This is a genomic window from Shewanella sp. FJAT-52076, from assembly GCF_019457455.1.
In the GTDB taxonomy this organism is placed as follows: domain Bacteria; phylum Pseudomonadota; class Gammaproteobacteria; order Enterobacterales; family Shewanellaceae; genus Shewanella; species Shewanella zhangzhouensis.
This window is the reverse complement of sequence record NZ_CP080415.1, coordinates 3,102,501-4,025,246: the sequence shown is the minus strand read 5'-3', so window position 1 is coordinate 4,025,246 and position 922,746 is coordinate 3,102,501. Positions and strand designations below refer to the sequence as shown.

The window sequence follows — 922,746 nt, the reverse complement described above, 5'->3', positions numbered from 1 at the left end:
CTCATTTTTGCCGACCTTGAATCTGTCCGTATAGCCGGTGCGGCTGGTTGTGCCAATTTCCACGCCATCGCGCAGCACCCGGTAGTTGCCCGAACCAGTGTCCCAACTGAGCGCCACATAGACACTGCCAAGACGCGACTTGGTGGCCTTGGTGACCGCGAGCTCAATTTCGCCCTGGGGAGGCTCAGGCACAGTCACATCGAAGCTTTGACTGCTGCTGGCGCTGGCACCGTCATCATCGGTCACGGTCAGGGTGACTGTGTAATTGCCCGACTGGGCGTAGCTGTGGCTGGTGTTCGCGCCGTTGCCGGTGCTACCATCGCCGAAGTTCCACTGCCAGCTCACCAACTGGCCGTCACTGTCGCTGGCGCTGGACACGAACTGGCCGGTGGCTCCAGTGAAGCTGGCGCTGAAGTTTGACACCGGTGGCTGATTGGGGGCTGGGGTCGACACATCAAAGCTGCCGGTGAGGCTTAAATCCGAGTAAGCGCTGTAGGCTTTGAGCATCACATGCCAGTTGCCTTCGGTGGCCTGAGCCAGGTCGCAGCTCTCATTACTGCCGTTGTTCCAGGAGCGGCAGTCAAAATCTGAGGTCGACGGCGGCGCGCCGAATTTCACGTACATGTCGGCATCGCCATTGTTGGCGCTGGTGACAAAGCGCAGGTTCTCGGCATTGGCCGGTACCGCCAGGGTGAAATAGCTCTGGGCATCCCTGGCGGCGCTGAGCCCGGTGAGGGCCACGCCATTCTCAAGCTCGCCGGTTTCGGGGCCTGTGCCACCTGTGTTAAAGCCCAGCTCTACCAGATAGCTCGAGGCCAGCTTGGCAAAGTTGAGTGCATGTTCCATGGTGGGGTCGAGCTTGTCCAGGGTATCCTGGGCGGTGTGGATATGGGGGTTGTAGTCGTTGAAGCGTGACTCAAATGGCATGGCAGCCGGGTAGCCCTGATTGTGCCAAGAGGCATGATCCGAGCAGCCATAGCCGCACACATCCACGCCGTAGCTTATTTCGGTATGGTAGGTATCCATCAGCTTGATAAGAAACTGATTCAGGCCCGCATCTGTGTAGTCCTGCATCAGCACTATGTCTTCGTTGCTGCCGTTAAAGCCGGTCATATCCAGCTGCATAACCGCTACTACATTTTGCCCCTGACTGCGGGCCTCGGCAGCAATTTCGGCGCTGCCACGCAGACCCTCTTCCTCGGCGGCATAGCCGATAAACTTGATGGTGCGCCTGGGCTGCCCCTGGCTCATAAAGGCGCGGATCACCTCGGTGATGGTGGCCATGCCCGAGGCATTGTCGTCAGCGCCGGGAGCGCGGGTGGTTTCTGTGGTGTAGCCATTGATGGAGTCGAGGTGGCCGCCAAGAACGACAATCTCATCCGGGGCTTCGCTGCCGGTGAGGGTGAGGACGACCGAGTCCTGACGCCAGTCGGCATGGTCATACACGGCGGCATTGGCCCAGCTCTGGCCCGCGGCCAGTGCAGCCCAGTTGTCTTTCACCCAGTGGGCGGCGTTTTCACCGTGGCTGGTGGTGTAGTAGCGGTTGGTGAATGCCTCCAGGCTGGTGACTGTATCCTTGATATTGCTTGCCATCAGCCGCGGCAGAATGTCGGCAACCCGCGCCGCCTGATTGGGCTCGCCGGGGAAACTGAACGCGGCCTGGCTCACTGGCACCAGACTGGCCGCCAGCGCATCGGCCTCGGTGGCATGCACGCTGAAACCGCCGCAGCGATTGTGCTCTTTGTGCATCAGGGCGCTTAATTCCAGCAGCTTATCTTCGTTGAGGCGGGTGATGAGTTTGCCATGGCTTTCCCGCAGCTGAGGCTGGAGGTTATGCCTTTGCAGCAGGCTTTGCAGACTGTTTCCGGCGTCCTTGTCGGTCATAATCCACAGCTCATCCGCCATGGCACCGAGGGGACACAGCAAGAGTGCCATACTCAGCAGCCGTTTTTTCGTTTTCATGGGTCAGTTCCTTTTTTGATGTTGTTATATGAGAGCGTGACCGACAATCCATTGCTGGTGCCACAGGCGGTCTGTGCGCCAGACAAGTGTGCCGGGAGGGCGGGCAGGGCCACATAAGGCGAAGCGATGATTTTTCGCCACAGCACTAGTAACTGTGGTTAGAATGGCGTTCTATTAACGTGCTGAGTAAAAAAGAAAAAGACACCGGATGGTGTCTTTTGGAAAGGTGTTTTTTATGCAGTTACCGGCGTGCGCCTCGGCGCTTTGCGCCCGCTGCGCTGGCGCCACATCCAGAATCCGGAGAGTGCCATCAGGCAGGGAAAGAAGCCGATAATGCACCAGAGAATGCGGGTTGTGAGGCCACCGAAATCACCATAATGCAGTGGTCTGAAACTGTCGGTGAACTGATACAGCGCCGGTGCCCCGGCCACATCCAGGGTGCTGGTGTGTGCCCCCGATTGATCGTTGTAGCTGATAATTGAGCCGAAGCGGCTTCGCAGCACACCACCATTTTCACGATAGCCAAAGAAATGCACTCCGGGATAACTGGCGTCGGGCAAACGCAGATACGTTGGCACGAACGCGGGCAGTTGGCGGCGGGTATCGGCCAGCAGCGCATCAAAATCCAGCGCCGGACTGTAGTAGTTTTGGCTGATGATGTACTGGCTGTCGTCGTGGCCCGAGAGCTCTTCCTCATAGAAGTGCTCCAGATTCCACCAGGCGCCGGTAAAACCGAGCACCAGGAATATCGGTGCCCCCACAATGCCCAGCATCTTGTGGGTGTCGCTCAGCAACAGGCGCAGTCCCTTATGCCAGCGCAGGGTGAAGAAGGTTCGCCAAAACTGCCGGTGCAGCACTATGCCGGAAATGCCGAGGAACAAAAACAGCAGTGCCATGACACCGGCAATCAACAAACCGGCATGATCCAGCAACAACATGTAGTGCAGATCCAGCAGCCAGTCGGTGATGGCCCAGGTGAGGGACACCGGCGGCGTCAGGAGCGAGCCGCTGGCGGGGTCGAGCCACAGCTTTTGCCAATCGTAGGTGCCCATGGCGGCCACAAACAGGGTATCCGCTTCACCAGTCTGGCCAAATTGCCATCCAAGGATCTCACTGCCAGACAGCTGCTGATTGGCACTGGCCACCAATTGATTCATCGGCAGGCGCGTCCCGGCGCTGGCGTTAACCACTTCTGGCATCAACAGACTGTCGAGCTCTGCTTTAAACACCAGCAAACTGCCCGTCAGTGCGATAACAAAGAGCGGCAGGGCGGCAATCAGCCCCGCCAATCCGTGCCATTTCCACAGTAGTCTGCGCATGGGATTACCAGTTCGCGGTGAAGCTGAGTTTCACTTCACGGCCGCTGCCCGGCAGTACCCGCAGCAGGCTGTCTGAGCCGGAGAAGTAGTCTTCATCGGTCAGGTTGTTGACGATAAAGCGCAGATCGTACTGGTCCCAGCTGTAGGTCAGGTTCAGGTCAACCAGGGTGTAGGACGGCAGGTAAAAGTCGCCTTCACTGCTGTCGGTCAGCACTGCCTGTACGTTGCCTTGCTGCTTGCCGTAGTGATTGACACCGGCAGCCACGCTCAGACCCTCGAGCATGTCATCCAGGTTGTACTTGAGCCAACCACCCACAGCATAACGGGGCACATTGGCGACCCATTTGTCGTGCTCGGTATCGACGGCATGGGTGTATGCGCCGTGGCCAATCAGCTGCAGATCCTGTGTCAGCAGCCACTGCAAATCCAGCTCTATGCCACGGCTTTGCAGCTCGCCGGATGCCGAATAGGTAAAGTTGCCACCGGCATCCACATTGGCCAGTGCAATGTTCTTTTTGGTCAGCTCATAGAGAGACACAGTGGCGTTCAGGTCACCGTCAAAGGCGCGGCTCTTAAGGCCCAGTTCCCACTGCTGGCCTTCTTCCGGATCGAGAACCTTGCCGTTGCTGTCCACATAGGACTGGGGGGTAAAGGCTTCAGAATAGCTGGCAAAGGCTACCCAATCGTCGTTGAAAGCGTAGCTGACACCGGCTCTGGGGCTCAGTTTGGTTTCGTAGTCATCCACATAGGCTTGCTTGTAGCGATCGAAACGGGCGCCCAGTGTAACGCTCCAGTGGTCTCCCAGATTGATTTGATCCTGGGCGTACAGGCCCAGAATGCGATTCTCTACCTTGTTTTCGGGGCCAAACTGATTGACCTCGGTATCGGGGAAGACACTGTAATCGGGCCGGTAGAGATTGATGGTGGGGAAATCACTGCCCAGGGCGCCGCTGGTGTAGAGATCCGATATAAAAATATCCACCCCTGCGGTAAACAGGTGCTCGGTCTCGCCCAGCATAAAGCGGCCATTGAGTCCTGTGTCCAGTGCCCAGGTTTTCCACTGGGTGCGATAGCTGAATTTGTACAGGTTCAAATCGCCGGTGTCGGCATTGTAACTGCTGGGATAGTAGAGATTGTGCCAGTCGCTTGAGGCATCCTGAAAACGCACATTCTGGCGCAGCTGCAAGCTGTCGGTCAGGTCCCAGCGCAGCTCGTAACCCAAACGATAGGTTTCGTCTTTGATGGCGCCGGGATCTTTGATGTTGCCGTAAAAGAGGTCCTTATTCAGCTCACCCAGTGGCGACTGCAGCACCGTCCCCATGGCAGGCAGTGGCATGCCCAGCTGGTTATCGTCTTTTGTGTAGCTGGTGAGCAGGGTCAGCGCGGCATCTTCACCCAGATTAAAGGTGAGCGACGGTGCGATAAAGAAGCGATTTTGTCCGTCAATATGGTCCACGCTGTTGGCCGCTTCGCGGTATGCCAGACCAACACGGCCGAAGATGTCGCCATCGTCGCTCAGTACGCGGTTGATGTCGGCATCCAGCTCCCGGTAGCCCAGATTGCCACCCTGCAAGCTGATGCTGCCCATGTCGGTTTGGGTTGGCCGCTTGGTTACCAGGTTAACCATACCCGAGATGGCACCTGCACCATAAAGGGTGGAGGAAGGCCCTTTCATCACCTCGAGGGTTTCGAGATTCGACTGCTCCACATTGGCACCCAGACCATTGTCATTCAGGCGCAGGCCGTCGAGATAGATGTTTTGCGAGGCATCGAAACCCCGGATACGGAAGTAGTCGTAACCCTGATAGTAACCACCCGGCTGGATCCCGGCCACGTTCTTCAGCGCGTCTTCCAAATGCACGACACCCTGATCATCAAGGAAATTTTTGGACAGGATCTGAATGTTCTGCGGCGCCTTCAGCAAGCTGAAGTCGCCCTTGGTGGTAGAAGGTGCAGTGGCTTTAGTGGTGACGATCATCCTTTCGATACTGATGTCAGAAGAGTCCTGACCATGGGCAGCCATGGCTGACATCAGTGCCACAGACAGCCCGGTTAATCTGAAGAGGCTGGAGCTGGACATGATTTGAGTATCCTCGCGTGGTAAATTCGCAAAGATACTAAACTAAATAAAAATAATTATCATTAATTATTGAGTGTATGCTCAAATAGTGAGACACAGATCCTTTTCAGCTCTCAGTAAGCGGCAATAACCAGCAGTAAGAGTGCGGCAGGTATGAGCCAACCGGAGAGCCTGAGTGCCCGGGGTTTGAGGTTAAGCAGTACACTCTGCCCCATTGCCGCGGGCGCCATCAGGGTAATCAGTAGAATCAGCCCATAGCCGCCATCCAGAGCGATGGCCAAGGCCATTCCCAACGCCAGCACGCCAAGGCCTGCCCCTTGCAGCCTTCTTGCCCTGGCATCCGATGGTGGTATGCCGAAAATCGCTCTGTGGTGGCCAAACTGGGAGGCAGCCAGCAAGCTGAAGCTGCCAAAACACAGTAAAAACAGCGCCAGTGCCATCATGCGGTACGCTCCCTCGCCGGCAATGTTTCCCGGGCGGGCACGATGAACTTACGCCGTGCAAAGAGGCAGGTCATGCCGAGCACAATAAAGAGCAGGTCGGCCGACACCAGTACCCATTGGCCGCTGAGCAGGTTACCCACCAGCCCCTGTGGTGATGTCAGTGTGTTCAGCACCGGCATCAGCAGCGCCAGCAGTGCCGTTATTCCAAGGAGGGCACGCCATACGGCAGCATCCCGGCGCCATATCGCCGTCAAGCCACACAACAGCAAGCCAAGGAAAAACGCCAGCACCTCGTCTTCAGCCCTGCCGGCGCTGTGCGCCGGAAGCAAACGGTTGGCATAGAAAAACAGTACAGTGCCCAGTGGCAGACCGATAATCGCGCTCAGGTTTAGCCCCTCGACCAGCTTCAGACCCCAGGTATTTCTGCGCTTTTCCCTGAGCTTGGTGGCCCAGAGCAGGCAGCCGCTGGCTATCATGGCGCAGCCCATCAATCCCATCACAAAGCCCAGTATTCGCAGCGGCCAACCGACGAAACGAGCGGTGTGCAGTGCCATCAGGGTATCGTGCAGCTGCTGACTGCCGCTGGCGTGGTTTGCGCCGGGATTGAGCAGTTTGCCTGTTACACCGTCGAATACCAGTTGTACCCGCTCGTCGGTAATGTCCCGGCCGGTATCCCGGGTGAAAAAGATGCGGGCGTTGGTGTCACCGGGGTGTTGAACCCGAACGTTCTTGATGGCGGCGGATTCGCCCCACAGCTGGCTTACCTGGGGCAACAGCAGGGTCAGGTCCAGGGTTTCCTGTGGCTGACCACTGGCTTTTTGTTGATCGAATCTGGGGGACAGTTCCTGACGCATAGCTTTGGTGTCACCGTTCCATACGCTGAGGGTGGCCCAGGGCATATACATCAGCATCAGGGTGATAAGCCCGGTATAGGTGATGGTGAGATGAAACGGCAAGGCCATGACGGCGCTGATATTGTGGGCGTCAAGCCAGGAGCGACTGCCCTTGCGGGGACGGAAGCTGAAGAAATCTTTGAAGATGCGCTTATGTATAACAACCCCGGTAATCAGGGCGATAAGCATAAACATGGTGCAGATACCCACCAGATAACGGGCCGTCAGCGCCGACATGTAGTACAGATCGAAATGCAGTCGGTAAAAAAAGTCGCCGCCCTTGGTGTGGCGTGGCTCATCTGCCAGTTCACCACTGCGGGTTATTGGCTGTGAGTGGATGAGCGGGCGTTGGTTTTCCCGCCGTTCAGACCATTGGAATGCCAGATAAGGTTGGCGCTCCTGGGGTACGGCGATATACCAATCCGGGGCATCTGGCACCCGGGCAGATAAAAAAGCCTGCCCCTGCCGCAGATTTTGCTCGAGGCTCTGGTTCATACCGCTGCCCAGCACCTGGCTGTGCAGTTCGGGTGTGGCATAGAGGCTTAACTCGTGGCGGAAGAAGCTCAGGGTACCGGCAAAAAAGACCAGCAGTAACACCCAGCACACCAGCAAACCGGCCCAGGTGTGCAACCAGGTCATGGTGCGAAAAAAGGTCTCTTTCATGGTGCCGGAGCCTCCAGAAACATCAGACTCAGCAAGAGAGGCGCACTTAACAGCAGGTGCAGCATCAGTGCCTTGGTGCCGCTGCGGGCGGCATAGGCGAAGAGTATCCACAGGGCGAAGATCAAAAACGACAGCATCATGCCAATCAAGGCAGCGTCGGCGCGGGACATGGCACTTATTCGGGGGAGCCACAATGGCAGGCATGCGGCAAACATGGCCGCGAGACCATAACCACCCAACATCGCCAACAGGCTGCGACCCATTAATTTGCGGGTGCCGGCAGACAGGATTGACATGGTGACCCCAGAGAAAGACAGAAAAGAAGCCGATCCTAAAAGATTGCAGTTAAATGATAAACATTCGCAATTAAAATTTACAATGTAAATTGTTTGGGGCTGGGGTGGCAAAACCGGTTCGCACTTTATACAGCTTGGGGTTTCTCAAGTTGCTGATGTACAGATATGCTTTAGATTAATCCTTTCTCTTGAAAAGTGGTTTATGCAGAGTGCCCACTTAGCCCGTACCCAACTCTGGATTGTGGCGTTCGCCATTGTGTACTGGCTCTTATCATTGTTAACGGTGGAATATTTACACCGCAGTTACTTAAGGGATTATCTGGCTGAACAACAACAGTGGTTTTCGCAAAAGTTGTCCCTTATCCGGGCCAACATCGAAGCCAAAGTGAATGCTGACATTTTGTTGGCAGACAGTCTTGCAACCATTTTGAGTTTCAATCCCGATGTACCCTTCAGCAAATGGAATCTGCTCGCAGGCCAACTGGCCGACAAGGGCGAGTATATTCGCAGCATCAGCATTGCCCCCAACGATGTGGTGGCGCTGGTGTATCCCCTTGCCGGTAACGAGTCGGTAATGGGGTTGGATTTTCGGGAAACCCCGGCGCAGATGCCTGCGGTGCTGGAGGCCAGAATGTCCCGACAGATCACCCTCGATGGCCCTATTTCCCTTATCCAGGGAGGCATTGGCTTGGTTGCCAGGGCGCCAGTGTTTGCCGATCCCCCTACCAATACCCAATATTGGGGCGTGTGCAGCATAGTGATAGACCTCGACCGCCTGATAAACAGCATCCGGGACGCCGAACTGACTGATGGCATGACGCTGGGCATTCGCACGTTGCAGTATCCCAACACGCGTGGCCCCGTTTTCGTGGGGCAAAACGGTGACTTTGACAATGCCCGGGCTGTAGCTCAGGTGCATTTACTGGGTGCCAACTGGGAGATTGCGCTGGCCGAGCCTGCAGAGCTGAGGTCCTGGGGGGCTACCAATGCAGTGCGTCTTATCGGTTACGGAGTGGCTCTGTTTCTCTTCCTGAGTTTTCTGATGGTGTCCAATGCCTACCGCATGGCCCGTCAGGTGTCATTGCAGGATGCGCTCACAGGGCTGCCAAACAGACGGTTTGCCATGTCGCTGCTCAATAAGCTGATCCAAACCCCCAATGGCCGTTTTACCGTGGTGAATGTGGATCTCAATTACTTCAAACAGGTAAACGACAATTTTGGTCATGCCGCCGGCGATGCCATGTTAAAGGCGGTGGCCACACGGATGCAGTCCGGGCTGCGAAACAGCGATATGGTGGCCCGATTGGGAGGTGATGAGTTCTTGCTGATACTACCGCGGCTGACTTCGGCCGCCGATATCAGCCAGGTGCTGATGAAGGTGCGCCATGCAGCCTGTGAGCAGCCGCTGCACATGGTGGACATCACCCTCAATATCAGTATCAGCATGGGCGCCGCCCGGTATCCTGAGGATGGACAGGATATTACAGAGTTGCTGCATGTTGCCGACAAGGCCATGTACGAAGACAAGCAGCGCATCAAAGGGGAAAGATGATGAAGCTGCCAAGGCTATTCCTTGCTGCATTATTGTTGACGCTGAGCTGGCCCAGTGCCGCCACCGAGCCACTGACGGTGCGTTATGTGGATGCCAGTGTCATGAAACGCAATCCGAACAACGCCTATTTTGGCCAGCTATTGCAACTGGCGCTGGAGAAATCCAAAGCGAAATATGGCCCTTATCAACTGGCACCGCTCGATATCGACATCTCACAGCGGCGCCATTTCAGGGAGCTGAATAACGGCGTTATCAATGTGTTCTGGACCATGACCAATTATCGCCGTGAACTGGATGCGCTGCCGGTACGCGTCCCGCTGATGAAGGGGGTCTACGGGCTCAGGTTACTGGCTGCCAATGAGCATGATCTGGCGACGCTTGCCGGGGTTCAGGGCCTGGGCGATTTCGCGCCCTTCACCTTTCTTCAGGGGCGCGATTGGCCAGATACGCAAATCCTCAGACTCAACCGGCTGGAAGTCTCGACGGACGTATCTGAAGGCGACATGTACGAGTTCACCCGCCGCCACCCGGGCTACCTTTTCCCCAGGGCGGTAACCGAGCTGTATTCAGAAACCGAAAGCCGTAATTTCAGTGAGTTGGCGGGAGAAGAACACCTGCTGATACGTTATCCCGCGGTAATGTATTTCTTCGTCGCCAAACAGGATACCTTATTGGCGCAGCGGTTGGAGTACGGCTTGAAAGCCGCCATGGCAGATGGCAGTTTTGACCAGCTCTTTTACGGCTTTGCCCCCCACAGGATAGCACTGAAGCAGGCACAGCTGCATCGACGTAAGCTGCTGACCCTCGATAATCCCCTGCTGCCCGAATCGGCGATGCCGGCTGAGGTGATGAAGCTGCAGGATGAAGTGATAGCCCATCTCGAGCCGTGAACCGCACGGTCACAAAAAAGCCCCCTCACGGGGGCTTTTTGCCTTCCATGGCGGCGATAAACTTACTGGCCAGCGGCTTCCATGGCGGCGATAAATTTATTGGACTCGGCGATGGAGCGATTCATCTCCTTGATGAGTCCGGTAATGTCTGTCTTCAAGCTGGTAAATTCTCCCTTGATGGCACCAATGGTCTGGGCATTGAGGTTGTGCTTGAGGTACAGCATGTTGTCTTTCATTGATGTCAGTATGGGTGGCATCTTACTTTCAGCGCGACGCATGCTGCGCATCAGCGACTCATAGTTACGACGGGTTTCTTTCAGCTTGGTCTGGCTTTTTGAGCGCAGGCTGGCCTTGCTGATCTCGGCTATTTCCGCCTGCCATTCATCAAACAGGGCTTCGGCTACATCCTCAACCTTGTCGATGCGGTTTGATACCTCGTCTGCGGCGCTCTGGGCCGCCTCATATTCGTCTTTGGCCTTGTTGTAGGCCTTTTCCAGGTCGCCGCCATCGTGGTTCAGCAGGGCCTGCATTTCTTCCAACGCAGAACTGAACTGTTGCTGGGCTTCTTCCTGAGACTCTTTGGCGTCTTTCACCCGGTCAACCATGATGTCGCGCTTGTGATAGCCAACCTTTTCCATGGCGCCATAGTAAGCACTCTGGCAACCACCGAGTAATAAAGCACTGCCAAGCAGCGCCAGCGAGAGAAATTGTTTCATTGCTTGGCTTCCTGTCATCAGTCTGCTTTAAAGCGGGCGGCATCTATGATGGACCACAGATGGGCAATGCCCCCTATGATGGCCGGCACTATCAACCACCAGAGCGCATAGCCGCCGACGGTGATAACAAAGAACAACAGGGCCGCCATGATACGTCCCTGAAGCAATTGGCCAAGGCCGGGAAAAAAGAGGTTAACCCCTGCGGCGAGGACGTTGCCCGCCGATCCTTGTTGTGACATTGAATCGCTCCTTTAACACTTGTAAAGCAGGTATTGTACGTTTTATTGTACGAACATAAACCGTACCTGTGATGAGCGGCAAGAGAAAACCAGTGAAAAATAAGATAGATGTGAGCCTGATACAGAGCTTTTTTCTGGGGGTTTGGCGATTTGTGCTCCATCTTGTCTCTCGCCTGAAAGAAGACCAAATTAATGTGCGCGCAGGGCACCTTACCTATGTCACCCTCTTGTCGCTGGTGCCCATGGTGGCCGTGACCATGTCGGTATTATCGGCATTCCCGGTGTTTCAGGGCATTCGTGGCACCATAGAAACCTTCGTGTATGAAAACATGATCCCCGCCGCCGGTGACACGGTGCAAACCTATATCAACGAATTTGTGAAAAACGCCTCCAAGGGCACGGCCGTGGGGATTGGCTTTTTGGTGGTAGTGGCCATCATGCTGATTTCGGCCATCGATAAGTCTCTCAATGCCATTTGGCGCACCAAAGAAAAGCGCCGTTTTATGGTGGCCTTTTCCATGTACTGGATGGTGCTGACTCTGGGGCCCGTGTTGATGGGGGCCAGCATTGCCGTAACGTCTTATCTGGTGTCCCTGAAAGTACTCAGCGAGGCTGATGTGTATGGGGTGGTGCCCATGCTGATAGAAAAGCTGCCGCTGATGTTTTCCGTTGCCGCGTTTTTGCTGCTGTATATGGCGGTGCCCAATCAGAAGGTGAAATTCCTCCACGCGCTGCTCGGCGCCCTGGTGGCCGCCTTGTTGTTCGAGGCCGGCAAGCGGGGTTTTGCCCTCTACGTCACTACCTTTCCGAGTTATGAGGCCATTTACGGGACTCTGGCGACCATTCCCATCCTCTTTGTCTGGGTGTATCTCTCCTGGACTATAGTGCTCTTTGGCGGTGTTATTGCTGCGGCCTTGCCTGAATACCTGGACTATGACGATGGCGTCGACGATGACGACACCCAAGGCAGCCAGGATGCCCCATCGGATGAAGCTTTGTCATCGCCAGAGGAAAATCCCTCTTCTTCATCAGTCACCAAACCCAAAACCGACAATGACCCGGGTTGAACAGGCTCCGCCGCCGCTCATCAGCAGCAAGTGGATTGCCGTTGGTGATGGCCACAGCCTGCATTTGGCGGAGTATGGCAATCCCGATGGCATACCACTTTTGTATCTCCACGGGGGGCCCGGTGCCGGTTGCAGCAGTGATGATGCCCTGCTGTTCGATGGTCGCCACTGGCGCATCTTGCTGCTTGATCAACGTGGTGCCGGTTTATCCCGTCCCCGTGGCGGATTGGACCACAATGGCCTGACCCAACTGCTGGCCGATATGGAAGTGGTGCGGGAAACCCTGGGTATCGAACATTGGTGTCTCGCTGGAGGCTCATTCGGTGCCACGCTCGGAGTTATCTACAGTGGCCGCCATCCCGACCGCGTTATCGCCCAGAGCTACTGGGGGCTGTTTATCCCTTCCAGTGAGGGTATGGCCTGGCTATACGGCCCGGCGGGTGCCGCCCGACTGTTTCCTGATGAATACAACAGCTTCAGTGCCGGGATCCCGGTAAAGGGGTGGCTGTCATTGCTGTTTGAATATTTCAGTAAGGGGTTTGCGCATGCCAACCAGGCCGTGTCTGAGCGTGCATTCCGCCGCTGGCTGGACTGGGAGCTGGCACTGGCCTATCCCGGTAATCATTTGCTTGGCCCTATCGACTGGCGCTCCCGGGTGCTGGCACTCATTGAATTACACTATGCCCGAAGTGGCTATTTCGACGCAGAAACCGCCTTTGTGGCGGCATTGCCCAACATCCGTGCCCATACCCGCATCCTCCAGGGGGAATGTGATTGGGTGTGCCCTGCCGATATAGCACAGCACTATGGGCCCCTTGGCGCACGACTGGGGCAGGATTTTGAGCTACTTACCGTGGTCGGTGGTTATCACTCCCTTGCCGATGGTCGCATGCACAAGGCGGTGTGCGCTGCCGGAAACTGGATGCTGTCGGTGTGGCATAAACACTGCTGAAGCCTGTGGATGGGATTCAGGGTGCGGCTATGGCACAATCGCCGGGTTTTCCATCAGGCAAGGAATAATCTGTGATTGCATTGATACAAAGGGTCAGCCGTGCCAGCGTCACCGTGGACGGTGAAATCACCGGCGCCATCGAGCAGGGGCTGCTGGTACTGCTGGGGGTTGAGCAGCAGGACGACCGCACCAAGCTGGAGAAATTGGCGCACAAGGTAATGAACTACCGCGTGTTTTCCGACGAAAACGGCAAGATGAATCTCAATGTCTCCCAGGTGGGAGGGGCTTTGCTGGTGGTGTCGCAATTTACTCTGGCTGCCGATACCGGCAGAGGTCTGCGCCCCAGTTTCTCTGGCGCAGGCACGCCAGAGCAAGCCGAGCGCCTGTATGAAGAGTTTGTGGCCCATTGCCGGGCGCAGGGTGTGCCCACCCAAACCGGCCGGTTTGCCGCCGACATGAAGGTGGAGCTGCTGAACGACGGGCCCGTAACCTTTCATTTGCAGGTGTAGCATGACACCAGAACAGATCTTGCTGCAGGAGCTGGCAGACACCTGGCACAGCACTATTCCCCTGAGTGCATTTATGCAAATCTGTCCGCGCAGATACGATGGCATCCAATTTGAAGTCAGTGCCCCCCTCGAGCCCAACATCAATCTGCACCACACCATGTTCGCCGGCAGCATCTATACCCTGATGACCCTGACGGGCTGGGGTATGCTGTGGCTTAAGCAGCGCGAAGCGGTTGTGGAGGGCAGCATAGTGCTGGCCGACGCCAATATTCGCTACCATGCCCCTGTGACCTCGGCACCACTGGCGCGTGTGCGATGGCCGGGCGGGGATCTCAGTGCGCTGGCTGGCGGTAAGCGGGTGAAGCAATCGCTGACAGTCGAGCTTATCTGCGGCGAAACCCTGTGTGCCAGCTTCAGCGGGCTTTACGTCAGCCTACCTGGCCACTGAGCCTGTCTACCCGGTATACCATCCAAGCCAGTCTGTGACTGGCTTTTCTATTTTTTAGAAAGGAATATCTGATTTAATCTGCTTTTTTTCAATTTTGTGGGCTAATACACTGCAACCATCAAGTTACCCCAGTGGGGATATTCACAGTTTCTTGGAGGTCTTATGTCAAAGGTATTAGTGCTCAAGTCCAGCATTCTTGGTGATTTTTCCCAGTCTGGCCGCTTGATTGATGAATGGGTTGCTGCCCGCCGTGCGAGTGGCGATACAGTGACAGTGCGCGATTTGGCTGCCCAGCCACTGCCGGTACTGGATGGTGAAATTGCGTTTGGTCTGCGTGGCGGTGAGAGCTTAAGCCCCCGTCAGCAAGAAGCGCTGGCGCTGTCCGATGCCTTGATTGATGAGCTTAAAGCGCACGATCAACTGGTGGTCGCGGCCCCCATGTACAACTTCAGTATTCCCACCCAGCTGAAAAACTGGATAGATTTGGTTGCCCGCGCCGGCGTGACCTTTACCTACACAGCCGAAGGTCCGCAGGGGCTTGTTCAGGGAAAACAGGCCATGTTGATCACGACCCGTGGTGGTGTACACAAGGGTTCCGGCAGTGACCACGTGGTGCCTTATCTGAAAACCGTACTCGGCTTTATCGGTATCACAGAAGTGGATACCGTGTACGCCGAAGCTCTGAACATGGGGCCGGAAGCGGCAGAGCGTGGCATCAAGGATGCCCGTGACCAGCTGGCGCTGGTGGGTTAATCCCGACTTTCCTTCTCATCATCCTGTTTTTGCCCCTCCTGTTCGAGGGGCATTTTTTTATCGCCGTCGGCCAACATGGGACGACACATGGGACAGCCTTGCCCAGCCGCACTGTACTCTACGTAGCGTACCTTTCTTGAGGCATTGCGCCCCGTGCTGAAGGCAAACCCGGGGGCTTGGTTTTTGGGCGTCTGTGTTGCCATGGCTTAAGCGCCCGCCAGTAAATCCTTGATGGCGCCGCCATTGATGACGGCACTGAATCCCTTTGCTCTGAGGATATCGCATCCTTTCTGGGCGCGAATACCGGCGCCGCAATAGAGCACCAGTGGCACGGCCTTGTCGGCTTGAGCCGATTGCCAATTTTCCAGCGTATCCAGGGGAATGTTGAGTGCTTGGGGCAGATGGCCCTGGGCAAATTCGGCTGGACTTCTGACATCCACCAGGGTGGCGCCATGTTTTACCAGTTGCCAGCATTCGGCGGGCTGAGCGCTGCCGGATAATCTGGCGAGCATTGAATGCAGCATGCTAACCTCAATTCAATTAGAAAAAGTTCATAAAGAGTAATCTGATGAACTGAGAAATGCAATTATCGTGACAGAGCGCTCTTTTTTGGCATTGATAAGGCCTGTCCAATAGCCTATGTCCTATAGTTATTCTTTGAGTTTGTTCTCTACAGGGATGGGCGTATGTTCAATTCTGCCGTGGCTATTCCTGCCATTTGGTGGCAGCAGGGAAGTAACGCCAGTGACCGCCTCACACGTATCCACGACCGCCTGCTGGAGGCCTACCCAGAGGTCGACCGTATAGCCTGCGCACTCTACGATCCCCATACCGATCTGCTGAAGACCTTTATCAACAGTACCCGCAGAGGCGAAGCTATTCACGGCTATCAATATCGTCTGAAAGACAGCCTGTCTCTGAGTGAATTGGCCAGTGCTGCTGAGTGTCGGGTGATCCACAATATTCACGCGACGGTAGCACCTGATAACCCTCACTCAGTGTGGCTGTTGCAGCAGGGTTACCAGTCCTCCTTTACGATCCCTTTGTACGACAATGGCCGTTTTATCGGCTTTCTGTTTTTTGACTCTTCCCGGCTGGGAGCCTTTGATACCCGAAAACAGCGGGACATGTTGCTGTACGCCAATCTGGTCAATATGACTCTGAGCAGCGAGCTTAACGCGGTGCGTATCATTCAGGCCTCGGCCCTGGTTGCCCGCGACTTTGCCGATTTACGCGACTTCGAAACCGGCTCGCATTTAGACAGAATGGCCGCTTATTCCAGGTTGATTGCCCGATTTATAGCGAATGAGGAAGGGCTCAGTGATGAGCAAATTGAGCATATTGCGCTGTTTGCTCCGCTCCATGATGTGGGCAAAATTGGCATCCCGGATCGGGTACTGCTTAAGGCCGGTAGCCTGGATGCTGACGAGCGGTCGCTCATGCAAACCCACGTAGAAAAGGGCGAGAAGATCATCCACAAGATTTTGGGTGACTTTGGTTTGAGCGATGTACCCGACTCGCAGATCATGCTGAATATTGTGGCCTGCCACCACGAGTATCTCGATGGCAGCGGTTATCCCCGAGGGCTAAAGAGCAACGCGATTCCCATTGAAGCCAGAATCGTCACAGTGGCCGATATCTTTGATGCCTTAAGTTGCCAGCGCCCCTATAAAGCCGCCTGGCCGCTGGAGGCGTGTTTTACAGAGCTGGATCGCATGGTGGAGGCGGGTAAATTGGAGGGGCGCTGCGTGGCGGCGCTGAAGGCATCACGCCCGGAAATAGAAGACATCATGGCGCGCCTGAACGACGCGCCATGATGGGATCAGTAATGTTGTGCCAGCGCTTTTTTGGTGTGCTTGGCGACTTTTTTGAAGGGGCTCAGGGTCAGTTTTTTCAGCAGGGGTTTGTATTTTTCGTCACCGCTGCTCGCCAGCACCTTGGCGTACCAGGCATAGACATCCTGGGATTCATTGTCCTGGGTCAGCAAGCGTGGGTTTTCCAGCTCGGCTGCAATAATGTCCATCAAAAATGGCTCGTTATTCCTCTGGTTGGCCATGTAACGTACCGATCTGGCCATGAGTCCTAAATCGCTGCTCTTGAGGCCGTTGGCCAGCATGTTGGTGCGTTGGCTTTGTCCTTCGGTGAAGGTGGCCGAGTTGGTGATCACCGGATTCCAGAGTTCAAATAACTGCAATTCCACAATCGATTTTTTGGCATAGCCGCGCACCTTGCGGTGATGATCGCCTTGTTCAATATTTTTCAGGGTTGTCAGGTATTTGGGGTTTCCTGAGTAGCCGAGGGCTTTCATCAGCCAGGCGCTTTCATCTACACCATCCCTGTCGGTGGCATAGGGCAGGCTTTCAATGAGTCGCTGCTCTACCTGGTCAAAAATCTCGGGGTCATCGAGCCCTGTGAGAACCAGAGTCTCGATGGCCCTGTGTTGGGCAACTTCGTTGTCGCCCTTGAAGATTTCGATGTATTCCGCCTTGGTGTATTCCTTGGCCGCTATGGCCTGTGGTAACCAGGCCATACTCAGCAGTAAAACCAGTGCAACTTTTCTCATGTGTTCTCCTGTCATCCTGTTTGGAGTTGGCTGCGCTATGCCCGCCAGCGTTTAAAAATCAGTGAGGTATTGATGCCGCCGAAGGCGAAGTTATTGCTCATCACATAGTCCGTTTCAAGCTGGCGCAGTTCGCCACGGATATAGTCGAGCTCACCGCAGTCGGGGTCGATTTGTTCAAGATTGATGGTGGGCGCGAACCAGCCCTCGTTCATCATCATAATACTGCACCAGGCTTCCAGCGCGCCGCAGGCACCCAGGGTGTGGCCTGTGTAACTCTTCAGCGACGAAATGAGCATACGGCTGCCGAACACGGCGGCGGTGGCACGGGTTTCGGCCACATCGCCCCTGTCGGTGGCGGTGCCGTGGGCGTTCACATAGCCTATGGCATCGGCGTCCAGCGCGGCATCTTTCAGCGCCAGACGGATTGCCCCTTCCATGGTGGTCGCATTGGGCTGGGTCACGTGCAGGCCGTCGCTGTTGGTGCCAAAGCCGATGAGTTCGGCGTAAATATGGGCGCCGCGGGCCTTGGCGTGCTCCAGCTCTTCCAGCACCAAAGTGCAGGCGCCTTCGCCTATCACCAGGCCGTCTCTGTGTTTATCGAATGGCCTCGGCGTCAGCTCAGGGGTGGCGTTTTGGGTGCTGGTGGCAAACAGGGTGTCGAACACCACAGCTTCGCTGGGGCAAAGTTCTTCGCCGCCACCGGCCAGCATGGCGGTTTGCATGCCGTACTTGATGGCTTCATAGGCGTAACCTATGCCCTGGCTGCCAGAGGTGCAGGCACTGGAAGTGGTATGAATGCGGCCTTGAAGACCGAAATACACCCCCACGTTGACTGCCGTGGTGTGGGCCATCATGCGAATGTAGCTGGTGGCATCTATGCCGGACATATCGCCTGTATCAAGCATGCGGCCAAAGCCAATCAGGGGATCGGTACTGCCGGTGGATGAGCCATAGGCTATGCCCACATCGCCCGAGGTCAGAAAGTCGCTGCCAAGCAGGCCTGCATCTTCCAGCGCCAGTTCACTGGCACGGGTCGCCATCAGCGACACCCGTCCCATGGAGCGGATTTTTTTGCGCGAATAGTGGGAGGGCACTTCAAAGTCGGTCACGGGCGCGGCCAGACGGGTGTTGAGGTTATCGAACCTGTCCCACTCGTCCATGCGCATTACCTTGTTTTGCATGGCCTTAAGGCTTGTGGCAATCGACGGCCAGTCATGGCCGAGGCTGGTAATGCCGCCAAAGCCGGTGACCACAACCCGGCGGCTCACAGCATGCCTCCATTTACCGAAATCACCTGACGGGTAATATAGGCGGCATCATCGGACATCAAAAATCCCGCCAGCGCGGCGATTTCTTCCGGCTTGCCCATGCGGCGCATCGGCACCAGCTGGTCGACCATGTCGGCGGGGAACTCGCTCACCATGTCGGTTTCAATCAGGCCGGGGGCGATGCAGTTAACGGTGATCTTGCGCTTGGCGAGCTCCAGCGACAGCGCCTTGGTAGCGCCGATGAGCCCCGCCTTGGAGGCACTGTAGTTTACCTGACCACGGTTTCCGGCAATGCCGGATACCGATGCCAAAGTGATGATGCGTCCGCCCTTACGGCTTTGGATCATCGGCATCACAGTGGGCTGCACCACGTTGTAAAAACCGTCGAGGTTGGTGTGGATTACGCTGTCCCACTCATCATCTGTCATGGCCGGAAAGGCGGTGTCGCGGTTGATGCCGGCATTGAGCACCACGCCATAGTAGGCGCCGTTTGTGTCGATATCGGCCTCGATGGCGGCGCGCACGCCAGCGCGGTCGGCCACATCGAATTTAAGCAGGCTGACCTTCACGCCAAGGGCGGCAATCTCGCTGCATGTTGCTTCGGCGGCATTCACATTTGAGTGGTAATGCACTGCAATATCATAGCCTTGAGATGCAAGGCGCAGGGCAATGGCTTTGCCAATGCCGCGGCTGGAACCTGTCACCAGGACTCTTTTAGTCATTGTTATGCTCCTGTGCTAGATACTGTTGGATGAGCCTTGGCTCTCACGAATATAGGCGTCTGTGTCCTGAGGCTGAAACACATTGACGTTGGCCTCGGCGACTTGCGTGGCGCCGTGGAAAATGCGGCAATCGAATACCGCAAGGCCGGTGTCTTCCTGATAAAGACGTTTCACTTCAGTGGTGTAGGTTTCGCCCTTGGCAAACACTGCAAGTGGCATGGACAGCTTGCGCGACCCCAGCAAAAAACCAACCTGAATGGGCTCGCCCCGCAGGGTGGCCTCGACCCCGGCGAGCGCCGCAATGCTCTGGGCCATGTACTCTATGCCCACATAGTTGGGCACGCCGCCCAGCGCCTCATTAAAATAGGGGCTCGCGTCGCTGATATGGGTGGCGGTGAGCAGGCTGTCGTGGCCGTGCTCCAGCACCTCGTCAATCAGTACCATGGGGCGGCGATGGGGCAAAAAGGTTTCCACGTCGATGCTGGAAAGCGGCGCGCCATCCCAAAGCTTGTCAGTCATGCAGGCCTCCACGGCTGAAAATCAAACTGGCATTGCTGCCGCCAAAGGCAAAGGAGTTGCTCATCACATGGCGGATGGGGCCTTGGTCAGCCTGGGGTTTGCTGGAAGGCATAGGCACCAGCGGTAACTGAGGGTCGTTGGTGTCGGCCATGCCATCCCACACCTGAGGTGGCAGGCTACGATTGCCTTGGCTTAACAGCAGCACGCAAAAGGCGGCTTCAATGGCACCTGCGGCGCCGAGGGCATGGCCGGTAAGCGGCTTGGTGGAGCTGCAGGGTGGCAAATGGCCTTCAAATATGGCACAAACCGCGCGGCTCTCCATGGCGTCATTTTTCGGCGTGGCGGTGCCGTGCAGGTTAATGTAATCGATGTCGGATGGCTTAAGGCCTGCGTCTTTGAGTGCTGCGCCCATGGCATCGATGGCGCCGCGTCCTTCTGGATGAGGCGCTGAAATATGATGGGCATCGCCGGACTCGCCGCAGCCACTGAGCAAAACCGGGCCGTCGCCGCGAACCAGGGTAAACAGCGCCGCGCCTTCACCTATGTTGATGCCATCGCGATTGGCACTGAAGGGATTGCAGTGGCCTTTGGACACAGACTCCAGCGCATCGAAACCGTTGACTGTGAGGCGACAAAGACTATCGACGCCGCCCACAATCACCATGTCGCACAGCTTGGCGTTGAGTAATCGCTTGGCGCTGGCAAACACCTTGGCGCTGGACGAGCAGGCGGTAGAGAGTGTGTAGCAGGGGCCATCGAGTTCAAAGTACTGACGCAGAAAGTCGCTGGTACTGCCAAGCTCCTGCTGGAAGTAATGATAATCGGCGGGGAATTCACCGTGCTCGGCGTGGTAGGCCAGGGCCTCTTCGCCCTTGGCAATGCCGGAGGTGGAGGTGCCGAGCACCACGCCGATGCGATCTTTGCCGAAACTGGCGATAGCCCGGGCAACCGTGGGCGCGATCTGCATGGCGGCTGCCAGCAACAATTGGTTGTTTCGACAATCAAATTGCGCCATGGCGTCGGGTAATTGCGGCAAGTCTTGTGTCACTTCGCCCACCAGGGTGGAGCCAGTTGCCAGCAGGTCGGCACGCAGCACCATACCACTGATGTCTCCAGCAAGGAGGCGCGGCAGGATCTCGCCTGCACTCATCCCAAGGGGAGTGCATAAACCTGTGTCTGTGATGGCTATCTGAGTCACTGTGTTTTTTCCTAAACTTTACAACTGAAAATGCACCTGCCCGGGTCAAGCCAGGGGGGTTATTTTCAGCTTCATCCCGGCTGAAGGCATTTCGAGTATTATCGTGGCGAGCCAGGGTTCCTGATGACTGTAACTGATGTGCACTATGCCGCCATCTTCCGGTGATGTCAGTATCCTGCATCGACGCTGAGGGCAGCTTTGTTCGCTCACCTGCCCACCCGACAGGGCGGCATTGAGCTCCTGTTCGGGCCAATAAATAAGTTGCAGCAGGGCAATCAGGTACTCGGCCCGGAAATTGTCACCAAGCAGCACACTCTGCTCACTTATCAATTGGTTGCCATCAAAACTTACGTCAAAAAGCGGTTGCCCCATGGGCGCCAAACCTACCACCGACAGGCGCTGGCCATCGAGTTCGAGCTGGCTTAAGAGTTCGTGGCGTTTGCCATTAATTTCTATGCTGACTTTCTGGGTCTGGCTCTGATTCTTCGGTGTTGGCGCTGGCGTTGTTGCGGGTGCCTTGGGAGCCCGTTGCGGCTTTGGGGCGTCCGGATTCTCCTTCAACTCCTTTGCCTGTACGGGGAGGGGAGCCAAACAGTAATTAACATTGGTGGACAGGCCGAGACAGGTTTGGCGCAGCAACAGCTGAGTACAGCCGGTGGCGGCCAAAAGCAGGAAACATGTCAGCAGCAGTCGTAATTTCATTAAGCCATCCCTTGAGCGTCGGCCTTGGCCTCGCGGCACAATTCTACCACCATATTCAGGCGTCTTTGCGATTCTTTCACGAAGGGGTTTTCCGTATCCCATGCGTATCCGGCGAGGATGGAGCAGATCATTTGCTTGATGGTGGGGTTGGGATTTTCAAAGAAGATCACTTCCTGAAAGGTGCCTTCGTACCAGGCCTGCACATAGGTGCGAAAACAGTTCACGCCTGTCATCAGCGGCTTGGCATATTCGCTGTCCCAGTCGACCTGTTCGCCATTCAGTTGCTTAAGCAAGGTGCGGGCGGCGAGTGAGGCGGACTGCATGGCAATGGTCACCCCGGAGGAGAACACAGGGTCGAGGAACTCACCTGCGTTGCCAAGGAGGGCGAACTTGTCGCTGGCAAGCTGGCTCACAGTGGCCGAATAGCCCTTAAGTTCGGCGCACTGTTGTACCACAACCGCATCTTTCAGCAGCTCTTTAAGGCCCGGCTCTTCGCGCACCACCTGCATCAGTTTGTCTTCCAGGCTGCCATCAAGGCGCGCCAGCAGATGGGGCTCGGCTACCACACCCAGAGAGCAGCGGCCGTTGCTGAACGGGATCAGCCAATACCAGATGTCTTTGTGTTCTGGGTGGACGCTTATGAGAATCTTATTACGGTCGAAATTGGCATCGCTGATATTGTCTTCGACGTGGGTAAAAATCGCCATCCGTGACGGCAAATTAGAGGGGCGCTCCAGATCCAAAAGCCGTGGCAGCACCCGGCCAAAACCACTGGCATCCAACATAAACTCGGCTTTGACCTGATAGCTGTCACCCGCTTCAGTGCTGACAAAGAGGCTTGGCTTGCCACTGATGTCGATGCGCTCAACCGTGTGGCCGTAGCGGATTTCCACGCCCTGGGCCTCGGCTGTATCGGCCAGTAGCTTGTCGAAGTTGCCGCGCTGCACCTGGAAGGTGGTGCCATGGCCAGCGGTGAACTTGTCGGTAAAGTCGAAGGTGGTGTAGGCGCCATTGCGACGGAACGCCGCGCCATTCTTGAACTGGAAACCGGCGGCATTGACCGCCTCCAGCATGCCGGCCTCTTCGATAAAGTTCATGCAGCAGGGCAGCAGGCTCTCGCCAATGGAAAAGCGCGGGAAGTGTTGCCGCTCCAGCACCAGCACCCGTTTACCGACCTTGTGCAGCAGGCTGGCGGCAATAGCGCCGGAGGGGCCTGCGCCGATAATCACAACATCCACAGCCATATCGAGCGGCTTGCTATTTCCAGAGTGCATCTAGTTCAGTTTCCTTTTAAACGTGTGAATGAGGGGCGAGAGAAGCAGGGTAAAGCCAATCCCGAGGGCCAGCGTGAGGCCAAAATAGTGTATTGCCGGGGTGTTACTGAGTGCCAGCAGACCAAAGGCGAGGGTGGTGGAGCTGGCTGACAACAGCACCGCCAGCATGACTCTGTGGCCATCTTCCCGGTTTTCATCTTTGGCGAAAAACAGGCTGTAATCCACGCCTATGCCAAATATCAGCAGCAGTGCCAGTGCATGGAATAAAGTCAATGGCGAACCCAGCAGCCCCAGCAGCGACAGGCTGAGCAGTGCCGCCAGCGCCGGTACCGCCACCATGGCAGCGGCAAGTTTCCAGGGGTGACGCAGGGCAAACACCCCAAAGGCGATAAAGAGTGCCAGCGCCAGCAGCCACAGGGTGGTTTGGCGATACTCTCCCATCAATTTGGAGATGTCGCCCACCTTATCGACCAGGGTTACCCCCGGCAGAGTCGCTACCGCTTGGTTAAGTGCCAGTAAGTTCTGAATGCCGCCAAGCAGCACCATGGCGCCCCATTCCCGGGTAGCTGATTCTGGAGCGCTGGCATCTTTTGCCGTGGGCTCAAGCAGCAGTGGCTTGAGGCTCGCCCCCAGCGCAGTGGCAAAAAAGGCATCCGCTTCGATGGGCGTTTGAGCACCGGCCTGGTATTTGGCCCGAAGCTCTGCTTCGAGCTCAGGCTCCAGCCCCAAGCGCGCGACTATGTCGCCAAGCCTTGGGCCATAAATTTGCTGTTGCAGGCGATAGTCCTCCAGCTGCCGCGCCCTGGATGGCAGGTAATCGGCAAGGTTGACATGGCTTTGCAGCAGTTGGTCTTTTTCGGCCTGAGCGAGCACAGGCGAGAGGGCTTCGAGTCTTTCGAGCAGCGCCTGCATCGACTCGGCCCGCACCAATAAAAACTGATTATCCACCCCGCCCGAGAGCAGGGTTCGAACTTTGGCTTCTTCGGCCATCAGCGCGTCCGAGCCCTGCTGCAGGCTGCGAATATCATCGCGGGTTTGCAGCTTGCCAAGCCCAGCGGTGCCAACAAAAAGGATGACCATGCCTGCCACGGCCAGCGCCTTGGGGCCTGTGGTTTCGAACGGCGAAAGAAAACGAGAGGCCAGCTTGATGGCCGAACCTGAGCCCTGAATACGGCTACCCGCCAGAGCCGGATAGGCAAGATACAAAGTCAGATATGCGCCGATAAGGCCGCCGCCGCAAAAGGCCGCAACCTGCTGCATGCCCGGAAAAGGAGTGAAGCCCAGCGCCAGATAGGCGAGCACGCTGGTGGTCAGAGCCAGCGTCAGTGCTGGCAGAATGCGGCTCAGTGTTTGGCCTGCGCGCTCATTGCGGCCGATGCGCTCGGCATAAAAATGGAAGCTGTAGTCGATGGCAATGCCAATCAGCGAAGTGCCAAACACCAACGTGAGCAGGTGTAATTTGCCGAAAATCAGTATGGTAAAGAGGCTCGCGCTCACCATGGCGCTGGCAAGGGTAAGGCTTGCCATCAGCAGCGGCATCAGTGAGCGGAAGCTCTGTAGCACCAGCAGCACCACGCCAGCAAGCGACAGTGAGCCAATCAGGGATACCTCGGCCTTGGCGCTTTGGGTGGCCTCATGGGCGTGGAACAGGGCGCCGGCCTTTAGCAGGCTCAGCTGCTTGCCCTGGTTTACCCTGGTGAAGGCGGCATTGATGGCTTCGAGCTGAGCTTCCTGCGCCTTGGGACTGAATACGCTGTCTTTGCCCTTGGCCATGATGATGGCGGCAGTTTGGCCGCCTGAGTTACCAAGCAAGATGCCGTCTTCTTCAGAGAGGCGGTGGCCCTTGCCAAAGCTCTGCATCAGCGCCGGAAACAGCAGCAAAGGGTCTTCGCTGATAAGCTCGCTGCTGGCAAAACCGAAGGCGCTGTAGAGGGCGATTTCGGCCTGCTTGATGAGCACATCGAGCTTGCCGTTTTCCAGCAGCGTGCGTTGTGATTCGGTCAGTAGATTAAAACGAGCCGGAAAGTAGAGCCGGTAAATTTCTTTGGGGTCCAGTTCGCTGCCGCTGCGTGTTGACGCGAACGCGGGGGAAGCGGCAAGTTCGGCCATCATGGCCTTGGCGGCTTCGATGGTTGCGGCTTTGTCTTTGCCTGTCAGCACCAGATAGCTTTCGTTGGCGAGCCGGGTCTCGAGACTGTCAAGTGCGCGGCTGGTGAGGGCATCCTGCTGCAAATGGGGCAGCATGGCGAGAATGTCGGTTTCGACCACATCCCTGTTACTGAGGGTTTTAACGCCGAAAACGACGGCTGCGGCGAGCAACAATAGCCAGAGCACGAGCCTGAGCCCTGCGCGGCCTGCAGTTTGTGGCTTATCTGTGATTTCGCTTCCCCCAAGCACCATCTAACTTATTGCCCCGACTCAATTTGCGCCCTAAAAACCTGCAGCTCTTGGTCTGACAGCGGCCCGCTTTGCTGGGCGCTGAAGCGGATATCGCTGACATCGCCGTTGGGGCTGATAAGTTTCAGCCGGTCTGTGCTGGCGCTGGCACTAGCACCTTCAGGGCTTGCCTCGCTGACAAAACTGCCCTCAAGCTCAATGGCGGCAAACAGCGCCTTGATGTCGTCATCTTTTGGAGTGAGGCTGAGTTGCCAGCGATTGTCTGTCATGTTTAAGGTGAGCGAAAAATGCTGCTCCAATTTGGCCACATCGCCGCCCATCATCGCCTTGACCAGCATGGGCATTAAAGTCGCTGGGCCCGCCTTGGCATCCACCTCGGTTTGCTGCCACAGACCTTCACTGTCGCGGCTCAGCATGCGGGTTTCGCTTAAAATCAGTAAATTTTCAAAGGGCTGGCTTTGTGCCCACATCAGCCCCTGCTCGGGCGAGAACACGAAACTGCCGCGGCTGACCAGCGGCCGCTTTAACGCCTTGAGGGTGCGGGTCTGTTCAAACTCGCCGCGCACCGCGCCCTGTGGCTTAAGGGCCGTGCTGAGCGCCCCGAGATTGACGTCTGTGTTCTGGGCAGTGTCTTCTGCCTGCACTGGCAGCCAGACCAGCACGGATGCCAGTATTCCAACGCAAAACTTAACAATCAGCCCCATAGATACCTCTTTATGCGCTCAGCGTTAAACATTATGGCGAGCTTCAGCCGAAGCTCAGGCGTCTGCTTCGCCCAGCAGTGGGCGAATTTTGGCTTGAAATACCTCGGGCGTGACAAAGCAGAGTTCGTTATTGCTCATGTCCACAGCGGCTTGAATGGTGTAGCCCTTGGTAAGCCGCTCGCCACTTTCGGCATCCCGCACCTGATAGTTAATCCGTAAGCGGTTTTCCCACTCCACCAGATCGGCGCTGACGCGAATTTTCTGCCCGAATGTGCTGCTGCGAACATACTTTATCTGCACATCCACTATCGGCCAGGCAAAGCCGGATTCCTGCATCTGGCGGTAGTTGTAGTCGAGTTTGTCCAGAAGTTCACAGCGGACAATTTCGAAGTAACGCAAGTAGTTACCGTGCCAGGTTATCTGCATCGGATCCACATCGTGGAAGGGAATAATGATTTCCGTCTCGGCGTGAAGCAGAGATTTCATCGGCACACCTCCCACTCGGCGGCCTGAATCCGTGCCAGCGTCTGGCGCAGTGTGGCTTCGAGTGGTCTGTCTTCGGTCACCAGAGGGCAGGCCTCGCTGACCTGGGCCAGGGTCTTGGCCACGGAAGCGGTAAGTGACGACTCACACAGCTCGCCCTGACGGATGCGCAGGCGCATGCCCTGCGCCATGGCGAGCAATGCCGCCGCGGCCACCTGCTCGGTCAGCTCCAGCACCCGCAAACAGTCGCGGGCGGCAATGGTGCCCATGCTGACTTTGTCCTGGTTATGGCACTCGGTGGAGCGGGAGAATACGCTGGCGGGCATGGTCAGCTTGAGCGCTTCGGCGGTCCAGGCCGATACGCCAATCTGCACTGCCTTGAAGCCGTGGTTGATGGGGCGGCGGGCACCTTCGGCGCCTGAGAGATTTGCAGGCAAGCCATTGTTAAACTTGGGATCCATCACCAGCGCCATCTGGCGATCAATCACATCGCTGATATTCGCCACCAGGTTCTTGAGGCTGTCCATGGCAAAGGCGATATGGCCGCCGTAGAAGTGGCCGCCGTGGAGAATGTGCTCGCCCTCGCCGTCGACAATCGGGTTGTCGTTGGCGCTGTTGAGTTCGTTCTCAATAAACTGGCGCAGCATCGGTTGGGCGTCGGCCAACACGCCTATGATGTGGGGCGCGCAGCGGATGGAGTATCTGTCCTGCAGCCGGTCGGAGTTGCGTGGATGCTCGTGGTGGTTGAGGTCGTCACGGATCCAGGTGGCTACCTGGCTTTGGCCCGGATGGGGCTTGGCGGCAAACAGAATATCGTCGAAATGGTTGGAGTTGCCCTTGAGAGTCAGGGATGCCATGGCGGTAATGCGTGACGACAGGCGGGTCAGGTAGTCTGCTCTATCAAAGGCAAGGCACGCCAGCGCCGTCATCACCGCAGTGCCGTTCATCAGCGCAAGGCCCTCTTTCGGGCGCAGCTTCAGTGGGGTGATATTCAGCTTCTGGAACACTTCACTGCTGGGCACACGTTCGCCGCGGTAAAACACGTCGCGCTCGCCAATCAGCACTCCGGCGAGGTACGACAACGGAGTCAAATCGCCGCTGGCGCCCACCGAGCCTTCTTCCGGGATAACCGGGCAGATGTCTTCATTAATCAGGGTTTCAATGCGCTCGAGCAGCTCAAAACTGACGCCGGACTTGCCGATGGCAAGTGAATTCAGGCGACAGGCCATAACAGCGCGGGACTGCATGGGCGTCAGCTCGCGGCCCATGCCGCAGCCGTGGAAGCGCGACAGGTGCAGCGGCAGCTCGTGCACCAGATCCAGTCCTACAGTCACAGTGCAGGAGTCGCCGTAACCCGTGGTGACGCCGTAAACCACGCCTTCTTCGGCCAGCAGACTGTCGATAAAGCGGGCGCCGCGCTGGATGTATTCCACGTATTCCTGGTCGCGTCTCAGCTCAACCCTGGCGCCTTTGGCGATGGCGACTACCTGCTCTATGGTCAGGGCGCCGTAGCCAAACTTAACAGTCTCTTTCATTTCAGTTGATTGGTTAGTCATTTTACCGTTCCTGTGGCGTCTGCCCGGGCCCAAAGCCTCATTGGCCGCGGCGCCAAAAATCGAAAAAGTTGAACCACTGCAGTGGCTCTTTGCGGGCGTAGTGCTCAAGCCTTTCGGCATAGCGCACCACCGCGTTTTGAATACGTTCACTTCTGCCGGCTCTGGGGCCTTTGAGGGTGTCGGCAAAGGGTTCCACATGCACCCGGTATCGGCCCTGCTCCCGTAGGCAAAACATCAGAAATACCGGACAGTCCAGCAGGCTCGCCAGAATAAAGGGTCCTTGTGGGAAAGGTGCCGTTTCGCCAAGGAAAGGCACTTCCACCACCCGGCCAGCATTGCCGCTGGCGGTGCGATCCCCTGCTATCACCACCAGTTCGCCAGCGGCGATTTTGTCTGCCAGCATGATGGAAGTTGATGGGTCCAGCTTATTGATATGAATGAGGTTTAGGTCGCTGTCCGGGTTGAGCTGCTTCAGCACCTTGTTAAAGTTTTCGGCGTTGGCGGTCATCACCATCACGTTCACTTTCACCTTGCGCTGGTGGATGGAGATGGCGCGGCAAAGCTCAAGGTTGCCAAGGTGCGATACCAGGAGCACACCGCCCTGGCCGCGCTCCAGCATGTCTGCCAGCAGCGCCCTCTCGGGGAAATCGACTTCGCTCAGTTTAATCCGGTCACACCAGGCATCGATACGGTCAAGGGCGGCATTGCCAAAGGCGAGAAAGTGCCTGAGGCTGTGGCGCCAACCGACCTGTGGCTGCAGCGCTGGATGGTTTGGCTCCAGCGCCTTTACCCGCTCCAGAAACTCAATCGACGCCTTGCGGGCAGCGCCGCCGGTCATAAAGAAGTACGCAATCACCGGATACATAATGGCGCGGCACAGCCAGTGGCCACCGAAGCGGTAACTTTCGGCCAGAAGTTTAATGCCCCAATAGCTGCCCCGCTCGCTGATGGACGACCAGTGGGCTTGCTTTCTTCCCCGGCCAAGCAGGCTTGGCAGGCGTTTGAGCATGCCAAAGAAGAGTTTGGTGTGCAGGGCGCTGATGCGCACGTTGTCAGCAAAGCCCTGAAAATGACTGACGCCGTCCTCGGGGTAAATCACCGCTGTGTGCACATGCACCACATCGACACCGCGCCAGTAGAGCTTGACCAGTACTTCGATATCAAAATCCATGCGCTCGCCGAGCTGCTCGCTTAAAAACAGCGCTTCGGTTGCGGCCAGCGGATAGACCCGAAAGCCGCACATGCTGTCCTGAATATCGAAGCTCAGGGTCTCGACCCACACCCAGAAATGGGTGATGTAGCGGCCATAGAGGCGGCCCTTGGGCACAGAGTCATCGTACTGGGGCCGTCCCGAAATCACTGCATCCGGGTGCTCGTTGGCGGCGCTTAACAGTTTTGGAATGTCATTGAGGGTGTGCTGGCCATCGGCATCCACCTGCAGCGCGTGTGTAAAGCCTGCTTTGTAGGCGGCACGCAGACCGGTCATCACCGCCGCGCCCTTGCCCCGGTTAAAGGGGTGGTGCAGCAGAGTCACCCATGGGTATTTGGCATCGAGGGCCATCAGCAGATGGCAGGTGGCCTCGTTGCTGCCATCGTTGACCAGAAACACCGGCAGCCCCAAAGGCTCCAGCGTTTCCAGGGTGCGCTCGATGGCATGGGTGTGGTTGTAATTGGGGATGACGATAGCGACGCGCATCAAGAGTCCCCGTGGGCGGCAATCACTATCCGGCCTGAGCCGAAGCGGCGCTCGCCATCGCTGTAGGCGAAGGTGAGTTTGCCCTTGGCGGCGTTGTTGCTTATCTGCAAATCCACCTCGGTGCCGGGCAGCATCAGCTGCTGAAACTTAAGCACTTCAAGGCTTGCCACGCTGGCATCATAACCAAAATGTTCGCAGCCAAAACGCACTGCCCAATCGAGTTGAGTCACCCCCGGTAGTACGCTTTGCCCCGGGAAGTGGCCCTTGAAAAACGGCAGGTCAGCATCGATGGCGAGCCTGAGTTTCAGTTCAGTGTCTGTATCTTCGCGCGCCAAAACCTGTGGCAGCAATGACTTAATCATGGATGAACAGCTCAATCAAAGTTTGGTGAACGCGCTTGCCCTGTTGATTCAGTGGCAGCTCGTCGGGGTAACGCCAGCGCCTTGGCAGGGTGACCCGCTCAAATTCGGTTAACAGATGCGCCTTCAACTGGTTGTTGAGGGCAAGTTTGCCCTCTTCGGCCAGCAGAGCCTTGCCTTTGTCCGACAGCTCCACCACAGCGCCAAGCTGGGTGCGTGGCTCGGTCAGCAGCACCAGTACGGCGCGGCTCACCAGCGGATGGCTCTCCAGCAGGGCTTCCATCTGCACCAGCGACAGGCGCTTTTCTTCAATTTTGACAATCCGGTCCAGCCGGCCTTGCAGTACAAAACGGCCATTGTCATCGATGGCGATTTTATCTTCACAGCGAAGGGTTTCGGCGGGATTGTCGAGATAAGGCGAGCGCAGCAGCAGGGCGCCATCGTCGGCGCGGGCTATCTCAATGCCGGGAAAGGCCTGCCATGCCTCGGTAGCCGAGGCTTGTCTGCGCCAGCCAATGCCGCCGGTCTCTGTGCTGCCGTAGACCTCGATGGGCAGGCTACCATAAACCTTCTGGATGCCGCGGGCGGCGTCTTCACTCAAAGGCCCCCCCGATGAAAACACCAGGCTGGGCGAGTGAAATTGCCGCTCATTATCAAGGGCGTCCGGCAGGCGGCTTAACTGCGCCGGGCTACTGATAAGGCACAGGTTTGGCAGCAGTGCCGTGTAGTAACTCAGGGTCTCGGGGTATTCCACCAAATCGCTTAAAAACGGCCGTCCGGCTGCCAGTGGCCAGAGAATTTTAAACAGCAAACCATAGATATGCTGGTGGGAAACGGTGGAGATAACACTGCAATGGGGCAGGGCTGAGGCAAAGGTGGCCTCGAGGGTGCTGACTTCGACGTCGAGCTGTTCGAGGGTCTTTTTCACCGCCTTGGGCTCGCCGCTGGAGCCTGAGGTGTATAAAGTCAGGCTGCCGCTGGGCGTGGCATCGGGCCAGGCGGCCGGTGGTTGGGCGGTTTCTTTTTTCAGGGCAACCCAGTCGTGGCCTTCACACAGGGGCACATCCGAGAGCACGGCATCGAAATTCTGGGTGAGCTGACTTAAGGTGCCGCTTTGGGTGTTGGGTGGCAGTACCAGCTCTTTGCCCGCCAGCAAACCGGCGCAAAGACCGATGGCGAACAAGTCGGAGCTTTCGCAGGAGAGTAACCAGCGCTGTTCACTCTTGTGGCTGAGGGTTTGCCACAGATGATGCACCTGGGTGGTAAACAGCGCCCCGGTAAGAATATCGTGGTGATTGAAGCTTATCAGCTGCTGGGCCGCCGGGCCGCGTGTCAGGGCGTTGTAGAGCAGAGACGTCATCGCGATGCTATCCACATGTCAGGCACCTTTTTTCAGAATAAAGGTGCGGTACAACCACTCCCCGCCAGCCAGTATGCCCATCAGAATGTAGGCAATCAGGCCGTTGTACAGGGTCCAGATTTCCAGGCTGGTAAAGTGGGCGGTATAAAAGGCCATGCCGCCATTTACCACAAAGAGCAGGCACCAAAGCGCCGTGACTTTTCGAAGATAAGGTATGGCTTCATCGGGCAGGTCCGGCTCGCCGAGGCGCGCCAGCCGCTCCACCATGCTGGGCCCGCGCAGCAGTGACTGGCCGAACACCCCGAGCATGGTCAGGTTAATGACTATCGGGTAGTAAAGCAGCCAATCCTGGCGTTTGGCCAGCAAGCTGCCGGCGGTAAGCAGTACCCCGGCCAGCAGCGGCAGTGCCATGGCTTTGAGTTGCTGGCGCTTTAACACCAGCCGCAGCAATAGCAGCAGACACAGCATACCTGCCAGCACGCCGGGAGGCAGGTAATTCAGCCCCAGCCAAACCGCCAGCGGGTAGACGAGCAGCAACGCCGCCGTCAATACCTCAATAACCCGCATCAGCCCTGAACCAGAGCCTCGATGGCGTTAACCACATCTTCCACGGTGCGCACCGATTTGAACTCTTCGGGCTTAATCTTTTTGCCGGTGAGCTGCTGCAGCTTGATCACCAGATCCACCGCATCGATGCTGTCCAGATCCAGGTCCTGATACAGGTTGGCTTCCAGGCTGATGGCATCGGCGTCGATTTCAAAATCGTCCACCAGAATGGTGGTCAGCTTTTCAAGAATTTGCTCGCGATTGTCCATAGCCTTACTCCTGACCACGCTGGGATTCGATAAAGCTGGCAAGGGTTGCCACGCTGTAGAAGTGAGCCTTGGTCGCGTCGGAGTTGGCTTCAATCTTCACATCGAATAGCTTCTTAATGGCCAGACCCAGCTCGAGCGCGTCGATGGAGTCCAGTCCCAGGCCGTCGCCGAATAGCGGCGCGTCGGTTTCTATGTCAGCAATGGTCACGTCTTCCAGGTCGAGGCAGTCGATGATCAGCTGTTTGATTTGGTCGTGTAATGTCATAATTCTATTTCAAGTCTTTGTTTATAATAGTTTTCCATGTCCCTGGTCAGTATTCGCGCCATCCTGGCATCTCCTCCTTCCTCGGCCTTATAGTCCATGGCGGAGATGGGCGTTCCTACCTCTACCGTCATGCCAATGGTGCGCCGGGGAATTTCCCACCAGGGGTCCTGCTTAGTCAGGCCAGGGGGCTTGGTGTGCAGCAACACAGGAAGTATGTCACTGCCGGTACGCAGGGCGATATTGGCCGCGCCGCGCGCAAAAGGGTTTATCTGCTCGCCAAGCACGGTACGGGTGCCTTCGGGGAAGATAATCAGATTGGTGCCGCGGCCGAGTACATCGCGGCAGTCATCCAGCAGCAGCTCGGCGCCGCGGTTGGGAATATAACCCGCCGCCGACACCACGCCGCGCATAAAAGGGTTGCGCCAAAGCCCCTGCTTTACGATGCAGCCTGCGTTGGGCATCAGGCTTATCAGCACCACCACATCAATCAGAGTGGGGTGGTTGACAATCACCAGCATGGCTTCGGCATTGGCGAGCCGCTCCACCTCTTTGGTTTCCAGTTTTATCACGCCCGCCGCCGACAACATGTGCACAAAACCGCGAAACATCAGGTGCACGGCTTTTTGTACCCGCTTGATACGAACCTCGGGTTTGCCGGGCCAGTATTTCAGCAGCGGTAAGATGGTCAGCGAGCTTAACAGGCCGCCGAGGCCAAAACAGATGTAGCACAGCATGCCACCCAGCCAGCGCGGCACATAGGCAAGCCCGGTCAGTCGGTGCTGACAGGGCGAGCGGCGCGCAAGCTTCTGGGTGTGCTCAGTCATGACTCAGGCTCCAGTCGAAACCGGAAAGGTGGCCCTGACAGTTTTCGCCTTTGGCAAGGCTTGCCAGCAGTTGGCCGTAGCTCATGGGTTCGAGCTCGGCTCCTTTGGACAAGGTCAGTTGCGGCTTGCCGCAAGACGCTGGCGCCAGCACCATGCCCAGCGCCAGTGGCAGTTCAAATTCTTCGGTGTAGTCGTTATAGACGGGCGGTACAGGATCATCGCCAAATACCAGCAGCAGCGGGCTTGGATCTTCACACAGCTGGGCATAGGCTTCCACCATCGCCTGCGATAGGCTCTCGGTGCCGGCGGCGACTGAAGTCGAGGCGGCGCGGTTTTCGCTGAGAATGCCAAACAGGCCGCTGGCGGTATTGTGCACCGACTGGCTGAAACCCATGGGAGATAACGGCTCACGGATGATGACGCTGTGGAGCAGGTCTATGGTGCGATTGAGCTCGCCGTGGCGTGAGGCAAATACGCTGCGGCATTGGGAGGCGGGTTCGCACTGGAAGGCCACATCGAGCATCATGCGGCTTAAACGGCTGAAGCGACGACGCTGCATCGCCGGCACCTGAGGCAGCGCCGGCGTCACAGTACTGTTTGGTTCAGAGAGTGTTTTTTGCCAATCGGCCCAGCTTTCCCTGTCTTGATAAGCCGGGGACCATCCGCCCCACGCCATCACGCTGAAAGTTAATTGCACTGCATTGCCTCTGACGCTGTAGCCAGACGTCGTAAGTTATCCATCACTTTAGCCGCATCGGGCAGGTATTGTTGTGGCTTGTTCTCAGGCGGCGGTTTGCCTTTCCGTCCGTCATTTTTTGGACTGATTATTCTATATCAAAACACCTTGATAACAGAAGCCCCCGGAGACCGCATGGCATCCGGGGGCACACTGTTAAAATCGGTGGCGTTATTGCAACAATGGCCGCAGTTTTTTCAGCGCGGCTTTCACTTTGCGGCTGTTTGTCGGGCCCATGCGGATCATGAGTTTCTGTGCTGGCGGCAGCGCTTCGAGCTTGGGATCGGCAAACTTGTAGTTGACGCTGAAGGTTACCAGCTCGATGGGCGCTTCGATGATGGGCGCTGCCAGTAGCTGGTCGATAGCCTTGAGGCTGCGTTCTTTGAAACTGACATTGCCGTAACCCAATTCATCGAAGGCCTGCTCCAGCATAGGGGTCATCTGGGCATAGGTTTCCAGCAGTTTCTCTTCATTTAAATTGGCAATGTAATTGGCGTACAGGTCGTAGCGCTTGTAGCTGTCGGGATTCAGATAGGTCTTGGCGGTAATTTCACTGACGGTGAATTTCGCTTCGGGGCCCTTTAGTGGGCTTTGTTTGCGTGCCAACTGGCCTTCGGCCAGGTTATCCATAAACACCACGAAGTGGCGTACCAGATCCTGCTGAGCAATGATGGGTTCGACCGGCAGACTCCCGGCCAATACAATGGCTTTTTGGGTAGCAAAAGTATCGCTTTCTGCCAGCTCAGGAATGGGATCCACAGTGACTTCAGGTATTGCTTCTTCGGGTGTATTGGTCACAGGTTGTGGTTGAGACTGGGCCTCAGGCTCCGGCTCGGGTTCGATTTCCGTCACCACAGGTTCGGGCAGAGGCGTGGGCTTAGGGGCTTCTGTCGGCACGTCGACCACAGGAGCAGGCTCGGGCGCGTGGGTGAAATACATCCATAAACCGGCGGCAATGGCTATCAGGGCCAGGATCAGCAGGGCCGACAGACGGTTGCTGCGCTGGGAGGTTTCTTCCTGCGGGGTGATTCTGTCTTCGGGATTGACTTGCATCTTGGTTCCTTGTTGCTACTGACCCGTGAAACATCCATTGTCCCAGTTCGCCGGTCGATGTCCATAGCCCAAGGCTGAACAAAAACAATATTTAATGCAGACGACTAAGCCTGTACGTATTGTTCGCGGCCGCCAAGCCAGCGCTCGATTATGGCATCCACATTGTCGGGGGCCAGGCTCATCAGATGACGTGCCAGTTTCTGGATGTGGGGAATAAGCGCCTGATCCCGAACCAAATCGGCCACCTTCATTTGCGCAAGCCCCGTCTGGCGGGTACCCAGCACTTCGCCGGGGCCACGAAGCTCCAGATCTTTTTGGGCAATCACAAAGCCGTCGTTACTTTCCCGCAGCACCCCGAGACGCGCCTGTGCGGTAAAGCTGAGCGGCGCCTTGTACAGCAGCACACAGTGGCTGGCCACCGCACCGCGGCCAACCCGGCCCCGTAACTGATGCAGCTGGGCAAGCCCCAGCCGCTCGGGGTTTTCGATGATCATCAAACTGGCGTTGGGAACATCCACACCCACTTCAATAACCGTGGTGGCGACCAGTAAGTCGAGCTTGCCCGCTTTGAAGTCTGCCATAATGGCCTGTTTTTCGGCGCCCTTCATCCGGCCGTGCACCAGACCTATGCCAAGCTCCGGCAAGGCCTCTTTCAGGCCCTCGGCGGTGTCTTCGGCGGCCTGACATTCGAGTACTTCCGACTCTTCAATCAGGGTGCACACCCAATAGGCCTGACGCTTGTCCTGCAAGGCGGCCTGACGCACCCGTTCAATCACATCCAGCCGGCGGGTGTCGGGAATGGCAACCGTGGTGACGGGCGTTCGCCCCGGCGGCAGCTCATCAATAATCGAGGTGTCGAGATCCGCATAGGCGGTCATCGCCAATGTGCGTGGGATGGGGGTGGCGGTCATGATCAGCTGATGGGGGAAAAAGCCCTGCTGAATGCCTTTTTCACGCAGCCCCAGGCGCTGGTGTACGCCAAAGCGGTGCTGCTCGTCGATGATGGTCAGGGCGAGGCGGGAAAAGCTCACCTGCTCCTGAAAAATGGCGTGAGTGCCCACTATCATCTGCGCAGCCCCTGAGGCGATATCTTCCAGCGTTTGGGCGCGGGCCTTGCCTTTAAGCTTGCCGGCCAGCCAACCGACTTTAAGCCCCAGCGGCTCAAACCAGCGGGCAAAGTTGGCGGCGTGTTGCTCGGCCAGGAGTTCTGTGGGTGCCATCAAGGCGACCTGACAGCCATTTTCGATGGCCGCCAGCGCCGACAACGCCGCGACCAGGGTTTTGCCCGAGCCCACGTCACCCTGCACCAGGCGCATCATGGGGGTAGCTTTGGCCATGTCGGCATGGATCTCTGCAACTACCCGTGACTGGGCATTGGTTGGGGCAAATGGCAGGCTATCAAGAAAGCGGGGGATAAGCTGACCTGTGGCGGCTAGCGGCTCGGCGGCGTCCTGATTGCTGCGCTCGCGGATTTTCAGCATGCTTAAGTTGTGGGCCAGCAACTCTTCCTGCACCAGCCGCTGCTGCGCCGGGTGCTGGCCTTGCTCCAACTGCCACAATTCGGCATCCGCCGGGGGCCGGTGCAGGGTGCGCACGGCATCGGCCAGGCTTAAACGGTTGGGCTGCAACGACTCCGGCAGCAGCTCCGGCAGCCCGCCTTCTTCCAATTGCTCCAGCGCCTGCTCTGTGAGCCTTATCCAACTGGCTTGCTTCAGGCCTTCGGTGGTGGGGTAGATGGGCGTCAGGGTGTCGGCCAGGCTCGGCGACTCGCTAGGCGCAGTAAGCTTGTATTCCGGATGGATAATTTCCAGCTGATGCTTACCGGTGCGGATTTCCCCAAAGGCGCGGATCATCATCCCCGGCTGCAAGCCATTCTTTTGCGCCATGGAAAAATTGAAAAAACGTAAGGTCAGGCCGCCGCTGGCATCGCGCACGTTGCAGGTGAGCATGCGCTTGCGACCATTGACGATTTGGCTGGAAATGACTTCGGCTTCGACGGTGGCAGTGGTGCCTGGGATCAGCTCGTTGATGGCATAGATGCGGGTTCTGTCTTCGTAACGCAGCGGCAGATGAAACAGTAAATCCTGGACGGTATTAACCCCCAGTTTACTGAGTTTTTCTGCCACCCGGGCGGCCACGCCCTTGAGTTCGGTTACGGGAACAAGATCCAGTCTTTGCAATGCCTTGGCACCGGATTACTGTGAATTTATACATATACTAACAGAGAATCTTTTCGGAGCAACTTAGAGCAAACTGCTTCACTGCGGCGCCTCGAGCCACTTGCCCTCGGTTATCTGGGCAGAGCCAGGAAGTGCCTGGCAACGAGTCCCCTGCGCCTGGTCACATCAGCGCCAAAGGGTACTCCGCCAATGGGTGAGTTTGCGTGGTTAAGCAATGCCTTGCTGCAGGACTTTATTCATTGTTCCAGTAATGAAAAAGAGCCCTAAGGCCCTTCTTTCATGTAGGCAACACTTACTGAAACAGATCGTCAGCCGTGGTTTCCGGTGCCGTGGTGTCGTCTTCGGCGATTGCGGAATTGGCGTAATCTGTTGGCACTGTGCCTGCGGCAAAGTATTCAAATCCGCTGGTGTAATCGGTACGGCGGCTCAGCTTGCCCGAGCTGTAATCGATACGGGCAGAGACAATGCCTGCAGGGACCGGCATGGGTTTTTCTGGCGTGTCAGCAAGGGCCATAAACATAAATTCGTTCCAGGCTGGACCTGCGGTTTTCGCGCCCGCTTCCGCCCCGGAAATCTGGTCTTTGGCGCCGTTTGCGTTCCAGGCAGTACGGCCAAGCTCGCGGCCATGGTCGTCAAAGCCCACCCAAACCGTGGTCACCAAATCAGGATTAAAGCCACTGAACCAGGTATCGCGTGACTCGTTGGTGGTACCCGTTTTACCTGCAATATCATGGCGTTTCAGCAAACGAGCGGCGCGCCATGCGGTACCATTCCAACCAGTGCCCTTACTGAAGTCTCCGCCACCCCAAATCACGCTCTTGAGCGCTTCGGTGATAAGGAAGGCATTTTGCTCGGATATCACCCGATTTGCGTAACGGGCAGCGGGATCGCCACATTGAGTTGAAGTACCTGTTTCGATTGTTGCATCCAGCATGGCTGGCGGCACAGAGGCTTCGGTGATCGCCGTATCCTCAGGCATCTCTTCCGGTACTGGTGCTTCGCAAGCCAATGCTGGCTGAGTCTTTTCGATCAGGTTGCCGGTGGCAGACTCGACTCTGTCGATAAAGAAAGGTTCAACCAGGTAACCGCCGTTGGAGAACACGCTAAAGGCCCTGACAACCTGCAGCGGCGTGACTGAAGGAGAGCCCAGTGCCAGTGATTCATTGCGTGGCAAATCATTGGGGTCAAATCCAAAACGGGTCAACAGCTCAACAGTTGCATCTATGCCTGAGTAGCGGAGTGCTCGGACCGCCATCACGTTAATCGACTGCGCCAGCCCTACCCGCAGACGGGTGGGACCCGTGTAAGTGTCCGGCGAATTTTTGGGACGCCAGGCCGTGCCTTGGCTCAGGTCAGGTTTGTTGATGGGGGCATTGTTGATAAGCGTTGCCAGGGTATAGCCTTTTTCCAAGGTGGCGGCGTAGATAAACGGCTTGATGTTAGAGCCAAGCTGGCGTTTGGCCTGTGTGACCCGGTTGAACTGGCTCTGACTGAAGCTGTAACCACCCACCAGGGCGCGGATAGCACCATTGTGGGGATCGAGTGACACTATGGCACTGGATACTTCCGGCACCTGGGATAATTGCCAGTCTTCGCCATTGTGGCGGATCCATACACGCTCGCCGGCCATCAGCACATCGGTGGCCGTTTTGGGTGCAGCACCCTGACGGGTGTCACTGATAAATTTGCGCGCCCACTGAATGCCTTGCCATGGCAGGGTGACAGTTTCGCCGTTGTTTCGCAGGACAGTGGCCTGTTGCTCCTGCACATTGATGACGGCTGCGGGTTCCAATTCCTGCACAGATGCGACTTTTTGGAGGGCACTGACAATGGTATCTGTTGCGGGTGCCTCTTCTTTCCAAAGCACCTCAGCTGCGCCACGATAGCCATGGCGCTCGTCATAGGCGTATATGTTGTTACGCAGCGCTTTTTGGGCTTTTAGTTGTAGTTCAGAATCTACCGTGGTGTATACGCTATAACCGCCAGTATAGGCCTCTTCTTCACCATACTTTTGAATCATGTAGTCCCGTGCCATTTCCGAGACATAAGGTACATACAGGTCTATCTCCGCGCCATGATAAGAGGCGGTGTTGGGTTCGGATATGGCCAGCTGGTATTCGCTGTCGTTGATATAGCCCACTTCGCGCATCCGCATCAACACAATATTACGGCGATTGAGCGCTCGTTCGGCGGAGGTAATGGGGTTCAGTGTTGATGGAGCCTTGGGGAGACCGGCAATCACCGCCATTTCGGCGAGTGACAAATCTTTCAAATCTTTGCCATAGTAAACCTGCGCCGCTGCACCCACACCATAAGCACGCTGACCCAAATAGATGCGGTTTACATAAAGCTCGAGGATTTCATCTTTTGTGAGCAATTCCTCAATGTGAAAAGAAATAAAGATTTCTTTTACTTTGCGGATAATAGTCTTGTCTCTGGTAAGAAAGAAGTTACGCGCCACCTGTTGGGTGATGGTACTGGCGCCCTGTTTTTTCTCTCCGGTAGCAGCAAGCACAAAGGCGGCACGAATGATGCCAATGGGGTCTATCCCCTGATGTTCGTAAAAACGTGCATCCTCGGTGGCCAAAAAGGCCTGCAACAATGGCTTGGGTACGTCTTCAAGTTTCATTGGAATACGACGTTTTTCGCCGTATTGAGAGATAAGCTTGCCGTCCTGGCTGTATATCTTCAGCGGTGTTTGCAGCTGAACCGTTTTAAGGGTCGTAACATCAGGCAGGTCAGGTAAAACATAAAAATATGCCGCAATAATAGCGCCTACTCCGAGTAAGGCTAAACTAAAGAGGGCAATGAGAATACGTTTTAGCCACTTCACCAGATAATTCCAAAATAGTTTACGAAGGCCACAGTATATAAGGGCAAATGGCTAGGGTGAAGTAAAAAGCAGCGTCAAAAAATTGCCATTTGTAAAACCTATAAACATTCTATACAAATAAGTATAACGAGTTGATTTTGTGCTACTCTATCTCTGCAACCTAAAACTAAAGTGACAATGGACTATGCTTTCAAATCTATGGAAGCGTCAGGCTCCGCAGATGGTGGGGATCGACATTGGCTCCCATGAAGTCAAGGCGATTCTGCTGAGCAAGACGGCTGATGGTTATAAAATTGTAAGTCACGCTGCTGTTCCCGTGAAAAAGGGAGCCGTGAACGATCACGATATTCGTGATGCTGCGGCCGTTGTTGACTGTTTGCGTCAGCTCAGGCGTGCCCTCCCAAAGAGTTGCAAATTTGCAGCTGTTGCGGTCTCTGGGTCTGCGGTGATGACCAAGGTGATCTACATGGATGCTTCGCTCAGTGAGGCTGAAATGGAAGCGCAAATTGAGATCGAAGCCGATAACCTTATCCCTTACTCTCTCGATGAAGTCAGCATCGATTTTGAAACCCTGAACGTTAACAGTATTGACCCCAGCAAAGTCGATGTGCTTCTAAGCGCTTGTCGAACAGAGAATATCGATGCCCGGGTGGATGCGCTCGATGAAGTTGACCTTGAGACCAAGGTAGTCGATATCGAGGGGTATGCGCTGGGCCGCTCGGCAGAGCTGATTTTTGGCCAACTTCCAGAAGGAGCGAGCCAGAAGATTGTTGCCTTGGTCGATATTGGTGCCAACATGACCACCTTTGCTGTTGTCGACCAGGGTGAAACCGCTTTTACCCGCGAACAGGCCTTCGGTGGCGAGCAATTCACCCAATCTATTTTGTCTTTTTACGGCATGTCCTATGAACAAGCTGAAAAAGCCAAAGTAGAAGGCGATTTGCCCCGGAACTATATGTTCGAAGTGCTATCTCCTTTCCAAACACAGCTTTTGCAGCAGATTAAGAGAACACTGCAAATTTACTGCACATCCAGCGGAAGAGATAAAGTGGATTACATAGTGCTGTGTGGTGGTACCTCCCGTCTGGAAGGCATGGCTAACCTGCTGACCAATGAACTGGGTGTTCATACCATTATTGCCGATCCCTTCCAGGGCAGTCTGCATGCCGATGAATCAGTTAAAACCACGTTGCAACCCAGTATCAGCAAATACATGGTTGCCTGTGGCCTGGCATTAAGGAGCTATGGTCAATGGCGAACATAAACCTGTTGCCCTGGCGTGAAGAGGCCAGAGAAAAGCAAAAACGTGATTATATTGGCGCGCTGGCATTCGTATTCCTGTTGTCGGCTTTCTTGGTCTTTGCTTGTTTACAGGTCATCGACATGATGACGGATGAACAAAAAGCGAGAAACGCGTATCTAACTGCTGAGATTCAGCTGCTCGAAAAGCAAATCGCCGAGATTAAGAAAATTACCGAACGCAAAAAGGATATCGAGCGCCGCACAGATATTATTTTGAATCTGCAGCAGGCAAGAAATCTTCCTACTCACGTACTCGATGAGCTTGTGCGTGTTGTGCCACCCGGTATCTATCTTTCAAGCATTGAAAAGAAAGGCACCATGGTGTGGATTGAGGGTCGCAGCGAATCCAATAACAACGTTGCCAACATGATGCGCAAAATGAAAACCTCAGCTTGGCTCGATGACCCAGTGATGCAAAGCATAGTGTCTCAGAATGACGAGCTTCGAAAACTGCAGCGCTTCAGTCTTAAAGTAACAGTCGTTGATAAAGCCGCCCAAGAAAAGCTGGAAAAAGCGGCCGCCAGTAAAAAAGGAGCGGCAAAATGAAGCTGGATCTGAGCGAATTCAACGACATTGACTTTGAGAACATTGGAGGCTGGCCAGCCCAGGTAAAGGTCGTATTTGCCATTCTCCTGGCCGTGATCGTGGGTGTTGCCAGTTATTTTCTGTTTATTTCTGATGCCATTGACGGTTTGAAGAGAGAGCAGGAGAAGGAAGTGCAACTGAGACAGGATTTTCAAAGTAAGTATCAGTTGGCTGCGAACCTCAAGCTATACAGAGAGCAATTGAAGGAGATGGAAGCCCAGTTTGCCGAGCTGCTGAAAATGTTGCCGTCAGAAAATGAAATGGATGGCTTACTCGACGATGTGACCTTTGTGGCTACCGACTCTGGACTCCATATAGAGAGCCTTGACTGGGAAGGCGCAGTCCCTCGTGATTTTTATATCGAGTTTCCCATCAAAATGGTGGTGAGCGGCGATTATCATCAAATGGGCAGCATGGTCAGTGGGGTGGCTAAATTGCCCCGTATCGTTAGTTTGCATGACTTTGTGATTAAGCATCAGGATGGTGACATTCTGACCATGGATATTCTGGCCAAAACCTACCGCTTTAAAGAAGGGGAGGCATTGCCCCCAGAAAAAGACGCCAAGAAGGCTAAGGGAGGCAAGAAATGAAACGAGTCTTGCCATTAGCCACTATCTTACTGTTTTTGACCGGTTGTATTGGCGATCGTAGCGATTTGGAACTATTTGTTACTACAACCAAAGCTCAGCACGTTGCCAAGATTCCACCGCTGAAAAAGCCACCCGTGTTTCAGCATTTTGCTTACCAGGCGGAGTTGCTTCGCAGTCCCTTCGTTCCTCCCTCAAGGGAGCTGACCGAAGAAGCGGTGGATGTTTCCAAGGATTGTACTCAACCCGATCTCAAGCGTCGTAAGGGAAGACTGGAAACCTATGCATTGGATAATCTAAAGATGCGGGGCACCTTGACCCAAGACAAGCGCATTTGGGCGTTGGTGCAAACCAATGATGGCAATGTATTCCGCTTGGGGGTGGGCGACTATCTTGGGCTTTACCATGGTCGTATTAGTAAAGTCACGCCACAAAATGTTGAAGTAATAGAATTAATTCCGGACGGTTCCGGCTGCTGGGCAGAGCGCTCCAGCACCCTGGAATTGGCCGGAGAATAACCTGCGAAGGATGAGGGAATGATGGAATCTTCTGCCGCGTTCATAACACGCACCAACAAGCCGGGGTTGGCTAAAGCCTTGGTAGGTATTGCGTTGTTTTTCGGTGTAACCACCGCAGCCGTAGCGGCCAATCGGCTGGTCGATGTTAAATATCACTCGGTGATAGATAGCCAATTGGAACTCGAGTTGGTGTTTGAAAACCCCATTGCTGAGCCTGAGATCAATCTCAATGCGACACCGGCTCAAATACAGCTGTCATTTGATGACAGCATTTCCGGGCTGGCGACAAACGCCCTGCCAGTTAACCGTGGTGGCGTCACTGAGGTTAATACTCAGCAACAAGACTCGGATTTAGTGGTAGGCGTGAATCTGTCCAAGGTTCTTCCTTACCAAGGTGCTGTGGTTGGCAACAGCTATCGACTAACGGTAAATGATGCAGTCGTTTCTGAGACCACTGATACCAAATCGTCATCCAGTGCTTACGTTAACAACATAAAAAATATCGATTTTCGTCGAAACGGGAAAGGCGGCGGAGAGCTTATTGTTCAGCTGAATAACACCAAGGTTGCGGCAAATGTTGAACAGATTGGTGCCAAGTTAGAGGTGAAGTTTTTTAACACAGACATACCAAAAGATATGTTGTATGTCATGGATGTGCAGGACTTTGCTACTCCGGTAAAGAGTTTTGAAACCTTTAAGGAAGACTTGGTTACCCGTATTCAGGTTGATATTGGCGGTGAGTACGAATACAACTACGTTCAGGAAGCCAGCCAGTTCAAACTGTCTATGAACAAGGTCGTACGTCAGGCATCTGTGAAGCAGGAAAAGAAATATAACGGCAAGACCTTGTCGCTTAATTTCCAAAACATTTCTGTACGCACCGTGCTGCAATTAATTGCCGACTACAACAACTTTAACCTGGTTACCAGTGATTCGGTTCAGGGCGACATTACGCTGGTGTTGGATGACGTCCCATGGGACCAGGCACTCGATTTAATTTTGAAAACCAAAGGGTTGGATAAGCGCATCGAAGGCAATATCCTGATGGTTGCGCCTGCGGAAGAGCTTGCAGTTCGTGAGAGTATGGAGCTGCGTAACCAACAGGAAGTGCAGGAGCTGGCGCCACTCTATTCTGAGTACATGCAAATCAACTATGCCAAAGCCACTGGCATTGCAGAGCTGCTTAAGAGCGAAGGTTCAAGTCTGCTTAGTGATAGAGGCAGTGTTGCGGTAGATGAGCGCACCAACACCTTGTTGGTTAAAGATACTGCTGAAACTCTTGCCAACGTGCAGCGCATGATAGAAGTGCTTGATATCCCGATTCGCCAGGTACTGATTGAATCCCGTATGGTGACCGTGAAAGATAACGTTGCGGAAGATCTGGGTATACGCTGGGGTATCACAGATCAGCAAGGCACCAAGGGGACCTCTGGTTCACTCGAAGGCGCTGAAAGTATTGCTGGCGGTGTCATTCCGGCCATCAGCGACCGTTTGAATGTTAATTTGCCTGCTCCCACCAATGCCGCCAGTATAGCTTTCCACGTTGCAAAACTTGCCGATGGCACAGTATTGGATATGGAGCTGAGTGCGTTGGAGCAGGAAAACAAGGGTGAAATTATTGCGAGCCCTCGTATTACCACCTCTAACCAAAAAGCTGCGTACATTGAGCAGGGTGTTGAAATTCCCTATGTATCCTCAGCTTCGAGTGGCGCTACTACTGTAAGCTTTAAAAAGGCAGTGCTGTCTTTGCGGGTAACCCCTCAAATCACGCCTGATAACCGTGTGATTTTGGACTTAGAGATCACGCAGGATAGTCAGGGTGAAACCGTGGATACCCCCACAGGTCGCGCCGTGGCAATTGATACTCAGCGTATCGGCACCCAGGTGCTGGTGGATAATGGCGAGACTATAGTACTGGGTGGTATTTACCAGCAAAATCTCATCAGCCGTGTCAGCAAGGTACCTGTGTTAGGTGATATTCCCCTGGTTGGTTTCCTGTTCCGCAATACGTCAGATAAAAATGAACGGCAGGAACTGCTTATCTTCGTGACGCCTAAAATTGTGACAGAAAAAATCTGATCTTCAGACAGTAAAAGGGCCGGGATAACCGGCCCTTTTGTTTTCTGCTCTGGTAGCTTTTCTTGGTTTTGGTCTTCTACCGACTTGCCTTCCCCACCTTTCTACTGAGATAATCCCCGGTCAAGTCTCTTTAGAGCAAGGTACTGAGATCGCCACCCTGTTTGGGATGGCATAGGTAGACACTTCATAAACGATTCAGACGTATAAGAAATGGCTGAAAAACGAAATATTTTTCTGGTAGGCCCTATGGGCGCGGGCAAGAGCACCATAGGCCGTCATCTGGCTCAAATGCTGCACTTGGAATTCCATGACTCTGACCAAGAAATTGAAAGCCGCACAGGGGCTGATATTGCTTGGGTATTTGATGTTGAAGGTGAAGAAGGTTTCCGTCGTCGTGAGGCGCAGGTGATAGCCGACTTAACCGAAAAGCAGGGTATTGTGCTGGCAACCGGTGGTGGTTCAGTACAAAGCAAAGATATACGTAACTATCTGTCCGCAAGAGGGATTGTGGTATATCTCGAGACAACCATAGACAAGCAGGTTGCTCGTACCCAAAGAGACAAGCGTCGTCCGCTGTTGCAGGTCGATGATCCTCGCTCGGTGCTTGAGACACTGGCCGAGAGCCGTAATCCACTCTACGAAGAAATCGCTGATGTGATTGTCAAAACCGATGAGCAAAGTGCCAAGGTTGTTGCCAATCAAATCATCGAACAGCTGGGATTCTGACACACCATGAAGCAAATTCAGGTTGATTTGGCAAATCGAAGTTATCTGATCCACATTGGCCCGAATTTGTTTGAAGATCAGGCGCTATTTGCGCCTGTGGTGAGTGGCAAAAAAGTACTCGTTGTCAGCAACGAAACGATTGCCCCCCTCTATCTCGAAAAGATCAGTGCCACCCTGTCCGCTCACGCGGCTCAGGTGGCTTCTGTGATCCTGCCTGACGGTGAGCAATACAAAACACTCGATTATCTCAATCAGATTTTTGACGCGCTGCTTGAGGGAAATTTTGCCCGTGATTGTGTTCTGGTTGCACTCGGTGGTGGTGTGATTGGTGATATGACGGGGTTTGCTGCGGCCTCTTATCAACGCGGTGTTGATTTTATTCAAATTCCTACCACGCTGCTATCCCAGGTCGACTCCTCTGTTGGCGGTAAAACTGCTGTGAACCATCCTTTGGGTAAAAACATGATAGGTGCCTTCTATCAACCCAAATTGGTGGTAATTGATATTAATTGCCTGAAAACCCTGCCAGCCAGAGAGTTTGCCGCCGGTATGGCCGAGGTGATCAAGTACGGCATTATTCGTGACAGTGAACTCTTTACCTGGTTGGAACAAAACGTTTCGGCGCTTAAAGCACTGGATCAGGATGCCATTATCCATGTTATTGCCCGCTGCTGTGAAATCAAAGCCGAGGTAGTATCAGAAGATGAAACAGAGCAGGGTGTTCGCGCTTTGCTCAATCTGGGACACACCTTTGGTCATGCCATTGAAGCCGAGATGGGCTATGGCAATTGGCTACACGGCGAGGCCGTTGCCGCTGGCATGGTCCTTGCTGCACAAACTTCGGTAACACTGGGGCTAATCGATAAGTCAATTCTTTGTCGAATTACGGCACTTATTCAGGCATTCGATTTGCCCGTCCAGGCTCCGGAGTCCATGGACTTTAATAGCTTTATTAAGCATATGCGGCGAGATAAAAAGGTATTGGGCGGCCAACTAAGGTTGGTTTTGCCTTTGGGCATTGGCGTAGCTGAAGTCAGCAGCCAGGCCACTGATGCCGAGCTGGCAGAGGTCATTCGCCGCCCCTGATATCGGGTGCAACATGACATTTATTCCTCCTTCAGTACTGCTTCCCTCCCAAGAGGCCCTGCTGCTTAGAATGCAGCATGTTGCTTGCTATAGCCAGCAATTGGTGGTTATTCAGGGTATTGAAGGCGCAGGTAAGTCCACCTTGCTAACGGCATTGGTGAGTGAACTCGAAGACTATAACTCGGCGCTGGTCGTGTGCCCCATGCATGCCGATGCCGCCGAAATCCGTCGCAAAATCCTCATCCAGTTACTCGCCGACCCCCTGTTTGATGACGAAGAGCCGCTGGGTAACACGCTTCACCGGTTATCAAAACGTCTAACCAAGCCTCTTCATATATTGGTAGATGATGCACATCATCTACCGCTGGAGCTTTGGGCAGAATGTCTGCTGCTGACCAGGCAGCAATGCGCCGGCCGTCCCATTGCCATTACATTAGCGTCAACACCTGAGGTTGCCAGGCATATATACGGTCAGCTAACCGCCTTACAACGCGAGTTGATGCTGCCAATTGACATTGCTCCATTCGAACTCGCTGAACGTGAAGCGCTCTACTACACCCTGATAAGCCGAACCGAAGCCGTCCCTTATGTGCCCCGTGATATCGTTAAATCACAGCTGGAACAGCAAAAGGGATGGCCGGGAGAGGTGGTTGCCCTGCTGGATAGAGCCCTGCGGCCTGAAGAGCAAAAGCGACCGGATAGAAAGCGTCTATGGCGCACGGTAGGTGCAGCCATGCTGACCGCCAGTGTTTCTTTGGGGATTTGGTATCTGATCCAGAGTCATCCAGGCTATGCACCTGAGGCCGAGCCCCATGAATATCGCGAAACCGGATTATTGGCCCCTTGGGGCAAGATACAGCTGGCCGGCTATTTTGCCGCAAGAGCAGCCGCATTTGATGACATGCGCCTGGCTGCAGAAAAAACACAGGCCGCTCAAGAAGCGCAGCGGCTGGCCGATGAGGCCGCACTTGATGAAGCCAGACGTTTAGCCGAAGTGCACACTGCAGATACGATGCATTCTGATACCGCTGCCCTCAAGCCTGGCGAAGCGGCAGAGGGAGAGAAGACTGGGATAAATAAGCCAGCGGCTACAAGTCCTGAGAACGAATCAACACAATCGCCCGAGCCCTCAGTTTCAGAGATTGCCACATCCCAGGAGACTGACGCAGCCACCCAAGCGTCAACAAATAAGCAAGTACTTGCCGGGCATGATGACTCGGCTTTTTCGGCCGAAACCTGGTACCAAAGGTCGATTCAGAAATTGCCTGTCTCAGGCTTTACCTTACAACTGGCCACGGTTAGCAAGCGGGAGTCTGCTGCCACTATATTTCGGCGTATGGCGTCCGAGCCTGAACTCAGATTGGTGCACTACAAAGACAAGCTGGTGATACTGCAAGGGAACTATACCAGTGAGGTGGAGGCAAACGACCAAGCCAGGCTGGTGATGGAGCGTTACGGCGGAGGCAAACCCTGGGTTCGCGCGTGGAAAGATTTAACCTCTTATCGACCACTCGATTCGGCATCCGGCGGTGAAATTTCAAATTAAACAAAGTACAATCAGGGGCTTCTTTATCTCTTCCGGCGGCATCTCCCAATCATGACCATGAAACAAAGGGCCTTTCTAAAATGGGCCGGTGGTAAATTCAAGCTGATGGACGACCTGCGTCGCCATTTGCCTGAAGGAAAACGCCTGGTTGAACCCTTTGTTGGCGCAGGTTCGGTGTTTCTCAATACTCAATACGATGCCTATCTGCTGTGCGATATCAATCAGGATTTGATTGGGCTCTATAAGATAGTCAAGGCGCAGCCCGACGAGTATATTCGGGCCGCCAGGGCGCTCTTTTGTGATGAGATGAATGCCAAAGACGCCTATTACGATATTCGTAGTCGCTTCAATAAATCCAAAGATCCCTTTAGTCGTGCCGTCTATTTTCTGTACCTGAACCGTCATGGTTTCAATGGTTTGTGCCGTTACAACCGCAAGGGTGAATTTAACGTTCCTTTTGGTTCTTATAAGAAGCCCTATTTTCCCGAGCAGGAAATCCGTGCCTTTTCTATCAAGGCGCAGCGAGCCGAGTTTCGCTGTATCAGCTACGAGCAGGCGTTTGAGCTTGCAACCAGCGGCGATGTGATTTATTGCGACCCGCCCTATGCGCCCTTGTCGACTACTGCAAGCTTTACCACCTATGTGGGAGCGGGCTTTACTTTGGACGATCAGGCGCTGCTGGCCCGTCACTCACGTCATATAGCTGTAGAGCGTGGCATACCCGTGCTCATCAGTAATCACGATATCCCACTGACCCGCGGTTTATACCTGGGCGCCAAACTGGAAACGGTTAAGGTGCAGCGCAATATCAGCCAAAAAGGCAGTGGGCGAAATAAAGTGGATGAACTAATGGCGCTCTATGATGAAACCTTCCATCTGGAAGCGCTGGATTGATACCAGGTTTGGCTGGAGCCGCCCTTTATCAACTCAATACCAGATTCACTACCCAGATAAGGCCCAAAACCATACAGGCTGCCAATAATAAGCCCATCAGAATGTAGGGTATGGGTGACTTGCCGCTGAAATCCTGTTGTCGATTGGCTTCAGACTGAACCCCAAAAAAAGCGGCCAGGGTGCTGCTCAATATTTTCAGGAATCCGGTCATTGTAGCCCGGGCTTAACGTTGGTTGGCCGCTGGGCTTTCCGCTGGCTGGCTGTTATGGCCGTGCAGCAGTTCGAGTAAATCGAGGAAGTGGAACTGTGTCGTGCGGCTGCTACCTGTGAGCCAGGATTTCCAGCTGAGATCCTGTGATTGGGTGGCACAGCGATTGTTGGGGTGGCTGGCCGGTAAGCTGTTGTTGTAGCTTGTATTTGGGCTGCACACACAGGCTGATGCACTCTGATCGCCTGCATCTGACTGGAAAATCAAACCAGCAACCACCACAGACACTGTCGTGGATAACACCATGACGGCCTTCAGGTTAGCTAAGCGACGTGGCGCTTGTTGCGGATTCGTGGTTCCCATCGTCATTTCCTTTGAGAGAGACGTTAAAGCCATTGGTCAGGTCCAGCTTGGTTGTCGATTATAACAAAAGCGCACGCTTTTTGAACAAGTTTCTTTCAATTGATACCGCCAAGGGCAGTGAATCGTCCCGTTTGGTGTGTTGGAGCCCATAAAATCGACAGAAAGTGCGGAAAAAAATAGTGAAATCGGATAAAATACGCGCCCTCTCAACCCATGCCCGAGACTCTGAATATGCGTCCTTACCTGATTGCTCCTTCGATTTTGTCTGCCGATTTCGCCCGTTTGGGTGACGATGTCAAAGCTGTGCTCGATGCCGGTGCCGATGTGGTTCACTTCGACGTAATGGACAACCACTATGTGCCAAACCTGACCATTGGACCCATGGTGTGTAAAGCGCTGCGTGACTTTGGCATTACCGCCGACATCGACGTGCATCTGATGGTAAAGCCTGTGGACCGCATTATTCCGGATTTCGCCAAGGCGGGCGCGTCCATCATCACCTTCCACCCAGAAGCCTCTGAGCACGTCGACCGTACTCTGCAGCTCATTCGTGATCATGGCTGCAAGGCCGGTTTGGTGTTTAACCCCGCCACGCCGCTGCATTACCTCGATTATGTGATGGATAAGCTGGATGTGATCCTGCTGATGTCGGTGAATCCTGGCTTTGGGGGCCAGTCTTTTATTCCGGCGACTCTCGATAAGCTGAAGCAGGTTCGTGAGCGTATCGATGCCAGTGGCTACGACATTCGCCTCGAAGTGGATGGCGGCGTGAAAGAAGACAACATCGCAGAAATCGCTGCGGCCGGTGCCGACATGTTTGTGGCTGGCAGTGCCATTTTTGGCAAACCCGATTACAAGGCGGTCGTTGACCGTATGCGTGCCGAGCTGGCCAAGGTAGCCGGCTGATGGCTCTGGTGAATCGTATCCGTGCCATCGCCTTTGATTTGGATGGCACCTTGGTTGACAGCGTGCCGGATCTCGCCGCGGCCACCAATGACACTCTCCGCGAGCTGAATTTACCACAGTGCACCGAAGCCGATGTGCGGACCTGGGTGGGTAACGGTGCCAGAGTCCTAATGGCCCGAGCCCTGACCCATGCGCTCGGACGTGATGTGACAGGTTCCATGCTGGACGATGCCATGCCGCTCTTTATGCGTCATTACGAGCGTCATCTGGAGTGTCACAGCCGTCTTTATGACGGGGTTATCGAAACGCTCAACGAGCTTTCTGCCATGGGGATCCGCATGGCTATCGTTACCAACAAACCCCACAGGTTTACCCTGCCATTGCTCAGGGCGTTCGGTATTGATGGCCATTTTGAACTGGTGCTTGGTGGTGATTCGCTGGAACGAATGAAACCCGATCCCCTGCCGTTGACTCACATTTTAGATAGCTGGCAGCTCGGCCGTGACGAACTCTTGATGGTGGGCGACAGCCGCAACGACATACTGGCCGCCAAAGCGGCTGGAATTGCATCCTTTGGCTTGACCTATGGATACAACTACGGTGAAGATATTGGGCTTTCTGGCCCAAACGCCGTATGTAACACCTTTGCAGATATTTTGACTCGCCTGACGGCGACACACTAACGGAGTAAGTACATGACTAAACCCATCGTTCTCAGCGGCGCGCAGCCATCAGGCGAGTTGACCATAGGCAACTACATGGGTGCTCTGCGTCAGTGGGTGGCGATGCAGGACAGTCATGATTGTCTCTATTGTGTGGTGGATTTGCATGCCATTACCGTGCGTCAGGACCCCAAGGCCCTGCGTGAGGCTTGCCTTGACACTCTGGCGCTGTATCTGGCCTGTGGTGTTGACCCGAAAAAGAGCACTGTGTTTATCCAGTCTCAGGTGCCGCAGCATACTCAGCTGGGCTGGGTGCTCAATTGCTACACCCAGATGGGTGAGCTGTCGCGCATGACCCAGTTTAAAGACAAGTCACAAAAACATGCCAACAATATCAACGTTGGCCTGTTTGGCTACCCTGTGCTGATGGCAGCAGACATTCTGATCTATCAGGCCAATCAGATTCCCGTTGGTCAGGATCAGAAACAGCACCTTGAGCTGACCCGCGATATCGCTATTCGCTTCAACAACGCCTACGGCGATACCTTTACCGTGCCAGAGCCTTTTATCCCACCTGTGGGTGCCAAGGTGATGTCACTGCAGGAGCCGACCAAGAAGATGTCCAAGTCAGATGACAATCGCAATAACGTGATTGGTCTGCTGGAAGATCCCAAAGCGGTAATGAAAAAGCTCAAGAAGGCCATGACCGACAGTGATGAGCCGCCAGTGGTACGTTTCGATGTAGACAACAAACCCGGCGTGTCCAACCTGCTGAGTCTGATGTCTGGTGTAACAGGCCAGAGCATCGCTTCGCTCGAAGCCGATTTCGAAGGCAAGATGTACGGCCATCTCAAAGTCGCCTGTGGCGAAGCCGTGGTTGGCATGCTGGAGCCGCTGCAGGAGCGCTATCGTCAATTCCGCGAAGACAGGGCATACCTGGATACCGTTATGCGTGACGGCGCCGAGAAGGCCCAGGCGCGCGCCGAAGTAACCCTGAAACAGGTCTACGAAAAAATCGGCCTCTTGGTATAACGCCAATCGACTTAGCTAAAAAATCAGCCCAAGTGGCTGATTTTTTATGTCTGCTATCCAGTTGTGGCGGCTTGTTGCTGGATCCATTCGGCAAAGGCGGCCATGGCAGGCTCCTTCAGGCGTCGCTCCCGGCAACAGAAATGGAAACCAAACCCGGTTTCCAGTGCCGGCCAGGGCAGCGCCAACAGCTTTCCAGCGGCGATGTCGCCTTCGACAATGAAATCTGATGCCAGAGCGATTCCCTGACCGGCAATGGCAGCCTCAATCGCCAGCAGCACATGGCTGTAGCTCTGTAACTGTGCCTGGGTCAGCGTTTGCGCCTGAGACCTGGCCCAGCGCGCCCAATCCGGTCCTACATCTGCTTCGTCAACCGAAAGCAGCGGCAGGCTGTCGAGTCGCAGCGGCATGACCAGCGCTTCGCCAAGGGCATTGACCAGTGCCGGACTGCATACGGGGATCAGCCGCTCCGGCCTGAGCAGTATTTGCCAAAACCCACGTTGATGCTGCTCACCGCAGATAAACATATCCGCCACCTGATCCGACAGCGGTGGGTCACCGCTGACCATCTCGAGGTGAATCTTGATGCCTGGATGCTGACGGCGAAAGTCACCCAGTCTCGGGATCAACCACTTCACGGCGAAGGAGCTGTACACCGCCAGCCGCAGCTCCCGGCTTTCAGCGTCATTCAACTGACGACAAAGGCTGTCCAGACCATCCAGAGCCGACTGCACCGCCAAAAACAGCTGTTCGCCCTTGGGGGTCAGCGTCAGTTCCCTGCCGCGGCGGGAAAACAGGCTTTGCCCCAGATGTTGTTCCAATGCCCTGACCTGATGTGAAACGGCGCTTTGGGTCAGGCACAACTCTTCGGCAGCCCGGGAAAAGTGCAGATGACGGGCCGCAGCTTCAAAAACCTGCAGTGCACGAAGCGGAGGAAGTTTACGCATCAGAAATGGCTTAACAGAGATGATTAAGCATGAATCTAATTCATGATTAATAAAAAAACATCATTTTTCTTAGTTAGTTGTGGGCTATATCATGCGCTCAGTTTCATGAGCTGAGGTGATTAAAGGTGCAAAGAGCTGTACTGGCCGGGTTGTTGTTGTTGCTGGTAGGTAACGTTTTCAGCGCCCTGTACGATGTGTCTGTGAAGTGGTTGCCCGAGGATGCCAACGCCGGCAGCTTTTTACTGCTCAGACAACTAACCTCCAGCCTGATGCTGTTGCCATTGTGGTGGCTTGCGGGCCGCCCTCATACGCAACACTTACAAATCCACCTTTGGCGCGCCACTGTTGGTGTTGTTGGCGCGCTTTTTTTAATTCTGGGGCTGATGGCTTTGCCTCTGGCAACCGTCAGTTCGCTGTTCTATTCCGCGCCCCTCATCATCATGCTGTTGGGCTGGTGGCTGCTGGGTGAGCGCGTCAGTACAGGTCAGTGGCTGTGTGCCATCCTGGGATTTGGCGGAATTCTGCTTATTCTGGCACCCACCCAAATTGGCTGGTCAGGACTGATGGTGCTTGGTGCTGCCGTCACTTTCTCGCTGTGTCAGTTGCTGCTTCGAAAGCTGTCCGCCACCGAAAGTCCTGTGGTGACCATATTGCTCTATAACCTGCTGGGCTTACCGATTGCGCTGATTTTTGCCGCCTTCAATAACTTTGCCGGATTCAGCTGGGCATTACTTGGCGTGGCGCTGGCGAGTAACCTGTTTTTAATGGCATATCACTGGTTTTGTGTGCTGGCCTACCGCAGAGCGAGAGCGGCGGATATTGCCATTGGCGAATACAGCGGCCTCTTGTTTATCGTGGCGCTGGGATGGTGGTGGTTCGATGAGTGGCCGGGTGAGCACGTGTGGTGGGGAGCCGCGTTGGTGGTGCTGCCATCGCTGATTTCACCACTGATAGCCCGCCTGTGGCAGGCCATCAGTGACGTTGAGGTTATTCGATGAGCTCGAAAACCTTAATGACTTTACGCACGCCGGCTGTGTTGCGGGCGACTTCAACCGCCAGCTCAGCCTGAGAGCGCGGGATCAGTCCCAGCAGAAAGACTTCACCGTTTTCGGTGACCACCTTGACCCGGGTGATATCCAGAGTCTTCTCATTGAGCATCCGCCCCTTCACCTTGGTGGTTATCCAGGTGTCGTTGCTGCGGGTGGTGAATGAGGTGGGATTGCCGATGCGGATTTGGTTGTGGATCTTACCGCCGAGCTTGAGATCCTGCACCACTTTCACCGCTTTATCCCTCAGGGTGGAATTGGGCGCCTGGCCAATCATCAGCACGTTGCCATTCATGACCACGGCGGTGATATTGGTTTTGGCTTTCAGTTCCTCATCTTTCATCAGGGCACTGGAAATCACAAAGTCGGCGTTGGTGTCGTCCAATTGCGTGGAGATAGAGCGCTCGTCATTGGCCATCACGGCGCCACCGACGGCGCCTACCATCACGGCGCCGGCGCAGCCGGTCAGTGTGATACAGGCAAGTGCGGTCAGCAGCAGTCGTATCATGCGTTTTCGTCCTGAGGGAACAGGGTGCGGTCGATGTTGTCGCACAGGCAGTGGATCACCAGCAGGTGCACTTCCTGAATACGGGCTGTCACATTCGATGGAACCCGAATTTCCACGTCGCTGGCACCCAGAAGTCCCGCCATGGCACCACCGTCTTTCCCGGTCAGGGCGACTATGGTCATGTCGCGGCTCAGGGCGGCTTCCATGGCTTTAATCACGTTTGATGAGTTACCGCTGGTGGAGATGGCCAGCAGTATGTCGCCGGGTTGGCCCAGGGCAAGGATCTGCTTGGAAAACACCTCATCGTAGCTGTAGTCGTTGGCGATGGCCGTGAGCGTCGAGGAGTCCGTGGTCAGCGCGATGGCCGGCAGTGGTGGGCGCTCAACTTCGTAGCGGTTCAGCAGCTCGGCTGAAAAGTGCTGGGCATCACCGGCACTGCCGCCGTTACCGCAGGCGAGGATCTTATTGCCACCCAAAAGGCAGGCCACCATCATCTCAGCCGCCTTGGCGATAGAATCCGGCAGGGCTTCTGCGGCATCGATCTTGGTCTGAATCGACTCGGTAAAGCTGTCTTTGATACGTTCTAACATGGTGGATCCTTACAAAATAAACTACCGCTATCATGCCACAAAGCGGCGCGCGAGTAGAGGGCAGGGGGCTAAATTGTTGTTCATGGATATGGCAGGTGGCTTGGTATCAAAATGCATCTTTAATCCATTCCAACTTATCCCCTGTAATGGCCACCATATCGAACCTGCAGGGGGCGTCGATGCGATGGCACTGGAGGTAATGGGTAGCTGCGCGCCTGAGTCTTTGCTGCTGTGCGGGAGATAACGCCTGCACAGCGTCGCCAAAGCCTTTTGGGGTACGGAATTTGACTTCCACAAACACGTACACCCGCCCTTCCCGCATCACCAAATCAATCTCACCAAAGGGATAACGCACATTGCGCGCCTCAAGCCTCAGCCCTTGGGCGCACAGGTGCTTCATTGCTCTTTCTTCGGCGAGCTGACCCGGGTTCACAGTGGCCTCAGTACACCGCGCTGAATTTTACCCCAGGATAGCTGACGCTTGATGAGTCCGTCGTGGGTCACCGACAGCACGCCGCCACGTCCCTGGAACTGGAAACCCGGGAAGGCGCGCATTTGCGCCAGTTTGCCCACCAGTTCCAGCGCATCCCAGCCCATGATAAACAGGCGTTTCTGGCCGTTGTTCCAGGTTGGCCATAACTCATTGATATCCCTTGATTCATTACTCAACTGCATCAACCAGGGAATGTCACTGACCATGACATTGTTGAATTCCTGCGGCACCTGACGGGCGTTGTCCTGGGGTCTGGCGCGGCTTGAAGTGTACATGGGTACAGGATCGGCAAATACCGAAAAGCTCACATCGATAAAGGGTTTGAGCAGCTGTATCTCCTGCGGGCTGGCAATCATATAAATGGCATCCACGTCTTCGCGGGAGCGGAACTCGGCCTCGAGCTTGCGACCGAGGATCTCTTTCATGCGCGCAATACGGGCCTCACTGTCCAGTACGCCCAGGGCGCGCTGCACGGTGAGCTTCATTTCATTGCCCTGCTCGAAATAATGGACTTCGGCCATGTCTCCGGTTTGTTTGTGCCAGGTTTGGTTAAAGGCTTCGGCCATTCGGCGGCCGGTGGCGTCGGCGCTGGCGAGTAGCAGCGGCTTTTCTACGCCATCACGATAGAGGCGTTCGGCAGCATCGCTGGCTTCTTCAGATGGCGACAGGGAAAAATAGAACTTATCGACATTGGCCTGGTAGGTGCCAATCTGGTTGAGATACAGCTGAGGCACAGAGGGCCCTTGTGGCTTTGGCAAGGCCTCGATGGCTTCGATGCTGCTTTGCAGCAGAGGGCCGATAATAAATTCTGCCCCCTCAGCGAGCGCCTGCTGATAAGCTGCAACGGCATTGGCGCCGCTGTCGTAAAAACTCACCTTGGTGTTGCTGTCATCTGCGGCCAGATAGCCTGCCAGTATGCCTTGCTTGATGGCGTAGCCGGCGGAAGCCGCGCTGCCGGACAGGGGCAAGAGCACGGCAATGTGGCGCGCCAGATAAGGTTTGGCGTTGAGGGCGCGGTCCAAATCTGACGGTAAACGGTTGGCGGCCGGATGGAATGGATTTTCCCGCTGCCAGTCTCCCAGAAAACGCACCAGGGTTTGTGGGTCAACGGCGTAGTGTTTGGCGATAAAGGCCAGCTGCAGCCAACCCTTGTAAATTGGCGATGTGGCTTCCTGCATAAAGGTTTCAATGGTCTCTTCATGCATGGGTGCCAGAATACCCCACAGGCGATCGTTCACTTCGGCCGCTTCGGTGGCATTGAGGTACTTGCCCAGCTCGGCCAGTTCTCGCACCTCGTCCATGGGCTGCTTTTTCAGGCGGAAAAGCTGCGCCCGCAGCTGATGATAAGACACCCACTGCCAATCCGGCAGTTTCCAATGACTGGGATAAACCAGGGTTTTCAGCGCCGCAGCGGCATCACCGGATTGTTCCAGTGTCCGGGCGGTCAGGTATTTGAATTCGGCCTGGATTTCCGTGTCCTGCGCCAGATTGACTCTTATGGCGCCAAGCAGTTGCGCTGCCCCCTGGGGATTGGATTCATTCAGCAAGGCGTGGGCGGCCAGCAATTGGTAGCGGCTGCGGGATGAGGCATCCTTTGCCGAATCGGCCAGCGCCAGATATTGGCTGGACGACAGCTCGGCCTTTACCAAAGAAACGGGTCCCTGTGGCTGGCTGACATCTGTCCCTGGCGTGCCTGCGCAACCTGCCAATAACGACAGAAACAACGCAACACCTGCTAATTTCAATTGATTCCGGCTTTTCAACACTTGGCTTCACTCTGGTAATATGCTGAGCTCAGTTTAACCTTCTCCGGCCCGGGGTTAAAGCCTTGGCCATCATACTCCAGAGGTAATTATGTCCCTGCCCCCAGCGCTTTATATTGTTCCGACCCCCATAGGCAACCTGGGAGACATGAGCCCGAGGGCCGTTGAAATCCTCCAATCCGTGAGTTTGATAGCCTGTGAAGATACCCGCCATTCGGGTCGACTCTTCAGCCATTTTGGTATCAGCACTCGCACCACGTCGGTGCACGATCACAACGAGCGTGCCCGTGCCCAGTGGATTATTGAGAAGTTGAGCCAGGGCGATGCCGTGGCGCTGGTGAGTGATGCTGGCACGCCGCTGATATCCGACCCCGGCTATCATCTGGTGTCCCAGGTGCGTGAAGCCGGATTTGCCGTTATCCCTCTGCCAGGCCCCTGCGCTGCCATTACTGCGCTCAGTGCTTCTGGCCTGCCCTCCGACCGCTTCTCGTTTGAGGGCTTCCTGCCGGCCAAAGACAAGGGCCGCAACGATAAGCTGACCGCGCTGAGGGAAGATCCGCGCACCCTGATTTTTTACGAGTCACCCCACCGTATTCTGCAAACACTCGAAGCCATAGTGGCGGTGTTGGGTGCCGACCGACCGATGGTGATGGCGCGGGAGCTGACCAAGACCTTCGAAACCTTTTTGAGCGGAACCGCGGCCGAGGTATTGGCCAGGGTCAAGAGTGATGACAACCAGCAAAAAGGTGAGATGGTGCTGATGTGTCACGGCTTTGTGGCCGAAGAAACTGAAGAGGCCATTCCGGCCAAGGCGATGGAAACACTGGCGCTGCTGGCCACTGAATTGCCACTGAAAAAGGCCGCCGCCATGGCCGCACAAATTCACGATTTGAAGAAAAATGCCCTCTACAAAGCGGGTCTGGATGCCGGATTGTAACATCTGAACCAAGGGGGAGGTCGAAAGCCCTTGGTGAGCCGGGATGCTTGGGCTATAATCCGCGCCGAGTCGACTGGGCAGTCGCTGCGCTCGCAAGAGCGGGGAGGAAAGTCCGGGCTCCATAGAGCAGGGTGCCAGATAACGTCTGGGCGGCGTAAGCCGACGACAAGTGCAACAGAGAACAGACCGCCTGCCTTCGGGCCGGTAAGGGTGAAACGGTGCGGTAAGAGCGCACCGCGCGACTGGCAACAGTTCGTGGCAAGGTAAACTCCACCCGGAGCAAGATCAAATAGGGTTCCTTACGGCGTGGCTCGCGTTGGAACCGGGTAGATTGCTTGAGCCTGCGAGCGATTGCAGGCCTAGAGGAATGGCTGCCACTCCTTTCGGGGAGAACAGAACCCGGCTTACAGGTCGGCTCACTCTTTCAGCAAAAAGGCCGCTTTCGAGCGGCCTTTTTGTTTTTTAAATCAAAACATTATTTTGCAGGTGCTGCCTTCCTCTATCAGTGGCAGCAGCATCCCTAAAAGTGATTCTTTACCAGGAATCGCCACTCCCAACTGTCCACATGCTCGCCACTGCCAAAAGGCACCGTCAGGTCAATGTGGGCGATATTGCCGTAGCTTGAACGGGATGAATAGATTCGGGCCCCAATACCAATAGAGGCTATGGGAGCCCGGGTTTCATTCAGCTCAGCCTCGGGGCCGCCAAACGCTTGTCCTACATCGATAAACGCTGCCCAACCCAGTTCTGCCAGCTGATAGAGGTTGATATTGGGGTAGTTGCGGATTTCGGCGCTTAGCAGCCAGTGATGATCCCCATGCTGGTAGTCATTCGGATAACCCCTGAGCCCGGTTTCGTCGCCCAGAGCAATGGTGATATCCCCGTAGGTGTTGTCGGAGGTGCCGAGCACGGCCTTGCCATAGGCAGTCCATTTGGGATTAATCTGATAAAAGTACTCGGCAATGCCCTGCAGCTGATAATTGTCTTTTTGCGTGGTGTTTAAGGTGGCTCTACCTTTGAGCCATAACAGCAGCAGGCTGTCTTCGCTGGCAAAACCACGGGACGAGGCCATGCTCAAATGCACACCCGGTACATCCCCATCTGTGTCCTGAACCTCCAGCCCCGCAGTGAAATAATGCTGCCAGCCCAGGTTAAAGTCTTCGTTGTAGTTGATGAGATGGATGTTTCTTAAAACCCGATAATCATCCTGAATGTACTGCCAACCTATCCAGGGATAGAGAAAGTCCCTGTCCTTTGGCAGTTCGGCGCTGGGTGAAAACACACTTGGTTCAAAGCTGTGCTTATCTTGGGTGACGCCAATTATCCACCGGGTCAGGTGGTCACTGTTTTTGTCTGAAAGCCAGCCGTAACGCAGGTTAACGTAATCCACATTATGGGCGAATGTATTCACTTCTACCCCGTTTTGTCGCAGGGTATCGGTACGCTTATCGTGCAGCACTTCTGCCGAATACATCAGCTTACCATCCAACGTGTAGAAGGGGCGGTCGAAATACAGGTAAGCGGCTTCCCCATCGCTGTTGTCATAAAAGTCGGCGGCCAGTCTGCCATGGGGCACTATGGTGAGCGGTATATCAAACGCAACCTTGTAGCCGGTTCTGTCGCGCTCGGATTGATATTTAAGGCGGGTTTTTATCCCAGTCCCCAGGAGGTTGTCTTCTTTGATGCCAAATGAATATTTGGTGTCGCCGCCGTTATGACTGGCGCTGACCGTAGGCAGCAATGACCAGTTGTCCCAGGTTTCGACCACCACGTCTCTGTGGCCATTCGCTTCGTCGGCGTCCGGGTCTTTTTCGGCAAACTTGATGGTGGCATCCCGCAGGTACGGCTCGGCACGCAACAGGCGCTGCGCTTCATCCAGGTCTTTTTGCGTGACGGCATCGGTTTCTTTAAAGCTGAGCAGGCTTTTTACCGTGGACTCCCGGGTGTTGATGTGCAGGAAGTTGGCCCAGCGGTGAATAAAAAAGGTGTCAGGATCTGACTCATCAAAAATGGGATGGCTGATAACCAGGATTTTGCCCACATCGGCGCTGCCTGTACCATCGGCAGCCGCTTCCGGGGCCGTCTCGGCCAGCGCACTGAAGGCAAGGGGCAGGGCCAACAACAACACGCCTTTCAGTCGAAGCTCTGTCGCCATTTTCATCCCCCCTGCTGCTGTGGTCTCTACATTTTATTAACACCACAAGAGTGGGGATAGTCAAGGCAAGGTACGAAAAAACTTAAATTTTTACTTAAGCTTAAGTGCAACTATGGATGGATAAAGGGGCCAACGACATTTGCCATCAACCCCTATTTTTCAGAGGGTTCTGCGAGGTGGCACTGCCACGTTGGCAAAGATGAGGCCCGCAATAAGCGACATAAAAATCAGGAAAATCTGTGACCCCAGATGCGCCTGGTTCAGCATGGTTTCACCTGAGATAAGCACGTTCAATCCGATGTAGGTTTTACTGCCGGGTACCAGGATAACTATGCCCTGCAGCAGCGCAATGGAGGCCGGTGCTTTCATCCAACGGGCAAAGAGATTGGAGTATATACCTACAGCAAAGGCACCGATAAAAATACCTATGCTGTCGCCAAGGTAGATACCGCCGGCCATGGCCGAAAAGAAGGCCACAATCCCAGCCAGTACGCCCCAGGGAGCATCCTTCATACGGGCTTTAAAGATGATCACCAGCGCCATGGACAGAATGGGTACCGCTGACCAAATGGCCAGCCGGGGCACCGGCTGAGACTCCATATAAATGGCCTCGCCAAACAGGGCCTTGCCCACAACCAGCCCGAGAATGGCACCAAAATACAACTTAAACAGCAGCATGACCGCATCCATGATGCGCATGGTGCCTGACATGAGGTCACGGGCGGCGAGCTCAGCCAATCCCAACGTCAGGGCAAGGCCGGGAATAAAGATAATGATCCCCGATAGAATCACCACTGGAATATTGATGCCCGGATCGTATTGGCTGATAAAGGTGGCGCCCAGGGCGCAGACGATGGCAGCCAGCGGCTCCAGCATCTCCGCCATCCGTTTGGAGCGCTCGGCCCGGTACACCAGCGCATAGACTATCAGCCCAAGCAAACCAGACCAGAGCACATCGTTCCAACCCGAGCCCATCAGCATGGCAAAGGCGGCCGCCGACGAGCCGAACGCCAGCAGGGTGAGCAGTGGGCCATAGGGGTTGGGTTTATTGATAATTTCTTCCAGGCGGTCCATGGCGTCCTGCAGAGTGCGCTTGCCGCTGATCAGTTCATCCACCAGTTCGTCGGTGCGGGCGAGGGAGCCCAAATCCAGCTCACCGGGTTTTACCCGGGCGACGTGGTTATATTCCTGATCGGCATCGTGTTGCAGTACGAAGGTCATGGAGGTGGGGGAAATCAGGAAATACCCCTCGATACCCAACATTCTGGATACATTTTGCAAGTGGGTTTCGAGTCGGTAGGCCGGCGTGCCAAACTTGTGCAGAGCCTTTCCCAACTTAATGATAAACCTGCGCTTTTCAATAAATTCTGCGTTGTCCACGCCTAGTATGTCCACCCTGTAGGTTAGTCGGCCTGCCCGCGATTGCACGGGCGCGCGGATCATACCCCAAGTTGCAACCGGGGGGTTAACCGGATTTAATGACATTTCAAAGAATAATGCCAATCCAACAACCTTTCGGAGACAAATATGCCACTACCGGTTACAGCCTTATATTTAAGCTTATCCGCACTCTTGATGCTGGTGTTTGCCTGGGGCGTGGTGCGGCTGCGGCGCAGTGAAAAAATCGGTTTGGGTGCCGGGCACAGTAAGGCCCTTGAAGTGGCAATTCGGGTACACGGCAATTTTCTGGAATACGCACCCATGGTGCTCCTCCTGCTGGCCTGTGCCGAACTCAATGGACTCTCGCCCCTGTATCTGCATGTGCTCGGCGCAAGCTGGTTGATTGCGAGGATACTCCATGGCATTGGCCTGACTCAGGGCCGAGGCGGTTACCATGCGGGGCGCTTCTACGGCACGCTTCTAACCTGGATTCTGGTGCTGGTACTGGCACTGATAAACCTGGCGCAATGGGGCTTTGGTCCGGGGTGGTAATGTCGCCATAACATCCGACGAAAAAACTCGGTCTTTGGTTGTTTTTTAGTCACACTTAAGGGCGGAGTCCTGTTATACTCCGCGCCCTTGAAACGGCGTCATCCGGGGATGATGCCAGAGTGATTGAGTCGTCAGGTTAGTGTGATGCGCGTTGAAGCCACCCTTTTCAGTTATCCCAGATTCTGGGCCGAGTGCTACGGCACTGCCCCCTTCCTGCCCATGTCCCGGGCCGAGATGGACCAGCTTGGCTGGGACAGCTGTGACATCATCATAGTCACGGGCGATGCCTATGTGGACCACCCCAGCTTTGGCATGGCGGTGATTGGCCGTATGTTGGAAGCGCAGGGATTCCGTGTGGGCATTATTTCCCAGCCCGATTGGTCCAGCAAAGACGACTTCATGAAGCTGGGTAAGCCCAACCTCTTTTACGGGGTGACGGCAGGCAACATGGACTCGATGATTAACCGCTATACTGCCGATCGCAAACTGCGCCACGACGACGCCTATACTCCTGGTAACGTGGGTGGCAAGCGCCCCGACCGCGCCGTTACCGTATACACCCAACGCTGCAAAGAAGCCTTTAAAGACGTCCCCGTGGTGATTGGTGGCATCGAGGCCAGTCTTCGCCGCATCGCTCACTACGACTATTGGTCTGATAAGGTGCGTCGCAGCGTGATATTCGACGCCAAGGCCGACATCCTGGTATACGGCAATGCCGAGCGACCACTGGCCGAAATTGCCCACCGTCTGGCTGGCGGTGAAGCGGCATCCCAGCTGACCGATATTCGTGGTACCGCCATTATCAGCAAGACGCCCATGCCCGGCTGGCGCGGCATGGACTCCCGCAAAATCGACCAGCTGCATAAAATCGACCCCATCCCCAACCCTTATGGTGCCGACGATGTGGGCTGTCAGAATTTATCCGGCCCCACCGAAGCCAAGGTGTTTAACGACGAGACTGCGCCGGATGGTGTGCGAGTGGCCAAGCCCATCAGTATCCAGCCGCCCAAGCCGCGCCCATGGGAGCAGACCTATGTGCTCCTGCCCGCCTTCGAGCGGGTGAGCGAAGACAGATACCTGTACGCCCACGCCTCGCGTATTCTGCATCAGGAGCAAAACCCCGGTTGTGCCCGTGCCCTGTTTCAGCCCCACGGCGATCGCGGTATCTGGGTGAATCCACCGGCCTGGCCCCTGTCTACCGAAGAGATGGATGCGGTGTTCGACCTGCCTTACCAGCGGGTACCGCACCCCGTGTATGGCAAGGAAAAAATCCCTGCCTACGACATGATTAAGACTTCTATCAATATCATGCGGGGCTGCTTTGGTGGCTGTTCATTCTGCTCCATTACCGAGCACGAAGGGCGTATTATCCAGAGCCGTTCGCAGGAGTCTATTGTCAAGGAAATCAAGGATATTCAGGCCAAGGTGCCTGGCTTTACCGGTGTGATTTCCGATCTCGGCGGCCCGACGGCCAACATGTACCGATTGGGCTGTAAGAGTGAGAAGGCCGAGAAGACCTGTCGCCGCCTGTCCTGTGTATTCCCCAGTATCTGTGGCCATTTGGATACTGACCATCAGCACACCATCGACCTGTACCGCGCCGCCCGTGACGTGCCCGGTATCAAGAAGGTGCTGATTGCCTCCGGCGTGCGCTATGACCTTGCCATCGAAGATCCCCGTTATGTGAAGGAGCTGGCCAAGCACCACGTGGGTGGCTACCTGAAGATTGCCCCTGAGCATACCGAAGAAGGGCCGCTGTCGAAGATGATGAAACCCGGCATGGGCACCTACGACAAGTTCAAGGAGCTGTTCGACCAGTACTCGAAAGAGGCGGGCAAGGAGCAGTACCTGATCCCTTACTTTATTTCGGCCCACCCGGGCACCACGGATGAAGACATGGTGAATCTGGCGCTCTGGCTTAAGGAGCGTAAGTTCAAGCTGGATCAGGTGCAGAACTTCTATCCGTCACCCATGGCCAATGCCACCACCATCTATCACACCGAGCTGAACTCGCTGAAAAACGTCAAGCACAGCAGTGAAGAAGTGCCGGTACCGAAAAAGGGCCGCCAGCGCCGCCTGCACAAGGCGCTGCTGCGTTACCACGACAGCGCCGGTTGGCCGCTTATTCGTGAGGCCCTGATCGCCATGGGCAAGGAGCACCTGATTGGCACCGGTACCCAGCATCTGGTACCGCCGGAAGGCCGCGCCGAGCAGCGGGCCGGTAAGGGCAACAGTACCAAGGGTAACAGTGCCAAGGGCGGTAAGCCAAAGGCCGAAAAGGGTCAGCAGGCCTTTACCCGCTTCAGCGCCAATCAGTTTGACGACCGTAAAGGCCCGGCTGAAAAAGCCTCAGGTGCCAAAGCCAATGGTGCCACTAAAGCCAAGCCTCAGGGTAAAGGTGGTGCAGGCACTACTCCTGCTAAAAGTGGCGCAAATAAAAATGGCCCGGCTAAAAATGGTCCGAATAAAGGCAAAGACGGCAATCAGCGCCCCGGTGCCAAACCGATATTTGGCAAGCCCAAGCCTGCCGGACAAGGCCAAAGCCGCAAGCCGAACAAATAAGCTTGGTTCATAAAAACGAAGCTTGAGTCTTAAAAAAACGCCGCATTCAGCGGCGTTTTTGTTTTCAGCGAGCCAGCAATCGTCTCTATGTATGCCGTTAAAACAGTGCAAGTTGGCTGACGACAAGGGCGCTGAGGTACAAACCCAGGCCAAATACGGCGTGGGTTATGATGCTGTGCGCCCGGGCATGCCATGGCCTTGGCGCACGCGAGGCTGCCACGCCCATGCCCAGCGCCGGTTGCAGTAACAAAAACGGTGCTGCCACTGTAACAAGCCCGAGGGTGATTGCCGGGGCTAAGGTAGGCTCGGTAAACCAGATGGCACCGGCAAACGGCAGCAGCAGTCCGGCAAAGGCGATGCCTGTGGCGTAATGGGCAAGCCAGCCAACCAAGGCTTCGCCTTGCTGTGATTCAGAGCTGGCTATCGGGTTATGGATAAAACGTCCTTTGGGTATCCACAGCAGCCAGCGGCCAACCATGGCATAGTTCAGCGAAGGTACCCCAAACAGCCTGAGTCTGACCATGGCCCAGATATCCATCACCAGGGTCGCCCCCACGCCAACTATCAGTATTTGCAGCAAAAGTAGCATTCTTGTCTTCCGTCCTTGTGGTTAAGCAGTCAGCAGGGTACAACTTCAAGTCAACTTGAGGTCAAGGAGGATGTGGTGGACATTTCACAGGTAGCGAAACAGTCGGGCGTAGCGGCTTCAAGGCTCAGATATTATGAGGAAAAGGGGCTTATCCATTCCAACGGCCGCGATGGTCTTAAGCGGGTGTTTCCGCCCGGCATTTTGGAGCGGCTGGCCCTGATTGCACTGGGGCAGTCAGCGGGATTTTCGCTGGATGAGATTGCCGGCATGCTTGGCACTGATGGTGTTCCTGAAATAGACAAAGCCAAGCTGGTGGAAAAGGCCGATGAATTGGATGCCCGCATCCAAAGGCTAAGCACCATGCGCGATGGCCTTAGGCATGCAGCCCAGTGCAGCGCCCCCAGTTACCTGGAATGTCCCAAGTTTCAGCGCCTGATGCAGCATGCCGCGAAAGCTGACAAAAAACAGCGTCAGTCGGGGCTTGTCTCCGGGCAGAAAAAGCCCGTGCGCTAGCTGCGTCAGGAGGCCGCTTTCGCAATCACCGCGGCCTGATGCCAGTCGCCTAGATCCAGTAGCGTGGATAGTGACGTTTGGGGTTGGATGACAGGTTATTGATAACCAACGCCACCAACAGCAGGGCCAACGAGCCGAGCAGCACCGGGGTAACGGCATACAGGTAGCCGAGGCGCTGAACGCTGTCACCGCCAATCACGGCAATCAGCGCCGCCGCACCCGCGGGCGGGTGCATGGTGCGGGTCAGGTGCATCGCAGCAATCGCAAGCGATACCGCAAGCGCTGAGGCGAGCACGGGATTATCGCCCACAAGCTGCCACACACTCACGCCAATCAGTGCCGATAACAGGTTACCCAATATCAGGTTACGGGGCTGGGAAAAGTCCGCCATGGGCGCGCCATACACCAACACCGCCGAGGCGCCAAAGGAGCCAATCACAAACATGTGCCCGGGCTCCACCGGTCCCATCCATTGCCCCAGATTGGCTACCAGATAGATGCCCACAAAGGCGCCAAGCCAGGACCAGAGGATTTTTTTCATCGGCGGGCGTGGTGGGCAGGCCGCTTTGGGCTTCATCCGGCGTAAATAAAACTTCATAGATTGCTGCATCTCCCGAGGCGGATGGTTGGGTTGGATCAGGGCGTCTGGTCAGCCCGGTTTGGCAGTATCTGCTGTTGCCAATATTGATAAAGGCCGTCGATATCCCCCGAACACAACAGTGCCATGGCGCCTTGCAACTCATCGTCGCGCCAGTGCCACCATGTCATTTCCAGTAATCGCTGTATTTGACGTTCATCAAATCGAAAACGTATATGCCTGGCGGGGTTGGCACCGACAATCTCAAAGGGGGCAACGTCCTTGGTGACCAGCGCCCGGCTGGCTATCACAGCGCCATCACCTATGGTTACACCGGGCATTATCATGGCTTCAGAGCCAATCCACACATCATTGCACACTAGCGTATCGCCCGCGCGGCGAAAGCCATCGATGGCATCGGCGAAGTGCGGGTTATCCTGATAGAAAAATGGGAAGGTGGTAATCCAGTCGGCCCTGTGCCCCTGATTGCCCGCCATCATAAACACGGCTCCGGAACCAATAGAGCAGAAGTTGCCTATGATGAGCTGGTCGACATCGTTCCGTTCAGGGCTAAGGTAGCGGGCGCAGTCATCAAAACTGTGTCCGTGGTAGTAGCCGGAGTAATAGCTGTGGCGGCCAACCTTAATGTTGGGGTTGGTAATCTGGTCTTTTATCGGTTTGCCCGCAAAAGGATTGTCAAAGTAGTTGGTCATCTCAAGGTTCCCAATGATGCAAAGTCTTCTGAATCAAGGCATGGGAGGAAAGGTGCGCGCCACGGCTGTGAGGAAGGAAAAGCAGCGCTGGGTTTCCATATCTATGCTGTTGAGGGTAATTCAATTTGGCCCGGTATCTATGCTGCATGGGTTGATACGGATTACAAATCCTGCAATGGACGGTTAATGACCTTTTGGTATTCCGGATTGGCGAGCCGCCAATATGGTAACCGCGGTAGGGGCACAAGAGAATGGCAAACACAGTAAAGCCTACTTGCTTACCACCGAATGCTGTGCGCTAAGATTGTGCATCACAAAGCTATTAATCCGTGGTGCTGCTGGTCTGCAATGGAGCAAACTCTGCCTGCAGCCAGTGGGCAAAGGCGCGCACCCTGTGGTTATGCTCGCGCTTGGGATTTAGCCGCAGGCAATAGTTGTAACCTGCAAATTCCGGCATGTGGCCTTGCTTAACCAGCCACCCTTGTTTGACCACGGACTCGGCGAGTACATTGCTGATAAGCGCCATTCCTTGCCCCGCCAGCGCCGCCTGCAGGGTGTACTGCTCCTGCTCGAAACTTTTGATAGTAAAGCCTAATCCGTCAAGGTGCTGCTGCCATGGCAGATTGCCAAGGGCGCTGCTTTCCCGCCAGTGGGTCACAAACAGTCTGCCCGATGGCTGGAGCTTGGTGCTCTGTTGGTAGCAGCTTTGGGTTTCAGTCGCGAGCAGGATTTCCCCATCATTCACCCCTTTACCGTAGCGCAGGGCGATATCCAGCTGCGTGGCTTCGCTGAAGTTTTGCAGGCTGTCGCTTGCAAGGATTTGTACGTCGATGTCTGGATAGCGCTGCTGAAAATCTGCAAGCCTCGGTGCCAGCCACAGGGTGGCGAACGAGGTGCAGCAGGACACTGTGATTTGCGTGGCAGGCTTGCTCAGCTCTGTCAGGGTGTTACTGAGTTCACGGAACATCCGCTCTGTGGTCGCTGCCAGTTTCTCCCCTTCGGTGGTTAACACCACCTGGCGCACCTGCCGCTCGAACAGGCGAACATTCAAAAACTGCTCCAGATGCTTTATCTGATGAGAAATGGCGGTTGGCGTGACGTTTAGTGCCTCGGCCGCGACTTTAAAACTGTTGAAATGGGCCGCTGCCGCAAAGGCTTTGAGGTTATTCAGGGAGGGTAACTGTGAAAACATGGTGAGCACTATAGATGAGATAAGCTAAGTTATATTGCGTGCTTTCTCGTTTGTCCGTCAAGACGGTGCTTGCAAAAATGCCAGGGTCTTAATTACACCAAGGAATGCCCATGGCCACACTGTTACAAATCGACTCCAGCGCCCGCAGTTTTGACCCTGAAAAGTCACAGCATCAATCCATTTCCCGTAAGTTGGCTGATTGCTTTGTAAGGGGCTATCGGGCGCAGCACTCAAACGCCCGCTATATTCAGCGCGACCTGGCACTGACACCGCCCGATTTCATCACTGTGGATTGGATTGCAGCCTGTTTTAAGAAGACCGAACTTAGCGATGAAGAGGCGAAGGTGTTGGCGCTTTCAGATGAACTGATAGATGAGGTGGCTTCAGCCGATTTGATAGTGATTTCGGCGCCCATGTATAACTACGGTATGCCAGCGGCGCTGAAGGCCTGGTTTGATCAGGTCATACGTATCAATAAAACCTTTTCCTTCGATTTAGCCCGTGGCGATTGCCCGATAGAGCCGATTTTCGGCGGTAAGACCCTGGTGCTGCTGAGCTCCTGCGGCGAATCCGGCTTTGAGTCCGGTGGCGCTCAGGCCCACAAAGACCATCTCGGCGCCCACATTAAGCTGCTAAGTCGTTACCTCGGCGCCAGCCGGTTTTTCCACATTGCCGCCGAATACCAGGAGTTTGGCGACGAGCGGCACCGAAGGTCGGTTGCCGAAGCGCTCGACAAGGCCAAGGCGCTCGCAGCCGATTTGGCATCGCCACTGGCGGTGTAGTTGGATGTATGCTCTGCCGGGCAAACGTCAGGACCAGGACAGGTCGGGTGGACAAACCACAGAGTGCTTGGTCACCCAGCCTGTTCGCTTATGGAGTGGATAATGCATTCAAGGTGGCGAATCCGGGTCTGTCTGACATCGGCTGCCTGAGATTAGGCGTCTTCGCCCTGATAGCCGGTGAGAAAAAATTCCACCTTGCCGCAGCTTTGGCAGGCATACATGTCGAGGGCTTCTTTGTTGACGAAAAGCTCTCCCAGTTCACCCAGCACGCCCCAACGACTGCCTTCATGAAAGTCTTTGCTTCCGACAAAACGCAGGGGAGTATGGCAACGCAAACACGCGAGCGCAGCTTTTGGAGCAGGCGCTTCGCCGTCTCGGGGAGTATTGCACTGCCAGCAAATTTCAAAGGCGTCGTCTTCCACCTTGGTGTGGCAATGTTTGCAAATCCAGGACATCAGGTTTCTCCTAAACCAATCTGAATTGATTACGTGTCTGACTGACACAGTGCGGGGTCCAGCTTATCGCTGTCCAACGCTGGCATGATAGCGGCTTGCTGATGCCCCCACCAGATCAAGAGGACGCTGGCAACCGTTATGGTCAGGTAGAGTACAGGTTTCACGTAGGCTTTGGCGCCGCGGACTACCAATGTGGGTTTATATACTTTCTCGCCCTCGGGGGGAAAGCGGCCTTGCACCAATCCCCTGATGGCCATCGGCACCAGAGTGAACAGCATTGGGAGAAGCACCAGTACCGGAATACCCACCAGGATGAGCTGCCAGAAATAGTCGGCACCATTCAGGCCGGCAATAGCAGTGGGGTCGATTGGCGAAGTCCTCGATAAATGGATTGAACCACAACCGCTGGCCCATAATCAGCAGCAATCCAAGCAGCGAATACAGGCACACCCGCGTCCATTTTTCCCGCTTGGTGTATTCCTGTGCGTATTCCATGGCAGTCCCTTGTGGTCAAATCACGACTTGTCATCCTCCAATAGCCGCGTCAGCTTTTCAAGTTTGGGGGCAATATAAACCTGGCAAAATGGCCTGTCTGGGTCGGTTTGATAGTAGTTTTGGTACTGGGCCGGAGTGGCTTTAAAGCCTTGAAGCGGCAAAATTTGGGTGATAAGGAGCTCGGAGAATTCGATGCCAAGCACAGTTAATATCTCAGTCAGCCGTTGCTGCTGATTGTGGTTGTGAAAGTACAGCGCCGAGCGATATTTGCCGCGCAGGCTGTGGGCCTTGGTGGCGGAGTGGGTGTGAAGATGCACCCGTACCAGCTGCTCTTCGCTTATCTTTTCGGGATCAAAACTCACCCGTGCCGCCTCTGACCAGCTGTCACAGGGCGGCGCAGATTGTGCAAAGCCCTGCTCGACCTTGATTACCCCGCTCAGACGTTGAAACACCGCTTCGATACACCAATGGCAACCTCCGCCGAGGGTAATTTCGGCCAGTTTTGTTACGCCTTCGGTTGCGGAGCCTGGCAACTTGGTAGTGTGGGAACTGTGCATCATAGGCCTCTCCATTCGTTAATCCATAAGACCCGTCATAGCGGATTTCACTTTCCTGTAGGCGACTTTTCTGCAGGCCAGCGTAGGGTGACAAAGGAGTTGGTGACAGGCGCTTGAGGGGAGAAAGGCAACGCAATACCACAAGGGCCGGCCCGCTTGTGGCGTTGCATCGCATCTGCTTAACCGGCAGTTTGGCCATTTGCCGGAAATTCAGGTGTATCGCTTAGGGCTGAGATATCGGTGTTTTTCTTCATTGTGGGGCAGTACTGCGATGCGTTCGCGCTCACCGTCACCCGGCTTTTGACTGACGGGCTTAGGTGGGGCCAGCCTGTAGTCGAGTTGTACCTCGACGCCTTTGTTGGCCTTGGGCTCATATTGCCATTGGTTCAGCGCATCGATTGATACCTTATCAAACATGCCTTGGGGCTCAGATTTGAAAATCACGACATTGGATACTTTGCCTTCGGCATTGATATCAAACCTTGCCTGGACATAGCCTTCGATACCCTGTTTAGCGGCATCTATGGGGTACTTGGGCTCAATCCGAACCACAGGCTTGCTGAGATCTTTGCTGTCGCCAGCCATGGCCGGAGCCTGGGCCCAGATACCGAGGGCGGCCACCAGTGCCAGTGGTGTCAGCAGCGAAGCCGCGCTGAAACCCTTGCTGTGTTTGAGCTGTATGAGTCGTTGTTGCATGGTGTGTTTATCTCCATAGTGGTGTGAAAGCGGCTGCCAACTCCGGGCAACCGTAGCGGCATTGCCAATGAGCGCGCGGCCATAGGCAATACGGTCGGCCTGGCTGAGCTCGATGGTGACATCGGCGTCGCAGGCCATTTCCTGATCCTGTCTGAAGCGGCGATACGCCAGCAGGCACAGGGGGTTAAACCAGCACAGGCACAACAGCGCCAGCGCCAGTAAGTTGCAATGCAAGTCGCCCCGGCGCCAATGGCTGAGCTCGTGGGCAAGAATAAGCTGTTGATCTTTACTGCTGAAACGTGTTTCAAAGCCGTCGGGCAGCACAACAGTGGGACGAAACAGGCCGAATACAAAAGGGCCTTCGGTTTCGGTGGATGTCAGCAAACGCGTGCCTGTGCTCTTGGTGTCTGCGGCAGGCTTGGCGCCTTGCATAAGCCGGGCAAGACGAATCAGGCTTAAGCCGAGCACAGACACAGCAAGCACCAGACCGGTGACATATGCCGCGTTCAGCCAATCGGCTTTGCCTGCGCCGTGGGAAATCTCGCCCAGGGTGACTCTATAGGTTTCCATCGCACTGCCACCGGCAGGGCTTGCCAAAGGTACGATAAGCGCCAGCAGCAACACCGGCACACATAGCCACAGACCGTATTGGAAGCGGGCACCGAAGCGCTCAAGCACCCAGGGGCGCAGCAGCAGAAGCAGTGCCAGCAGCAGCGTCAGTGGCGGCGTGAGCCTGAGAATGAGCTCAATCATGCTTTTGCTCCTTCTCCCAGGCGTCGATAAGCTGCTTAAGCTCGGCTACATCCTCTTCGGTCAGCTTATTGCTGCCCGCAAAGCCCGCTACCAGAGGCGCCAACTTGCCGCCGAATACCCGCTCGATAAAGCTCAGGCTCTCTTTGCGTTGATAGGAATGTTCGGCGAGCTTTGGGAAGTAAAGATAGGCGCGGCCATCCTTTTCAAACCCCAATGCCCCCTTGTTCACTAAGCGGTTTATCAGGGTTTTGACGGTTTTCTCATGCCACTCTCCCTCGCGGTTAAGTGCCTCGACTATGTCGTTGGCGCTGAGGGGCGCTTGCTGCCACAGCACCTTAAGCACTTCCAGTTCGGTGGGGCTGATGTCTTTCAATTCGGGTTGGGTCATGGCGCTGCCTGCTTAATCAATTACACGTGTAATACTATTAATATTACAGATGTAATCGTTATGGCAAGTATAATTTTTATGGGCCTGTGTTTTGCCGGCTCGTGGAAGCGGAACGGCATAAAAAAGCGGCTTAGCCCACAGGTGGCTGGTGAATTTATTATTTATTTTCAGTAGGCTGTATTTTTTACGCATTCAGGGAATGAAGATGCTGAAGCCACTCGTTTATTGGTATATACGAATCTTTGGACAAAAAACGGATCATGATCCCGCCCTCGGCTACGGCCGAATAGCTGAGTTTGAGGGATGGCTTCGCAATCGGGATTGGCCACAGTTTGAAGCCACATTCGATGCCATCAGCCGGGGCGAACAGGAAGTGCTGATTGGCTATTTTGCCGTTCAGGCCGACGCCGAACGCTGGTTTGGGCCCTGGCTTCGTGCCTCATCCAGCCCGATCCCGGCCCTGTTTGAGGGGCGACGCTTACTCATTCGGGCCTGGAAAGCACGCTCAGGCCTGACCATAGACTATCTGCCCCAAAGCGCGGTACGAAAATGGCAGCGCTGGGGTAATCAGGCCGTGAATGTGCTGCAGCAAGCCAGGGATATCTCGCCCCGGGATCTGCGGGTGCGGCAAGAGCTGTTGTGGGCCCAGGCCGCCACCGGGGATGCCTGGGTATTGGCGCAGGAAACCCTTGCCCTGTTGTTTGAAAGTGAAACGGCAGATCTGCCGCTGGGCATGACCTTGATGCAAATTCTCAATGAAAAATGGTTTGGCGAGGATGAGCTCGACGAACAGGTGGCAAGGGCGCTGGCATCCAGAAATCCAGCATACAACTCGCTGCTGGTGTCGGTTTGGGTGGAGCGCTGGTTGAGTGCCATGCAGGAAGAAGTCCCCTTCGCCGACCACTATTTTATGCAGGAGCATATTCTCGACGAGCTGCGCGCCTTGGCCGTAACTGATACCTGTCTCACCGGCGCAGACAAGTATCTCGCCAATATCGCGGCAAACTTCTATGCCTTTGCCTTTTTCAAGGGGCGCGAAAAAATGCTGGCCAGCAAATACCTGCTGCAGGTGAGAGACAAATACCTGCCTGAGCCCTGGCAATACGAAAGCTCGCCGCGAACGGCGATCAACAGTGCCAGGCGTTTTGCGAAGTTGGGTAACTTAACGGGCTGACCCGGAGCCAATCTTTGCGGTAAGCACATGGTCTTCCCATTGGCCGTTGATTTGAAGATAGGCGCGGGCCAGGCCTTCCTTTTCGAACCCAAGCCGCTTTAGCAGCGCGGCGGATCTGTGGTTGGATGGCATGTAATTGGCCATTACCCTGTGTAGTTTCAGCGCATCGAAGGCATAGGCGAGGGCGGCCTCACACAGCCGGGTGGCATATCCCTTACCTTGCAGCGACTGGTCGATGCCGTAGCCCAGATAGCAGGCCTGAAATGGGCCGCGCACCTGATTACTGAGGGTTGCCATACCCCAAATATGAGCCGGGTCGGCCAGTACCAGATAGCTGCAATTGCTGGTCTCAACCAGCGATGCGCTGATGCGCGTCTGCCACTGGGCGGCGCTGTGGTAGTCTGCTTCCCGCAGCGGCTCCCAGGGCGAAAAGTGGTTCCGATTGCGGCCAAAGTAGTCTGCAACCGAGTTGGCATCCTCTTCGCGTATCAGCCGTACAGTCCAATTTTTTGCATCGAATTCAGCGGCTTTACTGTGGTGCTGGCTGAGGCACTGGCTGAGGGTGTCTGGCGGATTTGGCATGACGGCGTTCCGGTGGCGGGTAAATTTCAAGCATCCTTTAATCCCTGCGATGTTACACTCGGGTAACGCCATAGCCAAACGCATAAGGACGCTGAATGGGCAAGATGATGGTTGCAGCACTGACCAGATACCCGCTGTTTTTGATGTTGGGTCTGGCTGCGACCGCTGGTATCAGCCTGTTGGATGGCGAGCCCCGGCTGGCCGGAAATGGATTCTTGTTACTGATGGGGGCATTGCTTGGGCTGGCAGGCGCCTTGTTGTTGTCAACCGCTGCGGGCCTTTTTCGGCGCGTCGGCACCACGGTAGACCCAACCAAGTCACCGGATGCGCTGGTCACCCATGGTATCTATAGTCTCACTCGTAACCCCATGTATCTGGGTATGTTATTGCTGTTGGCGGCTGAGGTATGTTTACTTGGGCGGCCACTGACGCTGCTGTCACCGCTGTGCTTTTTTGTGCTGATGAACACCCAGCGTATTCCCGCCGAAGAAGCCATGGTAGAGGCACGCTTCGGTGATGCCTTTACCGAATATAAGGCCAGGGTCAGGCGCTGGTTGTAATGTCAGAGGGTCAGGTTTAATGCCTGGCAGGCTGAATTTGCGTTCATCCGCCGATGAATATTCCATGGCCTCAGATACAGAGGCCTTGCCGGAAGGAGGTTTCTCACCGACATGACAGAGCCAATCAAGTACGTCAAAGCCCCGGGCCGCATCCTGATAGTCGGCTTTGGCAGCATAGGTCAGGGCCTGCTGCCGCTTATCCTGCGCCACATCGATATATCACCCAAAAACATCTGCATCATTACCGCCGACGACAGAGGCCGCGAAGAGGCCGACAAGCTCGGTATTCGCTTTATCGAGATGCCCCTGACCCGCAAGAATTACCAGAGTGAACTCGCACCGCTGGTGGGCAAGGATGACTTTTTGGTGAATCTGTCGGTGGATGTGTCATCCATTGCCCTGATTGAGTTTTGTCAGGCCCGTGGCGCCCGCTATCTGGACACCTGTATCGAGCCATGGGCAGGCGGTTACACCGACCCCAGCAAGTCTTTTGCCGCCCGCTCCAACTACGCCCTGCGTGAGCGGGTGCTGGCACTGAAAGACAAGTACCGCGGCGGCCCCACTGCCGTGGTGGCCCAGGGGGCCAATCCGGGCATGGTATCCCATCTGGTGAAACAGGCGCTGATGAACCTGCAGCAGGATATTCTCGGCACCCATATTGAGCCCACAAGCCGCGATGAATGGGCCAAACTCGCCCACGACCTCAACATCGAAGTGATTCATATCGCAGAGCGCGATACCCAGGTGGCCAATCAGGCCAAGGCCATGGATGAGTTCGTAAATACCTGGTCCTGCGATGGCTTTGTCAGCGAAGGTGCTCAGCCCGCCGAACTGGGTTGGGGCACCCACGAGAAACATTTCCCCCGTGATGGTGGCCGCCACGAGGAAGGCTGCGGCGCGGCCATTTACTTAAAGCGCCCCGGTGCCACGGTCAAGGTGCGCACCTGGACCCCCAACTACGGCCATTTCCACGGCTTTTTGATCACCCACAACGAAGCCATCTCCATCGCCGATTTCTTTACCCTCAAGCAGGATGGCAGGCTGGTATATCGTCCCACCTGCCATTACGCCTATCACCCCTGTGACGATGCTGTGATGTCGCTGCACGAGTTCAACGGCAAAAACTTCCTGCTGCAGTCGCGCCAGCGGCTGATGCGGGACGAGATTGTCAGCGGCATCGACGAGCTGGGTGTGCTGTTGGCGGGCCACAAGAAGAATGCCTACTGGTATGGCTCGCAGCTGTCTATCGAGGAGGCGAGAGCCCTGGTGCCCTTCAATGGGGCCACCAGTTTGCAGGTCACTTCGGCGGCGCTGGCGGGTATCGTCTGGGCGCTGGAAAACCCCAATGCCGGGGTGGTGGAGTCGGACGAGATGGATTATCGCCGCAACCTCGAGATCATGGGGCCCTATCTTGGCCCTGTGGTGGGGGAATACACCGACTGGACACCGCTTTATCAACGTGGCGAACTCTTCCCGGAAGATGTGGATGACGACTACGCTTGGCAATTCAAAAATGTGCGGGTGTAGCGCGTAAAAAAGCAAAAAGCACCACGGGAAATCCCCGTGGCGAGAGGATATGACCAAACCGCAGCACCGGTGGAAGTGGAGGTCGGCGCTGATGCCCGGGGCTTCAGGGCGAAGGCCCCGGGTGTGGCGGTCATCAAGGCGTGTGTCACGCCACTTTTTGTGGAGCGAAATCAGAAAAAGTAGTTAATACCCACTGCGAACTGGTTGTCTTCCAGCGCCTCCAGCGACTTGTCGTCCATGTCGGAGAAGTCGAGCTTGGCTTCGAAAAACATCACAGTATCCAGGCTGTACCTGTAGTGCAGCCCTACCATGGCGAAGCGGCGGGTCCAGTTGCCGGTGATGGGTGTGTTGTCGTCGGTATCCAAATCGAGATAGGTCAGCACTGCCATAGGTACAAAGCCGTTATCCGCCTGCCAGGCCAGCATCAGCTCGGCGCCGGTGGCGTCGTACAAATCGCCATTCACCTGTTCATTGTTTTCACTCTTGTGGGCATTGAAACCCAGGTACAAGCCGTCGGCCCTGCGCTCGTCGGCATAGTGGTAGTAACTGCCGTACATGGCACCTATGCCGATGATTTGATTGGCTTCATCGATTTGGCTGTTGCCGATGTGGCCTGTGATGTCACCCCGGTTCATGCCCGCCAGCAAGCTGAACTTATCGGTTACGGCCCAGGTCACGGAGGTGCCGTAGCTGTTGTCAAAACTGAGCTCAGCATCGTCAATCTGGTTGCCGTCGCTGTCGGTCACGCTGATATCGCCGTTGTTTTTGGCGGCGTATTGCAACGCGATGGAGACGGGGCCAAAGCTATTGCGGTACAAAAAGGCGCTGTCGGCGCGGCCAGTGCCGGTCAGGCCGCCATCACCGAAGCCGTAGGCACCCACGCTGTAACCGGCAAACACGTTGGGCAGGTCGGTGGTACCGGCCACATCATAGTAAGCGCCCCACTGCTTGCCGAACGTCAGGCTGCCGTATTGGTCGTGGGACAGGCCCACATAACCCAGGCGGTTATTGAGGAAGTCGCCACTCTTTTCGGCATTCAGCTTGCCGCCCTGCATCACCAGATCTTCGTTGCCTGAGACGATGTTCACGCCCCATTCGGTCACCGCATAGGCGCGCCAGCCATTGCGTTCTTCCCGCTCGAAGGTAAAACGCAGCTGCGACAGGTTGTCATTCACCGCAGTCTCGTCGCCATCGTAGAGGGCGTTAAATCCGAGCCAGCCGGTGAGGCCGAGGCTGTTCTTGTTGTCGTTGTACAGCTCCATGGCGTTGGCGGCAGTGGCGCCAACGAGCAGTGGCAGCAGCAGTGCCAGTTGTGATTTTTTCATGATTCCACCTTTGAATATCTTGCTGTGGCCCCGCGACGAGACGAGGCCTTATGTGTGTTGTGTTCAGGCCTGTTGCAGGCGCAGTTCGTTTTTCTTGGAGATAACGCCGTACAGGGTCCAGCCAAAGAAGGTGGCAATGGAGCCCAGCATCACGGCGGTTTCACCTGAGCTGTACAGGGCATAGAAGCTGTAAAGCGCGCCCATCACCGCCATGCAGTTGGCCACACGGGCCTTGCTGACCGGGATCTTCATCTGCTTTTGCATTACGCCGAGGGCCGCCATCGACAGGATGTAAGGGATGATGTTGGTCACCACCGCCAGGTTCACCAGGGCTTCAAATTGCTTGTTCAGTGAGGGGCTGATGGTCATCAGGCTGAGCACCGACTGGATAGAAACGATGGCCAGCATGCCAAGCACGGGGGCGTCGGTTTTGGTGACTTTGGAGAAGAGTTTGGGGAAGAAGCCTTCGTCGGCAGAGGCCTTGAACACCTGAGCTATGGTGAATTGCCAACCCAGCAGCGAGCCGGTGCAGCTGATGATGGCACAGGCCATTACGATGGCGCCGATAGTGGGGTTAAACATTTGGGCAAAGGCCAGACCGAAAGGCGCGTTGGACAGGGCCAGCTCACCGTTTGGCACAATACCGGCAATCACGTTGGTGGAGATGATGTAAATCAGCGCCGCGCCCAGGGTGCCGCCCATGACGGCGATGGGCACGTTCTTCTCTGGGTTTTCAACGGCTTCTGAGTTGGCACAGGCTGATTCCAGGCCCAGGAAGGCCCACAGGGTCATGGCGATGGAGCCGCCCAGTGCTTCAAAGAATGGCAGGTCATGGGGGTTCCAGGCCGACTTGTAGAGGTCAAAATCAAACCAGAACCAACCTATGATGGACACGCCAATTACCGGCAGAATGATGCCCCACACAGTGATGCTGGACACCTGACCCGTGATGCGGGCGCCACCGAAGTTGGCGACTGTGGCGAGCCACAACACACCAATGGTGGCCAGACAGGTGGCGATGGGGGTCAGTTCCACGCCAAAGAGCACCGCGCCATAGCCCACTGCCGAGATGGCAATGGCCACGTTGGCGATAAGCAGCGATACCGCATAGGTGTAGTTGGCCATAAAGTTGCCGCTGCGTCCGAAGGCGTATTCGGCGTAGCCGCCCATGCCGCCGGATTTTTTACTGAACATCCCGCACTTGGCGAAGGCATAGGCCAGCGCCGTGGAGCCCGCGGCCGTTACCAGCCAGGACAATACCGAAATGGTACCCACTTGGGCCAGCTGGGTCGGCAGCATGATGATGCCTGAGCCCATCATGTTAACTATGGTGAGAATGGTGAGTTGAACCACGCCTATCTTGTTGTTTGATTTACTCATAATAGTGTCTCGATTCGTTATGGTTTAAAGGGGCGGCGTCCCTTGGCCGCCCCGTCGTTATCAATGCTTGAGCACGTAACCCATGGCCTGTACCCTGCCGTTATCGGTGCGCTCCAGGTACACGCCCTGAAGCTCCGGAGCAAAGCCCGGCAGCAGGTTGATGCCCTCTTCCAGCGCCAGGAAGTAGCGCTGCACCGCGCCGCCCCAGACTTCCCCCGGCACCATACAGAGCACGCCGGGTGGGTAAGGCAGGGCGCCTTCGGCCGCAATCTGGCCTTCGATTTCACTGAGCGGCACCAGCTCGGCCTTGCCGCGCACAAAGGCGATATTGGCGTCCTGTGGGTTCATTACCGCCTTGGGGAAGTGAGCCGCACGGAACATCTCTTTTTGCAGCTGCTTCACGTTGCGGCTGACATAGAGGTCGTGCATTTCCTGACACAGGCGACGGATGCTGTAGCCCTCATAACGCTCGCGGTTGGCGCGATAGACGTTGGGCAGCACTTCGCTTAGGGGCGCATCCTCGTCAATCAGCTTTTCGAAGCGGGCAATCTGGGTCACCAGATGCTGCATCTTGGCCATGTCCTCGGCGGGGGTCATGAGGAACAGAATGGAGTTAAGGTCGCACTTCTCCGGGATGATGTTGTTTTCACGCAGGAAGTTGGCAAGGATGGTGGCCGGAATACCAAAGTCTTCGTACTCGCCGGTTTCGGCGTTGATGCCGGGGGTGGTGAGCAGGAACTTACAGGGGTCGACAAAGTACTGGCCCTTCTCGTAGCCCTCGAACGCGTGCCATTTAAGGCCAGGTTCGAACTCGAAGAAGCGCAGATCGTCTGCCATCTGTTCGGTATCAAAGGTCTGCCAGGGCTCGCCTTCCACTGTGGTGGGGATAAAGGGCTTGATGTACTTGCACTTTTTCAGGAGCAGCTTGCGGGCTTCGATACCGGCCTTCACCGCCTCGCGCCACAGGTAACGGCCGCTGGCGCCTTCGTGCATCTTGGCGTTCACATCCAGCGCCGCAAACAGCGGATAGAAGGGGCTGGTGGAGGCGTGCATCATAAAGGCGTTGTTAAAGCGTTTATGGTTGCAGTAGCGTTCCTGTCCCTTGATGTGACTGTCTTTTTTGTGGATTTGCGAAGTTTGTGAGAACCCGGCCTGCTGCTTGTGCACCGACTGGGTGACGATAATGCCGGGATCGTCGGGGCCGAGCTCCAACAGCAGTGGCGAGCAGTCTTTCATCATGGGAATGAATTGCTCGTAGCCCACCCAGGCGGAGTCAAACAGGATGTAGTCACACAGGTGGCCAATGCGGTCCACCACCTGACGGGCGTTGTAGATGGTGCCGTCATAGGTGCCAAGCTGGATGATGGCGAGGCGGAAGGGGCGCGCCTCCTGTACCCGCTGTGGCGCGACCTTACCGATTTCGTCCCGCAGGTAGGCTTCATCAAAGCAGTGAGAGTCGATACCGCCGATAAAGCCGAAGGGGTTACGGGCCGTTTCTAGATACACAGGAGTGGCACCGGCCTGAATCAGGGCGCCGTGGTGGTTGGATTTGTGGTTGTTGCGGTCAAACAGCACCAGATCGCCGGGGGCGAGCAGGGCGTTACACACCACCTTGTTGGAGGCGGACGTGCCATTCAGTACAAAGTAGGTTTTGTCGGCGTTATACACTTTGGCGGCATAGGCCTGGGCGTCGTGGGGGGCGCCTTCGTGGATAAGGAGGTCACCGAGCTTTACGTCGGCATTGCACATGTCCGAGCGGAACACGGTTTCACCGAAGAAATCAAAGAACTGACGGCCAACAGGGTGTTTACGGAAGAACTGACCACCCTGGTGCCCCGGACAGGCAAAGGTGGAGTTACCCATTTCAACGTACTTTTTCAGGGTGCCGAAGAAGGGCGGCAGCAGGGATTCCTGATAACGGCGCACCGCGGTTTCGACCTGTTTACCATAAAAGTCAGTTTTGGCGTTGCACAGTTCAAATACCCCGGTGATGGTATCGCAGAAATCATCGGGGAACGCTTCTTCACAGCACACAGAAACAAATATCGGTAAATTCAAACCGGTATTTTTAATTTTGTCGACAATGCCGTTATTTACATCAGTAACAGAAACAACGGCGGCACCCACATCGCAAAAGTCAGTGGTTAATACGTTGACGACTTCCCGTTTGGTATCAAAACAGGCGCGAACAGATAAACTGGCGGCAATTTTTAACGAATTCATAATTAACCTGATTAATTTTGGTTAGCCGGACCCCTGCCAATATTTATTAAATCGACATGGTAAATTCCGGGCAGCCGAACAGGTGCTGACAAATCAGGACTGCGAATTAATTAAAAGGTGCAGTATTCCCCTGACAGAGTCAGTCCAAGGCTGGCAGATAAATTGTATTGTTGTGCGATAGACTCTCAGGCGACAGATAGCCCAAGGCGTCCGGCGAAGGCAGGATTAAAGCAGGAAGAAGAATGAATAGTCGAAGTAGTCGCGTTGCTCAGGCATCATAATATGCCTCGTTCGGCGAATATGCGCCATGATCTTTGATTTCTTTCTCATATACAACTCCATTACGAACATCAAGAAACCATTGAAAGAAAATGCCTCATTTGGCGAGGTGATTTTATCCGTGTCGAAATAAAGATAATTTGAAGTGAATCATAAAAAACAAAGTCTTTTACTAAATGTAACTCCATGTAATCTGTGTAATTTTATTTATTAATTTATTCTTGGTTAATTCAATTCGTACTCATTTATTATTTTGTGATTCGACAATATGCATTTAAATTTTATTTATTTGCATTTATCTGACTGATTATTTGACTGGAGTGAATAACCGCGCAGCGCGCTGATTTTGATTCGCTGACAGAGGCGCGCTTTTGGCGTACAGTGACATGAATGAAGGCGCAGCAAGGGAGGCTTGGCCGTGAACGACACCCAGTACAGCGACACAGGTTTTTGGCAAAAGGTGAAGGACTTTGCCAGGCAGGCGGGCCGAGAGGTGATAGAAAAGGCACTGTGGCTTTATTATGCCGCCCAGCGCCCCGAGACACCCACCTGGGCCAAAACCATCATCTATGGCGCCCTGGGCTATTTTATTACTCCGGTGGACGCCATTCCGGATCTCACCCCTCTGATGGGTTTCTCCGATGATCTGGGGGCTCTGGCCGCAGCACTGACCATGGTAGCCGTCTATATTGACGATGGCACCCGCGCCAGAGCGGCCGAAAAACTGGAGGCTTGGTTTGGTGCTGATAATAAACCAAGTTAATGATTGTAAAGGACTTAGTTGTTGCCCGCGTCGGGTCAAAAAATATTCTGTTGACCCTATTCCAGTTTTACCAAACCGGGGCTATATTGTGCCCACGCTGCGCCCTGTAGCCCTGTCGAGATCATCAATGAACGCTTTTGCTCCTTCCGTGTTCACTGCACCTTTCTACTCCTAGGTGTGTTCCATGCGAAAACAACAACTTGAATTTACCTATATGCGGGCCATCGCCATTTTGTGGATTGTGGCCGGGCACAGTATTTACAACTCGGGCGCCGGTTTTCCCCTGCCGCTGGAAAATCTGGTTCGGGGTGGCACCGCCTTGTTCGTGTTTATCTCGGGCTACTTTTATCACCGGATTTTTCATCCGCGCATGGTGTACAAAGAGTTTATGGTCAGCAAGCTGCGCAACGTGTTGCTGCCATTTTTATGGGTGTCGCTGGTGGGCCTTGCCATGCTCGCGACCCAGTGGAGTCTGATGTACGACAGACCCCTGTCTGAGGTTGCCAAGGGCATCTATTACACAGTGCGTAATGGCTATGTGCTTTATCCCCATTGGTACATTCCCTTTATTATGGCGGTGTTTGCCATCTCGCCGGTGTTTTCGGCCTATATCCGCATGAGCGGAGCCGCGCGCTGGACTCTGCTGGCGCTGAGCTGTGTGATAGCCCTGCTTATCCATCGTCCCATTGGCAACATCAATGTGCTCCATTCTGTGGTGTATTTCACCCCCTTCTACCTGATGGGGATTTTGTATTCGGCCCATGAAGAGTGGCTCAAAGAAAGAGCCGTGCCACTGCTGTGGCTGGCACTGCTGGGCACCCTCTTAAGCCTGTATATGCAAACCTATGTGCAGGGCCATGTGGGCAACTATCACAAAGAGGCTCTGAGCTGGGGCGGAGTAGACTGGCAGTTTGTGCAAAAGTTTAGTCTGGTGATCCTCGCTGTTGGGCTGTGCCTGTGGTTGTCCCAACGGTCTCTGTCCGATCGCACCCAAAAGAGTCTTAATGCCCTGGCCGAGATGAGCTTTGCCATCTTCTTTATTCACCCGCTGTTTTCCATCCTGTTTAGTGTCATCACAGGATTGCTGCGCTTCAAACTGGCCCCTGGCAACATGTGGACCAGTCTGGGCCTGTCGATGGGAATTTTTGTATTCCTGCTGGTGGGCAGTGTGGTCACCGCCAGGGCCATCAAGGCAAAACTCGGCGATCGCTCCCGCAGTTACATCGGCTGGTAAGATTCAGACTCAATTCACTCTGACTTGCTAGGCTGCTGTCTTTTGGGTTGGGGTGAATTACATGAACAAGACTCTGATTTTGATGGCGTCACTGACCGTCAGCACCGGCGTGGTCGCCGGGGATAAACCGGCTGCAGCGGACTTTTTTGACAGGCTCGGCGCCCTTTGCGGCAAGGCGTTCGAAGGCAAGGTGACCAAGGGGAACGAGGCCGATTCCGCTTTTGCCAACCAGCGGTTGGTCATGCACGTGCGTGAGTGCTCCGAGAGTCAAATCAAGGTGCCATTCCACGTGGGTAACGACAGTTCCCGCACCTGGGTTATCAGCAAAACCGATAGCGGGCTCAGGCTCAAACACGACCATCGTCATCAGGATGGCAGTGAAGACAAGGTCACCCAATACGGCGGTGATACCCGGGATGAAGGCAGCCGCGAGTGGCAATCCTTTCCGGTGGATGCCTTCTCCATCGCCAACTTCAAAGAAAATGGGCTCGACAAGTCCGTGACCAACGTCTGGCATCTGGGCTTGACCGGGGATGTGTTCAGTTATCGCCTCACCCGCGAGAATCGTGATTTTCTGGTGGAGTTTGATTTAACCCAGCCAGTCACCACACCCAATGCACCCTGGGGCCATCAATAGTCTGGTCATGCCCCACGGGATTTAAATGAAAAAGGCGACCCAAGGGTCGCCTTTTTGCCAGCTGTCTTTTACCTGCTACTTGCCTTCGAAGGTGAACGACTGCCCTGCCAGCGCGGCCTCAAACATCAGTCCGCCCTTGGCTGCGGTAAACACAGTCATGCCATTGATATAGGCCGCAGTGGCATTCTGTGCGCCGCCTGCCTGCCCTGCACCGGCCGAGTTACCTGTGGTGCCTGCCTGGGCATTGGCGCCCACGTTAATGGCCACGGCGGACGCCTGACCGCTGAACTCAAAGCTGCCGCTGGTAAAGTCGCGAAAAGCCTTTTCGTCTTTAAAGAAAATGATTTCGCTGTAGGCCTGGCCACCCAGCTGGAAGCCAATGGAAACCTGGGTCATGCTGGAGTCGCCCACATAGGCGCCCTGACGATAGACCCGGCCTTTGCCGTAGGCGGCGCCTATGCCAATGCCACCCTTGCCTATGGTGGGGAACAGGGCATAGCCGTAGGCATTATTGAAAAACTTGTGGGTTTCGCTGGCTTGCTTGAAGGTGGCCAGTGCATCCTGATATTTGGCGTCATCCTCGGCGGCGAAGGCTTGTCCGATACCGAGCAGCATCAGAGTAGCAAGCAGCAAATGCTTGAATGATTTCATGGTTCTCTCCTTTTCGGGTGAGGGGGTGACTGACACCAGCATAGGCATGGCGCAGAAAAAGTGAATAGCATTCAGTAAAAAAGCGCCTCGAAAGGCGCTTTTTCTGCTTTGGTGTCAGCCTGGGTTCAGAAAAACACCATTAATTCCTCCCTGGCGTTAGCCGGGTTCAGGGCTCTATGCCGAGCACATAATAGTTAAACCACTTAAGATCCCACTCCATCTTGGCCTTACGGTGCTGATACTTGGACAGGCCATGGCCCTCGCCGGGATAGACCACCAGTTCCACCGGCACGCCCAGATAGTTGTGCAGTGCCCGGTACAGACCCTGGGCATGGCCCAGCGGCACCCGCGCATCCTTCTCACCTATGTGGATAAGGGTTGGCGTCTTGATTTTGTCGGCGTGGGTCAGTGACGAGCCATGGGTGTAGGCATCGGGCTTTTCCCAGGGCAGGCCTTCCATAAAGTTGACCACATGACCCGGGGTGTCTTCCAGCATCCACTGCAGACGCTGGTCGAACACCCCGGCGCCCGAGCTTGCAGCCTTGAAGCGGTCGGTGGTGCTGATGAGCGCATTGGTGAGGTAGCCACCATTGGACCAGCCCATCACCGCCAGCTTGTCGCCATCGACAATGCCATCGGCAATCAGCTTATCAACGCCCGATAGTATGTCTTTGACTTCGATATCGTGCTCACGGCCAACCAGCTCGGTGAGGAATTTATCGCCGTAGCCGGTGGAGCCACGGTAGTTTGGAGACAAGAGCGCCCAGCCCTGAGCCGGGAAGCTGGCGCGGCCGTAGCTGCGGTGTTGCAGCGAGTAAGGCGTGGCGGCAGTGGGGCCGCCGTGAATTTGCACCACCAAAGGCAGCTTGCCCCTGGACTTATCCCAGCCGTAGGGCAGCTCCAGTATGCCTTCGACTTCGCTGCCATCCGGTGCCTGCCATTTATAGATGCTGATCTGCGGCAGCTGCCAGTTGGCGCTCTGTGGATTGATGTCGGTCAGGCGGTTTGCCGTGGCCCGCTTGCTGTTGGCGTCGGCCACGAACAGATCGGTGAAATGATCCAACCCATTGTGGCTGAATGCCACCTGGCTGCCACGGCTGTTAAAGCTGTAGCTGCCAATCACAGTATCCCCCTCAATCAGGGTACGGGTATCGTCCTGCTGCAAGCCATCGATTTCGGTACACTGCAATTTGACTCTGGCGGCATCGGCTACACGGTAACAGATCTCATCGCTGCCAGGACGCCACTGGATATCGGCCCCATTGAGGGTGACCTTGCCGCTGCGGCTCAGTTCCATTTGGCCCTTGCCAAGGGTATCGACCACAAACAAGCGGCCGGGGTGGCCGTCAAAATCGATACGAAACGCCAGGCGTTTGCTGTCGCCATGCCAGGCCAGTCCTTCGAGCCAGCCGTAGGGCGATGCCGCCTGCTCGCGCCAGGCGCCGTCTTCCAGTACCCGGTTTTGCTTCTTGGCAGTATCGAACACTTCCACCTGCGACCAGCCTTCGAGATAGACGAGTTCATTGTCGTCGGTAGTGATGCGGGCTATTTGGTTGCCATCGGGGCTGACACTGAAATCCCATACCACCTTGTCATCGTCCAGCAGGAGCTCCTGACGGAAGTTCACCAGATCCAACTTGTACAGCGGATTGGTGTCGCGCTTGCCGTGACCATACTGTGGCGCACCATGGCTTGAGCGCATGCCGGCCCAGCGGTCTTTGTCCTTGGTGTCTTTGTGGGTGAGAAAATACAGGCTGGCACCGTTGGGAGCCAACTCAAAGGCGGACACGCCTTCGGCTTCCCGGGTCATGGGCACGGCTTCGCCGCCGGATACGGGAATACGGAACACCTGGGCTTTACCATTGTATGGGGCCTTGGCGTCGTCACGTTTTTCCTTACCGATAAAGTAGATGAACTGGCCGTCCGGGCTCCACACGGGGCTGGACTCGCTCTCGTCGGTGAAGGTCAGGCGCGTTGGCTGGCGGCTCTTGATATCGATTTGCCACAGGTCGTTCTGGCTCTTATCCAGTTCTTTGTTCCAACGGCCTTCAAGCCAGAGTGCATGCTTGCCATTGGGGCTCAGCTTCACTGTGCCCATGTTGGCAATGTCGAAAAAGTCATCCAGGGTAATTTGGTGGCTTGGTGCGGCCATGGCGGCCGGTGCAGCCAATAAACTGGCTAAAAACAGGCGTGGGTAAAGCGGTGACATCTGGTTTCCCCCGATTGCTGAAAGTGCCTTTACCTTATCGGGTTGAATATAAAATCACCATGAAAAACTTACTTTTTTTCCTCGCGAAGCAAGGTTTGCAGGTAGTTGAGCTCGTCGGCACTCAGCAATTGGCTGCTGGATTTCTGGCTGACTTTTTGTGGCAGGCTCAATTGGCCGCGAAGGTAGGCGGCGCGGGTAATTTGCTGCAGGCCGTAAAACGCCAGCAGGTAAAGGCTCAGCAGCAGTATCATCCGTGGCAGCATCAGCATCAGGGACGTGACGCCATCCCCGAAATAAATGGGGATCAGGGTCAGCACCACTCTGATGAGCCAGTTGAACATCAGCGCCAGGCACAGGGTCATCAGCCAGCGAAAGCGTATGTCCTGCAGGCTGTGTTCGTGGGCGCGGGCACCGCGGCTGGAGTGAGAGAGTAATAATTTGAAAATCAGCACAAAGTAGAGACAGGTTTGGATAAACAGCAGCACGATTAACACGGCGGCAAGTGGGCTGTAGTCGGCGAGGGAGACTTTTTCGGTACCGCTTGAGAACATCAGTCCGGGGCGCAGCAGCTGGTCTATGGCTACGCCAATGGCAATCAGTGGCGCGGGCAAATAGTGATACCAGAAGCGGCCGCTGTGCTTATCGAGCGCTTGGCGGCAGTACTGGTACAGGAGTGGCATCAACAAAAAGTAGCCTGGAATAAACAGGCTATAAATGAGCGGCATGGGCAGCGACACTGTGTCGCGGGTCAACAGGCCACTGAAGAAGGTCAGGGAAAGCAGCGAAAAGATCCCGGCGAGCAACCTGTGATGACCGCTGTTTGAGCGATAGAGATAGCGCAGATAGAGTCCCAGCCCCAGGCAATGGAGGGCACCAAGCAGCGATAGCCACTTAAAGGTTTGCTCCAGAAACTCCATCATGGGTGTGCACTCGTGTGATTAAAAAAGCGACTCTTCGACGTCCTCTTTTAGCCCATGTGCACACGGGTGGCAATCCTGCCTTATTCTGATGCGGCTTTTTGTAAACGCAGATGACGGTTTGAAAGGTTTTTGGGCGGCTTGTCGGGGGCGGGTTTACGCTCCAGCAACAGGTGTCGTATCGCCATGATGGGGTGGGGCAGTAACATTCTGGGGCCCGCATAGCGCATGATTTGGCGCGCAAGCTCCCTAGGCTCGGGCTTGTAGCAATGCACGGGGCACTTATTGCAGGTGGGTTTTTCCTGGCCGTAGGGGCAGCGATCCAGCCGGGTCTTGGCGTATTCCATAAAGGCCTGACACTCGCCGCAGGGCGTTTTGCAGCCATGATGGTCCCGGCAATAGATGGCGACCATGGCACAAATGGTGGCAAATTCCCGTCCCAGATTGCCGCTCAAACTGAAGGACTCTGACATGATAAATACCCAAGCAATTTACTTGGTTTTATCTTAGTCCCCGCGCCCGGCCAACTCAAAAGCGGATCGCCAAAGCATGAAGATGCGCACAAAAAGAGTCTTTTGACGTCGGTGGCAATTTTGATGCCCGATGCCATGAGGGGTGCATAAATACTTGATTTAAACAGGTGAAATGCTCTAATAATAACCACTGCTCCCGGCGCCTGAAGCGGGCCGGACATTGGGGAATGGCGGCTCGGCTGCCAAGAGAAACAGGACACACACCATGAAATACGTCGTACTCTTCCTGCTGGTGCTGGCTGGGGTCTTCCTCTACAGGCGCGCCAAGCGTTTGGCCAACGAAGAGCATCAGGTACACAAAACACGTACCTCTCCCGGCCAAACCGACACCGCTACAGCAGAGGTTGAAGCGGCCAAGCCAGCAGACGAAATGCCCGCCGAGCCTGTGGTTGCCGCCGAGGCCGTGAAAAACACACTGCCAGAGCCAGAGCCAGAGCCAGAGCCAGAGCCAGAGCCAGAGCCAGAGCCAGAGCCAGAGCCAGAGCCAGAGCCAGTCATAGAAACGCCGGCTCCCGTTGCCAAGGGCATCGCCGTGCCTGACTTTGCCAATGAAACCCTCGCCCGTGCCATAGGTGAGGTAAACAGCGCCACCACCGATGAGCTGAAACATCAGCATCTGCTGGTGGCGGTCAATGAGTGTTATAAACAGCGCAAAGAGGCTGCCTATCTCAGCTTTGGCGCCGGTCTGGCCGACGAATACGCCAAACTCGCCATCAAGGTGCTGGGCATGGGCAAGCCGTTAAAAGGCGTTGGCTTTATGCAGCTTTCGACTCTGCTCAATGATAAAGGCGACTTTAACGGTGCCATCGAGCTCTGCCGTCAGGCGGTTGATCATGGTCTGTCCGATGGTACTGTGACCGGCTTTGAAGGCCGCATCAGCCGCATCGAGAAGGCGCGCGACAAGGCCGCAGGCTAGTAAGTGCGCCTTTGCGCAGGATAAAATAGCGGGCGGTGCATTTGGCACCGCCTTTTTTATTGGGAGATGCCCTTGATACGCGCCGCACTTGTGCCCCTCGTTGTCCTCCTGCTTGGAGCCTGTACTCAGGCAGACCAGTGGACGTTGGCCTTCAGGGCTGAGCCCTCGGATGCGCCCTGGCAATTCAGCGAGGTCGCCGGTCACTACCATACGCTCGATCAGTGTCAGGCCAAGGGTGATGGACTGGTGCGCCTTGGTGGTGACAAAGGCCACTACCAATGTGGCCAGCAATGTGAGGCCGACCAGGGCCAGCTCAGCTGCACGGTTATCGCCCCTTCGACATCCTCCCCAATGATGCAAGAGGGCCAATGAACATCTATCAAATCCGCCTCGACAAAGAGGCCGTTAGTCTGGCCATTCGCGGTGATATCGACTTTGACCGCTTTGACGACTTTGCCGAATCCCTGGCCGCGGCGCTAGATTGCCGGGTGCTGGAGCGCCAGTGGGGCGCCGACCGTCATCAGTGGCTGCTCGACTTTGAAGGATGCCGTCTGTGGCTGAACTTTGAGTTCTACGGCGATGTGGCCTGGCTTGCCAGCGATCGCGAAGAGGATCTTGAGGTGCTGGCATTTCTTGCCAGCCTGCTGAAGCCCTTGATTCGGGAGGAGCTGCCATGAGCCCCGCCTTTCATTTCCAGACCCTGACGCCGGACACCATACTCGATGCTATTGAGTCAGTGGGTATCTACCCGGAGACAGGCCTGACGCCCCTGAACAGTTTCGAAAACCGTGTCTATCAGTTCCGCTGCGATCGTGCCAATCGTTATGTGGCCAAGTTTTACCGCCCCGAGCGCTGGACAGATAAGCAAATACTGGAAGAGCACGCCTTTGCCTTTGAGCTCGGGGAGGCCGAAGTGCCCCTGGCTGCGCCTGTTGTGATAGAAGGCCAGAGCCTGTTTCATTTTGAGGGCTTTCGGTTTGCGCTATTCCCATCCATCGGTGGGCGCCAGTTCGAGATGGATAATCTTGACCAACTGGAGGCCGTTGGCCATTTTATCGGTCGCCTGCATCAGGTGGGTAAAGCCGGGCATTTCAGCGAGCGCGAAACCCTGTCATCGGCCATGGCCAATGATGCCTTGCAGGTACTTATGGCCTCACCACACGTGCCGCACTCCCTGATGGCAGACTTTGCCGCCGCGGGGCAGGCGCTGGTGAGTGCCATCGAATCGGCCTGGATAAAAACAGACACCCTGCGCCTCCATGGCGATCTGCACCCGGGCAATATTCTCTGGACCCCAGATGGGCCGGGGTTTGTTGATCTGGACGACGCCCGCAGCGGCCCGGCGGTACAGGACCTGTGGATGATGCTCGCAGGCGATGACAACGAGCGCCGTCTGCAGCTAGATACCCTGTTGGGGGCCTATGAAGAATTTTGTGATTTCGACACCAGAGAGCTGGCATTGATAGAACCCCTGCGGGGTTTGCGTATGCTCAGCCATATGGCCTGGATCAGTCGCCGCTGGGACGACCCGGCCTTTCCCATGTACTTTCCGTGGTTTGCCGAGGATGCCTATTGGCAGCGGCAAATTCGCGACATGCAGGCCCAGGTGGCGCAAATTGCCGAGCCACCCCTGAGTTTGCAGCCTTTTTGACGTGTTTTGTAACACAAAGTTGAACTAGGGGCTTGAGATGGCATCAAAAAGCGTATTAGTTTAGGCATCGCCCAATGAGATTTGGTCCACCGGACCCGCTAAGCAAGGAAATAAAATGAAAAAAGCACTCTTGATGGCAGCCGCGCTGCTGGTTGCTCCCCTGATGTCCATGGCCGCCGATTTCAAAGAAGGTGTGCATTATGAAGTGATTAACGAAGGCCCAGGCAGTGCCAAGCCCGAAATCACCGAGTTTTTCTCTTTCTACTGCCCACACTGCTACAACTTCTCCAAAACCGTTGTGCCTATGATCGAAGCCAAAAAGCCTGAGGGTGTGGCTTTCAATCAGGCTCACGTTGACTTTATCGGCCGTGAAATGGGCCCTGAAATGTCACGGGCCTTCGCCGTGGCTCATCAGTTGAAAGTCGAAAAGAAAATGGAAAAGGCGCTGTTTGCCGCTATCCACGACAAGAAGCAGCACTTCACCAATCGTGACGACGTGCGTGCCCTGTTTGTGGCCAACGGTGTTGATGGCAAAGATTTCGACTCTGCTGCCAACTCCTTTATGGTGAATGCTCAGATGTCGAAGATGAAGCGCGATACTGAAAACGCCAAGCTGTCCGGTGTGCCTTCCCTGGTGGTTAACGGCAAGTACAAGGTACTGACCGACTCCATCAAGAGCTACGAAGAAATGCTGGATATCGCCTTCTACCTGGCGACCAAAAAAGACTGAGTTTAAGCACTCAACAAAAAAAGCGCCCCTGAGGCGCTTTTTTTTATCTCTAAAGGGGGCTCTGAGAGGCGTTTCACAGGCCGTAAGCCGATGAAAATCTTGGAGCAAAAAAAAACCGTACTCCCTGGTCGCAAGAAGCACGGCATAGAGCCATTTGGCTCAGTTTTACCCTGAGTAACGCGACAAATGTAGCAATAAGTCAGAAGCTTGGCAAGCGCCAGAGAATTGACGTGATAAAAAAGTGTCCGTTCGGCCAGGAGGTAAATCAGCAGCTTACGTAAAGTGAATGCGGAAATTGGAAATTTCTGTTGTATCGGATGAAACTCGACTGCTAAAACTGGTGTCCAATTGATGGGTTCACTAAAAATAAAACAATAAAGGAGGGTCTCGTGAGGGTTTTTCCTGTGTATGCTCCCAAGCTCATCGTCAAACACGTACGGATTTTTTTGACGGGCGCAATCTGGGTTAAGGACCTGGGAAGGCTGGAGTTTGAAAAGGGAAGATTTTTACTGCCCAGAAAGAGCCTGCCTCAGGTTAAGCAGGCGATTCTGGAATTGAATGAGCTAATAGAAGCTCAAAATCAAGAGGTCAAAACGGCCTGATAGATCAGTCAACCTGGTTGCTCAGCAAACCAACAAGACCAGTGATCTTGTCATTCCAGGAGCTTAGCTCCTGTTTAAGCTGATGGTTTTGCTCCGCCAGGTTGGCCGCTTTCTCTTTCTCTTCGTCGAGTTCAAGTTTCAACAGCTCAATGGTTTCCAGGGCGGTCTGGATTTTGGTTTCCAGTTGGGACAATAATTCGAGGCTCATGGGAAAGGTCCTGTAAAGGTTCTGGATGGAGCCCAGATTCTAGCAGGCTCATTGCGCCGGACCTAGCGCTAATAAGCATTTTCACGCTTTCTGACACCCGTTTTAAGCCTGTTCTCCTCTTTGCCATATTCCCCGCGGCAGTTATGCTGACACTATCCGACAGACACTGCGAATGGATGTGACTGACTTGCTGGAACTTATTCCTCTGATACTGACGCTGGTGCTGGCTTTGCTGCTCAGGCGCACCCTCATAGCACTTGGCGCGGGCGTTGTGCTGGGCGCGTTGATTCTGAATGATTTTTCACCAGTAACCAGCCTCAAATACCTGTTTAATACCCTCACGGCGCAGTTTTATCAGCAGAGCCAATGGCAGTGGTGGCATCTCAACGTGCTCTTTGCCATGTTGCTGTTGGGGATAATGACCAGTCTGCTGGGCCGAAGCGGCGCCGTGGACGAGTTTGGCCACTGGCTTTCGGCACGGGTCCACAGTCGCCGCCAGGCAAGAATGGGTATCATAGGCCTGGGTTTTCTGGTGTTTATCGACGGTATCTTCAGCTGTTTGGCGGTGGGCAGTGTCGGGCGCCCCATTGCGCGCCAATATGGCATGTCACCGGCGCAACTTTCCTACATGGTCGATACCACCGCATCCCCCTTGTGCTCACTGGTACCCGTGGCCAGTTGGGGCCCCTATGTGATGGCGCTGTTGGCTGCCATCAGCTTTTTACCTGTTTCGGCGCTGGACGCCTTTATCGCCATCGCCGCTGTCAATTTTTATGCGGTATCGGCCCTGGTACTGGTGGGGCTGGGCAGCCTCTTTAACTGGGGTTGGTCTGAGCATATAGATACTGCGGCCGAGGTTGGGGCGACTGAGCGGGCTGCTGGTCATACTGCCCACCAACAACCACAGCCATCGAACACCGCCTCCCCCTGGCCACTGATGCTGCCCCTGCTGGGGTTGCTGATGGGGGCCCTGGTGTTCACCCTGGCCTCAGGCGCCTCACTGGCCAAGGAGCCTGGCATGGCTGCCTGGCTGGCCGCCGCAGATGTAGGAGCGGCAATGCGTAATGCCAGTTTGACCGCAGTCGTGCTGGCGGCCTTGATGGCGCTCTGGCGTGGGCGCGGAAGAGGACGAGGGCTGGCTCCCCTGATGATAGATATGCTGGTGGGGCTGAGATCCATGGCGCTGGCGGTGGGCATTTTGTTGCTCACCTGGATGATAGGGGCGCTTATCAAAGATCTGGGCAGCGCGGCGCGCATTTCGGCCCTCGCCAATGATCTCTTGTCCCCCAGTCTGCTGCTCGCCGGTATCTTTGCTCTCTGTGCCATCATGGCCTTTGCCACCGGCACCAGTTGGGGCACCTTCGCCATTATGATCCCCCTCTGTGCTCAGGTGGCGCAGGGAATGGCCCCCGAGCTCCTGCTACCTGCGCTGGCTGCCGTGATGGCGGGCTCTGTGTTTGGTGACCACTGCTCGCCGATTTCCGATACCAGTATCCTCAGTGCCACTGCCAGTGGCGCGGCCGTGCATGAACATGTGACCACCCAGTTGCCCTTTGCCCTGATAGCGGCCATCGCGGCCTTGTGTGGTTTTCAGCTGCTTAATCTGGGGGCATCCTGGGGGCTCGCCTGGGCACTGACGCTGCTGACGGGAATTGGACTGCTGTGGCTGTGGCAGCACCAGCGCAGCAGTGGAAATTTACTCAAGCAAGACGGACAGGCTTAGCCAGCGCCGCGATGTGCGGCTACAATCCTGCCTTTTACGATGGAGAACCCCATGAGCATCATTCGAATGGATACCGGCGCTCGCATGAGCAGCATAGTGATCCACCAGGGCACTGTGTACCTCTGTGGTCAGGTGGCCAAAGACAAGCTGACCGACATCCGCACCCAGACCAAAACCATGCTGGAAGAAGTAGACACCCTGCTGAGCCAGGCGGGCAGCAGCCGTGAGCACTTGCTGAGCTGCACCATCTATCTGAAAGATATGGCCGACTACGATGCCATGAATGAAGTGTGGGATGCCTGGGTACCCAAAGGCCATGCCCCGGCGCGGGCCTGTGTGGAAGCTGCCATTGCCGAGCCCGAGTATCTGGTGGAAATTTCCGTGGTCGCGGCCCTCAAGGCCTGATTCTAACCTATCAGTACCCGACCGAACCCGGCACCCTCAATATCCGGGGTGATGGCGATGATGCGGTCGAGTCTGATGGCCCGTTGCGACGTGGCGGTTTCTATCAGCAGCCACTCGCTCTTATCGGCGCGGGTCTCTGTGGTCACCGCCCGTCCGTGAATGCTTCCTTCGTCTTTGAGCTCCAGCAGTAGCGGATACCTGCGAATGCAGGCCAACTCCAGCACATCATAGCGGTCGCAGGCAATGCGTTGATAATCTTGCATAATACTCCATGAGTAGCATCTGGTGGCAGGCGGTGTCGATTTAACCTTAGTGAGTTAAACGCAATTTTCAAGTTGGCCGCTGAAATCCGCTGCCCGGCGCTAAGGTCTTACTCCATATCAGTCGGCGTTGGAGTGTTCACCTTGAAAGCGATGTGCCTGTTTGGCCTGCTGCTTGTCTTGCTTGTTGCTGTGCCCATAGCGGCCTTCGAGTTTGAAGCGAAAAGCCAGGGCGCGCAGCCCCAAGTTATTGAACTCTATACCTCACAGGGCTGCAGCAGCTGCCCACCGGCTGAGGCCTGGCTGTCCGGTTTGGCCAATGAGACCGGACTTTGGCGCAGTCTCTTTCCGCTGGCCTTTCATGTCAGTTACTGGGATTACCTCGGCTGGAAAGACCCCTTTGCTGACCCCGCCCACGGCAAGCGCCAATATGCTCACTGGAATCGCAAACACAGTAAAGGGGTGTACACACCGCAAATCTTTATCGGAGGGCGGGAATGGCGCGGCGGTGAGGTGCCGAAAACCCAGGCGGGGCCGCTCTGGTTAAAGCTGGAGGGGCAAAGCCTGCAGGCGCGCTTTGAAGGCCAGGCCGATACCCTGCATCTGGCGGTGGTCGGCATGGGGATGGTCAGTGCCATTAGCCGGGGTGAGAACCGTGGCAAACGGCTCACACAGGACTTTGTAGTGCTGCAACATTGGCAATTTAAGGGGAGCGCCACTGACACAGACGTCTATTTCGCAGAGGAATTTGAGCTGATATCCCGGCCTGAATGGCAGCAGGCGAGCCGCCTTGCACTGGTTGCCTGGGTAGAAGACAAGTCGCTGCCGCTGCAGGCCCTTGGGGATTGGATACTGCCCTGAGCTTGTCAGCACCTGCGGTTTGTGTTCTTGTATGGCATTCAATTGATTGGCTTTTTCAGGGAGGATGCCAGAGTGAAACTGGTGATGGTGCATGGCTGGAGTGTCACGGATACCCGGGTGTATGGCGGCTTGCCCGAGGCACTGGCTCGTTTTGCCCCCGAATCGCTGGTGCTGGATATTGAGCATATCTTTCTGGGGCGCTATATCAGCTTCAATGACGAGGTACGCCTTGCGGATGTGGCCGACGCCTTTGAGCGTGCCCGGCAGGAGCGTTTGCAGGGGGACAGTTTTGCCATAGTGACCCATTCCACCGGCGCGCCTGTTATCCGCACCTGGCTTGCTCGCTACTATCCTCAGAGGGCGCATGAGCCAAAGGGACTGAAGCAATGCCCGCTGACTCACCTGATTATGCTTGCCCCCGCCAACCATGGTTCGGCGCTGGCACAGCTGGGCAAATCCCGCCTTGGGCGGCTCAAATCCTGGTTCGATGGGGTAGAGCCGGGGCAACAAATTCTCGACTGGCTGGAGCTTGGCAGTCTGGGGCAACATCAGCTGAGCCGCTACTGGCTTAGCCAGGACCCCGTGGCCGATGGCCTGTATCCCTTTGTTATCAGCGGCGAAACCATCGACAGTAACCTCTATGACTTCCTCAACAGCTATACAGCCGAGCCCGGCAGCGATGGCGTAGTGCGTCTCGCCGGGGCCAATCTCAATTATCGCTGGCTCGAACTCAAGGAAACCCAATCCCTGGACGATAACGGCCGGGCAGTGCTCATACCCACGGCAGATGTTATTGCGCCTGCCTGTGGCTTTGAGGTGTTGCCACGGGCCAGTCACAGCGGCAGCAAACTTGGCATCATGACCTCGGTCAATGGCCGCTCGCCGAAGCCCAAGCCGGTGGTCAGCCGCATCCTGCAGTGTTTGCAGGTGGGGTCGGCCGTGGATTACAGCGCCCTTTGCCAAGAGATGGCTGACAGCAACCCAAGATCAGGCCCACGCTTTACTCAGCTGGTGGTGCGCCTGTGGGATAACGAAGGTGAGCCTATCCGCGATTTCGATTTTCTGTTGCTGGCGGGGCCAGACTACGACCCGGGCAAGCTGCCAAGGGGCTTTTTTCAGGACAGGCAAAAGAATCAGCGCAGTGGCAATGCCCTTACTCTGTACCTTAACCATGACCGCATGCTGAAAACCGCCGAAGGTTGCTTGGGATTTCGCATTCTTCCCCGGCCGGATAATGGCCTTGCCCACTACCGGCCGGTTGAGTTTCGCTGCGCCGGCAAGCTTGCTGAATACCTCAGGGCGGACCAAACCCTGATGCTGGACGTGCACCTGACACGGCATATTCATCCCCATGTATTCAGCCTGACCGGTGCAAGCGAACAGGGGGACTTCAGGCAGCTGGCAGAGGTTTAACCTGATGTAAGCGCTTTAACGATATCTTTGTCGGCATCCGCTTGTGTTAGCCATGGATTGTGCGTATAACAGGCCTTTGTGATACAAAAGTGTTACAAATGTAATAAAAAATAATAACAAGGTCTGTATGGCGTTTGACTGTTCCATCAGATGACCGCTTTGAATATGCACAGGAGTATGCAATGCAATCCATTTACAAACCACTGGCCGCGGCTGTAACCCTGGCGCTTTGTTCTGGCGCTTATGCTGCCGACCAGGAGCGCTATATCGTTAAGTTTAAAGAAGGCAAGGGCCCGAGCGTAATGGCTCAGCTGAAGTCTCAGGGTGGCAAGATGGCCCTGGATCTGAGCAGCCACAATGCCGCTGCCTTTACCCTGCCAGCCAAGGCCCTGAAAGGCCTCGAAAACAACCCCAACGTGGAGTACGTTGAAGTGGATGCCAAGCGCTATCCTCTGGGTCAGGTTGTGCCTTACGGTATCCCCATGGTGCAGGCCGACCTGCTGAGCGATGCCGCCACCTCCAACACTACCGTGTGTATCATCGACTCCGGTTATGAACTGGCCCACGAAGATCTGGCCGGTAACCAGGTAACAGGCACCAACGATGCCGGCACCGGCAACTGGTTCACCGATGAAAACCACCACGGTACCCACGTGGCAGGCACCATCGCCGCACTGAACAACAACACCGGCGTGGTGGGTGTAAACCCCAATGGCAACCTGAACCTGCACATCATCAAGGTATTCAATGCCGATGGTTGGGGTTACTCCTCTTCACTGGTATCGGCGCTGAACAAGTGTGAGCAGGCCGGTGCCAAGGTTATCAACATGAGCCTGGGTGGCAGCCGCTCAAGCCGCACCGAAGACTCGGCCTTTGCCGCCGCTGAAAGCCGTGGCGTGCTGTCTATCGCTGCCGCCGGTAACGATGGCAACACCCGTCACTCTTACCCAGCCTCTTACAACTCTGTGGTATCTGTTGCTGCCATCGACAGCAACAAGGTGGTTGCCGACTTCTCCCAAAAGACCAGCCAGGTTGAACTCTCTGGTCCAGGTGTGGGTGTGCTCTCGTCTGTGCCAACCGGCACTGCACTGGTTGCCAGCACCACTGTGGCCGGCACAGGTTATGAAGCCATAGGTATGGAAGGTTCACCCACCGGCGATGCTTCTGGCATGCTGGCCGACTGTGGCACCGGCGAGACAGCCTGTAACGCCAACGGTCAGGTGTGTCTTATCCAGCGCGGCGTGATCTCCTTCGCCGAGAAGGTGCAGGCCTGTGAAAACGGCGGCGGTGTTGCGGCCATCATCTACAACAACGTGTCAGGTGCACTGAACGGCACCATGGGCGACGTGGTCACCTCTATCCCATCTGTGGGCGTGAGTGACGTAGACGGCGCGGCCATGCTGGCCAAGGTTGGCAGCAATGCCAGCGTCAGCATCGGCGCCGGTAACTATGCCTACTTCGACGGTACCTCCATGGCCACTCCACACGTAGCCGGTGTGGCTGCGCTGGTTTGGAGCCACTTCCCTCAGTGTTCCAACACCCAAATCCGTGCGGCGCTGCGTGCCACTGCCGAAGATCTGGGCGTAGCCGGTCGTGATGATTCCTACGGTTATGGTCTGGTGAAAGCCAAAGACGCCGTGGATTACCTGACCACCTATGGCTGTGACGGCCAGAGCAGCGGCGGCGGTAACACAGGCGGTACCTGTAAGGGCCGTAACTGTAAGTAAGCCTTAGCCCTGGATATGAAAAAGCCGGTCAGTGACCGGCTTTTTTTATTGACCTTTAATCGCGATTAAAAAGTGCTCGGTTTCGCCGCGGGTTTCTGTGTGATGCTGCCACAGCGGCGTAAGCCCCAGTGCGCTCAGTTGCGATTGGATGCCATCTGCGGTGTGCCCCTGACGCCAGACGCTGTCGCCGTGGCTGTTGGTCTGAACATGGGGGTTACCGTCGCACTCGATAAAACTTAGATACAGCAGTCCCTCACTGGCCAGTTTGGCGGCACAGTCCTTTAAAAACTGCGCGGTGCTGTGGCTGTCGAGATAGGGCAGGCCGAAGGCGCAGGCAATCACATCAAACTCGCCCGTAAGGCTTGCGGTATCCCTGAGATCCAGGCAATGAAACTCGCCATCCGGCAGCGCCTCTTTGGCCAGCATCAGCATCTGTGGCGATAAATCGGTGGCGGTGATGTCAAGCCCGGGGACGCGGGATTTCAGGTGAAGGCTTAAGGTGCCCGGGCCGCAGGCGAGGTCCAGTAAGCGCCTATGACTGGGCTGCATCCTGTCCGCCAGCGCATCGAAGGTGGCCAGATAACTTGGCAGCAGCACAAAGGCGTCGCGATAGGCCTTTGCATGTTTGTCGAAGGTGGCAACGGTTTGCGCAGTGTCGGCTGCACTGATTTGGCCGGACATGAGATTAGACTCCCTGACTTGGCTGGGCCCATTCCGATGGGCGGTAAAAAGGTGGTGCCCAATGCGGGTCTAAATAATGCTGGTTTAATGAGTGCGGGTCTGATTGAGTGGATCTAATCAGAGCGGTTCTCAGTAAAACGCGGGCAATAAAAAAGACCGGCAGGGCCGGTCTTTGTTTTTGGCATATTTTCAGCGGCCTTGCAATCGCTGCCAGTGGGCAGGGCAATGTCAGCCCGGCCCTTAAACGCGGTTACAGGTTGCGCTCGCGGGGATGGTCATTGTGGCGCTCACGCTGTGGCTGAGGGCGTTCCCGCTGGGGCTGCTGATGCTCACGGGGCTGCTGGCGCTGCTGACGGACTTCCTGCTGTGTCTCGCGCTGGCGTTCACGCTGCACCTGTTGCTCCCTTGGCTGGGCAGGTTGTGGCTGCATCTCGCGTTGACGCTCCTGAAACTGCTGGCGCTCGCGCTGCTGTTCACGCTGCTCGAATCCGCGCTGCTGCGGCTGGCTGCGCTCGCGGTTGTCATTCCGCTCACGGCTGTCTGCACGCTCACGGCTGTCATTGCGCTCACGGCTGTTCAGCTGCTGGTTTAGTTGACGCTCACGGGATTGATGACCGATCTCACGGTCGCGGGAGCTATTGCCCACTTCCCGTTCACGGGCGCTATGGTCATTGTTTTCAAAGCGGCGTTCGCTGCTGTTCATACGGGCCTTGAAGTCCTGCTCGCGGCTGTGGCTCAGCTCCCGCTGCTTTACCTGGGGATTGTGCTGCTGCGACACAACACGGCTGTACTCGTCATGGCGTCTGTGGTCGCGCTCAATCCGGCTGGGGGTGCTCACATTAAAGCGCTGGCGGACGTCGGCGCTGCGGTAGGCCACACCGTGGCGATGGCCCGGGTCATGGCGCCAGCGCTGTGCACCCTGGCTGATGGCATACCTTGGCTCCGGTGGGCGGCGATAGTGATGATGGTGGTGCACTATCACGTGCCTGTCGTACCAGTGGAAATTCGAGAAGTAAAAGTTAAAGGAAATGCTGATCCCCGAATGCCAGCCAAAGTGACGGTGATAACTCACATAGCCGGGGAAGGGCGCCCAGTACACCGGCGGGTAGCGGTTCCAGCGCCAGTGACCATACACCACCCGTGGGTCGTAGTAGGGCACATAGATGATTTCGGGGCTGGGCGACTCGATAATGATTTGCGTGGGCTGGCGTTTCACCACCAGATTATCGCCGCCGTCCAGATTACCGGCGCGGTCGGCCTGGCGGCGCAGCATCTGTATGCTGTCCAGCACCGCTTCTTCATCGGCGAGGAAGGCATCCCCCAGATCCCGGGTCCAGTTGAGGTCATCGCTCATGCGCTCCAGCACATTGGGGAAGGCAATCAGCGCGGTGACGCTGGGGTCCCAGCCCTGCTTCTCGGCCTTATCCATCAGCTTTTTGTCGCTGAGCTTGCGATTTTTCTCACGCCAGCGGCTTGCTTCCACCACCTCCAGCGGATAGCTGGAGGCAATCAGGATATGGGTCAGCAGGGTATCGGGGTAGAGGGCAATGGGTGCCAGCAGCCGTGCCAGCTCGGCTTCGCTGAAGCGCTCGGCGCGGATACTGCTGCTGTATTCACTCGGCTCGGCCTGGGCCACCGAGGTGCAGCCGGAAAACAGGGGCAAACACATCAGGGCCGACACAAGTTGTATTTTGATAGACCTGTTCATAGGGCCTCCTTGATTGTTTCACACGGGCATGATGCCAGTTTGATTACAGGCTACAGGGCTGAAGATGAACGAAGGCTGAAGGGTGAAAACGGCCGCAAAGCAAACGACAGAACAATTTCTGTCGCCTGCTTGTTGAAAATGAATTTTGAGCAGAAGGGCCTCAGGCCCGCCATGCGGATATTCTGTTAACGCAGACGGCACTGTTTTGGAGAAAATGCGACTGGGAAAGTCGGAGGCAGGGGCTCCATCGTGAGCGTTGCAGGGCGTTTGGCCAAACTTCACCCTGCACGCTAATGAAGGGGCTATCGCTGGTCTTTTTCGAGCAGTTCCGTTAAGCCGACCAAGGCCGCATACAGCACTGCACTGACTGGCCAAATAATCCAGGTCACGCCCCAATTCATGGTCCACAGACTCCACCCCAGAAAGACTGCGGTGACAAGCGGCCAATAAAACCCCGCCAGCTTTTTTGCTTTCTCGCTTCGTCTTGCTTTCGCGGTTTTGTTCAGGCTATCCCTGAGGATGGCGCTATAAGCATCGAGCCTTGCTGACACCGGGATCACCAGGTATAAGCCTGCCGCTATCATCAGCATCAGCACAATCAGCATCATGAATATGGTCTCAGTTCCCGGATAGAAAAGGCTGCCCAGCATGAGCGGAATAAAACTGCCGATGAAAAAGAAAATTCCCAGTGACAACCGACTATGATACCTGGGTTTAAAGTGATTCAGCTTTTCCTGAAAGGCACTGTGGACACCATAACTGAGTTCAAATTGCTCGTTATCTATGGTGGCCGTATCGGTTTCAAATTGGTTTATCTTGATCAAATAACTGATACCCAGGCATACCAGTATCAGAATGCCTACAATTCCGCAGGCAGCCGCCAGGTCATTGGTCATACCCATCCGCTGTGCCGCCGCCATCGCCATAAAAAAGAACAAGGGAATAACCGAGCACACACAGAGTAATACTCCTTTGACGGTGAGTTCCGCAGCGCTGACCTTGCACTCAAGATAGTGATTGGCTTGCTCCAAGGAGATCAGTGAGACGTCCGGCATCTCGCTGACCTTACCGGTGTCAAAGCTGTCTATCTCGTCCTTTAACAGGTAGTCGGTCGAGACACCGAATAAGTTTGCCAGGAGGATGACTTTGTTCAGATCGGGGATGCTGTTGGCGCTCTCCCACTTGGATACGGATTGCCTGGACACTCCCATCTTGTCAGCCAACTCCTCCTGAGACCAGTTGGCTTGCTTACGTAAATTCACTATCTTGTCTGCCAGTATCATTGCGCCTGTTCCTTGCTGCTTTTAGATGCACTCATCTTAGAAATTCACTGGGTTGCCAACCACCAATCCGGCTTACCATTTTGTCAACTGACAGTTGCAATTACCATAAAACAGAGCATTTTAAATCACTTATCCAGTGCATCTACGCGTAAACCCTGTCTGCTCCTTGGTTGGGGAGTATGGCCTGTCTTTGGGCAGAGTTGGCGGCGTGCGGCAGCTCATGGTCGAGGATGTCGTCTCACTTTTCGATCATTATCCATATCAATAGTGTTGCTCGGTCTGAAGGAAACCACTCAAAGAGAATTTCTGCCGTTCGCATAAGTCTTGCCCTTGGGCTGGGGGCGTCCCGTTAGCATGGCTTCATCAAAACGATAACAGGAGTGCAGCCATGAAACCTTTTACCAGCCACAACATCAGCAATACACAACGCCCTTCAACCCCGGTACGGAGCAAGCTGCATTGGATGGCTGCCAGCCTGCTGGCTGTCAGTCTTGGCTACCCGGCGTATGCCGACTCTACTGTCACTGAGACCATCAACGGCAACTGGACCGCCGAGCTTAAGGTCAACGCCAAAACATCGGTTGGGCTGGTGCTCAAGCTGAAACAGTCAGATTCAGGCTTTGAGGCATGCATGGATGTGCCGGCGCAGGGGCAGTTTGATATCTGTTTTCCTGAGGCCAGCCTGACCGGCCAGGCATTGAAGCTGGGCTTACCGGCCGCCGCCATCAACATCGAGGGCCAGTGGCAGGGGGATGCGATTCACAGCCAGTATCAGCAGGGCGGTTTCAGTGCCCCTGTGACCTTTGAGCGTCAGCAGCAACCGCTGGCGGGACGTAAGCCCAGGCCGCAGGAGCTGTTCAGCGCAGATTACGAGGTGCAGGATGTAACTTTTGCCAGTGAGGCCGGTATCACCCTGGCCGGAACCCTCAGCCTGCCAAAGACACCGAGAGCGGTCGCTATCTTGCTGTCGGGCTCGGGCCCCAGCACCCGGGATGCCGAAGCCTTTGGTCATAAAATCTTTCTGGTGCTCGCCCATCAACTGAGCCGGGAAGACATTGCCGTGCTGCGTTTCGACGACAGGGGCGTGGGTCAGTCGGGTGGCGACTTTGCCAGTGCCACCAGTCTGGATTTTGCCACCGATGCCCTGGCCGCGTTTGAGTTTATCCGCAGCCAGCCCTGGGCAGACAAGCTGCCGGTAGGTTTTGTCGGTCACAGCGAGGGCGGTTTGATAGGCACCCTGGCTGCGGCAAAAGAGCCCAGAGTTAATTTTTTGGTATCGCTGGCCGGGCTTGGCACCAGCGGCGAGCAAATCCTGATTGATCAATCCTTTAGAATTTCTCAGCTGATGGGGATGGACAAAGCGGCGCTCGAAAAAGATGATAGGGCGCAAAAACAAATATTCAGCGCGGTGCGCCGCGGTGTGGCGACTGATGAACTGACAAAGCTGATGGTATCCCTAGGCGATGAGCAGGATAGTGCCAAAGCCAAGGCAGAGCAGCTTTCCAGCCCCTGGTTCAGGTACTTTGTCAGCGCCGATCCCGCCCCCAGTCTGGCCAAACTGACCATGCCGGTGCTGGCGTTGAATGGTGAGTTGGATGTGCAGGTACTGGCCGACCCCAACATAAAAGGATTTAAAAACAACGTGAAGCATGAGCTGCTGACCACCCGTATCTATCCGGGTCTTAACCACCTGTTCCAGCCTGCCAAATCTGGGCTGCCCAATGAATATGTTACCAGTGAGATTAGCTTCAGTGACGCAGTCAGCCTGGATATCGCCAATTGGGTGAAGGCGCTGTGAGCTCCAATCTGAAGCGGTTCTGGCTGTACCAGACGCTTGGCTGGGGAAGTTTCGCCCTGCTCAACCTGAGTGTGCGGGGCTACTTCAGCCATTTCGGATTGGGGGAGCTGGTCAATTCAATGTCGCTGTTTGCGGCATTGATGGTGTCCACAGGGTTACTGCGACTGTATTTTCATCGCTTTATTGAAGATAAGTCGCTGGGCAAGGCGGTGGCCCATGTGCTCTTGGGCGCCTTGTTGGCGGCTCTGTTAACCACCGCCTTAGTGGCGCTGGTGCTGCTGCCTAATCAGGCGCTGGTGTTTGGCAAGGTTATCCCGGAGGCGCCGTCTCAGCTGCTGATGTCCATCCCCAATACCCTGTTTATTATTTTGCTCTGGTCGCTGTTTTATCTGGTGATTAAGCGCCAGCGGCTGCTCAGCCAGCGTGAGAAGGCACAGGAAGCCCTGCAGCAGTCGCTGCAGGCTGCGCAGCTGGATTTATTGCTAAGCCAGATTAATCCGCACTTTATTTTTAATGCAATCAATAACATCAGAGCGCTTATCCTGGAGGATAAAGACAAGGCGCGGCAAATGTTAACTGAGCTGTCGGATGTGATGCGCTACGTAATGTACGCCGACAGCGGCGCCCTTATTCCGTTTCAGCAGGAACTCGGCACGGTTAAGCAGTACCTCAGTATCAATGAGCTGCAATTCGAATCCCGCCTCAGTTACCAGTTGGACATAGCGCCGGACTGCCAGGATGTGCTGTTCCCCAAGATGATGTTGCAGCTGATGGTGGAAAACGCCATTAAACACGGTATAGGCAAGCGGCTGCAGGGCGGCAGAATCGATATCTCGGCGCGCTGCGAAGCAGGCTGCCTGCTGGTGGAAGTCACCAACCCCGGCACCTTGGCGCCGGAAGATGCCCGGGGCGCTGGGATAGGCATTCAAAACATTCGCCAGCGGTTGCAACTGCATTATGGTTATGAGAATGGCCTCGAGAATGGCCATGAGAGTGGTCTTGAGAGTGGTTATCGGAATGGCGATGGGGCCCACAGGCTGGCAGGCAAGGCCGCCTTCGATATTCGGGCCGACGGAGAAAACGTGGTGGCGTGTTTGCGCTTGCCGCTGGATAAAAAGGACAGGGAAATTGCTTAAGGCACTGATAGTCGAAGACTCAAGGCTGGCAAGAGTGGAGCTGAAACAGCAGCTTGCAGCCATAGAAGGTATTACCGTGGTGGCCGAAGCCGCCTCGGTGCAGGAGGGCATCAGCGCCTGTGAAGCACATGCACCGGATCTGCTGTTTTTGGATATCGACCTCCCCGACGGCTCCGGCTTTGAGCTACTGGCGAGCCTTGATGAGGCGCCGCGGGTGATTTTTACCACCGCCTTTGAAGAGTTTGCCCTGCAGGCTTTTGAAAAACAGGCGCTGGATTATCTGCTCAAACCCATCAACAGTCAGCGGTTGCAGCAGGCCTGTGAAAGGGCAATGCTGGCGATAGAATCGGCCAATCGCAGTGAAAAAATGACCCTCGACAGCCAGTTTTTCGTTAAAGATGGGCGCAATTGTTATCTGGTCAGGCTCGGTGATGTGGAGCGCTTCGAAGCCCAGGGAAACTACACCCAGGTCTATTTTGACGACAACAAGCCGCTCATCTATCGCACTTTGAATAAAATCGAGCCGCGCCTGCCAGGCCAACACTTCTTTCGGGTCAGTCGTCAGCACATAGTGCAGCTGGCGCATATTCGTCATATCGAAGCCTGCAGCAGTGGCGGGTTGGAGCTGACCCTCTCCAGCGGCGCCCGCATTGAAGTCTCCCGCCGCCAAACCAGTTTGCTGCGGGATCTGATGAGCCTGTGAGCTTTCTGCCACGATTGGGCGGCAGTTTGCCCATCTGCCCATGGTGGATTTGTTACTCAATGAGCCTTGTGGATGCGCTCTCTTTTTTTAATTAAAACCCTGCTGGTGTTGTCGCTTTGCAAGCGATGGTAAGTCGAAGCCTTCCAGGCTTCACCCGGGCAGAGGGCTTTGCGCGCCCAAAGCCCTCTGCACTCCAAAGGGCGCCCGCGACGAAGTGGAAAGCCCCTTGGTCATTTGGCGTCCTTTTACTATCGCGTCAGACGCTCATCCCTGATTCGACTGACGCTGCCTCGGTATCCATACCTCGGCCACGTAACAGACGCCAATGCCCTGCGGCCACTTCGAGCGGGTTTGGGTGCGAGTTTCAGGATCGGTGGTATTCCTGCGGCTATATCAAGGGCGGTTCAGGTTGCCCAATGCCTTTCTTTGTTGTAGCTTGGATCAAATTGTTACTGGCAAGGTTTTTTAACCCTAAGATGATGAATTCAGGGGTTAATTAAGTCATTGCTGAACAAGAGTGTGCAAGCAGCGCAGCAAACGACAATGTGGATCAGGGAAGAACCGCTCAGCCACGCCTTCACAGGCACGGCCAGCAAAGCAGGGACAGCTAAAAGCTCACTCACCCTTCAGCTTCTCCCCTCATCTCACAAGGCCATGTGGCACCCGCTGATCATTAAGTAGCATTAAGCAGGTCATTAAGCAGAAGACACTGCACAAAACTTGACCTAACCCTAAGTTTGTCACTGCCCAAGCTGCTAACTTGCTGTTGTTTTAGTTGAATTTTTTACAAACGGCTTTTAACCAAAGCCAGTTGGTCAGGTACGCTCTAAGGCAGCAAGCGCCGGTGCGGTAGCCAACCCGAAATTTGGGCGCTGCGCTTTGCCGGGATGAATTGGCAGGTAAACCAACCTGCGGTTGGTTTGGGGAGATTGCCAAACTGCGTTTGGCGAAAATCGTGGGTCGCCGACCCACACCCGGGGAAAGGGGACCGTTTCGACAGGCCCCCTTATCCAATCCCCCAGCGACCCGCCACGAAGCGGACGACTCCTTGGGCATTTGGTGTCTTATAGCTATCGCGTCAGACGCTCATCCCTGATTCGACTGACGCTGCCTCGGTATCCATACCTCGGCCACGCAACAGACACCAATACCCCGCGGCCGCTTCAAGCGGGAGCGGTGTAATCTTCGGCGTGGATGTTTCGTCGCTAAAGAGTTGTGGGTGTCCGCACTTTTCGACGTCTGTGTAATGAGCGACGAAAGCTCGGAGTTTAAGCCAGTTCCTGCAGGTTTTTGGTTATTTGACTCTTGAAAAACAAATTTTATTTAGGTTGGTGGGGTAAATGAGTAATTTAATGTGTTTTAAGATAGGATGGGCCGCTCTTCTTGATGTTGAACTTTGGCTAAAGTGGCTTGATATTTTATCCAAAATTGCGACGGTTGTTGCGGTTGTTGTTGCGATTATTGCAGCATTCATTGCTTATAAACAAATAACTTCAAACTCACAAGTGTCGAAAAGCTCAACCGCTATTAGTATTTATCAGCAATATCTACAGCTATGTATAGATAATCCTCAGTTTTCTATGGGGATGCAAAAGCCTACCAATAGGACAGGTGAGTATACAAAGTACTGCTGGTTTGTATCATCAATGCTCTATTCATTTGAACAGATTCTAGAGGTGTATGATAATGATGATAAATGGATCAAAACTATAAAGTCTCAGTTAATACGTCACTCTGAACATTTAAAAATATCTAGCTCAGTTCAAGATGGTCATTGGAATTCTAAGCTTGAGTCTGTTATTGAAGATGTGTTGCATGAAATATGACCGATTAGTATCGCAAGCTAATTCCCTAACTGTTAAACTTGAAGTCGTTACTTCATGTTGAGATGGATGTAAACTCGACTAGAGCAGAAGTTTTATTTTGTAAGTTATATTAAAAACATTAAACATGCAAATGCTATTTAATTGGCTTGCATAATTTAATTTTTTAGGAAAAGCGGAAGTGTTCCTATTTTTCAGATGTCTGCCAGCAATGAATATAATTGAGAAAACGATAATTGGTATGGTACGCGTTTTGGAACATTAATAATAGAGAGGTGGCCGTTTGGCGATCAATATCGTAGACGTTGAAGAGGTACTTCGTCAGCAACCGTATTCGCTGACCCTTATGAAGCTGCATGTTCTAGATCCTACACGGGATCCCTATAGGGCTGTTTTGCTTCAACCGCCAGGTTTAGTTGAGGCCAATAGTACGCGAGTAGGCCATGCTAACGCTGATGTTGGCTATGCCTTATGCCGCGAATTTCTATCAATAGCCGCAAATAATTATTCAGATTTAGCTGTAGCTCCCGAATATTGCGTCCCTTGGTCAGTTGTGGATCAAATAGTTAATGGGGGCTTAAGACCCCCGCATGGTGCTATCTGGGTTCTTGGGTGTGAAAGTATTTCTCCAATTGATTTCCTGGAACGCGCTCGGCATTACAACGCAACAGGAAGTTGCTTGTTTCATCACAAACCTATTGACGGGCGACAAGCTGCACAAAGAAGTTATGTTGATCCACTGCTCTACATTTTTTGGACTGAAAATCAGGATGGCCAGCCTGTATTATTCCTTCTAGCACAGCTCAAAACAGTGCCATGTAGGGACTACAGAGACGTCGAACAAACCTCACTTTGCCTTGGTGATACGATTTATGCATTTAATCGTGACATTAACTCAATAGGTTTGGTCTCAATTATTTGTTCAGATGCCTTTAATTTCACTGAACACATAGACAGAATCCATAACAACTGTCTCTTGATACACATCCAGCTCAATCCGAAACCAGCGCATGCTGATTATGCAGCCTACCGCAAAAGGCTATGTTCTGTAGGTTCTAACAGTAATGTCGAACTTCTATGCGTGAATTGGGCTAAGAGCATCAAGGAAAACAAAGGTGGTGGCAGACAAATGGATTGGAACAATGTCGCCGGCTCGGCTTGGTACGCTCCGCCAGCTAAGTTCGGTACTGACGATGGACTAATTGACGCTTTGCATCGCAAGGGACTGTACTATTGTTTACTGGAAAAACGCTGGCACTCATTTTTTCTCAATTATGAAGGACAGATTATTCAGTTACAAAAGCAAAAGCTGTTTTTTCTTGGGGAACAAGCCTTAGCACCGAAAAATTTCATTGGTGTAGAAGGGCGTTGGTCTTGGGATCCAAACAATAATAGTTGGGAGCCTGGGGCTATTGCGAATGACGGTTTCTCTGAGGCACTGGGTGGTTACCAAGCGATTTCAGAGCATCTGCATTTGGCTTCGCAAGCTAGTCCCCTAGCTGTTGAGCGCGCGATCGAATTGCTGATGGGACCTCAAGGAACGCCAAATTCTTGGTATGTTGTCAAAGAACTCGACGCAATACATCTGGACAGGGATGAGGAATCAATACGCAGATTGACGGTCCACCAAGACCCTGACACCTCTCGACCTGGATCTTCTTATCGTTTCCAAAGATTGCAGCGAGCACAAGACGCAATCAGCCTTATTCAATGCGATGTTCCGTGGCCACCTCCGGTGCAAGACTTAGCGAATGGCTTTAAATTTTCATGGACGAGCAATGCTCCACACTACAATGTTCAACCGAATACCGGTGGACGTGGACCTGCCGCACTAGTCTATCTTTCAGATCAAGCGAATGACGCTACCATTATCAGCACTTACAAGAAGCTGAATATGGTCATAACAACCCACGCAGCTGCAAAGGCGTGTACAGAAGGTAAGTTCGGAGAAGAGTTGCAAGATGCAATTGTCCGTGCTCAAGACAGGATTTGCGTTGTGTTTCGACGTGATGGCCGATTTGGAGTTCGAAGACCTGAAGGAACAAATCAAATAGATACACCGGCAAATTCATCATCAGTTGATTTCACAGAGGATAGATCATGATCAATGCACAACGCGTTGAAGCGATGCTCAAAGACCGCTATCCCGACCTTGAACGAGTCGGACCGGGCATATTTCGCGGCATTGATCGCTTTGGTTCTCGCGACTTTGCTATTCGTTACTTCGACCTGAACGACAGACTTGCTACTACAGCTGAATCATTGAAAAGTTATCAGGAAGAAATTCTCTCACCTATGTACTTTTCGAATAAAACCGCAACTGATTTACGCTGGAACCATTATCTTTATTTCGTCACCAGCGACGTTGAAGCTCAAAGGAGCAATTTCAACTATCTTAAAACAAAAGTTGAAGCCGATAGAGAGTACGCCCGTAAGCAGGTCTTGAGAGAAAGCGATATGACCAACTTGTTGGTAAACGCACAAGCGCCAGAATCATCAGGAGCTCTTCCAATTGACCTCGCAACAACATGGTCAAATACTTTGGAGCAGCAAGATCTCTCATTTATTCTTGACAACGACATCACAGTTCCGGATGCGGTGCGAGGCATTATTTCCGGAACCAAGCGCCCTGCATCGCGTCCAATAACGTCTGTATCTTTACTGGATGCAGAAAAGGCAGCTTCAAATAGTTTTATCGAACGGTTGAGTATCAAGGGATTTCGAACACACCCAGAAGTAAAAGAGCACTTTCTAGGGCGAGTAAACTTAATTGTCGGAAGTAACGGGGTAGGTAAAAGCTCATTTCTTGAGGCGATAGAGTTCGCATATTGCGGTAAAAATCGTAGAGAGTCTCCAATTCTCAATAATACGTCGATTACCTTGGATTTGCTTGGTGCTAAACAAAAACTGTATTCAACCGAAGATACTGCTCGATTGCGCGCACGCCACTCAAATTGGTATGCTAAAACCGATCTCAGAAAGATATCTATTCATGATAGTTTCGGGAAATTTAACTTCCTCGATACAGACGCTGCAGTGGAACTAAGTGTATCTGCAAGTTCAGAGCAGATTGGAACAGATGTTACCCGTTTAGTGCTAGGTGCAGCGGCTGAGGGGCTCGCAGATAGACTACGACGAGTTTTCAAGCAATTGCAAGAAGAACTAAAGGTCCTTCGACGTGACAGAGAACACTATCTACTTGCGAAGAGCACCTCTCAAGCTCGCATTGAGGAGATTAAAGCTGCCCCAAAGCTTTCTGACAGCCTGTTCTTAGAACTTTGCTCAGCGTTATCAAATTATGGATGGATTGGAATTTTAGATAATAAGAGCCAACTCGAAGCATTGAGAGACCAGCTTCAAGAAGCAACTACTGCTACCGCATTGGTCCGACAGGCGCCTATCAATTTGCTTCAGATCACCTCAGGTGTTGCTCTTCAGCTTCTGACAAATCTAACTAATGATGCTTACGAAGCAAAATCTCTCGATCAGCGAGCTAGAGCTGCCCGGTTAGAAGAAGCTAACGCACGCAGAGAAGCTCAAGCTGCGGTCGCACGGCAAGAGGCATTAGAGGCTTTACTTCCATATGCGCGCACCGACTTCCCGCAAATAGTTAAACAGGGCACTGAACTATTGGATCTGGCTCGGACTCGTGATCTCAGGCTTAAAGTGGTGGCCGATATCAGTGAAACAACTTCACTCCAGCAGTTTATGACAACTCCTGTCGAAGAGGCTATCAACACACTTGAAGCAAGTCTCGACACATATCAGAGACAACTCGATTCAGCTAGAGCGTCAATTAAAGCTTTGGAAAAAAACCAAAACGCTATGTCCATATTGAAGCAGCGTTTAGTGGGAACAGCGCAAGAAATACTACAGCGGTCAGGACATACCGACCAATGCCCCTTATGTAAAACAGAATTCCAAGAAGGCCAGTTGTATACGAGGATGATGATAGATGTAGAGGAATCTACCTCTGAGCAAATCAACCAACTTAATGCCGATATATCTTCAGCGAATGACGAGTTAGAGAACTGCAATGATGTGTTGGCTCTGTTGCGGCCCTTAAGTACATTTATCGGTGAATGTACTACATCGATATCGGTTGCAGATGTGTTTGCACGAATAGAGCAGGAGCGAACCGCGCTTGAGCAAGAACAATATGAACTGGAGGAGTTAAGAGCACTGGTTAAGAGACTTCGGAAAGAAGGATTATCACTCAATGACCTTTCTCAGAAGCTACTTACGGCGGGAATGACAGATCTTCCATCGGTTGAGAAGTTGCTGAGTCTTCAGTCAGATCACAAAAAGCTATTAGAAACACTGCAAGACACCGAAATAAACGCTGTAAACGAAGCAAAAATTGTTAGGCAGGAATGTGATACGTTGGCCAAAAAGGTGTCAATCGAGGTATTTGGAGACACCGATCTTCTCATAAAATCACTCCATGAAAAGATAATTGTTGTTGAAGCAGGAATGAAGGCACAACAAATTCTTACGTCCTTCATAACAGTAAGCCCAGAAATTACAGCTGAAGAAATTGTATTAAATCTTACCGCTGCACAGCAACTGGTTGCACAGGTTACTACAGCCATTGCACAGGAAAATACTCAAGATACAGCACTAACTAGAGAGCATAAGAATATCGAAGAACTGCTCAATAAGCTTGACGTGACCAATGGGAAGATCAAGCGTGCAGAAAGAGCTGAGTTAGTTTTAGATGATCTTACTGAACAAAGTTCGGGCGGAGAGTTGGCGAACCAGATTCTAACCGAGAATGCAGAAGAGATTGCTAAAACCTTTGCTAGTATTCATATGCCTAATGAGTTCGAAATACAGGCTGCAAGTGGAAAGCTTGCCATTATCCGAAGAAGTACTGGTAAGCAAGTCCAACTAAACCAAATGAGTACTGGCCAACGTGCCGCGTTCGCCCTGTCGCTGTTTCTGGCGATGAATGGTCGCCTTCAATCAGGTCCGCCGGTGATTTTGTTAGACGATCCAATCGCCCACATTGATGACATCAATATGCTGTCGTTTCTGGATCATCTTCGTCAACTTGCAATTACAGGGTCGAGACAAATCTTCTTTGCAACGGCAGACACCAAGCTCGCAGGACTTTTTCGCCACAAATTCAGATTTCTGGGAGATGAGTTTAAAGAATTGCATTTATCGCGAACTAATTAGGTAAGAGTCAGTACACCTAAAACACGTTTGCTGAGGATTGCACCAATCCCACTCGAAGCGGCCGAGGGTGTTGCTGAAAATGGCGTAGCGAGGCATGGATGCAGAAGCAGCGCCAGTCGAATCAGGGATGAGCGTCTGGCGCGTTAGCCAATTTTCAGCATAAGCCCGAAGGAGTTGTCCGCTTCGTTGCGGGTCGCTGGGGGATTGGACAAGGGGGCCTGTCGAAACGGTCCCCTTTCCTCGGGTGTGGGTTGAAGACCCTCGACCTTCTGTCGCTTGCAAAGCGACTCGCTTTAAACCTACTTTCAGTCGTTTGAAAAACGACTATTTACTCCCGTTGTTCGAAGAACAACTCCCAGACTTCCCGTCGCTAAGTCTAGCGACCTCCTGCATACGATTCTCACGTCATTGAGGAAACGACACCTCAAACCTCGCTCCACCGAGCAAATCGCTGCGCTCGACCCGCAGCTTCCCCTGATAGGCGTCTGTCAGGTCGCGGACTATGGCGAGCCCTATCCCATGTCCCTTGTCATAGGTATCCGCGCGGATGCCGCGCTCAAAAATCTTCTCCCGCATCGAATCGTCCACCCCGGGGCCATCGTCCTCGACGATAAGCCGCAGCCTGCCATCGTGCTTGGTGGCGGTTAAACACACCCGTGAACGGGCCGCCTTGCAGGCGTTATCCAGAAGATTCCCCAAAAGCTCGGTCAAATCCCCCTTATCGCCCTTGAACACCAAATCGGCCGTGAGCTTAAGCTCGAAGTCGATGCCCTTGTCGCCGTGGATTTTGCTTAAGGTACGACTTAACCGCTCGGCCTGGGGCAGGATTTCTACCCCCTGGTGCCAGGAGGCGGCGCCGGCGCTCTGGGCCCGTTTAAGCTGATGGCTGATTGAGTGGCTGATGCTATCCACCTGCTCCATCACGGATTCATCCAGTCCCGGGTGGCTTTGCAGCACTGCCAGCGGGGTTTTTAAACTGTGGGCCAGGTCAGAGAGGGCATTGCGGTAGCGCTTGCGCTGGTTTTGCTCTGTGGTGAGCAGCGAGTTGAGCTGATGCACCAGCGGCCCAAGCTCCGCCGGGTAGTCGCTGTCGATGCGCTCCTTGTCGCCGTGCTCCACGGCCTTAAGTTCGGCCTCGAACCGTGACAGCGGCTTTAAAGTCCAGCGCAGCCACAGGCCGAGCACCACGGCAAGTAGTGCCAGCGCCAGCAGCAGATAACGCCACAGGCTGGACTCAAACTCGGTGAGCGCCTCGCGGTAACGCTGCTGGGATTTAAGAATATGAATGCTTAAGGGCACATCCACGCCCTTGCTCTCGTACAGGGCGGTAAAGCTCATGACGAACAGCGGCTCGCCGTTGAGTGTGGTTTCGCCGAACACCTTGGCATCGGCGCCGGGGGCGGGGCTGGGCAGCTTGTCGATGGCGCCGTGGCCAATCAGGGAGCCGGAGCGCCACAGCACTTCGCCTTTCCCAGAGCCAGAGCCTGAGCCTGAGCGCACCTCGGCATACAGGCCTGAGCCATCGACATTGAATTGGGGTTCGTTGAGGAAGGGCGGCATTTCCAGCTTGCCGTCTATCACGTCGGTTTGTGCCAGCACCGAGTAGATAAGGGCGCCGAGCTCGTCGCGGCTGCCCGCCAGCGCCTGACGCTCGAACGCCTGAAACAGGGCGATGCCGAGTGCTGGCAGCAGCAGCGCCACCAGAATGGCGGCACTGACGAAAAGGCGCGTCTTCAGCGATAAGCGGTCGATAACGCCGGAAGTTGGCCTCGGCTGAGAAACATGCTCTGGCTTAGCCACGGGCGCAGGCTTTGGCGCAGATTTTGACAAAGAGGCTGGGTCTGACATCAGTTCAGCAGGTTCAGCCGGTAGCCCTGGCCGCGCAGGGTTTCAATCAGCCCGAGCTTATTGTCCGGGTCGAGCTTTTTACGGAGTCGGCGGATAAACACTTCAATCACGTTGGAGTCGAGGTCGAAGTCCTGATCGTAAATATGTTCGGTGAGCACGGTTTTGGATTGCACCTCGCCCCGGTGCATCATCAAAAACTGCAGGAGGCGAAACTCGGAGGCCGACAGGCTGACCCGCTCGCCACCAAGCAGCACTTCGCCACTGGCGGTATTGAGGGTAACGGGGCCGTTTTCGATGATGGGGCTTGCCTTACCGGCGCTGCGGCGAATAAGCGCCTTTAAGCGCGAGGCCAGTTCCCGTGGGTGAAACGGTTTGGTGAGGTAGTCGTCGGCGCCGGCATCCAGGCCTTCGACCTTGTCTTCCCAACTGTCGCGGGCGGTGAGGATAAGGATGGGGAACTCGCGGCCCTCGGCCCTGAGTTTGGTGACCAGACTGATGCCATCGAGCTTGGGCAGGCCCACGTCGATAATGGCGGCGTCGTAGTCGTATTCCAGCCCCTGAAACAGCCCCAGCTCGCCATCGGCGGCCAGATCCACGCTGTAGAGGTTTTCTCTGAGGTGATCCCCCAGATTGGCGGCCAGGGCCGCATCGTCTTCAACCAGTAACAAGCGCATTGCTTAATCCTTTCTTACACTGCCTGTTCTGGCATCAACTGTGACGAAAAAGACTTTGCCCTGATCATTGACCATCTTAAAGCGATAAGACGCTTGGTTAACCTTGCTCCGGTTTTCGACTTTAATGACCTTACCCTGATACTTGCGTTGGGCGGCTGCGGCTGCCTGTTCGGCATTGCTATACACAAAGCTGCGTTGGCTTTGTGCATCATTAGCCAGGTTGACTCTTTCTCTTGGATCGGCAGCCCAAAGCGGGTTTGAGGCCGATAGCAAGATAACCGTTAACACAAGCAGTGCAATTCGCATATTTCTGGCTCCTTTTTTCTTCCAGAGTCTAAAAGAATCCATTCTTGGATGGAACATTAAGTACTTTCCATGACGCATGTTTTAGCGTTTTTCAAATGAACAAAAGCTGAACAGTTACTGAATGAAACTGATTGTGGACGTTCAGGAAGCGTTCATGGCGAAGCGGATTTAATGGCTTCAACAAGTCAGTATGAGGACGCGACTATGAAGACATTATTCCAAGGCACAGTTTCCAGTTTCAGAATCAAGGCCCTGGTGGCTGCCACTGTGCTGGCGAGTAGCTCGGCTTATGCCTCGGCAGACGAGGTGACTGGTACGCCCATTGGCACGCCGAAGATTGCCGCCGTTGGGACTCAGCTCAGCGACAAGCCAGACAGCAGTCGCTACGTGGATGAAGCCGTTGCCAGCGAGCTTAAGACTCGGGTTCAGCAAATTCAGGCCGTGGCCGCCGAGCCCAGGACCCGCGAGCAAGTGGCGGCGCAAAAGCAAAAGACCTCCACACTGCAGCGCAGCCGTCAGCAAAGCTATGGCGTGTACCACGACTTCAGCTTCTACGATGCCTTTGCCCGCCTGTTTGAAGACAGGGACTACGACGGTTTCCACCGCAGCTTTTCGGTGACCTTCGATGCGGATGTGTATTCCAACTATCCCGATGAGTCTGTGCCCGTGTATGCCGAGCTGTATTTGAGCCGCAACGGCGGTGACTGGGTGCGTTACTTCACCACAGAGACCTTTTACATTCGCGGTGCCAATGAGCTGGACGACTACGAGGTGGTGACCACCCTGGCCCAGGGCTATGGCACCGACCATTACGATGTGCTGATTGACCTCTATGAAGTGGGCTACAGCGACATAGTGGCCACCATCAGCTCCGACGATACCGATGGTCTGTATGCCCTGCCCCTGGAAAGTGCCAACTATGACCAGGAAGAGGTGGTGATTGAAGTAGAAGGCGGTGGCGGCCTGGGCGTAGGTGCGCTGGCCCTGTTGGCGCTGGGTGCCTGCCTGCGCCGCGAGCGGAAATAGACCGTAAACCGTGAACCGTGAACGATAGCAATGCAAAAGCCGCAGTGGGAGTCACTGCGGCTGCTTTCGTTAAACGAAGCCCTCGATTCAGAATCCTTCCTGATTCCCTAATCCCGACTCCCGATTCCCGACTCCCCAATCACCATTCAACATTCAACATTCCCGATTCCCCATTCACGCATCAAGTCCATCCAGCCAGGCCAGCAGTTCCTGCTGATGCTCCCCAAGCCGTGGCGGTGGCAGCGGCGAGTTCAGTGTCTCTCCATCCATTCTCACCGGGCTGCCAATAAAGGGCAGCCTTTCGCCGTTAAAGTCACGCACAATTTGTATCTGCCTGTGTTTGGCCTGGGGCTCATCGAGGGCCTCTGCCACCGTGTTAATGGGGCCGGCGGGCACGCCTGCAGCATTAAGTTGCGTTAGCCACTCGCCCTTGGTTTTGCTCAGCATGGCGGCCTTTATCAGCGGCAGCAGCGCCTCGCGGTGGCTGACCCGCCCGGCATTGGTGGCAAAGCGGCTGTCATGGGGCAGTTCATTGAGTCCTGCCAGCTCGCAGAAGCGGGCAAACTGACCATCGTTCCCCACCGCCAAAATCAGGTGGCCATCGGCGCAGGCAAAGGCCTGATAGGGCACGATATTGGGGTGGGCGTTGCCAAGGCGGGGCGGATTGGTGCCAGCGGCGAGGAAATTTTGCGCCTGATTGGCGAGCATGGCGAGCTGCACATCGAACAGCGCCATATCGATATGGCAGCCAAGGTGTGATGACTGGCGCGCCACTATGGCCGCCAGAATGGCATTGGCGGCATAAAGCCCGGTAAAGAGGTCGGTAATGGCAACGCCGGTTTTCATGGGCTCGCTGGTATCGTCGCCGGTGAGGCTCATCAGGCCGCCCATGGCCTGTATCATAAAATCGTAGCCTGCCCGGGGCGCGTCCGGGCCACTTTGGCCAAAGCCGGTGATTGAGCAGTACACCAGCTTGGGGTTCATCGCCCTGAGGCTCTCATAATCCAGGCCGTATTTCGCCAGGCCGCCCACTTTGAAGTTTTCCAGCAGTATGTCGCTGTGGCGGGCAAGCTTTTGAATTCGCGCTACATCTTCGGGATTTTTCAAATCCAGCAGCAGGGATTTTTTACCCCGGTTGGCGGCAAGAAAATAGGCGGCATCGCCATCGGTGTGGCCTCCGGCATAGGGCGGGCCCCAGTGGCGGGTATCGTCGCCGCCGTCAGGATGTTCAATCTTGATGACTTCGGCACCCATATCGGCCAGTAACTGGCTGCACCAGGGACCGGCCAGTACCCTTGAGAGATCCAATACCCGCAGGCCTTTGAGCGGTTGTTTCATGGAGTTTCCTTAACGGTTTACAGCTTCTTATTGTTGGAATTTGCGCCGCTATTGACTTTATCCCTGCTGCTCCCTAGTCTGCAAGGTCAGTCATCAAGGTGGTATGCAATGGATATAAAGTACAATTTAAAACCCGCATCAGAGCGCCGCACTGAGCCCTTTGAACCTCAGGGAGACGTTGGATTCGGCAAGCTTAGAACCGACCATATGTTTATGATGGACTACAAGGATGGCCAGTGGCAGAACGCCCGTATTTTGCCCTACGGTCCCTTTGAAATGATGCCAGGCGCCATGGCGCTGCATTATGGCCAGTCTATCTTTGAAGGCGCCAAAGCCTTTATGCATGACGACGGTGAAATTTACACCTTCCGTTTGGACAAAAATGCCCAGCGCCTCAATCGCTCGGCCGACATTGTCTGTATCCCGAACATTCCGGAAGACGTGCAGCTTGAGGCCATCAACGCCCTGATTGATGTGGACCGCCTGTGGTTCCCCCGTCAGGAAGGTGCCTGTCTTTATATCCGCCCCTTTGTATTTGCCACTGAAGACCGCCTGTCGGTGAGCCCAGCGAACCAGTACACCTTCTGTGTGGTGTTAAGCCCAAGCGGTGCCTACTATGGCAAAAACCTCAATGCCATTCGTTTGCTGATCACCACCCAGTTCCACCGCGCCGTCTCCGGTGGTACAGGTGCCTCCAAGGCCGCCGGTAACTATGCCGCATCCTTGCGCGCCGGTAAGGCTGCCGCCGAGCATGGCGCTGCCCAGGTGTTGTATCTGGATTCCACCAACGAATATATCGAGGAAGTGGGCGCCATGAACCACTTCCATATCCGTAAAGACGGCACCCTGATTATTCCTGAGTTCACCGATACCATTTTGCGCTCCATCACCTCTGAGTCGATTTTGGCTCTGGGTAAAGAACTGGGCTGCGAAGTGCGTCAGGAAACCGTAAAACTCAGCGATTTTATTGCCGATATCGAAGCCGGTGACATCGTTGAGGCCGGTGGTTTTGGTACGGCCGCCGTGGTCTCCCCCGTTGGCTCTTACATCTTTGAAGATGGCCGTATCGTGACCGTGGGCGATGGCAAGGTGGGTGAGCGCATCGGCCACATCTACAAGGTGTACACCGAGATGCAAAAGGGCCTGCGCCCTGCGCCGGAAGGTTGGGTGCGCAAAGTCGAGCGCCGTAGCTGATAGCTGGCACTCACCACAGCAAAAAGGCTCCCTTGGGAGCCTTTTTTCATGGTGGTTGACTTACCATATTCTGGGGGCGCAACACACTTACCACTGAGTTTAAAAATTTGAGTTGTTTTATATTATTTTTACTTCGGTATTCTTCAGCATACCTGTAGTGAAATGCCTCGAATTGAATCGCTACTAATAAAATTGACATTTTCCTGCCACTTTTCATTAGGGAAGAGTGACAGTAAAAAAATGGCCCTGAAGGGGCCATTTTCTCAATTAAGTCAAATTATCAGTAACGTTCATTTACATGAGCGCAACGGCCAAATTCGGCACCGGCCTTGACCGCCGCAATAATCTGCTTCGGAAAAGCGAGCTCTTGGTCAACGCCATCTTTACAAACAAAAGCTTTGTTTGCATCTATCTCGATAGTGAGCGGTGTTGGTAAGCCAACTATTCCCGCCATCATTTCCGAGCCATTCGCGCTGACGCCAAAGATTCCGTTGGTCATTAGATTTTTGGCTTCTACGACACCTTGCTTGGCGAAAAACTCCTGCCCTGTCATCCAGCCAATTCCTTCCATATAAATTGTTGAGCCTGCGGGCATGCCGTTAATTAGCAAACGTCCAGTGATGACGGATAGATCATCGTTTGCATCCAGTACCATATTTAATGGCAGACCCGCCGTTGTAGCAATCTCATCGTGAGTCATATTAAATGGTTCTGCACAGAAGTTATTGTTGAACACATAATAGGGCACATCCTCGCACCAACGCAGACCACCGAGCTCTTTGATCTGATTGGTTTTGGCATTCCAAACTTTGACACCCTCACCAAATGCCCTGCGGCCAAAACCACGTTGAGCACCAAAGGCAACCAGCTCCCCATCGTTTGAAATCACAGATGAATTCAGTGCTCCAAAGTCGGTGTATAAATCATGCAACTTACCATTTACCCAAGCTAGCTGGGTATTGTTGTTATTGCCTGAGCCTGTAACTGTCATACCGTTTCCTGAAATACGGTCTGCACGAACCCAAGCCTCTTTTCTTGTACCTTTGATGAGCACTTCAAAGCCTTGCCCGTAACTGCGGGGGACAAATTCCAAACCATCGGTTAACAGTTTGGCTTTTCCTGTCCTGGCGTCCCATACAGTAGGAACACCATATGAACTACTGGCCTCTCCGGGGGCACACTCATTTCCACCTGTATTAGGTCGACGCGAGTTGCCTGCTACGTAGTGCCCGAGGTCATCAATGTCCCACACGGAGTGAGAACTGACGCCCGCCTGGCCTGCGATAGCACACGTATTGTTGCTTGGGTCCTCCAATTCTGTGAGCTTGTTGGAGCGTATATCCCATACAGCCCCTTGCCCAATACCATTGCCGTCTAGGTCAGCAATCACTGCGGCCTTAGTGGCATTTTTGTTCATTGCGGCATTGGTAGCAGACAGAGCAGCAAAACCCTCAGGGGTAATGAGTGTTTCAAATGTCTTATGTGTGCTGTCATATACGAACGGTGTTCCAACTCCTGTAGTACCAAGTGCTTTTTTGCCATTTTTGGCGTGATCACTCACCCAGGCAGCAACGAGAGGGGTGTACTGAATACCATCGGTATATCCATTGAAATACATAGATATTTCTTTTGTCTCACCGGCTGATACAATAATGGGGGTCATATCACAGGCATTATCCAATGAAGGAGAAGTGCCTTCCCCGTCATTCCAATACTCATTTTCGGAAAGGATGTCTGTGGGAACTGTTGGGTAGCCACCTGCCCTGATGGGGTCCATATACAAGGCATAACGACCACCAGGCGTCAGACCATTGATGGTAAATGAACCATCCGGACCTATACGACCCTGAGTCATATTACCGCTTTGCTGAGTCACAACATCATGCAGAGGGTTGTCAAGATTGCGGGCGACCATATTCATACCGGAGTACTCTACGCCGTCCTTGGTATAAAGTTTGCCTTTAATAGTTCCGTATTGGGTTTTGTAGTTAGTTGTGGGATACAGATCGGAAATGTTGACTATATCATCACGAACATTAACAGTTCCCTGTTCTTGGCCCTCGATACCACGTACGTTAATAAACGGAAACATTGTTTCAATACTATCGCTGGGAGCACTATTGCGGCCAGTGTATGTATTCGTGCCGGGACAACCTGCAACACCGTCATGCATCGTATATGTGTTGTTTGCTATATATGTGAAATGGCCATTAGCTTGCGAATGAGACATGTTCAGAGCATGGCCAAATTCGTGGGTAAATACACCTTGTACCATCTTACCTTGAGTGTCTTTAATATCGACATACCAGCCGTTCATTAACGCTGTCGCTTCCAAAATTTCGCCAGTTTCTTCGTCAGCCCATTCAGGAAAGGCGATCCCAAGCACTTGCTCGCGGGAAATACCAAAGTAATTTTCTAAAATTGCACCATCAGTATCATAATTGACCCAGAATCCGTAGCCATTCTGTGCACCATAAATCTGATCTACATTTGAAGCATTTACATCGGCAATTCCAGTTTGACTTTCTATGCTGCCTGCAATTTTCATATCAAGCGTAGAAGTTTCGACATTAGACCACTCGGCTATAGCTGCTGCCGTAATATTATTTGCCTGTGCAATTGTCAGAAAAGTATAGTCTCGGTCGAGCGGTGTGTATTTTTGTAGTATGGTACCATCCGGTAGGGTTATGTCCTGATTGAACGTCGTTCCTTTTTCAAGCACAGTAAAAGAAGGAATATCAATACCATCTTTATTTTTAATAATCTTTCCGCCATCAGTCCATACAGGGATTTCTCCTTTAGAAGTATCCCACTTATAGGGCTGCATAGTTTTATCATGAATATACAAAGGACCACCTGCAAATGCGGCAGATGAAACGGTGACCATAGCAATGGCGGCAGTCAGCTTAGAAATTTTCATTGTTATTTAGCTCCAACCATTTTACCGACTAATCCCATAAATAAGCTTGCATCTACAGGTCCTGAATGAGTTAGCATATTTCTCTCTTCATCAGAGAGATTGGAGGTATCCATATTTTCAAATAAACCACTATTGGAAAATTCATTTATAACTTTTCCGTCACTGATTATAAATTTGCCTTGAGCCATACCAGTGGTTGTTTGAAAACCTGTAATTGAAGCGGGCTTATACATAAAAGCAATAACGTTTTCACCTACGTTCCATTTTGCAAAGCCTTCTGGTGTAACACCTAAGTAGACTTTGCCGTTGCCCATGGAACGAGGTTTTAGTAAGCCAAATTGTCGGAAAGTATAGTTTGATGAATCTTTTAATTTCCCTTTTGCATCACTACCTACTGCTATGGTGATCTCGGTATAGGGGCGCATATTGTCAAATCCATCGGTGACTTTCACAACCTCACCGGCAATGATATTTTGTGATGCAGATGTAAGTTCTTGTAGGTTGAGTGTTTTCAACTTCATCGCACTGGCTGGTAATGTCGTCGATAAACCAACAGCAACAGTGAGGGCTACGGACGCCCTTTTGAGTAATAATTTCGCTCTCATTAAGTTTGTTCTCCTTGGATGTCTGATAGCGTGGCGGCCTCTCCCCCCTCCACCACGATACTTAACAAGTTCTTAAAAAATGAGAAACATTTGAAGTGTTTGAATGTAGCATTTTGTACTCTTTGGTATGGCTTACGACTTCTATAATTCGAGTAAAAACGTAAACTGACGTTACCATCTTCGAGCAGTGCATAAATAAATTTTGACGTTGTATGGAATTAAGAGAGGCTGTAGTTGGAATGGATAACATTACAGACAAGAGCTTTTGGGATATCGACTAGTGCTATATGAATACTGAAAGACTTCTCTACCAATGGCTTCAAGACCCCTGTTGATGATTAGTTTAGTCTCGATAGCCTGATGATTGACCATATGCCGGAGAAAACCAACGGATGCGGGGTCGGTACAGATAGTCGTTGAGAGCGAATGGATAATCAGTGAATACTTTGATGTGCCCACGGACTCGATATACTCAATTAGCGACATGAAAATCTGTGAACTGTGTAGGTAAAGTCGATTATGGTGGTTACTGCATATCTAGATTTCGAATCTGGTGTCGGCTAGGGCGCTGAATGAGTATCGACTTAGACACCTTACTTGAATTTGTTACTCAGGCTTACTAAAAAGGCGTTAGAGGTTGCTCGCCAAGCTGAACAAAGCACGGTGTGATGTCCATGCTTTGCTTCAACGTACACCCGCGACTTCTGCTTTTTAACCGTTTTTGGCATGCAGAGCTTTTTGATAACCCGGTTTATTAACTGTTAACAGTCAGGCGCCTGTCAGGTCTCGAAGCTGCGGCTTTTCAGCAGTGCCATGGCATCCCGTGCCGACATGGGTTTGCCAAGCAGGAAGCCCTGCACCTGATCGCAGCCGTGTTTGCGCAGGTGTTCGAGTTGGGCTTCGTTCTCAACCCCTTCGGCCACCACATTCAATTCCAGACTGTGGGCCAGGGCGATAATGGCGCCAGTGATGGCGGCGTCGTCCGGGTCAGTGCTGATGTCGCGCACAAACTCCCGGTCAATTTTCAGGGTATCCAGCGGGAAGCGCTTGAGATACGCGAGGCTCGAGTAGCCGGTGCCAAAGTCATCCACCGCCAGCGACACCCCAAGGGCCTTGAGCCGCTGCAATACGGCCACAGATTCCTGTGGGCTCTTCATGATCATCGACTCGGTCAGTTCCAGTTCGAGGCATTTTGCCGGCAGGCCTGCCACCGCCAATGCCACTTCGATGGTGGACAGAATATCAGCCTTGAGCTGGCGCGCCGATAGGTTGACCGCTACATGCAGGTCATCAAACCCTGCGGCAGCAAAATGTGCCATATGGCGACAGGCCTCGTTGACTACCCAGTGCCCCAGCTGATTAATAATGCCGATTTCTTCCGCCAGCGGAATAAACTCCGCAGGGGAAATGGGCCCCAGCTCCTTGCTGTTCCAGCGCAGCAGCGCCTCAAAGCCTGTGATGCCGCCATCGCTGACCCTGAACTTGGGCTGGAACACCAGGCTGAGTTCCTGACGGACGATGGCCTGTTTGATACCGGCCTCCAGCTGCACATGGCGCATGGCGTATTCGTTCAGCCTCAGGGTGTAAAACTGGAAGTTGTTCCGTCCCAGCGACTTGGCGTGATACATGGCGGTATCGGCGTATTTCACCAGCGAGGTGCTGTCGCTGGCATCCATGGGGTAAAGGCTGATACCTATGGAGGGTGAAATGTTCAGAGCCTGATCTTCAAGTACGAAGGGCGTTTGGAAGGCGCGAATAAGCTTTTCGGCAATCACGGTGGCGGCCTTGGTCTTGGCGACGCCTTCCAGAATGATGGTGAACTCATCACCACCCAGGCGGGCAACGGTATCGCCTTCACGCACACAGTTTTGCAATCGGTGGGCAACGGCCTTGAGCAGCAGATCCCCTATGTGATGGCCCATGGAGTCGTTGATGTGTTTGAAGCGGTCGAGATCCAAAAACAGCAAGGCCACCATGTTGCCGGTTCTGTGGGCCTGGGCCAGCGCATGATCGAGCCGGTCCTGGAACAGGGTGCGGTTGGGCAGGTTGGTGAGCGGGTCGTAGGAGGCCAGGAGACGCAGATCTTCTTCGGCCTTCTTGCGGTCGGTGATGTCGGTAAACACCGCCACAAAGTGGCTGGCTTCGGATTTACTGTCGAGTACCTGGTTGATTTCGAGCCAAATCAAAATGGAGCGTTGATCCCGGGTGCGGATTTTCAGCTCACCCGCCCAGTGTTTGTTGCGCAGCAGTTGCTGTTCTATGGTTTCGTAAATTTGATGCTGTTTGCGGTCGTGGGTTAAAAACAGGAAATGCTTACCCTGCACCTGTTCGGGGTTGAAGCCGGTGATCAGGCTAAAGGCCGGGTTGACCGAGGCGATACGATAATCCAGGCCGCCCACGACCACGGCTTCGTTCATGCTGGCCAGCACCTGAGCCGACAGCCTGAGTTCGTTTTCGCTGTTTTTGCGGCTGGTGATGTCCTTGTGGGTGCCCACCATACGCACCGGCTTGCCATGTTTATCCCGCTCTACCACCTTGCCCCTGTCCATGATCCATATCCAGTGGCCAGGTTTATCTTCGATGCGGTATTCGGCCTCGTAAAAGGCGCGGCTGCCGTCCATATGCTGGTCGATGGCATGGAGTACCCTGGGTTTATCCTCCGGATGGATGCGTTCTATCAGCACGGGACCATTGAGCTGTTGCTGGGTATGGGGATGCATACGGGTACGGAATACCTGACCGCTGGGAATATCCCAGTCCCACATACCATCACCCGAGGCCCACAGCGCCAGTTTGAGTCGCTCTTCCGAGGTGCGGATGCTGGTTTCAAACTCGCGTCTTTGGCGCCGCTTGAAGCGCCTTTCGCGCCAGAACCAGCCAAGGATGGCGGCCAGTGTGAGGGCGTACAGCACATAGGCCGGAGGGGTGCGATACCAGGGGGCGACCACGGTCAGGGGCACGGTAAGAATTTGGTAACCCAGGGGGTTGGCGACCAGTCCATGGCGAACCCTGAGCAGGTAGTTCCCCGGACTCAGGTTGGTATAGGTGATGCGGGCCTGGGCCTGAGCGCTGCGCCATTGGCTGTCAAACCCCTGTAAATAATAGGCAAATTGATCAATGCCCGGATAGGAAAAGTCCAGCGAGGTGACTTCAAAGCTGACGACCTTGTCTTCAAAATTCATCTCAACGTTGGGCGGTGCGCTCAGGTCGAGAATCCGGGTGCGTTTGTCGCCCAGACTATAGCTGGTGAGCGCCAGAGGGGGTTCCTGACGACTCTTGGGGATGCGCTCTGGTTCAAAGCGGGTGATGCCATTGATGCCGCCAAACCAGAAATAGCCATCCTGTCCGGCAAATTTCACTCCGCCGTTGTACTCCTGCTCCTGCAGGCCCTCAAATTTATTGAAGGTAATGATGCTGTCTTCACCTGGGGTAAAACGGCTGATACCGGCGTTGCTGGAAAACCAGAACTGCCCCAGTTTGTCTTCCAAAATGGCATAAATGGTATCGCTTGGAACCCCTTCATTGCTGGTTAAATGGCGAATGTGCCAGCCATTTTCCTCGTGACGCAATATGCTGATACCACCGTGTGTGCCCACCCAGACATCGCCATTGGCTGCACCGTAGATATCGCGGACACGGTTGTTGCCCAGGCTGTTGCTGTTGGCTGGGTCGTGGGTAAATACCTGAGTTTCATTGGTGTTGGGGTTGAGGCGAATCAGGCCATCCAGGGTGCCAATCCAGAGCCAATCGTCGATAAACTCCAGCACCAGAATCTGGCGCACCACCAACTTGTCGGCCAGCGTTTCATCCAGGGGGAAACGCTTGAGCTCAGTGCCCGAAATGGGCATGTAAAACAATCCCTCGTCAGACCCCAACCAGAGGGTGTCGTGTTTGTCTATGGCCAGGGTGCGTCCCTGACCCTTGTGCTCGGGCGGGTGGAGCAGCCTGAAGGCGCCGGAAGGCTGCAGATTCCCCAGACCATAATTACTGGCAAACCAGAGCGAGCCGTCTTTGTCTTCGAAAATGTCACGCACCACCAGCGAAATGGCTTCGGGGGCAAGGTTAAGGGCATTGGCAAAGAGATGGGTATGGTATTGGTAGTTGTCTTCGTTGGGTTTGAGGGTTTTTAAGCCAGCGCCTTCGGTGCCAACCCAGATGACTCCTTCGCGGGTTTGATGAATAGCCCGCACCATATTGATTTGTTTGGGTAATGCCACGCTGTTGTCGAACAGGTGCTCGAAGTACTGGCGGCGGATATTGATTTTATCCAGCCCAGAATAGCTGCCGCCGAGCCAGAGCACTCCGTTGGGGTCGAGCAGGACACTCATCAGGTTGTTATCGCTGATGTCGCGAAAACTGCGGGAGTTGTTTCTGTGATAGCGGGCGCGCCAGCGGTCGGTTTTTTCCAGCTCAATCAACCCGGCACCCGGGGCTATCGCCCAGATTTCTTCGGCCGAGGCCAGGGTAAAGTCCCGGATGTCGCCATGGAAGAATCCCTGGGGTTCACTCTGCCAGAGTGATTTTGCCCCATGGGTATCCATCTCATACTGCCAAAGCTCTTTGCCAATGGCGAGGTAAGCGATATTGCCTATGCTGTGGATTTGATTGACCGGACTGGTGGAGGGCAGCTTGAGCTTCACTATATTGTTGCTGCTGATGGCATAGGTGCCGTGAGCCTGGGTGCCCACCAACAGATACTCATCTTCTATACTGCCCAGGCTGGTTATTTGGGGTGTCAGGGCATTGCCAAGGGGAATGGGGCGAATCTGGCCGCTTTTGCGCTGCATGGCAAACAGGCCCTTTTCTGTGCCTATCCAAAGACTGTCGCCAATGACGGCCAGGCGGCTGACCCTGAGCTCACTCAAACCATCGACTTCACCGTAGCGGGTGAACTGGCCCGTTTGCAAATCCAGACGGTTCAGGCCCTGGGTGTAGGTGCTGATCCACAGGAAGCCTTCCGGATCCTGGACTATGTCAGTGATGTAGCCTTCCGACAGGCTGTTGGTATTGGTGGGATCGGGTAAGAAGACGCCAAATTCCTGGCCATTGAAATAGTGCAACCCATCCTGACTGCCAGCCCAGAGCATGCCGGCCTTATCGGTATAGAGGCGGGTGATTGTGTTTTGATTCAGGCCGTCACTGCTGCTGAAATGCTGAAATTCCAGGGTGTTGTGATAGTGATAGCTGCCGTGATCTGCACTGGCCGGTAAGGCACCGAGCAGCAGAATCAAACTCAACAGAGCGCAAATGAGTGCTCGAAACATGCTTCTCCAATCTTCAAGGTATTGGCCTGTGCGCAGTGGGCTGCGTCTGTTTACGACCCGGATTTATTGTGCCGGGCGGCATGGATGCACTGCGATCCTTGCAGAGGATGGAACCTGGTGTTTCATATTTGTTGTCAGTGTTAGATTTTAGCGTCGGGGAAAGGTGTGTCAATTTGCATGTAACACAAAACGATAAAAAGAAAAAAGGCCCCGCCGGAAGGGAATAAGCGGAGCCTTAAAAACCGGTCGCAGTCAGCCTTGCCCGCACAGAAAAAGCGTCATGGTGCTGCTAAGTCAAATTGTGGTGAATCAAGCCGTTGTAGCAGCTATGCCCTGTGAAAGAGATAGCACAAGGGCTACCAATATCCCCATTGCCATCAAACGCTTAAGCCAGATTATCTGCCTGGGTGATTGCAGCTTGCTGCCCGCAAGCTTGCCAAGCGCCAGCCACAGCCCATCTACCAGGGTTGCCAGCAGCAGGCACACGGCGATGGTCAGTGCGTAGCTTGCCAGTGGGCTGCCAAAGGGCAGGGCAAACTGGCTCAGCAGCGACAGCAGTGCCATATAGGCCTTGGGATTCATCAGGTTAAACAGCAGCCCATTTTTGAAGCCCACGGCGTTGTCGCTGTTTGCCGTCACCATCGGGGAAGTGGCAATGCGAAACGCAAGATACAGAATATAGGCGGCTCCCAACCACTTGAGGGTGCTTGCCAGCACCGGAAAGCTTTGCAGCAGGCTGGCAAGGCCACTGGCAGCGGCCAACATGATAAGCAGTAAACCCGCTATCAATCCGGCCAGAAAGGGCAGGCTGCGTCTGAATCCCTGTGCGGCGCCAAGGGCTGCCAGGGTCAGCGGCGCCGGCCCCGGCGAGCCGAGCAACAGCACAGTGGCGACTGCCAGCAAGGATAAGGCTTCAAACAAGCTACAGTCCTCCGGTTACATCAATAATGCTGCCGCTGACAAAGCTGGCGTCATTGCTGAGCAGCCAGACGATGGCATTGGCCACTTCGTCGGCTTCACCGCCCCGCCCAAGGGGAATGCGGGTTTGCAAGCGGGTCACTCTGCCGGGCTCACCGCCGTCGGCATGTATGTCGGTATGGATAAGCCCGGGGCGCACGCCATTAACCCGAATACCGGCGGGGGCAAGCTCAATGGAAAGCCCCTTGGTAAAGGTGTCGATGGCGCCCTTGCTGGCGGCATAGTCCACATACTCGTTCGGGCTGCCGGTGCGCGCCGCGCCGGACGACACATTGACGATGGCGCGATTGACGTCTTTATCCAGCGTTAACATCCGCTTTGCCGCCTCACGGGCACAGAGAAACTGCGAGGTGACATTGGCGCTGAGCACCCGATTGATACGTTCGGCATTCATCTGCAGCAGGGGCATCTGCCCAAGCAAGATGCCGGCGTTATTCACCAGATGGGTGAGGCCACCAAAGGCCTCATCGATACGGGCAAAGAGCGCCAGCACCTGCGTCTCATCGGCCACATCGGCCTGCACACAGATCACCTCGGTGATGGCTGAAAGCTCTTCGGCCAGTGCCTCGGCAGAGGCTTTGTTGCTGCGGTAGTTAAGGCAAATACGCCAGCCCATTTGGGCCAGACGCCTTGCGGTCGCCGCCCCTATACCTCTGCCGGAACCTGTGATGAGTACTGCTGGCGTAAATTGCGACATCAGTCCTGGGGCACCCGCACTGTACCTTCCATCAGGATGCGCGCCGAGCGGCTCATGATGGCCTTGGTGACGGTCCACTGGCCGCCTGCTTCTTTGGCTTCGGCGCCTACGCGCAGGGTACCGGATGGGTGACCGAAACGTACCGCCTGCCGCTCACCGCCACCGGCGGCGAGATTTACCAGGGTGCCGGGAATCGCGGCCGCCGTGCCTATGGCCACCGCTGCCGTGCCCATCATGGCGTGGTGCAGCTTGCCCATGGACAGCGCCCGTACCAAGAGGTCGATGTCATTCGCCTGCACTGTCTTGCCGCTCGACACCACATGGGTCATGGGCCTCGTCACAAAAGCCACCTTGGGGGTGTGCTGGCGGGTTTTGGCTTCATCCAGGGTCTTGATAAGTCCCATACGGATGGCGCCGTGGGCACGCAGCTGCTCGAACATCGCAAGGGCTGCCGGGTTGCCATTGATGGCTTCCTGCAGCTCGTCGCCGCGATAGCCAAGGTCTTCGGCATTGACAAAAATGGTCGGGATACCGGCATTTATCAGGGTCGCGCGGATTTTGCCGCTTGGATGCACCTCGGTGGGCACTTCCAGCTCGTCCACCAGATTGCCGGTGGGGAACATGGCGCCGCCGTCTTCGCTGTCATCCGCAGGGTCGACAAACTCCAGCACTATTTCGGCCGCCGGAAAGGTCACCCCGTCCAGCTCGAAATCGCCGGTTTCCTGCACTTCGCCATTAGTAACAGGCACATGGGCGATAATGGTTTTGCCGATATTGGCCTGCCATATTCGCACTTCGCAGATACCATTTTCAGGCACCCGGGAAGCGTCAACCAAGCCCGCATGAATGGCAAAAGCACCGGCGGCGGTGGACAGGTTGCCGCAGTTGCCGCTCCAGTCGACGAAGGCGGTGTCGATGGATACCTGCCCATAGAGGTAATCCACATCGTGACCGGGCACGCTGCTTTTATTCATGATCACGCACTTACTGGTGCTGGAAGTGGCGCCGCCCATGCCGTCGGTGTGCTTGCCATAGGGGTCGGGGCTGCCAATCACCCGCAGCAGCAGTGCATCACGGGCTGCACCCGGCACCCGGGCCGCCTCGGGCAAATCGTCGAGGCGGAAAAACACCCCTTTAGAGGTTCCGCCACGCATATAGGTGGCAGGAATTTTTATCTGTGGTTTACATGCCATGGCATTGAATCCTTTGACATAAAATCAATTTTAATGGAGCTAAAATCTTGGGTAATTTCAGACGCAGGTATGTTGCGCGTGGGGCGAGACGGCCGCGCGCAGTGTAGGAGGTCCTACATGAGCACGGCCAACAAAGCCCCGGGCGCAACAGGCCGCGTTATGAATTGGCCAAAAAGTCCTGGGCGAAGCGTTGCAGCACCCCACCTGCTTCGTAGATGGACACTTCTTCCGCGGTATCCAGGCGACACTTCACCGGCACTTCCAGGGTTTGGCCATCTTTCTTGTGCACCAACAGGGTCAGGGCTGCACCCGGGGTGCGCTCGCCCTTCACATCGAAGGTCTCGGTGCCGTCGATGCCGTAGGTCATGCGGGTTTCGCCCGGCATAAACTCCAGCGGCAACACGCCCATGCCCACCAGATTGGTGCGGTGAATGCGCTCGAAGCCTTCGGCCACAATCACTTCAACACCGGCAAGACGCACGCCCTTGGCGGCCCAGTCACGGCTGGAGCCCTGACCATAGTCCTTACCGGCCACGATGATCAGCGGCTGCTTGCGCTCCATGTAGGTTTCAATGGTTTCCCACATGCGCAGCACCTTGCCTTCCGGCTCCAGGCGGGCGAGTGAACCCTGCTTCACCTTGCCATCTTCGTCTTTCACCATCTCGTTGAAGAGTTTGGGGTTGGCGAAGGTGGCGCGCTGGGCGGTCAGGTGGTCGCCCCTGTGGGTGGCGTAGGAGTTAAAGTCTTCCTCTGGCAGGCCCATCTTGGCGAGATACTCACCGGCGGCGGAGCTTGCCAGAATCGCGTTGGAGGGCGACAGGTGGTCGGTGGTGATGTTGTCACCCAGCACCGCCAGTGGCCGCATGCCGCTTAGGGTCCGTTCACCGGCAAGGGCGCCTTCCCAGTAGGGGGGACGGCGAATGTAGGTGCTCTGTGGACGCCAGTCGTACAGCGGCTTCTCAGTGCCGTATTCCACGGCCAGATTGAACATGGGGTCGTACACGGCGCGGAACTGCTCAGGCTTCACCGACGACTTGATGATGGCATCGATTTCCGCATCCTCTGGCCACAGGTCCTTGAGGGTCACGGCATTGCCATCGGCATCAGTGCCGAGCACATCTTTTTCGATATCGAAGCGCACAGTGCCCGCGATGGCGTAGGCCACCACCAATGGCGGCGAGGCCAGAAACGCCTGCTTGGCATAGGGGTGGATACGGCCGTCGAAGTTACGGTTGCCCGACAGCACGGCGGTGGCGTACAGATCCCGGTCGATAATTTCCTGCTGAATCACTGGGTCCAGCGCGCCGCTCATGCCGTTACAGGTGGTGCAGGCGAAGGCCACAATGCCGAAGCCGAGCTGTTCAAGATACGGCAACAGGCCTGCTTCTTTCAGGTACAGCTCAACCGCCTTGGAGCCGGGGGCCAGAGAGGTTTTCACCCAGGGCTTGCGCACCAGACCTTTTTGCACCGCGTTGCGGGCAATCAGGCCCGCAGCGATGACGTTACGGGGGTTACTGGTGTTGGTACAGCTGGTGATGGCGGCGATGATCACAGCGCCATCGGGCATCTTGCCTTCTTCCTCTTGCCAGTCGGCGGCAATGCCCTTGGCGGCCAAGTCGCTGGTGGCCAAACGGGCATGGGGATTGGACGGCCCGGCCATGTTGCGCACTACGCTGGAGAGGTTAAACGTCAGCACCCGGCCATAGTCGGCGCCTGTCATGGTATCCGCCCACAGGCCTGTGGTTTTGGCATAGTTTTCAACCAGCTGCACCTGCTGCTCGTCGCGGCCGGTGAGGCGCAGATAGTCGATGGTCTGCTCGTCGATATAGAACATGGCGGCGGTGGCGCCATATTCGGGGGTCATGTTGGAGATGGTGGCGCGGTCACCCAGGGTCAGTGCCTTGGCGCCTTCGCCGAAGAACTCAAGGTAGGCACCCACCACCCGCTCTTTACGCAAAAATTCGGTCAGTGCCAGCACCACGTCGGTGGCGGTAATGCCAGGGTTTGGCTTGCCGGTGAGCTCAACACCGACGATATCCGGCAGACGCATCCAGGAGGCGCGGCCCAGCATCACGTTTTCGGCCTCAAGGCCGCCAACGCCGATGGCGATAACGCCGAGGGCATCCACGTGGGGAGTGTGGCTGTCGGTGCCGACGCAGGTGTCGGGGAAGGCGATGCCATCACGCACCTGAATCACCGGTGACATCTTTTCCAGGTTTATCTGGTGCATGATGCCGTTGCCGGGTGGGATCACATCCACATTGCGAAACGCTTTTTTGGTCCAGTTGATAAAGTGGAAGCGATCGTCGTTGCGTCTGTCTTCGATGGCGCGGTTTTTCTCAAAGGCATCCTTTTCAAAGCCGCCGTGCTCCACCGCCAGTGAGTGGTCCACAATCAGCTGGGTTGGCACAACCGGGTTCACCTTGGCCGGGTCGCCGCCCTTGGCAGCAATGGCATCACGCAGGCCGGCAAGGTCAACCAGGGCCGTTTGGCCGAGAATGTCGTGGCAAACCACGCGGGCAGGGAACCAGGGGAAGTCGAGGTCCTGCTTGCGGAAAATCAGCTGGCTTAAGAAGTCGTTCAGGCGCGCAGGCTCGGCCTTACGCAGCAGGTTTTCGGCCAGCACCTTGGAGGTGTAGGGCAGTTTGTCGAAGGCGCCGGGGGCGATGGCGTCCACCGCCTCGCGGGTATCGAAGAAGCTTAAATTGGTGCCGGGCAGAGGCTTACGGAATTGAGTGTTCATAACGGCGTTCCAGACATGCAAAAGGGGCGCGAATAATGAGTGGCTGTTGTTTTGGTGCGGCGGGCGTTATTGGGGCCGACTGCTCGTCGGCCCCGCTGTTATCAGCCGCGCTCGCTGATGGGGGTCACGCTGCGCAGTTCCACACCCACATAATCGGCGCTTGGGCGGATGATGCGGTTGTTGCTGCGCTGCTCCATCACGTGGGCTGTCCAGCCGCTGACCCGTGAACATACGAAGATGGGGGTGAACAGTTTGGTTGGAATGCCCATGAAGTGATAGGCGCTGGCGTGGAAGAAGTCGGCGTTACAGAAGAGTTTCTTCTGTTCCCACATAAAGGCTTCGCAGGCCACGGAAACACGGTACAGACGGTCATCGCCGTATTCCCTGGCGAGTTTTTCAGACCACTCTTTGATGATGGCGTTGCGTGGGTCGGACTCGCGGTAGATGGCGTGACCAAAGCCCATGATCTTCTCTTTGCGCTCCAGCATACCGGCCAGTACGTCGCGGGCGTGCTGCTCGTCGCGCATATCCTGAATCAGTTCCATGGCCGCCTCGTTGGCGCCGCCGTGCAGCGGGCCACGCAGTGAGCCGATGGCACCGGTTACGCAGGAGTGCATGTCAGACAGGGTCGAAGCACAGACGCGGGCGGTAAAGGTAGAGGCGTTGAACTCGTGCTCGGCGTAGAGGATGAGGGACACATCCATTACCCGGGCGTGCAGTGCAGATGGCGCCTTGCCGTGCAGCAGGTGTAGGAAGTGGGCACCGATTTGCTCGTCATCGGTTTCGGTTTCGATGCGCACGCCATCGTGGCTGAAGCGATACCAGTAGCAGATGATGGATGGGAAGGCCGCCAGCATGCGGTTGGTCACGTCAAACTGGTCGGCAAAGCTGTGTTCGGTTTCCAGGTTGCCCAGCATGGAGCAGCCGGTACGCAGCACGTCCATGGGGTGAGCATTGGCGGGGATGCGCTCCAGCACTTCTTTCAGTGCCTGTGGCAGACCGCGCAGACCTTTGAGCTTGGCGCGGTAGTTGTCCAGCTCCAGCTGAGTAGGCAGCTCGCCGTAGAGAATGAGGAAGGCCACTTCTTCGAAGCTGGCGTTTTCGGCCAGATCTTTTACGTCATAGCCGCGGTAGGTGAGGCCTGAGCCGGATTTACCCACTGTGCTCAGGGCGGTTTCACCGGCGCTCTGACCACGCAGGCCTGCACCACTCAGTTTTTTATCGGTTGTCTCAGCCATTTTGCATTCCCTCTCGTTAACTCGTTTGTTCTTGGCTGCCGGCATCGGGTAGGGTCGATGGGGTCCCGGCACTATTTATGGGTTACTTTTGGTGCCCCGGGGTCTTGACCGGGGCGGGAAGCAGCTACTGCCTGGGCTTTATGCCCCGCTGTCTTCGTCCTTGCTTTCTATTTTGCTGTTTTGCCGGGGCTTATTTGTTTTTACCTTCGGCAAACAGGCGGTCCAGCGTGTCTTCAAAGTTGTGGTAGTTCAAAAACTCGTACAGCTCCTTGCGGCTCTGCATGGTGCCCAACACATTGCGCTGGTGGCCATCGTTCATCAGCGCCTGCATCACCTTAAGGGCTGCCTGGTTGGCGGCGCGGAAGGTGCCGAGCGGGTACAGCACCATGTCGGCACCGGCTTCATACAGGGCGGACTTGTCGAACAGCTCGGTCTGACCGAATTCGGTCATGTTGGCGAGGATTGGGGCCTTTACCGCATCCTTGAACTTGCGGTACTGGGGCAGTTCGGTCAGGGCCTCTGCGAAAATCATGTCGGCACCGGCCTCGATGTAGGCCTGGGCGCGCTCAATACCGGCGTCGAGGCCTTCCACGGCTACTGCGTCGGTGCGGGCCATGATGACGAAATTCTCGTCGGTACGGGCATCCACGGCCGCTTTGATGCGGTCAACCATCTCTTCGGTGCTGACCACGGCCTTGTTTGGGCGATGGCCGCAACGCTTTTGCGACACCTGATCTTCCATGTGCACCGCGGCAACACCGACCTTTTCAAATTCCTTGATGGTGCGGGCGATGTTGAAGGCGCCACCCCAGCCGGTGTCGATGTCGACCAAAAGTGGCAGCTTGGTGGCTGAGGTGATGCGACCGGCATCAATCAGCACATCGTTCATGGAGGTCATGCCCAGATCCGGCAGACCATAGGAGGCGTTGGCCACCCCGGCACCGGACAGATAGAGGGCCTGAAAGCCGGTTTTTTCGGCCATCAGAGCGAAATAGGCGTTGGTGGTGCCGACGATTTGCAGTGGCTTGGAGCGTGCCAGTGCGTCGCGAAAACGCTTGCCTGCGCTGTGGGTCATGCTGTCTCTCCCTTTAATTGCTGTGTGTTGGCGAAGGTAGCTGAGCTGTGCTCACGGGCGCTTGCCTCGGCCTTGAGTTCTTTAAGACGCGCCTCTGTGTTGCGTCGTCCCTGTTCGATATGGCGCTGCATCAAGAGCGCCGCCAGCTCTCCGTCACGCTCGGCAATGGCCTCGACTATACGTCTGTGTTCGGCGATGGCACGGCTTGGGCGCTGGTGGTTGCTGCACTGATAACGGTACATGCGCAGCAGGTGGTACAGGCCACCCATCAGGGTTTCCTGCAGGTGTTTGTTGCCGCTGGCGCGAATGATTTGATAGTGGAAGTCCACATCACCCTGCTCCTGAAAATAGGTGTCGCCCTGTTTGAGTGCGGCTTCCTGGCGTTCGAGCAGCGCCTGCAACTCGGCAAGCTGTGCCTCTGTGATGCGTTCGGCGGCGAGGCGACAGGCCATGGCTTCCAGCGTGGAGCGCAGATCGTACAGATCGTTCAGTTCTTCCACCGACAGCTGTGCCACCCGGGCACCCACATGGGGCATGCGCACCACCAAACGTTGGCGTTCCAGGGTTTGCAGGGCTTCACGGGTGGGACCGCGGCTGATGCCGAATTGGGCGGCCAGTGCCTGTTCGTTGATCTTGCTGCCGGGGGCCAGTTCGCCCTTGATGATGGCAGTTTGAATGGCACTCAGGATCTGATCGGCCAGGGTGGCCGTGCCGCGCTCGCTGGCGCTGCGTTCAGTGCTGAGATCTTTAAGGTTGCTCTGGCTCATTGAGTGCTTGTTGCCGCTTCGACGGCGGCCCTGTCGCTGACAATGGTTGAAAATTAGACCTCTTAGGGCGGATTGTCAACAATCTGTTGACGTAGACGTAAGTCTAAGCAATAGCGTATTTTGATTTAAAAATTATCTAATGCTATGATTTATAGCGATAAAATTCTTTTAATCTGTTTGCTGTGTTGTTTGCGTTACAACGCGAGATAAAGATTTATTGTCAACAACTGGCGGTTTTGCACTTTGTCTGCAAGGCATGGGATGATGTGGCTATCAGCCAATAAGGGTAGCTGTTGTGGACGCATTTCGCGTAAAAAGCCGTTGCCCTGAATAGAGTGCAGAAGCAATGGAAAAAGTCTTGGTGAGCGCCTGTCTGCTGGGCGAAGCCGTGCGATATGACGGCAAAGATAATTTAGTGGCGTCGTCCCTGTGGCAAGGCTGGCAGCAGGAGGGACGCTTGGTTGGCATCTGCCCCGAGTGCGCAGGTGGTTTGCCAACGCCAAGGCCTCCGGCAGAAATAAGGAGACCTCCGGCAGAAATTGTCAGCTCTGTGGCAGACATACAAGCATCACACTCACAAGCGAGCATTCGGGTCGTCACAGTGACAGGGGACGATGTGACAGCCGCCTTTGTGAAGGGCGCAGAGGCGGCATTAAGGCTTGCCCGGGACGCCAATATTCGTTTTGCCATTTTAAAGGCCCGCAGCCCGTCCTGTGGCAAGGGGCAGATTTACGATGGCAGCTTTTCCCGTACCCTGACTGACGGGGATGGCATTACCGCTGCGCTGCTGAGCCGGCACGGCATAGAAGTGTTTACCGAATATCAGCTGCAACAACTGGCTGAGCGGCTGGCGCGGCTTGAGAACTGACCACTGATAAGGCACAGCCCCAATAAAACATCATCCATAAAAAACGCCGACTCGGGTCGGCGTTTTTTATGGGCGATTTATGTAACTCAGCGGCTGCGCTTTTAAAGCAACAGAGCAGTCCGTCAGTGGCCTCGCTCGGCCAGTTCACGGTAGCTGCTGGTGCTGGCCTTGTGCTCGGTCAGCAGTTCGTGGATTTGCTCATCCTTTTTCTGCCAGACATCATTGAGCCAGCGCTGGAACTGGGCACGGTACTCGGCATTGCTGAAGTATTGTTTGTCGTCCACTTCGGGTACCGGCAGTGCTTCTACTCTGACAACGATTTTGCTGACCTTGCCCTGCATCACCCCGGCAAGAATGTCTTTGGGCGCATCGGGATACACCACAGTCACGTTCAGCAGGTGGCTGAACTGCTCGCCCATGGCGGAAAGGGCAAAGGCGATACCGCCGGCCTTGGGGCGCAGCAGATAGCGATAAGGGGAGTTCTGCCGGTCGCGCTTTGCTTCGGTAAAGCGGCTGCCTTCCACATAGTTGATGATGGAGGTGGGCAGATCGCGGAATTTCTCACACGCCTTGCGGGTGGTTTCCAGATCCTTGCCCTTGAGCTTGGGATTCTTTTTCAGCTTCTCGGGGCTGGTGCGATTCATAAAGGGCATGTCCAGCGCCCAGCAGCCCAGGCCCATAATGGGTACATAAATCAGTTCTTTTTTGAGGAAGAACTTGAGCATGGGAATGTGGTTACGCAGGATATACGTCTGGGCGGCAATATCGAATCCGCTCAAGTGGTTACTTATCACCAGATACCAGCCGTTTTTGTCCAGCTGTTCCAGGCCTTTGACGTCCCATTCGATTTTGGCAATCAGCTGCAGGATGGCGCCGTTGAGGGTAGCCCACAGCCACATAAATCGGTTCATCAGCATGGTGACCCGGACACGGCCAGCTTTGAAGGGCGTCAGTAGCTTGAACAGGCCACCGATGCATACCAGCGAACCACAAATGGCGGTGTTGATAATGAGCAAGCTTCCGCTTAACAAAAACAGCAGCGGCCCCGGCAAAAAGTTAAGCATGTTGTTCAGAAACCTCAGTTTTTATCTCTTTCTCACCGGCAAGCTGTGCCAGAATGCCGTCTTTACGAGCCCAGATCTGGTTGAGTTGTTCCTGGAAGCCCTGCTTAAACTCGCGATCGTTGATGTAGTCGCCGCGCATCTCGTTGGCGATATCCGCCACAGTCACGTGCACGCGGATTTCATCTACCTGACCTGAGATAAAGTCCCAGAAGCTGGGCACCTTGCCGGGGTAGTAAATGGCCACGTCCACCAACTTGTGGATTTGCTCGCCCATGGCGGAAAGGGCAAAGGCCATGCCGCCGGCCTTGGGGCGCAGCAGATGTTGGAAAGGTGAGTTCTGTTTTTTGTGTTTGGCAGCCTGAAAGCGGGTGCCCTCCACAAAGTTCATCACGCTCACCGGCTTGTCTTTAAACTTGGCACAGGCGCGGCGGGTGATTTCAATGTCCTTGCCCTTGAGCCTGGGATTCTTTTTCAGCTCGGCGGTGGAATAGCGGCGCATAAAGGGGAAATCCAGTGCCCACCATGCGAGACCAAGCACAGGCACATAGAGCAGCTGCTGCTTGAGGAAAAACTTCAGGAAGGGGATTTTGCGGTTGAAGATGCGCTGCAGGACCAGAATGTCGACCCAGCTCTGGTGGTTGGCTATCACCATATACCACTCTTCGCGGGTCAGTTCAGGGTTACCCTGCACGTCGATGCGCACCGGGTGCAGCGAATTTTGGATAAACGTGTTAACCGAAATCCAGTTGGAGGCACAGCCATCCACCAGATGTGACATCAGCTTGCGCAGGGCAGGAATGGGCAGCAGCTTTACCAGACCAAGCAGCAGGATAGGCACAAACCAAAACAGGGTGTTAAGTGTGTAACCCAGAAAAGCCAGTGAGCCTCGGATAAGCGACAGCAACGCGCGCATTCATACCTCCAGAAATTTGTGGAGGCCTATGTTAACCGTGAATGACCCATTGCTCAATCGCACCGCAGTACCGATGCGGCTGGCATTACCAGTAACGGGGTTTTTATCGGTGGAACTGGCTTAGTTGTGGTAATTGCACTGTACTTAAATTTGACGCATCTGACTGATACTGTGGAAATCTTTCAATGTTTTGGTTGAACCGTTTTTTAGGCTTGATTTCAATGCTTTTTCTGGTGGTTGAAGCTATGGCGTCTGAGCCCGTGCTCACCATGGCTTACCGTACCACCGAAAAGCTGCCCTTTATCGCCGAGGCGCCGGACAATCGTGGTCTGTTTGAAGACATGTACCTTGAAGCAGCAAAACGTATTGGAGTGTCGCTTAAGATAGTGCGCCTCCCCAAGGTGCGGGTTATCAATGGATTGATGGATGGCAGCATCGACTTTTATCCCCAATTTACCTTCAGCGACATTCGACAGGGCTATTGTCAGTTTGTGGTCAATGGTCTCAGGGTCAATTACTACGCCATTTCCCGTCCGGAGGTGGAGCGGCTTGAGCGGGTTGAAGACTTTAACGGCTTGTTATTGCTTCATGTGCTCGGTAATCCGGACTATCTGGGGATGCTTGGTTTTGGGGAGGCCAGAGTCACCAGGGTCGATGTGGCCGAAATGGACCTGCAAAAAGCCATTCATATGATTGAAAAAGGCCGCGCAGATGCCTATCTGTACGAGGCCGAGCCCCTTGAATATGCCGTGGCGCAGAGTGGCAGTACCATGGTGCGTCTGCACCGGCGGCTGCATCAGGGGGATGAATGGGCAACCCTGGGATTTTCCAAAAAATCCAGATGGGCGAAGTTTGAGCCAAACCCAGACTATGACCCATTAATGCCGACCAGTGTGAGCAATCAGCCTCAGCGTTTTGAGGCAGGAAGCGTACCGGCACGCCTGGCTCATGCACTGTCTGAGATGCGTCAGGATGGCACGCTCGATGTGTTTTACCAAAGGTACCTGAACACTGCCGCTGATAAGCTTCTTCCTGCCAAAGACCACTGACGTTGGTGTTAACGGGCTTCAATGACCTTTGGAATCGGCCCGATAAGCGCGGGGCCCGGCGTACAATTTTATCTTTACTTATCCACTTCGAAGGGTGGCGTCCGGCCATCAATCTGAACACCTGCCTCAGCAATGGCTCCAAGGCGTTCGTGATCTCAGGGTTTTCTTCGCGAAATCAAAAAGGATGATTCCTTAAAAATCAGTCCTTTGTTGTTTGGTGTGATGTGATAGAGTCAGCGCCCAAGTTGCTGTCCAAGATTGGCGAGCAACCTGTCCATGGCCCTGTAACCCAGCGCCTGTGCGATATGGCGCCTCTCTACCATGTGGCTGTTTTCCAAATCCGCGATAGTGCGGGCGACCCGCTGCAGGCGATGAAAGCTGCGCACCGACAGCCCCAGACGATTAACACTCTGCTCCAGAAAGCTGAGGTCAGCACTGTTAAAGCCGGCATTTTTCAGTGCCTTGCCTGAGAGTTCGGCATTCAGCACCCCCGCCCGGGCAAGCTGCCGTTCCCTGGCGCGGTGAACGCGTTGGGCGACGCTTTGGCTGGTTTCGCCGTTATTGCCTTCCTGAGTCAGGGTGCCCGGTGGCAAAGGGGGCACCTCGATAGACAAATCGAAGCGGTCAAGAAAAGGGCCGGAGAGCCTGCCGAGGTAGCGGTTTATCTGATCAGGGCTTGAGCGGTTGCCCGGCCCCATACTGCCGCAGGGGCTGGGATTCATGGCGGCAATTAATTGAAATCGGCTGGCGAAGGTGAGCTTTGCGGCTGCCCGTGAAATCACCACTTCACCGGTTTCCATGGGTTCGCGCAGGCAGTCGAGTACCTTGCGGGGGAATTCAGCCAGCTCGTCGAGAAAGAGCACGCCCCGGTGGGCGAGGGAGATTTCGCCGGGCTTGGGCACACTGCCACCACCCACCAGAGAAATTGCTGAACAGGTGTGGTGGGGCGACCTGAAAGGACGTCGGTGAAATTCGCTGGGTTTGATATTGAGCCCGGCTACCGAGTGCAGGGCCGCCACTTCGAGGGCTTCATCATAACCCAAGGGGGGCAGCAGCCCCATGATGCGGCTGGCTAGCATGGTTTTGCCGCAGCCAGGCAAGCCGAGCATCAGTAAGTTGTGTGAACCTGCTGCGGCGATTTCCAGTGCCTGCTTGGCCTGATACTGACCTATGACGTCACTGAGGCAAAGCGCGCTGGTCTGTATGTCATCGAGCCATTCTGCGCCCTGTTCCAACCCCGGCAGCGGCTGCTGACCATGGAGAAACGCCACCAGATGCACCAACTGGTTGCACAGGCGAATGGCGGGATAATCCACCAGTTCGGCGTCGGCGCGGTTGGCGAGTGGCAATATGAGTTCGCGTCCATTGCGGCGCGCAGCCACGATAACGGGCAACAGGCCCGGGCAATGGCGAATATCCCCGGACAGAGCCAGTTCGCCAACAAACTCGCGGTCTTTCAGGCTGGTGAGGGGGATTTGACCGGAGGCGGCAAGAATGCCGATGGCGATGGGAAGATCGTAACGACCACCCTGTTTAGGCAGATCGGCGGGGGCAAGATTAACCGTGATACGGCGCATGGGGAACTCGAACCCGGCGTTTACCAAGGCACTGCGTACCCGCTCTCTGGCCTCTTTGACAGAGGCTTCCGGCAGGCCTACCAGGTTAAAGGCGGGCAGGCCATTGGCCAGATGTACTTCAACAGTAACCGCCGGGGCTTCAACCCCCCGGCTTGCACGGGTGGCGACACAGGCAATGGCCATGGGACAAGTCCTTTTGTTCCAAAGATGACCTAAGCTTAGCAGGTGTCGGGAAAATGTAATCCGATGGTGTTTTATCTCACCAAGAGACAAGGCCACCAAATGCTACATTGCATTGTGTTATCAAATGTGAGATTTATGGTTAAATTGACTGTAAAACATAATCAGGGAAGACGCTCCACCGGCACGGATACAAGGCTCTTGGGAGATTAAGGTGTGCTCATGCGGCTGTTGTTTATCTTGGGGTTCTGGCTGATTTTTTCCCCTGCATATGCAAAAACGCCAGTGTTGTTTCTGAATCCGGGATACAGCAGCGAAAGTTTCTGGGGCGATGTGGATAGCCTGCTTGAGGCCAGCGCCGCCCGCTTGGACATGCAGGTCGAGACCCTGCACTCAGACCGTAATCATTTCGATATGATACGCCAGGCCACGGAAGTGGCCGGTCGCGCCAAGCTGCCGGCTTTCGTGCTGATGGTTAACGAAAAGCACGGTGGCCTTCGGATGCTGGAGGCCTTTTACCTCAAACCCGTTTATATCCAATTCATCCTCAATGACATCAGTACCGAAGAGCGCCAAAAGCTGCTTAAGGATCCCCATTGGCGCACCTACTTGCTGCCGGCTGTTATCCCCGATAATCAGGACGTAGGCACTCTGACTGCTATGGCGCTGGTGAAAAAACTGGGCGAGGAGCCTTCCCAGTTGGTGCTGATTTCCGGCGATAAAACCACCCCGGCCTCAGTGGAGCGAACCCAGGGGGCTTTGGCCGTGTTTCAGGCCCAGTCGGATGTCACTGTGGAGCAAACCGTCTACGGGCAGTGGCAGGAAGACAAGGCCTATCAGCAGGCTCAGGTGCTGCTTCAGCGTTATCCCACAATAAAAGCGGTATGGACCGCCAACGATCATATGGCTTTTGGGGTTATTCGGGCGCTGAAAGAGAAACAGCTTACACCGGGCAAAGATGTGTTGCTGTCCACCATCAATACCTCACCGCGGGTGCTGGCACTCAGACGCGCCGGGGAAATCAACGCCCTGGGCGGAGGGCACTTTCTGGCCGCAGGCATTGCGCTGGCCAATATTCGCCAGTTCAAGGATACCGGCGATTACCCAAAGGTGCATATTTCATTGTTCCGATTGCTGGAGCCGGACACGCCGCTGTTTGATGCACTGGAAAAGCGGGACTGGGCCGGGCTGTTGGATCAGGTGCTTGACCCCACAAGGATACCCGGAAGCCTGTGAGCGCGTTTCCGATGTTAATCTCATTAAAACAAAGGTGAACTGTTGAGCTCCCGCGTACATTCCATCAGCAGCAAGGTGACAGGTATGATCATTGGCGTCAGCACGCTGCTGGCACTTGTCACCATGCTTATCCAGTTTGTGTGGAACTATCTGGGGGCTGTGGACAACGCCAAAGCTGAAATTCGTGGTTACAGCGAGCTGATATTGCCGTCTATTGCCCAGGCGTTGTGGGATGCCGACAGGCCGCTGCTGAATGATTTGGTATTGGCGGTGTCGCGCTTGCCTGCTGTCAGCTTGGTTGAGTTGTCCAGTCTCGATGGTTTCACTGTGCAATCGGATAATGCGGCCAATTCGGCGCAGACCAATCCCAACGCCCGGATTGAAATGCCCGTGATGTATGAACAGCAGCCTGTCGCCACACTGCGGGTAGTACTCAGCAACAGCGAAATCTATCGGATGCTGTGGCAGCAGATGGTGTTTTTGGTGCTGGGAAACGGCATTAAAACCCTGGTCATGGCATTCGTTATTCTGTCGCTGCTCAAACATCTGGTGATTGGGCGTCTTGCCCGTTTATCAGCCTTTGCCAATACCGTGAGTTTGGCCAATGGCGAGCGTATCCATAAGCCCTTTTGGCCTGCCAATGAGCAGGATGAAATCGGCTCGGTAGGCCGGGCGCTTGAAGCCATGTACCACAGACTCAGATCCGATCTGGCGCTTATCCGCATGCAGCAGCGCCAGTTGGCAAGAAGAGGCAGGGCACTGAGCCATACCGTCGCGGCACAGGACTCCCAGTTGACCTGGCTTGCCAATGCCAACAGCCTGCTGGCCAAGGTGAGTCTGCAGTTTCTGGCGGCCACGAGTGCCGATGCCAGCAAAGAGCTGAATCATTTCACCCGTGAGCTTGGCGCCTTGTTGGGCGTTGAGCGGGTCAGTGTGCTTGAGTTTGTGAGGGGGAAGGCCATCTATCGCAGTTTTTGGTCATCCAACGAATCAGATACGCCCGCCAGTGAGTTGGTCATAGATAACCTGCCGTTACTCAAACAAAAATTTGGCCACAGTCATACGCTGGTCATTGAGGATATCGAAAACCTGAAGGAATCCTCTCCCCAGGAATACCGCTATATGAAACAAGTGGGTATTGTCTCTGCGGCTGGGTTTGCCATTGCCGATGGTGACACCCTGCTGGGGGTGCTGTCGGTGGCCAATCGCCAGGGCCCGCTGAATTGGACCGCGGATAAGACCCACATACTGACCCAATTTGCCTCGGCACTGAATGAGCTGTGGCTCAGGGAGCGGCACGAGAGCCGGATGTTTGAGCTGCAACAAGAATTGCTGCGGGCCAATATGCAGCTTGCCAGAGAGGCAGAGACAGACCCTTTGACAGGCCTCACCAACCGTCGCCCCTTTACCGATCGCTTATCGATGCAGCTTGAACAGGGGGGCGTACTCCTGATGGCTGACGTGGACTTTTTTAAAGGCTACAACGATACCTATGGCCATGTGGCCGGTGACGATGTATTGAAAAAACTGGCAGTGGAACTTCAAGCGCTTTTGCAAGACAGCGCCCTGCTGGCGCGGATTGGGGGAGAGGAGTTTGCCCTGATAGCCCCCGTGATGAGCGCAGATGAACTTGAGGCACTATGCGACGGGCTGCTTACCCATGTCCGCAATCTTGCCATAGAGCACAAAGGATCGCATTTCGGCATAGTAACCCTGAGTTTGGGCGCGGTAAATCTGGATAATTGCAGCAGTGTCCGCGATGCCCTGAGTCAGGCCGATGCCAGTCTTTATCTGGCCAAGCAGCAGGGGCGCAACCTTGCTGTTATCAATGGCCGGGTTAGTCCAAAGCCGCAGTTGATTGTGTCTTCCTGAGCGTGTCCCTTGCATTGGGCGATGATGTGCTTTGTTTCCGGCAGGGGCATAAACAAAGGATTTAACGGCGGGCAGGTTCCAACTGCCGGCTTGCCTGTTCCAGGATGTGCGCCAGTTTGCCGGATGCCCTGAGGGTGGCAATGCGTTCATCAAATAGGCGTTTGAGTTCATTGCCGCGCTTGCTTTTGCGGGAGATCAGCATATAAAAAGGCTCGGCGGCGGCGCCGTTAATCAGGCCTTTCTCCAAAGGCGGCAAGGGAGGGTTGTTCATCAACGCCATCTTGGGGGCGAGCAATTCCAACCGGTCCAGATAAAAACGACAGCGACCCATTTTCAGGGTTTCCGCCAGCTGTTCGTAACTCGCCATGCGCATCAGATCCTTTTCTGCCGCCAGTCCGAAGTTGGCGTAGTTATGGCCGCCAAGGCCACAGATACCACCGTATCGCCAGAGGTCTTCGGCTGCAGCGACCTCGGCCGGAGCGTCACTGTTTTGTTTCAGAAAAAAATACCCCGGTGTCAGGTAATAATAGGGGGCTGATGAGATATAATCTTTGCGGCGCTGATCATTCATTGAGGCACTCATGGCAGCGTCGACGGCCCCTGTTGTCAATGACATCAGGCAGCGCCGCCAGGGTAGGGCTATCACTTCATAGGGAATATCTTCAAAAACGTGTTTGAGCACCTCGATGTCGTAACCGGCAAGGGTCTCTGTCTTTTGTTTTCCATCCCGGACAAAGTAGTTGAAGGGCGGAAACTCTGTGGATTCGACACAAAACACCAAGGGGGACTCGTTCTGGGCATTGGCAGTGGTCGAGAACAGGGTCACAAAGCTGCAAAACACGAGCGTATATAATAGCTTAAACATAACTCCCCTCCGGCTTTAGCCGCACCCCTGAGTATAGCAAGATATCTGCGTATTGCCTCAGTTGCAGGACGGATTGAAAAATGAGTTTCTTCGAAAATAGTTTGATTATTCTGATGCTTATCGGCATCAGTTGTTTTTTTTCCATGTCGGAAATCGCCCTGGCGGCCTCCCGTAAAATTCGGCTGCGACAGCTGGCCGAAGAAGGCAATGAGCAGGCCCGAAAGGTACTTGAGCTGCAGGCCCACCCCGGCAGCTTCTTTACCGTGGTACAGATAGGCCTCAATGCGGTGGCCATCATGGGCGGCATTGTGGGGGAGTCGGCCTTTACCCCCCACATCATGGCCTTGCTCGATGGCATGGTGCCGGCTCAGTGGCTGGGTCAATTCAGTTTTATCCTGTCCTTTATGCTGGTGACCAGCCTGTTTATTTTGCTGGCAGACCTGATGCCAAAGCGCATTGCCATGGCTATGCCAGAGCGGGTTGCCGTGTCTTTGGTGGGGGCTATGGGCCTTTGCATTACGGTGCTGCGCCCTCTGGTGTGGGTGTTCAACGGCCTGGCCAATGGCCTGTTCCGTATGCTCAGGATCCCCACGGAGCGTAATGATGCCATCACTGAGGATGATATCTACGCGGTGATGGATGCCGGTGCCGAAGCCGGTGTTATCGACAAGGGTGAGCAGCAGATGATGGAGAACGTGTTTGAAATGCAGAGCGTTCCTGTGACGTCTGCCATGACACCAAGGGAGAGCCTGGTGTTCTTCCTGCAAAGCGACACCGAGGAAGACATCAAACGTAAAATTGCTGCCGATCCCCACAGCCAGTTTCTGCTCTGTGATGGTCAGCTGGATGCCATCAAGGGCTATGTGGACTCCAAGGACTTACTTATCAAGGTGATAAGCGGCCAGACATTGAATCTGAAAGACCCGTCACTGGTGCAGAGCTGCCCCATTATCCCGGATACCCTGAGCCTGTCGGAGGCGCTGGATTACTTCCGCAATAACAGGGTCGACTTTGCTGTGGTGCTCAATGAATACGCGCTGGTGCTGGGGGTGGTGACCTTTAACGACCTGCAAAGCGCCGTGATGGGCACCTGGTCTCTGGCCGAAGGGGAAGAGCAAATCGTGGCCCGTGATGCGTCCTCATGGCTGGTGGATGGGGTAACGCCCATCACCGACGTGATGCGTGCCTTTGGCATCGACAGTTTTCCCCAGAGCCAGAACTACGAAACCATTGCAGGCTTCATTATGTTTATGCTGCGAAAAATTCCCCGTCGCACCGATTTTGTGGTCTATGCCGGTTACAAGTTTGAAGTGGTCGATATCGACTCATACAAGGTAGATCAACTGCTGGTGACCAAGGTGGAATTGCCGCCGGGGGCTGAGGATCAGTAAACCGCAGGATAACAAAAGGCCGCATGATGCGGCCTTTTTCATGGCAGGCTTTCAATAGTCGATGCAATCGAGAAAGGCGGCGATCAGCGGGTCGTTGCGGCGTTTGGCCTTGCAGCAGCATCCCAGTTCAAATGGCGCTATGGCCACCGGGCTTGGAATAAGCGCTATGCGGTCGCGCACCGGACTGTGCTGAATCACCACTTCCGGGGTGATACTCACGCCGCAGCCCAGCGCCACCATGGAGATAATGGCCTCGTGCCCCGATACCTTGGCGTAGATATTGGCATTGATCCCCATGGCCTTGAACCAGGCATCGGCGCGGCGCCTGCCGGGACCATGGTCCTGAATGATAAAGGGCAGCTTGTCCCAGGGGATGGTCTCTTCGGCCAAAAGCTCCCGTGCTCGGCACGCCACCTGGGGCGCAATGATACTCAGGGGAATGGTTTCAATCGGCGAAAAATGCAGGTTATCGGGAAAGGGCTCCGGCAAGGCTGCAATGGCGATGTCGGCGCGGTTTTGTTGCACCTCGCCCACGGCATTGGCGGCATCACCGGTATTGAGCACGATTTCCACCAGCGGGTGTTCCCGGCGAAATCTGTCCAGTAGCTTGGGCAAATGGCTGTAGGCCGCGGTAACAGAGCAGTAGAGATTCAGCCTGCCCTTGAGCTGTTGCTGATTGGGGTCGATACGGCTTATCAGCTGCTCCCAGCCATTCATCATGTCCTGGGCGAAGCGGCGAAATTCCACACCGGCCGAGGTCAGGCTGACGCTGCGATTGTCGCGCTCAAACAGTCGGGTACCGGCTTCCTCTTCCAGCCGCTGCATGGCACGGCTTAAGGTGGAAGGGCTAACATGCATCTGCTCGGCGGTGCGGGCAAACTGCAATGTGTCACACAGGTTTAAAAACAGCTTTATTTCGCGAATATCCATGCCAACCTCACAGGCATCATGACAGCCGTTCCGGACGTCACATCAAAACCTTACCGGGGTAAGTTTGTTGCAAAAATTGAAATATAAAGTTTCGTTTATATCATTTTGAGCAATGCTATCTCTGTTCTATAGTGAGTTCAATCACAATCGGTTGATGATATTAAGGTCACACTGATTGTTTGAACCCAATTGACGAAGGATAAGTGGTATTCACTATGGCTAACTACTTTAACTCATTGAATTTACGTCAGCAGCTGGCCCAGCTGAGCCAGTGCCGTTTTATGGATCGCAGCGAGTTTGAAAACGGCTGTGACTACATCAAGGGCTGGAATATCGTTATCCTCGGCTGTGGCGCCCAAGGCCTGAACCAGGGTCTGAACATGCGCGACTCTGGCCTGAATATCTCCTACGCCCTGCGCGCTGAGGCCATTGCTGAAAAGCGTGCTTCCTGGAAGAAAGCCACCGACAACGGTTTCACCGTAGGTACTTTCGAAGAGCTGATCCCACAGGCCGATCTGGTACTGAACCTGACGCCGGATAAGCAGCACTCCAACGTAGTTAACACTGTAATGCCGCTGATGAAGCAGGGCGCGACCCTGTCATACTCCCACGGCTTCAACATCGTTGAAGAAGGCATGCAGGTTCGCCCCGATATCACGGTTGTGATGGTGGCGCCCAAGTGCCCCGGCACCGAAGTGCGCGAAGAATACAAGCGCGGTTTCGGGGTTCCTACCCTGATTGCGGTTCACCCAGAGAACGACCCACGCGGTGACGGTCTGGAAATCGCCAAGGCCTATGCCAGCGCCACCGGCGGCGACCGTGCCGGTGTACTGCACTCGTCATTCATTGCCGAAGTGAAATCGGATCTGATGGGCGAGCAGACCATCCTGTGTGGCATGTTGCAAACCTCAGCCATCCTCGGTTACGAGAAAATGGTGGCCGACGGTGTTGAGCCTGGTTATGCCGCCAAGCTTATCCAGCAGGGTCTGGAGACCATCACCGAAGCGCTCAAGCAGGGCGGTATCACCAATATGATGGATCGCCTGTCTAACCCAGCCAAAATAAAAGCCTTTGATATGGCTGAAGAATTGAAAGGCGTTCTGGCACCTCTGTTCGAGAAGCACATGGATGACATCATCAGCGGTGAATTCTCCCGCGTGATGATGGCTGACTGGGCCAACGACGATGCCAATCTGCTTCGCTGGCGCGCCGAAACCAACGAGACTGCGTTTGAGAATGCACCAAGCAGCAATGAGCATATCGACGAGCAGACTTACTTCGACAAGGGCATCTTCCTGGTGGCCATGATCAAGGCCGGTGTAGAGCTGGCGTTCGATACCATGGTTGACGCCGGAATCATCGAAGAATCAGCCTATTACGAGTCGCTGCACGAAACGCCGCTGATCGCCAACACCATCGCCCGTAAGCGTCTGTACGAGATGAACGTGGTGATTTCAGATACCGCCGAATATGGCTGCTATCTGTTCAATCATGCTGCCGTACCTCTGCTGCGTGACTATGTAAAATCCATGTCTGCCGAGTACCTGGGTGGAGGGCTGAAAGACAGCAGCAATGCCGTGGATAACGTGCGTTTGATTGAAGTGAACCAAGCCATCCGCAACACCGCCGTTGAGTACATCGGCGAGGAACTGCGCGGCTACATGAAAGACATGAAGCGCATCAGCGCTGCCCAGTAACAGGGGCACCATACCGGGCCGTTCAAGGAGCCAACAGCCCGGTTGCAACAAATGCAATAAAGCAACAGTTGTGTTGAGTGGTCACAACTGCCGCTGGCCGAGAGGCCTGAGCTTGTGGCCTAAGGAAGGTGAGAATAAGTCCCGTGCTTGCTCTGCGTGAGCTTACAGTGGATAGATGCAAGGCACAGTTCGCAGCGAATGGCCCTAGTCCTTCGCAAGAACTGTAACGTCGCAGATACCGCTGTAAGCCACGCCCTACGGGGCTTTAATAGCAACACCATTTCGGCGTTATTCAACTTCAGCAGGACGGCGGGGGCGCCCAGCCATGCTTTCAGTTGAATGCCTTGAACTGTCGTCGCTATCAAAGCCAGAGCTGTGCGAGGGCTTGTTCGCACCTTCCTAAACTCGATACTTTTTCTGTTGTTGTTTGCATTGTCTCGGCAGGGAAGCTGAATCTTTTTTGGAATGCAAATTTTCTGTTGTAAAGCCGGTAAGCTTTGTGCTAATTCTTAAAGCTCGCTTAAAAAGGCGACATCAGAAACGAATACGCAAGTTGATTAAGGACTCTGTCAAACGTGTTTAACCAGGCTGCCAAGCTCATTCTCGTGATTATTACCGTAGTGATTATTAAATCACAGCGGGGACGGCGCATGGCAAACTGACAGACCTAATCCAGGAAAGAAGTTGCAGAAAAGCCCCCCGCTCCGAAAGGACCGGGGGGTTTCTCGTTTCAGGGCATTTAAAAACTCGCGTACAGGCGCAGGGCAGGAAATTAGATGGAAGGACAGACGATGAGAGGGGCTGACGCAGTCATCAAGGTATTGGCCGCCCATGGGGTGAACACGGTATTCGGTTATCCCGGTGGCGCCATCATGCCCATCTACGATGCGCTTTACGGCAGTGAGGTCGAACACACCCTGTGCCGCCACGAGCAGGGTGCAGGCTTCGCTGCCGTGGGCTATGCCCGTGCCAGTGGCAAAACCGGTGTGTGTTTTGCCACCTCGGGCCCCGGCGCCACCAACCTCATCACCGCCCTTGCCGATGCTCTGTTGGATTCCGTGCCTGTGGTGGCCATCACGGGGCAGGTATCCACCGCCGTGATTGGTACCGATGCCTTTCAGGAAATCGATGTGCTCGGTATGAGCCTGTCCTGCACCAAGCACAGCTTTATGGTGCAGAGTATCGATGAGCTGGTGCCCACCCTGTACCGCGCCTTTGAACTTGCCGCCTCTGGCCGCCCCGGCCCTGTGCTGGTGGACATCCCAAAAGACATCCAAATCGCCCAGCTTGAATATCGTGCGCCGCTGTTGGCTGTAGCCGATGAGCCAGAAGTGCTGGATGCCGACATAGATGCCGCCCGCGCCCTGATAGCGGCAGCCAAAAAGCCCATGCTGTACGTGGGCGGCGGTGTGGGCATGGCAGGCGCCGTCGAGCCGCTGCGCCGCTTTATCAAGGCCACCAATATGCCGTCGGTTGCTACCCTCAAGGGCCTTGGTGCCATCCCACATGGCACCCCGGGGTACCTCGGCATGCTGGGCATGCACGGCGGCAAGGCCGCTAACCTTGCGGTGCAGGAATGCGATCTCCTGATGGTGGTCGGCGCCCGTTTCGATGACCGTGTGACCGGTCGCCTGGCCTCCTTTGCCCCCAATGCCAAGGTGCTGCATCTGGATATAGATGCCGCCGAGCTGGGCAAGCTGCGCCAGCCCGATGTGGCCATTGCCGCCGAGCTGCGTGTCGTGCTGCCAAGGCTTGAAATGGAATTGGATATCGCCCCCTGGTGCAGCGAAGTGGCATCCCTGGCCGAGGCCAATCGCTGGGACTATAACCATCCCGGCAGCCTTATCTACGCCCCCGCCATGCTGCGCCGCCTGGCCAACAAGCTGCCGGAAGACAGCGTGGTGAGCTGCGATGTGGGTCAGCACCAGATGTGGGTTGCCCAGCATATGCATTTCCGTCGCCCTGAAGATCATCTGTCCAGTGCCGGCCTTGGCACCATGGGCTTTGGCTTGCCTGCCGCCATCGGCGCCCAGATGGCCCGCCCCGATGCCACAGTGGTGGCCGTGTCCGGCGATGGCTCCTTCATGATGAACGTGCAGGAGCTGACCACCATCAAGCGCCGTAAGCTGCCGGTGAAAATCCTGCTTATCGACAACCAGCGTCTGGGTATGGTGAAGCAGTGGCAACAGCTGTTTTTTGAAGAGCGCTATAGCGAGACCAATCTGTCGGACAACCCGGACTTTGTTGCACTGGCGTCGGCCTTTGAGATCCCCGGCCGAACCATTTTTGCTGCCGAAGAGGTGGAAGAAGCCTTGACCGAAATGCTCACCAGCAAGGGGCCTTACCTCCTGCATGTGGCCATAGATGATGCCTTTAACGTTTGGCCCCTGGTTCCGCCGGGTGCCTCCAACAGCGATATGATGGAAGAAATGGAGAGAAGCACATGAACCATAATCTGGAAGTCACCATGGCACAGCGTCCCGAAGTGGTTGAGCGTGTGCTGAGGGTTGTTCGCCACAGGGGCTTTACCCTGACCAACATGAATATGCGTCTGGGGGATGAGAGCGTATATCTGTCGCTGTCGGTCTCAAGCGAGCGGGGCATTGAGCTTTTAAGCAACCAGCTTTGCAAGCTGGTGGATGTGACAGGTTGCCATGTAATGCAGCCCGCCATGCCGCAGTCGGTCAGTGCCTGATCTCAATACATAAGTAAGATATTCTGTTTCCATCGAAAAATTTAAAAAGCAAAGGAAGTTTCAATGGCTAAATTACGTTCCGCCACCAGTACCGAAGGCCGCAACATGGCGGGAGCCCGCGCTCTGTGGCGTGCCACCGGCGTGAAAGATACCGACTTCGGCAAGCCTATCATCGCCATTGCCAACTCCTTTACCCAGTTTGTGCCCGGCCATGTGCACTTAAAAGACATGGGCTCACTGGTGGCGTCTGCCATCGAAGAAGCGGGCGGTATCGCCAAAGAATTCAACACCATCGCCGTGGATGACGGCATCGCCATGGGCCACGGCGGCATGCTGTATTCGCTGCCATCCCGCGAGCTGATTGCCGACAGCGTGGAGTACATGGTCAACGCCCACTGCGCCGATGCGCTGGTGTGTATCAGCAACTGCGACAAAATCACCCCCGGCATGCTGATGGCGGCGCTGCGCCTCAATATTCCTGTGGTGTTTGTTTCCGGCGGGCCGATGGAAGCGGGTAAAACCAAGCTGTCAGACAAGCTCATCAAGCTGGATTTGGTAGACGCCATGGTGGCGGCAGCTGATGACCGTATCAGCGACGCCGACAGTGAGAAAATCGAGCGCAGTGCCTGCCCGACTTGCGGCAGCTGCTCCGGTATGTTTACCGCCAACTCCATGAACTGCCTCACCGAAGCGCTGGGGCTGTCACTGCCGGGCAACGGCTCCATGCTGGCGACCCATAGCGATCGCCGTGAGCTGTTCCTCGAGGCCGGTCGTCGGGTTATGAAGCTTGCCAAGCGTTACTACGGCGAAGATGATGCCTCTGTGCTGCCCCGCGCCATTGCCTCTTTCAAGGCCTTTGAAAACGCCATGGCGCTGGACGTGGCCATGGGCGGCTCGTCCAATACCGTGTTGCACCTGCTGGCGGCGGCCCAGGAGGCCGAGGTGGATTTCACCATGGCCGATATCGACCGCATCAGCCGCAAGGTGCCGCACCTGTGCAAGGTGGCGCCCTCCACGCCCAAATACCATATGGAAGATGTGCACCGCGCCGGTGGTGTGATGGCGATTCTGGGTGAGCTGGACCGCGCCGGATTGCTGCACACAGACGTAAACCACGTGGCTTCGGAAGATGGCACCTTGAAATCAGTGCTCGAGCGCTTCGATGTGGTGTTGACCAAAGACCAAAAAGTACACGAGTTTTTCCGCGCAGGTCCTGCGGGCATCCCCACGACCCGTGCCTTCAGCCAGTCCTGCCGTTGGGACACCCTGGATGATGATCGCCGCGAAGGCTGTATCCGCAGCCGTGAGTTTGCCTTCAGTCAGGAAGGTGGCCTGGCGGTATTGTCGGGCAATCTGGCCGAAAACGGCTGTATCGTGAAGACCGCCGGGGTGGATGACTCCAACCTCAAGTTCAGCGGTGTGGCGCGGGTATACGAGAGTCAGGAAGACGCGGTTGCCGGTATCCTTGGCGGCGAAGTGGTGGCAGGTGACGTGGTGGTCATTCGTTATGAAGGCCCCAAGGGCGGCCCCGGCATGCAGGAAATGCTTTACCCAACCAGTTACTTAAAGTCCCGCGGCCTGGGTACCCAGTGCGCCCTTATCACTGACGGCCGTTTCTCCGGCGGTACCTCGGGGCTGTCCATAGGCCACGTGTCGCCCGAGGCGGCCTCCGGCGGCACCATAGGCCTGATTGAAAATGGCGATCGTATCGATATCGATATCCCTGGCCGTAGCATCAAGCTGCTGGTGAGTGATGCTGAGCTTGAAAGCCGCCGCGAAGCCATGAACGCCAAGGGGCCACTGGCCTGGAAACCACTCTCACGGGTTCGCCCCGTATCCATGGCGCTTAAGGCATACGCCATGCTCGCCACCAGTGCCGATAAGGGCGCGGTGCGTGATGTCTCCAAACTGGAGGGCTGAGATGCTGGATTTCGCTGGCGGTGGTGACACGAATAAATCAGAGGTGAAGCCTGTGGATCTTGCTCATTATTATCTGCAAAAAATCCTGCTTTCGTCCGTGTATGACGTGGCCAAGGTGACGCCCCTGTCCCACATGGGCAAGCTGTCGGCGCGCCTGGGGCAGGAGATTTATTTAAAGCGTGAAGACATGCAGCCGGTGCACTCCTTCAAGCTGCGCGGTGCCTACAACCGCATTTCGCAGCTGACTCAGGCTGAATGCGAACGCGGTGTGGTATGTGCCTCGGCCGGTAACCATGCCCAGGGCGTGGCGCTGTCGGCCTCAAGCCGCGGTGTGGATGCTGTGATAGTCATGCCCACCACTACGCCGGACATCAAAATCGATGCGGTGCGTCGCCGTGGCGGTAATGTGCTCTTGCACGGAGAGTCATTCGATCAGGCCAACGCCCATGCCCAGCATCTGGCGCAAACCGAGGGACGGGTCTATATCGCCCCCTTCGATGATGAGGCTGTGATTGCCGGGCAGGGCACGGTGGCCCAGGAAATGTTGCAGCAGCAGCGGGATCTGGAGCTGGTATTTGTGCCCGTGGGCGGTGGCGGTCTGGTGGCTGGTATTGCCGCTTACTACAAGGCGGTGCGCCCGTCTGTGAAGATCATCGGGGTCGAGCCAGAAGATGCCGCTTGTCTTAAGGCTGCCATGGCGGCGGGTGAGCCCGTGACACTGTCTCAAGTGGGCCTCTTTGCCGATGGCGTAGCGGTCAAGCGTATCGGCGCCGAGCCCTTTCGAATCGCCAAACACTATGTGGATGAGGTGGTTACCGTGAGCTCGGATGAAATCTGCGCTGCGGTGAAGGATATCTTCGAAGATACCCGTGCCATCGCCGAGCCTGCCGGCGCCTTGTCGCTGGCGGGGCTTAAAAAATATCTGGCGCAGACAACGCCTGCTCTTACTGAGGCTGGCACACCTACCCGCAAGGTGGCCGCCATCCTGAGTGGCGCCAATGTGAATTTCCATAGCTTGAGATACGTGTCTGAGCGCTGCGAGCTTGGCGAGCAAAAAGAAGCGGTGCTCGCGGTGAAGGTGCCCGAAGTGCCCGGCAGCTTCCTTAAGTTTTGCGAGCTTTTGGGCAAGCGCGCCATGACCGAGTTTAACTACCGCTTCTCTGGCCGCGACAGCGCCGTGGTGTTTGCCGGTATCCGGCTCTCCGGTGGTCAGCAGGAACTGAAAGAGATAATCGCGTCGCTCACCTCAGGTGGCTTCGAGGTGCAGGACCTCACCAATGATGAAACCGCTAAGTTGCACGTGCGTTATATGGTGGGTGGCCACCCCACAGAGCCTTTGAGTGAGCGGCTGCTGAGCTTCGAGTTCCCCGAGTATCCGGGGGCGCTGCTTAAGTTTTTAACCACCCTTGGCAGCCGCTGGAACATCAGCCTGTTCCACTACCGCAACCATGGCGCCGCCTTTGGCCGGGTGCTGGCAGGCTTCGAAGTGCCGGAGGGCGACAACGAAGCCTTTGGCCGCTTCCTCACCGAGCTTGGCTTCGTGTGGCAGGAAGAAACCCACAGCCCGGCTTACCGCTTGTTTTTGGGTAGTAAATAAGTGGGAAAGCCCGTTAGGGAGGTGTGAGTGAGTCCCTGCGTGCTCTGGCTTTGGCGGCAACAGGAGTTCGAGGCATTCAACTGAAGGCATGCCGGGGCATGTCGAAGTTGAATAACGACGAAATACTAAAGTCTCCAAAGCCCCTATGGGCGCGACTTACCTGGGCGTGACTTACAAGGGGGGTTAGCGGCGCATTCATAGCTCAGTTCCTATTTGTCATTAACGACAGCTAAATTCAGCAAGGTAAGCCAGTGCAGAGCGTGTATGGGGCTCATTCGAACCTCCCTTAGACCAAGGCAGGGGCGTTTTAGTATCCCGAATATGCTAGGGTAATTGCTCGGTTCTGAACGCCAAAATCCAGGATTCACGACCTCAGTGCCAAGAAAACCATGACCTCAGCGCGGCATTGCCGCGACAACCAACAAGGAGTTTCCATGCAAGCCGCTCCCAAGATAGCGCCCTTTATGCCGCCACGCCGTATTCTGATGGGTCCGGGCCCCTCCGATGTGTATCCCGAGGTGTTGCTGGCCCAGTCGCGCCCCACGGTGGGTCACCTGGACCCCTTGTTTGTGGCCATGATGGATGAGCTCAAAGCGCTGCTGCAATATGCCTTTCAGACCCAAAACGAAGTGACACTGGCGGTGTCTGCTCCGGGCAGTGCCGGCATGGAAACCTGTTTTGTAAACCTGGTGGAGCCCGGTGAGACGGTTGTTGTATGCCGCAATGGGGTGTTTGGCGAGCGGATGCGTCAGAACGTGGAGCGCTGCGGCGGAATTGCCGTGGTGGTGGACTTCCCCTGGGGCGCACCTGTTGACCCAGAAGTGGTAGAAGGGGTACTGAAGCTTAACCCCGATGCCAAATTTCTTGCCTTCGTCCATGCCGAAACCAGCACGGGCGCACTGTCGGACGCCAAAACCCTGTGTGCGCTTGCCCGAGAACACAACTGCCTGTCGATTGTGGATGCGGTGACCTCCCTTGGCGGGGTTGAACTCAGGGTCGATGACTGGGGCATAGATGCCATTTATTCAGGTAGCCAAAAATGCCTGTCCTGTGTACCTGGCCTGTCGCCTGTGTCCTTCTCTCCAAGGGCGGTGGAAAAGCTTAAAAGCCGCAGGACGCCGGTGCAGAGCTGGTTTTTGGATCAGACCCTGGTAATGGGCTATTGGGGTGGCAGTGGCAAGCGCGCGTATCACCACACGGCGCCGGTGAATGCCCTTTATGCCCTGCACGAGTCGTTGCGACTGCTCGCGGAAGAAGGCCTTGAAAATGCCTGGGCCAGACATCAAAAGATGCATCAGTCGCTCAAAGCTGGCCTCGAAAAGCTGGGGCTGAGTTTTGTGGTGGATGAGGCTTACCGCCTGCCGCAACTTAATGCGGTGTACATTCCAGAAGGTGTGGATGATGCCGCCGTGCGCAGCCAGCTGCTTAAGGGGTATAACCTTGAAATTGGTGCCGGACTCGGTGATCTGGCCGGAAAAGCCTGGCGAATTGGGCTCATGGGCTATGGCGCACGGGCCGAAAATGTGGCAATTTGCCTGAAGGCTCTGGAAGAGGTGCTGCAGTAATACGCGCTGCCAAAACCTGCGGGTTTTTGGCCTCTTCGGTTGTCAGTGTCTATAGTGAATGACAGTGATAATGCTAAGAGATTTTATGCGCTTACCTTTGATTTTATGGCTGCTTTTGGTGATGGTCGGGGCACATGCCTCTACCATCAGCATTGGCGCCTCATCAAATCGCCCTCCCTATATTCTGGAAGATGCCGAATCCGGGCTGGAAGTGGAAATCATCCGTGCTGCCTTTGCGGCCGTGGGAATGGAAGCCAGCTTTAAGTTTTACTCCCGCAAACGGCAGTTGCTCTTCTACGAAAAAGAACGTTTCGACGGCATAATGACGGTGAACAGTTCACTGGATTTAACCGGTTATCCTTCTGATATTTATATCTATTATAAAAATGTTGCCATCAGTCTTGCCGAGAAGCAGCTCCACCTCGAGCGGGTTGCCGATTTGCAGAATTTAAGCATTGCCGCGTTTGATGATGCCTCCATACTGCTGGGGGGCGAGTTTTATAAGGTGAGCAAAAAGACTATCTACCGCGAACTCGACACCACCGAGAATCAAAACAAGATGTTATATCTCGGGCGTATTGATGTGGCTGTGACTGAAAAGTATGTGTTTTTGGCCAATAACGTCAGGCTGACTGGTGAGCTGGATACGTCGAAGGCCCTGGATATCCACGAGCTGTTTCCGCGAACTGCCTATCGCCTGATGTTCCGCAATTCCATCGTGCGTGATGCCTTCAATGAAGGGCTGCGTAAAATCCGTGAAAACGGCCGTTACGACACTCTGGTGAAACAGTTCCTCGACTAATCTGATTGAGGCTGACGAGTCCTGAATAGTCTTGGGCCCAGCCAGCTTGCCAATAAAATCCCCAACAGGCAGAGCGGCAGCGCTAGCGCCGTGGCTGCCATCACATCCTGACTATGGTGCATACCCAGCAGCATGCGCGAGCCGCCCATCGACAACGCCCAGACTGCCAAAAACACACAGGTGCCCCAGTGTCCGGAGGCGATAAAAAACCAGCTTGCGGTCAGGGCCAGAATGGTGGCAAACAGGGTGTGGCCAGAGGGAAACGACAACCCCACCTCTTGCTGCCAGTGGTTTGCAACGTGGGGGCTCATGGGCGGTAAAGCCGAAGCGTCATTTGCAAAAAGCGCTGTCATCAACTCTCGGCGCTCGGACTTGTGAAGCCGGTAAAAGTCATCGCGGTCGAGCAGCTTGTGCTTTGAGAGAAACAGCACATTGGGTCTGGGCTCATTAAAGTGGGTCTTCAGGCTTTCGTTGAGCCAGAGGCTGCTGCCGAGTGAAAGCGCCAGCGCTAGCAGGAATTTGATTGCCTGGGGGTGTGACAGACGAATAAAGGCCAGCACTATGACTGCCGCTGCGCTGATGGCGCCCCAGGGCGCTGTGCCGGTAAAGGTGATGGCATAGACAAGTTCGGCAATGACACCGTCCAATGGCAGCCAGGGGAAGAGGGGAAGCTGCGCCAGGGTCAATACAGTTGCCGGCACCAGCAGCAACAGCCATAGGATGAGCAGGAGCAAAGGGCGAATGCGGCGGTCAAAACGGGGGGCCAAAGTATGCTGCATCAAGATTCCTTTCAGGCAACAGTGAAAACAATCCAGGCAGACTAACCATCAACTCCCGGAAATTCAAAATAAAAAAACGGCGACCACAAAGTATTTGGCCGCCGTGTCCTTCATGTTCAAGGCTCGAGGGATGAATTGGACATTCGGTTTATTCCTGCAGGCATTTGCCCTGGCGTCTTGTCAGGTACATGAGTACCAGCAGGACGGTGACCAAGAGGGTGCTGCCCATCAGCAGGGCATAGTCTTCGAGCCGCAAAATGGAATACAGCAGACCATAGAGACCGAGCAACATGGCCAGCATGATGCTGCCGCGAACATAACTTTGGGTGGCGCTGGCCACATAGGCAGGAATGCTGAGCACTGGCACGGCAGCGGCAATCATAAAGGCCTGACCAAAGCTCAAATGCTCCGACAATGCCAGTAGCAACAAATAAAACAGGGTCATGGCTGCGCCAACCAGCAGGTATTGCAAGGCTGACAAGGCTTGTCCCTGCCCAAGTTCAAACATCAGCAGCAAAATAAAGGTCAGGGCCACAAACAGCAGGCCATACTTGATGGCGCGCTCCACCTTGCCGTAGTGGGTGACGGGTTCAAACAACTGGGTGTGCGCCCGGGCCTCCATCAGATCCATTGGGTGGGACGCCCGCATGATTTGTGGGTAGTTGCGGCTAAGGTGGCTGATATGCCAGTTGGCATTAAAGCCATTGGCGCTTATCTCACGGGCTTCGGGCAAAATGCCATTGAAACTGGGATGGGGCCAGTCGGCATTGAGCTCGAAGCGTGAGTCTTCTCCGAGCGGCAGAAACCCAATGCCCTGTGAGCCCCGCAGGCGCAGTTTAAAGTCCACTTTGAAGGGCGCTGTGTTTTGTCCAAGCTGCACAGGTTGATGAAATCCCCGACTAAGTGCCTCCTGAGCCAGGCCAGTGCCCGACATCAGTGAGCCGTGGGAACTCAAGCCATCGCCACTGACCACAAAATTGTCTACCCCATCGATGGCCTGATTTGAAGACAGACCAAACACCAGTCTGGCGCGATTAAATTCGTACGCTTCCAGATTGCTGATAAGGGGCAGATTCAGGGAAAACTCCGCCTGCCCCTCAACACCGCTTTGATACACCAGCGAGTGGTAAATGCCGCGGTCGCGGAAATCGTGGTTGAGGCTCGCCTTCATTTTCAGGTGCTCGGGCAGGATAAGCAGCTCATCCTCAATACTGCTGCGCCTCTGCTTGCGGCTGCCATCGGCGCTGGTTTCTTCGGTGAGCACCGAATAACGATAAGGAAGCACTAACACGGGACCCGCCAGAACCTGCTCTTCACCCCATGCCTGACCTATGTCCCGCACCACATCGCGGTACAGGCGCTCTCTGTCTGAAGCCAGATCCTGCACCAGCGTCAGCGGAATGATGGCCAGCAGGCACAGCATCAGGGTGAGTGAGCCCTTGAGAATGAGGGCGATCCGATTCAGTAATAATGGATTATCGGTATTGCCGTATAGCCGGGTCAGTCCGGCGCGAATGGCCACAAAGGCACCAAAGCCAATGGCCCCGAGGAGCGCGAGCGCCATGAGGCCGAAAAACATGTCCGCCATCTGTTCTTCCTTGCAGTCTGGTTCGTGGTGAGATTGCAGTAATTGAAACAGAACCCGGCCTCAACAGGGGGGCAGACCAATGATCAATAGTGGCAGAATTATGGCAATTGCGGTGTAGAAAGCAGCGATTGTGCAAATAGCTGTCATCCTTGACTAAAGTTAGTACAGGATGCAGTAAATTTGACCGGGGTCACCCCGACGGTGACTCGACTGGCCTATGCTGACATCAGGTGTGGCCCGGGTGCGCACTTGTGCCCCGGGAATGCTAAGGAGGTCCAAGATGCGCTTTCAGGTTCAATTTACCCTGGCCATCCGCAGTTTCGATCGTAAACGCGCGGCATTCCTGTCAAAAAAACTGACCCTGCCTTTTGTGCCCTTTGTGGGTTTACAGTTGGTGGAGCCCAGTGGCAACAGCGAGCCCGTGATCTCTGTGGCCTGGTCCGACGAAACTCGGACGTTCCACTGCCATATCGATGCCATACAGGCGCAGATGCCTCAGGGCTGTGAGCTTGACCTTGATTATCTGATTGAGTCAGCAAGGGAAAATGGTTGGGAGGGCGCCGCAAAAATTTACGATCTGGCCGCATAGTCATAAAGCATTGAAGGAGTCTGGCCCGATGAGAAAGGGAGTTTGGTTGTGGTGTTTGCTGTTTTCGGCCGGTGCATCGGCCCATGAAGTGGCTCTGGGTGGTGGCTTCGGTGCCGGTTTTTCCCACCCTGTGCTGGGGCTGGATCATTTGCTGGCCATGCTCAGTGTGGGCATGGTCAGTACCCGACTTGGCCGGCACGCCATCTGGCAGGTGCCTCTCGCCTTCCTGTGTTTTATGTCCCTTGGTGCCGTGCTTGGTATAACCGATATCGCCTTGCCCCTGGTGGAAGCTGGGATTGCTTTGTCGGTAATGCTGCTTGGGCTCGCAATCGCCTTTAACCGTGCTCTGCCGCTTTGGCCTGCCATGTTGGCGGTAGCGATATTCGGCATATTCCATGGTCATGCCCATGGTATGGAAATGCCAACACTGGCGAGTCCCTGGTTGTATGGGCTGGGCTTTATCCTCGGTACAGCTACGATACACCTTATCGGCGTATTTACCGGCTTACTGCTGGCGATGAAAGAGCGCCGCTATCCACTGACCCGCATCACCGGAGCAGGCATAGCTGCCATGGGCACCCTGTTCCTGATAGGCACAGTGTTGCCGGGATAAACGGGTCGGCAACGAAAAACGCCAGGCATTGCCTGGCGTTTTGATATGTCAGCATGAATGACAGGCTCAGGCCTGCTTGTCTTCCAACAGTTTTTCCAGGGCTTCGACCTTGGTTTGCAGCGCTTCCAGCTTTTCGCGGGTACGCAGCAGCACATGTTGCTGCACCTCAAATTCTTCCCGGGATACCAGGTCGAGTTTCATCAACTGGCTTTGCAATACCTGCTTGCTGCGCTCTTCCACTTCTCCGGCAAACTGCTTGAGACCAGAAGGAAGGTTGTCACTGAGCTGTTTGGCCAAGTCTTCGATTTTTTTGGGGTTCAGCATCTGTCATTCCGCCTTGGTTTGAATTGGCTCGATTGTACCCCAGCCAATGCTCAAGCCCAAGTGCTGCTATAGATGATGAAACGCCTCCTTACGGAGGCGTTGTCAGTCCAGGAGCGCACAGTTGTCCTAGGTATCGAAGCGGTCAGCATTCATTACCTTGCACCAGGCGGCCACGAAGTCCTTCACAAAGGTCTCCTTGTTGTCGTTCTGGGCATAGTATTCGGCGTAGGCGCGCAATACCGAGTTGGAGCCAAACACCAAATCGACCCGGGTGGCGGTCCATTTTTTCTGGCCACTGGCCCGTTCGCAGATCTCATAGAGATTGTTGGCGACCGGCTTCCAGCTGTAGCTCATATCGGTGAGGTTAACGAAAAAGTCATTGCTGAGGCTGCCGGGATTGTCGGTCAGCACCCCATGTGCCGTGCCACCATGGTTGACCGCCATGGCCCGCATGCCGCCAATCAGCACTGTCATTTCCGGCGCAGAGAGCCCCATCAGTTGTGCCCGGTCGAGCAGCATTTCTTCCGGCGTGACTACGAACTCCTGCTTTTGCCAGTTACGGAAGCCATCTGCCAGTGGCTCGAGCACCTCAAAGGAGTCGATGTCTGTTTGTGCCTGGCTGGCATCACCGCGACCTGGGATGAAAGGTACCTTGATATTGAAACCGGCGGCCTTGGCAGCCAGCTCGACACCGAGGTTACCTCCCAGTATCAGGGTGTCGGCTATGCTGACACCCATGTTGTTGGCGATGGGGGTGAGCAGTTCCAATACCCTGGCCAGTCTGGTGGGCTCATTGGCCGCCCAGTCTTTTTGCGGCAACAAGCGAATACGGGCACCATTGGCGCCGCCGCGCTTGTCTGAGTTTCTATAGGTTCTGGCGCTGTCCCATGCGGTGGCAACCAATTCGGCGGCGCCAAGCCCTGTGGCGGCGATGCGTGCTTTTACAGCTTCCGGATCGTACTGGCTGTTGCCATTGGGAACTGGGTCTTGCCAAATCAAGTCTTCAACGGGCACATCGGGGCCAAAGTAGCGGGATTTTGGGCCCATATCCCTGTGAGTGAGCTTGAACCATGCTCTGGCAAAGGTGTCGGCAAAATACTCGGGATCGTTATAAAATTTTTCGGCGATGCGGCGGTAATCCGGGTCCATCTTCAGCGCCATGTCCGCATCTGTCATCATGGGATTGCAGCGAATGCTGGGGTCTTCCACATCCACCGGCTTGTCTTCTTCCTTGATGTTCACCGGCTCCCACTGCCAGGCGCCTGCCGGGCTCTTGGTGAGCGCCCAGTCGTAGCTGAACAGTAGATGGAAATAGCCGTTGTCCCAACGGGTGGGGTGGGTGGTCCAGGCGCCTTCGATACCGCTGGTGACTGTGTTGCGGCCTATGCCCCGGCTTTGATGATTCATCCAGCCAAAGCCTTGTTCTTCCAGGGGGGCAGCCTCTGGCTCTGGCCCCAGGTTGGCGGCGCTGCCATTACCATGGGCCTTGCCCACGGTGTGACCACCGGCGGTCAGCGCCACGGTTTCTTCGTCATTCATCGCCATTCTGGCAAAGGTCACGCGCATGTCCTGGGCGGTTTTCAGTGGGTCTGGGTTGCCGTCCACCCCTTCGGGATTGACATAAATCAGCCCCATCATGACCGCCGCCAGCGGGTTTTGCAGATCGCGAACCCCGGAATAGCGACTGTTTGCACCGCCACTGGGGGCAAGCCATTCTTTTTCTGCCCCCCAATAGGTGTCTTTCTCGGGATGCCAGATATCTTCGCGGCCAAAGGCAAAGCCAAAGGTTTTCAGCCCCATGGACTCATAGGCCATGTTGCCCGCCAAAATCATCAAATCGGCCCAGCTCAGCTTGTTGCCGTATTTCTGTTTGATGGGCCACAGCAGGCGCCGCGCCTTGTCGAGGTTGCCATTGTCAGGCCAGGAGTTAAGCGGAGCGAAGCGCTGTGCACCATGGCCGCCACCGCCGCGACCGTCGGCAATGCGGTAGGTGCCGGCCGAGTGCCACGCCATACGGATCATCAGGCCGCCATAATGGCCCCAATCGGCTGGCCACCAGGTCTGGCTGTCGGTCATCAGGGCTTTGAGATCGTGTTTGAGCGCCTCTACATCGAGGCCTTTGAGGGCTTCCCGGTAATTAAAACCCGGCGCCATGGGGTTGGTTTTGCTGTCGTGCTGGTGGAGGATGTCGAGGTTCAGGGCCTTGGGCCACCAGTGGTTGTCTGCCTGGGTGGCAGAGGTTGCACCACCGTGCATCACCGGACATTTGCCTTCATTACTCATGTTGCTGCTCTCCTTAGTACCATTCCCTGTTTAAGGGCTTCCATCAGAAAACACGGTATCGACAGGGGCTGGGCCACTGAGTCACTCAGCTGCCATTTGCTGCCGACACCTTTGGCTGCACATTGTATTGACCTCCTCATACTAGTAGAGGGGAGAGTCGGCTTCCAATCACATTTAGCGATTGCAACGACCTGTTATTTAAGCGTTAGCATTGTTGCAGGCGAGGGGGAATGGGCTGAGAAGGGCAATAAAAAAGCCGGGATAGTCCCGGCTTTTTTCAAAGGTTCGGTTATCAGGCGTTGGCCTCGACAAATTCAGGCAGCGGCTTGTGCTTTTCGCCGAGGAAGCTGTAGATCACCGGCAGTACAAACAGGGTGAACACAGTGCCTATGGCAAGGCCAGCCACAATCACCAGACCTATGTTGAAGCGGGCTACGGCGCCGGCGCCGGAGGCGAACAGCAGCGGAATAAGGCCCGCAATCATGGCTGCGGTGGTCATCAGGATGGGGCGCAAGCGGATTTTGGCTGCCAGACTGATGGCCTCGATGCGATCGATACCGCGGTGCAGCTGCTCTTCCTTGGCCACCTCACACATCAGGATCCCGTGTTTGGTGATAAGTCCCACCAGAGTGATCAGGCCCACCTGGGTATAGATGTTCATGGACGAGAGCCCGAAAACATGTGTCCACCCCAGTGCAATCAGGGCGCCACAGATGGCCAGCGGCACAGACACCAGGATAACCACAGGGTCTTTCAGGCTCTCGAACTGACTCGCCAACACCAAAAAGATGATGGCAATGGCCAGCAGGAAGGTGCTGTACAGCGCCGAGCCTTCGGTCACAAACTGTCGGGCTTCGCCGAGGAAGTCGTAGTTGTAGCCCTTGGGCAACTCGTTGTCGCCTATGTCCTGCAGGAAGGCGATGGCATCCCCTATGGCAACCCCGGGGGTGGCCACGCCGCCAATGGTCAGCGAGTTCATCTGGTTGAAGTGGGGCAAAGAGCGGGGCTGAGCCACCATCTCGATTTCCACCAGGCTTGAGAGCGGAATGGAATTACCGTCGGCGGCCTTCACGTAATAATTTGCCAGCGACTCGGGATTGGCGCGCAGTTTACGCTCCACCTGAGGGATCACTTCATAGGAGCGGCCATCGAGGTTGATGCGGTTAACATAGCCGTCGCTCATCATGGTCGACAGTGTCATGCCTATATCCTGCATGGTCACCCCGTAGGTGCCTGCCAGATCGCGCTTGATATGGATGCGCATGCTGCCTGAGTCGAACTTGAGGTTCATCTCGGAGTAGATGAAATACGGGCTCTTTTGCACCTTCTCCAGCACCTGAGTACCAATCTGGAACAGGCTCTCAAAACTGCTGGCGGTAGTGACCACAAACTGAATTGGCAAACCGCTGGAGGCGCCGGGCAATTCAGGCATCTCGAAGGTGGTTACCGCCATGCCGGGGATGCTCTTGACCTCACCGGCAAAGAACTTCTGCATCTCCTTCTGGCTCTTGTCACGCTCGCTCCAGGGTACCAGCGGCGCAATACCAAATGCCTGATTGGCGTTTGGAATGCCCACAAAGGCGAGTGAGGCTGCTGATTCAGGCTGGGCCGCAATCATGTTGGTGACCAGCGTCATGTTGGCCTGGATGTAATCGAGGTTGGCCGTGGAAGGCGCTGTACCCATCATCATCACCACACCTTTGTCTTCCTTGGGGGCAAGCTCAGCGGGGATGAATTTAAACAAAAACGGCAGCGAGGCAAACACGATAATCGCGAAGGCCACGACCACGGCACGCCTTTGCATGACAGCCGCCAGCATGCGGGCGTAACTGTCGGTCATGCGACTCAGGGTTGTTTCAACCGCATGCTCAAACTTGCTCGGCGCACTGTGCTCTTTGAGGATTTTCGAGCACATCATGGGCGACAGAGTCAGTGCCACAATCCCCGAGATAAATACGGCGCCCGCCAGGGTCAGGGCAAACTCTTTAAACAAGGAGCCCGTGATGCCGCCCATCAGCGCGATGGGGGCGTACACCGCCGCCAGGGTGATGGTCATGGAGATTACCGGCACCGCGATTTCACGGGTACCAATGATGGCAGCGCGAAACGGGCTTTCGCCGAGCTTGATGTGTCTGTCGACGTTTTCCACCACCACGATGGCATCGTCCACCACCAGGCCGATGGCCAGTACCATGGCGAGCAGTGTCATCAGGTTCAAACTGAAGCCGAATGTTTGCATGATGATGGCCACGCCAATCAGCGACAGTGGAATGGTCACAATTGGAATAAGCACGGCGCGCAGCGAACCCAAAAACAGGGTGATCACCACAATCACGATAATCGCCGCTTCACCTATGGTTTTGATAACCTCATTGATGGACTCATCGATGGCGCGGGATGAATCATAGAGAATGCGCGCCTTGATGGATGGCGGCAGACTGCGCTCGATTTCCGGCAACAGAGTACGGGCATCGGCGGCCACCGTGAGAGGGTTGGCCGTGGGTGTCACGTCCAGACCTATGACCACGGCCTCCTGACCGTCGGCCAGTGCGCGGTACACATCGTGGCTCTTATCCAGAGACACTTCAGCAATGTCACCGAGGCGCACAACCTTGCCGTCACCACTTTTAATCACCAAGCGTTTCAGTTCGTCAATGGTGGCCACCTGAGTATCGGCGGTGCCGTTAAACAGGGTATAGACACCATTGGCCTGCCCCACTGCAGACTGGAAGTTGTTGGCCTGCAGTACCTGCATCACCTCGGTGGCGCTCAGGTTGAACGCGCCCATGCGAGCCGGGTCGAGCCATATGCGCATCGAGTACTGGATACCGCCGTAGAGGTTAACCTTGGCGACCCCGTTGATGGTAAAGAGCTGCGGTTTAACCACCCGCTCCAGATAGTCCGTGAGCTGGCTCGAGTTGATGCTGTCGCTGGAAAAGGCGATATAGAGCACAGACGTTTGTGAGCCGGTGGACATGGTCACAGTCGGGTCTTCCGACTCCTTGGGCAGCTGCGAGCGCACCGAGTTTACCTTGGCAAGAATATCAGCCAGGGCGCCATTGGGATCGGTATTGAGCTTCATGTACACGTTGATATTGGACTTGCCGAGAAAACTCTCGGAGGTCATAAAATCCACGTTGTCGGCCTGGGCCAATGCCTGTTCCAGCGGCTGGGTAATAAAGCCCTGAATGAGGTTGGCGTCGGCACCATAATAACTGGTGGCCACGTTGACCACGGTATTGGTCATCTCGGGATATTCCCGCACCTGCATGCTTTTGAGGGCATTCAATCCCAGCAGCAGTATGAGGAAGCTTATCGAAACGGCAAGCACCGGCCGTTTGATAAAGATATCTGTAAAGCGCATCCGGATATCTCCTTAGAGCTTGGGCATGGTGGCGGCTTCGGTCATGGCCTTATCTTCCACCACGCTGACCTTGCTGTTGTTGGACAGGCGGATTTGCCCTGATGTGACCACCAGATCGCCTTGCTTCAGCGGGCCCGTGACCAGAGCATCGTTGCCACTGCGCTCGAGTACATTCACGTTGATTTGGCGAACTCTTAAAGCAGCCTGGCCGTTTTCGTCATGCTTCTCAACCAGATAAACCGAGTTGCCATAAAGCGTAAAGTTAATGGCAGTCTGCGGCAGTACGATTTGTTGCTCGAGCTTATCGAGGAGAACGCTGACCCGGGCAAACATACCGCTTCTGAGGCGGGCATGATCGTTGGGGATCCGCGCCTGGATCTGAATCAGACCGCTTTGATAAAAGACCGCAGGTTCGATGGCGGCAATTTCCCCTTCGAAGGCTTCTTCCGGATAGGCATCCACATACACATGAATTTTTTGCCCCACGGCTACTCTGGGTAACTGGGTTTGTGGAATGGTGAAGCGGATTTTCATGGTGCTGATGTCTTCAAGACGCACTATGTCACTGCCAACCTGCAGATACTCACCGAGGTTAATGTTGCGGATACCCACCAGGCCAGAGAAGGGTGCGCGGATTTCGCGGCGACCTATGGTGGCTTCCAGGCTTTCGATATCGGCCTTCAGTGCCAGATACTTGGCCTCGGCGTTGTCCAGGTCCTGCTTTGATACCGATTTTTGTGCGTACAAACGAGTTAAGCGTTTGAAGTCGGCTTCAGCGGCAGGCAGCTGCACCAGCTTGGCCTGCAGGTTTGCCTTTTCGACCCGGGTGTCCAGGGCAACCAGCAACTGGTCTTTGCTGATATTGCTGCCATTTTCGAAGGCGATGTTGGTGACTACACCCGCCGCTTCGTTGGCGATGGTGACACCCTGATGGGGCTCGACAAAGCCGATGGCATCAATGGTGGGTTGCCACTGTGTAGGGCTTACTGCCAGCGCTGTAACCGGAAACTCGGCTTCCGGCATATTGGCGATGGCGTCGGCAATCTTGCCTTTTACAAACAGATTAAAGCCGATGACACTCCCCAGAGTCACCAGCGCTATGGTCAGCATGACCAGAATCCACTTTTTCATTGCCTATTGGCTCCGCTTATTGGTGAGGCTTGATGGCGCGCCAGCACAGGTCACATACCTGCTCCAGCTCGCTTTGTTGAAAGTTCATGCCGGTGCGGCGCATTCGCCTGCACAGGCCCACGGCCGGCTCAAAGGCCAGCGCAAACAAGAGTTCATCATCCATCTCCAACATCAGTCCCTGGGCCTTCGCCTCGGCGAAGAGTGCGTGCAGGGGGGCGAAGGTTTCCCGCTCAAACTTACGGTGCTCTTCGCTGTTGGCGCCGGGAAGATGGGTGTATTGCTCGAAGTTGAGCCGCTCCAGGGTGCAGGTTTCACCGAGGCGGATGATGTTGAACCAGATACGCCGAAAACGGGCCTCGATGCTGCCTTCAACGGCATCAGCGAGAATAAAGTTGGCGATTTGGGTCAGCACATCGCGTCTCAATTCATCGATGAGGGCATCTTTATCGGCGAAATACCGATAGATGGTGCCCGCAGCCACACCGGCATCTTTGGCCAGCTTCTGCATCGACAGATTGTGCAGTCCGTCGTTGGCGATAATGTTTTCGGCTGCTCTGAGAATTTGTTCCCGCTTATTGTCCATAACTGACACCTGTAGTGAATGAACGTTCATTCATTTTATGGTGCTGCAAAAAATTTGGCAAGCGCTGCAGGGTCGCCTGCATGCTTTGGGATCTGCTATGATCGCCAGTCCTCTGTTTGGTTAACCCGGTTAAATATCGCCCTCATGAAGCTGAACCCCGCACAAAATGATGCAGTCCATTATGTTTCCGGTCCTTGTCTGGTATTGGCGGGTGCGGGCAGTGGTAAAACGCGGGTGATCATCAACAAAATTGCTTATCTGGTGCAGAGGTGTGGCTATCAGGCTCGCAATATTGCCGCCGTGACCTTTACCAATAAGGCGGCGCGGGAGATGAAAGAGCGGGTCGCCCAATCCATGGGTCGCAATGAAGCGCGGGGGCTGTGGATTTCTACCTTCCACACCCTGGGTCTGGAAATTCTCAAGCGCGAGCACAAGGCCGTAGGACTCAAGGCCGGCTTTTCGCTGTTTGATGACCAGGACACCCTGGCGCTGTTAAAGGAGCTCACTGAAAAAGAGCTTCAGGAAGACAAGGATCTGCTCAAGCTGTTGGCGACCTCGATTTCCAACTGGAAGGGCGCGTTGGTGATCCCGGATCATGCCCGCAAGTTCGCCAAAGATGAACGGGAGCAGCTGTTTGCCCTCTTGTATCAGCGCTATGCCCAGCATATGAAGGCATACAATGCCCTCGACTTTGATGACCTTATTCTGCTGCCGACCCTGCTGCTGAGGCATAACGAAGAAGTGCGCAGGCGCTGGCAGACCCGTATCCAGTACCTGCTGGTGGACGAATATCAGGACACCAATGGCAGTCAATATGAGCTGGTAAAGCTGTTGGTGGGCGAGCGCGCCCGTTTTACCGTGGTGGGTGACGATGACCAGTCAATTTATTCCTGGCGCGGTGCCAAGCCACAAAACCTGGTGTTGCTCAGTAAGGACTTTCCGAGCCTCAAGCTTATCAAGCTGGAGCAGAACTACCGATCCAGTCAGCGAATCCTGCGTGCGGCCAACATCCTTATTGCCAACAATCCCCATGTGTACGACAAGTCACTGTTTTCTGAGCTTGCCTACGGCGAGCCCATGCGGGTGATCACGGCGCTGAATGAAGAGCAGGAGGCCGAGCGGGTGGTGGCTGAAATTATTCGCCATCGCTTTGTGGGCAAAACCAGTTACGGCGATTACGCCATTCTCTACCGTGGCAACCACCAGTCGCGCCTGATAGAAAGGGCACTGATGACCAACCGTATTCCCTACAAGCTCAGTGGTGGTACCTCGTTTTTCTCCCGCGCCGAAATTAAAGACATCATGGCCTATCTGCGGCTGGTGGTGAATCCGGACGATGACAATGCGTTTTTGCGCATCGTAAACCTGCCCAAACGCGGCATAGGCCCGGCAACCCTGGAGCGGCTTGGGAACTTTGCTAACAGCAAACATATTTCCATGTTTGCCGCCATTTTTGAGCCTGAGTTGGAGCTCCATCTGGGGAACAGTGCCATGACGGCGCTGGAGCAATTTGGCCGCTTTATCGTGGAAACCGGTGATATTGCCGAGCGCGGTGAAGGTGTGGATGCCATCAAGCAGCTTATCCGCAAAATCAATTACGAGGACTTCCTCTACGAGACCAGCCCCAGCGCCAAAGCGGCCGAAATGCGGATGAAGAACATCTCCGAGCTGTATCGCTGGGTGACTGAGATGCTCAATGGTGACGATCTGGATGAGCCCATGACGCTGCCGGAGGTCGTGGGCCGTTTGACGCTCAGAGACATGATGGAGCGCAACAGTGAAGACGAAGCCGGCGATCAGGTGCAGCTGATGACCCTCCATGCCTCTAAGGGGTTGGAGTTTCCCTATGTGTTCATGATTGGCATGGAAGAGCGCATTCTGCCGCACCAGACCAGCATTGATGAAGACAATGTGGAAGAAGAGCGCCGGCTCGCATACGTGGGGGTGACCAGGGCGCAGCGTGAGCTTTGGTTTACCCTGTGCCGTGAGCGGCGTCAGTTCGGCGAAACCATGCGCTGTGAACCCAGCCGTTTTCTGGACGAGCTACCTCAGGATGACTTGATTTGGGAGAGTCGCAAGCAGCCCCAGACAGAGCAACAACGTCAGGAAACGGGCAAAGCCAACATCGCCAACCTCAGGGCCATGTTTAAAAAATAATGTCTCGGGACATCAGGCGCAGACGCTGCTCTGTGCCTGATTCAGTGGCTGCAGTTGTTGAATGCGGTCTATGCCGGCCTGAATCAAACTCTGGCGGGTGAGGCTGCATTCGGTGCCTGAGGCGATAACGATTAATCCCAATGACGTGGCTGCCATTGCCGAGGCGGTGAGTAAGCGCACTTTTTCCGAGCCAAGTCTGTCAGTCGTAGGCGCCAACCTTAACGCCTTGATGGGCATTAAAGTAAGGGATTTAAGAGAGCTGTAGCCATTGCCATAGCCGGATAGCCCAAAGTTCACCCCCAGTTTTCCCAGTGCCTCAAAGCCTGCAATGTGTCCCTGAGTGTCTTGCACCAGGGCGCGCTCATCGAAGAACAACCACAACCTTGCGGTATCCAGATTCAGCTCTCTGACCATATTTTTCAGGCCTCTCAGGGCATGTTTGTGCTTGAGGTGAGCGCTGGATAAACACAAATGCAGTTCGGCTTCGTTGAGCTCGAGGGGAAGTGGACGCTTCAGGTGTCTGAGCAAACAGCGGTCCAGCTCTAGGATAAGATTGGAGCGCTCGGCAATGGACAAAATGGTGTCTTCAGCCAGCTCGCCCCCTTTGGGGGGACGCCAGCCAAGGCTTAAACGGTAGGCGAGAGGTTCACCCGAGGAGAGAGATTCCACCGGCAGGATTTTGAGATATAACTCATCCCGCGCCAATGCGTCCCGCAGTAAGGCTTCGTCATGCAGTTCTGCCTGATGTTCTTGCCGACGTTTGCTGTCGTAAACCACATAGCAACCCTTGCCCCGGGACTTGGCCTGATACATGGCAGCGTCAGCGTCTCTCAGCATTGACTCGGGGGTATCCTGTTGGCTGCGCCCACTCACTGCAATGCCGATGCTGGCGCCGGACTGAAACAAGGCATCCCCCAACTGAAAGGGTTCTGACAGCTGCGACAGGATGCGTTCGGCTACTTCCTCGGCATCCTTGGGAGTATTGATTTGGTCGAGGAGCACGACAAATTCATCGCCCCCCAATCTGCCAAGGGTGTCGTTTTCGCGAATGCAATTGGACAGTCGGCGGGCCGTTTCTATCAGGAAGCGGTCGCCCTCAAGGTGACCCAGGGTGTCATTGATTTGCTTGAATCTGTCGAGGTCGATGAAGAGCAGGGCGAATTGGTCACGTCCATGGCGCCTCACATGACGCACAGCCTGGCCGAGACGTTCGGTAAACATACTACGATTGGGCAGGCCTGTCAGGGTGTCGTGTTTGGCGTCGTGAATCAGCTTTTGTTCCACTTCACGGCGGCGTTGAATTTCCAGTTCCAGCTCGCGGGTGCGTTCAGCGACTTTTGATTCGAGTCGCTCGTAACTCTTTTTCATGAACTCAGCATGCTGTTTTCGCTCGATGGCGGTGCCTATGTGCTGGGAAACAAAGGTCAGCAGCTCCAGATCGCGTATTTGATAGTTCTGAGTCATGCTGAGGCTGTAAATGGTCAGGGCGCCGCGAACTTCGTCTCCGATAAAGAGCGGAACGCCAATCCATTGATGCATCTTTTGGGTGTTGTTCAGCGTAGGGGTGTTGACATAAATCTCCCCCTTATTGACCAGGTCCTGAATATCTTTTTGATCCAGCAGCAGTGGGCGGCGTCTGCTGAGCAGGTATTCAGTCAAACCGTCGGTCAGAGGGCGACGGCTGGGGGGCTTTGTGCCCAACTGCGAAACATAAAAGGGGAAACGCAGCTGCTGATTGGTATCGTCAAGCAGCGCGATATAGCAGTTGCTGGCGGGGAGCAGGTGGCTGAGAATGTTGTGAAGTCGGCTGTAGAAGTCTTCCTGCTCCAACCCCGAGGCCGACAATTCGGCAATTTCAAACAGAGATTTTTGCAGCCGCTCGGCTCTGCGTCTTTCATAGACTTCGAGTTTCAGCTTGTCGTAGGCTTCGCTGAGTTCCTTTGTCCGCTGATCGATGGATTGTTCTAGCTGCTCCTGATGACGGAGTCGCTCCATCACCCCTGAAATATGGTGGCTGATAAACTCCATCAGCTCGATTTCGGTAAGGCCATAACTCACGTTGGGATCGTACGTTTGTACCACCAGGACGCCGGTTGTACGCTCCTGATACCGAATGGGCACGCCGAGCCATTGATGGCTGGCACTGCCCAAATTCTCGATGGCTTCTTCAGCAACAAGGCGTTCAAAGTCCGCTTCGTTGCACAGCATGGTTTCGCCGCAGCGAAATACATAACCGGTAATGCCGCGCGTCAGTATGCTGTGGATGTCTCTATCTGGGTACATCTGGGCCGGGTGGGGGTCCATTTCATCGGCAAAGAAAGGGATTTCCAGACGTTCGGTACGGTGGTTGTAAGTGGCAATAAAAAAGTTATCAGCCGCTATCAGGGATTTGAGATGCAAGTGAACGCCAGCATAGAAGTCTTCCGGAGAATTTACTTCGGTGGCGATGTGGGTAATTTGTAAGAGTGCATCCCGGATGATTTCGGCGCGTTTATACTTGCCGGCTAGCCGTCTGAGCCTGTTAACCCGCTTAAGTAACCGCTCAATGCTTTCCCCTGACGGGGAATTGGCTTCATCCTTAAATCCAGTATCCCTAAACATATTGTTCGTCGCAGTTGTGTATTAGTGGGTAACAGAGACGTTAAAAGAACAGCATACTCTCGAATGGGGTAGGCTCAAAGTGAATTCTTAGAACGATTTTTGTGCACACACACCAGTGGATTAATCAAAACTTGAGCAAACGATGAAAAAAAGCATTTTATGCTCTGGACTCAGGAACAAATACCTCCTACTATATGCGGCGCTGACACGGCGGGGCACCCATAGCTCAGTTGGATAGAGCGCACCCCTCCGGAGGGTGAGGCCGAGGGTTCGAATCCTTCTGGGTGCGCCAGTTGGATTAAGTCGGGTCAGCAAGGAAATTCAGTGGTGACTGTAGCTCAGTTGGTAGAGTCCCGGATTGTGATTCCGGTTGTCGTGGGTTCGAGCCCCATCAGTCACCCCACTTTTCCAGATGAAGAAATTCGTCGGTGATTAGCGCAGTCCGGTAGCGCATCTGCTTTGGGAGCAGAGGGTCAGAGGTTCGAATCCTCTATCACCGACCACTTCCTCTCTTTTTGAATGCGGATAAATGCCTTGCGGCATTTTTTTGTTTTCAGCCACAGTGTTATTCGATGTTTCGGTGATTAGCGCAGTCCGGTAGCGCATCTGCTTTGGGAGCAGAGGGTCAGAGGTTCGAATCCTCTATCACCGACCACCTTCTTTCTGCACATCTCCTCCACACATTATTCCGCCGTCTGAACCAATATTGTTTGGTGTGGCTTTGTTTCATCTGTTGTCTGACATCGATTTCGATGAATGGTGACTGTTTGGTTGAGCCCGAGCTATTGGATGAAAAATAAAAAAGGCACCCAAAGGTGCCTTTATCAGTGTTGCTGTGTATTAATCCACACTCACAGGTGGCGAAATAAAGCCTTGGTATGCAGTTGTTTTCAGCGGAATAAAACGCTCTAACTGCGGCTTTTCCTGGATACCTGTAACAATAACCTGAATTTCCAAACCACGGGCCACGTTGACCAAGGCACGGCAGAGCTCGGCGTTGTGCTGGTTTTCGTCGTAGTAAGCAAAAGATTGATCCAGTTTTACATAGCTGGGTCTCAGGGTTTGCAGATAGGACATAGAGCCAAACTGACGGCCAAAGTGATCGATACCAAACTTTGCGCCATTGTCCCTGATGATGGCGCACAAGGCCTCACAGGCTTCCGGATTACTGTAGACCCCGGATTCAGGAATATCGAAGCACAGACGTTCAGCCATGGGCGTTGAGCGAAGGAACTGCTGTAACCACTGATGGAACTCTGTGTCGGTCAAACTCTGATGGGTCAGGTTAATGGCCACTGGTTCAAAGTTGCGCTCCAGCAGGTGTATGTCATGCACCTTTTGGATCAAACATTTATCCAGTAAAGCCCCCAGGGAAAGCAGCTCAACATAGGGCATAAATTGTCCGGCATGGGCCAGCTTATCGCCAATTTCCAATTGGCAGTAAAGCTCATGCTGCAGCAGGCCTGCGCCATCTGTGAGCTGAATGGGCTGCCAACGGAATTTGAACAGTTTGGCATTGATGGCGCTGGAGAGCTTTTCGCGCCATTGTTCGCGAGTAAACATCTGCTCTTCACTGGACTCAAACCAGTGATACACCTTGCCACCCTTGATAGCGGTTTGCAGTGCGTTATCCGACTGCGCCAGGATGTCAGACACTGTCATTGAGCCAATGCGTTCAGCAATACCTATGGCGAAATGCTCATTGGGTTTACCACCAGCTTTTGAGATTTCCTGATTGACCGTGCGGATCAGGGTTTGCAGGTACTTACTGATAAGTTCTTTATCAACATCAAATACCAGGAATGCAAACTCAAACGCGGCAATTCTGGAAACCACGCCCGGCGCAATTTCTTCCAGTTGGGATTGCAGTTTTTCTGACAGGAGTTTGATGGTTTCGTCGCGTACCTGATAGCCGTATTTTGCATGCACTTCTTCAAGCCAATCAAACTTGGCCATAAAGAGTGCACCACTGCCGGGTTCAGAGAGCCAGCTGTTGATGCGTCCCACCAGATATTGACGGTTGGGCAAGCCAGATACCTGATCCACCAGATTCTTTTTGCGCAGCGAGGTAACTTCTTCGTCCAGTGAACTGAAGATCTGCTTGAGCTGGGAAGACATGCTGTTAAAAGCAATAACCACTTCCTTTAACTCACTGGTCTTTGGGATCGCAAGTTCAGGGCCGAACTGGCGATTGGCAATGCTCTTGGCGTGTTCAGAGACTATGTGCAGTGGTCTCAAAATCCAGCTAAGACCAAAACGTGCGAGGAATATGGCAACCAAAAACAGGACGGAGAAAACGATGATTGTGTTGGTGAGAATTCGCCAAAGCTCGTGATAGCCAAAGCCTGGGTGGGCTGTCACTTCCAGTTGCGCCAGTTGCAGCCACCCTGAAGTGATGGTGCTTTCCTTTTTGATGGTGCCGAATATATCAAGGTTAATGAACCACTGGGGAACGCCCTGGATTTCGAGGCTGTTGTTCCACTCTTGCTGTTTCCCATCCACTAACCAAGTCAACTTTACCTGCTGGTAGTAGCCACCTTCGAAGATAACATTAATCAGAGTCTCGGCGGTGGCGATATCGCCGGTTTCCAGAGCAGGGACCAGCAGCAAACCCAATGAATTGCTGACGTTATTGAGGTCTGACTCCATCTGTTTGGTCAAAAAGCTTTTGGTCTCAGTAAATTGCACATAAGCCAAAGCAGTAATTACCAATAAAAACAGACCAAACAATAGCGAATACAGCTGTCGAAACAGTGTCATATCGTTAGTTACTCCAATCTCATCTTGGGTTGCCTGAGCCGATCAACCCCTAATCTGTGGGTTAAATCGGTCCATTTTTCCAGCCGCGAGGAAGAGCCCGCGAGCACACCCCGTCCCTTTTCTTTGTTTAACCACAGTTGTTTACCGTTAAAGCTATAAACAGGCAGCAAATCTCGCCTGGCTGATGCCGGCTTGATTGCCTTATCCAGATTATCGAGTACCAGTGGCACGGACCCCGGCGTTTCATAATAGGCCAGCACCATGTGGTATTGATTGACTGAGGTTGCCTTTACCATGGTGATCCTGAGCTTCTCGTCCGGTATACCGAGTTGCAGCAGGGTAAAATACTTGGCGATGGAAAAATCCTCACAATCGCCACCGGCAACCCCGATAAACTCCATGGGTGTTGCCCAATAGTTGGAATCGCCCCACAACTTAATGTCGTCGACGAAGGTGAACAGATTAAAAAAGGTGTTCACCTTCGTCAGCTTTTCCATTTCGCTCAGCCCTTGGGCCGAGTCAACCACTTGAAACCAGGCATTGGCACGTTTTCCGGCCCTGGGGCCATATTTGCTCTCCAGGGTGGAAACGATTTTGCTCCTGTCCAGCTGTGTGCTGGACTGGGCAAACAGACAAGTTCCCAATATGGCCGTTGCCAACAGACTGTGTTGGCAGACCTTAAGCATTGTTTGGGTAAACGTTTGTCCGCCTTTCATGCTATTGATTCAAATGTTATTTCACTTCCTGGTCGACAGTATATATGTGCCACTTCATGTCTGCAGTAGTGTCATCACCGACAATTTCCGCGATCACCCGACGGTTTTTGTCGTGAGCTTCAGGGGTATCGCTTGGATCAACCGGGTTGTTGTAGCCAAATCCCACCGCCTTGAGGCGGCCGGAGTCGATACCATATTGCTGGGTCAGCACGTCGGTGACAGCATTGGCTCGGCGCTGAGACAGCTCCATATTGTAGTCATACCCACCTGTCCGGCTACAGTGGCCTTCAATGGTCACCTTGGTATTGGGAAATTGACGCATGAACGACGCCAGTTCCTCAATTTGTCCGAAGTATTGTGGGGCCAGATAGGATGAATCGTTGGGGAACAATACCTTGACTTCCCGACGTTCGTTGATGGTTTTGATATCACCGCAGCCGTAGTTATCGATAGCTGCCCCCATCATGGTGCCAGCACAGCGCTCACGGGCTTCAATCACACCGTCACGATCTGGGTCGTTCAGATCGAACACTTGCGTCGTAGGCTGGTCCATGTTCACTGTATCGCGCATGGAACAGGCGCCAAGGCTCAGCAGAGCCAACATCAATAAAGTCATTCTCATGGTTTTACTCCCCCTTCATATTCACGCTCTCCCTGCCATACTGTGGGTCTGGTTACCTTCAGTGAATCCAGCAGGCGACCAGTGGCATTCAATACCCGATACTTGGCAACAATCTCATCGAACTCGGCCTGCAGATAATCTTTACGGGCTTCAAAGAGTTCGTTTTCGGTATCCAGCAAGTCGAGTAAGGTGCGCTGACCCAGATTAAACTGTTGGGTGTAAGCCACTTGTGTGTCTTTTGCCGCTTTAACGTGCTCGCGGATATAGTCTTTCTGAGGTGTCAGCATTTCATAGGCATTCCATGCCAGATTGACGCCTTCAACGACTTCACGGTAAGCGCGTTGGCGTATTTCTTTGGCTTCACCGATTTTGTAAGCGGCTTCTTTTTCACGGGCCAGATCTTTGCCGCCAGCGAACAGGTTGTAACGCACACGAACCATGGCAACCAGGTCGTTGTTGTAACCACCTACATCAGTACGGAATGCACCTGTGCCCGCTATGCCGTCTTCGCCATCGAGGTTGTTGTTCCAGTTACCATCGAGTTCAAGAGTGACGCGTGGGTAGTAGCTTGATTGCGCCGATGAACGCTCGTTTTCGGCAGCATTGATGTCGGCAGCAGCAGACTTGAGCACTGGGTGGTTGTCCTGTGCCAGGGTCACGCTGGTAGACAAGTCGGTTGGCAGCATATCGGCATCTGGTACGGGGACAATCATGTCGTCGGGTGCTTTATCTACCACGCGGGAGAACTGCGCCTTGGCATCGAAGAAGTTATTGCGCGCCGAAATCACGTTGGCGTTGGCGCGAGCCAGACGACCTGTGATTTGGGACAAGTCAGCAATAGAACCCAGGCCTGAATCAGTACGTTGCTTGATTTGGTCATAGATTTCTTTGTGAGTTGCCAGGTTTTTCTCCGCCAGAGTCATTACCTGCTCGGTACGGATGTAATTGACATACACCTTAGCCACATCCAGCGCCATGTCTTCGGCCGCGGCGAACAAGGCCCACTGATCTGCGCTGGCTTCAAAGCTTAGACGATCCACCTCGCTGGCAGTATAAAAACCATCGAACAGCATTTGACGGATGCTGATACCGGCTTCACCGCGCTTGAGTTCAAAGTCACCATCTTCACGACCGAAGCGACGACGGGTTGCTGGACTGTCCGTTTGCTCCCAGCCCCAACCACCGGTGAGGTCCACCGTAGGCATGTAGCCGGAAATTGCCTGGCTTACCTGCTCTTCACGCGCTTTAAAGCGATTGAACGCAGCACGCAGGTCAGGGTTGCTGTCCAGCGTGTGGGCGACGGCCTGTTCGAGCGTCATGGCACTTGCGGCCATAGGCATCATGATGCCACCTATGGCTGCAGCCAGTACGCCCATGCGCAACTGTTGCAAGCGTTTCTTGTTCATTGATAAACCCTCCCGGTTTAGTTAGAGCCTCATCGTTCCCTAAGTGCGGTGTCTTTGGCTCTTAGAATTGGATTAAGTATGTATTCAAGAATAGATCTTTGTCCGGTGATGACATCCACTGAGGTGAGCATCCCGGGGATAATTGGCATCTCCGTGCCATCGTCTTTAACCAAGCTGGACTCTGCGGTCCTGACGCGTATCAGATAAAAGCTGTTACCTTCTTCGTCCTGGGTGGTATCGGCACTGATGTGCTCAACAGTGCCTTGTAACCCGCCATAGCGGGTAAAATCATAGGCCGTGACCTTAACTACGGCAGGCAAGCCAACATGTAAAAAAGCGATGTCTTTCGGGGTGATCTTGGCCTCGATGAGCAGTTGGTCTTCCGATGGTACGATTTCCATAATATCCACCCCGGGCTGCACCACGCCGCCGAGCGTGTTGATATGGACAGTTTTCACTGTGCCATTCACTGGAGAAGTAATGACCGCTTTACTCACCTTATCCTGTGCCCCGACCTGAGCCTCACTCATACGCGACAAGCGGGTTTGCATCTCATTCAGCTGGGCTCGGGTATCAGCAGCGAATACAAACACGGCTTCACGGCGTTTTAAGATAGCTTCATCCAGCGTGGCTTTGATTTTGGGCCTGAGCTGACGCATAGCCTTGAGTTCTCCCTGGAGTTCATTGACGGTGCGCTCGAGCTTCAGCAGTTCAACTTCAGGTACAATGCCTTTTTGCGCCAATGGACGGGTGAGCTCCAGTTCTCGGCTAATGAGCTGAAAACTGGTGGTCATGGTCGCTATCTTGGTAGTCAGCTCTTCATTTTCCTGCTGGCGCTGCTGAATTTGCCTGGCCAGAATCTCCAGTTGGTTTTCCAGATTATCGAGCCGGCCGTTGTATTCGGCTTGTTGACGCGCAATCATTTCAGGTTTTTGCGCGTTAAGTGCTTCGGGGAATATCAGGTCCTGTTTGACGATTCGAACCTGCTCACGCCAGTCTGATGCCATATCCGACACGGTAATGCTGTTGAGTTCAGACCTCATGCGGATCACATTTGCCTGTAAGCTGAATACCTCTTCTTCCTGTTGAGCAAAGTCCGAACGGAAGCGGGTATCGTCGATACGCGCCAAGGGTTCCCCCTTGCTGACCAGATTACCCTCGCGCACGAACAGCTCTTGCAGTACACCACCGTCCAAGCTTTGAATCACCTGAATTTGCGACGAAGGGATAACCTTGCCAGTGCCTACGGTAACCTGATCCAACTCGGCAAAATATGCCCAGATGAGGAAGGTAAAAACCAATGAGGTGAGTGCCCAGATAGTCAGTCTATGGCTGGTCGGGGCATCGGTCATCATGGCGCCATAGACGTCATCAACCATCTCCAGATCCCGGGTTGTCAGCGCTTTACTCATCCTTTGGCGCCTCCCGCGAGCAGTCCCAGACTCAGTTTCTCGAGTACGTCATTTTTGGGGCCATCGGCGAGCACATGACCACGGTCCAATACGATGACCCGGTCGACCAATTTCAGCAGATGCATCTTGTGGGTGATGATAAGTAAGGTCCTGTCTTTGCTGACATGCTCCATAGCGCGAATAAACTGTTTCTCCGCTCTGGCATCCAAACTGGCAGTGGGTTCGTCCATCAACAAAATGGGTGGGTCGTTCAGGGTGGCCCGAGCAAGGGCGACAGTTTGGCGTTGCCCCCGAGACAAAGCCTGTCCACCTTCGCCGACCTGTTGATCCAGACCTTCGGATTCGAGATTGGTAAAGAGGCTGACACCAGAGATTTGTACTGCGCGGATCAGCTGATGTTCAGATACCTGACGGGTACCAAAGAGTATGTTGTCTCTGATGGAACCATGGAACAACACCACATCCTGAGGCAGGTAACCGAAGTTTCTGCGCAGATCGCTGGGGTGGATCTGTGCGCTGTCAATTCCATCGTATCTGAGGCTGCCTTTGGTGGGTTTGTACAGACCACACAGGAGTTTGGCCAGCGTACTTTTCCCTGAGCCATTGCGGCCAATGATGGCCACCTTTTCACCCGGCTGAATAGACAAAGAGGTTGGATGCAAAACCGGTTTCTCAGAACCCGGATAGCAAAAGCTCACATGGTCAGCTTCGATTTTGCCCATAAGACGGGTTTTACTGACCAAATGCCCTTTATTCTCAAACTCATCTTCCTGAGTCATGATTTGGTCCAGCTGCTTTAACGCACTGGCTGTGTGATTGGCGCGGGTTAACAAACTGGCCAACTGTGCCATGGGGGACATGGCGCGGCTGGAAAGCATCACTGCGGCGATAATACCCCCCATGGAAATGGCATTATCGGCAACCCGATACACCCCCAGAATGACCACACCCACCACGGTCAGTTGCACCATAAAGCTGGCAACGTTTGATACCGAGTTGGACAGCTTTTTGGCCTTGAGCTGCCAGTTGGCCGTGTGCCCTATCATCTGTTGCCAACTTTTTTGTACCAACCCTTCTGCGCCATAGGCTTTGATGGACTCAAGTGCTGCCAGACTTTCAATCAGGTGTCCGTGTTTCAAACTGGCGAACTTATTACTTTCATCAATAGCGGCTTTCAGTTTTGGTTGTATGTACAAGGTGTAGCCAATGATGATGGCGCCGCCGAGTAATGGCAGCATCGCCAGATCGCCAGCCACAATAAAGATGATGATCAGGAAAAAGAGCGCAAAGGGTAAATCCACCAAGGTGGTAATGGTGGCGGATGTCAGAATGTCTCTAATGCTGTCAAACTCGCCGAGCTGTTTGGCCATACCGCCAACGCTGGGAGAGCGTTTTGACAGTGGAATACCAACGGCTTTGGCAAACAGTTGCGATGACACTATGATGTCGACTTTTTTACCTGCAACATCAATCAAGTAGCTTCTAAGCTGGCGCATCACCAAATCAAAGATGTAAGCAATGCCTGCACCAATGGCCAGTACCCACAGAGACTCGAATGCCAGATTGGGCACTACTTTATCGTACACATTCATAATAAAGAGTGGCGAAACCAAGGCAAAGAGGTTCACCAACACTGAGGCAATAAGCGCATCCCGGTAGATTGGTGCCGCATCTTTTAAAGTTTTCAGTAACCAGTGGCTTTTATTGTCGTGATGATGCACGTCAAAGCGCATATCACCCCGATATTGCTGTTTTACCAGAAACAGATAACCGACATAGAGAGTTTCGAGCTGCTCAACGGGGAGAGTCTCTTCTCCGCCGGTTTCAGGCAACTGAATGACAGCTTTTTCAGGGGTCAATTCTCTGAGAAGGCAAGCTTTCTTATCTTTCAGCAGCAGGATGCAGGGCATCATGATGGGGGATATCTGGTCCAGACCTTTACGGGTCAAGCGGGCATTAAGACCGGCTCTGGCCGCAGCCTGAGGGACCAAATCAGGCGTCAGTACGGCTCCCGATAAGGGAAGGCCCGCCGCCAGTGATTCACTGGAGCAGGGGGAGCCAAAATATTCAGTGAGGAGCACCAGGCTATCCAACAGGGGATCGACAGTGACCCGCGTGGAAGCTGCGATAGTCCATTGCTCATCGCTTCCGGAAGCAGATAAAGACACCGTTTACATTTACCTTATTATTTTTATGACGTTAGACCCAGTATAGTTATGCCGGGCCATATTGCTATAGCCCGGCATGCGTTGGGTTAGAGATTAGGGAAAGACCTGCTTATTCTCATCATCCAGTGGCATGGCATTGCCTACCGGCTGAGCATTAACAGAGTCTCCTTGGGTATCGACAATAAGGGGGCCATCTCCATTCCCCAGTAGTCCATTGATAATACCGGTTGTATCCGTACCAAATGTTTTAGATAAATCTACTCCATCCAGAATGATACGCTGGTCAATGTTTCCATCTCGGTCAGCATCGATTTCAATAACAGTGGATTTATTCTCAAAACTGAAGCTCAAATAGTCTTCCAGACTATGTTGTTCCTCGTTTTGCAGCAGGTCGCTGAGATCCAGTTTGTCCTTATTCAAATTGAAGTCAATGATGTGGTCAGTGCCAGTTTCGCCGGCCTTCCAAACAAAGGTGTCATTACCACCATCACCACGAAGTACATCGTCGCCGAGCCCGCCAATCAGGGTGTCGTCACCACTGCCGCCGCGCAGACCATCTATGCCCTCGCCGCCAATAAGCAAGTCGTTGCCCGCACCACCGTAAAGCATCTGAGTGCCTTCATGACCATATACAGTGTCATCACCACTTCCCAGGTTTACGGTATCTGTTTTTGGTTGGACTTCAGATAAAACTTCTTGAAGCAGCTTTCCTTCTGCATTCAGAAGTTTGCTACGGTTTTCAGTCATGAATTGACTATTGAGTACATCGTTTTGTGATAGCTGATCGGTTACGTTTGGCAATGCACTTCCAGTGTCAACAGTGTTATCTGCCTTCGAAATACCTAGGTCTACATAGTCATTACTATCCCCGGCGTTAATATGCAGAGCAGTATCTAGAGTGATCTCATCGTTGATAGTCTGGGAGGGGACAGAGCCATGTCCGCCAAGGGAAACGGCGAATAACCCTTTACCAGGCGTCCATCCATTCAGCAAGAATGAGTCGACACCCTGGCCACCAACATAGAGATTGTTGTCTGGCTCAGGTTGAGGTGGTGTGATTGGCTGAGCATCCACGGTATTTACGCTGATGCTGAGGTCCGCAGTACTCAAATCACCATCGTTATCTTCAATGGTATAGCTGAACTTATCTACGGCGTTGTCAGGTATCAGGCTGCCAACGGTAGTGACTTGATAAGTATATTTGCCATCGCTGTAGAGTGTCAGGGTGCCATATGTGCCCTGCACGACAAAGGTGCCGTTTGACTCAGAGGCGTTGCTTCCGCCATGCGACAACGCAAAAATTTCCTTGTTGCCATCGGCTCCTTGAATGTCATTGAAGAGGACATCACCTGTCACGCTAGGCAAATCAAAACCTGCGCCGGGAATGAGCTGTACCACTAAGGGGAAACTTGTTTCTCTACCCTCGGCAGTTTCAATACTGGTTACCACATTGCCTTGGTTGTCGAGGAAGCCCATTACCTTCAAAGTATAACGTGCACCATCATAAACAAACTCTGAAGACGTGTTGGCCACAGTGACTATATCTGCTGGATTGTTGTCCCCGCCAGTCTCATTGTGGTCGAACTGCAGTGTTACTTTGGCTGGAACACCATTGATCATTAAGGTCACTTCCAGCGTGGCTTTAGTGATGGCTGAATCACCATAGATAGGGTTATTCACATGAGTGAAGGTGCCCAATACAATGTTTTGATTCAGTCCTACATCGCCTACCTGGATGCTGGTGTTTTCATCAAAGTTGTATCCTGAGCGTGGATCATCTCCATTTACATCACCCCAACGAATTATGTCGTGGGCTGAGTCGTCATCATCACCATCAGAAGTTTGTACATCAGAGCTGGTCGATTCAGCTGTCCAACCCGTCCAGGCAGCCGTAATCTCTCGCACTTCAAAGCTATCAATCTGAACATTAACCTGATTCGAGTCATCAACGGCAATATGTTGACTATCGGCAACAGATACTGTCACATCTGCTTTGGCTGTTTGCCCACTGGTATCGGTTGCTACGACTTTAATACCGGTAACAGACAATGAATCATAATCAACGTTATGCGGCAGTCTTCCGAGAAGCTCTGCTTCAACAACAATAGAGCCCTGTTCACCGGCTTCAATGGCATTCCAGTCCAAGGTGAGTTTCAACAAGTCACCTCTGCCCGGCATAGAGCCAATCAGCACGCCACCTTCGATTCTCCAGTCCATTGGCTGTCGAATGCCTGCAACGTGGATATCATTCACATCTGTGTCAAAGCTGAAGCTGTTGATGTTACTGTCGCCGGCTTTGAACACCATTAACGAGCTGTCGCTGTTGGGTTCAGTAGAAAGCAGGGTGCTTTCGCTTAACTTAGCAACAGCGATAGGTGTAACAGCAGATAAGCCATCCGGTGCACTAAGCGTGACAGTAAATGGATTTGTACTGTCAAAATCGCCATCGCTGTCGATAATTTTGGCATTGAACTCAAGATCAGTGCCCGTTGGGTCAACTTCCAGAGTCGATGTGGTCAGACCGTATAAATTGAATTCCTCACCATCGGGGGCTCTCGTTAAATCAATACTGGAGATAGATGTTAAACCCGCAGCTTCAATCAGTGCTGGCAATTCATCGCTTGATCCTGTCAATTGCACGGTTACGGGAGCGTTATTGCCGTCCACCCCATGGAGTATCATGGTCACGTCGCCAGTATAGTCGGCGCCGCTGTTGTAAGTGAAATGCAGTGTTTCAACGGCAGATATAGGGGTGGTAAAGGTTAAGGTGAGTAATTCAGTAAAGCCAATATCTTTACCTCCCGATGAACCTACACCGTAGCCATTATTCGATGAGTTAACTGTGTCAGCCAGACCGTTCGTGGTGGCTGTTAAAGTAAAGGCGGTCGATGTTGGTACAGTCTTGGTGATAGCACCACTGTCGTCGACGTACAATGTGTAGTTGTTGCCACCAATATTGGTGGTGAAGTTCACCGGTAAATTCGTCTCCGTAGTGATTGGATTGACGACATTCATCACGTAACTACCCATGCCATTATTGCCATTGGGATCTACGGTGAGCGTAAACATCAATGTTTGGGTAGGAGACATTTCTTCATCGTTGCCATCCAACCCCGCCCAAGCTGCCGGCTCAACCCCGCTGTCAGTGTATGCTATCAAAGTGTCTGGGTTTTCAGGATCGACAAAGTAATAAATGGGTTCGTTATCACCGGTGAACTTGCCTGATTCGGTAAACCATGTTGAAGAGTCTTCTGCGTCCCAATCTGCAATGTTGACACTGAGGTCTACAGAATAGGCTGTATCAGCCCCTTCAACGGGGTCGGTAAACGCGCCTGTAATTACCGTGCCCGCGGCGTTTTCACCTGAAGAGTCGGCTATATCAGCGATAACTGTGTCATCGACAATGCGGATATCGAGCGTGGCACTGGCATCGTCATTAACGTTATTGTCTTCATCGGTCACAACCACAGCGATGCTGTCGATGAAATCAGCAGCAGTAGCGCCTGCAGCAACTGCATCTTCGTCATCGTTGTCTACGGTGTTATCTAAGGTGTAGGTGTAACTGATTTCACCACCACTGGCATCGCCAGTGAAACCAGTCAGCGTCAAGGTGCCATAGTCGGTAGATATAGTAACTGGATTGGCATCGCTTAGTGCCAGTAGTGCATCCAGATCCAAGATTGCGCCCAGGCCCGAGTTTATGCCGTCAACAGAGACGTCTCCGATACTTACGGTTGCTAAACCATCACCGCTGATGAAGCTAAAGGTGCCTGACTGCTCCAAGGCGTCAGCATTGGGGTCGGTACCACTGGCCAGATTGGCCTCATATACCGTTTCGTCTATTCCATTAAGTCCAATGATATTTACTTCATCATCAACGCTTTCAACACCGATGGTGACGGTGGCGGTGTTGGATTCCAGCCCCGTGTCATCCTGGATGGTGTAAGTGAACGTATCGGTAGCATTGCTGTTTTCATTGGGCAGATAGTCAGTGGTGCCATCGGCCTTGATGAACAGGGTACCGTTGGTCAGCTCAACCATCATCCAGCCATCACTGCCCAGGTGGTCCGGGTCAGTGCTGTCGGCACTGAAGTCCACACCGTTGACAGTCGCGATGGTCAGGTCGGTGCTGTCCACATCGCTGTCAACACCGTCAGTTGAATCATTGTCAGTGATGATGTTCTTGCCGGTCAGCAGGGTATCTTCGGTGGCGGTGTAGCTGTTGTCTTTGGCTACCGGCGCATCGTTAACAGCATCAACACCGATGGTGACGGTGGCGGTGTTGGATTCCAGCCCCGTGTCATCCTGGATGGTGTAAGTGAACGTATCGGTAGCATTGCTGTTTTCATTGGGCAGATAGTCAGTGGTGCCATCGGCCTTGATGAACAGGGTACCGTTGGTCAGCTCAACCATCATCCAGCCATCACTGCCCAGGTGGTCCGGGTCAGTGCTGTCGGCACTGAAGTCCACACCGTTGACAGTCGCGATGGTCAGGTCGGTGCTGTCCACATCGCTGTCAACACCGTCAGTTGAATCATTGTCAGTGATGATGTTCTTGCCGGTCAGCAGGGTATCTTCGGTGGCGGTGTAGCTGTTGTCTTTGGCTACCGGCGCATCGTTAACAGCATCAACACCGATGGTGACGGTGGCGGTGTTGGATTCCAGCCCCGTGTCATCCTGGATGGTGTAAGTGAACGTATCGGTAGCATTGCTGTTTTCATTGGGCAGATAGTCAGTGGTGCCATCGGCCTTGATGAACAGGGTACCGTTGGTCAGCTCAACCATCATCCAGCCATCACTGCCCAGGTGGTCCGGGTCAGTGCTGTCGGCACTGAAGTCCACACCGTTGACAGTCGCGATGGTCAGGTCGGTGCTGTCCACATCGCTGTCAACACCGTCAGTTGAATCATTGTCAGTGATGATGTTCTTGCCGGTCAGCAGGGTATCTTCGGTGGCGGTGTAGCTGTTGTCTTTGGCTACCGGCGCATCGTTAACAGCATCAACACCGATGGTGACGGTGGCGGTGTTGGATTCCAGCCCCGTGTCATCCTGGATGGTGTAAGTGAACGTATCGGTAGCATTGCTGTTTTCATTGGGCAGATAGTCAGTGGTGCCATCGGCCTTGATGAACAGGGTACCGTTGGTCAGCTCAACCATCATCCAGCCATCACTGCCCAGGTGGTCCGGGTCAGTGCTGTCGGCACTGAAGTCCACACCGTTGACAGTCGCGATGGTCAGGTCGGTGCTGTCCACATCGCTGTCAACACCGTCAGTTGAATCATTGTCAGTGATGATGTTCTTGCCGGTCAGCAGGGTATCTTCGGTGGCGGTGTAGCTGTTGTCTTTGGCTACCGGCGCATCGTTAACAGCATCAACACCGATGGTGACGGTGGCGGTGTTGGATTCCAGCCCCGTGTCATCCTGGATGGTGTAAGTGAACGTATCGGTAGCATTGCTGTTTTCATTGGGCAGATAGTCAGTGGTGCCATCGGCCTTGATGAACAGGGTACCGTTGGTCAGCTCAACCATCATCCAGCCATCACTGCCCAGGTGGTCCGGGTCAGTGCTGTCGGCACTGAAGTCCACACCGTTGACAGTCGCGATGGTCAGGTCGGTGCTGTCCACATCGCTGTCAACACCGTCAGTTGAATCATTGTCAGTGATGATGTTCTTGCCGGTCAGCAGGGTATCTTCGGTGGCGGTGTAGCTGTTGTCTTTGGCTACCGGCGCATCGTTAACAGCATCAACACCGATGGTGACGGTGGCGGTGTTGGATTCCAGCCCCGTGTCATCCTGGATGGTGTAAGTGAACGTATCGGTAGCATTGCTGTTTTCATTGGGCAGATAGTCAGTGGTGCCATCGGCCTTGATGAACAGGGTACCGTTGGTCAGCTCAACCATCATCCAGCCATCACTGCCCAGGTGGTCCGGGTCAGTGCTGTCGGCACTGAAGTCCACACCGTTGACAGTCGCGATGGTCAGGTCGGTGCTGTCCACATCGCTGTCAACACCGTCAGTTGAATCATTGTCAGTGATGATGTTCTTGCCGGTCAGCAGGGTATCTTCGGTGGCGGTGTAGCTGTTGTCTTTGGCTACCGGCGCATCGTTAACAGCATCAACACCGATGGTGACGGTGGCGGTGTTGGATTCCAGCCCCGTGTCATCCTGGATGGTGTAAGTGAACGTATCGGTAGCATTGCTGTTTTCATTGGGCAGATAGTCAGTGGTGCCATCGGCCTTGATGAACAGGGTACCGTTGGTCAGCTCAACCATCATCCAGCCATCACTGCCCAGGTGGTCCGGGTCAGTGCTGTCGGCACTGAAGTCCACACCGTTGACAGTCGCGATGGTCAGGTCGGTGCTGTCCACATCGCTGTCAACACCGTCAGTTGAATCATTGTCAGTGATGATGTTCTTGCCGGTCAGCAGGGTATCTTCGGTGGCGGTGTAGCTGTTGTCTTTGGCTACCGGCGCATCGTTAACAGCATCAACACCGATGGTGACGGTGGCGGTGTTGGATTCCAGCCCCGTGTCATCCTGGATGGTGTAAGTGAACGTATCGGTAGCATTGCTGTTTTCATTGGGCAGATAGTCAGTGGTGCCATCGGCCTTGATGAACAGGGTACCGTTGGTCAGCTCAACCATCATCCAGCCATCACTGCCCAGGTGGTCCGGGTCAGTGCTGTCGGCACTGAAGTCCACACCGTTGACAGTCGCGATGGTCAGGTCGGTGCTGTCCACATCGCTGTCAACACCGTCAGTTGAATCATTGTCAGTGATGATGTTCTTGCCGGTCAGCAGGGTATCTTCGGTGGCGGTGTAGCTGTTGTCTTTGGCTACCGGCGCATCGTTAACAGCATCAACACCGATGGTGACGGTGGCGGTGTTGGATTCCAGCCCCGTGTCATCCTGGATGGTGTAAGTGAACGTATCGGTAGCATTGCTGTTTTCATTGGGCAGATAGTCAGTGGTGCCATCGGCCTTGATGAACAGGGTACCGTTGGTCAGCTCAACCATCATCCAGCCATCACTGCCCAGGTGGTCCGGGTCAGTGCTGTCGGCACTGAAGTCCACACCGTTGACAGTCGCGATGGTCAGGTCGGTGCTGTCCACATCGCTGTCAACACCGTCAGTTGAATCATTGTCAGTGATGATGTTCTTGCCGGTCAGCAGGGTATCTTCGGTGGCGGTGTAGCTGTTGTCTTTGGCTACCGGCGCATCGTTAACAGCATCAACACCGATGGTGACGGTGGCGGTGTTGGATTCCAGCCCCGTGTCATCCTGGATGGTGTAAGTGAACGTATCGGTAGCATTGCTGTTTTCATTGGGCAGATAGTCAGTGGTGCCATCGGCCTTGATGAACAGGGTACCGTTGGTCAGCTCAACCATCATCCAGCCATCACTGCCCAGGTGGTCCGGGTCAGTGCTGTCGGCACTGAAGTCCACACCGTTGACAGTCGCGATGGTCAGGTCGGTGCTGTCCACATCGCTGTCAACACCGTCAGTTGAATCATTGTCAGTGATGATGTTCTTGCCGGTCAGCAGGGTATCTTCGGTGGCGGTGTAGCTGTTGTCTTTGGCTACCGGCGCATCGTTAACAGCATCAACACCGATGGTGACGGTGGCGGTGTTGGATTCCAGCCCCGTGTCATCCTGGATGGTGTAAGTGAACGTATCGGTAGCATTGCTGTTTTCATTGGGCAGATAGTCAGTGGTGCCATCGGCCTTGATGAACAGGGTACCGTTGGTCAGCTCAACCATCATCCAGCCATCACTGCCCAGGTGGTCCGGGTCAGTGCTGTCGGCACTGAAGTCCACACCGTTGACAGTCGCGATGGTCAGGTCGGTGCTGTCCACATCGCTGTCAACACCGTCAGTTGAATCATTGTCAGTGATGATGTTCTTGCCGGTCAGCAGGGTATCTTCGGTGGCGGTGTAGCTGTTGTCTTTGGCTACCGGCGCATCGTTAACAGCATCAACACCGATGGTGACGGTGGCGGTGTTGGATTCCAGCCCCGTGTCATCCTGGATGGTGTAAGTGAACGTATCGGTAGCATTGCTGTTTTCATTGGGCAGATAGTCAGTGGTGCCATCGGCCTTGATGAACAGGGTACCGTTGGTCAGCTCAACCATCATCCAGCCATCACTGCCCAGGTGGTCCGGGTCAGTGCTGTCGGCACTGAAGTCCACACCGTTGACAGTCGCGATGGTCAGGTCGGTGCTGTCCACATCGCTGTCAACACCGTCAGTTGAATCATTGTCAGTGATGATGTTCTTGCCGGTCAGCAGGGTATCTTCGGTGGCGGTGTAGCTGTTGTCTTTGGCTACCGGCGCATCGTTAACAGCATCAACACCGATGGTGACGGTGGCGGTGTTGGATTCCAGCCCCGTGTCATCCTGGATGGTGTAAGTGAACGTATCGGTAGCATTGCTGTTTTCATTGGGCAGATAGTCAGTGGTGCCATCGGCCTTGATGAACAGGGTACCGTTGGTCAGCTCAACCATCATCCAGCCATCACTGCCCAGGTGGTCCGGGTCAGTGCTGTCGGCACTGAAGTCCACACCGTTGACAGTCGCGATGGTCAGGTCGGTGCTGTCCACATCGCTGTCAACACCGTCAGTTGAATCATTGTCAGTGATGATGTTCTTGCCGGTCAGCAGGGTATCTTCGGTGGCGGTGTAGCTGTTGTCTTTGGCTACCGGCGCATCGTTAACAGCATCAACACCGATGGTGACGGTGGCGGTGTTGGATTCCAGCCCCGTGTCATCCTGGATGGTGTAAGTGAACGTATCGGTAGCATTGCTGTTTTCATTGGGCAGATAGTCAGTGGTGCCATCGGCCTTGATGAACAGGGTACCGTTGGTCAGCTCAACCATCATCCAGCCATCACTGCCCAGGTGGTCCGGGTCAGTGCTGTCGGCACTGAAGTCCACACCGTTGACAGTCGCGATGGTCAGGTCGGTGCTGTCCACATCGCTGTCAACACCGTCAGTTGAATCATTGTCAGTGATGATGTTCTTGCCGGTCAGCAGGGTATCTTCGGTGGCGGTGTAGCTGTTGTCTTTGGCTACCGGCGCATCGTTAACAGCATCAACACCGATGGTGACGGTGGCGGTGTTGGATTCCAGCCCCGTGTCATCCTGGATGGTGTAAGTGAACGTATCGGTAGCATTGCTGTTTTCATTGGGCAGATAGTCAGTGGTGCCATCGGCCTTGATGAACAGGGTACCGTTGGTCAGCTCAACCATCATCCAGCCATCACTGCCCAGGTGGTCCGGGTCAGTGCTGTCGGCACTGAAGTCCACACCGTTGACAGTCGCGATGGTCAGGTCGGTGCTGTCCACATCGCTGTCAACACCGTCAGTTGAATCATTGTCAGTGATGATGTTCTTGCCGGTCAGCAGGGTATCTTCGGTGGCGGTGTAGCTGTTGTCTTTGGCTACCGGCGCATCGTTAACAGCATCAACACCGATGGTGACGGTGGCGGTGTTGGATTCCAGCCCCGTGTCATCCTGGATGGTGTAAGTGAACGTATCGGTAGCATTGCTGTTTTCATTGGGCAGATAGTCAGTGGTGCCATCGGCCTTGATGAACAGGGTACCGTTGGTCAGCTCAACCATCATCCAGCCATCACTGCCCAGGTGGTCCGGGTCAGTGCTGTCGGCACTGAAGTCCACACCGTTGACAGTCGCGATGGTCAGGTCGGTGCTGTCCACATCGCTGTCAACACCGTCAGTTGAATCATTGTCAGTGATGATGTTCTTGCCGGTCAGCAGGGTATCTTCGGTGGCGGTGTAGCTGTTGTCTTTGGCTACCGGCGCATCGTTAACAGCATCAACACCGATGGTGACGGTGGCGGTGTTGGATTCCAGCCCCGTGTCATCCTGGATGGTGTAAGTGAACGTATCGGTAGCATTGCTGTTTTCATTGGGCAGATAGTCAGTGGTGCCATCGGCCTTGATGAACAGGGTACCGTTGGTCAGCTCAACCATCATCCAGCCATCACTGCCCAGGTGGTCCGGGTCAGTGCTGTCGGCACTGAAGTCCACACCGTTGACAGTCGCGATGGTCAGGTCGGTGCTGTCCACATCGCTGTCAACACCGTCAGTTGAATCATTGTCAGTGATGATGTTCTTGCCGGTCAGCAGGGTATCTTCGGTGGCGGTGTAGCTGTTGTCTTTGGCTACCGGCGCATCGTTAACAGCATCAACACCGATGGTGACGGTGGCGGTGTTGGATTCCAGCCCCGTGTCATCCTGGATGGTGTAAGTGAACGTATCGGTAGCATTGCTGTTTTCATTGGGCAGATAGTCAGTGGTGCCATCGGCCTTGATGAACAGGGTACCGTTGGTCAGCTCAACCATCATCCAGCCATCACTGCCCAGGTGGTCCGGGTCAGTGCTGTCGGCACTGAAGTCCACACCGTTGACAGTCGCGATGGTCAGGTCGGTGCTGTCCACATCGCTGTCAACACCGTCAGTTGAATCATTGTCAGTGATGATGTTCTTGCCGGTCAGCAGGGTATCTTCGGTGGCGGTGTAGCTGTTGTCTTTGGCTACCGGCGCATCGTTAACAGCATCAACACCGATGGTGACGGTGGCGGTGTTGGATTCCAGCCCCGTGTCATCCTGGATGGTGTAAGTGAACGTATCGGTAGCATTGCTGTTTTCATTGGGCAGATAGTCAGTGGTGCCATCGGCCTTGATGAACAGGGTACCGTTGGTCAGCTCAACCATCATCCAGCCATCACTGCCCAGGTGGTCCGGGTCAGTGCTGTCGGCACTGAAGTCCACACCGTTGACAGTCGCGATGGTCAGGTCGGTGCTGTCCACATCGCTGTCAACACCGTCAGTTGAATCATTGTCAGTGATGATGTTCTTGCCGGTCAGCAGGGTATCTTCGGTGGCGGTGTAGCTGTTGTCTTTGGCTACCGGCGCATCGTTAACCGACGCTACACTAATAGTTACAGTTGCCGGAGTTGGGTCAACCAAGCCAACATTGTCCACAGCACTGTAGGTGAATGTGGTTTCACCGTTCCAGTTAGCATCGGGCTCAAAGGTGAGACCTGCTGCATTAGCTGTGGCAATACTCTGACCGATCACTACGGCCACACCATTGAACAGCAGGGTGCCATTGGTTGGCAGGCTGTTGATGGTGAAGCTGACCACTGTTCCGTCTACATCATTGCCAGAAAGTGCAGGAATTGCTATAGACTCATCGTCTTCGGCGCCTTCTGCAACCAAATCATCCGTCGTTGGTGGCGCATTGGTATCAATGATAGTGGTATTAACATTTGCACCGCTAAGATCCAGCAGCTCAAATACGGGATTACCCTCAGTTGTCACTATGCCGATAACACTGACATTAAAGGTTTCAGCACCTTCAAACGGCTGGTCCGTCACTGTGTCTATAGTGAACGTGGCTGTCACACCGTCGGCGCCGACTAAAGCCTGAACGGTCTCGACAATGTCATCTCCGCTCGCAGAGATATAGGTATAGCTAAGCAGTACCACGCTGCCTTCCGGCGCGGGATCACTTAAACTGACGGTGTAGGTGGAGGTAGTATTTCCCTCAGCCACAGTCGCGGGGCCTGACAGAGTAACAAATACAGTGTCTTCTTCACCGGGGATTTCCGGATCAGTAGGTGAGGCCGCGTCTTTGATGGTGGTCTCGACATTGGCACCAGTGAGATCCAACAGCTCAAATACGGGGTTGCCGCCCGGAGTGAGGATTTCACTCACGCTAACGGTAAAGTTTTCGTCGCCCTCGGCGTAAACATCATCGACAGTCGCAATGGTGAAGGTGGCAGTTGTGCCATCGGCACCGATAACGGCTTGAACAGTTTCGACTATGTCATCACCGCTGGCGGTGGTGTAGCTGTAGGTGAGCACCACGATGCTGCCTTCCGGTGCAGGGTCGCTCAATGTCACAGTGTAAGTTGCTGTAACTTCACCTTCAGTCACAGTGGCAGGACCGGTTAAGGTGACGGTGACAGTGTCTTCTTCACCGGGGATTTCCGGATCAGTCGGTGAGGCCGCGTCTTTGATGGTGGTCTCGACATTGGCACCAGTGAGATCCAGCAGCTCAAATACGGGGTTACCGCCCGGTGTGAGGATTTCACTCACGCTAACGGTAAAGTTTTCGTCGCCTTCGGCGTAAACATCATCGACAGTCGCAATGGTGAAGGTGGCAGTTGTGCCATCGGCACCGATAACGGCTTGAACAGTTTCGACTATGTCATCACCGCTGGCGGTGGTGTAGCTGTAGGTGAGCACCACGATGCTGCCTTCCGGCGCAGGGTCGCTCAATGTCACTGTGTAAGTTGCTGTAACTTCACCTTCAGTCACAGTGGCAGGACCGGTTAAGGTGACGGTGACAGTGTCTTCTTCACCGGGGATTTCCGGATCAGTCGGTGAGGCCGCGTCTTTGATGGTGGTCTCGACATTGGCACCAGTGAGATCCAGCAGCTCAAATACGGGGTTACCGCCCGGTGTGAGGATTTCACTCACGCTAACGGTAAAGTTTTCGTCGCCTTCGGCGTAAACATCATCGACAGTCGCAATGGTGAAGGTGGCAGTTGTGCCATCGGCACCGATAACGGCTTGAACAGTTTCGACTATGTCATCACCGCTGGCGGTGGTGTAGCTGTAGGTGAGCACCACGATGCTGCCTTCCGGCGCAGGGTCGCTCAATGTCACTGTGTAAGTTGCTGTAACTTCACCTTCAGTCACAGTGGCAGGACCGGTTAAGGTGACGGTGACAGTGTCTTCTTCACCGGGGATTTCCGGATCAGTCGGTGAGGCCGCGTCTTTGATGGTGGTCTCGACATTGGCACCAGTGAGATCCAGCAGTTCAAATACGGGGTTGCCGCCCGGTGTGAGGATTTCACTCACGCTAACGGTAAAGTTTTCGTCGCCCTCGGCGTAAACATCATCGACAGTCGCAATGGTGAAGGTGGCGGTTGTGCCATCGGCACCGATAACGGCTTGAACAGTTTCGACTATGTCATCACCGCTGGCGGTGGTATAGGTGTAGGTGAGTACTACGATGCTGCCTTCCGGCGCAGGGTCGCTCAATGTCACTGTGTAAGTTGCTGTAACTTCACCTTCAGTCACAGTGGCAGGACCGGTTAAGGTGACGGTGACAGTATCTTCTTCGCCGGGGATTTCCGGATCAGTCGGTGATGCCGCATCTTTGATGGTGGTCTCGACATTGGCACCAGTGAGATCCAATTGTTCAAAAACAGGCACGCCATCAGCGGTCGTTAAGCTATCAACGGAAACAATAAAACTCTCATCGCCCTCAGCATATACATCATCGATAGTTGCAATGGTAAAGGTTGCCGTAACACCATCTTCACCGATAACAGCTTGCACAGTCTCTACAATATCTTCACCACTTGCTGTGACATAGGTATAGCTAAGCGTGACTATACTGCCAGCTGGTGCTGGATCGCTGAGAGTGACTGTGTAAGTTGATGTGACCTCGCCTTCTATCACAGACTCTGGGCCTGAAAGCGTGATGGTAACAGTGTCCTCAGGACCGGGTACTACTTCATCCACGATGTTGGTGCTGGCACTGTTTGCGGCACCTATGACGGCATTGCCACCGGTGACGCTGGAAATGGTGATGGTGAAGTCTTCAGAAACTTCGTACAACTTGTCATCAATGGTGTTGATGTTAATGGTAGCGCTGGTTTGACCGGCAGGGATCACTACACTTGCCACACCGATATAGTCTGTACCGTCTTCAGCAACACCTGAATAAGTAAAGGTGACTGTGATGTCTTCGTTTGAGGCTTGATCCAGACTTACAACGAAAGAAGCGGTATTGCCTTCTTCAACGTCTGTTTGATTGGCTGAGATGCTCACTTCAGGGGAGACAACATCACCCAAATCTGTTGCGGTTCCGGTATTACCAGCTGTATCAGAAACACTGGCATCTGCGGTATAACCCCCTTCAGGTAAGGGTTCGACCACATCAACGCTGTATGTTCCGTCTTCATTGACTGTGGCAGTCAGGGTCTGGGTATCGCCGTTGCTGTCGGTTACAACGATAGTTACAGTGCTTCCTGGTTCTGCATCTGTGGTGCCAGTGATAGTGGGAGTGGTATCGGTTGAATTGTCAGGAGCATCTACTGTAATGACAGGCGGAGTTAAATCCAAAGGTTCGATAGGTTGGGCATCGAGGATTTGGGATTCTGTAGCTTGGGCTTCAAAGGCTGAGTCAAACCCAGTGCTTGCAAGGGTTTCGCTGCCAGTTCGGTCCAGGCTGACAAAGCCAGAACCGCCTTCGTTACCGGTCTGGCCGCCCGCAGCGGTTTCAGGCAAGTTTGCCGTTGGGTCATCACCAGCTGCAATTTGGGCCTGTAGCGCTTCAATTTCATTCAGCGCATTGGGGTCAAGCTGTTCAGCTCCAACTTCTGGTTGGTTGGCCGTGGTGGGGGTGTTTGATTCGCTGATAATGGTGCCGTCCTCCAGCACCAATTCAAATTGCGCGCCTTCCTTAATCCAAAGCACGGCTCCAGCGGGAATTGCATCACCTGCAGAAACAGATTTTTCTGCGCCTTCAGCGACCATGCTTATTTGCCCATTTACCGACTTGAGCAATCCATTTTTCGGTGTGATATACGAACCCATAACAAGCTCCCAACGGCTTATATTCGATACAGAATTTGCCTGAGAACAGGCGAAATTACCCAACTTAAGAAGTGAAGTGTAATTCTAAAACACTCATAAGTCAATTTTTTGACAGCGCTCTTACTTATTCAAAAACTTAGCTTTTTATCGTCTTGCTTGACGTTTTTGCACTAGTTTTGACACCAGATATCTGGTGGTTGATTCATCAGGAAATGCCTATATATAGTGTAGGCGACAAACAAAAAAAAAAGCGTTTTCATGGCAACAACCACGAAAACGCTTTGTTTAGGTTAATAAAATGTTGTTCGGTAATGGTGTCAGGCCTTGGCGGCCTTCCGGTAATGTTGCAACGCCAGGTCAGTATTGCCCAGTTGCTCGTCGAGCTCCGCGAGTGCCAACCAATTTTCTTTGGATGGATTTAACTCACAGGCTTTACGCCAATGCTCGTTGGCAGTTTTAAACTCCCGGGCTTGCTGGCAAAGCCGCGCCACACATTCATGATATTCATGTACATCCTCGTATCTGGGAGCGAGCTTGAGCAATTGTTGCCGTGGTAGCTCATCCTGACCATTCAGAATTTGGGGGAGCAGAGTGAGAATGTGACTCTCGGGCAAAGACTCCAGATCTTTAAGCAGCAGTTTAACGGCCTCGGCCTTTTTACCTTGTTTGGCCAGCCCAAGTGCGTAGGCGGCACGATTGGCACTGTGCTGCTTTTCGCTGCGGGATAGCCACTGCCATTCTTTGTCCAGGCTATCCCAATCTTTGCTGCCGGCCTGCTCCAGCAGGTTCACGCTGACTCTGACAGACAAGTCTTCAAAACCGGTATCATTAAGCAGTGCGTGTTTCTTGATGGCAGGTAACAACTCCCTCAGCGCCCGCCAATCCTGCTGGGCAAGATAGACTTCCATGGCAAGCTTTACCACGGCAGCACTGCTTTTGCTGGTTGGCGCCAGATGATTGAGTGCGGTTCTGGCACGCTCCAGCTGGCCCTGTTTAAGCAGATAGCGGGTGCGGGTTGTAAACACGGCCGTCGCCGCATTCGGCTCTGTTACGGCTTTTTCAAGATAGTCATCGCGCTCGGCATATTTTCCCTGATGCTGAGCCGCCCTTGCTGCAGCAAGCAGATTTAGTGCCGGCAATTCACCTTTGGCGGCTCCTTTGGCCATGCAGCGCTCAGCATCGGGCCAATTCTCTTCAGCAAGCGCCAGTGCGCCGTTCAGGGTATGGCGCTTTGCTGCATTGCGACGCCAGCGTTCGGGCAAATAACGGCTGCCCAGCACCAGGCCAATGCATTTAACCGCTATCCATTCGGCAATCACGATAACGCCGTAGGCAATCACCAGCGCGACAATGGCAAACACCAGACTGGTTTCAATTTCGTAGCCCCAGGCTGACAGGTACAGATAGCCGGTGTTACCAACAATGTAGGGGCTTAAACAGAGCCCAATCAGAATAATGCCAAGATAAATAAGCGTTTTTATCATGCCTCAGCCTCCGATCCGGCTGCCGTAGAAGGTTCTGGCTCCTGATCCGGCTCGGGCAGAGGATTCACTGCCGGTGTTGGCGTGGGATTGGGGATTGGCAGCGGTGCCTTAACGCCGTCCTGCACCAGGGTTCTGAGCATGTCGCTGGACTGGAATTTGCTGATGGGCACAGCATCGATACGCAGGGACGCCAGAGAATCGAGACGTTCGAGTATTTGTGCTCCGGTACCTGAGTCCACACTGAAATACAGTTTTACCCAACCACTTGCCATCAAAACGGCTTCCCGGAAGCTCAGTTCATCGTGTCTATACAGCGCAAGTTGGGCCTGCAGCAGCTTGGTGCGAATGTTTTCTTTCAGATACCACTCCTGCTCCGGGGAAAGGAGAGGCGTAATATCGCCGGTACGCTGACGTACGGTCACAAAGTCATTGATCAGCGCTTTCCAACTTTTTGCCAGGTTGGTTTGCCAGTCATTCAGGGAGTCGCTGATGGTCTCATCGGTGGGTGGTGTGTATTCCTGCTTATTACGGCCCGGGGTCAATCGCTCAATACGTTTCATGATTTCGTCCAACGCATAAACGTTGCCGGCGATATCGGTACTGCGGACAGAAGCCACCTGTTCCATATCGGCCGCGAGCGCTTTACGCAGGCTGAACAGCGAAGGTTGCTGCATGGCGGCGATACGCTCATCGGCGGTTTTCAGCAAACTCAGCGCAGTGGCCGGGTCTTGCTCTAGCCAAAGTTTACGGCCCGCCATGCGCACAAGATAGTCGGCTTCGGCAATCAGCCAATCGTCGGGGGTTTTCTGAGACAGATTGGTGAGGCGTCGCTCCAGGGCACTCTGATCGGCGGTAAGACGCCCAAGCTCACTTTCCAGTTGTGCTATCTGCTTCAGCCCTTGTTCCAATTGACTCAGGCGCGATACAGGCTCTTTCAGCGCGGCGCTCTGTTTCTCCTCCACCGACAGTGTGTAGTGGTACTGTTCCACCAACTGCTGATAGAGATAGTAACCACCCGCCAGTGCCGTGGCACCCATCACCAGCGCAAGTGCCACCGCTATACGCATGCTCCAGGAACTGCCGGGGCGGGACTCTTTATTGGGCTCAATATCTTTGGGCTGAGAAGAAGGTGAAGGAGGCAAAGCCTTTGACTCTGCGGCGGCCTCTTGCTGTTGGTTTTCCATGAAACAATCCTTGATGCTAGAAAGCGTGCAATTCAGGGAAACCAAAGCAGCAAAAGTTTAAATGCCCAATGCGTCCAGCACGGCGGCTTGGTTTGCTGCTCCGGCGTTGGTGACTCGAAGAAGTCCCTTTTTCCTTGCCTGGGTTTCGACCCGGGTACTGGGGACTATGATATGACAGTCTCTGAGCCATGCAAAACTGTCTTTGGGCACCAGATTTATCAAGTTTTCCAGTACTTCACCACTGGTCACTACTATGGTGTCTATGCCGAAGGATTGCCAGCGACTGACAATGGCAGCTGCATTCAGCGGCGGACACGCCCGCTGATAGACCTCAAGATAGCTGACATTTGCCCCACGAAGCCGCAAACCATCTGCCATGGCTTCGCGGCCACCTTTGCCCCGGACTATGACTATGTGTTTACCGGATACATGTTCCAGAGAGGGGAGTGTGAGTAAACCTTCAGTGGCCTGACTGTCGGCGGGTGAGCGCTCGGCCTTGATACCCTGCAAAGCCAGGGCATCGGCAGTGGCATCTCCCACTGCGTAATAGGCGGCATTTGGCCATTGGTTCTGCAGCCAGGGGGGGGCAAAACTGACCGCACTGGTGCTGATGAAGATGAGTATGTCGGCGCGGGAAAGTTCATCGACCTGCGCTTGAGTCACGGCTGCTGCCTCCACCGATAACAAGGGTTCCACCAAATAAGGTATGGCCAGCGCATCCAGCGCACTGGCCATGGCGGCGTTTTTGCCCTCAGGACGGGTGAGCAGCAGCTTCATGGTCAGTTCCGGGCGTAGACCGCATCCAGAATGGTTTTCGCACCGCGGCTGAGCAGGTCGTCCGCCAGTTGATGACCCAGCGCAATCGCATCGGCAGTTGAGCCTGTCACAGAGCCGGTGATCACTTCGCTGCCATCGGGGTTACCCACCAAACCACGCAGTGTCAGAGTGTCGGCTTCGATTTCGGCAAAGGCACCAATCGGCACCTGACAACCCCCTTCCAGGCGGGTATTCATGGCGCGCTCGGCAAGTACGCGCAGACGGGTTTCTTTGTGCTCCAGCGGTGCCAGCAGGGCTTTGACGCGGGTATCATCGGTGCGGCATTCAATGCCTACAGCGCCCTGACCATTGGCGGGCAGTGACTCTCCGGTACTGATAAAACCTGCGATGCGCTCGGCAAGCTTAAGGCGGATAAGGCCCGCTGCGGCGAGGATAATGGCATCGTATTCACCTGAGTCGAGTTTGGCCAAACGGGTGCCAACGTTACCGCGCAAGTCTTTGATAATCAGATCGGGACGACGAGCGCGCAGTTGACACTGTCGACGCAGGCTGGAGGTGCCTACCACGGCGCCCTGTGGCAGCTCATCGATACTTTTGTAAGTGTTGGACACAAACGCGTCCCGTGGGTCTTCGCGTTCACAAATTACTTCAAGGCCCAGGCCTTCCGGAAAATCTACCGGCACGTCTTTCATTGAGTGAACGGCAATGTCGGCGCGGCCTTCCAGCATGGCGACTTCCAGCTCTTTCACGAACAGGCCTTTACCACCTACCTTGGCCAGTGGTGTATCCAGAATAACGTCGCCCTTGGTGCTCATGGGCAGCAGTTCCACGGTCAAATCCGGATGAATGCGCTCGAGCTCTGCTTTAACAAACTCAGCCTGCCACATGGCAAGGGGGCTTTTGCGGGTCGCGATACGAATAAGGTTTTGAGACATGCCGATTTTCCATCTTATGGTCTGCGTTAGTTGCGCCAATGCTAACATTGCCTCGGCGACTATGTAAGGAACCGCTGTCGCATCTTTGTGGTGTGAAAGGAGAAACTGTCGGTAAAAATGTGATCTCTATCGCAAATGTTTGCGTTCGCCATCCTGGGTGTTAGCATGGGATAACTTTGGGTCCAGGGAATGGTGACGCATTAAGATGATCGCGCATAGTCGGTGGTCAACATCTGCTTTGAGCTTGTCAGAACGCCTCAATAAGGTCCGACTGGCTCGGGCGCTGGCGTTGCTTTCTCCCCTCAAACGACACCTTCTTCACGCGATTCCGCTGTTGCTCCACTTTCATGGCCCCCGAATTCCCGGCTACAACGGCCATGCCACACCCTGTGGTTTGGCACGTTTTGAACCCCAGGAACCCCATCTGGAAGCCGCCAGGGTATTGTCTCTGGCGCTTCCCAGTCTGCGTGCCGATTGGCCTTATGCCATCGAAGGTATTTATGCCATGGGCAGCACAGGCAGCTTCGGACAAAACCCCTTCAGCGATGTTGATGTATGGGTTATCCACGAGCCTAATTTATCCGCCGATGACATCCAGGCCCTGGCCGATAAGTTGGCGCTCTTGCATCAATGGTTTGCGGGCTTTGACTTTGAGGTGAACTTTTATCTGGTGCATCCCTTCCAGTTTCGTGCAGACAAAAGTTATTCGGGTAACGGGCGGGTTAGGCTGGGGGTGGAACACAGTGGCAGTGCCCAGCACTGGCTGCTTCTGGAAGAGTTTTACCGCACCCAGATTTGCCTCGGTGGCAAGCCTTTGTATTGGTGGCCCGATGCCAGGCCCGACAGTGACGGACTTTGGCTCGGGGATGTGCAAAGTTTGCCCGCCAGTGAGTATTTCAGTGCCTCCCTGTGGCAGCTCTACAAGGGGCTGGTAAAGCCCCACAAGGCGCTGCTCAAGGTGTTGCTGCTGGAGGCCTATGCCTGGCGCTACCCCAATACAGAACAATTGAGTACCAGGGTGTGGCTGCACACTACCAAGGGGGATTTTTCCACCGCCAACGATCCTTACTTCCTACTTTACGAAGCAATAGAGGAGTATCTGCTTGCGATAGAAGATCACCGTCGGCTTGAGATTGTGCGGCGCTGCTTTTATCTCAAGTGCGCCGTGCGCTTGAGTCATCCTCAGCAACCCAAGGATTGGCGCTACCTGAAAATGCAGTTGTTGGTGTCGGCCTGGGAGTGGCCAGATACCCTTATCCAGACTCTGGATGACTGTGAAGATTGGCATACGGGGCAGCTGCAGTGGTTCAACGCCCAGTTGAATGAGTTGATGCTCGCGAGCTATCAGACCCTGCTGCGCTTTGCGGCCAACCACGGCGTTAATGAGGGGCTCAGGGTCGAAGACCTGGGCATGCTCACCCGCAAATTGCATACCTGCTTTAACGAAGACAAGCATTTGGTTTCGAGGTTGAATCCGCTCTGGAGCAGCCGCTTGCAAGAGCCGGTATTGACTGTTATCACCAGTCAGTCTGATGGAACACATTACCTCTATCGTCAGGAGCCCCAGGCATCGGCATTAAAGGGCGAAGCGGCTGTATATGTTGCAGATAACCTTGCGTCGCTGCTGCTGTGGGCGTGTATAAACCAGGTGTGTGATGACCATACCCAGTGGTTCAGCTACGGTGAGCGCAGGTTGGGCGCCCGCCTTGCTGCTACAGGTAAGCGTTTGCGTGAGGCGATAAAGGATACAGAACTTAAGGTTTCCAAGCAGGATCTCTGTCAGCCCTGGCACTACCGAAAGCTGGTGTTGGTGGTCAACCTTGAATATGACCCCACCACAGACTGGCCAGGGCAGGAAGTTCTGGTGGATATCATGAACGCCAACCTCTTCTCCCTGGGACGCAAGCAGCTCAACATGCTGGGCTCGCTGGATGTGCTGTCGTTCAACTCCTGGGGGGAGTGGCATGCACACCATTTTGAAGGCGAGCAGGCGCTGCTAAAGGCCATGACCTTTCTGGCACCCGGGATCCGCCGTGCTGCGGGCAAGCTGGACCTCAGAACTCTGTGTTGCAGTACGCGGTTAACCTTTCAGCTTGAGTTGGCGGTACATTCCTTGCTGAAACAGGTTGCTAACCTGAGTTGTCAGGCAAGCGCCTCATCGACCCTGGTGCAGCCTCTGCATATAGGTACCCGAAACTACGGACTGTTCTTTAATACCCTGGGCGTGGCGTACGAAGACCTTGCCGATGCGCCTTCAATTTACAAGCAGATGAGCCGTGGTCATTTGCTGTCTATCCCCAGACCCGGGTTGGGGGACGATCCGTTTGCCAGTGTGCCCGAGCTTATCCAGGACTATGCCACTGAGGATGTGATTCAATATTTCCTGCGGCCGAGAGAGGAGGGGATTGATGTTTTTATCCTCAATCACAAAAACGAAATCAGCCACTATGTGCAGCATGGCACCACAGTGGAGGCACTGGTGAGTAAAGTGAGCCAGCAACATGCCTTTGACGGGCTTTACGAGATGCACGGCCGTTTTAACCTGCCGCAATTTTTTCAGCTGGTGAGGATGCAGGGGGAACTCAGGGCACAGCCTGTGGGTATGGTCAGGGAAGATATGGGGGCCGAGTTTTAGCCCCCAACTGACGCAGTGTTCAGCCTACCAGCAAAGGTTCAGATTGGCCTGGCGCTTGATGGACTCTTTCAAAAACGGCATAAATTCGGCACCGCCGTTACGCTCGTCAATCCATTTACCTTCTTTAAAACCAAAGTGATAACCACCAAAGCGGGTTGCCAGCCAGATTTCGTGCAGCGGTTCCTGCTTATTGATCACAACCTTGGAATTGTCTTCGAAGGTCAGCTGTAACACACCACCGGAACTGTCGATGTCCACATCGGCGTCTTCATTGTCGATGGCGTTTTCGATGGCACTTTCAATGATATTGAACATCTCGTCGGCCAAATGGTGAAACTCTGTGTCTGTCATCGCCATGTGTGTTGATCCTTTTCAATCTTGGGCTTGAGTGCGATTATAAAGCCAAACCCGCGCCTTATGCATTGAAGTTGAGAAAAATGAGACTGTATTTATCCCTATTGCTTGTTAGCCTGCTGCTATTGGGCTGTGGCCAGAAAGGCCCGCTCTACAAGACACCGCCTGCGCCTGATAATCAGGCCCAGCAACCGGCCGCGCCAGCTGCAGCCGATACTCCCAGCACCGATGCGCGCAAACAATAAGGACCTCTATCTTGGATCATTTTCTCTATCGTGAAGAGCGGCTGTTTGCCGAAGACTGCGATGTGGCAGGTCTCGCAGCTGCACATGGCACGCCCCTGTACGTTTATTCCCGCGCCACCTTCGAGCGCCACTGGCATGCGTTCGATGGCGCTGTGGCGAGCCATCCACACCTGATTTGCTATGCGGTCAAGGCCAACTCCAACCTGGCGGTACTCAATGTGCTGGCCCGCCTTGGCAGTGGTTTCGATATCGTTTCCGGTGGTGAACTCAGCCGCGTGCTGGAAGCCGGCGGTGACCCTGCCAAGGTGGTGTTTTCCGGCGTGGGTAAAACCGTGGCGGAAATGGAGCTGGCGCTCAATACCGGCATCATGTGTTTCAATCTGGAATCCGGTGCCGAGCTTGAGCTGCTCAATGAGGTTGCCGGGCGTCTTGGCAAGGTGGCGCCTGTGTCGCTGCGGGTCAACCCAGACGTAGATGCCGGTACTCACCCTTATATTTCCACTGGCCTGAGAGAAAACAAGTTCGGTATTCCCATGGAAGAAGCCGAGGCGCTATTTGCCCGTGCTGCCGCGCTGCCCAATCTGGACGTGAAAGGCGTGGATTGCCACATTGGCTCGCAGCTGACCGAACTTAAGCCCTTCCTCGATGCCATGGACCGCATGTTGGCACTGATTGACCGTCTGGCAGAGCAGGGCATTGTGATTGAACACTTCGATGTGGGTGGCGGCCTTGGCGTGACCTACAACGGTGAAACCCCGCCCCATCCGGACGTGTACGCTGCCGCCATTCTCGAGAAGCTCAATGGTCGTCCGCTCAAACTGATTTTCGAGCCTGGCCGTGCCATTGCCGCCAACGCCGGTATCTTCGTTACTCAGGTGCTTTATACCAAGGACAATGGCGACAAACGTTTTGTGATTGTGGATGGCGCCATGAATGACCTTATCCGTCCTTCCCTTTACGGCGCCTGGCAGAACATCATTCCCGCGGTTAAAACCAATCAGCCGACGACCCGCTGTGATGTGGTTGGCCCTGTGTGTGAGACAGGTGATTTCCTCGGTAAAGACCGTGAACTGGCCGCTGGGAGTGGCGATCTTCTGGTGATACGCAGCGCCGGTGCCTACGGCTTTACCATGGCCTCCAACTACAACACCCGTCCCCGTGCGGCCGAGCTGATGGTCGATGGTGACAAGGCGTATGTGGTGCGCGAGCGGGAAAAACTCAGTCAGCTCTGGCAAGGAGAGCAACTCCTGCCGTAAACTGGGGAAAGTACCCGATTTTTGGGCGCCGGAGCACTGGCCCGGCGCTAAGGAAGCATAGCTTGATCCACTTCACCAAGATGCATGGTCTGGGCAACGACTTTATGGTTGTCGACGGTGTGACCCAGAACGTGTTCTTTTCGCCGGAACAAATTCGTCGTCTGGCCGACCGCAATTTCGGTATCGGTTTCGATCAGCTTTTGCTGGTTGAGCCCCCCTACGATCCGGACCTGGACTTTCACTATCGCATCTTCAACGCCGATGGCAGCGAAGTAGAGCAATGTGGTAATGGTGCCCGCTGTTTTGCCCGTTTCGTGCGCAATAAAGGGCTGACCCAAAAGCATAAAATTAAAGTCAGTACCAGTGCGGGAAAGATGACGCTGCGCCTGGAGCGCGATGGTGGTGTGACCGTGAATATGGGCGTGCCCATACTCGACCCGGCACAAATCCCCTTTAAAGCCAAAAAATTTGAAAAAACCTATCTGTTGCAGGCGGCCCAACAAACCTTTTTGTGTGGTGCCGTCTCCATGGGCAATCCCCATGTGGTGCTTGACGTGGATGATATCACCCAGGCGCCAGTTGCAGACGTGGGCGCCCAGCTGACACGCCATGAACGTTTCCCCAAAGGGGTTAACGTCGGCTTTATGCAGGTGGTCGCCCCAGACCATATCAAGCTCAGGGTCTACGAGCGCGGTGCGGCCGAAACCCTTGCCTGTGGCAGTGGTGCCTGCGCTGCCGCCGTGGTGGGGCAGCTTCAGGGTAAGTTGGGTAGTCGTGTCCGGGTAGACTTACCCGGTGGCAGCCTGACCATCAACTGGGAAGGCGAGGGCAAACCCCTGTGGATGACAGGCCCGGCACAGCAGGTATACGACGGACAAATCCAGTTATGACAGATCCAAACCACAGGACAGAAGCGCCCTTTGATGAACAGATAATCCGCGAGTATCTGCTCGATAACCCTGACTTTTTTGGTCGTTATCCTGAGCTCTTGCTGGCGATGCGCATGTCCCACAACGAGCGAGGCACAGTATCGCTCCTTGAGCGTCGCCAGGAGATGCTCAGAAGCCGGGTGGCTCAGCTTGAGGAAGAAATCACGGCCCTGATGACCCAGGCCCGCAGAAACGAAAAAATCTTTCTTTTCAACAATGATTTGCAGTTCAAGTTGCTGGAAAGCGAAGACCTGGGGGATGTTCGCCAGACCTTGTCCCAGGCGCTGATGGGTGAGTTCGGCTTTACCCACGTCAGGCTTATCACTGTGCATGATGTGGACAGTGAACTGTCGGCCATCTGGAGTAACCGTCTTGCCCGTGGGCACTATTTCGGCCGTCTCACTGCCAGTGAGTCACGGCGTTTGTTTGGTTCTGAGGTGGGCTCAGTGGCACTGACCCGTCTGTCAGAACATTGTGGTCAGGTGGTATTTGCCATCGCCAGCCAGGATCCGGCCCATTTTCATCCCGAGATGGACAACTTGCTGCTGGATCAGCTGCGGCGGATTCTGGACCATCTGCTGCCAAGGTTGTAACCATGGCTGACCAAGCCGATTGGCTGGCACGTTTTACCCGTTATCTCGCCACCGAGCGGCAACTGTCGCCCATGACGGTACGTAATTATCGCTTTGAACTGGAGCGCGCCGATGCGCTGCTGGGGCAACGAAGCTGGCAGGAGTTGAGTCGCCAGGACCTCAGTGGTCTGATGGCGCGGCTGCATCGCCAGGGGTTGTCGCCGCGTTCCTTGTCGCTCACCGCGTCGGCGCTGAAGCAGTATGGGCATTTTTTATTGAAAGAAGGCCTGATAGACACCAACCCGGCCGCTACCCTGAGTGCGCCGAAACAGCCCAAAACCTTGCCGAAAAACCTCGACCCTGACTCGGTCAATCACCTGCTGGACATTCCCCCTGAAGATGGTCTTGCCCTGCGTGACAGAGCCATCATGGAGCTCTTTTACTCCTGTGGCCTGCGTCTGGCCGAACTCGCCGCTCTGGATATGAAGGACCTCGATCGCGAGAGCCGGGAAGTGCGGGTGATAGGTAAAGGCAGCAAGGAGCGGATTTTGCCTGTGGGCAGCGTGGCCCTGAGTGCCATTGCCGACTGGCTGAAGGTAAGGGCACAGATGCCTTGCCAGGACGATGCACTCTTTGTCTCTACCCGGGGCAGCAGGCTTTCCCATCGCAGCATTCAGGCGCGTATGGAAAAATGGGCGCAAATACAGGGGCTCAGCGTTGGGGTGCATCCACACAAACTCAGGCATTCCTTTGCGACACACATGCTGGAGTCCAGTGGCGATCTGCGGGCCGTGCAGGAATTGTTGGGGCACGCCAACCTCGCGACTACCCAAATCTACACCAGCCTCGATTTTCAGCATCTGGCCAAGGTGTACGATGGTGCTCACCCCAGAGCCCGTAAAAAGGGGGACTGATGCAGATATTCCGTCGTCTGAAGCCCATTGCCGCCATCAGTTTTGATCTGGACGATACCCTGTACGACAACCGGCCCGTGATCATGGCGGCGGAGCTTGCACAGCAGATGTATCTGGCCCGCCATTATCCTGTGACCAAAGCCTGGGGACGGGACGAATGGCGTCATCACAAGCTCAGGGTTTTGGCTCATCATCCCATGCTGGCCCACGACCCAACAGCACTGAGACTTCTGACCCTGCATTCAGGTCTGCTCTATTTCGGCTTGCCTGAAGCAGAAGCCACAATGGCCGCCCGCGCCGTTATGGATGAATTTATCAGGGCCCGTAGCCATTTTCGGGTACCAGAAAGCTCGTTGCAGCTGCTGGCAAAACTCGGGCAAAAATACCCGCTGATAGGGCTTACCAATGGCAATGTTGACCCGGTGCGTATAGGTCTGGGAGACCGGCTGGCGTTTGTGCTCGCCGCAGGCAGTGGTGTGCGTATGAAGCCTGTGGACGATTTGTTCCGGATGGGCTGCAATCGCCTTGGCATAGCGTCTGAGCAGCTGCTCCATGTAGGGGACAGCCACAGCGCCGACGTGGTGGGCGCACTCAAGGCCGGGTGCCAGGCGGTGCTGCTCAATCCTGCCCATGGGGGATTAGAACCCGGCCCCCTCGCTTCGCCATTGCCTCACCTGCAAATTCAGCGGCTCGACGCCTTGCTGGCACTGCTGTGACTCGCTGGGCATCCAAGCATCCAGATACAAATCCAATCTGAATTTATCATTTCCTTAACATCGCTGACCTGTTAGCCTATAACTTCCTCAAAGGAAAGGGGAAAGTATATGTTCAGGCCAAAAGTCATTTTTTCATTGGTAATTGTCATCTTAACCATGGTGGCATGGCCTGCTGCTGCCCAAGATATTTACGCCAACGAAGGATTTTTGTCTGGTGTGATCCATCCCTTCCTCGGTCTCGATCATCTGTTAACCATTTTTGCTGCCAGCCTCATAGGCATGCAGCTGGGCGGAAAGGCGCAGGTGTCTGTGCCACTTGCCTTTTTACTGTTTTTTATCTTTGGTGACATCATTGGTTTACTGCGGGTGCCCATGCCCTGGGTTGAGCCGGGCATAGCGCTGTCGGGGATCCTTTTGGGCTTGGCTTTGCTGATGGGGCGCGAAGTACCTTTATCCTTTGCCCAGGCCTTGGTGGGGATTTTTGCCCTGTTCCATGGTCACGCCCATGGCGCTGAAATTCCCATGGGGGCCAATCCCGTGTGGTACACCCTGGGGATCAGTATGGGTACGGTGGCGATTATGTTGTTTGGGGGCGCCGTAGCCTGGTATCTGAGCCTGATAGAAACGCCCAAACCCTTGCTGCGTGGGCTTGGAGGGATCATCACCTCCCTCGGGCTGTTGCTGTGGTTGTTTTAAGGCCGATTGTTTGTTGACGCCTATTGTTCCGGCGGGCACAGGCGGCGCTGCTTTTTCAGCAGTTGGCTGACCTGACGCCGACTGGCGCGCATATCCGACGAATCCACCCTGAAAAAGGTACCCGTGTAGGGATCCGGTCCGAGGAAGACGGGTTTTTGATGGGCTGTGGCCTCGGGCACATGCAGGCGAATAAGTTTTTTGCCTGCAAGTTCAATAATTTGAACGTCAGTCGGTGACAGCACATTACATGACACCCGGCGTGGGTCTTTCAGAATGCGCCAGATGTCCTCCAGCATGGGCAGTGGATTGGCTATGCCCTCGATAGTGAAGTCGCCCTGGGACTCCCGCACCCCCAAAATAATCTCGCCGCCAAGGGTGTTGGCGAAGGCGCTGTAGCTCTCCCACATGCCTTCAGGCAGCTGCCCCTGGCCATCGCGGCCCGCAGCGAGCTTAAATTCCACCTGTACCGACTCACGCAGATGCTGAATGTCATCGAGGGCAAATTGGGTCATGGGCTGTCCTTGAACTGCACTTTTCCCTGATATAACACGGGTTTTATCCAATGGCCAGTGACCCTCAGCTCCGTCCCGGCTTCACCGGCTTAAAACATTCCTTATCGAGACCGTACTTTTTCATCCTCAAATACAATTTCTTACGGGGCACGTTGAGGTAGTCTGCGGCCTCCGACACCCGGCCAGAGAACAGAAACAGCGCATCTTCTATCAGGCGCTTTTCATAGTCGTCCACCAGTTCATCCAATGGGCCTTTTACAGAGGGCGCCGCCGCAATTCGCTGCACATTGGCCAGTTTGACTATACCCACCGCATAGAGCTCGGCCACGTTGCGAAGCTCCCGCACGTTGCCCGGCCAGCTGTGCTGCTTGAGGTTGTCCAGGTAGCGATTTTCAACAGCGGGCATCTTACGGGACAGGCGGCGGCAGCTTTCTTTCAAAAAGGCCATAAACAGCGGCACTATATCGCTTGGTCGCTCGCACAGCGCTGGCAGCCGCAGCCTGACCTGGGAGAAATAATAAAAGCATTCGGGAGTGAGGGTTTGCTCCTGTACCAGGGTTTCGGGCTGACTTTCCAGAATGGCGATGGTGCGTACATCCTTGTTGCCCCTGCGTTCCTGATCCAGCAGAAAGCTTGCCAGCCAGCGCTGGCTGTCGGTGGGCAGATGCTCAAGCTCCCTCAGGATAAGGGTGCCGCCACGGCTCGCGTCCACCGCCTGTTGCAGTTTCTCCGGACTTTCCACCAGAGCGCATTCCAGCTGTTGCAGCGGGCCATCGCAACGTGGGCCGAGTTTATGCAGCAAGGCTGCCAGGGTATTGCGGCCAACCCCACGGGGGCCTTCCAGCATCACGTCTCTGTCGGTTAAGGCGAGTTGCCCCAGCTGTTCCCGCAGATCGTTGATTTGCGCGCTGCTACCAAGGAGTTGACCGGCCAGTGAGTCCTGAATGTTCTGCCGCTGGCCAATCAATTGATGGCGCTGGGTGGCGGCCTTTTTGACCAGGCCAAGAAAGGTCGGTGGGTCGAGGGGCTTTTCGATAAAGTCGGCGGCGCCCTGTTTTACGGCCTTCACCGCCAGTGGAATATCGGCGTGCCCTGTAATCATGATGACAGGGATCTGTGGGTCGATATGGTGCACGGCTGCCAGTAAATCCAGCCCATGCATGGCGGGCATATAGATGTCGCTCACGACCACACCGTCCCAGTCGCGACTTAATACTTCCAGTGCCTTCTGCGGTGAATTGGTTGCCCGCACCTGGTAGCCGGATAAGTTAAACAACTGGCGGCAGGCGTCCAGTACGTCTTCATCGTCGTCGATAAGCAGCAGATTAGGCTTGGGTTTAAGTAGATGGGACATTTGGAAACTCCAACAGCATCAGGGTATTGCCTTCCATAGTGCAGGCAAGACGGATATCGCCTTCCTGGCGCTCCATCAGGGTTCGGCAAATCGACAGCCCGAGGCCCAGCCCCACTTCTTTGGTGGTGACAAAAGGCGAAAACAGCTTTTGCAGCACGGCCTCGGGGAAACCCTGGCCACTGTCCTGCATCGCAATCAGGGTGCTGCCGGGCTGCGGCAGCTGTTCTATCAGGATGTATCTTTGCTCGCAGCTTGCAATGGCATCGAGAGCATTGACCAAGAGGTTAATCAGCACCTGTTCTATCTCCACCGGATCGCCAATCACACAGAGGTTGTTATCCAGGTGGCTCTCTACCCGCACGTTCTCACGTTTTATCCGGGGGGCGAGCAGCAGCAGGGCATTATCAGCTATGGTGCCCAGTGAAACGGCTTCCCTTACCCGGGTTTGCGGGCTCTTGCGGGCAAATTCCTTCAAGGCGCCCACAATACGGTGCATTCGCTGACTGAGCTGGCCGATGCGTTCAAGATTATCGGTAAGCAGGGAAGTATCGCCCTGCTCCGCGGCGATACGGCTGGTGTAAAGGAAGGTGGAAATGGCCGAAAGCGGCTGATTGAGCTCATGGGCCATGCTGGTCATGGCCTGGCCCAGCACCGCCATTTTGGCGGCCTGAATGAGTTCATCCTGGGCCCGCAGCAGGTCGTTCTGGGCCTGGGTGCGGCGCTCAACTTCCTGTTCAAGCTGCTGATTCTTGTCTTTCAGATCCCGGGTGCGCTCGGCAACCCGCTCAGACAGCTCGCGGGTATTCAGCTCCTGACGTGTCATGTCGGTGATGGTGATAATGGTCTTAAGCTCACCCGCCTGCTCATAGCGGCGAAAATCGAAGTGCCAGAAGGCCCGCTGATCATCGTCGCCCAGCTCCAGCAGGCAATGGCTCTGACCGAGCCCCTGTAAGCTACTGCCGGGGGCAAACTGATCTGCCAGTTGCTGGGCTGCCGCAGGGGGAAAGGCCTGCCACAGCAACGATTGCTCAGGTTCATTTCCCAGGGGTAACAGCTCTCTGGCAGTGGGATTGACCGATTCTATGGTGCCGTCCATCAGGCAGGTTATGAGACAGGCCTGGGTGTTGTTAATCAGGTTGAGTGCATTGGTTTTGTCCATCAGTTGCCGCTGGGCGCGAAACTGCAGCAACTGCTCGCCAAGGCGGCCAATTTCATCGCTGCCACGCACGCTAAGAGGGCTCGACAGGTCGTTGCTGCACACCTTGGCCAAATCCTCGCTGAGCAGATTCAGGCGCCCAATGAGGCGCCGTGAAATCAGGCCGGTCAGTACAAAGGTGCTCAGAATAAGTGCACCTGTGAGGATAAGCAGCAGCCAGGCTTTGCCCTGGCTTACCTGGCGGTTGGTGGCTTGCACCAATGACTCCAGATTGGTGTTGGCCTGGGCCACGGCGGTCACCACCTGGGCATGATAGGGCTGGATAAGCTCATTGATTTTGGGTTGCAGCGCTTTGATTTGGCGCTGATTTTCCACGTCTTCGCCAAGCAGCCGATGTAGGGCACCACCGGGTTTCACCAGCTCAACCAGTTCCTGCAATATCTGGCGGTGGCTCACAGTCGATGGATAGGCTGCAAGCTGGGTGGTGAGCAGTTTCAGCTCATCGATTTGAAAACCAATAAACGAGAAGGCGTGCTCCAGCTCCCTTTGATGGCGCTGGTTGATAATCTCGGCGCTGAGCTGATGAATTTCGTTTTCTTTCAGGGCGATATTTTGCAGTGCCGAAAATTCCTGCAGCACTGAATTGATGGTGTTGGCCGAGGTGCGGTTGCCAAGCTGGGCGCTTAGGTGCCAGGCCACCTCCTGCAGCAGCGGCGTCATTTCATCGGTTAAATCCTGATGCAGTCGCGCCAGCTGTTTTTGCTGCGACGAAAGATGCTGTGCCAGGGTGAGTTGATGGCGCAGCAGCTGATTCTGGTTATGGATTAATGTCTCAAGCTCGGCGAAACGGGCCTGTTGCAGTGCCCGCTCATCGTCGCTGTGCAGGTTAACAAGGTAAGCATTCTCAAGCTCACCCATGGCCTCGGATACCTGCCGCTCGAGGGTAAGCAGGGTGATTTCGTCCTCGGCGCCGGGCAGTTGTCCCAACAGCTGCAACAGCCTGTTGCTGGCGCGCTCAAGCTTGTAGGTGGCATTAATCGTGGGCACGCTTTCACTGATGATGCTGCTGACACGGGCACTGAGCCTATCCCACATCAGCAGGCTGGTGAGGCCGACCAACAGTGTCAGCCCCAGCATGGCCGAAAAGGCAATAAAGAGTCGCCTGCCCAGGGGCGAGTGGGACTTGGACATCAGGGGTACTCCAGGGTGCGAACCAGGGCCATGGCCTGCTCCAGTTGCTGTGCCACCTGCATGCGCCAATCCTGCATGGTGCGCTCCATTTGCGCCGAGGGTTGCTGCTCGTAGTCGGCGAACACCGCCTGCAAATCGGGGGACATGGCTTCTGCCTCGCTGATGGGCACCTGGCTTGCCAGGGTCATTGCCCGGTGCAGTACCTCATGGTTTTTCGGGGTGTCTTTCATGGCACCCTGGGCCTTGATAATGGCAAGCCAGGTGTAGCGAAGCTTGGGCAGCTGCTGGGCGATGGCCTGCTCAAACAACGCCTTAATCACGTTGTTGCGTAAAAACAGCTGCTGCTTTTCGATAACAAAGGCAGTGCTGTTGGCGAGCTTGTCATCGTTTAAGGGCGTTTTGGCAAATTCAGGCTCGGTGAGAATCGCCTGCCCCTCGGGTGACAGCAAAAAGCTTAAAAACTGCCGGGCTTTGGTGGCGTGTTCGGCCTTGGCAGTGAGGCCGCAGTAGGTGGGCAGAATCACGGTATCGGGTAAATAGCTAAAGCCCACATAATCAAAATGACTGCGGGCCACACTGGCGTAGTTATCTATCACGGGCCCTGCGCCCACCAGACCGCGGCTGATGGCATCGCTGACCCCGAAGCTGCGGGCAGACAGTGAGGCGAGATTGCCACCTATGCGCATCAAAAGTCCCCACCCTGCGCTCCACCCTTCTGATTGCAATATGTTTTCTACCATCATATGGGTGGTGCCGGAATGGCTGGGGGAACTCATCATCACATGGCCGTTAAACCCGGGCTGGGCCAGGTCCTGCCAGCTCCTGGGCTGAGGAAGCCCGTGTTTGTTCAGGTAGTCACGGTTGAACATCAGCCCAATGCCCGAGTAGGCCACCGGCAGCACATAGTCGGAAGCCGGCAGGCTGTGGCGTTTCAGCCAGGCAGGGGCTGCGGGCAGCTCCCCTAAGGGGGCCAACAGCCTTTGTTGATGCAGGGTTTGAAACAGCGTCGGCGAGGATGACACCACCAGATCGATGCGGGGTTGATTCTCGTCTGTCAGCAGCCGGATGGCAGGCAGGGTGCGTCGGTAAATCACCCGCACCTCGCACTGCTCTTTGGCAGAGAATTTGTCCACCAATCCTTTAAAGGGCAGCTCAGAGAAAGAGGTGAGGATCACCAGGCAATTGTCTTTCGCCTGGCCGGTATTCGGCCAGCCAAGCCAGAGCATCAAGAGTAGGGCGAGCAGGGATTTTTGTGTCATGGCTCAAAACTTTTTAATTAATTTTTAACGTTTTTTACAACCCGCTGAGTCGGTTATGACTCAAGGTTGGCCTATTTTCCAACAATCTGTCTTCAAGGGTGAGTGTAGCCATTCCAATTTTGACCCGGAAATTCTGCCTTTTGAGTTAATTCTGACTCAGTTTGCTGCTTTTGTGCCCGGTAATTGTGCCTGAAAAGATGCTGGCGAGTCGGGAGCCGGATCCCGGCGAACGAGCAACTTAAACGTGGGAGGAAGGCAGATGCTGGACTTTTTCAAAACGCGGCCGGATCAGCCCCTGATTGAAGGGACACCGGAAAAAATCCGCTCTATTTATAAGAAATATCAATGGCAGGTGTTCTTGGGACTGGTGCTGGGTTATGCCATGTTCTACGTCGCCCGCATGAGTTTGAACGTCGCAAAAAAACCTATGCTGGATGCCGGCATTGTGACCCTGGATGAACTGGGGATCATAGGCTCGGCATTCTTCTTAACCTATGCCGTGGGTAAGTTCTCCAACGGCTTCCTGTCGGACTATGCCAACATCGGCCGCTTTATGTCGGTGTCGCTGGGTCTGTCGGCCATCACCTGTTTGCTGATGGGGATGAACACCGCCACCTTCTTCTTCATCCTCTTGTGGGCGATGAATGGCTGGTTCCAGTCGGTGGGCAGTGCGCCTTCGTGCGTGTCGATATTCCAGTGGTTCTCGCCGAAACAGCGGGGCTCTGTGTACTCCATCTGGGGTGGCTCGCGCAACATCGGTGAAGGTATCACCTGGATCCTGACCGCCACCGTAGTGAGCTTCTTCGGCTGGAGAGCAGGCTTCGTTGGTGCCGGTATTGCCACCTTTGCCGCCGCCATCGCCATGTACTTTGTGCTCAAAGACAGACCGCAAACCTATGGTCTGCCAGAGCCAGCCGTGGCCTATGGCGAAGATGCCGAGATCAAAAAGAAGGTCGATCCCAAGGAAATCCGCCGCGCCCAGCTGTTTATCCTTAAGCAGCCTACCGTGTGGCTCATCGCCCTTGCCTGTGCGGCCATGTATATCTCCCGCTATGCCATGAGCTCCTGGGCCGTGTTGTACCTGCAGGAGTCCAAGGGCTACAGCCTGATTGATGCGGGCTTTGCCATGTCGGCTTACCCCATCGCCGGTTTCGCCGGGGCCATTCTGGCCGGGATCATTTCTGACAAGCTGTTTAACGCCAACCGCCATATCCCAACCCTGCTGTACGGTCTGGCCAACATTGCCGGTCTGTGCCTGATGTTCTGGGGCCCACAGAGCCGGGTAGTGGATGCCGTTGCCCTGGGTCTGATTGGTTACGCCATCGGTGGTCTGGTGGTGTTCCTGGCTGGTCTCACCGCCTGTGACCTGATGCCCAAGACAGCCGTTGGCGCGGTGAAAGGCTTTATCGGCCTGTGTTCCTACATCGCCGCCTCTGCCCAGGAAATCGTGTCTGCCTCGCTTATCAAAATTAACGAAGTAGACGGTGTGAAGCACTACGACTTTGCCACCGCCCAGTACTTCTGGCTGGCCGCCGCTGTGGTGTCCATGTTACTCGCCTTGAGCGTGTGGAATGCCAAGAAGGTAGTGGATTACTGATAACGGCCGGGCCACCTGCGGGTGGCCCGAAGCAAACCAATCGCGTAAGGAATTTCATTATGAACAAAGCACTTATTGCACTGGCACTGCTGGCTCCCGGCAGCGCCGCACTGGCCGCCGATGCAGACTTTTATGGCCGTATCAACCTGTCGGTAACCGACTCGGACCTCGGCGTGGCCGCCCAAAATGGCAAGGCTGGTACCGTGCTGGAAAACAACTCCTCCCGTATCGGGGTAAAAGGCAGCGAAGCCATAGGCGAAGGGCTGGAGGTGTTTTACAAGCTGGAGTTTGGGGTGGACAACTTTGATAACTCAGGCAAAACCTTCAAAGCCCGTAACACCTACATAGGGGTGAAAACCGACTTCGGTGCCCTGACCTTTGGCCGCAACGACAGCGTATTCAAAACCGCCGAAGGCAAGGTAGATATCTTCGGCACCAGCAACTCGGATATCGACCGGCTGTTGCCGGGGCAGGGCCGCTTTGGTGACAGCCTCACCTATCAGTCCCCCAAGTTGGCAGGGCTGGTACAGGTTAACGGCACTTATCTTTTGAGCGACAACTATGGCACCGATGAGGCGGCCTACGCGGTTTCGGCCACTGCCGGTGACGCTTCCCTCAAGAAGCAGCCCTGGTATCTGGCACTTGCTTACAACAGCGGTATCGACAATATCGATGCCAGCCGTGCTGTAACCCAGGTGAAGCTGGGCGAATGGGCGCTGGGCGGTATTTTCCAGCAGAGCGAGCATCAGGACCCAGCGTTTGCCGCCCTCGATGGCAACAGCTGGTTTGTGAACCTCGCCTGGGATCTGGGTAAGACCCGGCTCAAGCTGGAGTATGGCCAGGACGATGCCGGTCTTGGCAAGTATGTGTCGCGCTTTATCAAGTCGCAAACCGACGGCAAGCTCAGCGATGTCAGCGAGGTGGATTTGAGTCAGCTCAGCGTCGGCGCCAACTACAAGCTTGCCAAGAGCACCCAGCTCTATGGTCATTACACCCGCTTCGATGGCGACCTGCTGCTTGGCGGCGTGAATGTCTCCCTCGATGACGACCTTTTCACCCTGGGGGTTCGCTACGACTTTTAACCCCTGATTGTTTCCACTGTAACAGCTATCTCAAGCGGGCATTGGCTCGTGATTGCTCCTTCACCCTGGGCAATGGTCGTCGGGCGCCTCTTCACCGACGGCCACTTTTTAACTCGCTTTCTGTTTGGTCTGGGCTGATTTCAGGCCTCTGCCGTGACAAGCCCCGCCGCTTTGGTTAAGGTTGGCGAACTCTTCATACATTTGCGCCGACATGCCACTCCCCGAATTACCCAACATCCGCATCGGTATGGCCATGTGGTCCCACCCCGGTTGGAAAACCCTGTTTCCCGGTATGGATGCCGAAGCGCGGCTGGCCGCTTACGGCCGGGTATTTGGCACAGTGGAAGGCAACACCAGCTTTTATGCCCTGCCATCGGCGCAGCAGGTGAACATTTGGCAAAGGGCCACGCCGGAAGATTTTCGTTTTACCTTCAAACTGCCAAGACGCATCACCCACGAGCTTTCACTGCGGGATTGCCGTGAGGAAGTGTTGCAGTTTTTTCAGCTGTTTGAGCCCTTGATGGCCAAAACCGGCGTGTGGAAAATCCAGTTGCCAGCCCGTTTCGGCCCAGAATCTTTACCTGTGCTGACACAGTTTCTGTCATTGCTGCCCGAGGGGGTTGGTCTGGGCGTTGAGGTGCGCCACAGGGCGTTTTTCGCCAAGGGCGAGGCCGAGCGCGACTTCAATCGCCTGCTGATGGACAAGGGTATCAATCGCATCATCATGGATACCCGGCCCGTATTCGCCCTGCCAGCCATCAACGAGGCGATAACCGATGCCCACCAGAAAAAACCGCGGGTGCCTGTGCATCCCCTTGCCACGGGGGCCAACCCGGTGGTGCGCTTTATCGCCCAGCCCCATACCCCTGCCGCATGGGGGCCGGGTGGCAAGCCTGCCGACCTTGACTGCGCAAACAATCAGGCCTTCTTTGCCCCCTGGCTAGGCAAACTCGCCGACTGGTTGGCCGAAGGTCGCTCCCCCTATCTTTTTATTCATACTCCGGACAACAGTGATGCCCCACTGCTTGCCAGCGAACTGGTGGCACAACTTGCCGCGCATCTGCAGGCCTTACACCCCGGGCTGACCTTGCCCTCGGTGATGCTGGAGAGTACCGAATCTGACGGTGGCCAATTTGGCCTGGGACTCCAGTAATAAAGTCCAGCCTGACCGTGTTTCCTGCTTTATTTTTGTTACAGGGCTCAACAGGTTGGACCGTAAGAGCTCTGACCCGGACCGTCGGGGAACTCAGTGTTTCTGGGGGTAATAATGAAAAAGATCATCATCATGGCTATGGCAATGGGCGCACTGTCTGCCTGCACCATCAAGCAGCATGTCGATCCCATCAATCTCGATACACAGGCCGCTATCTGCATTGTGGAAAATCCGGATGTGCGGGAAGGATTTTTGCTGGAAATGGAAAAGGTGCTGCGGGAGAAGCAAATCAATTATTGGGTGGTAAAAGAGCTGGACGCACGGGATGGCTGCGAATGGACGGCCACCTACACGGCCAGCTGGGCATGGGACCTGGCACTGTATCTGGTTTACGCCGAAATCAAAGTCTTCCATGAGGGCAAATTGGATGGTGAGGCCATCTATGATGCCCGCATGGGTGGCGCCAATATGGGTAAGTTTATCGACGCCGAACCTAAAATCCGCGAACTGGTTGAGCAGCTTCTTGCCCGGAAGCAGTCAGCCGTTACCTTGGTCGCCCCAAGACAAGTGGCGCCCTGAGGTAGCTGTTCAGCTTGTGAAGCTCACCCCTGGGTGAGCTTCAGTGTTTTTGGAAACAGCACATTATTTTCCAGATGAATATGGCGGTGCAGATCCGCTTCAAACTCAGCCAAGGTGTGGTAGCAAATGCGCCATGTGGTACAGGCATGGGGTGGCGGAGTGAAATCCCCGGTTAGCTCCCGCAGTTTTTTCAATACATTGCCCGCGTCTTCATGTTCATACTCCATGGCCCTGACCGGATTGCCAATATGACCGAAACAGCCATTGACCTGTTCACCGGCGGCGAGGGCGCGAATGGCGGGGAAGAGGATTTGTTCTTCTTTGAGCAGATGGGGCATCAGGTCGTCCACCAGGGCCCTTATCCAACCAGCCAAGGGTTTGATTTCGCCGTGGGTTTCACCGTGGGCACGCACCATTTTGGCGGCATACTCCAGCAGCAAGGGCGCCTTTTCCCTCACATAGGTGTGATGGGTTGATTCAATATAATCAATGAGTTCGGGCAGGGGCAGTTTGTCCAGTTGGTCATCGGCAGCGCCAGAGGCCGCGTTTAGTAACAGTGCCTGCATCACCTCGGAAGGGTCAGCCTCGGCCCTGTCGCAGGCTTCTTTCAGTGGGCGGCCGCCGCCACAGCAAAAGTCGATGCCAAAGCGGGAAAACACATGGGCACGCCTGTAGTCCTGCGCCACCAATTCGCCAACCGAACATTCGAGTAAAGCCTGTGAATACATAATGCGCTCCTTTAGCTGCAATCTGCATGCATGTTAAGAACGCACACTGACGGCGGCAATATAAGCTTGAGTATTTTGCTGGGTTAATCACAGCATCGGGGCCAATTTATGCCTAAAGGAGTAGCGTTGGAGCGGTTCAGGGACTCTCGGAATACGATTCCAGCGCCAGAAAGCGAAGTGAGAGCGCTAGAAAGGAAGACAGAGAGTGTGTGAGTGAGTGTGCGTGAGTGAGTATGCGCGACTGTGCGCGACTGTAACCGAGCCTGGCAGGGCGCTGCGGATGACCTCTCAGGTTCGCCGGGCCCCTGTCGGCCAGCGTGTAGCCGCACAGGGGAATCACCCGGTGGAGACCTTGTCGATTGTTGCAGCCGGCTTAGCGTGAAGACACCTGGATATAGACAATCTCGTCGCTGTTTGGGCTTGCAGCAGCAGAGAGATCTTTAATGGTGACGTTTTCTATTACCCGGTTTTGCTCCCTCGAATGGGACGCCAGGTAGTCATACGCCTTGTCGGCGCCATAGCTGTAGGCAAACTGGGCAATGCTCTTGTCGTTGCAGCGAATACTATTGGCATGGTAGCGGGCGCTGGAATTGGACTCAGCTATTTGCATCCGCAGCTTGGTCAGCTTATTGCTGCCTGCGGCGACGCACATCAGGGTTTCAGGGCTGTTGTCGGCGGCGATAAAGCGGTATTCGGTGGCGCCTGCTGTGGCGGTTAATCCCAGCAGTAATGCAGGTATCAATATGATGCGAGCTTTCATAGTCTGTTCCTTCAATGATGACCTATCAAGTTCCTGGCCTTGTGGAGGGCGCAGTAGGGCTTGCCGGTGAGTGCCAGCCCAGAGCGGCGTCCCATGGCAAATTCACTGTAGGAACTTCCGCCGGGAAAAGCTGTAAGCACATGTAGGAGACTTGTATCCGGATGGAAATTCTGTATGGCTGAATGTCGCTGAGTAAGCAGATGTGTCTGATAATGTCGTTGGAAACAGATTTAACATCTGCCTGGGGCTCGGCCATGCCCGGCACCTGTGGATTGGGCGTCAGTCTGTCAATGGTTCCTGGCCAGCGGGAACCGGCCCGGGCTGTGGCAGGGTTAAATCGACCCTGCGCCACTTCAGGGCCTGATTATCTGGGTCGTTGGCCTCGAGCCAGGCCTTGGTCTGGTCGCACAGCAGCGCACGTTCGGCATGGAAAAACGCAAGCCCCTGCAAGTCGTCCCTGTTGGTGTCGGTCAGGCGCCACCTCAGCATCTGCCAGGTGGTTTGGCCCCATTGGGGATGAAGGCTGGTGTAGGGGGCAAGATCGCCCGTGAGGGTTGCCATCCAGTTGCCGGCGCGGGTGTACAGCTTAAGCTCGCAGCTCTTGGGTGAGAATCGCCACTGGCCGCTGCGGGACTTTTTCTCCTGATAATCAAACGGCGAGGCAGGGTAAGCATCGGGGGCAGTATTATCGCCCATTTCCGTGGCCAACCTGGGTGAGTATTCCTGGGTTAGGTAAAAGCGCCTGTCGCTGGGCACTTCTGAGGTCACGCCGCCGGTCACCGGAAACTCCATGGACAACATCAGTTGCCAGCGGTTGGGCAGGGTGGGGGTGTATAAGCTGGCCACAACACTGACCTTGGCCGAAACAAAGCGATCGCTTATCTCGGGATAATGATTGTCGTTGGGGGCAAAGCGATAACCGCAGCCTCCAAGACCCAGTGCAAGCAGTCCGGTGGCACCCAAGGAGACGGCGCTGATCGTGCTCAAAAGCGGGCGGTGGCTAAAAGCGGTCAAAAACGGCCTGGCAGCTCGGAACATTGAAACATCCTTATTCAATGGATTGGCGGGCATGTGTATTATGCCCGCCGGTATGCGCCGCTTATCTTATTGAATAATAGAGGTGAATACCAACCTATGGTCCGGGCATTGTGACCAGGGTATCGGCTGAATGCCCTGCTGCCGGATTAGAAGCGATAAGTTGCAGTTAACTCCAGTGAGCGACCGGCCCCCGCCAACTGGGCAAATCCTTCGTCCTTGTTGTTGCGGTAGTCGGCCACGCTGACGCCACCCAAAGGTAGCTGATAGTAGTGGTCGAGGAGGTTATTCAGCGCCAGTGTTAAGGTCAGTGACTGCCAACTCACGCGACTTTCCAGGTTCAGCAGCGAATAGCTGTTGGTGGTATTTTCCAGGCGGCGGCTGTCTACCTCGTCCTTGGTGGCCACCCACTGCCATGCGAGTGCTGTTTGCCAGTCACCCAGACGATGGGCCAGCGCCAGGCGGGTTTCCAGGGGCTTGATTTGGTACAAGGGCTCACTGCCGTCTTTGCGCTCACCCCTCAGGGCAGTGGCTTCGGCCTCGATGCTCCAGCGGCCGCTCTGGCCTTCACTCAGCCGGTAGTCGGCGCTCAGGTTGGCACCATACAACCTGGCATCCAGATTGGTGAACTGCAGCAGGTTACGGCTGCCATCGGCGCCGCCACGGGTGAAGCTGCCAATCACCTCCACATCGATATAGTCCTGAATGTCGCTGTACCAGGTGGAGGCACCGAATTGCATATCCTCCCCGGCATAGCTGTAGGCCAGGCTCAGGGTGTGGGCGGTTTCGGGGCGCAGATTGATTTCGCCCACATAGCCATTGCCATCACCAAACCAGCCCACCATGGTGCTGGCCATTACGCCCCGGCCCCAGCTGTAGCGCTCGTAGAGGTTGGGCGCACGGTTTTTCCGGGCCAGCCCCAGCTCCAGTTGCCAGTTTTCACCACCCTGATAACGGGCCAGCACTGTGGCATCGAGCAGCGCATCCGACTGCTTGCGGTAGCTGCTGTTAAAGGCGGATGCCGCCGCGGCATCGGCATTGGGCATGCCCATTACCGGCATCTGGTTGTAGGGCTGCACTTCACCCGTATTGGTGGTCACATATTCAAATCGTACGCCGGATGATAACCACCAACGGGGGCTGAGGTTATGCTGCCACTCGCCATAGAGGGCGGCGCGGCGCCGTTGACCATCGTGAATGTTCACATAATCCATGGGACCCATCATCATGGAGCCGGGCACCGCAGGCCAGGTATCGTCGAGGCGCTGGTTAAAAAACTCATGGCCCCAGAGCCAAACATCGCCGTCACTCTCCGGCAGGCGCCAGGCCAGTTGATAACTGTAGTCGCTGCCTTCGGTTTCCATGGGCATCTTGCCCGGCTTCTCATCGGTGAAAAAGCCCATCTTGTGCTGCACCAGATGCCAGTTGAGCTGGGCACTGAACTCGCCCTCGTTGGCCAGCCTGCGGTCGTAATTCAGCTGTGCCCCATAGCCCTTGTTATCAGTCATATCCATGTATTGGTTGGCAAAGCCTTCGAAGGGGATGTACTGATGGGTCAGCTTGAGCGACAGGGTTTGGCCTTCATCCTGCCAGGCCGCGAGCCAGCTGTGGTTTTGGGCGCGGAACAGGGTATCAGTGACCTTGTTGCCATGGCCGTCCCGGTAGCTTTTGGCATCTTCAAAGGCGCCGCGGTACTCGAAGCTCAGGTGTTTGCTGCTCGCCGAGGCGCTGGCACCATAGGTTTGGCTGTGACTGACACTGCGCCATCCGGCCGACAGCGAGCCCTGATCCCATTGCAGCGACTCAGACTGGCCAAAGCGGGGCACCAGGCTGCTGACCTTAATCACACCGGCAATATTGTCGCCCCCCAGGCTCACCGGTGACACGCCCGCCACCACGCTGACACTGCGGATTTGACTGGCCGACACATACGACAGGGGCGGGTTCATCTGGTTGGCGCAGGCCGCCGACACCTCGGCACCATCTACCAGGATCTTGATGCGATCGCCCATCATGCCATTCAATACCGGCAGCGCGGCCATGCCGCCGGCGGCAGAAAAGTCCACCCCCTGCTTACCAAGGAGACGCTCGGCGCTGCCGAGTTGCTGATGGTCTCCGGGCCTTTGGCCTTCGACCTCGAGGTGTTCGATATCGGATAAGGGGGCCTGAGTCGCCAGGGAAATAGCGGGGAATGCGCCCAGGGTGACGGACAGAGCGATAAAGAGTTTATTTTTAAGAAACAAAGCATTGTGCATTGAGTAGGCCTCGCTGTTGCTGTTGTTTTGGCATGGGCTAAAAGCGCGGCCATTATAGGCGGCAACCTTTGTGACCAAGGTGTGGCAAATTGTCGCAGTAACAGTGAAGGCTGAATTAGCAGGCCGATGTTGGCGGGTGGCCACCCAGAAGCATAAGGCCGCAAAATAGAGGCCATAAAAAAGCCCGACGCCTTATGGGCAGCCGGGCTGGGAACAAAGGGCTAAGCCCTGGGCTTATTTTTCGCTGACCTGATACAGGGTCACGCTGCCGCTGACTTCATTACCCACCACCAACAGCGGCTGGCCACTTGGACTGTCGTCGGCGCTGATGAACTTGATGCTCTCGGGGCCTAAATCACCTGCATTGGGCACCTCGGTACAGTCCATGCCTTCGCTGCTGTCGCAGGGGTTGGCAAGTTCGTCATCCAGTTCAAAGCTCACATCAAAGTTGCGGTTGTTGTAGTGGGCCACAAACGCAGCCTGAAAGGGATTACTGATGTCATATACAAAGAGATCGCCCGAGCGTTCCTGGCCGATAAAGGCGTAGGTGCGGCCATTGATGGTGCCCACGTCTATGGCTTCCGGCTCGCCGCCCTTGTCGTCGGAGCGGTCGTCACCCTTGTTTTCGCTGTGGGAGCTGTTGGCATTGTTGCCAAGGACAGCGGCGGCAATGCGGCCAAAGTCGTCACCGGAGTCAAATACCTGATTGAGCTGGGCATCCCAGATGGAGAAGGAACGACCACCGTAGGCATACAGGCGCTCGACTATGCCGTCCCGGTCTTCATCCAGCAGCGCCGAGGTTACCTTGAGCCTGCCGAGGCCGTTTTTACCACCGCTGACATCATAGAGATTTTGCAGTTCGGCAGAGAGCTGCAGATTAAACTCGTCGGGGTCGACCACGTCGGCCACGCGGATATCTTCGGAGTAGGCATTCCAATCGCGGGAGTCACCCTCGTTGGCGCTGACAATAAAGGTGGCGCCATTCCAGCTGTAGGTGGCAATGGTGTCGGGTTGATACATGCCGTACACCCCGGGGGCGTGTTGCAGCTGGATAACCTCATCCTTGTTGGTAAAGTCCAGGCGGTATTGGCTCCAGTCCTTAACACCCAGCGCCTTGACCTCCACCGTCATGGCCTCGAGATCTACTATGCCGATGGCGTTGTTTTCCTGCAGCGACACCCAGGCAGTCTTACTGTCGGCGGCAACGCTGATGTACTCGGGCTCTATGTCCTGCGCCGCCGTGGTGCCATCCGGCCCGGCAAATTTCACGCCGGATGCCTTGAGCAGCGCCATGCGCTTGGCGTCGGTGTCGTAATCGGTGGCCTTGATAAGCTTGCTGGAAAAGCGCATATCGGTGCCAAAGTTGATGTGCTGCGCCATATCCGCCGGCTGGTTATTGCCGAGGGCAATCACACTGATGCTGCCTTCGGGATCGGCAAGATAATCGGTATCCGGCTCGCCTTCGTTGGCGACCAATACCCTGGTGCCATCGGGGGTAAAGGTCAGCATGTCCGGCAGGGCACCAGCGGCAACGGCCTTCACAAAGGTGGCTGAGCCATTGCTGTCGAGCTGGTAAAAGAGCACGGCGCCGGTGGCGGTTTTCACGGCGTTTTCCACCGCCAGTGCCAGCCAATCACCCTGAATGGCGAGGGAGTTGGCCACCCCAAGGGTGAGTTCGGTTTCGCTGTCGTCGGCGTTTTTCACCTTGACCGACGCCGGGAAGCTCATGGGAGTGGAGGTTAAACTGTTGTCCGAAACCGGATTTGCCACGGCGGCGGTAGGCAACCCCGCCAGACTGATAACCTCGATATGGTTGCTGGCGGCATTGATGGCAAAGACTTTGGCCGATGCCTTGTGAAACTGCACTATCTCGGCGGCAGATTTACCGTAGATGCCACTGGCAAAACGGCCCACCACCTGAATGTCGAGCTCACGCACCGCGTCCTGACCCGGTTGACCTTCCGGCCCGGAAATTCCCGGTGCGCCCGGCTCACCCTTGGCGCCATCGTCGCCATCGGTAGAGCAGCCTGCCAAGAGTGAAGCCAGCGCCAGTGCCAGCAGCGAATATCTGAGTGTCATCCTGTTTTCCCCTTTCCATCAATGTTTGTCATAAATGACAAGATGAAACCCACTTTGAATGACAGGGGGATGACACTTTGGTGGCAACTGTGTGAAACGTCAGTCGTTATTGCTATGTCCAAGCAGCCAGGCCAGTCGTGGATCGAAGTATTTGAGCTCGATTGGCCTCCCGGACAGAGTCTTGCCTGCCAGTCTGTCGTAGGGGCCTGTGTGCCGTATCTCACTCCGGGTATTAAGTCTCAGTTTTCTAATTGGGTAAGATTGCTTGATACTGTCAAGAAGGTGTCGTACGACAAATAGTTGACGCACATGGTTGACAGTATTTCATTCTGTAACTGATAGTTAACTCGCGAGGTTGCCCCACTGAGCGTGGCAGCCCGCACTTATCACTCAGGGAGAATGGCGATGAAAAGAGTTGCACTGGGAGTCGTGCTGTTAACTATGGTGAATTTACCCACGGCCATGGCCGCGGTCACCTACGACGAACATGGTGTGGGTTTTGTGGGCAAGGGGGATATTCAGTCTATTTATGATTGGAACAACAGCGACTTGCAGCAAAATGCCACGCAGTTGAGTTTTCAATTTATTGGTGCGGGTAAGGTGACCTGGCTCTGTGAATGGTGGACAGGTCCTGATAACAACCGCAAGTATCACACTGTGTCTGAGTCGGCAGATGCCGTAAGCGCCACGGTTGCCATGGATCCCCGCAAAAACAAGCAGGGGCAAATTACCGGCTTTCAACTCCTTGGCACTGAAGACAGCGACAGCGACAGCCTTGCCGTGGGTGAGTGTGGCGGTGAAGGGGCAGGAAAGCAGCTGGTGGAGGGCAGCATTCAGTACGAAGGCAGTGAAGAGCCGATGCTGCAGGTGAAGTTTGCCGATGGCGACTGGTATGACTTACCGTTGACGCTTTGATACTGATTCCATGCAGATGAGAATACCCGGCGCACGTGCCGGGTATTTTGTTTTTGACGGGGGCAGGCGCATCACTGATCCAGATCAGGGTAAATTTGCCGCAATAGGTTAGCTTGGGCTGTATCAGATTTAACTTATGCTTGCAGACCTGTGGGCAGATGCTGCAACAGAGGCGGGAAATTACAGATGCGCGATGAGACCCTGATCCGAGTGCTGAAGACCCTGATGCTGCTGGGGATCTCGTTAATTTTGCTTGGCGTTTATCTGCATAACTTTAACGACGCCGTCGAAGCTATGGGGGTGAGGGGGATAATCCTCAGCGCCCTGTGTGTGGCCATTGGTATGGCGCTCTCCCTGCCCACCAAGATGTATCTCACCTTTGTGTTTGTTCGGCGTGAGGAGCTGGCAAAACGCCTTGCCGCAGAAGGTGGGCACGGCTTTGACAAAGCACCTGTCGAAGCGGCAGACAAAGTGACAGATGCAGGGGCAGATGAGGCCGGGCGCTGAGCACGGCTCACATCAGCACTGTGCACGCCGATTACAGTGACAGGGAGGACAAAAACTTCTCAGTATCGCCGTTATTGGCTTCGTGGTCGGTATAGATGGCGGTTTGGGTCACCATGGCGTTGTGAAAGCTTATCATCCGCTGGGTGACCAGCTTGTCGTTAAAGTCCAGGCTGAACTCGTAGCCATCGTAACCATCCACCATGATAAAGCGCTTGTCTTTGAGTCTGGCGCCCATGTTGATAAGGGAACTGGGGTAATAGTCCCCCAGGGTCACATCCGGGTTTTGTATCACAACCAGGGTGTACTCGGCGGCGGCGTGCCTTGAGCCTTGCCATTCCACCGTGTGTCCTTCCACCGAGCGGCGCTCCACCGTGGGCGCCTTGGGAAACATCACGCTGATGTTCACTGTGTCCAGCACATAGGGCTGCCACACCACCTCAGGCTTGGCCTTTTCTGCATAGTGCTTTTGATACAGGTCGTAGCCGCCGTAGGCCAGCGCCCCCACCAATAAGAGTTTCAAGAGTCCGTTCATGCCTGTTCCCTGTAAAAACTAACATCTGGCTAAAGGTTTTGCGTGTTGCTGAAAGCTATCAAGTGAGTGCATCGATGATTGATATATCTTGCAGCTTTGCTTGATAACAAGTTGGATGGTGAAGCCTGAAAACTATCCGACCCAGATTTACGTTGAATCAGGAACCTATCAAGGTAAATCTGAGTCGTTATAACAGCATCAGCGAATTAACGTATCTTTACCCAGTACTTCTTCGTAGTCGGTTATTATCTCTTTCAAAGGTCTGTCTTCTTTGTTGGAGAGAAGTTTGTGGGATAGGGCGCTGAGTTTGATCAGAATATCTTTACATTCAATGCGTGCAGCTTGAACTTCACAGGAAGTGCCATAAAGGATCTGAGCCATGAGTTCATCACCTTTGGTGACGCTTGATGATGCCAAATTGATATAAGTGGTAAAGACAGTATCCCTGATTTGGTCTGCTGTATTATTTCTGATGGCATCTTTATAAGTTTCTTCTTCGCCACTTGGAACAAAGCTGCTAACCCAAGAAAAATAATCTATATCCAACAGTATTGAAAACGCCCTGTCTTTGAAATCACTGTTGGAAATAAGCGCTTTGATACTGTCTTCGGTCGACAATGTTTGATTGTGAAGGGTTTCATTGACAATGTTTTGTAAATCAACGAATTCCTTGAGAAGTGCAGACCATCCAGAACCTAATCTATTATGAATTTGGGCGATTTCTTCTATGTCACGGAAAAAATCTTCTCTGATTTTTTGACCATCTTTTATGGAGTCGAGAACCGGCAGCAGGGTGTAACGACGTTTTTGAATGGTCTCGTAGTAGTGGTCGGTGCCTTCAATAAAGGCTCTTAAGGACTCAAGCTGTGTTTGAATAAAAGGACGGTTTTTTCCGATGTGTAATGCAAGTTTCGAGAAGTTTATTCCATCGCCCTTGTCTGTCAGACGAATATCTATCGGCCGCTCAAACTTGGTACCATTGAGAACGATTTGACTGAACGCATTCTCAAACTCCTCAAGGATTGACTGAACTTTTGCCAGCGAAGATGCCCGTGCTCTTTCATTGATACCCACTTCACGCTCGTTTTTGGCTCGACGGCGACTTTCGAGCCACCAGGTCGCTAATGCGGTGATAATGGTAACGCTGGTGGCAATATCGAAGCCCAATTGCACTTTTTCAGCTAGCAAACTATCAATCATAATTCCTTTTCCCTGATAATGGTGATGTTGTGTAAATCATTGAATTAGATGCAAATGCCTCATCAAATTGCCCGGTTTACTGCATGGGTCTATCCCTTGGCACCAACCAAGGCAAATTGACACGTAAAAACAATACAGGACAGACGGATATCCCCAGCACGCAGTGATTACCAGCCAGGGGGACACCACTGGAGACTTACAGCGGCACTCCCTTGTCACCCTCGCCGCTTCAGTATGGCGAGCGCCCACATCATCCCTATGAATGCAGTTTTAAAATTGCAGCCTGAAACCGCAATCAAGAAATAGATTAAGCATTGTTTTTTAAAATAAAGTTACAGCAGCGTACGATAAAAGTGACATACGGGCAAGCGCAATACCCTAGCCTAAGTCGGCAAATACGGCCGATGTCACAAACATTATTTTGCAGCGCAGTGAGATGAGACGAGCGAATACTGACATTGGGTTTTATGGCCACTCCAGGATCGGATAAAGTGGCGCTAGATTAAATAGCATCGGCAACGCGGGTAGCACAGTGGGTTGTGCCAGCCATTTACGCGCTATCGCTTCAGTTTCCCAGATGCTTCCGTTTCGGAGATCCTATGCAACTCAATGATGTCCTGGCGGCGCAGATTGTCAGCCGGGCAATGAAAATCCTGTCGTTCTCGGTCAATGTGATGGACGAGCACGGCCTTATCATTGCCTCCGGTAATCCGGAGCGGTTGCATCAACGCCACGAAGGGGCAGTGCTGGCCCTGGCCGAAAACCGGGTGGTGGAGATTAATGAGGCTACCGCCCAGCAGCTCAAAGGGGTGCGCCCTGGCATTAATCTGCCCATTGAGTATCAGGGCAAGCGCATTGGGGTTATCGGTATTTCGGGCGAGCCCGATGAGGTGCGCGCTTATGCCGAGCTGGTGCGGATGACCGCCGAGCTGATTTTGGAGCAGGCGGCGCTGACCGAACAGCTGCAGTGGGATAAGCGCCACAAGGAGGAGCTGGTACTGCAGCTTATCCGCGGCGAGGGCGATGTGGAGCAGTTGCAGCAGGCGGCGCGTTTTCTGGGGCTGGATTTGGCACAGCCCCGGGTTGTGGCTGTGCTGGCGCTGGAAGAGGCGCAGCCGGCAAGGCTTCGTGAGCTGGTGCATCAGCTTGAGAACCCGGAGCGCGACAATCTGGTGGCGATTCATGGGCTGGATGAAATCGTGGTACTTAAACCCGCCAAAATTGTCGATGAGGTGTGGCAGTCGGAGCAGGAGCGGGGGCGGGTAAAGCAGCTTTTGGCACGTATACCGCACTTTAAGGTGCGCATCGCCGTGGGCGATTATTTTGCCGGTGTCGATGGGCTGGCGCGCTCTTATCAAACCGCCCGCGACACCCTGCGCCGGGGCATGCGTCAGGCACCGCGTAAGCAGGTGTACTTTTTTGAAGACTATCGGCTGCCGGTGCTGCTTGGCAGTTTGGCGGACTCGTGGCAGGCCGATGAACTGCGCGCCCCCCTTAAGTTGCTGACGGGTTCCGACACCAAGGGGGTGCTTGTTAAAACCCTGCGGCAGTATTTCGCATTGAACTGTGATCTCAATCGCTGCGCCGAAGCCCTGTTTATTCACCCCAACACACTGCGTTATCGTATCAGCCGTATCGAGCAGATAACTGGCTTGAATATCAATAACCTGGATGACAAATTTTTACTCTATCTCGGTCTCAATCTGGAAAGCTGATTTGTTCGATACAACAAATATCGCCGTTAAAATCCTGTTGATATTTGTATCACTGAACAAAGCTTTCCCGCCGACAATCATCATAATGGCCACCAAACAAACATATAAAAGGTGTCTGCCATGACTTCGGTAACTGCCCTTGGCGCCATAGCTGCGCTATCCATCGCTATCTTTCTGATTCTGAAAAAGGTGCCGCCCGCCTACGGCATGATAGTCGGCGCCCTTGCCGGTGGCCTTATCGGCGGTGCCGATTTAACCCAAACGGTGGCGCTGATGATTGGCGGTGCCCAGGGCATCACCACCGCAGTCATGCGCATTCTGGCGGCCGGTGTACTCGCAGGTGTGCTGATTGAGTCCGGCGCAGCCACCACCATTGCCGAAACCATAGTGAAGAAAATCGGTGAAACCCGCGCTCTGCTGGCGCTGGCACTGGCAACCATGATCCTCACCGCCGTTGGCGTGTTTGTGGACGTGGCTGTTATCACGGTGGCGCCGATTGCGCTTGCTATTGCACGGCGCGCCGACCTTTCCAAGGCCGCAATTTTGCTGGCCATGATTGGCGGCGGTAAAGCGGGTAACGTAATGTCACCCAACCCCAATGCCATTGCGGCAGCCGATGCCTTTAACCTGCCGCTGACCTCGGTGATGGCGGCCGGTATTATTCCGGGTATCTTTGGTTTGGTAATGGCCTACTGGATTGCCAAGCGGTTGAATAACAAAGGCAGCAAGGTAGCCGCCGAAGAAGTGGTCAGTGTGGACGAGAGCAATCTGCCGCGCTTCTTCGCTGCCATCAGTGCGCCCCTGGTAGCCATTTTGCTGCTGGCACTGCGCCCCATGGCCGGGATTGTGGTTGACCCGCTGATTGCGCTGCCGCTGGGCGGCTTGGTGGGCGCGCTGATGATGGGTAAATTCTCCAAAGTAAACCAATATGCGGTATCGGGTTTGGCCCGCATGGCGCCTGTGGCCATTATGCTGCTGGGTACGGGTACCCTCGCAGGCATCATCGCCAACTCGGGGCTGAAAGATGTGCTTATTGGTGGTCTCACCGCCTCGGGTCTGCCATCTTACCTGCTGGCGCCTATCTCGGGTGCGCTGATGTCGCTGGCGACCGCTTCGACTACCGCGGGTACCGTGGTGGCCTCCAACGTATTCAGCTCGACCCTGATTGAATTGGGCGTAAGTGGTTTGGCGGGCGCTGCCATGATCCACGCTGGTGCCACTGTATTCGACCATATGCCCCACGGCTCCTTCTTCCATGCCACCGGCGGCAGCGTGCACATGGGCGTGGGCGAGCGTCTCAAGTTGCTGCCTTACGAAACCGCTGTCGGCCTGACCATTGCGGCCGTTTCCACCCTGATGTTTGGTGTGTTTGGCCTCGCCTAAGGAATTGATATGAAAATTGTAATTGCCCCGGATTCATTCAAGGAAAGCCTGAGCGCCATGGAGGTGGCCGATATGATAGAGGCCGGTTTCAAGCAGGTGTTGCCCGATGCAAGTTACGTAAAACTGCCGATGGCCGATGGCGGCGAAGGCACGGTGCAGTCTCTGGTGGATGCCACCGGCGGTGCGATAGTGCCAGTCGAAGTGACCGCGCCGCTGGGGAATAGAGTAGAAGGCTTTTTGGGGCTGCTCGGCGCAGGCTCTTATTCGGGTGTTGGCTCTTATTCGGGTGATGGCTCTTGTTCGAATGATGGCTCTGATTCTGCCACGAGCGAAGGCAAACGCGCTGTTATCGAGATGGCGGCGGCGTCGGGCATTCATCTGGTGGCGCCCGAGCGGCGCAACCCGCTGCTGACCTCAAGCTTTGGCACCGGCGAGCTGATTTTGGCGGCGCTGGAGCGGGGCGTGACCCACCTTATTTTGGGCATTGGCGGCAGTGCTACCAATGACGGCGGCGCGGGTATGATAACCGCCCTTGGCGGCAAGCTTTTAAAGGCCGATGGCCGCCCGATTGCCCTTGGCGGCGGCGGTCTGGCAGAGCTTAGCCATATCGATTTAACCGGCCTCGACCCACGTTTGGCGGCGCTGACTATCGAAGTGGCCTGCGATGTGAATAACCCACTCTGTGGCCCCAAGGGCGCCTCGGCGGTGTTTGGCCCGCAAAAGGGCGCGACTCCTGAAATGGTTTCACAGCTTGATGCCAACCTGGCGCGTTATGCCGACTGTATCGAAAGCACCCTTGGCAAGTCTGTAAAAGACATACCCGGCGCGGGCGCTGCCGGTGGCATGGGGGCGGCGCTGGTGGGTTTGCTTGGCGCCGAGCTTAAGCCCGGCATCCAGATTGTGATTGAAGCGCTGAAACTCGCCGATGCCGTGGCCGATGCCGATTTGGTTATCACCGGCGAGGGCCGTATCGACAGCCAGACCATTCATGGTAAAACCCCCATCGGCGTGGCCCGCTGCGCCAAGCAGTTTGGCAAGCCTGTGATAGGCATTGCAGGCTGCCTTACCGACGACTGCGGCGTGGTACACGCCCATGGCCTTGATGCAGTATTTGCCGTGGTTAACCGCGCCATGACGCTGCCCGAAGCGCTGGCCACTGCCCGCACCAACCTTGAGCAGACCGCCCGCAACGTCGCGGCGCTGTACCGTCTACCCCGCTGAGCGCTCTCCACCCGTGGCCGGTATCAAACACCGGCTGCGGCTTCATCCCCACAGCCAACCCTGTCATTTCGATAACAGAACAGTTAATGGCCACAGCGCAGAGGCAATCGTTGCTTAGTGATTAGGGCGTTGACTCTGGCCGATATCGCCTTGCTGATGGCAGGGTACAGCACAGCCCAACACGACTTGGTTGAGAATACCAAAGCCTCTTGGCTCGCAGCCTTGCAAGCCTGAAGACTTCCTCGGAACCCCAGATTTATCCATGAAAAAAGTGTGGTTAAAGATGCTTTCCAACTACACTTAATGCTACGGCATGGGGTGATTTTTCGAGGTACTGGCGCGCTTGCGCCTGACTCGTGCGTGCCCACGCTTGCTACTGAAGTCCTTGACTAAGGAGGCGTTATGTTACTGAAAAATATTGCGCTGATACTGCTGCTGGCTACGGGCATGGTCGTGAGCGGCTGCAGTCGTCAGGTCAGTTATCAAAATGATGTGTTGCCCATACTGCAGGGCTCCTGTTTCGGCTGCCATGTGGCGGGTGAAGGGGCACAGAATGCGGGCTTAATCCTGAGCAGCCACAGTAGCATGATGGCAGGCACCAAGATGGGGCCGGTTATCGTACCCGGCAGCGCCGCATCCAGTACCCTGTATCTGGTGATTTCCCACAATGTGGACCCGAAAATACAGATGCCGCCCCACCACTCAGACAAAATGGCCCAGGGGGAGGGTAAACCCTTAAGCCAGGAGCAAATAGATACCATCAAGCTGTGGATAGACCAGGGCGCCACCAATAACTGAGCCCGGGCCAAGCGATACCATCAGGGCGATGCAAACAAAAACAGGGGCGAACGCCCCTGTTTTATTGGTTTACCTGGTTTAAATGGCTTCTATAGCTGCTATTTCAGTGGTAATCGCAGCGACAAAAGAAAAAGGCCCGGTACGAGTACCGGGCCCTCTTCAACAGTATGTTAATCCCGAAGGATTAGTTCATGCCGTACTTTTTCAGCTTCTTGCGCAGGGTGCCACGGTTGATACCCAGCATGTTGGCTGCGCGGGTTTGGTTACCGCGGGTGTGTTGCATGATGATATCAAGCAGAGGGGCTTCAACTTCGCAAAGCACCATTTCGTAGACTTCCTGGGCTTCCTGGCCATCCAGCTGGGCGAAGAAGTTGCTAACAGCGCGCTTAACGGCATCACGCAGCAGTTGCGGCTTGATGGTGCCGTTTGCGGTTTCGATTTTGCCTACGGTAAGCGGATGAGCTTCAGTGTGAGTTGTCTGATCAAACATTCGTATTCTGCTCTTTATTGATACTGTATTAATTCGTCGAAATAACGTTCCACAGCGGAACGTTGCTCGGCAGCGGTTTCCAGCGCATTAAACTGGGAACGGAAATCACGCTGCTGCTCTTGATCCAGGTACCAGCCTATATGCTTTCTGGCGAAACGGATTCCCTTGAATTCGCCATACAGGTCATACAGTTTGGAGAGATGTTCGAGCATCACGCGACGCTTTTCTTCATCTCCCACCGGTGCCAGTTGCTCCCCGGTATCGAGAAAATGCTGGATCTCTCTGAAAATCCAAGGCCGTCCCTGGGCACCCCGTCCTATCATCAGGGCATCGGCACCGGTGTAGTCGAGCACGTAACGTGCCTTCTCCGGACTGACGATGTCCCCATTGGCGACAACAGGAATCGAGACACTCTGTTTGATGGCGCGGATGGTGTCGTACTCGGCATCGCCTTTGTACATGCACTGCCGGGTTCGGCCGTGAACGGCCAACGAGGCAATGCCACAATCTTCTGCTATCCGGGCGATTTGAACACCATTCCTGTGTTCCGGTTCCCACCCCGTGCGAATCTTCAGCGTGACCGGCACCTCGACTGCGCCTACCACGGCCCTGAGGATTTGCTCCACCAGGTCGGGGTATTGCATCAGTGCCGAACCGGCCTGCTTTTTATTCACTTTTTTTGCCGGGCAGCCCATGTTGATGTCGATGATCTGTGCGCCTTGCTCCACGTTGAAGCGGGCGGCCCAGGCCATCTGTTCGGGGTCGGCTCCGGCAATCTGCACTGAGCGTATGCCTTCCTCTCCCGAATGTGCCATGCGCTGACGGCTTTTGTCTGTATCCCAAAGTTCGGGATTGGCAGACAACATCTCTGACACGGCCATGGCAGCACCATAGCGCAGACAGAGATTTCTGAACGCTTGATCGGTGACACCTGCCATTGGTGCCACGATCAGCTGATTGGTCAGTTGATAGGGTCCAATTTGCATTGTTGCGTTTCACCTTGTGCGTCAAAGGGGCGCTATAGTACGTCTTTTTGTGAGGGAAAAAAAGGTCAATAAATGACCTGAGCACAACTTTTTTGCTTGACATTTACGGGGCGAGGTTTCCCGCCCCAATGCGGGTTGGCGCGCCTTTTACAGCGATTTGCGTACCCCTGTCAAGCGGCTCCAGTCGTCTTTGTGGGCAGGTTCGTCCATGTCAAACCACTGGGCGTAACATTCACGGATTTCTTCGGCCTGCTCTTTGAGCAAACCCGAGAGGGCCAATTTGCCGCCTGGCTGAACAAGATCCTGAATAAGCGGCGCCAGTTCGCGCAGTGGGCCGGCCAGAATGTTGGCGACCAGCACCTCGGCCTTGAGACCGGCGGGTTGATCTTCGGGCAGGTACAGGGCCAGACGGTCTTCAACCTGATTACGCTGGGCGTTGTCGCGGGAGGCGTCGATGGCCTGATAGTCGATGTCGATACCGGTGGCTTTGGCTGCGCCCAGCTTAAGGGCGGCCACGGCGAGGATGCCTGAGCCACAGCCAAAGTCGATAATCTCTTTTCCGGCCAAATCCAGGCTGTCGAGCCACTCAAGGCACAGGGCCGTGGTGGGGTGGGTGCCTGTGCCAAAGGCCAGGCCCGGATCCAGGATCACGTTTACCGCCTCTGGGTCTGGCACTTCACGCCAGCTGGGGCAAATCCACAGCCGCTTGCCGAACTGAATGGGGTGGTAGCTGTCCATCCATTCGCGTACCCAGTCTTTGTCTTCGATTTGTTCAATCTTGTATTTGAGCTCGCTGCCGAGGAAGGGCTGCGCCTTGAGCAGTTCCACCACCGGGGCCAAATCGAAGTCGGCATCGAACAGGGCCACCACCACGGTATCGTTCCACAGCGGGGTTTCGCCCAGCTTGGGTTCGAAAATGGGTTGGTCTTTACCATCTTCAAAGGTGATGGAGACAGAGCCTTCCTCCATCAGCAGATCGCTGATGGCATCGGCGTGATCGCTGCTTGAATGCAGGCGCAATTGGATCCAGGGCATGGATAATCCTGTGGCTGAATTGGAAAAGCCCTATTCTACCCCACAAGCGTCTGGCTGGCATCAAGGGTGACGATAAGGCCGCTTGTGGCACCTTATCGTCACCGTGATGGTCACCTTGTCGTCACAGCAGGTGGGTTAGTTGGCGCTGACGAAGTCGTCCATCAGCAGCAGGTTGGCTGGCATGGCGCCTGGGTTATCCACGGCCAGGGCCGAGTATTTGCCAAGGGCGGCCAGGCTCAGGGTTGGGGTTTCAATCGCCACGGTTTTGGTGTCTGCGGCCGTGACGCTGACCACGTAGTCACCGGGGGCCACACTGACCCAACCGGTAGTCGCTTTGTAGGCCACATCGGTGAAGGCTGGGGTGGCGTTGTCTATCACGCCGTCGGCGGTGACATAAATGTCCACATTGCCCACCGCAGGATGGGCGTGGGTGAGGCGCAGCTGCGCTTCGGTGGCAACCCGGCGGCGGCTGTCATCCAATGGCAGGTACTCCAGGGGCACATCGGGCGACTCGGTGGCCAGGGTGCCAATGGCGGCCACGGTGACCATCTGGTTGGCGCTTAAGGTAAGCGTCTCACTGATGCCCACCACGCTGTTGTCGCTGGTCAGTACGGTATCAACCTGATACTCACCGGGTTCAATGTTCAGATAGTCACTGGCCTGACCAAAGGCGGCACCACTGAGGGCATCCACCTTGGTGCCATCGGCCAGAATATCCACCTGGGGGATATCGGCCGCGCTGTGGGCAACCCGGACGCTGGCCTCGGTGCGCTTGTCATTGAACACCAGGGTATCTGTGCCGTTGTTGGCAAGCAGCACCACAGGAGAGGTGGCGACACCTGTGTTTGGCAGGGCGGCAATAAACCAGTCCTGACCGGCATCGAGCTGTGGCAGGTCAAGGTCATAGGCCACCGTGCCCGCCCCTTCGCTGCCCTGGGGCAGTACCAGCCTCACCTGATAGCTGCCTGCGGCGACTTCAATGGGTTGGGTGTACTCACCGTAACCCAGGGTCGCGGCGCTGGCGCCAAGCTCAGCACCGGGCGCAGTAAGGTGCACATCCACTGTGGGGGCGTTGGGGGCGGCATGGACCACCTGCAAGCGGATATTGCCACTGCTGATGGCCTGCTTGGGATTGGCAATTACCAGCAGTCCCAGGTCGTTGTCGCTGTTGTTGTCCTCTGCCACTGTGCCGTGGGCCAGCACCGTGTACTGGGTATCGCCCGCCAGTGTTGCATCATTAAGTGACAAGACTTCCGCCGAGGTGCCATCGGGCAAGACGGCATCCACAGCCAGATCGTAACTGCCTTCTGCTACATCGATAAAGCCACTGCCCTGCAGGTAGTCGACCTTTTCGAGCCCGGCAAACAGCGCGCCATTGGCTTTGATGTTGACCAGAGGGGCGTCGGCGCTGCCGTGAATAACCCGCACAGCGGCCATGGCCGCCGGTGTTTCAGGCTCGGTTGTGTGTTTGTCATCGTCGTCTGAACAGCCGAAGATGAATGTAGTTGCCATTAGCGGTAAGATGATGCCAGTGATCCTTTTCATGTTGTTTCCTCTTAGCTGGTGATTGGCGTTATTAGCTACGAGTAACGGCATGAAACAGGATCACTTTTTGCTAATCAAATACCCCTTTAGGGGTGTGCCTTACGCTCCTGCTTATATTTTTTTGTTTTAAAAATCATTTAACATCATGATTTAATGCGGTTAAATGGTATGACCTCTGTTTGTTGCTCCCCCTTTGTTTGTGATCCGCTTCCAATAATGACCACTGTGGCGGTGAGATGCCTCACGCTTTGCTTCTGCCCGTCTCGCCACAGTTTTTACAACTGATATTGTGTTCTCCTCGGTAATGTCGCCCGGGCGCGGCACAGGGGGAGAGGCAAGCATGAACAGCGCACGCACACTGACAGAACACACATTAAATCCACGCACGGCAGGGCATCCCTGGTCGGCGCGTGCCGACAGGTTGCAGAGCTTCACGGGACTCATGCTGGGGGGCTTTTTGCTGCTGCATATGCACTTTGAGTCGAGCATCCTGCTGGGCAAAGAGGTGTTTTATCAGGTAGTACAGCTGCTGGAAGGAGGCATGTTCTCCAGCACCGGCCACGGCTTCCCCTGGGTGACCAAGGCATTCTCTGTGCTGGTATTGGTTGTGGTGTGTTTGCACGCGGCATTGGCGCTGCGCCGTTTCCCGACCCAGCTTGGCCAGTGGCGCCTGCTGCGCTCCCATCTGGGCTCCATCGCCCACAAGGATACCCACGCCTGGTTTTGGCAGCTCATCACAGGTTTTGTGCTGTTTTTCCTGGTGCCGGTTCACTTATTTACCATGATCCTGAACCCCGAAATTGGTCCGCATCTGTCGGCCGAGCGGGTATTTCATGACAATGCCTGGGTGCTTTATGCCCTGTTGCTGCCTGCGGTGGTGGTGCACGCCATGATTGGACTGTACCGGGTGTCGGTGAAGTGGGGCTGGGTGGTGCGTCGCAAGCCGCTTCGTAAGGTGGTTAAACTGCTTATCGTCTATCTTTTGTGCTTGGGCACATCGAGCCTGGTGGCTTACATGTTTATCGGCAGCAGCCTGACATTGCCGGTAACGCCGTTCTCGCCGGCGGGTTAAGTTGAACTGGCACGACCTCTGCCTTAAAGAGTGATGCAGATCCTGATTCAGTAACCGATGAATTAACGAGCATTGTGTTGATTTGCGTCAGGGTTTAGCTTGGTTTTGTGAGCGACATTGGCACTCATAACCGACACAAGAATAACAGGCAATGAGGGATGAGCATGGCAGGCAAACTGGATATAAGACGCTGGAGCGGCGTGCTGGATTTGGGGCAGAGCGTCAGCGGCGTGGTGCTGGCACTCTTTCTGTGGACCCACCTGTTGTTGGTGTCATCCATTTTGCTTGGCCCCGAGGCCATGACCTGGGTGGCCCGCAATATGGAGCTGGCCTTTTTGTCTGACGATGGCCATGGTTATCCCTGGGTGGTGAGCCTGATAGCCATAGGTGTGGCAGCCCTCGCGGCCTTCCATGTGCTGGTGGCCATTCATAAGTTACCCCTGACCCTGCGTCAGCAAAAAGCGCTGAAAAGCCAGATGCAGGTCATCAATCACAGCGATACCCGCCTGTGGAGTTGGCAGGCCGGTACCGGCATTGTGATTTTAATGCTGCTGCCAGTGCACCTGTGGCTGGTGGGCAGCGCGCCCGAGACCATAGGCCCTGTGGGCAGCGCCCAGCGGATTTGGGGCGAGTATGGGTATTTGATTTACCTGCCGCTGCTGCTCACCGTAGAGCTGCACGCCGCCATCGGTCTTTACCGGGTGGCGCTGAAATGGGGTGCGGCGCGGGACCTCAATACCCGGGCAAGATTAAGAACCATCAAGACGGTGCTCAGTGTGCTGTTTGTGGGTATAGGACTGGCGGCGTTGCTGGCCTTTATTCCCCATACTCCCGTGTAATTCATTAATACTGTTAAAAATAAGGCGGATAACAACCGCTGCTTACGCTGTACTTTGCAAAAGTGTGCCAAGGAGTAAACGTGAAACTCATTTATACAGACTGTCTTGTGGTGGGCGCGGGCCTCGCGGGTCTCAGGGTTGCCATCGCCGCCAAAGAAAGGGGCCACGATACCTTGGTGTTATCCCTCATCCCGGCCAAACGCAGCCACTCCGCGGCGGCGCAGGGTGGTATGCAGGCGAGCCTGGGGAATACGGTCAAGGGCCTTGGCGATAACGAAGATGTGCACTTTCAGGACACGGTAAAGGGCTCTGACTGGGGCTGCGACCAAACCGTGGCGCGCATGTTTGCCCACTGTGCCCCCAAGGCGGTGCGGGAGCTGGCCAACTGGGGCGTGCCCTGGACCCGGGTGACCAAGGGGCCCCGTGAAGTGGTGGTCAATGCCGAGCGCATTACCATCGAAGAAGCCGAAGCCGCCCATGGCCTGATTAACGCCCGCGACTTTGGTGGCACCAAAAAATGGCGCACCTGCTATACGGCGGACGGCACCGGCCACTCACTCTTGTATGCGGTGGACAACAAAGCCATTTCCCTCGGCATTCCAGTCCATGAGCGGGTAGAGGCCCTGTCGATTATTCACGATGGTGAGCGCTGCCACGGTGTGGTGGCCCGCTGCCTTATCACCGGCGAGTTGCGCGCCTATATCGGCAAGTCCACCACTATCGCCACCGGTGGTTATGGCCGTATTTATGAGGTGTCCACCAACGCCATTATCTGTGAGGGAATTGGTCAGGCACTGGCGCTGGAGACCGGCGTTGCCACCCTGGGCAACATGGAAGCGGTGCAGTTTCACCCCACTGCCATTGTGCCCGTGGGGATTCTCACCACCGAAGGCTGTCGCGGTGACGGTGGTTTGCTGAGAGACAAAGACGGCTACCGCTTTATGCCGGACTATGAGCCGGAGAAAAAAGAGCTCGCCTCCCGCGACGTGGTGTCGCGGCGCATGACCGAGCATATGCGCAAGGGCAAGGGCGTCGATAGCCCATACGGTCCGCACCTGTGGCTGGATATCACCCTGCTTGGTCGCAAGCACATTGAGACCAACCTGCGGGAAGTGAAAGAGATTTGCGAAAACTTCCTCGGTATAGACCCGGCGAAGGATTGGATCCCGGTGCGGCCGACCCAGCACTATTCCATGGGCGGTATCCGCACTACACCCACCGGCGAGAGCCCGCAGCTCAAGGGCCTGTTTGCTGTGGGCGAGGCTGCCTGCTGGGACATGCACGGCTTTAACCGCCTCGGTGGTAACTCACTGGCCGAAACCGTGGTGGGTGGCATGATCATCGGCAAATATGTGGCGGACTTTTGTGACGATAACGATCTGGTGCTGGATACCGGCCTGGCCAAACGTTATGTGGACAAGGTACGTACCGAAATCGATGGCCTGATTGAAGGCACAGGCACAGAAAACCCCTGGGAGCTTAAGTCTGCCATGCAGCGGGTGATGATGGACTATGTGGGTATTTTCCGTAATGGCCCCGAACTCGACGAAGCGGTTAAGCAGCTTAAGGCGCTGCTGGCGCGCTCGCTCCATCTGGGTGTGAGCTGCAAGAAACGCCATGCCAACCCTGAGCTGGTGGAAGCGCTGCGGGTACGGCGCATGCTGAAAGTGGCACTTACCGTGGCCTGCGGCGCTGCGGCCCGCACCGAGAGCCGTGGTGCCCACGCCCGGGAAGACTTCCCCCAGCGTAACGACAAAGACTGGCTGTGCCGCACCCTGGCAAGCTGGCCAGATGCCAACGTCCTGGAGCCCACACTGAGCTACGAGCCTCTGGACGTGATGCAAATGGAGCTGCCACCGGGTTATCGTGGTTATGGCGCCGACAATGCCATCGCCCATCCGGACACCGCCAAACGCGAGGCTGAAATTGCTGAGCTGCTTGCTGCCCTTGGCCCCAATGCCAGCCGTGAAGCTATCCAGCAGGCCCTGATGCCCTTTGAGCTACCCGAATCACTGAGACCGGCCAACGAACGTCTGGCCGACCGCCTCAATGGGCTGGTGAATACTGACACCACAGGCAGCCCATCCACGCCCAACATTGCCGGAGACGATAATTCATGAGCGGCCGCATTCTGACATTCAATATTTTCCGCTACGACCCACAGGACGCCGCTGACAAGCCCAAAATGGTCAAGTACCAGCTGGAAGAAACCAGTGGCATGACGGTGTTTATTGCCCTTAATAAGCTCCGTCAGGAGCAGGACCCGTCGCTGCAGTTCGACTTTGTATGCCGTGCCGGTATTTGTGGCAGCTGCGCCATGGTGATCAATGGTTTCCCCACACTGGCGTGCCGCACTCTCACGGCAAAATATCCCAAGGGTGAGATCACCCTGATGCCGCTGCCGGGCTTTGAGCTGATTGGCGACCTGTCAGTGAACACCGGCAAGTTTATGCGGGAGCTGGCCGAGCGCTTGAAGCTGTGGCTGCACCCTAAGGGAGACGATCTGAATATCCACCGTCTGGAAGACCCCATGGATCCGGAGGAGGCCGCCAGGCTGTATGAGCTGGAGCGCTGCGTGGAATGTGGTGTGTGTGTATCGGCCTGTGCCACCAAGCAGATGCGCGACACCTTTGTGGGCGCCGTGGGCATGATGAAGATTGCTCGCTTTGAGCTCGACAGCCGTGATGGCCGCAGCGCCGATGACTTTTACCATGTGATTGGTAATCAGGATGGGGTGTTTGGCTGTATGACACTGCTGGGCTGCCAGGACAATTGCCCCAAAGACCTGCCCCATATGCAGCAAATCGCCTACCTGCGCCGCAAGATGGCCTCGACCCTGCTGTAATCTGTGGCTGACCCACAAAGCCCGCGCCGGAAATTCCGCGCGGGCTTTGTTTTAAGGGCCAATTGGGGGTAGTGTTAGCCGGTAAATATCAGGCGAGGATTGCAATTGCTGACCACAGATTTAGCGCTGTTTGTTCGGGTGGCAGAGGCAGGCAGTATCAGTGCGGCCGCCGCCGAACTGGATATGACGCCGGCATCGGCCAGCGCCGCCATCAAGCGGCTGGAAAAACAACTGGGCTCGGCGCTGTTTATCCGCACCACCCGCAGCCTCAGGCTGTCACAGGCCGGAGAACGTTATCTGGGCCATTGCCACGAGGCACTCAGCGCCCTCGAACTGGGCCGCATGGCGCTGTCCAGCGAACGGGGCACTGTGGAAGGCACCCTGAGGATTTCGGTGTCGTCGGATTTTGGCCGCAATATTTTTTTGCCATGGCTCGATGAGCTGATGGAGCAGCACCCAGGGCTTGAGGTGCAGCTGGAACTGGGGGACAAGGTCAGCAGCCTGTTTCGCAGCAATATCGACGTGGCACTGCGCTACGGCATGCCCCAGGACTCGGAGGCGGTGGCTTTCTCCCTTGGGCACTTGTCGCGTCAGCTTGCGGCCTCACCCTTGTATCTGGCCCGTGAGGGGACGCCCACCACACCGGCCGAATTGGCCACCCACCAATGTCTGTTGTACAAACGCGCCGATAAGACCCACGATCTGTGGCACTTTTTCAGCGAGAATGAAGAACACAAGGTACGAGTCAGCGGCAGACGCAGCTGCAACGATGCCGAAATTGCCCGGCGCTGGGCCGTGGCGGGGCAGGGGCTGGTGTATAAGTCGCGGTTGGATTTGGCCGCCGACCTGCTTGATGGCCGCCTGGTGCCCTTGCTGCCGGAATATGGTACCGAGCCGCTGGAGCTGTATTTACTGTGCCCCGGAAGGGCGCAGGTGACACCGGCGGTGTTGGCGTTGCGGGATATGTTAAGGACCAGGGTGGCCGAACGCCTGGCGATGCTGGATAAAGCCATGCTCGATAAAACCACGCTGCATAAAGCGATGACAGGTAACGCCCTGGCGGGCAGTGCAGCTTCTGACGAGGGATGGGGCTGAGTCCCAGGTTTTTAGTCAGAGCCTCGCTTTCAGTCAGAGTTTGGCTTTCAGTCAGAGCCTGGTTTTCAGTTAGAGCCAGGCAGCCGGATTTTAAAGATTAACGAGAATAAAAAAGCCGCTCAATGAGCGGCTTTTTTACGGGTTGCTTTACCTGAATGCCTGGCGGGCGCTTACTTGGCGCGCTTCATGGCGGTAAAGAACTCGTCGTTGGTCTTGGTCATCGCCAGCTTGTCGATGAGGAACTCCATGGCGGCCACTTCGTCCATTGGGTTCAAAATCTTGCGCAGGATCCACATCTTCTGCAGCTCATCGCTGGTGGTGAGTTTTTCTTCGCGACGGGTACCTGAGCGGTTGAAGTCAATCGCAGGGAACACGCGCTTCTCGGCGGCCTTGCGAGACAGGTGCAGCTCCTGGTTACCCGTGCCCTTGAACTCTTCGTAAATCACTTCGTCCATCTTGGAGCCGGTGTCGATAAGGGCAGTGGCGATGATGGTCAGCGAGCCGCCGTTTTCGATGTTACGGGCAGCACCGAAGAAACGCTTTGGACGGTGCAGGGCGTTGGCGTCCACACCACCGGTAAGTACCTTGCCTGAAGAAGGTACCACTGTGTTGTAGGCGCGGGCCAGACGGGTGATGGAGTCGAGCAGAATCACCACGTCTTTCTTGTGTTCAACCAGGCGCTTGGCCTTTTCGATAACCATTTCAGCAACCTGTACGTGGCGGCTGGCTGGCTCGTCGAAGGTAGAGGCGATCACTTCGCCGTGAACCAGACGCTGCATCTCGGTCACTTCTTCAGGACGCTCGTCAATCAGCAGTACCATCAACACCACTTCGGGGTTGTTGTAGCTGATGGACTGGGCAATGTTTTGCAGCAGCATGGTTTTACCGGCTTTTGGCGGGGCCACAATCAGACCACGCTGACCTTTACCGATAGGGGAGCACAGATCCAGGATACGGGCGGTAATGTCTTCGGTAGAACCGTTACCACGCTCCATGCGCAGACGCTCTTCGGCGTGCAGGGGCGTTAAGTTTTCAAACAGGATCTTGTTGCGGGAGATTTCTGGCTTATCGAAGTTAACTTCGTTGACTTTCAGCAGGGCGAAGTAGCGCTCACCTTCTTTGGGAGGACGGATTTTACCGGCAATGGTATCACCCGTTCGCAGGTTAAAGCGTCTGACCTGGCTGGGAGACACATAGATGTCGTCCGGACCTGCAAGGTAAGACCCATCGGCGCTGCGCAGGAAGCCAAAGCCGTCCTGGAGAATTTCGAGTACGCCGCCACCGAAGATGTCTTCACCGCTTTTGGCATGGGCTTTGAGGATGGAGAAAATGATGTCCTGCTTGCGGGCACGGGCCATATTTTCGAGATTCATGCTCTCCGCCAAGGCCACCAGGTCGGCGATGGACATGTTTTTCAGTTCATTTAGGTTCATGTTGATGGGTCTTTTTGTACGCGAGAAAAGTTTGTCGCATTCAATCTGCAATGCTTACGAGGGTATTGAAAAGATTGAACTGCGAAGAAGTGGGTTAATCGATAAGAATCTGGCTATTAAAGTAGCACCTAAGCTGGGAGGCGTCCAGATTTTTAGGGCAGCCCGGCACATTTTAGCCCAAAAGCTGTGCCGGGCGTCACGCCAACAGGCGAAGATTAGAGCTGAGCGTCGATAAACTCTTTCAATTGAGTCTTGGACAGGGCGCCAACCTTGGTAGCAACCAGTTCGCCGCCTTTGAACATCAGCAGCGTTGGGATACCACGCACGCCGTACTTGGCGGGAGAGGCGTTGTTGTGGTCAACGTTCAGCTTGGCAACTGTAACCTTACCTTCGTATTCGGCAGCTACGTCGTCCAGAATTGGGGCGATCATTTTGCAAGGGCCGCACCATTCTGCCCAGAAGTCTACCAGAACTGGCAGTTCAGACTTCAGTACGTCGTTTTCAAAGCTGTCGTCGCTCAGGGTTACAATTTTGTCGCTCATGATGTTCTCCAAATGATGCCATCGCTGGTCTGTGAATGGCTTAGCATGTATATTGAGGCGGATTTACAGGAATTCAAGTGCCCACCTACTTGTTGTCGCTATTTCAAACGATCGAGTATCTTATTGCAACCCTAACTGGTATGCTGCCGCTATGAGCGAAACACACTTAACCCAACAAAAATTTGCCGACCTGCCCTTGTGTGACGAGGTCAAACAGGCACTTAACGAAAACGGCTTCGAGCATTGCACGCCCATCCAGGCGCTTTCCCTCCCGGTATTGCTTGAGAAAAAAGACATCGCAGGCCAGGCCCAAACGGGCACCGGCAAGACACTCGCCTTTTTGGTTGCCACCTTTAACCACCTGCTGACCACTCCGGTCCCCGAACATCGCCAACTGAATCAGCCCCGTGCCATTGTGATGGCGCCAACCCGCGAACTGGCGATTCAGATTGCCAAAGACGCCACTCTGCTGTCCAAGCACAGCGGCCTCAAGGTGGGTATCGTCTACGGCGGCGAAGGCTATGAAGCTCAGCGCAAGGTGCTGGACAAGGGCGTGGATGTTCTCATTGGCACCACGGGTCGCATCATCGACTATGTGCGTCAGGGCGTGATTAACCTGGGTGCTATCCAGGCCGTGGTATTGGATGAAGCCGATCGCATGTTCGACCTCGGTTTTATCAAAGACATCCGTTTTCTTTTCAACCGTATGCCAGGCGCCAAAGAGCGTTTGAACATGCTGTTCTCTGCCACTCTGTCCATGAAGGTGCAGGAGCTGGCGTACGATCATATGAACGACCCCGTGAAGGTAGAAATTGCCCCGGAAGAAAAGACTTCCCGCAATATCAAAGAAGAAATCTTCTACCCTTCCATGGAAGACAAACTCAAACTGCTGCACTCACTGATTGAAGAAGACTGGCCCGAAAAAGCCATTGTGTTTGCCAACACCAAGTATCAGTGTGAAAACCTGTGGGCGAGCCTGGAGGCCGATGGCCACCGTGTGGGCCTGCTGACCGGTGATGTGCCGCAGAAGAAGCGCCTGAAAATCCTCGAGCAGTTCACCCAGAGTGAGCTGGATATTCTGGTGGCCACCGACGTTGCGGCCCGTGGTCTGCACATTTCTGATGTGTCCCACGTGTACAACTACGACCTGCCCGATGACTGCGAAGACTATGTACACCGTATCGGTCGTACCGGTCGTGCCGGTCAGAAAGGGGTATCGGTGAGCTTTGCCTGTGAGGAATATGCCCTCAACCTGCCTGCCATCGAAGACTATATCAAGCACAGCATCCCTGTGACTTCTTATGATCGCGATGCCCTGATTGATATTCCCCCTCCGGTGAAAATCCATCGCAAGCCCCATGCCGGTGGCCGTAACCTGCGCGATCGCAATGGCTCGCCACGTCCGTCTGGCTCCCATCGCAGCGGCAGTGGTCGTCCTCCCCGCCATGACAGGACCCGCAGACACTCATAAGACAGTCGTAGATGCAGACAGCCGCATACGCCGCAATCACCCTGGGTTCCAACAGTTTTAATATGTTGGTGGCCACCACAGTGGCCGGAAAGCCCAGGGTTGAAGCCAAATACAAACGCAAGGTGCGTCTTGCCGAAGGGATCGGCTGTGATGGCATGCTCAGTGAGAGCGTGATGCAGCGGGGTCTGGATTGTCTTGCCATGTTTGCTGAGATGCTGGCCAAACACCGTATTCCCGCCGAGCAGGTGTCCGTGGTGGCAACCGCCACCCTGCGTGCCATTACCAACGCCGACGAGTTCAAGTCCCGCGCTCTGCCCATTTTGGGTGTACCCATTGAAGTTATCTGCGGTATGCGAGAGGCCGAGCTTATCTATCGCGGCATGGTCGCCACCACAGTGGGCGATGGCCGCCGTCTGGTTATCGACATCGGCGGTGCCAGTACCGAGTTTATCGTGGGCGACGGCGATAAGCTCTTGTTCAAGACCAGTCTGCCCATGGGCTGTGTGACCTTTAAAAAGCAGTTTTTCACTGATTTACCGCTGCAGGAACGTGACTTTGACGACGCCGAGGCCGAGGTGCACCGCATTCTGGGCCCCGCCGAAGCCGAGCTTAAACGCCTTGGCTGGCACACAGTAGTAGGTGCCTCCGGCACTGTGCAGTCAGTGATTGAGTTACTGGGGCACAGGGGCGAGTCGCAGCTCATTACCCTGGCCGTGCTGGAAGGGCTCAAGCGGGAAATACTGCTCCATGAAGATGCCAGTCTCAGGGACATCCATGGTCTCTGCCCTGAGAGAGCCCCAACCTTTGCCGCAGGAATTGCCATCTTGCTGGCCTTGTTCCGATTGCTGGGGCTCGAAAACCTGGCCTTGTCCGGCGGCGCCCTGCGAGAGGGTGTGCTATTGGAACTCTCACAAAAACTCCTCGATTAAAACGCCGCTTTGCGGCGTTTTTTCTTTCTGCTCCTGCTGATTCCACATGCCAATTTGTCGATAGGTATCGTTTTTGATTATTAGTATAGAATAAAATAGATTGTATACATTATGTAAATGGTGTTAAGGTTTTTCCCGTTTTCGGTCAGAAAATGCCCGTAAGAAGGAGTGGGGCCGAAAGCTTTTTCAGGCAAGGGAAGAAGGAAATCTTAACCATGAATCAAACACATAACCTGGCCCTCAAGGGGGCCTTTTCTGCCCGTAAGACCCTGGCCGCCGCAGCAGTAGGCGCGGCCTTGATGCTGTCAGCACCTGCCATGGCGGTGGATGGCTCCAGTATCGTTAAGGGCCAGGTCGTCAGCGCCGAAGGGGCTGGCCTTGGCGGCGCGACCATCACCTTAAGACACAAAACCAAAGGGCTGGTATACACAGTATCGACCAACGAAAAGGGCGAGTACCTGCTGCGTAACGTGCCGGTGGGCGAGTACGACATCGCAATCCACAAAGACGGCTACAGCGACTCCAAAGAATCCGGCGTACGGGTGGAAGTGGGTCAGGCGCTGATCCTCGACGGTCAGCTGTATGGCGCAGGCGACTCTTCCATGGAGCGTCTGGCAGTCACCGGCAGTATGATCCGCCGGGTGGATATGGCGTCTTCCACCTCGGGTGTCACCTTCACCCAAGAAGACTTGAACCAGATGCCGGTGAACTCGGGCTTTGAGAGCATTGCCCTGTTGGCACCGGGTACAGCGGCGCCAGGTGGCTCGTCGTTCCGTGGTGCTTCAAGCTTCGGCGGTGCTTCATCTGCGGAAAATGGCTACTACTTCAATGGGATGAATGTTACCAGCATCCGCACCGGCTTGGGTTCCATCAATCTGCCCTGGGAAGCCATCAGTCAGACCCAGGTAATGACAGGTGGTGTCAGCCCCGAGTTTGGCGGCGCCATGGGCGGTATTGTCAACGCCGTGTCCAAGTCCGGCGACAACGAATTCAAGTTCGGTACCCAGGTACGTTGGGAGCCCGACAGCCTGCGCGCCAATCACGACCCGATTTTCGACAGCGCCGGTAATATCTCCTCCAACACCATGCAAAACAGCTACGACTTCCGCGAGCTGCAACTGTGGGCGAGCGGCGCCATCGTGCAGGACAAGCTGTTCTACTACGGTTTGTTCAATCCCCGCCGTGATGACAGCGACTGGGCAGGGCAGACAACGGCAGGCCACATGGAGCGTGAAGAAGACCGCTGGTTTGCCAAACTTGACTGGTATATCTCAGAAGACCACTCCATTGGCCTGTCGGCCATGAGCAACGAGCGCACCTGGGATACCGGCACCTTTGCCTACGACTGGCACACCAACGAGGTGGGCGAACAGATTGGTGAAACCGCGCCCGGCCGTGATGGCGGCAAGGTATACAGCCTGAACTATAACGGTTACTTCACCGACAGCTTCTCGGTGTCGGCCGTGGTGGGCCGTACCTCTGAGAATATCGACAACGTGGTGGCCTCAACCAACCCGTCGGTATACGACTATCGCACCAGCACTACCCTCAGCCAGCACACCAACTCATCGGTGTCTGAGCAGGAGTTTATCCGCGATCAGGCGCGGGTGGACTTTAACTGGGATCTGGACAATCACTCTCTGCAGTTTGGCGTGGATTATACCCGGGTGCTGGTGGACTACACCTCGGCCCAGAATGGTATTGATGATGCCCAGGGCTGGTGGGGTGTGAAGACTGCCGGTAACAACAGTGTATCCGGCGCCGCGCCGGGGGAAGACTATATCGAGCGTCGTGTCCGTACCCGTTACACAGACTCTGAAATCACCTCTCTGGCGTTTTATGCCAATGACTCCTGGCAGGTGACTGACCAGCTGGTGCTGAACCTCGGTCTGCGTTACAGCGGCTTTGAAAACACGGTATCCGATGGCCGTGCCTACGTGTCCATCGACAACCAGATTGCGCCGCGTCTTCAGGCCATTTACGACCTGCACGGTGACGGCAGCGCCAAGGTGTACGCCACCTATGGTCGTTACTTCCAGCCGGTATCGGCCAATATGAACATTACCCAGGGCTCGTCCTCCATCGAGTGGTTTGAGTACTTCGCCCTGGATCAGGTGGATGGCAGCGGCGCCCCTGTGCTCTTGCCTGACGGCTCGCCAAGCCGTGGCGATATGCTGCGTGACCGCTACTGGCGTCAGCGCGGTATCACAGAGCCCGGCCTGATTGCCTCAAGCAGCTTAAAGCCGATGTACAGCGATGAGTTTACCCTCGGCTATCAGCAGGAGCTGTTCGATACCATGAGCGGCGGCGTGCGCTTTATCTACCGCGACCTTGGCCGCAGCGTGGAAGACACAGACGTGGGCCCAGTGCTGGCGAAGAAGCTGGCCGAGCTCGGCATTGCCGACAACGTGGGCCAGGGCTCTTACTACGTGCTCAATAACCCCGGTGAAGACATCACCATGTCCTACGACTTCGATGGCGATGGACAGGTGGACAATGTCACTCTCACCAAGGATGAGCTGCAACTGCCCGAGGCCAAGCGCCGCTATCTGGCGGTGGAGCTGACCTTGGATGGCCGCGTGAATGACGACCTGACCATCAACAGCTCATACACCTGGTCACACAGCTATGGCAATACCGAAGGCCTGGTGAAGACCGACAACGATCAGGCCGATCCGGGTTGGACCACCTCCTACGACTATGCCGATCTGATGGACCATGGTTATGGCAATCTGCCAAACGATCACCGTCATGCGTTTAAGGTAAGTGGTGCCTACAACATTACCGATAATCTGGTGCTGGGTCTGGTGGCGCGCACCACCTCGGGCCGGCCGCAGAGCTACTTCTCCCAGCATCCAGAGGGCGTAGACAGCTGCGCCGCTGGCAGCCCATGGGAAGACTGTATCAGCCGTTACTACGACCATGTGTCGCACTACGATGAAAACGGTAATCCATCACCCCGCGGCAGCGCCGGTAATCTGCCCTGGGTGACCAATGTGGATCTGTCGCTGACCTACAACACAGAGCTGTTTGGCGGTGACCTGATGCTTAAGGGCACAGTGTACAACCTGCTCAATGCCGACAGCGCCACCTCGGTGTGGGAAGAGCGGACCCGCTACGCCGATACCGCCTCGGGTCTGGAGCTGAATCCGGACTATGGCATGGTGACCGGTCGTCAGGAAGCGCGCTACATGTCGCTGATTGCCCGTTACGAGTTCTGATAGCCCTTCAAGGCTTTGGAACCCTGGACATGAAAAAGGCCGGCAATTGCCGGCCTTTTTGTGTTTGAGGCTTACTTCAGAATGTTCGCCAGGTCTTTTTCCAGCGATTCGGTGGGGCGCTCGACGATGCGGCCGATTTCCTCTCCTTTTTGCAGCACGATAAAGGTGGGGATGCGCTTGAAATCATACCTGGTGGCCAGGCCCTCAGGGTCGGCCTTGGCGCGGTCAACGCCAATGTAGGTGACCTTGATATTGGGGTTGTTCACTTCTTCCATAATGCGGATAAAGCGCGGCGTTTCACGGTGGCAATCGGGGCACCAGGTGCCGATGATCACCACGATTTCGGTGGCTTCGGTTTCTGCTTTGATGGGGTCAAGGGCGGTGGTATCCACCTCGTAGGTTTTATAACCTTCAGTAAACTCGGGTAATTCAGTCACGAGGCGCTGTGCCTCAACGATGCCGGTCAGGAGCACTTCCTGCTTCTCCTCGCTACAGGTGGCAAATACGCCACCTGACTTGTTCTCAAAACCACAACCTGAGTCCGCCAGCAGTGGCGCAGTAAAAAACAGGGCTGTGGTGGCCAATAAAGCTTTGACGTTATTGTGCATCATGTTTCCTCACAAGCGAAGGGGGCAGCACCTTGGCCGCGCATTATGGGGCTATCCAATCATGGCTGAGAGTGGAATGAAAGTTTACCGATGTCAGGTTTTGGGCTGGATCACCTTTTGCGCCGAAAACAAAAAAGCCACCCGCTGGGTGGCTTTGGCCTGAGACAAGTGCTTACTTCTGCTCGTTAAGCCACTGGGCGGCACGCTTGGCAAAGTAAGTCAGAATGCCATCGGCACCGGCGCGCTTAAAGCAAAGCAGTGACTCCATCACTATGGCTTTTTCGGCCAGCCAGCCGTTTTGAATGGCCGCCATGTGCATGGCGTACTCACCGCTGACCTGATAGGCGAAAGTGGGCACGGCCAGTTCGGTTTTCACCCTGTGCACTATATCCAGATAGGGCATGCCGGGCTTCACCATCACCATATCGGCACCTTCCTGGATGTCCAGCGCCACTTCATGGAGGGCTTCATCGCTGTTGGCCGGGTCCATCTGGTAGCTGTGTTTGTTGCCACCCTTGAGGTTACCCGCAGAGCCGACGGCGTCACGGAAGGGGCCATAGTAGTTTGACGAATACTTGGCCGAGTAGGCCATGATTTGGGTATTCACATGGCCAGCAGCTTCCAGCGCATTGCGGATAGCACCAATGCGGCCGTCCATCATGTCTGATGGCGCCACAATGTCGGCACCGGCTTCGGCATGGGACAGGGCCTGCTTCACCAGAATGTCGGTGGTGATATCGTTGACGATATAGCCTGTGTCATCGATGATGCCGTCCTGACCGTGGGTAGTGAAAGGGTCCAGGGCCACGTCGGTCATCACACCCAGCTGGGGAAACTCACGCTTGAGGGCACGCACGGCGCGCTGCGCCAAACCATCGGGGTTGTAGGCTTCTTCCGCCAGCAGGGTTTTCTTTTCCGCCGGCGTCACGGGGAAGAGGGCAATCAGCGGAATACCCAGTTTGACCAGTTCTTCAGCTTCTTTGAGCAGCAGATCGATACTGTAGCGCTCGATGCCGGGCATGGAGGCCACTTGCTCTGTGCGGTGGTTACCTTCGAGCACAAACATGGGATAAATCAGGTCGTTGACCGTCAAGGTATTTTCGGCCATCAGGCGACGGCTGAACTCGTGTTTGCGCATACGGCGCATTCTGCGTTGTGGGAAGGCACTGGTGATGATGTTCACTATCGTCTCCTGGGCTATGAATGGGGAACGGGCATGTCCTGAAAAAGGCCCACCCTGTTGCGGCCGTCGTTTTTGGCCTGATAGAGCGCCTTGTCCGCCTGCTCAAGCAGCTGCAGCGGATGCTCGTCACTCTCAATAATACTGCTGCTGACACCTATGCTCACGGTCAGCGGGATCTTCAATTGCTCCCACTCGATGATAAGCGCTTCTACCGCTTCGCGGATATGCTCGGCGACGGCCATAGCGCCTTCGGCATCGGTGGATGGCAGTATGATAGCAAACTCCTCGCCCCCAAAACGTGACACGAGATCCGTTGGGCGCCTTAGCTGCGCACTCAGAGTATCGGCGATGGTTTTCAGGGTGTGGTCACCGGCGAGGTGGCCATATTTGTCATTGATATTCTTGAAATGATCTATGTCCAACATCAGCAGCGCCATGGGAGTTTGCTGACGACGGCTAATGCGTCCTTCGGCTTGTAAGCGCTTATTGAATGCCGCGCGGTTTTTCACACCGGTGAGGCTGTCGATGGTGGTTTGTTCGGTGAGTTTTTGGTTCACCTCGTTAAGCTCACGCAGGGCGATTTCCAGCTCCAGGGTGCGCTCCTGCACCATCTCTTCCAGGCGCTCGTTGGACTCGGCTTCGGCCTTGAGGGCTTCTTCCCGCGCCTCGCGGATACGCTTGGCCTGTTCGAGTGCTTCCTGTTGAATACGGTGTTTGGCTTTGCGCTCGTCACTGTAGCGAATGGCCAGCACCAGCGACATAAACACAATTTCAAAGGTGACGCCCGCCATGGCCGGGCTGAGTGGTTCCAGTGAGGTTTCGATGGCACCAAGGTAAATCAGGCTGGTGACAATCACGCTGGCCAGAAACACTATCCAACCCAGGAAATAGAGGCGGGCGAGTTTTTGTCCCCGCATGGCCTGCACCAGGGCGAAGGCGAGCAGTACCACGGCAATACCCAGCAGGGCAACCAGGTCGCAATACATCGCGAGGCTATAGCTGACAAAGGGTGATAGCAGTGCCAAAAACAGACTGAAGGCGGCGCTGAAACGGCAAATGCGCAGCATTCTGATGTTCAGGTATTTAAGTTGCAGCACCTTTTCGGCAAACATCAGCGCAAAACACATCACCAGGGGCAGCAGGAAGGGGATAACCCAGGCTTGCATGGCAGGCAACTGTGGCCAAAGGTAGCGGAATGCGACGCCTTGCAAGGAGGCAACCAGAAGGGTCATGGACAGCACGTAGGCGGCGTAATAGCTGTAGCTGAAGGAGCCAGAGGCCAGTGCCACGAATAAACTGAACAGACCGATGGCGGTCAGGATGCCAAGCTGGAATCCCTGGAGCAGATTGCGGCTTTCGAGCATCTGGCTCAGATGGCCGGGCGTCATGAGTGTCAGGGGGACATGGCTGCTACCTTCGGTATCGACTCTAAGCAGCAGGGTGTGATGTTCCCATGGCCTCAGCTGCACTGGATAAAGGAATTGGGTGCTCTGCAGCAGGCGTTCATTAAAAGGCAGACTGTCACCAAAATGGTGTTCGGCCATCAGGTTGCCATTGACCAGATGATAGAGTCGCAAGTTATCCAGAAGCGGGTTATTGATACTGAGCACCCGGCTGCCCGGATGGGTTCTGACATCAATGTCTATCCTGAACCAGCGATTCTGCGCCCCCAAGCCATGGGTGCCCTGCTTGGGAAGTTGGTGCCAGCGTGGGTCATTCTGGGGCGGAAGTTCTCGGTAATCAATAAGTTCGCTGGCCTGAAACTCGCTCACCCATGGGGTGAGGTCTATCACTTCACTCGACTCTTCGGTGTATACCAAAGCAGGGGCGCCGGCCTGTGCCAGCAGACTATATCCCAGGGCGAGTAACAGCAGCAGGAGTCTACCCATGGGCGCTGTCCAAACCAAAGAATGTCAGGCTGTTGTGGTATACCTGCCGGGCAAAGTCGTCCGGCTCCTCCCCTCGAAGACGGGCTATCTCGTTGGCGATATAGGGTAAGTATTGCGGCAGATTTTTACCTGACTTGGGCTTGGGCCGCATGGACCTTGGCAGCAGATAGGGGCTGTCGGTCTCAATCAGCAGGCGTTCTATGGGAATATCTTTCACCAGCGCGGCCAATTCCTGACCGCGGCGCTCATCACAAACCCAGCCTGTGATACCCAGGTGCAGTCCAAGGTCTATGTAGGCTTCCATCTGCTCGGCCGTGCCGGTAAAGCAGTGCAGCAGGGCGCCGCCGAGCTTGCTGCGATGCTCCCTCACAATGGCGATAAAGTCATCGTGGGCATCGCGCTCGTGCATTAAGACCGGCTTTCCCAATTCACAGGCCAGTGCCAGCTGAGCCGCAAAGGCTTCCCGCTGTTTGGGGCGGGGAGAAAAATCGCGGTTATAGTCGAGGCCACACTCACCCACGGCGACTATGGCGCTGTCACCGCACAGACGGCGCTGCAGTGCCGGGCTGTGCTGATGCCAGCTGGAAGCATGATGGGGATGTACCCCGGCGGTGCCATACAGCTTGCCGGGGAAACGCTGACAGGCGGCCAAAACCGCCTCGCTTTCTTCGAGGCTACTGCCAATGACGATAAGTGGCGACACACCGGCGGCATCGGCGCCGGCGATTACCGCCTCAATATCGGATTCGAGGGCACTGCCAATCAGGTTAACGGCAATGTCCAGGTAACGGGGCTTAGTCACTAAAATGGTTACTTAAGGCGCTTTACCCTGATGGTCGTATTGCGGCTATCGAGACCCAGATAGAATGCACCCAGGGCACCTTTTTCGATATAAACACTCTCGCCGCTTTTCAGCTTGAACTTGCGGCCGTCGGTTTGTTTCCACACCTGGCCGTTGGTAAAGCTTATCTTGAGGTTGTTGTAGGCGTCTGTGTCCACCGCGGAAATCACCAACTCAATGCGCTCTGGCTCTGCTTCGGTCTTTTTCACCTTACCGAAACTTTCTTCCACGGTTGGCGCGGCTTGAGATACAGGGGCAACAGGTGCAGCGCTCACAGGAGCGGGGGCGACAGGTACAGGGGCGGCCACGGCTGCAACAGGTGCCGCGGCCTGGGGCTGGGCAACTGTGGCGGCTACGGGCTGATTGGCAACGCTTGCGGCCAGTTTGTCGTAACAGATAAGACGGTCGAGTTTATCCTGAACCGCAGCACACTGGGCCAGACCTTGTTCAACAGAAGCGGATGCAGAGAGAGAAGTCAGGCCGAGGGCCAATAGCCATAAGCTGCGCATAAGTTTTCCTTGTATTTCTACCTTGGCATTAATAACAAAATCGGCCTAACCCAGACGGGACAGGCCGATAAAACACGGTCACAAGCCACTGGTTTCAGTCGGCGTGTGTTTGTTCTTCTTGTTCGTCTTCGCTCTTTTTACTGTAAAAGCGGGCAGCAAGCAATCCGCCTTCAAACAGCAACAGCATGGGAACGGCCAGCATGGTCTGAGAAATCACGTCAGGCGGCGTCAGCAACATCCCGATAATAAAGGCTGAAACCACAATATAGGGTCGTTTTGCCTTGAGGTCTTCCACACTGGTCACCCCTGCCCAGCACAGCAGTACTACGGCGATGGGAATTTCAAACGACAAGCCAAAGGCAAAAAAGAGTTTCAGAATAAAATTCAGGTAACTGCTGATGTCGGTTGCCACCGTCACCCCTTCGGGCGCCACGCTGGTAAAGAAGCCGAACACCACGGGGAATACCACGAAGTACGCAAAGGCAATCCCCAGATAAAACAGCAAGGTACTGCTTACGAGCAGGGGGACAACCAGACGTTTTTCATGCTTGTACAGCCCCGGAGCCACAAATGACCAGATTTGATAAAGCACGTAGGGCACGGCAATGAAAAATGACAGCACCATGGTCAGCTTGAAGGGCGCAAAGAAGGGCGCGGCCACGTCTGTGGCAATCATGCTGGAGCTTTCTGGCAGTGCCTGCATCAGGGGGATGGCCATATAGTGGTAAATATCGTTGGCCCAGTAGACCAAACCGACAAACACCAGCATGACACCGGCAATACACTTGAGCAGTATGGTGCGCAGCTCAAGCAGGTGGCTGATCAGAGGTTGTTGATGTGACGACATGAATTACCCGTTGGCTTTAGGGGGCTCGACGCCTGGATCTTTGGTCGTTTCGGTCGCTGCCGGTGTTTCTGGAGTTGGCTCGCTGACCTGATAGGGGCGGTTAACCTCCTGTGCGGCCTGCTTGAGCTGGTCAATGGATTCCTGCAGCTCTGGCGACAGATTGGAAAGCCCCTTGCTTTCGGCCTTTTTCAGATCGGCATGTAACTGCTCAATCTTCAATTCCTGTTCCAGTTCGTCTTTAACTGAGTTGGCCATGCGTTTCATGGCCCGGATCCAGCCGGACACGGTACGCACTGCAACAGGTAATCTCTCCGGCCCAAGCACCACCAAACCTATGATGGCGATGAGCAGAAGCTCCATAAAGCCGATACCGTCAAACATAAGGAATTACGCCTGTTCTTTTTTGTCGGCCTCAGGCTTCTTTTCAGTTGCCTGTTGTGTGGTTTGAGCAGAGGCTTCTTTATCTTCCAATGCCTTTTTTTCTTCATCAGACATGGCGTTTTTGAATCCCTTGATAGCGCCACCGAGGTCGCCACCCAGAGAACGCAACTTCTTGGTGCCAAACAGCAGAACCACGATAAGTGCGATGATGAGCAATTGCCAAATACTGATACCACCCATGAAGGATTCCTCTCTACAAAATTAAGTGATTCTATTATGAACCTGTGATTATTTAGTGCTAGCTAAAATTTGCGATTCTTTGGTCTGGATCGCCATCCGGCTCCCCAAACCAATGCGCCGGAACCAAGACAAGCTGATGCGAGCCACAGTGTATCTGTTTGGGCAAACAAAATAGTGCCACAGATCAACAAAACAGCAGAGGTGATAAGCAGGAAGTTACTCTTGTGCGCCTTTTGCTGATACTTGAGATACCTGTCGAGCATCTGTTGCTGACTGCCCAGAAGCTTGCGGCCAAGCTTGAGATTGTCATAAATAAGCTCCGGAAACTCCGGGAGTTTATCAGACCAGAAGGGCAAATTTGTTTGCACTTTTTTGAATATCGCTTTGGGTCCGACCTGTTCTGCCATCCAGCGCTCCAAAAAGGGCTTGGCAGTTTGCCACAAATCCAACTGGGGATAGAGCTGACGCCCCAGACCTTCGATATACAGCAGGGTTTTTTCCAGCAGCACCAGTTGTGGCTGCACCACGATATCGAAGCGCCTTGCGGTGCGAAACAGCTCCAGCAGCACATGGCCAAAGGAGATTTCATTCAGCGGCTTGTTGAACATGGGCTCGCACACCAGCTTCACGGCCTGCTCGAATGCCAGAATGTCGGTATCGGCCGATACCCAACCCGACTCCACGTACAACTGGGCGATGCGGTGGTAATCCCGGTTGAAAAAGGCGAGGAAGTTTTCCGCCAGATAGCGTTTATCTTCTTCATTCAGGCTGCCCATGATGCCGCAGTCCAGGCCTATGTAGAATGGATTTTCCGGGTGCTCGCGGCTGATAAAAATATTGCCGGGGTGCATGTCGGCATGGAAAAAGTTATCGCGGAACACCTGAGTGAAAAACAACTCCACCCCACGTTCTGCCAGCAATTTCAGGTTGGTGCCCTGGGCATTGAGAGCTTCGATGTCGGACACCGGGATGCCGTCGATGCGTTCCATCACCATCAATCTGGGATGGCACAGCTCTTCATACACATAGGGAATGTAGAGGGCGTCCGAGTCGAGAAAATTGTTTCTCAGCTTAATGGCGTTGAGGGCTTCGAGCTTAAGGTTCAGCTCGCCCAGAATGGTGTTCTGGTAGTCCTGCACCACCTCAACCGGCCGCAGACGATTGCCTTCGCCCAGCAAGCGATTGACCCAGGTAGCCACCTGCAGCATCAGCTCCAAATCGGCCTTGATATTGGCTTCCACATTGGGGCGCAGTACCTTGAGCACGACCTGCTGGCCATTGGACTTGAGGGTGGCGGTATGCACCTGAGAAATAGACGCCGACGCCAGTGGGATATCATCGAAATCATCGAACAGGCTGTCGATGGGAGCCTTAAGTTCGGCCTCAATGGCCTCGCGCGCCAGCGCAGAATCAAAGGCAGGTACCCTGTCCTGCAACATGGACAGCTCTTCGGCCCATTCGTCGCTCAGCAGATCGCGGCGGGTGGAGAGCATCTGGCCAAACTTGATGTATACGGGGCCGAGTTCCTGCATGGCGAGCTTGAGTCGCTCACCACCGCACTTGTCTTTGTGGCGATTACGTACCCAGAACAGGCACAGGCGCAGCAGTTTGAAATACCCGGGAAGCAGGGTGGGAGGCAGTACGTCATCCAGGCCATAGTGGAGCAGTGTGCGAATCACCTGATATCCACGGCGAAGACTGGCGAAGGTCATGGTGTGAGGCGGTCCCTTAACTGATTGACTCTGTGTTCCATGGCGTCAACCGCCTGAACCAGAGTGTCAATGTTGTCCTTGAGGTGAATAAAATCAATGCGATGAGGCGCGAGCTTATACTCTTCGGTAGACAGCTGGGCCAGATGGCTGAGGGTCTTGTGGCCTACCCGTTGCAGCTCCTGGCCCAGTTTGCGGCCACCGGATTGCAGCATGTGGGCTGGGCCATCGCCGATATAGCGCGACAGGGGTTCGCCCATATCAAACTGCTGCTCTTTGAGCAGACGACTGAAACCCTGAAGCACGTTCAAATCGCCGTCAATATCGAGACGATCGCTCTTGATAAGCAGGCTCAGACTTTCGCCCTGGCTCAGGGCATAGAGCGCCGATACAGAGGCTTTAACCGACACATCGGCCTCGGCCTCATCCCGGCTGAGCACGGTAACGCTGTCATCGAAAATCAGGTGCAGGGGGAAGGGCAGTTCAGCCAGGGTTATCGCGATACGTTTGCCATAGAGGCCGTATTGCCTGGGGCTGACACCGGTTTGCGCCAATAGTTTTTCAAAGCCGAGTTCCACGGCGCCGCAAAGGATTAGTGCCAGCTCCCGCTTTAACATCAGAACTTATAACCCCGGTGCAGTGCAACAACGCCGTCGGTCATGTTGATGTAGTCCACCTGCTCGAGGCCGGCGTCCTGCATCATGCCCTTGAGGGTGTCCTGATCCGGGTGCATACGGATGGATTCGGCCAGATACTCGTAGCTGCCAGCGTCCTGGGCAATGAACTCCCCCATTTTGGGCAGAATTTTGAAGCTGTAGAGGTCGTACAGTTTACGCATCACTTCGTGCTGGGGTTTGGAAAATTCCAGCACCAGCAGTTTACCGCCGGGCTTGAGTACCCGCTGCATGGAGCGCAGGGCGGCGTCCTTGTCGGTCACGTTACGCAGGCCAAAGGCAATGGTAATGATGTCGAAATGGTTGTCTGGAAACGGCAGCGCCTCGGCGTTGGCCTGCACATAGCTGACATTGCCCACCACACCCAGATCCCTGAGCTTGGCGCGGCCTACTTTCAGCATGGAGTCGTTGATGTCGGCCAGTACCACTTCGCCGCGGTCACCCACCAATCGGGAAAACTTGGCGGTCAGATCGCCAGTGCCGCCAGCCAGATCCAGTACCTTCATGCCGGGACGGGCGCCCGCCGTCTCGATGGTGAATCGCTTCCACAGGCGATGGATCCCGAAAGACATCACATCGTTCATGATGTCGTACTTGGCTGCAACCGAGTGAAATACACCGGCAACCAGATCCGCCTTTTTATCGGCTTCGACTGTCTTGAAACCAAAGTGAGTACTATTTGATGTGCCGTCGGACATCTGCTCTTTCCTATTGTTTCCCAAACTGTTAAACGCGAGTGTACGCCAAAGCAGCAGTTCAGCTGAATCCTTGAGCTACCAGCTTTGTGATCCAGTGCCTATCCAGTGGCCCACTGGATGTCAAGCTTGTGAGCCCGGTAGGGTTTTGACATACGCGCAATGACTGCGCATTAGACCACAATATGCGAATTTAATGAATAGCGCTGAAATCGTCTTGCCGATGGGGCCCGTTTAAGCCCCCAGCGCCAGGTGACGGCCGCGGATATAGGCGTAAACCAGCTCCGTAAGACTCTGCCCCGTCTCACGCAGACCCGCATCTTCACCGCTATCGTGGCAGGAAGGAGCGGCCTCGGCGAGGTGCAGATAGGCGCAATCGCAGTGACGGGCGATATGGCTGATGTACCTGGCGGCGTCCAGCAGGGGCACCCCGGCGGCGGTCATGGCGCTCGATGGCATATTGGCGATGGCATCCACGTCCAGCTCCAGCGCCACCGGCAGACCGGTTGCTCGCAGATTTTTGCCGATTTGTTTCAGGGCGTCATCGAGGCTCAGTTCGCCGCGCACCCATATTTGTTGCAGGGTATGCCAGCTGCCACCGAAGGCGGCCAGTTGCTCGAGATTGGCTTCGCTGTTTTTCAGCTCATGCAGACCCAGTACATGGTAAAAATCCAGCGCACCGCTGGCGGCAGCATAACTAAAGCCGTTGCCGCTGTGTCGACCCTCTCTCAGCCTAAAGTCGGAGTGTGGATCGAGGTTCACCGCAGCCGCCGGGCGGCCGAAGGCGTTTTTCACCGACATCAGCAAGCCGAAGGCGTTGTTGTGACCTCCGCCTATGACGATGGGCTCGAGCCCGGCTTCCATAATGGCACTGGCCACTTCGATAACCCGCTCATCCATGGCGGCAACGGCGGCTCTGAGGGCGTCTACATCGGCGTCTTCCCCGGGCAGCAGATCGCCAAAGTCCAACTGGCCCAACAGCAGGCAGTCATCACCCCGGTAAAAGCGGTTCGATTGCAGGTTAACCAGATACTTGAGCATGGCCTCAAAGGCATTGGTCGCACCACCACGGCCAAGGTTGGCGCGGGGGCCCGCATCTTCTCCCACACCCAGCAGTACAAACCGGGCGCCCTGGGTTTTGGCGGACTCAAGGATGGCGGCAAGGGTTGGGCCTTCGGGCAGCAAAAAGTGGTTACCCAGACGGGTTTCGCCGGGGCGCTTACCGAGGATGGGAGTCATGTCTTTGGCAGAAAAAACGATAAGGTGCTGCATAGGGGGTACATTCTTTGGCTTGTTTGCAGGTTATTGTGGCAAAGGGCGCGAAAAAGGCAACGGTCAAAGCGGCTGCCGGGTTGAGCTCCCTTGGATAACCTGGGGTTAAGGCATGAAAAAACCGGCCATTGGCCGGCTTTTTGCTGGATCAGAAGAGATATGGATTACTCGATATCCAGCGGCTCCGGAGAGAGAATAATGCCCGTGCTGTCGGCATAAATGTGGTCGCCGGGTAGGAAGGATACGCCGCCGAAATTGCAAGGTACATCGAGCTCGCCAATGCCGTTGTTGTCGGCTCCCACAGGGATGGATGCCAGCGCCTGAATACCGATATCCAGCTCTTCCAGGGCATCCACATCGCGCACGCTGCCGTAGACGATAATGCCTTCCCAGCCGTTGTTGACGCCAATTTCCGCCACTGCGGCATCAATCAGGGCGCGGCGCAGGGAGCCACCGCCATCGACCAGCAAGACTCGTCCTTCCCCATCTTCGGCCAACACATCGGCAATCAGCCCATTGTCTTCGAAACACTTGACTGTGCTGATGGCGCCACCGAATGAGCTAACACCACCGTAATTACTGAACATGGGCTCTACCACATCCACGACGTCCAGAAACATGTCACATAATTCTGAGGTGTTGTATTCCATAGTCATCTCCTGTTTCGGCCCAAATCAGGCGGTTAGGCTGCTCTACACTGAACTTAGGCCAGTATATAAGGGAATCTTGAAAAGAAAAGTGTTATCAATCACGGTATTGGCGAGCTTGGCCCCATAGCTGGTAATGTAGTTTAATTTCGTCATATCTAAACCCAATAGCGCAAAATTTTGACTTCTGTCATCATATAACGGTTTTTTATTACAGCTCTGTGGTGGCTTTTGTTACTATAGTCACCAGTCCCATTCCAGTTTCAATTAACAAATCGCTTTAGGGGCACGGACCCCCCAGTAAGCTCAGGGAAGGCAGAGGGCCTTATATCGAGGTGCCTTTATGGAAGCTTTGAACATGACTGAAATCGTTGGCTACATGGCCTCGGTGATGGTTGCTATCTCGCTGATGATGAAAGATATTATCTGGCTCAGATGGCTGAACTTCGTCGGCTGCAGCCTGTTTGTTGCCTACGGTGTTGCCATCACGGCCTGGCCTGTGGCGGGCATGAACGCTTTCGTTGCCTGTATCAACATTTACCATCTCTTCAAGATCTACCGCGCCAAGACGCAAAAGCCTGTTGTAGCCTGAGTTTCGCCCCGGCGAATGTCATAAAAGTGTCGGGTGGGTGTCACCTGCCCGTCACGCATCCCAGCTAGCATTCAAGACATCCTGGATAAGTCCTGTGGAGGCCGGATGCTGGCACACCTTGCCGAGTTTGACAGACGCAGTTATCTCCTCATCGTCGAGCGTGCCCGAGAGCACGGGTTGAACAAACCGGCCATGCTGGTCTCAGCTTCCGGCGATGGTCCCCTCTATCTCTACCTTTGCGTGGCCCTGATGCTGTTCGACAGCCGGGGAGAAGAGCTGTTCCGCCTGGCGCTGATTGCGTTTTTGCTGGAACTGCCCCTGTACCTGCTGCTGAAAAACAGTATCCGCCGTACCCGCCCATGCCACAGTGCCATAGGTCTGGGTTGCAGTTTTGAACCCTCGGATAAATTCAGTCTGCCGTCCGGTCACACGGCCGCAGCCTTCGTGATGGCCGGCGCCGTCGGCACTGTCTATCCCGTCGCCATATTGCCCCTGTATCTCTGGGCGTGCCTGATAGGCCTGTCCCGGGTGGCGCTGGGGGTCCATTACCCCATGGATATTCTGGCCGGGGCTGCCCTTGGCAGCCTGTCTGTGGTCTGGGTAAACGAATTCATTTGATAAGGATGTCATTGAAATCATGAAAATACTGTACGGAGTGCAGGGGACGGGTAATGGCCACTTGAGCCGGGCAAGGGTGATGGCCAAAGCCCTTGCCGAGCGCGGCGCCGAGGTTGATTACCTGTTCAGCGGCAGACCCAAATCGCAGTTTTTTGATATGGACATCTTCGGTGACTACCGGGTTGCCACCGGGCTGACCTTTGTCAGCAAGGCGGGACGCATCAGCTCGGTGGACACGGTGCGCCATAATCTCAGCTGCCGCTGGTGGCAGGATATTCGCGGCCTGGACCTCTCATCTTACGATCTGGTGCTCAACGATTTTGAGCCCGTGAGCGCCTGGGCAGCCCGGCGGCAAAAGGTGCCCTGTATTGGCATCAGCCATCAGGCGGCGCTGCGCTTTGATGTACCCAAGGTGGGCAACACCTGGTTTAACGAACGTTTGCTGGAATATTTTGCCCCCGTGGATGTGGCGCTTGGCTGCCACTGGCATCATTTCGGTTTCCCGCTGCTGCCGCCCTTTGTGGATGTGGGGGAAGTCAGTGAAGAGCATGGTCACGATATCCTTGTGTACCTGCCCTTCGAGGCTCCGGGCGATATCATCGACTTCCTGCGCCCCTTCGATAACTATCGGTTTTTGGTGTATCACGCCCAGTCTCCCAACGGCCCTGTGCCCGAGCACATACAGTGGCACGGCTTCTGCCGCGAGGGGTTTCGCCGTCATCTGGCCGAGGCCGGTGGTGTGGTGGCCAACGCGGGATTTGAGCTTGCCAGTGAGGCACTGACATTGGGGAAAAAACTGCTGGTAAAGCCGCTTATCGGGCAATTTGAGCAGCTTTCCAATGTGGCGGCATTACAGCTTTTGGGGGCAGCCCACAGCATGATGCACTTGAGCCGCGATGCCATGCGCTCCTGGCTTAAGTCAGCCAGCCCTGAGCCGGTGCGTTACCCCGCCGTGGGCGACGCCCTGGTGCAATGGATTGAGCAGGGAGAATGGCACAGGGGCGATCTGCTCAGTGAGCAGCTGTGGTCACAGGTGCGCCTGCCCGATACCTGGCGCTGAGAGTGCATCAACAAAATGAATGTCACGCTGCCAGGGCTGGAATGCGTCACATGCAATGAGTTGCAGGTGCAGGGATTTATTGATGGCGATCCCCTGAATCTCAAGCTCTGTCAGTGCCTGATGCAGGCGCGCCATGGCCTCTTCGCGGGTGGCTCCGTGGCAGATGAGTTTGCCAATCAGCGAGTCGTAAAAGGCAGGCACCCTTGCCCCGGGGAAGAGGTAGGAGTCCCACCGAACCCCTGGGCCGCCTGGTACCCTGAGCTGGGTTATCACCCCAGGTGAAGGCAACTGGCTGTAGGGGTCTTCGGCATTGATGCGACACTCTATGGCATGGCCCTGTACCTGTGGCGTTGGCGGCAGCGGCTGGCCGAGGGCTACTTTCAGCTGCCAGGCAATGAGATCCAGCCCGGTGACCATCTCGGTGACTGTATGCTCCACCTGAATGCGGGTGTTCATTTCGATAAAGAAAAATGCCCCGTCCTGATACAAAAACTCAAAGGTACCGAGGCCACGGTAGTTGAGGCTGCGACAGGCCTGTTCGCAGCGGCGCATCATTGATTCGATAAGGTCTCGGTCGATACCGGGGGCAGGCGCTTCTTCAATCAGCTTTTGATGACGGCGCTGGGCCGAGCAGTCCCGCTCGCCAAGACACAGCGCAGCTTCGCCATCGGCCAGCATCTGAAATTCAATATGGCGAGGATGGGTAAGAAATTTTTCCAGATACAGGGTGTCGTCGCCAAAGGCCGCCTGAGCTTCGCTGCGGGTAAGGGCGATGGATGCAGCCAGCTCTTCTGCCGAGTCGACCCGGCGCATTCCCCTGCCACCGCCACCGGCACTGGCCTTGATAAGCAACGGATAACCTATGTCGGCGGTGAGGGCCTCAATAGCGGCCATGTCTTGATTCAGCGCCCCATCTGAGCCCGGCAGAGTAGGAATGCCCACAGCCTTCATGGCCTTGATGGCACTGACCTTATCGCCCATGGTGGCGATGGTGTCGGCGTCAGGCCCCAGAAACACCAGGCCCGCCTCTGTGACTGCACGGGCAAACTCGGCCCGCTCGGCCAAAAAGCCGTACCCCGGGTGTATGGCGTCGGCGGCCGTGAGTTTGGCGGCTTCCAATAGGGCGTTGATATTGAGGTAGCTGTGTTTGGCCGCCGCCGGGCCTATGCAGAGGCTGTGGGTTGCCAGCAGGGTGTGCAGCGCGCCCTTGTCGGCGCTGGAATAGATGGCAACGGTTTCCAGCCCCAGCTGATGGCAGGCACGGATAATCCGCACCGCGATTTCACCGCGATTGGCCACCAGCACCCGTTTAAAGCGGGCCTCAGTCGGCATCACCAATCACAAACAGGGGCTGGTCGAATTCCACGGCCGTGCCGTTTTCTACCAGAATCGCTTTCACAATCCCGGCGCGGTCGGCGGCAATTTGGTTCATCATTTTCATGGCTTCAATCACCGCGAGAGTATCGCCCACGGCCACCTCTGTGCCCAGCTCCACAAAGGGGCGAGCCTCGGGGCTGGGGGCGCGGTAAAAGGTGCCCACCATGGGAGAGAGCACTCTGTGGCCTGATTCACGGGCCTGAGCTGAGCTGGTTGCTTTGGGGCTTGTCTCAGTTGTCACCGTCTGCGGTGGCAGATTGCCATGGCGGATGATGCGTACCGACTCTTCGCCTTCTTTTACTTCCAGCTCATTGATGCCCGACTCCTGCACCAGCTCAATCAGCTTTTTGATTTTTCGCAAATCCATGGCCATCAGTTGCTCCCTTTAAGCCGCTCCGTTGCCGCTTCGAGTGCCAGCGAGTAGCCTTTGGGGCCCAGTCCCATAATCACGCCAACGGCCTTATCTGAAAAATACGAATGATGACGGAAGGGCTCCCGGGCATGGACGTTGGACAGGTGCACCTCAATAAAGGGCAGGGCAACCCCGAGCAGGGCATCCCGCAGTGCCACACTGGTGTGGGTAAAGGCGGCGGGATTGATAATCACAAAATCCGCATCCGTGTTATGGATGGCGTCAATCAGCACATGCTCGGCATTGGACTGAATATGCTCGAGTGTCACCCCCAGGGCGGTTGCCTGTGATTCCAGTCCGGCGACAATTTGCGTCAGGGTTTGGCTGCCATACACACCCGGCTCGCGCCTTCCCAATAAATTGAGGTTGGGGCCGTTAATCAGCAATACCTTGGGAGCAGTTTGGTTGGCAGTCATGGGTATCCTTTTTGTCAGTTATCGACATGTTGAACTCAATAAGGCCCAATATCGCCAAACTTGCCTGCATTTTCAATGCAATTAATCTTAAGCAGGCAGGAAAGCGTTTTTCAGTAACTGACCTTGCCGCGCATGGCCTTGGTGGACGCTCGCTGCTTTTTGGTATCGACCCGGCGCTTCTGGCTGGCGCGGGTGGCCTTGGTGGGAATACGCTTTTTTTGAACCTGATTGACCGACTGCACCAGGGCGATAAATTGCGCCAGCGCGGTTTCGCGGTTGGCCTCCTGGCTGCGGCTCTCCTGACACTTAATGATGATTTTGCCGCTTTGGGTGATGCGATGGTCGCTCCTGGCCAGCAGCTTTTCTTTGTAAAACTCCGGCAATGACGAGGCGTGGATATCGAAGATAAGCTGGGCGCAGGTGGAGACCTTATTCACGTTCTGGCCACCGGCACCACTGGAGCGGATGAACTGCCATTCGATTTCCTGGTCCTGAAGTTGAACGCGCTGTGAGATTGTGATCATGGCCTAAGTTTTGGCTTAATGTGAGCGGAAAGAATTTGTTATTATCGGCAACCTCGGCATATGGCCGAGCCTGCCCCAGGGAGAACCTCTATGTTATGCCAGATCCCCGAGATTGCTAAGGGCGTAATCAGTCTTTTTGCCAGCGGCCGCATCACGGCCCAGGATTATCGCACCCACTTGCAGCCGGCCATCAAGCGCTATCGGGAGGATTGGGGCCAGGTCTGTTTGTATATTGAGGCCGACGTACTGCTGGAAGGCTGGGAGCAAGCTTCCCTGTCCGGCGCCGGTGAGGTACAGTTACCCCCGTTCGATGCCTTGGTGTTTGTGGGCGGTCCCGATTGGGTCGGTAATGCCATTCGACTGCTGGGCCCCTTTGTGGCCGGTGAAATTGCCTGGTTTCCCCTGCAGGATAAGGCGAAAGCCATTAGCTGGATCCGAAAGCGATCGCTGATCAAGGTATGAAAAATCAATATATTACAAGGAAGCGCTACAATGAATAAGCTGACACTGGCCAAGATCGCCGCCGCTCTGACTCTGGTTGCCGGCCTTGCCGCCTGTGCCCCCGAAGTGGGCAGTGAAGCCTGGTGTAAAAAGATGGAAGACAAGCCAAAGGGCGACTGGACTGCCAACGAGGCATCCGATTACGCCAAACACTGCGTCTTCAGGTAAGCATGTCAGTAGCCGGGGAACTGTCTCAGATTTCCCCGGTCTTATTTTTGTCTCTAGTTTCTGATGATGCCTGCCCAAGCCGAGGATTGATTTGGTTCGTTTCTCCCTCAACACACTGCACAGACTGAGCCTGATGTTGCTGGCCGTGGTGGCACTGCAATTTGCAGGAGCCAACCTGGGCGCGCACCAGTTGCACGCCGGCAGTGCCGATGAGGAAGCGCTTAATCACAGCCACCTGACCTTTCTGGCCGAGGTGACCTCCATCGGTGAGTGTATTGAATGCACCTGCCCAGCGGAAATCCTTGCCAGCGACACGCATCAACACCACAAGGTTGAAAAGACCGAGCTGAAACAGCTGGATCTTTGTCTCGATTGCCATTGCCATGGCGGTCATCCAAGCCTGGTGGCAGACCTGGCCAATCTCGATTATCACTCCCATACCACCCAGGTAAAGGGTCATGAGTCTGACTACCTCTCGATAGTGGGCCGCCCCGACTACCGCCCCCCTATTGCCTGAGCCTGACATTCTCAGGAAAGAAGACCGCTCTCAGCCCTGCTGAGTGATGCAGCCTCGCTCTGCGTCGCCTGCGTGTGACTTTTCGCACCTGCTGATTTGTGCCACTGGTCGTTGTGGCTATCGCTTTCGCGGGTTGCCGCAATTGCCATCAGGTTCGAAAGGGCTGTGGCAAAGGCAATCAGCAAGCACCGCCTGAAACCGGCCTGTGGCACATGAGTCGCCACGGCTCAGTGCAGGCGTTGGTTGCCAAAGGTCATCTTCTTTCCCCATGACTTAACCGCCCTGACGGCGCGTTAACCGACTTTGTCACTTTTTATTCAGGACTCTGTATGCACCAGACCTTACTTGCGACCGCCCTCTTGGCATCGCCCGGCAGCGCTTTGCTCATTGAAAAACTCAAGCTGACCTTTACCTGCAACACCAATCACGACGCAGACACTGACTCCAGTACCGGGACATTGGAGGCGAGGGTATGAAATCCATTTTCTTCAGTAAATCAGTTATCAGCGGAGCAAACGCCATGTCTGCCATGAATACCAACACTTACTTATCGGCACTGGCGTTCGCCGCTGCACTTGCATTCGCTTTACCTGTGTCACTGCCCGCCTGGGCAGGTGATGGCCATGGTCACGGTGCGGCACAAGGCGTCACCGAAACCGAAGACACCCATGACGAAGACAAGGCGTTAAAGCTCAGTCAGACCCAGCGCGACCTTGCCGGTATTCGGGTCGAAACCCTGTCGGCCACAGGCTTTGATTTAAGCGCCGTGGCCACCGCCAGCCTGGTGGTGGACCGTGACCGCACCATTACCCTGGCGCCACAGCTTGAGATGCGGGTGCTCGAGCGCCACGTGGTACCGGGGCAGGAGGTAAAGCAGGGTGAGCCTTTGCTCACCCTCGGCGGCGCCGCCATCGCCCAGGCCCAGGCCGATTATATCAATGCCGCCACCGAATGGAGCCGCATCAGCCGTATGGGCGAAAGCGCCGTGAGTCAATCCCGCAGGCTGCAGGCACGGGTAGATTACGAGCTTAAGCGCGCCGTTCTCGAGTCCATCAAGATGACGCCTCAGCAAATCAAAGCGCTGGAAGCGGCGCCGGGCAGCATCGGCAACTTCAAGTTGCTGGCGCCCATTAAGGGCCGGGTGCAGCAGGATGTGGCCAGTCGTGGTCAGGTGCTGGCGGCCGGCTCGCCGCTGATGCAACTGACCGATGAGTCCTTCCTGTGGGTGGAGGCCGAGCTGACGCCGGTGCAGTCCCGCGGTCTTGCCATGGGCAGCGATGCACGGGTGAGCGTATCGGGTAAGTGGCTTGAGGCGAAGGTGATTGGCCGCTCCCACGAGCTTAACCCCATCACCCGTACCGAGCAGGTGCTGCTGTCGATGGCAAACCCCGGCCATGAAGTGCATGCCGGTGAGTTTGCCGAGCTGCTTTTGCCCCAGCAAGTCAATCATCAGGGCGGCCAACAGGGAATAGTGCTGCCGGACTCGGCCCTGAGTCGCAGTAGCGATGGCGACTGGCAGGTGTTTGTGGAAGACGCCGACGGCTTTGAGGCGGTGGAAGTGCAAATCGAATCCCGCGCCCGAGGCCTGAATCTGGTGAAGGGGATTGAGCCCGGCAGCGCCGTGGTGATGTCCGGTGCCTTCTTCCTGGCCTCCGAGCTGGCCAAATCTGGTTTTGATATCCACAACCACTGATAAGAGGGCGAGCGATGCTGCTGAAATACATGAATAAAGTGGTTTGTTTAAACCCAGGTGGACCGGATATGTCTCCAGCGTTTGGGCCAAGTCTGGATTCGCTTTTTGCGAACAGCGACAACCACTGATAAGAGGGCAAGCCATGCTACAGAAACTCATAGAGCGGGCGGTGCGAAGCCGTCTGATAGTGCTCATCTTTTTGATAGCCGCCATGGCAGCTGCTGCCGTGATGCTGCCGAGGTTGAATCTGGATGCCTTTCCCGATGTGACCAACGTGCAGGTACAGGTGAATACCGCGGCCGAGGGGCTTGCCGCCGAAGAGGTGGAAAAGCTCATCAGCTATCCGGTGGAATCGGCCATGTATGCCCTGCCTTCGGTGACCGAAGTGCGCTCTTTGTCGCGCACCGGGCTTTCCATTGTGACCGTGGTGTTTGAAGAAGGCACCGACATCTACTTTGCCCGTCAGCAGGTGTTTGAGCAGCTGCAGGCAGCAAGGGAGACTATTCCCGACGGCGTGGGGGTGCCGGAGATTGGCCCCAACACCTCGGGCCTTGGGCAGATTTACCAGTACATTCTGCGGGCTGCGCCCGAGTCCGGCATAGCGCCTGACGAGCTTCGCAGCCTCAACGACTATCTGGTGAAGCTCATCATAATGCCGGTGGGCGGCGTGACCGATGTGCTCTCGTTCGGTGGAGAGGTGCGCCAGTATCAGGTGCAGGTCGACCCGGCCAAGCTGCTCTCTTATGGCCTCAAACTGGACGATGTGACCAGGGCGCTGGAAGGCAATAACCGTAACGCCGGTGGCTGGTTTATGGCCAAGGGCCAGGAGCAGCTGGTGGTGCGTGGCTACGGCCTCTTACCTGCCGGTGAGGCCGGGCTTGATGCCATTGCGCAAATTCCGCTGACCGAATGGCAGGGCACGCCGGTGCGGATTATGGATGTGGCCAGGGTTGCCTTTGGCAGTGAAATCCGTGTCGGTGCCGTGACCATGACCCGCCGTGATGAAGCCGGTCGCCCTGAGCCACTGGGTGAAGTGGTGGCAGGGGTAATTTTGAAGCGCATGGGCGCCAACACCAAGGCGACCATCGATGACATCAACAGCCGCACTGCCCTTATTCAGCAGGCGTTGCCGGATGGGGTGACTTTCGAGGTGTTCTACGACCAGTCGGATTTGGTCACCAAGGCGGTGACCACGGTGCGCGACGCCCTGCTGCTGGCCTTCGTGTTTATTGTGGCTGTGCTGGCGCTGTTTTTGGTGAATGTGCGTGCTACCGCGCTGGTGCTCTTGTCGATCCCGGTTTCCATCGCCCTTGCGCTGATGGTGATGTCTTACTTTGGCATGTCGGCCAACCTCATGTCCCTTGGCGGCCTTGCCGTAGCCATTGGTATGTTGGTGGATGGCTCTGTGGTGATGGTGGAGAACATTTTCCGCCACCTCACCCAGCCTGAAGGCCGGATTGATGACGGTCAGCCGACCGACCCGGGCCTCAGCGAAGAAGACGCCCACCGTGAAGGCGGCTATGGCGGCATTGCCATGCGTATCTTGCAGGCGGCGCGGGAGGTGTGCAGCCCGATTTTCTTCGCAACCCTGATTATTATCGTGGTGTTTGCGCCGCTGTTTGCCCTCGAAGGGGTGGAAGGCAAGCTGTTCCAACCGATGGCGGTCAGCATCATTCTGGCCATGCTGTCGGCATTGATGGTGGCGCTGGTGGTGGTGCCTGCACTGGCGGTATACCTGTTTCGCCGTGGCGTGCATCTGCGCCAAAGCCCGCTGCTTACCCCCATCGATAAAGGCTACCGCCGGGTGCTGGGCGCGGTCATGGCGCGTCCCAAAACCGTGGGTATTACAGCACTTGTGCTGTTTGGACTCAGCATGGCGCTGTTGCCAAGGCTTGGCACCGAGTTTGTGCCCGAGCTTGAAGAAGGCACCATCAACCTGAGGGTAACCCTGGCGCCCACTGCAAGCCTGGAGACCTCGCTGATGGTAGCGCCCAAGCTTGAAGCCATGCTGCTGGAATTTCCCGAGGTGGATTATGCGCTGTCGCGTATCGGTGCCCCTGAGCTTGGCGGCGACCCAGAGCCTGTGAGCAACATCGAAATCTACATCGGCCTTAAGCCCATCGATGAGTGGCAGTCTGCCGCGAGCCGCGCCGAGCTGCAGCGACTGATGGAAGAAAAGCTGTCGGTGTTCCCGGGCCTGCTGTTTACCTTCTCTCAGCCAATTGCCACCCGGGTGGATGAGCTGTTATCCGGCGTAAAAGCCCAGCTTGCCATCAAGCTGTTTGGCCCGGACTTGGATGTGCTGGCCGAAAAAGGTCAGCAGCTTTCGGATCTGGTGTCAAAGGTGCCCGGCGCCGTGGATGTGTCGCTTGAGCAGGTGAGCGGTGAAGCTCAGCTGGTGGTGCGCCCGGACCGCGCCCGTCTGGCGCGCTACGGTATCAGCGTGGATGAGGTGATGAACCTTGTCAGTACCGGCATTGGCGGCAGCGCCGCCGGACAGGTGATTGACGGCAACGCCCGCTACGACATCAATGTGCGCCTTAAGGCCGACACCCGCGCCAGCGCCGATGCCATAGCGGATCTCTTGCTGGTTGGTGCCAACGGTGCCCGGGTACGCCTGGGCGAAGTGGCCGATGTGGTGGTGGAAATGGCGCCGCCCAACATTCGCCGCGACGATGTGCAGCGCCGGGTGGTGGTGCAGGCTAACGTCTCCGGCCGCGATATGGGCTCGGTGGTGAAAGACATCTACGCTTTGGTGCCGGAAGCCCAGCTGCCGCCGGGCTATACCGTGAGTGTTGGCGGCCAGTACGAAAACCAGCAGCGGGCCCAGGCCAGGCTGATGCTGGTGGTGCCAGTATCCATCGGCTTGATTGCACTCCTGCTGTACTTCTCCTTCGGCGCGCTCAAGCAAGTGGGGCTCATCATGGCCAACGTGCCGCTGGCGCTGATTGGCGGCGTGGTGGCGCTCTATGTCAGCGGCACTTATCTGTCGGTGCCGAGCTCCATCGGTTTTATCACTCTGTTTGGCGTGGCCGTGCTCAATGGCGTGGTGCTGGTGGACTCCATCAATCAGCGCCGCGCAGGGGGTGAAAGCCTGTATCAGGCGGTGTACGAAGGCACGGCGGCGCGTCTGCGTCCTGTGCTGATGACGGCGCTGACCTCGGCGCTGGGGCTGATTCCGATTTTGCTCTCAACTGGTGTGGGCAGTGAAATTCAAAAGCCGCTGGCGGTGGTGATTATCGGCGGGCTGTTCAGCTCGACGGCCCTCACGCTGCTGGTACTGCCGACCCTGTATATGGCGCTGTATCGGCGCGATGAACGCGAACTCGAAGAGCCGGGCTGACCGCTGGTCGCAGGGCCGGGATCGCCAACGTTAAAGTCACTGCGGCAGATTTGTTCTGGCGCAGTGTCAGCGCCGCCCAAACTGGTTACACTGTTGGCGATTTTTGTATTTGCAAGGATGTCTTATGGTGCGGGGCTCACCTGTGTATTCACCGCTGGCCGCCAATCAGCTCATCACCCTCAGGGCGTTGGGATTGGTATTGCAATTGGTGCTGACCTTTTTTGGCGCCGACGCCTTTGGGCTCTCGCTGCAGCAGGGCGCCCTCGTGTATATCTTTGGCCTCGAACTGCTGTTTCTGGGGCTGACACTCAAGCTAAGGCATGCCCTGGTGCTCAGTGCCCCCGGGCTTTTTCTGAGTCTCCTTATCGACACCCTGCTGTGGATTTCCTGGCTGTATTTCAGCGGTGGGGCTACCAATGCCTTTATATCCCTGTTGTTGCTGCCCATTGCAATTGCTGCCGTGACCCTGCCTTCCTGGGCGCCATGGACCCTGGCAGCCATTACGACCCTTGCCTATAGCCTGATGTTGTATGCCGTGCCTGCCATGGAGGCGGGTCACCATGAGCATGGGGGCCACATGGAGGCTGGCAGTATGGCCTCTCATTACGTGGGTATGTGGTTTAACTTTTTACTCAGTGCCCTGGTGCTCACCACCAGTGTGGCCCTGATAGCGAGAAGGCTCAGGCAAACCGACGCAGAGCTGGCGGCGCTGCGTGAGTCTCAGCTTCGCCAGGAACAGCTGATTGCCCTGGGCACTGCATCGGCGCAGATGAGCCATCAGCTCGCCACGCCCCTGGCAAGCCTGAGATTATTGTTGGATGAAGTGGCCGAGGGAGAGACCGAGCCCCAGCTGGTATCGGAAATGGATCTCGCCCTGACGCGCTGTGAAACAAGCCTCAATAGCCTCAGAGAGGCGACCGAAGCCATTCGTGAGCGCAAGCTTACGGTGGTCAGTGCCGGGCAGCTTGTGCACTTACTCAAGCAGCAGGTATTGCTGCTGATGCCGGACGTGGTGCTGGATATCAGCCTCAGCGACGAAGTGGCCACCGCACGACTGCCAACGGATGTGAGCTTACTGCCGTCTTTGTTGGCGTTGGTGGACAATGGCGCCAGGGCCTCCAAAAAACAGGGTGGCGAGGCGCGGGTATGGCTCAGCGCCCGTTTGGTGAATGACACCTGTATTCGCCTGGATATACGTGATGCCGGCCCCGGAATCGATGCTCAAAAACTCACGGCCCTTGGCGCCAGGCCCGTTTCGAGCGAGCAGGGGCTGGGGATGGCACTGATGCTCAGCCATGCCAGCCTCGAGCGTCTCGGCGGCGAGCTGCATTTGGGGAACCTGCCCGAAGGTGGCTGCCTTGCCAGTGTGCGCTTGCCTTTGGAGCAAAGCGCATGATTCCAACGCCTAAACTGCTGATTATTGAAGATGATATGGCCTATGGTGCCGTGCTCAGTCGCCGTATGAGCCGCCAGGGTTTTGAGTGTCGTCACGTCAGTGAGCCAACGGATGCACTCCTGTGTGCCCGCCAGTGGCATCCAAGCCATGTGTTGCTGGACATGAAGCTTGAAGACAGCAACGGCCTCAAGCTGCTGCCGCCACTGCGGGGCAGCTTGCCCCAGGCCACCATAGTGCTGCTGACTGGCTTTGCCAGCATTGCCACTGCGGTGGAGGCGGTCAAGGCCGGTGCCGATAATTATCTCGCCAAGCCCGCCGACACCCGTACCCTGATGGCAGCCTTAATGCCAGGCGAAGCTGTGCCCGGCGATGACGCCGAGCCGGAAGAAGCACCTATGAATCCAAGACGGCTCGAATGGGAGCATTTACAGCAGGTGTTGTCTGCCAACGAAGGCAATGTGTCAGCCACGGCACGTCAGCTCGGTATGCACAGGCGTACCCTGCAGCGAAAGCTCGCCAAAAAGCCGGCATAAGGCAAAGCTGGTTTGGTTCCTGAGTTGCTGTGCAGAAACGAAACCCATGGGATTTAAAGGAACATAAAAAAATCCCCGGGCGGCATTCCCCGGGGTGGTTCATCAGAGTGGAAGTCTGGCTGTATCTCCGTTGACGGCAAGTTTGCCTGCCGAAGATGTCAGGGCCATGATGAGAAAGCACCTGACGCTTGAACCCAAGCCGGGCAGAGGCCCGTGCGCGATATTCAGAACCGTCACAGGGTGTGTTTTCTGTGTCGGTACCCTTTGCATTCTTGATGGTGGTGACCCCCGAGTGCAAAGGGAAACCTCAAAGGTGCGACAGTCTGTCGCAGTATTTGCCTCGCGCACCTGCAAAACCCTGGCAGATTGCCGATAATGGAATAGCGGTTTGTTATTTATTGTTTATTTTTGGGGGCATTATGTTTTTTGGGCGGCAGTTGAAGGAAGAAAACGCCTCGTTGAGGCAAAAGCTTAAAGAGCAGGACAGCCGCCATCAGGCTGAAATAGCAGAGCTCAAGCAGGTTATTGCCGATTTTGAGTCGGCGCAGCAGCTCTCGAGAGAACACCTGGACAACTTTTCTCAGGTCATTGCCTGTCAGAATCAGGGTGGCGACATGCTGCAAACTGTGCGCGATGCCCTGGCCGGCAACGCTGATGAATTGTTGCATGAGCGGGATGCGCTGCGTCAGGTGGATGCCCTGTTTTCGCAAACCCGCAGTGCAGTCGAGAGTCTGGGCAGTCGCGCCGAAGTCATCAATGAAGAGGCCGGTCGCAGCCGCGCTGCGGTGGAGCTCCTCGACACCACGACCTCGGCCATCAATCAGTTTGTTACCGCCATTCAGGGGATTTCAGAGCAAACTAACTTGTTGGCGTTGAATGCCGCCATTGAAGCCGCCCGTGCCGGTGAAGCCGGACGTGGTTTTGCCGTGGTGGCCGATGAGGTTCGTCAGCTGGCCAGCAAGGCCCACAGCGCCAGCAGCCAAATCGAGATGTTGGTCAGGCAAATCGTGTCTCAGGCGGCGGACATCAAGCAGATTATCGATGCCAATCAAAGCAGTGCCGCTGATGTAGCGACCTCCTCTGCCCAGATTTCCACCGTGGTGGCAGACGTTTTGACTCAAAGTCAGCAAATGCAGAAGGTGATTGAGCACTCGGCGATGATGGCGTTTTTGAACACCACCAAGCTGGATCATGCCGTGTGGAAATCTGAGATTTACCGCAAGCTGGAAAGGCAGGCGTTTCACGAGCATGTGAGCGACCATAAAGAGTGCCGTCTGGGTAAGTGGTACAGCCAGGGGCAGGGGGCCGAGCTGTATTCCCATGTGAGTGGTTACCGGGAGCTGGACGCCCCGCACCGCAGGGTGCACGAACAGGGCGCTGCAGCACTGGATGCCCGGCGCAAGGGCGACCTCAAGGCCATGGTGAATCATTTGGATGCCATGGAAGCCGCCAGTCTGCAGGTGGTGCACTGCATCGACAGGTTAATGAGCCAGCGCCATTAACGCTGGAGCGTGTTCTTCAAAACCCGTTCCTGAGCGGGGTTTTGTCATCAGGCGTGCTGAATGCCCGCCAGAGATAAGGTGCTCTTTACTGATATCGCTGCGCAAGGCTATGGCGATTTTACTGCCGGGCCTGTGATACTGCTGAAGGCTGGCCGGTTTATCTCTGCGACATAGCAGAGGTCTGAAAGGCGTCATTCCCCGGCCTGTTCCCCTTCCCAGTAGTCCACCGCATCCTGCTTACGGCCTACGTGGCGCAGGGTTCGCGCCTCCTGTGGTCCGGTGAGCACCAGCAGCTTGTCTGAGTCCGGCTGTTCACATACCTCCACAGGATCCACAGTCGACAGGCACCGGTACCTGAGCTCTGTGCTGCCACTGTTGATTATCTGATGGGCGACCTCAGGGCCGCCCGGTGGACAGGCGATGATGTCCATTGGGCCTATGGGGTAACTTTGCTCGCCAAATCTCAGGGTGCCGGTGCCATCGAGCACTAAAAACATTTCCTCATTTACCCTGTGGTTGTGAAAAGGGCAGACCCGTTTGCCCGGCGGCACCACGGAGACACTGTAACCAAGGCGTTTGGCCCCGATAAGCTCGCTCACCACAAAATAGGTTTCGCCATAAATTCCCTGGCTGCTACTTTGGCCATTCTCAAGGTGATTAAGGTTGATAAAGGGTTTCATCGGCGCTGCCCCGGGTGGCTGAGTAGAGGCTTATTGTTACATGGCTGCTAAATTTGGCAATGATTGAAGAGAAATGAAAAACCAGCTCTGATCAATTAATAAACAAATAAAAAACCAATATTTAACATGTTGATTATATTGCACAAAGTGTGCGTTGAACCCTTGTTTTTACCGGTGGAAACTGCTGTAATTTGCAGCGCCCAACCGGGCATTGCGTTAAACCCCACAGGTGTATCATGCCAAAATCAACACAGCAAAAAAGCCATACCAGGCAAGCACGGCCTCAGTCTGCCGGTGCCGCTCGGGTAACGGGTCTATTGCTCCTGTTGTCTCTGTTCTCCACACAGGGCTAACGGGTCGTTCTGCCAGCCTACGTTGGCTGGCAGACACTGAACCTTTCATTTCATCAATCCAGACTCAGCGGCAGGCGAAACGCCCAAGCTCTGCCAGATTGTGTACCCCAAGCTTTTTCATCATGCTGGCTCTGTGTACTTCAATGGTTCTGAGCGACAGGTAAAGGGTTTCTGAAATTTGCTTGTTGGTGAGCCCATCGGTTAACAGCCGCAACACCTGGGCTTCCCGTTCACTGAGCCGGGCAAGCTTCACCCTCAGCCCTGCTACCTCGTAGCGCCGCTGGCTTTCGGCCTCAGCCTTATCGATGGCATCGCACAGGGGGGCGGCCTGAACCGGTTTTTGAAAGAAATCGCAGGCGCCTTCGCGAAACGCTGCCAATGCCATGGGCAGGTCGCCGTGGCCGGTAAGAAAGATAATCCCAAGGGGACTTTGCTGATCCACCAGCTCATGTTGCAGCGCCTCACCGCTGAGGCCGGGCATACGGCTGTCCAGAATCAGGCAGCCGGGCTGGGTAATGTCTGCCTGCGCCAAAAAAGCTTCGGCACTGGCAAAGCTGGTTAGCTGCCGACCGCACTGATCCAGCATATAGGTCAGCGAATCCCGAATGGCTTCATCATCGTCCACCAGATACAGGCGCATAGGCCACTCCCGCGTTTTTCTTCCAGCCTAAAAAAGTGTTGAGAAGGGCTCAAGTTTGCTTGCTCGCTTTTGGGGATGGATCACGCAGGGAGCGTATTTTTTGCGGGGGGATTCACGTTGGCGCCCGCCTGCCACAGGCACAATATGCGGTGGAGGTATGGGATGAAGTCGTTGTTGCTTTGCTTGTTATTGTGGCCCCTGTCGGTGCTGGCTACCGATGCCGAAATGGGGGATGACCCCATCGAAGCCGTGTTCCGGGTCGGTGTGCTTGCCAATCATGGGGTCGGCGAGGCGAAACAGCGCTGGCAACCCATGATGAACTATTTGTCGGACAGGGTGCCTGGCATTCGTTTTGAAGTCGAGCCGCTGGATTTCGATGCCATGCGCGAGTCGCTTTTGGACTTGCGCATCCAATTTATTGTGACCAATCCGGGCCAATATCTGAGCCTGTCCAACGAGATGCCACTCTCCTGGCTCGCCACCATGCGCAGCCGCAAACATAACGGTGCCACCTACGCCATCGGCTCCACCATCATAGTGCGCAGCGACAGTCCGGTGCAGGATATCGAACAGCTCGAAGGGGCGCGTATCGTGGCCTCCGATCCCCAGGCGCTCGGCGGCTATCAGGCTACCATTGGCCTGTTGAATCGCCGTGGTTTGGATGCAGGTAACTTCTTTGCCGATGTGCGTTTTCTGGGGTTTCCACTGGAGCCGCTGGTGTATCAGGTGCGCGATGGCATGGTGGATGGCGCTATTACACCATACTGCACTCTGGAAGAAATGGTGGACTCGGGCCTGGTGCGCCGGGAGGATTTTCGGGTGCTCAACAGCATGCGTCCGGAAGGTTACGACTGTGAAATCAGCACCAGTCTGTACCCCAACTGGTCCTTTGCCGCCTCCGATAAGGTACCCGCCCGCATCACCCAGATGGTCACCAAGGCGCTGTTTGAACTGCCCTCAGACTCGGAGGCCGCCATTCGGGCCCGTACTCTTGGCTGGACCGCCCCCATCAGTCAACTCACCGTTATTCGCCTCTATGAAGAGCTTCTGCTTCATGGCAACAGCACCCGACCCCTGGAGCTGGTGCGAGCCTGGCTTAAGGCCAATCTTGAATATGGCATCAGCCTGGTGCTGATTCTGTTTGCCGGTATGGTTTACCACCTGTGGCTCGAATATAAATTTCGCCAAAAGAGCGACAGCCTGATTGCGGCCGAGCGCACCTTAAGGGACAGGGAACTCATGTTGGAGCGGATGCAAAGTGCCGCCATTTTGGGTGAGATAGGCGCCGGTCTTGCCCATGAACTCAACCAGCCCATTGCTGCCATCACCCAATACAGCGAGGGTGGTTTGATGGCACTGAAGCAGGAAGGGCATGGCTGCGCAGAACAGCGTTTGCTCGCGGTGGAAGAGGTGCTGGGCAAAATCAATCGTCAGTCGATGCGCGCCGGTGCCGTGGTGCATCGCATCCGCAGCTTGCTGCGCCGCCGTCGAGCCAGCCCGGAAGCCGTACTGATGAGTTCCTTGATGAGTGAAGCCCTGGCCTTGTTTCAACGCCCCCTGGAGCAGCAGCGGGTGCAATTGACACTGCATCAAGAGGGGGAGGAACGGCCGCTGTTGGGGGATGCGGTAGGGCTGAGTCAGCTGCTGGTGAATCTGCTAAAAAATGCCCTGGATGCCATGGAGGCCAGGACTGAGGCAAGGCAAATCGATATCACGCTGGACTTTGAGGCCAGCAAGCCAGGCAGTACCGCAAGGGTACGCTGGCTGCGGCTGGAGCTTTTGGACAATGGCAGCGGTCTTAAGGCTGAGGCGGCGGAATTAATGCTCTCTTTCGCCACTACCAAGGATGAAGGTTTGGGCCTGGGGCTGGCCATCTGCCGTGATGTGGTCAATCAGCACGGTGGTGATATTCAGCTGCAAAATCGCCAGGTCGGCCGCGGTTGCCGGGTGACTGTGTGGTTGCCACTGCTGACAGAGGACGAATCCGCATAAGCTTTTTTATCAGCTGCTTAGGGAAGGCGCGAATAAGTCCCGTGCTTGCTCTGCGTGGGTTTACAGCGGATAGATGCAGGGCACAGCTCTTGCGAATGGCCTTGGTCCTTCGCAAGAGCTGTCTTCCTTAGTCAAGCTGACCCTGATTGAGCCACTGGCGGCGCCCCAGTTCCAGCAGCATGCCCACCGCTAACCCGGCGGCGGCATTGACCCCCAGACTGACGATGGCAGTAGCGCCTATCACGAACAGGCAATAGGGTTTGCCATCGAGAAAACGCTTTGACCAGGCCAGTTGCAGCCCGGCGGTGGAAAGCAGGCTTCCAAGAATGGCCATGGGGATAAGCCCCAATAGCCAGGCCACCTGCTCATTCCACCCGATAGCAATAGCCAGGCAAGTGACGCCGAAAATGAGTCCCGCCCACAGCGCCCTGGCACCAAAGTGATATTGCACCGCGAGACCTCCTGCGCCGTGGCACATGGCGGCTCCACCAAAAGGGCTTAACAGCAGATTGGCCAGCCCTGAGCTGGTGGCCAGCGCCTTGGGGCTGAAGCGCTTGGCATCCTCGGGAAACTTGTCTTTGGCCATCACAGAGGTGGCAATCACAGCATTGGTCAGGGTCAGCGCCAGCTGAGGCAACACGAGCAGGGTGGCGGCCGCACTCCAGTCGGAAGCATCGGGCCACCCCAGATGCCAGGGGGTGTTGTTAAAGCTTGGGCTCATTGCTGCGCCGCTTTGATACTGCCACAGCATGCCGAGCAGGATGATCAGCGGCATGGCGAGGTATTTAAGGGGAAAAAAACGGGACACAAAAATCAGCGCAAAGGCACCAAAGCCCAGCACAGGGGCGTCGGCCATCATCGTAAGGCCCATCCACAGCAACTGCAGCCCGATAGCGAGCTGAATACCGACGCTGATAGCCTGGGAGATTTGCCGTGCCAGCCAGCTGATGGCACCGGAGGCCGCCAGTACCAGGAGTATGACGCCCATCAGCATGGCGCTGGCCTGCATCATGCCCGGCGTGAGCTGCTGGGCGATGACGAGAGCCGCTATTACCTTCATGGGTTGCACCGGAATTGGGCGGCGATAAAACAGTGCCGTGGCACAGGCGAACAGGCCAAAGCCGAGGAAAATTCCCTGAGGCGAAAATTGGTTGAGCGCGATAAGGCCAAGAACCAGTGGCAGAAAAGTACCCAAATCGGCAAAAGCACCGGTAAATTCGGTGAGCCTGATTGGGGGGATTGGGCGCATGCAGGTTGCCTGAAGAGTGACTATTGCCCCTTATACAGCAAGGGTAATGCCAGCTTTATAAACCTTTATAGGTAGCCAGAGTCTCAAAAACTCCATGGATTCACCATGGTGGTGGACAACTTGACCCTAATTATCTTCAAGTCCCGGATTGTTGTGACTTTTTGAGGCTGTCCACTGGGGTGGCTTTGTCCCATAAAAAAACCGGTACTCAGAGAGAACCGGTTCAGGCAGGAGCGAATGCCTGGAATCTGTTGCAAAGATGCCGCCGATTATCCCCGGTGCAAGGGTGAAGCATGTGAGGGGCCGGATTACCCAGCCCCTTGAGGCGCCAGTGAGCGATTGCGTCACTTGCTCTTGGTGTGTCTTGGACCCTGTTTGTTTTTCATCGGGTCACCTTCGTACCCCAGGGCCTTCCAGTCGAGGCGGTCGCCGCCGTTGTGGCAGGCATTACACTTGAGAGCTTCCTCTTTCTTCGACACCATATGGTTGATTCGCCACCACATTTCAGTTGGCGCAAAACCATATTCACCGCTGTACGTTATCCCCTTGGCCTTCAGCGTCGGGTTGGCTTCCATCCCCAGTTTGGCCGCTTTATCCCAGTCGAACTCGGTCCAGTAGCCGCCGGCACCGTAGGTTTTGGCAGTGGCAAGAATATTGTGTTTCTTGTCATAGATTTGCTTACCTGTGTGCACCTTGAAGGGGTAGATTTTGGCGCCCGCATCCTGAATATCGCCCAGGGGATAGGAAAGGCGGGTCACTTCATCGGCCTTGATGGGGTCGCCTGCCATATAGGCACCGGCTTTGCCGTTGTACCAGGCATAGGCGGGCTTAACCATCTTGCCCCAGGTGAAGCTGCCTTTCTTCTTCTGGAAGGTCTTGCGGCCGTACTCGTCCAGGGTTTCTTCCCTGTCCTGGCCCGCCGTCGACCAGTCCCAGCTCATCTTGGTGGCTTCGTTACGGGCGAAGAAGGGGATGTGGCAGGTCTGGCAGGCCACGGTGGCTGTGTGTTCGTTGATTTTCTTGTTTTTGTGCGGCGCGCTTTCGTGGCAGTTTTCACAGCCAATATGGTCGATACCGCCGGGAGACACACCCATGGCATTGCCGCTGATGGCGTGGGACTCAGTGGTGTGGCATGCCTGACACTGGAAGTCGTTGCCATCTGCATCCATGTGCACATCGGTGGCCTTGTCGGGGTAGGCCATGGAAGAGTCCAGATCCCCGTGTTTCACCGCATCACCGCCGCCACCGTAGAAGTGACAGCTGCCGCAGTTGTCGCGTACCGGCTTGCCGACGTTTTTGGCCACTTTTTCCAAATCCACCTTGGCCAGTGGCTCACCTGCGCCTGCGGGATCTTTAATGTAGGTGCCCGTGGTGTCGTGACACACCAAACAGTCCACCTTGGCGGCATCGGAGAAATCAAAGCTGCTGTCCTTCCAGCCGTAACCCGCGTGGCAGCTGGTGCAACGTGGCTCGTTACCGGCGATGGAGGTACAGAAGTTATTGATGGCGTTCTTCTTGCCCCGATCCACTGTGCGGCCGGGCAGCTCCTGGGTCAGGCTCCAGCTCCAGTGGGAGGTTTTCATAAAATCGTGGGCCTCATCTTCATGGCACGCCAGACACTGCTGGGTGACCTCGGTGCCTGAGGCGAAGGGACCTTCGATGGCTTCCTTGTGGGGATTGTCGGCCATTGCCATGCCGCTGCCCAGCAGCATCATGCCGGACAGGGGGGCGAGGGCCCATTGGGAGAAAACTGTTCTCATGGTCAAACTCCTGCCCCGGCAGTGCCGGGGCCTGATGAGGTTAGAACTTCACGGTGAGTGAGGCGTTGAGGTCTACGGCGGTATCCACCACCGGCAGCAGGGACACGGCGCTGCCGGCCATTACGTCATCCACCTTCACAGGTGCGCCAACCGGGGTGCCAGAGCCTGTGTACTCGTAGTCGTAGTAAAGGCCCGCGAGCTTGATAAACATCCGGGGATTGACCTCGAACAGGTAGTAGGCTTCGACCACATGGCCACGGGTGGCGAGCTTGCTGCCGATGGGGTCGTCCTGGGCCTGGGTGAAGGGACTCCAGTATTTGGAACCGTAGTTATACTCAAGGCCAAACTTGCCGAAGGGGGCGGGCATTTGCATGCCGATATAAACGCCGTAGCCGTCGTGGGCGGCATCACTCTCGGCGGCCAGAGGCACCATCATCAGCTCGCTGCCATCGGCGCTGACCTTGCCGGTAAAGGTCGCGTCTGTGAGCAGACCACCAAACATGCCGGCATTGCCGTTTGACTCGGCGCGGGTCCAGCCGAGGGAGGCGAAGGCTTTAAAATCCTCATCGGATTCATACACGTAACCGAGGCCGCCCAGGAACATGTCACCAATCACGCCGCTGGGTTGTACCCGGGTAACAAAGTTGAAGCTGTCGAACTTTTGCATGTCCTGGTACATGGTGGGGGCGAAAATCGCCGCCAGTTCGTTGGGGAAGGCCATGGAGCCCTTGAAGCCATCGTTGATGTCCTTGGCGCCGAACAGGGTCAGCTGCACGAAGTGGTTACCATCGTTGATGACGTCAATGTTGAAGCCGCCGAGGTGGGTGTCTTCTGTGACCAGGTTGCCAAAGAGTTCACCGTTACCCCATTGGGATTCAAAGCCCTGACCGTAACAGAAGCGTACGACCTGGCCTTCGATACCGGTGATTTCACCCAGGTTATAACCCAGGGTGGCACCATCGAAGTTAAAGTGCACCAGATGGCCAGAAGGAGTGCCGCCGCGCTGTTCGTTTTCGCGGATATGTGAAGGAGGGCCATAGGTGGACGGGCGGCGACCGATGGACAGATAGAACTCGCTGCCACCGATGTTTTTCCAGTCGAAATACGCACGCTCTACTCGCAGCCAGTCGCCGCTGGTATTGCCGGAGTTTGTGCCGTCCATGGAGAAAGAACGCCAGGAATCAAATACCTGTACACCGGTAGAGTCGCCCCAGTTTTTGTACATGGACAGGCGGCCTGCAAAGTTCACGTTCTCCCACACATTGGCCTTGATATCGAGGCGCAGACGGGTGGTGTAAAAAAGGTCGTTGTCGATATCGTAGGTGTTTGTGCTGCCAAGGGCCCAGGGCATTACACCGGAGAGCTGTCCACCCATAAAGGCGGCGGCCATATCCGGATTGGCGGCCATCATCTTGCCAAGCGGAGAGGTCGGATCCATGGGATCGCCGTATTCACCGGTCATGGCGCGGCGGCCGAAGTCATCAAAGTTCATCTTGATGCCGGGGTTCCAGGTGACATCCCGGTAGTGCAGCGAGTGCACCTTGGTGCGAAAATCGCCGCTGAAAGTAATTCGGTCCAGCGCTGTGTGGCGCTCGGTTTTATTGACTCTGGTATCGAGGTCAGCCAGTTCTTCCGACAGCTCATCAATTTTTTGTTGCAGCCGCTCGATTTTTGCCTGATCGCTTGTTGCCGTGTTGTCTGCAGCCAGCGACTGAGGGGTAAACAGCAGGGGAGTGAATCCCAGTGCACTTGCCACTGCCAGAGAGATAAGGGTACGCATACTCACGCTCCTGACCGGTCACGCCGGTCGAATTTGGGTTGTAACAGGCCCTGGGGCTTGCCCCATGTGTCCCGCAACCCGGGAATATTTTTCTGGTGTTTGCCCGTTATAGGCGGGCGAGACTTAACCGCTCCGGGTTAACCGCAGGTCTGCGGTTGGTCCGAATCGGCTGCGTGGTCATAGAGAAACTGCTGTACGTCTTTCAGTTCCTGCTCAGACAGCTTTTGGAATACTTCGGGTTTGCCCTTGTGCATATCCTTTTCGAAGAATCTGTCCCATTGGGCCATGGTCTTGCTCATGGGGGTGAGTTCTCCGGCTGCGTCACCTTTGCTGTGGCAGGCTTTGCATTCTTTTTTGTACAGGTGTTTGCCTTTCTTGGGATTACCGCCATCGGCTGCCATAGCGCTGCTGCCGAGGATCAGGCCAAGGAGCAGTCCGAGGCCAATGGAGTGGGTGGTTTTCATCATCATCTTCCTTTCGCGGGTTGGCTGGTTTTCTTCCCTGAACGGGGAGCCGGGCTCCCTCATTTCCTGTTGGCTAAAATTTAACAAAGGACGATAAAGAGAAATTTGAAGTGGATCAGATTCATGAAATTTATCTAATTGATAAAAATTTCATTGAAAAAAATCTAATGAATGTTTGTTAGTGCTATGAAAAATAATACTTTTAAATTTTAGCTCTTACTAATCTTTGGCTAGAAACACTGGTTAAATGTGTGTGATCTATGTGACGTTTTTGAATATCCCCTTCCACTTAACTACCTCTTTAGGGGTGTCTTGGCGTCGAATTCACTGCTTTGATGATCCTCTTGGGTACTTTAGGTTGGGCTGTCAGGTTCAATGAGCCCACCTCAAACGAGAGTCAATCTATCCCGTTTTCTTTCAAACCCGATTTCACCAGGGTGTCTGTTGACAGCAGCCCGGACTTTTAGTGTTGCCTGCATCACAAAGGGGCGCGCTATGTGGTTTTCCACAATATCTCTGCCCATACGCCCTGCAGACAATGGCATTAGCCGGTGAATGCCTGTCATTCGCCACAGAAGAACGATAACGCTAATCCCATTCTGCCCTTTGGGCATTTGGAGGAAACCATGATAGAGCTCTGCAGGCGCGACTTTCTCAAAGGTGCCGGTGCGGCCGGGGCGGGGTGTGCCCTGGCTACGGCATTGCCGGGGACGCTGGCGGCCATGGGGGCACAGCCCCTCAGTGGCAGCGAAAAAGCCATTCCGAGTATTTGTGAAATGTGCTCCACCCGTTGCCCAATTTCGGCGCGGGTGCTGGATGGAAAGGCTGTGTATATCGAAGGCAACGCGGCAGCCAAATCCTTTGGCGGCAAGGTGTGTGCCCGCGGTGGTGCTGGCCATAGTTTGCTGTATGACCCACAACGGTTGGTAAAACCCCTGAAACGCGTCGGCGAGCGCGGTGAAGGTAAGTGGCAGGAGATTGAATGGAGCGAAGCCTACGGTATCCTCGCAAAGCGGCTTGAGCAAATTCGCCGCGAACACGGCGCCGAAGCCGTGGCCTTCTCGTCCAAATCAGGCTCGCTGTCGGGCCATCTGTTTCACTTCGCCAAGGCCTTTGGCAGCCCCAATACCTTTACCCACGCATCTACCTGCCCCGGCGCCTATGTGGTGGCCGCCAAAGCCATGTTCGGTGGCAAGGTGAAGCGGGATCTGGGTAATTCCAAATACATCATCAACTTCGGCCATAACCTTTACGAAGGCATCAATATGTCCGAGACCCGCGCCATGATGAAGGCGCAAACCGACAAGCGCGCCAAGCTGGTGGTGTTTGAGCCGCGCTTCTCCATCGTGGCCGACAAGGCCGATGAATGGTACGCCATTCGTCCCGGCTCTGATGTGGCGGTGGCGCTGGCGCTGTGCCATGTGCTGATTAGCGAAAACCTCTACGACAAGGCCTTTATCCAGCGCTACGTGGAAGGCTTCGAGGCCTTTGCCGCCGAAGTCAGCGCCTATACCCCCGAGTGGGCAGAAGCCATTTCCGATGTACCTGCCAAAGACATTCGCCGTATTGCCCGCGAATTTGCCAAGGCCGCGCCCCATGCGGTGGTGGACTTTGGCCACCGCGCCACCTTCACCCCGGAAGAGTTTGATATGCGCCGGGCCCTGTACGCGGCCAACGTGCTGATTGGCAACTTTGAGCGCAAGGGCGGTATCTACTTTGGCCAGAAGGCGGCCGGGTACAACAAGCTTGCCGGTGAAGCCGTAGCGCCAGTGCTGGGTAAACCCGGCGTGGCCGACATGCCCAAGCCAACGGCAAAGCGTATCGATCAGGTCGATGAGCAGTACGCCATGATGTGGAGCGAAGGCGGTATTTATCAGTCGGTTATCGATGCAACCCTGGAGGCCAAACCCTATCAGCTGCGTGGCTGGGTGATGTGCCGCACCAACCCGATGCAAACCATGACTGACCGCGCCAAGGTGGTTGAGTCGCTGAAAAAGCTCGATTTTGTGGCGGTGGTGGATGTGTATATCAGCGAAACCGCCGCCTGGGCCGATTTGATTTTGCCCGAGTCTACCTACCTTGAGCGTGACGAAGAGATCAGTGACAAGTCCGGCAAGAGCCCCGGCTACTATGTGCGTCAGCGGGTGGTGGACGTGATTGGCGACACCAAGCCGTCCTGGCAAATCTTCCGCGAGCTGGGTCTTGAGATGGGCATGGACAAGTACTACCCCTGGGAGACCATGGAAACCCTGCAACTGCTGCAGGCCAACAAGGATGTGGCGCTCTTGAATCACATCAAGGAAAAGGGCTTTGTCAGCTATGGCAAGCCGCTGATGCTGCGTGAAAAGTCCATGGTGCAGGACTTTGTGGCGGCCTATCCCGGTGCCCATACCGCGGATGAAGACGGCAGTTACGCCAGCCTGCTCAAGTTCAAAACCCCCAGCGGCAAGATTGAGCTGGTGAGTCCCAAGGTGGAAGCCATGGCCCCGGGCCGCGGCGGCATCAAATACCGGCCCGTGACCTTAAAACAGCCCAATGAGCTCTACTTCATTCAGGGCAAGGTGGCGGTGCACACCAATGGTGCTACCCACAATATCCCCATGTTGGCCAACCTGATGTCGGACAACGCCGTGTGGGTGCACCCCAGTACTGCCGAGGCGCTGGGCATCAAGGATGGTGATGCTATCCGGCTTAAATCCAGCGTGGGCGTGGAAGAGGGCAAGGCGCTGGTCACCAAGGGCATCCGCCCGGATACCGTGTTTGCTTACATGGGCTTTGGTTCGAAAAACCGTGAGCTGGTGCGCGCCAGCGGCAAGGGCATCCACTGTGGAAACCTGCTGCCCAATGTGACGGCGCCTATCTGCGGCATGAACGTGCACACCACGGGTGTGATCCTGGAAAAGGCATAAGGGGGCCCGGACTATGAGCAAAAGATACGTAATGGTGCACGACGAGAACAAGTGCATCGGCTGTCAGGCTTGCAGCGTGGCTTGCCGCAGCATCAATCAGGTACCCGATGGCGTTAGCCGCTTGCAGGTGCGGATCGAAGGCCCCTTTGGTGAGGCGCCCCATTTGCACTTCAAGTACAACCGGGTGTCGTGTCAGCAGTGTGAGGATGCGCCCTGCGTCAAGGTGTGCCCAACCGGCGCCGCCTATGTTGGTGACGATGGCATTGTGTCCATCAAGGCCGACAAGTGCGTGGGCTGCATGTACTGCGTGGCCGCCTGTCCCTACAAGGTGCGCTTTATGAACCCTGAAACCAGGGTCGCGGACAAGTGCAACTTCTGTAAGGAAACCCGTCTTGCCCGGGGTGAACAACCCGCCTGTGTCACAGTGTGCCCCACAGATGCACTCTGTTTCGGTGATGCAGCCGACCCTGCCAGCGAGGTGTCCAAACTGCTGGCCACCAAGGTGAGCTATCAGGACAAGACACATCTTGGCACCAAACCCAGGCTGTACCGTATTCCAGCCAAGCGTGGAGGTATCTGATTATGAACAATATCTGGGGTGATATGAGTCAGTACGACGGCATTACCTGGCATTGGGTGATTGCGGTGTACCTCTTTATGGCCGGTTTGTCGGCGGGCAGTTTGCTGATGGGGATTGGTCTGCGCTGGTATCGAGGCCAAATCCAGGGCAGCGGCCAGAGCCGTGGTGAAAGCGCCGTGCTCAAGGCCGCCGCCTTGATTGCGCCCATCGCCATATGCCTTGGGATGCTGTGTCTGGTGTTTGACCTGACCAAGCCGTTCCACTTCTGGCTGATCCTGATTAACTACAACTTAAGCTCGGTGATGTCGATTGGGGTGATAGCGCTTTTGGCTTACATTCCGCTGACCTTTGCCTATGCGCTGGTGGTGCTCAAAGATGAGCTGCCAAAGTGTGGCCTGGGCTTCCTCACCGGCCTTGCCGATAGCCTTGGTAAGCTTCGCGGCATGCTGGAAGGTGCGCTCTTTTTGCTGTCGCTGGTGGTGGGGGCCTATACCGGTTTCCTGATTTCTGCGATGAATGCCTATCCTATGCTCAATACCGCGGTGCTGCCTGCGCTGTTTTTGGTGTCTGGCTTATCGGCGGGAGCTGCGGCCAACAGTTTACTGGCAGTACTGATGTTTGGTGGCGATAAGCATGGCAGCCAGGCTTCGGGTGACCACTCTGGCGACCTTGAGCGGCAGCACGCCTTTGAACTTCCGGTGATGGGCATGGAAATGCTGTTCCTGTTTATGCTGTTTACTGCGCTGTATTTCAAAGGTGGCGCAGCGGCGGCGGCCCTGGCATCCCTCTCTGGCGGACTCTGGGCATCGGTGTTCTGGATTGGGGTAGTGGCTATCGGCTTTGGGGTGCCGCTGCTGATGCGCCTCAGCGGTAAACATGGTCGCAGCGCCATGGTAACTGCGGCCTGCGCCAGCCTGATTGGGGTGCTTGCACTGCGGCATTTCATCCTTTACGCCGGTCAATCTTATCTGTCTTGATTGCTCGAATCGATTAACCAAAAAAGCCCGCCAATGCGGGCTTTTTTTATGATGATATTTCAGCGCGTTGTTCCACGCTGAACTAAGCTTTTAAAAGATCGTTGCCGGGTCAAAAACAGAAAAATCAGGGAGAACAGGATGAAGATGAAACTCATCGCCGCCTCGTTGGGGATGATACTCTGTCCATACAGTTTTGCTGCCCAGGATGTATTTGAAGCCCGAAGTGACGCCCTGGGCGGCACGGGGGTGGCGTCGGCCAGTTTGGAGGCGGCCCCCTGGATGAACCCAGCACTCCTGTCTTTGCCCGGTTACACAGAAGGGGACTTTGGGCTGCTGATTCCTGTGCTTGGAGCCGAGGTCTCTGACCAGGACAATATGACCGATAAATTCGATACCCTCGAAGATAATTATGACGGCCTGGATGCGGCAATCGACGGAGGGGATGTGGATGCCATCGACAGCTTTCGCCAGGCCCTGCTGGGTGATTTACGGGGGCTGGATGGCAATACCGCTTATGCCTCTGCAGGCATAGGATTCAGTTTTGCCATGCCCACTAAGGGGATTAGTTGGGGTGTGTATTACCGCAGTTACCTCGATGGCATTGCCGTAGCGGACATCAGTGATGCCGACATCCAGCTTCTGGAAGCCCTGGACCCACAAGCGCCACCAGCGCTGGAGGATTTAACTTCTCAGGGACGGGTGATTGCCGGTGCCTCGTCTGAGCTGGCGCTTTCGGTCAGCTTGCCGTTATCCATCGTCAATATGCCCGTGACCGTGGGCCTGACCCCCAAACTGCAGCGGCTCGACAGTTTTAACTATGCCGTCAGTGCCAACAACTTCGATGCCGGTGATTTCGACAGCGACGACTATCGCAACGATGACACGGGCTTTAACCTGGATGCCGGTATTGCCTTGATGCCCATGGAAGGACTGACCCTGGGGCTGGTGGGCCGCAACCTGATTGAGCGTGAGCTGGATACCATAGAGTCTGAATGGGTTAGTGCAACTTTCCGGGTAGGCCCCATGGTCACCATTGGCGCCGCGTTTCAAAGCGGCAATTGGCAGCTGAGTTCAGATCTGGACTTGATGGACAACGAGAAATTTGTCGGTCTTGAGGGCACCAAATATTGGCGTTTGGGCGCTGAATGGCATGCACTGGACTGGTTGTCGCTGCGGGTGGGTTACCGTCAGGATCTCAATGATATGACGGCCGATCTCTATTCGTTCGGTACCGGCTTTCAGATAGGTTCAGGATTCAAGCTGGATCTGGCCGGTATGTGGGGAGATAAAGACACCCTGGGCGCTGTGCTGCAAAGCTCCTATCACTTTTAAAGCAGCACCGTCGCCGCATTAACTGGCCAGCAATACCACAAGTGACTTGGTCGCCAGCACCAGTGCACTGATTGAGCAAAGAACCAGGGTAGCGACTCTGGTTTTTTGTTTATCGATCCGCCCAAGGAGCCGACCCGCCACCCAGTAGCCGCAAAATACCGCGGGTAACAGTATGACTGACCATTGGAGCTGCGCCACAGTAACCAATCCGGCAAAGGCCAGGATACTCAAGGCTATCAATGAGCTGAAGATAAAAAATGCCGACAGGGCCGCGCGGAATTTATTGGGGTCTTTACCGGCCAGCAGAATCGCCATCGGTGGGCCGCCAATGGCGGCTATGGTGCCAAACACGCCGGACACAGTGCCGGCGATAAACAGGGTCAGGCGATTGATGGGAGCGCTGATTTTCATCAGACTCAGCATCACGGCCAGCGCCACAATCACGGCAATGGCGAGTCCCAGTATGGATTGTGGGGCCATCAGCAGCAGGCTGGCACCCAGAATGCCCCCAGGAATGCGTCCAAGCAGGGCATATTGCAGACCGGCAAACTCCAGAGCGCTGCGTTCCCTGAGCAAAGTGAGCAGGGCAATGGAGAAGCCCATCAGAATAACGGGCACGGGCACCAGCTCGGGTTCAACCAGATACAGCAGCGGGCTGGCAACCACGGCAAGACCAAAGCCAATCAGGCTTTGGATAAGGGCACCACTGAAGATAATCAGCAGGGCAAGGACCAGGGTGATGAGATCGGGAAACATCAAAAGCGACTCCAGAAACGACACAAGGACCCATTCGGGTCCTTGTGATATACAGCTGGGAGAGTTATTCCATGTCTTCCCATTCGATGCCCATCTCATCCATCAGTTTTTTCGCCTCTGATGGGATGGAGTCGGGTTTGTCCTTGGACAGATCATCGTCGTTTGGCAGTGGCTGGCCGGTGTAAGCATGCAAAAAAGCTTCACACAGCAGTTCACTGTTGGTGGCGTGACGAAGGTTGTTCACCTGGCGACGGGTACGTTCGTCAGTGAGGATCTTCAACACTTTTAAAGGAATAGACACGGTGATCTTTTTCACTTGCTCATTCTTTTTGCCGTGCTCAGCATAGGGGCTGATGTAATCGCCATTCCACTCAGTCATTGACTCACCTGTTTATTCCAAAATTCGCAGGAGATTTTAAACCCTTACAAACTACAGTCAAATTATTGCTGCGAAATCACCCTAAACATCAACAGATTTTCTTACGTTTAGACGTCTAAACGTCTTGATGCCTATTGACCTGTTGCCGGTGCTTAGGTAAATTTAGCCATCCAGACATCTTTATTTCCGTGCGGTAACCTCGGAGGAGTACAAAATGACACAGCGCAAAGCAGCCACCATAGCGGTGCGTCAGGGCATAGAGAGCGATACCCAGCACGGTGCCGTGGTTCCTCCCATCTATTTATCGACCAATTATTCCTTCGATGGCCACAAGAATCCGCGCAAATTCGACTACAGCCGCTCGGGTAATCCGACCCGCTGTATTCTGGGCGAGGCGTTGGCCGAGCTGGAACAGGGTGCGACTGGCGTTATAACGTGCACCGGCATGGCCGCCATTACCCTGGTGACCAGCCTGCTGGGGCCGGACGATCTCCTGGTCGTGCCCCACGATTGTTACGGTGGTAGCTATCGCCTCTTTACCAACCTCGCCAAAAAAGGGGCCTTTAAGCTGGCCGTGGTCGACCAGACCGACGATGCTGCGCTGGCGGCCGTGATTGCCCAAAAGCCGCGCATGGTATGGCTCGAAACCCCATCCAATCCGCTGCTGCGGGTGGTGGATATTCAGGCCATCAGTGCTGCCAGCCACAAAGTTGGTGCCCTGGTGGTGGTGGACAACACCTTCCTGTCGCCCATTTTGCAGCAGCCACTGCTTTTGGGCGCCGATATAGTGATTCACTCCACTACCAAGTACATCAATGGCCACAGCGATGTGGTGGGCGGCGCCGTGATTGCCAAAGATGCCGAACTGGGCGAGACCCTGCACTGGTGGTCCAACACCCTGGGCCTTACCGGCAGTGCCTTTGACAGTTATCTCACCCTGCGTGGTATCCGTACCCTGGGCGTACGGGTGCGCGAGCATCAATCCAATGCCCAGCGCATAGTGGAAGTACTGAAAAACAGCCCCCAGGTGAGCAAGGTGTATTACCCGGGCCTTGCGGACCACCCGGGCCATGAGATAGCCGCACGGCAACAAAAAGGCTTTGGCGCTATGCTGAGTTTTGAGCTGGTGGGGGGCGAAAAAGAAGTGGTGGCTTTCCTCGAAGCCTTACAGCACTTCAGTGTGGCCGAAAGCCTGGGCGGCGTTGAGTCGCTGGTTGCCGTGCCCGCTACTATGACCCACAGAGCCATGGTGCCGGAAGCCCGCGCCGAGGCCGGAATAAAAGACACCCTGCTGCGCCTGTCGGTGGGGATTGAAGATGCAGAAGATTTAGTGGCCGATATCCAAGCCGGCCTGGCTGCCGTAGCAGCCTGTTGAATAGGAGTCAGTGATGGCGCGTTGTCATTTGCATAAGTTTGGTGGCTCCAGTCTGGCCGATGCCGATTGTTACCGCCGCGTGGCCCATATCCTGTTGACCCAGGGCCACAGCGACGACCTGGTGGTGGTGTCCGCCGCCGGTAAAACCACCAACTTTTTGTATAAGCTGCTTTCGCTGCGTGATGCCAAAGCGCTGTGGCAGGAAGAATTGCAGGTGCTGATAAGCTATCAGCAAAACCTGATTGAACAGTTGCTGAGTGCCGAGCAGGCCCGCTATCTGCGAGAGCGTTTGTCCACCGATAAGGCGCAGCTGATCAGCCTCTTGTCACTGGAAACGCTCAACGACTATCAAACCAGCCATGTGGTGAGCTTTGGCGAGCGTTGGTCCGCCAGGCTGATGGCGGCGCTGTTGCGTGAATCCGGCGTAGCGGCAAGCCATGTGGATGCCTGCAGCATACTGGTGGCAGATGAAGGTGCCGTGCCCAATATTCGCGAGCAGGAGTCCCGCGAAAAAGTGGCCGCCATGCTGGCCGAACATGAAAACGAACGCATCGTAATCACTGGCTTTATCTGTGCCAACCCGGCCGGTGAAACCCTGCTGCTGGGCCGCAATGGGTCTGACTTTTCTGCGACCCTGATTGCCAGTCTGGCGGATATCGAACGGGTCACCATCTGGACCGATGTGGAAGGGGTGTTTAACGCCGACCCGAATAAGATAAACGATGCCAAGCTGCTCAAGAGCATGTCTCTTGCTGAGGCCGACCGCTTGGCGCGATTGGGTTCCCCCGTGCTGCACAGCCGCACACTGCAGCCCCTTTTTAACACCCAGGTGAGCATGGCGGTGCGCTCAAGCTATGCCCCCCATACCGACTTCACCCTGGTTGCTCCAACCAGCTCTCAGGCCAGTGCTCCCGTGGTGACTAACCTCTCTGAAGTGGCGCTCTTTAGCCTCACGACTCAGGTCGACGCCGATGCCCTGTTGGCAACTTTGTCTGCCTCTGGGTTAACACCGCTGGCAAGCTGGCAGGGTTCCCGTGGTGGCTTGGAGCTGGCATATACCCCGGAAAATCAAAAGCAGGTCAGCGCCTTTTTAAAGGCCAACTCTGAGGCATATGGTCTGGGCGATGTATCCATCAGCGACGATTTTGGTTTGGTGGCACTGGTGAGCGCTGATGCGGTGCTTTACCGCAAGAGTTTTGCCCGCCTGCTCAGCCGCGAGGCCAAGCCTTTGTATCATGACAGCCTGAGTCTGGTGACCCTGGTGCCCAAGGCCCAGGTAAACCTGCTCACGCAAAAGGTGCACCGCCGCTGCGCCGGGCCGCGCAAGCGCATCGGGGTAATCCTCCTTGGGGTGGGCAACATCGGCGAAGCCTGGGTCAGCCTGTTTCGCCGGGCGCAGAGCAGCCTGTGCCGTGAGCTGGAGGCGCGTATTGAGCTTGTGGGGCTGGTCAGTTCATCCCGCGCCTACATCAATAACGCAGGTGTGCACCTGGACAACTGGAAAACCGAGTTCGAGGAATACGCTACCGACTGGCAATACGGGCAGTTGTTCGATGCCTTATCGACCCTTAATTGCGATGAGTTGGTTGCGCTGGACATCAGCGCCAGTGCCAGCCTGACCTTGCAGTACCCGGAGTTCTTTGCCCGTGGTATTCATGTGGTCAGTGCCAACAAGCTGGCAGGCTCTGGTCCCTTACCCTTCTATCGCGATCTCAAGCAGCAGTTGGGTAACCGTCGTCTCTATTGGCGCTACAACGCCAGCTGCGGTGCCGGTTTGCCGGTGCAGCATGCGCTTAACGATTTACATAACAGTGGTGACAGCGTTGAGGCTGTGGGCGGGATTTTTTCCGGTACGCTCTGTTGGCTTTTCGAGCACTATGACGGTCAGCGTCCGTTTTCTGAATTGGTGATTGAGGCCCGTGGCCTTGGTATCACTGAACCGGATCCGCGGGACGATCTTTCCGGTCGCGATATGCAGCGCAAACTGCTAATCCTTGCGCGGGAAATCGGCCTGGATCTGGAGCTGGACGATATTCAGGTGGAGTCCCCTGTGCCGCAGCATCTGGCGGAGCTGCCGCTGGATGAGTTTCTTGCCCGCATTGATGAACTCGATACCCCAATGGCTGATGCCTTGGCAGCTGCCGCGGCCGAGGGCAAGGTGCTGCGCTATATCGCTGCACTGGACAGAGCCGGTGGTCAGTTAACGGCACGGGTAGGTTTGCAGTGGGTTGATAAGGCCCACCCTTATGCCAATCTCACCCCGGGTGACAACGTGTTTGTGATCCGCAGTACTTTCTATCAGGGTAATCCATTGATTATCAGGGGGCCTGGAGCCGGTCGTGAGGTAACAGCCGCGGCGGTTCAATCTGATCTGGTGCAGATCTGTCGGGATCTCTTGCAGGACTGATTTTATAACGTGTTGAATAACAGGGACTCTTTTGAGTCCCTGTGTTTTTTCCGCCTTCTGCTCGCAAAAAGGGCAAGATCGGGCCATTTTTTAACTTGACTTAGAGACGGGAATCTCTAGTATATAGCCATATAGACGTCCAAACGTCCATTTGAAGAATTGAGGGAGTTATCAATGGCATTTCATCACGCACAACACGCAAACTCACTGAACCAGAATCTGGCTGAGGTTGGTGATATCAATGTGTCATTCGAATTTTTCCCACCCTCAACCCCTGAGATGGAGCAGATCCTGTGGAACTCCATCCGCCGTCTCGAGCCGCTGAATCCCAAATTTGTGTCTGTGACCTACGGCGCCAACTCAGGCGTGCGTGACCGTACCCACGGCGTGATTGAGCGTATCCAGCAAGAAACCCAACTGGTTGCGGCCCCGCATCTGACCCTGGTGGACGCCAGCGATGAAGAGCTGTTGGCACTGGCCAAAAATTACTGGAATCAGGGCATTCGTAATATTGTTGCGCTGCGTGGAGACTTGCCTGCCGGCAGCCCTAAACCAACCCGTTTTGCCGCCGATCTGGTTCGTTTGCTGAAGAGTGTTGCCGACTTTGATATTTCGGTGGCCGCCTATCCCGAAGTGCACCCGGAGGCCGCCAATGCGCAGGCGGATTTGGTGAATCTCAAGCGAAAAATCGATGCGGGCGCCAACCGTGCCATTACGCAGTTTTTCTTCGACGTGGAGTCTTATCTGCGTTTCCGCGACCGTTGTGTGGCCGCAGGTATAGATGTGGAAATCGTGCCGGGTATTCTGCCTGTGACCAACTTTACCCAGCTAAAGCGCTTCGCCGCCATGACCAATGTGAGTATTCCGGGTTGGTTGCACCGTCAGTTTGAAGGCTTGGAAAATGACGCCGCGACCCGTCAGCTGGTGGGCGCTAACGTGGCCATTGATATGGTGAAAGTGCTGGCCCGTGAAGGGGTGAAGGATTTCCACTTCTACACCCTGAACCGCGCCGAACTCAGCTACGCCATTTGTCACACACTGGGGGTTCGTCCCAAGCAGGACTGATTTTTACCCGAAACAGGCAAGACAGGGCTCCTTTTTGAAGGAGCCCTTTTGGTTTTTGGCTGTTCCTACACTAAGGTGAGTGGGTGATGGACAAGGATGCCAAACACCATGAACGACAAAATCCGTTTGCTCGAACAGCAGCTTCCCATGGATGTGGTTAAACTGATAATCTCATTATCCATTATTACTGCTTTGTTTTTATTGCAGTTGCGACCAGATAGTCCATCAGGTGTTCTGCTGTGGAGTACGGTGGTGATTTACGCACTGCTTTCCCTTGGCAGCCTCTTGTATCGGTTGTTAACCTTGAAACATTGCTACCGCCAGCGACCTTGAATGACTAATCCCAACCAGTGCCCTCTTTGCCAGAACAACAATGACTGTGCCGTACAAAGCGGTAAGTCCATTGGCGCTTGCTGGTGTTTGAACGCGGCTTTTCCCAGACAATTACCCCAAGACATGTCCTCATGTCTGTGCCAGCGCTGTGCCCAGAGACTTGCCAAAGCAGATAAATTGGATCTAAAACAGGTGAAGTAGCGGATTTGGCCGTACCGCAATCACTGGAGCTGGAGCCCGCTATGTTGAAAAAATTCCTTATCGTGATTTTGCTGTTGATAGCCGCCCCCTTTATCGCGGCACTGTTTATCAAGTCGGATTATGAGGTCAGTGTCAGTCGCACCATCGACCGTCCAGTTGACGAAGTCTTCGACTATCTCAGGTTGTTGAAGCATCAGGATGAATTCAGCGTCTGGGCCAGGATGGATCCCAACATGCAGCAGCATTTTACCGGCACCGATGGTGAGCCCGGTTTTGTCAGTGCCTGGGAGAGCAGCAATCCCGATGTGGGTAAAGGCGAGCAGGAAATCATGGCCATAGTGCCCGGCAAGCGAATAGATTATGCACTGCGCTTTATCGAGCCTTTCACGTCCAACGACAGCGCCTATCTCACTACAGAACCCATTGAGGACGGCAGCACCCTGGTGACCTGGGGCTTCGTTGGACATATGCCTTACCCCACCAATCTGCTTATTCCCCTGATGGATGTGGAGTCTTTAATCCTGAAGGACCTGGATAGCGGTCTTGCCAATCTGAAACAGATACTGGAGCGGCCATCGGCGTCCCAGCCTGAATGATTCTGGCTTTCCAATTGTTAACTATTCGTTGTAATCTGGTCGCTGCGCTTACCCCGGCTCGGGGTGTGAGAAGAACAAGATAAATAAGAAGAAAAGCATCGACGAGGTTTGAATGGAAGCTGTAACTGAATTAGTAAAGTCGCTCAATAGTCTGGTGTGGGGTATTCCCATGCTGGTCATGATCCTCGGCGTCGGCCTGTACCTTTCTCTGGGCCTCAAGCTGTTGCCTATTCTCAAGCTTGGCAAGGGCTTCAGGCTGCTGTGGTCAGGTCGCACTCCCGGTCAGGGCAAAGAGGTGAAAGGCGATGTCAGTCCTTTCAACGCCCTTATGACTTCCCTCTCCGCAACCATAGGTACGGGTAACATTGCCGGTGTGGCCACCGCTATTTTTGTGGGTGGCCCTGGGGCGCTGTTCTGGATGTGGTGTACGGCCCTGGTGGGTATGGCCACCAAATATTCTGAGGCCGTGCTGGCGGTGCGTTATCGCGAAGTAGACGAAAAGGGCAACTATATCGGTGGCCCCATGTATTACATCAAGAATGGTCTGGGCAGCAAATGGACCTGGCTTGGTACTGCCTTTGCACTGTTCGGTTCTTTCGCCGGTTTCGGAATTGGTAACACAGTGCAGGCCAACTCTGTGGCTTCGGCGCTGACCAGTAACTTCGGTGTGCCTGCCTGGGTGTCGGGTGTGGTGATGATGGTGCTGGTGGGACTGGTGCTGATGGGCGGTATCAAGCGCATTGCCATAGTAGCGGGTAAGCTGGTTCCCCTGATGACCATATTTTACATTACCGCCGGCCTTGCCGTGCTGGTGGTGTATGCCAGTGAAATTCCCGCTGCCTTGAGCCTTATTATCTCCAGCGCCTTCAGCCCTGTAGCTGCTCAGGGTGGTTTTGCCGGCGCTGCTGTTATGGTGGCTATCCAGATGGGTGTTGCCCGCGGGGTGTTTTCCAACGAGGCGGGTCTTGGCAGTGCGCCTATTGCCCACGCAGCGGCGCAAACCAAGAGTCCGGTTACTCAGGGCCTGGTGGGTATGCTGGGTACCTTTATCGATACCATCATAGTGTGCAGCATCACAGGTCTTGCCATCGTGGTCTCCGGCGCCTGGACCTCCGGTGAAAACGGTGCTGCGCTTACCTCTTACGCCTTCTCCCACGCCCTGCCCATCGGTGACTATATCGTTGCCGTTGCGCTGGCGATTTTCGCCTTTACCACCATCCTTGGCTGGAGTGTGTACAGCGAAAAATGCGTCCAGTATCTGCTCGGGGTGAAGGCTGTGATGCCGTTTCGTTTGATTTGGACCCTGGTGGTGCCCTTGGGTGCCATGGGGTCGTTGGACTTTGTGTGGCTCCTGGCCGATACCCTCAATGCTATGATGGCCATCCCCAACCTGATTGCACTGGCGCTGCTGAGCCCTGTGGTGTTCAAGTTGACCCGGGAGTTCTTCTCCAGCCGCGATGAGGCCAGTACCAAGTCGGTGGAAGCGGAGTAACCGAAGTGCGCTTAAGGACGAGCCTGTTGCTGTTATGCCTGGCGGGCTGTTCGTCCGCCTCGTTCAATACCAATCTGCCGGTGCAGATGAACAGGAGTCTGAGTGCGACCCCGGTAGTGCTTTACAGCCAGGAAGAAGTGTTACGCCGCAGCTATGAAGGGCTCGGGGAAGTGGTTGCCACGGCCTGCCAGACCCGGCTCGATGGTGCCTTGCCCAGTAACAGCAACCTGACCCGGGAGCTGAAACTGCAAACCCGCCAGCGAGGGGGAAACGCATTGGTGCTTTATCAGTGTGCTGACAGGCAGTTCGCAGGTTGTTATGGGTATCGCGAGTGCATTGGTTACGCCTACAAGCTCAGTAGTTAAGAGATAAAAAAGGATGCCTTGGCATCCTTTTTTATTGCATCCGTTTTACTCGGCCGGGGCATCAAACTCGGTGTCTTCAACGGTGTGGAACATGGGCTCCACATTTGGCAGGCAGCGGAACTGCCGCTGAAAGTGCCGCTGCACCCCTTTGAGGTTGATGTTACCCAGACCGGACGCAAAACCGAACCAGGCATAGAGACCACTGTAGTCATCAAACATGGGCGGCAGATATCTGGGGCCCGTGAGTATGCCTTCCCGATAAGCGAGATACAGGGTGGGAATATCCTCGATAGCAAGCTTACCCAGAAACAACATGGGGATGAGTTCAGGAATGCCGGCGGCAATGGCACTGCGGATAAAATTCACGTTTTCCACATAGCCGCGGACATAGGAGATATCCTTGGTAAAACAGCTGCCACCTGCGACCATGCCACCACGGAATACCCGCTGGGTTACCCGATAACTGTCTTTTTTACTCAGATTCTGGTCGCGGAAATAGCGATAAACTTCAATAAAGTCGGCGCCGTTTTCGGCCATGTCTACCGCAGCCACCCGGTCGCTGATGCGCCTTGCGCGCCCCGGAGTGGAGCTCAGGGTCAACATCTCCAGCAGTACTGCCAGTCCTTCCTGCGCCGCCGCAACCCGCGGGGAGCCCACGCTCAGCCAGGTGGCGTGGGGTTGCGCCCGGCCATTCAGTGTTGTGCCCACGTGTACCCAACCTTCGTGGACTTCATACACATTGAGGTCCGCCTTGCTGAACATGGCTTTGGAGTTGATTTTAACTGTGTCGCCCCCTACCGCAGCATCGGACACAATACCGTCGCTCAGGCGCACCCGCATTTCATCACTGTGGAAGTAACGGCCCAGGCGGCTACCCAGATGCTCAACGGCGCTGGCTGCATCAATCTCTTTGGGATGCTGTTTGTTCATGTGCGCCGCAGCGGGCAGTGAGAAGATATAACTCAGGCGGTCACCCAACTGCCTGAGGGTATGTCTGTCGCCATGGAGTTTATTGCTGGCGCTGCCGTAGAGTACTTTGCTCAGCTTGCCAAATTGGGGGGTTCCCCTGTGGCCCAGCATATCGATCACCAGACGATATTGGTCGACGTTGGCCACCAGAAGCTTTCCTAAATCGTCGTCCTTACCGAGCGTTTTTTGGATGTCCTGCTTAAGGGACTTAAGTGCCCTTTGGGTGGTGTGGGTATCAAATGGCAGGGGAAGATTGTCGTAAAAGGCTTTGTTTACCGGCGGCAATTGCCTGGCACCGGCATCAAAAAATTGCTGCTCCAGCTCTCTGGGCCACTTGATGGCATCCAGGATTTTGATGGGTGCTTGCAGCTGGATCAGTTGGTCGGAAAAGCGTCGCAGGTGCTCACAGTACCTGAGTTTTGCATCGTTCATTCATTAACGCTCTGGGGACGGCTTGGGAATATCATAGCCACAAGCGCTATGGAGAACCACCTAAGCGGCTGAATTTATAAGATTGGCAAGGTATTCAGGGCAGGGAATTACCTGCCCCCGGTGTTAAAAGTCATCTTCATCGTCCAGGCCCAGTGCCTTTTTTAACTCGGCGCGTTCGAGGTAATCATCCAGTCGACGCTTGACCTCCTGTCGGCGCTTGAGGGCTTTGGCTGCCTGAGCATTTTTGGGTGAGGTCAGTTCTTCCATTTCGCTATCTTGGGGCAGGATTTCAACTATTCGAGCCATAACGAATTCCTCATGGGTTATTTAAGGACTTTCTAACCACTTTGGCGGATTGAGAAAAGCAAAAATTATTTGTTGAATGGGTAAAAAATGTTCTCCCAGATCCACTCTGTGAGTATGGTCATAAATTTCCAAAAGTGGGGCATAACGCTGGAAGAAAAGTCCTACTAAAAAAGTCGGACTTTAACTTGCACATTGGCACTTATCGACCAGACTAGAAACATGAGTTAAGTGACCGACAATGACTTTAGCCATTTAAAATCAAGGATGATTTCAGGTGAATTCTCAGGCACCAACCAAAGACCCCAATCGATTCCGACTCCCCCCCTTCGTGTGGGGGGTGATGTTGGCATCCATGGCGTTTGCCTTTACCGGTTGGTACCAGTTTCATCAATACATCAACGACCTCAAGGAAGAACGTTTTGAAGACATGGCGCAGGAGCTGAAATTGGCTATCGAAACCCGGATGCTGGCATACGAGCAGGTGCTTCGCAGTGGGGTGGGCTTGTTTAAGGCATCCGATGGTGTGTCCCGTGAAGAGTGGCGTACCTACGTCGCCAACGCCAAGCTGGACAAGTACTATCCCGGCATTCAGGGGGTCGGGTTCAGTCAGGTGGTACGTAAGCCACAACTGCAACAATTTGAAGCCGCGGTCAGGGCGGAGGGATTCCCTGCGTTCAGGGTTTATCCCGATGGCGATCGCCCCGTATACCACTCGATTCTTTATCTCGAACCCTTTGATTGGCGAAATCAGCGGGCCTTTGGCTACGACATGTATTCAGAACCCAGGCGTCGGCGGGCGATTGATTGGGCCTCCGATACAGGCAACGCTGCCATTTCCGGCAAAATTACCCTGGTGCAGGAAACCGGCGAAGACATGCAAGCTGGTTTTTTAATGTATTTACCTCTCTATGCCAAAGATGACAAACCCGGTCCAGAGTCATTGTTGGGTACTGTGTATGCGCCTTTTCGTATGGATAATCTCATTCGCGGCATTCTGGGGAATCGCTTTAATAAGCTACAACTGGAAATCTTCGATGGTGAGGAGGCAAACGAAGAAAATCTGATGTTTCGTTCGCCTGAAAAAGGAGATAGCTGGCGTATTCAAACCGAACTGCCCATCGAAATTGGGGGGCAGAAATGGTTGCTGCATGCTGGGAGCAATGAAGATTTTTTAAGTCAGTCTGAGGCATTTCAGAGTCAATTGATGCTGTTGATGGCTGTTATTTTTCAGCTGCTGATGTTTTATTTCCTGCTCAGCATTGCCAAAGCCAGGCACCATGAAAGTCTGCTCTCGCGGGAGATAATGAACAATGAAAGCCGCTTCAGATTGGTGGTTGAGGCATCGCCAAGTGCCCTTATCATCACCAACAGGCGTGGCGTAATAACCCTGGTCAACAAGCACACAGAGCAACTATTCGGTTATACCAGGGAAGAACTGCTGGGTAAGAGTGTGAATGTACTTTTGCCTGAAGCGCTGGCAAAGGTGCATCAGGGGCATATGGAGTCATACCTGGCCAATCCCATTGCAAAGAAAATGTCGCTCCGTGATGAACTCTATGGCAGAACCAAGTCCGGCGGCCTGGTACCGGTGGAAGTCGGGCTGACCCCTATTCACTTTGCTTCCGGGATTTCGGTGCTGGCCACCATTAACGATATTTCGGTGCGCCGCAATATTGAGGCACAAAGGATGGCCCATACGCTGGAGCTGGAGCGTATCAACAAAGAACTCGACAGCTTTGCTTACATCGCCTCTCACGATCTCAAGTCGCCGCTGCGGGGGATTGAGCAACTTGCACAATGGATAGAGGAAGATTTAAAGGGTAAGTTGGACCCGTCCACCGGCAAGTATTTACAGCTCATTCAAAGCCGTACCCAGCGTATGTCGCAGTTGCTTGATGGCCTGTTACTTTACTCGCGCATTGGCCGGGCCGATGAGTCCTTCTCGCCGGTGGAAGTAAAGCCCCTCATCAAAGATACCTTTGCCCTGGTGGCACCTCCGATTGGTTTCAGCCTCAAACTCAGCGGCGATTTCCCCACTATCAACACCGCCAAGGTACCGCTGGAGCTGGTGATCAGAAACCTCTTTTCCAATGCCATCAAACATCATGACAAGGGCGCGGGCGAAATCAGCGTCAGTGTCGACAGCAGTGGCGACATGTTGAAGTTCTGTGTGGCCGATGATGGGCCAGGGATCCCCGCCGAGTATCAGGAAAAAGTCTTCAATATTTTTCAAACCCTCAAAGCCCGGGATGAAGTAGAAGGCTGTGGATTAGGCTTATCGCTGGTGCGTAAAACCGTAGAACGCTATGGCGGCAAGGTCTGGCTGATTTCGCAGGGGAGAGGATGTCAGTTCTGGTTCTCATGGCCAAAACAATTAGGGGCACAAACAGTATGACAGAAGCGCAATATCGTGAAGTGGTGCTCTTTCTCGTGGATGACGACGACGTGGATTACATGGCGGTGGAACGTGCGATGCGTCAAATGCGCCTGCTCAATCCGCTGGTGCGGGCCAGAGACGGCAAGGCCGCACTGGAAATGCTTAATGAGGGTGTGGTGCAGGGAGCCTTTGTGATCCTGCTGGATTTGAACATGCCACGCATGAACGGTCTTGAATTCCTGCAGGCCCTGCGTGCCGATCCGCAATTTGCCTCTGCGGTGGTGTTTGTGCTGACCACCTCCCGTGCCGACGAAGATAAGTTGGCGGCCTACAGCTTCAATGTGGCCGGCTATGTGGTCAAAAGTAATATAAAAGAAGAGTTTGAAAGCATTATCAATATGTTGGACGGATACTGGCGCATAGTGGAACTGCCCAAATTGTGAAGGTTTAACCATGAATCTATTACTGGTTGATGATGATGAAGTCGATCGCGAGATGATAGTTCGGGCGCTGTCCCAGTCGGAGCGTGGCTTTACCGTGTCCGAATCCAGTTACGCCAAAGATGCGATGATTAAAATTAAGCAGCAGCATTTTGATGGCATCCTGTTGGATTACATGCTACCCGATGCCAATGGTCTTGAGGTGCTGACCTGGCTCAATGACATCAGCAACGAGAGTATTGCGGTGGTGATGATAAGCCGCTACGAGGATGAGAAGCTGGCCGAGCGCTGCATAGAATTGGGCGCGCAGGATTTTTTGCTTAAAGATGAAGTCTCCTCGAGCCGTTTGTGCCGTGCCATTATCAATGCCAAGCAGCGTTTTTCCATGGCCAAGGCGCTGCGCCGAAGCCATGAGCAGTTACGCGAGCTTGCTGAACACGACTCACTCACCCGACTTGTGAATCGCTATGGCTTTGAGCTGTGCCTTAATCGTGCCCTCAGCCAGGTACGACGTACCGGAGGTATGCTCAGTGTTATCTTGCTTGATCTCGATGATTTTAAAGGCGTAAACGATACCCTTGGTCACCAGATGGGTGATGTGCTGCTGGTGGAAGTGGCCACACGTCTGTCATCGGCGCTGCGTGAAAATGACCTGATAGCACGAATAGGCGGCGATGAATTTGTGGCCCTGATATGCGATCAGGACACCCGCTTTTTGCCTTTTGACCTCGCCAAGCGATTATTGAACACCTTTGAAGAACCTTTCCAGCTCGGCGACAGCGCCGTGATGATGGGGGCCAGCTTAGGTATCGCCATTTACGGCGAGTGCGCCAACACAGCTTATGACCTGCTGAAATGTGCCGACATTGCCATGTATCGCGCCAAGGAAGAGGGACGGAATCAAATCCAGTTTTATTCCCTGGACTTGGAGAATGAAGTTAAACATCGCACCCGTATTGAGCAAGGGCTGCGACTTGCATTGAATAACGACGAACTGGTGCTCTATTACCAGGGTAAATTTGATGCCCTGTCTGGCCATCTCTGCGGTGTGGAGGTGCTGCTGCGCTGGCAACATCCTACCGATGGTTTGTTGGCACCCGATACCTTTCTGGGCATTGCCGAAGATGTCGGTCTGACCGAGCAAATTGGCAAATGGGTGCTCAATACTGCCTGTCAGCAGGTGAGTCTGTGGTTGAAACAGATTGGCAAATATTTGCCTGGTTTTTCAGTGGCAGTTAACTTCTCGGCGTCGCAAATTTCGGCGGTAAATCTGGTTTATGTTATCGAACATGCTCTGGCAGAAAGTGGCTTGCCGGCGCACAATCTGGAGTTGGAAATCACCGAAAACGCCTTGATTAAAAACCCCGGGGAAATCGCCTCTGTGCTCGATAGAATTGAGAGCATGGGGGTGACCATGGCACTGGATGACTTTGGCACAGGCTATTCGTCCCTTGAGCACCTGATGCATTTCCCTATCCAGGTTATCAAGATAGATAAAAGCCTGGTGGCTACAGTGCCCCAGGATGAAAAAGGTTGCCGCCTGTTAACGGCGCTGCTGAATTTCGCCCAGGGCTTTGGCATGGTGTCGGTTGCCGAGGGGATTGAAACACAGGAGCAGGCAGATTTCTGTACGGATCATGGCTGTAACCTGCTGCAGGGATATTTGCTGGGCAAGCCTGTGGATGCCAGGACATTTGAAACACAATTCCTGCTGCCAACCCTCACCAAATTCCAACAGAGATAACTTGCCAAGCCTTGGTGATTACTACAAAATTTTCTCACCTAACTCTCTTTGGCGCCTGAGTCGCCACGGTATACTGCGATGAAAATCGGTGTGCTGTCCCAATTCCCCGAGCTCTACTCGACACGTCGATTGGTGGAGGCTTGTGAATCCAGGGGGCATGAAGCCTGGGTGATAAACCCTATCAACTGCTACATGAATATCAACTCGGTCAAACCCAGCATCCATCTCGAAGGGGAAGAGGTGCCCATGTTTGATGCCATCATTCCCAGAATTCACGCCAGTGTCACCTTCTATGGCTGCGCCGTGGTGCGTCAGTTTGAAATGATGGGCGTATTTGCTGCCAATGATTCCATTTCCATTGCACGCTCACGGGATAAGCTGCGGGCCTTGCAGCTGTTGTCCCGTAAAGGCGTTGGCATGCCTGTGACGGGATTTGCCAATAAACCCAATAATATTCCGGATCTCATCAACATGGTGGGCGGTGCTCCACTGGTGATTAAGCTCCTGGAGGGCACCCAGGGGATAGGTGTGGTGCTGGCAGAAACCCGCAAGGCTGCCGAGAGCGTTATTGAAGCGTTTTTGGGCCTCAAGGCCAACATTATGGTGCAGGAATATATCAAAGAGGCCAATGGCAGCGACATCCGCTGTTTTGTTGTGGGCGATAAGGTGGTGGCCGCCATGCGCAGGCAGGGCCCGGAAGGCGACTTTCGTTCCAATCTGCATCTGGGTGGCTCGGCCGAGCCGGTGAAAATTACGCCTCAGGAACGCAAGTCGGCAGTAGCGGCCGCCAAGGCCATGGGGTTGGTGGTTGCCGGGGTGGATATTTTGCGTTCAGCCCGTGGCCCCCTGGTGCTTGAGGTGAATTCGGCACCGGGAATAGAGGGGATTGAACAGGCAACGGGGATAAAGGTTGCCGAGCCCATCGTTGAGTATATCGAAAAGGTGGTGGCGGCCCGCCGGGCCAACCACCAGGTGATTGCCTGACTTCAGTCAGATCTCATTATTCAGAGTGCGAAGCCGTATGACCAGCGCAGCACCACTTTGGGGTCGTCTTCGGCAAGGTCGGTATCAGACACAGTAAAGCTGACATCGCCAAGCTCGGTGCTCTTGGTCAGTGAAACGGCATAGTCGCTGTAGCTGGACTCACCATACCAGCCCAGAGCGATATCACCGCTGGAATAACCATAGTGCAGGTCGAGGCTCAGGGTTTCGCCCAGCGGGATGGCGACATCGGCGCTGAGATAGTCCATGTCATCATCGGACAAGTCATCTGGGGCTATGTCGTCGCCGCCATTGACCACAAGGGCATAACCCACGGTTAACCACTGCCAGGTCAGGCTGGCATAGAGTTCACCGAAGTCTATGTCGGCGTCTGCATCCGGATAGGCGTAGTAGAGGTAGCCCACATCGAAGCTCAGGCCGTCGGTGATATCGCCACTATAACCGCCATAAAAATCCATCTCGAAGGTAGTGTCATCACCAAAGTCAACGTTGGCGGCCCAGGTGCCAACGTAAAAGCCACTCTCGTGGCTGTAATCCAGTCCGCCATCCACGGCAGTACTGTCCTGAGTTTGGCTGATACCACGCCACAGGTAGTTGGAGCTTATCCCAATATTGCCTTCAAGTTCGGCTTTGGCTGGCAAAGCGGCAAAGGCGCAGGAAAGCAGCAGAGCGAGTGTGGATACCTTGGTCATCATATTCCCCTTCAATGATTATTGTGTGTACTTGTATTGGTCGGGAATACCTAAAGCCAAGGTTATGCCATTTTTTAACTTGTTGTTTACAAAGAGGTTGTGTTTGGAAGTGATGTGAGTTGGCTGAAAAATGCACACTTTGCGTGCGCCAATGCACACACTTGGTGCGCACAAAACAAAAAGCCTCCCGAAGGAGGCTTTGACTGCATGAGTGCCGTGATTAGTTCACGCTGTCACGCAGGGCCTTGCCGGCCTTGAATTTTGGAATGGTCGCCGCAGGGATTTTGATTTCCTTGCCGGTTTGTGGGTTGCGACCAGTGCGCTCTGCGCGGGTGCTGGTTTCAAAAGAGCCGAAACCTACGATAGAAATTTTGTCGCCGTCTTTCATGGCGGCAGTCACAGCTTCTTCGAAGGATTTCAGCGCACGGCCGGCTTCGGCCTTGGTCAGGTCAGCACTCTCAGCGATCTTGGCGATAAGTTCAGTTCTGTTCATATGCTAAATACTCGTCTTTCCGTGATTATTGTTTTAAAACTCGCCTAACATGCCACAGGCATTAGCGTTTGGGAAGCGGTTTTGGGGCGCAAATCCCGCTCGGGATCAATTTTCCAGTGGGTTTTGTCACATTAATTGGCATCCAGCAGCTGATAGAGGATTTGTTTCACCAATTGGGGCTCAAATGGCTTATCACACAGTGCGTTAACGCCGGCCTGGCACACGTTGGATAAGTGGGCATCGTTGGCCTCTGACGACACCATAAGAATGGGGATGTGGGATTGCTGACTCTCGTTGCGAATAAATTGGGTCAGGGCCAGGCCATCCACACTGGGCATGTTGTAGTCGGTTACCACCAGATCGAACATCTGCTCGCGCATAAGTTCTATGGCTTCGGCGCCATCACAGGCTTCAACAATCTGCCGCATTCCCAGGTTGCTCAGGGGGCGGCGGATGATGTTACGCGCCATACGGCTGTCGTCCACCACCAACACCCGCAGGTCCTGAACATCGAAGTGATCCAGATCCAACTCGTCGTTGGAGAGGAGGTCAATGGTGGCGTTGAGTGCTTTTCCAAGATGCTCTTTTGAAAAGGGCTTAGGCAAGATAGCCACCACACCTGACTGACGGAACACCTCCAACTGCTCGCGGCGGCATTCACTGGAAACCAACATAAACTGGATGTCCTGACATCGGCTGTCACTCTTGATGTAGGTCAGCAGCTTGAGAGCATCACCATCGCTGTAGTGCATGGCGCTGGCTATCAAATCAGGTTTGTGCTCTGTAAGTATTTGCCTGGCTTCATCAAAACCTCCGGCTGTTTCGATGTTGAGAATGCCTTCATTTTTCAGGCTGGCAATGATGATTTTACGCTGGGTGTCTGAAGGCTCCACCAGTAGGATGGACAGCTCGCCCGGTGACAATTGATGCATGGCTGTTGATACTGTTGTTGCGGGTTTGTAACGCTAACCCAGTTGTTCAGCCTTTGGCAAGTATGCTTATCAAGCCCGCCTATCAAACAGGCTTGAATTCAAGCCCATGTTCAACTGTTTTGTGGGGTGTTGGCTGTTGACGCTACGTGCAGATACCTGCGGGTTGAGGGGAGAAACGCCACCCACCATTGAAACGACAGCAGCACAAACAGAGTGGCGGCAGCCAGCCACAGGGGGATTTCAGCCCCGGCGAAGAACAGCCGGGTATCTTCGGGGCTTATGTGGCTGGCCAGAATGGCCGTAACGCCGAGTGCAGCGCAGCCAAGGGTTTGGATGGCTGTATAAATGCGCACGGCCCACAGCGCCCAGGTCGTTTTAAGCACCAGGCCCACCAGTACCGGTAATACCCCAAGCGTAAACATATCCAGATTACCGGTAATGATGGCGCGGGTAATGGATAAGAGTGCCAGTACAAGGTAGAGGCAAAACAACAGGCACAGGGGCAGCGGTGGCAGTTTCATGGTGGGTTCCGGCAAAAAAGTCGCCCAAGTGTAGAAAAAGCCAGAGAGACAGTCCAGTTCAGTGTAAAATGGCGCTCCCAAAACAGAGGCAATGATATGACTGAGCAAGAATTCTGGCAGCTGGTAAGCCGCCAAAGCCCGGATGAATCACAGGAAAGCCTGGCGGAGCGTTTACGCAACGCGTTAAGCGAAAAGGATAACGATGCCCTCAAGGCATTTGATAAATTGTTTGGCCAGCAGATGCGCCGCGCCTATACCTGGCCGCTGTGGGGCGCCGCCTATGTCATTACAGGTTGTGACACCGATTATGGCTTTGCCGAATTTCGCTGTTTTCTCATCTCCCTCGGTCAAGAGTGGTTTGAACGTGTGATAGCCACACCCGATGCCCTGGCTGGGCTGCCAGGCTGGCCAACGGTGGACGGTTATGCCTATCCCTTTGTGGAGGACTACGACCTGATTGCCGGGCAGCTTTATGAAGACAGGACCCAAGAAGAATTGCCCTTTGTACCGTCCGGCAGCGTGAATCCCGCAGGCAAAAAGTTCAGCTCCCGCCCCAAAGACCTCAAAGCCAACTATCCTGAGCTTTGCCGCTTGTTCCCCTTCTGATCTTGCCACGCCCGGCGACTTAGGCCGGGCGTTGTCTTTACGGCGCCACTCAGTCTTGGGTGGGGTTTTGGTGATACAAATTGATACCGGAACCAATTGAGACTAATCTGTCTAAAATAAATAATAAACAGAAGCTTATATTCAGAATGCCATCTGATTACGGCAGTTTGTGTTAAGTATTGGTTCAGCTTGAATTCGCTAAAGTGATTGCGAATTAATCGATTACAGGCCTTAAGGAGGCTCCTATGAAATTCCCGATGATTCTGATTGCCGGCCTCTTTGTTGCCAGTTCAGCGATGGCGGATGATGCAGCCACTGTGGATCCACAAACCCAGGACGGCGCTGTAAAAATCAGCTGGCAGGAACCCAAGAAGTTCCGCGACATTAAGTCCAGCGGTGAACTCCAGTCCAGGTTCGAAAATCGCCTGTTTGAGACCCTGACCAAGGAACTGAGCAAGGAAGCCGCCAAATCGCTCAAGCCCAACCAGAGTCTGGAGCTGGTGGTGACTGATGTGGATATGGCCGGTGATATGCGTCCTACCTTTGGCGCAACCACCAATGACTTACGTGTGGTGAAAGAAATCTATCCCCCACGTATCAGCTTCAGTTATCAGGTACTCGATGGCGAGCAGGTGGTGATTGCCGGCGATGAAAAGCTGACCAACCTGAACTTTATGAACGACATTCGCCCGATAAATGACAGACCTTTTTCCCATGAGGCCCGTCTGTTAACCCAGTGGTTTGATAAGCAGGTTGCCCCCAAGCTTTAACCAGTCTGAATTAAGCCTGCCTCAGCTGAGGCGGGGTACTGCCAAGCAGGCAAAGTCCACTGTTGGTGAGCTTTGCCTGTTTTTTTGCCCGGGCGCTGAGGGCCGACAGTTCATGTTCTGTGGCGTTGAAGGTGTGCCTTGGCGACAGTATGCCGGCACACAGGGAGGTCAGAGGTTGCAGGCTGATTGCACCCTGGCGGTCCTCGGCGGAAATACATTGTGCCTGCCAATGGGCTTCCTGGAAAAAACTGCGTTTTTCAGCCTCAAAATCCTTCAGGATCCCGGCCACCTTGTATTCGGGATCGTCTGTGGTAATCATCACAAAGTCATCGCCACCTATGTGGCCCACAAAGCAGTCGGCATCCTGATGCCCCGACAGCAGCGACGCCACATGACAAATCACTTCGTCGCCCCGGCAAAAGCCGTAGATATCGTTGTAGGGCTTGAAGTGGCTCAGGTCGAAATAGACCAGATAAAAGGGGCGGCTTTGCTGTTTCAGCCGTTGTAATTCTTCCTGAATAGGCACATTACCCGGCAGCCCGGTAAGTGGGTTGGCGTGGCGGGCAACCTTGATGCGGTGCTCTGTAATCCGGGCCAGCAAATCTTTGGTGTGTCCTACGCCTATCAGCTTGCCCTGACGCAGAATCAAAAACTGCTGAGCCATGAGCTGATCCGATTCTGAAGTGAGGAGTTGGCTGACACTGCTCAGGGCCTCTGATGCATCAAATTGGGGCACCCGGGTATCCATCACTTCGATGACACAGTGATTTTCATGCAGCGCCCGGCCATAGGGGGTGGAAAATAATTCAAGCAGGGCGGTGCGGCTGATAAGCCCCAGCGGCGTGTCGCCATCGACCACCACCACAGCCTGCAGTGCCGGTTGGCTGCTGAAACGATCGCTGATGCTTTTGAGTTTGGTATCGGTGGGCACAGTAACCGCCCCGCATGCCAGACTCTCGGCGGTTTCTATATACCTGTGGGTGGCCTGTCCCATATTGGGCTGTGGGCTAAGCCCCTGGGGCAGGTGTTTGTCCGGATTCGTCTCTGGCCGCCCCAGTAAAAATCCCTGGCAATAAATGATCCCGAGCTGCCTGAGTACCTGCAACTCGGCCTCGGTTTCTATTCCTTCGGCGATGACCTTGCAGGTCAGGCTTTGGCAAAGCTCCACAATGGAGCGCACAAACTCCTGTTTGACCGGATGCTTATCGATTTGATGAATAAAGTGGCGGTCGATTTTCACATAGTCCGGTGCCAGTTCTGACCAGAGCCGCAGACCAGAGTAGCCAGCACCCAAATCATCAATGGCGGTTAAAAACCCCTGATTGCGGTAATGCAGCAGGCAGGTTTTCAGCAGGTCGATATCGTCAGCAGGATGCTGCTCCGAGAGTTCTATGACCACCTGTGAAGGTGATATGCCCAGCTGCTGCAGCATGGTCAGGGTTTTACCCTTGGGGTGATCCGGGTCCAGCAAGGCCTTGGGCGAGATGTTGATAAAGAGCTTTCCCGGCAGTTTTCGCTCGGCAAAACGCCCCGCTGCAATCTGGCGACACAGGGTTTCCAGCTCGCTGAGGCGTCCTTCATGCTCAGCGGTTTTAAACAGGGGGACGGGGGAATATAAAGGGCTGTGGACTGGCCCCCGGGAGAGGGCTTCAAAGCCGTGAATTTTCCCGGCACTGATATTGAAAATGGGTTGAAAAAGCGATTCTATGCTTTGCTTTTCAATGATTTTGGTCAGTTCTGCCTGTAAATCTATGGCGGCCATGATGTGTACCGGGAGCCCAAGGTTCCGGCAGTCTATGGCAGCCCTGTGACAGAAAGATGACCGCTTATTTACTCTGGGATTTGAACGCTTGCAGGGTTTGCAGTAACACACCGAGCTTACGCACCACCCGTTCCAGAAGCTCGGGCGTCAACTGTGCTGCTTTCAGCTCGGCAAAGTCCTGACCCAGCTCCTGAACATAAGGGCCAAACCGGTTGCTGCGGGTTGAAAATCCCTCTTCCGCACTGAAGATATGGCTGAATTTTCCCATGCCGGCTTTTTGCAGTTCATCCAGGCGGGTGTCGGCATCGATTGCCTGACGATAGGCCAGTTGCAGATTTTCGGTCAGTTGCTCAAGGACCTTGGTATATGGCATAACAGCTTCCAATCAGATTTTTCGGGATTATAAGAGGCAAGGATGAAGGCAACAAGTTTAAGGACAGGGTTCATTGGCGCGGTGGCACTCTGGATGCTGGCGGCGACGGCGCCACTATTAGCGAAAGAATCAGATAAACCCCCTTTTTATGAATTCTCCCATCAGGGCAAAACCGTCTATCTGCTCGGCTCCATTCATGTGGGCAGCCCGGATTTTTATCCCATGCCCAAGCTGGTGGAAAACGCATTTGACAGTGCAAAGGCACTGGTGGTGGAAGCGGATATAGGTGCGGCAGGAGCCGATATTCAGCGTCTCTTGATGACCTATGGTGTGGATGCATCGCCTCCGGATGCCCAGTCCGCCACGGTGGTGGAACAATACTGCCGCAGCCGTAAACCAATCTGCGAGGCCATGGCGCCTCTTTCACCCTGGATACAGGCGTCGCAAATTACCGTGCTCCGTTATGCCGAGTTAGGTTATCAGGCGGAATTGGGGGTGGATCAGCACTTGCTGGATAGGGCTCGGGGCAGCAAAGCGATATTCGAACTGGAAGGCATGGAATATCAGTTCAAGCTGATGGCGTCGCTGGACAAGTCGCAGCAGTGGACCATGGTGCGTGAGGCCATTTCTGCCCCTGGCGATGAAGCCGGCGCCCTGGTCAATAGCTGGCGGGGCGGTAACAGTGATGAGTTGGCGGCGTTGATGCACGACTCCATGGCAGAAGGTGATGATACCCAATTGCTAAAGGCACTGTTGTGGGACAGAAACCATCGAATGGCCGATACGCTGCAGAGTCTCCTGACCCGGGCGGATACCCCGGCGACCCTGATGGTGGTGGTGGGAGCGGGCCATCTGGTGGGGGAGCAGAGTTTGGTGTCGATTCTGGCCCAGCGTGGTATCAGGGTGAAGGGGCATTTGGGCCACTGCGCCGCCACTCAGGGCATCTGCCAGTAAGCCGCAGGGCGTGCCTTACAGCGGTATCTGCTGCGTTACCGGCTTTGGAAGTCAAAGAGGTGCGAAGGACCAGGGCCATTCGCTGCGAACTGTGCCTTGCATCTATCCACGTTAAGCACACGCAGAGCAAGCACGGGACTTATTCGCACCTTCCTTCGTTCTTTAAGCCATGGCCGGGTCGTCCGAGTGACTGAATTGCCGGGGTATTCGCCAGCGTTGGCTATACTCAGGAAGACAGCCGCGGAGGACCCATGGCCTTGCCTACCCAACTGGTATACCCAGGATTTGAAAAGATCCCACGCTTCTGGGACAACGAACAACAGTCGCAAGTCGCCCGGGTTGACCCCGGTGAGTACTATTATTCCTGTCAGGATGAGTTTATCTATACCCGTTTGGGATCCTGTGTCGCAGCCTGCATCTGGGATCCTTTGATGGGCATTGGCGGCTTAAACCACTTTCTGTTACCTGAAAAAGTACTCCATGAAGACTGGCACCAACTCACCAGTTACTCCTGTCGTTACGGCAACTGGGCCATGGAGCAATTAATCAACGGCATCCTCAGTGCCGGTGGGCTAAAGTCCCGCCTCAAGGCAAAAATCTTTGGTGGCGCCACACTGGGGCGCATCTCTGTGCTCAATGTGGGTCAGTCCAATATCGCTTTTGTTAGAGAGTATCTGGCATTGGAAGGGATACCCGTGATGTCGGAAGATCTCGGTGGTCCCTGGCCCCGTAAGGTGCTGTTTCATCCCCAAAGCGGCAGGGTCAGGCTGAAGCGGCTCGAAATGACCGGCATGGCGCAAATCGAGCGCGAAGAGCAGGCTTATCTCAACGATGTGGCCGAGCATGCCAAGGTGCCGGAGCCCGGCTCCATAGAACTCTTTTGATAGCTCTGGCTACTGGGTAACAGCACTTCTGACCACTAGGGCTTTTGGGCTACAAAGTGCACGTAACGCCCCAGTCGCAAAAAGGCCGGTTCGCGGGAGTATTTCAGTTCCATCTCAATCAGACCTGCGTCACTGTACTCGGTGGACAGGCTGCCCTTTTTCAAATAGTCGTGAATAACCCGCACGCCAGAGCGGCAATGAATGTCCATCTGCCAGTCGTGACACCAGGCTTCCACCTCGGGCACTGTCACCGGGAAGTTGGGGCTGAGCTTAACCCTTTTGGCCTTGAATCCTGATTGCACATAGCCGAAGTTACCGGCAATGAGCGAGTGGAAACACATGGCATCGCGGTTATAAAACATCAGCGAAAACAAGCCGCCCGGCTTGAGCAGTGTCAGCAGGCTGGTCATGGTGCCCTTGGCATCGGCAAGCCATTCCACCACGGCATGGCAAAGAACAAGGTCGAACTCCCCCAGGGCATCCCGTGACAAATCCTGAATGGGAGCATGAATGCACTGGATATCCAGGGGCGTGGGGCTGAGGGCAATATGCCGCTTGGCTTCGGCGAGCATTTCGGCAGAAATATCACACAGCACCACACTGTGACCCAATGCCGCGAGCTTTTGGCTGAAAAAGCCAAATCCGCCGCCTGCATCCAGTACCCTGAGCTTACGTTCGCCCAACCGTGGCAGCATTTCTTCCAGGTCGCGCCACAGCACGGCCGCACGAATATCCCCCTTGAGGGTTCCGTAGATGTTCTTGGCAAACTTACCCGCGAGGGTATCGAAATTTTTGTCTTGCAATCTGAGTATCCGGCGCTGCTGGGTCGGGCGCTAGTTTCTCACAGCCGGGCCCGTTTTGGCAGTCTCTCATTGTTTGTGCCAAATCCCGGATTTAGTCGGTGTGCCATGTGTTAAGTGTATGAAATTTATATGTATATGTTGGTGATTTTATTGAGGGTACACATTGCAGTGAATGAGAGTATAATTCCCGCTCTTTGTTAGGGGGGAAGCTTCACCATGGAACATCAAGTGGCACTGGATGGGATGCCATCGCTGTTGTCTTTGTATCGCAAGATTTTTTTCGGCCGTAAGCCCGGTTGGGATCAGCAGCCGCTGCCCGTTATCCGCGTGTCTGTGCCCCAGGTGTCGCTGTCGCCAGCGGTGGTGGCCGACTATGCCAAAGTGTGTGAGTTCAACTTTGATGGCAAGACGCTGCCCCCTACCTTTTTGTACATTTTGGCGTTTCGCCTGCATGCGGTGATCTTCACCCATGAGGCCATTACTTTTCCGCTGCTGGGCATGATCCACCTGAAAAACCGCATCAGCCAGTACCGTCCGGTGTCCGTGTCTGAGCAGGTTCGCCTGGAGTGCGTGCTGGCATCCAGTGAGCAAACCGATGCCGGCCTGGAATTTGAGTTGGTCTCCAAGGTTTGGGTGGGCGATGAACTGGTGTGGGAAGCCCACTCGATTTATCTGTACCGCATTGAAAGCGCAGGTCGCCGCGCCCGTCCCCCCAAGGGCAGTGACATGGCCTGGGATAACCCCAAAACCTGGTCCCTGGACGATAAACTGGGCTGGCGTTATGCCCGCGCGTCCGGTGACTTCAACCTTATTCATTTGCATCCTTTCCTCTCCAAACGCTTTGGGTTTGAACGGGTACTGGCCCATGGTATGTGGTCCAAGGCGCGCTGTGTTGCCGAGCTGATGGGCGAGATAGGCAACAGACCCTGCACCCTGGACGTGGCCTTTAAATTGCCGCTGTTTATGCCCGGTGAGGTGACCTTTGCCAGTGAAGCCAAAGAGGCTGGCCTGCGGTTTGAACTCAGAGATCAAAAAGGGCGCAGACCCCATCTCAGCGGTGAGGTGACTTTTCACGACTGAGGTGAATGACGCGTGCGTTGCCAGAGACTGGTCAGCCTACCGTATCTTCCCCAATAAAAACGGCCGCATGTAGCGGCCGTTTTTATTGGCTTTCAGGGCACGCTGTGCCCCATGGAGGCCTGCCAGATGCTGAACCACTGCTGCCTGCTGAGCACTATATGGCTTGATGCCAGTGCCGACTTAATACGCTCAACATTGCCACTGCCGATAATGGGCAGTGGACGGCTCGGGTGCATCCGCACCCAGGCATATACCAGCTGACTGAGGTCGTCGGCGCCGGTTTGTTCCTGTATCTCGGTAAGTACGGCTCGCACCCGCACAGCCCGCTCGTCTGTACCCGACATCAAGGCACCTCCCGCCAGGCATGACCAGACCATGGGGCGAATGCCCAGGCGTTGGCATTGGTCGAGGGTGCCGTCGTGCATCACCTGCATCGCCAATGGCGACAGTTCTACCTGATTGGTCTCTAACGCAAAATCGAGCCGGGACTGCACCAGCTCAAACTGGCTCGGGGTAAAGTTGGATACGCCAAAGTGGCGCACCTTCCCGGCCTTGCGCAAGGCATAAAAGGCCTCGGCCATTTCATCAGCATTCATCAGCGGATCGGGCCTGTGGATCAGCAGCAGATCCAGATAATCCGTGCCCAGATTGCGCAACGACTGTTCGGCGCTGCTGATTATGTGATCCCGGCCGGTGTCATAGTGATTCACATAGCGGTCTGGATTCCCGACAATGGCGGGCTTGATGCCGCACTTGCTGATGATTTCCATTTGCTGGCGAAGGGCAGGGGCCTCGCGCAGCACGTCGCCGAAGAGCCGTTCACATTGGTACTGGCCATAGATGTCGGCGTGGTCCATGGAGCTGACCCCGAGGGACAGATAGGTTTCAATGATTTCACGCCGCTCAGGCAAGGTGGTTTGCCAATCGGCCAGTCGCCAGAAACCGGCAATAAATTCGGACAGCTTGAGCGAAGTCGACACCATGGTTCTCCCAAAAAAGTGCACTGAAATTGATTTGGATTCAGGAAAGATGAATTAGTCATTCCTTGAGCTTCTTTAGCCCGGACCTTTGGCATAGGCTGTGTTGAGCCAGGACCCGCCACAGGGTCTCACAATAACAATCACAAGCATACCCTACAGCGAGAACTCCACTATGTTGACTGATATGGAAATTTCCCGGCAGGCCAATGTACGCCCCATAGGCTGGATTGCCGACGACTTTGGTCTTGGTAAGCACTTATGGCGGGAGGCTGGTCATGCCATGGCCAAAATCAGCCTCGAGGCCGCCCGTGCGCCTTTGCGGGGCAAACTGGTAATAGTCACCGCCGTTACACCCACCCCCCATGGCGAAGGCAAAACCGTGACTACCATAGGGCTGACCCAGGGGCTGCATCTGCTGGGGCACAAGGCCTGTGCCTGTATTCGTCAACCCAGCCTGGGGCCGGTCTTTGGGGTGAAAGGTGGCGCCGCCGGTGGGGGATATGCCCAGGTGGTGCCCATGGAGGTGATGAACCTGCATATGACGGGGGATATCCATGCCGTTACCAGTGCCCACAACCTGGCTGCGGCCGCCATCGATGCCCGCCTGTTCCATGAAACCCGTCTGGGCCCTGAAGCCTTCAGCGCCAAAACGGGAATGCCGGCGCTGAATATCGACCCCGAGCGCATTCTGTGGCGCCGGGTGGTGGACCACAACGATCGCAGCCTGCGCCAGATTGAGCTGGGTCTTGGGGATAACAATGGCCCGGTTCACGGCGGTGGCTTTGATATTACGGCGGCGTCTGAACTCATGGCCATTCTGGCCCTGTGTGAAAACATTGCCGACATGCGCGCCCGTATCGGGCGGGTGATCCTGGCCATGGGCCGGGACGGCAAACCCATCAGCGCCGATGATCTGGGTGTAGCCGGTGCCATGACCGCCATCATGCGTGATGCCATCGAGCCGACACTGATGCAAACCCTGAGCGGGGCGCCCTGCCTGGTTCATGCGGGCCCCTTTGCCAATATTGCCCATGGCAACTCTTCCATCATCGCTGACCGGGTGGCTCTGGCACACCACGATTATGTGGTAACAGAAGGCGGCTTTGGCTCCGATATGGGTTTTGAAAAGTTTTGCAATATCAAGAGCCGCGCCTCGGGCATTGCCCCTTCTGCCGCCGTGTTGGTGGTGACCTTAAAGGCACTCAAGGCCAACTCAGGTGTGGAAGGCGACGACAGGGTACGTCTGGAAGCCGGCTTTGCCAACCTGCACTGGCACATGCAAAACGTGATGGGCTATGGCCTGCCACTGGTGGTGGCCATCAATCGATTCCCCGACGATGCCATGGCCGAACTGGAATGGCTCAAAGAGCGTTGCCTTGAAGAAGGGGCCTTTGGCTGCGAAATCAGCGATGCATTCAGTCATGGCGCCGAGGGTGCTCGGGCGCTGGCTACCGCAGTCGCCCGTGCCTGCGATGCCCCATCAAACTTTGAGCACCTCTATGACGACCAGATGGACTTTGGTGCCCGTCTGATGACGCTTGCTGAGCGCTATGGTGCCGCCGGCGTCAGCCTGTCTGAGGAGGCGCGCCGGGATCTGGCGATGATTACTGAGCTTGGGATGGACAGATTACCGCTGTGTATGGCCAAAACCCCTTTGTCCATCAGTCACGATCCCGCACTCAAGGGCGCCCCCAGTGGCTTTGAACTGCCTGTGGTCGGTTTACGCCTAAGCGCTGGGGCGGGCTTTATTACCGTACTCACAGGTAAGGTGATGACCATGCCGGGGCTGGGGCTTATGCCCGGCTATCTGAATATCGACGTCAACGACAAGGGTGACATAGTCGGACTTGGATGATGGTCGCGGATGAGGAACAAGAAAGGCACCCTCGGGTGCCTTTCGGTTTATTGCATTCGTTGCTCTGTTAAGAGAGTCGCTTTGGTCAGCTGCGGTAGAAATGCACATCCCGCTGCGGGAACGGAATGGTAATGCCTTCGGCGTCGAAGCGCTGCTTCACCGCCTTGGTCACGTCCCAATAAACTTCCCAGTAGTCATCTGGTCGAACCCAGGGACGCACCACAAAGTCCACCGACGACTCGCCCAAGAGATGCAGGCGCACTGTGACGTCGGGGTCTTTCAGCACCTTGGGATGGCTTTTGACTATATCCAGCAGGATTTTTTCCGCATGCTCGACATTATCGGCATAGCTGATGCCAAAGGTCATATCGACCCGGCGATGGCGCTCGGCGGTGATGTTGTTGATGGTATCGCCCCAAATCTTATTATTTGGAATGATAAGGCGCTGATTATCGAGAGTTTTGATGGTGGTTGATACCAGGCTCATATGGCTGACCCGCCCTGTGACGCCTGCGGCGCTGATAAGATCTCCCACATCATAGGGGCGGTAAATCAGGATCATCATGCCGGAGGCAAAGTTCGACAGCGTGTCCTGCAGCGCAAAACCTATGATGACACCGGCAATACCGAAACCGGCCAGCAGGGGCCCAAGCTCAAAGCCCAGTTGCGACAGGGCAATCAGTAACCCCAGGGTATACACGCCCTTGGCCGAAAGTGAGACAAAGAAATCCTGCAATAACTTGCTGAATTTGAGTTTGGAGTTACTGACCGCCTTTTTCACCACACTCTTGACCAGCTTGGCAACCAGACTGGCGACAAAGAGGATTAGCAGAAAGATAAATACCTTAAACAGCATCCGTGGGCCATTTTCTATGGCCTGCGATTCGGCGACGCTGAGCCACTTGCCAAGCAGGCTGCCCACCAGGTCGATATCCAGCACATCCTGGGTAATGTCACCGGACACGGTAAAGAGCACCTGTTTCAGCGTCGTGGTATCGGCTCCCAGCTCTTCCAGCAAGCCGACCACGGTACTCAGGCTAACGCTGTTTTGCTCCAGCCGGGCCTTGAGCTCACTGACCCGGGCGGTTTGCTCGGCGCTGACATCTTTACCGGCAGCACGGGCGTCATCCACCGCCTGTTTCAGTTGCTCCTGGGTGTAACTCACCAGGCTTGCCAGGCGGTCGGCCCGTTCGGCCAGCGCCTGTTTCAGCTCAGCGCGGCGCGGCTCTGTGTCCATGCCCAGCTTGCTGCCCCAATCCAGAGTTTGCAGTTCTTTTTTGAAGTTGGTATCGCGCTCCCGCTCTCGGTTGGACAGCGCCAGCAACAGCTCGGCATCATTGGTGCCACCGAGTGCACTTTTGAGCCTCTGGATGTCTTTGCCAAGGTAGGCCTGGGTCTGCTGGATAAAGCTCAGCTGATTTTCCACCAGGGTTTGCAGGTAGGCGGTGTCTGTGTTCGGGGCTTCAATTTCGGCGTTGATAAGCTGCCTCAACTCGGCAGTTTTTTGGTTTATCCGATACTCACTGATGGCAACCAGCTCGCCTTTGGCCTGAGACAAACCCTTGAGATCTTGGGCAATCGTGTGCTCCAGCTGCTCAACATTGCTGCGAAATTCATCACTGACGGCCAGTGCTGCCGTGGGACCATACAGGCTTATGCCCAAGAGGAGGGGGATTAACAGACGCATATTCAACATCCTGTTGCTGTAAGATGTAAGCATCATAGCCCCTGATGGCGCGGGCGTACAATCAGGGTGGTCAGGAGCGGAACTCTTATCCCAAAACTGCCAGGCTCTGGTAGAATTTGCAGCCCCGAGGTGTAGAGGACCTATCATGATCTGTAGTCATTGCCACAAAAACTTTAAAGCGACAGCCGTCAAGGCCCAGCGTGGCAAGGGGTTGAACGCCCAGATCCAGTGCCCGCACTGTGATGCCTGGCTGGCACGCAGTGGTTTGCTGATCAAATTGAAATTAGTGGGATTTTATCTTGGTGTGGCGGCGCTGCTGCTGGCCTGGTTGCATGCGCCATGGCGAGGTGTCGCCGTGCTGGTGGCGTCCATGTGCCTGGCGCTGCTGCTGATATCTCACCTGATGGATCAGCTTATTGTGGTAGAGGCTCCTGAAGTGGAAGACAAGAGCCATGAGCGGCAAAAGTACCGTTAGAGCACGGTTTCCTGCGCGGCGAGTGAGGTTTCAACCCACCAGATCCCTCCGAGAATGCCGCCGATCACCAGGGCTGCAACCAAGATGAGTTTGATGTTTTCTTTGAAAAATTGACCCATAACGCATTCTCCTGATTGAGTAAGCAAGCTGGTAACTGAATAGTGGCGCCATGGTATGTCAGGCGGCTTAACACAAGATTAAGGCGAAAACCTGCACACTGCCCAAAGGATAACATTCTGTAACTTTTCTACTGCGATCACGGTTGCCAGCCCATTTGGGCTACCGTAAACTTGAGCCGCTTCACAAATCACCGGAGTAGGGTGCGTGCAATTCCCAAGGCGCAAAATTCATCGACTTATCGCTGTATGGCTTTCTGCCGTACTGGTGCTTTTGTCGTTTATTGCTGCCGCTCACGCCACCACCCACCTCGATGAAGGGGGCTACAACCACTGTACCCTCTGTTTCCATCAACACCAGCTGAACAAGCTCCTGCCCGGGGTGAGCCTGCCCAAGGTGCCCCAGCTTCAGGTGTTCGAGCAACCCCAGACCCCGCTGTTCACCTCAGTGGAGTCGGTTCGTCCACAGCCCCAGGCCCGCGGTCCACCACTCGCTCCTTAAATACATATCGCATTGAAAAGTTAACTATTTCCCGATAGCGGTTTGCTGTCGGGGTCTTGCTGTATTTTTGGAGAATTTATGAACACCTTTCGTTTGTCTGTGTTGGCATCTGCCGTGATTTCTGCTGCGGCCGCCGCCGAAACCCCTACCCTGGGTAACCCTGCCATCAGTGCCGTATTGGATGGCTACTATCAGAGTGGCGATCGCGCTCTGGGTGGCCGTGAAGAAGGCTTTGGCCTGGGCGAGAGCGAACTTGCCATCAGTGCCAATATCGACGACCTCTTCTACGGCAAACTAACCACAGTGATTGAAGCACACGACGGTGAAACCGAGCTGGAGCTTGAAGAAGCCTTTATCCAGACTCTGGCGTTGCCGGGGGGCTTGTCTGTGCGCGCTGGCCGTTTCCTGTCTGATGTGGGTTACCTGAACAACCAACACCTCCACAGCGATGCCTTTGCCGGTCGACCTGCGGTGTACCGCGCCTTCCTTGGCAGCCATTACTTTGATGATGGTCTGCGCCTGAGCTGGGTGGCCCCCACCGACCTTTACTGGACCTTCGGCGTTGAAGGCTTCAAGGGCGACAAGATGCGCGCCGAAGATGAACACGGCGAGCGCGAATTCGATACCGTTGGGGTATACAACGCTTTCACCAAGTTGGGCGGTGACATAGGCGACAACAGCTCCTGGCAGCTGGGACTGGCCTACATGAAAAACCAGAACGGGCGCCTGACACCCCATGAAGAAGGGGAAGAGGTTCATGCAGAAGATGAACACGCCCATGACCACAGCCATAGCGCCGCCTACACGGGCGAAAACACCTATGTGGCTGACTTTGTGTATAAATGGGCGCCAAACGGCAACTACAAGTATCAGCACCTCACCCTGAGCGGTGAGTTTTTCCGCGTGAATGATTTCAAGGCGCCTGAGCTCCATGAAGAGGAACACGAGGAAGAAGAAGGTCATGAGCATGCCCATGGCAAGGACTACCATCAGGGCTGGTACCTGAGCGGTGTGTATCAGTTCAGCCCCAGCTGGTCTGCTGGTCTGCGTTATGGCGAGCTGGATACCCAACTGGCCCACGATGACCACTTTGATGCCCAGAAGCTGAAAGAGACCGAAGTCAGCCTCAACTGGCATCACAGCCATTTCTCTACGGTACGTTTGCAGTACACCCGTCAAGAGGGAACCAACTTTGACGGCATCAGCGACGATAATCTGTTCACTCTGCAATATGTTATGACTCTGGGGGCCCACGGTGCGCATCAATTCTAAGTTGCTCGGGGGCCTGCTGGCCCTCACGCTGGGCCACAGCGCCAGTGCCGTGGCCGGTTTGAATATCTTTGCCTGTGAGCCCGAATACGCGGCGCTGGCCAAAGAGCTGGCGCCGGACGCCAGTATTTACTCGGCGACCACGGCCATGCAGGACCCTCATCAGGTGCAGGCAAGACCGAGTCTGATAGCCAAGATGCGTCAGGCCGATCTGGCCCTGTGCGCCGGTGCAGACCTTGAAATTGGCTGGCTGCCAATGCTGCAGATGAAATCCGCCAATGCCAACGTGAGAGACGGCAGCGACGGCATGCTGTATGCCGCCGAGCTGATTGAGACCCTGGATAAGCTGGACAAGGTCGACCGCTCCATGGGCGATGTTCACGCCAAGGGCAACCCGCATCTGCACTTTTCGCCACGGCGCTTTTTGCAGGTGGCCGAAGCCGTTACCACCAGGCTGAAACGCCTGGATGGGGACAACAGCGCCGCTTACGATGCTGCCTTTGCCCGCTTCAGCGAACGCTGGCAGGCCGCCATTCCGGGCTGGGAAGCTTCAGCCCAGGAGCTCGCCGGACGCAAGGTGATTGCTTATCACACCAGCTTTCGTTACCTCTTCGATTGGCTTGGCATAGAGCAGGTGGCCGATTTGGAGCCCAAACCGGGTCTGCCGCCTTCCAGTGGACACCTCGCCAGCCTGCTGGAGCGTGCCCGCAAGGGTGATGTTTCGGCGATTGTGGTGGCCTCCTATCAGGACACCCGCGGTGCTAACTGGCTTGCCGAAAAAGCCGGGCTACCTGTGCTGGTGCTGCCCATGTCTGTGGGAGGCAATGAGGAGAGTCAGGATCTGTTCAGTCTCTACGACAGCGTGATTAACCTTTTGAAAGGGGCGAACTGATCTATGTTTGACTGGGATCTGCTGGACATATTGCTGCCGGCATTGGCCGCCGGGGTGTTGGTGCTCTCTACCCATGTGCTGCTGGGACGCCAGGTGCTTAAGCGTGGCATCATTTTTATCGATTTGGCCATTGCTCAGGTGGCGGCTCTGGGGGCCATTGTGGCTCACATGCACCCTGTGCTTGAGGACGCGCCATTTTCGGGAATCTGGATGCCGGCGCTCTTTGCCCTGGCCGGTGCCGGGGTGATTGCCTGGCTCTCGCGGCGCATGGCCGATGAACTTGAGGCCATGATTGGTTGTCTGTATGTGCTGGCGGCCGTGGGTGCCATGTTGCTGCTCGCCAATGACCCCCATGGTGCGGAGCTCCTCAAGCAGCTGATGTCCGGTCAGATCCTTTGGGTAAGCTGGGAGCAACTCTATCTGCCGGCGCTGGTCTCTGCCGGAGTGTTGGCGCTCATCATGGCGCGGCCAACCGTACTGGATGGGGCGGGTTTCTACCTGGTGTTTGCTCTGGTGATTACCCTTTCGGTTGAGCTTGTTGGTGTGTATCTGGTGTTCAGTACCCTGATTTTGCCTGCGCTGGCGGTGAATAAACTTAGCTGCGCCAAAGCTTTGGGCTGGGCGTATCTGGTTGGCCTTTGCGGTTACCTCGCCGGGCTTTTGCTGTCGGCCATGTTCGACTTGCCGAGCGGCGCCATGATAGTGGCAACTCTGGCGCTATCGGCCATGGTGTTCAGGCTGGTATCAACCAGGCGCTAACCCCTGAAAAGCCCGCCGAATGGCGGGCTTTAACTTTATGAATTTAATGATTAATTAATAAATCAGCGCACACGTGTAAACAAAATATTGTTCCAGTCATACTCTGTCGTTATACTGCGCAGGAGTTTTTACCGGGAGTATGTCGTGCTGTTAATCGTCAGATCCTTGCTGTTGGCTATATTGCTGCTGATGGCATTCATCGTGGGTTCCATTGCCTGTTTGTTGCGCCCAAGACACCGTGACAATGTACATATGTTCGCCAAGTGGTTCTCTGCCGTTGCGCCGGTGTTGGGGATTAAGGTGATAGTACGTCGTCCCCAGGCCGCCAGCAGTGAGCCTTGCGTCTACCTTGCCAACCATCAAAACAATTTCGATATGTTCACCCATACCGCCGCCGTACCCAAAGGTACCGTGAGCCTGGGGAAAAAGAGCATTGCCTGGATGCCATTCTTCGGTCAGATCTACTGGCTGTCGGGCAATATTCTTATCGATCGCAAAAACCGTAACCGCGCTTTTGAGACCATGGCGAACACCGCCAGAAAAATCAAAGACAAGTGCCTGTCGGTGTGGATTTTCCCCGAAGGTACCCGCAGTCGTGGCCGTGGTCTGCTGCCGTTCAAGGCAGGGGCTTTCCATACGGCTATCGCCGCCGGTGTGCCCATGGTGCCGGTGCTGGCCTCCAATCAGTGCCATATCAAACTCAATCGCTGGAACAACGGCGTAGTGATTATCGAGCAGATGGAACCCTTTGAGACCAAGGGGCTGGACAAGAGTCAGGTTAAGGAGTTGTCTGAGCATATCCATGCCGCCATGTCGGCCAAGCTTGAGCAGCTTAACCGCGAGGCTGCCGCCCTGATGGACCGTGCCCGTCTGGCCAACTGACGCCTTTTTTAATCTCTGTTATACTGCGCCCTGATTGCGCCTCCCGTGGTGGGCAGGCGCTTGCTTTGTTTATTGGAGTCAGCCCATGTCTATTGAGCGCCTGCTTAAGGCCCAACAGGAAGAGACCCGTGATATCGTTCAGTCGCTGCTGGATGATGGTTCCGACCCGGATGCCGAGTACATGATTGAACATCATTTTTCGAGCACCAATTTTGATCGCCTTGAAAAAGCCGCGGTAGACGCCTTCAAACTGGGCTTCGAAGTGACTGACGCCGAAGAGTTGGAACTGGATGATGGCAGTGTGATCCTCTGCTTTGACGCCATCGCCAACCATGCTCTGGACGTGGACCTGATTGACAAGGCCTGTGAACAGCTGATCAACCTCGCTGCCAAGCAGAAGGTGGATTACGACGGCTGGGGCACCTATTTTATGGGCGACGATGAAGACTTCGACGACGAAGATGACGACGAAGACTACGACAAGGATGGCTTCCCCATCGAGCGTCACTGATAACAAAAAAGCCCGTCTCACGACGGGCTTTTTTGTGCCTGAAAATCGGCTTACTCGCTGTAGATCACTGTGCGATTACGCCCCTGCTGTTTGGCCTGATACAGCGCCTGATCGGCGTACGCAAGCCACTGGGATTCGTTGTCGACAAAATCGTCCATGCCGCAAATACCAAGGCTGATGGTGACCTGTATGCTCTTGCCGCCAAACTGGATGGCCGAGGAGGCCACTTTCTCCCGCAGGCGCTCGGTAAAGTGATACGCCTCTTCGGCTGTGGTGCCGGTGAGCACTACCGCAAACTCTTCGCCACCGTAGCGCCCGGCGCAGTCTGTTTCCCGCAGCGACTGGCTCAACAGGTGGGCTATATGCTGGATAACCTTGTCACCGGCCACGTGGCCGTGCTCATCGTTAACCTGCTTGAAGCGGTCAATATCAAACATCACCAGACTGACAGGGTCGCCGTAGCGGTTAAAACGCTCGTATTCCCGGTTCATACATTCCTGCCAGTGACGACGGTTGTGCAACTGCGTCAGGCCGTCGGTTTGGCTCAGGTGCTCCAGGCGTTCATTGGCATTTTTCAGCTGCAGTTTATTCACCGCCACGTCGGTGACGTCGTACACAATGATGCTGATGTGGGTAATTTGCCCGGTGAGCGAAGCCAGTGGCAGCAGGGTGACGTTCTGGTACATAAACTCTGCCCGGCCGGTAATGGGGCGGTAGTTTTTAAACTGGAACACAAAAGGGCGCTGCTCCCAGCTGATAAAGGCACGGTTCTTCAGCAGATACACAGACTCCATCTTCTTTTTCAGCCAGGCGGCCGGGAGCTCGGGAAACTCTTCGAACAGGTTTTTGCCCTTGATGGAATTGGGAGAAACGCCACTGTGGTTTTCCATAAATCCATTCCACAGGGCAATATTGAAGTTTCTGTCCAGCACCACCAGGCCTACTTCTATGGTTTGCACCATATCGATAAGCCAGTGGAGTTCGTTCATCAGGTCTGCGTCATTGGACATCAGGGGTTTGGCCTCAATCGGTATCCAACATATAGCCGAGCTTGTAATTCAGGGTCGGCAGCGAGTCTTCGGTAAAAAGGAGCAGAAGATCGCACTCAATGTTGTGATCTTCGATGCGATAGTTGATTTCCATCGCCAGGGTGCGGTGCCATTTCTCGGCATTGTCGTGGATAAGGTCGTTGACCGTGCAATGTCGGCCCAATACCACCGGATGTGCCTGACTGAAATGCATGTCCAGCTGCTCGGCGATGCCATTCAAAAAGGCGCCAATCAGCACGTTGCCTGTATCTATCAGGACTTCCACTTCGGTGGCCTCATCGCTGGGACCATCGAGCTTCATCAGCTTGGCCATGTCCTGAAAGCTGGAGTCATGGAACAGCAACAGGGCCTCTCCGGCCACACCAGCGCCGATAAAACCCTGGCACAGTGCGGTAACTTTGGCAGATGTTTCTGTGGCCTTGAGCGCCATGGTCAGCTCGCTCACTTCCAGCACATTGACATTGGGAATAGGCAGCACCACAAACACGTCCAACAGTTTGGCCAGCAGGTCTGCCGCCCGGCCCATGGCGACGTTGGCGATTTCCTGGCAAGCATCGCGCATGTCGACTTTTAACAGGGGATTGTCTTCGGCTTCGTCGCCCTCGCCTTCGCCGGGCACCAGAATACCGTATTCCTGGAGTATGCCGGCTATGGCCTCGGCACTGACGGGTTTTTGGATAAAGTCGAGTGCGCCCAGTGCTTTAACACGTTCGTGAGCCTTGATTTGAATATCACCCGATACCACTATGACCAGTGCGGGCAAGTCCTGCTGCTGAATGGTTTGCAGTACTTCATAGCCGTCCATCACTGGCATATTGAGGTCAAGAAACACCACCTCACCCTTGCCGGCCCGGATGGCTTCTATACCTTCGGCACCATTGGTGGCAAAGGTAATGTCGACATCCCAATCTTTCGGCAGGGTGCGCGCCATCTGCTTTCTAGCCATGGCGGAGTCGTCACATATCAATACTGGAAGTGCCATGCTGGAATAAGGTCCTCGATTGTTCTTCTTATTCAAGATAACACCAATTTCTGCTGTCATCCTGCTTTGGGTCGTGGCGCCTTTCCTGGCTGGATCCCATGGTGATTCCTGAAGTTGGCATTTCCCATGGCCGAATCATACCCCGCTGTGTTTGGGGTGCAACCGGTAATAAAATCCTGATGTCAAAATACTGACGGATGTCAAAAAGTCTGACTATGTTACGTTGAATAGCCATTTATGCCAAATATGTTAACATCGCTTCTGGACAGACCAGTTAGGATGCGGCATGACTCAACCCCCAGTCAACCTGGTCATAAAGGATGGCATAGCCTTTGTGACATTAAATCGACCAGAAAAATTCAATGCGTTGAATTATGAGATGTTTTTAGAAATCTGCCGGGTGCAGAAGCGGCTCGCACGGGACAGACAGGTGCGGGTGGTGATATTGCAGGGTGCTCAGGGGCACTTCTCCTCCGGGCTCGATATCAAGAGTGTCACCAGCAAGCCGTTGCAGCCGCTGGGGCTGCTGGCCAAGTGGCTGCCCGGCAATGCCAATCTGGCGCAGCGGGTTTCCATCGGCTGGAGTCGGTTGCCGGTGCCCGTTATCGCTGCTATCGAAGGTTATTGCTATGGCGGCGGCATGCAGATTGCGCTGGGGGCCGATTTTCGCTTTGCGGCTGAAAACGCCGAGCTGTCCATTATGGAAGCCAAGTGGGGCCTGGTGCCCGACATGGCAGGGCTGGTGAGCCTCAGGGGGATACTGCCCAAAGACAAGGCACTGGAACTGTCGATGACGGCCAGAGTCATCAACGCCGGTGAGGCCGCATCCCTTGGTTTGGTTACTCGGGTCACAGCGGCGCCTGTGGACGAGGCTATCGTCTTTGCCGGGGAATTAATGACCCGCTCGCCTGATGCGCTGGCAGCCATCAAGGGCTCAATTCATCGCAGTTGGAGTGGCAGTATTCGCCGTTTGCTGGCGCGGGAGTCCTGGTATCAGGTGCGTCTGCTGCTGGGGAAAAACTTTGCCATCGCCGCCCGGCGCCAGCAGGGTAAAACCGACAGAGACTACAAACCGCGGCAAAAATTCTGGTAATCCACTCACAATCCCCGGGATTGGACTTGCGTGTACCCAACCAAAGCGCCCACAATCGGCGCTTTATTTTTTAGATGTATTTTCAAGGAGCTGAAAGATGAAAAATCAACTGGAACGTTTGCTGTGGAGCAGCCGACTGTCGGTGATTTTTGGGGTAGTGGCCTGTATTGTGGCGGCCTTGGTGGTCTTTATCATGGGTGCCAAGGACATGCTGCACATGTTCCATCTGCAGTGGGATTACCTCGCCAGCGGCAGCCTTGAGGTGCGTAACGACCTGGTGATGGTGGTCATTGAAATCCTCGACACCTTCCTGTTGGGCGCCGTGCTTTTGATTTTTGCCTTTGGTCTTTACGAGCTCTTTATCCGTGACATCAAGCCGGCATCCGAATCGCAGGTGGGCGGTAAAATATTGATTATCAGCAGCATAGACTCGCTCAAGAGCAAGCTTGGCAAGGTCATACTCATGATGCTGGTCATCAAGCTGTTTTCATTTTTCAGCGAGCTCAAGCCCCAGAGTGCGCTGGAGCTGCTGTATATGGCCGGCGTGGTGGTATTGGTTGCCCTGGCACTCATGCTCACCAAGGACAAGCAGGCCTGAATCAGTTAAGGGGAGCGGCCTTGACGCTGGCGGCGAAGCCGCGGATGGCGCTGAGCACATCGGCCCAGGCATCGGGCTCGCTGATGTTGAGCGCCAGGGGCAACTGCCGGTAAGCCATGGCATCTTTCATCGCTGAGTTGGCCCGCCGCAGTGAAGCGGTCGCCAGGCTTGCCCTGTTACCATCCGGGGATTGAATATCCAGTACAGGCACTTCCTGCACAGCCACCAGACCCGGCAGACGCTCGTCAAAGTCAGGGGATTCGCTGTAGGGGTTGATGATCACCAGCAGATCCGGCGGTGCTACCTTGCCATCGGCCAGCAGTTGCAGCAACAGGGCGGCGCTGCGATCCATGCTCACCAGGATACGTTTGCCGGGATACGCCGCGCCTATCTGATCAAGTTGCCCCAGACTGGCCTCCACAAAGCCCAGCTGAGTGTCCACATGCTGTTGCCATTCCTGGGGGCTGAATTTGTCCATGGCCTTGTCTGCAGGGGATGAGAGCTGCTTGTCGCCGGCCCTGGCCACTTCTTCGGGGGCTGTGGCAAAACTCGGGTGGGGCGGGTTACTGGGTGGTGTCATGCTGATACTGGCCCAGCCCAGTGGGCTTAACCCATCCCTCAAAAAGGCCACCAGTCCCGGAGCATCGGCGCCAAAGCCGGTATCGGCAAAAATCAGCGCAGCCCCATGCTGGTTTTTTCCTTCCCAGGGGCGAACCAACACCGGCAACTCAGTGCCTTCCACCGTGATAGCCCGCATTTGGCGGCTCTTGAGGTAGTCGTATGCCGGGTCGTCGGCGGCCTGGGCAGTCGGCAATAACAGGCTTAATAACAGACTCAGGCTCAGCAAAACACTGTGGCGGAAGGTAAAGAGGGCACCCATGGCATTTCCGTCTTTCAGGCAAAGTACCTGCTGATGATAACCCACCCAGCGCCTCCCAAAGAACCCATAACAGCGTTCAGAAACCGACATTTGAGGTTTAGCCCGGCAGTAAGCATACCGGGCGCCTGTATTATTGCCCCAGAACATACACCTGTTTACCCGCTACGTGGGTCTCAAGCACCCGGGTTTGCCAGAGTTGCTCAGGCGCTATGGCAAAGATGTCCCGGTCGAGCAGAATAAAATCGGCGAAACTGCCCGGTGCCAGACTGCCCATTTTTTGCTCCTGAAAGGCGCCATAGGCCGCATCCCGGGTAAAGGCGCGCAGGGCCTCGGCCAGGGTCAGCTTTTCCGCCGGACGCCAGCCGCCCTCGGGCAGATTGCGTTGATCCTGGCGGGTCACGGCGGCATGGAGGCCGTGGAAGGGATTGGCCAGCTCCACCGGGAAGTCGGAGCCGCCAACTATGGGGCTGCCCATATCCACCAAGGTACGCCAGGCATAGGCGCCACGCAGACGCTGCTCACCGAGGCGATCTCCTGCCATGTTCATGTCGGAGGTGGCATGGGTGGGTTGCATGGAGGGCAACACCTTGAGCGTGGCGAAACGGGGCAAGTCCTCGGGGGCGATAATTTGGGCGTGTTCGATGCGATGACGCCCGGCCTCGCGGGTCTTGTCATCCAATTGGGCAAATTTATCCAGCACCATGCGATTGGCCCTGTCGCCAATGGCATGCACATTGGCCTGAAAGCCTGCTGCGACCGTGGCCTTTATCAGGCTACCCAGCTCGGGCTCCGGGGTAACCAGCAATCCGGTTTCACCGGGTCTGTCGCTGTAGGGGGCCAGTAGCGCCGCCCCTCGGCTGCCAAGGGCGCCATCGCTGTAAATTTTCACCGAGCGGGCCACCAGGCGCTCGTCTTCATCCAGAATGGGGCCCTGCTTAAGCCAGGTATCCAGCGCCGGATCGGCAGCGGACAGCATGGCGTATATCCGCACCGGCAACCGCTGTTGTTGCCGTAATTCCTGATAATCGGCCAGTTCTGCGGCGCTGATACCTGCATCGTGGGTTGCTGTGATACCGAGGGAGAGCAGGTGGTCAAAGGCGGTGGCGAAGGCGGCCAGTCGCTCGGCTTTCGCGGGCTCAGGGATCTGGTTTTCCAGCAGCGCCATGGCGTTATCCACCAACACGCCCGTGGGCTCACCGTTTGCATCCTTGATGATTTGACCGCCGTCCGGGTCCAGGGTGTCCCGGCCAATGCCCGCCAGGGCCAGCGCCTTGCTGTTGGCCCAACCGGCATGACCGTCCACCCGGCGCAGCCAAACGGGTCTGTCGTTTATCAGGGCATCCAGCGAGGCCCTGGTCGGATAGGCGCGGCTGTCCCAGAGTTCCTGATTCCAGCCGCGACCCAATATCCAGCGCTGCTCCGGGTGCGCCCGGGCAAAGTCGCTCACCAGACTGGCGGCAGCGGCCTCGGTGCGCGTCTCCCTCAGCTCAACCCGGCTCAGGCCCTGGCCCAGCCCCAGCACATGGCCGTGGCCGTCTATGAGTCCCGGTAACAGCGCCTTGCCAGCGCCATTGTGCACCTGGTCTGTGGTCAGCGACTGCGCCTCCTTGCCCCTTGCCAGCACCTTGCCGCTAACATCGTCATAGGCGAGGGTGTCGAAGGTCACCAACTGACGTTCATCGTCAAAGCCATAGCCGCGAATATTTTCCAGTTTGACCGTGGCCGCTGTAGCAGCGCCCTGACAGCAAACCAGCAGCAAGGAAGCGAGCAGGGTGCGGCGTGGCAGGTTTTTCGGGGAAGCAGAGTGCAAGGAGAGGCGAGCGACCATGTGGAGTCCTTGTGCAGTGAGATGTTTAAAGTTTGTTATTTTTTAAGGTTATAGCATTGCTCCTTCGTCCGAGTCACCTCATTCATGGCATAAAAAAGGCCCGCAACTGCGGGCCTTTGAATGGGCTGGGTGTCCGGGCCGGTTTGCCTTAGTTATGGCTCACCAACACCAGGCGGATGGCGTCCAGCTTCAGCTGGGTGTTGCCAAGGTAGCCCGAGAGTTCCTGCATCATCTGCCGCAGGTGCTCCAGCTCCTCTTCACGGATGCTGGGGTTCACGGCCTTGAGGGCCTCGAGCCTTGAAAGCTCCGCGCCCAGCTGGCTTTCCATACGCGCCCTGGCGTCCTGAGTCAGGGTGTTCAGTGCCTCACCGGCAAACTCTTCACCCTTGGCAAACAGTGGATGCAGCATGGTCTGAGAGGCGTTAACCAGCTTGCTGGCGATATGGCGATTCACCCCGGACAGCTGCTTGTCGAAGCTGTCGTAGTCCACCTTGTCAGACAGGTTGTTGCCGTTCTTGTCCAGCAGCACACGTACCGGCGTGGGCGGCAGATAGCGGTACAGCTGGCTGGCCTTGGGCGCCGTGGTTTCGGCGAGGTAAATCAGCTCGAGGAAAATCGTGCCCGCCGGCAGCGCCTTGTTTTTCAGCAGTGCCACACAGGTGGTGCCCGTATCTGAGCCCGTGATGAGATCCAGGCCGGTTTGCACCAGTGGATGCTCCAGGGTGATAAGGGCGATATCGTCCCGCGACAGCGCCGTGTTGCGATCGAAGGTCACAGTCACCCCATCCTCGTTGAGGCCGGGATAGGTGGGGTACATCATGTGATCCGTGGTGCGCAGCACTATGGAGTTTTCGCCCTTGTCGTCCTGATCAATGCCTATCACGTCCCACAGGCGGATCACCGAGGCGATAAGGTCGGTATCCTCATCGGCGTCGCTGAGGCTTGCAGTGATGGCTTCGGCCTTGGCACCGCCGTGGCTGTTGAGTTCCAGCAGCTTGTCGCGACCCTGCTCCATGGCGGCTTTAAGCGCCTTGTAGCGGGCCTTGGTGTCGGCCATCAGCTCGTCCAGCTCATCACTCTCGCCGGTCAGCACACTGAGCAGGCGCTCTTTAAACTCGCCAAAGAGCACATGGCCACCGGGGCAGGTGAGTTCGAACGCGCACAGGCCTTCGTGGTACCAGTGCATCAGTTGTTCCTGAGCGGTATGCTTGAGGAACGGCAGGTGAATCTGCACATCGTGGCGTTGACCAATACGGTCCAGACGGCCGATACGCTGCTCCAGCAGATCCGGGTTCAGGGGCAGGTCGAACAGCACCAGGTGGCTGGCAAACTGAAAGTTACGGCCTTCAGAGCCGATTTCAGAGCAAATCAGCGCCTGGGCGCCACCTTCTTCCTGGGCAAAGTAAGCACCGGCCTTATCGCGCTCAATGATGGACATGCCTTCATGGAACACGGTGGCCTGTATGCCTTCGCGGGTGCGCAGGGCTTCTTCCAGTGCCAGTGCCGTCTCGGCGCGGCTGGCAATCACCAGCACCTTCTTGGAGCGATGGGATTTCAAAAAGTCGATAAGCCAGTCGACCCTTGGGTCGAACTTCCACCAGCTGGCGTTGTTGTCATCGAATTCCTGATAGATACGCTCGGGGCTCAGGGCCTGGGCCACCCGGGCTTCCTGGGTGCGGGCGCCGCCCATCATGGCATTTACCCGCATGGCAGTTACGTATTGCTCAGGCAGTTCGAAGCCGTGGCTGTGGAACTCCCGCTTGGGGAAGCCTTTTACCGAGGCGCGGCTGTTACGGAACAGTACCCGGCCGGTGCCGTGGCGATCCAGAAGCTCCTGCAGCAGCTCGTCGCGGGCGGCCTGGCGCAGCTCTTCGTCGAGGTTTTCGGCCTGAATTTGACGAATGGCCGGGGCTATGTCTTTCTCCGACAAAAGCTCGGTCAGGCCGTTGATGGCCTCATCGGACAGCTTGATGCCGCTTGCCAGGGCATCGGCGGCTTCGGCCACGGCCTGGTAGCCTTTTTCTTCGTCGAGGAAGGCCTGATAGTCGTAAAAACGGTCGGGGTCGAGCAGGCGCAAACGGGCAAAGTGGCTCTGGTGACCCAGCTGATCCGGGGTTGCGGTGAGCAGCAGTACCCCGGGTACGACTTCGGCGAGGGCCTCAACCACCTGATAGGCACGGCTGGGCTCGTCTTCGCTCCACTCCAGGTGGTGGGCTTCGTCCACCACCATCAGATCCCAATCGGCATCCAGCGCCTGCTCCAATCGGCGCTTCTTGCGCAGCAGCTCCAGCGAGCAAATCACCAGCTGCTCTGTGTAGAAGGGGTTGTCGTGATCGGCAAAGGCCTCCACGCAGCGGTCTTCATCAAATACCGAGAAGCGCAGGTTAAAGCGGCGCAGCATTTCCACCAGCCACTGGTGGCGCAGGGTATCGGGCACTATCACCAGTACCCGCTCGGCGCGGCCTGTCATCAGCTGTTGGTGGATAATCAGACCGGCTTCGATGGTTTTACCCAAACCCACTTCGTCGGCAAGCAATACCCGCGGGGCGTGGCGACGGCCTACTTCATGGGCAATCCACAACTGGTGTGGAATCAGGCCAACCCGTGGACCCTGCAGGCCCAGCAGTGGCGAGGTGGCCTGTTTGTGGCGCAAAAGCTGCGCCTTGTAACGCACGCCAAAGCGCTCGATACGGTCAATCTGGCCGGCGTACAGCCGATCCTGGGGCTTGTTGAAGCGAATATTGTGCTCGAGCAGGGTCTCGCGCAGCATGGTGTCTTCACCCGTGTCGGTACGCTTGCCCAAATAAAATACCAGGCCGTTCAATTCTTCGACCTTGTCCACCGTCATACCCCAGCCTTCGGCGCTGTCGATGGTGTCTCCGGGGTTGTATATCACCCGGGTAAGGGGCGCTTCGGCCATGGCAAACATGCGGTTTTCACCGGTGGCAGGAAACAGCAGAGTAACCATGCGGCCCTCTATCTGCACCACTGTGCCCAAACCCAATTCCGATTCTGTATCACTGATCCAGCGCTGCCCAACCGCAAACGACATCTTACTCTCTCAACTCAAGGGGGAACTCAAAGGGCGCGTATGTTATACCAACGGCCCCGATATTTGAATCAGCCTAGATCCCCATCGTGCACCTGACAACTTTCCTGCTGTCACGGGCTTGTCATACATTTGTCTTTGAATGGAGCTGAGTGTTAATGGAGTGTTGAGCTTTCCCGGGAAGGGTGTCAGTATGAACTCAATGACAGGATGTGACTTTGTCCTATCCGTTCCAGCCATCCAAGGAGGACCCCGCCCCAGCCACGCACCCCAGCGCAATCACAATATCATCGCCCTATGTCACTAAAACCGGAGGCGCCATGGAACAAGACGACAGAAAGTTGTTTGTACTGGATACCAATGTTTTATTGCACGAACCCTTAGCGATTTATTCCTTCAAAGAACACGACGTCATAGTCCCTATGACAGTCCTCGAAGAGCTGGACCAGATTAAAGACCGTAAGCGGGATGTCAGCCGTGACGCCCGGGTCGCCATCAGGGCACTGGAAGATACCCTCGGCGGCGAAACCACTCCGGAACAAATTATCGCAGGCGTGCCCCTGCCGGCCCGAGAAGGCCACGAAGCCACAGGCACACTCGCCATTTTCCCCGATCATCAGCTTGAAATGGCCATAGGCGGCCTGCCCGGCGACCATAACGACAATCGCATTATCAATACTGCGCTTCACCTGCAAAAACAGCACTCACCACGCCCCGTGGTACTGGTGACCAAAGACATCAATATGCGCCTCAAGGCCAAGGGCGCCGGTATCAAATTGGTAGAAGACTACCGCACCGACCAGCTTATCGATGACATCCGTTTCTTAACCAAGGGTTTTCATCAATTTGAAGGTAACTTCTGGGAGCATCTGGAGAAGGTATCCACTACCCGCCATGGCCGCCAGACCATCCACGAAGTGCCCCTGAAAGACCTCGAAGACGATCATCTCTATATCAACCAATATCTTATCGACGAAGAGTCCGACTTTTGTGGCCGGGTGATTTCAAAAGATGATACCCATTTGCACATTGTGGACCTGGGACGCAGCCGTTTGCTGAGCCTTGAGGCCTGGGGCATACGGCCGAAAAACGTGTATCAGGGCATGGCCCTGCAGGCGCTGCTGGACCCGGATATCGACATGGTTATCCTCACCGGCCCCGCCGGCTGTGGTAAAACCCTGCTGGCCATGGCTGCGGCACTGGAGCTGGTGGTGGAGCGCAATCAGTACGACAAGGTGATAGTGACCCGCAATACCCCAGAAATTGCCGAGTCCATTGGCTTTTTGCCGGGCACTGAAGAAGAGAAAATGGCCCCCTGGCTTGCGGCCATCACAGACACCCTGGAAGTGCTGCACAAAAACGATGTTAATCCCCACGGCTCCATGAACTACATCATGGAAAAAGCCAACATCCAGTTTAAATCCATCAACTTTATGCGTGGCCGCTCCATCCAGAATGCCATAGTGCTTTTGGATGAATGTCAAAACCTTACCGCATCGCAAATCAAAACCATGATCACCCGCATGGGTGAAGGCACCAAGCTTATCTGCTCGGGTAACCTGGCCCAGATAGACTCCAATTATCTGACCGCCGTGACCTCGGGCCTGACCTACATTGTGGAAAGGTTCAAGAACTTCGAAGGCAGTGCCAATGTCTACCTCAATGGTGTGGTCAGATCCCGGCTTGCCGAATTCGCCGAGGAGCACCTGTAAGTCAGCCTTGATGGTATGGCAGACAAACGGACCCGCCGGGTCCGTTTTTTATCCTTAATGCGATGCAAAAACAGCGACTTTGAAACAAATTCGATGACAATTATTTGATGTGACTGCCCATGGGTTCCTGTTACTATAATCCGTTAAGTTTTGCGGGTGCAGGGACTCGCGACAGGGGATGCCAAAGGGTTTTTGATGAAATCGACTGAGCCGGATTTGCAGCTCAAATCGCCTATTCAGCGCAATTACAACCGCGCCGTGTTTTACACCTACATAGGTGTAATTGTGATGGCGTGCCTGACCGCCTGGTTTTTCTTCGACCGGGAAAAGACCCAGCAGCTGGCCCAGCGCGAAGAGCAAATTGACCGCCATGTACTGCAAATCGACCTCTTGCTGGAGTCGAGCATACGGGCGGTAAAGAGTTTGCGTGACGTGGCCGTAGACCATTTGCGCCTCGGCGAGCTGGTGCGTAAAGACCGCTTGCCCCAGTACGAAAAATTCAACGAAGACGGCCAGTACTTCACCCTCGAGCCCCACTATGCCCAGGGCAATAAGCCCTTTAACAACATGGGGCGTATCACGGGTATTGGCTCCCTCCAGGACAGAAGTGACAAGTTCTATCAGGAACTGGAAATGCTGTTTGAGCTGTCGCTGTCGTTTCCTGTGGCCAAAGAGGCAGCCCCCAAGGCATCGGCCATCTACTACATCTCCAAACGGCGGATGATGTCCTACTTCCCCTGGCCGTTGGATGAGCAGCGCTTTCGCGACGAGCTGCTGAACAAGAAACAGTTCCAGCTGGCGACCCCGGCCATGAACCCCCAGCGCAGCGTGTTCTGGAGTGAGGCCTATCTTGACTCCACCGACAAGGGCCTGCTGACCACCCTGGGTGTGCCCATCTACCTCGAAGATGAGTTTATCGGCTCCATCAATCTGGACATGACCCTGGCCTCGCTGGCGCGGCAAATCCGGCTCTACTTCAAGATGCCGGGCACGGTAATCCTGCTCGACCAGAGCAACAACATACTGTCCCACTCCGACATGGCGGGGAACGATCTCAAGCGGGTGCTGCACATCAGCCAGAAGATCCCCTCTGAGCTGCACTCACTGCCGGAGTCGGAACTCTTCGATGCCCAGGGCGGTATCATCCGTAACGGCTACTACATTCACTCGGTGGCGCTGCACAATGCGCCCTGGCGCCTGCTGTACATTCAGGACGTGGATGACCTGTTCCAGGAGAGCTGGGACAAGCTGCAGCTGACCTTTATTCTGGTGGTACTGGCGCTCTCCGTGCTGGTGACCATAGTGCACTGGCAGACCCGCCGCTCCTTCGTAAGCCCCGCATCCAGGCTACTGTCACACCTCGAAGGTTGCTCGGCCCAGCCTATGCCGGTGCCGGAAAAAATCACTCCCGGTTGGGAGCCATGGTTCCAGCTGGTAAGCCGTATTTTTGAAGAAAACCAGCAATATACCAAACACCTTGCCGAGCAGAACAAGCGTCTCGACAAGCTGGTGGCGCGCCGCACCGAAAGGCTGAAAGAAACCACAGAGCGCCGCGAGCGCGAATATGCGCTCTTGCGCTCTTTGCTCGACTCCATCCCCGAGGCCATTGTCTTCAAAGACAAGGAAGGCCACTACCTTGGCTGTAACAAGGCCGCCGAGCGGATGCTGGGCTTCAGCGAGGCCGAGATGATTGGCCTGTCCAGCGAAGAGCTGACATCACCGGAGCAGGGCAGTCGCATCCGCGCCGAGGACGAGCAGGTACTGACCGAACGCAAGCCGCTGCGCTATCAGGAAAAAATCGAACTGGCGGGCAAGCCTGTGCTGCTCGATACCCTCAAGTTGCCCTTCTACAATCGTCGCGGCGAGCTGATGGGCCTGATTGCGGTGTGGCGTGATGTGACCCGCGAATACGAGTCGGCGGAGCAGCTGCGGCTGTCGGAAGAACGTTACCACCTCGCCATGGACGCGGTGGAAGATGGCCTGTGGGACTGGTATCTCGACTCGGAGCAAATCATCTGCAACCCGGCCTATTACTCCATGCTGGGCTACAAGACCAACGAGTTTCCTGCGCTGTTGTCGACTATCGACAGCCTTATTCATCCGGACGATCGCATCCGGGTGCAGGAGTACCGCGAGCAGTACCTCAAAGACCCGGTAGGCGCCTACGAGATTGAGTTCCGGATGCGCGCCAAGACCGGCCAATACCACTGGATGCTGAGCCGTGGCCGGGTGGTGGAATTTACCCAGGATGCCCAGCCCAAGCGGATGGTGGGTACCCACAAGGACATTACCCGTCACAAGAGCAACGAAGTGGCGCTGCTCGAGGCTAAGCAGGATGCGGAGCTTGCCAACCTCTACAAGAGTGAGTTCCTGGCCAATATGAGCCACGAAATCCGCACCCCCATGAACGCCATCATAGGTATGCTGCAACTGGCGGGGCGCACCAGCCTCACCGAGCAACAAAAGGATTATCTGGATAAGGCGAGCTTCTCGGCCCAGTCGCTGCTGCGCATCATTAACGACATCCTCGACTTCTCCAAGATTGAGGCCGGTAAGCTGGAGCTGGAAAAAGTCGCCTTCCCGCTGGACAAGGTGCTGGACCACTCGCTGGATCTCAACGCCCTGCGGGCACAGGAGAAGGGCATCGAACTCCTGCTGTACGCCCCCGTGTCGGCGGGCATTATGCTCAAGGGTGACCCCCTGCGTTTGGGGCAGGTGCTGATTAACCTCTTGTCCAACGCGGTGAAATTCACCCAAAACGGTGAGATTGAACTCGGCTGTGAAGACGTGGGTGAGCGTGACCACCGCATTACCCTCAAGTTCTGGGTGCGCGATACCGGCATCGGCATCAGCCGTGAGCAGCAGGACAAGCTGTTCGACGCCTTCGCCCAGGCCGATGGTTCCACCACCCGCAAGTACGGTGGTACGGGCCTTGGGCTTTCCATCAGTAAACATCTGGTGTCTATGATGGGCGGCACCATGCAGGTGGAGAGTGAGCCCGGCGTGGGTTCAACCTTCAGCTTTACCGTGAGTTTTGAAATCGCCGAAGAGGCCAAGGTCGTCCCCATGGTGGTGCCAGACCGTCTGGCGAGCCTGCGTACCCTGGTGGTGGACGATAACCCTACGGCGCTGCAGATTTATTCCAGCGTGATGCGCGACTTCCACTTTGAGGTGGAAACCGCCTCCACCGGCGCCGAGGCCCTGTACAAGCTCGGCAAGCAGCCTGTGGATCTGGTACTGCTCGACTGGATGATGCCCGAGATGGACGGCATTCAGGTGATAGATGCCATCGATGAGATGGTGGCAGAGGGCAAGCTCGCCGCCCGGCCGGTGATCATCATTATGACCGCTTATGCCGCCGAGCCGCTGAAGGTGGATTTGGACAGCGACCGCGTATTTGCCATGCTGCAAAAGCCGTTCAAGGCCTCGAGCCTGTTTGATGAAATCATCCGCGCCTTTGCGCCGCCTGCGCCCAAGGCCCTGCCCGCACCGCCGGTGCAGGAGGAGGGTGAGCATCAGGGCGTAGTGCTATTGGTGGAAGATAACTTTATCAACCAACAGGTGGCCACCGAGCTTCTCAAGAGCGCCGGTTACGAGGTGGATGTGGCCGATAATGGCCAGATATCGCTGGAGATGGTGGGCAAGCGCAGTTACGATGCGATACTCATGGACATTCAAATGCCTGTGATGGATGGCCTCACGGCGGCAACCGAGCTGCGTAAGCGTTACAGCTTCGATGAACTGCCGATTATCGCCATGACGGCCCACGCCATGTCCGGCGACCGGGAAAAGAGTCTTGCCGCCGGTATGAATGCCCACATTACCAAGCCCATAGTGCTCAACGAACTCTTTGAAACCCTGAGCCACTGGATAGGACATAAAGATAAACACAGGGGCAAGCACTAGCCCCATAACAAGGAGATAAGATGAAACCCTCGACTCTCGCCCTGGCGCTATTGCTTGCGAGCACACCGGTCATGTCAGTCTGGGCCGCCGAAAATCCGGCAGCCATTATCAAACAGAGCCAATCGGCCAGAGGGTTTCTGAATTTCCACTACGACAACAGGGGCGAGGTCTTTGTTGAGGCCAATCGGCTCAATCAGCCGTTTTTGCTGGTCACCAGCCTGCCCCAGGGCGTGGGTTCCAACGATATCGGCCTCGACCGCGGACAGCTGGGCCGCACCCGCATGGTGCAGTTTGAACGCATAGGCCCGGATCTTATCCTGCGTGAGCTCAATACCCGCTATCGTGCAGGCAGCGACTATGCCCCTGAGCAGCGCGCGGTAAAAGAGGCCTTTGCCGACTCTATTTTGTGGCGCGCCCCCGTACTCGATGGCAAAACGCCGCTCGCTCCCCTGAGCGCCCTGGTACTCAATGATCTGCACGGGGTGACTGACTCTCTCAAGGCATCGGGGCAGGGCAGTTTCAGTCTGGATAAATCACGCTCGCTCATCATCCCCGAATACGTGAAATCCTTCCCCAATAACAGCGACGTGGACGTGCAGCTGACCTTTGCCGGCGCCGAGCCCGGTGCCTATGTGGCTCAGGTAACGCCTGACCCCAAGGCGATTTCCATCCGCATGCGTTTTTCTTTTATTGTCCTGCCTGAGTCAGGCTATGTGGCCCGCGACTACCATCCGCAAAGCGGTTATCTGTCTGATGAGTATCTGGATTATGCCAGCGCCATCGACTCCCCCGTGGTTAAGCGCCACTTGCTGCGTCATCGCCTGCAAAAGCAAACGCCCGGCGCGGCACCCTCTGAGGTGGTCGAGCCCATCGTTTATTACCTCGACCCGGGCGTGCCCGAGCCCATCCGCAGTGCGCTCCTCGACGGTGGCCGCTGGTGGGAGGAGGCCTTTAACGCGGCAGGTTTTATCAATGGCTTTAAGATGGAGCTGTTGCCCGACGATGCCGACCCCCAGGATGTACGCTACAACGTAGTGCAGTGGGTGCACCGTGCCAGCCGCGGCTGGTCCTACGGTTCGGCCATTGCCGACCCGCGCACCGGCGAAATCATCAAGGGCCATGTGACTCTGGGTAGTCTGCGGGTGCGACAGGACCACCTGATTGCCCGTGGCCTCACCGCCGGCTGGGAAGACAGAGACGCTGCCGCCAAGGCCGCCGGGCATCTGGCGCTGGAGCGCATTCGTCAGCTGTCGGCCCACGAGATTGGCCACACCCTGGGGCTGGACCATAACTTTGCCGCGTCCAGCAACAACAACGCCTCTGTGATGGATTACCCCCATCCCATGGTGACCCTCAGCAACGGCAAAATCGACATCAGCCAACCCTACGTGCCCGGCGTGGGAGCCTGGGATAAGTTTGCCATCGCCTATGGCTACGGCGACTTTGGCGACAGCGAGGCCGCAGGCCTGTCTACCCTGCTGGCCGAGGTACAGGCCAAGGGACTGAGATACATAGGCGAGAGTGATTCCCGAAGCCCGGATGCGAGCCACGCCTATGCCAGCCTGTGGGACAATGGTGCCGACCCGGTAGCCGAACTTGCCCGCCTGCAGCAGGTGCGGCAAAAGGCGCTGGCAGACTTTAATCCCGATGCCTTGCTGCCCGGCGAGCCGCTGGGCGAGCTGGCCGACAGCCTGGTGCCTATTTACCTCCTGAGCCGTTATCAAATCGAGGCGGCCGCCAAGCTGATTGGCGGCACCGACTATGGCTACGATGGGGTTTACAGCTGGCATTATGTGGCCCCCGAGCTGCAAAAACAGGCGCTGGGCACCCTCTTGGCCACCCTGGACACCGCCGAGCTGACCCTGTCCCGTGAGTTGGTGGAGTCGCTGCTGCCCAAACAGGGTAACTACAGCGCTGGCCGTGAAAGTTTTGCCTCGGGTCTTGGCATAGTGGCCGACCCCCTTGGTATGGCCGAGGTGCTGTCTCGTCATACTCTCAGGGCGCTGCTGGCGCCCAAGCGCCTTAACCGTGTCGAGCAGGGATTCCAGAGCGACAGCGAGCAGCTGTCGGTGAATGAGCTTCTGGACAAGCTGATGGCGGTGACCCTGTATCAGGAAGGCAAGACAGGCCTTGAGCGCGGCGTCTGGATGCGCCTCAATGCGGTGGTGATAGACACCTTGCTGGAGAGCTTCCACCACGAGGATACCAGTGCCGAGGTCAAGGCAGTGCTGGGGGCCAAACTGGCTTACACCATCAAGCAGCTGGAGCGTAAGGCCAGCCGCTCCAGTGAGGCCGATGCTGCCCACTTCAAGTACCTGGCGCTGGGCGTGGCCAGGGGGCTGGACGATGCCAAGGTGCGTATTATCACCAAGCCGCTGCCCATGCCACCCGGCTCGCCCATTTAAGCCGTCAGCACTGCAAACACAAAAGCCCGCCATGCGCGGGCTTTTTTCTTGTCAGGATACATCGACGGCCCGGCTTTCAAGCCGGGATATTCATCATGGGATGTGGCCGATAAGTCAGCCTTTTGCCTCACGCCAGTCACAGCCTTGGCTGTTACTATGGTCGGCCACACCTCCCCCTGTCAGCTTCAAAGGATTGAACCATGACACGACTGGTTATTTTGCTGTTATCCATGGTGGGCGCTTTTTTCGCTTACCGGGAATTTTTTGCCCCCCTGCCGCTTGAAAGCCATTTTCTGGCCAGTGTGCCCGTAAAGGTGCGCATGTTGCCCCAGCCCAATACCGCCTCCAAAGTCACGGGTGACATCAGCGTTGAGCAGGTTGTCAGCGCCAGGTCGCCCCATGCCGATATGACACTGCTGGTGCTGGCCATGGGCACCGCCTACGAGGTGTTTGACGAGCAGGACATTAATGCCTTGTCCCGTGAAGATTTGAGCAGTTTAAGCCGCCGTTTCGGCACAGACACAGGCTTGAACGCAGCGCTGGTGCGGCGTGGCTTTATCGAACATCAGGGTAAGAAGGGCTACGAGCTGGTGGTAAATCTGGGTGAGGATAAGGGTGAGATGGTGCAGCGCATCTATACCCACGACAACCATCTACTGATGCTGATGGCAAGTTACGCCTCCGATGCCAGGGAGCGGAAAACGGCCATGGCCTTTCTCGACTCGCTGGAGTTTCTCTGACCGGCTCTTTGCCGGTTATCCACTAAACTGCCTGCCCACTCCCATAAATGAAATGACCGAACAGCAGGCAGCTCGGTCGCGCCGGGAAGCGTTTTTCTGTGGCGACGCCCCTTGGCCGCCGCTGGTTTAGCTTATGGGACTATGGCCGTGGGTCGCCTCCCATCTCGATTTTAAAGAACAGGCTGTAGATCAGCGGCAGCACTATCAGGGTCAGCAGCGACGCAAACCCCAGACCGAAGATGATGGTGACCGCCATTGAGCCGAAGAAGGCGTCTGTAATCAGGGGGATCATCCCCAGCATGGTGGTAATGGCCGCCATCATTACCGGACGTACCCGGCTGACACAGGAATCCACCAGGGCGGCCAGGGCCGACTTACCTGAGCTGAGCTCCAGATTTATCTGATCCATCAGCACTATGCCGTTTTTGATAACCATGCCCGACAGGCTCAAAAGCCCCAGCAGTGCCATAAAGCTGAAGGGGGCATCGAACAGCAGCAATCCTGCGGTCACGCCTATCAGGGCCAGGGGCACCGTCAGCCAGATGACTAGGGGTTGGCGCACCGAGTTGAACAGAAATACCGTGATTAAAAACATCACCAGATAACCCATGGGGATGGAGCTGAATACCGCTTCCTGTGCTTCGCCGGAGGACTCAAATTCGCCGCCCCATTCCAGGCTGTAGCCCGCAGGCAGGGGGATGGCTTCTACCTTGGCCTTAACCTTTCTCAGTACCGAGTCGGCGGTTTCATCCGAACCCAGTTTGGGATCGGCCATCACCGTCAGTACCCGCTTGCGATCCCGGCGCATCAGCAGCGGGTTTTCCCATTCGGTGGCAAAGTCGCTCACCAACTGGGACACGGGCACAAAGCTGGCGTGCTCCTGACTCCAAATCTGTAACTCCCACAGGTTGTCAGCCTGCAGTCGCTCGTCTGCCGGCGCTCTGGCTAATATGGGCAGCGAGTGGCTGGTCTCGCGATAGAGACCTATCTGCTTGCCGCTGAAGTTGAGCAGCAGCGCCTGATCGAGATCCTGCTTGCTGATACCACTCTCCCGCGCCCTGGCGGTTTGCAGTTGTGGCCGGATAAGCGCCACCTGATTGCGCCAGTCGTGGCGTATGGCATCCATGGTGGGCTCGGCGCTGAAAATGGCCTCTGCCTGGGCAGCCAGACTCCTTAAGGTCTCGGGGTTATCACCGTAGAAACGGGCCTCAATCTTGGCCGCCGGTGAGGGGCCGTTTTCCATCTTGGTTAACCTGAATTGAGCCTGGGGATATTCCTGACGCAGGAAGTCTTCCAGCAGTGGCATATAGGCCCCGAGTGACGTCAGATCCCGCATCTCCACTATCAACTGTGCATAGGCTGGATAGGCCTTCTCCGGCTGATAGGGCAGCACAAAGCGCTGGGCGCCCTGGCCTATGACTGTGGTTATTTGCTGCAGGCCCGAGTCTGCCTGCTGGTTACGGCTCAGCAGCGTCGTTTCTATTGCGGCGGTGAAACGCTCGGTCGCCCTGATATCCGTGCCCTCAGGCATCCAGACATCGACGAAGAAGATAGGGGTGTTCGATGCCGGAAAGAACACATTCTTGATGTGGCCAAAACCCATCACCGCCGATACCAGCATGGCCAGCACCAACGCCAGGCTCGCGAGCCGAAAGCGCAGGGCGAACATCAGCACGGCGCGGTACAGGGTAAAGAACCAGCCCTTATAGGGATCGGCTTCATCCTCCGCAGGCGGCGTATCTTTGAACAGCAGATGGCAAAAGAAGGGCGTGAGGGTGATTGCCGTTATCCAGCTGATAAACAGAGAAATCATCAGCACCTGGAACAGGGAGCGGCAAAATTCACCGGCGGCATTCTGCGACAGGCCTATGGGGGCGAAGGCGATAATGGCAATGACGGTTGCTCCCAGCAGCGGCCACTGGGTCTGGGCCACTATCTGGCTGGCGGCTTCGAGGCGGCTCTTGCCCCGGCGCAGGCCTATGAGTATGCCCTCGGTAACCACAATGGCGTTATCCACCAGCATCCCCAGTGCAATAATCAGCGCCCCCAGAGAAATGAGCTGCAGCTCTATGTTCAGCAGCTTCATCACTATGAAGGTGCCCAGAATTGTCAGCAGCAGAATCAGTCCCATCAGCAGGCCGGATCTCAGCCCCATGAACAGCAATAGCACGGCTATCACAATGGCGATGGATTCGAGCACATTGATAAGAAAGCCGCTGACCGTCTCGTCCACCGCCAGACCCTGGTTGTAAACGGTATCCAGCGACATGCCCAGAGGCCGCTCTGACTCCAGTTCCACCAACCGTTTTTGTATGTCGGCCGCTACCTCAACCACGTTCACGCCGCCGGAAAAGGCGATACCCAACGACAGGGCATTCTGGCCCTGGCTGCGATACAACTGCTCCGGGGTCTCGTCATACACCTTGTCAATATGGGCAATATCACCCAGATGGATAAGCTCCGGGCTGCCCTGGGGGCTGACAATCAGCCGCGCCAGATCCTGCACGCTGGTGAACTCGCCGGTGGGGTGAATACGGATGCGATTGTCACCCACCAGCAGGCTGCCGGCGTTGGACACCACGTTTTGATTCTGAATAAGGCCATGGATATAGCTTTGATCCAAACCAAGGGCCGAGAGCTTTTGCTGGGATATTTCGACCACGACCTGTTCGGTCACCTTACCGGCCACCGACACCTTTTTCACTCCGGGCACCAGCACCAGTTCACGGCGAAGTAAATCGGCATAGTTGCTCAGCTCGCGGTTGCTGTAATCGGGCCCGGACAGATTAAGCAGTATGCCGAACACGTCACCGAAGTCGTCCATCACCCTGGGGGTGCCCGTGCCCGGCGGCAATAGTCCGGCACTGTCATTGACCTTGCGACGCACCTCATCCCACACCTGTGGCAGGCTATGCTTGTCATACTTGTCTTTGATTTCTATGCGGATCTGCGACAGCCCAGCGCTGTTGATTGAGTTGATGTGCTTGATGCCGTCCAGCTGCTGCAGGGCGTCTTCAAGGGGCAGGGTCACCTCTTCTTCCACCTGCTCCGGTGAGGCGCCCGGATAGGGGGTAATGACCAGGGCTTCCTTGATGGTGAACTCGGGAAACTCCAGCTGGCCCAGGCCGCTGAAGGCAATGGCGCCGCCCAGGAGCAACAGCAGGGCGAACATCCAACTGATGACCTTGTGGCGAATCGAATATTCAGCAAGATTCATCTCAAACCCCACGTTGCCAGTGCAATGGCTTTACCTGCATGCCCGCACTGAGCTGGCTTATACCGGCGCTGACGATTTGATCCCCGCGTTGCAGACCGCTGAGCACTTCTATGCCCTCGGCGCGCACCCGTCCCAGGGTAACGGGTACGGCATCGACCTGACCTGAAGTGGGCTGGTAACGCCATACCCGCACCAAACCGTCGGCATCGCTCTTATCCAGTGCCGACACAGGCACTACGGCGATGGGCTGGCCATCGCCATCAAGACGGAAGCTCAGCTCGGCACTCATGCCGGGCAGCAGTTGGACAGCGTCCGGCTGGGGCAGGGAGAACACCAGTTCATAGGCCTGGGTGCCCGGGGTTATTTCAGTGGAGTATTCCTTGAAATTGGCCTTGAAGCTGTGGCCGGGAAAGGCGCTGAAGCTCACATTGGCATCCAGTTTCGCAAGCCCGCTGGTTTGTTTCAGGTCGGCCAACAGGCTCTCGGGCACCTGCACACTGACATCCAGCAGGCGGTTATTTTGCAGCGTCAGCACCGTCTGATTGGGCTGCACCTGCTGGTGATTGTCCACCAGACGCTTGGCAACCGTGCCGGAAAAGGGCGCGGTCAGCTGGGTGTAGCTTAGCTGGTCCCGAGCGGCAGCCAGCGCCGCTTTGGCGGATTTCAGTTGGGCCTGGGTGGTGTCAAATTCGGCCTGGGAAATCAGCTTGCGTTTGAGCAGCTCGGCCTTGCGCTCATAATCGGCGGCCAGCAGCTCATGCTCCGCCTCCCGGGCCATCAGATTATTGCGTGCATCCCTGTCATCGAGGCGGGCGAGCAGACTGCCGGCGCTGACACCCTGACCCTCCACCAGCGTCAGCTCGGTCAGCTGGCCCGAAATCCGGAACGCCAGGTCGGCGCGACTGTTGGCCGTTACCCGCGCCGGGAAACTGCGCTGGCCCCCCGCGTGGGGATCTTCGATGGCGAAGAGTTTCACCGGACGGATTGTCGGCCCGGGTATGGCGCTCTCGGCCTCCATACAGCCGCTGACGAGCAGGGGCATGGCGAGTGCGAGTGGAATTATCAAGCGGGTTCTCATCGGCGCTGTTCCTTATGGGGCATGTTCAACAGGCGCGAAGATAGCAGTTTAATCTGTTGCTAAAAACGGGATTGTTTGGAATTATTGGTTCCGAAAATTGCAACTGTTGTTGGGCGTGGAGAGCGCTGAAACATGAAAACCGAAGATATTGCCCTGTTCCACCGCATCGTTGAGACCGGCAGTTTGGTGGCGGCAGCGGACCTGCTCAACCTGCCCAAGTCCACCCTGAGCAGGCGTCTGCAAAGCCTGGAGGAAGAGCTTAAGGTCAAGCTGTTTCATCGCCAGGCTCGGGTCATCAGCCTGACTGCCGCCGGAACTCACTTCTACCAAAAGTCTCTGGGAATACTCTCACAACTGGATGAGACCCTGATCGAGCTGACCGGGGACGATGCCGAACTCAGTGGTCACCTGAGGATCCAGATGTTCCCCCTGCCCGAAACCGCTATCCTGAACCGGCTGATTTTCCGCTTTATGGCGCTGCATCCAAGGTTGACGGTGGAAGTGATAGACAGCACCGAAGTGGTCGACATGGTCAAAGCCCACCTGGATGTGGCCTTTCTGATTGAAAACTCAATCGAAGGACAGGACCTGGTGGCAAAACCTGTGCTGACCACAGAGCTGGGGTTCTTTGCCAGCCCGGAATACCTGGCCCGCTGCGGCGAGCCCCGTACCCTTAGCGATATGGCTGACCACAATGTCGCCCTGTATCGGCTGGTCAACGGCCGGATATTCAATGAATTTGAGGTGGGCATAGGGCCGGAGGAGGTCAAGGTCAAGGTGCAGGGCAACTTCTGCACCAACAATCTGGTCTTGGCAAGGGAGTATGCCCTGCTGGGCAAGGGCATAGTCTATTTGCCGGCGGAAATGTGTGACGCCTATCTGGCCACGGGACAACTGCGGCAGCTGTTGGCCAATTATCAACCCTATGTGGGCGAGTGCTTTCTGGTGTATCCGTCAAGGCGCTTCGTCAGCCAGGCGTGTCGCCGTTTTATCGACTTTGTTCTGCAGGAGCTGACGCCGGACGGCAAACCCATGTCGATGCGCAGCGCCGTCGAGCCAGGTTAATTGGCGCCCGATAAGCTTTCAAAGGCCGGAATCCAGGGTGCTGAGGGGGATGGTGAAGGGTGGGTTGTGAATGGTGAATGGTGAAGGGGGAATAGGGAATAGGGAATAGGGAATAGGGAATAGGGAATAGGGAATAGGGAATCGGTAGACTGTAATCGGTAGACGGTAGACGGTAGACGGTAGACGAGGGCCTAGCTCCTCGCCTTCGCGCCCGCGCCCGGCACATTGTCAGGCTCTGTCACCCGGCTGGCGAGGTAGTAACAGGCCATGCCCATCAGGGCGTTGGTTACCGGCAGTGCCACCATCAGGCCTTTTACGCCATAGAGGAAGGACCCCAGGGCGCACAGGGGCAGCATCAGCAAAAACAGGCGGCACACATTGATAATCAGCGACGCCAGCGGCCGATGGAAGGCATTGAGGGCGGTGGCGGTGATTATTACCACCCCCAGCGGACCATAGGCGGCGGGCAGGGCGATAATGTAAAACGTCAGCCATTCCACCACCTTGGGCTCATCACTGAACAGGCCCGCGATGGGGCCTGCCAGCAGCAGCAAGGGCAGATACAGCAAAAACTGAAACAAGAGCACAAAGCGCAGCGACATCATCAGCGCATCCCGCGCCCGCTGGTGCTGCCCGGCGCCGAGGTTTTGCGCCACAAAGGGCATCAGGCTGGATGACAGCGCCATCACCACAATGAGCAGCACAGACTCCAGCCGGGTGCCCGCGCCAAAGGCGGCCACGGCGCCGTGGTCGATGCGGGCCAGCATGGCCATGATCACCGCATTGGCGATGGGGTTCATCAGGTTCATCAGCGCCGCAGGCTGGGCGATATGGGCCAGTTTGCGCCAGTTGTCCTTCAGCCTCGGCCAGGCGATTTCGGTGAGCGCCAGCATGTGCCGCTTCACAATCAGCAGGTAGCTTGAAAGCGACATCGCCAGCACCCAGGAGATAACAGAGGCGATGGCCGCGCCCTGAATTTCCAGCCGTGGGAAAGGCCCCAAACCAAAAATCAGCAAGGGGTCAAGAATCAGGTTGATGATGGCGGCCAGGGCCATGATCTTGGCCGGTGACTTGGTATCGCCGGTGGAGCGCAGCCCCTGATTACCCACCATCAAGAGCACCAACAGCGGGCTGCCCAGATACCACACCAGCATGTATTCATGGATAAGCGGCAGGCTTTGTTCGTTGGCACCCAGCAGACTGAAGAGGGGGTCGATAAACATCAGCCCCAATGAGGCGATCGCGCCTACGATGGCAAAGGTCAGCAGCAGGGCGTCGTGCAAAAACACCTTGGCATCGGGGGCATGGCCCGAGCCAATCAAACGGCCGAGATTGGTGGACACCCCGGCGCCTATGCCCACGGCAATGCTGGACAGCACCAGGGTAACAGGGAAGGTAAAGCTTATGGCGGCCAGGGCCTCGGTGCCCAGCTGGCTCACAAAAAAGGTATCGACCAGGCTGAACCCCAGTATGGTTAAAATCCCCAGCATGTTGGGCAGGGTCATTTTTAAAAGCACACCTGCTATGGGTGCTGTTAAAAGGCCGTGTCTGTCTTTCATTGGGGCCGGGTCATCTCTTCTTGCGGTTCGAGGCGCGATTCTAGCAGGAATGACGCCCGGGGATGGAAATCCAGGCCAAAAAAATCCAAAAAATTTTGTAAATCCCCCTTGAGACCGCGCGTCCCTGTCCCCATATGGTACTCATCAAGCTGCTCGCCTTGCCGGTGGGTGGCCTTCTACACATAACCGCCTCATTGCTGGGCAAAAAATCTTTAGGAGAATCCATAGATGAATATTCGTCCATTACATGACCGCGTAATCGTTAAGCGTCTGGAAGTGGAATCCACTTCAGCTGGTGGCATTGTGCTGACCGGCAGCGCGGCTGAAAAGTCTACCCGTGGCGAAGTGCTGGCGGTAGGCAATGGCCGGATCCTGGAAAACGGCACCGTACGTCCTCTGGATGTAAAAGTGGGTGACGTGGTGATCTTCAACGAAGGTTACGGCGTGAAGAAAGAAAAAATCGACGGTCAGGAAGTACTGATCCTGTCCGAAATGGATCTGATGGCTGTAGTGGGCTAATCCACTCAAATTGTGAAATTTCAGTCTAACGCAAAGTATTTAAAGGAAATCGAACATGGCAGCTAAAGAAGTTGTATTTGGTAACGACGCCCGCGTAAAAATGCTGGCCGGTGTAAACATTCTGGCCAACGCTGTTAAAGTGACCCTGGGCCCCAAAGGCCGTAACGTGGTTCTGGAAAAGAGCTTCGGCGCGCCGCTTATCACCAAAGACGGTGTGTCTGTGGCCAAAGAAATCGAACTGGAAGACAAGTTCGAGAACATGGGCGCCCAGATGGTGAAGGAAGTGGCTTCCAAGGCCAACGACGCTGCCGGTGACGGCACCACCACCGCCACCGTACTGGCTCAGGCCATTGTTAACGAAGGTCTGAAGGCCGTTGCCGCGGGCATGAACCCAATGGATCTGAAGCGCGGTATCGACAAAGCCGTTGCCGCCGCCGTTATCGAACTCAAAGCCCTGTCTCAGGAATGTGCCGACTCCAAGGCCATTGCCCAGGTAGGTACCATCTCTGCCAACTCTGACGAGTCCATCGGCCAAATCATTGCTACCGCCATGGAAAAAGTGGGCAAAGAAGGCGTTATCACCGTTGAAGAAGGTCAGGCGCTGGAAAACGAACTGGACGTAGTAGAAGGTATGCAGTTCGACCGCGGTTACCTGTCTCCTTACTTCATCAACAAGCCAGAAACCGGCTCTGTTGAACTGGACAACCCATTCGTGCTGCTGGTTGACAAGAAGATCTCCAACATCCGCGAACTGCTGCCAATCCTCGAAGGTCTGGCCAAGACCGGCAAGCCACTGCTGATCGTTGCCGAAGACGTGGAAGGCGAAGCCCTGGCCACTCTGGTTGTGAACAACATGCGCGGTATCGTGAAGGTTGCTGCCGTTAAAGCCCCAGGCTTTGGTGACCGTCGCAAGGCCATGCTGCAGGATATCGCCATCCTCACCGGTGGTACTGTTATCGCCGAAGAAATCGGTCTGGAGCTGGAAAAAGCCACTCTGGAAGATCTGGGTACTGCCAAGCGCGTTGTGATCACCAAGGACAACACCACCATCATCGATGGCAACGGTGCCGAGGAGCAGATCAAGGCTCGCGTGGGTCAGATCAAACAGCAAATCGAAGAAACCACGTCCGATTACGACCGTGAAAAACTGCAAGAGCGTATGGCCAAGCTGGCCGGCGGTGTTGCCGTTATCAAGGTTGGTGCTGCCACCGAAGTGGAAATGAAAGAGAAGAAAGCCCGCGTTGAAGACGCCCTGCACGCCACCCGCGCCGCCGTTGAAGAAGGTGTGGTTCCAGGCGGCGGTGTAGCCCTGGTACGCGTTGCTTCCAAGATCAGCGACGTTGAAGTCGCCAACGAAGATCAGAAGCACGGTGTAGTTATCGCCCTGCGCGCCATGGAAGCCCCACTGCGCCAAATCGCCACCAACGCCGGTGAAGAAGCCTCTGTAGTGGCCAACACCGTGAAGAACGGTTCTGGTAACTTCGGTTACAACGCCGGTAACGACAGCTACGGCGACATGCTGGAAATGGGTATCCTGGACCCAACCAAGGTAACCCGCTCAGCGCTGCAGTTCGCGGCCTCTGTAGCCGGTCTGATGATCACCACCGAAGCCATGGTAGCCGAGCTGCCAAAGGCCGATGCCCCTGATATGGGTGGTATGGGTGGTATGGGCGGTATGGGTGGCATGATGTAATTTTTGCTGGTTTAAATCGGTGATAACGGCGTTGCTTCACCGCTCGTTTAGGCGAACTAAACGTCGCGGTAAAGCGCCTTGTTCTGACTCGATTTAACCTACGCAAAAAGACTCTGTTGGCTTGATTAGCCTCTAACACGAAAAACCCCGGACTTGTTCCGGGTTTTTTTCTTTACATGGATGTAATTATCCCCGATTGCCATGGATGGTAAATGAGGGGAGTTTAATGCGTAAAGGAAAAGGCCCGCGTATCGAACGCGGGCCTTTTCCATTTCCGTGGTTTCTGCAAAGGGCGGGGGAGTGGGTTGGGTGTGGAATGGCTTCCGGCGTTGGGTGTGATTAATCACCTATTGTGGGCTTACTGGCAATGCGAGCCGCTTGCAGCGGCTTAACGTCGTGGAGCAAGTGCATCCATGCACAACTGCCAGTTCACCATCCATGGCTCTCGCTCGTGAGCCTGTCGCTAGGCGACACTCGCCGCCCCACACCCGAGGAAAGGGCAGAAGCGGCCCGTAGGGCAAGCGACAGAATAGTTTCTGTCGCTTAGCTGGCGCCGAAGCGCTCTGCGCGCCACGCGGAGGCAGTATCGACTGGCAATTGCATCCATGCAAAAAGGCCAGCACGCCGTCCTTGGCTCGCGCTCATATGCGCTCTGGCGAGCATGAGCCCTTGTCCAATCCCCCAGCGACCCGCGGCGAAGCGGACGACAACATGGATGTTGGAGGTAGGACAACGCAGGGAGCAGTTGTCGAAAGCCCCTTGGGCATCAGGTGTCCTTTTACTATCGCGTCAGACGCTCGTCCCTGATTCGACTGACGCTGCCTCGGCATCCATGCCTCGGCCACGCAACGGACACCCGTGCCCTGCGGCCGCTTCGAGCGGGATTTGGTGTATTCCTCGGCAAAAGTGTTTTGGGTGTCCTGAGTTTTGTGTTTTATGAATTGGCTTTTATTGCGAGTTGATAACCCGTTAATAATGCTTCAGCTTCTTTTAAACTCATAAATCCGTAAGACTTAGCAATAAATTTTGTAGCTTTTGATGAGTTTGTTGGTTCTGTATGGCCTAGTTCAGATTTAAAGTTGCCGACTTTAGCTTTTAAAGTTCCACTATCTAGTTTGCAATGACCAGCCAGCTTTTCGCATAATTCAGATTGCAGCCCATGAGGAAACCCATCGCTTTCCAAGCGCTTGTATATGACAAAGCACTCGAGCTCTAACTCGAGTGACCAACCTGAATCTGGCTTGAAGTTGAACATTGTTCCGTCCTACAAAGTGTTGTTGGTATCTTCCGGCAAAGGTGATGTCAGTGTGCTGAATTTATCTTTTTGTTGTTCGTTCAAGGCTAGCTAGTGCCTCAATAGCCTGTTCGTCCGCTATGCTAAACCATTCTGATTTTTCTAGTCTAAATTTATCTAGTTTCTTATGAATGTGTTGTTCAGACTGGTAGGACTTATCAACTTCAATGAAAGCAATACACTCAAAATCATATGGGTACGCGCCAGCTAATTTAATTTCATTCATCCTTTTAAGGACACTGATTGTGGTCATACCTATTTTAATAATGTTTGGGTTGATTCTGTTTTTAATGGCATAAACAAAACCATTTCCATTTTTTGGGTTCAGTTCATACTGCTTGGTTATATCAACAATGGTCTTTATTAGTACATTAGGTTCTATATATTCAGAAGTCGCTATAGGTTTATGTTCTTTTTCAATATGAAAATTCCAGTATCGATTTAAACGTAGGAATTCGGCCACATCTCTCAGGTCGTCAAACGTTTTTATAGTGAAAGTGACTCTATGATTTTCAGATACCTCTCCTTCAGGATGTTTCCTTCTTCCTTTGTATTGTTTTGGTTTTTTACTGCCTCTTAAGTTCATCCCATCTAAAATGGCAAAGCGGATAGTGACATGCCCTTTTCTTCCTATTACTGAAACCACACCTTCGTTAACGTGATTAAAGTAAAAATAGACGCATGTATTGTTGTCTGTTTTGTTCTGATATCTTGAGAAGTCACCAATGTAGATGGATGTAAGCCATTTTAATGTGCCCTCCATGAGTGATTTTGATAACGTATTCTCGTTAAAGAATTTGGCAACACAAGGATACTGGTTGTAATCAACTTTTTCATAATTCACGACTAAATTCCTCAATTCTATGGCTGTATTGGCCATCTTTGGGATTGTTGTGTTACTCAGCCTAAGTGTTTTTTCTACAAATTTATTTAACTTTTCTTGTGATGCAGTTAATAGTAGTTGTAATCTAGATGGTCATCATAAGCGTAATTTTCGTCGTAAGATGAACTATCAAATGCCCCATCAATAGCCACATCAAATAAATCCATTTTGATTGTTTTCGCTATCATATCCTCAATCAATAATCTTCTATGATGCGGAGTATTTTTGGCCATTTCCATTAAAGTTATTTCAGACTGAATTATTGAGTTGTATTTCAAATATACTTCATTAATTAAGAACTCTATATCAGTATCTTGCGCATATAAGCAAAGAGTCCCCCTCCACCAATCGCTTCTTGTTAGTTCTGCTATCTCTACTCCTCGATTTTGAGTTAGTTCTTTTGCTGCCAAATGCTCTTGGAATCTAAAATGGCCAAAAGATAGAGTGCTGGAATATCTATCAACGATCATAATATTGCATGGGTCAATTAGGTCATCTATTATTGACTCAATTAAATGGTTGTCATATCGCGAACCGAATTCATTAGATAATATCTTTATCGCCCTGTCTTTGTTAATTTCTCTAATTTTTTGTGTGTGCATTAGGTAGGCTAATCTATATGCAACTTTTCTTAGAATTTGTCCATTATTCTTCTGCCTTTCAATTCTTTTAAATTTATCATATTCACCAGTAAGCAAGTTCAATCTAGCATCATATATCTCAGATTCAGATCATGGTGCATCCACTCCTTTTTCCACCAAGCTACAAGCTATTGTTAAAACCAAAGGGGTTTTAACATATTCATAAAGTCTTTTCTTTGAAATGTTATCCAACAAATTTATAGCTAAATCAACTTTATCCGAAAACCATCCATTCACAAATTTTTTTATCTGCTCTTCGGTGAAAGGTAGGAGTGTTATTCCAAGGAAGTTTATTTTATCCAAGTAACTGACGCAGTCTCGGCTAGAAATTACTAATTGTGAGTTAGAATGGTATTCTTTAAATTTGTTAACGCCATCGAAAAAGTTAGGAATGGTATTGTATATTTCATCTATCCCATCAAGAATAAGTGTAAACCTAGTTGAATTTCTAATTATGTCGTTTATCTCTGTAATTTTGCTACTATTTACCTCCTGTTTCATTGTCGCTAATATTAGTCTGTAAATCAGTTCTTTTGAGTTTACCTTTGGTGTTCCGTCTATGTCATATGAATAGATGATGCTGGGGTTTTCATTAATGTAGCTTGTAAGTTTGTTTAATGGAATTAATATTTTAACATTATTTCTGTCTCTTTCAATTGAGTAGTAATATGCTTCTAAAGTAGTTGTTTTTCCTGCACCTGCTGCTCCATATACTGCGATGTCGTGGCCTGTTGCAAAAACATCTAAGGGAGATATCGATACCCTATCCCGAGCATTTGTGCGATGTATGCTTTTTAATATCTTTTGAAAGCTAGGTGTAGTTATAATAGACAATAAGTTTAATGTTCTTTCTGTTTCACTCAAAAAACTATTTATTTCTAGAAATTTGTACTTTCCACTATTAATCTTGTTTACACTTTCCACATAAGATTTTTTTCTGCTATCTATCGACTTATAAAGCTCTTCTGTTGTTACTGTTATATAGTATAGTGGTTTATTGATTATTTTGTCTTCAAGTTCTAACTGATATTTGTTTAATTCCTCTAAATCCTTGGTTATACTTTTTATGTTGGACAAACCTTGTTCTAATATAGAGCAAAATTTTTGATATTTTTCTTTTGTTTTGTCCGATATCTTTATATTAATTAATAAAATTGGTTGCAAGATGTTTATTTTTTTAATTTCTTGCGATATCTCATTGAGTTCTCTTAAGTCATCAGAAAGCTTACCATCATGGGATTTGAAGAAGTTTACGCTAGAATCCGTTAACTCCTTCTGAATATCAGAAAGTTGATTTCTTAATTCATTTATATTTCTTGTGTTTTCTAATGATCTTAAAATTAGCTTCTGATTATCCGATGAGCGATGTCTTTTTTCTTCCGTATTAAAATTGTTTTCTATAAGTTCGTATGGCTCAGTTAATATATAAATTTTGTGTTCTTTATCTATCTTTTTAATTATTTTTTTTAATTCAACCCACTCCTCTGGCGACAGCTCTAAACTTCCACTAATGAAGTCTATTTCTAAGTGCATAAGTAGATTGCTGTCGAGCGATCCAACAAAAAAGCTTAGATCACTGTAAAACTGTGTTATATCAATTTTTTTTTCTATCGGATTTTAATGCGTTTAGTAGATCTTGGTTACCATGAGGTGTTATTATTTCATTTGCGATTTTATCTTTTAAAGTATTTAGTTTGTCTAAAAGTTGAGGGCAGTATTGTTTGATGGATTCTATAATGTCAGCCCCGTCCATAATGAAAATTGGCTTGCTGGCTACGCTTGTAAATTGGTCATATAGTTCTTCGTGAAATCTTTGTGTTACAATATTTGGTGTTGTAATGTATATTTCAGTTGGTTTGAGGATGCTTTTATCAAGTGCTGACTTAAACCCAATCTCACAGGCTTGTCGTATTTGATGGCCTAAGTCTGAAATCGCTCTGCTATTCTCTCTGTCGCTTTTTTTTATTTTTTTAGACTGAATATATATGACTTTTGGGAGTCTGTGTGGAGGATTTTTTATAGTTGCGATTGCGTCTATTCCACGTTCATATGGACCTCCATTAAACTCGACTCTGTGATATCCCATGGACTCAAATAAAGGCAATATTATTTCACGTGTAAAATCATCTTCCCTGAATGACTCTAATTTTTTAATGTAGTGATTAATGCAGTAATCCATCGTGAAGCCTTTAACTTATTTAAAAATCATTGAAAGAATGAAGAGTCAGGACACGGGCGAAAGTGAGGACACCGACAGGTCTTTCGCCAAGCGCAGCTTGGCATCCAATCTCACTGCCTGAATGGCGATAGGTAAATTTAGCGATAGCTACCGCACGGCGCGTTCCATCTGTGAAACGTACCTTCATCAGAAAACCATTTTAAAACAACATCAAAGCTAACAGCTTGGCTCAGGCTAAACCTTGGTTGAGGTCAAAAAATGCACCGATGCCTGTAGCGTCAAATCGGAGGGGAATCGAAGAGGGTTACTTGAGTGAAAGCCATCCTTGCTGCGCCGTCTTAACGGTGTTGCGTCTCTTCCCTGATCCACATTGTTGTGCTGAGTATGTTGTGCGCTGTTTTGCAGCGCCATGTTTTAGTACAGAGCATTGCGTTATCGCCCTATGCCTGTTGCATGAGCGCCCTATGCCAGCGTCGCTCGCGCCATGATTCAGCAACTGCTAAAGCTTACTTTGATAATCATATGCTTATCGGCTGAAAGTACGCCAATCAAACAGCCGAACCAGACTACCGTATGGTGTTTTAACAGGCAAGAGTTGGCTGCGGTAAATCACGAAGCAGATAAGGAGCTGGTGAGTGCTTGCTTCTTTCTTTGTTTCTTTCTTCCTTCCTTGAGAGGGGGCTGCTCTGCAAACGGCTGCTATCGACTTTCGGACCGTAAAAAGAAAACCCCGGACTGTGCCGGGGTTTTGCTGGGTGTCACTGGGTGGCAAAGAGCATGCTATAGCGCGCTTTTATTGCTGGATGCCCACAATCAGCCAGGGGGCGTTGGCATGCAGCAGGTTACGCTCCAAATGCCAGACTTCCTTGATGTCTTCTTCTACCCCTTCAACGGCATCGCGGTAGCGGCCGCTGAATTTCACGCTCACTTCGGCAAGCTCGTTGTTGTAGGTGGCGCGCACCAGTTCGGCGTCGAGGAACATCACTTCGGTGTGCTGCTGGCCATCGAGTTCACGGCGTTGCTGGCTGAGTTCGTTAAAGAGCTCAATCGACACGTATTCCTGAATTTTGTTCAGATCGCCCTCATTCCAGGCCTGTTGCAGGGTTTTGTAGTGGCCGCGGGCGCCTTCCAAAAAGGCGGCTAAATCGAAACCCGGCGGCAAGTGAAATGGCACTGTGCTCTGGGGCTGGGCAAAACCGCTGTTGCCGCTATGGCCACCAAAGGCGGCAGGCTCAGACTGCTGGCGATAAAGGTCCTGGCCAGGCGCGGCGCTGGCTTGCCCTACACCTGAATAGGCTGCTCTTGGCTGCGCCTGTGCTTTGGAGGCCATCAGCATGCGGATGACTTTAAACAGCACGAAGGCAAGCAAGGCGATGATCACTATGTCCATAATCTGGATGTTCTCAAAACCTTCGCCCATAAAGAGTGCCGCCAGTAAGCCCCCCGCCAGCAGGCCACCGAGCATACCGCCCATCATGCCTTTTTTAGCCGCAGGTGCTGCCGTGGCAGGCGCAGCAGTGGTATTAGTGGCAGTGGTATTGGTGGCCGCAGGCTGCGACTGTGCCGTTTCCTGAGTCTTACCTGCAGATTTATTGCTGCCGAATTTCTTTGCTTCCACCACGGGGCTGGTTGCCAGGCTGACGGCAAAAAACATCGCCAGCATAATGAATAACTTTTTCATTTATTTCATCTCTATTTTAATCACCGAATGGCAGGCATCATAGCGTCATGTTAGTTCATGTCAATGGTGATAAAAGTCGCATTAATAAGAAGGCGCTGAATATTAAAAATCCTGAAGTTTAATTTAAGATTGATTTAAGCTTTAGGGTGTTTAAACCCGTTAGGCAAAGTGCCTGAGTCGTGCTGCGTCTTTTTTAAGCTATCAAGGTTGCAGGTATTTAATATTTAGAGTAAATGCAATAGAAAATGCATTAATATCAGCGTGATACCGACTTTATTTTGTGGTTTTTATCAAGTTGTTATTAATTGATGGTATCGGGTTGTTGTATTTTTAATTATTAAGATGGCAGTGGCTCGCCAAGCTCTTTATGGCGTATTGAACTTTTATCGTGCTATTAAGGTGTTGTGTATTCAGTTGGTTTAATTTTGGTCAGCATTGTGATTATAAAACGTCTTGCCTGGATTATTAAATTAAACCTGGATGAATGCTTGGAATATTAGCCAGAAAAATATAAAGACGCGCCTCAATAATACTGTGGCACCAGCGAAATCGAGTGTTTTTTTGGCGAGCCACAGGCGTAGGGCTGGATGCTGTCGTTTGTGTTGAGGCCTGTTGCAGCTTGTCCGGTGCGCGCCATCAGTTTCTAGCTGTGCTAAAGTGCGCAGAGTCTCGCCGCTGACAGCCGAATGCTGAAAGCCTACTCGTCTTTAATATGAATCGGCCTGTTATAAGAATCGCCCGTGAAAAAAATCGCCCTGTTTGTCGATGTGCAAAACATCTATTACACCTGCCGTGAGGCGTATCAGCGCCAGTTTAACTATCGCAAACTCTGGCAGCAGCTGAGTGGCGAGGGGGAGATTGTCAGCGCCTTTGCCTATGCCATTCATCGCGGTGACGATGGCCAGTTAAAGTTTCAGGACGCCATGAGGCATATTGGGTTTGAGCTTAAGCTTAAACCCTTTATTCAGCGCAGCGATGGTTCGGCCAAGGGCGATTGGGATGTGGGCATCACCATAGATGTGCTGGAGACAGCGCCCGGGGTGGATTGCGTGATACTGCTTTCCGGCGATGGGGATTTTGCGCTCTTGCTTGACAAGATAAGGCAAAAATACGGCGTCGAGGCCGAGGTGTATGGCGTGCCTACGCTCACCGCAAAATCCCTGATGGAGGCGGCGAGCCGCTTTCATCCCATAGATGAGTCCTTGCTTCTCTAGATAATGGCTACGCTGGAAAGGGCTACGCTGGAAATGGCTTCGCTTTGCTTATCTCTTCTCTTCTCTTATTTGATCTCCATTTGGCGCTGGCCCTTGGCGTTTGCGTTGGCCGTTGGTGTTGACAGTAAGTGGCCATGTTTACCCGAAGCGCCAAAGGGGCACGTCTCAAGCGTAAGCTGTGGGGCGGACTAAAGTTTTACGCTCTAACCCTAAAGTGGCAATCCCCCCGATATTGTCTACCCTTATCAGTTCTCCTTGGCCAAGGTAGAGCGGGGTTGTTGTAGCAGGATGCATTCGCCAAACTCTGACCTGCATTCGTCTGGTTAACGGGATCTTATTTAAAGACGAAAAAGGGAAATTTAGTATGCAAGTCAAATCACTCTCAGCTGTCAGTGGGCTCAGTGCGCTGGCACTCTGTACGGGCCTGGCATTCAGCGGCGCTGCGCTCGCCGAGCAAATCAAAATCCAGAATGTGCACTTTGATGCCGACAGCAACCAGCTGTCGGTAAAAGCCAAAATCGATGGTCATCACCACGGGCAAGACAGTGCCGGTGATGCCTATATCGAAATTGTGGATGCGGCCAATCCGGGCTTTGTATTGAGTGCCTTTCAAACCCCCAAACAAATCCACAGTAAAATCGATGCCGCAAGCCTAGCGTTTCTGCCCTGTCAGGTGGGCATTGTGGTCAATGGCGACACCGCCAATATGGCCGTTGCCGATGTGAAAAATGTGCCCACCAGTTGCGGCGGCTTTGCTGCCACCATTACGGGGCTTATCACCGATGAGCCTATTCCTTTCGCCACTGTGTCTGTCACCCTGAACGGTAACACCTTTACAACGGTGGCGGATGAAAGCGGCGCCTACAGCCTGGATGTGCTCACCACCAACATAGAACAGCTGCTGCTGATTGAATCGTCGGCCACCAATGCCGAGACCGGCGACAGCATCGACTTTGTCAATCTGGTGGGCAGTTTTTCCAAGGTGCTCAGCGAAGATGACCCCATTAATGTGACCAACGTGACCACCGCCAAATACAGCCTGGTGCTGGAAGCCAATGGCGGTGAGCAGCCAAGTACCCTGGCGGAGCTGGAGCAAGCCGAAACCGCGGTGGATGCCACTGAGCTGTTTCAGCTGGCGGCCATCATCAAGCTGATTGTGGATGACCCCGGTTATCAGTTGCCGGAAGGCTATGACAGTATTCTCGACTTTATTGCCGATGAGGGCGCGGTGGATACTTTTGTGGCCAGCACACCAACCGAGGCGCTGGAGCAGGCGCTTGCGGATATTCTTGCCGACAGTGAGCTGGTGGCAGGCTTCAGCGCTGCCGATGTGCCAAGCCTCTATTACGCCATCAGCACCACCAGCCCCGGGTATCTGGCCCGAAGCGGCTCGGCGCTGGAGTTTGACAATCTGGGCACGGGTAAGGCGCTCAGTTTCCAGCAGTGGAACGGCCAGCCCATCAGTCAGGACTTCAGCTGGGCCGTGGCAAGTGGTCGTATCGAGGTGAGCTACAGCGAGCCACTGGTGACCGAAGAGCTGTCAAACAGCATTGAGTATGTGACCGATAGTCAAGCGGAAATCGATACCTATTATTTGTGTGGCGGCGCGGCGGAAAACTTTATCACCCATCGCGCCCTGACCCAGCGAGCCTACACCCGGGTGGTGGATGGCAGTTTGGTGGATGTGGTGTCGGTGGAGTCGCGCAGTGAACTCACCACGCCGCCAATCAAGCTGAAGAATTCCGATCCGGAAAATTGTAAAGACCTCATCATTGCCCAGCCGAAGCTGGTGCTGGAAACCGCGACCCAGAACTTCCGTGCCAACTACGATATCAACAATATTCCCTTTGTCAGTGGCTGCAGCGACGGGGATACCTGCGTCTCCGGCCTGTGGGCGGGGCAGTACCATTACACCGACGGCGAAAGGGTGTATGACGACTATGTGTTCCCCCACACCGCCTACGCCGATGCCATGCAGTTTATGGCCGATGGCAGCGTGAGTGGCAAAATCTCCAATGTGAATGCCAGTTGGGTGGTGGACGGCGAGGGTAGGTTAGTGATTACTTACCCCGATGGCATGACCCAAACCAGCCAGATCCTCGATAAGCTCGGCATCGAACTGGGGGTCTTCTCTGTGTTTGAAAACGCCGGTGAGCGCTTTGCGGTGTACGACATCTGGATAAAAGGCGATGCCAATTTGCAGCTCGGTGTTGCCGAGTTGTTGCCAAGCTCTCCCAGCCACTTCTGGGCGGGAGAAATCAACAGCTGGCTGCCGGGTTCGGTGGATGCCATGGGGCTGCTCAATTACCAGTACCTCTTCGGTTGGCAGTTTGGAGCAAGCGAGGTGCAAAACACCTATGCGATTGGCGACTGGAGTGCGCCCGATGGCGATGGTCTCAGCAGTGTGCCCTTTACTCAGGAACCCCCGGCGCCTTATGCGGTGACTGCAGACTATGTGCGTATCTCGCGCTTTCCCTTCGCCGAGCGCTACTGGTACCCCATCAACAGTCAGATGATTGATGGCGACCGGGTATTTTATGTGGTGGAGCGAGAGGTGCGGGATGGTGATGTCTATGGTCGTGCCCCCGGCTACCGCACCTTTATTCCCGCCCGTATCAACATAGAGCGTGAGCGGGATATGGCGGATTACACCAACGTGGCCCGTTGAGACATAAGCCAATAAAAAACCTCGCTGCGGCGAGGTTTTTCTTTTATGGCTGGGTGTCAGGCGGTATTTAGCCCTGGCAGCGAACAGTTTGCTGCTTATGGTTTGCAGCTTATGGTTTGCTGCTTATGGTTTGCAGCTTATGGTTTGCTGCTTATGGTTTGCTGTTATCGTTAGCCGCCTTGTCGATGATGTCGTTGCTCGGCTCGTTTGTTACCGATGTTTCCTTTACAGCGGCCGTGCCTTGCATGGTTTCCCGGATGGCATCTTCTGACTCGGCCGAAGGCTCAGGCTCGGCGATAAAATCCTGCTCGCGGATAAAGGCTGTGGGCGCGCCCTCGCTATCCATGTCGCCGGCGGCTGCTGAGTCATCATCTTCTGAGTCATCATCTTCTGAGTCATCGGCGTCTGAGCCATGGGCATCCGGGGCGTTCTGGTCACCACCGGTGAGCGTGTCGAACTCGTTATCTGCCGCATCTTCAATATCCTTATCGGCTTTGGCGTCCGCGTCATCCTGTGCATCAGCACCCGTGTCGAGAGTAGGAGTCATCTGCTCCTGCACAGATTCGATATCCACCCGGGGGTCGAGGGCGGCGGCCAGAGGTGACGACACCAGGTCGCCGGTGGCCATGATGTAGTCATTGCTGGAAGGCTCTTCCGCTTTCTGGCGTGCATTGATGTAGTTAAGCCCGGCAAACAGTACCAGGGTACAGGCCGACATAAAGCCGTAAAGCATGCTGTTGCCCAGCCACTGCATCAGGGTGGAAGCAATCAGGGGGCCAATACAGGCGCCAAGGCCGAAGGTCAGCAAAATGGTGGCAGACAGGCCCACCCGCTCGCTTTGCTCCACCCGCGAGTTGGCCAGCGCCGTGGCCAGCGGATACAGGGTAAAACCGAGGATGCCAAACAGGAAGGTCATCACCAGCGCCACCGTGGGCTGATAGGGGGTAATGGCGATGCCGAGGGTGAGCACCCCAAGCAGCAGGCAGTTGGTACGAATCAATCGGCTGCGGGACATCTTGTCCGACAGCTTGCCCATGGGCCACTGGGCCAGTAGGCCTGCGGCTATGGTGGCCGTCATAAAGCTGGCCACCTGCTGCGGGTCCAGCCCCAGATTACTGGCATAGGCCGGGGCCAGACCGTAAAAAGATCCGACTATCATGCTGCCAATGGCAACCGTGGTGAGTGCCTGGGGCGCCTTTTTGAAGAAGTGGGTCACGTTCAGGGGCGCGGGTACCAAGGGCGCCGGGTGAATGCGGCGGGTGAGGGCGATGGGCACTATACACAGGGCAAAACAAATGGCGATAAGCAGGAGTGGCTCCAGCCCCAAATCCGGATAGAGGCTGATGGCGCCCTGACCCAAAATCAGTGCCAGATAAGAGACAATCATGTAGCTCGCAAACACGGCGCCGCGCTGGCTGTTGTCGGCCTGCTCGTTAAGCCAGCTCTCCAGCACCATGTACTGGCACATCATGCCAAGGCCGACCAGGAGGCGCAGCACAATCCAAATCGACAGGTCGTCCACCAGGGCATGACCCAGGGCGGAGGCGGTGACTATCCCGGCACTGGCCACAAAGGCGCGGATATGGCCCACCCGGGCGATAAGCCGGTGGCCAATCTTGGAGCCTGCCACCAGCCCGGCGTAGTAGGCCGACATCATGGCGCCAATCCAAATCTGGGGCACCTGCATGGCCGACAACTTCAGGCCCAGATAGGTGGTCAACAGGCCCCCGGCCAGCACAGTCAACAGGGTGGTGCTGTACAGGGACGCAAAGGTCCGCAGTGGGTTGGTCATCTACTACTCCTTGTCACAATGCCAACGAGAGTATAACAACAATGCCCCATCAGGTTGTTGGAATCCATACAGAAAAGGGAGCAGGGTCTCCATCTTGAGTGGGATTTTTGCACCGCCCGTGCCGCGACCTTTATGGCGCCGAGGGGTTCAGAGGATGAGGGCGGCGCCCAGGCCGGTGATAAGTGTGCCCGGGCTATTCGTCCACAAAGGTTTGTTTGATGTCGAGGATCGTGTCGAGGTGTTGCTCCAGCAGCTCCACCAGCAGGGGCTCGAAGTGGCGGCCTTTTTGCTCCCGCATCAGGCGCAGTGTGTCTTCAATACTCCAGGCCTTTTTGTAGGGACGATCACTGGTGAGGGCATCAAACACGTCGGCGATGGCAACGATGCGCCCCTCCACCGGAATGGCCTCGCCGGAAAGGCCATTGGGGTAGCCGCTGCCGTCCCATTTTTCGTGATGGGTGAGGGCCACGGTGCGGGCCATTTGCATCAGCACTGAGTCGTCTTCGCCTATGATGTCGGCGCCGATTTGCGGGTGGGTTTTCATCACCTCGAACTCTTCTTCGGTGAGTTTGCCCGGCTTGAGCAGTATATGGTCTGCGATGCCGATTTTACCGATATCGTGCATGGGCGCAGCGTGCAGCAGCATATCGGCATGGCTTTCGCCAAGGCCGTAGGCCCGGGCGAGCACCTTGGCATAGTGGCTCATGCGCATGACGTGCATGCCGGTTTCGTTGTCTTTAAATTCGGCGGCGCGGCCGAGGCGCTGGATGATTTTAAGCCGGGTAACCTTAAGCTCTTCGGCCTGAACCAGCGACAGGTGAGTACGCACCCGCGCCCTGACAATGGCACTGGATACCGGCTTGGTGATGTAATCCACGGCACCGGCGGCAAAACCTGTTGCCTCATCGGCTTCGTCGCTCAGGGCGGTAACGAAGATCACCGGGATAGCGGCACTCTGGGCATTGGCCTTCAACATTTTGCACAAATCCAGCCCTGTCATGTCGGGCATCATGATGTCGAGCAGGATAAGGTCGGGCCGCTTTTGTCCCACCAGTCGCAGTGCTTCCTGGCCGCTCTTGGCAAAGCTCAGCTGATACTCATCCTGCAGTATCTGTTTGAGGACCCTCAAGTTGGCCGCTTCGTCGTCTACCACCAGGATGAGGGGCTTAAGATCCTGCATCATTGCTCCTTTGTGCCTTTTCTCGGTTGTGCTGCGTCTTGCACTTGGGGCTCTGCCGACTTTGCTGCTGTCGGATTTGAGGCCAGGGAGGCCGAAATCTCATGCTGCAGTGCGTCGATAAGCTGTTCGGCCTCGCTGAATTCAAAGTCATTCAACGCCTGATAGATGGCGCGTATCTGACTGCCGAAAGTGCCTTCTTCAAAGCTTAACAGTTTTTCCAGCAGCGGTTCATCGAGGGTGTTGTCACCGGCTTGCTGTTTGAGGCTTGCCAGCAGTGGCATAAGCTCGGCGCCGCACCGTTCGTTATCCGAGCTGGTACGCGCCTGTGCCTGAGATGCAGGCGATGCCTCTCCATAGCCATTGGTTTGCACTTCGGCTTTTACGGCGGCGAACACCTGCTGAATGGGGGCCACAAAGAGGGCACATTGCTCGGGGTGGCTTGCCAGCAGCGACTCGAGTTTTTCAAGATTACGGCTTAAGCGGGTGAGGGACAGGTTGGCGCTCACGCCCTTGAGACCGTGGGCCGTTTGCTTGAGCGCAGGCCAGTCACAGGCATGGCACTGCCGGGACAGCTCTTCAAACTGCGCAGCCTGCTCTTCGACAAACAGCGCCAACTGACGGTAGTAGCTGTCGCGGGAGCCCCAGAGATCCATGCCTTTTTTCTCATCGATAAGCTTACCCGGCTGGCTTTGGGGTGTGGTTGTTTCTATGGGGGCATGTTTAAGGCCCAGTACCCGGGCGATTTCGGCGCACAGCAGCGGGTAGTCGATGGGCTTGTTGGCAAAGCCATCCATGCCCGCCTGACGGGCGGCGGTGCGATCGTCTTCCAGTACGCTGGCGGTGAGGGCGATGATGGGCACATGTGCCAGCCCTTCGCGCCGCTCGGTGTCGCGCCGCGCCCTGGAGGCGCTCAAACCATCCATCACCGGCATTTGCACGTCCATCAGCACCAAATCGATGCCGGGTTCGCTGGCCATGCGTGCCAGTGCCTGCTGGCCATCGCGCTCGGTAATGACCCTGTGGCCATCACGCCCAAGCAGGGTAGAGAGCAGCTCCAGATTCTGGGCGATATCGTCCACCACCAATACTGTCATTGGCGGCAGGCTGATATGGTCTTCCAGCGGCACCAGATCGTCGCACACACCGGGATTCAGCGGCAGGCTGAAGCTGAAACGGCTGCCCTTGCCAAGCTCACTCACTGCGCTGATGTGGCCGCCCATCAGCTCGACCAGTTGTTTGCTGATGGTGGTACCAAGGCCGGTGCCGCCGAAGCGGCGACTCATGGAGGCGTCGGCCTGGGTGAAGGGGTCGAATATCTTATCAAGCTGTGCCGGGCTCATGCCTATGCCCGTGTCTTCCACCACAAAGTCCACCAGATTGCCTTTGCCCGGGTTGACGGTGAGCCTGACCTGGCCCTTTTCGGTAAATTTGACCGCGTTGCTGACCAGGTTGGTCAGTACCTGACGGATCCGCTCTGGGGAGCCCGCGTAGCAGGGTAGCAGCTTGGGTGAAACCTCCATGGTGAGCTGCAATCCTTTGCGCCGTGCCTGCAACCAGAGGGTGGAAATCACCTCATCCAGCTCCTGCACCAGCGAAAAGTCGCGGATTTCCAGCTCCAGCTTGCCCTTGTCGAGTTTGGCGCTGTCGAGCACGTCGTTGAGCAGGTGCAGCAACGACTTGGCGGCGTGGTTGATGGTTTTCAGATGGCGGTGTTTTTCGGGCTCAAACTGGCTTTCCAGCAGTATGTCGCTGAAACCTATGATGGCGTTCATGGGAGTGCGGATTTCATGGCTCATATTGGCCAGAAACGCAGCACGGGCGGTGGCGGCGGCTTCTGCGGTTTCCTTGGCCTCCAGCAGTTCCTGCTCCATCTGACGCCGTTCTGTAATGTCCATGATGAAACCGTCGAGATACATCTCACCGCTTTGCTGATCGCGGATATGGTTGCCGTACTCCATCATCCAGCGGATGTCGCCATTGCGGTGGATGATGCGGTATTCCAGGTTAAAGGCGCCCACCGGCGGCACGGCATTGTTGATGTGCTCCAAATCGTCGGGGTGGAACAGGTCGCTGAAGCTGCGCCTGGGGCTTGGCAACATAAAGTCGCCGGCCGGGTAACCTGTGATTTTTTCCACCGCATTGCTGATGAAGATCATCGACCAATGTTCATCGTTTTTACAGCGATAGGCGATGCCGGGAATGTTGCCGATGAGGGAGCGGAACTTTTGCTCGTTTTCCCGCAGTGCCATTTCCATGCTGAGGCGCTGGCGAATATCGGAGATAAAGGCCACAAAGAAGTCGTCTTCGGCCATTTTGACATGACCAATCCCGAGGCGGATGGCAATCTTGTGGCCGTCTTTGTGTATGGCTTCGACTTCGCGGCCCTTGCCGATGATGCGGGCTTCGCCTGTGGCCAGATAGCGGGCGAGGTAACCGTCGTGCTCTGAATGAAATGGGTCTGGCATCAGTACCTTGACGTTTTGGCCAATCAGCTCGTCGGCGCGCCAGCCCAGCAGCTTTTCGGTGGCCTGGTTAACGTCTGTGATAATGCCGTGGCTGTCGATGGTGACTATGCCGTCGATGGCCGTTTCCATGATGGCCTGTACCCGGCGCTTGCTTTCTGAGGCGCGCAGGGAAATATCCTTGTACTTGTAAATCAGGCTCAGGCCCAGCACCAGACTGGTCATCACCAGGGTCGCCGTGGTCACCCCAAGCGCCAGATAAAAGGACATTTCCGGCGGCTGGGGGCTCAGCTCGAGGCCCGGCGGTTTAACAAAGCGGGCCGCCGCCATGCCGGTGTAGTGCATGCCGGTAATGGCGCTGCCCATGACTATGCTGGCAGTGAGGTTGGCGCGCCACAGCTGATTGCTGCCACGGCTGATAAGGCCGCTGCGTACCCACAGCGACAACATGGCCAGACTCACTGCCACCACAATAGAGAGGCCAAACATGGGCAGGCTATAGCGCAGCGACGGCGCCATTTCCATGGCTGCCATACCGCTGTAGTGCATGGTCCCTATGCCAGCACCCACCAGCACACCGGCGATAATCAAAGGCTTAAGGCCCTTGGGGTGGCGCTGAATGTGGTGTAATGCCACCCAGGACGCGGCGATGCCGGGTAGCATTGACAGCAGGGTCAGGGATTTGCCGTATTGCACCGGGGTGCATAAATCGAATGCCAGCATGCCAATAAAATGCATCGACCAGATGCCCACCCCCAGCGCCAGACTGCCAATAAACAGCAATATGTGTTTACGTCTGGTGGAGCGGGTGAGCCCGGCCTGATAGGCCACGTGCAGGGCCATAAAGGAGGCAAAGATGGCAATCAGCACCGAGGTGATCACCATGGGCACGCTGTAGTTGCCGTAGATGAGGGTGCTTTGCTCCGGGATATTAAACTGGGTGACTATCCAATTCAGCATAGGGAATTCATGTGTCTGTGGGTTATTTCAATCAGAGACCGGCAGCGACAGGAGTGCAAGTTTGGCTGCAGGTTCTCAGAGGTGGCCGGCATAGTCCTGCCGTCCTGGCGGGGTGTTGATAAATAAGTGCATCAATTGCTTACATTAGCCATTAATGGCAAAACAGGCAACGGCAAGGCAGTATATTCAGCGGTCGCCGGTTTAAAAACGCTGCGGCCCGGATTGCGTGTCGGCGGCCCGCTGCCTTATGTTGAGTGGGCAGGCATGGGTAACACAGTGGCTTGCATCAGTAAGGTCGTGGCATCAGGGAGGAGAGGGAATGACGGAGTCGGACAGGGTTGTTCAGGTGCTGAAAAAGCAGCTCAGGGCCAGGGGCATTCATTATCAGCAGGTGGCCAGTACGCTTGGCCTCAGTGAAGCGTCGGTAAAACGCTTGTTCGCCAATGGCGGCAGCCTGAGCCTGGAGCGTCTGGCCATGGTTTGCCGTTTACTGGAGATGGACTTACCCGCCCTCTTCAGGCTGGTGGCCGATGAACGGGAACAGCTCAGTGGCCTGACCTGGGCCCAGGAAGAACAGTTGGTGGCCGATAAGGCCCTGCTGCTGGTGGCCGTGTGCGTGACCAACGGCTATCGCTTCGAACACATTCTCAGCCAGTACAACCTGAGCGAATTTCAGGTCATTCAAAAGCTGGCTCAGCTGGACAGGCTTAAGGTGATTGAGCTTTTGCCCGAAAACCGGATAAAGCTGAAGCTGTCTGCGTCTTTTGCCTGGATCCCGGGAGGCCCCATTCAGCAGTTTTTTCAGCAGCAGGTGATACGCACCTTCTTCCGCTCCGACTTTGCCGCTGACGATGAAAAACTCATGATGAGCACGGGCCTGATGTCGGTGCCGAGCAACCACAAGTTTCAACAACGTATGCAGCAATTGGTAAACGAGTTTTATCAGGCCTGCGACAACGATGACAGTCTGGCGATGCAGGAGCGCCACGGCACCTCGATGATCATCGCCATCCGCCGTTGGCACTTTCCACTGTTTGAAGAGTTCAGCACCAAGGAATAGGCTAAGCATTCCCACCCTGCCTTATTCCTGCTGCCTCTGATTTCAATGTCATAGTTTAATGTCCTGGTTCAATGTCATGGTTCAGGGGCAGGGGCAGGTTTCAGTGTCTGACAGCCACAAAAGTGGCATTCAGCGATACCCGAAGGTGCGCATAGTGCCACTCTCGCCATGTTACTTTTTTGCTTTTGCCTCTGGGTGCAAGCTCTCCTTCGGGAGTGATGGTCACTCTCTTCCTCAGGACGAAGGAGGCAAAAATGGGTCACCCATTAACGCAAATGTTTCGCACCATGTGCCTGGGCTCTGCCCTTGTGGGGCTGGTTTGGATTAGCCCTGATGCGGGGGCGGCTGGGCTGTTGAAACCTGTCGGCAGCCAGTACCAGGACATGCAAATTCAATCTCACCATGTGGATGTGGTTATCCAGGATGGCTATGCCACCACCGCCATTGAGCAAACCTTTTACAACCCCAATTCCGATGCACTGGAAGCCCTCTATTCCTTCCCGGTGCCACAGCAGGCCGTGGTTGGTGAGTTTATCTATTGGATCAATGATGTGCCCGTGATTGCCGAGGCGGTGCCAAAACAGAAGGCCCGGGAGATTTACCAAGACCAGAAGGCTCAGGGCAATGCCACCGCCCTGACTGAGAAGGACGACTACAAGCACTTTGATATGCGGGTGTTTCCGGTGCAACCCCTGCAGTCGGTAAAGGTTCGGCTGGTGTATATGCAGGATGCTCTGCTGGACCACGGCGTTGGCCGGTATCTCTATCCTTTGGAAGAGGGCGGTGTGGATGAGGCACGCGACAGCTTTTGGCAGCGCAACCCAGTGGTAGAGCAGGACTTCTCTTTTACTGTCACTCTGCGTTCGGCTTACCCTGTGGATGGTATGAGGCTGCCATCCCATCCGGATGCAGAGATACATCAGGAGATGCAGGCAGGCGCTGCTCTATGGCGCGCGAGCCTGACAAATCAGGCGGGCAGCCCTGTCACAGGCGCCATTGAAAGCGCTGCTGCCAACGAGAGCGTCGGAAGCGCCGCTGTGGCCGTGGAGGGTGGTGCTGAGCATCAGCACAAAGCCATGAGGCTCGATAAAGACATCCTTCTTTACTGGCGTCTCCAGGAAGGTTTGCCAGGCCGGGTGGATATGGTGACCTACCGCGATCCCAAGGCCTCGACCAGGGGCACGGTAAAGCTCACCTTTACCCCCGGTGATGATTTGGGGCCGGTGACCGAGGGGCGGGACTGGGTGTTTGTGCTGGACAAGTCCGGCTCCATGAATGGCAAGTATGCCACCCTGGTCGAAGGCGTGCGTCAGGGGCTGGGTAAACTGCCGGTGCAGGACAGGTTCCGGATTATTCTGTTTGATGAGGGCACTCAGGAATTCAGCAAGGGCTTTGTGCCTGTAGACAGCAATAACATCAACCAGGCTCTGGCCTGGGTTGAGGGCATCAGTCCCGGCAATGGCACAGACCTCTATCAGGGCCTGAAGCGCGCACTGACGCCGCTGGATGCCGACCGACCCACAGGCGTGGTGCTGGTAACCGACGGGGTAGCCAATGTGGGCGTGACCGAAAAACGCCGTTTCTTTGAGTTGATGCAACAACAGGATGTTCGCCTGTTCACCTTTATCATGGGCAACAGTGCCAACACGCCCCTGCTGGTGCCCATGACCCGTTTATCCAATGGTGTGGCGACCTCGGTGTCCAACGCAGATGACATGGTTGGCCATCTGATGAATATCACCAGCAAGCTGACTCACCAGGCCTATCGCAATATTCGCCTCGATATCGATGGGGTGAAGATTAAAGACCTGACACCACAGGAGATAGGCAGCCTCTACCGGGGTGAGCAACTGGTGCTGTTCGGCCATTATTTTGCCCCAGGTGAGGCCAAACTTACCCTGACCATGGACATCGGTGGAGAGTCCCGCAAATACAGCACCACAGTGATGCTGCCTGAGACTGCGCTGGATTATCCCGAACTCGAACGGATGTGGGCCTTCTCGGCCATTAATGGTCTGCAGGAGCAGATGGACTACCTGGAGCAAAAAGACAGAGATAAGGAAAAGGCCATTGAGGACATCGCCATCGAGTATGGGCTGCTGACCGATTACACTTCCTTGCTGGTGGTGGAAGAGGATATCTTCCGTCAGCTCGGTATCCAGCGGGACAATCAGCGCCGTGTGAATAAAGAGCAGGCCGCGCGCAAAACAAGGGAAACTCAGCCCACGGCGCCCACCCGCGCCGACAAACAGAACCCCATGTTCTCAGAGCCCCAACCCACCCACTCAGGCGGTGGAGGAGGCGGAGGCAGTATGGGCCTGTGGACACTGCTGGCACTCTTGCTGTTGGGCACAGTGCGGCTTGTGGCCGTTAAGCCAAGTCGTTAAGCTTCAAGGCTGCACTCATTCATGGGGGCAGCCTTTTTTGGTAGCTTGGGGTTGGCATTGTGAGAGCTGACTTGGCGATGCGTTGGGAGTTTTAGATTTTGAAAAATAAAAACAAAATGGCAGTCGCCGTTGCCGGGCTTGGTCTGCTTTTGAGCGTGTTTGCCAGCCCTGGCTGGGCCGCCGATATCTGGTTGTTTCGCCACGGTGAAAAGGCGCCGGGGAAGGACCCTGCGCTGACCGAAGCGGGGCAGGCGCGGGCACAGCGCATTGCCGGGCTTATCCTCAAGGCGCCATCGACCGGCGACAATATCCGGCTCTATTCCACCGATTATCGCCGCACTCAGGAAACCATAGCGCCGCTGGCCGAGGCAACAGGTGTGAAGGTGCAGAGTTACGACCCCGGCGATTTGGCACAATTTGCGGCGCAGATTAGTGCGCTCGACGGCACTGTGGTTGTGGCCGGTCACAGCAATACCACGCCTGAGCTACTCAAACTTCTGAGCGGCATTGAGCGCGACATTCCCGAAGACAGGTTCGATGTGCTCTATCATCTTGTACCTGCCGAGGAAGGCTTCAGCCTGCAGGAGCTGTCATCGGATACCCATAAGCCTTAATCCCGGTTGGGCTCAGACAGTTGCCTGAGCTGATTTTTAAGCTTTTGTTTGTATCTCGCCAGTTTAATTATCTTCAGCCCTTCCCAGAGGGCAATCATGCCGCCAAGGCTGAGCAGGGCATAGCAGTGGATGGGGTCACTCAGAAAAGGGTGAAACGCGGCCTCACCGGTAAAGATACCGTAGAGGCCAAGCCCCAACATGATATTGCCCATAGCCCCAACTAACTGGAGTCTGACCATGGATTTTTGAGTGGCTTTCAGCTCGGCTTCCAATTCGGTTTTCATCTGCATGCTTATCTGCTCCGGCTGTTCTGCCTTTCCTGATGTAGTCGCCTATGCCAACTCCGCCACTGCCAGGGCCGGTAACACTGACACTGGCACTGAGCTTACTCTTGTGCCAGCACCAAAGGCAGGGTGTCGCCCTGCAGCTGGTACAGGGGATACTTGTACATACAAGCTGAAAAAGCCTTTGATGCCAAGTGATTATCCAGCCAGCGTGCCACATTGGGGTACCGGGCGGCGAGCCAGCCGGGCTCTACACCGGCAAACTGGCGCACAAAGGGGAAAATCGCCAAATCCGCCAGACTCACCGCTTCACCCAGCAACATGGTGCTGTGACTCAGCCTGTTTTCCAGGTCAGCGATAAATTCGCAGGCGTTGTCGCGGTAGTAGTTCTGGTCGAATTGCGGATGGCGGTCGAAGTATTTGTATTTGTCGAGCCAGGGTTTAAAACCTTCGTCGTTGGCTGTTATCAGGGCCAGTGAGGCAGGCACTTGCTGTTTGAGTGCGGCGGCTGCGGGGAGGCTGGACTGCTCAGTGGCCCACAACATAATATCCAGACTTTCTGTCAGCAGGGTGTCGCCGCTCACCAATACAGGCACAGTGCCTTTGGGATTAAGCGCCAGCAACTCGGCGGGCTTATCTTTGAGGGCAACTTCCCTTACCCTGATGGATAATTGGCAGCATATCAGCGCCATACGGGCGCGCATGGCGTAGGGGCAGCGACGAAAACTGTAAAGCAGGGCGGAGTCTGTCATGGTTAAAGGTTAGCGATGAATGTGGCTCCACTTTAACACGCGACTGCCTTGCGGCGGTGTTTTGCCATTTGTTATCGCTTTTTGCTGAGTATTTTGGAGTTGTCCCATGGCTTGCGATGAGTGTGATTCTTCCGTTTTTCGCCAGAAGATTGGCCGCTGTAAGCGCTGCATGCTGATGCTAGCGGGGCTTTGCATGTTGGGCTGGCCGCTTTGGTATCTGCTCTTTTGGGAACAAATCACCAGTGTGGAGTCCCTGGCGCTGCTGGCATTTTGTATCGCCTGGAGCGGCCTGCTGGCACTGCATTTGCTGGTTTGGGCATGGCGTTCGCTTTTTTCCAGTGAATAAGTCTGTATTCAATAGCTTAAATGGATGCTATAACTGCGCGCCGGGGGATGCGCACTCGATTTGGACCAGTGCGCTCGAAAGATTGAAAAGGAGTTCATGTGCGTTATCTGTTGTGTTTGGGCTGCTTGTTGATGACGCAGCCTGCTCTGGCCGGGGTTAAGGTTTATCGCTGCGCCGATGCCGATGGCAAGGTGCGGTTTCAGGACGGTAATTGCCGTATGGATGAAGATGAACTCAAGGTGGACGTGAAGGATCCGTCCCGCCCTATCCGTCAGCAGGACGGACTCGGCAATGCCGCTGCCGGTGCTGAGAGAAAGGTGACCCGGGACCAGTTACTCGGTTACTGGTGCGAATTTGGTGTCAGCTCTGATGGGCAGAAAATCCATCGGGATGATGACCCGGCCATTTGGCACTTCAAAGACTACGGCAACATGTCCTATTCCATTAAATCGGTTTTTCAACCCAGCAGAGAAATATTCAACGACTATAAGTTGGACGGCGAAAAAATACGGGTCAAAAATCCCTTGATTGGTACTTGGGAAGTGGGCGAGTTCACCGGCAACAGTATGGTGCTGGAAAATGCCTACGGTTACCTTCATATGAAAAAAGGCATGTGCTTCTGAACTAAAAAAGGCGCCGGATGGCGCCTTTTTGCTTGTTGGCTCACTTCTGGAAAATCCATGACCACACCACTGGCGTTCGCTCGGTAATGTAGTCCGTTCTTCAATGTGTTTCGGAGAAATCATTTTGCCCGGTAAAGAACAGTAATTAACGACTATGGCACTGGGCTTGAGGCGCTTCGACTAAAGAAGCACTTTCCCTCGCCCTGGGTGGACTTGAGTGGTCTGACGAGTTTGGCCATAATCATCTTTCCATGGTTCAGGGAACGATTATGTACAAGCTTCACCGGCTTAAGGGCCATATCCAGACCATTTATCTTGCCGAACACCCCCAGGGACTGGTGCTGCTGGATGGCTGTTGCCGGGCGGATGTCGCCCTGGTGTGCCATTTTATCCGCCACAAGCTCAAACGTGCCCCGGCCGAACTCAAGCTGGTGGTGGTGACCCATATGCATCCGGACCATGCCGGTGGCGCCCATGCCCTGAGGGCCAAGACCGGCGCCCGCATTGTTGCCGCCGATGTGCAGGGCCACTGGTATCGGGGGCTGGATGGCATGGCCATGCACCTCACCGATATGGCGCTGGCGGCCTGGGTCGCCAAACGCCTTGGTAAACCGATGCGCTGGCTCTGGTATTCCCGTAAACTCAGGGCCGATATCTTGCTGGGGGACGACAGCCGACTGCCGGACTTTCCCGAGTGGCGGGTGTTTCATTGCCCCGGTCATACCGACCGGGACCTGGTATTGCTCCATGAAGAAGAGAGCTGCGCCTATGTGGCCGACCTCCTGGTGAAGGTAAAGGGCAGGTACATTCCGCCTTTTCCGCTGTTTTATCCCAATCGCTACAAGAGCTCCCTGATGAAACTCAAGTGCCTGGCACCAGCGCGGGTGATGCTGGCCCATGGCGGCGAAGTCAGTCTGGCCGAGATAGATTTGGAGCGGGTACTGGCCGAGTCGCCCACTGTGCCTATGACCCACTGGCGCTCGGTGAAAGCCAAACTCAGGCAAATTCTAAATCGCCCCTGAGTCGCACTGCGTTGATTCAGGGTGTCGCCACTTCACACTGACGCCTCGATTGCTTCCCTTGCGATGGCGGGTATTCCTCGGCAAGATGGTTTCATCTCAGCTCTAATGCCAGCCCCAAAGCCCGTGCCATGACCAACAAAAACGCTTCTCCCTTTTCAGCCAATGAGTGGCGCGCCATCAATATTGCCGCACAGGGGCTTGTTGATGCGCCAAAGGATGTGACTGATTGCATTGCCCGCCTGGGGTATGTGCAGATTGACTCTATCCAGGTTGCCGCCCGGGCCCACGACCATGTGCTCCACAGCCGTCTGGCCGATTTTCGCCCCGAGGCGCTGGCCGGGGCCATTGCCGACAAGTCGATATTTGAATACTGGTCCCACGCGGCTGCGTATCTGCCCATGGGTGACTACCGCTTCACTCTGCCAAGGAAGTTGGCACTTCGAAACGGTGAGCGCCACTGGTTCGAGCGTGACAGCAAGGAGATGCGAGAGGTCCTGAGTCGTATCCGGGCAGAAGGACCTCTCAGGGCATCGGACTTTGAAGCGCCGCCGGGTAGGGCTGGTGCCTGGTGGGACTGGAAACCTGCCAAGAAGGCACTTGAACAACTTTTTATGGAAGGCGACCTGATGGTGGCTCGCCGTGAAGGGTTTCAAAAGGTATACGACTTAACTGAGCGGGTGTTACCAGCCGACGTGGATAACCGGGTTCCCAGCGACGATGAATACGGCCGTTATCTGGTGCAAGGCTTTTTGGATGCCCATGGCCATGGCAGCCTGGCGGAAATCTGTTATTTGCGCCGCAATGTGCAGCCGCTGGTGAAAAAAGTCATCGCCGATATGCTTGAAAATGGTGAGCTTGAAAGCTTTGTCAGTGACGGCAAGCCCAGATATTACCGACACCATATCGCACCTGTGCAGCTGCCTTCCCGGGTGTGGCTGCTCAACCCCTTCGATAACCTGCTTATCCAGAGAAATCGCCTCAAGCAGTGGTTCGACTTTGATTATCAGATAGAGGTCTATGTGCCCGAACCCAAGCGGCGGTTTGGCTATTACAGTCTGGGGATACTCTGGCGGGATACCTTTGTAGGGCGAGTGGATGTGAAGGCCGACCGGGAGAAGGGATTGCTGCGCCTGAGGCGTTTAACACTGGAAGATGCCGCCTATGATAAGGCAGGCTCGCTGCAGCCTTTTTTAGCGCCCATGGAGCAGGCTTTGGCTGAGTTTTGTCGATTCAACGGCCTGGCTCGCTGGAAACTGGAAGCCGCCAGCGATAAGCAGCTTAAACGCCATTACGCCCGTCAGGTGTGGATCTGACTCAAGGGCTTTTACCTTGGCTTTGCAAAAGCTCTTTTAACTGTGCTTTGCACAAGGCCTTTGCAGCCGGGGGCCGTCGCTGGCATCATGTTGCGCGTCCAAGGGCCTATTGGCCGTTACTGCCAATGCCCTGAATACCTGCATGGAGAGCCCCTTTGAACTGGATGCAATTTACCCTGTCACTGCTGGATATTCTTGTCTGGCCTCTGATAGTACTTATCCTCTGCGCCTTACTCAGGGCGCCGCTGGTTGCCTTGCTGCCCCAGGCACGCAAACTCAAGTACAAAGACTTCGAAATGGAGTTCGGTGAAGAACTCAAAGTCGCCAGCCGTGATGCGCGCCAGGCATTTCCCGAGCTGGTGTCTGATCGCAAGGCGCAGTTGATTGCCGCCGTGGAAAATCTGCCCAACTCCGCCATTCTGGGAGCATGGGCCGAAGTGGAAGATGCCGCCGAAACCCTGCTGCGCCGCGATAATCCTGACCTGTCACTCAGCCCGGATACCCCTTATAAACACATGGGCGAACTCTTGGTGATGGGGCAGAGGCTCGACACTGCCAAGGGCAAGCTTTTTACCGAGCTGCGCCGGCTGCGAAACAAGGTTGCCCATGCCCGTGATTTCCAGGTGGGCAAGGCCGAGGCCATCTTGTATGTTGAGCTGTGTTTCCAGCTGCAATGCCATCTGCGTGGCCTCTGATTTCAGCAATCGCACCATGGAACTTGATGGCGCGATTGCCTAAAATTCCCTGGTTTTTATCGTCAACAACCCATTATTCCTTTCCATGAACATCAAGTTAGCACTCACTGGCGACGGCTCTCACACCCTGGTCAACAGCGTACTGGATGAAAGCTATCATGTTTTCAAAGGGGCGCTGACCGAGTCTGTGTATGTGTATATAGATGCGGGTCTGGTGCCGATGGCGGCAGTAAAGCCTTCGCTCAGAATCCTTGAGGTGGGTTTTGGCACCGGGCTGAATGTGCTCCTGACCCGGCAAAAGGCCTGCGAGATGGGGCTGGATATCCATTTCACTACCCTGGAGCCCTTTCCGCTGGACGCGGAAATAATCGCGGCACTGAATTATGTGGACCGTCTGGCTGAGCTGGGCGGCTACGGTGACCGCGATACCCTTGCAAAACGCTTCAGCGAGCTGCATCGGGCCCCGTGGGGCCAGGAAGTGGCATTAGAGGAAAGCAGACTTCATAAAATACAGGGCAGGCTAGAGGAGCAGGTATTTTCTCCCAAACGCTTTGACCTGATTTATTTCGATGCCTTTGCCCCCGCCAAGCAACCCGAGCTGTGGGCGGCAGAAAACTTCGTAAAGCTGTTTAATGCGCTGGCGCCAGAAGGGCTATTGGTCAGCTACTGTGCCAATGGTCAGTTCAAGCGGGATTTGAAAGCCGCAGGATTCAGGGTCGAGAGCTACCCCGGCCCTATGGGACGCAGACACATGACCCGGGCTTGGAAGGGGTTGTAACGGGAGCCGACCGCGGCATTAATGGGTGAATTTTTCCGCAAACTTCTCAGCGGGCATGGCCTTGCCATACAGGTAGCCCTGGGCAAAATCACATTCCTCGGCCTGGATAAAGGCCTCCTGAAATGCATTCTCCACCCCTTCAGCAATTACGCTCAGGTTCAGCTTGTGCGCCATGGCAATGATGGCCCGGGTCAGCTCGCGATTTTGTTCGTTGAACTCGAGGTTACTGATAAAGCTGCGATCGATTTTCAGGGTGTCGAAGGCATACTTTTGCAAATAGCTCAGCGATGAATAGCCGGTGCCAAAGTCATCCAGAGATATTTGCACCCCCAGATGACGCAGCCGCGCCAGACTTGCTCTGGCATGGTGTTCATCCTGCAGCAAAATGCCTTCGGTGATTTCAAGCTCCAGGGTGCCGGGGGGCAATTCATACAAATCGAGCAGATCTTCGATGTGCTCTACAAATTGCCGTTCACGAAACTGCAGTGGAGAAATATTGATGGCGACTTTGAAGGGATGATTGCTGAGCTTGTGCCAATGGGCGGCATGTTTCATCGCCTCATGCAGTACAAAGTTACCTATTTCAATGATTTGCCCGTTACTTTCGGCCAGTGGGATAAAGCGGTCCGGGCCAACATTTCCCAGTTCAGGACTGTGCCAGCGCAGCAGTGCTTCGGCGCCAACCAGGCGCTGCTTATCCCGTACGGACACCAGAGGCTGAAAGTACACCGCGAGTTCGCCCTGATGCAGCGCATCCAGCAGATGTGACTCCAGCAGCAGGCGCTCGTGGGCGGCTTTTTGGGTTTCCTGGCCAAAAAAAGACACCACAGCACCTTCTTTTTTGGCAATGCTCATGGCAGCACTGGCGCGTTGCAGCAGGCTGACTGAGTCGGTGGCGTCTACCGGTGCAATGGCTACACCCAGATTGGTTTGTACCGTAATGCTGTTGGTGTTGACGGTGAAAGGTACTGAGCAGTCACTGAGAACCCGTGCAATGACCTGCTCAGTCATCTCTGTGCTGGCGTCGTGCACTGCTGCGAGTACAAACTCCGACCCGGCGATACGTGCGAGCAGCCAGTTATCGGGCAACTTAAGGCTCAATCGTTGGCTCAGGCTCACCAGAATAGAGTCGCCGGTGAGATAGCCGTAGCTGTCGTTTACCGATTTGAAATTGCGCAGACCAAAGTAGATAAGCGTCAGGTGTTCATCTTTTTTCAGTTTGGGCAGTAAAGACTGCAGCCTTTCGGTGAGGGTTGCACGGTTGGGCAAATGGGTTAAGGGGTCGAAGGTTCGGTGAAACTCCAAATGTCCTTCGGCAGCGGTGCGCTGCTCAATTTCTTTGAGCAATCGGGCACTGAGCTCGGCAAGCCGCTGGGTGCGCTCCTGTACCTTGTGTTCCAGCTCCTCATTAAGCACTTTCAACTCAGATTTGTGGTAAAGCACCTGCAAATGTCCTTCCAGGGCAGATTGGAAGCGCCCCAGCAGTGCGTGAATCCTGTCGTTGAAGTGCCGTTCTTTGTTGTCGAGTATGCAGATGGTACCGAAGGGGGTGTTATCGGGCCAGAAGATGGGCAGGCCACAGTAGCAAATCATCCCCAGTTTGATATCCGGGTTATTGGCCCATTTGGGGTCTTTGAGAGCGTTGGGCACCTCCAGCTGTTGCCGCTCACGGATCACGGTTTCGCAATAAAGACCGTGACCCAAGGCATCCCGGGCGTGGGGAGCATAGGGGTTACCGGCCGAGCGGCTGCTGGAGAACACTTCAATGTCGTCTTCATGGATACGCATGATAAGCGCTGATGGGCATTCGGTGATGTCGGCCACCAAATCGACAATCTCCTGCCAGCCGCCCAGCATGGCTTCGGGGACACTGATGGTTTTGGTATTTATCTGTGGCATTTGCAGAACGCTTATCCCTGATGGTATTGAAGTTCCGTATCGCGGGGGCATGCCCGCGCCAGTCCCATTCAGTGTAGTTCACCCACAGCGGTTGCAGCTTAACGCTTTACCTACGAAGGCGTTGCAGGGAAAAGGCCTGTAAGGCTTATTGTCCGGTACAATACTGGCGGGTTTAACCGAGGTCGGCGCAATATCCGGTCGTAGCATGACAAAGCTGTGCAAGCAAAGCTGTGCAAGCACCGAGCGGGGTGAGAGAGAATCACCCCGACTCGACGGAATCGGGGCAATGATTTGTCTGACTGCCACTGCGCGGTAGTGCCACCTTGCCTCAGCGTTCCCCGTCCCCCGTTAACCGGGCGCCGGGTTTAGACAATGGCGCCTGAAGATAGCTCAGGCGTTGAAAGTTTGTAGTTTGGAGATTTCCTGTCGCAGTCCGGACAGTTTCACCTCGAGGGCTTCTATTTCCTGCTCGAGCTTGCTGCGACGGCTACTGCGGGATTGATGTGATTCCCGGATCCATTTGAGCAGGGTCTTGCTGGCGATGCCGTGATCCCTGGCGACTTCAGATGGCAATCGGCCGCCTTCGAGCACGGCCGTAACGGCTTCCTGACGCCGGCTCTCGTATGCTGAGGACATGATCATAATCCTGTCCTCCTGAATTTGACCTCTCGTCCCAGTTCCCACTGACTTACGCCAGCAGACCCAATGTAGTGCCACTCTGATTTCAAGTGGTTAAATACAGATGTCAGGTACTTCATGTTCGACTCCTTTATTCAACACCCACAAAGAGGTATGCAACTTTGATGTCAATTTGCTAATAGCATTAATATCAAATGTTTATGATTTATTTATGTCAGCACCAGTGGCGGATTTGCCTGATTTGAGGGCAAGGTGCCCCAAGTTGGTGCCCTGGGGAGATAGATCGGATAAGCATTGGGCAATCGCTCGGCGTTCAGTTGCCTGTCATCTTGCAGTCGTTATACTGGCCGCAAAAATGACAAGAGGTATTTCCATGAACAAGAAAGCAATTTTTACCCTGACTGGCGTATTTGCCCTGGCGACCATGGGCACAGGTTGCAGCACAGTGAACCCCTATACCAACGAACAGCAAACTGCCAATGCCACCACAGGCGCTATCATAGGTGCCGTTGCGGGTGCGGCCGTGGGCGTAGCCTCTTCCAGTAAGAGCGACCGCGGTAAAGGAGCGCTGATAGGTGCAGCATCGGGTGCGGCCGTGGGTGGTGGTATCGGTTATTACATGGACGTGCAGGAAACCAAACTGCGTCAGCAGCTGCAGGCCAGCGGTGTCAGTGTTACCCGCAATGGTGACAACATCATTCTGAACATGCCAAATGACGTGACCTTTGCCGTAGACAAGACTGACTTGAGCCCTCGCGCCATGCAGGTATTGGACTCAGTTGCCCTGGTGGCGAAGGAGTACAGCAAGACCCGTTTGAATGTACTGGGTTATACCGATTCCAGCGGCGCCGACAGCTACAACCTGCGTCTGTCTCAGGTGCGAGCTTCAGAAGTGGGTAACTACCTGCTGAGCAAGGGCGTTGCTGCCGCGCGTGTTTCCACTCAGGGCATGGGCGAAGCCAGTCCCATCGCGTCCAACGCCACCGCTGAGGGCCGTGCCCAAAACCGCCGCGTAGAAATCATCCTCACGCCTATCGGCTAAAACTGATATTGCGGGAGTTAAAGGGAGGCTTTGCCTCCTTTTTTTATTTGTCTCTGCGCGTTATCAGCGGGTCAACCCAAAGTTTGATAGAACGCAGGCTGTGATCCTCCTCCTTGCCTCAGAGGCGCTACTGGGGTTTGCTTGAACTTCTTGTTACCAGCTCCGTGAAGGCCACCCCGGCCTTCATCCTCACCTATATCACGGAAGAAAATGAAAAAATCCATACTGCTCATATCCATACTGGCTTCCATCGGCAGCGCCATGGCCGCCGAACCTCTGGAACTTCGCGCTGCTGGCAGCCTCAAAGCAGCCATGGGCGACATAGTGCAGGCCTTCGAGAAAGACTCGGGTCAGGCTGTTGTGGCCCAGTTTGGTCCCTCCGGATTGCTGCGGGAGCGTATCGAGTCCGGTGAAAGCGTTGATCTGTTCGCTTCAGCCAATATGAAACACCCACAAACCCTGCAGGCCAAAGGCATGGGAGACAAGGTGCAGGGTTTTGCCCGTAACCAACTCTGTGCGCTGGCGCAGCCCGAGATTGCGTTGACCCCGGCAACCCTACTGGAGCGCATGTTGTCAGCCGATGTGCGTGTGGGTACTTCCACGCCCAAGGCCGACCCCTCCGGCGACTACGCGTTTCGGGCCTTTGAGTTGGCCGAAACCGTTACACCCGGTGCCGAGACAAGGCTCAAAACCAAGGCACTGCAGCTCACGGGTGGACCAAACAGCGCCAAACCGCCCAAGGGCGTCAATCCCTATGCCCACGTGATGAAGACCCGTCAGGCGGATATCTTCCTGACCTACTGCACCAATGGTCGTCTGGCCCGCAAAGAATACGCCGAGCTGCAGCTGGTGCATTTACCGGAAAACCTGGCTGTGGGAGCCGACTATGGGCTTTTGGTAATAGATGAGCGCGCAAGGCCGTTGGCAGACTACATTTTGTCACCTGCCGGACAGGCCATTCTTGGCGATTATGGGTTTGCCGCGCCACGCTGATTGTGTTGCCGGACTTGCAAGATAAAAAATAAATCATTTAAATGAAAAGTAACTTTTTATCCAGGAGTCCGGCGCTATGGGTCATCCTCGCGGAGTAGCAATGGCAGTGGAGCGTCTTGGCGACAATGTGCGCTTGCTGTCGTTGCAATACCAGGATCACGCCTTGAAGCTTTCGCTCAATATCGAAGGCCAATGCTGTGAGCTGTCATTTGAAAAATTATTGGGGTTCAGAGTGTTGGATGAGGGCGACCTGCTGGAGTACTGGGCAGAGCTGAGCCTGTCCAACGGTTGGTTGTATGAGGTGTCTGAGGGGGGCTGGCTGGAGCAGGAAAGCCTGCGCAGCGGCTTTATGGCCAGCAGCCACCATGCACCTAGGGAGTTTTTGGTAGTGACCCAGAAGGAGTGTATCTCAGTGCTCACCCTGACACAGCAGCCTCAGGTGCGTTGGTGTGATTGCCAGCAAGTCATGGAGTACACACCATAGCCCGGTGACGCTTCAGCGCATTAAAAATGCCGTCGCCAAGCCCAGGAAAGCAAACAGCCCTATCACATCTGTGACTGTGGTCAGCACCATGCCACCGGCCAGTGCCGGGTCTATTTTCAGTCGTTTAAGCAGCAAGGGAATGCTGGCACCGGCGAGTCCTGCCACCGTCATATTGATCAACATGGCCCCGCCTATCAGTGCTCCCAGAGCCAGATCGCCTTTCCACAACCAAATAGCGACAAACACCAGGACTGACCAAAGCAGACCGTTGAGAAAACCAATGGCAAGCTCCTTGCCGATAAGCCAACGGGAGTTACTCTGGCCTATATGGCCCAGTGCCATCCCCCGAATCACCAACGCCAGGGTTTGATTGCCGGCCACGCCGCCCATACTGGGCACTATCGTCATCAGGATGGCGATGGTGGCGAACTGCTCCAGGGTCGACTCGAACAGGTTACTGACCGATGCGGCCAGTAGGGCGGCGAACAGATTAACGGTAAGCCACAATGAGCGCCGGAAACTGCTTTTGAGCACGGGGCCAAAGGTATCTTCATCGTCATCCATACCGGCCATCCCCATCATTGAGTGCTCGGCATCTTCCCGAATAACGTCCACCACATCGTCGATGGTGATTCGCCCCAGCAGCTTGCCCTCTGCGTCTATCACCGGCGCTGACACCCAGTCGTGGCGCTCGAACAGGGCCGCAGCCTCGGTATCCGACATGGTGGCGGGAATGCCTTCGATATCCGCATCGATAAGCTCACGTATGGGCATGGAGGGGTTGCAGGTGAGCAAGGCGGTAAGCCTTACCGCCCCGAGCAGCACATCGTGCCTGTCTACCACATAGAGCATGTCGGTAGCCTCTGGCAGGGAGCCGAGCTGGCGCAGATAGCGCAGTATCACATCCACATTCACGTCGGGGCGTATGGTCACAGTGTCGGTATTCATGATGCCGCCGGCGGTCTCTTCCGGGTAGGAGAGTGCCTGCTCGGCGCGGCTGCGGTCTTGAATCGACATGGATTGCAGCACCTGCTTGTAGAGGCTGTCGGGCAGGGAACGCAGTATGTAGGCCAGATCGTCTGTGTCCAGACCAGCGGCTGCACGGGCTAAACGCGCCGGACTCATCTGGCGGATAAACTTGTCTTTTATCTCTTCGCCGAGCTCTTCGAGTACCTCTCCGGCAAGCTCAGGATCGATAAGTTGCCACAATACCTGACGGGTACGGGGAGGGGAGGATTCGAGCACCAGCGCGATATCGGATGCGGCCATGTTCAGCAGCATCTGGCGCACATGCACAAACATACCGCTGCCCAGGGCTTCATTGAGCTGATTCAGCAGCAGCTCGGTTTGCTCGTTATCCAGAAGTTCGACAGCCATCGCTTTCCCCCAAGAGATGAATTGGGGGATATATTAGCAAATTTAATGGGATGGACGAAGCGAAGCCGGGTCAGCAGTCTTCGTCGAAGCGGGCGTTGATCAGGTTACACACGGCATCCATGGCCTGCTCGGCGTCTTCCCCTTCGGCGATAATATGGATGGTTTTGCCCATGCCGGATTCGAGCATCAGGAGACCCAGCACGCTGGCGGCCGAGGCCTGTTTTGCGCCCTGAACCAGAGTCACGCTGGCCTTGAATTCAGACGCCAATACCGCCAGTTTGGTGGCGGCGCGGGCGTGCAGGCCCAGCTTATTGACTATGGTGACGTCACGTTCAAGTTTTGGCATTCAGTTCCCGGTGGCGGGCCTCAACCTTGTGGTGAGAGTTGGCGAAGCGTTTGGCAAGCTGCTCGGCAATATACACAGAGCGGTGTTGGCCACCGGTGCAGCCAATGGCAATGGTGAGGTAGCTGCGATTATTGCGCTCTAAGTGAGGCAACCAGGTTTCCAGCAGGTTTTCGATTTGCCAGATGTACTTGTTGACCAGTACCTGACGTTCCAAAAACAGCTTAACCGGCTCATCCAGCCCAGTGAGGGGCCTCAGCTCCGGCTCCCAATGGGGATTGGGCAAGAAGCGGGCATCAAACATAAAGTCTGCTTCTGTGGGCATGCCATGCTTGAAGCCGAAAGATTCAAAGATAATCACCAGCTCTTTGTCGGTGCGCCCAAGCAGTATCTGCCTGACAGCATCAGCCAATTCATAGACATTCAGATTGGAAGTGTCCAGGAAGTGGTCGACCATGTTGGAGATAGGGGCCAACATTTTGCCTTCGAGCTTGATGGCTTCCTGCAAAGAGACCTTGCTGCGGGACAGGGGGTGCAAACGGCGGGTTTCGCTGTAGCGTTTCAGCAGCACCTTGTCGCTGGAGTTGAGGAAAAAGCTGGTGAGCTCTACGCCTTCCGGGAGCCTTGCCAGCTCTTTTTCGAGGGCCTTTTCCTGCTCCGGCATATTGCGGATATCGATGCTGATGGCGACCTTGTCGTTATTGCCCTTGAGCTGGGCAAGCAAGGGCCCAATCAGCTGCAATGGCAAATTATCGACGCAGTAGTAGCCCAAGTCTTCCAGTACCCTGAGGGCTACCGACTTTCCGGAGCCAGAGCGCCCGGAGACTATAACGAGTTTCATCCGATGATTACCTGGTAAAGTTCCTTTTCATCGTGGCTCTTGCGCAGCTGTTTGAGGATCTGCTTGTCATTCAGCTTTTCGGCCATGGCGGCCAGGGTGCTGAGATGTTGCTGACACTGGTCCGATGGAACCAGCAAGGCAAACAGAATGTCCACCGGCTGCTTATCAATGGCGTCATAACCTATGGCTTCTTCACACTTGATAAGCACAGCTAAAGGCTTATCGATAGTGCCAAGGCGGCCATGGGGAATGGCAATACCATTGCCAATACCGGTGCTGCCCATTTTTTCACGGGCCAGCAGGCTTTCGAATATCTCTTGAGACGAGAGGGAGGGATTCTGGGCAGCAGCGAGATCGCTAATCAGCTCCAGCACCTTTTTCTTGCTGCCCGGAGTGGCACAGCTAGTGCACTCCGGCGCCAGGATGGTACTTAGTTCCATCGTTAATGTTTGGTCAGTTTCTCTTTGTGTTTAATAACCTGACGGTCCAATTTATCAATTAGGGCGTCAATGGCGGCGTACATGTCTTCATGTTCTGAAGTGGCGAATACCTCGCCACCGTTGAGGTGAAGCTTGGCTTCTGCGATTTGCTGCAATTTCTGAACATTGAGAACAACGTGGACATTATTGATCTGTTCGAAATGGCGTTCAAGCTTGGAGAACTTGCTCTCTACGTAGTTACGCAGTGAATCAGTGATTTCGATATGATGCCCAGTCAGATTGATTTGCATAGACACTTTCCTCCAAAGACCTTGGGTGGGTTATAAACTCTTACGTTGGTTCGACGGTGGGATCAGCATCGCTTCTCGGTATTTGGCGATGGTGCGTCTAGCAACGTTGATTCCTTGTTCTGCCAGAAGTTCCGCCATTTTGCTGTCGCTCAATGGTTTCTTCTGATTTTCTGCCGCCACCAGTTTCTTGATAAAGGCGCGGATGGCAGTAGATGAGCATTCTCCGCCATCTTCGGTCCCGACGTGGCTGGAGAAAAAATATTTGAGTTCAAAGATACCCCTTGGGGTATGCATGAACTTTTGGGTGGTGACCCGTGAGATGGTGGATTCGTGCATCTCTACCGCTTCGGCGATATCGTTGAGCACCATGGGTTTCATGGCCTCTTCACCATACTCAAAAAAGCCCTGCTGGAACTGCACTATGCAATTGGCGACTTTCAGCAAGGTGTCGTTGCGGCTCTCCAGGCTCTTGATAAACCACTTGGCCTCCTGCAAATGCCCGCGGATAAACTGGCTGTCAGCTTGGTTGCGACTGGTGCGTGCCATGGCGGCATATTGCTGGTTCACACTCAGTTTAGGCATACAATCGGGATTAAGCTCTACAACCCAGCGGCCATTTTTTTTACTGACCGAGACATCTGGAATGACATACTCATCCTTGGTGCTGGTCACAGACTCACCGGGACGGGGGTTCAGCCCCTGAATGAGGATGATTGCATCCCTGAGTTCTTCTTCCTTGAGGCGGGTTTTACGCATCAGGGTACGGAAGTCGCGGTTGGCAATCAGATCCAAATGGTCACGGATAAGCAGCTTGGCGTTGTCCAGATGGGGGGTATCCGCCGGGAACTGACCAAGTTGAATGAGCAGGCACTCTGCCAAATCACGGGCAGCTACCCCGATGGGGTCGAAGTGTTGAATGCGTTTGAGCACGGCCTCAACTTCGTCAAGCTCGACTTCTTCATCGCCCACGGCCTCGAGAATTTCTTCAAGGCTTTGGGTTAAGTAACCCTTTTCATCAATGGCATCTATGATGGCAGTGGCAATGGCCAGATCGGTATCGGAAAAAGGGGTGAGATTTTTTTGCCACTCGAGATGTTCGTACAGACCTTCACTGGTTTCGCCCTGAAACGGCATATCATCTTCGCCACGGATCCCAGGACCGGAAACGGGGGCAGCCGTAAAGACTTCATCCCAGGTGGTATCCATTGGGAGCTCGTCCGGCATGGACTGCTGACTGATAGCGTCTGAAGTTTCCAGCGAAGCACTGTCACTGGTGTCGTTTGAGACGGACTCCTGGCTGAACTGGTCGTCAAATTCTTTATCGCCGCCGTCGGCATCAAACTGATCGCTGCCCAGTTCGTCGTCCAGCTCCAACAGGGGGTTGGCGTCGAGGGCTTGCTGAATTTCCTGTTGCAGTTCAAGCGAAGAGAGTTGAAGCAGACGAATGGCCTGCTGCAACTGTGGCGTCATTGTGAGTTGTTGTCCCAGTTTTAGCTGGAGCGACGCTTTCATTGTACTGCGAATCCTTCACTAAATTATTCAGGTAGAAAGCTTTTCTATCAGGTTATCCGGTGATTTACCACCCTGATTATCCGGATATGAGAAGGGGGCTTTGTTAATTAACTATAGCCTGAATTGCTCACCCAAGTACACTGCACGCACCTGCTGATTGTCGAGGATTTCGGCAGGGGTGCCTTCGGCAATCAAATCGCCATGGCTGACGATATAGGCTTTTTCGCACACATCGAGGGTTTCCCTCACATTGTGGTCGGTGATAAGCACTCCGAGGCCACGATTCTTGAGTTGCTCGATAATCTTTTTGATATCGATAACGGAAATCGGGTCGACCCCGGCGAAGGGCTCATCCAGCAGGATAAATCTGGGGTTGGCGGCAAGTGCCCGGGCAATCTCGACCCGGCGACGTTCACCCCCTGACAGTGACATGCCAAGATTGTCACGGATGTGGGTGATGTGGAACTCTTCCAGCAGCTGCTCCAGCGACTCTTCACGCTCATCGGCGTTCAGCTCTTTGCGCATCTGCAGCACGGCCATGATGTTATCGCGCACCGACAGCTTGCGGAAGATGCTGGCTTCTTGTGGCAGGTAGCCAATGCCTTTGCGTGCCCGCAGGTGCATGGGATCCAGCGTCAAGTCATCATCGTTGATGTGTATGCTACCCTTGTCGCTCTGTACCAGGCCTACCACCATGTAAAAAGTGGTGGTTTTACCGGCCCCATTGGGGCCCAGTAAGCCGACCACCTGGCCGGTATTTACGGTGAGGCTGACGTTTTTGACAACCTGGCGGTTTTTGTAACTCTTGGCGAGATTACTGGCCTTCAGGGTCAGTTGGGTCATTGCTGCTTCTCTTGCTGAGGTTGCTCAGTAGTGCCCTTATCCTGCAGATCCTGCTGGTAATTTTCGGGCTTGATGATGGTGATAACCCTGTCGTCTTTTTTACCGCTGCTTTGGGAAGTGAGCTGCTGCTTTTCGATATCGTAAACGATGGAGTCGGCGCTGACCTGGCTGCCATCCTGCTCGACCTTGGCATTGCCTTTGAGGCTCATAACACGACTGTCGATGTTGTAGCTGATTTCGGTGGCACTGGCATGCACGGTGCGGCCATCTTCCACCTGCTGGCTGTAGGTGGCTGGGTTACCCTTGGCAAGCAGAATACGTCTGCCGCTTTTCTCGTCGGTGAACGAGCTCAGTTCATCAGCCTTGAGCACCAGGCTGCCCTGGGTCAGGGTAACCGGGCCTTCATAAACGATGCGCTTGTTTTTCAGATCGGCATAACTGTTGGCCGCGGCAATTTTTACTTCCTGGCTCAAATCAAACTTGGTGTTGGCCAAAGCCACAGCGCTGCAGGTGCAAAGCAGCACCAGAATGAGCGACTTATTTAGGTTCATAGGTTCCCTTAATCTTGCTTAAGAGCTTAACTTCTTTGGCATTGAGATCAGCATAGAGGCCATGGCCGCTCAAGTGGAAGTTATTGCCGCTGATAATAATTTCTTTGTCGGAGGTGAGGATCATCGTCTTGAGATCCAACTCCAGGTAACTGGTATTGAGCTGCTGCAGTGGCTCGTCTATGGTCAGGGCCTCAATCAGTACTTCTTCTTCGAGCATGACCTCATCGCTGACCTTGTCCAGTCTGCCGGTTTTGGCGGTGAGACGCCATTCGCCCTGGCCATCTTCGGGAAACAGGGTGTAAACAGGCTGAGTAAACAGAGTTTGCGCATCACCATCGAAGTGTTCCATGTAGGAGGCACTGACGCGGCTTTCCAACTTGCCCTCGGCGTTGTAACTGATACTGCGAAGGTCGGTTGCCACGTAATCAGGCTTTTGCACACTGTCTGTGAGCTGAGGTTGACTGGCCTTTTTGCTTTGCACCTGCCAGTAGAGCGTCAGCGCGGTGCCGAACAGCAAAATGATGGCGAGTGTGACCCGATTCATACGCTCATCCCGTGGGCCGAATCGAACTTATCCTGGCTCATTAGCAAGAGATCGGCGAGTTCTCTGAGGGCTCCATGCCCACCGGGTAGCGTTGTGACCATGTCGGCGTGTTGGCGAACAAAGGGATGACCATCGGCGACACAAACCCCGAGTCCCACTGCTTTCATCACAGATAAATCCACCATGTCATCACCAATGTATGCCACTTCGGCCCCATTGACGCCATAGAGGCCAAGTAACTCTTCATAAGGCACGAACTTGTTATCAACGCCCTGATAGATATGGGCGACTCCGAGGGCCGTCATGCGGTGTTCCACAATCTGGGATTTGCGCCCGGTGATCACCGCCACCGCGATACCCGCACCCTGCAGGGCTTTGACGCCATAGCCGTCACGGGTATGAAATGCCTTCAGCTCTTCCCCCTGATTGCCAAGGTAGATGCGGCCATCGGAGAAGACCCCGTCTACGTCGCAAATGAGCAGCTTGATACCTTTGGCCTTGTTCCAGATGGCATCATCAATGGGGCCGTAGAGTCCTTGGTGCATCAGATAACCCCTGCTTTAACCATGTCCAGCATGTTGAGCGCGCCGATTGGGCGTCGCTGGGCGTCAATCACAATCAGGCCGTTGATATTTTTTTCATCCATGAGTTTAAGCGCTTCGGCAGCCAGCATGTGCTCACCAATGGTGATGCAATTGCGGGTCATCACATCGGCAATACTGGTTTGACGCAGGTTAATTTGCGCATCAATCACCCGGCGCAGGTCACCGTCGGTAAAGATGCCTTCCAGGGCACCTGAAGCATTCACAATCGCCGTCATCCCCAGGCCTTTCTTGGAGATTTCATACAGGGCATCGGTAATACAAATATCGTCATGCACCAGTGGCAGCTCGTCCCCTTTATGCATGACATCACTGACATGCAGCAGCAACTTGCGGCCCAGGGCGCCACCGGGATGTGACATGGCAAAATCGTCTTTGGTGAAACCTTTGGCCTGCAGCAGTGCAACCGCCAGGGCATCCCCCATCACCAGGGTCGCCGTGGTGGATGATGTCGGTGCCAGCCCCAGGGGGCAGGCTTCTTCCGGCACCTTGATACACAGGTGCAAAAGCGAATGCTTGGCCATGGTGGACTCAGGCTTGCCTGTCATGGAGATGATAGGAATACCACGGCGTTTAATCACGGGCATCAGGGTAAGAATTTCACTGGACTCACCGGAGTTGGAGATGGCCAGCACTATGTCGTTGTCGCTGAGCACGCCCAAATCGCCGTGGCTCGCTTCCCCCGGATGCACAAAAAACGCCGGGGTGCCGGTACTGGCCAGGGTGGCGGAAATCTTGTTGCCAATGTGGCCGGACTTGCCCATGCCCATCACGATAACCTTGCCGGTGCAGCGCAGGATAAGCTCGCAGGCGTCGGCAAAGGCATCACTGTCGACAAACTGGTACAGGTTGTCCAGTGCTGCTTTTTCGATGTCGATAACCTTGCTGCCCCATTGGCGCAGTTGCTTTCTGTCTACCATATCTGTCTCTCTGTCTGTGCCGGTTTAAACCGACAGATCAGGGTCAGTGTGCCTGGAACAGCACGTACTGATAACCGATAAATATCACCAGGAATAAACCGCCGTGCCAGCGTTTGAGTTCGCGGTCTTTGCCGCTTAAAAGCACAAAGAGCGCCAACGCTATGCTTGTGGCTATTACCATGTAAAGGTCGCGGCTGACGGCCTGGGCATCGACTACGCCTGGGGCGATGATGCCGGGCAGCGCGAGAACAGCCAGGATGTTGAACATGTTTGAACCAACAATGTTGCCTATTGCCAGGTCATCTTCTTTTTTCAGTGCACTGGCCACACAGGCAGCAAGCTCAGGCAGACTGGTACCCACGGCGATAATCGTCAGGCCGATAATCAGGTCCGACAGGCCGTAGTATTTTGCGATGCCTACGGCGCCATCCACCATCCAATCTGCAGACAGCGGCAAAAGTATTATGCCCACAACCAGCCAAATCAGTGCCTTGGAAGTGGGGACATCTTTTGGGATCTCTTCATCGGCTTCAGCCGCCAGGGGGTCGGGGTCCTTGTTGGTCAGGGCGTGCCAGATGAGATACAGCATCAGCAGTAAAAAAGCGCCAATGAGTACCCAACCCTCGGTGCGGGTGAGCATACCATCATGGAGGAAATAACCTGCCAGCGCCGTGGCAGCCAGCATCATGGGAATTTCCCGCTTGAGGGTTTGTGAGCTGACGGCAATGGCGCCAATCATGGCAGTTAAGCCCAAAATCAGGGTGATGTTGGCGACGTTGGAGCCCAAAACGTTGCCCACCGCGGTATCGCGCATGCCATCCATAGAGGCGGTGGCGGCCACAAACATTTCAGGGGCGGAACTGCCCATGGCAACAATCGTCAGACCAATGAGCATAGGGGGCAGGCCCAGATTTCGGGCGAAGGCCGCGGCGCCGTAAACAAATTTGTCGGCGCTCCATACCAAAACCGCCAGACCCGCAACAAGCATTAAGATGTTGAGTAACATTTATTGACAAAATCCATGAATACCAAGGCGCATTTTCGCTGGAAATCGGGCAAATTAAAAGTATCAGGGGCGGGAAGTGTGTAAGCGGTTGTCCCAATCCCGGCAATTCCGTACAATTTGCCCTCTTCAAACTGGTGCCAGGATGGCCGAATGTCACTTCATCTCAAGCGCAGGGATCCACAATGAATCATGAGTCCGACGTATTGGTCGAAATCCGCAATTTGGGTTTCAGCCGCGGCGAACGTGTCATCTATGAAGATATCAGCCTGTCTATTCCCAAGGGTAAGGTGACTGCCATCATGGGCCCCAGCGGCATTGGCAAAACTACCCTGTTGAAGCTGATGGCCGGGCAATTGGTGCCGGATCACGGTGAGGTCTTGTTTGACGGCGTGAATATTCACGATATCAGCCGAAGTGAACTCTTTGAGCTGCGTAAACGTATGAGCATGTTGTTCCAAAGTGGCGCCCTCTTTACCGACATGAATGTGTTCGACAACATCGCCTTCGCCCTGCGGGAACACTCAGGGCTGGATGAAGCCATTATTCGCCGTATCGTGCTGATGAAACTCGAAGCCGTGGGCCTCAGGGGCGCGGCCATGTTAATGCCAAGCGAACTCTCGGGCGGTATGCAGCGCAGGGTTGCCTTGGCAAGGGCCATTGCCCTCGAGCCGGAAATGGTGATGTACGATGAACCCTTTGCCGGCCAGGATCCCATTTCCATGGGGGTGCTGGTTAAGCTTATCCGTGAGCTGTCCGATGCCCTGAATCTGACCTCTGTAGTGGTGTCCCACGACGTAGGGGAGGTGCTGGGCATTGCTGACTATGTCTATGTGATTGCCGAAAAGCGCATTATCGCCCAGGGCACTCCGGCAGAGCTCAAGGCATCCCATGACCCCAGATTGCGGCAGTTTATCGGTGGCGAGCCCGATGGCCCTGTGCCTTTTCATTATCCTGCCAACGATTATATGAAGGAGTTAGCCGGTGGCGTTAATTGACGCAGTTGCACGCCTGGGGCGTGGCGCCATAAATCAGGTGGCCGGCATGGGCCGGGCGGGCGTGATGTTGTGGGGCGCCATCTTTTCCGTCCCCAAACCCCGAAAAGGTTTTCCGCTGTTGATTAAGCAGCTTTATGTGGTTGGTGTGCAGTCGCTGATCATTATTCTGGTATCAGGCCTCTTTATTGGCATGGTGCTGGCGCTGCAGGGGTACACCATTCTGGTGGATTTTGGCACCGAAGAAAGTCTGGGCCCCATGGTCGCGCTCAGTTTGCTGCGGGAGCTGGGGCCTGTGGTCACAGCACTGCTGTTTGCCGGACGGGCGGGGTCGGCGCTGACCGCTGAGATTGGCCTGATGAAAAGCACTGAGCAGCTCTCAAGCCTCGAAATGATGGCTGTTGACCCACTGCGGCAAATTATCGCGCCCCGATTCTGGGCCGGTGTGATCAGCATGCCGCTTTTGGCGCTGATGTTTACCGCTGTGGGTATTTGGGGCGGTCATATCGTGGGTGTGGAGTGGAAAGGCATCGACAATGGTGCCTTCTGGTCGATTTTGCAGGCATCGGTTGAGTGGCGTCAGGACATAGTAAACTGTTTGATTAAAAGCCTGGTGTTTGCCGTGGTGGTGACCTGGATTGCCCTTTACCGCGGTTATGAAGTGGTGCCGAACCCGGAAGGGATCAGTAAGGCCACTACGTCTACTGTGGTGCAATCGAGTCTTGCCGTATTGGCATTGGATTTTTTGCTGACCGCCCTCATGTTTGGCTAATGCCAGGCGTTCAGCTTGCTGCAAGGAGTGAAACTTTAGCATGTTGTCACGGAAAGTTGAGATTTGGGTTGGTCTGTTCCTGCTTGCGGGCATCGCCGCCTTTTTGGTGTTGGTCTTTAAGGTGGCCAATGTTGAGGTGCAGGCGGGGAATAGCAGCTACACCCTCTATGCCAGATTTGCCAATGTGGGCGGTCTGAAGGTGCGCTCACCGGTGAAAGTTGGTGGTGTGGTAGTGGGACGGGTCAGTAAGATTGAACTCGACCCCGAGCGGCTGGTTGCCGTGGTCAGCCTGTCAATGGACGGCCGCTATCGCAATTTTCCGGAAACCAGCAGCTTATCTATCCTCACCTCCGGCTTGCTGGGTGAACAATTCCTGGGATTAACCCCCGGGTTTGTGGATGACGATATTGCCATGTTGAAAGACGGTGACCGTATTGCCGACACCAAATCGGCACTGGTTCTGGAAGATCTGATAGGCCAGTTCCTTTACAGCATGGGTTCCAAGGATTAATCGGGAGAATCACGATGTTTAGAGCAGTACTCACGTTAATTGTCAGCCTCTTCTGTATTCAGGTGCAGGCAGAAGTCGTGGACAACAAAAACCCCTACGACATGATCCAGGTGGTGGCTGACAAAACCTTCAAACGTTTCCATGCCGACAAGGCCAAAATCGATGCCGATGCCAATCATCTCAAGGTGATAGTGCGAGAAGAACTGATGCCTTATGTGGATACCAAATATGCATCTTACAAGGTACTGGGGCAGTATATTAAAGAGACCACCGAAGATGAGCGCAGCCGCTTTGTTGAGGCCTTCGAAGGTTATCTGGTGACGACTTACGCCCAGGCGTTTACCGAATACACCAATCAAACGGTGGAATATGCTCCGGCAGTGGACTTCAAAGACGAGAAGATTGTGGACGTGAATGTGCGCATCATTGAGTCGGGCCGTCCGCCCATCAAGCTGCTGTTCAAGGCCCGTCGCCTCAAAGACGACAGCTGGAAAGCCTTCGACCTGGTGGCCGAAGGGGTGAGCCTGTTGCAGTCCAAACAGTCAGAAATCACCGGGCTTATTCGCCAAAAAGGCATAGAGCAGGTGATAGTGATGCTTAACGAAAAGGCAGCCACATCTGTGTCCAAGGGCACCAAGGCGGCAGCCAATTGATTACCCTGACCCAGCAAGGGAACATGCTGGCGGTGGCCGGTCGTTTGGATGCGGCCGTCGTCAAACAGCTGTGGCCGGAGGTCGCCACTTTAGTGCCAGCGGACACATCCTGTTTGGATTTGCGGCAATTGTCCTACAGTGACAGTGCCGGTGTCGCATTTTTGCTGGAATTATGGCAACGTGCCCATAGCCGTGGCCAGAGTATTACCCTGATGTCTCCATCGTCTCAGCTTGGTAAACTCATCGCCCTTTATGATTTAGAAGCCTTCTTCGTGGAAGAAGCCTAGCGCAACTAAGGTTCAGTTCATTCATGGATTGCAAACAGATTGAAGAGATTTTGACCCAGGCTTTGGGTCTTGAGGAAGTGCATGTGACTTCCGATGGCAGCCACTATCAGGTCGTGGCGGTAGGTGAGTGTTTTGACGGCATGAGCCGAATCAAACAGCAGCAGGCTATTTACGCTCCCCTGATGGATCAAATCACCAGCGGTGCCCTGCATGCACTCAGCATCAAAACCTTCACGCCAACCCAATGGAAGCGTGAAAAAATCTTCAACATGCCGCTCTAAGCAAGAGAGATATCGTGGATAAGCTTTCTATTCAGTCTGGCGGTCCTCTTGCCGGAACTGTGGTTATTTCCGGTGCCAAAAATGCCGCGCTGCCCATTTTGATGGCAGGGGTACTGGCCGAGTCCGCATTTGTTTTGACCAATGTGCCAAGCCTGCGCGACGTGGATACCAGCTGTAAGCTGCTGCGTTGCCTGGGGGCTGAAGTCACTCAGGATGGCGATCGCATTACCATTGACTCGTCGCGTATCGATCATTTCGTTGCGCCCTACGAGTTGGTGAAAACCATGCGCGCTTCAATTTTGATTTTGGGCCCACTGCTTGCCCGCTTCGGTACTGCCGATGTGTCTCTACCAGGTGGCTGCGCCATTGGTGCCCGTCCGGTGAACTTGCATCTGCATGGTCTGGAACAGATGGGTGCCAAAATCGAGGTCAAAGAGGGTTATATCAAGGCACGGGTAGACGGTCGTCTCAAGGGCGCCCATATCTTTATGGATATGGTGAGCGTGGGCGCTACCGAAAACCTACTGATGGCTGCAGCCCTGGCTGATGGCGTGACCGTGATTGAAAACGCGGCTCGTGAGCCTGAGGTTATCGACCTTGCCAACTGTCTGGTGGCCATGGGCGCTCAAATCAGTGGTATCGGCACCGCCACGCTGAAAATCACCGGTGTTGAGCGTTTGAATGGATGTGATTACCGTGTGATGCCCGATCGTATCGAAACCGGTACCTTCCTGGTGGCCGCCGCAGTGACCCGTGGTCGCATCCGCTGCGAAAATGCTGACCCATCTTCTCTGGAGTCAGTGCTCGCCAAGCTCGAAGATGCCGGCGCCGACATCAACACCGGCGATGATTGGATTGAGCTGGACATGCATGGTAAACGCCCCAAAGCGGTCAACATTAAAACCGCACCTTATCCAGCGTTTCCTACCGACATGCAGGCGCAGTTTTGTGTACTCAACTGCCTGGCCGAAGGTACTGGCACTATCACAGAGACCATCTTCGAAAACCGCTTTATGCACGTGCCTGAGCTGATGCGTATGGGCGCCAACATGGACCTGGAAGGTCACACCTGCATAGTACACGGTGTTGAGCGCTTGAGTGGTGCCCAGGTCATGGCTACTGATTTGCGTGCCTCTGCAAGCTTGGTGATTGCAGGTTTAATGGCTGATGGTACTACACTGGTAGACCGTATCTATCACCTGGACCGTGGCTACGAGCACATTGAGACCAAGTTCGAAGGCTTGGGTGGCAAGGTCGTTCGGGTGAAGTAAGCTTCATCTTTAAGCAATGAAAACCGCCTTGACCGGCGGTTTTTTTGTTATAGGATGGTTGCATATTTGTTTTTTGTCGGAGTCAGGGAAATGATGAAAATCGCAAGGTGGGCGGTACCGGCACTCTTATTGGTTGCGGCGCTGCTGAGCTATCTCGCCGGTGCCACGCTGCCATCCATGGTATTGGTAGCACTGGGAGTGTGCCTGGAAATGGCTTTCTGGGTCAGGCTGGTGGATGTTGCCAGCCCGTCAAAGGAGCCTTGAGCTCCGGCAGAGCATCCAAGTTGGCGTGGTAATGTCCGTGTATTGTGCTCACGTATTGATAAGATAAAAAATCCCGGCCACTGGCCGGGATTTCTGTCTGAGGTCTACTATCCTGCGGTTAGTTATACTCGGTCGCCTTCTCGCCGATAATCACGGGTAAGGTGTAAGCCTTGCCCTGGCGAATGATGGTCATCTCCACCTCAGTGCCGGGTTTGGTTTCGGCAATGCGGTCCATCAGCATTTCAGCACTAACCACACTTTCACCACCATACTCGATAATCACATCCCTCGGTTGCATTTGGGCATTGGCTGCCGGGCCATTGCGATCGACACCCGTTACCAGTACGCCGCGCACTTCCTGCATTTTCAGCACCTGTGCCATAAAGGGCGTCAGCGCCTCACCGGAAATCCCCAGGGCGCCACGTATCACCCGGCCGTGTTCGATGAGTTTGCCCATGATGGAGTAGGCGAGGCGGATGGGAATTGCAAAGCTGATGCCGTGACCACCGCCTTCACCACCTATTTGGTAGGCGGCAGTATTGATACCTATCACATCGCCATTGGTATCAATCAGGGCACCACCCGAGTTGCCCGCGTTAATGGCCGCATCGGTCTGCAGAAAGTCCTGATAACCGGAACTCAAACCGTTACGGCCTGTGGCACTGATGATGCCCTGGGTAATGGTTTGACCCAGGTTATAGGGATTGCCGATGGCCAGCACCACGTCACCCACCTGGGGTGGGGTGGTGAGGTTAAGTGGCACCACAGGCAATTTGTCCCCTTCAATCTTGAGTACGCTCAAGTCGGTTTCCGGATCCGACCCAACCACTTCGGCGCTGAAACGACGACCATCCTGCAGGGCGATGACAATTTCATCTGCCTTCTTGATAACGTGGTAGTTGGTGAGGATGTAGCCTTCCTTGCTGATGATCACCCCTGAGCCCAGCCCCTGGAGTGCGCCACTGTTGAGCGGTTGGCGTTGATCTATGCTGATGTTGTATATGTTGGCGACCGCGGGTGCAGCACGTCTGACGGCCTTGGCAAAGGAAAGTTCGCTGCCACCGTTGCCACGATCCCGGAACAGGTTGCCATGATCGTTACCCAGGTAGTTTTGCGCGAGAAGAAACACGACGGCCATCACTAAGCCAAAGAGCACGGCTTTGCCTAAATAGAGTAAAGCGCTTTTCATTGGGGTGATTCGAATTGTAAAAAAGTTGAACTAGATTATCACGTTTCAAAACAATAAGCCCAGCGGGAGGCTGGGCTTATGACCGGGGACGTGGCTTATCTCAACACGAGGTAACGGATGCTCTTTCCGCGCAGCACTTTCAGGGCAGCAGCGCCATCCTGCTCTTTCAGCTGTTCTCTGAGCTCTTTTAAGTCTTTCACAGCGGTGCGATTGACGCCCACAATGATGTCACCCTTGCGAAGGCCGCTCAGGGCGGCGGGGGAGCCTTCCTGTACTTCCATGATTTCCACCCCTTTGGAGGTGCTTTCGAGATTCGCACCGGCCAGCTGAGGGTGCAACTCATCAGCAGACGCCGTTTGATTGGACGCTTCACCCAGAGTGACCTTCACTGCCTTGTTTTTGCCGTCGCGAATAATGCCGAGCTCTACCTTGGCACCGGCGCCCAGCGTGCCTATTTTGGCGCGCAGTTCCTGGAAGCTCTTAATCTTGCGACCATCCACGCTGATGATAATGTCACCGGCCTTGATGCCTGCATCGTCGGCGGCGCTGTCCGGCATGACTTCATTCACAAAGGCGCCGTGCTGGGAGTCCAGACCAAAGCCTTCGGCCAGTTTACTGTCGAGCTCACGGCCAGAGATGCCGAGCACACCGCGGCGCACTTCACCATGTTCGATAATCTGATCCACCAGTGAGTGCATCATGTTGGCGGGAATGGCAAAACCAATGCCCACGTTACCGCCGCCGGGTGCAACAATGGCGGTGTTGATACCAATCAATTCACCTCGCAGGTTCACTAGTGCGCCGCCTGAGTTACCGCTGTTGATGGCGGCGTCGGTTTGGATAAAGTTCTCCAGCATTTCGATACCCAGACCACTGCGGCCCAGGGCCGATACTATGCCGGAGGTCACGGTTTGGCCCAGACCAAAGGGGTTACCGATGGCCACGGCGAAGTCACCCACGTGGATGGCATCTGAGTCGGCCGACTTAATCTCCGTCAGTTTGTCGGCCTTGATTTGAAGCAACGCGATATCGGATTCACTGTCGCTGCCAATCAGCTTGGCTTCAAATTCGCGGCCATCGAGCAAACCAATCTGTATGGTGTCGGCGCCATCAATTACGTGGTTATTGGTGACGATATAACCCTTGTCTGCATCGATAATCACGCCCGAGCCCAGGCCACGAAACGGACGCTCACGTACCTGCTCCTGGGGGGCATTGGGACCGAAGAAATAGCGGAATACATCGGGGACGCGCTGCTTGGAGACATGGGTACCCGATACGGCAACCGACACCACGGCCGGCGTGGTTTTTTCCAACATGGGCGCAAGGCTTGGCAGCTGCTGCCCGTCAACGGCTACCGGCAAAGAAGCATAAGCGGGTAGGGTGCCGAGGGTCAGGGTCGCACCTAAAATAGCGGCGGATACGAGGGAGAGTTTTGCTTTCATCTTAGTCATTGCTCCAATTCGGGGATCGGTTTCAAAGTGACAGGCTTGGCACTTGTATAACCCTTCCGACCCGTGTGTAACAACAAAGTTCGTTACGATTAACAAAGGTTAATACGCCTTTCATCTGCTCTTTCGAAGGAGCATTCAGGCGACTTTTGTCGGGTGCTTCGGCTATTACCTTGGTCGCCCCGGCATGTTAACATTCACCCAATTTCATATATGTCCCCCAGAGAATAATTCAAGTGTCTCAACTGACCCCCTGGCAGCATTATCAACAGGACTTGTTAAAAGAAGGCTTTTCCCATGACCCCGCCCAGGAGCTGGCGGTAAAGGCGTTGCAAAAGGTGTACGAAGAGCTCATTGCCAGTGCGCCGGCAGCGGGACTCTTTGGCCGCCTTGGCAGTAAATTGGGATTCGGTAAAAAGCCCTATGTCAGAGGGCTCTATCTGTGGGGCGGTGTTGGCCGTGGTAAAACCTACCTGATGGACACCTTTTACGAAGCCTTGCCCTTTGATGCCAAGCTCAGGGCACACTTCCACCGTTTTATGCATCAGGTGCATCTGGATCTCGATCGCCTCAAGGGCACGCGCGATCCTTTAGTGGTGATTGCCAAAGAGATGGCTGCCAAGGTTCGGGTGATTTGTTTTGATGAGTTTTTCGTCTCGGATATTACCGACGCCATGTTGCTTGGCACCCTGTTTGAAGCCCTGTTTGATGAAGGCGTAGTACTGGTTGCCACCTCCAATATCATCCCCGATGACCTGTATCGCAACGGGCTGCAGCGTGCGCGCTTTTTGCCGGCGATAGCACTGATCAACCGCCACTGCGCCGTACTGAATGTGGACTCAGGCATCGACTATCGCCTGCGCACGCTGGAGCAGGCCGAGATTTACCACTTTCCCCTGGATGCCCAGGCTGAGACCAACCTGCTTAAGTATTTCGACCAACTGACGCCGGAGTCTGAAGTACAGACAGCTCCCATTGAAGTTGAAGGTCGCCAGCTGAGCATTCGCAAGCAAGCTCAGGGCGTGCTGCTGGCCGACTTCCGTGCCCTGTGTGATGGGCCACGCAGTCAGCGTGACTATATGGAACTGGCAAGGCTTTATCACACTGTCTTGCTGTCGGGCGTCGAGCAGATGGGTGCCCGGGAAACCGGAGATGATATTGCCCGCCGGTTCCTGGCGTTGGTGGATGAGTTTTACGAGCGCCACGTGAAGCTGATTATTTCTGCTGAGGTTGCCCTGGAAGATATTTACAGCGAAGGTCTTCTCAGTTTCGAATTCCGCCGCTGCCGTTCCCGCTTAATTGAAATGCAGTCACATGACTACCTGGCGCTGGAGCACCTGCCCTAGAAAAGAAAAGCGAGCGATGGGGGTGCAGACGACTTGCCCGATCCTACCTTCGTAAAGCGCCAAGCGCCGGATCCTCGCGATCTTTTTTGATTTTGATTTGAAAAAGCAGGTGATTTTTAACCCAGCCTTGGATATAATTCGCGACCTGCCCACGTTACCTCCGCCGAAGAGGCGGAAATCAAAGCCGATTTCCCTACTCGAAGGGGTACTGGAAAAGGCAAATGTGTTATCCGGGGTTCGGATAATATGTGTGACAGAATTTAACTTTGGGTTTTTGTAATAATGAAGACTTTTACTGCCAAGCCAGAAACTGTATCTCGTGACTGGTACGTTGTTGACGCCGAAGGTAAGACTCTGGGTCGCATCGCTACTGAAATTGCTAGCCGTCTGCGCGGTAAGCACAAGCCTGAGTACACTCCTCACGTTGACACCGGTGACTACATCATCGTTATCAATGCTGAGAAAGTGACCGTGACTGGCAACAAAGCTGCAGGCAAGATGTACTACTCTCACTCTGGTTTCCCAGGCGGCATCAAAGAAATCAACTTTGAAAAGCTGCAGGCTCACAAGCCAGAAATGATCATCGAGAAAGCAGTCAAGGGTATGTTGCCAAAAGGCCCGCTGGGTCGTGCTATGTTCCGCAAGCTGAAAGTATACGCTGGCGCCGAGCACAACCACGCTGCACAACAACCTCAAGTTCTTGATATCTAAACGGGATTAAGTAAATGGCTGCTACTCAGTACTACGGCACTGGCCGTCGCAAAACTTCTACCGCTCGCGTATTCGCTAAAGTAGGCAGCGGTAACATCATCGTTAACAAGCGTCCTCTGGATGTTTACTTCGGTCGTGAGACTGCTCGTATGGTTGTTCGTCAGCCACTCGAGCTGGTTGAAATGACTGAAAAGCTGGACATCTATGTGACTGTTAAGGGCGGTGGTATCACTGGCCAAGCCGGTGCCATCCGTCACGGTATCACCCGCGCTCTGATGGAGCTGGACGAGTCTCTGCGTCCTACTCTGCGTGCCGCTGGTTTCGTTACCCGTGATGCCCGTCAGGTTGAGCGTAAGAAAGTGGGTCTGCGCAAAGCACGTCGTAGACCACAGTTCTCCAAGCGTTAATTTTCGCTTCGAGTCTGCAAAAAACCCGGCTTTGGCCGGGTTTTTTATTATCTGTCGGTTATTTACGTCAGTTAAATCCAGTAGAAATGGCTGTTTTTGACCAAATTAAAGTAACGGGAATGTAAAAACGCGGTCGTGCCAGCCAGAATTTAGGAAGACTGTGATAACGCAGAATGTGAACGTGTCGAACAGAGAATAATTCTTGCTTATCAATGTGTTGAATGGCCAAGGTTGTTATCAAAACACCAAGGTCTCAAGGAACAATTGATTATTTTTTCATAAATCCCTTGCCCATCCCCCCCTGAAATCTGCTAAAATTCTGCTTTAACCGCAACCTTGCAGCAAACAATGGGCAAAAACGTAGTTGTTCTCGGCACCCAATGGGGTGACGAGGGAAAAGGTAAGATTGTCGACCTTCTCACTGAACAGGCAAAATACGTAGTTCGTTATCAGGGCGGCCACAACGCTGGTCACACTCTGGTAATCGATGGTGTTAAAACCGTTCTCCATCTGATCCCCTCAGGCATCCTGCGCGATAATGTGAAGTGCATTATCGGTAACGGTGTTGTGCTGGCTCCAGACGCGCTGATGAAAGAAATCAGCATGCTCAAAGAGCGTGGCGTACCCGTTGAAGATCGCCTGCTGATCTCCGAAGCTTGTCCGCTTATCCTGCCGTTCCACTGTGCAGTGGATATCGCCCGTGAAAAGGCGCGTGGCAATAAGGCTATCGGTACCACTGGTCGTGGTATTGGCCCCGCCTATGAGGACAAGGTTTCACGTCGCGGTCTGCGCGTGGGTGATCTGTTCAATGCTGAGCTCTTCGCTGAGAAACTCAAAGAAGTGATGAAGTATCACAACTTCATGCTGACTGAGTACTATGGCGCCGAAGCCGTTGACTACCAGACAACCCTCGACGATGCACTGGCACTGGCTGATTACCTCAAGTCCATGTGTGTTGACGTGACCGAATTGCTGGATCAGGCCCGCAAAGCCGGTGAAAACATTCTGTTCGAAGGCGCTCAGGGTACACTGCTGGACATCGACCACGGTACTTATCCGTTTGTGACTTCGTCAAACACCACTGCCGGCGGCGTTGCAACCGGAAGCGGTTTTGGTCCATGTCATCTGGACTATGTGCTGGGTATCATGAAGGCCTACACCACTCGCGTGGGTGCCGGTCCTTTCCCAACTGAACTCGAGTGTGAAATTGGTGACCATCTGGGTACCAAGGGCCACGAGTTTGGTGCCACCACTGGCCGTAAGCGTCGTCCAGGTTGGCTCGATGCCGTTGCCATGAAGCGTGCTATCCAGATCAACAGTCTGACCGGTATCTGTCTGACCAAGTTGGACGTACTGGACGGCCTGAAAGAAGTGAAGATCTGTGTGGGTTATCAGCAGCCAGATGGCACTGTAACCACGGTGACTCCTCTTGCAGCTGAAGGTTATGAGCTGGTGACCCCAGTTTATGAAACCCTGCCAGGTTGGAGCGAGAACACCTTCGGTGTGACTTCCATGGATCAGCTGCCACAGGCGGCCGTTAATTACATCAAACGTATCGAAGAGATTTTAGAGACACCAATCGACATCATCTCTACCGGTCCGGACAGAAACGAGACCTTTATCCGGGTCAGTCCGTTTAACTGATGTAGTAAGAGGCCGCGATTAGCGGCCTTTTTTATGTCTGTCTCTTAAGGGGACAGGCTCAAGATTTGAGTTATACTGCCGATAAATTGGTTATTCGCCAGTCCTCGGGATTTCCTTATGTTGCGCCTTTCCTCAGTCTTGTTAATGATAGTTTCACCGGCTCTGATGGCCACCGAGGCCGTAGATGTCTACACTCAGGAGCAACTGTTGTCACTCATTCGCAGTGAACAGCATTTGGTACGGGTAAAACAGGACGACTGCCAACTGGTGCAGGACATCGAAGCCCATGCCGAGGTACTCAAGCAGCCCCTCTATCAATTTTTATGGGGCGAGATGTTTATCCATGGAGTATGCATCAAAAAGGATGTACCCCGTGGGCTGCAGCTGCTGAAAGACGCTGCCGGACAGGGCAGCACAGAGGCCATGTTGCAAGTGGCCCGCTATTATGAAGATGGCAAGTATGTGCTTAAAAACAAGCACAGATCGGTACAATATCTGTACCCCGCCGCCGCCAACGGCGACCAAAAGGCGCGCATGATGCTGGTGCGTCTTTACAACGAGGGTTTTGGCAGTCCCAGAGACTACGAGATGGCCTACCATTGGCTGTATAACGAGGCGTTTAATGATCAAAAAACCAAGGATCAAGCCTGGGGACTGCTGCAAAAACTCGAATCTATGATGCCCGCCAGCGCCGTGGCCAGAGCCCGGGGTGAGCATCTTTGGAATTACTGACACCCAGGCAGGGGCCTGGGTGAACTCAATGGAAACTGAATGATTAACGATCCGCATTTTGAGCGTGAACAGGAAAAATACGACAACCCCATCCCCAGCCGGGAATTTATCCTCGAATATTTGAGGTCTCAAACTTCTCCTCAGCCTCGCGACCGTATTGCCGAGGCCCTGAAAATCCATGATGAAGAGCGCCTGGAAGCCCTGCGCCGCCGACTGCGCGCCATGGAGCGTGATGGCGAGCTGGTGTTTACCCGTGGTCAATGTTACGGCCTGCCCGAACGCATGGACTTGATGAGTGGTACTGTCCTTGGCCACAAGGATGGATTTGGCTTCTTCCGCCCCGATAACGGCGGCGACGACCTCTTTATCAACGAGCGCGATATGCAGCTCTACTTCCATGGCGATAAGGTGCTGGCGCAAAAAGCCGGCGTCGACCGCCGTGGTCGCCGCGATGCCCGCATCGTCAGGCTCTTGTCAGAGCGCAGTGCTGCCCTGGTGGGTCGCTTCTATGTTGATGCCGGTATGGCCTTTGTGGTGGCCGATGATAAGCGTATCCCCCATGAGATCCTGATTGCCAACGAAGATAAAAATGGCGCCCGTCATGGCGATGTGGTGGTGATTGAACTCACCCGCCGTCCAGGGCGCTATGTGCGTGCCGGTGGCAAGGTGACCGAAGTTCTGGGTAAGCAGATGGCACCTGGGATGGAAATTGAAATTGCCCTTCGCAATTACGACCTGCCACACCAATGGTCAGCGGTGATTGACAAGAAACTGCGCCGCATTCCGGACTATGTGACCGATGAAGACAAGGAAGGCAGGGTCGATCTGCGTCAACTGCCGCTGGTAACCATCGACGGTGAAGATGCCCGCGATTTTGACGATGCCGTGTATGCCGAGCGTAAGCGTGGTGGCGGCTGGCGCCTGTGGGTTGCCATCGCCGATGTGAGCCATTATGTGCGCACCGATTCGGCACTGGATAAAGAAGCACGCGCCCGGGGTAACTCGGTGTACTTCCCGTCTCAGGTGATCCCCATGCTGCCGGAGAAGCTCTCCAACGGCTTGTGCTCATTGAATCCGGGTGTTGATCGCCTCTGTATGGTGGCTGAGATGACCATCTCCGCCAAGGGGGGGCTGTCGGGTTACAAGTTCTATCCGGCGGTGATGCACTCCCATGCCCGCTTCACCTATACCCAGGTGGCGGCCATGCTGGAAGGCGGCGAGGTGAAGGACGAGCACAAAGCCTTGTTTCCGCATCTTCAGGTGTTGCAGGAGCTGTATCTGTGTCTGGATGAGCAGCGAGCAAGCCGCGGCGCTATTGCCTTTGAGACTCTGGAAACCCAGTTTATTTTCAATGAGCAGCGCAAGATTGACCGCATAGTGCCCCGCGCCCGCAATCAGGCCCACAAGATCATTGAAGAGTGTATGATTTTGGCCAACGTGGCGGCCGCCAAGTTTGTGATTAAACACAAAGGACATGTGCTTTACCGGGTGCACGAGAAGCCGTCTGAGCAAAAACTGACGCAATTTAAAGACTTCCTCGCCGAGCGCGGTTTGTTCATGACCGGTGGCCTCGAGCCCGAGCCAGCCGATTATCAGGCGCTGATGGCACAGGTCGAAGGCAGGCCTGACGCCGAACTGATCCAGGTGATGCTGCTGCGCTCCATGCGTCAGGCCGTTTACACCCCGGATAACGAAGGTCACTTTGGTCTGGCGCTGGAAGCCTACAGCCACTTTACCTCGCCCATCCGCCGCTATCCCGACTTGGTGCTGCACAGGGTTATCCGTTATCTGCTCGCCAAAGAGCAGGGTGAAGCCAGTGAGAAGTGGACCGCCGACGGTGGCTATCACTATCAGATTGAGGAGCTGGATCTCCTCGGTGAAGAGTGCTCCAATACCGAGCGCCGCGCCGATGAAGCGACCCGGGATGTATCCGACTGGCTTAAGTGCGAGTTTATGCAGGACCACGTGGGTGACAGCTTCAGTGGCGTGATTGCCTCTGTGACCAGTTTCGGTCTGTTTGTGCGTCTGGATGAGCTCTTTATCGATGGTCTGGTGCACATCTCCAGTCTGGGCAGCGATTACTTCCAGTACGATCCACAGCGTCAGCGTCTGATTGGTGAAAACTCCGGTCAGATATATCAGATAGGCGATCCTGTTGCGGTGAAAGTTGCCTCGGTCAATCTGGACGATAGACAGATTGATTTGCAGATGGAAGGTGAGCGACCAGGCCGCAAAAAGGCCGGCAAGAAGCCGATGACCGCCCGGGACAGAGCCAATCTTGAAGGTGCCCGTACAGGTAACGGCAAGGCGGGTAAAGGCGGCAGCGTGCGTAGCCAGTTGGCCGGTGGCAAATTGGGTGGCTCAGAGACCAAAAAAAGAGATGCCAAGGCCAAAGACGGTAAGAAATCCAAAAAGGCGGCAGAAGCCCAGCCCAAGGCCGCCAAACGAGTTAAGAGAAAGAAATAAATGAAAAAACAGGAATTGGTGTTTGGCATTCATGCGGTCGAGTCTGTGCTGAAGCACGCCCCCGAGCGTGTGCTGGAGCTGTGGTTGATGACAGGTCGCCAGGACGAACGGGTGCTGCCACTCTTGGAAATCGCCCAAAACTGGGGCATTAAAGCTCAGCAGGCAGCACGTAAAACCCTGGATGAAAAAGCCGAAAGCACACAGCATCAAGGGATTATCATTCGGGTGCGTCCGGCCAAGGTGTTGACCGAAAACGATCTTGAAGCCTTGCTCGATGCCACCGAAACCCCGTTTTTGTTGATCCTTGATGGGGTGACAGACCCTCACAACCTGGGCGCTTGTCTGCGTAACGCCGATGCCGCTGGTGTGCACGGGGTGATAGTGCCCAAGGATAACTCCGCCGGGCTGACACCGACTGTGAGCAAAGTGGCCTGCGGCGCGGCGGAAACCGTCCCCCTGTTTCAGGTGACTAACCTTGCGCGCACCATGAAGCGAATTCAGGAGCGCGGCGTGTGGATTGCCGGTACTGCCGGTGAAGCAGACTCGACCCTGTATGAAGCTAATCTCAAGGGGCCGCTGGCCATTGCCATGGGCGCCGAAGGCAAGGGGCTGAGACGCCTCAGTCGTGAAGGCTGCGATACCCTGATTTCCATCCCGATGGCGGGCAGCGTGTCGAGCCTGAACGTCTCGGTGGCGACCGGCATTTGCTTGTTTGAAGTCGTGCGTCAGCGGCTCGGATAACCTTCACGCCGCAAGGTGCTTATCAAATAAAAAAGGATTGCCCAGGCAATCCTTTTTTATTGGTGAAAACGTGCGGTGATTTGTACCTACTGGAAGGTATAGAGCAGATTAAAGGTGGTGACCGTATCAACCTGCTCTGTGCCATCGGGCACTACTTCGGTGTATTTCACGTTCATGCCCACTTTAAAGGCCAAGTCCTGAAACAGGATATTCTTGTAACCCATATCGAGTGTCACTGCGCTATTGTTTTGCCCTGTCTCGGCGGTGAGGTCGGCAGTAAAGCTGCTGTACTCATGAATTCGCTGCTCAAACTTGGCGGCGGCCCGTACAATCACATCTGTATTGGCATCGGGGTCTGGTTCAGTGGTGGTGGCTTTCGCCAGGCTGTATTGATAACCGGGGCCGATTTCGAGTTTGAGTTTGGTGGCATAGCTGCTGATGGCATCAAAACCGTAACCCACGGAACCCGTGTACAGGCGGGTGTATGAGCCAAACTCATCCCAGGTACCCTCACCGCGGCCAAAGAAGTAACCGGAATCGACCTTGTAGTTGGACTGCAACTGGACGTCGTACTTCTCTGCGGTAGTTTTTTCTGAATCGGACGCAAAATAGGCCTTCAACAAGGCTTCCTGCTTGGCTTTTTTGGTGTCGTAAATCAGCCGGGTGCGACCGTTAAAACTGGTGGACTGGGTGTTACCCGTATTGAGCTGGAGACCGGCTTCCACTTCTGCGGTCAGCCCTGTGGCGGGTTCCTGATACTGGGGCGGTACAAGTGCCTGTGCCTTTAGGCTTAACAGCAGGCAGCCGATGGAGAGGATACGTTTGTTTATCATTATTCAGCCTGTATTCCCGGTTTGACTACAGGCCCGGACTCCCGGGCGAAGATGCGACGGGCAATCATACCTTTGATGGTGGCCAGAACAAAGTTATTGCTTGAGTTTTCGGCCGTCATTATGTAGTATTTCGCGCCTTATCAGCCCGATTGAATTCGTTCCTTGCCTCTAACTTGGTCCGGCTGAGCCAATAACGAGGCTACAAACCCGTAAGGAGCAATAAATGCGTCATTACGAAATCGTATTTATGGTTCACCCTGATCAGAGTGAACAAGTAGCTGGTATGATCGAGCGTTACACCGGTGTTATCACCGACGCTAACGGCAAGATCCACCGCTTGGAAGACTGGGGTCGTCGTCAACTGGCTTACCCAATCCAGGATCTGCACAAGGCTCACTACGTTCTGATGAACGTTGAAGCCACTGCTGAGTCTGTTGAAGAGCTGGAGACAGCTTTCCGTTTCAACGACGCTGTTCTGCGTAGCATGGTTATGCGCACCAAGGGTGCCATCACCGAAGCCTCTCCAATGGCTAAAGCTAAAGATGAGCGTGATGCTCGTCGTGCTGCCATCAGTGAGCGCTCTTCTGACGCTGATGAAGCCGAAGAAAACGCTGAAGAATCTGCCGAGTAATTTCTGTTTGTGACCGCAAACTCTTTGGTGCTGACTGGCTCTGTATTAAGGGTCAGACGCTTTAAAAGCCCGGCCGGGATCCCACACTGTGTGGTTCAGCTTGAGCACCGAAGTCAACGTTTCGAAGCCGATTTGCCCAGAAACGTATATTGCCAAATACAGGCAATCATGAGCGGTCAGCACTTTGAGTGCATCACAGATAAATTGCAGGCAGGCATGGAGATCCAGGTAACAGGTTTTCTATCGACTCAACAGAGTCGGAGTGGACAAAGTCGCTTGGTACTGCATGCCGAAAATGTCGAATTGAAATCTTAGGAGACTGTCACATGGCACGTTATTTCCGTCGTCGCAAGTTCTGCCGTTTCACCGCTGAAGGTGTTGCAGAGATCGATTACAAAGATATTGCTACTCTGAAGAACTACATCACTGAGAGCGGCAAAATCGTTCCTAGCCGTATCACCGGTACCAGCGCCAAGTACCAGCGCCAACTGGCTCGCGCCATCAAGCGCGCTCGTTATCTTTCTCTGCTGCCATACACTGATCTGCATCAGTAATTCCAGCATTGAAGCCTAATCGAATAGAGAGGATTTGATAATGAACGTTATTCTGCTTGATAAAATCGCAAACCTGGGCAACCTGGGTGACCAAGTGTCTGTAAAGGCTGGTTACGCTCGTAACTTCCTGCTGCCTCAGGGCAAGGCCGTTGTTGCCAACGCTGAAAACGTAAAAGTTTTCGAAGCCCGCCGCGCTGAGCTGGAAGCCAAACTGGCTGCCGACCTGGCTGCTGCTGCTGACCGCGCCGAGAAGATCGCTGCTCTGGAAGCTGTTGTTATCGCTTCTAAAGCCGGTGACGAAGGCAAGCTGTTCGGTTCAGTTGGTACTCGCGACATCGCCGATGCCGTGACTGCTGCTGGCGTTGAACTGTCTAAAGCCGAAGTTCGTCTGCCACTGGGCGCTCTGCGCACCACTGGTGACTTCGAAGTTGAAGTACAGCTGCACACTGAAGTTAAGTCTGTTGTTAAAGTAACTGTTGTTGCTGAATAATCAGATTTGATTTTAAAGAAAACACCGCCTCCGGGCGGTGTTTTTTTATGCCTGCATAAATGGCATCAGGGGCATAAAAAAGAGCCCCATTGGGGCTCTTGTCTTCTCAACTCAAACGATTAGAAGCTGTAGCGAGCAGTAAACTGCACACTGCGGCCGGTTTGATAACCACTCGGCATCAGGAAGTTCTCACTGATTTCTGTGGTGCCGCGCTGGAAGTCCTTCTGCTGGTCAATGGTATCAGCTTCCTGGAAGTTGAATACATTGAAGATGGTAGCTTGCAGGATTAAGCCTTCTACAGCGGCAGGACGATAGGTAAAGCTTAAATCGGCCTGGTACAGCCAGTCGGTACGACCATAGTCACCACGGTTAGTCAGTTCCTGTTCTCCGTTTTCATTGAGGCAATAGAAACTGGAGGCTGAATAACGTTTGAAGTTGTTGGCGTCATAAGCGGTGCTGCTGCCACCACCATCCAACATATTATCGGTTCTGACATAACCCTGGCAGCTAAGTGGCGTGCCAGAAGTCGCCGACAGATAAACGCCAATATTGAACTCATCCGTCACTTCATACAAGCCATAGGCCTTGAACTGATGAGTGTGATCGGTAGGTAAGTCGCCGTCAGCACCATCCATAAAGTTGGCATGGTCGAAGTCCTGGGTTGCGCCTGGATCTTCCTGAGCCAATGAGGAGTTCACATAGCCTTCTGCGTTTCCACTGGCGTTTGAAAGCACATAGGAGAAGTTAGCTTTCCAGCCATCCGCCAACGCGCGCTCAGCTGTCAGCTCCAAACCTAAATACTTACGCTCATACTCTGGTAAGCCATGGTATGAGTTAGGTGTGGTTACCACAGTCAGATTACCGTCATCTTCCAGATCCATGGCAATTGTGATGTCATTGCCTGGGTTGACTATGATACAACCCTGCATGCTGCGTGGGTCGAAGTTGTCATAGCCGTTGTCGGCGGCCCACTTGGTAAAACCATCATGGCCACAGAAGTCGTCCATGCCATCACCGATCTTCCTGCCCATGAATTTGGCACCGAGGGTCCAGTTGTCGCTGACCTGCTGCTGGTAGCCCACAATCAGTTCGTCCTGATACATGGGGTTCAGATTACGGTCGGCTATTACTTCAGGATTTGGAACCTGGATGTCTACGACACCGCTGCCGATTTCAGCGCCCGTCGCCACAGGGCGACCGGTTGCCTCATCAAATCCACCGGGGTTGTAGTACCAGTGCTCCGCGAAATACTCATTGCGGGTTGCACGGATGTTGGTATTGGCAGGGACCGGAATATAGTAACGACCCAGGGTGGCATATAGCTTTTTGGTTGAGTCGCCATCAATATCCCATGACGCGCCGAAACGAGGTGCAATCAGGTTATCGGACTCAAGGAACACATCACCATTGGCGTCATAGTTGGTGAAGGTTTCGTTGCGGATACCGGCATAGAGCAGGATATTATCGGTTACCTGCCAGTTGTCTTCGATGTACCAGGCCGTGTTTTCCACGCCGAAGGTTGCAGTCAGAGTATCTGATTCCCAAGTACGGACTACTTCTGTACCGCAAGGCAGATTCACACCATTCAGGCGGCAGCCGTTGACATCATTGGCGGTAAAATAGCGGTAGTAAATGCCACCAGTATAACTTTCGCCTGGTGACGTAGCTTCGTACTCTTCTTTGTTGTAACCAAATCTCAGAGTATGGTCACCAAGTGCCCACTCAAAATCGGCCTTCCAACTGGTACGCTCATCCTCGTCAATAGCATCATCACTGATAAATACCTGGTCCAGATCCCAGCAGCCCACAGGGTACAGGTGAACGCTGTCGGTGTTGTCATAGGCACGTGGACACTCACCACCTTCGAGGAATGGTGTTTGCTCGTAACGATTGGTCAGGGTGCCGTATTGCAGGTTGGCAGTCAGACTTTCAGTGAGGTAGCCGGTGTAACCGAGTACCATCATTTCGCCACCCGACTTCAGGGTGTAGTTATTGCGAAGATCGCCATGCTGACCAACAAATTCAACATCTTCTGGATTGTCATAACTCCAATACTCGCGATCCTGTTTGTTGTTCAGATAGGTAAAGCGAAGGCTGTGATCTTCAGTGATAAACCAGTTGAGTTTAGCGAAGTAGTTAGGGGTATCGTTTTTGTCCCGATAACTGGTGATCCAGCCATAGTTATCGTTTTCTTTGTTTTGCCCCTGAAGCATGGCAAAGAAGAACAACTTATCTTCGATAATTGCCCCTGAACCAAAAACGTTGTACTCCAGCTTGTCATAGCTGTCTTCAGAATTAAATGTACCGATGTCGTCAGCATTGTAGTCGTAGACGTCTTTATTGGATGAGCGCAGAGCATCAGGCGTGTAATAAGCTGAGCCGCCAAACTCCCACTCATTTGAACCAGACCGGGTCACAATATTGACGATACCACCGAGCGAGCGACCGTATTCAACACCATAACCACCGGATTTCACCTGAGTCTGAGACACTGCGTCTTGAGGCAGGTTTGCGAAGCTAAGCAGGGTTCTGAGGTTGGTTACGTCCATACCATCGATGTAGTAACCGTTCTCCGCGATGGATGAACCGCCGAATACAGGCAAATTACGGCCAAAGTTCTGTCCGCCCTGAACGGCACCCGGAGTCAGCAGAGCCACTGAGACTATGTCTCTTGCAACTGGCATCTGAGCAACCACTTCCATGTCATATACAGTGCTGGACTCGACAGATGAGGTATCAATGCGTTGGATGCGTGAACCCATCACCTGAATAACTTCGGTCGTGCCATCAAAGGCCACATTGGTGCCTGTACCGATAACCACTTGTACAGTTTGGGTTTCCCCTTTCGCATTCACTATTTCATAAGTGCCTGCCGGGACGCTGCCAACGTTGAAGCGCCCTTTGTCGTCGGCATAGATGGTTCGGGTAACACCAGTCTTGACGTTTTTATAGGTGATGGCGGTTCCAGCATCGGCTTTACCGTAAATGGAGCCATCGGTGTTACTGGCGGCGAAGCTGGTGCTGCTGAACGCAAAGAGCGCGCTAACAGACACTGCCACCAGGGTACGGCGGAAGTTGGTTCTAGACATGAGAAGCATTCCTTTGAACGTTTGTTATTTTAGATTCATGTGCTTACCTGCTTATGGATGCAGGTTGGCTGGAAAATCTTCTCACATTATGTGTATAAAGTGTATCCAAAAGTTATATCAATGTTAATTTGTGATTCAGATTGTGTCATTGGAAACAAAAAAGGCCGCTATCAGTAAGCGGCCTTTTTTAATTAATGATTATCAATTAGTTACCAGGGTTAGTTCCTGTAACAAATTCTGTGCGTTATCCACCTTATCCATCATCCACAGGATATAGCGAATATCCACGTGGACTGCCCGGGTGATTTCCGGGTTGAAGAACCAGTCTTTGGTGATGGCTTCATAGGTGGAGTCAAAGTTGAGTCCCACCAATTCACCACGACCATTGAATACCGGAGAGCCAGAGTTACCACCGGTGGTATCTACGCTGGAGAGGAAGTTCACCGGCACCGAATTGAAGGCTTCGGGTTTGTCCTGACAGGAGAACAGTTTACACATAAAGCTGCGGGCGTCCGGGTAGAGGTCATCCACCTTGTGTGTGCCCATGTCACCACGCTTGATGGCATCCAGCACCTTTTGCGGCGCGTTGAATGGCTCTACGCCAGTGTGTTTGGCCACTATGCCTTCCAGACGGGTGAAAGGCTGCTTATAGAGAGCATCACGTGATTGATAGCCATCCACCATACCGTAGGTGATACGCAGGGTACCGTTGGCGTCGGGGTATACCGGCCAGCCTTTATCCTTGTTATAGGCAATCACGGCCTGCATCATCGCCGGGCGGGCAACGCTGAGCTTGCCGTCCAGGGTCTTTTCCGCTTTTTCCTGGGCCATGCGGGTGTCGTAGAGTGCCACTGCCAGTTTGATAAAGGGATCGTTACTTGCCTCAAAGTCAGCCGGGGTTTTGTCCATCCAACCAAGACGTGTGGCCTGATCGGTGAGGCCGGTGGTTGCAAAGAGTCCGTCCAGCATGGATGACAGGTCCTGGCCGTCTTTAACTGCCAGCATCTTGTCCAGCACATCCACGCGTTGGTCTTGACCGAGATACTCTTCAATATCCGCCTGCCACAGCACCTTGTCGACTTTCACATCAAAACTGGAGTCGATACGCTTCAGGCGATCGGCGAACATCTTCATGTCCCGTTCCTGATAGCCCAGCTCCCTGTCGGCATCGGCTTTTTGTTTCTCTTTGGCCAGGCGATAAAGGCTGTTTGCTGCGGTGAGCAGGTCGCTCGATTGGGCATTGTTGAAGTAGTAGGTGGTCTGATACTGAGTTTGGCCCTCTTTAATCAGTGCCTTGAGTTCATCCATCTGTTTGGCATCGCCATGGCTGGCATACCAGGTCATAAAGGCATCTTCACGTTGCTGCTTGATGGCGGCAATGTCGGTAGCTTTAAAGCCGTCGAGCAGGCCGTTCAGCTTCTTCATGCGGTTGGCCATACCAGCCACGGTACCGGCGTACTTAATGGCCAGTTCAGCATCGGCAGCGCCCATGGCTTCGATGGTATCTATACGGGCCTGGAAGCGTTTGGCCTGGGTGGGGTAGAGCCAGTCACTGGCAAACTCAAGTTCGGTGGTCAAACGGTAGCGGCTGGTTGAGCCTGGATAGCCAGCGGCAAATACGCCATCACCGGCTTTCACGCCGCTGGCGTTGATCTTGAGGAAGCTTTTTGGCTGATATGGCACGTTGTCTTCTGCGTAAGGTGCCGGTTTGCCATCTTTACCCACATAGGCGCGCAGGAAGGTGAAATCGCCGCTGTGGCGTGGGTATTCGTAGTTGTCGATATCGCCGCCGTAGCCGCCAACACTTTCAGGCGGCGCGTAGACGAGGCGTACATCGCGGATCATCAGCTGCTTGATGAGGTAGTATTCCAGGCCGTTGTGGAAGCTTCTGACCGAGCAGCGGTAGTTATCGTCACTCTCACACTCTTTGATGAGTGCCTTTTGACGATTCTCAATCGTTTCAACACGGGCCAGTGGTTCTTCCGGCAGGGCGTCACGGATCTGCGCACTGACATCTGTCACGGCTTCGGTCACGTACAGGCGCTCGTTGGGGCCAGCAGAAGGCTCTTTGTCCATGCTGGTCGCCAGGAAGCCATCGGCAAGATAGTTTTTCTCTTTACTGCTGTTATATTGAATGGCTCGGAACGCGCAGTGATGATTTGTCACTGCCAGCCCTTGGGGGGATACAAAACTGGCGGTACAATAGCCCAGCCCCACCACGGCGTTCATGGGATAGCGGCTTAAGTCGGCCAACTGCTCAGCTGGTATGTCGATACCGCGGGCTTTGAGTTTGTCTGCGATGGAAGGCATTTGATAAGGTTGCCACTGGCCTTCGTCGGCGAGTGCCACTCCGGAAGAAAGCACCAGAGCCGCTGCCACTAGGTTGCGCATGTTGATTCCTTAATTATTGTTCGTGAGTCCATCGTGGATGGGATGCGTTTGGCTTTGGTGATGCCAAAGTCGGTGAGTTTTATACCATATTTTGCAAATCCGTTGGATATTGGGAGACTGAATGTCACAGGAAACCGCCTTTAAACCAAAGGGCAAGTTAAAAGATGCCCAGGTTGAAGCCATCAAAATGCCGCCGCATTCGATAGAGGCCGAGCAATCGGTGCTTGGCGGCCTGATGTTGGATGCTGAGGCTTGGGACAAAGTGGCTGAAGCCGTGGTTCGTGAAGACTTTTACTCCCGTTCCCACCGATTGATTTTCTCTGCCATGCAAAAGCTGGTGGAGCAGGGCCAGCCCCTGGATTTGATTACAGTGTCAGAGCAGCTCGAACTGAATAACGAGCTGGACGATGCCGGTGGTTTTGCCTATTTGGGTGAAATTGCCAAAAACACCCCCAGCGCCGGTAACATATTGTCTTACGCTGAAATTGTGCGTGAGCGTGCCGTGGTGCGGGAAATGATTCGGGTTGCCCACGAGATTGCCGATGCGGGATACAACCCTGAAGGCCGCGATTCCAGTGCCTTGCTGGACCTGGCGGAAACCAAGGTATTCAAGATTGCCGAACAGCGGGCCAATGCCAACGAAGGCCCCGAAGACATCAAGGCTATCCTGGAAAAAACCGTCGATAAAATCGAGCAGTTGTACAACAACCCCCACAACGGTGTGACCGGGGTATCCAGCGGCTTTTCGGATCTCGACCGGATGACTGCGGGTTTTCAAAGCGGTGACCTGGTGATTGTGGCCGCACGTCCGTCCATGGGGAAAACCACCTTCGCCATGAACCTCTGCGAATACGCCGCCATGAATGAGGATAAACCGGTACTGATTTTCAGTCTCGAGATGCCCTCGGAACAGATCATGATGCGTATGCTCGCGTCCCTTGGCCGTGTTGACCAAACCAAGGTGCGTACCGGCCAGCTGGATGACGAGGATTGGGCGCGGGTGTCTTCCACCATGGGGTTGATGCTCGAGCAGGGCAAGATGTACATCGACGACAGCTCTGGCCTGACCCCAACCGAAGTGCGCAGCCGTGCCCGCAGGGTTGCCCGTGAGTGGGGTGGCCTGTCGATGATCATGGTGGACTACCTGCAGTTGATGCAGGTTCCGGCGCTGGCGGATAACCGTACCCTGGAAATCGCCGAAATTTCCCGCTCGCTCAAGGCGCTCGCCAAGGAGCTGGAAATCCCGGTGATTGCCCTGTCACAGCTTAACCGCTCGCTGGAACAAAGGGCCGATAAACGCCCGGTAAACTCGGATCTTCGTGAATCCGGCTCTATCGAGCAGGATGCGGACCTTATCATGTTTATCTACAGGGACGAGGTATACAATAACGACTCCCAGGATAAAGGCACTGCCGAAATCATCATCGGTAAGCAGCGTAACGGCCCCATTGGCCGGGTGCGCCTGACCTTCCAGGGGCAATTCTCCCGCTTTGACAACTATGCCGGCCCTCAGTTTGAAGAAGACTGATCCTTGCTCGAATCTCACAAGGCAGATGTATTGAAACCTTTTCCCCGCGCAGAAATCAGCAGTCGCGCGCTGAAGGCCAACCTTAAACGGCTGCGTCAAATTGCCCCGGGCAGCAGGGTCATGGCCGTGGTGAAAGCCAACGGTTATGGCCATGGACTGCTCAATGTGGCCCAGGTACTAACCGATGCCCATTCAGATGCTGATGCAGATGGTTTCGGGCTGGCAAGGCTTGAGGAAGCTCTGGAGGTCAGAGCCGGTGGTGTGTCCGCCAGACTCTTATTACTGGAAGGCTTTTTCCGCAGTGAAGATTTGCCCCTGCTGGTGGAGCATGACATAGACACGGTTGTTCACCATGTCTCCCAGCTGGATATGCTGGAATCCGTCAGTCTGTCCAAGCCTGTCACCGTGTGGCTCAAAATCGATTCAGGTATGCACCGGCTGGGGTTTCATGCCAGCGAGTTTGAGGGCGTGTACCAGAGACTGCAGCAAAACCCCAATGTGGCCAAACCCGTGCATCTGATGACACATTTCAGTTGCGCCGATGAGCCGCAAAAAGATTTTACCGCTACACAGATGGCCCATTTTAACGCCCTGACCCAGGGATTGCCCGGCGACAGAACCCTGGCTAACTCAGCGGGGGTGCTTTACTGGCCGCAAAGCCAGGCCGATTGGATTCGTCCGGGCATTGCGCTTTACGGCGTGTCTCCCGTAGCGGGTGACCTTGGAAGCAACCACGGCCTCGAACCTGCGATGGAGCTGGTATCGCAATTGATAGCGGTGCGGGAGCACAGCGCCGGCGAGAGTGTGGGCTATGGCGCATACTGGACGGCCAGACGCGATACGCGCCTTGGTGTGGTGGCCATAGGTTATGGTGACGGTTACCCCCGCAATGCCCCCGAGGGCACGCCGGTACTGGTTAATGGCCGACGGGTGCCCATTGTTGGCCGGGTTTCCATGGACATGCTGACAGTGGACCTGGGGCCTGCCGCCACAGATAGAGTGGGTGACAGGGCACTTCTCTGGGGCAAGGATCTGCCCGTTGAAGAGGTGGCGGAGCGAATTGGCACCATTGCCTATGAGCTGGTGACCAAGCTAACCCCAAGGGTGGCGGTTTGCCTCGATTAACTTAAAAAAGGCGCTCATTTTTGGAGCGCCTTTTTTGTACCGTATTAATTCTCGAAGCAAATCTCAATGTAAGCAGTACCGTAGGGGCTGGTGAATGGCATGATAATTTTGGTGCCATCGGCCTTGTGGGAAATTCTGTGACCCGTTCCTGCCACTACCACTGGGGTCGCCATCTCAAAATCGTATCCCTTGTCACTCAAGAGGTTTTTGGCGCCGCCTGTGACCATATTGGTGATTTCGCCCACCATATCAGTGACCTCATCATTGATGGTCCCCGGGTTTTCGCCCAGCATGTTTTGCATGATTTGCAGTGCCAGACTTTGCTCGAACGTGATGGACATAGAGCCCTTGGTCTGAGGGCCTACCATGCCAATCAGCCCTGACACATCCCCCTTGGCAAGATTATCGGTTTTCAGCCGGGGCTTACCCGGAGTGAGCTGCATCGATGCCATGGTCGAGACAACATTGAGCAGAGATTGTAGAAACGGATTGATAAATTCGACATTCATGCTTGGCGATTCCTCGCTGATAGCCTGGGTGCGACCCCCTGATGGTGACCACATACCCATAAGCGTAGATGAATTTATGCGGCGAAGTGAACTTTTGCCCCCACTGGCAGCGGCTATTATGGGTGTCGTTTTTTATTGTGCGAGTGTAAAATAGCCGCCCTTTTACGCAGTCTACAGGATGGGGAAAGCTCATGCCATCGCCACTCAACCGCACCTTCTCTGTCGCGCCCATGTTGGATTGGACCGACAGACACTACCGCTATTTTGCACGTCTGATGTCCAAAGAGGCGCTGCTTTATACCGAAATGGTGACGACGGGCGCAATTCTCCACGGAAAAGGCGATTATCTGGCCTACAACCAGGAAGAGCACCCCCTGGCGTTGCAGTTGGGCGGTTCAGACCCCAAGGATTTGGCGGCCTGCGCCAAGCTTGCCGAGGCCCGTGGTTATGATGAAGTGAATATCAACGTGGGTTGCCCGTCTGATCGGGTACAGAATGGTCGCTTCGGTGCCTGCTTGATGGCCGAGCCTAAGTTGGTGGCTGAGTGTGTAGACGCCATGCGTCAGCAGGTGTCTGTTCCTGTCACGGTGAAGACCCGTATTGGCATTGATGAGCAGGACTCTTACGGGTTCCTCACCGACTTTATCGATACCGTCTCTGCGGCTGGCTGCAATACCTTTATTATTCATGCCCGTAAGGCCTGGTTGCAGGGATTGAGTCCGAAAGAGAACCGTGAAATTCCGCCCTTGGATTATGAGCGGGTGTATCAGCTGAAACGGGACTACCCCCAGCTCTCCATCAGTATCAATGGTGGCGTGACCAGTATAGAGCAGGCTAAAACCCATCTGACGCAGCTCGATGGCGTCATGGTAGGCCGTGAAGCGTACCAGAATCCCTATATTTTAGCCTCGGTGGACACTGAGCTTTGTGGTAATCCAGCGGTTGTCAGCAGTCGGGAGGAGGTTATCGGGAAGCTGCTTCCTTATATCGGGAAACACCTCGCCGATGGTGGACGCCTGAACCATATCAGTCGACATATCATTGGTTTGTATCAGGGCTTGCCGGGCTCCCGCGCCTGGCGGCGATACCTGAGTGAGAATGCCCATAAGCCGGGAGCTGGCATCGAAGTAATTGAAAATGCAATAAAAGCCATGGAGCTCACCACTAACTAAGGCCCTCTTAAGCGTCATTTGGTGAAATTAACCACAACTGTGGTTAATTTCACCTGTCTCCAATCTTAACGCTCGCCTCAGACCCCACTCTCTTTTTTAACTTTTAATAAAATCCTTTAAAAACAGATCGATAAAATTTTTATTAAACTTGGCACGACACTTGTAATACCTGATGTGACATAGGTTAACAACAGGAGTGAACACCATGTTTAATCGCACACTGACCGCCCTGGCCCTGATGGTTACTCTGGGAATGGCAAACAACGTTCAAGCTACTGAATTTTCAACTACCGATCTGCTGCGCTCTGTCGAAATGAGCGTGATGAACCAAACCAAGGAAATGCTGCAAAATGCTGCTTTGGACCTGGAATTGGAGCTTAAAGCTGAGCTGACCAAGACCTGGGGAACGCTGACTGAAACCGCATCTGCCAAAGATGAGGAACAGAAAAAAGCGCTGGTCGCCGCCAAGGAGTAAGGCATGTGGTTGACACTGGGACTCTCGATGAAAACCGCATTGGTCTTGATGTTACCCGTAGCAAGCTTTCTGGCCTGTACCCTGGTGACCTACCTGATGCGCTGGCACAGGATCTAACTTCAGTGAAAGGAAAAGCATGAATATGGGCATTGAAATGCGTCTTAAAAATCCCCGTCGTCTGGTGTGCGGTGTGGCCGCCCAAATGGCAACCAAGTTTGGCTCGTCTTGCATGTGGACTCGGGTTGCCTGGATGGTGTCGACACTCATCAATCCAGCCATCACCCTGTTGATTTACTTTGCCCTGGCGCTGGTAATGGACAAGTGGGAGGCTTGATGGGGCTAAATGCTGAGTGAATCTGCCCCTTGTTAACGGTATTGCTTCAGTGTCGTTAGCAAGGGGCAGAGGGTTCAGGATTTCGTAAGAAACGCCTGAAAGCGGGCCTTGGCCTCATCGCTTTTTAATCTTTCCCCAAAGGCTTCCAGCTCGAGATGCATCTGGTGCTGCACCCTGTGTTTGTGGGGACGCATTAATTGCCGTGTTTGCTGCAATGCCTGCGGCGGTTGGCTTGCCAGTTTACGTGCCTTGTCCAGTGCCGTTTGTTGCAATTCTTCTTTGGAACACAAGGCATTGATAAGCTTCAATGACAATGCCGTCTCGGCGTCGAATGGCTCTGCGAGTAATAGCAGTTCAGCTGCCTTTTGATAGCCAACCAATTCGGGCAGCAAGATACTGGCACCTGCCTCGGGCACCAATGCCAGATTTACGAAGGGCAGTTGGAATTTAGCGCTGTTATCGGCATACACCAAATCGCAGTGAAGCAGTAGGGTGGTGCCAATACCAACAGCGCTGCCACTCACTGCTGCCACCAAGGGTTTTTTCAGCTCCAGCAAGCAATACAGGAAACGCACGGCAGGGTGATTTGGACCTAATTCACTGTTTTGCAAAAAGTCAGCAACATCATTCCCCGAGGTGAAACAATTGGCTTCACCGGTCAGCAGGAAGGCTCGAATGTCATTGTCGCTCTCACCTTGCATAAGGTATTCTGTGAGCTGCCTGTACATATCAAGGTCTAAAGCATTGCGTTTTTCCGGGCGATTGAAGCTGATTACCCTTACGCCATCCAGATCCTTGACGAGTATTTTACTCATGGGGTTGTCCTCAAAAAATAGCTTGGCTTGACATGGAGTGTATGACATTGAAATCGATATTCAAACACATGTTTAATTTCGGCCTGGTTGGCCTGCTGTCCATGCCCGCCATGGCTGAGATTATAGTAAAAGATGGTTTTGTGCGTGCCATGCCGCCATCCTCCCCCAATACCGCAGCCTATTTCACCCTCGAAAATCACGGTCCGTCCACCGAACTGATTGCCGTTGAGACCAACATCGCCAAAGAAGCGCAGTTGCACACCCTGCTGACCGAAAATGACATAGTTAAAATGCGCCAGGTTGAAGGGTTTGACTTGCCGTCACACGGTACCTTGAAACTGGGTGAACAGGGTGACCATGTCATGCTGCTTGGGCTTGCATCACCGCTGGCCGAAGGCAACATGGTGACACTGCTGCTTAAATTCAAAGATGGTCAGACCCTTGAGATCAAACTGCCGGTAGCCAAATCTGGCAATGCTCAGGCAGATGAACATCATCACCATCATCATTAAAGGAGTAATTCAAGATGCAAGTGACATGGAAAAAGGTCGCTGGTGTGGCGGCTGTGATAGTCGTCATCATGTACGGCGTCAGTGTCTGGTGGAGTGTTGAACCTGATGTGCTTGAGCCGGAGGTGCTCAACGCGGAAAATGGCCAACAGATCGTGGGTTATGCTACGACTTCCTCACTCATCAATACCGTTGAAACCCTGCTCAACAAACAAGGCGGTTGGTTATCCAACGACACCACGCCACCGTCAGTGTTTATGGATAATATGCCGGCGTTTGAGTTTGGGGCCCTCGAACAGGTGCGGGACCTGGCGCTGGTAATGCGTAAAGAGTTCAGCCGCTCTCAGTCACAATCGACCGCCGATAACGACCTGCTGGAGGCACACTCCAAGCTCAATATCGATCACACGTCCTGGTTGGTGCCCAGCGCTGAAAGCGAGTACAGCGATGCGGTTAAACTGCTGAAACTCTACCGTGCACGTATTGCCGACACCAGTAATAGAGACGCACAGTTTTACGCCCGGGCTGATAATCTGAACGAATGGCTGAAAGAGGTACAAAAACGTCTTGGCAGCATGTCACAGAGGCTGTCGGCCAGTGTCGGTCAGGAAAGGCTTAACACAGATTTGGCCGGTGATAATTCGGCGCGTCAATCCACCCCCAATTTGGCTGCACAGCAAATCAAAACCAGCTGGTGGCAAATTGATGATGTCTTCTATGAGACCCGCGGTTCTTGCTGGGCCTTGCTTAACTTCATGAAAGCCGTCGAGGTCGATTTTGCCGATGTGCTCAAGAAGAAGAATGCCGAAGTCAGTTTAAAGCAGATCATTCGTGAGCTGGAATCTACCCAGCAGACCGTATGGAGTCCGCTGGTCCTTAACGGTTCAGGCTTTGGCTATGTGGCTAACCACTCTCTGGTTATGGCCAACTACGTCTCACGCGCCAATGCGGCGCTCATTGATTTAACCAATTTGCTTTCACAGGGTTAATTATGAAAAAAACCATTCTGGCTGCCTCACTGCTTTCTGCGTTGGCTGCGTTTTCGGCCAACGCGGCCACTGTTGTTGGTTTTAAAGTCGGTGCCGATTACTGGCATGCGGATGCCAAAGGTAATGTGCCTGACGATGCCGGTAACCTGCACGGGTTTGATTACGACACATCGGGCCAGACAAGTGTTTGGTTTGCCGTTGAGCATCCTGTGCCCTTGCTGCCGAACCTGCTGATCCGTGAAAATCGCCTCGAGGAAGACGGTTTTAACGCTGATGCTACTCTGGCCTTCGGTGGTATTCCTTTCAATGGTGAACTCTATAGCACCATGGATCTGAGCAATACCGACTTTGTGCTTTACTACGAGCTGCTGGACAACGATATCGTGTCCCTGGATGTGGGCGGCGCCTACAAAAAGATGAACGGTTCACTGCGCATCAGCAATGCCTCGGGTGTTGCTGCGCAAAAGGACTTTACCGACGGTATTATCATGGGTTACGCCAGTGCCGTGGTAGGAATGCCTGGTCTCGGTCTCTATGGCTTTGCCGACCTGATGGCGGGTTTGGATGAAAGCCAGGTATACGATTACAGTGTGGGTCTTGGCTGGGAGTTTGATGGTATAGCGCTGGATACCCGTATCCGTGCCGGTTATCGTGAGTTCAGTTTCGATGTGAATGGCTTCGATGGCATCAGTACTGACAGCAGTTTCAAAGGCTATTTTGCCGGTGTGGAACTGCTGTTCTAAGTCAGTATCAAAGTTATAAAAAAACCGCCATCAGGCGGTTTTTTTATACTTGTTACGATTATTCTGCAGCCTTCAAACCATTGTTGATGGCAATCACATCATCCTCGTTCAGGGTGCCGGCAGCTTGTTTCAGAGCCAGCACCGAGCTGATGTAGCTGTAACGCGCATCAGACAGTTTACGCTTGGAGTCGTAGAGGTCCCGGGTACGGTTGAGCACGTCAACGATAGTACGGGTACCCACTTCGAAACCAGACTGAGTGGCACCGAGTGCGCTTTCGGACGACAGCACGGATTGCTCATAGGCACGGATAGAGCTGATTGAGGCACCCACGTTATTGAAGTTGTTTCTTACATCCTTCACTACGCGGCGATACGTTTGCTCCAGCTTTTCACTGGCTTCCACATACTTGTACTGAGCCTGTTCCACCTGGGAGGTGACCTTGAATCCTTCAAAGATAGGGATAGACAGTGTCACGCCGATAGAGCTGTTGTCGTAATCAGGGCCGGGTGTTTGTTCAAAACCCTTGGTGTAACCAGCGCTCAGACTCAGAGATGGGTAATGACCCGCTTTATAGAGGGAAATCGTCTCTTCTGCGATGTCTTTACCAATGCGTTGAGTCAGCAGATCAGTACTGTTGCTTTCTGCCATCTTAATCCATTCGTTGGGAACGGCAGGCGCGGGGGCGGCGGCACTGAAACGGTTTGTGTCCAGTACGTTGATGGACTTATGGTCAATCCCTGTAATTTCACGCAGTGCTTCATAGCTGTTTGACAGGGTGTTTTCGGCCAGAATTTCGGTGGCAGAGGCCAGGTCATATTGGGCCTGGGCTTCGTGCACGTCGGTCATGGCTGTCAAACCCACGGCAAAACGCTGTTTGGTTTGCTCGAGCTGACGCTCAATGGCGCGCTTCTCTGCGCCCTGGAACTCGTAGTTATCCTTGGCCTTGAGTACGTCAAAGTAGGCTTTGGTCACACGGGTGATGAGGTTTTGCAGCGCGGACGCATAGGCTGCATCGGCTTGCGCGGCGGCTTTCTCAGCCAGTGACAGGCCAACCCAGGCGCTGTGATCATAAATCACCTGAGTTAATTTGACGCCACCGGTAAAGCCATCGGAGTCTTCGGATGGGTCTTTCCAGGCCTTGTCGTAACCGACATTGGCACTGATGGTGGGCAACAGGGGAGCGCGGTTTTCTTCAATCTGGGCGTAAAGCGCGTTGCGCTGAGCCTGAGCCTGCAGAACCAAAGGGTCGTTGGTCAGTGCCTGCTGATAGATTTGAAGCAGATCATCGGCATGGGCATTTGTTGCACCGGCTGCCAAAAGCACTGCGGCGCACAGAGAGCTGAGCTTGAATTTCATTGGCTGTCCTTATTGAGACAATGTCCCCCAGGGGGGTAATAACTGGGTTAAACTGATGTGCCCTTATACCCGGGCGGTTCGCGCTTCCCGACGCTTCCCGAAACAGCTAAAAGTTAATGGTTGAAATACTAAAAAATCAACCATTTTTGAGTCAAACCCGAAGTGTAACAGATTTTATTTTAAATCTTTGTGCGAATCCCATGATAATAAGTGAATCACCTCGTCAAGGAGCAGCGAATGTTTAACAGACTCTTCAGTCGTGAAGACATTGAAGTACTGGACTCGAGCACCCTGTATCAGGGTTTTTTCAAGATGGTCAGGTATCAGTTTCGCCATCGTTTGTTTGCCGGTGGCTGGAGTGAGGTCGTCTCGCGGGAAGTGTTTGAACGTGGTCATGCTGTTGTGGTGTTGCCCTATGACCCGGTAACCGACCAGGTGGTGTTGATTGAACAGGTTAGGTTTCCGGCACTCGAAACCTCTGAATTCCCATGGCTGCTGGAGTTGGTGGCGGGCATGATGGAAGAAGGAGAGTCGGCCGAAGAGGTGGCCCGCAGAGAGTTGATGGAAGAGGCGGGGCTTACTGCGTCGCGGGTGCTGCCCATCGGCAGCTATCTCTCCAGTCCCGGTGGCTGCAGCGAGCGCTTTTATTGTTTTATGGCTGAAGTCGATGCCAGTCAGGCGGAAGGCCTGCATGGCCTTGCCCATGAGCATGAGGATATTCGGGTGCACGTGATGAGCCGCGAAGCCGCCTATGCCATGGTCGAAAGTGGTGAAATTGATAATGGCTCAACCGTGCTTGGCCTGCAGTGGCTTGAGTTGAACCGGCACAAGCTCGTGCGGAGTAACTTTTGAAGGGCAAGGGATTGAAAGCTCGCTATCAGCCGGATCTCAACGGCTTTTTGGCCTTGTGTGGCCGAAACTATGCCTTGTTGCTGCGCTGGCTACCCTCTGCGCTGGCCATGGATGCCCCCGCCAGCGTACGTGGCAGCCACGGCATCCTTAAAATCACGCTGGTGGAAAATACCCGCTACACCCAATTGGTCGAAATTTCCCGCCCACTTGGAAAAACACCGCTAATTGAAGACCCTAAGGTATTGGTTCGGATTTATCATGATGCTAAATTAGCAGAAGTGTTAACTGGTCGGCAGTTTTCACTTCTCAGTGCGGTGTATGATTACCCCAATTTGCGAATGTACCAAAGTGATGAAAAGTACCAGGTCAATGCATTCCTGGAAGAGTTATTGAAGATTGGCTGCCGATACCAGTCGGCTGTGCAGTCTTAATTGTGGGTAAACATAGTGCTGAAAGAGGCTGTTGAATATTCGTTGGCAGAAGGGGAAGCTGCGCGCCTGGTGCAGATCACCGATCCACATTTATTTGCCAGCAACGACGGACAACTGCTGGGCGTTAACACCAGTCAGAGCCTGGCGGCTGTGCTCAATACCCTGAATGCCACCCATTATCCCGCGCACCTGATGCTCGCCACCGGCGATATCAGTCAGGATTACACACCGGATTCCTACCGTAACTTCGTTCAGGCAATCGAATTTCTTGGCCTGCCTTGCCATTATTTGCCCGGAAACCATGATGACCCAAGGGTCATGAGCCTGCATATGCAGGGCCCCAGAGTCTTCGGTCAGCAGCGTATTCTGATTGGGAACTGGCATATTCTGATGTTGGACAGCACAGTGCGGGGAAAGCCCGGAGGTCATATGGGGGAGTTGCAATTCTCTCTCATAGACCAGGCCATCGCAGCATACCCGAACCACCATACACTGCTGGTGATGCACCATAACCCTATTCTGATGGATTGCGCCTGGCTCGATCAGCACTGTATGGATAATGGCAGTGACTTTCTCGTCAGGGTATCTGCATACCCTCAGGTGAAGGGTATTCTCTGGGGCCATGTGCATCAGGCCGTGGATGAAGTCTATGCCGCAGCCAATGGTCAGCTGCCGCTGATGGCTACCCCATCTACCTGTATTCAATTCAAACCCAAGTCGCCGTACTTTGCCCTCGATCATCTGCAGCCCGGCTACCGTTTGCTGGAGCTTTTGAGCGATGGTAGCATTCATACACATGTTTACCGAGTGCCGGGCAATCGCTTTGCCCCGGACCACAGCTCCAGCGGTTACTGAGGTTCAGCAGACCGCAGCCTGAGGATGTATGCTGCTTTATATTCATGGATTCAATAGCTCCCCGAAGTCTGACAAAGGCGTATTGAGTGCCAACTTTATGGCTGCGCACCATGCCGGTGTTCGCTTGGTGCAGCCTCAATTGCCCACTGATATTGAGCAGGCAGTCGCGCTTTTGTGTGAGATCACTGAAGAAGCCAAGGCGAGGGGGGAACCACTGAGATTTATTGGCTCGTCCCTTGGGGGCTTTTTTGCCACTTATCTTGCCGAAACCTACGGTGGCAAGGCAGCACTGATCAATCCCGCTGTATCGCCATACGATCTCTTTGAAGCCTTTATGGGACCACAGCACAACCCCTATACCGGGGAAGACTACCTGGTGTTGCCATCCCACCGCGAAGCGCTCAAGCGCTATGATGTTGCTGCCATAGCCAATCCAGACCGTTTTTTTGTATTATTGCAAACCGGTGACGAGGTGCTGGACTATCGCTTGGCACTCGGAAAATACCATTGTTGCCGGCTGTTGATAGAACCCGGTGGAGACCACAGTTTTGTGGGTTTTGAGCGGCAATTACCGGATATCGCCGCTTTTTTAGAGTTACCTTGACAAACCGACTCGCAGGGCCGCACCATGGCCTGAATAACGAAGAATAACGTGCGCCATGACCAATCTATACAATTCTGATGCCATTGAGGTGCTTAACGGCCTTGAGCCGGTAAAGCGCCGTCCCGGTATGTATACCGATACCACACGTCCCAATCACCTGGGGCAGGAAGTCATCGACAACAGTGTGGACGAGGCGCTGGCGGGACACGCAAGTCGTATTGATGTTATTTTGCACACGGATAATTCCCTCGAAGTAATCGACGACGGTCGGGGTATGCCGGTGGATATCCACCCGGAAGAGGGCATTCCCGGGGTCGAGCTCATTCTCACCAAACTCCACGCCGGTGGTAAATTTTCCAATAAAAACTATCAGTTTTCCGGTGGTTTGCACGGTGTGGGCATTTCGGTAGTAAACGCCCTGTCGCGCCGGGTTGAAATTACAGTGCGCCGCGATGCCCAGGTCTACGATATGGCCTTTGAGCACGGCGACAAGGTGGAAAGCCTGACCGTGACCGGCACCTGCGGCCGGCGTAATACCGGTACCCGGGTCCATTTCTGGCCGGAACCCAGCTATTTCGATTCGCCCAATTTCTCCATTACCAAGCTGACCCATCTGCTCAAAGCCAAGGCGGTACTCTGCCCCGGGCTCAGAATCAAATTCACCAACAAGCAAACCGGAGAAGTGCATGAATGGTACTTCGAGGCCGGGCTGACGGATTATTTGAAGAGTGCCGTGGGCGATGCCCCCATGCTGCCCCAAGAGCCCTTTGTGGGCAGTTTTGCCGGTAACCATGAGGCCGCAGATTGGGCCATTACCTGGTTACCCGAAGGCGGCGAATACCTGGCCGAAAGTTATGTAAACCTTATTCCCACTCCGCTTGGCGGCACCCACGTGAATGGCTTCCGTCAGGGGCTGTTGGAATCCATGCGGGAGTTTTGTGAGTTTAGAAACCTCATTCCCCGCGGCATAAAACTGAGCCCCGAGGACATCTGGGATAAAACGGCGTTCATTTTGTCCATCAAGATGCAGGACCCCCAGTTTGCCGGCCAGACCAAGGAAAAACTGTCCAGCCGTCAGAGTGCGGCCTTTGTATCCGGCATAGTGCGCGATGCGTTTTCCCTGTATCTGAACTCCCACACGGATTTGGCTGAAATGCTGGCGGAGATGTGTATCTCCAACGCCCAGAAGCGGATGAAAGCGGCCAAAAAAGTCGCCCGTAAAAAGGTCACGGCAGGCCCAGCCTTGCCCGGTAAGCTGACCGACTGCAGTGGCCAGGACCCCATGACCTCAGAACTCTTTTTGGTGGAAGGGGATTCGGCAGGTGGCAGTGCCAAGCAGGCTCGGGATCGCGAGTTTCAGGCCATCATGCCGCTGCGGGGCAAGATTTTGAATACCTGGGAGGTTGAGGCTTCACAGGTATTGGCATCTCAGGAAGTGCACGATATCTCCGTTGCCATCGGCTGCGACCCGGACAGCGATGATATTTCTGAGCTGCGTTACGGTAAGGTGTGTATTCTGGCTGACGCAGACTCGGATGGTTTGCACATCGCTACCTTGTTGTGCGCACTCTTCCTCAAGCACTACCGGGTACTGGTGGAGCGGGGCCACGTGTACATTGCCATGCCGCCGCTGTTCCGTATCGATATAGGTAAAGAGGTATACTACGCCCTCGATGAGTCGGAAAAGCAGGGGATCCTCGACCGGATCGCGGCTGAAGGCAAAAAAGGTAAACCTCAGGTAACGCGCTTTAAAGGACTGGGTGAAATGAACCCTATGCAGCTGCGCGAAACCACCATGGACCCGAACACCCGGCGCCTGGTGCAGCTGACCATAGACGACAGTGACGATACCATCGCGCTGATGGACATGCTGCTGGCGAAAAAGCGCTCCGGCGACAGAAAAACTTGGCTTGAAACCAAAGGCGATCTGGCAATCATCTGATGTTGCCTGCCCATGATAACGATAACAGGCTAAAGAGAATGTTGAGTAATACACACCTCGGCCGCATGCTGATTGCCTGCCTCGCCTGTATAGCGACGCAGACTCAGGCCGAGCAAACGATGACAATTACCGTCACCAAGGGCTTTGGTATCACCCAATATGCCTCGGAGCTTGAGGATGCCAAGCAGCTCGCCGTCGGCGACAATGGCACTCTGTTTGTGGGCTCTGGCAAAGGAGGCACCATAACGGCGTTGGTCGACAGCAACAACGATGGGCGGGTAGATCGCCGCTATGTCGTGGGTAAAGGCCTGGATAATCCCGAGGCCATCGCCTTTCACAAGGGCCATCTTTACGTAGCCTTGGATGACAAAATCCTGCGTTATGAAGAGATTGAGCAGCGCCTTCGCCGCCCAGGCCGCCCCAAAGAGATTTATTCCAAACTCCCCGGAGATACCAAAAAGAGTTCCCGCTATATGGCGTTTGGCCCCGATGGCAGACTTTATATCGCCATAGGCTCGCCCTGTAACGTGTGTGAGTCAGAATCACCATTTGGTTCTGTTATCGCCATCAATGTGGATACCGGCGCCAGTGAGCAGATTGCGACCGGTGTACGAACCGTGAGGGGCATGGACTGGGCTCCGCAGGATGGCAAACTGTGGTTTGCCGATATCGGCCGCGACTGGATGGGCGACAACCTGCCTCCGGATGAAATAAATCGAATCGATATCAAGGGGATGCACTATGGATTCCCCTATGTGCACGCCACTGATGTGATTGAACCCGCCTACGAGAAGCCTGAAAACCTTAAGGTCGTGAGCCCGGTTTATGAACTGCCTGCCCACGTGTCTCCCATGGGCATGCTGTTTTATCGTGGTGAGCAATTCCCGGCGGAATACCATAACCAGTTGCTGGTGGCAGAAAACGGCTCCTGGAACCGCTCGAGCAAAATTGGCTACCAGATAGTGGTCCTGACCCTGGATAAGGGTGAAGTAAAGCGCCGCGAGACACTGATAAGCTTTCTGGACGGTGAGTTTCCGGTTGCCCGCCCCTATGGCATGGCATTGGGCGCCGACGGCTCACTGTTTATCTCAGACGATTTGAAAGGCAACGTTTACCGGTTCTTCTACAGGCATGAAGCCGAAGAAGAGGCGCCAACGCAGGAAGAGCAACCATGAGTGACGCCATTGACTTAAGCCTGGATGGTGTGGAGCAAATGCCCCTGAGGCGCTTCACCGAAGAGGCCTATCTCAACTATTCCATGTACGTGATCATGGATCGGGCCCTTCCCCATATCGGTGATGGCCTCAAGCCGGTGCAAAGACGTATCGTCTACGCCATGAGCGAGCTGGGTCTCAATGCCCAGTCGAAGCACAAGAAGTCCGCCCGTACCGTGGGTGACGTGCTGGGTAAATATCATCCCCACGGTGACAGTGCCTGTTACGAAGCCATGGTGCTGATGGCCCAGCCGTTTTCCTACCGCTATCCGCTGGTGGATGGTCAGGGTAACTGGGGGGCGCCTGACGATCCCAAGTCTTTCGCCGCCATGCGATATACAGAAGCCAGGTTGTCACGCTTCTCCGAAGTGCTGCTCTCTGAGCTCGGTCAGGGCACTGTGGATTGGGGCGTCAACTTTGACGGCACCATGAAAGAGCCCAAGGTGTTGCCGGCCCGCTTGCCGCACATTCTGCTTAACGGTGTAACCGGTATTGCCGTGGGTATGGCGACGGATATTCCGCCCCACAACGCCCGGGAACTGACCCGCGCCTGTATCGAGTTAATTGATAATCCTGCCACTGAGCTCAATCGCTTAATGGAACTGGTACCGGGGCCTGATTATCCCACAGAGGCGGAAATCATTACCCCCGCCGATGAAATTGCCAAGATTTACGAGTCCGGCCGTGGCTCTATCCGGATGCGCGCTGTCTACGAGATGGAAAACGGTGAGGTGGTGATCTCTGCGCTGCCGCATCAGGCCAGCTCCAGTAAGATCCTCGAGCAAATCGCCGCCCAGATGCAGGCGAAAAAGCTGCCGATGGTGACGGACCTGCGCGACGAATCCGACCACGAAAACCCGGTGCGACTGGTGTTGGTACCACGCTCTAACCGGGTGGATGTGGAACAGCTGATGGCCCACCTGTTTGCGACCACCGAGCTTGAAAAGAGTTATCGGGTTAACCTGAATGTGATTGGCCTGGATGGCCGTCCCAAGGTAAAAGGTCTGAAGGACATGCTGGCCGAATGGCTGGTGTTCCGTACCGAAACCGTACGACGCCGTCTGCAATTCCGTCTGGATAAGGTGTTGGCAAGACTGCATATCCTCGAAGCTTTGATGATTGCCTTCCTTAACATCGATGAAGTGATTGAAATCATTCGCTTCCACGATGAGCCCAAGGCCGAGCTGATGGCGCGTTTCGGTCTGTCTGACCGTCAGGCCGAGGCCATTCTGGAACTCAAGCTGCGCCATCTGGCCAAGCTCGAAGAGATGAAAATCAAAACCGAGCAGAGCGAACTTGAAGAAGAGCGAAATAAGCTGGAGCAGATCCTGGGTTCGGAGCGCCGTCTCAAGACCTTAATCAAGAAAGAATTGGAAAAGGATGCCGAAACTTACGGTGACGATCGCCGCTCGCCTCTGGTCGTGCGCGGAGAGTCCCGTGCCCTGACCGAACAGGAACTCTTACCCACCGAACCTGTGACAGTTGTGCTGTCTGAAAAGGGGTGGGTACGCTGTGCCAAGGGCCACGATATAGATGCAGGCGCCCTGTCTTATAAAGCGGGCGATGGTTTCCTTTGTGCGGCGCAGGGGCGCAGTAACCAGCAGAGTGTGTTTATCGACAGCTCTGGCCGAGCCTTCTCCACCGATACCCACACACTGCCATCTGCGAGAAGCCAGGGCGAGCCTATTACCACCCGCTTTAATCTGGCTCCGGGCGAAACCATGGAGCATGTGCTTCTGGGTGAAGAGCAGCACCACTACTTGCTCGCCAGTGACGCAGGTTATGGTTTTGTCTGCTCTTTTGCCGATATGATCTCCCGTAACAAGGCCGGTAAGGCGCTGCTCAGTTTGCCATCCGGCGCCAAGGCGCTGGCGCCTCGCCGGGTTGACAAAGACGCCAATCCGTCCATTTTGGCCATCACCAATGAAGGCCGCATGCTGGTCTTTGGGCTGGATGCGCTGCCGCAGCTGGCGAAGGGTAAGGGCAATAAAATTATCGGTATTCCCAGCGAGCGGGCGAAAAACCGTGAAGAGCTGCTGATACACCTGCACCTGGTGCCGGCCGACTCGGCCGTGACCCTGTGGGCAGGCAAACGTAAGTTGACGCTGAAGAGCTCCGATCTCGAGCATTACCGGGGTGAGCGAGGCCGGCGTGGCGCCAAGCTGCCACGGGGTCTGCAACGGGTCGACAGTGTCGAGCTGGGTGAAGGGGATACCCCGGCCCTGTAAGCTCTGCAAATGGGTGTGTTTGACGCACAGTAATAAAAAAGCACTGCCTGGCAGTGCTTTTTTATTTGGAACTGAGTCCCAGAATGCGCAGCTAAACTGCACCTTGAGTCGTTATGGGTCAGCAGCTTGAGCGAGATAGAAGTCTGCTTTATCAGGCGACTTCGTAGTAATTGGGTTCAACGTCCAGCTGGCGCTGAATCACTTCAAGGGTCGTTTGAATGCATTTGCCACACTGGCTGCCAACACCCAGACGTTTTTTCACCGCGGCCAGGGTGGTATCGCCCTGATGAACGGCTTCCTGGATTTGGGTATCTGTCACGGCATAACAAACACAGACATACATGGTGAAAAATGCTCCGGCGGTTGAATGATGTGGATTATAAATAAAAACCGTTCTCATCATCAATAACGCTTTTTTATATAGGTGAGCTATTTCTCACTTAGCGGTTATCTGAAAATGGACTAACCCAATCCCCAAATCCGGCAAAAACTGTGCTTGGCCGGTAGTGGTCAGGCTTTCTATTCTTCGCTCTTAAAGCTGACCACCAATAAAAAAAAGCGCACTCGGCGCCTTTTTTACAAAATTTCAATGTCTTGCATTAGTTTTGCGGATTGGCTTAATAGCCCCGTTCGAAATTGACCCTGTGAGACAGAGTCTCTCCGAGCAAAAACTTGTGGTAATTGCTGCTGAAGATCTCCGCAACCTGTTCGGGAAAGCTCGGCGCCGCGATATGAGGGGTGACTATGACGTTGCCAAGTCCCCAAATAGGGTGCTCTTCCGGCAACGGCTCCTGATTGAATACATCCAGCACCGCTTGCTGCTGCGGATGCTGCCTGAGCTGACGCTCCAGAGCATCCAAATCCAGCACGTCCCCCCGGCCGAGATTGAAGAGCACGGCATCGGGTTTCATCCTGGCCAGTATCTCTTCATTTAATATCCCCCTGGTGGCCTCGGTACTCGGTAGAATACTGGCAATGGCATCGGCCCTTGCCATGAGTGTCGGCAAGGACTCCAGGGTAGCCACTTCATCAAAGCCCACGGTGGCCTTGGCGCTGCGATTGATGCCAGTCACTCTCATGCCGAAGTGTTTTGCGGTTTGCGCCAGATGCTTGGCGATGGAGCCTGTGCCAAGCAACAACAGCTCTGATCCTTGCAGGGTCTTGTAACTGCCCGGCAACCAAAGTTTTTGCTGTTGTTGGCTCTTATAAAGCGCATGTTCCCGTTGGCGGGCGAGCAGGTAACCGAAGAGGTACTCACTCATCAGTGGGCCGAAAATGCCCCGTACATTGGTGAGCAGATAGTCACGGCGCTGGCGGGGTTTAACCAACAAATCGACCCCGGCGAAGGTGGACTGCATCCAGCGCAGCCCTGAGGCATGGTTTACGAGGGGAGCTGCCAGCCCGGGCTCTGCCAGCCAAATGTCAGCCAGTCGGATATTGGCCGGGTTATCATCCAGCAGTTCAAGCTCCGGAAGATGGCAGGAGGCGAGCAGGCTGCGGTAACGTTCGTTTTCACGGGTCAGAAGCAGTAGCTTGTGTCTCAAGGTATGTTCCCCTTATTCTTGTAGTTATTGCGCTATCATAACTACTTTAGTCGTATGGAAACAATTCAAGTACTCTGTAATAAGTTGGCGGTATCCCTTCACCCCTGGATGTCGGAAATTGCCACTGCACTGGTGGCCTGTGTGCTCATCGTATTGGCACCGGATATCAATCGTGCACTGCAAAGACTGGTGGGGGCGCGTCACTTTGTCGTGCGCACCAGCCTGTTTATCCTCATCAATGCCTTTGGGTTCGGCATACTCATCGTCTGGCTTGCACCGCAGCTGGCTGCCGGGCTCAGAGGGCTGACAGGCACCTGGTTGGTGCCTGTGCTGGTGTTAAGTTTTATCTTTATCGGTGTATGGGCCCAGCGCCAGCGTCAGCTGTGAACTCTGATTGTGAACTCTGGCTGAGCACTCTGGTTGTGCACTTTGGTTATGCACTCTGGTTATGAACAGTCAGCCAAACCAATGCCGATAATCGCAGTTTGACGGCTCGCCAAGGGCCTTTCGTGCCAGGTCGGGGTAATTGGCAAATACCCCGTCTACCCCCATGGCAGCAAGGGCGCGGATATCATCGCCATCATCCACAGTGTAAACGTATACCTTCACGCCCATGGCGTGAGCCTGGTCCACGATAGCCTGACTGATAAAACTGACATCGAGATGCAATGACCAGGCCTGCATTTGCCCGGCGATAGCGGCACCATCCAAAGGCAGCGACCCCAGCAGCGGTGCCACCCTCGCCTCGGGCACATCCACCTTGAAATTGGCCAGCTCCGGATGATTGAACGAAGAAATCAGCAGCTGCTCGGGTGAATAACCCAGCTCAGCCATGGCCCTGTGGTACAGGGCCTTCATAGGCTCGCCGGTATGAATGCCCTTTAATTCGATATTCACTATGCAGCGGGCATTAAGGAGTTCGAGCACCTGCCACAAGGTCGGGATGGGCTCGCCGCGAACCGACAGCTTTTGAAGCTCTGCCAGTGTGTGGCGATGGATGAGCCCCTTGCCATTGCTTTTGCCTTCCAGGCGCCTGTCGTGGAACACCACCAGCTCACCCTCGACGTTATGCACGTCAAGTTCCACTGCTTCTGCCCCCAACTCCAGTGCCAACGCCATGGCCTTTAGGGTGTTTTCCGGGGCGTAACCGCTGGCACCCCGGTGAGCGAAAATTAACATGGATTCTCCTTGGCTCAGCGCAGCTGGATTTGGGTGTCACGGCTTGGCACACCCCCTTGATTGATGGTGATTTCCATCTGGGGATAAGCCAGCTCCAGATTGTTTTCTTTCAGCTTGCTGCTGATACGTTTGTGCAGATCGTGCCTCAGTGGCCAGCGGCTGCCCATATCCTTGGCATAGGCCCTCACTTCATAATCCTGGGTGTGTTGACCAAAACCGGCGAACCAGACTTCGGGCTCAGGTGTATGCAATGCATGCTGGCATTCCTTGATGGCCTGATAAAGGCTGGCTTCGACCTTGGCGGGATCGGAATCTCTGGCAACGGCCACCTTGATGATCACCCGGGTTATTGGGTCGGACAGCGACCAGTTGATCAGCTGCTCGGTGATAAAGGCTTTGTTGGGGACGATAATTTCTTTTCGGTCCCAATCTATGATGGTGGTGGCCCGAATTTGAATTTTGCTGACGGTACCTGTGAGATCGCGAATGGTGACCGTATCGCCGATACGCACCGGCTTTTCAAACAGTATGATAAGACCCGAGATAAAGTTGGCAAATATCTCCTGCAAACCAAAACCCAAGCCCACCGACAGGGCGGCAATCAGCCACTGCAACTTGGACCACTCCATCCCCAGAGTCGAGAAGCCCACCAGGGTGCCTACCATCACCACCAGGTAGCGGCTGACCGTGGTGATGGCAAAGCCCGTCCCCGGAGTTAAGTCAAGTCGCTGCAACAGCACCAGCTCCAGCAAACCGGGCAAGTTGGTGGCTATCATCAGCGAGAACACCATGATAAGCACCCCAAAAAGCACTGACTTGAGGGTGATGGGCACCAGCTGTTCGCCACCGTCGATAATGGCGGTGCTGGTCCACAGATTAATACCGTCGAGGAAGGAAAACAGTGCCGAGTGGGTTTGAGTCCACAGGCCAATCAAGCTGGCCAGAAACGCCAGAATCAACAAAGACCGCACCAGCCCAAGTGACTGACTGGAAATGGTTTCGAGGTCTACTTTGGGCTCTTCGTACACATCCTGGGTGTCGGCGGACACGGTTTCTCCCCGCTCCCGCTGTGCCAGTTTTTCAGCCCGCTTCGCCTTGGCACGGTCAAAGGCGATGCGGCGCCGCTCAATCAGCATCCAACGCTTTATGAGTTGATACAACAGCAAAAAGCCCAGCGCCAGCAGCAGGGATATCTGCAGCTGCAGCATGAGCTGGAAAGAGGTGAAGTAAAAGCCGCGCAGTGCCAGCAGGGTACAGATGGCGGGGGTCAGCAGCAGCATCAACCACAAAAAGCGCTGCAGCAGACGGCGGTTTTTCCCTTCGGGTTCGTGGCTCTGTCGATAGCCTCTGGCGTATTTGAGGATATCGCGATAGAACCACAGCAGTTGCAGACACAGCAAAATAAAGGCGCCCCGGCCGAGACTGTTTCTCACCAGAGAGACATCCAGAATTTCGGTGAAACTGACCACGGCGACCAGGGGCAGGGCCAGTAGCATGGCGGCCTTAAGACGCTGTTTCCCGTGCTCTATTACCTCTTTGGGTCTGCGGAAATGGCCTATCAGCAGGCCTTTCTCAATAGAGAGCAGAAACATAAAGCGGTAAACCAGATAGACACAGCCCGACACCAGGATCCCGGCACCCACCGCCTGCACCAGATTGTACTGACTGAGCATGAAAAAGCCGCCGGCCAGCACGATGGGAGCGGGGCGAAGCAGGGCATAGCCCAGAGTCAACAGCAGGGTTTCGAAGGTGTACTTGAAATCATCCTGGGTCACATTGCCAACGGGCTGTAAAAAGTGATCCATGGCTTTATCAAATCGGGGGCGGGCCACATCCTGAACTACCCAGAAGAGCACCAATAAAATCAGCCACCACGACCAGTAATCACTCTGCTCATCCAGCGCCAGCGACAGCTGCTGCCAGGGAGCCTGTTGAACCAGCCAGATCAGGCTGCGATGTAAATCTGTCAGCCAGAGCTTGCCGATGGGGGCGGCATTGGGTACCCAAAACAGATGCTCACTGAGGGTATTTTTCAGGGTGACATATTGGGCATTGAGCTCAGTGTGGCTCACCTTGAGTTTGGCCAACTCGCTCAGCAGCAAATCAAAACCCTGCAGCATCTGCTTCAATAGTTTTTGCTCAGCCAAGAGCAGGCTGTACTGGGCCTCGCTGTAGAGGGATTTTTGATCCAGCTGTTCCTGATTACGTGCCAGCTCCTGCTCCATCTGATAGCGGGCCAGGCGCGCATCGGCGATTTGATTTTGTAAATGTTCTGGATTGGGGGGCTTTGGCAGACTTTGCAACATCTGCAAAAAGCGTTCGCCAAAGGCGGAATTGGTTTTCACCCAGGAGATTTGTTCCTGAACACTGGACACCTGCAGTGACTGTTCCTGATAACGCTTTTCGGCCACTTCCTGCATGTCGACCACGTTGTCAATCTGCAGGGTCAGGGTCTGCAGTTTTTGCCCCAGAAGGGCATTGTTGGCTTGCAGTTGTTGCGAGAGGGCATCCTGGGCTTCTGTGCCTGCAGATAGGTTATTGGCCAGCGTCGCGTCGGTAACAGCCTGACGCTGGCTGCTGATGGCACGGTTCAGCTTTTCGATGAAGAGTTCCTGCTGCCTAAGTTGTGCCCGTACCAACTGCAATTTGAACTGCGTCAGTTCAATGCGTTTTTGGCTGGATGCCTGCTCAGCCTCCAGTGTTGCCAGGTTCTGCTCGTAATAGCGTCGCTGCGCTTGCTGCAATGCGCCGTTGGGGCTGTCCAGAGGGGCTTGGGGTGCCTTCTGATGCTGGATAAGGGCTTGTCTGGCATTCGCCACCGCCGTGGGCAATTGATTATGGCGTTGTAGCAGCGTGCTTTGCGCCTGTATCAGCTGAGTCTCTTCTTCCTTTAGGGTAGATAGCTGCAAATAGGCTGCCGATGCCTGCTGATTCAGATCCTGCCGTCTGGCCAATGGCAACTCTTTTTGGGTCGCCGCCAGTGCTTTTTGTAAGCGGGCCTTTTCATCGGCAAAGCCCAGTAGCTGCTGCTGATATTCAGCGGCCTGCTGGGCGAGGAGTTCGGCGGTTTCTGTCAGCTCCAGCGTCTGCTGCGAAACGCTTGGTTGGGGTGTGTTGCTTCCCTGGGAGAAGCCCAGCCGTTTTTCCAACTGCAATGAGGGGTTGGCGAGGGAGAAAAGCGGGAAAAAAAAGAGCGCAATCAGCAAAAAACGTAACATGGCACCAAACTTGGGCTGAAGTGAAATCAACTCACCCATGTTATCAAAGCCAGCAGGAATTGGTATGTCAGTCTAAGGCCTTTTTTTGCCTTTGCTGGCGGTGACTCTGTGCGGTTTCATACACTGCGGTGGATACCACCAACAGACCACCTATCAGGGTGCTGAGGTTGACTGTTTCACCAAGCAACAGAAGGGCCAGGACGGTGCCGTAGAAGGGCTGAAGACAGGACACCAAGCCTACCGTTTTGGCGCTTAAATGCCTCAGCGCCGAGGTGAATAGCGCATGGGGCATGGCGGTAAATATAACGCCGAGCAGAATCAGCAACTGCCAAACATCACTGGTCACTTCCTTTGGTGTCGATTCAACAAAACTGCCCAGAAAGAGCACGGCAACGAGGGTTTGATAGAACATGGCCTGGGGGCCTGTGTACTCGGCAAAATAGCGTTTGTGCAGCAAGTTGCGGGCGGTAAAGAGCGCTGCTGACAGCACACCAACCAAAATCCCCAGAGTAATATCGTTACCCAGACTTGCCTCGGGGATCAGCAGCGCCACGCCCGTGAGTACGGCCACGCCACAGACCAAGTCACGCAGGTGGGTACGGGTGCCATTGATAAGGGGTTCGACCAACACGGTCATCACCGGGTAGGTGAAAAAGGCAATCATGCCTATGGCGACCGAGGACATTTGCATCGAGGCAAAATAGGTGACCCAGTGCAGGCTAACGATGATGCCAAGAGCCAGTGCTATGCCATAGTCTCTGGTATTGCCAAGTCTGAGTGGATGGCGGGTGGCTTTGACTATCAAGGCCAACACCAGGGCGGCGATGGCGCAGCGATAAACGGTGATATCGAGAGCCCCGAGCGGGATAAGCTTGGAGAAAAGTGCGGTACCGCCAAACAGCAATACCGCAGAGTGTAACTCAAGCAGTCCCGACGAGGCCTTGGACATCAGTCCTCCAGCTTGGCGAAAGGCTGACCCATGCGGGTCACGGCTTCGGGTTTTACGTCGTCGGCAAAGTCATCGATGGCATCTTTGGCAAACAGCATCACCACAGTGCTGCCAAGCTTGAAGCGGCCCATTTCGGCGCCTTTTTCCAGCGTGAGAGCCTCAGGGCCTTCGGTGGGGTAATCCCAGGTAAAGACCTTTTTACCGGTAGGCGGCGTGACAGTGCCAGCCCAGACAGTTTCAATGCTGGCGACAATGGTGGCGCCCACGAGTACCATGGCCAGCGGGCCTTTTTCAGTCTCGAAAATCGCCACAACACGCTCGTTGCGGGCAAACAGACCCGGTACATTGCGGGCAGTCAGTGGGTTAACCGAAAACAGCTCTCCGGGCACATAGGTCATCTTCGACAGTGTGCCTTTAATGGGCATGTGAATCCGGTGGTAATCCTTTGGCGCCAGGTAAATTGTGGCAAAATCACCCTCTTCAAAACGGGCTGCATCGTCGGCCTGACCACCCAAAAGCGCCAGCGCCGAATAGTGGTGACCCTTGGCCTGGAAAATACGGCCATCCTCGATGGGACCCAGCTGGCTTACGGCGCCGTCAACGGGATGTACCATGATGTTCTCAGCCTGTTCTATGGGGCGCAGGCCGGGTTTCAGTTCACGGGTAAAGAAGTCGTTGAAGGTTTTGTAGGCTTCGGGGTTGGAATGCAGGGCTTCACTCATGTTGATGCCGTACTGCTTAATAAACCATTTAATGAAGGCGGTGGTTACAAAACCAGCCTCGGCGGCGGCAAATTTGCCGACGATGCGTGATACCAAATGCTTTGGCATCAGGTATTGGAGGGCGATTTTCACTTTGTCCACTTGTCTTTGTCCTTTTGCTTTCAATTTGTTGCCGGATCATTCTTCGTTGTGTCTGAAATGACGGGCGTGACGCTGTTCATCCAGACTGGCGATGATCCTGTGATAATTATTGAATCTGTCCTGATGGATTTTGCCGGCTTCCAGTGCTTCGCGAAGACTGCAGCCCGGGTCATCCAAATGCTTGCAATCACGGAATTTACAGGTGCCGAGGTAGTCGCGAAATTCGGTAAAGCACCAGCTGACCCTGTCGGGCGGCAGATGCCAGAGGGCGAATTCCCGTACGCCGGGGGAATCTATCAGATCGCCACCGCTTGGCAAGTGCAACAATCTGGCTGTGGTGGTGGTGTGTTGGCCAAGGCCCGAGCCTTCGGATACTTCGCCGGTCAGCAGTTCTGCATCGGGAAGCAAGGCGTTGATCATGGAAGACTTACCAACACCGGACTGACCGACAAAGACGCTGATTTTGTCGTTGAGCAGGGCTTTAACCGTGTCGATACCGGCTTTCGATTTACTGCTGACTTCGTACACCGGGTATCCGAGCGAGCGGTATCTGCCGAGCGCAGCTTCGATATCGGCTCTGTCCTCATCATTCATTAGGTCGATTTTATTGAGGATGATAACGGGGGAGATGCCCGTGTCTTCCGAGGCAACCAAATATCGGTCAATTATCTGGGTAGTAAAGGCCGGTACAACGGAGGAGACAATCAGGATCTGATCGATATTGGCGGCAATGATTTTTACGCCGTCATACAGATCCGGCCGGGTCAGTGACGAGGTGCGGGGATGTACGGCTTCCACCACGCCACCAATGGCGCTGCCATCTTCCAGAGCCTGACGGATAATCACCTTATCCCCGGTGACCAAGCTTTGTATGGTTCTGCGAATGTTGCAGCGAATGATTTCACCACTAATGATCTCCACATCGGCATGCTGACCGAAGCGGGAAATGACCACGGCGGGTTCTTCCTGACCGAGTGAACTATCCTGTAATTCAGGCGCCTGGTTTTCGAGTTTGCCGCGGCTGAGCCGCTTTTCATGATTGGCGCGCATACGGCGCAATTGGCCATGACTGAGAGGTTTCTTTTTACTCACAAAGCTGTCTTCGTCAATAATCTGATGTGGTTGGGGATAAAAAGCATTATGATACACGGTCTTTGACAAAAAAGCCTGAAAATACGGCGCGGGAACCAAAAGGCAGGTATATGGCTGCAGACGCAAAAAATCTTATTTGGATTGATCTTGAGATGACAGGATTGGAGCCCGAAGTGGACCGGATCCTGGAGATTGCCACCCTGGTAACCGATCAGGACCTGAACATCCTGGCCCAGGGGCCTGTGATAGCTATTCATCAGTCTGACGAGGTTTTGGCAGCCATGGATGATTGGAACCAGCAGCACCACGGTGCCTCAGGTCTGATAGAACGTGTACGAAGCAGCCAATACACAGAAGCTGACGCCATTGCCCAGACAATTGATTTCCTGTCGTTGCACGTCCCCAAGGGCGTTTCACCTATGTGCGGCAACAGCGTAGGGCAGGACAGACGTTTCCTGAACAAGTACATGCGCGAACTGGAAGATTTTTTCCACTACAGAAATATCGATGTCAGCACTATCAAAGAGTTGGTAAAACGCTGGGATCCTGAAGTGATGAAAGGCTTCAAGAAACAAGGCACCCACCAGGCGCTGCTTGATATCCAAGAGTCCATTGCCGAACTGCAGTTCTATCGCGACAAAGTATTTAAAATTTGAGCAAACGATAGATAAATCTGTGGCGGGGGGTTGCAGGCCATGGAAATTTTCATATAATGCGGCCTCACCTTTACAGTGGTACGTTGTGAAGGGTGAGTTCGCGACTCTAGCTCAGTTGCAGTAAGAAAGGACAATACCTCGATTACAGTTGGCTGACATAGAACGCAAAATGCGACATTAGCTCAGTTGTCAGTTGCAGTAAGAAAGGGCGATACCTCGATTACAGCTATCTGACAGAGAACGCAAAATGCGACATTAGCTCAGTTGGTAGAGCGATACCTTGCCAAGGTATAGGTCATCGGTTCGAACCCGATATGTCGCTCCAAATTCTCAGGCGTTTCGGCCTTAAAACGAAAATGCGACATTAGCTCAGTTGCAGTAAGAAAGGGCGATACCTCGATTACAGCTATCTGACAGAGAACGCAAAATGCGACATTAGCTCAGTTGGTAGAGCGATACCTTGCCAAGGTATAGGTCATCGGTTCGAACCCGATATGTCGCTCCAAATTCTGACTTCGCCAGTCATAAAACAGCGAATGCGACATTAGCTCAGTTGGTAGAGCGATACCTTGCCAAGGTATAGGTCATCGGTTCGAACCCGATATGTCGCTCCAAATTTTGACTTCGCCAGTCATAAAACAGCGAATGCGACATTAGCTCAGTTGGTAGAGCGATACCTTGCCAAGGTATAGGTCATCGGTTCGAACCCGATATGTCGCTCCAAATTTTGACTTCGCCAGTCATAAAACAGCGAATGCGACATTAGCTCAGTTGGTAGAGCGATACCTTGCCAAGGTATAGGTCATCGGTTCGAACCCGATATGTCGCTCCAATTTCCTTCCTTATACTCCCTCAATAAATATGTAATTCAAATGCAGGATTATTCCCGGCGTTTTGGATGGGCATTTTGTCTCTTTGCTGTGAGCGCAGGCACAGAGTGCCTTAATAGAGTGATCTTCTGCAAAGAACCATCAAAAGCCCGCAGATGCGGAATTTCGCATTTACTGAATTATGATGCAATTCAAATAATCCATAGATAAATGCTTCCATAATGACTCCAGACAGAATTGAAATTGGCCTTAACAGGGTCATTGAAGATGGAGGCAGTCCTATGCGTATTCAACAATTGCGTGAGCTTCTGGAGTACCTGGCAACATGCCGGCTGGAAATGGCTCAACTTTACAAAAGGCTGCATGCCCAAGCTGACTCTTCCAGGGTGAAATTGATGCTTGAGTACTTTCAGCAGCAACAAAAGCACATTGCAAAAAAACTGGAAGACTATGTTGACGATGCACCATCAAGACTTCTGGATACTTGGTATAAAGACCTTATTTTTGAAGATTTTATCAAGCGCTGCCAGAGCACTATGTTACCAGCCAATATGCAGGAAGACGATGTGCTGAGTCTGCACCTGGATTTGGAAAACCGCCTGATTGCATTGCTGGAAAAAACCGCTGAAACATCGCAAACCGAAGAAATTCGCAGTGCCTTGGCCGATTTGGTCAGAGTAGAAAAGATTCAGCAGCAGAGACTCGTCCACAGTACCATCCGGATGGACGATATCTAGCCACAAACAATGAAAAAAACCGGCCTCAGTGGCCGGTTTTTTTATGGGTAAAGCCAGAAGGGTCAATCACTTTGCATGATTTACGTCAAAGTTTTCTTCACCGCCATGCTGTTATCGTGTGAAGCGGTCTGTCTCTAGGTTTTATCGTTGTCTTTATCCTGCACAGGCAGAGTAATGGCCTTGTATAGCCCAAGCGCCACCAGGAGCACGCACAACAGCAGCAGTGCCTGGATCAGGATGTTGGAAGACAAAGGTAAGCTGATCAAGAGTACTGAAAGCACCAGGATCAACAAGGTGAGCAGCATCGTCCTTGTGCCAGTCATACTTGTACTCCAAAAAGTGACTAAAACCCGCAAGGGTGTTCACTGTATAAGTGTATAAAGTCATCCGCCGGGCCGCCAGTAGACACCGTTATTTGATTGCATCCGATGTGAAATGGAGTTGAAGGTATGAGTGATTCTTGCCTGTCCTTGCCTCAAACACTGTATACGGCCGCCCAGGTGAAGGCTGCTGAAATCAATGCAGTCAATTCGGGGGCTTGCAGCCTGTACGAACTGGTCGAGCAGGCCGGCAGCGCCGCCATGGAGATTTTGGAGTCGTCAGAGCACTGCAATTTGGCCACCGTGGTTTTGGTGGGCAAGGGTAACAATGGTGCCGATGCGCTGGTGGTCGCCAGATTGCTGCTGACCAGGGGCAATCGCGCCCGGGTGCTGCTGCTTGGACAAGGCAAAACCCAGGAATATGCCGCCGCCATGGCCGCTTTTGTCGAGGTTGGTGGCATCACAGAAGCTTTTACTGAATCAGCCCTTGAAGGTGCTGAAGTCATCATTGATGGGGTATTGGGTACCGGAAGCAGCGGCGAACTCAGTGAAGACTTGCAGCAGTGTTTCAACGCGGTGAACTCTTCACCAGCCTGGGTGCTGAGCCTGGATATGCCTTCCGGTGTGAATGCCGATACCGGCAATGTGAGCCCGGTTGCGATTCAAGCCGATGTCACCCTGTGTTTTGGCGGGCTAAAGCAGGGGCTTTTTACTTCCAGAGCACGGCATTTTGCCGGGCTTATTCGCTATGCATCGCTGGGGCTTACTGATTTTCTCGCCAAGTTCCCGGCAGAGGCTCAGCGGGTTGATGCAGGGTATCTGAAGGACCTGCTCGGACGTCGTCCCCGTGACAGCCACAAGGGGAAATCCGGCAAGGTTACCATCATGGGTGGCAACTATGGCATGGCAGGTGCGGTCAGGCTGGCCGGGGAGGCCTGTCTTCGTGCCGGTGCGGGACTGGTGACGGTTATCAGCCGACCGGAACATCAACTGACAGTGAATGCCAACCGGCCAGAGCTGATGTTCTGGGGCTGTGAACTGGTGGACATGGAGGTGTATCTGCGTTTGGGCTGGGCGGATGTACTGGTACTTGGACCCGGCCTTGGCAAGGATGACTGGGGTTATAACCTGTATAAGGCGGTCGGCTTATCGGATAAACCCTGCGTGCTCGATGCCGATGCACTGAACCTGTTATCGAAAGAGCCCTGCAGGCAGATCAATCGTGTTTTGACGCCCCATCCCGGCGAGGCTGCAAGGCTGCTTGGGGTGTCCACTGCCGAGATAGAAGTCGACAGATTTGCCGCCGTCAGGCAATTGCAGGAGAGGTTCGGAGGCGTCGTTTTGCTTAAAGGGGCAGGTACGCTTATCTATGACGGCGATACCCTGGTGGTGGCTCCCGTTGGCAATCCGGGCCTTGCCAGTGGTGGGTGCGGAGATGTTTTATCTGGTATAATCGCCGCCCTTATGGCTCAGGGGCTCGATACCATGACGGCAACCATTGCCGGTGTTGTGATCCACGGTGAAGCGGCGGACCTCGCAGCACTTGCCGGAGAGCGGGGCATGCTTGCCAGTGACCTGATGCCTTTTATTCGCCAATTGGTCAATAGTGATTTAATCTAGGCAACATTGATATAGCCAGTGCCAGCAAAGGGTGTTGGCGCTGTTGCTGACTATTCAAGAGCCGAGATGACAGACGTTAAGATTTTTCTCGAGACTGACGAGCAAACCATTGCCATCGGTCAAAAACTCGCAAAACATATCCATCCCCCGTTAACGCTTTACCTCACCGGTGAATTGGGTGCGGGTAAAACGACGCTCAGCCGCGGCATTATTCAGGCTCTGGGGCACCAGGGCGCAGTGAAAAGCCCAACTTATACCCTGGTGGAACCTTACGAGCTTGCGAATGTCGAAGTTTATCATTTTGACCTTTATCGTCTCGCTGACCCCGAAGAGCTGGAGTTTATGGGGATCAGAGATTATTTTTCCGACAAAAGCCTTTGTATAGTAGAGTGGCCTGACAGGGGATTCGGTTTATTGCCTGAAGCCGATTTGCACCTGCATTTGGTATATGCGGGCACTGGACGAGAGCTCAGTATCCAGGCTGGTACTGCAGCCGGAAGAGCAGTGATAGAAAATCTCAGCGAATGAATAGAATAATAAGCAGACTTTTTTTCGTTTTAACCCTGCTGTTTTCCGTTGGCGCCTTAGCTGCGAATCAGCTGGACGGTGTCAGGATATGGGCTGCACCGGAATCGACCCGGGTAGTGTTTGATCTCACTGCCAAACCCAGTTACACCCATTCTACTCTGGTGGGCCCGGACCGACTGGTGTTGGACCTGAGTGATACCCAGTCCAGGGTGGCGTTCGACAAAATCGCCAACAATTCCAAGTTGGTGAAACGGGTACGCCTGAGCAAACCTCCGGCTAAAGGTATTCTGCGACTGGTTATCGACCTTAACCGGCCGGTGAATGCCAATCTATTTTCGTTACCGCCAACGGCTCCCTACGGCAACCGTCTTGTGGTAGACCTTGAAGAAAAAGCAAGCGAAAGCAAAGCGATAGTAGCGCCGCCTTCGTCTCTGCGTGACATTATCGTTGCCATCGATGCCGGACACGGCGGGGATGACCCGGGGTCAATTGGCCCATCAGGTCTGTATGAGAAAAAAATCGCCTTTGAAATTGCCAAACGGGTGCAGGCCAAGATAGATGCCACCCCGGGGATGAAAGCGGTATTGACCCGTACCGGTGACTACTACATTCATCCGAACAAGCGCTCGGAGCTGGCACGAAAACACCGCGCCGATCTGCTGGTGTCTATTCACGCCGACGCTTTCACCTCGCCCAATCCTCGCGGTGCGTCAGTGTGGGTGCTGTCTATGCGCCGTGCCAACAGTGAAATTGGTCGCTGGCTTGAGCAAAAAGAAAAACACTCAGAGCTTTTGGGTGGTGCCGGCGAAATTATTCAGAATGCCGATAACGAGCAGTATCTGGCCATGACCTTGCTTGATATGTCCATGGACAGATCCATGGCAATCAGCCACAGCATCGCCGGTGATGTGCTCAAAGAGCTGGGCAAGGTGACAGACCTGCATAAGAACCTGCCTGAATCAGCCAGTTTGGCAGCACTGAAGTCTCCAGACATTCCTTCTATCCTGGTGGAAACCGGCTTTATCTCCAATCCCAAGGAGGAGAGCCTGCTCAAGAGCAGTTCACACCAGGAGCGCCTGGCCAAGGCGATCCACACGGGGGTGCTGAGGTATTTTGAGACCAATCCTCCCAGTGACTCGCTTATTGCCAGCCGTGCCAACAGCCAGCACAAGGTCAGTCGCGGCGAGTCTTTATCCGTGATTGCGGCCCAATATGGCATTTCTGTCACCAGTCTCAAACAGGCGAATAACCTTAAGTCCGACACCCTGCGTGTGGGCCAGAAGCTGGTGATCCCCAAAGGATAAACAAGGAATACCCCATGGCAATTCAGGTATTGCCACCTCAGTTGGCAAACCAGATTGCGGCTGGCGAGGTGGTAGAGCGCCCAGCCTCGGTGATTAAAGAGCTGGTGGAAAACAGTTTGGATGCGGGTGCCACCCGGATTGATATTGATATCGATAAGGGCGGCAGCAAGCTTATCCGTATTCGCGACAATGGTGGCGGTATTCCGAAGGCGGAGTTGGCGTTGGCACTGGCGCGCCATGCGACATCCAAGGTGCAAACCCTCGAAGATCTCGAAGCGATTCTGAGTTTTGGCTTTCGCGGTGAGGCGTTGGCGAGTATCAGTTCAGTGTCACGACTGACCCTGACATCGCGTACCGCCGAGCAATCTGAGGCCTGGCAGGCCTATGCAGAGGGCTCAGAGGTGGCTATCCGGGTGATGCCTGCGGCGCACCCTGTAGGCACCACCATTGAGGTGGCCGATCTCTTCTTTAACACCCCGGCCAGGCGGCGATTTCTCAAGAGTGATAAAACCGAATTCACCCATATTGATGAATGGCTTAAGCGCATCGCTCTGATACGTTCTGATGTGCATTTCTCCCTGAGCCACAATGGTAAGCCTGTGCGTCAGTACCGCGGCGCGGCGACTGATGCTCAGTACCTGCAGCGACTTGCTCAGGTGGCGGGCAGGGCTTTTGCCGACAGCGCCATTAAGGTCGACTGTCAGCACGATGGTATGCAGCTGAGCGGTTATTTGCAGTCACCTGCGCTGTCTGAACTGGTGGATTGTCATTACTTTTATGTGAATGGCCGCCTCATCCGCGACCGATTGGTCAATCATGCGGTGCGCCAGGCCTTTGGTGAACTGGGTACCTTCGAACAACCTGCGTTCGTGCTGAGTTTGACGCTGGATCCCCATCAGGTCGATGTGAACGTGCACCCGGCAAAACATGAGGTGCGTTTTCACCAAGCCCGATATGTGCATGATTTTATTTTGCAGGTGCTGCAGTCGGCATTAAGCCAGATGCAGGACTTGCCCCTGGCTGAGGAGCTGCCAGGGGCTCAGGCGGCCCCCGCGTCCCCGGCGTCGGTTAGAGAACAAACGGCAGGATACGCACCACATACCTTTGACAGTGGCTCTGGGCATGAAGCTGCAAATGTCCACAGTCGTTTGCCGGATACTCAACTCGGCCACCGCCAATCCGACATGGCTACATCTCGGCAGCCTAGTGGCATTGATGCTGGCCTTATTCAAGGTTCATCGTCCCATGGCGTGCCACAATCCGGATACGGGCGGCCGGGAAACACTGCCGGGGTTGAAACTACAGACCGCCATGGGAGTGGCTATTCGGGCGCAGGGCAGGGACAGCGTTATGTCCGCGACCAATTATCCGGGCAACAGCGTCAGGCAGCCCAGTATTATGCCGAGCTGCTGCACACTCCTGAGGTGGCAAGCCCCAGCGGCGGTGCTCAGGCTGTTCTCCCCATGCCGCCCTTGCTTGCGGGCCGCTACTGGGTGTTGGCACAGGATGAGCGTCTTCGTTTGTTGTCCATCGTAGATGCGGCCAAAGCGCTTGTCGTGCAGGAACTATTATCCAAGCTGCCAACGGGGTTGGTGGGGCAGCCGCTGCTGATGCCGGTGGCCGTTTCCGCCGATGGGGATTGGACCATGATATTGGCCGAACGGGAGTCGCTGCTTCGGCGTCTTGGTCTTGAACTGACAATTCGCTATCAGCAGTTGATAATCAAAAAAGTGCCCCCATATCTGAGGGACAGTCAGCTGGCCAAGCTTATCCCTGAGTTTCTGGAATGGATAAAGTTAGAGGTGCCGGCCGACGAAGCCCTGTGTCACTGGTTGGCTCAGCAGGTGACAGGTTTTGATGCGGCCCCCAAGGTGTGGCAGCGTATTCAGTCCCTTGAAGCGACTGTTCGTAATAAGATTTTAGAGAGTGCCAGTGATTTGCCCTGGCAGACATGGCTGGATGAACACAAACACTGACACGACTTCCCTGCCCAGGGTGCTGTTTTTAATGGGGCCTACAGCCTCAGGCAAGACAGCGCTGGCGCTGGATATGGCTGAACATCACAACTGTGAGATTATTTCGGTCGACTCGGCGCTGATTTATCGTGGCATGGATATAGGGACCGCCAAACCCACAGCCCAGGAGCTGGCGAGGGCGCCCCACAAGCTGATAGATATCCTTGACCCGCTCGAAAGTTACTCGGCGGCAGACTTTAGGGCCGATGCTGTCAGAGAAATAGAAGAGACGCTATCCCGTGGTAAAACCCCGCTGCTTGTTGGCGGGACCATGATGTATTTCAAGACCTTGCTCGATGGTTTATCACCGTTGCCCAGTGCAGATGACGCCGTTAGGGCTCAAATTGCTGCCGAGGTTGAGGCGCGGGGATGGCAGGCGCTCCATGATGAATTGCGGCAGATAGATCCCGTGTCCGCTGAGCGTATTCATCCCAATGATCCCCAGCGTCTATCGCGGGCCATTGAGGTATACCGAATAAGTGGCAAGACACTGACAGAGCTGACTAAAATTAAAGCTGAGTCTTTGCCTTATCAAATGGTGCAGTTTGCCATTGCACCGCTAGACAGAGCCGTGCTGCACGGTCTTATCGCAAAGCGATTTCAGCAGATGCTCGCCGAAGGCTTTATCGGTGAAGTGGAAACCCTTAAAGCTCGCGGGGATCTGCACCTTGAACTGCCCTCGATGCGCTGCGTAGGTTACCGGCAGGCATGGCAGTATCTGGATGGTGAATTTGACCATGCTACCATGGTCGAAAAAGCTGTGGCCGCCACTAGGCAATTGGCAAAGCGTCAATTAACATGGTTGCGGGGATGGCCTGAGTTACACTGGTTGGCCAGCGGCGACGAAGGGAATTTAGACAAACTTGTGCAGCAATCCCGGTAGTGAATCTGCTTTTGCTGTATACTACTCAATTCAAACAGAAAACGTTTGCATTGGACTTTTATAATTTAAAAAGGAAATAACAAATGGCTAAGGGGCAATCTTTACAAGACCCATTTTTGAACGCACTGCGCCGTGAGCGTGTTCCCGTTTCTATTTATTTGGTTAACGGCATCAAGCTTCAGGGACAGGTTGAGTCTTTCGACCAGTTCGTGATCCTGCTGAAAAACACTGTAAGCCAGATGGTTTACAAGCACGCCATTTCTACCGTTGTTCCATCCCGTCCATTCAACGTGGGCAGTCATCAGGGTGGCAGCAACTACAATGCCCAACAAGACGACAGTGCCGGCGAGCAGTAATTACGGACGTCTATTTTTGAGAGGTTTGCTTCTTGTTTGATCGTTATGAGGCGGGAGAAACAGCGGTTCTTGTCCATATCGATTTTACCGACGAAGGCAGTCGGGAAGATCTCGCCGAATTGCAGTTATTGGTGGAATCGGCGGGTGCACGCTCCGTTGGTGTAATTACAGGAAGCCGTCGCGCGCCTGACCGCAAGTTTTTTGTCGGTACAGGCAAGGCTGAAGAGCTGGCTGCCATGGTGGCCGCGACCGATGCAAATGTAGTGATCTTTAACCATGCCCTGAGTCCGGCTCAGGAGCGAAATCTGGAGCATCTTTGTCGTTGTCGGGTGCTCGACAGGACAACCCTGATCCTGGATATTTTCGCGCAACGTGCCCGGACCCACGAAGGTAAGTTGCAGGTGGAGCTAGCGCAATTGCGCCACATGTCAACGCGCCTCGTGCGGGGCTGGACTCACCTTGAGCGCCAGAAGGGCGGCATTGGTCTGCGTGGCCCGGGTGAAACTCAGTTGGAAACCGACCGCCGCTTGCTGCGGGGACGGATCAAAAACATTAACCGCCGTCTGGAGAAGGTAGACAAACAGCGGGAGCAAAGCCGCAGGGCAAGGCAACGCAGCGACATGGCAGCGGTTTCTCTGGTTGGTTATACCAACGCAGGAAAGTCCACCCTGTTCAATACGTTGACCAGCGCTGAGGTGTATGCCGCCGATCAGCTGTTTGCGACTCTGGATCCCACGCTGCGAAAACTCGAGTTGCCTGACGGTGCCGCGATTCTCGCAGACACAGTAGGATTCATCCGCCACCTTCCACATGACCTGGTTGCCGCCTTCAAGGCCACACTGCAAGAGACCCGCGAGGCGGATCTTTTGTTACATGTTATTGATTGTGCTGATGAAAAGATGCGCGACAATATAGAGCAAGTGCAGGCGGTACTGAAGGAAATTGAAGCCGATGAGATACCTCAACTCATCGTGTGCAACAAGATTGACCTGGTTGAAGGCGTTAAACCCGCCATCGATCGGGATGATACCGGAAAGCCTTTCCGGGTCTGGTTGTCTGCCCAGCAAAACCAAGGCTTGGATTTGCTCAGGCAGGCGGTTCAGGAGTTGGTTGGCAATGTCATTGCCGAGTTAACCCTGAAAATCCCGGCAACCGCCGGGCATTATCTTGGCCAGTTTTATCGACTGGATGCGATACAGCAGAAAGAGTATGACGATCTGGGGAACTGTATCTTGTCTGTTCGTTTGCCTGATGCCGATTGGCGCAGGCTTGCTAAACAGAGTCAAGGTGAGTTGGAAACCTTTATTGTCGATACAGCGACTGATAGGGTAGTTTGTTAACTATTAATATCATCCACTTATGGAGTATTAAATGGCTTGGAACGAGCCCGGTAACAAGGGGCAGGACCCTTGGGGAAACAAAGGCGGCAACGATAAAGGGCCGCCGGATCTGGACGAAGTCTTTCGCAATATTTCCAAACGTTTTGGCGGCAAGGGCAATGGCCTGGGCTTTGGTGGCCTTGGGTTAATTCTCGCGCTTGGTGCTGCTGTATGGTTTCTCTCCGGTTTTTACACCATCAAAACCGCAGAGCGCGGTGTACATCTGCGCTTTGGTGAGTACATAGGTGAAGTTGGCCCCGGTCTGCGCTGGAAAGCCACTTTTATCGATGAAGTGTATCCGGTCGATGTGGAAGCCCGTCGCACTATTCCTGCTTCAGGCAGCATTCTCACTTCCGATGAGAACGTGGTGCTGGTCGAGCTGGCTGTGCAGTACAAGGTGACTGACGCATACCAGTACATGTTCAGTGCCGTGGATGCCAATTCCTCTTTGCGTGAAGCCACCGACAGCGCCCTGCGCTATGTGGTTGGCCACTCTAAGATGGATGACATTCTCACCACTGGCCGTGACAAAATCCGTACCGATACCTGGGCCGAGCTTGAGCGCATTATTGAGTCATACAAGCTGGGTCTGACCATCATGGACGTGAACTTCCTGCCGGCCCGTCCGCCGGAAGAAGTGAAAGACGCCTTCGATGATGCCATTGCCGCACAGGAAGATGAGCAGCGCTTTATCCGTGAAGCCGAAGCTTATCAGCGTGAAGTTGAGCCCCGTGCCCGTGGTCAGGAACAGCGTATTGCCGAAGATGCCCGCGCCTACAAAGAGCAGGTGGTTCAGCAGGCACAGGGTGCGGTTGCGCGCTTTGAAAAGCTGCTGCCCGAATACAAGGCGGCGCCTGAAGTGACTCGCCAGCGTATGTACATCGAGGCGATGGAAGAAGTGCTGTCAGGCAACAACAAGGTGCTTATCGATGCCAAGAACAACGGTAACCTTCTGTATCTGCCTTTGGATAAGATGATCACGCCTTCTGCAGTCGTACCCACGTCAGAGGACAGTGGCATCACGTCAACCACGCATCTGGATACCGGCGCCTTACAGCGCAGTACCGGACTGCCGGTAAGCGGCCGTCCTTCCCGTGAAGATCGTGTTCGCCAGGGGAGGGAGTAAGTTATGAGTCGTTTAATATTGATTATCCTGGTGGTGGTGATTGCTGTGATGAGCTCGTCTCTCATGGTGGTCAACGAGGGTGAACGTGCCATCGTGTCGCGCTTCAACGCCATCGTAAAAGAGAACGTTGACGGCACCGAGCGTACCAAGGTGTTCGAACCTGGTCTGCACTTCAAGATGCCCTTTATCGATACAGTGCGTAACCTCGATGCCCGGGTGCAAACCCTGGATGGGGCTGCAGACCGTTTCGTGACTTCCGAGAAGAAAGACCTGATGGTGGATTCTTACGTGAAGTGGCGCATCCAGGACTTCGAAAAGTACTACCTGTCTACCAACGGTGGTATCAAGTCCAACGCTGAGGCGCTGCTGCAACGCAAAGTAAACAGCGACCTGCGTACCGAGTTCGGTCAGCGCACCATTAAGGAAATTGTGTCTGGCGTACGTGCCGGCGAAGCCATCGACAAGGAAAACTCCGGTCGTGACGAGCTGCAACGCAACGCGCTGGAAAATGTCCGCAAGAGCGCCGAAGACCTGGGGATTGAAGTGGTCGACGTACGGGTGAAGCAGATTAATCTGCCAACCAACGTGAGTTCTTCCATCTTCCAACGTATGCGTGCTGAGCGTCAGGCTGTGGCCAAAGAACATCGCGCCAAGGGTCGTGAAGAAGCCGAAAAGATTCGTGCAACTGCTGACGCCAACGTGGTGGTTCGCCTCTCCAACGCCCAGCGTAATGCCCAGGTGATCCGCGGTGATGGTGATGCGGTAGCGGCCAAGATTTATGCCGACGCATACAAGAAGGATCCTGAGTTCTATGCCTTCCTGAGAAGTCTCGATGCCTACAAGGCAAGCTTCTCCGGCAGTGGCAACATGATGGTGCTGGAACCGGACAGTGAATTCTTCCGCTATATGAAAGAATCCAAACCAAAATAATCATCATCAGTGCCAAAAAAGCCCAACTCTGATAGTTGGGCTTTTTTTATAAATTTTGCTTTGTGAAAGCCAAGGTTAATTGGCCAATAGCTGCAATTTTGTTCGGATAAACTTCCTGTTCAGCGAGGCATTATGTTTCAGTAAGCCCGGTTCAAATCAAAAAAACATTATCTCCCCAACTTAGTTGTGTCTTTTGACTATGATCCGCCTCCACTTTTTGGCTATAATGAGCCCCGCCTCAAACTTTGATTTTGCTTCGGGATGGCCTATCTCAAAGCAACTTCTTGAAAAACAAAAAATTCCAACCCCCGCTGGGAGATATGTGGATGAGCAATGCGCCAGTCGATTCCGGACGTCGCAGATTCCTGACAGCCGCAACCGCTGTAGTTGGCGGTGCTGGTGCCGTCGCTGTAGCGGTTCCTTTTATCAAGTCATGGAATCCGAGCGCCAAGGCGAAAGCTGCAGGTGCGCCGGTAGAAGTTAATATCAGCAAGCTGGAACCAGGCCAGTTGATCCGTGTAGAGTGGCGCGGCAAGCCCGTTTGGGTTGTACGCCGCACCGAGGAAGTGCTTAAGCAGCTTCCCGAGCTCGATGGTCAACTGCGTGATCCTGCGTCTGATGAACTACAGCAACCCGTGTATGCCCAAAACGGCGTACGTTCTATCAAGCCAGAGTACTTTATCGCTGTTGGTATCTGTACTCACCTGGGCTGTTCTCCTACCTATCTGCCAGATTCATTTGGCGAGCAGGTTGAAGGCGTGAGCTCTGGCTTCTTCTGTCCTTGCCACGGCTCCAAGTTTGACATGGCCGGCCGCGTATTCCAGGGTGTTCCAGCACCACTGAACCTGGTGATCCCTCCACATCAGTATCTTGACGATGCGAATGTGATCATCGGTGTCGACGGGGAGACTGCATAATGGTTAAGAACATTATCGATTGGATCGATGCCCGTATCCCAATGACGGCGACCTATAATCGCCATGTTGGTCAGTACGCGACCCCAAAAAACTTTAACTTCTGGTACTTCTTCGGTTCGCTGGCACTGCTCGTGCTGGTAAACCAGATCCTCACTGGTATCTGGCTGACCATGAACTACGTACCTACAGCAGAAGGCGCCTTCGCCTCCATCGAATACATCATGCGTGATGTGGAATATGGCTGGCTGCTGCGTTATATGCACTCCACTGGGGCTTCCGCCTTCTTCGTGGTGGTTTATCTGCACATGTTCCGTGGTCTTATCTACGGTTCATACCAGAAGCCACGTGAACTGCTGTGGCTGTTCGGTATGCTGATCTTCCTCGTGCTGATGGCCGAAGCCTTCATGGGCTATCTGCTGCCATGGGGCCAGATGTCATACTGGGGTGCGCAGGTAATTATCTCTCTGTTCGGTGCCATCCCTGTTATTGGTGATGACCTGACTCTGTGGATCCGTGGTGACTATGTGGTATCAGGCGCGACCCTGAACCGCTTCTTCGCCCTGCACGTGATTGCACTGCCGCTGGTGCTGGTTGTTCTGGTGTTCCTGCACCTGATTGCCCTGCACGAAGTGGGTTCAAACAACCCTGACGGTATCGAAATCAAGAAGAACAAGGACGAAAACGGCTGGCCCGTTGACGGTATTCCTTTCCACCCTTACTACACCGTGAAAGACATCATGGGTGTGGCAGGCTTCCTGATTGTGTTCTGCTACGTGTTGTTCTTCATGCCAGAAGGTGGTGGTTACTTCCTCGAGAAGCCTAACTTCGAAGCCGCTAACCCAATGAAGACCCCTGAGCACATTGCACCTGTATGGTACTTCACTCCCTTCTACGCAATCCTGCGTGCGGTTCCGCACAAGCTGGGTGGTGTGATCATGATGGGTCTGTCCATTGCCGTACTCTTCCTGCTGCCATGGCTGGATCGTTGTAAAGTGAAGTCAGTTCGCTATCGCAGCATGACTCACAAGCTGAACATTGCTCAGTTCTCTGTGTCTTTCATCGTACTGGGTTACCTCGGTGCCGTGCCTGCTTCACCAGCACTGACCATTGCTGCTCAAGTGTTCACCATCACCTATTTTGGCTTCTTCGTAGCCCTGTGGGTGTACAGCAAGAATGAGAAGACCAAGCCAGTTCCAGCGAGGTTGACTAAATAATGAAAAAGTTACTCATTGCTTTGGTTGCTCTGGTGCCTACTCTTGGCTTCGCCGCTGGCGGCCACAACGTGCACCTGGAAAAGGCCAATATCGATCTGAACGATAAAGAGTCTCTGGTACGTGGTCTGGACTTGTTCCAGCACTACTGCTCTGGCTGTCACAGCACTCAGTATCAGCGCTATGAGCGTGTTGCCAACGATCTGGGCGTATCTATCGACGATATGCGCACCAAGTTCGTGTTCACCGGTGCCAAAGTTGGTGAACTGATGGAAAACGCCATTCCTGAGAAAGAAGCTGCCAAGTGGTTCGGTGCTGCGCCACCGGATCTGACGCTGGCCGCCCGTGTACGTGGTGAAGACTGGGTTTACTCTTACCTCAAGGGTTTCTACAAAGACCCAAGCCGTCCATTCGGCGTGAACAACACTGTGTTCCCTTCTGTGGGTATGCCTCACGTGTTGGAAGGTTTGCAGGGTATCGCGGTTAAGCAGGCAGACGGCAGTCTGGTTGCCACCGGCGGTAAGTTGAGTGCTGAAGAGTACGATCAGGTGGCCCGTGACATCACAGGTTTCCTGGTTTACTCCGCAGAACCCATCAAGCTGGAGCGTCAGGCTCTGGGTGTTTGGGTGCTCGCCTTCCTGTTTATCTTCTTTGTTGTGGCCTACTTCCTGAAGAAAGAATACTGGAAGGATGTACACTGATAGCCAATAACGGGTAAAATACTCTATCCGCGTATTGAAACGGGGGGCGTCAGCCCCTCGTTTATTTTATTTGTTTCGATTCTGGAGGGTATCAATGGCTCTTGCTGCCAACAAACGCTCTATCATGACTCTGTTTTCTGGCGCCGACGATCTCTACAGCCATCAGGTGCGTATTGTACTGGCTGAAAAAGGCGTCACCGTTGATGTTTTACAGGTCGATCCCAACGACATGCCAGAGGATTTGCTCGAGCTGAATCCTTATAACTCTGTGCCGACGCTGGTGGATCGCGAGCTGGTGTTGTACGAGTCACGCATCATCATGGAATACCTGGATGAGCGTTTCCCACACCCACCGCTGATGCCGGTTTATCCGGTCTCCCGTGGCCAAAGCCGTTTGATGATGCACCGTATCGATACCGACTGGTACGTGCTGGTTGATCGCATCAAGAAAGGTGACCGTGCCGATGCCGCCCGTAAAGAGCTGCGTGAAGGCCTGATTGCCATTTCACCTCTGTTTGGTGAGATGCCTTACTTTATGAGTGAAGAATTCGGCCTGGCCGATTGCTACCTCGGCCCCTTGCTGTGGCGTTTGCCTGCGCTGGGTATTCATCTGGACACAGGCGTGGCCAAGGATATCAAGGCTTACATGACCCGCATCTTCGATCGCGAATCATTCAAGGCGTCACTGACCGAAGCCGAGCGCGAAATGCGCATGGGTATGTAATGAAACCTTTGACTCCAAGCCGTCCCTATTTGCTGCGGGCGTACTATGACTGGTTAATGGACAACCAGCTTACGCCCCATGTGGTAGTAGACGCCTATGTCAAAGGCACTCAGGTGCCCCAGCAGTATGTGCGCGACGGCCAGATTGTGCTGAACATTGCCGAGTCGGCAGTGGGGCACTTGCAACTGGGCAATGATGCTGTCGAGTTTAATGCGCGTTTTGGCGGTGTGCCCCACCAGGTGGTACTACCCATGGCCTCAATTGTGGCTATTTATGCCCGTGAAAACGGAGCAGGTACCGTATTTGATGCCGAAGATGCTTATCTGCTCGATGAAGGTGAAGACGAGCTGCTGTCTGTGGTTGAGTCAGAGCCTGAAGAGGCCTTGACTACAGAAGAGCCCGATGGGCCGGATGACCCTGGCCCCAAGCGCCGTGGCCATTTAACCGTGGTCAAATAATACAAAAACCAGCCATCGGCTGGTTTTTTCGTTCTGGCATACCAATCATTTAACTGCCTGCCATGGCGGCACGGTTCCAGATTGGGCGGTTGCCACCTGCACGCAGTTACGGCCGTTGCGTTTGGCCTCATAGAGCGCATTATCTGCCATGGTCATCAGCGTGATAAGTGATACCGGCGGTGTTGCCATGCACACGCCGATGGAAACCGTTAAATGAACGGCTCCAAAGCCCAGATCTGGATGTGCTGTGGCAATGGTTTTTCGCAGGCTTTCGGCACGGGCAAGATGCTCAAGTGGCGAGGCGCAAAACTGCACCAGAGCAAACTCTTCACCGCCAATCCGTCCGGCAAAGTCTTCCCCCTGAATGTACGCGGTTAGCAGGCTCGCCAAAAATTGCAGTGCGGTGTCGCCAGTCTGGTGCCCTGTGGTGTCATTAATCTGCTTGAAATGGTCAACATCGATAATCAGCAGGCAAAAGGGGCGACTGTCTTTAATGGTGCGCTCCAGTCTTAGCATAAACGCCCGTCTGTTCGGCAGCCCAGTCAAGGAGTCAGTATCTGCAAGATATTGCAGTTCCTGTTCATTTTGTGCGGCGTAGTATTCACTTATCAGGATAACTACCAATACTGTGGTTGCGCATGAACCCACCATCATAATTCTGAGCAGTGTGATAATAAATGTCGGCACTTCGGCAATGCTGGGGTGAGCTTGCCAGCCATACACTTCAAAATAACCAAACAACAGAATGTTACTTAAAAATAGCAGCAAGGTGGTCGGCCACTGTTTGGCGTCCAGATAGGATGCAGGTAACACTGCAAACATCAAAAAATAGTAATGAAGTCCAAGTGTCACCCCTTGGGCGAGCATCAGTGCGCTGAACGCATCCAGCATCACCAATACAAACAGGGTCAGTGTAGCCTCGTGTCTTTGCCCCTTGTGGTTGAACCAAAGTACCAGCGGCAACAAGAGTAAAAATGGCAGTTGTGCCAGGCCTGAATAAATCAATCCCGGATTGCCAAGCAGTAAAAAGGCAAGGTTAAACACCAGTATGGTGATGACGGCAATCAACACACTGATATTTGTTTGAATGAGCCGGCGTTCCTGTGTTTTTCCGTGGCAATGCTCTATACCCGTCTTGGCGTAGCCGAGTAGTTGTTTCCCCAAAAAAGCCATAAAACTTACTGACGAAGGTTTGATAGTCATCCGCTAAGCATAGACATAGTTCCGGGCATTGGATGATCCGCAGGCTGCTCTGTGCTAGGATTCGCGGCCTATTCTGTTTGGACTCCAACACGCGGACGAATAAAAGCATGTTGCTCATGATAGACAACTACGACTCTTTTACCTTTAACCTGGTGCAGTATTTTCAGCAGCTCGGGGAAGAGGTGGTTGTCCGTCGCCATGACGATATCACGCTTGCAGAAATTGCCGCGCTGGCACCTGACTATCTGGTGATTTCGCCCGGTCCCTGTACCCCGGATGATGCGGGTATTTCCCTCGACGCCATCACCCACTTTGCCGGTAAGTTGCCTATTCTGGGTGTGTGCCTGGGGCATCAGGCGATGGCTCAGGTATTTGGCGCCAAAGTGATCCGAGCCGGGCGGGTTATGCATGGCAAAACCAGCGACATCAGCCATAACAATCAGCGTCTGTTTCGTGGTCTCAATAACCCGCTGAGGGTCACCCGTTATCATTCGCTATTGGTGGAGTCTGTGCCGGAAGGCTTTGTGATGGATGCCTGGTATGACGATCCTGTCCATGGCCGTGAAATCATGGCCATCAGCCATAACTCGTTGCGGCTTTATGGGGTGCAGTTCCATCCCGAATCCATCCTTACTGAGCAAGGGCTCGAATTGCTTGGCAATTTTCTTCAAATCCCAGCCTGACGGCGTCTCTTGATTTTCTGTTACAAGTTTTCTGTTTTACCTTTTGTGACGGCGTCGGTGTGCCCGGCGTAAATATGGTATAACTGGCGCCATTCCAAAAAGGCCCCCGGCCGTAAAACTAATAGGAAGGACAATGAACCCGGTTTACCGTCACTTTGCCGTCAGTGCGTTGGCACTGGCTATCCTGTCCGGCTGCGCTGCAACCGAAAATGCCGTATCCACCCCTGTAGCTGCCAATCAGACGCCAGTGTCGCAAGCAGAACTGGTAACCCCACCTGTTGCTGCCCAGCCATTGACCATGAAGCAGATAATGGCCAACCCTGACTGGATGGGGATATTTGCCCGCAACCCTTACTGGAGCGATGACGCCAGCAGCGTGCTGTTTGAGCGCCAGCCAAGTGCATCCGCGCTCAAGTCCTACTATGTTCAGGCGCTGGATGGTGAAGCCCGCGAGTTGTCTTTGGGCGAGTTACATCAAGTCTCCCAGCGCAGTGGCGTGCTGGATAAGGCCAAAAAGCGCAAGGCATACATCTATCAGGGCAACCTCTTCGTTAAAGACCTGTCCACCGGTGAAGTCGCACAGATGACCCGTACCAACACTGCAGTTGACGGCGTGCGTTTCCTAGATAATGGCGACCTGGCCTTTTGGCAGGGGAATGCGGTATTCCGTTTGCATGCCAACGGCATGGTCGAGCAGCTGGCCGATATTCGTATGAGCCAGGCACCCAAGGGCGTTAAGGCCCCCGAGGCCTATCTGGCTAAAGAGCAGGCAAAACTCATCCAGTATGTGGCCGCCCAACACGACAAAGCCAAAGCCCGTGAAGACTATAAAAAGGCGCTGGCGGATGCGGATACCACCATGACGGCTGAGCCCTGGTATTTGGGAGAGAGTGAAGTGGTCGTCGAGCTGTCTCTGTCAGCAGATGGTCGCTATGTGCTGGTCAGCCTTCAGGACAAGAGCTATCAGGGGCGCAGCGAGCACGACATCATGCCCAACTATCTGGGTAAGGAAGGCTATGTGGACGCAGTACCAGCCCGTGCACGGGTAGCGGAAGACAATCCACCGGGTCAGCGTTTGGTATTGATTGACCTGAAAGACAAGCAGAAACACGACATCAGCATCGAAGGTCTGCAGGGCTTTGATGAGGATGTGCTTGCCGCGGTGAAGGCTGACAATGCCAAAGCCCGGGGCGAAACTTATCAAAGCGAGAAAGCGCCCCGCAAAGTACAACTGATGCAGGATTGGGGCTGGAGCCAGAGTGCCATCCAGTGGAGTGATGATGGCAAGCTGCTGGTCATGCTTGAGGCGGTGGACAATAAAGACCGCTGGATAGCATCGGTCAACCTGGACTCCGGCAAACTCACTACTGAGCATCGTCTCCATGATGACGCCTGGGTGAACTACGACTACAACCAGTTTGGTTGGCTCGAAGATGGGCGCTTCTTCTTCGTGTCTGAAGAGACCGGCTATTCCCAGCTGTACATCAAGGCACCGGGCAAAGCTGCAAGTGCACTCACATCGGGCAAATTCGTGGTCAGTGATGTCACCTTAAGCCCCGATGGTAAGCATCTCTATTACAAGGCCAATAAAGATCATCCCGGCGTTTACAATGTGTACCGCGTCGCTCTGGCCGATGGCAAAGACGAGCAATTGACCCATTGGGAAGGCACACTGGATTATAGCCTGAGCCCGGATGGCAAACGCTTGCTGCTGACCGCCTCCAGCCGTATTCAGCCTGAAGAGCTCTATGTGCAGGAGATTGGTGGCGAACTCAAGCGCTTGACCCATTACACCTCAGAGGCCTTTGCCAATTACGCCTGGCAAGCGCCCAATGTGGTGGCCGTGCCGTCCAATCATGGTGCCGGGGTAGTCTATGCCAGGGTGTATCTGCCAGAAGGTTACGATGCTGCCAAGGCCGAAAAGTATCCGGCGGTGATTTTTAACCATGGTGCCGGATATCTGCAAAACGCGCATTTCGGTTTCTCCGGCTATTTCCGTGAGTTTATGTTCCACAACCTGTTGGCCCAGCAAGGCTATGTGGTGATGGACATGGACTACCGGGGCTCCAAAGGTTATGGCCGTGACTGGCGTACTGCCATCTACCGTCAGATGGGACACCCTGAGGTGCAAGACCTCAAAGACGGCGTGGCCTGGATGGTGAAAAATGCCCATGTAGACAGCAAACGTGTGGGTACTTACGGCGGCTCCTATGGTGGCTTCCTCACCTTTATGGCGCTGTTCCGCGAGCCGGAACTCTTCCAGGCCGGGGCGGCGCTGCGTCCGGTAACCGACTGGGCACACTATAATGCGCCTTATACCTCCAACATCCTGAATACGCCGGATGTGGACCCCATTGCCTTTGAACGCAGCTCACCCATCTATCATGCCGAGGGACTGAACAAGCCGCTGCTTATCATGAGCGGTGTGCTGGATGACAACGTGTTCTTCCAGGACAGTGTACGCCTGGTGCAGCGTTTGATTGAGCTTGAAAAGCCCATGTTTGAAACCGCCATCTATCCGGTGGAGCCCCATGGTTTCCGTGAGCCGTCCAGTTGGCTCGATGAATACCGACGCATTTATAAGCTGTTTGAAGCCGAGCTTAAGTAACCGGCCAAACGGTCGTTAAACTCAGGGCCTGCGGGCCCTGTTTTTTTATTGAAAATTGGTCGCCTGTCAGTAAGTTGGCAAAATATCAGTCTCTCTCCTTGGCCGATTTATGCTAAAAATGACAGGTGAAATCGGCTTTACACACCAGCGGGAGTCTACAGAGGTGGCAATTGGCGCAACGGGCGGAGTTAAGCCCGGCAGTATTCTGGCATTGGAGCGGCGTTTATACCGGCAGTTGATTGTCGGTAAGCAAAAAATGCCCAGAATACAGGATGAATTGGATCGGGAACTCGAATCCGTGGCCTTCAAGCTGGATATCGAGCGTGCCGCTGTCTTTGAGCGCATTGAGCGGCAGCAAAAGGCCCGTGAAGTGTTCGAAGCCGTATCCAAACAGCTGACCGATACCATCATGGATGAAATAAAGCTGACACTCGGCGATATGGACAGGTTGCTGCAGCGTTCTACCCTGACCGAGACCCAGCTGGCGCTGTTTGAACAACTCTGCAAAGACAACCCGGAGCTTGGCCGCATTCGGCTTCTGATGAGCGGTATCGGCTGGTTATCCCGTGATTTGACCAATGTGGTCAACAGCACCGCCTTTCGTCAGCGTCATCCCCAGCGCGCCGATATCAGGGTGACCGATATCAAGCTGGTACTCAACTTTATCGGGGTGGAAAACCTGCGCCAGTTGGTGCCTTATTACAGCATGCGCAACTGGTTGCCCTCGGGCCATTCCTGTTTGCTGTGGCCCAACCGTAAGCTATGGCAATATGCGCTGGCCTGCGCCACTGCCGCCAAAGCCCTGGCCAAACTGCACGAATCCAATGAAACCCTGGCATTTATCAGCGCCTTCCTCGAACAGTTTGGTATTACCATGGTGCTGGGGACTGCGTCGGCCATCTATGAAAAAAATTGGGGAAATTGGCTCAGGGAGGCCAGTGCCAGCCGTGATAAGGAACTCTACGATGCGGTCATGGCCACCGAGTTTCCCGCAGAAAAGGTTCTGGAAGAAGTGCTGGCTCATTCCAGCAAACTTGCCTGGGAAATTCCCGCCCGGTTGAACTTTGCCGACCATGCCCTGACGTTGAACCTCAAGGCGTTGGATGAATCTCTCACGGTCACCGATATGCCCATGGATGCCCAAATTCTGGCCAAGGCCACGTGTTTCGTCAGGGTGATGACGCTGGAAGAGAGCAACCTGCTCGAACCCCAGGAGGCCCGGGAAATGTACCGTTACTATGGCCTCAGTGAGCAGGAAATACTTCGTTTGAAGGCGCAAAATTATCGCAGAATGGAACTCTTCTGAAGCGCGTTACCCGGGGCGTTAACCGAACATCCGGCAAAGCAGTACAAGCAGGAGCTCAGTATGGCCAGTTGGCAGGCAAAGGTGCTTAACAGTGTGCTTTCTTACATCGCCAAACCCGGAATGCACGCCAGAGGCACACGTTTGTCACTGGCCGATATCCGCGGTCGTCTGCTGGCGCTGGACAGCCGCTATCTGAGCTGGCCCAAAGGGCTTATCAGTGACAATCTGCCGCTCTCCCACAGCACCTTAATCCATAATCACCTGGAATCCGTTGCGGCACAAAGCCCCCGGCTCGCCATCTTTTATGTGCGTGGAGGGGGATTTTGCTTTAAAACCCCCAATGCCCATGGCCGCTTCATCGCAGACCTGTGTCGTGAGCTGGATGCCGATGCCTATGTCCCTGATTATCGGCTGGCACCAGAGCACCCGTTTCCAGCGCCCCTGGATGATGTGCTGGAAGGGTATCAGCAGTTTCTGTCGCTTTGGTCAGGCCCCTTTGTGGTGATGGGTGACAGTGCCGGTGGCAATCTCGCCATGGCCCTGTTGCTGCAAGCCAAAGACATGGGGCTCAGATTACCCGAATGTGCGGTGCTGCTGAGCCCCGCGCTGGATCTTGGGATCACAGGTGACAGTGAGCGGCTGCTCAGTGCAGACGATCCCTTCTTCAGCATCGATTCCCTGCTCAGGCTCAGGGGAGCCTATCTTCAGGGGGCTAACCCCATGGATGTCCGTGCAAGTCCATTGCACGGTGATGTGCGTGGCCTGCCGCCCATGCTGCTGCTTGCGGGCACACGGGAGCTCCTTTTGGAGGATTCACAGCGCCTTGCACAAAAGCTGCAGGAAGCGGGAACCCAAGTGGAACATCATTTTCTGGCGCACATGCCCCATGTGTTTCCGCTGTTTGAAATGCTGCCCGAAGCCAGGGAAGCGAGGGAACTCATCCTCGAATTTATCCGGCGTCGTCTGATGTGAATAATATATCTATTTATTCAATATTCTATGCATTGTCTGAAAATTTGCCGGTAAATAAGATTTTTTCTGACTAAATATGCCATTATCCCCCGCATATAGCGCTTTTCTAATTTCAATGTGCAAATCTTTATGCAGCTTAGGGCGCCGTTTTGCGGCAACTGATTGTGAAAAACTGGTATTTCGATCACAATTTCGCTAATAATGACATCCAGCCGACACAAGCACATGCTGCAATAAGCCTCAGCAAAAACGAAAACGCAGCGGCAAACCGGTGGCTTAGCAAGTCACTCAACGAACAAAGGATGAACAGGAATGACCGACAAGATGAATCTGACACGTGCCCAATTTGATGAAGTCATGGTGCCTAACTATGCGCCAGCTGCGGTGATCCCTGTCCGCGGTCAAGGTAGCCGTGTCTGGGATCAGCAAGGTACCGAGTATGTGGACTTTGCCGGTGGCATTGCGGTGAACTGTCTTGGTCATTGTCATCCAGCCCTCGTTGGCGCACTGAAGGAGCAGGGCGAGAAGCTGTGGCACCTGTCCAACACCATGACCAACGAGCCTGCGCTGGCGCTGGCCACCAAACTGGTTGAGGCGACCTTTGCCGATCGCGTGTATTTTGCCAACTCAGGCGCCGAGGCCAACGAAGCGGCCCTCAAGCTCGCCCGCCGCTATGCCATCGAAAAGTTCGGTGAACACAAGGTTGAAGTGATTGCCTTTGACAAGGCTTTCCACGGCCGTACTTTCTTTACCGTATCTGTGGGTGGCCAGGCCGCTTACTCAGACGGTTTCGGTCCCAAACCCGCTGCAATCACCCACCTGCCTTTCAATGACGTGGCTGCACTGGAAGCGGCTGTGTCCGACAACACCTGCGCCATCATGCTCGAGCCACTGCAGGGCGAGGGCGGTATCATCAACGGCGACCCTGAATTCCTGCGTGCCGTTCGTCGTTTGGCCGACAAGCACAATGCGCTGGTTATTTTCGATGAAGTGCAGACCGGCGTCGGCCGTACCGGCGACCTCTATGCCTATATGGGCACCGAAATCGTGCCGGATATCCTGACCACCGCCAAGGCGCTGGGTGGTGGTTTTCCCATCGCAGCCATGCTGACCACTGCCGAAATCGCCTCACACCTCAAGGTGGGCACCCATGGCTCCACCTACGGTGGTAACCCGCTGGCCTGTGCCATCGGTAACGCCGTGATGGACGTAGTAAACACCCCTGAAGTGCTTGACGGCGTGAAGCATCGTGAGCAGTTGTTCCGCGATGGCCTTGCCCAAATCAATGAAAAGTATCATGTATTCTCTGAAGTCCGTGGCAAGGGGCTGCTGCTTGGCGCCGTACTCAACGAGCAGTTTGCCGGTCGCAGCCGCGATTTCCTTAATGCCTCTGTTGCCGAGGGTCTGTTGACTCTGATGGCCGGTGCCAACGTAGTCCGCTTTACTCCATCTCTGGTAATTCCTGAGGCAGATATTGTCGAAGGTCTGGCCCGTTTCGAACGTGCCGTTGCCAAGGTAGCCGGCTGATAAACCGGGGGCGGCAGTGGCTGCCGCCCCTGAAGATCCAGCGACGTCCTGCTCCCAACCTCCGACACCCGGTTTCACCGATTCAGCCGGTGAGGCTTGGTGCACGCCGGAAAGGTCAAAACGCTTAAAAAAACAGCGGGCAGGGCAGAGAGGAGATACTCAAATGTTGATCATTCGTCCAATCCGGGCCAGCGATTTTGATGCCCTGTACCGCATTGCGGTGGAGTCGGGTCACGGCTTTACTTCACTGCCGGTTAACGAAGACCTGTTGCGCCGCAAAATTGCGCGCTCTGAAGCCTCTTTTCAAAAAGTGGTGGAAACCCCTTACGATGAAGGCTACCTGATGGTGCTCGAAGACACAGAGACCGGGGAAGTGGTGGGCACCTGTGCACTCGAGGCTGCCGTGGGGATGGAAGATGCCTTCTACCATTATCGCCTCGGCACCGAGGTGTATCACTCGCAGCAAATCAATGTCCGCAACGAAGTCGAGACCCTGACGCTGTGTCACGATTACACAGGCGCAGCCGAGCTTTGCACCCTGTTTTTGCGGGCCGCGTATCGCAAAGACAATAATGGCCGTATGCTCTCCCGCAGTCGTTTCCTGTTTTTAGCCCAGCACGCCAGCCGTTTCGGTGAAACCGTGATTGCCGAAATGCGCGGTGTCAGTGATGAAAACGGTAATTCCCCTTTTTATGGCTGGCTGCAAAAGCACTTCCTCGGTATCGATTTTGTCGAAGCCGACTATCTGTCCGGTCTGGGACGAAAAGCCTTTATGGCCGAGATGATGCCCAGAAACCCGGTATATGTTTGCCTGCTCCCCGAAGAAGCCCAGAAGGTCATTGGTGAAGTGCATACCAACACCCGTCCGGCCTTGAGTTTGCTGCGGGCTGAGGGTTTCCGCTGTCGCGGTTATGTGGACATTTTCGACGGTGGCCCAACGGTGGAGTGCAATCTGCAGGATATCCGCGGCGTACGTGAAAGCCGCCTGCTGAGGGTACGCATCAGCGAGATGCCCGCCTCAGACGACAGCTTTATTCTTTCCAACACTCAGCTTGCAGATTACCGTGCAACCTCGGCCGAGCTGGTGGTTTCCTCCGATTCAGATGAAGTGATACTCAGCCCCGAGCTGGCGGCTGGCCTATTGGTCAGCGACGGCGAGCAGGTGCGGGTACTGGCAATATAGGAATTCGATATGACGCAATTTATCAATGGTCAGTGGCTCGCTGGCGAAGGCAAAGAGATGCAGTCAAAGAACCCCGCCAACGGCGAGGTGATTTGGCAGGGTAAGGCCGCAGTGCCTGCTCAGGTGCAAGCTGCCGTGATGGCGGCCCGTGACGCCCAGTTTGACTGGTTTATGCTGGGCTTCGAAGGCCGTCAGGCCATAGTCGAGGCCTACCGCAATGAGCTTGAGGCCAATAAGGCAGAGCTTGCCGAAGTGATAGCCCAGGAAACCGGTAAGCCACGCTGGGAAACGGCCACCGAAGCCGCAGCCATGATTGGCAAAATTGGCCTGTCCATCAGCGCCTATCACAAGCGTACCGGCACTGAAGTGAACGATGGCGCTGCAGGCCGCGCCGTGCTGCGCCACAAGCCCCATGGTGTGGTGGCTGTGTTTGGTCCTTATAACTTCCCCGGTCACCTGCCCAATGGTCACATAGTGCCCGCACTGCTGGCGGGTAACACAGTGGTGTTCAAACCCTCTGAGCTGACCCCAAAAGTGGCCGAACTGATGTTGAAGCTGTGGGAAAAGGCAGGCTTGCCAGCCGGAGTGATCAACCTGGTGCAGGGCGAGGTGGAAACCGGCAAGGCGCTGGCATCACATCCGCAGCTGGATGGTCTTTTCTTTACCGGCAGCTCACGCACCGGACACCTGCTGCACCAGCAGTATGCCGGACACCCGGGTAAAATTCTGGCGCTGGAAATGGGCGGTAACAATCCACTCATCATCAAGGGCGTAAGCGATACCCGCGCGGCCATCCATGACATCATTCAATCGGCCTTTATCTCTTCCGGTCAGCGTTGTACCTGCGCCCGCCGTTTGTACGTTGCAAAAGGCGCCGAGGGTGACACGCTGCTGGCCGGTTTGGTTGAAGCCGTCAAGGCCATCAAGGTAGGCCCCTGGAATGCCGACCCTCAGCCGTTTATGGGCTCAATGATTTCGGAAACCGCTGCCAAGGGGATGTTGGACGCTCAGCGTAATCTGCTCAATCTCGGTGCCAAGTCCCTGGTGGAGATGACGCATCTGGAAGCCGGTACCGGCCTGGTGTCTCCCGGTTTGATTGATGTGACCGAAGTCATTGAACTGCCTGACGAAGAGTATTTTGGCCCCTTATTGCAGGTGGTGCGCTACGCCAGTTTCGACGAGGCTATTCGCCTCGCCAACGACACCCGCTATGGCCTGTCTGCCGGCATTCTGGCCGACGATAAAGCCGACTATGAGTACTTCCTGGCCCGTATCCGCGCCGGTATTGTGAACTGGAACAAGCAGATCACAGGTGCCTCAGGTGCTGCACCTTTCGGTGGCGTGGGCGCCTCGGGTAACCACAGAGCCAGTGCCTTCTATGCGGCCGACTACTGTGCCTATCCTGTGGCCTCCATGGAGGCAGACAGTGTCACCCTGCCCGCCAGCCTGAGTCCGGGCCTGACTCTCTAAAACATCAGCGGCGTGTTCCTTCGGCAACACGCCGTTTTATTAAAGCGGTATTTGTTGAAACCACTGACGTACTGAACATCCGGGAAACCGGGCACATGGGACTTCATATCAAAACAGGCCCGATGTGATGAGGTTTAGGAGTGATAGATGCACACTGACGTAAATGCTTTATTTGCCGCCCTCTGGCAGGACTATATCGAAATGACCCCGTCTGCGGCCAAGGTGCACACGCTGCTTGGCAAGGGCGAGGCCATCATCAATGACCATATTGCCCTGCGCACCTTTAACCTGCCCAAGGTGAATCTGGATGTATTGGCCGCGCACTTTGAGGCACTTGGCTATGTCGCCTGTGCCGACTACAACTTTGAAAAGAAAAAGCTGCGCGCCAGGCACTTCGAACATCCCGACAGCACGCAGCCAAAGGTCTTCATTTCTGAACTGCTGGTGGAAGAGTTCAGCCCCCGGTTGCAGGCCATAGTCAAAGACATGGTTGAGCAGGTGGATGTGGCGGCGACCAGCGCTGAGACCTTCCTCTATTCAGGTCGCCACTGGAAAGTGGACTTTGCCACCTACGAGACGCTGCTGGCCGAGAGCGAGTATGCGGCCTGGGTGGCGGCCTTCGGTTATCGCGCCAACCACTTTACCGTGTCGATTAACCACTTGCCCGGTTACACCAGCATCCTTGAAGTGAATGACACCCTGAAACAGGGCGACTTCGTACTGAACGGCGTCGGAGGTGAAGTGAAAGGCTCGCCTGCTGAGTTGCTTGAGCAGTCATCTACCATGGCCGACCGTATTCCGGTGGCGTTCGATGACCAAACCGTTGAACTACCCAGCTGTTTCTACGAGTTTGCCCTGCGTTATCCCAACGCCGATGGTGAGCTTTACACCGGCTTTGTGGCGGCCTCCGCCGACAAGATTTTCGAGAGCACCAACGTCAACTGACAGGCTTCAACGGCCTATGTCAGTCAACAAACATCCCGGTCTTGGCCGGGATTTTTGTTTGGAGCGCAGGTATAGCATTCGTTCGCAGACGAACCATCAGGAGGTCAGCGCAAATCCGATGCTGACTTTGAGGCCGCCAAGGCGCGCCCCACGGCTGAAATCCAGTTTCAGCTCATACTGCTCGCAGATTTCTTTCACTATGGACAGGCCAATGCCATGTCCCATCACGGCCTCATCGAGGCGTTTGCCACGTTCTGTAAGCTGCGTCAGTGCATCGTCGGCAACGCCGGGGCCATCGTCTTCGATATCGAGCCACAGGCGATTATCCAACGGATAGAGACGCAGTGAGACTTCCCCTCTGGCCCATTTACAGGCGTTATCCAGCAGGTTGCCAATCAGTTCCATGCCATCTTCCCGGTGAATGGGCAGTCGGTGCAGGCCGCGGGCAATGTCGATACTGAATTGGATATCTTTGTGGCGATGCACCTTGTGAAGTGTATTGGTAAGGCTGTCCAGATCCCTTGGGATCTGCATCTGGGCCGCAGGCAGCATGTCACCTGTGACCCGGGCCGCTGCGAGCTTGCGCTCAATCATCTTGCGAATGAGATCCAGCTGTTGCTGCATGGCTTCGGCCATTTCAGGATCGCTGAGCCCCAGGGTTTCCACTTGTTGTTGCATCACCGCCAATGGGGTTTTCAGACCATGGCTTAAGTTACCCAGATTGTTGCGGCTGCGGGCGATTTGCTTGCCCGTGTATTCCAACAGTTCGTTGTAGGTGGCCGCCAAAGGATGCAGCTCGGCCGGAATGCTGTCCAGTGCCAGCCGATCGATGTCACCGTCTCTTAAGCGCGACAGGGCTTCTTTAATCTTACGCAGCGGTTTGAAGGACTGACGCAATACCAAGAAGATACCCGTTATCATAGCCAGCAGCATGCCGAGATTGACCATCAGCTTGGTGCCATAAATTTCGCTGAACACCCTGCGGCCAATACTCAAATCCTGGGCCACGGTAAGGGTTGCCTGAATCTCGCCATTCTGGGATTTAAGCCCCACACTGAGGAGCTGCATGTCGTGGTTTTTGGGGCCGCGGGCCTGCCACACCCGGGTTTCACTGGGCGCCAGCGGCGTAATGGCCAGTTGCTGATCCCACAGGGAGCGCGAGCGAATAACCTCATCGGGCAGATTCAGCTGGTAGTAGCGGCCCGAGTAAGCCGGGCGATAAAAACCGGACAGCATGGAGGAGTCTATGCCGATGTTACCATCCTGCATGTGGGTGGCGAGTATAACGTGTTCCAGGTCTTCTTCCAGGCGGTTGATGATGGAGTCGTGAAAGGCTTGTCTGAGCATGGACTCAAACAAAAACAGTCCGATGATAGTACTGACTATCACCAGACCGGTTAACCACAGGCTCAGCTTGGCCCGGATTGAGATCATACGTCCAGGCCGTGGAAGATATATCCCTGACCGCGGCGGGTTTCTATGGCGGTCTTGCCGAGTTTTTTACGCAGGTGGGTCACGTAAACCTCCACCACATTGCTCTCTTTCTCATCGTCAAACTGATAGAGCTTGTCGGTAAGCTGGGCCTTGGACAGCAGCTTTTTCGGCGAGAGCAGGAAAATTTTCAGCAGTCTGAATTCCATGGCGGTCAGTTCATGGACTTGCTCGCCTACCTGCACCGTTTGCTGCGATTCATCCAGTACCACACCTGAGTAGCTGAGCTGCTTACCCGGGCTTGCAGGGCGGCCATGGGCGCGGTTTATCAGCGCATGGATACGGGCGAGCAGCTCCTGTGCATGGAAAGGCTTGCCAAGGTAGTCATCGGCACCGGCGTTAAAACCTTCCACCTTCTCATGCCACTGGCTGCGGGCGGTGAGCATAATCACGGGGGTGTGAATACCCTCGGTACGCCATTTTTCAAGCAATGTCAGGCCGTTGCCGTCGGGGAGGCCAATGTCCAGAATCACGCAATCGTATTGGGTTTCTTTGATGAGATAATCGGCGTCAACGACCTTATCGGTTACATCGGTGACAAAGCCGGCCTGTTTGAGCTGTTTTTGCAGCTCCTTGACCAGCATGGCATTGTCTTCAACGAGTAGCAGTTTCATGGTTTTTGCATTCGTCCGGCAAAGTGGAATCAGGATTGAGCTCACCGCTGGCGGCATCCACGCTCAGATGGATTATCTGACCACGTTGGAGGCCAAACTGCAAATCGTAGCGCCACTTGTCACCCTCTTGAAACAGATGGGCATCAAGGAGTTTACCCTGGCAATGTGCGGTGACCCGCTGCAGGGTAGCGTCGAGGGAAAGGATCTGGCCTGAGCTGACCAATTGCGTGGCCTGATAATGCTCAAGCTCGACAACCGAAGCAGCCACCTCTCCCTGGTGAAGCATGGATGTAAGGATGATGCCTAATGGCAGCCAACGCGACATACATGCTCCTCTAAGAAAAAGTGGCTCCGGATAGATCGGGAGCCACTTTACCGGAGCTGACTTAAGACAAGCTGAAGGCAGAGTTAGCGGGTGCCGTACACCACAATAGTTTTGCCGTGTGCTTGGATAAGATTTTGTTCTTCAAGCATTTTCAGGATGCGGCCCACGGTTTCACGGGAGCAGCCAACAATTTGACCGATCTCCTGACGGGTGATTTTGATTTGCATGCCGTCTGGGTGGGTCATGGCGTCTGGCTGACGGGCCAGATGCAGCAGTGTCTGGGCAATGCGTCCGGCTACATCCAGGAAGGCCAAATCGCCCACTTTCTGGCTGGTGCTTTGCAAACGGACGGACATCTGGGCCGCAAGCTTCATCAGAATCTCAGGGTTAACCTGGATAAGTTGCTTGAATTTCTTGTAAGAAATTTCTGCAATTTCACAAGCCTGCTTGGCGCGGACCCATGCGGTACGTTCGGCTTGTTCTTCAAACAGGCCCAGTTCGCCGATAAAGTCGCCCTGGTTGAGGTAGGAGAGGATCATTTCCTTGCCTTCCTCGTCCTTGATAAGCACTGCGACGGAGCCTTTTACTATGTAGTAGAGGGTGTCTGAGTCTTCACCGGCGTGGATCAGAGTGCTCTTGGCCGGATACTTGTGAATATGACAGTGGGATAAAAACCATTCCAGAGTTGGATCGGGTTTCGGTTTGCCAATGAGTGCCATGCCCGTGTTCCTCGCATGAAAAAACTTAAGTAAGGTCGTTCTAAATAAGCATTCTACGTCAACGTACCTGGTCAAACCATGATGCAGATCGAAATTCAGAACAATCGAATGTACGCAATTACACATCAAAATTAATGGTTTATTTTGGTGCTTTGCCCGGTCATGTCAACAAATACCGCATGGGACCTTTGGATAATCGGCCAGTCTGCCGACCTGGTCACATCTGCTGTTGCCGATTTGTGAGCTGCCTTTTGTTTTTAACATACGTCATCATGAATAGAGGTCAATACCCCGATATCATGGCGGACTGGTCAGGTTGGCGGTACCTTTTGATACTCGACATAACGGGGGTTTTCTGGCTAACTCATGGGAAATTGCATAAGGAGCCAAGTTGTGAAGTACTGGCAAGTTGTGACTGCGGCCACAGTGCTGTTGTTGAATATGGGGTCGGCCCAGGCGTTTTCATTGCCCAGACCCGATAGCGACCAGGCTGCAGGTAAGTTGTTGCACATTGAGATGCGTGCGGTGCAGGACGATGCCGATGCGCAGTTTTTGCTGGGGCTGATGTATGTCTCAGGCCGTTACGTGGATAAGTCGCCCGAACTCGGGCTGGAATGGATTGGCCGTGCAGCCAGTCAGGGACACGCCAAGGCGCAGCAGACACTGGCCGACTTACGCTTTGAAGGCCAGCTTGTAGATCGCAATCTCGCCGAAGCCGAACATTGGTATTTGCAAATGAGCCTGCGGGGCGAGCGCTGGGCCAATTTTCGCCTCGGTTTTATTTATGCCGCCGGTGGTGATGGGGTAGAGCGCAATTGCGGCCGGGCGGTGGAGCAGTTCCAGCTGGTGGGAGATGAGGTATCTCTTGGCAACGTGGCCTGGATATTGGCGACCTGTCCCGAGGCCCGTTACCGTGATGGCAATAAAGCAGTCAGTCTGGCGCTGAAACTGCTGGAAAACGATGCCGATGACCCAACCAATCTGGATAATCTGGCGGCCGCCTACGCGGAGCAGGGCGACTTCAACCGCGCCGTCGCCGTGCAGGAGAAAGCTATCTCGGCACTGGAGCTGAAAAAGCAGGCCGATATCAAGGCGGAAGAGTTTCATCAGCGGCTGCAACATTATCAGCAGGGGAAACCCTACCGCGAAGTGATCCCACTTCAGCCCTGATGCAATCAGTAGATAAAAGAAAGCCCGGCAAAGTCCGGGTTTTTTATTGGGTCAGAACAAATGGCCTGACACGTAAAAAAGAAGGGTGAGCAACGGAAAAAAGTAGCTTGGGGTCGCTGACATACTCAAGGGAGCGAACAGATCAAGATGGGGGAATCCACTCCCAAGAGTATGTCAACTATCGTTATTTCGCCTGAAATTCCGACGAGACACAGGATAGTTGGTGTCACTTAATAGAAGCTGAAATCACAGTTAAAAGTAAAATTTTTACGTTCATGCTGACGGTTAACAGTTATCACCGTTATGCAGGGCTTCGCGCTTTTCTTTCAGCGCCTTGATAAGCGGTGTCAGGATAAGCTCCATGGCCAGCGACATCTTGCCACCGGGAACCACCATGGTGTTCATTCGCGACATAAAGCTGCCCTGCAGCATCGACAGATAGTAGGGAAAGTCCACATTGTTGATGCCGCGAAAACGGATCACCACAAAGCTTTCGTCGAGGCTTGGAATGGCTTTAGCCGAAAAGGGGTTGGAGGTGTCCACCGTGGGCACCCGCTGAAAGTTGATGTGGGTGCGGGAAAACTGCGGCGTCATATGGTTGATGTAATCATCCATGGAACGCACGATGGAGTTCATCACTTTCTCGCGGCTGTGGCCTCGCTCTGAGGTGTCGCGGATGATTTTTTGGATCCACTCCAGGTTGACGATGGGCACCATACCAATCAGCAGGTCAACGTGTTCTGCCACATTGTGCTCATTGGTCACCACACCGCCGTGCAGGCCTTCATAAAACAGCATGTCGGTGTCGGCGGGCAGCGGGCGCCACTGGGTGAAGGTGCCGGGCATTTGGTTGTATGGCACGGCTTCATCGAAGGTGTGCAGGTAACTGCGGGTCTCACCCTGGCCTGTGGCGCTGTAATCGGCAAAACACTTTTCCAGGCGGCCAAAATCATTGGCCTCGGGGCCAAAATAACTGATGTCCCGATTCTCGGCCTTGGCCTTGCGGATCATCACTTCCATTTCTGCCCGGGTGTAGCGGTGAAAGCTGTCGCCTTCCACATAGGCCGCATTGATATCAAGTTGGCGGAAGATATGGTTAAACGCCGTGGTTGTCGTCGTGGTCCCGGCGCCGGATGACCCGGTAACAGCAATGATGGGATACTTGGCAGACATGGCACTTCCTGAAATGTTAAAAAATTTTGATAAAAATGCGGGCCCGTTAGTTATACGGGCTCGGACTGCTTCGGGTCAATAGTCGGCTGTCAGTCTTGGGATTGCTGTGACGGCAGGCTGCTTTTATGACGAATCCCAACGCTGTCGTTGTCTTCTGAATACTCCACTACCAGCTCACCGCGCTTGAGCAGCACTTTGCAGCGGGCAATGGCCTCGTCGAGATGACCTTCTCCCAAACTGTCAAATCCGCCATCTTCCACCTGGGTCAGCAGGTATTCACGGATAAGGTTATTCAGGGTATCGGCCGGCAATTGGCTTAAGGCGTCGTAGGGAATAAGCATAGGCTGTCCTTATTTTGAGGAAGGCACGGCCTGCAAAAAGTCCAGGATACGCCGCTCAAGGTAAAACTGCGGCCGCCATGGGCTGCCACCATCGATAAAGCCCACGTGGCCGCCGTAGCGGTTGAGCTCATATTCCACGGCGCTGGAAAGCTCATCGGCGCGGGGGATGACTGCGTCGGTCATAAAGGGGTCATCTGCGGCATGGAGCACCAGGGTGGGGGTGGTGATGCTGCGCAAAAACGGCAGACCACTGGCTCTATCATAGTAGTCGTGCACATCGGTGAAACCGTGCAGTGGCGCCGTGACCTTGTCATCGAAGTCATAAAAGGTCGAGAGTTGTGTCACTTCATGGGCGTGAACCGGCATAGCCGGCCCAAGGCGGGTGTCTGTGACTTTAAAGGCAAGCTTGGCCTGCAACTGACGAATGAGATATGACTGATATACCCGGGAGAAGCCTTTTTCCAGGCGCTTGGCACAGGCAGCCAGGCGCAGTGGCGCCGACACTACCACGGCACGGCTGATGGGGCTGTCGCCTTGTTGCTCGCCCAAAAATTTGCCAAGGACATTACCGCCCAGACTGTAACCCACTGCCAGTATGGGGCTGTTTGGATAGCGGGCACGAATGTGTTTAATGCTGTGGGCGATATCCTGGGTATCGCCACTGTGGTAGGAGCGCGGCAGTCGATTGGACTCACCGGAGCAGCTGCGATGGTGATGCACCACGGCGGCAAGCCCCCGGGCCTCACAGGCATGCAAGAGTCTGCTGGCGTAGTGGGAGCGGGCACTGCCTTCAAGACCATGTATGGCCATCACTATTGGCTTGCCCTCATCGGGCTGGCCCAGCCAATCCAAATCGAGAAAGTCACCGTCCTCCAGCTCCAGGCGTTCACGGCCAAGCGCGGGTGTGGGGCGCTTGGTGAGCACCGGCAATATGGTTTGTATGTGGGGGCTCTTGGCCCACCAGGGAGGCGTGAATTGGGAAGTCATCGGCTGGAAAGGGTTGCCCTGAAATAAAACGTATGTTTAATTTGAGCCATTATAACCACGAGCAGGTCCAGGCAGAAACCTCTTGCTGTTGTCTCTTCCTCTTGCCATAACTGACAGCTCAGTCGACGTCTGCCTCTGTGCTGAACACCCGACCTCATTTTTGGGCAAAACCAATGAATAGACGCAAATTTTTGCTGACGGCTCTGGGGGGCACTGCGGCACTCGCCCTCGGCGTTAGCCTGTACCAGCCACAGCTGGATGTGGAAGACGATGGCGATAAGCCACATCGAATCCTGTTCAGCCTGCTGATGCCTGTGCTGCTGGAAGGCGCTTTGCCGGAGATGGCTGTGCCCCGTGAAGCCGCGGTCAATCGCACCCTGGATGCCATTGAGGCCACTATTTCTGTGCTGCCAACTTCCCAGCGAGACGAGCTGGAGCAGTTGCTTGATTTGCTTGAAAACCGTTTAGGGTTATTGCTGCTGACCGGCAATATGACTCCGCTGCTGCTCAGAAGTCCTGCCGAGCTTGCCAGTCAACTGGAGAGTTGGCGACAGAGCGGGCTTGCTCTGTTGAATCAGGCTTATCTCGGTCTCAGGGAGCTGGTATTGGCCAGTTTCTATAGCTGCCCCGAGCACTGGACCTTGCTCAATTACGCCAAGCCTGAACTACCGGGCATCAAGTCTTAAGGAGCCCCGATGGTAATTGTTGATCCTATTTATGAAGGACTGGCGTCGGGCTGGAAACATCTGGACGGCGCTCTGTATCAGGGCAGTGACAAACCGCAAACCCTCGAAGCCGACGTAGTCATCATTGGTACGGGTGCCGGAGGCGGTGTGGCGGCCGACATCCTGACCCAGGCCGGGCTGTCGGTGATCATGGTGGAAAAGGGCCCGCTGCGTTCGTCCCGCGATTTCGATATGGAAGAGCGTACCGCCTACCCAAATCTGTACCAGCAGGCGGCTGCCATGAAGACCGCCGACAAGGCGATTGGCATCTTTCAGGGGCGCGCCGTGGGGGGCTCAACCACGGTAAACTGGACTACGTCCATACGCACCCCGGCCGATACCCTGGCGTATTGGCAATCTGAGTTTGCGGTCAAGGGTTTGTCAGCCGATGAGCTTGAGCCCTGGTTTGAACAGATGGAGTCCAGGCTCAACATCAGTCAATGGGCGTTCGAGCCCAATAGAAACAATGGCATGTTGCGTCGTGGCTGCGAGCAGCTGGGGTGGGATTACACGGTCATCAAGCGCAATGTGCTGGGCTGCTGGAATACTGGCTATTGCGGCATGGGCTGCCCAGTCAATGCCAAGCAATCCATGTTGGTCACTACAATTCCTGCGGCGCTCTCAGCCGGTGCCTCCCTGCTGAGCCGTTTTGAGGCCACCCAGATAGAGCATCATGCGGACAAGGTCTTTGGCATTTGGGTACAGGCGCGGGATCAAAATCTGGCCCCAAGGCCCGAAAAACTCATGCTCAAGGCACGGCATTATATTCTTGCCGGTGGCGCCATCCACACCCCGGTGCTGATGATGCGCTCAGGGCTTACCGATCCCATGCAGCTTTTGGGTAAGCGCACCTTTTTACACCCAACCGTACTCTCGGGTGCGGTCTTTGATGAGGCTATCAATGGCCACAGCGGTGCGCCCCAGTCGATTTATTCGGATCAGTTTGTCTGGCGTGATGGCGCAGCCGGTGAACTGGGGTACAAGCTTGAAGTACCACCCATACATCCAGTGCTGATTGCGTCAAAAACCCTGGGCTTTGGCAAGAGCCATGCGGAATTGATGGCTAACTTCAATCAGCTGCAGGTGGTAATAGCCCTGGTGCGTGATGGCTTTCACCCCGAGAGCCAGGGCGGCAGCGTCAGCCTGGATGGTAAGGGCTTTAAACTCGACTATCCGCTGACAGCGCCTTTCTGGCGTGCGGCCAGAGCCGCCTTTGCCAGCATGGCCGAGCTGCAATTTGCCGCCGGGGCCCGCAGGGTGTTGCCCATCAGTGAAGGTGTGGGCTATTTGAATTCCTGGCAGGAGGCCAAAGCCGCCATTGCCGATATGTCGCTGGCGCCCCTTAAAACCGTGGTGGCCTCGGCTCACGTAATGGGCGGTTGTCCCATGGGTGAAGATAAGACTAAGGCCATGGTCGATAGCTTCGGCCAAAGCCATTATCTGGAAAACCTGTCGGTGATGGATGGCTCGGTGTTTCCCACCAGCTTGGGGGCTAATCCACAGCTGTCGATTTATGGCATGGTGGCCAAAAATGCCACTGCCCTGGCCGGGCGTTTGGCGCCACAAAGCAAGCCGCCCGAAACCGCACCTGAAACCGACCCTGTCGCAGATGCCGTGCCGGAAACGGCAGCTTGAACAGTGTCTTCCGTTTCCCTGTGCTAAGCGCAGCAACGCTGTGAGCGAAGGGGACAGTAAATCCCCGGGGATTGAAGAAAGTCTCGGTGCCCATGGGGGGCTCTTCAATAAAAAAGCGCCCAAGGGCGCTTTTTTATGTGTTGCGTGTGTGGGTGTTTGTCTATGTGCGCTTGCTTAATCCTGATGGATAAGTGCGGCAGCAACCTCAATATCCAGCCCAAATTCTGCCAATAACAACATCAGATTATTGGCTTCTCCCCTGCTGGTGGGCAGCTGGTTTAAACGATGCAGGAGCAGATTTTGCACCTTGCGCTCCATCATCAGCTCCACATCCAACATCTGGCGGTATTCTTCTTCGCTCAGGCTGTTTTTGGCCAGTTGCCGCAGGCGGCGATAGGGGCCAATCAGGCGCTCATCCCAGGCGGCAACTTCGGCAATCAGCAGTTGCCATTGACCCTGGTTGAGCCCGGTGCAGCGCCGGTCGAGCTCACTGGCCAGCAGCAACAGATTGACATTGATTTGGCAGTCATCCTGCAGCGTCAGACAGAGCGCTTCGTGCTGGCTGTAATGGGCCTCGCAGGCTTGCCAGAGTTCGCGGGTGAATACTTCCTCAGATATCAATTGGAGACTCCTTATTCCATTGTTGCTCACTTATTGGGGCTGACTTATTCGGCCCAACTCATTCAGACTCAGTCAGAGCTGAGCCCCCTGTTCGATGGCATCGATTTGCTCCTGAAGCTCCAGCCACGCCATCTCGCTTTCTTCCTGCTGCTGACCCAGAGTCGTGCGCTCGGCGAGAATTTTTGTCAGCTCGGCCTTGTTTTGTGCCTCGTAGAGGCTGGTATCGGCCAGGCGCTCTTCTATTACCGCCAGACGGCTGGCCAGCTTATGCTGCTCATCTTCGAGTTTGGTTTGCTGCTTTCTCAGGGGCGAGAGCTTTTGGCGCAGTTCGGCTTCCAGTCGCTTTTGCTGCTTCTTGTCCTGAGCCGGGCGCTCTGGGTCGTTATCGTTTACCCTGGCGGCAGCGGCTTTTGCTGCGTCCAGCAGCCACTGATGGTAATCCTCAAGATCGCCGTCAAAGCTGCTGACCTGACCGGCATCCACCAGATAGTAGTCGTTACAGGTGAGTCTGAGCAGGTGCCTGTCGTGTGACACTATCACCATGGCGCCTTCAAAGGTTTGCAGTGCCAGCGTCAGGGCGTGGCGCATTTCCAGATCCAGGTGGTTGGTGGGTTCGTCGAGCAGCAACAGGTTAGGGCGCTGCCATACCAAAAGCGCCAGCACCAGTCGGGCTTTTTCGCCGCCGGAGAAGGGCGCCACCGGCGAGAGCGCCATGTCGCCATTAAAGCCAAAACCACCGAGAAAATCCCGCAGCTCCTGTTCGCGGTGGCTCGGCGCCAGCCGTTGCAGGTGCATCAGGGGGCTGTCGTCCATGTGCAAATACTCCAGCTGATGCTGGGCAAAGTAGCCAATGGTGAGACCGGGGTTGGGCTCGTACTTGCCGGTGAGCGGTTTAAGCTCGCTCGCCAGCAGTTTGATCAGGGTTGATTTACCGGCGCCGTTGCGGCCCAAAAGACCAATACGGGCACCGGGCACCAGGTTTAAGTGCACCTTGCCAAGGATGGGCGTGTCGCCATAACCCACAGACACATTTTCCATGGCCACCAGCGGGTTTGGCAGGCTCGCGGGCTCACGAAACTCCATATAAAACTGGCTGTCGGCCTTGGCGGGCAAGAGCTCTGTCATCTTCTCCAGCGCCTTCAGGCGGCTCTGGGCCTGCTTGGCCTTGCTGGCCTTGTAGCGGAAGCGGTCAACGAAGGACTGCATGTGGGCGCGTTCACGCTGCTGGCGCTCAAAGGCCACCTGCTGCTGAGCCATACGCTCGGCGCGGGTGCGCTCAAAGGTGCTGTAGTTGCCCTTGTAGAAGTTGAGCTTCTGGTTTTCCACGTGGACAATTTCGTCCACGATGGCGTCGATGAAGTCGCGGTCGTGGCTGATGAGCACCAGAGTGCCGGGGTAGCTCTTGATCCAGTCCTCGAGCCAGAACATGGTGTCCAGATCCAGGTGGTTGGTGGGTTCGTCAAGCAGCAACAATTCAGAGCGACACAGTAGCGCCTGAGCCAGGTTGAGGCGCATACGCCAGCCACCGGAAAAGCTTTTCACGCTCACGGACTGCTTTTCTTCGCTGAAGCCCAAGCCCGCCAGCAGGGCACCGGCGCGGGCACGTATGCTGTAGCCGCCGATGGCATCGAGCTTACCGTGCAGGTCTGCAATGGCATGGCCATCGTTGTCGGCCTCGGCTTTTCTTAGGCCCGCTTCGAGTTCGCGAAACTCCACGTCGCCATCGAGCACATATTCCAGTGCCGAGACTTCCAGTGCCGGGGTTTCCTGGGCCACAGAGGCAATGCGCCACTCCCGGGGAACCTGAATATCGCCCTTGTCCAGGCTGAGTTTGCCCATGATCAGTGCCAGCAAAGAGGATTTGCCGGTGCCATTGGCGCCAACAAGGCCGACCTTGTGACCGGGGTAAATGGTGAGATTGGCCTCATCCAGCAGTACTTTACTGCCGCGGATAAGCTGGGCCTGGGACAGGGTGATCATCGATGGTCCACATACAGATACAAAGGGCAGAATAATAACCAAGTTCAGGCCCGGCATCCAGCGTGAAGCCGGGATTAGGGTTGCCTGTGCAAGCTGTGGCACAATAGCGGCATTCTTTTGTTGGATGTTCCTGTATGAGTATTTCCAGAAAACGATTTGTGGCCGGTGCCAAATGCCCCAAGTGTGGCGCGAGCGACAGCATAGTGCTGTTCAAAGATCACGGCGTTGAAACCGTGGAATGTGTCGAGTGCGATTATCGCGAACAACAGGCCGAGGAAAAAGTGGCCCAGAAGGCATCAGGCGCAGTGATTGGGGTGTTTAAACCCGACTAACCGTTCGATTTTGTCGAGGTATTCAGCCACATCTTTGCGATATTCTTTCGTATTGGCGGGCGCTATGCTGTCATCATTGCATTGGAGAACTCGCCATGAAGATCAAAACACGTCTATTTTCCCGTCCCGCCATGGATGGAGATGGGGTCAACATCCGTCGGGTGGCCGATTTCGAGCGCTTGCAGCTGGACCCCTTCCTGATGGTCGACGAAATCCGCTCGGATGATAAAAGCGATTTTATCGGCGGTTTCCCGCCCCATCCCCACCGGGGAATTGAGACCTTTACCTATATCCGCAAGGGCGGCTTTGAGCACCGTGACCACATGGGCAACGTGCGCGCCATTCGCGCCGGTGATGTGCAGTGGATGAGCACCGGCTCGGGCGTTATTCACTCCGAAATGCCACTGGCCGATGCGAGCGATGGCCTGCATGGCTTTCAGATTTGGCTCAATATGCCCGCAAAGGACAAGATGCGTCCGGCCCGCTACCTCGACAGCACAGAGCTGGTGCAGCAAAGATACCCATCGGACAGGGGGGCAGACTTTTATCCCCTGGCAGGGCGCTGGCTTTTTGAAGGTGAGGCGATAGATGGTCTGGTCCAGGGCCTGGCGGCGGATGGCGCTGTGGCCGATTTGTCGATAGCACCGGGCGGGCGTGCCTGTCTTGATTTGAGCGAACGCGGCTTTGTCGGCCTGTATCTGTATCAGGGGGCACTGAGTACTGATGATGGCAGGTCTTTCTTCAGTGGCGAGTATTTGGTGCTGCAGCCCGGCGAGCTGGAGCTGCTGGCCACAGAGGATGGTGCCGGCATGCTGCTCTTTGCCGGTGAGCCCATCGGCGAGCAAATAGTGCATATGGGCCCCTTTGTGATGAACACCGAGGCCGAAATACGTCAGGCTATCCATGATTATCAGACGGGTCGATTCGGCTCACTCGAACTGCCCAAATAGCAATCCATTCGAAAGTAGACGGTTGTGAATACAGAAAAGGGGCCACAGGGCCCCTTTTTTACAGGTGATTTTTACAAGTGATTGTCACAGCTGTTTCTCAGAGTGGCCTGGCTGCGCGCTCAAGGCGGTTTTGCACCGCTTGCCAGTCTGCGCTGTGTGGCGGCTCGGCAATATAAATGGCACTGAGTGTTTCGTGGTCGAGTTGGTACAGGGCATCGTACAGCCCCTGGGCATAGCTGTCGGGGTCAGCGCCAAGCTCTATGGCTTTCCCGGCCACAGGCACGGCATTGCCGCAGAAAATCCAGCCAATATCACTGGCTTGGTGCAAATGGCTGACATCGGATTCAGCGCCATAACGATAGCAGGGCAAACCGGGGGAGTAATGTTTGTGATGCTGGCCGGGGGCGACCACGCCACCACTTTGCTGGACCACCGGGCGGCCAAGCACAGCCTCGATGCTGGCGACCGACACCATTCCCGGGCGAAGCAATCTGGGTGCATCGCCGGGAAGCAACGCCACTATGGTGGATTCGAGTCCCACCTTGCAGTTGCCACCTTCCAGAATCAGCAGTTCATCATCGGCAAACTGGCGCGCCACATGGTCGCTGCTGGTGGGACTGATGGACATGTACTTGTTGGCCGAAGGCGCTACCAAGGCGTGGCCAAAATCCTTCAGCAAGGCCAGGGCCTGGGGATGAGCCGGCATTCTTAACGCGACCGTATCCTGCCCGGCGGTGACGGCGCGGGACACCTCGGCTTTTGCGGGCAGAACCAGGGTCAGCGGACCCGGCCAAAAGGCAGTCATCAGCGCCTCGGCACAGGTACTCACCTCGGCAGCCCAGTCCCGAACCCAGTGGCTATCTGCCACATGAACAATCAGCGGATTGGTCGCAGGACGACCTTTCAAGGCAAAGACCTTGGCGACAGCATCCTCGTTGCCGGCATCCGCGGCAAGGCCATACACAGTCTCTGTGGGCATAGCCACCAGCTCACCCCGGTTAAGGGCGGCAACGGCAAGGGAAATTTGGTCAGTGATTTGCGCCATACGCACCTCTGAAAAACTGGCCGCGTATGGTAAAAATTTGACCAGAGCCAGTCAAGCCGAAACTGGCATCAGATGATGAATGGCTTTGCCTTTAGCCGGGATTTTTGGCATGGTGCCGCAATATTTACCGGTTTGGAGCCAAAGGTGAAATCAGCCCCGTTTAAATCCTTCAGTTGTGTGCTTCTGGCCGCCCTTATCAGTGCCTGCGCAAGTCAGCCAGACAGGGAGCTTGGCAAGCGTTATCTGGATGGCGAACTCCAGCAGCCGCTCAATTGGGTTGCGGCTGTGCAATCTGATGCCAACCGTAACTACACCCGCTTTGCCGACCAAAGCAGCCTAGTGCTTGAGCGCTCACCACGACTGGCATCCCAATATGCCCCCCTCTATCAGCAGCTGTCCCAGTGGCTCGAGAGTGGTGGCGATCCGCTTTCTCTGGGCAATTTTGGCATAGAAGCGGCCCAGTTTGGCGGCGCCGATCGTCAGGGGCACGTGCTCTTTACCGGTTACTTTTCTCCTGTGCTGGAGGTGCGTCACAGCCCCGACAGCCGCTTTCAATACCCGCTTTATGGCGTGCCCGACTGTGTGCGGCACAACACGCCCTGCCCAAGTCGTGAGGCTATTTTGCAGGGCGCCCTGGCGGGGCAGGGCTTAGAGCTGGCCTACAGCGACTCCCTGATAGACAGCTTTTTGATGGAGGTGCAGGGCTCAGGCTTTGTCCACTACGGCGATAACGACGAGCTTCAATACCTGGGCTATGGCGGTAAAAATGGTCATGCTTACCGGAGTATAGGTAAGGTGTTGATTGAGCAGGGTGAAGTGGCTAAAGAGCAGATGTCGCTGCGGGCCATCAAAGCCTGGGCAGACAGCCATTCAGAGGAGGAAGTGAAGCAACTGCTGGCCCACAACGCGTCCTTTGTATTTTTCCAGCCGCGGCCCAACCATGATGTGCTGGGCAGCGCAGGCATTCCCTTGTTACCCATGGCGGCCGTGGCTGCCGACAAACAGCTGCTGCCCATGGGCACGCCTCTGCTGGCCGAGGTGCCTTTGCTCGATGATGCCGGTAACTGGACCGGCAAGCATGAACTCAGGCTGCTCATCGCGCTGGACACAGGGGGCGCCGTGGATGGCGGCCACCTGGACCTTTACCATGGCATGGGGCCCGAGGCCGGGATGGCGGCAGGCCACTACAAACACTTTGGCCGTGTATGGCGTCTGGGCCTTGGCGCAGGCGCCAGTGTGACTCTGGGCACGCCCTGACCTCATAAGCCTGTAACAAGCAGGTGCCGCTAGCTTTGTTTGGGTGTTTTTAAAAACAGCACCAGCATCAGCACCATCGCCAGCAGTAACATAAACGACGAGATGGCCAGCAACGGGTCTATGGTGGCCACCTCTATGTGCTGACCATAGAGCAGAAACAATCCCGCCGACATCAGCAGTACCCCCAGCTGATGCAACCAGAATTGCCCCTGTACCAGCGCTCCTGCGGCTCCTGGCAGCCAGAGTTTATGGCACAGACCATAGATGAAGGACACCACAAACCCCGCCAGCATAATGTGGGCGTGGGTCACCCTGTGGCCGTGATCGCCTGATTTGGCCATATAGATGCCAAGGCACATGCCGAGGATGGCATAGCAAAGGGCGCTGATAATAAACTTTCTGTCCATTTTGGATTCTCCGAAGCTCAGGTCTTGCCGTGGGCCATGCCTGCAACGGCTTGGCCCCTGTCAGTGCAGGTGTTTCAAACAGCGTGAGTGAATGTCAGGGCGTTGGCGCTGTGTATGTGCCAATCATTGGGTTTCAGTGAGTATAGTCCTACAGTGATGCTCCGCTTCCCGCAGGCAAGGCTGGGGTTGCGGACTAAGGGTTGCGGACTAAGGGTTGTGGACTGAGGGCTGCGGACCAAGAAAGCCGGAAAATGCGGCAGTAACTGAGGCTGCGGCAACTGAGGCTGCCGGGCCGTGGAATCAACATAAAAAAACGCCTCCGTTAAGGAGGCGTTTTGTATTATCGGGTTGTTAACTGCCTGACCAGAGCGACTGAGGTATTACCCTGGCATCGCTCTGGAGTGGCGCCCGGTATCAGCGAGTAAACTTGTGATACTTTTCAATGCCTGCGCTATTGCCAGGGTTGTGGCACACGGCACAGGATTCCTGGGTAGACAGGGTGTACCAACCGGTTGCAGGTACGTCATCAGAGATGGTACCGCCCATGGACTTCATGTGGCTCAGGGCCGATTCCTTGGTGTGACAGGCATAGCAGTTGGCCGTTACTGGGCTGGCCATCTTGTTGCTGACACCATAGGCGCGGGCCTTGATGAACTGGTTGGGGATCTCGTTCAGGTCCATGGCGCCATCGGCGTGACAGGCCACGCAGCTGGTTTCAGGTGCAATGGCGCTGGCGGCGTTGGATACTTCGTTGCCGTCCGCATCTACGCTCTTGCTGCCCACACCCCAGTGCTTGCTGTGAACCATGGGGCCGAAGCCTGGGCCTGAATTACCGGCACGACGGTCCTGACCGTTGTTGTGACAGGCCACACAGCCCAGGCCACCTTCGGCGAAGTTACCATTCTTGTGGAAGTTGGCTTCGCTGTTGTGACAGGTGGTGCAAGACTCGCTGTCGACGTTGTGACGACGATCGTAAGCAGTCACAGCGCCATCGGCTTGTGAGGCAACATCGGTGTAACCATGAATAGTCACTACATCAGATTCGGCGCCTGTGAAGTCTTTGGCGGTGAAGCTGACACGCAGTGATGCCATCAAGCCAGCACCGGCCCACGCTGACAGATCAGGTGTTGAGCCTGCAACAGGTGGTAAACCGTGACCGGCAGATTGTGCATAACACATGGTCTTGCGACCTTCGGCGTCGTAGCTGTATTCATAGGCGTCGGTAATACGGCCAATGACGCTGTCGTTATACACGCCGTGCAGGTATGAACCCACATAGTTAATTGGCTTGTCAGGATTATGAGTTGTCTGGGTTTCATCAAACAGCTCATGGAGGTCAACCAGGGTTTCGGCGCCGGTGTCAGCATCTACTTTAAACAGCGACAGAGTAGTACACCATTGACCCGCAGTACCTGAATCAGGGAACCAGGCTGGTGCAGTACCTGTGACCTTGTAGCTGTCGTTAATCGCTTTGTTAGAGGTGATGGCCGTCTTGCCTTCGTGCAGCTTACGCAGATCAGCGCCGTTGCCGGGGATGATATCGCCTGGGATGCCGCCTGTGTCGTGACAGTCGATACAGCCAGGGCCGGTGAGGCCGACGTTGATAGTGGGCTCACTGTGGCAAGAGCTACAGTTCATCACGCTAAAGCCGGTTTCAAACTCCTGGTGATTGATGTGACCAATCTTGGAGAGAGTGTTGGATGCATAGCCCCCAACAGAGAAGCCTTGTTCATTCTTGACCTGACGACTCACCTGGCCGTGACATACCTGACAGCCTTCAACAAAGTCGACTTCGCCGTCCATTCCCTGTGCTACATAGCTTGAGTGGCGGCGTGGGCTGGTGGAGTAATCCACGTGGCAGGAGAAACAGGCTTCGGTCGTGGTGGAGTGAGTGCCTTCGGGCTTGTTCACCACCAGAGGTGCTGAGGTGGCAATACCATCGTTACCGCCCACACGCAGCCAGACGATGCCTTCGGTACCAGCATTGACCCCTTTCATGGGGGCGCTGAACTTGTAATGACCATCGTCAATCACAGTCAGTACCGCGCCTTCGGTGGCCTGGGTCGCCGCGCCGCCAATAGCGACATTGTCGGCGATGCCGTTGATATCGGCTTCATCACGGTTATTGATATAACCTTTGGAGGTCAGGGCGGCCACTTTAGCCTGTGCGTTCACCAGGCCATTGATTGGGTTGTTGTTTTCATCGGTGATCTCAAATTCGTAGCTGATAGCCCCTTCTTCGAAGCTATAGTTGATCACTTTCAGATTGGTCACGGTGGAACTGGTAACAGGGGGGGGGGACCAAGGCTCGCCGGGGGTACCGGGTGTGCCGGGGGTACCGGGCGTTCCAGGCGCGCCATCTACACCATCTTTACCATCATCACCGCAACCTGCCAAAGCCCCGGTCAGAACCACGGCTACCAGATATGCCAGCTTTCTGGAGGTGAATTTTCTCATCATAATCTCCTTTTGCCCCAGAGGTTGCGATGTTTGGCGCCCGCTCCAGGCAGAGTGCTGAGACTCTGAACCTGACGCCGTGGATCACATCGTACAAACGCTGGGTACTTTTAATTTTTATTGAGTGCACAATGCCTCGAAAGGGATAGTACGATGACTGGAAAGGACAGTTTTTGACCTGGGCAGCATTTGTTAATACCACTTTGGATATAGGTCTCATTTTTAACAAATAGTTGCTGGTTTAATGCAAGCAGCAACAAAAGTGCTTGATAAGCAGAAAGGTTTTTCACCACGTCGGAAAATGCGGTAAGGGGATGCCGGGAGCCCCTTTCTGGGATTATTGCGGGTGTTCGCCGCCGACGTCATCGGGCGGCAAGGCGTCTATTACCGGTTAATGTCGGCGCGCAAGTTTTGCCACCAAATTGTTAATACATCAGTAACAAAGTCATGAGCAGGCTATGCCGCTGAGTCGTTCAAGCGGCTGATGACCTTATTGCGCCCCTGTCCCTTGGATTCATAGAGGGCCGCATCGGCGCCCTGCAGTGCTTCTTGCATACTATCAGTCCCCGGCAGCACAGGATGCACCCCGATACTCACGGTGAAATGCAGCTTTTGCCCTTCGGGAATGGTGACCGCCAGGCTTTCTGCGTGTGCGCGGATGCGCTCGGCAATACGGGTGGCATTTTCAAGATTGCAGTTGAGCAGCAACACAAACTCATCACCACCGAAGCGACAGGCAATATCCTGCGGTCGCTGGTTTTGTTTGAGCACGGCGGCAAATTCGATTATCACCAGATCGCCCACATGGTGGCCATAGGTGTCGTTAATGGTCTTGAAATTATCAATGTCGATGATCAACAGGGACCAGTGGGCGCCCGTCGCTTTGGCCTCCGTCAGCAGCAGCGGGCTGGTCACATCAAAGTAGCGACGGTTAAAGAGGTGCGTCATGGGATCTGTGTTGGCCTGGCGCTTAAGCTCTCCCTGTTTGGCCTTGAGCTGCTCAAGGGTTTTAATCCGGTACGACAGAATAAAGGCCATCATTAATGCTTCCAGCAGGATGCCGATGCCGACGCCATGGCTGTTGATTTGGTTGGCCTGGCTTAAGCCCTTGTAATAAAAAACCGCCAGCATATTAAAGACGATAAACATCGAATGCCCCAGCAGGAAATACTTGGCCAGGGGCTCACCTTTACGCCACAAAGACAATGACACGCCAAAGGTAACCACCATCATCGTGGCCGCCAGGGTGCTGGCGGGCTTGAGGGCGCCCACCACATCAAACAGGCTGTAGATAAAGTCTGCAACCAGCAGTGTCAGGATCAGGCTCAGCGCCAGATGTTCTTTGGGATAGCGGCGGCGGGTCTCGAAAATCAGCATCATAAACAACACCAAAAAGCTTGGCATGCTGAGCAGGTTTGAGTTGAGCTGCAGTATGGCGGCGCTGTAAATGCCCAAAAAGTTGGCTGCCACCCCATAGGACAAGCCCACCCAAATGGTGCCCGAGATGAGGTAGAGGGCGTACACCACGTTTTCTACTTTGCGGGCCGACAGATACAAAAAGAAGTTGTAAATCATCAGCGCCAGCATCATGCCAACCAGCAGTGCTATGTAGTTGCCACTGCCCACCAGCGCGCGTTTGGAATGCGCTTCGTCGAATAGTTGCAGGCTGTACCATTGATGGGAGAAGGTCACATTCTTGATGTAGATGGTTTTGTACTCATCGGGGGCGATAACGAACGCAAATACGGCGCTGCCTCCAAACATCATGGGATGGGATTCATCCCTGTCCAGGTGAATATCGGCCTGATTTAACAGCTCACCCTGGCGTGTTTCGTAAAAGCCGATGCTTTCTAAATGGTAGGCATGGGGATGATGGACGAATAAGCGGCGACTGTGGCTTGAAGTATTGTGGATGTCCAGCCGTGACCAGGTGGTCTTGGCATTGGTGCCCAGGGTGATGCTGCTGCCGCTTGGGATAAACTCCTGCTGCTGCACCTCGGCCAATGACATCTGCTGGCTCGGGTCGACAAAATAACCCATGACGAACTCTTTCAATGCGATGTCACCATCACCGACGTTAATGAGGTTGGTGGTGGATTGCGATGCGGCCAGCAGCGGTCCGGCAAATGCGCAGATAAGCAATAACATCATCCTTGTCATCAATGACACAGCGCGCGTAAGCATCAAAAAGTCCAATTTAAAGAAATGGCTAAAGACAGCCAATCATAAATGACATCGCGGGCTTTATCGAGTCGTTAACAGGGAAGCCGCTCACAGTCGCTGAGATTCATACGACTTTCTGACAGAGGTCCGGGGGCGACATTACACAGCTGCAGCGACTCCCTGTGAAAGGAGGCGATGCAGCAGCTAATTACGGGATTCAGGCCAGCAGCGCGCTGGCACTGGCGTACATGTTCACAAAGATTACGGGGTTCAGGCCAGTAGCGCCTTGGCGTAGGGCCACAGCAGCGCGGTGGCAATGGCGTACATGGTCACAAAGATAAAGCGGTCCAGATAACGCCAGGCGGCAGGCCTGGCAAACATAGGTGCCATCAGTCTGGCGCCAAAACTCAAGGCAAAGAACCACACAAACGAGGCCAGCACGGCACCCGCACCAAACCACTGGCGGTCGGGGCCAGAAAACTGGGTGCTGATGGAGCCCAGCAGCACCACGGTATCCAGGTACAGGTGTGGGTTCAAAAAGCTGATGGCGAGGGTGGTCATCAGCGCTGCCTTGAGGCTGCCCGCCCCTGTTGCTTTGGACAAATCCATTTCCTTATCGCTGAAAGAGGCCTTCAGGGCATTGGTGCCGTACCAAATCAAGAAGGCGGCTCCGCCCAGGCTGGCAGCGTGTTTCAGCATCGGAAACGCCAGCACCAGCGACCCCAGCCCGGCCACGCCGGCGGCAATCATCAGCGCATCTATGATGGAGCAGGTCAGGGCAATTGGCAGACTGTGGGCGCGCATAATCCCCTGCTTGAGTACAAAGGCGTTTTGGGCGCCAACGGCGATGATCAGGCTGGCGCCTATGGCCAGCCCCTGAACGAATGCGGTTTCCACTGGGTTTTCCTCGGCTGTGTAGCAATTGAGCGCAGCTTATCCAAGAAAAAGTAATTAAGATAACTAATGTTTTTTATAGGATATTAGTAACTCTTATGATGTTTTGGGTCTGTTAACAGGCGCTGGCGATTGAGGGGAAAGCATGCTGGATTACACCAATTTAAAGGCGCTGGCGGCAGTGGTGGAGGCCGGTGGTTTTGAGCGTGCCGCCAAGGTGCTCTGTATCACCCAGTCGGCGGTATCACAGCGGATTCGCCAGCTTGAAGAGCGCATAGGTCAGTCGCTGCTCATTCGCTCTGTGCCAGTTACGCCAACCCCCGCCGGCAAGCGGCTGTTGCGCCACTACCAGCAGGTGGCGCTGCTTGAGAGTGAGCTTGGCAGTGAGCTTAATGCCGAAGATCCGGGCAAGCCGACCCAGATTGCCATTGCGGTCAACGCAGATAGCCTCGCCACCTGGTTTCTACCGGCGTTAAGCCCACTCTTTGTCCGCTATGGCTGGCTGATGAAGCTCATTGTGGATGACGAGTCTTATACCCATAACCTGTTGAAAAATGGCGATGCTGTGGGCTGTGTCACCACTACGGCTGAGCCCATGGCGGGTTGCTCCAGCGAGTTTTTGGGGGTGATGCATTATCGCTGTGTCGCAACTCCGGAGTTTGTGGAACGTTTCTTTGCCGACGGTTTGACTACTGAGGCCCTGAGCAAGGCCCCAGCGGTGATTTTCTCCACCAAGGACAGGCTGCACGAGCGCTTTCTGTCGAGCTATTTCTCCATGCCTGCCAATGGTTTTTATCAGCATACAGTGCCCTCGTCGGAAGGTTTTCTGGATGCCATAGTGCAGCACCTGGGCTACGGGCTGGTGGGACATCTGCAGGCCGACAAATTGATTAATGCAGGTACTTTGGTTGACCTCTGTCCCGGGCTTGGCATGGATGTGGCCCTTTACTGGCAGCATTGGAATATCAAGGCCAAGCACACCACCATTATCTACCGGGCGTTGGCCGCGGCCGCGCGCCAAAGCCTCAGGCAGCAGGACATCTGAGTACCTTCTTCCTGCATCATTCAATTGGCAGAAAAAAGCCCCGCGATTGCGGGGCTTTGCATTCATTGCAACAGCCTTACTTGGTGCTGAAGGTGTTTTCCACCAGTTCGGTCTTGTTATCAGCCTGGGCCACGTGGCACTGGGTACAGAAGTAGTTCTGACCATTGAGGGTGCCCTTGGCATCCACTGTGTGGGACTTGGCCACCGGGGTGGCTTTCATCCGCTCGGCCTTATCCCAGCTGTGACAGTTCATACAGCCATTTTTATTTAAGCTGATGGCGTAGTCGTCTTTGTGGGGAATAAGCGGTGGCTGCTCAATGTAGTTACGCTCGATGGCGGTGCCACGCTTGGGGTAGGTGGGCAGTGCATCGGCCGGGCGCACATCGGTAAGCTCAGCATTTCCCGCCAGCGACTGGATGTTCACCGGCTCATTATTTACGGGGGCATTCTGGCCGCTGCAACCGGCGATGGCGACAAACAGCGCAGCTAAGGTGAGTACTTTTTTCATTGTTCGTTCTCCGCCTTCTTGGCAATTCGGTGGCTTTTCTCTAAAGGATTATCCTGGGATGTAAATCGGTTCTTGTACTGGAATACGCGTTTGGCACACACATCGATGCAGCGGCCGCACTGGGTGCAATCACTGTCAGTGATGATGGGGCTCTGGCCTTTGAGGGCGGGTTTGAGCACCTGACGCTCGGGGCAGACCACGAAGCAATCCATGCAGTTGTTGCAGTCTTTGGCATTCACTGCGGTCATCTTCACCGGGCTCAGTTTACCCAAGAGGGCGAACAGGGCGCCGCTGGGGCACAGGTGCGAGCACCACATCCGCTCGACCAGCAACAAGTCGGCAAGGAAGATGGCGACAAGCAGCCCAAGCCCGGCACCTGCACCAAACAGCACGGCGCGGTAAAGCACGGGCACTGGGTTGAGCCACTCCCAGGCGGCCACGCCTGTGACCACAGGCAACAGCAGCACCAGCGCCAACATAAAGTAGCGCTGCTGGCGCGGCAGCTCCGGAGTCCTTGGCAGGGCAAAGCGTCTGCGAAGGTAGGCCGCCAGATCCGTCACCATATTCACCGGGCACACCCAACTGCAGAACACCCGTCCCCCCATCAGCGCATAAAACAGGCCGATAACGGCCGCGCCAATCAGCAGGCTGGCCTCGGGCACATGGCCGGAGGTAAGCAGCTGCAGTGTGACCAGCGGGTCGGCCATGGGGATGGTATCGAGCAGTAAGCTGGATGAGAGGTTGCCCTTGAGCAGCCACAGCCCCAACAGGGGGCCGATGGCAAACAGCGCCAGTACCGTCAGCTGAGAGGCGCGGCGCAAAAGCAAAAAGCGATGCGCCTTCCACCATCCCAGCTCGCGGATGGCATCCTCGGCAAAGCGTGCCTTGTCGACCTTGGCTGTGCTCATAGTTCAAACCCCTTATTCAGCATCTCCAGGGTTGTGTTTTCGGTGTTGATATAGGTGTCGTGTTCGGCGGTTTTGCCCATGGCAATATGGGGTGGCAATACCTTGATGGCTGCCTCGTCCAGAACGCAGGCATGTTCACACTTGCCGCAGCCGGTACAGGCGTCCGGATGCACAACAGGGATAAACATGGCGTGATGGCCGCTGCGCTCGTTGCGGGAGCGCTCAAGGGTGATGGCATTGTCAATCAGCGGGCAAACCCGGTAACAGACATCGCATCTGAGTCCCTTGAAATTCAGGCAGTTTTTCTCATCAATCAGTACCGCTATGCCCATTTTTGCCTGGTCGATGTCGGTGAGTGCCTGCTCGAGGGCGCCGCTGGGGCAGGCCTTGATGCAGGGGATATCATCACACATCTCACAGGGCACCTTGCGGGCCTCGAACCAGGGCGTACCTGTGGGCGCCTGTTCAAACCAGCGGGCGAGCTTCAAGGTATCGTAGGGGCAGGCCTCAACACACAAACCACAGCGCACGCAGGCCGACAGAAAATCCTGCTCGGTCAGTGCCCCCGGCGGCCGGATGGCCTGGGGACCCAGTGGCTGAGATTTGGCGACTGTGGCAATGCCGCCCCCGGCCAGAGCAACAGCGCAGGACAGCCGGGCGGTCGTCGCCAGAAACTGGCGCCGGTTAATGCCCTGGGTCTTACTCTGTTGTCTGGTCATGATGATGCTCTCCCGTTCACGGCCTTGGCGTATTCCGGCCCTATCAGGCCTTCATCACCTTCACCGGACACTTCTTGAAGTCTGTCTCTTTTGACAGCGGATCAGTCGCGTCCAGCAGCAGCTTGTTTACCAGCTGACGGGCGTCGAAGAAGGGCATAAACACCACGCCACGGGGTGGCTTGTTGCGGCCCTTGGTTTCGACACGGGTCTTCACTTCGCCCCTTGGCGAGGCCACAATCACCTCGTCGCCACGGTTCAGGCCACGGGCCTTGGCATCCTCTGGGTGCATGAAAATCTGCGCGTCAGGGTAGGCGCGGTACAGCTCAGGTACCCGGGCGGTCATGGAGGCGGTGTGCCAGTGTTCCAGTACCCGGCCTGTGCTCATCCACAGATCGTATTCTTCGTTCGGCTCTTCGGCGGCGGGCTCGTAAGGCAGGGCGAAAATCACCGCCTTGCCGTCTGGCTTACCGTAGAACTTAAAGCCTTCACCTGCCTTCACATAGGGGTCGGACCCCTCAACAAAGCGGCGCAGGGTTTCTTTGCCATCCACCACAGGCCAGCGCAGACCGCGGGTTGGGTGGTAGTCGTCGAAGGCGGCCAGATCGTGTGCCTTGCCGCGACCGAAGGCGGCATATTCTTCGAAAATGCCCTTCTGCACATAGAAGCCGAAGTGCTCGGATTCATCGTTCAGTTCGCCCTTGCAGTCGGAGGTTGGGAACTTATCGATAACGCCGTTGGCAAACAGCACCTGATACAGGCTCTTACCGGCGTACTCTGGCTTCTTGGCAATCAGCTCTGCTGGCCAGACTTCATCAATGGTGAAGCGCTTGGCGAACTCCATCAGCTGCCACAGGTCAGACTTGGCGCCTTCCGGGGCCTTCACCTGCTGGTGCCACATGTGGGTACGGCGCTCGGCGTTACCGTAGGCACCTTCTTTTTCCACCCACATGGCGGTCGGCAGAATAAGGTCGGCGGCCATGGCAGTGACCGTTGGGTATGGGTCTGATACCACGATGAAGTTTTCGGGGTTACGGAAGCCTGGATAGATTTCATCGTTGATGTTGGGGCCGGCCTGCATATTGTTGGTACACATGGTCCAGTAGCAGTTCAGCTTGCCGTCTTTGAGCATCCGGCTTTGCAGCACGGCGTGGAATCCGGGCTTGGGCGGAATAGTGCCTTCAGGCAGCTGCCAGAGTTTCTCGGTAATGGCGCGGTGCTTGTCGTTGGCCACTACCATGTCGGCGGGCAAACGGTGGGCAAAGGTACCCACTTCACGGGCGGTACCACAGGCCGATGGCTGGCCGGTGAGGGAGAAGGGGCTGTTGCCCGGGGTGGCGATTTTGCCGGTCAGCAGGTGGATGTTGTAGATCATGTTGTTGGTCCACACACCACGGACGTGCTGGTTCACACCCATGGTCCACAGGCTCATCACCTTCACGCTTGGGTCGGCATAGGCCTTGGCCAGCTCCACCAGACGCTCGGCGGGTACACCACTCATTTCGCTGGCGTATTCCAGGGTATAAGTGCTGACAAACTTGGCGTATTCGTCGAAGGAGATTGGCGTGGACTTGCCGTTGCCGGGGTTCTTGGCTTTTTTCTCCAGCGGATGGTCAGGGCGCAGGCCATAACCAATGTCGGTTACACCCAGGGCGAAGTTGGTGTGCTTGCTGACGAAGTCTTTGTTAACGGCCTTGTTCTGGATGATGTAGTTGGCGATAAAGTTCAGGATCACCATGTCCGTTTGTGGACGGAACACCATGGGGTTATCGGCCAAATCGAAGGAGCGGTTCTCGAAGGTCGAGAGCACGTGGACCTTGCCGTTGGGATTGCTCAGGCGGCGGTCAGACAGGCGCGCCCACAGGATGGGGTGCATCTCGGCCATGTTGGCGCCCCAGAGCACGAAGTGATCGGCGGCTTCGAGGTCGTCATAACAGCCCATGGGCTCGTCGATACCGAAGGTACGCATAAAGGCGCCCACGGCAGAGGCCATGCAGTGACGGGCATTGGGGTCGATGTTGTTGGTGAGGAAACCGGCCTTGTGCAACTTGGCGGCGGCATAGCCTTCCCAGATGGTCCACTGGCCCGAGCCAAACATGCCTACAGAAGTGGGGCCCTTGGCCTTGAGGCTGGCTTTCCACTTGTCGGCCATGGTGTCCAGCGCCACATCCCAGCTCACCGGGGTGAATTCGCCGTTCTTGTCGTACTTGCCGTCTTTCATGCGCAGCAGCGGTGTGTCCAGACGGTCCTTACCGTACATGATTTTCGACAGGAAGTAGCCCTTGATACAGTTCAGGCCCTTGTTGACCGGGCTTTGGGGATCCCCCTTGGTGGCAACCACTTTGCCGTCCCGGGTGCCAACCAGCACCGAACAGCCCACGCCGCAGAAACGGCAGGGGGCTTTGTCCCATTTGATGTTGTCCTTCTGCTCAGCGGCTTCAACCACTTTCACTGGCAGAGTGACACCTACTGCCGTGGCCGCGGCCACGGCGGCATTGGCTTTTAGAAACTCGCGACGGCTTATGCTCATGGTGTTTCCTCACTCACTTGTTGTTCTTGCTCTGATTGGTGATAGATCAGACTGCTGGATAGCACCCCGTTAAGGGCGTTGATGGCCTCGACATTGTCGAGAATGGCTCGCTGGGTGGACCCTTCCAGGGTCACGACCAACTTGCCTTCGGGACTGGTGGCATGAACCTCGGCGCCGGGCAGAGCTTCAATGGCATCACTGATGGCATTGGCCTGGCTGGGGGCGGCATGCACCACCAGACTGGTGACGTGATATTCCTGTGTCATGACATTTGCTCGCTACAACCGGGAACAGCAACGCTGACCCGGGGGCCTTGAATTAGCTTCGAGTCTAGACCTTGCTATTTTTGTGGGTATACCCACTAGGAGGTATCAGAGAGGTTTGTAGACAGAGATCATGTTTTTGAGCGTGATCTGCTTCTCAGTTTGAAATTTAACCAGTGACTTTTAAAAATCCTAAGCAGCCAGGCGAGCTTTTCACTCTGGGTAGCGCCTGAAAAATGAAGGGGTTAAATGAAATTGATTCTTGTTTTTCAATGGGGTTCATTTTAAAAGAACGACCATATCCAGGGGCAGTGGACAGCCCCTGTTGGACGTCGGGAAGGCGTCTGAGCCGATGCCCATCACCCCCATTGTAGAGAGCGAGTTCGTTCTCTTATTTACTGGTACTGAGCATCGAGAAGCGACTCGCCCGATTCCTCATCGGCCGGCGCTTTGCCAAGTGAAGCGGGCGGGAAAATTCACCTTGTATCCGGTTAACAGCTTATTGCTTTATGGGTAGGTCGGTTTGTGTGGCGTTTAATCGGCGAAATCAGGCCGGTGTTAGCGCTTGTCTTAACCCCTGCAATGCAACTCACCGGCGGGTGCCGCCGAACAGTCCCTGTCATTTTGGGATCACAAAGACTAAGCCGCGGGATATGAGTCTGGCCTGCCGGTTTTATTATTCCCTTTAATTCTATACAACTCACGAATGATAAATTTTGGATTGCATCATTTTGGGGCATTTTCGGGGCGGTGGTCATGGAATTGCCTGGGGGTGCCTCAGCGGTCACACAGGCTTTCTGTTGGAATTGGGATGTGGATCACCCGCCTTTTTGCCACTCAACGGGCAAGAGGGTTGGCGTTGCTTTTCATCAAATTGGCCTCTGTGCAGTCGCAAAATTGCGTGATCTGGCTCATGGGTTTTTATCTATCTAACTGTTAATTCGAAATATTTTATATTATTAATTTTAGCTGAATTTGTGTAACTTTATGACAAAACGGCATTGTGAGAGGGCGTTTAACGGCAGGATTTACCGGAATTTGGGCTATTTTGTAGTTAAATTTCATATTTGAGCCATTTGTGATGTGGCTGACGGAATTTTGAGTCTCGAATAGGTACGATCGCTCGCAGTGTATTTTCCAAGAGAGCGACCGCAATCATGGCAGATTATTCCGAAGCGATAATCACAGTGAAAAAGGGCCTGGATGTGCCCATTGCCGGTGCGCCAAGGCAGGTGATCGATACCGCCGCCAAACCTTCCCAGTTGGCCTTGCTTGGCAAGGAGTATGTGGGGCTTAAGCCTTCCATGCTGGTGGAAGAGGGCGAGCGGGTCATCAAGGGTCAGGCGCTGTTTGAAGACAAGAGCAACCCGGGTGTGCGCTTTACCGCGCCCTGTGCCGGGGTGGTCTCGGCCATTCATCGGGGCGACAAACGCCTGCTGCTGTCGGTGGTCATCGATTGTGATGGCTCTGATGAGAGCATCGACTTTGGCGGCGAGACAAACCTTGCCGGCTTGTCCCGTGAGCAGGTGCAGGACAAACTGCTGCAAAGTGGTTTGTGGACCGCACTTCGCACCCGTCCATTCTCCCGCGCGCCCAAACCGGGCTCAGCGCCTGCCGGTCTGTTTGTTACGGCCGTTGACACCAATCCCCTGGCTGCCGATCCGCGGGTAATCATCAATACCGACGTGGATGCCTTTGCCGCCGGTATGCAGGTACTTACTCACCTTACCGACGGGCCGGTGTTTTTGTGTCAGGACGGCAATCACGATCTGCTGCCGGGCGCCGAGCTGCCGCGGGTGCAAACCCACAGGTTCCAGGGTGTGCACCCTGCCGGGTTGGTGGGCACTCACATTCATATGCTGATGCCCGTCAGCATGGAGCGTCAGGTATGGCACATAGGCTATCAGGATGTGATGGCCGTTGGCCGCCTCTTTACCACAGGGCAGCTGGATAACCGCCGCATCGTGTCCCTTGCCGGCCCCAATGTGCTTAAGCCTAGGCTGATTGCCACAGTGCTGGGTGCCAAGGTCAGCGATCTGGTGCAGGGCGAGCTCAAAGACGAAGTACATTCCCGCGTGGTATCTGGCTCAGTGCTCTCCGGCCATACCGCCCGCGGCGCCTTCGATTTTCTCGGTCGCTTCCACCCACAGATTTCGGTGGTTACCGAAGATGACAGCGAGCAATTCCTGCCCTGGGTACGTCTGGGCCGGGACAAGTTCTCCATTACCCGTACCGTGCTGTCGCGCTTTTTACCCAAGAAGCTCTACGACATGACCACCCACACCGGCGGTGCCAAGCGCGCCATGATGGCCTTTGGTCAGCTGGACCGGGTGATGCCGCTGGACATTCTGCCCACCCTGCTGGTGCGGGATCTGGTGGTGCGAGACACCGACGAGGCGCAGCTGCTCGGTGCCCTGGAGCTGGATGAAGAAGATTTGGCGCTGTGCACCTTCGTGTGTCCCAGTAAGTACGATTTTGGCCAGGAGCTTCGCGCCTGCCTGACGATTATCGAGAGGGAAGGCTAATGAGCAAGCCCACAAAGAAACCCAGTGCCCAGGACGCTTACTACGCTCCCGGACACACGATGAAAGACTTTTTCCGCTCGCTGTTTATTGGCCATGGCGCCAGCACCCAGGACAGGGTGCACGTGCGTGATGCCATTGAAGTGAAGCGCACCATGACCCTGGTGGCCCTGTGTCTGCTGCCTGCCATCCTGTTTGGCATCTACAACACCGGCCTGCAGGCGCAAATCGCCATGCTGGCCGGCAGCGCGCCACTGGATAACTGGCATCAGGGTGTTTACAACGCCATCTTCGGTGGCCTGACCGAAAGCACAGGTATCTTTAGCCTGATGGCTTACGGCCTGATTTACTACCTGCCCATTTACCTCACGGCGCTCGTTACCACCATGTTCTGGGAGATGGTGTTTGCCAGGGCAAGACGTCAGGAAATGCAGGAAGGCTTCTTTGTGACCGCCTTGCTGTTCAGCCTGTGTTTGCCTGCCAATATCAGCCTGTGGCTGGTGGTGATGGGTATCAGCTTTGGTGTGGTGGTTGCCAAAGAGCTGTTCGGTGGCATGGGTTACAACTTCTTGAATCCGGCGCTGGCGGGTCTCGCCTTTATCTATTTTGCCTACCCAAGTGAAGTGACCACGTCGGCCCAGCTGGTGGCGGTGGACGGGTACAGTTCGGCCACTACGCTGGCGCAGGTTGCCGCCAACAAGATGAAATTTGCTGAGTACCCCTGGTACCACGCCTTTAACGACGCCGCCTGGTGGGATGCCTTCCTCGGCTTTGAAGTGGGCGCCATTGGTGAAACCTCGGCGCTGGCGATTTTTGCCGGTGGTCTGCTGCTTATCCTCACCCGTCTCGCCGACTGGCGCATCGTGGTGGGCGTGCTTATCGGCGCCATTGCCACATCCTTGCTGTTCAATGTGTTCGGCGACGGCAAAAACGCCATGGCGGCCATGCCCTGGACCTGGCATCTGGTGACCGGCGGCTTTGCGCTGGGGATGATGTTTATGGCAACCGACCCTGTGACCACCGCCTACACCCGTCCCGGTAAGCTGATGTTCGGCATCCTGGTGGGCGCCATGACCATTCTTATCCGCGTGGCCAACGTCAAGCAGCCCGAAGGCATCATGCTGGCGATTCTGTTCGCCAACCTGTGGGCGCCGGTGTTGGATTCGCTGGTGGCAAGATTCAATATCAAACGGAGGCTGAAGCGCAATGGCCTTTAACAAAGACAGTGTTCTCGGCACCATGACCTTCACGGTCGTCCTGTGCCTGGTGTGCTCCTTTATGATCACCGGCACCGCCGATGTGCTCAAGGAGCGCAAGTTGGTGAAAAAACGCAACGAGCTGATGCAAAACGTGCTGGTGGCGGCCGACATCAAGGATGTTGCCGATGTCAAAGCCACCTTCGAGGCGCGGGTTCGTCCGGTCATGGTAAACCTCGCCACCGGCGAGCTGCATGACCGCGACAATATCCTCGACTATGACGAGCGCATGGCGGCCATCAACCCGCAAACTTCCAGCAAGATTGCCAAAGACACGGCCCGCATCAAGACCCGCGCCAACGAAATCCGCGTCTTCAAAGTGCTGGATGACAAGGGCGAGTTGCAGGCTCTGGTGCTGCCGGTGTACGGCAAGGGCCTGTGGTCGATTATCTACGGATTTGTGGGTGTGAAGGCCGACTTCAATACCATCACTGGGGCTGTGTTCTACGAGCACGGTGAAACCCCGGGTATCGGCGACTTCATCAACCACGACGACTGGCTCGCCAAGTGGCAGGGCAAGCAAATCTTCAATGCCAAGGGCGATGTGGCCTTCAAGATTGTGAAGGGCGAAGCCAAGGCCGGTGATTTGAGCGCCGTGGATGGTGTGAGTGGTGCCACCCGCACAGGAGCGGGCGTGGCCAAGGCGGTGCAATTCTGGTTTGGCCCCGAAGGCTTTGAAGCCGTGCTGGGCAAACTGAAAGCGGCGGGGGTGTGAGATGAGCGCAGTATTATCCAATCGTGAACTCCTGATGCGCCCGGTGTTTGCCAATAACCCGGTGGCCATGCAGGTGCTGGGGGTCTGTTCGGCCCTGGCGGTGAGTAACTCCATGCAAACCGCGTTGGTGATGACACTGGCGGTGACCTTTGTGTTGGTGTGCTCCAACTTCTTTATCTCGCTTATTCGCGCCTTTATCCCCAACAGCGTGCGTATCATCGCCCAGATGACCATTATTGCTTCGCTGGTGATTGTGGTGGATATGGTGCTTCAGGACGTGGCGCCGGACTTATCCAAGCAGCTGTCGGTGTTTGTGAGCCTGATTATTACCAACTGTATCGTGATGGGCCGCGCCGAAGCCTTTGCCATGAAAGAGCCGCCGCACCTGTCGGTGATGGATGCCATCGGCAATGCCGCCGGTTACGGCTTTATCCTGCTCAGTGTCGCCTTTGTGCGCGAACTTTTGGGTTCTGGCACCCTGTTTGGTCACAGCATTCTGAAGACCATAGAGCAGGGCGGCTGGTATCTGCCCAACGAGATGTTCAAGCTGCCCCCCAGCGCCTTCTTCCTGATTGGCGTCATCATCTGGGTGGTTAACATAGCTCAGCGCAAGCGCGCCAAGGTCTGAGGATAACGTCATGGAACACTACATTAATCTGTTTATCCAGGCGTCATTTATCGACAACATGGCGCTGTCTTTCTTCCTGGGGATGTGTACCTTCCTTGCGGTGTCGAAGAAGGTGTCTACGTCGCTTGGTCTCGGTATTGCCGTGATTGTGGTGATGGTGCTGGCGGTGCCGCTCAATCAGCTGATTTATGTTGCCGTGCTCAAGCCGGGCGCGCTGGCGTGGGCTGGCTTCCCTGAGCTGGATTTGTCCTACCTGCAGCTCATCACCTTTATCGGGGTGATTGCGGCGCTGGTGCAAATTCTTGAAATGGTGCTCGACCGCTTTATGCCGGTGCTGTACCAGACTCTCGGGATCTTCCTGCCGCTGCTCACCGTAAACTGCGCCATTTTCGCCGGGGTGATTTTTATGGCTAACCGCGACTACACCCTGACCGAGTCGGCGGTGTTTGCCGCCGGTGCCGGTACCGGCTGGGCGGTGGCCATTGTGCTGCTTGCCGGTATTCGTGAGCGGCTTAAGTTCAATGCCATCCCCGAAGGGCTGCAGGGCATTGGTATCACCTTTATCACCACAGGGCTGATGGCGCTGGGCTTTATGTCCTTTGCCGGTATCAGCCTGTAACGGAGGAACATCCATGGAAATGACGATTGGAATGGGTATGTTCACCGTGGTGGTGTGCATCCTGGTGGCGGTCATCCTGATTGCCCGCAGCAAATTGGTGGCAAGCGGCGATGTAAAGCTGCGCATCAACGACGATAGCGATAAAACCGTGGCCGTGCCTGCCGGTGGCAAGCTTTTGGGCGCCCTGGCCGGTAGAAATATCTTCGTGCCGTCTGCCTGTGGCGGCGGCGGTACCTGCGGTCAGTGCCGGGTAAAGGTGAAATCCGGTGGCGGTGATATCCTGCCCACCGAGCTTGACCATATCACCAAGAAAGAGGCCAAGGAGGGTTGCCGTCTGGCCTGTCAGGTGGCGGTGAAATCCGATATGGATCTTGAGCTCGATGAAGAAATCTTCGGGGTGAAGAAGTGGGAGTGTGAGGTCATTTCCAACCGCTCAACCGCCACCTACATCAAAGAGCTGCTGCTCAAGGTGCCCGAAGGCGAAGAGGTGGACTTCAAGGCAGGCGGTTACATTCAGATTGAAGCCCCAGCCCACGAAGTGCATTACAAAGACTTTGATATCCCGGAAATCTTCCGCGACGACTGGGAAAAGTACGGCCTGTTTAATCTGGTCTCCAGGGTAGATAGTGAGGTCATGCGCGCCTACTCCATGGCCAACTATCCGGAGGAAAAGGGCCGCATCATGCTGAACGTGCGTATTGCCACGCCCCCAAGCCCAGGTCTGCCACCGGGACAGATGTCGTCCTTCATCTTTAACTTGAAGCCCGGTGACAAGGTGACCATTTCCGGCCCCTTCGGTGAATTCTTCGTCAAAGAGACAGACGCCGAAATGGTGTTTATCGGCGGTGGTGCCGGTATGGCGCCGATGCGAAGCCACATATTCGATCAGCTCAAGCGGGTGAAAACGGCGCGCAAGATGAGCTTCTGGTACGGTGCCCGCTCCCTGCGCGAGGTGTTCTATCAGGAGGACTTCGATGGTCTCGCGGCCGAAAACCCCAACTTCCAGTGGCACATAGCCCTGTCTGAGCCCTTGCCGGAAGACAACTGGACCGGCTACACCGGCTTTATCCATAACGTGCTGTATGAAAACTACTTAAAGCAGCACAAGGCGCCGGAAGACTGCGAGTTTTACATGTGTGGCCCGCCCATCATGAACAGTTCAGTGATTGCCATGCTCGAAAGCCTGGGCGTTGAGCGTGACAACATATTGCTGGATGACTTTGGTGGCTGACATCAAGGCATAAAACATCTACCAATCCCCACCCGCAGGTGGGGATTTTTTTTACGTTTTTTCAAGCGATTGACCATGATATGTTAGTGAAAAATCGGCCAGGGCAGGAGTGGCAATGGAGCTTTGTAAGGCGACGGCAGAGGATGCACAGGCGATATGGGATTTACGCAACAGCGCCATTCTTGCGGGTTGCGAGGGCTTTTACGACGATAAGAGTCTTGCCCGCTGGACCGAAGGCGAGCTGACCCAGAGCTTTACCGCCGTGGTGGCCCAGGGTTTTTATGTGGTGAAAGACGGGCCCCGGGTGGTGGGCTGCATCATGCTGGACCTGACCCATCCCGAGCTCAAAGGCGGCGAAGGCCAGCTCGAGGCGGTGTTTGTCGCCCCGGACATGATGGGGCGTGGCGTGGGAAAGCTGCTGATGGCCTTTGTGGAAGAGTTGGCCCTGGCGCAGGGCATCAACAGGCTCCGGCTGGAGTCCACCCTCAACGCTGTACCCTTTTATCGGGCCTGCGGCTTTGGGGAAGAGGCGCGCTCGCTCTACCACAGCCCCCGGGGTTTTACCCTGGATTGCTGCCTGATGTACAAGAACCTGGCTGCCAAGCCCTGATGGTTCAGGCTCTGCCGAGCGGCCAGGATTGCAGCACCTCATAGCGAACACCGACTGGGGTGCTGTTTGAAAGGTAGAGGTTAAGGGTGTCGGGGCGCAGTATCACAGGCTCCGGCTGCCACTCGGGGACCTGGTATTGTTTTACTTTGCGAAACAGGGTGATGTGGGGGTTAAAGCTGTGCTCATTCTGATGCAACCCCAGGGTATGGCAGAGTGACTGACACCCCTGGTAAAGGTCTGTCAGGCCGGAGTCTGTGGCCTTACCCCACAAACACAGGACACCGGCACCTCGCCAGTGCACCAGGGTGCTGAGTCGCTGTTCAAACCCCGGCATGGCGACGCCTTCGAGTGCGGCCTCGAGTGTTTGACGCTGACGATGACTGGTTTGTCCCAAAAAGGCCAGGGTCATATGCAGGTTGGTTTTTGCCACGGGTTTTCCAGGGGCGCCGAGGCGTTTTTGCAGCTTAAACATAGATTCGCGCTCCTGGTCCGAAAGTGCGAATCCTAAAAATAGTCTTTGTGCATCAGACATAAAGGCTTACCTTTGTCCAAGTCAGTAGGCCAAACCTTGCCTATACTCTTGGTTGAATGCAAGTAACAGCTATTCCGGGAAGGAAAGCGTAAATATGTCATTGCCTGAGTTAAACCCGCTGCATGCTGCGCTGGCAGGGATATTCACCGATGTCCCGCTGGTAACGCTGGAACAGAATGTCGACCGTGCGCTGCAAACCATGACGGCGAAGCTCGACTGTGATGGCGTGTTTGTGCTCTCTGCCGCGACCAGGCAACCTGGTGTCACCCCCCGCAATATCTATCTTAAGCCCGGTAATGTGCCCAATAATCAGGTGCGCCATTGGCCGCTGGCGCGTATGCCGTATTTCAGACGATTAATGCGCCAACCCAGGCTCCTCAATGTACCCGACATCGCCCGCTTGCCTTCTGAGGCTGCACAGGAGAAGCGCTTTTTACGGGAGTGGCGGGTAAAGAGCCTGTTGGTGCTCACGCCTGTGCATTTTGGAGAAACCCAGATTGCCCTGGGAGCCGTTAATTGTGAACGAGCAAGAGACTGGTCGCAGGCCTTTATGGATGAGCTTGGCATCGCGGCCACCCTTATCTGTGCCGTGATGGAGCTGACCCGCATAGCCCAGGCTCTTACCGTGAGCGAGCGCCGTTATCAGGAGCTGTTCAATCAGTTGCCACTGGCCTGTGGACTGGTGGACAGACGTAACAGGGTGAAATTGTTAAACAGCATAGCCCGCCAGAATTTGCCGGTGAGTGACGGTCAGGATCTGCTGGCCCTGGTAAGGCCCGAGGAAGAGGCCATGCTGCAGGATACGCTGCAGGTGGTGCGTGATGGTGTACTGAGTCAGGCCTGGTGTGAGATTTCCATGAAGGGACCGCTGCTGAATCAGCAATGGATCAAGCTGAGCTTCAGCACCATGTCCGATGACCCGGGTACCCTGCTGATGCTGGCGGAAGACGTGAGTGAGCGCCACCGGCTGGCCGACGAGCTCTCATTTCATGCCAATTACGATGCCCTCACCGGGCTGCCAAACCGTTCCCATTTCGAAGCCGTGCTCGACAAACTGCTGCAGCAGTTACCGGAAGAGCCCATTTGTGTGGCATTTCTCGATTTGGACCAGTTTCAGGTGATCAACAATGTCAGTGGTCATCAGGCCGGTGACAAGTTGCTGTGTCAGGTGGCGCTCAGGCTCAAACAGCTGGTGCGCAAAGGGGATACTGTGGCCCGCCTCGGCGGCGATGAATTTGCCATCCTGATGCACTATTGCAACGAGGACACCGCCAGAGTCATTGCCCAGCGCATCTGTACTCAATTGTTTGAACATGAGTTTTACTGGGAACAAAGGCGCCACAATGTGTCAGTTTCCATGGGGGTGGCGCCGCTGGATGCCGGGGTCACTGATATCTATGTGCTGATGAGCCGTGCCGATGCGGCCTGTCGGCTTGCCAAGGAGCAGGGGCGCAATGGCTGGCATATCTACTGCGCCACTGACCCGAAAATGAATCGGCTTTACAGTGAAATGACCGCCTCGGTGGACATCATAGATGCCCTGTCACAAAACCAGTTTCAGCTTCACTATCAACTTATAGAACCGCTGTTGAACAAGCAGGCCGGCATTCATATGGAAATACTGCTGCGTCTCGAACGGCCCGATGGCAAGATGCTCTCGCCGGGGCTTTTTCTACCAGCGGCAGAGCGATACAGCCTGGCATCCAGGGTAGACCGCTGGGTAATAGATAATTTGCTGCGCTGGGGAGGCAGCCATCTGGCGCTGTGGCAGGATCTGGATATGGTGTCGGTCAACCTGTCGGCCAACTCCCTCGGCGATCACGAATTTATGGAGTGGCTTGAGATACGGCTGATGGCCGAGCCAGAGCTGGTGAGCAAATTGTGTTTTGAAATCACCGAAACTGCGGCTGTCAGCCAGCTGGAACAGGCCCAGGCCCTGATTGAACTCTTGCAGCCCCTTGGCTGTAAACTGGCGCTGGATGACTTTGGCTCGGGCTTTTCAAGCTTTGCTTACCTTAAGCTGCTGGATGTGGACTTTGTCAAAATCGACGGGCAATTCGTGGTGAACCTGTGTGACAACAAGTCCGATCAAGCCATCGTCAATGCCATCTGCCAGCTGGGGCGGGACATGGACTTCGACGTCATCGCGGAATTTGTGGAGTCAGTCGATATCGGCAAACGTCTGCGGGAACTTGGGGTGGATTATGCCCAGGGTTATGCCATCGGCAAGCCAGAACCGCTCGATAACCTCAGCAGTGGCAAGCGCGTCCCCTGGCTTCGCGACTTAGCGACAGATTGACTGAGCGACTGAGCCCGCCGCTTTGCCCCGACTGCACTTGTGGTCCCCTTTCCTGTACAATGGCCGCCACTGTTTTCACCCGCCGGAATGCCCTTGAACGCTCTGCCTGTCTGCGACCTCTTTGACGAGCTGAAACGCTCGCTCGCCCAGCATCAGCAACTCATCCTCGAAGCCCCCACAGGTGCCGGTAAGTCCACGGCGCTGCCACTGGCATTGCTGGATTGGCCAGAGATATCCGGTCGCATCATCATGCTCGAGCCCCGCCGGGTGGCGGCGCGCAGCGTGGCGCGCTTTATTGCCAAACAGCGTGGCTGTCAGCTTGGCGCCGAGGTGGGCTACCGGGTGCGCGGCGACAGCAGGGTGTCCAAAGAGACCCGCCTCGAGGTGGTTACCGAAGGCATTTTGACCCGAATGATCCAGGACGATCCCGAGCTTGATGGGGTTGGGCTTATCATTTTCGATGAAATCCACGAGCGCCATTTGAGCACAGATCTGGGGCTGGCGCTGGCACTGGAAGTGCAGGCCGGGCTCAGGGATGACCTTAAAATCCTGGCCATGTCGGCGACCCTAAGCGGTATGCCGCTGCAAACTCTGATGCCCGAAGCTGTGCTGCTACGGAGTGAAGGCCGCAGTTTTCCCGTCGCAGTGGAATACGCCTCTGTGCCCACAGGCGCCGATTGGCAGGCCCATATGGGCAAAATCCTGATGGAACTTGCCACGGGAAAACGCCCACTGCCTGAGGGTGTTACGCCGGGCACTGTGCTCGCGTTTTTACCGGGCAAGGCCGAGATTGAGCGTTTGAAAGAGTCTCTTGCCGAGCGCCTCAGCGAATCGGAATTTGCCATCTGCCCCCTTTACGGTGAGCTCGATGCCAACGCCCAGGACAGGGCCCTCAGTGCCGATCCCGATGGGCGCCGCAAACTGGTGCTGGCCACCAACGTGGCCGAATCGAGCCTGACCATAGATGGGGTGACTCTGGTGGTGGACTGCGGCTTTGTGCGCCAGGCCAGTTTCAATCCCCGCACCGGTGTTACCCGTCTTGGGCTTAAGCGCATCAGCCAGGCCTCTGCCATTCAGCGTGCCGGCCGGGCCGGACGACTGGCACCGGGGCTCTGTATCCGGCTTTGGAGTCAGGAAGAGTTTGACCGCCAGATGAAGGCAGAAGAGCCGGAGATCTTACGCAGTGAGCTGGTATCACTGGCCCAGGAAGCCGCCGTATGGGGCGCACGGGATTTTGCCGCATTAAAACTGCTGTCCCAGCCGCCAAAAGTGAACGAGTCCCTCGCATGGGCGCTCCTTAAAGATTTGGAGCTGGTGGACGACAACCACAAGCTCACGGCCCTTGGCCGGGATGCCCATCGTCTGGGCTGCCATCCCCGCCTGGGGCATATGCTGCTTAAAGCCAGGGCGCTCGGAGAGGCTGAAAACGATGCCACCCTGGCGCCGCTGGCATGCCTGCTGGCGGCCATTCTGGAAGGCCGTGGATTACCGCGCAGGGGCTGTGACATCAGCCACTACCTGATGTGGGCAACGTCGGGCCAGGCCGGTCAGCAAGCTAAACAGTGGGCGGCCAAGCTCGGCATCAAGGCCGATTTTGCTGCTGTGGCCAAAGCTGCCCATCCACGTGACTGTGGCCTCTTGCTGGCGCTGGCGTACCCGGACCGTATCGCTATGGCCCGTGGCAAGGATGGCTTTGTGCTGGCCAATGGCACAGGCATCACAGTGGATGAGAGCGACGCCATGGCGCTGGAGCCCATGCTGGTGGCGGCGGACTTTGGTGAACTCGAAGGCCGCAGCGCGGGGCGCTTGTGGCTGGGGGCGCCGCTGGATGCGCGCCTCTTCGACGGTCCGCTGGCCTTTTTACAAAGTGAGCGAGAGGTCAGTGGTTTTGATGAAGGCCGCGGCCGCTTTGTGGCCGAAAAACAGCGGGTGGTGGGCAGTCTGGTGCTTGGCCGCGAAACAGTGAGTCAGGTGCCCGCGGCCCTCAAAGCCAGCGCCTGGATAGCCCGTATTCGCCAGAAAGGATTGGCGTGTCTGGGCTTTGATGAGGATGCCATGCAGCTCAGGCGCAGGGCCACGCTGGCGGCCAGTTTGCTTGGGGGCGATTGGCCCGCCATGGACGATGAGGCGCTGCTTGATGGCCTCGAAGACTGGCTCGGGCCTTATTTGGGCAATATCAACAGCCTGAATGAGTTCAATAAACTGGACGCCGGACGCCTGCTGCGCGACAGCCTCGACTGGCAGCTGCGCAGAACCCTCGACGAAGCCCTGCCGACCCATTACCCTATGGCAACCGGCACCCAGGCCCCCATTCGCTACGAAGACGATGGACGCGCCATGCTCAGGGTGCGATTGCAGGAGGCCTATGGCATGGCGGCAACGCCCTTGTTGGCTGGCGGACGGCTTAAGCTCACCATGGAGCTTCTGTCTCCGGCACAGCGGCCATTGGCCCTGACGGCGGATCTGGCCAGCTTCTGGCAAGGCCCCTATCAGGACGTAAAAAAGGAAATGCGGGGCCGTTATCCCAAGCATTTGTGGCCGGACGATCCGGCAAACACCTTACCGACCAAATTTACCAAGAAAAAGACCTTGGGCCAGGCCTGAGGCAGAGAAAGTATGACTTCAGATAAACGGAATTCAGGCAAAAGGGCGCCCGCCAAGGGCGCATCGGCAAAGTCCAGAACGTCAGCCAAAGCGCGTAATAAGCCCGGGATCCTGTGGCGTATATGGTCATTCCTGTGGAAGCTGACCCTGGTCGTACTGGTGCTCTGTGCCGCCTATGGCATTTATCTCGACCAGCAAATCGCCCGCAAATTTGAAGGCCAGAAGTGGCACCTGCCGGCGCAGATTTACAGTCGCTCCATGGCGCTCTATCCCGGTGCGGCCGTGAGTCATCATCAGCTCCTGGCGGAACTCCAGTTGCTGGGGTATCGCAAGGTGGCCAATCCCCGTCAGGTGGGTGAGTTTTCGGCCTCCGCTACCCGCATCGATTTGTGGCGCCGTCCCTTCCTGCATCCGCTGGGTAGCCAGGATGCGTCCCGTGTGATGATTACCTTTGATTCCCAAGGGGTTTCAACGGTGTCACGCCATGGCGACAAGCGCGAGCTGGCGGTGTTTCACCTGGAGCCCATGCTGCTCGACCGCCTGATTGCGGACGACGGTGAAGACAGGTTGTTTGTACCGCGCAAAGAAGTGCCAGATACCATGGTAGAAGCCCTGCTGCTGGTGGAAGACCGCAGCTTTTACGAGCACCACGGGGTGAACCCCTTCGCCATTTTGCGCGCCGCCTTTGTCAATATCAGTGCCGGGCGCACAGTGCAGGGTGGCTCGACCCTGACCCAGCAGCTGGCGAAAAACTTCTTCCTCTCCAGCGAGCGCTCCCTTATCCGTAAGGTCCGCGAAGCCCTGATGGCCATCATCATCGACTTCCGTTACAGCAAGGATGAGATCCTCGAGGCCTACCTCAACGAAGTCTACATGGGCCAGGACAAGTCCCGTGGGGTGCACGGTATGGGGCTGGCATCGCAGTTTTACTTTGGCCGTCCGCTTACCGAGCTCACTACGGCCCAGCAGGCCTTTTTGATTGCGGTCATTAAGGGGCCTTCCTACTACAACCCCTGGCGTTATCCGGCCCGGGCGCAGGAACGACGTGATCTGGTGCTGAGACTCTTGATGGAGTCGGGCAAAATCAGTGTCAACGACTTCCAGATTGCTGCCGAATCCCCCCTGGGCTTAAGGCCAGAAGGTAGACCCGTGCATCAGCGTATGCCCGCCTTCTACACCCAGGTGAAGAAGGAACTGGCACTGCGTTGGGGGGACAGCCTGCTCAATGAGTCGGGCATCAAGGTGTACACTACCCTCGACCCCATCGCCCAGGAAGCTGCCGAGAAGGCCGTGAAAGACGTGATGGCCCGTATCGGCAAAGACACCAAGGAATTGCAGGCGGCCATGGTGGTTACCGACAAGTTTGGTGGTGGCATTGCGGCCATGGTGGGGGACAGAAACCCCAGCTATGAGGGCTACAACCGGGTCAGCGAAATGCGCCGTCCCATTGGCTCGCTGGTGAAGCCCTTTGTGTACCTGACTGCCCTTGAAGACAGCAACTACAACCTGATGACGTCCCTGAAGGACGAGCCCTTAACCGTGACAAACAAGCACGGCCAGAGCTGGTCACCCATGAACTACGACAAGACGTTCAGTGGTCAGGTGCCTTTGATGCGCGCCATGTACAAGTCACTCAACGTCCCCACTGTGAACCTGGGGCTGGCCGTGGGCGTGGATGCTGTGATTAACACCCTCGACGATGCCGGTTGGCGCGGTGAGGCCATTAATCCCTATCCGTCGATGTTGCTGGGCGCCGTGGATGGCTCGCCGCTGATGGTGGCACAGATTTACCAGACCCTCGCAGACAATGGCCGTTATCGCCAGCTCTCCACCGTCACCGATGTGCTGGATATGAATAACGAAGCCATTCTGGCCAGTCGTTTGCCCTCTGAGCAATCCCTTGAGCCAGCGGCTGCCTATCTGTCCCAGTACATCATGACCCGAGTGGTGTCAGAAGGTACCGGGGCACGTCTTGGCCGGGCCTTCCCCAACGTCACCCTGGCGGGTAAGACGGGCACCAGTAACGACAGCCGTGACTCCTGGTTTGCCGGCTTTGATGAGCGGAACGTGGCCGCAATTTGGGTGGGCCGCGACGATAACGGCAAGACCAAGCTGGTGGGGGCCAGCGGCGCCATGGCGATTTATCAGGCCTTCCTGGAAGCTCGCCCGCCGGTAGCGCTGAGGATGACCCCACCTGACGATGTGGTGCAGGGTTATTTTGATTTGAGTGGCAATGCACTGGAAAAAGGCTGCCCGGGTGCGGTGGCACTGCCTGCAAAAGCCGGCAGTTGGAAGCCGGCGCAAAATTGCGGCAAGCCTTTGTCCTGGTGGCAAAAAATCATCGGTGGTTAAATCTGGATAAGTTATCTGAGATTGACTGAAAAGCCCGGCATTGCCGGGCTTTTTGTTTGTTGGTCAGGGAGTATGGTGTCAGGCAAATTTAATACGGTTGCCGCCGGCCTCTTTGGCCTGATACATGGCCTCGTCGGCACGCCGCAAAATATCTTCATGGCGGCTGTGCCCCTCATCCAGACACACGCCCACACTGGCTGTGACCTGAAGCTTGTTGGCGGGCGCCGGAAAGCAGAGGCTTTCGATGTTGTGGCGGATACGTTCGGCGATGGTGCCCGCTTCCTCTTCGCTGGCAGAGGCCAGCAGTACCACAAATTCCTCGCCGCCCCAGCGGCCACACTGGTCACGATTGCGTATCGAGTAGCGTATCACCCGGGCGATATCCGTCAGCACCTTGTCGCCCACCTCATGGCCCAGGGTATCGTTAATGGATTTGAACCTGTCGATATCTATCATGATCAGCGCCCGGCAGCGGCGCTGGCTGTCGAGGTGCCACAGTCGCTGTAATTGCTCGCTGAAGGCGCGGCGGTTGGCGATGCCGGTAAGGGGATCGGTGGCCGCCAACTGTTGGGCCAGCACGCGCTCTTGCTCTGATTGGCGAAACTGAGCCGCGAGCGCCAGCGCCAGCAACATGGCGTCGATAAACATACCTATTTCGGCCGCACGGTAGGTCCACTGGTTGAAACTGATATAGCCCTCAACCGCGAGCCCCGTGGTGCAGCTGCCGACCATGGTCGACAAAGACGCCAGCAAAAACAGCTTGGCGGTGGGTAGCCCGTGCTGCCAGGCGAGTATGCCCAACAGGGGCATCAGCAGGGTAAAGATATAGACAAAATCGAAGGCGAAGATGAGTCCAAGCTCCCGATCGTCTGTGGCCATGGCCACCCCCTGAGCGGCCATCATCAGCACCGCCAATCCCAGCACCACATAGCTCAGATGGGGGCGTAGCTTGTCGATACCCAAAAAACGCAGCGCGAACATCAGCCCCGACACACAGTAAAGTGTCATCAGCATGGGGTGAGACCACTGGCGCCAGTGGGACAGGCCGGGCCAGAACCAGAACTGACCGTGGCCGGTATAGCTCAGGTTGAGCAGGATAAAACTGAATAAAAACAGTGAATAATAAAAATAGCTGCGCCTGCCTATCCCCAGGAAGAGGATAAAGTTATAGCCCAGCAGCGCAAAAAGACCGCCATAGAGAAAGCCGTAGCTGAGCAGCTCGATGCGATTACGCTGGTTCGCATGCTGTGGATTTGTCAGGTAGACGGGGACCAACCTGGGATCGGGCCCCGACACCCTGAGCAGGAGCAGGTGATTGCCCGGGGGCAGCCACAAAGACTGGCGCATAAACCGGCCATCTTCCGCTGTGGCATTCCGGTCGCCGCCGTACCAGGTCTGCATGCGGTCACTCTGGTCAAACAGATAGAGGGCCACCTCATCCTGCCAGGCATTGGCGAGCTCAAAAATAAGCTGAATATCAGTATCGGACGGGTTTTGTAACGGCAGCGCGAGCCACAGCGGCGGGGCGCCTATACCCAGACTGGGGATCTTTTTGCCATGGGGTGCAAAGCGTCCCCGCTCGAATGCGGCTTTGGCATTAGCAGGGCTGAGGGGCGTGTCGGACTCAATCAAATACATCCATTCCCGGGACAGTGGGTCCCCGGGCAGTTCGTCCGGTGTGAGTGGCTGGGCGTGGGCAAACAGAGAAAACAGCACCAGCGCCAACAACCCCAGCGCTTGTCGCAAACTCATCTATTCGCCTTGGGTGGTGACATCTGGTTAAATATAGTAATGATTTATGGGTAGTTTGTATAATTTTACATACACCTGTTCGGTAAATGTTTTGCTGTGACCGCCCACGCTTCCTGCTAAGGTGGACTCCTGAATAATATGGCAATTGGAGTCTGACCCATGACGGAACTGCATCATCCCCTGAATGACTTTATTGAATATCCTCCCGAAGAGATGGGACGACGCGCACAGGCCAATCTCATCGAGCTTCGCCGACGTCACTCCATTCGCATGTTTTCAGACAGACCTGTGGCCAAAGAGATCATTGAGCAATGCATACTGGCGGCGGCCTCGGCGCCAAGCGGTGCCAATCATCAGCCCTGGCATTTTGTGGCCATTTCCAGCCCTGAGGTGAAGGCTGCCATTCGCCGCGAGGCCGAGGCGTTGGAGCAAAGTTTTTATCAGGGGCGGGCGGGGGAAGAGTGGCTGGATGCGTTAAAGCCTTTGGGCACCAATGCCAATAAGGCCTATCTGGAGCGGGCTCCCTGGCTGATTGCCGTGTTCAGCCAAAAGCGCGGTGGGGTGGATGAAGGCGATAACAAGACCAACTACTACGTGCATGAATCTGTTGGTATTGCTACCGGATTTTTGATTCAGGCGCTGCACCATGCAGGCCTTGGCACCCTGACCCATACCCCAAAACCCATGAGCTTTTTGAGCAAAATTTGCGGCCGTGACAATGATGTGGACCGGCCCTACATGCTGATTGTGGCCGGGTATCCCGACAAAGACGCCACAGTCCCCGACCATGCCCTGAAAAAGAAATCTCTGGAACAGGTGGCTTCGTTTCTCTAGCCGCTGGATATCAATCGGTGTTGGGGCGCAATACACCGTCGCTTCAGTTGCCGCGCCGTGCCTGCAAAGCTAGGCTGTAGCCATTGGACGTTGACAGAGAAGAGCTATCTTTGGGCAAGAGTAAATTCCCATGCAATGACGCCGCGCCTCTATCCCTGCCGCAGCCGGCCAGGGTGGATATTGCCACCCTGAACCTGTTTAACTTTTTGGCGCCCCCCGCTGCCGCCTATGAGTTTGATCGCATCTACACCAGGGCCCAGTGGCAGAAAAAATGCGACTGGCTGCGCCACTGCGTGGCCAGTCTCGAGGCCGATATCATAGGGTTTCAGGAGGTGTTCAGCGTCGATGAACTTAAGGCCTTGATGCAGGAGTTGGGCTACCCGCACTTTGCCGTGGTGGATACTCCAAACTGTGAAGATTATGTCTGCCGCGCGCCCGTGGTGGCCATTGCCAGCCGTTTGCCGCTGGCAGAAGTGGCGGCGGTGGAGCCCGAACCTGCCGCCCTTGCCGCCATGGACCTTAAGGCGGATTTTCGCTTTGGCCGCAGGGTGCTCAGAGCCACAGTCAGCCTTGCTGATTGGGGCATGCTGGATATCTATGTGCTGCACTTTAAATCCCAGCGACCACTGTTTGAGCCAGAGGCTTTGGGTGATATGAAGGCCGCGCCAAGACTGCTGGCCCACCGGGCACTCGGCAGTTTTGCCAGCAGCGCCCGCCGCGGCTTTGAGGCCATGCTCCTGTATCAGGCGCTCATCAATCGGCGGGATGAGACTGCCAATCCCATGGTGGTCATGGGCGACTTTAACAGCGGATTGGATGCCGCCGAGTTTCGCGGTTTCTGGCTGGGGGCCGATGCCATTCATGGCAACGACAGACAAGTGGCGGGCCTGGGGGGCTTGAGCGAACAGGCCTTTGCCAACGCCATCGGCCAATTTACTCTTAAAGATGCCTCTGTGTTGTTTCTGGAGGGCCAGCTGTTTGACCGGCAAAGTGGCGGCCACCACGGAGCTGACTCAACGGAAGATTTAAGCTGGGCAAGGCGACCGACCCATTATCTGGGCTCCCGCGGCAGCCTGCTGGACCATATCCTTCTGAGTCAGGATTTTGATGGGGCATTGGCCCCAGCCCGTGGCCGGGTATGCCATTTCTCGGTCTTCGATGAGCACCTTAGAAGCCCCGTGTATGAACGTGACAGTGAAAGCTCAGATCATGCGGCTCTGGTAGTCGGGCTGGAACTTCTATAGCGCGACGAAGTTCTACCGAGGGAGCCAAGATTTGGATCATGCGGCCTTCATAGGATGGTTGGGCTGGAGCTTCTGTAGCGCGAAGCCAACCGGCTGCGGGTTAACGAAGACTCCAGATCATGCGTCCTTAATGGAGTGGTTGGGCTGGAGCTTCTGTAGCGCGAAGCGAACAGGCCGCGGGTTAACGAAGACTCCAGAACATGGGCTCTTAATGGAGTGGTTGGACTGGAGCCTCTATAGCGCGAAGCCGTTCTACCAAGGGTTATAAAGGCCCGGGATCCTGCGCCGCTAATCATTGGGCTGGAGCTTTTTTAAGGGAATGCCTGCCAAGCCTGTGCAAACAAGGTAAAATAGGCCGCATTTCACGGCAGTGGCGCACCGGCTGCGGTCATCAGCAACCCGGTATGCGCCGCCTCCAATCTGTAACACGCCGCCTTTGGCGTTATCGAGACATCTTCATGAGCATTCGCATCAAACTCAAGCCGGGACGGGAAAAGTCCCTCGACCGTCGTCACCCCTGGGTGTTTTCCAGCGGCGTCCACAACATCAAGGGCAAGCCCCTGCGCGGTGAAACCGTGGATGTGGTGGCACACGACGGTCGCTGGCTTGGCCGTGGTGCCTGGTCAGATGCCTCACAAATTCAGGTGCGAGTCTGGACCTTCGATAAAGAAGAAGCCATCGATCGCGACTTTTTCGCCCGCCGCATCGCCCGTGCCCAGGCCGGCCGTGATGCGCTTATCCGCGAAAAGGGCCTCACCGGCTATCGTCTGGTCGGCGCCGAGTCCGACGGCCTGCCCGGCATCACCATCGACCGCTACGCCAATGTGCTTGTGTGTCAGTTGCTGTCGGCCGGCGCCGATTACTGGCGCGACACCCTGGTGTCTGTGCTCGCCGAGCAGTTCCCCGAGTGCGCCATTTATGAGCGTTCCGATGTGGACTCCCGCAAGAAAGAAGGCCTGCCGCTGGTAACAGGTTTGCTCCACGGCGAGCTGCCTGCCATGCCACTGATTATTGAAGAAAACGGCATCAAGATTGCCGTCGATGTGGAAAAGGGTCACAAGACCGGCTTTTACCTTGACCAGCGCGACAACCGCGCCATGGCTGCCCGTTTCGTGGCAGGCAAGTCGGTGCTCAACTGCTTCTGCTACACGGGCACCTTTGGCCTCTATGCCGCCAAGGGCGGTGCCGCAAGCATCGAGAACGTGGACGTCTCCACCCTGGCACTGGACACCGCCCGTCACAACATGGCCATCAACGGCCTGAACGATGACCATGTGACCTACAGCGAAGCCGATGTGTTCAAGCTGCTGCGCCAGTACCGCGACGAAGGCAAAACCTTCGATGTGATAGTGCTCGACCCACCCAAGTTTGCCGACAACAAGGCCCAGCTCAATGGCGCCTGCCGTGGTTACAAGGACATCAACATGATTGCCATGCAGCTGCTTAAGCCCGGCGGCACCCTGCTGACCTTCTCCTGCTCCGGCCTGATGCCCGCTGACCTGTTCCAGAAAATCGTTGCCGACGCCGCCCTCGATGCCGGCCGCGACGCCCAGTTTATCGAGCGCCTGAGTCAGGCCTCAGACCATCCCATCGGCGCCGCCTTCCCGGAAGGTTTCTACCTTAAGGGGCTCGTTGCCAGGGTCTGGTAACCCAGAGTGCCAAATGAAAAGCCTGCTCTCGATGAGCGGGCTTTTTTTGTTTGAGCCGAAGGGTTGGCTGCAACCATTCGGCAGCTTACCCCTGCCGAGAAAGACATTGCCAACACCTAAACTGGGGAGTTTGAGCAAAATCCCAATGACTGTTTTGAAAATCCGAATTTTGGCTGCAGCCGTCTGATTTAACGGGTTTTAATGCCATTTTTGACGTTTAATTTTCCGAAATAAATTCGCAGATTGAGAAAATAAAATACGAAATAACTATCTATTCTGCTGACAAAGTGTATAGTGACCGCAGCTCATCGAGCACAGTTACTATTGATATATTTAGTTCAAGATTTTCTCAGTTTCAAACGAATCAGTTTGTCATATTTATCCTGCGATTCCTTTTTCTTCATTTCCAATTTAGTAGCTTCAATTTTTATTTATGCGAGATATTTATGTCTATTAAAACTACTGGTTCAGTAAAATGGTTCAACGAAACAAAAGGCTTTGGCTTTATCACCCCAGATAATGGTGGCGCCGATGTATTTGTTCACTTCAGAGCCATTGCTGTTGATGGCTTCAAGACCCTGGCCGAAGGCCAACAGGTTCAGTTTAACGTAGAGCAGGGCAACAAAGGCCCACAAGCTGCAAACGTTACCCTGCTGTAACTGCTTGTTTTTAAGGTGTCTGCTGCGTAGCAGGCACCTACACTGCCTGGATATCTGCAACGCGGCACTCTTAGACCAGCCGTTCAGGTATCACCCTCTTTTATCAAATCGATAGTATCAACGCAGATAGTATCAAACCGATAGTATCAGCACAGATAATATTAACAGCGCACGCTATTCATCACAGCTCACACCTCAATAATCCATCAAGATTAACGAGTCTGCTGGTACAGGCACAATGGGTAACTCTCACGATGTCATCCTGAGAGTGTTTGAATTTCAATCAGAAAAGGAAGTAAACCATGAGCAATAAAAAGCCTGGGAATAGTCCTCTGAGTGATAATTCAAAAAAGCCTGTTAACAGCCATCAAATCAGAAATGAAATCGACGATATTCTGATAGCCAGAGAACAACATAAAAAAGCTGGAACTTTAACCGGAGAACCCTATGCGAAAGCCATCTAACCGCAAAGTCGGCAAAAAAGTACGTCAGGATAATTTCGATTCCAAGTTCGAGCATATGGTCGGTGAGTATCAAAGCGCCAAAGCAGTTCTGGATACCCTGGAAGAAGACAGTGTTGAATATGCAGCGCAGAAAAAACAATGCGATCAGCTGTTCGCCAGCGCCGAGCGGTTTTTCAATAGCCGTCAACGGTAAGCCGCTAAGCGCTGCGGCTATTACAACTTTCTGATTGTGTGCACTCTTCAAGCCTGTCTTTGCCTGAGCCATTCTGGCGGTTTGCAGTGGTCGATACTTTGGTTGAATGCCAGGCGCTGCTTAGCGAAAGTCGTAGGGTTAGAGCCTAATTCTTCTCAAATTCGAAAGGCCTGTTCATCAAGAACAGGCCTTTTTGTTAGGTCAGCGAATTGCCTTGCCTGTAGCAATGTGGCGGTTTGCAGCAACTGAAAGCTGAAGCCAAAGCAGCTTGGATGGGGCGAAAAAGTGACTGTTACAGATTAAAATCCATTGACGGACTGCCACAGTCACTTGTTATGTGCATTATCCGTATGCCTTTAATGTGTTAAAAATCTCCGTAGACAAGTCAGAAAACACACTGCGAATTGACTCAGATAACATCTTGGCATCGTCGAAATCCGGATTGGCAAGCATTGTAACTTCAAAGATTGACCATTCTGGCATGACATCTTGGTTCACCCATTTTTCGCCTTGTAACTTTTCCCAATAACTAATCTGAACATCTTTTGTCTGTCCCAGCAGCCAAAGCTCGAAGCGCACCTCTTGATGGTTTAGTACGATTGCTAACTTGAGTTTCTGTTTTTTAAGGAAATCGTTTTGCAAATAAAAATAAGTAAAGTCGATATAACCATGCAGTACATTTGCAACTGAGTACTCGCCTTTGTAATTTTTATCAAATTCAGTTCTGAGATTCTGTACGATTCCAACAAGGCTTTGATATGTTTTTTGGAGCTCCCCACTAGCGAACGCTTTTTTGTACGCAGGAATTCGAGCGTTTAAACTTTTTTCATCTGGCATTTCCTCGTCCTCTAAACTCCGCTAGCACATAACGCCGCCCCAGCGCCTTAGCGGTGACCGTAGCCGATTACGCTGCATTAAGGTGGCTATACTTGAACGAAGCGAAACTGCCAAGCGTTGCGAATCACTCTTAAATGCTTTGTTATGCCACTAGCGATCGCTGATCGCAACTTTGCTTGCTAGCCCAATAAGTAAAACACCAGAAACGCCCTCTAGCCCTCGTGAGTAGCGCTGAGAATTCGGGCGTCTAAAGACCCAACTACCTACTGATGCATACAGGATATTACACATTGTAGCCAGTACGCTAAATAACAAACCAAGCCACAAAAATTGCATCGAAGCCGAACCTGATGATGTGTCAATAAACTGAGGTAGGAACGAAAGGAAGAACAGTGCAACTTTCGGGTTTAAGACACTAACAATTACGCCTTGTACAAATACATTTTTGTCACTTTCAACGCTTTCACTTACTTTCAATCTGCTATCCCCACGCCACATTGAAAGTAACGACTGAACACCCAAATAGACTAGATAAGCGGCACCTAACCATTTGACTGCGCTAAAAGCTAACGCTGAGCTGAGGATAATTGCAGATAATCCTAATGAAGCTGCTAAGGTATGAACAAAGTAACCTACACCAAGTCCCATTGCAGCTTTGAAACCAGCGACCAACTTACCTTTCATTGTGTTTGAAACAATATAGATAACATCTGGCCCTGGTATCATATTGATAGCAAGACAAGCGACTATAAATAGTAGTAGTGAATTAAGATCCATTTCTTTTTCTCCATAATTTGGTTCCGGTTTACAGCCTTGTTATGCATTTAGCCCAGATAGATAAGTGATGACCCTATCTGCCTCGTTTTGACTTCTGATGCCGACCCGAGGCCAATTGTATTTGGGATTGGGTTTTACAGGATGGTTAGTAAAGCCACAAATTGCATCTATATGATTTTGGCCCTGGGCTCGAGTTATGCCTTTTTTAGCAACAACTGATTCCAGCTTGAGGGCTACTTCTGCAGAATTGCCGTCCGCAATATTAGAATGATATACGGTTAGCACTAAATCGGACTGCTTTTTGAACCGAGTACCGTTGCCGCTCGGCAGATCACTTGGTCTTCCAAGGTATTCCGTAATTCCATTCACCAAATACAAATATATGTCATTACTCATTTTTCTGACCTTGCATAACATTTTAATACTGCGACCTTACAAGGTGGCCCATGCTTGTAAGCTTGCTTTACCTTGCGAGGTATCCGCTGCCTACAGCCAGAACTCGCTTGCTGACGGTTACACCCATCCCGCTTCGTTGCGGGTCGCAGCGGGATTGGACAAGGGCTCATGCTCGCCAGGGCGTTTATGAGCGCGAACCATGGATGGTGAGCTGGCTCTTTTGCATGGACGCAAGTGCAAGTCGATACTGCCTCCGCGTGGCGGGCCAGATGCCCTTCGGCTCAAGCTAAGCGATAGAAACTTTTCTGTCGCTTGCCTTGCAGGCTCGCTTTCGCCCTTTCCCCGGGTGTGGGTCGAAGACCCACGACCTTTTGTTGTTTGCAAAACAACAACCCTCACAGGGTTAACGCAAAAACAGGCCCAAGGCAGCGCCTTGGAAAAACACAGGTTCGGGGGAGTAAAGGAAGGATAAAAATCTGCAATCCTTTGCTGCCAAAACGCGATTCCTTGGGCGTTACCTGACGGTAACAAGCATTATATGCGTTATGCCTTAACCATTGTTTTTACTGGTTATAAAACAAACTGTGTCCATCGTACAGTAAAGTCGTTTATACCGGCAAGTGTTCACGGGAAAGCACGCCATCACCGAAAAAACAGCTGTGTTCCAAGGTGCCAGAGCAGGCGATACAGAAGGAATTGGGAATCGAAGACTGGCAGTAGTGACAAGGGATGCTTTTGACCCAGCCAGACAAGAAACAAAACCCCGACAGCTTGCGACTGTCGCCTCACCGTTGGGGTATTGCTTCCACCTTCGAAGAAGTCGCGTGAGCTATTACTTCTGTGTTGCCCTGTAGTGGTCGAAGTTCTCGATATAGTCATCGAGGTTGGCTTCGAGCATCTCTTTATAACGCTCCATGTAATAGTCCATCATTTCCTGCTTCTTGGGCTGCATCTGCGCCTGGGTTTCAAAGCTGGTGGAGGCAAACCAGGCGTTGTAGCGGGCGACGGCCCACATGAAGGAGGCGCTGATCTCGCCGGTTTTGATAGCTGGATCCTGATTTTGCTGGTTGGCGAGCTTGATCAGCTCGGAGGCGCGCTCGTAAAAGGCATTTTGACTATTGGAAGCGATCTCAGAGGTGGTATCAGTGCTGGTTTCAGATGTGGTCTCGGTGGCAAGCGTTTCTTCAGACATGGGATATTCCTGTGTGAAGGGTCGGTTCCTGAAGGAAAAACGCCAGGAACTCGCCCCGTTTGTAGTTGCTCTTACCCTAAAGTATTTGCCCCTGAAGGGACAGCCGACTGAATCACAGAATAGCGCGATAGCCTGACAAATAGCTGCGCCGCATCCCAAAACATCCCAAAGCGTCGTCCCGACGAAGGCTTTCGCTAATACCCCGTCAGCTCCATATAGCCCTCACCTCTGTGGCTGCCGCTGTCACTGTCACTGATGCGTACCGGGCCTTCCCAATATGGCATGCTGAGCTGCATGCGGGCGTCGCCGTTGAGGGCCTCAACCTTGAGATTAAGCTGGCCGCCTGCGCTTTTGTCTTTCAACCTCAGCTGCCAGACAACCGGATAACCCTGATGGTAGTCAGTTGGCATCATCGAGAGCACCTCCAGCTGCGCACTGCGGCCATCGGGCCACATGCGATTGGCATGGGTGAAGGACTTGGCGTTTTGTTCACGCAGCTGAAACAGCATCAGCGCCGAGCCATCGTCGAGGCGCAGGGCAAACCAGTCCCAGCCCTGTTGTGCCAGCCCCAAAAAGGCGCTGCTCCATTCGCGGTCGAGCCAGCCCTGGCCGCTGACCTTTTGCCACTCGCCATCCAGCAGTACCTCTCCCTCGATATCGATAAAAGGCGCCGAGTAGTAATAGGATGCCAGCCCCGCATCGAAGCTCTTGGCGCTGTAACCCTTATCACCCTGAAGTTGCAGCGGCGAGCGACTGGAAAGCCTGAGCCGATAGGCGGGGGCTTCGGCGCCGTTTGCGCCTGCAACAGAGAGGCTTGCGGGAAAGAGATCCGGGGTGTTGGATTGCCAGCGCCAGTCGGCGAGATGCACCGAAAAGGGGTTACCGCCAGCGGCTGCAAGTTGACTGTGGCCACGGGACCATTGCTCGGCAGCCACATGGCTGTGCTTGCGGGTGACCGCGGCGTGGGCAAACCACAGCTGGCGGCTGTGCCAGCCGTCGTCGGCGCCGTGCTGATTGCCCCCCGGCAATGCCGTGTCGGGTTCTGGTTTCAGCGCGACCCGAAACTGGGTCCACTGCAGCCCCAAAAGCTCGCCGCCGGCGGTTTTGAGGTTGGCGGTAAGATACCACCACTCCTGGCGGAAATTATTGTGGGGGCCGTGGTCGGCAGGAAAACTCAGAGGTTTGCCGGGGCTCACGGTATCGAAGCCTGTAATATCCCCCGCCATCAGTTCCCCCATGCCGGGGGGCGCTGTGTCTGGGGCCTGATGCCGATTGTCGCCGGATTTGTCACAGCCAGAGGTCAGCAATAAAGTCAGTACAAGCAGGGGCAAGAGCATGATTTTCAGTGCTAAGCTCATATCAATTAGCCTCCTGCTGCAAACTGCGGATTAGCGGGCGACGGCTTTGACGCCACAGGGGCCAGGCGAGGGCCAGCGAGGCCGACAGCAGCGCCGCACCTATGGCGGTAAGTACCGGCAGCCATTGCCAATCCATGGTGAGGCTCCAGCCGAATGACAGCAAAATGACCTTGTGGATCAAGAGCCAGGCGAGTATCCAGGCCACGGGCACCGCAAGCAATGCGGTGGCCAGCACCATCAGCAGCATTTGCACTGCGCTCATTAGCAGCAGCTCCCGGCGGCTCACCCCCAGGGCGTGCAGCCGCGCCAGCGGATTTTCGCGGCTGGCGGAGAGCATGGACAGCGCCGAGAACAGGCCAATGGAGGCCACGAGCAGGGTGAGGGTGCCGAGGCTTGCGGTGATTTCAAAGGTGCGGCCAAACATGGTGATGGCAATTTTTTTGATGTTCTGCTGGCTGAAAATCAGCGAGCGTGACAGCTCAAGCTCCCCGGCCAGGTCATTGGCAAGCTGCTCGGCGTCGCACTCGTTGCAGCTCAGCGCCAGACTCATGGGAATGGGGGAGAGCCCCAGCTCAAGCCATAACGCTTCCTCGATAAGGGTTTCAAACTGTTGATTGCCATGATCGTAAAAAATGCCGGCAACCACCAGGTTCAGACGTTGGCCGCCAACGGCCACATCCAGGGTATCTCCAAGCTGAATATTGAGCCGCAGCGCCATGGGCTCATTCACCAGAATTTGCCTGCCGCCTTGCTCCATGGCTTGCCACAGCGTGTCATCGAATTGCTTCAAGGTACTGGTTTCCCGTACCGACAGGCTATCCCGCGCCAGCAGCCGGAAGCGGGTATCGCTGTTACCCTGGCCTGTGAGCACGGCGGGGCTGGAATACTGGCGGTAGCTGGCGCTGATGCGGCTGTCGCCATCGAGTTTTGCCATGACCTCCTGCATGCGGCTGTCGCCGGGCCTTAAGTAAATATCGGCATGGAGTCTCTGGTTGAGCCAGGCCTTTAAGGTGCCTTCGAAACTGCCCACCAGGGTTGTCATGGCGATATTGGCCGACAGCGCCAGCAGCATGGCCATCATGGCCAGCGACATGGGCGGTGCCAGAACCTTAAGCTCGGCCACCAGGTAGTGTGACAGCCCAGGTCTGTAGAGGCCTGGCCTGGAAAATAGCGCAGGTAGCCTCGCCAGCAGGCTGGGTAACAGTAGCGGCGTTGCCAGCGTCACCAGTGCAATCAGCCCCAGGCTATAAATCGGCAACAGCCGTGGCAGTTGCTGCTCGCGCAGATACTGGCTTACTTGAGGCTCCACCAGGGTTATCAGCAGCGCCAGCAGTAACAGTGCAGCGGCAACCGCAAGCTGCAGCCGTTGCATTCGGGTATCGAAACCCTGGCTCGCCGCCTGATGACGACTGCTGGCGAGCGGTGTGGCCACCAACCTTGCCATCAGGGGGATGCAGGCAAAGAGACTCGCGGCGGCGGTCAGGCCAAAGGCTTCAATAAACCAGGCTGGTTGCCAGTGGCCGGGCAAGAGGCGCGCGCCGTAGATTTGCTCCAGTGTCATGGCGACCAGTGGCATAAGCACCTGACCCAGCCACAGCCCCAGCACAAACCCGACTAAGGCGCCGAAGCTAACCATCAGCATCAGCTCCAGCGTCAGGGCGCCCAGAAGTTCCCGCTGCCCCACACCCAGCTGGCGCAGCTGCAATAAAAGCCGGGTGCGCTTCATCAGGCTGTAACGCACGCCGTTGTAGGCGATAAAGAGCCCCACCACAAAAGACAGCAGCCCCATGGCCTTGAGGCTTAAATGAAAACTGCCGGTGAGTTCACTGAGCGCCGCCCCATTATCTTCGGCAACGATTTCAAGCCCGGAGGCATCTATTCCGGCAGCCTGCAAATGCTGCTTGAGTGCCGCCGGGCTTACACTATCCAGCACCTCAATGCTGCTCAGTGTATCGGACGCCTTCAGCGCGGCTTTGGCAAAGGACAGGTCGGCCACCATGGCGCTGCCCAGACCATAACTGTCATCCAAACCAATCAGTGTTATTCCCTTGCCACTCAGGGTGACGTCGCCTGCGGCCTGAATCTTTTCGAGGTGGCTTTGGCTTAGCAGCAATACAGGCTCGCCGCTGAGCAGGCTTGCCAGGTCAAGGTTGGCAGAGAGGGGGCTGCCGGATTTGGCCGATGCGCTCTGGGGCGCTGGACTATGGGGATCAGAACTGGAGGTCGCCGCGGAACTGGCCGCAGAAGTGGCGGCGATTATGTCGATACCGTCGATGTAAAAGCGTCTGCCGCTATCGTCGGTGATGACGCCGTTTAATCTGGGCAGCAACTTAAGGCCCTGGCGACTGAGGCGAAAATAAATGTCATCGCTGAGAAACGCGGCGCCCCCTGCCGGTAGCAGGGTAAAGGCGGCGCGGCCAGAAAGGGGTGCCGTGGCCTCGCGGTAGCTGGCACGGGCATTTTCATTGATGCTTTTGACCGCAGTGAGCAGTACCACGGAGAGGATAATGCCCAGCAAAATGGCCCCGGCCTGCAGCGGTGCACGGCGGTAATGGCCCACAAAGACCTGGAGGCTCAGCCACAGGCCATGTTGGGTGCGTGCTGTTTGCGTCGTGCCCATGCTTATGCCCGGCCCGGCCTGTCCGAGTCCGGCACAAGTTGTTGAGTCGCCGGACTGCCACCTGCGGACCGCTGGCCCTCGGCAATCTGGCCATTGCTGAGGTGCCAGCGTCTTTGCATAAAGGCGGCGCAGCGCTCGCTGTGGGTCACCATCAGGATGGCAGTATTGCTTTCCCGGGCGAGGCTGGTGAGCAGGGTCATCACCTCGTCGCCGGCGTGCTCATCCAGGTTGCCTGTGGGTTCATCTGCAAGCAGCAGCGGCGGGCGCTGAGCCAGAGCCCGGGCGATGGCGACCCTTTGCTGCTGACCGCCGGAGAGGCTGTCCACCGGGCGGGACAGAAGCTCGGTCAGCCCCAAACGGCTTGCCAGGGTATTGCACCAGTCATCCCAGGGCAGACCGTTTAAAGCGAGGGGAAAATGAATATTGGCCTGCACATTTAACGGTTCCAGCAGGTTGAACTGCTGAAACACCATGCCAAGCTCGCGGCGGCGAAACGCGTCCCAGTCTTTGGCGCTGAACTCATGGGTGGGTTTGCCAAGGAGGTGGATGTGGCCATCGTCGGGACCATCGAACCCGGCAATCAGATTGAGCAGGGTGCTCTTGCCGCTGCCGCTGGGACCTGTGAGGGCGACAGTTTCACCGGGGTGGATTTCCAGGGTGAGATTATCCAGTACCCGGTGTCGCTCTGCACCGTCCTGAAAACTCTTGTGTATCTCCTGCATGGCGACTATCGGCGTCATTACCTCTCCTTAGTTCGGCCGTCACTGCCAGGTGTTGCCGGCAGTAACTGGACAAAGGATAACCTGCTGCTTTGGGAAAAACTACGTTAAAACAAGCGGGAAAGATCAGCCTGATACCGGAGGGAATGACGGATTTGGTCCAAAAAAGTTGAGAATGGTGACGCTTACCTGGAATGGTGAACCTCAAGACTTTGCCGCTGGCAGATGCCCTGAGCAAAAAGTCAGGGCGTGAAGCAGTGGCGGATATCTGGCTTATTCCAACTCAGTGCTCAGTGCTCAGTGCTCAGCGGTTGGCGGCGTAGGCGCTAAGCTCCTCGATACTTACGCGGGTCACAAAGTGATTGTCGACAAAGAAGTCCACCCCTTCGCCGCTGCGCTTACCTGTCATGGTTTGGTCGCGGCCATCGCTGAAGCGCACCAACATGGTCAGGGTGCTGTCATCGATGGCAACAAACTGAGCATTTTCAATCTGCTGGCGGTTGTCGGCGCCCAGGGCGCCCTTGAGCGGCGCATCGGTCAGCTCCTTATCCAGCTTATCGTTGACCTTGATAATGGTTTTGGCGGGCATGTCCACCAAAGCCGGAGACTTGCCGGTGATAGGGTTTTTGCCGGTCCAGAATTCGATACTGTTGAAAATAAAGAGGTCGGCTGTGGCGGTGAGACCATAAACCGGCGCCAACAGCATATACAGACCGGCGCGGCCATAGCGGTTATCCACCGCCGACAGATTGCCCTGGGTCAGCATGCTGCTCAGGCCCATTTGGCCCATACAGGCAGTGAGTTGGGTGCTGGCAAGCAGCGCCAGCGTCAGGGTGACTTTATTCAGTTTCATTTGGCTCAATCCGTGTGAAATCAATCGGGTATTCGGGGCGCAGATTCTAGTGGCTGGGCCTTTTCTCACCGGGCAGTGGCTCACACTTTGGGGTAAGGATTCTGTTGTGGTCGTAACCGGCTTGAGATCTTTTGTAAGTGATTGATGCTAAAGGTTTGAATTGCTGACTTTGCGGCGGATTGTATTGCAGAACACTAACAAAGGTTACAGGCAAAGGACGTTGGCAAGCATGATGGGCGTCACGCTTCCCTTGCGGCCTGTTGCCTGTATCCCCGGCTTCTGGCAATCTTGCTTCCCCCGCGGCCAAACCGCGGGTTCCGTTCGGATGAAGGTAGCAGGAGAGTTGGGGCGTGCCCCACACCGACGAGGCCAACTTCGATGCAAGTCGAAGGACTCTTTCAGGTGCCAGGAATTGACCTGGTGTGGACTGCTACTGGACGAGCCTCTGGAGAGATCCGGTCAGTTACTTCTGGCATCGAGCATGTCAGCTGTAATCGGCACCGGGCGCCGAAGGCGAAAGCCCCTTTGGGGTGAAACGCTCAGGCAAAAGGACAGAGGAGAGGATGATTGCACCACCCTCCCCGGGTGGCCTTTTGCCACAGGTCTCTTCCACCTTGGTTCGCAGCCATTTCTTTTCCTCCTCCGTTTATTAATGTCGTTTGTTTAATAACCGAGGATGCTATGGATTTTCACGCACTGCTGACGCAGTTGAACGCTATTGTTTGGGGTCCTGTGACCCTGTGTTTGTTGGTGGGTACCGGTGTGTACTTCACCGTTCGCTTGAAGCTGCTGCAGCTTGTCAAATTACCCCTCGCCCTGTCACTGCTCTTTAAACCCGCCTCCGGGAAGGGGGAGCTGTCGTCCTTTGGGGCGCTTTGCACCGCACTTTCGGCCACCATAGGCACGGGCAACATAGTGGGGGTCGCCACCGCCATCAAGCTCGGTGGGCCGGGTGCGCTGTTTTGGATGTGGGTGGCGGCTTTTTTTGGCATGGCCACCAAATACGCCGAGTGTTTGCTGGCGCTCAAATACCGCACCACCGACGCCAGGGGCAATATCGCCGGTGGCCCCATGTATTACATTGAACACGGCCTTGGCCTTGGCTGGCTCGCCAAGCTCTTTGCCATGTTCGGGGTGGGGGTGGCCTTTTTCGGTATAGGTACCTTTGCTCAGGTCAATGCCATCAGTGATGCCATGACGGTGGCCTTTGCCGTGCCCACCTGGGTGACAGCCAGCGTGCTGACTGTGCTGGTGGCGGCCGTGACCCTGGGGGGCGTTAAGCGCATCGCATCGGTTGCCCAAACCCTGGTGCCCGCCATGGCCATCGGCTATGTGCTGGCCTGCCTTTGGGTACTGTTAAGCCTCCATGACGCCATAGTGCCGGCCCTGTCTTTGGTGGTGAATGCCGCCTTTACCCCGGTTGCCGCCGGGGGCGGCTTTTTGGGGGCGACTGTGGCACTGGCGATTCAAACCGGTATCGCCCGCGGGGTATTCTCCAACGAGTCCGGCCTTGGCAGCGCGCCCATTGCGGCGGCGACTGCACGTACCAAAGAGCCGGTGGAGCAGGGGCTGGTGAGCATGACAGGCACCTTTTTCGATACCCTGATTATCTGCACCATGACAGGCCTGGTGCTTATCATCACAGGTGTCTGGAGTGGAGACAGCGCCGGGGCGGCCATGACCAGCGCGGCCTTTTCCGCGGCAACAGACCCCTTGCTGGGGCAGTATCTGGTGACCGTGGCGCTGGTGTGTTTTGCCTTTACCACTATTCTGGGGTGGAACTACTATGGCGAGCGCTGCTGGAGCTACCTCACCAATGGCCGTTACGCGGGACTCTATCGGCTGTTCTTTTTGCTGCTGATTGCCGGTGGTGCCTTTATCAAGCTCGACCTTATCTGGCTGCTTGCAGATGTCGTCAATGGCCTGATGGCCATCCCCAATCTGATAGCGCTTATTGGGCTGCGCAGCGTCATCATCGCCGAGAGCCAATGCTATTTTGGTGCCCTTGGTACCCGCAGCGCCATGACGGTTGGGAAGGCAGCGCTGGAGGGCCCATCAAAAGAGGCTGAAAATGGCCTGTTGAGTTAAGCTGTAATGGCGCTTTGATGTCTGTCAGCGGCAGGTAAATTCGACCACGCACTGGAGAAAAGGTGATCGGGCTCCCTTGTCTATTCGTATCTTGAATGGTTAAATGGACGAGTTAATTTTTCGCCGAAGTTCAATCAGTTGTGTGACTGAAAGAGCCAAGCCGCTGAAGTCCTTCCCGGGAAGGGGAGAGTGCGTGTCTGACCAAAACTGCCGGGTTAGCCGGTATACAGGGATATTGTCAGAGAGGCAGCCGCATGCCGGAAAATACCGCAAAACTTTCGACTTTTCGCAGTCGGATCCTGTTTCAGATAGCCGTGCCCCTTATCATCATCATGACCGGGGTCTCAGGCGTTACCGGTTGGTTTAACTATAAGGCCGAAGAAAAGGCCTTTTTTGCCGACCTGGCCGAAAAAGCTGATTTCGCCGCCAAGCGGCTCGAATTCGAACTGACACTGGCCCAGCAGGACACCCAAACCCTTGCCTTTACCCTTGGGCATCTCGATGCAAGGGAGCAGCTGCAACAAGCCCCCTTTCTGTATCAATTGCTCGCCGATCGCCTCGCCCGCAACAGTAATTTTTATGGCTCGGCCGTCGCCTTTGTACCGGGTTTTATGCCCGGTCAGGAACGTTTTGCCCCCTATGTGTTTCGTCAGGACCTGACGATTGCCACCCTGGATATAGGCAAAGAGGCCTATGACTACACCAATGGTCAGTGGGATTGGTGGACCGAAGCCCTCAAGCGCCCAACCGGGTACTGGACGCCACCCTACTACGACGATGGTGCTGGCAATATTCAGATGATCACCTTCTCCCAGCCCTTCGGCGATGATGCGCCCCTGGGGGTGGTGACCACGGATCTGGCGCTCTCGAGTCTGCCCATTCGGCTGGGCATAGATCCCAAGAAGCTGTTGGTGCTCGATGCCAATGGCACCCTTATCTATCATCCGGACAATAACCTCGCCCGCAATGCGACCCTGAGTGATTGGCTGACAAATGATGCCGCCAGCGTGCAGGCGGCCAGAAAAGTGCTGGAGGGGGACACCCAGGAAGTCGCCCTGAAAGATCTGAACGGGGTTCAGTATCTCGCCAGCATCGCCAAGGTGTCGCCACTGGCATGGCGGGTATTGGTCATCACGCCACAAACTGAGTTGGTCGAGACTTTCTTGAAGGGGTTCAGTTCCTTAACTCTTAGCCTTCTGCTGCTGGCGCTGATCCTGCTGCTGACCAGCTATTACAGTGCCAAACGCCTGACCGAGCCCCTGGAAGCGCTGGAAACCGGCATTGTGGATTTCAGTAAAGGGCTCATCAAACGGCTGCAAAAACCCGAAGGGGTAGTGCGGGAAATCGCTACTCTCAGCCATAAATTCAACGAGATGGCCGAGGTATTGGAAGAGCGGGAGCAGGCGCTGCTCGACTCCCGCGGCAACCGCTTCGCCACCCTTATCGACGGCATGAGCGATAAGTCTTTTTATTGCTCCATGACCCCCGACGGCAATATAGACCAGGTCAGTGCCGGGGTAGAAAAGGTGCTTGGGATCTCACCCGATGTGCTTAAACGCAAATATCAGCGGCTCTTTTCCAGCAACGCCATCAACGAGCAAAACTGGCAATTTATGGAGATGGCGCTGCGGGGCGAGTCTGTGCCACCCCATCAGGTAGAAATGGCCGGTGCCGATGGCAGCATGCGGCGGCTGGACCTCTTTATGCAGCCGTTGCTGGACGATGAAGGCCAACTGATTTCGGTGGAGATGCTGTTTAACGATGTGACAGAGCAGTTTTCCGCCGCAGCCTGGTCCAATGCGGTGCTCGAGGCCGCGCCCGAGGCCATGTTGATAGTGGATGAGTCGGGACAGTTGGTATTCAGCAACAGCCGTTGCCAGGAGCTCTTTGGTTACAGCGGCGAAGAGATGCTGAATCTGAACATAGATGCGCTGATCCCTGAGGATGAGCGTCATGGCCATCAGGGTAAGCGTCAGCTCTTTATCGATGGCGGCAGAGACCGCATTATGGCCAGCGGCAAGCCGCTGCATGCGGTTAAATGTGGCGGCGAGCACTTTCCGGTGCAGATTGGTCTGAGCCTGTTACCCGCCGACAGCCGTGGACAGCGTCAGGTGGCGGCATCCATTCGCGACCTGACCGAGCAATTGGCGGTTGAGCGCCAAATTCGGGAGAGTGAGAGTCGCTTTCGTGGTTTGGTGTCCAATATCCCCGGCGCGGTTTACCGTACCCGCATTAATGGCACCTGGACCATGGAGTATGTCAGCGACAACATCACTGAGCTCACCGGTTATCCCGCCTGGCACTTTATTGAAAACAAAAAGCGCACCTTTGGCTCCCTTATCCTCGAAGAGGACACAGAGCACTGTGACGCCATTATTTCCGGCGCCCTTGCCGAGCAGCACGCCTTTGAGGTGGAGTACCGTATTCGCCACCGGGATGGCGGCCTTCGTTGGATACATGAAAAGGGCAAAGCCAGTTACGATGAAGACGGTAACCCGGTGTGGTTTGACGGCAGTCTGAACGACATCACCGAAAGTAAGCTTGCTCAGGAGCGAATTGAACAGTCGCGGGAGCAACTGGAAACCATTACCGAGTCTGTGCCCAGCACTGTGTACCAGCTGGTGTGGCGCTCTGAGCGGGACAGACGCTTTACCTTCCTCTCAAGTGCGGCCATGGCCACCCTGGGGTTCCATCGCAATGAGGTGCTGGATAACTTTGAGCTGGTGGCCGAGCGCATTGTGGAAGAAGACAGGGGCGAGATCATTCAGATGCTTGCCGGTCTTCACGGCATGCAGTGGACCAAGGCCTTCAGATACCATTTCCCTTCCGGCGAGTTGCGTTGGCTGGAGGCGGGCGCCCGGGGCAGCAAGCAGCAGGACGCGCTGGTGTGGAACGGCTATCTGATGGACATCAGCGGCCGTAAACGCATGGAGACTGAGCTTGCCCAGAGCGAGGCCCACTTCAGGGCGCTCTTTGATAACGCCGGTATTGGCATTGTTAACCTCGATGACAGGGGCATTATCAAGGATTGCAACGGCCAGTTTGTCAGTGATTTGGGCATAAGCAGCGACAGCTTGAAGCGCAAGCAACTGGCGGATTTGATGCACCCCGACGACCGAGCGCTTGCCACTGGCTTGTATCAGGCCCTGGCCGACAGTGAGCAGGGCAGTATCAGCGGCGAGTGGCGCATGCTCGATGGCGATGGCGAGCTGATGTGGATGGCGGTGATTGCTTCTGAGCTGGAAGAAGGCGACGGCGGTGAGCGCTCAGTGGTGATGAGTATCGCCAATATCACCCGCCTTAAGCTGCTTTCCGACGAGCTGATGGCCGCCAAGGAAGAGGCCGACGCGGCCAACCAGGCCAAGAGTGATTTCCTCGCCAACATGTCCCACGAAATCCGCACCCCCATGAACGCCATTATCGGCATGTCGCAGCTTTGCCTGCAGACAGAGCTCGACAGAAAGCAGCGCAACTATGTGGAAAAAATCGAGCGGGCGTCCAAGTCGCTGCTCGGTATCATCAACGACATCCTCGATTTCTCGAAAATTGAAGCCGGAAAACTGGATATCGAGGTGGTGCCCTTCCAGCTGGATACTATTCTGGAAGACCTCGGCGACATGTTCTCGGTGAAAGCCGCCGATAAGCAGCTGGAGCTGCTGTTTTCTGTTGCCCCCGGCGTGCCAACGCACCTTGAAGGTGACCCGCTTCGCCTCAGCCAGGTGCTGATTAACCTGATGAACAACGCCATTAAATTCACCGAGCGGGGTGAGGTGATGTTGTCCATCAGCGAGCTGGCCCGGGATGAGGATCAGGTGCAGCTCAAGTTTGCCGTGCGCGACAGCGGCATAGGGCTTACCGCCGAGCAGCAGGCCAAGCTGTTTAAGTCCTTCAGTCAGGCCGATACCTCCACCACCCGCAAATACGGCGGCACCGGCCTTGGGCTGGCCATTTGCAAACAGCTGGTGGAATTGATGGGCGGCGAGATTGGGGTCGACAGCCAGTTTGGTAATGGCAGTACCTTCTATTTCACCGTGTCGGTAAAGGTGGCGCAAAACGCCCAGCTGAATGTTGAGCAGGAGCTGGAAGGCATGGCGGTGCTGGTGGTAGACGACAACAGCACAGCCAGAGATATTCTTCGCACCACGCTGCAAAGCATGGGCTTTTCCGTCGACAGTGCCCGCAGCGGCATGGAGGCGTTGGAGAAGTGCGCCCAGCGGGATTATCGCATCGCCCTCATCGACTGGAAAATGCCCGAAATGGATGGCACTGAAACCGCAGCAAGGATGCGAAAACTCAAGCAGCCACCGCTTATCCTGATGGTTTCTGCCCACGCCAACAGCGAGTTTATCGACAAGGTGGAGGAGTTGGGCATCAATGGCTACATCACCAAGCCCATCAGCGCCTCCCGTTTGTTGGATGGCATCATGTCGGCGCTGGGACGTCAGGGACACAAACCTGTGCGACGTAAGGCGCAGCCCATGAATGCCCAGCAACTGTCCGGACTCAAGGGCAAACGCATCCTGCTGGTGGAAGACAATGAGATGAACCAGGAAGTGGCCAGTGAGTTTTTGGAACAGGTGGGGGTGGTGCTTTCCATCGCCGACAACGGTCAGATAGCGCTGGAAAAACTCGGTCAGCAGAGCTTCGATTTGGTGCTGATGGATTGTCAGATGCCGGTGATGGACGGTTATCAGGCCACCCGGGAGTTGAGGAAGTTGCCCGGATTTGCCGAGCTGCCTGTGATTGCCATGACGGCCAACGCCATGGCGGGCGACAAGGAGATGTGTTTGCTCGCGGGGATGAACGACCATATCGCCAAGCCCATTGAGGTGGGGATCCTCTATCAGACCCTGCTGCAGTATCTCTGCCCTGAAACCAAAGGGCGGGTATCAGCAAACGCGGATACAGATCCAGAGCAACAGGCGGCATCCCTTACAAGCTGGCCAGAGCATGAAGATTTGGATATCGACCGGGGTTTGCAGTTGGTACAAAACTCAGAGCGCCTCTATCGCCGCATTCTGGAGCGTTTCGTCACCAGCCAGGCCCAGGCAGGCAAGAAAATCCGCAAGGCCCTGGCAGCGGGGCAGCAGGAGGATGCCGTTCGTTTGGCCCACACACTCAAAGGCGTGGCGGGTAACCTCAGCGCCGACACCCTGGTTGAAGAAGCACGGCAACTCGAAGCCAAGCTTGCACAGGGAGAGGCCTGCGAAGCCGAGCTGGAAGCGGTGGAAACCCGGCTGGTGCCCATAGTGGCTGCCATTGAACGTTGGATGACAGCTGGGGTTGAAGAGCCGGCCGCAGAGGCGGGAGAGCAGTTGTCCGCCGATGCCCTCAAAGAGGTGCTCAATACTCTGGTGACACAGCTTGAAGACGCCGATGCGGGGGCGGTGGCAGCCCTTGAGTCGCTATCCGCGCAAGTGGCACCGGGGGTGTGGGCCAGGCTTAAGCCGGTGAGCCAGATGGTGGCGGGCTACCAGTTTGATGATGGCGCCGATTTGGTGCGAGAGCTGATACAGGAACTTGAGACCGACGGCGAATCCGCCTGACTATACTCAATAACAAATCGTTGTGGGCGCTGATTGCCCGGGTAACAGGCTGCCCACAGCAGGAGCGGCAACAAGGGAGGTTGCAATGGAAAAGGCCACAGTGCTGGTGGTGGATGATACCCCGGAGAACATCGATATTCTGGTGGGGATATTGGGGCAGGATTATAAGGTCAAGGTGGCCATTGATGGCCCAAGGGCGTTGGCGCTGGCGCTGAAGTCGCCTCCGGACTTGATTTTGCTGGACGTGATGATGCCCGGGATGAGTGGCTATGAGGTATGCCGCCGTCTCAAGCAGGAACCCATGACGGCCCATATCCCGGTGATTTTCGTTACCGCCCTTGCCGAGGTCGCTGACGAAACCCAGGGCTTTGAGCTGGGGGCCGTGGACTATATCACCAAGCCGGTGAGTGCGCCCATTGTGAAGGTGAGGGTGAAAACCCACCTGGCACTTTACGACCAGAAGAGACTGCTTGAAGAGCAGGTGCGGGAACGGACCAGGGAGCTTGAACAGACCCGCTTTGAGATTATCCGCCGTCTCGGCCGCGCCGCCGAATACAAGGACAACGAAACCGGGTTGCACGTGGTACGCATGAGCCATTATGCGAGATTGCTGGCACGACAGGCCGGGTTGCCTGAACCCTTCTGCGAGCTCCTGTACAATGCCGCGCCCATGCATGATATAGGGAAAATAGGCACCCCCGATGCGGTACTGAAAAAACCGGCCAAGCTGGATGCCGAAGAGTGGGAAATCATGCAGCAGCACGCCAGCATAGGTGCTGAAATCATTGGCGAACATCCGGATCCGCTGCTGCAGATGTCCCGCCGTATTGCCCTGACACACCATGAAAAATGGGATGGCTCTGGCTATCCCAATGGCCTCAGTGGCACTGAGATCCCCATCGAGGGGCGTATCGTCGCCATTGCTGATGTGTTTGATGCCCTGACGTCCATCAGGCCTTATAAGAAGGCATGGAGTATCGAAGACACCATGGCCTTGCTGGAGTCGGAAGCCGGCAAGCATTTCGATCCTGAGCTGGTGGAGCACTTCAAGCAGATATTGCCCGAGGTGGTTGCGGTGCGCGATAAACACATGGAAACGGAAGACTAGCCCGGCAGTTGGCAACTGTGATTGCTCGCGCACGAATGCCGGGCTTTCAAATAAAAAGAGGCGAACCAGGCGCCTCTTTTTTTGTCTGCTTTGTATGTCCGCTTTGTTCGTCTGGGATGCATATCGGTTACATGCCCTGCGCTGACAAGGACCTGCTTCTGATGAGTTACTCTTCCAGGGAGTAGGGCAGGGGCAGCAGGGTGAAGCTTGCCTCGTGGTCGTCGGCGAGACGCAGCACCGCATCGGGCTCTGTGTCATTGGCAAGGACTGCGGTCATCAGTACCTTGCTGCCACGGCTCACCACCTCAATGATGTTGCCTGCCTTGCGATAGCCACCTTCCACGGCGATTTCCAGGGTGCTTTCGAGGCGCACAGGCGTCTGGCTTTCCCCAAAGAGGATGTAGAGCGCGCGCTTGTTGCCGCCACGGTATTTGGTGCGGGCCACGGTTTCCTGCCCCATGTAGCAGCCCTTGTTAAAGCTGATACCGTCGAGGGCCTGCAGATTACACATCTGGGGGATGTACTCGCTGGCATGGCCCGCCGCGATATTGGGGTAGCCGGCACGGATTTCCAATGCTTGCCACACGCCTGCTCCATAAAGCGGCTGGCCGCTTTTCTCTATCAGGGCACAGGCATTGGCCTTGTCCAGGATCAGAATAAAACGCTCACCGTCTTTCAGTACCGTGCCTTGCTCTGTGCTGTAAACGTCTGCCTCTGACGTGCCAAAGTGCTGGGCAACAAAACCGGCTGCTTCTGGACCAGATACACCCAAGAGGGTGAGCTCGCCGTTTACATCCACAAGCTCCACCTTGCTGAATACGGCGTATTTCTTCAGCTGTGCCAGTGAGACTTCCAGCGCGCTGCGCGGCTCCAGCATCATCAGGGCGTCGCCCAGTTTAAAGGTGCGGAAGGTTGCCAGCATACGGCCCTTGGGATCGCAGTGGGCGCCCCAGCGCCATTGGCCGGGTTCCAACGCACTGATATCGGCGGTGACCTGGCCATGGATAAAGCTGTTGCCCTGCTCGCCGGTGACAGACACCAGCCCGAGATGATTGAGTAAACTCAGGGTCAATGCCGGGCCTTCGCTGTCCAGCGCCCAGGCGGCCTGTGAGACGGTAAATGTCATTGCCTGTTCCTTGAAATGAACTTGGATAGTCTGGGATTGTAGCGGATCCCAATGGCCGGGTGAATGACCATATCCCTGCCGGACTCGCAAAATTAAAAAGGCGCCCCCCGGGCGCCTTTTTATGGGTCACTGTCAGTGCAGCAAACGGGTTCTGATGGTGCCTTCGATGCCGCGCAGTTGCTCGAGTGCTTCCTCGGCTTGGTGGGTGTCCACTTCCATCACCACGTAACCGATATCGGCGGTGGTTTGCAGGTACTGGGCGGAGATGTTGATGCCTTTTTCAGAAAACGCCTGGTTAATCTTGATAAGAATACCGGGGCGGTTTTTGTGAATGTGCAGCAAACGTGAAGTGCCCTTGTGCAGTGGCAGGGATACTTCGGGGAAGTTCACCGCAGACACGGTAGAGCCGTTGTCTGAGTACTTGGCGAGCTTGCCGGCCACTTCGATGCCGATGTTTTCCTGGGCTTCTTCGGTAGAACCACCCACGTGCGGGGTCAGGATAACGTTGTCCAGGCCACGCAGCGGACTTTGGAAGATATCATCGTTGGACTTTGGCTCAACCGGGAACACGTCGATGGCGGCGCCGGCAATGTGCTCTTCTTTGAGCGCCGCTGACAGGGCGTCGATATCAACCACTGTGCCGCGGGAAGCGTTAATCAGGAAGCTACCCTTTTTCATGGTGGCCAGTTCGGTGTGACCAATCATGTTTTTGGTCTGCGGAGTTTCAGGCACATGCAGGCTCACCACATCGGCACTGGCCAGCAATTCCTCAAAGGAATGCACCTGCTGAGCGTTGCCCAGCGGCAGCTTGTCTTCGATATCGAAAAACTTCACCCGCATACCCAGGGTTTCGGCCAGAATGCCAAGCTGGGTGCCGATATGACCATAGCCAATTACGCCCAGGGTCTTACCGCGCACTTCCACGCTGCCGTTGGCGCTCTTGAGCCAGCCGCCGCGGTGGCACAGGGCGTTTCGCTGGGGAATACCGCGCATCAGCATGATGATTTCGCCCAGCACCAGCTCAGCCACGGAGCGGGTATTGGAGAAGGGGGCGTTAAATACCGGGATACCGGCGAGCTCGGCAGACTTGAGGTCGACCTGGTTGGTGCCAATACAGAAGCAACCAATGCCGACCAGTTTTTCGGCCTTGCTCAGCACCTCGGCACTCAGTTGGGTGCGGGAGCGAATGCCGACGAAGTGGGCATCTTTGATGGACGCAATCAGCGCCTCATCGGCGAGGGACGCCTTGTGATATTCGATATTGGTGTAGCCCGCCCGCTCAAGTACATCTACCGCAGATTGGTGGACGCCTTCGAGCAGCAGGAACTTGATCTTATCCTTGTCCAGCGAATGTTTCGCCATGGTGTAGATACCCTCTTTCTAATGCCTATAGGTTTTATGTGTCTGCTGACTGTCAATGCCCGCCCAAATTAGCATTTTTTTTACACAGTGTGGAGGGCTGGATGGCTAAAGTGTTTATTCAAAAACCAGAACAATATCACATAAGGTAAATGATACCGCACTAAGCCCGGTCTGTAAGTGGGTGGTTTGGGTTGCGCTGACCTGTGAACAGCAGTGGCGTGTTGGCCGGGTTTGGGATGTCTTGAACTACTTATTATGGAGTATTTACATTTGTTAATGGTTTTTTGGCGACAAGGCCCACATGGCTGAAAGCCCCATGGCAGCGGGGAGCGCGTCAGGTCTCGCTTTTACCGTACATTGTTTAATGAGAATCATTCTTTGATTCATACCTACGTCTTATGGTTTTATAAGGCCGAGTCAGCAAAATTGGGGATCCCTGTTCAATAGTCTGGCGTTTTTTTAGCCGCACATGGAAGTTTGAACGACGGCGGTCAACAAGGAGAAAGAGGGTTGAATACGGTAAATGAGTTGATTTTTGTGCACCAATTGGTTGCACCCTGTCATCTGGCCATCCTGGCAGAATCCATAGGGTTAAAAACCCGCATCGTAAAACACGTCGGTGAGCTGGACTTGGATAAACACCCGCAGGCGTTTTATCTCATCGCCCAGAAAGGCGCGGCGCTGGATAATAAAGGCATTCCGCTGCTGGCCAGCCGACTGATTCCCCACGTGCCCGTCGCCCTTTATCAGGTGGAACGCAATTCTCTGGATCAGGAAGCCGCATTGTTGCTTGGGATCCGGGGATTGTTGTTTGCCGATCAGCGCATGGACTTGATGCTGACAGGCCTTCGCAAGATGGTAGCCGACGAACTCTGGTTTGACCGGCCGCTTATCAGCAAGATGTTCCGTCGACTGGTGAATAAACTGGACACCAATTCCGATGTATCACCCGACGCCATGGCGATGCTGCAATCTTTGACCGGCAGGGAATGCACCATTATCCAGTTGGTTGGCAGTGGTGCCAGAAATAAAGAAATTGCCGATCGCCTGTGCATCAGTGAGCACACCGTGAAGGCGCACATTTCGTCTATTTTTCGCAAGACCCAATCCCGTAACCGGGTGGAGCTGCTGCGCTGGGCCCAGTCTCACCAGAGTCACTTCGCTTTGGTCAGTTAAACAGAATGTCGATGGCGCTGGTCAATGGAGTATCAGCGTTATCAATAGACAAATAAAAAAGGAGCCATCTGGCTCCTTTTTTATTGGGGGGCTGTTATCAGCGTGGCGCGCCGTTCTGGATAACAGTGGCGACGTTTTCGTTACCCACTTGAGTCACGTTGATCACGTTGCTGCTGCCCATTTGAGAGCCGGTTACCAGGTTGTCGTTGCCGCTTTGAGCCACGATGAAGCTGTTGCCTTCGCCGACTACGGCAAATGCACCCTCATCGCCACCTACCCAGTTGCCGTTACCGGTTTGGGTGATTTGTGCCAGGTTTTCATCGCCCTGGATCAGCAGGTCCAGTACGTTGAGGTCGCCGGACTGGGTGCCGATGATGTCGGTGTTGCTGTTGCCTTCGATGGTGACAATGGCTTCGTTGTCATTGCCCATTTGAGCGATATCCACCTCGTTGTCATTACCAAATACAACGCTGTAAGCGAAGTTGGCATCACCTTCCTGAGCGATTTCCAGGCTGTTGTCTTCGCCAAAGGCGCCGGCCAGCAGCTGGTTGCTGTTACCTTCTGAGCTCAGGTTCAGGGTGTTGTCATTGCCCACGGCAACAAACTCGGCATAGTTCAGTTCGCCTTCCTGCTCCAGATCCACATCGTTATCGTCGCCTTGAACGACAAACTGAGCACTGTTGGAGAAGCCTTCCTGCTCGATGTCTATCATGTTATTGCTGCCTTCAATCACAGCTGTCAGGCTGTCACCGATGGCGTTTTGGGTACCAAGCTGGTTGATTTCAACGTCGTTGTTGTCACCGGTGGTGAATTCCAAAACGGCCACGTTGCGATCGCCTTCCTGGGTCATGGTCAGATCGTTGTCGCTGCCTTGCAGGGCGTATACAAAGCCCACGTTGTCGTTACCAACCTGCTCGATGGTGACTTCGTTGTTGTCGCCAGCTACACCGCGCACACCACCAACGTTGTTGTCACCTTCCTGATAGATGGAGACGTCGTTGTTATTGCCAACGTTGGCAGTGAAGTCCAGTGCAATCAGACCACCCTGGTTATTGTTGCCCAGCTGAGTGATTTCACCGTCGTTATCGTTGCCTTGTACGCGGAAAACGGCGTAGTTGCTGCTGCCGTCCTGATCAACCCAGGCACTGTTGCTGTCGCCGGTCAGTTCTACATTGCTTTCGTTCAGCTCGCCAGCCTGCATCACGTCGACTTGGTTGTTGGTTCCAACAACCACAGATTCACTTTGGTTAAAGAAACCGCTTTGAGTGACATTGTCTACGTTGTTGTCACCGGTTTGGCTCACACCGGCGATGTGCCAGTCATCGGATTGGTTAACAGACACAGTGTTCTGATTACCTTCGGAACCTATATAGGCTTCGTTCCATACACCTTCCTGGGTGACAGTGGTGGTGTTTTCATCACCGAGCTGATCAACCCGCGCCAGGTTCAGCACACCTGTTTGTTCCACGGTGGTATCGTTGGCATAGCCGGACTGATTGACGTGGATTTCGCTGCTGTCGGCGGCAAATACCTGTGCTGACATGCCGATACCCGCGGTGATAGCCATAGCCAAGAGTGACTTCTTCGCTTGTGATTTCATGTGACGCTCCCTGTTAGTATTGAGTCACGGCGATGGAAGCTCCATTGCCTAGTTGTTGAATAGAAAAATTCGCACTGCCCAACTGCTTGATCTGCACCAGATTGTTGTCGCCTATCTGGGTGACCTCAGCGCTGTTGTGATAACCTGCCTGAAACAAATCCACCTCATTGTCAGAACCCTGCTGAAATACCAGAGTCTGGTTGCTAACGCCGATTTGGGTGACGATAAGGTTGTTGAAGTCGCCCAACTGGGCAACCATAGCCTCGTTCTGCTCCCCCATCTGAAACAGGTCTATGAGGTTATCCCGTCCGCTGGACTCCAGCAGAGTTTGCAGCGGAACGGAAAGCGACATCTCGTCGCCTACCCGGTGTGTTGGCGTTTCAGCCAGCACGGCGGGGCAGCAAAGCAGGAGGGAAGCGCTTAAAATCAGCGATTTGCAGTAAGACACTCGACACTCCTTTGCGATGCGTAAACTTCCAAAGCCGATGGGTCGGCAAAAATACAGCACCAAGTTAAAGTTCTGAGACCTAAGTCACAATCGGAAGAAAGCCTATTTATATGGGAGGGAATGAATCGTGTTTTTTGCTAAGTGTTTTTGTTTAATGTCATGATTTATAAAGCTATAAATTTGTTTTTGGATGCGTTTACCAGCAGGTATTAGCTATTTCAGCCTAGTAGATAAGTCTAAAAAACAACACCAGTACTGGGCATTTAAGCCAAGCTGATCGAAAGTGATATTGAAATCTCTCATCCGGAAACTTGCCGCCGGTAATGACCTTGGTGGGATATTTCGGTTCAGTATTTAACTGAGCAGACGCAACAGTAGTTTTACGCGGCCATGATGGCCGCGTTTTTTTATTTGTCTTGGCCAAAGTACATTGCGGATTATTGGGAATGGAGTACTGAATAATATTGGGTAAAATATCGGCAATTAATCATTCTTGATTAATTCATTATTCAGTGTTCTGTTGCGTCGCTATTCGCTTTTCAGCGCTTATGATGGCGGAAATAATTCTATTTTATCGGTCTGTTATTATTTGTTTTTTTAATCAGCACGCCGTATTTATTCGTTTTATGGAACTGATGGTTTTAACTAAAGTGTTTAGATATCCATACTTTAGCTTCCATGTTCTGTGACCTAACCCCTTCTTTTGGAGTATTAACTCTGGGACAATCTGCCCGCGTTAACGAAAGATAACGTCATTATTATAATTAACGGGGTTGATAATATGGAAAATGTTAAAAAGCTGACAGCCATTGCCGTGGCTGTATCGGCGGCAATGCCATTGCTGGCAAATGCCGATGTGATGATTACCGAATATGTAGAAGGCAGCTCCAACAATAAAGCCATTGAGCTTTACAACAGCGGTGATGCGGCCGTTGATCTGACCGGCTATTCTCTGGTGCGCTATAAAGATGGCGCTACCACGCCCACCAACATGGTGGCCCTCGATGGTCAGAGTCTGGCCGCCAAAGGCATCAAGGTCATCACTCATCCCAGTGCTGTCATCACCCTGCCAGCGGGCACAGACACCATGACCGGCGATCTCTACTTTAACGGCACCGATGCGGTGGCCCTGATGAAAGACGGCGCCATTGTGGATGTAGTGGGTGCCATTCCCACCCCAAAAGACTGGGGTCTTAACGTCACTATCGCCCGTAAGACCAGCGCGCTGGCCGCGGCGACTGTGTATAACGAAGCCGACTGGGAAACCTCGGCCATCGACAACTTCTCAGGCCTTGGCAGCCTCGAGGGTGCAACAGCACCCGAAGTGCCAGCCTTCAGTTGTGCCGGCGCCACGCTGATCCCGATTTATGACATTCAGGGCAGTGGCGATAAGAGCCCACTGGTGCCGGAAGGCAAATTTGAATCCGATACAGAAGTGACCCTGCGTGGCGTGGTGTCTGCCCGCGGTGAGAGTCTGTTTAAGGGGTTCTACCTGCAGGATGTGCAGGGTGATAATTCTCCTCTGACCTCCGACGGTATTTTTGTATTCCTCGGTGAAGCAGCCCCTGAAGCGATTCAGCCCGGGGTGGAAGTCTGTGTACAGGGTAAGGTGAAGGAATACTTCGGCCTGACCCAAATCGACATCAAAGCCGACAAGAAGTTTGAAGTGGGCGCCAAGGGCGATGTGCCCGGCGCCGTACCCTTTGCCGTGACCGAAGGCGAGACCCTGGAGCAGGCGCTGGAACGCTTCGAAGGCATGAAAGTGGTGCTGGATGTCGGCAGCGAGATGAAAGTCAGCCGTACTTTCAGCTACGACTATGCCGGTCGTCGCAACAACCTGATGCTGTCCCACAAGGCGCCGCTGATGAAGCCCACTCAGGTGCATCCAGCGCTGAGTGAAGAAGCCATTGCCCTGGAGATGCAAAACCGTGGCAATGAGCTGTTTGTGGAGTCTGACTTCAAGGCTGCCGACGGCGTAGTGCCATTCCTGCCTGACTTTAACGCCGAAACCGGTTATATCCGCGTGGGCGATGAGCTCAAGGGCCTTGAAGGCATGGTGAGCTACAGCTACAACGAATACCGTCTGGTGACCACCAACACCCTGACCCCGGCCGATATTGTTCGCGGTAATGATCGCACCGACGCCCCGGTTGTAGCCGAGCAAGGCGATATCCGTGTGGCCAGCTTTAACGTGCTCAACTTCTTCAACGATGTGGTGGGCGGCGATGCCAACCCAACCGGTTCTAACCGTGGCGCCCTGACCGAAGAAGAAATGCTGCTGCAGCGCACCAAGATTGTGAATGCCATCAACGCTATGAACGCCGACATCGTGGGCCTGATGGAAATTGCCAACAACGGCTTTGGTGAGAAGAGTGCCATTCAGAACCTGCTGGACGCCCTGAACGCCGAGCAAACGGCCGACAACGCATACAGCTTTGTGGAGATTGCCGATGCCGACAAGACTGACGGCAAGTATTTCGGCAATGATGCCATCACAGTGGGCATGCTGTACCGCGCCGCCAAGGTGAGCCCGGAAGGTGCGGCTTTTGTGATTGAAACCCCTGAGCAGCATGCGCCGGAAGGCGTGGCCAGCCGTGACAACAAGGGCGCGGTCGAAACCAGCCCGGCGCAGGACAAGTATCAGCGTCACAGCCTGGGTCAAACCTTCAAGGTAAAAGATGAAAACCTGACTGTGGTGGTAAACCACCTCAAGTCCAAGGGTTCAGGCTGCCTGGAAGATTGGATCAATTTCGATGAAAGCCGCGATCCCGCCGATCTGCAGGGCAAGTGTAATGCGTTCCGCGTATCGGCTGCCAAGGTGATTGGTGAAGCCGTGAAAGACATCGAAGGCGATGTGCTGGTGATTGGCGACCTGAACGCTTACGGCATGGAAGATCCTGTGCGTGTGCTGACCGATTACGATGCCTCCACCTCCAACCGTGAAGTGAAAACCGCTTCTTACACCACGCTCGCCGGTCAGAGCTACGAGCAAGAAGGCAGCGTGATAGAGAAGGGCTATGGCCTGATTAACCTGAATACTCAGGTACATGGTGCCGATACCTACTCGTACAGCTACAACGGTGAACTGGGTAACCTCGACCATGCCCTGGGTAACGACAGCCTGGCCAAGCGGGTGGTGGATATCGAGGACTGGCACATCAACTCGGTGGAATCCAACCTGTTCGAATACGGTAAGAAGTTTACCGGCAGCCTGGAAAAATCCGAAAATGCCTTCTCGGCTTCAGACCACGACCCTGTGATTGTGGCCCTGAGCTATCCCGATAAAGTGGAAGAGAAAAAGGATGACGGTGGTGCCATGGGCGGACTGCTGCTGGCATTGGCAACCCTGATTGGCCTTGGCCGTCGCCGTACTCATTAATTTAAGTAACTCGCCAGAGGGGATGCATGCATCCCCTTTTTTATTGTGCTTTCAAATGGTTTTGTTTCGGCTCATGCCGCTGGGCATTGGTTTACCTGCATGGCTGTGGCAAGTACACTGGCGCAATCACAGACAATGGGAGAAGTGAATGAGTATCTGGTTTCGCCCCGTCACCCTGGACGATTGCGCCAAAATGGATGAGGGCATGCATGGCCGTGGCACCCTGATGAAGACCCTCGGGATCCAAATCAGCGAAATCGGCGACGATTATATGAAGGCGACTATGCCTGCCACACCGGCGGTACATAATCCCCTTGGCATAGTGCATGGTGGCGCCAATGTGGTTTTGGCCGAAACCGTGGCGAGCTATGCCGCCAACTTTGTAGTGGATTTTGAGAAATACTATTGCGTGGGCCAGGAGATTAACGCCAATCACCTGCGTGCAGCCCGCAATGGCACACTCACGGCCACTGCCAGGCCAGTGCATCTGGGTAAGCGCAGTTCAGTATGGGAAATTCTGATACACAACGGTGCAGGGGAATTGACCTGCATTTCACGGATGACCGCGGCAGTTGTAGAACGCTGAACTAAAATATAGGCATCATAAACAGTTGCAGAGGAGTTGCGATGGAGACGGCAACGATTTGGGAATGGGTGGGCTATCTCGCCTCGGTGGTGGTGGCCATTTCATTGATGATGGCCAACATCAAAAAACTGCGTTGGTGGAATCTGGTGGGGGCGGCGCTATTCGTGGCCTATGGTTTGGCCATCGATGCTTACCCGGTGGCGCTGGTTAACTTTTTCATCGTACTGATAGATGCTTACTATCTGGTGAAGCTCTATCGGGAGCCTGAACCCAACAGCTGATCCTGATGTCATGATTGAAACGCGGCCCTGGCCGCGTTTTTTATTGGGGTGGGAATCATTCATCGAAATGTCAGATTGTAGTCATCTGATTTAATCGTTTTATCTGTTTTGTCGATTGCCGTAGTCTTTGCTCATCGACTGGGTCGTTAAGTTTAAGGAGCCAATATGGCCACCATTTTTGACCTGATAGAGGCCTGGTGTGCCGGGCCCGCAACCAAATCAACGGATAAATAAGAGGAAACACAGATGAGTCATTACATCACCAGCCAAAACGGCGCCCCCATCGCCGATGACCAGAATTCCCTGACCGCCGGCAGCCGTGGCCCAGTGCTGTTGCAAGACTGGCAACTGATTGAAAAGCTGGCTCACTTTAACCGCGAGCGTATCCCTGAGCGTGTGGTACACGCCAAGGGCACCGGCGCTTACGGCACCTTCACCCTGACCCGCGACTTATCTGAGTACACCATTGCCGACCACTTTATCGGCGAGGGCAAGGTCACCGAAACCTTCGTACGTTTCTCCACCGTGGGCGGTGAAATGGGCTCTGCCGATGCTGAGCGCGACCCCCGTGGCTTTGCGGTACGCTTTTACACCAAGCGCGGTAACCACGATGTGGTGGGCAACAACACCCCAACCTTCTTCCTGCGTGATGGTATCAAGTTTCCGGACTTCATCCATACCCAGAAGCGTAACCCCCAGACCAACCTGAAAGACCCTCAGGCCATGTGGGATTTCTGGTCACTGAACCCTGAAGCGCTGCATCAGGTGACAGTGCTGATGTCTGACCGCGGTATCCCGGCAAACTATCGTCAGATGCACGGTTATGGCTCTCACACCTTCAGCCTGTGGAATGCCAAAGGTGAGCGCTTCTGGGTGAAGTTCCACTTCAAGTCCCAGCAGGGTGTGGTGAACCTGACCAACGAGCAGGCCGATAAGCTTAAAGGCATAGATCCGGACTCTTCCCAGCGGGATCTGATGGTAGCCATCATGGATGGTAATTTCCCCCGCTGGACTGTGAACGTGCAAATCATGCCGGAAGCCGATGCCAACACCTATCACATCGACCCGTTCGACTTGACCAAGGTATGGCCGCACAAGGACTACCCGCTGATTGAGATTGGGGTACTGGAGCTTAACCGCATGCCGCAAAACTACTTTGCCGAAGTAGAGCAGGCGGCACTGGCCCCCAGTAACCTGGTGCCCGGTGTTGGCGCCTCACCTGACAAGATGCTGCAGGCCCGTTTGTTTGCCTATGCCGACGCCCAGCGCTATCGCATTGGTGCCAACTACAACCAGTTGCCGGTGAACTGCCCACACGCCACTGTGGCCAACCATCACCAGCGTGGCGGCGCCATGGCCGGGACTCAGTGCCCCTATCATGGTGACAATGGCCATCAAAGCCAGACCGGTGGCGATGCCAGTGCCAACTATGGCCCAAGCACAGTGACAGGTGCGCTGAATGATGCCAGCCACTTTGTTGAGCCGCCACTGCGCCTCGAAGGTGAAGCCGCACGTTACAGCCGCTACGGTAAGGACGACTACACCCAGGCCGGTAACCTTTACCGTCTGTTCAGTGAAGGGGAGAAGAATCGCCTTGCCGAGACCATCGCCTCGACCCTGCGCCAGGTAACAGAAGAGGTGCAGCAGCGTATGCTGGCCCACTTCGATAAGGCGGATGCCGACTACGGTCAGCGTATTCGCGCCGCGCTCTGAGCCGATGTGAGTTAATCGCCTGAGTTGAAAAAAGGGAAGCAATGGCTTCCCTTTTTCTTTTATGCAGATGCTTGTTAGCTTTTTTAGTGTCAGAGCAGGGGGCAACCGCCCATTAATGCCACAGCAGGGTGGCAATACCCATGATGGCAAACAGCACGGCAGTGCCTCTGTGTATCCAGGTCATCGGCAGTTTGTCGGCACTGAAATGCCCGGCAATCACCACAGGCACATTGGCGAGCAGCATACCCACTGTGGTGCCCATGACTACCATCCACAGATCATCGTAGCGGGCCGACAGCACCACGGTTGCCACCTGGGTTTTATCACCGATTTCGGCAATGAAAAAGAGCACCAGGGTCGCGAGGAAGGGGCCAAAGCGGTAGAGGCTGCTTTCTTCGGCTTCTACTTTGTCCGGCACCAATACCCACAGGGCAATGGCGAAGAAGCTCAGTGCCACCAGATATCGCGCGGTATCCGGGCTGACAAAGTCTGTTGCCCATTGGCCAAGCCAGGCGGCGGCAAAATGGTTGGCTATGGTGGCAATAAAAATGCCGAGGATGATGGCGGTTTTGTTTTTGAATCTGGCGGCGAGCAGCAGTGCCAGCAGTTGGGTCTTGTCGCCGATTTCGGCGATGGCCACGGTTAAGGTGGAGGCGGTAAAGGCTTCTAACATGGTTGCGTTCCTGGGGTGGCTGACCGACAAGCACGATAAACCCGCCACCCCATAGTCATAGTTGTGGCTTATCGCGCTCAGGTCTTGCCGGGCAAACTGGCGTTTGCTGTAAGCACCATGGCATGTGGCCAAGTGTGTTGATGCTTACCCCTGAGCCAGGCTCAGGTTGGCTACTCCCCCGAAAGTGAGGCAGGCATTATAACAGCACAATGCATCCGGGCAAGGGGCTGCAAGACACAATTGTTACTGCGCGGTAGCAGTTTCGCGCGCTTTTGCTGCCATGCTGCACACTGAGAGGCGGTGCCCTTGCCGAGCCTGTGTGGCTCTGTTAATGTCGGCTGCAGTCGTTTTTTTATGAAAGCCTGTTAATCCCCTTAGCGGGTGCGTCCTCTCAAGGCGATGGCCTTTCGGCAGTTCTAAAAATTGGCTCATACCTATAACTACAAATGATTTATCAGACTTGAACAGGACAGTTCCGTGAATTTGAAAACACTTGGCTCTATTGCCATTGTGGCGGGTACCGCCATTGGGGCCGGCATGTTGGCGTTGCCGCTGGCGACAGCCGCCCTTGGGGTAATCCCCGCGCTGTTATTGCTGCTGATCGTGTGGGCCATTTCGGCATATACCTCCCTCCTGATGCTCGAAATTAACCTGCGCAGTGGCGTGGGTGACAATGTGCACGCCATTACCGGCAAGACACTGGGCAAAAAAGGCCAGCTTATCCAGGGGGCCTCTTTCCTGAGTTTGTTGTACGCCCTGACTGCCGCCTACCTGACCGGCGGCTCCTCCTTGCTGGTACACCGCATGGAGTCGGTGTTTTCCATCAATCTCGACGGTCAGCTGGCGGTACTGATTTTTACCCTGGTGCTGGGCAGCGTGGCCGCACTGGGCGTGAGCTGGGTGGATAAGCTCTCCCGCTTACTGTTCAGCTTGATGGTGGTGCTGCTGGTGCTGGTGGTGGGCTTCCTGTTACCTGAAATCCGCCCTTCGGTCATTGCCGCCGATGCCTTTGAAAAGGTCTCGGCCAATGCCTGGATGGCGGCCATCCCCGTGGTCTTTACCTCCTTTGGTTTCCACGTATGTATCGCGACCCTGGTACGCTACCTCGATGGCGATGCGGTTAACCTGCGCAAGGTGCTGCTGATTGGCTCGACCATCCCACTGGTGTGTTACATTCTGTGGCTGCTGGTGACCCTGGGCACGGTCGGCGGCGATGAAATAGCCACCTTTAACGGCGCCCTGCCAAAGCTTATCAGCGCCCTTCAGGAGCTGGCGGCGCACCCTGTGGTAGGCCAGAGCATTGCTGTATTTGCCGACTTGGCACTGGTGACCTCCTTCCTTGGGGTAACCATGAGTCTGTTTGATTTTCTGGCTGAAATGACCCGCTCCAAGGGCGGTATCGGTGGCCGTTTGCAGACCTGGGTTATCACCTTTTTACCACCGCTGCTGTGTGCGCTCTTTGTGCCCGAAGGCTTTGTGGCCGTGCTGGGCTTTGCCGCCATTCCGCTGGTGTTTATGATAATTTTCCTGCCCATTGCCATGGCGCTGAATCAGCGTGCCCAGTACCGGGATGGCTATCAGGTCAGTGGTGGCAAGCTGGCCTTGTCGCTGATTGGTGTTGCCGGGGTAGCCATCATTGCTGCCCAGCTGTGGGTGGCACTGTAAAAAGCCTTTTGTAACGGAAGTTTGCCAAGGCTGTGACAGCTTGTAACCCTGTGATAAAGTCGGGTCTTCGCGCCCGGCTTTTTTGTATCCGCCTTTTGGGGTGATTGATGTTTTAAACCAAACATCAATGACTCGATTAAATGGCTAATTGGGCACGGCAATGCGCTCGACATCATCACAATAAACAATGGAATAACACAATGAAAAAATGGTTACTGACTGCCGCCATCGCGGCCGCCTTCGGTGCCCAGGCAGATGAAGGTATGTGGCAGCCACATCAGCTTCCTGCACTGGCCAAGACGTTGAAAGCCAAGGGATTGGAAATTGACCCTGAGTCCATCTCCAAACTGACCGAATTCCCGATGAATGCCGTTATCAGCCTGGGCGGCTGTACCGCATCATTCGTTTCTCCCAAAGGCTTGGTGGTCACTAACCATCACTGTGCCTATGGCTCTATCCAGTACAATTCCACCGCCGAAAAGAATCTGCTGGCGGATGGTTTCCTGGCCAAGAGCTTCGATGAAGAGCTGCCTGCCGCCCCGGGTTCACGTGTTTACGTGACCGAGTCTGTGACCAATGTGACCGCACAGATAAACGAAGGTCTTGATTCCCTCAAGGGTGATGCCTTCTACAAGGGCGTTGAAGCCAAAGAAAAAGCGCTGGTTGCCGAGTGTGAAAAAGAAGACGGCTACCGCTGTAACGTATACAGCTTCCACGGCGGTCTCGAGTATTACCTCATCAAGCAGATGGAGATCCGCGACGTGCGTCTGGTGCATAACCCAGCAGGCAGCGTGGGTAAATACGGCGGTGATATCGACAACTGGATGTGGCCACGTCATACCGGTGACTACTCTTTCTACCGCGCCTACGTGGGTAAAGATGGCAAGCCGGCCGATTTCTCCAAGGACAACGTGCCTTACGAGCCCAAGAGCTTCCTGAAAGTCTCTGCCAAGGGTCTGAAGGATGGCGATTTTGTGATGGTAACCGGCTATCCGGGCCGCACCAACCGCTACCGCACCGCCTCTGAAGTCGAAAACCAGTTCACCTGGAACTACCCGGCCAGCCGTGAGCTGCGCGAACAGATCATCGACATCATCAAAACCAGCGCGCCTGAAGGCAGCGATGCCCGTATCAAGTACGAAAGCACCCTGGCAAGCCTGGCCAACTACGCCAAAAACTTCGCCTCCATGATCGAGTTTTACGGTAAGTCCACCATGCTGGAAGACCGCAAGGCCCGTGAAGCTGAGCTTGCCAACTGGATCAAGGCCGATGCCAAGCGTCAGGCCAAGTATGGTCAAACCCTGGCCGACCTCGAGCGTCTGGTTACCGAAGGTAACAAGACCCAGGAGCTGGATCTGATCCTCGGTTACATGAGTTACTCCACCCCTATGAGCACTGCGGCGCGCCTGTATCGTCTGGCCCATGAAAAGCAGCTGCCGGACATGGAGCGTGAGCCAGGCTTCCAGGACCGCGATATGACCCGCTTTACCGCCGGTCTTGAGCGTATTGACCGTCGTTACGATGCCAGTGTCGACAAGGTTGTGCTGTTTGAGATGCTCAAGCGCTACGCCGCACTGCCTGCTGACAAGCGCCGTGCCGACATCGATGCCTTCTTCGGTATTGGCAAAAAGTTTGACGAGAAGAAGCTCAAGAAGCAGCTCGACAAGATGTACGACAAAACCGAAATCGGTAACAAAGACGTGCGTATGGCCTGGATGGACAAGTCAGTTGATGACTTCAAAGCCAGCAAAGACCCATTCATTCAGTTGGCTGTTGCCACCTTTGACACCTCCATGGCTCGTGAAAAGGCCCAGAAGGAGCTGGGTGGTGAACTGATGAAGGTGCGTCCTGCCTATATGGAAGCCATCATCGCCTACAACAACGAGCTGGGTAAGCCGGTTTATGCCGATGCCAACTCAAGCCTGCGTGTGACCTACGGCAACGTGAAGGGTTACTCGCCAAAAGATGGCCTCTATGCCGTGCCATTTACCCGTCTTGAAGGTATCACCCAGAAAGACACAGGCGTTGACCCGTTCGACGCCCCCAAGAAGCAGCTGGAGCTGATTGAAGCCAAGCAGTACGGTGATTTCTACGTGAAAGACATCGACTCTGTACCGGTTAACTTCCTGTCCACCGTGGACACCACAGGTGGCAACTCGGGTTCGCCAACCCTGAACGGCCGCGCGGAACTGGTGGGTCTGCTGTTTGATGGCGTGTACGAGAGCATCATCGGTGACTGGAACTACGACGACAACATCAACCGCTCCATCCACGTCGACAGCCGTTATATGCTGTGGGTGATGAAGTACCTCGACAATGCAGACAACCTGCTGGCCGAGATGGAAATCGTTGAATAACAGTCTGTGACTGAATACAAACGGGGCCTGATGGCCCCGTTTTTTTATGCTGCAACATCTTTAATCAGCTTTGGTCCAGCGTTGTCATCATTTCGGGTCCAGTGCAGTCAGGAGTGCGAGACGCTCTGTCTCATTGAGCGCTCTCATCTGTCCTTCACCAAGCTCGCCCAGTGTCAGGGTTTGAATAGACTCCCGCAGTAAATCCACCACAAGGTAGCCCCGTGCCTTCCACAGGCGACGGATTTGGCGCTTCTTGCCTTGGGTGAGCCACATCCTCACGCTTAAAGCATCCTGGGGTTCAATCCGGCAGGGGCGGGTAGGGCCTTCACCGTAATCAAAACCCGCCGCAATGGCCGCAATGTCATCGGAGCCTGGCGCTTTATTCAGGGTAACCAGATAGCTTTTTTGATGGTGAAAGTCAGGGTGCATCAGGCGCTGTGTCAGCTCGCCGTCATTGGTCAGCAGCAGGAGGCCACGGGAGTCTTTATCCAGTCGCCCTGCAGGGAACAGTCGCAAACCGGTGGGTAGCAGATGAATCAGGCTGTGGGGATCTTCCGCGCGCAGGCGACAGTCGATGCCAACGGGTTTGTGGTAAAGGAAGTACGCCTTGGCCTGAGCGGGACACAGGGGCTCGCCATCGAGGGTCACCAGGCTTGCGCCAAGTACCCTATCGCTGTGGGAGGCTTGTTGCCCATCAATACAGACCCTGCCGGCTTCAATCAGGCGCGATGCGCCGCGCCGTGAGGCCACGCCTGCCTCGGCGAGGTATTTACACAGGCGAGTGCCTTTGGTTAAGGTGCTGTCACTCAAGGTTTGAGGCGGCGCTCTTCCAGCGCCTGATGGATAAGGGAGCGGGCCATCAGCGCCAGGCCGACACCGGCCAGCATGGTGGCTGAAGTGTGTATCCACATGGTCATGGCCAACGGACAGAATTGTTCCAGCGGACCGCAGGGCAGGTAATCCAGGGTGTCAGGGTCAATCTGAGCCAGTAAACCAATGCTCGAGGCCAGCCCAACAAGGGCCACAAAGAACATGGGTAGGCTGCACAGTTCCTGATTATTGCGGCGGGTAAATATCAGCAGCACAAACATGGCCAGACTGGAATTCACAAATACCAGCGCTGCCAGTCGGTGGGAGTCGGGGTCGTTATAGGGATAAATGCCCAGCAGCATGATGCCAAGGCCGGTGCAGCCACCAATGATGGCAATATAGCGGCTGAAATTGTTATAGCGCATGCTGAAGAGGCCCAGCATGGCAATCATAAAACTGGCACCGGCAAACAGCAGACAAATGTTGTAGACGTAGGCCAGAGGGGAGCTCAGGTAGTCCCCCAGACGATCGATGCGCAGATTGATTACCTGCCACCCAAGGGTACCCAGCACAGACATAATGGAGACGGCCGCACCGAAGGCGCAAATCATCACCCCGCCAATGGACATATGAAACACCAGTCGGTGGGGATCAAATTGTCCATAGTCGTTTCTGTCTTTGGTTGTCATAGGTTTTCCCGGGTAGCAGTCTCCGGTTCCTCAGTGACGTTTTCTGAACGTCACAATCAGAACGGCTACCAGCGCCAATATCATGCAGTACCAAGCATAGGATACTGCCTCCAGGGGGGTAATGGCAAAGGTTGCCCCAATCAAAAGCGCCTGGGCGCCGTACGGTATAAGTCCTTGAACAATACAGGAAAAGATGTCGAGCACGCTGGCACTGCGCTTGGCGCTGACGCCATGCTTCTGGGCGAGATCCCGGGCGATATCACCGCTTATCACAATGGATACTGTGTTGTTGGCCACGCAGGCATTGGTCAGGGACACTATGCCTGCCATACCCAATTCGGCGGCGCGGCACGAAGCTTCGCCCTTCGCCTTGGAGAAACGGGCAATCAGTCCTTCGATAAAGCGGCTGACAAAGGCAAGGCCACCCTGCTGCTGCATCAGCGCAGCCAGGCCACCCACCAACATCGACAGGATAAAGATTTCCTGCATGTTGCCAAAACCGGCGTAAATATCTTTGCTGAAGCTGACCCAATTGTAGTCGGTGGTGAACATGCCCACCAAACCGGCCAGCAGAATGCCGATACCCAGCACCACAAACACGTTCAGCCCGGCGACCGCCAAAAACAGGATGCACAGATAAGGCAGCACCTTGACGATGTCCACCGACTGCGGCGCCACATTGGCTTCGCCCTGACCGGCCAGGGTAAAGGCCAGCAGGGTGATGAGTGACGCAGGCAGCGCAAAAATCAGGTTCTCACGGAACTTGTCTTTCATGTTGCAGCCCTGGGTGCGGGTAGCGGCAATGGTGGTGTCGGAAATGATAGACAGGTTGTCACCGAAGAGGGCGCCGGAAATGATGGCACCGGCCATCAGCGGCAGCGAAATATCGGCTTCCTGGGAAACACCCAGAGCAATGGGTGCGACCGCAGCTATGGTGCCCATGGAGGTGCCCATGGCGGTGGCAATAAAGGCCGCAATCACGAAAAAGCCCGGCAGCAGCAGATCAGACGGAATGAGTGACAGGCCGAGGGCGACAGTGGCATCCACGCCACCTGTGGCCTTGGCCACCGAGGCGAAGGCGCCAGCCAGCAAGTAAATCAAGCACATGGCAATGATGTTGCTGTGGCCAATACCGCCGATAAAGGTGTCTATGGCCTGATTCAGCTTCTGCTTTGACAGCAGCAACGCCAGCACTATGGCGGGCAGAATGGCCACAACACTGGGCAACTGATAGAAGGCAAAGTCCACGCCCTGACTGGTGAAGTACACACCGGCGCCAATGAAGAGCGCCAAAAACAGAAACAGTGGCAGCAGGGCAACGAATGAAGCAGCACTTGCATTGCCCTGAGTGTCTGGGGATTGATTCAAGGTTATCTCTCTTTATCGGGGGCGAAACGGCGGGTTCTTCCTGCATCACCGCGATTTCGCTGAATATTTGTGTCGTTACGGCTTCATCTCCCGACAACTTAGGCGAAAGAATATGAGATAGCCAGCCATCTGTCAATTTAGACGTCTAGATGGTTTTACTTCTATTTATAAATTGTAACGCGGCGGTTAAAGGGGGAGATGAATGGGGCACAGAATGCCAAAGCCTGGCTGAATCCTGGCCAATATGCGCTGGGCAAGGTGGGGTTATCCGGAACAGAGGTCAATAAAAAGCCCCGCATGGGCGGGGCTCTGTTCAGTCCGGGCTTTGCTCAGGTTCAGGTTCAGGTTCAGCTTTGGCCGGGACCTGGGCTCAAGGCTTGGCTGGAGCGTCAGCGCCTGAGCTTAATTCGGCGCTGTGAACCAAGCTGCAGGCAGGCTTACACCAGGCGTCTGCGGCCGATGGCGGCCAGTGCCAGCATGGCAAGAACCGCCCAACCCAGGCTGCCACCCTTGTCTTCGGCGGCATCTTTTTCGGTGGCCAGATAATTAATCAGGGCGCTGAGTTCTTCCAGGGTACGGATTTCCTGCAGGTTCACCCGATACTTATCGTTTACCACAAAGCTTGGGACCGACTGCACTTCAAAGGCTTGCTGCTGCTCACGCCACAGCGCCAGCTTGGCATCGGTTTCCTTGCTGTCGGCCAGTTTGTCGTAGGCCGCACCGTCGATGCCAAACTTGGCGAACACGGCTTTGATGTCGTCGCGGCTGTTGATTTCAGGCTCGTGGGAATGGCCGGGAGCGCTGTGGTCATGGTGGCCCTGACCACCCTCGGCGCCCTGAATAGCGGCGAACATGGCATGGGTCAGCTCGCCTTGTTTGTCACTGCCGTGGATAACGGCCAGCGCGCGCATTACTTCGGTGCCTATGTCGCTGTTCATAAAGTCCACGTGCTTGGTGTCAAAGCTGATACCGTCCTTCAGCCCTTGCTTGATGGCCGGCAGGTACATGACTTCCATATTGAAGCAGTTATGGCAGTAGAAAGAGAAAAATTCAGTCACCTTGGGGGACTTGCTGGGGGCCTGGTCAGAGACCTGGACATAGTGTTTGCCTTCGACAAAATCGGCGGCAAAGCCGCAAAATGGCAGGGCGGCCAGGGTGGCTGCCAGCGTCAGACGTTTGTGCATAATGGCTCCGGGTATCAGGCGTTTTAAGTTTCAAACTGAAAAGTTCAGGTAAAACAGTTTGAAAGGAAAGGCTTAATTATCTCTGAATCCCGGGGCAAAAGCCCGTGTGTAACTGTGATCTGTCCTTAACTTCAACGAATTGGCATGGCTTGATGGTGACTAGGCCGACTCCCGCACCCTGAGCGCCTGCCAGGCCTCACACACTTCCCTGAATCGCGCAGCATCGCCGCCCTGTCTGTCGGGGTGCCATTTCAGCGCCAGTTTGCGCCATTGACGGCGAATGTCTCTGTCACTGGCGCTGGCATCGAGTTCGAATACCCGCAGTGCCTGGGTCAGGTGCATCACCCGGCCATTGATGCCGATGTAGTCCTTGTAGCTGGTCCAGAAAGACTCAAGCATCTCGCGCACCACATTGGTACTGGTGTCGTAATTGCCCCAGTCGAGGTAATAGCTCTTCAGCCCGGCTTCCTGATGCTGAATAAGGTCGATGTCGCTTGGGATGAGACGCAGAATACGAATATCCATGGCCTGGGTTTGCACCCACTGATTGGGCAGCAGCATGTCCTGCAGTTCAAACAGGGCATTCATCAGGAGAAAATTGCGTTTAAAGAGGTCTTTTTCCGGGGCGGGGTCCAGGTCGTGCATTAATCCCTGGGATTGGAGTTCGCTGGCGAGGTGGTGGACTTTCCATCCCTGAACTGACTTTTGCAGCAAACTCAGCAGGGGCCAGATGAGGGGGTTGTCGCCTTTGTGGGCTGATACTTCGGTTGTATTGTTATCGATTAACGGAACCAGCGGTGGCAGCAGCATAGGCGCGATTCATCCTGAATTGTGACTCAAACCACTATGCCACAGGGTGACAGGATGACAAATGCGAATTAATTATGAGCAAAGAAGTTGCCCCGGCAGGACAGGAATATGCCGGGGCGACGGGCATCAGGGCTTGATGTCAGATCTCAGTAAAGATGTCAGCCTGGGGCAGGCGTGACTTGGGCAGTCCCGCGTTGAAATCATCGCCGGAGCGGTAGCCCAGGGCCACAATGACAGAGGCGCACAGGCCTTGCTCTCTAAGGCCAAGCTCCTTATTCAGGGCTGTGGCATCAAACCCCTCAATGGGGCAGGCATCGATTTCCAGCGCCGCTGCGCCCAACAGCAGGGTCCCCAACGCCAGATACACTTGCTTTTCCATCCAGTGCTGAGCGTCTTTGAGCTCGTATCTGTGCATATTGACGAAGAACGAGCGGCCATTGTGTTGATTTTGCATGGCTTCATCGCTGGCGAAACGGCCATCGGCCTTTTCCTGAGCCAAAACTTTGCGCAGGTGATCCTCATCCATCTGGGTCTTGGTGCAGAGCACCACCACATGGGAAGCATTGAGGATTTTGGGGGTGTTGAAGGCAAACTGCTCGGTGGACTTGGCTATGGTCGCCTTGCCTTCGGCAGTGGAGGTCAACACAAAGTGCCATGGCTGCGAGTTGGTGGACGAAGGGGCAAATTGCAACAGGGTTTTGAGTTCGGCAATCTGCTCCGGGCTGATAGTCCGGGATGGGTCAAACGCCTTGCTGGTGTGACGCTTTTGCACAAGCAAACTTAATTCCTGCATGGGATTCTCCGCGAAAAATGCTGGGGGATATGGCTGGCATTCTACTGGCGCACACCGTAAAAACAATCGGCTTTGGCTGACTATAGTTTCAAAAATATTTTGAATATAACCGGATTTTTATCCATGAATGATTTGGGTATATCAGACTTGGCTGATTGCAAATGCACGTATCTTGTCTTTTATTTGCAAACGCGCTCATCTGTTGGCTAAAATATCTTCAGTGACCGTCAGGAGCGCCCACTATGTCTGCCATAGCCAAACCCACAGCATCCGGGGTCTTATTCAAGGCCTTTACCAATGCCTGCCAGGCGCTGGAACTGACCAATGCTGAAGCCAGCCATATCATAGGGGTCAACCCCAGTACCCTGAGCCGCAATGCTGCCAATGGCTTTAAACCCGAGTCAAAACAAGGGGAGTTGCAGTTGCAGCTGGTGCGTTTGTACCGCTCGCTGTATGCCTTGGCCGGTGGGCAGCAGGACTTTATGCGCCACTGGCTCAACAGCCCCAACCATGCACTTGGGGGCATACCCCGGGAGCTGGTCAAGTCTGTGGTGGGCCTGGTCAGTGTGAATCAATACCTCGATGCCATGCGTGGCAAGGTGTAAATGGACTTACTTTCAATCCCCGAAGTGCCCTATGAGGGCAGCTGCTACCGGTTGGTGGAGTCTCAGGAAGAGGCGGCTACCCTGAGCCTGGTGGATAATTTTGACGAGCAAATGCTGCTGGAAAGCCTGCTGGATGGTGCCAAACCCCCTTACCGGGAGGGCACAGCCCATTTGCACTATCTGCTGAAAACCCCTTTTCGTTATCCGCCTTTAAGGCACGGCTCGCGTTTTGGCACCCGCCTGATGCCAAGCTTTTTTTATGGCAGTGAGTCGGTGCAAACCTGTCTGACCGAAGTGGCCTATTACCGCTTTGTTTTCCTGCAGGACATGGTTGTGCCTTATCAGGGGGTGCTGCACTCGGAGCACATGATGTTCAGGGTATTGCTCAGTGCAAAGCGCTGCGCCGACCTCACCCGAATTGCCGATGACACCCTGCAACGACAGCTGACCCACGGCGAAGATTACCGCTTTACCCAGGCGCTGGGGCAGCAATTGCTTGAGCGTGACTGCCAGCTGATTCGCAGCTATTCGGCCCGTGAACCGGGAGGGGTTAACCTGGCGGTGGCTGATCCGGGTGTGATGGCGTCCGCACCTTTGGACCAGAGCTACTGGATTTGTCAGCTGGAGCCTGCCAGACTCGCTTTTACCGAACGCGGCCGGGGGAATATGCCGCGATACTATGAAGTGGAAGCATTTTTTCGCGAAGGACGCCTGCCGCGTCCCGCCTGAATCCTGGATGGGGGATAAGATGAAGACATCTATGCTGTTACTGCCACTCGTGCTTGGCAGTGCCGTGGCGCAGGCCGAATCAGAGCCATTGGATTGGCGACTCTCTTTCGGTATACATGATTTTCAGGTGGAGAGCTCAGACACCTTTGGTGCCCATGCTGCCATCAGTCTGGATACGGTCACCGATGGCGGCATCAAGCTGCACGCCAACCTCAACACCTACCTTGACCGGGACAAAGACAAGCTCGACCCGGATCATATCCCCATCTGGTTTCAATCCTCTTACTTTGCCAGAGGCAAGCTGTTTACCCTGGGCGAAGACTTAAGACTCGATTGGCAAGCCACCCTCAGCGGTAAAAGGAACACTGTCAGCTCCATCGAAAAACAAATCACCCTGTATCCGTCGCTGGTGCTGGACTATCACAGGCCCGCTTTTGGCGCCAATCTGGAAGCGGGTATCGGTTATTATTTTCTGGAAATTGACGATGATGTGCCCAAGGAGCGCGGCTATCAGCGGGGTGATTTCGGCAACGATGCCACCGCCTGGATGCTCAGTGGTGGCGGTTATCTGATGCTGGCACCCGGTTGGACGCTCTCGGCCAGCGCGACCCATTGGTCCGATGGCAGCGAGCGCCTGGAAACCCGCTACGGCGCATCGCTCAGTGTTGATACCCATGGTTTGCTGGCGAACTCGGTCATGACCCTGTCTTTCGAGCAAAACCAGTACAACCTGGATCACTACGATCTGCTCCCCAAACAAGACGACCAGTATTTGCCGATTCTCCCCTGGGATACAGACAGCCTGTTCAGACTATATCTGACCCTGCCCTGGTGAGTTGGAGAGTCGCTCCCGTACCAGAGCTATCATGGCCTCTGCCGCAAACGACAGAGGCTGACCTCTGCGCCAGAAGAGCGACAGCTCCCAGTGCAGATCGGCTTCTTTCAGTGGCACGGCAATCACGCCTGCCACCGCGTGGCGCTCGGCGATATAGCTTGGCAATATCATGGCACCGGTACCGGCGGCCACCAGGGCAATGCCAAAGTCAGGATGGCTTACCCGGGTGACATTGGCGGGGATGAATCCCGCCCGCTCACAGGCCTCAAACACCAACTGATGCAGGGCATATTCCCGCTCAAACAATATCTGCGCCGTGTCTGCCAGCTCCTGCAATCTCAGCTCCTGGCGGTGCGCCAGCCTGTGCTGTTTGGGCAAAACCACCACCATGGGGTCTTTGCGAATGCGCAGCCCTTCAAATTCGCTGTCCAGCGCCGTGATGCCGGTGGCCAGCTCAATTTCGCCTTTGCGCAGCGCATTGGTTTGCTCAATGCCGCCACGCACAAGCAGCTGCATATCAATCTTGGGATAGAGGCTGCGAAAGCGGGCGATGACAGGGGCGAACAGCTCGGCGCTGCCAAGGGGCGCCAGCCCAAACTTAAGCCGGCCGCCCCTGAGGCTTCGCATGGCTTCAAGCTCGGCCAGCATGTCATCACGGGTAGCCAGCAGGGCCAAACCATGGCGATAGACCACTTCACCGGCGGGGGTGAGGCGTAAATGCACCCCGCGCTTGCCCCGCTCGATAAGCTGCAGATCCAGGCTCTCTTCCAGCAGGCGTACCGCCTTTGACAGCGCCGGTTGGGTGAGATGCACCTTCTCGGAGGCCTTTGCAAAGCCACCGGCATCCACCACCTCCATAAAGTATCTGATGGCCCTGAGATCCAATTGAATATCCGTTGGTAATGCTATCTATGCTTAATATTCATTTTTTTTATTCAAATGGCAAACCTACACTAAGCACATTCCATTTTTCACAGTGATAGCCACCATGACCCTCAGTGAAGGCAAAGTCAGACTCAAATCCGGTGCCAAAAGGGCAAGCCAGACCCTGCTGCAGGCGGCGGCTATCTGTTTGCTCGCCTGGCTCGCCCATGCGTTGGTGCTGTATTTTGCGCTGCCGGTGCCCGGCGGCGTAGTAGGCCTGGGGGTATTGCTGGCGCTCTTGTCGCTTAAGTGGGTGCCCGAAAAGGCCCTGCAGGCCGGTGCAGCCTGGCTGCTGGGGGACCTGCTGCTGTTTTTCATTCCACCGGTGATCTCAGTCATTCAGTATGAAGCCATGATTGAGCAATATGGCGCCCGCATGTTGGGCTTTTTGGTGGCAGGCAGCGTGACCGTGCTGTTGGGCACCGGCTGGGTGGTGGATAAAGCCTTTAAGTTTGAGCGTGGCTTACACCTGGCCCGCGCCGGAGGACGCCTGTAATGAGTCATACCAGTCTGGCGCTGCTGAGTTTAGTGATTACCCTGATGGGCTATTACGGTGCCAAGCGTTTATATAGCCGCTTGGGCTACTGGTGGGCTGCGCCTATTCTGCTGGCGCCCTTACTGATTATTGCCGCTGTCTTGCTGCTGGATATCCCGCTGCCCAGCTATTTCGAGTACACCCATTTTCTGGTGCTCCTGCTGGGGCCTGCCACCATCGCTTTTGCGCTGCCCATTTACCGTGAGCGGGCCCTTATCCGCCGCTACCCCATCACCCTCACATTGGGCGTGATGGCCGGCTTGCTGCTGGGCCTCGTGTCGTCCTGGGGGCTGGTGAAACTCTTTGCCCTGCCGCCTGAAATTGGCCACAGCGTATTGGTGCGCTCTGTCTCCACCCCCTTTGCCATGGAAGCCACCACGGCCTTTGGCGGTGTGCCCGAGTTAACGGCCATGGTGGTGTTGATGACGGGTGTGGTGGGTATGTTGCTGTGCGGGCCGCTGTTTCGTTTTGGCAGGGTGCGTTCATCCCTTGCCAGAGGTGTTGCCCTTGGGGCATCGGCTCACGGTGCCGGCGCTGCCAAGGCGCGTGAGTACGGTGAGGAAGAGGCCGTGGTTGCCAGCCTCACCATGATTTTCACCGGTATTGCCATGGTACTGGGTGCGCCTGTGTTTGCTCTGTTTCTCGTATAACCCTTTCCCTTTGTTGCGTGTGTTTGCCGGCGTTTCGCCGGCTTTTTTTTATTTTGAAAGCAGGGTTTTGCACAGCTTCACAAAGTCGGAGGAGGTCACTATGCCCAGCACCTTTTGCTCGCCGTCCACCACCGGCAGGCAACCCAGCTTGTTCTCTATAAAGTAGTCAACCACCACCGCCAATGGCTCATCGTCGCTCAGGCGCTGGGCGTTTTTATCCATCAGCTCACTCACCAGATATTGCCGCTCCTTGCGCTCGAGGGCGCCCTGACCATACTTGTTCAGCAGGCTGACGACAGTCGAAATCATTTTTTTGTGGGTAAGAATGCCCTTGTAGTGGCCATCCTGTTCTCCCACCACCGGCAGGTGGCGCACCCCACGGGATTGCATCAGCAGATGTGCATCCTTGAGGCTGGCCCCCTCGCTGATGCAGACAGGGTTGGGGGTCATGATGTCTTTGACTTGCATAGCGTCCTCCATGGGCTCGTTGCCGGTTAATCCACTGCAGATCCGGTCTGCAGGAGTATAGCATCCTGTTTAACTGGTTGTTTTTCAATGTTCTAGTCCGCAAAACTCTACCAAGGGCGTCATGCTTGTGTAATAGTAATGTTGCAAACTAAGACTCATTGGACCTCATACCTCTCATATAACCAAAGGAATAATAATAATGAAACGGTCTTATTCACGTCGTGACTTCCTGGCCATGTCGGCCAAAGGCGTTGGTGCCGCAGTGGTCTCCTATGGCCTGATGGGCTGCTCCAGCAGCGATGATGATGCCCCATCTGTGCCCGTCAGCTTTATGCACGGTATTGCCAGTGGCGACCCGGCCCATGACGCTGTGATTATCTGGACCCGGGTGACTCCCACAGGCGATGCCGACCTCAGTGTGTCCTGGCAGGTGGCCAAAGATGCCGACTTCAACGAGTTGGTGACCGACGGCAGCACCATGACCAATAAAGACAGGGACTACACAGTAAAGGTGGATGCCATGGGCCTTGCTGCAGGCAGCACCTATTACTTCCGCTTTATGTGCGGCGATAAAACCTCGGCCGTGGGCAAAACCCGCACCCTGCCGGAGGGCGCCGTATCCCAGGTGAAACTGGCGGTAATGAGCTGCGCCAACTTCCCGGCCGGTTACTTTAACGTGTACGAGCTGGCAGCGGCCCAGGGCTCGCTGGATGCCGTGGTGCATCTGGGCGACTACATCTATGAATATCCCCGTGGCGGTTATGCCAGCGAAAACGCCGCCGCCCTTGGCCGAGAAGTCTTGCCAACCCATGAACTTCTGAGCCTGAACGACTACCGCACCCGTTATGCCCAGTACCGCGGCGATGACAGCCTGCAAAAGCTCCATGCCCTGGTGCCCTTTATCACAGTGTGGGATGACCACGAGGTCTGTAACGATGCCTGGCGCGATGGCGCTGAAAACCACAACGAAGGCGAGGGCGACTTTGAGGCCCGCAAGCAGGCGGCGCTGCAGGCCTACTTTGAGTGGCTGCCCATCCGCCCATGGCGCGAAGGTAACCACGAAGAAATCTTCAGAAGCTTTGCCTTTGGCGATCTGGTTGACCTGCACATGCTGGACACCCGTTTGCTTGGCCGTGACGAGCAGCTGCAGTTTGAAACCTACCTGGACCCCGCCACCGGCACCTTCGATGGCACCAGCTTTATGGCCGATGTCACCAGCACCAGCCGTACCATGCTGGGCGCGCTGCAGCTGCTGTGGCTGCAAAGCAAGTTACTGGCGAACGAAGCCAAATGGCAGGTACTGGGCCAACAGGTGTTGATGGGCAAGATGCTGCTGCCCGCGGCCATTGCCACCCAGCAGCTGTCTATACCTCAGTTTGCCGAACTGGCTGGCCTGGCGCAGCTCGCTGCCCGTGCTCAGGCGGGCGACCCTACCCTGACTCAGGAAGAGCTTATGTATCTTGCGGCCAACCAGCACAAGCTAACGCCGGAAGTGATAGCCCTGCTGCAACTGCCATCCATTCCCTACAACCTGGATGCCTGGGACGGTTACGCCTACGAGCGTGAAGTGATTCTGGGCACCGCCAAGTCGGTAAATGCCAACCTGGTGGTGCTGGCCGGAGATACCCACAATGCCTGGGCCAACGAACTCAAGGACGTGAACGGCGCCGCCGTTGGCGTGGAGTTTGCGACCAGCTCAGTGTCGTCGCCGGGGCTTGAGTACTACCTGCAATTGCCTGCCGAACAAATTCCGGCCACCGAAGCGGCCGTGGTGGGGCTGGTTGATGATCTCAAGTACGCCAACCTCAAGGACAGGGGCTTTATGGTGCTGACCTTCACCCAAGACGAGGTGCGCAGCGACTGGATTTATGTCTCGTCCATTCTGGAGAAAGACTTTACCGAGGCAAGCGCCCGTGGCTACAGCGCCCGCACACTGGCAGGCAGCCATGTGATTGAGGCTGTGGTGTAATCCGCTTCCCGCGAACAGTGCACAGCGCTAAAAATCCACCCAATTGGGTGGATTTTTTTATGCTCAGTGGAGGAAATTCTCCGGCTTGTTATGCTTGCAGCAGTCACGGGGCAAAAATTTGTGTAAAATGCGCGCCCAAATCATGGCGGATACCGGGTTTGGGCCTCATCCGCGAATTACCAAAAACAGCAATAGGATGATGGGGACGCTTCAATGTCAGACAAACATTACATTACGGCACAGCAGCTATTGGAAGACTCATTTCGCCTGGCAGCCCAGGTGTATCAAAGCGGCTTTCGCCCGCAGTTTATTGTGGGGATCTGGCGTGGCGGTGCACCCATAGGGATTGCGGTGCAGGAATACTTTGATTTCAAAAAGGTCGATACCGACCATATCGCCGTGCGTACCTCTTCTTACTACGGTATTGGTACCGACAAGCAGAGCAAGGAAATCAAGGTTCACGGTCTGCATTACATCATCGAAAACTGTAACGCCGACGATGGCCTGCTGATTGTGGACGACGTATTCGACTCAGGCCGCAGCATCCATGCCCTGAAAGAAAAACTGTCGCAGCTGATGCGCCTCAACATGCCCCGCGATATCCGCATTGCCTGCCCATATTACAAGCCCAAAAACACCGCCGTGCCCTTAAAGCCGGATTACTACATCCACTCATCTGAAGACTGGCTGGTGTTCCCCCACGAAGTCTCGGGCCTGACCCCGGATGAGATTGCAAACGGCAAGAGCGACCTGAAAAACATCGCCGAGCTGTTTATCTAGGCTTGTTACATAAGCTTGTTACATAAGCCTGTTGCATAAGCTTGTTATATAGGTTTGTTGCATAAGCCCGTGAACTAAGACCTGTATTCCTTCGTGGGTGGTAAAAGCCGTGCTGCTGATAAGCAGTCACGGCTTTTTTTGTGGCTTAAGGCGAATTCAGCTAACACGCTTGCCCCGGCTGATAAACCTATGCCAAGATACTGATTTGATGGATCAAAACACTTCTCAGGGACGCAGCATCTCACTCCAGCCCATGCGGTAGCCATGCTCAAAGGCATTGCCTGGAATGCACTTCACCGCTCACGTCCCCTGATAGGGGTTATTCCATCAGTAAAAAGGCGCTTCGCTGCCCTTGCCAGTTAGCCAGGGTTTGCCCCTGCCGGTAAGCTGGGTGAATATGCCAGTCAGGCACGCTTTGCTTCTCTGTGATGAATTTTTGCCATTTAAAAACAGGCGCTTGCGAAATCGGCGGGGCAGATAACAGGCGAGAAACCGTGCTGGCACGCTTTGCACTGGCAACTTATCTGGACGATATCAGCTAAGTGATTCAGTCCATTGAACATTCACCGGCACGTTTTTCACTGGTCTAAGGTGATAAACGAGCCGGCACACTATACAAATGTTATAGTTCAATCCTGCAATGTTTCTACTTAATACTATTAAAGAGGTGAATATGAATATTTTGAAGTTTGAAATTCTAGATCTAAAAAAAGGCGATAAAGTAGTCAAGGTTGATGGACCAGAGGTTCATGTATCGAAGCTTTCTGGAGAGTATGCTGTTTATACAATGAAATTGGATCAAAACAATGAGGTGATTGATTTTGATGTATTTGCAGTAACATCTGGTTGTGGTGACTTTGATCTAGTTAAAAATGCTGACTATGAGGATCTAGCTGAGCTTTGGGAGAGTTCTAATGAGTGATGAGAAAGGCTCTGAAAACTTGCCGGTTAATACCAAAGCTACTGGTTCAGCTATTTGCAGAAAAGTTCCTCAAGAAATAAAGAAGGATTTTAAAGAAGAAGTCAAAAAAATAGCTCGCAAGCATGGCTTGCGTGTAAATTTCATACAGGTGAAGTGACATGGAAAATGGTGACATAATCGTTAGGCTTTCTGGACCAACAGATGCTGTGTCTGCTGCTTTTGCTGAAATAAAGGAGTGTGCACTTTCCTTAGGGATTACAACTGAAGATGTTCAAGTTAATGAGACACCGTTGAAAGTTGAACAAAATAAAGTTAAAGCAACAAAATCTATAGATATAATGGCTCGAGTTGTTGGAGATGAGTCTAAAGTTGAAGCTTTTTTGAATGAAGTTTCTGAAATGGTAACAAAAACATTTGGATTAAACCCTCCCAGTTCTGACTTGAGCATCGAAAATTTGGATGAAGAAGATGAAAAGTAACCGTCCATATGATCATAGAAAAGCTATTGCCTTAGCCAAAATTAGAGAAAATTATAAATGTGAACTTAGGTGTGGATCTACGGTGGATATCCATGGGCACCATATTCTGGACTATAGCTTAGGTGGTGAAGCGACTCCTGAAAACATCTTGGTAGTTTGTGAGGCTTGTCATAATAAACTACATAGCGGTGAAATTTACGTAGAATCGATAGATTACAGCAAAAAATAACTATAACAAACTGTTTAAGAGTGATTCGCAATGCGTGGAATTTTTACTATGCGTTGTGTTTAGTGTTTAAGGTGGTCTGCGGCGGCTTCGGTATTGCGTTGCTCACACCTTAACAGGGCGTTATGTACAAATAGATTTCATCTAATACCGTAGCCTGAAATGAAATAAATGTTAATGGGAGTTTAATAACGAGTTGTGAAATGGTGGGAGAAAACAGTCGAATACACATTTGTTCTGATGGCAGTTCAGCAAGAGATTTTTGATCTTTTCTTGCCATTAGATGGCGACGTTGAATCTATAGGTGATGCGGTGTTTGGAAAGGATTCTGAGTTCTACATTCTTGAATTTAAGAAAAGCCTCACAGACCTGTCATCTGAGTATTCCAAATATGATCAAGGGAAAAATGGTTACTTATCTGCTGCTGAAATTATGCAGAAAGATTCAGCTTCTAAAGCGCATTTCATCGTTGGAGGAAAAGTGATTGAAGGAAAGAGGTATCTATCAATTGAAGCCAGAAGATATTATGAAGATAACGAAATACCTACATCAGATATGAAGCAAATATTCAATGAAGGAATTACTTTAGAGAAATTAAAAGAATACACAAAGAAAGTAACAGAGCTTAAGAAATCTGGTGAAGATGACGGTGAGCAAGGATCTTCGTCTGGCAGCTTCAGCCATCAGAGTGTATTAGCGGTATCGAAATCAAAAAAAACAGCTTCTCTAATTCCTCTCTACTACTTTAAGGCCCCTGCTCCTAAACCAGAGCCAAAAAATACAGTTAGATCATCGATTTCATATAGGCCAAGATAGCAGGTACATAACAAGCGCAGGCAACCGGACAGTCAAACCCGTCACGCCTTTTGTTCCAAAAGCCGCGCCAAATTTGCCTGCCGTTGCTGCGGGCGTTTTAGGTTTCAGTCGAGATTTGAGGAATTACAATTGACTAAAGAAAAAACAGAAATGGAACGAATCGACAGTATGTTTAACAAGTCAGTTTGGCTTATCGGCATAATCTGGACGATCACTTTGGGGGGCGGTGCATTTGCTTTCTCGACTTCGTTTTCATACTTGGACAACTTGATTGCAAACTCAGAAAAGAAAATTGAAAAAATCTCGCAAGGTGCAACTGAAAAAATAGACGCTGCGGTGTTAGAAACATCCAAAAAAATCACTGATGAACTTGCCCAGAAAATCGATGTTGTTCGTATTTCAAATGACATCAAGAATAATCGCATTCCTGAGATTGAGGCTGATTTAGATAAAACTATCAAAGATCTAAAAAATGCCATTGATACTGAATTAGGCTTGGTGAGAGATGATATCTCTCAAACTAGAAATGACGTTGAAAAATACTCCAAGCTGTTAAGTGATCTAATCAAGGTTCAAGAGGTTGCAGAAACATTGGAAGTTCAAGCGTACGGCATTTACATAGAGCCTGATTTGCCTCAAACAGGTAAGCCTGCTCAGATTACGACGAGGATCTATGCTCCAAAACTGGAAAAGAATCAAACTATCAAGGTTGTTGCTTCAATGGAGTTTTTAGGGTTTGAACATAAACAAACATTGTTATTGATAGCAGGTGAATTTACAGATATTTCGTTTCCAATGGTACTCCCGAAAAATATAAATGGCTCTGATATATTGGTAGGACAAGGGAAGTACACAGGTACACTTAAAATTACAGATGCATCTGGCAGCCTTTTGTTAGCTCAAAAAACAGGTTTACTTGAGATTTACAAATAAAACCTAACAAACTGCTTAAGCGGGATTCGCAATGCGTGGCATTTTTAGCATGCGGTGAGTTCGTGATTAAGGCGGTGTACGGTAGCTTTTGCAGTGCATTGCTCACCCCTTAGCAGGGCGTTAAATTCTAAAATAAGTTCGGAGTACGTATTTTGCCAAGGAATACTGTCTATGTTGTTGGAGCTGGTGCAAGCTACGAGCTGGACTTGCCGGTAGGAAATAAGCTCAAGGAACATATTGCAAAAATTCTCTACATGAGTTTTGAGCATGGTTCATTTAAAGATGGCAATTACGATTTATACCAGACTATTAGGCGCCATACCGGAAACAACAGTTCCGAAACAAATGAATACCTGAAAGAGTGCCGTCACATCAGCAACAACATGCCTCTTGCTATATCTATCGATAATTTTATCGATTCAGAACGAGGGAATGACAAATTGGCTCTTTGTGGAAAGATGGCAATAGTTGAAGCAATACTTGAAGCTGAGAGGAAGAGTAAGATTTTCTTCGCTAGGTACCAGGGCACAGAAAAAATTAATTTTCCTAGACTAGAAAATACTTGGTATCTGCCTTTCTTTCGAACACTGACAGAAAATTGTAGGGCAGATGATCTTCAAGACAGATTTAGAACTATTACATTGGTAATTTTTAATTACGATCGCTGTATAGAGCACTTTCTTATCCATGCCTTAATGAGTTACTACCGTCTCCAGGAACGCCAAGCAGCTGAGATAGTCGGAAGTCTAAAAATAATACATCCCTATGGCACAGTCGGGTCACTCCCATGGCAAGATCAAGCAAGCTCCACTCGCATGGAGTATGGTGGTGAGCTCCAGACACAGCAGCTAATCGAATACGCCCAAAGAATTCGTACCTTTACTGAAGGTGCTCATTCAGAACATATGGACCAACTCAGGCATAGTATGATGCACGCTGAGAGGCTCGTATTCTTAGGATTTGCATTTCATAGGCTTAATATGGAACTACTGATGGGTGCTACCGAAGATAAATATGAAAACCCACTTAAGATAGATTGCTTTGCCACTGCTTTCGAAACATCTAATAACGACCAAGAATCGATTAGTGCTTCGATAAAGTATCTCTATAAGGGTGAAATTAAAATAAATATAGAAAATACAACCTGTGCAATGCTCTTTAGAGATAACTCGCGGAGTCTTGGTTATGCATAAGAATTTAACAAGTTGCGCAAGCGGGACAAAGTGCTGTGCACTTCGCCCCTTCGCAAAGCGCTATCCCTGTGAAAGCCTCAGCTTGTGCATTAAAACAAGGACGTGACTGATGACTAGAGTTTTACTTGCCGTACTGTGCAGTGCAGCTGTGTTGATGTCTTGTGGTAAAAAAGACACAGCTACCACGCAATTTGACGATATTCAGTCCAGGCAGGAGAGGCTGCACCGGGCATTTGATGATATTCGCTCGCAACCTGACTTTATGGGCAGTGTTGTGCTGATGCAGTCAGGTACGGTGATATTTTCAGATAGCGCGGGCTTCGATGACATAAGCAAGAATGAACAATCGACCACACAATCAGCTTACTTAATTGGCTCAGTATCAAAAACCTACACAGCCGCCCTGGTGCTAAAGGCGGTTGACGAGAAAAAGCTGACTCTGGAACAAACGCTTGAGGCATTTTTTCCGACCCTTGAAAATGGACACCTAATCAGCATCAAAAATCTGCTTCAGCACACCAGTGGCATTGGCAACTACACCAAAAAAGGCAAAGGATTTTTTGACTATCGGACAGAAAGTCAAAGCAGTGAGAGTATGCTTAATCGAATTCTGGCGTTGGGCAGCGATTTTGAGCCAGGCACCAAAGCAGAGTACAGCAACTCCAACTATTACCTGCTGGCGCTCATCCTGGAAAAGGTATACCAAAAAAGCTTTGGTGAGATACTCAGTGAAAAGATAACGACGCCGTTAAACCTGACTCAAACGGTACATGTGCGCGACACCCACCAAACTCAGCATTCGTACACCGTTGAGAATGGCCAGTGGTCAATGTTTCCTGCATCCCATCTGTCTGTTGGGCTGGGGGCGGGTTCCATAAAGGCGACACCCACCGAGGTGGCGATTTTTTATCATGCCTTGTTTACCGGTGAGATTATCCCTTTGCCATTGGTTGATACCATGAAGCAGACCCAAAACGGTTTTGGTTTGGGTATTAAACCCATTGATTTTTTTGACAAGCAGGGATTTGGGCACTGTGGGACCTTTGATGCATATAACGCGATAGCGGCCCATTTCCCTCAGGAAAAGATGACGCTGGTTTTAGCATCCAATGGATCAAACGATAACTTTCATGACACCTATCAACAGATGCTGAAAAGCTACTTTAATCAAACCCTGACTGATCTGCCTGTCGCGGCAGAAGAGCTGGCGCGCTATGTGGGTCAGTATCAGGCCATCCCTGACGATCCCTATGGGGTGACCCTGGTTAACCTCGATGGCAAGCTCGCCAATCAATTTCCCGATGGTTATACCCAGGCGCTGCGATATGAAGGCGATGGCCGCTTTGTGTATGACCAGGTCGGCGCCGAACCTGTTTATTTTGTTATTTCAGACAATGGCGACAGGCTGTCGACCAGGTTAGGGGAAAAGGGCGAAGAAGAAGTGAAAATGAAGGTCGTTCATTAACTCTTGCTTTGAGACGCGAGCATTCACATTATTGTTTAGCGTCGTTTTACCCTCGTTTTCAGCGTCGCCTTCAGTTGGTGGGGCGACGCTTTTATGTAACCTGTTTATCAAGGCAGATATCCATTCAGCGCCTTCCCTTTCAGCCATTTATCCCTTTCAGCCATTTATTCCTTTGAGCGTTATCGCCGGTTTCTCTGTGCCTGAATTGCTCTCACTTTGCCAAGTGATACCAGGGGCGAAGCAAAACAGATGGCGTATAAAGATGCCTTAACATGTTGCATCGCGTCTCGAGGCCAACAACTCACTGGCGTCTGATACAGGCGTTAAAGCCTTACTCTTAACGACACCAGGGTCGCCACGGCAATCAGTAGGGCAATCAGGTAAAGGGCCACCGGCAAGGTGAAATACTGTGCTATTTGCCCGACACTGGCAGGGCCTGCCAGCACACCGATATACCCCAGTGTTGAAACAGCCGGTACCGCCAACGACTGCGGCATGCTGGTTTGCTTGCCCGTTGCGGAAAACATGATGGGCACTATGTTGGCACAGCCCAATCCAACGAGCGCATATCCCAGTAATGCAAGATTGAGATCTGAGGCCGAGATGGCGAGAAACATCCCGGCACTGGCCAGCAGCCCTCCGGTTGTCAGCACCAAACGGCTGCCAAAGCGTGAAATGGTGTTATCCCCGGTCAGGCGGCCGAGGGTCATGGTCAGCGAAAAGCAAAACAGGCCAAGCATGGCGCTTGAATGGGGCACATTCTGATACTCAGCGAGATACACGCCACTCCAATCCAGCACGGTTCCCTCTGCCAAAAACAACGAGAAACAGATCAAGCCAATCAGCAGTACAGGGCCATGGGGTAAGGCAAATGACGGCCCCTCCTTTGGGTTTGAAAAGGGCAGCAGGCCGCGATGAAAGTAGAATAATCCTCCCACCACGAACACACTCACCAGGATACAGGCCTGCAGCGCTGAGATCCCGAACGTTAATAGGGCCGCCATTACCCCGGCACCGCATATGCCGCCCAAACTGTAAAAGCCATGGAAGCCGGACATTAAATTTTTATCAGCGCGCTTCTCCACTAGAATGGCCTGAATATTCATCACGCAATCGGTTGCGCCAATGCCAAAGCCAAATATGGTAAGTAAAACGGCCAGTTGTAAGGTGCTGGTGGCGAGAGGTAACACAACCAACACCAGTGAAAACACACTGACGGTAAAGAGCATAACCCGCTTACACCCCAGTCGGGTCGCCACGGCGCCGGCGAGGGGCATGGATGAAATAGCGCCAATGCCCAGACACAGCAAGAGTAAGCCGAGGGTCCCGTCGTCTATCCCGATATTGCTTTTGATAATGGGAATAATGGCCGCCCATGCGGCTGTTGCCAGGCCTGCACCAAAGAACATAGCCCGGGTTGAGGGGACTTCCATCACGCTGTCCAGTTGACTCACAGAGGGTTTTGTTGTCATAACACCACGCAAAAAAAAGCTAAAACATCATAATCGAGCATGAAAGTGCAGTTGCCACTTGGTCACCACCCGAATCCTATTGGTCACATGTGCTCACTCGCCCGCCATGTACACAGTAAACATTGGCAACCGATTGAGTCGCTTCTGTGAAAGCCGCACATGTGCCGAGGTTTAACCTTGACCGCCATAGGCGAAATACCGGGGGAACTGCCGACATCAGCCGTATTCCGGTTCACCTTTTTCATTGATAAACGGAGCATGAACGCGCTAGCATGAGCTATACCTGTTGCTAATTCATGATAACTTATGCTCGATTGTGCTTCTTTCCCGGATCAAAGGCAAACCCTGATTAAAACGCGCCTGCTACAGGATGGCAGGGTCGTCTGCGCTCATCTCGCTGCCGAACTGGGGGTGTCTGAACACACTATCCGGCGCGACTTGCAGGAACTTGCCAGTCAGGGCGTTTGCAAAAAGGTCTATGGCGGCGCAGTGAATGTGGTGGCAGACCCGCCGGGTTTAGCCGAGCGCATTCAACTGACAGGTGCAGAAAAGCAGAAACTTGGCCGCGCCAGCGCGCAGCTTTTGCGGGACGGTGATTGCGTTTTTGTAGATTCGGGCAGCACCAATATGGCAATTGCCAAAGCGATAAGCCAGCAGCAAGCCATCACCTTTGTTACCCATGTACCTGAAATTGCGGTTGAATTGCTGAAGTTGGCACACTGTGAAGTGATTTTATTGGGGGGGAAACTGAACCGGAAAATCGGCGCATCGGTTGGCCCCACAACCATCAGGCAGCTTGAAACCATGTACTTCGACCAATGCCTGCTGGGAGCCTGCGCACTCGACCCTGAAGAAGGGGTGACGGTATTTGATTTCGATGATGCAGAATTTAAACGGACTATCGTCAAGCAAAGCAGTGAGGTGATTGTTGCGCTGACCCAAGATAAGTTGGGTGCGGTAGCCAAACACAGGGTGATGCCGGTGAGTGAGATTTCCACCCTTGTGCTCGCAGGCGCATCTGTACCGGGTGTGCTCGCAAAGTTGGCACAATCAAGCGTCAATATTGTGCAGGCAGATTAAAAGCTTATGCAGAGTATATGTGGCGAGGTGTGCACAGGGCACAGTGTTTATTCACAGCCGCGTTTTCCAGAGCCAGCTTATACATAGTCTGTTTATCCAGAGCCTGTCTATCCAGAGCCGGCTTATCGCCAAGTGATGGGACTCATACTGCCAATCTCGTCCCATGTCGGCCCATGTCGGCCCATCTCGGCCCATGTCGTTCTTGGCGGCCCCGAGGACTCAGATTCGATGTTCAATCCTATGGCATCAAAGGGCCGAAAGACCTGGTCTCCGGCACACATTGCAGGTAGCCACCTGATTCAGTAAACAAAAAAGCCGGGATTATCCCGGCTTTTTCATGTTTACAGCCTGCCAGTCGTATCAGCCCGGCCACTGCGGCTCGGGATCAAAGCCCGTTGCAATTGGCGTAGTAGGTGACGGTAGCTGGCCAGTCGGAGAATACCCCTATCACCCCTACGTCTTTGGCGAGTACGTCCAACAGCTCGTAGGTGACCCCTTCGTTGGTGGTGGCATCGGTAATGCTTTGATAGTACCAGCCGCCGCCGTTGGTGAGGTGGCCCGAGCGCTCCAGTGTCCAGGTGATTATCTTAAGCCCGGCAGCCTTGGCGGCCTTGGCATATTCGGATGGCACTATCTTACCGTCGTTATCCAGCGTCACCAGCATCCACAGGGGCGGCGCCACTATCTCCACGCCATCGGCCTTGAGGCTGGCCATATCAGGCTGCCAGGTGGCGGGGTTCATGGGGTCGAAGCCGGGCAGGGTTTCGTCCCTGTCATCCAGATACACGGCCTGCCGGCCAAACTCCGGCGCCGTGGCAATCCAGTGTTTTACATCGTCCAGATTAAAGGACTGGGGGTAAACCCGGTCGGCCGTTACACCGGCGGCCTGGTATTCGGCCACCAGTTTGTCGGCGTAATCCTGCTGACTCATGCCATCGAAGGGCATGGTGACGGCGGGGGACTTGAGCTCAGGGGTCATCTTAACGCCAGCGGCCTTGAACATCTCAATGGATTGGGCGTGGGTCATCAGGGTGCCGGTGGCAGCATAAAGATCCGTGCGCCAGCCCGGGGTGCCTGCCAGATAGGCTTCCACCGTGGTGGCCTTGGGGTTGGCACCGTCCATCTTGCCCTTGAGGCTCATAAACTCCTCGAGGCTGATGTCGCTGGTACAGCACTTGGCCGAGGCAGGGGTGCCGGTGGCGGCATCAAAGGGGCTGAATGGCTCGCTGCATTTGGCGGCAAGTTCGGGGATGGCGAGAATATTGGTGGTGGTGTGCAGGTCGCACTGGGAGTGGCGGCAAACCAGCGCCTTGTCGGCGGTGAAGGTCACGTCACACTCCAGTACCCCGGCGCCCGAATCGATGGCGGCCTTATATGACTCGCGGGTGTGTTCTGGGAACTGCATGGCGGCGCCCCGGTGGCCGATGGAAAAGTCGCTGCGGTAAAACGGCATGTCTTTGCACTGAGCCAGCGCCGATTTGAGCTCACCTTCGGCCATTTGTGAAATCAGGTACGCCGGGCGTACGCCCACCTGAGCGGGTACCCTGGTGGCGGCAGGTGGGGTGACTTCAGTTTCGGTTTGTGGGCTGTCGTTATCATTGCAGGCAGTCAGTGCCAGCAGAGGCACCAGGCAGAGCAAATGGTAGGCTTTACGGAGCATCGTATTGATTCCAAAGTAGAAAAATTGGTGTAAACCTAACCTCACTCTGTGACATGCCCAAGACAGCCCCGTTAACGAACCATGACATGCAAATGACAGGGCAGCAAAAGAAAAAGCCTTCGCAATGGGAAGGCTTTTTGTATCCGAATGGTTGCGGCTGCTGTCATCAGCCTCTTTAACTTATTCGCTTCAGTAAGGCGCTTCAGTAAGGCGCTTCAGTTGAACGCTTAAGTTGAATGCCTTAATTGGGCAGTGCCGAGAGCACCTTCACGCAGCGCTGCTGCAACTGCCGTGCTTCCAACAGCGCTCTGTTCATACCGCTGGAGAGGGCAGGCTTGCTGTCGATGTAACGGCTCAGGGCATCCACACCCTGCTGGCTGCAATCACCGGGGATAAGAGCGGCGGCCGAGCGGGCAAACACGGGTCCCTTGGCGTCCAGGTCCGGCAGCATGGCGAGGCGCTCGTCACTGCTGGCATTGGCAAGCAGGCGCTGCTCAGGCTGGTACAGGTTCCCCATGGCCACCCTCAGCTTGGGGAAGGGCTCGCTCCCGGCGGCGATTTTACTCAGCCACTGGCGCTTGATGCTGCCATCGGGGCGTTGCACCCGGGCGCGGATAGCGGATTTCTGGCCGCTGTCACTGTTGTCCCGAATCTGCTCCTCACGCACCCGGCGCTCGGCGCCCAGGGCATCGAGACGGTTCAAGCGGGCTATGATGTCCCAGCGTCTGTCCTGATCTATTTCCAGCCCCTGCACCTTGCTGGCACCATCGAGCAAATCATTCAAATGATCAATGGCTTCGCCGCCGTAGGCCAGGCTGATATAGGCATCAAACCAACGGCCCTGCAGCTCTTTGTCGCCCCGGCTTTCCATGGCGCGGCGCAGACTCATTTGCGACAGGGCGCGCAGGCCCTTGTCGGCAAAACTGCCCCTGCCTTTGTTGGCGCTTTGCAGGTAGAAGGCGCTGGCTTGCAGCTTGTCGATGATCTGGGCGCTCAGCTGCAGGTCCTTTTCCATGGGGGCGTTGACCAGTGCCGTTGCCAAAAAGTCCTGCAGCGGCAGTTTGCCATCGGTCACGCTGTCCCACAGGCTTTGCCACAGCATGGCCCTGAGCAGGGGGTCTTCGGTGCGGGACAGCTGGCTGCGGGCGGTGTCAAAGGAGCGGGGATCCAGGTTTACCTTCACGTAGCCCCAGTCCTGATAGTTGGGGTACACCAGTTTGGGGCACTGGCGACCGATAAGGGCGGGCACCTTGGTGCGCTCTCCCTTGAAGATAACTTCTACCACCCGGTCGCGGTGCAGCCCGTGGCGGTCGGCATCAAACAGTGCCACCTGCACCTTTTGCTCCCTCAGTACCGGGTATTCGGCCGGTGCACTCTGGCGCAGGGCGAAGTGGCTGATTTGCTCGCCGTCACAGCTGAACTCGGCTTCGATGCTGTTTACCCCGGGTTGGTAGAGCCAATCCCGGGTCCACTGGGTCAGATCCCGGCCGGCGGCCTGTGCCAGGCTGCCGATAAAGTCATCCAGGGTGGCGTTGCGGTAGCTGTACTGCTTGAGGTAAGTGGATACGCCGCGCCTGAAAGGCTCTTCGCCCAGCAGTATGCTCAGCTGACGCAGGCTGGCGGCACCTTTTTGGTAGGTGATGGCATCGATATTGTCGAAGGCATTGCCCGATGTGGGCACGGGCACCTCGATGGGGTGGGTGGTCACCAGGCTGTCGAGGGTGTAGGCCCGCTGTTTGCCTCCGGCATAAAAGCTTTGCCAGGCATGGGAAAACTCAGGGATTTTCGCCAGCGCCATGGTGCCCATCAGGGAGGCAAAACTCTCGTTCAGCCACAGGCCGTTCCACCACTTCATGGTGACCAGATCGCCAAACCACTGGTGCGCCATCTCGTGCATGATAACTCCCGCCAGCGACTGCTTCTGGGCTAGGCTCATCTCACCACTGGAGACAAAAGCCGACTCGGAGAAGGTAATGGCGGCGGCGTTTTCCATGGCGCCGTAGAGGAAGTCGGGCACCAGCAGCTGATCGTACTTTTTAAAGGGATAGGGAATGCCAAAATATTGCTCAAAGTACTCGAGGCCCAGGGCGGTGTAACGGAACCAATCTTGCGGTGTGACCTTGTCGGCAATGGACTGACGGGCGAAGAGGCGCATGGGGTAGCGCGCTTCGCCGCTCTCCCATACCTGATAGGGGCCAGCATGGAGCGAGAAGTTATAGGGGCTCAGCAGCGGGGTTTCGGGGAAGTCCCACACCCGCATGTTGCCTTCAACATTGATGCTGCTCTCCCGCATGCTGGTCACCACCTGCCAGTCGGCGGGGGCGGTTACCTTGACCTTGTAGCTGGCCTTGAGATCCGGCTGGTCGAACACCGCAAACATTTGCTGGGCGGCGGCGGGTTCAAAATGGGAGTAAAGATAGACACGGCCATCGACCGGGTCTTCAAAGCGGTGCAGGCCTTCGCCATTGGTGCTGTGGGGGCGGACAAAGCTTACCTGCAGCTGGTTTTCGCCGCTCACCAGCAGCCTGGGGTTTAAGGTCAGGTAGCTGCCATTGTAGTTGGGGTATACCTTGGCGCCGTTAATCAACAGCTCGGTAATGCGGGCCTTGTTCAAATCCAGTGTCAGCGGTGACAGGGTATCGCTGAGCTGAAAACGCACCTTACTGGTGGCACTGAATTCGGCACTGCCATTGAGTTTGAAGTCCAGCTCATAATGCACGTTACTGACACGTTGGCTGCGATTTGCTGCCTGTTCGGCGCTGATATACGGCGTTGTATCCCGCTCCAGTGGATGGGTTTTGTCGGTGGAGGCGCAGGACACCAGGGTGACAGCGGCAACGGCCACCCAGGCTTGGCTTAAGAACTTCACGTGAGACTTCCTTCAAGTTACCGCAATGCGGCTTATTTTTAGGCGCTTAACTTACCTTAAGGGGACTGCCATTGCCAGCCTGAGCGCGGGCGTTGGCGGCATTTGCCAGTTGCACCTGGGCGATGCCTGACAGCAGGATAAGGGCACAGCCTCCCCATTTTAGGGCTGACATGGGCTCGTTAAACAGCAGATAACCGGTTAATACCACCATCAGGGGCTCGAGGTAGGCCAGGGTACCGAACATCTTGGCGGGCAGTGCGGTAATGGCTTTTACCGCAAAGAGAATGGCTAAAAAGCCGGGAAAGACCGCGGCAATCATCAACCAGAACCATTCACTGGCGTTGGGCAAAGGGTCGCCCCACACCATGGGCAGGGTCACCAGGGCGCCCACGGCCAGCTGCACCCAGGTTTTGGCGTAGGGGTCGCTGGCGGGCGGAATTTTTTTATTGATAAGGATAAAGGCGGTGTAGGCCAGCAAACAGCCCAGGGCGTAGCTCATGCCGATGGCCTCGGCGCCAGCCATATCCAACTTGAATTCCTGCAGCATGGCAAAGCCAAAAAAGGCCAGCAGAATCAGGCTAAAAGCCGCAGCGCCCAAGCGCTCCGAAAACAGGAAATGCGCGCCAATGGCCGCCACCGCAGGGGCAAGGTATACCAGCATGATGGCGAGGGACATGGGAATGGTTTCTATGGCTTTGAGAAAGCACAGAATAAAGGTTGCCAGCAGCACTCCACCTGCGACTGTGCCCCAATGGGGCTTTACCCAGAGCCTGGCGGTTTCACGGCGAAACAGTAAAAACAGCATCAGAATGAGGGCGCCAAGCCCGAGCCGGTAAAAGGTGAGCATGGCCGCATCCAGCTCGCCAAACCGGGCAATGATGCCAATGGTACCCATGAGAATGGCCGACAGGGCTGCCAACAAGTAAAAACCGTTTTGCATCTTACGGGCTCCGACAACGGATGCAGGACAGGGGCAGACAAGATAGCCATTCCCCCGGAGCGCCACAAGATGTGTGCCCCGGGAAATGTGCTGGATTTTAGTCTAAGAGACGGCTGACGCCCTGATGTCAGGGATGTTCCGGCTGTGCTTGCTGCAGCTCTTCTATCGAGGGTTCCATCGTCATCAAGGCGCTGTATTTTTGTAAAATCGCATCGAGGGTGCCGTCTTCCCGCATCGAGCTAAGCCCCTCATTGAAGTCGTCCCGAATGCGCGCTGAACGAAACGCAAAGCGGTAGCCTGTCGGCTCAAAAATGCAGGCCTCGCGCACATCGAGCCTGGCCTCCAAAAAGCCGGCCTCCAGCTCTTTTTTACGATAGTAAGCAAAGATGTTCTTTTCCATGACTATCACGTCGGTTCGGCCTTTGAACAGCAGATGGATTTGATGGCGCTGGGCCGCGATCTCGCTGTAGGAAGGCGATTTGGCCACCGTCAGGCCAAATTCAGTTCCCAAAATCCGCGCAGCCTGCTGAAAGGCAACGACGCTCAAGTCTTTGAGATCGTTAATGGAGTTAATCTCCAGATTGCGGGACTCGAGGCTGATAACGCAGTTATGGAAGCGAATGACCTCATCGCTGTAGAACACGCCGTCGAGCATATGTTCTTTGGTGTTGATGATGCCGTCGAGCTTGCCGTCTTTGAGCTCGCGAAAGGTGCGGGACAGCGGCATATAGTGTATCACTGCATAATGCCCCCGACGGGCCAGCGCCTGGCGCAGGATATCCAGCTCCAGACCGCCGTTTTCCTGTTGTATCACGTAGGGCGGTATCGCAAAGCTCACGCCCACGTTCACGGTTTCGGCAGAAACCTGTGTCGTCGCTCCCAGGCTTGCCAGGAACAAGGTTTTGAAAAGGCTGCTTTTGTTTTTCATTGTTAACTAAGTTCTCAGGGAGACGGCGTTATCTTTTTAGTCGCTCTGTCGGCGGGCCGTCTTGGGTTGTCGAGTCAGTATTGAGTTTAGTTCACTCCCTGCGCAATAGCGGTTGGAATAATTTTTAGAATGAAGAACCGGGCTCTTGTAAAAAAGCCAGTTCTTCTGCGCTGGATTCCCGCCCCAAAATAGCGTTTCTGTGGGGATAGCGGCCAAAGCGGTCAATAATCGCTTTATGGCGAATTTCAAACTCCAGGTTGCCCCGGGCGGCCTGCCGGGAGAAGAGTTTCACGGCCTCTTCGTGGATAAGGGCCGACTCGCTGTGCATATAAGGCATGTACAAAAAGGGCACCATCTTATCCGGCAGCTCGCTATCCACACCCAGAGCGACCGCCTCCTGTGCCAGCACCAATGCCATGGGGTCGGCGTCGAATGCGGCCGGGGTATCGCGATAGAGGTTTCGGGAAAACTGATCGAGAACGATAATCTCCGCCAGACGCCCCATCGGGTGTTGCCGCCAGCCAAACAGTTCTCCCCGTTTGGCAGCAACAAGTACCTCTGCAAATCGTTGTCCTATGAGGCGGTCAAAGTCAGCATCCTTTTGCCACCATTGTTTGGGGCTGATTTCGCTGAACCAAAAATCGGTGATCTGCTGCCAATGCATCATTCGCGCTCCCGTTAAATCCAGTTACCTCTGTGCTTGTCCAGCTGTGTCAGTGCGGCCAGTGCTATGGTTCTGGCCTCACTGTAGGGGATCCACGGCAGGTAAATCTTACCGCTGGCAAGCCCCAGCTCCAGGGTCGCCAAGCCTTTTTTACGTTGCCCGGGCGATTGCAGCAGGCTCACGTGCTGCACCTTGTACAGGGGCACTCTTTTGAGACTTTGGCCAAGCAGCCCGGTTCGCTGCCACACCAGGGTATCGTCGTGCCTGTAGCCCCAGTGTTTGAACCTGAGCCAAAGTCCGATCGAGCCCAGTATGGCCACGGTAAGAGCGAACTCCATGACAACCAGCTCCCGGGAAATCAGCATCGTCAGCAGCGCCGGTAGCCAGAAAAATGCGAGTCTGCGTTTCAGCCAGCCACTGTGGATGGGGCGCAGTTCATGCACCGATGGCGGCAGGCTGTCTTTGCCGGGCAGCGCCTTGAGCTGGGCAAACAGGGGCGGGAGCTCATCGGGAGTCACAGAGGGGATAAGCAGCGGCAGTTTGAGGTGTTGTTCGACTTCGTGGCCCTGCACCTGGCGGAAAAACACGGTCCAGCGCTTCAGCAGCCGTGCAATAGGGGGCTGATTGAATTCCACCAGTTGGATGCGTTTCATCGCCAGCGCATCCTGCTGGTGGGCCAATATGCCGCCGGTGCGCTCCAGAGTGGATTCGGCGCCAAGCTTTAGCCGATAGGGATAGTATTTCAAAAAGGCAAACATCACCGAGATGAGCGCAAAACAGAGGTATCCCAGCAAAATCAGGGCTATCACACTTAAGGTGCCCCACAGCGGCCCCTGGGATTCGATACGCAAAAAGGTGTTAAGGCCCAGAGACTCGAACCAGGTCTCCACCGGCAGCTGCCCCATGATGGAGCCGGCAAACACCATAAACCAGACAAAATTATTGTGGTAAAGCCCGAATAAAAACAGCGGTTTGCCGCCTCTCTCCAGCAGCAGTGAATCCGTTTGTTCCTCCTGATGGGTAACAGCTTCAGCAGGCTTTTGCAGCAAATGCGACTTGAGTGCCATGGCATCGCTCATGGGCATGGCGGCAATTTGCACCTCATCCTTTCGGGAGCCTGCGGTCTCGACCACCAGGGTGCAGAGCAACAGGGGTTTAAAGTAAAAGGGTTGGTCGAGCCGCACGTTCTGAATTTTATCCAGCGGTAACTCATCTTTGCGTTTGAAAAACAGCCCCCGGCGCACTTCCAGCTTGTGACTGCCGGGGCGAAACCTGTAGGTGGCATATTGCACCAGGGCGAAGGTGAGAATGCCCAGCAGCACCAGTAAGGCCACGGAAATGACCAGAGGTGAGTCGAATCCCTGTTTCCAGCCGGTAAAGACAATGGGGATGAGGGCATAGCCCTGGGTCAGTACCTGACGGGCCGTGCCCAGGGTAAAGCTGACCACAGACCAGGGTGACAGGCTTTGCCAGTTCTCGGCAGTGGCACTCACAGTTCAGTTACTCCTGCACGGGCGAGCAGGTGACCCCGCAGCGCCTCCGCATCGTCTATGGGCAGGCCACGAATTTCAATTTCAGCGCTGCCGCTGCCGGCGCTGAAACACTTGATGCAGGCGAGGCCGTAGCGCCGCTCCATGGGCCCCTGCGACAGGGTGACATGCTGGATACGGCTGTAGGGCATGGCGGTGCGCTTTTGCCACCACACTCCGGTTTGGCTGAGCAGGTCCAACTCACCAACGCCGTAGCCCAGGGCATTGGCCCAGCGATAGCCCAGCCACAGGCCGAGGGCCGCCAGCAAGACGCCAGCGCTGCTGATTGCCAGTACTATCATGTCGGGTACGCCGGCGAAGATAAGCAGCAGGGAAATCGGCAGGAATATCACCAAAAACGTCAGGGCCGTGGTGACCATCACCAGGGTGGCATAGCGGGGATCCGCCGGGATAAGCACGGGAGCTTCGAAGGGAGTCCAGCGGTCCTTGGGTAACAAGAGTCCTTGTAATTCAGCGTCTTGCGCCTGCATTTGTGTCATCCTTGTGACATTTTTGTATTCACGGCCAATATAGCAGTGAAATCTTGCGTGGATCCACCCAGTGGAAATATTTGCTTGCAAAGCCGTATCAGAACACGCTTGGCTCTTGGTTAGCGACTGAATTTCAAGTAATTTGGATTCAATCTCCCTACAGGAATCATGGTGATGACCCAGGACTATGCTCCAGGCAATCAGGTCAGCAAACAGCACAAGGCCTTTTTGCGTAAATTGTATCTGGCCCATCTGATGGACGATGCGCGCCATAATCTGCTGTCGCTGGGCAAGCTGACTGGTATGCCGAGGCGCACCTTGCAGGATGCCATCGCCAGTTTTGCCGACATAGGCATTGAGGTGGAGTTTGTTCAGGACGGCGAGCGCCATAACGCCGGTTATTACCGTATACGGACCTGGGGGCCCATCAGCAGCGCCTGGATGGACACCCATGTGGAGCAGGTGAAGAGCCTGCTTGGCGTGGAGGATACCGACGGGCAGGCCACTGCCGGGAACGGAACATGATTTCCTCTGTGGGCGGGCTCGATGAGAGCCTGTGGTATCAGACCCTTGGGGAGCCCATGCAGCCCCGCGCTGCGCTGGAAAGTGATATAGAGGCGGATGTTTGCATTCTGGGCGCCGGATACTCGGGCCTGTGGACGGCACTGTTCCTTAAACAGAAACAGCCTGCTCTCAAGGTGGTTGTGCTTGAGGCTGCCATGGCCGGGGAAGGGGCGTCCGGGCGCAATGGCGGTTGGCTGATGGGCAGCTTTGGCGGCGATGTGGGCTATCTGGCGCAGCTGGATGGCGAGCCTCGACGCCGGGCCAAACAGGTCATTTCAGGCACGGTTGCCCGGGCGGCCAATACCTTCAGTGAGCTGGGTATTCAATGCGACTTCCACCATGGCGGTAACCTGTATCAGGCGGCGCGCTACCCTCAGCAGCTCAAGCGTTTACAAGCCGAGCTGGCGCACTTTCGTGAAGCTGGTTTTGATGAAGCGGACTATCGCCTGTTGTCGGCCACAGAGGCTGGCCAAGCCCTTAATCTGCCGGGGACACAAGCTGCGCTCTACACTCCTCACTGTGCCCGGGTGCATCCATTAAAACTGGCCCGTGGCCTTGCCCGCGCCGCAGAGCGGGCGGGGGTGATCATCTACGAGAAAAGCCCTGTGCATCTCACTGAAAAAAGCGGGATTACCCCATCAGAACGCGGCCAGAAAGCGCCTGGCAATAAGGTGCACACCCCAAAGGGCTCGGTCAGAGCCGCTGTGGTGGTGGCCGCGCTCGAAGGTTACCAGCGGCTTCTGGGACTCGATAACAGAACCAGCTTGCCGGTATTCAGTGTGCTCTGTGCCACTGAGCCATTGAGCGAGCAGCAATGGGCCAATATCGGCCTTGAAAACCGCGAGACCTTTGCCGATGCCTCACGGCTTATCACCTACGGCCAGCGCAGCGCGGATAATCGTTTGGTGTTTGGTGCCCGTGGTGGCTATGGCTTTGGCGGCGCGGTGAAAACCCGATTTGACTTTGCGCCCCGTACGCTTGGGGAAGCGCCAAAAGGCGATATCTTTGACCTGAGAAGTCAGCTGTTGCAGGCGTTTTTCCCCGCCCTTGAGGGGACTCAAATCACCCATGGCTGGGGCGGCTGTTTGTCACTCTCGCGGGCGTTTCGCCCCCATGCACTCTTCGATGAAGCTGCGGGGCTTGCCTTTGTGGGCGGTTATGGCGGCGAAGGCGTGGGCGCCAGTATGCTCTTTGGGGAAACCCTGGCCGAGCTGATTGCCCGGCCCGATGGTGAGCTGGCTGGTATGCCATGGGCATACCGGGGCGCCGTGAGTGAGCATCTGCGCCGCTGGGAGTCTGAGCCCTTGCCCTGGCTTGGCTACAGCGCCAGCAGACTGCTTTACCGGCTCGAAGAGCGCCTGCTCTGCCGCCAGCCTCAGCCAGGTTACACGCCTGCCATCAGTCGGCTTGCAGACGCCTTTGAAACCTTGATGAGTTAGTTGACTATTCAGCTCCGGCGGATGCGGGTTTGACTAATCCCAGCTGGCCCAGCTGGCCCAGCTGCAGCGCCGCCATGGTAGCCTCTATTGCTGCCCTGTGCCTTGCCTCGACAAAGCCCTGATAATCAGGCTCGCATGGCCTGCCATCCATGCTGATGCCGTCACCACTGAGGCTTTTGGCCCTGCCAAAGGGCTTGATGCCCTGCTTGTAGCCGGCAAAGTATCTGTGGCCCAGATCATCACTCCAAAAGAGTCGCCAGGGGGCGGCGCACCCCGGAATAGGGTTATCCAGCGCGGCCAGGGTTTGTCTGGCCACTCCTGTTCTTAAGGCGTCAAAGTTTGCTGAGTGGTCGTCGAAAGCCTCTGGGGGAGTGGGGCAGGGAATGGCTTGAAGACGCTCGTCAGTGCCACTAGGGCTCACCGGCCAGTCGTCCACCGGGTCATGGATAACAAAAATCCCGCGAAATCCGAAACCCAGGTAGTCAACCAATGGGGCAAATTCCCGCTGCCAGGCGATGATTTTGGGGCCGTGATACACGGGCACCGCATGGGCAGGTACCGTGACATCCTGGATCAAGTGAATAAGTGCACCAAGGTAATAAGCCCTGTGCTCGGCGGGTGCCTGCTCAAGCCCTGTAAGTGCGGCCTGCCACAGGCGCGCCATGGACATATCGGTTTTACCCGCCAGCCGCTGGGCGTCAGCGGTTTTATCGGGATGATAAAAATGCCAGTTATGAATTCGTCTGGTCATGGGGAACACGGCCGTGGCAAAGGAGGTGTTCATCAGCTCCCTTGGCAGCTTGCCGGCGCCTTCATCCATGGCAAGGTTGCCCTGCATCAGCTGTAGGCGGGTCGACTCAGTCAGATGAACGCCGCATTGGGCCATGGCGTCCAGGGCGCGAGTGGTGAGGGGCTCGTGGGCCTCTTTGGGGTGATAGCCCTTGGCGCCAAAAGCCAAAAGCATAAGTAAAGCAAACAGATATTTAATCACATCGACATCCTTGCCCGCAGTTTTGCCGAATCTAACACCTTGGGCAGACAAAACCAAATCCCGGTATCAATGCTTCCGCGGCTTCTTGGGTTCTGCGCGTTGAATAAAGCCTGAGGTTGTTTTTTATCCGATGCGCCCACATATTCACAGCCAAGCCTTTTCTTATCTTCCCGGGAGCCTCTCGTGCCGGACACCTTGGCCACCAACCATGCAACAACTGCCTCGCAGGGCAATGTCGTCGGCTGGTTGGGCAGTTTTTTACGCCCCTATAAACTCAGGGTAATCACAGCGCTCATCTGTTTGTTGATTGGCTCGCTGGCCTGGCTCGCGCTGGGGCAGGGGGTAAAGCTGATTGTGGATGAAGGCTTTGTGGCCGGAAACGCGGCCCGCCTCAATCAGTTGGTGTGGGTGCTGGTGGGCATAGCCGCCATCAGCTCCAGCGCCGTGTTTTGCCGTTTTTATTTAATGAGCTGGCTTGGGGAGCGGGTGAGCAACGATATTCGCGCCCGGGTGTACGACAACCTCCTGACCCTGCCACCGGCCTTTTATGCCAGGCTGCGGACCGGTGAAGTCATCTCCCGCTTTACCGCCGACTCCACCCTGCTGCAAACCGTGATTGGTTCGAGTTTTTCCATGGCGCTGCGCTCTTTTGTGTCTGTGCTTGGTGGCATCGCCATGATGGCCATCACCAGCGTCAAACTCACGGCACTGGTGCTGGTGGCCGTGCCGGCGGTGTTGGTGCCCATTCTGATTTTTGGCCGCAAGGTGCGTGCTCTTTCCCGCGATAGCCAGGACAGGGTGGCCGACCTTGGTGCTTACATAGATGAGAGCCTGCACGAAATCCATACGGTGCAGTCTTACACCCACGAGCAGGTCGACCGACATAAGTTCGGTGGCCTGCTCACCAGGGTGCTGGGCAGCGCCGGGCGCCGCATTCAGTTTCGGGCGCTACTTATTGCCGGGGTGATGTTTTTAACCATAGCCGCCATCGCCCTGATGATATGGGTGGGCGCGCGGGATGTGATGAGCGGCGCCATCAGTGCCGGTGAACTCTCGGCCTTTTTGTTCTATGCCCTGCTGGTGGCTGGCGCTACGGCTACCATCAGCGAAGTGATAGGCGATGTGCAGCGTGCCAGCGGCGCCGCCGAACGCTTAAAAGAGCTGAGCGAAGCCGTGAGTGAGGTGCCCAAGGCCCAGGAACCGGTGGCGCTGCCCAGCAAACTCAGCGGCGATATCCGCATCGAGGGCCTCAGCTTCAGTTACCCCGGCACTGACGTAAAAGCACTGGATAATATTTCTGTGCACATTCGCCCCGGCGAGAAGGTGGCTCTGGTGGGGGAAAGTGGCGCCGGTAAGAGTACCCTGTTTCAGCTTCTGGGCCGTTTTTATGCGCCGGATAGTGGCGCTATCTATTTGGACGGCACGGATATCGCCAATACCGACCTGCAAGCGCTCAGGCGTGCCTTTGCCCTGGTGCCCCAGGAGTCGGTGATTTTTGCCGATTCTGTGCTGGAAAACGTCCGCTATGGCAAGGTGGATGCCAGCTTTGATGAAGTGAAGGCGGCCTGTGTGGCTGCCCGCGCCCACGACTTTATCGAAGCCATGCCCGAGGGCTACCACAGCTACCTTGGCGAGCGCGGCGTTAAACTCTCCGGCGGCCAAAAGCAGCGCATCGCCATTGCCCGGGCCATACTCGCCAGCCGCCCCGTCCTCTTGCTCGACGAAGCCACCAGTGCCTTGGATGCGGTGAGCGAGCGCAATGTCAAAGAAGCGCTGGATACTCTCATCTGTGGGCGTACCAGCCTTATCATTGCCCATCGTCTGGCAACGGTTATCAATGCCGACCGGATCCTGGTGATGGACAAGGGAAAAATTATCGCCGAAGGCAGCCACACAGAGCTGCTGGAGTCCAGCCAGCAATACCGGGAATTCGCCAGTTTGCAGCTGTTAACGGAAGCGTGATGCCAAATAAATAAAAAGGGAGCCTGAGCTCCCTTTTTGTTTATTTGGCGACGCCGGCTTTTCTCAATCTGGCAAGCATCAACAGCGCTAACGTTAACCAGCTCAGGCTGCCGCCTCCACCACTGCTTTGGGATTCAGCAGGGGGTGGCGGAACGGGTTTATCTTTCACATTGATACTGAATTCGGTGTGGGCGGTAAGGCTGGCATCCGACACCGTAAGCTCAACAGTGTATTGACCTGAAACATCGGGTTTAAAGCTGGCGCTGGCAGCGGTTCCCAATTCTGATGCAGTCTGACTGGAAGCCGGCTTGGTGGTGATCTTCCACTGATAGGTCAGGGTGTCGCCATCGGGATCCTGGCTTTGGCTGCCATCAAGGGTTGCCATCTGGCCCAACTCGATAGAGCTTTGTCCCGAGATTGAGGCAACCGGCGTTCGATTTTGCGCCTGGACCTCAACATTAGTTTGGACACTGCTTGTCAGGGCACCGTCAGATACGGTTAATTCTACCGAGTAAATACCTACCACATCAGGGGTAAAATTGACGTTGTCGAGTACGCCCAAATTATTGTCCAACAGACTGTTGTCTGGTTTCTGCGTTAGTTTCCACGAATAGCCGATGTCGTCACCATCGGGATCCTGGCTTTGGCTGCCATCAATGGAAACCGGCTGTCCGAGAACGATTTCCATTGTGCTTGGTAAGTCTGCAATTGGTGCAGAGTTTTCCATGCCCACTTTGACATAAACGGTGTTTTTCACCTTACCGCCAATGCCATTGTCAGCAATAAATGCAAGTTTGGCATTACCGGTGAAATCCGCTTCAGGAACGTATTTGTACAAACCAGAACGATATATATCCCAGCTCAGGCCACCTATACTGCCTTCGACTTCGGGATAAACATAAATCAAATAGCCATCATCAGTGTATTGACGCAAATCCAATTCGACAGCCTGATTTTTTGCGGTGGCAATTTGGAATATTTTTTCATTGGGTGCCGGGCAGTCTGCGGCAATATTCGCCTGCTCTGGTTTGGAGTCTGCTGAAGTGGGATCAGTCAGTGCCTTGAATTCGGAGATATTGGGATAGCCATCACCGTCATAGTCCCAGCAGCGATAAGGAGAAGTCGGGCTCGCGTCGACCATGAGGTATTTGTCTACAAACCAGTTAGATACCCCATCCAGATCCGAGTCGGTTTCTTTGGCTTCAGAAATAAAGAAGCGTCTCAGATTAAAGGTATCGACTGCACTGGCGCCCATTCCCGGTTCCAAGCTGAGAGTACCACATGAGGATAATGGGCAATTTTCGCTTTTTGTATTTGAAAATACGGATGCTTTTTGAACTGCCGTACTCATCAGAGTGCCTGTGCCTGAGGTCGGTTCTATGTAGCCAAATGAAAAGTTATAGGCGCCTACAACAGCATTTTCAGTGACATAGTAACTGTTGTCGTAGTCGTGGTCTGAGCCCAATAAATGACCAATTTCATGCGCAATGACCTGATAATCATCGACCGACCAAAAATGCCCCTGTCGTCTACCTACAGGCATTGCACTGGCTCTGCCTCTTGCATCCATCGAAATAGGTGCTGCAATCAGGCCAATAATATTCGGATTGTATTGCTGATTTAACTTAGCCAACCCCTCAAAGCCGTTTTTCCTGTTCTCCATGTCGACAGTCAATCTTGCCAGCTTGTCATCGTAAGGTGGAGTGCCAAAGTCGAGCGAAATATACTCTTGGCTTACTATTTCTATACCTATGTTAACGCCAGAATCAGCAAACGTTTTATTGACGTAAGTTTCAATTCCCGTGAAAAAATCAGCCAGAGCCGGCCCCGGATACAGATCAACGATATCCTGAGTGTAAAGTAGCAATAACTTTATGTTGGATTGACTGGGTAAACTGTTGGGGTCATTTTTGTCAGACCCCGCCATTCGTTCTTCCTGATCCAATGCGCCATCACCATCTGAGTCATCCAGTTTGGGATTGACGATTAGGGTTTCAAAAGCGCTGCCACCACCAACAGCCACAACCAGGTTGTAGTGGGTCAGCTCATCAGGGGTCAGGTTAAGGGTTAATGAGGCGCTGCCGGTTTGGTTTAATACATCGATGTTTTCGCAAGCAAACCGACTACCCTTTGCCTGTTGCATAAGCGTTATTTCATTTTCGTGCGTAAACCGACAGTCGCCAAAAGGGCTGGTGATGTTCCAGTTTTCAAAGGCCGGGTCTGCACTTGAAGGGAAGGCCTTTGTCAGGCTTAAGTAAAAGGAGTCAGCCCTTGCATCTGTATTTGTCAGCTTGCTGATGTCAATCTGAATGACACTTGCTTCGCCGGGGTGAAGCTGCGTGTTTTGACTCACGTCAATATTGTAATCGTTTGCAACAGCATAAAAACTTGAAGTCAAAAACAGTCCAGACGCGGTTAAAAATGCACTTTTGGCTATAGACACCTTTCATCCTTAAAAAGTTGTATTATTTTTGTGTCGCAAACGTATCACATTTGTGTTTTTCATCAAGACAATTCAGTGACACTACTTTCGAAAACTCTTCCTTCTAGGCTCAGACTCGGGCGATGTCCTTCAATTCCAAATGCATATTTTTGAAGCTGTTACAGGCCAAGCCCGTGACTGAGTATCGATGAGAATTAGGTCCCCGTCATCTGGCCGGTATAGAGGATAAAGTTGCGCAGCAAGAACACCCCTAACAGGCTGAAACTGGCGGTCACCGCCACATAGGCGAATTTGCGATCCGCCGACACCTTCATCCACAGGTTGAAGGCCAGTGGCAGGGTGAGACCTATGCCGATAACGCCGGCCCAGAATATCCAGCCCCAGAAGCCAAACCCCAGTGCGTTGAGCGCGGCAACCTGGCTTTGACCGCCGGAGAGGATCAATCCGGCGAAGAAGGTAAACAGCAAACCAATCTCCACCAGGATGAGGGGAATTTCGATGCCGTGGATAAAACGCACTTCCACACCATTGGGATTACCCCTGAGCAGCACACCACCCAGCAGAGTCGCGGCGGCGCCGGAGGACAATCCGGAGATCAGGAACAGTAATGGCAGCACAGGGTTATTGAGCAGCGGGAAGCCTATCAGCGCCGACAGCAGGAAGCCGGTATAGGCCCCAAGGGAAATGGCGAGGATCACCAGAATGCCGGTGATAGCGGCTTCCTGCAGAACCAGCCAATTGAGCAGCCGACGGACTATGGCCAGGCGATTGCCCAGCAACTGACCGATGCGCACATGGAAGACACAGGCTATCCAGGCAAAGAGCACCACCTGGTAGGCCATGAGAACCAGCACCCCCATGGACATCACTGAGCTGGTGTTGTAGAACACCAGGATCTTCCAGAAATCCAGTGGCCGGGTGAGGTCGAATACCAGGATCCCCAGGCCACCAAACACCGCGATAGGGGCGATTATGGCCGCCGCCTGCACGAAGGGCGAATGCCAGGCTTCATGGAATAACTTAAAGTGTTTCAGCATGATGGCGAAAAATACCGCCCCGGCAGATAGACCCGCCAGGAAAAGGTATATGGCGATAGGCCAATGCCATACCAGGCCTTCGAAATGAAAAGCGCTCATAGCATTATCTCCCCATCTATGGTTTGAATATGGAACAGCTTAGGCCGGGTACCCAGGTCCACTTTAGAGCGGTAACTGGGCTTGGCTTTAAGCAACTTGACCAGATCCGACTCGGGATCCTTGAGATTGCCAAAGGTCAGTGCCTTGGTGGGGCAGGCCTCGACACAGGCAGGTTGCAGCCCCTGGGCCAGGCGAGTCTTCTGACAGAAATCGCACTTGTCGGCGGTGCGGGTCTCGGGGTGGATATACCTGACCTGATAGGGGCAGGCGGCAATGCAATACTGGCAACCCACGCAGCGGTCGCTGTTGACCGCGACTATGCCGGTCTCTTTGTCGATATAGGCGGCGCCTGTGGGGCAGACCCGCACACAGGGCGCGGCTTCGCAATGCTGACAGGAGATACGGCTGAAGCGGTAGCTCTGGTTCGGATACTCACCGAAGGGGCCCTTGCGCTCTATCTTCACCCGGGTGACACCCTCGGGGATCTGATTGGTCTCACGGCAAGCCTGGACACAGGCATTACAGCCGATGCAGGCATTTTCATCGTGCACCATGGCGTATTTGGTCTCGCTTTCCGGCTCGGGTTGCAGCAGGGAATCGGCCTGGAGCGTGCGGGTGGCACCATAGACAGAGACACCGGTCAACAGCGCCCCAACCCCCTTGAGAAACTGGCGTTTGGAAACTTGCATGACAGGCCTCCTATTGTTTGACTTTGTGGCAGCTGACGCACAACTGGCTATGTTGTTGCGTATCGAGCGACAACATGGGGTCCGCTTCGGGATGGAGTCGGTGGCACTGGTCGCAGCCAAGGCGGTTGGCGTGCACATTGTGGGTCCATTCGACCTCACCCAGGGCCTGATGGTCGTGACAGGTCAGACAGACGGCGCTGCGTTCCTGGGCCGGGAAGGGGCTATCGGGTCCAAAAGCCATGATGTTCGAGCCCTTCCTGGGATGGCTCTCCTGGGGGCCGTGACAGTCCTGACAGAGAATGGCCAGGCCGGGGCTGGCATGTATGCCTTCGAGTTGGCCATTGCGTTTATGGCATTTGATACAGCTGCGGCTGTCCTGCTCGTCGGCGGCTAAGGCACTGGGCGCCAGGCCCACCAAGCCCAGAGTCAGGACGCTGGCCAGCAGCGCAGTACAAGGGGTAATTTGACACATAATGCATCCTTACACCTCAGTGAGCATGACGTTGTGGGAATGAGGAGCGCCAAGTGGTCAGTTTGACGCTCATTGGGCGTTGCGATGAGAGATACCCTTCAGGCGGCGAGTGCGGTGCGCAGCAAGGCTTCGTCGCAATGCTTGTCTTTATCCAGTTTAATCAGCTGTACGCCAATGTAATCCAGACATTTTTCGACAAACTTCATCTGCTCTGGAGAGCTGGCCGCAGGGTCGCTCACCACGAGTTTGACCGCAGAAGATTCGTTGTCGACGACCACGTAATCCAGGTGACAGTGTTCCATAAAGTCCTGCACCTCTTCGTGGTTCCTGACGGACTCATCCAAGTCGACTACATTCACCAGTGACGCTCCGTAAAGGATATCGTAGCGGTTGGCGGCGATGGCCTTTAAGCTTTTCAGAAAGTGCATTGAATCTTTGTCGAGCAAGTGAGGCTTGATGCTGACGGCAGCTTCCACCAACTGATTCTCACTTGATCTAAAGAATTTGATGCACGTCATGACGAAGGTCACGATGACCAGAGGACACATGACGAAAAAGACAAACCATATAAACGCATAGCTTAAAATAACGATAGTGGTGGTGTTCATGGTAAACCTCCAAGGTTATTTTCCTTTTTAACTCTCGAATTAATTATTACCCTATGAACTCTATTTACAATAAATATTGAAATCGGACTATTAAAAATTAGTCTTAGATCAGATACCGGTATTTAGCTATTTCATTTTGTAGATAATCAATAATTAGATATGTGATTTTTAATTGTTGAATATCTGGGTTTTGGTAAGGTTTATAAGATATTTTGCATGAAAAATAAGCTCTTGTGGTATTTTTGTAAATGGTTGAAATTTAGAAATATGATCTAAGTCTCTTTTGTTTGTTTTATTAAATTAGAATAAATATATTGTCAGCATAAATATATTTACTATACTCCCAATGGGTATATTCAATGTCGGGAGAGGTATTTTGAAATGAAAAATATGACTCTGGATAGTTTAGATATGCTGAGTGCCAATATATTAGTTAATTTGTATGAAAAGCATTCGGCTTCGTCGGTGGCGATGGAGATGAATATACCCGCCCCCAAAGTGAGCCGCTGCTTACAACATGCGCGGATGATCTTTAACGATCCCTTGTTTATCCGTAAGAAGCATGGCCTCGAACCCAATGAATTTACCCGCCAACTCTACCCCCTGGTCAAAGCCCTGGTGCAGTGCGGTGAGCAGCTGCATCAGCTGGAGAGCTGCCACGAACTGGCCACAAGCCAGGTGATGGTGCTTTATGTGAGTGACCTCCTGATAGCCGAGCTGCCCCAGCGCCTGAGCAGCGCCATCAGTGAGGCGCAGCTGCCCATTAGCTATGAGCTGCGCACCGGCTCTGTGGATCTGGTGGAAGATCTGGCTCAGGGGCTGGTTGACCTGGCCATTGTCAGTGAATCCTCGGACAAGGCACTGCAAGACGACAGACTCATTGTTTCTCCGCTGACAGAGTTAACCCATTTGTATCTGCTTTGCTCACACAAGCATCCGTTGCTGCAGCAGGAGATAAGCCTCGCCAACATCGCGAACTATCCCTACCTGAGCGCTTTCGGTCAGTTGGACAAACAGGCGCCGGATCCTTTCCAGCGCTACTGTGCCCAGCAGCGGCTCAGCTGCCATCTGGCACCGGTGGAATTGGGCCGTGAGGGGCTGGCGTTTCATCAGTTGTATCGTTATCTGGCTGACGATAAGACGGTGAGTCTGCTGCCTTACAGCAGGGTGTATGAGCACAGTGAGCAGCTTCCCGGTTTGCACGTGTGCTGCCTGTCGGGCATGGATACCGCACGTCTCTATCGGGATCAGCCCTACCCGAGGCTCTATATGCTGAGCCGCAGTGGTCGTGGTGGTGTGCATCTCGATTGGATGAAGCAGGAGATAGGCCAGCTTATCAAGCAGAACGTGCATTAGCACAGGCATCCATTCGCCAGCGGGTTCAGTGGCTTGTCGGTTTTGCGCCTGGCTTGTGCTTTGGCCGTTGGCTAAGGGCGCTGGCTAAAGGGTCGGCAAGTCCTGGGTGTTTTCCTGGGCCACCTGGTCGCAGTGGGCCTGCATCTCGTGTAATTTTTCCGTCAGCACTCTGCGCAGGCAATGGGTCAGCTCCGGCTTTATCCCCTTGTGGCAATGCAGATAATAGCTTTGTGTCTCGAGTTCTGTGGTTTGCAGCCAGACTTTCGAGATATCCAGATAGCCCACATCGTCGCGATTTTCGAAATACGTCATCGACATTGCCGAGGAGAGCAGGGCTATATCCTCGCTGTGACTGACATGATCCACCACCATCCTCAGGCTCGGGCTCTTGAGGGCCACGCGGATCTCCATATGCCTGGCTCTGGCGTAAATTTCTATGGGGTGAGGCTCCTGCTCCTGCAAGTGGGTGTTCACCAGGGCGATATGGTAGTTAAACATCTGCGTTAAGGGATCGTCGCTGGTTAAAATAGGATGGCCACGACGGGCGACGATGAAAAAGTGGGTGATATCCCCCAGTTTAAAGTTGTTCACCATGGGGTGATTAATGGGTTCGGTGGAGATACTGCAGTCGACCTTGCCCTGACACAGGCGCTGGTGGATTTTGTCGGTCCAGGGTTGAATATTAATGCTGACCCCACCCTCAATACAGTGACAGGTGTTATGCACACAGTTCATTGCCATCAGCGACCACTGTTCATAGGTGGCGACACTGAGCTGATAGGGCTCGGCTCCCTTGTCTATGGTGGCGGCTACTATCTTGTCGTACTGCTCCAATATGGTTTTAACCATGGGATAGATGGTGACGGCGACCTGATTGGGCTCGAAGCCATACTGCTGACGAATAAAGAGTTCATCTTCCAGCACCTCCCTCAGGCAGGTCAGGCTGCGGCTTACCTTGGACTGAGTGGTACGCAATCGCTCGGCCACCGCACTGCCGCTTTTAAGCTCAACCAGTCCGATAAATACCTGCAGGGTAAAGTAATCGAGTCGGCTCACTTTCTTCAGCATGACAATCTCCCTCTAACGGCAGCATTAACAGGCAAAGGCAATGGATCTTTTGTTTAAAAATTAATCAATTGCCAGAGGTTTTTTTTGGCACAGCTTGGTCAAAAATTCTGCGGCTCAGATCACAGTTAATTCAGTGTTTGTTTTTGGTTAAATTTAAGTTGATGTTCGAGGGTGCCAGGGCCTCAGGGAGGCTGGCTAAGTTATTTCCATAAAAATATATACTTGGGAGAGTGTGGCTGAAGCATCAGCCACGCATTTCAGTCAATCAGTTGCCCGATACCTGTACTCTGGATTTCGGCCTGTTAGCCGGCCAAAACATGATCTGTGTCGGGATGAGCGTTGAAATTTGCTGCTATAACAGCAATGTCTGATTCATCAAGGAAGCCCGATGGTACCCAAGTACTGTGCCACCGCTCTGGAGGCGGTGTCGTTAATCGATAATGACGAATTCATCTGGACCCACTCCATGGGGGCGACGCCAAGACTTTTGCTGGAGGCCCTGGCCGAACATGCGCTAAGTCGCACTAATCTCACCCTATTACAATTACATACTGAGCATGCAGAGTGCCTGAGTGGCCCCGAGCTTGAGGGGCATTTGCGCCATCGCTGCTATTTTGGTGGCAAGCCGACCCGGGAATTGCTCGCCAGCGCCCGTGCCGACTATGTGCCGGTGTTTTTATCTGAGGTGCCCAAGCTTTTTCGCCGCCGGGAGCAGCGTATCGACACTGCCATAGTGCAGGTGTCACCGCCGGATAAGCATGGCATGTGCTCCCTGGGTATTTCAGTGGAGGCGACCCGCGCCGCCTGTGAGGTGGCTGGCAAGATTATCGCCCACATCAATCCCCGCATGCCCCGCACTCATGGCGACAGTTTTCTTCCGCTGACCCGTTTTGATGCCGTGTTTGAGGCGCCTATGGAGCTGCCGGAACATGCGTTGGCGACGACAGATGCGGTGAGCCAGGCCATCGGCCGCAATGTGGCGGCGCTGGTGCGGGACGGTGACTGTTTGCAGATGGGGATTGGTGGCATTCCCGATGCCGTGCTGGGTTGCCTTGGCAATCACCAGCACCTGGGTGTGCATACGGAGCTGTTTTCTGACGGCATCTTAAGTCTGGTGGAGCGCGGCGTGGTGGATAACAGCCGTAAACGTTTCGCCACCGGCAAACTGGTAACAGGGTTTGCCCTGGGTAGCCGCAGGCTTTACGACTTTGTGGATGACAATCCCCAGGTGGCCTTTTTGGACATAGAGCAGGTCAACGATACGTCTATCATCCGCCGCAATCCGCAGGTGATGGCCATTAACTCGGCACTGCAGGTGGATGTGACCGGTCAGGTGTGCGCCGACTCCATAGGTACCCGCATTTATTCCGGCGTGGGTGGCCAGATGGACTTTATCCGCGGCGCCGGACTCTCGGAAGGTGGCCGCTCTGTGATTGCCATGCCGAGTACGGCATCCGCAGGCAAGGTGTCCCGCATCAGCACCGTGCTGTCGCCGGGGGCAGGGGTGGTGACCACCCGTGCCCATGTGCACTATATAGTGACTGAATTCGGTGTGGCCTATATGCGCGGTAAATCCATTCGTGAGCGGGCCCGCTCGCTGATTGATATTGCCCACCCGGATTTTCGTGAAGCCCTGGCCCGTGAAACCCACGAAATGTGGGGGCTGTTGCTTTGAGAAAGCGCCGGAAATCCATTTAAGGCGTGAAGTCACGGGGCAAACCCCAGATAGCTTAAATTAAAAACACCTCGCTTATGACGAGGTGTTTTTGTTGGCATGGCTTGTGTTTGTAATGGCGCTCAGCTTCTCAGTGCACGGCGCAATATCTTGCCGACCGTGCTTTTGGGCAGCGATGCCACAAACTCAAGGTGCTTCGGCTGTTTGTAACCGGCAAGATTTGCCTGGCAGTGAGCTGTAATGGCCGCTCTGGCATCATCCGCGTCTACCGATGGCTTTAGCACGATAACGGCTTTTACGGCCTCGCCGCTGCGCTCATCCGCAACGCCAATCACAGCGCATTCCAGCACAGTGGGGTGACTCGCCAACACGTTCTCCACCTCATTGGGGTACACATTAAAGCCCGAGACAATAATCATGTCTTTTTTGCGATCCACGATGCGATAACAGCCATCGGGCTCGGCAATGGCAATGTCGCCGGTCTTGAAGAAACCATCTTTGCTGAACACCCGCGCAGTTTCTCCCGCTTGCTGCCAGTAGCCTGACATCACCTGGGGCCCACGCACCGCCAGCTCACCCGCTTGCCCCATGGGCACTGGGGCTTCATCTTCATCCAGAATCAGCACTTCGGTGGCCAGCACCGGCCGACCTATGGTGCCCAGTCGTTCGGCACCCGGTTGGTTTAAGGTGATCACAGGTGAGGTTTCCGACAGCCCATAGCCTTCGCTGATGGTGCAACCGGTGGTTTGCTGCCACAGGCTGGCTGCCGCCTCGGTCAGGGCTGTACCGCCAGAAATAGTGAGTTTCAGATGACTGAAATCGAGCGCTCGGAACTCTTGCTGATGACACAGGGCAACAAACAGGGTGTTGAGCCCGGCAAATCCGGTGAAGGGGTACTTCGCCAGAGTCTTGATAAGCGACGGAATATCTCTGGGGTTAGGGATAAGCACAGAGCAGGCGCCCTGTTCGACAAAGAGCACCAGATTCACCAGAAACGCATAGATATGGTAGATGGGCAGGGGGGCAACAAAGATGTCCTCCCCAGGGGTAATAACATTGGCCAGGCGCTCGCGGCATTGGAGGGCGTTGGCTATCAGGTTGCCGTGGCTCAGCATGGCTCCCTTGGAGAGCCCTGTGGTGCCGCCTGTGTACTGCAATGCTGCCAGCGTGCTGTGATTGGCGGCAACCGGTTGGCAAGTTTCCTTACTGCCAAGATCCAGGGCTTTGAGAAACTCGATGTTTTTCAGTCCGGTTTTGGGCTGTATCTGCGGGCTGACCAAATCCAGCGCGTGGGTGGATATCACCAGCTCTATCGGGGTTTCTGCCACGACCTTGGCCAAGGTCGGCAGCAGATCGGAAAGCACCACCAACACCCTCGCCCCTGAGTCTTTAAACTGATGAATAAGCTCACGCTCTGTGTAAAGCGGATTGGTGTTAACCAGCACCATGCCGGCCTTGAGTACACCATAGGCGGCAATCACAAACTGAGTGAGGTTGGGGAGCTGAATGGCGACCTTATCCCCGGGTTGCAACTGGGTATGATGTTGCAAAAAGGCCGCAAAATCCGTCGACAGTTTATCTATCTCGTTGAAGCTATGGCTTTTGCCTAAACACGCAAAAGCTGGTTTGTCCCCAAAGCCCTTGCAGGCCCTGGTGAACAAATCAATCAATGAGGCGTATTCGTTTAAATTCAGCTGATTATTATCGTTATTTAACATGCCAGTATTCCCGCTGATGAAGGCAGTGCAGCTTCAAGGATAAACATCCAGCTTAGGCGGCCAACGCCGCCTCGGTCAATCCCCATATCCACCAGAAAGTCCTTTTGTCATCGCCGTTTGCACCGCGGTTACTCCACATTCAAAGGATGGTTTTAGCCGCTGCGGTTGATTTTTAACCAGCACTCTGTTCAGTAAAAATATTCCGCACGTAAACAATTGATTTGAAATGCGTTATCAAAATGTTAAATAAATTGTTATAAAATGTAATTGAGTGTAATTATAAAGTGTTATAGAAATGCTTTGGGGGACTATTTTGCTGTCCTTGGGAAGTGCTTTCGGGATGCTGCCGACGGGTTCCGAAGAGATAAAAATATAATAAACAATTGAGAGCAAAGATGATGACCATACAAGACACTAAAAGGTTTGGCTTGAGCTCGTTGAGCTTGGCAGTCTCGCTGGCTTTGACTGGGGTTATGGGGGCAAGTGCGGCCTGGGCCGAAGAGGCGCAGGAATCAGCTCAGGCGAGCGATAATATTGAAAAGATCGCCGTTGTGGGTTCTCGCGCTGCACCTCGCTCAGTGGGTGAATCCCCAGTGCCGGTAGACATCATAGGAAATGACGAACTGACCAAGAACGGAACTACCGACATGAACGACCTGCTCGGCAAGGTCGTTCCTTCTTATAACGTTAACGCCCAACCTATTTCCGATGCCGCAACCCTGGTGCGCCCTGCCAACATGCGTGGTCTGGCGCCTGACCATACATTGATTTTGTTAAACGGTAAGCGTCGTCATCGTGCGGCAGTCATTTCTTTCCTGGGCGGCGGCGTGTCAAACGGTGCCCAGGGCCCGGACATTTCGGTGATCCCCGCCGTTGCTCTCAAGCAGGTTGAAGTACTGCGTGATGGTGCGGCGGCCCAGTACGGCTCGGATGCCATTGCCGGCGTGATTAACTTCCAGCTCAAAGACAATGCCGAAGGTGGCACCATCGAAGCCCGTTATGGCGAATTCTATGAAGGTGACGGTGGCAGTCCCATGATTGCGGCTAACGTGGGTATGCCGCTGACTGATAACGGATTCTTCAACGTCAGTGCCGAGTACAAAACCGCCGATGCCACCAGTCGCAGTGTGCAGCGTGATGATGCTGCCGACTTGATTGCCGCAGGTAACACGGCCGTGGCTAATCCCGCCCAGATTTGGGGTGCCCCGGAAACCAAAGAAGACTTTAAGTTTTTCTTCAACGCCGGTCTGGATCTCAATGCCAATCAAACAGCATACATGTTTGGTAACTGGGCCCGCCGTGACGTAGAAGGTGGCTTCTACTTCCGTAACCCCAACAACCGCGGTGGCGTTTACAGCGGTGATGATGGTGAAACTCTGCTGGTGGGTGATTTGACCGGTGATATGTCCGGTAACTGCCCCGTTATCACCATTACCAACAACGTGCCTGATCCTGAGGCGCTGGCGCAGGTGAAGAACGACCCTAACTGCTTTGTGTTCAATGAAATGTTCCCCGGTGGCTTTACGCCACGTTTTGGTGGTGTGATTGAAGACACCTCCCTGAGCGCCGGTGTGAAGGGCACCACCGCGAGCAACCTGAACTATGATTTTGGTGTCAGCTACGGTAAGAGTGACGCCGATTTCTACATCAAGAACACAGTCAACGCCTCACTGGGCCCGGATTCGCCCACCAACTTCAATCCCGGTCGTTACGTGCAGATGGAGCGCGGTGCATCGCTGGATTTCAGCTACTTTGAAGTGGATGAGTGGAGCTTCGCCGCCGGTTTGGAATACCGCCGCGAAACTTTTGAAATTTACAATGGCGACCCAGCCTCCTTTGAGCTTGGCCCACTGTACACCCAGGGCTTTGGTATCGGTTCCAACGGTTTCCCCGGCTTTAAACCCCAGGACTCCGGTTCATGGAGTCGCAACAACTACGCCGCTTACTTCGATGCTGAGCATGACCTGACTGACAACTGGCTGGTAACCGGAGCCCTGCGTTACGAGTACTATGATGATTTCGGCTCTACTACCAACTGGAAGCTGAGCTCCATCTACAATGTGACCGACGACTTCTCGCTGCGTGCCGCGGCCAGTACTGGCTTCCGTGCACCTACCGTGGGTCAGAGCAACGTGCGTAACGTAACAACGGCGTTCTCCGGTGGTCAGTTGGAAGATCAGGCAACCCTGCCTCCTACCAACCCTATCTCCATCCAGAAAGGCGCGACACCGCTGGAGCCGGAAACCTCGGTTAACCTGTCATTCGGTGCGGTGCTCACTGTGGGTGAATTCTTCCTGACTGCGGATTACTTCCACATTACCCTGGAAGACCGCATCACCCAGAGTTCCAACCAGGAGCTGACCCAGGCGGATAAGGATGCGCTGATTGCCCAGGGCGTGCTGGATGCCAACAGCTACAGTTCAGTGCTCTATTTCACCAATGACTTCGATACCACTACCCAGGGTGTCGATTTGGTTGCCAGTTACGCACCTGACTGGCTGGATGGTGCCAACTTTGCGCTGGCCTATAACTGGACTGAAACCACAGTCGACAGATTCAATCCGGACAACATCAGTGAAGCCCGTGTGAAAGTGCTTGAAGAAGCGCTGCCACAGCACAAGGGCACCCTGACCTGGACCCAGGAGCTGGGTGCCAATCTGCGCTCCATGGTTCGCATGAACTACTACGGTGAGTTCTATGAAGACCACCTGGATTCAGAAGGTGATCTGCCTATCCACAACGGCTCTACCGTGACCTTTGACGCTGAAGTCGGTTATGACTTCAACGACAACTGGAGCCTGGCAGTGGGTGCACAAAACCTGTTTGATACCTACCCAGACGAAAACCCATGGGCCGGTATTGCGGGTGCGGCGTATCCTGTGACTTCACCCTATGGATTCAACGGCGGTTACTACTACGCCCGTCTGAATTACAACTTCTGATAATCAGAAGCTCTGTGACGCGAAAAGGCTGCATCTGCAGCCTTTTTTATTGGAAAAGGGCTGATATTGGGTTAACTGTCCCGACATCCATACCCTGAAAATGCTGTGCCATCCTGATGGGTGTGGATAAGGTTTTCAACAGGGTTATTTTTTATAATCAATTGATATAAATTGATTAAAGCGCCTTTATTAAGCGTTTCATAAAACTTTTGTACATTTTTTTCCACAAGCTTGTTCACAATTTTAAGACTTGGGCTATAGTTGTAAGTTCCCGTAGATGGTTTTGAGTAGTCACCCTTGGGTTAGTCCCACTGAGCCTTGGTCATCCCTCTTGATGGCCCTCTGTAAGGGGTGTTGAAGCTCGAAAACCTGGCCTCTGTGGCCGATGCTCGTTGATTGACTTGCTGGCGCTTGGCAATCATTCCCTTTCCCCGGATAGCCCCCTCTCTCCTCCTGGGCTATCCGGGGCATTACCACTTTCTCTCCTTACTGTGTTACTTTTGTCCGGTTATTCCCTTATTCATTAAACCTTTATCTGGCTAAGGGATGTCGGGCTTGAGGAATTGAGTCCGGGTTTGCCTGCATTTTACTTTCGACACAGAACGGAGTCTTCCATGAAAAAACTTGCGCTAGCCGTGGCCATTATCGCCGCCGGAGCGGGAGCCTATTGGTACAGCCAGCAGCAAGGCCAGGGCGCCTTGACCAATCCAGCCCTCGATTACATCCCCGCTGACACCCCCATTTTTTCGGGCCAGCTGAAGCCATTTCCCATCAAGGACTACCTGATTGCCACCGCAGGCAACTCGGCCCATCTGGCGCAAAGTCCACTGTTGCAGGAAGAGATGGATGAAATTACCGAGCCCAGCGTCCACTTCGGCATGTACCTGTATAAGGCCTATGTGGAAGGACTGAAGGATCCCGCCGCCATGCTCAAGCGCTTCGGCCTTGGCGAACAAAGCCGTGGCTTCTTCTATACCCTGGGCGCCTTGCCTGTTGCCCGTATGGAAGTGGCCGATACCGCCGCCTTCTGGAAGTTAATGGACGAGGCCGAGCAGGCCAGCGGTTGGCAGCACACCCAGGGCACAGTTGCCGGGCAAAGCTACCGCAGCTATTTGCTGTCCGATGCCAATGACGAAGAAAAAGTGGAACTGGTTATTGCCGATCGCGAGGGCATGGTGAGTGTCACTCTCAATACCAGTTTCCAGGACCCCACGCTGCTGGAGCATGCACTGGGCGTCACCAAGGTTACCAACCCTTTATCGGGCACCACACTGCTGGCCGATATCATCAAAACCCACGGGTTTATGGATGACAGTGTCAGCTATATCAATCATCAGGAGTTGGTCAGAGCAGTCGTATCCGGTGACAACCAGCTGGGTAAACAGCTGATGAACCTTTTTGCCAAGACTGGTGAAGATCCCTTCCTGGAACTGCGCACGCCAGAGTGTCAGACCGAACTCAATGCCATCGCGGCCAACTGGCCACGGACTGTTGCCGGTATGACCTCCATGAAGGTGGACAGCAAGCAAGCCAGCATGGATATGAAGATGGTGCTGGAAACCCGCAACGAAGTGGTTATCAAGGCGCTGGACAAGATGCGCGGCTATATAGCCGGATATGTGCAAAAGCCCGGTGACAGTGTGATGGCCATGGGGCTGGGTCTGGACGTGGGCCAGCTGGCACCATCGCTGAACAAGGTGTGGAGTGACTTTATGTCCCCCCGTTTGCAGTGCCAGCCACTGGCAGAATTGCAAACCGAAATGGAAGCCGCCAACCCGGCCATGCTGGGCATGGCAACCGCCATGGCCGATGGTGTGAAGGGCATAGGCGCAGCCGTGCTGGACTACGATCTGCAGATAACGGATGACGCACCCAGCGTGAAGAAGCTGGATGCCCTGGTGAGTCTCTCTGCCGAAGACCCTGCCTTCCTGTTTGACATGGTAAAACCCTTTGCACCTATGCTGGGGCAAATCGATCTCAAGTCGGGTGATGATGTCGACCTGTCTGACTTTATCCCTGCTGAGTTTGGCGTGACGGCCAAGCTGGGGCTGCGCGGTCAGCATCTGGTGGTTTACAGCGGTGAGGGCGGAAAACGTATGGCGGAGAGCCTCAAGGGAGAGACCCTGGCCGCCAATGGCCTCTTTGGTATGTCTGCCGATTATGGTCGTTTGCTGGCACCTTTGATGACCCTGATGGAAGCCTCGGGTGAAGAAATCCCGGAAGAGCTTGAAGCCCTTAAGGACTACAAGATGCAGGTACAAATGGGGATGGACATCAACGAGCAGGGCCCGGTATTCAACACTGGCTTTGTAACCAAGCCCTGATGTGAGTCAGGCCCGACGGATGTCAGCCAGACCCTAATAAAAAAACGCCGCAAAGCGGCGTTTTTTTATGGTCGACACTATCCCTCAATCCCTCAATCCCTCAATCCCCTAATCCCCTAATCCCCTAATCCCTTAATCCCTTAATCCCCTAATCCCCGTGTCATTCCATCGGTGCTCGGAATGTGTGCTGGCAGCGCAGTAACTGGTGTGTCCATGACCGGCGCTTGGGGCCTTGGGGATTCCGCGGCCTGAGAGTCGGCTGTTGGTGTCTTGGCAGGCGTAGACTCTTCCTGGCTTGCGGGGGTATTCGTCACCTGCACCTGAGCGTTGTGAGGCTACCGCGCTTTGGATTTTTCGGGCTACGGCGCCTTGGTCTTTTCAGGGGTTTTTTCAGGGGTTTCTTCAGGCGGCTCGTTTGCTGATGCTTCCTCAGACTGCTCAGCCACTGTGGCCTCTGTAGGCGTTAGGGCCTCGACAGGGGCAAGCTCACCAATCAGTGCCAATATCCCTTCGGCATCGAACGACTCCTGCCCGGGCACCCAGATATCCGGGCTGGTGCCGGCACCGGAAATCAGGCTGCCATCGAGGGCGTAGGCCAGTGAGCTGGAAAAATAAAACCGCTGCTTGAGATTGGGTAACTGAAATGCGTGCAGCTTGCCCAGGTCTCCCATGGTGTCTTCACCTATGATAATGGCCCGCTGCCAGCCCTTGGCGCTGTGCACTATCCATTCACACTCCTGACGACAACCCGGCCCGGCAATGAGTGCCAGGCGGCCACTCACTTTGTCGGCCCTTGGCTGGCTTCTGGCGTACCACTGACCAAAGCGGCTGTGGGCGTCGTCCTCCACCAATTGCGGCCCTTCGCTGACGGCCTGATATGCGCGGTTGCCAAGATAGTCGTTGCGCTTGTCCACCGAGGTTCGGTAACGGGCAAAGCCAAGCATGGTCGAGTCTTCGTCGGCATAGGCAGCCAGCACGGTCAGCAGCGCCGGGCTTTGTCCCTGGGTGCGGCGAAGATCCAATACCAGAAGTTCGGCCGTCATGGCCCGTTTTAGCTCCTGCATCTGGGCACGGTTTTGCTCGAGTTCGTTCAAATCGCCAATGGTCACCCAAAAGCCCCGGTCGCCAATGGGCTGGATGCTGAAAGGCAAGGCTATCACCGAGGGATCGGGGGAGGGCGGTAACAGTGGCAAACGGGTGCGCCTTTGCTGGCCCTCAGGGTTGGTGAGGGTCAGGGTAACTTCAGGCTTTTGCACCAACCCCAGTTCACCTCGCAACAGGCTGGTGCGCGTTAGCCAGGTTGCCTGCTCCGTGAGGCTGTACTTGCTACTGGCGGGTAAAAATGCCTGGACGGCCTCCTGCCATCGCGCCATGGGGATATCATCCAGATGACTGATAAATGGATGATTTTCATCAAATGGCGTTAGGATTTCGTTCAAGGCCAGCCAGCTGTCTTCCATGGGCCTGAGCTGTACCGGCAACAGCTGGCCAAACTCGGCATCGGCCTCGGTGGCAACCCCTGGATCATCCAGCAGGTTGAGGATTTTCAGCACTTCGGCGGCAAACAGGGGCGATGGGATCTGATCCGGGTAGCGATTACTCATGGCGCGGATATAGCTGTCTATCCGCTGCTGTTTAATGACGGGTTCCAGGCTTAAAAATGCCGAGTGGGCGGCGATTTCCCGTTGCAGAATATAGAGATCCTGACGCATTTCCCGGGCCGTGAGGGTATAGGCCCTGGGCTCTTGTGGCCAGAGAAACAGGCTCAGACGCATGGCGCTGACGGTGATGATCATAACCAGCGCCGCCAACACCGCATCAAAGGTTGGCAGCGCGGCGGCTGGCTGTCCGGCCGAAGTGGCCTTCATGGGGTTCGTTCTCTTAAAGTAAGTCGTTGATTGATATACCGATACCAATCCTTTGGGTGTGAGCGTTATAGTCTATCAGGCTCTCTCCATAACCATTGAAGTATTGGGTATAGAATCGCAGATTGCCTATGATGGGATAGCTCCAGGTGAACTCAACGGCGCCCCGGTTGGGGCTGTCGAGATTGTTGCGCAGCAGCATTGTAAAGCGATGTTCTTCCAGACCATACACTGCCTGGAGTTCAAAATTGCCCATGTAATCTTCGATGTCCGGGTTGTCATCACCACGGGGATCGCCTTCGTATTCTTTTTCATCTTCAGGAAGTCGCCACCACACCTTGGCGCCAATGGCCAGTGGGCCCCGGTCGAACACCATGGTGCCATAGAGGCGGTTCCAGCTGCGGGAGAAATCACCCGCCTTGCCATTTGACTGGTGCACGGCACCAAAGCCCCAGAAGGAGTTGGTCAGGCCAAACACTTCCCAGTCGTTGTTGAACAACATAAAGAGCTCTGGTTCGTGGTTGGTTTCACGAAACGGTGAGGAGATGTCCTTGTTGTAAACCTGCCAGTATGACTGGTTGGTGTAGGCAAAGAACAGGTGGCCGTTATCACCAAAGACGTTATACCAGAGGGGAAACTTAAAACTTATCTGAAACTTGGCTTCCATCTCATCCAGGGTGAAGGGATGTTCCGCTGCTTCTTCTTCGAAGGGCTTCATATTGGGGGAACTGTTGTAGGTCACCGGCAATATGTAGTTTACCTTGTGGGGGGTGATCACGAAGGGTTGCTCTGAGGTAGCAAGCTCATCCTTTACCCGTTCATCCACCAGAGAGGGTTCTTCTGCCAGGGCAGCATGGGAAATAAACAACAGAGGTAATAAATTTCTCATTAAGTTTTTCATTGTCTTTCCATGAACATATAGCGCCTATCTTGTTGTAGGGCAGATTAACGCCCCCGCCGCGCATTTACCAGAATTCCCCATGGCTCAACGTGAAGCCGCTGGTCTTTTGTGCCACAGCATAGAACTTTTCGCGATAAGTTAGTTTGCCTGTATGGGCTGTTATTTGCACAGTCGTTTCTTTAGCACTCTGTTTTGTTGGGTATTTTTTGATTCGGGCGTTTGTCCGGGCGCTCAGTGTTAACAGGGTGGTGTCTCGCCAGTCTATATATTCGTTTTGGTTATAAAAACTAACTATTTACTATTTTTTAAGGAATATAAGGCCCGTTATATTGGCTTCCAATCTGGTAAGTGGGGGTGTGTATGGACGTTGTAACGTTGCCGGGCCAAGGGCCCAACGGCAAGGTGTGGTTAGTGGGTGCCGGTCCGGGAGATGTGGAACTCCTGACCCTGAAGGCTGCCCGTATCCTGGCCAGCGCCGATGCCGTACTCTATGACGCACTGGTCAGTGATGACATTCTCGCCCTCATTCCAGAACACGCCGAAAAGATTGCCGTTGGCAAGCGCGCCGGTGCCCACAGCGCCCGTCAGGAAGAAATCAACCAACTGCTGGTGACCAAGGCCTTTACCCGTAAAAACGTGGTGCGCCTTAAAGGTGGCGACCCCTTTATTTTCGGCCGTGGCGGCGAAGAGTTGCAAACCCTGGTCGAAGCCGGGGTGGCCTTTGAGGTGGTACCTGGCATTACAGCCGCCAGCGGCACCTCAGCCTATGCCGGTATTCCGCTTACCCACAGAGACTTTGCCCAGGGCGTCACCTTTATCACCGGTCATTGCCAGCTCGAGAGCCGTCCCATGGACTGGCAGGGCTATGCCAATCCGGCCAACACCCTGGTGGTGTACATGGGCATTCTCAACGCCGGACTCATCCAGCGGGAGCTGACCCAACATGGCCGCAGTCCAGCCACCCCGGTGGCCATTGTATCCCGTGCCACCACCGCCCATCAGCAGCGGGTGATTGGCACCCTGGGCGACCTTGAAACCCTCGCCAAAGATGAGCGGGTGGTGATGCCTGCACTGATGATAGTGGGGGAAGTGGTGAGCCTCGCCGACACCCTCAACTGGTTTGAACCCGCCCAAGTGGCAGAGGTTCTGCCCAAACAGAATACGAATTGATGCTGCCGCGGCAGCCTTCTCACAAATAAGACTCGGAGAAACAAGATGTCAGGGCCTGTGTTAAGCCACCTTGAGCAACTGGAAGCGGAAAGCATCCAGATCTTCCGTGAAGTCGCAGCGGAGTTTGATAACCCTGTGATGCTGTATTCCATCGGTAAGGATTCCTCTGTGCTGCTGCATTTGGCGCGCAAAGCCTTCTATCCGGGCAAAATTCCGTTCCCCTTGCTGCACGTGGACACCGACTGGAAATTCCGCGACATGATCACTTTCCGTGATGAAGCGGCGAAAAAATACGGCTTCGACCTGCTGGTGCACAAAAACCCCGAAGGCATTGCCATGGGCATGAACCCCTTCACCTTTGGTTCATCCAAGCATACCGACGTGATGAAGACCGAGGGCCTGAAGCAGGCGCTCAACAAATACGGTTTTGATGCCGCCTTCGGTGGTGCCCGCCGTGACGAAGAGAAGTCCCGCGCCAAGGAGCGTGTGTACTCTTTTCGCGACAGCAAGCATCGCTGGGACCCGAAAAACCAGCGCCCCGAGCTGTGGCACACCTACAACGGCCAGGTGAACAAGGGCGAGAGCATCCGTGTGTTTCCGCTGTCCAACTGGACCGAACTGGATATCTGGCAATACATCTATCAGGAAAACATCGACATAGTGCCGCTGTACTTTGCCGGGTACCGCCCCGTGGTAGAGCGTAATGGCACCCTCATCATGGTGGATGACGATCGTATGCCACTGAACGAAGGCGAAGTGCCCGAGCAGAAGCTGGTGCGTTTCCGCACCCTGGGTTGTTATCCGCTCACCGGCGCCATCGAATCCAGCGCCACCACCCTCACCGGCATCATCGAAGAGATGCTGCTGTCCCGCTCCAGCGAGCGCCAGGGCAGGGTGATTGACCACGATTCATCGGGTTCCATGGAAAAGAAAAAGCGCGAGGGGTATTTCTGATGTCTATTGCACAGCAGGTAAAAGATCTGGGTATCGAAGAGTACCTGGAAAGACAACAGCACAAGTCGCTGCTCAAATTCCTCACCTGTGGCTCGGTGGATGATGGCAAGTCGACCCTGATTGGTCGTCTGCTGCACGACAGTGCCCAGATTTATGAAGATCAGCTCGCTGCCCTGTCGAAAGACTCCAAGGTGCACGGCACCACCGGCGAAGCCATCGATTTGGCGCTTTTGGTAGACGGTCTGCAGGCCGAGCGTGAGCAGGGTATCACCATCGATGTGGCTTACCGTTATTTCTCCACCGAGAAGCGCAAGTTCATCATCGCCGACACCCCCGGCCACGAGCAGTACACCCGCAACATGGCCACGGGCGCGTCCAACTGTGACCTTGCCATCATCCTGGTGGATGCCCGCTACGGCGTGCAAACCCAGACCCGCCGCCACAGCTTTATCTGCTCGCTGCTCGGTATCAAGCAGTTCGTGGTGGCCGTGAACAAGATGGATTTGCTGGGCTTTGATGAAGCGCGCTTTGACGAAATCAAGCGCGAGTACCTGGCCTTTGCCGAGCAGCTCAAGGTACCGGACATCAAGTTTGTGCCCCTGTCGGCCCTCAAGGGCGACAACGTGGTGAGCCGCTCTGAGCAAAGCCCCTGGTACAGCGGCGAGACCCTGCTGTCGATTCTTGAAAATGCCCCGGTTACCGGTGCCAATCGTGACTATGAAGCCCGCTTGCCGGTGCAGTATGTGAGCCGCCCGAACCTGGATTTCCGCGGGTTTGCCGGCACCATCGCCAGCGGCAGCTTTAAGGTGGGCGATGCGGTCAAGGCACTGCCTTCCGGTAAAGCCTCTACCGTAAAAAGCATTGTCACTTTCGATGGCGAGCTTGACGAAGCCTTTGCCGGTCAGGCCATCACCCTGACCCTGAACGATGAAATCGACATCAGCCGCGGCGATGTGATAGTGCCTGCCAGCAGCGATGTGACCGTGTCCAACCGACTGCTCGCCAAGGTGGTGTGGATGCACGAGCAGCCACTGACCCTGGGTAAGCAATACAACATCAAGCTGGGTACCCGCAAGGTGCCGGGCACGGTGCGCCACATCATCCACAGCATAGATGTGAACACCCTGGCCGAAGACAAGGCCGATGAGCTGCCGCTGAACGGCATTGCGCTGGTGGAGCTGGAGCTGGATGAGGCCGTGGTGTTCGACCCTTACCAGGATAACCGCGACACAGGTGGTTTTATCTTTATCGACCGCATCAGCAATATCACTGTGGGTGCGGGCCTGGTGGAAAGCGCGCTGGAAGCCGAGCACAAAACTACGGATTTCAGTGAGTTTGAGCTTGAGCTGAATGCCCTGATTCGCAAGCACTTCCCCCACTGGCAGGCGCTGGATATCAGCAAGCGGTAATCGCTTCACTGCGCGGTACAGTGCTGCTCACTACTGAAGCAAGAAGACATACGGCGGGCCTTCGGGCCCGTTTTTTCCCCGGATACAAGGATAAGGCTATGACGTTGGAGCAATATTGGGTAATAGGCATGGTACTGACACTGGTCGGTACCCTTGTCTGCACCCGTTTGCCGGCGTCCTGGGTGTTTGCGGCGGTGGCGCTCTTATCTTATGTTTCCAACTCCCTGAGCTTGAATGAGTTGTCGGCCTCCTTTACCGACTCCTCCCTGCTGACCCTGGTACTCTTGCTGCTGGCCTCGGTGGCGCTGGAAAAGACCCGCCTTATCAGCTGGGTCGGGGTGCAGCTGAGTCGTGGCGGCCTGAGAACCGTGCTCACCAAGCTGTGGTTTTCCACCTCGGTGCTGTCATCTTTCACCGCCAACACCGCCGTGGTGGCAAGCCTGATTGGTGCCATCAAGCGCAACCAGCGTTATGCGCCGTCAAAGCTGATGCTGCCCATGGCCTTTGCGGCCACCTTTGGCGGCACCCTCACCCTGATTGGTACCTCCACCAATCTGGTGATCAACAGCTTCCTCGACCGCGCCGGACTGCCGCTGCTGCAGTTTTTCACCACCACTGGGGTGGCCATCGGGGTGGTGCTGGCGGGTATGCTGGTGCTGTGGCTGATTGCCGACCGCCTGCCCATAACCGAAAAAGCCGAAGACGAGCAAGACCTGCCGTACTTTCTTGAGGCGCGCATTGCCCCAGGCTCGATTCTGATTGGCAAAACCGTGAGTGACGCGGGCTTGCGTCATTTGCGTAAGCTGTATCTGGCGGAAATTCAGCGCCTTATCGGCGATGAAAAGACCACCATCATCCCGGTCACGCCGGAAGAGGTGCTCCAACAGGGAGACGTGCTGCTGTTTGCCGGTGATATGGAGTCAGTGGCGGTATTGCAGGAAATCGCCGGTTTAACCCTCTATGGCCATCACACCATGAATGGCCAGAGCCTGGCCGAGGCCATCATCAGCCACTCCTCCAGCCTCAATGGCGTGAGCCTGAAAGATGCCCAGTTCCGTGAGCGATTCGATGCCGTGGTGGTGGCGGTGCGCCGTGGCCACGAGCGCCTGCGGGGCGGTCTGGGTACTATCGAACTCCAGGCCGGTGATGCCCTGCTCCTGGTGCCCGGCAAGCAGTTTGGCGATGCCTCCCAGCGTCTCGATAAAGAGTTCCTGCTGGTGAATGGCGTAGACTCGGCCACCCGCTTGTCCCCCGGCCGCAGCGCCTGGGTGCTGGCGAGTTTTGCCGCCGTGATTGGCCTGGCCATGTTCAATGTGCTGCCGCTGCTTAAGGGCCTTACCCTGTTTGTGGTGGGGCTGTTACTGACCCAGGTCGTGACCCTGTCTGAGCTTAAGCGCCGTTTCCCCATCGACATCGTATTGATTGTGGGCGGTGCGCTGGCGCTGTCACAGGCCATGGGCAACAGTGGCATATCCAAATTGCTGGCCGACGAGCTGACCGCAGGCTTCAGCGGTGTACACTATTTCTTTGTGATGGCGGGCATTTACCTGCTGACACTCTTTTTAACCGAGCTGATGTCCAACAATGCCGCCGCCGCGCTGGTGTGCCCCATTGCCATCAGCCTGGCCCAGGGCCTTGGCATAGACCCCATGCCATTTATCATGGCGGTGCTCTTTGGCGCCAGCGCCAGCTTTATCAGCCCTTGGGGATACCAAACCAACCTCTTGGTATTTACCGTGGGCAATTATCGGTTAAAACAATATGTCGGCGTCGGCATTCCCATGGCCATTGCCTACACCTTCGCGGTACTGGCGCTGATCCCCCTGATGTTCCCGTTCCACAGCCTGTAACGGGCAGAGGCAAGGAGAGAAAATGAATCATATTGTGTGGCACCAACACGCCATCACCCACAGCGAACGCGCAGAGCAAAAGGGCCATCGCGGCGCCATTCTCTGGTTTACCGGCCTCTCCGGTGCCGGCAAGAGTACCCTCGCCGGTGCTTTGGAAGCCGAACTCTTTCGCCGCGGCCTGCACTCGTATCTCCTGGATGGCGACAATGTGCGCCATGGTCTGTGTAAAGATTTGGGCTTCAGCCTGGAAGACAGACGGGAGAACATCCGCCGGGTGGGCGAAGTGGCCAAGCTGATGCTGGATGCAGGGCTGTTGGTGCTCTCGGCCTTTGTCTCGCCCCAACGGGCGGAGCGGGATCTGGTGCGCGCCCTGGTGGGTGAGGGCGAGTTTATTGAGGTGCACGTGGCCACGCCGCTCGACGTGTGTGAATCCCGCGACCCCAAGGGCCTTTACCAGAAGGCCCGGGCTGGTGAGATTAAAGATTTTACCGGTATTTCCTCGCCTTACGAGGCGCCTGTGAGTGCGGAACTGGTGATTGATACCAGTGAGGGGGATCTGGATTCGCAGGTGGCGAAGCTGGTGGATTATTTGATTAGTGGTGGATATATCCCAGCGTAATTTGGGCGTGAATTAGATTATGCTTTTGAGTCGCACTCTGGGCACTAAATCAGATTTGGCTAACGCCGTGCAGTTCTGAATTTTTCTCTGTTGCTTTTCAAGCAACTAAAGTCGTGGGGCTTCACCCCACACCCGACCAAGAGGGGATCTACAGCAATCCCCTCTTGGATCTCCCGTGCCGCCCCAGACGGTGCCGAAAGCCCTTCGGGTTTATGGGACTGGTCTTGCTACTGGTTCGGACTCACATCCCTGTTCGACCGAACCAGCCTCGACATCCTGTCTCGGCTACGCGCCCACTCCCAACACCCTCAGCGGCACCGATGGGGAGTTGCCCCGTGCTCGCTGCGAGTAAAGTGTTGTGCCTGTTCTATCTTTTCTTATCTTTTCTTCCTTACTCTCCCTTGCCCTACCTTTTACCGACGTCAGCCAAAGGGTGTTGGGTATATTTGCTCTCGTTTTGCGGTATGAAATTAGGTGCTCTGGGTGTCAATTGATGAAGTGCTAGCATAGCCTGCCGTGAACGGCTGTTTGTACAACACTATGTCATTACTTTGTGTTGTGGCTTGATTCGTGATCGAAGTCAAAGATATGAAGTAATTGCTGTTTATTTTAGAACACCACTTGGAATTCTCGAAAGCAGACATCATTTAATAAGTGTCTATTTCACAGGATAAGCACATGAATACTAAGAAAACCTCTCAGGCTGTTGCCTCCAAGGCTGCAAAAAACCTCAAGGATCAAAATTCGTCAAAGATTCAGAAATCATTAGCTGCAAGCGCGATGGCTCAGTCGGGCACATCAAAGCAGACAGGAAAAGAAATTGAAGCGCAAGCTTCAAAAGTGCTTCAGTCTGAAAAATACAGCGAAAAGACGAAGGAACTTGCTGCCTCCGTGTTGTCTCAGTCCAACAAGGGAAGATAAGGGGTATTTATGTCAATTTGTCAAAGTGAGCATCGTCATTACCCCGAATTTGAAGTACTCCCTCACGACCAGGGAGGCGCGGGGCGACACAAGTGCTGTGGGTGCGCATATGAACGGGGTTTCGCGCTAGGCTTGAGACGAGAGGAGTTTCTGAATATCGATATTGATTCTTTACCGGTCAGTCAGGCGGGAGCTGTTCGACACAAAAGTCCTCACGCAGCCTTTGCGATGGGTTACCAAGATGGTGTTCGTGAATCCTACCGTAGTGCTGAGGTTTAAATGAAGGGTACTGTTCAGTATTTCAATATCGAAAAGCTTGGTATTTACAAAAGGGCCTCGGAAGAGCAGTTGTTTGACTCGGCCGAGGCAATCTTGGATTCGTTGATTGAGTGGGTTAGGGGGAGACCTCAGACTGTAAACACCAGTACAAGGAAGGCTGATAAGGGGAGAGGTCAGTCAAATGTGTATTGCTGTGATGCTGATGGTGCTAGTGGTGAGTATGTCTTTGTTCTTTGGAATGAGATGACAAATGCAGAAGATGAAATTCTTACGCTATCTAAGGATTCAAAGCCTGGCGAGGTAAAAGTAAAGCCGGGTGTGAACTCAAAAGAGGTGATACCTGGCTTGCCCAGCTACTACTGGATTTCCTTGAATCATGGTTTGGTCGCGACCATTCATTTTGACCACGCAATCACATCGATAGCAGCGCTCAAGAATTACATTACGTCATATGTCCATAATTATTCCGAGTTTGCAATCACCGAAGAGGGCGATGACAACAAGGTGGTTGGGTTCAGCCATCCACACAGCGAGGAGGCGAAGGGCTACTTCAAGTTTGAACTGAAACGTAAGATAGATGAGAGTACGGTCGAGGAGTTGACTCAAAACTACAAGCGAATCACTAAGGTAGTCAGAAGGGCTCAGAAGTCAGTAGAGGATGTCGAGTTGCAGGGATTCTTTAGCAAGCTTGGCAGCAAACAAATCGGTCGAGGGCTACCAAAAGGCAGGCAAGCTCTTGTGGAGGTTGAAATAGAATTTACTCCTGCCACAGAGAAAGATTTCAAGGACATAGTCAGGGCGTACGAGAGGGAGATTTTAGACCCTGACAAGTACAATAATTTGGGTTTTGTCTTGAAGGGTGAGCACGGCAAAAAGGTGTTCCTTGATGGTAAAGTTCTGAGAACTGAGCATGATTTTGACATTATCCGGAAAAAGAAAAACCCTTTCGGAGCTGGCGAATTGCTTGAATATATTGGTCGCAAGCAAGTTAGATTTGTACCAAAAGGAAGAGTTAAGGAAGTAGCGTAATGAAATCCGCTTTTAGCTGGTGGCGTGCGCTGGTCTGGGTGTTGATTGTTGTTGGCTACGCCGTTGCATCAAAGAACTACCTTTTTGATTTTGCTGCAACACTGCAAGTAGAGAGCATAAAGGCACAGATAGGTATTCTGGTTAACGTGTCGGCAATTCTTTTTGGGGTTATTGGTGCTTGGCTAGCTCTGATTTACCCCAGCGCTTTAATAAAAGTGCAAGGGAAAGATTCGGTAGACCTAGCCTATAGCGGTGTAGACCTAAGCGTCTTAAAGAGCTTGGTATTCGTCCTGTTGTTTAGCACGGCATCGCTAATATTGTCTTTGCTTTCAGATTTGATGTTAACTCTGGCGGACCACCCAATTATTTCAGGGTTGCTTTGCAAGGAGTATGTTATTGCCTCATGCGCCATACTGGTTTGGTTTTTGTTTATAGTCCAAATCGCGGCATTGGGGACATTACTGGTGTCGTCGTTTGAGCTTGTTTTCGACCTGTTTATAAGTAGGGCATATGGTGAGCTTGAGCGGTTGCTGGGGCGGAAAAAAAGTGAATGAACGCGTGAGAGTCACGACACCCAAAACACTTTGGCTGAGGGGGCACTAATCCCGCTCGAAGCGGCCGCGGGGCATTGGCGATCGTTGCGTGGCCGAGGCAAGGACGCCGAGGCAGCGTCAGTCGAATCAGGGGCGAGTGTCGCAACGCGACAGGTTTACGAGCGCGAGACATGGACGTTGAGCTGGGATGGACGTATATGGATGTAAGTCCGAGCGTCTGACGCGATAGCAAAAGAGCGGCAATGCACAAGGGGTTGTCCGCTTCGTTGCGGGTCGCAGGGGGATTGGATAAGGGCTGATGCTCGCCAGAGCGTTCATCAGCGCAAACCATGGATGGTGAGCTGGCTATTTTGCATGGACGTAATTGCCTGTCGAAACGGCCCCCTTTCCTCGGGTGTGGGTTGAAGACCCACGACTTTGGTCGCTTGCAAAGCGACAAATTAGCGAAGCTCTACTAAGTGCAACTTGGCTTTATCCGACCAATCGACGCTTGATGATAGTGTGCGTACTCACTCAGTGGGACTTGCGACACTCTCAGCCGACACCACAGTTCCCTCTGCTGCCAGCAGCTCCATTCGCTCCCTCTCTGCTTTGGAAACGTACTTGGGTTTATTGCTGCCGTGGAGTTTGGCTTTCTTCTTTTTGTCTTTGGCAATCAGGGTCTGATTGATTTTCTTCTTTCTGTTCATGGGCGGCTAATGTGTGACGGCAAATGGGTGGCGGCTCTAAGGCAGCTTAAGCTGGGCTGTGTAAAAAGACGGCGCACTATAGCAGCAATTGCAGGCGGGTTAAATGTCCTGGCATGTCGGCAGACAGCTACCTGCGGCGCTTGGGATGCTACAGCCGCCGCAGGGGGAAGGGTGATTGAGCTTGCAAGTCAGCTTACGTCAAAGTCCTTGGCGAGCATGCCTTTGAGGGCGGGGCCGAAGTTGGACTCCGTGTGGGGGCGTACCAGATGGGCCAGTTCATCACCCACGGTGGTAAAACGGTAGTAAGACAGCAGCAGATGGCTGTGTTTGGGGGTGAGCTTAAGCTCGGTCTTGGGCAGCATCAGCGAGAAGCTGCGTTTGGGGTCCAGCTCGCCGGTTTCAAATTCGCTGCTGTGCAGTATGCCAAGGTCCATCAGGGTGACCAGCGCCGAGTAGGGCAGACCGAATTGGGACAGGGGCAGGGTGACAGAAGAGGATTTTCGAAACAGTTGGCCTATGCCGCCTGTGACCCGGAAACCGGAGAGAATTTTCAGTCGGTCGTCGCTGCCAACGCGCACGGCCACGGCAAGTGCCTTTTCCAGCGTCTGGGCTTCGCGCCAGGTGAGGCGTCTTAAGGTTTCCAGGGTTCTCAAGCTGAAGTTGCCCGGCTCGGTCAGCTCCTTGGCCAGGATGCGGGCCCACAGCTCCTGCATGCGGCGGTTATGGATTTGCTCTGCCATCTGAAAAAACTGATACAGCCAGTCGGGGTCGGGATCTGCGCCCACCATATCCGATGGGGTGTGCTTGAGCGCCAGGGTATAGATAGACTCCACATTGGCCTGATGCTGGGCCGCCATCTTGCGCGCCCTGTGTTCGGCCCGCTCGGCCACTGAGGCATTGGACGGACGATAGCCTTCTTCACTGGCAAGTCCCAGTATGCGTCCGAGCAGTAATGCCTTGCGCCTGGCGGAGTTATCGCTGTGGTTGCTGGTTGCGGTCAGGCTGAATTCTGGCTCGTTGTCGCTGTTACTCATGGGCTCGTCTCTCAATTCTTGCTTTTTATTCTTATGGGCTGCTCTTTATTTTCTGGACCGGTTTAGATTGCAGAGTCTGGCTCGGTCTTTGTTAATCACTGTGCCTGGGGCCGGTGCGCTTTTGTTCGGCGCTTATTAATGGCTTCCGGCTTCCGGCTTCCGACTCCCTACTCTCGCTATTCAGTGCGGGGCGCCAGGGCCTTGGCCGGAAATAAGACTTCGTTGCCGGGGGCCGGGTGCCTTGGTACGTTCAGCGACAGCAACAGCGAGCAGACCGCCATGGCGGCACCGATATAAAACACGGCCGCATTCGACTCGAGCCACAGGTAGCCCAGCAGTACCGGGATCACCACGGCGGCGATGTGATTGATGGTAAAGCTCACCGACATGCTGGCGGCGATATCGGGCCGGTCGGCAATCTTCTGGAAATAGGTTTTCATGGCAATGGCCATGGCAAACAGCAGGTGATCAATCACATACAGGGCCGCGGCAAAGTAGGCGTTTTCCACCAGGGCGTAGCTGACAAATACCCCAATCAGGCCCACGTATTCCAGGCACAGGGCATTGCGCTCGCCGATGCGGCCAATCAGGCGACCGATGGCGGGGGCAAAGAGGAGATTGATGACATAGTTAATCAAAAACAGCGCGGTGATTTCGCTGACGCTGTAATGGAATTTCTCCACCATCATAAACCCGGCGAAGACCACGAAGATTTGCCGTCTGGCGCCGGAGAAAAAAGTCAGTAAATAGTAGAGCCAGTAGCGGCGGCGCAATATCACCTTCTTGTGCTGCACTTCCCCTGTGTCGAAACGGGGAAAGTGGCGCCACAGCGCCAGCGTCATCAGGCAGCCCATGCCGCCCACAAAGGCGTACATCCACACATAATCGAGCTTGAACACCGTCATCAGCAGCCAGATGCTGCCATAGCCACCGAGGGCGGCAGCGGCCTTCCACGACAGGGCCTTCCCCATAAAGCCGGCGGTCTGTTCTTTATCGACCCATTGCAGGGTGAGGGACTGATTGAGGGTTTCGTAGTAGTGAAAGCCCACCGACATCAGCACTGTGGTGAAGTAAAGCCCCAAGACCGAAGGTAAAAAGCCGGTAATGGCAACCCCAATACTCATCACCAACAACGACAGGAGGGCGAAGGATTGTTCGCGGATAATCAGCAGAACAAAGATGGCGGTAAAGGCGAGGAATCCGGGGACTTCCCTGAGGCTTTGCAGCATGCCGATTTCGGCGCCGCTGAAGTGGGCCCGCTCGATAACAAAGTTGTTCAGCAGCGCCTGCCAAACGGCAAACACCATGGACATGATAAATGTCATCCAAAGCAGCAGCCGCTGGGCCTGTTGACCCTCATTCCCTGAAAGCATGTTAACACCGGTGAACACAGAAGATTTTGGCATGTTAAACCCTGACATCCCATTTGGCTACCGACCAAATTAAGCAACTTTAGATGTAGTTGCCGGGGGCACAAATGTGAGGCAGTTGGAATTTAAGCATCCGGGCCGGCACGCTACCCATGGCTCGTGATCCATTTCAATAAAAAATCATACACTTTGGCCTATCATCGCCTAAAGCCCGAGCAATTATGGCAGGTAAACCGTGAGCAAAACTCTTATTCTTTTTTCCACCGTCCATGGTCAGACCCGCAAGATTTGCGATCGCATTGCCGAGGTGATGCGCGGCCTTGACCACGAGGTGACCCTGATGCCCCTGGAACAGGCGCCCAGTCTGGAGGGGTTCGATAAGGTGGTGCTGGGAGCCAGCATTCGCCATGGCAAACATAACAGCGCCGTGTACCAGTTTATTGAGCAAAATCTGGACGCGCTGCGAAGCCGGGCCGGTGCCTTTTTCTCTGTCAGTCTGGTGGCCCGCAAGCAAGCCAAAAATACGGCGGCCACCAACCCCTATATGCAGGACTTTTTAGCCAAATCCTCCTGGCGCCCGGAATTGCTGGAGGTGTTTGGCGGCAACCTGCACTATCAGGGCTATAGCGCCATGGACCGAAATATCATCCGGTTTATCATGTGGTTGACCAAGGGGCCTACCGACCCCAATACCAAGGTGGAGTACACCGACTGGCAAAAAGTTGATAGGTTTTCCCGAGAAATAGCATCTATGGAAATTTTATCCCGATGAATGGCAACCCCAGCGGCAATGGCCTTAAAGGCGTGTGGCTTAAACTGCAACCCAAGCTGCATTTGATGGTGCTGCTGCCTGTATTGCCGGTGCTGGTGTCGGCGCCATTTTTATTGCTGGGCCGCAGGCTCAGGGACAACGCCTCTGTCTGGGATTTGCTGCACGTGTATCTGGGGCTGGTGCTGGTGCCCATATCCATCCTGCTGCTGATTTCCTGCGTGGTGCAGGGGCGCTGGCGGCAGTTTTTTCCGCTGTGGGGCAGTGATGCCCTGCGTCAGGACTTAAAAGCTCTGGCCTCTGCCAGGCTGCCCAAAGGCGGTGGCAGTGGGCTTTTCAGCCTGCTAGAAGGCCTGTGTGCGCTGCTGCTGGTGGCCGTTGCCTTGACCGGATTGGGGTGGTATTGCACCGAAGGCAGTGCCGAGGCCTTAAGCTGGCGGGCCTGGCATAAGGACCTTGCCATCGGGTTTGTGGTGTTGTTGGCGCTGCATGTGTTGGCGGCCCTGTCACACCTTTTGGACTTTTTCCGTCAATAAGCCCTTCTTTGCTCGCTACTTGTGCTACTGACAACAGGGCATTGAACATGCCACTATCAGCCTAGAGTAGTAGGGCTATACTCAACACATATAAATCCCGGTGCCGAGAGCGAATCGAAGGAGCGGTGTATGTCCATATCTATGTCTAATTTAAGTCTGCGAAACAAACTTTTGCTGCTGGCCATGGTGCCTTTGGTACTGATCCTCACGGCCGTGATGAGTTATTCCTGGCAGGTTGAGAGCCAGGCGTTGGATGACTCGGTTGCCCTGTTTAAGGAAGAGCTGGTCAACGAGCGGCAACAGCAGCTCCAGGAGGCCACCCAGATAGCCCTTGCCGTTGTCGAACATCAGATAAGCCTGGGGCAAAACGGCAACATCAATGATGCCCTGCGGCCACTGAGATTTGGCAGCGCCGGTTACTTCTTTATCTATGACTATCAGGGCGCCAACGTGTTCCACGCCACCAATCCTGCATTGGAAGGGACGCCGCAAATCGGCATGACTGATCCTCAGGGTACCAAGATTGTGGTGGGGCTGATTGATGCGGCCAAACGTGGCGGCGGCTTTTTTAATTACGTGTATCCCAAACCCGGGGTCGAGGGGCTGGTGGATAAGATTGGCTATGCCGCCCCCATCCCCGGCAAAGACTGGCTCTTGGGCACAGGCGCTTATCTGGATGATATAGACGCTGCGGTTGATGCTTATTCACAAAGTGCCCATCAGTCCATGCTGGAAAAGGCCGTGGCCATTTTCATGATGTCGCTGGTGCTTGCCTTTATCACTCTGATAGCCATTTGGAGCGCCGCCCACAGGATGGTGAAACCCATTCGCGCCATGGTCGACAGCCTGAATGACATCGCCAAGGGGGAAGGGGATCTCACCGCGCGCCTCAGCGTTCGTGGCGAGGATGAAATAGCAGAGCTTGGCACCGCCTTTAACCAATTTGTGGACAAGCTGCAGGGCATTATCCGCGATGTGGCCGATACCACAGGCAGGGTAAAACAAGCCGCCGTCGATATCGACCGCCAAACCTCTGAGATGGCGAACCAGCTTAACAGCCACAACAACGAGACCGATCAGGTGGTCACCGCCATCACTGAGATGTCGTCCACCGCCGCCGAGGTGGCACAAAATACCACCCAGGTGGCCGAAGCCACCCATGCCGCCACTGGCGATGTGGCCAAAGCCCAGGCCTGTGTTGACAGTTCGTTGGCAGAGATTTCCAACCTGATGTCACAGGTCAACGACGCGGCGGCCAATATTCAGTCCCTCAGTGAACAGTCGCAAAAGATTAATTCGGTGTTGTCTGTGATTGGTGGCATTGCCGAGCAAACCAACTTGCTGGCGCTCAATGCGGCCATTGAGGCCGCCCGGGCCGGCGAGCAGGGCAGGGGCTTTGCGGTGGTGGCCGATGAGGTGCGTAATCTTGCCAGTCGGACCCAGGCAAGTACTTTGGAAATCAATGAAATGCTTACCGACTTGCATCGTTTGGTGTCATCGGCCGTAAAAACCATGGATGAGAGCCAGCACAGTTGTCAGCGGTCGGTGGAAGCCTCGACAGCAATTTCCGAGAGCCTGGGCTCTGTCACCAGCGCCGTTACCGCTATCAATGATATGAGCACCCAAATTGCCGCGGCGGCCACCGAGCAAAGCTCTGTGACCGAAGAAATTAACCGTAACGTGTATGCCATTCAGGAAATAGTCAACGCCCTGCTGGCCTCCAGTCAGGAGGCTAGAACCGTGAGTCGCACAGTTTCCACCGAAGGAGCCCAACTCTCCAAGCTGGTCGGCCAGTTCAAGGTGTGATTGTGTTAGCGTGAAAAAGGCACCTTCGGGTGCCTTTTTGCTGAATGGGGAATGGCGCTTTCCTGTGTTGCTCAGCGGGTCATTTTCTTTACGAATACCACCACGAAAAGGGCGATGGTAAAACTGCCCGTAAAGGCCTCGATGGCGGCTATCAGACGCGAGAAGCCTATGGGGGTAAAATCGCCGTAGCCAAGGGTGGTGAAAGTCACAACTGAGTAGTATATACAGTTAAAAAATAAGTAGAAATTCATCATAAAGGTGTTTTCTGACCTGAACACATGTATGTTGCCACCGTAGCTTAGGCCGGTGAAAAAATAACAGATGGCACAAATAAGAATGAGCACCATGGAAAAGCCGATAACCCGCCCCGGCGATTCACCATAGCCGCAGAAGAGATCAACAATTTTGGAGGTCAGCCTGGCACGGGAATACTTGGGCAACTGATGGCGGCGCATGGTCAGTTCGCGCTGAATAAAATACCCGCCCATGGCAAACAGGCCTTCGCGCTCGGCGGCCTTGCGCAGATCGCGGTAGATTTCTTCGGCCTGCTCGAAATAATCCAGCGCAATTTCCATCTCACCCACACGCTCGGCCTCCATGGCCATACGTTCCTGTTTGAGCAGCTTGCCGGTATTGATGTTTTCAATTTTGGCACCCATCCATTTGATGCCCAGCAAATTGGTATTGACCAGATTGGCGCAGTGAACATTGGCCTCCCGCAGATCGGCCTTCATCAAACTGGCGTTTTCCAGGTTGAGATTAAACAGGTGGGCGCCGTTAAGATTGGCCCGGTACAGCTCGGCATGGCTCATGTCATAACCGGTTTTGCTGTGGTGTTTAACCAAATCGATACCGGCCAGCTCGGCACGCTTTAGGTGAATGCCTCTGAGCATGCCACCCTTGCGGGCGTATGCTTCGAGTTTGGCTTTGTCATCTGGGCCATCTTTGGTGATGCGGGGGTCATGCCAGTAACACAGGCCGCTGGGGCCTGCGGGCTCTGAGCATGAAAATCCCTCATCTTCGTGATAGCAGCACACGGGGATTTTTTCGTCCATCTCAACAGTATAGACAGGCTCTGTGGCCCTGCCAGAAGGGGCGGCGCGCCCGTCCATCGCGATTAACGCGGCCATCCTTCGCGTTTAACGCGACTAAATAGGGCGAGGCAGTAAGCCATGGTGTGGCGGGGGATTTGGCATGGTTAAGACCCGGGGAATCCAAGGCGCAACCAAGCTCAGGTGGACTCGGGTGGACAGGGAGCAAAATGGTACAAAAAGCCCCGGACAAAGCCGGATGCTTAACTGGTATCCAGCCGGTCACTTTGGTAGAATACGCCGTTAATTTTTCTGTTATCCAATCGATTTAAGTTGAATCACCATGTTTGAAGTCAATCCGGTTAAATTCAAAATTAAGGAGCTGGCCCAGCGCACTATGCTCCTTAGGGGGTATCTTTGACTACGACGCCAAAAAAGAGCGTCTGGAAGAAGTTACCCGCGAGCTTGAAAGCTCAGATGTCTGGAACAACCCCGAGCGTGCTCAGGCACTGGGCAAAGAACGCGCCAGCCTGGAGAATGTGGTCAAGACCATAGACACGCTGGATTCGGGTCTGGAAGATGTGGAAGGCCTGCTGGAACTGGCCGTTGAGGAAGAAGACGAAGGCACCTTCGAAGATGCCAAGGCCGAGCTCGATGAGCTTGAGAAGAGCCTTGAGGATCTGGAGTTCCGCCGTATGTTCTCCGGCCCACAGGATCCCTCTGACTGCTACCTGGACATTCAGTCCGGCTCCGGTGGTACCGAAGCCCAGGACTGGGCCGAAATGGTGCTGCGTATGTACCTGCGTTGGGGGGAAGCCCACGACTTCAAACCTGAATTGATTGAAGTGTCAGACGGTGACGTGGCCGGTATCAAGAGTGCCACCATCAAGTTTACCGGCGAGTATGCCTATGGCTGGCTGCGCACCGAAACCGGTGTACATCGTTTGGTGCGTAAGTCGCCATTCGACTCCAGCGGCCGTCGTCACACCTCGTTCTGCTCTGTGTTTGTGTATCCGGAAATCGATGATGACATCGAGATTGATATCAACCCGGCCGATCTGCGTATCGACGTATACCGCGCCTCGGGTGCCGGTGGTCAGCACGTAAACCGCACCGAGTCTGCGGTACGTATTACCCACTTGCCCACCAATACTGTGGTGCAGTGTCAGAATGACCGCTCACAGCACAAGAACAAAGACACCGCCATGAAGCAGCTGAAAGCCAAGCTCTATGAGCTGGAGCTGCAAAAGCAAAACGCTGAAAAGCAGGCCGCCGAAGATGCCAAGTCTGACATCGGCTGGGGTAGCCAAATCCGCTCTTATGTACTGGATGACTCCCGTATCAAGGATTTGCGTACCGGCGTAGAGACCCGCAACACCCAATCGGTGCTGGACGGCGATCTGGACAAGTTTATTGAAGCCAGCCTTAAATCCGGGCTGTAATTTACTGCGAGAAGAGACGATGACTGAACACATCCAAGACGAGAATAAGCTGATTGCTGAACGTCGTGCCAAGCTGGAACACGTCCGCAAGAACTGCCCAGCCAATGGTCACCCCAACACCTTCCGCCGTAAACACAAGGCCGCCGAGCTTCAAGCGCAGTTCGGTGACAAGACAAAGGAAGAGTTGGAAGCCCTGGGTTTCCAAACTGCCATTGCCGGCCGTGTAATGGCCAAGCGTGGTCCCTTCCTGGTACTGCAGGACGTGTCTGGCCGTATCCAGGCCTATGCCGATAAAGGCGTGCAGGCCGACTTAAAAGACCGTTATGCCGGTCTGGATATCGGTGACATCATAGGTGTGGAAGGTACTCTGCACCTGTCCGGCAAGGGCGACCTCTATGTGAACATGGAGCGCTACGAGCTGCTGACCAAGGCACTGCGCCCACTGCCTGAGAAATTCCACGGTCTGACCGACCAGGAAACCCGCTACCGCCAGCGTTATGTTGACCTCATCGTCAACGAAGACTCACGTGAAGCCTTCAAAATGCGCTCAAAAGTGGTTGCTGCCATCCGCAACTTCATGATCAAAAAAGAGTTCATGGAAGTTGAAACCCCGATGATGCACGTGATCCCAGGCGGCGCCTCTGCCCGTCCTTTCGTCACCCATCACAATGCGCTGGACATCGAAATGTACCTGCGTATTGCCCCGGAGCTTTACCTGAAGCGTCTGGTTGTGGGCGGTTTTGAGCGTGTGTTCGAAATCAACCGTAACTTCCGTAACGAAGGTCTGTCGCCACGCCATAACCCGGAATTCACCATGATGGAATTCTATATGGCCTACGCCGACTATAAGGATCTTATCGATCTGACCGAAGAGATGCTGTCCAGCATCGCCAAGGAACTGCTGGGTGACACCAAGCTGCCTTACGGCGAGCACGTGATTGATTTCGGCGGCCCATACACCCGTATGAGCATGCTCGAAGCCATCAAGCACTACAACCCGGACAACGCCACTATCCAGGCCATGACCTACGAAGAAGTGAAGAACATCGACTTCATGCGTAAGCTTGCCAAGGACGTGGGCATCGAAACCGAAACCTTCTGGAGCTGTGGACAGCTCTTGGAAGAAATTTTTGGTGAAACTGCCGAGCCCAAGCTGATGCAGCCTACCTTCATCACCGGCTACCCAGCAGATATTTCGCCGCTGGCCCGCCGCAGCGATGGTAACGACTTCATCACCGACCGCTTCGAGTTCTTCATCGGTGGCCGTGAAGTGGCCAACGGCTTCAGCGAGCTTAACGACGCTGAAGATCAGGACAACCGCTTCAAGGCGCAGGTAGAAGCCAAGGACGCCGGTGACGACGAAGCCATGTTCTACGATGCTGACTTCATCACTGCGCTGGAACACGGTTTGCCACCCACTGCCGGTCAGGGCATTGGTATCGACCGTCTGGTGATGCTCTTTACCAACACTCACACCATCCGTGACGTGATCCTGTTCCCGGCCATGCGTCCTCAGGCGTAAGCTGTTTCCAAACCAAGCATAGGCCTGTTTTGGATGCTTTGAACTCTCCAAGCCGCTCGCATCATGCGGGCGGTTTTTTCTTCCTTTTTTAACTGCTTTGACTCTGCCCTGCCGCGAAAAAGTGAAGCGGATCGCAATCTTGCCACATCAGCGGTATTCGCTTTTTCCTGTCGTATTTTCTCAATTTTTGCCTGCCTGATTCAGGCCGATTGGTGAAGTCTGTTGCGCTGGTCATCCTGAACGCCGGGCTGCAGCCTGTTCACCACCGAGTCGGTCAGTTTTCCATGCTCTGAGTGACTGGACAGACGTGTTCAGCCTCTTTATACTTCGCATTAATTATGAAAATGATAAAGATTATCATTTAAAATATTAAGGCAGGGAGCGCCATCACCACACCAGTCCATAACAAGAGTCACCGTCGCATTGGTGACCAAGAGACAGGAATCATGATGAAATTCGCCCCTTCTTTACTGGCTTTATCGGTTTTGGCTGCAATAGGCGCGCCGGTTGCCATGGCCCAGCAGGCCGATGCCAACAGCAACACAGATACCAAGGCTCAGGCCGCCCAACAGCGCATGGAAAGGTTGGTAATCACTTCCAGCCGTATGGAAAAGCCCCTCAGTGCCATTCCCAACACAGTGACTGTGATTGACCAGGAAACCCTGAAGCAGCAGCTTGCCGGCACCCGTGACCTGTCATCCATCATAGGTAATCTGGCCCCCAGCTTTTCGCCCAGCAGACAGAAGATGAGCAACACGGGCGAGACCCTTCGTGGCCGTGCCCCGCTTATCATGATTGATGGTGTGCCTCAGTCCAATCCGCTGCGCAGTGGTGGCCGCTCAGGGCAGACAATCGACCCGGACATGATTGAGCGCATTGAAATTATTCACGGTGCCAACGCCATGCACGGCATGGGCGCCCAGGGCGGTATCATTAATTACATCACCAAAAAACCGGATGGCAGCGGCAATAAAATCAGTGTCGATGTGTCTGCGCCCACCAGTTTTGAGAGCGACAGCCTGAGCTTCGGTGCCAACTATGCCTTCTCCGGCCGCGCCGACAACCTCGATATTCTGGGATCTGTGGGTTACCACAGCAGCGGCGTCTACTATGATGCCAACGATCAGGTTATCGGTGTTGACACCACCCAGGGTGAGTCGATGGACAGCCAAAGTAAGGATGTGTTCATCAAGCTCGGCTATGACATGGATAAGTCGCGCCTGGAGCTGATGGTAAACCACTTCCGATTGGACAATAACGGTGACTGGATGTCGCAAAAGGGCAGTGTGGCCAACGATATTCCTACCTCTGCGGTAAAAGAATCGCAGCCATGGGAAGGCGCCAACAACAGGGTTACCACTACCAGTCTTAGCTACAAGCACTTCGATATTGCCGGTCAACAGCTGGAGGTGCAGCTGTTCAATCAGGATTTCCAGGGCGTTTATGGCGGTGGCTGTTTTGCCAGTTTCTACGATCCCGAATTTGACAGTGCACCGGGCCTGACCCAGTGTGGCAGCGGCACCAATGGCGAAAACCTCTATTATGAGCAGAGCCGTAATCAGTCCAACAAGTGGGGTTTGAAAACCTCGTTGATTGCCAACAATATTGCCGATTCCGGAGTGGACTTGGCCTATGGCCTGGATCTCTTCAGCGACACCACCGAGCAGGACCTGGTACAAACCGGTGTGTCCTGGGTGCCGGAAACCCGCTATCAGAATATTGCCCCCTATGCCCAGCTGAGCCTGAGCCCGCTGGAGGCGCTGAATCTGTCGGCCGGTATTCGCTACGAGTACGCCAAACTCAAGGTAGATGACTACAAGACGCTGTGGAGCTCGGGCGACAAGCAGATTACCGGTGGCGAACCGGACTTCAATCAGGCACTGTTTAATGTGGGACTCAGCTATAACTTCACCCCATCACTGAGACTGTACACCAGCTTCAGTCAGGGATTTGGGATGGCCGACATCGGCCGTATCCTGCGTGATGGCAACAGCTTCCCCGCTGACAATCCCAGCGTGGAAACCTCCCTTAGCCTCGAGCCTGTGGTGACCGACAACTATGAGCTGGGTATTGACTATCAGGGTGATATGTTTGCGGCCAAGGTAGCGGCTTACCATTCCGGCAGCGATTTGGGGGCCCGTCTCGAGCGTAATCAGGATGGTTTCTACAGCGTTAAACGTGAGAAAACCCTCATTCGCGGCATTGAGGCCAGCCTGTCTGCCTATCTGGGTGACGATGACACCCTGGGGCTGAACATGGCATTCACCGAAGGTGAGTACGACTCCAACAAAGATGGCCGGACAGACACGGATTTGGACGGCGCCAACATTGCCCCCAACCGCATCAACCTGCATTGGGAGCACAGCTTTGCCTTTGATGCCACCAGTCGCATTCAGCTGAACTACTTTATGGATCGCGAGTTCCATAAAGCCGATGGCAGCCTCTATGCCGAGTTTGACAGCTACTACACTGTGGATGCCTCGCTGAGCCTGCCACTCTATGGCGGCAGTTTGACCCTGGGGCTGCAAAACCTGTTGAATGAAGACTACTACACCTACTATTCCCAGACGGTTCCCAACGATACCCGGTACTTTAAGGGGATGGGACGCACCCTGAGCCTGGGATACAGTCGCGCGTTTTAAGCGATAAGTCATCTCAAACCGCCCCGGGGGCAGAAAACCGGTATCCATTGATGGGTGCCGGTTTTTTTATGCCATCAGCAAAAGAAGCGCTGACATCACTGAGTGCCGGTGTTTATAGCGCTCATCCATCCTTATTTTCAGGTAAATCAAGACAGGCGTTTCTTTACAATTCTCATGATATCAATGGTTTGTAAATTTTCTTATTTGCAATTGAGAATTATTATCAAAATGGTAATCTCCCGACAATTTTAATTGAGTCACTCATTCGGGGGATGTATGAAAGCGACGAAACACCAGGGCTATTCTTTGCTGTGGCTGGCCATGCTGGCCTGTGCCTGTCAGAGCCAGGCTGCCGACAATACCAAGGCAGATGCTCAGGCTGAAGAGACGACATCGCAGGCGGTGGCAGCGGCAACTTCGCCGGCTGCGGAGGCATCAGCGGGTGCTTTACCAGTAGACGGCGCCAAAAGCGATATTGAGCGGATACAGGTGCTGAGCAGCCGCGGTCTGATTTCCTTTGTCAGTGCCTCTGCCAGCAAGAGCAATGTGCCCGTGGTCGAAACCCCTGTGTCTGTGTCTGTGCTCACCGAAAAGCGCATCACAGATTTGGGCGCCGAGACATTGCAGGATGCTCTGGGCTATGTGGCCGGTGTTTACAATGGCCCCTACGGCATGGACTCCCGTGGCGATTGGTCTCAAATTCGTTCGGTGGCGCCCGTGAGCTACCTCGATGGTTTGCAGCTGCTATTCGGCAACTACAATAATGCCCGCCCCAATCCTTACCTGTTGCAACAGGTTGAAATTCTTAAGGGCCCTTCGTCAGTCCTCTTTGGTCAGGGCAGCACCGGTGGCATAGTCAATATGGTCACCAAGCAGCCCACGGCGGCCCGCAGCAACGAAATCTGGGCCCAGCTTGGCAACTATCAGCGCAAACAGTTGGCCGGCGACTTCACCGGGGCATTCGATGAGGATGCCAATGTGCTCTACCGGCTGACGGCGCTGGTGCGTGATGCCAACAGCCAAACCGAGCACGTGGCCGACGATGCCTTCTTTGTGGCGCCTTCTGTCAGCTTTTATGTGACCGACAATACCAGGCTGACTCTGCTGACCTATTTTCAGGATAACCACACCGGGTCCAGCACCCAGTTTTTCCCCCACGAAGGCACCCTGTTGCCGGCCAAATACGGCCAGATCCCCAGCGAGCGCTTTGTCAGCGAGCCGGGATGGGACAGATACGATACCCGGCAGCACTCGGTCACCCTCAAGCTGGAGCATGAATTTGAATCCGGACTTCAGCTCAACTGGGCAGCACGGCAAATGGACTCCAGCGCCGAATACCGCACCCTGTATGCCTGGCCGCCCAAGTTTCAGGACAACAAGCGCGAGCTGCTGCGCTCTGTCTACCTGAGTGACGCCAGCGCCAGTGCCTTCACCACCGATTTGCAGCTCCACGGTGAGTTTGACACCGGGGCCCTGACCCACAGGGTCACGGTTGGCGCCGACTATCAGGATGTAGTGACAGATAACGACAGCGCTTATCTTTCCGGTCAGGGTGGTTTGATTGACGTCTACCAGCCTGTGTATGGGCAGATAAGCCTGCCCGGTGATGAGGTTATCAGGGATAACCCCAGTGCCAGCCAACGTCAGCTGGGTCTTTATCTGCAGGACTCCATGCGCTGGAATGACTGGGTACTCAGCCTGGGACTCAGGCACGACAGTCTGGACGTGAAAAATACCGCCGGTATTAAGACATCACCTTCGGCCACCACCGCCAGGGCCGGGCTTATGTATGCCTTCAGCGGCGGCATTTCGCCCTATGTCAGCTATTCCGAGTCGTTCAATCCCATTGCCGGGGTGTCCAAGTCCGGTGAGGTGTATAAGCCAAGGGAAGGTCAGCAGTGGGAGGGGGGTATAAAGTATCAGCCTGAGGGAACTGAACATTTGATCACTCTGGCGGGCTATCGCATTGTGGAGTCCAATCGGGTGACTCAGGATACGCCGGACGCCATGAGCCAGCTGGGTGAAGTGGAAATTCGTGGTATTGAACTCGAGGCGCAGCTTGAGTGGGAACACTGGGACCTGTACGGCAGTTATGCGTACAGTGACTCGGAAATCAAGGTCACCGACAAGCTGTACGAGCAGGGCGCGCGTTTGGCCGCCATGCCGGACAATATGCTGTCTGTATGGGCTACCTATCGGCCTGACAATTGGCTTCCCGGGCTCAAGATGGGGCTGGGCTATCGCTATGTAGGCCAGACATCCGATGGCAGTGTGGATGTGCTGTTGCCGGATGGCAGCTATGCCCACAGGGCTTTGCAAACCGACAGCTATCAGATGTGGGATATGATGCTGGGCTACGAATGGGAGAGTTGGGATCTGACCCTCAACCTCGATAACCTCAGCGACAGAACGGTGATCACCAGTTGCCTGGCGCGGGGTGACTGTTTTTACGGCCAGCAGCGTCAAATCACGGCGAATGTAAAATACCGATTTTAGCTAGCACTCACCACCATAAAAAGCACGGATTAAGCCGTGCTTTTTTTATTTAAAACAAATCATTGCAATCGTTGTGGCAGGGGTGAACCTCTTTTTTTTTGCACTCATGTTTAGCGCACATCTGACACAAGATTTACAAAATACCTGTTGATCTTTTTTTAACCGGCTCTTAATTTGATATCAAACTGATATCAATTGGAGTGAGTCATGGTACAAGAAAAACGTGGATTTTCCCTCAGTGGCTATCTGGTGTTTGTGGTGCTTATTGCTCTGCATCTGGTGTTTTTTGCCATGATGGCCACCACCTCTCAATATGCTGGCGTGATAGGTAATGTGTTGACCGCCCTTTGCTGGCCTGGCTTTTTTATGGTGCAGCCCAATCAGGCCAAGGTGCTGACACTGTTCGGCAGTTACGTGGGCTCGGTGAGAAACACAGGGCTGCGCTGGACCATACCGCTGTTTGCCAAACGCACCATATCCCTGCGTATCCGTAACTTTGAGAGCGCAAAAATCAAGGTGAACGACAACTTGGGTAATCCCATCGAAATTGCCACCATAGTCGTCTGGTCGGTTACCGACAGTGCCGAGGCCGTGTTTGAAGTGGATGATTACGAAAGCTATGTCTCTATTCAAAGTGAAGCGGCGCTTCGCAACATGGCCAGCAGCTACGCATACGATCCCCAGGATGAGAGCGAAGTGGCACTGAGAAGTCATCCCCAGGCCATCGCCGATAAGCTCAAGCAGGAAATTCAGGAACGTCTTGGCCGCGCCGGGGTTACTGTACTGGAAGCCCGAATCAGCCACCTGGCCTATGCCCAGGAAATTGCCAGTGCCATGTTGCAGCGTCAGCAGGCCACCGCCATCATCGCCGCACGAGCCAAAATCGTCGAAGGTGCCGTGGGCATGGTGGAAATGGCGCTGGAACGGTTAAAAGCCCAGAACGTGGTAGAACTGGATGAAGAGCGCAAGGCGGTGATGGTGAGTAATCTGTTGGTGGTGCTGTGTGGTGATAAGAGTACTCAGCCTGTTGTGAACACGGGTTCCCTGTACTGAGGCGCTTATGACCAAAAAGGCTTACCCATTAAGGATCAATGCCGATGTCCTCGCGGCCATGCAGCGCTGGGCCGATGATGAGCTGAGAAGCCTGAATGCGCAGATGGAGTATGTGCTGCGGGAAGCCTTGGTGCAAAGCGGCCGGGTGAAACTGGTGCAAAAGGTGGTGGTGGAAGTGCAGGCAAACGATGAGCCCGACGAGAGCGAATCGACGGAGCAACCCCCTCCCTGACAACGCCAGGTTTAACGCCCATTAAAAAGGAAGCATCTGGCTTCCTTTTTTATTCATCCCCTTCAGAGACGCTGACTGTTGCTTTGCAGCTCCACTCGGATGCTCTTGGACAGGTTGTGAACCCACTTGTTGTAGTTTCTGTGGATACTGCCTTCATCAAAGTCCAGATTGGCGCTGTCTTTGTAATGGATGGAATAGCTGTGCTGGTTGAAGGGAATGAGCACATTGGCGCCGTGGCTTCGCACGGATATCTGGGCTTCAATCAGGCCGGGCTCCACCACCCGTGAGACCCAGCCCCGTTTGCGGGTGGCGGTCAGAATGCTTTGCTCCACCTTTTCCAGTGGCATGGTGGCACCGGAGCGACTCACGGGTACCAGCAAATCATCGAGGTCCAGTACGGGCTTACTGGTACAACCGCTTACCAGAACCAAGGCCAAAACCGTACTTAACAGCAATCTCATTTTTTACCCCATCTTTGTCGGCGGAATCTCAGCACTGCGCCGCGGTAAACCATCACCCGCGCAGGGTAGCAGAATGAGCTGAACCACAGCTGACCTGCAGTGCGGTTTTGGCTGGGTTTCCCGTGGGTCTAAGGGAATTGGTGTGAGATTGCTATCGAGCGCTGATTTTTGAGGCAGGCGAAAGCACTGAAAAGGTAAAAAACGGTTGTTGCAGGAGTGTTATTTTGCCGTAGGTGTTATAGTGAGGTTGGCGCGGCACAGAAAAACTAAACGTCAACGGACAGCGTAGATGGAACTGACTGAGGCATACAAAACCGCCGCCCCGAGATCCTATGATACGTTTCTTATTTATTTTGCTGGCATGCTTGCCAGCGTTCAGCGGTGCTCTTTATGCCGCATCCTCACAGGTTGAGTCACATACACCCAGCGCACAACCTCCCGGGGTTGCCGAAGCGGGTCCGGCGCTTTTACCCCTAACCCCTTATTTAAGCCTGCTGGAAGACCCCAAGGGGCAGCTTAGCTTTGATGAGGTCAGGCAAGCTACAACGCAGCATCAGTTTACGCCCCTGAAAGGTTCAGCCAATTTCGGTTTCAGTCCGTCAACCTGGTGGATCAGGGTCAGCGTGCATAATCCGGCTGCCGAGGCACGGCATTTTTATCTGCGCCAGGATTATCCATTGATTGATTTTCTCGACCTGTGGCAACCCACAGCCGAGGGGTGGCTCCATACTGCCACTGGTGACAGACATGAGTTCCACAGTCGCGCACTGGATTTACGCACCTTTGTATTTCCGCTGACCCTGGCGCCCGGCGAAACCCAAACCCTGTATCTGCGTTTTGAAACCCAGGGTTCACTTAATATTGGTCTTGCGCTCTATGCGCCGAGCGAGCTTATCAGTCAGGTGACCTGGGAATACCTGTCCCTTGGCATTTACTACGGCGGCTTTATCGTGCTGCTGGTGTACAACCTGATTATTTTCCTTACCGTGCGTGAGCGGGCATTTATTTTCTACGTGCTCTATGTGCTCAGCTATGGCCTCTACATGTCGGTGCACAATGGTCTGAGTTTCCAGTATTTATGGCCTGAAAGCAGTTGGATGGCCAATAAGAGCTTGTTGCTGCTGCTCGCCCTGTCGCTGTTTGGCGCCCTGAGATTTACCCGGGAAATCCTCAGTCTGGCCCAGCTCCTGCCCGTCGCCGACAGGCTGGCGGCGAGGGTGGAGTGGGGCTGCGTGCTAGGCCTCATATTGGCGCCGATACTGAGTTACCATCATGTGGTGTTGATGCTGTCGGTACTGACCACCTTTATCTGCATTCAACTGCTGGTGGTAGGTGTGATGGCGCTGATGAAAGGATCGCGTCCGGCGCGCTTTTACCTGGTTGCCTTCAGTGCATTGCTGCTTGGAGCCTTTGTCTACATGCTGAAAAGCTTTGGCGTATTGCCCCATAACGCTTTTACACAAAATGCGTTCCAGCTGGGTTCTCTGGTGGAGATGGTGCTTCTGAGTCTGGCCCTCGGCAGTCGCATGCAGGATATCAAGCGGCGCAATCATATCGATGTACTGACCGGCCTCTACAACAGGCGATTCTTTGATGAGCAATTGCAGCAGGAGTATTTAAAAGCCTGTCGCCGCCATCAGCCACTGTCGCTTCTGGTGCTGGATATTGATTACTTCAAGCAATTCAATGACAGTCGCGGCCATGCCGAGGGAGACAAGGCGTTACAGTTGGTGGCAGATATACTGGCTGGCACAGTGCAAAAGCCCGGTATGGCCTGTCGCTACGGCGGTGAAGAATTTGCCCTTATCCTGCCTGAAACGAGTGCGGGGGAGGCCATGCAGTTGGCCGAGCGGATCCGTGAAAAGGTGGTGAGGGACACCAAAGAGGGGGTTGGGCTTACCGTGAGCATCGGATGCAGTGAATTTGACGCAAAGCAGCATCTGAGCGGCTTTGCCCTGTTTGAAGCGGCGGACGAAGCCCTTTACCGTGCCAAAGCCGACGGACGCAACTGTGTAAAAGCTTACTGACACTCCCGTTGTTAAACCCAAGCTCCAATCCAGATAATAAAAAAGCCGCGTTATCGCGGCTTTTTTCTGCTCAGGCGGCCATGGGCTCAGTCTTCGACTTTCCAGCCAATGATTTCACCGGCACGGATAGGCACCACAGTGGTGCTGCCGAGGGGATAAGACTCGGGCACCTGCCAGGGGCTTTTCACCAGGGTGACTGTGTCGGCATTGCGTGGCAGACCATAGAAGTCCGGGCCATTGAAGCTGGCAAAGGCTTCCAGCTTGTCCAGTGCGCCTTCAGCCTCAAAGGCTTCAGCATACAGTTCCAGTGCCGCGTGGGCAGTGTAGGAGCCAGCGCAGCCACAGGCGGCTTCTTTTTTGTCTTTGGCGTGTGGCGCCGAATCGGTGCCAAGGAAAAACTTCTTGCTGCCGCTGGTGGCCGCTGCCAACAGTGCCTGCTGGTGGGTATTACGCTTAAGGATGGGCAGACAGTAGAAGTGCGGGCGAATACCGCCGGCCAGCATGTGGTTGCGGTTATACAGCAGGTGATGGGCTGTGATGGTGGCGGCGACATTATCACCGGCGGACATCACGAAATCCACTGCATCCTTGGTGGTGATGTGCTCCAGCACTATCTTGAGGCCGGGGAAGTCTGCCACCACTTTGGAGAGAATGTTTTCAATAAAGATACGCTCACGGTCGAAGATATCGATTGCAGAATCAGTGACTTCACCGTGTACCAGCAGCAGTAAACCTTCTTCTTCCATGGCCTTGAGCACGCCATAGATGTTCTTGACGTCGGTCACGCCGGAATCAGAGTTGGTGGTAGCTCCCGCAGGATACAGCTTGGCGGCAACCACCTTGCCGGAGGCCTTGGCGGCGCGGATTTCATCCGGGCTGGTCTTGTCGGTGAGATACAGCACCATTAAGGGCTCGAAGGCGGTGCTGCTGTGGGCCTTGATACGCTCGTAGTAGGCAATCGCGGCTTCTGTATTGGTCACAGGCGGCACCAGATTGGGCATCACGATGGCGCGGCCCATGTAACGACCGGCGTCGCGCACTGTGTCGGCAAGGGAGTCGCCGTCGCGCAGGTGAATATGCCAGTCATCGGGGCGGGTGAGAGTCAAATGAGTCATAGGGTGTTCTTCTGCTGTGAGGGTGGGCAGATTTTAAGTATCGCGGTCTCAAAGGGCAAGGCGGGAAGGGAATTATCCCTGCTTCTGTGGTATCCACCTTTGGCGGACTATGCCACCTGTGGGCTTTGGGCTATAGTGCTGGGCCAAGCCCAAGGAAGATAAAAATTGGAGAAGCCGTTGAAAATCCTGTCGTATTTTATAGTGTTGCTGGCACTGACTCCTCAGCTTGCCCTGGCTGAAGCGGGGCAAGCCGAGCGCATTATTGCGCTTTCTCCCCATTCGGTGGAAATGCTCTACGCCATTGGTGCCGGTGATGCCATCCTTGCCACCACGGATCATGCCGATTACCCCGAAGCGGCCAAAGCCATTCCCCGCATCGGCGGCTACTACGGTATTCAGATGGAGCAGGTGTTGGCACTGAAGCCGGATTTGATTGTGACCTGGGAAGGGGGTAATCGCGCCGAAGACCTGGAGATGCTGAAGAAGTTTGGCTTTACCCTGTTCCACAGCAATCCCAAGACCCTGGAACAAGTGGGGCAAGAGCTGATTGCTCTGGGCAAATTAACCGGCAGGGAGGCGCAGGCACAGCAAGTCGCCGATGACTATCTTGCCCGACTCGCTGCGTTACGTCAGGAGTATGCCGCCAAGCCCAAAGTCCGGCTGTTTTATCAGCTCTGGTCACAACCTTTGATGACGGTCGGAAAGGGCAGCTGGATTGAGCAGATTATTCAAACCTGCCATGGTGAAAACGTGTTTCTGGACACCCAGGGCGACTACCCTCAGGTCAGCATAGAAACGGTACTGCTGAAAAAGCCCGAGGTGATTTTACGCAGCCAGGATGAGGGCAATATCAACGGCATTGACTGGCAGCAGTGGCCAGAGGTACCTGCGGTCGCCAAGGGGCACATCTATGCCCTCGATGCTGATCTGCTGCACCGCGCCGGCCCAAGGGCCATTGATGGTGTGGAGGTGCTCTGTCAGGCGTTGGATAAGGCGCGTCAGTAGAGGGCAGATTCGCAGTGGGCTTGGTGGTGTTGTCGCCGTTTTTACGATTTGGGGTGTATCAGTAGTGCGATGCCGTTAATGGAAGTGCAGGTTGCAACTTTGTTTTTATGTTGTTACTTTTCAGGCTTTTGAGAAATTTCATTCATATAACAGGGACGTAACACTATGCGCGGTATGGCTTATTTCGCTTTTGGATTATTGGTTTTGGCAGGTTGTCAGACAACAGATAACTCAGCAGAGAAACAAGATTACCTGGATCTTACCAATCAAGAAAAATCCGCTAAACCATTATCATATTGGACTGAAAATTATAGCCCTGCACCTGCATTTCCCATCAGTGCAGCCAAGAAGTCGCTCTCTGGTTGTGTCACCTTATCGGTAAACATCAATACCCATGGCAAGATTGATGGCTATAAAGTTATCCACTCATATCCTGGTGAGGTGTTTGTTCCCTCAGTGCTGGCAGCCCTTAAAAAATGGCGTTGGGAACCCACAGAAGAAAACCCCGCACGAGCTCCTGCGATACAGAAAGTGGGTCTGACTTTGGAAATTAACGACGCAAAAAACAAAGCAGAATTCCGAAATCAGTGCGAGGCATCGGTTCCATCATGAGTGGCTGCTTCGATAGTTGATTAAGTAACCTTAAGTTATCAAACCGGTGCTTTGCAGCCGCGCTGCGATGAGTCTTCCCACGGCAGGGCTTGATGGCAGCAGAGTGTGAGGCAATGGCAGTGAAACCCGCTCACACAGAGGATTATTGCACTGCCAGAGCGCGGTGACTTCGGAAAGGGCAACCACACCGTCGTTTTCTTCACCGTAGAAGGGTGGCAGTTTACGGCCCTTGGTGCCGGTGGGCATTCCTCCTGTGCCCTTGATAACAGTGCAGGGGATGCCCAGAGCGGTGGGCTCGCCAATGGCTGCCATGCGCGGTGCGCTGCCAAGCAGTTGCCCTGCGTCGCCACTGAATAATTTGAACAGCGGATTGGTTTTAAGCTTTATGGCAAGCCTTGCCGGTTGAACCGGTGAGCCGAGCAAAAAGACATGAGCAGGCAACCTGGCTGGTGGTGTTGAAGCGCTCAGCAGCGTGCGGATGATAACCCCGCCCAGTGAATGACCTATGAGTATGTAGGGCTCATCGGCAGGCAGCCGGGCTATGTGTTTACCAAGGCGCCCGACAATTGCATCCACAGGCTCCATGGCGGCCAGATAGCCGAGTGTCCGGCAGCGAATACCTGCCCGCCGTAAGGTGGCGAGCATCGGAAACCCGGACACTGGGGTACGACCCAATCCATGGACGAAGATGGCATGCATGGTCCGACTCCTGAATATTCCCTTGAAGCCTTTGTTTTTAGCTGGCTAAATCATCGATGACAAATGAAACCTTCTTCATATTTTAAGCGGGAGCTTACATGACAACCTTGCTCGTGTGTTTATTGATTTCCATGTTACTGCCTTATCTGGCCAAGGGGCCTGTTGCCGTGGCTATGGCCAAAATGGGTGGCTACGACAATCACCATCCCCGCAGCCAGCAGGCCAGGCTCGAGGGCTTTGGCGCCAGAGCGCTGGCTGGCCATCAAAACGCCTTCGAATCTTTGTTGATTTTCGGCCTGGCGGCCCTGGTGGTGATGGCCACAGATAAGGTCAATGGCACCGCCGAGGTGGCCGCAGTGGTGCATGTGATTGCCCGGGTGGGCTACCACCTTGCGTATCTGTACGACCAGGACAAGCTGCGATCCGGCCTGTGGTTTGTGAGTATGATCAGCTGCTTTACGCTGTTTGCCCAGGCGTTCTGATTCAGGCATTGTCGCCAACAATGTTGTCGCTGTGCAGCGATTGAGCCCGGACAAGCCCTGTCCGGGCTTTGTGTTTTCTGGCCGGACAGGGCGTCAGCGGCGCGGACACTGACTCTTTAAAAACGGACACTTTGCATTGTCCGCGGACACACGCCCTAAAACCATATTTGGTTATTTTATTGAAATAAAAGAAAATAAATTCTGGCACGCTATTTGTTTTACTCCCTGCATCTTACGTTTCATTACCCAAGACCGGACACACCGGCGAAGGACAAGGCATGATCAGGGATACCAGCGGACAAGACAGAGTAGTGGCCCCAAACAAGTATCGTCGTATCGGGTGGATTGCAGGCAGTGTGGCGCTGTTTGCCATCGTAGCCGCCTGGGCCATGGGCAACAGCGGCATTTCTGCCGGGCATTCTGTTAAGCGCAGCGATTTGGTCACCGCCACCATCACCCGCGGCACCCTGGTGCGCGACATCATCTCCAACGGCAAAATTGTGGCGGCCAATGCGCCTATTCTGTATGCCAGCGCTGAAGGCATGGTCACATTGTTGGCAAAACCCGGTGATACTGTGTCCCGGGGTCAGGCCCTGGCTACCGTCGACAGCCCCTTGCTTACCAATGCGCTGGCCCAGGAACAAGCCCGCCTTGCGGGGCTCGAAGGCGAAGTGGAGCGCGCCACCTTAAGTGCCCGCCGCGAGCAGCTCAGTGCCCGTCAGGTGCTGGATACCGCCAGAGTAGAGCTCGAAGCCGCCGAGCGTGAAAGCCGACGTGGCGACCTGCTTATTGCCAAAGAACTTATCAGCCGTATCGACTTTGAAAAGGTAAAAGACGACTACAAAAAAGCCCAGCTGCGCTTTGACCATGCCGAGCAGGAAGTGGCGCTGATGGCCGACACCCAGGCCTTCGAGCTTAAAAACAAGGCGCTGGAACTCAAACGGCAACAGCTGGTGGTGGATGATCTGCGCCGTCAGGTGGCGGCTCTGGAAGTGACCGCACCAGTGGATGGCATTATCGGTAACTGGCTTACCGAACAAAAAGCCCGCTTAAGCCGCGGCCAGGCAATTCTGACTGTGGTCGACTTGAGTGCCTTTGAAGCCGAATTGGCCGTGTCTGAATCCTACGCCGACGAGTTGGGGCTCGGTATGGCGGTGGAGCTGGACCTGGGCGGCGTTAAAACCACAGGTGCTCTCGCTTCTATCTCACCGGAAGTGAGCCGCGGCGAAGTCCTCACCCGGGTACGCTTTGATAACGCCGAGGGACTGAAGCTCAGGCAAAATCAGCGGCTCAGTGCCCGTATCCTTCTGGAAAATTTAGAAAATGTACTCATGGTGCGCCGTGGCAGTTTTGTCAGTGATGGCGGTAACCATGTCTACCGTATCGAAGGCGATATTGCCAGCCGCACCCCCATCAAGCTTGGCGCCCGCAGTGTCAGCCAGGTGCAGGTGCTGGACGGCGGCCAGGTCGGTGATGAGTGGATTATCTCCGGCAGTGACAAGATGAAGCAGGCCGAGCATGTCAGCCTCTATTGAGCCATCTGAAATGAAACAAAGACGCCTGGGTTGGATGATTGCACTGTTGATGTTGGCCCTTGCCATGGCCTCACAGTGGCTCGCCACCAATCCGGCGCTGGGACTGATGTTGCTGCGCTGATGCGGCAACCCGAATAAATAGATTAACGAGTAAGGAAGCGAACCATGTTAACCATGAAGAATATCAATAAATTGTTCCGCACAGATCTGGTGGAGACCCATGCGCTGCGGGACTTTAACCTGGAGGTGGCCGAAGGGGAATTTGTGGCCGTGACCGGACCTTCAGGCTCAGGGAAAACCACCTTTTTGAATATTGCCGGCTTGCTGGAAAATGCCTCCGGCGGCGAATACTGGCTCGATGGTGAAAACGTGGCAAACCTCAGTGACAGTGCTGCCGCCAGGGTGCGAAATCAGAAAATCGGCTTCATTTTTCAGGGCTTTAACCTGATTCCGGATTTGAATCTGGCCGAAAACGTCGAGCTGCCCCTGCGTTACCGTGGTTTTGGCAGCACCGAGCGCAAGCGCCGGGTGGAAGAGGCGCTGTCCCAGGTGGGACTGGCGGCACGACAAAAGCATCTGCCATCGCAGCTGTCCGGTGGTCAGCAGCAGCGGGTGGCCATTGCCCGCGCGTTGGCCGGTGAGCCCCGTTTTTTGCTGGCGGATGAACCCACGGGGAATCTAGACTCCCTGATGGCCCGGCAGGTGATGGAACTGTTGGAAGACATTAACCGCAAGGGCACCACCATCATCATGGTGACCCACGATGGTGAGCTGGCCCGCCGCGCTGAGCGTAACATCCAGATTGTGGATGGTCAGGTGTGTGATTTCGTCACCAGCCGCGCCGTGGTTAACGGTTAAGGGGGCGCCATGTTCAGTCACTATTTGGATCTCGCCTGGCGCTCAATTCGCAAGACACCCATGATGTCGCTCTTGATGGTGTTTGCCATCTCTATTGGTATCGGCATCACCATCATGACGCTCAACGTGCACCAGCTGATGGCGAATAACCCCGCCGGCGATCGCAGCGATAAGCTGTATTCGGTCAACCTGTGGAGCCAGGGGCCGGACAGCTGGGATGAGTTTGCGGTGAACCTCAGCTTTCAGGACGTGATGAACCTGCGAAAGTCTGACGCAGCGCCCCGAAAGGCGGCCATGATTGCCACCGGTATGGCGTTGACCTCCACCAACCCGGAGGTCGAGCCCAAGCTGGAACACGTGCGGGCGACCGACCGCGACTTTTTTGCCATGTTCTCTGTGCCCTTTTTATTTGGTGGTCCCTGGGAAGCGGGGGCTGACAGCGAACCTGCCCGGGTGGTGGTGATTGGAAAAACCATTAACGATGCCCTGTTTCAGGGGAAAAACAGCGTTGGCGAAGTGGTATATCTGGATAACAAGCCGTTTCGCGTCGTTGGCGTCATTGACGACTGGCGGGTACTGCCCAAGTTTTACGATCTCCACAATGGTCCTACCAACGACACCGAAAAACTGTTTATTCCCTTCTCATTGGTTGAACAGGAAAAGTATGACCCCTGGGGGAATGTCAGCGGCTGGAAATACGAGGACGGTGATCTCTTCAACACTGAGAAGGTGTGGATCCAGTTTTGGGCTGAGCTCAACACACCGGCCGAATTGGAGAACTATCGCAATTTTCTGGACGGTTATGTCGACAGCCAGCAGCAACTGGGTCGCTTTACCGACATGAGCCGCAGCAGCTGGGTAAGGCTTAATGATGTGGCCCATCACCTCAAAGACAACAAGGTCGTGCCCGAAGATAACCAGATCCTGATTGGCCTTAGTCTGCTGTTTTTGCTGGTGTGTCTGGTCAACATCCTTGGACTGATGCTCAGCAAATTCCTTAAACGGGCCCCCGAAGTGGGTGTGCGCCGTGCCATCGGTGCCAGCAAGCGGCAGATTTTCGCCCAGCACCTGGTGGAGGTAGGACTGGTTGGCATGCTCGGTGGTTGTTTCGGGCTGTTGTGGGCCTGGGGGGCGCTGCACTACCTTGCGAGCCGTTTCGCCCTCGATGACGCCCTGACCAGGCTTGACCCCAGCATCTGGTTTATTGCGCCGGGTATCGCCATCGGCTCCGCCATACTGGCGGGTATGTATCCGGCCTGGGTAATTTGCAAAACCAAGCCCAGTGTTTACCTCAAGAGCCAATAAGGAAGTTTGCCATGTCTGCGATTAAACCGATTTTGAGCGCCATGCTGCGAAGCCGCAGTGCACCGGTACTCCTGCTGCTGCAAATCATATTGTCGGTGGCCATAGTGGCCAACGCTGCCTTTATCATTCATCAACGGCTTGGGCTGATGGAGCGTGACTCCGGGGTTGCCGAAGCCGAGGTGTTAAGTTTCAAACTGTATAACTTTGGCGACGGGGTGGATTTGAAAGAACGCAGCCGCCGGGATTTGGACCTGCTGCGCACCTTACCGGGTGTTAAAACCGTGGCGCCCGTCAACATGCTGCCCTTGGGCAGCAGCGGCTGGCGCTCAGGTTTTGTGGATGGTCCTGACCCTGACACTGCAAAAAGCCTACCCGGCATGGCCGTTTACATGGGCGATGAAAACCTGCTCGAGACCTTTGGTCTGAAGCTGATTGAGGGGCGCAACTTTATCCCCGGCCGTATCGCCGAGGGGCTGAACGACACCGAAGTACCCCGTGAGGTAATTGTTACCAAGGCCTATGCCAAGGCGGCTTTTGGCGATGAGAGCCCCATTGGAAAACGGGTGTACGAGGGGGGCATTACGGCCTTTACCATAGTGGGGGTGGTGGACAAGCTCCAAAGCGCCTGGGTCAATGACGATGAAGTGGAAAACAGTGTTCTGGTCAATGTGAATATGAATGGAACCGGCCAGTTCAACACTATGGTGGTGCGGGCCGAGGCGGTAGATCATGCGCGCCTGACCGATGCCATTAAAGAGGTGCTTCACCGCGACGATCCCCGCAGGGTGCTCTTCTCCTTCAAGAGCATCGCCCAATACCGGGAGTCCGCTTATGCCCAGCACGCCATGATGGCCTTTGTGCTGGGAGCCATGATAGTGCTGTTGCTGGCTATCACGGCGTTGGGGCTATCGGGCATGGTGATGTTCAATATCGAGCGCCGTACCAAACAAATAGGCACCCGCAGAGCGCTGGGGGCCACCCGCGGCAACATTCTGGGATGGTTTCTCACCGAAAACTATTTGCTGCTCGGGACAGGGGCGCTGGTTGGCTCGCTGCTTGCCTTCGAGCTCAGCCGTCAGCTGATGGACTTCTTCAGTCTGGATGCCCTTGCCTGGCAATATCCCGCGGTGACTGTGGTGCTGCTGTTTGTGGTAACCACTATAGCGGTGATTATTCCCGCCAGAAGGGCGGCGGCGATTTCACCCTCTATCGCCACCCGCAGCGTCTAATGGCTGACCCAATCGAGGGCTCGCAAATGGCGGGCCCTTCCGTTATCGTGTAGTGGCTGAATTACCCAAGATGAATCAAATGGATAAGATATTAATCGTCGACGACAATCTGGACGTTTGCCAAGCGCTTTCACTGATGCTTGAACTGAGCGGTTACAAAAGCCATTGCGTGCAGAGCCCCGACATGGCACTCGATGCCATTGAGCAACACGAGTTTTCGCTGGTGATACAGGACATGAATTTCACCCGCGATACCACCAGTGGTGAAGAAGGGCGCGAGCTGTTCCATGCCCTGCGTGAGCGTCGTCCGGGGATCCCCATTATCCTGCTGACGGCCTGGACCGAGCTGGAAATGGCGGTGGAGCTGATGAAAGCCGGCGCTGCCGATTATCTGGGTAAGCCATGGGACGACGCCAAGCTGCTCACCAGTATTGGCAACCTGATTTCGCTGCACAAACTGTCCCGGGAAAACGGCGAGCTCAAGCGCCAGAAGGCCGAGCGTACTGCAGTTATTCACGAGGCCAACCTTTGTGGTCTGGTGTTTGGCAGCGTGGCCATGGAGCGCTGTGTGGATTTGGCGCTGCAGCTGGCCAAGTCCGATGTATCCGTACTTATCACAGGTCCCAACGGCGCAGGTAAAGACCGCCTGGCCGATATTCTCCATGCCAATTCGCCGTTAAAAGACAAACCTTTTATCAAGGTGAATGTGGGCGCCTTACCCATGGAGCTGATGGAAGCCGAGCTTTTTGGCGCCGAGGCCGGTGCCTTTACCGGTGCCACCAAGGCCCGCATCGGCCGCTTTGAGGCCGCCGATGGCGGCACCCTGTTTTTGGATGAGATTGGTAATCTGCCTTTAAGCGGACAGGTGAAGCTGCTGCGGGTACTGCAAACCGGTGAATTTGAGCGCCTTGGCAGTCATCAAACCCGCAAGTGTAAGGTCAGGGTGCTCAGCGCCACCAACGCCGACCTGCGACAGGACATCATCGATGGCCGTTTCCGTGAAGATCTCTTTTACCGCCTGAACGTGGTGGAGCTGGCGTTGCCGCCTTTGAGTGAGCGCCGGGATGATGTGCTGCCCCTGGTGCAGCACTTTACCCGTGGACGGGCGCTGGATGCCTCTGCCAAGGCTGCGCTTTTGGCCCACTCCTGGCCAGGCAATGTGCGCGAGCTGGAAAACGCCTGTAAGCGGGCGGATATCCTCGCCAGAGGCGAGATGTTAACTGCTGCCGATTTTGGTTTGATGCCGACGCAAGCGCCGCAGCCCGTGGTAAATCAATCCCAGATGGCGTCCCCTCAGGGGCACCACTACGGCTCTGTTCAGCACAATGCAGATCCCCATATCACAGAGCCTCACGTCACCGAGAATCATTACACCGAGCCAAACAGGCATGAAATAGAAGCCGCCATTGCCGCCCACAAGGGCGTGATTGCCAGGGTAGCCAAGTCCTTTGGGCTCAGCCGTCAGGCACTCTATCGGCGCATGGAGAAGTTCGGTATAGAGATAAAGTCCTCCAAGGCCGAAGGATAAACCCATGGGGACTGGCTTTATGCTGAGCCTCAGAAGCAGGTTGATGCTAATAGTGCTGATAAGCTGGCTTATCGGTGGCACCATGGCCTATTGGCTGGGGGGCGAGTGGCCATCGGCTTTACCTCTGCTGGCACTGGTCATGGGTGCTTTGGTGTCGTTATTGCTCACCGCCTGGCTTACCCGTCCGGTAAACGATGCTATCAAGGCCATGGAACTTGGACTGCTTAACCTTATCGACAATGATTTCAGCGTGTCTTTGCCCCAGAGTAAGGACCCGGAGCTGGGGCAACTGGCGGTACTCTTCAATCGCGCTTCCGGAGAGCTGCGCCGGGAGCGTCAGCATATCTACCAGCGGGAGCTGCTGCTGGACAAAGTTATCCAGAATTCCCCCAATCTGATGCTGCTGCTCGATGGCAGCGGCCATATCATTTATGCCAATGACTCGGCGCGTCATGCGCTGGTGGGAGGCAAGCCCCTGACCGGCATGACGATGTCTTCGCTGACTGACCAGTTGGACGAGGCCATGGGCCGTATGCTGCGTGAAGGTGCCGATGGCTTGTTTGCCCTGGACCGTGACGGCGAGACCGAAACCTGGCACCTGAGCCGCGGCCGTTTCCAACTCAATGGCCTTGAGCACCAGCTTATGTTGCTTAAGCAGATGACCCGGGAGCTCAACCGTCAGGAAGTGGCGGTGTGGAAGAAGGTTATTCGGGTGATAAGCCATGAGCTGAATAACTCCCTCGCGCCCATGCGCTCCATGGTCAACTCAGGTCGGGTGCTGGCAGAGCGTCTGGAAGAGCCACGGCTTAATCTGATATTCGATACTATCGACAAACGCACCCAGCATCTTGGACAGTTTATTGAGGGCTATGCCCGTTTCGCCCGGCTGCCAATGCCAATCAAGACTGGGGTGGACCTGGGCCGTTTGTGCCATGAACTCAAGTTGCAGCTGGCGTTCAACATCGAGGGAGAACTGCCCACTGAGCCTGTGTGGGCCGATGAGGTGCAGCTGCAACAGGTGCTGATTAATCTCATCAAAAATGCCCATGAGAGTGGCTCTGCTCCGGAAGAGGTGAGCCTGTCGGTGCGTCGTCAGCAATTAAGAGAGCCCGGCGTGGTCATTGAGGTTAACGACAAAGGACCGGGTATGTCGCCGGACGTACTGTCCCAGGCCCTCTTGCCATTTTACTCGACCAAACAGCAGGGCACCGGGCTTGGACTGGCGCTGTGCCGGGAAATCATAGAAGCGCACGATGGCCGCATCAGCCTGCAAAACCGCAGTGGCGGCGGCCTGCAGGTGCAGCTTTTCTTACCGCAACCCCCTCTAGTATAAAAGTGTTATTCGGGAAATTCTCGCCTATACCTTCGAGCTAATTTGCTGTAAATATTAATCTTTTTTGATGACCACCTCGCGGCTCTCCTGCTACATTGCTGGCTGTTTGTGTGAAGTGGATCAAGGATTTTTCTGGCCAGGGGAGAGGCATCTTGAAGCAGGCATTATGGGCAGCCTTGTTGCTTTCGTTGTCTATGGTTTGTGCCTTTGAGGCGCGGGCGATGGACGATGAGGTGGAGATCAGCGGTCTGGTGATTGACCGAACCCTGACCCGCTTTGGCAAGGAGTTCAGCTTTTACTATTCCTCCTATTGGCGTGAATTGCCCTTTACCCAGGGCTTTAACGTTACCCTGACCGAAACCGTATTTCCCCAGGCCGGCACCCTGTTGGTGATGGAGATCAACGGCCAAAAGATTTACAGCACACACTTTGGCCGCAGGGCCAGCTCAATCAAGGACAAAGCCGAGCAGGCGGTACTCATTACAGTGGATTATCTGGCCCAGGTGAGGGCCAATGCCCTGCTGGGTGAGGGCGCCGAGCTCGCCATCAGCACACAGGATTGAACATGAAAAGGACGTTATTCGCGGCGGCGCTGGCCCTGATAGGCTCGGCCGAGGCTACAGAGCTGGTTTATACCCCCATCAACCCGAGTTTCGGTGGTTCGCCACTCAATGGCTCTTTCTTGCTGAACAAGGCACAGAGCCAGAACGACAACCAGTCTCCCTCCAGTGAAAAGGACTTCGTGACCCGTTTCAAGGAGTCGCTGGAGCGCAATATCATCAACTCCATTACCCGCAAGGTTGCCGACGGTGAAATCACCGATGGAGTGTATGACACGGGCGATTACCGCATCGAGGTGGCCTCCAACGGCAGCGGCGTGGTGCTCACCATTACCAACCAGCTGACGGGTGAAGTTACAGTAATTGAGATGCCTGTTTATGGAGGTAATTCATGAGACTGCTGCTCGCGGTGGCGCTGCTGTCATTGGGTGGCTGCAGCCTTATCCCCAAACCAGACCTCAATATTACCGAGGCGCAGGTCAATCCCCTGAGCCAAACCATGGAAAGCCTGAAGGCTAAGCCCGGCCCCAAATACCCCATCCCGGTGGCGGTATATTCCTTTCGCGATCAGACAGGCCAATATAAACCCCAGGCGAACGTGAGCAGCTTCTCCACTGCCGTGACTCAGGGGGCGACCTCCATGTTGGTGCAAACCCTGCTGGATTCGGGCTGGTTTACCCCGGTGGAGCGTGAAGGGTTGCAAAACCTGTTAACCGAACGCAAGTTCATCAATAAACAGAAGAAATCTGCCGAACTGCCGGTTATGGCCAATGCCAGACTGCTGCTTGAGGGCGGCATTATCAGCTACGAAACCAACACCAATACCGGCGGCACGGGTGTGGAATACTATGGGATAGGCGCATCTGAACTGTACCGTGAAGATCAGGTGACTATTTATCTGCGTGCGGTGGATGTGCACACGGGTAAGGTACTGATGTCGGTGAATACCACCAAGCGGGTGATGTCTCAGGAGATGCGCGCCGGTTTGTTCCGCTTTACCAGTCTGAATCGTCTCGCCGAGGCCGAAGTGGGCTTTACTACCAACGAGCCGGTGCAGTTTTGTGTGCAGCAAGCCATCGAAGTGGCCGTTGCCGAAATGATTGAAAAGGGCGTTGCACAGGGCTACTGGTCAGCGTCTCAGTCAGCACCGGGCAGCCAGCAGTTGGGTGAAGACTGACAGACCCCATCTCTGGCAATGAAATGAAAAAGCCGCTCACTGAGCGGCTTTTTCATTTAACCCATACGAGCGCTTCTTCGGGAATGGAGGCCTGTCGCTGTGCTGATTACTGCCTTCAGACGTCGACTGCGCACTACAGCGCCATGGCATGCCAGAAGAGGCGAAAACTCGCTTCTCTGTGCCCGGCATCATTGCCAAGGTCGGGGTGATCCAAAAAAAAGCGGGTCGCGGCCAGATACTGGCCATGGCAATTTTCCAGCATCAGTGGCAGCGGTAGCCGCACCAGTGCCCCTGAGGTTTGCCCCTCGGCTATCATCACGCCGATAAAGCCGAGGATCCCCTGCATGGCTTGTTCACGAAGGGATAAGGGGATTTCCACCGACATGGAAAATTGCTGAAAAAACTGCTGCTTATCCGGGTTTTCAAGCGCCCAGTCGATGGCACCAAACCAAAGCTGCCTGGCTCTGTCTTCCAGCGTTCCTTCCAACATCGCCATGGCCGCAAGGCTATCGGCAAACTCCTGCTTTACCGTTAAAAACAGGGTTTCCAGCAGGGCTTCTTTACTGGGAAAGTGATGAAACAGGGTACCTGTTGCTACCCCCGCCGCCTTGGCAATGCTGGCGGTGGAAGTGCCGTGAAATCCCTGGCCATTGAAAAGGCGCAGCGCCGCCGTCAATATCTGGTAGCGTTTGTCTGTGCCTCGGTCCTGAGTTGCCATCTGCATGAGTCCTCAGCGCAAAAAGACTTTCATCAGCAGCTTTTGAATGGCGTTGCCATAGGGCGGGTGCACCAGCTTGCCGGTATTGAGGCGGCCGCGCTTGAGGACGGTTTTGGCATGGCTGAAGGTGCGAAAACCCTCTTCGCCGTGGTAGTGCCCCATTCCCGATGGGCCTATACCGCCAAATGGCGCATCGTCGGCGGCCACATGGAACACGGTTTCGTTGATGCAAACGCCCCCTGAGTGAGTGCTGCTGAGCACCTTGTCCTGGATGGCAGTATCGAAGCTCATCAGGTACAGCGCCAGCGGCCTTGGGCGGGCATTGATGTAACTTAAGGCATCATCGAGGCTGTCGTAGGGCACCACAGGCAGCAGTGGACCGAAGATTTCTTCCTGCATCACCAGCATCTCATCCGTCACCTGGGTCAATAGTTGGGTGGGCAGTTTACGCAACGAACTGAGTGGCGGCTCGCCGCTGGCGCTGTGAACCCTGGCGCCTTGCTGTTTGGAATCATCCAGCACCTGCATCAGTCGTTGCCATTGGCGTTCGTTGATGATGGCGCCATAGTCATCGTTGGATTCAACCTTGCCGTACAGGGCGGCAAACTTGTCCTGATAGGCCTTGATAAAGGCATCTTCCTTACCCCGTGGTACCAACACATAGTCGGGTGCGACACAGATTTGCCCTGCGTTAAGGCATTTACCGTAAATGAGGCGCTCAACGGCGGTCTCCAGCGCCATATCCGGCGCTACTATCACCGGAGACTTGCCACCCAGCTCAAGTGTGACCGGGGTGAGATTGGCGCTGGCGGCGCGCATAACGTGTTTGCCGACGGCGGTGGAGCCGGTAAACAGCAGATGGTCGAAGGGCAGGCTTGAGAAGGCGGCGGCCACATCGGCTTCCCCTTCAATAACGGCCACCTTGCTTTCGGCAAAGGTTGTTGCCAATAAGGATTTGAGCACCTTATTGGTCTCGGGAGTGAACTCAGACAGCTTGAGCATGGCGCTGTTACCGGCGGCAATGGCGGTCACCAGTGGCCCCAGGCTTAGCATCACCGGGAAGTTCCAGGGCACTATGATGCCCACCACTCCTTTGGGTTGATAAGTCACTTTGACGCTGGCCGGTGCCAGGAGGATCCCGGCGTGGCGCCTGCTGGGTTTGCACCAGCGGCTCAGGTTGGACAGACTATAATTGATGTGGTTAACCACCGGCATGATGTCGGATATCCGGCTGTCATCCGCACTGCGATGACCATAGTCGCGACTAAGGGCGCTGATCAACGCATCCTGCTGTTCCAACAAGGCCAGTTTCAACAGGGTCAGTGCATTTTTCCGTTCACTCAGGCTGGGATAGCTGTGCTGGGCAAACTTTTGTCGCTGGCGTTCGAAGGTTTGCTGCATGGCGGCTACTTCGCCGGATGGGGATGGCTGCATCTGGGGCGCTGCATTCATGGTGATACCCTTGCTGGAAATGAAATCGACTGATTAGTCGGTCTAGGTTAAGGCTTGCGGCTTAAATAGGCAAGCGCCGGGGAAAAACTTGATCTGGATCACGATTGTCTCTGCTGGCCAGTGCCTACAATAATGGTAGGTGTAGCGGCAAGGAGCATAGAGATGACAACACTCAGACATGGTTTAACCATAGGGGTTGAGCGTCACGGAAAGGATGATTTCTTTGTGGTGCTCAAGGTCACCGGCACACTTACCCATGAGGACTACGAGCGCATGGTGCCAGTGCTGGAGGGAGCCATTGCCGGTGTCAGCGATCCCGATATCTATATGCTGGTGGACGCCACCGAGCTGGAGGGTTGGGAGGCGAGGGCCATGTGGGATGATCTGAAACTGGGCATCAAGCATGGCCGCCACTTCGAAAAAATCGCCGTGTTCGGCAGACCCGGCTGGCAGGAGTGGATGACCAAGTTTGCGGATTGGTTTACCCCGGCCGACGCCAGGTTCTTTGTCGACAGGCAAGATGCCCTGGAGTGGTTGGGCGACTGAGAACCAAAGGGACAAGCCTGATAACTTAAGGTGTTTCGGGAGGTAGATATGGTAAACAAAACAATACTGTGGCCCACAGACTTTACTGAAACGGCCTCCCATGCTCTCAGGTATGCGGTGGAAATGGCCAACCTGTATAAGGTGGGACTGAAGATTCTGCATGTGGTTCCAAGACCCATGGGAGATGAAAATTTCATGATATTGGCAATTACCCCGGAAGAACTCGCCAAGAGCATGGAGGACGCGGCAGCCGAGAAGATGAAATCCTTACTTGCCAAACTTCATACGGATTTGCCGATTGAAACCCAAATCCGTATGGGCGATGCAACGGATGAAATCATTGCCGAAGCCAACAACGGCGAGATTGGCATGGTGGTTATTGCCAGCCATGGGTACTCGGGTATTCAGCATTTTCTGCACACCAATGTGGCAGAGGCCGTCGCCAATGGCGCCCAATGCCCGGTACTGGTGGTGAAATAGTTTGGTCAAAGATCTGTAAAACGCCCGGTTAAAAGCGTGATATAAAGCCCCGACTGCCGATGTCGGGGCTTTTCTTTTTGCTTGTTATTCGGTAGTTTGCCTGCACCAACAAGGAAATCTCATTAGGAAGACTGAAATGCATAAACTGCCTTTTTCTGCCGCCGTCACGGCCCCTGTGTTGGCGCTGATGCTGACAGCCTGCGGCGCCACCGACAAACCCGCCGCCGACAAGGCGCCAACCAATGCCGCCCAAACAGCCGAAGCCCCGGCAGTTGAAACCGCAGCCGCGCCTGTGGCTCCACCGGCGCCAGCAGCGCCTGACGTAAAAGCGGCGCCTGCACCCAAGACCGCGCCAGCTGCGAAAGCCGTGAAGGCCGCCGAAGAGGGTGTGGTGTATATCCTTACCGACATTCCCTATAACCCCGAGAGCAACATAGTCGATAAGGTTGAGCTGGAATGCACCGAGCTTGGTCGTCAGTTTGCCGATTCCATCGTTAAATACGGTAATAAGCAAAAGCTGAAAATCAAGCGGGTAGAAGCTTTGCCGGATGACGGCTATGCGGTGAAAATCACCATCGACAATGTGTACAGCGAAGGCAACGCCAACCCCTTTAACCCCCATCGCAAGCATGTGGCTGCCACGGCCGTGCTGGTGATTGATGGTGAAGAAACCAAGATCAGCGACTTCTCACGTTTTTCCACCGGCGGCATGTGGGGCGGCTTCAAGGGCTCCTGCAGTGTGTTGCAGCACACGGTGAATACCCTGGGCAACGATGTTGCCAAGTGGCTGAAAAAATACGCCGGCTGAAATAGAGCCCAATAAAAAAAGCTGCCGATGGCAGCTTTTTTTTTATTCTGGAACAGTAAATCCCGGGCGTTGATTTATGCCGGGTTTTGTTGCTGCATCTTAAACAGCCACTTGCCGTAGATAAAAATGCCTACCGCCGAAAGGGTGCCGATGGCGGCGATGATGTACCAGGCCATACCTATGTTGTGGGCGTTGTAGAGTACTTCTGTCAGCTCGCGGCTGCCGCGACCGGTAAACTCCACCAGTCGGGTAAAGGCTTCACCCTGGGGGATAGCGGCCACATCGGCGCTACTCATGCCTTCTTCCCCCAGCATCTGACGGGCGAATTTCTCTTTCGAGGCGTACATCTCATACAGCTTGGGACCGAAATAGCCTTCCAGACCCCAGCCGATACCCTGTGGCAGCATCACAAAGCCCAGATACATGGCTTTTTTGCCCTCGGGTGCGATATTGCCCATAAACTCGTTCTTCTTGGGGCTAATCATCATCTCGCCCAGAGAGAACATGGCAATCGCCAGCACTATGTACCAGGCGGCGTGGGTGGCGCCAATCATCACAAAGGCACCGATGGACAACAGGCATCCCCACAGCATGGCGGTGGTAATGCGGTACTTGGCCGTCAGGGCCGCCACCAAAAAGCAGCTGGTCATAATCAGACCCGCGTTAAGGTTCAGCATGCCTTCCGGCATCACCTTGGTGCCTTCGTTATTCAGCCCCAGCCAGAACTGCAAAATGCCGCTGCGGGTGCCTTCTTCGCCAAACAGGGTGGAAACAATCACGCTGGTGTCTACCCATTCGGCAATGTGAATGGGCAGCACGTCGAACAGGGAATTGAACAGGAACCAGAAACCGGCAAACACCAGCATGTAGTAAATCACCACCGGCTTTTTCAGCTCGTTCCAGGCGTCTTTCCACAGGAAGTCCTGTTTGATTTCACCGGCTTTAATCTTGCGCTGGCGCTCCAGGCGGGCGTCTTTGCCGGGTTCTTTATAGGTAAGCAAAAACAAAAAGTTAAGCGAGATAATCGCGGCGCAGGCATAGAACACATTGTCCCATGACAACTGGCGCATGTGCACCGCAACCAGCGGGCCGAGGAAGCCGCCGATATTCACCACCTGATAGAAAATACCCCAGGCCATGGAGCTGTTGTCGCGACGGGTGGCCAGTACCAGGGTGCCCTGAATACCGGGCTTGAAGATACCCGTACCGGCGGCCAGCAGCATGGCTCCCGCCAGAAAGCCCCAAAAGCTGGGGAAAAAGGCCATACACAGGTAGCCAGAAATTTTAATGATGGTGGAGGCGAAGATGGTTTCTTTGTAACCCACCCGGTCGGAGATACCGCCGGTAAACACGGGGATAAAGGTTTGCAGTATCGCCCAGGTCGAAATAATGATGCCGTAGTCAGAAAGGGAAATACCCAGGCCGCCTTCGGAAACGGGCGCCTTGGCATAGAGGCCGGCACTGGCTTTCACGCCGTAGTAGGCAATTCGCTCCACCAGCTCCATGCCGCCCACCAGCCAGAAAATGTAGCCAAGGCTCATGATGGAGGCCCACATGCCGAGCTGTTTGACCTCGCTGAGGTCGTTGCCCGAAAGATTCGTTGGTTGACTCATAGTCCGTCTTTCATCCTGTCATTGTTGTTATCGTCGGCTATTGTACGTTTGAATAGCGCCGCTGCCGGGGGAGTCTGCCACCGGCAGGCTCACTTTACAGGCTTTGGCGCCAAAGGCCAAAAAATCCGGGACAGAATGCCGGATGAATACCAAAAAAAGGGGAGCGCAAGGCACTCCCTTCCACAGGGAAAACACCGAAATTGCCAGAGGTCAGAAGGGATACCAGATGGCGTCTTTGCGGCGCAGGGTGATGATATAGAGGCTCAGCGCCAAAAAGATCAGCGCCGGAATGGGCGAGGGCACATCGAAGGCCAGATGAAATCCGGCCGCACCAAGCATGATGGGGATTAAGCCCGTGGCGGCCAGAGCGCTCCAGCGCGGCAGCAAGAGGCCAATACCGGCCGCCAATTCGGCGGCGCCAATAAAGTAGCCAAACCAGGCAGGCAGCGCCATGGCCTGAAAGGCGCGGTGCAGCTCGGGGACGCCGAGCAATTTGGCCACACCAAAACCAGCCATGGGCAGTGCCAGCAGGAATATGGGCAGTAGGCGCACAAAGGATGGGGCAGAGGGCATGGTTGACGACAATCCGTGGGTCATTGAGGGATGACCTCAGTATTCATCAGTCAAAAAATTAAATATATTGATTATCTTTTATTAAGACGATTCACAGGATTTATCTTTATGCCCTCTGTTTTTCAGCTTCAGGCCCTGTGCGCCGCCGTGGAAAAACCGTCGCTGCGCCAGGCCGCCGAGGCGCTGTGCAAAACCCAGCCCGCCTTGACCCATGCACTCAAACAGCTCGAATCTCAGTTGGGGCTGACCCTGTTTAACCGTGATGGCTACCGCCTTGTGCTCACGGGCAACGGCGAGCGTATTTATCAGCTGGCGCTGAAAACTTTAGAGAGTCACGCAGAGATTGAGCAGCTTGCGCAGCATCTGGCCCGGGGGGATGAAGACAGGGTGGTGCTGACGGTGGAAGCCTCATTCGAGCTGACGCCCATCCTCCGGGCGCTGGAGTCGGTGCAGGCCGAGTTTTCGCAAACTGACATCGTGATTCAGCAGGAATACCTCACAGGTGCCGTTGAGCGGGTGCAGCAGGGGCTGGCAAATCTTGCCATTACACCGCTGGCACCGGCGCTGAGTCCGGGTACCCGGCTCGATACAAAGCCCCTGAGTCAGGGACAGATGCTCAATGTGGCCGCCCCCCGCCTGCTGGCACGCTATCCGGCGCTCTCCAGTGTAGAGCAACTGCGAAAAGAGTATCAGATACTGGTGCAGGACTCGGGCAGCGGCACTCTCGGGCTTAAGCTTGGCGTGCAAACTGCCCAGCGGCATTGGTATGTGAACAGCTTTGCCACCAAGCTCTCCTTGATAGAGCAGGGTATGGGCTGGGGGCGCTTGCCAGAGTGGATGCTGACAGAGGCATTGGCGACAGGGCGCCTGAGAGTGCTGGAGCTCGCCGATTTTCCCACTCGGCAGCGGTTTGATTATCATCTGGTACGCCGAAGCGCTGCTGTGCCGGGCCCGGTGGCAACACGGCTTTGGCAGCGCCTTGGCGGCAGCTTACTTTAATCCTGTTTTAATCCTTCGCCTGCTACCATGGCCGACTTTCGGATTGGCTCGAGGCCGGTTCTGTACTTGCAAAGGATTCAAGCATGTTTAAAAAAATACTGGCTGCCGTTGGCATTGGCAGTGCCAAAGTGGATACCCGTTTACATCAAAGCCAGCTGCTGCCGGGACAAACCTTCAGCGCCACCATAGTGGTTAAGGGCGGTGACGTGGCGCAAAAAATCGATGGTATCGATTTGGCGCTGATGACCAAGGCCAAGGTCAGCACTGACAATGGCGACTACTTTAAAAATCACTGCCTCGCCCGTTGGCGGGTGGCCGAGCCCTTTGAGATCCAGCCCGGCGAAGTGCGTGAAATCCCCTTCAGCGGCCAGTTGCATCCCGAAACCCCCTTTACCGCGCTGCCGGTACGCAACAACCAATGCCATGTATGGCTGCAAACCGGCGCCGACATTGACTCGGCAATCGACCCGAGCGATGCCGATGTAATCGACATACTGCCAACGCCACTGCTTGGCCATGTGCTGAATGCCATGCAGGAGCTGGGCTTTGCCCTCACCAAGGCCGACGTGGAGCAGGGCTATTTGAGCGCCCCGGGATTTCGTTCCCGCTCCGGCTGTTATCAGGAGCTGGAATTCCACCCCCGCAGCTTTGGCTTCTCCAGCCTGCGCGAAGTGGAAATCTCTTTGGTGTGCGATGCCTCAGAGACGCATCTCTTAATTGAACTCGACCGCGCTTTTCGCGGTGACGGCTACCGCACGTTTTCCATCGCCAACAACGCCAGCGCTGGCGAAGTGTTCACCCAGCTTAAGCACTACATCCGCTGATTGAGAGCCCGGCTCTATATAAAAAAGGCGCCTTTCGGCGCCTTTTTTATGGTGCGTGATTTAGCTAAACGCCGCTCATTGTTCACCTTTCTGCATCTGCTCCATCAGCGCGCTAAAGTCGAACGTCGCGGCTTTTTGCACTGGCGGATAATCTACCAGTGTTTGGACATGCTCGCTGAGCAGGTGCTGGATAGGTTCGTTCAACCATTGCTTACGTTGAATTACGTCTGAACGATCCGTCACGCCGTCAAAGCTTTCGTATGGGTCCATGTGCAGGTTGTACATCACCGGGAATTTGAGCTTTTTATACTCGTCGTAGTAGTTTTCGCTTGTTTCAAAGTGCAATTTCCACTGTTTGTAGCGCACAGCCTTGATACTGGACTCGTAGTAATAGATGAAATTGTCACGCGCGCTCTCGGCAGTTTTGCCGGTCCAGTAGTCCAGGTTATTTACACCGTCGATGTATTGCTTGCGTTCTTTCATCATTTTCTTGGCGACATCGGGTTCTCCTGCCGCGGCAGCCAGTGTCGTGAAAATATCCATATGGCTCTGGATGCCACCAAGCACAGTGCCCGCCGGGATCTGGCCCGGCCAGCGCACCATCATAGGCACACGAACGCCCCCTTCGTATGTTGTCATCTTTTCGCCGCGGAAAGGCGTAGTTCCACCGTGGGTACGCGCGCTGTGCTCGGGGCCGTTGTCGGTCGAATAAACAATGATGGTGTTATCCAACACGCCCATCGCCTTCATTTTCTCAAGCAATTGACCGACTTGCTGATCGTGCTCGATCAGGCCACTGCCGTAGCGGTCATGCTCGGTGGTGAAAGGTGTTGCCAGATTCTGGTGTTCGGGGCGCAGGTGGGTATACATGTGCATGCGGCTGGGATTAAGCCAGACAAAGAAGGGCTTGTTGGCATCCTTACTGCGCTGCATAAAATCGGTGGATGCGGCGATAAATTCGTCGTCTACGGTTTCCATCCGTTTGCGGGTCAATGGCCCTGTGTCGGTACATTTTTGTTTACCCATTTTGCCAAAACGCGGATCGTTCGTGTTGTCGGCACTACTGGTGGCATAACAATGCAGTACACCGCGGGTACCGTATTTTTTGCGGAACTCGGGGTCTTTCGGGTAATCCTCTTGTTCGGGTTCTTCTTCGGTGTTGAGGTGGTAAAGGTTGCCAAAGAATTCGTCAAAGCCATGCGCTGTCGGCAGGTGCTCATTACGATCGCCCAAATGATTCTTACCAAATTGCCCGGTTGTGTAACCTTGCTTTTTCAGAACTTCGGCCAATGTTGGGGGTGCGGTAACCCATGACGCCCTGACCGTAGGCGCTCAGATTGGACAGGCCGACATCATCTGGGAAAATAATCAAGATATTGGGCTGCGCGGCCATGGCCGCAGGTACTGTTAATGCAAAGCTGCAGGCAAGCGCAGCCGATAAGCGCGATATTTTCATGCTGACTCCTTGTCGGAAACATAGGCTATCGATTTGGTGGATTGCGCTTGCATAGGGCAAATACCACAACAGCAATCAGAACGACGAATAGTCCAACCACCAGAAATAGCTACAAATACCCTGCGAAAGCTGGATGCTTTACACAGAGCACTAACCAGAATAGTTAGAAATTAAGAACATGTGTAGTGGGCTAATAGGTGGAAATTCGCCCAATTGGTTATCCGGTCAACTTATGCATGCAAAAGTCGCCGTTTGGTATAGGTCCACTGAAAACGCCATAGCGGTGCACTGTGCTACCCGCAGCTTTGGCTTCTCCAGCCTGCGCGAAGTGGAAATCTCTTTGGTGTGCGATGCCACCGAGACGCATCTCTTAATCGAACTCGACCGCGCTTTTCGCGGTGACGGCTACCGCGCGTTTTCCATCGCCAACAACGCCAGCGCTGGCGAGGTGCTCACTCAGCTTAAGCCAAATGGCGATTCCTGTTTAAAGGGAAACTTTTTCTAATCCAACCGACAAGGCTTGACCCCTTTCTGGCGCCGACAGACCCTTGCGGCGACACACACGACCCACCTCCAGCTATCTATCCTGTTCATGTCAGCGGTTGTAAAAAAGTGAAACCCTGCGTAGGTTAAAGGGCTTAACTTGAACAAGTTAAGTCAATAAGCGCTCCCGCCTTTATGACCCAGCCCTGAGATGGATGATGCAAAGCGATATTTCCCTTGCCAGAGTGAAACAGTTTCCGCGCCTGATGTGGATTTTGCTGTTCGGCTCCTTTATCACCCGCGGCAGCTACTACATGGTGTGGCCCTTTCTGGCGGTGATCCTCTATGAACGCTTTGGCTTGTCGGCCACCAATGTTGGCCTGATTTTATCTTCTGCGGCCCTGCTCTCTGTGCTGGTCAGCTTTATCGGCAGCGCCCTGTCAGACAAGATTGGCAGGCAAAAGATGATGTACGGCGCAGGCGTGCTCTACATCATTTCCTTTTCGCTGCTGGCCGAAGCCGATACGGTGGCGGGATTTGCGCTGGTCATCACCCTCTGCTCCATCGCCACCTCGCTGTGGCGGCCACTGGTATCGGCCCTGATTGGTGACATCATCCAGGAGTCCGAGACCCGCGAGCTGGCGATGCAGAGCCTGTATTTTATCGTCAATGTGGGCTGCGCCGTCGGCCCCATTGCCGGTGTCTGGCTCGGGTTAACCGGCGAGCTGTCGAGTTTTTATATCACCACCGTGGCCTTTGCCATCTTGCTGCTGTTACTCTGGTGGGGATTTGCCAATCACGAATTTACCCATGCGAGTCATCAAGTGCAGAACGGCGGGGAAGGGGATGCGGCCGACTCTGGCAGCGATGACAAGGCTGCGTCCGGCATGCGCTATACCCTGCGGGTGCTGGCCAAAGACAGGCTGCTGCAAAGCCTGATTCTGGCCAATGTTATCTGCATGTTCATCTTCGGCCAGATGGATGGCTCCCTGGTGCAGTACTTAAGCCGCGCCGAGGTGCCCAAGGTGCTTGAGCTTATCTCGTCGATGATCTTCGCCAATGCGATGATCATCATCACCTGCCAGTTTTTGCTGCTGAAACTGATGGCCCACTGGCCTCTGGTTAAGCGTATTCAGGTGGCGCTGGTGCTGCTGGTGGTGTCGCAGCTGTGGATGGGGCTGAATCCGGTGACCCTGTTCTGGGGCTGGATTGGCGCCGTGATTGTGATGAGTCTCGCGGAGGCGGTGCTCTTCCCCACCATGAACGTGCATATCGACCGCATAGCACCGCGCCATCTGCGCGGTGCCTACTTCGGCGCATCGTCCTTCTATGAATTTGGCTTCGCTTTGGCGCCCCTGGGCGGCGGCATAGTATTGGATCTCTTAAACGGCTCCTGGCTGTTCCTCGGCTGCGCCGCCCTCACCCTGCTGGTGATGTTTTTGTATAGCAAGCTGGAAAAGCTGTCCCGCCCCGACTTTGCGACGGAGCGGGCTGGGGATTAATGCCCACAGCAACGGCTGGCCAAACCTGTCCGATTGCCCGCGCTTGTTATGCGGACTATATTCACCTATTCAGGTTTTTTATAACGTGATGCCGTCTTAAAAACTTCTCCCGTAATAACATTTACACCATCTTTTTCATGTTCATAACCGAGTGCCTCCATTATCTGCCTGGCCATGCTACCTGCTAACTGCTTGTAACGGTCGAACAGTTGTTTTTCTGTCACTTCAGAACGAAAGAAATCAAATCTATTTCTAAGATGGGGCGAAAAAGGCTCCAGAGCTGGCTTTCTAAGGTAAGTCGCTGTTTCCATTCTAATTAAGCTTTCAGGTGAGCATAAATACTTCCAAAGGGCTCTTCCTTCTTCTGTTTGTGACAAAGCATTTAGAGCAGGTGATGGTTTGTAGTCGATGTCTAAGCTATCCATGAATATTTCCTCTCTTCAATAAATGGTAACCACACATATATATTAGGTTATTACTTATGTTGCGCAAGCAATATTTCCTTAGATGCTGACTTTTTTATGACTATCGGTTAGAAACGAGATTACAAAGGGGCGCCTAACATTTGTATAGTGCGCATGCGCATGATTTGCGCCCGTTTTGTTTCGTGCATCATTTTTATGTGAGGAAGAGTCACGACACCCAAAACATCTTTGCTGAGGAATACACCTATCCCGCTTGAAGCGGCCGCAGGGCATTGGTGGTCGTTGCGTGGCCGAGGCATGGATGCCGAGGCAGCGTCAGTCGAATCAGGGATGAGCGTCTGACGCGGTAGCAAAAGAACGTCAATGCCCAAGGGGATGTCCGCTTCGTCGCGGGCGGCAGGGGAGATCCAAGAGGGGATTGCTGTAGATCCCCTCTTGGTCGGGTGTGGGTCGGCGAGTGTCGCACAGCGACAGGTTTACGAGCGAGAACCAGGGATGGTGAACTGGCCGTTATGCATGGATGCATTTGACCCACGACCTTAAGTCGCTTGCAAAGCGACACAACATAAAACGACAAGTCACCCCAATGGCAATTGGAACAGCCGGAAAGCGGGGATAAAAAAGGGCGCCCTATGGCGCCCTTTTCAGAGGTTATCAATGATGCTGATAGTGAGCATCGAAGGCTTACAGCGCCTTCAAAATCGCCTCAACACTGTCCTTGGCATCGCCAAACAACATCTGGGTGTTATCGCGGAAGAACAGCGGGTTCTGCACCCCGGCGTAGCCCGTGTTCATGGAACGCTTGAAGCCGATAACGGTTTGGGCTTTCCACACTTCCAGCACCGGCATGCCGGCGATGGGGCTGGCTGGGTCTTCCGAGGCTGCTGGGTTTACGGTGTCGTTGGCACCAATCACCAGTACGACGTCGGTCTCGGGGAAGTCTTCGTTGATTTCATCCATTTCCAGCACTATGTCGTAAGGCACCTTGGCCTCGGCCAAGAGGACGTTCATATGGCCTGGCAGACGACCGGCAACCGGGTGGATACCGAAGCGTACTTCAATACCACGGTCGCGCAGCTTCTGGGTGATTTCGGCCACCGGATACTGCGCCTGAGCCACCGCCATACCGTAGCCGGGGGTGATGATGACTGAGCTTGCGTTTTTCAGCATGTCGGCCACATCTTCGGCGTTGGTTTCGCGGTATTCACCCATTTCTTCATCACCGCTGGACACGGCACCATCGGTACCAAAACCGCCGGCAATCACCGAAATAAACGAGCGGTTCATGGCCTTACACATGATGTAAGACAGGATGGCACCCGAGGAGCCTACCAAAGCACCAGTGACGATAAGCAGGTCGTTGGAGAGCATAAAGCCCGCCGCTGCCGCGGCCCAGCCTGAGTAGGAGTTCAGCATCGACACTACCACTGGCATGTCGGCGCCGCCGATGCTGGCCACCAGATGCCAGCCAAAGGCAAAGGCGATAAGTGTCATGATGATAAGGGGCACCATGGCGCCGTCGGCTTTCACAAAGAGCACCATCAGGCCAAAGGACACCAGTACCGCCAGCAGGTTGAGCTTATGGCGATGTGGCAGCATCAGTGGCTTGGAGGAAATCAGCCCGCGCAGCTTACAGAAGGCCACCACAGAGCCGGTGAAGGTCACGGCACCGATAAAGACGCCGAGGAATACTTCCACCAGATGGATGCTGAGCATGGCACCGGTCAGCTGATGACCTTCGGCGGCCTTGCTCGCTTCCTGCAATGCGGCCTTGGCGGCTTCGAGGCTCTGGTCGATGTTGCCACCCACGCTAATCACCACTTCGGTGACCGCCTGGGGATGCACGTCGATAAAGCTGTTAAAGCCAACCAGCACGGCCGCCATACCCACAAAGCTGTGGAGAATGGCCACCAGTTCGGGCATTTCGGTCATTTCCACCTTGAGGGCCAGACGTACGCCAATGGCGCCGCCGATAACCATGGCGAGAATGATCCAGTGCACACCACTGGTTTCCGGGTTGAGAATAGTGGCAATAAGCGCAATGGCCATGCCCGTGATACCAAAGAGGTTACCCTGCTTGGCGGTCTCCTGACGGGACAGGCCCGCGAGACTCAAAATAAAACACAGCGCTGCTACTATGTAGGCTGCTGTTACCAGTCCTTGAGACACAGTGATTCCCCCTTAATCCTTACGGAACATCTTCAGCATGCGCTGAGTGACGGTAAAGCCGCCGAAGATGTTGATACTGGCAATGAGCACGGCGATAAAGGCCAGCACAGTGACCAGCGTCGAGCCGCTGCCAATCTGCAGCAGTGCGCCCACCACGATAATGCCCGAGATGGCGTTGGTCACCGACATCAGCGGCGTGTGCAGCGCGTGAGTTACGTTCCACACCACGTAGTAGCCCACCACACAGGAGAGCAGGAACACGGTAAAGTGGGACAAGAACTCAGGCGGCGCCACGCTTGCCACGGCGCCAAAGCCAATCAAACCCAGAGCGCCGAGAATATACTTGAGCTTGGAAGGCTCCTTGGGCGCGGCTTTTTTCAGCTCTACCTTGGGGGCAGCCTTGGCTGGGGCGGCAGACACAGAAATTGGCGGTGGCGGGAAGGTGACCTCACCGGCTTTGACCACTGTCATGTTGCGCATCACCACATCGTCAAAGTCGATAACGGCATTACCGTCTTTCTCTTTGCACATCAGCTTCATCAGGTTCACCAGGTTGGTGCCGTAAAGCTGGGAGGACTGGGCTGGCAGACGGCCGGGCAGATCGGTATAACCAATCACCTTGACGCCGTTTTCGGTGACAAACAGCTCGCCCGGGACTGTGTATTCACAGTTACCGCCGGTGGCGGCCGCCATGTCCACAATCACAGAGCCGCTCTTCATCGAATCCACCATTTCCCTGGTGATAAGACGCGGTGCCGGTTTGCCCGGAATAAGGGCGGTGGTAACGATAATGTCGACTTCTTTGGCCTGTTCGGCAAAGAGGGCCATCTCGGCCTTGATAAACTCTTCGCTCATCACCTTGGCGTAGCCATCGGAGGAGGAGCCGTCTTCGCCGCCGAAGTCGAGTTTGAGGAACTGACCACCCATGGACTCGATTTGCTCCGCCACTTCGAGGCGGGTATCGAAGGCGCGAACCACGGCGCCGAGGGAGCCTGCGGTACCAATGGCGGCAAGACCGGCCACACCGGCACCAATCACCAGCACCTTGGCAGGGGGCACCTTACCGGCAGCGGTGATTTGGCCGGTAAAGAAGCGGCCAAACTCGTGGGCGGCTTCCACCACGGCGCGGTAGCCGCCGATGTTGGCCATGGATGACAGGGCATCCAGCGACTGGGCGCGGGAAATACGCGGCACCATGTCCATCGCCATCACGTTGATATTGCGCTGTGATAATTTCTCAACCAGCTCAGGGTTTTGAGCAGGCCAGATAAAACTCACCAAGGTAGCGCCGTCTTTGATTTCTTTTATTTCATCTTCGGTAGGGGCATTGACCTTAAAAATAAGGTCGGCCTGCCATACGGAGGGCACTACACTGGCGCCCACCGCCTCAAAGGCGGCATCACTGAAGCTGGCAAGGGTGCCGGCACCAGATTCGATAGCCACTTCAAAGCCGAGTTTTTTAAGTTGCTCAACCGTTGCCGGGGTCGCGGCGACCCGGGTTTCACCGGCGAGACTCTCTCTCGGAATTCCAATTTGCATGACGATTCCCTGATGGTTATTGAAACGTGAACACACCGCTTCCTGTGTCGGGCGAAACAGGAGGGACAGGCTGGGCGGTTTTGCAACCGGCTGTCTGTAGGGGACAGAGCTCTGTACGGTGTGACCTCATTGTGGCAAGTCTGCCTGCCGACACAAGCGCATATTCTTCATGAGGCGACTTAAGCCACTGGTCGGAGCAAAAAATTTGCGCCGGGCCACACTTTTGTAGCTTAAAAATTCGACTCTGCATATTCCCAAAGAGAATAAAAAATTAAATTTTATTCTTTTTTGCTTGTGCCAAAGGGCACTAAGCTAGCATGCAATAAAATGTCACTGGGTCGTCCTCATGCTGTTAAAAGAATTATCCTCTCTCGCGTCTCCGCTCAGTGCCGAGCAGGTCGACAAGCTCAAGCAACTGACTTTTGAGCTCAATGCCGTGCAACTGGCCTGGGTCAGTGGTTATCTGGCGGCAAGCGCGCAATCTGCCGCTGGGGGGGCTTTTGCTGCGCCGCCAGCTGCCCAGGAAGCCGCGACTTTAACGGTGCTTTACGCATCGCAGACCGGCAATGCCAAAGGCGTGGCCAGTAAAATCAAAGCGGCGGCAGAAAGCCGTGGCTTAGCTGTGCAGTTACAGGATATTGCCTCGTATAAAACCAATGCGTTGGCAAAAGAAAAATTCCTCATCATTGTTGCCTCGACCTATGGCGAGGGTGAGCCACCTGAGAGCGCTGTCAGTTTCTATAAGTTCCTGTTTGGTAAAAAGGCACCGAAGTTACCCGAGCTGCAATTTGCCGTGTTGGGCCTTGGTGATACCAGCTATGAGTTCTTCTGCAAAACCGCCACTGACTTTGACAGCCAACTGGCTACATTGGGTGCAAAACGCTTGCATGAGCCAGCCCTGCTTGACGTTGATTATGCCGAGGGAGCGAAAAACTGGCAGGAAGCAGCCTTGGATGTGTTTACACCGCTGCTTAAAGCATCAGGCGCCGCTAGCGAGCGAGTGATTGCATGGCCAGGTGCGACTGGCACCGCGGCTAGCCACAGCCAGTATGATAAGCAAAACCCAGCTACCGCTGAGTTAAGTGTTAATCAAAAGATCACGGCGCGTAACTCCACCAAAGACGTGCGTCATATTGAGATCTCGCTGGAAGGCTCCGGCCTGACCTATCAGCCGGGTGATGCATTAGGGGTGTATTTCCGCAATGCGCCGGAGCTTGTCGCCAGCGTGCTGGCCGCCACAGGCTTAACCGGCAGCGAGCAAGTTGAACTGTCTGGCCAGACGTTAACCCTGCAAGCGGCGTTAACCGACGAGCTGGAGCTCACCCAGGCTTACCCGTCGCTGGTGACCAAATACGCAGAAGCGAGCAACAATGCCGAATTGCAGGCGCTTGGCGCAGACAAAGACGCGCTGCGCGCTTATCTGGCCGATAAACAAAGTGCCGATGTGATTGTGCAAAACCCTGCCAACATCAGCGCACAGCAGCTGGTGGACAGCCTGCGCAAAGTACAGCCACGCTTGTATTCCATCGCCTCAAGCCAAGCCGAAGTGGGCGAAGAAGTGCATTTAACCGTTGGCGTGGTGCGTTACGATGCTTTTGGCAGCACCCATTTAGGTGGAGCGTCAGGCTTTTTGGCTGAGCGCTTGGCTGAAGGGGAGCCGGTGAAGGTCTTTGTTGAACACAATGACAACTTCCGCCTGCCCAGCCCCGATACGCCAGTGTTGATGATTGGCCCCGGCACCGGTATTGCGCCGTTTAGGGCGTTCCTGCAAGAGCGTGATAACGCAGGTGCGACTGGCCAAAACTGGCTGTTCTTCGGCAACCCGCATTTCACCCGTGATTTCTTATATCAGGTGGAGCTTCAGGACTACTTGAAGCGTGGCGTGTTAACCCACCTGGATGTGGCATTTAGCCGCGACCAGGCACAAAAAGTGTATGTGCAGGATAAACTGGCAGCCAAAGGCGCCGAAGTGTGGTCTTGGCTGCAACAAGGTGCGCACTTATATATTTGTGGTGACGGCAACCGGATGGCGAAAGATGTACATCAGGCGTTATTACAAATTGCCCAAACCCACGGTGGCTTGTCTGAAGAAGCAGCCGACGAGTATTTTGAAGAGTTACGCGAGAGCAAGCGTTATCAGAAGGATGTTTATTAATGAGCCAATATCCAATTAAACCTGAACTGCAGGTGCAGGGCCAGCTGTCTGATAACGAGCGTCTGAAGGCTGAAAGCGACCATTTGCGTGGCACTATCACCACAGATTTAAAAGACGAAATTACCGGTGGTTTTACCGGTGATAACTTCATGTTGGTGCGTTTTCACGGCATGTATCAGCAGGATGACCGCGATTTACGTGCTGAGCGCGCGGAGCAAAAGCTGGAGCCGCTGCATAATGTGATGCTGCGGGCGCGCATGCCCGGCGGGATTATCAAGCCTGAGCAATGGCTGGCGATTGATGAATTTGCCCGCGAGCACACCATGTACGGCTCAATTCGGTTAACCACCCGCCAGACCTTCCAGTTCCACGGCGTGTTTAAACCGGATATCAAGCCGATGCACCAGATGCTGAATAAAATTGGCATCGACTCGATTGCCACCGCCGGTGATGTAAACCGCAACGTGCTGTGTACCTCAAACCCTGTGGAATCGGTGCTGCACCAGCAAGCTTATGAGTGGGCTGCAAAAATCTCTGAGCATTTGCTGCCAAAAACCCGCGCCTATGCCGAGATTTGGCTGGGCGAAGAAAAAGTAGAAACCACGGAAACTGAGCCGGTGCTGGGTGATAGCTACCTGCCGCGTAAGTTTAAAACCACTGTGGTGATCCCACCGCACAATGACGTCGACGTACACGCCAACGACTTGAACTTTGTCGCTATCGCCGAAAATGGCCAGCTGGTTGGTTTTAACGTGTTGGTTGGTGGCGGCCTTGCGATGACCCACGGCGATAAAACCACTTATCCGCGCCGGGCAGAAGATTTGGGCTTTATCGGTCTTGAGCATGTGCTGAAAGTCGCAGAGCACGTGGTGACAGTGCAGCGTGACTACGGCGATCGGGTTAACCGCAAAAATGCCAAAACCAAATACACCATAGATCGTATCGGCGTAGACGCTTTCAAAGCAGAAGTGGAACAACGGGTTGGCGTGGCCTTTGGCCCAAGCCGTCCTTACGAATTTACCCACCGTGGCGATCGCTTTGGTTGGGTGGAAGGCATTGATGGGAAGCACCATCTAACACTCTTTATCGAAAACGGCCGTCTGCTCGATTACCCGGGTAAGCCGCTGAAAACGGGTGTGGCTGAAATTGCCAAAGTGCATAAAGGCGATCTTCGGATGACGGCAAACCAGAACCTGGTCATCGCAGGGGTTGCAGCCGAAGATAAAGCGCAGATTGAGCAGCTGGCGCGCAGTCATGGTTTGTTGGAAAACGTGACTACTCAGCGTAAAAACTCGATGGCTTGCGTGTCACTGCCAACGTGTCCGCTGGCGATGGCAGAAGCCGAACGTTACCTGCCAACCCTGGTCACCCACGTTGAAGGGATCTTGAGCAAGCACGGCATTGAGGACGACCATATCATCCTGCGCGTCGTGGGCTGCCCGAATGGCTGCGGCCGCGCCATGTTGGCAGAGGCCGGTTTAGTGGGCCGTGGTCCTGGCAAATACAACCTGTATCTGGGCGGTAACACTGCGGGTACCCGTATTCCGAAATTGTATTTGGATAACGTGGCCGAAGCGGAAATTCTGGCGGCACTGGATACCTTGATTGGCCGCTGGTCAGTGGAGCGTAACCCAGGTGAATGTTTTGGTGATTTTGTTATTCGGGTGGGTGTTGTTGCCGAAGTGAAAGTCAGTAAAACCGACTTCCACGCCTGAGACCAGTCAGGGGGAAGCAAGGCTTCCCCCGTTTGTTTTGGCGGCCCGATGGCCGGTGCCAAGACGTGTAGCGACGCCAGAACCCTTGGAGATAAGCATGAATTATCACGATTTACTTAGTCTGGACGCAGCCGAGCAAACGGCCGCGCTTGCGGACATCAATCTACATCTGGCCAAGGCCACGCCTGCCGAGCGGGTTGAATTTGCACTGCGTGAATTACCCGGCGAGCATATTGTAAGCTCCAGTTTTGGTATCCAGGCGGCGGTGATGCTGCATTTGGTAACGCAGGTAAAAAGCGATGTGCCTGTGGTGCTGACCGATACCGGGTATTTGTTCCCGGAAACCTACCGCTTTATCGATGAACTGACCGAGCGCCTTAAGCTGAACCTCAAGGTGTACCGCGCCCCGATGACAGCTGCCTGGCAGGAAGCCCGCTTCGGTAAACTGTGGGAGCAGGGGCTGGATGGCCTTGAGCGCTACAACCGCATCAACAAGGTTGAGCCTATGCAAAGGGCGCTGGAAGAGCTGGAAGTGGGTACCTGGTTTGCCGGCCTTCGCCGCACCCAGGCATCGACCCGCGAAGGCCTGCCCATTCTTGCCATTCATGGTAATCGCTTCAAATTGCTGCCAATTATCGAGTGGAGCAACAAGGATGTGCATGAATACCTGACCAAATTCGAGCTGCCGTATCACCCGCTGTGGGAGCAGGGTTATGTGTCGGTGGGCGATACCCACTCCACCAAACCGCTGGAGCTTGGCATGAGCGAAGAAGACACCCGCTTTAATGGGTTAAAGCGTGAGTGTGGTCTGCACTACGAGATTTAATCTCATCGGACACACAGCATAGTGTGCGAGCATAAAAAACGCCGGCTATTACCGGCGTTTTTTATTTTGAATATCAGCTGCCTTTGGCGCTTCGGATGGCAGTGATTACATCATTCGGGCTCAGTTCCGATGGTAATATCTGTCCCCTTGGCATTCCCGGGCCGTAGACCTTGTTAAAAGGCGAGCCGGGTGCTGCTACCCTGCCGTAATGGGGCGCAATGCGCTCGGCTTCCTGGCTCCAGTTGGCCTGCATTAACACCACCTTGCCTGACAGCAAGGTGCTGACCACCTCGGGGCGATGCAGCACACCAACGCGGTTGGTCTGACAGGCCATACACCAGTCGGAATGCAAATCCACAAACACCGTATAGCCACCCTGCACCAGCATGGGAATTTTATCCGCAGCCAGTGGCTGCCATAACAGCTCGCGATAGTCCTGCTGCTCGCTGGCTCGGTGCACGAAGTAGGTGGCCGAACCCACCATCAGCGCCATCATTCCGATAACGGGGACAACCGCCAGAGGGATGGCTTTCCCCTTGCTGCGGGCGATGAGCAGCGCTACCACGGCGGCAACGAGGAGCAGGGTCATCAGGGTGCTGAGAGTGAGGATCATGAGTCATTCCTTTCGTAAATACCCACTCAGCATAATGATGCGCCCTTAAGCCAAGGTGAAAGGGGCCAACTCCTGCAGCGGAGTTTGAGCTGGCCCACAAACCTGCCTCACGCCACCGAGGCAGTTGCCGCTTGAGCTTCCAGCGGGCGAAAGTCATCAGGGGGCGAAGAATACCGAATCCTGACTGACAGCCTCTGCTTCCTCAGCAGCCCCTGGCTCAGTCCCTGATGCAGACACGAATTCAGAGACAGTGAAGGTGAGCTTACTGCGGCTGGTTTGAATGTCTGCTGGTGCCGCCGTAAGCGTCAGTGGCAGTTCGACTTGCTCGCCGGGGGCGATGCTTACCTCTGTTTTCGACAGCGCCAGTGGCAGGGTGCCTGAAACGGCCAGCCGATACTCCCTTGGTTGCTGGGTTTTATTGCGGATTTTAAGCAGATAGGTGTTTTCAATCTGGCCGCCCGTGGTTTCGCGGTAAAGGCTTTGGCGGTCGCGCAGTACGTTGAGCTCGATACTGCTTCGACTCGCCATGTCCAGCCCCATGGTGCCGAGGATGGCCAGCAGTGCCAGACCATAGCCGATAAAGCGTTTGCGCTGCCAAAGGGGCGGCGTTTTCCCCTTGAGGCCCGCTTCACTGGTGAAGGCGATAAGGTCGGGCTTATAGCCGAAGTTGGCCATGGTCTGGTTACAGGCATCGACACAGGCGCCGCAGTTGATGCACTCGTACTGCAAGCCGTTGCGGATATCTATGCCGGTGGGGCACACCTCCACGCACAGATTACAGTCCACGCAGTCGCCAAGGTCGGTGGCGGCCTTACGCTTGCGTGGCCCACGGCTTTCGCCACGGGTTGCATCGTAAGTCACGGTTTTGGTGAACTCGTCGAACATGGCAGATTGGAAGCGGGCATAGGGGCAACAGTGCAGGCACATTTGCTCGCGCATCCACCCGGCGTTGAGGTAGGTACAGATGGCAAAAAACCATACCCAGGCCGTGTCCCAGAATCCTGCGCTGAAGCTGAAGATGGCAGGATACAACTCCCGCGCAGGGACGAAGTAGGCGATAAAGCCACAGCCCGTCAGCAGCGACATCAGCAACCAGCTGCTGTGTTTCCCAAGCCGTTTGGTGAGTTTCTCCCGGCTCCAGGGCGCCTTGTCGAGATTGATGCGTTGATTGCGGCTGCCTTCAAACTTTTCTTCGACCCAGGCAAACATAAAGGTCCACTGGGTTTGTGGGCATAAAAAACCGCACCAGACCCGGCCCCAAAACAGGGTCACGAAAAAGAGACCAAAGGCCGCGGCAATAAACACCCAGGCCAGCAGAGTAAAATCCTGGGGCCACAGGCTGGTGCCGAAGAAGTAAAACTGCTGATTGCCCAAATCAAACCAAATGGCCTGGCGCCCCTGCCAGCTGATAAAAGGCAGCAGAAAAAACAGCGCTATCAGGCCAGCTCCGGTGGCACTGCGCCAACGCTGAAACAGACCGGACTGGCTTCGAAACTGGATTTTGCCGCCGCTTTTGGCTGCCGTTTTTGATGACGGCTTTTTGGAGGCCGATGGCTCTTTCTGCGCTGAGGGCTCTCCGCTCGCTGATGGCGCCTTTTTCGCTGAAGGCTCCTTGTGCGCTGAAGGCTCTTCGCTGGAGGGGATGAAAGTAACGGGAATGCTTTGCTGGGATTGATTGCTCTGTTGCACCTTGGTTGTTCCTGAATGACTTACACAGGGGCCTAATGGCAAGAGCCGTGCCAGCTGAAATTTTAATCTATCTGTATGATTTTACGCATATATTTTTTCTGTTGGATAAGGTGGGGTCGCGAAATATCGTGACTTGGCGATATTTCGTGACTTTACATAGGTGGCAAGAGCTGTAGGTACAGGCGAAGCCACAGCCACAGCCACAGCCACAGCCACAGCTGGGGCTGTAGTCACAGGAAGCGCTGTAGTCACTTGAAGTGCTATAGGCGCATTAAGAAGTGCGTCTGAGAAGAAGCCCGTCAGAGTGCCGACGGCTACTTAGGTCGGAGGATCCCGAGTCTTTGCATCCGGGATCTCAGGGTGCTGGGTGGTAGCCCCAGTACTGCCGCCACACCGCCGGGGCCCGAGATACGCCAGTCGCAATCTTCCAGAGTCGAGAGAATATGACTAGCCTCCACCTCGGCCAGAGTTTTTCCTGCAACCGGTGCCGCCTGGCTGCCGGGGATGGAGCTCATTTTCAGAATTGGCTGGTGGGTGAGAATCGCTTCACGCTCCAGCAGGTTTTGCAGTTCGCGCACATTGCCGGGCCAGCTGTATTGCTGCAAGCGTTTGAGGCTGGCGGCATCAACCCCTGCCAGTGGCTTGCCGAGCTTCTGAGACAGACTCCTCAGCAGTTGCTGCACCAGTTCGGGAATGTCCCCGGCACGCTGTCGAAGTGGCGGTACTTTCAGTGGAAACACGTTCAGGCGGTAGAAGAGATCCATCCTGAACAGCCCCTGCTCGACCCGTTTTTGCAGGTCGTGGTGGGTGGCGGCTACCAGGCGGATATCTACCTTGATGCGCTCGCTGCCACCCACACGCTCAAACTCCTGCTCCTGAATCACCCTAAGCAGCTTGGACTGTGCCTCTAGACTGAGCTCGGCCACTTCATCCAAAAACAGAGTTCCCTTGTGGGCCAGTTCAAAGCGGCCTTTACGGCGACTGCTGGCACCGGTGAAGGCGCCCTTTTCGTGGCCAAAGAGCTCGCTTTCGAGCAGTGACGCCGAGAAAGCGGCGCAGTTAACCGAGATCATCGGCTTATCACGGCGGCTGCTGAGCTGATGAAGCTCCCGGGCGACCAGCTCCTTGCCGGTGCCATTTTCACCCTGTATCAATACCGTGCTGTCGGTGTTGGCCACCAGGCGGATTTGCTTCTGCAGGTCTTGAATACAGTCGCTGCTGCCGGTGATTTGCGACGGGCCGCGCTTGTCTTCAAGTTCGGCCTGCAGCAGGGAGTTTTCAGAGGCCAGCTGCTCCGACAGCGCCTGCACCTGCTCCAGCGCCTGGCGCAGCGACTGTTCGGTTTGCTTTTGCAAACTGATATCACGAAATATCGCGACTACGCCCTTGAGCTTGCCGTCCTGCCATACCGGAGTTGAGCTGTAATGCACCGGGAAGCTGCTGCCATCCTTGCGCCAAAATACCTCGTTGCTGATCTCCCGCGCCTTGCCATCCTTCAGGGTTTGATAGATGGGGCAGTCTTCGTGGGGGTAGTGGCTGCCATCGGCATGGCTGTGATGGTGGAAGTTATGGATGGTTTTACCGAGCAGTTCGTCTGCCTTCCAGCCGGTCATGCGCTCAGCCGCTGGGTTGATAAACACCGCATGGCCATCCAAATCAAAACCATAGATACCTTCGCTGACAGCATCCAGCAGCAGGCGGTTCTCCGGTAAAAAGCTTTCCTGTGTCGGCATGGGTGTTGGTCGGGGCTGTGGCTGGTTCATGGCGGCAGTATAGCCTGCCCCTGTCGGGGCGTCATGGACTCAGGAGGGAACTTTGCTGACTAAGTCACGAGATATCGTGATAACTATGGGCGTGTACTGCGCTTCGACCAAAACAGACTGCGATGAGGGGGCTGAGCCAGGCCATGAGCTGGACCTTGAGCGGAAGGCTGTAATTCTTACTTCAACCTTTTGATGGGGCTGCAGTATAGTGGCAACCTCAGATTTTGTGGGCTGCGCTCAGGCACTCAGGTGTCTGCTTATTCGTGCCGCTGAGAATCGTAGTAAGCCTTGCCCGGCAGTAAAAAGACAAACAGGTTTTCGCAGTAAATTGGGGGAAGTATGAGTTTCAGTGTTTGGCTGGCGCTGCTGGCCGTGTGTTGTTTGGGGGCCATGTCGCCGGGACCGAGTCTGGCCATGGTGGTGCGTCACACGCTGGGGGGCGGCAGGGGCGCAGGTATCGCCTGTGCCTGGGCCCATGCCCTCGGCATTGGGGTGTATGCGCTTATCACCCTGCTTGGGCTGGCGCTTGCCATGAAAGAAGCGCCGCTGGTATTTAATGGCATTGCCCTGATTGGCGCCCTATATTTGATGTGGATGGGGTGGGGGGCGCTCAACTCGAAAGGCGGGATGAAGGAGAAGCTTGCGGCGGGCAAGGTTTCCACTCTTTCAGAAGCGGCCCGGGACGGTATTGCCATATCGTTGTTCAACCCCAAGATTTTGCTGTTTTTTCTGGCGCTTTTCAGTCAGTTTGTGATGGCGTCATCCACCCTCGAAGGCAAGGCGATTATTGTACTGACGCCGCTGGTGGTGGATGGTCTTTGGTACACAATAGTGGCACTGATGCTGTCACACCCAAGACTGCTGCCTAAACTACGGGAGAAGGCGGCCATTATCGATAAGCTGTCCGGCGCTATCCTCATTCTGCTTAGCCTCCGGGTGATTTGGACCCTGTGGCAAGGTTTGTAATGAACCCTTGCAGGAACCAAAAAGGCCGCATGATGCGGCCTTTTTATTGTGCTTTTGAGTGGCTCAGAGCTTGAACGTTTGCACTGCCGTATCAACGGCAGGCTCGGCTGCGGCAGCTACTGGCGGGTTGGCGATATGATCGTCCAGGTTATCGTTCAGCATGTCCTGATAATCATCGCTGAACCACTTAAGGGCGTTGGCCTTTTCGTTTTGCAGGTCGGCCGACTTGATGGCGGCTTCGAAGGCATTGAAGCGGGCGGCGGCAAAACGCAGCGCCGTACCCACTTTACCCACATCGCCTTCGGCGGTGGTGAGCTCGTTGGCCAGCGCAATAAACTTATCGGCGAGTTCGAACAGACTGTTGGCGTTTTCTGACATGGTTGCGTCCTGTATTTTCATCTTTGCTGATTTTACCCAAATCCACGCGGCTGACTACAGGCTTTCGTCCCGATTGGGATCTGGGTCGTGACGCGGTTGAGGCAACCGGGCATGGAGGCTGATTTGCCTTGGGCAATAAGATACACTGCTTTGCTGTGAATCATTCAGCCCGGGAGCCCCATGGCCGTTGCATGTTGGCAGGACTTTATTGCCGCCGAATCCGAGAAACCCTACTTTAAATCCCTCACCGAATTTGTTGCCGCCGAGCGCCAAAGTGGCAAAACCATTTATCCTCCCGAAGAAGAGGTGTTCGCGGCGTTTGAGCACACGCCATTGGATCAGGTGCGGGTAGTGCTGATTGGCCAGGACCCATACCACGGTGCCGGTCAGGCCCATGGGCTGTGTTTCTCGGTGAAGCCGGGTATTAAGCCGCCGCCCTCGCTGGTGAACATGTATAAGGAGCTCAGCACGGATATTCCCGGCTTTGACACCCCGTCACATGGCTATCTGCTGCCCTGGGCCAAACAAGGGGTGTTGATGCTCAATACCGTGCTCACGGTAGAGGAGGGCAAGGCCCACTCCCACGCCAAGGCGGGCTGGGAAACCTTTACAGCCGCTGCGCTTAAGCTGCTCAATGACCGAGAAGCGCCCATCGTCTTTGTGCTCTGGGGCAGCCATGCCATCAAGAAGGGCAAGGGTATTACCGCTACTCAGCATCAGGTATTGTCGGGTGTGCATCCATCGCCCTTGTCGGCTTACCGTGGCTTTTTTGGTTGCGGCCACTTTTCAAAAATCAATCAGCTATTACAGGCGCAGGGCGGCGAGCCCATCGACTGGCGACTGTAACTCGCGCAGCGCTTATGAGTGCAGGCCAATAAACAACCTCGCATTGGCGAGGTTTTTTATTGGGCCATGATGGCTGTCAGCGGGCTATCAGTTACTGTGGGCTATCAGTTACTGCGGGAGACTGCGATTCTGGCCAGTGACTCAAGCGCCACTTTAAAGTCGCCTTCCGGCAGTACGCTGAGAGCTGAGATGGCCTTATCTGCTTCTTCCTCTGCGCGCCTGCGGGTGTAATCCAGCGCGCCGCAGCGATGCAGGGCCGTGAGGATTTCCTCAATGGCACCTGTGCCATCGGCTTTTTCAATGGCGGTACGAATCAGGTCCTGCTCGCGCTCGTTACCATGGCCGATGGCGTAAATCAGTGGCAGGGTAGGCTTGCCTTCGGCGAGGTCGTCACCGATGTTTTTGCCCAGCTCTTCGGCGTCACTGGTGTAATCCAGCAAGTCGTCAATCAGCTGGAAGGCGGTGCCCAGATACTTACCGTAGTCGGCAAGGGCTTCTTCTACCTTTTCATCGCTGCCTGCCAGCACGGCGGCCAGGCGGGTAGCTGCTTCAAACAGCTTGGCGGTTTTGCAGTAGATAACCCGCATGTAGCTTTCTTCGGTGGTATTGGGGTCGTTGCAGTTCATCAGCTGCAGCACTTCCCCTTCGGCCAGCACGTTGGTGGCGTCGGCCAGCACCTGCAGCACCTTCATGCTGCCAAGCTCGGTCATCATCTGGAAAGAGCGGGTATAAAGGAAGTCACCCACCAGTACGCTGGCGCTGTTGCCAAAGAGGGCATTGGCGGTTTCGCGGCCCCGGCGCAACGTAGACTCATCCACGACGTCGTCGTGGAGCAGCGAGGCCGTATGAATAAACTCGATAATGGCGGCGAGCTTCAGATGACCTTCACCATTATAGTTAACCGCGCGGGCGGCCAATACCGATAACAGAGGGCGCAGACGTTTGCCGCCTCCGTTAATAATGTAAAAGCCCAGCTGGTTGATGAGGGCAACATCGGATTCCAGTTGTTTGTAGATCAGCTGATTGACTGCCTGCATATCGGCGTCGGCCAGCTGTCGAATGGCATTCAAATCCATAGATAGACTCTGATTGTCAGGACTGGGCATAACTAAGCCCTGATTTAGGCATAAGTGTTATAATAGTCGCGATCTTACCTAAAAATAATGACGATGGCAGCAGTTGCCCGGTTAATGTGGGAGTTATGCGGGTCTTTTTTTAATCTTTGCTAATTAGGGCTTGTCAGCTGGGCATTCTTAGCGTAAACTCCGCGCCCATTGTCATTAAAGTTTTTTATGGCGCATCGCACACGCCCCGAGGGGATTCAGAGCGAAGCGTCAGAATTTTTCGGAGTAAAATAGCTATGTACGCTGTTTTTCAAAGTGGTGGCAAGCAACACCGTGTTGCTGAAGGCCATACTGTACGTTTGGAAAAAATCGAAGTTGCTACTGGTGAAACCATCGAGTTCGATCAGGTTCTGTTGGTTGCTGATGGCGAAAACGTGAAAGTGGGTGCTCCACTGGTTGCTGGCGGCAAAGTAGTTGCTACTGTTGTTGCTCACGGCCGCGGCGAAAAGGTAACTATCCAGAAGTTCCGTCGTCGTAAGCACCACGAGAAGAAGATGGGCCACCGTCAGTGGTTCACTGAAGTTAAAATCACTGCTATCAACGCTTAATAGGAGTCTGACTCATGGCACACAAAAAAGCTGGCGGTTCTACTCGTAACGGCCGCGATTCAGAAAGCAAACGTCTTGGTGTAAAGCGCTTCGGCGGCGAATCAGTTCTGGCTGGTAACATCATTGTTCGTCAGCGTGGCACCAAGTTCCACGCCGGTGTGAACGTAGGTATTGGTCGTGACCACACCCTGTTCGCTCTGACTGACGGCAAAGTTAAGTTCGAAGTTAAAGGTCCTAACAACCGTAAGTTTGTTAGCATCGAAGACTAAGCTTCGAAGCAGCTAAGCTGATAAAGCCCCGCCTCTGGTGGGGCTTTTGTTTTGTCTGGGGCTTTGCCCTATGTTTGATAGAGATTTTGGTCTGCCGCGCTGCAGGCGGTATAATTGCCCCATTCTGTGGTGAGGAGTTGATATGAAGTTCGTCGACGAGGCGGTCATTAAGGTTCAGGCCGGTGACGGTGGCAGCGGTTGCGTAAGCTTTCGCCGTGAAAAATACATTCCAGACGGTGGTCCCGATGGGGGCGACGGTGGCGATGGCGGCAGTGTGTATCTGGTGGCCGACGCCAGCCTCAACACCCTGATTGATTACCGCTTTGAGCGTTTTTACCTTGCAGAACGCGGTGAAAACGGCCGTGGTCGTGACTGTACCGGTAAAGGTGGCAGCGATCTGACCTTGCGTGTTCCCGTGGGTACCCGCGCCGTAGACATAGATACCGATGAAGTGCTGGGTGATTTGACCGAAGTAGGGCAAAAGCTGCTGGTGGCCAAGGGTGGATTCCACGGTTTGGGTAACACCCGTTTTAAAAGCAGTGTAAACCGTGCCCCACGCCAAAAGACCCTGGGTACCAAGGGGGAGGTTCGTGAGCTGCGCCTCGAGCTGCTGCTGCTGGCTGATGTGGGCCTGCTGGGGATGCCGAACGCCGGTAAGTCGACCTTTATCCGTGCTGTGTCCCGCGCAACGCCAAAGGTGGCTGATTATCCCTTTACCACTCTGGTGCCAAACCTCGGTGTGGTGAACCCTCGTCCTGGTCAAAGCTTTGTGATTGCCGACATTCCTGGCCTGATTGAAGGCGCCGCCGAAGGTGCTGGCCTGGGTATTCGCTTCCTGAAGCACCTGGAACGTTGCCGCGTACTGCTGCACATTCTGGATATCGAGCCCATTGATGGTTCAAGCCCTGCCGAAAGCGCCCGCGCCATTGTGGCCGAGCTTGAAAAGTATTCACCTGAGCTGGCTGCCAAGCCCCGTTGGTTGGTATTCAACAAAACCGACCTGCTGCTGGAAGAAGAGCTGCAGGAGCGTGTTGACGCCATTGTGGCCGAGCTTGGCTGGGAAGGCGATGTGTACACCATGTCTGCCGCGACCCGCGAAGGGACTAAAGAGCTGGCTGAAAAGCTGTTCGACTTCATCAAGAGCTTGCCAGATGAAGCTGCTGCCGCCGATCCTGACAAGGAAGTGGAGTTCAAGTGGGACAATTACCACAAGGCTCAGCTTGACGATCTGAACCCGGATTTCGATGATTCAGATGATGACGATGATTTCGACGATGACGACTACGACGTGGAAGTCATTTACCAGAGATAAGCCTTCAATCGGGGATAGCGGTGTACGCAGATACCCAGAATGACATAACCCGGCAGGTGGTGCGCGTTGCGCAGCTCCTGCTGGCCTATGGCGCAGAGTCTGATTTGGTCGAAGAAATCAGTCAGCGCCTGGGCAGGGCCCTTGGACTGGCCAGTGTCGAATTGTCCATCTCTTCAAATTCCCTCGTACTGACCAGCTTGGTACATGGCCGCTGTATCACCACCACCCGCCGTATTCGTGAGCATGGCATCAATATGCGGATTGTGTGCGAGTTGCAACGAATTTGCCTGCTAGCTGAGAAAGGCCTCTATGGCCCCAACGAAGTAAGAAAGAGGGTGGCCCGCATCACCCCCAAGAGTTACCCTGCCGCGCTGGTGATCCCCATGATTGGCCTTTCCTGTGCCAGTTTTTGCCATCTGTTTGGCGGCGATTGGATGTCATCCATCATCACCTTTATCGCGGCGGCCATAGGCATGAGTGTGCGGCTGTCACTGGCGCGCAGGCACTTTAACCCTTTGGTGATTTTTTCCCTGACCGCCTTTGTTACCACGGCGGTGGCGCAGCTCAGTTACGAGTGTCCTCTGACCAAAACCCCTGAGCTTGCCATGGCGGCCAGTGTGCTGATGCTGGTGCCGGGGTTTCCGATGATTAACGCCATCTCTGACATGGTGAAGGGGCATATGAACGTGGGAATTTCACGCTGGGGACATGCCACCTTGTTAACGGTTGCCTCGGTGATAGGTATCACCATAGCGATGCAGTTGGGGGGCAAGTTTCTGTGAATTTGGCGCTTACTCTGCTCAACGACGCTTTCTTTTCGGCCATTCCTGCCGTGGGCTTTGCCATGGTATTTAACGTGCCAAAGCGTTTTCTACCCTACTGTGCCCTCGCCGGCGCACTGGGGCACAGTTTCCGTACCCTGATCCTGCATTTCGGATTACCCATTGAGTGGGCAACCTTTGCTGCGGCGGCCATGGTGGGGACAGTGACCATTGGCTTTGCCAAACGTCATCTGGCGCCTCCTTTGCTTTATGCTGTGGCCGCCACTATCCCCATGATCCCGGGGACCTATGCCTTTAATACCGTGATTGCCCTGGTACAGCTGACAGCGCAATCTCAGGTCAGCCCAGAGCTGACCGGCGCCGTAATAAGCAATGGCCTGAAAACCGTCTTTATCCTCGGCGCCTTGTCAGTGGGCCTGGCGCTGCCGAGTCTGCTGTATTTTCGTACCCGCCCCATCATATAAACACAACTCAAAGAGGGAGCTTTTATGCGTATCGCCATGATTGCCGCGATGGCCAATAACCGGGTGATAGGAAAAGATAACCAAATGCCCTGGCATTTGCCGGAAGATCTCAAGCATTTCAAAGCCATGACGCTGGGCAAACCCGTGGTGATGGGTCGTAAAACCTTTGAGTCCATAGGCCGTCCATTGCCTGGGCGTCACAATATTGTGATTTCACGCCAGAGCAACTACCCCCACGAAGGTATTAGTCTGGTGTCTTCATTTGAAGAGGCCGTGGCGCTGGCCGGTGATTGTGAGGAGTTGGTGGTTATCGGCGGTGGGCAACTCTATCAAAAGCTGATATCCCAGGCAGATAAGCTATATTTAACCGAGATAGCCTTGGAGGTTGAGGGGGATACCCACTTTCCAGCCTGGGATGATGGCAGCTGGGAAACGGTTGAATCCACAGAACATGTGTCAGACAAAGGCCTTCAATATCGCTTTATCACCTTGGTAAAAAAGTGTTAAATTAACCGCCGTAGTACGTGCCCTAAAAGTAAATTCGAAAATACGATTTTACTGATAAATATAAAAAACAATCCGAGGAGTATGAGATGCGTGTTTTGCCCCTGGCCCTTGCAGCTGCCATTGCTGCTTCTTTCCTCCCTTCACCCGCCATGGCAAATACAGATCCGTTGGTGGCGAGTATTTGTGACTATGTGAAAGCGAACGACAAGAATCGTCTTCGTAAAAAACTCAAGGAAAGCCGAGTAAAACTGCGCAACATCTATTCGGGTGTTAACTGTGATGGCGTGAGCTTGCTACGTACCGCCATGGGTGCCGGCGCCAATGATGTGGGTGAGTTTGTTGCCAAACGTCTGTCGGCTACTGAGCTGAGTGCTACCGAAGCTGATGGCATGACCATTGTGGCATGGGCCGAAGCAAACGGTCACGGCGGTAGCCCTATCACTGCTGCGGTGAAAGAGCGTCTGTCTGGCGGTGGTGAAGAGTCTGACGATTAAGTTACCGCTTCAGTCATAAAAGCCGGGCCTTTGCCCGGCTTTTTACTGCCGTTAAGTATCCCGACGCCACCTGCCCGTAACTGCCGCTATCTGTTATTTTCCATCACTGGCCACGCCTGAGCTTAGACTTAACCGGTGCTGAGCACTGTGGAACCGGCTTACCTCACTTCCCCCTTGTCTGAGCCTTGAGTTGTCGCAGTCCACTCCCCAAGTGCGGCAGAAGGCTTTTGCTCTATATTAAAGTGGCAATAAAAAAGCCCCATGCAGGGGCTTTCAAAAGGGCCTGTGTTCGAGTGACTTACACTCTAAACTCTTTCACCGAGCTTTGCAGCTCTTCGGCAAGGCGGGCCACCTCGTGGCTGGACTTGGCTGTTTGCTCTGCACCCAAGGCTGTCTCTTCAGAGATGGCGGCAATGTGCTCCAGTTTCTCAGACACTTGCTGGCTGACCAGGTTCTGCTCCTGTGCCGCCTGAGCAATATGAGTGCCGGCATCATAGGCTTTATGCACAGAGTGGCTGATGGTTTGCAGCGCCTGGTTGGCTTGCTCGGTTTTCTCCACACAGCTTTGTGCCTGATTTTGACCCAGCTGCATCACGGCCACGGCCTGTTGAGTGCCTTGCTGCAGTACTTCAATCATTTGCTGAATTTCACGGGTGGAGTCCTGGGTGCGCGATGCCAGGCTGCGAACTTCATCGGCCACCACGGCAAACCCACGTCCCTGCTCACCCGCACGGGCGGCTTCAATGGCGGCGTTGAGTGCCAGCAAATTGGTTTGCTCGGCAATGCCCCGGATAACATCCAATATTGAGCCGATGGAGGCACTGTCAGAATGCACCTTGTTGATCACCGTGCTGGCCTTGGCCACTTCATCTGCCAGCGACAAAATGGTGCGCTTGTTTTCATCTGCGATGGTGCGCATGTGCTGAGTTTCTTCGTCAGCCTGCTTAATCTGGCTCAGGGCATCATCGGCGCTCATGTTCACCTGATGGGCACTGGAGCTTAGCTCTGTGGTAGCCGTTGCTACCTGGTCAACCTGGCTCTTCTGCTCCTGAATACCTATGGTGGTTTGCGAGGTAATGGCAGAGGTTTCTTCGGCGGCCGCAGCCAATTGATTCGAGCGGTCCAGGATGCCGGCAATCAGGCTGCGCAGACTGTCGACCAGACGGTTGCAGTTGCGGGACAGCTCGGCAAATTCATCGTGGCCAGTGTCGTCCAGCTTGTGGGTTAGGTCGCCAGAGGCCAACACATTGAGGGCACCGTTCACCTCATCCAACGAGCGTTTCAGTGGTCTCACCACGGCAAAGCTGATGACCACGGCCACAACGATAGCAATTACCACCAGGATAAGCGTTCTGAGCGAGGCATTATTGATGTCGTTCAGGGCCTGATTACTGATGTCGTTTGTAACTGTTTCGATGTCTTTGGCGAGACGCTTCATCTGCTCTGTCACAGTCGCCGCATTCTTTTCCACCAAAGTCAGTTTTTCAGAAGCCAGCTGAGTGCTGTCAATCTGACGGGATTTGAGGGTGACCAGGGTGTCCTTACCTTCCAGCATTTTCAGCACCTTGGTGCTGTCCTCATTGAGGGTGCCGACCAGGTCGGCATCAATAATGCCTTCACCGTGGCGGGAGATGTACTCCATCTTGGTTTTCACTTCGCCGAGCATATAGTCGAGCTCTTTGGCGATGAGCTCATACTTGCTGCGCTCTTCGGCGGCGACCAGATCGTAAACCGTCGTGATGATACCCGTCATGGTGGTATCTATGGCGCCGGCGGCTGCGGCAATCTCACGCTCAGTTTGGTTTTGACTGCTTTCCAAATCGATAAGATCGAACAGATTGGAGGAGGCATCGTCGGCGCTGTTTTCCAGCTTCTCGCGCAACTTAAGCAATTCTTCCTGCTGCGAGAGCGAGTCAAAGCGGGCCTTAAGCATGGCCTTGCTGTTGCTTTCCAGCATCTGATAACTGCTCTTCAGGCCGCTAAGCTGTCCCTGAAAGTTATCCCGGTTATTGAGCAGGCCGGAAAGCATGGAAAATTGGTTGTTGAAGCCACTGCTGAGTTGATCGAATGACTTTTCAAGACCAGGCACGGCCGAAGCATTTTTGCTGTGGAAAGCTTTGAGGATAAGCCGTTGCTGTTCACTGAGGGTTTCGGAAAGGTGCCCTGTGGCCTCCAGTGCAGGCATACTCAGGTCCTGCATAATGGCGGTGCTGTCTTTGAGATTATTGTTGGTGACCAGCGAGGCGCCACCGAGTATGACCAACAGAAGGGTAACAAAACTGAACCCGCCAATGACTCTGGTGGCGACTTTGATTTTCATAGGACACTCCGGCGATGTTTTAGTTTTTTTCCCGAATCAGAAAGCAGTATGGAGCTTTGACGCGCGGCTCTTTTGTATCGGCTTCTTTGCGCTTTAGTTTAACCCTATTTTAACTTCTTTTGGGTAATTTTTTCCCCTGTTTCAAGGTGCCAGAGCGTGAGGTCTTCTCCCCAGCAGCAGCCTGTATCCAGGGCTATGCGCCTGGGGTTATCTGTTTTACCCATAAGCGCGGCCCAATGGCCGAATACCAATGTATAGTCGTCCAACTCAGACGGGAATTCGAACCAGGGCTTCAAGGCGAGGCCATCGCAGTCGGCGGGAGGCTTTTTACAGGCAAAATCCAGGCGGCCATCGAGGTACAGAAAGCGCATCCGCGTCAGGGCGTCGATACAGTACCGGTGCCTGAGAAATCCGGACGCATCCGGATCCCAGCTTTCGGGCTCTTCGGTGTACATGCTGCCTATAAGGTCAAGGTAAGTGTCGCTCATCAGTACCTTGCTCACTTCGCTCGCTTCTTCGCGCAGTGTGGCCAGATCCCATTGGGGAGGCACTCCGGCATGGGTCATGATGAGCTTGTGTTCGGGCAGCTCCCGCATCAGGGGTTGGTGGCGTACCCAGTGGATAAACCCAGGCAGGTGTTTGGATTCCAGCAGCTTTTTAAGTTTGTCGCTGGGTTTGGGACGTTTGAGCCCGGCCTGTATGGCAAGCAGATGCAAATCATGGTTGCCCAGCACGGCTTTGGCGGCATCACCCAATGAGCTGAAGAAGCCCAGCACCTTGTGGGACTCGGGGCCCCTTGCTACCAGATCGCCCACGGCCCAGAGTTCATCCCGCGACGGATGAAAATCTACCCGCAGGAGCAGCCGCATCAGCTCTTCATAACAACCCTGGATGTCGCCGACAAAGTATCGCGCCATGGCGGAGAATTAATGCAGTACGCCGGGCACGGCCAGGCGGAAGGTGGGAATGGCGGCCTGAAATGGCTTTCCGTCTTCCCAGACCATTCCGTAGCGTCCTTCCATAAAGCCGACCGGGGTTTCCATCACAGTGCCGCTGGTGTACTGATAGGCGGTGTTGGGAGGTATGGTGGGGGTTTCACCCACCACGCCGGCACCCTGCACCTCGGTGATGTGACCGTTGGCATCAGTGATTATCCAGTGACGGCTCTCCAGCTTGGCGGCTCTGTCGCCCAGATTAATGATGGTGATGGTGTAGCTGAACACGTACTTGTGCTCTGCGGGCGTGGATTGCTCTTCCAGGTATTCGGTATTCACCTCAACCTTGATTGCGGGATCTACGTCGGTCATCGTCATTCCGGATTGTTTGCCTGTTACTGGAGTTTACCGCTTTTCACACAAATAGTTGGCCATGGCCACGTATTGGGCCACGCTGATGTCTTCGGGGCGTAAACCTGCATCTATGCCAAGAACGTCAAAGTCGGCGTCCTGAAGAAGCGGCTTTAAGTTATTGCGCAGGGTTTTACGGCGCATATTAAAGGCGGTGTTGCACACCTTGCGCAGCATTTCCACATCATGACATGGCCAGGGTTTTTCAGCATACGGCACCAGGCGTACCACGGCCGAATCCACTTTTGGCGGCGGGGTAAAGCAGCCGGGTGGCACTTCCAGCACCGGCACTACCTGACAGTAGTACTGGGCCATGACGGTCAGTTTGCCATAGGCTTTTGTACCCGGAGAAGCAGAGAGGCGCAGTACCACTTCTTTTTGCAGCATAAAGTGCATGTTCTCAATGTGCTCGGCAAATTCGAACAGATGGAACATCAGTGGGGTTGAGATATTGTATGGCAGGTTACCAAAGACCTTGAGCTTGCGCTCAGACTCTACCAACTGGCTGAAGTCAAACTTCATGGCATCGCCCTGATGGATAGTGAGTTTATCCTTCAGGGTGGGGTGAACTTTCAAGCGCTCGGCCAAGTCACGGTCAAGCTCGATAACCGTGAGGTTTTTGATGCCCATGGCAACGGGCTCGGTCAGGGCGGCGAGGCCCGGGCCAATTTCCACCATCACGTGTTCATCGTCTGGCGAAATGGCGCCTACGATACGGTTGATGATGTTTCCATCGGTCAGAAAGTTCTGACCGAAACGTTTTCTGGCCGTATGGCCCAAGTGGACTTTATTACTCATGACTCTCTATCAGTTGGTCTTGGCAGCCAGCTCGATGGCCTTGTTGAGGGCACAAACAAAACTGCCGATGTCGGCGCGACCCGTTCCTGCCAGCTCCAGGGCGGTACCATGGTCCACCGAGGTGCGAATATAAGGCAGGCCCAGGGTAATGTTGACGGATTTGCCAAAGCCCTGTGCCTTCAGTACCGGCAATCCCTGATCGTGATACATGGCAAGTACCACATCGGCATCGTCCAGATACTTAGGCTGGAACAGGGTATCGGCAGGCAACGGGCCGACGATATTAAAGTTCAGCTCTTCCCTGAGTTCATTGAGGGCAGGGATGATGACATCCAGTTCCTCGCGGCCCAGGTGTCCATCTTCCCCGGCATGGGGATTGAGGCCGCAGACATAAATTTTGGGTGAGGCAATGCCAAACTTGCTGACCAGATCCTGATGCAGGATCTTGATAATTTTATGTAATCTTTCCCGCGTAATGGCTTTGGCCACATACGCCAGTGGAATATGGGTGGTCACCAGCGCGACCTGTAAACCGGGGCAGGCCAGCAGCATCACTACATCCTGGCAACCCGCCTGATTGGCAAAAAATTCAGTGTGACCACTGAACGAGATGCCCGCCTGGTTGATGATGCCCTTGTGTACAGGCCCAGTGACCACGGCATCGAACTCGCCGGTCATATTTTTTTCACCGGCGTAGCTCAGGGTATCGACCACATAGCGGCCGTTTTGCTCATTGAGCTTGCCGCACTCGGCTGGTGCATTCAGCTTGAAGGGCACCAGGGTGAGGGTACCCGCCGCCTGAGGTTTGGCAGGCTGGCTGGCGTCATAGGGCTCCAGGGTCAGTGGCAGCCCCAACTTACGGGCCCGGCTGTGAAGCAGCTCAGGATCGGCGCATACCACCAACTCTACCGGCCAGGCTTGCTGGGCAAGCTGGATAACCAGATCTGGGCCTATACCGGCAGGCTCTCCGGGGGTGATGGCTATGCGTTTCACTGTCACTGTGATTAACCTCGGTTAGCTTCGGCTTCCCACACATCTATATGGGCTTCACTGCGAATTTCATCGAGCCAGCCTTGCAGCTCCTCGTTGAATTTACGGCGGAAAATCAGCTGATGCGCACGGTTGGTGTTGAACTTTTCGGTGGCGTCTGTTTTGCGCTTTTCTTCCAGCTGCACTATGTGCCAGCCATGGGCGGTGCGAAACGGTGCGCTGATTTCGTCCAGGCTAATTTGACCCAGCATCTGTGCAAATTCAGGCACATAGATGTTGGGCTCGGCCCAACCCAGTTCACCGCCCTTGGTGGCAGAACCGGGATCTTCAGAGTACTGGCGGGCGATATCGGCAAACTTGGCTTCACCGCTCTTAATCTGGGCCACAAACTGATCCAGCATGGCCTTGGCGCGCTCCTCGGACAGGATGGGCGAGGGCTTGAGCAGAATATGACGGGCACGCACTTCTTCTATTTCACGGGTTTGCAGGCCGCGGATATCCATGATTTTCAGGATATGGAAACCAGAACCACTCTTGATAGGACCTATGATGGCATCTTTCTTGGCATCGCCAATCACTTCAGCAAACAGGGTCGGCATTTCGTTGATGTTCATATAATCCCAAACACCACCTTCCAACGCCTTGGGGCCGGCCGAGGCGGCGATGGCGATGGAACGGAAATCGTTACCGCTGTTCAGGCGGTCCATAACGGCCTGGGCACGCTTGCTGGCAGATTCCAGCTCGGCACTGGTGGGATTGCTGGGTACTTCAATCAGGATATGGCCAATCTGGTATTCCACGTCCTTGTTGCCCTGTTCTTCAATCATCTTCACCAGGTTATTGATTTCCTGAGGAGAAACCTGGATACGACGTTGTACCTGGATGCGTTGGATTTCACCGAGGGTGATTTCCTCGCGCAGCTGCTCGCGGTACTGGGCAAAGCTCATGCCTTCGGCCTGAATGGCCTGTTGCATCTGGGCTACCGTCATTTTCTGTTCGCGGGCGATGTTTTCGATGGCCTGATCCAGTTGCAAATCACCGATATGCAGACCGACGCGTTCGGCCATCTGCAGTTGCAGGCGAGTCAGGATAAGGCGCTCAATGACCTGGGTGCGCAGGGCATCGTCAGAAGGCAGAGTCTGGCCTGCCGCTGAAGCGTTTTTCTTTACGGTATCCATCATATTCTGGATTTCGCTTTCCAGTACGATACCGTCGTTCACCTGCACGGCAACGCGATCCAAAGGTTGGGGTGCAGCTAAGCTCTGGAAGCCCATGGTCATGGCCAGAGCGGCAAAAATCAGTTTCTTACAGGGTTTCATCCAAATAAATCCTTGGCGTTTTTCGGTTTTCTTCCAACTCACCGGCACAGAAAACCCGGCAGTGTTAACCTGTTTGGACAACGCGTCCTGAATGTGGTTTCGCAATCTACCACATTTCTGTGTTAATTCCTCAGATAAAGCGGCTTTCTGTAGTTGAACAGCCCTTCATCCAGCATGTCGCTGACACCCATGGGGCCTGAGCCGCCAAGGCCTTTTATCACGAAATTCAGGTACACACCGCTTTCAAAGAGTTCGCGGTTATCCTGCACCGGATTGAAATCGTCATCGTAGTTGGTCTTTATCCGGTAGTGATAACTCAAACGCACGGCCCAGCAGCAGCTCTCATACTGGAAACCGGTATAGGCTTCTACCGAACGACTTTCGTTGAGGTCGTAGTACCAGTTGCCCACAAAGTAGAGGCTATCGGTCAAAGGCCAGGTGGTGCGCATACCGGCCTGGCTGATGCCGACTTCTTCATTGGTGTTGGTGTTCACCAAATCCGGCACATAGCGGTAGCTGAATTGCACCAGTTTTTCGCCACCGGGGCGGTAATCCAGGGTGAATTCAGACTTTTTATTATCCCGGGTGCGGGCATCGTATTGCAGTGCACCGCTGAAATACCAGTCCTGATATAGATGGGCATCCAATTCGGCGGCAATGGCCGAGGAACTGGGGCGCTCTTCGGCAATCCCTTCGGTCAGGGACACCTTGCTCTCTGAAAAATAAAGAATTTGGCCAAGGCTGAACTTGAACTGTTCCTGGTTGTGATCATCGAAGAAGCGGGTGGTCAAACCCAGTGTCAGCTGATTGGCATCGGCGATACGGTCGAGGCCTGAAAAACGGCGTGCCCGGAACAGACCATAGTAATCGTCCTGCAATCTGGCGCTGTCGTAGATACCGATATCATCCTGATCTTCGTAGCCCACGTATAAATATTGGACCTGAGGCTCCAGGGTTTGACGGTAGGATTCACCCAGCCACTGGGTATTGCGCTCCAGATTGATTTGACCGTGCACCTTGGCCCTTGGCAGGGTACGGCTGACGGAACTGTTCAGCTGCGAGTCTGGCATCAAATCTGTGTTACGTTGCCAGTAGTTGGTTTGCAGCAGGGTTAACTCGCTGGTTAACGAACCGGCGGGCCCGTGAATGGGCAGAGTCAGGGTTGGCTGCAGATGTAAACGGGTGGCAGTGACCTGGTCTTGTTCTTTGTGCTCAAAGTTGGTGGCTTCGCCGAAGAAACTGAACTCGAGAGTGTTGAGTAAATCCTGGCTGCGGTAGTTAAAGCTAAACTGTGGCATCACCTGATAAGGCACTTCGTCCTCACCCAGTACCTTGATGTCCTGAACCCGGGCGCTGATATTCCAGTCGTTGTCGAAATAGCTCATTTCGCCGATGCGGGACAGCTGGTTGTCTGTGGCTCTCGCGACTTCAGAATCCAGATCGTTAAAGTAGTTGTTGTCGGAAACATCGGTGAACGCCGCATTGACGCGCCAATGTTTATCGATGGCACCCCTGTGTTCCCAATGATACAGATAACGGTCATCGCTGTTTTCCAGCAGACGATCGCTGCCGAGGTATTCCAGGTTTACCCGGCCGGCCTGAGCATCACCCGCGAGATAACGAAACTCACTCTGCACATAAAGCCCACGGGCCGACATGTAATGCGGCGTCAGAGTCAGGTCGTATTCGGGGGCAATGTTCCAGTACCAGGGCGTGGCGATTTCCACGCCGTTGGTAGTGCTGGTGCTGAATTGGGGAAACAGAAAACCGGTTTTGCGCTTGTCTGAGACAGGCACCGTCATGTACGGAACATAGAACACGGGGATATCGGCAATGCGCATCTTGGCATTCCAGATCTCGCCCCATTCTTCGCTGGAGTCAATCTTGATCCGTTCGGCTTCCAGCAACCAGGAGCTGTCACCCGGCGGGCAGGTGGTAAAGTCGGTGCCATTGAGAATGAGATTATTGTCTTTGGTTATCTCAAGCTTGCGGGCATTACCGTGAACCTGCTGGCCGTGCAGCCAATACTGTGCGCCGCTCAGCGTGGCGCTGTTGTCTTTGATCTTGGCACTGAGATTGTCGGCGGTAACGGTAAACTGGCTGTCCTGAAATACCAGGTTGCCTTCGGCGTCTAACTGCTGCTTTTCGTAATCCATGTTCGCACGGTCGGCGGAGATGGAGCGATTGCCCTGACGGAATTGTACGTCGCCTTCGAACGTGGCGTTTTGATTCATCACGGCGTCAGAGGACACAGAGCGGATTTCTACCTGCTCTTCTGCCGTGGCTGACTTCGGTGCACTCGGCAACGGAATGGGAGGCGCCACCAGACATTGATCCGGGGCGGGCTCAGGCACGGCATCGTTGGCCATGGCCTGACAAGGAAGCAGGCCGAGGGCCAATATGTAACGGATCTGCATCTTAAGAGTATTCAGTTTGATATTCGTTATCTGGATTTCACTATCCGGGCTTTAGCTGGAAACTGAGAGGAGGGAAAAGTTGCACTCGTCTCCAGTACAATCAAGCCAATAGGACTGTATCAACGAATTGGCTGTTTCCATTAAATATGCTGGCTATAATAAAGCAATTTTTTACCAAGAGCCATGGAACGACCGTGTCAGACTCGAGATTTCTTGCCCTTAATCATTGGCTTTCCAACACCTTTGGAGAGACGCTTTCCCCCGTGCTGATTTCCGGCGATGCCAGCTTCAGACGCTACTTTCGCGCAGTGCATCAGGGGCGTGCCATGGTGATCATGGACACCCCGGTTGCCCTTATCCCCACTGAGCCCTTTGTGGCGGTGCGCGATGCCTACGCCGCAGCCGGTTTGCCGGTGCCGGCCATCATCGCCAAAGATGACGAGCAGGGCTTTATGGCGCTGGAGGACTTTGGCGATGTGCAGCTGTTGTCTCTGCTCAATAGCCAAAGCGTGCGCCAATGGTATCCCACAGCGCTGGCACTCTTGCCGGGCATAGCGGCGGTAACCCAAACGGCGCTGGGACCATTGCCCGACTATGATGACGCCTTTGTGCGCCGTGAGCTTGGCATCTTTACCGAGTGGCTGCTTGGCACCCATCTCAAGCTGGAATTAACCAGCGACGAAGAAGCTATCATTGCCGACGCTTTCGATATGCTGACCGAAAACGCCCTGGAGCAACCCAGGGTGGGCATGCACAGAGACTTTCACAGTCGCAATCTGATGGTGGTAGATGGCGAGCTTAAGTTGCTGGATTTTCAGGACGCTGTGCTTGGACCTGTGACCTATGATGCGGTGTCGCTGCTGCGGGACTGTTACATTCGCTGGCGCGAAGATCTGGTGGATGACATGTTGGTGGAGTTCTTTGTGCTGGCCCACGAGCACGCACTGGTGCCACCAGACACAGATATGGTGCAGTTCAGACGTTGGTTTGAGCTGATGGGGCTGCAGCGTCATATCAAAGCTGCCGGTATTTTTGCCCGCCTCAATCACAGAGATGGTAAGGCCGGTTACCTCAAGGATATCCCGCTGACCATGCACTATATTCGCGATGTGGCGGTTCGCTATAAGGAACTCGGCGACTTTGCCCAGTTCATCATGGGGCGGGTCATGCCGGCGCTGGAGGCGAGCGCATGAAAGCCATGATCCTGGCCGCCGGGCGGGGCGAGCGCTTAAGACCGCTCACCGACACAATACCCAAACCTCTGGTGCAAGCTGCGGGCAAATCCCTGATTGAATATCACCTCGAAAAGCTCGCGGCTATTGGGGTGCGTGAGGTGGTCATCAATACCGCCTGGCTCGGGCATAAGTTGGTGGAAACCCTTGAAGATGGCCGCCGGTTTGGTGTGACTATCCACTACAGCCATGAAGACGAGGCGCTGGAAACCGCGGGCGGTATTCTAAAAGCCTTGCCTTTGCTGGGGGATGCCCCTTTTCTGGTGGTCAATGGTGATATCTATATCGATACCTTGCCCCGGCTTGCCCCCAGTCCTGAACTGCTGTCGGGGGATACACTGGCGCATCTCTACATGGTGGACAATCCGCCACAGCATCCCCAGGGGGATTTTGCGCTCGAACAGGGCATACTCTGCGCTGAGGGAAGTCCGAAGTTCACCTTCTCCGGTATTGGCATTTACCATCCGGCGCTCTTTCGCGCGCTGGCACCCGGGCGTCATGCGCTGGGGCCGCTGCTGCGCCAACACATGAAAAATGGGCGCATTCGCGGCGAACATTTTGACCAGTATTGGTGCGATGTGGGCACATCCGAGAGGCTCGATGCCCTCAATCAACGACTTATGGCGCCTGGAGTGTAACGTCCGTTTATGAAGTACAAAGGCAAGTTTTTTGGTTTTCTGATTGGCTTTATGTTCGGCAAGATTTTTGGCGCCTTGCTTGGCCTGGTGGTTGGGCACTGGTTCGATAAACGATTTGCCGGCGCCGCGGGTTCAGGCAGCAAGCGCCAACAGGTGTTTTTCAGCACGACCTTTGCGGTGATGGGGCATGTGGCCAAGGCATCCGGCCGGGTTACCGAGGCCGATATCCGTTTGGCATCGGATCTGATGGATCAGCTGAGGCTCGACAGCGAAGCCCGCCGTCAGGCGCAGCAGGCGTTTCGGGATGGCAAGGCCGGTGACTTCGATCTCAAGGGTAATCTCAGGGCGTTCAGGCTGTTATCCATGGGCCGTAACGAATTGTTGCAGATGTTCCTGGAGATCCAAATCCAGGTGGCCTTGGCCGACGGCGAGCTGCACCCCAACGAGCACAGAATCCTCAAGGTGGTCGCATCGGAGCTGGGCTTCCGGGATGATGCATTGGAAATGCTGCTTGGCCGCTGGCAGGCAGAAGTGAATTTTGGCCGTCGTGGCGGGGCTGGCAAGACCTCGCTCAAGGATGCCTACGGCTTGTTAGGCATAGAAGAATCTGCTACTGATCAGGACGTTAAGCGAGCCTACCGCAAACTGATGAATGAACATCATCCCGACAAACTGGTGGCCAAGGGCTTACCGGAGGAAATGATGGAACTCGCCAAGCGCAAGGCTCAGGATATCCAGGCCGCCTATGAGGCGGTCAAGGCCGCGCGAAAGATGCGCTGATTTCAGGGAGAGAGCCATGAAATACCCGCTCAGTTTGCTGTTTGCCGCGTCACTGTCGGTGTCACCGCTGGTGGCCGCCGAGGTGTATGTTACCCCCTTTGCCGGTTACAGTTTTGCCGCCAGCAGTCTGGATGCCAACCGTGACGGGCTCGATACCAATGGCAGCGTCAGTGCCGAAGAGTCCTCCCATTACGGCATCATACTGGGAACCACCACCAATCATCCTGGCAATATGTACGTGCTTTATTCGTCCCAAAGTACCGACCTGATAGCGGGTGGCAACTTTTCAAACGAGCGCATCACCTCCCTTAAACTCGACTACGCCCACGTGGGTGGCAGCCTGTATTTCCCCAGCGGGGATTTTCTGCCCTATGTCACCGCCTCCATGGGCTTGACCCAGATGCGGCCGGGGGACGACTACAGCGACGAAACCCGCTTTTCGCTGGGGCTTGGCGTTGGCGCCGAATATCGCCTCGGTGAACGTCTTGCTCTGGTGGCCGACATTCGTGCCTTCGCCACTTTCATCGACAGCGAAAACAGCCTCTTTTGCGATGCCAATAACTGTTTGTGGCAGGTGAATGCCGACCTGATGTGGCAGGGGCAGGCCAACGTCGGCGTCAGTTTCAGGTTCTAATTATGTCAGTAATTTGTGTATTGGATGGCTTCACCCTTAACCCCGGCGATCTGGATTGGTCGCCCCTGGCTGATATTGGCCCCTTTGAGGTCCATGACAGGACACCGAACGCGCTTATTCTGAGCCGCGCCGCCGGTGCCCGGTTTGTGCTGACCAATAAAACCGTGCTCGATGCTGCCACGCTCGAGGCATTACCCGCGCTGGAATATATAGGGGTGCTGGCAACGGGTACCAATGTGGTGGACGTAGCGGCCGCTAAACGTCTTGGGATAGCGGTCACCAATGTGCCCGGTTATGGTCCGGACGCGGTAGCACAAATGGGCTTTGCCCATGTGCTGCATCACATGTCCCGGGTCAGTGCCCACCATGATGCGGTTATCCAGGGGCAATGGAGCGGCCAGGCCGACTTTTGTTTTACTCTGGGGCAGCTGGAGTCATTGTCCGGCAAGACCCTGGGTCTGGTGGGCTTTGGTGACATAGCACGGCAAATGGCGCGAATTGGTATGGCCTTTGGTATGAAGTTACTGGTGCATAGTCGCAGTAAACCCCTGGATTTACCTGAGGGAGCGCAGTTTGTTGCGCTGGACACCCTATTTGCCGAATCTGATGTGTTATCGCTCCATTGCCCGCTGACCGACGACACCCGGGACATGGTCAATCGCAAAAGCCTGGCAATGATGAAACAGGGTGCCCTGCTTATCAATACCGCCCGTGGCGGCCTGGTGGATGAAGCGGCACTGGCGGAAGCGCTCAACGCCGGGCGCGTCAGGGCTGGGGTCGATGTGCTCTCTACCGAGCCGCCGTCGCCACATAACCCGCTGCTCCATGCCGCCAATATCAGCATCACTCCCCATAATGCCTGGGCTACCGTTAAGGCGAGGCAGAAGCTGCTGGATATTGCGATTGAAAACCTCAGGGCATTCAGCCGTGGCGAAAACCTAAACCGGGTCGATTGACCCGGTTTTTTATGTCTGCTGAGGCTGTTACTGCAGGGACGCTTCGAAGGTTAAAAAGATTTCGCTCACCGTCTTGTCGGCAAGGCGAGTGTCTTTCATGGCTTCTTCGTACTCGGCGTGCAGCAAAAAGCGACCCGCCTTGGCGGGAGTAAACTGCACCAGACCATCTTTGTCGCTGACCAGGCTCATTTCTTCAATCTGATTGCGATAGCGGGTGCCATCGGCGACCACATTCACCTTCACACCTTGCGCCGGCTTTCCGTTAAACAGCAACTTGAGGCTCAAAGGCTCGCCTTCCACAAAGTCAGCCGGGTGGGTAACAGGGACCAACTCCAGATACTCGCCCTTGGGAGTAAAGGCCTTGTCCGAGGGCTTATTGAGGGTGACATAAGACTCAACCCGGGAAAAATACAGCGCACCTTCGAGCTCCACCGCATCCTTTGGCATGGCGGCGCGGGTAGCAGCCTTGTCGAGGTTGCTTCTGACCGGCTTGTCCTGCCCCTTGATTTTGTAACGGGAGAAATAACGCGGCTTGGCCTCTTTCTCAAGACGGTAGGTGCCTTCATCCGTTAACTGATAATCGAACACGCTGCGCCGACTGCCCCGGTAGCTGGAACTCGGCCTATCGGTGTTACCCTCGGGGGTGATGATAAGCACATCGTCGGCGCCGAAGGGTTTATCGACCTCAAATACCTGATTGCTGGCGCTGACGTCGGCACTTATCCATACCCCTTTGCCGTCTTCGGCAGACACGTTGAAGTGAGTAGGCAGTATCCAGCGGTCATGGGCCTGGGTAAGGGGCAGAAACAGCAGTGCTGTCAGTGGAATAAGACGTTTCATAGGGCTCCTTGGCTTAGCGGGAATAGTGAATTTGGCTCTCGCCGGTTTCGCTGGTGGCGGGCAGCTTAACGTTGAAATCATTGCCGGGCAGGCTGAAGGGGTGGCGGATAAGCTCACGGCCACCATGTTCCCTGACGACCTCAATAAAGAGCTGATAATCACCCTCGGCCAGCGGTTTCCCCTCATCGTTGGACAGATCCCAGTCGAGGTGATACTTGCCTGCGGGGCGGGTGGCCGACGAGACTCCATCGACCATGGCGGGATTATCCCGACCGGCCTTGCGCCACCAACGGCGAATATCTTTAAACCATTTGTGGCCATCGTGTTGTACCCACAGCGCCAGGGTCTTTACCGATTCACCGCGGCTGTTCTCAACCCACACGGCGGTATAGGGCCTGTGGTATTGGCCCGTGGTGATTTCTTTAAGGCTCAGCTCGAGCTGCATCTGGGCGAAGGAGTTGGTGCTGATGCCGCACAGGGCACTCACCAATAGCAGGGATTTCAGTTTCATCAGGCTTTCATCCGGGAATCGATAACCAATAGATGGCCACACAGGCGGCGGTAACACCGCCCATATAGCCAAGGGAACGTTTGAGTCTGCGGCTCTGGGGTAGCAGCAAAAAGGCACCGGTCAGGGAAAACAGCAGCATCAGTATGGCGCTGGCGTCGATCACCAGGCTCCAGATGCCGCCGCTGTTGCGGCCCTTGTGTAAATCGTTAAGCACGGCCACCAGGCCATAGTCCAGGCTCTCCACCTGCACTTCGGCCATTTCTGTGTCCAGCAGTATGGTGCGGTAACGACCGGGCCCCTTTTGAACAAGCACCAGCTCATCGACACTCACCTCAATCTGTTGGCGCTGGCCCTGCCACTGGCTCGCCATCCAATGGGCGGCGGCCTCCTGCCAATCTTGGTCATCGGCGGCAATGGGCAGGAGGAAGTCGGGCAACGCCAAGGACTCGGTATGGCTGCTGGCGTTGGATGCACCAAACCAGTCAGGGTGATTGAGGGTGATGCCGGTAAAGGCAAAAAACAGCATCAGCAGCAAGAGTGCCATCGACACATACACATGGAGCGTTCTGGCGATGGAAAGCGCCTTTTTGGAGGGGCGCAGTGATACAGACATAGGGAAACCGTGACTCCCGACAGGGAGGTGCTCAACAACAATGGCTTAAATCTAATTGAGAGTAATTCTCACCAAAAGACTATTTACAATGTTTACAACGGCAGTGTTGCGGGAGCCTTTACCCTCAAGTCGAATGCTCCGATTAACCCGGGCAGTGAGGGAAGATGTGCACAAATGGAGGGATTTACAGACCGGTTGTTAGGCAAAACGCGGCAAGGGAAATAGGCCACGCCCGGAAGCTCAGATTTTCCGTGACGTGGCGATGGAGCCAGTTAAAGCGCTGCTCTGTTCAGCTCACTGGTCAGTTAAAGTGCACCTTGATACAGGCGGCACTGGCCAGCGCGGTTTTCAGGGCTTCATCTATGTTGGCACCCCGGGCAAGGGCGACCCCGAGTCGGCGCCTGCCATGGATTTCCGGCTTGGCGAAGATGCGCACCTGGGTATTGGGCAGCGCCAATGCATCGGCAAGGCCCGAGTAACCAATATTGCTGGATTCCCCTTCAACCAAAACCACTGCCGAGGCGCTGGGGCCATGCTGGACTATAGTCCCCACCGGCAGCCCCAGAATGGCGCGTACATGCAGGGCAAACTCAGACAGGTCCTGGCTGATGAGGGTCACCATGCCGGTATCGTGTGGGCGTGGTGACACCTCGGAGAAATACACGGCATCCCCTTTGATAAAGAGCTCAACCCCAAAGAGGCCGTAGCCGCCGAGGTTTTGCACCACTTCCCTGGCGATATGCTGTGCCCGCTCCAGCGCAAGGCTGCTCATGGCCTGGGGCTGCCATGATTCGCGGTAGTCGCCATCTTCCTGGCGATGGCCTATGGGGGCACAGAAATGAATGCCGTCCACCGCCGAGATGGTCAGCAGGGTAATTTCGTAATCAAAGTCGATAAAGCCTTCGACAATAATGCGCCCCTCACCGGCGCGGCCACCGCTTTGGGCATAATCCCAGGCTTTTTGAACGTCACTTAGGCTTCGGATAACGCTTTGTCCCTTACCGGAAGAGCTCATCACGGGTTTCACCACGCAGGGAATACCTGTGACCTCGAGGGCGGCCTGCAGCTCGGCCAGGCTGTCGCAAAACACATAGGGCGAGGTTGGCAGCGCTAATGTTTCGGCGGCGAGGCGGCGTATGCCTTCTCTGTCCATGGTCAGGCGGGTGGCTCGGGCTGTGGGTACAACCCTGAGCCCGTCGGCTTCCAGCTCGACCAGCGTTTGGGTGGCGATGGCTTCAATTTCCGGGATCACCAAGTGGGGCTTTTCACTGGCAATGAGTGCCTTGAGCGCCTCACCATCGAGCATATTGATGACATGGCTGCGATGTGCCACCTGCATCGCAGGAGCGTTGGGATAACGGTCAACCGCAATGACTTCAACGCCGAGACGCTGAAGTTCAATGGCCACTTCTTTGCCAAGCTCGCCTGAGCCAAGCAGCATGGCGCGGGTAGCGCCCTGGGTGTAGGGGGTGCCTATCATGGCTGTTATTCCTCGTTCTTGTTTAATGTCAAAAATCATAACCCGGAATTTGCCTCCATCAGGCAATAAAGTTGGAAAATTGTGGGCAAAATCAACAGAGGAGTTGCAAAACTCTCAAGCGGCCTCACGGTTATTTTTTTCAAAACTACGCTACTATTTGTTAACAAATTTTGTGAAGCAGGTTAAACGGAGGTATCTGTGTTTCTCGATTACTTTGCATTGGTAGTCTTAATTTTTGTGGTGGTAGTGATGTTTTACGGCATCATCGCCATCCACGACATCCCATACGAAATTGCCAAAAAGCGTAATCATCCCCAACAGGATGCGCTGCATATTGCCGGCTGGGTGAGTCTTTTTACCCTGCACGTGCTTTGGCCCTTTTTGTGGATTTGGGCCACCCTCTACCGTGAAGACCGGGGCTGGGGCTTTGGTACCGTGGTCAAGCGTGAGCTTGAACTGGAAGAAAAGGTCAAGGAGCTCAGTGCCGACCTGAAGGCGCTGGAGAGTCGGCTGCAGTTGCTGGAGTCAGGCGGCGCACAAAGCGCTGAAGTTCAATCCCGGGATGAGGAGAAATAATCATGGATTTACTGCTTATCCTGACCTACACCGCCATCTGTGTGGTGATATTCAAAGTCTTCAAAATCCCCCTCAACAAATGGACTGTGCCCACGGCAGTATTGGGCGGCATTGTACTTTTGGGCACCTTGTTGCTGCTGATGAATTACAACCATCCATACAGCCGCTTTGCCCGCGAGTATTTTGTTACCGTACCCATTAATCCTTTGGTCACCGGCAAGGTGGTGGAAGTGGCCGTGATGCCCAACGTGCCAATTCGGGAAGGTGAGGTGCTGTTTCGGCTGGATCCCAGACCCTTTGAGTCGGCACTTATCCAGAAACAGGCGGCACTGAAAGCGGCGGAGCAGGAAGTGCCTCAGCTTGAGGCCGCGTGGGAAACCGCCAAGGCCAGCGTGGAGCGCGCCCAGGCCGACAGAGACAGAAGTAAATCTGAGTATGAACGCTATGAGGCGGGGCGTCGCAAGGGCGGTGCCAACTCGCCTTTTACCGCCCTCGAACTGGATAACAAGCGCCAGCTATACTTTGCTGCCGAGGCGCAGCTCACTGCCGCCAAGGCCGAGGAAATGCGGGTTCGCTATGCCTATGAGTCCAACATCGACGGGGTGAATACCAAGGTCGCTGCGGCCAGGGCCGAGCTTGCCAAAGCTGAGTTCGACCTTGAGCAATCTGTGGTCCGTGCACCCACCGATGGCATTGTCACTCACATGGCGCTGCGCCCCGGTATGGTGGTGGTGCCCATGCCACTCAGGCCTGTGATGAGTTTTATCCCCAACGAGCAGCGTTATTTTGTGGGCGCGTTTTGGCAAAACTCCATGTTGAGACTCAAGGCCGGTGACGAGGCCGAAGTGATACTGGATGCGGCCCCGGGCCAGGTATTTAAAGGCCGGGTTGCCAAGGTTCTGCCCGCCATGGCCGAGGGCGAAGTACAGGCCAATGGTCAGCTGCAATCCTCCGCCAGAATGTTCCAGCGGGGCAGGGTATTGGTGATGATTGAGTTTGAACGCTCTGACGAGATACAGGCCTTCCCGGCCGGGGTGGCGGGGCAGGTGGCCATCTACACAGACCACTTCTCTCATGTTGCTGTGATGCGAAAAGTACTGCTTAGGATGCAGGGCTGGCTCAACTACCTCTTCGGCGAAGGGCACTAGAGCAAGCCGCTGTCCAGATTCAGCAAATCCATGCATAATCCAGAGGCCCACCCCAGGGGCCTCTTTTGTTAGCCGGAAGACAAGATGCAGGATATCAAGGATTTAACAGCAGTACTCAGATCAAATACTCCCATAGTGGTGATTGAAACCTACGAAGAATATCGGGTTATCGAGTTGCTGAAACGGGTCGCCATGACCCTGTATCAGCCCCTGTTTACCTGGTCGGTCACCTCGGGCTTATCCCGGGTCGATAAAGACATGGGTACCCAAAAATTCAATACCGATCCCGCTGAGCTGCTCGGGCAAATCAAATCCACTCAACAACAGGGCATCTATGTGCTCTGTGATTTTCATCCCTTTGTGCAGGATGCGCCGCGCAACGTCCGGCTACTGAAAGAAATCGCACTCGAATACGATGCACTGAAACACACCCTGGTACTGGTCAGTCATGCCTTTGAGATCCCGCCGGAAATCCGCCGCTACTGTGCCCATTTCCGCCTGTCTTTACCCAGTCGCAACCAGCTTGAAAATCTCATAGTGGATGAAATCGACAAGGTGCGCCGTCAGGGCTTGCCGCTGGTGGCCGATGAGTCTGCCATTGCCCGACTGGCCGATAACCTGCGTGGTGTGACCTTTGATGACGCCCGCCGCCTTATTCATAAGGCCATAGTGGATGATGGCGCCATCACCCATGATGATGTGGAGCGGGTCAATCAGGCCAAGTTCCGCCTCATGGACATGGATGGGGTGCTGAGGTACGAGTACGACACCAGCAGTTTTTCCGACATTGCCGGCCTGCATAATCTCAAAGAGTGGCTCAAGGCCCGCGCCCCCGAATTCTCGCCCCAAAGCAGTGCGCCGCCCCCCAAAGGCATCATGCTGCTGGGTGTGCAGGGCAGTGGCAAGAGCCTGGCCGCCAAGGCCGTGGCCGGTGCCTGGCAGCGACCACTGCTGCGCCTCGATATGGCGGCGCTCTATAACAAATACATAGGGGAAACCGAGAAAAATCTGCGTCAGGCGCTGGAGTTGGCCGACCTGATGGCGCCCTGCGTGCTTTGGGTGGACGAAATTGAAAAGGGTATCAGCGGCAGCAGCAGTGACGAAGGCACCTCACAGCGGATTCTTGGCACCCTGTTGACCTGGATGGCAGAGCGTAAATCCGATGTGTTTTTGGTGGCCACCGCCAATGATATTCAGGCACTGCCCCCCGAGCTGATGCGAAAGGGACGCATGGATGAAATTTTCTTTGTCGACTTACCCGACGAGGAAATCCGTAAAGCCATCTTCCTTATTCACTGTAAAAAGCGGGGCGTCGATGTAACCAGCATGGATTTGGGACTCTTGTCCCGAGCCAGTCAGGGGTTCAGTGGCGCCGAAATTGAGCAGTCAGTGATTTCAGCTATCTACTCAGCGGCGAGTCGACGCCAGCCGGTGGATCAGGCCATTATCCTGGAAGAGCTGTCCCGCACCCGCCCTCTGTCTGTGGTGATGCGGGAGAAAATCGATAGCCTCAGGGCCTGGGCAAAGGGCCGCACAGTGAATGCCCATCTGGATTAGCCTGCCGGACCACCAGAGGTTGAGCATGTGAACAGTGCATGTGAAAAAGCCACCCATTGGGTGGCTTTTTACACAGCGGCACTTATGGCAGCGAGCCTTGCCGTATGCGCGCAGGTACTGTCAGTGGGCGTTACTTTGGCGTGGGCGGAAAGGCGGCCAGTATCTTGGCTACGGTTTTTTGGGTGGCCTCGGCTTTGTCTTCACCGCCATCGCTGAATTCAAAGTTGTCGCTGCCACGCCACAACAGGCGATCGCCGCTGGCCGTCAATATATCAATTTGAATCTGTTGATATTGTTTCTCACCCCCAAGGGGCAAACCAACGCTGGTACCTACACTGACGCCCCCCGAATGCCCCCAGGAGCCGGTGCCAAGTCCAATGGACAAACCCGAGCTCGGTGGCTTGGTGCCGGTTTGAAACACCCATGTCACTCTGAAATCCGGGGTATCGCTCTGGCTCATGCCTTTGGCCATCAGGGTTTGGGTCACCGCCATGGCGATATGCTCTGAACTCAGGGGGTCATTGGTTTGTTCCGGGGGTTGCAGGGCAAAGTGTTTCATTGCCGCAAAATTGGTGTTGGGGTCGTAATCGGTTTTCGGGCCGCTCTGGCATGCCGCAAGCGATAACAGGGCGAGTGTCAGGGTAAGGGTTCTCAACATGGTTATTCTCCCGTTTTTTATCTACTCTGCGCCTTGGCGATGGTCATGGCAAGCCTGCAGGCTGTAGATTATTTCGCCTTTTTCAGGGTTTGATGTTATACCTAGCGGACAGCGTTCAGTGTCTCGAATCCATGGAACAGTTAGTCTTTTTCGAAATTCCCAGCCCCTGTATCAACGTGTGTCAGAGTGACAACCGTGGCTATTGCCTGGGCTGTTTTCGCAGTCGTGACGAACGCTTCCACTGGCAAAATTTGAGTGATGCCCAAAAGACTGAAGTGATTCGCCTTTGTCGTGACCGCAAGCGCCGCCGTGCCTATGCCCTGCACAAGGCCAGGCTGGAGGCCCTGAATGCCGAGCGCGCCTCTGCCAATGGGCGTCTGGCGCTGGAAGATGAGCAGGCAAACGATAACAATGATACCGAACTGGATCTTGGCCATTTCAGTCTGGACTGAATATCAGCCGCGCTGAACTGTATCGCTAAAATAACCCTTCAGGATGACTAACTGCGTGCTCGCATATGCAGGGTAAAGCGGGTTTTCCCCGGTTCACTCTCTAGGCTTACTTTACCTTTATGGCGCTGCATAATGCGCTTGATGATGGCCAGTCCCAACCCGTGTCCCTTGTTGCCGTTCTGGCTGCTGCTCACCCGATAAAAGGGCTCAAAAATCTTGCCCTGATCCGCAAGCGGGATCCCTTCACCATCGTCCTCTACCGACAGGTGCCATTCATTGTCGACCCGTACCAGCTCGATGCCAATGCGGGTGTGGGCAAACCGGATGGCATTGGTGATGAGATTCTGCAGGGCGCGCTCGATAAGGGAGGGGTCCGCCGGTACCTGGACATCCTTTTCAGGCAAATGCAGCTCGATGGGCACCTGACTTAAACTTTGCAGTCGCTGCGCCACCTGGCGGGTGAGGGCGCTGAGGTTGCTGGTTTCAAACTTCAGCCCTTCCTTGGGGGCTTCCAGGCTGGCATAGGTCAAAAGCTCTGAGAGCAGCTGTTCCATCTCCTTGATATCCAACTGCATATCCGCAAGAAATTGGGTGAGCTTCTCGTCGTCATTGTCTTTACCGCAATATCCCGGCAGCAGCGCCAGGGCAAACTTGAGTCGGGCCAGCGGGGTGCGAATTTCGTGGGATACGGCATTGGTGAGGTGCTGCTGGTTTTCAATCAGGGCGCTGATATGGCGCGCCATCTCATTGAAGGTATCGGCCAGGCTTTTTACCTGAGAGCGCTTCGACAGGGCGATACGGGTATCCCATTTTGCCCGGCCAAAGGCTTCGGTGGCTTCCCGCAGTATGCGGATATCCCGCGACAGTGGCCACACCCACAGCAGGGCGACACCGGCCAGCAGTCCATAGAAAAACAGCGTAAAGAGCCCGCGCAGGTTTTCTCTGGGATCAATCTCCATGGGGCCTGCCATCAGCACCTGTTCACCCACCCGAACCAGACGCATTTCCTTATCGTCATCGAGGGCAATGGTAAACACTCGGCCGCTGCTCAGGGATTCGTTGTTGGAGAGGGCCACCTGACTGGCACTCAGCAGTGACAGGGGCAGTGTCTTGTCTTCTTCGAATTTGGCGAGGTGTCGTGCCCGCTCGGCTTCGGGCATTTCAGACAGCAGGCTGGCCAGTGCCAGAAAGGGCGCGTCTTCTGCGGCGGAGTCGTCCACATTGTGGTACCAGAGGCTATCCAGGGTCCAGCCAATGCCCAGAATGGATAGACTCAGCAGCAGATAAAGGCTGACGAAGAGGCGTTTCACGGGTTAACTTGCCCAGGCCTCGGGTGCAAACAGATACCCCTGACCCCAGACGGTCTTAATTCGGAACGGGGTTTCCAGGTTGTCGTCGAGTTTTTTACGCAGACGCGAGATGCGCACATCGATTTTACGGTCCTTGCCATCGAAATCGATATTGAGCAGGTACTGATAAATATACTGGCGACTCAGTACCTGACCGGCCTGAGAGGCAAGCAACCACAGCAGTTCGAATTCATGACTGGTCAGGTCCACCTGCTGGTCGTTCAGGCGTATGGTTTGGGTGTGGGGATCTATGCTGAGCTTGCCAAAATTTAGACAATGGCTTTCCTGCTTTGGCGGCGCGCTGTGGCGGCGTAACAGGTTGTTGATTCGGGCAACCAGCAGCGCCGGATCGACCGGTTTAACCACATAGTCGTCTGCGCCAAGCTCCAGCCCCTTAATTTGATCTTCATTGGAGCCCAGTGCGCTCATCAGCAGGATAGGGCCGGCAAAGTAGTCGGGCAGCTTTTCAATCAGTGTCAGGCCGTCCATGCCGGGCAACATGATGTCCAGCAGAATGATATCGGGTTTGTAGTTGAGCAGGCGGGTCAGTACTGTATCGCCGCGGCGCTCCAGCTCCACATGCATACCGTTGGCTTTCAGGTAATCCACGATAAGGTTTGCCAGACGCACATCGTCTTCAACCAGCAATACTCTGTGTGGTACTTGAGTCGTCATCAGAAAATACTCCACGGGTTACGAAAGCGGCGCCGGGTCTGTGGCTCACTCAGGGGTTTGACCTTGAGCACCGCATCGGCCAGCGGTTGGTTACTCTTCACATCCCGCATCACGAAATGCAGGTCCTTATCGGTACTGATATCCAGGGTCAGTGAGTCCTGGGAATCATCGCGTATACACCAACGGGGCAAGTCGGGTAAATCTACCTCAATACATACGGGGTTTTCGGCATACCAGGTTAGGGTTACCCGAATATCACAGCGGCCGTTTTCCTTGTCACTGAGGCAAAGACTGGGGGTCACCTCGAAAGAATTGGACGTGTCATCGGCCTTGGCCGCAGGGAGTCCCAGCAGGCTTATCAAAGGCAGCAGCAACAGTCGACGACAGGTCTTCAACGGCATCAGAACCTATAGGCAGCGCCAATGAGGTAGGCGTAGCTGTCGTCTTCGTCCAATAGAGGGCTTTGCGTTATGGTATCGGCGAGTTGGGTGTAGCGAGCCGTCATCAGGAGTTCCCATGCAGGTGTTAGGCTGTAGCGGGCAGTGAGCTCAAGCCCACGATTCCAGCCGTTTTCTGTGCGGTAATGCTCATGCCAGTATGCACTTTCCGATGGGCGTACGCCATAGTAATAGTTAACGACTTCCTGACTTTTCCAGTCAAAGAACACCGCAAAATCAACACTTAAGTCTTTATGACCCCAATGGTAGTTCCACTTGATTTGACCTTCTGTGCCCTGGTGCACATTCAGCAGGTCATGGAGCAGCGCCAGCCTTAAGGTGCCAAAACGGTTGTAGATATAGGTCTCAATACCGCCGAGGTAGGTAAAGTTGCGGGACTCGAGTTCGCCTATGGTGTCCAGGGTTGCAAAACTGGTGATGCCGTTCAGCTCAGACTCTCTGAACCCACGGGAGGTACCGGCCAGGAATATGTTGGATGGATCCCAGCGATAGAAAAATGCCCTGTCACTGGAAAAGCCGGTGATCAGATTGACGGTAAAGCGCTCTTGTTCCGTCAGGGTGTAGCCTATGGCGCCATTATCAAAAAACCAGTTGTCGCCATAATAGGCGATGGTGGGCAGCACATAGATGGGGATGTCTTCGTAATCCTTGAGCGGATTGGTTCTTTGGCCATAGCCAAAGGCGATGCCCAGATCCCAGCTGTTTTTTTCAATGCAGTCCGTGGTGTCGTCACACTGAGCCATCACCATGCCGGGTGACAGGAGTATGACGCTGAGTAAAAAACCAAAAAAGGATGACTTCATTTTGGTGGCGATCTGGGTTGTCCGTTAACAAAGGTTGCAACAGATTAGCATGTAAATGTCGGTGCAGCAGTGGCCAAACTTTGACTGTTGCAATTTGATACTTGTACTTTGCAAAACACAAAGCGTTGTAAGTTCTTGCGGCGCTAGTGACATTGCCGGCAAAGGGCGGCCAGTTGCCGTTGCTGAGGCGTGGGTGGGTGCCCCAGAGGCAGGGCAAGGCCCACGGTACGTTTAAGATCTATGTCTGCCAGCGGCCGGAATACTATGTCCTGCTGGTCCAGCAGTGCCGGAATGGCTGGTACCAGGGCAATGCCCAATCCCGCAGCCACCAATCCCACCGCATATTCTATGGTCTGAATACGGGCCCGTACCTGCATCTTTATTCCTTCCATATCCAAAAGTTGCTGCAAGCTGGTGAGTGCCTCACAGGGCGCCCTGTGAATAAAGGGCTGCCCCTGCAAATCTTCGAGCCGGATGCTGCTTTTCAGCGCCAGACTCAGTGCCGGGGGGATTGCCAGCAAATAGGTGTCGTGCCACATGGCCTGAAAGCTTTCATTGGGGGTCAAGTCGGCGGTGGTGATGATGCGGCCATCGCACTCTTCACTGGGTTCCACCAGGGTCAGGTCCATGTCCGGGCAGGCGGCGGTAAAGTCTTTGAGGAGCATACTCATTCGGGCCACGCCGAGGGAGCGGATGAGCCCCAGTCTGAACGGCACCTGGGTTTCAGGCTTGGAAAACAGCGACTGGATGGCTTTGGATTCGTTCAGGAGCCGCTTGGCGAGGGGGTACAAGCGCATGCCCGCCTCTGTGGCTGAAACGCCCTTACCGTGGCGGGCAAAGAGCTGCACCCCGAGCTCAGACTCCAGCGCGGCAATGGCCGCCGAAATCGAGGGTTGTGCTATGTAGCAGTGCTTGGCCGCGGCGCTGATACTGCCTCTCTCCAAGACTGCGACGAAGTAATTCAATGCCTTAAGGTTCATCTTTCCCTGCGCGTAAGATATAGATAAATACTATGGGTGTAAAAGAAAAAGAATATTTTTCCTAATGATTGATTATGCCTATGCTAGTGCAAATCACAAGTGGCATTCTGGTCTCTGGTATTGGCCATACAAGCCGCCTGCAAACCCGTTCAAACAATAAGACTCAATAAAGGACTACCCTATGGCCCGCGTGCAATTTGACTGGCAAGACCCGCTGAACTTCAACTCCCTGCTGACCGAAGAAGAGCGGATGATCCGCGACATGGTGCACGAATACGCCCAGGACAAATTGATGGCGCGGGTGCTGATGGCAAACCGTGAAGAACACTTCGACCGCGAAATCATGAACGAGCTGGGCGAGCTGGGTCTGCTTGGCGCGACGCTTCCTGAAGAATACGGCTGCGCCAATGCCAACTACGTGAGCTACGGGCTGGTGGCCCGTGAAATCGAGCGGGTCGACAGCGGTTATCGTTCGGCCATGAGCGTGCAGTCATCCCTGGTGATGCATCCCATCTACACCTATGGCACCGAAGCACAGCGGCGCAAGTACCTGCCCAAGCTCGCCAGCGGCGAGTGGGTGGGCTGCTTTGGTCTGACTGAGCCGGATGTGGGCTCAGATCCCGCCGGCATGAAGACTCGCGCCGAGCGTATCGACGGCGGTTATCGCATTACCGGTGCCAAGATGTGGATCACCAATTCACCCATTGCCGATGTGTTTGTGGTGTGGGCCAAGCTCGATGGTGCCATTCGCGGCTTCGTGCTCGAAAAGGGCATGAAGGGCCTGTCGGCGCCCAAGATTGAAGGTAAGTTCTCCCTGCGCGCCTCCATCACAGGTGAAATCGTGATGGACAACGTGGAAGTGGGTGAAGATGCGCTGCTGCCCAATGTTGAAGGCCTCAAGGGACCATTCGGCTGCCTGAACAAGGCACGTTACGGCATAGCCTGGGGCGCACTTGGCGCCGCCGAATTCTGCTGGCATGCGGCCCGTCAGTATGGTCTGGACCGTATTCAGTTCAACCGACCGCTGGCGGCCAATCAGCTGTATCAGAAGAAACTGGCCGATATGCAAACCGAAATCACCACGGGTCTCTTTGCCTGCCTGCAGGCTGGTCGCCTGATGGATGCCGATGCCCTGCCGGTAGAGGCTATCTCGCTGATTAAACGCAACTCCTGTGGCAAGGCGCTGGACATTGCCCGCATCGCGCGCGATATGCACGGCGGCAATGGCATCAGCGATGAATTCCATGTTATCCGCCATGTGATGAACCTCGAAGCGGTGAACACCTACGAGGGTACCCACGACATCCATGCCCTGATCCTGGGACGCGCCCAGACCGATCTGCAGGCATTTTGCTGATGGGAAAACGGGGGCCGGGTGCCTCCGTTTTTGTATCGTTCACCCAGTGAGGGATAACCATGGAAGACAGGGCTATTGCCGTTGAACGGCAGTTTATCGAAGCATTGGAGAGCGGCCGCATCGAGGCCTTTCTCGAACACACCCAGGGCTGGGATCATCGCCGCCTCGGGCTCAGTGATGCCGACTTTGTGGGGATTTTCGAGTCCCAGCTAAAGAGTCGTCTACTTGATTTGGAGTCGCGCCGTATGCGGGCGCGCAATGAAGGCTTTTATACCATCGGCTCTTCGGGCCACGAGGGTAACGCCGCCATTGCCGCAGTGCTCAATACCAGCGACATGGCATTGCTGCATTACCGCAGCGGCGCCTTTATGGTGGAGCGCAGTCGCCATGAGGCGAGTGAGACCGTGCTGTGGGACATGATGCTCTCGTTTGCGGCCTCATGCGAAGACCCCATTTCCGGCGGCCGCCATAAGGTGCTGGGCAGCAAGTCACTGAATATTCCGCCGCAAACCTCCACCATTGCCTCCCATCTGCCCAAGGCAGTTGGGGTGGCCTTGAGTATTCCCCTCACCGAGCGTCTGGGTGTTGAAGGGGCTTTGCCCCCTGATGCCATCGCCATGTGTAACTTTGGCGATGCCTCGGCCAACCACGCCAGCGCCCAGACCGCCATCAATGCGGCCTGCTGGGCGGCGTTTCAGAATATTCCCATGCCGCTGATGTTTGTCTGTGAAGACAACGGCATAGGCATTTCTACCCCCACGCCCAAGGGCTGGATTGGCGCCAATTTCAGCCAAAGGCCCGGGCTTAAGTATTTTTGCTGCGATGGTTTGGATTTGCTCGACACCTACAAGGTGGCCAAAGAAGCGGCCCATTGGTGTCGCAGCCATCGCCAGCCGGTGTTTTTGCATGTGCGCACCGTGCGCCTGATGGGGCATGCTGGCAGTGATGCCGAAATTGCTTACCTGCCCAAGGCGAAAATCCTTGAAAACGAAGCCCAGGACCCCTTGCTTCGCAGCGCCGCCATGCTGATAGAAGCAGGCGTACTGAGCGCAGAGCAAATCCTCGCAATGTATCAGGAGCTTAAAGACAGGATTGCTGCCATTGCCAGAGTGGCTGCCACTCGCCCCAAGCTGAAAACGGCAAAAGATGCCATGGCGAGCGTGGTACCACCGAAGCTTGCCAATCCCCGTGCAGTGAAGACGTTGGGAGATGCCGCTTTTGCGAGTCTCTTTGCCGCCGACAAGCAGTCGCTGGGCAAACCCGTGCACATGGGTAAGCTGATTAACCTGACCCTCACCGAGCTGATGGCGAGCAACGACAATATCGTTATCTGCGGCGAGGATGTGGGCAAAAAGGGCGGTGTGTACCATGTAACCTCGCGCCTGGTGGAGCGCTTTGGCCCCAGCAGAGTTATCAACACCCTGTTGGATGAAACCTCCATTTTGGGCCTCGCCACCGGTATGGCCCACAACGGCTTGCTGCCCATCCCCGAAATCCAGTTTCTGGCCTATGTGCATAACGCCGAAGACCAAATTCGCGGCGAGGCGGCCACCTTGCCGTTCTTCTCCAATGGGCAGTACACCAATCCTATGGTGATCCGCATTGCGGGCCTGGCTTACCAGAAGGGCTTTGGTGGTCACTTCCACAACGACAATTCCTTCACCGTGTTTCGCGATATTCCCGGGCTTATCCTCGCCTGCCCATCCAATGGTGCAGATGCCCAGGGCATGCTGCGGGAGTGTGTGCGCCTTGCACGTGAAGAGCAGCGACTGGTGATATTCCTTGAGCCCATCGCACTCTACATGACCCGCGACCTGCATGAGGCCGGCGATAGCCTGTGGGCGGCGGAATATGTGCCCGAGCGTGAAGCCAAACCTTTACGCTTCGGAGAGCCTGGCATTTTTGGCGATGGAAAGGATTTGTGCATCATCAGCTATGGCAATGGGTACTACCTGAGCCGTCAGGCCGAGAAGGAGCTTGCGAAGTCGGGCATCAATTGCACCCTGGTGGACCTTAGGTATCTCGCGCCGCTCAACGAAGCCGCCATTTGTGATATCGCCGCCAACTGCCGCCATGTACTGGTGGTGGATGAGTGTCGCCGCTCTGGCTCAGTCTCTGAGGCCATAGTCACGGCGCTGCACGAACGGCTTGGCGATGATTGCCCTCCCGTGGCGCGGCTTAACGCCGAAGACTGCTTTATTCCGCTGGCGGATGCTGCCACCTTGCCGCTGCCGGGTAAAGACAGCATAGTCGATTGCGCGCTCAAGCTGGTGCAGGGCAAAGATGCTGGCACTGATAATGGCAGTGACAGTGATGCAGGCATCGTGATTGGACTGGAGGCATCGGCATGAGCACGACGAAAGAAAGAGTGTTAGTGATAGCCCCGGGCCGAGGCTGCTACAACAAAGAGGAGCTTGGGTATCTTCAGCGCCTCCACGCCGATAAGGGCGACTTTATCGCCGGTATCGATGCCTTCAGGCGCCACGAGGGGCAAAAATCCATTGCCGAACTCGATGCCATGGATAAGTACTCCTTCAAGCTGCATACCCCCGGTGAGAATGCGTCGGCACTCATCTACGCCTGCGCCATGGCCGACTTTATGGATATCGACCGGGAACGCTTCGAGATAGTGGCCGTGACCGGCAACTCCATGGGCTGGTATATCGCCCTTGCCTGCGCCGGGGCGCTGGATGAAGAGGGCGCCATCGGGGTGATTAACACCATGGGCTCCATGATGCAGGATGGCTTAATTGGCGGGCAGATGATTTATCCCGAGATGGATGATAACTGGCATCCGAGTTCTGCCAACACGCAAATGCTGGATGCCTTGCTCGCCGAGGCTGATGCCACCGACGGCTGCGCCCTTTATACCTCGATTCGCCTCGGCGGCTTCAGGGTGCTGGCGGGCAACGAAGCGGGGCTTAAGCTTGCCGAAGAGCGACTGCCGAAAATCGATGAACGTTACCCCATGCGGCTCTATAACCATGGCGCCTTCCACTCGCCCCTGTTAACCGAGGTGTCGACCAAGGGCAAAAGCCTGTTGCCAAAGAGCCTCTTTAGCGCGCCCAAGGTACCCATGGTGGACGGCCGCGGCGCCATTTGGACCCAGTACAGCACAGACACTGAAAAACTCTGGGATTACACCCTGGGACATCAGGTCACCGAGCGCTATGATTTCACCACCGCAGTGCAGGTGGCGGTAAAAGAATTTGCCCCGGACAGGGTGATGATACTGGGACCTGGCACCACCCTTGGCGGCGCTGTGGCCCAGAGTCTCATTGGTTGCCATTGGTTTGGCTGGCAACAAAAGTCGGATTTCAGTGAAGGGCAAAAAGTCGACACCAGACTTATTGCCATGGGGATGGACGCCCAGCGGCCATTGGCACTGAAGCCCGGCAGTAAATAGTCACTACCCCGAGAAAAACAAAACGGCCCTTGGGCCGTTTTGTTTTTTCGACTTCAGACTGGTTCAGTCGAGATCTTGTTGCACCACCGCCAAATAGCCCATTTCGAACAACTGGTCGTTTACGCAAGTCAGCAAATAGCTTTCCTGCTCTTCGAGTGGGATTTCCTGCTCTGTGATGAGCTCCAGACAGACTTCTTTGATTTGTTTGACATCTTCACTGGGGGCCGGAGGAAGGTCGAGAGTGGGTTCTTCTTCGGCGGGTACGGCAAAGCTAACCACAAGCGCCATTGCCAGGGCGACTTTGGTGAGGATAGCTGAGGGGGTGCGCATTTTGGGTTCCTTCAAGGGGTTAGAACAACCGGGACCAAGGTACCGCTCGGCATCCTTACAATGCCCCGGAGGCGGCGCTATTGTGACAGTAAGTTTAGTCTTTGGATATCGCGAGATTTTAGTGGTGTCGGAAAGATTTTTTTTCCTTGATGCTGTAACGCTTCCCCTTGTGATGTGTTCACCTGGGATGGCATAGTAATCTCTTTAACTTACATGGAATTAGAAGCAATGAGTGCGCAATCGCCCAGCATCTACCGAACGACTGATGGCCGCATTCAGGTGCGCCACAGCGACGCCAATGACATAGGTGCCATTCGCGCCATTTACAGTCAGCCCAGTTGTTTTGCCAATACCCTGCAGCATCCCTTTCCATCACTGGAGAAATGGCAGCGCCGTTTGGGGGATTTACCGGACAATTGCTACAGCCTGGTGGCCGAAATCGATGGTGAAATAGTGGGGCAGGCCGGCATGGAGGTCTTCGCTAATCCAAGACGAAAACATGTTGCCAATCTGGGTATGGCCGTGAGTGAAGACTATCAGGGAATAGGTGTGGGCTCGGCGCTCCTGGCCGCCATGATGGAACTGGCCCATAACTGGCTGGCGGTAAGGCGCATCGAGCTTGAGGTGTACACAGACAACCACGCCGCCATCAAACTCTACAAGCGTCACGGCTTTGTGATTGAAGGTGAGGCCATAGGCTACGCGTTTCGGGGCGGCGAATACGTGGATGCCTTTTTGATGGCCAGCTGCCGCGACTTCGGCTGAAACTTGTGCCGATAAGGCCGGTGCTCAGTCGGCCAGGCGCGTGCTATTGCTCGGTCTGCTCCGCGTCATTGGCACTGTTAAAGTGTGTCAGGAAAGCCAGCGCTTCCGGCGATAACCCGGAGGCAGACAAATACTGGCGGGCGCGGCCCCGCTGCAATAAAAAGCCTCTTGCCGTTGGGGTAATCGCATCCAGGCTGTCCCAGGCCAGCTCGCGCTTTTGCCCCAGTGATTCTGTTATCAGCAGGGTGTCGGTGACAGTGAGGGTGACTTCATTGCCGGCGGCGCGGCTCATGAGTTGTCGCCACAGCCACCAGGTGCGCTGATACCGCACGCTTAAAAATTCCAGTACCGTTAATCCGAGGAAAAACCATCCCACGTAGGATGGCAGCGGGCTTGCCAGCAGTGCAAAGGTCATCAGGCCAAATCCAAGGGTTTTGATATGGCGTTTGGGGCCTGTCAATGGAGTGACTGATTCATCGAAGCACTCTTCAAAATGGGCGCGATTCAGGATAAAACTGTGCTGGTGGTTTAAACTTGTCGGCATTGCGATGCTCAAGAGTTTGGTGGCTGGGGATATGTTCCCAAAGCAGCCTTAAATTCAGGTGAAACCGGAGACAGCGCCAATGGCATTGATACCGAAAAATTATGTTCCAGTGGGTTCCACCCGGATATTCGGCGGTAATGATATACCTGAGCTGCTGTTGTCGCAGCATCGTACCCGAAATGGCTTCTACAGCCAAATCGAGGTGGTTGAAGGCGAGCTGCTGTGGCAGGGCTTTGGCGACACAGATGGCAAGCCCGGTATTGAGGTGCATCTGCGCGCCAACGACAGGGCCATGACTCACCCGGGCAAGTGTTACTGCGTTAAGCTGCTTACCGACGATACCCGTTTTAGACTCAATGTGTTTGCCCATGAAAGCCTGCAGGAAAGCAATGTCGATGTCAGCAGTACAGTGGGGCTCTTTCTCGAACCCCTGGATCCCGAACCGACGCCCGTGACTAAACAGACTGAGGATACTGATTGCGAACTTCAGGCAGATCGCTGAGGTATTCCACAAACTCCACTTCCATGCCATCGGGGTCGATAAAGTACACGTTGCGTCGGCCCGAATCAGGGGCACCGTCTTTGGCAATGGCAAAACCGGCGGCTTCGAGGCGGGCAATCAGGGCATCCAGCGACGACACCACAAAGGCAAAGTGGGCCAGACCCGGCTGATGACCGGTGAGATCCCGGCTCTCCCCATCTCCATCATTATTTAACGCAATGTATTGATAATCATCGCCAAAGTGCAGCCATTGGCGCGGTTTGCCATACCAGCTGCCATCCCCGCCACCCCGAACCTGCCAATGGGGAAAGGCGGCTTTGTAAAAGTTCAGGCTCTTTTCCAGGTCATGCACGACCAGATTAATGTGTTCCAGATGTACCATGATTGCGTTCCTTGTCGTGGTTAGTTGCGAATATTTGGTTTCAGTATTTACGTTTTTCCACCCGCCAGGGGGGATTCAGGCGATTTTCGGCGGCATAAAACAACTTAATGGTATTGCCGCTGGGGTCGGTCAGCTCGGCCTCACGCCACAGCCAGGGTTTATCTTCCGGGTCTGCTTTAAAAGATATGCCCTTGGTTTTCAGTTCTGCCACCCACTCGTCCAGTCGCTCACTCTCAAAGTAGAGGCAGTGACCCGGGGAGGGCGGCTCCTTGCGCAGGTGCAGGGAAAAACTCTCGTCACCTTCCGGCAGGGCGAAGCGGGCATAGTGCGGTGTATCCACTATCTGTATCGCGCCCAGAGTCAGGTAAAACTCCACCGCGGCAGCCATATCGGTCACGCTCAGGGTGATTTGATTCAGTCTCATCTTGCCTCCTGTGTCTGTCGGTGTGGTTACATGCCGTATTGAAAGGGATCCCGGTACTGACGCATCGGTAACAGCAGCTCGGTGTAGTGGCCGAGCAAGGCCACAGACTCGGCAATGCGCCCGCGGATGGCCTTATCGCGACTGCTTTGTTCGGCTTCTGCCACCGGGTGGAGCACCTCTTCTACATTGCGCACTATGACGTTGGCGGGAATAAACACCATCTTGTTGTTTTTATTGCCGCTTACCATGAGTTCACTCAGTGGGAACACCCCGTTGAGGCTGGATGAAACCGACACCAGCAGCGCGGGTTTATGGCCGGTCACAGGCACGCTGGCATTCATCAACAGTTGCTTCAGCACAGGTGTGGCCATGCCGCTCCACTCCGGGGTAATGAGCACGTAAGCATCGCTGGCAATGAGTTTGGCCTCGATAACAGCCCAGTCTTCGCCCTTGCTTTCGCGGCTGTCACCGTCCCAGAAAGGCAGTGAATACTCAGCCAGTTCAATCACTTCTACGTCGCTGAAGCTGTGGCTTTGCGCCTTGATGAATTCGGCTACCCTGCCGCTTTGTGAACCCTGGCGCTGACTGCCGTTGATGATGCTGAGTTTCATGGTGGCTTTCCTTATTAGTAAAGTTTTTTGTTTCCAAATTAATTTGTAAGGTAAATGCTTTACTTAATTGTGTAAAGCTAAAAATAAACAAAAAAGTTTACTTAATACTTTTGTTATCCATAATAGAGCCCAGAACAGCCGCATTTATGTATTGGATGAAACCATGAAAACCTGCCAGAAAATCCTCGATTTGCTGAAACAGCAAGGGCCCATGACCGCCGCCGGTCTGGCCGAATCGCTGGGGCTGACCTCCATGGGGGTGAGGCAACATCTGCAGGCCATGGAAGCCGAAGGTAATCTCGCCTATGAAGACATCAGCGAGGGCCGCGGCCGCCCGGCACGCTACTGGACACTTACCGATGCGGCGCAAAAGCACTTTGGCGATCGCCACAGCGAACTGACTTTAAGGCTGATTGATTCGGTTAAGGTGATTTTTGGCGATGCGGGTATGGATGCCCTGATTAGTCACCGCGAAGCGGCCTCTGAGCAGGCGTACCTCGAGCGTATGGCCAGCGAAAACACCCTTGCCGGGCGCATCGGGCAACTGGCGGCCATTCGCAGCGAAGAAGGTTATATGGCGACCGTGGCAAATGAGGGCGAAGTCTGGTGGCTGTACGAGAATCACTGCCCCATTTGCGCCGCCGCAACCAGTTGCCAGAGCTTTTGCCGCTCGGAGCTCATGCTGTTTCGCCGTTTGCTGGGTGAAGGTGTCTCAGTGGAGCGCAGCGAGCACATCATTGAAGGGGCGCGCCGCTGCGCCTATCGTATCACTGCGGCCATTGCTGAATAAGGCGCAGAACCATGATTTCCCCCCGGGGTAGGCTTGACAGCTTTCTGGCCAAAACCCTCAATATCCCCAAAAAAGCGGTTCGCGAACTGCTCAAAGCCGAGCGGGTGACTGTGGATGGCAAGGCAGCGCTGGAGATGGCGCTGCAAATCGGGCCCTTCAGCCAGATTTATTTAGACGATACCGCCCTTCGCGCTGAAACACCGCGCTACCTGATGCTGCATAAACCCGTGGGCGTGGTATCGGCCACCAAAGACAAAGAGCATAAAACCGTGCTCGACCTTATCCCTGAGGCGCTCAGAACAGGCTTACACATAGTCGGCAGGCTGGATTTGAATACCTCGGGGCTGGTGCTCTTGTCCAACGACAGCCGCTGGTCCGAGTCCATGATGCAACCCGGTGCCCATGTGCCCAAGGAATACCGGGTGACTCTGGCAAATGAGCTCACAGAAGATTATGTCGCCGCTTTTGAGCGCGGCTTTTACTTTGAGACCGAAAACATCACCACCCTGCCTGCCAGGCTTGTCATCCTCGGTGAGCGCGAGGCGAGGGTGGAGCTGTGTGAAGGTAAGTACCACCAAATCAAGCGCATGTTTGGCCGTTTTCAAAATCCGGTTGTTGGACTGCACCGAAACCGCATCGGTGCCCTGATGCTGGACCCAGAGCTTGCCCCCGGGCAATGGCGACCACTGACCGAAGATGAAAAGCTGGCCTGTCTGCAGGGCGTCGAATCGCCACACGATTGAAGGCAGAAGCCTCTGAAAAGATAAAGAAAAAGACTGAAATATCAGTCTTTTTATTTTTAACACCCAGATAGGGGAATCGGTTCAGGCCCTGGGCGGTTTAAGGGAGATCCAAAGCTTGATATGGCCCTTTACCACCACCACGCCGTCTTTGTCGTAGGCGGTCACGGGCACCAGCAAATCGCCTTCCTGCCAGTCTTCCGGTTTTACTTCAGCCACACAGCGGATATCGCTACCGGCCTTGGCGGTGTAATCCAGGCTCATACCCTTGGGGATCCAGCGCAGATGTGGCGGAATTGAGGCTTCGGCCATCACGCCCATGGCCATTTCCAGGCCGTTACAGATGGCTATCACGTGCACTGTTTTGATGTGGTTATGCACGGCATTGCGCTTCTTGATAAAGCATTCGCAGTAGTTGGGTCGAAGTTCGGTAATGAGTGGTTTTATGGTGCCAAAGTAGGGCGCCATGCGGGCCACCATTTTGGAAAAAATAACTCTGCCAAAGGGATAGGGAATGAGCTTCTGGTAAAGGGCCATTACCTTGTTGGGTTTGCCTGCCATGGTTTTGCTTCCTGTCTGTGGGTGCTGCATCTTGTTATCCGGGCGCAGTGGTTGCTTTGCTGTGAATCTGCAACTGGTCTGGCCTGTTTGTTTTGTCGCAGTGTAACATGGCATTAACCATCTGCAAGAGGGCTCGGCTTTATGATGGCGCTGTGGGGGAGTCCGGTGGCTTTCGTGCCGGTCTAACACAAAGTTCATTTTCAGCCGCTGCCAAGCCGACATATAATCGGCGGCAACAATAAGGACAGTGTCGGCCAAGTGCCGGTATTTTTTGGGGAATTGGGTGAACAACTTACTGACTTACTTTAAAGGGCTCGCCATGGGCGCGGCCGATGTGGTGCCCGGTGTATCCGGTGGTACCATCGCCTTTATTACCGGCATTCTGGACAAGCTGCTGGACAGTGTCCGCGCCATTAATCCCTCTCTCATCAAGGTGATACGGGATGAGGGCGGCAAGGCCGCCTGGGCGCGTATCAATGGCACCTTTCTGGTGTGTCTGCTTGGCGGTATTCTGACCAGTATCTTCAGCCTCGCCAAGCTGATTTCATACCTCTTGGCGCATCACCCCATTCCGGTTTGGTCCTTCTTCTTCGGCCTGATTTTGGTGTCGGTGTGGCATATGCTGCGGCAGGTAAAGGGTTTCGATGCCGGGCGCATTGCGCTCTTTATCCTGGGCGCTGTGGTGGCCTGGGGTATCACTGTACTCACCCCCACCGAAATACCCGCCACCTATCTTAATGTGTTCCTCGGCGGCGCCATCGCCATCTGTGCCATGATTTTGCCGGGCATTTCCGGCAGTTTTATCCTGCTCTTGCTTGGCCTCTACCCAGCAGTGCTCGCCGCCGCCAAGGGCCTGCAGCTGGATATCCTCGCCTGTTTTGCGGCTGGTGCTGTCTGCGGCATCCTGAGTTTCAGCCACCTGCTGTCGATGCTGTTGCGCAAATTTCACGACGCCACCATTTTCTTCCTCACCGGCTTGATGCTGGGCACCCTGGGTAAAATCTGGCCCTGGAAAGAAACCTTAAGCTGGCGCACCAACTCCCACGGCGAGCAGGTACCTCTGGCGCAGCAAAACCTCACGCCATGGGGTTTCGAGCAGCTCACCGGCGAGTCATCCCAGCTGGGTTTTGCCATCGTCTGCGCCTTGGTGGGTATAGTTCTGGTGCTGATTATCGAGAAACTGGGCGAAGGTAAACCGAGCCACTGATTCGGTTTGTGATAAACATCGGCAACGAATATCAAAAAGCCCGCGAGAGCGGGCTTTTTGCTTTTTCTGGCTGGTTTGCACGGGTTTCACGGCCGCTGTCGCCTTACTGTGATGGCGGGGTAGGTAACTGAGTGGAAGTCTGAGTCGGGGTTTTAACTGATGTCAGTGCCAGCATCCATCCGTACAGGCCACAGACTTCCATCAGTTATTGCTTAACTTTAACTCGCCAAACGATGTGGCTGTAAGTTACTGTAGATAATCAATTAATTTTGAGCTTGTATCGCATAGCGTGCGCTATTTATTGCCTGGGTGTCAGCGATGCGGACCGGGAATTGGCTAACAGGATGTACTTATGGATGAGAAAACACGGACGCTGACTTTACATGTACGACAGTTAAGGGGCGTGCTGCTAAAGCTTTTCATCGCAGCGATCTTTATCGGTGGTGCCATAGCGCTGTTTCGTTTTGGACTGCTCCCGCTTCTGGGCAAGCTCTTGTCCCTCGGTGAGAGTGAGCTTGCCGCTGTGCGCCGGGGCGGTATTCTGTTGTGTCTGCTGCTGGGTTATTGGGGCTATGTGCACTTTGCTGAAAAGCGCCGTCCCACAGAGCTTGGGATAAAGCCCGGCAGCATAGCCCTGAGTGCTTTGCTGGGTGTTGCCATGATTGCCCTGGCATCGGCGGTGCTCTTTGCCTGTGGTGTGTATCAGCTCAATGAATATCGGGGCTTTGACAGCGCACTTTTTGGGGTGGCAGGCGTCATCCTGGTGGCTGCCACGCTGGAAGAGGTGGTGTTTCGCGGCGTGATGTTTCAGGCATTGGAAAGCGCCTGGGGTACAGTGCCTGCCCTCTGGCTGCAATCGCTGTTCTTCTCGGTGCTGCATATTGCCAACCTGGACAGCAATTTAGGCACGCCAGAACTGGTGGTCACCGTGATTTCGGGCACCTTGATAGGAGCATTCTGGACAGTGCTTTTTGTGCAGAGTCGTAATATCTGGGTGGTGGCCGCCCATCATGCTGCCTGGAACTTTGCCGTGCTGCTGACCGGCTTGCCGCTGTCCGGGCTCGATGATTGGCGTGCGGTAGCGCCCCTTGAGAGCAGCTACCATGGCCCCAATTGGCTCAGTGGCGGCACAGTTGGGCCGGAAGACTCGATACTGACGGTCGTACTGGTGGCGGCTGTGTTCACGGCAATCCTGTTGTGGGCCCGTAAGAGCAGGCGATTGCTGCCCGCAGCCCCGCAGTGATGGGGAGGCATTGCTTTTTCGAATATTGCTGAATACATGACTTTGCCTGCTTTCAGCCGTCGCAGACTATGCTAATCTGGTTTCTCAGGCGTTGCCGTATATGGAATCTCTTACAGGAAGTTGAATGATGTTTATTGTCTCTCTGACCTATTTGGTTGAGCTTGCCGAGGTCGAAAAACACCTGCAGGCCCATCTGGAATATCTGGATAAGCACTACGCCCTCGGGCACTTTTTGGCATCCGGCCCCAAGTCACCGCGTACCGGTGGAGTGATTTTGTCGCACCTCGACAGCCGCGAGCAACTGGATGCCATCCTCAATGAAGACCCCTTCTTTCGTTACGGTATTGCCAATATGGAAATAACCCGGTTTATGCCATCCAAGGCGGCGCCGGGGTTTGAAGCCCTGCTGAGCCTCTGATGCCAATGGCTTGAAAAAGCGGTATTGCTGAACACAACAGGACCGCCGGTGCGGTCCTGTTGTCGTTTGAGCGGGTGTGTGGCAAGCCCTGAAATTCAGTGCTTAGCCGAGCACGGCGCCGAGCACCCGCTGCCAGTTGCCACCCATGATTTTATCGGTGTCCGCGGCGCTGAAACCTGCGCCCTTGAGGGCATCGTGGATACGGCTCATGCGTTCTATGTGATTGAGTTCGGGGATCACCACGTGCATCGGCTCATTGTCGAAGCCGAGTACCTTTTTGGCCCGCAGGCTGTGCCACCAGTCCAGATACTCCTTCACCCCTTCGGCGTTGTCATTGTTGAGTTTGAGCAGATTTTCCTGGCCCCGCAGCGGATAGTCGTTGGCAATGGCCACCGCATCTATGCCGCCTACTTTGGCAACGTGTTTCAGCTGCGCCAGATAGTGCTCAACCGTGGGTGTGCTGTTGGTCGTCAGCCAAAAGCTCATCATAAAGGTGCCGAATACACCGCCGCTGTCTGCAATAGCGCGGATCACCTGATCTGGTGAGCAGCGCGCGTGGTTGACGATGGCGCGGGCAGCGCCGTGGCTTTGCACCACCGGCATGCGGGAGGCGGCTAAGGTGTCCAGTGCGGTTTGGGGGCTGGAGTGACTCAGGTCGATGAGAATGCCGCTGTCGTTGAGTTTATCCACCAGGGCATAGCCCTTGGGACTGAGGGGGAGATTCAGGCCGCCGCGCTCATCGCTGTCCAGCGCGCCACCGGCAAAGCTGTTGCCATAGTGATGGGTGAGCTGCAGTACCCTGAGGCCCTTTTGGTAGAACTCATCCACCTGGGACAGGCGCTCTTCCACACAGTCTGCCCCCTGAATCTGGAAAAACACCGCAGTGCGACCCGACTCACGGGCGCTTTGTATGTCTTTGGCTGAAAGCCCCTGCAGTAGCTGCTTGGGGTTTTCGCTTACGCGCTTTCCGGCTTCGGCAATCGACTTGATGCAGGCGTCGTAGGTGCGCTTGTAGTTGAGGGTGCCGTCTTCCTGTTTTACTTCTTCAATAGCTGAGATATCACACAGATAGGCTGAGAGGCCGGAGGCGGCGAGGTCGTCCAGGGAGTCAGGTAAAAACGACAGGCCATCTATATAAAGGGGTCGCAGTGACTTGGCACCAAGCACTCCAGTGGGCAGGGCCGACAGTAGGGCGCTGGCGCCGAGAGCTTTTATCAGGCTGCGCCGGTGCAGATTGGTCATGGGGTATCCTCGCGGCTTAATTCTTTGATACGGTTTGCCAGGGCATACACGCCATTGGTGCGTGATGGGCTGAGCTGCCCCTCCAGACCCAGGGCGCTGAAATAGGCCGCTGCATCGAAGGCAGCCAGCTCTTCACTGGTTCTTCCGGAGCAGGCGCTCAGCAGCAGGGCTATCAGGCCGGTGACAATGCGCGCCTCGGATCCGGCAATAAAATAGTGTTTGCCCTGCTCGCCATAATGATACAGCCAGGCGGCGCTCTCGCAGCCGCGCACCCTGGCATCGTCGGTTTGCCACTCAGGCGCCAGGGGCGCCAGGGCTTTACCGCCCAGCATCAGGGCGCGGTACTTCTCCTGCCAGTTGGGGGCTTGTTGCACCTGACTAACCAGCTGCGCGAGCGGGGCACTGCTGTCTTGATAGCGGCTTAAAAACTCGGTGGGGGAGGGATGTAGTTCCATGGTTTCCTCGCAGCAGATCATGGGCATAAGAGTTCGGCCGCTTCTTTGATGGCAGCGAGAAAACGGTCAATGTCATTCGGGGTGGTGTAAAGGCCGATGGAGGCACGGCAGCAGCCTTTTACGCCCATCAGGCTCATCAGCGGCATGGCGCAATGATGGCCGCAGCGAACTGCAATTCCCTGCTGATCCAATAAGATTCCCACATCCTGATGATGTTCATCCCCCAGGTTGAAGGCAATGGCGCCGCTGTTGGGGGCAAAAGCCGTGTCATCGTGGGGGCTGTGAATGCGGATTTGCGGCACCGCCTCAAGCCCGGCGCGAAGCCTGGCCATGAGTTCCATCTCGTGGGCCTGCAGCGCAAACCTGTCGAGGCTATTGATAAAGTCGATTGCGGCTCCCAGTCCGATAACAGAGACGATGGGCGGCGTACCGGCCTCGAGCCGGTTTGGCAGCTCGCCAAATTGGGTGCCAGCAAAGCTTACCGTTTTTATCATCTCGCCGCCGGTGAGCAGCGGCGTGAGGCTATCGAGCGCCTCGAAGCGACCGTAGAGCACGCCCACGCCATCGGGTGCATACATCTTGTGGCCGGAGAACACGTAAAAGTCGCAGCCGATATCGGCCACATCCACGGCCTGATGCGCCACTGCCTGGGCGCCATCCACCAGGGTGAGGGCACCCTTGGCGCGGGCTTTGGCGCAGAGGATTTTTACGTCATTCACAGTGCCCAGCACGTTGGATACATGACCGAGCGCCACCAGGGCGGCGCCTGCTTCAAGCTGCGCGTCGAATGCCGCTATATCCAAACGCAGCTCTGCCGTGAGGGGAATGGCTTCGACCCGGGCACCGGTTTGCGCAGCAAGCTGCTGCCAGGGCACCAGATTGGCATGGTGGGCGGCGCTGTCCACCAGGATGACATCGCCGGGATTGAGACGGTGTTTAAGCCCATTGGCCACCAGATTGATGGCCTCTGTGGTGCCGTGGGTGAAGATAATTTCTTCCCGGCGTACGGCATGGATAAAGGCTTTGAGTTTATCCCGCACGGCTTCGTAGCTGGCGGTGGCACGACCCGACAGGGTATGGGCTGCACGGTGCACGTTGGCGTTGTCTGTGGTGAGAAAGTTCGCCATGGCGTCCAGTACCTGCCGGGGCTTTTGACTGGTGGCGGCCGTGTCCAGATACACCAGCGGATAATCGCCAATGTGTTGGTCAAGTGCAGGGAACTGGTTACGAAGGCTGGGAATGTTCATTAAAACGCTGTCAAAGCAGTAGCCGAAAAGGGATTGAGTTGATCTTTAAGGATTTGCGCGGCCATTGCAAGGCCGCGCCGGGATTGAAACAGGAATTGAAGCAATAATTGATCTGGATTGGCAGCCCGTCACTGCAGCCCGTAACTATAGCCCGTAACTATAGCCCGTAACTTAAGGGCAGGGTAAACGGTAGATTTCCCCAAGGGCGTTGATGCGCTCAAAAAGCGCGTCGGGCATGCTGACATCCAGGCTGTCGATGTTCTCTTTCAGCTGCTCCACCGAAGTGGCACCTATGATGTTGCTGCCCACAAAGCTGCGACTGTTCACAAAGGCCAGTGCCATTTGCGCCGGGCTCAAGCTGAACTCCCGCGCCAGATTGACATAGGCCTCGGTGGCCGCTTTGGCATGGTCGCTGCTGTAGCGGGCAAAACGCTTGAACAGGGTCAGACGTGCCTGCTCCGGCCATTCGCCATTGAGGTATTTGCCGCTTAAAGTGCCAAAGGCCAGTGGCGAGTAGGCCAGCAGCGGTAACTCTTCCCTGTGGCTGATTTCGCTCATGCCCACTTCAAAGCTGCGGTTAAGCAGGTTGTAGGGGTTTTGAATCGATACGATGCGTGGCAGACCATGTTTTTCGGCCAGATGCAGATACTTCATGATGCCCCAGGGGGTTTCGTTGGAGACACCGATGTAGCGGATTTTCCCTACCCTAATCAGCTCGGCCAGGGCCTCAAGCGTTTCAATAATGGGGGTTTGGTGCTCGGCATCGTCACGCTTGTACATCAGCTCGCCGAAGAAATTGGTGTTTCTGTCGGGCCAGTGCAGCTGATACAGGTCGATGGTGTCTATGCCCAGGCGGGTTAAGGACGCATCCACGGCCTCGTGGATGTTGTTCCAGTCCAGTGCCATCTTGGGGCGGATATAGTCGCCCTTGCCACCGTGGGCACAAATCTTGGTGGCGATCACCAGTTCATCGCGATTGCCACGGGCCTTGAGGTAGTTGCCGAGGATCTCTTCTGTGGCCCCCTGGGTCTCGGGGCGGGGCGGCACAGGATACATTTCGGCGGCGTCGATAAAGTTGATGCCCCGGCCAATGGCGTAGTCCAGCTGGACAAAGGCGTCGGCCTGGGTATTTTGTTCGCCCCAGGTCATGGTGCCAAGGCACAGAGAGCTGACCTCCAGATTGGAGTGGGGCAGGCGGCGGTATTCCATCAAAACATCCTCAGCATGATAGGCGTTATGAGTTTGAAGCTATCAATTCTGGCTGATAAAGCAAGGCAGCACAGGGCCTTGCTTTATCGCTTGCACAAAATTGCGTCAGAGGGTGAGGCGCTTGAGCATGGGGATTTCGCAGGCATCGTGGCCTGTGTTGCCCATGGGGGCGGTAAGGTGTTCAAAGCCCAATGATTCATAGAGCTTTACGGCTTCGTGAAGCACGGCCGTGGTTTCCAGGTAGCACTCCCTGTAGCCTTCCTGGCGGGCGAAGGCGAGGCTGTGGTTGGCAAGACGCCTGGCAAGGCCCTTGCCGCGGATCACCGGCAAAAAGTACATTTTTTGCAGCTCGCACACCCCGGGTTCACTGGCGAGTGGCGCAATGCCGCCGCCCCCCAGCACCTGGCCATCCTGACAAATCACCCAGTAGGCGGCGCCGGGTACACTGTAGACCTCACTGAGGCAATCCAGGGTCTTGTCGGCCACACCGTACCCCTTGTCCGGCGTCAGTCCGTATTCCGCTGATACTTCGCGGATCACTGCGGCAATGGCGGCGTCGTCCTCGGGTGTGAGTGGACGGATTTCAATGCCGTCCTGGGCCTTGGCCTGCACTATGGCTCGCTGAAAACGCCCCAATGCCAGGGCGATTTGTCCTGCTTCTTCGTCAGTCAGCTGGGCCAATACCTGTAGAAAATAGTTGTCCTGCTGCTCGTCGAGACGCTCGAGCATAGTTCGGCCCCTGGCAGTCAAACTGGCTTGCAGGCTGCGGCTGTCCCGCTGGTGTACCCGGGTTTCCACCAACTTTTTTTCCACCAGATGAGTCACGGCACGGCTGGCGTTGGATTTGTCGATATTCAGCAGTTGGGCGAGCTGTTTGATGGACAGGCTTTGCTGCCCCAGTTCAATGAGGGCGTGGGCCTGAACCGGGCTTAGGGGCAGTTTGCCAACGGCGCCCGCCAACATACCGAGTTGACGTATCAGTTGCCGTGAAAGCTGGCGGACTTCACGGGCCTGGGATTCCTGAACTTGGGTGCTTCTGACCATGTTGTGGTTTTTTTTGGTTGCGAATTACAACTAATCTAACAGTTTTTTAACCTTAGGCAAGAGGTGCGGTTGTTATTATCGATACAGCTCAGGGTACAACAGTGGCGCCATGGCGAGGATCAGGGCCTGGCGATAGCTGCTGCCACGACTCTCGGCGTTGTGGGTCAGTAAGCCGATGGCGCCCACATCCTGCTTGATGTTCACAGTATTGAACATTCTATCCATCACATGGCCCAGTTCTTCACCGGCCTGAAGGGCGGCATAAATCTGCCTTGGCAGGGGTAACTGGCTGCTTCGGCCGACCGACATCTCACCTGAGTCTGTCACTATGGCCACGTAGGCAAAGGTGGCAGGGCCGTCTTCCAGTTCGTCGACGCCACCTTCCATGGCTATGTAAAAGTGGGCGTTGCCCAGTTCGTGACAGGCCTTGGCACGGTTGATGGCGCCAAGGCGGGTATCAGCGGTATTCATGGGCTGGTCCGGTACGCCGGATGGCACGGATACACCGTGACATTCGACTTCGGCCTGTGGGTACAGGGCTTCGATGGCGCCTTTGGCGGCGGCAACCTTGATGGGGTTTTTGGAGCCGACCAGCACCTTGATGTTTGTTAATGTCATTGTGTTAATTATTTCCAACATGTAGACGTTTGTTTAAATGACTGTTTAAATGGTCCGAGGTGTTTTTGCTCGAAACGGACCGCTATTTTGGCGTCAGCGGCGAGTCAGGGCAAGCACCCTTCGGGATACGACATATGCTCCTCTTTTTTGCGTTCCTTTTTAAAGGGATACAGGGGTTCCTGTCGCAGGGAAGGGGATTCTAACGAGACTAATAATTATGACATTCAACAAACTCTTTATCGCCATGGGACTGGGCAGCATGATTTTGCTGACCGGCTGTAACGACAGCGACAACGACGCTGTGACGACACCTCCTTCCGACACGTCGCTGCAGGCCTTCGCGCCAGACGGAAAACTCTCAGTTAATATCCGCCGCACCTCTTACGGGGTTCCCCATATCAAAGCCGACAACCTGGAGAGCCTAGGCTTCGGTAATGGCTATGTGCAGGCACAGGATAACCTCTGCATTCTGGCGGATGGCTTTATCAAGGCCAACTCAGAGCGCTCGCTGTATTTTGGCCCGCATGCCAGCCTGGACTTCACCACGGGTATGCCGAAATCTGAAGATAACGGCAATCTTATCAGTGATTTTGCCTATAAGGCATTGAAGATAAGGGCGCTGGCGGAGGCCAAGTGGCCCAGTTTCAGCGACAATTCCCGCGCCCTGATCTCGGGTTTTGTTGCCGGTTATAACCAGTACCTCAGTGATGTGGCCGAAGGTAAAGAGCAGGCCGAACCTTTCTGTGCAGGTCAGCCCTGGGTGAAGCCCATAGTACCGGAAGATGTGGTGACTTATCTCTTCTCCATTGCCCTCTTGCCCGGTGCCGCCAACTTCCTCGACCTGATTTTTTACGCTAACCCCGGCGATGGCACCGAATACCTGCCGCGTATCGTGGGGCCGGCCGCTGTTACCGCGTCTGCCAAGTCGGCGCCTGCTTCGGCCGCCACCAAGGCGTTTGCGGATGATGTAAACCAGCGCCTCATTGCCCGCGCCGCGCGCATTCAAACGCCGGACACCAACCCAAGGGATCTGGGGTCCAATGGCTGGGGCCTTGGCAAGGATAAAACCGAAAGCGGCCGTGGCATGGTGCTTGGCAACCCCCACTTCCCCCACACGGGTAACCTGAGATTCTGGCAATCACATGCCACCATCCCCGGTCATCTGGATGTGATGGGCGGCTCTTTGGTGGGCATGCCGGGTCCCATCAACATTGGCTTTAACGAAAACCTTGCCTGGACGCACACCTTCTCCACTGCCGAGCATTTTATTGTGTATCAGTTGGAGCTTAAGTCAGGTGACCGGATGCAATATCTGGTGGACGGTGAAGCCAAAAATGTTCACGAGGAAACCGTGCAGGTGCTGGTGAATGCCGGACCTGCGGGCATTCTGGTGGCGGAAAAAGAGGTGTACTACACAGATGATGCCGTGATGATAGAGGCCCCTGCCAATCTCGCGCCCTTTGGCTGGGATGATGGCCAGGCCTTTATGCTCAAGGATGCCAACATGGCCAATATGGACCCGCTGGATCACTGGCTGGCCATGAACCTGGCCACCAACAAGGATGAGTTCCAGCAGGCATTCAAAGACCATGATGGTGTCATCTTCAACAACACCATGTACGCCGATAAAGAGGGTAACGCCTTCTACATCGACGACTCCACAGTGCCCGGCTTGTCCGATGCAGCCGTGATGTTGCTGCGCACCGAGCAGGCCATTCGTGATGCCCGCGCTCAGGCCGGTTTTACCATATTGCCGGGGAACACTTCGCTTTTTGCCTTCGATGGTCCCATGCCATACAACAGGGCGCCCAAGCTTGAGCGCAGCGACTTTGTACAAAACTCCAACAACTCCTTCTGGTCAACCAACCTTGCGTCACCACTGGAGTTCTTCTCGCCCATGTATGGCCCGGAGCGTGGCCGCTTAACCCTGCGTACCCGCATGGGGCTTAAGCTGATGGCTGAGGCCGGTGGCAGCGATGGCAAGTTCAACCTCGACGAGCTGGAAGCGGCGGTGCTGGGTAACCACAGCTACCTGGCCGAGATGGTGTTGCCGGAATTGCTGGCCCAGTGTGATGCCCAGGGTTCTACCCCTGTGATGCTGGCAGAGGGCGTGTCCAAAGACATCAGCGCTGCCTGCGATGCCTTGACGCGCTGGAACGGCAAACAGGATAACGACAGCATTGGTGGGGCGCTCCTGCGTGAGTTTGCCCATAACTTCAGCGAAGACACCATGCTGACCGTCCCCTTTGATTTCACGGCTGCGGCATCTACGCCTAATACCCTGGCCACCGATGGCAGTGCCCTCAGGGCGCTGGCGCTGGCGGCACTGAACCTGGAGAACGCCGGTTTTGCCGTGGATACCCCTCTGGGCAATGTGCAGTTTGTGGAGCGCTCGCTGCCCAACGGTTTGCCAAGCGGACAGCGTTTGCCATGGCCCGGCAGTCACAACGCCGAGGGCGGTTTTAACGTGTTTTCCACCAGCACCAGCGGTGATGACACCCTTATCCCACAGCACAGCTATGCGCCATCCCTGGATGTGCTCAGCGGCAAGCCACTGCGCTCAGGGCTCACCGACAAGGGGTATCAAATTCGTTATGGCTCCAGTTGGATGATGGCGGTGAACTTTACCGATACCGGCGTGGATGCCCGTGGCATTCTGACTTACTCGGAAACCAGCAATATCCTAAGGCCTGAATTTGCCGACCAGACGCTACTGTATTCTACCCAGAAGCGCTTCCGTCCGTTCCTGTTTGCTGAAGCCGATATTGCGGCGGATGTAAAAGAGACGCTGGAACTTTCGGGCGACAGCATTCGTTAACATTTGCAGTAAACTGCACAGAAAAAAACCGGCCCCAAGGGCCGGTTTTTGTTTGCCAGACCCTGCTCACAGGCGCCCTTGTATCGGCTTGGTTGCCAGCGGTTAAGTGCGGGTTAAGAGATGGCAACTTAACTGAAAATAAATTACGTAATATGCGGGACCGCGATCCCAATATCAGCACTTGGTGAAATTTAATTACGAAAAATGGCCGTCGATCAAAGGCGGGCTCTTGCCTTTTGACTATCCTTGCCGCGAATTTTGAGTCGCACTCATACACCAGTGTCTATCACGACTCAGACCCCAACGTTTATCGCACCCCTGGTGCCAAGGTTGAGCCCATGTCCAACGAAACCCTCACAGCCCCTGCCACGCAGGCAAGCATCTCTTCCACAGTTTCACAGCCCAACAAAGCCATGCCCAGCAATGCCATGCCCTGGACGGCGCAGGATACCACCTGGATGCTGAGCCTGTTTGGCACCGCCGTGGGCGCAGGCATTTTGTTTTTGCCCATTAATGCCGGTATGGGCGGCTTCTGGCCGCTGGTGATGATGGCGCTCCTGATTGGCCCCATGACGTACCTCGCCCACCGGGGGCTGTCGCGTTTTGTGTGCTCTTCATCCATTGCCGGAAGCGATATCACCCAGGTGGTGGAAGAGCATTTTGGCAAGGGCGCCGGTAAAGCCATTACTGTGCTGTATTTCTTCGCGATTTATCCCATAGTGCTTATCTATGGCGTGGGTATTACCAACGTGGTCGACAGCTTTATGGTGAACCAGCTGGGCATGGAGTCGCTGCCGCGCTGGTTGCTCTCAGGCGTGCTTATCTTCGGCATGATGTCGGTGATGGTGGCCGGTGAAAAAATAATGCTCAAGGTGACCCAGTTTTTGGTGTACCCGCTGGTGGCGATTCTCGCCTTTATGTCGCTGTACCTCATGCCCAACTGGAACCTGGCCGCCGTCAGCGAAGTGCCTGCCGCCGGAGACTTCCTCGGTACCATCTGGCTGACCATTCCCGTGCTGATTTTCGCCTTTAACCACTCGCCCGCCATCAGTCAGTTCGCGGTGTCGCTTAAGCGAGACCATGGCAGCAATGCTTCCCGCAAGGCCGATATCATCCTGCGCAACACCGCCATGATGCTGGTGGGCTTTGTGATGTTGTTTGTGTTTTCCTGCGTGCTGTCCTTAAGCCCGGCGCAGCTGGCCGAGGCCAAGAGCCAGAACCTGCCGATTCTGTCGTACCTTGCCAACGTGTTCGACAGTGGTTTCGTCAGCTACTTTGGCCCCTTCATCGCCTTTGTGGCCATAGTGTCCTCTTTCTTCGGCCACTACATGGGCGCCAGCGAAGGCATGAGTGGCATTATCAAGAAACAGCTCGAAGGCAAGGGCAAGCCGGTCAACGAAGCCAAACTGAACCGCTTTATCCTGGGCTTTATGTTCCTGACTATCTGGGCGGTTGCCGTGATTAACCCCAGTATCCTCGGCATGATTGAAGCCCTCGGCGGCCCCATTATTGCCGCCATCCTGTACCTGATGCCCATGTACGCCGTGTATCGGGTGCCAGCGCTCAAGGCCTACCGTGGCCGCATCAGCAATATCTTCGTGATAGTTGCTGGTTTGCTGTCGATGACTGCCATCCTCTACGGTCTGGCGGCCTGAGTTGATTCAAGGGCGGCCCATGGCGTCGCCTCTGCGTTTGGAGCCTTCCATGTTCAGTACCTTTGATATTTACAAGATTGGTATCGGGCCTTCGAGTTCCCATACAGTCGGGCCCATGAAGGCTGCAAAAGCCTTTGTGTATATGCTTGAGAATCTTAATCTTTCAGGCCGGGTCGATAGCCTGAAAGCCGATGTGTACGGGTCGCTGTCGCTCACCGGCAAGGGCCACCACACCGACATCGCAATTTTGTTGGGGTTGATGGGCAACAGCCCTGAAAGCGTGGATATCGATGCGATTGCTGTCACCATAGCCGCCGTGAATGAGACTGAAACCCTGTGGCTTGAAAGTGGCAGACCAGTGCGCTTTGCCCGTGATGCCATGGTGTTCCATCCCCATGCTTTGCCACTGCATGAAAACGCCATGACCTTAAGCGCTTTTGCAGGGGATGAGCTGCTGGCAGCCAACACCTACTACTCCATCGGTGGTGGCTTTGTGGTGGAAGAGGCCGACTTTGGCAAGGCTCAGGTCGGTGAGACCTTGTTCCCGTATCCTTTCGAGGATGCCGAGCGGCTGGTACAGCTTTGCCGCGCCGAAGGAGTAAGCATTTCTACCCTGATGTTGGCCAACGAAAAGGCCTGCCACAGTGAAGAGTACATTTACCGCGGATTTCGCGATATCTGGCTGACCATGAAGCAGGCAATCGACCGAGGCTGCCATACCGAAGGTGTGCTTGCCGGGCCGCTGCGGGTACCTCGCCGGGCCCCGGCGCTGCTTAAGCAGCTGGAAACCAGCGGCCGTATCAGTGCCGATCCCATGGAAATTGTGGATTGGGTGAACCTGTTTGCATTGGCAGTGAGTGAAGAAAACGCCGCCGGTGGCCGGGTGGTGACGGCGCCCACCAATGGCGCGGCCGGGATTATTCCGGCGGTGATGGCCTACTTTGACCGCTTTATTCAGCCCCTTGGGCAAAAGGAATACAGCCGCTTTTTGCTGGCATCTGCTGCCATTGGCAGTCTGTATAAGCGCAATGCCTCTATCTCTGGCGCCGAGGTGGGCTGTCAGGGTGAAGTGGGCGTCGCCTGCTCCATGGCGGCGGCGGGCCTGGCTGAACTCATGGGCGCCAGCCCGGCGCAGGTGTGTATGGCGGCCGAAATCGCCATGGAACATAACCTGGGACTGACGTGCGACCCGGTGGCCGGTCAGGTGCAGGTGCCCTGTATCGAGCGCAATGCCATTGCGGCGGTAAAAGCCGTGAATGCGGCGCGCATGGCGCTGCGGCGCACATCAGACCCGCGGGTGAGCCTAGATAAGGTGATTGCCACCATGTACGAAACCGGTAAGGATATGCACGCCAAGTACCGTGAAACCAGCCTGGGCGGCCTTGCCATCAAGGTCACCAGCATTTGTGACTAAACTGAAAAAGGCCATCAACGATGGCCTTTTTTATATAAAATTAACCGGTTATCAGCTCTTTGGCTTTTCTTCGTACATCAGGTAATAGCTCTTTTCCATGCCAAGGGCCTCGTAGGTGCGCTGGGCATTGGCATTTTCCTGCTCCACATAGAGACGGAAACTGGCGGCGCCGCCTTCGGCTGCGGCCATGTCTTTAACCGCCTGATAAAGACGGCTGTAGATGCCTTTGCGTCTGTGCTCAGGGCGAATGTAGACGCTTTGGATCCAGTAGTAATCTTTGGCGCGCCAGTCACTCCACTCGAAGGTCACCATCAGGGAGCCGGCAATCTCACCATCGATATCGGCCACCAGATAAAAGCCCTTGGCCGGGTTTTCCAGCAGGGTGGAGACGCCCTTGGTGAGGGTGGCTGTATCGAGCTGCAATCCTTCGGTTTCCATGGCCATGGCCTGGTTAAAGTTGACGATATCGGTTAAGTCGGCCGCCACAGCCTTGCGTATGTTCATCGGTCATTCCTGTTATTGTTTTAGAGCCGCTAATCTAGCACAGGGACACCCGCTTATGCAGCCTGCGGGAGAAGAACGGACACTTCGGCTTGATAACGGAGAGCTCCGCCTGATAACGGAGAGCGCCGCCTGATAAAGGAGAGTTATGTCTGATCACCAAGAGTTCCGCCTGATGTAATCGAAAACGGGGAGCTCGGCCATGAAGGTAAAAATGTCGGCCGCCCTGCATTCGACTAAAGTCGAATGCGACTACACTTAGCTAAGGTCTGAGACAGGTGTGAATTTCGGGGGATCCTATGGCCAAGCGTACCCGTGTTGCGCGTCCAAAGTTTTTTTCTAAGTCACATCAAATAGATAATTCGTTATACTACCAGGAAGAGCCGGGTATTCAGCACCCTCTGCATTTTTGCCTGACGCTGGCGACCTTCGGATTGTGGGGCCTGGTGTGGTGGTATCTTATCCTTAAACAACAGGGCAAACGCGACATACTCACGGGCTTCGATGATGATTATTGGAGTTATCTGATTGAGCGTGAGCAGCCGCCGGCGGCCCTGTATCCTCAAAGATTCAATGCCGGGCAGCGCGGGACTTTTGATGCCTGAGGCCTGCTAACTTGTGAGGCCGATCCTCACGCCTTGCCACAGCAAATGTTAATATTCGCGTTCGGCTATCTGATGCCGAGCGCGCCGGGAAGGATGCTTAGCGTGCCCCTTTGGCAAGTTACATAAGGTTCTGTATGTCTGCTACTCCACCCGCTAATTTGTGGCGCCGCTGGTGCGCCGTGCCCCTGTGGCTGCAAATCCTCACCGGTATGTTGCTCGGTATTGGTGTTGGCCTTGTCCTTGGACCCGACGCCAGTGCCCTGAAACCCATAGGCACCCTGTTTGTAAACACCATCAAGATGCTGATAGTGCCCTTGGTATTTTGCTCGTTGATTGTGGGTGTTACCTCGATGCAGGATACCGCCCGCATGGGGCGCATCGGTTTCAAGTCCTTCGCCTTTTATCTGGCTACGACCGCCATTGCCATCTCGGTGGGCCTTATGGTGGGTTGGCTGCTTGAGCCTGGTGCGGGTCTGAGCCTCGAAGGTCATGATCTGAGTGCGGAAGTGAAAACGGCACCCTCAGTGATGGACACCCTTATCAACATAGTGCCCACCAACCCGGTGGCGGCCCTGGCCAGTGGTCAGATTTTACAGGTGATTGTTTTCGCCGTGGCCCTGGGGGTGGCGCTGGTGCTGATTGGTGACCATGGTAAGCCAGCCATCAAGGTGTTCGAGAGCCTTGCCGAAGCCATGTATAAACTCACCGACATGGTGATGAAGCTTGCCCCCTATGGCGTATTTGGTCTGATGGCCTGGGTCGCAGGCGAGTACGGCATAGATATGTTGCTGCCGCTGATTAAGGTGATTGTTGCTGTGTATCTGGGCTGTGCCCTGCATATTCTGGGCTTCTACTCCTTGGTGCTGAAGCTGGTTGCCGGACTCAATCCCATCCAGTTTTTCAAAGGGATCAGTAACGCCATGGCGGTGGCTTTTACCACCTCCAGCAGCGCGGGCACCCTTCCTGCCAGCATGAAGTGCGCCAGCGAGTATCTTGGCGTAAACAAGAAGATTTCCAGCTTTGTGCTGCCCCTTGGCACCACCATCAATATGGACGGTACGGCCCTGTATCAGGGGGTGACAGCGCTCTTTGTGGCGCAGGCCTTTGGTGTGGACTTAACCTGGGTCGATTACCTCACCATAGTGCTGACTGCCACCCTGGCATCCATTGGCACTGCCGGGGTACCGGGGGCCGGGCTTGTGATGCTGACGCTGGTGCTGACCACGGTGGGCTTGCCCCTTGAAGGGGTGGCCATTATCGCCGGTATCGACCGGATTCTGGACATGGCCCGCACCGTGGTGAATGTGTCCGGCGACCTGGTGGCGACCACTGTGATTGCCCGCTCAGAAGGGGAAATTGATATCGCCCACTATAATGCCGACATGGAAACCAGTGCCGAGATGGCACAGGCACGGGAAGAAGTCTGATTGACTGAGCAGAGTTGATGCATGACAAAAGCCCCGCTTGAGCGGGGCTTTTTGCCGTGAGCGCTGAGGCGTACATTCGCTGGCAGACTTTGTTAATTGGGCCTGGTCAATGACGTTTGGCCAGCAGAACGCTCAGAGGCGGCTTAAAATCAGCAGCACTTTTCCTTCGCTGTCGAACAGGCGTAACTTACCTTCGGCTTCGTCCAGCTTTCTGACCCTGGGCAGGGCGTCGGCGACTCTGGCTTCCTGATCCATCAGGGCATCGACACAGGCCTTGCGGGTGGTGCCCGAAGGGGTCAGCAGCAACTGATTGCCTTGCAGTTTAAAACTGCCAAAAAAGTTATTGCAGCTGTTGTTGCCAAGGAGTTTATTGCCCTCTTCAAATACCAGTTTTGCGGGGCTGTAGTCGATGACAGGGCGATCTTTCACCTGTTCTATGTGCCAGCTTCCGAGCAAATTGAATTCAACAGCGTCAGAATAAGGGGATGATTGGCAGCCCACCAGCGCCAGTGCGCTGGCCATCAGGGCAAATTTCTTGATCATGCGGGTTTCCATACTGTACTTTGACGGGCGACGTCGGCATGCCGCCATTCAGGGGCGATTATGTGGTGGAACAGATGAAAAGTGTAATGAAATTTCTGAAAATCCTGCATTGGCTTGGTCTGACCATGGTACTTGGCGGAGTTTGGCTCTATCTGGGTACAGAGCTGACAGCGCAGGTCACTGGTATGCTGTGGGCGTCAGTTTTGTTGGGGCTGGGGTTGGTGTTGATGTCCCCTTTTCCGGTTGTGCTCGTAATCGAGTGGGCCAGGGGACAATCAAGCAGCTGAGGTACGAAAGCTCTTTCGCTTTCCTCAGGAGACTAAGCGTCGGGAGGTGTGGTGTCTTCGCTACTTTGGGGTTTGGGATACAGGCGAGTGCGGACTTTTTCCAGTTCGTCTCTGGCTTCTGCGAGCATGGGCGCCAGCTCAAGATGCGAATCCGGGGTAAAAAATTTGTGCCCCGTCATCACCCGCTGATCTTCCAGTTTGCGGCCGAATTGTTTGTGCAGCCGGGTCACCAGTGAGTCCAGGTTGGCTTCACTGTCAACAAAGGCCAGCAGGACGATTTGTTCCCCGATTCGGGCCGCAACGTCCGCTTCCCTGAGGTTTTCAAATACCACCTGTGCCAGGGTACGCAGTTTTTCCTGTGATTCTTCGGCCTCGTACTGAGTGCCATTTTCCATGACCACCAGCCCGGCATGGGAGCCCAAACGTCGGCTCAAATTGAGCTGTCTGGGTGCCATCAAATTAAAGCCGTTGTCATTGAGCATCTGCGTGGATTCATCCTGCAGCGACATATGTTCAAGGCGACTCATCTGGCGCAACACATTCAATTCACTCTCGAGCAGCGACAGCATGGGCTCTGCCAGCGTCCGGCCGCTGTCGATGTTGGGGGGTAGTTTGTCACACACCAGCAGCACTGCGCCAAAGGGGCTGCCACCGGGCCAGCTCAGGGAAAACTCAATCAGTCCGTGATGCCAAATGCCTTCATAGGGCAGCTCAGTATTGGTCAGTCGCTGTTTGAGGTTGTCTATGGGTTCAATGGCGCCCAGGGTCAGGCCGAGGTTTTTATGTTGTTTCAGGGTAAGGATTTTGGCGTCGCCAGCTTGGTACTGCACTATGGCGCAGGCACTGGCTTTAAACAGCTGACACAACAGCTGCGTCAAGTGCTGCCATCGGGATTCATCGATGGCAGTGTTGGGAGAATCAAATAACCAAGTTACAGGTTCAGACATAGGGTATTCAAATGTGTAATTGTTGTTATTCCGTAATACGTTAGTCGCGAACCGCTTAAAAAGCCAGTCTGGGCTGCAAACCGGGTTATTGGGTGAGGGTCGCCAATTGAAGTTCTGCGGCCTTTGCCTTTTGCTCTTGTTGCCAGGATTGCAGGTTTTCTTTGGCCAACATCAGCATGGGGCCGAGCTTGCTGCCTGAATCCGGCGAGAAAAATCGAAAACTGTAATCCAGTTTAATAGTCGGCTCCTGCTGGGCTAGTTGGCGTTCAACCCGCTGCACAATATGGTTGAGGTCCCTTTCATTGTCCAAAAACGCCAGCACCACAAACAAGGTATCGCTGTAATGGGCAGCTATGTCGGCGGTGCGGATGGTGTGCTGTATGATACCGCCGAGCAGGCGGTGATGTTTTTCGTTGAGATCGGCGTCGGGGCTTTGTTGCTGCAATTCAAAAAACAAAATGCCTGCATGAGCCCCGAAACGGCGGCCAAGGTTCAATTGTCTTGGTGCCATCATGATAAAACCGTAGTGGTTTAACATGCCGGTTTCCCTGTCCCGCATTGAAAGGGATTCCACCCTGTGACTTTGGCACAGCAACGCCAGGTCTTGCTGCAACAGGATTTGAAATGGCTCCAGCATCAGACTGTTAATGGTCTGGTTTTCGACCCGCTTGTGGGAGAGCACGCACAAACAGCCAAAGATTGAGCCATCGGGCCAGAGAATGGGGCGGGCAAGCAGTCCCAGACAGCTGTCAAAATCGGTGGGTAAGTCACCTGCATGGTATTTGGACAAATCCAGTGATACACCATCGGGCAGGGCATTGACCAAATCCAGAAACAGCGGCGTGTCCCGGTCAAACATTTGCCCTGAGGTAAAGTGGGGCAGGCTGGCGATGGCACTGACGAGTACCTCAAAACCGAGCGACACCCTCTGCACCACAAACACATAGTCGGCTTCGTAATAGCGTTTGATGAGCTCACACTGATGCATCCAACGAACCAGATTGACCTGGGGGCTGTCGGACTCCAGCAGGCTGGCATGGGGATTGATGGTTTCAGGCAACATAAAGGCAGTACCTTTCACTGGGAACTGTCATACAGTGTGGTCACGAACCGCAGGAACCGCAAATTAAAGGTCGATATTGATTGTTGGCTTTCTTAGGGCTAACTCCCTGTATAATGAATGCTTTCCAAAGGAGAACCAGAGATGCAGATACGGCAGGCAACCCCGGGTGATATTGAGCATCTGGTACGGCTTGAACAGCGTTATGGCCGGGATGAACTGGGTGATAATGATGCCCGCCTGGAGGCGCAGCTCAATGGTCGTCGGGAGTTTACCCTTCTGATTGCAGAGCATTTGGTCGTCGTGGCAGAAGATGCGGGGCAAATCATGGCCTATGCCATCGTTGCCGACGAAGGCTTTTATCTGGGGCAGGTTTTTTATCGCAAGCTTTTTCAGCGACTTGGAAGTTATCAGCAGTCAAACCCTGGGCAACGAGGCGGCGCGGGAAAACACTCAGCCGCAGGCTGCTATGGCCCTGTGTGGGTGGACAGTCGCTATCGCGGCAAGGGCGTCTTCGGTGCCCTGTTTGACAAGGTGCTGGAACTATCCAACGGGCGTTACTCGCCTTTGTTTACCTTTATTGCTGAAGAGAATCAGCACTCGCTGAACGTCCATGTGAAGCGCGCCGGGATGGAGGTCCTGGACTTTTTTGAGGATGGGGGAAGAGGCTTTTATCTACTGAAGTGCCCCGAATGAGCGTTCACTCCACGGACTGTCGCAGCCGCAATTTATAGGTTAAGTTTAGGTTACGAGCAGCCATACTGTACGACGGCCTATGCAGGTAAATTTTCAGTTGTTTGATCGCAGCTTTCTGTTGGCAGTGCGCGAGTCCTTTATTGCACTGTTACCGTTTCTGCTTATTAATGCGCTGCTGGCGCTTTTTCCTGTACTTGCCACTGCGCTGGCCCCTGAATTGTCGGTATACGATGCCTTTCATTGGTTTGAAGGGATAAGCGATACGCTCGGGCGGCTTTTTCCGCTGCTGGCCATGTTGTCGCTGTCGTACCACTTTGCCAAGTATCTGGATATTTCGGCGGTGGCCTCGGCCACCCTGTCCCTTTGCATCATCTTTTCGCTGCATGTGCACACCAGTGGTGGGCTGGTGTTCAGCGATTATTTGCTGGAGGTACTGGGTGACCCGCGCATGGTGATTACCCCCATATTGGCCGCCTACATCATGCGGCACTTCTTAAAGTTCCCCCAGTTACATATGGTGCGAAGTGCCGAAATCAGCGCGTATTTGAGTCAGCACCTGAACCTGATTATTCCCATGGTGCTGACTTATACGCTGGTGGTTCTCATCCTTAAGGCCATGAGCATGCTGTTAGTGCTGGGTATTTCTCCCATGGTGGATGCGGTGGGTGAGTTCGGCCCCATGGGACAGATTATTTTCAGGGTGCTGCTGACACACATACTCTGGTGTTTTGGGGTTCATGGCGATAATGCCTTTCTGCTGCTGATTGGCGATGACAATGGTCTGCAATACCTGGCACCCAACCTGACCTTCAGCGAGTTTATGGATCTCTTTGTGCTGCTGGGCGGCAGTGGTGCCACCATCCCGTTGCTGATAGCCATCTTTTTGGAAAGCCGCGACGAGCAGAGCCGGCATCTGGCCAAAATTGCCGTGCCTTTCTCCGTGGTAAACATCAATGAAATTTTGATTTACGGCTTGCCCATCGTTTTTAACCTGCGCCTCGCGATTCCCTTTGTGCTGTTGCCCTGCCTGAATGTGCTCATTGCCTGGATGGCGATTTCCGCAGGCTTTTTGAGTTTTGATGGCAAACCCTTCCCCTGGGTGACGCCACTGTTTTTGAATGGCTGGATTGCGTCGGGCGGTTTTGCTGTGGTGGCGCTGCAGCTCTTTTTGGTCACGGTTGGTGTATTCATTTACCGGCCATTTATTCGCAAGTACAGCACCTTCACCGATGCCAATCAGTACGATAGAGAGCTCATTAAACGTACCGAGTTACAAAAGGATATTGAGCGCATGTCCGAGCGGCAGTATAGCCGTAATCAGTCAGAAACCCTTGCTGCCAGTCGCAATCTGGAGCGGACGGTTCGCGAAGTACTGAGCGGTGAGCTGCTGGTGCACTACCAGCCAAAACTCAAGCTGCCGGGCAGGGAGGTGGTTGGTTTCGAGGCGCTTTTGAGGCTTAAGGATGCCGACGGCAATATAAAGGGCCCCTGGTTTATTGATAATTTTCAACGTGCCGGGTACTCCCACGTGATAGACCGTTTTGTGATTAGTACGGTGGCGGAGGATTTGAGGCGCTGGCAGGCAGCGGGCTTTTCGCCCAAGGTCAGTATCAATCTCGATCCCAACAACTTAAACGATGTGCTGATGCTCGACAGGCTACGCACTACGTTGGGGGAATTTGCCCATCAGGTTGAAGTGGAAATCCTCGAACGGGCATTTATGCGGGATATGCAAGGCATCAACCGCGCCATCGCCCAGTTGCAGGCGTTGGGGTTCCGATTCTTGCTGGATGACTTCGGCACGGGATTTTCCAGTCTTAGTCTGTTGACTCAGATTTCGGTAGATGGCATCAAGCTTGACCGGAGTATCCTTGCCAAAACCGATACCGATCAGGGCAGGGTGCTTTACCGGCAAATTTGCCAGCTGTGTAAGTCGTTAGGGTTCCAGTTGGTGGCCGAGGGCGTCGAAACCCCATCAGAGGCGAGCTTCGTCGGTGATGCCGGTGTGGATTATGTCCAGGGTTGGTTGTTTGCCAAGGCATTGCCTCAAGCCCAGGCAATGGAATATGCGCTCAATCATGGCAAAATAACCCCTAACGATTTGGACATCATTTGACACTATGCAACATATTCAACAGCTGTTAATGCCTTACCAACAACATGCGCTTGGCGCCTGGGACAGATTGCGCCTCGGTTACAGCCTCTGCGTGCATGGGGGCGTCGAAGTTAAGGCCTTTCGAGGCGGTGAGCCTCAGGCTTATTGGCTGCAAGTACCCGAAGGCTATGTGCATTGCGGCACTGTTCATTCGGTGGAGACGGCTTGGCAGTGGGACATCACGCCGGATGGCACTCTGGAGCCACTGAGGTTGGAAGCCGTGCCCGAAAGCCAGTTGGGATTTTTATTGGTGCAGGCGGCGCACTTCGACCACTGCTATTAGTTGACCTCGGCCACCAACAGACCGTTGCTTCGGGCTGACCATAGCCACTGAGTGAGTTGTGTCGGTGTGAGGTACCAACGGGGTGAGCCAGAAACAAAAAAACCGCCGAAAGGCGGTTTTTTTATGGGCGAGCGTCTGATTACAGACCCGCGTCCGCGCGCAGCGCTTCTGCCTTGTTGGTTTGTTCCCAAGGGAACTCGTTACGGCCAAAGTGACCGTAAGCGGCAGTGGCCTGATAGATAGGACGTGCCAGGTTCAGCATTTCGGTCAGGCCGTATGGGCGCAGGTCGAAGTGCTGGCGTACCAGGGCGATGAGCTTATCTTCTGGCAGCTTACCGGTACCGAAGGTCTCGATGCTGATAGACGTCGGCTCGGCAACACCGATGGCGTAGGACACCTGGATTTCACAGCGGTCAGCGAGACCCGCGGCCACGATGTTTTTGGCAACATAGCGGGCGGCGTAGGCAGCTGAGCGGTCAACCTTGGATGGGTCTTTACCGGAGAAAGCACCGCCACCGTGACGGGCCATGCCGCCGTAGGTGTCAACGATGATCTTACGACCAGTCAGACCACAGTCGCCCATTGGGCCACCGATAACGAAACGACCGGTTGGGTTGATAAAGAACTTGGTGTCTTTGTTCAGCCACTGGGCAGGTACCACAGGCTTGATGATGGTTTCCATCACACCTTCCACCAGATCAGACTGAGACACAGAGTCACAGTGCTGGGTAGAGAGTACGATGGCATCGATACCCACAATCTTGCCTTCGTCATAGGCGAAGGTCACCTGGGACTTGGCGTCGGGGCGCAGCCAGGACAGGGTGCCGTCTTTACGGACTTCTGACTGACGCTTCACCAGTGCGTGAGCGTAAGTGATTGGGGCTGGCATCAGCACGTCGGTTTCGTTGCTGGCGTAGCCGAACATCAGGCCCTGGTCACCGGCGCCCTGTTCACGTGGGTCAGCACGGTCAACACCCTGGTTGATGTCAGGAGACTGCTTACCAATGGCGCTCAGTACCGCGCAGGAATCGGCATCGAAGCCCATGTCTGAATGCACATAGCCGATTTCACGTACGGTTTTACGGGTCAGTTCTTCGATATCGACCCAAGCAGAGGTAGTGATTTCGCCACCGACCATCACCATACCGGTTTTCACGTAGGTTTCGCACGCTACGCGGGCCTTGGGATCCTGCTCCAGGATTGCGTCAAGCACAGCATCGGAAATCTGGTCTGCAATTTTATCGGGATGACCTTCTGAGACCGACTCAGAGGTAAACAAGTGTTTTGCCATGTTTGGAAAATCTCGACTTTTTAAGCGTTAAACGTGTAGAAGCATCTACATCTAGACGGCCATTTTAGTTGAAATTACGTTCACGATCATCCCCCGGATCAGAAAATTTAGTGCCAATTGTGACCAAGATAGGAATGGGGAAGGGTACTGTTTTATAGAGAAAATCGATTACTTTAACAAATTCAGGGTGATAAAGGTCTGATGTGCTGTGGTTTATTCAATGCGTTTTTGTATGCGACCAGCGAAACAAGCCCCCAATAGCGCCTCACTGGTTTTGCCAGCCGTCAATATGGAAATTTAAATTTGCGTCCACAAGCCCTGTTAAGGGAAAATATGTGCCCACAATTGCCCGAAAAGCCTCAATACAAGCAGGAGAGAGCATGTCTCGTAAAGAACTCGCCAACGCTATCCGCGCACTCAGCATGGACGCCGTTCAAAAGGCCAACTCCGGTCACCCCGGTGCCCCCATGGGGATGGCAGATATTGCCGAAGTCCTTTGGCGCGGTCATCTGAAGCATAACCCCACCAATCCACAGTGGGCCGATCGCGACCGTTTCATCCTCTCCAATGGCCACGGCTCCATGCTGCACTACTCGCTGCTGCACCTGGCCGGTTATGACCTGTCTATTGAAGACCTCAAGCAATTCCGTCAGTTGCACTCACGCACTCCAGGCCACCCTGAGTACGGTTATGCCCCAGGCATCGAAACCACCACGGGTCCTCTGGGTCAGGGCATCACCAACGGCGTGGGTATGGCCATTGCTGAGAAAGTGTTGGCTGCTCAGTTCAACCGTGACGGCCACGACATCGTTGACCACTTCACTTACGTGTTCATGGGTGACGGCTGCTTGATGGAAGGTATTTCCCACGAGGCTTGCTCTCTGGCAGGCACCCTGGGTCTGGGCAAACTGATTGCCTTCTGGGATGACAACGGCATCTCTATCGACGGTCACGTTGAAGGCTGGTTTACCGACGACACGCCAAAGCGTTTCGAATCTTACGGCTGGCACGTGATTGCCGGTGTTGACGGTCACGACAGCGACGCCATCGATGCAGCCATCAAGGCGGCCAAGGCTGATCCTCGTCCAACCCTCATCTGCTGCAAAACCATCATTGGTTACGGCTCGCCAAACAAGTCCGGTTCACACGACTGCCACGGCGCGCCACTGGGCGATGCTGAAATTGCAGCCGCACGTGAGTTCCTGGGCTGGAAGCACGACCCATTCGTGATCCCTGCTGACATTTACGCCCAGTGGGATGCCAAAGAAGCCGGTATCGCCTCTGAGAAAGCCTGGGATGCCAAGTTTGCCGCGTACGCCGCTGCTTACCCAGAGTTGGCCGCAGAATACCAGCGCCGCGTGAACGGCGAACTGCCTGCCAACTTTGGCGCAGAAGCCCAGGCCTATATCGAGAAGCTGCAGAACAACCCTGCCAACATTGCTTCCCGTAAAGCCTCACAAAATGCCCTGGAAGCCTTTGGCGCCATGCTGCCTGAATTCCTTGGCGGCAGTGCCGACCTGGCCCCATCCAACCTGACCATGTACTCGGCTTCCAAGTCCATCACAGGTGATGACGCCAGCGGTAACTACCTGCACTACGGTGTGCGTGAGTTCGGTATGACCGCCATCATCAACGGTATCGCCCTGCACGGCGGTTTCGTGCCATACGGCGCTACCTTCCTTATGTTTATGGAATATGCCCGTAACGCCATGCGTATGGCTGCGCTGATGAAGGTGCAGAACATCCAGGTTTACACCCACGACTCTATCGGTCTGGGCGAAGACGGCCCGACTCACCAGCCAGTGGAGCAAATCGCTTCCCTGCGTGTGACCCCGAACATGAGCACCTGGCGCCCATGTGACCAGGTTGAGTCTGCTGTGGCCTGGAAATACGCCATCGAGCGCAAAGACGGCCCAACCTCGCTGATCTTCTCCCGTCAGAACCTGGCACAAATGCCACGCAGCGCCGAGCAGCTGGCCAATGTCGCCAAAGGCGGCTACGTGCTGGTAGACAGCGCTGCGGCGCCTGAGCTCATCATCATCGCCACCGGCTCTGAAGTTGAGCTGGCAGTGAAAGCCCAGGCCGAACTGACCGCCAAGGGCAAGCAGGTGCGCGTGGTGTCCATGCCATCCACCGACGTGTTCGATAAGCAGGATGCTGCGTATAAGGAAGCGGTACTGCCTGCCAGCGTCACAAAACGTGTGGCCGTGGAAGCGGGTATTGCCGATTACTGGTATAAGTATGTGGGTCTGAACGGCCGCATCATTGGCATGACCAGCTTCGGCGAGTCAGCGCCAGCCAATCAGCTGTTCGAAATGTTCGGCTTCACAGTCGACAAGGTGGTTGCCGCCGCCGAAGAGCTGCTGGGTTAATACTGACGCGAGCAAGGTGGCAGCCAGGCTGCCACCGGTCTGACCGGCGTTGCCGGTCAGCCTCTGTCGGCAGGGGAGCCGACAGGGTTTTCACCCTCCCCAGAGGATTTGCTCACCACTATGATCCGTGTTGCTATCAATGGTTATGGCCGCATCGGCCGCTCCGTACTGAGGGCGCTTTATGAGTCCGGCAAACGGGGCCAGATGCAGCTGGTCGCCATTAATGAACTGGCCAAGCCCGAGGCCATAGTTCACCTGACCAATTACGACACCACCCACGGCCGTTTCCATACCCGTGCCAGCTTCAATGAAGGCATGATGCACCTTGGAGATGACGCCATCCGCTTGCTGGCCGTTGAAGATGCCGCTGCGCTGCCCTGGCAGGAGCTGGATGTGGATTTGGTGTTCGAATGCACAGGCGCCCTCAATGACAGGCAAAGCGCCGAAGCCCATATTCATGCCGGTGCCCGCAAGGTACTGATAAGCCATCCGTCTTCTGCCGATGTCGATGCCACCATCGTTTATGGTGTCAACGACGCCAGCCTCAAAGCCACAGATACCGTCGTTTCCAACGCCTCCTGCACCACCAACTGTCTGGTGCCGGTCATCGACGTGCTCGACCGTCACTTCGGTGTGAAGAGTGGCGCCATCACCACCATTCACTCGGCCATGAACGATCAGCAGGTGATTGATGCCTACCATGACGACCTGCGCCGCACCCGCGCCGCCAGTCAGTCGATTATCCCGGTGGACACCAAGCTTGCCCGCGGGATTGAGCGCATTTTGCCGCAGATGAAAGACAAGTTTGAGGCGATTTCGGTACGGGTGCCTACCATTAATGTCACCGCCATCGACCTTTCGGTGACCCTGGATACCCGGGTAGACATCGACACCGTCAACGCCGCGCTCAAAGCCGCCGCCGATGGCAGCGCCAGTGGCATACTGGGCTACACCGACGAGCCTCTGGTATCATGTGACTTTAACCATGACCCGCGCTCCAGCGTGGTGGATGGTACCCAGACCCGTGTCAGCGCCGGGCATCTGGTGAAAATGCTGCTTTGGTGCGACAACGAGTGGGGTTTTGCCAACCGCATGCTCGATACTGCCCTGGCCATGGCCGCTACAGAAGCTGATTGACCCTACAGGATAATGAAGAAGAGCAGGGACAAGCTTTTCTCACAAGAATTTGTTTTTGATTAAAAATAAGGAAGCAATACCATGACAATTATCAAAATGTCAGACTTGGATCTTAACGGCAAGCGCGTGCTTATCCGTGAAGATCTGAACGTGCCTGTGGCCGATGGCGTTGTCACCAGTGACGCCCGTCTGCGCGCCTCTTTGCCCACCATTAAGCTGGCGCTGGAAAAAGGCGCTGCGGTAATGGTGATGTCTCACCTGGGCCGTCCGACCGAAGGCGAGTACAACGAAGAGTTCTCCATGAAGCCTGTGGTGAACTACCTGACTGCAGCACTGGATTGCCCCGTGCGTCTGGTCAGCGACTACCTCGATGGCGTTGATGTGGCCGTTGGCGAAGTGGTTGTGTTCGAAAACGTGCGCTTCAACAAGGGCGAGAAGAAGAACGATGAGGCGCTGTCTAAGAAGATGGCAGCCCTGTGTGACGTTTACGTGATGGACGCCTTCGGTACCGCGCACCGCGCCGAAGCCTCCACCAACGGCGTGGGTCTCTACGCCCCTGTCGCCTGCGCCGGTCCGCTGCTTGCTGCTGAGCTTGATGCGCTCGGTAAGGCGCTGGACAACCCGGCCCGCCCGCTGGTGGCCATTGTGGGTGGCTCCAAGGTATCAACCAAGCTGACCGTGCTTGAGTCACTTTCCGGCATCGTTGACCAGCTGGTGGTTGGCGGCGGTATCGCCAACACCTTTATTGCCGCAGCCGGTAATCAGGTGGGCAAGTCGCTGTATGAAGCCGACCTGATTGATGAAGCCAAGCGTCTGGTGGCCAATGCCCAGAGCCGCGGCGGCGATATCCCTGTGCCGACCGATGTGGTGGTGGGTAAAGAGTTCAGCCCAACAGCCGCTGCTACCCTGAAAGATGTGAGCGACGTGGCCGCAGACGATATGATTTTCGATATTGGCCCCGACAGCGCCGAGGCCCTGGCCGCCATCCTCAAGAATGCCGGTACCATCGTCTGGAATGGCCCTGTGGGTGTGTTCGAATTCGACCAGTTTGGTGAAGGCACCAAGCGCATCGCCCAGGCGATCGCCGAGTCTTCAGCGTTTTCTATCGCCGGTGGCGGCGATACTCTGGCGGCCGTGGATAAATACGGTATCGCCGACAAGGTGTCTTACATCTCTACCGGTGGCGGCGCCTTCCTTGAGTTCCTCGAAGGCAAGGAGCTGCCAGCCGTGGCCATGCTCACCGCCCGTGGTGCCAAGGCATAACACTGCAACAAATTACTATTATTAAAAAAACCGCCTCCCGGGAGACCGGGAGGTATAAAAATCAGTCCAAACGATAGCGACCTCGGTGACCCAAGTTCAGCATGGATGTCACCCTATTAATGGAGTAAAAAATGGCCCTTATTTCCCTACGTCAACTGCTGGACCACGCTGCAGAGCATGGTTACGGTGTGCCTGCGTTCAACGTGAACAACCTTGAGCAAATGCGCGCCATCATGCAGGCGGCCGAAGCCACCGACAGCCCTGTGATTGTTCAGGCCTCTGCCGGTGCCCGCAAGTACGCCCGTCCTCAGTTCCTCAAGTACCTGATGAACGCCGCCCTCGAGCAGTATCCCGATATCCCTGTGTGTATCCACCAGGACCACGGCACCCACCCCGACGTGTGCCAGCGTTCTATCCAGCTGGGTATGAGCTCGGTGATGATGGATGGCTCTTTGATGTCCGACGGTAAAACCCCGGCTTCTTACGATTACAACGTCGACGTGACCCGCAAGACTGTGGCATTTGCCCACGCTTGTGGTGTGTCTGTTGAAGGTGAAATCGGCTGTCTGGGTAGCCTGGAAACCGGTACTGCCGGTGAAGAAGATGGTATCGGCGCCGTTGGTGTGCTGAGCCACGACCAGCTGCTGACCACCGCCGAAGAAGCCGCGCGCTTTGTGGCCGACACCCACGTTGATGCCCTGGCTATTGCCATCGGTACCAGCCACGGTGCCTACAAGTTCAGCCGCAAGCCTACCGGTGACGTGCTGCGTATTGACCGCATCAAAGAAATCCACGCCCGTATCCCCAACACCCACCTGGTGATGCACGGCTCTTCTTCTGTGCCCCAGTACTGGCTGGAAATCATCAACCAATACGGTGGTGAAATCCCTGAGACCTACGGTGTGCCGCTGGAAGAAATCGTCGAAGGCATCAAGCACGGTGTGCGTAAGGTGAACATCGACACCGACCTGCGTCTGGCCTCCACCGGCGCGGTACGTAAGTTCCTGGCCGAGAACCCAAGTGAGTTCGACCCACGTAAGTTCCTCAAGGCCTCCATGGAAGCCATGGCCGATATCTGTACCGAGCGCTACGAAGCCTTTGGCTGTGCCGGTATGGCATCGAAAATCAAGCCGCTGTCACTGCAGGCCATGTACAAGCGTTATCAGACCGGCGAGCTGGACCCGAAGATCAATCTCTAATCTCGCTGAACTGAAAAAGCCCGCAATCGCGGGCTTTTTATTTGGCTGGTTCCTGTAAGCGGGTAAATGTGCGCTTTTGCTTATGCTCGCCGGACAAACGGGTTAGCATTAGCCCATTGCCGTTATGTCGGAGCAGAGGATGTCCAAGGTGTTTTCCCCGTTTCAGTTCGATAACAGTTTTGTCCGGCACATGGAGGGCTTTTTTGAGCCCTGGCAAGGGGCGAGGGTGCCAGCGCCCGCCATGGTGTGCTTTAACCAACAGCTCGCCGACGAGCTGGGGATGGATGTAGATGCCATGGAAGACAGCCGTCTTGCGGCTTTCTTTTGTGGAATGCTCACTGCCGAAGGCAGCGAGCCCGTTGCCATGGCCTATGCGGGCCACCAGTTTGGTGGCTTCTCACCGAGGCTGGGGGATGGTCGCGCCTTATTGCTTGGAGAAATCACGGATATTCATGGAAGGCGCCGCGACCTGCACCTTAAAGGGTCGGGGCGCACCCAGTTTTCCCGTGGCGGTGACGGCAAGGCAGTGCTCGGGCCCGTGCTTCGCGAATATCTGATGGGCGAGGCCATGTATGCCCTGGGTGTTCCCACTACCAGAGCGCTGGCGGCCGTGACCACCGGCGAAGACATTTACCGTGATGGCATCAAGCCCGGCGCTGTGCTGGCACGGGTGGCGTCGAGCCATATCCGGGTGGGCACCTTTGAGTACGCTGCAGCGCGCGGCGACCATGAAGGGCTGCGTGAACTGGTTCGTTACAGTCTGAAGCGCCACTATCCCGAGCTTATGAGCGATGAAGCGCCAGCGCTTGCGCTGCTCAATGCGGTGTCCCGGGCACAGGCAAAGCTGGTGGCAAGGTGGATGGGCATAGGCTTTATTCATGGGGTCATGAATACCGATAATGTCACTATCTCCGGTGAAACCATAGACTACGGGCCCTGCGCCTTTATGGACAGCTACGATGCCCGCACCGTGTTCAGCTCCATCGATCACGATGGCCGCTACGCCTATGGCAATCAACCCGGCATTGCCCGCTGGAATCTGGCCCGCTTTGCCGAAGCCCTGTTGCCGCTGCTGGCTGAGGATGAATCCGAGGCGCTGGCCCATGCCCAGTCGGTGCTCGATGGCTTTGCCGAGGTTTATACCAAAGAATGGTTGGCTGTGTTTGCCGCCAAGTTTGGCTTGAAAACCGCACAGGATGGTGACCTTGAACTCTTTATGGACTTCCTGACCCTGCTCGGTGAGCTGAAACTCGACTTTACCCTGGCGTTCCGGGCGTTGGCGAACAGCCTTGGCGATACATCCGCGGCGGGCATTGAGGCCTTAAGCGCCGACAGTGCCAAACTCGCCCCCTGGCTGACCCGTTGGCATGAGAGGCTTGGCCGCGAATATGGTCCCCAATCCGACTTTGCTCCGGATGCCAGGGCGCTGATGCAAGGCGTGAATCCCGTGTTTATCCCCCGCAACCATCTGCTGCAGGGGGCGCTGGACAGCGCCGAAGCCGGGGATATGGGGCCTTTCGAGCGCTTGCTGGCGGTGGTATGCCGCCCCTATGAAGAACGGGCGGGCTATGAGGCCTATGCTTCGGGCGCCCCGGAAGATTTCGGTCCCTTCCGTACGTTTTGCGGCACCTGACGGGGGGAAGTTTTCCCCAGTAATTTGTTCAGTCAAATGCCGGATTTTGTGGTGTATTTCGCATTTCCGGCCTCAGGTGGTACCATGTGCGGCGATTTTTGGGAGCGAAAACACCTGATAAGGATAAGAGAATGATGAACAAACTGCTGATTGCCGCGGCCCTGACGGCGGCGACACCTTTTGCCGCCATGGCCGGTGCCGACTTCGTGGAAGGCGACAAAACCTTTGCCGGTGAAGCCGAGCTGGGCGCCACTCTGACCACAGGCAATACAGACACCACCTCACTTAAGGGCCGTCTCGGGCTCAAGCATGAACTGGGTAACTGGGAAAACCAGTACACCCTGGAAGCGCTCTACAAGGAAGACACTGACGAAGTGACCGCCGAGCGCTACTTTGCCGGTGCCCAGGGCAACTATAAGTTTGACGACAGCAACTACCTGTTTGCCAACGCCAACTATGAACAGGACCCTTTTACCGGTTATGACTACAAGCTGACCGGCGCCGTGGGTTATGGTCATCGTTTTATCGACACTGAAAGTACCACTCTGGCCATGGAAGTGGGTCCCGGTTACCAGTATCGCCGTTTGGATGACGAGCAGAGTGCGCTTTTGGGTTACAGCTCAGAAGACAGCGTGGTAGCCCACGGTGTGCTGAACTTTGAAACCAAGATCAGTGATTCTTCCAAGTTCAAGCAACTCATCGTTGCCGACTATGGCGACCAGTTGGAAGCGCGCTCCGAAACCTCGCTGACCGCCAATATCATCGGTGCACTGGCAATGAAATTTGCTGTGATCGTGCGTTACAACAGCGAGCCGCTGGATGGTAAAAAAAGCACAGACACAGAAACCAACATGACACTGCTGTATTCTTTCTAAAATTCAGCCGTTCATAAAAAAGCGCCCAATGGGCGCTTTTTTATTACCACCTTGTGGGTAAATGTAAAAAAATAATGAATTTTTACGTGATTCAGATAAAGCTTATTCAATGAAAGTTGCGCTCAGTCAAGATTCTGGCCGTGAGTGTCGTGCTAATTTCAGCGCAGATCATAACAACAAAGGCAATCTATGAAGGCAAAGCATTTGAATGGGGGAGTCCATCGTATCGCAGGGATGGCGATTTCTTTCATGTTGGCGCTGTTTGCGCCTATGGCTTTGGCGAGCAGCGGTGGCGGTGGCGAATGGCTCGATTTGACCGGTGCCACGGTGGGATACCTTGCCATCACCATTTTCGTGTTGGCCTATGCCCTGGTGATGCTGGAAGAGAAGCTGCACCTGCGCAAGTCCAAGCCGGTGCTGGTGGCCGCCGGGATCATCTGGGGCATGTTGGGGTTTGTCTATTCCCAGCACGGTATGCCTCAGGTGGCTGAAGAGGCCTTTAAGCACAATCTGCTGGAATATGCCGAGCTGCTGCTGTTCCTGTTGGTGGCTATGACCTACATCAACGCCATGGAAGAGCGCGGCCTGTTCGATGCCTTGCGGGCCTGGATGGTAAGTCGTGGCTTCAGCCTGCGGCAGGTGTTCTGGCTCTGCGGCATTCTGGCATTCTTTATCTCACCGGTGGCGGATAACCTGACCACGGCACTGCTGATGTGCGCTGTGGTGATGAAGGTGGGGGGAGAGAATCGCCGCTTTATTGGAATCGCCTGTATCAATATTGTGGTTGCTGCCAACGCCGGGGGTGCCTTCAGTCCCTTTGGTGATATCACCACCCTGATGGTGTGGCAAAAGGGCATAGTGCCCTTTGGTGAGTTCTTTGACCTCTTTATTCCTGCCGTCGTGAACTTTATGGTGCCGGCGCTGGTCATGAGCTTTTTTATCGGTAACGAGCGTCCTGCCGCCGTATCGGAGCGGGTATTTATGCGCCGCGGTGCCAAGCGGATTGTCGCCTTATTTTTACTGACCATCGCCTCAGCGGTGTTGGCGCATTCGCTGCTGGGTATGCCACCTGTGCTGGGGATGATGACCGGCCTTGGATTCCTGCAATTCTTTGGCTTCTTCCTTCGCAAAACCTTCAACCACTCGGTTGCCAAGGCCATTGCCAAGGCCGAAGCCGAGAAAAATCGGGAGCGTTTGACCTACCTGGGTAACGTGGTTCCCTTCGATGTGTTCAGTCGGGTAGCCCGCGCCGAATGGGATACCCTGCTGTTCTTCTACGGGGTGGTGCTCTGTGTTGGTGGACTGGGTTTTATGGGGTATCTCAGCCTGGTATCTGAAGCTATGTATACCCATTGGGATGCCACCTATGCCAACATCACGGTCGGCCTGTTGTCCGCCGTTGTGGATAATATCCCTGTGATGTTTGCCGTACTGACCATGGATCCGGATATGGCACTGGGGCAATGGCTGCTGGTCACCCTGACCGCCGGAGTGGGCGGCAGCCTGCTGTCCATTGGCAGCGCCGCCGGTGTGGCACTCATGGGGCAGGCGCGTGGGATATACACCTTTGGCACTCACCTCAAGTGGACGCCTGTGATTGCCCTGGGGTACGCCGCGAGCATCCTGGTGCACATGTGGCTGAATGCCGCAACCTTTCATTGACGGTTAATCATATCGGATTACAAGGGTAAGTGTTTGTATCCCTTGTAATCCGGTGATGTTCACATTTTCAGCTTTTCCTGTTCAGGGCTTAGACGGGATCACACCTCAGGGACAACGGATTCTCTATACTGAGCGCATTGTTACTTTTCGGATACGCAACCCATGCAAATTGGTGAGGCCCATTTCACCGCCAGCACCCTGACACTCGAATTCACTGATGGGCGTCGTCATACCCTGACCCAGGCTCAGGGGGCTTTGCTGTTAATGCTCGGTGCCGAGCGGGGGCGAGTGGTGTCACGTTCAAGCTTGCGTGGTGCCCTCAAGCAAGTAGGGGCCAATGAGCGTAAATTGGAGCGGGAAATGCGCTCGCTGGGAGCGCTGATGGGGCCCGATTGGCGCTACCTGCTCGAAGAGGTGGGGAATGAGGGCTATTTACTGCACTCTGGGATGCGTCCCATAGCACGGCTTTTTTCAAGGCCTGTCAGAGGCTTGTCCTGGATTCATTGTTTTGCCCTTGCCTGTCTCGGCATATTGGCGGTGTTTCTGGTATTGCTTATCTGGTCTTAACGACATAAAAGCGGATAGCGCCTGTGCACTATCCGCTGTAAGGAAAAAAAAGTCGGGGGCGTGAGGCGGACTTGACCCCCGTTATCGCATTACGGCGCGTCTGCGACAAATTGCATGTCACTGCTGGCTTTGGCGCCCTGGAGGGTGATGGCCAACCGGTATCTGCTCAGGGTGCCTTCCGGTGCATCCTGGCTCCAATCCAGTCCCTGTGCTTCAAACTGGTAGCGTCCCTTGGTGTCGCCTTCTGTCAATACACCCTCACAGGCAGAAGCATCTTCACCACAGCGGAAACTCTGGGAAACGTGCCAGCGCTTCCAGGCTTTGGCATTGTTTGAGGCATTTTCTTCAGGCGGTAAGCCGAAATAGATGAGCTCATACTGACTGGCGCCTGTGATGGCAAGCCCTGCCTCGTTCTTGAGGGTGAATTCCACGGCGCCGGTGAGAGGCTCAAAGCTGACCACTTCAAGGGCAATCGTCTCGGCCTCATCCACATGCACTACCTGAGCCACCGGTGGCTCGGGTGGCTCGGGTGTGATGGGCTCCTGCGGGTCATTGTCGCTGCCGCAGGCACCCAAAAGCAGTGTCGCAAGCAGCGGGTAGAGAAGTCTTGGTTTCATGGCGCCCCCTTAATTGAAGTGGCCGGTGTGACAGGTGGTGCATTCCATGTCGGTCTTAACGCTGGCGGCTGGACCCATGGTCTCTGTGCTGCCGTGGCAGGTCTGACAACGCTGGGCTTCTTCGGACGGTTTGGCTTCAGGGACACCGGCAATGACTTCGCCCTTGTAGGCGCGGTTCAGGAGTTCAACAAGGTGGTAGGCCATGGAAGCCGACAGGCGATAGCAGCGCTCGCCCTTCTGGCTGAAGGTTTTGCCCGATGCCTTGGACCAGTTACTGATGGAGGAGTGGCACAATACGCTGTTTGCTACCGATGAGCTGACAACCAGTTCGGTTTTCTCGGCGGTGGAGCCAATGCCGGCAATAAATTCTGCAGTATCCAGTGGCAGTTTGGTGTTTTCATACCAACGGAAGGCGGCGCCAATCACGGCGGCGTTCTGGCCGTTGATATCATCCAGCAGATTGACCAGCATACCTATGGCGTTGAGGTTACCACACAGGGTGCCCTGACCCGTTACCCCGGCAAAACCATAACCTGCGAGAGCGGTGGGAATAGTCTTGAACTTGTCGGCATCCACACTGGCAGAATTGGCCAACATGGTGACAGTGGCATGGAATACCTGGTGCATACAGCCGCCACCCGTCTCATAGGCCAGTTTGGCGGTGGCCATGGGGTCCAGCGGTACATATTTGAGTTTTTCACCGAGGGCGAGCTGATAGTTACCATTCTCGTCGGTGGCCGCCATCAGTGAAGTACTGACCAGGCCAAGTCCTGCTGCACTGCCCAGTCCGATAATTTGTCCGAGCGCCTGTCGTCTATCGATTTTCATACTGTTTTTCCTCTTGTTGTGATTCAAGGGTGTTGTGATACAAGGGCCCCTGGGGCCATGGCATCAGTATGTCGGGCACGAAAAGGAAGACTGTGATTTGGCGCGCTTGAAGCCAGCCGCCGATATCCGTTGGAGATAAAAGGTCTGGTCGATTAAGGCGCTTTTTCCTGATTGGTCGCAGCGGGCAGAAATGGTGTTATGTCACCTTATTTGTAACATTCATGTAAATTCAGCGGCATTCAATGGCATTTACATTTGACCATTCACTCATTCAACATATTGTTCAGTATCACATTTTTTAAGATTTCTCTCATTTTTGGTAAAGGCGCGTCACTTAATCCAGATCACAGTCCCTTACTCAGCCACAGGGTAAAATGGTCGGGTATTTTGAGTGAGGGATCCTGATGCAATTGGGTAATTGCTGGTTTGATGATGTCAAAGGGGAGCTGATTAATCGCACCTCCGGTGACGTCTGGCATTTGCCCAGAGCAGAAGCGCAGGTACTGAGACTCTTGCTGAGTCAGGCCGATCAGGTGGTCTCCAAGGCCGAGCTGCGTCAGGGCGACGATGAACATGGCGAGCTCAGTGATTCATCGGTTGCGCGGGCCGTGTTTATGATCCGCTCCTTCCTGGGCCCCGGCAGCGAACTCTTGATTGAAACCGTCAAGGGGCAGGGGTATCGCTTGCACTTGACCCCCATCACAGCACCTGTACCGGCAAAGAGGCGGTTGCCAACCCGCCGTCTGGGACCTGTGCCCATCTGGATCCCGGCGCTGCTGATGTTGGCATCCCTGTTTGCCGGTGGCTATTTTGCGCTGCGGGTGGGGGAAATGTCCCCCACAGCACCACTAAAGGTACAGTCGGTGGTGCAGGCCGACGGTCAGATGGTCAAGCTGGTGCTTTATGCCCATTCCCGCAGTAACAATACCCTGTTGCTTGAAAAAGCGTCCGAGCTGGCATCTGTACTCGGTGATTGTCGCCATTCCCGTTGGCGCGAAGTTTTTATGTCGTTAAGTCACGACTCCCGGGTATTGAATCTCACCCTGAGGGGCGATTATTTGGGGCAGGCAGTGGTACGTAACCTGAAGGTTAGCGATGGCCGCAGCCCAAGACGCTTTATCAGCCCCGACTGGCTCAGAGAGGTGGACATCTGTGACTAGAGCCTGGATCTGGAGCATTAACCTGTGCATTTTACTGTTGCTGATGCTGGCATTGGGCACCATTTTCAGCTTAACCCGTGGCGCCGAAACCACCTTGCTGAACTGCTCATCGGAACTCTACGAGCCCAGTGATGGCGCCCAGGCCAAGCAGTATCTGTTGGTTGACCTTGTCACCAAGGGCAAGCGGGCGCAGATGCATTACCGTTACTTCAACCTCGATGGCAGTTTGGCTGGCAGCATCAGTATGGAGGGTGAGCTTAAAACCTCCGCCGGAGCCGGTAACAGATACAGCATTGCCATTCACAGCAAAGAAGAGAAAACCGCCAAAAATGGTGCGCCCAACCCCATGCACATGAACTACGTGTCCTACGTCAGCGGGCTGAATCTGTCCGGCAAGGGGCTTCACGAGATGGAGCTGGAGATCCTGGAGCTGGATAAGGCCCGTGACTATGCCATAGTGCTGTTTCAGCCAAGTAATACGGTTTGCGGTTGCCGGTTGATCCACTGAGGGCGGATTTGGCAAACTGGGCGAGTAAAGTCTGTTGGGCTGGCGGCAGAAATCGCAGGTATTTCACCAGTCTGGCATAGAGGAGCCCTGTGGCCAATATTCAACTCAAGCAAGAAGACGCACTTTCCATTAAATTTTCCCATCAGCTCGGCGCCAACGACAGTTGCCGGCTGGACCTCTATTTTGCCTTGCCCAAGGAAATGGGCATTGGGCCCGAAAGCCTTGATGAAGAAGAGTATTTCCACAGCGCCATTCTGGGGCGGCGGGCCTATTATTCCGACGGCCTGCACCTGCCATTGGTGCAGAGCCGCTTTGTCAGCCTCAATAAGCGCACCATGGAGGAATTCAGGCTCTATCTGAACCTCTTTGCCTACCAGTTTGCCGTGGCCATGGAAAACGACACCAAGGAGCTGCTGCAGCTTAAAACCGCCGAGGAGTTTTTCCCCCGCCTGGGCGAACTGGGGGAGCAGGTGGGCGCGATTTTGAAGAAATTCCGCCGCAGTGAGCCCACAGAGCCCAAATGGAAACCCTGGTTTGAGCATGCCGACAACTATCTGTCGTGGCACTGTGAGCAAAAATTACTGCAGCTCATCATGCATGCACCGGATATTCCCACCGACGATGCCGAAGGCCCCAATACCGTGCGTGAAGCCGTGCTGTCGCTGTGCCGCGCCGAGGCGCTCTACCGTGATGGCCGCCATTACAATTCGGAAAAAACCAAATCGGATCACAACCGAATTTCCAACAAGATGCTGCTGCTCAGACGGCTTATCCAGCAGGGGGTGGTTCTTAAAGAAGAACTGAAACCCCTGGGCGTGGGCTTGAAGAAATTTGTCACCGGCCTTGCCACAGGTCTGGTGATGTTGGTGGTATCGGCGCTTATCATCAAGGCCCAGGGGGTGTTCAGCGGCGTAACCATGAGTTTGCTGTTGACCCTGGCGGTGATCTACGGCTTCCGGGAAATCTTTAAAGAAGACATACGTAACGCCATGTGGCGGGTTATCCAGCGCGGCCGTCCCCGCTGGAGCCGATTGCTGCGCGACACCTCGAGCCAGAAGGTGGTGGCCCGCCAGCAGGTGTGGCTGGACTTTGTTCGCAGCAAGGATTTACCGCTGGCGGTGACAGAAATTCTGAGCCGACGCCATCAGCAAAACCGCCTGGAGGCGGAATATCTGCACTATGGTATTTCGACCAAGGTGAATGACGAGGGATTTTTAGCCGGTTATGACACCCTCTCAGAACAGGTGTCATTTAGTCTGGTGCCGTTTGTCCGCTACCTGGAGCGGGGCAAGGTGAAGGTGTTCCGTGAAACCGAAGAGGGGATCTGCGCCGAAACCGCCGAACGCCGGTATCAAATCAACGTAGTGCTGGTGTACCGCGAAGGCCGCAAAGCGCCGCGCTATGCCAGATACAAGGTGACCTTAAACCGCAGCGGGATTATCAGCGTCAGTGAAAAATCCCTGCCGGAACAGCTGCTGGGTGTCAGCGGGTAAAGGCCTGACAAATCTTCTGATCGCCGGTTTGCTTGGCGCGCTTAAGGGCAATTTCGGCGTGGCTGATAAAGGCTTCGAGGTTTTGCCCGGACTGATGGGCCGCAATGCCAATGGAGATGCCTTCCCCGAGCCCCAGGCTGTTCAGTGAGTCCAGCGCATCCACCGCATACTTGTGGGCAGCATTGCTGTCGGTGCCCGGCAGTATGACCACCAACTTACCGAGCTGCCAATGGGAAATTTGTGAATTGGACGGCAGCTCTTTGAGCAGCAGGGTCTCTACTTCCTCCTGGCGTTTTTCCAGCTGACCTATATCGCTCATATGGCTGAGCATACCGGCGGGGCTGATGTCCATCAGCATCAGGCAGGAGTGATTGCGGCTCTGCTCACCAAGGGCATCATAGTAGCGCGCCAGATCCTCCAGATTGGCCAGGATGGTGCTGCGGTTGGGGATGAGCTGGCTGTTCTCGCGGCCACGATTGCGGCTGCTGGCTTGCTCCAGGGTACACACCAAATACTCAATATCCCCCTCATCGTCGAGGTGGCCTTTAAGGGTGGCCTGCAAACAGGTGCTGGCATTGTTGGTGCACAGAATTTGCCCCTGCCAGCTGCCCTGCATGGCCACCATTTGCGTAATGCGTGGCCATTGATTACCCAGGTCATTCTCAAGGAGATCAGCCAGATTGGCCCCCAGGGGCTCGTTGTATTCCAGCAGCTGTTCGAAGGCGTTGTTGCATTTAAGCAGGGTACCATCTGCCCGGGTCAGGGCGGTGGCCACGGCGCTGTCGGCCAGCAGTCTGTGCAGTGACTCTTCTTGGCGGCTCTGGGCCAGTTCACTGATGTCATTGAGGCCAACCAGGAAATAACGCTGGCGCTCTGTGTTGGCTCGGGTGTAACGCAGTACGACCCGGATCACGGCGCCGGGACGTTCATCCAGGCTCACTTCTCCGCGCCATTCTCCCTTGGTTTTGGCAGTGGCGATGATTTTATCAAAGCTGTCGTCATCCAGTTGCAAACAGCGCTGTAGGCTGCGGTCTGTCAGTTGATTGGCCGCCAGATTCAACAAGCTGCCAGCCTTGGGGTTGGCACTCAGAACCCGGCCCTTATCGTTCACCAACAGCTGACCTTCTTCGCCGGTAAAGAGATCGGCTGCCAGCTGGATACTGTTGTGACGGGCGCGCTGCTCGAGGCGGTAAAGGTGGGTGAGTATGACCACGGCCGCCGCCAGCAGTGTCAGTATGATGGCCCCTATGACCAGAATGGTTTGCCACTGGGAGAAGCGTGACGCAATGTCATCGTTGCGGATATAAGACACCAAAAAGTATTCACGGCGGGTTTCATACTGGGTGGTGAGGTCCACTTTCAGATACACAAAGGTGGCATCATCGCCATGGAACTGGCCAAAGTTGCTCATGGCCATTTGGCGCCACAGCGCAGGGTAGCTCTGACGCAGACTGCCACTCAAGCCCTCGGGCAGCCTCGGCAGCGGGGCATCGCTGGGGCCGGCATACATGAGTCCCTGGGTATCGAACATCATCATGGGTTGCTGGGTGGCACTGAGGGCGGGTTTGACCATGTCCAGGGTACGCAGCATGGAGTTATAGGTCACCAGATAACCCCGCACGCTCTGATCGGGGTTTTCAAGCCACGCCAGTTGATACATATAGGGTTCGAGGTCGCCGTTGACTGACAAGAACTCCATGGGGGAGCTGTAGATTTCGTTGCCCCCCATGTTGCGGGAGCCACCCAGCAGTGATGGCGGCAGGGTCTGACGGCCAAACACATCGGTGGAGGCAAACAGGAACTCGCCATTGGCATTGAACAGGGCAATGCCCATGAGCTCCGGCATGTTCTTTTGCAGGCCTGTCCATTGCAGCAGCAGTTTTTCCTTGAGGCCCTCATCGCCGCTATCGAGATACTGGCGCAGCAGTTCGCCACGGGCAAAGGTTTGGGTACGGAACTGCTGGAAGGTGACCTTGTCAGCAATCATGGTGCCGACAGACTGGAGCTCGCTGTATCTTTGGGTCGCCCATTCCTGCTGCAATCTGCGCTCGCCCAGGGTGATGATGACATTGATCACCAACACAACGCTTATCACCAGCATCGCCAACTGACTGGCGATGGCCAGCATACGTTGATGTGACCAGCGAACGCTTTGTTCATCGGTCAGCAGGGAGGAAAGCGACGATAATCCGGTATTGGGTTTGAGCATGCGAGCGGTAAATATGGGCTGAAAGTGGGCATCATGTTAACACGATTCCCCCGCCGGTACAGGCCTGCTCCCTCAGTTTGACGGGACAAACTTATCCCATGATATCCAGCTTGCGATGCTTGAAGATGCAACCCGCCGCCTCCACCAGTGCCCGACAGGCCGGGATATCGACTCCGGGCAGGCCATCGATGGCGGAAACCTCCACGCGTTTGATGTAAGCCGGTGCCATGCGGATAAAGTCATTCACTGCCTGCCAGGAACCTTTCAGCTTTGGTTGACAGTGTTCCAGATAGGTGAGTTCATCCTGGGCGTTGAGGGACACCGAGAGCGCATCCACGCAGTCCGCCAGTTCGGGCAGTATATTGCGTCGGTGAAACAGGTTTCCCAGGCCATCGGTATTGACCCTGACGTGACCGCCTCTCGCCTTGATGGCGCGGGCAACCCCCAGCAGTGTGGGTAAATTCAGCGTAGGTTCGCCGTAGCCACAAAACACGTATTCATCAAAGCTGCCTACATCCCCAAGCAGGGGCAAGAGGTCATCGACCCCGGGCTGTTTGTCCAATGCCAGCTGATATTGATGTATTTGGCGGCTGCCCTGTTGCTTGGGGCAAAAGCCGCACCTGAGGGTGCAGCGGCCGGTGATATTGAGGTAGCGGCTGCGGCGAATATCGTAAACGAGAGTGGCGTTTGGGGATGTGCTTTTAGCGGCAGTGGCGTCCATTGAATTCATGGTGTTGTGCCCGGTTAGGGCATAGGGGCGATGTGGGGGCAGTGTAGCAGAGGCTGTTTACTTAAAATGTTCCCGGGATCAAAAAGGGAGAGCCGAGGCTCTCCCTTTTTTGGGATACAGGCAACACTCCTGCGTCAGTCGTGCTTTGCCCCTTCGAGGGACTGCGACAGCGATGCACCTTGCTCTGTGACCTGCCCGGCAGCAGCGCCATGCTCATGGTGCCCCTGGTTTGGTTGCCACCACCAGTTGAACAGGCGGCGAGCGATGCTCGCGAAATCCGCCAGTATCACATACAGCAGCGGCACCAGTATCAGGGTCACCACGGTGGAGAAGAGGATACCGAATGCCAGCGAGGTGGCCATTGGGATCACAATCTGCGCCTGCAAACTGCGCTCAAGGATGATGGGCACCAGACCGAAGAAGGTGGTCAGTGAGGTCAGAATAATGGCCCTGAAACGGAAGCAGCCCGCATTTACAACGGCTTCACGCAGGGCAAAACCCTGTGCCCTGGCGCGGTTAACAAAGTCCACTAGGATAAGCGAGTCGTTCACCACCACGCCGGCCAGGGCGATAATACCGCACAGGCTAAGGACGCTGAGGGATAACCCCAGCAGCAGGTGGCCTATGATGGCGCCAATCATGCCAAAGGGGATCACCGACATGATGATCATCGGCTGGCTGTATGACTTCAGCGGAATGGCCATCAGGGCATAGATGGTGAAAAGGGCAAAGAACAGGCCCTGCAACAGACCCCAGATTGCGTCAGCCTCTTCCTGACTCTGACCATCGAGGGAGGTGTCGATATGGGGGTACTTTTGCTTCAGTACCGGCATAAAGTCTTTCTGGATGTCGGCGACCACCTTACCCGGCTCGACCTTGTCCTTGTTGGCGGCGGCCGTGATAGTGATAGCCCTGCGACCATCCACCCGGGTAATGGCCGAGTAAGAGTCGCCTATCTCGATTTCTGCCACGTTGGCAAAGGGCACTGCGCTGCCATCGGGCGTACGGATAAGCATGTTTTCCAGATGGCCAACGGTGCGACGCTGCTCCAGCGGATAGCGCACCATCACCTTCACTTCTTCCTTGTTGCGCAAAATGCGCTGGGCTTCGTAACCATAAAAGCCATAGCGTACCTGGCGCGCCAGATCTGACAGCGTCAGACCAAGGGCTTCGGCCTCGGGACGGATTTTCAGGCGGATTTCATGGCTGCCGGAGGAATAGTTATCGGCGATGTCGTACAGGCCTTCGTAGCTTGCCAGCTTGGTTTTAAGCTCTTTGGCGGCCAGCGACAGCTGCTCAAGATCGTTGGACGACAGGCGGAACGCCACATCACCACCGGCATCGTTGGTGGTGGCATTCATGGACAACTTCTTCACTCCCACCATTTCCGGCAGGGCGTCACGCCAGGCGTCGGTAATGGCGTTGCCATCCAGCTCGCGGTCTTCCCCTTTGGTCAGCTCGGCAAAGATAAAGGCACTGGTGCGGGAGTTCATGTTGAAGAAGCTGTGCTTCACCACAGGCTCGCCATACTTCTGCTCCATTTCACCGTTCATGCGGTAGAGGGCATCTTCGATTTGCTGCAGCGCCTTGAGGGTGTTGTCCTCTGAGCTGCCTTCTTCCATATCCAGATGCACCTGCACGAAGTCTGAGGGAATACTGGGGAAGAACACCCAGCGCACCTTGCCACTGGCGACCAGGGCGATGGAGAGGATCAATACCCCGGTAAAGCCGGCCAGCCAGTTGTATCTGTTGTGAATGGCACGCTCCAGGAACGCCTTGTAGCTGTGGTGGATAAAGTGGGCTACCCGCTCATTGAAACGCAGCTTCATGCGGCCGAGTGGGCCCGAGGGCTCCTTGGTGTTTGGCTTCATGTGGGCAAGATGCGCCGGCAGAATGAGCTTGGATTCCACCAGAGAAAACGCCAGACACAGGATCACCACCATACCGATGGATTTCCAGATGATCCCCATGGGGCCATCCACCATCAACATGGGAATAAAGGCCGCGATTGTGGTCAGTACCCCGAAGGTGGCGGGCATGGCCACCTTCTGAGCACCGCGAATGACGTTATCCATGTTGTGACCGTGGCGTTCCACCTCGGTGTGGACGCTCTCCCCAATCACAATGGCGTCATCCACCAATATCCCCAGCACCAGAATAAAGGCGAACAGCGTCAGCATATTGATGGAAAGGGCAAAGGGTTCCACCGGCATCAGCAGCAGGGTGCCGAGGAAACACACGGGAATGCCCACCATCACCCAGAATGCCAGTTTCAGATCGAGGAACAGTGCCAGGATCACAAACACCAGCAGGGCACCCATGGTCATGTTCGACAGCATCATATTGAGGCGGCCGTTGAGGTAGTGGGTCAAATCCCCCCAGTAATCCAGCTCGGCGCCGGCGGGCAAACTGAGTTTGCGCTCGGCGATGTAGTCTTTCACATCCTTGGCGATGGCTACCGCGTCCTGATCTTTCACGCTCAGCACTTCGACTATCACAGCGGGTTTGCCATTGAAGCGGGTGTAGTCGAGGCGCTCTTCGAACTCATCCTTAATGGTGGCCACGTCCGGCAGCATGATGCGACTGCCATCTTTGCTGGTGGCAACCACTATGCTGGAAAAGTCTTCGCCGGTGTAAGCCTGGCCCTTGGTACGCAGCAGGATATCGCCGTCTTTGGCGCGAATGGCGCCGCCGGGCAGGTCCAGGGAGGAGTTTTGCACCGCCATGGCCACCTGGGTGAAGGTGAGGCCATATTCACGCAACTTGTTCTCCGACACTTCGATGCCGATTTCATAGTTGCGGGCACCGGCTACCTGGGCACGGGTCACCGAGGGCAGGGCAGCCACTTCATCACGAATGTTTTTGGCCAGTTCCTTCATCTCGTGGGCGTTGATATCGCCATACACAGACAGCCAAATCACGTTGTTTTCAGGCTTTATCTGATAAATGTTGGGTTTTTCGATGTTGGCCGGAAAGGTGGAAATGGCATCGATACGCAGCTTGGCCTCATCCAGCACGGTTTTGGCGTCGACACCGTTTTCCACTTCGATGGTGATGCTGCCCACACCATCGCTGGCCACCGAGGTCAGCTTTTTAATGCCGATAACATCCTGGATGGCTTCTTCGATTTTGATGTTGATCCCTTCTTCGATTTCCTGTGGTGCGGCGCCTGGGTAGGCAACGGAAATTCTGAGCAGGTTGAGCTCGAAGCTTGGAAATATTTCTTTGTTAATCAGCTGAGTACTGAATAGGCCGCCAACCAGCAGCACTATCATCAGCAGGTTGGCCGCCACACTGTTGCGGGCAAACCACGCAATTATGCCTTTGTGGGTGTCCATTACTTGTCCCCTGCCTGTGCCAGACGCTCATCGGTGGGCGCCTCGCTGTCCCTGGTGCTGTTTGGGGTTTCTTCACCGCGGATTTTCACCACCTGACCGGTGGACAGGGTGCCTGTATTGGTCAGGGAAACGCGCTCTCCGGTTTTGAGGCTGTCCTTGATGTAGGCGTAGTTCAGATCCGAGCGCACAACATTCACGTCACGCAGCTCCAGGGTGTTATCGCTGCGAACGACCGGCACCTTGCCTTCACGCACCAGATGGCGGTCCAGACGCACTATGCCGTCCTCGGTGCGGCCCTTGATGATGGCGTTGACGAAGGTACCGTATTTCAGCGGCAGTTGGCCCTGGGTTTTATGCTTGCGCAGGTATGGGTCGGGAATTTCCGCCACCAGATAGACCATGCGGTTGCCTTCATCGATAACCCCTTCGCTGCGCACTATGGCGCCGGTCCATACCACTTCGCGACCGGCCAGGGAGGCTGTCAGGGTCACTTCGGTGTCGGGGTTGTCCACAGACTCCAGATAGGCGAGATCGGCATTGGCCAGTGGCAGGCGGATTTCAGCAACGCTGGTATCGTAAAGCTCACCCAGCTTGGTGCCGAGGGTGACGTATTGCCCCAGGTCGACACCGCGGGTTTTGACTATGCCGTCAAACGGCGCGCGGATAACGGTGCGCTCCAGATTACGCTTGGCGCGGGCCAGGGCGGCTTCGGCGTATTTGACGTTGGCCTGTTCTTTTTTCAGCTGCGGAATACGCAACCCCAGCTCCGGGGGGACGCCCTTGTCATATCCCTTGAACTCGGTTTTTGCCACTTCCCCACGGGCGATTTCTTCATTGAGTGCGGCGGTTGCCTGTGCCAGTGAGGCTTCCGCCTGCATCAGGTCGGCCTGATAGTCTGACGGTTCAATCACTGCCAGTTGGTCGCCAGCCTTCACCACTCCGCCGGCAACAAAATTGGGAGATACGCTGGTCAGGCGCCCCTGAACTTCGGCCACCAGTTGCGTTTTGTGCCGTGGCATCACTACCCCGTAGGAAGGCAGATTCAACGACAGCGTCTCCTGCTTCACCTCAGCCACTTCAATAATCGGCATATTGGCTTCTTCGGCCTTCTGCTCGGGAGCTTCTTTGGTGGCCATGAGTACCATGGCGGCCAGGATAAATAGCGCGAGAATGATAAGGGGGAGGGTACGTCTTAAAATAGTGCTCATAGTGGCCCGCTTGTCCATATACAGGTAACGGGGCCTAAGGTACCAAAAGCGCCTTGCTATACCAATCAGTTTTTGTAACAGAAATGTATCTGATTTTTATCGAAGAGGTGGATTGATCTTGTCTGGGGGTCTGTTTGGGCAGGGTGTTGGACCTTTTGGCGCCAAAATAAAACAGGGGCATCAGGCCCCTGTTTTTATCCGCATTTTGTGCTGTTAATCCGCTTTTGAGGGTTTGCGGTTTTTGCCGCCGGCACCTTTTGGCGCCGATGAGCGGTAGTCGCCGCCCTTATCACTGCGTTTACCGTCTTTGCCCTGGGCGTGATAACGGGGTTTTCCGTCGGCGCTGTTACGGGTCTTTCCTTCGGTGCTTTGACCTGACTTGCCTTCAGCCTTGTGCCTTGGCTTTCCTTCAGTATTGGCGCGATCACGAGCCGGGCTGCGCTCGGCGGATTGATAACCTCTGCCGCTTTGGCTGCCAGCATCCTGATGACGCTTGTCGCCACGGCCATGGGGCGTTTTTTCACCCACTTCGCGCTTGGCACTGCGGGCATTGCCGTCTCTGGAGGCGTAACCCTGGCCTTCGGTACGGTCACGTGGGCCATGTTGGCTGCGTCCCGCATCGGCCCTGTCGTGGCTTCTGCGTTCCTGCTTATCATGGCCTCTGCGCTCATGTTTTTCCTGGCCGTCACCCTTATCATCAGTGCCGGTATGGCGCGTCGATGCTCTGCCGCCAGAACGGAAGTTGTCGCCGCCCCTGCTGTCTGCAGTCTTGGCGTTTGGTGTGGCAGGGCCGCGGCCTGGGGCAGCCTTGGGCTTAGGATTTTTGGCCTTGGCTTTGGCATCCTTGGCCTTGACCTTTTTCTTGGTAGGCACCTTGGCTTCTTTGTGCTTGGGGCGCAGCTCTTCAATCACCCTGCGTTTGAGCGGCTGCTCAATGTAACGCTCGACCTTGCCCAGAATCCGCATGTCGTGAGCTTCCACCAGGGAGATGGCGGTGCCCTTGGCGCCTGCACGGCCGGTGCGGCCGATGCGGTGCACATAGGTGTCGGCTGACCGAGGCATGTCGAAGTTGATCACATGGGTGATGTCTTCAATGTCGATACCCCGTGCGGCCACATCGGTGGCCAAGAGCACGTTCACTTCACCTTTGGTAAAGCGGCCCAGTGCCTGGAAACGTTTTTTCTGATCCATGTCGCCGCGCATAAAGGCGCAGGCAATACCGGCCTGTTGCAATTGGCCTTCCAGCGAAGCCACCACGTCGCGGGTCTTACAGAAAACGATGGCTCGCTTCACTTCTTCCTGCTTGAGCAAATGGGTCAGCAGGGCGAACTTGTGGTCTTTGTCGTCGGCCAGATGTATCCACTGATGGATTTTGGCTTTTTCGCTGCGGGGCGGCTCAGACTCCACGAATACAGGTTCGTTGAGGAGCTCACGGGCAAAGTTGCCCACGCCGCCACCTTCCAGGGTGGCGGAAAACAGCATGGCCTGTTTGCGGCCACTGGCTTCTACGGCAATGGTTTTCACCACTTCACCAAAGCCCATGTCCAGCATGCGGTCGGCTTCGTCGATAACCAGGACTTCCACCAGTTCGGCGCTGAAATGGCCCTTGTCCAGATACTCCAGCAGACGTCCCGGGGTTGCCACCAGGATATCGACGTTACTCTTGAGCATCTCTTCCTGTGGACCATAGGGCACGCCACCGGTGATAAGCTTGATGTCCAGCTCCAGATTGGTGGCCAGATGGCTGGCGTAGCGATGGATTTGGCTGGCCAATTCACGGGTGGGAGTCAATACCAGCACCCGGGGCTGACCCGGACGACGGCGGGGGAAATCTATCAGGTGCTGCAGCGCAGGCAGCAAAAAGCTGGCAGTCTTGCCGGTCCCTGTTGGAGCGCGCGCCAGAATATCCCTTTGCTCCATGGCAAGGGGGATGGTCATACGCTGAATGGTGGTGGGGGTGTTGTGCCCCATGGCTTTCAGGGACTCCAGCAGCTCGGGGTCCAATTGGAAATCTTCAAATAGCATGGTGGCATTCCTACTCTAACAGGCGCGGTATTATAGGTGCTTTACTCGGTTACTGAAACCAGGAGTTACAGTTTCAGGTAAAAGTCCCTGGTGAGGGCCGTCATGGCCTCAGTGTAGCAGCCTTGAACATCCCTGATGGCGAGGTGTTCATGCTGATAATTGTCCTCTTTGTGGCTGACCGCGAGCAGCAGTCTCCGTGGCGCTTTTCCTTCAACCGTGCTGACTTCAACCCTTTGCTGGATGCCGAGCCCGGCGTGAGTGAGCGCTTGCATGAAGGCTGGCTCACTTTCCACCGGCAACACCAGGCTGGCAACGCCCTGGGCGCTTAAGTGGGTTGCCATTAGCTTGCACAGTGCCAAAAATCCAAGGCTGCCTGTGTGTCTTGCCTGGGCTCTGCCGGGCTTTTCTGACAATGGCCCGGTTTCAAAATAGGGCGGGTTACAGAGTATGTGAGTGAACACTTTGCCTGCCAGCGCCTTTGCATCAGCGGCATCGGCTTCAATCAGGCTTATTCTGTCGCGCCAGGGGCTGGCGCTGAAGTTACTGCGGCACGCACTGGCGGCCACAGGGTCTATTTCGATGGCGGTGATGAGCGCCTTGCAGCGCTGGGCTGCCATCAGAGCCAACAGGCCACTGCCTGCGCCCAGGTCGAGCACTGCATCTGCGCCATCAAGATTGGCCCAGGCCCCCAGAAGCACGGCGTCTGTGCTGACGGGCATACCGCAACCGAAATCGTCCACGTGAAATGCTTTAAAACTGAACCCCATGGTGTCTGAGCCAAATGAACAATCGCTTTCCTGTGGCGGCATGGTAACAGAATCCCGCGTTTGTCCCCAGAAAAGCCCTTGGCTTGCCTGTAAAAAGGTGCCGACTCTGGACCTCTGGTCTGACCTTGTTTGGGGCCGCTGTTGCCCAAATGTGATGACTGCGGCCCGAAAACGCCCATGAACCGTGATCCGGCGCAACATGCTGTTAGCGCGAATGCAGCATGGGGCACTTTTTTGTGCAAGAGAGGCCAGTCTGCTTGCGCTGCTCTCCGGGCTTTGGTATTAGTTTCCCCCTTTCCCGTAGCCATTTTTTGCGACTTCGGGCCCCTCGGTGGCGTTTTTGGCCAAAATTCACCTCGAGGCAGGTGGTTTTTTCGGCGCGCAACGCCAAATTTACCTCTCCAGTGCTGTAATTATGGCGTTACACGGGGGCTTTCTCAGTCCTTCTTCGGTAGCCAAGTTACAGATAATCACTTAAGTTTGTTCGAAAAACACTAATAAATAAGATGGGGCTTCTTGTGCAAAACAAGCAGATGAGTTTCTCAGACACCTTAAGTCTGGGTTTTATGACTTTTGCGTTCTTTTTGGGGGCCGGTAACCTGATATTCCCGCCATTTGCGGGCATGCTTGCCGGTGAGAACATGCCATTGGCCATGATGGGCTTTTTGGTGACTGCCGTGGGTATGCCATTGGTGGGTTTGATTGCCGTTGCCAAAACCCAGGGCAAGGTGATGGCGTACCTGCCTGCTGTGGCAGCTACGGCGCTGGCCGTGGCCATCTACATCATCATAGGACCGGCCTTTGCCGCGCCCCGCACCGGTCTGGTGGCCTTTGAAATTGGCGCCAAACCCTTCCTGGGCGATACCAGTACCGTCCTGGCGCTTGGCAGTATCAGCCTGAACGTGGCCCAGCTTATCTTTACCCTTGGGTTCTTCGCTGTGACCATGCTGCTGGCCCTCTTCCCCGGTAAATTGATGGACAGTGTCGGTAAAGTACTGACGCCTGTGCTTATGGTTCTGCTGTTGTCGCTGGCCATTTCTGTGATTATGCTGCCTTCCGGTGATGTTTCAGCGCCGGTGGGAGAATACGCGTCCAGCCCGCTTATCAAGGGGGTGATTGAAGGCTACAACACCATGGATACCCTGGCGTCGCTCATGTTCGGTATGTTGATTATCGATCTTTTGCGCAAAAAAGGCGTTGATGCCCCGGCCGATCAAACCCGGGCACTGGTACGTGCTGCTTTTATCGCCGCCTCAGGCTTGGCCTTTGTGTATATTTCGCTGTTCTTCCTCGGTGCCACTGCCGGAGATATCGCCCAAGGCGCCGAAAACGGCGGGCAGATCCTGACCCGCTATGTTGACCGTGAGTTTGGCACCCTGGGGGCGCTGCTGTTGTCCACAGTCGTGTCTTTGGCCTGTTTGACCACGGCCGTGGGGCTGGTGAGTGCCTGTTCTGACTATTTCAATGAGCTGTTCCCGCGCATTAAGTATCGTCAGTTTGTGATCCTGTTTTCGATCATTTGCGCCGTGGTGGCCAACGTGGGGCTGACCCAGCTTATCAGCGTGAGTATTCCTGTGCTGGTGAGTGTTTACCCCGTGGTGATTGCGCTGGTGGCCGTGACCTTCATAACCCAATACCTGCCCAATCCCAAAGTCAGCCATCGACTGGTGCTGGCAGTGGCGCTGCTCTTTGGTGCCATCGATGGCCTCAAGGCTGCCGGGATGAACATGGAGTCTTTGAGCTTTATGCCGCTTTACGCCGAAGGTATGGCCTGGTTGTTGCCAACCGCAGTGACCATGGTAATCTGCCTCTTTATCGGTAAGCGCACACCGGCCGCGGCCTGATAGCAATACGCATTAGACAAGCCGGGCTCGCCCGGCTTTTTTGTTTTCTGTTGGAGTCTTTTTTGTCCGCCAAAGCTAATACCTCCCTGAAGGGTGGCAAGCGCTCGGAGAAATCCGGTGCCCCACTGAAACCCAGTGCTGCCGGAATGGCACTGATTGATGCGTTTCTGGATGAGCTTTGGTCGCTTCAGGGTCTGTCTGACAACACCTTAAGTGCCTACCGTACCGATTTGTGTCAGTTCGATGCCTTTCTCTCAGCCAAGGGGATGGGTTTGCTGGCCCTCGATAGTCTGACTCTAAGAGACTATCTGGCGTACCGTTTCGAGCAGGGCATGGCCAAAACCTCGACGGCACGCATGCTCTCAAGCCTGCGCCGCTTCTATCGCCATCAACTGGTATCAGGCACTCTCAGTGAAGACCCAACTGCCCTGATTGAATCGCCCAAACTCCCCAAATCCCTGCCAGGCAGCCTGTCTGAGGCGCAGGTGGAGCTGCTGCTGGCGGAGCCAAACAGCGAAGACCCTGTGGAGTGCCGCGATAAAGCCATGCTGGAGCTGCTTTATGCTACCGGACTGCGGGTCAGCGAGTTGGTGGGGCTTGGCATGTCGGAGCTGGGGCTGCGTCAGGGGCTGGTACGTATTATCGGTAAGGGGGGGAAAGAACGATTGGTGCCCATGGGGGAAGTGGCCCAGGACGCGCTGGAACAGTTTCTTGCAGGTCCGAGGCAGATGCTCCTCAAGCAAGGCGCCACCGAGGTGGTATTTCCATCCAACCGTGGTCAGCAAATGACACGGCAAACCTTTTGGCACCGCATCAAGCTGTATGCCCTGAGAGCAGGCATTTCCACTGAGCTGTCGCCCCACACCCTAAGGCACGCCTTTGCCACCCATTTGCTGAATCATGGCGCCGATCTCCGGGTGGTACAGCTGCTGCTGGGGCACAGTTCATTATCGACGACCCAAATATATACCCACGTGGCCAGAACCCGCCTTGCGGATCTCCATGAAAAACATCACCCCAGGGGGTGAGAGTTTGGTGAAAACACCAACTGATACAAATTCAGTCCCGGCTAATTTGCTTTTGTTACCGTTAGACGGTAACTTTTCAGGCCATTCGCGGGTCTTATAATCAAGAGACTATACCCGCAGTCGTATTCAAGGACTCAAGATGAAATTCACCCGTACCCTGACGCTTCTGGGCTCACTGGCCCTGGCACCCATGTTGATGGCTGCCCCGGCTACATCAAACGACATGTTGAAGCAGAAAATTGAAAGCACCCTTGGCCTGGAAGTGAACAGCATCACTGCCTCTCCGGTTGAGGGGCTGTATCAGGCCATCACCAACCGCGGTGTGTTGTACATCACTGCCGATGGCAGCAAGCTGCTCCATGGCAACATCTATGACTTGAATGACCAGATGAACAACCTGACCGAAAAAGCCCTGGCAGGCCCGCGTCTGGACATGCTCAAAGAATTTGAAAGCAAGATGTTGGTGTATAAAGCCAAAGACGAAAAACACGTCGTCACTGTCTTTACCGACATTACCTGTGGTTATTGCCGCAAGCTGCATCGTGAGATGAAAGACTATAACGACCTTGGGATCACAGTGCGTTATCTGGCGTATCCCCGTCAGGGCGTGCCTTCCCCCAATGCCGACGAGATGGAAGCCGTATGGTGTGCCAAAGACCCTCACAAGGCTATGGACGATGCCAAGGCCGGTAAAAATATCAGCCTCGCCAAGTGTGACGCGGATATTGCCGGCCAGTACAATCTGGGTGGCTCATTCGGCGTAAATGGCACTCCTGCCATTGTGCTGGAAGATGGCTCTATGATCCCCGGTTATCAGCCTGCCTCAGCGCTGTTTGATGTGCTTGAGCGTCGTGCGGTCAAGCAGTAACAGCGTGCTGCATCCAAGAGAAGGTGAGCCCAGGCTCACCTTTTTGTTGTATTGGTATTCCCCAAGGTTCAAGCAAGGAGTCACTGCGTGAAGTACAAACTCACCAGACGTAAAACGGTGGATGACTCCCACCTGCCAAACCACCTGCATCCTTTGATAAAGCAGCTGCTTGCCCGCCGCGGTGTGGCGGCCGATGACTGCGAGCAGGAGCTGTCGCGCCTGCTGCGACCCGAGACCATGCTGGGGCTCGATAAGGCCGCGCATCTGTTGGCCGATGCTGCCATGGCCTCAAAGCGTATGCTGATTGTTGGTGACTTTGATGCCGATGGTGCCACCTCCACCAGTGTGAGTTTGCTGGCGCTCAAGATGCTGGGTATTCAGGGGGCGGATTTTCTGATTCCCAATCGCTTCGATTATGGTTATGGCCTCAGCGTGCCCCTGGTGGCACTCGCGGTGGAAAAGGGCGCCGAGGTGCTTATCACGGTGGACAATGGCATCAGCAGCATCGAGGGCGTGGCGGTGGCCAAAGCCGCCGGGATGCAGGTGGTGATCACCGACCATCATCTGCCCGGGCAGGTATTGCCGGACGCCGATGCCATAGTTAACCCCAATCAACAGGGTTGCACTTTTGCCAGCAAATCCATTGCCGGTGTGGGCGTGGCCTTTTATCTGATGCTGGCCCTTCGCGCTGAACTCAGAAGCCGTGGCTGGTTTGAAAGGCTCGGCATAAAAGAGCCCAATCTGGCGGTGCTGGTGGACATAGTGGCGCTGGGGACTGTGGCAGACGTGGTGAGTTTGGATGCCAATAACCGGATTCTGGTGGATGCCGGGCTTAAGCGCGTCAGGGCTGGACGTTGCAGGCCCGGAATTACCGCGCTGCTGGAAGTTGCCAAGCGTAATCCCGCCCGCGCGGTTGCTGCCGACTTTGGTTTTGCCGTGGGGCCCAGACTCAATGCCGCTGGGCGCCTCGATGAGATGTCCCTTGGGGTGGAAACCCTCCTGTGTGAAGACATCATGTATGCCCGCAGAATGGCGGCCGAACTGGATGGCCTGAATCAGGAGCGCCGCGAGCTGGAAACCGGCATGCAGGCCGAGGCATTGAAGAGCCTCGAGCGCTTGCAGCTGGAAGAGTCGCAACTGCCCTGGGGCATAGCCCTGTATCAGGATGACTGGCATCAGGGGGTGATAGGTATTCTGGCCTCACGTATCAAAGACAAATATCACAGACCTGTTATTGCCTTTGCCGAAGCGTCGGATACCGAGGTTAAGGGCTCGGCCCGCTCCATCAAGGGCCTGCACATGCGCGACTTGCTGGAGCTGATTTCCAGCCGCCATCCCGGGCTTATTCCCAAGTTTGGTGGCCATGCCATGGCGGCAGGCCTGAGCCTCGCCAAAGCCGATGTGAGCAAGTTTCAGGCTGTGTTTGATGAAACAGTCCGGGAGCTGTTGGCACCAGAGCTTCTCACCGGTGAAATCCTCTCCGATGGTGAATTGCCCATGGAATACCTGACCCTGGAAACCGCGAGTCTTATTCGCGCCAGTGGCCCCTGGGGGCAGGGCTTCGAAGAGCCGCTGTTTGATGGCCATTTCCGGTTATTGCAGCAGCGCCTCGTGGGCGAAAAGCATCTGAAGATGTTGGTGGAAACCGAGTGTGGCCGCCTGATGCTGGATGCCATCGCCTTCAACGTGGACCTTAAACTCTGGCCCGATGCCACGGTGCGCCATGTGCAGCTTGCCTACCGCCTCGATGTAAACGAGTTTCGTGGCAATCAAAGCCTGCAGCTTCTTGTCGAGCAAATCGAAGCCAAATGAGTCCGGACGCCTGTTAACGAAACGCCAGTTAATAAAAAAGCCACCCTAGGGTGGCTTTTTTGTCGTGAACGGCCCGCTTATCAGGCGGTGACAGTTTTCACGCCATCAGGGGTGCCGACCAAGAGCACATCGGCGCCGCGATGAGCAAAGAGACCATTGGTCACTACGCCTACTATGCCGTTGATTTGCTGTTCCAGCTTCTTGGGTTCCATGATCTTCATGTTGTGCACATCCAGGATCACGTTGCCGTTGTCGGTAACCACGCCTTCACGGTACACAGGGTCGCCGCCCAGTTTTACCAGCTCACGGGCTACGTAGGAGCGGGCCATGGGGATGACTTCAACCGGCAGCGGGAACTCGCCGAGGATGGCTACTTCTTTGGTGTTGTCCACGATACAGATAAATTTGTCGGCCACGGCGGCGACAATTTTTTCACGGGTGAGGGCTGCACCACCGCCCTTGATCATGTCCATCTGGCCGTTGATTTCATCGGCGCCGTCCACATAAACAGACAGTCGGTCGACACTGTTCAAGTCGTAAACCGGAATGCCCAGTGCCTTGAGCTTGGCGGTTGAGGCTTCAGAAGAAGACACTGCGCCTTCGATATCCGCCTTGATGGTAGCCAACGCATCGATAAAGTGGTTCACAGTAGAGCCTGTGCCCACGCCAACAATGCTGTCTTTTTCTACGTATTTGAGTGCAGCCCAGGCGGCGGCCTTTTTCATTTCGTCTTGAGTCATGGTGAGGTCCTGTAAACGACTTAATGCAAAAAAATTGCCCTTATTATACCTGCAAGTGGCTATAAAAGTGGTTGTTGGCTAACAAAAATCCTGCCTTTGCTGCCGCTTCTCTGACACTTTTGCATCCCAGGGGTGCGTTTTGCCAAAGGGATGGATTAGGATAACCGCAACCGATTTAAGTGTTTTCACAAGGAGTTGTTATGGCCGGAGCCAGTTTGCTCACCCTGCTGGATGATATTGCGACCATTCTGGATGATGTGTCTGTGATGAGTAAGGTTGCTGCCAAGAAAACCGCCGGGGTGCTGGGGGACGATTTGGCCCTCAATGCCCAGCAGGTAACCGGGGTCAATGCCGACCGGGAGTTGCCCGTGGTGTGGGCCGTTGCCAAGGGCTCATTTCTCAATAAGTTAATCCTGGTCCCCCTGGCGCTGCTTATCAGCGCCTTTGTCCCCTGGCTGGTGACGCCCCTCTTGATGTTCGGCGGCCTGTTTTTGTGTTTTGAAGGCTTTGAAAAGCTCTGGCATGCCAGAGCCAAGCATGTGCCGATTGAGGGGGAAGATGCTCACGAGGCGTTGGTGCCAAAGGGTATGGACCCCAAAGAGTATGAAAAGCAAAAGGTGAAGGGCGCGATACGCACCGATTTTGTGCTCTCGGCCGAGATTATTGCCATCACCCTGGGAGTGGTGGCCGAGCAAACCTTTATGACCCAGGTCGCGACCCTGTCCATCATTGCGGTGCTGATGACCATAGGTGTCTATGGTTTGGTGGCCGGGATAGTCAAACTCGATGATTTGGGGCTCTGGCTGTCGCGTAAAACCGCTAAGCTTGCCCGGATGTTGGGTAACCTGCTGCTGGCGGCGGCGCCCAAACTCATGAAACTCTTATCTGTTGTGGGTACGGCAGCCATGTTTATGGTGGGGGGCAGCATCCTTACCCACGGCATCCACGTGCTTCACGACGGCATCAATGCGGCAGCGGCGCGGGTGGGGGCGATTGAGGCCATAGGCCCTGTGCTCGAATTCTTTACCCCGAGTGTGCTGAATCTGCTTTTTGGCATAGCCGCGGGGGCGGTGGCCGTGCTCGTGATGACCTTGATTGCAAAGTTTAAACCCGCCAAGGCAAATTGATTCATTGCCATTTGGCTGCCCTTTTGACCGCCTGCCCAAGGCGCTTGGATGAGTGACTAAGCGGCAGCTGGTATCTCGGGCGGTCGTCGACCAGGCCCGAGTCACCTCCGGGTTGGCAGCAAGTAACCACAGGGAGTGGAAATGAGCAACAAATTACAGCCGTTTCTCGGCACAGCTTTACCCATCATCCAGGCCCCCATGGCCGGGGTGCAGGACAGTGACCTTGCCATTGCGGTATGCAACGCCGGAGGTTTGGGTTCCTTGCCCTGCGGTATGTTGAGTAATGAGGTAATACAGGCTGAAATTCATCGTATTCAGGCGGCAACGTCAGCACCTTTTAATCTCAACTTCTTTTGTCACAGGGTAAGTGATTACCCGGACCTCATCCGTCAGCGCTGGCAGTCGGTGCTGGCACCTTATTTTTATGAACTTGGTGTTACCGCGTCTTCAGGTCCGGCCAAGGCCAGTCGCCAACCCTTCAGCCACGACGTAGCCGATGTGATAGAAGCGGCGCGGCCAGCCTTTGTCAGCTTTCATTTTGGGCTTCCGGACAAGGCCTTGTTGCAGCGGGTAAAAGGCTGGGGCACCAGGGTGCTGTCTTCGGCAACCACCCTCGATGAGGCGCTGTGGCTTGAGGCTAACGGCGCCGACGGCATTATACTGCAGGGGCTTGAAGCCGGTGGCCACAGAGGCATGTTTTTGTCGATGGAGTTGGGTACTCAGCAGCCGCTGCATGCGCTGCTGGCATTGGTGAAGGATAGACTGACGGTGCCCGTCATTGCCGCCGGTGGCCTTGGCTGCGTCGCCGACATCAATGCTGCGTTTAAAGCCGGGGCCGATGCGGTGCAGATTGGCACGGCGTATCTATTGTGCGATGAAGCCAAAACCTCTGCTATCCATCGCCGCGCCATCGGTGAGCAACCGCTGCAAACTCAAATCACCACGCTTTTTTCCGGCAGACCGGCCCGGGGCATAGTCAATCGCGCCATGGCAGAGCTTGGCCCCTTGCATGAGGCTGCGCCGCCATTTCCCTTTGCCTCCATCGATATGGGGCTGCTGCGACAGGCGGCGGAGCAGCAGGGTAAGGGGGACTTTTCCCCCCTGTGGTGCGGGCAAAACACCTCAGGTTGCCGCGATGTACCGGCGGCAGAGCTTACCCGGGCCCTCGCTGCCGGGTTGACGTTGTGATTCGGAGAACGTTGATAGGGCATGCAGTGGCTAAGGAGTGTCTGGATGAGGAGCGAAGATGTACATAGGTGAGGCGGCAAGGGTTACGGGGCTTTCCATTAAGGCGATCCGCTTTTATGAGCAAAAAGGCTTGTTGCCCGCACCGAAGCGCCATGGGCGCTATCGGGTTTATTCGTCACAGGATCTCGAACTGCTGCGCCTTATTCGCGATGCCAAAGCCCTGGGAGTGCCACTGACCAAGCTCACGGCCGTAGTGCCTGCCCGGGGCGAGACCCTTGACTGGCCGCAAATACGCCGGTTTATCGAGGGCATTAAACAGGACATCCGGGCGCAGCAGCTTAGGCTGGAACAGCAACTGGCGACGGTGGATAAGTGTCTTTCGGCTATGGACGATTGCCCGGGACTCAGCGATTAAGCCCTTGACTCTGCCCTTAAGGGGAGACTTTAGAATCGTCCTCGTTAACCTTGATAAGGAGTACGGGGATGAAAAATATTCTGATAGTAAATGCCAATCCGAAAGCCGACAGCCTGTGCAAACATTTGGCGGATATGTATGAAGTCGAAGCGCGGGAGTATCACAGGGTAAGGCGCTTTAACCTGTCACAGATGGTCTTTGATGCCAACCTGAGAGAGGGTTATGGGATGCAGCCACTGGAGCCTTGCCTGGAGGACTTTCAGCAGGCGCTCAGCTGGGCCGGGCATCTGGTTATTGTGAGCCCTATCTGGTGGGGCAGCCTGCCCGCGGCCTTTAAAGGGCTGCTTGACCGCAGTCTGCTGCCGGGCTTTGCCTTTCGCTATGACGCTAATAACGAGGCCGCTATCCCGCTGCTGCAGGGCAAAACCGCGCGACTGATGTTCACCATGGATGCACCAGCTGACTTTGCCGAGGAGCAGGCAGCGCCCGTTGTGAATCAGCTGGACCGGTTTACCCTGCAGTTTTGTGGCTTTGCCCCGGCAAACACTATGTACTTCCCATCGGCGTCCTGGGTGACGGCAGAATGTCTTGAGCTCTGGCAACAGCGCATAAAAATCTTTGGCCGAGAAGGGGAGTGATAGTCTTGCCATATCGCCCTGGATATCGCCTGAATCGCAGTATCCTGGGCTGTCTTGCCATGGCATCGTCTTATTAAAGGCCGCAGGTTCGGCTTTTATCCGGCGTGGCTGCTGACTTATATCTCAGGGCGTTAAAGATAAATTCACTTACCAATCAATTGCCTGAAGCAGTTCAATGTCGCTTGCCGTGGTGAGGTGTTCGAGTGTGGGGCGGGCGAACAGATATCCTTGTAAATAGCGGATACCCATTTCGGTCAGACAGCTGAGTTCCTCTTGGGTTTCAATGCCTTCAGCAAGAAGTTGAGTGCACTGCAGATCGCACTGGGCCTTGATCTCCCTGATTTGTGCCTGTTTTAACGGGTCTTTGTCTATGTCACGGATGAGGGACATGTCCAATTTAAGCACATGGGGTTTCAGCTCAGAAAGCCAACTGATGTGGGTGTAGCCCGCGCCATAGTCATCGATAGCGGTTAAAAAGCCGAATTGGGCATAGCTTTGGAAAATGTTCCGCAAGTGTGCCTTGTCGATAATATTTTCCCCTTCAGTCACTTCAAAGATGAGTTTCTTCAAATCGAAGTTGTAAAGGTGGGCTGCCTCTATGGTTGCCTTGATGCAGGTCAGTGGGTTGTAGACGGCGTTGGGCAAAAAGTTGATGGATAAAAAGGTGTCGCATCCAAGCTCAGCAGCGGTTTTGATGGCGGTGATTCTGCATGCCTGATCAAAATAGTACTTGTTGGTTTCGTTGATTTGCTCAAACACCCAGCCGGCGCCTTGCCCCTCGGGGCCCCTGACCAGCGCCTCGTAGGCGAATATTTTGCGGGTTTGCCAATCGATGATGGGCTGAAATGCCATGCGGATTCGAAAGCCAAGAGAGACGCCGCTCAGGCAGTCAGCACAGGTTTGCTGTTTGATTTCTTCAGGAAAGTCCACGTCGTAGTCTCAGCGGGTCCGCAAAATAAAAGGCCGTGAGACTACTGTAGATGCAGCAGTTGAGAATGCCAAGTACTTATGGGGGCTTGCCTGGATGGCACAGAGACGTAAGTTTGTTGGACGTGCAGTGGCCATCGCCACGACGACAGACCTGAGTTGTTATTGGCCCGGATAACCGGGCCACAGAGGTGTTTTCCGCGGGGATTAGTGAGCGGGCTTATCGTGGGCGGCGGCGTATTTCACCGCTATCACGGCCACCAACATCAATACAAAGGGCACGGGCGCTGCCACCATACCCAAGGCGCTGACATTCAGCATAAAGCCGATTGCAATATGACCTACCAGTGCCACGACCAGGGCGAGGGTTGCAAGGAGCAGAACAACGACTTCTGATTTCATAACCGAATTCCTTTTGAAGGTTTGTCATGGACAGGGGCTTATTTCATGCCCGCTTTTTGATGGCTTCAGTATGAAGACTTGATGATGCAGATATTTGATCGCAATCAAGTTTAAGGTGCTGTTTTCTTGCTAGGGACGCAAAGCTTGCGTTGGCGCAAGCTTTGTTAAGAAATGGGTTTGGAAGTTAAAAAGTTGGCTTGGCTTATGCTTAAAAGCGATTGGAGCGGACGGCTGTATCGAGCCCCTCAGTCAAACTTGCCCAACCTGGCTTGCCAGAGGGCGTTTTTCTCAAGGTCAGAAAGGGGTTTTCGGGCGAGGAAAACGGCGAGGGCGATACCCAGTGGTACCACTATCAAGTCGGCACTTTGAAAGGGCAACACATAACCAAAAACGGTCAGATATACGAAGGCCGCACTGGCGCCGGGGATTAAAAGCAGTGGCCACTCAAAACATTGGCCAACAATCCTGGCACCAAGACCAATCAGAGTAGGTGGTAGCAGATATAAAAACACCATGCCGGTGTCTGCTGCAGCAATCATCACAAAGCCTATCAGCGCCAATACCGCCCCCAGGAGGCTGCCAAGCAATGTCTTATAAGGAGACTGTCGCTGCTTCAGGGCGTGGTAAGCATTTTCCATCATTTCCAGTTTGGCGCGGGCACGGTTGGCACTGTCGATTTTACCTGCGCGTTCAAGTCTCGGCGGCATAAGGGGCTAATTCAGCTAAGGGTAACTCTATCTTACCCAAAGGGGGCGAGCGCCTGAAAGTCCCAAAGCAAGAAAGGCCGACAGAAAGACAGCTAGAAAGACCGACAGAAAGACAGCTAGAAAGACCGACAGAAAGACAGCCAGTGAATCTTCACCCCGGACTTGATGAGCCTTTGCATCGGGGTTAGCGCAAAAACGCCTCGCCACTATGTGGAATGCGCAAGGTGGAATATAAGGTGAGTGTTAGCTGAAGTTAAACACCTTTGAGGGGGTGATTATCTTTGGCAGCGGCACATCCCAGGCCTCAACGGGCAGGGCAGGCAGGCGCTGACAATCGTGGGCAAGGCCTATTACCCGGGTACTGTCTGGCAGATGTGCCAGGGTGCGGTCGTAAAAGCCGCCGCCCATGCCGAGGCGGTTGCCGCTGTCATCGAAGGCGACCAGAGGGGTGATGATGGCGTCGAGCCGGTAGGCCGGGCACAGGCGGTGGCAGGCCATCACGGGCTCGGGGATACCGTAAAGGTTGTCGCGCATATTGCTGTGTTTATCGTAACGGATAAAGAGTAAATGGCCTTCGGCGAAGGGATGCAGCACCGGCAGATACACGTCAACCCCTTGTTGCCACAGGGCTTCAATCAGGGGGCGGGTGCTGATTTCACCGTCGTTTTCAAGATAAAGGGCAATGGCGCGGGCGCCATCCAGCTCAGTCAACAGATGCTGCGCTGCCTGCAGGGCCGCCGATGCCTGAACATCGCCGCTGAGGGCGCGTCTCAGGGCACGAACGTGTTTTCGTATGGTACTGCGCGACGCATTCGCACTCATGTTGCCCAGTGCTTCAGCACTTGAGCTAATCAGCGCATCGGCGCTTAAGCCTTCTTGTGCTTTCGCACGCTGGGCGATAGTCGCGTTGGATGTGACGGATACCGTCATAAGTTGAGATGCTCCCCGGAATGCCGCTGCCGGTGTAGCCCTTGAACCGTAGGTTCAAGGCGGGCCTGCGATTACTTCCTAAGGCTTCTCGGTACGAGCCGAGCCTGCTCAATGTCGGTAAAACACCTGCCCTAAAGTCAAAAATATCGGCACAGGGACATTACCAGCTGGCGCACAACCCAGGGAGCAAATTTGGTGGCGTTACACAGGGAATGTACCCGGCGCAAAACCTGTAATCAGTTTAATCTTCCTTGTGGCTTCGCTCAACCAAAGCTTGTTCGAGCGTTCGCTGCAGCAGGCGGATTCGGTCGTCCATTTGCTGCATATAGTCTTGATTCTTTCGCTGTTCTTCGTGCAACTCGTGACCGAGATTTAATGCCGCCATCATGGCCAGATCTTCCCGGCTCAGATTGCTGGTGCGGCCACGAAGTGACGTCAGCTGCTGCTCAAGCTTTTGTGCCACCGCCCTCAGTGCCGCTTCTTGTCCGACTGGACAGGCGATGGAGTAGGTGCGTCCAAGGAGGATGATATCAATGGCGCTACTGCTCATGGGCTATCCCTGTGGTGGTCTTTATGTGGCGGACTATATAAGGCGGGTTGCAAAAGTGCAAGGCCGGAGCGGCGTTGATGCCGCGCTGAAAACGAGTTTGCTGCTTGCGTGAGCAACGGCCTGAGGCAAAAGATGATTATTGAGCCAATGTCACGCAAAATTGCCACAAACCCCTGTTTGCAAACTTGGTCACTACCGCTGGCGTCTGTTAGCATTGGCACATTGCGTTTAGGCTCTGGACACTCAATTATGGCAACCCCACCCTCCCTCAAAATTGAAAAACTGCTCGGCGCGCTGGAAGCGGCTGAAATTGGTCAGCATCCGGTGGAAGTGCACGGCGCCATGGTCGGCTTGATTGCCGGTGGCGTAGAGCAGGGCCGGGGGGCCTGGCTTAAGCCCCTGCTTGAGCTGATGAACGACGGGCAATCATTGCCCGCTGAGCTGCAAGCCCTGGTGGAAGAGCTGTTTGTGGACACCCAGGCCCGTCTGGGGGAAATCGACTTTGGTTTTATGCCGCTGTTGCCCGAAGAAGAAGAGCCCCTGTGTGACCGAGTCGAAGCCCTGTCGCTGTGGGTGCAGAGTTTTCTGACCGGGCTTGCCATTATCCAGCCGGGGCTTAATCAGGCCTCGGAAGATGTGCGCGAAGTGATTGCCGATCTCGCCGCCGTGGCCCAGGTCGAATTCGATGTAGTGGATGATGAAGAGTCTGAAACCGCCTATGTCGAAATCCTTGAGTTTGTGCGTATGGCGGCCATTCATTGCTACCAGGAATTTGGCCCCCAGGATGGCGGCGGCGCCATACAGCCCAGCAATAATCTGCATTGATATTGGCGGGACTTCGAGGAGCTGTGCACCATGGACGACACCCGTCACACTAACCCAACTGCCGTTGACGATGCGCCTGACGTTGCATCTCAGGCAAACCAGGCTGTCGATATCGCCATAGTGGGCGGCGCCATGGCCGGTGCAACCCTGGCGCTGGCCCTTGAACAGCTCTGCAAATCCTCAGGTACTTCCCTTTCCATCGCCCTGATTGAAGCCAGGGCGCCGGGCGACGAACATCCAGGCTTCGATGCCCGTGCCATCGCCGTCGCCGAAGGCTCCATTGAGGAGCTCAAGCGCCTCGGTGTGTGGCGACACCTAAGCCGGCTCGGCACGCCCATTACCGATATTCACGTCTCAGACCGTGGTCATTTCGGTATGACAGAGCTCAACAGCAGCGCCTTTGGCCTGCCCTACCTTGGGCAGGTGGTTGAGCTTGAGGCCGTGGGCAAGGCGTTGTTTGATGCCATCGCCAAGACCCGTATCCAACTGCTGTGTCCCGATGGCCTGGTGGGTATGGAGGCCGGTCAGGATGCACATACACTGCTGCTCGAATCGGGTAAAAGGCTGAGTGCCAAGCTTGTGGTCGCTGCCGATGGTTTGGGCTCTGCCGTGCGCAGCCACTTTAATTTACCTCTGGAGCAGGTGGACTTCGACCAGGAAGCCGTGATTGCCAATGTGGTAACCCGGCAGCCCCACGAACACTGGGCCTGGGAGCGCTTTACCGACACCGGGCCTTTGGCCTTGTTACCCATGGCGCCCATCAATGGAGAGTCACGGCTCTCGTTGGTGTGGGCGCTGGCTCCCGAACAAGCCAAGGTGCTGCAAGAGTGCGATGAGCAACGCTTTGTGAGTCAATTGCAACAGGCCTTTGGCAACCGGGCCGGAGTGTTTGTTGGTGCCGGTAATCGCCAGCGTTATCCCCTGAAGCTTTCCTGGATGCCAAGACCCATTCACCATCGCTGCGTGTTTGTTGGCAATGCCGCCCAAACCCTGCATCCCATCGCCGGTCAGGGCTTTAACCTGGGTCTCAGGGACATAGTGGACCTGACGCGGGTATTGCACAGCGCCCTGAGTGAAAACAGTCTGGCGGATGTGGGTGATATTCGCTTGCTGCATCGTTATCTGGCACTTCGTGAGCACGACAGATGCGAGACCCTGCTGGCCATCGAATCCCTGGTTCGGGGCTTTTCCAATCAATATTGGCCGCTGGTGGCCGGGCGCAGTTTGGGGCTTAGGCTGCTGTCCTGGTGTCCGCCGCTCAAGGCGCCGTTGGCAAGCCGGGCCATGGGCTGGCGCCGTGGTGTCCGCCTGACGCCCAACCTGTAACTATTTTGTCCGAGGACTGACAGATGATGACAACCCAAAGCTGTGATGTGGCCATTGTAGGTGGCGGCATGGTGGGATTGGCAACCGCCATCGGCCTTGCCGAGGCCGGGCTTAAGGTGACAGTTCTGGATGCGGGCAGCCAGAGCGCTGTTGAAGGTGAGCCCCGTCTTCGGGTCAGCGCCATCAACCGCGCCAGCGAAGGTTTGCTCCAGTCTTTGGGGGCCTGGGCGCTGATGGACTGTCAGCGCACGGCGCCCTACGGCCGTATGCAGGTGTGGGACAAAGACGGCATGGGCAAGATTGGCTTTGATGCCAATGAGCTGGGTGAGACAAGTCTCGGCACCATCATCGAAAACGACAACATTGCCGCCGCACTGGCAAAGCGCGCCAGTGAGTTTGATAACCTGGATTACCGCGAAGGCGTGCGCTTAAGCCGCCTCGCCTTTGGTGAAAAGGAAGCCTGGCTTACCCTGGAAGAGGGCGACATGCTCTCGGCGGCGCTGGTGATTGCCGCCGATGGCGCCAACAGCTGGGTGCGCAGCCAGTGCAATATTCCGCTCACCTTCTGGGACTATGGCCACACCGCCATTGTTGCCACCATAGAAACCGCCGAGCCCCACGAGGGCTGTGCCCGCCAGGTGTTTTTGCCGGATGGCCCGCTGGCGTTTTTGCCGCTGTATCAGGCAAATCTTTGCTCCATCGTCTGGTCTGTGACCGAGCCCAAGGCGCAGACACTGCTGGCCATGGATGATGAAAATTTTTCAAAATCGCTCACTGCTGCATTCGATGCCCGTCTTGGCCTGTGCCAGGTAAAGAGCGAGCGCATTGGTTTTAATTTGCGGATGCGCTATGCCCGCCATTTTGCCCGCCACCGCCTGCTGCTGGCGGGAGATGCGGCCCACACCATACACCCGCTGGCGGGGCAGGGCGTAAACCTGGGTTTTCAGGACGCCGCCGCCATTATCGATACCATTGGTCGCCTGAAAGCCGATGGCAAAGACATAGGTGATTACCGCCTGCTTCGGCCGCTGGAACGCGAACGTAAGGCGGCCGCCCAGGAAATGATCGCCACCATGGAAGGCTTCAAACGCCTCTTCGAAGGCAACAACCCCATCAAGCAGGCTGTGCGGGATCTGGGACTGAATCTGGTGGATAAGTTGCCTGGACTGAAAACAGTGTTCATCAAACAGGCCATGGGCAGATAAGCAAACAGTCTCTGTGAAATATTTGATAACAGCTGCCGGCCAAGCAGCCGTTAAAGGCGATTTTTGCAGCAAATATCAAACAATTGGCGGCGGAAAATTGTAAAGCGACCTCTGAAGATTAGTTTTTTCTGGCTTTTTCATTAGGAAAACTAATGTTTTGTTGTTCGGATTAGAAAATTCTCTTGTATACAAATTTGTGACGCAAGGTATAATTTCGCCGCATTTTAACCAGGTGCCGTTTCTATTTTTGGCACCAAAGCCCCGGATAGAAGGGATAATAATGGCTAATAAAACTGTACTCTTTAGCAAGCACCTGGAATCGAACGCCAAGATGGTGGACTTCCACGGCTGGGACATGCCCCTCAACTATGGCTCCCAAATCGAAGAGCACCATGCCGTGCGCCGTGACGCCGGTATGTTCGACGTATCTCACATGACTGTGGTGGACGTTGAAGGTGCCGACGCCCGCGCTTTCCTGCGCAAACTGCTGGCTAACGACATTGCCAAACTGACCGTCCCCGGCAAAGCCCTCTACGGCGGCATGCTGAACCACGACGGCGGCGTTATCGACGACCTCATCACCTACTATCTCAGCGATACCCAATACCGCGTGGTAGTTAACTCTGCGACCCGCGAAAAAGATCTGGCGTGGATTGGCGAGCAAGCCAAAGGCTTCGAGGTGACCATCACCGAGCGTCCTGAGCTGGCCATGATTGCCGTGCAGGGCCCCAACGCCAAAGCCAAAGCCGCCAACGTATTTACCGCCGAGCAAAACGCCGCCATCGAAGGCATGAAGCCTTTCTTCGGCAAGCAGGCCGGCAGCCTCTTTATTGCCACCACTGGTTACACTGGTGAAGCCGGTTACGAGATCATCGTGCCTGAAGCCGAAGCCGAAGCCCTGTGGCAAGCCCTGCTGGATGCCGGTGTGCAGCCATGTGGTCTGGGTGCCCGTGATACCCTGCGTCTTGAAGCCGGTATGAACCTCTACGGTCAGGACATGGACGAAAGCGTCAATCCACTGGCCGCCAACATGGGCTGGACCATTGCATGGGAACCTGCGGATCGCGACTTTATCGGCCGTGAAGCACTGGAAACCATCAAGGCCAAGGGCAGCGACAAATTAGTCGGTCTGGTGATGGAAGAGAAGGGCGTTCTGCGCCATGATATGCCAGTGTTTTTTACCGACGCCAATGGCGTTGAGCACCAGGGCGTGATCACCAGCGGTACATTCTCACCCACTTTGGGCTATTCTATCGCGATGGCTCGCGTACCCGGCGCCATCGGTGATACTGCCGAAGTGGAAATGCGCAAGAAGCGTGTGACGGTGCGTGTCATTGCACCCAGCTTCGTACGCAATGGAAAACAAGCATTTTAAAAGACCCGATTAAGGAACAAGAACAATGAGCAATATCCCGTCCGAACTCAAGTATGCTTCTTCCCACGAATGGATCCGCAAGGAAGACGACGGCACCTACACCGTAGGTATCACTGAGCACGCTCAGGAACTGCTGGGTGACATGGTATTCGTTGAGCTGCCTGAAGTGGGTGACACTGTGTCTGCCGGTGAAGACTGCGCCGTGGCCGAGTCTGTAAAAGCCGCCTCTGACATCTATGCCCCTATCTCCGGTGAAGTGATTGCCGTGAACGAATCTCTGGAAGATTCTCCTGAGCTGGTAAACAGCGATGCTTACGGTGACGGCTGGTTCTTCCGCATCAAGCCTTCTGACGAGTCTGAGCTGGACAGCCTGCTCGACGCCGAAGGTTATCAAGCAGTTATCGACGAGGAATAATCCTCGCCAGGAAAAACGAAGCCCCCCGGGGCTTCGTTTGTTTTATCCGACATAAAGCAGATCGGTCGCAATTGAGATCGGCGTAATTTGAAAGGTTTATCATGACCAAGCAAACCCTCACCCAGCTGGAACAGCACGAGCTGTTTCTGACCCGTCACATTGGCCCCGATGCCGACGAACAGCAAGCCATGCTGAACTACGTTGGTGCCGAGTCCCTGGAAGATCTGACCGCCCAAATCGTACCCGAGTCTATCCGTCTGGGTCGCGAGCTGAACGTGGGAGCCTCCAATGGCGAAGCCGCCGGTCTGGCCTACATCCGCCAGCTGGCCGATAAGAACCAGGTGTTCAAGAGCTACATTGGTATGGGCTACCACGGCACCGAAGTGCCTAACGTTATCCTGCGTAACGTGCTGGAAAACCCAGGTTGGTACACTGCCTACACCCCATATCAGCCAGAAATCGCCCAGGGCCGCCTCGAAGCCATCCTGAACTTCCAGCAGCTGTCCATTGACCTGACCGGTCTGGACCTGGCCTCTGCCTCTTTGCTGGACGAAGCCACTGCCGCTGCTGAAGCCATGGCGCTGGCCAAGCGTGTATCCAAGGCCAAGAAAGCCAATACGTTCTTCGTAGCCGATGACGTATTCCCCCAAACCCTGGACGTGGTAAAAACCCGCGCCGAGTGTTTTGGCTTTGAGATTGTGACCGGTCCTGCTGCTGATGCCGCTAACCATGATGACCTCTTTGGTGCCCTGTTCCAGTACACCAACCGTCAGGGTCAACTGACCGACTTCACCGAGCTGTTTGCCCAGCTGCGCGCCAAGAACGTGATTGTGACCGTGGGCGCTGACATCATGTCGCTGGTGCTCTTGAAGAGCCCCGGTGCCATGGGCGCCGACGTGGTATTCGGCTCCGCCCAGCGCTTTGGCGTGCCAATGGGCTTTGGTGGTCCACACGCTGCCTTCTTTGTGTCCAAAGACGAGCACAAGCGCTCTATGCCCGGCCGTATCATCGGTGTGTCCAAAGACACCCGTGGTAAGACTGCCCTGCGTATGGCCATGCAAACCCGCGAGCAGCACATCCGCCGTGAGAAAGCCAACTCCAACATCTGTACCGCACAGGTGCTGCTGGCCAACATGGCCTCTTTCTACGCCGTATTCCACGGCCCACAAGGTCTGAAGGTGATTGCCGAGCGCATTCATCGCCTGACCGACATCCTGGCCGCCGGTCTTGCCGCCAAGGGCGTGACTGTACTGAACACGCAGTGGTTCGATACCTTAAGCTTCAAGGTTGATGTGGACGCCGTACGTGCCCGCGCCCTGGCTGCCGGTGTGAACCTGCGCTACGACGCCGATGGCGTTGTGGGTGTGAGTCTGGCTGAAACCACTACCCGTGCCGATGTTGCCGAACTGTTCGACATCATCCTGGGCGCCGGTCATGGTCTGGATGTGGCAGCTATCGATGCCGACATCCTTGCCAAGGGTTCAAGCTCTATCCCAGCTGCACTGGTACGTGAAGAAGCTTTCCTGACTCACCCAACCTTCAACAGCTACCACAGCGAAACCGAAATGATGCGCTACATCAAGCGCCTCGAGAGCAAGGATCTGGCGCTGAACTATTCCATGATTTCCTTGGGTTCCTGCACCATGAAGCTCAACGCTGCCGTTGAGATGATCCCGGTGAGCTGGCCTGAATTTGCCAACATGCACCCCTTCTGCCCATCTGAGCAGGCCCAGGGTTACACCCAGCTGATTGGTGAGCTGTCTGACTGGCTGGTGGACATCACAGGCTACGATGCCGTGTGCATGCAGCCCAACTCTGGTGCCCAGGGCGAATACGCCGGTCTCCTGGCTATCCGCAAGTACCACGAGTCACGCGGCGAAGGCCATCGCGATGTGTGTTTGATCCCTCAGTCTGCCCACGGCACCAACCCTGCCTCTGCCCAGCTCGCTGGCATGAAGGTTGTGGTGACCGCCTGTGACAAACAAGGCAACGTGGATCTGGATGACCTGCGCGCCAAGGCTGCCGAAGTGGCCGAGAACCTGTCGTGCATCATGATCACCTATCCTTCTACCCACGGTGTATACGAAGAAACCGTGCGTGAAATCTGTGACATCATCCATCAGCACGGTGGCCAGGTGTACCTGGACGGTGCCAACATGAACGCTCAGGTAGGCCTGACTGCCCCTGGCTTTATCGGTGCCGACGTATCGCACCTGAACCTGCACAAAACCTTCGCCATCCCTCACGGCGGCGGTGGTCCAGGTATGGGCCCAATCGGCGTGAAGAAGCACCTGGCACCTTTCGTAGCCGGTCACGCTGTGGTTAAGCAAGGTATCGAGAGCGACAACAATGGTGCCGTCTCTGCTGCCCCATTCGGCAGCGCCGGTATCCTGCCAATCAGCTGGATGTACATTAAGCTTTTGGGCAGCAAGGGTCTGAAGCAATCTACCCAAACCGCCATGCTGAACGCCAACTACGTTACCAAAAAGCTGTCTGAGCACTATCCGGTGCTGTTCCGTGGCCGTAACGATCGTATCGCCCACGAGTGCATCATCGACATGCGTCCGCTGAAGGAAGCCTCTGGTGTGACCGAGATGGACGTGGCCAAGCGTCTGAACGACTACGGTTTCCACGCCCCAACCATGAGCTTCCCGGTTGCCGGTACCCTGATGATCGAGCCAACTGAGTCTGAGTCAAAGGCTGAGCTGGACCGCTTCATCGAGGCCATGGTCGCCATTCGCGGCGAAATCGCTCGCGTGGAAAGCGGCGAGTGGCCGGTTGACAACAACCCGCTGGCCAATGCTCCACACACCATGGATGACATCATGGACCCGGCGTTTGATAGCCGCCCATACAGCCGTGAGCTGGCGGTGTTCCCAACTGCGTCAGTGCGTGCCAACAAGTTCTGGCCAACCGTGAACCGTATCGATGACGTGTATGGCGACCGCAACCTGTTCTGTGCTTGCGTACCGATGAGTGACTACGAGTAAAAATTGCTGCCTGGACTTGCTGCTTGAACTCGAAAGAGGGGCGTTAAATCTCGGTTCCAGTGCTCATTTACAAGAGTAAACTGCGCGCTGGAACCATCGATTTGCCTTACATGAGCGGCGTCGGCAACGCAATTTTGGCCTTGTTGACCCTTGGCTAGACTGACAAATTAAAAACGAGTGCTTCGGCACTCGTTTTTGTTTTGGCCTATGGAGGTGTCACCCCACTGTTTTCGTGGCTCTTTACATGAGTAAACTGCGCGGCGAAAACAGCAGGTTTCCTTGTCTTATGTGCGGCAGTAACGCCATTTTGGTCCAGTTGAGCCTTGGTTCGGTCAGACAATAAAAAACGAGTGCTTCGGCACTCGTTTTTTTATGGGCTCTTGTTAGCCCATTTTCGTCTGCTGTTGTTGAAAACCTGGCGGGTTTAGCCGCTGTGCCAGCGGCACAAAGTCGTGGGTCTCCGACCCTCACGCGGGCAAGGGGTATTGCTTGTCCAATACCCTTGAACGGCTCTGTCTCCTCATAATTCTCTATTTATATACACCCTCAGATGATTCCTTAAATGGTGTTGTTTTTTCCGCAATACGTATAAGAAGCCGTTGGCAGCTCCCGCTAGATTAGTGCTGTTGGCAAACAATCTTGCCTGGTAAACAGCACTGGGGTATGACGATGAAAAAGGTATGTGTGGTGACAGGCGCGTCTTCCGGTATGGGGAAAGACGGGGCACTCAAACTGATTAAAGAAGGCCATATAGTTTATGGTCTGGCTCGGCGAGTGTCGCAAATGACGGAGTTGGTGGCGGCTGGCGGTTTTGCCATTGAAACAGATGTAACCTCTGTTGAGTCCATTGAGCGTGCCGTGGCTCAGATTGTGGCAGAGCAGGGGCGCATTGATGTGCTTTGGAATAATGCGGGTTACTCGGTTACAGGTGCGGTGGAAGATGTATCTTACGAAGATGCCAAACGCCAGTTTGAGGTCAACCTGTTTGGCCTCGCCGAGATGACCAAGGCCGTGCTGCCCACTATGCGCAAACAAAAGTCGGGCACCATTATCAATACCACCTCGGTGGGTGGCAAAATTTACACCCCCCTCGGTGCCTGGTACCACGCCTCCAAGCATGCGCTGGAGGGCTGGAGCGATTGTCTGCGACTGGAGCTTACGCCTTTTGATATCAGAGTGGTGATAATTGAACCGGGTGGGATCAGCTCGGAGTTCGGTGATGTCTTGTACCAGCCACTGGTGGAACGTGCCAAGGGGGGGGCCTATCAGGCCATGTCGACTGCGGTGGCAAGAACCTATAAAGCGATTTACAGCAATTCCAAGAGCATGTCTTCACCGGCGGTCATTGGCGAATTGGTTGTACGGATAGTGGCATCAAATAGTCCCAGAACCCGATATATAGCGGGCTACATGAGTCGTACAATCTTGTGTTTACGTAGCCTGCTAAGTGACCGGATCTTTGATAAGGTGATTATGAGCACCTACGAGAAAGAGCTGAAGAAAAATGAAAGCGCCGCTTCTCATTAAATCGATTGCCCAGGTTCATCAGGCTTTTGGTCTTGCGCCACCCGGGCACCCCTTGGTGTCTGTGGTGGGGGCTTTTGACAGTCAAAGGCTCAACGATTTAGCAGATATTCCCATAGTTTCAGAGCTCTATTCCATCAGTTTAAAAGCCGGTATTTCCGGCACCTGTATTTATGGCCGCAACGCTTACGATTACCAAAATGGCACCTTGGTATTTATCGCGCCGGGCCAAGTGGTGCAATACTCGGGGGCCGAAGGTGTGGCGGATGAAAAAGAGAGTTGGAACCTGCTGTTTCACCCTGACCTTATTCGCCGTTCGGAACTTGGACGCTGCATCGGCAGCTATTCATTTTTCCATTACGAGGCCAACGAGGCCTTGCATGTTTCCGAGGTTGAGAAGGCCTGTCTCAGGGGCATAGTCGATAAGATTGTGGCTGAATACTCAGGAAATATTGACCGCCACAGCCAGGAGTTGATCGTGTCCAACATCAAGCTGTTGTTGGATTATTGCACCCGCTATTACGACCGGCAGTTCTATACCCGCACCAATTTGAATAAAGATATTGCCAGCCAGTTTGAGCAGCTATTGCAGCGTTATTATCAGAACCAAGTGTATGAAAAACTGGGCCTGCCAACAGTGGCCTATTGCGGTAAAGAAATGGGGATTTCGCCCTATTATTTGAGCGACCTGTTGAAAAAGGAAACCGGCAGAACCGCATCGGATTACATTCACTTCTTTGTGTTGGAGCGGGCCAAAAACAGCTTGCTTGGTACACAATTGTCAGTCACGGAAGTGGCCTATAATTTGGGCTTTGCCTATCCACAACACTTCAGCAAGCTATTCAAAGCCAAGGTAGGAATGAGCCCGAAGGAATACCGGAAACTGGGTTGATTCGAATTTTGGCAAGGGTAATGGCATCTTTCAGCATCGTCCTCGGTGGCTCCGAAAGGGCATTAGCGTGTCGTTAGACAATGCGATGAACAGTTTCACCGCACTAGCGTTCGTCGAAGGCTGCCACGCGGAGGAATCGGTGTATCAGTCCGGCTCAGGCGTTACTTCCTTGCGGCGCAGCTGTTTGCCGATTTCCAAACCCGCCCATGGCAGGGGCGAATTTGACCTCAGCGCTTAAGCAGCGCCTTGCTTCTGAACTGCCCTGGAGTGATGCCAATCACGTGCTTGAATTCCCGGATAAAGTGGGCCTGGTCGTAGAAGCCGGCCTGATAGCCGATATCGGTGAGTGGGGCGGCGGTGTCGTGTTTAAGCAGTTCCCGGGCGAAGCCGGTGCGCTGCAGTATGCTGAAGTTTTTTGGGGACATGCCCACATTTTGTTGGAACAGGCGCTCCAGTTGGCGCTGGCTGATGTCCATCTCGGTTAGCAGGTTGCGTATTTCACCCTGACCCTTTTGCGCGGCTATCCACCTGAGTGCGTACTGCATCCTGGGCTCGGTTGCCTGAGCCTGGGATTCGTGGGCGGTGAGATATTGCAGCAGCTGGGCTTCGAGCAGGGCAATGCGCTCTGGTGCCGTGGGCAGCAGCGCTAAGCGCTCGGCCAGTTCATCGCTTAACAGCGCCAGCGACAGATCCCCCGGTGTCAGGTGTTGTCCCAACAATTCTGACAGCGGTGACTTTAAAAATACCCGCCCTGCGCCGGGCCAGAAGCGAATACCCAGGGCATCAACCCTGCCGGAGAGTTCCAGTTTGGTGCTTTGTTTGGTGGGACCTGTGATCAGGCATTGTGCCCTGTGTTGCCAGCCATCCAGGCGAATGGGCGCGCCAAAATTGAACACGATACCTGTGCCGCCTTCGGGGTGCATAAACTCAGTCGACTGTGACTCGGCGCCTGCGGGGCGGAAGATTTGCCAGTAGCAACTGACATAGGGCTGCAGCAGGGCGCAGGGCTGGTAGCGCTGAAAACCAAGATGCGGCAGTGTCGACATAGCAAAACGCTCCAAAAGCGGGGTGAGCCAGTATATCAAAGCAAGATTGGCTGAAAACCCAGAGGGCCTTACTGCATCTTAATGAAACACCTCAATTCTATAATTCGCAATTTGCTTCTTCGCCTGCCAGGCCAGCGGAAATGCCTGTCATTGTATTTGGCAACCCAATGTTGCGAATGACGCTGGCTGCGCTACTGCCAATGGGTTATCACATCCCGTTTGGGGGGATTGCCAAAGAGGCGTGAATATTCCCGGGAAAACTGCGATGGGCTTTCGTAGCCCACGCGGTAAGCCGCCGCAGAGGCATCCAGATTTTCTCCGAGCATTAACCTGCGAGCCTCAAGCAGCCTCAGCCTCTTTTGGTACTGAAGCGGACTCATGGATGTCCATTCTCTAAAGTGGTGGTGAAATGTTGATTTACTCATGCGTGCCAATTCAGCCAACCCATCGACACTGAGATGTTCGTCATAATGTGTTTTGAGCCATTCGATGGCTCTGGCGATACGCAGTCCATGGCTGCCGGCCGATGCAATTTGTCGCAAGCGGCTACCCTGTTCACTGATAAGCACCCGCCAGAAAATTTCTTTTTTGATCAGTGGCGCGAGCACAGCAATGGACTCAGGCTCATCGAGCAGTGCCACCAGACGCTGAATGGCATCCAGAAATGACGCAGTCGTATTGCCAAGTACCATGGCGTGCTCTGGCGTGGCACTTTTATGTGGATGCAGTGGCGCCTGTAAAATCAGCTCACTCATCATGGCCAAATCCAGCTTGATGACAATGCCCAGATAAGGCTGTTCCTCACTGGCCTCCAACACCTGCATTTTTGCCGGTAAATCCAAAGAGGTGATAAGAAAGCGGTTGGTATCGTATCTGTAACTCTGCTCGCCCAATGTCATGCTTTTCGCCCCCTGTACTACCAGGGCGATGCTGGGCTCTACCACGCAGATAGCGCAGGACGTCGGTGAGGGTTGACGATAAAACTCCAGCCCTTCGATTGCTGTGGACGCCCATTCAACCCCTTCTGTGTGCCTTGCTACCGCGCCGGCAAGGGCCACCGAGAGGCTGTCGATACGTTCTTTTTCAGGCATTTTTGGCTCCAACAGGGGAAGACTTTTTGCGAAATCTGCTTCCCGATGATTTTACGCAGATACGAAGTTGTTACCACCAATCGAGACGATGATTCGGACGAATAGGCAATCAATTGCCAGTATCCTGCTATGGATGCCTGAGGCGAGCTGGAACAATGGGTCATGCCACTCGCTTGGTACCATTGCTGAAGCTTAGCCCCGTTCATTGGAGTACATTCTATGAAAACCTCAGACCTGACTGTTTTTGCCGCTCTTCCCCTGTTATTTATTAGCCTCTGTCCCGAGGCGGCGCAAAAAAGCGAGAACGGCGTGCACATCAGCGTGGATTCTCTGGACAGTCGGGAGCCCATTCAGGGTCTTGATGCATTTTTTACCGGCAAGGTAAAGGTGGAAGCACTGTTCAGTGCCCAGGGAGAGGCACGAAGCTCGGGCGCCAATGTCACCTTTGAGGCTGGAAGCCGCACACATTGGCATACGCACCCGATTGGGCAAACCCTGATTGTGACCTCCGGCATGGGCTGGGTTCAGCAAGCGGGTAGCGAACGTATACAAATTCAACCCGGCGATCTGGTGTCTATCCCGGCCAATGTTGTCCACTGGCATGGTGCGGTTTCTTATACCAGCATGAGCCACATAGCCATTCAGGAGAGCAAATCCGGCAGTGCCGTGACATGGCTTGAGGCGGTGACGGACGCCCAGTACCTGAATACAACTTTGCCTGGGGCCCGGTGAGCCACTGCTGCCATGTCAGATACACCGGAGGCGCACATGAATATTCGATTGCTGGTTAATGGCACTGTTATCCATACCAGCCTTGATGACTCTGCGGCGGCAAGGGATTTTTTCGCTTTGTTGCCTCTGAGTCTCACACTCACAGATTATGCAGGCACAGAGAAAATCGCATACCTGGATACTGCCTTATCGACAGCGGGTTCACCCACAGGCACGGCGGCCAATACAGGGGATATCTGCTACTACGCCCCCTGGGGGAACCTGGCCTTCTTTTATCGGGATTTTGGCTACGCCAGAGGATTAATAAAACTTGGCAGGCTACCGGACGACTGCGTCTGGTTAACCGATGCCAAAGACATCGAATTGGTCATAGAAAAAGAGGCTCTGAACTGAGCCTCTTGTTTAATCTATCAGAACCTGGACGCCTGCATATCGATTACAAATCGGTAGTGCACGTCTGACTTTTCAAGCCGCTCGAATGCGTCGTTAATCTGCTCCATGGTGATCATTTCCACTTCGGGTAAGATGTTCATTCGGGCACAGAAATCGAGCATCTCCTGAGTCTCAGCGATTCCACCAATCAGGGAGGCGGCAATACGCCGACGCCCCATGATCATGGGGACGGTATTCACTTCTGCGAGGGGGCCAACCTGACCAACCAGCGTCAGGGTGCCATCGACCTTGAGCAATGGCATATAGGGCGTAACATCATGTTTTACCGGGATGGTATCCAGGATGAGATCGAAGTGGTTTACTGCCTGCTTCATGCTCTGTGTTTCGGTAGAGATGAGAAACCCATTGGCGCCTAATTGCATGGCATCCTGGCGTTTGTCTGCGCTACGGCTGATAACAGTGACATGTGCCCCCATGGCAACAGCCAATTTGATAGCCATATGGCCAAGTCCGCCCATGCCTATCACGGCCACACGGCTGCCCGGACCAACCTGCCAGGTTCTCAATGGCGAGTAAGTGGTAATGCCGGCACACAGCAGTGGTGCCGCCCTTGCAAGATCCAGAGATGGCGGGATCTGGAGTACAAACTCCTGCCGCACGACTATGTGTCTGGCGTAGCCACCTTTGGTGATTTCCCCTGTGTGCCTGTCGGCGCTGTTATAGGTTTGGGTAAATCCCTGCTCGCAGAATTGCTCTTCACCGCTGTGGCAGTGAGAGCAGGTCTGACAGCTGTCTACCATGCAACCCACGGCGACCTTGTCGCCAGCTTTGAAGTGGGTGACCCCGGGGCCGACCTCAACCACGCGGCCGACAATCTCATGCCCCGGCACAGTGGGATACAGGGTCCAGCCCCAGTCATTTTTCACAGTGTGTAAATCGCTGTGGCACACGCCGCTGTAGAGTATTTCAATGGCAACATCATCATCTCTGAGGTCGCGACAGTCATATTCGTACGGCTCTAAGGGGCTTTGCGCGGATTGAGCTGCATATCCAATGGTTTTCATCTTGTCTCCTGATGGGATAAACGGCGGATTGGGTGTCGAGTGGCGCTCAGGCGCCACGACACTCTTCTTACCGGTACTTTTTGCAGGTGCTTTTCGCAGGTGCTTTTGGTCGAGACCGGGCGACTTTGGCAATCCGTCCGGACTACAGGTTTTTGTTAAAGAAGTCAGTTAACTTGGCGAATGGGATTAATCCCGTGCGGTCATAGAGATCCACGTGCCCGGCATTCTTGACCAGATATAGCTCCTTCGGCTCAGCGGCCAGCGCGTAGGCCTCCTGACTGAACTCAATCGAGTGGGCATGCTCGCCGCTGATAAACAGCAAGGGGCGTGGTGAGATGCTTTCTATGTCATTGAAGGGGTAGAAATTCATAAACTTGACGTTGCTGCTCAGCGTCGGATGGGTTGTCAGTTCTGCACTGGAACCTTCAGGGGTAAATTGTCCACGGGGCGTTCGGTAGAAGTCATAGAACTCCTTGGCAATTGGATGAGAGTTGTCGTCAATCTGATGGGGAGTACCGCCTGTGTATATGGTTTCTCCGCCAGTGAATTCCGTATAGCGCTGCGCTGCCGCATCCGCGAGTATCTGTTTGCGTTGTGCCATCGATTGGGATTTGCCGTAGAGATGGCGACTGAAGCCTCCCATGTCGTACATGCTGACGGTGGCAATGGCTTTCATTCTCGGATCGATTTTAGCGGCACTGATGGCGAAACCGCCGCTGCCACAAATCCCGAGCACACCTATTCTTTCCCGATCGGCAAATTGGCTGGTACCGAGGAAATCAACCGCGGCACTGAAATCTTCAGCATACATATCGGGCAGTACCGCGTTGCGGGGACTGCCTTCACTCTCGCCCCAAAACGACAGGTCGATGGCGAGCGTGATAAATCCTTGTTCGGCCAGTTTCTGTGCATATAGCGTGGCGCTTTGTTCTTTCACTGCTCCCATGGGGTGGCCGACGATGATAGCCGGTCTGCGCTCTGTGGATTTTATGTCTTTCGGTAGGTAAAGGTTGCCAGTGACATTCATATGGAACTGGTTTTTAAAGGTGACCTTTTGCATGTTGAGCCGATTACTCCGATAAAAATTATTGGCATCGCTGGATGGTGTCTGTTGCCATTCGGTTGTTTGTGCCTGCGCATCCATTGGCAGGGACGCACCTGCAGTACTGAGTAAGGTGCCTGGCACCAGTGTGGTGATGGATGTTTTCAATGTCGTTTCCTCATCAGAGACAGGGTTGCCGCCGGCCGCAGTGGTCTGTGAAGGCGCGGATATGAGCTCTATTGTCTGGAAAACAGGCGCGTACAAGAAAGGATGAAGGTCCGGATTGATTGCCTGAAAATCCGGACTTTCGATTTAAGATGACTCAATTTCTGTGAGTGGAATTCACTGATGACCCGGCGTTACTTCGCACTCTCAGTCGATGCGAACACTTCCCGGGCGACGTCGAGTGCTGTCATGGAACTCGGCCAACCGGCATAAAAGGCGAGCTGGGTGATGACCTCTATGAGCTCTGTTTGGGAAAGGCCATTCTCCACCGCCTTGGCGAGGTGAAACCTCAGTTGATCAGGCCTGTGCTGGGTAATGAGCGCAGCCACTGTGATTAAGCTTCGGTCCCGTTGCGAAAGCTCTTCCCCGCCCCACACGGGGCCAAACAGAATATCATCGGTGAGATACGCAAGCTTGGGAGCAAAATCCCCAAATATCTTTTGCGCAATACCTGTGTTTTCAGCCATAAAACCTCCGTTAACAGGCTACAGTTCAGCCGCCATTATCCTAACGGCGTAAACCTGTTGATGTATTGCCTGAAGCGGCTGTTTTATTGCCCATTTATCCAGCCTGCTCTCAACCTCCTTTTTTCCGGCCAAGCCGATTCTCGCCGGTGTTAACCGGGTTTGTGTTATCTCAGTCTCGCCAAAGGTGTTACTGGCTAAATGTAAAGGTAAAAAGGTAGTGCAGGTGTTTGCTGCAGCAGATGGATGTCGTTCTTTAGACTGATTATTAAGGTTTTTTCCGTATCTGCGACGATTAAATTTTCTGCGGGATTTACGCCTTATCGGTGGTCTTGTAAAAAAACATCGGTTAATGTAGCCGGTTGTTGCAACGGGTTTTCCCCTGAGAACAGATAGCCCCTTGTAACGGTTAGAACATCACGCCTGAACAATGAAAAAACCAAAGTAGTACCAATACAAAAAGGTAAGAGGTGATCTATGAAGGAATGGTATTTGTCCCATCAGGGCGAGATCAGCGGCCCCTTTGGGTTGACTGAAGCCAATCTGTTTATCGCAGCCCATCCAGACAGTTATGCCTGGGAGCCATCGTTTGCCCAGTGGGTACCGGTAAGCCACATCGACGAGTTTGAGCTTAAGCTAACGCCCCCGCCGCCACCCAAAGCCGTGCCACAGGCCTTGATTGAGCGGGTATTCGCCAAGGAGCAAGGGCTAAAGCAGTCGCTCGAACCCATCGCCGCCAGCCTGACGTCACTGCAGCAAAGCCTGTCGGCACTCGGAGCCGATATCAAGGGCAGCAAAACGGTCACTCAGAGCCTGAATCAAGAGGTCAATCAGACCCTGCGCACTATCAATGAGCAGTATGAGGCGTTGCAGAAAAAGCTGGCCGGTTTTGCCGTAAGACAAGGCTAATCCCATTCCACACAGTCGCCCTGGCGATGAACAAGAATGATCACTATGAAGAAATGGATTCTTTCACATAATGGTGCCCAGAGCGCGCCATTGACCCATGCCGAGGCCATCGCGTTTTTGCAGGATAAACCCGACAGTTATGGTTGGCACCCTTCTTACACCCAGTGGCTCCCTGTGAGTCACATTCCTGAGTTCACTGGCCAAATCCCCGCTCCGGCACCGGTAGCGACCACAGTGCCCCAAACTCTCTCGTCGGCATTCAGTCGCCGACGTCAGCAACTGACAGAGCAGGTTGCCACCCTTGAAACCAGTGTGAATGTCACCCAGAGGTTGCTCGGTGAGCTGGAGCAGGAAATTACCACCTACAAGCGGCTGACCCATAAGCTCAGTGATGAGGTCAAACGGGGCATTGCGGGTATTGAGGAAGACGCAGGCCGGTATCGCAAGCAACTGGACGACCTCAGCTACGCGCTGGCGATGGCCAAAATTGAACTTACCGAAGTGAGTGACGGGTTTGACCTGTGTCTGCGTGAGCGAAAGGCAAAAGCGGATGAAAGTCAGGCTGCGGTGGCAAGCACTGTGAGTGAGCCGCTGGTGGCCAGGGCGGCTGCCGGTTTGGCTGTTACGCCTCAAATCGAAGCCGCTGCCGTTTCCACTCCCACCTTAGTCCCTGCATCTGACTCCGTGTCTGAGCTAAAGCATAAGCCTGAGCTTGAGCCTGAGCCTGAGCCTGAGCCTGAGCCCGTGCCAGTGATTGGTGCCGAACCTGAACTGCCTGAAATCGACAGCGACCAGCTTGAAGCCCAAAGTGGCCAAGTTGAAGTCGACTGCGACCAGCTTGAAGTCGACAGCGACAAGATTGAAGTTGATAGCGAGCTGCTCGTGGATACACCCAAGGCCCGTATTGAAATCGCGCCTCTGGAGTTTGAGTCCATCGCGCTGGAGCAGGCTGAATCAGTGCTCCCGGCGACTCCATCGCATGAGCCGTCAGCAGTAACCCGCCTCGAACTCATTGAGGATGCCTCGGTGGCCTCAGGCGAGGTGGAAGCAGAAGCCGAACACGAGCTGCTTTTACCGGAAGATGATGAGGGGCTCAGCGCTGATTTGGCACTGTCGCTGGCCTGGGAGCAGGAGTTGTCCAATGCACTGGAGCCGCTGCCAGTGGTAAAGGAAACCGCCAACGAAGCTTCCCTTACCGAGCCTGATGAGAGTGACGAGCCTGATGAGGCTATTGTGAGTGAGGACGCCGATGGGAGGACTGAGCCGGAGGCGGTCACGCCGCTGGCTTTTAAGCCTGAAACAGGCGCGTCCGGGATGACAGCGCCCCAGGCTGCCACCCCGGCAAAAGATCCTGCATCGGTTCCCAGGGATCCTGTTGCTGTAAAGCGGCCCAAAATGATTTCGGTAAACGATTTTATCGCTTCCCTCGATGCTGCCGAAGCGGCCAAGGGCACAACCGATAACGGGTTTGCTGAGGCGCCAGCCGCCGGTGATGTGTCTGTCCCCACTGGGGCATTAAAGGCTGGTTCTCAGTCGTTGGATCCGGTTGCCGTAAAGGCCAACCCAGACGATTTTTTCGCGTCCCTGATGCCGAGCACTTTGCCAGATCCTGTGCCCAGTCGACCTCAGGGGAAAGACGGCTTATTCGGTTTCTCCCCCGAAGACTTCGACCATGACGGCATGGCTGTGAAGACGTCTGCCACTGAGCCTGGGGCTAAGGACAGCGCCACTGTGTCAGTAAAGTTGCCTGACGGTAAGGCGCCTGAGGCTGAGCCCTCCATAAAGGCTGAAAAAAACGAGCCTAAAGTTAAACTGCCGTCGGTGACCAGTATCTTCAAGTCCGTGTTCAAGGGCGATAAGAAGGACGAGCACAAGGAGGCAGAAGTCGACGGGGATGACGATGGGGACGATGAGGTTCTTGCAGACCCGGCAATGTCCGCCGATGCGCTGAGCGACGGGCCATCCGATCAGCCCAGGCCGCAGAAAGGCGATATTGAAGGCCGCATGCGCCGCAGAAGTCGCAGACGTGGTTGATTGATGTTTGAGGTCATCTGAATAAAACGCCCGGCAAATCTGCCGGGCGTTTTGTTTGTGCCCAAGAAGAAACCTAAGGCTAAGGCCCAACACCCGTGGCTTAATCAGCGCCCTGCGGTTTGCGCCTGGCCAACCAACAGGCAAAGGGATACCAGAGCTGTCCCATAAAGCTGCGGGGCAGGGGCTTGGTGGTGCCATAGTGTGCGGGCCAGTGCTTTGAAGGCACATGCAGGGTGCCAAAAAGCCAATCGTAAATGGGGGTGTGGGCACCGTAGTTGGTATCAATGGCCGGTTTTTCCGAGCTGTGATGCCAGTGGTGGAACCAGGGCGTCACCAACAGGTACTTGATGGGGCCAAAATGCAGTCGGGTGTTGCAATGGATAAGCACGGCCTGCAGCGCCGCAAAGGCCACATAGATGTCCAGCGCGGCCTTGTCCGGTCCCAGCAGGTACAGGGGGACCATCACCATGGCACGCTCAGAGAACATCTGAATAAAATGACCCCGGGAGCCCGCGAGCCAGTCTAAATCTTCCACCGAGTGATGTACTGCATGGATGGGCCACAAAAAGCCCACTTCGTGAAACAGCCGGTGTTCCCAATAAAGTACAAAATCGGCTGCGAGGATAATGGCCACCACCTGCACCCACAGGGGGAGCGCCTGCACCCAGGCCTGGACCTCGTCGCTTACCGCCCAGTGGAAGTGGCTCACATGGTAATTGGCGTAAAGCAAGATGGCTGAAATGGCCAAATGGTTGAATACGAAATACCAGAGGTCCAGCCCCCAGCCCGGGCGCAAAATCACCTGATCTTTATACCTTGGCAACAGTTTTTCCAGGGTCATAAAAACAAACACAGACCCCAAAAATGCCAGGATAAGCCAATCGACACCGAGTGAAAGTGCTTTGGGCGCCACAGGGCCTACGGGGATTTGCCAGCCGCCCAGAAAAAATGCGAGGCTTGTCAGGCCGATACCAGTTATTCCCAAGCGCCGATAGCCACCCAGCACAAAGGTCAGCAGTCCAAAAAAGAGTGAAAAATACATGCCATATTTCAGCACTTGCTGAAGTTCTTTGGCATCGTAAACCGCCCTGAGTTCTGTGGTGGTGAGGTAGGAAGGATAAAGATAGGCAAGCACGGCCAGAAGGGAGAGCGCCCCTAAAAATACACTGGCATAGCCGCTGATTTTTCCTTCCCCGAGTCGGAAGGCTTTATGGGGACGAGCCGGTACGTCCCTTTGCTGATATTGATACTGCTCATCCATGGCTGAATATCCTTGTGTCGGGGCCGCGTGGTGGGAACCGGAGTGTTCGGCTGCAGGCACCACTGCCCGCTTAATTTAGTTGCGGCGATTATGTCACAGCCGTTAGTGTGGCGTCACCCTGATGCCATAGCTCGGGGTGTGGAAGGGGATCGCTGCCCTGATGGGACATGCTAAGCTTTCAACATATGCCAAAAGGAATAGTACAAAAGGATGTAGTGTGAGGACTGGATGGAACTGCCGAATGTGGCAACCCGCCTTTTTGCAGCCAAGCGCCGTGGCGTTGGCCGGATTGGCAATAACAGCCTTGGTACTGAGCTGTCTGCTGATTATTGCCACTGCATCGGCCAAGCCGCTTGCCACAGATTTTGAACCCGGAGCCGGTAATCATCTCAATCCGGACTACGTGGCGCGCGCCTTTGCCGCCGTTGTTCATGGCCGTGAATACGAAGCCGGCAGCTTCCCGCTGTCCAAGTGGGTCGGCGAGATCCGTTTTACCATCGAAGAGCAGGTGCAGGAGCCGGTGCAGCGGCAATTGGTACTGATGCACCTGAAGCAGCTGGGTGAAGTCACCGGGCTTACTATCCGGGAAGTTGGTGCCAAAGAGGCCAATCTTCATATTCTTTTTACCCGCCAGCGGGATTGGGGCGGCGAAGTAAAGCGTCGCCTCGGGGCCAAGGCCGCCGCCAATTTGCATGGGGCCGTGTGTCTGGCTCATTTTGAGGCGCCTGGCGGCGTCATTCGCAAGGCACAGGTGTTTATTCCTGTGGATCAGGCGAGAATGCACGGCAAGTTGGTATCCTGCGTGGTGGAAGAGCTGACTCAGTTGTTGGGGTTGCCGAACGACAGCGACGCCGTGTTCCCCTCGATATTCAACGATAAAGCCGCAGCAGACTTGCTTACACCTCTGGATTGGGTGCTTATTCGCTTGCTGTATCACAATGCCCTTACGGCGGGCATGAGCCGCACCCAAACCGCGCCCATCATTGCCGAGCAGTTGGCCATATGGCTGGCCGATGGCACCCTGGCGAGCGCCGAGAGCGAGGTGCGCCGGGGCGAACTCTATCGGCTTTTGGGGCGCTGATAAGCCACCACATGCTGGTGTAACAAATTTGTTTCCAGTATCTTGTGGGCACAATGGATTACTCGCAGTGCGACGCTTATCACTTATGGAATTACCGGCACTTACTTCTCAGGTAAAGATGAAAATCTCGGGGCTCTTTAATCGTCCCTTCACCCAGCCATTCACCCGCATGCTCTCCGGCCTGAAACAATTCTGGCACAGCCTTAACTTTGCCCAGCGCAGCTATGTGACGGCCACCTTGTTGCTGCTGGTTGAAACCGTGCTGATGCTGGATTTTGGGCCCTGGTTCCTTGGCCTGATGTGTTTATTGGTGCTGACCGGCCTTGTGAGTGAGTTCTGGCCACGCTTTTTACACCTGTGGCACAGTCTGCCGGGTAAGGCGCTGATTTTGCTGTTTTATGCGGTTGTGGCCAACTTTGCCCTGGGTAACGCTGCGGGCATGGTCAATGAGGTGACCGGGGTGGCGGCATCCAGCCTGCCTTACAGTCATAACTTCGCGATTTTGCTCAGTTTGCCGGGCTGGTTTTTTATTACCTCGCTGCTGATGTTATTGCTGGCCCAAGTGGCCATGCCCTTTTATCTATTGCTGCTGTTGCTGCTAAAGCCCTTTGGTATTCATGCTCTCTGGCATCCACCCCATTACCGTTTTGTGTTCACTACGGCCCTGGTGCGCTGGTTTTGGAGTATTGCGCTGCTAATCCAACTCTTGATGCTGGGGGCGTTTACCGGGGTAGGTTCAGACTCCAGCGCCTTTACCTCGGGTTTATACGAAGGATTTTTCGAGGCCGACGAAAAAGTGCAAAAACAGGTGATAGATACCGGGATATTGCCCATACCAGCTGATGATTCAAAGGCGAGTGCTGCGGCGGAGGCGCTAATAGACACCATCAATGAAGGCGCTGGAAATAAAGCGGTATTGACCGAAGCGGCTTTGAATAATGAGTCGGTAACTGAAGCGGCTGAAGGTTCTGACGGCAGCTTTGGTGTACGTATCAGCCGTGACGGCGAAACGACCAATCTGGCGTCGATGCCGGTACGCGAGATGAAGGACAGGGCCGAACGCTATCACAGCTTGCAGCAGTCGATGCTGGCGTATTTTATTTATGTATATGAATCAGATAGTCGCTCCCGTTGCCAACATGCTGAAGGCAGCAAGGTGGTGGAGTTGAACGACTATGAAATCCTCGAGATCCAGAAGGACGACAGTATTCCTTTGGGGTACAGCTACAGTGTGAAACGCTGTATTTCACCGGCCTTTGGCCAATGATATCAACCCCTCAGACACCGGGTTCAAACCACTAAAAAAGCTGCCTCAGGGCAGCTTTTTTATCCGCTTCTGCAAATGCCTGTTTTGCCTCAGACCTCTTCGACGAGACTTTGCCTAACGCTGTCCAATGGGATGGTTTGGTGCCATGCCTTATATTCCGAGCGAACTTATCTGGGTTAATGCAGGCGAATGGCCTTGATTAACACTGGCGTTTTGGGCTCGTGGAAGGCGATTTTCTTGTCTTCATCATAATATTTTTCAATCACCTCCAAATTGGCGATGGCATCGAGTACCGCTTCGCCCGCAACCAGCTGACCAAACACGGTATAGCGGCCATTCAGGTGTGGCCTTGGCTCATGGCAGATGTAGAACTCAGTTGAGCCTGAGTTGGGGTCTTCGTCCCGGGCAAGCCCCAGCGTGCCTTTAATATGGGGATGCTGGTTGAACTCGGCTTCTACCATGGGCTCGTTGTTTTCATCCAGGCTGCCTGCCTGAATGACATGTCCCTTAACGACCCGGTAGAAAGACCGGCCTTCGTACCAGCCGCTTTGCGCCAGGCGTGTAAAGTTGGCAACAGTCTTGGGTGCTTCATTGGGGAAAAACTCAAACGTCATGTCACCCAGGGTAGTTTCTATGGTGACGAAGTTCTCTGCCTTGGCAATTGTGCCAATCATGGCGAGGCAGAGTGCTACCAATGGCAATAAAAATCTGGAAAAACGGCGATTGTAAGCTTGGGGCATGGCACAGTCCGGTGAAGTGGCAGTGCAACCTAAACTACAGTCATTGGCTTAAAATTCAAGTGACTACTGACTATAGACCAAGCAGCATCATCAATAGAACCAGCCGGTACGCACGCCCACACCAACGATGACAAATGCCACTGACAGCAGGGTAACCAGCAGAATATGGGCTGCCATGGTATAGAGCAGGCGTGTTTTGACGGGCGAACCGGCATTGGATGAAGTGGCGGCCCCAAGCTGTGGCAGCACCCTGAATCTGGCGCTCAGGGCCGTGAGGAGTGTCAGCAGCAACAGCATCAACTTGGCCTTGATGATGACCGAAAATGGCTGAGCCTCAGCAAACCAGAGAGCAGGGTTGGGCAAATAGTGGCGCGCCAGCATCATCCCCGTGGTCACTTGCACCGCAAGAGCTGTCATGGCCAGTTTTTCAAAGCGCGATTCAAAATCCAGCAACGGCTGAGGGTCTTTGTGTTTCAGGGCGGCGGGCAGGATGCTTAAGGTTAAAACCAAATGGCCACCTGTCCAGAGAATGGCCCCCAGCAGATGCAGCAGTAGAATCGTGGCGTACAAGGTCAAGGCTCCCAAAGACGCCCTGTCGATGTGAAGGGCGATTTTGGCAAGCTTAAGGGAGGTGAATCAACGCGCCTTGATCCAGGTTAATTCCTGGAAAAAGTAAGCGAACCGGGGCCAACGCCTGTTCGCCGGTGTATCGGTAGGCGTGTTATCCGTTAACCTCAGGCAGCTGGATAGTGCCTTTGAGGTAGTCCACGGCCTGACCGGAGATCCTGACCCTGTCGCCGACGAGTTCACACACCAGACTGCCGGGACGGGACGACAGCTGCCGGGCTGTCAGCCGGGTTTTATTGAGGCGTTTGGCCCAGTATGGCGTCAGTTCACAGTGGGCCGAGCCCGTGACCGGGTCTTCATCCACCTTGAGCCTCGGGAAAAAGCAGCGACTGACAAAGTCCACCTCATCCCCGGGCGCCGTGACCAGCACGCCTCTCAGGGGCAGGCTGTGCCAGGGCGTAAAGTCAGGCGTTAAGGCTTTTACGCTCGCTTCATCCTTGAGCACTGCGACATAATCAAATCCGGCGAGTACCGCTTCAGCGCCCGTGCCGAGGCCCGCTATCAGGGCGGCAGGCACCTCTGTGGGGTTTGGCACAGTGGCCGGAAAATCGAGGGTGTACATGCCGTTACTGCGTGTCACCGTGAGTACGCCACTGAGCGTCTGGAAGGCAATGTCATTACCTTCATGCCCCAGATGGTTGAATAGCACATGGGCTGCAGCCAGGGTGGCGTGGCCGCACAGCTCCACTTCCTCTGCGGGCGTGAACCATCGCAGGTGATAGCCGCCGTTTACCGGCACGACAAAAGCGGTTTCCGACAGGTTGTTTTCATTGGCAATCCTGGCAAGCAGCGTATCGTCCGGCCAATGGGGCAGAGGACAAACGGCGGCCGGATTGCCTTCGAACACCTGACTTGCAAAGGCATCGACCTGATACAGGGGTATTTCCATGGGACTTCCTTGAGGCAAAACCAGAAAAGAATTCAATGATTTTTATGCAAGGTATTGTTATTTCAGCTTGTTTGCCCCGAGTCAACCTCAAGTCCCTGCCTAATGGCATGGAAGCGCGGAAAGTCAGCCTTAAGGATTATCCGGTTCAGTCCCGGGAAAGCAGTCGGTACTCAATCACGTAGAGTGAGTCCAGGTCGGGGTAGATGTCGCGGATAATACGTTTCAAATCCTCAAGTGACAGATGCTCCTGGCGGGCGTGCTCCTGGTTCAGGGCATCGAATTGAATGGGCGTGACGGCGCATATCTCAATATCGCAAAACCAGCGGTCTGTTTCATAGGTATGGACGGCAACCCGGGTGCCCGGCACATAGTGTGACTCGGCCTCGTCACGGATGGTGATGGTCTTGTCGCCGGAGAGGATGATGGGTTCGAACCATTCGTAAAAGGTAATTTTAGTTGGATGCACGTTAGGCTCCGAGGCTCTGATAAAGGGCGCTTTGTCCCGGGATGACGCCATTTTAACGCTGTAACGCCCGAGAGCGGTGCTTTTTCTGCGCGCTTTCGAAAGGGGCTCAAATAAATTCGCCTGAAATGGTAAAACTCCCCTTGCGTCTCACGTTACGTGAGGCACAAGACTCGCTGTTGTGTCGATGCAGACACGTGTTTACGAAAGGTTTTTAAGGAGAGAGAGTGGCTCAGTACAGTGTCAGTGAGCTGGCAAAATTGGCCGGGGTGAGTGTGCGAACCCTGCATCACTATGATGATACAGGGCTATTGTGCCCCAGTGGTCGCAGCGCCAGTGGCTACCGGATTTACGGCGACAGGGAGCTTATCCGGCTTCAGCAAATCCTGATGTATCGGGAGCTGGGGCTCAAACTCGCCGATATCAAAGCGCTGATGCACAGCACTGGGAATAGCCCTCAGCAGGGCACAGATCAACAGATGCTCGCTTGCCTTAAAGACCAATATCAACAGCTTGGCGGCCGCATCGCCCACTTTGAAAAACTGCGGGGCATGCTGGCATTGGCCATCGACAGGCTCGAGAACGGGCCACAGGAGTCTTGGATGACAGACAAACATGCTGCAACGGCGCTTTTCAGCGACTTCAGTGACAAGGCGCGCAGCGAAGAAGCCCTGCGCAAAGAAGCAGTAGCAAAGTGGGGTGAGGAAGCGGTTGCCAAAGGCGGCAGCGGCAGGGATGGACTGACGCCATCGCAAAAGGCGGTGCTGGACGCGGAAGGTGAGGCCATTGCCATGGCGCTTGCCGGCTTATTGGGGGAGTCGCCTGAATCTGTGAAGGTGCAGACGCTTATGCAGCGTCAGCATCGCTGGCTCAGTGCCAATGGCGAGTGCCCCAGGGCCAGGCTTCCCATGCTCGCGGCCATGTACCTTGCCGATGATAGGTTCAGGCAGTTTTACGACCGCTTCGGTGAAGGCACAGCAGCGCTGATGCACGATGGTCTGCTGGCCTACGCGGCAAACGATTGAGCTTGTACTGTTCCAGTAAAAACCGGCGTAATGCCGGTTTTTATTTGCTAATCATTACCTTCATACTCACGGCAGATAAGCCGGGTATCCGCCTCAGACAGAGCATCACCGGTCAGACCGCATTGGAAATGCCCTTGGGCAGGGCTTTGGTTGTAGCGGCACTGGCGGCACACGCCAAAGGCGCGGCCACCATTGGCCTGTTGCAGCTGCTTTAACAGCTCAGTGAGGGCGCCTTGCATCCGGGTGTCGACTACATGCTCTGCGTGCAAGGCGCAAAGCAGGGGAGACTGGGTCAGCTCGCTGAGCAGTGCCAATCCGGCGCCTGAGGGTTTGAGGTGCACCACCCGCTTGTCTTTGGCATCGGCCCGGCGCTCAATCAGCCCCTTTTTCTCCAACACCTTCAGGGTTTGCGATACGGTTCCCTTGGTCTGGCCCAGGTACTCACACAGGGCCATCAGGGTGTCCGAGTAGCGGTTGCATTCTCCCAGATAGCACAGGGCATCGAACTGCACCGGAAGCAGCCCCAACTCGACTAATTTGTTTCGCCTTTCGCCGCGCAGCAGCGCCGCAATGCGTTCCAGCAACTGCTGGATCTGGATGGTTTCTGAGATCATGAAATAATTGTATCGCCTCGAAACTATGTTGACAAGGCTGGATCATTTTGGTTTTAATTGTTTCGACTCAAAACAATTAAGGAGATCCACCATGAAACCATCACAACTCGCCATTGCAACCCTGTCAGGTTTGCTGTTCAGCGCAGCCGCCATTGGCCACGGCGCCCATCAGGGCGGCATTCAGGCCAAAACCGATAAGGCGATAGAATCCGCCTTTGACATAGTGCATGCCAAAATCACCACCAAGGGCAATGTGGCTACCTTCCACATGGGGGTTGCCGGCGAAGCCGGTAGCCTTATTCCCAAGGCCGGTGGCAAGCTCGCGGGCGCTTCGGCCTTTGCCTACGTATGGCCGACCAGTATCGACAGTGGTGAAGTGGGCTTTGACGCCAGGGCTGGCATTCTGGCGCTGGCGGTGGCGAGCCACCCGGACTTTGACGATACGCCGCTGTTTGATGAAAACGGCGATAACAATACCGACAACGATGGCGATCTTTGGCACAGCCACTGGGTGGTATTGGTAGCCGATGACGCATGCGGCCCCGGCAAGCTCAAAGTGAAGGATATACCCGAAGGAGCGCGCCCCAAGCTGCCCAAGACCTGGCCCGGCTTACCCCTGTATATCGACAGCCCCGGCTTTGACCCGCTGCTGAGCGGCGACAGAGTCGAGGTAAAGGTGCCGTTCGACAATATCGATGTTGTGACGTCCGCCAGCTTTGATGGGGTGACGTCGGGGCTTAGAGTCAGCGCCAATCTGCATGCGCCGCTGTTTTGCGTGGTGGATGTGTTCGATGTGGCCTCTGGCGACCTGAGTCTGCCGGGTAAGGTAAATCACTGAGGAGCCGTTTATGTCGCACATCGAATTTCCACTCGCTCCAGAGCTTGCAGCCAGTGGCTGGCTGAATACGCCAAAACCCTTAAGCCTTGAGGATTTTCGTGGCAAGCCGCTGCTGATTTACGTCTTTCAGATGCTGTGCCCCGCCTGCATCAGCCATGGTCTGCCGCAACTTGCCCGGGTGGCAAATACCTTCGGAGATGACATTGCCATTATTGGGCTGCACTCGGTATTTGAGCACCATGGGGTGATGGGGCCGGAGGCGCTGCAGGCCTTCGTCCATGAGTATCGGCTCAGGTTTCCCATTGCCATCGACCGTCCGGCCGGGCGCATTCCCGAGACTATGGCCCGCTGGGGATTTCAGGGCACGCCGACCCTGGTGCTGCTGGACGCGGACGGGCGGGTGCGGATGCAACATCTCGGGCCGCTGGAAGATATGAAACTCGGTAAAGCGATAGGCGCCTTGCTGATGCAAGACGCCCTGCTTACGCGTGAGGTCAATAAGCGTGAGGCTTCAGACTCCGGTTTGTCAGCCGATTCAGGTCCTGAGTTATGTGACGACAGGCAGTGCCAGTTATAACAAGCCGCCTGGGTGACGCTTCCCGCAAACAAAAAAACCGGCCATTGGCCGGTTTTTTATTGTCTCAGGCAAGATTACGCCTGATTGCGATCGCTACCTTTGGCATTGCTGTGGGCGCGCTGTTGACCCTGAGCGCGCTGCTGACCCTGTCCCTGGGGGCGATTGCCGCTGCGGGGCTTATTGCCGGCGGCTCTGTCTGAGCTTGGGCGGTCAGTGCGGGGCTTATTGCCGGCGGCTCTGTCTGAGCTTGGGCGGTCGGTGCGCGGCTTGTCGTTTCGAGCCTTGTCACTGCGGGCATCGCTGCGGCCGTTGTCGTTACGAGCGTTGTCGCCCCGTGCTCTGTCGCTGCGTGGTTTGTCAGCGCGAGCCTGGTCGTTACTGCTTCTTTCACGACGTGGTTGTTGACTGCGGGATTGCTCGCTGCGCGGCTGTTCGCTGCGGGTTGGGGCTTTGTCCTGCTGATTTCGCTCTTCCTGTGCTCGGCTGCCCTGGCGCTGTTTTGGCTGGGCATTGCGGCTTTGGCCCTGAGGTTTACGGCCCTGGCTCTTATTGCCGGGCTTGGCGCCTTGCTTATTACCAGGCTTGGACTTGCCCTGATTTTCGCTCGGGGGCAGGCCATGAACCGGCTCAAAACCCTCAAATTCTTTGCGGGGCAGCGTTTGCTTAATCAGACGCTCAATGTCTCTGAGCTGTTTGGCTTCTTCATTGGACACCAGTGATGCGGCTTCGCCGCTGGCACCGGCGCGGCCGGTACGGCCAATACGGTGCACGTAGTCTTCCGGCACGTGGGGCAGTTCGAAGTTGACCACGTTGGGCAACTCACTGATATCGATGCCGCGGGCGGCAATGTCGGTGGCAATCAGCATGCGAATGGCGCCGCGCTTGAAGTCGGCCAGCGCCTGGGTACGGGCGTTCTGACTCTTGTTGCCGTGGATAGCGGCAGCCTTGATGCCTTCAGCATCCATCTGGCGGACCAGGCGGTTGGCGCCGTGTTTGGTACGGCAAAACACCAGCACCTGCTGCCAGCGGTAAAAACGGGTCAGCTCGGCAAGCAGGGCCGGCTTTTGGTTTTTGTCCACCGGGACTATCCATTGTTTTACCGATTCGGCGGCACTGTTTCTTGGGGTAACAGATACCTCGGCGGCATTGTGCAACAGTCCATGGGCGAGGGTGCGGATTTCCGGCGAGAAGGTGGCCGAAAACAGCAGATTCTGTCGCTTTGCAGGCAGCAGTTTCAGGATACGTTTGATGTCGTGGATAAAGCCCATGTCCAGCATACGGTCGGCTTCGTCCAGCACCAGAATTTCCAGACCATGGAAGCTGACGGCGTTTTGCTGGTGCAAATCCAGCAGGCGGCCCGGTGTAGCCACCAGGATGTCGATGCCACGGCGCAGGGTGGTGATCTGCGGGCCAATGCCCACCCCACCAAACACCACAGTGCTCTTCAGCGGCAGGTACTTGCTGTAGGCGGTGATGTTGTCGGCGATTTGCGCCGCGAGCTCCCGGGTGGGGGTCAGGATAAGGGCACGCACCTGCTTGGGGCCGGCCTTTTGAGTTTGGGATAACAATTCGAGCAAGGGCAGGGTAAAGCCTGCGGTTTTGCCGGTACCAGTCTGAGCGGCGGCGAGCAAATCCCGTCCTTCAAGCACCACAGGAATGGCCTGGGCCTGAATGGGAGACGGGGTTTTATAGCCCTTGTGATCGAGGGCTTTGAGGATGGGCGCCGACAGGCCCAGTGAGGCAAAACTCATGCAGTCTTCTCTTGCTTGCAGGAAAGGTGTTCGGGCGGGCTTGGTGGTCCCACCCGTAACAGGGGGCGCAAGCTTACCAAAGCACCGGGCATGCCGCCATGTAAATGGCCGCAAACCTGCGTTTATTTGTTGGTTTTACGCGTTCATTCCCGTTTAAGGCGTTTCTGGAACACTGTGGCAACACGGGGCAGCGCAGTTATTCATGCCTTGTTTATGGATAGTTGATTTAAAGGAAAAGGCAATGACACAAAAAATTCTCACACTGGCATTGGGTGCCCTGTTGATGTCTGGCTGCGGCTGGTTTGGGGGAGATGAAAAGGCGGCAATGGAGCAAGCGTGGCTCGCGCGCAATGCCGAGCTTCAGCAAGCGATTGAGCAAATTCGCGCCGAGGGGCTGGACGCTGTGGTGATGAGCGCCGAGGCGGGTTCGGTGGCGGCCTGTGTAGCCAATAAGCTTGCCGACGATCCTCTGGGTGAGCTGGTCAAGGTAGAAGGGGCGCTGGTGGAGTCGGCCAGGGTGGCGGAGCTGCTGGCCAATGTGCAGTCGATGATGGAGCAGGAATTTGACCTGCAAAATGCGGCGGCCCTATTGCAGCAGGGCGCCGATGTGGCGGCCTATGCCAAGACCCTGATTGAACAGGAGGGGCTGGAAGGCGCCTCGCAAACATTGGCGCGTATGGCGAGCGAGGCTCAGGCCTTTGCCGGTCAGGATCTGGGGCAACACTTTAAGACCCTGATTGGCAGCTGCGAAACAGCGGCCGGGACCTGACCTAATCAGCCAAACCGGTGTAAGACGCGCTACTGCGACCTACATCAATTCACGTTGGCGGGAATTCTGTCCGCCAACGCTCTGGAATTTAAGCTGGCCTTATTTGCTGCTTCAGCCCGTTTCAACGCTGCTTTTTTGATGGCCATGGGGCAACGTCCGCATGCGGCAGGTTCAAGCTGCTGAATACTTTCATAAAGACGGCCCAGGTCCGGAATATTAATCAGCCCCCTCGACTCTTCAATCATGCCTTCGCTGTTCATCTTTTTGATCAGCCTGGAGAAGGTTTCCGGCTGAATCGACAACCGTGACGCCAGGGTTCGTTTGGGCACATCCAGAGTCAGCATGCCGCTGTTATCACCGGAAGGCTTGCTGTGCCTGAGCAAAAACATCAGCAGGCGGTTCTCGGCATTTTGCAGCGACAGGTTTTCAATCTCCTGAATATCCTTGTGCAGGCGCATGCTCATGGCAGCCATTACGGCAATGCAGGCATCCGGGCTCTGCTTGAGAATGGCAAGGTAGGCCTCGGCATCAAAACTCACCAGCTCGCAGGCCTGTACCGCCTGGGCCGACACTGGATAAAAGGGTTCCTGATTGAAAATCAGCGCTTCGGCGAAGGAATGATTTGGCCGCACTACCTCCAGCACCTTGAGCTGCCCCTGGGCGCTGGTGATATAGAGTTGCAGGTTACCTTTGAGCACCAGATAGAAACGTTTGGCCGGGTCCTGGCGATGAAACAGGTGTTCCTGGGGCGACAAACTGATGCGACCGGCTCCCGCCAGCAACTGTTCCAATTGCCTCGGTTCGAGGGGCGAGAAAAGATGGTGCTGGTGAATAATCTGACTGGTGTGGATGTCGGTGATCATGCTGCCCCCCGGCTCGGTTACTGAAGGGCAGACTAAGTCACATTTCTATTCAAATCATTGATCTGGATCGCCTTTGATGGATAAGGCTGAGATCAGTGATGATGCTCATGGCCCGAGGCCATCATTTCTCCCTGCCCTGCTATTACAGGCGCTTCTACCCGTGCGGTTTCACCGTTATCAAAGTGCAGTGTCAGTGCGACTTGTTCCCCGGCCGCCGGGGGAGCCTGCATGTCCAGCAGCATGCCGTGATACCCCATGGGGGCAAGTTTGACCATGGCGTGGGCGGCCACCGCAATGCGCTCAACGCGCTGCATTTTCATCATCTCCCCCTGCTGAATACTCTGGTGCAGCTCAATCCGCCCCAGGGGCGTTTCTATGGCGGTGAGGGCAATATCTTTTTCGCTGTCATTGTGCAGCGACAGATACACAGGCACGGCTCTGGCATTGGGGGGCATGGCCCTGATCCAGGCGTCGTGGACCATGAGTTCCCCGGCGAACACCCCCGTGGCATTCACCAGGGCCAATAGAAGGGCAGGTTTGAGGAGCTGTTTGAGGTTGAATGTCATCTTGTTTTCCTTTCATGTAGCTGATTTGGCGTCACTGTCTGATTAACTTTTGGCTTGAGGATTAAGCAGGGATGATATATCCGCCTGCATCTCGTCCAGGGGCGTGCCAGTGTAGAAGAAGCCCCGCACCCGGCCTTCGGGGTCGAGAACAAAAATCTTGGCGGTGTGGGAATAGAGATAGCCTTTGCCGGCACTGCCCTGGCGTTCGAGGCTGAGCTTTTTGTACTCGGTCGTCACCTTATCGTCGGCGAGCTTGCTGTAATCGGCATGGTACATGGCGGCCACTTCATCGATTTTGGCCCGCTCGTCCACCAAACCGATAAAGCTGGGGTCGAAGTAGCTCAGGTATTTATTGAGGTGTTTTGGGGTGTCGTAATCGCTGTCGATGCTGACAAAAAGCACCTGAATACGGGTACGTTCTTCTGCCGGCATTTTTTGCATCAACTGACTGATATGGGCCATGGTGGTGGGGCAAATATCGGCGCAGTTGGTGTAGCCAAAAAACATCATCACCACCTTGCCGCGAAAGTCGCTGAGGTTGACCTGAGTCCCTTTGCTGCTTTGCATGCTGAAGTCGCCGCCAATGCCTTTGAGTACCGGCATCTGTGCCTGGACACCGGCGCAGGCCAGCAGCAAAGCCAGCATGGATAAAGATTTGCCGAGGAAGGTCGCTGCTTGTGGGCGCTTGGTTATCATAAGGCTCTCCTGGGTTCAGCACCGGATTTCGGCGCCAAGGTCGGTTACTGGCGGGAGAAAACGCTCCCGATACGCAGAAATCACTGCCTGTCCATTGGTCACAACCAGCGTCATATCGACCTGAATTTGGGACAGTTCTTCTTCGCCGCGGGCGTTTTGTGCCCGCCACTGGTATTCAAAACTCACCCTGTATTCCCCGGGCTCAGCGCTGGATTGCAGTATCAGATTTTTGATTTCCCGCCTGCTGGACTGATGTTGCAGGCTCGCAAGGTAACCGAGGTAATCCGCTGCGTTGTCTATGCCCTTTTCCGGGGCCATAAAGCTGGCGCCTCGGCTAAAAGGAGGCAGTCCCATCGGGTAAGGCGTGTCCGGTGAGTCCAGCTGAGCCGTCCAGCGATAAATCAGTGCCCGGATAAGGTTGCTATCGGCCGAGGGGCGAAAGCGGGAGTCGAAGTCATCCTGTTCATGGGCTTCGGTAGTGAGCGCTGTCAGTGCCAGGGCCGCATCAAAGTGCATGGTGACTTCGAGGTAGTGTCCCCGGGTCATGTCGCCGGGTGATGGAGGCAAAAACTCCAGGGACACTGAAGCCCGTAACGGCGAGCCACTGTTCGCTTGTGGCTCGGCGGTTGGTATTGGTGTGTCAGTAAGCAGCGGGGTAATGGCCAGTATGTGGTGGGCGCCGCCGCCCTGTGTGCCTTGATACTCAGGGAGAGTGAAAGGCAGCTTGTGTCCCTTGCCGGACTCAAACAGGGTGCCTGAGTCCAGCGCGCCATACCACTGATACACAGCCGCTTCCAGACGGTAGTCTTTAAGTGGATCACCGGCATGAAGCGGCAGGCTCAGTGCCCACAAAAAGGCACAAAGCCATGCCAGCCGAATTTGCCATGGCACCCTAATCCGGCGTGCCCGGAACCCTTTGGCGAGGCGGGAACTGCCCATATCAGACTCCTTAACCGGGCCTTGCGGCCCGGCGTGGCAGGGTGCAGCCGACTGAGGTTCACATGTTGGCGTTTACACCCAGGTATTCACAACTTGCTCTGTCAGCGCTCAGGCTCAGACGATGGCGCTGGGCTTTCTCACCTGTACCATCAGGTTGTCATCCCACTCACCGTCCACCTTGATGTGGGCGGCAGCCCCTTTCATGATGGCCTCAATCAGGTTGTGGTTGACGTAGGCGTGCAGCCCCGGCTGACGGAAGGTGTAGAGCGCCGCAGCGGCGCTGCCCCCTGCCACCATCCAGGTTTCCAGATCCCGTTGTGGCCTGTCGGCGAAGGAGCCCGCTGCCCACACATAGTCACCATGGCCGCCGATGATATGGGGGCGGGTGTCACGGTTGGCCTGGGAGTGGATAAAGAGCACAGACTCTCCCACTTTGGCTGGCATGGCGTGCTTGCCTGTGAGGGCGCCAACGCCGCCGTTGAACACTATGTGGGAAGGCAGCAGTGTCTTCATGGTGGTGAGCACTTCTTCCATGCTTTCCATCAGTTGGTTGTAACGCTTGTAGTTGCCCTGTGCGTCTTTGGGCACATAGAAGTCGGCTTCGCCAATGTAGTAGGCGCGGTCGTAGTGGAGCGGATTGCCATCACCGTCGCTCAGGCCTTCCCGTGGCAGCACCATGATGGCGCCGTGCATCCCCATGGCCACGTGCCAGGGGATCATGATGCCGCCCGGGGCACAGTGATACACAAAGGTACCTGCCTTGGTGGCTTTGAAGCGGAATGTAACCTCCTGCCCGGGGGCTACCAGGGTCAGCTCGCCGCCGCCCAGCGCACCGGTGGCAGAGTGCAGGTCGATATTGTGGGACAGCACATTGGTCTTGGGATTAACCAGAGTCAGCTCAACGTAGTCATGCTGGTGGCACACGATGAGTGGCCCGGGGACGCTGCCGTTGAAGGCACATACCCAGGCAAACACGCCATTTTCCAGCTCGATTTGCTTCTCTTCCACTTCGAGGCGTACTTCAATGACCTTGGGTTTGCCACTGGCAACCTGATCATGTTTGGGCACCATTGGCGGGGGCACCAGTTCCTGCTTTACCCGCTCAAGTTGATCGGCGGTGTAGTTGGCCATGCGATCGCTTTTGGTCTTGTTGCCCGCAGTGGTGGCATTGGCCTGGCTGGTCATCAGTCCGGAAGCGAGCCCCAGACCCACCAGACCTGCGCCCACAGATCCGCCCAGAAATTGTCTGCGGTTGGTGTCCACGCCATGTTCGATAGATTGCTGTTCGTTTTTCATGCCAAACTCCATGGTTGTGATATCGCGTGATTGTTTTTATGGCCTCCCAGAGAGGAGGCGCCTTGTGTTGATAATCCTTTTCTGGTGTCTAAATTATCGCCATGGGCGAAAAAGCAATTGATGAAAGTCAACTGGCGAAAAAAACTTTCCGTTAACGTCAAATGAACAGATAACTCACTGAGGAAGGGCGAGAAAATACTTCTCATTAAAGGCTGTTAATTTAGATGGAGAGCCTGCGGCCGCTCTGCTATCTTTGCAGTGTTTTCAACCTTTTCCGGCCAGCCACAAGGAGCATGATGCCGCGTTCGCCGAGCAGCCAGTATCTGGCGATAGAAAGCCTGAGTCGTTATGCCCGGGAAGAGCGTGAATCCGCACTCGGGATTATCCGCAATGTGCTGCAGATGTCAGACATAGCACCGGGACGATTCAATGCCGCTATGCAGGCCGTGGCCATGCATGGACGAATCGCCTTGCACTTTCATCCGGACAGGTTCGACTCCCGTGGTCTGATGGTGGCCGAAGGTCTGTTGCAGGACGGTCGCTACCGTTGTCAGTTTGAAACCCATATCTCGTCCGGTCTGTTATCACCTGAGATTGGTGGTGCCCGCGATCACTGGGAGCGGCAATTTTTCCGTGAGCTGACCGCTGACATAGCTGCCCGCCCCAAATACGGAGCCCTGGATTTACTGCTTGCCCCCAATGGCCCGGCGCCGCGTTTTGGCAGCTGCTATTTTCTGACCAAGCCGGAGGTGCTGGCTCGGGCAACCTTTTGTTTTAATGATTCTTACCGCAATCCCCGGGACAAGGGCACCGCCGATGCCTTTGAGATGGTAATGGCGGCCTTGCTGACTGAAAGTTTCGAGCGCCGTTATGCCCTGGGAGAGCATGGCCTGGCGCCGGCCAAACTGGTGGAAAGGTTGGTCTCGACCCTGGGTGAAGACATCGCCCTCAGGTTTGAGCGTGGTTTGTCGGGCAATCTGGATCACTATATCGAGGCGCAGATCCACGGGCCGCTATCGCTGGCTGAAGACATGGAAGCTCTGGTGGCCGACCCCAGTTTCAGAGGCACAGAGATTGAACCTGTGCTGCGCGCGATTGCAGAGCGTTATCAGATAGCCCTTTACTGGCATTCGGGCCTCTGTCTGGATGTGGAACATGTGGTGCGGGATTTTCGCGGTGCAGGCATGCCGTCACTGGCGCAGCGGCTTGCCATCGATGGCAATGTCACCGCCTATGCCATCGGTGTTGCGGCCCGTGAAGTCAGCCGATTCCCAACCCGCTGGCGCGCCCGGGGTCATAAAGCCGAGGTAATGAGCGAGCTTAAATGGCTCTGGCACCTGCTGGTGCGTTACGGCGCAGCGCGGGAAGAGCGCGAGCCATCGTTTATGCATGATGCCTTGGCGCCGCTGCAGGAAAACCTTCACGCCGAGCCCGGGCCTGGCAATGAGGCTACCTGTGACAAAGGGGCATTCACAGCAGATGGCTCTGAGGCATCGGTAACCCCAGAGGGGGCTCACTCCGGGGATGCGGCTGCTACAGACAAAGTCAAAGACAATTCAGTGAGCTGAATGCCTGTCCCTGGTGGAAAATCATTTCCCTGCCAGTGCTCAAAAGCCACCGCCAACCTGCCACATAAGGGGTTGGCTTAACCCAGACTTAAGCGTTTTTTGATCCAGCGCAAATTCTGTGAATCCCTTAACAAATCCATCGACTTGGGTTTCCTCCTCGTGCAAACACTGAGATACTGCCTCCCTGCCGTAATTCCCGGCCCCGGTCAAGGGGCGTTGGCGCAGGATATACATGGACAAATCCCTCGAAAAACAACTCGCCCTCTGGCTTAAATCCCGCAAGGCTGCCTGTGGTCCTTTTCTACTGCTGAGCGTTGCCCTGGGTCTGCTTGCCGGATTGTTACTCATAGGTCAGGCCTGGTTGCTGGCCGGTATGCTGAGCGCCGTGGTGATGCAGGGCGAAACCATTTCAGCCATCGGGGCTGAGATAACTTCGCTGCTGGGGCTTATTATTGCCCGGGCGATGGTGGCCTGGGCCCGTGAGCGGGTCAGCTTTGAAGCGGGGCGCCGCCTTAGAACCGAGCTTAGAGGCGAAGTGCTAAACCGTCTTTCGGCACTGGGACCTGCTTTTATCAAGGGTAAACCTCTTGGCAGCTGGGGCGCCGTGGTGCTTGAGCAAATCGAAGACCTGCACGACTTTTACGCCCGTTATCTGCCGCAGCTGTCGCTGGCGGCCATGATCCCTTTGGTTATTCTCGCCTGTGTGTTCCCGCTTAACTGGGCCGCCGGGCTGATTTTGCTGGGGACAGCACCACTCATTCCCCTCTTTATGATCCTGGTTGGTATGGGCGCCGCTGATGCCAACCGTAAGCATTTTGCGGCCCTCTCAAGGTTGTCAGGGCACTTTATGGACAGGCTCAGGGGCATAGCTACCCTGCGGCTCTTCGACCGGGCCGAAGCGGAAGGGCGGGCCATCGAAAAGGCCTCCGATGAATTTCGAAGCCGCACCATGGCAGTGCTGCGCATGGCATTTTTAAGCTCGGCGGTACTGGAGTTTTTTGCCGCCGTCAGCCTTGCTTTGGTGGCGGTTTATTTCGGTTTCAGCTATCTGGGGCACCTGGATTTTGGCCATTACGGCCAAAGTATCAGCCTCTTTACCGGCCTTTTTGTGCTGATGTTGGCGCCTGAGTTTTATCAGCCCCTCAGAGACATGGGCACCCACTACCACGCCAAGGCGCAGGCGGTGGCCGCCGCCGAGGCACTGTCTGAGCTGCTGGCTATCGATATCGATAAACAGCAAGGCAAGGAGCCCCTTCCCGGCAGCCTCGATATCGAAGCTCGGGATGTATGCATCTACAGCCATCAGGGGGCACTGCTGGCAGGGCCGCTGTCATTCAGTCTCAAACGAGGGGAGCGCCTCGCCATCGTCGGTCCATCCGGGGCGGGTAAAAGCAGTCTCTTGCATGCACTGCTCGGCTTTTTGCCCTTCAAGGGGGAGCTGACGGTGGGCGGCATACCTTTCACCGAGCTGGATATGGCCCAGTGGCGGGGCGCCGTGGCCTGGCTTGGGCAGGAACCACATCTCTTCCACGGCAGCCTTCGCGACAATATTGCCATGGGCAGAGAGCTTGGCGATGAGCAAATCCATGGGCTGCTCGCCAAGGCGCAGATAGCGGATTTTGTGGCCGGGTCGGCCGATGGCCTGTCTTATGCCATCGCCGAAGGTGGAGGCGGCGTATCAGTGGGGCAAGCCCAGCGACTGGCGCTGGCACGAGCCCTGGCAGGTCAGCCCAACATCTTCCTGCTGGATGAGCCCGGCGCCAGCCTGGATGTGGACAGTGAACGCAAGGTGATGGAGAGCATCATGCGGGAGAGTGAGGGGCTGAGCCTGGTGATGGTCAGCCATCGCCTGGAAGCGCTGACCCAGCTCGACCGTGTACTGGTGATGGATGGCGGCACCATTGTGGAGTCGGGAACCGCGACTGAGCTTGCCAACGCCAACGGCCTTTTTGCCGAGCTCTTGTCTGAGTCGGGGCTTGCGAGCAGCCTGGACACCCCGGCTTTTGACGGGGAGGTAAGGCCATGAACTTGATTAAACTTTTTTTACCTCTGCTTAGCCGCCAATGGCTGATGATGCTTACCGGTTTGTTACTGGCCTTTATCACCCTGGTGGCCGGAATCGGCCTGTTGTCGCTGTCTGGCTGGTTTTTGTCTGCTACTGCGGTTGCGGGGCTGAGCCTTGCCACGGCGCAGGCCTTTAACTTTTTTACGCCGGCAGGCGGGGTGCGGTTTTTGTCCATTGCCCGCACCGCGAGCCGTTATGGTGAGCGCCTTGCCACCCACGAGGCCACCTTCAGACTGCTGACCGAGCTCAGGGTCAAGGTGTGGCGGGCACTGATGCCGCTGGCGGACAAGGATTTGGCGGGGCTTAGGCAGTCTGAACTCCTCAACCGTTTGGTCGCTGACATCGATACCCTGGATCACCTGTATCTGCGCCTGCTGGTGCCCATGGGTGCCTTCGTTGCTGTGCTGCTGGCGCTGTTTGCCTTTATCGGATGGTTTGACACGCGCCTCGCCATACTGCTTTGTGGCGGTTTGTTGTTGGCGCTTTGCTGTATTCCCCTCAGTTTTTATCTGCTTGGACGCAGCAGCGCCGTGGCGGTTGTGAACCAAAAGCGCCGCTACCGGGTGCAGTCCCTGGAGTTTTTGGGCGGGCTGGCAGAACTGTGGTTGTTTGGTGCGCTGGATAAGTATCGTCAGGACCTGGACCATACCGAACAGCAATGGCAGCGTTCGCAGCGCACCATGGCCAGCCTGCAGGGGCTATCGCAGGCGGTGCTGGTGCTGGTACATGGCGTGCTCATCCTGCTGATGTTGGTCATGGCATCCAGCGGCGTTGGCGACAGGGTGCCTCCCGGGCCATTGGCGGCCATGGTGCTGTTTGCCAGCCTGGCTGTGATGGAAATGCTGATGCCGCTTGCTGGGGCATTCAGTCAGCTGGCGGGGTGTCTTGCCGCGGGCGACAGAGTCAATGACATTATCGACAAGCAAAGCGATATCATGTTTGGCGAGAAAGCGCAGCTGCCTGCCGGGGATATCTATTTCGAAGATATCGAGTTTGGTTACCAATCCCGGCATCCGGTGCTGTCACAGTTTTCGCTGCATATTCGACAGGGGAGCAGGGTGGCTGTGCTCGGCAAAACAGGGGTGGGGAAATCCAGTCTCTTTACCCTGTTGACCCGGGGCTACAACCCTGACTCGGGGCGTATTCGGGTGGGAGAGACAGACATTCAGGAGGTCACGGAAAAAGCCCTGCGCTCCGCCATCACTGTGGTGAGCCAGCGGGTGCATCTCTTTGCCGGTACCCTCAAAGACAACCTGGCAATGGCCTGTGAAACACCGCCCACCGATGTCGCACTGGTACAGGTGCTGGAGCGGGTGGGGTTGGGTTATTTGACCCAAAGCGACGATGGATTAAAGCTGTGGATTGGCGAAGGTGGACGCTTGCTCTCAGGTGGTGAGACCCGTCGTATCGGCATTGCCCGCGCGCTCTTGAAAGACAGCCCCATTTTACTGCTGGACGAACCCACCGAAGGGCTTGATAGGCGCACTGAACGGCAAATGCTGGCGCTGCTGTTTGAGCATGCCAAAGACAAAACTCTGGTGATGATTAGCCACAGACTGACTGCCATGACGGAGATGGATGCTATCCATATTCTGGAAAATGGCCGGGTGCGTGCCAGTGGCAGCCACGAGGTCCTGGTGGCGCAGCATCCCGAGTACCGGGCACTGTCACTCTGTCGTGAGTAAACCAGCAAACTAAAAAACAGGGCCATTTGGCCCTGTTTTATCTTTGAACCTGGCGTTTAGTACCAGGCGCTGCCGGACTGGCCTGGTTAACCCAGGCGTTTGGAAAACTCCAAATAGCGCATGACTTCTTCTTCCCTGAACATAAGCTCTTCGCCTTCACCCACGTTGGTCAGCAGGTGTTCCCTGGCATAGCGTTTGATGGTGACGGCAGATTTATCGAGCAGCTTGGCAACTTCGTCCAGTGTCAGCAGTTTATCGCTCATTGGGCTGTTCCTCTGATGGCGGTCTTAATCGGGGTTAATCAAGTATAGCCAATGACGCCGCCGTGCAAGGGGCACAAAAAAGCCGGGCAAGAGCCCGGCTTTTGATGGCAGTCGACTATCAGTCGGCGTCGCCCAGAGACAGCAATGTCGCATTACCACCGATGGCGGTAATGTTGTTGGTGCGGGTCTTCTCGGTCACAAAACGGGTCAGGTAGTGTGGACCACCGGCTTTTGGACCTGTGCCGGACAGGCCCTGACCACCGAATGGCTGCACGCCAACCACGGCGCCGATTTGGTTACGGTTGATATACACGTTACCCACGTTCACCTTGTCGGCCACTTCCAGGGCATGGCCCTCGTTGCGGCTGTGGATACCCAGGGTCAGACCGAAACCGGTAGAGTTGATGTCATCGATAACCTTCTGCAGGTCGGCAGCCTTGTAACGCACCACGTGCAGGATAGGACCGAAGTTTTCTTTGGTCAGTACCTTGATGGAGTCGATTTCCACCGCGGTTGGCGCCACGAAGTGACCGTTTTCGGTACCTTCCGGCAGGCTCAGTTGGTGAATGAGACGACCCACCTGCTTGATATGGTCGATGTGGGCATTCAGATTGGCCTTGGCGGCGGCATCAATCACAGGGCCCACGTCGGTTTTCACCGAACCTGGGTTACCCAGAGTCAGTTCATCCATGGCACCCTTGAGCACGTCCAGTACGCGCTCTGCGATGTCTTCCTGCAAATAGAGCACCCGCAGGGCGGAGCAGCGCTGACCGGCGCTGGTAAAGGCGGAGGACACCACATCGTTTACCACCTGCTCAGGCTGGCTGGTGGAATCCACCACCATGGCGTTCTGACCACCGGTTTCGGCAATCAGCGGGATGATGGCGCCATCACGACCGGCCAGGGCACGGTTGATGACCTTGGCAGTGGTGGTAGAACCAGTAAAGCACACGCCGCCGATACGCTCATCTGAGGTCAGTTTGGCACCCACAAGGGCACCAGTGCCCGGCAGGAATTGTAGTACGTCTTTTGGAATACCGGCTTCATGGGCCAGCTGCACGGCGCGGAAACCAATCAGGCAGGTTTGCTCGGCTGGCTTGGCAATGACAGTGTTACCGGTTGCCAGTGCAGCGGCTACCTGACCGAGGAAGATGGCCAGTGGGAAGTTCCATGGGCTGATACACACGAACACACCACGACCCTGCAGGAACAGCTCGTTCAGCTCGCCTGTTGGGCCTGGCAGCAGCTCGGGCTTGCTCATCATCTTCTTGGCTTGCACCGCGTAGTAGCGGCAGAAGTCCACGGCTTCGCGCACTTCGTCGATACCGTCCTGGATGCTCTTACCGGCTTCGCGGGTACACAGGGCAATCAGCTCTTCGCGGTTTTCTTCCAGCAGATCCGCCAGTTTTTGCAGGGCATTGGCGCGGGTCTCTACGGGGGTACGGCACCAGCTGGCAAATGCCTTGTCGGCACCGGCAATGGCCTGTTCGATGGCCGTTTCGCTTGCGAAGGCAACCTGACCCACTTTCAGGGTGGTGTTGTAGGGGCTGACCTCGTCACGCACTTCACCCGACAGGGTCTCACCGTTGACCAGCGGGCCTGCGCTCCACTGGGTGTCCTTGAATTTCTCCAGAGCCGCGAAGAATGGCTCGGATTCGGAAATGATGTTCATATTGAGTCCCTTGGAATTTTTACGCTCAGCACCGAAGATATCGGCGGGCTTAACTATTTTGTTGTTTGCCAGGGTCTTGTAGCCTTGCAGGGTTTTCAGCGGATGGGTCACCAGCGACTCGATGGGCGTCTTGGGATCCACCAGTTTGTGTACAAATGAGGTGTTGGCGCCGTTTTCCAGCAGACGACGCACCAGGTAAGGCAGCAGATCTTTATGAGCGCCAATCGGGGCGTAGATGCGCACTGTGGGTACGGCCGCTTCTGCCAGCACAGTGTCATAGAGTTCCTGACCCATGCCGTGCAGGCGCTGGAATTCAAACTTGCGATCGCCCACCATGGCGGTGATGGCAGCGACAGTCTGGGCGTTGTGGCTGGCAAACTGCGGATAAATGACGCCGCGGGTCGCTTCAGACAGCAGGTAACGGGCACAGGCAAGGTATGACACATCGGTGGCAGCCTTGCGGGTAAACAGCGGATAGCCCGCTTCACCGGCCTGTTGGGCCCACTTGAGCTCGCTGTCCCAATAGGCGCCTTTCACCAGACGCAGTGGGATTTCATCGCCCTGTTCTTTGGCAAGGCGGGTCAGCCACATCAGCACTGGCAGGGCGCGCTTGGAGTAAGCCTGCACCACAATACCCAGCAAACCCCAACCCTTGGCGGCGTCAGACTGATACAGCTTCTTGAAGAGTTTCAGAGACAGCTCGAGACGGTCCACTTCTTCGGCATCAATCTGGATACCCACGTTAAGACGACGGGCCAGTTCGATAAGTTTGATCAGGGTGCCATACAGCTCGGTCATTACCCTGTCTTCATTGGCCACTTCGTAACGTGGGTGCAGGGCAGAGAGCTTGATGGAAATGGTGGGGCGTGGGGCTTCGCTCTCATCGAACTTGGCCGTACCCAGTGCCTGAATGGCATTGGCATAATCGCGATAATACTTGTCGGCATCCTTCATGGTCAGGGCGGCCTCGCCCAGCATGTCGTAGGAGTGGGTGTAACCCAGCTTGCGCTTTTCGGCGGCGTTTTTCAGGCCTTCTTCGATGGTGCGACCCAGTACGAACTGCTTGCCCATGATTTTCATGGCGGCGTACATGGCCTGACGGATAACAGGCTCACCCAGACGGTTTACCAGACGGCTCAGCAGATTACTCGGGGTGCCGTCGAGGTTTTTGTCGAGTTGGACGATTTTGCCTGTCAGCATCAAGCCCCAGGTGGAGGCGTTTACCAGCACAGAGTCGCTCTTGGACATGTGCTCATCCCACTTGGCACCGGACAGCTTGTCGGCAATCAGGGCGTCGGCGGTTTCGGCATCGGGAATACGCAGCAGGGCCTCGGCCAGGCACATGAGGATAATGCCTTCCTGGGTTTCCAGGGAGTACTGCTGCAGGAAGGCATCGATGCCCACCATTAAACCTTTCTTCTCGTATTGGCGAACCTTGGCCACCAGATCGTGGGCACGGCTGGTGATGCGCGCGATTTCTTCGTCGCTCGACGGAACCAGCGCAATCAGTTCTTTGAGGTAGGCTTCCTCATCAACGATGTAGTTTTGACTGATCAGACTGAACAATTCGTCGAGATTGGCGTTGTCGTAACGACCTGCCAGTACTTCACTCGCTTTGAACATAGTTATCTTTCCATCTGGGCCGGTTAAGGGGGTATCGGGCACGCTCGCTTGGGGTGGCCGACGCTCCGGCGGACGCCTTTATTTCATTTTGTATACAATTTGACGTCTCGGGCGCGCAAATTATACATGCAAAATGTGATCGGCGACACTGGATGGGGGAGGAATGTGAATATTGTTTGATTTAGATTGGGACAAGCGTGCGTAACGCCCAATTGACAAGGCCCGGGCGTTTTAAATCGACCGGGCCCTGATGATTTTCAACGGTGAATTTGACGGTTAATTCATCCAGCGGCCGGCGCGTTTACGCTGGGGTCTGGGCAGGTAAACCAGAATGACACCCACCAGAATACCGAGGGCGGCAATCAGGCCTCCCTCTTGCCACAGGCGGAAACGCTCGTTGTTCTTCAGGGACTGCATCTCAGATTCGGCTTGTTCTCTGGCGGCTTCGGCACTGTTCTTGTCTGCAGTGGCCGTTCTTACCAGTTCATCGGCCTTGGCAAGCTGCTCGCGCAGGCCGCGGATGGTGCCATCGGCATCCTTGAATTCTTCCCGCACGGCAGCCAGTTCGGCGCGATTGTCTTCCAGCGCTTGCTGAGCTTCTTCGAGCTGCTGCTTCAGGCTCTTGCCGCTGCTGAGCGCGTCGGTGCGAACCCAGCCCTCGCGGCCACGATGATCGACAATTTCTGAAAAGTCACCTGAGGTTTTACCGGTGAAAGACACCTGGGTGCCGGCATTGATGCTGCCCAGAATGCGGAACTCGTTGCCCGGGCCGTTATGCAGGTAGATGTAGATGTCGTCGGAAATATAGCGCGGCAGATTTTCAGCCATCAGGGCCGGGGAGAGGAGCAGGGCTCCGGCAAGAAACAAGGGTCTGAACACAGATTACATCCCATCAGCAAAAGTGTGCCACCATGCTAGGGATTTGGCGGCGCCAATGCAAGAGGGAAGTCTCGCGACTTCCCTCTTGTTTTTGGCTTGTTGTCAGTGGTTTAAGCTGTTTATTTGCTTATCCGCCGAATACACCCCAGATAATGTAGAAGAAGATGATGGACAAGCCGGCACCGGCAGGCAGGGTAACTACCCAGCTGACAACGATGTTACGTACCACGCCGATGTTAATGGCGGCGATACCACGGGCCATGCCCACACCCAATACTGCACCCACCAGAGTCTGGGTGGTAGAGATTGGCAAACCTGTACCTGAGGCTATAACCACGGTAGACGCGGCAGCCAGCTCGGCAGCGAAGCCGCGGCTTGGGGTCAGGTGAGTGATGTTTTTACCGATTGTTTGCATCACGCGCTTACCGAAAATCGCCAGACCAAACACGATACCGAAGGCGCCCAGAGGCAAAATCCACCATACCAGTGCAGACTTGGCAGCAATCTCACCACCGCTGTTTACCACAGATACTACGGCAGCCAGAGGGCCAATGGCGTTGGCTACGTCGTTTGAACCGTGGGCAAAGGCCATACAACACGCAGAAACCACCATCAGCACGGCAAACACTTTTTCCACGTTGGCAAACTGGGTATGACGGTCAGCTTTTTCAGCCATTTTCAGGCGGCCGATAAACATTTTACCTACGATGGCAACGGCGATACCGATAGCGATGGCCAGTGCGTAAGCTTCAAGGGCTGAGAAGTGCAGACCTACGTGCTTCAAGCCCTTCTTGATGGTCACCAGTGACATCACAAAACCGGCCAGTGCCATGTAAAACGGCACGTAACGCTTGGCGTTTTCCAGTGGATTGTCGGTGTTGAAAATCAGCTTCTGGGCACTCTGGAAAATCAGGAAGGCGATAAAGCCGGAGATGGCGGGGGTCACAATCCAGGAACCCACGATACCAGTCACTTTACCCCAGGCCACGGCGTCAGAGCCTACACCTACAGCGGCGAAGCCGATGATGGCGCCCACGATAGAGTGAGTAGTAGACACGGGCCAGCCCAGAGCAGAAGCCACCACCAACCAAATACCGGCGGCCAGCAAGGCTGAGATCATACCGTATACCAACAGGTGCGGTACTTCGGTAAAGTAGCCGGCATCGATGATGCCGTTGCGTATGGTACTGGTTACTTCACCACCGGCCAGATAAGCACCGGCAAATTCGAAAATCATCGCAATGATGATCGCCTGTTTGATGGTAATGGCATTGGAGCCAACCGAGGTTCCCATGGCGTTGGCTACGTCATTGGCGCCAATACCCCAGGCCATCAGGAAACCGAATGCGGCCGCGATGGCAATCAGCCACGGGCCATAGGTGACAAATATATCAACCATTTTTTATAACCTTCGTTATACGCGAGCCAACATCAGCTCAAGGCGGGAACCGACACGCTCTGAGAGATCGGCCAAGTCGCCAACCCACTCGATGATCTTATAAAGGAACATCACATCAACGGCGCTCATGCCTTCTTCAACGGCATAGAGACCGCGGCGTACGGTGATTTGCAGTGCGTCAGTGTCTTCTTCGATGGCATCGAGCTCACTGACCATTTTTTCTACCAGGGCGACTTCACGACCACGGAAACCGGCTTCAAGCAGTTCGTCGAGTTCGTTGATAGCTTCTTTGGCCATGGCCACAGCGTCCAGACAACGCTTGAGGTAAGCCATAAAAGGTTCCTGGATAGGTGCAGGAATGACGAGGTTTCGGCCTATGATGCGGCCGGAGATGTCTTTTGTTTTATTGGCAATCTTATCTTGCTGGGTCAAAAGCTCCAGCAGGTCAGTCCGTTCCACAGGCATGAACAAACCGCCAGGCAGGGTCAAACGGATTTCACGCTTGAGGGCGTCCGCTTCTTTTTCTGCTTTGTTGATTTGTTTGCGAAGCTCTGTGGCTGTATCCCAATCTCCTGAAGTAGTGGCTTCAAAGAAAGGGATGAGGAAGTTGGCGCACTCGTGCACTTTATCGATGTGCTCTTGCAGCGGCTTGATTGGCGATTTTGCAAACACGCCCAAAATGGAGTTTACTGGCATAGCCGTTTACCTATGTAGGTTATTCCACTATTGGAAATTGCGGGCGCATGGTAACCCAAGCGTCCACGTATTGAAACTGTGTTTTTACCTAAAAAACGCAAGTCTTTATACTATCGGGTTATAACCTAACCCACGGCGCGCATCATACTGAAGAATTGTGACAACAGTATGACATTATGACGCTTAGGTGTCAGTTTGATGAATTTTTGATGAACTCCAGGGCCCTTTTCAATGGAAGCCGAGATAGAACTCAAGCTTTTTTTCCTTCCCGAATATAAAGATAGCCTCATCCAGGCACTCAATAACAGATTTTCGCACAGTATCCGCGACGATGCTCAGTTGAGCAACGGATACTTTGATACCCCCGACATGCAATTGCGCCAGTGGGATATGGGCCTCAGGGTACGTGGCCGCAATGGCAAGCGCGAGCAAACTATCAAGACCGCCGGCAAGGTCGTCGGTGGTATTCATACCCGGCCCGAATATAACGTCGATATCGAGGCAGATACACCGGAACTGTCGCTGTTTCCGACGCATATTTGGCCGGAAGGCGCAGACTTGAAAGCCACCCAGACGCACCTGGCCTGTATTTTCAATACCGATTTCAGGCGTCTTACCTGGTTGGTGGAAGAGGGGAATACTCGTATCGAAATCGCTCTGGATCAGGGGCTGATTTGCGCTGCGGGTAAGGAAGAGCCCCTGTGTGAACTCGAATTTGAACTCATGGCCGGCGAGCCGATGGCTCTCCTCGAGTTGGCCTCAGAGCTCGCCAACACCATCCCGTTGCGGCTGGGCAAGGCCAGTAAGGCGCAGCGTGGCTACCGACTCGCGGGAATGGCATCCAAGGCGGCCCCTCAGGCGCTGGAAACTATTCCGATTGCCCCTGCTGCCAGCGCCGAGGAGGCCCTGACCACCTTACTTGAAACCGCCCTTGAGCGTTGGCAGTTGTTGGAAGATTTGCTGGGGCAATCTGTGGCCGATCCCAACGGCAGTGCCTCGCTTTGGTTAAGAATGCGCACCTGCATTGGGCTGCTCGAAGCCAGCTGCCGACAGTTTACTCTGTTAACGCCCGAGCTTGAGACAGCCTTCAACGACATTCGTCAGGCCATGGGGTTTGTGGACGAACTCATTGCACTCACCTTTATTGCTGAAAACCGGGATTCGTTGCTGGGGCGGCGCAAAGATGCACTGCATTGGCAGCAGGAGGCGCAGGCACGCCTTGGCGCTCAGGTATCGACCGAACGACTGCAAGCGCTTTGGCGCATGCCCGCATACGGCCAGGTGCAGTTGGCACTGGTTCGTCTGCTGATGTTACCAAAGCCCGTGGCTGAAAAAGGTCTTCGTCAGGTGGCCGATGCACTGCAGCAGGCGTCCTGGGAGACGATTCAGGGGTTGATGCCAGAGCCCGCTGCCCAAGGCGCAAGCGCCCGCGATTTTTTACGTTTGGGCAGTGCTCTGGATGAAGCGCTGCTGGTGGGGCTTGCCTATGGAGATCTGTACAGCAGCGATGCCAGGCGTCAGTACCGTGCGCCATGGCAAGACCTTCGCCGCGGCATAGATACCCTGAGAGCCTACCTGTTGCTGGGTGAGCTGGCAGGCCCAGTGGCAGAGATGCAGGAGTGGCTCGACGATAAGTCCTTAAGCCTGATGCATGCACTGGAGCAGAGCCATCGCTCGGCACTGGCCCAACCGCCATATTGGCAGAGCTGAAAGCCACAACATTGCTCTTTGCCTTAATGTCCCGATAAGGCGGGTGGCTTGTCTCAAGCACACCCATAAAAAACGCCCGAACTATTCGGGCGTTTTTTATGGGTAGCCGTAGCAGGGTATCGACAAAGACTCATTGCTCGGTTGTGTTGCCGTTGTCTGTGCTTTCCTTGGGTGCTGCCGCATCCCTGGCTTCTTTGAGTGCGTGTTTCAGGGCGGCCATTTCCCTCAGCATGGTGGCCTGGTTATCTTCCATGCGTTTGAGCGCAGCATCCAACTCATGGCGAATATTTTCTGCCTGGGCTTCCTGACGTTCTTCGTCGTCCGGTGCCACAAATACCGACGCCATATAACCCGAGATAATACCAAAAAAGCTCACACCGCAGACGATGACCATGGAGCCAACTATGTGCCCTGCGGTAGTAACAGGGTAATGATCGCCATACCCCACGGTAGAGATAGTCACCATGGCCCACCAGATGGCCTGCTCGGCGGTGAGTATGTTGGAACCCTCAGCTGGAGACTCCACCAGTAAAATAGCCACTGAAGACAGGGTCAGAATAGTCACCAGCGCCACCAAAAGGCTCGCCAGCGTTGCCTGACGTCTTTGCCTGAGGACCTGAGCCAAAAGGGAGCGGCTCATACGGATAAGACGGATAACCCGCAGAATTTGAAACAGACGGGCGAATCTGAGGGTTTCGATGGCCGGAATGCTGGCGACAAAGTCAATCCAGTGGTCCCGAATGAAGTGCCATTTATTGGCAGCTTTGAAAAGCCCTGTAAAAAAGTGCACCAGGAAGATGGTGCAAATGCTGGTGTCGATAAAAAACAGCAGTCGATAGGTTTCGGCATCGAGGCGACCAAAGGTCATCACCAGAACCACGATAACCGCCAGCAATGACAATAACATCATCGCCAGCTCTATCGGCTGTGGGCTTTTTATGCGCTTGACGTGCACATTTGTATGTTCTGGCATCTGACTCCCCCAAGTCCTGGATTTGGCTGTAACTCAGTCTTCAGAAACAAAATTGACCAGGTCTTCCAGTACCCGCTTTTTAATTTCAAGCTGACTGTCTGCACTCAATCCGTATTTTTCGGCCAGGCGAACATAGTCGTCAGGGCTCAGTGATACTGTGAGCCTGGGGCGGGTTGGCCGCTTGGCCACCGGCAGCCCCAGGATGGAGCGAATTTGATCCGATGGGCTGCGATTGGCATCCAGTGCGGCTTTGCGGATCTGGTACTGAAACTTTTCATCCAAATCGAAGGCAACCTGAGTCGCCTTGGCGGCCTTTTGGTTTTGCAGCCAGGTTTCCGGCAGCGGGTGTTTGGTCTTGGTCATGATGGGGTTCCTGGCCAGTACTCTCGAATAATCCCAAGGGGCTTTGTCAGGCCGACAAGCACGTCTGTCTCTCCACCTTCGTACACTTCCACTTCCACCGAATAAGTTTCGCTCGTATCTTCCAGCAGATAGCGCTCAAAGGGTTCACCCGTGGCGCCATTGGCATCCTGAGGCGGTTTCAGGCCACGGTAGTCTTCACGATGGAAATAGCCGAACTGGGCGAACACCACTTCATGGTATTGATTTGCAACCCATTGCTCAAGATGGGATGGGACCTGCTGCGTCGAGAGACTAGCTTTGCAATCTTCTTCAAAAATGTCGCTGAAGGCATCCAGGTCAAACAGGGTTTCCACGTCGCTGCGCTGTATCTTCAGGCTGAAGCACAGCGCTGGCTCATCGTCATCCACAAGGCTCATGTAGAGGGTATCGCCACCGGCCCCTTTGAGCTGCCATTCGGTTTCCTGACTGCGCTCAAACTCATAGGTATTGACCGCAATCACTTCCAACGACTGGCCGCGCAGTTGCTGCGGCAGGCCAAAGTCATTGTCCAGGCTGATAATGTCGCTTTTTTTCAGCTCTTTGGGGTGTTTGATGACTCTGGGAGGAACGGACTTGTCACCGAAGAGGCTTTTAAAAAAACTCATGTCAGAGCTCCGTGCGCGGATGAAGTGTATAACGGCTGGTACAGAACAAACACAAACACCCGGTGCCGTTTGGCCCGGGTGTTGTATGTATCGAGGCGATTAGCCTTTACGTGCCTTGAGCCTTTCAAGTACGGCATTGGCATCGCTCTTTTGCTCGCCGATACCGGCTTCAGCCAGTTTGGCAGCCAGTGACTTGTCACTGTTTTCGCTCTCGAGGGTTTCGGCGGCCTTCATACGGTCGTCAAACTGCTGCTGACGGGCCTTGATACGCTCCAGTGATTCTTTGGCATTCAGCAGCTTGGAGTTGCTGGAAGCAAAAGAGTCTGTGATGGAGGCGGTGGCCTTTTGCACGCTTTCGGTGGTTTTTACCATCGACAGTTGACGCTGATAATCGGCCAACTGACGCTCGGTTTTCTTCACCAGTTCTTTCAGCTTGGCGGCGTTATTGGAGAAGGCCTCGTTGGCGGATTGCTGTTCGGCCAGTTCCTGCTCCAGCTGGGCAATCTTCTCGGCCACTTCCAGAGCCAGTGCCTCATTGCCTTTTTCCAGCGCCTGGGTTGCGTAGCCTTCATGCTCACCAATGGTGCGCTTCAAGCGGTCAACTTCACGGGCCGCAGCCATTTCTTTGGCCATCACGTCGGTCAGGTCGCGCTTGGCTTTGGTCAGGTGTTTTTCGGCGTCGCGAATTTCCTGCTCAAAAATACGGGTCGAGTTAGCGTCGACAATGTTTTGGCCAATTTCGTTGGCACCACCGCGAAAGGCGGTCAGAATTTTGTTGAGAATGCCCATAATGCGCTCCTTAATTCAGGTAATCGGCCATTTCGGCGATAACTTCGAGACAGTTGTCTGACAGGACACTGAGCTCCTGTTCTATTTCAGCCATGCTGGACTTGAGCGACAGCGCGCCATACACCACATATTTGTCGTCGATTTTGGCAAACGCCGACAGTGGCATGGGGATGTTCAGTTCCAGCATGGTTTCAAACATCTCGGCACGGGTCTCGGTTTTGACTTCGTCTTCACCCCACAGGTAGCTGATGCAGAGCACCTGATTATCGGTAACCGACACAAAAATCGGGATCTCCTCCCGGCCTACGATATTGACCTGCAGTACCTCCACATCACCTTCGATGGGATAACAATCAAACCTGAAACCGGTCTGGCTGTTGTCACCCAGTCCATTGAGATGATTGGCGATAGCGTGGATATTCATAGTTGTCCTCTCTGACATAATATGTCTGTTGTTCAAGATAACACTGGGACATAATATGTCAAGCGTTATCTTGGTCGTTTTTCCGCCCCGTGTGTAGCCTGTTTTACGGCGTGAACTGTTTTAATGGTCTTCCCTGTTAAAACAAATTGATACCGCTCTCTTCCTGCCATGCTTCCTGATGATATTGATAAATCACCTGCGACCCGAAGCGGTTGATATCCACCGCCCCAGCCCGCTCTTCAAATCCCGGAGGAAAGGCAAAGGCACCGTTTATCATCTCTTTGCTGAGCCAGGTATGGGGGATGGGCTCTGCCGCCATGACTTTCGTTTTGGCGTTGCCCGACAGGGTGCCCAGGGTCCAGCCCCACTCACCGAAGCTGGGGACATTTTGGTGATAGCGGGCAATGTTGAATCCCGCCGACGCCAGGGTGTTACCCACACTCAGGAAGGCGCGTGTGGCATGCCAGGGCGAGGTGGATTGAATCGCAATGGCGCCGTCGTGGCTTAGCAGTTCTTTGAGTTTGCGGTAAAAGAGATCGGAATAGAGCTTGGAAAGATCCGGATGACTTGGGTCCGGTAAGTCCACTATCACCACATCAAAGTGACGGCCAGCTTCTATGAGCCTGTCTACGCCATTGAAGGCATCATCAAACATCAGCGTGAGTCTTGGGTCCTGCAGTGCCCCGGCATTCTGCGTCAGGAGCGTGTTGGACAGGCGTGGTGGCATATCGTCAGCCGGTGACTGAAACAGGCGAACCAGCTGTTCATCCAGGTCCATCAGTACCACTTCGTTGGGCTGCCACTGGAGCACATCCCGGGCGGCCATGCCGTCACCGCCACCGATAATCAGCACCCTGTCGTGTCTGGCTGCTGCCATCATAGCCGGCCACACCAAAAAGCCGTGATATATGGCTTCATCCTGTGTGGAAAACTGCAAACGACCATTCAGATACAGGGAATACACGGGGGGCGCCTTGCCCCTGAGTCTCTCGGTGAATACCAGTTGCTGAAAGCGGGTTGCCTGCGAGTAAATCACCCGGTCTTTGTAGAGCAGGTTATTGAAGTCCTGCTCCAGTGCCGGGCCTTTAAACGCCAGCAGCAGCAGGGCGAAGGACGCCAGAACATGCCCAAGCAATAGCCACATAAAGTGTCTGAGGCGAGTTCTGAAACGCAGAATAAAAGCCAAGCCTGCCAACAGATTCACGCTGGCGGTCAGGGCGGCGGCGAGCTGAATATCCATGGCCAGCATCAGACCCACCCAGATGGCAGCGCCAACCCCTGCACCCAGATAGTCGGCACCATAGATGGTGCCGGCATTGTGCAGCAGATGCTCATCGGAGAGTGCCTGGCGCACCCTGGCGATAAGCGGGATTTCCATACCGATTAACAGCCCAAGTAAGGTGCCCACCAGATAGGGCAGATACTGCATGAGCTGTTGTATCTGGCCCAGAAACCCGCCGGTTGGCAAGAGGTCCGGCGGCAGACCAAAGGTATCTGCCAATAGCTGTGGCAATCTTTGGGTGAGGCCAATGGCGGCGGCACAAAACAGCACGCTGGAGGCACCAAGCAGGGCTACTGTCAGCTCCAGCAATGCGAAACCGGCAAAAGGATTGCGGATAGCCCGGGCAGCGAAGGCACCGGCCCCCATGGCCACAATCATCAGGCCAATCATGGTGTAGATGGCGGCTTCCATGGCACCGAGAATTCGCCCGGCGTAGTGGCTGAGCAGATACTCGTAAATAAGGCCACACCCGGCCAAAAGCGCCATGATCCCCAATAGCAGAGCATCATCCAGGCGGCCGAGGTGTTTGGCCTGGGTTAGCGGCCGAGGCAGGTCCTGTGCCAGCGCCATGGCTTAGGCCATCAATCCGGTGAGAATAAGAGCAATGGCGATACTGATGGCAACCTCTACTGACGCTAGGCCCACATTATGTTGGCGCTCGATTTCATCGGCGAGGTCAATTCGGGCCAGCACCAGCAGTTTGACCAGCTTCAGCAGCAGCGAGAGTGCCAGCAGCATCACCAGCGAGAAACACAGCCAGCCGAGGAGGTTGGTTACATAGGCCGTTGGCGAGAACAGGATAAAGTGGCTTGCGGCATTGAAGGTTAATGCCATGGCCAACATGTGCCCTGCGTGGCGAATGGCCAGGGCAGTATGGCCTTTGGCAAGGGCTTCCTGCATACAGGCGCCCTGATTACGGGTGCTGTAGCGGTTTTCGCGAAGCCGTGTCAGCAGGACCAGCATCAATTGCGACACCACAAAGGCGGTGCCTATGGCAATAAAGGTATTGATGGTTAAGTCTTCAACCCACAGTAGACTGGCGCGAATGATAATGGCCGTGGCCACAGCCGCAGCGGCGTCCACCAGTGCCACCGACAAGTTGCCTTTGAGTATTTGAGCATTTTTGTCGATGTTGTTGAGGGCGATTTTATCGTGCATTACCCGGCCGACTTTAATCAGCAGCATACCAAACAGACCATAGGCGCTCATGCCGATGGCTTCTGTGAGGTAATCGGGTGCTGCAGCACCCGTGATAGCGCCCGTGAGCACAATGCCCAATGCCAGCACGGCGCCGGCAGTGCTGATACCAAAGGCGGCGTTGTCTTTTTCCGCCAGCTCATGGCTACTGTTGACCTTGACGCTCCACCCCTGCAGATAACGCATGGCAGTGAGCAGCAGCACGGCGATGGTGAGGTCGATGGCCAGGATCAGCAACAGTTCTTGTGTCAGGCCATAGTCTTGTAACAGTGTCATCATCAGATCCTTAATTTCTGGGCTCACTTGCCACGTCGGGTGCTGCGGCTGGTGCGGGTTTTGGCATCGCGAAAACTGCTGTCCTTGGCATAGTTGGAGCGGAATTTCTGTTTTTCGGTACGGGCCTTGGCGGCCTGAGCCACACTGGGTGCCTGTTGGCTCTGTCGCGATAGGCCACTGGCACCGCTGCGGGTTTTGGCATAGGGGCTATCAAACCGTTTGCCCTGGCTGTCGAAGCGCTTTTTCGCCTGGGTAAACACCTGCTGCTGGCGCGCCAAATCCCTTGGGGAGCTGTATCGATAACGGCCCACATCGTTGTAATAGCTGTAGTGACGACGACCTGACCAGGTATCGTAGTAAACAGGTCGGTGGAACAGGTTGGAGAACATGGCGTACATGCCATACCAGGCCCAGAATGAAGTGCCGTCGCTACCGGTTTGCCATTGACCATAAGTGGGGTTGCCGACGAGCTGACTGCCCGGTCCGAAGTCTTCGCCATTGGCGGCAAGCTCGGCTTCGCGGCTGATGGCATTCATCCGCGGCAGGGTGCCGCCAGACATGTCCGCCAGTGCATTGAGGGGGTCTGACAGCATATCGTTATAAAGAATAGGGTCGGCCGCCTGATAGAGGTTTTCCAGCTCCGCAAGGCGCATGTCTTCATCGACAAAGTTGACCGGCGCGAGGGCGTCGCTGCGGCGTCTGACCAGGCTTTGATACAGGGGACCCCGGGCTGCATCCTGGGACAGGGCGTCAATGATGGGCGCCAAGGACGCATCCTGAGTCTTCAGCCGCTCGGCATATTGGGCAATCAGGGTCGCGTTGCGGATTTCCCCCTTATCCAGCATGCCACCGAGGGTGTTGATACGGCTCTCGGTGAGTGTGAGGTATTTTTCGATTTCCTTTGCCTGCTGGGCCGCGCCATCGTCGCCGCAGCCTCCCAGGCCAAGCATCAGCATCACAGCTCCCAGCGGGAGAAAGATGCGTTTTAGCCATCCTGCCATTTTCACTCCGTTGATCCCTGCACCGCAGGCGAACGCCTTGGGCAGTGCATTAAAAAATTCAGGGAATATTATCGGGTTAACCCGTAGGTCATCCCCAGAGGTTTATAGTAACCTTATCCGGGTATCGGCGTCTTGCCCCCGGGATGCGGGAATGCAGACCCACTACCTATATCATTCTCGACATAATATGTCGATACTCGGTTGTCAGGGAACACTATGTCGCAGCAACTTCAGGCAGAAATACCGAAAGAAATCAAAGAAAAAGGCAGCCTGTGGCTGGCATCTCTGGAGGCGCACCATCCTGAGTCTCTGATTGGGCTCGACTCGGTGCAGCGCCTGGAACTGGAACAGGTTGCCGGGCTGAGCGATTTTATTGCCAGAGAGCTGTCGCGCCATCCCGAGCGCATCGGTCAGCTCTTTGATGGTCTGCTGGACAAGGTCGACAGAAGTGCATTTGACCGGGAGCTGCATCAGGCGCTGGCGTCTGTCACGGCCGAAGAGGAGGCCAAGGCCGTACTGAGGCGTTATCGCAACTTTCAGATGGCGCGTCTGGCCTGGCGCGACTTTACCGGTAAGGTGCCGCTCGGTGAGTCACTGCTGGATATTTCTTCCCTTGCCGAAGCCCTGATTATTGCGGGCCGGGATTGGCTCTACCGGGAAATGTGCCAAAGCCTCGGCATTCCCACGGATGCGGATGGTCGCCCTCAGCCCCTGATGATCCTGGGGATGGGTAAACTGGGGGGCCGTGAGCTGAATTTCTCCTCTGACATCGACCTGATTTTTACTTTCCCCGAGCACGGCGAAACCCAGGGTGGGCGCAAATCGCTGGATAACCAGCAGTTTTTTATCCGCATGGGACAGCGACTGGTGAATCTCCTGTCTCAGGTCACGGTCGATGGTTTTGTGTTCCGGGTAGATATGCGCCTGCGCCCCTACGGGGAGAGCGGCCCTTTGGTGGTCAGTTTCAGTGCACTGGAAGACTATTATCAGGAGCAGGGCCGTGACTGGGAGCGCTACGCCATGGTCAAGGCCCGGGCGCTGGGCCCCTGGAGCGGCTACAGCGATGAGCTGCACAGTTTGCTGCGCCCCTTTGTTTACCGCCGTTATATCGATTTTTCGGCGATAGAATCGCTGCGCCGTATGAAGCAGCTTATCGCCCAGGAAGTGAGACGCCGTCACCTGACCGACAACATCAAATTGGGCGCCGGCGGTATCCGTGAAGTCGAGTTCGTGGTGCAAAGCTTTCAGCTTATTCGGGGCGGGCGTGAACCCAGCCTGCGCACCCAGAGTCTCTTTGGTGCCATAGATACCCTGTACAGCCTGGGCCAACTGGAATACCTGGCAGTGGATGAGCTGAAAAACGCCTATGTGCTGCTCAGAAGGGTTGAAAACCTGCTTCAGGCCATCGACGACAAACAAACCCAAACCCTGCCGGATAACCCGTTGGATTGGCAGCGATTGTGCTGTGCCTTGGAAATGGCCAATGAGTTTGACCTGCGCGCCCATATCGAAGCGGCCATGGGCAAAATTCACCGTCACTTTCGCGCCACAGTGGGCGGCGAAGAAGCCGAAGACAATCACGAGCACTGGACCTGGCAGTTCTGGAATGTGCAGGAAGACGACCATGCCGAAGCGCTGCTGAAAGATCAGCACATCGACGATCCGGCACTCTGGCCTTTGCTGCAGGGCTGGCGTGAAACCATGTCGCGCCGTCCCATAGGTCCCAGAGGGCGGGAAACTCTCGATCGTCTGATGCCCAAGCTGTTGGGGGAACTGGTGTCCATGCCCACGCCATCGGCGGCTTTTGCCCCTGTTTTTAATGTGGTTGAACAGGTACTGACACGTACCACCTATCTGGAGCTCCTGTGTGAAAACCCGGGCGCCAGAGCTCAGTTGGTCAGCCTATGCTGTGCCAGCCCCTGGATTGCCGATCAGCTGGCCAAGTTTCCCATGCTGCTGGATGAACTTATCGATCCTGCCGCCCTCTATGACATCACTTCCCTTGACGACTATGGCAGTGAGCTGCGTCAGTATTTGCTGCGGGTGCCCGAAGATGACATGGAGCAGCAAATGGAAGCCCTGCGTCAGTTCAAGCTGACCCAGCAACTCAAGATTGCCGCCGCAGACGTCACCGGGGTACTCCCTATTATGCAGGTCAGCGACCATCTGACCTTCCTCGCCGAAGCCATCATCGAACAGGTGGTGCATCAGGCATGGGGGCAGGTTGCAGCCCGTCATGGGGTTCCGTCGCATCTCGAGCCCGGGCAGATGGGCTTTGCCGTGATTGCCTACGGCAAACTCGGCGGTATTGAGCTCGGTTATGGCTCCGATTTGGATTTGGTGTTTTTGCACAATCATCAGGGCACAGGGCTCACCACCGGCGAGCGGCAAATCGAAACCAGCCATTTCTATCTCAAACTCGCTCAGCGCATTTTGCACCTCTTCTCCACCCGCACCACCTCAGGGGAACTCTATGAAGTGGATATGCGGCTGCGCCCCTCAGGAGCGTCGGGTTTGCTGGTGAGTGAGATAGAACGCTTTGGCGAATATCAGCAGCAGGAAGCCTGGACTTGGGAACATCAGGCGCTGGTGCGGTCACGCTTTGTGTTTGGTGATAACCAGTTGGCGGCCCGCTTCAGCGAGATCCGCGCCGAGGTGCTTGGCAAGGTACGGGATCCTGCCGTGCTCAAGGGTGAGGTTAAAGCCATGCGTACCAAGATGCGTGAGCACCTGCTGAAAGTGGACGAGGGCATGTTCGATTTGAAGCAGAGCCCGGGTGGCATCACGGATATTGAGTTTATTGCCCAGTATCTGGTATTGGCGGGTAGCGCAGAGTTCGAGGATTTGACCGTATGGTCTGATAACGTGCGGATTTTCCAGACGGCCGCCGAGCTCGACATACTGCCCTTGCCTGTGGCGCAGCAGCTGATTGCCGCTTACTGTACTTTGCGGGATGAAAACCACAGGCTGACGCTGCAGCGTGAGGCCGGTCAGTTACCGGCCATCGCCGTTGCCGAGCACAGCGAGCGGGTGTGTGCCATCTACGCCGATGTACTGGGGGATGACAGTGATGAACTGCCAGTGGAGAGCCGGGCGCAATAAGCACCGATTTCATCTGCCAGGTACTGCAGTTCAGCCCCCGGTGAGCTGGCAAGGTGCAGCGCCAGCTCCATGGCGGTTGCCCGGGGTAGCGATGCTATCTCTTTATGTTCCCCGGCCCGGATAAAACGGCTGGGTAACAGGCTGACCCCCATCCCGGCGGCCACGGCGCACAGCACACCTTCGAGGGAATTGCTGCTGTACACCAGTCGCCAGGGAATGCCAGCTTCATCCAGCAGCTGGGCCATTTCGTTGCGATACAGGCCCCCCGCCGGAAAGGCAACCAGGGGCAGTGGCTCTCCCGCTTTCACAGCCTGCCAGTTTGCGGCGGCAAGCCAGCTCAGCGCCTCTGGCCAACAGGCTTTGGCTGGGTGCTCTCCCTGGCGCTGTTTAATCAGCGCCAGCTCCACCATTCCTTCCTGAAATGCCTGATACAGTGGTTTACTCAGGCCCGATTGCACCTCGAGCTTTACGTTGGGATAGCGTGTCCTGAGTTTCATCAGGATGGGCATCAGGGCGTTTCCGGCAAAATCTTCTGCCACGGCGAGGCGCAGCAAGGGCGGCTGCTCAGGTGCCATGCCCGCCTCAGCCATCAGGGCCAATATTTGCCGGGCATAACCCAAAAGCCGCTCACCATCCACGGTGGGCATGGCGTAGCGCCCCTTACGGCTAAGTAACTCGCAGCGCAATTGCTGCTCAAGCCGTTTTACCTGTTGGCTCACGGTGGATTGGGTTAAATGGGTAGCGGCTGCGGCGCGGGTAAAGCTGCCGCTGTCGGCCACCGCCACAAAGGCCCGCAGCAGCACGGGATCCAGCAAGGCCTGTTGGGGGAATACCTGCTCAGTGCCGAGCGATGGGGATGACATAGTTAGGTTCCAGTGGCAAATCCACTGATGATTATTTCGTTATTTAATTTCTAAATCAAATTGCCGCATCCTAGACTGGGGGCACAATAACAAGACCCTCAAAGGATCCCGGATAATGTCCAGACTCAAACCACTCGTTCGCACCCTTGGCCTGACTCTCAGTATCGGCCTGGTATTGGGGAGCACGGCCCATGCCCAAAGCCTTAAACTGACCAATTTCCAGCTGGTGGACGTGGAGCAAGGCCGCCTGGTGCAGGGTCAACAGCTGCTGATTGAAGATGGCCGCATTGTGCGTGTGGCGCCGGCGAATAAGCCACTGCAGGCCGACAGCACGCAAGACCTGGGCGGTCAGTATCTGTTGCCATCCTTGTGGGATATGCATGTGCACTTTGAGGGGCGTGAGCTGGTGGAGGATAACGCGCTGCTGCTCCCCCTTTATTTGGCCTATGGCATTACGGCGGTGCGGGAAGCCGCCAGCGACCTTGCCCCGGAGGTGATGGTATGGCGCCGGCAAATTGCTGATGGCGAGCGCCTTGGTCCGCGTATTTTTTCGGCAGGGCAAAAATTTGAGGGGATAGACTCCCTGTGGAACGGTGATATGGAGGTCGGTGACGAGGCGGCCATGGGGCGTGGCATGGAAAAGCTGACCGCCATGAAGGTGGATTTCATCAAGATAACCGAAAACACCATGACACCGGCGCTCTATCTTAAAACCGTGGCCGAAGCTCACAGTCGTGGGTTTCGGGTATCCAGCCACATTCCCTATGGGGTAAGTGTGGTCGATGCCGCACGCGCCGGGCTGTCGAGTATTGAACATGCCTCCTACGTGCTGCGTTTGGGGCACACTGACGAGGCAGCCATCGCGGCGGCCGTGAGAGACGGCACCCTGTCGGCCAAAGATGCCGCCGTCCGGTACCGGCAGGGATTCGAGCAGCACGTCGCCTCTGAGGGATATAAGATGCTGGCGGCCGAGGGCGTGGCCGTCACGCCCACCCTGATTGGTGGCTATCAGCTGGCGAATCTTGACACCAACAATCACAGTCAGGATGTGTTTCTGCGTTATCTGACCACGGCCTTCACCGACAAATACCGCTGGCGTATCGAGCGCATGGGCGAGCAAACGCCCGAGCAGTGGCGCGCTCGCAAGCAGCGCTATGAGGCCGAGGCGACTCAGCTGCGTTATCTGGACGCCGCCGGGGTAACGTTGCTTGCGGGCAGTGACTCTGCGGCGCTCAATACCTATGTGTATCCTGCCGAAGGGCTGCATACTGAATTGCAGCTGTGGCAAGAGGCGGGACTGAGCCCTGCGAGAATTTTGCGCGCTGCCACCCTCGATGGGGCCAAATTTATGGGGCTGGATAAAGACTACGGCAGTATCGCCGAGGGTAAGCGGGCGGATTTGTTGGTGCTAAAGGCCAACCCCCTGGCGGATATCAGCGCGACACTGGCAATCGACAGCCTGGTGCTGGGTGGGGAATATCATAACGAAGCTCAGCTCACGCGCTGGAAGGACAATGCCGCTGCGGCGGTGCAAATCCTCAACACCGGCCGCAAGGATATCTAGCCCTGCCAGTCGGCCCGCAGCATCTGCTGAAGCCGGCTTTGGGTGCGGCGAAATTCAAATCCCAGAGCCCCCTGACAATAAAGCTCGTCGAGGGGGACCTGGGTGTGTAAATACAGCAGCTTGCCCTGATCGTAAAACTCATCCACCAAGGCAATAAAGCGCCGCGCCGCATCATCCTGGGGGGCATAACTTAAGATGCGCTCGCCGGTAATTGTCGCTTCAACGCCATCTTCGGTCCCCCGGGCACGGATCCAGCCCCGGGGTTCGCCGCCGAGCCTTGGCACCTCACTGAGCACCAAGACCTCCAACTGCTCTGCCAGCGCCATATAGTCCAGCTGCGAGCGGGGACCATCACACAAGTCTTCAAAGCGGAACCAGGCAATGCCCGAAGCCGTGCGTTTGGCATGAATAGGGCGCCCCAGTACCTGCATCTCAACGTTGCAGCATGCATCAGGGCCGAAGAGTGCATCGAAATCAGCCTCGCCGCCACACAGCCAGCGCTGCAGCCCGGGGTTTGCCGATTCTGCATTGAGTCGATGATCCACGCTGCCGTTTAAGTGAATGGACTCCAGCTGTTGCTGCAAGAGCGCGATGGCAGGCAGAAACCTGTCCCGCTGCAGGCCGTTTTCATACAGCCTGTGGATTGGCGTGTTGGAGGTGGCAACCAGCATAACGCCCTCATCAAACAGGGCCTCGCACAAGCGCCCCAAAATAATGGCATCACCTATGTCCGAGACAAAAAACTCATCAAAACAGAGAACGCGGCAGTCCTTTGCCAGCTGAAGCGCCAGATGTCTCAGTGGGTCGCGTATACCGGTGAGTTGGTTTAATTGCCGGTGAATCCGGGCCATAAAGTGATGGAAGTGCAGCCGCAGGTTGGGGATATTCCCGAGGGAGGCATGGAAGAGGTCCATGAGTAAGGTCTTGCCCCGGCCCACATCCCCCCAGAGGTAAAGCCCTTTAATGCCAGTTTGCTCTTGAAGTGACTCGAATCTCAGTTGCAAGGCGGCCAGCGCCGCCAGCTGCGCCGGGTCTTGGTGCAGCCGGGATGTTTGGCACAGCCGGTGGTAAGCTTCACTGGGCGATGAAAAATCAGGGATTTGGCGAGTGTCTGGCATACAGCTAGGTCGGAGAGGCACAAAGAGTGGCAGTATATCAGCCCGGTTGCCGCCCTGTCGCAGTCCTTGGCGTACCGGTGAGGATAACCTATGCTGTGGCCCATTTCGCCTGTCTGAACCGGTAAATCGAATAAGGAAATCAAGATGACAAGCACAAGCGCACCCGTGGGCCTGGGTGATGACCACTACCAATTGGGTGTCTGTATCGCCAATCGCCCACCCTTTATGGGGCTGGCTGAGCTTGCCAACTGCCGCACGCTGGTGAGCGGCGAAATCAAAGCCATAGGCGATGCCTGCGGCAATGGCTGGCGCAAGGTGTTTAACGTGTATGCCAAGTTAATGTGGGCCATGGCCGCCGATGAGCTGATTAAAAAGGCGCTGCCAGCGGTTGCGACCGTGAGCCAATTTGATAGCTGGCAAGCGTATCGGGATGCAATGCTGCTGCAACCAAACTGCGGTACGGCGCTGCTGTTCTCATCACCCCTTGAAGCTCGCCCCGGTCCGCTGTATCTGGTCATGGGGAAAGGTTACGGCACTGCTTTCAGCGACAGGGAAAATGGTGGATTACAACTCGAGTGGCTCAGCGAGCGATTTGCCATAGACCGTCATCGCCGTCTTATCGTCTGTCCTTATTTCGATTATCGGCAACTGAGTAATCAGCGCATCGATGAGCTGGTGGTGCTGATACGACGCTTTTGTCAGTAATGCGTATGGCTGCGCTAAATATTCAGGCTCAGATGTGCCAGTATCGCTTCTTAATGAGATAACGTTACTGAATGGGAAGCGACGCGGCTGTGAAAGGAGAGCGTATGATAAAACCTCAATACGGAATGGCGGTGTTATTGGCAGCCTTGTGCCTGGTAGGGTGCGAGAATGGTCACTGGGTTGAGTCCACGCCTGCCAAAGAGGTGAATCAACCTCAGCTCCCCGAGCAGGACGGTATGGTGAAGGACAATGAGCGCATTCTCGATGAGGCCCGCCGCGATGGCAGGCTCAACCAGTAGCCCCGATAGTTCTATTCAACCAAAGAGGGTTGCTTGAACGCCTGATGGGAGCCTGTACGCTTACTGCCTGCCTGCTCGATTTTTTGTCTCCTTACCCTGTGGCCCCGTACCCAGTGCCAGCAGAATACGCCCATCAGGGATAATCCCAGTCCTGAGTGGGCAAGGCTTGCTGCCAACTGCGCCGACTCTGTGCTCAGGTAATAAAGCCCAACACCTGTCAGCATCAACAGCATCATGGACAGTGCCATAAAGAGCCCACTGACATGGTTTTCCTTTTTACGCCAGCCAGCGCGCATATGCACTTGCCACAGCGCGCCGAGCAGCATCAGCAGCACAGCCGCGCTGAGTGCGTGTGAGCTCACCAGTGGCAAGCGCCATTGGCCATTGAGCGCCATGGGCAGTTCCCATTCCAGTTTAAATTCCAGCACCCAGGGATACATGGCAAACCCAGTGGCGGCGCAAAGCGTCATCGACAGAATAAGCAGGTAAAAAAACCAGTCAGGATATCCGTTTAAACGTTTCATCAGTCTCTTGTCTCAGAGTTTGGTGCCAGGGCTTGGGGTAAGGGACGGAAGATGTCCGCCGAGGCGAGTCATTATATCCGGGGTGGCAGACGCCAGCACCTTGGTAAGCGCGTCGGCGCGCCAGGCAAAAGGGGCGATAACAGATAGTAGGGACTCGGTCTGCGGGGAATTAGCCGGGTGCGCATCCTGGCAAATGATAAGCGAGGGGAAGCGCGCATCCGGGGCTCCGCCGAGTCTTGAGCTTGCCAGTGCAGCATTCTTAAGCCACAGGGTATCGGTAAAGCCCTGGCTGTTTCTCAGCTGTACCTTAATGGCCTGGTCCCCGAATACCTTAAGATCGCCCCCGGCATTGACCGAGCCTGCGCGTACCCCAAAGCGTTTAAGGCAGCTTACTGCCATATCCACCGCGTAGCCCTTGGCAATGCCATCCAGGGTAACCAGCACCGGCCGTTTAAGCCTGACCCGGGTACCTTTTATCTCTATATCATCCCAACTGCCACTGGGTAAAAAATCGGCCCCGGTATGACGGGGCAGTGCTCCGGCTATGACCAGAGCGCCGCCCAGGGTGACATTGAAGCGGTTATCGCTTAGCCTGCCCAGCGCTTTGGCGAGCCTGAGTATCCTGGCGCCATGCCTGCCTATGTCGGTCCATTGCATCGGGCGGGCGTTGAGGGCCGAAAGTGCACTCATCGGCCGATGAAACGAAAGACTCGAGTCTATCTCGCCCATCAGCCCAAAGGCGGCAGTCATGGCCGCCTTTACATCGGCATTGCCGGGGTCAGAGACCCTGATGTCCGTCAGCGTGCCCAGCATGGGTTTGGCGCGGCGCAGCACTCAGGACTCGCGGGCCAGGAAAAGCTCGTGGATGGTCAGCAGTCTTTTGACACCATCAAGCAGATTACGGCAACTCAGGGTAGCGCCGCTGATATTGGGCACATCTTCATCGAGCTTGAAGGGGTCTTTCAGGCTTTTGCCTTTGAAGTTGGCGCGCCAACTTTCGTCTCTTACTTCTGCGCCATGGGTTTCGCGGTAGCTCAGCACTTCTATGCCCATGACTTCGCCGTCGGCGCTGATGGCGGCGGCGTAGGTAATGTATTCGTGCTTGCCTATAACGTCATCGACCATAAACCAGCCTTGTAACTGACCGTCTTTTTCTACCCGCCAAATGGGCTGGTGGTCCTGACGTTGTCTGGTGCCGGCATGGGATTTGATAGCGCTGCGTGCACCGCTGTCAAACAGGGTAGGGCGCTCGATAAAGCTACTCGCGGAGGGAAACAGTAACTGCTGCGCCTGAGGGATGCTCAGGTAATCGGCGGCCACGGCAGGTGCCGCCACAAAAGCCATGGGGATAAACCAGAGGCTGTTGCTTAACAGGGAGTCAGACATTGTGATTCTCCAAAAGGGGCGTCGACGGACGCCCCATCCTGCAATCAGAAGTTGTAGGCAATCTTAAAGCGCCATTCCTGCTCTGTTTTTTCAATCAGATGCAGGTCGGTATCCTGGCCGTCGAACTGTTCACCACCACCGGCAAGCTGCGGCAGCCAGGTCAGAGTTGCCCACCAGTTGGCGCTGCCGTAATGCAGTGAAGGACCGGCGAACCATGACCAGCGTTCCTGACCTACTTCGGTTTCAAATTCGGTTTCGTAGAGTACTTCGGCACTGACAAACCAGTTGGGGGCGAAACGATAGCTCAGGCCGGTACCGAATTTCAGCTCGATCTCCATTTCCGGAACGGTTGGCCAGTCAAAATCTTCCGGCAGATTATCGATGGGAGCGCGGTCGGCGTAGGTGGTTTCCACGCCCATGTTACCCAGCCAAACCAGCTCACCTTCCATAAAGTACTTTTGTGTTTGCAGGCCCAGTTCCAGCGACAGTGTGTCTTTGTCGTAGCCCGAGTGCTTGTCAATCCAGTCGTAGTCTAAAGACAGGCTGGCCTGCAGACCCAAGTCGTCTTTGGCGGGACTGAGGAACATGTAAGCCATCCCCAATTCAACGCCTGAGGCTTTGAACCCTATATCCTTGGCACCCGGCAGATAGCCATCAATTGACAGGCCATCGGTATCCAGTGACATAAATTTGGCCGATACCGATGAAGAAAATTTGTTGGAAACCCCGTATTCGTATTCGGTCTCGAAGTCGATGCCCTGATACGAGCCCACGCTCTTGCCGTCACGTACTGTGACTTTTTGGTACAGCTCAGAGGCACCTTCAGGCAAAGCTTCGGCGCCCTTGAGGTAACCGAAGAGATCTTCACCGGCAATGCTGTGCTGGCTCAGAGTCGCGGCACACAGGCCAAGAGCGCACAGGCCCAGACGTTTCTTGTTCATGTAAATTCCCATCTTGAAATGATTGATATCCGATCGGGTGGGTATTTTAGTGAGTTGTAATGCATATGAAAATAGTTCGTATTACAGTTTGATCTGGTTTTTAATATATCCACATGAAATATAAAGAAAATAAATTTTAAGATTATTTTAACAATACTCGGCTAGCAGAGAGGGCTCACTATCTTGGCGCGGCGAGATGATTGCGTACTGCTTGTTGGTGGGACGGAATCAATAACATCTCGCTCTGCTATCGATGCGAAAGCCTGAATGGGGCGGACTGTTTCAATCAGCGATTTTTATGCGTGCTGGATGAGTCAAAGCCAATAAAAAGCGCCACCCGGGGTGGCGCCTCTTTAGTTGCGGTAGTATAGCTTCAGCCCCTGGTATCAGCCGGTCTGTTTGCTGTTGTCCTGCATCTTTTTATCATACAGCTCGAACGGGAATTGATTTCTCAGCCTCTGCGCCAGATTATCCGCCACGTTGGCCGAAATGTGCAGACGGACGTCGCCGAGGCGCTCGGCACGTATGGTACAGGTGAGCTTTTCTGCCTTGGCCAGGTTTCGGCACTCGCGCTCAAATTTTTCCGGAATTTTTCCCTTGTGGCTGGTCATGCGGCCTTCCTTGAAATGCATTTCAAACAGCGACAGACCTTTTTTACCACCAAAGATGAGTCGGTAGATGATGTAAACACCAACAGCGATAAAAAGCAGTTTCAACAGGTTAGCTAACATAAAAATTCCCCGGTGTTTTTTTGATAAAGATACGCCTTAACTTTTTATAAAAAAAGTGCACGAGGTCTCATTTGCAAACTTGAGATATGGTGTGCAAGGTTTATGATTCAAGACAGGAACTCCACTCACGTTAAGGATGACGCCATGCCCCTTACCAACGCTAAATCCTGGTCGCAGATGTGTGACAAGCAAGCCCGTATGATAGAAAACATGCGCAGCCATTTTCCTGAGCGACATCAGTCATTGACCGAGCTTGGCCGATATTGGCGTGAGCTGAAGCGTCAAATCGACTGTGGTGATGTGCCGCAGGTGCACCAGATTAAATAAAAAAAACCGCCCTATCGGGCGGTTTTTGTTTGGGAGGGAAGGGAGAAAGACCTGGGATCAGAAGGCGTAGCTTACGCTGGCAAGCACAGTGCCCTCGGTGTTGAACAGATCATCTGTAATCTCTACATCGTCATCCAGGTTGGTATCGAGCCATGCCAGAGACAGGCCAAAACCGGCCACTTCGGTAGAGACACCGATGGAGTAGTCAACAAAGGAGTCGCCGAAGCCGAAATCTTCATCTTCAATCGCATCACCGAAGTTGTTACCTATGTGCAGGTCCAGGCTCCAGTTTTCAGCAAACTCCCAGCTGTAGTTCAACTCCAGATAATGGTAGTCGTAGTCTGAACCGCTGTAGTCGTTGGTGTACCAATAGGCGGCGCGGAAACCGTGGAAATCGGCGCCTACTGTACCTTCGAAGTAATCGTAATCGCTGGTTTCACCGAAATAGTTGTAGCGATAGATGGTGACGTCGAACGACAGGTCATCGCTGACTTCATGGTAGTAACCGGCATAGATGTCCAATTCAATATTGGTGTCATCATCTTCACCGAAGTCCACGTTACTGGCCCAGGCGCCTACGAAGAAGCCTGAGTCGGTGGCGTAATCAATGCCTGCAGAAACCTGGAAACCACTGTCGGTTTGCGATACGCCACGGAAGCGGTAATCGTTGGCCACCCCAACTTCACCGGTCAGTTCACCGGCGTTGGCCAAAGGGGACAGCAGCGCACCTGTCAGAAGGATCCCGGTCAGCTTAGCAAGCTTGTTTTTATTGAAATATTTATCCACGCTTGATTCTCCATTTTACTTTTGTTGACAGTGACGACGTCAATTCGCACGTTCACATTTATTGCCAAACATCAGCACTTGGCTGTGACCTCATGGCGGGTTTACCTGTTAGCTTTGCTCAAAAATCACATAGATCTTGCGGCAATGTTCAACCACCTCCCATGTGCCTTTAAAACCGGCGGGGATAACGAACTTGTCTCCAGCTTCCACGGTCAGGCTGTTACCTTCGCTGTCGCAGATAATGCTGGACCCTTCGAGAATGTCACAAAATTCGTGTTCAGTATAGTTGACATTCCATTTGCCGCCATCACTCTGCCAAACCCCGGCGTGAAACTGGCCACAGGGGCTGGAATAGTGGTTGGTTAACGACTGCAACGGATTACCCTCAAGGCGTTTTTCCTCGGGAAGAAAATACTGTTCTATTTGGGCGCCTGATGTTGAAAATCGCGTTATATCAGATATTTTTGAAGTCATCTTCACTCCGAAGGGGGCACCTTGGTGCCCCGCATCTGCTTACTTCATGGTAGGCATTACAAACTCAGCGGCCAGCTGTTTTCCCTGTGGCCAGCGCGCGGTAATCGCCTTGCGCTTGGTATAAAAGCGCACGCCATCCGGGCCGTGCATGTGCAGAGGACCGAACAGTGAGCGTTTCCAGCCACCAAAACTGTGGAAGGCCATTGGCACAGGAATGGGCACGTTGACACCCACCATGCCCACCTGTACGTGATGACAGAAGTGGCGGGCAGCCTCACCACTCTGGGTGAAGATGGCGGTACCGTTACCAAACTCGTGGTCATTGATGAGTTGGAGGGCGCTGTTGTAGTCGGGCACCCGCACTATGCTGAGCACTGGGCCAAAGATTTCTTCTTTATAAATGCTCATTTGTGGCGTGACGTGATCGAACAGGCAGGCACCCAGGAAATAACCATTGGCCTTGTCTTCCATCGACAGCTCACGACCATCAACCAGCAGCCTGGCGCCTTCACGGACCCCGGCTTCCACGTAGCTTGAGACCTTGTCCAGATGCTGGGCCGAAATCAATGGGCCCATTTCCATGTCGGGGGTCAGCCCGTTGCCTACTTTGAGTGCCGCAATCTTGGGCAGCAGTTTTTCCACCAGGGCATCACCGGCATCACCTACGGCCAGTACCACAGAAATAGCCATACAGCGTTCACCGGCCGAGCCATAGGCAGCGCCCATCAGTGCGTTGACCGCCTGATCCAGATCGGCATCCGGCATCAGCAGCATATGGTTTTTGGCCCCGCCGAGAGCCTGGACCCGTTTGCCGTGGGCAGAAGCCGTGGCATAGATGTATTCGGCAATGGGGGTGGAGCCCACGAAGCTAACGGCCTGAATGTCTTTGTGGGTCAACAGGGTATCTACGGCTTCTTTATCGCCGTTCACCACGTTGAACACGCCATCGGGCAAACCGGCTTCTTTGAGCAGCTCGGCAATGCGCATCACAGAGCTTGGGTCTTTTTCCGAAGGCTTCATGATGAAGGTGTTACCGCAGGCGATGGCGATGGGGAACATCCACATGGGCACCATCACCGGGAAGTTAAAAGGCGCAATACCGGCTACCACGCCCAGCGGCTGATTTACCGCCCAGGCATCCACACCTGTGCCGACCTGAGCCGTGTGCTCTCCCTTAAGCAAATGAGGGATACCGCAGGCAAATTCCACCACTTCGAGACCGCGGATAAGTTCGCCCTTGGCATCGTCCAGCACCTTACCGTGCTCGCGGGTAATAAGCTGCGCCAGCTCGTCCATATTGGCTTCAACCAGCGCTTTGAATTTGAAAAGAATACGGGCGCGGTTTAAGGGGGTCATCTGCGACCAGCTCTCAAATGCGGCCTTGGCTACGGCGATGGCTTCGCCGACTTCCTGTGTGCTTGCCAGCGAGACCTGGGCGCGTGCCTCACCGGTGGCAGGTTCAAAAACAGTCTGGGTGCGGGCACTGGGGGCCGTGTGCTGGCCGTTTACAAAATGAGTAATGCTTTGCATGGATATCTTTGGCTACCTGTTAATTCTGTGCTGACAAAGGGTCATCCAACGGCGCGAATGGCATCGCCGAGGGTGTTAATTATCTGGTCGATGTGCTGCTTTTCCACGATGAGTGGTGGAGACATGGCGATGATGTCGCCGGTCACGCGCACCAGGGTGCCGTTTCTGAAGCAGCGCTCGAACACCTTGTAACCCCGGCGTCCCGGGCCTTCATCGTTGGGGGACAGTTGCACCCCGGCAACCAAACCTGTGTTGCGGATATCAATCACATTCGGCAGGTCTCTTAGACTGTGCACAGCATCTTCCCAGTAGCCTTCAAGCTCTTTGGTACGCTCAAACAGTTTTTCTTCCTGGTAGATATCCAGGGTGGCCAGTGCAGCGGCCGCAGCCACCGGATGACCGGAATAGGTGTAACCGTGGAAAAATTCAATGAGCTCTTCCGGGCCAGTCATGCAGGCATCGTGCACATCCTGGCTTACGAACACAGCGCCCATGGGAATGGCACCATTGTTAAGTGCCTTGGCGGTGGTCATCAAATCGGGCACAACGCCCCAGCGCTGGCTGGCAAAGGCGTCACCAACACGGCCAAAACCTGTGATGACTTCATCAAAAATCAGCAGGATGCCATGTTTCCTGGTGATATCGCGCAGACGCTTGAGGTAACCCTGAGGCGGTAAGATCACGCCAGCGGAGCCGGACATGGGCTCAACGATAACGGCGGCGATGTTTTCAGCACCGTGGAGGGTAATGAGTTGTTCCAGCACCTCGGCTTTTTCGAGGCCATGGGCGGGAAATCCGCGGGAAAAGGCATTGTTGGCGATGTCCAGCGTATGGGGCAGGTGGTCGACGCCCTGCAGCAATTGCTGGCTGAAAGTGCGGCGGTTGTTACCGATGCCGCCCACGGAGATGCCACCGAAACCGACACCGTGATAGCCCAGTTCACGGCCAATAAAGCGGGTACGGGTAGGTTGACCATTGGCCCTGTGGTAGGCCAGCGCCATTTTCAGCGCGGTGTCGACAGATTCACTGCCCGAGTTGGTAAAGAAGATACGGTTAAGTCCCGCCGGTGCTATGTCGGCAAGGCGGCTGGCCAGTTCGAATGCCAGTGGATGACCCATTTGAAATGACGGGGCGTAATCCAGTTCCCGAATTTGGTGGCTGACGGCTTCACTGATTTTCTTTCTGCCGTGGCCGGCGTTACAACACCAAAGGCCTGCGGTTGAATCGAGTACCGGATTGCCATCAACATCTTTGTAAAACATACCCTCTGCGCTGGCCAGCAATCGTGGGCTGGCTTTGAACTGGCGGTTCGCGGTGAACGGCATCCAGTAGTGCTCAAGGGACGGTGTGTCTTGTCCTGTAGTTGCGTTGAAGTCGACCATACATTATTTACCTTGATCCTATCGGTTGTTTGAGTTTTTAAGGTGGTTAATATTCGCTATGCTATGTCAGAAATAATGAACATGGAATACCTTTGTGCATTTATTTGTGGCAAAAAAGTGCAAATTGTAAAAAATATTGAAATGCTCATGGCCTGAGCGTAATCTGAGCCCAGTGTCCGTTTTCGGGACCGCGCACAGCGCAGGGTGATACCGGCGAGTTGCAGTGATAAAGACGCCTTATTGCAGCCTTTGATAAACCCGCAGCGGGTATGTCCTGACGTGCTGGGTATCGCAGCAGAAGACTCGTTGGCTGCTGCCGGGCCAGTTTCCTGAAAACCTGAAATCAATAACCATAACAGTCACAGATACGGAGTCATCATGAGTACACCCCAAAGCCGCAGCGAATGGGAAGCAATGGCGCAGCGCCTTGAAATCAATGGTAAAGCCTTTATTAACGGCCAATATTGCGATGCCGCTGGCAAGGAAACCTTTGACTGCATCAGTCCTGTGGATGGCCGTTTACTGACTCAGGTGGCCAGTTGTCAGCAGGCCGACGCCGATATCGCCGTTGCCAATGCGCGTGAAGTGTTCGAGTCCGGAGTCTGGTCTTTTCAATCTCCGGTTAAACGTAAAAAAGTGATGATCCGCTTTGCCGAATTGCTCGAAGAGCATGCTGACGAACTGGCGCTGCTGGAAACTCTGGATATGGGTAAACCTATCGCCCATTCCAAGGCGGTGGATGTGGCAGGTGCCGCCCGCGCCATTCGCTGGTCCGGTGAGGCCATCGATAAAATATACGATGAGTTGGCCCCTACGCCCCACAATGAAATCGGCATGATCACCCGCGAGCCAGTGGGTGTGGTAGCAGCCATCGTGCCCTGGAACTTCCCTATGCTGATGGCCTGTTGGAAGCTGGGACCCGCCCTTGCCACAGGGAACAGCGTGGTGCTCAAGCCTTCTGAAAAATCCCCACTTACCGCTATTCGTATGGCGCAGCTCGCCAAAGAGGCCGGATTGCCTGATGGCGTACTGAACGTGCTGCCGGGGTTCGGCCACACAGTGGGCCAGGCATTGGCACTGCATATGGACGTGGACACTCTGGTATTCACAGGTTCCACCAAGATTGCCAAGCAACTGATGGTGTATGCCGGTCAGTCCAATATGAAACGGGTCTGGCTGGAAGCCGGTGGCAAGAGCCCCAATATCGTATTTAACGATGCACCGGATCTGAAAGCCGCCGCCGAGGCCGCTGCTTCAGCCATCGCCTTTAACCAGGGGGAGGTGTGTACTGCCGGATCGCGTCTTCTGGTGGAATCGGGCGTAAAGGACGAGCTTATCAAGCTCATCGTTAAAGAAATGGAAGCCTGGCAGCCCGGTCATCCGCTGGACCCAGCCACCACCTGCGGCGCAGTCGTGGACAAACAGCAGCTGGATACCGTGCTTGGCTATATCAAAGCCGGTCACGATGAAGGCGCCAAACTCATGTGCGGTGGTAGCCAGGTACTTGCCGAAACCGGTGGTGTGTATGTTACGCCTACCGTGTTTGATGGCGTTACCAATCAGATGAAAATCGCCCGTGAGGAGATTTTTGGCCCCGTGATGTCGGTGATTACCTTCGATGGTATGGACGAAGCCGTCGCCATCGCGAACGATACAATTTATGGCCTTGCCGCCGGTGTTTGGACCTCGGATATCAGCAAGGCCCATAAAACAGCCAAGGCACTGCGCAGCGGCATGGTGTGGATTAATCACTACGACGGCGGCGACATGACAGCGCCCTTTGGTGGCTATAAGCAGTCCGGTAATGGCCGTGATAAGTCACTGCATGCCTTTGAGAAATACACAGAGGTGAAGGCGACCTGGATAGCGCTCTGAGTGTTACCCGAGTAAAAAAGAAACCCGCCAATCGGCGGGTTTCTTTTTGGGGTTATGCCCTTAAAAAATATCCATAAAGCGGTGATACAGCATGCCGGCGGCCAGCAGCGGTGAGCGCAGTGCAGGGCCTCCGGGGAAGGTCATGTGTTTCACCTTGGCAAACACATCAAAACGTTCCGCCTGGCCTGCTATCGCGTCGGCGAGCAGCTTTGCCATCATGTGCGTCGCGTTGACGCCATGGCCCGAGTAAGCCTGGGCAAAGAAGATATTGGGCGCATCCGGCAGGCGACCCAGCTGAGGTAAACGGTTGGCACCTATTCCTATCATGCCACCCCATTGATAATCGATACGCACGCCCTTGAGTTTGGGAAACACCCGCTCCAGATTGGGCCTGAGCGCGGCTTCGATGTCGCTGGGGTCTTTACCTGAATAGGTGCACAAACCACCAAAGAGCAAACGCCCATCGGCGGAGAGGTGGAAATAATCCAGCGCTATGCGCATGTCGGCAAAGGCCATATTTTGGGGGATGATTTCGCGCTGTAATTCCGGGCTTAAGGGCTCGGTCGCCAAGAGGTAGCTGCCTGCTGGCAATACTTTCCCCCCCACATAAGGCTCCAGTTTGTGGCCAATGTAGGCGTTGCCCGCCAGTACCAGATAGCGGCAGGTTACTTCACCTTTTTCGGTGATGACTCTGGGCTTGTCTCCCTTAATGATTTTGGTGGCGGCGCTGTATTCAAAAATCTGCACGCCCAGCTCCCGGGCAACTCTGGCTTCGCCCAGGGCCAAATTCAGTGGATGCAAATGGCCACTGCCCATGTCCACCAGTGCGCCCTGATAACAGTCAGAACCTATGACTTCGCCCAAGTCTGCCTTTTGCAGCAGTTTGATGTCCTGACGATAACCTGCTGTTTTCAGATGTTCGAATTCTTCGGCAAGCTCAGTCATATGCCGTGGTTTCACGGCCAGGTCGCAATAGCCCATGGCCAGGTCGCAGTCGATGTTGTGGTCAGCAATCCGGTTTCGGACAATTTCAACCGCCTCAAACCCCATTTGGGTAATGGCATTAATGCCTTCCTGGCCAATGGTGTTGTGAAATTGCTCCAGCCCGTGGCCAATACCACGAATAAGTTCACCGCCGTTACGCCCCGAGGCGCCCCAGCCGACACGCTTGGCCTCCAGCAGCGCAACGCTGAATCCTTTTTGGCGCAGCTCAATAGCGGTATTAAGCCCACTGAAACCGCCCCCCACCACACAGACATCCACGTCAATGGCACTGTCCAGTACAGGATACTGAAATAACTCTTTTGCAGACGCAAAATAGAATGAATCCGGGTACTTATCGCTGTGAATGGGAGATTTGTTTGCCATAAGGGCTCCGACGCTGTTTTTATTGTAAATTGGTCTTGTCTCTGTATACTCATCACACTTTTTGCGGATAAATATACGTGTGCATTTTATTTAACACGCAATGCCGCTAAAATACAATGCGTATTCTCATTTGCTGCACTTGGCCTTAGACCACTTATACATTGCAGTTGATTGAGTTTGCTTGAGAAAATTTATTTTCCGGTCCTGAGATTGTTTGGCGGTACTCACGGTCGGGATAGATAATTTGCACTTTATCTGCTGTGCAGATAACTGAACCTGTTTGGGGGTGACAAATTTGGATATCGGAGCCAGTCTCAAAGCAGTCCGGAAGATGAAAGGCTTGTCTCAGCGTGAGCTTGCCAAGCGTGCCGGTGTGACCAACAGTACCATCTCAATGATTGAGAAAAACAGCGTGAGCCCGTCGGTGAGCTCGTTGAAAAAAGTGTTGGCCGGCATTCCTATGTCACTGGTGGAGTTTTTCTCTATCGGTGACTCGGCCTCTGCCGAGCAAAAGATTGTTTACCGCGCCAACGAGTTGTTGGATATAGGCACCGGTCCCCTGGAGTTCAAGCTGATTGGCCGTGATTATCCCAACAGGGCTATGTCGGTGATGAGTGAGATTTATCCTCCCGGTGCGGATACCGGTGAAGAGATGCTCAAGCACGTCGGAGAAGAGGCTGCGCTGGTCATTGAAGGTAAGTTCGAGCTGACGGTTGGCGAAGAAGTGTTTGTACTTGAAGCCGGTGACAGCTATTACTTCAACAGCGAATTGCCCCACAGGTTTAGAAATCCCTTCGATGAACCCTGTCATCTGGTCAGTGCTACTACACCTGCCAACTTCTGATATTTTCCCGTTCAAAAACAACAACGGCCCTGCAAGGGCCGTTGTTGTATCTGTCACTTTTGCACCCTTTTGGGGCGCTTTGCGCCATCAATTGCCATGTTGCACTCTTTTGGGTGGCTCTCTGCCACCATTTCAAACACGGATGTAAATAATTTTAACCAAATGTGGCCGGATTTCGAATTCGGGTTTCAGGCGGCTATTTCCATTTTTTCCCGCAGGTGACTGGCGAGAGATCCGTGCTTAACGACTTGTTTATATGGGTCGCTATGGACTAACTTGCTGATTGTTAGTGAATAATATTTTATTGTTATAAAAGTGCTGCGCAGAGGTAAGTGGGCTATTGCCTCGTTCAATATTTCCGTGTACTGTGTGAAAAAATGAACGCCGAGTTTGAGGGCGATCACAAAACTCAAACACTGAATCAACTGCAAGGTGATGTATGTCTGACGCCACGATACCCCTTATTGGTGTCTCTGCCTGTAATACCCCGATTGGACTGCAGACGTTTAATACGGTGGGCGAAAAATATCTTTTAGGTGTGATTAATGGCACTGGCGGTTGGCCGCTGATCATCCCTTCTATTGGCGATGGCATGCCAACGGAATTATTGCTTGAGCGTCTGGACGGTATCCTGTTCACCGGTTCACCTTCCAATGTCGAACCACATCACTATTCGGGGCCGGCCAGTGAGCCGGGCACTCATCACGATCCCCGCCGTGATGCTACCACCTTGCCCTTGATTAAGGCGGCTATCGCCGCAGGCGTGCCGGTACTGGGTATCTGCCGCGGCTTCCAGGAAATGAATGTGGCCTTTGGCGGCAGTTTGCACCAAAAGTTACATGAAACGGGTGTGTTTAAAGAGCACCGGGAAGACAGAACTGCGCCACTTGAGGTGCAGTATGGTCTGGCCCATACGGTGACTCTGGAGCCCGGGGGGGTAATTTTCGAAGCCTGGGGCCGCAGCTCGGCGGAAGTGAATTCCGTCCATACTCAGGGCGTTGAACGTCTTGGTAACGGGTTGCGGCCAGAAGCCTATGCTCCGGATGGCTTGATAGAAGCCTTCTCTGTTACAGATGCCAAAAATTTTGCCCTGGGTGTGCAATTTCATCCCGAATGGAAAGTGGCCGACAATGCTTTTTATCTGTCGATTTTCCATGCTTTCGGTGACGCGTGCCGACGCAGGGCCCAAGAGCGAGCGAGATAAATCATGGAAAAGCTGATTGCGTTTTTAAAAGAAAAAAAGATAACGGAAGTAGAGTGTGTTATCAGCGATATGACGGGGATTGCCCGCGGTAAAATCGCGCCGGTAGACAAGTTCATCGCCGAGCAGGGCATGCGTTTGCCCGAGAGCGTGTTGCTGCAAACGGTAACCGGCGACTATGTGAATGACGATACTTATTATGAGTTGCTGAACGAAGCCGATGTGGATTTCCTCTGTGTGCCCGATGAAAACGCCGTGTTCGAGTTGCCATGGTGTGTGGAAGCCACGGCTCAGGTGATCCACGATGTGTACGATCGTATGGGGAATCCCATCGAGCTGTCGCCACGTAACGTACTGAAAAAAGTACTTAAACTTTACGAAGATAAGGGTTGGGAACCGGTGGTTGCCCCCGAGATGGAATTTTATCTGGTGGCGCGCAATGGGGATCCTGATCTGCCACTGAATCCACCGCTGGGACGTTCAGGTCTTCCTGAGGCCGGTCGTCAGTCGTTCTCCATCGATGCGGCCAACGAATACGATCCCCTGTTTGAAGACATGTATGAGTGGTGTGAGGCCCAGGGGCTGTTTATCGACACCCTGATCCACGAAGACGGTCCGGCGCAGATGGAAATCAACTTCAGTCACGGCAATGCGCTGTCGCTGGCCGACCAGGTGTTTGTGTTCAAGCGTACCCTGCGTGAAGCGGCGCTCAAGCACAATGTCTGTGCCACCTTCATGGCCAAACCTGTGACCAATGAGCCCGGCAGCGCCATGCACATTCACCAGAGTGTGGTGGACAAAAAGACCGGCAAAAACATCTTCACCAAAGAAGACGGCACCAAGAGTGCCAACTTCCTCGGCTATATTGCCGGTCTGCAACAGTTTATCCCTGAGTTCCTGCCGTTGATGGCGCCCAGTGTGAACTCCTTCCGCCGCTTCCTGCCGGGCACCTCTGCACCGGTAAACCTGGAGTGGGGCGAAGAAAACCGTACCTGTGGTCTGCGTATTCCTGAGTCATCACCGCAAAACCGCCGTATTGAAAACCGTATTCCGGGCGCCGATGCCAACTGTTATCTGGCCATTGCCGCCAGTTTGCTGGCCGGTTACATCGGCATGGTGGAAGGTCTTAAGCCCACCAACCCAGCCCTGGGTCGTGCCAACGAAAGCCGCACAGCAGACACCAATTGCCTGCCGCTGACCCTGGAAGAGGCACTGATGGCCATGGATGAGAGTGACGCGGCGCGTAAATATCTCGGCGATGCCTTCACCACTGGTTTTGTGGCGGTGAAGCAGGCAGAGCTTGAAAACTTCAGACGTGTTGTCAGTGCCTGGGAGCGTGAATTCCTGCTGCTGACAGTATAAAAAACACAGGCCGGGGCGTGCCCCGGCACATTAGGGGGAGGGCGAAGATGCAACAACAACAGCAAGATACCATCAGCGCACTGCAAGCCATGGATGCCGCGCACCATCTGCATCCTTTTACTGACAGTGCTGATTTGGCCAAACGTGGCACCCGCGTGATTGAACGTGCAGAAGGTGTGTACATTTGGGATGCCAAGGGTAATAAGCTGTTGGATGCCATGGCCGGACTCTGGTGTGTAAATGTCGGCTATGGTCGCAAGTCCATCGCCGATGCCGCCTACGCTCAGCTGCAAACTCTCCCTTTTTACAATAATTTCTTCCAATGTACCCATGAGCCCGCCATTCAGCTCGCGGCAAAGATTGCCTCTCTGGCACCTGCAAATATGAACAGGGTCTTCTTTACCGGCTCGGGATCCGAGGGCAATGACACCAATCTGCGCATGGTACGACGTTACTGGGACTTGAAGGGGCAACCCTCCAAGAAAACCATTATCAGTCGCAAGAATGCCTATCACGGTTCAACCGTGGCCGGTGCCAGCCTCGGCGGCATGGGGTTTATGCATCAGCAAGGCGATCTGCCCATTCCAGGGATTGTTCATATCGACCAGCCTTACTGGTTCGGTGAAGGCCGTGATATGTCGCCTGAGGCCTTTGGCATTAAAACGGCACGGGCATTGGAAGCCAAAATCCTCGAGCTCGGTGAAGATAAGGTTGCCGCTTTTATCGCAGAGCCATTTCAGGGCGCGGGGGGAGTAATCATACCTCCAGACAGCTACTGGAATGAAATTAAAAGGATTCTGGAAAAGTACAATATTCTGTTTATTCTGGATGAGGTCATCAGCGGCTTTGGGCGTACCGGCAATTGGTTTGCCGCCCAGACTCTGGACCTCAAACCCGATTTAATCACTATCGCCAAGGGCATGACTTCGGGATACATCCCCATGGGCGGGGTGATAGTGTCCGACCGGGTCGCCGACGTGCTTATCAGAGATGGTGGCGAGTTTGCCCATGGCTTTACCTACTCAGGCCATCCGGTTGCGGCGGCAGTAGCGCTGGAGAATATCCGTATTCTCGAAGACGAGCAGCTGGTGGATAAGGTCAGAACCGACACCGGGCCTTATTTGCAGGATAGGTTGCAAACCCTGAGCGCGCACCCGCTGGTGGGTGAGGTCAGGGGGATGGGCATGGTCGGTGCCATTGAATTGGTGGCAGACAAGCACAGCATGGCGCGGTTCGGCAGCGAAATATCCGCCGGTATGCTCTGCCGTGAAGCCTGTATCGCCAACGGTTTGGTGATGCGTGCTGTGGGTGACACCATGATTATTTCGCCGCCGCTATGCATCAGCCGCGATGAGATTGACGAACTGATTTTTAAAGCAAGTCAGGCACTTTCACTGACGCTTGAGAAGATTGCAGCTCGGGATAACTGAGTGCATATTAAAAAGCCTGCCAATAGAGGAAGAGGTACTGGGCAGCAGCAACTGCCGATGCGGTTTTTCAGGTTGTAGCATTGGTCCTAACAATAAAATAAATGCCGGCCAAGCCGGCGACACAATCAGGGTAATTGGCTTTCAATTACTGCTACCTGCAAAAGGAGATAGCATGAAGTTATTACACAAAATGACAGCTCTGGCTTTGGTTACCGCCGGTGTTTTGGGAAGCGCTGCGGTATCGGCTGAAGAAGTTGTTCGCGTCTATAACTGGTCTGACTATATCGCCGAAGACACCCTGGAAAACTTCCAGAAGGAAACCGGCATCCGCGTAATCTACGATGTGTTCGACACCAACGAAGTGCTGGAAGCCAAGCTGCTTTCGGGCCGCAGCGGTTACGATCTGGTTGTGCCATCAGCCCACTTCCTTGCCAAGCAGATTAAAGCCGGCGCCTTTATGAAGCTTGACAAGTCCAAGCTGCCAAACGAAAAACACCTCAACAAGAACCTGATGAGCCAGCTGCAAAAGAGCGATCCGGGTAACGAGCACGCCGTGCCTTACCTGTGGGGCACCACAGGTATCGGCTTTAACGTAGCCAAGGTAAAAGAAGTGCTGGGCGAAGATGCACCAGTGGATTCATGGGAATTGATTTTCAACCCAGCCAATGCTGAGAAACTGGCCAAGTGCGGTATCGCCGTGCTGGATTCACCGGATGAAATCCTGCCTCCTGCGCTGAACTATCTGGGTCTGAACCCTAACAGCACTGACCCTGCCGACTATGAAAAAGCCGGTGAAGTTCTGCTGAAAATTCGTCCTTACCTCAAGTATTTCCACTCTTCACGTTACATCTCTGATCTCGCCAACGGCGAAATCTGCGCCGCCATCGGTTGGTCTGGCGACGTACTGCAGGCTCAGGCCCGCGCCGAAGAAGCCGGTAACGGCCAGCAAGTGGATTACCGCATCCCCAAAGAAGGTGCCCCTCTGTGGTTTGACATGATGGCTATCCCAGCCGATGCCGCCAACCCAGACAATGCACTGACCTTTATTAATTACCTGATGCGCCCAGAGGTCATTGCTTCCATCAGTAACTATGTGGCTTACGCCAACGCCAACGATGGTTCTAACCCTCTTTTGGACGAGGAAGTTGCCAAAAACCCCGCTGTGTACCCATCAGAAGAAACACTCGCCAAGCTCTATCTGGGTGAAGTGCGTCCTATGAAGACTCAGCGCGCCATGACCCGTATCTGGACCAAGATCAAGTCTGGTCAGTGATCCTGTACTTGGGGCAGCGGATGGCTGCCCCACCTTTGACTCTTAGATTGCACAAGTAAACCGAATTCCAGCAGGCCGGAGGCTTGTTCTGGCGCAGTTTGGAATGGAGAAGTATTTATGGCTATGACCTCGGGCGTCACCAATAAACCAACGACAAAGACGCAAGACGAAGTACTGCTCAAAATTGAGCGGGTAAGCAAACTGTTTGATGATGTTCGCGCGGTGGACGATGTGTCCCTGACCATCAACAAAGGGGAAATCTTCGCATTGCTTGGGGGCTCTGGCTCCGGAAAATCTACCCTGCTACGGATGCTTGCGGGGTTTGAGAGGCCAACGGAAGGTCGTATTTATCTCGACGGTCAGGACATTACCGATCTGCCGCCCTACGAGCGTCCGATCAATATGATGTTCCAGTCATACGCGCTTTTCCCTCATATGACAGTGGAGCAAAACATCGCCTTTGGTCTGAAGCAGGATAAGATGTCAAAGGCTGAAATTTCCCAGCGGGTGCAGGAAATGCTCAAGCTGGTGCACATGGAGCAGTATGCCAAGCGTAAGCCCCATCAGCTTTCCGGTGGTCAGCGCCAGCGTGTGGCTTTGGCCCGCTCGCTTGCCAAGCGCCCCAAACTGCTGCTGCTCGATGAGCCCATGGGCGCACTGGATAAAAAACTACGTACCCAGATGCAGCTCGAAGTGGTTGAAATTCTTGAGCGTGTGGGCGTGACCTGTGTGATGGTGACCCACGATCAGGAAGAAGCCATGACCATGGCTGGTCGTATCGCCATCATGAGTGACGGCTGGATTGCCCAGGTGGGCAGCCCCATGGACATCTACGAGAGCCCCAACAGCCGCATGATTGCCGAGTTCATCGGTACAGTGAATCTGTTTGATTGTGAAATCGTTGAAGACGAGGCCGACCATGCCATTCTCAAGTCGCCAACCTTGCCGCAACCGTTCCTGATTGGCCACGGTGTAACCACCAGTCTGGAAGACAAGCACGTATGGCTGGCGGTGCGCCCCGAAAAGACGCTGATCACCCGCGAGCAGCCCGAAGGTGAGTACAACTGGGCCAAGGGCAAGGTACACGACATTGCCTACCTCGGTGGCCTGTCGGTGTATTACATCAAGCTGGAAGACGACAAAATCATCCAGTGCTCCATGACCAACACCGAGCGCCGTGCGGACCACCCAACCTGGGGCGATGACATTTACATCAGCTGGGAGGCCACCAGTGGCGTGGTATTGAGATCATGAGCAAACGAAAGAAAGGTTTTCGCTTTGCCATCCGTGGCAGGCACTTTACCCTGGGCTTTCCCTTCCTGTGGTTGACCCTGTTCTTTGCACTGCCCTTTGCGATCGTGCTCAAGATCAGTTTCTCCACTGCGGCGATTGCCATTCCGCCCTATGAGCCCACTTTCACCTATGCGGATCAGCTACTGAATGTGGCGCTGAACCTCGGCAACTACCTGTTGCTGCTGGACGATGCGCTCTATTACACCGCGTATTTGGGGTCGCTTAAGATAGCAGTGGTGTCCACCCTCGGCTGTTTGCTGCTCGGTTATCCCATGGCGTATGCCATTGCCCGTGCACCGGTGAAGATGCAAACGGTTCTGCTGCTGCTGATTATGCTGCCGTCCTGGACCTCGTTCCTTATCCGTGTGTACGCCTGGATGGGACTGCTCGCCGACACCGGCCTTATCAACAATGTGCTGTTGTGGCTGGGTGCTATCGATGAGCCGCTGAAGATATTAAACACCAATATCGCCGTTTATATCGGTATTGTGTACGCCTATCTGCCCTTTATGGTGCTGCCACTCTACGCCAACCTGGTGAAGATGGACATGAGCCTGCTGGAGGCTGCTGCCGACTTGGGTTCACGCAGTATCAACACCTTCTGGAATATCACCTTGCCGCTGTCAAAAGGTGGTGTGATTGCCGGCTCCATGTTGGTGTTTATTCCGTCTGTAGGTGAGTTCGTTATCCCTGAGCTGCTGGGCGGCCCGGACTCGCTGATGATTGGTAAGGTATTGTGGCAGGAGTTCTTCAACAACCGTGACTGGCCGGTCGCCTCGGCGCTGGCGATAGTGATGCTGGGACTTTTGATTATCCCCATTACCCTGTTCCATCATTATCAGGCCCGTGATTTGGAGAAAGAGGCATGAAAAAGCTGAGTTTTTCTACCGTGATGTTGTGGTTGGGGCTCATCTTCCTCTATGCCCCCATGTTTATCCTGATTTTCTACTCCTTCAACGCATCCAAGTTGGTGACCGTGTGGGGCGGATTCTCGGCCAAATGGTATGTGGAGCTGTTCAAGGATCAGCAAATCCTCGATGCAGTCTGGACCAGTTTGGAAATTGCCTTCCTGTCGGCCTCCATGGCTGTCGTACTGGGCACCATGGCGGCGTTCGTGATGACACGTTTCCGTCGCAGCTGGGCCAAGCTGTCGTTGTCGAACATGATAACGGCACCTCTGGTAATGCCAGAGGTGATTACCGGTCTGTCGCTGCTGCTGCTGTTTGTTCATATGGCCGACCTGATTGGCTGGCCTGCCGAACGCGGCAGACTCACCATTTGGCTGGCGCACTCTACCTTCTGTGCGGCATACGTGGCCGTGGTGGTGTCGTCCCGCCTGCGTGAACTGGACATGTCGATTGAGGAAGCCGCTATGGACCTGGGGGCAACGCCACTCAAGACCTTCTTCCTGATCACTGTGCCCATGATTGCGCCGGCACTGACCGCAGGATGGCTGTTGTCATTCAGCCTGTCACTGGATGATTTGGTGATAGCGAGCTTTGCGTCGGGCCCGGGTGCTACGACGCTGCCGATGGTGGTGTTCTCCTCGGTGCGTTTGGGGGTATCTCCGAAGATCAACGCCCTGGCGACACTAATCATTCTCGCGGTGTCTCTGATTGCCTTCCTGTCCTGGTATTTCGCACGCAGGGCCGAAAAGCGCGCAAAGGCTGCGATGGAACAGTGACGCATTGCCATTAATAAAACGGTCGCTCAGGCGGCCGTTTTTGTTTGTTTGATATTTTCAACAAAAATTCAAAATTATCCTTCACTGGCCCTAGAGTTTCCCTTGGTGAACGTGTAGGATGAACTGGTTGTTTAAAATAATGAACATAAGAAAGAAGGAAGCATCATGTCTGCTACACCTCATACCGAGTCCTACTATGCCGCTTCCGCCAATGACACCCGCATTCGTCCTCGTCTTGAGGAGCATCTTGAAACCGACGTGTGTGTTATAGGCGCAGGCTACACGGGTCTGTCCTCGGCATTGCATTTGCTTGAAAGTGGTTTCAAGGTCGTGGTTTTGGAGGCCGCCCGAATTGGTTGGGGCGCCTCGGGTCGCAATGGCGGCCAAATCGTTAACAGCTATAGCCGAGACATTGATGTCATTGAAAAAACTGTTGGCAAGGAAAAGGGCAAGCTGTTCGGTGAGATGGCATTTGAAGGCGGTCGCATCATTCGCGAGCGCATTGCAAAATACAATATCGACTGCGATCTGAAAAACGGTGGCGTGTTTGCCGCACTGAACCAAAAACAAATGGGCCACCTCAAGGCGCAAAAGGCGCTGTGGGAAGCTCACGGCCACACTGAGCAGCTGGAGATCCTCGACGAAGCCGGTATCCGCAATGTGGTAAATACTGAGCGCTACGTCGGCGGTATGCTGGACAAGAGCGGTGGTCACATTCATCCGCTGAACCTGGCCCTCGGTGAAGCCCGCGCGGTGGAAAGCCTCGGCGGGAAAATCTTTGAAGACTCGGCCGTATTGGATGTGGTGGAAGGTGAGCCTGCCATCGTTAAAACCGAGTTCGGTCAGGTAAAGGCCCGCTTTGTGGTGGTGGCCGGTAATGCCTATCTCGGCAAACTGATGCCTGAGCTGATGGCCAAGTCCATGCCCTGCGGTACCCAGGTGATCACCACAGAACCCCTGAGCGATGAGATGGCAAAAAGCCTGCTGCCCCAGGATTACTGCGTCGAAGACTGTAACTACCTGCTGGACTATTTCCGTCTCTCCGGCGACAAGCGACTGATTTACGGTGGCGGCGTGGTGTACGGTGCCCGCGACCCGGACAACATCAAGTCCATCATTCTGCCGAAGATGCTGCAAACCTTCCCGCAGCTGAAAGACGTGCGTATCGACTACACCTGGACAGGTAACTTCCTGCTGACGCTGTCGCGTCTGCCCCAGGTAGGCCGCATCGGCAAGAACATTTATTACTCCCAGGGCTGCAGTGGCCATGGTGTGACCTACACCCACTTGGCCGGCAAGCTGATTGCCGAAGTGCTGAACGGTCAGGCGACCCGTTTCGACGCCTTTGCCGCGCTGCCCCATTATCCGTTCCCCGGCGGCCACGCGCTGCGGGTACCTTTCAGCGCCCTGGGCGCCTGGTACTACACGGTTCGCGATAAGCTGGGTATCTAACAGCATTAACGGCGCAAGCGCCCAGTAACAAGTATCAAGGAGTCAGCTGTGCAGCTCAAACGTCCTTCACTTTTGAAAACCCAGTGTTATCTCAATGGCGAGTGGCGCGATGCCCTGTCGGGCGAGACGGTGACCATTGCCAATCCGGCTACCAACGAGGCCATTGCCTCTGTGCCCGTGATGGGCCGTGATGAAACCCGCGAGGCCATCGCTGCCGCCGAAGCTGCGTTGCCGGCCTGGCGCGCGCTCACTGCCAAAGAGCGCGGTGCCAAATTGCGCCGCTGGTATGAACTGATGCTGGAAAACGCCGACGATCTGGCGTTGATGATGACCACGGAGCAGGGCAAGCCGCTGGCCGAGGCCAAGGGGGAGGTGGTGTATGCCGCTTCCTTTATCGAGTGGTTTGCCGAAGAGGCCAAGCGCCTTTACGGCGATACCATCCCGGGTCATCAGGGCGACAAGCGCATCATGGTGATTAAGCAGGGCGTGGGCGTGACCGCAGCCATTACCCCGTGGAACTTCCCGGCAGCGATGATAACCCGTAAGGCTGGCCCTGCGCTGGCTGCAGGTTGCACCATGATAGTCAAGCCTGCGCCGCAAACGCCGTTCACTGCACTGGCGCTGGCCGAGCTTGCCGAAGAAGCGGGTATTCCCCCAGGGGTATTCAGTGTGGTTACCGGCGATGCGGTGGCCATCGGTAACGAGCTTTGCGAAAACCCTGTGGTGCGCAAGCTGTCGTTTACCGGTTCCACCGGTGTTGGCATCAAGCTGATGCAGCAGTGTGCGCCAACGCTGAAGAAGGTGTCGCTGGAGCTTGGCGGCAACGCGCCCTTTATCGTGTTTAACGATGCAGATCTGGATGCCGCCGTCGAAGGCGCCATGATTTCCAAATACCGCAACGCCGGTCAAACCTGCGTTTGTGCCAACCGTCTCTATGTGCAGGACGGTGTGTACGATGCTTTCGCCGAGAAGCTCGCCGCTGCCGTGGCCAAGCTCAAGGTGGGAAATGGCGCCGAGCCCGGCGTGACCACAGGCCCGCTTATCAACGCAGCCGCACTTGAGAAGGTGCAGAGCCACCTTCAGGATGCGCTGGATAAGGGTGCGACCCTGGTTGCCGGCGGCAAGCCACTGGGTGGCAACTTTATGGAGCCTGCGATTGTGACCAACGTCGATGCCAGCATGAAGGTGGCCCGCGAGGAAACCTTCGGCCCACTGGCACCGCTGTTCCGTTTCAGCGATGTAGACGATGTGATTCGTCAGGCCAATGACACCGAGTTTGGCCTTGCAGCCTACTTCTATGGCCGCGATATCTCCCTTATCTGGAAGGTGGCCGAGGCGCTGGAATACGGCATGGTGGGCGTGAACACCGGGCTTATTTCCACCGAAGTGGCCCCCTTTGGCGGCATGAAATCATCGGGTCTGGGCCGCGAAGGCTCCAAGTACGGCATCGATGAGTATGTAGAAATCAAATATATCTGTCTGTCGGTGTGACCGGCGAAACAGGAGTACCCTATGAGCTTGACCAATGATTCATTGATGGTTCGTCGCCGCGCAGCTGTAGCCGGTGGCGTTGGCCAAATCCATCCTGTGTTTACCGAGCGCGCCGAAAACGCCACCGTGTGGGACGTTGAAGGCCGTGAGTATATCGACTTTGCCGGCGGCATCGCGGTGCTGAACACAGGCCATCTGCATCCAAAAGTAAAGGCCGCCGTGGCCGAGCAGCTGGAGAAGTTCTCCCACACCTGCTTTATGGTGCTCGGCTATGAGAGCTACATCTCTGTGTGTGAAAAGCTGAACCAGCTGGTGCCCGGTGACTTTGCCAAGAAATCGGCCCTGTTCACCAGTGGCTCTGAAGCCGTTGAAAACGCCATCAAGGTGGCCCGCGCCTACACCAAGCGTGCCGGTGTGATTGCTTTTACCTCCGGCTACCATGGCCGCACCATGGCGGCGCTGGCGCTGACCGGTAAAGTGGCGCCATACAGTAAGGGCATGGGGCTGATGCAGGCCAACGTGTTTCGCGCCGAATACCCCTGTGAACTGCACGGGGTGAGCGAAGATGACGCCATGGCGTCTATTGAGCGTATTTTCAAGAACGACGCCGAGCCAAGCGACATTGCCGCTATCATCCTCGAGCCTGTACAGGGCGAGGGCGGTTTCTACGCCGCGACTCCAAGTTTTATGAAGCGTCTGCGTGAGCTGTGTGACCGCGAGGGCATTATGCTGATTGCCGATGAAGTGCAAACCGGCGCTGGCCGTACAGGCACCTTCTTTGCCATGGAGCAAATGGGTGTTGCAGCGGACATCACCACCTTCGCCAAGTCGATTGCCGGTGGCTTCCCGCTCTCGGGCATCACCGGCCGCGCCGACGTGATGGATGCCATTGGCCCCGGTGGCCTTGGTGGCACCTATGGCGGTAGTCCGCTTGCCTGCGCCGCAGCACTTGCCGTGATAGAAGTCTTTGAAGAGGAAAAACTGCTGGAGCGCTCCAATGCCATCGGCCAGACCATCAAGTCTGCCATCGGTGAGCTGGCCGGCCGTTATCCGCAAATCGCCGAGGTACGTGGTCTGGGTTCCATGATTGCCATTGAGCTGATGGAAAACGGCAAGCCTGCCCCTGAGTATTGCCCACAGGTGCTCACCGAGGCCCGTAACCGCGGCCTTATCCTGCTGTCATGCGGCACTTACGGTAACGTGCTCAGGATTTTGGTCCCCATCACGGCGCCGGATGAGCAAATCCAGCGAGGCCTGGAGATAATGGCCGAGTGTTTTGAGGCCGTACTCGGCAAATAACCCTTAAAAAAAGGCGGCCCATGAAGGGCCGCCTTTTTATTGAAAAATGCACGGACGCAGATAGAGACTATACTCAGTCATACGTTAGTCTACCTATGTGTTTTCAGGATCTTGCGGAGAGTGCATGAAACATCTTCCCCTGCGACAAAAGCTACTTTGGATGACCTCGGCGCTGTTTCTGGCCACTGTGGCCACCATGTCGATTACCCTCTGGAGTACCCTCAATAACAAAACCGACGAGCTCTTTGTCGAAGTCGATAAAGCGCTGAATGATGAAATACGCACCAAATTGACCGCCAGCGCTGGCCGCTACGGTGAAAAGGTGGCGGCCTTTATCAATGAAGCCTACCGTATTCCCTATTCTTTCAGTGCCATGATGGAAAACGAAGCACTGGTCGGCCGAATGAATCGTGAAACTGTTCAGGATGCCGTCGGCGCAGTACTGCAGAAAAATCGCCAGATTTCCTCCATGTATGCGCAGTTCGAACCCAATGGTTTCGATGGCCGAGACAGCGAGTTTACGGCGTCAGGTCTGATGCACTCGGTTGAGGGTGTGGGTACCCTCGAAGTCTATTTTTATCGTAACGATGATGGCAGCCAGACCCAGTCTCAAGTGGACGATGCCAACGAGAAATACGCGGATACCCGCAATGAGTTTGGTTTGCGGGAAGCAGAGTGGTATCTGTGTGCCAAAGACACCCAAAAGCCCTGCCTGATGGAGCCTTATCTCTACGAGATCACTCCCGGTAACAACATGCTCATGACTTCGCTGACTGTGCCTATTGTTCGCTCTGGCGCTTTTCGGGGCGTGGTCGGGGTGGATTTAAACCTGCCCGTGTTTCAAAAGATGATTGAGGAACTGTCGGCAAGTCTCTATCAGGGGCAGGCCAAGGTAACCTTGCTGTCGACCAAGGGGCTGATAGTGGCCGCGAGCCACTATGATAGAAAAGCCCGGCCCCTCGGGGAGGTTATGGACAAAGCCCTCGCCAACCAAATTCTTGGTTTGGGCAAGGGGGACGGCTATCTTCTCAACGACAACAGCATGATAGTTGCCTATCCCATCAATATTCCGCTCTCCGGCAGTCAGTGGTTGCTTACTATCGAAGTGCCAAGGCATATCGCCTTTGCCAGTGCCGATCAGGTCGAGGGCAGTATGGAGGCCATGGCCGCCAGCCTTGGCCGCTTTGTTTTGTTGCTGGGTATTGGCGTTGCTGCGGTGGCTGTGATCCTCATTGCCCTCTTTATACGCAGCGTGGTGGCCCCCATCCAGCAAATTCAGCAGCGGGTCAGTCAGCTTGCCAGTGCCGAGGGGGATTTAACCCAAAGCCTGAAAGTGGATGAGCACGCAGAGCTGATTGCCCTGGGCAATGGGTTTAATGCGTTTATCGGTAAACTTCACGGGCTTATCAGTGAATTGAAAAAGGTCGCGACAGAATCCCGCACCGAAAGCCAGGCAACGGCCCGGATTGCCGAGGAAACCAAACAGAGTGTTAATCGGCAATACAGTGAAATTGAGAGTGTGGTAACCGCCGTTAATGAGATGAGCCATACCGCCCATGAAGTGGCCAAGGCGTCTGAACAAACGGCAACCGAGTCGGCAGCAATGGCCTCGCAGGTTAAGCTGAGTCAGGACAGTCTGACGCAGGCGGTTTCTCTTGTGAGCACCATGTCCAAGGAGTCGCTGCAAGCCAAGATTGCGGTGGGCAAGGTGGCAGAGAGCAGTACCAATATCAGCAAAATATTGGAAGTGATCAGTGCCATTGCCGCCCAGACCAACCTGCTGGCGCTCAACGCCGCCATCGAAGCGGCCCGCGCCGGTGAGCAGGGCCGGGGGTTTGCGGTGGTGGCCGATGAAGTGCGTTCACTTGCCTCCAAAACCCAGGCCTCCACCGACGATATCAGTCGGCTTATCGATGCGCTTGAGCAGGAGGTCAAAGGGGCATCCGGGATTATCGATAAAGGGGTAGGCCTTGCTGAGCAGGCGGTGGCGCAAACCGAGCAGGCCTTTGAAGCCCTGTCGGTGATGGTGGCGCGCATTAACGAAATCTCCAATCAGGTGACCCAAATTGCCACAGCTGCTGAAGAGCAAAGCGCAGTTACAGAAGAAGTAAGCCGCAACATCACAGGTATCTCAGACTCGGCGGCAGAGCTGATGGAGCTGGCCGGTAAGGCCCGTGAGAGCAGCGAGAGTCTTGCCAAGCTGGTTGGCAGGCAGGAGAGTCAGTTGGCCAAACTGCGCACCTGAGGATATTAAACCAAATAAAAAGGCTGCCCCTGGCAGCCTTTTTATTTGTTGGGGTTAAATACTGTCCAGTGGCACCAGGCTGACATCCGACAGTGGGGTTGCGCAGCACGCCAGTATGACTCCCTGTTCACGCTCGGCATCAGAGAGGGCCTCAGCCTTGGGTTGGTGCACTTCGCCTGCGGTAAGCTTACATTTACAGCTGCCGCAAATACCCGCACGGCACGACCACAGCAGCTTGATGCCCTGAGCTTCTGCCTGGGTCAGCAGGCTTTGTTGGTTATCGCCCACAAAGTCTTTATCGCCAATACGGATCTTGAGTTGCTCAGGTGGCCTGGCTTCGACGCTGGTCAATCCCCCGAAACTTTCACAGTGAATTTGCTCAGTCGGCATGCCGGCTTGTGTCAGCATTCCTTCCACTGTTTGCATGAAGCCGCTGGGACCACAGATAAAAGCATCGCGTTTGGTCAGTGAAGGCACTGCGGCCAACTGCGAGGCGCTGACACGGCCCGTATTGCCTTGCCAGTCGTCGCCCGGATTTGTCAGATTAAGCTCCAGGGTCATACCTGCGGCGACGAAATCTTCAAGGCTTGCCGGGCAGGGGATATCGTCTTTGCTGCGGCATTGATGAATAAAGTGAATATGGGTAAGTGGCAAAGCAGCACCTTTTAGCTTGCCAAGCGCCAGTGCGGTTCTGACCATCGCCAGCATGGGGGTGACGCCTGAGCCTGCACTGATAAGCAGTAAGGGGTTGCCGGTTTTGGGGATAAATCGGCCTTCGGGGCGGCTGCAAAGCACAGTATCACCTATCACCAACTTGTCGTGCAGCCAGTTGGAAATCAGGCCGCCCCCGGTGCGTTTGACGCCAATATGGTAGTTCCCCTCCGCCGGTGCATGGGTCAGGCTGTAACGGCGGATATGGCGGGTGCCGTCGATATCAAAGGCAAACACCAGATGCTGGCCTGGCAAGAAGGTCGGCAGCGGTTTGCCATCGGCAGCCTCAAAAGTGAAGCCCGTAAAGTCTTTGGCGATGGGCTCTTTGGCAGCCAGGCGCAGACTGCGTTTGGCCGGTGCCCGGTTGGGGTAGTGCTCTCCCACCTGCTCCTCAAGAATCTCTACATTGTCGCCTTCGCGAATGATGCCTTCATTGAGGGCAATCAGGTTCTGGCCAAAATTGACATCACCTTGCTGGGTTTTACGAAACCTGCTCAGGGTGGCGAGAGGTTCCCCCTGAGGGTGGAATTTATCGGTACCGGGAATAATGGTGGTCATCACACAACGACTGCAGGGTTTGGCCAGTAGAAACTCCACTTCACCAATACGAATACGCTTCCAGCCGTCTTCTGCAAAGGCAGCAGTGTCTGATACCACCAGATTGGTGCGAAACTGACTCATCTGGCTGATTGCATCGGCGCGCAGATTCAGGTCGGTTAACGAGGCCTCGCTGATAAGCAGCAGCGGATAGCCATCGGCAAAGCTGACACGGGTGTCGAGTTTTTCACGGAAGCGATTGGAAGTTTCGCCAAGCCAGATAAGCCGAGCGGGTTCGCCCAGCAGGGTGGAAATCCAGGTATCGGCCAGCGCGTGGATTGACAGTGCTTCAAAACCGTCCTTCCAGACCTGGGTTTTCACCGGGGCTTTTTCAAACTCGCTGACATCGAGGGCCAGGTCTGGCTGGCCGGGATAAGCGAGCCGCAGGCGTCCGGCGTGAAACTCTTCGTCCTGGCCCAAAGGCGTTATCAGTTGCAGTACGGGATGTGTGCGGGCTGTGATGAAATCGCCGCTGGGTTTTATCACCATAAAGCGTCGGTCTCCCGCCAGTCCCTCCGGGCAAACCCTTGCCTGCTTGAGTGACTGAGCGCCCATGGATTTAACCGGATAGATATGAATTGCGCTGAGTTTCGCCATTTGCCGTCTCCCTGTCGCTGGCAAATAGCGACACTATAACCATGTGGTTACATCTGAAGCCAGTACCCAAGTGCTTTTCATGCTTCTCAATGCCCGGCGCTGTGGTAAAGTAATTGCGCTTGTCGATACAGGCTAATGAATCATAAGGACAAATTCGCACTCTGTGCGGTAATTTGGGTGTTGTCACCCGGCTTTAAGGAGAAACCATGGAATACTACATTGGCGCCTGGAAAAAATACGCAGACTTCACAGGTCGTGCCCGTCGCAAAGAGTTTTGGATGTTCTTTCTGTTCAACCTGATTGTCAGTATCGGGATGAATCTGGTGGACATGGCCCTTGGCAGCATGCTGGTAGGCACCCTCTATTCATTGGCCGTATTTTTGCCTTCACTTGCCATCGGTGCCCGTCGTTTGCACGATACCGGCCGCAGCGGCTGGTGGCAGCTTATCGCGCTTATCCCCATCATAGGTATCATCATTCTCATAGTGTTCTACTGCCAGGACAGTCAGGACGAGAATGACTACGGTGAAAACCCAAAGGCCTTTGCCTGATAGTCTGTGGGGAGGTTTTCCTCCCCATATCTCAAAGCCGTTTCAGGACGTTACGGCAGGATATTTCACGGAAGCTGATTATGACCCGCTATTTACTCCTTCTTATTGGGCTTTTGCCCGCCACGGGTGTGCTTGCGCAAACTCAGGAACTTTCACTCTTTGGTACGCCTTTCTCGTTTGAATTACCTTCGGGATGGAAATTGGCCGCCAGTGAAAACAGGGCGGATATGGTGAGTGCCGAATTTGTACCTGCCCAGGAAAATCTCAACCAATGGGGTGGGCTCATTTGTGTTCAAAGCTTTAAATTGAGTGATGATTCCCCCGCTGCCGAAGCCTTTCTCGATGGCCTCGCCAGACAATATCAGGGCAGCTGCGAGGGCGACGTCTCCTACGAAAAGTTGGGTGAAGTTGATACCGATGGCCATCCCGGCTTTCACGCCATCCTGGGGTGTAGCCGTATGCCCAATCAGCACGCATCGATGGAAGAGTCGCGCCCATTTTTTTCAAAGCCGGAAGCTGAGGTGGGTTATTACCGGGTTGTAAGCCGCCCCGGGCAACTGGTGCTCATGCATAAATCCACGCGCGGCGACGTGTATGCAGGGCAGAATATTCCGCTTACCCCTGCCAATCACAGTGAATTTATTGCCTCTGTTTTGCCGCTGCGCCTCGACTGACCGGCCACTTGTGCGAAACAAAGGTATTAGACTTTTATACGTTTAGACGTCTATAATGCGCGGCCGTCCATGAGTGACGGCCTCTTTATTGTCAGCCTTTTGGGTGCCCGCATCGGCGGGAGAATCGGGAAGTCGGTGTAAATCCGACACTGCCCCCGCAACGGTAATGATGCCTGGCATCTAAGTCCGGAGACCGGCCCAAATCAGGTATTGTCGTGGATTTCGGTGGGCAGATCCGCAACAGCGACAGCTTTTGGCATGTCGATGACCCATGCCCCGTTTCCCTTGATGGAGTGTAAGGAAAATGGGTACCAAACCTTCTTTGATTTCATTGGCGCTGGCCGCAAGCCTGCTGTCATCTTTCGCCTCAGCGCAATCACCTGTGGATGAACATCTGGTGGTCATTGGTCGTCAGGCTGATACCCCCCTCAATATCGCCGCCAACGTGGCTGTGATTACTGCCGACGACATAGTGCTCAGCGGCGCCAAAGATCTTGCCGGATTGCTGCGTGGCCAGAGTGCCATCCAGATAAGCGACAGCGGCACCGGGCCCGTCTTCGCCATGCGCGGTTTTGGTGCTGGCCAGGCGGCCAATAACACCCTGGTGCTGGTGGATGGCCGCCGTCTCAACAACATCGATATTGCTGCGCCCAGCCTCAATGCTGTGTCACTGAGTCAGATAGAACGTATTGAAGTGCTCTCCGGCAGCGCTGGTGTGCTCTATGGCGATCAGGCCGTTGGCGGTGTCATCAATATCATTACCAAGCGCAGTCAGGAAAACACCGGCGGCGCCTCGCTGACTGGTGGGAGTTTCGGCTCCCTTGGCACTGCCATGGATTTCTCGGCTGCGCTGAATGAACGCTGGAGTCTCTTCGTCGGTGGCAACTTCGATAAAAGCGACAACTACCGTGACCATGCCGTGAGTGAGTCCGGCTCTGTGTTGGGCCGCATTGAATACCGCGGCGATGGGCAGCGCTTCTTTGCTGAAGCCTCCTATTACGATGATGACCGTGAACTCGCAGGTTCTCTCACCGCAGAGGAACTTGCCGCCAATCCCCGCCAGGCCAATGCCGCCAACAGCAGCGACTATCAGCACAATCTGACCAAGGCTGGCCGGTTGGGATACGAGCACAGTCTGACCGACCATTGGACCCTAGCTGCCGATCTCGATGCCAGCGATACCCAGGTGAATTACATCAGTTGGGGCGGCGTGGGTGAAACCGAGCGTCAACTCATCAGCCTGACTCCCAAAGCCATTGGCCGCTACCAGACAGAGGCGGGCGAACTTAAGTTGGTAACTGGAGTGGACCTGTCCCGTGGCGAGTCAGAATTTACCTCGGCTTATATGGAGCGCGGCAACACCCAGGAGCTCTGGGCGGCTTTTGCCCAGGCATCAGTGCCTTTGACCAAGTCACTGAGTTACGTGGTGGGTGGTCGTTATGCCGAAGTTCAGGACGATATTCGCGATCAGAATACCTTTCCCCAGGGTGGCAAGCTGGATAATGACGCCCATGCGCTTGAGCTTGGATTAAATTATCGCCCCGTGCAGGGACACAGATTCTACCTGCGCGGCGAAGATAACTTCCGTTTTGCCAAGGTGGATGAGCAGGCCTACACCAGTCAGGACAGCCTGAGACCCCAAACCGGCCGCAGCTATGAAGCTGGCTGGGACTATCAGGGAGCTGAGCAGGCATTGCGCCTGAGCCTCTACCGTTTAACCCTGGAAGATGAAATTGTGTTTGACCCCAGCGCCGACACGCCGGTGGGGGGCTATTTCCCGGGTGCCAATATCAACGCCGATGAGTCGCGCCGTTATGGAGCCATGTTGGATTGGGACTGGCAGCTCAATGACACCATCAGCCTGGGCGTCGACTACCAGTACACGGATGCTGAATTTACCGCCGGGCTGAATGATGGCAAAGCGCTGTCCTGGGTCGCCAAGCACAGTGGCCGTATGTATGTGTCAGCTCAGTTTGCCGATTATTGGTCGGCCTACGTAGATGCTGCCTACACGGGTGAGCGTTTTGTTGAAGGTGACAATACCAATGTGGGCGCGCAGATGGATGCCTTTTGGCTGACCAATGCCGCAGTGAGCTTCCGTAAGGATGCCCTGAGTGCGACCCTGAGACTGGATAACCTGTTCGATGAAGCGTATGCCGCTTCGGGCTTCTACAGTGACTGGGGCAATGGGTATTATCCCGGTGAAGGTCGCAAAGTGAGCCTGACGTTGGGGCTGAGATACTGATAAGCCACTGAAATTGAAAAGCCGGACTTGTGTCCGGTTTTTTTTTGGGCGATAACATACGCATTAGTCCGGGGAGTACAAAGTGCGTATTCTGTCAGTGTTGTTTATCCTGCTGTTTTTATCGGCCTGTGGCGGTCCGCGATTGCCTTTTCTGGGGGAAAACGCCCGTGTTTTGGCCTTCGGTGACAGTTTAACTTTTGGGGTTGGCGCCAGTGATGGCATGGATTATCCCGCCCACCTTTCCCGTCTGTGCGATTGCGAAGTGATTAACGCCGGGGTATCAGGTGAAACAACCACCGAAGGGCTGGCACGAATGGCTGATTTACTCGATGAAACCCAACCGGATCTGCTTATCCTGCTGGAAGGCGGCAATGATATCCTCAGAAATCAGGATAAAGCACAGCTTAAGCGCAATTTGGAAGCTATGATTAGGGAAGCTCAGGGAAGGCAGGTGCCTGTGCTTTTGATTGCTGTTCCAGACCGGAAGGTGTTTTTATCCCCGTTACCCTTGTATCAGGAACTGGCTGAGCAATTTTCCCTGCCACTGCTTGAGGATACGCTACCGCGGCTCCTGTCACAAAGCGCCATGAAATCGGACACTGTTCATTTAAATGACGCCGGATATCAGCTTTTGGCGGAAGAAATTTACCAGCTTGCGAGTGAGAGCGGAGCCTTTTGAGGCGGCTTTCTGAAAATTGCTGAAACGGACGGAAATCAGCTTGACCATGGGCAGGATTTTATGGGTAAATTCCCCGATAATAACAGCCAGGGCGGGTTTATTGCTAAGGCCAAACTTGAGTCCCTTTTTGATTGCCCGGACAAAAATAGGTTAGTTTCATGACTGAGCTTGAGCATCAGGTTTTTTCTCAAATCAGGGCGATCATCGCCAATGAAGAGCAGGTATTAGGCCGCAGGGGAATTCTCATTCCACTGAAGAAGGCTATCCTTGCCGATGGTGATGTGCGTAATGTTGTTGATATTGTCTCCAGCGATCCGGCACTGGCGGCGCATCTATTGTGGCGAAGCACCACCGCACATGTGGGGGGCGCCCATAACAGTAAAAACCGCAGTCTCAAGGATGCGCTTATCCGTTTGGGGCAGGTGAACATTTACCGCTACGCCTTTAGCTTTTATTTGAAAGAACGCCTCGATGAGCTGCCGCAGCCCTATAAAAAGTTGGTCCTGGGGTACTGGCGCCTGACAGAAAGCATTGCCGCATCGGCGGTGGATAGCCTCAAAGATCTGGTGAGCAACAATATTGACCCGGACGAGGTTCAGACTCTGGCGCTCTTCAGTGTGTTCGGGCAGATGATCGCACTGACAGCCTTTGCGTATCTCAATGCCGAATCGGACGAGTCATTCCCTCTGGGCATAATCAAGCAAATTATCGATACCCAACAGCAAACCCTGACGCTGGAAGCCTTTGACTCACTCGGCCTCGATGAAGAGCTCAAAGAAGAGTTTATGATTGCTCACAACCTGCGCCAAACCCGCAACCCCAACTCGGCCGGCCTGGTACTGCGCCGGGTGTTGTCGATGCGTGGCTTGCTGCTCAATCCGCTGTAATTTACTGAACTCTATAAAAAACGCCTGCAATAGCAGGCGTTTTTTATGCTTTCTAAATAACGGCTTGCAGCCGTCAAACTGGTGTTGCTATGGCATTACCGCGGCTGACGGGCCAGGCCTTCTGCTGCCACCAATTCAAGATAGCGCTGTATTTGGCGGGAATTGGCACTACCACGGCGATAGGCGCCAAATAAAGGACGTTTCAACCCTTCGGCGCCGAGGCGCAAGCTGCTGAGGCTGAGGCCCTGGGCTTCACTGATGGACCAACTGGGCAGGGCGGCAATACCATCCTGACAGGCGATGCGTTGAAACAGCACCGAAGTCAGGTCACAGCTCTTTTGCACACCGGGCTCAATGCCGGCAGGCTCCAAAAATAAGCGGAACAGGTCGAGGCGTTCCAATGGTACCGGATAGCTGATGATGGGTAAGCCTGCCAGATCCTTTGGCAGTACCTGGTGCTTGCTCGCCAGCGGATGTTCTTTGGCCACCACCAGGCGTACTTCAAAGTCGAACAGGTGCTGATAAGCCAGCTGATGTCCGGGGACGGGATCGGATGTCAGTACTATGTCCAGCTCTCCGGACTCCAGTGCGTTCAGCGAGTCGAACAGGTGACGGCTGGACAAGTCCAAATCCGCATCCGGATATTCAGCCCTGAAAGCCTCCATGACCGGCATCAGCCAGCGAAAGCAGCTGTGACACTCAATACCCACTTTCAACAGGTTGGCGTCGGTTTCCAGACCTTTCTTCAATACAAACTCGGTTTCCATCACCCGAGGCAGAATTTCTTCGGCCAGATTCAGCAGTCGGGCGCCTTCCTGAGTAAAAGACAGGGGTTTGCTTTTTCTCACGAACACGGGGGAGTTGATGCGGGTTTCCAGCTCTTTGATCTGATGAGACAACGCAGACTGGGTGACAAAGCGCTTTTTGGCCGCAGCTGCCAGGCTGCCACTTTCTTTCAGTGCCATCAGGGTTCGAAGGTGTCTTAGCTCTATCATCTCTACTCCACATGAAGTTTGTTCATGTTGCCCGTGAACGCAATTCGTTTGCTTGCCAGAAGACTACCACAATAAACTTCTAGACGTCCAGACGCCTATTAAAAATTGTTTAACAGGTGTTCCTCTTTGAAATGTGCTCATATTAAACCAAGAAGGTATACAATATGCAATTAAATAGTCTTGGCTTTCCACGGATAGGACGTCGCCGTGAGTTGAAGTTCGCCCTCGAGCAATACTGGCGTGGAGAGTTGTCCCAGAATGAGCTGCGCGCGCAGGCCAAGGCACTGCGTCAGGCCCACTGGCAGTGGCAGGCTGACGCCGGCGTGGAACGATTGCCAGTGGGGGACTTTGCCTACTACGATCAGGTGCTGACCCTGGCGGCAACCCTGAATGCGATTCCTCAACGCCACCGCGATAGCGACAAGGTCGACCTGGATACCCTGTTCCGGGTTGCCCGAGGCCGCGCGCCAAGCGGCAAAGCCGCCGCAGCGGCGGAAATGACCAAGTATTTCAACACCAACTATCACTATATAGTGCCCGAGCTTCACGCCGACCAAACCTTCTCCATCGCCTGGACCCAGCTATTTGATGAAGTCGAAGAAGTGAAAGCGCTGGGCTATGACCCCAAACCCTGCATTCTGGGCCCTGTGTCTTTCCTGTATTTGTCCAAAGCCTACGGCGGTGAGTTTGACAAATTAAGTCTGCTGCCTCAGCTGCTCGCCACCTATGCTGAGCTGCTGGCGCGTTTTGCCGCTCAGGGCGTGACCTGGATACAAATCGAAGAGCCTGTGCTGGCACTGGATCTGGACGAGAGCTGGCAAGCAGCCTTTGCCAGCGCGTATCAGGCCTTTACCTGCGTGTCGGTTAAGCTGCTGCTGACCACTTACTACGGCTCTGTGGCACACCATGCCGACATTATTCAGGCGCTGCCGGTGGCAGGTTTGCATCTGGACCTGGTGTCTGCCCCTGAGCAGCTGGAGGTCTTTCTGCCGAGACTTGCGCAGCAGCAGATACTGAGTCTCGGCCTTATCAATGGCCGAAATGTGTGGGCTGCGGATCTTGATTTGATTGCCGAGAGCATTGCGCCGGTTGCCAGAGATCTTGGCGAACGCCTGTGGCTTGCAACCTCTTGCTCGCTGCTGCACACACCGGTGGACCTCGATGTGGAAACCGCGCTTAAGCCTGAACTTAAACGCCAGCTCGCCTTTGCCAGACAGAAGCTGCTGGAGCTGAGAAGCCTCAATACCCTGCTGAGCTTACCCAATGGCGCAGACGCTGCTGCCATTGCCGCCGAGTGCGTGGCCCGCCGCGCTGAGCGTGCCCAGGCGGCCGATGCGGCAGTTGCCGCCAGGCTGGATGCACTCACCAATGCAGATTTTGAGCGTCAAAGCGCGTTCCCAGTGCGCCAGCAACAGCAGCAACAGCGGCTTAAATTGCCACTCTTGCCAACCACTACCATAGGCTCTTTCCCGCAGACTCCCGCCATTCGTGGCCTGCGTAACCGTTTCCGTAAAGGGGAAATCGGCGCCCTTGAGTACGATAACCAGCTCAAACAGGTGTGCCGCGATACCATCGACCGTCAGCTGAAACTCGGTATCGATGTGCTGGTACACGGTGAGGCCGAGCGTAACGACATGGTGGAATACTTTGGCGAGCAGCTCGACGGTGTCGGCTTTACCAAAAATGGCTGGGTGCAGAGTTATGGCAGTCGCTGCGTAAAACCGCCTTTGATTTACGGTGATGTGTCGCGTCCCAAACCTATGACACTCGACTGGGCCGAATACGCCCAGAGCCTCACCGACAAGCCGGTGAAAGGCATGTTGACCGGGCCTGTGACCATTCTGCATTGGTCTTTTGCCAGGGAAGATATCAGCCGCGAAACCATCTGTAAGCAGATTGCGCTGGCCATACGTGATGAAGTGGCGGATCTGGAGCGCTCAGGCATCGCCATTATCCAGATTGACGAGCCGGCCTTCCGTGAGGGATTGCCACTGCGCCGTGGTGACTGGCAGGCCTATCTCGACTGGGCGGTGGGCTCCTTTAAGCTGAGCGCGGCCTGCGTGCGGGATAACACCCAAATCCACACTCACATGTGCTACAGCGAGTTTAACGACACCATAGCTGCCATTGCCGCCATGGATGCCGATGTTATCACCATCGAGACCAGTCGCTCGGCCATGGAGCTGCTGGGTGCCTTTGAAGACTTTGAGTATCCAGCTGAAATTGGTCCGGGTGTGTACGATATCCACTCGCCCAACACGCCGGATGTTGAAGCCATGGCAGCGCTGATGGAAAGGGCTGCCAGGCGTATTCCGCTCCGGCAGCTGTGGGTAAATCCGGACTGTGGCCTTAAAACCCGTACCTGGGATGAGGTAGAGCTGGCCCTTCGTAACATGGTGGATGCCACCCGCGAGCTGCGTCGCCGCCTGGGCTGAGCCTTGCAGCTGAAATCAGCGACTATACTGAGGTAACAGTATCGGGGTAGCAGTTTAAGGCTGCATCCCCGCCCCAAGGAGGCTTGCCATGAATCATGTCTACAAGATAATTGAAATCACAGGTTCCTCTACCCTCAGCAGCGACGATGCCATTCGTAATGCGGTGGCTGCGGCGGCGCAGTCACTGCATCATTTACGTTGGTTTGAAGTAGTTGAAACCCGCGGTCACCTCGAAGCGGGCGTGATAGCCCACTGGCAGGTGACGGTGAAAATCGGTTTCACTCTGGATACGCCTTAGGCGTCTCTGGGCATGCCTTTTTCGATGGCGCGTATCAGCCGTGAGGTCTTGCGGCTGTCTTTTGAAAGGCCATTTTGCTGACGCTCGATGGCCCAGTGGATATGCTCTGCCACCATTTCATCGATTTCTTCATCTCTGAGCCTGGCGTTCAGGGCGCTCAGAATATCACTGCTTGCTGGGGCATTACCCAGCGCCACAGCAATGTTTCTCAGCCACCTTTTATGGCCAATGCGACGAATGGCGCTGCCTTCTGTCTGTCGTAAAAAGGTGGCTTCATCCCAGGCAAACAGGCTAAGCAATGCTGGCAACTTGAGTGGCTGGCGGATTTGAAAGTCGGCTTCATTGGAGAGCGGTGAGCCGCTGTTGACCGGGCAGGCAAGCTGGCAGTCATCACAGCCGTAGATGCGGTTACCCATTAACGGGCGGAATTCTTCCGGAATGGCGCCCTGCAGCTCGATGGTGAGATAAGAGATGCAGCGCCTGCCATCCACAATATAGGGCGCGACTATGGCGTCGGTTGGGCAACTTTTGATGCAGGCAACGCAGGTGTTGCAGTCTTCTGCGATGGGAATGTCGACGGGCAGCGGCAGGTTTACCAGCAGCTCACCCAAAAAGAACCAACTGCCCGCCTGATGATTGAGAATAAGTGAGTGCTTGCCGGTCCAGCCAAGGCCTGCTTTTTCGGCCAGAGGTCGCTCTAAAATGGGCGCCGAGTCGACAAAGGGGCGAAAGTTGGACGATGCAAAGCCTCGCTCGGCAAGCCAGGCATCGATTTGCTCGCCAAGTTTTTTCAGTCGGTTGCGGATCAGCTTGTGATAATCACGGCCACCGGCGTAACGGGATATGTAGCCAAGGTTTGGGTCGCGCAGGTTAGTGGCAAAGCCTGCATTCTCTGGCAGGTAATCCATACGTGCGGCAATCACTCTGATGGTGCCGGGGTGCAGCTCCTGCGGACGGGCACGCATCAGGCCATGGGATTCCATGTAAGCCATCTCACCGTGGTAGCCCTTGGCGAGCCACTCGAGGAATTTGGGTTCTTCGGCCGAAAGGTCGGTATCCGTAATCCCAAGTTCAGCAAAGCCGAGCGATTTGCCCCAGGCTTTGATTTGCCGGGCAAGGTCATTGAGTTGGGCATGGGATGGGGTTGAAGTCATTCGGGTAGGCCGCTGGTCAATCTCGGGCGGATAGTAGCAGTTTTTGTTTTGGGCGTCAGGCAAAGCTTTGCTAGTCTGTGGGCATTTTGGCCGCTATGCTGGGGTTAAACAGAATGGTGTTAAGGATAAGGGATGCATCGATTGGGCTTTAAATGCATGTTGCTGTTTGCTGCTCTGCTGTCTGTTTCATTGGCAGTAGAGGGGGAAGTGACAGAGCCCTCGGCTCCGAGCCGGGTGCGACTGCTGACCGAGCCCTTGCCTCCCCTGAGTTATCTTGAAGGCGACAAGGCCTCGGGTTACGCAGTGGAGTTGGTAGAGCAGTTAAAGTCCCGTGTTGGCGAAGAGGCAGGCATAGAAGTACTGCCCTGGGCCAGAGCCTACAGCGTGGCGTCTCAGCTTCCCAATGTCTTGCTCTTTTCCACGGCTCTCAGAGACTCGAGACGCAGCCAATTTGATTTTGTCGGCCCCATAGCCACAGCAAGAATTATGGTTTACAAGCTGGCGACAGATACCGAAATCCCCTCCAGCCTGGATGCGGTGTCACAGCTTGGCAGTTTGGGCGTATATCGGGGGTCGCCTTCGCAGCGCATCCTCAATACACATGGGGTAAAAAACGTCGAGGTATCCAGTTATCCGTTGCAGTCTCTCAGGCAGTTGCTGGCAGGACGGGTACGCTATTGGTGCCAGGCCGATTTGGCTGTCAGTATGCTGCTGAGCCAGGCCGGTACTACTGAGCTGGCTATTACTCCGTTATTCGAATTGGAGCGGGTAGAGCTGTATCTCGCGTTTTCACGGGGTACCCCGGCAGCGACTGTAGAGAAGTGGCATAAGGCGCTCAGTGACTTTCAGGAAGAAGGGGACTTTGTGAGGCTTTATGATAAGTGGTTTAACATGCCTGCGGAAAATACTTCCAGCCACATTCTATGGCATTTGACGCCGGAAGATTAATCGTCTTTTTCTACCCGGTTACGACCATTGTGTTTGGCGCGATAAAGCGCGTGATCTGCCCGGTTAAGGAAGCTGGAAAAGTTTTTATCCCTGCTGCTGTCCAGAGTGGCGACACCGGCGCTGATGCTCATGCCAAGGCCGGAAGCGATATCTGACAAATCCGTCGTTTCTATGGTTAACCGCAGCCGTTCGGCAATTTCAACCGCCTGCTCCAACGTGGTGTGTGGCAGTAACGCCAGAAATTCTTCGCCCCCGATGCGGCCGACCAAATCGCCTTTACGCATTTGCCCAACGCTGCTTTGAGCCATGGCAATCAAGACTTTATCACCAACATCATGACCGAAGTGGTCATTGATTTTTTTGAAATGGTCTGCATCAAACAGGATAACAGACAAGGGACTGCCGGGCCTTGCACCCCGGAACATGGCCTCGCCTTCATGGTAGGTGTGCCGGCGATTGGCAAGTTGCGTCAGGTGATCGGTAAGGGCGAGCCGTTCCATCAGTTTCGAGCGCTGTGCCTGCTTGTAGGCAAAAATAGACACAATGCTGAGGATGATGATGCCCATGACAATAATGATGAATTGCAGAAATTTATTTTCCTGCAGTATGACCATTTCTTTTTCCCGCAGACGCTGATAAGCAATCAGCTGGCGGTTTTCATTTTCAATTCTGTCGGTATCGAATCGGGTGCGCATCTCGGTGGTGCGCTGAGATTGCAGCTGACTGTCCAGTTGAGTATGGAGTGCGTTCTGTACCTCAAGGCTGTAAAACGCGTTGGCCCAGTCTTCCAGGGCTGCGTAGACCTGGCTTTTGGTGGCATAGAGCTCGGCTAGTCCACGGTTGTTTTGCACATTGCGGAAGCTTTCTTCACCAATTTCCAGTAGTGGCAGGGCATCCAGCGGCTTACCTTCAGCGAGCAGGATTTGGGCCATAAACAGGTGTTTGAAGGCATAGAATCCCACATGTTCAGGTTTTACATCCGGAAATGCCAACTCCAACTCGGCTTTTGCTTCTTTCAACCTGCCAAGCTTTATGAGGGTGCCGCTCATATTGACCCGGGTGGCGGCAGTATTGACGGGATCGTTTTGCGCACTCCAGCTCGCCAGTACCTCACGGTAGTAGATGAGTGCTTTATCAAAGTCTTCCAGGGTTTCGTATGCCATGGCCATTTCGGCCTTTACGCCCACGATGGCAAATTTGTCTTTGATCTCCGTGTACTTTTGCAAGAGATCTTCATAGTAACGGATGGCCGTTGCCGGGTCGCCGAAACGGCGATAACTGGTGGCGAGTTCAAGAAGATTGTATCTGGCCCAGTAGGTTAGATTGAGGCTCTCATACAGGTGTTGGGACGTAATGAGATCTTCCAGTGCGTCCGCAAAGTTGCCCTGATAAGAAAGCAGGGCTCCCCTGAGACTGCGGCTATCGGCGATGAGGCGAGGTTCTTCCGATTGATAGGCGAGGGCAACCGAGCGGTTATAGTCACTCATGGCATCGGCCATGATGCCTTTTTCCTGTAACAGCCAGCCACGGCAAAGTATTAAATCTGACTGGGTTGGAATATCGGCCTGCACCATGGGTAGCAGCAGTTGCTCGTTGGCATAATTCAGGCCCTGCTCCAGGGCGTTATCCTGGGTCAGGTCGGTGGCCCAACAAAGCGCCCGTTTCAGGCGCAGGGTGCGGGGGATGTCGTCGGGGGCAATATTCTGTTTGAGCAGTTCAATTTGATCAGAATAAGACTCAAACTGAGATGGATTGCTTTCCAGCTGGCTGAACAGCCTGTCTATCTCGTCCAGCGACAAATCCCCGGCATGCACGGGCTGCCAGAGGATAAGTAAAAAGCCGGCCCAAAGAATGGACTTTGGAAAATCAAATGTCATCTAAATCTGTTGCCAATTTGTTATTTTTTGTTCTGCGCAAATCATAACCGTATGTCATGGAGTTTCCCAGTTTTTCTTCATGCACAGCGGGAAAAACGCCAGAAAATCCAAAGCCTGCCACGGGTTTTTGCAATTGCTTTGCAGAATGTGTATAAGACGCCAACTTATGTCTCCATATTCATTTTCAGCACTGGTTCCTGAACCAGAACGTTGGCTTTGCTGAAGGTTTACAGAAATTCAAGGTGTTATCATGAGCGAGATTGACGCAAATTACCGTGCATTGGCTCAACAAGTCGCCGACAAGGTTGCAGGCCGTGTTGTCGCACTCGACCGGCTCCCAGAGTCGCTGCTGTCGGCCTATCACAGTCTGTGTGATGAATTACTGGCTGACAACGACGGACGATTTACCCGTGCCTGGGACAAGCTGCCTGACAGTGCCACCTCGCTGTTCGAGCGCAGTGTCTTCCACGGGTTCTATTTGGCCAATGCGTGGATCCAACTCAGCATCGTTGCCCGGGACATTTCTGAGCTTCAGGACACTGATGAAGCCATCGCCGAACAGGAATACAGTGGACTCTACGTGCGGGTTGCCGAGGAATCGCTGAAAGAAAGCGTGAAAAAACTGAAAAAAGCCCGCACCGACCGAAGCATGTATAACAGCATGCGCGAGGTGATGGGCGTTTGAGTCGATGGCTGAATAAGCCACGAAGCTTACCCCATAAAAAAGCCCGGCTATGCCGGGCTTTTTCGTTAGAACGAGGTACGTTTGTAACGGCGGTACTCGGGGTACCAGAAGTTGGCCTCGATGGACTGCAGCAGCAGCTCATCAGTGGTATCCAGTGCATGCCCCTGCTCGATAGCCACCTTGGCCACGGCAAAGGCGATGTGCTTGCTGACATCGTGGATTTCTTCCAGCGGAGGCAGCAGGGGGCCTGAGCCGTCTTTTGCCAATGGAGAACACTCTGCAAGCGCGCGGCTGGAGGCCATGAGCATTTCGTTTGATACCCGGTTGGCACCGCACGCGAGTACCCCAAGACCAATGCCGGGGAAAATGTAGCTGTTGTTACACTGGGCGATATCGTAGGTCACGTCGTCCACTACCACGGGCTCGAACGGGCTTCCGGTTGCCACCAGTGCCTGACCGCTGGTCCAGTGGAGGATATCTTTTGGCGTTGCTTCAACCCGGCTGGTGGGGTTGGACAGCGGGAATACAATTGGACGGGCGCAGTGGCTGTGCATGGCGCGGATGATCTCTTCGGTAAAGAGACCGGGAGCACCTGACACGCCGATAAGTACCGTCGGCTTGGCATTGTTTACTACGTTCAGCAGTGAAACATTGTCGCTGAAGTCGTCCCAGTGGTTAATGTTATCAATTTTCTGTGCCAGTTTTTGCTGAAATGGCAGCAGGTTAGGCATGTTGTCCAGCAGCAGACCCCAGCGGTCAACCATAAACACCTGGCTGCGCGCCTGATCATCACTGATGCCCTCAGATACCATTTGCGCCACAATCGCTTCGGCAATACCGCAGCCTGCGCTGCCAGCACCCAGGAAGGTGATACGCTGATCGCTGAGCTTGGTACCAGCGGCCTGACAGGCGGCCAGCAAGGAGCCCACGGTCACCGCAGCTGTGCCTTGAATATCGTCGTTAAAGCAGCAGTATCTGTCTTTATAACGCTCCAGAATTGGCATGGCATTTTTCTGGGCAAAGTCTTCAAACTGAATCAGCACATCCGGCCAGCGGCGGTGTACGGCTTCCATAAAGGCTTCGATAAACTCGCTGTATTCTTCGCCGCCGATGCGAGGATGGCGCCAGCCCATGTACATGGGGTCTTCCAACAGGTGCGGATTGTCAGTGCCCACATCTAGGGTGATAGGCAGGGTATAGGCCGGGCTGATACCACCGCAGCTGGTGTAGAGTGACAGCTTGCCAATGGGGATCCCCATGCCGCCGATCCCCTGATCGCCCAGACCCAGAATCCGTTCGCCGTCGGTCACAACGATAATTTTCACCTTGTGACGGGTGGAGTTATTGAGAATATCGTCAATCCTGTCCTTGTTGGGATAGGAGATAAAGAGTCCCCGGTTGCGGCGATAGTTTTTGGAGAAACGCTCACAAGCCAGGCCCACTGTTGGGGTGTAGATGATGGGCATCATCTCGGCAATGTTGTTTTGCACCAAGCGGTAAAACAGGGTTTCGTTGGTGTCCTGAATGTTGCGCAGGTAGATGTGCTTATCCAAATCGTTGTTGAAACTGCGGAACTGATCGTAGGCCCTGGATGCCTGCTCTTCGATGGTTTCAATCGCGTAAGGTAACAGGCCTTCAAGGTTGAAGAATATCCGCTCTTCTTCGGTAAAGGCGCTGCCTTTGTTGATCAGTGGAGCTTCAAGAATGGCTGGACCGGCGAACGGTAAATAGAGCGGGCGTTTGTTATCGTCCATGGGCTACCTTTTGTATGCGTTTTGGGTGTGTGCTTTCTGGGCATGAAATGTGCTGTCAATAGCAAGAAGATTATCACGAAATGTGATCTTTGTAGATTTGAGTGCGGGGGAATTTTCGCATTTTTTCATGAATGCGTGTTTTAAACGCAGGTGTGAATGTATTGAAAAAGTTAAATTAATTCACTTTGGGGCTTTTGGATGTTTACCCGCTGTTTGACTCAAATAAAAAAGCCATCGATTGACGATGGCTTTTTTGGCCTCAGAAGCTGTGTTCTTTGAAGATCACAGCCTGCTATCCGGCAGTTCAGCGACCGCGGAGGCTGATGGAGAGTCCCTTCAAAAAGTTGCGCAATAACTGATTGCCACAGGGACGATAATGGCGGTGGTCCGGGTTTCTGAAAATGGCGCCCAGTTCCGACTTGGAGAGGGCGAATCCGGCCTTGGTCAGCATGGCTAGGATATCCTCTTCCTTAAGCTCCAGCGCAATGCGGATCTTTTTGAAGATCAGATTGTTATCCAATGGGGTTGGTGCAGGCACGCCGTCACCGGGTCTCAGTCCGCGGCGCTCGATAACCAAGCCATCGAGAAACTGACAGAGTTCCTTGTCGGTGCAGGGACGAAAACCGGGTTCATCGTCCTTTTTCAGCATGGCGAGCAGGGCCTCTTCGGTTATCGGCTGATGAACCAGAGCGAAGAGTGCAACAAGTTTGCTGTCACTGAGATTCAGGGCAAAACGCAGGCGGCGCAGAATATCGTTGTTTGTCATGGGCATCCATTAAAAGGCTATTGCCGGGCTGGGGCGATTATACCTAAGGGGCCTGCTATGGGCTAATGCTGTCTGCCTTTGCGGGCTTAGGCAGGCTGGTATAACGGCGCATCAGGGCGCGAACCTCATCCTGGAAGGCGAATACCGCCTCGGGATTATTGAGGTCACCGGAGACATTCTGCAGCAACACCAGCTGCAACTGAGTTTCAGGGTAATAGAGCATCAGACTCATAAATCCCGGTAGATAACCACTGTGGCTGTACTCCAGCGGCGACTGGGCGATTTGCAGTCCAAGACCATACTCAAGTGCTCCCCAGCGATGCTGTCTTGAAGTTACCGGGGTCACCATGGCCTGATAGGCGCTATCCGGCAGCAATCGGCCACTGTGGAGCTTTTGCTGAAAATCGGCAACGCCCCTGGCCGAGCCAATCAGTGTACCTGAGGCGGCGCTGGCGGCAGTCAGCGTTAACTCTATGGCCTCACGCTGATTTGCCTTTTCATCAAAGCCCTGAACCAGACGGGGAAAAGTCTGCCGAAGAGTCTTGGTCTCGCCCGTAGCGGCTTGGATATCCAATTTGTTACTTTGAAGGAACTGATTCAAGTCAGACACCCAGGCTGCACTGTCGCCGGGATATAGGCTATTTGCCAAAAATTGATAATTGCCGTTGCTGTATTCGAATTGCCCGGGGCCGTTCGATGTCATGCCAGTAAAAGGCCGATTTATACCCGAGGTGTGGCTGAGCAGCATGGCCGGGGTAAGGTGGTGTTCAGCAGGGTAGAAGGAGGGCTTTATCGACGTGCTGAGCGGCGAAAACACGGCTTTATGATGTTGGCCCAGATAAAAGCTGCTGAAGACAGGCTTTGAAATAGATCCCAATATGAACAGGCTATCTTCCTTGATACCGTCGCCCGCCGCTTTAACAAACAACGTTTTATTCTGATGTTGAACCCAGATGACGCCTTGAAAATTGGATGAAATCTGTGCGTTCAGTGCTGTCCTGAGCTCCGTCAGCTCCTTTGCCTCTACAGCCGAAAAAAGCATTAGGCTGGTAAGAGGAAAAGCTAATTTAAATAATCCCTTAGCAGTTTTCAAAGCGAGTGAATCCTTCAATTGTTGTGCCCAGCAAGGTACTGGCCGCGTAATGGGTTGTTCTTAATATGTTGCAATATGGTTGACTTAATTAACAAATTGGATAGCTTGGTGGATGATCTCACCATCGGTGGCAGTCTGCAGTCGCTATCGAAAAATAACAACTATCCAAACAGCTGGGGAATGATTATGAAAGCTCAAAAATGGATTCTGAGCAGTTGTGCGTTGGCGGTAGCGTTGGCGCTGCCTTCTGTTGCTGTCGCAGCAGAAGATGGTGCAAAAGTTGAGCGTCTGGAAGTCACAGGCTCCCGCATCAAGCGAACTGACATCGAAGGCCCATCACCAATTCAATCCATTGGCAAAGAAGATATTGCCAACATGGGGTTTGATAACCTGCAACAGTTACTCGAGAAAATGCCTGCCAACGGGGCCGGTGCTTTCTCTACCCGGGGTAACAGCCAGGACTCTACCGCCAATGGCTCTGCCTCTATCAGTCTCAGGGGCCTTGGCCCGGATGCTACCCTGGTGCTCATTAACGGTCGCCGCGTAGCCATCAGCTCATTTGCTGAAGGCGTGAGCAACTCCTTCGTTGACATCAACAACATCCCGGTTTCGGCCATTGAGCGCATCGATATTCTGAAAGACGGCGCCTCAGCGATTTATGGCTCTGACGCCATCGCTGGCGTGGTCAACATTGTCCTGAAGAAGGACATCGAAGGCATTGAAGTCAACCTCGGCTATGGTGGCGCTACAGGCCCCCACTATGACGAAAAAACGGCGAACCTGGTTTGGGGTACCAAGGGTGATAAAGGCACTGCCTCTATCATTCTCGACTACTTCAAGAATTCCACCCTCAGCGCCGATGAAATGGGCCGTTTCGGCACAGCTAACCAAGAACCCTATGGTGGCGATGACAATCGTTCCTCCCGTGGTTACCCCGGTTATTTCTATGTCGATGGTGTGAAAACTCCGGACCCCGATTGTCCTGCCGATCGCCTCACGGGCAGTGGCAGTTGTTTGTTCGATTACGGTCCTTATAACCTGACCATCCCAGCCGCTGAGCGTGTGGGTGCCATCGGTCAGTTCGAGTATTTCTTCGATAATGATGTGACTGCTTTTCTGGAATTCGCTATGCAGCACAACACCTCTGAAGCCGGCGGTGCTGCGACGCCACTGGATGAGTCAGCAGGTTTGACTGTGCCTGGAACTCACCCCGATAACCCATGGGGTAAAGACATCCTGATTGGTCGATATCGTCCGGTGGACGCCGGTGCACGCCGTTGGGATATTGAATCTGACTCGATGAGACTGGTTGCCGGCTTGCGTGGCACCCTGAATGAGTGGGATTGGGAAGTTGCTGCACAAAAAGGACGTCAGGAACAGACTCAGACTGGCGACCGCAGTCAGGGTTGGGTTCGTGTGGATTACTTGCAGCGTGAGATTGATGCCGGACGATATAATCCATTTGGAGCTGCCGTCAACTCACCCGACGTTATCGATGCTATCACTACCAGTCTGGTGCGTCAGGGCGTCTCTCACATGACGGCTTACAATGCCAGCATTACCGGTCAGGCGTTCACCCTGGCCGAACGTGATGTGATGATGGCTGCGGGTGTTGAATATCGTGAAGAAGACGTGAGCGACGTGCCCGATGAACAGTTCCAGCGTGGGCTGATTTTCGGTACCGAGGCTGTTTCTGCGAACGCCGAGCGTGACCAATGGGCGGCCTATGTTGAATTCTCTATTCCGGTTACTGATAATTTTGAACTGCAGCTGGCAGGTCGTTATGACAATTACAGCGATTTTGGGACCACCACCAATCCGAAGGTGGCTTTCCAATGGGGCATCACTGACGAAATCACCGCCCGTGGTTCCTGGGCGACCGGTTTCCGCGCACCATCCTTGGCACAGATTGGCCTGGGCCCATCACAGGAAAGTTTGTTCCTTGATGATTATTACTTCTGCCAGGCAAATGGTTTAGATGCATCTGAGTGCGAGAATTTGGACCAAAACTTCCTGTTCTCAGGGAACAAAGAGCTGGAGGCCGAAGAATCTGAAAGTTGGAATGTGGGTATGATTTATGCCCCGAACCAGTCATTTGATCTTAGCTTAGACTGGTACAACATCACGCAGGACAATAAGATCGACAAGCTTGAGCCTCAAGACGTGTATGACGCTAACTGTGGTTCTCAGAACAGCCCTATTTGTCAGCGATTGGCTCCGGTTGGCGCTGACAATTTGGGAACGATTGACAAGATCTTGTCCAGCTTTGTGAATATCAGCTCTCAGGAAGTGCAAGGTATCGACCTGTCCAGTCATTATACGTTGGCTACCGATGGTTATGGTGACGTGAAGTTTGGTCTGGAGTACAGCTACCTGATGGACTTTGAGAAAGGTGATAAAGACTGGACCGGAAAGTATCGTTTCCCGGAACACCGCTGGTTAGGTACTACCAACTGGACCAAAGATGATTTGTCAGTCAACCTCAACCTTAGCTACATAGGTGAATTTGCTGACTACAATGAAACCCGCAACGTAGATGCCCAGCTGTTGGTGGACATGTCAGCTTCTTACCGCTTCAGCGAAACTTTGAAGTGGACTATTGGTATGAATAACGTGCTGGATGAAGAGCCTCCATTTGCCATTGGTGATGGCGATGGTGACCTCTACGGTTACGTGATGGCGACTCATAACCCTATGGGACGTTACGCTTACATCAAGCTGAATATCAATTTCTGATAGCCTGAAGCAGATGATCAAAAACGGCATCCAATGGATGCCGTTTTTTATGGCTCATGATATCAGGCTCATCGTTTCCACATGCCCTTTGGCTTGGGCGGATGAGCTGATTCAAGCGTGTTATTTCAGCTGGGCAGCAGCCCATTTGGCGCGGCTTTCGCGGCTTTCACCCAGGCCGTTTTGCTCGCGAAAGGCCTTGTAGCTTTCCACATCCAAAGGCACCAGAGTCACTTCCACTTCCAGCACCAGCTGACATTCCTTTTTAATTCGCCATGCAGAGGTATTGTAGAGTTCTGCCAACGGAAGAGAGCTTAAAAACTCAGGATTGTACTGGGCATACACAGCTTGGGTAGGGTACACCACAAAAGCCAGGCGACGCTTGGGCTCTTTCTTGAACATGGCCTCAATACCATCTGTGGTATTGAGCACCTGCATCTCAATCACTTCGTCGATATCGAGCAATTTTTTTTGTGCCAGGCCCGGCGCTTCAGTTGTGCCGGTTTCCCAGGCCATTACGTCTTCTTCGCTGTGACCTGTGACAGTGCCAACCTGCGCTGGATTGAGACCCAGTGACAGCCTCAGGTACTGCATTTCGATGCCGTTGAGGCCAATCTCTTTTGCCATGTGTGTATCCGTAATTAACTGTTCATCCAAACGTCTTCGGTCCATTCCCAGAAGGAGTCCCACTGGTCCTCGGTGAAGTCGCCAAAGGCCCAGTAGTGTACCTGACCTTCCTGATCGATACAGTAAAAGTTATCGCCGTTCTGACAGATGGGGATCATCTCCCGTGGCAGGCCAATTGACCAGGCGTAGGCGGCGACTTCAGACAAATACGTATGGCTATGGGGGTCGGCCACAGTCACGGGTTCCAGGCTGCCAACAATCACATCGCTGGCATGAAGCAGATATTCTTTTAAATCAGCCGGTAAGGGGATGAGTATCGCTTCTTCGACGTCCAGCAGTTGGTCAAATGAAGGGAGCTCCAGTGGAACCGGAACCCGTTCACTCATTTCTTGAAGTTGTTCAATGAGTTCATGCATTTTATGTGCTCCTTGGCATACTCGAGCGAGTATAACCATGGGACTGTCCAAAAAAAAGGGCGCCCGAAGGTGCCCTTGATTTAACGCATTTTTGCCCATGTATATGTGGCTGGCATGGGATGCCTATTACCAGATTTTCACACGCTTTGGGGAGGCAATAATAGCTGGCATCGCCTCGTGTTTGGGCTTGAAAGCGAAGAGGCACCAGAAGCTGTGCTAAAGCTCTGGTGTCTACAGCTATTACCAGATTTTCACACGCTTTTCGGGAGCCAGATACATGGCATCACCTTCCTTCACGCCGAAAGTGCCGTAGAACTCTGGCATATTGGACAGAGCCCCCAGAGCGCGGAACTTGGCTGGTGAGTGAGGGTCGGTGGCCACGCGGTTACGCAGTGCCTCCTCCTTCATCTTGGCACGCCAGATTTGGGCAAAGCCGATAAAGAAACGCTCATCGCCGGTCAGGCCATCAATCACAGGCGCTTCTTTGCCCTGCAATGACATCTTGTAAGCCTTGTACGCTATGGTCACACCGGACAGGTCACCGATGTTTTCGCCCAGGGTCAGCTCGCCATTTACGTGCAAATCGTCAAACACCTGATAACCGTTATATTGCTCAATCAAGGCTTTACCACGGGCACTGAACTCTTTCAGATCCTGCTCGGTCCACCAGTCACGCAGGTTGCCTTCGCCATCGAACTTGGCACCCTGATCGTCAAAGCCGTGACCCATTTCGTGGCCAATCACGGCGCCGATACCACCGTAGTTTACGGCGTCGTCGGCTTCCATGTTGAAGAATGGCGGCTGTAGAATGGCCGCAGGGAACACGATTTCGTTCATGGTGGGGTTGTAGTAGGCGTTCACGGTTTGTGGGGTCATGTGCCACTCGTCGCGATCGATAGGTGCGCCCAGCTTGGCCAGATCTTTCTCATGCTGCAGGGCGGCGGCACGCTTGGCGTTGCCCACCAGATCGTCTGCCTTGATGGTCAGCTTGCTGTAGTCTTCCCACTTGTTGGGGTAACCAATCTTGGGATTGAACTTGGCCAGTTTGTCCTTGGCGGCCACCTTGGTGTCCGGGCTCATCCAGCTCAACTCATCGATGCTCTTGCCATAGGCGCCACGCAGGTTTTCAACCAGGTCCTGCATGCGCGCCTTGGCTTCGGGGGTAAAGTGATGTTTCACGTAGACTTTACCTACAACTTCACCCAGCATGCCGTTTACGCTGGCAACAGCGCGTTTCCAGCGTGGCTGCTGCTCAGCCTGGCCGTTCAGGGTCTTTGAGAAAAACTCGAAGTTTTCCTGATCCAGGGCTTCGGTCAGCTGACCTGCGGCGTGGGTCAGAGTTTGCCACTGCAGGTAGGTTTTCCAGGTCGCCAAATCTTCATTTTTCACCAGTGCATTCAGGCCTTCGATAAAGCTTGGCTGGTTAATGATGATATCGTTCTGCTTGTCTGCGCCCAGTGTCGCGAGGTACAGCTGCCAGTTGATGTCTGGTGCCAGGGTGGCCAGCTCGCTTACCTGGAACTTGTTGTAAGTTTTGGTGCTGTCGCGAACATCAACCACATTCCAGTGGGCATTGGCGATGGCGGTTTCGAGCTTGAGCACGGTATCGGCTGCGGCTTTACCACCGGCGAGACCGGCCAGTTCGTACATCTTTTCGATGTGAGCCTTGAAGGCTTCGCGGATATTGACGAAGCGTTCTTCTTCGTTGAAGTAGTAGTCTTTTTCAGGCAGGCTCAGGCCATATTGCCACAGGTGGGTGGCGTAACGGCTGGAGTCCTTGGCATCCACATCGATGTAGAACGCCATAGGGGTGCCACCGCCGATGATTTGGCTGTGGGCAAAGAATTTTACCAGGTCATCTCTGGTCTGGATGGCGGCAATGGCATCCAGCTCTGGTTGAATTGGCGTAATACCGAGTTTATTCAGGGTTTCTACGTCCATGAAGGCGCGATATTGGTCGGCAACTTTCTGCTCGTCCGTGCCTTCTTTCAGGTTTGGCGTCGCAGCAACCTCATCGATGATGGCTTTGACGTCGTCACGTGATTTTTCACGCAGATCGTAAAAGGCGCCAGTACTGGTGCGGTCACCGGGGATGTCGGTGTTTTTATACCAGGTACCGTTTACATAATCGAAGAAGTCGTCCTGTGGACGAACACTCTTGTCGAAGTTGGCAAAATCAATTCCTGAACCCAATGCTTTGGCAACGGCCTCAGCGGCTGCGGTTTTGGCGACTTCCGGTGCCTTGGTTTCGGCAGCTTTTTCCTGATTACAGGCGGTCAAACCCATGATGAGCGAGGCACACAATCCCCCGATGAGTACTTTTCTCATTATATTTTCCTTGGTTGTTTCGCCTCCGGTGAATACAAAAAGGGTATTTTATCCGGTAAACAGGCGGTTACTGTGCTTGTGGTCGTGCGTTATGTTAAAGCTTTTGATTGAATGTAAACAAGCGAAAGGCGGGAGAACTTTTGCACGGGTTGTAAGCAAATCTGTCAGCATTGCCTTTTGTAGTCTGCCGGGCATAATGACGGCGCATTGACAGGGTAGGACCGAATATTGTGAGACTGGATAAATACCTCGCCGAAACCACAGCGCTCAGCCGTGGGCTCGCCAAAAAAGCCATCAATAGCGGCGATGTCAGCTGCGATGGCGTTGTTATTAAAGACCCGGCATTCAAGGTGCCACAGGGCGCCCGTGTTTGTTTTCAGGGCGAGGTGCTGGCGCTCGTGGGTGTTCGCTATCTGATGCTGCACAAGCCGGTTGATACCATTTGTTCCACCCAGGATGAATATTACCCCTCGGTGATCTCACTGCTGGATATCCCCCGTCCGGACAAGTTGCATATTGCCGGGCGGCTCGATGCTGATACCACCGGGCTTGTGCTCATTACAGACGATGGCCACTGGTCCCACAAGGTTACCTCGCCCAAGCGAGATTGCGCCAAGCGCTACCGGGTCAAATTGGCTGACCCGCTCACCGCCGATCTGATTGATACCTTTGCACAGGGCCTGCAGCTTAATGGTGAGGACGGCCTGACCAAGCCCGCCAGGCTGGAGATCCTTGGTGATACTGAGGCGCTGCTCAGCATCACCGAGGGCAAGTACCATCAGGTAAAAAGGATGTTCGCCGCCGTGGGCAACAAAGTGATTGGCCTGCATCGCGAGGCCGTAGGTGCCATAGAGCTTGACCCAGCGCTTCTACCTGGCGAGTGGCGTTATTTGACGGAAACCGAGGTCGCCTCGGTTCGCTAGTTAATCCCAAATGTGAATTCGGTTGCAGCAAACGTAACAGGGCCTTCATAGAAGGCCCTTTTCTTGAGCGAGACTTTAGCTTACTTCACTGATAACTTGCCGCTGAGGGTTGAGAGCTCAATCACACCCTTGCCGCTGCCTAGCACCATATCCAGACTGCTGCCGGGGCCGTATTTTGGTTTTGCTGGGGCTTGGTTGGTCAGGCTGTTATGAATTTTGCCGCTTGGGCCTCCGTTGATGGCCACCCGGGCATCGGCATCGCCAAGCAGTTTGACCGACACATCACCGCTGACCGATTCACCCGACACTTTTACATCGCCTTTAAGCGTGAGTTCGGCATCACCACTCACGGCGTTATATTGCACGCCATGGGCGTTTGGCAGCGTTGCTTCGGTATCTCCGGATACCTGTTCGATACGCACTTTTTTTGTCTGGTTATTGAGCCGAATATCACCGCTGACAGATTTGTAGCTGGCGTCATCGCTGGTGGAGTTATTGTCCTTGACGGTGCCCGATACAGTTTCAATTTTCACCGTGCCACTGAGTTCCGCGGTTTCCACTTCACCTGAAACGGTATTGATGTTGACCTTGCCTCCCAGGCGGTTTGCGTTAATGTCGCCTGAGACTGTGCCCAATCCCAAATCACCTTCCAGCCCCTTGATCCGATAATCCGCAGAAATACCCTCGGCGTTTAAGGTCAGTTTGGCGGGCACCTTGATAACCAGTATTGAGCCCTGATTTTTCTTGCCCTGGTAGCTTTTTGGCAGCTTGTCTTCCAGCAGAATACGACCACCCTGATTTTCAAAAACCAGGCCTTCGCTGAGCTCATCGAGCGTACCTTGGACCTGAATTTTATTCTGGTCCCAGGGGCTTATTTCCACTTCGCCGCGCTGAACCCTGATATCCAACACTACCTGCTCGCCAACATCCAGGCTTTTATCGATTTTTTCTGCGGCAAACAGTGGGCTTGCGAGCAGGCACAGCAGCGACAGTGAGTACAGTGTTTTCATAGGGTGTCTCCTTGTGTGGCGCCGGCTGGCAGCCTTTGACCCTGGGTTAAAAGTTCAATTTCGCGGCGCTGGACCCAGAGCCAGAGCTGCCAAAGTTGCTTATCCTGTGGGTTAGCCTTGAGCGAGCTCAGAATAAGCCGCGCGGCTTCCCGCAGCTCTTTCAAGCCCGCTTCCACCGGCTCTTGATATCCCACCCGCTGCCAGGCGTTGCTGGATGATTCAGCAAGTGAGGCCACTTCCTGACGGTGGGCGAGCTCGATACTTTCTATGAGCGGCAACAGGCTGTTATCCGCCTCGGGCGGATTGTCAGTGGGTAGCTGCGGTACCAAAGCCAGCAGCAGTGCCGCAGCCACGGCAGTTGGTACGTACCAGGGCAGTCTTCGCGGCCGATTCTCGTTTCGGTCTTCCCCTGCCGTTGTTGGCTGTGGGCGGTCGAGCCTTGCGGCAATGGCGGCCCAGTTGGCGTCGGGCGGCGTCAGCTCTTTGGGGGCATTGGCAATCAAATGATCGAGGCGTTCGTCGGTTGCACTGGTCATGACAGCATCTCCTTCATCAGTTCCCGCGCCCTGTGGTAATGAGCCTTGCTGGTGCCGGTGGATATACCGAGCAGACTGGCCACTTCCTCGTGGGAAAAACCTTCCACGGCAAATAGCACAAACACCAGCCGGGCACGCTCCGGTAGCCTGGCTATCAGGCGGTCGAGCAGCAGACCATCGTCATGTTGACTGTGCTCTGGTGCATCCTGTATTTGCCAGTCGGGCACCATTCGGGCCCAAAAGCTGCGATGTTGCTTGAGGGTGCTTAGTGCCTGATTAAGGGCCAACGAGTAAAACCAGGTGCCAAATTGGCTCTCACCACGAAACTGCGGCAGCTTGTGCCACAGGCGAACAAAACTTTCCTGCAATATTTCATCGGCAAGACTCGGTTCGCCGCCAAGACGCAGCGCCAGCGCATAGATCCGTTTATGGTGGCGCTGGTACAGGGCTTCAAAGGCGCTTTTATCGCCCTGTGCCGCTTGTTGCGCCAGGCTGACATCATTCACGTCTTGTGATTGCAACTTGGCCTGCTGTGGTATTGGGAGCACCTTGGGTTCCATCGGTCCTTGTATGCTTAATAAGACAGATGTCCAAGATAGAAAGGTTTAGTGGGGATGCAAGATTTTTTGCATCCCTTGTAACTCATTGTTCCTGAAGCACCTTGAAAACCAGTCTTGCACCGGCCAGGTCGGCTAATGCAGAGCCCACACTCTTGAACAGGGTGATGTCGGTGTCGCTCAAGCGTCCCTGCTCTAAGCCCTGACAGAGTTCAGACAGCTCAGCTTTCACCTCATCCAGCGAAAAGCGTCCCTCTGACACTGGTATCAAGAGCTCACCGGCTTCATTAAAGACGTTGAGCCGTGAATCGACATAGACGTGGGCGTTGGCGATGAGGTGGGTATCGCATTCGCGACAGTCTTTGTGGTGATTGCCGACAAAGTCAGTGTGGGTGCCGGGCGTGACCCATTCTCCGGGAAAGAGTGGGGTCGGGGATCCGGTGGCGCAGCTGATGATGTCGGCCCAGGGCACATCTACTTGCAGCGCATCTGCGGCCGTTACCTCAATATCGGCGCGCTGCGCCCCGATAGCGGCAATGGTCGTGGCGACCTTTTGCGGGTTTCTTCCCCATACTCGGATTTCCGTGATGGGACGTACGCTGGCGTGGGCCAGTGCCATATAGGTAGCCAGATTGCCTGTGGCGCACAGCAACAGTTTTCTACTGTCTTCGCGGGCGAGGAAGCTTGCTGCCAGCGCGGAGATGGCAGCAGTGCGCCAATAGGTGACACTGGTGCCGTCAATCAAGGCCTGTGGTACGCCTGATGCTCTGTCGAATAGCAATATTTGCGAGTACAGGCTCTCGCACCCAGGGTTTTTAACTGGATTGTCAGGTAAGTAGGTAAAGGCTTTTACCGCAATGCTTTCTTCATCCCAGGCTGGCAACAGGGCAAAGGCGTGCTGATTGTCGGCAGTGTCAGACAGCGCGTACACCTGGCGCTGGGGCATGGTGAATGGGCGGCACAGTTGTTGCTTTAGCGCTGCGACAAGGGTTGGAAACGTCAACTTTTGTTGCACTTGGTTGCCATCGATGATTTTCATACTGATCCAGATAAAGTTAAATGACGGGATATTGTATGCAGCTTTTCAGGGGCAAGTAAACTCATTGAAACTGATCCGGCTTCTGGTGAGGGGTGTTAAAAAGTGATTAAAACTCATGGAGTTTTGAGCATTTGCAGCCAATACTCATAAGGATGTCTTCAATCAGAAGAATAATCGACGTGTGACTCTTTTGTGACCCTTAAGGTGCAGTTACCAAATAGACGCCAAGGGGGCTACAGTTATTAAAGATCGCTACATGGGGAAAGTAACATGCTCATTCGTCAAAAATTAATGCTGAGCGCAGCGTTGTCGATCGGTGCCCTGGTGGCGATGTTCGGTTTGCAGCTGTATTCCGGCAATACTCAGGTTGAGTTGGCGTTGGCCGCTCAAACGGTTGTTGAGCTGGAAAGGGATATGCTTGAGCTTCGCAAGGATGAGAAAGATTTTTTAACCCGCAGTGATATGGCCTATGTACAGGGACACGCCCAACATGCAGCAGAGCTAAAAAACAAGCTGAGCGCTGTTAGTCAAGTCTTTGAAAAATATGACATGCCTCTGGCGCCTCTAAATCAGTTTGAGAGTTTGTTGGGGCAATACCTGGCACTGTTTTCCGAGGTGGTAACGCTTCAGCAGCAAATTGGATTGACCCCCAAGTCTGGCTTGTATGGCCGGCTCAGAGAGGCAGTACACAATGTGGAAACCTTACTGAAAGAACACAATAAGCCAGAGCTGGCTGTACAGATGCTGCAATTGCGGCGCAATGAAAAAGATTTTATGTTGCGCCGAGACGCCAGTTATCTGGAGAAGTTTCAGCAAACGCTGCGCAGCTTTGACAGCACCCTTGATGGTTCCGATTTAAGTCCGGATGTTGCCGATGAAATCCGTCGTCTGATGGCGGATTACCAGGTTAATTTCGAAGCCTTGTTTAACAAGGAAAAGGAATTTGGTCTGGGTAAAGAGGACGGCAAGATGGGCGCACTCAGAACCGTGATAGACCAGGCTGAGCAGGCGACCCAGGAACTGCGGGAGCTGGCGCTTCATGAAATTCATGATGAGGAAAGTGACAGTGTTGTCATGGCGACAACCCTGTTTGCCGTGATAGCTGTGCTGGTCGCAATTGTGACCTTTATGATCATCCGCGCCATCATTACCCCCATCAACAATATCAATCAGGTGATTGCACATGTTGGCAAGGATAAAAACCTGACCCTGCGTTGCGACACATCGGGTGAAGATGAAATTGCTGAAATTGGCCGGCATTTTAATGAAATGGTAGAGAGCTTTAGGGCGCTTATTCAGCAGGTTAATGGCGCCGTGGCTGTGATGAATGAATCCTGTCAGGAGCTGTCAGCCAACGCGACCCAGGCGTCCGATGGGGTACTTCGGCAGCTGAATGAAACCGACATGGTCGCTACCGCCATTACTGAGATGGGTGCCACCATCGATGAAATTGCCAAAAACACCGAACTGGCGGCCGAGCGTGCCAACCATACACACACCAATGCTCAGGTAGGGCAGCAGAGCGTTGAGCAAACCATCGAAAAAATCCAGTCACTGGCGCAGCAGCTTAACAATTCGGCCTCTGTGGTGGCTGAGCTTGAGCGTGACAGCGGCACCATAGGCAGTGTGCTGGATGTGATCCGGGGGATTGCTGAGCAAACGAACCTGCTGGCCCTGAACGCTGCCATTGAAGCCGCCCGTGCCGGTGAGCAGGGAAGGGGCTTTGCTGTGGTGGCCGATGAGGTCCGCTCGCTGGCCATGCGTACACAGGAGTCGACCGAAGAAATCGCCGGTATCATCCAAACCCTGCAAAGCCGCACCCGCTCCATTGTGCAATTGATGGAGGCCAGTCAGCGCCAGGGCGGAGAAAGCGCTGAGCAGGCAGCCAGTGCCGGTACCATGTTGGCGCAGATAAACCAGGATGTAACCAACATTATGGACATGAGTACCCAGATAGCCGCGGCCATCGAAGAGCAAAGTTCGGTGGCGGCAGAAGTGAATAAAAACGTAGTAGTTATCAGGGACATCGCCGAAGAATCCTCCCATGCGGCTATGGCGAACGCCAAAGCGTCTGACGATGTGCGGGAGCGGGCCGAGTATTTACAGAGTGCAGTTAGCCAGTTCCGTGTGAGTTGAGTCAGCGTGTTGTGAGAAAGCCGCCGAAAGGCGGTTTTTTTCGGACAATTGCCAAGTGCGGGGCTAAGCTTATATGAAGCTTCATCCGGGGATAATTGTATGCGGCTCAATCATTTCAATATGTTGCTCGGCACCTTGGTTACATTGGCCGCCTTTGTGACATCGTTTCTGATCCACGGCCTTTTCATTCGCCCGGGATTGATTAATGAGGTGCGGGATCAGCAGTTGATGGAGGTAAAGGCCCTTAAAGCGGGCATGAATTTTTTCAGCCAGCCTCTGTCCACCTTTAGCCATGATTACGGTGTTTGGGATGAGATGGTGGCCTTTCTCCAATCTCCCGAACCAGAGTTTATCGAATCCAATCTCTATGATGATGCCTTTGTTGCCGCTGGCATGGATGGCGCCTTTTTATTTGATACCAGCGGAAAACTGGTATGGGGATATCAAGGGGTACCGGGGCTGCTGCCGGACAGCCTTGAGTCGCAGGCTACCTGGATTGGTCCTGTATTACCCGATACCAAGGCCGTGAGTGCTGAGGTCGCCAGTACTCGTCGGGGGGTTATCCGTTACGGAAGTAAGGTGATGTTTTTCAGCAACAGTAATGTGTTGCCAAGCAATGGCCATGGTGAAGTGATTGGCAGTTTTATGGTTGTTCGCCTGATAGATGTCTCACTCACGGATATGCTCAAGGAATTGACTCTGGTTGAGTCCAGTCTGTCTCTTGCTAATCCCAGGCTTCATGGACGCTTGCCCATTCTGGAAGATCCCATACACCTCGATGAGGTAGCTCAAAGTCATCAGTGGCTGGTGAAGGATGTGTTTGGCGCGCCTGCACTGGTGATGACAGTTCAGCATCACAAGAGTGAAATCCCCTCGTTTATTTCCCGTGAATCCATGTTGATTTTTGCGACTTTTATGGTGGTAGTGCTGCTGGGTTCAGTGCCTCTCTCGCTGTTTGTATTGACTCCCCTTGGTAATATCAATCGGGTGCTGGTGAAAATGACGACCCGGGGTCGACTCACCAAAATTAACCAATCCTTTTTTATCGATGAGCTGCACAGGCTGACTGGCTCATTTAACCAGTTGGCAGAAATGCTGGAGCGGCATCAAAACTATCTGGAATCGCTATCCTTCAAAGACCCGCTGACCGGCATTGCCAATCGCCGGGGCTTGGAGGCGTTTGCCGCCAGGGCCCATCAGGAGTGGTTGGATGGTAAGGGGGCTCTTGGGTTTCTGATGGTGGATGTGGACGAGTTTAAACAATATAACGATACACAGGGCCACACAGCGGGTGATAAAGCCTTGCTCTCGGTCGCCCAGACACTACTGATTGAATGTCGGCGCAGGGGAGAGCTGGTCACCCGCTTTGGTGGTGAAGAGTTTTGTGTCGTGGTTCATGGCGACGATACCCTGCAAATGGAACGTTTGGCAGAGCGGATGCTGCACAGGGTGAGAGAGCTTGCCATTACCCATCCATCCGGCCAATTTGGTTACATTACTATCAGTGTTGGTGGTGTTCTCTTTGAGCACTACGATCCCCAGTTCGCCAATACATCCTGGCAGGATATGTTGGTCATGGCGGACAAGCAGCTGTACCTGGCCAAATCAGAAGGTCGCAACCGAGTGTGTGTGCGCTTTATGCAGGCAGCCAGATTGATGAAAACGGTAGGGTAAAACAAATCTGTAAGGGGTAGACGTTGTGAGACGCCTCTGTAACGGCAACCGGGTTACTGTGTGGTTATGATATAAGACGGTGTATTTCAGCTACACACCGTCTGCTTCGGCCGCAGGTCCCTTTTACTTTTTCTTGCCCAAACCTTTTTCACATGCTTTCAAAAGGGGCCTCAAACACAAAAGTCACCTAAAGCACAAAAGTCCCCACCTGGGCTCGCATGTGTCCTGCCAGCTGTGCGAGTTGATTAACTGCCTCACTCAAATCGTTTGCGGCCTGAGTCGATTCCTGGGCTATATCACTGATGGCGATGATGCTCTGATTGATGCTTTCAGCGACGCAACTTTGTTCGTCGGCGGCGGTGGCTATATGGGTGTTGAGTTGGGTTATGCTGTCGACACTCGCCACTATGTCCTGCAGCGCGCTGCCAGCGGCGTTGGTGCTTTGGTTTGCATTGTCTACCTGGGCAATGCCTTGTTCCATGGAGGATACAGCGCTTTTCACCCCTTGCTGTAAGGATTCAATCATGGACTCAATTTCCCGGGTCGATTCGCTTGTGCGCTGAGCCAGGGTTCTAACTTCATCGGCCACTACGGCAAATCCGCGTCCCTGTTCACCCGCTCTTGCCGCTTCGATAGCGGCGTTCAGGGCCAGCAGGTTGGTTTGTTCGGCAATGCTCTTAATCACATCCAGCACCCGTCCTATGTTTTGGCTCTCGGTGGCAAGTTCGCCTATCACGGCAGCCGTTCCCTGAATTTGTGACGCGAGCACCGACATGCTGCTGATGGACTGCTGCACTATGCTGTTGCCCTTGGCGGCACTTTCATCGGCATTTCTGGCGGATTCTGCGGCTGAGTTGCTGCTTTGCGCAACTTCTGCCACTGCGGCTGTCATTTCATTCATGGCGGTGGCGGTTTGCTCAGTCTCCGATTGCTGCTTGAACATGCGATCATTAGCTTGGCGGGTAAACTCATTCAATTCATCAGCAGAGTCCCCGAGGGTCGATGCGGCTTCGGCAATACTCTTCAAAATGCCCCTGAGGTGGTTTACCACGCCGTTCAAGTCTTTGGATATTTGACCCAGTTCATCATCACGGAAAACGGTAAAGCTGACTGTCATATCCGATTTATCCCGCATCATCATGAGCTTTTGGCGTATTTCGGTCACGGGGGTCATGACTCCCCGATTAACCCAAAAACCGAAAAAGCTGGTGATGACGATGGCAAAGGCGGCAAGACTGATAAACCATTTCAGCGAGCTGGAGTGCAGCGTCTCTACCTGCTCACGCTCCATGTCGGCAATGTGAATTTGCAGCGCGACAAGCTCGGCAATTTTACCGCTGATGGGATCGATGACTTCGTAAAGGGGCATGATGTCGCCACTGAATTGACCAATGACGCTGCCTGATTTGCCCGCGAGTTTGTCCAGGAGAAGTTGAATTTGCCGATTGGCTGGAGCAAACAGTTGCTGTGCCTGTTGGGCCAGCTTTTGTTCGTCAGAGGTCAGCTCGGTCGCCATGTACTTGTCCCAGCGGTTGGCAATGTTCTTGTTGGCTTCGATTAAACCGTGTCTGGCTTCTTCAGCGGAAAAACCACCTGCATTGGCTTTGTTGATGGCATCAATGACAAATACGGCATAGTCATCGCCAATCAGTTTGAGATCTTCAAGAGGAACGACTCTGTCATGGTAGATGCGAAGCACGCCGTCTTCTATTTTGGACATGATGTTCATGGAGACGCCGCAAACGATGATTAGCAGCAGCACAGGAATAAAAAATCCCAGCAGCATCTTGTGTTTAATCTGCAATTGATTCATCGGAGACCCCCGACAGGGTAAATGGACTCTCCTTCGCCTGACTCTGTCATGCCTTTGGTTGAGCCATAGTTATAGGTATAGCAAACGGAGGTATTTTCGGGAGGGATATTACAGATACAAAAAAACCTCGCATTGCGAGGTTTATTTGTTTGGTACAGGTGAGAAGACTTGAACTTCCACGCTCGTAAGAGCACCAGCACCTGAAGCTGGCGTGTCTACCAATTCCACCACACCTGCACTGTATTGTTAAAGACTCTTTGTGTTAATTGGTACAGGTGAGAAGACTTGAACTTCCACGCCCGTAAGGGCACCAGCACCTGAAGCTGGCGTGTCTACCAATTCCACCACACCTGCACAATGAGTCTTTGTACAGCTAACTATAATTGCAAAGTGGTACAGGTGAGAAGACTTGAACTTCCACGCCCGTAAGGGCACCAGCACCTGAAGCTGGCGTGTCTACCAATTCCACCACACCTGCACTGTACTGCCTTGCAATTTTTCTCAGTCGCCTGAGCACCTTAAGTTGAAGGTGGTGCCCGAACCCGGAATCGAACCAGGGACACGCGGATTTTCAATCCGCTGCTCTACCAACTGAGCTATTCGGGCGACGGGGTGCATTAAATAGCTTTTGGAGTTTTGAGTCAACTCTTTTCTCAGGAATATTTCAAAAATATGTGTGTTTGGATAAGTTTTGCCCGAATCGGTCTGAAAGCGGTGTTTTTGTGTGTTTTTATTGTGCAATACAGGAAATCCCTATGGAACTAGGGTGGGTTTTAGAAAGGGGTATATAGCGAGTAAAGGGAGAGGATATAAGGGGTTGTGGTAGGGAAAAGGTTGGAAAAATCGGGTTAAAGGCCAAAAAAACAACGCCCGGCCTATAGCCGGGCGTTATTACAGGTGGCGGTACCTTAGTTTTCCAGCATCTCATTGGCAGGGAAATTTTCCTGCATCACCATCAGGACATGCTTTTTAAGCTGTTCCTGGCCAAGCTCATCATAGGACTGGGCCATAATTTCCAGTGCACGTTCTGTAGATGGAGTACCCGGGAAGGACTCCATCACAGTTTGAGCTCGAACGGCTGCGGCACTCCATGCATTCATCTTGACGTAGTATTCAGCCACCTGAATGGAGTAGCGGGCCAGGCGGTTTTTCAAAAACTGCATCCGTTGATGGGCATCGGCCGCATATTTGCTGTTTGGATAGATCTTGATAAGACGCTCAAAGTCCTTAAAGGCATCCATGGCGTTTTTGGGATCGCGATCGGTACGATCTATGTTCATCATGTCATGGAACAGATAGTTGTCAGCCTGCATGTTTACCAGGCCCCGCATATACTGCACATAGTCCACATCGGGGTGAGTGGGGTTGAGGCGCAGGAAGCGGTCAATGTTGGCAATCGCCTGGGGGGTGTCGTCCAGCTTATAGTAGGCATAGATCATGTCCAGCTGAACCTGAGTCTTGTGCGCACCGAAGGGGAAACGGGAATCCAGGGCTTCCAGGCTTTTAACGGCTTTGGAGAAATTCCCCAGTTCCATGGAGGTTCTGGCCTGGGCATAAAGTGCCTCAGGTGACTTCTGGCTCAGTACGAGATCTTCCTGACTTCCTGAGCTGCTACAAGCGCCCAGCGCCAGCGCGAACAAGGCAACGGCCGAGCCTTTGGCAAATTTATACATACTTGAATTCAATTCTTTTGAAGTTGTAGTTAAGAATTCTTCCATTTCACGATAAAATGGAAAACATCCGATTGTAACAGATAGCATACCACTTTGGACCCCGATACCGGGGTACGGTTCCCATGACCCAAGAGATTAATCTAAAAAGCGAGATTTCAGCAACACAAACGGGGCTGAGACTGGATCAAGCCATTGCGGAGTTGTTTCCCGACTATTCGCGTACCCGGCTGAAAGAATGGATCCTCGGTGGCAACGTCTACGTAGATGGTGTCGTTGTGACTAAACCCAGAGAAAAGGTACTCGAATCTCAAGTCATTGAGATTGAGGCCACCCTGGAAGAAGAAGTCGCAGCAGAGGCCCAGGCCATCGATCTCGATATCGTCTACGAAGACGACCATATTCTGGTGATCAATAAGCAGGCCGGTCTGGTCGTGCATCCCGGTGCCGGAAATGCCGATGGCACCCTGATGAATGCACTTTTGCACCACTGTCCTGAAATTGAGCATGTGCCCAGAGCCGGTATCATCCATCGTTTGGATAAAGACACCACTGGTTTGATGGTGGTGGCAAAAACGGTAGAGGCCCAGACTCATTTGGTTGCTGCGCTGCAGGCCCGTGATATCACCCGTGAATACGAAGCCATAGTGCTTGGTACCATGACAGCCGGCGGTACTGTGGATGCTCCTATTGGTCGTCATCCAACCAAGCGCACCCATATGGCGGTGCACCACAGTGGCCGTCCTTCGGTGACCCATTACCGGGTAGCCGAAAAGTTCCGTGCCCATACCCGTTTGCGTCTGCGTCTGGAAACCGGCCGTACTCACCAAATTCGTGTGCATATGGCGCACATTGGTCATGTGCTGGTGGGGGACCCTGTATATGGTGGTCGTCCAAAGCCGCCTAAAAATGCCAGCCCGGAGTTTTTTGAAATCCTGAAAGGCTTCACCCGTCAGGCGCTGCACGCAGTCAGGCTCGAGCTTGCGCACCCGGTCACCATGGAAATCATGTCCTTCAACGCGCCAATCCCTGAAGACATGGTGTTGCTGACCAAGGCCCTTCGTAAAGATACTGAGGCCAATCCTCAGGACCATATCTGATACCAAGGGGATAGCTGAGATGTTGCGCCCGCATTGGCCACTACCTCCCGGTGTGAAGCTTGCCTTTACCGATCGTAAGGGTGGCATAAGTGACCCACCCTACGACGGCCTGAACCTTGGGCTGCATGTGGGGGATGATGCGGGGCGGGTTGAATGCAATCGCCGCGAGCTTGTGGCAGCCCTGGCGTTGCCCGCCGAGCCACTTTGGCTCGAGCAGGTGCACGGGACAGAAGTGTACCGGGTTGATGACAAACAACAGGGTTGCGGCAATATTTCAGCTGCAGCTTCCGGTGGCGCAAAGCTACCCGTTGCCGATGCCAGTTACACCAATAGTGCCGGTACAGTGTGCGCCGTAATGACGGCCGACTGCTTACCTGTGCTTTTTGCCTCCGCCGATGGTCAGGAGATTGCGGCTGCCCACGCAGGGTGGCGTGGTTTGTGTGATGGTGTGCTTGAGCAAACCCTGGCCTGTTTCGTTGCGCCTACCGAGCAAATTTATGCTTATCTGGGCCCCGCCATTGGCCCGCAAGCGTTTGAGGTGGGGGCGGAAGTGCGCGACGCGTTTATGGCGCAGGATCCTGGCTCCGACGTGTGTTTCACGGCATCTGGCCAGAATAAGTTTCTGGCCGACCTCTTTTCATTGGCGAAGCGACGACTGATGCATGCTGGTGTGGTGCAGTGTTTCTCGACAGACATCTGCACCTATTCTCACCCCAATGATTACTTTTCCTACCGGCGCGACGGCGTGACCGGTCGTATGGCCTCCCTCATCTGGCGGGATTAACCTCCATTTTTGTGTGTGATTATTATTTGCGCACTTGAAAATCCCGTTTGCAGCCCCATCTTTTAGGTAACTACTCTCAGGTGACCACCTTTAGGTAACCATTCTTGGGTAACTAAAATTCAATGCGGTCCTAGTTACAGGAGGCTGTATGCGACTCGATCGTATGACCAACAAATTCCAGATTGCCATATCTGATGCTCAGTCTCTGGCCCTTGGCAGAGACCACCAATTTATCGAACCCGTGCACCTGATGATGGCGCTGCTGAATCAGGACGGCGGCTCCATTCACCCTTTATTAACCCAGTCCGGCATTCGGGTGAGCAACCTGCGCTCACTGCTGTCCCAGGAGTTGGAACGTCAGCCACAGGTAGAAGGCACCGGCGGTGATGTGCAGTTGTCGCAAGCACTAATTCGTTTGCTGAACCTGTGCGACAAGCTATCGCAAAAGCGTAAAGACAAATACATCTCCAGCGAGCTGTTTGTGCTGGCCGCGCTGGAAGGCAGTGACACCCTGGCGCAAATTCTCAAACAGGCGGGCGCCACCAAAGAGCGGCTGGAGCAAACCATTGAAGATATCCGCGCCGGCCAGAAGGTGGATGACCCCAACGCCGAAGACAACCGTCAGGCACTGAAAAAGTACACTGTTGATCTGACCGAGCGCGCAGAGCAGGGCAAGCTTGACCCTGTAATTGGCCGTGACGATGAAATTCGCCGCACCATTCAGGTCTTGCAGCGCCGCAGTAAAAATAACCCCGTGCTCATCGGTGAGCCCGGTGTGGGTAAAACCGCCATCGTCGAGGGGCTCGCCCAGCGGATTGTTAATGGCGAGGTGCCGGAGGGCATTAAAAACAAGCGGGTGTTGTCCCTGGATATGGGCGCGCTGGTGGCCGGTGCCAAATACCGAGGTGAGTTTGAGGAGCGCTTGAAAGCTGTCCTCAATGAGCTGGCTCAGGAAGAAGGTCAGGTGATCCTCTTTATCGATGAGCTGCACACCATGGTGGGTGCCGGTAAGAGTGACGGCGCCATGGACGCGGGTAACATGCTCAAGCCTGCACTTGCCCGCGGTGAGCTGCACTGCGTTGGTGCCACTACTTTGGATGAATATCGCCAGTATGTAGAGAAAGATGCCGCCCTCGAGCGCCGCTTCCAGAAAGTGCTGGTGGACGAGCCCTCGGTGGAAGACACCATTGCCATTTTGCGCGGTCTCAAGGAGCGTTACGAGCTGCACCACCATGTGGAAATTACCGATCCGGCCATTGTGGCCGCGGCGAGCATGTCGCACCGCTATGTGTCAGACCGGAAACTGCCTGATAAGGCCATCGACCTGATTGATGAAGCAGCGTCCAGCATTCGGATGCAGATTGACTCCAAGCCGGAATCGCTTGACCGCCTGGAGCGCCGTGCCATTCAGCTTAAGCTGGAGGAGCAGGCGCTGGCGAAAGAAAACGACGAAGCCAGCCGCAAACGTTTGGAGCATTTGCGCCATGAGCTGAAAGACGTGGAAGCCAAGGCCAATGAGCTCAACGAAATCTGGCGTACCGAGAAAGCCGCGCTCGCGGGAACCCAGCATATTAAAGCAGACCTCGAGCAGGCGCGTATGGATCTGGAAGTGGCCCGCCGGGCGAGCGATCTGACCCGCATGTCTGAGCTGCAATATGGCCGTATCCCCGAGCTTGAAAAGCAGCTCGACCTGGCGGCACAAGCCGAAATGCAGGACATGAAGCTGCTGCGCAACAAGGTGACCGACGTGGAAATCGCCGAGGTACTGTCCAAGGCAACCGGTATTCCTGTGGCCAAGATGCTCGAAGGCGAGCGTGAAAAGCTGCTGCAAATGGAGCATGCGCTGCATGAGCGGGTGATTGGTCAGAACGAGGCCGTGGATGCCGTGGCCAATGCTATTCGCAGAAGCCGCGCCGGGCTTGCCGATCCAAATCGTCCCATCGGTTCATTTCTGTTCCTCGGCCCGACCGGGGTGGGTAAAACCGAGTTATGTAAATCACTGGCGAAGTTTTTGTTCGACACCGAATCGGCGCTGGTGCGTATCGATATGTCAGAATTTATGGAGAAGCATTCGGTCTCCCGTTTGGTTGGGGCGCCTCCCGGCTATGTGGGTTACGAAGAGGGCGGTTACCTTACCGAGGCTGTGCGCCGCAAACCTTATTCGGTCATTCTGCTCGATGAGGTGGAAAAAGCGCATCCGGATGTGTTCAACATTCTGTTGCAGGTGCTGGACGATGGTCGCCTGACCGATGGCCAGGGCCGCACCGTGGATTTCCGCAATACCGTGGTGATCATGACCTCAAACCTCGGCTCAGACATTATTCAGGAGCGCTTCGGTACCCTGGATTATGCCCAGATGAAGCAAGAAGTGATGAATGTGGTGGTGCACAGCTTCCGGCCCGAGTTTTTGAACCGGATTGATGAAACGGTTGTGTTCCACCCGCTGGATGCAGAGCACATCAAGAACATTGCCTCCATCCAAATCGAATCGCTGCGCAGGCGGTTGGCTGAGAGAGAGTTTGAGCTCGACCTCAGCGAAGAAGCGCTGGCCTTTATTGCCAGAGCCGGCTTTGATCCTGTTTATGGTGCGCGGCCGCTGAAACGGGCGCTGCAACAAGAGGTTGAAAATCCGCTGGCGCAGAAACTGCTGCGGGGTGAGTTTATCCCCGGCAAACCCATTCGGGTTGACTGCCAGGATGCTGAGTTGGTGTTTGCCCAATAACCCGACAAAGCACAGTCATTGGATACTGAGCCGCAAATGTCGTGGTTTATTGGTCATGTGCAATTCAGACCATAAAGAAGAGGGAGCCGGCAGGCTCCCTCTTTTATTACCTGTAGTCAATGTCACGAATATTCGAATATTCGGCGTGGGCTACTTTTTCCCGTCTTTACAGAAAAGTGAAATCCGCTTTTTGGCGTCTGAGAGAGCAGTCTCACGCTCTTCGTCGGTCATCATCACGGGCTCGCCGGTAGAGTCATCTTTACGGGTTACGCGGCTAAAGTTGGACAGTACGTCCAGATTCTGCTTCGCTTGCTCACAAATGGCGTCAGCCTGGTCGGCATTTTGCTGACGAACCAAATCGGCATTTTTTTGTTCATCCGATACTGTCTCGTCGTTCTTGAGAATGGGCTTGGGTGAATCAAAGCCAATGGGCTTGGGCTCAAGTTCTGCGGCATTCAGGGTTTGCGTCTGAGTCTCATCCGGTGGTGGCTGCTCGCTGAAATGCGTCACGCCATTCTTATCCACCCATTTATAAATGGTCGCGGCCTGACTCATACCGCAAACCAAGAGTAAAGGGATGAGTATTGCCTGGTACCTGAATTCCATAAGGCCCTGCCTCCATAAAGCACTCGCCTGTGATTGGCGAAAATGTGGT

822 protein-coding genes, 13 tRNA genes, 2 other RNA genes, 2 pseudogenes and 3 riboswitches (1 of these 842 cut by a window edge) are annotated in these 922,746 nt (G+C 54.8%); of the genes and pseudogenes, 438 read left to right on the top strand and 401 right to left on the bottom strand.

Going from position 1 to position 922,746, the window contains the following annotated elements; all coding sequences use genetic code 11:
- From K0H79_RS17800 to K0H79_RS17775, 6 genes are all read right to left on the bottom strand, one after another.
- Positions 1 to 1,962, bottom strand: the 5' portion of a protein-coding gene (locus K0H79_RS17800; RefSeq protein ID WP_220076722.1) for a M20/M25/M40 family metallo-hydrolase. 72 nt of this gene lie to the left of the window's left edge; only the first 1,962 of its 2,034 coding nucleotides appear in the window; it begins with the start codon at positions 1,960 to 1,962; its stop codon lies off the left edge, out of view.
- A 233-nt stretch (positions 1,963 to 2,195) separates the two neighbouring features.
- Positions 2,196 to 3,281: a PepSY domain-containing protein gene (locus tag K0H79_RS17795; protein ID WP_220076721.1), complete on the bottom strand. Its 1,086-nt coding sequence runs from the start codon at positions 3,279 to 3,281 to the stop codon at positions 2,196 to 2,198.
- Between the two features lie 4 nt (positions 3,282 to 3,285).
- A complete protein-coding gene (locus K0H79_RS17790) occupies positions 3,286 to 5,361 on the bottom strand; it encodes a TonB-dependent siderophore receptor (protein WP_220076720.1) in 2,076 nt (691 codons plus the stop codon).
- 113 nt (positions 5,362 to 5,474) lie between these two features.
- Entirely contained in the window at positions 5,475 to 5,804 is a 330-nt protein-coding gene (locus tag K0H79_RS17785) for a DUF3325 domain-containing protein (protein WP_220076719.1), read from the bottom strand.
- Positions 5,801 to 7,360, bottom strand: coding sequence for a PepSY domain-containing protein (locus tag K0H79_RS17780; protein ID WP_220076718.1), 1,560 nt, complete (start codon positions 7,358 to 7,360; stop codon positions 5,801 to 5,803). The genes K0H79_RS17785 and K0H79_RS17780 overlap by 4 nt, the downstream gene beginning before the upstream one ends.
- On the bottom strand, positions 7,357 to 7,656 hold the full coding sequence (locus K0H79_RS17775; RefSeq protein ID WP_220076717.1) for a hypothetical protein: 300 nt from the start codon (positions 7,654 to 7,656) through the stop codon (positions 7,357 to 7,359). Before K0H79_RS17775 ends, K0H79_RS17780 begins: the two co-directional genes overlap by 4 nt.
- 202 nt (positions 7,657 to 7,858) lie before the next feature.
- Between K0H79_RS17775 and K0H79_RS17770 the strand changes: the two genes are divergently transcribed.
- Both K0H79_RS17770 and K0H79_RS17765 read left to right on the top strand, forming a co-directional pair.
- On the top strand, positions 7,859 to 9,208 hold the full coding sequence (locus tag K0H79_RS17770; protein WP_220076716.1) for a diguanylate cyclase domain-containing protein: 1,350 nt from the start codon (positions 7,859 to 7,861) through the stop codon (positions 9,206 to 9,208).
- Entirely contained in the window at positions 9,205 to 10,098 is an 894-nt protein-coding gene (locus tag K0H79_RS17765; RefSeq protein ID WP_220076715.1) for a hypothetical protein, read from the top strand. Before K0H79_RS17770 ends, K0H79_RS17765 begins: the two co-directional genes overlap by 4 nt.
- A gap of 62 nt (positions 10,099 to 10,160) precedes the next feature.
- On the opposite strand, the gene K0H79_RS17760 is transcribed toward K0H79_RS17765, so the two are convergent.
- Complete coding sequence (locus K0H79_RS17760) at positions 10,161 to 10,814, bottom strand: DUF2959 domain-containing protein (RefSeq protein WP_220065969.1); 654 nt, start codon at positions 10,812 to 10,814, stop codon at positions 10,161 to 10,163.
- Between the two features lie 17 nt (positions 10,815 to 10,831).
- The gene (locus K0H79_RS17755) at positions 10,832 to 11,053 is read right to left on the bottom strand and encodes a hypothetical protein (protein WP_011761512.1); all 222 of its coding nucleotides are present in this window, start codon (positions 11,051 to 11,053) and stop codon (positions 10,832 to 10,834) included.
- A gap of 71 nt (positions 11,054 to 11,124) precedes the next feature.
- Between K0H79_RS17755 and K0H79_RS17750 the strand changes: the two genes are divergently transcribed.
- The 5 genes from K0H79_RS17750 (at position 11,125) to K0H79_RS17730 (ending at position 14,782) form a co-directional block, all read left to right on the top strand.
- Positions 11,125 to 12,120, top strand: a complete 996-nt coding sequence (locus tag K0H79_RS17750; RefSeq protein WP_408733357.1) for a virulence factor BrkB family protein — start codon at positions 11,125 to 11,127, stop codon at positions 12,118 to 12,120.
- Positions 12,107 to 13,072 (top strand): alpha/beta fold hydrolase, encoded by a 966-nt coding sequence (locus K0H79_RS17745; RefSeq protein WP_220076713.1) that lies wholly within the window; start codon positions 12,107 to 12,109, stop codon positions 13,070 to 13,072. The genes K0H79_RS17750 and K0H79_RS17745 overlap by 14 nt, the downstream gene beginning before the upstream one ends.
- A 71-nt stretch (positions 13,073 to 13,143) precedes the next feature.
- Positions 13,144 to 13,581, top strand: a complete 438-nt coding sequence (gene dtd / locus K0H79_RS17740; RefSeq protein ID WP_220065966.1) for a D-aminoacyl-tRNA deacylase — start codon at positions 13,144 to 13,146, stop codon at positions 13,579 to 13,581.
- 1 nt (position 13,582) lies between these two features.
- Positions 13,583 to 14,029, top strand: coding sequence for a thioesterase domain-containing protein (locus tag K0H79_RS17735; RefSeq protein ID WP_220076712.1), 447 nt, complete (start codon positions 13,583 to 13,585; stop codon positions 14,027 to 14,029).
- A 162-nt stretch (positions 14,030 to 14,191) separates the two neighbouring features.
- Complete coding sequence (locus K0H79_RS17730; RefSeq protein ID WP_220076711.1) at positions 14,192 to 14,782, top strand: FMN-dependent NADH-azoreductase; 591 nt, start codon at positions 14,192 to 14,194, stop codon at positions 14,780 to 14,782.
- On the opposite strand, the gene K0H79_RS17725 is transcribed toward K0H79_RS17730, so the two are convergent.
- A complete protein-coding gene (locus K0H79_RS17725) occupies positions 14,779 to 14,985 on the bottom strand; it encodes a hypothetical protein (protein WP_220065961.1) in 207 nt (68 codons plus the stop codon). The genes K0H79_RS17730 and K0H79_RS17725 overlap by 4 nt on opposite strands.
- A gap of 3 nt (positions 14,986 to 14,988) precedes the next feature.
- Positions 14,989 to 15,306 (bottom strand): rhodanese-like domain-containing protein, encoded by a 318-nt coding sequence (locus K0H79_RS17720; protein WP_220076710.1) that lies wholly within the window; start codon positions 15,304 to 15,306, stop codon positions 14,989 to 14,991.
- A gap of 162 nt (positions 15,307 to 15,468) precedes the next feature.
- Between K0H79_RS17720 and K0H79_RS17715 the strand changes: the two genes are divergently transcribed.
- Entirely contained in the window at positions 15,469 to 16,599 is a 1,131-nt protein-coding gene (locus K0H79_RS17715; protein WP_220076709.1) for an HD domain-containing phosphohydrolase, read from the top strand.
- Positions 16,600 to 16,604: 5 nt separating this feature from the next.
- Here K0H79_RS17715 and K0H79_RS17710 read toward each other — a convergent pair whose 3' ends face one another.
- The 22 genes from K0H79_RS17710 to K0H79_RS17605 form a co-directional block, all read right to left on the bottom strand.
- A complete protein-coding gene (locus tag K0H79_RS17710; RefSeq protein ID WP_220076708.1) occupies positions 16,605 to 17,345 on the bottom strand; it encodes a hypothetical protein in 741 nt (246 codons plus the stop codon).
- A gap of 35 nt (positions 17,346 to 17,380) precedes the next feature.
- Positions 17,381 to 18,613 carry a beta-ketoacyl-ACP synthase gene (locus tag K0H79_RS17705; RefSeq protein WP_220076707.1) on the bottom strand — a complete coding sequence of 411 codons (1,233 nt, stop codon included), beginning with the start codon at positions 18,611 to 18,613 and terminating at the stop codon, positions 17,381 to 17,383.
- Positions 18,610 to 19,335 carry a 3-ketoacyl-ACP reductase FabG2 gene (locus K0H79_RS17700; protein WP_220076706.1) on the bottom strand — a complete coding sequence of 242 codons (726 nt, stop codon included), beginning with the start codon at positions 19,333 to 19,335 and terminating at the stop codon, positions 18,610 to 18,612. Before K0H79_RS17700 ends, K0H79_RS17705 begins: the two co-directional genes overlap by 4 nt.
- Before the next feature lie 15 nt (positions 19,336 to 19,350).
- On the bottom strand, positions 19,351 to 19,854 hold the full coding sequence (locus K0H79_RS17695; protein WP_220076705.1) for a hotdog family protein: 504 nt from the start codon (positions 19,852 to 19,854) through the stop codon (positions 19,351 to 19,353).
- A complete protein-coding gene (locus tag K0H79_RS17690; protein WP_258405555.1) occupies positions 19,847 to 21,004 on the bottom strand; it encodes a beta-ketoacyl-[acyl-carrier-protein] synthase family protein in 1,158 nt (385 codons plus the stop codon). The genes K0H79_RS17695 and K0H79_RS17690 overlap by 8 nt, the downstream gene beginning before the upstream one ends.
- Positions 21,005 to 21,097: 93 nt before the next feature.
- On the bottom strand, positions 21,098 to 21,754 hold the full coding sequence (locus K0H79_RS17685; protein ID WP_220076703.1) for a DUF3261 domain-containing protein: 657 nt from the start codon (positions 21,752 to 21,754) through the stop codon (positions 21,098 to 21,100).
- Positions 21,754 to 23,028, bottom strand: a complete 1,275-nt coding sequence (locus K0H79_RS17680) for an NAD(P)/FAD-dependent oxidoreductase (protein ID WP_220076702.1) — start codon at positions 23,026 to 23,028, stop codon at positions 21,754 to 21,756. The genes K0H79_RS17685 and K0H79_RS17680 overlap by 1 nt, the downstream gene beginning before the upstream one ends.
- Positions 23,029 to 25,428, bottom strand: a complete 2,400-nt coding sequence (locus K0H79_RS17675) for an MMPL family transporter (protein ID WP_220076701.1) — start codon at positions 25,426 to 25,428, stop codon at positions 23,029 to 23,031.
- Positions 25,429 to 25,433: 5 nt separating this feature from the next.
- On the bottom strand, positions 25,434 to 26,129 hold the full coding sequence (locus tag K0H79_RS17670) for an outer membrane lipoprotein carrier protein LolA (protein WP_220076700.1): 696 nt from the start codon (positions 26,127 to 26,129) through the stop codon (positions 25,434 to 25,436).
- Positions 26,130 to 26,183: 54 nt separating this feature from the next.
- Positions 26,184 to 26,615: a thioesterase family protein gene (locus K0H79_RS17665; RefSeq protein WP_220065949.1), complete on the bottom strand. Its 432-nt coding sequence runs from the start codon at positions 26,613 to 26,615 to the stop codon at positions 26,184 to 26,186.
- On the bottom strand, positions 26,612 to 28,168 hold the full coding sequence (gene hutH / locus K0H79_RS17660; RefSeq protein WP_220076699.1) for a histidine ammonia-lyase: 1,557 nt from the start codon (positions 28,166 to 28,168) through the stop codon (positions 26,612 to 26,614). Before hutH ends, K0H79_RS17665 begins: the two co-directional genes overlap by 4 nt.
- Before the next feature lie 37 nt (positions 28,169 to 28,205).
- Positions 28,206 to 29,864, bottom strand: a complete 1,659-nt coding sequence (locus K0H79_RS17655; protein ID WP_220076698.1) for a glycosyltransferase — start codon at positions 29,862 to 29,864, stop codon at positions 28,206 to 28,208.
- Entirely contained in the window at positions 29,864 to 30,226 is a 363-nt protein-coding gene (locus tag K0H79_RS17650; RefSeq protein ID WP_220076697.1) for a thioester dehydrase, read from the bottom strand. Before K0H79_RS17650 ends, K0H79_RS17655 begins: the two co-directional genes overlap by 1 nt.
- Complete coding sequence (locus K0H79_RS17645) at positions 30,219 to 31,583, bottom strand: AMP-binding protein (protein WP_220076696.1); 1,365 nt, start codon at positions 31,581 to 31,583, stop codon at positions 30,219 to 30,221. Before K0H79_RS17645 ends, K0H79_RS17650 begins: the two co-directional genes overlap by 8 nt.
- Before the next feature lie 18 nt (positions 31,584 to 31,601).
- Entirely contained in the window at positions 31,602 to 32,150 is a 549-nt protein-coding gene (locus tag K0H79_RS17640; protein WP_220076695.1) for a hypothetical protein, read from the bottom strand.
- Entirely contained in the window at positions 32,150 to 32,398 is a 249-nt protein-coding gene (locus K0H79_RS17635; protein ID WP_126168558.1) for an acyl carrier protein, read from the bottom strand. The genes K0H79_RS17640 and K0H79_RS17635 overlap by 1 nt, the downstream gene beginning before the upstream one ends.
- A 4-nt stretch (positions 32,399 to 32,402) precedes the next feature.
- A complete protein-coding gene (locus K0H79_RS17630; protein WP_220076694.1) occupies positions 32,403 to 32,663 on the bottom strand; it encodes a phosphopantetheine-binding protein in 261 nt (86 codons plus the stop codon).
- Positions 32,660 to 33,487 carry a 1-acyl-sn-glycerol-3-phosphate acyltransferase gene (locus tag K0H79_RS17625; protein WP_220076693.1) on the bottom strand — a complete coding sequence of 276 codons (828 nt, stop codon included), beginning with the start codon at positions 33,485 to 33,487 and terminating at the stop codon, positions 32,660 to 32,662. Before K0H79_RS17625 ends, K0H79_RS17630 begins: the two co-directional genes overlap by 4 nt.
- Complete coding sequence (locus K0H79_RS17620) at positions 33,480 to 34,184, bottom strand: beta-ketoacyl synthase chain length factor (RefSeq protein ID WP_220076692.1); 705 nt, start codon at positions 34,182 to 34,184, stop codon at positions 33,480 to 33,482. The genes K0H79_RS17625 and K0H79_RS17620 overlap by 8 nt, the downstream gene beginning before the upstream one ends.
- A 210-nt stretch (positions 34,185 to 34,394) precedes the next feature.
- On the bottom strand, positions 34,395 to 35,276 hold the full coding sequence (locus K0H79_RS17615) for a DUF3014 domain-containing protein (protein ID WP_220076691.1): 882 nt from the start codon (positions 35,274 to 35,276) through the stop codon (positions 34,395 to 34,397).
- Between the two features lie 104 nt (positions 35,277 to 35,380).
- Positions 35,381 to 37,456, bottom strand: coding sequence for an ATP-dependent DNA helicase RecG (recG, locus tag K0H79_RS17610; RefSeq protein WP_220076690.1), 2,076 nt, complete (start codon positions 37,454 to 37,456; stop codon positions 35,381 to 35,383).
- 292 nt (positions 37,457 to 37,748) lie between these two features.
- The gene (locus tag K0H79_RS17605) at positions 37,749 to 40,289 is read right to left on the bottom strand and encodes a penicillin-binding protein 1A (protein WP_220076689.1); all 2,541 of its coding nucleotides are present in this window, start codon (positions 40,287 to 40,289) and stop codon (positions 37,749 to 37,751) included.
- A 184-nt stretch (positions 40,290 to 40,473) separates the two neighbouring features.
- Between K0H79_RS17605 and K0H79_RS17600 the strand changes: the two genes are divergently transcribed.
- The 9 genes from K0H79_RS17600 to K0H79_RS17560 all read left to right on the top strand — a co-directional run bounded on the left by K0H79_RS17600 (position 40,474) and on the right by K0H79_RS17560 (position 49,612).
- The gene (locus K0H79_RS17600) at positions 40,474 to 41,553 is read left to right on the top strand and encodes a pilus assembly protein PilM (protein WP_220076688.1); all 1,080 of its coding nucleotides are present in this window, start codon (positions 40,474 to 40,476) and stop codon (positions 41,551 to 41,553) included.
- Positions 41,541 to 42,137: a PilN domain-containing protein gene (locus tag K0H79_RS17595; protein WP_220076687.1), complete on the top strand. Its 597-nt coding sequence runs from the start codon at positions 41,541 to 41,543 to the stop codon at positions 42,135 to 42,137. Before K0H79_RS17600 ends, K0H79_RS17595 begins: the two co-directional genes overlap by 13 nt.
- Positions 42,134 to 42,766 (top strand): type 4a pilus biogenesis protein PilO, encoded by a 633-nt coding sequence (locus K0H79_RS17590; RefSeq protein WP_220076686.1) that lies wholly within the window; start codon positions 42,134 to 42,136, stop codon positions 42,764 to 42,766. The genes K0H79_RS17595 and K0H79_RS17590 overlap by 4 nt, the downstream gene beginning before the upstream one ends.
- Positions 42,763 to 43,281, top strand: a complete 519-nt coding sequence (locus K0H79_RS17585) for a pilus assembly protein PilP (protein WP_220076685.1) — start codon at positions 42,763 to 42,765, stop codon at positions 43,279 to 43,281. The genes K0H79_RS17590 and K0H79_RS17585 overlap by 4 nt, the downstream gene beginning before the upstream one ends.
- Positions 43,282 to 43,302: 21 nt before the next feature.
- Positions 43,303 to 45,360: a type IV pilus secretin PilQ gene (locus tag K0H79_RS17580; RefSeq protein ID WP_220078195.1), complete on the top strand. Its 2,058-nt coding sequence runs from the start codon at positions 43,303 to 43,305 to the stop codon at positions 45,358 to 45,360.
- 210 nt (positions 45,361 to 45,570) lie between these two features.
- On the top strand, positions 45,571 to 46,086 hold the full coding sequence (aroK, locus tag K0H79_RS17575) for a shikimate kinase AroK (RefSeq protein ID WP_220076684.1): 516 nt from the start codon (positions 45,571 to 45,573) through the stop codon (positions 46,084 to 46,086).
- Positions 46,087 to 46,092: 6 nt separating this feature from the next.
- A complete protein-coding gene (aroB, locus tag K0H79_RS17570; RefSeq protein ID WP_220076683.1) occupies positions 46,093 to 47,172 on the top strand; it encodes a 3-dehydroquinate synthase in 1,080 nt (359 codons plus the stop codon).
- A 13-nt stretch (positions 47,173 to 47,185) separates the two neighbouring features.
- A complete protein-coding gene (locus tag K0H79_RS17565) occupies positions 47,186 to 48,718 on the top strand; it encodes an AAA family ATPase (RefSeq protein WP_220076682.1) in 1,533 nt (510 codons plus the stop codon).
- 51 nt (positions 48,719 to 48,769) lie between these two features.
- Positions 48,770 to 49,612, top strand: coding sequence for a Dam family site-specific DNA-(adenine-N6)-methyltransferase (locus K0H79_RS17560; protein ID WP_220065934.1), 843 nt, complete (start codon positions 48,770 to 48,772; stop codon positions 49,610 to 49,612).
- A 28-nt stretch (positions 49,613 to 49,640) separates the two neighbouring features.
- Here the strand turns inward: K0H79_RS17560 and K0H79_RS17555 are convergent, their stop codons facing one another.
- Positions 49,641 to 49,823, bottom strand: coding sequence for a DUF2970 domain-containing protein (locus K0H79_RS17555; RefSeq protein WP_220065933.1), 183 nt, complete (start codon positions 49,821 to 49,823; stop codon positions 49,641 to 49,643).
- A 12-nt stretch (positions 49,824 to 49,835) separates the two neighbouring features.
- Positions 49,836 to 50,183: a hypothetical protein gene (locus tag K0H79_RS17550; protein ID WP_220065932.1), complete on the bottom strand. Its 348-nt coding sequence runs from the start codon at positions 50,181 to 50,183 to the stop codon at positions 49,836 to 49,838.
- 231 nt (positions 50,184 to 50,414) lie between these two features.
- On the opposite strand from K0H79_RS17550, the gene rpe reads away from it, so the two are divergent.
- From rpe to trpS, 3 genes are read left to right on the top strand one after another with little or no spacing between them, the layout of a single operon-like run.
- A complete protein-coding gene (gene rpe, locus K0H79_RS17545) occupies positions 50,415 to 51,089 on the top strand; it encodes a ribulose-phosphate 3-epimerase (protein ID WP_220078194.1) in 675 nt (224 codons plus the stop codon).
- A 5-nt stretch (positions 51,090 to 51,094) separates the two neighbouring features.
- Positions 51,095 to 51,772, top strand: a complete 678-nt coding sequence (locus K0H79_RS17540; RefSeq protein ID WP_220078193.1) for a phosphoglycolate phosphatase — start codon at positions 51,095 to 51,097, stop codon at positions 51,770 to 51,772.
- 12 nt (positions 51,773 to 51,784) lie between these two features.
- The gene (gene trpS, locus K0H79_RS17535; protein ID WP_220076681.1) at positions 51,785 to 52,783 is read left to right on the top strand and encodes a tryptophan--tRNA ligase; all 999 of its coding nucleotides are present in this window, start codon (positions 51,785 to 51,787) and stop codon (positions 52,781 to 52,783) included.
- A gap of 53 nt (positions 52,784 to 52,836) precedes the next feature.
- Here the strand turns inward: trpS and K0H79_RS17530 are convergent, their stop codons facing one another.
- Positions 52,837 to 53,727 carry a LysR substrate-binding domain-containing protein gene (locus K0H79_RS17530; RefSeq protein ID WP_220076680.1) on the bottom strand — a complete coding sequence of 297 codons (891 nt, stop codon included), beginning with the start codon at positions 53,725 to 53,727 and terminating at the stop codon, positions 52,837 to 52,839.
- A gap of 125 nt (positions 53,728 to 53,852) precedes the next feature.
- On the opposite strand from K0H79_RS17530, the gene K0H79_RS17525 reads away from it, so the two are divergent.
- A complete protein-coding gene (locus K0H79_RS17525) occupies positions 53,853 to 54,725 on the top strand; it encodes a DMT family transporter (RefSeq protein ID WP_220076679.1) in 873 nt (290 codons plus the stop codon).
- Here K0H79_RS17525 and K0H79_RS17520 read toward each other — a convergent pair.
- The 4 genes from K0H79_RS17520 to K0H79_RS17505 form a co-directional block, all read right to left on the bottom strand.
- Entirely contained in the window at positions 54,715 to 55,281 is a 567-nt protein-coding gene (locus K0H79_RS17520; protein WP_220065928.1) for a BON domain-containing protein, read from the bottom strand. The two genes, K0H79_RS17525 and K0H79_RS17520, sit on opposite strands and share 11 nt — an antisense overlap.
- The gene (locus K0H79_RS17515; protein ID WP_011761463.1) at positions 55,278 to 55,871 is read right to left on the bottom strand and encodes a phosphoheptose isomerase; all 594 of its coding nucleotides are present in this window, start codon (positions 55,869 to 55,871) and stop codon (positions 55,278 to 55,280) included. The genes K0H79_RS17520 and K0H79_RS17515 overlap by 4 nt, the downstream gene beginning before the upstream one ends.
- Before the next feature lie 106 nt (positions 55,872 to 55,977).
- Positions 55,978 to 56,304 carry a YraN family protein gene (locus K0H79_RS17510; protein WP_220065927.1) on the bottom strand — a complete coding sequence of 109 codons (327 nt, stop codon included), beginning with the start codon at positions 56,302 to 56,304 and terminating at the stop codon, positions 55,978 to 55,980.
- Positions 56,301 to 58,130 (bottom strand): penicillin-binding protein activator, encoded by a 1,830-nt coding sequence (locus K0H79_RS17505; RefSeq protein ID WP_220076678.1) that lies wholly within the window; start codon positions 58,128 to 58,130, stop codon positions 56,301 to 56,303. Before K0H79_RS17505 ends, K0H79_RS17510 begins: the two co-directional genes overlap by 4 nt.
- Before the next feature lie 88 nt (positions 58,131 to 58,218).
- Between K0H79_RS17505 and rsmI the strand changes: the two genes are divergently transcribed.
- Both rsmI and rnpB read left to right on the top strand, forming a co-directional pair.
- The gene (gene rsmI / locus K0H79_RS17500) at positions 58,219 to 59,064 is read left to right on the top strand and encodes a 16S rRNA (cytidine(1402)-2'-O)-methyltransferase (RefSeq protein WP_220076677.1); all 846 of its coding nucleotides are present in this window, start codon (positions 58,219 to 58,221) and stop codon (positions 59,062 to 59,064) included.
- A gap of 65 nt (positions 59,065 to 59,129) precedes the next feature.
- An RNA gene (gene rnpB / locus K0H79_RS17495) (RNase P RNA component class A) lies at positions 59,130 to 59,487 on the top strand.
- Between the two features lie 97 nt (positions 59,488 to 59,584).
- Here rnpB and K0H79_RS17490 read toward each other — a convergent pair.
- Both K0H79_RS17490 and K0H79_RS17485 read right to left on the bottom strand, forming a co-directional pair.
- The gene (locus tag K0H79_RS17490) at positions 59,585 to 61,225 is read right to left on the bottom strand and encodes a hypothetical protein (RefSeq protein WP_220076676.1); all 1,641 of its coding nucleotides are present in this window, start codon (positions 61,223 to 61,225) and stop codon (positions 59,585 to 59,587) included.
- A 153-nt stretch (positions 61,226 to 61,378) separates the two neighbouring features.
- Positions 61,379 to 62,599: a threonine/serine exporter ThrE family protein gene (locus K0H79_RS17485; protein WP_041410642.1), complete on the bottom strand. Its 1,221-nt coding sequence runs from the start codon at positions 62,597 to 62,599 to the stop codon at positions 61,379 to 61,381.
- Positions 62,600 to 62,746: 147 nt separating this feature from the next.
- Between K0H79_RS17485 and K0H79_RS17480 the strand changes: the two genes are divergently transcribed.
- Together K0H79_RS17480 and K0H79_RS17475 are read left to right on the top strand one after the other, a co-directional pair.
- Complete coding sequence (locus K0H79_RS17480; RefSeq protein WP_220076675.1) at positions 62,747 to 63,151, top strand: MAPEG family protein; 405 nt, start codon at positions 62,747 to 62,749, stop codon at positions 63,149 to 63,151.
- Between the two features lie 144 nt (positions 63,152 to 63,295).
- Positions 63,296 to 65,713, top strand: coding sequence for a YgiQ family radical SAM protein (locus K0H79_RS17475; RefSeq protein WP_220076674.1), 2,418 nt, complete (start codon positions 63,296 to 63,298; stop codon positions 65,711 to 65,713).
- 97 nt (positions 65,714 to 65,810) lie between these two features.
- Here the strand turns inward: K0H79_RS17475 and K0H79_RS17470 are convergent, their stop codons facing one another.
- Positions 65,811 to 66,302 (bottom strand): DUF2938 domain-containing protein, encoded by a 492-nt coding sequence (locus K0H79_RS17470; protein WP_220076673.1) that lies wholly within the window; start codon positions 66,300 to 66,302, stop codon positions 65,811 to 65,813.
- 75 nt (positions 66,303 to 66,377) lie between these two features.
- Here K0H79_RS17470 and K0H79_RS17465 point away from each other — a divergent pair, with 75 nt between their 5' ends.
- Positions 66,378 to 66,815: a helix-turn-helix domain-containing protein gene (locus tag K0H79_RS17465; protein ID WP_220076672.1), complete on the top strand. Its 438-nt coding sequence runs from the start codon at positions 66,378 to 66,380 to the stop codon at positions 66,813 to 66,815.
- A 49-nt stretch (positions 66,816 to 66,864) separates the two neighbouring features.
- Here the strand turns inward: K0H79_RS17465 and K0H79_RS17460 are convergent, their stop codons facing one another.
- The 3 genes from K0H79_RS17460 to K0H79_RS17450 all read right to left on the bottom strand — a co-directional run bounded on the left by K0H79_RS17460 (position 66,865) and on the right by K0H79_RS17450 (position 69,297).
- Positions 66,865 to 67,413 (bottom strand): HPP family protein, encoded by a 549-nt coding sequence (locus K0H79_RS17460; protein ID WP_220076671.1) that lies wholly within the window; start codon positions 67,411 to 67,413, stop codon positions 66,865 to 66,867.
- Between the two features lie 38 nt (positions 67,414 to 67,451).
- A complete protein-coding gene (gene catB / locus K0H79_RS17455; RefSeq protein ID WP_220076670.1) occupies positions 67,452 to 68,105 on the bottom strand; it encodes a type B chloramphenicol O-acetyltransferase in 654 nt (217 codons plus the stop codon).
- Between the two features lie 322 nt (positions 68,106 to 68,427).
- The gene (locus tag K0H79_RS17450; RefSeq protein ID WP_220076669.1) at positions 68,428 to 69,297 is read right to left on the bottom strand and encodes a LysR family transcriptional regulator; all 870 of its coding nucleotides are present in this window, start codon (positions 69,295 to 69,297) and stop codon (positions 68,428 to 68,430) included.
- Positions 69,298 to 69,407: 110 nt separating this feature from the next.
- Between K0H79_RS17450 and K0H79_RS17445 the strand changes: the two genes are divergently transcribed.
- Positions 69,408 to 70,079 (top strand): FMN-dependent NADH-azoreductase, encoded by a 672-nt coding sequence (locus K0H79_RS17445; protein WP_220076668.1) that lies wholly within the window; start codon positions 69,408 to 69,410, stop codon positions 70,077 to 70,079.
- Between the two features lie 152 nt (positions 70,080 to 70,231).
- Here K0H79_RS17445 and K0H79_RS17440 read toward each other — a convergent pair whose 3' ends face one another.
- From K0H79_RS17440 to K0H79_RS17420, 5 genes are all read right to left on the bottom strand, one after another.
- Positions 70,232 to 70,534 carry a hypothetical protein gene (locus K0H79_RS17440; RefSeq protein WP_220076667.1) on the bottom strand — a complete coding sequence of 101 codons (303 nt, stop codon included), beginning with the start codon at positions 70,532 to 70,534 and terminating at the stop codon, positions 70,232 to 70,234.
- A 29-nt stretch (positions 70,535 to 70,563) separates the two neighbouring features.
- Positions 70,564 to 70,812: a hypothetical protein gene (locus K0H79_RS17435; protein WP_220076666.1), complete on the bottom strand. Its 249-nt coding sequence runs from the start codon at positions 70,810 to 70,812 to the stop codon at positions 70,564 to 70,566.
- Between the two features lie 237 nt (positions 70,813 to 71,049).
- Complete coding sequence (locus K0H79_RS17430; RefSeq protein WP_220076665.1) at positions 71,050 to 71,589, bottom strand: peptide-methionine (S)-S-oxide reductase; 540 nt, start codon at positions 71,587 to 71,589, stop codon at positions 71,050 to 71,052.
- Positions 71,590 to 71,796: 207 nt separating this feature from the next.
- A complete protein-coding gene (locus K0H79_RS17425; protein ID WP_220076664.1) occupies positions 71,797 to 73,035 on the bottom strand; it encodes a TonB family protein in 1,239 nt (412 codons plus the stop codon).
- On the bottom strand, positions 73,028 to 73,423 hold the full coding sequence (locus tag K0H79_RS17420) for a BlaI/MecI/CopY family transcriptional regulator (RefSeq protein WP_220076663.1): 396 nt from the start codon (positions 73,421 to 73,423) through the stop codon (positions 73,028 to 73,030). The genes K0H79_RS17425 and K0H79_RS17420 overlap by 8 nt, the downstream gene beginning before the upstream one ends.
- Before the next feature lie 205 nt (positions 73,424 to 73,628).
- Here K0H79_RS17420 and K0H79_RS17415 point away from each other — a divergent pair, with 205 nt between their 5' ends.
- Entirely contained in the window at positions 73,629 to 74,597 is a 969-nt protein-coding gene (locus K0H79_RS17415; RefSeq protein WP_220076662.1) for a hypothetical protein, read from the top strand.
- On the opposite strand, the gene K0H79_RS17410 is transcribed toward K0H79_RS17415, so the two are convergent.
- Complete coding sequence (locus K0H79_RS17410; RefSeq protein WP_220076661.1) at positions 74,586 to 75,179, bottom strand: GNAT family N-acetyltransferase; 594 nt, start codon at positions 75,177 to 75,179, stop codon at positions 74,586 to 74,588. The genes K0H79_RS17415 and K0H79_RS17410 overlap by 12 nt on opposite strands.
- 95 nt (positions 75,180 to 75,274) lie before the next feature.
- On the opposite strand from K0H79_RS17410, the gene K0H79_RS17405 reads away from it, so the two are divergent.
- The 3 genes from K0H79_RS17405 (at position 75,275) to K0H79_RS17395 (ending at position 77,449) form a co-directional block, all read left to right on the top strand.
- On the top strand, positions 75,275 to 75,739 hold the full coding sequence (locus K0H79_RS17405; RefSeq protein ID WP_220076660.1) for an isoprenylcysteine carboxylmethyltransferase family protein: 465 nt from the start codon (positions 75,275 to 75,277) through the stop codon (positions 75,737 to 75,739).
- A gap of 111 nt (positions 75,740 to 75,850) precedes the next feature.
- Complete coding sequence (locus K0H79_RS17400) at positions 75,851 to 77,266, top strand: homospermidine synthase (RefSeq protein WP_220076659.1); 1,416 nt, start codon at positions 75,851 to 75,853, stop codon at positions 77,264 to 77,266.
- Positions 77,267 to 77,302: 36 nt separating this feature from the next.
- Positions 77,303 to 77,449 carry a hypothetical protein gene (locus tag K0H79_RS17395; protein WP_220076658.1) on the top strand — a complete coding sequence of 49 codons (147 nt, stop codon included), beginning with the start codon at positions 77,303 to 77,305 and terminating at the stop codon, positions 77,447 to 77,449.
- Here the strand turns inward: K0H79_RS17395 and K0H79_RS17390 are convergent.
- From K0H79_RS17390 to K0H79_RS19410, 4 genes are all read right to left on the bottom strand, one after another.
- The gene (locus K0H79_RS17390; RefSeq protein ID WP_220076657.1) at positions 77,437 to 78,591 is read right to left on the bottom strand and encodes a porin; all 1,155 of its coding nucleotides are present in this window, start codon (positions 78,589 to 78,591) and stop codon (positions 77,437 to 77,439) included. The two genes, K0H79_RS17395 and K0H79_RS17390, sit on opposite strands and share 13 nt — an antisense overlap.
- Positions 78,592 to 78,654: 63 nt before the next feature.
- Positions 78,655 to 79,971, bottom strand: a complete 1,317-nt coding sequence (gene potE, locus K0H79_RS17385) for a putrescine-ornithine antiporter (RefSeq protein WP_220076656.1) — start codon at positions 79,969 to 79,971, stop codon at positions 78,655 to 78,657.
- A gap of 60 nt (positions 79,972 to 80,031) precedes the next feature.
- On the bottom strand, positions 80,032 to 82,194 hold the full coding sequence (speF, locus tag K0H79_RS17380) for an ornithine decarboxylase SpeF (RefSeq protein ID WP_220076655.1): 2,163 nt from the start codon (positions 82,192 to 82,194) through the stop codon (positions 80,032 to 80,034).
- Between the two features lie 225 nt (positions 82,195 to 82,419).
- Positions 82,420 to 82,473 carry a hypothetical protein gene (locus K0H79_RS19410; RefSeq protein ID WP_350355128.1) on the bottom strand — a complete coding sequence of 18 codons (54 nt, stop codon included), beginning with the start codon at positions 82,471 to 82,473 and terminating at the stop codon, positions 82,420 to 82,422.
- A gap of 418 nt (positions 82,474 to 82,891) precedes the next feature.
- Here K0H79_RS19410 and K0H79_RS17370 point away from each other — a divergent pair, with 418 nt between their 5' ends.
- The 3 genes from K0H79_RS17370 (at position 82,892) to K0H79_RS17360 (ending at position 85,107) form a co-directional block, all read left to right on the top strand.
- Positions 82,892 to 83,236, top strand: coding sequence for a YkvA family protein (locus tag K0H79_RS17370; RefSeq protein ID WP_220076654.1), 345 nt, complete (start codon positions 82,892 to 82,894; stop codon positions 83,234 to 83,236).
- A gap of 184 nt (positions 83,237 to 83,420) precedes the next feature.
- On the top strand, positions 83,421 to 84,470 hold the full coding sequence (locus tag K0H79_RS17365) for an acyltransferase (protein ID WP_220065904.1): 1,050 nt from the start codon (positions 83,421 to 83,423) through the stop codon (positions 84,468 to 84,470).
- A 61-nt stretch (positions 84,471 to 84,531) separates the two neighbouring features.
- Entirely contained in the window at positions 84,532 to 85,107 is a 576-nt protein-coding gene (locus K0H79_RS17360; protein ID WP_220076653.1) for a hypothetical protein, read from the top strand.
- Between the two features lie 75 nt (positions 85,108 to 85,182).
- Here the strand turns inward: K0H79_RS17360 and K0H79_RS17355 are convergent, their stop codons facing one another.
- The 4 genes from K0H79_RS17355 to K0H79_RS17340 all read right to left on the bottom strand — a co-directional run bounded on the left by K0H79_RS17355 (position 85,183) and on the right by K0H79_RS17340 (position 89,357).
- Positions 85,183 to 85,758 carry a YSC84-related protein gene (locus K0H79_RS17355; RefSeq protein ID WP_220065902.1) on the bottom strand — a complete coding sequence of 192 codons (576 nt, stop codon included), beginning with the start codon at positions 85,756 to 85,758 and terminating at the stop codon, positions 85,183 to 85,185.
- A gap of 166 nt (positions 85,759 to 85,924) precedes the next feature.
- Entirely contained in the window at positions 85,925 to 87,967 is a 2,043-nt protein-coding gene (locus K0H79_RS17350) for a S9 family peptidase (protein WP_220076652.1), read from the bottom strand.
- A gap of 68 nt (positions 87,968 to 88,035) precedes the next feature.
- On the bottom strand, positions 88,036 to 88,887 hold the full coding sequence (locus K0H79_RS17345; protein ID WP_220076651.1) for a hypothetical protein: 852 nt from the start codon (positions 88,885 to 88,887) through the stop codon (positions 88,036 to 88,038).
- 80 nt (positions 88,888 to 88,967) lie between these two features.
- Complete coding sequence (locus tag K0H79_RS17340; RefSeq protein WP_220076650.1) at positions 88,968 to 89,357, bottom strand: nitrous oxide-stimulated promoter family protein; 390 nt, start codon at positions 89,355 to 89,357, stop codon at positions 88,968 to 88,970.
- Between the two features lie 265 nt (positions 89,358 to 89,622).
- Here K0H79_RS17340 and K0H79_RS17335 point away from each other — a divergent pair, with 265 nt between their 5' ends.
- From K0H79_RS17335 to K0H79_RS17310, 6 genes are all read left to right on the top strand, one after another.
- Positions 89,623 to 90,333, top strand: coding sequence for a hypothetical protein (locus K0H79_RS17335; protein WP_220076649.1), 711 nt, complete (start codon positions 89,623 to 89,625; stop codon positions 90,331 to 90,333).
- 72 nt (positions 90,334 to 90,405) lie between these two features.
- Positions 90,406 to 90,705 (top strand): hypothetical protein, encoded by a 300-nt coding sequence (locus tag K0H79_RS17330; RefSeq protein WP_220076648.1) that lies wholly within the window; start codon positions 90,406 to 90,408, stop codon positions 90,703 to 90,705.
- Entirely contained in the window at positions 90,702 to 91,010 is a 309-nt protein-coding gene (locus tag K0H79_RS17325) for a DUF3630 family protein (protein WP_220076647.1), read from the top strand. Before K0H79_RS17330 ends, K0H79_RS17325 begins: the two co-directional genes overlap by 4 nt.
- The gene (locus K0H79_RS17320; protein ID WP_220076646.1) at positions 91,007 to 91,984 is read left to right on the top strand and encodes a serine/threonine protein kinase; all 978 of its coding nucleotides are present in this window, start codon (positions 91,007 to 91,009) and stop codon (positions 91,982 to 91,984) included. The genes K0H79_RS17325 and K0H79_RS17320 overlap by 4 nt, the downstream gene beginning before the upstream one ends.
- Positions 91,985 to 92,099: 115 nt before the next feature.
- The gene (locus tag K0H79_RS17315; protein WP_220065894.1) at positions 92,100 to 92,714 is read left to right on the top strand and encodes a thiol:disulfide interchange protein DsbA/DsbL; all 615 of its coding nucleotides are present in this window, start codon (positions 92,100 to 92,102) and stop codon (positions 92,712 to 92,714) included.
- A gap of 389 nt (positions 92,715 to 93,103) precedes the next feature.
- A complete protein-coding gene (locus K0H79_RS17310) occupies positions 93,104 to 93,316 on the top strand; it encodes a DUF1107 domain-containing protein (RefSeq protein ID WP_041409936.1) in 213 nt (70 codons plus the stop codon).
- A 4-nt stretch (positions 93,317 to 93,320) separates the two neighbouring features.
- Here K0H79_RS17310 and K0H79_RS17305 read toward each other — a convergent pair whose 3' ends face one another.
- On the bottom strand, positions 93,321 to 93,524 hold the full coding sequence (locus K0H79_RS17305) for a cell division protein ZapB (RefSeq protein ID WP_011761426.1): 204 nt from the start codon (positions 93,522 to 93,524) through the stop codon (positions 93,321 to 93,323).
- A 172-nt stretch (positions 93,525 to 93,696) separates the two neighbouring features.
- On the opposite strand from K0H79_RS17305, the gene K0H79_RS17300 reads away from it, so the two are divergent.
- Both K0H79_RS17300 and K0H79_RS17295 read left to right on the top strand, forming a co-directional pair.
- The gene (locus K0H79_RS17300; protein ID WP_220076645.1) at positions 93,697 to 95,247 is read left to right on the top strand and encodes a Na+/H+ antiporter NhaC family protein; all 1,551 of its coding nucleotides are present in this window, start codon (positions 93,697 to 93,699) and stop codon (positions 95,245 to 95,247) included.
- A gap of 51 nt (positions 95,248 to 95,298) precedes the next feature.
- Positions 95,299 to 95,652: a RidA family protein gene (locus K0H79_RS17295; RefSeq protein WP_220076644.1), complete on the top strand. Its 354-nt coding sequence runs from the start codon at positions 95,299 to 95,301 to the stop codon at positions 95,650 to 95,652.
- A 2-nt stretch (positions 95,653 to 95,654) separates the two neighbouring features.
- Here K0H79_RS17295 and K0H79_RS17290 read toward each other — a convergent pair whose 3' ends face one another.
- Complete coding sequence (locus K0H79_RS17290; protein WP_220065891.1) at positions 95,655 to 95,915, bottom strand: Rho-binding antiterminator; 261 nt, start codon at positions 95,913 to 95,915, stop codon at positions 95,655 to 95,657.
- Positions 95,916 to 96,065: 150 nt separating this feature from the next.
- On the opposite strand from K0H79_RS17290, the gene K0H79_RS17285 reads away from it, so the two are divergent.
- The 3 genes from K0H79_RS17285 (at position 96,066) to K0H79_RS17275 (ending at position 99,913) form a co-directional block, all read left to right on the top strand.
- Positions 96,066 to 96,773 carry a DUF1223 domain-containing protein gene (locus K0H79_RS17285; RefSeq protein ID WP_258405553.1) on the top strand — a complete coding sequence of 236 codons (708 nt, stop codon included), beginning with the start codon at positions 96,066 to 96,068 and terminating at the stop codon, positions 96,771 to 96,773.
- Between the two features lie 72 nt (positions 96,774 to 96,845).
- Positions 96,846 to 98,186, top strand: a complete 1,341-nt coding sequence (locus tag K0H79_RS17280; RefSeq protein ID WP_220076642.1) for a triacylglycerol lipase — start codon at positions 96,846 to 96,848, stop codon at positions 98,184 to 98,186.
- A gap of 182 nt (positions 98,187 to 98,368) precedes the next feature.
- Entirely contained in the window at positions 98,369 to 99,913 is a 1,545-nt protein-coding gene (locus K0H79_RS17275) for a S8 family serine peptidase (RefSeq protein WP_220065888.1), read from the top strand.
- Positions 99,914 to 99,958: 45 nt separating this feature from the next.
- Here the strand turns inward: K0H79_RS17275 and K0H79_RS17270 are convergent, their stop codons facing one another.
- From K0H79_RS17270 to K0H79_RS17260, 3 genes are all read right to left on the bottom strand, one after another.
- Positions 99,959 to 100,594, bottom strand: coding sequence for a class I SAM-dependent methyltransferase (locus K0H79_RS17270; RefSeq protein ID WP_220076641.1), 636 nt, complete (start codon positions 100,592 to 100,594; stop codon positions 99,959 to 99,961).
- Positions 100,595 to 100,844: 250 nt separating this feature from the next.
- The gene (locus tag K0H79_RS17265) at positions 100,845 to 102,302 is read right to left on the bottom strand and encodes a DUF3300 domain-containing protein (protein WP_258405427.1); all 1,458 of its coding nucleotides are present in this window, start codon (positions 102,300 to 102,302) and stop codon (positions 100,845 to 100,847) included.
- A gap of 302 nt (positions 102,303 to 102,604) precedes the next feature.
- A complete protein-coding gene (locus K0H79_RS17260; protein WP_220076640.1) occupies positions 102,605 to 103,585 on the bottom strand; it encodes a helix-turn-helix domain-containing protein in 981 nt (326 codons plus the stop codon).
- A 388-nt stretch (positions 103,586 to 103,973) separates the two neighbouring features.
- Here K0H79_RS17260 and K0H79_RS17255 point away from each other — a divergent pair, with 388 nt between their 5' ends.
- From K0H79_RS17255 to K0H79_RS17230, 6 genes are all read left to right on the top strand, one after another.
- Positions 103,974 to 105,383: a S9 family peptidase gene (locus K0H79_RS17255; RefSeq protein ID WP_220076639.1), complete on the top strand. Its 1,410-nt coding sequence runs from the start codon at positions 103,974 to 103,976 to the stop codon at positions 105,381 to 105,383.
- Entirely contained in the window at positions 105,380 to 106,519 is a 1,140-nt protein-coding gene (locus tag K0H79_RS17250) for a sensor histidine kinase (protein WP_220076638.1), read from the top strand. Before K0H79_RS17255 ends, K0H79_RS17250 begins: the two co-directional genes overlap by 4 nt.
- Positions 106,512 to 107,222: a LytTR family DNA-binding domain-containing protein gene (locus tag K0H79_RS17245; protein WP_258405426.1), complete on the top strand. Its 711-nt coding sequence runs from the start codon at positions 106,512 to 106,514 to the stop codon at positions 107,220 to 107,222. The genes K0H79_RS17250 and K0H79_RS17245 overlap by 8 nt, the downstream gene beginning before the upstream one ends.
- A gap of 1,340 nt (positions 107,223 to 108,562) precedes the next feature.
- Positions 108,563 to 109,048, top strand: coding sequence for a hypothetical protein (locus K0H79_RS17240; protein WP_220076636.1), 486 nt, complete (start codon positions 108,563 to 108,565; stop codon positions 109,046 to 109,048).
- A 280-nt stretch (positions 109,049 to 109,328) separates the two neighbouring features.
- Complete coding sequence (locus K0H79_RS17235) at positions 109,329 to 111,149, top strand: hypothetical protein (RefSeq protein ID WP_220076635.1); 1,821 nt, start codon at positions 109,329 to 109,331, stop codon at positions 111,147 to 111,149.
- A complete protein-coding gene (locus tag K0H79_RS17230; protein WP_220076634.1) occupies positions 111,146 to 114,226 on the top strand; it encodes an AAA family ATPase in 3,081 nt (1,026 codons plus the stop codon). The genes K0H79_RS17235 and K0H79_RS17230 overlap by 4 nt, the downstream gene beginning before the upstream one ends.
- A gap of 405 nt (positions 114,227 to 114,631) precedes the next feature.
- Here K0H79_RS17230 and K0H79_RS17225 read toward each other — a convergent pair whose 3' ends face one another.
- From K0H79_RS17225 to K0H79_RS17215, 3 genes are read right to left on the bottom strand one after another with little or no spacing between them, the layout of a single operon-like run.
- Positions 114,632 to 116,074, bottom strand: coding sequence for an ATP-binding protein (locus K0H79_RS17225; RefSeq protein ID WP_220076633.1), 1,443 nt, complete (start codon positions 116,072 to 116,074; stop codon positions 114,632 to 114,634).
- Positions 116,074 to 116,748, bottom strand: coding sequence for a response regulator transcription factor (locus tag K0H79_RS17220; protein WP_220076632.1), 675 nt, complete (start codon positions 116,746 to 116,748; stop codon positions 116,074 to 116,076). The genes K0H79_RS17225 and K0H79_RS17220 overlap by 1 nt, the downstream gene beginning before the upstream one ends.
- 3 nt (positions 116,749 to 116,751) lie before the next feature.
- A complete protein-coding gene (locus K0H79_RS17215; RefSeq protein WP_220076631.1) occupies positions 116,752 to 117,111 on the bottom strand; it encodes a PepSY domain-containing protein in 360 nt (119 codons plus the stop codon).
- 147 nt (positions 117,112 to 117,258) lie between these two features.
- On the opposite strand from K0H79_RS17215, the gene K0H79_RS17210 reads away from it, so the two are divergent.
- On the top strand, positions 117,259 to 118,080 hold the full coding sequence (locus K0H79_RS17210; protein ID WP_258405425.1) for a choice-of-anchor H family protein: 822 nt from the start codon (positions 117,259 to 117,261) through the stop codon (positions 118,078 to 118,080).
- Positions 118,081 to 118,254: 174 nt separating this feature from the next.
- On the opposite strand, the gene K0H79_RS17205 is transcribed toward K0H79_RS17210, so the two are convergent.
- Positions 118,255 to 119,418, bottom strand: coding sequence for a CaiB/BaiF CoA-transferase family protein (locus K0H79_RS17205; protein WP_220076629.1), 1,164 nt, complete (start codon positions 119,416 to 119,418; stop codon positions 118,255 to 118,257).
- Positions 119,419 to 119,526: 108 nt separating this feature from the next.
- Between K0H79_RS17205 and K0H79_RS17200 the strand changes: the two genes are divergently transcribed.
- Positions 119,527 to 120,612, top strand: a complete 1,086-nt coding sequence (locus tag K0H79_RS17200; RefSeq protein ID WP_220076628.1) for a branched-chain amino acid aminotransferase — start codon at positions 119,527 to 119,529, stop codon at positions 120,610 to 120,612.
- A gap of 280 nt (positions 120,613 to 120,892) precedes the next feature.
- Here the strand turns inward: K0H79_RS17200 and K0H79_RS17195 are convergent, their stop codons facing one another.
- The 10 genes from K0H79_RS17195 to K0H79_RS17150 all read right to left on the bottom strand — a co-directional run bounded on the left by K0H79_RS17195 (position 120,893) and on the right by K0H79_RS17150 (position 138,092).
- Positions 120,893 to 123,532: a hypothetical protein gene (locus K0H79_RS17195; protein ID WP_220076627.1), complete on the bottom strand. Its 2,640-nt coding sequence runs from the start codon at positions 123,530 to 123,532 to the stop codon at positions 120,893 to 120,895.
- Between the two features lie 2 nt (positions 123,533 to 123,534).
- On the bottom strand, positions 123,535 to 124,137 hold the full coding sequence (locus K0H79_RS17190) for a hypothetical protein (RefSeq protein ID WP_220076626.1): 603 nt from the start codon (positions 124,135 to 124,137) through the stop codon (positions 123,535 to 123,537).
- 779 nt (positions 124,138 to 124,916) lie between these two features.
- Entirely contained in the window at positions 124,917 to 129,401 is a 4,485-nt protein-coding gene (locus K0H79_RS17185) for an EAL domain-containing protein (protein WP_220076625.1), read from the bottom strand.
- Positions 129,402 to 129,710: 309 nt separating this feature from the next.
- On the bottom strand, positions 129,711 to 130,322 hold the full coding sequence (locus K0H79_RS17180; RefSeq protein ID WP_220076624.1) for a LysE family translocator: 612 nt from the start codon (positions 130,320 to 130,322) through the stop codon (positions 129,711 to 129,713).
- Between the two features lies 1 nt (position 130,323).
- Positions 130,324 to 131,076, bottom strand: coding sequence for an SDR family oxidoreductase (locus K0H79_RS17175; protein WP_220076623.1), 753 nt, complete (start codon positions 131,074 to 131,076; stop codon positions 130,324 to 130,326).
- On the bottom strand, positions 131,076 to 132,269 hold the full coding sequence (gene prpF / locus K0H79_RS17170; RefSeq protein ID WP_220076622.1) for a 2-methylaconitate cis-trans isomerase PrpF: 1,194 nt from the start codon (positions 132,267 to 132,269) through the stop codon (positions 131,076 to 131,078). Before prpF ends, K0H79_RS17175 begins: the two co-directional genes overlap by 1 nt.
- A 157-nt stretch (positions 132,270 to 132,426) precedes the next feature.
- Positions 132,427 to 135,012, bottom strand: a complete 2,586-nt coding sequence (gene acnD / locus K0H79_RS17165) for a Fe/S-dependent 2-methylisocitrate dehydratase AcnD (RefSeq protein ID WP_220076621.1) — start codon at positions 135,010 to 135,012, stop codon at positions 132,427 to 132,429.
- Between the two features lie 101 nt (positions 135,013 to 135,113).
- On the bottom strand, positions 135,114 to 136,250 hold the full coding sequence (prpC, locus tag K0H79_RS17160) for a 2-methylcitrate synthase (protein WP_126168474.1): 1,137 nt from the start codon (positions 136,248 to 136,250) through the stop codon (positions 135,114 to 135,116).
- A gap of 190 nt (positions 136,251 to 136,440) precedes the next feature.
- On the bottom strand, positions 136,441 to 137,325 hold the full coding sequence (gene prpB, locus K0H79_RS17155) for a methylisocitrate lyase (protein WP_220065873.1): 885 nt from the start codon (positions 137,323 to 137,325) through the stop codon (positions 136,441 to 136,443).
- Positions 137,322 to 138,092, bottom strand: a complete 771-nt coding sequence (locus K0H79_RS17150; protein ID WP_220076620.1) for a GntR family transcriptional regulator — start codon at positions 138,090 to 138,092, stop codon at positions 137,322 to 137,324. The genes prpB and K0H79_RS17150 overlap by 4 nt, the downstream gene beginning before the upstream one ends.
- Positions 138,093 to 138,438: 346 nt before the next feature.
- Between K0H79_RS17150 and K0H79_RS17145 the strand changes: the two genes are divergently transcribed.
- Positions 138,439 to 138,960, top strand: coding sequence for a DUF523 domain-containing protein (locus K0H79_RS17145; RefSeq protein ID WP_220076619.1), 522 nt, complete (start codon positions 138,439 to 138,441; stop codon positions 138,958 to 138,960).
- A gap of 122 nt (positions 138,961 to 139,082) precedes the next feature.
- Here K0H79_RS17145 and K0H79_RS17140 read toward each other — a convergent pair whose 3' ends face one another.
- Complete coding sequence (locus tag K0H79_RS17140) at positions 139,083 to 140,024, bottom strand: acyltransferase (RefSeq protein ID WP_220076618.1); 942 nt, start codon at positions 140,022 to 140,024, stop codon at positions 139,083 to 139,085.
- On the bottom strand, positions 140,017 to 140,937 hold the full coding sequence (locus tag K0H79_RS17135) for an acyltransferase (protein WP_220076617.1): 921 nt from the start codon (positions 140,935 to 140,937) through the stop codon (positions 140,017 to 140,019). Before K0H79_RS17135 ends, K0H79_RS17140 begins: the two co-directional genes overlap by 8 nt.
- 185 nt (positions 140,938 to 141,122) lie before the next feature.
- Here K0H79_RS17135 and K0H79_RS17130 point away from each other — a divergent pair, with 185 nt between their 5' ends.
- Positions 141,123 to 141,986 carry an ABC transporter substrate-binding protein gene (locus K0H79_RS17130; RefSeq protein WP_220076616.1) on the top strand — a complete coding sequence of 288 codons (864 nt, stop codon included), beginning with the start codon at positions 141,123 to 141,125 and terminating at the stop codon, positions 141,984 to 141,986.
- A 233-nt stretch (positions 141,987 to 142,219) separates the two neighbouring features.
- On the opposite strand, the gene K0H79_RS17125 is transcribed toward K0H79_RS17130, so the two are convergent.
- Complete coding sequence (locus K0H79_RS17125) at positions 142,220 to 143,746, bottom strand: YifB family Mg chelatase-like AAA ATPase (RefSeq protein ID WP_220076615.1); 1,527 nt, start codon at positions 143,744 to 143,746, stop codon at positions 142,220 to 142,222.
- Between the two features lie 282 nt (positions 143,747 to 144,028).
- Between K0H79_RS17125 and K0H79_RS17120 the strand changes: the two genes are divergently transcribed.
- Entirely contained in the window at positions 144,029 to 144,979 is a 951-nt protein-coding gene (locus K0H79_RS17120; RefSeq protein WP_258405424.1) for an ABC transporter substrate-binding protein, read from the top strand.
- Positions 144,980 to 145,021: 42 nt separating this feature from the next.
- Positions 145,022 to 146,851 carry a sensor domain-containing diguanylate cyclase gene (locus K0H79_RS17115; RefSeq protein WP_220076613.1) on the top strand — a complete coding sequence of 610 codons (1,830 nt, stop codon included), beginning with the start codon at positions 145,022 to 145,024 and terminating at the stop codon, positions 146,849 to 146,851.
- Positions 146,852 to 146,912: 61 nt separating this feature from the next.
- On the opposite strand, the gene K0H79_RS17110 is transcribed toward K0H79_RS17115, so the two are convergent.
- On the bottom strand, positions 146,913 to 147,716 hold the full coding sequence (locus tag K0H79_RS17110; RefSeq protein WP_220076612.1) for an ABC transporter substrate-binding protein: 804 nt from the start codon (positions 147,714 to 147,716) through the stop codon (positions 146,913 to 146,915).
- An 80-nt stretch (positions 147,717 to 147,796) separates the two neighbouring features.
- Here K0H79_RS17110 and K0H79_RS17105 point away from each other — a divergent pair, with 80 nt between their 5' ends.
- The gene (locus K0H79_RS17105) at positions 147,797 to 149,107 is read left to right on the top strand and encodes a hemolysin family protein (protein WP_220065858.1); all 1,311 of its coding nucleotides are present in this window, start codon (positions 147,797 to 147,799) and stop codon (positions 149,105 to 149,107) included.
- 51 nt (positions 149,108 to 149,158) lie between these two features.
- Here K0H79_RS17105 and ilvY read toward each other — a convergent pair whose 3' ends face one another.
- Positions 149,159 to 150,037 carry an HTH-type transcriptional activator IlvY gene (gene ilvY / locus K0H79_RS17100; protein ID WP_220065857.1) on the bottom strand — a complete coding sequence of 293 codons (879 nt, stop codon included), beginning with the start codon at positions 150,035 to 150,037 and terminating at the stop codon, positions 149,159 to 149,161.
- 215 nt (positions 150,038 to 150,252) lie between these two features.
- Here ilvY and ilvC point away from each other — a divergent pair, with 215 nt between their 5' ends.
- The 7 genes from ilvC to K0H79_RS17065 all read left to right on the top strand — a co-directional run bounded on the left by ilvC (position 150,253) and on the right by K0H79_RS17065 (position 160,313).
- Positions 150,253 to 151,734, top strand: coding sequence for a ketol-acid reductoisomerase (gene ilvC, locus K0H79_RS17095; RefSeq protein WP_220076611.1), 1,482 nt, complete (start codon positions 150,253 to 150,255; stop codon positions 151,732 to 151,734).
- 776 nt (positions 151,735 to 152,510) lie between these two features.
- The gene (gene ilvG, locus K0H79_RS17090; protein WP_220076610.1) at positions 152,511 to 154,181 is read left to right on the top strand and encodes an acetolactate synthase 2 catalytic subunit; all 1,671 of its coding nucleotides are present in this window, start codon (positions 152,511 to 152,513) and stop codon (positions 154,179 to 154,181) included.
- Complete coding sequence (gene ilvM / locus K0H79_RS17085) at positions 154,178 to 154,429, top strand: acetolactate synthase 2 small subunit (RefSeq protein WP_220065855.1); 252 nt, start codon at positions 154,178 to 154,180, stop codon at positions 154,427 to 154,429. The genes ilvG and ilvM overlap by 4 nt, the downstream gene beginning before the upstream one ends.
- Positions 154,430 to 154,492: 63 nt before the next feature.
- Entirely contained in the window at positions 154,493 to 156,349 is a 1,857-nt protein-coding gene (ilvD, locus tag K0H79_RS17080) for a dihydroxy-acid dehydratase (RefSeq protein ID WP_220076609.1), read from the top strand.
- Between the two features lies 1 nt (position 156,350).
- Positions 156,351 to 157,946 (top strand): threonine ammonia-lyase, biosynthetic, encoded by a 1,596-nt coding sequence (gene ilvA, locus K0H79_RS17075; protein ID WP_220076608.1) that lies wholly within the window; start codon positions 156,351 to 156,353, stop codon positions 157,944 to 157,946.
- 434 nt (positions 157,947 to 158,380) lie between these two features.
- Complete coding sequence (locus tag K0H79_RS17070) at positions 158,381 to 159,511, top strand: alanine--glyoxylate aminotransferase family protein (protein ID WP_220076607.1); 1,131 nt, start codon at positions 158,381 to 158,383, stop codon at positions 159,509 to 159,511.
- A gap of 85 nt (positions 159,512 to 159,596) precedes the next feature.
- A complete protein-coding gene (locus tag K0H79_RS17065; protein ID WP_220076606.1) occupies positions 159,597 to 160,313 on the top strand; it encodes an ABC transporter substrate-binding protein in 717 nt (238 codons plus the stop codon).
- Here K0H79_RS17065 and K0H79_RS17060 read toward each other — a convergent pair.
- Together K0H79_RS17060 and creD are read right to left on the bottom strand one after the other, a co-directional pair.
- A complete protein-coding gene (locus K0H79_RS17060; RefSeq protein ID WP_220076605.1) occupies positions 160,310 to 161,092 on the bottom strand; it encodes a phosphatase PAP2 family protein in 783 nt (260 codons plus the stop codon). The two genes, K0H79_RS17065 and K0H79_RS17060, sit on opposite strands and share 4 nt — an antisense overlap.
- A 148-nt stretch (positions 161,093 to 161,240) precedes the next feature.
- Positions 161,241 to 162,680 carry a cell envelope integrity protein CreD gene (gene creD, locus K0H79_RS17055; RefSeq protein ID WP_220076604.1) on the bottom strand — a complete coding sequence of 480 codons (1,440 nt, stop codon included), beginning with the start codon at positions 162,678 to 162,680 and terminating at the stop codon, positions 161,241 to 161,243.
- Between the two features lie 280 nt (positions 162,681 to 162,960).
- Between creD and K0H79_RS17050 the strand changes: the two genes are divergently transcribed.
- Positions 162,961 to 163,269: a hypothetical protein gene (locus K0H79_RS17050; protein WP_220076603.1), complete on the top strand. Its 309-nt coding sequence runs from the start codon at positions 162,961 to 162,963 to the stop codon at positions 163,267 to 163,269.
- A gap of 28 nt (positions 163,270 to 163,297) precedes the next feature.
- Positions 163,298 to 163,882, top strand: a complete 585-nt coding sequence (locus tag K0H79_RS17045) for a HupE/UreJ family protein (RefSeq protein WP_220076602.1) — start codon at positions 163,298 to 163,300, stop codon at positions 163,880 to 163,882.
- A 66-nt stretch (positions 163,883 to 163,948) separates the two neighbouring features.
- Here K0H79_RS17045 and ubiK read toward each other — a convergent pair whose 3' ends face one another.
- The 5 genes from ubiK to K0H79_RS17020 form a co-directional block, all read right to left on the bottom strand.
- Positions 163,949 to 164,206 carry a ubiquinone biosynthesis accessory factor UbiK gene (ubiK, locus tag K0H79_RS17040; protein ID WP_011761378.1) on the bottom strand — a complete coding sequence of 86 codons (258 nt, stop codon included), beginning with the start codon at positions 164,204 to 164,206 and terminating at the stop codon, positions 163,949 to 163,951.
- A 126-nt stretch (positions 164,207 to 164,332) separates the two neighbouring features.
- Positions 164,333 to 166,489 (bottom strand): catalase/peroxidase HPI, encoded by a 2,157-nt coding sequence (gene katG / locus K0H79_RS17035; protein ID WP_220076601.1) that lies wholly within the window; start codon positions 166,487 to 166,489, stop codon positions 164,333 to 164,335.
- A gap of 292 nt (positions 166,490 to 166,781) precedes the next feature.
- A complete protein-coding gene (locus K0H79_RS17030) occupies positions 166,782 to 169,853 on the bottom strand; it encodes a multidrug efflux RND transporter permease subunit (RefSeq protein WP_220076600.1) in 3,072 nt (1,023 codons plus the stop codon).
- Positions 169,854 to 169,865: 12 nt separating this feature from the next.
- On the bottom strand, positions 169,866 to 170,984 hold the full coding sequence (locus K0H79_RS17025; RefSeq protein ID WP_220076599.1) for an efflux RND transporter periplasmic adaptor subunit: 1,119 nt from the start codon (positions 170,982 to 170,984) through the stop codon (positions 169,866 to 169,868).
- Positions 170,985 to 171,000: 16 nt separating this feature from the next.
- Positions 171,001 to 171,567 (bottom strand): TetR/AcrR family transcriptional regulator, encoded by a 567-nt coding sequence (locus K0H79_RS17020; protein WP_220065844.1) that lies wholly within the window; start codon positions 171,565 to 171,567, stop codon positions 171,001 to 171,003.
- A 144-nt stretch (positions 171,568 to 171,711) separates the two neighbouring features.
- On the opposite strand from K0H79_RS17020, the gene rep reads away from it, so the two are divergent.
- A complete protein-coding gene (rep, locus tag K0H79_RS17015; RefSeq protein ID WP_220076598.1) occupies positions 171,712 to 173,724 on the top strand; it encodes a DNA helicase Rep in 2,013 nt (670 codons plus the stop codon).
- Between the two features lie 12 nt (positions 173,725 to 173,736).
- On the opposite strand, the gene K0H79_RS17010 is transcribed toward rep, so the two are convergent.
- Positions 173,737 to 176,325: a diguanylate cyclase domain-containing protein gene (locus K0H79_RS17010; RefSeq protein ID WP_220076597.1), complete on the bottom strand. Its 2,589-nt coding sequence runs from the start codon at positions 176,323 to 176,325 to the stop codon at positions 173,737 to 173,739.
- A gap of 215 nt (positions 176,326 to 176,540) precedes the next feature.
- Here K0H79_RS17010 and K0H79_RS17005 point away from each other — a divergent pair.
- The 4 genes from K0H79_RS17005 (at position 176,541) to K0H79_RS16990 (ending at position 176,980) form a co-directional block, all read left to right on the top strand.
- Positions 176,541 to 176,617, top strand: a tRNA-Arg gene (locus K0H79_RS17005).
- 35 nt (positions 176,618 to 176,652) lie between these two features.
- Positions 176,653 to 176,728 (top strand) — tRNA-His (locus tag K0H79_RS17000).
- Between the two features lie 23 nt (positions 176,729 to 176,751).
- A tRNA-Pro gene (locus K0H79_RS16995) sits at positions 176,752 to 176,828 on the top strand.
- A gap of 75 nt (positions 176,829 to 176,903) precedes the next feature.
- Positions 176,904 to 176,980, top strand: a tRNA-Pro gene (locus K0H79_RS16990).
- 185 nt (positions 176,981 to 177,165) lie between these two features.
- Here K0H79_RS16990 and K0H79_RS16985 read toward each other — a convergent pair.
- The 11 genes from K0H79_RS16985 to hemC form a co-directional block, all read right to left on the bottom strand.
- Positions 177,166 to 179,085, bottom strand: coding sequence for an EAL domain-containing protein (locus K0H79_RS16985; RefSeq protein ID WP_220065841.1), 1,920 nt, complete (start codon positions 179,083 to 179,085; stop codon positions 177,166 to 177,168).
- An 8-nt stretch (positions 179,086 to 179,093) separates the two neighbouring features.
- Entirely contained in the window at positions 179,094 to 179,801 is a 708-nt protein-coding gene (locus tag K0H79_RS16980; RefSeq protein WP_220076596.1) for a transglutaminase-like cysteine peptidase, read from the bottom strand.
- A gap of 16 nt (positions 179,802 to 179,817) precedes the next feature.
- Entirely contained in the window at positions 179,818 to 180,423 is a 606-nt protein-coding gene (locus tag K0H79_RS16975) for an OmpA family protein (protein WP_220065839.1), read from the bottom strand.
- Positions 180,420 to 181,799 carry a TolC family outer membrane protein gene (locus K0H79_RS16970; RefSeq protein WP_408733400.1) on the bottom strand — a complete coding sequence of 460 codons (1,380 nt, stop codon included), beginning with the start codon at positions 181,797 to 181,799 and terminating at the stop codon, positions 180,420 to 180,422. The genes K0H79_RS16975 and K0H79_RS16970 overlap by 4 nt, the downstream gene beginning before the upstream one ends.
- Positions 181,800 to 181,858: 59 nt before the next feature.
- Entirely contained in the window at positions 181,859 to 183,241 is a 1,383-nt protein-coding gene (locus tag K0H79_RS16965; protein WP_220076594.1) for an HlyD family type I secretion periplasmic adaptor subunit, read from the bottom strand.
- Positions 183,238 to 185,409, bottom strand: coding sequence for a type I secretion system permease/ATPase (locus K0H79_RS16960; RefSeq protein WP_220076593.1), 2,172 nt, complete (start codon positions 185,407 to 185,409; stop codon positions 183,238 to 183,240). The genes K0H79_RS16965 and K0H79_RS16960 overlap by 4 nt, the downstream gene beginning before the upstream one ends.
- A gap of 93 nt (positions 185,410 to 185,502) precedes the next feature.
- Positions 185,503 to 200,049 carry a retention module-containing protein gene (locus K0H79_RS16955; protein WP_220076592.1) on the bottom strand — a complete coding sequence of 4,849 codons (14,547 nt, stop codon included), beginning with the start codon at positions 200,047 to 200,049 and terminating at the stop codon, positions 185,503 to 185,505.
- A gap of 317 nt (positions 200,050 to 200,366) precedes the next feature.
- Positions 200,367 to 201,533: a heme biosynthesis HemY N-terminal domain-containing protein gene (locus K0H79_RS16950; protein ID WP_220076591.1), complete on the bottom strand. Its 1,167-nt coding sequence runs from the start codon at positions 201,531 to 201,533 to the stop codon at positions 200,367 to 200,369.
- Positions 201,530 to 202,717, bottom strand: coding sequence for a uroporphyrinogen-III C-methyltransferase (locus K0H79_RS16945; RefSeq protein ID WP_220076590.1), 1,188 nt, complete (start codon positions 202,715 to 202,717; stop codon positions 201,530 to 201,532). Before K0H79_RS16945 ends, K0H79_RS16950 begins: the two co-directional genes overlap by 4 nt.
- A gap of 57 nt (positions 202,718 to 202,774) precedes the next feature.
- On the bottom strand, positions 202,775 to 203,494 hold the full coding sequence (locus K0H79_RS16940) for a uroporphyrinogen-III synthase (RefSeq protein ID WP_220076589.1): 720 nt from the start codon (positions 203,492 to 203,494) through the stop codon (positions 202,775 to 202,777).
- A 2-nt stretch (positions 203,495 to 203,496) separates the two neighbouring features.
- Entirely contained in the window at positions 203,497 to 204,429 is a 933-nt protein-coding gene (gene hemC / locus K0H79_RS16935; RefSeq protein WP_220076588.1) for a hydroxymethylbilane synthase, read from the bottom strand.
- A 205-nt stretch (positions 204,430 to 204,634) separates the two neighbouring features.
- Between hemC and K0H79_RS16930 the strand changes: the two genes are divergently transcribed.
- Complete coding sequence (locus K0H79_RS16930; RefSeq protein ID WP_220076587.1) at positions 204,635 to 207,064, top strand: class I adenylate cyclase; 2,430 nt, start codon at positions 204,635 to 204,637, stop codon at positions 207,062 to 207,064.
- 24 nt (positions 207,065 to 207,088) lie between these two features.
- On the opposite strand, the gene cyaY is transcribed toward K0H79_RS16930, so the two are convergent.
- Positions 207,089 to 207,421 (bottom strand): iron donor protein CyaY, encoded by a 333-nt coding sequence (gene cyaY / locus K0H79_RS16925; protein ID WP_220065829.1) that lies wholly within the window; start codon positions 207,419 to 207,421, stop codon positions 207,089 to 207,091.
- Positions 207,422 to 207,501: 80 nt separating this feature from the next.
- Here cyaY and lptM point away from each other — a divergent pair, with 80 nt between their 5' ends.
- From lptM to K0H79_RS16890, 7 genes are all read left to right on the top strand, one after another.
- Positions 207,502 to 207,663, top strand: a complete 162-nt coding sequence (gene lptM, locus K0H79_RS16920; RefSeq protein WP_220076586.1) for an LPS translocon maturation chaperone LptM — start codon at positions 207,502 to 207,504, stop codon at positions 207,661 to 207,663.
- Between the two features lie 11 nt (positions 207,664 to 207,674).
- Positions 207,675 to 208,919 (top strand): diaminopimelate decarboxylase, encoded by a 1,245-nt coding sequence (gene lysA, locus K0H79_RS16915; protein ID WP_220076585.1) that lies wholly within the window; start codon positions 207,675 to 207,677, stop codon positions 208,917 to 208,919.
- A gap of 62 nt (positions 208,920 to 208,981) precedes the next feature.
- Positions 208,982 to 209,809, top strand: a complete 828-nt coding sequence (gene dapF / locus K0H79_RS16910; RefSeq protein WP_220065827.1) for a diaminopimelate epimerase — start codon at positions 208,982 to 208,984, stop codon at positions 209,807 to 209,809.
- The gene (locus K0H79_RS16905) at positions 209,806 to 210,441 is read left to right on the top strand and encodes a DUF484 family protein (RefSeq protein WP_220076584.1); all 636 of its coding nucleotides are present in this window, start codon (positions 209,806 to 209,808) and stop codon (positions 210,439 to 210,441) included. Before dapF ends, K0H79_RS16905 begins: the two co-directional genes overlap by 4 nt.
- A gap of 2 nt (positions 210,442 to 210,443) precedes the next feature.
- Positions 210,444 to 211,334 carry a tyrosine recombinase XerC gene (xerC, locus tag K0H79_RS16900; RefSeq protein WP_220076583.1) on the top strand — a complete coding sequence of 297 codons (891 nt, stop codon included), beginning with the start codon at positions 210,444 to 210,446 and terminating at the stop codon, positions 211,332 to 211,334.
- On the top strand, positions 211,334 to 212,050 hold the full coding sequence (locus tag K0H79_RS16895) for an HAD-IA family hydrolase (RefSeq protein WP_220076582.1): 717 nt from the start codon (positions 211,334 to 211,336) through the stop codon (positions 212,048 to 212,050). The genes xerC and K0H79_RS16895 overlap by 1 nt, the downstream gene beginning before the upstream one ends.
- Positions 212,051 to 212,158: 108 nt before the next feature.
- On the top strand, positions 212,159 to 212,746 hold the full coding sequence (locus tag K0H79_RS16890) for a HupE/UreJ family protein (protein ID WP_220076581.1): 588 nt from the start codon (positions 212,159 to 212,161) through the stop codon (positions 212,744 to 212,746).
- 20 nt (positions 212,747 to 212,766) lie between these two features.
- Here K0H79_RS16890 and K0H79_RS16885 read toward each other — a convergent pair whose 3' ends face one another.
- The 4 genes from K0H79_RS16885 to K0H79_RS16870 all read right to left on the bottom strand — a co-directional run bounded on the left by K0H79_RS16885 (position 212,767) and on the right by K0H79_RS16870 (position 218,218).
- Positions 212,767 to 213,258, bottom strand: a complete 492-nt coding sequence (locus K0H79_RS16885; RefSeq protein WP_220076580.1) for a helix-turn-helix domain-containing protein — start codon at positions 213,256 to 213,258, stop codon at positions 212,767 to 212,769.
- Between the two features lie 64 nt (positions 213,259 to 213,322).
- Positions 213,323 to 214,612 (bottom strand): sigma-54 dependent transcriptional regulator, encoded by a 1,290-nt coding sequence (locus tag K0H79_RS16880; RefSeq protein WP_220076579.1) that lies wholly within the window; start codon positions 214,610 to 214,612, stop codon positions 213,323 to 213,325.
- A complete protein-coding gene (locus tag K0H79_RS16875; protein ID WP_220076578.1) occupies positions 214,596 to 216,959 on the bottom strand; it encodes an ATP-binding protein in 2,364 nt (787 codons plus the stop codon). Before K0H79_RS16875 ends, K0H79_RS16880 begins: the two co-directional genes overlap by 17 nt.
- The gene (locus tag K0H79_RS16870) at positions 216,959 to 218,218 is read right to left on the bottom strand and encodes an ABC transporter substrate-binding protein (protein ID WP_220076577.1); all 1,260 of its coding nucleotides are present in this window, start codon (positions 218,216 to 218,218) and stop codon (positions 216,959 to 216,961) included. Before K0H79_RS16870 ends, K0H79_RS16875 begins: the two co-directional genes overlap by 1 nt.
- A 259-nt stretch (positions 218,219 to 218,477) precedes the next feature.
- On the opposite strand from K0H79_RS16870, the gene K0H79_RS16865 reads away from it, so the two are divergent.
- The 4 genes from K0H79_RS16865 to K0H79_RS16850 all read left to right on the top strand — a co-directional run bounded on the left by K0H79_RS16865 (position 218,478) and on the right by K0H79_RS16850 (position 222,629).
- Entirely contained in the window at positions 218,478 to 219,815 is a 1,338-nt protein-coding gene (locus K0H79_RS16865) for an MFS transporter (RefSeq protein WP_220065818.1), read from the top strand.
- Between the two features lie 59 nt (positions 219,816 to 219,874).
- Positions 219,875 to 220,897, top strand: a complete 1,023-nt coding sequence (locus K0H79_RS16860; RefSeq protein WP_220076576.1) for a porin — start codon at positions 219,875 to 219,877, stop codon at positions 220,895 to 220,897.
- Between the two features lie 211 nt (positions 220,898 to 221,108).
- A complete protein-coding gene (locus K0H79_RS16855) occupies positions 221,109 to 222,050 on the top strand; it encodes a DUF72 domain-containing protein (protein WP_220076575.1) in 942 nt (313 codons plus the stop codon).
- 114 nt (positions 222,051 to 222,164) lie between these two features.
- Complete coding sequence (locus K0H79_RS16850) at positions 222,165 to 222,629, top strand: Sbal_3080 family lipoprotein (protein WP_220076574.1); 465 nt, start codon at positions 222,165 to 222,167, stop codon at positions 222,627 to 222,629.
- Positions 222,630 to 222,652: 23 nt separating this feature from the next.
- Here the strand turns inward: K0H79_RS16850 and ric are convergent, their stop codons facing one another.
- From ric to K0H79_RS16825, 5 genes are all read right to left on the bottom strand, one after another.
- Positions 222,653 to 223,357: an iron-sulfur cluster repair di-iron protein gene (ric, locus tag K0H79_RS16845; protein WP_220076573.1), complete on the bottom strand. Its 705-nt coding sequence runs from the start codon at positions 223,355 to 223,357 to the stop codon at positions 222,653 to 222,655.
- Positions 223,358 to 223,730: 373 nt separating this feature from the next.
- A complete protein-coding gene (locus tag K0H79_RS16840) occupies positions 223,731 to 224,117 on the bottom strand; it encodes a DUF3718 domain-containing protein (protein ID WP_220076572.1) in 387 nt (128 codons plus the stop codon).
- Positions 224,118 to 224,396: 279 nt separating this feature from the next.
- Entirely contained in the window at positions 224,397 to 225,155 is a 759-nt protein-coding gene (locus K0H79_RS16835; RefSeq protein ID WP_220076571.1) for a hypothetical protein, read from the bottom strand.
- A gap of 146 nt (positions 225,156 to 225,301) precedes the next feature.
- Positions 225,302 to 227,407, bottom strand: coding sequence for a TonB-dependent siderophore receptor (locus tag K0H79_RS16830; protein ID WP_220076570.1), 2,106 nt, complete (start codon positions 227,405 to 227,407; stop codon positions 225,302 to 225,304).
- Between the two features lie 234 nt (positions 227,408 to 227,641).
- A complete protein-coding gene (locus K0H79_RS16825; RefSeq protein ID WP_220076569.1) occupies positions 227,642 to 229,486 on the bottom strand; it encodes a choice-of-anchor I family protein in 1,845 nt (614 codons plus the stop codon).
- Between the two features lie 405 nt (positions 229,487 to 229,891).
- Here K0H79_RS16825 and K0H79_RS16820 point away from each other — a divergent pair, with 405 nt between their 5' ends.
- The gene (locus tag K0H79_RS16820) at positions 229,892 to 230,401 is read left to right on the top strand and encodes a hypothetical protein (RefSeq protein WP_220076568.1); all 510 of its coding nucleotides are present in this window, start codon (positions 229,892 to 229,894) and stop codon (positions 230,399 to 230,401) included.
- 186 nt (positions 230,402 to 230,587) lie between these two features.
- Positions 230,588 to 230,800: pseudogene (locus K0H79_RS16815) on the top strand (hypothetical protein); the annotation flags it as partial.
- Between the two features lie 139 nt (positions 230,801 to 230,939).
- Here the strand turns inward: K0H79_RS16815 and K0H79_RS16810 are convergent.
- Together K0H79_RS16810 and K0H79_RS16805 are read right to left on the bottom strand one after the other, a co-directional pair.
- Positions 230,940 to 231,440 (bottom strand): hypothetical protein, encoded by a 501-nt coding sequence (locus K0H79_RS16810; protein ID WP_220076567.1) that lies wholly within the window; start codon positions 231,438 to 231,440, stop codon positions 230,940 to 230,942.
- A 198-nt stretch (positions 231,441 to 231,638) separates the two neighbouring features.
- Entirely contained in the window at positions 231,639 to 232,640 is a 1,002-nt protein-coding gene (locus K0H79_RS16805) for a hypothetical protein (protein ID WP_220065806.1), read from the bottom strand.
- A gap of 599 nt (positions 232,641 to 233,239) precedes the next feature.
- Here K0H79_RS16805 and K0H79_RS16800 point away from each other — a divergent pair.
- From K0H79_RS16800 to K0H79_RS16785, 4 genes are all read left to right on the top strand, one after another.
- Positions 233,240 to 234,355 carry a sugar diacid recognition domain-containing protein gene (locus K0H79_RS16800; protein WP_220076566.1) on the top strand — a complete coding sequence of 372 codons (1,116 nt, stop codon included), beginning with the start codon at positions 233,240 to 233,242 and terminating at the stop codon, positions 234,353 to 234,355.
- Positions 234,356 to 234,475: 120 nt separating this feature from the next.
- Entirely contained in the window at positions 234,476 to 235,738 is a 1,263-nt protein-coding gene (locus K0H79_RS16795; RefSeq protein WP_220065804.1) for a GntP family permease, read from the top strand.
- A 9-nt stretch (positions 235,739 to 235,747) separates the two neighbouring features.
- The gene (locus tag K0H79_RS16790; protein ID WP_220076565.1) at positions 235,748 to 236,959 is read left to right on the top strand and encodes a glycerate kinase; all 1,212 of its coding nucleotides are present in this window, start codon (positions 235,748 to 235,750) and stop codon (positions 236,957 to 236,959) included.
- A gap of 402 nt (positions 236,960 to 237,361) precedes the next feature.
- Complete coding sequence (locus K0H79_RS16785; RefSeq protein ID WP_220076564.1) at positions 237,362 to 237,757, top strand: c-type cytochrome domain-containing protein; 396 nt, start codon at positions 237,362 to 237,364, stop codon at positions 237,755 to 237,757.
- A gap of 184 nt (positions 237,758 to 237,941) precedes the next feature.
- Here K0H79_RS16785 and fis read toward each other — a convergent pair whose 3' ends face one another.
- The 4 genes from fis to K0H79_RS16765 all read right to left on the bottom strand — a co-directional run bounded on the left by fis (position 237,942) and on the right by K0H79_RS16765 (position 241,813).
- A complete protein-coding gene (gene fis / locus K0H79_RS16780; protein WP_011761333.1) occupies positions 237,942 to 238,247 on the bottom strand; it encodes a DNA-binding transcriptional regulator Fis in 306 nt (101 codons plus the stop codon).
- 14 nt (positions 238,248 to 238,261) lie between these two features.
- The gene (gene dusB, locus K0H79_RS16775) at positions 238,262 to 239,233 is read right to left on the bottom strand and encodes a tRNA dihydrouridine synthase DusB (RefSeq protein WP_220065798.1); all 972 of its coding nucleotides are present in this window, start codon (positions 239,231 to 239,233) and stop codon (positions 238,262 to 238,264) included.
- A 147-nt stretch (positions 239,234 to 239,380) separates the two neighbouring features.
- On the bottom strand, positions 239,381 to 240,268 hold the full coding sequence (gene prmA / locus K0H79_RS16770; RefSeq protein WP_220076563.1) for a 50S ribosomal protein L11 methyltransferase: 888 nt from the start codon (positions 240,266 to 240,268) through the stop codon (positions 239,381 to 239,383).
- A 135-nt stretch (positions 240,269 to 240,403) separates the two neighbouring features.
- Complete coding sequence (locus K0H79_RS16765) at positions 240,404 to 241,813, bottom strand: DUF4397 domain-containing protein (protein WP_220076562.1); 1,410 nt, start codon at positions 241,811 to 241,813, stop codon at positions 240,404 to 240,406.
- Positions 241,814 to 242,153: 340 nt separating this feature from the next.
- Between K0H79_RS16765 and K0H79_RS16760 the strand changes: the two genes are divergently transcribed.
- From K0H79_RS16760 to K0H79_RS16740, 5 genes are all read left to right on the top strand, one after another.
- Entirely contained in the window at positions 242,154 to 242,885 is a 732-nt protein-coding gene (locus K0H79_RS16760) for a fumarate reductase cytochrome b subunit (RefSeq protein ID WP_220076561.1), read from the top strand.
- Between the two features lie 164 nt (positions 242,886 to 243,049).
- Positions 243,050 to 243,724, top strand: a complete 675-nt coding sequence (locus tag K0H79_RS16755; RefSeq protein WP_220065795.1) for a fumarate reductase cytochrome b subunit — start codon at positions 243,050 to 243,052, stop codon at positions 243,722 to 243,724.
- Positions 243,725 to 243,804: 80 nt separating this feature from the next.
- A complete protein-coding gene (locus tag K0H79_RS16750) occupies positions 243,805 to 245,844 on the top strand; it encodes a fumarate reductase flavoprotein subunit (RefSeq protein ID WP_220076560.1) in 2,040 nt (679 codons plus the stop codon).
- Positions 245,841 to 246,569: a fumarate reductase iron-sulfur subunit gene (locus K0H79_RS16745; protein WP_220076559.1), complete on the top strand. Its 729-nt coding sequence runs from the start codon at positions 245,841 to 245,843 to the stop codon at positions 246,567 to 246,569. The genes K0H79_RS16750 and K0H79_RS16745 overlap by 4 nt, the downstream gene beginning before the upstream one ends.
- Before the next feature lie 105 nt (positions 246,570 to 246,674).
- Positions 246,675 to 247,664, top strand: a complete 990-nt coding sequence (locus tag K0H79_RS16740) for a LysR family transcriptional regulator (protein ID WP_258405422.1) — start codon at positions 246,675 to 246,677, stop codon at positions 247,662 to 247,664.
- 170 nt (positions 247,665 to 247,834) lie between these two features.
- On the opposite strand, the gene rho is transcribed toward K0H79_RS16740, so the two are convergent.
- Together rho and trxA are read right to left on the bottom strand one after the other, a co-directional pair.
- A complete protein-coding gene (rho, locus tag K0H79_RS16735) occupies positions 247,835 to 249,097 on the bottom strand; it encodes a transcription termination factor Rho (RefSeq protein WP_011761324.1) in 1,263 nt (420 codons plus the stop codon).
- 215 nt (positions 249,098 to 249,312) lie between these two features.
- Positions 249,313 to 249,639, bottom strand: a complete 327-nt coding sequence (gene trxA, locus K0H79_RS16730) for a thioredoxin TrxA (protein ID WP_011761323.1) — start codon at positions 249,637 to 249,639, stop codon at positions 249,313 to 249,315.
- Between the two features lie 151 nt (positions 249,640 to 249,790).
- Here trxA and rhlB point away from each other — a divergent pair, with 151 nt between their 5' ends.
- The 3 genes from rhlB to K0H79_RS16715 all read left to right on the top strand — a co-directional run bounded on the left by rhlB (position 249,791) and on the right by K0H79_RS16715 (position 255,260).
- The gene (rhlB, locus tag K0H79_RS16725) at positions 249,791 to 251,110 is read left to right on the top strand and encodes an ATP-dependent RNA helicase RhlB (RefSeq protein WP_011761322.1); all 1,320 of its coding nucleotides are present in this window, start codon (positions 249,791 to 249,793) and stop codon (positions 251,108 to 251,110) included.
- Positions 251,111 to 251,121: 11 nt separating this feature from the next.
- On the top strand, positions 251,122 to 252,039 hold the full coding sequence (locus tag K0H79_RS16720; RefSeq protein WP_220076558.1) for an exopolyphosphatase: 918 nt from the start codon (positions 251,122 to 251,124) through the stop codon (positions 252,037 to 252,039).
- Between the two features lie 215 nt (positions 252,040 to 252,254).
- Positions 252,255 to 255,260: a TonB-dependent receptor gene (locus K0H79_RS16715; RefSeq protein ID WP_220076557.1), complete on the top strand. Its 3,006-nt coding sequence runs from the start codon at positions 252,255 to 252,257 to the stop codon at positions 255,258 to 255,260.
- Positions 255,261 to 255,331: 71 nt separating this feature from the next.
- Here K0H79_RS16715 and K0H79_RS16710 read toward each other — a convergent pair whose 3' ends face one another.
- The 13 genes from K0H79_RS16710 to rraA form a co-directional block, all read right to left on the bottom strand.
- Positions 255,332 to 255,868 carry a thioredoxin family protein gene (locus tag K0H79_RS16710; protein WP_220076556.1) on the bottom strand — a complete coding sequence of 179 codons (537 nt, stop codon included), beginning with the start codon at positions 255,866 to 255,868 and terminating at the stop codon, positions 255,332 to 255,334.
- 172 nt (positions 255,869 to 256,040) lie between these two features.
- Positions 256,041 to 257,051 (bottom strand): porphobilinogen synthase, encoded by a 1,011-nt coding sequence (gene hemB, locus K0H79_RS16705; RefSeq protein ID WP_011761318.1) that lies wholly within the window; start codon positions 257,049 to 257,051, stop codon positions 256,041 to 256,043.
- A gap of 14 nt (positions 257,052 to 257,065) precedes the next feature.
- Positions 257,066 to 258,940 carry a diguanylate cyclase gene (locus K0H79_RS16700; RefSeq protein ID WP_220076555.1) on the bottom strand — a complete coding sequence of 625 codons (1,875 nt, stop codon included), beginning with the start codon at positions 258,938 to 258,940 and terminating at the stop codon, positions 257,066 to 257,068.
- Positions 258,933 to 259,742 (bottom strand): TatD family hydrolase, encoded by an 810-nt coding sequence (locus tag K0H79_RS16695; RefSeq protein ID WP_220076554.1) that lies wholly within the window; start codon positions 259,740 to 259,742, stop codon positions 258,933 to 258,935. The genes K0H79_RS16700 and K0H79_RS16695 overlap by 8 nt, the downstream gene beginning before the upstream one ends.
- Before the next feature lie 8 nt (positions 259,743 to 259,750).
- Entirely contained in the window at positions 259,751 to 260,290 is a 540-nt protein-coding gene (locus K0H79_RS16690) for a hypothetical protein (RefSeq protein WP_220076553.1), read from the bottom strand.
- 94 nt (positions 260,291 to 260,384) lie between these two features.
- Positions 260,385 to 261,137 carry a twin-arginine translocase subunit TatC gene (gene tatC / locus K0H79_RS16685; protein WP_220065785.1) on the bottom strand — a complete coding sequence of 251 codons (753 nt, stop codon included), beginning with the start codon at positions 261,135 to 261,137 and terminating at the stop codon, positions 260,385 to 260,387.
- Between the two features lie 3 nt (positions 261,138 to 261,140).
- Positions 261,141 to 261,518 carry a Sec-independent protein translocase protein TatB gene (tatB, locus tag K0H79_RS16680; protein WP_220065784.1) on the bottom strand — a complete coding sequence of 126 codons (378 nt, stop codon included), beginning with the start codon at positions 261,516 to 261,518 and terminating at the stop codon, positions 261,141 to 261,143.
- Between the two features lie 6 nt (positions 261,519 to 261,524).
- Complete coding sequence (gene tatA, locus K0H79_RS16675) at positions 261,525 to 261,758, bottom strand: Sec-independent protein translocase subunit TatA (protein WP_203325089.1); 234 nt, start codon at positions 261,756 to 261,758, stop codon at positions 261,525 to 261,527.
- A 62-nt stretch (positions 261,759 to 261,820) separates the two neighbouring features.
- Positions 261,821 to 263,470, bottom strand: a complete 1,650-nt coding sequence (ubiB, locus tag K0H79_RS16670) for a ubiquinone biosynthesis regulatory protein kinase UbiB (protein ID WP_220076552.1) — start codon at positions 263,468 to 263,470, stop codon at positions 261,821 to 261,823.
- The gene (locus K0H79_RS16665) at positions 263,467 to 264,084 is read right to left on the bottom strand and encodes an SCP2 domain-containing protein (protein ID WP_220065782.1); all 618 of its coding nucleotides are present in this window, start codon (positions 264,082 to 264,084) and stop codon (positions 263,467 to 263,469) included. Before K0H79_RS16665 ends, ubiB begins: the two co-directional genes overlap by 4 nt.
- A complete protein-coding gene (gene ubiE / locus K0H79_RS16660) occupies positions 264,084 to 264,839 on the bottom strand; it encodes a bifunctional demethylmenaquinone methyltransferase/2-methoxy-6-polyprenyl-1,4-benzoquinol methylase UbiE (protein WP_011761309.1) in 756 nt (251 codons plus the stop codon). Before ubiE ends, K0H79_RS16665 begins: the two co-directional genes overlap by 1 nt.
- Positions 264,840 to 265,070: 231 nt before the next feature.
- Complete coding sequence (locus K0H79_RS16655) at positions 265,071 to 266,108, bottom strand: formimidoylglutamase (protein WP_220065781.1); 1,038 nt, start codon at positions 266,106 to 266,108, stop codon at positions 265,071 to 265,073.
- A 164-nt stretch (positions 266,109 to 266,272) separates the two neighbouring features.
- Positions 266,273 to 266,758 (bottom strand): ribonuclease E activity regulator RraA, encoded by a 486-nt coding sequence (rraA, locus tag K0H79_RS16650; RefSeq protein ID WP_011761307.1) that lies wholly within the window; start codon positions 266,756 to 266,758, stop codon positions 266,273 to 266,275.
- A gap of 340 nt (positions 266,759 to 267,098) precedes the next feature.
- Between rraA and K0H79_RS16645 the strand changes: the two genes are divergently transcribed.
- From K0H79_RS16645 to K0H79_RS16635, 3 genes are all read left to right on the top strand, one after another.
- A complete protein-coding gene (locus K0H79_RS16645) occupies positions 267,099 to 267,347 on the top strand; it encodes a YgjV family protein (RefSeq protein WP_203325083.1) in 249 nt (82 codons plus the stop codon).
- 105 nt (positions 267,348 to 267,452) lie between these two features.
- The gene (locus K0H79_RS16640; RefSeq protein WP_220076551.1) at positions 267,453 to 267,965 is read left to right on the top strand and encodes a phosphatase PAP2 family protein; all 513 of its coding nucleotides are present in this window, start codon (positions 267,453 to 267,455) and stop codon (positions 267,963 to 267,965) included.
- Between the two features lie 19 nt (positions 267,966 to 267,984).
- Positions 267,985 to 269,025 (top strand): MJ1255/VC2487 family glycosyltransferase, encoded by a 1,041-nt coding sequence (locus K0H79_RS16635; protein WP_220076550.1) that lies wholly within the window; start codon positions 267,985 to 267,987, stop codon positions 269,023 to 269,025.
- On the opposite strand, the gene K0H79_RS16630 is transcribed toward K0H79_RS16635, so the two are convergent.
- The 4 genes from K0H79_RS16630 to arfB all read right to left on the bottom strand — a co-directional run bounded on the left by K0H79_RS16630 (position 268,993) and on the right by arfB (position 271,754).
- Positions 268,993 to 270,357 carry an acetyl/propionyl/methylcrotonyl-CoA carboxylase subunit alpha gene (locus K0H79_RS16630; RefSeq protein ID WP_220076549.1) on the bottom strand — a complete coding sequence of 455 codons (1,365 nt, stop codon included), beginning with the start codon at positions 270,355 to 270,357 and terminating at the stop codon, positions 268,993 to 268,995. The two genes, K0H79_RS16635 and K0H79_RS16630, sit on opposite strands and share 33 nt — an antisense overlap.
- On the bottom strand, positions 270,347 to 270,769 hold the full coding sequence (gene accB / locus K0H79_RS16625; protein ID WP_220078191.1) for an acetyl-CoA carboxylase biotin carboxyl carrier protein: 423 nt from the start codon (positions 270,767 to 270,769) through the stop codon (positions 270,347 to 270,349). The genes K0H79_RS16630 and accB overlap by 11 nt, the downstream gene beginning before the upstream one ends.
- A 5-nt stretch (positions 270,770 to 270,774) precedes the next feature.
- On the bottom strand, positions 270,775 to 271,230 hold the full coding sequence (aroQ, locus tag K0H79_RS16620) for a type II 3-dehydroquinate dehydratase (protein ID WP_220076548.1): 456 nt from the start codon (positions 271,228 to 271,230) through the stop codon (positions 270,775 to 270,777).
- A 110-nt stretch (positions 271,231 to 271,340) separates the two neighbouring features.
- Entirely contained in the window at positions 271,341 to 271,754 is a 414-nt protein-coding gene (gene arfB / locus K0H79_RS16615; protein WP_220065776.1) for an alternative ribosome rescue aminoacyl-tRNA hydrolase ArfB, read from the bottom strand.
- Between the two features lie 90 nt (positions 271,755 to 271,844).
- Here arfB and K0H79_RS16610 point away from each other — a divergent pair, with 90 nt between their 5' ends.
- The 10 genes and pseudogenes from K0H79_RS16610 (at position 271,845) to K0H79_RS19400 (ending at position 281,407) form a co-directional block, all read left to right on the top strand.
- A complete protein-coding gene (locus K0H79_RS16610) occupies positions 271,845 to 272,216 on the top strand; it encodes an STAS/SEC14 domain-containing protein (RefSeq protein ID WP_220065775.1) in 372 nt (123 codons plus the stop codon).
- Between the two features lie 30 nt (positions 272,217 to 272,246).
- The gene (locus K0H79_RS16605; RefSeq protein ID WP_011761298.1) at positions 272,247 to 272,423 is read left to right on the top strand and encodes a DUF3012 domain-containing protein; all 177 of its coding nucleotides are present in this window, start codon (positions 272,247 to 272,249) and stop codon (positions 272,421 to 272,423) included.
- 91 nt (positions 272,424 to 272,514) lie between these two features.
- Positions 272,515 to 272,940 carry a hypothetical protein gene (locus K0H79_RS16600; protein ID WP_220076547.1) on the top strand — a complete coding sequence of 142 codons (426 nt, stop codon included), beginning with the start codon at positions 272,515 to 272,517 and terminating at the stop codon, positions 272,938 to 272,940.
- A 329-nt stretch (positions 272,941 to 273,269) separates the two neighbouring features.
- On the top strand, positions 273,270 to 273,416 hold the full coding sequence (locus K0H79_RS16595; protein WP_220076546.1) for a hypothetical protein: 147 nt from the start codon (positions 273,270 to 273,272) through the stop codon (positions 273,414 to 273,416).
- Positions 273,413 to 274,633, top strand: coding sequence for an efflux RND transporter periplasmic adaptor subunit (locus K0H79_RS16590; protein WP_220076545.1), 1,221 nt, complete (start codon positions 273,413 to 273,415; stop codon positions 274,631 to 274,633). Before K0H79_RS16595 ends, K0H79_RS16590 begins: the two co-directional genes overlap by 4 nt.
- Before the next feature lie 142 nt (positions 274,634 to 274,775).
- Complete coding sequence (locus K0H79_RS16585) at positions 274,776 to 277,976, top strand: efflux RND transporter permease subunit (RefSeq protein WP_220076544.1); 3,201 nt, start codon at positions 274,776 to 274,778, stop codon at positions 277,974 to 277,976.
- A gap of 124 nt (positions 277,977 to 278,100) precedes the next feature.
- Entirely contained in the window at positions 278,101 to 279,372 is a 1,272-nt protein-coding gene (locus K0H79_RS16580; protein ID WP_220076543.1) for a sensor histidine kinase KdpD, read from the top strand.
- Entirely contained in the window at positions 279,369 to 279,905 is a 537-nt protein-coding gene (locus tag K0H79_RS16575; RefSeq protein ID WP_220076542.1) for a response regulator transcription factor, read from the top strand. The genes K0H79_RS16580 and K0H79_RS16575 overlap by 4 nt, the downstream gene beginning before the upstream one ends.
- Positions 279,906 to 280,180: 275 nt before the next feature.
- Positions 280,181 to 280,987: pseudogene (locus K0H79_RS19405) on the top strand (methyl-accepting chemotaxis protein); the annotation flags it as partial.
- A gap of 48 nt (positions 280,988 to 281,035) precedes the next feature.
- Entirely contained in the window at positions 281,036 to 281,407 is a 372-nt protein-coding gene (locus K0H79_RS19400; protein WP_408733399.1) for a CZB domain-containing protein, read from the top strand.
- A gap of 191 nt (positions 281,408 to 281,598) precedes the next feature.
- Here K0H79_RS19400 and K0H79_RS16565 read toward each other — a convergent pair whose 3' ends face one another.
- Together K0H79_RS16565 and K0H79_RS16560 are read right to left on the bottom strand one after the other, a co-directional pair.
- The gene (locus tag K0H79_RS16565; RefSeq protein WP_220076541.1) at positions 281,599 to 282,087 is read right to left on the bottom strand and encodes a cupin domain-containing protein; all 489 of its coding nucleotides are present in this window, start codon (positions 282,085 to 282,087) and stop codon (positions 281,599 to 281,601) included.
- A gap of 417 nt (positions 282,088 to 282,504) precedes the next feature.
- A complete protein-coding gene (locus K0H79_RS16560; protein WP_220076540.1) occupies positions 282,505 to 283,080 on the bottom strand; it encodes a response regulator transcription factor in 576 nt (191 codons plus the stop codon).
- A 162-nt stretch (positions 283,081 to 283,242) separates the two neighbouring features.
- Here K0H79_RS16560 and K0H79_RS16555 point away from each other — a divergent pair, with 162 nt between their 5' ends.
- Positions 283,243 to 285,072: a PhnD/SsuA/transferrin family substrate-binding protein gene (locus K0H79_RS16555; RefSeq protein WP_220076539.1), complete on the top strand. Its 1,830-nt coding sequence runs from the start codon at positions 283,243 to 283,245 to the stop codon at positions 285,070 to 285,072.
- Between the two features lie 127 nt (positions 285,073 to 285,199).
- On the opposite strand, the gene K0H79_RS16550 is transcribed toward K0H79_RS16555, so the two are convergent.
- From K0H79_RS16550 to K0H79_RS16535, 4 genes are all read right to left on the bottom strand, one after another.
- Positions 285,200 to 286,321: a putative sulfate/molybdate transporter gene (locus K0H79_RS16550; RefSeq protein ID WP_220076538.1), complete on the bottom strand. Its 1,122-nt coding sequence runs from the start codon at positions 286,319 to 286,321 to the stop codon at positions 285,200 to 285,202.
- A 344-nt stretch (positions 286,322 to 286,665) separates the two neighbouring features.
- A complete protein-coding gene (locus K0H79_RS16545) occupies positions 286,666 to 288,081 on the bottom strand; it encodes a tetrathionate reductase family octaheme c-type cytochrome (RefSeq protein ID WP_408733356.1) in 1,416 nt (471 codons plus the stop codon).
- Between the two features lie 40 nt (positions 288,082 to 288,121).
- A complete protein-coding gene (locus K0H79_RS16540; RefSeq protein WP_220065761.1) occupies positions 288,122 to 289,861 on the bottom strand; it encodes a DUF3373 domain-containing protein in 1,740 nt (579 codons plus the stop codon).
- 137 nt (positions 289,862 to 289,998) lie between these two features.
- Positions 289,999 to 290,328: a cytochrome c gene (locus K0H79_RS16535; protein WP_220067944.1), complete on the bottom strand. Its 330-nt coding sequence runs from the start codon at positions 290,326 to 290,328 to the stop codon at positions 289,999 to 290,001.
- Between the two features lie 623 nt (positions 290,329 to 290,951).
- On the opposite strand from K0H79_RS16535, the gene phsA reads away from it, so the two are divergent.
- From phsA to K0H79_RS16515, 4 genes are all read left to right on the top strand, one after another.
- Positions 290,952 to 293,234: a thiosulfate reductase PhsA gene (gene phsA / locus K0H79_RS16530; RefSeq protein WP_220076537.1), complete on the top strand. Its 2,283-nt coding sequence runs from the start codon at positions 290,952 to 290,954 to the stop codon at positions 293,232 to 293,234.
- A 13-nt stretch (positions 293,235 to 293,247) separates the two neighbouring features.
- The gene (locus tag K0H79_RS16525; protein ID WP_126169350.1) at positions 293,248 to 293,814 is read left to right on the top strand and encodes a 4Fe-4S dicluster domain-containing protein; all 567 of its coding nucleotides are present in this window, start codon (positions 293,248 to 293,250) and stop codon (positions 293,812 to 293,814) included.
- Positions 293,815 to 293,816: 2 nt separating this feature from the next.
- Positions 293,817 to 294,791, top strand: coding sequence for an NrfD/PsrC family molybdoenzyme membrane anchor subunit (gene nrfD, locus K0H79_RS16520; RefSeq protein ID WP_220076536.1), 975 nt, complete (start codon positions 293,817 to 293,819; stop codon positions 294,789 to 294,791).
- Positions 294,792 to 294,929: 138 nt separating this feature from the next.
- Entirely contained in the window at positions 294,930 to 296,123 is a 1,194-nt protein-coding gene (locus K0H79_RS16515) for a conjugal transfer protein TraF (RefSeq protein ID WP_220076535.1), read from the top strand.
- A gap of 18 nt (positions 296,124 to 296,141) precedes the next feature.
- Here the strand turns inward: K0H79_RS16515 and K0H79_RS16510 are convergent, their stop codons facing one another.
- Both K0H79_RS16510 and metJ read right to left on the bottom strand, forming a co-directional pair.
- Positions 296,142 to 296,879 (bottom strand): sulfite exporter TauE/SafE family protein, encoded by a 738-nt coding sequence (locus K0H79_RS16510; protein WP_220076534.1) that lies wholly within the window; start codon positions 296,877 to 296,879, stop codon positions 296,142 to 296,144.
- Between the two features lie 64 nt (positions 296,880 to 296,943).
- Positions 296,944 to 297,258 (bottom strand): met regulon transcriptional regulator MetJ, encoded by a 315-nt coding sequence (metJ, locus tag K0H79_RS16505; RefSeq protein WP_011761279.1) that lies wholly within the window; start codon positions 297,256 to 297,258, stop codon positions 296,944 to 296,946.
- Positions 297,259 to 297,472: 214 nt separating this feature from the next.
- Between metJ and metB the strand changes: the two genes are divergently transcribed.
- The 8 genes from metB (at position 297,473) to rcsF (ending at position 305,092) form a co-directional block, all read left to right on the top strand.
- Positions 297,473 to 298,633, top strand: coding sequence for a cystathionine gamma-synthase (gene metB, locus K0H79_RS16500; RefSeq protein WP_220065757.1), 1,161 nt, complete (start codon positions 297,473 to 297,475; stop codon positions 298,631 to 298,633).
- Positions 298,634 to 298,646: 13 nt separating this feature from the next.
- Positions 298,647 to 301,040 (top strand): bifunctional aspartate kinase/homoserine dehydrogenase II, encoded by a 2,394-nt coding sequence (locus K0H79_RS16495; protein WP_220076533.1) that lies wholly within the window; start codon positions 298,647 to 298,649, stop codon positions 301,038 to 301,040.
- 174 nt (positions 301,041 to 301,214) lie between these two features.
- A complete protein-coding gene (metF, locus tag K0H79_RS16490) occupies positions 301,215 to 302,105 on the top strand; it encodes a methylenetetrahydrofolate reductase (protein WP_220065755.1) in 891 nt (296 codons plus the stop codon).
- 108 nt (positions 302,106 to 302,213) lie between these two features.
- Positions 302,214 to 302,438 (top strand): hypothetical protein, encoded by a 225-nt coding sequence (locus K0H79_RS16485; protein ID WP_220076532.1) that lies wholly within the window; start codon positions 302,214 to 302,216, stop codon positions 302,436 to 302,438.
- On the top strand, positions 302,439 to 302,639 hold the full coding sequence (locus K0H79_RS19395) for a cysteine-rich CWC family protein (RefSeq protein ID WP_220076531.1): 201 nt from the start codon (positions 302,439 to 302,441) through the stop codon (positions 302,637 to 302,639).
- 41 nt (positions 302,640 to 302,680) lie between these two features.
- The gene (locus K0H79_RS16475) at positions 302,681 to 303,235 is read left to right on the top strand and encodes an SRPBCC family protein (RefSeq protein ID WP_220076530.1); all 555 of its coding nucleotides are present in this window, start codon (positions 302,681 to 302,683) and stop codon (positions 303,233 to 303,235) included.
- 112 nt (positions 303,236 to 303,347) lie between these two features.
- Complete coding sequence (locus tag K0H79_RS16470; protein WP_220065751.1) at positions 303,348 to 304,727, top strand: sodium:alanine symporter family protein; 1,380 nt, start codon at positions 303,348 to 303,350, stop codon at positions 304,725 to 304,727.
- 5 nt (positions 304,728 to 304,732) lie between these two features.
- Positions 304,733 to 305,092 carry an Rcs stress response system protein RcsF gene (gene rcsF / locus K0H79_RS16465; RefSeq protein WP_220065750.1) on the top strand — a complete coding sequence of 120 codons (360 nt, stop codon included), beginning with the start codon at positions 304,733 to 304,735 and terminating at the stop codon, positions 305,090 to 305,092.
- Between the two features lie 45 nt (positions 305,093 to 305,137).
- Here the strand turns inward: rcsF and K0H79_RS16460 are convergent, their stop codons facing one another.
- Together K0H79_RS16460 and K0H79_RS16455 are read right to left on the bottom strand one after the other, a co-directional pair.
- Complete coding sequence (locus K0H79_RS16460) at positions 305,138 to 306,493, bottom strand: flavohemoglobin expression-modulating QEGLA motif protein (protein ID WP_220076529.1); 1,356 nt, start codon at positions 306,491 to 306,493, stop codon at positions 305,138 to 305,140.
- Positions 306,494 to 306,616: 123 nt separating this feature from the next.
- Complete coding sequence (locus tag K0H79_RS16455; RefSeq protein WP_011761271.1) at positions 306,617 to 306,799, bottom strand: hypothetical protein; 183 nt, start codon at positions 306,797 to 306,799, stop codon at positions 306,617 to 306,619.
- A gap of 274 nt (positions 306,800 to 307,073) precedes the next feature.
- Between K0H79_RS16455 and K0H79_RS16450 the strand changes: the two genes are divergently transcribed.
- The 4 genes from K0H79_RS16450 to rimK all read left to right on the top strand — a co-directional run bounded on the left by K0H79_RS16450 (position 307,074) and on the right by rimK (position 312,344).
- On the top strand, positions 307,074 to 309,194 hold the full coding sequence (locus K0H79_RS16450) for a CHASE domain-containing protein (protein ID WP_258405421.1): 2,121 nt from the start codon (positions 307,074 to 307,076) through the stop codon (positions 309,192 to 309,194).
- Positions 309,191 to 309,619, top strand: a complete 429-nt coding sequence (locus tag K0H79_RS16445) for a response regulator (protein WP_220065748.1) — start codon at positions 309,191 to 309,193, stop codon at positions 309,617 to 309,619. Before K0H79_RS16450 ends, K0H79_RS16445 begins: the two co-directional genes overlap by 4 nt.
- A gap of 10 nt (positions 309,620 to 309,629) precedes the next feature.
- On the top strand, positions 309,630 to 311,360 hold the full coding sequence (locus K0H79_RS16440; protein ID WP_220076528.1) for a GGDEF domain-containing response regulator: 1,731 nt from the start codon (positions 309,630 to 309,632) through the stop codon (positions 311,358 to 311,360).
- A gap of 78 nt (positions 311,361 to 311,438) precedes the next feature.
- The gene (rimK, locus tag K0H79_RS16435) at positions 311,439 to 312,344 is read left to right on the top strand and encodes a 30S ribosomal protein S6--L-glutamate ligase (RefSeq protein ID WP_220065746.1); all 906 of its coding nucleotides are present in this window, start codon (positions 311,439 to 311,441) and stop codon (positions 312,342 to 312,344) included.
- Positions 312,345 to 312,364: 20 nt separating this feature from the next.
- Here the strand turns inward: rimK and K0H79_RS16430 are convergent, their stop codons facing one another.
- The 4 genes from K0H79_RS16430 to K0H79_RS16415 form a co-directional block, all read right to left on the bottom strand.
- Positions 312,365 to 313,054 (bottom strand): TorF family putative porin, encoded by a 690-nt coding sequence (locus K0H79_RS16430; protein ID WP_220065745.1) that lies wholly within the window; start codon positions 313,052 to 313,054, stop codon positions 312,365 to 312,367.
- Positions 313,055 to 313,274: 220 nt separating this feature from the next.
- Positions 313,275 to 313,547, bottom strand: a complete 273-nt coding sequence (locus K0H79_RS16425) for an HU family DNA-binding protein (protein ID WP_011761265.1) — start codon at positions 313,545 to 313,547, stop codon at positions 313,275 to 313,277.
- A 131-nt stretch (positions 313,548 to 313,678) separates the two neighbouring features.
- Positions 313,679 to 314,479 carry a response regulator gene (locus K0H79_RS16420; protein ID WP_220076527.1) on the bottom strand — a complete coding sequence of 267 codons (801 nt, stop codon included), beginning with the start codon at positions 314,477 to 314,479 and terminating at the stop codon, positions 313,679 to 313,681.
- 110 nt (positions 314,480 to 314,589) lie between these two features.
- A complete protein-coding gene (locus tag K0H79_RS16415) occupies positions 314,590 to 315,000 on the bottom strand; it encodes a hypothetical protein (RefSeq protein WP_220076526.1) in 411 nt (136 codons plus the stop codon).
- A 96-nt stretch (positions 315,001 to 315,096) separates the two neighbouring features.
- Here K0H79_RS16415 and K0H79_RS16410 point away from each other — a divergent pair, with 96 nt between their 5' ends.
- Together K0H79_RS16410 and K0H79_RS16405 are read left to right on the top strand one after the other, a co-directional pair.
- Entirely contained in the window at positions 315,097 to 315,606 is a 510-nt protein-coding gene (locus K0H79_RS16410) for a DUF4240 domain-containing protein (protein ID WP_220065742.1), read from the top strand.
- A 245-nt stretch (positions 315,607 to 315,851) separates the two neighbouring features.
- Positions 315,852 to 316,376, top strand: coding sequence for a DUF3016 domain-containing protein (locus K0H79_RS16405; protein ID WP_220076525.1), 525 nt, complete (start codon positions 315,852 to 315,854; stop codon positions 316,374 to 316,376).
- Between the two features lie 10 nt (positions 316,377 to 316,386).
- Here the strand turns inward: K0H79_RS16405 and K0H79_RS16400 are convergent, their stop codons facing one another.
- Both K0H79_RS16400 and K0H79_RS16395 read right to left on the bottom strand, forming a co-directional pair.
- Positions 316,387 to 318,138 (bottom strand): bifunctional diguanylate cyclase/phosphodiesterase, encoded by a 1,752-nt coding sequence (locus tag K0H79_RS16400; protein WP_220076524.1) that lies wholly within the window; start codon positions 318,136 to 318,138, stop codon positions 316,387 to 316,389.
- Positions 318,139 to 318,202: 64 nt separating this feature from the next.
- Positions 318,203 to 318,511, bottom strand: a complete 309-nt coding sequence (locus K0H79_RS16395) for a prephenate dehydrogenase (RefSeq protein ID WP_220065739.1) — start codon at positions 318,509 to 318,511, stop codon at positions 318,203 to 318,205.
- Positions 318,512 to 318,553: 42 nt separating this feature from the next.
- Between K0H79_RS16395 and K0H79_RS16390 the strand changes: the two genes are divergently transcribed.
- Positions 318,554 to 319,465 (top strand): TraB/GumN family protein, encoded by a 912-nt coding sequence (locus K0H79_RS16390; protein ID WP_220076523.1) that lies wholly within the window; start codon positions 318,554 to 318,556, stop codon positions 319,463 to 319,465.
- Between the two features lie 251 nt (positions 319,466 to 319,716).
- Positions 319,717 to 320,349, top strand: coding sequence for a chemoreceptor glutamine deamidase CheD (locus tag K0H79_RS16385; protein ID WP_220065737.1), 633 nt, complete (start codon positions 319,717 to 319,719; stop codon positions 320,347 to 320,349).
- Between the two features lie 35 nt (positions 320,350 to 320,384).
- On the opposite strand, the gene K0H79_RS16380 is transcribed toward K0H79_RS16385, so the two are convergent.
- Positions 320,385 to 321,152, bottom strand: coding sequence for a methyltransferase domain-containing protein (locus tag K0H79_RS16380; RefSeq protein WP_220076522.1), 768 nt, complete (start codon positions 321,150 to 321,152; stop codon positions 320,385 to 320,387).
- A gap of 243 nt (positions 321,153 to 321,395) precedes the next feature.
- Between K0H79_RS16380 and K0H79_RS16375 the strand changes: the two genes are divergently transcribed.
- The gene (locus K0H79_RS16375; RefSeq protein WP_220067941.1) at positions 321,396 to 322,232 is read left to right on the top strand and encodes a MaoC/PaaZ C-terminal domain-containing protein; all 837 of its coding nucleotides are present in this window, start codon (positions 321,396 to 321,398) and stop codon (positions 322,230 to 322,232) included.
- A gap of 92 nt (positions 322,233 to 322,324) precedes the next feature.
- Here the strand turns inward: K0H79_RS16375 and K0H79_RS16370 are convergent, their stop codons facing one another.
- Positions 322,325 to 323,215 carry an aldo/keto reductase family oxidoreductase gene (locus K0H79_RS16370; protein WP_220076521.1) on the bottom strand — a complete coding sequence of 297 codons (891 nt, stop codon included), beginning with the start codon at positions 323,213 to 323,215 and terminating at the stop codon, positions 322,325 to 322,327.
- A gap of 169 nt (positions 323,216 to 323,384) precedes the next feature.
- Here K0H79_RS16370 and K0H79_RS16365 point away from each other — a divergent pair, with 169 nt between their 5' ends.
- On the top strand, positions 323,385 to 325,067 hold the full coding sequence (locus tag K0H79_RS16365) for a formate--tetrahydrofolate ligase (protein WP_220076520.1): 1,683 nt from the start codon (positions 323,385 to 323,387) through the stop codon (positions 325,065 to 325,067).
- Between the two features lie 85 nt (positions 325,068 to 325,152).
- Here the strand turns inward: K0H79_RS16365 and K0H79_RS16360 are convergent, their stop codons facing one another.
- Positions 325,153 to 326,754 carry a mechanosensitive ion channel family protein gene (locus tag K0H79_RS16360; RefSeq protein ID WP_258405420.1) on the bottom strand — a complete coding sequence of 534 codons (1,602 nt, stop codon included), beginning with the start codon at positions 326,752 to 326,754 and terminating at the stop codon, positions 325,153 to 325,155.
- A gap of 145 nt (positions 326,755 to 326,899) precedes the next feature.
- Between K0H79_RS16360 and K0H79_RS16355 the strand changes: the two genes are divergently transcribed.
- A complete protein-coding gene (locus K0H79_RS16355) occupies positions 326,900 to 327,229 on the top strand; it encodes a hypothetical protein (protein ID WP_220065732.1) in 330 nt (109 codons plus the stop codon).
- Here K0H79_RS16355 and K0H79_RS19340 read toward each other — a convergent pair.
- Positions 327,226 to 327,348, bottom strand: a complete 123-nt coding sequence (locus tag K0H79_RS19340) for a hypothetical protein (protein ID WP_258405419.1) — start codon at positions 327,346 to 327,348, stop codon at positions 327,226 to 327,228. The two genes, K0H79_RS16355 and K0H79_RS19340, sit on opposite strands and share 4 nt — an antisense overlap.
- 205 nt (positions 327,349 to 327,553) lie before the next feature.
- On the opposite strand from K0H79_RS19340, the gene K0H79_RS19335 reads away from it, so the two are divergent.
- The 6 genes from K0H79_RS19335 to rraB all read left to right on the top strand — a co-directional run bounded on the left by K0H79_RS19335 (position 327,554) and on the right by rraB (position 332,160).
- Positions 327,554 to 327,847 (top strand): ABC-type zinc uptake system zinc chaperone, encoded by a 294-nt coding sequence (locus K0H79_RS19335; protein ID WP_258405418.1) that lies wholly within the window; start codon positions 327,554 to 327,556, stop codon positions 327,845 to 327,847.
- Between the two features lie 78 nt (positions 327,848 to 327,925).
- Positions 327,926 to 329,119, top strand: a complete 1,194-nt coding sequence (locus K0H79_RS16345; protein ID WP_220076518.1) for a hypothetical protein — start codon at positions 327,926 to 327,928, stop codon at positions 329,117 to 329,119.
- Positions 329,103 to 330,008, top strand: a complete 906-nt coding sequence (locus K0H79_RS16340; protein ID WP_220076517.1) for a metal ABC transporter solute-binding protein, Zn/Mn family — start codon at positions 329,103 to 329,105, stop codon at positions 330,006 to 330,008. The genes K0H79_RS16345 and K0H79_RS16340 overlap by 17 nt, the downstream gene beginning before the upstream one ends.
- Positions 330,009 to 330,011: 3 nt before the next feature.
- The gene (locus K0H79_RS16335; RefSeq protein ID WP_220076516.1) at positions 330,012 to 330,767 is read left to right on the top strand and encodes a metal ABC transporter permease; all 756 of its coding nucleotides are present in this window, start codon (positions 330,012 to 330,014) and stop codon (positions 330,765 to 330,767) included.
- Between the two features lie 144 nt (positions 330,768 to 330,911).
- The gene (locus tag K0H79_RS16330; protein ID WP_220076515.1) at positions 330,912 to 331,649 is read left to right on the top strand and encodes a 1-acylglycerol-3-phosphate O-acyltransferase; all 738 of its coding nucleotides are present in this window, start codon (positions 330,912 to 330,914) and stop codon (positions 331,647 to 331,649) included.
- An 85-nt stretch (positions 331,650 to 331,734) separates the two neighbouring features.
- Positions 331,735 to 332,160: a ribonuclease E inhibitor RraB gene (gene rraB / locus K0H79_RS16325; RefSeq protein WP_011761245.1), complete on the top strand. Its 426-nt coding sequence runs from the start codon at positions 331,735 to 331,737 to the stop codon at positions 332,158 to 332,160.
- A 50-nt stretch (positions 332,161 to 332,210) separates the two neighbouring features.
- On the opposite strand, the gene K0H79_RS16320 is transcribed toward rraB, so the two are convergent.
- Both K0H79_RS16320 and K0H79_RS16315 read right to left on the bottom strand, forming a co-directional pair.
- Positions 332,211 to 333,170 (bottom strand): sensor domain-containing diguanylate cyclase, encoded by a 960-nt coding sequence (locus K0H79_RS16320; protein WP_220076514.1) that lies wholly within the window; start codon positions 333,168 to 333,170, stop codon positions 332,211 to 332,213.
- A 13-nt stretch (positions 333,171 to 333,183) separates the two neighbouring features.
- Entirely contained in the window at positions 333,184 to 334,191 is a 1,008-nt protein-coding gene (locus K0H79_RS16315) for a response regulator (RefSeq protein ID WP_220065726.1), read from the bottom strand.
- A gap of 286 nt (positions 334,192 to 334,477) precedes the next feature.
- On the opposite strand from K0H79_RS16315, the gene K0H79_RS16310 reads away from it, so the two are divergent.
- The gene (locus K0H79_RS16310; protein ID WP_220076513.1) at positions 334,478 to 335,284 is read left to right on the top strand and encodes a crotonase/enoyl-CoA hydratase family protein; all 807 of its coding nucleotides are present in this window, start codon (positions 334,478 to 334,480) and stop codon (positions 335,282 to 335,284) included.
- A 97-nt stretch (positions 335,285 to 335,381) separates the two neighbouring features.
- Positions 335,382 to 335,882, top strand: coding sequence for a YqhA family protein (locus tag K0H79_RS16305; protein WP_220076512.1), 501 nt, complete (start codon positions 335,382 to 335,384; stop codon positions 335,880 to 335,882).
- A gap of 1 nt (position 335,883) precedes the next feature.
- Here K0H79_RS16305 and K0H79_RS16300 read toward each other — a convergent pair whose 3' ends face one another.
- The 3 genes from K0H79_RS16300 to rapA form a co-directional block, all read right to left on the bottom strand.
- Positions 335,884 to 336,807, bottom strand: a complete 924-nt coding sequence (locus tag K0H79_RS16300) for a DUF3530 family protein (protein WP_220076511.1) — start codon at positions 336,805 to 336,807, stop codon at positions 335,884 to 335,886.
- Positions 336,808 to 336,892: 85 nt separating this feature from the next.
- Positions 336,893 to 338,590, bottom strand: coding sequence for an amidohydrolase (locus K0H79_RS16295; RefSeq protein WP_220076510.1), 1,698 nt, complete (start codon positions 338,588 to 338,590; stop codon positions 336,893 to 336,895).
- Between the two features lie 148 nt (positions 338,591 to 338,738).
- On the bottom strand, positions 338,739 to 341,642 hold the full coding sequence (rapA, locus tag K0H79_RS16290) for an RNA polymerase-associated protein RapA (protein ID WP_220076509.1): 2,904 nt from the start codon (positions 341,640 to 341,642) through the stop codon (positions 338,739 to 338,741).
- Positions 341,643 to 341,959: 317 nt separating this feature from the next.
- Between rapA and K0H79_RS16285 the strand changes: the two genes are divergently transcribed.
- From K0H79_RS16285 to K0H79_RS16270, 4 genes are all read left to right on the top strand, one after another.
- Positions 341,960 to 343,351: a PhoH family protein gene (locus K0H79_RS16285; protein ID WP_220065720.1), complete on the top strand. Its 1,392-nt coding sequence runs from the start codon at positions 341,960 to 341,962 to the stop codon at positions 343,349 to 343,351.
- A gap of 195 nt (positions 343,352 to 343,546) precedes the next feature.
- Positions 343,547 to 347,257, top strand: coding sequence for a response regulator (locus tag K0H79_RS16280; RefSeq protein ID WP_220065719.1), 3,711 nt, complete (start codon positions 343,547 to 343,549; stop codon positions 347,255 to 347,257).
- A 20-nt stretch (positions 347,258 to 347,277) separates the two neighbouring features.
- A complete protein-coding gene (locus K0H79_RS16275) occupies positions 347,278 to 349,662 on the top strand; it encodes a zinc-dependent metalloprotease (protein ID WP_220076508.1) in 2,385 nt (794 codons plus the stop codon).
- A 200-nt stretch (positions 349,663 to 349,862) separates the two neighbouring features.
- A complete protein-coding gene (locus K0H79_RS16270; RefSeq protein WP_220076507.1) occupies positions 349,863 to 350,402 on the top strand; it encodes a hypothetical protein in 540 nt (179 codons plus the stop codon).
- A 139-nt stretch (positions 350,403 to 350,541) separates the two neighbouring features.
- Here the strand turns inward: K0H79_RS16270 and K0H79_RS16265 are convergent, their stop codons facing one another.
- Both K0H79_RS16265 and K0H79_RS16260 read right to left on the bottom strand, forming a co-directional pair.
- Entirely contained in the window at positions 350,542 to 353,619 is a 3,078-nt protein-coding gene (locus tag K0H79_RS16265; RefSeq protein ID WP_220076506.1) for an efflux RND transporter permease subunit, read from the bottom strand.
- Position 353,620: 1 nt separating this feature from the next.
- The gene (locus K0H79_RS16260; protein ID WP_220076505.1) at positions 353,621 to 354,697 is read right to left on the bottom strand and encodes an efflux RND transporter periplasmic adaptor subunit; all 1,077 of its coding nucleotides are present in this window, start codon (positions 354,695 to 354,697) and stop codon (positions 353,621 to 353,623) included.
- A 132-nt stretch (positions 354,698 to 354,829) separates the two neighbouring features.
- Here K0H79_RS16260 and K0H79_RS16255 point away from each other — a divergent pair, with 132 nt between their 5' ends.
- Positions 354,830 to 355,762: a LysR family transcriptional regulator gene (locus tag K0H79_RS16255; protein WP_220076504.1), complete on the top strand. Its 933-nt coding sequence runs from the start codon at positions 354,830 to 354,832 to the stop codon at positions 355,760 to 355,762.
- A 191-nt stretch (positions 355,763 to 355,953) separates the two neighbouring features.
- Here the strand turns inward: K0H79_RS16255 and K0H79_RS16250 are convergent, their stop codons facing one another.
- Positions 355,954 to 357,321 carry an MATE family efflux transporter gene (locus K0H79_RS16250; RefSeq protein ID WP_220076503.1) on the bottom strand — a complete coding sequence of 456 codons (1,368 nt, stop codon included), beginning with the start codon at positions 357,319 to 357,321 and terminating at the stop codon, positions 355,954 to 355,956.
- A 228-nt stretch (positions 357,322 to 357,549) separates the two neighbouring features.
- Here K0H79_RS16250 and K0H79_RS16245 point away from each other — a divergent pair, with 228 nt between their 5' ends.
- Positions 357,550 to 357,840 carry a co-chaperone GroES gene (locus K0H79_RS16245; protein WP_203325018.1) on the top strand — a complete coding sequence of 97 codons (291 nt, stop codon included), beginning with the start codon at positions 357,550 to 357,552 and terminating at the stop codon, positions 357,838 to 357,840.
- A 55-nt stretch (positions 357,841 to 357,895) separates the two neighbouring features.
- Entirely contained in the window at positions 357,896 to 359,533 is a 1,638-nt protein-coding gene (gene groL / locus K0H79_RS16240) for a chaperonin GroEL (protein WP_220076502.1), read from the top strand.
- Between the two features lie 934 nt (positions 359,534 to 360,467).
- On the opposite strand, the gene K0H79_RS16235 is transcribed toward groL, so the two are convergent.
- From K0H79_RS16235 to K0H79_RS16210, 6 genes are all read right to left on the bottom strand, one after another.
- On the bottom strand, positions 360,468 to 360,788 hold the full coding sequence (locus K0H79_RS16235) for a hypothetical protein (RefSeq protein ID WP_220076501.1): 321 nt from the start codon (positions 360,786 to 360,788) through the stop codon (positions 360,468 to 360,470).
- Between the two features lie 61 nt (positions 360,789 to 360,849).
- On the bottom strand, positions 360,850 to 361,671 hold the full coding sequence (locus tag K0H79_RS16230; RefSeq protein ID WP_220076500.1) for a GIY-YIG nuclease family protein: 822 nt from the start codon (positions 361,669 to 361,671) through the stop codon (positions 360,850 to 360,852).
- A gap of 107 nt (positions 361,672 to 361,778) precedes the next feature.
- A complete protein-coding gene (locus K0H79_RS16225) occupies positions 361,779 to 362,414 on the bottom strand; it encodes a hypothetical protein (RefSeq protein ID WP_220076499.1) in 636 nt (211 codons plus the stop codon).
- A gap of 27 nt (positions 362,415 to 362,441) precedes the next feature.
- Complete coding sequence (locus K0H79_RS16220) at positions 362,442 to 363,884, bottom strand: NACHT domain-containing NTPase (protein WP_220076498.1); 1,443 nt, start codon at positions 363,882 to 363,884, stop codon at positions 362,442 to 362,444.
- Between the two features lie 61 nt (positions 363,885 to 363,945).
- Positions 363,946 to 364,530: a restriction endonuclease gene (locus K0H79_RS16215; protein WP_220076497.1), complete on the bottom strand. Its 585-nt coding sequence runs from the start codon at positions 364,528 to 364,530 to the stop codon at positions 363,946 to 363,948.
- Between the two features lie 793 nt (positions 364,531 to 365,323).
- On the bottom strand, positions 365,324 to 366,211 hold the full coding sequence (locus tag K0H79_RS16210; protein ID WP_220076496.1) for a Tim44 domain-containing protein: 888 nt from the start codon (positions 366,209 to 366,211) through the stop codon (positions 365,324 to 365,326).
- A gap of 740 nt (positions 366,212 to 366,951) precedes the next feature.
- Between K0H79_RS16210 and K0H79_RS16205 the strand changes: the two genes are divergently transcribed.
- Together K0H79_RS16205 and K0H79_RS16200 are read left to right on the top strand one after the other, a co-directional pair.
- Positions 366,952 to 367,425 (top strand): NYN domain-containing protein, encoded by a 474-nt coding sequence (locus K0H79_RS16205; protein ID WP_220076495.1) that lies wholly within the window; start codon positions 366,952 to 366,954, stop codon positions 367,423 to 367,425.
- 364 nt (positions 367,426 to 367,789) lie between these two features.
- Positions 367,790 to 370,093 carry a carboxypeptidase-like regulatory domain-containing protein gene (locus tag K0H79_RS16200; RefSeq protein WP_220076494.1) on the top strand — a complete coding sequence of 768 codons (2,304 nt, stop codon included), beginning with the start codon at positions 367,790 to 367,792 and terminating at the stop codon, positions 370,091 to 370,093.
- 151 nt (positions 370,094 to 370,244) lie between these two features.
- Here the strand turns inward: K0H79_RS16200 and K0H79_RS16195 are convergent, their stop codons facing one another.
- The 3 genes from K0H79_RS16195 to K0H79_RS16185 form a co-directional block, all read right to left on the bottom strand.
- A complete protein-coding gene (locus tag K0H79_RS16195; RefSeq protein ID WP_258405417.1) occupies positions 370,245 to 371,885 on the bottom strand; it encodes an MFS transporter in 1,641 nt (546 codons plus the stop codon).
- A 193-nt stretch (positions 371,886 to 372,078) separates the two neighbouring features.
- Positions 372,079 to 373,065, bottom strand: coding sequence for an HD domain-containing phosphohydrolase (locus K0H79_RS16190; RefSeq protein WP_220076493.1), 987 nt, complete (start codon positions 373,063 to 373,065; stop codon positions 372,079 to 372,081).
- On the bottom strand, positions 373,065 to 376,487 hold the full coding sequence (locus K0H79_RS16185; RefSeq protein ID WP_220076492.1) for an MHYT domain-containing protein: 3,423 nt from the start codon (positions 376,485 to 376,487) through the stop codon (positions 373,065 to 373,067). The genes K0H79_RS16190 and K0H79_RS16185 overlap by 1 nt, the downstream gene beginning before the upstream one ends.
- A gap of 319 nt (positions 376,488 to 376,806) precedes the next feature.
- Between K0H79_RS16185 and K0H79_RS16180 the strand changes: the two genes are divergently transcribed.
- The 3 genes from K0H79_RS16180 (at position 376,807) to K0H79_RS16170 (ending at position 380,548) form a co-directional block, all read left to right on the top strand.
- Entirely contained in the window at positions 376,807 to 377,547 is a 741-nt protein-coding gene (locus tag K0H79_RS16180) for a helix-turn-helix transcriptional regulator (RefSeq protein ID WP_220076491.1), read from the top strand.
- Between the two features lie 254 nt (positions 377,548 to 377,801).
- Entirely contained in the window at positions 377,802 to 379,934 is a 2,133-nt protein-coding gene (locus K0H79_RS16175; RefSeq protein ID WP_220076490.1) for a VIT and VWA domain-containing protein, read from the top strand.
- 98 nt (positions 379,935 to 380,032) lie between these two features.
- A complete protein-coding gene (locus K0H79_RS16170) occupies positions 380,033 to 380,548 on the top strand; it encodes a histidine phosphatase family protein (protein WP_258405416.1) in 516 nt (171 codons plus the stop codon).
- Here the strand turns inward: K0H79_RS16170 and K0H79_RS16165 are convergent.
- Both K0H79_RS16165 and K0H79_RS16160 read right to left on the bottom strand, forming a co-directional pair.
- Positions 380,545 to 380,838, bottom strand: coding sequence for a hypothetical protein (locus tag K0H79_RS16165; RefSeq protein ID WP_258405415.1), 294 nt, complete (start codon positions 380,836 to 380,838; stop codon positions 380,545 to 380,547). The two genes, K0H79_RS16170 and K0H79_RS16165, sit on opposite strands and share 4 nt — an antisense overlap.
- A 95-nt stretch (positions 380,839 to 380,933) precedes the next feature.
- Positions 380,934 to 381,584: a glutathione S-transferase gene (locus K0H79_RS16160; RefSeq protein ID WP_220076489.1), complete on the bottom strand. Its 651-nt coding sequence runs from the start codon at positions 381,582 to 381,584 to the stop codon at positions 380,934 to 380,936.
- A gap of 106 nt (positions 381,585 to 381,690) precedes the next feature.
- Between K0H79_RS16160 and K0H79_RS16155 the strand changes: the two genes are divergently transcribed.
- The 6 genes from K0H79_RS16155 to mnmD all read left to right on the top strand — a co-directional run bounded on the left by K0H79_RS16155 (position 381,691) and on the right by mnmD (position 386,361).
- On the top strand, positions 381,691 to 381,930 hold the full coding sequence (locus K0H79_RS16155; RefSeq protein ID WP_220076488.1) for a DUF3624 domain-containing protein: 240 nt from the start codon (positions 381,691 to 381,693) through the stop codon (positions 381,928 to 381,930).
- Positions 381,931 to 382,028: 98 nt separating this feature from the next.
- Positions 382,029 to 382,553 carry a DUF4124 domain-containing protein gene (locus tag K0H79_RS16150; protein WP_220076487.1) on the top strand — a complete coding sequence of 175 codons (525 nt, stop codon included), beginning with the start codon at positions 382,029 to 382,031 and terminating at the stop codon, positions 382,551 to 382,553.
- A 269-nt stretch (positions 382,554 to 382,822) separates the two neighbouring features.
- Complete coding sequence (locus K0H79_RS16145) at positions 382,823 to 383,575, top strand: MBL fold metallo-hydrolase (protein WP_220076486.1); 753 nt, start codon at positions 382,823 to 382,825, stop codon at positions 383,573 to 383,575.
- A 128-nt stretch (positions 383,576 to 383,703) separates the two neighbouring features.
- Entirely contained in the window at positions 383,704 to 384,888 is a 1,185-nt protein-coding gene (locus K0H79_RS16140; RefSeq protein ID WP_220076485.1) for a winged helix-turn-helix domain-containing protein, read from the top strand.
- A 164-nt stretch (positions 384,889 to 385,052) separates the two neighbouring features.
- Positions 385,053 to 385,583, top strand: a complete 531-nt coding sequence (locus tag K0H79_RS16135; RefSeq protein WP_258405551.1) for a hypothetical protein — start codon at positions 385,053 to 385,055, stop codon at positions 385,581 to 385,583.
- A gap of 85 nt (positions 385,584 to 385,668) precedes the next feature.
- Positions 385,669 to 386,361, top strand: a complete 693-nt coding sequence (mnmD, locus tag K0H79_RS16130; protein WP_220076483.1) for a tRNA (5-methylaminomethyl-2-thiouridine)(34)-methyltransferase MnmD — start codon at positions 385,669 to 385,671, stop codon at positions 386,359 to 386,361.
- An 18-nt stretch (positions 386,362 to 386,379) separates the two neighbouring features.
- Here mnmD and K0H79_RS16125 read toward each other — a convergent pair whose 3' ends face one another.
- Together K0H79_RS16125 and K0H79_RS16120 are read right to left on the bottom strand one after the other, a co-directional pair.
- Entirely contained in the window at positions 386,380 to 388,260 is a 1,881-nt protein-coding gene (locus K0H79_RS16125; RefSeq protein WP_258405414.1) for an EAL domain-containing protein, read from the bottom strand.
- 390 nt (positions 388,261 to 388,650) lie between these two features.
- A complete protein-coding gene (locus K0H79_RS16120; protein WP_220076481.1) occupies positions 388,651 to 388,896 on the bottom strand; it encodes a transposase in 246 nt (81 codons plus the stop codon).
- A 376-nt stretch (positions 388,897 to 389,272) separates the two neighbouring features.
- On the opposite strand from K0H79_RS16120, the gene K0H79_RS16115 reads away from it, so the two are divergent.
- The 3 genes from K0H79_RS16115 (at position 389,273) to K0H79_RS16105 (ending at position 391,418) form a co-directional block, all read left to right on the top strand.
- Positions 389,273 to 389,941 (top strand): OmpA family protein, encoded by a 669-nt coding sequence (locus K0H79_RS16115; RefSeq protein WP_220076480.1) that lies wholly within the window; start codon positions 389,273 to 389,275, stop codon positions 389,939 to 389,941.
- 210 nt (positions 389,942 to 390,151) lie between these two features.
- Entirely contained in the window at positions 390,152 to 390,934 is a 783-nt protein-coding gene (locus tag K0H79_RS16110; RefSeq protein WP_220076479.1) for a molybdate ABC transporter substrate-binding protein, read from the top strand.
- 76 nt (positions 390,935 to 391,010) lie between these two features.
- Positions 391,011 to 391,418: a hypothetical protein gene (locus K0H79_RS16105; RefSeq protein ID WP_220065690.1), complete on the top strand. Its 408-nt coding sequence runs from the start codon at positions 391,011 to 391,013 to the stop codon at positions 391,416 to 391,418.
- A 12-nt stretch (positions 391,419 to 391,430) separates the two neighbouring features.
- On the opposite strand, the gene mgtE is transcribed toward K0H79_RS16105, so the two are convergent.
- From mgtE to K0H79_RS16045, 12 genes are all read right to left on the bottom strand, one after another.
- Complete coding sequence (gene mgtE, locus K0H79_RS16100; protein WP_220065689.1) at positions 391,431 to 392,795, bottom strand: magnesium transporter; 1,365 nt, start codon at positions 392,793 to 392,795, stop codon at positions 391,431 to 391,433.
- Positions 392,796 to 392,865: 70 nt separating this feature from the next.
- Entirely contained in the window at positions 392,866 to 393,141 is a 276-nt protein-coding gene (locus K0H79_RS16095; RefSeq protein WP_011761199.1) for an HPr family phosphocarrier protein, read from the bottom strand.
- Positions 393,128 to 393,979, bottom strand: coding sequence for an RNase adapter RapZ (rapZ, locus tag K0H79_RS16090; protein WP_220076478.1), 852 nt, complete (start codon positions 393,977 to 393,979; stop codon positions 393,128 to 393,130). Before rapZ ends, K0H79_RS16095 begins: the two co-directional genes overlap by 14 nt.
- A complete protein-coding gene (ptsN, locus tag K0H79_RS16085; RefSeq protein WP_011761197.1) occupies positions 393,976 to 394,419 on the bottom strand; it encodes a PTS IIA-like nitrogen regulatory protein PtsN in 444 nt (147 codons plus the stop codon). Before ptsN ends, rapZ begins: the two co-directional genes overlap by 4 nt.
- 2 nt (positions 394,420 to 394,421) lie before the next feature.
- Positions 394,422 to 394,709, bottom strand: a complete 288-nt coding sequence (gene hpf / locus K0H79_RS16080) for a ribosome hibernation promoting factor (RefSeq protein ID WP_011761196.1) — start codon at positions 394,707 to 394,709, stop codon at positions 394,422 to 394,424.
- A gap of 30 nt (positions 394,710 to 394,739) precedes the next feature.
- Entirely contained in the window at positions 394,740 to 396,221 is a 1,482-nt protein-coding gene (locus K0H79_RS16075; protein ID WP_220076477.1) for an RNA polymerase factor sigma-54, read from the bottom strand.
- 111 nt (positions 396,222 to 396,332) lie between these two features.
- Entirely contained in the window at positions 396,333 to 397,064 is a 732-nt protein-coding gene (gene lptB / locus K0H79_RS16070) for an LPS export ABC transporter ATP-binding protein (RefSeq protein ID WP_220065685.1), read from the bottom strand.
- Positions 397,061 to 397,615 (bottom strand): lipopolysaccharide transport periplasmic protein LptA, encoded by a 555-nt coding sequence (lptA, locus tag K0H79_RS16065; RefSeq protein ID WP_220076476.1) that lies wholly within the window; start codon positions 397,613 to 397,615, stop codon positions 397,061 to 397,063. Before lptA ends, lptB begins: the two co-directional genes overlap by 4 nt.
- Positions 397,602 to 398,159 carry an LPS export ABC transporter periplasmic protein LptC gene (lptC, locus tag K0H79_RS16060; RefSeq protein WP_220076475.1) on the bottom strand — a complete coding sequence of 186 codons (558 nt, stop codon included), beginning with the start codon at positions 398,157 to 398,159 and terminating at the stop codon, positions 397,602 to 397,604. Before lptC ends, lptA begins: the two co-directional genes overlap by 14 nt.
- Positions 398,156 to 398,707 carry a 3-deoxy-manno-octulosonate-8-phosphatase KdsC gene (gene kdsC, locus K0H79_RS16055; protein WP_220078186.1) on the bottom strand — a complete coding sequence of 184 codons (552 nt, stop codon included), beginning with the start codon at positions 398,705 to 398,707 and terminating at the stop codon, positions 398,156 to 398,158. Before kdsC ends, lptC begins: the two co-directional genes overlap by 4 nt.
- A complete protein-coding gene (locus K0H79_RS16050) occupies positions 398,704 to 399,681 on the bottom strand; it encodes a KpsF/GutQ family sugar-phosphate isomerase (RefSeq protein ID WP_220076474.1) in 978 nt (325 codons plus the stop codon). The genes kdsC and K0H79_RS16050 overlap by 4 nt, the downstream gene beginning before the upstream one ends.
- 43 nt (positions 399,682 to 399,724) lie before the next feature.
- Positions 399,725 to 400,687, bottom strand: a complete 963-nt coding sequence (locus tag K0H79_RS16045) for a calcium/sodium antiporter (RefSeq protein WP_220076473.1) — start codon at positions 400,685 to 400,687, stop codon at positions 399,725 to 399,727.
- A 182-nt stretch (positions 400,688 to 400,869) separates the two neighbouring features.
- On the opposite strand from K0H79_RS16045, the gene mlaF reads away from it, so the two are divergent.
- From mlaF to K0H79_RS16005, 8 genes are all read left to right on the top strand, one after another.
- Positions 400,870 to 401,682, top strand: a complete 813-nt coding sequence (gene mlaF, locus K0H79_RS16040) for a phospholipid ABC transporter ATP-binding protein MlaF (RefSeq protein ID WP_220065680.1) — start codon at positions 400,870 to 400,872, stop codon at positions 401,680 to 401,682.
- A 46-nt stretch (positions 401,683 to 401,728) separates the two neighbouring features.
- Entirely contained in the window at positions 401,729 to 402,451 is a 723-nt protein-coding gene (mlaE, locus tag K0H79_RS16035; RefSeq protein WP_408733398.1) for a lipid asymmetry maintenance ABC transporter permease subunit MlaE, read from the top strand.
- A 40-nt stretch (positions 402,452 to 402,491) separates the two neighbouring features.
- Positions 402,492 to 402,962: an outer membrane lipid asymmetry maintenance protein MlaD gene (mlaD, locus tag K0H79_RS16030; protein ID WP_011761186.1), complete on the top strand. Its 471-nt coding sequence runs from the start codon at positions 402,492 to 402,494 to the stop codon at positions 402,960 to 402,962.
- A gap of 14 nt (positions 402,963 to 402,976) precedes the next feature.
- Positions 402,977 to 403,615 carry a phospholipid-binding protein MlaC gene (locus K0H79_RS16025; protein ID WP_220065678.1) on the top strand — a complete coding sequence of 213 codons (639 nt, stop codon included), beginning with the start codon at positions 402,977 to 402,979 and terminating at the stop codon, positions 403,613 to 403,615.
- On the top strand, positions 403,612 to 403,902 hold the full coding sequence (locus K0H79_RS16020; RefSeq protein WP_220076472.1) for a lipid asymmetry maintenance protein MlaB: 291 nt from the start codon (positions 403,612 to 403,614) through the stop codon (positions 403,900 to 403,902). Before K0H79_RS16025 ends, K0H79_RS16020 begins: the two co-directional genes overlap by 4 nt.
- A 23-nt stretch (positions 403,903 to 403,925) precedes the next feature.
- Positions 403,926 to 404,183, top strand: a complete 258-nt coding sequence (locus tag K0H79_RS16015) for a BolA family protein (protein WP_203324984.1) — start codon at positions 403,926 to 403,928, stop codon at positions 404,181 to 404,183.
- Positions 404,184 to 404,197: 14 nt separating this feature from the next.
- Positions 404,198 to 405,454 (top strand): UDP-N-acetylglucosamine 1-carboxyvinyltransferase, encoded by a 1,257-nt coding sequence (gene murA, locus K0H79_RS16010; protein ID WP_220076471.1) that lies wholly within the window; start codon positions 404,198 to 404,200, stop codon positions 405,452 to 405,454.
- A gap of 90 nt (positions 405,455 to 405,544) precedes the next feature.
- Positions 405,545 to 405,718 (top strand): hypothetical protein, encoded by a 174-nt coding sequence (locus K0H79_RS16005; protein ID WP_220065675.1) that lies wholly within the window; start codon positions 405,545 to 405,547, stop codon positions 405,716 to 405,718.
- Positions 405,719 to 405,836: 118 nt separating this feature from the next.
- On the opposite strand, the gene degS is transcribed toward K0H79_RS16005, so the two are convergent.
- Positions 405,837 to 406,907, bottom strand: a complete 1,071-nt coding sequence (gene degS, locus K0H79_RS16000) for an outer membrane-stress sensor serine endopeptidase DegS (RefSeq protein WP_220065674.1) — start codon at positions 406,905 to 406,907, stop codon at positions 405,837 to 405,839.
- A gap of 95 nt (positions 406,908 to 407,002) precedes the next feature.
- Positions 407,003 to 408,352 (bottom strand): DegQ family serine endoprotease, encoded by a 1,350-nt coding sequence (locus K0H79_RS15995; RefSeq protein WP_220076470.1) that lies wholly within the window; start codon positions 408,350 to 408,352, stop codon positions 407,003 to 407,005.
- Positions 408,353 to 408,594: 242 nt separating this feature from the next.
- On the opposite strand from K0H79_RS15995, the gene zapE (K0H79_RS15990) reads away from it, so the two are divergent.
- The 7 genes from zapE (K0H79_RS15990) (at position 408,595) to rlmB (ending at position 416,405) form a co-directional block, all read left to right on the top strand.
- Positions 408,595 to 409,704: a cell division protein ZapE gene (gene zapE, locus K0H79_RS15990; RefSeq protein ID WP_220076469.1), complete on the top strand. Its 1,110-nt coding sequence runs from the start codon at positions 408,595 to 408,597 to the stop codon at positions 409,702 to 409,704.
- A gap of 282 nt (positions 409,705 to 409,986) precedes the next feature.
- On the top strand, positions 409,987 to 410,415 hold the full coding sequence (rplM, locus tag K0H79_RS15985; protein WP_011761178.1) for a 50S ribosomal protein L13: 429 nt from the start codon (positions 409,987 to 409,989) through the stop codon (positions 410,413 to 410,415).
- Positions 410,416 to 410,429: 14 nt separating this feature from the next.
- Positions 410,430 to 410,822, top strand: a complete 393-nt coding sequence (gene rpsI / locus K0H79_RS15980; protein WP_011761177.1) for a 30S ribosomal protein S9 — start codon at positions 410,430 to 410,432, stop codon at positions 410,820 to 410,822.
- A 348-nt stretch (positions 410,823 to 411,170) separates the two neighbouring features.
- The gene (locus K0H79_RS15975; RefSeq protein WP_220065671.1) at positions 411,171 to 412,466 is read left to right on the top strand and encodes an adenylosuccinate synthase; all 1,296 of its coding nucleotides are present in this window, start codon (positions 411,171 to 411,173) and stop codon (positions 412,464 to 412,466) included.
- A 117-nt stretch (positions 412,467 to 412,583) separates the two neighbouring features.
- Positions 412,584 to 413,198 (top strand): tetratricopeptide repeat protein, encoded by a 615-nt coding sequence (locus K0H79_RS15970; protein WP_220065670.1) that lies wholly within the window; start codon positions 412,584 to 412,586, stop codon positions 413,196 to 413,198.
- Between the two features lie 39 nt (positions 413,199 to 413,237).
- On the top strand, positions 413,238 to 415,664 hold the full coding sequence (gene rnr, locus K0H79_RS15965) for a ribonuclease R (protein WP_220076468.1): 2,427 nt from the start codon (positions 413,238 to 413,240) through the stop codon (positions 415,662 to 415,664).
- A complete protein-coding gene (gene rlmB, locus K0H79_RS15960) occupies positions 415,665 to 416,405 on the top strand; it encodes a 23S rRNA (guanosine(2251)-2'-O)-methyltransferase RlmB (protein WP_220065668.1) in 741 nt (246 codons plus the stop codon).
- Positions 416,406 to 416,491: 86 nt separating this feature from the next.
- On the opposite strand, the gene K0H79_RS15955 is transcribed toward rlmB, so the two are convergent.
- The gene (locus K0H79_RS15955) at positions 416,492 to 417,238 is read right to left on the bottom strand and encodes a DUF481 domain-containing protein (protein ID WP_220076467.1); all 747 of its coding nucleotides are present in this window, start codon (positions 417,236 to 417,238) and stop codon (positions 416,492 to 416,494) included.
- 223 nt (positions 417,239 to 417,461) lie between these two features.
- Between K0H79_RS15955 and rpsF the strand changes: the two genes are divergently transcribed.
- From rpsF to rplI, 4 genes are read left to right on the top strand one after another with little or no spacing between them, the layout of a single operon-like run.
- The gene (rpsF, locus tag K0H79_RS15950; protein WP_220076466.1) at positions 417,462 to 417,869 is read left to right on the top strand and encodes a 30S ribosomal protein S6; all 408 of its coding nucleotides are present in this window, start codon (positions 417,462 to 417,464) and stop codon (positions 417,867 to 417,869) included.
- 9 nt (positions 417,870 to 417,878) lie between these two features.
- Complete coding sequence (gene priB / locus K0H79_RS15945; RefSeq protein WP_083766423.1) at positions 417,879 to 418,184, top strand: primosomal replication protein N; 306 nt, start codon at positions 417,879 to 417,881, stop codon at positions 418,182 to 418,184.
- Positions 418,185 to 418,195: 11 nt separating this feature from the next.
- Positions 418,196 to 418,423 carry a 30S ribosomal protein S18 gene (gene rpsR / locus K0H79_RS15940; protein ID WP_011761169.1) on the top strand — a complete coding sequence of 76 codons (228 nt, stop codon included), beginning with the start codon at positions 418,196 to 418,198 and terminating at the stop codon, positions 418,421 to 418,423.
- A 40-nt stretch (positions 418,424 to 418,463) separates the two neighbouring features.
- Positions 418,464 to 418,913 (top strand): 50S ribosomal protein L9, encoded by a 450-nt coding sequence (gene rplI, locus K0H79_RS15935; RefSeq protein ID WP_220065665.1) that lies wholly within the window; start codon positions 418,464 to 418,466, stop codon positions 418,911 to 418,913.
- Between the two features lie 119 nt (positions 418,914 to 419,032).
- Here rplI and K0H79_RS15930 read toward each other — a convergent pair whose 3' ends face one another.
- Together K0H79_RS15930 and K0H79_RS15925 are read right to left on the bottom strand one after the other, a co-directional pair.
- Entirely contained in the window at positions 419,033 to 422,002 is a 2,970-nt protein-coding gene (locus tag K0H79_RS15930) for a TonB-dependent receptor (protein ID WP_220076465.1), read from the bottom strand.
- A gap of 201 nt (positions 422,003 to 422,203) precedes the next feature.
- Positions 422,204 to 424,393 (bottom strand): S46 family peptidase, encoded by a 2,190-nt coding sequence (locus K0H79_RS15925; protein ID WP_220076464.1) that lies wholly within the window; start codon positions 424,391 to 424,393, stop codon positions 422,204 to 422,206.
- A 121-nt stretch (positions 424,394 to 424,514) separates the two neighbouring features.
- On the opposite strand from K0H79_RS15925, the gene dnaB reads away from it, so the two are divergent.
- Positions 424,515 to 425,921 carry a replicative DNA helicase gene (gene dnaB, locus K0H79_RS15920; RefSeq protein WP_220065662.1) on the top strand — a complete coding sequence of 469 codons (1,407 nt, stop codon included), beginning with the start codon at positions 424,515 to 424,517 and terminating at the stop codon, positions 425,919 to 425,921.
- Between the two features lie 30 nt (positions 425,922 to 425,951).
- Positions 425,952 to 427,046: an alanine racemase gene (gene alr, locus K0H79_RS15915; RefSeq protein WP_220076463.1), complete on the top strand. Its 1,095-nt coding sequence runs from the start codon at positions 425,952 to 425,954 to the stop codon at positions 427,044 to 427,046.
- Positions 427,047 to 427,090: 44 nt separating this feature from the next.
- Here alr and K0H79_RS15910 read toward each other — a convergent pair whose 3' ends face one another.
- Entirely contained in the window at positions 427,091 to 427,555 is a 465-nt protein-coding gene (locus K0H79_RS15910) for a chemotaxis protein CheX (RefSeq protein ID WP_011761163.1), read from the bottom strand.
- Between the two features lie 191 nt (positions 427,556 to 427,746).
- Here K0H79_RS15910 and dusA point away from each other — a divergent pair, with 191 nt between their 5' ends.
- From dusA to K0H79_RS15895, 3 genes are all read left to right on the top strand, one after another.
- A complete protein-coding gene (gene dusA / locus K0H79_RS15905) occupies positions 427,747 to 428,727 on the top strand; it encodes a tRNA dihydrouridine(20/20a) synthase DusA (RefSeq protein ID WP_220076462.1) in 981 nt (326 codons plus the stop codon).
- Between the two features lie 205 nt (positions 428,728 to 428,932).
- A complete protein-coding gene (locus K0H79_RS15900; RefSeq protein WP_220065659.1) occupies positions 428,933 to 429,202 on the top strand; it encodes a hypothetical protein in 270 nt (89 codons plus the stop codon).
- Between the two features lie 136 nt (positions 429,203 to 429,338).
- Complete coding sequence (locus K0H79_RS15895) at positions 429,339 to 429,536, top strand: PspC domain-containing protein (protein WP_220076461.1); 198 nt, start codon at positions 429,339 to 429,341, stop codon at positions 429,534 to 429,536.
- 74 nt (positions 429,537 to 429,610) lie between these two features.
- On the opposite strand, the gene K0H79_RS15890 is transcribed toward K0H79_RS15895, so the two are convergent.
- Positions 429,611 to 430,351 (bottom strand): enoyl-CoA hydratase, encoded by a 741-nt coding sequence (locus tag K0H79_RS15890; protein WP_220065657.1) that lies wholly within the window; start codon positions 430,349 to 430,351, stop codon positions 429,611 to 429,613.
- 32 nt (positions 430,352 to 430,383) lie between these two features.
- On the opposite strand from K0H79_RS15890, the gene K0H79_RS15885 reads away from it, so the two are divergent.
- Genes K0H79_RS15885 through K0H79_RS15875 form a run of 3 tightly spaced genes read left to right on the top strand, consistent with a single transcriptional unit; the run spans position 430,384 to position 432,592 of the window.
- On the top strand, positions 430,384 to 430,863 hold the full coding sequence (locus K0H79_RS15885; RefSeq protein ID WP_220076460.1) for a copper chaperone PCu(A)C: 480 nt from the start codon (positions 430,384 to 430,386) through the stop codon (positions 430,861 to 430,863).
- Between the two features lie 14 nt (positions 430,864 to 430,877).
- Positions 430,878 to 431,849: a DUF2333 family protein gene (locus tag K0H79_RS15880; RefSeq protein ID WP_220065655.1), complete on the top strand. Its 972-nt coding sequence runs from the start codon at positions 430,878 to 430,880 to the stop codon at positions 431,847 to 431,849.
- Positions 431,850 to 431,851: 2 nt separating this feature from the next.
- Complete coding sequence (locus tag K0H79_RS15875) at positions 431,852 to 432,592, top strand: TIGR04219 family outer membrane beta-barrel protein (RefSeq protein WP_011761156.1); 741 nt, start codon at positions 431,852 to 431,854, stop codon at positions 432,590 to 432,592.
- Between the two features lie 58 nt (positions 432,593 to 432,650).
- Here K0H79_RS15875 and tolC read toward each other — a convergent pair whose 3' ends face one another.
- Entirely contained in the window at positions 432,651 to 433,949 is a 1,299-nt protein-coding gene (gene tolC, locus K0H79_RS15870) for an outer membrane channel protein TolC (RefSeq protein WP_220065654.1), read from the bottom strand.
- A gap of 237 nt (positions 433,950 to 434,186) precedes the next feature.
- On the opposite strand from tolC, the gene nudF reads away from it, so the two are divergent.
- From nudF to parC, 7 genes are all read left to right on the top strand, one after another.
- The gene (nudF, locus tag K0H79_RS15865) at positions 434,187 to 434,801 is read left to right on the top strand and encodes an ADP-ribose diphosphatase (RefSeq protein WP_220076459.1); all 615 of its coding nucleotides are present in this window, start codon (positions 434,187 to 434,189) and stop codon (positions 434,799 to 434,801) included.
- Positions 434,798 to 435,232, top strand: coding sequence for a DUF1249 domain-containing protein (locus K0H79_RS15860; protein ID WP_258405413.1), 435 nt, complete (start codon positions 434,798 to 434,800; stop codon positions 435,230 to 435,232). The genes nudF and K0H79_RS15860 overlap by 4 nt, the downstream gene beginning before the upstream one ends.
- Positions 435,233 to 435,247: 15 nt before the next feature.
- Positions 435,248 to 436,087: a 3',5'-cyclic-AMP phosphodiesterase gene (gene cpdA, locus K0H79_RS15855; protein ID WP_220078185.1), complete on the top strand. Its 840-nt coding sequence runs from the start codon at positions 435,248 to 435,250 to the stop codon at positions 436,085 to 436,087.
- Positions 436,088 to 436,115: 28 nt separating this feature from the next.
- On the top strand, positions 436,116 to 436,691 hold the full coding sequence (locus K0H79_RS15850; protein ID WP_220076458.1) for a YqiA/YcfP family alpha/beta fold hydrolase: 576 nt from the start codon (positions 436,116 to 436,118) through the stop codon (positions 436,689 to 436,691).
- A gap of 55 nt (positions 436,692 to 436,746) precedes the next feature.
- Complete coding sequence (gene parE, locus K0H79_RS15845) at positions 436,747 to 438,633, top strand: DNA topoisomerase IV subunit B (RefSeq protein WP_220076457.1); 1,887 nt, start codon at positions 436,747 to 436,749, stop codon at positions 438,631 to 438,633.
- Positions 438,634 to 438,698: 65 nt separating this feature from the next.
- Positions 438,699 to 439,808 (top strand): sorbosone dehydrogenase family protein, encoded by a 1,110-nt coding sequence (locus tag K0H79_RS15840; protein ID WP_258405550.1) that lies wholly within the window; start codon positions 438,699 to 438,701, stop codon positions 439,806 to 439,808.
- Positions 439,805 to 442,075 (top strand): DNA topoisomerase IV subunit A, encoded by a 2,271-nt coding sequence (parC, locus tag K0H79_RS15835; protein ID WP_220065648.1) that lies wholly within the window; start codon positions 439,805 to 439,807, stop codon positions 442,073 to 442,075. Before K0H79_RS15840 ends, parC begins: the two co-directional genes overlap by 4 nt.
- Positions 442,076 to 442,226: 151 nt before the next feature.
- Here the strand turns inward: parC and K0H79_RS15830 are convergent, their stop codons facing one another.
- The gene (locus K0H79_RS15830) at positions 442,227 to 442,418 is read right to left on the bottom strand and encodes a (2Fe-2S)-binding protein (protein WP_203324952.1); all 192 of its coding nucleotides are present in this window, start codon (positions 442,416 to 442,418) and stop codon (positions 442,227 to 442,229) included.
- Between the two features lie 274 nt (positions 442,419 to 442,692).
- The gene (locus K0H79_RS15825) at positions 442,693 to 443,619 is read right to left on the bottom strand and encodes a D-2-hydroxyacid dehydrogenase (RefSeq protein ID WP_220076455.1); all 927 of its coding nucleotides are present in this window, start codon (positions 443,617 to 443,619) and stop codon (positions 442,693 to 442,695) included.
- A gap of 54 nt (positions 443,620 to 443,673) precedes the next feature.
- On the opposite strand from K0H79_RS15825, the gene K0H79_RS15820 reads away from it, so the two are divergent.
- Complete coding sequence (locus tag K0H79_RS15820; protein ID WP_220076454.1) at positions 443,674 to 444,006, top strand: DUF3392 domain-containing protein; 333 nt, start codon at positions 443,674 to 443,676, stop codon at positions 444,004 to 444,006.
- A gap of 69 nt (positions 444,007 to 444,075) precedes the next feature.
- Here the strand turns inward: K0H79_RS15820 and K0H79_RS15815 are convergent, their stop codons facing one another.
- The 5 genes from K0H79_RS15815 to rsgA all read right to left on the bottom strand — a co-directional run bounded on the left by K0H79_RS15815 (position 444,076) and on the right by rsgA (position 450,920).
- On the bottom strand, positions 444,076 to 444,798 hold the full coding sequence (locus K0H79_RS15815; protein ID WP_220076453.1) for a glycerophosphodiester phosphodiesterase family protein: 723 nt from the start codon (positions 444,796 to 444,798) through the stop codon (positions 444,076 to 444,078).
- 14 nt (positions 444,799 to 444,812) lie between these two features.
- Positions 444,813 to 448,016, bottom strand: coding sequence for a mechanosensitive ion channel domain-containing protein (locus tag K0H79_RS15810; protein ID WP_220078184.1), 3,204 nt, complete (start codon positions 448,014 to 448,016; stop codon positions 444,813 to 444,815).
- Positions 448,017 to 448,083: 67 nt separating this feature from the next.
- Positions 448,084 to 448,965 (bottom strand): DMT family transporter, encoded by an 882-nt coding sequence (locus K0H79_RS15805; protein ID WP_220076452.1) that lies wholly within the window; start codon positions 448,963 to 448,965, stop codon positions 448,084 to 448,086.
- Complete coding sequence (gene asd / locus K0H79_RS15800) at positions 448,965 to 449,828, bottom strand: archaetidylserine decarboxylase (protein ID WP_220076451.1); 864 nt, start codon at positions 449,826 to 449,828, stop codon at positions 448,965 to 448,967. Before asd ends, K0H79_RS15805 begins: the two co-directional genes overlap by 1 nt.
- Positions 449,829 to 449,864: 36 nt before the next feature.
- Positions 449,865 to 450,920, bottom strand: coding sequence for a small ribosomal subunit biogenesis GTPase RsgA (gene rsgA, locus K0H79_RS15795; RefSeq protein WP_220076450.1), 1,056 nt, complete (start codon positions 450,918 to 450,920; stop codon positions 449,865 to 449,867).
- 110 nt (positions 450,921 to 451,030) lie between these two features.
- On the opposite strand from rsgA, the gene orn reads away from it, so the two are divergent.
- The 7 genes from orn (at position 451,031) to K0H79_RS15760 (ending at position 453,143) form a co-directional block, all read left to right on the top strand.
- Positions 451,031 to 451,576 carry an oligoribonuclease gene (gene orn, locus K0H79_RS15790; RefSeq protein ID WP_011761139.1) on the top strand — a complete coding sequence of 182 codons (546 nt, stop codon included), beginning with the start codon at positions 451,031 to 451,033 and terminating at the stop codon, positions 451,574 to 451,576.
- A 249-nt stretch (positions 451,577 to 451,825) separates the two neighbouring features.
- Positions 451,826 to 451,901 (top strand) — tRNA-Gly (locus tag K0H79_RS15785).
- Positions 451,902 to 452,005: 104 nt separating this feature from the next.
- Positions 452,006 to 452,081: transfer RNA gene (locus K0H79_RS15780), tRNA-Gly, on the top strand.
- Positions 452,082 to 452,114: 33 nt separating this feature from the next.
- Positions 452,115 to 452,190 (top strand) — tRNA-Gly (locus K0H79_RS15775).
- 33 nt (positions 452,191 to 452,223) lie between these two features.
- Positions 452,224 to 452,299: transfer RNA gene (locus K0H79_RS15770), tRNA-Gly, on the top strand.
- Between the two features lie 33 nt (positions 452,300 to 452,332).
- Positions 452,333 to 452,408 (top strand) — tRNA-Gly (locus K0H79_RS15765).
- A 279-nt stretch (positions 452,409 to 452,687) separates the two neighbouring features.
- Positions 452,688 to 453,143 carry a hypothetical protein gene (locus tag K0H79_RS15760; protein WP_011761138.1) on the top strand — a complete coding sequence of 152 codons (456 nt, stop codon included), beginning with the start codon at positions 452,688 to 452,690 and terminating at the stop codon, positions 453,141 to 453,143.
- A gap of 134 nt (positions 453,144 to 453,277) precedes the next feature.
- On the opposite strand, the gene K0H79_RS15755 is transcribed toward K0H79_RS15760, so the two are convergent.
- Positions 453,278 to 453,466, bottom strand: a complete 189-nt coding sequence (locus tag K0H79_RS15755; protein WP_157608355.1) for a hypothetical protein — start codon at positions 453,464 to 453,466, stop codon at positions 453,278 to 453,280.
- Between the two features lie 126 nt (positions 453,467 to 453,592).
- On the opposite strand from K0H79_RS15755, the gene K0H79_RS15750 reads away from it, so the two are divergent.
- From K0H79_RS15750 to K0H79_RS15685, 14 genes are all read left to right on the top strand, one after another.
- On the top strand, positions 453,593 to 455,083 hold the full coding sequence (locus tag K0H79_RS15750; protein WP_220076449.1) for an NAD(P)H-hydrate dehydratase: 1,491 nt from the start codon (positions 453,593 to 453,595) through the stop codon (positions 455,081 to 455,083).
- Between the two features lie 66 nt (positions 455,084 to 455,149).
- Positions 455,150 to 455,611, top strand: coding sequence for a tRNA (adenosine(37)-N6)-threonylcarbamoyltransferase complex ATPase subunit type 1 TsaE (gene tsaE, locus K0H79_RS15745; RefSeq protein ID WP_220076448.1), 462 nt, complete (start codon positions 455,150 to 455,152; stop codon positions 455,609 to 455,611).
- Positions 455,608 to 456,915 carry an N-acetylmuramoyl-L-alanine amidase gene (locus K0H79_RS15740; protein ID WP_220076447.1) on the top strand — a complete coding sequence of 436 codons (1,308 nt, stop codon included), beginning with the start codon at positions 455,608 to 455,610 and terminating at the stop codon, positions 456,913 to 456,915. The genes tsaE and K0H79_RS15740 overlap by 4 nt, the downstream gene beginning before the upstream one ends.
- A gap of 14 nt (positions 456,916 to 456,929) precedes the next feature.
- Positions 456,930 to 458,891, top strand: coding sequence for a DNA mismatch repair endonuclease MutL (gene mutL / locus K0H79_RS15735; protein ID WP_220076446.1), 1,962 nt, complete (start codon positions 456,930 to 456,932; stop codon positions 458,889 to 458,891).
- Entirely contained in the window at positions 458,875 to 459,813 is a 939-nt protein-coding gene (miaA, locus tag K0H79_RS15730; protein WP_220076445.1) for a tRNA (adenosine(37)-N6)-dimethylallyltransferase MiaA, read from the top strand. Before mutL ends, miaA begins: the two co-directional genes overlap by 17 nt.
- An 83-nt stretch (positions 459,814 to 459,896) precedes the next feature.
- A complete protein-coding gene (hfq, locus tag K0H79_RS15725) occupies positions 459,897 to 460,169 on the top strand; it encodes an RNA chaperone Hfq (RefSeq protein ID WP_203324937.1) in 273 nt (90 codons plus the stop codon).
- 32 nt (positions 460,170 to 460,201) lie between these two features.
- Complete coding sequence (gene hflX / locus K0H79_RS15720) at positions 460,202 to 461,509, top strand: ribosome rescue GTPase HflX (protein ID WP_220065635.1); 1,308 nt, start codon at positions 460,202 to 460,204, stop codon at positions 461,507 to 461,509.
- 31 nt (positions 461,510 to 461,540) lie between these two features.
- Positions 461,541 to 462,674: an FtsH protease activity modulator HflK gene (gene hflK, locus K0H79_RS15715; protein ID WP_220065634.1), complete on the top strand. Its 1,134-nt coding sequence runs from the start codon at positions 461,541 to 461,543 to the stop codon at positions 462,672 to 462,674.
- 3 nt (positions 462,675 to 462,677) lie between these two features.
- Positions 462,678 to 463,604, top strand: coding sequence for a protease modulator HflC (gene hflC / locus K0H79_RS15710; protein WP_220065633.1), 927 nt, complete (start codon positions 462,678 to 462,680; stop codon positions 463,602 to 463,604).
- 326 nt (positions 463,605 to 463,930) lie between these two features.
- A complete protein-coding gene (gene petA / locus K0H79_RS15705; RefSeq protein WP_011761128.1) occupies positions 463,931 to 464,521 on the top strand; it encodes a ubiquinol-cytochrome c reductase iron-sulfur subunit in 591 nt (196 codons plus the stop codon).
- Entirely contained in the window at positions 464,521 to 465,735 is a 1,215-nt protein-coding gene (locus tag K0H79_RS15700; protein ID WP_220076444.1) for a cytochrome bc complex cytochrome b subunit, read from the top strand. Before petA ends, K0H79_RS15700 begins: the two co-directional genes overlap by 1 nt.
- Positions 465,735 to 466,433, top strand: a complete 699-nt coding sequence (locus tag K0H79_RS15695; protein ID WP_220076443.1) for a cytochrome c1 — start codon at positions 465,735 to 465,737, stop codon at positions 466,431 to 466,433. Before K0H79_RS15700 ends, K0H79_RS15695 begins: the two co-directional genes overlap by 1 nt.
- A gap of 94 nt (positions 466,434 to 466,527) precedes the next feature.
- Positions 466,528 to 467,157, top strand: a complete 630-nt coding sequence (gene sspA / locus K0H79_RS15690) for a stringent starvation protein SspA (protein ID WP_011761125.1) — start codon at positions 466,528 to 466,530, stop codon at positions 467,155 to 467,157.
- A complete protein-coding gene (locus K0H79_RS15685; protein WP_220076442.1) occupies positions 467,157 to 467,615 on the top strand; it encodes a ClpXP protease specificity-enhancing factor in 459 nt (152 codons plus the stop codon). Before sspA ends, K0H79_RS15685 begins: the two co-directional genes overlap by 1 nt.
- 45 nt (positions 467,616 to 467,660) lie before the next feature.
- Here K0H79_RS15685 and K0H79_RS19360 read toward each other — a convergent pair whose 3' ends face one another.
- Positions 467,661 to 468,818 carry a GGDEF domain-containing protein gene (locus K0H79_RS19360; RefSeq protein WP_220076441.1) on the bottom strand — a complete coding sequence of 386 codons (1,158 nt, stop codon included), beginning with the start codon at positions 468,816 to 468,818 and terminating at the stop codon, positions 467,661 to 467,663.
- A 107-nt stretch (positions 468,819 to 468,925) separates the two neighbouring features.
- On the opposite strand from K0H79_RS19360, the gene K0H79_RS15675 reads away from it, so the two are divergent.
- The 8 genes from K0H79_RS15675 to K0H79_RS15640 all read left to right on the top strand — a co-directional run bounded on the left by K0H79_RS15675 (position 468,926) and on the right by K0H79_RS15640 (position 479,512).
- Positions 468,926 to 469,501: an aminodeoxychorismate/anthranilate synthase component II gene (locus K0H79_RS15675; RefSeq protein ID WP_220076440.1), complete on the top strand. Its 576-nt coding sequence runs from the start codon at positions 468,926 to 468,928 to the stop codon at positions 469,499 to 469,501.
- Positions 469,502 to 469,634: 133 nt separating this feature from the next.
- Positions 469,635 to 472,109, top strand: coding sequence for a prolyl oligopeptidase family serine peptidase (locus K0H79_RS15670; protein ID WP_220076439.1), 2,475 nt, complete (start codon positions 469,635 to 469,637; stop codon positions 472,107 to 472,109).
- Positions 472,110 to 472,272: 163 nt separating this feature from the next.
- The gene (locus tag K0H79_RS15665) at positions 472,273 to 473,415 is read left to right on the top strand and encodes an HDOD domain-containing protein (protein WP_220065628.1); all 1,143 of its coding nucleotides are present in this window, start codon (positions 472,273 to 472,275) and stop codon (positions 473,413 to 473,415) included.
- A gap of 60 nt (positions 473,416 to 473,475) precedes the next feature.
- Positions 473,476 to 474,387, top strand: coding sequence for an alpha/beta hydrolase (locus K0H79_RS15660; RefSeq protein WP_220076438.1), 912 nt, complete (start codon positions 473,476 to 473,478; stop codon positions 474,385 to 474,387).
- Positions 474,388 to 474,699: 312 nt separating this feature from the next.
- Positions 474,700 to 475,914: an aspartate aminotransferase family protein gene (locus K0H79_RS15655; RefSeq protein ID WP_220076437.1), complete on the top strand. Its 1,215-nt coding sequence runs from the start codon at positions 474,700 to 474,702 to the stop codon at positions 475,912 to 475,914.
- A gap of 163 nt (positions 475,915 to 476,077) precedes the next feature.
- A complete protein-coding gene (gene astA / locus K0H79_RS15650; RefSeq protein WP_220076436.1) occupies positions 476,078 to 477,097 on the top strand; it encodes an arginine N-succinyltransferase in 1,020 nt (339 codons plus the stop codon).
- Between the two features lie 9 nt (positions 477,098 to 477,106).
- Positions 477,107 to 478,567, top strand: coding sequence for a succinylglutamate-semialdehyde dehydrogenase (astD, locus tag K0H79_RS15645; RefSeq protein ID WP_220076435.1), 1,461 nt, complete (start codon positions 477,107 to 477,109; stop codon positions 478,565 to 478,567).
- A gap of 147 nt (positions 478,568 to 478,714) precedes the next feature.
- The gene (locus K0H79_RS15640) at positions 478,715 to 479,512 is read left to right on the top strand and encodes a DUF1338 domain-containing protein (RefSeq protein WP_220076434.1); all 798 of its coding nucleotides are present in this window, start codon (positions 478,715 to 478,717) and stop codon (positions 479,510 to 479,512) included.
- A gap of 96 nt (positions 479,513 to 479,608) precedes the next feature.
- Here the strand turns inward: K0H79_RS15640 and K0H79_RS15635 are convergent, their stop codons facing one another.
- The 4 genes from K0H79_RS15635 to crp form a co-directional block, all read right to left on the bottom strand.
- Entirely contained in the window at positions 479,609 to 480,946 is a 1,338-nt protein-coding gene (locus K0H79_RS15635; RefSeq protein WP_220076433.1) for an ATP-binding protein, read from the bottom strand.
- Entirely contained in the window at positions 480,943 to 481,617 is a 675-nt protein-coding gene (locus K0H79_RS15630) for a response regulator transcription factor (RefSeq protein ID WP_220065621.1), read from the bottom strand. Before K0H79_RS15630 ends, K0H79_RS15635 begins: the two co-directional genes overlap by 4 nt.
- A complete protein-coding gene (locus K0H79_RS15625) occupies positions 481,598 to 481,942 on the bottom strand; it encodes a PepSY domain-containing protein (protein ID WP_220076432.1) in 345 nt (114 codons plus the stop codon). Before K0H79_RS15625 ends, K0H79_RS15630 begins: the two co-directional genes overlap by 20 nt.
- Positions 481,943 to 482,025: 83 nt before the next feature.
- Positions 482,026 to 482,661, bottom strand: coding sequence for a cAMP-activated global transcriptional regulator CRP (gene crp, locus K0H79_RS15620; RefSeq protein WP_011761111.1), 636 nt, complete (start codon positions 482,659 to 482,661; stop codon positions 482,026 to 482,028).
- 393 nt (positions 482,662 to 483,054) lie between these two features.
- Between crp and K0H79_RS15615 the strand changes: the two genes are divergently transcribed.
- Positions 483,055 to 483,831 carry a tetratricopeptide repeat protein gene (locus K0H79_RS15615; RefSeq protein WP_220076431.1) on the top strand — a complete coding sequence of 259 codons (777 nt, stop codon included), beginning with the start codon at positions 483,055 to 483,057 and terminating at the stop codon, positions 483,829 to 483,831.
- A 285-nt stretch (positions 483,832 to 484,116) separates the two neighbouring features.
- On the opposite strand, the gene K0H79_RS15610 is transcribed toward K0H79_RS15615, so the two are convergent.
- From K0H79_RS15610 to K0H79_RS15600, 3 genes are all read right to left on the bottom strand, one after another.
- The gene (locus K0H79_RS15610) at positions 484,117 to 485,004 is read right to left on the bottom strand and encodes a phosphoribulokinase (protein WP_203324917.1); all 888 of its coding nucleotides are present in this window, start codon (positions 485,002 to 485,004) and stop codon (positions 484,117 to 484,119) included.
- Positions 485,005 to 485,093: 89 nt separating this feature from the next.
- Positions 485,094 to 485,345 carry a YheU family protein gene (locus tag K0H79_RS15605; RefSeq protein ID WP_220076430.1) on the bottom strand — a complete coding sequence of 84 codons (252 nt, stop codon included), beginning with the start codon at positions 485,343 to 485,345 and terminating at the stop codon, positions 485,094 to 485,096.
- 9 nt (positions 485,346 to 485,354) lie between these two features.
- Positions 485,355 to 486,332 (bottom strand): hydrolase, encoded by a 978-nt coding sequence (locus K0H79_RS15600; RefSeq protein ID WP_220076429.1) that lies wholly within the window; start codon positions 486,330 to 486,332, stop codon positions 485,355 to 485,357.
- 173 nt (positions 486,333 to 486,505) lie between these two features.
- Between K0H79_RS15600 and K0H79_RS15595 the strand changes: the two genes are divergently transcribed.
- Together K0H79_RS15595 and K0H79_RS15590 are read left to right on the top strand one after the other, a co-directional pair.
- Entirely contained in the window at positions 486,506 to 487,018 is a 513-nt protein-coding gene (locus tag K0H79_RS15595) for a TAT leader-containing periplasmic protein (protein ID WP_220065616.1), read from the top strand.
- A gap of 9 nt (positions 487,019 to 487,027) precedes the next feature.
- On the top strand, positions 487,028 to 488,692 hold the full coding sequence (locus K0H79_RS15590; protein WP_220076428.1) for a GMC family oxidoreductase: 1,665 nt from the start codon (positions 487,028 to 487,030) through the stop codon (positions 488,690 to 488,692).
- A gap of 174 nt (positions 488,693 to 488,866) precedes the next feature.
- On the opposite strand, the gene K0H79_RS15585 is transcribed toward K0H79_RS15590, so the two are convergent.
- Together K0H79_RS15585 and K0H79_RS15580 are read right to left on the bottom strand one after the other, a co-directional pair.
- On the bottom strand, positions 488,867 to 489,313 hold the full coding sequence (locus tag K0H79_RS15585; RefSeq protein WP_258405412.1) for a DUF2390 domain-containing protein: 447 nt from the start codon (positions 489,311 to 489,313) through the stop codon (positions 488,867 to 488,869).
- A 72-nt stretch (positions 489,314 to 489,385) separates the two neighbouring features.
- The gene (locus K0H79_RS15580) at positions 489,386 to 491,293 is read right to left on the bottom strand and encodes an ABC transporter ATP-binding protein (RefSeq protein ID WP_220076427.1); all 1,908 of its coding nucleotides are present in this window, start codon (positions 491,291 to 491,293) and stop codon (positions 489,386 to 489,388) included.
- Positions 491,294 to 491,427: 134 nt separating this feature from the next.
- Between K0H79_RS15580 and K0H79_RS15575 the strand changes: the two genes are divergently transcribed.
- Entirely contained in the window at positions 491,428 to 491,625 is a 198-nt protein-coding gene (locus tag K0H79_RS15575; RefSeq protein ID WP_011761102.1) for a YheV family putative zinc ribbon protein, read from the top strand.
- A gap of 95 nt (positions 491,626 to 491,720) precedes the next feature.
- Positions 491,721 to 492,575 carry a pirin family protein gene (locus K0H79_RS15570; RefSeq protein ID WP_220076426.1) on the top strand — a complete coding sequence of 285 codons (855 nt, stop codon included), beginning with the start codon at positions 491,721 to 491,723 and terminating at the stop codon, positions 492,573 to 492,575.
- A 97-nt stretch (positions 492,576 to 492,672) separates the two neighbouring features.
- On the opposite strand, the gene K0H79_RS15565 is transcribed toward K0H79_RS15570, so the two are convergent.
- Positions 492,673 to 493,620, bottom strand: coding sequence for an L-threonylcarbamoyladenylate synthase (locus tag K0H79_RS15565; protein ID WP_220076425.1), 948 nt, complete (start codon positions 493,618 to 493,620; stop codon positions 492,673 to 492,675).
- Between the two features lie 144 nt (positions 493,621 to 493,764).
- Between K0H79_RS15565 and mltA the strand changes: the two genes are divergently transcribed.
- Positions 493,765 to 494,877: a murein transglycosylase A gene (mltA, locus tag K0H79_RS15560; protein ID WP_220076424.1), complete on the top strand. Its 1,113-nt coding sequence runs from the start codon at positions 493,765 to 493,767 to the stop codon at positions 494,875 to 494,877.
- A gap of 29 nt (positions 494,878 to 494,906) precedes the next feature.
- On the opposite strand, the gene K0H79_RS15555 is transcribed toward mltA, so the two are convergent.
- From K0H79_RS15555 to K0H79_RS15540, 4 genes are all read right to left on the bottom strand, one after another.
- The gene (locus K0H79_RS15555) at positions 494,907 to 495,284 is read right to left on the bottom strand and encodes a TonB-dependent receptor (RefSeq protein WP_220076423.1); all 378 of its coding nucleotides are present in this window, start codon (positions 495,282 to 495,284) and stop codon (positions 494,907 to 494,909) included.
- Positions 495,285 to 495,698: 414 nt separating this feature from the next.
- Positions 495,699 to 497,741: a multiheme c-type cytochrome gene (locus K0H79_RS15550; RefSeq protein ID WP_220076422.1), complete on the bottom strand. Its 2,043-nt coding sequence runs from the start codon at positions 497,739 to 497,741 to the stop codon at positions 495,699 to 495,701.
- 456 nt (positions 497,742 to 498,197) lie between these two features.
- Complete coding sequence (locus tag K0H79_RS15545; RefSeq protein ID WP_220076421.1) at positions 498,198 to 499,925, bottom strand: diguanylate cyclase; 1,728 nt, start codon at positions 499,923 to 499,925, stop codon at positions 498,198 to 498,200.
- Between the two features lie 249 nt (positions 499,926 to 500,174).
- Positions 500,175 to 500,801, bottom strand: coding sequence for a LysE/ArgO family amino acid transporter (locus K0H79_RS15540; RefSeq protein ID WP_220076420.1), 627 nt, complete (start codon positions 500,799 to 500,801; stop codon positions 500,175 to 500,177).
- 142 nt (positions 500,802 to 500,943) lie between these two features.
- Here K0H79_RS15540 and K0H79_RS15535 point away from each other — a divergent pair, with 142 nt between their 5' ends.
- On the top strand, positions 500,944 to 501,843 hold the full coding sequence (locus K0H79_RS15535; RefSeq protein WP_220076419.1) for a LysR family transcriptional regulator ArgP: 900 nt from the start codon (positions 500,944 to 500,946) through the stop codon (positions 501,841 to 501,843).
- Between the two features lie 76 nt (positions 501,844 to 501,919).
- Here the strand turns inward: K0H79_RS15535 and K0H79_RS15530 are convergent, their stop codons facing one another.
- From K0H79_RS15530 to K0H79_RS15510, 5 genes are read right to left on the bottom strand one after another with little or no spacing between them, the layout of a single operon-like run.
- Complete coding sequence (locus tag K0H79_RS15530) at positions 501,920 to 502,351, bottom strand: nitrate reductase cytochrome c-type subunit (protein ID WP_220076418.1); 432 nt, start codon at positions 502,349 to 502,351, stop codon at positions 501,920 to 501,922.
- Entirely contained in the window at positions 502,348 to 503,259 is a 912-nt protein-coding gene (gene napH / locus K0H79_RS15525) for a quinol dehydrogenase ferredoxin subunit NapH (protein WP_220076417.1), read from the bottom strand. The genes K0H79_RS15530 and napH overlap by 4 nt, the downstream gene beginning before the upstream one ends.
- Positions 503,256 to 503,978 carry a ferredoxin-type protein NapG gene (napG, locus tag K0H79_RS15520; RefSeq protein ID WP_220076416.1) on the bottom strand — a complete coding sequence of 241 codons (723 nt, stop codon included), beginning with the start codon at positions 503,976 to 503,978 and terminating at the stop codon, positions 503,256 to 503,258. The genes napH and napG overlap by 4 nt, the downstream gene beginning before the upstream one ends.
- Positions 503,979 to 504,021: 43 nt before the next feature.
- Complete coding sequence (gene napA, locus K0H79_RS15515; RefSeq protein WP_220065597.1) at positions 504,022 to 506,505, bottom strand: nitrate reductase catalytic subunit NapA; 2,484 nt, start codon at positions 506,503 to 506,505, stop codon at positions 504,022 to 504,024.
- Positions 506,502 to 506,771 (bottom strand): chaperone NapD, encoded by a 270-nt coding sequence (locus K0H79_RS15510; RefSeq protein ID WP_220065596.1) that lies wholly within the window; start codon positions 506,769 to 506,771, stop codon positions 506,502 to 506,504. Before K0H79_RS15510 ends, napA begins: the two co-directional genes overlap by 4 nt.
- Positions 506,772 to 507,925: 1,154 nt before the next feature.
- On the opposite strand from K0H79_RS15510, the gene K0H79_RS15505 reads away from it, so the two are divergent.
- The 7 genes from K0H79_RS15505 to K0H79_RS15475 all read left to right on the top strand — a co-directional run bounded on the left by K0H79_RS15505 (position 507,926) and on the right by K0H79_RS15475 (position 514,349).
- On the top strand, positions 507,926 to 509,293 hold the full coding sequence (locus tag K0H79_RS15505) for a Na(+)-translocating NADH-quinone reductase subunit A (protein ID WP_220076415.1): 1,368 nt from the start codon (positions 507,926 to 507,928) through the stop codon (positions 509,291 to 509,293).
- Positions 509,293 to 510,507: an NADH:ubiquinone reductase (Na(+)-transporting) subunit B gene (locus K0H79_RS15500; RefSeq protein ID WP_220076414.1), complete on the top strand. Its 1,215-nt coding sequence runs from the start codon at positions 509,293 to 509,295 to the stop codon at positions 510,505 to 510,507. Before K0H79_RS15505 ends, K0H79_RS15500 begins: the two co-directional genes overlap by 1 nt.
- Positions 510,497 to 511,261: a Na(+)-translocating NADH-quinone reductase subunit C gene (locus K0H79_RS15495; RefSeq protein ID WP_220076413.1), complete on the top strand. Its 765-nt coding sequence runs from the start codon at positions 510,497 to 510,499 to the stop codon at positions 511,259 to 511,261. Before K0H79_RS15500 ends, K0H79_RS15495 begins: the two co-directional genes overlap by 11 nt.
- 1 nt (position 511,262) lies before the next feature.
- Complete coding sequence (locus K0H79_RS15490; protein ID WP_220076412.1) at positions 511,263 to 511,889, top strand: NADH:ubiquinone reductase (Na(+)-transporting) subunit D; 627 nt, start codon at positions 511,263 to 511,265, stop codon at positions 511,887 to 511,889.
- Between the two features lie 10 nt (positions 511,890 to 511,899).
- The gene (gene nqrE, locus K0H79_RS15485) at positions 511,900 to 512,508 is read left to right on the top strand and encodes an NADH:ubiquinone reductase (Na(+)-transporting) subunit E (RefSeq protein ID WP_011761084.1); all 609 of its coding nucleotides are present in this window, start codon (positions 511,900 to 511,902) and stop codon (positions 512,506 to 512,508) included.
- Between the two features lie 13 nt (positions 512,509 to 512,521).
- Positions 512,522 to 513,739 carry an NADH:ubiquinone reductase (Na(+)-transporting) subunit F gene (nqrF, locus tag K0H79_RS15480; RefSeq protein WP_220076411.1) on the top strand — a complete coding sequence of 406 codons (1,218 nt, stop codon included), beginning with the start codon at positions 512,522 to 512,524 and terminating at the stop codon, positions 513,737 to 513,739.
- Positions 513,740 to 513,854: 115 nt separating this feature from the next.
- Entirely contained in the window at positions 513,855 to 514,349 is a 495-nt protein-coding gene (locus K0H79_RS15475) for a GNAT family N-acetyltransferase (RefSeq protein ID WP_220076410.1), read from the top strand.
- A 4-nt stretch (positions 514,350 to 514,353) separates the two neighbouring features.
- On the opposite strand, the gene thpR is transcribed toward K0H79_RS15475, so the two are convergent.
- Complete coding sequence (gene thpR, locus K0H79_RS15470) at positions 514,354 to 514,821, bottom strand: RNA 2',3'-cyclic phosphodiesterase (RefSeq protein ID WP_258405411.1); 468 nt, start codon at positions 514,819 to 514,821, stop codon at positions 514,354 to 514,356.
- 154 nt (positions 514,822 to 514,975) lie between these two features.
- On the opposite strand from thpR, the gene K0H79_RS15465 reads away from it, so the two are divergent.
- The 3 genes from K0H79_RS15465 to mrcB all read left to right on the top strand — a co-directional run bounded on the left by K0H79_RS15465 (position 514,976) and on the right by mrcB (position 522,136).
- A complete protein-coding gene (locus K0H79_RS15465) occupies positions 514,976 to 517,180 on the top strand; it encodes a bifunctional diguanylate cyclase/phosphodiesterase (protein ID WP_220076408.1) in 2,205 nt (734 codons plus the stop codon).
- Positions 517,181 to 517,267: 87 nt separating this feature from the next.
- Complete coding sequence (gene hrpB, locus K0H79_RS15460) at positions 517,268 to 519,784, top strand: ATP-dependent helicase HrpB (RefSeq protein WP_220076407.1); 2,517 nt, start codon at positions 517,268 to 517,270, stop codon at positions 519,782 to 519,784.
- Between the two features lie 12 nt (positions 519,785 to 519,796).
- The gene (gene mrcB / locus K0H79_RS15455) at positions 519,797 to 522,136 is read left to right on the top strand and encodes a penicillin-binding protein 1B (RefSeq protein WP_220076406.1); all 2,340 of its coding nucleotides are present in this window, start codon (positions 519,797 to 519,799) and stop codon (positions 522,134 to 522,136) included.
- 78 nt (positions 522,137 to 522,214) lie between these two features.
- On the opposite strand, the gene K0H79_RS15450 is transcribed toward mrcB, so the two are convergent.
- Positions 522,215 to 523,888, bottom strand: coding sequence for a diguanylate cyclase (locus K0H79_RS15450; RefSeq protein ID WP_220076405.1), 1,674 nt, complete (start codon positions 523,886 to 523,888; stop codon positions 522,215 to 522,217).
- Between the two features lie 159 nt (positions 523,889 to 524,047).
- Between K0H79_RS15450 and K0H79_RS15445 the strand changes: the two genes are divergently transcribed.
- From K0H79_RS15445 to K0H79_RS15415, 7 genes are all read left to right on the top strand, one after another.
- The gene (locus tag K0H79_RS15445) at positions 524,048 to 524,722 is read left to right on the top strand and encodes a nitroreductase family protein (RefSeq protein ID WP_220065585.1); all 675 of its coding nucleotides are present in this window, start codon (positions 524,048 to 524,050) and stop codon (positions 524,720 to 524,722) included.
- Positions 524,723 to 524,832: 110 nt separating this feature from the next.
- Positions 524,833 to 525,966, top strand: a complete 1,134-nt coding sequence (locus K0H79_RS15440) for an endonuclease/exonuclease/phosphatase family protein (RefSeq protein ID WP_220076404.1) — start codon at positions 524,833 to 524,835, stop codon at positions 525,964 to 525,966.
- 458 nt (positions 525,967 to 526,424) lie between these two features.
- The gene (locus K0H79_RS15435) at positions 526,425 to 527,615 is read left to right on the top strand and encodes a class I SAM-dependent methyltransferase (RefSeq protein ID WP_220065581.1); all 1,191 of its coding nucleotides are present in this window, start codon (positions 526,425 to 526,427) and stop codon (positions 527,613 to 527,615) included.
- Between the two features lie 13 nt (positions 527,616 to 527,628).
- Positions 527,629 to 527,802 carry a hypothetical protein gene (locus K0H79_RS15430; protein WP_220076403.1) on the top strand — a complete coding sequence of 58 codons (174 nt, stop codon included), beginning with the start codon at positions 527,629 to 527,631 and terminating at the stop codon, positions 527,800 to 527,802.
- A 259-nt stretch (positions 527,803 to 528,061) separates the two neighbouring features.
- A complete protein-coding gene (locus K0H79_RS15425) occupies positions 528,062 to 528,274 on the top strand; it encodes a cold-shock protein (protein ID WP_011761070.1) in 213 nt (70 codons plus the stop codon).
- 302 nt (positions 528,275 to 528,576) lie between these two features.
- A complete protein-coding gene (locus K0H79_RS15420) occupies positions 528,577 to 528,738 on the top strand; it encodes a hypothetical protein (RefSeq protein WP_220076402.1) in 162 nt (53 codons plus the stop codon).
- Complete coding sequence (locus K0H79_RS15415; protein WP_220076401.1) at positions 528,722 to 528,931, top strand: hypothetical protein; 210 nt, start codon at positions 528,722 to 528,724, stop codon at positions 528,929 to 528,931. The genes K0H79_RS15420 and K0H79_RS15415 overlap by 17 nt, the downstream gene beginning before the upstream one ends.
- 342 nt (positions 528,932 to 529,273) lie before the next feature.
- Here K0H79_RS15415 and K0H79_RS15410 read toward each other — a convergent pair whose 3' ends face one another.
- The 8 genes from K0H79_RS15410 to K0H79_RS15375 all read right to left on the bottom strand — a co-directional run bounded on the left by K0H79_RS15410 (position 529,274) and on the right by K0H79_RS15375 (position 537,683).
- Positions 529,274 to 529,768, bottom strand: coding sequence for a DUF7000 family protein (locus K0H79_RS15410; RefSeq protein WP_220076400.1), 495 nt, complete (start codon positions 529,766 to 529,768; stop codon positions 529,274 to 529,276).
- Between the two features lie 150 nt (positions 529,769 to 529,918).
- A complete protein-coding gene (locus tag K0H79_RS15405; RefSeq protein WP_220076399.1) occupies positions 529,919 to 530,545 on the bottom strand; it encodes a LysE family translocator in 627 nt (208 codons plus the stop codon).
- Positions 530,546 to 530,584: 39 nt separating this feature from the next.
- A complete protein-coding gene (locus tag K0H79_RS15400) occupies positions 530,585 to 530,941 on the bottom strand; it encodes a hypothetical protein (protein ID WP_220076398.1) in 357 nt (118 codons plus the stop codon).
- A gap of 832 nt (positions 530,942 to 531,773) precedes the next feature.
- Entirely contained in the window at positions 531,774 to 532,133 is a 360-nt protein-coding gene (locus K0H79_RS15395) for a DUF3144 domain-containing protein (RefSeq protein WP_258405410.1), read from the bottom strand.
- 194 nt (positions 532,134 to 532,327) lie between these two features.
- The gene (locus K0H79_RS15390) at positions 532,328 to 533,491 is read right to left on the bottom strand and encodes a lipocalin-like domain-containing protein (RefSeq protein ID WP_220076397.1); all 1,164 of its coding nucleotides are present in this window, start codon (positions 533,489 to 533,491) and stop codon (positions 532,328 to 532,330) included.
- Position 533,492: 1 nt separating this feature from the next.
- Positions 533,493 to 536,111 carry an ABC transporter permease gene (locus K0H79_RS15385; RefSeq protein WP_220076396.1) on the bottom strand — a complete coding sequence of 873 codons (2,619 nt, stop codon included), beginning with the start codon at positions 536,109 to 536,111 and terminating at the stop codon, positions 533,493 to 533,495.
- Between the two features lie 2 nt (positions 536,112 to 536,113).
- On the bottom strand, positions 536,114 to 536,851 hold the full coding sequence (locus tag K0H79_RS15380; protein ID WP_258405409.1) for an ABC transporter ATP-binding protein: 738 nt from the start codon (positions 536,849 to 536,851) through the stop codon (positions 536,114 to 536,116).
- 283 nt (positions 536,852 to 537,134) lie between these two features.
- Positions 537,135 to 537,683: a DUF3332 domain-containing protein gene (locus tag K0H79_RS15375; RefSeq protein WP_220076395.1), complete on the bottom strand. Its 549-nt coding sequence runs from the start codon at positions 537,681 to 537,683 to the stop codon at positions 537,135 to 537,137.
- A 435-nt stretch (positions 537,684 to 538,118) separates the two neighbouring features.
- Positions 538,119 to 538,248: riboswitch (glycine riboswitch) on the top strand.
- Positions 538,249 to 538,364: 116 nt separating this feature from the next.
- Between K0H79_RS15375 and K0H79_RS15370 the strand changes: the two genes are divergently transcribed.
- The 3 genes from K0H79_RS15370 (at position 538,365) to K0H79_RS15360 (ending at position 546,425) form a co-directional block, all read left to right on the top strand.
- Positions 538,365 to 539,771, top strand: a complete 1,407-nt coding sequence (locus tag K0H79_RS15370; RefSeq protein WP_220076394.1) for a sodium:alanine symporter family protein — start codon at positions 538,365 to 538,367, stop codon at positions 539,769 to 539,771.
- 254 nt (positions 539,772 to 540,025) lie between these two features.
- Positions 540,026 to 545,317 carry a PAS domain S-box protein gene (locus tag K0H79_RS15365; RefSeq protein WP_220076393.1) on the top strand — a complete coding sequence of 1,764 codons (5,292 nt, stop codon included), beginning with the start codon at positions 540,026 to 540,028 and terminating at the stop codon, positions 545,315 to 545,317.
- Positions 545,318 to 545,402: 85 nt separating this feature from the next.
- On the top strand, positions 545,403 to 546,425 hold the full coding sequence (locus tag K0H79_RS15360) for a two-component system response regulator (RefSeq protein ID WP_220076392.1): 1,023 nt from the start codon (positions 545,403 to 545,405) through the stop codon (positions 546,423 to 546,425).
- Positions 546,426 to 546,591: 166 nt separating this feature from the next.
- On the opposite strand, the gene ygfZ is transcribed toward K0H79_RS15360, so the two are convergent.
- Both ygfZ and serA read right to left on the bottom strand, forming a co-directional pair.
- Positions 546,592 to 547,551, bottom strand: coding sequence for a tRNA-modifying protein YgfZ (gene ygfZ, locus K0H79_RS15355; protein WP_220076391.1), 960 nt, complete (start codon positions 547,549 to 547,551; stop codon positions 546,592 to 546,594).
- A 132-nt stretch (positions 547,552 to 547,683) separates the two neighbouring features.
- Complete coding sequence (gene serA / locus K0H79_RS15350; RefSeq protein WP_220076390.1) at positions 547,684 to 548,913, bottom strand: phosphoglycerate dehydrogenase; 1,230 nt, start codon at positions 548,911 to 548,913, stop codon at positions 547,684 to 547,686.
- A gap of 510 nt (positions 548,914 to 549,423) precedes the next feature.
- On the opposite strand from serA, the gene K0H79_RS15345 reads away from it, so the two are divergent.
- Entirely contained in the window at positions 549,424 to 550,089 is a 666-nt protein-coding gene (locus tag K0H79_RS15345; RefSeq protein WP_220076389.1) for a response regulator transcription factor, read from the top strand.
- A 97-nt stretch (positions 550,090 to 550,186) separates the two neighbouring features.
- Here the strand turns inward: K0H79_RS15345 and K0H79_RS15340 are convergent, their stop codons facing one another.
- Positions 550,187 to 551,689, bottom strand: a complete 1,503-nt coding sequence (locus K0H79_RS15340) for a curlin (protein WP_220076388.1) — start codon at positions 551,687 to 551,689, stop codon at positions 550,187 to 550,189.
- A gap of 13 nt (positions 551,690 to 551,702) precedes the next feature.
- Complete coding sequence (locus K0H79_RS15335; protein WP_220076387.1) at positions 551,703 to 552,137, bottom strand: curlin; 435 nt, start codon at positions 552,135 to 552,137, stop codon at positions 551,703 to 551,705.
- Between the two features lie 781 nt (positions 552,138 to 552,918).
- On the opposite strand from K0H79_RS15335, the gene exeM reads away from it, so the two are divergent.
- From exeM to katB, 4 genes are all read left to right on the top strand, one after another.
- Positions 552,919 to 555,516 carry an extracellular exonuclease ExeM gene (exeM, locus tag K0H79_RS15330; RefSeq protein WP_220076386.1) on the top strand — a complete coding sequence of 866 codons (2,598 nt, stop codon included), beginning with the start codon at positions 552,919 to 552,921 and terminating at the stop codon, positions 555,514 to 555,516.
- A 148-nt stretch (positions 555,517 to 555,664) separates the two neighbouring features.
- Positions 555,665 to 556,102, top strand: a complete 438-nt coding sequence (locus tag K0H79_RS15325; RefSeq protein ID WP_220065564.1) for a PaaI family thioesterase — start codon at positions 555,665 to 555,667, stop codon at positions 556,100 to 556,102.
- Positions 556,103 to 556,143: 41 nt separating this feature from the next.
- Positions 556,144 to 556,383, top strand: coding sequence for a YgjV family protein (locus tag K0H79_RS15320; RefSeq protein ID WP_220065563.1), 240 nt, complete (start codon positions 556,144 to 556,146; stop codon positions 556,381 to 556,383).
- Positions 556,384 to 556,629: 246 nt separating this feature from the next.
- A complete protein-coding gene (gene katB / locus K0H79_RS15315) occupies positions 556,630 to 558,096 on the top strand; it encodes a catalase KatB (protein WP_220076385.1) in 1,467 nt (488 codons plus the stop codon).
- Between the two features lie 112 nt (positions 558,097 to 558,208).
- Here katB and K0H79_RS15310 read toward each other — a convergent pair whose 3' ends face one another.
- A complete protein-coding gene (locus K0H79_RS15310) occupies positions 558,209 to 558,769 on the bottom strand; it encodes a TMEM165/GDT1 family protein (protein ID WP_203324866.1) in 561 nt (186 codons plus the stop codon).
- A 90-nt stretch (positions 558,770 to 558,859) separates the two neighbouring features.
- Positions 558,860 to 558,948, bottom strand: a riboswitch (yybP-ykoY riboswitch).
- A 298-nt stretch (positions 558,949 to 559,246) separates the two neighbouring features.
- Here K0H79_RS15310 and K0H79_RS15305 point away from each other — a divergent pair.
- Positions 559,247 to 560,434 (top strand): amino acid permease, encoded by a 1,188-nt coding sequence (locus tag K0H79_RS15305; protein WP_220065560.1) that lies wholly within the window; start codon positions 559,247 to 559,249, stop codon positions 560,432 to 560,434.
- A gap of 200 nt (positions 560,435 to 560,634) precedes the next feature.
- On the top strand, positions 560,635 to 562,791 hold the full coding sequence (locus tag K0H79_RS15300; protein WP_220076384.1) for a S46 family peptidase: 2,157 nt from the start codon (positions 560,635 to 560,637) through the stop codon (positions 562,789 to 562,791).
- Positions 562,792 to 562,878: 87 nt separating this feature from the next.
- Here the strand turns inward: K0H79_RS15300 and K0H79_RS15295 are convergent, their stop codons facing one another.
- From K0H79_RS15295 to nfsB, 6 genes are all read right to left on the bottom strand, one after another.
- Positions 562,879 to 563,601, bottom strand: a complete 723-nt coding sequence (locus K0H79_RS15295; protein WP_220076383.1) for a pseudouridine synthase — start codon at positions 563,599 to 563,601, stop codon at positions 562,879 to 562,881.
- The gene (locus K0H79_RS15290; RefSeq protein WP_220065557.1) at positions 563,598 to 564,290 is read right to left on the bottom strand and encodes a hypothetical protein; all 693 of its coding nucleotides are present in this window, start codon (positions 564,288 to 564,290) and stop codon (positions 563,598 to 563,600) included. The genes K0H79_RS15295 and K0H79_RS15290 overlap by 4 nt, the downstream gene beginning before the upstream one ends.
- A 30-nt stretch (positions 564,291 to 564,320) precedes the next feature.
- On the bottom strand, positions 564,321 to 565,658 hold the full coding sequence (locus K0H79_RS15285) for a Na+/H+ antiporter NhaC family protein (protein ID WP_220076382.1): 1,338 nt from the start codon (positions 565,656 to 565,658) through the stop codon (positions 564,321 to 564,323).
- A gap of 437 nt (positions 565,659 to 566,095) precedes the next feature.
- Positions 566,096 to 566,842 (bottom strand): thiol:disulfide interchange protein DsbA/DsbL, encoded by a 747-nt coding sequence (locus K0H79_RS15280; RefSeq protein WP_220076381.1) that lies wholly within the window; start codon positions 566,840 to 566,842, stop codon positions 566,096 to 566,098.
- A 159-nt stretch (positions 566,843 to 567,001) separates the two neighbouring features.
- Entirely contained in the window at positions 567,002 to 567,652 is a 651-nt protein-coding gene (locus K0H79_RS15275) for a DNA-J related domain-containing protein (protein WP_220065554.1), read from the bottom strand.
- A 139-nt stretch (positions 567,653 to 567,791) separates the two neighbouring features.
- Positions 567,792 to 568,445, bottom strand: a complete 654-nt coding sequence (gene nfsB / locus K0H79_RS15270; RefSeq protein ID WP_220076380.1) for an oxygen-insensitive NAD(P)H nitroreductase — start codon at positions 568,443 to 568,445, stop codon at positions 567,792 to 567,794.
- A 242-nt stretch (positions 568,446 to 568,687) separates the two neighbouring features.
- Between nfsB and K0H79_RS15265 the strand changes: the two genes are divergently transcribed.
- From K0H79_RS15265 to K0H79_RS15255, 3 genes are read left to right on the top strand one after another with little or no spacing between them, the layout of a single operon-like run.
- Positions 568,688 to 569,050, top strand: a complete 363-nt coding sequence (locus K0H79_RS15265) for an MbcA/ParS/Xre antitoxin family protein (RefSeq protein ID WP_220065552.1) — start codon at positions 568,688 to 568,690, stop codon at positions 569,048 to 569,050.
- Entirely contained in the window at positions 569,051 to 569,779 is a 729-nt protein-coding gene (locus K0H79_RS15260; RefSeq protein ID WP_220076379.1) for an RES family NAD+ phosphorylase, read from the top strand. It begins immediately after the preceding gene.
- A gap of 19 nt (positions 569,780 to 569,798) precedes the next feature.
- On the top strand, positions 569,799 to 570,614 hold the full coding sequence (locus K0H79_RS15255) for a hypothetical protein (RefSeq protein ID WP_220076378.1): 816 nt from the start codon (positions 569,799 to 569,801) through the stop codon (positions 570,612 to 570,614).
- Here K0H79_RS15255 and K0H79_RS15250 read toward each other — a convergent pair.
- Positions 570,591 to 571,499 carry a LysR family transcriptional regulator gene (locus tag K0H79_RS15250; protein ID WP_220076377.1) on the bottom strand — a complete coding sequence of 303 codons (909 nt, stop codon included), beginning with the start codon at positions 571,497 to 571,499 and terminating at the stop codon, positions 570,591 to 570,593. The two genes, K0H79_RS15255 and K0H79_RS15250, sit on opposite strands and share 24 nt — an antisense overlap.
- Positions 571,500 to 571,602: 103 nt before the next feature.
- On the opposite strand from K0H79_RS15250, the gene K0H79_RS15245 reads away from it, so the two are divergent.
- Both K0H79_RS15245 and K0H79_RS15240 read left to right on the top strand, forming a co-directional pair.
- Positions 571,603 to 572,034, top strand: coding sequence for a CidA/LrgA family protein (locus K0H79_RS15245; RefSeq protein WP_220076376.1), 432 nt, complete (start codon positions 571,603 to 571,605; stop codon positions 572,032 to 572,034).
- Entirely contained in the window at positions 572,034 to 572,723 is a 690-nt protein-coding gene (locus tag K0H79_RS15240) for an LrgB family protein (protein WP_203324853.1), read from the top strand. Before K0H79_RS15245 ends, K0H79_RS15240 begins: the two co-directional genes overlap by 1 nt.
- 48 nt (positions 572,724 to 572,771) lie before the next feature.
- Here K0H79_RS15240 and K0H79_RS15235 read toward each other — a convergent pair whose 3' ends face one another.
- On the bottom strand, positions 572,772 to 573,191 hold the full coding sequence (locus K0H79_RS15235; protein ID WP_220076375.1) for an HPP family protein: 420 nt from the start codon (positions 573,189 to 573,191) through the stop codon (positions 572,772 to 572,774).
- 199 nt (positions 573,192 to 573,390) lie between these two features.
- Between K0H79_RS15235 and K0H79_RS15230 the strand changes: the two genes are divergently transcribed.
- From K0H79_RS15230 to K0H79_RS15180, 10 genes are all read left to right on the top strand, one after another.
- The gene (locus tag K0H79_RS15230; protein ID WP_220076374.1) at positions 573,391 to 575,160 is read left to right on the top strand and encodes an alkaline phosphatase; all 1,770 of its coding nucleotides are present in this window, start codon (positions 573,391 to 573,393) and stop codon (positions 575,158 to 575,160) included.
- A gap of 213 nt (positions 575,161 to 575,373) precedes the next feature.
- A complete protein-coding gene (locus K0H79_RS15225; protein ID WP_220076373.1) occupies positions 575,374 to 575,940 on the top strand; it encodes a phosphoribosyltransferase in 567 nt (188 codons plus the stop codon).
- A gap of 673 nt (positions 575,941 to 576,613) precedes the next feature.
- Entirely contained in the window at positions 576,614 to 576,862 is a 249-nt protein-coding gene (locus K0H79_RS15220) for a hypothetical protein (RefSeq protein WP_220076372.1), read from the top strand.
- Entirely contained in the window at positions 576,855 to 577,019 is a 165-nt protein-coding gene (locus tag K0H79_RS15215; protein WP_220076371.1) for a hypothetical protein, read from the top strand. The genes K0H79_RS15220 and K0H79_RS15215 overlap by 8 nt, the downstream gene beginning before the upstream one ends.
- A 1-nt stretch (position 577,020) precedes the next feature.
- Entirely contained in the window at positions 577,021 to 577,341 is a 321-nt protein-coding gene (locus K0H79_RS15210) for a hypothetical protein (RefSeq protein WP_220076370.1), read from the top strand.
- Complete coding sequence (locus K0H79_RS15205; protein WP_220076369.1) at positions 577,331 to 577,570, top strand: HNH endonuclease; 240 nt, start codon at positions 577,331 to 577,333, stop codon at positions 577,568 to 577,570. The genes K0H79_RS15210 and K0H79_RS15205 overlap by 11 nt, the downstream gene beginning before the upstream one ends.
- Before the next feature lie 195 nt (positions 577,571 to 577,765).
- On the top strand, positions 577,766 to 578,383 hold the full coding sequence (locus tag K0H79_RS15195; protein WP_220076367.1) for a hypothetical protein: 618 nt from the start codon (positions 577,766 to 577,768) through the stop codon (positions 578,381 to 578,383).
- Between the two features lie 129 nt (positions 578,384 to 578,512).
- A complete protein-coding gene (locus K0H79_RS15190; protein ID WP_220076366.1) occupies positions 578,513 to 579,316 on the top strand; it encodes a hypothetical protein in 804 nt (267 codons plus the stop codon).
- A 152-nt stretch (positions 579,317 to 579,468) separates the two neighbouring features.
- Complete coding sequence (locus K0H79_RS15185) at positions 579,469 to 580,509, top strand: hypothetical protein (protein ID WP_220076365.1); 1,041 nt, start codon at positions 579,469 to 579,471, stop codon at positions 580,507 to 580,509.
- Between the two features lie 109 nt (positions 580,510 to 580,618).
- The gene (locus K0H79_RS15180; protein WP_220076364.1) at positions 580,619 to 581,974 is read left to right on the top strand and encodes a serine hydrolase; all 1,356 of its coding nucleotides are present in this window, start codon (positions 580,619 to 580,621) and stop codon (positions 581,972 to 581,974) included.
- A gap of 323 nt (positions 581,975 to 582,297) precedes the next feature.
- Here the strand turns inward: K0H79_RS15180 and K0H79_RS15175 are convergent, their stop codons facing one another.
- The gene (locus K0H79_RS15175; protein WP_220076363.1) at positions 582,298 to 583,446 is read right to left on the bottom strand and encodes an MFS transporter; all 1,149 of its coding nucleotides are present in this window, start codon (positions 583,444 to 583,446) and stop codon (positions 582,298 to 582,300) included.
- Positions 583,447 to 583,752: 306 nt separating this feature from the next.
- Between K0H79_RS15175 and K0H79_RS15170 the strand changes: the two genes are divergently transcribed.
- Positions 583,753 to 584,526: a DeoR/GlpR family DNA-binding transcription regulator gene (locus K0H79_RS15170; RefSeq protein WP_220076362.1), complete on the top strand. Its 774-nt coding sequence runs from the start codon at positions 583,753 to 583,755 to the stop codon at positions 584,524 to 584,526.
- Between the two features lie 385 nt (positions 584,527 to 584,911).
- On the opposite strand, the gene K0H79_RS15165 is transcribed toward K0H79_RS15170, so the two are convergent.
- The 7 genes from K0H79_RS15165 to K0H79_RS15135 form a co-directional block, all read right to left on the bottom strand.
- Positions 584,912 to 586,186, bottom strand: coding sequence for a glycerophosphodiester phosphodiesterase family protein (locus K0H79_RS15165; RefSeq protein WP_258405408.1), 1,275 nt, complete (start codon positions 586,184 to 586,186; stop codon positions 584,912 to 584,914).
- Between the two features lie 241 nt (positions 586,187 to 586,427).
- A complete protein-coding gene (pepN, locus tag K0H79_RS15160; protein ID WP_220076361.1) occupies positions 586,428 to 589,055 on the bottom strand; it encodes an aminopeptidase N in 2,628 nt (875 codons plus the stop codon).
- Positions 589,056 to 589,101: 46 nt separating this feature from the next.
- Positions 589,102 to 589,995 carry a DMT family transporter gene (locus K0H79_RS15155; protein ID WP_220076360.1) on the bottom strand — a complete coding sequence of 298 codons (894 nt, stop codon included), beginning with the start codon at positions 589,993 to 589,995 and terminating at the stop codon, positions 589,102 to 589,104.
- Positions 589,996 to 590,122: 127 nt separating this feature from the next.
- Entirely contained in the window at positions 590,123 to 590,923 is an 801-nt protein-coding gene (locus K0H79_RS15150) for an ABC transporter substrate-binding protein (RefSeq protein ID WP_220076359.1), read from the bottom strand.
- A gap of 124 nt (positions 590,924 to 591,047) precedes the next feature.
- On the bottom strand, positions 591,048 to 591,590 hold the full coding sequence (locus K0H79_RS15145; RefSeq protein ID WP_220076358.1) for a DUF924 family protein: 543 nt from the start codon (positions 591,588 to 591,590) through the stop codon (positions 591,048 to 591,050).
- 11 nt (positions 591,591 to 591,601) lie between these two features.
- The gene (locus tag K0H79_RS15140) at positions 591,602 to 593,080 is read right to left on the bottom strand and encodes a PH domain-containing protein (RefSeq protein WP_220076357.1); all 1,479 of its coding nucleotides are present in this window, start codon (positions 593,078 to 593,080) and stop codon (positions 591,602 to 591,604) included.
- The gene (locus K0H79_RS15135; protein ID WP_220076356.1) at positions 593,077 to 593,607 is read right to left on the bottom strand and encodes a PH domain-containing protein; all 531 of its coding nucleotides are present in this window, start codon (positions 593,605 to 593,607) and stop codon (positions 593,077 to 593,079) included. The genes K0H79_RS15140 and K0H79_RS15135 overlap by 4 nt, the downstream gene beginning before the upstream one ends.
- 174 nt (positions 593,608 to 593,781) lie before the next feature.
- Here K0H79_RS15135 and K0H79_RS15130 point away from each other — a divergent pair, with 174 nt between their 5' ends.
- Both K0H79_RS15130 and K0H79_RS15125 read left to right on the top strand, forming a co-directional pair.
- Positions 593,782 to 594,132: a winged helix-turn-helix domain-containing protein gene (locus tag K0H79_RS15130; protein WP_220065534.1), complete on the top strand. Its 351-nt coding sequence runs from the start codon at positions 593,782 to 593,784 to the stop codon at positions 594,130 to 594,132.
- Complete coding sequence (locus K0H79_RS15125) at positions 594,129 to 595,610, top strand: FAD-binding oxidoreductase (RefSeq protein WP_220076355.1); 1,482 nt, start codon at positions 594,129 to 594,131, stop codon at positions 595,608 to 595,610. The genes K0H79_RS15130 and K0H79_RS15125 overlap by 4 nt, the downstream gene beginning before the upstream one ends.
- Before the next feature lie 4 nt (positions 595,611 to 595,614).
- On the opposite strand, the gene K0H79_RS15120 is transcribed toward K0H79_RS15125, so the two are convergent.
- The gene (locus tag K0H79_RS15120) at positions 595,615 to 596,601 is read right to left on the bottom strand and encodes a hypothetical protein (protein ID WP_220076354.1); all 987 of its coding nucleotides are present in this window, start codon (positions 596,599 to 596,601) and stop codon (positions 595,615 to 595,617) included.
- Positions 596,602 to 596,784: 183 nt separating this feature from the next.
- Between K0H79_RS15120 and K0H79_RS15115 the strand changes: the two genes are divergently transcribed.
- Positions 596,785 to 598,563 carry an ABC transporter transmembrane domain-containing protein gene (locus K0H79_RS15115; protein ID WP_220076353.1) on the top strand — a complete coding sequence of 593 codons (1,779 nt, stop codon included), beginning with the start codon at positions 596,785 to 596,787 and terminating at the stop codon, positions 598,561 to 598,563.
- A 40-nt stretch (positions 598,564 to 598,603) separates the two neighbouring features.
- Here the strand turns inward: K0H79_RS15115 and K0H79_RS15110 are convergent, their stop codons facing one another.
- The 5 genes from K0H79_RS15110 to K0H79_RS15090 form a co-directional block, all read right to left on the bottom strand.
- Positions 598,604 to 601,006 (bottom strand): PKD domain-containing protein, encoded by a 2,403-nt coding sequence (locus K0H79_RS15110; RefSeq protein WP_220076352.1) that lies wholly within the window; start codon positions 601,004 to 601,006, stop codon positions 598,604 to 598,606.
- 194 nt (positions 601,007 to 601,200) lie between these two features.
- A complete protein-coding gene (gene nrfD / locus K0H79_RS15105; RefSeq protein ID WP_220065530.1) occupies positions 601,201 to 602,142 on the bottom strand; it encodes a cytochrome c nitrite reductase subunit NrfD in 942 nt (313 codons plus the stop codon).
- Entirely contained in the window at positions 602,139 to 602,831 is a 693-nt protein-coding gene (locus tag K0H79_RS15100; protein WP_220076351.1) for a 4Fe-4S dicluster domain-containing protein, read from the bottom strand. Before K0H79_RS15100 ends, nrfD (K0H79_RS15105) begins: the two co-directional genes overlap by 4 nt.
- A 10-nt stretch (positions 602,832 to 602,841) precedes the next feature.
- Positions 602,842 to 603,303 carry a nitrite reductase gene (locus K0H79_RS15095; protein WP_220065528.1) on the bottom strand — a complete coding sequence of 154 codons (462 nt, stop codon included), beginning with the start codon at positions 603,301 to 603,303 and terminating at the stop codon, positions 602,842 to 602,844.
- A gap of 98 nt (positions 603,304 to 603,401) precedes the next feature.
- Positions 603,402 to 603,911: a DUF2726 domain-containing protein gene (locus K0H79_RS15090; protein WP_220065527.1), complete on the bottom strand. Its 510-nt coding sequence runs from the start codon at positions 603,909 to 603,911 to the stop codon at positions 603,402 to 603,404.
- Between the two features lie 381 nt (positions 603,912 to 604,292).
- On the opposite strand from K0H79_RS15090, the gene K0H79_RS15085 reads away from it, so the two are divergent.
- Positions 604,293 to 605,267 carry a LysR family transcriptional regulator gene (locus K0H79_RS15085; protein ID WP_220065526.1) on the top strand — a complete coding sequence of 325 codons (975 nt, stop codon included), beginning with the start codon at positions 604,293 to 604,295 and terminating at the stop codon, positions 605,265 to 605,267.
- Positions 605,268 to 605,351: 84 nt separating this feature from the next.
- On the opposite strand, the gene K0H79_RS15080 is transcribed toward K0H79_RS15085, so the two are convergent.
- Positions 605,352 to 606,335: a LysR family transcriptional regulator gene (locus K0H79_RS15080; protein WP_220065525.1), complete on the bottom strand. Its 984-nt coding sequence runs from the start codon at positions 606,333 to 606,335 to the stop codon at positions 605,352 to 605,354.
- A gap of 388 nt (positions 606,336 to 606,723) precedes the next feature.
- Between K0H79_RS15080 and K0H79_RS15075 the strand changes: the two genes are divergently transcribed.
- Positions 606,724 to 608,010 carry an acetyl-CoA hydrolase/transferase family protein gene (locus tag K0H79_RS15075; RefSeq protein ID WP_220076350.1) on the top strand — a complete coding sequence of 429 codons (1,287 nt, stop codon included), beginning with the start codon at positions 606,724 to 606,726 and terminating at the stop codon, positions 608,008 to 608,010.
- Between the two features lie 122 nt (positions 608,011 to 608,132).
- Here the strand turns inward: K0H79_RS15075 and K0H79_RS15070 are convergent, their stop codons facing one another.
- Positions 608,133 to 609,728: an AMP-binding protein gene (locus tag K0H79_RS15070; RefSeq protein ID WP_220076349.1), complete on the bottom strand. Its 1,596-nt coding sequence runs from the start codon at positions 609,726 to 609,728 to the stop codon at positions 608,133 to 608,135.
- A 398-nt stretch (positions 609,729 to 610,126) separates the two neighbouring features.
- Between K0H79_RS15070 and K0H79_RS15065 the strand changes: the two genes are divergently transcribed.
- A complete protein-coding gene (locus tag K0H79_RS15065) occupies positions 610,127 to 612,670 on the top strand; it encodes a TonB-dependent siderophore receptor (protein ID WP_220078180.1) in 2,544 nt (847 codons plus the stop codon).
- A 614-nt stretch (positions 612,671 to 613,284) separates the two neighbouring features.
- Positions 613,285 to 614,994, top strand: a complete 1,710-nt coding sequence (locus K0H79_RS15060) for a hypothetical protein (protein WP_220076348.1) — start codon at positions 613,285 to 613,287, stop codon at positions 614,992 to 614,994.
- A 359-nt stretch (positions 614,995 to 615,353) separates the two neighbouring features.
- Here K0H79_RS15060 and K0H79_RS15055 read toward each other — a convergent pair whose 3' ends face one another.
- Both K0H79_RS15055 and K0H79_RS15050 read right to left on the bottom strand, forming a co-directional pair.
- On the bottom strand, positions 615,354 to 616,862 hold the full coding sequence (locus K0H79_RS15055) for a S41 family peptidase (protein ID WP_220076347.1): 1,509 nt from the start codon (positions 616,860 to 616,862) through the stop codon (positions 615,354 to 615,356).
- Between the two features lie 13 nt (positions 616,863 to 616,875).
- Complete coding sequence (locus tag K0H79_RS15050; RefSeq protein WP_220065520.1) at positions 616,876 to 617,760, bottom strand: phospholipase A; 885 nt, start codon at positions 617,758 to 617,760, stop codon at positions 616,876 to 616,878.
- 360 nt (positions 617,761 to 618,120) lie between these two features.
- Here K0H79_RS15050 and cobA point away from each other — a divergent pair, with 360 nt between their 5' ends.
- The 8 genes from cobA (at position 618,121) to K0H79_RS15010 (ending at position 626,545) form a co-directional block, all read left to right on the top strand.
- On the top strand, positions 618,121 to 618,930 hold the full coding sequence (cobA, locus tag K0H79_RS15045; protein ID WP_220076346.1) for a uroporphyrinogen-III C-methyltransferase: 810 nt from the start codon (positions 618,121 to 618,123) through the stop codon (positions 618,928 to 618,930).
- A 45-nt stretch (positions 618,931 to 618,975) separates the two neighbouring features.
- On the top strand, positions 618,976 to 619,884 hold the full coding sequence (gene cysD / locus K0H79_RS15040) for a sulfate adenylyltransferase subunit CysD (protein ID WP_220065518.1): 909 nt from the start codon (positions 618,976 to 618,978) through the stop codon (positions 619,882 to 619,884).
- On the top strand, positions 619,884 to 621,293 hold the full coding sequence (gene cysN, locus K0H79_RS15035) for a sulfate adenylyltransferase subunit CysN (RefSeq protein ID WP_220076345.1): 1,410 nt from the start codon (positions 619,884 to 619,886) through the stop codon (positions 621,291 to 621,293). The genes cysD and cysN overlap by 1 nt, the downstream gene beginning before the upstream one ends.
- Positions 621,294 to 621,391: 98 nt before the next feature.
- Positions 621,392 to 623,143, top strand: coding sequence for an SLC13 family permease (locus K0H79_RS15030; protein WP_220076344.1), 1,752 nt, complete (start codon positions 621,392 to 621,394; stop codon positions 623,141 to 623,143).
- Positions 623,144 to 623,165: 22 nt separating this feature from the next.
- Positions 623,166 to 623,762 (top strand): adenylyl-sulfate kinase, encoded by a 597-nt coding sequence (gene cysC / locus K0H79_RS15025; RefSeq protein ID WP_220076343.1) that lies wholly within the window; start codon positions 623,166 to 623,168, stop codon positions 623,760 to 623,762.
- Positions 623,763 to 624,440: 678 nt separating this feature from the next.
- Entirely contained in the window at positions 624,441 to 624,683 is a 243-nt protein-coding gene (locus K0H79_RS15020) for a hypothetical protein (protein ID WP_220076342.1), read from the top strand.
- Positions 624,684 to 624,962: 279 nt separating this feature from the next.
- Positions 624,963 to 625,991, top strand: coding sequence for a hypothetical protein (locus K0H79_RS15015; RefSeq protein ID WP_220076341.1), 1,029 nt, complete (start codon positions 624,963 to 624,965; stop codon positions 625,989 to 625,991).
- Positions 625,991 to 626,545, top strand: a complete 555-nt coding sequence (locus tag K0H79_RS15010) for a hypothetical protein (RefSeq protein WP_220076340.1) — start codon at positions 625,991 to 625,993, stop codon at positions 626,543 to 626,545. The genes K0H79_RS15015 and K0H79_RS15010 overlap by 1 nt, the downstream gene beginning before the upstream one ends.
- Before the next feature lie 509 nt (positions 626,546 to 627,054).
- Here K0H79_RS15010 and K0H79_RS15005 read toward each other — a convergent pair.
- The 3 genes from K0H79_RS15005 to K0H79_RS14995 form a co-directional block, all read right to left on the bottom strand.
- Positions 627,055 to 627,234: a DUF2986 domain-containing protein gene (locus K0H79_RS15005; protein WP_220076339.1), complete on the bottom strand. Its 180-nt coding sequence runs from the start codon at positions 627,232 to 627,234 to the stop codon at positions 627,055 to 627,057.
- 188 nt (positions 627,235 to 627,422) lie between these two features.
- Entirely contained in the window at positions 627,423 to 628,268 is an 846-nt protein-coding gene (locus tag K0H79_RS15000; RefSeq protein ID WP_220076338.1) for a TIGR03899 family protein, read from the bottom strand.
- Positions 628,269 to 628,444: 176 nt separating this feature from the next.
- Positions 628,445 to 629,641 (bottom strand): MFS transporter, encoded by a 1,197-nt coding sequence (locus K0H79_RS14995; RefSeq protein WP_220078179.1) that lies wholly within the window; start codon positions 629,639 to 629,641, stop codon positions 628,445 to 628,447.
- A 232-nt stretch (positions 629,642 to 629,873) separates the two neighbouring features.
- Here K0H79_RS14995 and hemG point away from each other — a divergent pair, with 232 nt between their 5' ends.
- The 3 genes from hemG (at position 629,874) to K0H79_RS14980 (ending at position 632,749) form a co-directional block, all read left to right on the top strand.
- Positions 629,874 to 630,410 carry a menaquinone-dependent protoporphyrinogen IX dehydrogenase gene (gene hemG / locus K0H79_RS14990; RefSeq protein WP_220076337.1) on the top strand — a complete coding sequence of 179 codons (537 nt, stop codon included), beginning with the start codon at positions 629,874 to 629,876 and terminating at the stop codon, positions 630,408 to 630,410.
- Entirely contained in the window at positions 630,407 to 630,943 is a 537-nt protein-coding gene (locus tag K0H79_RS14985; protein WP_220076336.1) for a cytochrome b/b6 domain-containing protein, read from the top strand. The genes hemG and K0H79_RS14985 overlap by 4 nt, the downstream gene beginning before the upstream one ends.
- A 141-nt stretch (positions 630,944 to 631,084) precedes the next feature.
- Positions 631,085 to 632,749 carry a methyl-accepting chemotaxis protein gene (locus K0H79_RS14980; protein ID WP_220078178.1) on the top strand — a complete coding sequence of 555 codons (1,665 nt, stop codon included), beginning with the start codon at positions 631,085 to 631,087 and terminating at the stop codon, positions 632,747 to 632,749.
- A 71-nt stretch (positions 632,750 to 632,820) separates the two neighbouring features.
- Here K0H79_RS14980 and K0H79_RS14975 read toward each other — a convergent pair whose 3' ends face one another.
- Positions 632,821 to 633,804 carry an ion channel gene (locus K0H79_RS14975; protein ID WP_220067929.1) on the bottom strand — a complete coding sequence of 328 codons (984 nt, stop codon included), beginning with the start codon at positions 633,802 to 633,804 and terminating at the stop codon, positions 632,821 to 632,823.
- 319 nt (positions 633,805 to 634,123) lie between these two features.
- On the opposite strand from K0H79_RS14975, the gene prfB reads away from it, so the two are divergent.
- From prfB to K0H79_RS14945, 6 genes are all read left to right on the top strand, one after another.
- Positions 634,124 to 635,222, top strand: a protein-coding gene (prfB, locus tag K0H79_RS14970) for a peptide chain release factor 2 (RefSeq protein ID WP_198134285.1) whose coding sequence is annotated in 2 segments (ribosomal slippage) — positions 634,124 to 634,198 and positions 634,200 to 635,222 — 1,098 coding nt in all. Because the reading frame shifts where the segments join, the coding sequence is not laid out codon by codon here.
- Between the two features lie 19 nt (positions 635,223 to 635,241).
- Complete coding sequence (gene lysS, locus K0H79_RS14965) at positions 635,242 to 636,744, top strand: lysine--tRNA ligase (protein WP_011760985.1); 1,503 nt, start codon at positions 635,242 to 635,244, stop codon at positions 636,742 to 636,744.
- Between the two features lie 449 nt (positions 636,745 to 637,193).
- Positions 637,194 to 639,386: a TonB-dependent receptor gene (locus tag K0H79_RS14960; protein ID WP_220076335.1), complete on the top strand. Its 2,193-nt coding sequence runs from the start codon at positions 637,194 to 637,196 to the stop codon at positions 639,384 to 639,386.
- Positions 639,387 to 639,662: 276 nt separating this feature from the next.
- Complete coding sequence (locus K0H79_RS14955) at positions 639,663 to 641,882, top strand: TonB-dependent siderophore receptor (protein WP_220076334.1); 2,220 nt, start codon at positions 639,663 to 639,665, stop codon at positions 641,880 to 641,882.
- Positions 641,883 to 642,089: 207 nt separating this feature from the next.
- Positions 642,090 to 642,935, top strand: coding sequence for an SPFH domain-containing protein (locus K0H79_RS14950; protein ID WP_220076333.1), 846 nt, complete (start codon positions 642,090 to 642,092; stop codon positions 642,933 to 642,935).
- Positions 642,936 to 642,942: 7 nt separating this feature from the next.
- Positions 642,943 to 643,167: a hypothetical protein gene (locus K0H79_RS14945; protein ID WP_220076332.1), complete on the top strand. Its 225-nt coding sequence runs from the start codon at positions 642,943 to 642,945 to the stop codon at positions 643,165 to 643,167.
- A gap of 62 nt (positions 643,168 to 643,229) precedes the next feature.
- On the opposite strand, the gene K0H79_RS14940 is transcribed toward K0H79_RS14945, so the two are convergent.
- The gene (locus tag K0H79_RS14940) at positions 643,230 to 643,628 is read right to left on the bottom strand and encodes a hypothetical protein (RefSeq protein WP_220076331.1); all 399 of its coding nucleotides are present in this window, start codon (positions 643,626 to 643,628) and stop codon (positions 643,230 to 643,232) included.
- 332 nt (positions 643,629 to 643,960) lie between these two features.
- Between K0H79_RS14940 and K0H79_RS14935 the strand changes: the two genes are divergently transcribed.
- On the top strand, positions 643,961 to 645,655 hold the full coding sequence (locus tag K0H79_RS14935; RefSeq protein ID WP_220076330.1) for a diguanylate cyclase: 1,695 nt from the start codon (positions 643,961 to 643,963) through the stop codon (positions 645,653 to 645,655).
- An 86-nt stretch (positions 645,656 to 645,741) separates the two neighbouring features.
- On the opposite strand, the gene pyrC is transcribed toward K0H79_RS14935, so the two are convergent.
- Complete coding sequence (gene pyrC, locus K0H79_RS14930) at positions 645,742 to 646,770, bottom strand: dihydroorotase (protein ID WP_220065502.1); 1,029 nt, start codon at positions 646,768 to 646,770, stop codon at positions 645,742 to 645,744.
- A 177-nt stretch (positions 646,771 to 646,947) separates the two neighbouring features.
- Between pyrC and K0H79_RS14925 the strand changes: the two genes are divergently transcribed.
- Together K0H79_RS14925 and K0H79_RS14920 are read left to right on the top strand one after the other, a co-directional pair.
- A complete protein-coding gene (locus tag K0H79_RS14925; protein ID WP_220076329.1) occupies positions 646,948 to 647,775 on the top strand; it encodes a cobalamin-binding protein in 828 nt (275 codons plus the stop codon).
- A gap of 165 nt (positions 647,776 to 647,940) precedes the next feature.
- Positions 647,941 to 648,387, top strand: coding sequence for an energy transducer TonB (locus K0H79_RS14920; protein ID WP_220076328.1), 447 nt, complete (start codon positions 647,941 to 647,943; stop codon positions 648,385 to 648,387).
- Between the two features lie 30 nt (positions 648,388 to 648,417).
- Here the strand turns inward: K0H79_RS14920 and K0H79_RS14915 are convergent, their stop codons facing one another.
- Entirely contained in the window at positions 648,418 to 649,086 is a 669-nt protein-coding gene (locus K0H79_RS14915; RefSeq protein WP_220076327.1) for a triacylglycerol lipase, read from the bottom strand.
- Between the two features lie 98 nt (positions 649,087 to 649,184).
- Between K0H79_RS14915 and K0H79_RS14910 the strand changes: the two genes are divergently transcribed.
- The 11 genes from K0H79_RS14910 (at position 649,185) to K0H79_RS14860 (ending at position 659,093) form a co-directional block, all read left to right on the top strand.
- On the top strand, positions 649,185 to 649,568 hold the full coding sequence (locus K0H79_RS14910; RefSeq protein WP_220065496.1) for an MAPEG family protein: 384 nt from the start codon (positions 649,185 to 649,187) through the stop codon (positions 649,566 to 649,568).
- A 278-nt stretch (positions 649,569 to 649,846) separates the two neighbouring features.
- Positions 649,847 to 651,103 carry an efflux RND transporter periplasmic adaptor subunit gene (locus K0H79_RS14905; RefSeq protein ID WP_220076326.1) on the top strand — a complete coding sequence of 419 codons (1,257 nt, stop codon included), beginning with the start codon at positions 649,847 to 649,849 and terminating at the stop codon, positions 651,101 to 651,103.
- Positions 651,087 to 651,224: a hypothetical protein gene (locus K0H79_RS14900; RefSeq protein WP_157608342.1), complete on the top strand. Its 138-nt coding sequence runs from the start codon at positions 651,087 to 651,089 to the stop codon at positions 651,222 to 651,224. Before K0H79_RS14905 ends, K0H79_RS14900 begins: the two co-directional genes overlap by 17 nt.
- Before the next feature lie 44 nt (positions 651,225 to 651,268).
- Positions 651,269 to 651,961 carry an ABC transporter ATP-binding protein gene (locus tag K0H79_RS14895; RefSeq protein ID WP_220076325.1) on the top strand — a complete coding sequence of 231 codons (693 nt, stop codon included), beginning with the start codon at positions 651,269 to 651,271 and terminating at the stop codon, positions 651,959 to 651,961.
- Positions 651,962 to 651,970: 9 nt separating this feature from the next.
- Positions 651,971 to 653,266, top strand: coding sequence for an ABC transporter permease (locus tag K0H79_RS14890; RefSeq protein WP_220076324.1), 1,296 nt, complete (start codon positions 651,971 to 651,973; stop codon positions 653,264 to 653,266).
- An 11-nt stretch (positions 653,267 to 653,277) separates the two neighbouring features.
- On the top strand, positions 653,278 to 654,495 hold the full coding sequence (locus K0H79_RS14885; RefSeq protein ID WP_220076323.1) for an FtsX-like permease family protein: 1,218 nt from the start codon (positions 653,278 to 653,280) through the stop codon (positions 654,493 to 654,495).
- Between the two features lie 79 nt (positions 654,496 to 654,574).
- Complete coding sequence (locus K0H79_RS14880) at positions 654,575 to 656,023, top strand: sigma-54 dependent transcriptional regulator (protein ID WP_220076322.1); 1,449 nt, start codon at positions 654,575 to 654,577, stop codon at positions 656,021 to 656,023.
- 4 nt (positions 656,024 to 656,027) lie between these two features.
- Entirely contained in the window at positions 656,028 to 657,356 is a 1,329-nt protein-coding gene (locus tag K0H79_RS14875) for a PAS domain-containing sensor histidine kinase (RefSeq protein WP_220076321.1), read from the top strand.
- A gap of 194 nt (positions 657,357 to 657,550) precedes the next feature.
- Positions 657,551 to 657,919: a curli production assembly/transport protein CsgE gene (locus tag K0H79_RS14870; protein WP_220078177.1), complete on the top strand. Its 369-nt coding sequence runs from the start codon at positions 657,551 to 657,553 to the stop codon at positions 657,917 to 657,919.
- Positions 657,920 to 657,921: 2 nt separating this feature from the next.
- Positions 657,922 to 658,311 carry a curli assembly protein CsgF gene (locus K0H79_RS14865; RefSeq protein ID WP_220065489.1) on the top strand — a complete coding sequence of 130 codons (390 nt, stop codon included), beginning with the start codon at positions 657,922 to 657,924 and terminating at the stop codon, positions 658,309 to 658,311.
- On the top strand, positions 658,308 to 659,093 hold the full coding sequence (locus K0H79_RS14860; protein WP_220065488.1) for a CsgG/HfaB family protein: 786 nt from the start codon (positions 658,308 to 658,310) through the stop codon (positions 659,091 to 659,093). Before K0H79_RS14865 ends, K0H79_RS14860 begins: the two co-directional genes overlap by 4 nt.
- Positions 659,094 to 659,226: 133 nt before the next feature.
- Here the strand turns inward: K0H79_RS14860 and K0H79_RS14855 are convergent, their stop codons facing one another.
- A complete protein-coding gene (locus K0H79_RS14855; protein ID WP_220076320.1) occupies positions 659,227 to 659,811 on the bottom strand; it encodes a TetR/AcrR family transcriptional regulator in 585 nt (194 codons plus the stop codon).
- Between the two features lie 12 nt (positions 659,812 to 659,823).
- On the bottom strand, positions 659,824 to 661,263 hold the full coding sequence (locus K0H79_RS14850) for a coniferyl aldehyde dehydrogenase (RefSeq protein WP_220076319.1): 1,440 nt from the start codon (positions 661,261 to 661,263) through the stop codon (positions 659,824 to 659,826).
- Between the two features lie 162 nt (positions 661,264 to 661,425).
- On the opposite strand from K0H79_RS14850, the gene K0H79_RS14845 reads away from it, so the two are divergent.
- The 3 genes from K0H79_RS14845 to K0H79_RS14835 all read left to right on the top strand — a co-directional run bounded on the left by K0H79_RS14845 (position 661,426) and on the right by K0H79_RS14835 (position 663,097).
- The gene (locus K0H79_RS14845; protein ID WP_220076318.1) at positions 661,426 to 661,809 is read left to right on the top strand and encodes an STAS/SEC14 domain-containing protein; all 384 of its coding nucleotides are present in this window, start codon (positions 661,426 to 661,428) and stop codon (positions 661,807 to 661,809) included.
- A gap of 48 nt (positions 661,810 to 661,857) precedes the next feature.
- Complete coding sequence (locus tag K0H79_RS14840) at positions 661,858 to 662,289, top strand: universal stress protein (RefSeq protein WP_220065484.1); 432 nt, start codon at positions 661,858 to 661,860, stop codon at positions 662,287 to 662,289.
- A gap of 136 nt (positions 662,290 to 662,425) precedes the next feature.
- The gene (locus K0H79_RS14835) at positions 662,426 to 663,097 is read left to right on the top strand and encodes a hypothetical protein (protein WP_220076317.1); all 672 of its coding nucleotides are present in this window, start codon (positions 662,426 to 662,428) and stop codon (positions 663,095 to 663,097) included.
- A 74-nt stretch (positions 663,098 to 663,171) separates the two neighbouring features.
- Here the strand turns inward: K0H79_RS14835 and K0H79_RS14830 are convergent, their stop codons facing one another.
- Entirely contained in the window at positions 663,172 to 664,710 is a 1,539-nt protein-coding gene (locus K0H79_RS14830) for an MFS transporter (protein WP_220076316.1), read from the bottom strand.
- Positions 664,711 to 664,920: 210 nt separating this feature from the next.
- The gene (locus K0H79_RS14825; RefSeq protein WP_258405406.1) at positions 664,921 to 665,307 is read right to left on the bottom strand and encodes a DoxX family protein; all 387 of its coding nucleotides are present in this window, start codon (positions 665,305 to 665,307) and stop codon (positions 664,921 to 664,923) included.
- Positions 665,308 to 665,391: 84 nt separating this feature from the next.
- Between K0H79_RS14825 and K0H79_RS14820 the strand changes: the two genes are divergently transcribed.
- Entirely contained in the window at positions 665,392 to 666,282 is an 891-nt protein-coding gene (locus K0H79_RS14820; protein ID WP_220076315.1) for a LysR family transcriptional regulator, read from the top strand.
- 83 nt (positions 666,283 to 666,365) lie between these two features.
- Positions 666,366 to 667,106, top strand: coding sequence for a sporulation protein (locus K0H79_RS14815; RefSeq protein WP_220076314.1), 741 nt, complete (start codon positions 666,366 to 666,368; stop codon positions 667,104 to 667,106).
- A 75-nt stretch (positions 667,107 to 667,181) separates the two neighbouring features.
- Here K0H79_RS14815 and K0H79_RS14810 read toward each other — a convergent pair whose 3' ends face one another.
- Complete coding sequence (locus K0H79_RS14810) at positions 667,182 to 668,396, bottom strand: sulfatase-like hydrolase/transferase (protein ID WP_258405405.1); 1,215 nt, start codon at positions 668,394 to 668,396, stop codon at positions 667,182 to 667,184.
- On the bottom strand, positions 668,347 to 668,562 hold the full coding sequence (locus K0H79_RS19325) for a hypothetical protein (RefSeq protein WP_258405404.1): 216 nt from the start codon (positions 668,560 to 668,562) through the stop codon (positions 668,347 to 668,349). Before K0H79_RS19325 ends, K0H79_RS14810 begins: the two co-directional genes overlap by 50 nt.
- Positions 668,563 to 668,794: 232 nt before the next feature.
- Between K0H79_RS19325 and K0H79_RS14805 the strand changes: the two genes are divergently transcribed.
- Both K0H79_RS14805 and K0H79_RS14800 read left to right on the top strand, forming a co-directional pair.
- Complete coding sequence (locus K0H79_RS14805; RefSeq protein WP_220076313.1) at positions 668,795 to 669,067, top strand: sporulation protein; 273 nt, start codon at positions 668,795 to 668,797, stop codon at positions 669,065 to 669,067.
- Positions 669,068 to 669,263: 196 nt separating this feature from the next.
- Positions 669,264 to 670,547, top strand: a complete 1,284-nt coding sequence (locus K0H79_RS14800; RefSeq protein WP_220076312.1) for an MFS transporter — start codon at positions 669,264 to 669,266, stop codon at positions 670,545 to 670,547.
- Between the two features lie 65 nt (positions 670,548 to 670,612).
- On the opposite strand, the gene K0H79_RS14795 is transcribed toward K0H79_RS14800, so the two are convergent.
- The 3 genes from K0H79_RS14795 to K0H79_RS14785 form a co-directional block, all read right to left on the bottom strand.
- Positions 670,613 to 670,972, bottom strand: coding sequence for a hypothetical protein (locus K0H79_RS14795; protein ID WP_220076311.1), 360 nt, complete (start codon positions 670,970 to 670,972; stop codon positions 670,613 to 670,615).
- A 684-nt stretch (positions 670,973 to 671,656) separates the two neighbouring features.
- Entirely contained in the window at positions 671,657 to 673,141 is a 1,485-nt protein-coding gene (pntB, locus tag K0H79_RS14790) for a Re/Si-specific NAD(P)(+) transhydrogenase subunit beta (protein ID WP_203324787.1), read from the bottom strand.
- A gap of 12 nt (positions 673,142 to 673,153) precedes the next feature.
- A complete protein-coding gene (locus K0H79_RS14785; protein ID WP_220065476.1) occupies positions 673,154 to 674,680 on the bottom strand; it encodes a Re/Si-specific NAD(P)(+) transhydrogenase subunit alpha in 1,527 nt (508 codons plus the stop codon).
- Between the two features lie 346 nt (positions 674,681 to 675,026).
- On the opposite strand from K0H79_RS14785, the gene K0H79_RS14780 reads away from it, so the two are divergent.
- The 3 genes from K0H79_RS14780 to K0H79_RS14770 all read left to right on the top strand — a co-directional run bounded on the left by K0H79_RS14780 (position 675,027) and on the right by K0H79_RS14770 (position 679,376).
- Positions 675,027 to 676,835 (top strand): assimilatory sulfite reductase (NADPH) flavoprotein subunit, encoded by a 1,809-nt coding sequence (locus tag K0H79_RS14780; RefSeq protein ID WP_220076310.1) that lies wholly within the window; start codon positions 675,027 to 675,029, stop codon positions 676,833 to 676,835.
- On the top strand, positions 676,835 to 678,550 hold the full coding sequence (gene cysI / locus K0H79_RS14775) for an assimilatory sulfite reductase (NADPH) hemoprotein subunit (protein ID WP_220076309.1): 1,716 nt from the start codon (positions 676,835 to 676,837) through the stop codon (positions 678,548 to 678,550). The genes K0H79_RS14780 and cysI overlap by 1 nt, the downstream gene beginning before the upstream one ends.
- Positions 678,551 to 678,647: 97 nt before the next feature.
- Positions 678,648 to 679,376, top strand: coding sequence for a phosphoadenylyl-sulfate reductase (locus K0H79_RS14770; protein WP_220076308.1), 729 nt, complete (start codon positions 678,648 to 678,650; stop codon positions 679,374 to 679,376).
- Between the two features lie 73 nt (positions 679,377 to 679,449).
- Here K0H79_RS14770 and K0H79_RS14765 read toward each other — a convergent pair whose 3' ends face one another.
- From K0H79_RS14765 to K0H79_RS14755, 3 genes are all read right to left on the bottom strand, one after another.
- Positions 679,450 to 679,989, bottom strand: a complete 540-nt coding sequence (locus K0H79_RS14765) for a thioredoxin family protein (RefSeq protein WP_220076307.1) — start codon at positions 679,987 to 679,989, stop codon at positions 679,450 to 679,452.
- Positions 679,990 to 680,145: 156 nt separating this feature from the next.
- Complete coding sequence (gene ccoG / locus K0H79_RS14760; RefSeq protein ID WP_408733397.1) at positions 680,146 to 681,633, bottom strand: cytochrome c oxidase accessory protein CcoG; 1,488 nt, start codon at positions 681,631 to 681,633, stop codon at positions 680,146 to 680,148.
- A gap of 359 nt (positions 681,634 to 681,992) precedes the next feature.
- Positions 681,993 to 683,441 carry a sigma-54-dependent Fis family transcriptional regulator gene (locus K0H79_RS14755; protein ID WP_258405403.1) on the bottom strand — a complete coding sequence of 483 codons (1,449 nt, stop codon included), beginning with the start codon at positions 683,439 to 683,441 and terminating at the stop codon, positions 681,993 to 681,995.
- Between the two features lie 339 nt (positions 683,442 to 683,780).
- Here K0H79_RS14755 and K0H79_RS14750 point away from each other — a divergent pair, with 339 nt between their 5' ends.
- The gene (locus K0H79_RS14750) at positions 683,781 to 684,407 is read left to right on the top strand and encodes a LysE family translocator (protein ID WP_220076305.1); all 627 of its coding nucleotides are present in this window, start codon (positions 683,781 to 683,783) and stop codon (positions 684,405 to 684,407) included.
- A 63-nt stretch (positions 684,408 to 684,470) separates the two neighbouring features.
- Here K0H79_RS14750 and K0H79_RS14745 read toward each other — a convergent pair whose 3' ends face one another.
- Positions 684,471 to 684,785, bottom strand: coding sequence for a DUF3144 domain-containing protein (locus K0H79_RS14745; protein ID WP_220065470.1), 315 nt, complete (start codon positions 684,783 to 684,785; stop codon positions 684,471 to 684,473).
- 180 nt (positions 684,786 to 684,965) lie between these two features.
- Between K0H79_RS14745 and ung the strand changes: the two genes are divergently transcribed.
- Entirely contained in the window at positions 684,966 to 685,631 is a 666-nt protein-coding gene (gene ung, locus K0H79_RS14740; protein ID WP_220065469.1) for a uracil-DNA glycosylase, read from the top strand.
- 104 nt (positions 685,632 to 685,735) lie between these two features.
- Here ung and ispB read toward each other — a convergent pair whose 3' ends face one another.
- Positions 685,736 to 686,707, bottom strand: a complete 972-nt coding sequence (ispB, locus tag K0H79_RS14735; protein WP_220067925.1) for an octaprenyl diphosphate synthase — start codon at positions 686,705 to 686,707, stop codon at positions 685,736 to 685,738.
- A gap of 284 nt (positions 686,708 to 686,991) precedes the next feature.
- Here ispB and rplU point away from each other — a divergent pair, with 284 nt between their 5' ends.
- The 7 genes from rplU (at position 686,992) to K0H79_RS14700 (ending at position 691,131) form a co-directional block, all read left to right on the top strand.
- Complete coding sequence (gene rplU, locus K0H79_RS14730; RefSeq protein WP_011760937.1) at positions 686,992 to 687,303, top strand: 50S ribosomal protein L21; 312 nt, start codon at positions 686,992 to 686,994, stop codon at positions 687,301 to 687,303.
- 14 nt (positions 687,304 to 687,317) lie between these two features.
- On the top strand, positions 687,318 to 687,572 hold the full coding sequence (gene rpmA, locus K0H79_RS14725) for a 50S ribosomal protein L27 (protein WP_011760936.1): 255 nt from the start codon (positions 687,318 to 687,320) through the stop codon (positions 687,570 to 687,572).
- 142 nt (positions 687,573 to 687,714) lie between these two features.
- Complete coding sequence (cgtA, locus tag K0H79_RS14720; RefSeq protein WP_011760935.1) at positions 687,715 to 688,884, top strand: Obg family GTPase CgtA; 1,170 nt, start codon at positions 687,715 to 687,717, stop codon at positions 688,882 to 688,884.
- A 20-nt stretch (positions 688,885 to 688,904) separates the two neighbouring features.
- Positions 688,905 to 689,666: a threonine/serine exporter family protein gene (locus K0H79_RS14715; RefSeq protein WP_220065468.1), complete on the top strand. Its 762-nt coding sequence runs from the start codon at positions 688,905 to 688,907 to the stop codon at positions 689,664 to 689,666.
- Positions 689,663 to 690,130 carry a threonine/serine exporter family protein gene (locus K0H79_RS14710; protein WP_220076304.1) on the top strand — a complete coding sequence of 156 codons (468 nt, stop codon included), beginning with the start codon at positions 689,663 to 689,665 and terminating at the stop codon, positions 690,128 to 690,130. Before K0H79_RS14715 ends, K0H79_RS14710 begins: the two co-directional genes overlap by 4 nt.
- Positions 690,131 to 690,154: 24 nt before the next feature.
- Positions 690,155 to 690,637 carry a type 3 dihydrofolate reductase gene (gene folA, locus K0H79_RS14705; RefSeq protein ID WP_220065467.1) on the top strand — a complete coding sequence of 161 codons (483 nt, stop codon included), beginning with the start codon at positions 690,155 to 690,157 and terminating at the stop codon, positions 690,635 to 690,637.
- A gap of 86 nt (positions 690,638 to 690,723) precedes the next feature.
- Positions 690,724 to 691,131 carry a DUF3718 domain-containing protein gene (locus tag K0H79_RS14700; RefSeq protein WP_220076303.1) on the top strand — a complete coding sequence of 136 codons (408 nt, stop codon included), beginning with the start codon at positions 690,724 to 690,726 and terminating at the stop codon, positions 691,129 to 691,131.
- A gap of 298 nt (positions 691,132 to 691,429) precedes the next feature.
- Here the strand turns inward: K0H79_RS14700 and K0H79_RS14695 are convergent, their stop codons facing one another.
- The 7 genes from K0H79_RS14695 to lptD form a co-directional block, all read right to left on the bottom strand.
- The gene (locus K0H79_RS14695; RefSeq protein WP_220076302.1) at positions 691,430 to 693,451 is read right to left on the bottom strand and encodes a methyl-accepting chemotaxis protein; all 2,022 of its coding nucleotides are present in this window, start codon (positions 693,449 to 693,451) and stop codon (positions 691,430 to 691,432) included.
- Between the two features lie 104 nt (positions 693,452 to 693,555).
- Positions 693,556 to 694,368 (bottom strand): symmetrical bis(5'-nucleosyl)-tetraphosphatase, encoded by an 813-nt coding sequence (locus K0H79_RS14690; protein ID WP_220076301.1) that lies wholly within the window; start codon positions 694,366 to 694,368, stop codon positions 693,556 to 693,558.
- A 9-nt stretch (positions 694,369 to 694,377) separates the two neighbouring features.
- Positions 694,378 to 694,758 (bottom strand): Co2+/Mg2+ efflux protein ApaG, encoded by a 381-nt coding sequence (gene apaG, locus K0H79_RS14685; protein WP_041409891.1) that lies wholly within the window; start codon positions 694,756 to 694,758, stop codon positions 694,378 to 694,380.
- 33 nt (positions 694,759 to 694,791) lie between these two features.
- Complete coding sequence (gene rsmA, locus K0H79_RS14680; protein ID WP_220076300.1) at positions 694,792 to 695,595, bottom strand: 16S rRNA (adenine(1518)-N(6)/adenine(1519)-N(6))-dimethyltransferase RsmA; 804 nt, start codon at positions 695,593 to 695,595, stop codon at positions 694,792 to 694,794.
- A 9-nt stretch (positions 695,596 to 695,604) separates the two neighbouring features.
- Positions 695,605 to 696,594 carry a 4-hydroxythreonine-4-phosphate dehydrogenase PdxA gene (pdxA, locus tag K0H79_RS14675; RefSeq protein WP_220076299.1) on the bottom strand — a complete coding sequence of 330 codons (990 nt, stop codon included), beginning with the start codon at positions 696,592 to 696,594 and terminating at the stop codon, positions 695,605 to 695,607.
- Positions 696,595 to 696,599: 5 nt separating this feature from the next.
- Positions 696,600 to 697,904, bottom strand: a complete 1,305-nt coding sequence (gene surA / locus K0H79_RS14670) for a peptidylprolyl isomerase SurA (protein WP_220076298.1) — start codon at positions 697,902 to 697,904, stop codon at positions 696,600 to 696,602.
- A 122-nt stretch (positions 697,905 to 698,026) separates the two neighbouring features.
- On the bottom strand, positions 698,027 to 700,321 hold the full coding sequence (gene lptD / locus K0H79_RS14665) for an LPS assembly protein LptD (RefSeq protein WP_220065460.1): 2,295 nt from the start codon (positions 700,319 to 700,321) through the stop codon (positions 698,027 to 698,029).
- Between the two features lie 146 nt (positions 700,322 to 700,467).
- Between lptD and K0H79_RS14660 the strand changes: the two genes are divergently transcribed.
- The 5 genes from K0H79_RS14660 to K0H79_RS14640 are packed head-to-tail and all read left to right on the top strand — an operon-like array spanning position 700,468 to position 704,561.
- The gene (locus tag K0H79_RS14660) at positions 700,468 to 701,514 is read left to right on the top strand and encodes an aminoglycoside phosphotransferase family protein (RefSeq protein WP_220076297.1); all 1,047 of its coding nucleotides are present in this window, start codon (positions 700,468 to 700,470) and stop codon (positions 701,512 to 701,514) included.
- Complete coding sequence (gene murU, locus K0H79_RS14655) at positions 701,511 to 702,191, top strand: N-acetylmuramate alpha-1-phosphate uridylyltransferase MurU (protein WP_220076296.1); 681 nt, start codon at positions 701,511 to 701,513, stop codon at positions 702,189 to 702,191. The genes K0H79_RS14660 and murU overlap by 4 nt, the downstream gene beginning before the upstream one ends.
- 9 nt (positions 702,192 to 702,200) lie before the next feature.
- The gene (djlA, locus tag K0H79_RS14650; protein ID WP_220065457.1) at positions 702,201 to 702,971 is read left to right on the top strand and encodes a co-chaperone DjlA; all 771 of its coding nucleotides are present in this window, start codon (positions 702,201 to 702,203) and stop codon (positions 702,969 to 702,971) included.
- Between the two features lie 16 nt (positions 702,972 to 702,987).
- A complete protein-coding gene (locus K0H79_RS14645; protein ID WP_220065456.1) occupies positions 702,988 to 703,605 on the top strand; it encodes a porin family protein in 618 nt (205 codons plus the stop codon).
- Between the two features lie 2 nt (positions 703,606 to 703,607).
- A complete protein-coding gene (locus K0H79_RS14640; protein WP_220076295.1) occupies positions 703,608 to 704,561 on the top strand; it encodes a D-2-hydroxyacid dehydrogenase in 954 nt (317 codons plus the stop codon).
- Between the two features lie 27 nt (positions 704,562 to 704,588).
- Here the strand turns inward: K0H79_RS14640 and K0H79_RS14635 are convergent, their stop codons facing one another.
- The 4 genes from K0H79_RS14635 to purT form a co-directional block, all read right to left on the bottom strand.
- Complete coding sequence (locus tag K0H79_RS14635) at positions 704,589 to 705,401, bottom strand: DUF4198 domain-containing protein (RefSeq protein WP_220076294.1); 813 nt, start codon at positions 705,399 to 705,401, stop codon at positions 704,589 to 704,591.
- A gap of 13 nt (positions 705,402 to 705,414) precedes the next feature.
- Positions 705,415 to 705,912, bottom strand: coding sequence for a DUF2271 domain-containing protein (locus K0H79_RS14630; protein WP_220076293.1), 498 nt, complete (start codon positions 705,910 to 705,912; stop codon positions 705,415 to 705,417).
- Positions 705,913 to 705,919: 7 nt separating this feature from the next.
- The gene (locus K0H79_RS14625; RefSeq protein WP_220076292.1) at positions 705,920 to 706,525 is read right to left on the bottom strand and encodes a PepSY-associated TM helix domain-containing protein; all 606 of its coding nucleotides are present in this window, start codon (positions 706,523 to 706,525) and stop codon (positions 705,920 to 705,922) included.
- Between the two features lie 301 nt (positions 706,526 to 706,826).
- On the bottom strand, positions 706,827 to 708,005 hold the full coding sequence (purT, locus tag K0H79_RS14620) for a formate-dependent phosphoribosylglycinamide formyltransferase (RefSeq protein ID WP_220076291.1): 1,179 nt from the start codon (positions 708,003 to 708,005) through the stop codon (positions 706,827 to 706,829).
- Between the two features lie 198 nt (positions 708,006 to 708,203).
- On the opposite strand from purT, the gene K0H79_RS14615 reads away from it, so the two are divergent.
- From K0H79_RS14615 to K0H79_RS14605, 3 genes are all read left to right on the top strand, one after another.
- The gene (locus tag K0H79_RS14615) at positions 708,204 to 708,581 is read left to right on the top strand and encodes a DUF3302 domain-containing protein (protein WP_220065450.1); all 378 of its coding nucleotides are present in this window, start codon (positions 708,204 to 708,206) and stop codon (positions 708,579 to 708,581) included.
- 2 nt (positions 708,582 to 708,583) lie between these two features.
- Positions 708,584 to 709,729, top strand: a complete 1,146-nt coding sequence (locus tag K0H79_RS14610; protein WP_220065449.1) for an HlyD family secretion protein — start codon at positions 708,584 to 708,586, stop codon at positions 709,727 to 709,729.
- Between the two features lie 84 nt (positions 709,730 to 709,813).
- Positions 709,814 to 711,286 carry an AAA family ATPase gene (locus K0H79_RS14605; RefSeq protein WP_220076290.1) on the top strand — a complete coding sequence of 491 codons (1,473 nt, stop codon included), beginning with the start codon at positions 709,814 to 709,816 and terminating at the stop codon, positions 711,284 to 711,286.
- A gap of 130 nt (positions 711,287 to 711,416) precedes the next feature.
- Here the strand turns inward: K0H79_RS14605 and K0H79_RS14600 are convergent, their stop codons facing one another.
- Positions 711,417 to 711,944, bottom strand: a complete 528-nt coding sequence (locus K0H79_RS14600) for a DUF4136 domain-containing protein (RefSeq protein WP_220076289.1) — start codon at positions 711,942 to 711,944, stop codon at positions 711,417 to 711,419.
- Between the two features lie 131 nt (positions 711,945 to 712,075).
- Between K0H79_RS14600 and K0H79_RS14595 the strand changes: the two genes are divergently transcribed.
- Entirely contained in the window at positions 712,076 to 712,396 is a 321-nt protein-coding gene (locus K0H79_RS14595; RefSeq protein WP_220076288.1) for a DUF1289 domain-containing protein, read from the top strand.
- Positions 712,397 to 712,443: 47 nt separating this feature from the next.
- Here the strand turns inward: K0H79_RS14595 and K0H79_RS14590 are convergent, their stop codons facing one another.
- The 5 genes from K0H79_RS14590 to K0H79_RS14570 form a co-directional block, all read right to left on the bottom strand.
- Entirely contained in the window at positions 712,444 to 713,706 is a 1,263-nt protein-coding gene (locus K0H79_RS14590; protein WP_220076287.1) for a cell wall metabolism sensor histidine kinase WalK, read from the bottom strand.
- Between the two features lie 3 nt (positions 713,707 to 713,709).
- Positions 713,710 to 714,420 (bottom strand): winged helix-turn-helix domain-containing protein, encoded by a 711-nt coding sequence (locus K0H79_RS14585; protein WP_011760908.1) that lies wholly within the window; start codon positions 714,418 to 714,420, stop codon positions 713,710 to 713,712.
- Positions 714,420 to 714,821: a DUF3019 domain-containing protein gene (locus K0H79_RS14580; RefSeq protein WP_220076286.1), complete on the bottom strand. Its 402-nt coding sequence runs from the start codon at positions 714,819 to 714,821 to the stop codon at positions 714,420 to 714,422. The genes K0H79_RS14585 and K0H79_RS14580 overlap by 1 nt, the downstream gene beginning before the upstream one ends.
- Positions 714,821 to 715,681 carry a MipA/OmpV family protein gene (locus K0H79_RS14575; RefSeq protein ID WP_220065443.1) on the bottom strand — a complete coding sequence of 287 codons (861 nt, stop codon included), beginning with the start codon at positions 715,679 to 715,681 and terminating at the stop codon, positions 714,821 to 714,823. The genes K0H79_RS14580 and K0H79_RS14575 overlap by 1 nt, the downstream gene beginning before the upstream one ends.
- A 143-nt stretch (positions 715,682 to 715,824) precedes the next feature.
- Entirely contained in the window at positions 715,825 to 716,661 is an 837-nt protein-coding gene (locus tag K0H79_RS14570) for a LysR family transcriptional regulator (protein ID WP_220065442.1), read from the bottom strand.
- Positions 716,662 to 716,842: 181 nt separating this feature from the next.
- Here K0H79_RS14570 and K0H79_RS14565 point away from each other — a divergent pair, with 181 nt between their 5' ends.
- Genes K0H79_RS14565 through K0H79_RS14555 form a run of 3 tightly spaced genes read left to right on the top strand, consistent with a single transcriptional unit; the run spans position 716,843 to position 721,424 of the window.
- Positions 716,843 to 718,018 carry an acyl-CoA dehydrogenase gene (locus K0H79_RS14565; protein WP_220076285.1) on the top strand — a complete coding sequence of 392 codons (1,176 nt, stop codon included), beginning with the start codon at positions 716,843 to 716,845 and terminating at the stop codon, positions 718,016 to 718,018.
- A 59-nt stretch (positions 718,019 to 718,077) separates the two neighbouring features.
- The gene (locus K0H79_RS14560; RefSeq protein ID WP_220076284.1) at positions 718,078 to 720,369 is read left to right on the top strand and encodes an alpha-ketoacid dehydrogenase subunit alpha/beta; all 2,292 of its coding nucleotides are present in this window, start codon (positions 718,078 to 718,080) and stop codon (positions 720,367 to 720,369) included.
- On the top strand, positions 720,366 to 721,424 hold the full coding sequence (locus K0H79_RS14555; RefSeq protein WP_220076283.1) for an ACP S-malonyltransferase: 1,059 nt from the start codon (positions 720,366 to 720,368) through the stop codon (positions 721,422 to 721,424). Before K0H79_RS14560 ends, K0H79_RS14555 begins: the two co-directional genes overlap by 4 nt.
- A gap of 63 nt (positions 721,425 to 721,487) precedes the next feature.
- On the opposite strand, the gene K0H79_RS14550 is transcribed toward K0H79_RS14555, so the two are convergent.
- Positions 721,488 to 721,754: a hypothetical protein gene (locus tag K0H79_RS14550; protein WP_220065438.1), complete on the bottom strand. Its 267-nt coding sequence runs from the start codon at positions 721,752 to 721,754 to the stop codon at positions 721,488 to 721,490.
- Positions 721,755 to 721,982: 228 nt separating this feature from the next.
- Here K0H79_RS14550 and K0H79_RS14545 point away from each other — a divergent pair, with 228 nt between their 5' ends.
- A complete protein-coding gene (locus tag K0H79_RS14545; protein ID WP_011760900.1) occupies positions 721,983 to 722,519 on the top strand; it encodes a GNAT family N-acetyltransferase in 537 nt (178 codons plus the stop codon).
- Between the two features lie 43 nt (positions 722,520 to 722,562).
- Here the strand turns inward: K0H79_RS14545 and K0H79_RS14540 are convergent, their stop codons facing one another.
- On the bottom strand, positions 722,563 to 723,063 hold the full coding sequence (locus K0H79_RS14540) for a YcxB family protein (RefSeq protein ID WP_220076282.1): 501 nt from the start codon (positions 723,061 to 723,063) through the stop codon (positions 722,563 to 722,565).
- A gap of 79 nt (positions 723,064 to 723,142) precedes the next feature.
- Here K0H79_RS14540 and K0H79_RS14535 point away from each other — a divergent pair, with 79 nt between their 5' ends.
- Positions 723,143 to 723,565, top strand: a complete 423-nt coding sequence (locus K0H79_RS14535) for a DUF1971 domain-containing protein (protein WP_220065436.1) — start codon at positions 723,143 to 723,145, stop codon at positions 723,563 to 723,565.
- Here the strand turns inward: K0H79_RS14535 and K0H79_RS14530 are convergent.
- Genes K0H79_RS14530 through K0H79_RS14520 form a run of 3 tightly spaced genes read right to left on the bottom strand, consistent with a single transcriptional unit; the run spans position 723,519 to position 724,982 of the window.
- Positions 723,519 to 723,947: a VOC family protein gene (locus K0H79_RS14530; protein WP_220065435.1), complete on the bottom strand. Its 429-nt coding sequence runs from the start codon at positions 723,945 to 723,947 to the stop codon at positions 723,519 to 723,521. The two genes, K0H79_RS14535 and K0H79_RS14530, sit on opposite strands and share 47 nt — an antisense overlap.
- A gap of 40 nt (positions 723,948 to 723,987) precedes the next feature.
- On the bottom strand, positions 723,988 to 724,371 hold the full coding sequence (locus tag K0H79_RS14525) for a VOC family protein (protein ID WP_220065434.1): 384 nt from the start codon (positions 724,369 to 724,371) through the stop codon (positions 723,988 to 723,990).
- Between the two features lie 26 nt (positions 724,372 to 724,397).
- Positions 724,398 to 724,982, bottom strand: a complete 585-nt coding sequence (locus K0H79_RS14520) for an NAD(P)H-dependent oxidoreductase (protein ID WP_220076281.1) — start codon at positions 724,980 to 724,982, stop codon at positions 724,398 to 724,400.
- 163 nt (positions 724,983 to 725,145) lie between these two features.
- Here K0H79_RS14520 and K0H79_RS14515 point away from each other — a divergent pair, with 163 nt between their 5' ends.
- Positions 725,146 to 725,772 (top strand): metalloregulator ArsR/SmtB family transcription factor, encoded by a 627-nt coding sequence (locus K0H79_RS14515; RefSeq protein WP_220076280.1) that lies wholly within the window; start codon positions 725,146 to 725,148, stop codon positions 725,770 to 725,772.
- Between the two features lie 11 nt (positions 725,773 to 725,783).
- On the top strand, positions 725,784 to 726,515 hold the full coding sequence (locus tag K0H79_RS14510) for a pseudouridine synthase (protein WP_220076279.1): 732 nt from the start codon (positions 725,784 to 725,786) through the stop codon (positions 726,513 to 726,515).
- Between the two features lie 81 nt (positions 726,516 to 726,596).
- Here the strand turns inward: K0H79_RS14510 and K0H79_RS14505 are convergent, their stop codons facing one another.
- Positions 726,597 to 727,073: a hotdog fold domain-containing protein gene (locus tag K0H79_RS14505; protein WP_220067924.1), complete on the bottom strand. Its 477-nt coding sequence runs from the start codon at positions 727,071 to 727,073 to the stop codon at positions 726,597 to 726,599.
- A 319-nt stretch (positions 727,074 to 727,392) separates the two neighbouring features.
- Here K0H79_RS14505 and K0H79_RS14500 point away from each other — a divergent pair, with 319 nt between their 5' ends.
- The 3 genes from K0H79_RS14500 (at position 727,393) to K0H79_RS14490 (ending at position 729,941) form a co-directional block, all read left to right on the top strand.
- Positions 727,393 to 728,280: a DUF368 domain-containing protein gene (locus K0H79_RS14500; protein ID WP_408733396.1), complete on the top strand. Its 888-nt coding sequence runs from the start codon at positions 727,393 to 727,395 to the stop codon at positions 728,278 to 728,280.
- Between the two features lie 352 nt (positions 728,281 to 728,632).
- Positions 728,633 to 729,523 (top strand): CPBP family intramembrane glutamic endopeptidase, encoded by an 891-nt coding sequence (locus K0H79_RS14495; RefSeq protein ID WP_220076277.1) that lies wholly within the window; start codon positions 728,633 to 728,635, stop codon positions 729,521 to 729,523.
- Between the two features lie 124 nt (positions 729,524 to 729,647).
- A complete protein-coding gene (locus tag K0H79_RS14490) occupies positions 729,648 to 729,941 on the top strand; it encodes a YciI family protein (protein WP_408733354.1) in 294 nt (97 codons plus the stop codon).
- Between the two features lie 102 nt (positions 729,942 to 730,043).
- On the opposite strand, the gene K0H79_RS14485 is transcribed toward K0H79_RS14490, so the two are convergent.
- The 6 genes from K0H79_RS14485 to yjjX form a co-directional block, all read right to left on the bottom strand.
- A complete protein-coding gene (locus K0H79_RS14485) occupies positions 730,044 to 731,183 on the bottom strand; it encodes a membrane dipeptidase (RefSeq protein WP_220076276.1) in 1,140 nt (379 codons plus the stop codon).
- Positions 731,180 to 731,638 carry a SufE family protein gene (locus K0H79_RS14480; RefSeq protein ID WP_220076275.1) on the bottom strand — a complete coding sequence of 153 codons (459 nt, stop codon included), beginning with the start codon at positions 731,636 to 731,638 and terminating at the stop codon, positions 731,180 to 731,182. Before K0H79_RS14480 ends, K0H79_RS14485 begins: the two co-directional genes overlap by 4 nt.
- Before the next feature lie 17 nt (positions 731,639 to 731,655).
- The gene (locus tag K0H79_RS14475; protein WP_220076274.1) at positions 731,656 to 732,885 is read right to left on the bottom strand and encodes an aminotransferase class V-fold PLP-dependent enzyme; all 1,230 of its coding nucleotides are present in this window, start codon (positions 732,883 to 732,885) and stop codon (positions 731,656 to 731,658) included.
- Positions 732,886 to 733,056: 171 nt separating this feature from the next.
- A complete protein-coding gene (locus K0H79_RS14470; RefSeq protein WP_220076273.1) occupies positions 733,057 to 734,094 on the bottom strand; it encodes an NADP(H)-dependent aldo-keto reductase in 1,038 nt (345 codons plus the stop codon).
- A gap of 105 nt (positions 734,095 to 734,199) precedes the next feature.
- Positions 734,200 to 735,138 (bottom strand): bifunctional helix-turn-helix transcriptional regulator/GNAT family N-acetyltransferase, encoded by a 939-nt coding sequence (locus K0H79_RS14465; RefSeq protein WP_220065424.1) that lies wholly within the window; start codon positions 735,136 to 735,138, stop codon positions 734,200 to 734,202.
- Between the two features lie 75 nt (positions 735,139 to 735,213).
- Positions 735,214 to 735,756 (bottom strand): inosine/xanthosine triphosphatase, encoded by a 543-nt coding sequence (gene yjjX, locus K0H79_RS14460; protein WP_258405402.1) that lies wholly within the window; start codon positions 735,754 to 735,756, stop codon positions 735,214 to 735,216.
- A gap of 217 nt (positions 735,757 to 735,973) precedes the next feature.
- On the opposite strand from yjjX, the gene K0H79_RS14455 reads away from it, so the two are divergent.
- From K0H79_RS14455 to K0H79_RS14445, 3 genes are all read left to right on the top strand, one after another.
- Entirely contained in the window at positions 735,974 to 738,574 is a 2,601-nt protein-coding gene (locus tag K0H79_RS14455) for an acylase (protein ID WP_220076271.1), read from the top strand.
- A 413-nt stretch (positions 738,575 to 738,987) separates the two neighbouring features.
- On the top strand, positions 738,988 to 740,229 hold the full coding sequence (locus K0H79_RS14450) for a serine/threonine transporter (RefSeq protein ID WP_220078174.1): 1,242 nt from the start codon (positions 738,988 to 738,990) through the stop codon (positions 740,227 to 740,229).
- 49 nt (positions 740,230 to 740,278) lie between these two features.
- On the top strand, positions 740,279 to 741,643 hold the full coding sequence (locus K0H79_RS14445) for an L-serine ammonia-lyase (RefSeq protein ID WP_220078173.1): 1,365 nt from the start codon (positions 740,279 to 740,281) through the stop codon (positions 741,641 to 741,643).
- 51 nt (positions 741,644 to 741,694) lie between these two features.
- Here K0H79_RS14445 and K0H79_RS14440 read toward each other — a convergent pair whose 3' ends face one another.
- Positions 741,695 to 742,147 (bottom strand): GNAT family N-acetyltransferase, encoded by a 453-nt coding sequence (locus K0H79_RS14440; protein ID WP_220065421.1) that lies wholly within the window; start codon positions 742,145 to 742,147, stop codon positions 741,695 to 741,697.
- A gap of 296 nt (positions 742,148 to 742,443) precedes the next feature.
- Between K0H79_RS14440 and K0H79_RS14435 the strand changes: the two genes are divergently transcribed.
- A complete protein-coding gene (locus K0H79_RS14435; RefSeq protein ID WP_220076270.1) occupies positions 742,444 to 742,749 on the top strand; it encodes a hypothetical protein in 306 nt (101 codons plus the stop codon).
- 134 nt (positions 742,750 to 742,883) lie between these two features.
- Positions 742,884 to 744,176, top strand: a complete 1,293-nt coding sequence (locus K0H79_RS14430) for a dicarboxylate/amino acid:cation symporter (RefSeq protein WP_220076269.1) — start codon at positions 742,884 to 742,886, stop codon at positions 744,174 to 744,176.
- Positions 744,177 to 744,308: 132 nt separating this feature from the next.
- Here K0H79_RS14430 and K0H79_RS14425 read toward each other — a convergent pair whose 3' ends face one another.
- A complete protein-coding gene (locus tag K0H79_RS14425) occupies positions 744,309 to 744,719 on the bottom strand; it encodes an META domain-containing protein (RefSeq protein ID WP_220076268.1) in 411 nt (136 codons plus the stop codon).
- 86 nt (positions 744,720 to 744,805) lie between these two features.
- On the opposite strand from K0H79_RS14425, the gene K0H79_RS14420 reads away from it, so the two are divergent.
- On the top strand, positions 744,806 to 745,006 hold the full coding sequence (locus tag K0H79_RS14420) for a hypothetical protein (RefSeq protein ID WP_258405401.1): 201 nt from the start codon (positions 744,806 to 744,808) through the stop codon (positions 745,004 to 745,006).
- A 32-nt stretch (positions 745,007 to 745,038) separates the two neighbouring features.
- Here K0H79_RS14420 and K0H79_RS14415 read toward each other — a convergent pair whose 3' ends face one another.
- On the bottom strand, positions 745,039 to 745,953 hold the full coding sequence (locus tag K0H79_RS14415) for a GGDEF domain-containing protein (RefSeq protein ID WP_220076267.1): 915 nt from the start codon (positions 745,951 to 745,953) through the stop codon (positions 745,039 to 745,041).
- Positions 745,954 to 746,038: 85 nt separating this feature from the next.
- A complete protein-coding gene (locus tag K0H79_RS14410; RefSeq protein WP_220078172.1) occupies positions 746,039 to 747,016 on the bottom strand; it encodes a GGDEF domain-containing protein in 978 nt (325 codons plus the stop codon).
- A gap of 141 nt (positions 747,017 to 747,157) precedes the next feature.
- On the opposite strand from K0H79_RS14410, the gene K0H79_RS14405 reads away from it, so the two are divergent.
- From K0H79_RS14405 to K0H79_RS14395, 3 genes are all read left to right on the top strand, one after another.
- Entirely contained in the window at positions 747,158 to 747,709 is a 552-nt protein-coding gene (locus K0H79_RS14405; RefSeq protein WP_220076266.1) for a GNAT family N-acetyltransferase, read from the top strand.
- 79 nt (positions 747,710 to 747,788) lie between these two features.
- On the top strand, positions 747,789 to 749,825 hold the full coding sequence (locus K0H79_RS14400) for an EAL domain-containing protein (RefSeq protein WP_220076265.1): 2,037 nt from the start codon (positions 747,789 to 747,791) through the stop codon (positions 749,823 to 749,825).
- A gap of 4 nt (positions 749,826 to 749,829) precedes the next feature.
- A complete protein-coding gene (locus K0H79_RS14395) occupies positions 749,830 to 750,147 on the top strand; it encodes a hypothetical protein (RefSeq protein WP_220076264.1) in 318 nt (105 codons plus the stop codon).
- A gap of 139 nt (positions 750,148 to 750,286) precedes the next feature.
- On the opposite strand, the gene metK is transcribed toward K0H79_RS14395, so the two are convergent.
- On the bottom strand, positions 750,287 to 751,438 hold the full coding sequence (gene metK / locus K0H79_RS14390; protein ID WP_203324716.1) for a methionine adenosyltransferase: 1,152 nt from the start codon (positions 751,436 to 751,438) through the stop codon (positions 750,287 to 750,289).
- Between the two features lie 380 nt (positions 751,439 to 751,818).
- Between metK and tkt the strand changes: the two genes are divergently transcribed.
- The 8 genes from tkt to K0H79_RS14350 all read left to right on the top strand — a co-directional run bounded on the left by tkt (position 751,819) and on the right by K0H79_RS14350 (position 762,146).
- Positions 751,819 to 753,810, top strand: coding sequence for a transketolase (gene tkt / locus K0H79_RS14385; protein WP_220065412.1), 1,992 nt, complete (start codon positions 751,819 to 751,821; stop codon positions 753,808 to 753,810).
- A gap of 120 nt (positions 753,811 to 753,930) precedes the next feature.
- Positions 753,931 to 754,947: an erythrose-4-phosphate dehydrogenase gene (epd, locus tag K0H79_RS14380; RefSeq protein WP_220076263.1), complete on the top strand. Its 1,017-nt coding sequence runs from the start codon at positions 753,931 to 753,933 to the stop codon at positions 754,945 to 754,947.
- A gap of 81 nt (positions 754,948 to 755,028) precedes the next feature.
- A complete protein-coding gene (locus tag K0H79_RS14375; protein ID WP_220065410.1) occupies positions 755,029 to 756,210 on the top strand; it encodes a phosphoglycerate kinase in 1,182 nt (393 codons plus the stop codon).
- Between the two features lie 131 nt (positions 756,211 to 756,341).
- Positions 756,342 to 757,409 carry a class II fructose-bisphosphate aldolase gene (gene fba / locus K0H79_RS14370; RefSeq protein WP_011760864.1) on the top strand — a complete coding sequence of 356 codons (1,068 nt, stop codon included), beginning with the start codon at positions 756,342 to 756,344 and terminating at the stop codon, positions 757,407 to 757,409.
- Between the two features lie 139 nt (positions 757,410 to 757,548).
- Positions 757,549 to 759,042, top strand: coding sequence for a YdiU family protein (locus tag K0H79_RS14365; protein WP_220076262.1), 1,494 nt, complete (start codon positions 757,549 to 757,551; stop codon positions 759,040 to 759,042).
- 134 nt (positions 759,043 to 759,176) lie between these two features.
- Positions 759,177 to 759,917, top strand: a complete 741-nt coding sequence (locus K0H79_RS14360; protein WP_220067919.1) for a DUF481 domain-containing protein — start codon at positions 759,177 to 759,179, stop codon at positions 759,915 to 759,917.
- 234 nt (positions 759,918 to 760,151) lie between these two features.
- The gene (gene nhaD, locus K0H79_RS14355) at positions 760,152 to 761,579 is read left to right on the top strand and encodes a sodium:proton antiporter NhaD (RefSeq protein WP_258405400.1); all 1,428 of its coding nucleotides are present in this window, start codon (positions 760,152 to 760,154) and stop codon (positions 761,577 to 761,579) included.
- Positions 761,580 to 761,741: 162 nt separating this feature from the next.
- Positions 761,742 to 762,146, top strand: coding sequence for a hypothetical protein (locus tag K0H79_RS14350; RefSeq protein ID WP_220065406.1), 405 nt, complete (start codon positions 761,742 to 761,744; stop codon positions 762,144 to 762,146).
- An 89-nt stretch (positions 762,147 to 762,235) separates the two neighbouring features.
- Here the strand turns inward: K0H79_RS14350 and K0H79_RS14345 are convergent, their stop codons facing one another.
- Both K0H79_RS14345 and K0H79_RS14340 read right to left on the bottom strand, forming a co-directional pair.
- A complete protein-coding gene (locus tag K0H79_RS14345) occupies positions 762,236 to 762,763 on the bottom strand; it encodes a hypothetical protein (protein WP_220076261.1) in 528 nt (175 codons plus the stop codon).
- Between the two features lie 9 nt (positions 762,764 to 762,772).
- Positions 762,773 to 763,591: a cytochrome c3 family protein gene (locus K0H79_RS14340; protein WP_220065404.1), complete on the bottom strand. Its 819-nt coding sequence runs from the start codon at positions 763,589 to 763,591 to the stop codon at positions 762,773 to 762,775.
- Positions 763,592 to 763,995: 404 nt separating this feature from the next.
- Between K0H79_RS14340 and K0H79_RS14335 the strand changes: the two genes are divergently transcribed.
- The 3 genes from K0H79_RS14335 to K0H79_RS14325 all read left to right on the top strand — a co-directional run bounded on the left by K0H79_RS14335 (position 763,996) and on the right by K0H79_RS14325 (position 766,752).
- Positions 763,996 to 764,751 carry a helix-turn-helix domain-containing protein gene (locus K0H79_RS14335; protein ID WP_220076260.1) on the top strand — a complete coding sequence of 252 codons (756 nt, stop codon included), beginning with the start codon at positions 763,996 to 763,998 and terminating at the stop codon, positions 764,749 to 764,751.
- Complete coding sequence (locus K0H79_RS14330; protein ID WP_220065402.1) at positions 764,744 to 765,259, top strand: hypothetical protein; 516 nt, start codon at positions 764,744 to 764,746, stop codon at positions 765,257 to 765,259. The genes K0H79_RS14335 and K0H79_RS14330 overlap by 8 nt, the downstream gene beginning before the upstream one ends.
- A gap of 89 nt (positions 765,260 to 765,348) precedes the next feature.
- Complete coding sequence (locus tag K0H79_RS14325; RefSeq protein WP_220076259.1) at positions 765,349 to 766,752, top strand: hypothetical protein; 1,404 nt, start codon at positions 765,349 to 765,351, stop codon at positions 766,750 to 766,752.
- On the opposite strand, the gene K0H79_RS14320 is transcribed toward K0H79_RS14325, so the two are convergent.
- From K0H79_RS14320 to K0H79_RS14295, 6 genes are all read right to left on the bottom strand, one after another.
- On the bottom strand, positions 766,742 to 768,961 hold the full coding sequence (locus K0H79_RS14320) for a PAS domain-containing protein (protein WP_220076258.1): 2,220 nt from the start codon (positions 768,959 to 768,961) through the stop codon (positions 766,742 to 766,744). The genes K0H79_RS14325 and K0H79_RS14320 overlap by 11 nt on opposite strands.
- Positions 768,962 to 769,052: 91 nt before the next feature.
- A complete protein-coding gene (locus K0H79_RS14315) occupies positions 769,053 to 769,691 on the bottom strand; it encodes a TatD family nuclease-associated radical SAM protein (RefSeq protein ID WP_220076257.1) in 639 nt (212 codons plus the stop codon).
- 134 nt (positions 769,692 to 769,825) lie between these two features.
- Complete coding sequence (locus K0H79_RS14310) at positions 769,826 to 773,029, bottom strand: efflux RND transporter permease subunit (RefSeq protein WP_220065398.1); 3,204 nt, start codon at positions 773,027 to 773,029, stop codon at positions 769,826 to 769,828.
- A complete protein-coding gene (locus tag K0H79_RS14305; RefSeq protein WP_258405399.1) occupies positions 773,029 to 774,237 on the bottom strand; it encodes an efflux RND transporter periplasmic adaptor subunit in 1,209 nt (402 codons plus the stop codon). Before K0H79_RS14305 ends, K0H79_RS14310 begins: the two co-directional genes overlap by 1 nt.
- Before the next feature lie 213 nt (positions 774,238 to 774,450).
- On the bottom strand, positions 774,451 to 776,262 hold the full coding sequence (gene srmB, locus K0H79_RS19320) for an ATP-dependent RNA helicase SrmB (protein WP_258405398.1): 1,812 nt from the start codon (positions 776,260 to 776,262) through the stop codon (positions 774,451 to 774,453).
- Positions 776,263 to 776,327: 65 nt separating this feature from the next.
- Entirely contained in the window at positions 776,328 to 777,071 is a 744-nt protein-coding gene (locus tag K0H79_RS14295) for a tRNA1(Val) (adenine(37)-N6)-methyltransferase (RefSeq protein WP_258405397.1), read from the bottom strand.
- Between the two features lie 464 nt (positions 777,072 to 777,535).
- On the opposite strand from K0H79_RS14295, the gene brnQ reads away from it, so the two are divergent.
- The 4 genes from brnQ to recJ all read left to right on the top strand — a co-directional run bounded on the left by brnQ (position 777,536) and on the right by recJ (position 782,581).
- Complete coding sequence (brnQ, locus tag K0H79_RS14290) at positions 777,536 to 778,873, top strand: branched-chain amino acid transport system II carrier protein (protein WP_220076255.1); 1,338 nt, start codon at positions 777,536 to 777,538, stop codon at positions 778,871 to 778,873.
- Between the two features lie 146 nt (positions 778,874 to 779,019).
- The gene (xerD, locus tag K0H79_RS14285; RefSeq protein ID WP_220067917.1) at positions 779,020 to 779,901 is read left to right on the top strand and encodes a site-specific tyrosine recombinase XerD; all 882 of its coding nucleotides are present in this window, start codon (positions 779,020 to 779,022) and stop codon (positions 779,899 to 779,901) included.
- 139 nt (positions 779,902 to 780,040) lie between these two features.
- Positions 780,041 to 780,769, top strand: a complete 729-nt coding sequence (gene dsbC, locus K0H79_RS14280) for a bifunctional protein-disulfide isomerase/oxidoreductase DsbC (RefSeq protein WP_220065395.1) — start codon at positions 780,041 to 780,043, stop codon at positions 780,767 to 780,769.
- An 87-nt stretch (positions 780,770 to 780,856) separates the two neighbouring features.
- On the top strand, positions 780,857 to 782,581 hold the full coding sequence (gene recJ / locus K0H79_RS14275) for a single-stranded-DNA-specific exonuclease RecJ (RefSeq protein ID WP_220076254.1): 1,725 nt from the start codon (positions 780,857 to 780,859) through the stop codon (positions 782,579 to 782,581).
- A gap of 80 nt (positions 782,582 to 782,661) precedes the next feature.
- Here recJ and rpiA read toward each other — a convergent pair whose 3' ends face one another.
- Positions 782,662 to 783,321 (bottom strand): ribose-5-phosphate isomerase RpiA, encoded by a 660-nt coding sequence (gene rpiA / locus K0H79_RS14270; protein ID WP_220076253.1) that lies wholly within the window; start codon positions 783,319 to 783,321, stop codon positions 782,662 to 782,664.
- A 200-nt stretch (positions 783,322 to 783,521) separates the two neighbouring features.
- On the opposite strand from rpiA, the gene K0H79_RS14265 reads away from it, so the two are divergent.
- From K0H79_RS14265 to K0H79_RS14250, 4 genes are all read left to right on the top strand, one after another.
- Positions 783,522 to 784,448 carry a DUF808 domain-containing protein gene (locus tag K0H79_RS14265; protein ID WP_220076252.1) on the top strand — a complete coding sequence of 309 codons (927 nt, stop codon included), beginning with the start codon at positions 783,522 to 783,524 and terminating at the stop codon, positions 784,446 to 784,448.
- Between the two features lie 141 nt (positions 784,449 to 784,589).
- Entirely contained in the window at positions 784,590 to 785,636 is a 1,047-nt protein-coding gene (locus K0H79_RS14260) for a nitronate monooxygenase family protein (RefSeq protein WP_220076251.1), read from the top strand.
- A gap of 58 nt (positions 785,637 to 785,694) precedes the next feature.
- A complete protein-coding gene (locus K0H79_RS14255; protein WP_220076250.1) occupies positions 785,695 to 786,051 on the top strand; it encodes a MerR family transcriptional regulator in 357 nt (118 codons plus the stop codon).
- Between the two features lie 68 nt (positions 786,052 to 786,119).
- On the top strand, positions 786,120 to 786,689 hold the full coding sequence (locus tag K0H79_RS14250; protein WP_220076249.1) for an NAD(P)H-dependent oxidoreductase: 570 nt from the start codon (positions 786,120 to 786,122) through the stop codon (positions 786,687 to 786,689).
- Positions 786,690 to 786,836: 147 nt separating this feature from the next.
- On the opposite strand, the gene K0H79_RS14245 is transcribed toward K0H79_RS14250, so the two are convergent.
- The 6 genes from K0H79_RS14245 to K0H79_RS14220 form a co-directional block, all read right to left on the bottom strand.
- Positions 786,837 to 787,619 carry an EAL domain-containing protein gene (locus tag K0H79_RS14245; RefSeq protein WP_220076248.1) on the bottom strand — a complete coding sequence of 261 codons (783 nt, stop codon included), beginning with the start codon at positions 787,617 to 787,619 and terminating at the stop codon, positions 786,837 to 786,839.
- A gap of 204 nt (positions 787,620 to 787,823) precedes the next feature.
- Positions 787,824 to 788,018 carry a hypothetical protein gene (locus K0H79_RS14240; protein ID WP_011760838.1) on the bottom strand — a complete coding sequence of 65 codons (195 nt, stop codon included), beginning with the start codon at positions 788,016 to 788,018 and terminating at the stop codon, positions 787,824 to 787,826.
- Positions 788,019 to 788,263: 245 nt separating this feature from the next.
- Positions 788,264 to 788,725 carry a hypothetical protein gene (locus K0H79_RS14235; protein ID WP_220076247.1) on the bottom strand — a complete coding sequence of 154 codons (462 nt, stop codon included), beginning with the start codon at positions 788,723 to 788,725 and terminating at the stop codon, positions 788,264 to 788,266.
- Between the two features lie 243 nt (positions 788,726 to 788,968).
- Complete coding sequence (locus K0H79_RS14230) at positions 788,969 to 789,655, bottom strand: 5-formyltetrahydrofolate cyclo-ligase (protein WP_220076246.1); 687 nt, start codon at positions 789,653 to 789,655, stop codon at positions 788,969 to 788,971.
- Between the two features lie 8 nt (positions 789,656 to 789,663).
- A non-coding RNA gene (gene ssrS, locus K0H79_RS14225) (6S RNA) lies at positions 789,664 to 789,844 on the bottom strand.
- Between the two features lie 52 nt (positions 789,845 to 789,896).
- A complete protein-coding gene (locus tag K0H79_RS14220) occupies positions 789,897 to 790,205 on the bottom strand; it encodes a cell division protein ZapA (protein WP_203324687.1) in 309 nt (102 codons plus the stop codon).
- Between the two features lie 249 nt (positions 790,206 to 790,454).
- Between K0H79_RS14220 and K0H79_RS14215 the strand changes: the two genes are divergently transcribed.
- From K0H79_RS14215 to K0H79_RS14180, 8 genes are all read left to right on the top strand, one after another.
- Positions 790,455 to 791,030, top strand: a complete 576-nt coding sequence (locus K0H79_RS14215) for a UPF0149 family protein (protein ID WP_220065385.1) — start codon at positions 790,455 to 790,457, stop codon at positions 791,028 to 791,030.
- Between the two features lie 132 nt (positions 791,031 to 791,162).
- The gene (gene ubiH, locus K0H79_RS14210) at positions 791,163 to 792,356 is read left to right on the top strand and encodes a 2-octaprenyl-6-methoxyphenyl hydroxylase (RefSeq protein WP_408733395.1); all 1,194 of its coding nucleotides are present in this window, start codon (positions 791,163 to 791,165) and stop codon (positions 792,354 to 792,356) included.
- Between the two features lie 23 nt (positions 792,357 to 792,379).
- Complete coding sequence (locus K0H79_RS14205; RefSeq protein ID WP_220076244.1) at positions 792,380 to 793,561, top strand: FAD-dependent oxidoreductase; 1,182 nt, start codon at positions 792,380 to 792,382, stop codon at positions 793,559 to 793,561.
- A gap of 280 nt (positions 793,562 to 793,841) precedes the next feature.
- On the top strand, positions 793,842 to 794,936 hold the full coding sequence (gene gcvT, locus K0H79_RS14200; RefSeq protein ID WP_220076243.1) for a glycine cleavage system aminomethyltransferase GcvT: 1,095 nt from the start codon (positions 793,842 to 793,844) through the stop codon (positions 794,934 to 794,936).
- Positions 794,937 to 794,961: 25 nt separating this feature from the next.
- Entirely contained in the window at positions 794,962 to 795,351 is a 390-nt protein-coding gene (gene gcvH / locus K0H79_RS14195) for a glycine cleavage system protein GcvH (protein ID WP_011760828.1), read from the top strand.
- 101 nt (positions 795,352 to 795,452) lie between these two features.
- The gene (gene gcvP, locus K0H79_RS14190) at positions 795,453 to 798,341 is read left to right on the top strand and encodes an aminomethyl-transferring glycine dehydrogenase (RefSeq protein ID WP_220076242.1); all 2,889 of its coding nucleotides are present in this window, start codon (positions 795,453 to 795,455) and stop codon (positions 798,339 to 798,341) included.
- 669 nt (positions 798,342 to 799,010) lie between these two features.
- Positions 799,011 to 799,868 (top strand): oxidoreductase, encoded by an 858-nt coding sequence (locus K0H79_RS14185; RefSeq protein WP_220076241.1) that lies wholly within the window; start codon positions 799,011 to 799,013, stop codon positions 799,866 to 799,868.
- Positions 799,846 to 800,757: an AraC family transcriptional regulator gene (locus K0H79_RS14180; protein WP_258405396.1), complete on the top strand. Its 912-nt coding sequence runs from the start codon at positions 799,846 to 799,848 to the stop codon at positions 800,755 to 800,757. Before K0H79_RS14185 ends, K0H79_RS14180 begins: the two co-directional genes overlap by 23 nt.
- Positions 800,758 to 800,984: 227 nt before the next feature.
- Here K0H79_RS14180 and K0H79_RS14175 read toward each other — a convergent pair whose 3' ends face one another.
- Together K0H79_RS14175 and K0H79_RS14170 are read right to left on the bottom strand one after the other, a co-directional pair.
- Entirely contained in the window at positions 800,985 to 801,803 is an 819-nt protein-coding gene (locus K0H79_RS14175; RefSeq protein ID WP_220076240.1) for a helix-turn-helix domain-containing protein, read from the bottom strand.
- A 191-nt stretch (positions 801,804 to 801,994) separates the two neighbouring features.
- Positions 801,995 to 802,894 carry an AraC family transcriptional regulator gene (locus tag K0H79_RS14170; RefSeq protein WP_220076239.1) on the bottom strand — a complete coding sequence of 300 codons (900 nt, stop codon included), beginning with the start codon at positions 802,892 to 802,894 and terminating at the stop codon, positions 801,995 to 801,997.
- 219 nt (positions 802,895 to 803,113) lie between these two features.
- Between K0H79_RS14170 and K0H79_RS14165 the strand changes: the two genes are divergently transcribed.
- Positions 803,114 to 803,626 carry a cupin domain-containing protein gene (locus K0H79_RS14165; protein ID WP_220076238.1) on the top strand — a complete coding sequence of 171 codons (513 nt, stop codon included), beginning with the start codon at positions 803,114 to 803,116 and terminating at the stop codon, positions 803,624 to 803,626.
- Positions 803,627 to 803,662: 36 nt separating this feature from the next.
- Positions 803,663 to 804,019 carry a cyclophilin-like fold protein gene (locus K0H79_RS14160; protein ID WP_220076237.1) on the top strand — a complete coding sequence of 119 codons (357 nt, stop codon included), beginning with the start codon at positions 803,663 to 803,665 and terminating at the stop codon, positions 804,017 to 804,019.
- A 17-nt stretch (positions 804,020 to 804,036) separates the two neighbouring features.
- Here K0H79_RS14160 and K0H79_RS14155 read toward each other — a convergent pair whose 3' ends face one another.
- The 3 genes from K0H79_RS14155 to K0H79_RS14145 form a co-directional block, all read right to left on the bottom strand.
- A complete protein-coding gene (locus K0H79_RS14155; RefSeq protein ID WP_220076236.1) occupies positions 804,037 to 805,083 on the bottom strand; it encodes an NAD(P)-dependent alcohol dehydrogenase in 1,047 nt (348 codons plus the stop codon).
- Between the two features lie 142 nt (positions 805,084 to 805,225).
- On the bottom strand, positions 805,226 to 806,293 hold the full coding sequence (locus K0H79_RS14150) for an alpha/beta hydrolase (protein ID WP_220076235.1): 1,068 nt from the start codon (positions 806,291 to 806,293) through the stop codon (positions 805,226 to 805,228).
- 191 nt (positions 806,294 to 806,484) lie between these two features.
- Positions 806,485 to 806,817, bottom strand: a complete 333-nt coding sequence (locus tag K0H79_RS14145; RefSeq protein WP_220065370.1) for a carboxymuconolactone decarboxylase family protein — start codon at positions 806,815 to 806,817, stop codon at positions 806,485 to 806,487.
- 474 nt (positions 806,818 to 807,291) lie between these two features.
- Here K0H79_RS14145 and K0H79_RS14140 point away from each other — a divergent pair, with 474 nt between their 5' ends.
- Together K0H79_RS14140 and K0H79_RS14135 are read left to right on the top strand one after the other, a co-directional pair.
- Positions 807,292 to 807,723, top strand: a complete 432-nt coding sequence (locus tag K0H79_RS14140) for a DUF4339 domain-containing protein (protein ID WP_203324681.1) — start codon at positions 807,292 to 807,294, stop codon at positions 807,721 to 807,723.
- Between the two features lie 45 nt (positions 807,724 to 807,768).
- Positions 807,769 to 809,757 (top strand): DUF4339 domain-containing protein, encoded by a 1,989-nt coding sequence (locus tag K0H79_RS14135; RefSeq protein ID WP_220076234.1) that lies wholly within the window; start codon positions 807,769 to 807,771, stop codon positions 809,755 to 809,757.
- A gap of 100 nt (positions 809,758 to 809,857) precedes the next feature.
- On the opposite strand, the gene K0H79_RS14130 is transcribed toward K0H79_RS14135, so the two are convergent.
- Positions 809,858 to 811,018, bottom strand: coding sequence for a sterol desaturase family protein (locus tag K0H79_RS14130; protein WP_220076233.1), 1,161 nt, complete (start codon positions 811,016 to 811,018; stop codon positions 809,858 to 809,860).
- 241 nt (positions 811,019 to 811,259) lie between these two features.
- Here K0H79_RS14130 and K0H79_RS14125 point away from each other — a divergent pair, with 241 nt between their 5' ends.
- Complete coding sequence (locus tag K0H79_RS14125; RefSeq protein WP_220076232.1) at positions 811,260 to 812,099, top strand: DUF2927 domain-containing protein; 840 nt, start codon at positions 811,260 to 811,262, stop codon at positions 812,097 to 812,099.
- 67 nt (positions 812,100 to 812,166) lie between these two features.
- Positions 812,167 to 813,366, top strand: a complete 1,200-nt coding sequence (locus K0H79_RS14120; protein WP_220076231.1) for a hypothetical protein — start codon at positions 812,167 to 812,169, stop codon at positions 813,364 to 813,366.
- Positions 813,367 to 813,542: 176 nt separating this feature from the next.
- Here the strand turns inward: K0H79_RS14120 and K0H79_RS14115 are convergent, their stop codons facing one another.
- From K0H79_RS14115 to yqfB, 4 genes are all read right to left on the bottom strand, one after another.
- On the bottom strand, positions 813,543 to 814,106 hold the full coding sequence (locus tag K0H79_RS14115) for a peptidylprolyl isomerase (RefSeq protein WP_220076230.1): 564 nt from the start codon (positions 814,104 to 814,106) through the stop codon (positions 813,543 to 813,545).
- A gap of 90 nt (positions 814,107 to 814,196) precedes the next feature.
- A complete protein-coding gene (locus K0H79_RS14110) occupies positions 814,197 to 814,676 on the bottom strand; it encodes a CopD family protein (protein WP_258405395.1) in 480 nt (159 codons plus the stop codon).
- A gap of 151 nt (positions 814,677 to 814,827) precedes the next feature.
- Complete coding sequence (locus K0H79_RS14105; RefSeq protein WP_220076228.1) at positions 814,828 to 815,622, bottom strand: PhzF family phenazine biosynthesis protein; 795 nt, start codon at positions 815,620 to 815,622, stop codon at positions 814,828 to 814,830.
- 145 nt (positions 815,623 to 815,767) lie between these two features.
- Complete coding sequence (yqfB, locus tag K0H79_RS14100) at positions 815,768 to 816,139, bottom strand: N(4)-acetylcytidine aminohydrolase (protein ID WP_408733352.1); 372 nt, start codon at positions 816,137 to 816,139, stop codon at positions 815,768 to 815,770.
- 173 nt (positions 816,140 to 816,312) lie between these two features.
- Here yqfB and K0H79_RS14095 point away from each other — a divergent pair, with 173 nt between their 5' ends.
- On the top strand, positions 816,313 to 817,110 hold the full coding sequence (locus K0H79_RS14095; RefSeq protein ID WP_220076226.1) for a MerR family transcriptional regulator: 798 nt from the start codon (positions 816,313 to 816,315) through the stop codon (positions 817,108 to 817,110).
- A gap of 47 nt (positions 817,111 to 817,157) precedes the next feature.
- On the opposite strand, the gene K0H79_RS14090 is transcribed toward K0H79_RS14095, so the two are convergent.
- Complete coding sequence (locus K0H79_RS14090; RefSeq protein WP_220076225.1) at positions 817,158 to 817,724, bottom strand: MarR family winged helix-turn-helix transcriptional regulator; 567 nt, start codon at positions 817,722 to 817,724, stop codon at positions 817,158 to 817,160.
- 91 nt (positions 817,725 to 817,815) lie between these two features.
- On the opposite strand from K0H79_RS14090, the gene K0H79_RS14085 reads away from it, so the two are divergent.
- Together K0H79_RS14085 and K0H79_RS14080 are read left to right on the top strand one after the other, a co-directional pair.
- Positions 817,816 to 818,562, top strand: a complete 747-nt coding sequence (locus K0H79_RS14085) for a hypothetical protein (protein WP_220076224.1) — start codon at positions 817,816 to 817,818, stop codon at positions 818,560 to 818,562.
- Positions 818,563 to 818,572: 10 nt separating this feature from the next.
- Complete coding sequence (locus tag K0H79_RS14080; RefSeq protein ID WP_220076223.1) at positions 818,573 to 819,139, top strand: peroxiredoxin; 567 nt, start codon at positions 818,573 to 818,575, stop codon at positions 819,137 to 819,139.
- A gap of 74 nt (positions 819,140 to 819,213) precedes the next feature.
- Here K0H79_RS14080 and K0H79_RS14075 read toward each other — a convergent pair whose 3' ends face one another.
- A complete protein-coding gene (locus K0H79_RS14075; protein WP_220076222.1) occupies positions 819,214 to 820,890 on the bottom strand; it encodes a DEAD/DEAH box helicase in 1,677 nt (558 codons plus the stop codon).
- Between the two features lie 241 nt (positions 820,891 to 821,131).
- On the opposite strand from K0H79_RS14075, the gene K0H79_RS14070 reads away from it, so the two are divergent.
- Positions 821,132 to 821,659: a hypothetical protein gene (locus K0H79_RS14070; RefSeq protein ID WP_220076221.1), complete on the top strand. Its 528-nt coding sequence runs from the start codon at positions 821,132 to 821,134 to the stop codon at positions 821,657 to 821,659.
- A 44-nt stretch (positions 821,660 to 821,703) separates the two neighbouring features.
- On the opposite strand, the gene K0H79_RS14065 is transcribed toward K0H79_RS14070, so the two are convergent.
- The 5 genes from K0H79_RS14065 to nirK form a co-directional block, all read right to left on the bottom strand.
- A complete protein-coding gene (locus tag K0H79_RS14065) occupies positions 821,704 to 822,522 on the bottom strand; it encodes a Crp/Fnr family transcriptional regulator (protein WP_220065355.1) in 819 nt (272 codons plus the stop codon).
- A 92-nt stretch (positions 822,523 to 822,614) separates the two neighbouring features.
- Positions 822,615 to 823,088, bottom strand: a complete 474-nt coding sequence (locus K0H79_RS14060; RefSeq protein WP_220076220.1) for a copper chaperone PCu(A)C — start codon at positions 823,086 to 823,088, stop codon at positions 822,615 to 822,617.
- A 42-nt stretch (positions 823,089 to 823,130) separates the two neighbouring features.
- A complete protein-coding gene (locus tag K0H79_RS14055) occupies positions 823,131 to 823,784 on the bottom strand; it encodes an SCO family protein (protein ID WP_220076219.1) in 654 nt (217 codons plus the stop codon).
- Positions 823,785 to 823,799: 15 nt separating this feature from the next.
- The gene (locus K0H79_RS14050; protein WP_220076218.1) at positions 823,800 to 824,723 is read right to left on the bottom strand and encodes a hypothetical protein; all 924 of its coding nucleotides are present in this window, start codon (positions 824,721 to 824,723) and stop codon (positions 823,800 to 823,802) included.
- Between the two features lie 114 nt (positions 824,724 to 824,837).
- Entirely contained in the window at positions 824,838 to 826,019 is a 1,182-nt protein-coding gene (gene nirK / locus K0H79_RS14045; RefSeq protein ID WP_220065351.1) for a copper-containing nitrite reductase, read from the bottom strand.
- Positions 826,020 to 826,315: 296 nt separating this feature from the next.
- Here nirK and K0H79_RS14040 point away from each other — a divergent pair, with 296 nt between their 5' ends.
- The 3 genes from K0H79_RS14040 to cydC all read left to right on the top strand — a co-directional run bounded on the left by K0H79_RS14040 (position 826,316) and on the right by cydC (position 831,337).
- Positions 826,316 to 827,587 (top strand): DUF3626 domain-containing protein, encoded by a 1,272-nt coding sequence (locus K0H79_RS14040; RefSeq protein ID WP_220076217.1) that lies wholly within the window; start codon positions 826,316 to 826,318, stop codon positions 827,585 to 827,587.
- A 232-nt stretch (positions 827,588 to 827,819) separates the two neighbouring features.
- On the top strand, positions 827,820 to 829,613 hold the full coding sequence (gene cydD / locus K0H79_RS14035; protein ID WP_220076216.1) for a heme ABC transporter permease/ATP-binding protein CydD: 1,794 nt from the start codon (positions 827,820 to 827,822) through the stop codon (positions 829,611 to 829,613).
- Complete coding sequence (gene cydC, locus K0H79_RS14030; protein ID WP_220076215.1) at positions 829,610 to 831,337, top strand: heme ABC transporter ATP-binding protein/permease CydC; 1,728 nt, start codon at positions 829,610 to 829,612, stop codon at positions 831,335 to 831,337. The genes cydD and cydC overlap by 4 nt, the downstream gene beginning before the upstream one ends.
- 86 nt (positions 831,338 to 831,423) lie before the next feature.
- Here the strand turns inward: cydC and K0H79_RS14025 are convergent, their stop codons facing one another.
- The 5 genes from K0H79_RS14025 to K0H79_RS14005 all read right to left on the bottom strand — a co-directional run bounded on the left by K0H79_RS14025 (position 831,424) and on the right by K0H79_RS14005 (position 837,869).
- Positions 831,424 to 831,600 carry a helix-turn-helix domain-containing protein gene (locus K0H79_RS14025; protein ID WP_011760785.1) on the bottom strand — a complete coding sequence of 59 codons (177 nt, stop codon included), beginning with the start codon at positions 831,598 to 831,600 and terminating at the stop codon, positions 831,424 to 831,426.
- Between the two features lie 118 nt (positions 831,601 to 831,718).
- Positions 831,719 to 834,895, bottom strand: coding sequence for a bifunctional proline dehydrogenase/L-glutamate gamma-semialdehyde dehydrogenase PutA (putA, locus tag K0H79_RS14020; RefSeq protein WP_220076214.1), 3,177 nt, complete (start codon positions 834,893 to 834,895; stop codon positions 831,719 to 831,721).
- Positions 834,896 to 835,171: 276 nt separating this feature from the next.
- The gene (locus tag K0H79_RS14015; RefSeq protein WP_220065346.1) at positions 835,172 to 835,774 is read right to left on the bottom strand and encodes a TIGR04211 family SH3 domain-containing protein; all 603 of its coding nucleotides are present in this window, start codon (positions 835,772 to 835,774) and stop codon (positions 835,172 to 835,174) included.
- Between the two features lie 127 nt (positions 835,775 to 835,901).
- Positions 835,902 to 837,173, bottom strand: coding sequence for an inorganic phosphate transporter (locus K0H79_RS14010; protein ID WP_220065345.1), 1,272 nt, complete (start codon positions 837,171 to 837,173; stop codon positions 835,902 to 835,904).
- A gap of 15 nt (positions 837,174 to 837,188) precedes the next feature.
- The gene (locus K0H79_RS14005; RefSeq protein ID WP_220065344.1) at positions 837,189 to 837,869 is read right to left on the bottom strand and encodes a TIGR00153 family protein; all 681 of its coding nucleotides are present in this window, start codon (positions 837,867 to 837,869) and stop codon (positions 837,189 to 837,191) included.
- A 231-nt stretch (positions 837,870 to 838,100) separates the two neighbouring features.
- Here K0H79_RS14005 and K0H79_RS14000 point away from each other — a divergent pair, with 231 nt between their 5' ends.
- Positions 838,101 to 839,579: an inorganic triphosphatase gene (locus tag K0H79_RS14000; protein ID WP_220076213.1), complete on the top strand. Its 1,479-nt coding sequence runs from the start codon at positions 838,101 to 838,103 to the stop codon at positions 839,577 to 839,579.
- Positions 839,580 to 839,709: 130 nt separating this feature from the next.
- On the opposite strand, the gene K0H79_RS13995 is transcribed toward K0H79_RS14000, so the two are convergent.
- The 8 genes from K0H79_RS13995 to K0H79_RS13960 form a co-directional block, all read right to left on the bottom strand.
- Entirely contained in the window at positions 839,710 to 840,552 is an 843-nt protein-coding gene (locus K0H79_RS13995) for an ion transporter (protein WP_220065342.1), read from the bottom strand.
- A gap of 33 nt (positions 840,553 to 840,585) precedes the next feature.
- A complete protein-coding gene (locus tag K0H79_RS13990; protein WP_220065341.1) occupies positions 840,586 to 840,915 on the bottom strand; it encodes a hypothetical protein in 330 nt (109 codons plus the stop codon).
- Positions 840,912 to 841,559 (bottom strand): hypothetical protein, encoded by a 648-nt coding sequence (locus tag K0H79_RS13985; protein WP_220076212.1) that lies wholly within the window; start codon positions 841,557 to 841,559, stop codon positions 840,912 to 840,914. The genes K0H79_RS13990 and K0H79_RS13985 overlap by 4 nt, the downstream gene beginning before the upstream one ends.
- A gap of 99 nt (positions 841,560 to 841,658) precedes the next feature.
- Complete coding sequence (locus K0H79_RS13980) at positions 841,659 to 842,348, bottom strand: PspA/IM30 family protein (protein ID WP_220065339.1); 690 nt, start codon at positions 842,346 to 842,348, stop codon at positions 841,659 to 841,661.
- 10 nt (positions 842,349 to 842,358) lie between these two features.
- The gene (locus tag K0H79_RS13975; protein WP_011760775.1) at positions 842,359 to 842,772 is read right to left on the bottom strand and encodes a YjfI family protein; all 414 of its coding nucleotides are present in this window, start codon (positions 842,770 to 842,772) and stop codon (positions 842,359 to 842,361) included.
- Positions 842,773 to 842,908: 136 nt separating this feature from the next.
- Positions 842,909 to 844,624, bottom strand: a complete 1,716-nt coding sequence (locus tag K0H79_RS13970; RefSeq protein WP_220076211.1) for a polyamine aminopropyltransferase — start codon at positions 844,622 to 844,624, stop codon at positions 842,909 to 842,911.
- Between the two features lie 3 nt (positions 844,625 to 844,627).
- On the bottom strand, positions 844,628 to 845,527 hold the full coding sequence (locus tag K0H79_RS13965) for a DUF350 domain-containing protein (RefSeq protein WP_220076210.1): 900 nt from the start codon (positions 845,525 to 845,527) through the stop codon (positions 844,628 to 844,630).
- Positions 845,528 to 845,550: 23 nt separating this feature from the next.
- The gene (locus tag K0H79_RS13960) at positions 845,551 to 846,528 is read right to left on the bottom strand and encodes a hypothetical protein (protein WP_220076209.1); all 978 of its coding nucleotides are present in this window, start codon (positions 846,526 to 846,528) and stop codon (positions 845,551 to 845,553) included.
- 216 nt (positions 846,529 to 846,744) lie between these two features.
- On the opposite strand from K0H79_RS13960, the gene glnE reads away from it, so the two are divergent.
- Positions 846,745 to 849,630 (top strand): bifunctional [glutamate--ammonia ligase]-adenylyl-L-tyrosine phosphorylase/[glutamate--ammonia-ligase] adenylyltransferase, encoded by a 2,886-nt coding sequence (gene glnE, locus K0H79_RS13955; protein WP_220076208.1) that lies wholly within the window; start codon positions 846,745 to 846,747, stop codon positions 849,628 to 849,630.
- On the opposite strand, the gene K0H79_RS13950 is transcribed toward glnE, so the two are convergent.
- Positions 849,570 to 850,493: a LysR substrate-binding domain-containing protein gene (locus K0H79_RS13950; protein ID WP_220076207.1), complete on the bottom strand. Its 924-nt coding sequence runs from the start codon at positions 850,491 to 850,493 to the stop codon at positions 849,570 to 849,572. The genes glnE and K0H79_RS13950 overlap by 61 nt on opposite strands.
- A gap of 115 nt (positions 850,494 to 850,608) precedes the next feature.
- Between K0H79_RS13950 and K0H79_RS13945 the strand changes: the two genes are divergently transcribed.
- The gene (locus tag K0H79_RS13945; protein WP_220076206.1) at positions 850,609 to 852,057 is read left to right on the top strand and encodes an amidohydrolase family protein; all 1,449 of its coding nucleotides are present in this window, start codon (positions 850,609 to 850,611) and stop codon (positions 852,055 to 852,057) included.
- Here K0H79_RS13945 and zapE (K0H79_RS13940) read toward each other — a convergent pair.
- Positions 852,054 to 853,175, bottom strand: a complete 1,122-nt coding sequence (zapE, locus tag K0H79_RS13940) for a cell division protein ZapE (protein WP_220076205.1) — start codon at positions 853,173 to 853,175, stop codon at positions 852,054 to 852,056. The two genes, K0H79_RS13945 and zapE (K0H79_RS13940), sit on opposite strands and share 4 nt — an antisense overlap.
- Positions 853,176 to 853,319: 144 nt before the next feature.
- On the opposite strand from zapE (K0H79_RS13940), the gene K0H79_RS13935 reads away from it, so the two are divergent.
- Positions 853,320 to 853,880 carry a DUF6942 family protein gene (locus K0H79_RS13935; protein WP_220076204.1) on the top strand — a complete coding sequence of 187 codons (561 nt, stop codon included), beginning with the start codon at positions 853,320 to 853,322 and terminating at the stop codon, positions 853,878 to 853,880.
- Between the two features lie 104 nt (positions 853,881 to 853,984).
- Positions 853,985 to 854,179: a hypothetical protein gene (locus tag K0H79_RS13930; RefSeq protein WP_220076203.1), complete on the top strand. Its 195-nt coding sequence runs from the start codon at positions 853,985 to 853,987 to the stop codon at positions 854,177 to 854,179.
- Between the two features lie 11 nt (positions 854,180 to 854,190).
- Here the strand turns inward: K0H79_RS13930 and K0H79_RS13925 are convergent, their stop codons facing one another.
- From K0H79_RS13925 to K0H79_RS13905, 5 genes are all read right to left on the bottom strand, one after another.
- Positions 854,191 to 854,703, bottom strand: coding sequence for a hypothetical protein (locus K0H79_RS13925; protein WP_220076202.1), 513 nt, complete (start codon positions 854,701 to 854,703; stop codon positions 854,191 to 854,193).
- 12 nt (positions 854,704 to 854,715) lie between these two features.
- Complete coding sequence (locus K0H79_RS13920; protein WP_220076201.1) at positions 854,716 to 855,537, bottom strand: FAD:protein FMN transferase; 822 nt, start codon at positions 855,535 to 855,537, stop codon at positions 854,716 to 854,718.
- Positions 855,538 to 856,089 carry an FMN-binding protein gene (locus K0H79_RS13915; protein WP_220076200.1) on the bottom strand — a complete coding sequence of 184 codons (552 nt, stop codon included), beginning with the start codon at positions 856,087 to 856,089 and terminating at the stop codon, positions 855,538 to 855,540. It abuts the gene before it with no gap.
- Positions 856,090 to 856,133: 44 nt separating this feature from the next.
- Positions 856,134 to 857,030 carry a DUF6662 family protein gene (locus K0H79_RS13910; RefSeq protein ID WP_220076199.1) on the bottom strand — a complete coding sequence of 299 codons (897 nt, stop codon included), beginning with the start codon at positions 857,028 to 857,030 and terminating at the stop codon, positions 856,134 to 856,136.
- A 386-nt stretch (positions 857,031 to 857,416) separates the two neighbouring features.
- A complete protein-coding gene (locus K0H79_RS13905; RefSeq protein ID WP_220065325.1) occupies positions 857,417 to 857,761 on the bottom strand; it encodes a DUF3634 family protein in 345 nt (114 codons plus the stop codon).
- Between the two features lie 144 nt (positions 857,762 to 857,905).
- Between K0H79_RS13905 and K0H79_RS13900 the strand changes: the two genes are divergently transcribed.
- Complete coding sequence (locus K0H79_RS13900) at positions 857,906 to 858,088, top strand: hypothetical protein (protein ID WP_220076198.1); 183 nt, start codon at positions 857,906 to 857,908, stop codon at positions 858,086 to 858,088.
- Between the two features lie 57 nt (positions 858,089 to 858,145).
- Here K0H79_RS13900 and K0H79_RS13895 read toward each other — a convergent pair whose 3' ends face one another.
- The 4 genes from K0H79_RS13895 to K0H79_RS13880 form a co-directional block, all read right to left on the bottom strand.
- On the bottom strand, positions 858,146 to 858,874 hold the full coding sequence (locus K0H79_RS13895) for a TorF family putative porin (RefSeq protein ID WP_220065323.1): 729 nt from the start codon (positions 858,872 to 858,874) through the stop codon (positions 858,146 to 858,148).
- A 108-nt stretch (positions 858,875 to 858,982) separates the two neighbouring features.
- Positions 858,983 to 859,348 (bottom strand): cupin domain-containing protein, encoded by a 366-nt coding sequence (locus tag K0H79_RS13890; protein WP_220076197.1) that lies wholly within the window; start codon positions 859,346 to 859,348, stop codon positions 858,983 to 858,985.
- Positions 859,349 to 859,387: 39 nt separating this feature from the next.
- Complete coding sequence (locus K0H79_RS13885) at positions 859,388 to 860,878, bottom strand: CoA-acylating methylmalonate-semialdehyde dehydrogenase (RefSeq protein WP_220076196.1); 1,491 nt, start codon at positions 860,876 to 860,878, stop codon at positions 859,388 to 859,390.
- 41 nt (positions 860,879 to 860,919) lie between these two features.
- Complete coding sequence (locus K0H79_RS13880; protein WP_220076195.1) at positions 860,920 to 862,260, bottom strand: aspartate aminotransferase family protein; 1,341 nt, start codon at positions 862,258 to 862,260, stop codon at positions 860,920 to 860,922.
- A 378-nt stretch (positions 862,261 to 862,638) separates the two neighbouring features.
- On the opposite strand from K0H79_RS13880, the gene K0H79_RS13875 reads away from it, so the two are divergent.
- Positions 862,639 to 864,135 (top strand): aldehyde dehydrogenase, encoded by a 1,497-nt coding sequence (locus tag K0H79_RS13875; protein WP_220076194.1) that lies wholly within the window; start codon positions 862,639 to 862,641, stop codon positions 864,133 to 864,135.
- A 60-nt stretch (positions 864,136 to 864,195) separates the two neighbouring features.
- Here the strand turns inward: K0H79_RS13875 and K0H79_RS13870 are convergent, their stop codons facing one another.
- Positions 864,196 to 865,503 carry an FAD-binding oxidoreductase gene (locus tag K0H79_RS13870; RefSeq protein WP_220076193.1) on the bottom strand — a complete coding sequence of 436 codons (1,308 nt, stop codon included), beginning with the start codon at positions 865,501 to 865,503 and terminating at the stop codon, positions 864,196 to 864,198.
- Between the two features lie 295 nt (positions 865,504 to 865,798).
- On the opposite strand from K0H79_RS13870, the gene K0H79_RS13865 reads away from it, so the two are divergent.
- The 12 genes from K0H79_RS13865 to K0H79_RS13810 all read left to right on the top strand — a co-directional run bounded on the left by K0H79_RS13865 (position 865,799) and on the right by K0H79_RS13810 (position 881,077).
- The gene (locus tag K0H79_RS13865; protein WP_220076192.1) at positions 865,799 to 866,347 is read left to right on the top strand and encodes a cupin domain-containing protein; all 549 of its coding nucleotides are present in this window, start codon (positions 865,799 to 865,801) and stop codon (positions 866,345 to 866,347) included.
- Positions 866,348 to 866,786: 439 nt separating this feature from the next.
- Complete coding sequence (locus K0H79_RS13860) at positions 866,787 to 867,551, top strand: gamma-glutamyl-gamma-aminobutyrate hydrolase family protein (RefSeq protein WP_220065317.1); 765 nt, start codon at positions 866,787 to 866,789, stop codon at positions 867,549 to 867,551.
- 3 nt (positions 867,552 to 867,554) lie between these two features.
- Positions 867,555 to 868,910, top strand: coding sequence for a glutamine synthetase family protein (locus K0H79_RS13855; RefSeq protein ID WP_220065316.1), 1,356 nt, complete (start codon positions 867,555 to 867,557; stop codon positions 868,908 to 868,910).
- A gap of 47 nt (positions 868,911 to 868,957) precedes the next feature.
- Positions 868,958 to 870,340: an aspartate aminotransferase family protein gene (locus K0H79_RS13850; RefSeq protein ID WP_220076191.1), complete on the top strand. Its 1,383-nt coding sequence runs from the start codon at positions 868,958 to 868,960 to the stop codon at positions 870,338 to 870,340.
- Between the two features lie 172 nt (positions 870,341 to 870,512).
- A complete protein-coding gene (locus K0H79_RS13845; protein ID WP_220065314.1) occupies positions 870,513 to 871,613 on the top strand; it encodes a polyamine ABC transporter substrate-binding protein in 1,101 nt (366 codons plus the stop codon).
- Between the two features lie 117 nt (positions 871,614 to 871,730).
- Positions 871,731 to 872,867, top strand: a complete 1,137-nt coding sequence (gene potA / locus K0H79_RS13840; RefSeq protein WP_220065313.1) for a polyamine ABC transporter ATP-binding protein — start codon at positions 871,731 to 871,733, stop codon at positions 872,865 to 872,867.
- Positions 872,864 to 873,775 carry an ABC transporter permease subunit gene (locus K0H79_RS13835; RefSeq protein WP_011760748.1) on the top strand — a complete coding sequence of 304 codons (912 nt, stop codon included), beginning with the start codon at positions 872,864 to 872,866 and terminating at the stop codon, positions 873,773 to 873,775. Before potA ends, K0H79_RS13835 begins: the two co-directional genes overlap by 4 nt.
- Complete coding sequence (locus K0H79_RS13830) at positions 873,772 to 874,590, top strand: ABC transporter permease subunit (RefSeq protein WP_220065312.1); 819 nt, start codon at positions 873,772 to 873,774, stop codon at positions 874,588 to 874,590. Before K0H79_RS13835 ends, K0H79_RS13830 begins: the two co-directional genes overlap by 4 nt.
- A 165-nt stretch (positions 874,591 to 874,755) precedes the next feature.
- On the top strand, positions 874,756 to 876,042 hold the full coding sequence (locus K0H79_RS13825) for an FAD-binding oxidoreductase (protein WP_220065311.1): 1,287 nt from the start codon (positions 874,756 to 874,758) through the stop codon (positions 876,040 to 876,042).
- 48 nt (positions 876,043 to 876,090) lie between these two features.
- On the top strand, positions 876,091 to 877,533 hold the full coding sequence (gabD, locus tag K0H79_RS13820; protein WP_220076190.1) for an NADP-dependent succinate-semialdehyde dehydrogenase: 1,443 nt from the start codon (positions 876,091 to 876,093) through the stop codon (positions 877,531 to 877,533).
- Between the two features lie 21 nt (positions 877,534 to 877,554).
- On the top strand, positions 877,555 to 878,832 hold the full coding sequence (gabT, locus tag K0H79_RS13815) for a 4-aminobutyrate--2-oxoglutarate transaminase (RefSeq protein WP_220076189.1): 1,278 nt from the start codon (positions 877,555 to 877,557) through the stop codon (positions 878,830 to 878,832).
- Between the two features lie 124 nt (positions 878,833 to 878,956).
- On the top strand, positions 878,957 to 881,077 hold the full coding sequence (locus K0H79_RS13810; RefSeq protein ID WP_220076188.1) for a methyl-accepting chemotaxis protein: 2,121 nt from the start codon (positions 878,957 to 878,959) through the stop codon (positions 881,075 to 881,077).
- 54 nt (positions 881,078 to 881,131) lie between these two features.
- Here K0H79_RS13810 and K0H79_RS13805 read toward each other — a convergent pair whose 3' ends face one another.
- A complete protein-coding gene (locus K0H79_RS13805) occupies positions 881,132 to 882,982 on the bottom strand; it encodes a hybrid-cluster NAD(P)-dependent oxidoreductase (protein ID WP_220076187.1) in 1,851 nt (616 codons plus the stop codon).
- Positions 882,983 to 883,188: 206 nt separating this feature from the next.
- On the opposite strand from K0H79_RS13805, the gene K0H79_RS13800 reads away from it, so the two are divergent.
- From K0H79_RS13800 to K0H79_RS13780, 5 genes are all read left to right on the top strand, one after another.
- Entirely contained in the window at positions 883,189 to 883,533 is a 345-nt protein-coding gene (locus K0H79_RS13800; protein ID WP_220065306.1) for a DUF805 domain-containing protein, read from the top strand.
- An 80-nt stretch (positions 883,534 to 883,613) separates the two neighbouring features.
- Positions 883,614 to 884,207 (top strand): hypothetical protein, encoded by a 594-nt coding sequence (locus tag K0H79_RS13795; RefSeq protein ID WP_220076186.1) that lies wholly within the window; start codon positions 883,614 to 883,616, stop codon positions 884,205 to 884,207.
- Between the two features lie 84 nt (positions 884,208 to 884,291).
- Positions 884,292 to 884,424: riboswitch (cobalamin riboswitch) on the top strand.
- An 87-nt stretch (positions 884,425 to 884,511) separates the two neighbouring features.
- The gene (locus K0H79_RS13790) at positions 884,512 to 886,452 is read left to right on the top strand and encodes a TonB-dependent receptor (RefSeq protein WP_220076185.1); all 1,941 of its coding nucleotides are present in this window, start codon (positions 884,512 to 884,514) and stop codon (positions 886,450 to 886,452) included.
- 82 nt (positions 886,453 to 886,534) lie between these two features.
- Complete coding sequence (locus K0H79_RS13785; protein ID WP_220076184.1) at positions 886,535 to 887,131, top strand: GDSL-type esterase/lipase family protein; 597 nt, start codon at positions 886,535 to 886,537, stop codon at positions 887,129 to 887,131.
- Positions 887,132 to 887,289: 158 nt separating this feature from the next.
- Positions 887,290 to 888,018, top strand: a complete 729-nt coding sequence (locus K0H79_RS13780; protein WP_011760737.1) for an HDOD domain-containing protein — start codon at positions 887,290 to 887,292, stop codon at positions 888,016 to 888,018.
- A 95-nt stretch (positions 888,019 to 888,113) separates the two neighbouring features.
- On the opposite strand, the gene K0H79_RS13775 is transcribed toward K0H79_RS13780, so the two are convergent.
- On the bottom strand, positions 888,114 to 889,013 hold the full coding sequence (locus tag K0H79_RS13775; RefSeq protein WP_220065302.1) for a LysR family transcriptional regulator: 900 nt from the start codon (positions 889,011 to 889,013) through the stop codon (positions 888,114 to 888,116).
- Between the two features lie 164 nt (positions 889,014 to 889,177).
- Here K0H79_RS13775 and metE point away from each other — a divergent pair, with 164 nt between their 5' ends.
- Together metE and K0H79_RS13765 are read left to right on the top strand one after the other, a co-directional pair.
- On the top strand, positions 889,178 to 891,448 hold the full coding sequence (metE, locus tag K0H79_RS13770) for a 5-methyltetrahydropteroyltriglutamate--homocysteine S-methyltransferase (protein WP_220076183.1): 2,271 nt from the start codon (positions 889,178 to 889,180) through the stop codon (positions 891,446 to 891,448).
- An 88-nt stretch (positions 891,449 to 891,536) separates the two neighbouring features.
- Positions 891,537 to 891,746, top strand: coding sequence for a dodecin (locus K0H79_RS13765; protein WP_220065300.1), 210 nt, complete (start codon positions 891,537 to 891,539; stop codon positions 891,744 to 891,746).
- Here K0H79_RS13765 and queG read toward each other — a convergent pair.
- Positions 891,743 to 892,900: a tRNA epoxyqueuosine(34) reductase QueG gene (gene queG / locus K0H79_RS13760; protein ID WP_220076182.1), complete on the bottom strand. Its 1,158-nt coding sequence runs from the start codon at positions 892,898 to 892,900 to the stop codon at positions 891,743 to 891,745. The two genes, K0H79_RS13765 and queG, sit on opposite strands and share 4 nt — an antisense overlap.
- Positions 892,901 to 893,032: 132 nt before the next feature.
- Here queG and K0H79_RS13755 point away from each other — a divergent pair, with 132 nt between their 5' ends.
- Entirely contained in the window at positions 893,033 to 893,848 is an 816-nt protein-coding gene (locus K0H79_RS13755; protein WP_258405394.1) for an ABC transporter substrate-binding protein, read from the top strand.
- Here the strand turns inward: K0H79_RS13755 and K0H79_RS13750 are convergent.
- Both K0H79_RS13750 and K0H79_RS13745 read right to left on the bottom strand, forming a co-directional pair.
- Entirely contained in the window at positions 893,845 to 895,725 is a 1,881-nt protein-coding gene (locus K0H79_RS13750; protein ID WP_220076181.1) for a diguanylate cyclase, read from the bottom strand. The two genes, K0H79_RS13755 and K0H79_RS13750, sit on opposite strands and share 4 nt — an antisense overlap.
- A complete protein-coding gene (locus tag K0H79_RS13745) occupies positions 895,715 to 895,888 on the bottom strand; it encodes a hypothetical protein (RefSeq protein ID WP_220065296.1) in 174 nt (57 codons plus the stop codon). The genes K0H79_RS13750 and K0H79_RS13745 overlap by 11 nt, the downstream gene beginning before the upstream one ends.
- Positions 895,889 to 895,975: 87 nt before the next feature.
- Between K0H79_RS13745 and K0H79_RS13740 the strand changes: the two genes are divergently transcribed.
- Positions 895,976 to 896,410, top strand: a complete 435-nt coding sequence (locus K0H79_RS13740; RefSeq protein ID WP_220076180.1) for a DUF3069 domain-containing protein — start codon at positions 895,976 to 895,978, stop codon at positions 896,408 to 896,410.
- 65 nt (positions 896,411 to 896,475) lie between these two features.
- Here the strand turns inward: K0H79_RS13740 and K0H79_RS13735 are convergent, their stop codons facing one another.
- The 3 genes from K0H79_RS13735 to K0H79_RS13725 all read right to left on the bottom strand — a co-directional run bounded on the left by K0H79_RS13735 (position 896,476) and on the right by K0H79_RS13725 (position 899,972).
- Entirely contained in the window at positions 896,476 to 898,164 is a 1,689-nt protein-coding gene (locus K0H79_RS13735) for an NAD-dependent malic enzyme (protein WP_220076179.1), read from the bottom strand.
- A gap of 304 nt (positions 898,165 to 898,468) precedes the next feature.
- Positions 898,469 to 898,936, bottom strand: a complete 468-nt coding sequence (locus tag K0H79_RS13730; RefSeq protein ID WP_220076178.1) for a DUF1456 family protein — start codon at positions 898,934 to 898,936, stop codon at positions 898,469 to 898,471.
- Between the two features lie 49 nt (positions 898,937 to 898,985).
- Entirely contained in the window at positions 898,986 to 899,972 is a 987-nt protein-coding gene (locus K0H79_RS13725; protein ID WP_258405393.1) for a serine hydrolase, read from the bottom strand.
- A 237-nt stretch (positions 899,973 to 900,209) separates the two neighbouring features.
- On the opposite strand from K0H79_RS13725, the gene K0H79_RS13720 reads away from it, so the two are divergent.
- Positions 900,210 to 902,759: a TonB-dependent siderophore receptor gene (locus K0H79_RS13720; RefSeq protein WP_220076176.1), complete on the top strand. Its 2,550-nt coding sequence runs from the start codon at positions 900,210 to 900,212 to the stop codon at positions 902,757 to 902,759.
- A gap of 120 nt (positions 902,760 to 902,879) precedes the next feature.
- Here K0H79_RS13720 and K0H79_RS13715 read toward each other — a convergent pair whose 3' ends face one another.
- The 3 genes from K0H79_RS13715 to K0H79_RS13705 form a co-directional block, all read right to left on the bottom strand.
- Complete coding sequence (locus K0H79_RS13715) at positions 902,880 to 903,383, bottom strand: DUF4447 family protein (protein WP_203324600.1); 504 nt, start codon at positions 903,381 to 903,383, stop codon at positions 902,880 to 902,882.
- A 14-nt stretch (positions 903,384 to 903,397) separates the two neighbouring features.
- Entirely contained in the window at positions 903,398 to 903,799 is a 402-nt protein-coding gene (locus K0H79_RS13710; protein WP_203324599.1) for an SMI1/KNR4 family protein, read from the bottom strand.
- A 240-nt stretch (positions 903,800 to 904,039) separates the two neighbouring features.
- On the bottom strand, positions 904,040 to 906,127 hold the full coding sequence (locus K0H79_RS13705) for a M13 family metallopeptidase (RefSeq protein ID WP_220076175.1): 2,088 nt from the start codon (positions 906,125 to 906,127) through the stop codon (positions 904,040 to 904,042).
- A gap of 230 nt (positions 906,128 to 906,357) precedes the next feature.
- Here K0H79_RS13705 and rsuA point away from each other — a divergent pair, with 230 nt between their 5' ends.
- Positions 906,358 to 907,050, top strand: coding sequence for a 16S rRNA pseudouridine(516) synthase RsuA (gene rsuA, locus K0H79_RS13700; protein ID WP_220076174.1), 693 nt, complete (start codon positions 906,358 to 906,360; stop codon positions 907,048 to 907,050).
- 80 nt (positions 907,051 to 907,130) lie between these two features.
- On the opposite strand, the gene K0H79_RS13695 is transcribed toward rsuA, so the two are convergent.
- The 4 genes from K0H79_RS13695 to K0H79_RS13680 form a co-directional block, all read right to left on the bottom strand.
- Positions 907,131 to 908,060, bottom strand: coding sequence for a DUF4097 family beta strand repeat-containing protein (locus K0H79_RS13695; RefSeq protein ID WP_220076173.1), 930 nt, complete (start codon positions 908,058 to 908,060; stop codon positions 907,131 to 907,133).
- Positions 908,057 to 908,596, bottom strand: coding sequence for a hypothetical protein (locus tag K0H79_RS13690; protein WP_220076172.1), 540 nt, complete (start codon positions 908,594 to 908,596; stop codon positions 908,057 to 908,059). The genes K0H79_RS13695 and K0H79_RS13690 overlap by 4 nt, the downstream gene beginning before the upstream one ends.
- Positions 908,593 to 909,156 (bottom strand): RNA polymerase sigma factor, encoded by a 564-nt coding sequence (locus K0H79_RS13685; protein WP_220076171.1) that lies wholly within the window; start codon positions 909,154 to 909,156, stop codon positions 908,593 to 908,595. Before K0H79_RS13685 ends, K0H79_RS13690 begins: the two co-directional genes overlap by 4 nt.
- A gap of 82 nt (positions 909,157 to 909,238) precedes the next feature.
- Positions 909,239 to 910,192, bottom strand: coding sequence for an ornithine cyclodeaminase family protein (locus K0H79_RS13680; protein ID WP_220076170.1), 954 nt, complete (start codon positions 910,190 to 910,192; stop codon positions 909,239 to 909,241).
- Positions 910,193 to 910,462: 270 nt separating this feature from the next.
- Here K0H79_RS13680 and K0H79_RS13675 point away from each other — a divergent pair, with 270 nt between their 5' ends.
- Positions 910,463 to 912,328 carry a methyl-accepting chemotaxis protein gene (locus tag K0H79_RS13675; protein WP_220076169.1) on the top strand — a complete coding sequence of 622 codons (1,866 nt, stop codon included), beginning with the start codon at positions 910,463 to 910,465 and terminating at the stop codon, positions 912,326 to 912,328.
- Between the two features lie 99 nt (positions 912,329 to 912,427).
- The gene (locus K0H79_RS13670) at positions 912,428 to 914,002 is read left to right on the top strand and encodes a diguanylate cyclase (RefSeq protein ID WP_220076168.1); all 1,575 of its coding nucleotides are present in this window, start codon (positions 912,428 to 912,430) and stop codon (positions 914,000 to 914,002) included.
- Positions 914,003 to 914,189: 187 nt separating this feature from the next.
- Here the strand turns inward: K0H79_RS13670 and K0H79_RS13665 are convergent, their stop codons facing one another.
- The 6 genes from K0H79_RS13665 to K0H79_RS13640 all read right to left on the bottom strand — a co-directional run bounded on the left by K0H79_RS13665 (position 914,190) and on the right by K0H79_RS13640 (position 917,488).
- Positions 914,190 to 915,815, bottom strand: coding sequence for a methyl-accepting chemotaxis protein (locus K0H79_RS13665; RefSeq protein WP_220076167.1), 1,626 nt, complete (start codon positions 915,813 to 915,815; stop codon positions 914,190 to 914,192).
- Positions 915,816 to 915,965: 150 nt separating this feature from the next.
- Positions 915,966 to 916,052 (bottom strand) — tRNA-Leu (locus K0H79_RS13660).
- 30 nt (positions 916,053 to 916,082) lie between these two features.
- A tRNA-Leu gene (locus K0H79_RS13655) sits at positions 916,083 to 916,169 on the bottom strand.
- Between the two features lie 37 nt (positions 916,170 to 916,206).
- Positions 916,207 to 916,293 (bottom strand) — tRNA-Leu (locus tag K0H79_RS13650).
- Between the two features lie 52 nt (positions 916,294 to 916,345).
- Positions 916,346 to 916,421 (bottom strand) — tRNA-Phe (locus K0H79_RS13645).
- A gap of 302 nt (positions 916,422 to 916,723) precedes the next feature.
- Positions 916,724 to 917,488: an outer membrane protein assembly factor BamD gene (locus K0H79_RS13640; RefSeq protein WP_220076166.1), complete on the bottom strand. Its 765-nt coding sequence runs from the start codon at positions 917,486 to 917,488 to the stop codon at positions 916,724 to 916,726.
- 122 nt (positions 917,489 to 917,610) lie between these two features.
- Here K0H79_RS13640 and rluD point away from each other — a divergent pair, with 122 nt between their 5' ends.
- The 3 genes from rluD to clpB all read left to right on the top strand — a co-directional run bounded on the left by rluD (position 917,611) and on the right by clpB (position 922,091).
- Positions 917,611 to 918,585, top strand: coding sequence for a 23S rRNA pseudouridine(1911/1915/1917) synthase RluD (gene rluD / locus K0H79_RS13635; RefSeq protein WP_220065277.1), 975 nt, complete (start codon positions 917,611 to 917,613; stop codon positions 918,583 to 918,585).
- Positions 918,586 to 918,604: 19 nt separating this feature from the next.
- Positions 918,605 to 919,369, top strand: a complete 765-nt coding sequence (gene pgeF / locus K0H79_RS13630) for a peptidoglycan editing factor PgeF (RefSeq protein WP_220076165.1) — start codon at positions 918,605 to 918,607, stop codon at positions 919,367 to 919,369.
- A 148-nt stretch (positions 919,370 to 919,517) separates the two neighbouring features.
- A complete protein-coding gene (gene clpB, locus K0H79_RS13625; RefSeq protein WP_220076164.1) occupies positions 919,518 to 922,091 on the top strand; it encodes an ATP-dependent chaperone ClpB in 2,574 nt (857 codons plus the stop codon).
- Between the two features lie 150 nt (positions 922,092 to 922,241).
- Here the strand turns inward: clpB and K0H79_RS13620 are convergent, their stop codons facing one another.
- On the bottom strand, positions 922,242 to 922,697 hold the full coding sequence (locus K0H79_RS13620) for a DUF4124 domain-containing protein (RefSeq protein WP_220076163.1): 456 nt from the start codon (positions 922,695 to 922,697) through the stop codon (positions 922,242 to 922,244).
- Between the last annotated feature and the right edge of the window lie 49 nt (positions 922,698 to 922,746).

Coding starts and splice junctions, on each gene's coding strand:
- K0H79_RS17050 (WP_220076603.1), top strand. CDS start 162,961: ATGCGCTTTCAGGTTCAATTTACCCTGGCCATCCGCAGTTTCGATCGT.
- parC (WP_220065648.1), top strand. CDS start 439,805: ATGAGTGACGCCATTGACTTAAGCCTGGATGGTGTGGAGCAAATGCCC.
- K0H79_RS16165 (WP_258405415.1), bottom strand. CDS start 380,838: ATGCAGATGAAAACCGAATTGGAAGCCGAGCTGAAAGCCACTCAAAAA.
- K0H79_RS15590 (WP_220076428.1), top strand. CDS start 487,028: ATGGTAATTGTTGATCCTATTTATGAAGGACTGGCGTCGGGCTGGAAA.
- K0H79_RS14765 (WP_220076307.1), bottom strand. CDS start 679,989: ATGATCCTCACTCTCAGCACCCTGATGACCCTGCTCCTCGTTGCCGCC.
- srmB (WP_258405398.1), bottom strand. CDS start 776,262: ATGCTATTTGAAGATTTCCAATTGGACCCCGAGCTGCTGGAGTCCCTG.
- K0H79_RS17530 (WP_220076680.1), bottom strand. CDS start 53,727: ATGCGTAAACTTCCTCCGCTTCGTGCACTGCAGGTTTTTGAAGCTGCG.
- K0H79_RS14140 (WP_203324681.1), top strand. CDS start 807,292: ATGAAGGAATGGTATTTGTCCCATCAGGGCGAGATCAGCGGCCCCTTT.
- K0H79_RS17325 (WP_220076647.1), top strand. CDS start 90,702: ATGAACATCTATCAAATCCGCCTCGACAAAGAGGCCGTTAGTCTGGCC.
- K0H79_RS16965 (WP_220076594.1), bottom strand. CDS start 183,241: ATGAGTAAAGCGCTGACAACCCGGGATCTGGAGATGGTTGATGACGTC.
- K0H79_RS15395 (WP_258405410.1), bottom strand. CDS start 532,133: ATGTCTGAAGAAACGCTTGCCACCGAGACCACATCTGAAACCAGCACT.
- K0H79_RS14375 (WP_220065410.1), top strand. CDS start 755,029: ATGACAATTATCAAAATGTCAGACTTGGATCTTAACGGCAAGCGCGTG.
- K0H79_RS17275 (WP_220065888.1), top strand. CDS start 98,369: ATGCAATCCATTTACAAACCACTGGCCGCGGCTGTAACCCTGGCGCTT.
- K0H79_RS17210 (WP_258405425.1), top strand. CDS start 117,259: ATGAAGACATTATTCCAAGGCACAGTTTCCAGTTTCAGAATCAAGGCC.
- K0H79_RS17390 (WP_220076657.1), bottom strand. CDS start 78,591: ATGAAAAAATCACAACTGGCACTGCTGCTGCCACTGCTCGTTGGCGCC.
- K0H79_RS13735 (WP_220076179.1), bottom strand. CDS start 898,164: ATGGACGATAACAAACGCCCGCTCTATTTACCGTTCGCCGGTCCAGCC.
- K0H79_RS13970 (WP_220076211.1), bottom strand. CDS start 844,624: ATGGCGCTGGCACAGGACCTGCCTCGGCCGCTAACCCAGGCCAAACAC.
- K0H79_RS14625 (WP_220076292.1), bottom strand. CDS start 706,525: ATGTCTGTATCACTGCGCCCCTCCAAAAAGGCGCTTTCCATCGCCAGA.
- K0H79_RS16875 (WP_220076578.1), bottom strand. CDS start 216,959: ATGTCCAAGTCCCACTCGCCCCTGGGCAGGCGACTCTTTATTGCCTTT.
- K0H79_RS14455 (WP_220076271.1), top strand. CDS start 735,974: ATGACATTCAACAAACTCTTTATCGCCATGGGACTGGGCAGCATGATT.
- K0H79_RS15155 (WP_220076360.1), bottom strand. CDS start 589,995: ATGCAAAACGGTTTTTACTTGTTGGCAGCCCTGTCGGCCATTCTCATG.
- K0H79_RS14090 (WP_220076225.1), bottom strand. CDS start 817,724: ATGATCTCAGAAACCATCCAGATCCAGCAGTTGCTGGAACGCATTGCG.
- K0H79_RS15180 (WP_220076364.1), top strand. CDS start 580,619: ATGACTAGAGTTTTACTTGCCGTACTGTGCAGTGCAGCTGTGTTGATG.
- K0H79_RS13640 (WP_220076166.1), bottom strand. CDS start 917,488: ATGTATAAATTTGCCAAAGGCTCGGCCGTTGCCTTGTTCGCGCTGGCG.
- K0H79_RS14780 (WP_220076310.1), top strand. CDS start 675,027: ATGCTGTTAAAAGAATTATCCTCTCTCGCGTCTCCGCTCAGTGCCGAG.
- K0H79_RS17665 (WP_220065949.1), bottom strand. CDS start 26,615: ATGAAATCTCTGCTTCACGCCGAGACGGAAATCATTATTCCCTTCCAC.
- gabT (WP_220076189.1), top strand. CDS start 877,555: ATGAGCTTGACCAATGATTCATTGATGGTTCGTCGCCGCGCAGCTGTA.
- K0H79_RS16265 (WP_220076506.1), bottom strand. CDS start 353,619: ATGAATCTTGCTGAATATTCGATTCGCCACAAGGTCATCAGTTGGATG.
- K0H79_RS17195 (WP_220076627.1), bottom strand. CDS start 123,532: ATGAAAATTTCTAAGCTGACTGCCGCCATTGCTATGGTCACCGTTTCA.
- K0H79_RS17655 (WP_220076698.1), bottom strand. CDS start 29,864: ATGCGCGTCGCTATCGTCATCCCCAATTACAACCACACCCATGCCATC.
- rplU (WP_011760937.1), top strand. CDS start 686,992: ATGTACGCTGTTTTTCAAAGTGGTGGCAAGCAACACCGTGTTGCTGAA.
- K0H79_RS15320 (WP_220065563.1), top strand. CDS start 556,144: ATGGAGACGGCAACGATTTGGGAATGGGTGGGCTATCTCGCCTCGGTG.
- K0H79_RS16155 (WP_220076488.1), top strand. CDS start 381,691: ATGGCTTGCGATGAGTGTGATTCTTCCGTTTTTCGCCAGAAGATTGGC.
- K0H79_RS14985 (WP_220076336.1), top strand. CDS start 630,407: ATGAATGGCAACCCCAGCGGCAATGGCCTTAAAGGCGTGTGGCTTAAA.
- K0H79_RS16755 (WP_220065795.1), top strand. CDS start 243,050: ATGGCAGGCAAACTGGATATAAGACGCTGGAGCGGCGTGCTGGATTTG.
- K0H79_RS14915 (WP_220076327.1), bottom strand. CDS start 649,086: ATGCATGCCATCTTCGTCCATGGATTGGGTCGTACCCCAGTGTCCGGG.
- K0H79_RS17745 (WP_220076713.1), top strand. CDS start 12,107: ATGACCCGGGTTGAACAGGCTCCGCCGCCGCTCATCAGCAGCAAGTGG.
- K0H79_RS14315 (WP_220076257.1), bottom strand. CDS start 769,691: ATGAATTCAATGGACGCCACTGCCGCTAAAAGCACATCCCCAAACGCC.
- ilvG (WP_220076610.1), top strand. CDS start 152,511: ATGGAAGGACAGACGATGAGAGGGGCTGACGCAGTCATCAAGGTATTG.
- K0H79_RS14960 (WP_220076335.1), top strand. CDS start 637,194: ATGAAATTCGCCCCTTCTTTACTGGCTTTATCGGTTTTGGCTGCAATA.
- K0H79_RS15535 (WP_220076419.1), top strand. CDS start 500,944: ATGCTGGATTACACCAATTTAAAGGCGCTGGCGGCAGTGGTGGAGGCC.
- K0H79_RS17295 (WP_220076644.1), top strand. CDS start 95,299: ATGAGCATCATTCGAATGGATACCGGCGCTCGCATGAGCAGCATAGTG.
- sspA (WP_011761125.1), top strand. CDS start 466,528: ATGGCTCTTGCTGCCAACAAACGCTCTATCATGACTCTGTTTTCTGGC.
- K0H79_RS17680 (WP_220076702.1), bottom strand. CDS start 23,028: ATGCACTCTGGAAATAGCAAGCCGCTCGATATGGCTGTGGATGTTGTG.
- hflK (WP_220065634.1), top strand. CDS start 461,541: ATGGCTTGGAACGAGCCCGGTAACAAGGGGCAGGACCCTTGGGGAAAC.
- K0H79_RS17025 (WP_220076599.1), bottom strand. CDS start 170,984: ATGAAAAAGTGGATTCTGGTCATGCTGACCATAGCGCTGGTGACTCTG.
- K0H79_RS14605 (WP_220076290.1), top strand. CDS start 709,814: ATGCAGGATATCAAGGATTTAACAGCAGTACTCAGATCAAATACTCCC.
- surA (WP_220076298.1), bottom strand. CDS start 697,904: ATGAAACCCTGTAAGAAACTGATTTTTGCCGCTCTGGCCATGACCATG.
- K0H79_RS13730 (WP_220076178.1), bottom strand. CDS start 898,936: ATGCCCATGACAAACAACGATATTCTGCGCCGCCTGCGTTTTGCCCTG.
- K0H79_RS16720 (WP_220076558.1), top strand. CDS start 251,122: ATGCAGACAGCCGCATACGCCGCAATCACCCTGGGTTCCAACAGTTTT.
- prmA (WP_220076563.1), bottom strand. CDS start 240,268: ATGCCCTGGATCCAATTGCGCCTGCATTCAAGCAGCGATCACGCCGAT.
- K0H79_RS16870 (WP_220076577.1), bottom strand. CDS start 218,218: ATGACACAAAAATCCCTGCTCGCCCTACTCTTGATGCTCTGGCTTGGC.
- K0H79_RS15475 (WP_220076410.1), top strand. CDS start 513,855: ATGGAGCTTTGTAAGGCGACGGCAGAGGATGCACAGGCGATATGGGAT.
- K0H79_RS14240 (WP_011760838.1), bottom strand. CDS start 788,018: ATGAAATCAGAAGTCGTTGTTCTGCTCCTTGCAACCCTCGCCCTGGTC.
- K0H79_RS16635 (WP_220076550.1), top strand. CDS start 267,985: ATGAAAATACTGTACGGAGTGCAGGGGACGGGTAATGGCCACTTGAGC.
- mrcB (WP_220076406.1), top strand. CDS start 519,797: ATGACTTCAGATAAACGGAATTCAGGCAAAAGGGCGCCCGCCAAGGGC.
- K0H79_RS14580 (WP_220076286.1), bottom strand. CDS start 714,821: ATGCCGTTGAAGACCTGTCGTCGACTGTTGCTGCTGCCTTTGATAAGC.
- K0H79_RS14400 (WP_220076265.1), top strand. CDS start 747,789: ATGCAGGTAAATTTTCAGTTGTTTGATCGCAGCTTTCTGTTGGCAGTG.
- K0H79_RS17305 (WP_011761426.1), bottom strand. CDS start 93,524: ATGAGCCTCGAATTATTGTCCCAACTGGAAACCAAAATCCAGACCGCC.
- K0H79_RS14420 (WP_258405401.1), top strand. CDS start 744,806: ATGAAATTTCTGAAAATCCTGCATTGGCTTGGTCTGACCATGGTACTT.
- K0H79_RS15450 (WP_220076405.1), bottom strand. CDS start 523,888: ATGAGTTTGCGACAAGCGCTGGGGTTGTTGGCGCTGGTGCTGTTTTCT.
- K0H79_RS16375 (WP_220067941.1), top strand. CDS start 321,396: ATGCCATCGCTGTTGTCTTTGTATCGCAAGATTTTTTTCGGCCGTAAG.
- K0H79_RS14310 (WP_220065398.1), bottom strand. CDS start 773,029: ATGGACACCCACAAAGGCATAATTGCGTGGTTTGCCCGCAACAGTGTG.
- K0H79_RS15230 (WP_220076374.1), top strand. CDS start 573,391: ATGAAACGGTCTTATTCACGTCGTGACTTCCTGGCCATGTCGGCCAAA.
- K0H79_RS16425 (WP_011761265.1), bottom strand. CDS start 313,547: ATGAACAGAACTGAACTTATCGCCAAGATCGCTGAGAGTGCTGACCTG.
- dusA (WP_220076462.1), top strand. CDS start 427,747: ATGCCATCGCCACTCAACCGCACCTTCTCTGTCGCGCCCATGTTGGAT.
- K0H79_RS16790 (WP_220076565.1), top strand. CDS start 235,748: ATGAAAATTGTAATTGCCCCGGATTCATTCAAGGAAAGCCTGAGCGCC.
- rluD (WP_220065277.1), top strand. CDS start 917,611: ATGACCCAAGAGATTAATCTAAAAAGCGAGATTTCAGCAACACAAACG.
- K0H79_RS14405 (WP_220076266.1), top strand. CDS start 747,158: ATGCAGATACGGCAGGCAACCCCGGGTGATATTGAGCATCTGGTACGG.
- K0H79_RS15840 (WP_258405550.1), top strand. CDS start 438,699: ATGCTGATTGCCTGCCTCGCCTGTATAGCGACGCAGACTCAGGCCGAG.
- K0H79_RS14640 (WP_220076295.1), top strand. CDS start 703,608: ATGTCAGTAATTTGTGTATTGGATGGCTTCACCCTTAACCCCGGCGAT.
- K0H79_RS17315 (WP_220065894.1), top strand. CDS start 92,100: ATGAAAAAAGCACTCTTGATGGCAGCCGCGCTGCTGGTTGCTCCCCTG.
- K0H79_RS14770 (WP_220076308.1), top strand. CDS start 678,648: ATGAATTATCACGATTTACTTAGTCTGGACGCAGCCGAGCAAACGGCC.
- K0H79_RS15360 (WP_220076392.1), top strand. CDS start 545,403: ATGGAAAAGGCCACAGTGCTGGTGGTGGATGATACCCCGGAGAACATC.
- K0H79_RS15700 (WP_220076444.1), top strand. CDS start 464,521: ATGGTTAAGAACATTATCGATTGGATCGATGCCCGTATCCCAATGACG.
- K0H79_RS17555 (WP_220065933.1), bottom strand. CDS start 49,823: ATGACCGGATTCCTGAAAATATTGAGCAGCACCCTGGCCGCTTTTTTT.
- rpsI (WP_011761177.1), top strand. CDS start 410,430: ATGGCTGCTACTCAGTACTACGGCACTGGCCGTCGCAAAACTTCTACC.
- K0H79_RS14905 (WP_220076326.1), top strand. CDS start 649,847: ATGATCAGGGATACCAGCGGACAAGACAGAGTAGTGGCCCCAAACAAG.
- K0H79_RS16575 (WP_220076542.1), top strand. CDS start 279,369: ATGATTCCAACGCCTAAACTGCTGATTATTGAAGATGATATGGCCTAT.
- K0H79_RS14125 (WP_220076232.1), top strand. CDS start 811,260: ATGTGGCAACCCGCCTTTTTGCAGCCAAGCGCCGTGGCGTTGGCCGGA.
- K0H79_RS14475 (WP_220076274.1), bottom strand. CDS start 732,885: ATGAACATTCCCAGCCTTCGTAACCAGTTCCCTGCACTTGACCAACAC.
- tkt (WP_220065412.1), top strand. CDS start 751,819: ATGTCTCGTAAAGAACTCGCCAACGCTATCCGCGCACTCAGCATGGAC.
- K0H79_RS15300 (WP_220076384.1), top strand. CDS start 560,635: ATGAAAAAATGGTTACTGACTGCCGCCATCGCGGCCGCCTTCGGTGCC.
- ptsN (WP_011761197.1), bottom strand. CDS start 394,419: ATGGAACTAAGTACCATCCTGGCGCCGGAGTGCACTAGCTGTGCCACT.
- K0H79_RS15075 (WP_220076350.1), top strand. CDS start 606,724: ATGGTACCCAAGTACTGTGCCACCGCTCTGGAGGCGGTGTCGTTAATC.
- hutH (WP_220076699.1), bottom strand. CDS start 28,168: ATGACTAACCAATCAACTGAAATGAAAGAGACTGTTAAGTTTGGCTAC.
- K0H79_RS17185 (WP_220076625.1), bottom strand. CDS start 129,401: ATGTTTCGAGCACTCATTTGCGCTCTGTTGAGTTTGATTCTGCTGCTC.
- K0H79_RS14450 (WP_220078174.1), top strand. CDS start 738,988: ATGCCCAGCAATGCCATGCCCTGGACGGCGCAGGATACCACCTGGATG.
- K0H79_RS13875 (WP_220076194.1), top strand. CDS start 862,639: ATGAGTACACCCCAAAGCCGCAGCGAATGGGAAGCAATGGCGCAGCGC.
- K0H79_RS16390 (WP_220076523.1), top strand. CDS start 318,554: ATGAAGGCAACAAGTTTAAGGACAGGGTTCATTGGCGCGGTGGCACTC.
- rpsR (WP_011761169.1), top strand. CDS start 418,196: ATGGCACGTTATTTCCGTCGTCGCAAGTTCTGCCGTTTCACCGCTGAA.
- K0H79_RS13905 (WP_220065325.1), bottom strand. CDS start 857,761: ATGTTAGCTAACCTGTTGAAACTGCTTTTTATCGCTGTTGGTGTTTAC.
- K0H79_RS17760 (WP_220065969.1), bottom strand. CDS start 10,814: ATGAAACAATTTCTCTCGCTGGCGCTGCTTGGCAGTGCTTTATTACTC.
- K0H79_RS16745 (WP_220076559.1), top strand. CDS start 245,841: ATGAGCGGCCGCATTCTGACATTCAATATTTTCCGCTACGACCCACAG.
- K0H79_RS15435 (WP_220065581.1), top strand. CDS start 526,425: ATGAGCATTCGCATCAAACTCAAGCCGGGACGGGAAAAGTCCCTCGAC.
- rho (WP_011761324.1), bottom strand. CDS start 249,097: ATGAACCTAAATGAACTGAAAAACATGTCCATCGCCGACCTGGTGGCC.
- K0H79_RS17470 (WP_220076673.1), bottom strand. CDS start 66,302: ATGCTACTTTTGCTGCAAATACTGATAGTTGGCGTGGGGGCGACCCTG.
- K0H79_RS16655 (WP_220065781.1), bottom strand. CDS start 266,108: ATGCAGCACCTTATCGTTTTTTCTGCCAAAGACATGACTCCCATCCTC.
- mgtE (WP_220065689.1), bottom strand. CDS start 392,795: ATGGCTGTCGAACTTCTGGATAACGAGCAAACCGAGCTGCTGCTGAAT.
- tatB (WP_220065784.1), bottom strand. CDS start 261,518: ATGTTTGACGGTATCGGCTTTATGGAGCTTCTGCTCATCGCCATCATA.
- K0H79_RS14010 (WP_220065345.1), bottom strand. CDS start 837,173: ATGGTTGATATATTTGTCACCTATGGCCCGTGGCTGATTGCCATCGCG.
- K0H79_RS16840 (WP_220076572.1), bottom strand. CDS start 224,117: ATGAAAGCTCGCATCATATTGATACCTGCATTACTGCTGGGATTAACC.
- K0H79_RS17140 (WP_220076618.1), bottom strand. CDS start 140,024: ATGCTTAACTTTTTGCCGGGGCCGCTGCTGTTTTTGTTAAGCGGAAGC.
- K0H79_RS13975 (WP_011760775.1), bottom strand. CDS start 842,772: ATGAATATCCACGCTATCGCCAATCATCTCAATGGACTGGGTGACAAC.
- K0H79_RS13675 (WP_220076169.1), top strand. CDS start 910,463: ATGCTCATTCGTCAAAAATTAATGCTGAGCGCAGCGTTGTCGATCGGT.
- K0H79_RS15000 (WP_220076338.1), bottom strand. CDS start 628,268: ATGAGTAACAGCGACAACGAGCCAGAATTCAGCCTGACCGCAACCAGC.
- napH (WP_220076417.1), bottom strand. CDS start 503,259: ATGAGCACAGCCAAGGTCGACAAGGCACGCTTTGCCGAGGATGCCATC.
- fba (WP_011760864.1), top strand. CDS start 756,342: ATGGCCCTTATTTCCCTACGTCAACTGCTGGACCACGCTGCAGAGCAT.
- K0H79_RS16420 (WP_220076527.1), bottom strand. CDS start 314,479: ATGCATCAATTGTCACCGGGCGAGCTGTCCATCCTACTGGTGGAGCCT.
- K0H79_RS17590 (WP_220076686.1), top strand. CDS start 42,134: ATGAAGCTGGATCTGAGCGAATTCAACGACATTGACTTTGAGAACATT.
- K0H79_RS14570 (WP_220065442.1), bottom strand. CDS start 716,661: ATGAACCTTAAGGCATTGAATTACTTCGTCGCAGTCTTGGAGAGAGGC.
- tsaE (WP_220076448.1), top strand. CDS start 455,150: ATGACAGACGTTAAGATTTTTCTCGAGACTGACGAGCAAACCATTGCC.
- K0H79_RS14305 (WP_258405399.1), bottom strand. CDS start 774,237: ATGAGCACTATTTTAAGACGTACCCTCCCCCTTATCATTCTCGCGCTA.
- nrfD (WP_220065530.1), bottom strand. CDS start 602,142: ATGAGCGCTTTTCATTTCGAAGGCCTGGTATGGCATTGGCCTATCGCC.
- K0H79_RS17445 (WP_220076668.1), top strand. CDS start 69,408: ATGGCCACACTGTTACAAATCGACTCCAGCGCCCGCAGTTTTGACCCT.
- K0H79_RS16415 (WP_220076526.1), bottom strand. CDS start 315,000: ATGAAACTGCCACCGCTGCCCCTGTGCCTGTTGTTTTGCCTCTACCTT.
- K0H79_RS15750 (WP_220076449.1), top strand. CDS start 453,593: ATGAGTGATTCTTGCCTGTCCTTGCCTCAAACACTGTATACGGCCGCC.
- K0H79_RS17350 (WP_220076652.1), bottom strand. CDS start 87,967: ATGTCACCGCTTTACCCACGCCTGTTTTTAGCCAGTTTATTGGCTGCA.
- K0H79_RS16145 (WP_220076486.1), top strand. CDS start 382,823: ATGTACAAGCTTCACCGGCTTAAGGGCCATATCCAGACCATTTATCTT.
- K0H79_RS15430 (WP_220076403.1), top strand. CDS start 527,629: ATGAAAAGCCTGCTCTCGATGAGCGGGCTTTTTTTGTTTGAGCCGAAG.
- K0H79_RS15015 (WP_220076341.1), top strand. CDS start 624,963: ATGAAGGGTACTGTTCAGTATTTCAATATCGAAAAGCTTGGTATTTAC.
- K0H79_RS17300 (WP_220076645.1), top strand. CDS start 93,697: ATGGATGTGACTGACTTGCTGGAACTTATTCCTCTGATACTGACGCTG.
- K0H79_RS13790 (WP_220076185.1), top strand. CDS start 884,512: ATGGGTACCAAACCTTCTTTGATTTCATTGGCGCTGGCCGCAAGCCTG.
- K0H79_RS14065 (WP_220065355.1), bottom strand. CDS start 822,522: ATGATCACCGACATCCACACCAGTCAGATTATTCACCAGCACCATCTT.
- K0H79_RS15910 (WP_011761163.1), bottom strand. CDS start 427,555: ATGAATGTCGAATTTATCAATCCGTTTCTACAATCTCTGCTCAATGTT.
- K0H79_RS17450 (WP_220076669.1), bottom strand. CDS start 69,297: ATGTTTTCACAGTTACCCTCCCTGAATAACCTCAAAGCCTTTGCGGCA.
- prpC (WP_126168474.1), bottom strand. CDS start 136,250: ATGGCTGAGACAACCGATAAAAAACTGAGTGGTGCAGGCCTGCGTGGT.
- mutL (WP_220076446.1), top strand. CDS start 456,930: ATGGCAATTCAGGTATTGCCACCTCAGTTGGCAAACCAGATTGCGGCT.
- K0H79_RS17145 (WP_220076619.1), top strand. CDS start 138,439: ATGGAAAAAGTCTTGGTGAGCGCCTGTCTGCTGGGCGAAGCCGTGCGA.
- K0H79_RS17065 (WP_220076606.1), top strand. CDS start 159,597: ATGCGCTTACCTTTGATTTTATGGCTGCTTTTGGTGATGGTCGGGGCA.
- K0H79_RS16125 (WP_258405414.1), bottom strand. CDS start 388,260: ATGCCACAGATAAATACCAAAACCATCAGTGTCCCCGAAGCCATGCTG.
- cydD (WP_220076216.1), top strand. CDS start 827,820: ATGGACAAATCCCTCGAAAAACAACTCGCCCTCTGGCTTAAATCCCGC.
- K0H79_RS17020 (WP_220065844.1), bottom strand. CDS start 171,567: ATGGACAATAAGCGGGAACAAATTCTCAGAGCAGCCGAAAACATTATC.
- ilvC (WP_220076611.1), top strand. CDS start 150,253: ATGGCTAACTACTTTAACTCATTGAATTTACGTCAGCAGCTGGCCCAG.
- ygfZ (WP_220076391.1), bottom strand. CDS start 547,551: ATGACATTTACCGTCTCACAGGCCGCCTGGGCGCTGGACAGCGAAGGC.
- K0H79_RS14550 (WP_220065438.1), bottom strand. CDS start 721,754: ATGCGCACCCCCTCAGCTATCCTCACCAAAGTCGCCCTGGCAATGGCG.
- hflC (WP_220065633.1), top strand. CDS start 462,678: ATGAGTCGTTTAATATTGATTATCCTGGTGGTGGTGATTGCTGTGATG.
- K0H79_RS15805 (WP_220076452.1), bottom strand. CDS start 448,965: ATGTCCAAGGCCTCGTCGGGACTGCTTGAGTTACACTCTGCGGTATTG.
- gcvT (WP_220076243.1), top strand. CDS start 793,842: ATGGCTAATAAAACTGTACTCTTTAGCAAGCACCTGGAATCGAACGCC.
- gcvP (WP_220076242.1), top strand. CDS start 795,453: ATGACCAAGCAAACCCTCACCCAGCTGGAACAGCACGAGCTGTTTCTG.
- K0H79_RS16940 (WP_220076589.1), bottom strand. CDS start 203,494: ATGAAGCTGCTGCTCACCCGTCCTGAGGGCAAAAACGCCGCCATGGCC.
- K0H79_RS16545 (WP_408733356.1), bottom strand. CDS start 288,081: ATGAGAACAGTTTTCTCCCAATGGGCCCTCGCCCCCCTGTCCGGCATG.
- K0H79_RS16315 (WP_220065726.1), bottom strand. CDS start 334,191: ATGGCACTTCCAGTATTGATATGTGACGACTCCGCCATGGCTAGAAAG.
- K0H79_RS16455 (WP_011761271.1), bottom strand. CDS start 306,799: ATGGCTCGAATAGTTGAAATCCTGCCCCAAGATAGCGAAATGGAAGAA.
- K0H79_RS15085 (WP_220065526.1), top strand. CDS start 604,293: ATGAAAAATATGACTCTGGATAGTTTAGATATGCTGAGTGCCAATATA.
- K0H79_RS15280 (WP_220076381.1), bottom strand. CDS start 566,842: ATGCACAAACGTCTGACGCTGGCAGCCACCCTGGCCGCCCTGCCATTT.
- tolC (WP_220065654.1), bottom strand. CDS start 433,949: ATGAAATTCAAGCTCAGCTCTCTGTGCGCCGCAGTGCTTTTGGCAGCC.
- K0H79_RS15595 (WP_220065616.1), top strand. CDS start 486,506: ATGAATAGACGCAAATTTTTGCTGACGGCTCTGGGGGGCACTGCGGCA.
- K0H79_RS14170 (WP_220076239.1), bottom strand. CDS start 802,894: ATGCCTGAAAAAGAACGTATCGACAGCCTCTCGGTGGCCCTTGCCGGC.
- K0H79_RS17700 (WP_220076706.1), bottom strand. CDS start 19,335: ATGACTAAAAGAGTCCTGGTGACAGGTTCCAGCCGCGGCATTGGCAAA.
- K0H79_RS16460 (WP_220076529.1), bottom strand. CDS start 306,493: ATGAACGATGCAAAACTCAGGTACTGTGAGCACCTGCGACGCTTTTCC.
- K0H79_RS17560 (WP_220065934.1), top strand. CDS start 48,770: ATGACCATGAAACAAAGGGCCTTTCTAAAATGGGCCGGTGGTAAATTC.
- K0H79_RS15145 (WP_220076358.1), bottom strand. CDS start 591,590: ATGATGCATTGGCAGCAGATCACCGATTTTTGGTTCAGCGAAATCAGC.
- K0H79_RS16980 (WP_220076596.1), bottom strand. CDS start 179,801: ATGAAAGGCGGACAAACGTTTACCCAAACAATGCTTAAGGTCTGCCAA.
- K0H79_RS16400 (WP_220076524.1), bottom strand. CDS start 318,138: ATGGCCGCCATAGATTTACAGGCAGAACTGACCAAAATCATTGAAAAG.
- K0H79_RS16275 (WP_220076508.1), top strand. CDS start 347,278: ATGAAACCCTCGACTCTCGCCCTGGCGCTATTGCTTGCGAGCACACCG.
- K0H79_RS15425 (WP_011761070.1), top strand. CDS start 528,062: ATGTCTATTAAAACTACTGGTTCAGTAAAATGGTTCAACGAAACAAAA.
- K0H79_RS14395 (WP_220076264.1), top strand. CDS start 749,830: ATGCAACATATTCAACAGCTGTTAATGCCTTACCAACAACATGCGCTT.
- K0H79_RS14535 (WP_220065436.1), top strand. CDS start 723,143: ATGGCATTGATACCGAAAAATTATGTTCCAGTGGGTTCCACCCGGATA.
- K0H79_RS15390 (WP_220076397.1), bottom strand. CDS start 533,491: ATGAGCTTAGCACTGAAAATCATGCTCTTGCCCCTGCTTGTACTGACT.
- K0H79_RS13830 (WP_220065312.1), top strand. CDS start 873,772: ATGAAAAAGCTGAGTTTTTCTACCGTGATGTTGTGGTTGGGGCTCATC.
- K0H79_RS14265 (WP_220076252.1), top strand. CDS start 783,522: ATGGCCGGAGCCAGTTTGCTCACCCTGCTGGATGATATTGCGACCATT.
- K0H79_RS15340 (WP_220076388.1), bottom strand. CDS start 551,689: ATGAAATCACAAGCGAAGAAGTCACTCTTGGCTATGGCTATCACCGCG.
- K0H79_RS15670 (WP_220076439.1), top strand. CDS start 469,635: ATGAACCCGGTTTACCGTCACTTTGCCGTCAGTGCGTTGGCACTGGCT.
- K0H79_RS14430 (WP_220076269.1), top strand. CDS start 742,884: ATGTCTGCTACTCCACCCGCTAATTTGTGGCGCCGCTGGTGCGCCGTG.
- K0H79_RS15600 (WP_220076429.1), bottom strand. CDS start 486,332: ATGACTTCCCAATTCACGCCTCCCTGGTGGGCCAAGAGCCCCCACATA.
- K0H79_RS14495 (WP_220076277.1), top strand. CDS start 728,633: ATGGATGAGAAAACACGGACGCTGACTTTACATGTACGACAGTTAAGG.
- rraA (WP_011761307.1), bottom strand. CDS start 266,758: ATGGAATACAACACCTCAGAATTATGTGACATGTTTCTGGACGTCGTG.
- K0H79_RS17070 (WP_220076607.1), top strand. CDS start 158,381: ATGCAAGCCGCTCCCAAGATAGCGCCCTTTATGCCGCCACGCCGTATT.
- glnE (WP_220076208.1), top strand. CDS start 846,745: ATGTCGCAGCAACTTCAGGCAGAAATACCGAAAGAAATCAAAGAAAAA.
- K0H79_RS14520 (WP_220076281.1), bottom strand. CDS start 724,982: ATGAAACTCAGCATCATCAACGGCAGTCAGCGCCAGGGTTCACAAAGC.
- K0H79_RS16120 (WP_220076481.1), bottom strand. CDS start 388,896: ATGTCCTCAGCATACGAGAGCCGGCGTCAGGAAGCCGTTACGGCCGTG.
- K0H79_RS14585 (WP_011760908.1), bottom strand. CDS start 714,420: ATGACGACTCAAGTACCACACAGAGTATTGCTGGTTGAAGACGATGTG.
- K0H79_RS14855 (WP_220076320.1), bottom strand. CDS start 659,811: ATGGCAACTCAGGACCGAGGCACAGACAAACGCTACCAGATATTGACG.
- K0H79_RS13740 (WP_220076180.1), top strand. CDS start 895,976: ATGAGCGAGATTGACGCAAATTACCGTGCATTGGCTCAACAAGTCGCC.
- rpmA (WP_011760936.1), top strand. CDS start 687,318: ATGGCACACAAAAAAGCTGGCGGTTCTACTCGTAACGGCCGCGATTCA.
- lptD (WP_220065460.1), bottom strand. CDS start 700,321: ATGCAGATCCGTTACATATTGGCCCTCGGCCTGCTTCCTTGTCAGGCC.
- K0H79_RS15170 (WP_220076362.1), top strand. CDS start 583,753: ATGCTCGATTGTGCTTCTTTCCCGGATCAAAGGCAAACCCTGATTAAA.
- rplM (WP_011761178.1), top strand. CDS start 409,987: ATGAAGACTTTTACTGCCAAGCCAGAAACTGTATCTCGTGACTGGTAC.
- creD (WP_220076604.1), bottom strand. CDS start 162,680: ATGGCGGACATGTTTTTCGGCCTCATGGCGCTCGCGCTCCTCGGGGCC.
- K0H79_RS15370 (WP_220076394.1), top strand. CDS start 538,365: ATGGATTTTCACGCACTGCTGACGCAGTTGAACGCTATTGTTTGGGGT.
- K0H79_RS16305 (WP_220076512.1), top strand. CDS start 335,382: ATGAAAAATCAACTGGAACGTTTGCTGTGGAGCAGCCGACTGTCGGTG.
- ispB (WP_220067925.1), bottom strand. CDS start 686,707: ATGGATTTGAATGCCATTCGACAGCTGGCCGACGCCGATATGCAGGCA.
- astD (WP_220076435.1), top strand. CDS start 477,107: ATGACGCAATTTATCAATGGTCAGTGGCTCGCTGGCGAAGGCAAAGAG.
- K0H79_RS13825 (WP_220065311.1), top strand. CDS start 874,756: ATGTCTGCTACACCTCATACCGAGTCCTACTATGCCGCTTCCGCCAAT.
- epd (WP_220076263.1), top strand. CDS start 753,931: ATGATCCGTGTTGCTATCAATGGTTATGGCCGCATCGGCCGCTCCGTA.
- K0H79_RS15510 (WP_220065596.1), bottom strand. CDS start 506,771: ATGACACAGGAATATCACGTCACCAGTCTGGTGGTGCATGCCGCCCCC.
- nqrF (WP_220076411.1), top strand. CDS start 512,522: ATGGAAATGACGATTGGAATGGGTATGTTCACCGTGGTGGTGTGCATC.
- K0H79_RS16855 (WP_220076575.1), top strand. CDS start 221,109: ATGCCACTCCCCGAATTACCCAACATCCGCATCGGTATGGCCATGTGG.
- K0H79_RS14085 (WP_220076224.1), top strand. CDS start 817,816: ATGAAACCATCACAACTCGCCATTGCAACCCTGTCAGGTTTGCTGTTC.
- miaA (WP_220076445.1), top strand. CDS start 458,875: ATGAACACAAACACTGACACGACTTCCCTGCCCAGGGTGCTGTTTTTA.
- K0H79_RS15545 (WP_220076421.1), bottom strand. CDS start 499,925: ATGCTTACGCGCGCTGTGTCATTGATGACAAGGATGATGTTATTGCTT.
- K0H79_RS14295 (WP_258405397.1), bottom strand. CDS start 777,071: ATGCCGCCACAGGAAAGCGATTGTTCATTTGGCTCAGACACCATGGGG.
- K0H79_RS14845 (WP_220076318.1), top strand. CDS start 661,426: ATGACAACACTCAGACATGGTTTAACCATAGGGGTTGAGCGTCACGGA.
- dnaB (WP_220065662.1), top strand. CDS start 424,515: ATGTCACAGGAAACCGCCTTTAAACCAAAGGGCAAGTTAAAAGATGCC.
- ric (WP_220076573.1), bottom strand. CDS start 223,357: ATGTATTCACAGGCTTTACTCGAATGTTCGGTTGGCGAATTGGTGGCG.
- K0H79_RS14130 (WP_220076233.1), bottom strand. CDS start 811,018: ATGGATGAGCAGTATCAATATCAGCAAAGGGACGTACCGGCTCGTCCC.
- K0H79_RS13800 (WP_220065306.1), top strand. CDS start 883,189: ATGGAATACTACATTGGCGCCTGGAAAAAATACGCAGACTTCACAGGT.
- K0H79_RS17105 (WP_220065858.1), top strand. CDS start 147,797: ATGAGTTTCTTCGAAAATAGTTTGATTATTCTGATGCTTATCGGCATC.
- K0H79_RS15010 (WP_220076340.1), top strand. CDS start 625,991: ATGAAATCCGCTTTTAGCTGGTGGCGTGCGCTGGTCTGGGTGTTGATT.
- acnD (WP_220076621.1), bottom strand. CDS start 135,012: ATGAACACTCAATTCCGTAAGCCTCTGCCCGGCACCAATTTAAGCTTC.
- K0H79_RS14755 (WP_258405403.1), bottom strand. CDS start 683,441: ATGAACCAGCCACAGCCCCGACCAACACCCATGCCGACACAGGAAAGC.
- K0H79_RS15100 (WP_220076351.1), bottom strand. CDS start 602,831: ATGCAAGTTTCCAAACGCCAGTTTCTCAAGGGGGTTGGGGCGCTGTTG.
- K0H79_RS14955 (WP_220076334.1), top strand. CDS start 639,663: ATGAAAGCGACGAAACACCAGGGCTATTCTTTGCTGTGGCTGGCCATG.
- K0H79_RS13665 (WP_220076167.1), bottom strand. CDS start 915,815: ATGAATCAATTGCAGATTAAACACAAGATGCTGCTGGGATTTTTTATT.
- K0H79_RS14410 (WP_220078172.1), bottom strand. CDS start 747,016: ATGTTGCCTGAAACCATCAATCCCCATGCCAGCCTGCTGGAGTCCGAC.
- K0H79_RS14980 (WP_220078178.1), top strand. CDS start 631,085: ATGTCTAATTTAAGTCTGCGAAACAAACTTTTGCTGCTGGCCATGGTG.
- K0H79_RS13910 (WP_220076199.1), bottom strand. CDS start 857,030: ATGAACAAGAAACGTCTGGGCCTGTGCGCTCTTGGCCTGTGTGCCGCG.
- queG (WP_220076182.1), bottom strand. CDS start 892,900: ATGACTTCAACCCCATCCCATGCCCAACTCAATGACCTTGCCCGGCAA.
- rep (WP_220076598.1), top strand. CDS start 171,712: ATGAAGCTGAACCCCGCACAAAATGATGCAGTCCATTATGTTTCCGGT.
- K0H79_RS16555 (WP_220076539.1), top strand. CDS start 283,243: ATGAAGTCGTTGTTGCTTTGCTTGTTATTGTGGCCCCTGTCGGTGCTG.
- K0H79_RS14825 (WP_258405406.1), bottom strand. CDS start 665,307: ATGACCCACGGATTGTCGTCAACCATGCCCTCTGCCCCATCCTTTGTG.
- yjjX (WP_258405402.1), bottom strand. CDS start 735,756: ATGACATTAACAAACATCAAGGTGCTGGTCGGCTCCAAAAACCCCATC.
- K0H79_RS16440 (WP_220076528.1), top strand. CDS start 309,630: ATGAATCTATTACTGGTTGATGATGATGAAGTCGATCGCGAGATGATA.
- lptB (WP_220065685.1), bottom strand. CDS start 397,064: ATGACCCAACTGACCCTGAAGGCCAGTAATCTCGCCAAGAGTTACAAA.
- lptC (WP_220076475.1), bottom strand. CDS start 398,159: ATGAATCGGGTCACACTCGCCATCATTTTGCTGTTCGGCACCGCGCTG.
- K0H79_RS15020 (WP_220076342.1), top strand. CDS start 624,441: ATGAATACTAAGAAAACCTCTCAGGCTGTTGCCTCCAAGGCTGCAAAA.
- K0H79_RS14440 (WP_220065421.1), bottom strand. CDS start 742,147: ATGAACATACGCAAGGCTGTGGCGGCCGACTTAACCGATATCGTCAAC.
- K0H79_RS15385 (WP_220076396.1), bottom strand. CDS start 536,111: ATGGGCACGACGCAAACAGCACGCACCCAACATGGCCTGTGGCTGAGC.
- K0H79_RS14895 (WP_220076325.1), top strand. CDS start 651,269: ATGTTAACCATGAAGAATATCAATAAATTGTTCCGCACAGATCTGGTG.
- K0H79_RS16560 (WP_220076540.1), bottom strand. CDS start 283,080: ATGCGCCTGTATCTGGTGGACGATGATGAAGCCATTCGGGATTCGCTG.
- K0H79_RS14870 (WP_220078177.1), top strand. CDS start 657,551: ATGGTTTGTGCCTTTGAGGCGCGGGCGATGGACGATGAGGTGGAGATC.
- K0H79_RS16185 (WP_220076492.1), bottom strand. CDS start 376,487: ATGCTGAATTGGATAGTCACCCAGTTTAATATCCCGGAGCAAAGCACC.
- astA (WP_220076436.1), top strand. CDS start 476,078: ATGTTGATCATTCGTCCAATCCGGGCCAGCGATTTTGATGCCCTGTAC.
- K0H79_RS16810 (WP_220076567.1), bottom strand. CDS start 231,440: ATGAACGGACTCTTGAAACTCTTATTGGTGGGGGCGCTGGCCTACGGC.
- K0H79_RS15030 (WP_220076344.1), top strand. CDS start 621,392: ATGACGTTGGAGCAATATTGGGTAATAGGCATGGTACTGACACTGGTC.
- katG (WP_220076601.1), bottom strand. CDS start 166,489: ATGAGTAATGAAGGCAAATGTCCGGTGATGCACGGTGGTGCAACCTCT.
- K0H79_RS17285 (WP_258405553.1), top strand. CDS start 96,066: ATGTGCCTGTTTGGCCTGCTGCTTGTCTTGCTTGTTGCTGTGCCCATA.
- K0H79_RS15570 (WP_220076426.1), top strand. CDS start 491,721: ATGAAGATCAAAACACGTCTATTTTCCCGTCCCGCCATGGATGGAGAT.
- ubiK (WP_011761378.1), bottom strand. CDS start 164,206: ATGCTGAACCCCAAAAAAATCGAAGACTTGGCCAAACAGCTCAGTGAC.
- K0H79_RS14515 (WP_220076280.1), top strand. CDS start 725,146: ATGAAAACCTGCCAGAAAATCCTCGATTTGCTGAAACAGCAAGGGCCC.
- K0H79_RS16700 (WP_220076555.1), bottom strand. CDS start 258,940: ATGGGTAGACTCCTGCTGCTGTTACTCGCCCTGGGATATAGTCTGCTG.
- K0H79_RS16250 (WP_220076503.1), bottom strand. CDS start 357,321: ATGAAAGACAGACACGGCCTTTTAACAGCACCCATAGCAGGTGTGCTT.
- K0H79_RS17565 (WP_220076682.1), top strand. CDS start 47,186: ATGACATTTATTCCTCCTTCAGTACTGCTTCCCTCCCAAGAGGCCCTG.
- K0H79_RS15970 (WP_220065670.1), top strand. CDS start 412,584: ATGTTGCGCCTTTCCTCAGTCTTGTTAATGATAGTTTCACCGGCTCTG.
- prpB (WP_220065873.1), bottom strand. CDS start 137,325: ATGACCCACAGCGCAGGCAAGCGTTTTCGCGACGCACTGGCACGCTCC.
- cyaY (WP_220065829.1), bottom strand. CDS start 207,421: ATGGCGATGACAGACACAGAGTTTCACCATTTGGCCGACGAGATGTTC.
- K0H79_RS16255 (WP_220076504.1), top strand. CDS start 354,830: ATGAAAACCGAAGATATTGCCCTGTTCCACCGCATCGTTGAGACCGGC.
- K0H79_RS15490 (WP_220076412.1), top strand. CDS start 511,263: ATGAGCGCAGTATTATCCAATCGTGAACTCCTGATGCGCCCGGTGTTT.
- K0H79_RS14815 (WP_220076314.1), top strand. CDS start 666,366: ATGTTTAAAAAAATACTGGCTGCCGTTGGCATTGGCAGTGCCAAAGTG.
- K0H79_RS14425 (WP_220076268.1), bottom strand. CDS start 744,719: ATGATCAAGAAATTTGCCCTGATGGCCAGCGCACTGGCGCTGGTGGGC.
- K0H79_RS14490 (WP_408733354.1), top strand. CDS start 729,648: ATGATGTTTATTGTCTCTCTGACCTATTTGGTTGAGCTTGCCGAGGTC.
- K0H79_RS16235 (WP_220076501.1), bottom strand. CDS start 360,788: ATGTTCAACTTCAAGCCAGATTCAGGTTGGTCACTCGAGTTAGAGCTC.
- nirK (WP_220065351.1), bottom strand. CDS start 826,019: ATGAAAAACGAACAGCAATCTATCGAACATGGCGTGGACACCAACCGC.
- K0H79_RS14565 (WP_220076285.1), top strand. CDS start 716,843: ATGGCCCGCGTGCAATTTGACTGGCAAGACCCGCTGAACTTCAACTCC.
- K0H79_RS16370 (WP_220076521.1), bottom strand. CDS start 323,215: ATGGTGTCGACTTCGCTCAAGCTGTCCGAATTTATTGCCGGTTTCTGG.
- K0H79_RS15880 (WP_220065655.1), top strand. CDS start 430,878: ATGCAAGTGACATGGAAAAAGGTCGCTGGTGTGGCGGCTGTGATAGTC.
- K0H79_RS14950 (WP_220076333.1), top strand. CDS start 642,090: ATGGTACAAGAAAAACGTGGATTTTCCCTCAGTGGCTATCTGGTGTTT.
- rplI (WP_220065665.1), top strand. CDS start 418,464: ATGAACGTTATTCTGCTTGATAAAATCGCAAACCTGGGCAACCTGGGT.
- K0H79_RS16515 (WP_220076535.1), top strand. CDS start 294,930: ATGAAGATGAAACTCATCGCCGCCTCGTTGGGGATGATACTCTGTCCA.
- K0H79_RS13855 (WP_220065316.1), top strand. CDS start 867,555: ATGGAAAAGCTGATTGCGTTTTTAAAAGAAAAAAAGATAACGGAAGTA.
- cysC (WP_220076343.1), top strand. CDS start 623,166: ATGAATCATATTGTGTGGCACCAACACGCCATCACCCACAGCGAACGC.
- K0H79_RS15215 (WP_220076371.1), top strand. CDS start 576,855: ATGAGTGATGAGAAAGGCTCTGAAAACTTGCCGGTTAATACCAAAGCT.
- K0H79_RS16510 (WP_220076534.1), bottom strand. CDS start 296,879: ATGTTTCCCGATCTCATCACCCTGGTCCTTGCCCTGCTGATTATCTTC.
- K0H79_RS14995 (WP_220078179.1), bottom strand. CDS start 629,641: ATGCTTTCAGGGAATGAGGGTCAACAGGCCCAGCGGCTGCTGCTTTGG.
- K0H79_RS14205 (WP_220076244.1), top strand. CDS start 792,380: ATGATGACAACCCAAAGCTGTGATGTGGCCATTGTAGGTGGCGGCATG.
- K0H79_RS14610 (WP_220065449.1), top strand. CDS start 708,584: ATGGATTTACTGCTTATCCTGACCTACACCGCCATCTGTGTGGTGATA.
- potE (WP_220076656.1), bottom strand. CDS start 79,971: ATGAGTAAATCAAACAACAAGATAGGCGTGGTTCAACTCACCATTCTC.
- rhlB (WP_011761322.1), top strand. CDS start 249,791: ATGAGCGAAACACACTTAACCCAACAAAAATTTGCCGACCTGCCCTTG.
- lysS (WP_011760985.1), top strand. CDS start 635,242: ATGACTGAACACATCCAAGACGAGAATAAGCTGATTGCTGAACGTCGT.
- K0H79_RS16385 (WP_220065737.1), top strand. CDS start 319,717: ATGGCCTTGCCTACCCAACTGGTATACCCAGGATTTGAAAAGATCCCA.
- K0H79_RS17430 (WP_220076665.1), bottom strand. CDS start 71,589: ATGATGCACAGTTCCCACACTACCAAGTTGCCAGGCTCCGCAACCGAA.
- K0H79_RS16885 (WP_220076580.1), bottom strand. CDS start 213,258: ATGACCCAATTTGCCCTCGATGACATTCAGCATCTGCGTGAGTCGGTA.
- K0H79_RS15655 (WP_220076437.1), top strand. CDS start 474,700: ATGACCGACAAGATGAATCTGACACGTGCCCAATTTGATGAAGTCATG.
- metB (WP_220065757.1), top strand. CDS start 297,473: ATGACACAGCGCAAAGCAGCCACCATAGCGGTGCGTCAGGGCATAGAG.
- K0H79_RS14860 (WP_220065488.1), top strand. CDS start 658,308: ATGAGACTGCTGCTCGCGGTGGCGCTGCTGTCATTGGGTGGCTGCAGC.
- K0H79_RS15850 (WP_220076458.1), top strand. CDS start 436,116: ATGCTGCTTTATATTCATGGATTCAATAGCTCCCCGAAGTCTGACAAA.
- K0H79_RS15900 (WP_220065659.1), top strand. CDS start 428,933: ATGTTTAATCGCACACTGACCGCCCTGGCCCTGATGGTTACTCTGGGA.
- K0H79_RS15630 (WP_220065621.1), bottom strand. CDS start 481,617: ATGAAACTGCTACTCGTTGAAGACAATGCCATGCTGGTCAAGGAGCTG.
- K0H79_RS17345 (WP_220076651.1), bottom strand. CDS start 88,887: ATGATGGAGTTTCTGGAGCAAACCTTTAAGTGGCTATCGCTGCTTGGT.
- K0H79_RS16335 (WP_220076516.1), top strand. CDS start 330,012: ATGTTTGACTGGGATCTGCTGGACATATTGCTGCCGGCATTGGCCGCC.
- K0H79_RS14105 (WP_220076228.1), bottom strand. CDS start 815,622: ATGGAAATACCCCTGTATCAGGTCGATGCCTTTGCAAGTCAGGTGTTC.
- metE (WP_220076183.1), top strand. CDS start 889,178: ATGCAATTAAATAGTCTTGGCTTTCCACGGATAGGACGTCGCCGTGAG.
- K0H79_RS14695 (WP_220076302.1), bottom strand. CDS start 693,451: ATGAAAATCAAAGTCGCCACCAGAGTCATTGGCGGGTTCAGTTTTGTT.
- K0H79_RS14840 (WP_220065484.1), top strand. CDS start 661,858: ATGGTAAACAAAACAATACTGTGGCCCACAGACTTTACTGAAACGGCC.
- K0H79_RS15055 (WP_220076347.1), bottom strand. CDS start 616,862: ATGAAGGCCACTTCGGCCGGACAGCCAGCCGCCGCGCTGCCAACCTTT.
- K0H79_RS17135 (WP_220076617.1), bottom strand. CDS start 140,937: ATGCGCGCGTTGCTGTCGCTTATCCGAGGCTCACTGGCTTTTCTGGGT.
- K0H79_RS13960 (WP_220076209.1), bottom strand. CDS start 846,528: ATGGCAGGATGGCTAAAACGCATCTTTCTCCCGCTGGGAGCTGTGATG.
- cysN (WP_220076345.1), top strand. CDS start 619,884: ATGTCTATTGCACAGCAGGTAAAAGATCTGGGTATCGAAGAGTACCTG.
- gcvH (WP_011760828.1), top strand. CDS start 794,962: ATGAGCAATATCCCGTCCGAACTCAAGTATGCTTCTTCCCACGAATGG.
- K0H79_RS14365 (WP_220076262.1), top strand. CDS start 757,549: ATGTCCAAGGTGTTTTCCCCGTTTCAGTTCGATAACAGTTTTGTCCGG.
- K0H79_RS15505 (WP_220076415.1), top strand. CDS start 507,926: ATGGCAGATTATTCCGAAGCGATAATCACAGTGAAAAAGGGCCTGGAT.
- K0H79_RS14865 (WP_220065489.1), top strand. CDS start 657,922: ATGAAAAGGACGTTATTCGCGGCGGCGCTGGCCCTGATAGGCTCGGCC.
- petA (WP_011761128.1), top strand. CDS start 463,931: ATGAGCAATGCGCCAGTCGATTCCGGACGTCGCAGATTCCTGACAGCC.
- K0H79_RS16765 (WP_220076562.1), bottom strand. CDS start 241,813: ATGAAAAGGATCACTGGCATCATCTTACCGCTAATGGCAACTACATTC.
- trpS (WP_220076681.1), top strand. CDS start 51,785: ATGACTAAACCCATCGTTCTCAGCGGCGCGCAGCCATCAGGCGAGTTG.
- K0H79_RS14660 (WP_220076297.1), top strand. CDS start 700,468: ATGCTGGCTATAATAAAGCAATTTTTTACCAAGAGCCATGGAACGACC.
- K0H79_RS17725 (WP_220065961.1), bottom strand. CDS start 14,985: ATGGCAACACAGACGCCCAAAAACCAAGCCCCCGGGTTTGCCTTCAGC.
- K0H79_RS16410 (WP_220065742.1), top strand. CDS start 315,097: ATGACTGAGCAAGAATTCTGGCAGCTGGTAAGCCGCCAAAGCCCGGAT.
- K0H79_RS14940 (WP_220076331.1), bottom strand. CDS start 643,628: ATGAGATTGCTGTTAAGTACGGTTTTGGCCTTGGTTCTGGTAAGCGGT.
- nudF (WP_220076459.1), top strand. CDS start 434,187: ATGTTTAACAGACTCTTCAGTCGTGAAGACATTGAAGTACTGGACTCG.
- dusB (WP_220065798.1), bottom strand. CDS start 239,233: ATGCAAATTGGACCCTATCAACTGACCAATCAGCTGATCGTGGCACCA.
- K0H79_RS13860 (WP_220065317.1), top strand. CDS start 866,787: ATGTCTGACGCCACGATACCCCTTATTGGTGTCTCTGCCTGTAATACC.
- K0H79_RS14340 (WP_220065404.1), bottom strand. CDS start 763,591: ATGAAAATCGATAGACGACAGGCGCTCGGACAAATTATCGGACTGGGC.
- K0H79_RS16260 (WP_220076505.1), bottom strand. CDS start 354,697: ATGAGAACCCGCTTGATAATTCCACTCGCACTCGCCATGCCCCTGCTC.
- K0H79_RS15625 (WP_220076432.1), bottom strand. CDS start 481,942: ATGTCGCGTTGGCTGCCATTAGGCATCATCCTTACATCCATGCTTCAC.
- K0H79_RS14600 (WP_220076289.1), bottom strand. CDS start 711,944: ATGTTGAGAACCCTTACCCTGACACTCGCCCTGTTATCGCTTGCGGCA.
- K0H79_RS19360 (WP_220076441.1), bottom strand. CDS start 468,818: ATGACTATCAAACCTTCGTCAGTAAGTTTTATGGCTTTTTTGGGGAAA.
- K0H79_RS14360 (WP_220067919.1), top strand. CDS start 759,177: ATGAACAAACTGCTGATTGCCGCGGCCCTGACGGCGGCGACACCTTTT.
- K0H79_RS14075 (WP_220076222.1), bottom strand. CDS start 820,890: ATGAGTTTTGCCTCACTGGGCCTGTCGGCGCCCATCCTCAAAGCCCTC.
- K0H79_RS17625 (WP_220076693.1), bottom strand. CDS start 33,487: ATGACTGAGCACACCCAGAAGCTTGCGCGCCGCTCGCCCTGTCAGCAC.
- clpB (WP_220076164.1), top strand. CDS start 919,518: ATGCGACTCGATCGTATGACCAACAAATTCCAGATTGCCATATCTGAT.
- tatC (WP_220065785.1), bottom strand. CDS start 261,137: ATGTCGTCACATCAACAACCTCTGATCAGCCACCTGCTTGAGCTGCGC.
- K0H79_RS15225 (WP_220076373.1), top strand. CDS start 575,374: ATGTCAGACAAACATTACATTACGGCACAGCAGCTATTGGAAGACTCA.
- K0H79_RS16955 (WP_220076592.1), bottom strand. CDS start 200,049: ATGGGTTCGTATATCACACCGAAAAATGGATTGCTCAAGTCGGTAAAT.
- K0H79_RS14890 (WP_220076324.1), top strand. CDS start 651,971: ATGTTCAGTCACTATTTGGATCTCGCCTGGCGCTCAATTCGCAAGACA.
- napA (WP_220065597.1), bottom strand. CDS start 506,505: ATGAGCATAAGCCGTCGCGAGTTTCTAAAAGCCAATGCCGCCGTGGCC.
- K0H79_RS14910 (WP_220065496.1), top strand. CDS start 649,185: ATGACAACCTTGCTCGTGTGTTTATTGATTTCCATGTTACTGCCTTAT.
- K0H79_RS15420 (WP_220076402.1), top strand. CDS start 528,577: ATGAGCAATAAAAAGCCTGGGAATAGTCCTCTGAGTGATAATTCAAAA.
- K0H79_RS13710 (WP_203324599.1), bottom strand. CDS start 903,799: ATGCATGAACTCATTGAACAACTTCAAGAAATGAGTGAACGGGTTCCG.
- K0H79_RS14510 (WP_220076279.1), top strand. CDS start 725,784: ATGATTTCCCCCCGGGGTAGGCTTGACAGCTTTCTGGCCAAAACCCTC.
- arfB (WP_220065776.1), bottom strand. CDS start 271,754: ATGATCACAATCTCACAGCGCGTTCAACTTCAGGACCAGGAAATCGAA.
- K0H79_RS14560 (WP_220076284.1), top strand. CDS start 718,078: ATGGAAGACAGGGCTATTGCCGTTGAACGGCAGTTTATCGAAGCATTG.
- K0H79_RS13980 (WP_220065339.1), bottom strand. CDS start 842,348: ATGGGCATTCTCAACAAAATTCTGACCGCCTTTCGCGGTGGTGCCAAC.
- K0H79_RS17150 (WP_220076620.1), bottom strand. CDS start 138,092: ATGAGCCAGAGCAACCTTAAAGATCTCAGCACTGAACGCAGCGCCAGC.
- K0H79_RS15755 (WP_157608355.1), bottom strand. CDS start 453,466: ATGACTGGCACAAGGACGATGCTGCTCACCTTGTTGATCCTGGTGCTT.
- K0H79_RS17130 (WP_220076616.1), top strand. CDS start 141,123: ATGTTTTGGTTGAACCGTTTTTTAGGCTTGATTTCAATGCTTTTTCTG.
- potA (WP_220065313.1), top strand. CDS start 871,731: ATGGCTATGACCTCGGGCGTCACCAATAAACCAACGACAAAGACGCAA.
- K0H79_RS17795 (WP_220076721.1), bottom strand. CDS start 3,281: ATGCGCAGACTACTGTGGAAATGGCACGGATTGGCGGGGCTGATTGCC.
- K0H79_RS14435 (WP_220076270.1), top strand. CDS start 742,444: ATGGCCAAGCGTACCCGTGTTGCGCGTCCAAAGTTTTTTTCTAAGTCA.
- K0H79_RS17290 (WP_220065891.1), bottom strand. CDS start 95,915: ATGCAAGATTATCAACGCATTGCCTGCGACCGCTATGATGTGCTGGAG.
- orn (WP_011761139.1), top strand. CDS start 451,031: ATGGCTGCAGACGCAAAAAATCTTATTTGGATTGATCTTGAGATGACA.
- prpF (WP_220076622.1), bottom strand. CDS start 132,269: ATGGCATGTAAACCACAGATAAAAATTCCTGCCACCTATATGCGTGGC.
- K0H79_RS14875 (WP_220076321.1), top strand. CDS start 656,028: ATGGGGACTGGCTTTATGCTGAGCCTCAGAAGCAGGTTGATGCTAATA.
- ubiB (WP_220076552.1), bottom strand. CDS start 263,470: ATGACCTTCGCCAGTCTTCGCCGTGGATATCAGGTGATTCGCACACTG.
- K0H79_RS17515 (WP_011761463.1), bottom strand. CDS start 55,871: ATGTTAGAACGTATCAAAGACAGCTTTACCGAGTCGATTCAGACCAAG.
- K0H79_RS17710 (WP_220076708.1), bottom strand. CDS start 17,345: ATGAGAAAAGTTGCACTGGTTTTACTGCTGAGTATGGCCTGGTTACCA.
- K0H79_RS17010 (WP_220076597.1), bottom strand. CDS start 176,325: ATGTTTAGGGATACTGGATTTAAGGATGAAGCCAATTCCCCGTCAGGG.
- ilvD (WP_220076609.1), top strand. CDS start 154,493: ATGGCTAAATTACGTTCCGCCACCAGTACCGAAGGCCGCAACATGGCG.
- K0H79_RS13750 (WP_220076181.1), bottom strand. CDS start 895,725: ATGACATTTGATTTTCCAAAGTCCATTCTTTGGGCCGGCTTTTTACTT.
- K0H79_RS15465 (WP_220076408.1), top strand. CDS start 514,976: ATGTCATTGCCTGAGTTAAACCCGCTGCATGCTGCGCTGGCAGGGATA.
- K0H79_RS16320 (WP_220076514.1), bottom strand. CDS start 333,170: ATGTCCAATGACGCAGACCTGATGAACGAACTCCACTGGCTTATCGAT.
- metF (WP_220065755.1), top strand. CDS start 301,215: ATGGCATTTCATCACGCACAACACGCAAACTCACTGAACCAGAATCTG.
- K0H79_RS17630 (WP_220076694.1), bottom strand. CDS start 32,663: ATGACATTACACGACCAAATCAAACAGCTGATCATCGACTGCCTCGAC.
- K0H79_RS14145 (WP_220065370.1), bottom strand. CDS start 806,817: ATGGCTGAAAACACAGGTATTGCGCAAAAGATATTTGGGGATTTTGCT.
- yqfB (WP_408733352.1), bottom strand. CDS start 816,139: ATGGCGTCATCCCGGGACAAAGCGCCCTTTATCAGAGCCTCGGAGCCT.
- K0H79_RS13890 (WP_220076197.1), bottom strand. CDS start 859,348: ATGACTTCAAAAATATCTGATATAACGCGATTTTCAACATCAGGCGCC.
- K0H79_RS15445 (WP_220065585.1), top strand. CDS start 524,048: ATGACGGAACTGCATCATCCCCTGAATGACTTTATTGAATATCCTCCC.
- K0H79_RS16270 (WP_220076507.1), top strand. CDS start 349,863: ATGACACGACTGGTTATTTTGCTGTTATCCATGGTGGGCGCTTTTTTC.
- K0H79_RS16590 (WP_220076545.1), top strand. CDS start 273,413: ATGAAATCCATTTTCTTCAGTAAATCAGTTATCAGCGGAGCAAACGCC.
- folA (WP_220065467.1), top strand. CDS start 690,155: ATGCGTATCGCCATGATTGCCGCGATGGCCAATAACCGGGTGATAGGA.
- pgeF (WP_220076165.1), top strand. CDS start 918,605: ATGTTGCGCCCGCATTGGCCACTACCTCCCGGTGTGAAGCTTGCCTTT.
- mlaD (WP_011761186.1), top strand. CDS start 402,492: ATGTTGTCACGGAAAGTTGAGATTTGGGTTGGTCTGTTCCTGCTTGCG.
- nqrE (WP_011761084.1), top strand. CDS start 511,900: ATGGAACACTACATTAATCTGTTTATCCAGGCGTCATTTATCGACAAC.
- K0H79_RS17045 (WP_220076602.1), top strand. CDS start 163,298: ATGAGAAAGGGAGTTTGGTTGTGGTGTTTGCTGTTTTCGGCCGGTGCA.
- K0H79_RS16475 (WP_220076530.1), top strand. CDS start 302,681: ATGTTGAAAAAATTCCTTATCGTGATTTTGCTGTTGATAGCCGCCCCC.
- K0H79_RS16785 (WP_220076564.1), top strand. CDS start 237,362: ATGTTACTGAAAAATATTGCGCTGATACTGCTGCTGGCTACGGGCATG.
- K0H79_RS14480 (WP_220076275.1), bottom strand. CDS start 731,638: ATGGAACTACATCCCTCCCCCACCGAGTTTTTAAGCCGCTATCAAGAC.
- accB (WP_220078191.1), bottom strand. CDS start 270,769: ATGGATTTGCGAAAAATCAAAAAGCTGATTGAGCTGGTGCAGGAGTCG.
- K0H79_RS15830 (WP_203324952.1), bottom strand. CDS start 442,418: ATGTATGTCTGTGTTTGTTATGCCGTGACAGATACCCAAATCCAGGAA.
- ilvY (WP_220065857.1), bottom strand. CDS start 150,037: ATGGATATTCGCGAAATAAAGCTGTTTTTAAACCTGTGTGACACATTG.
- K0H79_RS14920 (WP_220076328.1), top strand. CDS start 647,941: ATGCGCGGTATGGCTTATTTCGCTTTTGGATTATTGGTTTTGGCAGGT.
- K0H79_RS17220 (WP_220076632.1), bottom strand. CDS start 116,748: ATGCGCTTGTTACTGGTTGAAGACGATGCGGCCCTGGCCGCCAATCTG.
- K0H79_RS15220 (WP_220076372.1), top strand. CDS start 576,614: ATGAATATTTTGAAGTTTGAAATTCTAGATCTAAAAAAAGGCGATAAA.
- K0H79_RS14415 (WP_220076267.1), bottom strand. CDS start 745,953: ATGTCTGAACCTGTAACTTGGTTATTTGATTCTCCCAACACTGCCATC.
- K0H79_RS15365 (WP_220076393.1), top strand. CDS start 540,026: ATGCCGGAAAATACCGCAAAACTTTCGACTTTTCGCAGTCGGATCCTG.
- K0H79_RS17645 (WP_220076696.1), bottom strand. CDS start 31,583: ATGACGTCTCTGCTCTACAACGCCCTGACACGCGGCCCGGCGGCCCAG.
- purT (WP_220076291.1), bottom strand. CDS start 708,005: ATGATAGGCACCCCCTACACCCAGGGCGCTACCCGCGCCATGCTGCTT.
- K0H79_RS16015 (WP_203324984.1), top strand. CDS start 403,926: ATGGATTGCAAACAGATTGAAGAGATTTTGACCCAGGCTTTGGGTCTT.
- lptA (WP_220076476.1), bottom strand. CDS start 397,615: ATGAACCTAAATAAGTCGCTCATTCTGGTGCTGCTTTGCACCTGCAGC.
- K0H79_RS14040 (WP_220076217.1), top strand. CDS start 826,316: ATGCCGCGTTCGCCGAGCAGCCAGTATCTGGCGATAGAAAGCCTGAGT.
- K0H79_RS15050 (WP_220065520.1), bottom strand. CDS start 617,760: ATGAAAAACTTAATGAGAAATTTATTACCTCTGTTGTTTATTTCCCAT.
- aroB (WP_220076683.1), top strand. CDS start 46,093: ATGAAGCAAATTCAGGTTGATTTGGCAAATCGAAGTTATCTGATCCAC.
- K0H79_RS13725 (WP_258405393.1), bottom strand. CDS start 899,972: ATGCTTTTTTCGGCTGTAGAGGCAAAGGAGCTGACGGAGCTCAGGACA.
- K0H79_RS13620 (WP_220076163.1), bottom strand. CDS start 922,697: ATGGAATTCAGGTACCAGGCAATACTCATCCCTTTACTCTTGGTTTGC.
- rsmI (WP_220076677.1), top strand. CDS start 58,219: ATGTCCCTGCCCCCAGCGCTTTATATTGTTCCGACCCCCATAGGCAAC.
- K0H79_RS14530 (WP_220065435.1), bottom strand. CDS start 723,947: ATGGTACATCTGGAACACATTAATCTGGTCGTGCATGACCTGGAAAAG.
- K0H79_RS14445 (WP_220078173.1), top strand. CDS start 740,279: ATGTTCAGTACCTTTGATATTTACAAGATTGGTATCGGGCCTTCGAGT.
- K0H79_RS13690 (WP_220076172.1), bottom strand. CDS start 908,596: ATGACCAGTGCAACCGACGAACGCCTCGATCATTTGATTGCCAATGCC.
- K0H79_RS15605 (WP_220076430.1), bottom strand. CDS start 485,345: ATGCTTATTCCCTACGACGCCTTAAGCCAATTGCCGGCCGATACCCTG.
- putA (WP_220076214.1), bottom strand. CDS start 834,895: ATGTTCAAAGCGAGTGAAGTACTGGCAGGTCGTTACGACAACGCCAAT.
- K0H79_RS16820 (WP_220076568.1), top strand. CDS start 229,892: ATGAAAAGAGTTGCACTGGGAGTCGTGCTGTTAACTATGGTGAATTTA.
- K0H79_RS14230 (WP_220076246.1), bottom strand. CDS start 789,655: ATGACGGTATCCGTCACATCCAACGCGACTATCGCCCAGCGTGCGAAA.
- K0H79_RS16645 (WP_203325083.1), top strand. CDS start 267,099: ATGGAAGCTTTGAACATGACTGAAATCGTTGGCTACATGGCCTCGGTG.
- K0H79_RS17585 (WP_220076685.1), top strand. CDS start 42,763: ATGAAACGAGTCTTGCCATTAGCCACTATCTTACTGTTTTTGACCGGT.
- K0H79_RS15660 (WP_220076438.1), top strand. CDS start 473,476: ATGGCCAGTTGGCAGGCAAAGGTGCTTAACAGTGTGCTTTCTTACATC.
- rapA (WP_220076509.1), bottom strand. CDS start 341,642: ATGTCGTTTGCGGTTGGGCAGCGCTGGATCAGTGATACAGAATCGGAA.
- K0H79_RS16535 (WP_220067944.1), bottom strand. CDS start 290,328: ATGATGAAAACCACCCACTCCATTGGCCTCGGACTGCTCCTTGGCCTG.
- thpR (WP_258405411.1), bottom strand. CDS start 514,821: ATGTTTAAGCTGCAAAAACGCCTCGGCGCCCCTGGAAAACCCGTGGCA.
- ubiH (WP_408733395.1), top strand. CDS start 791,163: ATGGCCGGTGCAACCCTGGCGCTGGCCCTTGAACAGCTCTGCAAATCC.
- degS (WP_220065674.1), bottom strand. CDS start 406,907: ATGAAAAGCGCTTTACTCTATTTAGGCAAAGCCGTGCTCTTTGGCTTA.
- K0H79_RS15550 (WP_220076422.1), bottom strand. CDS start 497,741: ATGAGAAAATTCACCTCCAGAAAGCTGGCATATCTGGTAGCCGTGGTT.
- K0H79_RS17675 (WP_220076701.1), bottom strand. CDS start 25,428: ATGGTGCTTGGGGGAAGCGAAATCACAGATAAGCCACAAACTGCAGGC.
- nhaD (WP_258405400.1), top strand. CDS start 760,152: ATGGCGATTTCTTTCATGTTGGCGCTGTTTGCGCCTATGGCTTTGGCG.
- trxA (WP_011761323.1), bottom strand. CDS start 249,639: ATGAGCGACAAAATTGTAACCCTGAGCGACGACAGCTTTGAAAACGAC.
- K0H79_RS13870 (WP_220076193.1), bottom strand. CDS start 865,503: ATGGCAAACAAATCTCCCATTCACAGCGATAAGTACCCGGATTCATTC.
- cgtA (WP_011760935.1), top strand. CDS start 687,715: ATGAAGTTCGTCGACGAGGCGGTCATTAAGGTTCAGGCCGGTGACGGT.
- serA (WP_220076390.1), bottom strand. CDS start 548,913: ATGGCGAAACATTCGCTGGACAAGGATAAGATCAAGTTCCTGCTGCTC.
- exeM (WP_220076386.1), top strand. CDS start 552,919: ATGGAAAATGTTAAAAAGCTGACAGCCATTGCCGTGGCTGTATCGGCG.
- tatA (WP_203325089.1), bottom strand. CDS start 261,758: ATGGGTGGTATCAGTATTTGGCAATTGCTCATCATCGCACTTATCGTG.
- K0H79_RS17635 (WP_126168558.1), bottom strand. CDS start 32,398: ATGGACAATCGCGAGCAAATTCTTGAAAAGCTGACCACCATTCTGGTG.
- djlA (WP_220065457.1), top strand. CDS start 702,201: ATGAAGTACAAAGGCAAGTTTTTTGGTTTTCTGATTGGCTTTATGTTC.
- K0H79_RS13885 (WP_220076196.1), bottom strand. CDS start 860,878: ATGCAAAGCATTACTCATTTTGTAAACGGCCAGCACACGGCCCCCAGT.
- K0H79_RS15240 (WP_203324853.1), top strand. CDS start 572,034: ATGAGTCATACCAGTCTGGCGCTGCTGAGTTTAGTGATTACCCTGATG.
- K0H79_RS17355 (WP_220065902.1), bottom strand. CDS start 85,758: ATGAAATCATTCAAGCATTTGCTGCTTGCTACTCTGATGCTGCTCGGT.
- K0H79_RS15080 (WP_220065525.1), bottom strand. CDS start 606,335: ATGCTGAAGAAAGTGAGCCGACTCGATTACTTTACCCTGCAGGTATTT.
- K0H79_RS13880 (WP_220076195.1), bottom strand. CDS start 862,260: ATGGTCGACTTCAACGCAACTACAGGACAAGACACACCGTCCCTTGAG.
- K0H79_RS14185 (WP_220076241.1), top strand. CDS start 799,011: ATGAAAAAGGTATGTGTGGTGACAGGCGCGTCTTCCGGTATGGGGAAA.
- lptM (WP_220076586.1), top strand. CDS start 207,502: ATGAGACTGTATTTATCCCTATTGCTTGTTAGCCTGCTGCTATTGGGC.
- K0H79_RS15415 (WP_220076401.1), top strand. CDS start 528,722: ATGCGAAAGCCATCTAACCGCAAAGTCGGCAAAAAAGTACGTCAGGAT.
- K0H79_RS13755 (WP_258405394.1), top strand. CDS start 893,033: ATGCATCGATTGGGCTTTAAATGCATGTTGCTGTTTGCTGCTCTGCTG.
- K0H79_RS15265 (WP_220065552.1), top strand. CDS start 568,688: ATGTCTGCCATAGCCAAACCCACAGCATCCGGGGTCTTATTCAAGGCC.
- rimK (WP_220065746.1), top strand. CDS start 311,439: ATGAAAATCGGTGTGCTGTCCCAATTCCCCGAGCTCTACTCGACACGT.
- K0H79_RS16950 (WP_220076591.1), bottom strand. CDS start 201,533: ATGATAAAAACGCTTATTTATCTTGGCATTATTCTGATTGGGCTCTGT.
- K0H79_RS16970 (WP_408733400.1), bottom strand. CDS start 181,799: ATGGGCGTACTGGCTGCAGCCATAGGTGGCATCATGATGCCTATGGCC.
- K0H79_RS15400 (WP_220076398.1), bottom strand. CDS start 530,941: ATGAGTAATGACATATATTTGTATTTGGTGAATGGAATTACGGAATAC.
- K0H79_RS14000 (WP_220076213.1), top strand. CDS start 838,101: ATGGAAGCCGAGATAGAACTCAAGCTTTTTTTCCTTCCCGAATATAAA.
- pyrC (WP_220065502.1), bottom strand. CDS start 646,770: ATGACTCATTTGACTCTCACCCGCCCCGATGACTGGCATATTCACCTG.
- K0H79_RS16215 (WP_220076497.1), bottom strand. CDS start 364,530: ATGGATTACTGCATTAATCACTACATTAAAAAATTAGAGTCATTCAGG.
- K0H79_RS14850 (WP_220076319.1), bottom strand. CDS start 661,263: ATGAATGCAGCGCCCCAGATGCAGCCATCCCCATCCGGCGAAGTAGCC.
- K0H79_RS13715 (WP_203324600.1), bottom strand. CDS start 903,383: ATGGCAAAAGAGATTGGCCTCAACGGCATCGAAATGCAGTACCTGAGG.
- K0H79_RS15380 (WP_258405409.1), bottom strand. CDS start 536,851: ATGACGCCGATAGTCGCCATGCAGGAGATACACAAGAGTTTTCAGGAC.
- K0H79_RS13795 (WP_220076186.1), top strand. CDS start 883,614: ATGACCCGCTATTTACTCCTTCTTATTGGGCTTTTGCCCGCCACGGGT.
- ilvM (WP_220065855.1), top strand. CDS start 154,178: ATGAACCATAATCTGGAAGTCACCATGGCACAGCGTCCCGAAGTGGTT.
- K0H79_RS16220 (WP_220076498.1), bottom strand. CDS start 363,884: ATGCACTTAGAAATAGACTTCATTAGTGGAAGTTTAGAGCTGTCGCCA.
- K0H79_RS16710 (WP_220076556.1), bottom strand. CDS start 255,868: ATGCACAATAACGTCAAAGCTTTATTGGCCACCACAGCCCTGTTTTTT.
- K0H79_RS17400 (WP_220076659.1), top strand. CDS start 75,851: ATGACAGAGCCAATCAAGTACGTCAAAGCCCCGGGCCGCATCCTGATA.
- K0H79_RS17240 (WP_220076636.1), top strand. CDS start 108,563: ATGAGTAATTTAATGTGTTTTAAGATAGGATGGGCCGCTCTTCTTGAT.
- ilvA (WP_220076608.1), top strand. CDS start 156,351: ATGCTGGATTTCGCTGGCGGTGGTGACACGAATAAATCAGAGGTGAAG.
- K0H79_RS16640 (WP_220076551.1), top strand. CDS start 267,453: ATGCTGGCACACCTTGCCGAGTTTGACAGACGCAGTTATCTCCTCATC.
- K0H79_RS14345 (WP_220076261.1), bottom strand. CDS start 762,763: ATGAAACCAAGACTTCTCTACCCGCTGCTTGCGACACTGCTTTTGGGT.
- K0H79_RS13985 (WP_220076212.1), bottom strand. CDS start 841,559: ATGAGTTTTTTTAAAAGCCTCTTCGGTGACAAGTCCGTTCCTCCCAGA.
- K0H79_RS16180 (WP_220076491.1), top strand. CDS start 376,807: ATGACGGAGTCGGACAGGGTTGTTCAGGTGCTGAAAAAGCAGCTCAGG.
- K0H79_RS16295 (WP_220076510.1), bottom strand. CDS start 338,590: ATGGTCGCTCGCCTCTCCTTGCACTCTGCTTCCCCGAAAAACCTGCCA.
- K0H79_RS13835 (WP_011760748.1), top strand. CDS start 872,864: ATGAGCAAACGAAAGAAAGGTTTTCGCTTTGCCATCCGTGGCAGGCAC.
- K0H79_RS15130 (WP_220065534.1), top strand. CDS start 593,782: ATGACCCAGGACTATGCTCCAGGCAATCAGGTCAGCAAACAGCACAAG.
- K0H79_RS13930 (WP_220076203.1), top strand. CDS start 853,985: ATGATAAAACCTCAATACGGAATGGCGGTGTTATTGGCAGCCTTGTGC.
- K0H79_RS17440 (WP_220076667.1), bottom strand. CDS start 70,534: ATGTCCTGGATTTGCAAACATTGCCACACCAAGGTGGAAGACGACGCC.
- K0H79_RS13775 (WP_220065302.1), bottom strand. CDS start 889,013: ATGATAGAGCTAAGACACCTTCGAACCCTGATGGCACTGAAAGAAAGT.
- K0H79_RS13780 (WP_011760737.1), top strand. CDS start 887,290: ATGACTGAGCTTGAGCATCAGGTTTTTTCTCAAATCAGGGCGATCATC.
- mlaE (WP_408733398.1), top strand. CDS start 401,729: ATGGGCCGGGCGGGCGTGATGTTGTGGGGCGCCATCTTTTCCGTCCCC.
- K0H79_RS17060 (WP_220076605.1), bottom strand. CDS start 161,092: ATGCAGCATACTTTGGCCCCCCGTTTTGACCGCCGCATTCGCCCTTTG.
- K0H79_RS15150 (WP_220076359.1), bottom strand. CDS start 590,923: ATGAAAAACAAAAGCAGCCTTTTCAAAACCTTGTTCCTGGCAAGCCTG.
- murU (WP_220076296.1), top strand. CDS start 701,511: ATGAAAGCCATGATCCTGGCCGCCGGGCGGGGCGAGCGCTTAAGACCG.
- K0H79_RS15565 (WP_220076425.1), bottom strand. CDS start 493,620: ATGGCGCAAATCACTGACCAAATTTCCCTTGCCGTTGCCGCCCTTAAC.
- metJ (WP_011761279.1), bottom strand. CDS start 297,258: ATGACTGAGTGGAATGGCGATTACATCAGCCCCTATGCTGAGCACGGC.
- K0H79_RS16585 (WP_220076544.1), top strand. CDS start 274,776: ATGCTACAGAAACTCATAGAGCGGGCGGTGCGAAGCCGTCTGATAGTG.
- K0H79_RS14260 (WP_220076251.1), top strand. CDS start 784,590: ATGAGCAACAAATTACAGCCGTTTCTCGGCACAGCTTTACCCATCATC.
- K0H79_RS16795 (WP_220065804.1), top strand. CDS start 234,476: ATGACTTCGGTAACTGCCCTTGGCGCCATAGCTGCGCTATCCATCGCT.
- K0H79_RS17030 (WP_220076600.1), bottom strand. CDS start 169,853: ATGCGCTTTACAGATATCTTTATCAAACGGCCGGTGCTTGCCGTTTCG.
- K0H79_RS17520 (WP_220065928.1), bottom strand. CDS start 55,281: ATGATACGACTGCTGCTGACCGCACTTGCCTGTATCACACTGACCGGC.
- aroK (WP_220076684.1), top strand. CDS start 45,571: ATGGCTGAAAAACGAAATATTTTTCTGGTAGGCCCTATGGGCGCGGGC.
- hrpB (WP_220076407.1), top strand. CDS start 517,268: ATGCCCTTGAACGCTCTGCCTGTCTGCGACCTCTTTGACGAGCTGAAA.
- K0H79_RS16285 (WP_220065720.1), top strand. CDS start 341,960: ATGGAACAAGACGACAGAAAGTTGTTTGTACTGGATACCAATGTTTTA.
- K0H79_RS15310 (WP_203324866.1), bottom strand. CDS start 558,769: ATGTTAGAAGCCTTTACCGCCTCCACCTTAACCGTGGCCATCGCCGAA.
- ubiE (WP_011761309.1), bottom strand. CDS start 264,839: ATGTCCGACGGCACATCAAATAGTACTCACTTTGGTTTCAAGACAGTC.
- rpe (WP_220078194.1), top strand. CDS start 50,415: ATGCGTCCTTACCTGATTGCTCCTTCGATTTTGTCTGCCGATTTCGCC.
- K0H79_RS15610 (WP_203324917.1), bottom strand. CDS start 485,004: ATGTCTGCCAAGTATCCCATCATTGCTGTTACCGGGTCATCCGGCGCC.
- K0H79_RS15090 (WP_220065527.1), bottom strand. CDS start 603,911: ATGAACACCACCACTATCGTTATTTTAAGCTATGCGTTTATATGGTTT.
- K0H79_RS14880 (WP_220076322.1), top strand. CDS start 654,575: ATGGATAAGATATTAATCGTCGACGACAATCTGGACGTTTGCCAAGCG.
- K0H79_RS15810 (WP_220078184.1), bottom strand. CDS start 448,016: ATGTTACGTTTTTTGCTGATTGCGCTCTTTTTTTTCCCGCTTTTCTCC.
- fis (WP_011761333.1), bottom strand. CDS start 238,247: ATGTTTGATCAGACAACTCACACTGAAGCTCATCCGCTTACCGTAGGC.
- xerC (WP_220076583.1), top strand. CDS start 210,444: ATGGCTGACCAAGCCGATTGGCTGGCACGTTTTACCCGTTATCTCGCC.
- K0H79_RS14335 (WP_220076260.1), top strand. CDS start 763,996: ATGCAATTGGGTAATTGCTGGTTTGATGATGTCAAAGGGGAGCTGATT.
- K0H79_RS17790 (WP_220076720.1), bottom strand. CDS start 5,361: ATGTCCAGCTCCAGCCTCTTCAGATTAACCGGGCTGTCTGTGGCACTG.
- cobA (WP_220076346.1), top strand. CDS start 618,121: ATGGACGTTGTAACGTTGCCGGGCCAAGGGCCCAACGGCAAGGTGTGG.
- K0H79_RS15095 (WP_220065528.1), bottom strand. CDS start 603,303: ATGTGTCAAATTACCCCTTGTACTGCGCTGCTGGCCAGCGTCCTGACT.
- K0H79_RS15930 (WP_220076465.1), bottom strand. CDS start 422,002: ATGTCTAGAACCAACTTCCGCCGTACCCTGGTGGCAGTGTCTGTTAGC.
- K0H79_RS15890 (WP_220065657.1), bottom strand. CDS start 430,351: ATGAGTAAAATACTCGTCAAGGATCTGGATGGCGTAAGGGTAATCAGC.
- K0H79_RS15500 (WP_220076414.1), top strand. CDS start 509,293: ATGAGCAAGCCCACAAAGAAACCCAGTGCCCAGGACGCTTACTACGCT.
- K0H79_RS17715 (WP_220076709.1), top strand. CDS start 15,469: ATGTTCAATTCTGCCGTGGCTATTCCTGCCATTTGGTGGCAGCAGGGA.
- K0H79_RS16365 (WP_220076520.1), top strand. CDS start 323,385: ATGTTGACTGATATGGAAATTTCCCGGCAGGCCAATGTACGCCCCATA.
- K0H79_RS16115 (WP_220076480.1), top strand. CDS start 389,273: ATGAACAAGAAAGCAATTTTTACCCTGACTGGCGTATTTGCCCTGGCG.
- K0H79_RS17580 (WP_220078195.1), top strand. CDS start 43,303: ATGGAATCTTCTGCCGCGTTCATAACACGCACCAACAAGCCGGGGTTG.
- phsA (WP_220076537.1), top strand. CDS start 290,952: ATGATAGAGCTCTGCAGGCGCGACTTTCTCAAAGGTGCCGGTGCGGCC.
- K0H79_RS17720 (WP_220076710.1), bottom strand. CDS start 15,306: ATGCTGCATTCAATGCTCGCCAGATTATCCGGCAGCGCTCAGCCCGCC.
- hfq (WP_203324937.1), top strand. CDS start 459,897: ATGGCTAAGGGGCAATCTTTACAAGACCCATTTTTGAACGCACTGCGC.
- K0H79_RS16715 (WP_220076557.1), top strand. CDS start 252,255: ATGAATCAAACACATAACCTGGCCCTCAAGGGGGCCTTTTCTGCCCGT.
- K0H79_RS16835 (WP_220076571.1), bottom strand. CDS start 225,155: ATGTTCCGAGCTGCCAGGCCGTTTTTGACCGCTTTTAGCCACCGCCCG.
- napG (WP_220076416.1), bottom strand. CDS start 503,978: ATGACCAGACAACAGAGTAAGACCCAGGGCATTAACCGGCGCCAGTTT.
- rpiA (WP_220076253.1), bottom strand. CDS start 783,321: ATGACTCAAGACGAAATGAAAAAGGCCGCCGCCTGGGCTGCACTCAAA.
- K0H79_RS17175 (WP_220076623.1), bottom strand. CDS start 131,076: ATGTCGCAATTTACGCCAGCAGTACTCATCACAGGTTCCGGCAGAGGT.
- K0H79_RS17735 (WP_220076712.1), top strand. CDS start 13,583: ATGACACCAGAACAGATCTTGCTGCAGGAGCTGGCAGACACCTGGCAC.
- K0H79_RS16580 (WP_220076543.1), top strand. CDS start 278,101: ATGGTGCGGGGCTCACCTGTGTATTCACCGCTGGCCGCCAATCAGCTC.
- K0H79_RS16905 (WP_220076584.1), top strand. CDS start 209,806: ATGACAGATCCAAACCACAGGACAGAAGCGCCCTTTGATGAACAGATA.
- K0H79_RS16195 (WP_258405417.1), bottom strand. CDS start 371,885: ATGACCAACCCACTGCGGACCTTTGCGTCCCTGTACAGCACCACCCTG.
- K0H79_RS15760 (WP_011761138.1), top strand. CDS start 452,688: ATGCGTATTCAACAATTGCGTGAGCTTCTGGAGTACCTGGCAACATGC.
- K0H79_RS14885 (WP_220076323.1), top strand. CDS start 653,278: ATGTCTGCGATTAAACCGATTTTGAGCGCCATGCTGCGAAGCCGCAGT.
- K0H79_RS15895 (WP_220076461.1), top strand. CDS start 429,339: ATGAATATGGGCATTGAAATGCGTCTTAAAAATCCCCGTCGTCTGGTG.
- K0H79_RS15580 (WP_220076427.1), bottom strand. CDS start 491,293: ATGATCACCCTGTCCCAGGCCCAGCTTATCCGCGGCAGTAAAGTACTG.
- K0H79_RS14500 (WP_408733396.1), top strand. CDS start 727,393: ATGGGCGCGGCCGATGTGGTGCCCGGTGTATCCGGTGGTACCATCGCC.
- K0H79_RS17205 (WP_220076629.1), bottom strand. CDS start 119,418: ATGAAACAACCGCTCAAAGGCCTGCGGGTATTGGATCTCTCAAGGGTA.
- K0H79_RS16050 (WP_220076474.1), bottom strand. CDS start 399,681: ATGGTAGACAGAAAGCAACTGCGCCAATGGGGCAGCAAGGTTATCGAC.
- K0H79_RS13810 (WP_220076188.1), top strand. CDS start 878,957: ATGAAACATCTTCCCCTGCGACAAAAGCTACTTTGGATGACCTCGGCG.
- K0H79_RS16945 (WP_220076590.1), bottom strand. CDS start 202,717: ATGGAAAACCAACAGCAAGAGGCCGCCGCAGAGTCAAAGGCTTTGCCT.
- mnmD (WP_220076483.1), top strand. CDS start 385,669: ATGAACATCAAGTTAGCACTCACTGGCGACGGCTCTCACACCCTGGTC.
- K0H79_RS16245 (WP_203325018.1), top strand. CDS start 357,550: ATGAATATTCGTCCATTACATGACCGCGTAATCGTTAAGCGTCTGGAA.
- brnQ (WP_220076255.1), top strand. CDS start 777,536: ATGGGGCTTCTTGTGCAAAACAAGCAGATGAGTTTCTCAGACACCTTA.
- K0H79_RS16830 (WP_220076570.1), bottom strand. CDS start 227,407: ATGCACAATGCTTTGTTTCTTAAAAATAAACTCTTTATCGCTCTGTCC.
- K0H79_RS16550 (WP_220076538.1), bottom strand. CDS start 286,321: ATGCGCCCAATCCCCCCAATCAGGCTCACCGAATTTACCGGTGCTTTT.
- K0H79_RS16160 (WP_220076489.1), bottom strand. CDS start 381,584: ATGACAGACTCCGCCCTGCTTTACAGTTTTCGTCGCTGCCCCTACGCC.
- K0H79_RS14525 (WP_220065434.1), bottom strand. CDS start 724,371: ATGAGACTGAATCAAATCACCCTGAGCGTGACCGATATGGCTGCCGCG.
- K0H79_RS17215 (WP_220076631.1), bottom strand. CDS start 117,111: ATGTTCCATCCAAGAATGGATTCTTTTAGACTCTGGAAGAAAAAAGGA.
- K0H79_RS14050 (WP_220076218.1), bottom strand. CDS start 824,723: ATGGGCAGTTCCCGCCTCGCCAAAGGGTTCCGGGCACGCCGGATTAGG.
- K0H79_RS17340 (WP_220076650.1), bottom strand. CDS start 89,357: ATGTCAGAGTCCTTCAGTTTGAGCGGCAATCTGGGACGGGAATTTGCC.
- K0H79_RS13680 (WP_220076170.1), bottom strand. CDS start 910,192: ATGAAAATCATCGATGGCAACCAAGTGCAACAAAAGTTGACGTTTCCA.
- nrfD (WP_220076536.1), top strand. CDS start 293,817: ATGAACAATATCTGGGGTGATATGAGTCAGTACGACGGCATTACCTGG.
- K0H79_RS17335 (WP_220076649.1), top strand. CDS start 89,623: ATGAAATACGTCGTACTCTTCCTGCTGGTGCTGGCTGGGGTCTTCCTC.
- hemC (WP_220076588.1), bottom strand. CDS start 204,429: ATGTCTCAAAACCTTATTCGTATCGCGACCCGCAAAAGCCCCCTTGCC.
- K0H79_RS14540 (WP_220076282.1), bottom strand. CDS start 723,063: ATGCCGACAAGTTTAAACCACCAGCACAGTTTTATCCTGAATCGCGCC.
- K0H79_RS17460 (WP_220076671.1), bottom strand. CDS start 67,413: ATGAAGTTTTATTTACGCCGGATGAAGCCCAAAGCGGCCTGCCCACCA.
- cysI (WP_220076309.1), top strand. CDS start 676,835: ATGAGCCAATATCCAATTAAACCTGAACTGCAGGTGCAGGGCCAGCTG.
- K0H79_RS17600 (WP_220076688.1), top strand. CDS start 40,474: ATGCTTTCAAATCTATGGAAGCGTCAGGCTCCGCAGATGGTGGGGATC.
- K0H79_RS13990 (WP_220065341.1), bottom strand. CDS start 840,915: ATGACCAAGACCAAACACCCGCTGCCGGAAACCTGGCTGCAAAACCAA.
- K0H79_RS15640 (WP_220076434.1), top strand. CDS start 478,715: ATGCACACTGACGTAAATGCTTTATTTGCCGCCCTCTGGCAGGACTAT.
- K0H79_RS17475 (WP_220076674.1), top strand. CDS start 63,296: ATGCGCGTTGAAGCCACCCTTTTCAGTTATCCCAGATTCTGGGCCGAG.
- apaG (WP_041409891.1), bottom strand. CDS start 694,758: ATGACCGACGTAGATCCCGCAATCAAGGTTGAGGTGAATACCGAATAC.
- K0H79_RS15135 (WP_220076356.1), bottom strand. CDS start 593,607: ATGCAGGCGCAAGACGCTGAATTACAAGGACTCTTGTTACCCAAGGAC.
- K0H79_RS14630 (WP_220076293.1), bottom strand. CDS start 705,912: ATGAAACTGAAATCCCTGCTATTGGTGAGTGCCCTGTGCGGCATCAGC.
- K0H79_RS15245 (WP_220076376.1), top strand. CDS start 571,603: ATGACCCTCAGTGAAGGCAAAGTCAGACTCAAATCCGGTGCCAAAAGG.
- mlaF (WP_220065680.1), top strand. CDS start 400,870: ATGAATCATGAGTCCGACGTATTGGTCGAAATCCGCAATTTGGGTTTC.
- K0H79_RS16210 (WP_220076496.1), bottom strand. CDS start 366,211: ATGAAAAAGTTATTCATTATGCTGGCGATGTTTTTTGCCGTCAGCCTG.
- K0H79_RS14820 (WP_220076315.1), top strand. CDS start 665,392: ATGCCCTCTGTTTTTCAGCTTCAGGCCCTGTGCGCCGCCGTGGAAAAA.
- K0H79_RS14635 (WP_220076294.1), bottom strand. CDS start 705,401: ATGAAACGTCTTATTCCACTGACAGCACTGCTGTTTCTGCCCCTTACC.
- K0H79_RS14470 (WP_220076273.1), bottom strand. CDS start 734,094: ATGGAATACCGCCGCCTGCCCCACTCCAATCTGGAGGTCAGCTCTCTG.
- K0H79_RS14795 (WP_220076311.1), bottom strand. CDS start 670,972: ATGGATAGCTTAGACATCGACTACAAACCATCACCTGCTCTAAATGCT.
- aroQ (WP_220076548.1), bottom strand. CDS start 271,230: ATGACTGCCAACCAAACTGCTCCCAAGGTATTGCTGATTAACGGCCCC.
- K0H79_RS15290 (WP_220065557.1), bottom strand. CDS start 564,290: ATGACAACCAAAGACAGAAACGACTATGGACAATTTGATCCCCACCGA.
- K0H79_RS15975 (WP_220065671.1), top strand. CDS start 411,171: ATGGGCAAAAACGTAGTTGTTCTCGGCACCCAATGGGGTGACGAGGGA.
- K0H79_RS19340 (WP_258405419.1), bottom strand. CDS start 327,348: ATGGGTCAATTTTTCAAAGAAAACATCAAACTCATCTTGGTTGCAGCC.
- rpsF (WP_220076466.1), top strand. CDS start 417,462: ATGCGTCATTACGAAATCGTATTTATGGTTCACCCTGATCAGAGTGAA.
- K0H79_RS14250 (WP_220076249.1), top strand. CDS start 786,120: ATGAAAAATATTCTGATAGTAAATGCCAATCCGAAAGCCGACAGCCTG.
- K0H79_RS14690 (WP_220076301.1), bottom strand. CDS start 694,368: ATGGCGCGATACTTTGTCGGCGACATCCAGGGTTGTTATGAAGAGCTG.
- K0H79_RS15060 (WP_220076348.1), top strand. CDS start 613,285: ATGAAAAAACTTGCGCTAGCCGTGGCCATTATCGCCGCCGGAGCGGGA.
- K0H79_RS16345 (WP_220076518.1), top strand. CDS start 327,926: ATGAACACCTTTCGTTTGTCTGTGTTGGCATCTGCCGTGATTTCTGCT.
- K0H79_RS14215 (WP_220065385.1), top strand. CDS start 790,455: ATGGCAACCCCACCCTCCCTCAAAATTGAAAAACTGCTCGGCGCGCTG.
- K0H79_RS17415 (WP_220076662.1), top strand. CDS start 73,629: ATGCTGAAGCCACTCGTTTATTGGTATATACGAATCTTTGGACAAAAA.
- K0H79_RS14555 (WP_220076283.1), top strand. CDS start 720,366: ATGAGCACGACGAAAGAAAGAGTGTTAGTGATAGCCCCGGGCCGAGGC.
- K0H79_RS17685 (WP_220076703.1), bottom strand. CDS start 21,754: ATGAAATTACGACTGCTGCTGACATGTTTCCTGCTTTTGGCCGCCACC.
- K0H79_RS15070 (WP_220076349.1), bottom strand. CDS start 609,728: ATGTTAAATAACGATAATAATCAGCTGAATTTAAACGAATACGCCTCA.
- K0H79_RS14935 (WP_220076330.1), top strand. CDS start 643,961: ATGATACGTTTCTTATTTATTTTGCTGGCATGCTTGCCAGCGTTCAGC.
- K0H79_RS15175 (WP_220076363.1), bottom strand. CDS start 583,446: ATGACAACAAAACCCTCTGTGAGTCAACTGGACAGCGTGATGGAAGTC.
- K0H79_RS16355 (WP_220065732.1), top strand. CDS start 326,900: ATGATCTGTAGTCATTGCCACAAAAACTTTAAAGCGACAGCCGTCAAG.
- K0H79_RS17420 (WP_220076663.1), bottom strand. CDS start 73,423: ATGACCCAACCCGAATTGAAAGACATCAGCCCCACCGAACTGGAAGTG.
- K0H79_RS17775 (WP_220076717.1), bottom strand. CDS start 7,656: ATGTCAATCCTGTCTGCCGGCACCCGCAAATTAATGGGTCGCAGCCTG.
- K0H79_RS17405 (WP_220076660.1), top strand. CDS start 75,275: ATGGGCAAGATGATGGTTGCAGCACTGACCAGATACCCGCTGTTTTTG.
- K0H79_RS15695 (WP_220076443.1), top strand. CDS start 465,735: ATGAAAAAGTTACTCATTGCTTTGGTTGCTCTGGTGCCTACTCTTGGC.
- K0H79_RS16190 (WP_220076493.1), bottom strand. CDS start 373,065: ATGCAGGATCTTAAGCCCCTCATCCTGGTGGTAGACGACGAAGCGGCC.
- ung (WP_220065469.1), top strand. CDS start 684,966: ATGGCCGTTGCATGTTGGCAGGACTTTATTGCCGCCGAATCCGAGAAA.
- K0H79_RS16850 (WP_220076574.1), top strand. CDS start 222,165: ATGAAAAAGATCATCATCATGGCTATGGCAATGGGCGCACTGTCTGCC.
- K0H79_RS17225 (WP_220076633.1), bottom strand. CDS start 116,074: ATGTCAGACCCAGCCTCTTTGTCAAAATCTGCGCCAAAGCCTGCGCCC.
- K0H79_RS13950 (WP_220076207.1), bottom strand. CDS start 850,493: ATGTCATCCCCATCGCTCGGCACTGAGCAGGTATTCCCCCAACAGGCC.
- K0H79_RS19325 (WP_258405404.1), bottom strand. CDS start 668,562: ATGAAAATATCGCGCTTATCGGCTGCGCTTGCCTGCAGCTTTGCATTA.
- K0H79_RS15405 (WP_220076399.1), bottom strand. CDS start 530,545: ATGGATCTTAATTCACTACTACTATTTATAGTCGCTTGTCTTGCTATC.
- K0H79_RS17125 (WP_220076615.1), bottom strand. CDS start 143,746: ATGGCCATTGCCTGTGTCGCCACCCGTGCAAGCCGGGGGGTTGAAGCC.
- K0H79_RS16610 (WP_220065775.1), top strand. CDS start 271,845: ATGTTATGCCAGATCCCCGAGATTGCTAAGGGCGTAATCAGTCTTTTT.
- K0H79_RS17270 (WP_220076641.1), bottom strand. CDS start 100,594: ATGTCCGGCCAAATCAGTGCAGCCGACACTGCGCAAACCGTTGCCACC.
- K0H79_RS15235 (WP_220076375.1), bottom strand. CDS start 573,191: ATGCAAGTCAAAGACATCATGACCCCCAACCCTGTCTGCATCAGCGAG.
- K0H79_RS16175 (WP_220076490.1), top strand. CDS start 377,802: ATGGGTCACCCATTAACGCAAATGTTTCGCACCATGTGCCTGGGCTCT.
- K0H79_RS13935 (WP_220076204.1), top strand. CDS start 853,320: ATGACAAGCACAAGCGCACCCGTGGGCCTGGGTGATGACCACTACCAA.
- K0H79_RS14785 (WP_220065476.1), bottom strand. CDS start 674,680: ATGCAAATTGGAATTCCGAGAGAGAGTCTCGCCGGTGAAACCCGGGTC.
- K0H79_RS15675 (WP_220076440.1), top strand. CDS start 468,926: ATGTTGCTCATGATAGACAACTACGACTCTTTTACCTTTAACCTGGTG.
- K0H79_RS16075 (WP_220076477.1), bottom strand. CDS start 396,221: ATGAAAGCGTCGCTCCAGCTAAAACTGGGACAACAACTCACAATGACG.
- K0H79_RS16880 (WP_220076579.1), bottom strand. CDS start 214,612: ATGTCCCATCTACTTAAACCCAAGCCTAATCTGCTGCTTATCGACGAC.
- K0H79_RS14165 (WP_220076238.1), top strand. CDS start 803,114: ATGAAAACCTCAGACCTGACTGTTTTTGCCGCTCTTCCCCTGTTATTT.
- rsmA (WP_220076300.1), bottom strand. CDS start 695,595: ATGAGTAATAAAGTCCACTTGGGCCATACGGCCAGAAAACGTTTCGGT.
- K0H79_RS15165 (WP_258405408.1), bottom strand. CDS start 586,186: ATGCTCCGTAAAGCCTACCATTTGCTCTGCCTGGTGCCTCTGCTGGCA.
- K0H79_RS17550 (WP_220065932.1), bottom strand. CDS start 50,183: ATGGGAACCACGAATCCGCAACAAGCGCCACGTCGCTTAGCTAACCTG.
- K0H79_RS15820 (WP_220076454.1), top strand. CDS start 443,674: ATGGAAACAATTCAAGTACTCTGTAATAAGTTGGCGGTATCCCTTCAC.
- K0H79_RS14155 (WP_220076236.1), bottom strand. CDS start 805,083: ATGAAAACCATTGGATATGCAGCTCAATCCGCGCAAAGCCCCTTAGAG.
- K0H79_RS14975 (WP_220067929.1), bottom strand. CDS start 633,804: ATGGACGAAAAAATCCCCGTGTGCTGCTATCACGAAGATGAGGGATTT.
- K0H79_RS15995 (WP_220076470.1), bottom strand. CDS start 408,352: ATGAAAGCAAAACTCTCCCTCGTATCCGCCGCTATTTTAGGTGCGACC.
- K0H79_RS16930 (WP_220076587.1), top strand. CDS start 204,635: ATGATCGCGCATAGTCGGTGGTCAACATCTGCTTTGAGCTTGTCAGAA.
- K0H79_RS14160 (WP_220076237.1), top strand. CDS start 803,663: ATGAATATTCGATTGCTGGTTAATGGCACTGTTATCCATACCAGCCTT.
- K0H79_RS15685 (WP_220076442.1), top strand. CDS start 467,157: ATGAAACCTTTGACTCCAAGCCGTCCCTATTTGCTGCGGGCGTACTAT.
- K0H79_RS16985 (WP_220065841.1), bottom strand. CDS start 179,085: ATGACACTGTTTCGACAGCTGTATTCGCTATTGTTTGGTCTGTTTTTA.
- K0H79_RS13995 (WP_220065342.1), bottom strand. CDS start 840,552: ATGCCAGAACATACAAATGTGCACGTCAAGCGCATAAAAAGCCCACAG.
- K0H79_RS14805 (WP_220076313.1), top strand. CDS start 668,795: ATGCATGCAAAAGTCGCCGTTTGGTATAGGTCCACTGAAAACGCCATA.
- K0H79_RS15925 (WP_220076464.1), bottom strand. CDS start 424,393: ATGCGCAACCTAGTGGCAGCGGCTCTGGTGCTTTCTTCCGGAGTGGCA.
- K0H79_RS14835 (WP_220076317.1), top strand. CDS start 662,426: ATGCATAAACTGCCTTTTTCTGCCGCCGTCACGGCCCCTGTGTTGGCG.
- K0H79_RS14255 (WP_220076250.1), top strand. CDS start 785,695: ATGTACATAGGTGAGGCGGCAAGGGTTACGGGGCTTTCCATTAAGGCG.
- K0H79_RS13925 (WP_220076202.1), bottom strand. CDS start 854,703: ATGAAACGTTTAAACGGATATCCTGACTGGTTTTTTTACCTGCTTATT.
- K0H79_RS15065 (WP_220078180.1), top strand. CDS start 610,127: ATGACCATACAAGACACTAAAAGGTTTGGCTTGAGCTCGTTGAGCTTG.
- K0H79_RS17365 (WP_220065904.1), top strand. CDS start 83,421: ATGCGAAAACAACAACTTGAATTTACCTATATGCGGGCCATCGCCATT.
- K0H79_RS14080 (WP_220076223.1), top strand. CDS start 818,573: ATGTCGCACATCGAATTTCCACTCGCTCCAGAGCTTGCAGCCAGTGGC.
- cysD (WP_220065518.1), top strand. CDS start 618,976: ATGTCAGGGCCTGTGTTAAGCCACCTTGAGCAACTGGAAGCGGAAAGC.
- K0H79_RS15210 (WP_220076370.1), top strand. CDS start 577,021: ATGGAAAATGGTGACATAATCGTTAGGCTTTCTGGACCAACAGATGCT.
- K0H79_RS17670 (WP_220076700.1), bottom strand. CDS start 26,129: ATGGGGCTGATTGTTAAGTTTTGCGTTGGAATACTGGCATCCGTGCTG.
- K0H79_RS13945 (WP_220076206.1), top strand. CDS start 850,609: ATGTCCAGACTCAAACCACTCGTTCGCACCCTTGGCCTGACTCTCAGT.
- groL (WP_220076502.1), top strand. CDS start 357,896: ATGGCAGCTAAAGAAGTTGTATTTGGTAACGACGCCCGCGTAAAAATG.
- K0H79_RS14465 (WP_220065424.1), bottom strand. CDS start 735,138: ATGGTCAGAAGCACCCAAGTTCAGGAATCCCAGGCCCGTGAAGTCCGC.
- K0H79_RS17320 (WP_220076646.1), top strand. CDS start 91,007: ATGAGCCCCGCCTTTCATTTCCAGACCCTGACGCCGGACACCATACTC.
- K0H79_RS14350 (WP_220065406.1), top strand. CDS start 761,742: ATGCAAATTGGTGAGGCCCATTTCACCGCCAGCACCCTGACACTCGAA.
- K0H79_RS17765 (WP_220076715.1), top strand. CDS start 9,205: ATGATGAAGCTGCCAAGGCTATTCCTTGCTGCATTATTGTTGACGCTG.
- K0H79_RS15205 (WP_220076369.1), top strand. CDS start 577,331: ATGAAAAGTAACCGTCCATATGATCATAGAAAAGCTATTGCCTTAGCC.
- K0H79_RS16540 (WP_220065761.1), bottom strand. CDS start 289,861: ATGCGTACCCTTATCTCTCTGGCAGTGGCAAGTGCACTGGGATTCACT.
- K0H79_RS17595 (WP_220076687.1), top strand. CDS start 41,541: ATGGCGAACATAAACCTGTTGCCCTGGCGTGAAGAGGCCAGAGAAAAG.
- K0H79_RS14750 (WP_220076305.1), top strand. CDS start 683,781: ATGAGTTTCAGTGTTTGGCTGGCGCTGCTGGCCGTGTGTTGTTTGGGG.
- K0H79_RS13765 (WP_220065300.1), top strand. CDS start 891,537: ATGAATCATGTCTACAAGATAATTGAAATCACAGGTTCCTCTACCCTC.
- K0H79_RS15125 (WP_220076355.1), top strand. CDS start 594,129: ATGATTTCCTCTGTGGGCGGGCTCGATGAGAGCCTGTGGTATCAGACC.
- K0H79_RS13670 (WP_220076168.1), top strand. CDS start 912,428: ATGCGGCTCAATCATTTCAATATGTTGCTCGGCACCTTGGTTACATTG.
- K0H79_RS17360 (WP_220076653.1), top strand. CDS start 84,532: ATGAACAAGACTCTGATTTTGATGGCGTCACTGACCGTCAGCACCGGC.
- K0H79_RS16025 (WP_220065678.1), top strand. CDS start 402,977: ATGTTTAGAGCAGTACTCACGTTAATTGTCAGCCTCTTCTGTATTCAG.
- K0H79_RS13915 (WP_220076200.1), bottom strand. CDS start 856,089: ATGTCTGACTCCCTGTTAAGCAACAGCCTCTGGTTTATCCCCATGGCT.
- K0H79_RS15885 (WP_220076460.1), top strand. CDS start 430,384: ATGGAGTGTATGACATTGAAATCGATATTCAAACACATGTTTAATTTC.
- K0H79_RS13705 (WP_220076175.1), bottom strand. CDS start 906,127: ATGAGAAAAGTACTCATCGGGGGATTGTGTGCCTCGCTCATCATGGGT.
- K0H79_RS16360 (WP_258405420.1), bottom strand. CDS start 326,754: ATGCGTCTGTTAATCCCCCTCCTCTTGGGCATAAGCCTGTATGGTCCC.
- K0H79_RS13845 (WP_220065314.1), top strand. CDS start 870,513: ATGAAGTTATTACACAAAATGACAGCTCTGGCTTTGGTTACCGCCGGT.
- K0H79_RS15575 (WP_011761102.1), top strand. CDS start 491,428: ATGAGTATTTCCAGAAAACGATTTGTGGCCGGTGCCAAATGCCCCAAG.
- K0H79_RS14830 (WP_220076316.1), bottom strand. CDS start 664,710: ATGAGTCAACCAACGAATCTTTCGGGCAACGACCTCAGCGAGGTCAAA.
- rapZ (WP_220076478.1), bottom strand. CDS start 393,979: ATGAAACTCGTTATAGTCTCCGGGCGCTCTGGCTCCGGAAAGTCGGTA.
- K0H79_RS16760 (WP_220076561.1), top strand. CDS start 242,154: ATGAACAGCGCACGCACACTGACAGAACACACATTAAATCCACGCACG.
- K0H79_RS13805 (WP_220076187.1), bottom strand. CDS start 882,982: ATGGCGAAACTCAGCGCAATTCATATCTATCCGGTTAAATCCATGGGC.
- K0H79_RS16890 (WP_220076581.1), top strand. CDS start 212,159: ATGTTCAGGCCAAAAGTCATTTTTTCATTGGTAATTGTCATCTTAACC.
- K0H79_RS16565 (WP_220076541.1), bottom strand. CDS start 282,087: ATGAAACCCTTTATCAACCTTAATCACCTTGAGAATGGCCAAAGTAGC.
- K0H79_RS14115 (WP_220076230.1), bottom strand. CDS start 814,106: ATGCCCCAAGCTTACAATCGCCGTTTTTCCAGATTTTTATTGCCATTG.
- K0H79_RS14060 (WP_220076220.1), bottom strand. CDS start 823,088: ATGACATTCAACCTCAAACAGCTCCTCAAACCTGCCCTTCTATTGGCC.
- K0H79_RS14055 (WP_220076219.1), bottom strand. CDS start 823,784: ATGATAACCAAGCGCCCACAAGCAGCGACCTTCCTCGGCAAATCTTTA.
- K0H79_RS16630 (WP_220076549.1), bottom strand. CDS start 270,357: ATGCCGACTGAGGCCCGCTTTAAACGGGTGCTGGTGGCCAATCGCGGT.
- K0H79_RS15555 (WP_220076423.1), bottom strand. CDS start 495,284: ATGGACAGAAAGTTTATTATCAGCGCCCTTTGCTATGCCATCCTCGGC.
- K0H79_RS14800 (WP_220076312.1), top strand. CDS start 669,264: ATGCAAAGCGATATTTCCCTTGCCAGAGTGAAACAGTTTCCGCGCCTG.
- K0H79_RS16140 (WP_220076485.1), top strand. CDS start 383,704: ATGACCAACAAAAACGCTTCTCCCTTTTCAGCCAATGAGTGGCGCGCC.
- K0H79_RS16200 (WP_220076494.1), top strand. CDS start 367,790: ATGCAAGTCAAATCACTCTCAGCTGTCAGTGGGCTCAGTGCGCTGGCA.
- K0H79_RS14180 (WP_258405396.1), top strand. CDS start 799,846: ATGAAAGCGCCGCTTCTCATTAAATCGATTGCCCAGGTTCATCAGGCT.
- K0H79_RS17730 (WP_220076711.1), top strand. CDS start 14,192: ATGTCAAAGGTATTAGTGCTCAAGTCCAGCATTCTTGGTGATTTTTCC.
- K0H79_RS17490 (WP_220076676.1), bottom strand. CDS start 61,225: ATGAAAATGGCGACAGAGCTTCGACTGAAAGGCGTGTTGTTGTTGGCC.
- K0H79_RS17425 (WP_220076664.1), bottom strand. CDS start 73,035: ATGATTGAGCTCATTCTCAGGCTCACGCCGCCACTGACGCTGCTGCTG.
- K0H79_RS16445 (WP_220065748.1), top strand. CDS start 309,191: ATGACAGAAGCGCAATATCGTGAAGTGGTGCTCTTTCTCGTGGATGAC.
- rraB (WP_011761245.1), top strand. CDS start 331,735: ATGTCTATTGAGCGCCTGCTTAAGGCCCAACAGGAAGAGACCCGTGAT.
- K0H79_RS16045 (WP_220076473.1), bottom strand. CDS start 400,687: ATGTTACTCAACATCTTAATGCTTGTTGCGGGTCTGGCGGTTTTGGTA.
- K0H79_RS17750 (WP_408733357.1), top strand. CDS start 11,125: ATGAGCGGCAAGAGAAAACCAGTGAAAAATAAGATAGATGTGAGCCTG.
- K0H79_RS13965 (WP_220076210.1), bottom strand. CDS start 845,527: ATGACACTGTTACAAGACTATGGCCTGACACAAGAACTGTTGCTGATC.
- K0H79_RS15635 (WP_220076433.1), bottom strand. CDS start 480,946: ATGATCTCAATCCGGGCCAAGCTGAGCCTGTGGTTAACCGGTCTGGTG.
- K0H79_RS17755 (WP_011761512.1), bottom strand. CDS start 11,053: ATGTCACAACAAGGATCGGCGGGCAACGTCCTCGCCGCAGGGGTTAAC.
- K0H79_RS15325 (WP_220065564.1), top strand. CDS start 555,665: ATGAGTATCTGGTTTCGCCCCGTCACCCTGGACGATTGCGCCAAAATG.
- K0H79_RS15815 (WP_220076453.1), bottom strand. CDS start 444,798: ATGTTAATTTTCGCTCACCGGGGTGCCAGCGGTTACGCCCCGGAAAAC.
- crp (WP_011761111.1), bottom strand. CDS start 482,661: ATGGCACTCATTGGCAAACCGAAACCCGATCCAACTCTGGAATGGTTT.
- xerD (WP_220067917.1), top strand. CDS start 779,020: ATGGCACTGATTGATGCGTTTCTGGATGAGCTTTGGTCGCTTCAGGGT.
- K0H79_RS14505 (WP_220067924.1), bottom strand. CDS start 727,073: ATGGCAGGCAAACCCAACAAGGTAATGGCCCTTTACCAGAAGCTCATT.
- K0H79_RS17695 (WP_220076705.1), bottom strand. CDS start 19,854: ATGACTGACAAGCTTTGGGATGGCGCGCCGCTTTCCAGCATCGACGTG.
- K0H79_RS14745 (WP_220065470.1), bottom strand. CDS start 684,785: ATGTCAGAAAACGCCAACAGTCTGTTCGAACTCGCCGATAAGTTTATT.
- K0H79_RS15275 (WP_220065554.1), bottom strand. CDS start 567,652: ATGCTGCTGCCACCGCTGGTTCCGTTAATCGATAACAATACAACCGAA.
- K0H79_RS16430 (WP_220065745.1), bottom strand. CDS start 313,054: ATGACCAAGGTATCCACACTCGCTCTGCTGCTTTCCTGCGCCTTTGCC.
- K0H79_RS14485 (WP_220076276.1), bottom strand. CDS start 731,183: ATGACCAATCTGCACCGGCGCAGCCTGATAAAAGCTCTCGGCGCCAGC.
- K0H79_RS15260 (WP_220076379.1), top strand. CDS start 569,051: ATGGACTTACTTTCAATCCCCGAAGTGCCCTATGAGGGCAGCTGCTAC.
- K0H79_RS14320 (WP_220076258.1), bottom strand. CDS start 768,961: ATGCTCAAACCCAATACCGGATTATCGTCGCTTTCCTCCCTGCTGACC.
- K0H79_RS16895 (WP_220076582.1), top strand. CDS start 211,334: ATGCAGATATTCCGTCGTCTGAAGCCCATTGCCGCCATCAGTTTTGAT.
- speF (WP_220076655.1), bottom strand. CDS start 82,194: ATGAATTCGTTAAAAATTGCCGCCAGTTTATCTGTTCGCGCCTGTTTT.
- K0H79_RS17780 (WP_220076718.1), bottom strand. CDS start 7,360: ATGAAAGAGACCTTTTTTCGCACCATGACCTGGTTGCACACCTGGGCC.
- K0H79_RS17260 (WP_220076640.1), bottom strand. CDS start 103,585: ATGATACTGGCAGACAAGATAGTGAATTTACGTAAGCAAGCCAACTGG.
- K0H79_RS15955 (WP_220076467.1), bottom strand. CDS start 417,238: ATGATAAACAAACGTATCCTCTCCATCGGCTGCCTGCTGTTAAGCCTA.
- K0H79_RS16595 (WP_220076546.1), top strand. CDS start 273,270: ATGCACCAGACCTTACTTGCGACCGCCCTCTTGGCATCGCCCGGCAGC.
- K0H79_RS16395 (WP_220065739.1), bottom strand. CDS start 318,511: ATGCCATATACCAAGGTCCTTGAGCAACTGACCGAAAATCTGCAACTG.
- K0H79_RS16495 (WP_220076533.1), top strand. CDS start 298,647: ATGGCGCGTTGTCATTTGCATAAGTTTGGTGGCTCCAGTCTGGCCGAT.
- K0H79_RS14700 (WP_220076303.1), top strand. CDS start 690,724: ATGCGTGTTTTGCCCCTGGCCCTTGCAGCTGCCATTGCTGCTTCTTTC.
- K0H79_RS17690 (WP_258405555.1), bottom strand. CDS start 21,004: ATGAGTGCAGGCGAGATCCTGCCGCGCCTCCTTGCTGGAGACATCAGT.
- K0H79_RS16665 (WP_220065782.1), bottom strand. CDS start 264,084: ATGTTAAAGCGGGAGCTGGCACTAATCCTTTGCGGCGCCGTGGAACTC.
- K0H79_RS16825 (WP_220076569.1), bottom strand. CDS start 229,486: ATGACACTCAGATATTCGCTGCTGGCACTGGCGCTGGCTTCACTCTTG.
- K0H79_RS14235 (WP_220076247.1), bottom strand. CDS start 788,725: ATGCCGCCGAGACTTGAACGCGCAGGTAAAATCGACAGTGCCAACCGT.
- K0H79_RS15875 (WP_011761156.1), top strand. CDS start 431,852: ATGAAAAAAACCATTCTGGCTGCCTCACTGCTTTCTGCGTTGGCTGCG.
- hpf (WP_011761196.1), bottom strand. CDS start 394,709: ATGCAAATCAATCTGACTGGGCATCATATCGAAATCACTGATTCACTG.
- K0H79_RS15005 (WP_220076339.1), bottom strand. CDS start 627,234: ATGAACAGAAAGAAGAAAATCAATCAGACCCTGATTGCCAAAGACAAA.
- K0H79_RS14025 (WP_011760785.1), bottom strand. CDS start 831,600: ATGAGCGATAAACTGCTGACACTGGACGAAGTTGCCAAGCTGCTCGAT.
- K0H79_RS17200 (WP_220076628.1), top strand. CDS start 119,527: ATGGATATAAAGTACAATTTAAAACCCGCATCAGAGCGCCGCACTGAG.
- K0H79_RS15530 (WP_220076418.1), bottom strand. CDS start 502,351: ATGAAAAAAGTACTCACCTTAGCTGCGCTGTTTGTCGCCATCGCCGGT.
- K0H79_RS17650 (WP_220076697.1), bottom strand. CDS start 30,226: ATGATTAAGTCATTGCTGCCACAGGTTTTGGCGCGCGAAGATACAGAC.
- K0H79_RS17785 (WP_220076719.1), bottom strand. CDS start 5,804: ATGATGGCACTGGCGCTGTTTTTACTGTGTTTTGGCAGCTTCAGCTTG.
- parE (WP_220076457.1), top strand. CDS start 436,747: ATGACCAATCTATACAATTCTGATGCCATTGAGGTGCTTAACGGCCTT.
- K0H79_RS14135 (WP_220076234.1), top strand. CDS start 807,769: ATGAAGAAATGGATTCTTTCACATAATGGTGCCCAGAGCGCGCCATTG.
- zapE (WP_220076205.1), bottom strand. CDS start 853,175: ATGCCAGACACTCGCCAAATCCCTGATTTTTCATCGCCCAGTGAAGCT.
- K0H79_RS15255 (WP_220076378.1), top strand. CDS start 569,799: ATGAAGACATCTATGCTGTTACTGCCACTCGTGCTTGGCAGTGCCGTG.
- K0H79_RS16805 (WP_220065806.1), bottom strand. CDS start 232,640: ATGATTGATAGTTTGCTAGCTGAAAAAGTGCAATTGGGCTTCGATATT.
- K0H79_RS17190 (WP_220076626.1), bottom strand. CDS start 124,137: ATGAGAGCGAAATTATTACTCAAAAGGGCGTCCGTAGCCCTCACTGTT.
- K0H79_RS19400 (WP_408733399.1), top strand. CDS start 281,036: ATGCAGAAGGTGATTGAGCACTCGGCGATGATGGCGTTTTTGAACACC.
- K0H79_RS17230 (WP_220076634.1), top strand. CDS start 111,146: ATGATCAATGCACAACGCGTTGAAGCGATGCTCAAAGACCGCTATCCC.
- K0H79_RS16405 (WP_220076525.1), top strand. CDS start 315,852: ATGAAATTCCCGATGATTCTGATTGCCGGCCTCTTTGTTGCCAGTTCA.
- cydC (WP_220076215.1), top strand. CDS start 829,610: ATGAACTTGATTAAACTTTTTTTACCTCTGCTTAGCCGCCAATGGCTG.
- K0H79_RS17265 (WP_258405427.1), bottom strand. CDS start 102,302: ATGAACAGGTCTATCAAAATACAACTTGTGTCGGCCCTGATGTGTTTG.
- K0H79_RS14595 (WP_220076288.1), top strand. CDS start 712,076: ATGGAACAGTTAGTCTTTTTCGAAATTCCCAGCCCCTGTATCAACGTG.
- K0H79_RS15410 (WP_220076400.1), bottom strand. CDS start 529,768: ATGCCAGATGAAAAAAGTTTAAACGCTCGAATTCCTGCGTACAAAAAA.
- K0H79_RS16605 (WP_011761298.1), top strand. CDS start 272,247: ATGAATAAGCTGACACTGGCCAAGATCGCCGCCGCTCTGACTCTGGTT.
- K0H79_RS17435 (WP_220076666.1), bottom strand. CDS start 70,812: ATGCTGTTCACTCTGGTGCCGATGGCCATCAGGGGATTGGTGCAAGGC.
- K0H79_RS16105 (WP_220065690.1), top strand. CDS start 391,011: ATGGGTCATCCTCGCGGAGTAGCAATGGCAGTGGAGCGTCTTGGCGAC.
- K0H79_RS17640 (WP_220076695.1), bottom strand. CDS start 32,150: ATGCGGGTTATTGAGGTATTGACGGCGGCGTTGCTGCTCGTCTACCCG.
- rnr (WP_220076468.1), top strand. CDS start 413,238: ATGATTAACGATCCGCATTTTGAGCGTGAACAGGAAAAATACGACAAC.
- K0H79_RS16110 (WP_220076479.1), top strand. CDS start 390,152: ATGAAAAAATCCATACTGCTCATATCCATACTGGCTTCCATCGGCAGC.
- K0H79_RS14070 (WP_220076221.1), top strand. CDS start 821,132: ATGACACAAAAAATTCTCACACTGGCATTGGGTGCCCTGTTGATGTCT.
- K0H79_RS14900 (WP_157608342.1), top strand. CDS start 651,087: ATGTCAGCCTCTATTGAGCCATCTGAAATGAAACAAAGACGCCTGGGT.
- katB (WP_220076385.1), top strand. CDS start 556,630: ATGAGTCATTACATCACCAGCCAAAACGGCGCCCCCATCGCCGATGAC.
- K0H79_RS16280 (WP_220065719.1), top strand. CDS start 343,547: ATGAAATCGACTGAGCCGGATTTGCAGCTCAAATCGCCTATTCAGCGC.
- K0H79_RS13685 (WP_220076171.1), bottom strand. CDS start 909,156: ATGGAACCCAAGGTGCTCCCAATACCACAGCAGGCCAAGTTGCAATCA.
- K0H79_RS16800 (WP_220076566.1), top strand. CDS start 233,240: ATGCAACTCAATGATGTCCTGGCGGCGCAGATTGTCAGCCGGGCAATG.
- K0H79_RS16310 (WP_220076513.1), top strand. CDS start 334,478: ATGACTCAACCCCCAGTCAACCTGGTCATAAAGGATGGCATAGCCTTT.
- K0H79_RS16860 (WP_220076576.1), top strand. CDS start 219,875: ATGAACAAAGCACTTATTGCACTGGCACTGCTGGCTCCCGGCAGCGCC.
- K0H79_RS14175 (WP_220076240.1), bottom strand. CDS start 801,803: ATGTCGACACTGCCGCATCTTGGTTTTCAGCGCTACCAGCCCTGCGCC.
- K0H79_RS13900 (WP_220076198.1), top strand. CDS start 857,906: ATGCCCCTTACCAACGCTAAATCCTGGTCGCAGATGTGTGACAAGCAA.
- K0H79_RS15495 (WP_220076413.1), top strand. CDS start 510,497: ATGGCCTTTAACAAAGACAGTGTTCTCGGCACCATGACCTTCACGGTC.
- nfsB (WP_220076380.1), bottom strand. CDS start 568,445: ATGCAGGAATTAAGTTTGCTTGTGCAAAAGCGTCACACCAGCAAGGCG.
- K0H79_RS14220 (WP_203324687.1), bottom strand. CDS start 790,205: ATGAGCAGTAGCGCCATTGATATCATCCTCCTTGGACGCACCTACTCC.
- K0H79_RS16005 (WP_220065675.1), top strand. CDS start 405,545: ATGATGAAAATCGCAAGGTGGGCGGTACCGGCACTCTTATTGGTTGCG.
- K0H79_RS16690 (WP_220076553.1), bottom strand. CDS start 260,290: ATGCGCAGCTTATGGCTATTGGCCCTCGGCCTGACTTCTCTCTCTGCA.
- K0H79_RS16095 (WP_011761199.1), bottom strand. CDS start 393,141: ATGCCAAAACTTGAACGTGACGTCACCATAGTCAATAAGCTGGGCCTG.
- K0H79_RS15375 (WP_220076395.1), bottom strand. CDS start 537,683: ATGAAACTGAATAAAGTCACCCTGACGCTGGCGCTGCTTGCCAGCACC.
- K0H79_RS13850 (WP_220076191.1), top strand. CDS start 868,958: ATGCAACAACAACAGCAAGATACCATCAGCGCACTGCAAGCCATGGAT.
- K0H79_RS17410 (WP_220076661.1), bottom strand. CDS start 75,179: ATGCCAAATCCGCCAGACACCCTCAGCCAGTGCCTCAGCCAGCACCAC.
- dsbC (WP_220065395.1), top strand. CDS start 780,041: ATGAAATTCACCCGTACCCTGACGCTTCTGGGCTCACTGGCCCTGGCA.
- K0H79_RS17615 (WP_220076691.1), bottom strand. CDS start 35,276: ATGCAAGTCAATCCCGAAGACAGAATCACCCCGCAGGAAGAAACCTCC.
- K0H79_RS13695 (WP_220076173.1), bottom strand. CDS start 908,060: ATGAAAACACTGTACTCACTGTCGCTGCTGTGCCTGCTCGCAAGCCCA.
- catB (WP_220076670.1), bottom strand. CDS start 68,105: ATGACCAACTACTTTGACAATCCTTTTGCGGGCAAACCGATAAAAGAC.
- K0H79_RS16525 (WP_126169350.1), top strand. CDS start 293,248: ATGAGCAAAAGATACGTAATGGTGCACGACGAGAACAAGTGCATCGGC.
- K0H79_RS19395 (WP_220076531.1), top strand. CDS start 302,439: ATGACTAATCCCAACCAGTGCCCTCTTTGCCAGAACAACAATGACTGT.
- K0H79_RS14945 (WP_220076332.1), top strand. CDS start 642,943: ATGACCAAAAAGGCTTACCCATTAAGGATCAATGCCGATGTCCTCGCG.
- K0H79_RS15740 (WP_220076447.1), top strand. CDS start 455,608: ATGAATAGAATAATAAGCAGACTTTTTTTCGTTTTAACCCTGCTGTTT.
- K0H79_RS16485 (WP_220076532.1), top strand. CDS start 302,214: ATGAACGACAAAATCCGTTTGCTCGAACAGCAGCTTCCCATGGATGTG.
- K0H79_RS17770 (WP_220076716.1), top strand. CDS start 7,859: ATGCAGAGTGCCCACTTAGCCCGTACCCAACTCTGGATTGTGGCGTTC.
- K0H79_RS17480 (WP_220076675.1), top strand. CDS start 62,747: ATGCCACTACCGGTTACAGCCTTATATTTAAGCTTATCCGCACTCTTG.
- K0H79_RS14645 (WP_220065456.1), top strand. CDS start 702,988: ATGAAATACCCGCTCAGTTTGCTGTTTGCCGCGTCACTGTCGGTGTCA.
- K0H79_RS16470 (WP_220065751.1), top strand. CDS start 303,348: ATGGAAGCTGTAACTGAATTAGTAAAGTCGCTCAATAGTCTGGTGTGG.
- K0H79_RS17110 (WP_220076612.1), bottom strand. CDS start 147,716: ATGTTTAAGCTATTATATACGCTCGTGTTTTGCAGCTTTGTGACCCTG.
- K0H79_RS14545 (WP_011760900.1), top strand. CDS start 721,983: ATGAGTGCGCAATCGCCCAGCATCTACCGAACGACTGATGGCCGCATT.
- K0H79_RS16975 (WP_220065839.1), bottom strand. CDS start 180,423: ATGAGAATGACTTTATTGATGTTGGCTCTGCTGAGCCTTGGCGCCTGT.
- rlmB (WP_220065668.1), top strand. CDS start 415,665: ATGAAAAAACAGGAATTGGTGTTTGGCATTCATGCGGTCGAGTCTGTG.
- K0H79_RS14575 (WP_220065443.1), bottom strand. CDS start 715,681: ATGAAGTCATCCTTTTTTGGTTTTTTACTCAGCGTCATACTCCTGTCA.
- K0H79_RS17255 (WP_220076639.1), top strand. CDS start 103,974: ATGAAACCTTTTACCAGCCACAACATCAGCAATACACAACGCCCTTCA.
- metK (WP_203324716.1), bottom strand. CDS start 751,438: ATGGCAAAACACTTGTTTACCTCTGAGTCGGTCTCAGAAGGTCATCCC.
- K0H79_RS13720 (WP_220076176.1), top strand. CDS start 900,210: ATGAAAGCTCAAAAATGGATTCTGAGCAGTTGTGCGTTGGCGGTAGCG.
- K0H79_RS16865 (WP_220065818.1), top strand. CDS start 218,478: ATGCTGGACTTTTTCAAAACGCGGCCGGATCAGCCCCTGATTGAAGGG.
- K0H79_RS16135 (WP_258405551.1), top strand. CDS start 385,053: ATGCAATTTACCCTGTCACTGCTGGATATTCTTGTCTGGCCTCTGATA.
- K0H79_RS14005 (WP_220065344.1), bottom strand. CDS start 837,869: ATGCCAGTAAACTCCATTTTGGGCGTGTTTGCAAAATCGCCAATCAAG.